Raw genomic sequence first — 922,746 nt, 5'->3', positions numbered from 1 at the left:
ATCATCGTAAAAGGAAATGTGACTTCAATATTTAATAATTCGGCTAAATTGGAAGTAACGATCGGTGTTCCAAGTCCCAGGGTTACGGCTGCACCTGCAAGGATACTGACCATAAAAAGTGTATCCAGCACAATGCCGCCTAAACCGTCTGTGAAACGATCGCCGAAGATGACCCGGCAAGCTTCGGAAATGCGCATTTTCGGTTTTTTTCGCACATGTATGATATAAGCCATGGCGGGCGCTACCATAACAAAGACGGCAAATGTCTGGAAGCTCCATAAAAACATACTGTACGCGTTCCCCGCGAGGATCGCTTCCGAAGATCCCGGTTCAAGTCCAAAAGGAGGGTCGATTGCGACTTCGCTCCATTGAATGATCGCGGTTCGCATAATCGTTGCCCCGAGTCCCATGGCAACTAACATGGAAGCATATGCAAATAATGAAAATCTCGGTTTTTCCATCGGATCGCCCAAGGCAACTTGCCCGTATTTGGAAAAGGATAAGTATAAACCGATAACTAAAATGATCAGGGCATACCATAAATATCCCCATTTGAACGTGTCCACGATTGTATTAAATATGGAATCCAATAATGCCATCGATTCATCGGTATACATGGCAAAAAGGATGCTGACGCCCAAAATGATTATTATTGACGGTGTGAAAATGTTAAAATCTATGATCGTTTGTTTTCGCCTTTGTCTGTTCATTTCTTTCAGAAACCCCCAGTATTAGAATGAACGATCTTCTAATTCATAGACGCCTCCTTGAAGATATCCCGTATAATGCAGAGGTACCCTGATGATTTTCGTTTTAAACTGGTTCCTGCCATAGTGCTACACGATCACCGACAAAAAAATCCAGCCGTAAAACACGGCTGGTGAGTTGCTTTTAATTCCGTTGGTAAACATCTGTCATTCCGGATGTAAGACACCGGATGCCGGAGAATTCCTTTCATGCATCTGACCTCTGACTTCTGATTTTCTGTTATCTGGATGTCATGACGCCTGTGTTTTTTTTCTTTTCGCAATCCATTTGCCACGGCTGGGGCTATGGACGAGATTGTTATATTCCAGTACGTTGAGGTCGCGCTGGATTGTACGTTGAGTAGTGCCGAATTCATCAACCAGTTCTTGCGTTGTCACCGTTCTTCCTTCTTTACTCATAAACAAGTAAATCGACTTAATGCGGGTGAGCATGCGGTCGGTTGAAGATTGCAAGTAACCACTTCCTCAGGTAGTGTTGGAATCGGGAAACATGCCCTCTGTCTATCTTTGGACCGGCACGGGATTTCCCCGCGCCACTTCCCTGTATTTTTTCTATTATACAACAGAAAGAAAAGCACCGTAAAGAAAAAAGTGTGTGAAAATTTGCGCTAAGGCACTACGCTCTACTGATCAAACAAATCCGTAGATAAATACCGCTCACCGGTATCACAGGCGATTGCTACGACAATTTCTCCGGGTTGGAATTGCTTGGCGAGTTCGAGCGCTGCAAAGCAAGCTGCGCCTGACGACGGCCCCACGAGGATGCCTTCTTTACGGGCAAGGGCATGGACGGTTTCGTAGGCATGTTCGTCGTTGATCGCATCGATGCGGTCATAGATTTTCTCATTTAAGATTGGCGGCACGAACCCCGGGGAAGTGCCAACAAGCTTATGTGGTCCCGGCTTTCCGCCGGACAGTACGGGAGAACCTTTTGGTTCGACAACATGAATGGCGAGATCCGAATAATAGGATCGTAACGTTTCCCCTGTTCCGGTGATCGTTCCCCCGGTTCCGGAAGCAGCCACAAATCCCTTTAGCGGACGGCCGATCGTGTCCACGGCTTCTTTAATTTCCAGCGCTGTAGATGTCCGGTGGGCATCGGGATTTGCCTCATTTTCGAATTGCATCGGGATAAAACTGTTCGGGATTTCTTTCGCCAATTCATGGGCTTTCTCAATCGCTCCCGGCATCTTTTTGTCTCCGGGCGTTAAGGCAACTTTAGCGCCGTAGGCTTTAAGAATATTGATGCGCTCAAGCGACATCGTATCCGGCATTGTTAAAATGCAAGCATATCCTTTAGCGGCGGCATTCATCGCGAGTCCAATGCCTGTATTGCCGGATGTCGGCTCAATAATGGTTGAATCGTCATTCAACTTGCCGCTTTCCTCCGCTTGCACAATCATTTCACGCGCAGCCCTGTCTTTAACGCTTCCGCTCGGATTTTGAAATTCCAGTTTTAAGTAAACATCTGCCCCGCGGTGATCCGGTATTTGATTTAAACGCACCAAAGGTGTGTCGCCGACGAGCGCTGAGACATTTGTATAAACAGACAACGTGTTCATCTCCAATTCATTATGTTTCATGCTCATTATGCCATGTTAAATGTAGCAAATTTGCGTTATGATAATACTATAACATATGGAGGTATATGTGATGGAAGGTCAACACTCGCATTATTTCTTGGCGCTTTCCGTACCGGAGCATGTGCGGCGAGCCATCCATGAGCTGACCAAGTTACATGAATTGCAATCTTTTACATCTATTACCCACAGTCGTGACTATCATATGACGCTCTTTTTTCTTGGGGAAGTTGCTGATGAAAAACTGGAACTCCTATTTGAAAGGTTGCCGGCGTTGGTGCAGCAAATCTCTGCTTTCGATGTGCAATTACATCAGGCCGGGGTTTTTGGCAAGGAGGAACGGCCGCGAGTGTTATTCGCCGGTGTCAAGAGAAGTGAGCCGTTGCTTGATCTTCATTCCGTAGTGACGAAAGGGTGTGTTGAGGCAGGTTTTAATAAAGAGAAACGATCGTTTCGTCCGCATATTACAATCGCTAAACGCGGAAAACATGAAGAACCATTTCCAATGCAAAAAGTCATGAATGAAACGAAACATTGGAAGGACGAGCAGTGGCGAGTAGAAGAAGTCGGATTATATGCTGTGCGTTTGGGTCAGTTGCCCCGGTATCAATTAAAGGCCAGGTTTCCGTTAAGCACATCATCTTAACCAACAAGAATGGCAAATGAAGTAGGGATAATAAATGAATGTATGGTTGTTGGCCTTGTTGGCGGTAGGGGCCGCCATTATGATCGGAATAACACTCGCGATCGCCAGAAACCCCGATGATAAAAATTATAGCAACGAATCAAGTTTTCGTTTGTTAACCGTTATGTATATCGTTGTCGTTCCAGCTACCTTAGTCATTATTGGGGCCGTTCTTTTATTCATTTTATAAAAGCAAAACGAGCAATAAAAAAAGAATGAGGAGAGGGTGGGGCATATGGCCCATCTTGTGAAATTGGAAGATTATATATCCCGATACGAAAGTGATATTCACCAATATCCGAGTCAGTTTATCCGTTTAAAACGAGAGCGATGGAAACGGCTGCACCGTTTATGGGCAAAAGCCAATCAACAGGTCGGCAATGGTCTTATCGTCGAAGAAGATTGGTTTGCGGAAGAAAATAAAACCGTTTTGCAACAAGCTTTGCAAAAATTGAACGGCATCCATAAAAAGGGAACGAGGGAGACTGTCAAAACAAACACCGGTCTTGATGCTGACTACGAGCATCTTATCGGGAAAAGCCGTGAGTCATTGCATGACTTTTTTTATTATGAATTGCTTCAATCCCAGCTGCGGTGGGCCTCTTCCTCATCCTCGGAAGTGTCTGTGGCGGATAGCAAATATCGTTACGACAGTCGTTTGCGGGATATTTTACGGTTGCTCCCGGATAATTACATGATCTTTTATTATCCTATTTTCAAAATACAGCAAGCGGATATTCAATTGGATGTTCTCTTGCTTTCTCCTTCCGAACTTTATTGTGTAACATACGTTGAAGCTCCGGCAAATACGTTATTCGAAATGAGCTCCCAACGGTTTTGGCGAGAATTTCGATCGAAAACAGAACATAAACGTTTGAATCCATTATTGTCCGTGAAAAGAATGGAAGATGTTGTTCGTTCTATTTTTCAGCATAAAGGCATCGATTTCGCGGTTAAAAAAGCGGTGCTTATGCCTGATGCCCTTGTAGATGACATCGATTTTGCCGGTAACGTTGAAATGGTTGACCATCGGCACTATAAACAATGGATGGACAAAATAAGCAAACACGTTTCTCCCATGAAAAAAGAACAGTTCCATGCGGCGGAGGCATTACTCGGCAAATGCAAAATACGAAGTTTTTTGAGGTCGAAAAGAGTTGTTGAAGCAAGCGTAAAGGAAGAGCAATAACGCACATATGTGTCACATTGACGGTCTATGTGCCGTCTGCTATGATATACCAAGATTAAGAGAGACGTGAGTATAGCTGTATGGATGATGCTGCTATTAGGTGCACATATGTCTTGCGTATAGGTGCGCCTCATTTTTATTGGACTGTCTGCTATTCGTTCATGAGCTGATTTGTGGATCGCTCAAATATGATAAAGGATATCTATCCCCATGGAATTTTTGGATACTCACAAAAAGGGAAAACGAAAAAAATGGTTAGAGAACCTTTTGGGAAGAGATTGGGAATTGGAAACAGCAGGTGGATCCACCGGTGAAGCCTTTTCAGCCAAAGATGGCGAGCAAAAGCTGTTTCTGAAATGCAATTCTTCCCCTTTTTTAGCTGTGCTTTCCGCAGAGGGAATCGTTCCGAAACTGCTATGGACGAAACGGATCGCCAACGGAGATGTGATTACTGCCCAAAGGTGGGTAAATGGGCGAAAACTGAAACCGATGGAGATGAAACAGCCCGAGGTAGCGGCACTTTTAGGGCGGATTCATCGATCGACGGAACTGCTTGATATGCTAAAACGCATTGAAGCAGAAGTGATGACACCGGAGGTGTTATTACAGAGGCTTTGTACATATTCGTTACATGCAGACCAACAATCGCCTATTCTATTTAAGGCATTTGAGTTCTTAAAAGCGAGAAAATCAGCCGTGTACTACGATAATTTTGTCGTTTGCCATTGTGATATGAATCATAACAACTGGATCATGGATGAAGAAGAAGGGCTGTTTCTCGTGGATTGGGACGGGGCTTCCGTTGCTGATCCGGCGTTGGATTTAAGCATTCTTCTTTATTGGTATGTTCCGAAACAAGAATGGCATGAATGGTTGGAAGCATACGAGCTTGATTTGAATGATCAACTTCTCGGAAGAATGCATTGGTATATCATCTGGCATACCCTTGAGTGGATGTTAAGCAAGGGAATCTATGAAGATAGCGGGCATGTGCAAGTATGGCTCCGTTATTTAAATGGTTTAGTTGAAGATGATGAACGGCGTATCGCACGTTTGGAGGATTAAAATGAGATTGAGAAAGCGGCCGGGTGCACTTGAGGTGCTGCGTGAGCGGCCGGAAATTGTGCCGCAAAAACCGGAAAACATGCGTGGGCACTGGACCGTGGACGAACCGCTTCATGTCGAGCTAGGAACAGGTAAGGGGCTCTTCTTGGCGTTGATGGCTGAAAAATACCCTTCCATTTCTTTTATTGGGATGGAAAAAATGGAAAGTGTGTTGTCTTTTGCGGCCGAACGGATGGAACAGCAGAATAATGTACGTTTAATACATGGGAATGTCGCCGATATGCAGGATTATTTTGCTAAAGGAGAAGTGAACCGTATTTATTTAAATTTCACTGATCCGTGGCCGAAAAAGCGCCATGAAAAACGGCGGCTGACGTTTCCGGCTTTTTTAAATTTGTATAAAGAGGTGTTGTCCCCGCGCGGAGACATTCATCTGAAAACGGACAATGAAGATTTTTTCACTTACTCTTTGGAACAGTTTTCCGGGAGTGGCTATTGCCTTAAAAATCTGACCCTCGATCTCCATGCGCATGAACCTGAGGAGAATGTGCGCACGGAATATGAACAAAAATTTGCGGAACGGCAGCAGCGGATTTTTCGGGCAGAGGCTTACCTCCCGGAATGAGTTCGTAGTTTATGGTTTAAACGTTCATAGAAAAGACGGGACGCCATGCGCCCCGTCTTTTCTATTCACTGCGTGCCCAATTCCAGAATTGTGCCTGTTTTTGCGTCCACTACGAAATCCATTTGTTTCGTTTGGCCGTCTTCATTGCTGGAGATTCCGCCACGATAAACGTCGTAGTCGACGTGGTTTTTTTCATAGTGTTCCGGGTTCATGTGAATCCAGGAACCATTCACGGGGATGCGGGGCTGTACATTTGATTTCACCTGTTTGAGTGCTTTTTCGGGAGAGACGTCTTTTTGGGCGCAGGCTTCTTTTACTGCATAGCCTGCAGCAAAACCGACAGCAGTGCCGATTAGCAAATCTGTGATTTTCATCCTATTCACTCCGTTCCGTATAGCTTTGTGATAAGCCTCTTAATTATAAATCGCTATCCCCAGTATAGCGGATATGCATCAATTGTCCAATTGTCAGGTTAGTGATAATGTAGTATTTAACCGTGGTATTTGCAGGGAGGGAAAAACATATGGACAAACAAACGAAAGATATGTTTCGCACGTTGACGGAAATGCCGGGACCTCCGGGGCATGAACATCAGGTGCGGGCTTACGTAAAAAAAGCGCTTGGCCAATATGCAGATGAAATTGTTCAAGATAAATTAGGCAGTGTTTTCGGTGTTAAAAATGGACAGCCGGGAGATCCGAAAGTGATGGTTGCCGGACACATGGATGAGGTCGGGTTTATGGTTACATCGGTGAATAAAAAAGGATTGATTAAATTTCAACCGCTCGGGGGCTGGTGGAGTCAGGTGCTGCTCGCCCAACAAGTGACAGTAATAACAGACAATGGACCGATCCCCGGGGTTATCGGCTCAACACCTCCGCACCTTCTTAGTGAGCAAGTTCGGAAGAAGCCGATGGCGATGGACAAAATGTACATTGACATCGGCGCCGACGATCATGAGGACGCAGAACGGCTCGGCGTTCGCCCGGGTGCTCCGATTGTGCCCATTTGTTCTTTTACGCCGATGGCGAATGAGAAAAAAATAATGGCAAAAGCTTGGGATAACCGCTATGGTGTCGGGCTATCGATTGAATTGCTCAAAGAAGTGGAAAACGAGGAGCTTCCGAATACGTTGTATTCAGGTGCCACTGTGCAAGAAGAAGTGGGCTTGCGCGGGGCGCAAACGGCGGCAAACATGATTCAACCGGATATTTTCTTCGCCGTGGACGCGAGCCCGGCGAACGATACTACCGTTCAAAAAGGAGAATTCGGGCAAATTGGAAAAGGGGCGTTGCTACGCATTTATGACGGGACGATGATTACCCATCGAGGCATGCGTGACTTTGTGCTTGACACTGCCGAAAGCGGAGATATTCCTTATCAATATTTTGTCTCTCCCGGAGGTACGGACGCGGGCAGGGTTCATACATCAGGGGACGGAGTACCTTCCGCGGTCGTCGGTGTTTGCGCCCGTTATATTCATACCGGCGCATCGATTTTGCATGTGGACGATTACGCTGCGGCAAAAGAACTAATGACATCACTTGTGCGTAAAACCGATCGCACTACGGTAGAGAGCATTTATTCACAGGCATAATAAATGGGCATGCGCCAATGCCGAGCAAAGGTCGCCATCAGTCATGGCCACAAAAATGCCAATCATACTTTTGCGCAAAAGTATGATTGGCAGCCTTATCGCATAGGGTTTTCTAAAAAATATAAGCGAGCGCTTCGATGGCCTGGTCGAGATCATTGACGACAACTTGCGCTTGGTTAGCCATTTCTTTGGATGGGTGATGGAGCGATTCAGGGCGAACCAATATAAGCGGTTTGTTTAATGCAGTTGCCGTTCCCACGTCCATGGCTGCATTCCATTGTTTGTATTGGTCCCCGAATAAGGCCAGCACGACATCGGCTTTTTGCATGAGCACGTTGGTTCGCAAGTTATTAAACGCGGAAGCAGCTTCGTCTTTAAAAATGGCATTTGGTTGCTCGCCGAGAATCTCTTCGCCAATATTGTCGGATCGATCATGGTTGGTCATCGGTTCGAAAAAACGGACGGGAAGATCTTTCTCCGTTGCTTTTTGTTTGACCGTATCTCTCCAGTCGTCATGAATTTGTCCGGCTAAGTAAACATTAAGTTCCATAAATGCACACACACCCCTTTTAAAAATGGATTTGCCTTAAAATTAAGTTTGACCTCATTTAAGTGTAGCTTCTCATTTTTTATAAAGCAAACATAGCCATTTAAAAGGAGCATAATCACGATGCGTGTTTTTCTGAAGAAGAAAGGGATCGAACTGTCATGGCGTACATACCTGATAACAGCGTTAAGCTACATGGCGTTAGGACTGTTTTCGTCGCTGATTGTTGGTCTGATTATACAAACGGCCGGTGAGCAAATCCCCGCCCATCTATTTATCGGCGGCTTTCTTGCAGACATGGGTAGCCTTGCCATGAGCCTCTTGGGACCGGCGATTGGCGTTGCTGTTGCTTATGCGCTTAAAGCGCCGCCCCTCGTTATGTTTTCGGCGGTTGCAAGCGGGGCTGCCGGAGAAGAGTTGGGTGGACCGGCAGGGGCGTTTATCGCGGTTTTAATTTCTGTGGAATGTGGAAAATTAATTTCAAAAGAAACGCGATTTGACATTCTTTTAACGCCTTTTGTTACGATAGCTACAGGTTTTGTATTGGCATCAACGGTTGGTCCGGCGATCGGAAACGGATTGGAAGCTTTTGGATCCGTGATTAACTGGGCAACTGAACAAGAACCTCTGACGATGAGCATCTTGGTTTCCGCCTTGATGGGACTGGCACTCACGTTCCCGATTTCCAGTGCGGCGATCGCGATCATGTTAGGGCTTGATGGATTGGCAGCCGGAGCCGCGACGGTCGGTTGCTGTGCACAGATGGTGGGTTTTGCCGTAAGCAGTTTCCGCGAGAATCGGTGGGGAGGGCTTGTATCGCTTGGCATCGGGACATCGATGTTGCAAGTGCCCAACATGGTGCGAAACCCATGGATTGTCGTTCCTCCAACGCTCGCCGGCATGATGCTTGCACCTATCGCGGTTATCTTTTTCAATATGGAGAGCAATGCGGAAGGTGCCGGAATGGGCACAAGCGGCTTTGTCGGCCAGATCATGACCTTTTCAACGATGGGCTTTACCATGCAAGTCTTTATTCTTATACTGGTGTTTCACATTGTGCTGCCTGGTGTGCTGACGTATGTAATCGATCGGGGACTAAGAAAAAGCGGCCGTATTAAAGATGGGGATATGACCATTGACCAAGGATGAAGAATAAAAAGGAGGACGTGTCACAATGGAAAATGTAGAAACGAAAGAAGCGTTTAAAGAAGCAATACAGAGCGAAAGGGTCGTCGTCATGTTTAGTGCCGACTGGTGTCCCGATTGCCGCGTGATTGAACCGGCTCTCCCGAGTATTGAAGCGGATTATCCGGAAGTGGAATTTGTCCATGCAGATCGGGAACAACTGTTGGATGTATGCCAGGATTATGATATTTTCGGAATTCCGAGCTTCGTAGGTTTTAAAAACGGAAAAGAAATCGATCGTTTTGCGGATAAAAACCGGAAAAGCGAGGAAGAAGTTACAGCTTTTCTTGATCGCTATTTGTCCCGAGGGTAAACGTGAAAAACGAATGTGTAAGGAGACATAACCGATGGAAAAAAAATCCAAAGTGTTGCAACGCATCGAACAGGAGTTTTCAGAGCACAAAATAGATGTGGACGAAGAATCCCGACAAGTGCGCATCGAGCATGAAGAATTTGGAACAGGATTGACGCTTGACCTCCCTCGTTTGGAAACGAAATTTGAAAATAAAGGGGAGGAAGGATTTCAAGAAACGGCCGCTTACATTCAAGAAACATTTGCAGCCATGAAAAAACAAAAATCATTGTCAGGCAGCGAGCAAATGATCTACCCGGTGATTCGCTCCACATCTTTTCCTACCGAGACGGAAGATGGAAAGGAATTAATTGTGGAAGCCCATACTGCTGAGACACGAATTTATTATGCCCTGGACCAAGGGAAGACGTATGCGTTGATCGACCGGAAAATGTTGGACCGTGAGGGCATGAGTGAGCAAAAAATGAAAGAAGCGGCCCGTTTTAACATTCGCTCTCTTTCCATTCCGACCAGGGCGGATGATGTTGCCGGGAATCGCTTTTATTTCGTGAATACGAATGACGGATATGATGCAAGCAGGATATTAAATGACGCTTGGGTGAAAGAGATGGCCGAGAGTATTAACGGAGAACTAGCCCTTGCCGTTCCTCATCAGGATGTTTTTATTCTCGCCGATATTCAAAATGAACAAGGATACGATGTGCTCGCACAAATGACGTTTAAATTTTTCGGCGAAGGACGAATGCCAATCACGGCACTCCCATTCATTTATGAGGAAGGAAAGATTGAACCGATATTTATCTTGGCACGAAAAAAACCAAAAGAATAAAAGCAACTACATTCAAGACAAAAGCCATGGGATAGATTCCTGTGGTTTTTTTCTTGAATAAAGAATTTCTTGCGCAACCTTGGTGTTTGTTGCAAGCTTCTGTACAATGGAAAGGCAAGGTCCAAAAAAATGGAATGGGTGATTGCTGATGTCCAGCAAGTGGAGCAATATCCTCGAAAAGCTCAACCGTTACTTTTTCGGCGAGCAATCAGATGATGACCGAGAAGAACAGGTTCAATATAGAAAAAAGAAACAACAACGGCACACGGTAAGTGCTGGACGGGCGCCAGGCGCTAAGGTCGTACATAGATATCCAAAAGGAGGGAATTTTCGATTTCCAATAGATGTAGAAGAGCCGCCCGCACGCCGTCAATCTCATAAGCCGCGGGAAACCGTGAGTGCTAAGCCGAGAAACAACACTTCGGAACCGGACCAAAAGGATAAAAAGAAAGAATACTTCACAAATACGAATTTTGCATTGACGCACATTCCCTCTCCCGTGCACGGCTATCAAAAGCAGCCAAAAATGCGAGACGCTTTGCCAAAACAGGAGACAGTAACGGGAGAAGCGGAAATTACGGCGACAGAACAGGCAAGCCCTCAGCCGTCAGAGAATGATGATTCAAGGATCGACGACGATAAAAAGGAGAAGGAAACAGCTAAACATTTCCCGTCGGTTGAACATGACTTGAACTTGCGGGGAGTATCCGAACGGTCGAAACAACGGTCAGACAAATCCCCAACGCCTAGCCCGAGCATTTCAAACGATGTTTCCGAACCGTCCAAAGAACGGCGCAAACAAGAAGTGCCAAACCGTTCGGCTAAGCAAACGAAAACGACAAACCGAAAAACGACGAAACCGTCGGGAGATGTCAGCAATGTCATTATGACACCGGTGGACCGTTATCATTATGAGAAAAGGAAAGGAGAGAAAAAAGAAAGCAATCCTCCCGCAAAACCGGCAGTTACCAATCAAGGCTATGACTCGCCTCCACTCACGCTATTAACACCGCCAAAGCAGGCATCCGGTGTGGATGAAATGAAGCTACAGGGACAACGAGAGCAACTGGAAGCAACCTTACACCAATTTCAGGTGAAGGCGGCAGTAACTAATGTTACGGAAGGCCCTTCGATTGTTCGCTTTGAAGTACAGCCGGCTCCGGGTGTGAAAGTAAGCAAAGTAACGAATCTCAGTGACGATTTAAAATTGGCGATGGCGGCTACGGACTTGCGGATGGAAGCGCCGATACCCGGAAAAAACGCCATCGGAATTGAGGTCCCTAAGGAAAATCGCGAACCGGTCGCTTTACGCGAGTTATTCGAAAAAGAAGCGTTTCGAAGTCATAAAAGCCCGCTTGCAGTCGCATTGGGGCTTGATATCACCGGTCGTCCCATTATAATGGATCTGAACAGCATGCCTCATGGATTGATCGCGGGCGCTACAGGTTCAGGGAAAAGTGTCTGCATTAACTCGATTCTCATCAGCTTGTTATACAAGGCAGACCCTGAAGAAGTAAAGCTGTTGCTTATCGATCCAAAAGTCGTTGAGCTTGCCTTTTACAAAGATATTCCGCATCTTGCCGCACCGGTCGTTACTGATCCGAAAGAAGCAACGATGACGTTGAAATGGAGCGTAGCGGAAATGGAGAGACGTTACCAACTATTCGCGGAGGCAGGAGTTAGGGACATTAAAGGGTATAATCAAAAAGCAGATGAGAAGCTTTCTTATCTCGTGATCGTTATTGACGAGTTGGCTGATCTTATGATGGTCGCACCCCAAGATGTAGAGACGTCGATCAGCCGCATTGCCCAAAAAGCAAGAGCTTGTGGGATTCACCTACTCGTGGCTACACAGCGCCCATCCGTAGACGTCATTACTGGTTTAATCAAAGCCAATATTCCGACGCGCATTGCTTTTGCGGTTTCCTCTGCGGTAGACTCCAGGACGATATTGGACACGGGAGGAGCAGAGCGTTTAATCGGAAAAGGGGATATGCTGTTAAGCGAAAATGGAGCTTCGAAGCTTGTCCGCTTGCAAGGCACGTTTGTGTCGGATCAAGAAATCGATGAAGTCGCAGCTTATTTGCGTCAGCAACGAACGCCAGCGTATTTGTTTACAAAAAATGATGTTGTGAAGCATGAATCACGTTCTGACGATGATGATTTATTGGAAGATGCTTCGCATTTCGTTATCCAGCAGGGGAGCGCGTCTACATCGCTTATTCAGCGGCAATTTCACATTGGCTATAACCGCGCTGCCCGTCTGATGGACATGATGGAGACAAAAGGCATTGTTTCCGCAGCGGCCGGAACGAAACCTCGTGACGTACTCGTGGATGACGAGCAACTTGCCGATCTATTAAAAAATGATCATTGACGCTTCACTTGTGAAAAAGCGCACGATCTAATAAGATAACTGTAATAAGATAAATGTGCGAGGAGCCGGACATGAAAGAAATCGATTTAAAATTACAAGGGAAGTTGAAACGCCTCACAAACAACACATTTAAATTTGATAGACGTGTCGGCGAAGGTTGGTTTTCTGCCGTTTATTTTTTAAAAACGAAAGAAATTATAAAGAAACATAAACCCGACGATATTGTGACCATGCAATTTTTTCAAAAGAAGCATGCTGTATTATGTGGGACAGATGAGGTAATCGCGCTCGTGCAGACGTTTGCCGATCATCCGGAAGAATTGGAGATTCGCTCATTGCAAGACGGCGACAAAATCGAACCTTATGAAACGGTACTGACGATTACGGGGCCCTATCAACATTTTGGCTATTTAGAAGGGGTCATTGATGGTATTTTTGCGCGCCGTACTTCCGTTGCTACCAATGTGTATGAAGTCGTCAAGGCGGCCCGTAGTTCAGGTAAGCAAAAGCCGGTTATTTTTATGGGGGATCGCGATGATCATTTCACCCAACAGGCCGGCGATGGGTACGCAGCGTTTATTGGGGGATCGCAAGCCCAATCCACCCATGCCATGAATGAATGGTGGGGGAGGGAAGGGATGGGGACGATGCCCCACGCCCTCATTCAAATGTTCCATGGCGACCTTGTGGCTGCCAGCTATGCGTATCGGGATATGTATCCCAATGATCGTTTAATGGCGCTTGTGGATTATAACAATGATGTGATCATGGATTCATTGCGAGTTGCCCGTGAATTCACAGACATGCTTGATTCTGTGCGGGTGGATACATCAGGCAGTATGGTTGACCAATACTTTTTTAGAAATTCGCATGAGATGGGAGACTTTGATCCAACCGGAGTGAACGCGCCTTTAATCTTTGCGTTGCGGAAAGCTCTGGATGCGGAAGGTTTTCATGATGTCAAAATTACCGTTAGCGGTGGCTTCACCGCCGAAAGAATCCAGGCGTATGAAGATGAAAATGTGCCTGTGGATTCATACGGCGTTGGTAGCAGTCTATTGGAGAAGACAATTGGCTTTACGGGAGATAATGTGATTTTGAATGGCCATCATGAAGCGAAGGCGGGCCGAAAACTTCGGGAAAATCCCAAATTGGAGCGGATCGATTATTCGTGAGCGGCAAGCTTAGCGCTTGCCACCGGGATAAATGAATCATTGTAAGACAATCTCTATTTTTGGTTTTTCGCATACCATAGCGTAAGCATGTGAATGGAAAGGTTACACCCCTTGGGGAAACGGGAGAATGAGTAAGAACATTGAACTGCATGAAGGGAAAGGAACAAAACGTTCTAGACGTGGGTGTTGATACACTTTGTTCTCTCTATCGTTTTTGGTATAATAAAGTGAAGCTTCCATCAGAGGGGCTTTTCCTCTGAGGATTTTAAGGGACGCTGGCTTAAGTTCGCCACCTCCAGTGGCAACGTCGGCGTTAGCACCTGGATAAAAAAACGTGCAGTTAAATAGGGGTTGCTGAATAACGGAAAAAGACTGGCACATAAGCATTTTCCGTTGCTGTTGTCAAAGCTGGATGCAAGGAAATCCATCTATAAACAAAAAACCCTTGCGCTTCTGGCAACGTACGGAGGGACGGTGCTGCAATGGCGAGCCTCCAGCGGAAAAACGGACGCGTCAAGCCCCCGCAGCGCCGGTTTTGCGCGAGGAGGCTTGACCGTTCGTCCGCGGAAAGCGAAGCCATGGAAGCGGCATCCCGGCTTCAGCTGATAGCTGCAAGTTGTTCAGCAATCACTTAAATAGATACATGGCAGTTGCCCCGGAAACAAGCTTGTGAAGGGCAATTCAGATTTGGAGGTCCCCGGGTATGACTAGTTACCACTTGATTGGCATAAAAGGATCGGGAATGAGTGCGTTGGCTCAAGTTCTTCATGATATGGATGAGACCGTGCAAGGATCCGATGTAGATAAATTTTTCTTCACACAAAACCCTTTAGAAAAGCGAGGCATTCCGATATACGCGTTCCACAAGCAAAATGTAAACCGTGAACATACCATCGTAGCTTCGGCGGCTTACAATGACGATAATGAAGAAATCGCGGAAGCAAATACACAAGGTCTATCCGTTAAAGCTTATCCGACTTTTTTGGGTGAGTTGGCCTCTCGGTTCACTTCCATTGCCGTTACCGGAACGCATGGGAAAACATCAACGACGGGCTTGCTTTCCCATGTGCTTGGTTCTTACCGACCGACGTCCTATCTGATCGGTGATGGCACTGGAAAAGGTGAGAAAAACAGTTCATTTTTCGTTTTTGAAGCATGTGAATACCGACGGCATTTTCTTAACTATCGCCCGGATTACGCGATCATAACAAACATTGATTATGATCACCCCGATTACTTTCAAGACATTAATGATGTCGTCGATGCTTTTGATGAGATGGCCGCTCAAGTAAACAAAGCCATCATTGCCTGTGGAGATGATGAGTATTTACAAACCCTCAATGCCCCGGTACCCATCGTTTATTACGGCATCGATGGCAACCATGATTTCACGGCAAAGAATATTCAAAGCGAGGAAGGCGGCACGAATTTTGATGTGATGATCAGAGGGGATTATTTCGAAACGTTCACGATTCCCGGCCATGGCGACCATAACGTCTTAAATGCGCTCGCGGTCATCGCGCTCTGTCATTACGAAGAGATGCCGACTGAAACAATGAAAAAACGTTTGGCGGACTTCCCCGGGGTAAAAAGGCGCTTCACCGAGAAAAAATGGGGTTCACAGTTGCTTATCGATGATTATGCACATCACCCGACGGAGATTAAAGCGACCATTGAAGCAGCCAGATCGAAATTTCCGGATCGTGAAATCGTAGCTGTATTTCAGCCGCACACATTTACGAGAACCGTTACATTTATTCAGGAATTTGCGGATGTGTTGAGACTGGCCGATGTTGTCTATTTGTGCGATATTTTCGGCTCTACGAGAGAAGAGCGAGGGCAAACGACGATTGAAGATTTATTGAACTTAATTCCCGAGGCTCAATTAATGCAAATGACCGATGTCGATATGCTCGCAAACCATAATGATAGTGTGTTACTGTTTATGGGAGCAGGCGATATTCAAAAGTACCAAAGCGCATACGAAGAATTTTCTTCATCCAAAGCATGATCTTTTTTTCACGAGGGGGGTGTGACAGGAGGATCTGTCACTCCATATAATTGGACAAGGCGTTTGAAATCACTCGTTCAAGGGAAAGGTAGGAACAACTTAGGAGGAGGTGAATGCTTGCATGACGATTGTGTATATAAGTGTTGCGGTTGTTGCCGTTGCGATCGTAGTCCTTATTATTTATATTATACAAACACTTAAGTCGGCACAGGGGGTGGTGAAACAGTTGGGTAATACAGCTGACGCTGTAGAAAAACAACTGCAAGGGATTACGTCTGAGACTGAAGATCTCGTCAAAACGACAAACCGTCTGGCGGAAGATTTTGAATCGAAATCAGAATCATTGGAGGGGTTGTTTGCAACGGCTGAAGATCTTGGCAAAACAACCGAGCAAGTTTCAGAGTCCATTCAACATATGTCACGAACCGTCTCACAAGAAACGGATCGTAATGCAGAACAGGTAGCGCAAGTGGTTCAATGGGGGAGTGCATGCATTGACCTCTACGACAAGTGGAAAAACCGCAGAAACAAAGAGAACAACTCTTAAATGATTACTTACAGGAGGAATTAAAATGGGAGACATGAATACGAAAGATTTATTAATAGGAACATTTATCGGAGGAATTGTAGGAGCAACGACAGCACTGCTGCTTGCGCCAAAATCCGGGAAGGAACTAAGAGGAGACATCAGCGAAGGGGCCGTAACCGCGAAAGATAAAACGTATGAAATCACGAATACTGCCTATGAAAAAGGCAGTGATTTTGCAAGTTCCGCGATTGACAAAACGCAAAATGTGGCCAAAACCGTCTCGGACCAATCAAACCAAGTCGTTGGCCGTATTAAAGATGCTGCCGGACAAATTAAAAGTGATATCAATGATGCGCAAAAATCGGCGGAAGAGCTCGCAGATGACCTGTCCAATGAGGTGGAATCTGCAGGAGAAAACATTGGAGACTCGGTGAAAAAAGAGGCTGAAGACTTGAAAAAAGAAGACGGGGACCGTTCGTAAACTCATTCATCTTTATGGGAGGGAAGAGTGTGAAAAAAATCAGCGAACAAAAACAATTGTTTGATGCTATTGAGGAAAACAGAGAGATTTTGTTATTTAAAAATAGTACAACTTGTCCTATAAGTTCCAATGCTTTTGATGAATTTAAAGCATTTGCCACGGAGCACCCTGAGGTGCCGGTGTATTATTTAAATGTTCAAGAAGCCCGCCCTTATCGGAATATGTAGCTACGTATTGGGCGATTAAGCATGAATCACCGCAAGCGTTGCTGCTAACTGCCAATGAAGCAAAATGGCACACATCCCATAGTGACATCACGGAACAAACCCTTGAAAAAACGATATTGTAAAGCCAGTAACCCTCGCGACGCCGAGGGTTTTTTGCATAAGTTGGCGAAAGCTTTTGCCATAAAAACTTGGTGAAAAGCCAAGTTTTTTAAGATTAGAAGTGATAAAGGTAGCTGTTTTAAAGGGAAATAATACTTTAACACTTAAAAGCGTTTAAGAAATAAAGAAAAACATCGTGACATCCTGCAGATAATAAGTTATAATGGCTTTTAAAACCATACAGTGGGAAGCGAAGAGGAGTGGATTTTCGGTGAGCAACGAGGAATTGGAGCAACTGCGCGCTTCTTTGGATGATAAAAACATGGAAATATTAAAGTTAATTAACGAACGCGCAGAAATCGTACAAAAAATTGGCGGGGTAAAAAGCAAGTCGGGGACAAAGCGCTTTGACCCTGTTCGGGAACGTAAAATGCTCGATTTAATCGCGGCAGAAAATGAAGGACCGTTTAAAACAAGCACGTTGCAACATCTTTTTAAACAAATATTCAAAGCGAGTTTAGAGCTCATGGGTGAAGATGAGCAAAAAGCATTGCTCGTCTCTCGCAAAAAACACCCGGATAATACGGTCGTGTCGGTTAAAAACGAACCAATCGGCGATGGCATCCAACGCATAATCGCGGGGCCATGTTCGGTGGAAAGCGAAGAACAGGTCTTCACGGTAGCGGAAGCATTAAAAGAACGCGGCGTGAACTTGTTGCGCGGTGGTGCCTATAAGCCTCGGTCATCCCCTTATGATTTCCAAGGGTTGGGTTTGGAAGGCTTAAAGATTTTGAAAAAAGCCGGCGAGCGCTTTGACATGGCAGTGATCAGCGAAATCGTAACCCCCGGAGATGTAGAGACGGCGCTCGATTACCTTGATGTGATCCAAATCGGTGCGCGTAACATGCAAAACTTTGAACTGCTGAAAGAAGTAGGCTCTACAAATAAACCCGTGCTGTTGAAGCGAGGATTGTCGGCAACCATTTCTGAATTTATGCAAGCGGCAGAGTATGTGATGTCGAGGGGAAATACGAATCTCATGCTTTGTGAACGGGGCATACGCACTTATGAAACGGCTACGCGTAATACCCTTGATATTTCAGCCATCCCTATTTTAAAACAGGAAACACATTTGCCTGTGCTTGCGGATGTTACGCATTCAACAGGGAGAAGGGATTTATTATTGCCGGCGGCTAAAGCAGCGCTCGCCATTGGCGCAGATGCTGTAATGGCGGAGGTTCATCCGGATCCGGCCGTAGCCCTTTCGGATTCTGCCCAACAAATGGACATTGAACAGTTCAACCACTTCATCGACACTTTACGCGATGCCCAATTGCTTAAAGATGGGGTGGGAGCAACGGCAAAAATATAATATGAATTGGAAAAACCGGCATCCAGTTTTAATCACGAGAAGATGCCGGTTTTCCATGTTTTCTATCATGCATCCGATTTGTAACGGTATTTTCGAGTTGTGATGGCCACAACCGTCCCGATCACCATCGTTATGACATAAAGAGCGAAGTATGCCCATGTTTGCCCGGTGGATAAGTTCAAGTCGTTAATCATCACAACCAAAAAGAAAAACAAGACAGCAACAGCTATTCCGATGATCCATTGAATTTTCTTTCGGCCGAAAATATTACTGATGATAAACCCTAACAAAAGGGTAATAACAGGATTAAAAAACGTTAACAAAGCGAATTGATTCATCGTAGTCACCTCGATTCTCTCCTCCATTTATATAAGGAAACAAAAGAAATGTCAATTTCTACAACGTACGATTTGGTAGAGACCATCGTGTTTCGGTGGCTCTTCATTCTATTTTGCAGGTTTGTGAGGCGAGAGGAACGGAAATAATGAAAACGATAGGTTCGTATTGATGTTTACCAAGAAATATTAAACATTATATCTAAACTGTCGATATGAATGACAGAGAAGAATTGCGGACCTCCTTTAGTTATCGTATGATGATAATATCCATTGAAAACAATGAAAGGATATACAAGGAGGATTATTCCAATGAGTGCCACGATCTATGACGTCGCTGATGAAGCAAAGGTTTCAATGGCTACAGTTTCCAGAGTTGTTAATGGGAATCCCAATGTGAAACCGGCGACAAGAAAAAAGGTTTTGAACGCAATTGAGAAGTTAGATTACCGGCCGAATGCTGTTGCCCGGGGATTGGCCAGCAAAAAAACGACAACCGTCGGCGTGATCATTCCCGATATTTCAAGTATTTTCTTCTCGGAACTTGCGCGCGGCATTGAAGATATTGCGACGATGTATAAGTATAATATTATTTTAAGTAACTCCGATAAGAATAAAAATAAGGAAATTCATTTGCTCAACACATTAATGGAGAAGCAGGTGGACGGAATTTTATTCATGGGCGGGGAAATTACAGAAGAACATGTCGAGCATATGAGAAGTTCTTCGATTCCGATTGTGTTGGCTGCGACGTACCATGAAAATGCGGAGTTTCCATCGGTGAATATTGATTACGCGCAAGCTGCATTCGACGCGGTAGATTATTTAGTAAAAAAAGGGCACACACGTATTGGCATGGTCACAGGGACGCTGGAAGATCCTGTCAACGGTTATCAAAAATTTAAAGGGTACAAGCAAGCGCTCACTGAAAATAATGTCCCGTTTGATGAATCATTAATTTCGGTGTGCGATTATACGTATGACTCGGCCATCGAATCCGTACAGGACTTTATAACGCTTGAGAACAAGCCTACAGCGATCTTTTCAGCGACGGATGAAATGGCGCTCGGCGTAATTCACGGATTGCAGGATCGCGGCCTGCGGATTCCGGATGATGTTGAAGTGGTCGGATTTGATAACACAAGACTGGCGACGATGGTTCGCCCTACGCTCACGACGGTTGTGCAGCCGATGTATGATATCGGTGCTGTTTCCATGCGATTGTTAACGAAATTCATGGATAATGAAATGATCGAAGAGCAAAACGTCGTTCTTCCACATCAAATTGAATATCGGAATACGACAATCCATCAAGAAAAGATCAAAGAATAACGCGGGTGCCCTTATATAAAATCGAATACAGGAGGCGCTGGTGTTGAAAAAATTAGATCTGTTCACACCGATAGGTTTAATATTGGGGCTGGTCGTTATTGGGCTGGCGATTTACTTTAATTCAGGCATGGACGTCGTTATATTATTTATGCAGCTTGCTTCTGTATTCATTGTTTTTGGTGGAGTTTCCGCTGCATTGTTTGTGAATTTTTCAGCCCCGGAATTAAGGAAATTGCCAGCTATCGTAAAAGAAGCATTTCGACACCGGAAATACGATTTGCGGGAACTGAACGACACCTTCGTCATGTTGGCAAAAAAAGCCAGAAAAGAAGGCTTATTGGCATTGGAGTCGCAACTGGATGACGATGTGGAAGACCCTTTTATTAAAAAAGGTGTTCGTCTGGCTGTAGACGGAATCGAGCCGGAAATGATCCAAGATATAATGATGGCTGAGGTCGTTTCGATGGAAGAGCGCCATAAAAGGGGCCGCCGGATCATTGAACGGGCAGGGGATTTCGCACCTGCTTGGGGGATGATCGGCACACTCGTTGCCCTTGTCATTATGCTCAATGATCTGGATGATCCAGCTACTCTCGGACCAAGTATGGCCCTTGCGATGTTGACCACATTATATGGTGCGATTTTAGCGAACTTATTTTTCAATCCGATGGCGAGCAAGCTGGAAAATAAAACGGAAACGGAAGTTTTCGTTAATCAAGTTATGATCGAAGGGATCATAGGTATTCAATCGGGCCAGAATCCGCATATTTTAGAAGAGAAACTGCGAGCATTCATACGTGAAGAAAAAAAGCCGGAGTATGACGTAGGAGAATCCGGGGTACTCGCCCATGAAGTTTAGAAGAACAACAAAAACACGGGTGAATCAAAAGCAGTGGCTCACGACCTTCTCGGATATGATGATTATCATGTTGGTATTTTTTATTATGTTATTCTCCATTTCGATCGTTGATGCGCAGCGGTTTCAAGATTTGGTGGATTCCTTTCAGGGACAGGACATATTTGACGAGGCGTCATCCATCGTAGCCGAAGAACCGGAAGCAACCGGTTCGGATGATGATCAAATGTATGGCGACAGCCAAGGAGAGACAGAGGATGATGAACTGGATTCCCTTTTGGAAGAGGCAAGTAGCTACATAGAAAATAATGAACTTGAAGATATGATTACGGCCACCCGTGAAGATCGGGGAGTAAAGCTTGTCTTGCAAGACCGGCTGTTGTTTGATACCGGAGAAGCGTACATTTTGGAAGAAGCTGAACCTTTTTTGGATGAAACGGTCACGCTTTTGGAAGAATTACCCTATTCTGTAGAGGTGGAAGGCCATACGGATAACAGACCGATTGAGACCTATCGGTACCCTTCCAATTGGGAATTATCAAGCGCGCGGGCAACGAGTGTAATTCGCTATTTTATTGAAGAGGGTGATCTTGACAGTTCCCGTTTTGTGGCCACGGGCTTCGGGGATACACAACCTGTTGAAGCGAATGATTCACTCGAAACTATGCAGGAAAACCGTCGAGTCGTTATTTTCGTTACGGATCCCGGTTTTGAAGAAGAATCGTGAACAAAAGCAGGCAGCCCTAACACAAAGGGCTGCCGTTATTTGGCAGGTAAGAAAGTATAAATCAAACTTTCTTACCTGCATAACTGCAACGAAGGCTTTCTAACGTGCATTCTTTATTTCTCGTCGGATATAGTAGAGTGACTTTTCAAGGGTTTGTGCATTTTTTTGGTTGATTTCGGGTCGTCGCGGGATTTTCGGAACCTCGTGCTCCGGTTCTTCCCAGTATCGGGGAAGGGGATCGGTCGCTTTATCGCTCCAGTGGTTTCGCCACTTTTCCGGAAGTTTTCCTTGAGCAAACGACGCTTGGCCGCTCATCTCCAACCAAACATTGGACCAGGCAAGGGGGACGACTCGCCACAGATCATAACCACCGCCGCCAACGGCGATCCATTTGCCGTCACAATATTCATTCGCCATTTCACGAGCGATTTTCGGCACTTGTTTAAATGTGCGGAGTGTTGTCGCCAAATGCGTGAGCGGATCAAGGAAATGGGCGTCTGCCCCGTTTTGGGTTACAATGACATCCGGTTGGAAAAATGCACAAGCTTCCTTTACAGCGGTTTCATAACAGGTTAAGAACGATTCATCTTCCGTGAACGCGTCAAGCGGAAGGTTCAACGTATAGCCGTACCCTTGTCCGGCGCCCTTTTCCGTAATTGCACCGGTACCCGGGAACAAGTATCGTCCCGTCTCGTGAATGGAAAGGGTCATGACGTTTGGATCGTCGTAGAATGCCCATTGGACACCGTCGCCATGATGGGCGTCGGTGTCGATATAAAGGACACGGGCATTATAATGTTTCCGAATATAACGGATAGCAATGGCGCTGTCATTGTAGATGCAAAATCCGGATGCTTTTCCACGAAATCCATGGTGCAAGCCGCCTCCGAGATTAGCAGCGTGTTCGTATCGTTCCTCCATCACTTCATCTACTGCTTGGATGGTGCCGCCGACGAGTAATGCGGAGGCATCGTGCATATTTTTGAAAATAGGCGTGTCCTCTGTGCCGAGGCCATAATTAGCGGCCGTCCCCGTCGGTAATTGTTCGACCGATCCCCTTTTTACAGCTTCGATATAATTCTTTTCATGGAACAGCCCAATCTCTTCGTCCGTCGCTTTTCTTGGCGGAATAATCTCGTTGGAAGATAATGCCCCTAATGATTGTAAAAGATCAATCGTTAGTCTCAATCGCAACGGATTAAAAGGGTGGGTGTCGTTAAATTTGTAGTCCAGTTGTTCTTCGTTGAATATAAATGCTGCGTGTTTGTTAGTCATAAGCGGAAGAGCTCCCTATATTCGGGATGGAAGGACTGGCGATTTCGTATCCTTCCTCTTTGAGTGAGGCAATGACGGATCGTATATCCATCGCTTGGACACGGAATGCGAGAATTTTATATTCGCTTTGTTTATCGGGATAGATAAGCATGCCCGTCACATTAATGCCGTAACGCTTGAAAATTGCAGCTACATCGGCCAGTTGTCCGCTTGCATCAGTTACCTTCACCTCAATTTGTGAGCTTGGTTGGTCCGCGCCCATGAGTTGGACGAGTGTATCGAGCAGGTCTCTTCCGGTAATCATACCCACAAGTTTATCATCAACGGTTACCGGGGCTCCGGTGATTTGGTGTTCACTGAGCATAGAGGCTACATCTGCCACATACTCGAGGGGATGAACAGTGAAAACGTCGGTTTTCATGATTTCCTTTACAGGTTTTTGTAAAATGGCATCCAAGTGCTTATTGCTGAAAATGGAAAACCTGGCATCGCGAACGTCTCGATCGGAAATAATGCCGATGAGAGTGTCATCATCGGCGACGACCGGGATGTGGCGCAGGCGTTCCTTTTCCATGAGTTCTACAGCGCTTTCAATTTTGTCCTCCATCATTAGCTTGTGAACGTTCGTTCTCATAATTTCTTCGGCGTTCATCGTAAGGATACACCTCTCTTTTAAAACAGGAATCGGTCTGTAAAGCGAATTTGATCGAAGGTTTGTACATCTTCCATGGAAACACGTCTTCCGATCCGTACCAATAAACAATTGGCCGGATGGGAACTAATTTCCGGATCATCGGTGGCCATCCATTCCAAGCCGCCTTTATTCATCATCTTCTCCATGAATTTCCTATATCCCCAGACAGTCGTATTGCTATTTTTTAAATCCCAGTGCCAATAGTATTCGGTTGTAATAATGATATAGTCTTCCATGGCATCGTCGTACATCGATAGTTCAAGCAAGCGACTCCCGATTTTAAATCCCCGGTATTCATGTGCGACTTCTATGGCCCCCAGTTCAAGCAAATTATCCAACGGACTCTCTGACCAACGTTCCAGAGGGTCAGGATAAACAAACGTTACATATCCAACGATCATGCCGTCATCGACGGCGACGTTGATCCGTCCTTCGGGAAGTTCGGCAATGTCCATCAATGCTTTTTTTTGTTCTCTCGGTTGGCGAAAAGCGACAAGCCCCGGATGGTATTCATAACGGTCGATTTGTTCACTGGATATCGGACCTTCAAAGAGTAGATGTTTTCCGCTGGCTTGCACTTCTTCACGATAATATGTTTTGATGTGTTCCATCAAATATTAGAGCCACCTTTATCGAATACATTATACTTATTATACATGATAAATGCGTTAAGAGGGAAAAAATTTGGGAAGATTCTATTTTTGTTTGTGACAAATTCTTTACGTTGATTCGTATTCATTCAAATAGTATACTGTAAGTGAAACTTTCCTATTTAAACTTCTCTGGTGGGAAAAACGCAATGCCATTTCCACGCCACCACCGGGATAAGTAGCTTTCATTATCGAAAGAAAGGAAGATGTGCCATGGAATTGCAATCGCTTCCACCTCAAGGTGGAGATCACAATCTACAAAATTACGAAAAAGCAGTGAAACAGTTTGATTGGGCAGAAGTCGAGAAAGCATTCTCCTTTTACGAAACAGGGAAAGTGAATATGGCATATGAAGCTATTGATCGGCATGCGGAGAAAGAGAATAAAAAAGATCAGGTCGCGTTATATTACAGTGACGATCAACGCGATGAGTCTTATACATTTGCCGACATGAAAAAAATGACCGATAAGGCAGCAAATGTATTTAAAGAAGCAGGGATTGAAAAAGGGGACCGTGTGTTTATCTTCATGCCGCGTTCGCCTGAATTATATTTTGCCGCTCTCGGTGCCATTAAGGTGGGCGCGATCATTGGCCCATTGTTTGAAGCTTTTATGGAAGGTGCGGTAAAAGACCGTCTGCAAAACAGTGAAGCTAAAGCGATTGTAACGACAAATGACCTGGTTGGGCGTGTGCCCGTTTCGGATCTCCCTGCGTTGGAAAAGGTATTTATCGATGGGGATACTGTGAAAGAAGAAGGAAAAACCCTTGATTTTAAAACACGACTGGAAAATGCATCAGAAAATCATGATATTACTTGGGTGGATCGTGAAGATGGCCTTATTTTGCATTATACTTCCGGTTCAACGGGGATGCCGAAAGGCGTGTTGCACGTTCACGCAGCCATGCTCCAGCATTATCAAACGGGCAAATGGGTCCTTGACTTGAAAGAAGACGATGTATATTGGTGTACAGCCGATCCGGGATGGGTGACCGGAACGTCTTATGGTATTTTTGCACCTTGGTTGAACGGGGTTACCAACGTTGTTCGCGGCGGACGGTTCAGTCCCGAAGCCTGGTACGGGACGTTGGAAAAATACAATGTCACGGTTTGGTATAGTGCGCCAACCGCCCTTCGAATGTTGGCAAGCGCCGGTGACGACGTAGTAAAAAATTATGATTTATCAAGCTTGAGGCATATTTTAAGCGTCGGTGAACCGCTAAATCCTGAAGTTGTGCGTTGGGGGAATGAAGTCTATGGACTTCGTATTCATGATTCCTGGTGGATGACGGAAACCGGCGCGATCATGATTACGAATTTCCCGACGTTGACGGTGAAGCCCGGATCGATGGGGAAACCGATTCCGGGTGTAGAAGCAGCGATTCTTGATGACCAGGGAAATGAATTGCCGCCGAATCGAATGGGGAATCTTGCCATGAAAACGGGTTGGCCGTCGATGATGCGCACCATTTGGAATAACGAGGAAAAATATAACGGCTACTTTGAGTTCCCGGGTTGGTACGTTTCCGGCGATTCAGCTTATAAAGACGAAGATGGCTATTACTGGTTCCAGGGGCGTGTGGATGATGTGATCGTCACTTCCGGCGAGCGCGTCGGTCCATTTGAGATAGAAAGTAAACTTGTAGAACATCCGGCTGTGGGCGAAGCAGGCGTGATCGGTAAGCCCGATCCTGTGCGTGGGGAAATCATTAAAGCATTCGTTGCCCTGCGGGAAGGATATGAAGAAAGTGATGAATTGAAAGAAGACATTCGGGTATTTGTTAAAAACGGGCTGGCTGCCCATGCAGCGCCCCGGGAAATGGATATCCGCGATAAACTGCCGAAGACTCGCAGCGGGAAAATCATGCGCCGTGTGCTAAAAGCATGGGAGCTTGATTTGCCAACCGGAGATTTGTCGACGATGGATGATGATTAGTTTGAAACCGATAAGGATGTCTGCGGGCGATCCTTATCGGTTTTTTTAGCAGGTAAGAAAGTATAAATCAACTTTCTTACCTACATAGGGACTGCTGAACAACTTATATATTAGTTGGAGCCGGGATGCCGCTTCCATGGCTTCGCTTTCCGCGGACGAACGGTCAAGCCTCCTCGCGCAAAACCGGCGCTGCGGGGGCTTGACGCATCCGTTTTTCCGCTGGAGTCTCGCCATTGCAGCACCGTCCCGGCTTCAGCTGATAGCTGCAAGTTGTTCAGCAATCCCTACATAAGTTGGGCGAAGGCTTTTCGCCATAGCGGTTGCATGTTGTTTTTGCATTCAAAGGACAATTGCTATAATATAATTGTGTGAAAATAACAGCACCATAACATACGTTAACTGCTGTTTACCTTGGGGGAAGAAGAGGAAAATGGGGAGCGTTTAATATGTCAAAATACGTGGTAGGAGTTGATGTCGGCGGGACGTCAACCAAGTTCGGTTTGTTTACGACCGAAGGCGAAAAGATGGATAAATGGAAAATAGCGACGGACAGAAAAGATAACGGCATGTATTTAACCGGCCATATTACCGAAAGCATCAAAGAACGTTTTGTGAAACATTCAATTTCTGAAGGTGGTTTGACCGGCATAGGCATCGGTGTTCCGGGTTTCGTCGATGAAGCCAGCGGCATCGTCGATATCGCTGTTAACATTGGTTGGGAAAATTATCCCTTAAGTACGAATCTCGCGGACGCATTTCATGTGCCTGTTTTTATTAATAACGACGCCAACTTGGCAGCGGCAGGTGAGCATTGGCAAGGAGCCGGCAAAAAGGAAGCTTCAATCTTCTTTGTCACCTTGGGAACCGGAGTTGGGGGCGGAATCATCGTTAACGGCGATCTCGTCACGGGGCCTAGCGGGACTGCCGGGGAGATCGGTCATACAATTACAGTTCCTCACGGACGTTTATGCTCATGCGGACGGGAAGGCTGTTTGGAAGAGTATGTAGCGGCAAAAGGGTTGCAGCGAAGTTTGCGGGACTACCTTCGCAACTTCGAAGGCTCAAGTTCACTACATAAGGATAGTGAAGTCATCGATATCTATGAGGCTGCAAAGGCAGGCGATGCTCTCGCGGTTGATATCGTCAATGAAGCTGCCTATTATTTGGCATATGCCCTTGCAAATGCGGCGACGATGATTAATCCGGAAAAAATTGTCATTGGCGGAGGGATATCGGCTGCCGGCGAGACATTGATGCGCCCATTAGTTGCCCATTTTAAACGCTTCGTTTTAAAAGAAGCCGATAAATATTTATCATTCGAGTTTGCGCAGCTTGGAAATGATGCAGGCATTTACGGCGCAACGTGGCTTGCGATGAGACGGCTAGGCTGTTTTGACTGAGGGTTGGGTATGCAGTTAGATTGACGGGAAGAGATGTTCATCAGACATCATTATGATGTTTTCGGCAGATAAGAAAGAAAGTATAAAAGCTTGGCGAAAATTAAGTTTTCTCATATTGACAGACAACTGTTAAGCAGTTACCATAAATGTAATCGATTACATTTAATTAAATACTACCAATAGGGGAATAAGAGAATAAAATGGTAAATATTCAACGGGTTGCAAAAGAAGCAGGTGTATCTGTAGCTACAGTCTCACGCGTGTTACATGAACAAAATGCAGTTACGGCTAAAACAAGAATGAAGGTAGAAGAAGCCATCCAAAAATTGAATTATCAACCAAGTATGCTCGGCAGAAACCTAAGAAAATCCGAAAGTCGCTTGCTTTTAGTCCTTATTCCCGAGATTTCTAATCCATTTTATTTCGATATAATTAAAGGGATTGAAAGCATCGCCATCAGTCACAATTATAATATTTTGTTATGCGAAACAGACTCCAGTCCCGAAAGGGAAAATATTTATTTCGATCTGATAAGAACAAAAATGGCTGATGGAATTATTTCGATGGATCCGGCTGTAAACATGGAAGCTCTTATGGACTTGGCTGAAAAACATGCCATTATACAATGCAGTGAGTACACAGCCGAAGGTGAAATTCCTTATGTGACGATCGATAATGAAGCAGCATCGTATAAGGCCGTAAAGCATTTAATTAAGATCGGAAATGAAAAAATTGCATTAATAAATTCAAATGGAAAATATCTTTATGCTCGCCAACGGAAAAAAGGGTATCAAAGAGCTTTAGAAGAGCAAGGGATTGCTGTTAGAAAGGAGTATATCTACCATACCGAGCACTTAGGATTTGAGTATGGGCAGCAAGCGGTGAAAAATATCTTAACGTTAAACGATCCGCCAACAGCCATATTCGCTGTATCTGATTTATTGGCGATTGGCGCATTAAAGGAAATACATGCACAGGGTTTACATGTGCCGGATGATATCGCAGTGGTCGGTTTTGATAAAATTAATTTTTCGAATATGACCAACCCTGCTCTTACAACAATTGCTCAGCCAATGTATAAAATGGGCACAATTGCAGTAGAAATGCTCATCAAAAGAATCAAAGGAGAAAATGTTGAAAGCATTGTTTTGGATCATGAATTAGTTATTCGAGAGTCTACATCAGGATAAAAAGCAATTAAGGTTAGCGCTCTGTTATTAAATATAAAAGTATTAATAGTAGAGCGCTGTCCTTAACTGCAATTGTAATCGTTTACAAGGGGAGCGTAATCAAAAAATAAAGGGGGATACGGTGATGAGAAAAGGATGGGTTTTGAGTATGGCCTTGGGTACAGTCATATGTTTGTCCGCATGTGGAGATGAGGAAGCAACTGGTGAGGGTGAAGATGGCGAGGGTACTGAGGATTCTGATCTTACAATCGGAATATCTTTACCTTCTGCCACTCACGGGTGGATGGGCGCTTTAATTGATCATGCCGAAACGGAAGCGAATGAAATTTCAGAAAATAAAGGCATCGATTATGTGATGACCAATGCTGAGGACCCCAATGAGCAAGCGAATGACGTCGATGATTTAATTTCCCAGGATGTAGATGCATTGGTCCTTCTCCCTATCGAATCGGCTGCATTAACGCCGGCTGGACAGAATGTGGCTGACGCGGATATTCCCTTAGTCGTCGTGGACCGGGAGTTGGAAAACGATGCCGCCGATGTGGTTGTTACCGGGGATAATGAGGGTATCGGTTATAATGCCGGTCAATATCTCATTGACCAACTGGATGGGGAAGGGGATGTTGTGGAAATTACAGGGCCACCTAACTCGGTAACGGAACAACGTAGCGCCGGTTTTGAAGAAGCGATTGAAGACGAGGGCGGTATTGAAGTCGTCGCTTCCCAGGATGGGGACTTCTCAACAGAAACCTCTTTGGATGTTATGCAAAATGTTTTACAGGCTCAAGACAACATTGATGCGGTCTACACCCAAGATGATGGTATGGCATTTGGTGTATTGCAAGCGATTGAAGAGGCAGGGCGAGAGGATGTGCAGTACATCACAGGCGCAGGAGGAGAAACAGAGACTTACGAACATATTGAGGACGAAGATAGCTTGATTACGGCTACTTTCTTGTACCCGCCTTTCATGAGTGAAGAAGGGATTCGATTGGCAGCAGATCTAGCACAAGGGGAAGATCCTGAGGAGGAAGAAGTGCTACTGGAAGCCACCGAAGTAACAGATGAAAATGCAGATGAACATTATGAGGACGCGTCATTTTAGTTTAATTCATGGGAATACAATAGAGTGAAAAAATGTTGTGTTCCCTTTTTGATTCTAATGGAAAGGGTGGATGACCATGTCGTCCTTATTGTCCATGGAACATATCAATAAATCTTTCAATCATGTACCGGTATTGAAAAATGCCTCCATCAATGTGGAACACGGGGAAATTCATGCTTTGTTAGGAGAGAATGGTGCAGGCAAGTCCACGTTAATGAATATATTAGGGGGTCTTCATCACCCGGATGAAGGTGACATCGTTTTAGATGGGCAGACAGTAGAGATGACAAATCATAGAACTTCTCAATCCTACGGGATCAGTTTTATCCACCAGGAACTCAATGTCGTTTCCGACCTGCGCGTATATGAAAATATGTTTTTGGGCGCTGAACTTAAGAATCAGTTTGGTTTTGTGAAAGTTGAAGAAATGTGCAAAAGAACAAATGAAATTTTAACGCAACTAGGTGTTAATATTTATCCAAAGGCGTACGTCCGTCATTTGGATACTTCATACAAACAAATGATAGAAATTGCAAGGGCACTCTTACATAAATCCAGGCTGATTATTATGGATGAACCGACGACAGCTTTAGCGGAACACGAGGTCCATCGTCTGTTTGCATTAATGAAAAACCTTAAACAGACTGGCGTTTCCATCATTTATATCTCCCATAAATTAAAAGAGATCGAGGCCGTGTGTGACACCTATACTGTATTACGCGATGGCAAAATCGTAGGAAGCAACCGTATGAAACATGATCATCTGGACGAAATAACCAAGATGATGGTGGGGAAATCTGTCTCCGATGAGCGCTTAACAGAGTCGCATCCATTTGGACAGACGGCATTAGAAGTGAAGAATTTGACGCGCGAAGGTTTTTTTAAGGATATAAATTTTACCGTCCGACAAGGAGAGATTGTTGGTTTTACAGGATTAGCAGGTGACGGACGAACGGAGCTTTTTGAAAGTTTGTACGGGTTTCGAAAGAAATACAACGGTCAAATCAAAATATTCGATCGGGTTGTCACCATCAATCATCCGAAACAAGCATTAAAAGCAGGGATGGGACTTGTTCCTAAAGACCGAAAAGAGAATGCGATCATTAAGGATCTTAACGTCATCCAAAACATGAGCCTATCATCGATGGCCCATTTTGAAAAAGCAGGATTTATTAGAGGAAAGGCTGAAAGAGAAAGGTTCAACTTTTACCAACGCAAGTTAAATATAAAAGTGCCTAACCCGAGAACGACGATCGACAAGTTAAGCGGCGGGAATCAACAAAAGGTGGTCATTGCCAAATGGCTTGAAGTGAATGCAGATATTATTATCTTTGATAACCCGACGCAAGGAATTGATGTCGGAGCCAGGCGTGAAATCTACCAACATATTGTTTCATTGGCTGCGCAGGGAAAGGCTGTGATTATTTTATCGTCGGAAGCGCCTGAAATCCGAAAAGTTTGTCACACCATTCATGTTATGTACCAAGGGGAAGTAACGGCACAATTTGATGGTGAAGAAGCGACGGATGATGAAATCATGAGTTATGCCACAGGCTCAAAAAGGGGGCGATAACATGGCAGAGCCAGAGTTGGAACCGGCCAAAAAAGCGAAAAAATGGAATCGCCGGCTTTCTTGGATATGGACAGAATACAGCGTTATTATCGCATTTTTAATTCTTTTTGTTGCTTCCTCCATCTTGAGCCCTAGATTTTTGGAATTTAGCAATTTGATGAATATTTTAATGCAAGTTTCCATTATCGGTGTCATTGCTTTAGGAATGACGATGATAATGTTGTCAGGCGGGATAGATTTATCCGTGGGATCTGTTTTGGCCTTAGTTGGTGTACTTACAGTCATTGCCCTAAATGCTTCTGGGAGCATTTTTATCGCGATTATAACGGCATTGGCCGTTGGGGCATTTACAGGTTTTCTTAACGGCTTTATGGTCGCAAAATTAAAGATTGCTGCATTTATTGCTACGTTGGGGATGATGGCTGCTGCCCGCTCGATTGCCTTGTATACGTCAGACGGCGGCAGTATTTCCGGCGAAGTAGACGGATTTAGTGCCATTTCAAATAGCAGTATCGGAGCGATTCAATCGCCGATTTTTATTTTCGGGTTGATGGCGGTGCTTGTTTTTATCTTATTGCAGCAAACGCGTTTTGGACGTTATGTGTATGCGATTGGCAGCAATGAAAAAGGTGCGCTTTTATCAGGGATTCGTGTAGATCGGATTAAGATTGCCGTGTATACCCTGGCGGGAATGCTCGTAAGTGTTGCGGCGATTATCGAGACTTCCCGTCTAAATTCGATTTCCTCTTCTAGTTCCGGACAACTTTATGAATTGGATGCCATAGCTGCCGTTATCATCGGTGGCACACGGATGACCGGAGGGCGCGGAAAAGTGATCGGCACGCTTTTTGGTGTGTTGATACTGGGCATTTTAAATAACATGATGAATTTAATGAATGTTTCTCCATACTTGCAAGGTTTTGTAACAGGATTAGTGATTATTATTGCTGTTGTATTTCAAAAAAAAGAATAAATGAGGTGGTTTTTTGACTTATATAAAAGTAGGATTGATCGGGTACAAATTTATGGGAAAAGCACATACGCAAGCCTACAAAAATACAAATTTTTATTTTGAGCCACAAGATCCTTTTCAATTAAAAGCGATATGCGGCAGAAACGAAGAAAGCGTAAAGGCAGCGGCTCATACGTACGGTTGGGAATCTTCTGAAACGGATTGGCGATCGGTGGTCGAGCGCGACGACATTGATCTTATCGATATCGTTACACCGAGTAATACGCATAAGGATATTGCGATTGCAGCTGCGAAAGCAGGGAAGCATGTTTTAACCGAAAAGCCCATGGCCTTAAATGTAAGTGATGCCAAAGAAATGTTGAAGGCGGTTACCGATGCCGGTGTGCAACATATGGTTAGTTTTAACTATCGTCGTGTACCTGCTATTGCTTTAGCTAAACGTATGATCGCTGAGGCGCGGATAGGGAACATTTATCACATGCGTGCGCACTATTTACAAGATTGGCTTGCCGATCCCCAGTCTCCTTTTGCCTGGAGATTAGACAAAAATGTAGCCGGTTCCGGAGCCCACGGTGATTTAAATGCCCATATTGTAGATTTGGCTCGCTATCTTGTCGGTGAGTTTGCTGAAGTAATTGGAATGTCTGAAACATTTGTAAAAGAGCGTCCTGTCGATAATGGCAAAGAGGGTAAAAGAGACGTAACCGTCGATGATACGACGCTTTTTCTGGCCCGATTTGACAATGGGGCTGTAGGCAACATTGAGGCTACCCGTTATGCCACTGGTCGCAAGAATAAAAACTATATAGAAATTAATGGGTCCAGGGGATCGATCGTTTTCGATTTTGAAAGAATGAATGAGCTGCAATTTTTTTCAAACGAAGATGAAGAACACGTACAGGGATATAGAACCATTCTTGTGACCGAACCGGATGCTCATGATTATATGAAGGCATGGTGGCCTCCCGGGCATTTAATCGGATATGAGCATGCATTTACACACCAAGCCAATGATCTAGCAGACGCGATCACGCGTCAAAAACCTGTTTATCCTAATTTTGAAGATGGACTTCGCTGCCAGCAAGTTTTGGAAGCGGTAGAGAATTCCGTGAAAACACGGACATGGGAAATGGTAGAAAAAAGCAATGGTTAAACGATAGAAGTGGAGGAATGATCCTATGAACCTGGGTGTGTTTACGGTTTTATTTGCTGACCGACCTCTTGATCAAGCCCTTGACCATATTTTAGCGCATGGGATTCATCATGTAGAAATCGGTTGCGGGGGATTCCCTGGGAATGATCACTGTAATCCAAAACATTTATTGGAAGATCCCGCTCAAGTGAAAAAAATGAAAAATATGCTCCTGGATCGCTCTATGCAGATCGATGCATTAAGTGCTCATGGAAACCCTTTGCATCCGAACAAAGATATTAGCCAATCTGATCACCAAGATTTACTTAACACTATCAAGGTGGCCAATGAGCTGGAAGTGGATACGATTGTAACGTTCGCAGGTTGCCCCGGGGATTCCGATCATGCCCGCTATCCAAACTGGGTCACATCCACGTGGCCAGCTGAATATCGCGATCTTCTGGAGTGGCAATGGTCAGAAAAAGTCATCCCTTATTGGCAACAGATAGCTGAACAGGCTCAAAAATATGGGGTAAGAATTGCGATTGAACCCCATACGGGATTTGTCGTGTATAATACTGAAAATATGTTTCGTCTTAGGGAAGCCGTTGGGGAAACAATTGGCTTAAATTTTGACCCAAGTCATCTTTTTTGGCAACAAGTAGATCCTATCGCTATGATTAAAGCATTCGGAAAAGAGCAAGCCATCTATCATGTACATGCCAAGGATACTTACTTGGACGATCAAAATATCAAGACTAATGGCGTTCTGGACACAAAACCTTATAGCCAAGTTCTCGATCGCTCGTGGCATTTTCGAACGATCGGCTATGGTCATGGTGAGGAAAAATGGAAAGAGATGATCAGTGCACTGCAAGCTGTGGATTATGACGGAGTTATTAGCATTGAACATGAAGACGCACTTATGACCCCGAGGAAGGTTTTAAAAAGGCAGTAGGTTTTCTGCAAAATATCTTGATTCGGGAAAAAAACACAGCTATTTGGTGGGACTGATCCGTTGGTCAGGAAACCATGCAAAAAAAGGTGATCGTTTATCGAACGAACGCAATTGTCGTTATGTGGTTACTCAAACTCAAGAATTAAAATTCGTCGGTAAATACCGGGATGTTATTAACCAAATATAAAATGTTACTAATTCATCATGAATAATACTGTATAGGGAAGGGGAGCAATGCCCCCTTATAGTCAGGGACTGCTGAATAATGGAAAAAGGCTGGCACATAAGCATTTTCCGTTGGTGTTGTCAAAGTTGGATGCAAGGAAATCCAACCTATAAGCAAAAAACCTTGCACTTCTGGTAACGGACGGAGGGATGACGCTGCAATGGCGAAGACATAAGATACCTTGGATTGCTATAGGATCGAATATATAGGACACCTGTGAGAAGGTATTTTATGGTGATCAACACGCCTGCGATGACCCTATATTTGTTTATGGTTTGTGTGTTTTTGGATGAAATAAACGAGTGATACAATCAGAGAATTCAATTTTTAGAACTATTATGCTTGTGTAGAAAGCGCTGAGTCATTATCCGGTGAGGCAGCAGTTACAGCCTTTTATCCGATTGATCCAATGGGGCTCTGTTTTGTCCGAAACGAGCATTGATTTGGCCTTTAATCATTTCCTCACGAGCAGAGGCTTTGTTTTTGTTATGGAGTTGCTTGATTTCAAAGGTTTGCATGCCATCATCCATTTTTTCTGCAATATCCATGAGTGACTCAATGTCGTTAAAGGAATATTTTCTGGTGCCGCCTTTCGTGCGTTCCGGGAAGATTAGTTTTCTTTCCTCATAATAGCGAATTTGCCTCTCGCTTAATCCTGTCATTTCACACACAATGCCAATCGTAATGAGTTTTTTCGTCTTATAATTCACAAAAATCCCCGCCCTCACTCGTCTTTTCTACATTATAGTTACTCTAGGATAGATAATGGCTCGTATGTAATAAAATTTAACATAACGTTTAACGAGGAAATCGACCTCTCTATAAAGGTTTGCCCCATGCCCGGGGCAAACCTTTCACTAAAATAGAAAATACTTCTGTGCAAGCGGGAGCTCGCTCACAGGTTCACACGCAAGTTTTTCTCCATTTGCATAGACCTCATACGTCTGAGGATCGATCTGGATATCAGGGAGCAAATCATTAAACTTCATATCCAACTTACTTAGCCGTCGAGTTTGTTTCACCGGGGCAACTATCTTTTGCAACCCTAATTTTTTCGGGAGTTGAGTTGCAATCCCTGCTTGGGACATAAAAGTAATTGAAGTTGAAGCATTTGCTTTTCCGTAAGAAGCGTACATTTGTCGCATGAAGACCGGCTGGGGCGTTGGGATGGATGCGTTCGGATCTCCCATTTGTGCTCTGGCAATTTGCCCTCCCTTGAATACAAGCTCCGGTTTCACTCCAAAAAATGCAGGTTCCCACAATACAAGGTCAGCAAGTTTCCCGGGCTCGATCGATCCAACTTCATGGCTGATGCCGTGAGTAATTGCCGGATTCACGGTATATTTAGCGATGTAGCGCTTAACCCGATGATTATCGCTTCGGCTATCATCGGGTAAAGCGCCGCGTTGTTTTTTCATTTTGTCCGCAGTTTGCCATGTACGCATGATGACTTCCCCGACTCGCCCCATTGCTTGAGAATCGGAGGATGTCATACTTGCGGCTCCTAAATCATGTAATATATCTTCTGCGGCTATCGTTCCCGCACGAATACGTGAATGGCTGAATGACAGGTCTTCTTCAACCTTTGGATCCAGATGATGGCACACCATCATCATGTCAAGGTGCTCAACCATCGTATTTTCCGTATATGGTAGGGTAGGTGTAGTAGAAGAAGGCAAAATATTAGCATAAGAAGCAAGCTTCATGATGTCGGGCGCATGGCCGCCGCCTGCTCCCTCAATATGATAGGTGTGAATGACGCGATCTCCGATGGCCTCCAGTGTATTCTCCAAATAACCGGCTTCATTTAATGTATCGGTATGAATGGCAACCTGAATATCATGATCTTCGACCACATCCATACATGCGTCAATAGCTGCAGGCGTTGATCCCCAATCTTCATGCAGTTTTAAGCCAATCGCCCCTGCTTCTACTTGTTCGATGAGGGGCTTTTTGGTTGATGCGTTGCCTTTCCCTAAAAACCCCACATTAATCGGGAAATCTTCTGCTGCTTCCAGCATACGGTGCATATGCCATGAACCGGAAGTGCTTGTAGTGGCTTTACTTCCGGTTGCCGGGCCTGTCCCGCCGCCAATCATTGTGGTAATTCCTGAGGAAATGGCTGTTTCCATTTGTTGGGGTGCGATAAAGTGGATATGGCTGTCCACCCCGCCTGCTGTAAGTATTTTACCTTCGCCGGCCATCACTTCTGTGCCTGTACCGATCACAAGCTTCGGCGATACGCCATCCATCGTATCCGGGTTACCGGCTTTCCCGATGTCGATAATACGACCATCTTTTACTCCAATGTCTGCTTTTACAATACCGGTATAGTCCACGATAACGACATTCGTGATTACAAGGTCGAGTGCTTCATCAGAGGTCACTCTGCCATTTTGCCCCATGCCGTCGCGGATCGTCTTTCCGCCGCCGAAGATGGCTTCATCGCCATAACTCGTATAATCATGTTCGATTTCAATCCATAAATCTGTGTCAGCCAAACGAACACGGTCACCGGTTGTCGGGCCGAATAATGCTGCATATTCTCTACGATCTAACTTCATCTTTTTTCACCTCTTGTTGCCATGCTTCGATTTTATTTTTCGTTTTTTGTTTCCCGCGTTCATCCATATAGGCGTTGGTCTTATTGTTAAAGCCATAGACTTGTTGTTTCCCTCCAAAGGAAACGAGCGTAACGGTTTGTTCCTCACCCGGTTCAAAACGCACGGCTGTGCCTGAAGGGATGTTCAATCGCATGCCCATTGCTTTTTCCCGATCAAATGTCAGACCAGGATTAGCTTCAGCCATATGAAAATGTGAACCAATTTGGATGGAACGTGTTCCTTCATTTTTTATGGCTAAGTCAATAGACTCCCTGCCCGCGTTAATTTCAATCCATCCTTTCCGAATATCAAAAGCGCCTGGTTTCATTTTATTACCCCCGTTTTAATTGGATGGTGAAGTGTGACGAGCTTGACCCCATCCGGGAACGTCGCTTCCACTTGAACAGTGTCCAGCATTTCGATAACACCATCCATTACTTCATCAGCAGAAAGAACGTCTTTCCCCTCATCCATTAGTTGTTGAACGCTCTTCCCGTCACGTGCGCCTTCCATAACAAAACAAGATAGAATCGCTGTTGCTTCCGGATAATTGAGCTTAACCCCACGTTCTCTTCGTTTGGAAGCAAGTTCACCTGCCAAAAAAAGCTGCAGTTTTTCTTGTTCGATCGGTGTTAACTTCAAAGATTCAACCTCCAATTAATGAGAATATCTATAACTGTAAAAGATTCGATGAAAAAATACAATATATATGTCAGATTACCTTACATATAAAATGGATTTCATGTCAAGAAATATAACATATTTGTGGAAAATCGAAAGTATTTCATCGATAATACATTCATGACATAAATACGAGAGGGTGTATTTGATGAATACTGCTAAAAAAATCATGGTATTGGCTTTCGGATTAGTTATTATCGCAGGCTGTAGTGCTCTGGCAGCAACAGATGGAGACGATGAATTGGACGAGGAGAACCAAATTCCTGTAGGTATTCTTCATTCCTTAAGCGGGACTATGGCGATGAGCGAAACATCCGTGATGGACGCTGAACTTCTGGCGATTGAAGAAATTAATGAAGCAGGAGGCGTGCTCGGCAAGGAACTTGTGCCAATCATTGAAGACGGCGCTTCAGAACCATCCACATACTCAGAAAGGGCAAGTAAACTACTGCAACAAGATGAAGTGGATGTCATCTTCGGTGGGTGGACATCAGCCAGTCGCAAAGCGATGCTCCCTGTCGTAGAAGGAAACAATGGATTGCTCTTCTACCCTATTCAATATGAAGGAATGGAGTCCAGTCCTAATATTTTTTATAACGGCGCGGCTCCCAATCAGCAAATTGTCCCTGCCGTTGATTGGTTGTTGGAAAATGAAGGAGAAGACTTTTTTCTGCTTGGTTCCGATTATGTTTTCCCCAGACTTGCGAACCAAATTATCAAAGCGCAACTTGATGAAAATGACGCTATTTTAGTGGGAGAACAGTATACGCCTATGGGGCATACCGATTACAACACGATCATATCGAGAATTCAGGAGTCCAACCCTTCCATCATTTTCAACACGCTAAACGGGGACAGTAATGTCGCTTTTTTTCAGCAGCTTGCAGATGCGGGCATTACATCTGAAGACGTGACTGTTCTTTCCGTGAGTGTTGCAGAGGAAGAAATCACCGGCATTGGCGCGGATGTAACAGAAGGGCATTATGCAAGCTGGAACTATTATCAAAGCACGGATACCCCTGAAAATGAATCATTTGTAGAAAACTATCAGGCAGCAAATGGGGAAGACAGAGTCACGGGTGATCCTATTGAAGCGGGCTATTTTATGGTCCATCTCTGGGCCGAAGCAGTTGAAGAAGCCGGTACCACGGACGTTGATGCCGTACGTGCAGCCGCGGATGACATTGAATACGACGCTCCTAATGGTCCGGTTACGATTGACGGGGAAACGCAACATATGTACAAAACCGTACGTATTGGAGAAATACAAGAGGATGGACAATTTGAAGAGGTGTGGGATTCAGGTGAACCGGTCAGACCGGACCCGTTTTTGGAAGAGTTTGATTGGGCAAGCGATATTACCAATGGGAGGGATGAGTAGATATGGAAAATGTATTGCTGCAAATGTTTAATGGTGCAAGTTTAGGGGCAATCTTGCTTCTTATTGCCCTTGGGTTGGCGATCACTTTCGGCCTGATGAAGGTCATTAATATGGCCCATGGGGAATTGATTATGATAGGCGCATACTCAGCCTACGTGATGCAATTGATCTTTGTAAACTATGTGCCCGATTCGATGTTTGATCTGTACTTTATCATGGCAATCCCCGGAGCATTTTTAATAGCCGCTCTTGTGGGATCATTGTTGGAGGCAGGCATTATCAGACATCTTTACGGCCGACCGCTCGATAGCCTTCTTGCCACCTTTGGTATAGGTCTTATTTTGCAGCAAGCCGCTCGCTCGATATTCGGCGCTCCGAATGTAGGGGTCGCGAACCCTTCGTTTCTGTCGGGGAGTCTTTCTGTTTTTTCCTTGGAACTTCCATACCCCAGATTATTTATTCTGGGACTTGTCACGCTTTGTTTTGCGACACTGGCTTTCTTTTTATACAAAACCAGGTATGGCAGGAAGATTCGAGCCGTTATGCAAAATCGCGAAATGGCCATGTGCATCGGGGTATCGTCCCGGAAAGTGGACAACTTAACATTTGCCATCGGTTCGGGACTTGCAGGTGTTGCCGGGGTCGCGTTAACACTTATCGGACCCATTGGGCCAACGCTTGGTTTAACCTATATTGTTGATGCCTTCATGGTCGTTGTCGTAGGTGGTGTTGGTGCTTTAGTAGGTACAGTGGCAGGAGCTATGGGTATCGGTGTTTTTAATACGATCCTTGAATATTGGACAAATGCGTCAATGGGACAAGTGCTCGTTTTCGCCTTAATCATCCTTTTCCTGCAATGGCGCCCATCAGGCTTATTTCCTCAAACATCAAGATCACTCGATTAAGCTAGGAGGCTATCATGAATTCAAAGATGATTCGTTATTTCGTCAGTCGCAAATGGCTTTTTATCATTCTATTCGCTATTTTAGTCATTCTGCCATCGGTCCTTACCGATTTTCATATAAACTTATTAGGGCAATTTATCGCGTTCGCGATTTTGGTTATCGGTCTTGATTTATTATGGGGATATACTGGTGTCCTCAGCTTGGGCCACGGCATTTTTTTTGGGATTGGTGCTTACATTATGGCCATGTACTTAACCATGTCTTCCGAGGATGGGGTCATCCCGGAGTTTATGGTTTGGAACGGCATTACGGAACTGCCGATATTGTGGGCGTTGTTTCAAAATCCGATCGCAGCAATTGCAGGTGCCATGGCCGTTCCGATGATTATTGCCAGTATTCTCGGCTTTTTCACCTTTCGAAACCGAATTAAAGATGTCTATTTTACAATTCTAACGCAAGCACTTGTGCTCGCCACTGTTACGTTGATTGTAAGTCGTCAGGACATTACCGGAGGGTCCGATGGATTAACGGGGTTTACAAATTTATTTGGGCAGCAACTTCTCGCGCCTTCCACGCAGCTAGTTCTATATTACGTTTCACTTGCCTGTTTAGCCATTGTGTTTTTGCTATGTTATAAAATCACAACAAGTCGTTTCGGCAAAACGTTGGTAGCGATTCGCGATCAGGAAAACCGTTTGCGGTTTTCGGGGTATAATACAGCGACGTACAAAACGTTTATCTTTACATTGTCCGCCGGTATCGCGGGGCTTGCAGGCATGTTATTCGTAACTCAAATGGGAATCATTACACCGGAAGAGATCGGCATCGTCCCTTCGATTGAAATGGCCTTATGGGTGGCAATTGGTGGGCGTGGTACATTAATCGGTCCAATCATTGGGGCAATACTTGTAAATGCTGCAAGAACGGGGTTCAGTGAAACATATCCGGAAATGTGGCCATATTTTCTCGGAGCTGTGTTCGTTATTATTGTTCTTTTCTTTCCAAAAGGGATTATGGGCATATTCGACCGTTTAAAAAAGCGAGGTGAAGACAATGTCTCAAGGAAACACGTTCCACAAACCGAAAGCCATTCTTGATGCATCTGATGTAACCGTCCAATTCGGTGGCTTTAAAGCGATTGATAACTTTTCCTTTAGCATCGAGCGTCAGGAAATCCATTTTTTGATCGGTCCGAACGGAGCCGGAAAAACCACTTTTCTTGATGTTGTATGCGGCAAAACCGCGAGTAAAACCGGAAAGATTCTGTTTGGAAACGAAGATCTTACGAAGAAAAAAGAGTTTCAGATCGTCCGGTCTGGGGTTGGGCGCAAGTTTCAAGCCCCATCCATCTTTACAAATTTATCTGTCGCAGACAATCTCGAACTGGCGATGGAACAAGACAAGCGTCTTTTTCCGCTGTTAAAAGCTAAACTTACCTCTAAAGAACAGTCAGCAATCAAGGAAATGCTTGAACTCATTAACCTCAAATCTGCCGGCGAACAAGAAGCAGGAACGTTGTCTCATGGCCAAAAGCAGTGGTTAGAGATCGGGATGGTCATGATACAACAACCTCGCTTGGTCTTGCTTGATGAACCTATTGCCGGAATGACGGAAGAGGAAGAAGAGAAGACCGGAGAACTTCTTCTCAAACTAAAAAAGAAGTGCGCGATTCTCGTCGTGGAGCATAACATGGACTTCGTCCGTTCATTCTCGGAAAAAGTGACCGTTATGCATCAGGGACAACGGTTATGTGATGGCACAATGGAAGAAATACAAGAAAATGAACAAGTGATGGATGTTTATTTGGGAAGGCAAAGGAGAGAGACACATGCTTAAATCTACCAATTTGGAAGTTGGATACGGAGATTCAGTTGTTGTTCGGGAAGGGTCCATTGAAGTAAAAGAAGGACAAGTTGTATGTCTCATGGGTAGGAACGGTGTAGGCAAATCCACACTAATGAAAGGAATCATGGGCGTACTCAAACCGATACAAGGCGAACTGTCCTACAAAGGGGAGTCAATGATTGATTCATCACCCACTGCACGCGCGTACCGAGGTTTTGGCTACGTTCCGCAAGGCAGGGAAATTTTTGGAACACTTACGGTTCAGGAAAACCTTTTGATAGGACTGGAAACAAGCGAGTCCAAGCCACAAACCATTCCTAAGTGGATTTATGAATACTTTCCCGTACTACTGGAAATGAAAAATCGAAAAGGCGGTGAGCTCAGCGGTGGTCAGCAGCAACAACTCGCCATCGCGCGGGCGCTCGCTGCAAACCCAAACCTTTTACTGTTGGATGAACCCACGGAAGGCATCCAACCAAACATTGTCGCTGAAATTCAAGCCATCATCGAAACTATCAAACAAAAACAACCGAAACTTTCCATTCTTCTTATTGAACAAAGCTTTGACTTTGCAAGACGCATTGCTGACTATTATTATATTATGGATAACGGCAAGATTGTTTACAAGGGAAAGGAATTGAAAGAAGGGGAGATTCGGCATTTGTTGAGCATATAAGCGAAGGGCAGGAAAACCTGCCCTTTCACTCTGATCCCGGCGCTCGAACCGATTCCCTCCCTTGTGTGTCCACGGCCGTTACCTCATAATCTTTCCTTTCATCGACGTCTGTGTAGTTGGTAGAAGTGTTCCCGATGACGTTAGCCACAATCTTTCCGTTATCCTCATAAATTCGGTAGCCAATAATGTCCTCATCCGGATGTTGACCCCAGTGCAACCCATCCTCGCCAGTTCTGATACCATTGACAGCTTTCGGATGATGATCGGTGTTTTAAGCTCAGCGGGGATCACATCGCCAAGCAGCCCCTCACCATCGTGTTTACTAAGGTCCATGTTATCAAAAGAAGGAAAGTCCACGACGATCCCCTTGCGAGTAAAACCCGCCGGGGTATCTTTCAATGACGGATAATTTTGTCCGTTGATTGTTACATACCTTTCTTCATGGGAGTCATCTTTTTTTGCAGGGGCGTAGTCCTCGTTCATTAAATCCGTGTAGACTAGCCCCGCGTTGTGACAAGGGATGGAAGATAAAAGACCGTTAATCCCGTCCGGTTCTTGAAATCGCCGGCCACTTATAATGACATCTTCATTAGCGTCCACGGCTGCATTCATCATTGTCGCCCACAGCGCTTGCGTGCGTTGACTGTACGTGAGCCCGTTGTACTGTCGTTCATACCATAGACAAAGAGCTTTCTCCGTATGCTGTTGACTTAATTGAAGAAAATACCACAGAAGATGGAAATTCTACAATGGATGTACCGGCGGTGCCAACTAAAAGCGGGGGCGGATCAATTGAAAGTGATTTTGTCACAACCCATGCTTTCAATAGACATGGAATTGTTGTAATTGAAATGTGCGCAAATAAAAAGGAATTAATAAAAGAGTATGTAATAAGCGGCTATTCAAGGAACTGAATTTTCTGATTTCATGCTGATTGCGAATAATTTTATGAGCTGTTGAGTAAATAAATTCTATTTCAAAATAATCGGATAAATAAGTCGTATATTCGTAGGGGCTCAACAACGAACAGCATGAGAAGGCATCAAGAACGGGAATCTCAATCGATGAAGCTGTGCTATACGAATGTTCCCCTACGGTAGCTCAGCTATTTTCGCATGTTTAAAAAGCGTTGCCGCGGAGGGATGCCATACGATAAAACCTAGCTAGACCGATGAATAGCGTTTCCTACAACGAAAAAGAGGGCAAGATTTTTTTTAAAACGATATTTCGGCATCGCAAACCATCTGAACTTTTTTATGCGTCAGTCGTGTTTGCCCATGCATCCATTTGACATTCTGTTTCTTTTTGTGCTATAAAAAAAGCATTCATAGGAAACAAACGGTGAAGGCAACGAAGTAGTTGGTTGCGCGTTGTTCCAGAGAGTCGGCGGTGGCTGCGAGCCGATGCAAACGCAAACGGTGAATTACATTGCCGGAGTTTTCTCGGATAGAAGAACGTAATCTCTGCGTTAAAGAGCCGAGGTGGAAGACAAAGGTCTTCAACAAGGGTGGTATCGCGACAAGTTCGTCCCTTTATTTGGGGCGGGCTTTTTTTATTTTTACGAGGAGGAATTGAGATGTCGGAAGAATTACAAGCAACACCGGAACAACAAAAAGAAATTGATGATCAAGTCGAGGCTTTGCAAAGAGGGGTTGTGGAAATTATCCCCGAGGATGCTTTTCGAGAAAAAATCAAAAAAGCCGTCGTTACAGGAAAGCCATTGAAAATCAAACTGGGAATGGATCCGTCAGCTCCTGATGTCCACGTCGGGCACACGGTCGTTCTGCATAAGTTGCGGCAATTCCAGGAATTTGGCCATGAAATCCAAATGCTTATTGGAGATTTCACTGGAAAGATCGGGGACCCGAGCGGAAGAAGTGAGACGCGAAAGGTTTTAACCTCCGAGCAAGTGGCGGAGAACGCACAAACGTATGTGGAACAATACGGAAAAGTGCTGGATATGGATAAGGCAATGCTTTATTATAACTCGGAATGGCTAAGTCAATTAATGTTTGAAGATGTGCTCAAATTAGCCGGCAATTTGACGGTTGCCCGAATGCTCGAGCGTGAGGATTTTCATAATCGTTACACTTCCAATCAACCGATCTCAGTGCATGAATTTTTCTACCCGTTAATGCAAGGCTATGATTCCATTGCGATGGATACCGATATCGAGGTAGGGGGCACGGACCAAACGTTTAATTTACTTATGGGCAGGCAACTTCAAGAAGCTTACGGCTACGAAAAACAGGTTGTGCTAACCTTGCCCCTCATCGAAGGCCTGGATGGCGAACGAAAAATGTCAAAGTCCCTGAACAATTACATCGGCGTTGATGAAGCACCAAATGAAATTTTCGGAAAAGCGATGTCGATCCCGGATGATCTCATGATCAAATATTATAAGCTCGCCACCGATGTTCCGCTTGCAGATATTGATCAACTGGAAAGAGACCTTGCCGATGGCATCATTCATCCCCGTGATGCTAAGCAACGATTGGCGGCTAAGTTCGTGGCGATGTACCATGGGGAAAAAGAAGCCGAAGATGCACAGCGTTATTTTCAAACCGTCTTCCAGAAACGGGCACTTCCCGACGATATGCCGGAGGTTGAGTGGAAAGGGGAAAAAGCGGTATCGATCATTGATCTTCTCGTTGAACTGGACATGCAGCCCTCGAAGGGTGAGGCACGCAAAATGATTCAAAATGGTGGCGTGAAAATAAACGAAGAAAAGGTGAATGATATTAAAACAGAGGTCAGCGTTGAAGATGGCATGATCATCCAAGTCGGGAAGCGGAAGTTTACGAAGTTAAACGTTTAAAGGTAAACAAAAATCAGCATTTTTATGGCACAAAACAGTCGGATGACGCTATCATAATCAAGATTTGGAACTTTTATTCTACCTCCAGTGGACGCCATTACATGTATGAAATGCGTTGTTTTATGGCGTCATCACTATCCGATGACGCCATAATATGCTAGATTCTGTAGATTCATGGCACACAAACGATTGCAATCTGACATAAATGGGAAACACACTTTTTAGCGACATTATCTTGGTCACCAATGAATATCAAGACAATATTTTTCATCGAAAGTAACCATATGTATGATAGAATATGCTCATGTGCGGGCAATTTTGGCATATCCCTGAAAGAAAGGGGGTGTTGCCATGTCGGTATTTTGAAGCCCTAAAATTAGCCATTGCTTTCGGTATGTTTACAGAATTTTAAGCGAATGAAAAATTCCCTTCTGCCATTGTTAACCAAACCATCCGAGAGGTGAAATCCAAGAAAAAGAACCAAAAAACAGACCATTTTCGTTCTTTTTGGTGTGGATTCAACAATCAAAATTGCGACATTGAAAAAGAAAATGGTGGGTCAACACTAAAACCTATGGTTGACAAATAGGTGTAATTGATGATAATCGCTACGGAAAAACACTACGCTTTCCGTGGGCCCCAAGCTCAGCCTCCTCGAAAAAAGAAGTTCGCTTTTTTCTGCGGGGTCTTCCCACTGCGCTTTCCCACAGGAGTTTCCGTGTTTTTCCTCCGCTAGCTAGTGTAAATACCATAATTATTCACTTGTATCAACCATAGATTTTGACGAAGAGCCAAAATGGTTTGTATAAAATTTCTTTTCCTACATTGGAAAAAAGAGTTGGCGTTCCTGTTGTAGCAGAAATCTATCAGCAACATTGGCTGGATAAAATATTAAGAGGAGAGGCGAAACAAGGTGCCACCGAAAAGTCCAAGAATAAAGAGTCTCACTGGATGAAGGACGTCAATCACAAAATCAGCCGTCAAATCGTTGATTTCACTCAGGAGAACGGTGTTCACCTGATTCGAATGGAAGATTTGACAGGCATTCGGCATACTGCAAAATCGAAAAAAGAAGCAGGACGCAATCTTCATCGATGGTCTCACTATCAATTGCAAACGTTTATCCAGTATAAAGCAGAAATAGCCGGCATTGAAGTGGAATATGTTGTGCCAAACTACACATCGCAAACGTGCAAGTGCGGGTATAAAGCGAAAAATAACCGCAACAGAACTAAATTTCGGTGCAGGAAGTGCGGATACGAAACGCATGCAGACCTAAATGCGGCTAACAACATTTCAAAAGCGATTTCAGGTATTTCCGAAGGGAAAAACACTAAGAAAGCTAAGGAAGCATCTTAAAACTAGTGTTGTGGTAAAAGCAAGACCGCCTGTAAGGTACATATGCACCATGGGTGCATAGAACAAAACAGGACGAGGTGATGGCACACCTCTTAACTAAAGGCTAGTTCAAAACAGAAATGGATTGCGAACGTAATAGCACTTTAGAATCCTACTGCTTTAGCTGTGGGAGTGTCAAGTTAGCCTTGCTGACCTTAGTGTGGCTAATGCCGGCAAATTAGGGATTGCTGAACAACTTGCGGCTATCAGCTGAAACCGGGATGCCGCTTCCATGGCTTCGCTTTCCGCGGACGAACGGTCAAGCCTCCTCGCGGCGCTGCGGGGTCTTGACGCGTCCGTTTTTCCGCTGGAGTCTCGCCATTGCAGCACCGTCCCTCCGTACGTTGCCAGAAGTGCAAGGGTTTTTTTGTTTATAGGATGGATTTCCTTACATCCAGCTTTAACAACACCAACGGAAAATGCTTATGTGCCAGTCTTTTTCCGTTATTCAGCAGTCCCCAAATTAAAAAACTTGGCTTTTCGCCAAGCTTTTATGGCGAAAGCCTTCGTTGCACTTATGCAGGTAAGAAAGTTGATTTATACTTTCTATCTGCCAAAATGATAGCCCCTCATCAGTCTTGGCGGACGTGTGAGGGGCTATCTCTCTAACATTATAGCCAAATGCCCAAGCAGGCATTTTCATTATACGTTGTAGCTGTTTTTAATATACTACAAACGTTCGATTATCTGCAATGGGTTCACATCGTTTCAACGACATCGAAAGCACGCTTCAACGAAGAGGAAACCTGGTCGAGTGCATTTTTGCCTTGTTCGATCGCACCCGGCATCCAGCAGAATCCATGGATCATTGCATCATATCGAGTCGTTTCGACGGGGACATTTGCGGCTTTTAAACGCTCGGCATAAGCTTCTCCTTCATCACGCAATGGATCGAATCCGGCTGTGATGACGAATGCCGGTGGAAGCCCGCTAAGATCATCGGCTAAAAGTGGTGATGCGTACGGTTTTTTACCATCATCCTCGTCACGGAGATAATGACTCCAAAACCATTGCATCATCGCTTTTGTTAAAAAGAAGCCGTCAGCATTTTCCTCGTAGGCGTTAGTATCAAAGGCGTGATTTGTTACAGGATAAAGCAGGATTTGCTGGACAATCGCTGGTCCACCTTTGTCCCTGGCCATCATTGCGACAACGGTAGCAAGATTTCCGCCGGCACTGTCACCGCCAACTGCGATCCTGCTCGGATCGACTTGAATGGTATTTGCATCGTCTGCAACCCATTTTACGGCAGCATATGCATCTTCGATTGCCGCGGGAAATTTATGCTCCGGCGCAAGCCTGTAATCGACGGATACGACAACACAATTCGTTTGGTTCGCAATTCGGCGACAAGGGACGTCAACGGTCACTAAATCTCCGATGACCCAACCGCCGCCATGATAGTATACGAGTGCAGGGAACGGGCCCTCGCTGTCGGGTGTATAAATACGGACAGGTATTTCTCCATCGGGGCCGGGTATTGTTTTGTTCGTAACATTTTCCACTTTTTCGGGAGGCCCTGCCAAAGGGCTAAAATTTGCCGATGCTCGCGCCTCTTCCGGCGAAAGCATTTCCATAGGCGGCCCACCTAAAGCTTTTAATTGTTCCAAAACAAATTGTGCTTGCGGATCAAGATTTGCGTCTCGATTCATCGCCTTATCTCCTCCTGCTTTTGTTTTTTGAGAAGCTGATAAGAAAGTAAAGCCCTCATAGCCTTTAGAAGCAACGCGATCACAAATTTGCCGATATGGGCCAACGCCACCTGCGAACGCGAGAAACTCCCGCGGCTTTCCTTCTATATTTGCGCCCATGTACCATGAATCTGTTTTTGATAGAAGAGTCATATTCGCAATCGACTTGCATTGTTGCGCCCACATCTGTTCAGCTTCCGCGTCTGCCTCAATCGTTGCATTATGTTCTGAAAGATATGCAAGACAATCCACAATCCAGTCGACATGCTGCTCGATTGAAACGATCATGTTGCTGAGCACAGACGGACTTTGCGGACCGGTAATCATAAACATATTAGGAAAACCTGATGTTGCTATCCCCAAGTATGTCTGCGTCCCCTCGGCCCACTTCTCATTCAGTGTTACGCCGTCTTTTCCTTGAATGTTCAATTTGAGTAAAGGGCCCGTTAACGCGTCAAAACCAGTCGCGAAAACGAGAATGTCTAAATCATACTCTGAGTTCGACGTCCGCAATCCATTCGGAGTGATTTCTTCAATCGGTGCGGAGCGCAAATCAATGAGGGAAACATTCTCACGGTTATACGTTTCAAAATAGCCAGTATTAAGAATCGGCCTTTTCGTTCCGTAGTAAAAATCAGGCATGAGTTTCTTTGCCGTTTCCGGATCATGAACCGTCTCGTTTATCTTGGATCGGATAAATTGAGCCACGGTTTCATTTGCTTCCGGTGTAAAGGCTATATCACTATACGTATACAAAAACGAAAATAATCCGCCATCCTGCCAAGCTTTTTCGTAGGTCCGCTGTCGTTCTTCGGGTGAATCTTGATCGGTTGAACGGGTACGGGCGGAGGAGGGGACGCCATGCATCGATGCATACATCGCCTGTCTAATCTCGCTGAAGTTTTCTTTTGTTTTCTCAATCGTTTCTGAATCGAGCGAATGGTTATGCGCCGGGCTGCTATATTGCGGTGTGCGTTGGAAAACGGTGAGGTGACCGGCTTCTTGAGCAATGACCGGGATCGCCTGAATGCCGCTCGATCCTGTTCCGACGACACCGACCCGTTTGCCTTTGAAATCGACTTTGTCATGAGGCCATTCGCCTGTGTGGTACAGCTCCCTTTGAAAATGATCAATGCCTTTAATGTTCGGGATGTTGGAAGCAGAAAGGACACCAACAGCCGGAATAAAGTAGGTTGTCATTACTTTGCTGCCGTTTTCCAATTCGATGTCCCATTTTTGCGTCTTCTCATTATATTTCGCGGACGTCACCTCTGTTTGCAATTGAATGTCCTTGCGAAGGTCAAGTTTATCCGCCACAAAGTTAATATAGCTCAAAATTTCGTGTTGTTCCGCATACTTTGAAGACCACGTCCACTCATTCAGAAGTTCTTCGGAAAACGTATAGTTGTAATAAATGCTTTCGATGTCACAACGGGCTCCGGGGTAGCGGTTAAAATACCACGTTCCGCCAATGTCCCAGGCCGCCTCGTATACTCGAGCCGAGAAACCGGCTTCCCGCAAACGATGAAGCATATACAAACCGGAGAAACCTGCACCAATAACGATGGCATCATATTTTTTCGAGTGTTGTTTAGCAAATGACATGTCATTTGCCCCCTTTTAAGATGAATGTATACTGAGTAATGCAAACTTCCGAACATATATATATAGCTGAATGTTATGACTTTTCAATAATTAGGAGATTCGTAGACTTGTAACTGATCGTATTTTGCTAATGGAAGTCCGATAGCAAAAAAAGTAAGCGATTTTAATAATTGTAACATGTTAATCATGGACCGACAATCCTATAAATCAGCGTTTTCATGGATGATGCAATAGGGAGAGTAAGGCGACGATCGCACAAAAATTGAAGAAATATTATTTCTCGCAGGAGAAACACCCCGGGGAGGGTCTAAGAATGCCTGAAACCCTTGCGATGGTGTTTTGTTTTTTGGTGCTCTCAGCTATCATGGGGATAGTGACTTCATTACATGGAACGTAAATAGGGATTGCTGAACAACTTGCGGCTATCAGCTGAAGCCGGGATGCCGCTTCCATGGCTTCGCTTTCCGCGGACGAACGGTCAAGCCTCCTCGCGGCGCTGCGGGGTCTTGACGCGTCCGTTTTTCCGCTGGAGTCTCGCCATTGCAGCACCATCCCTCCGTACGTTGCCAGAAGTGCAAGGGTTTTTTTGCTTATAGGATGGATTTCCTTGCATCCAGCTTTAACAACACCAATGGAAAATGCTTATGTGCCAGTCTTTTTCCGTTATTCAGCAGTCCCTAAATATGAATGACCGCAAGGAGAATGACAAGATGAATCGTATTGTACAGTATGGTTTTACGATCAGCATTCTTTCTTATGCGATATTGTATCTCTTTTCTTTTTTTATGGGAAAGGGATGGATGTTGCAGCTGATGTCTACAAGCGGAATGTTGGCGTTGCTCTTTGCCCTTATCCTGCTAAAACCTAAGAATAGTCCGGTTCCTTATTTTTTAACGATCGCTTCTATACTTATTGGTTATGTTACATTAGGCAGCGAATTATGGATGCAACTATGGGAAGGTATCCGGGAAATGAGGGGGATAATCTTGCTTCTCCTAGTTATCCCGATGATTAGTTGGGTGCTCCGTGAAGAAAATTATATTGAAGCCTTAATCGGCTCTGCGAAAAACCTGTTAAAAACGGGCAAACGGTTCTACACCGGTGCCATGTTTATTACCCAATTTGTTGCCTATTTTCTTTTGTTTAGTGCGATTCCGGTACTCTTTCAATTTATTCAGGTATTGTTAGGGAACAAAAAAGACGAAGACTGGGAATATTTTAAAGGTACAGCTTTATTGCGAGGTTTTGGGCTCAGCACGATCTGGGTGATCAGTATTCCCAGCGTGGTGTTTATCATTGAAAGTACCGGTGCTTCATTAGGTTTCACATTGTTCCAAGGATTTTTTATATCCATTTGTGGGATCTTGTTGTCCCTTTTGTTTATGATCGTTCATGAAAAAAGAAGTGGATTGGATTATACAGCAGGTATTTTGCATGAGCTGCACCAAAACATGCCCGTGAATGAAACGAAGCGAAACCATTCCTTGGCACGTGAATTCGTGTTATTGTTCCTCACCCTTTTCGGTCCGGTATTAGTGATCAATCATTTTCTGGACTGGGGATTGCTGATGATTATTTCGATGTGTGTTCTTGTTTGGTCATGCTTTTATTATGTGATAAAAAAGAAATGGCTTCATTTGAGGCAACATTGTATGAATTATTTGCGAAAGGAAGTCTCTCAGAAGTCGCAGGAACTGGGGATTATGCTCTCGGCCGGTATGTTAATTAACGTTTTTATTGCCTCTGGAGGAGGAACATGGGCCGTTAACACAATTATTCATATATCGGATTCTACATTTATTCATATGTTTTGGCTTCTGCCTTTCCTTGTGATTTTTTTAGGTTTTATCGGACTTGGACCATTAACGGTCATGGTACTCGTTGGTGGTATTTTCCAAGGTGTTAACTTACCCTATCCCCCTGAATTAATTGTGCTCAGCTTGACGCTGGGAAGTGCAATTACGGTTTTTTTATCTCCGTTTATATTACCATTAATCGTTTTGAGCCAATCCAACCATTTAGCCTTGTGGAAAAACGGATTAAAGTTTAATTTGGGTTATTCGGTAGCTTTTTACGTCATGGTGCAGGTTTATTTGTTGATTATGCTCTGGCTGTGGTAAAAGTCAGCGCCTGATTAAAAAACAACCTCCTAGGGCAGGAGGTTGTTTTAGGATTTTTTTAACGTGAATACCACTCAACGATGAGGGCTTCGCTAATTTCAGACGGCAATTCCGAGCGTTCCGGCAGGCGTGTGAATGTGCCTTCCAATTTGTCTCCGTCGAAATTAATATATTCCGGTTCGAACGCCAAAGCTTCGCGTGCGTCCGCAATCACACTCATGTTGCGGGATTTTTCGCGAACACCGATGGTTTGCCCCGGTTTCAACGTATAAGACGGAATGTCTACACGGCCACCGTCCACAGTGATGTGGCCATGGTTCACGAGTTGGCGAGCACCCTGGCGTGTACGAGCAAGTCCGGCGCGGTAGACGATGTTGTCCAAGCGACTTTCCAGCAAAATCATGAAGTTTTCGCCGTGAACACCTTTCATTTTCCCGGCTTTTTCAAATGTGCGCACGTACTGACGCTCATTTAATCCATACATATAACGAAGCTTCTGCTTTTCCCGAAGCTGCAAACCGTATTCACTTAATTTTTTTCGTTGGGTTGGGCCATGCTCACCCGGTGGGTAAGGGCGTTTTGCCAATTCTTTTCCCGTTCCGCTAAGCGAAACGCCTAGACGGCGGGATTTCTTCCAGGTTGGACCTGTATAGCGAGCCATAAAAGCTCCTCCTTTATCACGTTTAATGGCGTGAAAAAGAACAACGGCAGGCAATCTTTCATAACGCTCATTTTGCTTTCACACATCTTCGCTCCGACAGCCGGGAGTTACGGGATGTACCTCGAAGGATCAGCCGCAGTCGAGGAACAAAATGGATGGGTGCACGTTATGCGTTTACCTTGCTGTCTTTTAACACAACTTATATTGTATAGCGAATGCATAGCAAAGTCAACCGGCGGTTTGCCGCGAGATTAGGAAATGTTATATTGAAAATAAAAAAGAGAGGCAGATAAAAATGAAGCAGAACGAACTAGCCGCATATGTTGATCACACCCTCCTAAAACCGGAAGCGACGAAAGTTGATATTCTTACTTTATGTGACGAAGCAAAGGAACATCACTTTGCAACCGTCTGTATCCCGCCGTATTGGGTGACGACAGCTGTACAAGCATTGGATGGAAGCGGGGTAGGTGTAACAACGGTCATTGGTTTTCCGCACGGCATGAATATATCGGGTGTGAAGGCCTATGAAACGGAGAAAGCCATTGAACAGGGCGTGTCAGACGTGGATATGGTCATCAATGTCGGCGCTCTGAAGTCAGGTGACGAAGATGGCGTTCGAGCAGACATCGAGACAGTCGTAAGCGCGAGCGGCGGCAGGGCGCTCGTAAAAGTGATTATCGAGACAAGCCGATTGACCGATGAGGAGAAGAAAACTGCCACCCGCCTTGCTTTGGAGGCAGGCGCTGATTATGTGAAAACATCGACTGGTTTTCACACCGCGGGAGCAACGCTTGCTGATATCAAATTAATGAAAGAAGTCGTAGGTGAAAACGGAAAACTTAAAGCAGCCGGCGGCGTCAAGACTGCGGATGACGCAAGAGCCTATATCGAAGCGGGCACCGACCGGATTGGGACGAGTTCGGGAATCGCGATTGTGACGGAGAATTGATAAAGTGGGCAACTCGCTAAAAGCTCTCCCTGGATTTTTAGTGTATAAATCCTGCATTCATAAAGACCGCAAATGTTCCATGTCCGCGGAGCAATGGACCGTGCCCCTGCAAGAGGGGAAACAGCTCAGTAGAAAGAGAAGATGAGTGTCAGCACACCAACAATTAATGATCCACAGGCGTAGCTTGCCATAGGATCGTTTCCGGCGTGAAAGTGAACCGTTCGCTCTCTTGAGAAGTCGATCATTGCATAAACTAACTACTGCAGAATGGCTGAACGAAGGAATCACCCTCAGCAAGGACGCTTTGGGATGATTCCCCAATAATGTGCGAAGGAAAGCCCATCGTCCTTGAAAAGAGAAAAAACTTCAATTTTGGGGACGCAGGGAGGGTTCAACTTTAAAAAGATGAATCAACGAAAGCGGGATTTCTGGAAAATAGTTAGGGATTGCTGAACAACTTGCAGTTATCAGCTGAAGCCGGGATGCCGCTTCCATGGCTTCGCTTTCCGCGGACGAACGGTCAAGCCTCTTCACGCACAACCGGCGCTGCGGGGGCTTGACGCGTCCGTTTTTCCGTTGGAGTCTCGCCATTGCAGCACCGTCCCTCCGTACGTTGCCAGAAGTGCAAAGGTTTTTTGCTTATAGGATGGTTTTCCTTGCATCCAGCTTTGACAACACCAACGAAAAATGCTTATGTGCCAGTCTTTTTCCGTTATGTATCTATTTTTTTCAATATCAACGATCCTACTTAAAAACCCACCCGGTTCTCGGGTGGGTTTTACGTTCATAACACCGTGGATGCAGGCTCTGTATCCAGCATCTCCGCAATGTTATTATTTTCGTCCATAATCGCAACCTTCGGTCGGTGATTTTGTGCGGCATCGTCTGGCATGAGGGCGTAAGATAGTATGATGATGACATCGTCCGGTTGCACAAGCCTGGCGGCCGCGCCGTTCAGACAGATGTCCCGCTTCTCGCGAGGCCCTTTAATAACGTACGTTTCAAATCGTTTGCCGTTGTTATTGTTTACGATTTGTACTTTTTCATTGTCTATCAAATCCACCGCGTCCATTAAATCTTCATCGATGGTAATGCTGCCGACATACGCAAGATTGGCCTCCGTCACACGTGCGCGATGCAGTTTTGCTTTCATCATGGTGCGAAACATTATTTCCCCTCCGTTGCAAACTGCGAGCCGTATAATCCCTCGAGTTGTTCTTCTTTCATCGTAAATGTGTTTGCCGCTTCCGGAAATGCGCGGGATTTAACATCGCTGACGTAGTTTTCAAGGCCTGCTTCGATATGCGGCGATATATTTGCATATTGCTTCACAAATTTTGGCACATGTTCGGATTCGTAGCCGATCACATCATGGTAAACGAGCACTTGACCGTCAGTTTCCGCTCCGGCGCCAATTCCGATGACCGGAATGTCCAAACGCTCGGCAACGAATGCGCCAAGCTGTTTGGGGACGCATTCAAGCACGACGGCGAAAGCACCTGCTTCTTCCAATGCATGTGCTTCCATGATAAGGTGTTCTGCTTCCGAGGAGTCTTTGCCTTGTACTTTATAGCCGCCGAGCACGCCGACGGATTGCGGCGTTAATCCCAGGTGGCCCATGACTGGAACGCCGGCTTGCACAAGTTTTTTCACGGTATCCGCCACTTCGATGCCACCTTCCAATTTCACGGCATCAGCGCCGGCTTCCTGGAGAAGGCGTCTGACATGGCCGGAGGTTTCGGGAAAATTTCCATGGTAAGAAAAGAAAGGAAGATCCGTAACGACAAATGTATCACGCGCTCCCCTTTTTGCCGCCTTCGTATGAAGGATCATGTCATCGACAGTGACCGGAATCGTGGAGTCGTAACCAAGCACAACCATACCTAAAGAATCGCCGACCAAAATTAAATCAACACCTGCACGTTCCGCGAGGCGAGCGGAAGGCGCATCATACGCCGTGAGCATGGCAATCGGCTCCCGGTCTTTCTTCATTTTTTTAAATTGAGCTGTAGTTTTCATCTTTCTTCCCTCCAGTTTCATGTGTTCCAAGAACCTGCATGAAACGGCAAAAAGCCTTCTTCCAAGGGATGAAGGCAGAAAGATAGCGCATACGAAAAAGCAATTTTATCATGCTGTCCAGGTCCTTTTAGAGATCCAAGCAGCTAAGCTTTTTGCATGTTCCCACTACACATCGGTGCCGTTCCTCACAGATACAGCCCTTGTAACCGTAGTATAGCATGAATTTGCTCGTTTTTGTCTGTTTTGTGTCAAAAAAATATGGTCAGTGTTAGGGTTCATCGATAGATCAGCCGAAATTTAGAATATATCAGCCGAATTAGCCGATTTATCAGCCAAGCAAAGATCTCCGCTCGCCCTTATCTCAACCGCGGATAAATGGCGCTACCCGCTGCACAAACTTTTCCAACAATACCCCTTCCTCTTCTGAAAAACGGCCAATGTCCGGAGAGTCAATGTCGAGCACGCCGAATAGCTCACCGTCAATTATGATCGGAACGACGACCTCTGATTGGGACTGAGCATCGCAGGCGATATGTCCGGGGAATTGATGAACATTTTTCACGACTTGTGTTTTGCCCGTTTCAGCAGCAGTGCCACACACGCCATTTCCGACTGGGATGCGAATACAGGCGGGAAGTCCTTGGAACGGCCCGAGAACGAGCTCTCCTTCTTTGAATAGATAAAATCCTACCCAATTGACGCGATCGAGAAATTGATTTAAAAGTGCGGTAATGTTGGACAAATTGGCGATTTGATCTTTTTCATCGCTCAGTAACGCTTCTCCTTGCTTGCATAATTGTTCGTATTTTTTCTCCATATTTTTGCTGTATGTTACAGGTTCAAACATGTTTCTGACCTTCTTTCTTTTGTTGAATGTCTGGAATTATTATAACATGCCGAAAACCCTTATAAGTAGTCGAAAAGTATTTACAGGAACACGCAAGAGAGAGGCGAATATAGCATAGAGAAGGTTAATATGAATGGAGGCGACGAAGATGGCAGTAAACCAAGGCACGAAAGACAAGGTCGCCGAAGCAGCAATAGACTTATTTATGACAAAAGGGTACAACGGAACTTCTGTACGTGCAATAGCCGATCGTGCAGGGGTGAATGTTGCGCTTATCTCTTATTATTTTGGCGGAAAAAAAGGGATGTTGGAACACTTGCTCAATGATTATCTTGAAGGCTATTTAAAAGAACTTGAAAAAGCATCTGAAAGCACGACAGATAGTTATCAGAGGTTACTTGCGATCATTGAATCAGCCCTCGAATTTCAGCAAGAGCACCACCGCATGGCGAGACTCGTTTTACGAGAGTTAACGCTCGATTCCATCCTCGTTCGTGAAGTGATGGCGAGCTATTATATGAAAGAAAAACACCTTTTAACGCAAGTGCTGGAACAAGGAAAAAAAGAAGGTGTATTTAAGGGGATGCGCAAGGAATGGGCGATTCTGCATTTGCGCGGGATGGTTACGATGCCGTTTTTGCATGCTCAGCATATCCGGGAAGTTTTCCATTTGGAACCGCGCAATCGCACATTTTTAAATCATTATATGTATCATGTGCGTCATTTTGTGGAAATACAAATTTGTGAGAAACAACCATCACCACCGCCAATGATGATGTTGTCCTGACAAATGAGGCTGGGACAGAAGGAAAATGCTAATGGACGCTAGAATAAACCGTAAAAATAAAACCGCGTGAAATCAAGGTTTTAAAATTTGATTTCACGCGATTTATTATTTTTACAGGATTATGTTCCAACCTTGTTCTAGTGGTCTGTTTCAGAAATCCTCCCTTTGCTCGTCATACACTCTGAGAGGAAGGGGAATTATATCGTTTGTCTTGTCCCCCTGGGAGCAGTATGCTCTCCGTAGGGGGACTACTTCGCTTTTCTTGTCTTCTCAAAGCAGTTCGTCCTCCGTCCGAGGGAGCGCGCTGTCGTCCCTAACATATTCACTTCCCGGTTCTTCATTTAAAAGTGCCAACAATGCAGATGCATCCGGTACCAACTCTTATTCATTCTCGTATTCTTCCCGTCGTTCGGCAATCAGTCTGTTGCTTATTATTCGCAGAATCATTTACGTGGGTATCTTCCCGGCATTCCAAGTTTCATCTCCGGCAACTCTTCTGTCCCTTGTCCGAGCCCGTCCGGGTGATGGGCGTCGGAGCCGTAGACGAGCGGAATTCCCATACGTTCGGCTTTTTCAATGATAGCTACCGGTGGATAGGGTTCTCCGCACAACGGTTTGACGACGCCGGCACCGTTGACGTCCAATGAGAGTCCTTCTTTTTTGGCCGCTGACAAGATCGCTTCAAGCCATTGTTCATCATTGGGCAGTGCGAATTTTTTCCGGAATTTTCGCGCCAGGCTCACATGGCCGAGGCGGTTTGGCTTATATTTTCCAAGGTCGAATGAAATGGAGCGCAATACCGTTTCATAGTAACGGCGGACGAGTGGATCGATGCCTCCTGCTTGCTTCGCTATCGCCCGGAAGGTTTCTGCGCTGTAATCAAGCAGCCCATATGCCTCCTTCGTGTAAATAAAATGCACCGAAAGAATCGCATCATCAAGGATTGGGCCGTATTCATCAAGAAATGCCTTCGTCTTCGTCTCAAACCCTTCAATAAAATCAATTTCCAGACCAATGAGAATGGTGATGTTTTTTTTATAACGCTCCCGTACGTCTTGAATCGTTTTGATGTATGCCTCCAAATCGGAGCGCAACATTCCGCTGTCTTTTTTCGGTGTCGGATCGGGGAAACCCTCCGGCAGAGGGGCATGTTCGCAAAAACTGATGCTTCTGTACCCAAGTGTGATTGCGGTTTCGACATATTGTTCCAATGATGCATCGCTTCCGTGTGGGCAAAATGGCGTGTGGACATGCCCATCATATTGGATATTTTCCATTGAATTTGCCTCCAAACGTTTCCCAATTCTTCTCCATTCCATGTTATCATAGAAAAAATGACACATTTTCCTACGAAATTAAAGGTTTTTGCTTTCCTATGGCGAAAAATAAATATAAAATGGTGATAACTTGGAAGCTACGGATAACTGGAGTGAAGCATAATGGTGTACGTTTTCATCGGAATCGTGGTAGCCATTGCTTTAGTGGTTGCATACGGCGTATTTAATCGACGACAAATCTATCAAAGTGTTGACAATCTCGATCAACGAAAAAGCCAGATGATGAGCGAACCTGTAGCTGATGAAATCAGCCGGGTAAAAGGATTGACCATTTCCGGGGAAACGGAAGAAAAATTTGAAAGATGGCGTGAGACATGGGATGAAATTGCTGATGAACGCTTGCCGGAAATAGAAATGTCCTTGTTTAATATCGAAGAAATCGCAAATAAGTATCAATTTCGCAGTGCAAAAGACAAACTCGTAGAAGTTGACCATCATTTAAATGCGATTGAAGAAGATATTTCAACGATCCGACAAGAAGTTGAACAACTCGTCAACAGTGAAGAAAAGAATCGTGAGGAGATCGACAGGGTCACCGAAAAATATAAGGAAGTTCGATCTTTACTTTCCCGCCAATGGCGATCGTTAGGCGAAGCCGCCCCTCTTTTGGAAGAAAAAGTGAAAAAATCCCGGGAGGAACTGGAGGCGTACGACGAAGAGACGAAAAGCGGAAATTACATGCGTGCACGCGAACGCTTGTTATTTTTACAAGAAACGTTAGAAGAAATACATGATCAAATCGAAAACGTGCCCAAACTTTTGGGTGAAATCGACCGTGGGATTCCGGAGCAAGTGAGGGAATTGCGTTCGAATATACGTGAAATGGAAGAGAATGCGTTTTCTTTTGGACATTTTGCTGTTTATGAAGATCTTGATGAAATCGACGCAACGTTAACCTACTTGAAAGAAAATGTTTCTGCGTTGGAATTGGCAGATGTGGAAGAGAAACTTGAGCAAATCAAGGAAACTCTCGCGCAAAATGTCGCTTTATTGGAACGGGAAAAAGAAGCGAAGCACGAAGTGGAAAATGGCTTAGAGTCTTTAAAAGCACGCCATGAGGCTCTTATTCACCTACTTGCCGAGTTAGAAAACGAACGCAAGGTTGTGGAAATAAGCTACCAACTGCCCGAGGAAGATAAATCGAAAGTTGAGTCGATACAAAAAGAAGTTGCAGATGTTGGTAAAGAGGAACAGGCATTTGAAGATTTACATGTGAATCAAAAACAATCCTATGCTGATTTACGAGAGAAACTGGAAAATTTGAATTTTCGAATGGGCGAGATTGAGGATAGCATAAATGAATCGTTGGAGCGGCTGCAAGAAATACGCGGTGATGAAACACGCGCGGTAGAACAATTAAAAGAATTGCGCGTATGGATGATGGAAACCCAGTTTAAGTTGCAAAAAAGTCAGCTTCCGGCGATTCCGGAAATGCTTGTTGACCATCTTGACTATGCAGGGAAAGAACTGGAAAAAGCTACGGCTATGCTGGAAACGACACCCCTGGATATGAGAAGCATTCAAGAGGCGCTTGAACAAAGCCGTCAAGGAATTGAGCAAGCATCCCATACGCTTAGCGCAACGATCGATCAAGCCAATTGGGCCGAGCGATTGTTGCAATTTGGCAATCGGTATCGCAATCAATTTGCGAAGTTGCAACCGATCCTTAACGACGCGGAATGGCAATTCAGAAATGGTTATTATGAGGATGCTATAAATGATACGACGAGGGCTTTGGAGCGTCTTGTACCGTACGCATTCAGTAATCTTCAAACGGAATGGGACAAACGGAGCCAACGGCAAGTGGCTTTGGATTCAGTCAAATAATGGGGAAGGAAAAAGCAACTGGAAAGCAAACGGATCACCCGTGTTCGGCGGGGTTAGCCCGCGCTTTCCGGTGTTGATTTTTTGAGCTGCCGTCTCTAGATGCGGAAGGCTCATTTTTTTCTCCTTTAAGAATGTTTAACTTAGGGATTGCTGAACAACATGCAGCTATCAGCTGAAGCCGGGATGCCGCTTCCATGGTTCGCTTTCTGCGGACGAACGGTCAAGCCTCCTCGCGTTAGTCAGCAGTCACTAACTTAGGTAAAGGATTAAAGGATAAGTAAAACTAAGGCTTCCACTATAAAGACTTGGCGGAGGCCAAGTTTTACTAAGATAAGTTCCATTTCATCAAGTATGCGACGGTATGCTATAATAAAATGCCGTATGACCGAAAGTAAGCAATGTGAGGGATTGAATCATGATTTATTTGGATAATAGCGCGACGAGCTTGCCTTTCGATGAAGTGCTGGATACGTATCAAAAAACCGCGATTCGCCATTTCGGCAATCCGTCTTCATTGCATGATTACGGATCAGATGCGGAACAATTATTACGGAAAGCCAGGCAGTCGATCGCGAACATACTGAATATAGATACCGGAGAAATGACGTTCACCTCGGGAGGTACCGAAGGGAACAATCTAGCGATTAAGGGAGCCGCTTATGCCCGCCGCGGGCGCGGCAACCATATCATCACGAGTACCGTTGAGCACCCATCGGTGCTGGAAACGTGTCGTTATTTGGAAAACCACGGATTCGAAGTCACCTACCTTCCGGTGGATCGGGAAGGTCGTGTACACCTTCAAGATGTAAAAGAAGCCATCCGAGAGACAACCATTCTCGTCTCTATCATGCATGTAAATCATGAAACCGGGGCAATACAGCCGATAGAAAAAATTGGGGATTACCTGAAGAGTCAAGAAAAGATTCGCTTTCACGTGGATCACGTTCAAGGTGCGGCGAAAGTGCCGCTGCAATTAAAAAACAACGGCATTGATCTTTGCACATTCTCGGCCCATAAAATTCACGGCCTTAAAGGCACCGGCTTGGTTTATATCCGTAATGGGGTCCAGGTCGAGCCTTTATTTCATGGGGGTGGCCAGGAACAAAACGTGCGCTCGGGAACGGAAAATCTTCCCGGAATCGTGGCATTTGCAAAAGCGTTGCGCTTATCCTTCGAGCAATATCAGGATGCTAAATCCACGTTGGAAAAAAACAAAAAAGCACTAATGCAAGCATGTCGAGAGCGTGAGGGGATAGCTGTCAACACCCCGGACAAAGCCAGTGCCCCTCATATTGTGAACGTTTCTGTGCTCGGCACCCGTCCGGAAATTGTGATTCAGGCGCTTACGAAGAAGAACATCCATGTATCGTCAAAGTCCGCCTGTGCGTCCCGTTTGCAAACGGCAAGTGAAGTGCTCGCCGCCCAATTTGGCCATGAAGAACGGGCGGAAACAGGGCTTCGTTTCAGCTTTTCTCATGAAACGAAGGAAGTGGACATTCGTCAACTCCTATCAGCTCTTGACGAAATAGTACCGGAAATCCGCCGCGTGAATGAGGTGAAAGGATGAAAGTGGACCATATTCTTGTGCGATACAGTGAAATCGCCCTGAAAGGCAAAAACCGTGCAGATTTTGAACGGATGTTAAAAGGAAACATTAACCGTGCGCTTGCTGCTTTTCCTGGGGCGAAAGCGAGACGTACGACCGGAAGGTTAGTCGTGGACACCCATGATGAAGACGCAGAAGCCATCATGGGAAAATTACAGCGTATTTTTGGCATCTCTTCCTTGTCATATGCACGAAAAACAAGCCATGAATTGTTGGATATTCAGGCAACCGCGTTACGTGTTCTGCAAGATCAGCCGGATGCGAAAACGTTCAAAGTGAGCGCGCGTCGTTCCTTTAAATCTTTTCCCATCCGTTCGCAGCAGTTGAATCACGAAATTGGAGGCTACGTGTTGACAAACACGGCGGATATCACGGTCGATGTTCACCACCCGGATGTGGAATTGCTCGTGGAAGTGCGTGAACACGGGACGTATATTAGCGCCGGAAAAATCCAGGGGCCGGGCGGATTACCCGTCGGTTCATCGGACAAAGTAATGCTTATGCTTTCCGGAGGAATTGATAGTCCGGTAGCAGGCTATCTGGCGTTAAAACGCGGCGCAGAATTAGAAGCCGTGCATTTTCACAGTCCGCCGTTCACGAACGAACGCGCGAAACAGAAAGTGATTGACTTAAGCCGTATTCTCGCCGGGTATGGAACGACAATCCGCCTACATGTGATTCCGTTTACGGAAATACAGCAACATATTCACAAAGAAGTGGCGACCAATTACGAAATGACGATCATGCGGCGGATGATGATGCGGATCAGTGAACGGGTGGCGAGAGAACGGGAGGCGCTCGCCCTCGTAAATGGGGAAAGTCTTGGACAAGTTTCGTCGCAGACGCTCGCGAGTATGCATACCATCGAAGAAGTCGCCAATTTGCCGGTTTTGCGCCCGCTGATCACGATGGACAAAATTGAAGTGACGGATATCGCCGAGCGAATAGGAACGTTTGAAACTTCGATATTGCCTTATGAAGACTGTTGCACCATTTTCTTGCCGGCAGCGTCGAAAACAAAACCGAAAAGGGAAAAAGCCAATTTCTACGAGTCATTTTTAGACATGGACGAGATGTTGGAAAAAGCCGTATCAAATCGGGAGACGTTAACGATTGACGCGAACGAGCCCTTGCGTCCGGCGTTCGAGGAATTGCTTTAAAAGGTTGTACAAAAAAAGTCCGGGAAAGCCCCCACCTCTCATCTCCCGTTTCTGACCTCTATAATTGCATTTCAGGCATCTGTTTGGGAAAATAAGACGTGACAACCTAATGGGTTCATATGGGAGACAGGGGGCATCAATGGGGACGCTATGGTATAACGGTATCATTCGTACGATGGAGCATGCGCGTGCACGTGCCGAAGCTGTTTTCACCGAAAATGGCTGTATTGTGGACGTCGGTGAATTGCAATCGCTTGAAAAAACTTACAAGCCTCGCATTTTATCGAATGTCGATTTACAAGGAGCCACGATGTTCCCGGGATTCGTAGACAGCCACGCGCATATGATGGGTTTCGGCCAAAACTTATTGCGTTTGAACCTCTCATCGGTAACGAGCAGCAGTCAACTTTTGCGAGCGTTGGAAAACGAAGCAACGACGTTGGAAGATAGGGAATGGCTTATTGGGGAAGGATGGAACGAAAATAATTTTTCGGATCAGCATATGATCCGAAAAAAAGAATTGGATGAACGTTTTCCGGAACGCCCTGTTATGCTCACACGTATATGCAGGCACGCGATGATTGTAAACAGCAAAGCACTACAGCTGGCAGGTCTTGATCGCTCAACCCCGGATCCGTCGGGTGGGGTGATCGCCAAAGATGAAAGGGGAGAATTGACCGGGCTCCTATTGGATGAGGCACAGGACTTCATTCAACGTGTCGCGCCCGCTCCCACAGAACCCGCGTTGGAAAAGGCATTAACAGTCGCGTTTGACCATATGATTCAAACAGGCCTTACCGGCGTACATACGGAGGACCTTGCTTATTATGGCAGTTTTTCACGTGTGCTGGGCGCTTATCGAAAAACATTTGCCGATGGTTCATTGGGCAGCCATTCCGCTTGGTTATTGGAGCCGTACACCGATGAGCCGAAAAACAATGGGGTGGCGATTTATTCACCGGAAGCGTTAAAAGCTGTTGTGAAGCGCATTCGCAAGAAGGAAATGACAGTTGCCGTCCATGTGATCGGAGACGCGGCTTTGGCGCACACCCTTGATGCCATTGAAACTTATCCGCCGCCGGAAGGAAAAAAAGATCGGCTAATCCACGTGCAGATTGCGAACAAATCGTTAATCCGGCGAATGCAGCAATTGGCGGTGGTGCTTGATTTGCAACCGCGTTTTGCCGTTTCTGATTTCCCGTGGGTAAAAAAACTTTTGGGCAGAGAACGGCTCTCTTACTCTTATGCATGGAAGACGTTATTGCAACATGGTCTTGCGTGCGCCGGCGGATCGGATGCTCCGATTGAACCTCCCGCCCCGTTACTAGGTTTACACGCGGCGATGACGCGCCGCAAACCGGAAGAAACGCATGCAGGCTTTCTTCCGGACGAGAAACTATCCGCATTTGAGGCCGTGCAGTTATATACGCAGGGAAGCGCGAAAGCAAGCGGGAATGACGCCCATTACGGATGGATCATCCCTGGGTATCGTGCGGATTTTACCGTGCTGGACGGTGATCCGCTTTCAATGGAAGACCCTGATGAACTATTGCAGATGAAGGCTTTATACACGATTGTTGATGAAAGCATTATGTACGAACATGAAACAGTTTAAAGGATGAGAATAAAGCCGATTTTTCTAAAAGAGAGGGATTGTATGAATGTAAAACGTTGGGTGGCGCTGGTTGTAGCCGTCGCTGTCGTAGGGGTTTCATTAATGTTTAATCTGTTTGCAACAATTGTAAGTACTGATTTCGATCAGGCAATTGAAGGTGCAGGCTTGGAAGAGCCTTTCATGGAAGAAGTGATGGAGCAAGGGACCGATGGTCGAATTGTGGTGATTGAATTAGACGGGGTGATCCAGGATATGGGCGAAGAATCACCACTGATGAGCGCCGGGTATAACCACCAACAAATTCTTGATATGTTTGACAACGCGATGGAAGATCCGACGGTCGATGGCATTGTTCTCGATGTGGACAGCCCCGGCGGCGGTCTTATTGAAAGCGAAGAAGTCCATGATAAAGTGGTAGAAGCCCAGGAAGAGTATGATAAGGCCGTATATTCATCCATGGGTGGAATGGCGGCTTCCGGTGGTTACTATGTGTCAGCGCCGGCGGATTATATTGCTGCTCATCCATCTACATTAACCGGATCGATCGGTGTTGTATTGTCCGGTGGCATCGGAGGTTTGAACTTTTCCGAGTTGCTGGAAGACTTAGGCGTTGAAGATAATACCATTACAACCGGGCCTTATAAAGACATCTTGAGCGGAACACGAGAGATGGAAGACGATGAAGAAGAAATATTGCAAGAGATGGCCGATGAAATGTTGGATGAATTTGTTGACGTTATTGTTGAAGGGCGAGAGATGCCGGAGGATACCGTGAGAGACTTGGCGGATGGCCGTATCTATACCGGAAATCAAGCGTTGGACAACGGATTGATTGACGGTCTAGGCGGTCTTGACGATACGATTGTTACGATGGAAGAAAATCTTGGTCTCAGCAATCCGGAAGTTGTGCGTTACCAATCGCAAATGGGAGGATTTAGTTCGCTGTTTGGCGGTGCAATGCAACAGCTTACCGATGATTCCAATGAACTATCCGAGCTGATAACGGCACTTCAACAAGAAAATTCACCGAGGTTAATGTATTTATATGAGCAGTAAAGGAGGGGTGTACTTTGGACATACCTTATAATGAAAAAGAAGAAAGGTTTGGAGGCCATCAAACTCAAAACGAAGGCGAAACCATGCAGAACAAAACGTCTCATTCCGTTGAAGTGAGCATGTATGCCGGTTTTTGGATGCGTGTTTGGGCTTACTTGGTGGACCTGCTTATCGTCTTTTCTCTGAATGCTTTGTTTATCAGACCGATTTTCATGTTCCTCGATGCCTCTCCGACGTTATTTTTTGGAATTACGGTTGTCGGCCTTCTTACTTCCGTTGTCGCCTATGTTTATTTCGGCATCATGACGAAATTGGTCGGGCAGACCCTCGGAAAAATGATTTTTGGCTTGCGTGTGCAACGAGAAGACGGCGGTCCGTTAACGTGGGGAGACGTGTTCTTTCGAGAAGTCGCGGGGCGCATGATCCATCGCGTCCTCGGTTTTACAAACCTGATGTACATCCTTGTCGGTCTACATCCGCAAAAAGCAGGCGTTCATGATCTGCTTGCCGACACACGGGTTGTTCTTGACCGACGCAAAAACAAGAATGACCATGATGATGAGTAACAAAAGAGAACCGCATCCTAACCGAGGATGCGGTTTTTTCATCTAAAGTGTTAATGAGAACGGGTGAGTGCTTGCACATTTTCGCCCGAAGATGGGGATGGATCGTTACGGTTACGTGACAACCATTTCTCGCTGTTCACATTTAACATGCCCATGACCGGGCAATAACGCGTGATTCCTTCCGCGACTTTCATTGCCGAATAAATCGAAACGAGCATAGGCATTGTCCGGTCATAGTGTTTGGACATTTTTGAGGTACTCCAAGCCAAGCCCGTTAAACCGCAAGTGATGCGCATGATTGCATCGAGTGTTCCCACATTCTTCTTCATGGTTTTCAACCCCTTTTTTCTCTAATATTTACTACGCCTCTTTAGCTTCCCGCATGTTGCCATCCTACATACAGGATACCTATTCCTATTATGCGTTTAGCCCCTTCGAGAGATGCCCATACTGACAATGGTGATTGCTATGATTTGGGTTCTTTTTGGACTCCTCATTGTCCTGCTGTTGATTTTGTGTCTTTTTATCCGTGTTAGGGTTCACGTAAGCTATACCCAACAGGGGCGGAACAACGAAGGGACCTTGACGATATCCGTTCTCCGGGGACTCATCAAAAAGCGGTGGGACATCCCTGCGATAAAAATGGATGATGATTCTTTTTCCGTTGATTATGACGTACAAACCTCCGGCGCATTCAGTAAGAAAAAAACGAAGAAGTCAGAAAAGCAGGGCACGCCGACGGATGTGGAAAAACAGAAGGAAACGGTGCAGTCCACCTTGGACCGTGTCACAGGTTTTACGACAATTGCCCGACGCTTTCTGAAAAACATCCGTGTGCACGAATTTCGATGGGAGTCCGTTCTCGGTACCGGTGATGCCGCAACTACAGGCACCATATCCGGATTTGCCTGGACGGGGAAATCAGCGGTTTTTGCGCTCATTGCAAAGTTGATGACGGTCAAACATTTGCCCCATTTAAACGTAACGCCTGTCTTTCAAGTAGCTTTTTTTCGCACCTCTCTATCCTGTATAGTATCGTTTTCTGTCGGGAACGCTATGCGTGGATTGATCCGGGTTTTGATTCATGTCCGTAAAGGAAAAAAACAAACTCCTAAACATAACCCTCAGGATCGAAATGTATCGAAGGAGGCATAACGTTTATGTCAGAACATCCGATTCAAGGCTTAATGAAAACAGCGATGGAAAATATTAAAGAAATGGTTGATGTCAATACGATTATCGGCGATCCCGTCGAAACACCGGACGGTAGCGTCATCGTGCCTGTATCAAAAGTGGGATTCGGTTTTGCCGCCGGCGGAAGCCAAATCGTGACGGAACGAACAGAAGCCTACGACGATGAAGACAGTTACCCCTTTGGCGGGGGAAGTGGCGGGGGTGTTTCTATTACCCCGATTGCGTTCCTTATCGTCGGCACGGCCGGAGTGAAAATGATTCACCTTGATAACCAAGCCCATTTTTATGAGAAACTGCTCGAACTTGCACCGCAAGTCGTTGAGAAAATAAAACAGCTGATTCGTGATGATCATCATGAGCCACCTCAAGCCGATGATCGACACTATCCGCATATCGATTAACTGATGGACGTCTTTAGCCGGGTTGTTTTTCTTTTGCCAAAAAAGGGTACAGCTTTGAGGAAAGAAAAGAACCTGAGGAGGCGAACTAATCATGGCAAACGTAACATTCAATGGGAATCCCGTGACATTAATCGGGACAGAAGTGATAAAAGGAGATCAGGCACCGGATTTCCAAGCGCTCGATACGAGCATGCAAGCGCATCGTTTGGGGGATCATCAGGGGAAAGTCCGAGTTATTAGCGTGGTCCCTTCGGTTGATACAGGTGTTTGCGCCAAACAGACACGGCGATTTAACGAAGAGGCGGCAAAATTGGACAACGTTGAAGTGCTGACGATTAGCGCGGATTTACCGTTTGCGCAAAAACGGTGGTGTGCCGCAGAGGACATCGATAACCTCACCATGCTTTCGGACCACCGTGATTTCTCATTCGGAGAAGCATTCGGGATCGGCATCAAGGAAATGCGGCTGCTTGCAAGGGGCGTGTTCGTGCTCGATAGCAACGGGATGGTTACACACGCGGAATACGTGCCTGAAGTAACGGAACACCCAAATTATGATGCGGCTATTTCGGCAGCAAAAGAAACGAAATGAAGCAAACTTCTGGACGGCAAAGCCGATATTGTACCACGAAAGCAAGTATCCCACCCTATGAGGGATAGCCTTACCATCGTAAACGATGTAAAATCAGACGAACCTCAGCCTATGCTGGGGTATTTTTTCGATATAGGCGTTTTTTAATCATTGCCATTCTGTGGTAAAATAAAAGTCGTGAGGTGAGCGGGATTGGCAGAACAAACGAAGATTGAACAACTTTTTCATGCATTGGATGAAATGGCAATAACGATAAGCGAAGAACATACATATACATACTTGGATGCATTAGCGGAAGCGGGCGATATTTTATACCAAGGTGTTGTCGATCAACCTTTTTCCGAGTCTGTACAAGAAAAAATTAAGCGATTGTTGACGGGCGCTCCGAAAGGGGAATTGGATCGGGAAGTCGTGCGCAAAGCTTTCCAATTGGCGATCCTAAAAGGAATGAAGGAAAACGTCCAGCCCCATCATGCCATGACCCCGGATGGTGTCGCTTTCTTTGTCTCCTACTTGCTAAAAAAACTCATCGGCGAAGAACAAAACATTCGGTTGTTTGACCCGGCGATGGGTACCGCGAATTTGTTGACGGCTATTCTGAATGAAACAGATCAGGCGGAGGGAGCGATCGGTGCTGAAGTTGATGATGCGTTAGTCCGTATCGCATTTGCAATGGCAAATTTACAACGCCATTCTCTGCAGATTTTGCAAATGGATAGCGTCAGCCAACGGGGACTTCCCGAAGTTGATGTCATTGTATCGGATTTGCCCGTCGGCTATTATACACATGATGAGGTCGTTTCCGATTTTCAAACACACCCCGAAGAGGGGCGAATGCCTGCTGAATACGCAATCTTTGAAAATTCCTGGAGTGCACTTAAACAGAGCGGATTCGCCGTGTATTTGATTCCGAACACGATGTTTACGCGCGAAGGCGCGGAAGCTTTGCATCATTTTGTGAAAAAGGAAGCGGTAACGCTCGGCCTTTTGCAATTGCCGGAATCCATGTTTAAAAACGACCAATACGCCAAGAGCATTTGGCTGTTGCAAAAGAACGGTCCGGGTGTACAGGCTCCGCCACAAGCATTATTCGCTGAACTACCATCCTTTACGCGGGCGGAAGCGTTAAATGACATGATCAAGCGCATCAATGAATGGTTCGAACAGTTTTTTCATTCCAAAAACGGATAAAGGAGGACACGTCGTCATGCCATCGTCACCGGAGCAAATAGAAGAACGATTACATGCTATTCGCGAGTGGGAAGAGCGCTATTTTGAAGATCGGGAGATGGAAACATGGTCCGTGCAAGAGTTGCAAGCGGAAGCATTATCACGGTTGCCAAAAAAATGGCAGGAAAAAGTGATCGAAGGTGTTGATCGTTTTCTTTTTTATACACAGAGCATGATTTTAAATGCAAACGTGCAGCGGGAAGTTGAAGAACGTATTCTCGCGACGGCCCGTGTATTTCGGGACGATATTACAACCATAACGGACGTACGAAAATTGACGCTCGAACAAAATCAATTCATTCGTATGCAAATGGTGGCCAAACAGCGGCTGTTCGCTTTTGGCCAGGGAGGCATCACCGGGTTTGGCGGTCCGTTTTTACTTGCGGCAGACCTCCCGCTGCTTATGGCCATCAACTTGCGCACGGTGCAGTTATCCGCGCTCGCTTTTGGTTACGATATGCGTCACCCGGCGGAAATGATGATTGCCTTGAAAGTGTTTGAGGTCGGTTCCTCCCCTTCCTTTACTCAATTCCAAGGGTGGAAAGCGCTTGAGTCGGAGAAAGAGAATATTGTTGGCGCTTTTCCGGGCTTTTATAACGGAAGCGAACAAATTATCAATGAGGAATGGCTGCAGCAACCGCTTCGGCAAATCGGAAAATTGGCGATGATTTTTATGTTGCGGAAAAAACTCATCCAAGGCGTTCCTTTGATTGGCATTGCATACGGAGCGTATAGCAATTACCGATTGGCAAAACAAGTTTCTGACATCTCCGGTGTTTATTATGAAAAACGATATTTGCTGGAGCGTTGGCATGAACAAGGATAAGGTAGGATGTAACAGCCGTCTTATTTGTGATCACCATTTGACTAAAGATACATTTTTATCCCGGTAGTCAGCGCCCGTAAAACCCCCTCTTCAACCCCGTGAGCGAGAGTTAACGGGCGACTAACACCCCGATTGGTTCAACTAGTCATCAGAGGAACCCCAGCTCTGATGGAAGTTCCACTGTATAAAAAATTATGTATAAGTATTGAGTTTCGGCGAAAAGCATGATAAAGTTAAAAATAGAAATTACAGAGGAGTTTCCGTCCTCTTTTTTTTACACAACAATGCATAAAAATAACTAAAAAAGAATTTTTATTCGGTTCTATTACGATAAATTGGAGGAGATCGCATGAATAAAGAGAAAGTTGTCTTAGCTTATTCAGGTGGGCTGGACACATCCGTTGCCGTTCGTTGGTTGATGGATCAAGGGTATGAAGTCATCGCGGTTGGTTTGGATGTCGGGGAAGGAAAAGACTTGGAAACGGTGAAGCAGAAAGCGTTGGATGTAGGAGCGACCCAATCGTATACAGTTGATGCAAAAAAAGAATTCGCAGAAGAATACGTCTTGCCTGCCCTTCAAGCGCAAGCCATGTATGAGCAAAAGTATCCGCTTGTTTCCGCCCTTTCACGTCCGTTGATCGCGAAAAAACTCGTGGAGATTGCCGAGCAAACAGGTGCAGGCACAATTGCCCACGGCTGTACCGGAAAAGGAAACGACCAAGTCCGCTTTGAAGTTTCCATTCAAGCACTAAATCCGGATTTTGATGTCATTGCACCTGTGCGTGAGTGGGGTTGGTCCCGTGATGAAGAAATTGAATACGCAAAAAAACATAATATCCCGATTCCCATCGATCTCGATAACCCATATTCTATCGATGAAAACCTTTGGGGACGCAGCAATGAATGCGGTATTCTTGAAGATCCGTGGGCAACACCGCCGGAGGGCGCTTACGACTTAACGAATCCGCTTGAAAAAACACCGGATACGCCTGAGGTTATTGAAATCGACTTTGAGCAAGGCAAACCGGTTGCCGTCGATGGTGTCGCTTATGAACTCGACCAACTGATCATGCACTTGAATGAAAAAGCGGGCGCCCATGGCATTGGACGAATTGATCACGTGGAAAACCGCCTCGTCGGCATCAAATCCCGTGAGGTATATGAATGCCCGGGGGCGATGACGCTTTTAACCGCTCACAAGGAACTAGAAGATTTGACGCTGCCGCGTGAAATGGCTCATTTTAAACCGGTCGTATCGAAAGAATTGACAGAACTCATTTATAAAGGGCTCTGGTTCGCTTCTTTGCGACCGGCATTGGAAGCATTTATAAAAGAGTCTCAGAAAAGTGTCACCGGCAAGGTTCGCGTAAAACTGTTTAAAGGCCATGCCATTGTTGAGGGGCGCACTTCTCCATACACCCTTTATGATGAAAAATTGGCGACATACACGCCGGAAGATGAGTTTGACCACAATGCAGCCGTCGGTTTTATGCAATTATGGGGATTACCGACGAAAGTGCACAGCAAAGTCAATAAGAACGGTGTGGAAGTATGACGAAACTGTGGGGCGGTCGATTTACAAAAGAAGCGGAAGCCTGGGTTGATGAATTCGGCGCGTCGATCGGGTTTGACCAAAAACTCGTCGACCAGGATATTCGAGGGAGCATGGCACATGTGGCCATGCTCCGTTCTTGCAATATTATTAGCGAGGAAGAAGGACAAAAGATTCACGATGGCCTTGCCACGTTGGAAAAAAAAGCAGTAAACGGAGAGCTATCCTTTGATGTAAAATATGAAGATATTCATATGAACATCGAGAGATTGTTAACGGAAGAAATCGGCGAGGTTGCCGGAAAACTTCATACCGCTCGCAGTCGAAATGATCAAGTTGCAACAGATATGCATCTTTTTATGCGTGAAGAAACGGAAGCGATCATCGCGATGATTCGCGATTTCCAACGGGTGCTAGTGACCCGGGCTGAAGAACATACGGAAACGATGATCCCTGGGTATACCCATTTGCAACGAGCACAGCCTATATCCATAGGGCATCATTTGCTTGCGTATGTGGCGATGTTGGATCGTGATGCGGACAGGCTGAGTGACAGCTTGAAACGCGTGAACATCTCACCGCTCGGCGCCGGTGCGCTCGCAGGAACGACCTTCCCGATCGATCGTAGGCAAACGGCGGAAGCGTTAGGCTTTGAAGCGATCTATGAAAATAGCCTGGATGCGGTGAGCGATCGGGATTACCTGCTTGAATTTTTAAGTATCGCTTCTACGATTATGATGCATTTATCCCGGTTGTCTGAAGAAATCATCCTTTGGTCGAGCGAGGAATTCAGCTTTGTTGAACTTGACGATACATTTGCCACCGGAAGCAGCATTATGCCGCAAAAAAAGAACCCGGATATGGCAGAGCTCGTTCGGGGCAAAACAGGCCGTGTATATGGTAGTCTTGTAAGTTTGTTAACGACATTAAAAAGCTTGCCATTGGCCTATAACAAAGATATGCAAGAAGACAAGGAAGGCGTATTTGATGCGGTTATAACCGTCAAAGGTTCATTGAAGATTTTCACGGGGATGGTTGATTCAATGGTTGTCCATGAAAAAACAACCGCACAAGCCGTATCTTCGGATTTTTCCAATGCAACGGAACTCGCCGACTATCTTGCCACCAAAGGCATGCCGTTCAGGGAAGCCCATGAAGTGGTAGGGAAACTTGTCCTTCACTGTATTGAAAACGACATCGTCCTCGCCGAGTGTCCGCTTTCCGTCTTCCGAGAGGCGAGTGACCGCTTCGAGGAAGACATTTACGAAACGCTCGCCCCCTATCAAGTGGTGGCCCGCCGCAACAGCGAAGGAGGCACGGGCTTTACGCAAGTTCGCAAGGTCATTGACAGGTGGAAAGAACGATTGGCGATTGAAAAGTAGAAAAAGAGCCGCCTACATGTTGATGTAGGCGGCTCTTTTCGTGGAAAAGGTCTTTATTTAAATATCTATGATTTATATCAAAAACACTAAAAGAAAATCTAGTAATGCCGATATGAAGAGTGAGGCGATGCCCCTAAGAATTTACTGAGGAAGAGACTAAAGAAATCGGACACGCCATCAAGAGTGATACAGTCTCCTAAACAGGAGTTTGTATATAATAGGGAAAAAGGACGTTCCCTAAAAAATTTCCACGACGGAGGAGATCTATATGATCATTAATAACAACTTAAGCGCGATGAACGCCCATCGCCAATTGGGGATTAATCAAAACAATATGCAATCCTCAATGGAAAAATTGTCATCAGGGGAGCAGATTAACCGCGCCGGTGATGACGCAGCAGGGCTTTCGATTTCCGAGAAAATGCGGGCGCAGATTCGAGGGCTGGATCAAGCCAGCAATAATGCACAAGACGGGATTTCTTTAATCCAAACGGCAGAAGGAGCTTTGGATGAAACGCATCAAATTCTGCAACGAATGAGTGAGTTGGCCACTCAATCAGCCAATGACACAAACGAAGGACAAGATCGACAGGCGATACAAGACGAAGTCGATCAATTGGCAGAAGAAATTGATCGAATAGCAAGAGATACATCCTTTAATAATCAGGATTTATTGAATGGCGAATTCGAAGAGATGACCTTCCATATTGGGGCAAATGAAGGACAAGACATCAGCATAAGCATTGATAACATGGATGCCGAAAGCTTGGGTGTTGAAGGCGGAGAGCGCGTAATTGAGTTAGAAACAGATACGGACACCGTTCATGGCGTTGATGGTCAAGACGTTCTGGTAAATGAAAGGAACGGAGAAACTGTCGCTGTAGATGTTGATGGTAGCTGGTATAGCGAGAGCGATGTTGAAGCTATTGATGGAGATGATGGAGAAGAACTTGCTGTTATTGGTGATGCGGAACCATTAAATATTGATGAAGATGGAGATGGCGGCTATACAATGACGACGGGTTCTGAAGGAGCAGGTATTAATGTTTTAACCCAGGAGGATGCAAGCAGCGCGATTGATGACATTCAAACGGCCATCGATACTGTTTCTTCCGAGCGTTCCAACCTCGGTGCTGTGCAGAATCGGCTGGAACATACCATTTCAAATTTGGATAATGCTTCTGAGAATCTCCAGGCAGCAGAATCACGCATTAGAGACGTTGACATGGCTCGAGAAATGATGGAGTTCACACAGAACAATATTCTTTCAGAAGCATCTCAGTCCATGCTCGCACAAGCAAATCAGCAGCCGCAATCGGTTCTTCAGTTGCTTCAGTAATTTTGATAATAAAAAACCCCGGCTTCGGCTGGGGTTTTTTGTACAGCTTTCTTATATTAGGGACTGCTTAATAATGGAAAAAGACTGGCACATAAGCATTTGCCGTTGGTGTTGTCAAAGCTGGATGCAAGGAAATCCATCCTATAAGCAAAAAAACCCTTGCACTTCGGGCAATGTACGGAGGGATGGCGCTGCAATGGCGAGACTCCAGCGGAAAAACGGACGCGTCAAGCCCCCGCAGCGCCGGTTTTGCGCAAGGAGGCTTGACCGTTCGTCCGCGGAAAGCGAAGCCATGGAAGCGGCATCCCGGCTTCAGCTGATAGCTACAAGTTGTTCAGCAATCCCTATATTATAGATCTGTTATAGGCTACTTCCAGGATGATACAAGTGTTGCACTCAAATTGCCTTCCAACTTTCTTTGTTTATTCTTCCAACTGTCCGTCATCTTCGCTCGACAATTGCCGGTCCCATCTAACGATAAGTACATCACAAGGCGCGTGGCGCACAATTGCTTCGGATACACTGCCGATAACCATTCGTTCGACACGATTTGCGCCTGTCGCACCGGCCAATATCAGATCAATGTCATGGTTTGGCGCGATGTGCCGCGTGATGCGAACTTTCGGGGAGCCGAAATCCAATATGGTTTCCACGTTCGGAACGCCTTTTTCTAATGCTTTCTCTTTAAACCTGTTAAGCGTTTCATACCCTTGCTCTTCAGCTTTTTTGACGATTTGGCGATCGAAGCGTTCGATCGTTGCAAACGTCTTCGTATCGATCACTGTGGTAATGTACAAGGTTGCATTTTGATCTACGGCAAATTCACATGCTTGTTCAAAGGTGAAGCTTGATTCATTGGAACCATCGACCCCTACCAAAATTTTGTTGTAACGACGCATTTAATTTCCTCCTTCAAAGGTATAGTGCGGTGGATTAAGGGAAAAATAAATAAAAATATCTAGAAGTAGGTGTACCCGTTGAAGAAAGATTTTAAACGTGAAAATTCATTGAAAAAGAAAAAAGACGGGGACGAGATCGTCCATGAGCAGATGCTAAAAAGTTACCAGATTGCAAGTGACGACGAGAAGAAAGCACATGCAAAAGAAGAAAAGGACAAAGATTAGCAGGAATAGGGTGAAGTCAAAGTACAAACCATTTCTTAATCGAATATTGAGTCGGGCCATCTAATATAGGGACTGCTGAATAACGGAAAAAGACTGGCACATAAGCATTTTCCGTTGGCGTTGCCAAAACTGGATGCAAGGAAATCATGACGCAGCAATGGCGTAGACATCAAAACGGACGCGTCAAGCCCCCGCAGCGACGGTTTTGCGCGAGGAGGTTTGACCGTTCGTCCGCGGAAAGCGAAGCCATGGAAGTGACATCCCGGCTTCAGCTGATAGCTGCAAGTTGTTCAGCAATCCCTAATATAAGGTTTCGTTTTCCACTTTGTAATTCCCCAAACGGAGGGAATAGATATTTTCGCGTTTCCGGAAACAGTGCCTATATTTTGGGACTGTTGAAGAAAAAGCCTTCGATCTTTTATTCCGAATGAAAACGTAGTAAAATGAAAAGAAAGATAGCAGGAGGATCCGGAGATGAGGCACGCAATCGTTACGGCAGGTGCGAAAGGGCTTGGGCGCAAAGTGACCGAAGCCCTTTTGTATGAAGGATACACCGTTACGGTCAGTTACAGAAATGATGCGCAAGCGGTTCAACATTTGCGCGCCGCATTGGAGTTGGATGACACTCGCTTGCACGCGGTACAGGCCGATGTAACCGATCAAGGGGACATAGAGCGTTTATTCGCCGCCGCGATCCAACGATTCGGCCGTTTGGATGTATTGGTTAACAATGCAGGTCCGTACATATTTGAACGAAAAAAAATCCATGATTACCAGGCTGATGAATGGAAGGAAATGGTGAGCGGGAACTTAACGGCGATGTTCACGATGTTGCAACAAGCTTTGCCGCAAATGCGGAAGCAAAAATTCGGACGCATTATCGCTTATGGCTATCAAGATGTTGGCAATGCACCGGGGTGGCTGTATCGCGGAGCATTTGGGGCAGCAAAAGCTGGGTTGGCTTCTCTGATCAGGACCGTGGCCATTGAAGAAGCGGAGCATGGGATTACGGCGAATATGGTTTGTCCCGGGATGATTGTCGGAGAATGGAAAGAAAGCACGATTGCTGAAAGCAGGAAGCACCCAGACGCTCATACACCGGTGGGCCGTTCCGGAACAGGGGAGGATATCGCACGCACGGTGCTTTACTTTGCTGACGATGATGCGGATATGGTTACCGGCACGATTGTTGAAGTAACCGGAGGCGCCGATGTGATTCATCGCCGGAGGCATGAATAAAAATACGGAAACAGGTCACCTTAGATACTGAGGTGATCAGTGTGAAAAAGCTTCTTTTTATCGTGATGGCCGTGTTGCTTTTGCTAACTTCTTTTCTTGGCCAGGTTCGCGCCGATGAATTGATGGACATGTTCTCGATCCGGGTAACCATTGAAGCGGATGAAGAAGTGTATCAATGGAAGTATGATAGTCCCGATTATTATGAGTTCCAACATGGGGATCGGGTGTTGCGGGCTGAAGAAGCAAGAACGCAAGTGGACAACATGGCAGCGCTCATTAATGTCAATGAAAATGTAAAAGCAGAGACGTTGGCGGAACGGATCAAAGAAGAATTTCCGAAAATGGAAAGCATGGATATCCGTTGGCGAAACGGAGATAGCGAACTGTACACGTGGAGATGGAAGAAAAATGACCAACCGGTGGAAGAATCTTAAAGACTAATGCTTAGGGGGGCGGGGAATATGCAAATCGGCATACCGAGGGAAATTAAAAATCAGGAAAATCGCGTGTCACTCACACCAGCAGCTGTCGTGCAGTTAAAACAAAAAGGACACCAGGTGCTCGTGGAAACGAAAGCGGGAGAAGGTTCAAGTTTCACGGATGAGCAGTATGAAAAAGCGGGGGCTGTAATCGTAAACAATGCGGAAGAGGCATGGGGAGCAGAGATGATCGTGAAAGTGAAGGAGCCTCTGCCGTCTGAATATCAATATTTTAGAAAAAATCAATTATTGATTACATATTTGCATTTGGCCGCCGAACCGGAGTTAACGAAAGCACTGTTGGACAATGAAGTGACTTCTATAGCCTATGAAACCGTTCAATTAGCTGACGGGTCACTGCCGCTTTTGATGCCGATGAGTGAAGTAGCCGGGCGTATGTCCACGCAAATGGGTGCGCAATATCTGGAAAAAACGAAAGGCGGCAAAGGGATTGTGCTTTCCGGTGTTCCCGGGGTACAGCGCGGGAACGTAACGATTATCGGTGGAGGCGTAGCCGGTACCAATGCGGCAAAAATTGCGCTCGGTTTGGGTGCGAACGTCACGGTTCTCGATCTCAATCCGCAAAGGCTTCGCGAGCTTGATGATTTGTTTGGTTCGCAGATCAACGTACGGATGTCTGATCCTGTTTCAATTGATCAAGCCGTCCGGGAAGCTGATCTTGTCATTGGTGCCGTTCTTATCCCCGGCGCAAAAGCGCCGACACTCGTGAAGGAAGAAACGTTAAAAACGATGCAGCCGGGGTCGGTATTGGTCGATATTGCCGTTGACCAAGGGGGAATTTTCGAAACAGTGGACCGTATCACTACGCATGATGATCCGGTCTATGTCAAACACGACATTGTCCACTATGCAGTTGCCAACATCCCGGGCGCTGTTCCGCGAACGGCCACGATGGCACTTACGAACGTCACACTGCCGTACGTATCGAATCTAGCGAACAAAGGCTTATTGCAAGCCATGGGCGATGATGAAAGTTTGAAGAAAGGCCTGAATACGATTGCAGGGAAATTAACGTATGAGGCAGTCGGCCAAGCGCAAAGCATTGCGTCTGCAAATGTGGACGAAGCCCTTGCTTCTTTTGACAAAAAACACGTTTAATTATTCATTCATTCGGAAATAGATGCTTTAGAATTATAAATAAGGGGATGGAAAACAATGAAACTAACTTTTCACGGCCAATCTTTTATCGAAATTGAGACACCCGATGCAAATGTTCTGATTGATCCTTTTATTACCGGGAATGGGACATGTGACATTCAACCGGAAGATGTAAATCCGGATGCGATTTTACTTACCCACGGACATCAGGATCACCTTGGGGACACGGTAGCTATCGCCAAGCGATCAAACGCCCTTGTCGTAGCGACGCATGAACTTGCCGGATACCTTGGTTCAAAAGGTCTGGAAACGCACCCGTTGAATATTGGCGGCGGCTACCAATTTAAATTTGGACATGTCAAATTGACGCCGGCTTGGCATAGTTCGTCCTATGCCGAGGAAGACGGGCAAATCATTTACACGGGCATGCCCACCGGGATTTTATTTACAGCTGATAACAAGACACTCTATCATTCCGGAGACACAGCCCTGTTCTCTGACCTGAAACTAATCGGTGACCATAATGATATAAGCGTTGCCTTTCTGCCGATCGGGGACAATTTTACGATGGGACCGGATGACGCGAAAATTGCAACGGAATGGATTAACCCGGAACTTGTCGTTCCGATTCACTACAACACCTTCCCGCTGATTGAACAAGACGGGCAAAAGTTCGTTGATGAACTGTCGCCGATTAAAGGCCGGGCACTGCAGCCGGGAGAAAGTGTGGATATATAAAGTGAAAGCTAAGGAGTAACCGAGGGTTACTCCTTAAAATATGAGCTTCATTCCCTGCCCAATCGCTCATAGCACCATCCGATGAGCGTCGTATCTCTGCTTGTCGGTCACCAACCGCACAAGGCCACAACCCTCTTCTCTAATTCCTTTTCCTCTGTAACGAGAACTCACTGCACCCCTTCGATTTGAGCCCGTTTCATTATCTTGTCTTGCCAATACAGGAATGAAAGTTAATTGAAAACAGGCAGTCGTTCGGAAGCTAATGAAAATTTTTTTAAGGTTTCCATCTGGAAAAGCGCCTCTCAATTAGCCCCAATAATGCAGTAAGAGTAACACCTGTTAAAGTAATAACTAACACCCCTACGAACATTTGATCTGTCTGCAAATTTTGTCCATCACTAGTTAATTGATAACCAATACCGGCTGTTGAAGCAAACATCTCCCCAACTACTACAGCTATTAACCCTTGACCAATGCCTAATCGAATCCCATTCAATAAAAATGGAACAGTTGATGGAAGAGCTATTGTTTTAAAGATTTGTATATCATTCGCTGTAAAACTACGAGCAGCTTTTATTAGATCTTGATCCAAAGTATTCATTGCCTTTTGGGCACTCATGACAATTGGAAAAAATGCCATCAAAAATACAATTACAATTTTTGAAGCAGGACCAATACCAAAGGCAATAATAATCACAGGTAGCAAGGCTACTTTAGGTGTAACATATAATGCAGAAATGAAAGGAATGACTAGAGAATTTACAGTAGAATTCCATCCAGATAATATGCCCATGGGTATACCAACAGCCATTGCTAAAAGAAATCCGACACCAAATTGATAACCACTAACACTCATATTGCCCCAAAAAGTTGGATCTTGTATCATGCCTATGGATGCCTGACCAATTTCTATGGGGGAGCTTATAAATAGCGGGTTTACCCACTCATTATAAGAGGCAATTTCCCATATTAAAAGAAACGAAATAACTGAGAAAGTACTTATCACTAACCCCTTTTTTCTTTCTCCGAATTTTTTAGAATTCTTTTCTTTCAGATCAGATTTCTCCTGAATTGCTTCACTCTTAGCCATAATTTTCCCTCCCTTTTAAGATGATTCTTTTTCGATTAAGGACCAAATATGATCGCTATGTTTTAAAAACTCAGGGGTACGTTTAATATTTAATTTTCTTGGTCTTGGAATGTTAATATCTACTGTATCAACCACACGTCCAGGTCTTGCACCTAGAACAATTACTCTATCTGCTAAATAAACTGCCTCGTCTATTTGATGAGTAATAAATATACTTGTTTTTTTAGTTTCACTCCATATTCGAAGTAACTCCTGTTGCATAAACTCTCTAGTTTGCGCATCTAATGCAGAAAAAGGTTCATCTAACAATAAAAGAGAAGGATCTACTGTTAATGCCCTAGCTAAGTTCGCTCTTTGTTGCATACCTCCGGATAGTTCATGGGGATACGAGTTTTCAAAACCTTTTAGACCAACCATTTCTATATAATCGTAGGCTAACTTTCGAGTTTCGTCTGAATCCCTATTTTGTATTTCAACTCCGTAAATTACATTTTTAAATACTGTCCTCCATGGTAAAAGACTAGGGGTTTGAAAAACCATTGATCTGTCCTTAGTCGGTCCCTCGACTTTTTCATTATCTAATAAAATAGTTCCTTTACTCGGTTTAACAAAACCAATTATCGTATTTAAAAGAGTTGTTTTTCCGCATCCACTTGGTCCGACTATACAGATAAATTCACCATCGGTTATATTTATGTTAATATTTTGTAATGCTACGGTTTCAGTGTTTGTCTTTTCATTCACGTAGGTAACATTTAAATATTGCGTCGATAGCTTATAATGATCTTCTACTTGTTTCATAATACTTCCCCCCCTTGTATAGTATACAATTCGATTGTATGTTTAAACTTATTTCTTAATCTTGCTGGAATGCATTGTCAATATACTCATTTGTCCATAGATTACCCTCTTCAGTGTCATGTTCAGTATTTACTCCAGATAATTCATTAAATTCAAGTAAGGGATCTTGAGCATTATCCCAAGCATCTTGGCTCATCTCTCCATATCCTTGAAATGTTTCTTCCATTCCTACTAAGGCTTCTTCCAATATTTCTACATCTATTCCATCAAAATAAGATATAATTGATTCCGCTGCTTCATCTGGATTTTCCCGAGAAAATTCTATACCCTGACCAATTGCAAGAACCACATTTGTAGCTAATTCAGGGTTTTCTTCTATGAAGTCTCTTTTTCCAAAGACCACTTCCCATACTAAATCTTCATACATGGGCTCCTCACTCGCTTGAAACAGTAAATCTCCAGTACCTTCTTCTTGTGATAGTAAATAAAACGGCGGAGAAGCAACACCACCATCTACAGTGTTTTCTTGCATCCCTCCAATTTTAGGGCCGTTCCCTTGTAGATTAACCATTTCAAGGGTAGAAGGATCTTCTCCATATAATTGCATTAAATAACGCATATAAACATCTCCAGAGTCTCCCACTTCGTTGGTCCCAATAGTCGCCCCATTTAAAGCGCTAACCCTATCTTCTAATGAAGAATCTTCTGTAATATTGTTTTCTTCCATATATTCATTAGATACGGCTAACTCAAATGTTAACGCAGAATTTAAAGATTGAATAGCTACCAAATCTTCTCCGTCTTCAATGGGAGGAAACATGGCTCGTGGTGCATTTATTGCAAAATCAGCTTGATCTGACAACAAAGTAGCAATTACTTGGGATCCGCCTCCTCCTGAAGATACTTCTGGTTCAATACCCTGTTCTTCAAAAAAACCTTCTTCAATAGCTACATACAGAGGGGCAAAAGATAAAATATTTGTAGGTTCTGCAAATGTTACTTCAGTTAATTCTTCTCCTTCATTCCCTGTAGAATCATTACAGCCAACTAAAAAAAATAACACCCCACAAAGTATAATTGAGAGTAGTTTTTGGTTAATCATAATCATATACACCCTTTCTAATCTATAATAGAGCTAAAACACTTTATAGAAATCATTTAACTTTGACCAGCAGCTATTTAATAAAGAAGGAATGGCCCTAGAACATAATCATTATGCCGGAACCATGTTATTTTAAATACATCTGCATAAATAAAGTGAAATTACTTTATTTTTTGAGAAATATTATTCACCCTTAATAGTTGCTTCTCTTTCTTTTGTACGCTCTTTTCGTACTTTTTCTAGCTCGCTTCCTTCTGGGTAAGTTGGTATGTTAGGTTTGTTTGCTCCCAACATAACGAGCATTAAAGCCTCCTCTTCACCAATATTTTTAATTCCACGAAATACCCCTGGTGGGCTACTGATACAATCTCTTTCGTTCAATTCAATTTCATAAACTTCACTGTAACTATTTTCTTGTATAAGGGCTTTGACTTTCCCCTTCAGGATAAAGAATACTTCTTCAACATCATCGTGATGGTGTAAAGGACCGACGCATCCTGGAGGCAGTACCATCGTACTAAGAGTAAAGTGTTCAGCTTCAATAACGTCGGGGTCGTTATTTGCAGTAGCTCCCCGGCCTATATATCGCATTTGTGCACGCTGATAAGCTGGATCAATCTCTTCTTGAAATTTCAATACATTCCAATCAAGTTTACGATCCTGAAGCCTAGCCACGTATTTCTTCTCAAATTCCTCAATTGAAAAATTATTAGACATTTCATATTCCTCCTAAAAATTCTATGTTTTATAGATAAAACAATGGTTTATCTATAAAACTAATGGTAATTGATGCTCTCTGTTTTGTCAAACCTTTTAGATATTTTTCAACAATGAATTTTCGTAATTTAATTGACAAGTATTTTCGAGAATATTAATATTGAACCATATATAAAAACAGTTTTTATATATAATACAACTCTTTCTGTATGGGGTGCCTTTAATTAGGGACTGCTGACTAACGGAAAAAGACTGGCACATAAGCATTTTCCGTTGGTGTTGTCAAAGCTGGATGCAAGGAAATCCATCCTATAAGCAAAAAAAACCTTGCACTTCTGGCAACGTAAGGAGGGATGACGCTACAATGGCGAGACTCCAGCGGAAAAACGGACGCGTCAAGCCCCCCGCAGCGCCGGTTTTGCGCGAGGAGGCTTGACCGTTCGTCCGCGGAAAGCGAAGCCATTGCAGCGGCATCCCGGCTTTAGCTGATAGCTGCAAGTTGTTCAGCAATCCCTAATTATGGCTTGTATAAACAGATAGAGAAATCAGAGTTATTTGCTAAAGGAGAGATTTTATGAAAGTCGGACTAATTGGATTGGGTAACATTGGAAAATATATTTTAAGGAAAGTAAATATTGATAAGTGCATACCAGAAGCACACATACAGGCAGTTTTTATGCACAGGAAAATAAAGATGAAAAACATTGATGTTTTCGAATCATTTGATGATTTCCTGCAATCAGACATCGATGTAATAGTTGAAGCTGCTAATATAAAAGCGATTAAAAATTATGGACCAGACGTGTTGAAAGCTGGTAAAGACCTAGTCATTATAAGTGTCGGTGCTTTTGTAGATGAACTATTTGAGCAAAAAATCTATGATCTTTCAAAGAAATATCGCTCAAAAGTCTATTTACCATCCGGAGCTATTAGTGGTCTGGATGTGATACAAGCAGCGAACAATGATAGGCAATTAGACAAAGTGACAATTACAACCAAAAAACCGGCATCATCGTTAATCGATGAGCCGATCAATCAAGAGCGAGTGATTTATAGAGGAAATGCTAAAGAAGCCATTCAATTATACCCTAAAAATGCAAATGTTTCGATTATCTTATCACTGGCTGGTTTAGGAACTGAACAAACAAAGGTTCAAATAATTGCAGATCCTTTTATAACAAAGAATCAGCACTGCATAGAAGCACACGGGGGGTTTGGCCAAATAAATCTTCAAATCAAGAATGAACCCATGCCTGATAATCCCAAAACGAGCTATCTTGCTGCCCTCAGCCTATTATCCACACTAAAAAATATACACAAGACAGTTAATATTGTTTAATGGAAATATAACTTTTCAACCCCTGAGCAACTGCGGAGCATATTTTTTACAAGTGAGGAAGATACTACACTTTAACAGATTTAGAAGGGAGAAATAGACCATTATGCCTTACATTAAGTTGGAAAATCACACTATTCACTATAGACGTGAAGGAAGTGGGCCTCCACTAATTTTACTACACGGTATGGGAAACAATTCTCGATCTTGGGCTGATCAGTTGCAAGTATTACGTCATTATTATACAATAATTGCTTGGGATATGCCAGGTTATGGTTATAGTTCTGATCCTGAAAGCGAATTTCGATCATTTACCAAAATAGCCAGCGTACTAAAAAAGTTCCTTGATGCTATGGAATTGCAAGATGTGTATATTTTAGGTCATTCAATGGGCGCTGCTATTGCGCTTGAACTTTATAACCTTAACCCAAATTCAATTAAAGGGATTATTCTCGCAGATGCGACAAGAGGGTCGGCTGCACTTAGTAGTTCAGAGAATTACCAAAAAATGAAGAAACGACTAAGAGCGATTGACACACTATCTCCAGTAGATCTAGCTAAACAAAGGGTCAAGCATCTTTTGGCACCAAACCCTTCAAGGCAAGTACAAAAAAATGCAGAAATGATTATGTCAGAAGTTCGCCCTAAAGGATACCGGTCCGCTATCTTTTCATTGTCAAATTTAGATCAGATGAGGCTCTATTCCTTAATAAAAGTCCCAACTTTAATAATTTGTGGAGAGATGGACCAAATAACACCTCTTTCTGAATCGAGAATTATTCATTTCCATATACAAGAATCTGAGCTTGTTACTATACCAGAAACTGGTCATCTCTGCTATCAAGAAGACCCAAACACCTTTAATTATCAAGTGATGGTTTTCTTACGTAAACTGGAATACTCTCATAAAACAGTTTTTGGTTTACCGTGTTAATAAGTCTGGCGCAGGTATAATAAATGAAAGTGATAAACACATATTCATAAAAACTATGTGATCCATCATCATATTGAATAAATTTTAACAATGCATCTAGGATTACATTAAGGAGGGATACTGATGTCCAAAGAAAATAAATACAGCGCAAATTCTTTATCAAGGGGTTTACTTATTCTTACGTTTTTCAATAAAGAAAACCCTAGTCTATCTCTTTCTGAAATTTCAAAGAAGCTCGGAGTAAGTCGAACAGTTCCTTACCGTTTGCTCTATGAATTACAAAAGATGGGTTATCTGTATCAAGATACAGCTACAAAGCGATATAGCCTAACACCAAAAGTCTTAGAGCTAGGTTTTTCCTATATAAACAGTTTGGAATTTCCCGATATTGCTCAACCTCATATGGAAAAGTTACGTGATGAAATAGGAGCTTCTTGCCACCTTTCTATTTTAGATGGAAATGAAGTTGTTTATATCTGTACGGCTCCAGTTCGTGGGGTTGAAACTATTAACGTCAGTATAGGTATGAGATTACCGGCTCATGCCACGGCAAATGGAAAATTATTATTATCTTTTACCGAAAAAATACATTGGGGCAGTTTCGACCTTGAGTCCTTTACTGAAAATACAGTTATTTCAACTCAAGCATTTTATGAAGAACTTAAAAACATAAGGGAGCAAAAATATGCAATGTCAAGAGGGGAGCTACACCCTACGATCTCATCTGTTGCTGTCCCCATCTTTAATCGTGGAGGAAGTATTGCTGCTGCATTGAATGTTGTTATTGTAGAATCAATGTTCCCTAGCAATTTTAAAATGAATGTAGCTCTCCCAAAAGCACTCCAAGTTGCGAAAACATTATCTACTTACAAAGGATGCTATACCCCGAATTTTGGAATCGATCAAGCTTAGATCTTGTCATTTAGTAGGTAGAACTCTACTTGGTAAAACTGCAACCGAGTCACCAATAGCGAGTCTTGGATGTGTCTTGGCAACAGAACATATTAGGCGTAAACAGGCAGGCAGTAGGCCTGAAAGCGAGAGAACCTCGAAATGGGTTCACTTGGGAGGTTGAAGCCTGGACGAGTCATAGGAATGACGCTCCGCTCATATGCTAATGAGCAGAGGGGGGATCGAATGCGTTTACGTTTGCTTATTTCGTTGGGGATCGTGTTTTTCCTCTTATGGCATGCGATTGAACAATTCTCGTTACAAGCGGAAGGGTTAGCCGGTATTTTTGCCAGTGTATGGTTTGTTTTTGCCTTGCTTGTCGTCGGTGGGAATCTTTCGGCGTTGTTACATGAACGGCATAAGAAGAAAAACGGAGCCGTTGAAACAAGAACGATTCTCGAAAGTCGTAGAAAAGGGGATCAAACGCACGGACGACTTCGCGCTTGATCATCTGTCGCCCCACCTTTATAATGAAAAGAAACGAGCACGATTGTTTGCACGAAAACTTGGTTGGCTGCCAAGTTTTTTCATTTCATTCATTAGATTGGGGGTGAACATACCATATGTCAACGAAACACGAACAGATTTTGCAACATATTTATCATTTGGGTGTCGGGGAGAAGATTTCGGTCCGCAGGATTGCCAAGGTGATGAACGTAAGCGAAGGAACCGCATATAGGGCCATCAAGGAAGCGGAAAACCAAGGCATCGTCACTACGATCGAGCGTGTTGGGACGATTCGTGTGGAGAAGAAAAAGGAAAACTTTGAACACCTCACGTTTGCCGAAGTCGTCAACATCGTGGATGGACAAGTGCTTGGCGGCAGGGATGGATTACATAAAACATTGCAGCGGTTTGTGATTGGCGCCATGAAAATGGAAGCGATGATGCGCTATGTGGAACCGGGACACTTACTAATTGTTGGCAACCGTTATCAAGTCCACCAGCTTGCACTGGAAGCAGGAGCCGCAGTGTTGATTACCGGCGGGTTCGATACGAATGAAGAAACGATTGCCTATGCCAATGAACACTCTCTCCCGATTATTACGACAAGTTATGATACGTTTACGGTTGCCAGTATGATCAATCGGGCCATTTATGACCAGTTAATCAAAAAAGAAATCGTCTTCGTTGAAGATATATTGATTCCGTTGGAGGATACGCATTTTTTAACAACCGACCATATGGTGGAGCGCTGGCATCAACTTAATACAGATACGAGCCATAGCCGCTTTCCGGTCGTTAACAACGAGATGAAAGTACTGGGCATGGTAGCGGCGAAAGATATATTATCGATGAAAGAAAGTACGCCTGTTGAGAAAGTCATGACCGCTGAGCCGATAACGGTCAATGCGCAAACATCTTTGGCATCTGCCGCCCATGTCATGGTTTGGGAGGGGATCGAACTTCTTCCTGTCATTGATGGAGAATCCCGTTTGCTCGGTATTATCAGCCGGCAAGATGTATTAAAAGCTTTGCAGGTTGCCCAGCGGCAACCACATGTAGGGGATACGCTTGACGACCTTATCACCGGGAATGTGGAGGAAGCACCCGGCGGTTCTGTATACGATTATGTATGTGAATTAACCCCGCAGATGACAAATCCGATCGGGATGATTTCGTATGGGGTTTTGTCCACGTTGGTTACAGAAGTGGGCAGTCGTTTATTGCGCCGTCATCGTAAGGGAGATCTCGTCGTTGAAAATCTCTCGTTATATTTTTTGAAGCCGGTTCAAATCGAAAACGAGATTGAGATGAAAGGAAAGATATTGGAAGTCAGCCGAAAAAGCGGGAAAGTGGATGTGGAGCTGTATCTTGAAGATGAACTCGTCGGGAAAGGCCTTATGATGGCCCAACTCTTGGAAAAATAGCAGGGGCGAGGATTGTGATAAACGGTTCATGCGGTTCATGAAACCCGAATGTGCCGGAAAACGGAGCTTTTTGGTCGCCATAGAGTGCTCATGAGTCCCGACACGAAAAAACTTCCGGGCGAAACCGGATGACCCCGATCGGGACACGAGAGCTGCAGGGAGACTTTCACCCCCCCGTCTCTCACTTCCCGCTTCCGGAAATTCGCATAGCTTCAGACTCTTCTTTCGCAAAGGGCAGCACTTTCCTGTAGTATTTACTCCCGTAGATGACATAGACAAGCCCTAGCAACGAGAAAACAAGTCCGACGATAAATTCCACAACGCCCCACATGGGTGGCAACATGAAAAGCAATCCGGGAGCCAGTATGAAAACGCCCAATGCTATCATGGCCTTTGTTTGGTACCATTGTTTAATGGCTTCTCGGGAGGCGCGGAAACGTTTGAATTTATTGTACACATAGAGTGCGATTGAAATCGCCATAACAATGGGAACGATTATAGTCATCAAAATTCCTCCTTACAAGCCCTAGTGTACCTTTTTTTTCTTCGATTTGAAAGTAAGAGCACAAGTTTTAAAAGGCAAAGGAGCCAAAAAAATGAAACAGAAACTTTTTGATACGATTGCCGCTTATGAGCAAATCATTATTTGTCGCCATGAACGTCCGGATCCGGACGCGATCGGCTCTCAAGCTGGGTTAGCGAGATTAATTGAAATCAACACCGGGAAAAAAGTACAACTGGCCGGTGAAGAGGAACCGTCCCTTTCATTTTTATCTGAAATGGACACGATTGATGATGAAGCATTTTCGAAGGCGCTCGTTATTGTGTGCGACACGGCGAACACCGGACGGATTGACGACGAGCGCTATAAAAACGCCCGTGAACTTTTTAAAATCGACCATCATCCGCTTGTAGATGATTATGCCTCCCTCGCGTGGGTGGATCCGACATTCAGCTCAACATCGGAAATGATCGTTCATTGGTATGAAACGACCGCTTCTGCGCATGGGTGGAAGCTCGACGGTGAGTGCGCCCGTCTATTATACGCAGGGATTGTCGGAGACACGGGACGTTTTTCCCATCCGAACACATCGGCGCGTACATTCAAGGCTGTTCAGCTTTTGTTTGAAAGAGAATTCGATGTTCGTCGATTGTTTAATGAGATGTACAAAAAACCCCTTTCGCTGTTGCGAATGGAAGGCGAGGTGCTTTCCGATTTTACGTTGAGCGAAAATGGGGTTGGCGTTATCGTGCTTAGCCAGGAACAACTTCGGAAGTATCAAGTGAGCGTGAATGAATCATCAGCGATCGTGCATGCCGTTGCGAATGTGGAAGACATCGTTGCCTGGGTAACGTTCGTAGAACTGGAAGACAAAAGTTATCGGGTAAGGCTTCGTTCCAAAGGCCCTGTCATTAACGAGCTGGCGGGCCGATTCCAAGGGGGAGGGCACCCGCTCGCTGCAGGTGCAACCGCAGAAAATGATGAAGAACGAGCGCGGGTAGTGGAGCAGTTGGAAGAGATTTGTAAAGCGTACCGGACATAATTGCCTGGTTATGAAAAAAAATTACCAGGCATTCATGGATACAATCAGTCATCGGAAACGGGGACAATCTCTACATGGAGTTCCAACGTTCGATAAAGGGTTATCTGATGCACAATCAGGTTGTATTCGTAATCATTGGCTAGATAACGTTTATTTTCAATGGTTCTCACGAGTAGTTCTCGATTTTCAGCAACATTTTCCAGATTTTGGTCTAATAGGTGTTCCAATTCTTCCGTGGCCTGTTGTTCGATGTCATATAGTGCGAGTTCGCTGAGGCGGCTTTCTTCCTCATTTTCAAAGACAATTGAAATTTCTTCAATGATAAAATCATCGTCGTTGTTTTCCTCCTGTTCCCGTTCCCGTAGCGATTCAAGATTACGTTGCAGTTGTTCGATGTGCAATTCATTTTTTCCGAGTTCCACGATCATTTCTTCGTGCACTTTGCCAAACTGAAAGAGGAAAATACACCAGCCAATCAGTGCGCCGATAATGACACCTGCCAAAAATCTTTGCCAGCCCGGACGCCGGTAATAGGGAGGGATTCTCATGGGTGAATCTGTTCCTGTGTAATCCATTGGATGATCAGCGCACCGATATTTGCGCCGGATAAAGCTGCCAAAATCATACAAACGGTTTTATAGATATCGATATGTGTGCCGTAAAAAAGACCGCGTTCCAAGCTGGTGATCGCATCAAACGTCCCTCCGATGGCAGCAACAAGCGCCCAAATTTTCAAGCTGCCGGCTAAATCGTGGATGGTTGCAAGCGGCGGTTTTCCGATCATGAAAGCGCCAATTCCGCCGATAATGGCTCCGCCTAGCACTACCCCGAAGGCAACGAAAAAATCCAAAACCAATGTAGCCAAAAAATCTCTGGTAAACATGCGCCGGGTTCCCCCTATCTGTCGAAACAACCTTATTCCCATTTAAGCATGGATCGTCTATGTTCATGTATAATCGATAGAGGGCCAAGTTATGCTTGTTTTAGATGTGGGAAAAGGAGAGAGTGCCGTGGATTCATTTGTCCATTTACAAGTACGAAGTGAATACACCTTGCTCGAGAGTACGTGCCGCATCGAGGCCCTCGTGGACCGGGCGGCTTCTCTCGGATATTCCGCCTTGGCTTTGACAGATCGAAACGTCATGTATGGTGCCCATAAATTTTATAAACGCTGTAAGGAGCGAAAAATAAAACCGCTTTTCGGTTTGGAATTAGATGTAGATTTTGAGGAAAAAGCGAAAAAGACACTCCTTTTAATCGCCGTCAATCTGACTGGCTACCAGCAATTAATGGTGCTGTCGGCTGAGACCCAATCTCAATCGGAGCCCGGGGTTCATGCTGAATTTTTTTATCGGCATTGTAGCGACCTAATCGTTATTCTTCCTGAGGAGACGGACAGGGAGCATACCAGGGAAATTGCTTACGCTTTGAAGGAAAAGGTTGGTTCGGATCGCTTATACGCCGGTTGCCTTCCCGCTCCTTTACCGGAAAGGGAAGAACGTCAAGATTGGATCGCGTTTGCCGATGCAATGAAGTTGGATCGGGTGGCGTGCGGCAATGTTTCTTTTTTAACAGAGGAAGATAGAAAATGGCGGCGCTGTTTGGAAGCTATTCGTAGCAATCGTCCCCTCGAAGACGTAAGCCCGTTGGAATGGCGTGAGGAACATGTGCTTTTCCCTGCTTCTTATGCTGAACAGGCATGGGCGCATGATAAGATAGCAATGGAAAACGCAGTTGCAATCGCGGATCGTTGTTCGGTAGAACCGGATCAACTGCAGACAATGCTTCCTTCTCCCGATCTTGGCGAGGAGCGACCAAGGGATGCATTGAGAAGGATTTGTTTTCAAGGCGCGAACGAGCGGTACGGCCGCTTGGACGATCGCGTGCTCGAGCGACTGGAGCATGAACTTGCCGTTATTGAGAAGATCGCGTTCGAAGACTACTTCCTTATTGTTTGGGATTTTATGGCTTATGCCAGAGACGCAGGCATCTTAACCGGACCCGGTCGCGGTTCGGCCGCGGGGTCGATCGTTGCGTATTGCTTGTATATTACAGACGTTGATCCCCTTGCTTATGAATTGCTATTTGAACGTTTTTTAAATGAAGCGCGTGTTTCTTTGCCGGACATCGACATTGATTTCCCCGATCATCGCCGGGAAGAAATGATTGCATACGTGCGAAATAAATACGGGACCGCGCATGTTGGACAGATTATTACATTCGGTACATTCGGACCCCGCGCCGCGCTTAGGGATACGGGAAAAGCGTTGGGAAGCCCGCAGGCGCTGATCGAACGAGTCATTCGCTCGCTTCCTTCCGCGCATGCAACCTTAAAAACGGCAAGAAAGGGCGATGATAAGCTTTCGGATTTATTAAAGGAAAATAAAGAGGCGAACACATTGTTTCAATATGCTGAAGCCATTGAAGGCCTTCCCCGTCATACGTCTTTGCACGCGGCCGGGGTCGTTCTCAGCGCCCGGCCTCTGTCGGAAATTGTGCCTACTGCCGGTGGTCCGTTAACGGTCGTTACCCAATTGCCGATGGAAGACTTGGAAGCATATGGGTTACTGAAAATTGATTTTTTAGGGCTCAGAAATTTAACGTTGCTGGAACAGCTTCGCGATGAGGTACAACGCATGGAAAATGGAAGTGGTAATGGGCACGGATCCATTCCGGAGGATGATCCGCAAACGTTGGCGATGCTTGCCGCCGGGAAGACGACAGGGATTTTTCAATTTGAATCCGCGGGAATGCAGCGAGTGTTAAAGAAATTGCAGCCGACAACGTTTGAGGACTTGGTTGCGGTCAATGCGCTGTACCGCCCCGGTCCGATGGAGCAGATCGATGTTTATATTGCAGGCAAGCATGGCCGCCGCGAGATAAACAACGCCCATCCGGATCTGGCGCCGATCTTGTCCCCGACTTACGGGGTTATCGTTTATCAGGAACAGATTATGCAAGTAGCCGTGCAAATCGCGGGTTACTCATTGGCGCAAGCGGACTTGCTCCGCAGGGCCGTGAGCAAAAAAGACCGTGAAGAATTGGAAAATGAAAAAGCGTCATTTATCAATGGTGCGCTTGCCAATGGTTATGAGAAAAAGGCCGCTACCCAAATTTATGCATGGATTCTGCGTTTCGCCGATTACGGCTTCAACCGTAGCCATGCAGTGGCTTATAGCTTTATTGCTTACTGGTTGGCCTATTATAAAATGCATTATCCCCTCGTTTTTTTCTCTGCCTATCTGTCGATGGTGGAAAATGATAAGGAGCGGCTTGGGAAAGCCATTCGAGAGATGAAGAACCAAGACTTGCACATCTACCCGCCGGCGGTAAACAAAAGCAAGGAGACCTTTGCACCGGAAGAAAAAGGCGTGCGCTTTCCCTTGCAAATCATTACCCAGGTCGGCAGGCAAGTAAGCGGGAAGCTCATCCGGGAAAGGAATAAAAGTGGGGTGTTTCAAACCTTTATTGATTTTTGTGCACGCACCGCTCATTTGCCGGTAAATCGCCGCATGCTTGCAAATCTCATTAAAGCAGGCGCATTTGATGATCTTCACAGTGATCGTGCCAAATTACTCGTATCGATTGACCGGGCGCTTGAATTTGTGGATTTCGAGCAGGACTTGGGGCAACTGTTTGAGCGGGGAAGCGGAGATTTTCGCTATGCGGATACTACGCCGCTTAGCCCGGAAACATGCTACATGTACGAAAAAGAAGTGACCGGTTTTTATCTGAGCGGGCATCCCCTCGATCAATACGAACATCTTATTGCCATACGCTCGCCTTTGGCACTCGCGGAAGTAGAACAGGCGCCTGTGAAAAGAGAACGTTGGATCATGGGTGCGATTGAACATGTGAAGCAAATTCGCACGAAAAACGGACAAACAATGGCGTTTTTGCAACTTAGTGATGACAGTGCCAATTGTGAAGTGGTCCTTTTTCCAAATGTGTATCGGCAAGTGAATCATGAACTGGAGGAACAACGCTATGTGTTTGTGCGCGGAAAGCGGACGGTTGACCAATACGGCAATAAAGTAATTGCCGATGATGTGATCACTGTAGAACGTGCGCAGGAAGAAGCAGCAACCGTTCTTTACATTAAATGGACGGATGAAACGCATGAACATGCCCAATCCCACCGACTCAAAAAGTTGTTGCAAAAAATGCCCGGTTTCTCCCAAGTGCGCGTATACAACGAAAAAACGAAGCAATTATTTGCGTTTGATGATCGTTACCGTGTGCGCATCAATGACGAACTTCGTGCAAACGTAAAGCTGCTTGTAGGGGAGGAAAATGTCGCGGAACGGAAGAAATCAGAGGACAGCCGTTAAGCTAATCCTTCACATCAGCAAAGAAATATTTAATTTAAAGGTAAAAAAGGGTGTACGGGCAGGTTGTCTTTGTTATAATAGATCTCAATCAGAAAGCAGAGCGAACTGGAGCACATATTTTCGCAAAAAAATCCTAGAAGGAGTGTACAAATCGTGGATACAATAAAAGAAGAAGCGTTACATCTTCACAAAATGAAACAAGGAAAACTTGAATCCAAGTCAAAAATTCCAGTTCGTAACAGCCGCGACCTAAGCCTTGCCTATTCGCCCGGCGTAGCTGAGCCATGCAAAGAAATTAACGAGGACCCGGAAAAGGTCTTTGATTACACGATGAAAAGCAACATGGTTGCTGTCGTTTCAAATGGGAGCGCCGTGTTAGGTTTGGGAAATATCGGGGCATCTGCTTCTCTTCCCGTCATGGAAGGAAAGGCGGTTTTGTTTAAATCGTTTGCAGGCGTAGATGCCTTTCCTATCTGTTTGAATTCTGCAGACAACGAGAAAATCATCGAGACAGTTAAAATGATGGAGCCTTCTTTCGGCGGCGTTAATCTTGAAGATATTGCAGCGCCGGATTGTTTTATCATTGAGGACCGATTGAAAGAAGAAACGAATATTCCTGTTTTTCATGACGATCAGCACGGCACAGCGATTGTGACTGTCGCCGGGTTGATCAACGCATTAACAGTAGCAGGAAAGAGTCTCTCTGAGGCCAAGGTTGTGATCAACGGCGCAGGAGCAGCGGGCATTGCCGTTATTAAATTGCTCATGAACATGGGAGTTGAAGAAATCATCATGTGTGACTCCCGAGGTGCGATTTATGAAGGCAGACCTGAAGGCATGAATGAAGTCAAGGAAAATGTGGCGAAAGTGACCAATCTTGAGAGAAAAGAAGGTCCATTAGTGGATGTCATCCATGGGGCCAATGTTTTTATCGGTGTTTCCGTCGAAGGGGCATTAACGAAAGAAATGGTTCGGTCGATGGATGACCATCCGGTTATTTTTGCAATGGCAAACCCAACTCCGGAAATCATGCCTGATGTTGCGAAAGAAGCCGGAGCAATCGTCATCGGCACCGGGCGGTCGGATTATCCGAACCAAGTGAACAATGTCCTTGCTTTTCCGGGGATCTTTAGGGGCGCCCTTGATGTCAATGCCTCCCATATTAATGAGGAGATGAAGCAAGCAGCCGTTTATGCGATTGCTGACCTTATCGGTGACGACGAATTATCGTCGGATTATACGATTCCGGCTCCATTTGATCCTCGTGTCGCCCCGGCAGTGGCTGCCGCGGTAGCGAAAGCCGCTATGGAAACAGGCGTGGCAAGAAAAAATGCCGACCCCGAGGAAATTGCCGAACGAACGCGCAAAGAAGCTTTGATTGAGGAATAAGCAAGCGCGATGGGTAAAAAGCGATCGCCAATAAAGGCGGTCGCTTTTCAAACGAACGGCTTAGGAGAACTAAAGAGGTGAACAGCTTGTTTAGGGATTTATTTTCAAAAAAAAGAAAGTATGCAACGATTCCATCGGAACGAACGCAGCCTACAAAAATGAATAACGGTGTAATGGCGAAATGCCCCAGCTGCAAAACCATCATGTACTCGCGTGAACTAAAAAAGGAATTGAATTTATGTAGCGAGTGTGGGCATCATTTTCGTATGACCGCCTATGAGCGTGTCGATTCTGTCATTGACGAGGAAACGTTTCGGGAAATGGACACGGGGATGTTCTCGGGAAACCCCTTGGATTTTCCCGAATACGAGGAGAAGCTAAACAAAGACCAAGAAAAAACAGGATTGAACGAAGCGGTTGTCACCGGAGAAGGAACGATCAAAGGGTACCCGGTTGTACTTGGCGTCATGGACGCGCGTTTTAGAATGGGAAGCATGGGCGCTGTCGTCGGAGAAAAAATTTCCCGCGCCATCTTGCAGGCGGAAAAAACCGGCGTACCGTTTATCATGTATAGTGCATCAGGAGGAGCGCGGATGCAAGAAGGAGTCGTAAGCCTGATGCAAATGGGGAAAACAAGCGTTGCTCTGGACCGTTTACATCGGGCTAACATTCCTTTTATTTCCATCATGACCCACCCGACAACCGGAGGTGTTTCGGCAAGTTTCGCGTCTTTGGGAGATTATAATTTCGCAGAACCGGGAGCGCTGATCGGTTTTGCAGGAAGAAGGGTGATCGAGCAGACGATACGCGAAGAACTTCCCGATGATTTTCAGACCTCGGAATTTTTATTGGAGCACGGGCAGTTGGACCGAGTCGTGTCTCGTTCGGAAACAAAAGATATACTTGTGAATATCCTGAAAATCCATGCGTGGGAACAGAAGGAGATTAACAATGAGCCAAAATCTTCCATTTGAAAAGCCGGTGGTCGACCTTCAAAATAAAATTAATGAGCTAAAAAATTTTACCGAGGACAAAGACATTAATTTAGAAACGGAGATTCGCCACCTGGAAGAACGATTGCAGGAACTTGAAGTTCAAATCTATGATGAATTAAACCCTTGGGAACGCGTACAGATTGCGCGTCACGCGGAGCGTCCGACGACGTTGGATTACATTGACTATTTGTTTTCTGATTTTCTTGAGTTACACGGAGACCGCCTCTACGGGGATGACGAAGCGATCATTTCAGGTATCGCCACTTACAAGGGACGTCCGGTGACCGTCATCGGCCATCAGCGGGGACGGAATACGAAGGAAAACATACGACGTAACTTTGGCAGCCCTCATCCTGAAGGGTATCGCAAAGCGTTACGTTTGATGAAACAGGCAGATAAATTCAACCGGCCGATTATTACTTTCATTGATACGAAAGGGGCATTTCCGGGAAAAGCGTCAGAAGAACGAGGGATAAGTGAAGCCATTGCGCGGAACCTGTTGGAAATGGCCGGTTTTGGTGTGCCATCAATAGGCATTGTCATCGGAGAAGGTGGCAGCGGAGGCGCGCTTGCCCTTGGGGTTTGCAACCATATGTATATGCTTGCAAACGCTACGTACTCCGTGATATCACCGGAAGGAGCGGCCACAATCCTTTGGAAAGATGCTTCCCAAGCGCAAAAAGCGGCGGAAACGATGCGCATCACAGCCCCTGATCTTGATGAATTCGGCATTATTGACGGAATTATTCCGGAAGTGCGCGGCGGTGCTCACTATGATATTAGAAAACAAGCCGGCTTCATCGAGCGAACGTTGGACGGCAGCTTAGCTGAACTTGCGAACTATTCTTCAGAGCAATTGCGGGATCAACGTTTTGAGAAATTCAATAAGATCGGAAAAACGGATGAGTAAGCGGGAGGTTCTATGCGAAACATAGGAATTTTGACGAGCGGGGGGGATTCTCCCGGGATGAACGCAGCCATTCGAGCAATTGTTCGGAAAGCGATCTACCATGATGTGCGTGTGTGGGGGATCAACTACGGGTTTGCCGGCCTTTTGAGCAATGATATTCATCCTTTGGAAATCGGCGATGTCGGCGATATTATCCATCGCGGGGGGACGAAGCTCTATACGGCAAGGTGTGAGGAGTTTAAATTAAAAGAAGGACAGGAAAAAGCGATGCGGCATTTACAAGACGCCGGGATGGATGCGCTCGTTGTCGTTGGTGGAGATGGTTCTTTTCGGGGAGCCCAAGCGTTGGACAATTTAGGTTTTCCGACGATCGGTGTGCCCGCTACCATTGATAATGATGTACCCGGCACTGATTTTACCGTTGGCTTTGACACTGCTTTGAACACGGTTATCGAAGCGATCGATAAAATACGGGATACGGCAACCTCCCACGAGCGAACCTATGTGATCGAAGTCATGGGGCGCCACGCCGGAGACTTGGCGCTATGGTCCGGGTTGGCCGATGGTGCAGAAACGATCCTCATCCCCGAACAGCCTTATGATATGGAAGACACGGTCCATCGTCTTGTAAGAGGGCATAAGCGAGGCAAAAAACATAGTATTATTATCGTGGCGGAAGGTGCCGCAAGCGGAGTGGACTTTGGAAAAGAAATTCAGGAACGCACCGGCTTTGAAACACGAGTTACTGTTCTGGGGCATATTCAACGCGGTGGTTCGCCGTCAGCTTTTGACCGTGTGCTTGCGAGTCGGCTCGCCGCACACGCAACGGAATTATTAATCAAAGGGAAGTCCGGTCGAATGGCCGGAATATTGGCGAATGAAATCGTTGATCAACCGATCAGCCATGCGCTGGAAAAAACCCATCACATTGATGAAAATATGTACCGACTGTCCCAGGAGTTGTCTATTTAGGGACTGCTGAATAATGGAAAAAGACTGGCACATAAGCATTTTCCGTTGCTGTTGTCAAAGCTGGATGCAAGGAAATCCATCCTATAAGCAAAAAAACCTTGCACTTCTGGCAACGTACGGAGGGATGGTGCTGCAATGGCGAGACTCCAGCGGAAAAACGGACGCGTCAAGCCCCCGCAGCGCCGGTTTTGCGCGAGGAGGCTTGACCGTTCGTCCGCGGAAAGCGAAGCCATGGAAGCGGCATCCCGGCTTCAACTAATATATGTAAGTTGTTCAGCAATCCCTATTTAGCGATTGGTTTTCTAACCTTCCACCTTCCATCGCTAGCAAACGGAAAGGATTTGTTATGATGAGAAAAACGAAAATCGTTGTAACGATCGGCCCTGCATCTGAGGACAAACAAACACTGAAACAGTTGATTGATGCCGGAATGAATGTTGCCCGTCTTAATTTTTCCCACGGAGACCATGAAGAACACCGTGCGAGAATACAAACGATTCGAGAAGCAGCAGCGGAGACCGGTAAAGAAATATCGATCTTATTGGATACGAAAGGGCCTGAAATTCGCACGTATGAAATGGAAAATGGAGAAGTGCACTTGCAAAAAGGGTCTGTCATCCGTCTCACAGGTGAGAATACCCCGGGAAATGCAAAGCGAATAGGTGTTACATACAAAGAGTTGGCAAATGACCTTTCTCCCGGTGACACTGTCCTTCTGGACGATGGGTTGATTGAATTGCAGGTAGAATCTGTTGACGGAAATGATGTCAATGCATCCGTCATGAATGACGGCATATTAAAAAATAATAAGGGCGTCAATTTGCCGAAAGTTAAAGTGAACTTACCGGGAATGACAGAAAAAGATGCGGAAGATATTCGCTTTGGGCTTGAAGAAGGCATTGATTTTATTGCCGCTTCTTTCGTTCGAAGGGCAGCCGATGTTTTTGAAATCAGGGAATTACTGGAATTTCATCAAGCTGAACAAACCCCTATCATCCCCAAAATAGAAAACGAAGAGGGGGTCGAAAACATTGAAGAAATCCTCGAAGTTTCCGAAGGAATCATGGTGGCAAGAGGCGACTTAGGAGTGGAAATTCCCCCGAGGAAGTTCCGCTTATTCAAAAAAAACTGATCGGTTACAGCAACAATCTGGCAAAACCGGTCATTACAGCTACACAAATGCTTGAATCGATGACGAAAAACCCACGTCCGACCAGAGCAGAAGCAAGTGATGTTGCGAACGCGATTTTTGATGGCACGGATGCGATTATGCTGTCGGGAGAGACAGCTGCAGGCGACTATCCTGTCGAAGCGGTTGAGACGATGAGTCGTATTGCGGTGAAGGCGGAATCCGCGTTAAACTATGAAGAGGTGTTGGATAACCGGACGAAGGAAAGTCGGACGACGATCACAAATTCGATCAGCCAAGCGGTAGCCAGAACAGCGTTAAGCTTGGACACATCCGCGATTCTTACAGCGACGGAAAGCGGCTATACGGCGCGGCTTGTTTCCAAGTACCGACCTAAATCAAAAATCGTTGCCGTTACGAGCGACATCCGTGTGCTCAGACGCTTAAACCTCGTATGGGGCGTATGTCCATTGCTTGGTGAAAAAGTGTCAACGACGGATGAAATGTTCGACATAACAGTAAGCGAAGCCCTTAAATCCGGCGTAACCAACTACGGAGACCTCGTTGTGATCACCGCCGGCGTTCCGGTTGGAGAAACCGGAACAACGAATATTATGAAAGTACACGTCATCGGTGAAGTCGCCGCAAAGGGGCAAGGAATAGGCCAGACAAATCCGTCCGGGAAAGCCGTTATTGCCCGTAACGCCCAAGAAGCGAACGATAAAATGGAAGAAGGGAACATTTTAATCGCGCCTTCGACGGATAAAGAGATGATGAATGCTTTTGAAAAAGCAGCGGCTGTCATCACCGAAGAAGGTGGCCTGACATGCCACGCTGCCGTTGTCGGCTTAACCCTTGGGATCCCCGTTGTCGTTGGCGTCGAACGTGCCATTGAACGTTTTGAAGATGGGGAAGAATTAACGTTGGACAGTGCACGGGGAGATATTTACAGAGGACATGCCAGTGTTTTATAAGCGTACAGGTCTCAGTAGGTTTTATCAGCCAAAGGAGGGATATTTTTGGCGAGGTTGTTTATCCTTTTGTTACTCGCAATCCCAATTATTGAAATCATCGTCATTTGGTTAGTCGGACGAGCACTTGGTTTTTTTCCTACGTTGCTCCTCTTGCTCCTCACAAGTGTGATCGGTGTATGGTTGGCGCGAAGAGAAGGCAGGCAAACATGGCAAGTGTTGCAACTGCAAATACAAAATCAGCAAACGCCGACGGGCATTGCCCTTGATGGCATCTGTATCCTTTTCGGAGGTTTTTTGCTTGTCGCCCCTGGTTTTCTCACCGACCTTCTAGGCTTTATGCTCATCCTTCCGTTTACGCGAACGTATATCAAAGGCTTCGTCCGCTATTTTTTCAATAAAGTGCTGATTAATCGAAATATCATGGTTATCCGACGGTGGTGAAAGCAGCCGTGGGTTCCCGCACGATATTTTGCGGTGTTGTCTTTCGTTAGAAAACTTGGCTTATCGCCAAGCCTTAATGGCGAAAGCCTTAGTTGCACTTATGCAGGAAAAAGTTTTATACTTTCTTACCTGCCAAAAAAGCATGAATCGCAATTTGTCGTAAAGAATAATGGCTATTCATTCACAAATCCTACAAAAATGTATATAATAGTGGATGGTGAAAAAACCGGCGGCAAAATGTAAAAGCGTGGCATTGGTTGTGTTAAATAGATGGACAAGCAGTTACGGTTAATGTTTACCTAGGTATCGGGAGATGTGTCCGCCGGTCATCGGATTCTCAGGTGTAAAGGAGAGGTTTTTTATGAGCCAAACGCGTGGCTTGGAAGGTATTGTAGCTACAACTTCGAGCGTAAGTTCAATTATTGACGATGTGCTCACATACCAAGGTTATCATATTGATGATCTGGCTAATTACTCGTCCTTTGAAGAAGTGGTATACTTATTATGGAATGGCAAGCTGCCGAACAAAACGGAGCTGGAGACATTCTCAAACGATTTAGTGGCTAATATGTCAGTGCCGAATGAGATATTTAATGATATGAAAGCCTATCCAATTGCTGAGGTACATCCGATGGCGGCATTACGGACAGCGGTTTCGCAATTGGGTCTTTACGACGAGGAAGCGGATGAAGTCGAAGAAGGCGCCGCAAAACGGATTGCCTTGCGCTTGCAGGCAAAGATTGCCGCGATCGTGGCCGGATTTGCAAGAATCCGAAACGGGAAAGCCCCTGTTAAACCAAAAGAAAATCTTGGCTATGCCGCAAATTTTCTTTATATGTTGAATGGCGAGGAACCGGAAGATGTTGCCGTTGATGCGATAAACAAAGCACTCGTCTTGCATGCGGATCATGAATTAAATGCATCCACATTTACGGCGCGCGTCTGTGTGGCGACATTGTCCGATTTTTACTCCGGAATCACCGCTGCCATCGGTGCATTGAAAGGTCCCTTGCATGGCGGCGCCAATGAACGTGTGATGGCGATGTTGAGCGAAGTCGGGGAAGTCAACCGCGTTGAAGATCATATTCAGGAATTGTTTGACCAAAAAGTAAAAATCATGGGATTTGGCCACCGGGTTTACAAAAACGGTGATCCGCGCGCGAAACATTTGCGTGACATGTCGAAGAAATTAACAACCATATCCGGAGAGACGAAATGGTATGACATGTCGGTGGCTATTGAGGAAAAAGTGGCCAAGGACAAAGGGTTGCTTCCGAATGTGGACTTCTATTCGGCATCTGTGTATCACAGTTTAGGCATTGACCATGATCTATTCACCCCTATTTTTGCTGTGAGCAGGACGGCAGGTTGGAACGCGCACATTCTGGAACAGTATGCCGACAACCGTCTCATTCGCCCCCGTGCGGAGTACGTCGGGCCGGACACGCAAAAATACATTCCATTGGGCGAACGTTCGTAGCGTGTGTTGATCCAGGCTTCAACTCTTATTGTAGTGCAGGGATTATGATAGCTACCAGGGCATGAAGTCATCCTTAGGTTGAAGTATCGGCGAGTTAAGCCGATGCGCGAGATTTAATTTTTTCTGGGAGGAATTTGAAATGGCTGAAAAAATTGCAGTAAATAACGGAAGATTAAATGTGCCGGACAACCCCGTCATTCCATACATTGAAGGAGACGGCACCGGTCCCGACATCTGGGCGGCAGCTTCCCGTGTCATCGATGCGGCTGTTGAGAAAGCCTATGACGGCAAGAAAAAAATCGATTGGAAAGAAATCCTCGTTGGCGGCAAATCGCACGATAAAACGGGTGAATGGCTCCCGGAAGAATCGCTAGAAACGATCCGCGAATACTTGATCGCGATTAAAGGTCCGCTTACGACGCCTATCGGCGGCGGCATCCGTTCCTTAAACGTGGCATTGCGGCAAAAACTCGACCTGTACACGTGTTTGCGCCCGGTTCGTCACTATACAGGCGTTCCTTCTCCGGTTAAACGTCCGGAAGAAGTGGACATGTCGATTTTCCGTGAAAACACCGAAGACATCTATGCGGGCATCGAGTTCCAGGAAGGCTCGGCAGAAGCGAAAAAAGTGATTGATTTTATTCAAAATGAAATGGGATCGGAAAACATTCGCTTCCCGGAGACGTCTGGCGTCGGCATTAAACCGATTTCCAAAGAGGGAACGGAACGCCTCGTTCGCGCTGCAATCCAATACGCCATTGACGAAAATCGTAAAAGCGTAACCCTCGTTCATAAAGGAAATATCATGAAGTTCACGGAAGGTGCCTTCAAAGCCTGGGGCTTTGAGCTCGCAGAGCGTGAATTCGGTGATCAAGTGTTCACTTGGCAAACCTATGACGAAATTGTGGAAAAAGAAGGCAAAGAAGCGGCAAACAAAGCACAAGACGAAGCGGAAGCAGCAGGGAAAATCATCATCAAAGAAGCGATCGCTGATATTTTCTTGCAGCAAATTCTTACGCGCCCGAAAGAACATGATGTTGTTGCGACCATGAATTTAAACGGCGACTACATCTCTGACGCTTTGGCAGCCCAAGTTGGCGGCATCGGCATCGCACCGGGCGCGAACATTAACTATGATACCGGTCATGCCATCTTTGAAGCGACACATGGAACTGCCCCTAAATACGCGGGACAGGATAAAGTGAATCCATCATCGTTAATTTTATCCGGAGAATTGTTGCTCCGCCATCTTGGTTGGAATGAAGCTGCAGAACTCATCACCCAATCTATGGATGCGACCATTGGCAACAAAGTTGTCACGTATGATTTTGCCCGGTTAATGGATAACGCAACAGAAGTGAAATGCTCCGGGTTTGCGGATGAACTCATCAAGAACATGTAAGGATCCCCAAGGAGGCAGATCTAATGACGATTAAACGTAGAAAAGTATCTGTGATCGGCGGCGGCTTTACAGGCGCTACAACGGCCCTTAATGTTGCGCAACAAGAACTGGCAGACGTTGTCCTAGTGGACGTTCCGGATAAAGAGGGCCCAACGCAGGGGAAAGCTCTCGATATGCTTGAATCCACCCCTGTCGTAGGCGCAGATGTGAATGTGACCGGAACTTCCGATTACAAGGACACGGAGGGCTCTGATGTCGTAGTTATTACCGCAGGCATCGCCCGGAAACCGGGCATGAGCCGGGATGATCTCGTAAATACAAATGCCGGCATCATGAAATCTGTTACCGAGCAAATTGTAAAGCATTCACCTGATACGTACATTATCGTACTGACAAACCCTGCGGATGCGATGACATATGCAGTTTACCAGGCATCCGGCTTACCGAAAAACAGGGTGATCGGTCAATCAGGCGTTTTGGATACGGCTCGTTTCCGTGCGTTTATTGCCCAGGAATTAAGCCTGTCGGTGGAAGATGTGCAAGGTTTTGTGCTCGGAGGCCATGGCGACGACATGGTACCGCTGATTCGTTACTCAAGCGTTGGCGGTGTACCGTTAACGGACTTGATATCCCAAGACCGTATCGATAAAATCATTGAGCGCACACGCAAAGGTGGCGGAGAAATTGTTTCGCTGCTTGGCGACGGAAGCGCCTATTACGCGCCGGCCGCTGCATTAACGCAAATGGTTGAATCGATCATTAAAGACAAAAAACGTATATTACCGACGATTGCTTATCTCGAAGGCGAATATGGCTACAATGATCTTTATCTTGGTGTCCCGACCGTCCTCGGAGGGGACGGCGTCGAGCGAGTCATCGAACTGAATCTTACGGAAGAAGAAAAACAGGACCTCTCCACATCCGTGGATTCCGTAAAAAATGTCATGAAACTGTTGAAGTAAATGATGAAAGGCTGAACGTACTACGCGTTCAGTCTTTTGACATTCAATGAGGCCGATAAACGCGCATCATCATCGGGATAAAAATTTTGCATATGGGAAAGCATAAGCTGTGTTCCGGCGTTAACCTCCGATTTGGGAAAAGCCTTCAAGGTAAAGTCAAAGTACAACAATTGCAGGCGGAAAACAGTGTGTGTTAGGGGCCTAAATCGGGGTGTGAAGCCGAAAAAAGTAATCCAACCGCACGCGTTGGAACGTGAATCGCACCGTGAAGTCGAAAAAAGCGTTCCAACCACAGCTGCTGGACTGCGGATCGAAATGATTGATTGGACGTTGACGTTATCCTGGGAAAAGCCTTCCCTCTTATGGAAGTTTCCCTTTATGTGTGATACGATAGATGGAAAGTATAGTACATTCTTTTATGGTCATACTAAGCAGTAAAGATACAGCCTATGTTGAAAAAGGAGGAAACATTGTGCTTCCAAATATTGGCATTCCCAGTCTCATCCTCATCCTTTTAATCGCTCTCTTGATTTTTGGACCGAAAAAATTACCGGAAATCGGCGGCGCTTTCGGGAAAACACTGAATGAATTCAAAAAATCCACCTCGCAGATGATGGAAGATGACCCACCCGAATCGGAAAGAAAAGAAATCAATGAGGAAACGACGACCACGACGTCCGAATCCCAGAATCAGTCGTAAATCGAATATAATTAGGGATTGCTGAACAACTTGCAGTTATCAGCTGAAGCCGGGATGCCGCTTCCATGGCTTCGCTTTCCGCGGACGAACGGTCAAGCCTCCTCGCGCAAAACCGGCGCTGCGGGGCTTGACGCGTCCGTTTTTCCGCTGGAGTCTCGCCATTGCAGCACCGTCCCTCCGTACGTTGCCAGAAGTGCAAGGGTTTTTTTGCTTATAGGATGGATTTCCTTGCATCCAGCTTTGACAACACCAACGGAAAATGCTTATGTGCCAGTCTTTTTCCGTTATTCAGCAGTCCCTAATTATTTACAACCATCGCTTGCGGGCGGTGGTTTTGCATATGCCGAAGTCATGCAAACACATCTGTCAAATCTGCTCCACTTCAAATATCTCGGAACGTACCGTTTGGTGGGCATTCTTTATATAGGATTTGGTGTTTATAGGAAGGGGGATTAAGTTGTAGATGAAGTCATCAATTAATTCAAATCTCTGTTCCGATTATTCCGTTAACTCCAGAAATTCTTCATAAGTCCACCAATTGCCCGAAGAACGGTATTTTGCTCGTTCTTCAATGATAGTATTTTCGTCAATGCAGGGGGAGGTTCTGGAAATGTCCTCCCCGCTTTTCGTTACGATGATCTCTTCATTGGCACCCACGTATTTTAAGTATTTTTCGATTTCGCACTTTGGTTGAGGGCACCCTCACCTTTCCAGTATCTTTTCTTAGCTAATGCATTTAATATTGTTAGACATTTTTAGCTAATTAGGGAATGCTGAACAACTTGCAGCTATCAGCTGAAGCCGGGATGTCGCTTCCATGGCTTCGCTTTCCGCGGACGAACGGTCAAGCCTCCTCGCGCAAAACCGGCGCTGCGGGGTCTTGACGCGTCCGTTTTTCCGCTGGAGTCTCGCCATTGCAGCACCGTCCCTCCGTACGTTGCCAGAAGTGCAAGGGTTTTTTTGTTTATAGGATGGATTTCCTTGCATCCAGCTTCGACAACACCAACGGAAAATGCTTATGTGCCAGTCTTTTTCCGTTATTCAGCAGTCTCTAATTAATCAACTTAGCTTAATAAATTAGATAAATGGCTAACAATAGTGGGCGGTTCCTTCGTGCTCGTCTAGCCGAATTTCGAAAATCAAGCAGCATTCTTCATTTTAATCCTGATCATTTGATTTAGCTAATTGGTTGTGAACAGATCGCTGGTTTATTTAAAATGTTGTATAATAAAGATAAAGTCCGAAACTTTCTTCCAGGAGATGATTGTATGAAGAAGCTTGAAGGTCAAATTGCGGAAATAATGAAAGGAATCATCCACGATGGTGACACGGTTATTGAAATAGATGGAAAGAAATATTACCTATATCTAAGTGAAGAACCAGAAACAACGGTTGCAGAAGATGTTGAAGCAGATCCGGAACTAAAACAAAAATTACTTCAAGCAAAAAAGGATATATTGGATGGAAAAACTTATACGACAGAAGAAGTTATGAAAATGATTGATCAGGGAGAAGTTTAAATGAAGTTAGAATGGACTGAGCAATCATTAGTAGGCTTTCGCAATATTCGCAGTCGCCACTTTACTTGGATTGAAACAAAGGAATACAAAAAACGTTTGCTCAAAAACATTAAAGAAAAAGTCTCTCTCTTAGGTACAAGCGTACCAGTCGGAAAATGATGGATGGGAAGGCAGTTATAAAATCATCATTGATCAATTTATTGTTTATTATTCGTTTTAAGAGGATCGAGAAACATGTTATATAGAATACTTTAAACACTCGAGCCAGCACAGATGAAGTTGGAAACAAAGTATGGATGACCTTGACGTAGTTTATTGTGTGTTGACAAATTCATTACAAAAAGTTACTATATTTTTGACAAGTTAACTATGGTTGAGATGTTGAGAGACCTATACTTTTTTAAGCCTTTGCATTTTAAAAGTGCTTATTAAAGTATAGGTTTTTTTTGGCATTTAGAAAGGAGGTCTTGATTGCTATAGTTGAAAACGCTTCAAATAGGGGTTCTGATCCAGTAATAATCTACTATTCAGCGACTCCTATCTTTCCAAATATCTTATTTTGTGTCACGACTCAAAGGAGAATACTAAATGAAAAAGAATAAGGTCAAAATTATATTTGTTTTATCCATTGTTCTAATGGCAGTGGGCTCTTTATCAGCTAGCATGTTTCATAGTGATAATGGAGAAATTGATATATCAGATGTTAATATTGTTACAGAGGATGGTGCCGAGCTTAGAGCGATGCTTTATGTGCCCGAATCTGCAACTGACAGCGAATCTGTCCCTGCAGTAGTAGCCGCTCATGGTTACAATAATACAGCGGAAATGCAATCTACTAACGCCATCGAATTAGCGCGTCGCGGCATGGTTGTCATTTCCCCGGATGCGTATGGTCACGGATTATCTACATTTCCTGACGATGACATAAACAATGGGATTGTGAATGATCAGGGTGTCTATTCTGCTCTACAATATCTTGGTACACTTCCTTATGTAGATGTTGATAGAATAGGTATGGTTGGTCACTCAATGGGTGGAGACAACTTACAATTTGCTGCACTTCAAGCATTTGAAAAACAAGAAAATGATCCATCAATTGTCACCCCCAATGCATTACTCCCTACCTCACAATCATTTTTGGTAAATGAAGAGAACGAGGAGCTTATGTATTCTGATTACCCCGTTAATTTGGGCGTGGTATTTGGTCAATATGATGAATGGACTGAAGGCATGTGGGACGTAGAGAAAGGAAGCGACATTAATATCACGTCAACTGCAGAGGCAGGAATGGGATTCACCGGAGCGGAATATGGCGCTTATTATCATTACGGTGACGAGGGTGAAATTGATCGCTCCTCAGCAATTCAAGCAGCTGACGACAACAATTTACGGGTTATTTATCAACCTTCAATCAATCATCCTAGAATGACAGATTCCCATCAAGCTGCGAATGATATTATAGATTTTTTTGACATAACATTACTGCAAGGTGAAGATTCTGTTACAAATCAAGTTTGGCATTGGAAGGAGATCTCGACAGGTGTTGCACTGATAGGTTTCTTTTTGTTTATTCCTACTTTTGGTCTGTTATTATTAAAACTCCCTTTCTTTAATACGATTATCAGGCCTGAACCTAGTTCACTTAGTATAATAAGTAATACTAAGTCGAAACTAACCTATTGGTTATTATTGCTTGTAGGTTTAATACCTACTCCATTTATTTATATGTGGGCAATGGGTTATCCTATTGGTATGAAGCCGTTGGACCGTTATATTCCGACAATATTCCCGGTAAATGACATCTTTCCAATGCCTGTAATGAACGGTCTTGTAATATTTAATATCGTTAGTGGAATTATAGCACTTGGTTTATTTATTGCGACATTTTATTTTATCGCCAGGAAAAACGGCTCGAAATTAAAAGATATAGGCGTTCAACTTCCATTGATTCAAGTTTTTAAATCATTGATTTTGGCCGTTATTGTTTTTGCAAGTGCCTATGTATTTCTATCGCTAGCAAACTATTGGTTTCTTACTGATTTCAGATTTTATGTACTAAGTTTGAAAACGATCACCCCTGAAAAAGTCGGGATGTTGCTTGTTTATTTACCATTTTTCGCTTTTTATTTCATCATCAGCAGTCTTACTTTTAACCTTTCAACGAGAATAAAAGGTGCTAAAGAATGGAAAAATGTAGGGCTAATTTTAATAGCCAGTTGTGCCAGCTTGGTCATCTTTTCATTTTTAGACTATCTGGCATTATATACGACAGGTGTCAAGTTATTCCCAGCAGTCCCTTACCCGGAAGGTACAACTTCTGCACTTGCAGGGGTGATACTCTTTGGACTACTATTCATCCTGCCGATTGCAGCATTGTACGCAAGAATATTCTTTAAGGAAACTGGTTCTATCTGGGTAGGTGGATTCATTAATTCATTTATCGTTACTTTTTTTGCTCTATCCAATACGGTGGTTGCTGCTGGAAGTCTGTGATCCAATTGTTGACAGTGGTTTTGGGTTAGTTTTGTATGTACTGCTTTTAGGATAAAAAAGCATTCCTGTTAGGGGGAATTTTGAGCTTTGAACACAAAAGAGCCCCCTTGGTATAGTACGGAGTGTCTGATGATCACTCATCGACCTCTAAATTGATAACTACCAAGGAGGACTCATCATGAATGATACACAAAATGAAAAGCTCGCTCAAATCACCCCTGAAACACTCATCATTGACGTCGACATTGCCAAGAACAAATATGTTGCTCGTGCCATTGATGATCGCGGCTTCGAGTTTGGGAAGCGCGTCGCGTTCTCTAACGATCGTGATGGCTTTGAAAAGTTTCTACGCTGGGTTGAAGATCATCAAGCGAACCATCAAAAAACGCACATGGTGGTAGGCATGGAGCCCACCGGCCACTACTGGTTTAGCTTGGCGGATTATCTTGACTCGTGCGGCCATCAGCTGGTGTTGGTCAATCCCATGCACGTCAAACGTCTCAAGGAAATCGATGATCATTCACCAAGTAAAAATGACACGAAAGATGCGATGGTGATCGCTAAACAGGTGAAAGACGGGCGATACTCTCCCCCAACCTTTCTCCCCCAAGCTATTGCGGGAATGACACATCGTGGAAGCATGGAAAGCGCACACGCAGCGACACACAGGATTCGCCCGTGCCCAAAAGCTACATGAAGCTGCTAAAAAAAGTGTCGGCATCACCGAAGGACTTCGCTTTGCCCGCCAGAAATTAGACGCGTTACTGGATCAGTATGATCTTTATGCCCGGCAACTCGAGCCATTGGAAGCGCAATTGACCGAACAGCTCGAGCATCTCCCTGGCGCCGAACAAATAAGGGAGATCAAAGGCTTAGGTGATATGACGATTGCCGCTTTCTTTGCCGAGGTTGGGGAGTATCGGAGGTGCGCCCAAGCGCAAGCCGCGTAATTAAGGCAGAAAGCAACTCAACCATCTCTTGTGACGTCTTGTCAATGATAGACAAACACCAACAGTGCCGAGGCGGCGTCCATTTTATCCATTCCGGGTTTAGACCCAGCAAAGGAGCATAGCCGCCCCCACCACATGGATACGCCGGACGAAGGAATGTGTGGATCATCAACCATCCAGAGATAGATGGGAGGTTAAGCGACCATCTATGACGTGGGCGAATGTAAACGCACGGTTATCCTAATTTACCCAACCCCTAGGGGTTGGGTAAGAGGATGGATTTCTTATTGAATATAATTCCTTTTGTTCAATAATATTCATCTAGCGAAGGGCGCACTCTGGTGCTACAAAATCCTAAGGGCATGAAATTCTAAGAAATCAAGAGCATATGGAAGAATATTTAATTAAAAAGAGGGAGGAGGAAATCTCATGGAAAAAAAACACATTCTAGCGATTGATCAAGGGACGACAAGCACACGGGCGATTTTGTTTGACGGAGAAGGTCAGGAAGTCCACTCGGTACAAAGAGAATTTACACAGCATTTTCCAAAGCCCGGTTGGGTGGAGCATGACGCGAATGAAATTTGGGGTTCTGTCCTTGCGGTTATCGCCGGTCTTTTTACAGAAGTGGACATTCAACCGGATGAAATCGCCGGTATTGGGATTACGAATCAGCGGGAGACAACGGTTGTCTGGGATAAACATACGGGTCGGCCGATTTACCATGCGCTCGTGTGGCAGTCCCGGCAAACAGAACCGATTGTGGATCATTTGAAGGAAAAGGAATTCAATGAAACGTTTAGACAGAAAACAGGTCTTTTGCTCGATCCTTATTTTTCGGGAACAAAAGTAAAATGGCTGCTCGATAATGTCGATGGCGCCCGAGAAAAAGCAGAGAATGGAGATCTGTTATTCGGTACCATTGATACGTGGCTTATTTGGAAGCTAAGCGGAGGCGTGGCACACGTGACGGACTATACGAACGCCGGGCGTACGCTTATGTTTAATATTCATAACTTGCAATGGGATGAAGAACTTCTCGATATTTTAGACGTGCCGAAAAATATGCTCCCTGAAGTGAAATCTTCGTCGGAAGTATATGCGGACACCGTTGATTACCATTTTTTTGGCTCGAAAGTGCCGATTGCTGGCGTAGCCGGAGATCAGCACGCGGCTTTATTCGGGCAGGCATGTTTTGAAAAAGGGACAGTGAAAAATACGTACGGCACGGGTTGCTTCATTTTGATGAACACGGGTGAAGAGGCAGTCACGTCCGAGAACGGGTTGTTGACGACGATCGCCTGGGGGATCGATGGAAAAGTCGAGTATGCGTTGGAAGGCAGTATTTTCGTAGCGGGCTCTGCCGTGCAATGGCTGCGGGATGGCATAAATATGATTGAACATTCGCCGGATAGTGAGGATTTTGCTATGCGTGTACCTTCGTCTGAAGGTGTATATTTTGTGCCTGCTTTCGTGGGGTTAGGCACCCCTTATTGGGACAGTGCCGCACGTGGAGCGATGTTCGGGATTACGAGGGGAACGGAAAAAGCGCATATCGTCCGGGCAACCCTGGAATCTTTGGCCTATCAAACGAAAGATGTCATGGCAGCGATGGAAAAAGACGCAGGCATCCCCTCGACAAAGTTGCGCGTGGACGGCGGTGCCGCTGAAAACAATTTCCTCATGCAATTCCAGAGTGACCTCCTTAATGCACCGGTAGAACGGCCGACCATCAGTGAAACAACAGCCTTGGGGGCTGCTTATTTGGCAGGTTTAGCAGTCGGTATCTGGAAAAGCAAAGAAGACATCGCGAATAAATGGAAAGTGGATCGATCATTTGAACCGGCCATGGAAGAATCGGAGCGTAGAGAACTGTATGATGGTTGGAAAAAAGCCGTGGAAGCGACGATGGTGTTTAAGCCGGAGAAACCATGATGTATAAAAAAGAAGACCATAGAGGTGGCTGAACTTAGTTTCAAAGTCGCCCTATGGTTTTTTACGGATTCTGACAAGTGTCATATCATTGTAATAAAATCATAATATTAAGTAAATTGGCAATCAGGTAATGGCGCGATATAGCACTGAACGATTGAGAAAGGGGTGTCGACAATGGCAGAGAATAATACGAATCCAGAAAATCATAACAATGAAGAAAAGTCGAAGGAAGGAATTAGCCGTCGGGCGTTTATTAAGAATACTAGCCTAAGTATGGGAGTTTGCTCGACTGGGTTTTAGCCAATAAAAGTAATGATACTAATATTAGGATTATTTTTTGGATAACTTGATTGTTTTTCTCATCGTTTATTCATTTCTGATCGGCTCGAGAGCCATTCATTTTGAAATGATGATTATCGCGCAGCAGTCATTCTTTTCTTGATGACAACGTTATCGATTTGATTTACTTTGTTGTTTCATCGCCATGATGTTTTTGAGATCTTTGGGTGAATAATTGGAACAGATGTTTATTTTTAAATTATTGATTTTTTATCTGACGTCTTTCTTATTACACCACTCATATTACTATATGAGCTTGGCATATATGTTTCTTAAATCGTGCATCATAAAAAAGCAATACCATGGCTGAAGAACACATACGATCTCCTCAGAACTAATGAAAATGAGTGTGACACAAGTGGCATATCATTGCAATACGATCATAGTAGTAAATAATAAAACGGCAAAAAGATAACAGGTAGATAAATTATGTATCTATTATGAAAATGAATTGTTCAAGCGTAGATACAATGATGAGTGTTACCCAGATAAAGAAAGGAGTGGATCACCACTTCAAGGAAGCAATACCCATATGAATATGTTAGAAAAATAGCCGTTAATAACCTACGGGGAGGGAGAAAATATGGCGGAAAAAAATGATGATAAACAGACAGATGTTAATCAGTCGTTATCGAATAGTGATGAAACAACTAATTCATCTTCAAATGAAGGAATCAGTCGACGTACATTTATTAAAAATACGGGACTCGTAGCCGGAGGAGTTGTCGGCGGAGGAGTTTTAGGCGGAGTTCTTGGAAACCAATGGTTTGCCGGAACAGACACTGAGACAGCTGGAGAAGCTGAAACAGATGGCGAGTCTAATAATTTTCAAGAAGCTAGAATGTTTTTCAGCCGGGATGAAGATTTTAATATTTTAAATGCGGCTGTCGAACGAATTTTCCCCGAAGATGAAAATGGTCCCGGGGCGATTGCCTTAGGTGTTCCATATTTTATTGATAAACAGTTGGCAGGGAGTTGGGGTTTAAACGCAAAAGAGTATATGCGTGGTCCCTTTCAAGAAGGTGAACCTGAACAAGGATATCAATCGAGAATGAGAAGAAATGAGCTCTTTATTGTAGGGCTCAGAAGGATCAATGAAGTTAGTGAAGAGCAATGGCAAGAAAAATTTGTTGATATAGAAATAGAACAGCAAGATGAAGTTTTGATGGCTTTTGATAATGGGGATGTGGAGATGAAAGGAGCCTCATCCGCACTATTTTTTTCATTGCTTAGAAATGTAACGCTTGAAGGTGTATATTCTGATCCTCTTTACGGGGGAAATAGAAATATGGAGGGTTGGCGCATGAAGGAATACCCAGGTGCTCAGCCTGCTTATATCAATGTCATTGAAGATGAAGAATTTATAGAAACGGAACCTCTGAGTCTTAGAGACCATCATTAGGCTACTAACAATTCTTTGGAGGGATAAAATGCCAGAACAATTAGATAAAGTTGAAGTCCTTGTCGTAGGGAGCGGTTGGGCTGGTGGTATCGTGAGTGCCGAAATGGCCAAAGAAGGTTATGACGTTGTCTGTTTAGAACGAGGGGAAGAAAAATCTGTGGAAGATTATATGCATGTGAAAGATGAATTACGTTTTACATCGCGTCATGAAATGATGCAAGACTTATCTAGTGAAACGGTCACTTCACGGCATAAACGAAACATTACGGCCTTGCCGGTACGAATGCAAGATGACATGAATGTAGGTAATGATGTAGGCGGAGGGAGTGTCCATTGGTCAGGGGTGACTTTTCGATTCCTGCCTTATGATTTTGAGATCCACACCCAAACTGTTGATCGCTACGGTGAGGAGAAAATCCCTGAAGGGATGACTATCCAAGATTGGGGCATTTCTTATGAAGAACTTGAGCCTTATTATGATCGTTTTGAAAAAACGGCAGGAATATCCGGTGAACCTAATCCGCTAGGTCCTGATCGTTCTGATGATTATCCTAATCCTCCAATGGTTGAAACCCCTAATATTCGATTATTTAGAGATGCAGCTGAAAATCTCGGCAATCACACATATATGCTTCCTGCAGCCAATAGCACGACAAATTATGAAAATCCCGACGGACAGAACGTTGCTCAATGTCAGTATTGTGCTTTTTGCAGTGCTTATGGATGCGATTATGGCGCAAAAGGAGATCCTATTGTAACAGTACTTGCTACCGCTGAGGAAACCGGGAACTTTGAATTACGAGCAAAATCCAATGTGCGTCGTGTAAATTACGATGGAGAAAAAGCGACGGGTGTGATCTATGAGGATGCGACTACCGGTATTGAGTATGAACAACCGGCTGATGTTGTTGTTCTTGGCGCCTTCACGTTTACCAATACACGCCTTTTACTGCTGTCTGAAATCGGTACTCCATATAATCCTGACACTGTGGAGGGTGTCATCGGCAAAAACTTTACTGGACATTTTTTGAGCAAATATGGTGCAGTAGCTTTTTTTAACGATCGAAAGTTTAACCTCCATATGGGTGCTGGAGCTTTAGGTGCGGGGTTTGATGATTATGCTGGAGATTATATTGATCACACAGATCTGGATTTTTTGCATGGAGGAGAAGTAGAAATTCGACAGTATGGCGACGGACCGATCGATAACAATGCAGTTCCAGAAGGGACGCCAAATTGGGGACAGGAATTTAAAGAGAAATCATTGTATTATACAAACCGAAATTTGAGAGTCCATTTTCAAGTGGGGACACTTCCGTGGAGTTTTAATTATCTGGATCTCGATCCAACCTACAAGGATCAATATGGAGATCCGCTTCTTCGTGTGACAAATGAATATACCGATCAAGATCGTAATCTAATGAGCTATGGTGTAGAGGTATGTCGAGAAGTTGCTGAAGAAATGGGGGCGGATATTGTAGATGCAGAAGAAATTTCCGAAGAATTTGATAATACTTTCACAGGAGGACATTATGCCGGAGGGGTAATAATGGGTGATGATCCGGAAACTTCTGCCGTCAATAACTATTTACAAATGTGGGACGCAGAAAATCTGTTTGTCGTAGGAGCATCTGCGTTTCCACACTTCGGAAATTATAATCCAACAGGTACAGTAGGAGCTCTAGCTTATCGTGCAGCGGAAGGCATTGAGGAATATTTGAACAATGGTGGAGGTCAATTAGTGAGCAGTAAGAATTCGACGCAGAAAGCTTAATATTTGGTAGATTTTTATAAAGAAAGTGGGCGAATGATATGGGTGGTGTAGGAACGATTGGCATACCCGGGTTAATCCTTATATTGTTAATAGCGTTACTGATTTTTGGTCCCAAAAAATTGCCACAGATTGGTTCTGCTTTTGGTGAAACATTATCGGCTTTTAAGAAATCCACCAACCAGATCATGGATGATGTGAATCTACAGGGTGATGAGGAAGAAGAGGCAAAAAAAGAGGAATCTCATGAAGCCAAGGAATCAGAGAGTACACAAAAAGAATAAGTATCGTTAATGAATTCAAAGATGGGAACAGGAGTAAGCGGATAGATAATGAGAAATAGTAAAAGTTAAAAATATATCAAAGATAATAAACAATGATAGTTAATTCCGTGGCATGGTTATTCGCATATTCCTGTTTCTAGCTGTTGCCCCTGTTGTTTTGATTCTTTATCTGATGTCTTTCTTAAACTACTCATATTGCTATATGATTTTTGCATACATGTTTCTCAAATCGTGCGTTAGAAAAAAGCAACACCATGGTTGAAGAATACATATGATCTCTTCAGAGAATGGGTTTAAGACAAGTGGCATATCGTTGCAATACGATCATAATAGTAAATAATAAAGCGGTAAATAGATAATGGTCAGGGAAATTAAACATTGTGACGCTTGTTGCGAAAGTTAACTAAATGAAAGAAGGGAGTGGATCAATGCCCATTCAAGGAAGCAATACACATATTAATATGTTAGAAAAATAGCCGTTAATAACCAAAGCTATCGGGAGGGAGAAAATATGGTGGAAAAAAATGATGATAAACAGACAGATGTCAATCAGTCATCATCGAATAGGGATGAAACAGCTGCTGCATCTTCAAATGAAGGAATCAGCCGACGTACATTTATTAAAAATACGGGACTCGTAGCAGGAGGAGTTGTCGGCGGAGGAGTTCTAGGCGGAGTTCTTGGAAACCAATGGTTTGCCGGAACAGACACTGAGACAGCTGGAGAGGCTGAAACAGACGGCGAGTCTAATAATTTTCAAGAAGCTAGAATGTTTTTTAAACGTCCGGAAGATTTTCAAGTACTTAGTGCAGCAGTGGAGCGTATTTATCCTGAAGATGATATTGGACCTGGCGCAATCGCTTTAGGTGTTCCATATTTTATTGATAAACAACTGGCGGGGGAGTATGGTTTTAACGCACGTGATTATATGCAAGGTCCATTTTATGAGGGGGCACCCACTCAAGGAAATCAAAGCTCGATGAACCGTCGAGATGTTTTTTTGCAGGGAGTCCGGTTGATTCAGTCCATCGCTAACGAAAATTTCAATACAGCTTTTTTTGACCTCGAAGGAGAGCAACAAGACGAAATCTTGGAAGCATTTGAGAATGGGGAACCAGAAATGCCAGGTATGGATTCGGCGGCTTTCTTTGAGGTTTTGCGTGATGCGACATTAAGAGGCGCATACTCTGATCCTGTGTACGGTGGCAATCAAAATATGGATGGCTGGCGCATGAAGGAATATCCAGGTCCTCAAATGGCGTATATTCACATGATTGAAGATGATGAATATCAGGATATGGAACCGGTAAGTTTACATGATCACAATTAATTTTCGAACAAGGGAGGCTTATTATGGCTACAGAATTACCACATAAGCAAGCTGTGATTATTGGCGTTGGATGGGCAGGTGGCATCATAGCAGCAGAGTTAGCGAAACAAGGCTTTGAAGTTTTGGGTCTTGAACGTGGGGAAGAACGTACGGTTGACGACTTTACTATGCCTAAAGATGAATTAAAATACGCATTAGATTATGATCTTATGCAAGATCTTTCAAAAGAAACGATAACGATGCGTAATGATGAAGACATGCGTGCTTTGCCCATGCGTCAACTTGGTTCATTTTTGCTTGGAAGTGGACTAGGTGGGGCGGGAGTTCATTGGAATGGTGTTTGCCCTAGGTTCTTTCCTTATGACCTTGAAATTCGCTCCCAAACCATTGAACGTTATGGAGAAGATAAGATTCCAGAGGACATTACGTTGCAAGATTGGGGCATGACGTATGAAGAGCTTGAACCTTATTATGACATGTTTGAAAAAACGCTTGGGGTTTCCGGGGAAGATAATGAAATGACACCGCCTCGTTCTGATGATTATCCGACCCCTCCTATGCTTGAGACACGGGCAATGAAACTTTTTAAAGCGACAACAGATGAAATGGGCTATCATCCCTACATTCAACCATCAGCGAATTTATCTGAACAATATACCAATCCGGATGGGCAAACGATTGAACAATGTAAATATTGCGCATTTTGTGAAAGGTTCGGGTGTGATTATCAAGCCAAAGCAGATCCCCTTATTACGGTTATTCCAACTGCCAAAGAAACGGGCAATTTTGAAATTCATACACATGCAAATGTTCGTTCAATATCGCAAGACGGGGATATCGCTGACGGGGTTTATTTTATCGATGAAACGACAAAACAAGAATACTTTCAACCGGCAGATATTGTTATTTTAACAGCCTATGTCATGAATAACGTCCGGTTGCTTTTACAATCCGAAATTGGTGAACCATATGATTCCGAAACACAAGACGGAGTGATTGGCAAGCATTATTGTTACCAAATTGGGGCTGGAGCTACTGGGATGTTTGAGAATGAAAAATTCAATCTTTACGCTGGGGCAGGGGCACTAGGGATGAGAATCGAAGATTATAACGCGGACAACTTTGATCATAGCGACCAGGACTTTCTTCATGGGGGTGTATTAACTTTAGGCCAAAGCGGAAACCGACCTATCGCAACAAATCCTGTACCTCCTGATACAAAATCATGGGGAAGCGATTTTAAACAGGCTTCTATCCATTATTTCCCCCGTACGCTATCGATAGGAACTCAAGGGGCAAGTTTACCTCATCGATATAACTATTTGGATCTTGATCCAACGTACACGGACCAGTATGGAGATCCCTTATTACGCATGACTTATAATTTTACTGACCAAGATCGTAAACTAGCTGAACACCAGGCAGAACGAGCCGCAGAAATTATGGAAAATATGGGGGCCGACATTGTGACACCAAACAACGACACAGAGGGTGACTACGACATTGTCCCTTACCAATCAACACACAACACTGGTGGGGTAATTATGGGGGAAGATCCGGAAACTTCTGCCGTTAATAATTATTTACAGATGTGGGATTGTGAGAACATGTTCGTTGTTGGTGCGTCAGCATTTCCCCATAATAGTGGCAATAATCCTACACCAACGGTAGGTGCATTAGCTTATCGTGCAGCGGAAGGCATTGAGGAATATTTGAACAACGGTGGAGGTCAATTAGTGAGCAGTAAGAATTCGACGCAGAAAGCTTAATATTTGGTAGATTTTTATAAAGAAAGTGGGCGAATGATATGGGAGGTATAGGAACGATTGGCATACCAGGGTTAATCCTTATATTGTTAATAGCACTTCTGATTTTCGGTCCCAAAAAATTGCCACAGATTGGTTCTGCTTTTGGTGAAACATTATCGGCTTTTAAGAAATCTACCAACCAGATCATGGATGATGTGAATCTACAGGACGATGAAGAATAAAAGGCTAAAAAGGACGAATCGGCAGCTTCGAAAGAGAATGAATCAGTTAATTGGAAAAACGATTAATAATAGATAAATTTAGATTTCCGGGAGTGATCGAATGGTTAATAATCAAACAACAGATCAAACAGCGATAGAACATTATGGTGAACTACGTGGTATGATTATTCGATCACTTCTATTTTTAGGTATTGCCCTCGTTGTTATGGTCATTTTGATGCATTGGCTGATCCCGTATTTGACATCTCACGCTTCCACAGGAGAAACTTCTCTAGTTTTGTTAGGCCCAATGGAAGTCATGCGTATTTACTTTCTTGTAGGATTGGTACTGGCCATTGGTTTTTCTATCCCTTATGTAGGTTATGAAATATGGAAATTTGCTCGCCCGGCTTTAACCGAGAAGGAAAGCAAAATGGTTTTGACCTATATCCCGGGAAGCGCCATTTTATTTGTTCTAGGTTTACTTTTTGGATATTTTATTGTTTTTCCCATCGTGTATTCATTCTTGATCGGACTGGGAGCCATTCATTTTGACATGATGATTACCGCGCAGCAATATTTCTCTTTCTTGCTTATGACAACGTTGCCGATAGGTTTTGTATTTCAATTGCCGATCGCCATGATGTTTTTGACGTCTTTGGGGGTGTTTGTCCCCGAGCAAATGCGCAAGGTTCGTAAATATGCTTATTTTGGAATGGTTGTTTTTTCTGTTCTTATCACACCTCCTGATTTCGTGTCGGATGTTTTGCTTATTATCCCCCTCATATTGTTGTATGAGTTTGGGCTATATGTTTCACAAATTGTGCATCGGAAAAAAAGAAGCACAATGACGGCAGAACAGACTTAATTTCTTATAAATAGCAAAAGGCAGGGGAGGGATTATGACAATCATAAAATATCTTACTATTTTAATCATTACCGGTTTCCTATCATTGTCATTTATGTCTATAACATCTGCGCACTCGTATGTAGAAGAGTCTGATCCTGCCGAGGATTCCAGTGTTGATGAAGACATCGATACTATTACCCTCATCTTTGATGCGGGCATCGAATTGGCAACGAAGGCCACTGTTTTCGATGACGAAGGAGAAGAATATGAAATCACCGATGAAAGCGTGGAAAGTCCGGAATATAGTGCGACCCTTGTTGGGCCGTTGCCTTCAGGTGATTATACGGTAGAATGGGAAGCGCTCGGGGAAGATGGGCATACAACCGAAGGTGAAGTCGCATTCACGATTGACATCGATGAAGCCATTGATGAGGAGGAAGAAGCAGAAAATGGAACTGCAAACGTCGAAGAAGGGAAGTCGGGTGAGGAAGAAGCGAGTGAAGAAAATACAACGACCGAAGATGCTTCAACCCAAGAAGAAGAAACCGCTGCGGCCGAAACGACCGATGAGGGCGGCACGGGTTGGATGATAACCGCTGTTCTTGCACTCATCATTATCGGTGCTGTCGTTTTCATTATTACCCGCAGGAACAAAGCGTAGGCAATGGTTATCCTTGCAGACGCTGCTCTCTTTCTCGCACTTTCCGTTTTTGTTGGCGTTCATATTTTAGAGGGTATCTCAGGGAACAACCGGCCTAAGCTGCGTCTCCCATCTTTTCTTATTGCGTTGCTTGCGATCGCACTAATTGTTTTCAGCTTCATCCCTTTCGGAATGATTGCCGAACAGACGGCGAGTCTTTCTCAGGACCCTTTTCCTACGGCACTTGGGTCTGTCCTGTTGGACTTCAACATCGGGCAAGGGTTTATTGTTTTTGTCTTGTTTCTTGCGATCACGTTGATCGCCCGTTCCACCCTGAAGGAAAAACGCTGGCTCCTCTTGCTCCCCATACTGGGCATGATTTTGGCATCGGCATGGAGTTCACATCCGGCCTCCCTTTCGAATCTGGGATATTTCTTTGACGTGATTCATATGGCTGCAGCCATGGCCTGGACAGGGGTATTGCTCGTTGTCGGATTTTTTTCCACCGGCGATGATCGCTGGCTTCGTTTTTTTCATTGGTTCACCCCATTTGCCATAACGATGGTGCTATTGTTATTTGCCAGCGGATTGGGGATGCTCACGTTAATCACTCCGGAATATACGAACAGTTGGCTGCTTTCCTACGGGCAATGGCAATTGCTCAAGCATTTGTTGTTTATCCCGCTCGTTTTTTATGGTTTTGCCCATGGTTTTATCATGAAAAAAAGACTGGCCAATGGAACAAATCGCACACCACGTTTTTCGTTGCGAATGGAAAGTGCTGTGCTCGCGTTTGTCTTCATCGTTACAGCAGTGATGGCTGAGCAAGAACCCCCGCACGGCGTATTGGAAACATTGGAATATACGAACATGTCTGAGCTCGCGATGCAAATGATTACAACGGAATTTTCTGCAGGAGAAATCGTGACCTGGAATATGAGTTTTCCAACGTTTTTGTTGATTGTGGCAACAGGGACAGTTCTTGCCTCTTTTATTTATAGTGTTGGCAAGATGGAGTCTGCTAGGTTCGCTCCGATCCATATCGTTTTATTTGTATTGATTGCCTACACGGGGATCATGTTAAGTGCAGATGTGGAAACAACAACCGAAGACACGTCCGGGGAATCCACGATGGAAATTGAATTATTAAATGATACACAGGGTACTGTCGGAGACGAATATCTCCTGCAAGCAGAAGTTACACTGGAAGGACAGCCGATCGAAAATGCGGATGTCATATACTTTGAAGTTTGGCCTGAAGAAGATGATGTAAACAAGGGCACCATTATTCATGCTGAACACGAGAGCAATGGGATATATACAGCCGATTATACTTTTGCAGAGGCAGCAAATTACTATGTGCAAATACATGTCACTGCTGATGGTATGCATCGTAACCCTGTACACGAAGTTGAGGTTGGTCAATGATTTCTTCTAAGGAGCCATTTTTTAGATCATTTTAAATATAATTTTAGAATGGTAGTTGACAGATATGTGAACGTAATATATAGTAAGAATTAATTAAATAATGTAAGGGATTACATTAGGAATATTAGGGCAGAGATGAGGAGACGACCCTAACAATCTATGTGGAAAGTCTATTTCCTATAGTTTGTTGTGGTCGTCTTTTTATAGTTTTATGTGAAAGTGGAAAAAACAAAAGGGGGAGTATCAATGAATTTGAGCAAAAAGACAATGACAATGGGAATAATGTCTGTAGGATTTTTAACAGTACTGTCGGCATGTGGTGGTGGGGAAGGATCGGGAGTTACTTTGTATTCACCGGAAACACCCGAAATGTCTGAAGAATTGGCAGAAGCCTATGAAGAAGAACACGGAGAGTCAGTAAACGTCGAGTATGCAGGAACGAATGTACTTGTCAATCAAATGATGGCTGAAGCGGATAATCCTCAAGCTGATGTATGGTATGGCGGTGGGGGCTTCATGCCTTTTGAAAATGCTGTAGAACAAGGGTTATTAGAATCTTACCAACCTGAAGCGGCAAGCGATTGGGATGTAACTGAAGATGACATAAGAATGCGACATGAAGACTGGCAGTATGTAGGGATAGAATTATTTGCGCTTGGATTTGCATATAATCCGGATCTGGTCTCCGAAGATGAACTTCCGGAAACGTGGGATGATCTGCTTGATGAACGTTGGGAAGGTGAACTCCAAATGCCTAATCCCGCTGCTTCTGGCACATCAACGTTACTTGTTCTCAGTCAATTACTAGATAAAGGAGAAGATGAAGGCTGGGAATACTTTGATGAACTGGTTGAGCAAATGAATGCGATGCCGGATTCTGGCCTTTCACCTACAGAGGCTGTGACGACCGGAGAAGCGTCTATCGGTATTGGGTTTGATTTTATGGCTTATCAAATGAAGGATAGAGGAGAAACGGTTGATTTTCATGTTCCGGAATCGACTCCTGTTTTAGTAAACCCTGCTGCTGTAGTGGAAGATGGACCCAATCCTGAGGGTGCAGAACAGTTTATGGAATTTCTTCTTTCTGAAGAAGGACAGCAAATTAAAGCAGACTGGGGACATATTCCTTTACATCCCGATGTTGATTCACAAACTCCTCTTGATGCTGAAAGCTTAGAGGATCACTCTATGGACCTTGATATCGATTTTATAAATGAAAATTATGATGATGCTCGTGATGAATGGCAATCAAGATACCAATAGCAACAAAAAAAGGTGTGAAGATCATGGGTTCGATAACAGTAAACAATTTAGTTAAATATTATGACGATGTAGAAGCACTGAAAGGTGTGGACCTAAATATTGAGGAGGGCGAGTTCTATGCCCTCTTAGGTCCATCAGGATGTGGAAAAACCACAACGATGCGCTGTATAGCTGGTTTTGAAGACATGACTGACGGAGAAATATATATTGGGGGCGAATTGGTTAACCAAGTTCCTGCCAATCGACGTGACTGCGGAATGGTCTTCCAAAGTTATGCGCTCTTTCCGCATTATAATGTATTTGAAAACGTTGCTTACAGTTTGACTATTCGTGATTTATATGGTTCTTCTCCTGGGCAAAGGATAAAGAGTTTCGCTCGTCTCATGAGTCGTAGACTTGGAAAACCTACAGATGCTATATATAAGAAGGTCATGAGCATTTTGGAATATGTGGAACTTGATCATTTCGCAGATCGAGGAGTCAGCGAATTATCAGGTGGGCAACAACAACGTGTTGCACTTGCAAGAGCTCTTGTAATGGAACCTTCTGTGTTGTTATTAGATGAACCGTTATCAAATCTTGATAAAAAATTACGTAATACAATGAGAGCGACTATACGTAGAATGCAACAAGAACTCGGAATCACAACCATTTTTGTTACACATGATCAAGAGGAAGCGATGAGTATGGCGGATCGAATCGCTGTAATGAAGGATGGTGAAATTATCCAAGAAGCCTCACCTACGGAATTGTATAGCAAACCAAAGACCCCATTCGTAGCTGATTTTGTTGGTTCTTCTAATATCTATAAAGCGGATTCTACACAAGATGAAAAGGGAATTAAAATTAATGACAATTTTATATTGCTTACGAGATATTCATCGACTAAATCCTCGGAAAGGGCATTGATTCGGCCTGAAGGAATTGAAATTCTGAAAGAAAAAAATGATGGAGATAATATTGTAGAAGGCCAAGTAACGATGAGTACCTACTTCGGACCTTTAATACGCTATGATGTCGATATTGGGGGAGTGGGTATTACGGTTGAGGAGGATTACACAACAGGAACCCCTATATATGAAGAAGGGGATAACATAATTTTATACATCCCTGAAGAGAGGGTGGTACTCATATGAAGCCGAATACCACCTCACAATCACAAAAGAAAACACCTATAAAAAATTTTTTAAAAAAAGTAGATAGTTTACAAGTCATAAAATGGCTGATTACTGGTTTTTTCATTTTATTTCTTATTATTCCTTTGATATCTGTTTTCATCATAAGTTTCACTAATGAACCAGTGAACATTTTTGGTTCTTTTGTTGATCCTAATATATTATCTGATAATATTGGAAGGATTGCAAATGCTTCACTAGATCAATTTCGTGAATTGTTTACAGGTGGAACAAATTATTTTGCTGCATTAAATAATAGTCTGCTGTTAGCAGTGAGTGTCTCGATTATTGTAATACTAATGTGTTTACCAATTGCTTATGGGTTCGCACGCACATCTATGCCCTTTAAGGGGCTTTTTGCAGCACTATGTACAATGCCTGTGGTTGTGCCAACCTTCATTTCTGCAGCTGGATTCATTATCATGTTTGGTCGTACCGGCTGGACAAGTACCATATTTAATTCTATTTTTGGCACTGAAGGTGGTTTATTTGATGTTTACTCTATGACTGCCATAGTGCTTGTACAAGTTTTCTTCTTTTTTCCATTAGCATTATGGCCAATGGTGGCCGCCTTCAAAATCGCTGATATTCAATTGGAAGAAGCGTCACGAAATATGGGTGCCCGTAGCTGGTCAACAATGCTTTTCGTGACCGTACCATTAGCATTGCCAGGAATGATTTCCAGTGCTTTATTGATCTTTGCAGTTAGCTTTTCTGATTTTGGAACCCCTATTATTCTAGCTCCTGAAGGTTTGAATTTGATCGTCGTAGAGGCGTATCGGGAGATATCCGGTTTTTTTAATTGGGGAGGTGCTGCTATTCTGACGGTTGTCATGGTGGGAGTAGCCGCAATCTTTTTCTGGCTTCAGCGATTGGTAACTAAAAAGATGGATTACGGAACGTTGTCTGGAAAGCCCAGGGCGACGAAGTTAAACAACAATAAAGCAGTGAAAATTACTTTGAGCGTTTATACTAGCATAGTTGTACTTGTTCCAACGCTAGCCATTTTATCAGTATTCTTACAGTCACTGGCAACTACTTGGGGGGCTGATCTATTACCCAATGGACTTACGTTTGATCATTACCAAACGATTTTCACGCGTTCGACAGATAATATTGTTAACAGTATTGTTTTGGCTGGAGGAGCCCTTCTTATATGCGTGATTGTCGGGACGTTCATTTCCTATTTTGTGGTTAGACAAAAATCATCGAAACTTGATTTTCTAGCTACTATACCATTGGTTGTTCCTGGAATTGCTTTAGGGATAGCTTTTATCCAAACGTTTAACACTGCACCTTTGCAGCTAACTGGAACAGCTTTTATCCTCATTGTTGCTTATGCCATTCGTCGATTGCCTTATATGATTCGATCGACAACGGGAAGTATGATGGCTATTCGGTCTGACATTGAAGAGGCATCTGTGAATTTAGGAGCTTCTAAGCTGATGTCCCTTGTTACGATTGTTGGACCATTGATGTTGCCGGGAATTGCTGCAGGTTCAATACTCGTATTTGTTACAGTCATCAGAGAAACGAGCATAACAATCTTAATGGCTCCCACACAGTGGTCACCTATGAGTCTGGAAGTATTTCAAAACCTTATGCGTGGTGATATGTACAACGCATCGGCAATGGCTGTGGTCATTATTGTACTGGTCTTAGTATTACAAACAATTGGAAATCGAATATCAAACAACTCACTTTATTAGGAGCATTTCTGTCAGGAAAGAATTTGAGGATTAACAAAAAATAGGTCCCATTAGGATCATACGGCACGTCATAACATGTATGCTCCTGGGGTATGAACCCGACCGGTCACTGGTCACTATTAGTTTAATTTTGAATCAAAGATCATTGCGTCGTGAATTCGGTGTGCGTCAAGGAAAAACCAAAGAATTCGCTGACAGTTTATCGGTCAAAGATGCGCACATGATCGCTCAGATGATGAAAGACGGACGATATGCTGTAGGAATCTCTCGAAGGGCGCCTATCCTGAACTCCGGGAAGGCATGAAAAATATTTGAACAGCTGTCTCCAGATCTGCAAAAACTGTTAATGGATGGCGGGAATTGGCTAGATCGGTACGATTCTAAACGTTTTAAGGGCACCGGATGACAGAATAGCTTTCTATGCATTGTTCTCGGGTGAGCAACAGACAGCTTCATCGAACACCCACGAAATTTTTAGAATAAGCGAGTGTGTGTTATAAAGTCCTATTTATTTATAGAGGAAGTGGCAAAATTGAAGAGAGGCTATGTCTTTGATTTAGACGGAACCATTTATTTAGGAAAAAAAGCAATAGAGGGAGCAGCAAATACGCTTCATGTTTTGAGGCAGCGTGGAGACAAGGTGATATTTCTTTCTAATAATCCCTTGTACTCTCGTTATGGCCTCCTAAAAAAATTAGAAGCTTTCGGAGTTGATGCTAAGCTGGATGAAATTTTCAACTCTAATTATATACTCTCCCGTTATCTCAAAAAAAAGTTAAAAGTTAATGACACGGTATGGGTATTAGGGGAATGGCCGTTATTTCAGGAATTGCAAAATCATAATATATCAATAACGCATAATCCGATAGATGCTGACTATATTGCTATTTCTTGGGATCGTGATTTCACCTATGAGAAGTTACACCAAGCATTTAGAGCTTGGGAATCGGGAGCAAAATTAATAGCGACTAACCCTGATCGTACCTGCCCCACTGATACAGGCCCATTGCCTGATACTGGAGCGATAATTGGCGCAATCGAAGGTGCCACAGGTGAAAGCATTAAGAATATTTCCGGAAAGCCATCTTCCATTGCGGTTGATGTAATACAGGAAGTATTGGAACTACCACCAATTTCTTGCTACATGGTGGGCGATCGTTTAGAAACAGACATCGCAATGGCTAACTCCCATAGATGGAATAGCGTTCTCGTTTTAACAGGAGTTACATCTGAAGAATCCGCTTATAGCCATACGATTAAGCCCAATTATGTATTAAACAGCATAAAGGATTTGCTCAATATTTGAAAATAAGGGATTGCTACTATGACAAGCTTATTTTTTCCAATGGATGATATTATAGACTCACAAGTTATTGCGGCAATTAGCTCTGAAAATCAAATCCAAGAAGCGATAGATTCATCTTGCAATGTTGCCTTTTTGCTTCTGGGAAACATTTTATCTTTGCCACATTATGTAACAAAGCTAAAAGAATCAAATGTACGTGTTTTCGTGCATATGGATTTAGTAGAAGGGCTTTCAAATGATAGAAGTGCAATAAAGTTCATCGTGGAAAAAGTTAAACCAACAGGCATTATCACTACGAAGAGTTACATTATTAAAATCGCGAAAAAATATAATTTATTAACCGTTCAAAGATTGTTCATTATAGATAGGAATGCAATCACTAAGGGACTTCAAATGGTTAGCGATTCAAAACCTGATGCGATAGAGTTAATGCCGGGAGTTCTTCCAAAAGCGATCGATCAGTTTGCGACTGCGAGTCATTTGCCGATAATAGTTGGGGGACTCATTGATACAAAACAAGAAATCCATGTAGCATTAGAAACTGGAGCACTGGCAGTGTCAATGACTTCGAATGATCTTTGGAATGCTGGACTGTAGAGTGGTGTAATTACACGTGCCCCTAGAGACCTTGATTCCATAATGTCTGTGCTCCTGTAGAGACAGCGAGCGCACCAGCTTCGAGGGCAGTATGAATTTCCTCGGGATGCTCAATAAGCCCCCCGGCAATGATGGGGAGCTCGCTCTTTTTGGTGAATTGATCGATAACTTTAGGAATGATACCGGGTAGCAATTCGATAGCGTTCGGTTTTGAAATTTGCGTAACTTCGATTCCTTTATTCACTGCATTTCCATCAATCAAAAATAATCGTTGAATCGTTTGGAGTCCTTGTTTTTTTGCTAATTTAATTACAAAGCTTTTTGTGGAAATAATGCCAATTGGATTTATTTCTTTTACGATATAATCAATAGCACTTTTATCGTTTGCAAGCCCCTCAATAAAATCCATATGAACAAAAACGTAAATTCCTGCATCATGGAGTTGTTTTATATATGAAGGGAGTAAAAGGATATCGCCAGTTAAAAGAAAAGCTACATTACACCCGCTATTAATTGCTATCGGAATTTTATCCTTAGTGTCGATAGCAGAGATTACTTGTGACTGGACAATATCATTTAAATGTAGATTTTTTTTCATTGGTAAAAAGTCCTTTATATATATGCTATTGATTCTTTACTGTATTTTACCATTAATTCGTGGGCTTTGCATTTTTATGGACTTGCTATAGGAGAGTTTTCAAATTTCGGACGAGAAGAGGAAACCGAATAGAAGCATTGCTACCATTGCTTTGGTCACTGCATTTTGCTTACTTGGAGATTCTATGCTTTACATTGTGCTTCCTATTTATTGGAGAGAAGCAGGGTAAGATAGATTATGGCAAGTAGGTGTATTGCTTGCTGTTAATCGTTTAGTACGTTTGCCTTTGAACCCGTTTGTCGGGTGGGTTTATCAAAAAAATTTCCTTGAAAACCGGACTTTTATTTGCAGTTATTATAAGTGTGATGACAACAGCTGGATATGGGATCGTTTCAGGATTTGCGGCTTGGTTCATTTTACGTGCTTTATGGGGTTTGGCCTGGTCATTTTTGAGGATTGGAGGTTTATCGGCAGTAGCAATCCATGGGGGACAGGGAAAGCAAGGAGAAGCCATGGGTGTGTACAACGGCCTTCATCGATTAGGGAGTCTCGTTGGAATGCTCGTAGGTGGTGCATTGACACCAATATTTGGTTTGTCTTGGGTATCAATCTCATTTGGGGTAGTGTCAGCTGCTGGAGTAATTTTATTGATAGCTTATTTTAAAAATGAACGAAAGGAGAAACCCGGAGAACGTAGAAGAGCGGAGGGTTTTTTTGGAATACACGTGTTGGCAAAGAATCCTTTAATCATGAGCACCGGTTTTTTAATTACTTTTTTAGTACAGGGTGTTTTTATGGGTACACTTTCATCTCTCGTTGTTTATCATTATGGGGAAGAAATCCAAAATTGGGAGATAGTTATCACCGCAGCTGCATTGTCAGGGGCATTGCAAGCTCTAAGATGGGGATGGGAACCATTTTTAGCCAAGCAAACCGGACGTTGGTCTGATGGAATATATGGCAGATTACCGATATTTATTGGGTCATGATCTGTAGGCACCGTAAGTTTCTTATTGATTCCGTTTGATTTCCTGCCTTTGGTTTGGATTTTGATTGTACTCATTGTACTTGTTGCTTGTACGGCGCTCACCACACTAACAGATGCCATCGCCGTTGATGTATCCTCATCCGGCAACCGGGTTCGTTTTTTCACTTATTATTCTGTTGTGCAAGATTTCGGTGCCGCGTGTGGACCTGCAATTGGTTTTTTTCTCCTGTCTTTTCATTTCGGATATGAAACTCTACATTGGATGTGGAATATTGCTTGTAGGGCTTATCTTATTATGGAAGCTAATTCCATGGCAAAAGAAAAACTCTGAGGCTATGCTTAGAGAAGTATAAACGCTTAAATTGCGTATTCTTGCCTTTACGCCAAAAAAGATTTCCCGTATACTAAAGATAAGTTAATAAGCAATGATCAGAGTCAATGAGAAGATCACAGCTATCAAACAGGCGGGTGGACCATACGTCTGTTGAGAGGCCTGTGATCTTTTTTATGTAGATAAGTTTTCAAATGTTGTAAATGCGAACGGAGGGATTGAATTGGTTTTTTCTGCACAATCACGAGACATGGCTATTGAACATATGAGTAAGACGAATTTAGATCTGTTGGTTATCGGTGGAGGCATTACAGGTGTGGGAACGGCGCTTGATGCCCAAACCCGGGGGGTTAAAACAGGCCTGATTGAAATGCAGGATTTTGCGGCAGGTACGTCGAGCCGTTCCACGAAGCTTATTCACGGCGGTTTGCGGTACCTGAAGAATTTTGAAATTAAAACGGTGGCGGAAGTGGGAAAAGAACGCGCAATTGTTTACGAAAATGCGCCGCATGTGACAGAGCCGATCCGCATGATGTTGCCGTTTTATAAAGGCGGAACATTTGGCTCCTTTACGACATCGATGGGGTTATCGGTGTACGATCGGCTTGCCGGGGTAAAAAAAGCGGAAAGGCGCACGATGATGGGTGCAAAAGAAGCAAAGCAACAAGAGCCGATATTAGCGGAGAAACAGTTGCGCGGCGCCGGCATGTATGTGGAATATCGCACCGATGATGCTCGCTTAACGTTGGAAGTTGCGAAAACAGCGGCGGAAAAGGGTGCACATCTTGCCAGTTATATAAAGGCGGAGTCGTTTATTTATGACAATGGCAAAGTGATCGGGGTTGTTGCCCGTGACGTGACCACCGATAGGACGTCCAAAATTTACGCGAAGAAAGTTGTTAATGCGACCGGCCCGTGGGTGGATCACTTACGAGAGCAGGATCGTTCGAAAATCGGAAAAACGCTTCATTTATCCAAAGGCGTTCATCTCGTCTTTTCCAAAAAGCGTTTGCCTCTGCAACAAGCGATTTATTTTGATACGCCTTTTAAGGACGGAAGAATGATGTTCGCGATTCCGCGGGGAGACAAAGTCTACGTGGGAACGACGGAAACGGATTATGAAGGGGACGAGCGCGAACCGGGGGTGACGGATGAGGATATTGCTTATATTATAAAAGCAACCAATGCCATGTTTCCGGGCTATCATATCGCCACAGATGATGTGGAATCGAGCTGGTCGGGGTTACGCCCGCTCATTCATGAAGAAGGAAAGGACCCTTCGGACATTTCCCGCAAAGACGAAATTTTTCACTCGGAAAGTGGTTTAATGACGATTGCCGGCGGAAAATTAACCGGCTACCGTAAAATGGCTGATTCCATTGTCTCGATGGTCGCCGAGGAATTGGAAAAGGAAACGGGAGAATCCTATCCGGCTTGCCAAACGAAAAATCTTGTCCTCTCGGGCGGAGATGTTGGCGGTTCGCAGGAATTTGTTTCTTTTCACAAAACGTTCGTTAACGCCGGTATGAAACTTGGTCTAGATGAAAAAACTGCCAGAGAGTTGGTGGAACGTTACGGGTCCAACGTCTCGCAAGTGTTCATGTATCTTGAAGATGATGAGGTCGATAGGTTTCAGCTTCCGAAAGCTGTTTGGGCGTCTTTAAGATACGCCTTGGAACATGAAATGATGCTTACTCCGGTTGATTTTTTACTTCGCCGCACGTCGTATCTTTTGTTTGATATCGATACAGCGCGAGAAAATAAAGATGCAGTCGTCGAAGCCATGGCCGTGAAGCTTCAGTGGACAACGGAAGAAAAAGAAAGACGTGTTACGGAACTCAATGATATGTGGGAAATCATGACATTTGAACAAAAAAGTTAGCGCCGCATTCCCCTTCAAAATCTTTGAATTAGTGGGGGTTAGGCGCTAAGGTCTTGGCCTGTTTATTTTTAAAAACATTTTGGGTAAGTATAGAATTAGACTTTGCATACAGTATAAGGTATAATAAGATCAAACAAATGTTCCGTTATAAATAGATAACCTTGGAAAACTTTCGAGGGAGGGTTTGGTGGTGAACATAGCCAAAACCTTGTCGCACAAGATTACGAATCACTCTCGTATATTTGACGCAACACTAGATGTCTACAACGATGCACTGGCTTTTATTATCGAAGTGATAGATACAGAATTCGATAACCTTGATGAGATGACGATGAAATCCATCGTTCCTGCGGTGGAAAGGCTCATTCATACGACAACATCAAATCCTTCTCCAAAGTACCGGGCATTTAATGCCCGATTTTATAAATTTCCTTCGTACTTTCGCAGGAGTACGATTGCTTCGGCGTTTGGGAAAGTGAAAAACTATCGCTCCAATTTATGTAACTGGGAAGAAGAGAAAGCAATTGCGCTTGCCGAAGGAAAAAATTTCAAAAAGAGTCCTCCGAGGTTGCAATTAAAACACAAGGAATTCCCGGTGTTTTATCGAGGTAATATGTTTAAACGAACATCAGATTCAACAGCTCAAATCAAAATTTTTCATAACAATGATTGGGTATGGGTGGATATCATCTTCAAAGAACAAGACTTATATAAACGTGGCGTTTGGGATTGGAAAGAAAGCAACCCTACGCTTGTTAAAGTCGGTAAGAAGTATTTCCTCAATTTCAGCTATCAATCAAAAGTGACATTAAATAAAACAAAAATCAACGACCAAAAAGTGTGTGCGGTAGATCTCGGAATTAACAACTCTGCGGTTTGTTCAGTCGTGGATATAAAAGGCACTGTCTTGGCTCGTAAGTTTGTCAATCAGCTCAAAGAAAAAGACCGGTTATATACGTTGACGAACAAACTACGCAAAGCACAACGCACGTCCGGTTGGATTGCTGCGCCGAATTTTTGGCGTAGTATCAACGGCCTTCAAAAGCACATCGTGAATAATACGTCGCATGAAATTATTACATTTGCGAGCGAGAATGATTGTGATGTTATTGTTTTTGAGTACCTTGATAAAATGAAAACACCGAAAGTGTTTTGGGGCGCAAAGAAACTTCGCTTCAAACTCCGTTACTGGCGAAAGAAAGGGATTCAGAACAAGGTGACGGAGATGGCGCATTATCTCGGTATGCGTATGTCGAGAGTGAATGCTCGTAATACAAGCAAGTTGGCATTTGATGGCTCCGGAGAAGTCGAGCGAAATTGGAAAAAAGACATCGCCACATTTTCAAGTGGAAAAGTCTATCATGCCGATTTATCAGCATCATATAACATCGGCGCGCGATATTTTGTTCGTGGCATTCAGAAATCCATGTCGGAAACGAAATGGTTGTCCCTTCAGGCAAAAGTAGCTGATGTGGCAAAAAGGACATATACGACCCTGTCTTCATTAATTAGCCTTACGAAAGCATTAGAGTCGCCGAATTCGTCTTAGCCGCTTTTGTTTGTGCCGTATTTAAGATAAGGGATGCTCCATCAAAATCTTTGATTTAGGAGGAGAGGTTCACAGGTGATGGATGTGTTTGATGGACAGAAAATCATTCCGGCTGTAAAAGAGATGAAGGATTTTGAACGTGTATTAAAACGAGAGGATGCATTTTTTGTTGTATTGGAAGTTCACATCTCCCAACTTGCCAGAATGAAGAAAGCGGCACGGGAAGCGCATAAAAAAATGATCATCCACGCGGATCTTGTACAAGGACTTAAAAGCGATCGGTATGCGGCGGAATTTCTGTCTCAAACGATTAAACCCGCGGGTATTATTTCTACGCGGGGCGATATGCTCCGAATCGCTAAAAAGAATAATATCATGGCGATTCAGCGGATGTTCCTTTTGGACACAATCGCCCTTCACACGAGTTATCAACTGGCCGAAACGGTTGGGCCGGATGTGATTGAGCTGCTTCCGGGCATTATCCCTTCCTACATCCGCAAAGTACACGAGGAAACGGAAATTGACGTTATTGCAGGCGGGCTGATCGAAACCGACAATGATGTCAGACAAGCTATCGAAGGCGGAGCAAGAGCGGTTACAACATCTCGGCAAGACCTTTGGGAAGCTTTCCGGACGTAGAATTTCCCCTCCTTGGTCATCCATTATTGTCCGTTCATGGGTAATGAACCAAAAACAGGACAAGCTAATAGATGAAAAGGGGGTTGCTACATTGAGGTATGTTGGTGCCTTGATCATTAAATTGATTATGATTACTTTTGTGTCATGGTTTTTTCTAGGGTTGTTCGGCGGGGTTTCGTTTGCGAATATACTGCTCGTCAGTGTTGTCCTCACTGGTGTTTCGTTTCTCGTCGGTGATTTGTATTTGTTGAAAAACTTCGGAAATACATTGGCGACCGTCGTAGATTTTGTCCTTGTATGGGCAGGATTATGGGCATTGGGTGCAGCTTTATTCCCGTTTGAAGGACTTGTTTTATATTGCATTGCTTCAGCTTTCTTTATTGCCGCCGGCGAAGGATTTTTCCACTTATACATGGAGAGGAACGTTTTGCCAAATGAGGATTCAAGTACTGACAATCCCGCCGTGAAAAATTTGCAAACCGAATTTGGTTCAGACGTAGATATCAAATCTGATGCTGAAAAAACCAATAAGAAAAAGAAATAAGTTTTTAGTTTGCAGACCCAAGTGAAAGTGGTATGGACAAGGAGGACATGCAAAGCCTTCAAGGAGGGAAACCCAATGGATCCACGAGAGATGCAGATCGGAAGCACTCCACGGCAGCGCCAAGAAAGACAACCGGGCATTGAGTCGCAGATGCAGCCAAAGCCTGCGCAGCCGACGGATTATAAAGGAACGGATAAGTTGAAAGGAAAGGCATCGTTGATTACCGGGGGTGACAGCGGCATTGGACGTGCCGTGGCCATGCTTTATGCAAAAGAAGGCGCGGATGTTGCCATTTCTTATTTGGATGAACATGAAGATGCCGAAGAAACGAAAAAAATGGTCGAAGCCGAAGGGACGAGATGCTTACTCCTTCCGGGTGACATTAAAAGTGAATCCCATTGCCGGGATCTCGTGGAACAAACCGTCGCGACGTTCGGAAAGATTAATATTCTCGTTAACAATGCGGCGATTCAATATGTGCGCGATGATATCCTTGATGTTTCTTCGGAGCAATTCGAGGACGTGTTTCGGGTTAATTTCTTTTCCCATTTCTATTTAACAAAAGCCGCTGTCCGTCACATGCAGGCAGGTGATTCCATTATTGCCACTTCTTCCATTAATGCTTACCGCGGGAACCCGATTTTCATGGACTATTCGGCAACGAAAGGCGCGGTCACTTCATTTATCCGCAGTATCGCCCAAAGCCTTGCCGATAAAGGCATTCGCGCGAATTCAGTGGCGCCCGGACCGGTATGGACGCCGCTGATTCCGTCATCGTTTGACGAAGAAGGCGTTGAAAATTTCGGTCAAGGCGGCTTGATCAACCGGCCGGGCCAACCTTCCGAACATGCTTGGCCTTATGTGATGCTAGCGGCAGATGAATCTTCCTACATGACCGGGCAAGCGATTCACATTAACGGTGGCGACTATACGTCGTCATAGCAGAGTCTACGTAGCGCAGAAGCGGGGCGATCACTCGTTTCTGCTTTTTTTGGCTGGTATATTGCAAAATTTGGCTGATAAAGTGGCGTTTTCGGCTGATAAACGATACGTCGAGGGCGCCTCGAACCTGCCATGTACACGTCATCCCCTTTTTTGCTATAATAAAAGAAAACACTTGATCGTTATGAAGAGAGGTGAAGCGGTGAAAGAGAATGAATCGATTTCTTGGCATCCGTCATTTGCGGCGGCCTTACAGTTGGAATTGCAAGCATACGCAGATGAGTTGGAGTTTCAGCTGGAATTTGAGCTAACGAGTGAACCCTTGAAAGTTGACGTTCTTATTTTGAAAGACGGGGAAGCATATATTGATAAAAATATTGGCAGAATCTTTCGTCATTACAACGTTGTCGAGTATAAATCACCCAGAGATTATGTTTCGATTGATGACTTCTATAAGGCTATAGCATACGTATATCTATATAAAAACACCGGCGACAAAGGCATAGACACGATAGACATCCGTGAGATGACATTAACTCTTGTTAGCCTGTATAAGCCGACGAAACTCCTGGATCATCTACAGAAGCGGGAAAAACATGTCTATTTTGAAAATGAAGGGGTATACTACATCGAAGGGATGGATGTACCTATCCAACTTCTCATTCAAGAAGATCTTCCCAACAAGGAGAACGAGTACCTGACGCTATTGACGAATCAGTTACAGGAAAAAGAACAACTGCAACGTGCTCTGATGGACTATTTTCAAGACAGTAAGAAAGATCTGTACTTGCTTATGTTTCACGCGGTTTTTCATGCCAATCCCGAATTATTTACGGAGGTGATCCAAACGATGCAAAAGCTAGACCTTGATCCTGATACCCAAAAAAAGATTGATGATGTCGTCAAAGAGTTTGAATGGGATAAGAAGTGGAGAGAAGAAGGTAGTGAATTAGCCAAGGAGGAAATCGCTAAAAAGTTATTCGTTAAGGGGATGTCCTTGGAAGATATTGCAGAAGCAACGGGATTATCCATTGACAAAATAAATAAATTGACCCACCACGATTAAACATTCGTATAGATGGGTCGATGTAATTGATACAAAAACTGAAATGTATACGGAAACTATGTTAAACGACTTATTCCAAAAATACAAAGTGATCCTCTTTGAACAAAAAGTTAGCGCCGCATTCCCCTTCAAAATCTCTGAGTTAGTAGGGGATTAGGCGCTAAGGTCCTGTTCTCCTTGCTCCTCTCTATATTTTTTTATCACGTCCATTGTTGCTCCGCCGGTGGTTAATACCATATAACTTCTACTCCAAAAATAAGATTTCCAATAATATTCACTCAAATGATGAGGAAATTCTTTGCGAATATATCGAGAAGTGACGGTTTTAAAACTGTTAATGGTGGTTGCTAGATTTATTTGAGGTGGTGTATCAAAAAGAATATGGATGTGGTCTTCTTCGCCATTCATCTCGATAATCCCGCAATTCATGGGTAGCGGTCTCTTGTTCATTGATGGTCGAGGCCATATAACACTCGCGAACCGTATGTGTGATGACATTTTTCAAGCGGATACAAGTGAATGGTTGGAACATCTTTATTATGATTGCATTCATGATCATAATTTCGTTCTATTCATTCAATATGTCTTTTTAACCGAGACACATGCGCACGAGCAATTGTATTTTGACGATGGCTGGTCTGTAAAGCATTATGAAGCTTACGGAACGCCGGTCACTAATAGCAAAAGTCAATTACATGGCGTGGTCGTGGTTTTGCATGATATCACAGGTGTGAAACGGCTGGAAGAGATACGGAAAGATTTTGTGGCCAATGTTTCCCATGAATTAAAGACACCGGTCACGTCACTTAAAGGGTTCGCTGAAACATTGCTCAACGAGTCGATGGAGAATCAGGATGTTCAACGACAGTTTTTGGAAATAATCTGGAAGGAAAGTGATCGTCTTCAAGATTTGGTGGGCGACTTGCTCGAGTTGTCACGCATTGAAACTCACAACTTCCAGTTGAATTTACAACCGATCGATCTCTCGAAAATCGGAGCGGAAACAGAGCGTTTATTAAGAAAAAAAGCAGATGACAAATCGTTACAATTTAACGTTTCGAGTGAGGGGAACAAGGAAATGATCGGCGATGCGGCTCGAATAAAGCAAATACTCTTGAACTTACTAACGAACGCCATCGCATACACCGGAGAAGGTGGGGAAGTAGAGCTAAATATTTACGAGGAGGCCGAGTTCATCGTCTGTCGAGTGAGTGATACAGGGATAGGTATTGAAAAACAGGACCTGCCGCGCGTATTCGAACGCTTCTATCGTGTTGACAAAGCACGGAGTCGCGATCTGGGCGGCACAGGCCTAGGCTTAGCCATCGTTAAACACTTATTGGAGGCGCATGAAGGTACGATTGAGGCAAAGAGCAAACCGAACGTGGGCACGATGTTTACGATTTGCTTTCCGAAAGAATGGAGTGGCTGGTAAATCGTTTGTTTTGGCACATAAAATGGCGTTTTCGGCTGATAAACGATGCGGCGAAAGGCGCCTCGAACCTGCCATGTACAAGCCACCTTTTTTGTTATAATAAAAGAAAGCATTTGATCGTTATGAAGAGAAGTGAAGCGGTGAAAGAAAGTGAATCCATGACCGCCAAGGAACTGATTAATAAGTTGATATAGCAAAGTCGTTTGATTCACTCCGTTAAACAAACAATGATAAATGCTCTGGGGCTCATTCCTTACGGGGTTAGGACCCGAACAGTCGTGAAAAATCGGGTTAAAGAGTCACTAACCGAGTTATTAGCACCCGAACAGAGGCAAAAACCACGCTCGAAGGGTCACTAACCGTGCAATTAACACCCGAACAGGCAGCGGACACCGATTAAAGGGTCACTAACCTGAATATATATCAAAAGTTACAGGGTTGCCCATTAATAACATTAAAGAACTCGATCAATAATAAAGATATAGTATATAAACCAATAACATCCCCCATCTCCGGGGGATGTTATTTATGTTCACGAGAGGCAATTATGATAGAATAAAATCAGGATATACAGGTTGGCCGAAAGGAGCCTTGCGACTTATGAACAAACTCGTGCTTGTAGACGGAAATAGCGTGGCATACCGCGCTTTTTATGCCCTGCCCCTCTTATCGAACGATAAAGGGGTCTACACTAACGCCGTCTATGGTTTTACAACGATGCTACTTAAAATTTTGGAAGAAGAACAACCGACGCACATGCTTATCGCTTTTGATGCCGGGAAAACAACTTTTAGGCATGAGCAATTTGAAGAGTATAAGAGTGACCGTCAGAAAACGCCGCCGGAGCTTTCGGAACAACTACCGATTATTCAGGAAGTTTTACAGTCGTTTACCATTAACGCCGTTCAGGTCGAGTTATATGAAGCCGATGATATTATCGGGACGCTTGCCAAACGTGCTGAAGACGAGAACTGGCAGGTTCGCATCTACACCGGAGATAAGGACTTGCTTCAGCTTGTGACCGATCGGACACACGTCGCGATTACGAAAAAGGGCATTACGAATGTTGATTGGTATGACACTGACGCAATCGCTGAAAGGTATGGCATACCGGCCACACACATTCCTGACATGAAAGGGCTCGGCGGGGATTCATCGGATAACATTCCGGGGGTTCCCAAAATCGGTGAAAAAACGGCACTTAAATTATTGGCTGAATATGGCAATATTGAAGACGTTCTGGACCATGCTGATGATGTATCTGGCCCGAAAATGAGGGATCGCCTGAAAGAATACCGGGATCAAGCCCTTATGAGTAAACAATTGGCAGTCATTAACCGGGAAGCACCGGTTGATCTTGGGTTGGAACGTCTTTCCTATGAGGGATATGATAGCAAAGCCGTACGGCAGCTTTTTAAAGAATACGGGTTCAATTCTTTAATGAACCAAATTACAACCGACGAAGACATAAAGGAAGAGGAAGCGGCACTTGAAGATTTTGAGTTTCGGCATATGGAAGAAGTGACAGACGAAATGCTCACGTCACCAGCGGGTCTTATTGTCGAAGTGCCGGTAGAGAATTACCACAATGCCGATATTTGGGGCGTCAGCATTGTAAATGAGAACGGATCGTTCACCGTCCCCGCGGAGATCGCGCTCGCAACGGATGCTTTTCGCGATTGGTTATCCGATGAAAAAAAGAAAAAGTACGTATTTGACGCCAAGCGCGTCATCGTGGCTTTGGGATGGAAGGACATCACGATCAAAGCCGTTTCTTTTGATGCCCTCATTGCATCATATCTCCTGGACCCTTCTTTATCGGCGCACGACATAGCGGATATTGCTGAGCGACGGGGATTACACACGGTTTTAGCGGATGAAAGCGTGTATGGGAAAGGTGCGAAGTTTGCGAAGCCCGAAGCTGCGGCACTTAATGACCACCTGGCTCGCAAAGCGGCTACGCTCTGGAAGGTGAAGGAAGCCCTTAGTTCCGAGTTGGAAGAAAATGAACAAAGCGGTCTGTTTTCAACGATGGAGCTTCCTTTATCATTGGTGCTTGCGCAGATGGAACTGCAAGGAGTTATGACGGATCAACAACAGTTGCTTGATATGGGCAAGGAGCTTGACGAACGTCTGCAGTCGCTCGAACAAGATATTCATTCCCTTGCCGGTGAAACGTTCAATATTAATTCCCCGAAACAGTTGGGACCGATTCTTTTTGAGAAGCTTGAACTTCCGGTAATCAAAAAAACAAAAACCGGGTACTCTACTGCCGCTGATGTTCTTGAAAAACTTGTGGGAGAGCATGAAATCATTCCGAAACTGCTGCACTACCGGCAAGTGATGAAGCTCAAATCGACGTATATCGATGGACTTCTCAAAGTCATTCATGCAGATACGCACAAAATCCATACGCGTTTTAACCAAGCGATCACACAAACGGGCCGTTTGAGTTCTGCTGAACCGAATTTGCAAAACATCCCGATTCGCCTTGAAGAAGGAAGAAAAATACGCAAAGCTTTTGTTCCTTCAGAATCCGGCTGGGTTATTTTAGCCGCCGATTATTCACAAATTGAATTGCGTGTGCTTGCCCATATGTCCGGAGATGAAAAATTAAAAGCGGCTTTTCACGAAGGACAAGATATCCATACGAAAACAGCGATGGATGTGTTTGACGTTGGAAATGAAGAAATTACCGATACGATGCGGCGTCAGGCAAAAGCGGTGAACTTCGGAATTGTCTACGGCATTAGCGATTATGGACTATCCCAAAATCTCGGGATCACAAGAAAAGAAGCACAATCATTTATCGACCGTTATTTTGAAAGTTATCCGAATGTGAAGAAATACATGGACGAAGCGGTGCTCCATGCCCGGGATGAGGGCTACGTCACGACTCTGTTAAATCGCCGCCGTTATCTCCCCGAGATTAACGACCGTAATTTTAACCGCAGAAGTTTCTCGGAACGAACAGCGATGAATACACCCATTCAGGGAACGGCTGCCGATATTATTAAAAAAGCGATGGTTGATGTAGCAGATGATTTGACGAGACAAAGATTGCAAAGTCGCCTACTGTTACAAGTTCATGACGAGCTGATTTTTGAGGTCCCCCCGACAGAAATCGAACAAATGCAAACCTTCGTTACCGAGACGATGACGGAAACAATTGCCCTCGATGTGCCGCTCGTTGTCGATGTAGCGCACGGACAAACATGGTACGAAGCGAAGTGAGGAGAAACGAGAAGTTATGCCAGAGTTGCCGGAAGTGGAAATCGTAAGGAGAACGTTAACGAAACTCGTGCAAAAGAAGCAAATCATGGATGTGGAAGTCGGATGGCCGAAAATGATAAAGGAGCCGGATGACGTGGAGGCGTTTCGTTTTTTTCTCGCGGGACAAACGATTCAACAGATTGATCGAAAAGGAAAGTTTCTGATCTTTGGTTTGGATGATTATGCGCTCGTCTCCCATTTACGCATGGAAGGGAAATACAGCCTAAGTGAGGAAGCGCCAACGAAACACACGCATGTACGCTTTTTTCTTCACGACAACAGTGAACTTCATTACAACGATGTGCGTAAATTTGGGACGATGCATTTGTTTCCAAAAGGCACAGAACTTGGTGTTGCACCGCTTTCAAAGCTAGGTCCGGAACCGATGGATCCTTCCTTCAAGCTTTCTTACCTACGGGGGAAATTTGCGAAAACGACCCGCAATGTAAAAGCTGTGTTGCTTGATCAGTCCGTTGTTGCCGGGCTTGGAAACATTTATGTAGATGAGGCGTTGTTTCGCGCCGGGATTTTTCCCGGGCGCCCGGCTGCTTCGCTTGATGATGACACGATATTACGCGTACATCGAGAAACGATTTCAACCTTGGAAGCGGCCATCGAATCCGGAGGTTCATCCATTCGTTCGTATTTGAACGGGAATGGGGAAATGGGGTATTTTCAGCAACAATTGTATGTGTATGGCCGTAAAGGGCAACCATGCAAAAAATGTGCAGGGAAAATCGAACGAACAGTCGTTGCCGGACGCGGAACGCACCATTGCCCAAATTGCCAGCCCTCGGAATGAAGTACATTGGATGGGCTCCTGTCATAGGCTATGTTAAATAGATAGCTGGAGGGAGCATGTCTGATGGAAGGCTGGGTCGCATTACTCGTGCTTGCTTTCGCGGTTAGTGTGGATGCATTCGGTGTTGGGATGACGTACGGCATGCGCAAACTTAAAATCTCCATGTTGCCGGTCGTACTTATCGGTTTATGCTCATTTATATCTGCTTTAATAGCAGGGTTGTTCGCTGGAGTTGTGTTTCAATATATCCCCTCTCAATTTGCGGATTATTTGGGGGGCGCCATTCTTATCGCAATTGGGGCATGGGCGATCTATCAAGGGGCGCAATCGAATGAACAGCCACAAAGGCCGCCCGTCCGTAAAAATACAGAAGGAACGATGGTCAACTGGGAAATTAAGAAATTAGGACTCGTCATCCAAGTGTTGCGAAAGCCAACCACTGCTGATATGGATGGTTCAGGAACGATTTCTATTAAAGAAGCGATGCTCCTAGGTTTTGCCCTCGCCTTGGATGCTTTTGGGGCCGGTTTTGGCGCTGCGATGCTCGGACATTCGGTGCTTGTCTTTGCAGTGTTCGTGTTCGTAATGTGCTCGGTATTTTTGGTTCTTGGTAAAAAAGGCGGCTTTAAACTTTCCGGCCGAAAAACCATCGATAAATTGGTTTTTTTGCCCGGCTTGCTTATCGTTTGCATCGGGGTGTTTAATTTCATTTAAAGAGGGAGGTTAATATGATCATAGGACTTACCGGCGGAATTGCCAGCGGGAAAAGTTTACTTGCGGATTACATGCGGGCCTGGGACCTGCCAATCATCGATGCAGATACGGTTGCCCGGGAGGTCGTTGAGCCCGGAAAACCGGCGTACGAGGAAATCAAAAATTTTTTCGGAGATGATGTTTTTCATGATGATGGCACGTTGGACCGCAAAGCGCTCGGCAGCATTATTTTTGCCGATAAAGAAAAACGGAATCGTCTCAATGCGATTACACATCCGGCGATTCAAAAGGAAATGATGAACAAAAAAGAAGCGCTGATGAACGAGGGAAATCGGACGCTTATTTTCGACATCCCTTTGCTCGTGGAGAATGGACGAACGAATACTGTGGATCGTGTGCTGCTTGCGTATGTCAGCGAAGGTGTGCAATTAAAACGGCTGATGGAACGGGACGGAAGTACGAAAGAAGAGGCGCTTGAACGGATACGTTCGCAAATGCCGTTAAAGAAGAAAAAAAATTACGCGGATGCGGTTGTCGATAACAATGGCAGCCGCACCGAATCAAAAAACCAATTATTACATATCCTTACGAAATGGGGGGTGAAAGAGGGTGATTGATTCACCCTTCTTTCATTCGGGACGATGGTTTGTGCCTTTTCTGAACCATAAACATCGAACGAGCGATTGTTATATGATATACTAATCGATATAATGAAGCTAATTAGTATATCATTAATGGGAGGCAATCAAGATGAGTGCAACAGTGGCGATTAATGGTTTCGGCCGTATAGGGAGAATGGCATTTCGCAGGGCTTTTTTTGATGATGCATTAAACATTGTTGCTGTGAATGCGACGTATCCCCCGCAAACACTCGCGCATTTGCTCAAGCATGATACGGTTCATGGGCGATTTGAAGCGGCGGTGGAGGCCAACGATGAAGCCATTATCGTGAATGGAAAAGAAATTAAAATCGTACAATCCCGGGATCCGTTGGAGTTGCCTTGGGATGAGCTGGATATTGACGTGGTTATTGAATCCACCGGTAAATTTAAAACTAGAGAGGGCGCAGGTGCCCACTTGGAAGCAGGAGCAAAAAAAGTCGTGATCACAGCCCCCGGGAAAGATGAGGACGCGACGATCGTCATTGGCGTAAATGATGAAGATTATGACGATGAGCACCATCATATTCTTTCCAATGCCTCATGTACAACGAATTGCCTCGCACCGGTTGTTAAAACATTGGATGAAGCGTTCGGCATCGAGAGCGGTTTAATGACAACGGTCCATTCGTATACGAACGATCAAAAAAATATAGACAATCCGCATAAAGACTTGCGTCGGGCAAGGGCGTGCGGCCAATCCATTATTCCAACGACGACCGGAGCGGCTAAAGCCATTTCAAAGGTTCTGCCTCATCTTGAAGGGAAGTTGAACGGATCTTCGTTACGGGTACCGACCCCGAATGTATCTTTGGTAGACCTTGTCTGTGATTTGAAGACAGAGGTAACAGAAACAGAAGTTAATGATGCATTTCGTTCGGCAGCGAACAAAGAGATGAATGGGATTCTGGCTTATTCGGATGAGCCTTTAGTTTCCGTTGATTATAACGGAGATGATCATTCTTCGATCATTGACGCATTGTCAACGATGGTCATTAACCGTCGACAAGTAAAAGTGCTTGCCTGGTACGATAATGAATGGGGCTATGCATGCCGGGTCGTAGACCTCGTACGCCTTATTGCACAAAAAGCAGCGAAAACTTCAACGGTGAATGGATAGATCACTGTCATGAAAAGGCGTTCAACGAAGGTTGGGCGTCTTTTCATATACAAACTCCTTACTTCCAAAACAGGGAACGAAAATGATATGATAAACTATAATCAGTGGATGAAATGGAGGTTATTCGATGCGCTGTCCGGCCTGTCAAGCAAACGGTGCCCGCGTCCTCGATTCGCGTCCGCACGACGACCATAAGTCTATACGGCGTCGCAGGGAATGCGAGTCATGTTTCCATCGTTTCACAACGTTTGAAGTTGTGGAGGTTACACCGCTCATTATTGTTAAAAAAGATGGAAATCGCGAAGAGTTTAGCCGTGAAAAAATGTTGCGCGGACTTATTCGTGCTTGCGAAAAGCGGCCGGTTGCGCTTGAAAAACTGGAGGGTATTATTACAAAAGTTGAGGCCGAGTTAAGAAATGACGGAGAGGCCGAAGTGTCCAGTCACACGGTAGGTGAGCAGGTCATGAAACATTTGGCGAAAATTGACGATGTGGCGTATGTTCGTTTTGCCTCTGTTTATCGGCAATTTAAAGATATCAATGTTTTCATTAATGAATTGGAAGAACTGATCCATCAAAATGAGGAAAACGGATCCGAAAAGAGATGATGCACACATGGAAGGCTCCTGGAAGCAAGTGTTGCCTGTGGATGGTTTCCGTGTTCGTATGACACAAGATTCCAGGGCGACAGACAAACAAGTGCTTACGCAACTCTATCAGCCATTGATCGGGGCTCAAGCCGTGAATCTTTATCAAACGCTTTACCATCGTTTGACGCGCGGGGTTTATGAATGTGAAGGGACGACACATCGTGAACTCATGATTGTCACCGGCGAAAACTTGTCGACGCTTTTGGAAGCCCGCCGAAAACTCGAGGGTATCGGACTATTAAAAACATACGCATTGGCGGTGAGCGAGGACGAAGATCGGCAATTTTCTTATGAGCTTCTTCTGCCCATGTCTCCGCAAGCATTTTTTTCCGACGATGTACTTAGCGTTTTTTTATACAATCGCACGGGGAAAAACAAATACCGCCGCTTGCGTCAACAGTTTATCATCCCGGAAATGGAAGGCGACTGGTCGGAAGTGACCGCTTCCTTTAGCGATGTGTTTACCTCTCTTCACCCTTCGGAACTTATCCCAAATGCTGAGCAATGGACAGGAGAAAGCAATGAGCCTCTTGTGGCAGGTCCCGAAAGCCCTGAGGTAGCTATACAGGAGAATTTTTTTGATTTTGACCTTTTATATCAGCGATTGCCATCCTTTTTTAACCGTGAAGCACTTCTGACTTCCGATGTAAAAAAGGCAGTAAACCGGCTTGCATTTGTTTACCGTGTCGACGCCGCTTCCATGAGCCAACTTGTTCAGCAAGCGCTTGTGGGGGATGAAGAAGTGGACATTCCTCGCTTGCGTAAAAAAGTTCAGGAATGGTATCGAATGTCCTATGGACAGGCACCTCCGGCACTTGGGTTGCGTACGGATGACCCCGGCGAGATGCCGGAAAAGAGAGACGCGTCCAAAGAAGAGCCGTTGGATGAAGCGAGCGCGGCTATTCGCTACTATGAAACAACTCCCCCATTAACGCTGCTTGCAAGTTTCCCGGATAAGGAGGCAAAAGTCCCTCCCGCGGATGCGCGTTTGGCGGAATCGTTGCTTTTTGACTACCAGTTGAACCCGGGAGTGGCCAACGTGCTGATTGATTATGTGATGCGAGTGAACGACCGTAAACTCGACAGAAATCACGTGGAGAAAATCGCGGGCCACTGGTCGAGAGAAAACTTGAAAACGGTCGAAGAGGCGATGGAACTTGCCAAAAAAGAGTATAGAGGTAAGGGTGCAAAACCACAAAAAAGAACCAATACCAATACCAATACAAAAGCACAGCAACAGAAAAAGCAGAACCAGCGCACAGAACGTTTGCCGAAGTGGTTGACCGGTGAAATGGCAGAAGCAAGTGACGAAGAAAAACGAAAACGCGTCAGTGAGAAACGTGAAAAAATCCAGTCGCTTTTACAGCAGCATCGAAAGGAATGACGCAAAATGGAACCCATACAAACGTCATTGAAAAAATACATGCAAGATGCCGGCTGGGAAGACGCATTGCAGCGAGTGCAACAGACCGTACTGAATGACACGCGTGTAAATGGGTGGCTGGCTGAGAACGGCAAAGAATTACATGAAGATGCTGTTGCCCAAGGAATGACGGCATTGCTTGAATACAAGAATTCTTGGCGAAATTGTGACCATTGCCCAGGGTTGGCAAATTGTCCGAATCCGATGCCGGGCTATCAACCGGAATTATACCCTGAACATGGCCAGGTTCAAATGCGCTATCATCCTTGTCCGTTGCAAATTGCGTCGAATCGTCGCAAGCAACAAGAATCTCTTGTGAAAAGTTTGTATGTATCCGAAGAATTTAAAAAAGCAAGCTTTGAAAATATGGAAATTGATGATACGGATGACACGAGGGCGACGGCTTTGGCAACGGCTCTTGAATTTGAACGGGAGGCAAACCCCGGTGAAAATGGGCAAGGCTTGTATTTATACGGGATGTTCGGCGTCGGAAAGACGTATTTAATCGCTGCGATTGCGAATGCTCTGGCAGAGCGGAAAATCCAATCTCTGCTTGTCTATGCGCCTGAATTTTTTCGCGAAATGCGCCAAGCAGTCGGAGACGGGAATGTGAGTGAAAAAATCGACGCTGTGAAACGGGTGCAGGTGCTTATGCTCGATGACATCGGTGCGGAGACGATGTCAAATTGGATTCGCGACGATGTTCTCGGAGCGATTTTGCAATACCGAATGACTGCAAAACTGCCTACGATTTATACGTCGAATTGGGACTACGAAGAGTTGGAAAGCCATCTTTCCTATTCAAACAAAGGCGGGGAAGAGAGGATGAAAGCGAAACGCATTATGGAACGCATTCGTCCGTTCACGAAACAACTTTATCTATCGGGACGTAATCGCAGGGAGACGTAATCTGTTCGAAATTAAGAGAACTTTAAATGAGGGGCACATCGAAGGTGATCATGCTGGAAACAAGGTGCTTTTTTCATCGCGAGGATAGGAAGACCAAAATTAGGAATAATCTGGTCTTGAAGCAGCCATGGCACCTTTGAAGGGCAGCAAGTATGAAACAGAGGTATCATGAAAGACATTATCAAGTTATGAAATTCGTCATTTGTTCATATTTTATGATAGGATATGAGAGAAGACGATGATTGAAGGAGGATGCCTCATGAGCGTCGACGCGATATTGGAAAAAGCAATCGCGGGCGAACGTCTAACGATGGACGATGCCGTGGAATTATATGAAAGTGATGAGAGTGAGCTGGAAAAGATCGGTGCAGCAGCCAACGAAGTTATGAAAAAATGGCATCCGGACCCGATTACGACATTCGTGATCGGCCGTAACGTTAACCATACAAATCTTTGCGATACGTATTGCAGATTTTGTGCATTTTATCGCCCGCCCGGGCATGAAGAAGGATATGTCCTCTCCGATGAGGAAATTATGGATAAAATCCAGGGAACCGTTGATGTTGGCGGAACGGAAATTTTGATGCAAGGAGGAACGAACCCCGACCTCCCATTTAGTTACTACACAAATTTACTTAGAAAAATTAAGCAACGTTTCCCGGACATCACGATGCACTCATTTTCGCCGACGGAGATTTACAAGATGGTCGAAGTATCGGGGCTGTCCCTGGAAGAAGTGCTCCAAGAACTAAAAGACGCAGGTCTTGATTCCCTTCCCGGCGGCGGTGCGGAAATTTTAACGGAATCCAACCGCAAAAAAGTGAGCCGCTTAAAAGATTCATGGACCGAGTGGATGGACTGCATGAAACTGGCTAAAAAAACCGGCATGCATGGAACGGCCACAATGGTGATCGGATTTGGCGAATCCTATCGGGAGCGGGCATTGCACTTGCAGCGCGTGCGGGATGCCCAAGATGAGGTAAGCCCATTTTTAGCTTTTATTTCCTGGACATTCCAGCCTGATAATACCCGGATGAAAGGCGAACGAATTTCAGCGGACGGGTATTTGAAAAACGTGGCGATCTCCCGTCTATTCCTCGATAACGTACCGAATTTCCAATCGTCATGGGTAACGATGGGACCGGAAACCGGCAAGCGTTCCCTCCATTTCGGTTGCAACGATTTCGGAAGCACGATGATTGAAGAAAACGTCGTTTCGTCCGCGGGCGCCACCTATAAAGTGAACAACAACCGCGCGCTCGATATCATCCGGGAAGCAGGCAAAACCCCGGCCGTGCGGGATACGAAATATAATACGCTGCACGTATTTGCGGAAGATGAACGGGCGAAGAAAGACTTTGTGATGCAAAACTAGAATAAGAGCGATGAAAACCCCGCGAGTGACTGCCCGTGGGGATTTTTAAATGTCGCGACGAATGAAGCAGCTTATGCCTTAAGGACCCAAAAACAAAGGGAGTTTGCTTTTAACGGGGCCAAAACAGAAGAGGACGCGTGAAGTTTTGCAAGAATTGAATCCATGGTACAACTTTTGATGAAGAAAAAGACTTTGGGATCCTCCTCCACACTGCCGAAAGAGTCATGATTCATGCTTTCCGCAAAAATTTGGCATGAAACAGAAGGCCTGCCCATACACATGATAGCAGACTGAATGGCGTGTTAGATGCGGCATTGATTATTGCAGAGTTCGAGGAGGGCTTCGTTTGTTAGCAATTGAATTTACTCATGGTCATGATTGTGCACGTGTGTATGACCGTGTAAAGAGTGAGCTTTCAAGATTAACAGTATTCTCAACACTTCCCTTTCAAATGCATTTCAACCACGATGTGATTCATTGTCGATATAAGGGTTCGGACATGGAATGGGAGCATAGTGTGCGTCCTTATGTGGCTGCGGTTTTAACCGATGACATTATTCAACGATATGAAGTATCCTTCATTGAAAAACTCATCAAAGAACGATACCAATTTCGTGAACCGAATGAGCGCGAACAGGTGATGGAGCTGGCCAGAGACATGCTTGCCGGGGAGCGACCCGAAATTCCTGAAGCGAAACGGTCAGCAGAACGAAAAACGGTTTTATATCTAGCGATTCATGAGCAATTGAGCAATCGATCCGTTTTTTATTGGAACCCTTTTCTTACTTTTTGCACCGGAAATTACGAACGTTATTTACAACATCTTGCCGAAGTAGTGATTGATGAGTATCAGATGGAACAAGAATATCAAACGGTCGTCGATGAACTTCGTTCCCATGTGGAGAAAGCAACGCCTAAAATGCAGGAACTTCATCTGTGGTATGAAAACCGTGAATATTTTTGCATGGTGGATAAGGAAGGAAATGAGTGGGGGCCCAATCAAAGAATGAAATACACAGAATCAGCCCTTGTATTCGAGGAGGGATTGCAACCGACGGAGATGATTATAAGTCCGATTGCAAGCATAGCTCCCAGACGCCTCTACATTTATACTTCACAAGACGATGGGGTTATTCAAACCTTACGGGCCATTTTTCAGGAACGATTAAATGCGCGCTCGTTCGCTCAGTGGACATTTACAACATGAGATAAAGGGCTAACTAAAATCTATGGGTACCAATCCAATGGATGTATAACGCTTGGTCAGCGTTACCGGAAAGACACTGCGCTTTCCCGTAGTCTCCGTGTTTTCCCTCCGTTGGCGATGGTCATTATCCTAACGTATTCACTTTTAGGAACGATAGGTTTTGGTGAAGAGCCGATGTAGAAAAAAGGAAAAAAGAAATGACACCACATGTTTAAGGGTGGTGTTGTTTGTTTAGCAGGTAAGAAACCATGATGGCGGCAGAGTATGCCGCCATCATCTATAATGAAAACAACTCATTTAGGATTGCTGAACAACGTGTAGATATCAGCTCCAAAGCCGGGAGGTCGCTTCCATGACTTCGCTTTCCGCAGACGAACAGTCAAGCCTCCTCTCGTAAAACCGACGCTGCGGGGTCTTGGCTCGTCCGTTTTTTGGCAGGTAAGTATAAAACAACTTTCTTACCTGCATAAGTGCAACTAAGGCTTTTCGCCATAAAGTTGGCGAAAAGCCAAGTTTTCTAATCTCGCCATTGCAGTGTCATTTCTCCGTACGTTGCCGGAAGTGCAAAGGCTTTTCTGCTTATCGGATTGATTTCTTTGCATCCGGATTTGGGTGGAACAACGGAAAATCCTTATGTGCCAATCTTTTTCCGTTATTCAGCAGTCCCTAGTTACAGTTAGTAAACTGTTATCGATCACCGTTGCTTAGTGTCATTGATTTTTACCGCTGATCGGATACCATTAATACGGTTAGTGACCTTTTAATCGCCCCCCGGCTGTTCGGGTATTAATTGTATGATTAGTGACCCTTCGAGCGTATTTTTCCCTAATTTGCCGACTTTCACATATTTAATGAGGAGCAGACAAGGCCGGTATTTTTCGCTGAGCGTTTCATATTAAAAGGATAAATCAACTTTCTTGTCTGCATACGTTGTGCGAAGGCTTTCGTCCTTGGCGAAAAGTCAAGTTTTCTAAACCAAAGCGTTCATTACTTTTTTGATTATAAGTATTCCCCGGGAAATAATTGGCTTGTGGGATGGAACGGAAGGAACATTTGCAGAGAAAACCAAGATGTTCTGTTAAAATAGAGAAAAGAATCATCCGAACAGGTTTTTCGGACTTAAATCATCCAAAGGAGCGAAAATGCCATGACTGTACCCTTCCCGCGACCCACACAAGCAGATTGTATTAGAGATTTAAATGCCACGGCTCGTGGAGATCAGAGCGCTACGTTAGTAATTAAAGACGCAAGATTGGTAAACGTTGTAACAAATGAAATTTTGCCCGGAACCGATGTTGCTGTTCAAGGCACTCGAATTGCGTATGTTGGCAATAACGCCGATCATGCGATCGGGAAAAAAACGAAGGTTATTGATGCTGAAAATCGCTATTTAACACCTGGTTTTTTGGACGGGCACTGCCACATTGAAAGCAGCCAGATAAGACCGGCGCAATTTGCCCGGGCAGTTATGCCGAAAGGAACGACCGGAGGTTTTTTTGATGCCCATGAAATCACAAATGTGCTTGGGCTTGACGGGTTGAAACTGATGTTGGAGGAAGCGAGACAGACACCGTTGGCCGCGTATATGCAAGTGCCTTCATGTGTTCCGTCGACAGACGAAGATTTTGAAACCAATGGCGCTTTCATTGGTGCAAAGGAAGTCGCGGAGGCGTTCACGTGGGGTGCCGATGTCAACGCTCTTGGAGAAGTGATGAACTTCCCCGGGGTTGTTTACGGCGATGAAAAGATGCTCGCTGAAATTGAAGAAACGTTGCGTGCCGGTAGGCCGGCTGATGGGCATTATACGTGGCCGCCGGAAGATGATCGTAGACTTTCTGCATATACAGCTGCAGGTGTTAGCGGAGATCATGAAAATTCGTCAGCCGAGGACATTATTGCCCAAGTGCGTCTTGGGATGTACGCAAAATTAAGAAGAGGTTCAGCTTGGCATGATGTAGTGGAAACGATCAAAGCATTCACGGAGCACGGTTTGAATACAAGACGCATGCTTTTGGTTACGGATGATCGCAGCCCTGAATCCCTCGTTGATGAGGGGCATATGGACTTTGTCGTCCGTCATGCCATTGCTCAAGGAGTTCCGCCGGTTATCGCGATTCAAATGGCAACGATTAATACGGCTGAACGTTTTGGCGTTTCCAATGATGTCGGTATGATTGCTCCCGGAAGATTTGCAGATTTCCTTTTACTAGAAGGGACATTGGCAGATGTGAACGTTGAAATGACAATAGCGGGCGGGCAAGTCGTAGCGCAGGATGGGCAGATGATAACGGAAATTCCGGAAGTACCATTACCCGAAAAAGCTATCCATTCGGTTCATATCGGAAAAGAAATAACTGCAGACGATTTTCAGATTACTCCTCCTATACCTGAAGGTGAAAAAGTAAATGTGCGAACCATTGAAGTGAACGAGAATCAGGTGTACACGCAAGAAAAACATGTCAGCCTTTCTTGCGGAAAAAGAGATATTCTCCTTCATGGTGATCTTTGTAAAATGGCAGTCATTGAACGTCATGGACGAAACGGAAACCAAGGCCTTGGTATTTTGAAAGGGGTCGGATTCGATAAGCAGGTCGCTATGGCTTCCACCGTAGCACATGACAGTCATAATCTCATGGTGATCGGTAACGATGATGACATGATGGCGACGGCTGCCAACAAAGTAGGGCAGATGCAAGGAGGTATCGCGGTCTTAACGGAAAAAGGGGAGACAACCCTGCCTTTACCGATTGCAGGATTGATGTCAAATGCCCCTTTTGAACAAGTGGCAGAAGGATCGCGGGCGATTAGTCATGCACTGGCTGAGGCAGGTTGCACGATGAACTATGCATTTATGACACTATCGCTTCTCGCCCTCGTCGTTATTCCAGAACTTCGCTTATCGGATAAAGGATTGGTAAAAATTACGGATGGCGGTTTTGAAAAAGTACCTTTAATTGTTTCCGATTGAAGCGGGGCGCCCTTTCTATTATTTGAAATCGTATTAAACGAAGAATAGAATGAATAAAAATCGGTAGGACGGAAATAGCCTCTCGGAATTAGAAGGCGACGGGGGTGGTTCGAGGCAAGAAACGGATAGACAATAGGCCTAAAATGGTTTGAAGCATATGGAAATGAAAACCATTTTCAAAAAAGGGCATACGTGCAGAATTTTGGATGTCGTTTTTTAAAACTTAAGCAGCGGCAGGGCAGATAGTCGTTTTGAGCTGGTTCCAGTCGTCTTTTTGGCTTTCATACCAGGCGTCTATGTGTTGGCAGATCATAATGCCATAAATACGCATGTACCACATCATCGTTGATCGGTGTCGACCGGCTTCCAGTTGATAATCATTCTTCTCGCGTTTGTTTGTCCGTTCGCTTGAAGTGCGGCGTTTGTAGATGTCTTTCCACGCTTGAGAATCGCGTGGCGTTTTGGGAAACAAACGCAGGTTGTCACTTGATTTCGTGTGATAGGTCCGGCCGTATGTCGCGTCCGAACACCCGCAGGATGGCGTGCAGCGCCACTTCCTGCGATTCTGGGATTTGTCGAAGCCATTTGGTTTCATTTCACGACCGTTGGGGCAGATGGGAATGCCCTCGGGTGAAATCTGAATATCACTGTTCGTTTCGATATTCTTTTTGCTTCTGTTGTTCAAATCGATGAAAGGCTCGGTACCTTGCTTATCCAAGAGCTCATAGATAGCCTCGGCGTCATGAGCGGCATCGAGAAGCATACGATTCACGGATCCCAAGGTGTAGCGTTGGTTGAATTCAACCGCGCTCGCGACCAAACTGACGGCATCATGCCGGGATGCCGGATGCAGACGTGGATACAATGGCAGGTCATGCGGGCTGTCCGCGGCCGCTAACATATAGAGATGATAGCCGTTAAAGTACTTCTCACGGGAGCTGTCCCATCCACCGTCACAATCCGGCTGGGAATAGATGCGATGATGATGGCAGCCATAAATCCCGTTCGCGCGACAATCACAGGTCGGTTTGCTTCGCCGGTAAGCTTGCGTGACAACAGGCGTACCATCCCCGGCGACACTGAGCGCATCAGGATCTCCGATCAGGCCTAGGTCCGCAGAAACCTTTAAGATATTCTGTTCGAAAAACTGAAAAAGTGGGTCGCCGGGCAATGGTTTGACGATGTCCATATGGCGTTCCGACCATCGTGCGAAGCGTTCGACTTTACCCGGTTTGTAATTGGCTTTTTGGCCTTTCTTTCCTTTTTGGCCCTTCTTCTTGTTCTTTTTCGGTTTTTGCTTCTTGGGTTTTAAGTTTTTGGTCGCCTCGGGCCAGAGGCGCTCGATAAACTCATAGAACGTGCCAACCCCGGGGATATCATCAGGAGAAAAGCCGCTCAAGATCGCGTAAATAGGTGTGCGTTTCATTTCGTTGATCCATTGGGTGATCCCGATGCCGGGATTTGTGAACAAAAAGACGAGATAGGAACGCAACATGGAAGCCGGATCGCGGGGTTCTGGCCCTTGATCCGCATACTGCTCCATCAGTTGGCCGGTAATGCCTGAAAGGTCGGCTTGCCAACATTTGAGGATGAGCGGCCAATCCTGACTCAAATGGATAATGGAGCGTCCGTAGTGTTCCTGAAGTTGTTCAAGGACAAAGGTTTGATACGTGTCATGAGGAAAAACCGTTGGTTTCAAAAGAAAACCCCCAAAAATCGTAGTAAAGGAAAATACATTCCCTTCACCGGCGATTATGAGGGTGATTTGAAAAAGTCAAGGGCTTACAGACCCAATTATAAAAGAAATTTTCGTGATTCACATGACTGGATTTAAAATTGAAAAGATAAAAATCTCCTACCGAAGGTAGGAGGATAGCAAAATGGGTGCGACAAGGAATCCCTTGCCGCGCCAGCCTTGGCGAATGCCGAGAGGCTATGGAATTTTTAGGAGGGGGGAATCATCTTGTTTAAAATGACCAACTTTAGCAATGAAGTGGAAACGATTGAAAGAGATCTCCTCAGCATGGGTGAAGAAGTTTTGCATCAAATGGAGCAGATGAGAGATGTTTTTTTTATTCCAAATAAAGATGCAAGTGTTGTGATTCAACAAGATGCAACGATCGATGCGTTCGACCGTCAAATCCATACGTCTATCTTGCATTTAATCAGCCTTCAGCAACCTTTGCCGGAAGAATTGAGGACGTTGACAACGATGATGCGGATGGCTCGGGAGTTTGAACGTATCGGGGACCAGGTGGTCAATGTTGCCGAACTCAAAAAGGAATTGGACGTGGATGATTTACGTCCATATGTCAGCACGTTATTTGTAGATAGATATAAAGAGATGATACAGGTAAGTACGGATATGCTAACGAGAACTTTGGAAGGCATGCGCGCTCGGGCGTCTCAAACAGACAAAAGCGTGGAACAAATGGACGAGGACGTCGATGCATTATTCTTTTCCATGCAACAGCTTATTATCCGGGATATGAAAGAAACGCCGGAGCAAATCGAAAAGCTGGCGCCGCTTTTTTTGGCGATTCGTTATGTAGAGCGAATGGCGGATCATGTCGTCAATATTCAGCGTCGTAAATATTAACCGAAGGCTGAGCGAAAACAATGAACTGGATCGAAGTTAGCATCCAACTCCTCGGTGGTCTTGCCATCTTCTTATATGGGATGCATGTTGCCAGCGAGGGGTTGAGAAAGTCCTCTTCCTATCAACTGAACCTGTTTCTTCAAAAAGTAACGAAAAATCAATGGTACGGCGCCTTGGCCGGCATCGTGCTTGCTGCCATTTTACAATCGTCAACGGCAGCAACGGTGATGATCATTGGCTTTGTCAACGCCGGATTGATCAGTTTGCGCAGAGCGATGGGGGTTTTGCTCGGGTCAGCGGTGGGAACGACGCTAACCGTGCAACTCATCGCTTTCGCGATTACGGATTATGCCCTTGTATTTGTGATTCTCGGGATGCTCTTTTTTCTTTTTGATTCTAACCTTCGTTCGTATGGCTCGATTGTGTTGGGTTTTGGATTCGTTTTTTACGGTTTGGGTTTGATGACGGGGGCAATGGAACCTTTGCAGTCGAGTGAATGGTTCAGGGAATCCCTGGTGCTGATTGCCGAGTACCCATTGCTTTTTGTGCTTGTAGCGGCCGTATTTACAGGGATTATTCAAAACAGCGCGGCCACGATTGCGCTTACGCTTGCGCTCACAAGCAGCGGTTTGATTTCGTTGGAAGCCGCGGTGTATACGGTTTACGGTGCAAATCTGGGCACGGTCGTTACGGCGATGATTGCCAGCTTGAAAGCATCGAAAGACGCCCAGCGGGCAGCGATTGCCCATGCCATCTTTAAAGCCATCGGGGTTCTCGTATTCTTGCCGTTCACGAGTTTGTTTGTGCAAGCACTTCCGCTTCTGGGCGGCGACGTCGAGCGCCAGATCGCAAACGCCCATACGATTTTTAACATCGTGAACATGCTTTTGCTGCTGCCTTTTTGCAACCGTTTTGCCGATTGGATGGTCCAACTTTTGCCGGAGAAACCGGAACCGGCGAAAGATGTGAACTATATCGACCGGGATTCCGTTCAGTTTCCTTCCGTTGGGTTATTGCAAGCGCGTAAGGAATTGGAACGAGCTGCCGGAAAAATACGGAACCACATGCTTCCGTATATGATTTCGATGATTCAAGATGAAAAAATCCGAGAAGCAGTCGTTGCTGAAGAAAAAATCATCGATCATCTTTATAAAGCAATTTATCACCACTTACAACGATTGATGGAACAAAATTTGAATGACCGGGAATCGGAAGAGGCACTCAAATTGCTTTATTTTAATAATGATATGGAACGAATGGCCAATACGGTAAAGGACATGACACGAACGATCGCGAAGTTGGATCATGGCGGGAAGCGGTTAAGTGAATGGGAACGCGCCAAAGTGACTGAGCTCTATGAAGAAGTGATGAAAAGCTTTGACGATGCCATCCAAGGCTTTCGGGATCAGGATGAAGAAGTGGCCATCCGCGTCATCCACAGCAATCCGAAAATATTGCGATTGGAACGAGAGTTGCGCTACCAACATTTCTACCAAGGGGCAAGTGCGAGCAGCACTGTTAGTGTTGTGTTTTCCGATTTGATGACCAGCATGCTTCGCATTCATCAACACTCGGTGAATATTTCGCATACGTTATTGGGGATGGTTTAAGCAAATATCATTCTACTCCATTGCCAACCTAACGGCTTACGCGATTCATCAGTTGGGGCTTTTTCATCTGCCGCACTTGCATTTTCCGACAAACCTCCTTATAATGAAGCCATTGATTAAAGGCACGGAAGAGGACGCGAACGTTAGGATGAAGATCCCAGAGAGAAAAGCCGCCGGCTGAAAGCTTTTTATCGACGGTCCTGATGTTTACCACCTCGGAGCTGCAACGAAGAACGAACAGTATTCGTTGCCGTCATCCCGGGCGTTAACCGGTCCGAGCGCTTTGCACATTGGCAAGGCACGAGGGTGGAACCGCGGGTTAAGCTCGTCCCTTTTTGGGGGCGGCTTTTTTTGTTTTTCGTGCGGAAAAAGTTGAAGGAGATGAAAAAAATGCCAGAATTAACGTTTCCGGATGGATCAGTAAAGGCATTTGATGAAGGCGTTACGTTGGAAGACGTTGCGGCAGCTATTAGTCCCGGTTTAAAAAAACAGGCGGCAGCCGGAAAATTAAACGGGCAACCACTTGATTTACGTACGCCGCTTACGAACGACGGAAAGGTTGAAATTTTGACGTTTAAAGATGAGGAAGGTCTTGAAGTCTTGCGACACAGCAGCGCCCACTTATTGGCGCAAGCAGTGAAGCGGCTGTATCCCGATGCGAAATTTGGGGTGGGGCCGGTGATCGAGGATGGTTTCTATTATGATATCGAGACTGAATCGACGATTTCACCTGACGATTTGCCGAAAATCGAAAAAGAGATGCAAAAGATTATCGATGAAAATCATGAGATTATCCGCAGAGAAGTGTCGCGGGAGGAAGCAAAGAGGTTTTTTGAAGCTCAAGGCGATGAGTTGAAATTAGAGCTGCTCGATGCCATCCCCGAGGGAGAAACGGTTTCGCTATATGAACAAGGAGAGTTCGTCGACCTTTGCCGCGGTGTTCACGTTCCCGAAACAGGGAAACTGAAAAAATTTAAGCTCATGAACATTTCCGGGGCTTATTGGCGCGGGGATAGCAATAATCAAATGCTGCAACGCATTTACGGCACTGCTTTTCCGAAGCAAGGCGAATTGGATGAACATTTGCGTTTACTTGAAGAACGAAAAGAACGGGATCACCGCAAGCTCGGAAAAGAATTGGACTTGTTTACCGTCGACCAAAAAGTCGGGCAAGGGTTGCCGCTATGGCTTCCTAAAGGGGCAACGATTCGCCGCACGATTGAACGCTATATCACGGATATTGAAGAACGTCTCGGCTATGACCATGTGTATACGCCGGTGCTGGGAAGCTCCGAGCTTTATAAAACATCAGGGCATTGGGATCACTATCAGGATGATATGTTTCCGATCATGGAGATGGATAACGAAGATCTCGTATTACGTCCAATGAACTGCCCGCACCATATGATGGTTTATAAGAACGACTTGCACAGTTACCGTGAATTGCCCATTCGTATTGCTGAACTCGGGATGATGCATCGCCATGAAATGTCCGGCGCCTTGGCCGGGTTGCAGCGCGTTCGTGCCATGACGTTGAATGACGCCCATATTTTCTGCCGTCCCGATCAAATGAAAGATGAGTTTTTGCGTGTCGTTGATCTCATTCAAAATGTCTACCAAGATTTCGGGATTAACGACTACTATTTCCGGCTATCCTATCGTGATCCGGAGGACAAGGAAAAATATGTAGATAACGATGAGATGTGGGAAAAAGCACAGGTCCTGTTAAAAGCAGCGATGGATGAACACGGGACGGAGTATGTGGAAGCCGTCGGAGAAGCAGCTTTCTATGGTCCGAAGCTTGATGTTCAAGTGAAAACAGCACTCGGAAAAGATGAAACCTTATCTACCGTTCAGCTTGATTTTCACTTGCCCGAGCAAATGGATCTCACTTATATCGGCGAAGACGGCAAAGAACACCGCCCGGTCGTCATTCACCGCGGAGTTGTCTCCACAATGGAGCGTTTTGTTGCTTTTCTCATCGAAGAATACAAAGGGGCATTCCCAACATGGCTCGCGCCCGTGCAAGTACAGCTCATTCCCGTCTCCCCGGATATCCACGGCGAATATATCAACCAGGTAAAAGAAAAATTGCAATTCGCCGGCATCCGAGTGGAAGCCGATCTTCGCGATGAAAAACTTGGCTATAAAATTCGGGAAGCGCAAACGCAAAAAATCCCGTATACGCTCGTGCTCGGGGATAAAGAGATGGAAGCAAACGAAGTAAATATCCGTAAATACGGAGAGAAAGAGACGAACACCAAATCATTGGACGCATTTGTCGATCAGCTTTCTCGGGAGATCAGTGAGAGGAAGTAGCTTATGGCCATTGAACGCGTCGGTTATGAAGCGGCGAAAAAAGCGATCACCAACCATTTACAAGCTGATACGGAAGCGAAGCGGCCCGCGTTTTCCAATCGGGAAAAAACATTGATCTGTTTTGTGATTCGTGACGAAGGGGAGATTGTTGCCGGCATTAACGGTGAGGTCTTTTGGCACAATATGCACATCTCACTGTTTGCCGTGCATCCCAGTTACCAAGGTCAAGGCTACGGCAGCCAACTGATGCAGCAAATGGAAGAGGAAGCTCTCCGTCATTCATGCCGGATGATGTATTTGGAAACATTAAGTTGGCAAGCACCGAAATTCTACGCGCAACACGGTTTTGAGATCGTCGGACAGATGGACGGGTATCCCGTCGAGGGCGAATGCCAATACTATATGAGGAAATTATTGGTGTAATGGCGGAAGGCTTATATGTTCACGTCCGCGGAAAGCGAAGCCATGGAAGCGACATCCCGGCTTCAGCTGATAGCTGCAAGTTGTTCAGCAGTCCCTAACTATGCAATTAGAATCAGATACCTCAGCGATGCATCGTGAGCACGTCGACATAACTTCCCCGACCTTTTCAACGGTCAAGCCTCCTCGCGCAAAACCGGCGCTGCGGGGGCTTGACGCGTCCGTTTTTCCGCTGGAGTCTCGCCAATGCAGCACCGTCCCTCCGTACGTTGCCAGAAGCGGTGTGTTATCTGAAAAAGTGTTTCAAACGCGTTATTTGACGATGTATAGTGGCACAAATAAAGAAATAAGCTGATTTTACGCAACGAAATTCGTCGTTTTAAACAACGTTCACAAGTCACCATTCCCAAGGCGTCTGTTTAAACTTTTAATTTGCATGAAAGTGATCGGTTTGGGTGTCGACTGGAATACGGAAGAATTGTCATAGGGCCGCCCGTTGAAATTCCAAGAGATCAAGCTTGGTTTGGACTGACGAATGGCAAAAGGACGAACATGGAGCAGCAGAGGATAGTAGGGCAGGGGAGTAAAGTCTTTTGCACATATGGATGTGGTTATCCATTGGCTTGATGGCGGTGAGATCCGAAGGATGGGCGAGCGAGGAAAATGAAATGGAACTTCACTTCAAGCCTGATGTATATGTCACTGCGATATTAAGGTTGCTCAATTGGGGCAAAAAATGAACAGAGAAAGATTCTCTGTTCATTTTAAAATTATCGGGGTAAAGCATCGCCTGTTTGTTGTAGAGCTGGCCGCGTCATGGAGAAGATGGAGATATCGTGTTCTGTATGCCCATCCAAAGCCAATTGGCTCAAAATTTCTCCGATGATGCTGGCAAATTTAAACCCATGTCCGGAAAAGCCTGCTGCTATGGCAATATTGGAATGCTTTGGGTGTAGATCCACAACAAAGTGCTCATCCGGAGTTCTAGTGAAAATGCAAGCACGTCCCTGCTTCACGTTACCTGCTGCCTGGGGCATATAGGTATCTAAGAATTTACGTACATGCCCTTCATCTTCCGGATATATCCCGTATTCACGGTTGACATAAGCTGGTTCCGTTTTTTGCCCGATATCGAAGCGTCCAATTTTCAATCCGCTACCGTCAAAGCTGGGAAAGCCATAATAGACACCGGAAGGCACGTCAACGAAAAAAGCAGGAAAAACATCAGCTTCATATAAAGATGGATCGGATTCAAACCAAGTAGTTGTTTGACGCGTCGGTTGCAGTGGTATATCTAAATTCAAATGGGCTAGTACGTCTTTGTTCCAAGCTCCGGCGCTAATGATTCCTTTTTTTGCGGTATACGTCGCATCATCAGTTTCAATAGAAACGGAATCTTTATCAGCTTCTATATTTTTCACAGGTGTATTGGGTACAATGTGAACACCGTTTTTTTCAGCCAATCGACGATAGGCTCGGATACACTTCTCGCTGTATAGAACACCGGAATCGGGTTCAAAACAGCCTTTGTATCCTTTCGGAAGTTGGATCCCTGGCCAGCGCGTACTGATTTCATCAGCGTCCAGCAAATCAAGAGACAGTGAATATTCTTTGGAGCTCGCGATCGCTTCATCGATAAACGGCGATCCTTCAGGACCGAACCCCAGCACGCCTGTTTTTTCAAAAAGGCTTTCGCCGGATTCTTCTTGGAGTTCATTCCACAATGTTTGAGCTCTTATTGCTAGAGGAACATATTCTCTTCCTTCCCCATATGCATGGCGAATAATTCGAGTCTCACCGTGATGGCTTCCATTGGCATGCGGTGGATCGAAAGCATCAATGAGCAGGGTTTTCGCTCCCTGTCTGGATAAATAATAACCAGCTGCCATCCCCATGGATCCGGCGCCAACAACGATGACATCATAATCCGTGTTCATGTTGGCCACTCCCTTGTGTCACCGAATCTCACTCAATTGCACATTTTCGAATTTTTGAACAGCTGCTTCAGCCACTTGCACATCATCAGCGACCGTGCTGCCACTCACTCCTACGGCGCCGATCACTTTCTCGTCTTTAACGAGCGGAATCCCGCCGCCGAAGACGACAATTTTTCCTTGGTTCGTCGTGTTTAACCCGTAAAGCGAACCTTCGGGCACTGTCTCTTCCTCCAAATTGGAGGTCGGCATTTTGAGCGCAACGGACGTCCATGCTTTGTTCTGCGCGATGTCGATACTGGCGAGCCACGCATCATCCATCCGATGGGTGGCGATCAAGTTACCGCCCTCGTCCATAATCGAAATGACCATCGATACACCAATGTTCTGTGATTCACGTTCAGCTGCCTCGATCAACGTTTTTGCCGCGTTTAAGTTTAAAGTACTCATGATAATTCCCTCCAAGTGGTTGAATTTTCAAAATGCAGAGCATTTGTCCATAGTATAAGAGAAATCATATATCACGTAAAATGACTGTTATTGATATCATCGATCATTGAAACTGATATCTAAGTGGAGCAGCACGTCTGGTTTCTTTGGTCATGTCAATCGTCTCTATAAATTTTTTCATTGAATTGGTGAGATAAGCGTCGGATCTTCGTATAAAAACGGTTGTGACATGGCTGTATTTTTCCGGGAGGTTCATACAGCGAACGACACCATCCTCTTCCAAATGGGAAATGGTGGACTTCGGTAAAAGTGTAACACCCAAGCCCGATACCACACATCCTAAAATTGTTTCCAACGTGCCGAATTCAATAATGTTGGCGGGATGAATGCCTTCGGCTTGAATCCATTCCGTCAATTTGGCCCGGTAGCTGCACCCTGGTTTAAATACGAGTAATGGTTTATGGGCGAATTCATCCAAAGAAATTTCTTTATTGTTAGAAATCAAAACCAGTTCTTCCTGAAACACTTCATGTTGGGTGATTTTAGGATGCTCCTTAAATCCGGCGACGAAAGCACCGTCTAAGTTGTGCGCGAGTACATGGTCTACGAGGTTTTCCGTCACGTCTGTGACCAATGATAAGTCTACGTTTGGGTAATTTTGGTGATAAGCGGATAAAATGTAAGGGAGTCGAATGACGGTTTCAACCGTCCCTAAGTCAAGTTCACCTGAGGGTTCGTTTGAATCTTGAATAACTTTTATCATTTCATCAACGGTGGTCAAGAGATTGTCTGTATACGATAAAAGCTTTTTTCCTTCGGGATTTAAAATCATGCCTCGGCTGTTACGGTGAAATAATTGTGTATGCAATTCTTTTTCCAACAATTGAATTCTCGTCGTCACATGGGATTGAACATAATTTAGATCATTGGCGGCTTTACTGACACTTCCGTGAAAAGCTACGGACTTGAAAATTTTTAAGTCCTTGATTTCCATTTTAATCTTCCCTCCCTTATTTTTCAAAATGATAGATGTTATCGTTTTTAATCATTTTACATGATTCAATCTCTTTTATACAATATTTACAAGGAACGGCAACGATATAATATTTTCAATTTATATTATATGAAAACTCAAACTGTCCTTTTTTCAGAAGATGTAAACGGTATCAAAATTATTCTTGGAGGGATCATTATGGCAGCGAATAAAGGCGTCGTTTACCAAGGAAAGGGAAAAGTTACCGTCGAAGATATCGGTTATCCGGAACTCATTCTAAGAGATGGCCCCGGTGTACCGAAAGAAAACGTAAACCGAAAATGTGAGCACGGGGTCATCCTTAAAGTGATTACGACGAATATTTGCGGAAGCGACCAACATATGGTTCGCGGCAGAACGACGGCTCCACAGGGTCTGGTTCTCGGACACGAGATCACCGGAGAAGTGGTTGAGACAGGACGTGATGTTGAATTTATTGAAAAAGGGGATATGGTGTCCGTTCCTTTTAACATCGCTTGTGGACGTTGTGTTATGTGCCAACAGCAAAAAACCCATATTTGTACGAATGTTAATCCAGAGCGTCCCGGGTCTGCCTATGGGTATGTGGATATGGGCGGTTGGGTTGGCGGCCAATCCGAATATGTAATGGTCCCTTATGCAGACTTTCAACTTCTGAAATTTCCCGATAAGGATCAAGCAATGGACAAGATTCTTGACCTAACCATGCTTACGGATATTTTCCCAACCGGGTTTCACGGAGCCTATTCCGCAGGTGTAACAATGGGTTCAACTGTTTATGTTGCCGGAGCGGGTCCGGTAGGACTAGCTGCGGCGCATTCTGCTCAACTCCTTGGCGCATCGGCTGTTATCGTTGGTGATTTGAACGAAGAAAGGCTGCAACAAGCGAAAAGTTTCGGCTGTGAAACGGTTAATTTGAGAAAGCATGATCGATTGGGCGAACAAATTGAACAGATTCTCGGCGTTCCGGAAGTGGATGCGGCCGTTGACGCGGTTGGGTTTGAGGCATCCGGTCACGGAGAAAGCGGTGAACAACCGGCTGCTGTATTGAATGCCATCATGGACGTCACACAGGCCGGCGGAGGGCTTGGTATACCTGGCTTGTATGTAACCGAGGATCCAGGTGCGCAAGACAAAGATGCTCAGACAGGTTCACTGAAAGTACGATTCGGACAAGGATGGGCGAAAGCACATACATTTGTAACAGGACAAACTCCGGCTATGTACTATAACCGCGGCTTGATGAAATCGATTTTATCCGGCAAAGCCCAAATTGCCAAAGCGGTGAACGCGCAATTGATCTCCATTGATGAAGCTCCGGACGGCTACGCTGATTTTGACAGCGGTGCTGCGAAGAAATATGTGATTGATCCGCATGGGATGATTCGGTAAATAATCAACTGCCGAAAGAAATGATGATTAAACCGCTAACACAATAGCGTAGGGCCTCCTTTTCATGTAAAGGAGGCCATTTCATGATGTTAATCCTATCGGTGATCTAACGTAAATTCAAAGGAAAACGAATTGGCATTTTTTAAGATTTCCTTAATATAGGTCATCGTAATTTCTGTTGCTTTTTCCCAGGAGTAGTCATATCTCCGGTTCAGAACAAGGGTCAACATTCCCTGCCAGGTTAGTTTTATCATTTCCTGTACGTGTTCTGCATTTTCCTCTTTAATATACCCCGCTTGAATGCACTCTTCCATTGCGATGCGTTCCCTGGTTGTCATGTCAAATTCCAAAAACATCGGTTTTAAATCGGGAGGCAAATCGTCGAGATCATCCGGGAACTGATCGTAATACTCATCCATCAGTTCCTTGGATCCGCCTCCGACATCCGAGGAGAAAATGGCATGATAGATATGCGGTTCAGCAAAGCTATATCGGCAAAAGCATTCCCACATGAGCAAAAATCTTTCCTGCGGATTGCTCCCTTTCGCCATATAGGCAGGGAGCGATGAAGTATATTTTCTTAAAATCTTCAGCGAAGAATAAAAGATCAGGTGGGAAAGTTCGCTAAAGTAATTGTAAATGGTGGCGCTATTGTAGCCGGCCAAATCGGATACTTTTCGGATGGTGACATTTTCAATGCCCTCCTCTTCAATGATTTGAACGGTGGCGTCTATAAAATATCTCATCATGCGGATCGTTTGAATCGCCTTTTTGTCCAAGCTTCTACCTCTTTTCGGTTCGATAATTATGAATTTCTATTCATTCTCCCTTTAATCTAGCACATTTGTCCAACATTCGTGAACCTCTCCAAATAAATCGAAGATTTTGATGGAGCATCCCTTATCTTAAATACAGCACAAATAAAAGTGGTTAACCGACGAGCCAAGACAGTGCCGTTTACATCCAGCGAGCATTAAATGTTCGATATTTCGGAAGTGGATTTGATGTTGTCGTCATATCATCGAGATTATCAAACTCTTTGCCGATGACATCGATAATAAAAGCTAAGCATCGTTGTAAATGACAAGCGTATCATCGAAAATGCGCGAATGGTTTGTAATCTTATGAGACGAATTCGGCGCTAATTTACTGTTCAAAAAAAGTTTTCCGAGATCGATGCACAATTATCTCAACGATGATTATTATATGAACAAGAATATATAATAATCATGATTATATTCATGAGTGAATAAGAATAAAATAATTCGGGTTTTCTTCATCAGCGCAGTTGTTCGTGCTGCGTTTCCTAGCAAAAAAACACGAAAAATCTTTTGAACAAAAATTTAGAAAACCATTTACAATTAAAAAATTGGTGATTATAATATAATCATAAGTAAAAAAATAATCATGATTATAAAAAAGGGGGGTTCCATCCTGTGAAGGACAAATAATAAAATGTAAGCGGTTAATAAGAAGAGCTTCCGGTCAAAATAGCGAGAACCGACGGAGTTTTTTCGAAGATGTTGAATCGGCTTGGGTGAGTGGATCGGTCATTCAGACGAAGTCAGTGTTGTCTTGCTTTTTATCTAAATATTCATTAAATAAGGAGGCGATTGGTATGTCTGTTGAGGTAAAACCCATATCAGAGTTCAAGACGTCTAACGATCTAGAGGTACTGGGCGTGAACAGGAACGTCCCGGTTAACCTGCGCCAAAGCGGGGACAAAGGTTCTCGCATGCTGATCTCACAAAGGTTGCGCAAGTCCCCTTTCTGGCATCTTTCCCAGGAAGCCGGCTGTTGGTGCTATGAGGTATATAACCATATGTACCACCCGCGTGCCTATGTCCCGTGGGAGGAGGGTGGACTCCTCAAAGAATACGAATACCTCACCGAACACGTCACCCTTTGGAATGTCGCAGTCGAGCGACAGATTCAAGTGAAAGGTCCCGATGCCGCCAAGCTGGTCGACTTGGCCATCACGCGCCCGGTCGAGAAACTCAAGGTGGGAAAGGCTCGCTACGTTATCCTGTGCAACGAAGATGGTGGAATCATAAATGACCCGGTCCTCCTACGTCCGGCTGAAGATGAATTTTGGTTCTCTCTCTCTGACACCGACGTTTCCTTGTGGTTGCAGGCGTTGAATGTCACGAACAAATTTGATTGCACGGTGCACGAAATAGATGTTGCCCCCGTGCAGATTCAAGGTCCGAAGTCGACAGCGCTCATGATGGACCTGTTTGGCGAGGGTATCCACGATGTTCCCTACTACGGACTACTCGAAGGTGAAGTAAACGGTTGCCCTGTTATCGTGTCCCGTACCGGGTTTTCGGGTGAGGCAGGCTATGAAATCTACCTCTATGACGCGAGCGTCAATGCGGAACGGCTATGGTACCATCTCCTCGAGGTCGGCAAAGGTCACAATCTCAAAGTAATTGCTCCGGGGCACATCCGTCGGATCGAGGCGGGAATCCTCTCCCACGGTCAGGACATGGACTTGGAGACTAATCCATACCAGGTCGGATTGGAATGGCAAGTGGATTTGAATAAATCCCGGTTCGTGGGTAAAGAAGCCCTAGCACGGATCAAGGATGAAGGTGTTACGAGTAAGTTGGCAGGGTTGAAGTTTGGTGGCAATCAGATCGACTGGTACCCCGCGGATTATTACCTTGTTTATGCAGAAAATGAGACGAAGCCGGTTGGCTATATCACCTCAGCCTTTTATTCGCCAACCCAAGGGTGCAATATTGGCTATGCGATGTTGCCCAACGCTTTGAGTACAATCGGAACTAAGCTTGAAGTGCACTTGCCTGAACCGTATGGCAACGGGCGTATTGCCGCAGAGGTTGCAGAGACGCCTTTCAAGGCCCCCGAATTCCCCGGCACGGGATTGGCACAGACCGGTCGAAAGCTTTAACGTTTCTGGAGGTTAGAAATTGGACGGCAGCCGATGGCAACAAGATCTAATTTCTCATTCCAATCTCTAACCTCCAATCTCTAACTTCCAGAATGAAAGAGGTGATGGCAATGATGAATCAACAATCGTCGATTGAACTGTTCGGACAAATGAGTGAGCCACGCTTCGAACTCATACCCACGCATGACATCGTTGACCGTGCTACGGCGGCACTCCCGCCTCACGCTATGCTGACGATTACCTGCTCCCCGACGAAAGGTGTCGACACTACGATCGAAACGGCAATTGCATTGGCCCCCCGATTTACCCGGGTCGTTCCCCATATTGCAGCGCGAATGGTCCGGAGTGAAGAACACCTTGAGGCAGTGCTTGATGAACTCCAGGCTCACGATGTGGATGAGATCTTCGTCGTCGGAGGCGATCAGGAGCAGGCCTCAGGCCCGTATCGTCATGGCCTTGATCTGTTGCAATCCCTGGCGACACGTGAGCATGGGCTGCTCCGCATTGGCATTCCGGCATACCCCGAAGGGAACCCGAATATTGATAATGACACCCTAGCCAAGGATCTTTTGGCGAAAGCGCCTCTCGCGCATTACGCTGTAACGCAGATGTGCTTCGATCCTGATAAAGTCCTTGCTTGGTTGCGGCGACAGCGCGAAGCCGGTCTGGAGCTGCCATTCTACTTGGGCATTCCCGGACCGGTGAAACCGGATAAACTCATTCGCATTGCAACCCGTATTGGAGTTACGGACTCGCTCCGCTTCCTTAGAAAAAACCTGAAGTTGACGGGGAAGCTGCTGCGCGGTTATGACGCCTCCGGCTTGATGAACGCCTACACTCCGCACTTAAATGATTCGGACTATGGGATTGCCGGTTTTCATATGTATTCTTTTAACGAACTAAACTCCCTTAAAAAAATTTTCGGGCGTATAGCTATATGATTGCAACACTCATCCGTTTTTAGTATTTATTTCATTCTTTTTTCAATGGCTTCGGTTATATAGGCAAAGCAGAAGTAGCCCGTAAATTTTCGCCAATAGGTTTGAATCGGTCTCATATGCTTTGCCAATCAACACATTACCTTTGGAGGCTTGTATATGAAATCAGATGTAGAAATTGCCCAATATGCAAAGATGAAGCCGATTGAAGAGGTTGCCGAAAAAATGGGCGTGGGACGGAGCAAGCTTGAATTATACGGAGACTATAAAGCAAAAATTAACGAAGATCAGCAGATAAGGATTGAGAATGAGGGGAACGGAAAATTAATTCTTATGACGGGCATCAGTCCAACACCTGCCGGGGAAGGAAAAACAACCACTTCCATTGGTTTGGCTGATGCCCTTCAAAAAATAGGAAAAAATGCGGCTGTTGCAATAAGGGAACCTTCCGTAGGCCCTGTTTTTGGCATGAAAGGTGGGGCTGCGGGAGGCGGTTATTCCCAGGTCGTGCCTATGGAAGATATCAATTTGCATTTTACCGGTGATTTTCATGCCATCGGTGCGGCGAATAATTTATTGGCTGCCATGATCGATAATCATATCCATCATGGGAATCAATTGAATATTGACACTCGTAAAATTAAATGGAAACGAGTGCTCGATATGAACGACCGGCAACTTCGCCAAATCGTGGATGGTTTAAACGGAAGCGCAAACGGAACGCCACGTGAAGATGGATTTGATATTACGGTGGCATCGGAAATTATGGCGATCTTTTGTTTGGCAAATAATATCGAAGACTTGAAGGAAAAGTTAAAGCATATTGTCATTGGCTATACAACGAACGATGCTCCTGTTACCGCAGGTCAATTGAAAGCATACGGAGCCATGACCGCTCTTTTGAAAGATGCTATAAAACCAAATCTTGTACAAACATTAGAACATACACCGGCATTTGTCCACGGTGGTCCCTTCGCCAATATCGCTCACGGGTGCAACAGTATACAAGCGACAAAAACGGCGCTGAACTATGCGGATTATGTTGTGACAGAAGCAGGCTTCGGTGCCGATCTGGGAGCGGAAAAGTTCATGAATATTAAATGCCGTCTGTCGGGCTTAAGACCGTCTGCCACCGTTGTCGTTGCAACGGTCAGAGCATTGAAATTGCATGGCGGCATTTCAAAAACCGAGTTGGAAAAAGAAAATCTCCAAGCACTTGAAAAAGGGTTGCCCAATTTATTGCAGCATCTAAGTATCTTGCAAGAAGCATTTGGCATCTCAACGGTTGTTGCCATTAATAAATTTCCAACTGATAGCGAAGCGGAGCTGGAAAAAATAGAAGAAAAATGCCGGGAACAAGGTGTGAAAGTCGTGCTTTCCGATGTATGGGCAAACGGCGGCTCAGGCGGTGAGGAACTGGCTAGGGAAGTTGTCCGGCTGGCTGATCACGGAAGCATGCCCTCGTTCACGTACAATTTGAAAGATTCGATTACTGAAAAAATGAAAAAAATTGTCCAAAAGGTATACGGTGGAAAAGGGATTGAACTTACCCGAAACGTGGAAAAAGAAATTCAAAAGCTGGAAGCATTAGGGTATGGGGATCTTCCGGTATGTATGGCGAAAACGCCATATTCATTTTCCGATGATCCGACGAAAACAGGTAGGCCGAGCGATTTTACTATTACGATAAGGGATGTGAAACTTTCCGCCGGGGCAGGGTTCATTGTCATGCTGACCGGCAACATTATGACAATGCCGGGACTTCCCCAATCTCCCTCAGCCGAATCCATTGACGTTGATGATAACGGAAGAATTGTTGGTTTATTTTGATAAAATACTTTTGAGGAGGGATACCAGTGGGCAATAATCAAATGGTACAGACGGATTTGAAGACTTTATTTAGTCCGTTGAAAATTGGGGCAAAAGAAGCCAAAAATCGAATTGTATCAACGTCGCATGCTGTAGGGTGGGACAACGGTACGGGCATTATAAACGAGCGTCATGTCAAATATCATGAACGTAAAGCTGCCGGCGGCGCGGGGATCATTATGACCTTTGGTTCTGCCAGTGTCTATGAAAAATCAGCCGCTTCTTATGGATCCGTGAGTTTATGGAATGAGGAAAATGAACCTTTATTGAAGGAACTTGCCGATCGTGTTCATGCCCATGGGGCTTTAATTATGTCCCAGGCCACCCATATGGGAAGACGTGCAGATTCTTCGATAAGTGGGCGGCCGATCCAAGCACCATCCGCCATTCCGGAAGGGGTGCATCGTGAGATACCGCATGTTTTGCGTACGGAGGAAATACCACCAATCGTGGAATCCTTTGCTGAAGCCGCTGCACGTCTTGAGAGGTGTGGCTGGGATGGCATTGAAATCACTTCTTTTTCAGGACATCTCATCGAACAGTTTTGGAGTCCTGCACTTAATGATCGCACGGATAGATACGGCGGGGACTTTGCCGGTCGCATGCGCTTTTCGATTGAGGTCATTCAAGCCGTTAGAGAGGCAGTATCAAGCGATTTCATTATTGCCTTTAGAATGACAGCAGACCCTAAAACCGATGCGCTCGGTCTTGACCAAGAGGATATGCTAGAAATTGCCCGGATACTTGATGGGTTAGGCAGCATTGATATGTTGAGCATTAGCGGTGGTACCGGTGCAACCTATCGCGCACAGGCTGCGGTTGTTCCAGGAGATACGTTTGCAAGGGGGACCTATAATCATGTAGCTAAAAAAATGAAAGAACAGCTTTCGGTCCCTGTTTTAGTTGCCGGCCGTAATCTCGATCCCGCTCAGGCAGAAAATGCTTTGACAAATGGAGATTGTGATCTTGTTGGGATGACAAGGGCTATTATAGCCGATCCGGATATGCCACAGCTGGCACAAAAAGGGGAGTTTTCCCAAATAAGACCGTGTATTGCATGCGGTGAATGTATCGGAAGATTATACTCGGGAATGCCGGTTATTTGCACAGTAAATCCTGCCATGGCTGATGATTCTTTAGATAATCTCATCCCCGTTCAGCACCAGCGCAAAGTTGTTATTGTTGGTGGCGGTCCGGCAGGAATGGAGGTTGCGCGCGTATCGGCTATTCGTGGCCATGAGGTTCATCTGTTGGAATGTACGGATAAATTGGGAGGAAAAGTTTATTTCGCAGCGATGGCTTCCGAACGTCCGCATTACGGGAAGCATATTAAATGGTTGGAGCAAGAATTAGACCGATTGGGAGCAAACGTCCATCTTCATAAAAAAGGAACGGTGAGTAATGTATTGGATGTAAACCCTGATGTCGTTGTGCTGGCGACGGGAGCTAATCCCAGAAGTGACCATTATATAACGGATGTCGAGCTCCTTGACGGCAAGGTTTCGATCAATAACAAAAGTAAATTATTGGTTTATGATCGCGAAGGAAAATTTCGAGGACCAAGCATCGCTAACTTTGCAGCAGAAGCAGGGGCTTCCCAAGTTGAGATAGCCACACCATTGTGGTCAATTTCAGAAGATTTAGATGAAATGCAAAAGCCAGAACTATACCGATTATTGTCGGAAAAGAATGTGACAATGTCTCCAAATAAAAATTTATTCAAAACAAAGGAAGGCACACCTGTATTGGAGGACAAGTGGACAGGTACAAAGCGTAGGATTGAAAAGGATGAGATGATAGTACTAATTGGTTATGAGGAAGGAGACAATCGCTTGTTTGATCAGCTAAAGTCGGCTGCTCCGGATCTGGAGGTCGAGCTTATTGGCGACGCTGTATCCCCCGCCGATTAAATGATGCGATCGCAGAAGGAGTGCGTGCAGGGAGTGTGTTGTGAAATTTTAGTTAACTGTTCAGGTAGGGGATGTAAGGAATTCAAATAGAGGTACAAGTACACTTCTAAATTGGTAAATCATTCGTAGATCTAGCCAAGAACTGGTTGAGCAAAATGTATAAGGTATTCAGGTGATGCGCTGATTCGATCAGCGCTATTTTTTGGCAGGTAAGAAACAATGTGGCTACGCTCCACGTAGCCAGCTGTGTGCCTGTGGGAAAGTGCAGTGGGAAGCCCCGCAGGAAACAAGCGATTTTTTCTGAGGAGGCTGAGCTTAGGGCCTCCGCAGCGGTCAGATCTCTAAACGGAAAATAAGTATTTCCAAGTATGTGGAGCAATGAATTTCGGAAACGAAGACCAGTGGGAACGAGAAATCCTTGAAAAACTAAATTGGCTTGGTCAATTTGGCAAGGATGTTTACAACGGAGGAATTACTAGACAGCGAGTCATGGTCTGAAGCTCAGCAAGCCATGAAGCAATTGTTCGAAGTTGAAGGTTTTCAAACCTATTTCAATGAGGTAGGTAACTTGTTTGTCCGTCTGAAAGGCTCAGAAAATAAGAAAGAGACGATTTTAACGGGCTCACACGTGGATACTGTTAAATCCGGTGGCTATTATGACAGGCAGTTAGGTGTACTAGGCGGATATTTAGCCGTGAAGTATTTAAAAGAAACCTATGGACAACCGGTACGCAATATTGAAGTCTTTTACTTGGCCGAAGAAGAAGGCAGCCGCTTTCCTTTTTGCATGTGGGGCTCCAAATATATTGCCGGTCAGGTGACACTTGTTCCAACACATTTCCTTGTTCAACATGTAATTCAATAAAAGCTTTTATGTCTTCCCGGGCTTCTTTTTCGCCCTTTTTAAACCCTGCTCTAGTCATCGCTTCTTCGAATGATTCACCGTCAAAATCTTTCAATTCATTCAAATCGTATGATCGGCATGAACGGCTGGTTTGAGAACAGCATTCTCCTGCGCAATCCCTCCGGCAGGCAAGCCACCTTTTCCTTGTTTGGGACGAAAGGTCGCCCATTGACAGAGAGAGACAAAGCGGAATGATTGAAGCATCCACAAGATAGATGGGGCTCATCATCTGCAAGCGATGAGGTGGATGAATCTCTCGTTTCATTTGGCTAACGATGTCGGAAAACAAGGCTTGGCTAACATCAGTGTTGATGTCACGCAACCGGCGTGTCATCTGCGAATCGCTAATCGAGGCAAGATCCACGCTTCCTTGGAGTTCTTCGCTATTCTTGAGGGTCAAGCTAGCTGCTTTGCACTTGGCATTTGATAGATCTGTGCATAAATCATCAAAGCAACCAATTTTTCACAGGTTAATTTTTTGACGTATCGGTCCCTAAAAAATCTTCTAAAACCTTTTTGATCTTTAACGGCTGTATAGCTTCCATAAATGTTGTTGTTATGGTAGTTTTGTCCATAGTGGATCCTTATAGTGAGAGATTTGGATGTGGACCACCGTATTTCCTGAATCACCTCCTTGGGTTGTCCCTAAGGAGGTTTTCTTTGTTTAATGGTGAAATCCTGCCGATTTTCAGTAGCATTTGAATTTTTTCGCTGAAAACTACCGATTCGTGTTCTATTTGCCACATTAAGTTTCAATCTACTTTTTTCACCTATGAAGTGTGGGTGCTGGGGTCTATAATGCTCCGTTTGTTTCAAAATTTGCATCCGTTGACGGGAACATGAAGCAACTTTCATATAGGCTAGCCATTGGTGTCTGCCGTACGCTTTCCAACATGAATTTAAGCTCGTCAAGTTCGAGAATATTTGTGATCTCATGGGCATCAAAAAAATCTCCGGTGTTCCTTTCGGCAATACAGCCCGAGCAAACTGCATCGCCGTGATTTGGCTGCTTACAATATGGCAATGACCGTCCAGGAAACCGGGTGTTAAGTAATAACCGTCAGTGTGTATTGTGTTTTCTCACCGATCGTACGATCTGCATTTTTTCAACGTAAGCAATCCGAGAATCTTTTACGGTAATATCTGTGTTGGCCAAAATTTCATTTGAGGTGACGTTCACGAGTTTCGCATTTTTTATAACCAGATTTTTGACATTATAAAACTTCTTAACTAGTCGTAATTAAAGTTTAAGCTAACCAAATGAAGTAAGCAATAAAAATAACGAGCAGTAAATACATGATCGGGTGAATATCCTTGTATTCGCCTTTTACAATTTTTAAAATCGGATAAGCGATAAACCCTAAGGCCAGTCCATTGGCAATACTATAAGTTAAAGGCATAGCAATAACAGTGATAAAAGCAGGTATAGCATATTCCATTTTATCCCACTTTATTGACCCCAATGAAGAAGCCATTAAAACACCAACAATAATTAATGCCGGAGCCGTTACGGCATCAGTGACTACCTCCAGAAGCGGCGATAAGAATAAGAATAAGAGGAAGCAACCAGCCGTAACTAATGAAGCAAAACCTGTCCGTGCACCCGCGGCAACGCCCGATGCCGATTCAATGTAAGAATTCGTATTCGATGTGCCTAAGATTGAACCAACGACAGAAGCAATCGCATCAGCACCCAATGCTTGTTTAGCTCTAGGTAATTTATCCTCTTGTAAAAATCCAGCTTTTTTAGCAACGGCGATAATTGTACCGGTGGCATCAAAGAAGTTCACGAAGAGTACGGTAAAGACCACGGTGAATATTTCCGGTTGTAAAATGCTTGGCAATTCAGTAATCGCAACACCAAAAGTGGGTGCTAAACTCGGTAGAGTAGAAACGACTTGCGATGGGAATGGGATCAAACCAGTAATAACGCCGGCTACAGCTGTGATGATCATGCCGAAAAAAATGGCGGCATTAACACCTCGCACAAGCATTATAGCAGTTACAATAAGGCCGAACAGTGCCAACATGGTGGAGGGCGACGTAATATTACTAAGCGTTAATAATGTTTCTTCATCGCCAGCGACAACCCCCGCATTTTGCAGCCCGATAAAGGCGATGAATAATCCGATCCCTGCGACAGTGGCATCCTTTAATTGAGGCGGAATGGCATCGATCACTTTTTCCCTTAGTCCTGTTAAGGTCATAAGAAGGAAGATTACACCGGCTACAAGAAATCCGGCAAGCGCTGTTTCCCATGGTATCTCCATACCTATGACGACTGTATAGGCAAAAAACGCATTCAATCCCATCCCGGGGGCTAAACCGATCGGATAGTTTGCCCACAAAGCCATAATAATACAAGAAATAGCTGCCGTAAGACCGGTAGCCACGAATACAGCGCCTTCATCCATTCCTGCATCGCTTAAAATCGCAGCATTCACAAACAATATATACGACATCGCCATAAAAGTGGTGATACCACCGATTGATTCTTTTTTAAAATTCGTATTTTTCTCGCTGAATCCAAAGTACTGCTCAATTTTATTGTTCCTCAACCTTTTATTCGTTTCTGGCTCCAGGTTTGAACTCATATGTTGCTCCCCCTTTTAATGAATTTCAGAAAAAATCAAATGATCGGTTCAATAAACACATCCAGAATCCCCCCGCAAATTCCGCCATCTTCGTAAAAGAGGCCATCTGTTAAATCGACGTGATGGTGTTGGGGTCTGCCCGTGTCCATAACGATAAGCGCTTTTTCAATCACTTCACCTTCACCGCAACCACCTCCAATCGTTCCCTCTAGTGTATAGTCGGAATAAATAATCATTTTAGTTCCGGTTTTTCTGGGAGTGGACCCTTTTGTACGTATGACAGTAGCCAAAGCTGCTTTTTGTTTGTTCTTGCGAATAGATATAACCTGATCAAAAAAGGCTAGATGGTTCATGATCGATTCCTTTCATAAAATTTTAGTTTTTCATAGTCTTTAATCTTTTCTCGTTTTGAATGGCCGGTAGATTTATTTTGGACTTTCAGGAGTTCAGCGAAAATGCTTACGGCAATCTCGGCAGGGGACTGGGCGCCAATATCTAATCCAACAGGTGAGTAGATGTTTTTGAAATGGTGATTGGTAAATTCACTTTTTAATTGTTCAAAAACACCGGCTATGCGTCGTCTGCTTCCAATCATTCCGATATAAGCCGTTCGTTCACGTGCGTCGAGCTTTTCTTCTCGTTTAAGTAATTGTTGTAAACTAATGACATCGAATTTATGCCCACGTGTAAGGAGTAAAATGTACGTTTTAGGTGTAATATGGACGTCCTTGAAAAAATCAAGATAAGGCATACAGATAATTTCGTCGGCTACAGGGAAGTTATCCCGATTGGCGAATGATTTCCGATCATCGATAACCGTGACGGAGAAACCGAGCATACGTCCCATTTTCTCAACGGGTTCAGATACATGCCCGGCTCCTGCTACAATTAAACGAGAGGGAGGGGTAAATGATTCAACGTAACATTCCACGTTTCCCTCTCGCCATTCAAACGTGATACTTTTCGTTTTTTGTTCCAGTAATAGTGGTAGACAGTGTTCAATGAGTTGTTCTGAAAAAAATTTAGAATAGTCTCTGTCGCTATACATACTGCCATCAGGCCAAAGTAATAATTTCGCTCCAACTAAATTTTCCGTAGAGTGAGACGTTATGGTGATTAACGCGATTTCATGTTGTTTTTTCAGTGAATCAGATAACAATTCAAATAATTTTGGGTTAAACATGTGCCATCACCCCGATGACATCTGAATGGGTTTCATTGCTTCGTAAATACGTTCCGGCGTTGCAGGCAGATGTCTTACCTTTGCACCGGTGGCATCGTAGATGGCGGACATAATAGCGGGAATAATTGGGATCATCACTACTTCGCCGATCCCTTTGGCGCCGAAAGGGTTAGAAGGTTCAGGGTCTTCAACCGGTATCGTTTCAATTTCAGGTGTTTCCAGAATGGTCGGGATGATATAATCAGATAAATTGTTGGTTTTATTATGCCCATCTTCGATGATGACATCTTCGAACAATGTATAGCCAATCCCCATGACGGCTCCCCCTTCAGCTTGCCCTTCAAGACCTTGTAGATTCATCACTTTCCCACAGTCTGGTATCGAGACAACACGTAAAACATCCGTTTCGCCGGTCAATGTGTCCACTTCAACCATAACGACATGCGTCAAGTACCCGTAAATATGATGAGGTGCTCCGCCGGAACCTTGAATTTCGTTCTTTTCTTTCGGTAAATAAAAGTGCCCTTGCACTGTCGTAGAAATTTGGTTCTTCACTAAGTAATCATAAATTTGACGAAAAGAAAGTAAAATGGATTGATTATTTTTGTTAATTATAGACCCATTTTCGATTTCCATATTTTTTGTAGGGACATCGAGTATATGTCCTGCAGCTTCAATCAGCCGTTGAATCATCTGGGGAGCGACGGTCGCAATCGCTCTTGTACCCGTATACGTGGATCTGGAAGCGGAAATCGTTCCCCCATCCAACGTTTCAGCCGTATCCCCCTGAACGACTGATATGTGGGAAATGTCACAGTGGAGTAGCTCTGCACAAACTTGGGCGTAGACAGTGCCATTACCGGTGCCGATTTCTTCACACCCAACCGCTACTTTCATGTGACCGTCAGGCAACAATTCGATGGACGCTGCGCCGTAATCGGGTGTATCAATCCCCATACCAACACCGTGGAAGGAGGTTGCGACAGCGACGCCTCTTTTTTTCCATGGTTCAGTCGTTTGTTTTTTGTAAGTTTCCCGATTGACCCACAGATCACAATGTTGAGCTTTATATAACGTCTGGTGAGTACCGACACTGGACTTAACCACATGTCCGACACTAGAAATGTCGCCTTGACGATAGGCATTTTTCTTTCTGATCTCAATCGGATCCATACCGATCTTTTCGGCGGTCATGTCTATATGTGTTTCAATGCCGACACAAACCTGATTAACACCAAAACCCCTGAAAGCGCCTGCGATACCGTTATTGGTATACACGCAAAACCCTTCAATGTCAACATTGGGGATTGTGTATGGTCCGCAAGCATGCTCGACGGCCAGTGATGTAACAGCCGGCCCCAGTGAGGCGTAGGCACCTGTATCAGCAACAGCTCTTACTTGGTTGGCAATAATTCGTCCGTCCTTGTTTACACCGGTTTTAACGTGTACCTTAAAAGGGTGCCTTTTTAGACTTGCTTGGACGGATTCCTCTCGATTCAAATGAATTTTCACGGGACGTCCACCACTATGAAGGGCGAGCAATGCAAGGTAAATTTGTACAGTAATTTCATCTTTGCCCCCGAACCCCCCACCGTTAGGGCTCGATATCACATGGATGCTCTCCGGGTTTATGCCGAGGGCACGTGAAATCTGCAGCCGATCTCTGTAGGCGTATTGAGCAGGACATTGAATGGTTAACGTACCGTCTTCTTCAAGTTTGCCCCAACCGCCTTCAGTCTCTATGAAAGCATGCATTTGACGAGGTGAATAATAGGTGTTTTCAAAAATGTAGTCGGCTTCTTCGAATGCGTGGTTGATATCACCGTTTTGTATTTTGAAGTGGCCATGAATATTTCCGTCCGGGTGTAGAGGTGGGGCTTGCTCGGTCATAGCGTATTCTGCATCGTCTACGACCCCCAACGGATGATAATCCACTTGAATGAGACGAAGGGCTTCTTCGGCGATTTCGTTTGTTTCAGCGGCAACAAGTGCAACAGCATCTGCCGTACAGCGAACAACGTCTTCACAAAGAACAGGCTGATCGGGCGTGACAATACCAAACCCATTAAAGCCTGGAATATCCTCATATGTTAATATACAGATAACCCCCGGTAATGCTTCTGCTTGAGTCGTATCTATATTTGTAATTTGAGCATGGGGATACTTTGATCTGAGCACCTTCCCCCATACCATGTCAGGGTAATGTCTGTCCGTCATATATTGGAGTTTGCCTGTCACTTTCTCGGGCCCATCGATACGTGGAACCCGTTTGCCAATCCAGTGATATCGGTTTTTTGTGTCATTTTTATGCTCGGCGATGCGATTCATTTATTCTCCCCACCTTTTCATTAGCCTATATAACCCTCTTTCTAACAAAGCACTAGCCATATCTTTTCTGTAATTAGCAGACGCACGCACATCAGAAATGGGGGCAACTTCTTTCCAAGCAAGTTTTGCCATGTTTTGAATCAAGTTTTCGTCCAGACGATCCAATAAAAGCATGGATTCACATTTCTTTGCGCGGATAATGGTTGGGCCTACTGAACCAAAAGCCAATTTCCCGGCGGTACAATGGCGCTTTTTTGAATCCAATGTTAACGATGTAGCAAAATTGACAATCGAAATAGATTGCGCTTTACGTGGCCCAAGTTTTTCAAATATGCCGATTTCATATTTTTCTTGAGGGCGAACGATGATATCAGAAATGATCTCGTCAGAATGTATGACGGTTTTCCCCGGACCAACAAAGAAATCTTGAATCGGAACAATTCTTGTATCATGAAGTGAGCGTAGTTCAATTTTGGCATCCAATACGTAGAGGGCAGGGATTGTGTCGCCTGCAGGAGAAGCAGTGCCAATATTGCCGCCTAATGTACCCATATTTTGCATTTGGGTTGCTCCAACTTCTTTCGCTGCATGTGTTAATACATCTGCTTTGTTTAGAAGCAGATCGGATTGCACAATATCGGTATGTGTTGTCATTGGGCCAATGTGTATGCCGTTCTCATCTTCATAGATATAACGAAGCTTATTCAAGTTTCTGATATTGATCCATATATTGGGCATCCACTTTTTTTCCTTCATACGAACAACAGCATCTGTTCCCCCGGCGATCAATCGACTTTCGTTTTGACGGTTGGAAAGCACTTGCAAACATTCATTGACGGATGTTGGCGAAATCATTTCCATATCGGATACCTTCATTATGATTCTCCTTTCGCCTTTGTGGTCTGTGGTAAATAGTCGGCAGGAGTGTTAAAGTTAAACAAAATATCAGGGTCGTTAACGTCCAAATAGGATATTTGATGGCTGAATTTTTGTAAAATGTTTCGTAGCCCTTTCGTTTCTTCATTAACGTTTAACAACTCTTGCCTTAGACTGCCGTGGAAAAGTACAGGATGCCCTCGTTTTTGTTGATATAACGGAACAATAATGGAAGGGTTCGTTTTATTGAATTGATCCACAATCAGACTTAAGGTCACATGTGAAACGGGTTGGTCGACAGTGCTGATTAAAATGCCTTTTGGGTTGCCACGAATGGCCTTAACGCCTTTTCTGATCGATGAACATTTGCCTTCATCAAAACGGTCGTTCCATACAATATGTACGCCATATCGTTTAATAGCTTCGGTTATTCGTTCAGACTTATAGCCTGTCACAACGATGATTTTGCCAATCCCGATATTTTTAAGTTGATTGATTTGGTATGTGATCAAACTTTCCTCGCCCCAGGGAAGCAGAGCTTTCACGGTCCCCATACGTTCGGAGCGACCGGCGGCAAGTAATAGAGCTACGTAATGATTGTTATTTTTCCTCAATGTGTATCACTGTGTTGAGCGAATTTGTTTTTGGCCGCCGATTGGACAGCCTTGATAATTTTTTGGTAACCGGTACACCGACATAAATTACCACCAAGAGCGGTTTTTACATCATCAATGGATGGTATGTGCTCGATGTTGTTTATAAAAGATCGGGTGGCAACGATGATACCAGGTGTACAATATCCGCATTGTGTCGCACCTTCCTCTATAAAAGCTTCTTGTATAATATCCATGTTTTCTTCAAGTCCAATGCCTTCAACAGTGATGACGTCCTCATTTTCGATTTGGCCGACTAAAACGAGACAAGAACAAATCACCTCATGATTGATCATGACCGAACATGACCCACATTCCCCTTTGCCACAGCATTCCTTACTGCCTGTCAGTTCTAAATCATCACGTAAGACATCAAGCAGTGTTTTAGCTGGTGGACAATAAACCTTTTCATTCTTCCCATTCACATGAAATTGAAATGTTTTCATCAAAAAGCCTCCTTAGAATGTAAATGTTTAATTTGACACTAAAAAAGCCACAAAAAAGATTTCCAATGGGAAGAAATCTTTTTCGTAGCTTGGGAAATTTACGGTTTCCCGTAGAGACCCTCAACCCAATCATTGAGGTTATACGAAAAAAGGAAAATAAGTGTTTTTTAACAAAAAAAGACCGCAACAATAGATGTTAATCTCAGAATAAGATTATCTAAAGCTGCGACCCATATTTGTCCCGTGAACAGAAAAAATACGAAACCAGCGCATGCACATGAGTAAAAAGCGCTTACATAACACATTTAAACTCACAACATTTATAAAGTTAACATAAAGTTTACCGAAAGATTTTTATATTGTCAATAATTATTTTTATATTTCCGGCGCTCTAACTGTATTGAATAGTAGGCATGCGTTTTAAAAGTCGGTCAATCGATTTATTGGATTCTTTTAAGATAATATCCTTATCCATCGTTTTCATTGCTCCGTTTTCCATCACAGGCTGACCGTTAATCATCGTTGTTTCGATGTCAGCTCTTGTAGCTGAATACACGACACGGGAAATAGGATCAACACCGAATGATGGGTAAACATGGAAGTCATTTAAATTCAAAATCGATAGATCTGCTTTCTTGCCAACCTCTAGGCTGCCAATTTCATTTTCCAACCCTAAAGCTCTTGCTCCTTCGATGGTAGCCATGCGAAGAACTGATTGAGCTTTCATCGTCGTTGGACCGTGGGCCGGTTTATGGATCGTTGCTGCCAATCTTATTTCATTCAACATGTCTAAATTGTTATTGCAGGGAGCGCCGTCTGCACCTAAACTTACGCGTATGTCATTATCCAACATATCGGGTACTTCGGCTACACCGGATGCCAATTTCAGGTTAGATCCGGGACAATGGCTCACGTTAACACCTTTGTTTTTAATAATGGATTTTTCTTCATCATCCAACCAAACACAATGCGCAAGAATTAATCGCTCGTTGGCTAAGCCAATGTGATCGAGATAAGTAACGTTGCGCATGCCGGTTTGTTGTTCAACGATTTCAATTTCTCCTCTGTTTTCTGCTGCATGAGAGTGAACATGAACATCATAATTGGCGGATAGATCCCGCACTTGTGTCAACAAGTCTTTCGAGCACGACACGACAAATCGGGGTGAAAAGGCGTATTGTATTCTGCCATTATCGTGATTATGCCATTTCTCCAATAAATCGACGCTTTCCTGAATGGACGCGTCTGTATTTTCTTGCAGTAACAGGGGAACATCATCCCCATAATCCATCATGCATTTTCCGCTCACTGCCCGGATCCCGCTTTCAGCAATGGCTTCTAAAGCAGAGCCGGTATGATGAACCGTCTCCATATCAACGACCGTCGTAGTTCCGCTTCGGATAAGTTCCCCGATGCCCAGCATCGCTGAATAATAACTTGATTCTTCATCATGGGCTGCTTCAAGAGGCCATATTCTTTTTTGAAGCCAATCGAGTAACTCTAAATCGTCGCCCTGGCCCCGGAAAAGCGTCTGACACAAATGAATATGGGTATGAATAAATCCCGGGATAATCGTTCTGTTATGGGCATCAATCACATTGTCTATCCCTGTCGCATCAATATGAGAATCAATTTGGGCAATGCGATCATTTTCAATCAATAAATCGCCGTATATAATCTCGTTTTTTTCATTAACCGTTACAATTTCAGCATTTTTAATAAGTGTTTTTGACATTATTTTCACGCATCCTTAACTATAAATTTTTCAAATGTCCAATGTATGTTTCTTTTCAGTTTGCATCGTTCTAAAGTGCTGATATAGAAAGAATACACCTATAACGATATATCCTAATGCAAAATCCGGCGAGGCATTTAATGATAGTTCCGGTGCATGCATTAAGCCAAAGAAGGAAAAGCCAGCACCGATCAAGGAAAATGCGGTTGCTTTCAGATAGTCTCCGTCAATGATAAAAACAGTAATGGCACCTAAAATGAGGGCAGTGAACATGGCTCCGTCCCCAAGTGGCACAATCCCTGTCGATATATCTTGTACGACCTCTGGTGCATCGCCATCAAAACGAGTCATTAAGTAATTGGAGAAATAAGGGAGCATGGCGATAATGACAGCAGGATAGTATTTCGTCGCATTCGTTTCAAATGCCGTTGATACCATGGAAGCTCCCACATAAACAAGAACGGGTGCTATGACGGCTACAGGGATAATTTCCGAGACGGCAGCGATTAAACCGAACACGGCTGTAAGTGTGTATACAATTGCGTTTAAAATGCTATAGCCTCGACCCGCCCCCATATGTTTAGCCCCGACTGTGGCAAGATAAACGGTAGTAGGGAAGGCCCCTCCAAAGCAAGACCCCAACATTGTTCCTGCGCCATCAACAGCCTGACACTCTCGGACATCATACTTATCACCGATTGCTTCCATTGCCTCCACATTATTCATTGTTTCGATCGCATTATAGATGGTGATAGGCAGAACGACCGCGAATATGCCAATCATGGCTCCGAAAAGATAAGTCATCCCTTCAAACGGTGCTAAAGTGGGTATAAATGGATAAAAGCCCACATAAGCCAAACCTTCCGTAATCTGACCAATATTGGCTGGCCCAAACGCATAGGCCAAAATTGTGCCGATAATAATGGCAAATAGGGAAGCCGGGATCTTAAATGGCATGGTTACCTTTCCGATAACACCAACGATAATAATAGCCAACGCTATAAGTCCCGCTACCGGTATCTCCATAGTCATAAATAACATTTCACCTGCGATAAATGTTAAAGCGACGCCACTGATAGCACCCAGCATTGCTGCTCGCGGTAAATTTCTTTGAATCCATCTTCCGATAAGGCTAACCAATACCTCAACCAGCCCACTTATAAAGGCGGCAGCCACCCCTATTCGCCAAGCTAACTCCGGGTCATCGGTGAGCGTCATGGCAGGCAATAAAACACCGAATAAGAAGATGAACATAACGGGTGTACTTATCCCGTAAGATAATGCTGTTACATCAACTCTTTGTTCCCTTTTTGCCAAACGACTCGCCGTGTAGGCGTAGTAGAGGTTACCGAACAATACTGCTACGGCCGCTCCCGGGATCACCTGTCCAAAAACAATGCTCGTTGAAAAACCCATCCCAAGCATTGTGATCGCAATTATAACAAAATTGGCAAGGTTGTTTTGAAATAAAGCGAAAAAAGCATCCGTGTCCTCTTTCTTGTACCATGGGTAATGAAAAGCTTTTTGATCCATTTTTTAACATACCCCCTCATAAATTTTTCTGATATTCATAAACATGTGCCAAAAAAAAGAGCCGTAGATGAAAGAATAGGATCTATCATCTACGGCTCCTAAGACCTCCGGTAAACAGAGGTTTAGCAACCGCCTTCAATTTAGGTCTGGCAATGAATCGAATAATCGATTTCATATTCAGATTATTAATGAAATTGTAATGCAATGTAACAACTTAGTCAATATGATAACAAAATGAGTTTTTAAGCAACATGTTTGTCATAAAGAATCTTTGAATCTAATGTTTTTTAACAGCTTTGCCGAGAAGTCCTCTGCAAAATCTTTGATTTAGCTGGAGAGGCTCACATAAATAGCCTTGTAATCATATACATGGACGATATCAAGGTAATCCACGTAATAAATATACGCAGATGGTTGGTACTAATTTTATTGGAAAAGTAAGCACCAATGTTAATTCCAATAATTTGTCCTATCAGACTAGCTACAATGAGTAATGTGAGATTTTCCATGCTTGAATATTGAAAATAACCAAACATGGCCGGCAAAGCTATAACAACAGAATTGAGTAAACTGACCCCTACTGCAATCCTTATTTGTAAACCTAAGAGAGTGAGTAATGGGACTAACAGAATTGGGCCTCCGGCTCCGGTTAAAGAACATATAGCAGCTGTAAGGAGACCTATTATTAAAATCAATATTTTGTTTTCGAGTAATACCGAACGTTGAAGATTTAAACTTGATGTATCTTTTTTTAATAAAAGGGACAGCCCTGATAGAAATATAAAAATATATAGTATAAGTTCGGCGATGTGCTCGGGGATCAAAACGTTCAATTGCACTCCAAATAGAGCGCCGGGTATACTCCCTATACTAATGAAAAGAGCGAGTCTTAAATCCATGTTTTTTGATTTCCAATAAGAATATGCGCCTATAATTCCAGCTACTGCAAAAGAAAAAAAACTTAATGCAAGTGAATCTCTTAGCGGTAACTGTAGAAAACCAACGTAAAGCAAAGGAAGAAGAAATCCTGCAATACCAGACATTCCTAATGGGATTCCTACTCCAAGATTGATAAGTAGTATTAAAAAAAATAAATATGTTGCCATGTTGAATTTCACCTCTGTTGGTGTCGCAAGAAGTATGTGTAATTTATAGGTTATACCGAGAGTAAGCCACCCTTAAGAACTGAAGGAGGGTGGCTAACGGTTTTTGTCTGTTTCAAACATGCTGGAATTTAATTAACCAGCTAAATTCCAGCTCTGTAAGAGATGTTACTCATAGCCAAGTTGCTTTCATGCATTATTTTTTCTTCGTCTAATGTCATAACTTCTCGATTTTTCATGATCATCTTTCCATCGACGATGACATCCTCCACGTCACTGCTGTTTACTGATTCAACCAAAGTGTTTACCATATCATGAGTCGGTTGAATGTGCGGCTGATCTATGTTTATAGATATCATATCTGCTTTTTTTCCAGCTTCTAAAGTTCCCAGCTTTTGTTCTTGAAAAATTGTTTTAGCACCGCCTAATGTTGCAAGTTCCAATAATTTTTTTGATGGCATAATTAATGGATCAAAAATGGGTGCCCCCCAGTAGGCTCGCATCATCGATTTTAACGTTTTTATTTCATCAAATATACTCAATCCTCCATGGGCTGCACCATCGGTTCCTAGGCCAATATCAAGCCCTTTTTGCAACAGGTTCGGTGTTTTAGTAACCCCTTTCCCTGAATTGCTTATGGGGCAGTGTGCAATTTTGATATCATAATTTTTTAATATATCGATTTCATTTTCAGAAACTAATATACTATGTGAACTTAAAAAATTTGCATCTAAGATACCTAATGACTCAAGAAACTCAAAAGGTCTTTGTTTGTATTTCTCCAGACAAAAACTGATTTCATTTGTATACTCATTCATGTGAGTTTGAACGACTGTATTAAGTTCTTTTGCTTTCTCAAACACTTGTACAATTAAATGTGGTGAACACGATATAAGGGAGCGAAGAGAAAGCCAAATGTTCAATCTTCCTTCGCCTAAACCATTAAAGTCTTGATATAATGACATATTTTTGCTAATTTCTTCTGTTGCAGTTGATTTCATATTTTCTGGAATAAAACTGCCTGAATCCATAGTTGAACAAGATAATGAGCCTCTTAATCCTGAGTCAATGACGGACTCGGCTACCTTATCCATATAAGAACCACCTGCATCGACGAATGCAGTTGTTCCAGATTTTATCATATCCAAGCAGCTTAGTTGTGAACTTATAGAAACATCCTCTTTTGTTAGATTGCTCTCAAAAGGAACCATAATTCGTGTCCAGATCATCGGATATTCATCGGCTATTCTCCCTTTTAAAAATTGCTGGCATGTATGCATGTGCGCATCTATTAACCCCGGCATAAAAAGTTTCCCTTTGCCTTTTATTGTCGTTGAGGTCGTGTATTGTTCATCAATAATGGATGTGTCATTAATCGCTAATATATTTTTTTCTTTTATAACGATAGATTGATCACTTTTGATCCTAAATTCTGGTGTTAAAATGGAACAATTTCTTATGATCATATCACTGGTATGTAAGTTGTTCATAATATTGACCTCCTTTAATTTTCCAAAATAATTAATCGACAGCATCGCTTATTCTAGTGGTGATAATATATTTAAATGGCACCGGTAATACTCAATACAATTTGGGCAATGATCACAGATCCTATGAACGTACTTGCCATTACGGCCAAAGCTATAATAATCATTCTCCAACCTAGCTTTTTAAGCTGATGAATGCTTGCTCCAATGGAAATTCCAGCTAAGGCACCTACCATAGTAAGTGGCGCCTTAAAATCTATTTGTTCTGCAGATTCGGTTATAAAACCCGATATAGGTGAAATTGGGGATGCTAAAAGTAATCCCAACAGGGAACAATAAATAATGACGGGGAGTTTTAATGGTATTACTTTCCATATGCAAACTGCTAAAAATGCAATAGACAATAAAACGACGACTCCGGGAAAAGAAGTTGCAATTGATGTATTGTATCCAATTAAATTTACGGCAAGAATGCCCATACCTATAAAAATGAATAAAATTACCCACTCTTTAAGCTTCATAATCATCGTATCTCCTTTCAGTTCCAACTTTAGATTTTGATTTTTCATTAATTTTAAGTTTAGGTTCCAAAACACTGTAAATTTTATTAGCAAGAGGTAATGCGATAAATAATGCGACATACAGCCCTGTCATTCCCGTTAACATATCGCCCGCAGCACCAAGTACAAGTATATCGTCGGCATATGCAGGGTATACATGACCTAAACTGGTGGTTGCGGCAGCCATCATAATTCCTGCCCCTACACCTGACGCAATACCAAGGGCGTAGGGGTGAAATAATTCTGTAGAAGCTACCAGGGTAGCCAAGAAACCGAAAAAGATTGTTCCAAATAACCCTCCCATAATATAAACGGAAAGTGTTCCTCTTGTTTCAGCTGACTCGGGACCATATAAATTGGTGATTAAAGCTAAATTAACCTCCCTGTTTATAGAATGGGCAGCGCCTATTGCTTCTCTTTTGATCCCTAAAAGCAGTGCTATTGGCAATGCAATAATGACGGTAAAAACATTTCCTAATTCACCTAATATTAAGGCTGGACCAAGGCTCACAAGTTCAGGTATATTCCCGGCAGCGGTAATACCAATGTTGACAATGAAAGGTGCTATAGCGACTAAAACCAAAGGCTTTGCTGCATTAACATCTTTCTCTTTAAGCAACCCAATTAAATCAGGGCCTAATATAACACCTAATATTATTCCATAGAAAATTGGGAATAATATTAACATTCCGGGACCAACTGCAAACTCGAATTCCCCGATAATCTCTGCGATAATAAGAATGCTAAATGCAACAATATATAGTTTGTATTCATTTCTGATTCTATCAAAAATTGATTTATAACCTTCCATAATTAATCCTCCTTCTCCCTATATGAGAATATCTATAACTGTAAAAGATGCGATGAAAAAATACAATCATTATGTTAGGTTACCTCACATATATAAATTTTGTGTCAATTCATATTTATAGGGAATCGAAAAACATTCATGACATAAATACGAAAAGGTGTATTTTATGAAACCACTCCTCTCATTTAGGCTCATTAATTTTAGTGAATTTTTTCTGAGATGGTCATGCAAGTGCCAAAAAAAGCCGTAGATGAAGACGTGGCATCTTCATCTACGGCTCCAAAAACCTCCGATAAACAAAGGGTTAGTAACCGCTGTCATTTTAGGGTCTGATCGTGCACCGATTGATCGGTCTCACCTTCAGAGTATTGATAAAAATAGTAAAGCGAGATAACAGATTTGTCAATATGTTGTAAATATTATTTCAAGTAAATAGTGGAAGTTTTGAACACTAAGAAACCAGTGAATCACCTCAAGTAGGTGATTTCCTGCTTGGAATGAATGATTTTCGTTATGGGTAAATGCGGGTTTCGATCAAATATGCAAAAAAAGCCGACGCAAATAAGCCATGCCTATGGCTTCAGAGACGATGTTCGTCGAAGGTGTCCGCGATTAGCGAAAGAAGAGGGTAGGCACACGACGGGAGTAACGCACCGCGATAAGTCAAAGAGGTCAATCGCAAAACAACGGCACATCACGAAGCCTGCGATGACTGTAATGGTCAATCGGATGTTTTCCCTGTTTTTTTCATCAACAACATCTTCCAATGGATGAGATTCTCCTTTTTTCCGATATCAATTCAACTTGGGCATGGCCTTGCTCCAAAACCGGTAGTCAAATTCACCAATGGCTTGCTTCAGTCCCCTCGATCTTGAACCGGTACTTATACAGGTCCCTGATAGAGCCCTTGTCCCCGTAGTCGCAAACTCCTGATCAATCAGTATGAGAATTCTTCCGTTCTGATGAGGCTTCGCCCCAGCCAAAAATGGTATTCCCCATCTTGGAGGTTCATGAGCAATGGCAAGCAGAACCATTTCTGTACGCTTCCCATGAGAACGCCGGGGGGGCACCAAATCAATGACCGAAAATGTACGCGGCTTTGGGGGAGTTCTCGGACATTCTGATGGAGTTTCTTAACACTGGGCATGTATGACGGGCTTCCTTGCACTGTTTCCTCGCCTACAAGGACGATTCACCCATTGAGGTAACGGATGTTACAAAATTAGAAAAAAGTATTGACGATTTTTAAAAGGCAGTATATTATAAGAATAAGCGGAGTCCATACATTTTTTCACATAATCAAAGTTTTTTACGCTGTATTATCGGGGTGACTTTTACTAAAACAATTGGAGGGGTAATATGGAGGCAGTTTCTGATTCGCTGAGGAGCACTCTTAAGAAAGATATTTCACAACTTTATAACAAAGTCAATCAAGAGATGTATGGTTTAGGAGTAAAAAAGCAAAAGATTGAGTTCCTTAATAATGCCGTTGTGATATTCAGTGAACATAAACGCGCCCCAGACTTGGAAGCTCTCCAGCATCAGTATAAAGAATTAACGATCGCAGCCGATGCAGCGCTTATTTCCGAATTTAAAAAAAGACTGAAAAGGGATATTCAATATCACCTGAGTAAAGATGTCCACACCGTATTAAAGGATTTCGATCCTGAGACTGAATTTGCTTGTACGGTCATCTATTTTAAAGAAGATCGATTATAGTAATTTTCCATATGTGAATCAGGCGGCTAAGTTGAGATGGGGATGTTAGGCGATTGATTCGTCATAGTTTTCTCATAACATTTAACACGGGTGCTTATTCTCTGTTTAATCGGAGAGCTGAGAAACCGTAGGTGTAGAGTGGTATATACATATACCCTCTTTCATCTACGGTTTTTCATTGTAGACTTTAAAATTTTTAACTTTTGTAAAGTATAAGTAAAACTATGGTTTTCGCTATTAAGCATCTGGCGTAATCCAAGTTTTTCTAATAAATATTATTATCACAGAAAGGGAGTCTTTTATGAATTTAATCGTGAAAAATGCTAATATTCCGCAGGGGGACAGACAAGTATTGACGAATATTTTAGTCGATCAAGGAACAATTGTCGGCTTTGCCGATTCCATTAACGGTTTGCAAGCCGATAAGGTTGTTGATGTAAAACAAAAGTTGGTCGTTCCGGGATGTATTGACCCTCACACTCATTTTATGGAGCCGGGATTTAGTCATCGTGATACGTTTGATGCCGCCGGACGCTCAGCAGCAAAGGGTGGGCTAACTTCTCACATTGATATGCCTTGTACAACAAAACCGTCTGTACGTAGTCGCGAACAATTTCATGAAAAATTAAATGCCATTAAGGATAAGGCAGTGATTGACTTTGCCTTCTGGGGCGGCATGACGGGTGAAGATGTTCGAGAAGGATTACTTCACAACATTCAACCCCAAGTCGATGAGGGCGTTGTTGCGTTTAAAGTCTATATGACACCTTCTGTACCGACGTTTCCGCCGGTATCTGATGCAGAAATGCTCGAAATATTCCGTCATGTTGCGCCGACAGACTTACCTATCGGTGTTCACGCCGAAAACCTTGATATTTGTACATTTTATTCCAGTAAGTTGGAAAATGAAGGCCGTGAAGATCCGGTTGCCTGGTCAGAAGCAAGAGGAGTTATAGCTGAAAAAACGGCTATAGAACTGATTCTCAGTTTCGCTGAAGAAACGGACGCCCGTGTTCATGTTGTTCACATGACGTCCAAAAAAGGTGTCGAACTCGTTCGTGAAGCAAAGAAACGCGGCGTTAAAGTCACAGCAGAGACGTGTCCTCAATACTTGGTGTTGAACGCAGAGGAAGCCATGAACAAATGGGGAACATTTGCCAAAATTGCACCGCCTTTACGTGGCAAAGAAGACAATGAAGCTTTCTGGCAGGGACTTGCAGATGGCACGGTCGATTTCGTCGGAACCGATCATGCACCCTATAACATTGAAACTGAAAAGAAGGGTTCAACCATTTGGACCAGTTTCCCTGGTATGCCTGGCGTCGAACAAATGGTACCTATTCTAGTGAGTAAAGGTTTGAACAAAGGGCGCTTATCATTGTCAAGATTTGTAGAAGTGACCAGCCGAAACGCCGCCATACATTACGGAATTTATCCGAAAAAAGGTGCGATGGAGCTTGGTAGTGATGCGGATTTCACTGTGATCGATCTCGATCGTGAGTACACCATAGACAAGGACAATGTGCTCACGGATGCCAAATACACCCCATTCCATGGGATGGAACTAAAAGGCATCCCTGTGCAAACAATTGTCCGGGGTAAAACTGTGTATGATGCAGATGATGGCGGTATTGTAAGCGAACCAGGCTATGGACAATATGTTGAACGTCAAAGCATTCAACGTCTTGATCGCGAATTGAAATATGAAACGGAAAATACGTTGGGGAGACCGGTAAAGGTACAAGAAAAAGAAAAACAATTTGCGGGAGGTATTTAAAATGGACGTAAAAGGAAACAAACATGCCATCATTGTCATCGATATGTTGAACGATTTTATTAAGGAAGGGGGCGCTCTTAGAGTAGAGAATAATGAAAAAATCGTTCCAAAAATAAGAGAAACAATTGATTTTAGCCATGACAATGACATTCAGGTCGTATTCATTCAAGAAACCCATCGAAAAAACGATGCCGATTTTAAAGTAAGGCCCGTTCACGCAATTAAGGGGACATGGGGATCAGAATTTATACCCGAATTACAACCGGATGAGGACAAAGGGGATTATATTGTCCAGAAACGGCGCCATAGTGCGTTTGCATATACCGATTTGGATCTTTTCCTTCGTGAAGAAGGTATTGACACTGTCGTGCTAACAGGAAATTGGACGAACGTTTGCGTAAGAAGCACTGCCTCCGATGCTTTATATCATACGTATAACGTCGTATGTTTATCGGATGCGACATCTTCGAAAACCGATAAAATGCATGAAGCAGGTTTGGTGGATATTGGGATTTTTGGCCAGGTAATGACAACAGAGGAGTACAAAACAGCAGTGAAACAGAAATTCTCCCAGAAACAGAGAAATTAAAAAATGAGAATCATTGTGGGGGTTACCGGAGCAAGTGGATCTTTGTATGCATATACATTGATCCGCACCCTTCATCAGTTAGGCATAGAGACACACGTTATTGCAACTAAAACGGGAGAAAAGGTGTTGCAATACGAATGCGGTGTCAACATCAACGACATGAAACAATTTGCTGAGGTTCATGATGACAGTAATTTATTTGCGCCGGTTGCCAGTGGTTCTTTTAAAACGGACGGAATGGTCATTGTACCCTGTTCCATGAATACATTGGGAGCGATTGCAAATGGGATAGGCGATACATTGGTTACCCGAGCGGCCAATGTTGCGATGAAAGAAAAACGAAACCTCATTATTGTACCGAGAGAGGCGCCTTTTCATTTGATTCATTTGCAAAACATGACAAAATTAGCCGAAGCAAATGTATCAATCATGCCGGCATCTCCGGGATTTTATCACCAACCGAAAGAAATTTGGGAACTGATTAACTTTATCGTGTCACGTATTTTGGATGCACTTAATATAGATCACAAACTTATCGAAAGATGGGGGGAGAAACAATGAACCCCGTATCAATGAGAAATTTGATCGAGCGTTTAGAAAACAAAAATCTCCTCTATTGCATAAAAAAAGAAGTTGATCCTAAATTTGAGCTTGGAGCTGTCGTCAAAACAAAAGATGGAAAGGAACCATTCCTGTTTGATAGCATTAAAGGTTATGACTCTTCGATGATTGCCGGACTTGGTGGCGATCGTGAGTTAATGGCTGACAGTATAGGTGTTTCATCATCTGAATTGGTTCCATCATTGGTTGAAAGCATTGTTCATCCCATTAAAACGAATACCGTATCTTCTAATGCAGCGCCTGTCCATGAAAATGTTGTTTATCCCCCGTTTAAACTGGACGAGTATTTTCCCATTCCGACTTTTCACGCAGAAGATTGCGGTCCTTATTATGTATCCGGTGTATTAGTTGTGAAAGAACCAAATGGGGAAAAAAGATACACATCGATCCGAAGAATGGGTTTTATCGGTGACAACAGGACAAACATTGCAATTACGTCACCTGAACTACAACGTCAATATTCAATGTTTGAACAAAACAATGAACCGTTGGAAGTCGCCGTCATGTTTGGCGTTGTCCCGGCTGTCGTACTCGCATCTCAAGTCAGTACACATTTATTTCATTCGGATAAGTTAAACGTAGCCAGTGCATTACTCGGCCAATCATTGGATGTCGTTCAGTGTCGTACCGTGGATTTGGAAGTTTTGGCAGAAGCTGAAATTGTGCTTGAGGGGAGAATGTTACCTTATGAACGGGATTCAGAGGGTACGTTTGCGGAATTAGGAGGGTATTATGGAGGCGATATGCCACAACCGATTGTGGAAATGTCTGCACTAACTTATAGAAAAAATGCGATTTCGCAAACGATTTTTCCGGCCAGCGCAGAAGAGAAACTGCCAATGTGTCTGGTTCGTGAAATGACCCTTTTTAGGACTATCCGACAAGTGGTTGATGTGAAATCGGTTCACGTGACAATGGCTGCAGCCGCTCGCCTACATGCCGTTGTTCAAATTGAGAAAAAGACGGACGGGGACGGCAAACAAGCGGCAATGGCAGCATTTGCAAGTGATAAGGACTTAAAGCACGTGGTTGTTGTGGATGATGATGTTGACCTATATAATCCCGAAGATGTCGAATGGGCAATCGCGACAAGAGTCCAAGCCGACATGGATATTACGATCATGCCCGGGGGTAATGGTTCTCCCCTTGAAGCCTCCCACAATCTAAGGGGGTCACGGCAAAAATGGGTATTGACGCTACAGTTCCTTTGGACCAAAAAAAGGAATTTAGACGAGTATCTATACCGGTAACGGTTGATTTAAATGATTATTTGTAAACGAGTGAGGGGTGAGCCTAGTGAGTGCAATTGGGTTAGTTGAAACAAGGGGGTTGACGTCGGCAGTCGAAGCGCTGGATTCAATGGCGAAAGCCGCTAATATCAGCTGTCTTGACTTAAAAAGAGTTGGGTCAGGATTAATCACAGTGATTATTGAGGGGGATGTCGCTGATGTTAATTCTGCAGTTGAAATTGGCAAGCTATCACCGGACCGTGTCGGTGGAGACTTAATATCCAGTAATGTCATCCCCCGGCCACATACGGAACTTGAAAAATTACTATAGGGAGGTAGTGGCAGGGCGATGTCGGATTTTATGAAAGAGGTCGTTGGGCAAATCCTTAGTCCGGAACGTGTGAAGAGCTCCAATGACGGAGGAGAGAATGCAATGTTTCAACAAAAGAAGGAAAGCTCTTCTGTTGATGCCATTCAACGACCAAATTATCAATTACAAAACAAAAATAAACGATTGTCAACAACGTCAAACGAACGGTCATCTTCAGTTTCCAAAAAAACACACGAACCCAACGTAACGGTTATCCCAAACAACAACACGAGTAACGTATTATCCAAGTTACAAACGATGTCGCTTACAAACGGTGAAAGGGTTAATGTTTACAATCAGGGTTCTAACGGTTTAGGGCACGCCAAAATGATAGGGGAATCTAAAGCGGGAGGTGCCGCCTGGTTTTTTTCGAAGCCATCTGAAAGCTTGAAGACATTCTTTTATCGTGATCCACAAGGTTCGAGCGTAGGAAGCGTTAACTTTCCCAACTGCTATCCGAGTCAATTAGTGTATGTAAACAATGTGATCAGAGACAATCAAACGATCAAGTTTTATATGGAATGGGATAAAGACAATAATGGCGAGTTTTTACTGGAGTTATTTTATGAAGATGAACACTGGCTAAAAAGCGTCATGAACCAATTGTTCCAAAAATTAAACCGAAATACGATGAAACGTTATGACGTATTTAACATTGACTATCCGAGCACATGGCTTTCCAAGCAACTAGGCATCATCGATACGGTCGAGGGGCTATGTTTTATTGAAGGGCTTCCTTATTACAGTAACGTTGCGCTATTGGATTATTTATTGAAGGCAGTTCCAAATACAACAATTAACTATTCGATTGAAAACGAATATTTACTCGTTGCAGGAAATCAAGCTGACGTTAAAGAAGCCGAAGCCGTATTCAGAAAAAATGGGGGTCAATTTATAGGATGATTCGTTAAGCTATACTTGTAAAGGAGGTGGACTTAATGATCGCACTCGGTTTAATTGAGTCGATCGGCTATACAACAGCAGTATCTGCAGCTGACGCGGCAGTGAAAGCAGCTAATGTTGAGATTCTTGGCAGCGAGACGGTTATTGGTGTTAACGGTGCTGTCGGTGTCACCATTCATTTAAGCGGAGATGTTGCAGCGGTTACCTCAGCGGTTGAAGCCGGCACGAGCGCCGGTGAAAGCGTCGGAGAGATTGTTTCATCACATGTCATCCCGCGCACGCATTCAAATGTTAAAGACGAATTACTTGATAAGTTCATGAACAAAGCAACTGGACAATCGAAGGACGGACCAAAAAAATCGCAAGAAAATGTGCCGATTAGTCAAGGCACGGAAAAGAAAGAAAAGTCTGCGAGTGCAAAAGCAAAGGAAAATCAGGGCGATAACGCAAATGACAAAAATGGTAAATCAAATAAAGCTTAAATCAAGGAGGTCATCATAATGGGTGAAGCCTTAGGATTGGTCGAAACAAAAGGTCTTGTCGGTGCGATAGAAGCAGCAGATGCGATGGTAAAGGCAGCCAATGTAGAAATATGCGGATACGACAAAATCGGTTTTGGTCTCGTAACTGTCATGGTGAGAGGTGACGTTGGCGCTGTAAAGGCAGCGACTGATGCCGGAGCAAATGCTGCGGGACGAGTTGGTGAACTGATTTCGGTCCATGTCATTCCACGCCCTCACAGTGAAATTGAACGCGCTCTACTCTCCAAAGGTGAATAAACATGAAACAAAAAAGGCAAAGTGCTGTTGTTACCTACACTTTGCAGGCACTTTTACAAAAAAACAAAACAGAGCCAGAACTGCAGAAACATCCGCAAATCCTGGCTCTTCTTTCTCATCATATGATCGGAATGGAACGAGGGTTAGCTGCATTAAAGCTATTAAAAGCAAGTGGAACGACTATCTATATAAGTATGGAAGACTCTGTGTTAAAACAATACAGTAGAGAGGATATCCATGCATTAACAGGCATTGATGCATTCGTTCCGTATTATGGATTAGATGCCTTAAAGGAACGGTTTTCATCTTTTTTTATACCAGTTTTATCATTTTCGCTTATATCGGATATACTGGCTTTTAACGAAAGCCGTGCATTCGCCCATATTATTTTATGGAGTTTGTTGAAAGGAAAAACAGTCACTGCCTTAGATATTGGTTCAAACCCTTATCATTCTATGTGGGCTCAAAACGGATTAAATCACGGGACGCCTTTTTTAAAAAATGAAATGAACAATCAAATGCATAAACTCCAGAGTTACGGGATTCAATTATTTTCAGATGAACAAGATGTTAATCAATTTTTCCATTCTAGATCTAGACGCAAGACGATTATAAGCGCAGAAATCATTAAACAAATGATATTACAATCAGACGATAAGGTTTTTATCGATTCAAGTACGGTCATTACCCCGCTTGCCAGAGATTTAGCCTATGAAAATAACATTCAAATTCGTGAAGAATGAAAGGACACCTAATATGGAAATCGGTATTGTAGTTGGCACTGTAACGGCGACAAGAAAGGACGAAAGCCTTGTCGGTGCAAAAATGTTGGTTACACAGCCGGTGGGGATTGACGATCAACCAAGTCAATCGCAACCCATTATTACAGTCGATACGGTGGGTGCAGGGGTTGGGGAAAAAGTGATCTTCGTTAGAGGAAGTATGGCATCAAGAGCGTTTGATAACAATCATGCGCCTGTTGATGCAGCCATTGTCGGCATTATTGATATTTTGGAATGTGATTATGGGAGGGGTTGAACCAAATGGAAGCGGAAAATTTCAAGGAAGCGATTCAGCGTCGTAAATTGATTGATGTCCTCTTGGATCAACATTTATTCGCTGATCTTGTTCTTCAGGGCGGCTACATTATTAATACGGTCACAAGAGAAATTTATCAGGCAGATGTCGCTATTAAGGATGAATATATATTACTTGTCGGTGATGTGAAAGATTTGATCGGAGCATCGACAACGATTGAAGATGTAAGCGGAAAGTTCATTAGCCCCGGGTTTATAGATTCACATATGCATTTTGAAAGTTCGATGTTAACGTGCACGGAATTTTCAAGGCTATCGATCCCGACGGGGACGACGACATTGGTCGGCGATCCGCATGAAATTGGAAACGTCCTTGGCGTTCATGGAATGCAGGAAATGATTAAAGAAGCGAAAACATTGCCGAACCAGATCTATTTCACTGTCCCGGCTGCTGTTCCTGATGCTCCCGGGTTAGAGACGGCGGGCGAAGAAGTCACTGCTAAACATATGAACGATTTATTGAATGATGAAAATGTACAAGGTATCGGTGAAATTCAAAGTTTTAGCAATATCAATCCTGTCTATCAAAATGCCCCCGAGCTCATCGATGATTTAGTAGCAGCGGTTTCCTATGCCAACAGCATTGGGAAAACGGTGGAAGGCAACGCCCCGGGACTGTTGGGTAAAGAATTGGCTGCACATATTATTAGTGGGGGCACTCATATTTCTTGCCATGAAACGACAACAAAAGAAGAAACCGTTGAAAAACTTCGCTATGGCGTGAGTGTATTTATGCGTGAAGGTTCTTCCCAACGTAATATGGCAGAATGTGTTCGTGCCATCAAAGAAGAAGGGCTTGATTCAAGGCGAGCGATCGTCGTTTCCGACGATATGGCTGCTGATGATCTTTTAGCGGATGGCCATATGAACGACATTATTAAACGGACAATCGCCGAAGGGATTGATCCCGTTGAAGCCATTCAAATGGCTACCATCAATCCGGCCACGCATTTTGGTTTTAAGGATGTAGGTGTATTGGCCCCGGGGAAACGTGCCAATGTTGTTGTTATCGATAACTTGAATGAAATGACCATTGATAAAGTTTATTTAAATGGAAATGCGGCAGCCGATAAAGGTGAATTAACGATAGACCTTCCTTCGTATACGTATCCGGAAAGCACGAAAACGTCAGTAAAAAGGAAAAGGGTAAAAACTGAAGACCTACACATCACTACGAATCGAAATAGCAATAAAGCCAGAGTTAGATCGATCGTTGCCATTCCCGACCAAAACTTAACAGGTGCGGAAGAATTTAATTTAAATGTTTCCGGCGGAGTCGTCGAGCCTTGCCTCCAACAGGATGTTCTCCCTCTCCTCGTTGTCGAACGCCATGGAAGGAGTAATCGAATCGGAAAAACGTTTTTGCATGGTTTCCAATTGCAAAGCGGTGCGATTGCCGAAAGTGTTGCACATGACACGCACAATATTATCGTCACCGGAACGAACTATGATGATATGGCGACAGCCGTCAACCGGGTCATAGCGATGAATGGCGGAATTGCGATGATAAACGAGGGAAGAGTGATCGGTGACTTGCCGCTAAAAGTTGGAGGACTAATCAGCGATGAACTAAGCGGCAAAGAAGTGAGTGATAGAGTAGATGAAATGTCACGCTTGGCTAAAGAAGAACTCGGGTGTGGCATACATGTGCCATTTATGCACCTATCTTTCTGGTCGCTCGTAACAAGCCCTGAGTGGAAGATTACCGACATGGGTTTAATTGATGTCAATCAATTTGAAGTGCTACCTACTGTCGTAGAATGAGGAGGATCGATTTATGAGTAATGTTAAATTAGTCGACTTGTCGCAAGAGATTTATAATGGCATGCCCGTCTTTCCCCTTCACCAAAAAACATTTATATTTCAAAACAAGACGCATGAAGAATCTAAAAAGGAAGTCGGCTTTGAATTTGCCACTTATAATCTCTTGATTAATGAACACGGTCCGACACACACTGATGCAATTTACGAGTTTGACCCGAACGGAAAGAAACTCGATGAAATGCCACTCGAATATTTTTATGGCCCTGCCATTTGCCTGGATGTGTCACATGTTTCCCCTGATGATTATATTACGGCGGGTGACCTTGAAAGGGCATTGCAAAGATCAGGACAAGTGCTGGAAAAAAGGGATATCGTCCTTCTGTATACCGGTCATTATGAACGGGCATATGGAACGGATGAATGGCTTACACGCTACACGGGGCTGAATATAGAGGCCGGAAGATGGCTTGGAGAAAAAGGTGTCGTTAACATTGGCGTCGACGCGCCGGCACCTGATAATCCTAAAGACTCGAAGTTTTCTGGGCATCTGATGTGTCGTGAGTATGAAATGTCTAATACGGAAAACTTATGTAATTTAGACAAAATTGTAGGGAAACGCTTTTTATATTTTGGGTTGCCATTAAAGATTCGCGGAGGGACGGGGTCACCGATACGGGCAGTTGCCGTCTTTTTGGAATAAGGATAGGGAGGTCAGATATATGGTTTATGGCACAGGGGTTCGAGAAGAAATTTTCATTCCTCCTTATGAAGGTAGGAGTGCAGAACTAAAGGCCGGAGATGAATTAATTATCATTGATGTCGAAGGTAAGCAGGTGGGGGATTTTGTTTGTTTTAATAAACATGACATCGATGAGTATGTTTCTCCCGTTCATATGCGTGCTTCATTAAGCAGCATTCGTCTCAAGCACGGGGATGGATTATACAGTAATAAACGACGACCGCTCATGGAACTCGTCAAGGAAACGGTCGGGAAACATGATTTTTTCTTCCCCGCCTGTGATTATTACAGGTATAAAGTCGATTTTGATGACGACGAGCATCCGAATTGCCACGACAATTTGAAAAAGGCCCTTGAAACCCATGGGATACATCCGGCAATCATACCTGATCCTATCAATTGGTTTATGAACAACGTGCTTGATGAATGGGGAGATTATGACATTCAAGAACCGCTGTCGAAGCCCGGGGATTATGTGTGGCTAAGGGCGAAGGAAGATGTTGTCATTGCATGTTCTACGTGCTCGCAAGATATGGAGGCCGTTAACGGCTGGCAAGTCACACCGTTAAAAATGCAAGCGATAGGGGGGAGTATGTGAACGCGGAACAATTTTTGAAAAGGTTGCTAAGGGTCAATTCCTCTAATCCGCCGGGTAATGAATCATACGTTTCAGAACTTCTTGTAGAGCGCTGTGAGAAAAGCGGATTACCTTATCAAATAACAGAGTTAGGGGAGAACCGAAGTAACTTTAGCATTCGGCTTAAAGGAAGAGATCGTCGTGAGCTCTTCTTTTGCGGTCATATGGATACGGTTTTACCCGGGGAACAAAAATGGGATTACCCACCATTTGAAGCAGAGCAAACGGGGAATAAACTATATGGCAGAGGGGCTTCAGACATGAAAAGCGGCCTTGCTGCCATGTTTTTAGCCGTGGAGTCACTATATTTACAAAACGAAGAACCGCCTCACGATATTGTATTTCTTGCGACAGCGGGGGAGGAAGTGGATAGCTGCGGGGCGAGAACGTACTTGGATGACCATGATCTGTCGAACACTGCAGCAATGGTCATCGGTGAACCGACACGAGAGAAAGTCGTCGTCGGTCATAAAGGTGCATTATGGGTTGAAATTATCACGTTCGGGAAAACGGCACATGGTGCGATGCCGCATCGAGGGATTAATGCCATTGAACGGATAAGAGACGTCATGGCCATCCTTGATGAATGCCGACTGGATTGGAAAATTACCGGTGCCCCCCTTGGGGAAAGCAGTTTATCGATTAATAAAATTGAAGGCGGCATGCAAACAAATGTTATTCCGGATCAATGTCATATATATGTCGACATTCGAACGATCCCGCCTCAGTCCCACGATAATATTTTTATGGAATTAAAAAGGAAATTAACCGATTTGTTTAAAAAAGAAAACGATGACTCAACTTTTAAAATGGAGACGTTACTAAACAGGCCTGGCATCTTGACTGAATCGTCAAGTCAAATCATTCAGACCGCAAAAGATATTAAGGCTACTGACGACGATGTTTACGGTGTTTCATACTATACGGATGCAGCCGTTTTGAATCCGGAAAGTAAGATCCCTACACTTATTTATGGCCCCGGAGACGAGCAGTTGGCCCATCAACCGAATGAATATGTGAATATTGATGCTTACTTGCGGTCGATTGAGTATTATAAAAGGTTGGCTCTTACATTTGAAGCATAGGAATTTGGGCAATGTCATAGAAACGTGTGTAAATATAAAATTTAAATAATTGTCAAATAACCATTGCCTTATAACCTCTTGTTTGTTAAACTAATATCAAATATTGATATTTGCGAATGAAAATTGTGGGAGAGATCGACATAAGTGTTGACACCGAAGGGGCAACATTCACATAAATACCTTGTGAATGAATCTCTCAGGTAAAATGACTGCAATGGGACGCATCTCTGGAGAGCGCATAAGCCACCAAAGGGGTAAACTCCGTCACGGGGAGTTGAACTCTCAGGTAAAAGGACAGAGAAAAGGTGTATACACCTTTTCTCTGTCCTTTTTTATGATCTGTCCGAAAGGTTTACGATATGCATTATTAACATGAATCAGGATGGATTTCGATGAGTTTAAAGAGCAAGTCTCCAACCGTTGGAATATGAAGAAAGATGCCAATCGATGGTGGGGGAATACCCGTCATTTGCAAAAGTGCATATGCCGATGTGGGGATCGAGGCTGTTATTGCTAAAGACCGCAACGGATGTAAGTTGGCTGAAGAGATTGAAGCGGATGTACTCATGGTTTTAACGGATATTGACTATGTTTATGTAAACTACGGGAAAACAGTTGAGAAAGCTTTGAAAAATCTTTCTGTTGATAAATTGGAAAAATCGAAGAAGGTCACTTTAGTAAAGGGAGCATGGTCCCAAAAGTTGAGTCTGCACTGTCTTTCGCCAAAACCGGTGGCACCTCCATCATCTGCGCTTTGGATAAGGCAGAGGAAGCCCTGCAGGGGAAAACCGGCACAATCATTACTGCTACTGAAAAAGGCGTCACTGTTGGCTAAATACAGAGAAAAAGTGACTGTACAGTTGTCTCTGTTCTTCGATATTATGCGTTGAAGGGAAAGGATGTGATCAAATGGGGAAAAAAGAAGCGCATGTTCGCAAACCGGATTGGCTAAAAATAAAATTAAATACAAATGAATCCTATAAAGGCCTTAAGAAGATGATGCGCGAAAAGAAATTACATACGGTCTGTGAAGAAGCGCGCTGTCCAAATATTCATGAATGCTGGGCAGTAAGAAAAACGGCCACATTTATGATCCTCGGGGATGTATGCACGCGCGGGTGCCGATTTTGTGCGGTGAAAACCGGACTTCCCAATGAACTTGATTGGGGCGAGCCGGAACGAGTTGCCGAGTCCGTGGAACAAATGGGCTTGAAACACGTCGTTATTACGGCTGTTGCCCGTGATGACCTTAAAGACGGAGGTTCACGGGTGTACGCAGAAACAGTTCGCGCCGTCCGTCGCCGCAATCCGCTTACGACGATTGAAGTATTGCCTTCGGATATGATGGGGTTGCACGACAATTTACAAACGCTCATGGAGGCTCGCCCGAATATATTGAACCACAATATTGAAACGGTCCGGCGCTTAACGAAGAAAGTTCGTGCACGCGCGACGTATGATCGTTCTTTGGAATTTCTTCGCTATTCCAAGGAATTGCATCCCGATATTCCGACGAAATCAAGTCTTATGATCGGCCTCGGGGAAACGCCCGAAGAAATCGAAGAAGTCATGGATGATTTGCGTGCCCACGATGTGGATATTATGACGATCGGACAATATTTGCAGCCGACGAAGAAACATTTGGATGTGCAAAAATACTACACACCCGAGGAATTTGCGCGGTTTAAAGAAATTGCTATGCAAAAAGGGTTCCGTCATTGTGAGGCAGGACCCCTCGTTCGTTCTTCTTATCACGCCGATGAACAGGTTAATAAAGCACAGGTATGGCAAGAAGCCGCCAAATACCAAGGCAACGAGGTCTCTATATAGTATATAGAAATCTGATGAGATAAGAATGTTTAAATAATTTTTAAAATAATGTTGCATTAAGACAATTGCTTTGCTAAGATAATAACAAATTAAATAAATTTGCGAATGATTATTGTGGGAGAGACCGACTTAAGCGTCGGCACCGAAGGGGCAATATTCACATAAAAAACCTTGTGAATGAATCTCTCAGGTAAAATGACTACAATGGGACGCAGCTCTGGAGAGCGCTAAAGCCACCAAAGGGGTAGACTCCGTATACGGAAGTTGAACTCTCAGGTACAAGGACAGAGAAAAGGTGTATATACCTTTTTCTGTCCTTTTTTATTTACCCAAAAATAATTTTAAATGGAGGGGTTTTGATGAGTTTAAAAGAAAACGACGCGACCATTTTTTCGGCTATTGAGGAAGAGCGGCACAGACAACATGACACGCTTGAGTTAATTGCATCAGAAAATTTTGTGAGCGAGGACGTCATGGAAGCCATGGGATCGGTGATGACGAACAAATACGCGGAGGGCTATCCGGGACGAAGGTATTATGGCGGATGTGAGTACGTGGACATTGCCGAGAGTACGGCAATCGAACGATTGAAAGAGCTTTATCAAGCCGATTATGCGAATGTGCAACCTCATTCCGGAGCATCCGCCAACTTGGCTGTTTATTACTCACAGTTAACACCCGGGGATAAGGTGATGGGGATGAATTTATCCCACGGAGGGCACTTGACGCATGGCAGTCCTGTCAGCATTTCCGGCAAGTGGTTTGATGTTGTTTCTTATGGTGTCAGGGAAGACGATCACTTCATTGATTATGATCAATTGGAAGAACAAGCAAAAAAAGAAAAACCAAAACTCATTATCGCCGGTGCAAGTGCTTATCCACGGGTCATTGACTTCGCAAAATTTAAGGAAATTGCGGATAAGATTGATGCAAAATTGATGGTCGATATGGCGCATATTGCCGGACTTATTGCATCCGGCATTCATCCGTCTCCGGTGCCTTATGCGGACGTTGTAACCAGCACGACACATAAAACATTAAGGGGGCCTCGCGGAGGGTTTGTTTTAACGAATGACAAAGAGATGGCAAAAGGGATTAACAAGGCTGTTTTTCCCGGCCTGCAAGGCGGACCATTAATGCATGTGATTGCCGCCAAAGCCGTTTCTTTTAAAGAATCCCTGCAACCGTCATTCAAAACGTATGCCAATCAAATTGTGGAAAACGCAATCACACTCGGTGACACGCTAAAAGAGAACGGCGCTGCCCTCGTTTCAGGCGGAACTGACAACCATTTATTGCTTGTCGATGTACGGCCGTGGAATCTTACTGGAAAAGAGGCGGAGCAATTGCTTGAAAAAGCCGGCATTACGGTCAATAAAAATACAATCCCGTTTGACCCGGAAGGTCCGTTTGTGACGAGCGGCATTAGAATCGGCACGGCGGCGCTTACGACACGGGGAATGGGAAAACAAGAAATGATCAACATCGGCGAAATTATTGCTGATGTTCTGGGAAGTAACGGCAATCCCGATGTCTTGGAACAGGCGAAAAACAAGACGAAGGATATTTGCAAAGCCTTTTCTCTTTTTCAGAAAGAAGCAAGCGTACGATAAAGGAGGATCGAAACATGGAATTTCAAAGCTGTTTTGATATTATCGGCCCCGTCATGGTGGGTCCGTCTAGTTCTCATACGGCGGGAGCGGTTTCCATCGGTCGATTTACGTACGAACTCCTCGGCGGGTGCAAACCGGAACAGGTTCGCATTACCTTGTACGATTCGTTTGCCCAAACGTATCAAGGCCACGGCACCGACAAAGCGCTTCTCGGCGGCTTGCTCGGGATGGGAACAGAGGATGTTCGGATTAAAGACGCCTTGGCGATCGCGAATGCAGAAAACATCGATTACCAGTTTCTGCTCGAAAAGGATCAATGTCCTTATTACGATCATCCGAACACGGTAATTATCGTTGCCGAGGCCGGATATCGACACGTAAAAGTGGGTGGTGTTTCTCTTGGCGGCGGTTTGTCACATATCTTTTTCATCAATGATGCGGAAACGACGATTCGTTTAAGCACAGATGACGACTTTCGTTCGATATGTAATCGTCTGCCTTTATATATGCTCACGAATGAAAAAAAGGAGGTGTAACGCGTGCAAGTTGATTCGATGGAACGTTTGCTTTCCCACTGTGAGACGAAAAACGTAAGCATTGCTGATGCAATGATCGACATGGAAAGCGAAAAGACGGACATGACGCGTGAGGATATTTTCAATAAAATGAAAGATCGCTTAATTAAAATGCAAGAGGCCGTCGAAGCCGGCAAATCGGACGGTTCCCCTGCTCCAAGTGGCATATCAGGGGGAGATGCCCTGAAAATGGGAGCGTATATCGACCGTGGGGACACCCTTTCCGGCCCGCACATTACCGGGGCGATGCGTTACGCGATGGCAACGTCTGAATGCAATGCCCGAATGGGCGTTATTGTCGCGACCCCAACGGCAGGTTCAGCGGGCGTACTTCCGGGGATCTTGTTTTCCCTTCGCGACAACGATAATTATTCCTTGGATGCGCTTGCGTATGGATTGTTTACGGCCAGTTGCCTAGGCTATATTATCGCCAATCGCTCGTTTATTTCAGGTGCTGCGGGCGGCTGCCAGGCAGAAGTCGGTTCTGCAACAGCAATGGCCGCGAGTGTAATCGTGGAATTAAAAGGGGGGACCCCGAGGCAAGCCGTACACGCGACCGCGATGGCGATGAAATCATTGCTTGGCCTCGTGTGTGATCCGGTTGGCGGTCTGGTGGAAGTTCCATGCATTAAACGGAACGTCATCGGCACATCGATCGCATTTTCTTCCGCGGATATGGCGCTCGCGGGTATTGAAAGCCGTATCCCGTGTGATGAAGTCATCGAAACGATGTATAGAGTCGGGAGTGAAATGCCTCGAACCTTGCGGGAAACATCCCTTGGAGGTCTTGCGACCACACCAACGGGCGAAGACATCAAACGTAAACTATATAGCTAAAAGGAGTACCTATGATGAGTAAATGGTATAGCAAAGAACATGAATGGGTAGAAACGTTAGAAGAAGGCATTGTTCGTATCGGAATATCGGATTACGCGCAACAGGAACTTGGAGATATTGTTTTTGTGGAAATTCCGGAAGTCGATGAAGAGGTTGCCGCGAACGAAAGCATCGGTACCATTGAGTCGGTAAAAACGGTTTCGGAAATATACGTTCCGATTTCCGGAACGGTTGTGAACATAAATGAAAGATTGGAAGATGAACCGGAATTAGTCAATGCCTACCCGGAAGGTGAAGGCTGGTTGATCGATGTGAAGTTGACTGACCGGGACGAACTTGAAGATCTAATGAATGAAGCGCAGTATCATGCTTTTACCGAAGAAGACTAAGTCGTTCTTAGCCGAGGAGGGTTTGACCATGAATAATCAGGTGTTGGGTGAGCCAATGGCAAGTTGGACAAAAGCATTCCCCCTTCTTGAAGATATTACAGCGTTAAGGCCGGTATGGTGGGAAAATCCATTCAAACAAAAATGGGCGGATGCCTCTGCTTCCGGTTTCTCCGTAAGCGAAGCAGATATGGAAGAAGCAGCGGACATGTGGGCAAGGTTTCGGCCGTTTATTGAAAGGGAGTTCCCGGAAACGAAAGAAAATGGCGGAATCATTGAATCTCCCTTACGCTCCATTCCGAATGTGAAAACGCACCTTGAAGATCATTATAAAGGAAACATCGAAGGGACTTTGTATTTAAAATGCGACAATGAATTGCCGATTGCCGGATCCATAAAGGCGCGCGGCGGGATTTTTGAAGTACTCAAATACGCGGAAACGTTGGCCATTGACAATGGGTTGATCACAAAGCAGGAAAGCTACGAAAAATTTGCCTCTTCTGCTTTCAAGCGTTTTTTTAATCAATACGCTATTGATGTGGGTTCTACCGGCAATTTAGGCCTTAGCATCGGGATCGTCAGTTCCGTGATCGGCTTTGACGTCTCGATCCACATGTCTTCGGATGCCAAACAATGGAAAAAAGATTTGCTAAAAGAAAACGGAGCTAACGTTTATGAATACAGCGCAGATTTCAGCAAGGCGATTAATGAGGGGAGAAAATTATCCCTCGAGAATCCGAACGGCTATTTTATCGACGATGAACATTCGCGGGACTTGTTTTTAGGTTACAGCATCGCAGCCTACGAATTGAAGGCGCAACTTGACGAACAAGACACCCGTGTGGATAGCGACCATCCGCTGTTTCTATATCTTCCTTGTGGCGTGGGAGGATCGCCGGGGGGATTGACTTTTGGCCTCAAACAATTATTTGGCGATAACGTTCATTGTTTTTTTGTTGAACCTACGCATTCTCCCTCCGTCTTAATTGGCCTTTTGACGGAAAAACATGAAAAGGTCAGTGTCCAGGATTTTGGCATCGACAATGTAACGGAAGCGGACGGCTTGGCCGTTGGAAGACCTTCAAGTTTTGCGACGGCAATTAGTGAGAAACTCATAAGCGGCGTTTATACCATCGAAGACGATGAGCTGTTTAGAATGCTTTCCCTACTGATGAGCTCTGAAGGTGTAAAAGTGGAACCCTCTGCCGCTTCCGGTTTGCAAGGGCCGATACAATTATCAAAACATCCATCCTATATCGACAATCACGGTTTATCCTCCAAGATGAAGGAAGCGACACATGTGGCATGGGCAACAGGGGGGTCGCTCATTCCGGAAACAGATTGGAAAAGCCTTTATCAAAAAGGGAGAGTCTTGTTGGGCAATTGAAAAGGAAAATCCGGTAATAGTTGGTACAATGAAAGGTATTGCACTTCGGCATGGAAAGAATTCTCGATCATAGGTACGTTGAAGAACTCAATGTACCCCGAGCAGATGAAAAATGTTGAACAGAGGTTAGAAGTACAATGAAAGCCCCGGAAAACGTGAAATAAAGGCCAACTCACACCGGGCGTCCATATCCTCTTGACATTCACGTCCTCGGATTGTACACTGGATAAAGAATTGAACATGTTGCACACAAGCAGAAGCGCCCGCTTCTCACCTGATCGACGCCTTCGGGTTGTTGACTGGTCGGCAATCGAATGAATCGGATTGGATAAGTGGGTGTCGTGTGTAGTGCGGCACTCACTTTTTTTACGTGTGCAAAGCTTTGCTGTGTGCATGTTGCAATGCAATTGTCGGCACATTTCTATGGGTTATTTTTCGCAGGAAAGAATGTATAAATTAGCTTTCTTTCCTGCATAAGTGCAACTAAGGTTTTTCGCCGTAAAAGCTTGGCGAAAAGCCAAGTTTTCTAAAAAAATTTAATGGAGGTGGCTCTTTATTCGTAAGGATATGAAGCTTAATGACGGGATTCGCGCCCGCGAGGTTCGCCTCATCGACGCGAATGGGGACCAAGTGGGGATTGTATCGAAACGGGAGGCATTGGATCGTGCTGAGCAAGCGGAACAGGATCTTGTTCTCGTCGCACCGAATGCGAAACCGCCGGTCTGTCGCATCATGGACTACGGGAAATATCGCTATGAGCAACAGAAAAAAGAGCGTGAAGCGCGTAAAAAACAAAAAGTCATCAATGTGAAGGAAGTGCGATTGAGCCCGAATATTGATGAGCATGACTTTAATACGAAGCTTCGCAATGCACGTAAATTTTTGTCGAAAGGCGATAAAGTAAAAGCTGCCATTCGTTTCCGCGGTCGCGCCATTACGCATTCATCCATTGGTCGAGAGATTTTGGAACGTCTTGCAGAAGAAACCAAAGACGTTGCAGCTATTGAAACAAAACCCAAAATGGATGGGCGCAGCATGTTTTTGATGCTTGCCCCCAAGTCAGACCAAGACAATAAGAAAAAGTCGTAGCAAGGAGGAAATTGTCATGCCAAAAATGAAAACTCACCGAGGAGCAGCCAAGCGTTTTAAGCGTACCGGCAGTGGAAAACTGAAGCGCAATCATGCGTTTACTAGCCACTTGTCCCGTAACCAGACGCAAAAACAAAAACGGCATTTACGAAAAGGCACGGTAATGGATAAAAGTGACCAACAGCGTGTCGAACCATTGCTCCCATACAAAAAATAAATCAACAATCGAGAGTGAATAGGAGGGATCGACGATGCCTAGAGTTAAAGGCGGAACAGTCGCCCGTAGTCGTCGAAAAAAGGTTTTAAAACTTGCAAAAGGATATTACGGATCGAAACATCGTTTATTTCGCACGGCCCAACAACAAGTGAGAAAATCACTTCAATATGCATACCGTGATCGACGCCAACGCAAACGTGATTTCCGAAAACTATGGATTACACGTATCAATGCGGCCGCTCGTGTAAACGGACTTTCGTACAACCGTCTCATGCATGGATTGAAGCAAGCGGAGATTAACGTTAACCGAAAAATGCTCGCCGACTTGGCAGTGAACGATAAAGATGCTTTTGCAGACCTTGCCGAAAAAGCCAAAGCGGAATTGAATTAGAATGAAGAACGCGAACCTGAATCGGGGGTTCGCGTTCTTTTTGGTAAGGATCGGAATAGTGTGCGCACAAGATAGAGTGTCATTTTTCCGCCAATCTGCATTCTAATTGCAACGCTGCGTAAATGAGGGACGCCAAGCAATCGGTTCATTTTTTCCTTAAACATAGTAAAAGAACGTGATGGGGTGTGTTTGTGTATGTTACTGTTCATAGGCTGCCATCGTTTCACGTATACCCTGTGAATAAGGGGTTTTTGGCACTGGACCTATCAATTTTTCATATTTCTTTCCGCTTAAAATAACCGGGTCCTCATTGAGGTATTGCATTTCCGTAAACTCGCGCATTTGTTTGTTAAAGAAACCTAAAAACCGAATCATGCTTTTTGTGATGGTGGAGACCCGTTTCTTATAGTCCGCCATAGAACGTACGATTTCTATAATTTCTACACCTGTTATCGTGTCATACGCGGGGATATTCCAATTTTGATTATACACATCATCACGAAGAGCGAGTTCAATAATGGCTTTTGCGCCATCAGGTGTGTAAATATGTTCTCTGGCTATGGATGGGTTTCCTACGAAGCTTGTTCGTTTATTCGCTGCCACAGATTTAAGCGTGTAGTTCAGCGGAGCATTTTCGGCATGTGGACCATAGTAATCAGGGAAATGTGCGATCAGATAAGGTACTTCGGATTCTTTGAACAGGCGCTCCATCTGTAAGCGGATTTTTCCTTTTTTAGTATGAGGGTGTTTGGGCGTTGTTTCTTTCGTTTTATCGCTGTCACCTCTCCCATACGCGTAAATATTGTCTGCGACGGCCAATTTTGCGGAGTGATTTTTTGCGGCGGCAATGATATTTTGATTCATTGTGGGAAGTCTATATTCCCAGTCTGCATAAGGAATGTTTATGGCATGAAAGATCAGGTCAACGCCGTCCGCTGCTGCATGAATGTCATTGGATGTAAAAATATCACCGGGGTGTATTGTTACCGTCGAATGACGAGAAAACATTTTCTCGAGTTTCGCGTGAGACCGCGCGAAAGCTGTAGCTTCGATGTTTCGTTCCGTTAATTCTTTAATAATGGCGTGCCCCATACCGCCAGTTGCTCCCAGAACCAGTGCTTTCATCCTTATTGTAACTCCTTTGCAATTAATTGACCACTGTTCAAATAGATATAAAAAATAAGGCATTGCAAGCCCTATTTTTTTGTGAAACTTAATAATAAATCTACATGCGTTTCGGCAAGATTTTTCACATCTGAAAAAGTCGTGATATGGCGCAAATAATGGGTAACAAATCCGTGCAGTGCTAAAAAAATGGACCATATTTCAGAAACTGCCATTTGCCTTTCACTATATTTGGCCACGTGATGAGCAAAATTTTGATATGTTTTCATCGGACTTTCATTAATGAATTGGCGAACTTCCTCGTCTTTGATTAAAAACATAATTTCATAATGGCTTTGATGGGTGAGGCCAAATTCGATGAAGCCAAGACAAATGTGTCTAAGTTTACCAATGTTGCTTTTTTGTCCGGCTACTGCCGCTTCAATCTTTTCATCGAGCATGACAAAGTACACTTCAACGAGTGCATAAAACAATTCGGCCTTATTTTTGAAGTGATAATAAATCGAGCCATGACTATAACTTAACTCCTTGGCAATTTGTCTCATAGATACGTGCTGATATCCTTTCGCTGCAAATAAATCTTTTGCGGCATCCAAAATGATATCACGTGTAAGTTCAGTGTTTACAGCTTTTCTGGCTGACACGGTGATCCCTCTTTCATTTAACCAGTGGTCAATTAAAGTATACGCTTTAATTTTTTACAAAGTCAAGTACAAAAAATTTTTATATAACACTTGAATCATAATCAAAACTGTTATATATTAAAAGCATCAGTTATTAACTGTAGTAACACAGTGTGAAAAAGCTGCGATCGGGCTTTTGCGCATGTGAATTAGGAAAGGAGAATGGGTATGGCATATCAATCATTTGAGCAGCAGGTGGACGAATTAAACAGACAGTGGGAAACGGAGGAGCGTTGGCAAGGGGTAAAACGCCCGTACACGGCAGAAGATGTCGTTCGTCTTCGCGGTTCTTTGCAAATTGAACACACGCTTGCCCGTAAAGGGTCGGAAAAGCTTTGGGATAGTTTGAAAAATGAAGATTATGTAAATTCTCTCGGTGCACTTACGGGGAATCAGGCCGTTCAACAAGTGAAAGCCGGATTGAAAGCGATCTACTTAAGCGGATGGCAAGTGGCGGCTGACGCCAACCTTGCAGGGGAAATGTATCCGGACCAGAGCCTTTATCCGGTGAATTCCGTTCCGCAAGTTGTTAAACGGATTAATAATGCGTTGGTGCGTGCCGATCAAATTCAGCATATGGAAGGCAAAGGGGATCTTGATTATTTTGCACCGATTGTTGCAGACGCAGAAGCGGGTTTCGGCGGTCAGCTGAATGTTTTTGAATTAATGAAAGCGATGATTGAAGCAGGTGCTTCCGGGGTGCATCTTGAGGACCAATTGGCTTCAGAAAAGAAATGCGGACACCTTGGCGGAAAAGTATTGATTCCAACACAAAACGCAGTAAGAAATCTTGTGTCTGCACGTTTGGCCGCTGACGTTTCCGGTGTGCCGACTGTATTGCTTGCGCGTACAGATGCAGACGCAGCAGACTTGATTACCAACGATGTCGATCCTGCCGATGCAGAATTTATTACCGGAGAGCGAACGGATGAAGGTTTTTATCGGACAAGAGCCGGTATCGACCAGGCGATTGCGCGCGGGTTGGCTTATGCGCCTTACGCCGATTTAATTTGGTGTGAAACGTCGACGCCTAACCTGGAAGAAGCGCAAAAATTTGCAGATGCGATTCATGAGAAATATCCGGACCAAATGCTTGCATACAACTGCTCGCCATCCTTTAATTGGGAAGGGAATTTGGATAAAGATACGATTGAAACGTTCCAGCAAGAGATTGCCAAGATGGGGTATAAATTTCAATTTGTTACACTTGCCGGTTTCCATGCCCTTAATCACAGTATGTTTCAACTCGCCAGCGGCTACAAGAACAGAGGGATGGGTGCGTATTCTGAATTGCAACAAGCCGAGTTTGCCGCTGAAAAAGATGGATACACCGCTACTCGCCATCAGCGGGAAGTCGGTACCGGTTATTTCGATGAAGTTGCACAGACAATTTCAGAAGGAACCTCGTCAACAACCGCTCTTTCAGGCTCGACAGAAACAGCCCAATTCCAAAAATAAAGATCAAAAAAACTGCCGGTGATCATTCATCGGCAGTTTTACTGTATGATAACATAAGCAAAAAGTGACTCCTGTTTGGAGTCACTTTTTGCTTATTCATTATTTGCCCGCATGCATTTTTCGCACTGTGTAAAATAGGTATCCGGCACTTCGCTAATGACTTCACCGCAATCGTGGCAAGTGCGTGGTTCTGCTTTTGCCGGGGGATATCCAAAACTCGTCGTATGCTCCATAACGTTTGTGCTTTTCATCATGAACCCCTCCACTCTTGTTTGTTGAAATTATTGTATTATAACAGAAATCAAAAATCAATACCTGTTGTAGAAAAAAGTTAAGAAAATTTTTGTTATGGAACATTGGTGAAGAGGAGTCTTTACGACATAGAGGAGTACGATAACTCCGGCGTGCTCCTTTTGCATTTTTGTGGAAAAAACTATGGCTTAAAAATTATGGGGCAACACTAAAACTATGGTTGAAAAATAGGTGTAATGATGAACGATGGTAATCGCTACGGAAAAACACGACGCTTTCCGTGGGCTTGTGCTTAGCCTCCTCAAAAAAAAGAAAATCACTTTTTTCTGCGGGGTCTTCGCCCTGCGCTTTCCCACAGGAGTCTCCGTGTTTTTCCTCCGCTAGCTAGTGCTATCACCATAAATATTCACAGATATCAACGATAGATTTTGATGAAGAGCCAAAATTATAAGAGGAAGTTTCATTCTTTTTATAAGCATGATGAAAAATGCTTTAAAAAATAACATGTCCATTTATGTAAGAAACCCACCGCGAGAGGCGGTGGGTCGTAAGGGTTCATCCATCAACGATCATACGCATTCAAAGCATTTACTCCATGGGCAAGGGCAGAGCCTGCTTTCAGCGCAGTGGCGACGAAAATAATCTCTGCGATCTCTTCCTTGCTTGCCCCCTCACCATTGGCCGCTTTCGTGTGGAGCTCAATGCAATAAGGGCAGCCAGTCGTGTGAGCCACAGCGACGGCGATGAGTTCACCTTCCTTTTTGCTCATCGTTGACGGGCGCAGGGCTTGTCCATCAAAATCCACAAAGGATTGGAACATCTCCGGTTGCAATTTGGAGAATTCACCGAGCCGGTCAAAATATTTCCGTTTAAAAAGTGCCTCGTCTTCAATCCCGTCATAAGCGTTTAAAGCGTTCACGCCGTGGGCCATGGATGAACCTGCTTTCAACGCGGTACCAATCAAGATCGCTTCGCTCATCTCTTCTTTACTTCCGCCTGCTTCTTTCAAATTGTTTACGTGGAGTTCAATACAGTAAGGACATCCCGTAACGTGAGCAACGGCTACGGCGGCCAATTCTTTAAGCTTAAGGGAAAGAGAGCCGTGTTTCATCACGCCATCGTTAAACGTCATGAATTCCTTAAACATTTCGGGAGCCAGATCGGAAAACTCACTGAGTCTGGAAAAATAGGAACGTTCGTATAAACTTTCCGCCATGTGCAGATCCCTGCCTTTCGATCATTATTTTATCATTTTATCATTTTATCATTTTTCCTCTTCATTTTTCGAATAATTTGTAATAAAATAGAGTTCAGATATCAGATAACTGATAGGTGAGGAGGTGTGCGATGGATATTCAAAAAATTACTACAAGAAAAATTTCCGAACAAGTTGCCGAACAGTTAGAACAATCGATTGTGAACGGCAGCATTTCAGCAGGGGAGAAGCTTCAATCGGTACGGGAACTGACTGGACAATTTCAGGTCGGACGTTCGGCCGTGCGGGATGCGATCGCAGTTTTAAAAGGAAAAGGCATGGTTGAAGTTATTCAAGGAGAGGGGGCTTTTGTTTGCGATCCCCGCCGCTGGCAAACATTTGGCGCGTACCCGCTGATCGATGCAAAATCGATACAGGATTTGTATGCGGTGCGCAAAATGATGGAAGTTGGCATTGCAGAGCAGGCGGCTTTAAAGCGGGGCAATAAGCAACTGGACGCGATGAAAGAGGCGATTCGCCAATTTGACCAAGGGTGGGAAGCGGATTACCGATTTCATATTGCCCTTGCCGAAGCGACGGATAATGACGTGCTCGTCAAATTAATGGAAAGCATTTCCCAAAACATGAAAGAAGCACTTATTGATTGCCATCGTGTTATTGCGGAAAACGCGGAAGTTGCCGAGGCGATTGATGCCCAACATAGAAGCATATACGAAGCTATCAAAAATAAAGATACAGACGGGGCAAGGGAAAAGATGAAAGAACATTTAAATTATGTGGAGCAATTGCTACAAGCGGGAGGGATGTAGATGCATAGTCAAATGCTTGGCAACAGAGCAAGCCAGAAGGTCGTTCCGGACTCCGCCGGGGAAGTCGCGGATATTTTAAAAAAAGCAAATGAAAAGGGAGAAACGGTCATTCCCGTCGGAGGAGGTACAAAACAAGGGTTCGGCGGCGTGAGTGGGGACGCCGATCTGTTATTATCACTCGAAAAACTTGATGGTATTGTTGAGTACTCCCCCGGCGACATGACGATCACCGTGCAGGCGGGAACAAAGATACAAAAGATCATGGATACGGTCCATGCACAAGACCAGATGATGCCCCTTGATCCTTCGTTCCCCGCTGATGCAACCATTGGCGGGGTGATTGCGGCCAATGACAGTGGTCCGAAACGAATGTCATATGGCTCGGCGCGAGACCATGTGATTGGTCTTCACGTCGCGCACCCGAACGGTGAAATTTTACGGTCCGGAGGGAAAGTTGTCAAAAACGTTGCCGGTTATGACATGAACAAACTGTTCATTGGTTCCATGGGGACGCTTGGAGTCATGACAGAAGTGACGTTAAAATTGCGCCCGCTGCCGAAATATCAAAGTATGTGTGCAATGACGTTTCCGGAAGAAGTTGAACCTTACGCCAAACCGTTTATCACGGAATTGCTCTCGACTCATCTTGAGCCAACAACCTTGGAATATATGAATCCGAATCTGACGGAACAGTTACTGAATAAAAAGGGATCCAGCTTGGTAATGACGTTTGAAGACGTTCACAAAGCGGTGGAATATCAAGAGCGATGGGTGCGGGAACACGTGCCGGAAGGTACCGAATTGACGGTGTTTCATCAAGAAGACGTCGATGGATTTTGGGCGAAATTTGCTGAACTTTCCTTTGCCGGCGATGAAACGGCAGTGCATGTGAAAATGGGGAGTAAAAATTTGCAAGTCCTTGAACGACTTGAAAATTGCAAACGATTACAAAGAGGCCGGGATATGCAAGTATTTGCCCATGGCGGTGCAGGGCATGGCATTACCCGGGCTTACGTCAAAGGGGATGAAGCAGCCGTTCAATCCTTTGTGCGAGATGTGCGAAAGGTGTGCGAGGAATCCGGAGGCTACTTGGTGGTCACTCATGCTCCGTTTTCATTTAGACAGAACGTCGGGGTCTGGGGAGCGAAGCCGTCATATTTTTCCCTCCTCGAAGGGATTAAAAAGCAGATGGATCCGAATGCAATTCTAAATCCAAATCGGTTTGTGGGAGGGATATAAGATGACGACGGAACCGAAATTAGCGGAATTGGTTGTGAAAAAAAATGATCCGCCGCAGGGCAACTATTTGTGGGAAGACCCCCCTGATGAGGAGAAATTCTCGGCATGCGTGCATTGCGGCATGTGTTTGGAAGCTTGTCCCACGTATCAGGAACTTGGGCATGAGCATCAATCGCCACGCGGACGTATTCACTCGATAGTGGCTGTTGCTGAAGGGAAGATGGACATCAATGAAGCCTTTGAAGACCCCATGTTTACGTGCCTGGATTGCCGTGCCTGTGAAACGGCATGCCCGGCAGGGGTGCAAGTAGGCGCTTTGATTGAAGAGGCGCGCGGGCAAGTACGGCAAGCGATGCCATTAAAAGGGTGGCAAAATATTGTGAGCCGCTTTTTCCTTCGCGGAATGTTTCCACATACGAAGCGTCTGCACGCGTTGGGGATGTTAACAAAAATATACCAAAAAAGCGGGGTGCAGACGGTCGTTCGCAAGAGCGGCGCGAAGAAAATCCTGCCCGACCATCTCGGAGCGATGGAGTCGATCATGCCGGAAATAGGGCGGCCGATTTTAAAGACGCACCCGGTATCAATTCCTGCTGAAGGAGAGCAAAAAGGTACCGCATCCATGTTTGCGGGCTGTATTATGGATGTCATGTACAGCGATGTCAACGAAGCAACTGTGCGAGTGCTCACGAAGAACGGGCACGCGGTTGAGTTGCCTAAAGAACAAACTTGTTGCGGCGCCCTCCATGTGCATGCCGGAGATCGGGAAATGGGCAAAAAACTCGCCCGTAAAAATATTGATACATTTTTGGATTCCGATGCCGAGCATGTCGTCGTGAATGCGGCCGGGTGCGGGTGTGCGCTGCGCGAGTATCCTGAGCTTCTGCAAAATGACGATGAATACCGTGAAAAAGCCAAACAGTTTTCTGAAAAAGTAATGGACGTATCGAAATATTTGCATGACTTTGGCTACCGAGCGCCCAAAGCCGAAATGAAGAAGCGTATTACGTACCACGATGCCTGTCATCTCGCCCATGGGCAAGGAGTGTGGGATGAACCTCGGGATTTGTTGGAAGAGATTCCGGGCCTTGAGATGGCGGAACTTCCGAATGCGGATCGTTGTTGCGGCAGCGCGGGGATCTATAACATTACCCATCCAGATATGGCCGGTCGTCTCTTGGATCGTAAAATCGAGGATGTTCCGGACGATGTGGAGATGATTTCGATGGGAAATCCCGGTTGTATGCTACAAATGGCGATGGGAGTTATGAATCACGGGCGTGATGAAATGATCGTTCATACGATGCAGTTGATCGATTGGGCGTATGCGCTGGAAGAGAAGGAGGCAAATCCTGATGACTGAGAAAGCGGAAATGGTTAAGGAGATGATTCGCCAACTTGGAGACGACGCGGTTCTTTACCGGGATGAAGATTTGCTTACGTATGAATGTGACGGTCTCACTGTTTACCGCGGAATGCCAATCGCTGTCGTTTTTCCATCGTCGACCGCAGAAGTGTCCGGCGTGGTTAAATGGCTATATGAAAACGATATTCCATTTATCCCCCGCGGTGCCGGCACGGGACTAAGCGGGGGAGCAACGCCACTCGGCGGGGAAGTGATCATTAGTCTCGTTCGCATGAAGAAGCTGCTTCATTTGGACTATGATAATCGCGAAGCCGTTGTGCAACCGGGCTACATTAATCTTGCGTTGACCAATTCGATTACGAATAAAGGTTTCTATTACGCGCCGGACCCGTCCAGTCAATCAAACTGCACGATTGGCGGCAATGTTGCTGAGAATGCTGGCGGGGCTCATTGTTTGAAATATGGCGTGACGACGAATCATGTGCTCGGTTTGGAAGTGGTTTTGCATAATGGTGAAGTGATAGACATCGGCGGTGTCCCCGATACGCCCGGTTACGACTTAATGGGGCTTTTAACAGGCTCAGAGGGGACACTGGGCATTGTGACTGCGATTACTGTCCGCATTTTAAAAAATCCGGAAGGAAAAGAAACGGCAATGGCCTATTTTGACACCGTTGAAGATGCCAGTTACGCAGTGTCGGACATTATTGCGGCGGGCATTGTGCCGGCAGCCATTGAAATGATGGACGAAATCGCCATTCAAGGTGTGGAACGGGCGACCAAACCTGCCGGTCATCCGGAAGGATCAAAAGCGGTGCTCATCATGGAGGTCGATGGCATCGCCGCAGGCATTGAAGAGCAAATCAAGGATATGGTCAGTGTCTGCGAGCGGCATAACGTGACGGAAATCAAAGTGGCAAAAAATGACCGTGAACGCGGCCGCTGGTGGGCGAATCGCAAGACCGCCTTTGGTGCAATGGGCGCGATTTCCCCGGACTATCTTGTGCAAGACGGCGTGATCCCACGCAGTCGGTTGTCGGAAGTGCTGGCGAATATTGCTGATATCAGCGCCGAATCGGGGTTAAGAATTGCTAATGTCTTTCACGCCGGCGACGGGAATCTTCATCCGTTAATCCTGTTTGATGCGCGCAACGAGGGGGAAACGGACCTTGCTTTGAAAGTCGGCTCACAAACGTTGGAAGCGTGCACCGCCGCCGGTGGATCGATAACCGGAGAACACGGCGTTGGCATTGAAAAGAAAGAAGATATGCGCTTGGTGTTTACCGAGAGAGAAATCGATCGGCAACTAAATGTTCGCTCGGTCTTTAACCCGAACAACATGTTAAACCCCGACAAACAGTTTCCGAAACCCGCTCGCTGTGGCGAGGTGAAGCAAGCCGTGGGAAGCGGAGAAGCGCATCAAGTTGTCGGGCAGGGATGATAAATGTTTAACCGGGTGGCCGACGCATCTTCAGCCGCCCATTAGCGAAAATAGGTGAGAGATGTCCGAACACGAACTAAAAAGAGAAAGGAAACATAATCATGAAATTTGTCAGATTTATGTACGATTCAGGCGTTTATACAGGAGTTCTTGCAGAACAGGGCATTCAAGCGGTTGAGGGTGATATTTTTAAAGACTGGCAGTATACGGGGCGAACGTTCCGTGAAGGTGACGTCAAGCTCCTTGCACCTCTGGAAGCGAATCACATTATAGGCATTGGAGCAAACTTTGTGGCAGAAAAAGAGGATCTACCGGAGACAGCACCGGAACTCCCAGTATTTTTCTTCAAACCAACATCGTCGGTTATCGGGCCGGAGGCGTCTATTTTGATCCCGAAGGACATCAATCAGGTGAAATTTGAATCTGAAGTGGCGGCTGTTATTGGCAAAAAAACGCATAATATCTCGGAAGACCAGGTGTTGGATCATATTTTCGGATATACGGTCGGAAACGACGTAACTGCGCCGCAGTATTTTCATGAAGACGGCCACTGGACGCTCGGAAAAGCGTTCGATACGTTTACACCACTCGGACCTTATTTGGAAACGGACCTTGACCCTCATAATGTAAGCATAAAAGCAAGGCTGGACAATGAAGAGAAGCAAAATAGCCCGACGGATTTAATGATTGTTTCGATTGAAAAAATGATTTCTTATTTATCTGGCGTAATGACGCTCGAACAAGGAGATGTGATTTTGACGGGAAGTCCTGTCGGTGCCGAAATGGCAAGCGCGGGCAGTGTGATCGAATGTGAGGTCAATGGGATAGGCGTATTGAGAAATAAATTTGTGAATAAATGATAAAAAACCGACAGGTGCTGAGCCTGTCGGTTTTGCTTGACCAATAAGGCTTTCAAATGAACACTAGCCTCGGATCGATGGTTTCTTATCAGGACCAACCGGAACGTTCTTCCCTTTATTCAGGGCTAAAATAATGACGTAAACGATGGCCCACAGGAGAGCGGTTAAAAACCAGAAATTCACGCCGCCCATGATAAAGCCCATGCCGAGCATTCCGGCAATGATGACATAATAAATCATGGGGATTAGCGTTTTGCGAATGATCAAACCTTCTTTTCCGAGCAATCCGACGGTTGCCGAGGCAGCCACGACGTTATGGACAGCAATCATGTTTCCGGCAGCGCCGCCTACCGCTTGCAGAGAGACGACAATTCTCGAGCCGTTAAGGTCGAGGCCCATATTTTGGGCAGCACCAAATTGGAAAAACGAGAACATGACATTGCTTACCGTGTTGCTTCCCCCAAAGAAAGCCCCCAACGCTCCAAAGATCGGTGCGAACAACGGCCATAACTCTCCGGCCACATTCGTTGCTGCTTCTGCGAGCAGGATCGGCATACTTTCGTACATGTCTGAACCGGAATTGACAAACACCTGGGCCATCGGCACCGCGAACAATAAAGGCGCCGCCGCTCCCAGCCACGTCTTAAACGAAACAGACCAGGCATTTTTATAGGTGCCGGGCTGTTTGCCCATGGAATGAACATAATAGGTGATAATCGATGTAATCACGAAAAACATTCCGGGTACGAATAAAGGCGCGATATCTGTGGTGACGGTTGAGCCGAAAATATTCTCCCATTCAAATGTAAGCGCAGGTTGTTGTAAAAACTCGTTGATGCCATCAACTGCTCTTGTCACAATGAGTAAACCGGCGACGATGACATAGGGCGACCATGCTTTTAATAAGCCCATATTCTTTCCGGCTATTTCCTTGTCAACCTCATCCTGAAGGGCTCCGATCCATTCCGGCTCCCATTTGCTGCGAGGTTCAAATTCAAACATCTCATCTTCTTTCGGTTGGAGCCAACCTGCTCTGGCGGCAGGAACAACGATCAATAGTCCGGTCAAGCCTCCAAGTAAGGCGGGAAATTCAGGGCCCAGCAGTAATGCCACTAAATAATAGGGGATGACGAACGCGAAAGCGGCAAAAAGGGCAAATTTCCAAACTTTGAATCCTTCCAGGAAAGATCTTGATTTTCCAAAAAAACGTGTTAAAAGTCCAGCCATTAATAATGGAACGAGAATACCCGCTATGCCATGTGTAAGAGCAACTTGGGCTCCGACAGAGTGGATGAATTCATCAAAAGGCATGCTTCCCAAAGCGGCCATAACGCTTTCTTGTCCTTCTAATCCAGAACCGACGCCGACGATAATCGGTGTTCCGACGGCTCCGAAAGAAACAGGGCTGCTTTGGATGACGAGGGCAATCATAACCGCGGCCATTGCCGGAAATCCAATCGCTACGAGCAAGGGAGCTGCCACGACCGCAGGGGTTCCGAAGCCAGCTGAACCTTCGATAAAGCAACCGAACAGCCAGGCGATGATAATCGCTTGAATTCTGCGGTCCGGAGAGATACCTGTAAAACTGGCGCGGATCGTTTGCAGCGCGCCGCTTTCTTTAAGTGTGTTTAATAGGAGAAGGGCTCCAAACACGATAAATAAAATTTCCAACGCGAGTACAATGCCATGGATAACGGCCGCGCTTACTTGCGTAACTTCTGCCCCCCAGATCGTGATAGCAATTAGTGCCGTTAAGATAAGAGCGATCGGCATGGCTGCCTTCGCGGACCATCTTAAAAATACAATCAGGAAAAAAATCACGAGAATAGGGAACAAGGCTAAAAGAGTCATCACCCACAAGTCCATTCGCGTAACCTCCTCGTTTTTAAGTATAAAATGTAACAATAAAACAAATAATTTTAAAAGGAACCATGATTAACACAATTTTTCCACCTCCTTATGATAGCGCTTTCAAAAAGGAACTAATTTATTTATGCATTATTGCCTGAACTTTGTCAATCCTCTTTTCAATTCACATGATGTTCACGGAAATATTTTTCCGATGTTTGTGCGAAAGCACGAGCGGCCCGAGACATGTACATATTTTTCTTCCAAATGACCCCTAATTCCAGGTTAATGGGCGAACCCTGCAACGGGATGGTCGCTAATGTTGAGGCAGAAATCTCACTTGCGATTTGGCGGGGAAGTAGAGTAACACCCAGTTTGGCAGTGACCATTTCCAACATGAAATCTCTTTGTGTGCTTTCACACACGATTTGCGGGTAGAACCCATTTTTGAGGCATTCCTCCATGATGGCGTCATGCAAGGAAAAATCACTGTGATACATAACCATCGGTTCATTTTCCAACGTCGAGACAAGGATGTTCGTTTGCTCGCTGAGCGGATGATCGCGATGGGCAACGAGCACGAGTGGATCTTTTAAAATTTTGATCACTTCAAAGCTCTCTTTCTGAAACGGAATGTTACAGATGAAACCGATGTCAAGAGACCCGTCATCGATGCCTTGCTTAATACGTTTACTGCCAACTTCCGTTAGTCTCAAATCGACAGCGGGGTATTGTTCCTTGAATTCGCTGATGAGCCTGGCGATAAATGCTGCACCGATGATCGGCGGGATGCCGATTCTTATTTCTCCTTTTTTTAATTCCATAATGTCTGAAAGTTCTGCGGTTAAATGCTGGAAAGAATCCAGCACATGTTTTGTATTGATGAGCACGGCTTTCCCTGCATCCGTTAATTGCAATTGTTTCGAAGAACGATGAAATAAGGGGACGTCTAGTTCATCCTCCAAGTGCTTGATGGCTTTGCTCAATGATGGCTGGGATACGTGCAAAGAGGCAGCTGCTTTTGTAAAACTTTGGCGTTTCGCAACCTCGGTAAAATATTGCAACTGTCGGATATCCATTTGATAACACCCCGATGTTTCACTTTATAACGTAAATGCATATCGTGCATTCGAAATATGTATTTTTAACTATTGTACTTGTGTTATATAATAAAAACAAACATAATCTATCTTTCGGAGGCGAATATATGAGTGAAAAAATAGGAAGCCTTACTGTCGATTCATTGCTCTATGAATTTATCAACAATGAAGCATTAACGGATAGTGGTTTGACGGCCGAGCAATTTTGGGCGGATTTTGATTCGCTGATTCAAGACTTTTCCGGACGAAATAAAGCACTTCTGCAAAAACGTGAAGACATTCAAGAAAAAATGGATCAGTGGAATGAAGAACATAAAAACGATTATTCGGCTGAACAATATGAATCTTTTTTACGAGAGATCGGTTATTTGGAAAAAGAAGTGGATGATTTTAAGATTACAACGGAAAGCGTTGACACCGAGGTGACCTCCCAACCGGGGCCGCAGCTCGTCGTTCCGGTTAAAAATGCCCGCTATGCTTTGAATGCGGCAAATGCGCGCTGGGGAAGCTTATATGACGCTCTCTACGGCAGCGATATCATCTCCGAAGAAAACGGGGCTGAGCAGGGAACCTCCTATAACAAGATCCGGGGGGATAAAGTCATTGACTATGCTAAACAATGGCTTGATGAAGTTGTGCCGCTGACGGAAGGTTCCCATAAAACTGCGACGCATTATAAAGTCGTTAACGGTGCTCTCCAAGTTGACGTTGGGGGCAAAAGCGCCGGTCTTCAAGACGCAAATAAATTTGTGGGCATTCATGGTGATTCGGAAAAGCCCGAAGCGATTTTGCTTGAAAATAACGGGCTGCATTTTGAAATTCAGATCGATGCCACACATCCGATCGGAAAGACAGATAAAGCAGGCGTAAAAGATGTGTTCGCCGAGTCCGCGATTACGACGATTATAGATTGTGAAGATTCGGTAGCGGCGGTGGATGCTGAAGATAAAGTAGACGTTTACCGGAATTGGCTCGGCCTTATGAACGGCACATTGACCAAGACGTTCGAAAAAGAGGGCAAAACCGTTACGAGAAAATTGAATCCGGATCGCACGTACAAAAGCCCGTCGGGAGAGAACTTCACCTTGTCCGGCCGTTCCCTCATGTTTATCCGGAATGTCGGCCATTTAATGACGAGTGATGCCATTTTGGATGGGGGCGGCAAACCGGTTCCCGAAGGAATATTGGATGCTGTCGTTACGAGTTTAATCGGTAAACAAGATGTGCTCGGAAACGGGAAACGCCAAAATTCCTCGCAAGGCTCGATTTATATCGTGAAGCCGAAAATGCATGGATCGGAAGAAGTGGCATTTACGAATGAACTGTTTAATCGCGTGGAAGATATGCTCGGCTTGAAGCGCTATACCATTAAAGTCGGGGTAATGGATGAGGAGCGACGCACGTCGCTAAACCTTAAGAATTGCATTTATGAAGCCAGGGAACGAATTATTTTTATTAACACCGGCTTTTTGGATCGAACAGGCGATGAGATCCATACGTCGATGGCGCTCGGGGCGATGATCCGCAAAAATGAAATGAAAGCCTCTCATTGGTTGCAGGCGTACGAAGATGCAAACGTCAGTGTTGGTGTCAAACAAGGGTTTAAAGAAAAAGCCCAAATCGGAAAAGGCATGTGGGCGATGCCAAACTTGATGAAAGACATGATGGAGCAGAAAGGCGGCCAGTTAAAAGCAGGCGCGAACACGGCTTGGGTACCATCCCCAACCGCGGCAACACTGCACGCGCTCCATTATCATGACATCAATGTTTCCCTCGTGCAGGAAGAAATCACGCGTGGACAGTATCGGGATAAAATGTTGGAGATCCCTGTGGACCGAGCGCAAGATTGGAGCAAAGAAGACATTCAGCAGGAATTGGACAACAACGCCCAGGGCATGCTCGGATATGTCGTTCGTTGGGTCGATCAAGGCGTCGGCAGTTCAACGGTTCCTGATATTAACGATGTCGGGTTAATGGAAGATCGCGCGACATTAAGGATATCGAGCCAACACATGACGAATTGGCTCCATCAGGGGATTGTGACGGAAGAACAAGTCATGGACACACTCAAGCGAATGGCCAAAGTCGTTGATAAACAAAACGCCGACGACTCGAACTACACGCCAATGGCACCTAATTACGATGACTCTGTTGCCTTCCAAGCCGGCTGTGATCTCGTATTTAAAGGAAAAGAACAGCCAAATGGATATACAGAGCCAATCTTGCACCGGCGTCGCCAAGAGGTGAAAGCGAAAAAGGTTGCTCGTTAAATAGGGACTGCTGAATAACGGAAAAAGACTGGCACATAAGCATTTTCCGTTGGTGTTGTCGAAGCTGGATGCAAGGAAATCCATCCTATAAACAAAAAAACCCTTGCACTTCTGGCAACGGACGGAGGGACGGTGCTGCAATGGCGAGACTCCAACGGAAAAACGGATGCGTCAAGCCCCCGCAGCGCCGGTTTTGCGCGAGGAGGCTTGCCCGTTCGTCCGCGGAAAGCGAAGCCATAGAAGCGGCATCCCGGTTTCAGCTGATAGCTGCATGTTGTTCAGCAATCCCTAAATAAAGTGGAACTTCTATCAAGCATTGCCCGTGGTGTCTTCACGAGCAATGCTTTTTCCGTTGCATTCAAATGACGTGTCGGAATGTGCCTACTTGCGTTTTTTCATCAACGCACCAACCGGGCTTTTCCAATCGATCGAAGCATGAGGGTAGCGGTCTTTAATTTCTTTTTCAATAAACCTGAAATCGTCATATTCCAAACCTTCCAGCTTATCCGTTCGTTTTGGCTGCATGGATATGCGCACCACTTCAAAAGAGTGGTCGGTGGAGCCGACTTTTTTTTCCCCTTCAAACATCGCGCCTTTATACGTAAGGAAAAAATGATTGTGAGCATTTTGTCTATCATCGTATAGAAAATATTGATTGTTGTTTTGTGCCTGTTCTAATTTTCGCAAAGGGCTGCGCAGATAACGGACAATAGTATAAACAAGAATGATCAGAGCGGCAAGCACGAACAATTGAAGCAACAGGGTCATTATAGTATCCCCCTCATTTAGGTTTCCCTGATATCGTGTATCTTTATTATAGATCTTTACCCTCTCTCACGACAATAGAAACAGAAGGTCTTTTCATTGTGGGATTGGGGAAGGAAGCGTATACTGCAAAATAGATGCTCAGGGATGGAAGAAGGAGGTTGTGAAGATGACACAATTAGACGCTACGCAAACAATGTTAAAAGAACTGACAGATGCGAACGGCGTTCCGGGGAATGAACGGGAATCCCGCCAAGTGATGGAAAAACATATTGCTCCGTTCGCGGATGAAGTGACCACCGATAATTTAGGAAGTTTAATTGCCAAAAAAACAGGGAAAGAAGGCGGTCCAAAGGTAATGGTCGCCGGCCATCTTGATGAAGTCGGTTTCATGGTCACACAAATTGACGATAACGGTTTTTTGAAGTTCCAAACCCTTGGTGGTTGGTGGGAGCAAGTGATGCTCGCGCAACGCGTAAACGTGCTCACGAAAAAAGGTGCCATCGTCGGCGTGATCGGCTCAAAGCCGCCGCATGTGCTTCCTGCCGATCAACGCAAAAAAATGGTCGATAAAAAAGAAATGTTTATTGATATCGGTGCCGCAAACAAAGAAGAAGCTGAAGAATTTGGTGTGCGGCCGGGTGATTCGGTCGTGCCGATTTGTGATTTTACCGTCATGAACAACGAAAAATTGATGATGGCAAAAGCTTGGGATAACCGGATCGGATGTGCCATTGCCATTGAAGTGTTGAAAAAGTTGGAAGGAAAAACGCACCCGAATGTTGTTTACGGTGTTGGAACTGTGCAAGAAGAGGTAGGATTACGAGGCGCCCGAACGTCGGCACATGCCATTCAACCGGACATTGGTTTTGCCGTTGATGTCGGTATTGCCGGTGATACCCCGGGGATTTCCAAAGACGAAGCACGAGCCGATATTGGTCACGGGCCACAAATTCTCGTGTATGATGCTTCGCTGATTTCACACAAAGGGTTGCGCGACTTCGTCGTCGATACAGCAGAGGAAAAAGACATTCCTTATCAATTTGACGCAATGGCCGCAGGCGGAACCGATGGCGGTGCGATTCACTTAACTGCGAACGGCGTCCCTGCCCTTTCCATCAGCGTAGCTACCCGTTATATTCATACCCATGCCGGGATTTTGCACCGGGATGATTTTGAACATGCCGTAGATTTAATTGTGGCGGTCATTGAAAAACTTGATGCCGACACGGTGAAAAAAATCACATTTCAGTAAAGGACAAGAATAATGAACGTCCCCGTTTCGTATGTTGCGGGGACGTTGTCTTTTCCGACCGTTACCGGACGCCGTTTGCAATCTGATTGATCACTTCCTGTTTTTCCTCTTGATCCGCTTCATTCCAGTAAACTTCGAACAATACGCCTAAACCGGGCAACATTTTTTCTTCGCCGCTATTAACGGCATCGACGATTGTCGCCTCGATTTGTGAGGCATCACTTCCGGATACGTTATCCAATATGGCATTACGCAAATTAAAATTCATGGATGTCCCTCCTTATGTGAAAACAAGTCATTCGCTTTTCTAGGATGAGAAATGCTATGCTTTCTTATACATACTTGTGAACGAGGGATCCTTATGATCACATCCGCAAACAATTCAGTAATCAAAAAGCTTAAAAAATTACGGCAAAAAAAATATCGTATGAAAGAACGCCGCTTTCTCGTTGAAGGGGTTCATTTAGTGGAAGAAGCGTTAGTGTCCAACATAGCTGTGGATACGCTTGTGACAAGTGAAGATGCACCGTTGCTTTCGGTTGACATCAGTGCTCATCGCGGGCGCGTGCTTGAAGTGAACGCGTCTGTATTTGCAACGCTTTCCGACACCGAGTCTCCCCAAGGGTGGCTCGCGGTATGCAAGATGCCCGCGGAAGTTGAAGTGCCATGCGGAAACGTTTTGCTCCTTGATGGCATACGCGATCCGGGGAATTTGGGAACAATGATCCGCACCGCGGAAGCAGCTGGATTGGCTGGAATTTACGTAAGTGAAGATACCGTCGATTTGTATAACCCTAAAGTGATTCGCGCAACCCAAGGGGTAATGTTTCATCTCCCGGTGATCGTTGCAGATTTAAAAAAAGAGGTTTCTTCATTGAAAGAGGAAGGAATCAAGATCTATGGGACGGATATGCATTCGGAATTTTCTTATCGCGACGCCAAACCCCAGGGTGCGACATATGCACTGCTCCTCGGGAATGAAGCGCAAGGGATATCTCCGGAGTTATTGAGTTCAACAGACAAAACGGTGTCCGTCCCTATAATGGGTGAAGCTGAATCATTGAACGTAGCTGTCACTGCGGGGATCATCATGTATGACTGGATTCACCGAGAAAGGGGAATACGATGATTTTTTCAGAAACCGCGTTGGAAAACGAACATGTTTTGGTTACAGGAGCCACGGGCGGCATTGGCAAGGAAACAGCCAAAGTAGCCGCGTCCATGGGAGCTTTCATTACTATTACCGGCCGAAACGAAGAAAAGCTCCACGATTTGCAAAAGGAACTGGAAAAAATAGCCGATACGTCGAATATCTACGTATGCCCCGCTGATCTTAATTCCGAAGCAAGTCGCCGCGCGCTTGTGGAAAATGCAAAGGCGCAGTTCGGTTCGATTTCAGGATTGGTCAATTCTGCGGGTGTCGCAGGCAATCAAAAAGTTGAAGACATAGATGAAGATTTTTTGCATGAGCTAATGACGTTGAATTATAACTCAGCCGTCATGCTAAGCAAACACGTGTACAAGCAAATGATGGAAAAACAACGGGGAGCGATCGTGAACGTTTCTTCCTTGTCAGGCATGCGGGGCACTTTTGCCAATACCGCTTACGCTGGCAGTAAATTTGCCTTAATCGGATTTACCCAATCGTTTGCAGTTGAAGCGATCGAACACGGGGTGCGAGTTAATGCGGTTAGTCCCGGGTTTGTGAACACAGACATGGGAAAACAATCCATTGAACGAAAAGCGAAGCGAAATGATCGTTCATATCTAGAGCAAATGCGGGCTGTACAAGCAGGATTGCCTTCCGGTCGCATTACGGAACCGGAAGAAGTGGCAAATACCATTGCCTATCTACTCACGGAAGCGGCTGTCAACATCGTCGGAGAAAGTGTGAAAATCTCCGGCGGCAGTGTGATGCGGTGACTGGTCGGAACATCTCCATTCGCTTGAGGGCCCCCCTTGAAAAAAGAACGTTTTTGACCATAACGAAATGGGAATCGGTCTTATAGAGCAAATGATGAAAGGGGATTTTGATCATGGCGATGGCAGATATTTCGATTGTGCCGATTGTAGAAGAGAAAAACCGAAGTTTAGGCGAAGAAGTCGCCGCCATTCATGAAGAGTTGGACAAGCATAAGGATAAAGTCCGTTATGAGTTAACCCCGATGAGCACCGTCATTGAAGGCGATATGGAGGATTTGTTCACCGTAATTCAAGCGTTGCACAATGTGCCGGTGCAGCGGGGATGGGCAAGAATTTCTACCGATATACGTATCGATGATCGAAGAGACGGAGAAGCACACACGCTCGAAGAGAAAAAAGCACGTGTCCATCAATTTAAAAATTAAATCGTAAAAAGGCGAACGGGGCTGTCTCGTTCGCCTTTTATCCGTATGGCTGCTTTATGGCACCCGTTTCGATGTATAAGCAAGCGACAATTGTCCGAACCTTGGTCTTCCTCGGACAATGTTGCGAGGATGCAAGCATAAACTGTCCGAACCAAGGGATAGCTCGGACAGTTTCCCAACGAAGCAACCGTAATATGTCCGGACACGGACCCTGCCGCCGCAAAACGCAGCCTGTCCCTCAATGCGCCATTTCACGCGTACTTTCAAACGTATACCACCATATAAGTTGCGAATAATAAACCCATCTTATGTTTATACTTTAAGATTAACTGTGGTAACGGAGTATAGTATAAGAAAATTTAAGGCTTGCGCCAGCACTTGGCGAAAAGCCGAGTTTTCTAATGAAGGAGCGCTTTTTAATGGCAGATCAACATACCGAAGAAAAATTTGCGGAAACCGCTTGGCAAGCATCGGCAGACTTGCCGGATTTCGAACCGTTAACAGCTGATATGAAAACAGATGTTGTTATCGTCGGCGGAGGGATCACAGGCATTACAACCGCATATCTTCTCGTTCAAGAAGGTTTGCAAGTTGCTTTGGTAGAAGCCGGGAAGCTGCTCAATGGCACAACCGGTCATACCACCGCGAAAGTAACCGCTCAACACGGGATGATCTATGATGAATTTATCCAACATTTGGGTAAGACAAATGCAAGGCTTTACTATGAAGCGAATAGGGAAGCGATGGCGTTTATTCGCAAAACGATTGATAAACATGGGATCAACTGTGATTTTCGCACACAAGACGCGTATCTTTACGCAACGACTCCGAAATATAAAATGAAATTGGAAAAAGAAGCGGCAGCATATGAAAAACTTGGGATCGACGGGGAGCTTTTAGAGGAACTTCCGATTGATATTAACGTCAAAAATGCCTTAGTGATGAAGGAGCAGGCCCAGTTTCACCCTCTCCATTACTTGGCCCCGCTTGTACAAACCATCGTCGACAAAGGCGGTCGGATTTTTGAGAACACTACCGCCGTCCATGTGGAACGGGGAGAGGAACCTTCCGTTATCACCCGAGAAGATGCACGTGTCCAAGCAAACTATATTTTATCTTGTTCCCATTTTCCGTTTTATGAAGGGACCGGTTTTTATTTTACAAGGATGCACGCGGAACGTTCTTATGTCGTTGCCATAAATCCGAAGATGGCGTACCCGGGTGGAATGTATATAAGCGCGGATCAACCTACGCGTTCGCTGCGTTCTGCCAACATTGATGGCGAAGAGTTAGTTCTCGTCGGCGGGGAGAGCCATAAAACGGGGCAGGGAATAGACACCCATGACCACTACCACGCCTTGCAAACGTTCGGAGATGATCTGCTCGGCATCGAAAAACAAGTCAACCGTTGGTCCACACAAGATTTGACGACACTTGATAATCTCCCTTATATCGGCCATTTAACCTCGCAAACCTCCGAGCAAAACATTCTTGTTGCCACCGGTTACCGAAAATGGGGGATGACGAATGGGACGGCTGCTGCCCTGTTGCTTAAAGACCTTGTGCTAGGAAAAGAAAACCGATACGCGTCCCTTTTTACACCGTCTCGTTTTTATGCCGATCCCAGTCTGAAACATTTCCTTCGTGAAAACTTCGATGTGGCGAAGCATCTCGTCGAAGGAAAAGCGGAATCATCGAATAAGGAAATGAAAAGTTTAGCAAAGGACGAAGGGGCTGTCGTGCGGATCGACGGAAAACGCAAAGGGGCATATCGGGATAAAGATGGTGAACTTCACGTCGTTGACACAACATGTACACACGTTGGCTGCGAGGTGAATTGGAACGGCGCGGATCGCACGTGGGATTGCCCATGCCACGGATCAAGGTTTTCCTATTCCGGGGAAGTCATCGAGGGACCGGCTGAAAAACCGTTGCAAAAAGAAGAGTATAGAATGATCGAAAGTTTTATGGGTAATCGGGCCGGTTACTGATTGCTCATGACTTGAAACAGATAAAAAAACGGATTATACTATTGGTTATACAAGCATAGTGAAAAAACAATGAAAGAGCGTAGTACTTGGAACACTGGCGGCCAGGAAGGGGGAGTCATGGATTGAAAGCTCCCCTGCGTTAAGCGCTTTGGAATTCACTCTGGAGTTGGCACTGAAAGTGCGGGAACGTTACTTATCGTTTACCGATCGTAAAAAGTGTACCGGGCGCAAGCCGTTATTTGCAAGAGTGAGCGACAGTTGTTGTCGTTAACAAGGGTGGTACCGCGAAACCTTCGTCCCTTTTTTAGGGGGCGGAGGTTTTTTATTTTCGTGAAGAAGGGGGACATACAAGATGATTGAACGATTAAAGGCGCTTGAGTCGGAAGCGCTCGAAGCCGTACAGGCAAGCGGTGACAAGAAGGCACTCGAACAAGTGCGCATCCGTTATCTGGGAAAAAAAGGAGCCATTACGGAGGTTCTGCGCGGGATGGGGCAACTATCTGCCGAAGAACGTCCTGTCGTCGGCCAAAAGGCGAACGAGGTTCGCGAAAGCATTCAAGAGGCACTGGCTAAAAAAGTGGAAGCTTTTGAGGAAGCCGAATTGGAACAAAGGCTGGAAGAGGAAGAAATCGATGTGACGTTGCCGGGAAGACCTATGAATCAAGGCTCTACCCACCCGCTTACAGCTGTTGTGGAAGAAATCGAGGATATTTTTATCGGCCTTGGGTTTGAGGTAACGGAAGGGCCGGAAGTGGAGACGGATTATTTTAATTTTGAAATGATCAATTTGCCTCCGAATCATCCGGCCAGGGACATGCAAGACACCTTTTACATCAGTGAAGACATCCTTTTGAGAACCCAAACGTCACCGGTGCAGGCACGGACGTTGCAAAAGCATGAAGGCGAAGGACCGGTAAGGATTATTTGTCCGGGGAAAGTCTATCGCCGCGATGAAGACGACGCCACCCACTCCCATCAGTTTATGCAGATCGAAGGGCTCTACGTGGATGAAAATGTGCGCATGAGCGACTTGAAAGGAATATTTGATACATTTGTTAAACAGTATTTTGGCCAAGACCGGGAGATTCGGTTGCGCCCGAGCTTTTTTCCGTTTACGGAACCATCGGCGGAAATTGACGTCACTTGCGGCATTTGTGCGGGCAAAGGTTGCAGGATATGTAAGCAAAGCGGATGGATTGAAGTGTTAGGTTCGGGGATGGTTCATCCGCGCGTGTTGGAATTAAATGGGTTTGACCCGGATATATACAGCGGCTTCGCCTTTGGCATGGGCGTGGAACGCTTTGCCATGTTGAAATATGGAATCGACGATATCCGCCATTTCTACACGAATGACACGCGCTTTTTATCCCAGTTTCAACAATTGTAAACAATAATAAACGAAGGAAGGTGAAGAACCAATGCTCGTTTCCTACCAATGGTTGACGGATTATATCGATTTATCGGATACAACCCCGGAGGAAGTTGCTGAAAAGCTTACCCGCGCAGGGGTAGAGGTTGATCGGCTCCATCGCTATCATGATGGGATCGATGGTGTAATCGTCGGTGAGGTGAAGGAAACAACCCCTCACCCGGAAGCAGAAAAATTAACGCTTTGCCAAGTGGACGTAGGCGATCGGACACAGCAAATTATCTGTGGGGCCAGCAATGTACAAAAGAGACAAAAAGTGGCCGTAGCGATGCCTGGAACTACCTTGCCGGGGAATAAAAAAATAGAAGAAACGACGATTCGCGGAGAAACATCTGCGGGTATGATTTGCGCGTTGGATGAACTTGGCTTCAATGAACGGTTATTGGCGAAAACAGAACAAGATCAAATTGTCGAATTGCCGGCAGAGGTCGTGACCGGGCTTGATGCTCTTGAGATTCTCGGTTTAAATGATGTGATCATGGAACTTGATTTGACGCCGAACCGCCCGGATTGCTTAAGCATGCTCGGAGTCGCTTACGAATTGTCCGCGTTGCTGGACCGCCCGATTCATCATCCCGATTACACACATGGGGTGATTCGCAAAAATGCCGCCGGCCGTATCGCCGTTGAAGTGACAAATGGCGAGGATGTTCCCTACTATGGGGCAAAAGTGATCGATAAAGTAACGGTAGCCCCATCGCCGCTATGGTTGCAGACACGCTTAATGGCCGTGGGCATTCGGCCGATCAATAATATTGTCGATATTACGAACTATGTGTTGCTGGAGTATGGACAACCCCTGCATGCGTTCGATTATGATCGGTTTGGCTCGGAGAAAATCGTAACGAGACGCGCAGAACAAGGAGAAAAAATCGAAACGTTGGACGGGCAGGAGCGAACGCTCTCTGGCGAGGATGTATTGATCACCAATGGCAATGCTCCCGTTGCGATCGCGGGAGTGATGGGTGGTGCGTCAACAGAAGTGCAGGCAGACACAACAAGTGTGTTGCTGGAATCGGCACAATTTGATGCATTAAATGTTCGAAAAACGTCCGGAAAGCTAGGGTTGCGCAGCGAATCAAGCCAACGATTTGAAAAGGGGATAGATTTCGAACGAACCGCCGAAGCCGCAGAAAGAGCAGTCATGTTAATGGAAGAAATTACTGGCGGCGTTGTGCTGAAAGGTACGGTGGAATCAGGGGAATTACCGGCTGTCGTACAAGAAGTCCATTTAAATTTGGAACGGTTAAATATGCGGCTTGGTACGGAACTTGAGTCGGAGGAAGTCGAGACGTTGTTGCACCGGCTCGGTTTGGAAGTGACGAACCTGGGAAATGAATGGCGAGTCCATATCCCTTCAAGACGCCTCGATCTTTCGATTGAAGAAGATTTAATGGAAGAAGTTGCCCGTCTTTATGGTTATGATCGTATTCCGACGACATTGCCGGTCGGTGCGCGCTCAGCCGGAGCTTTGACCGGCGAGCAAAAAAATCGCCGCAAACTCCGCCGTTTTCTTGAAAGTACGGGGATGCAAGAGGCAATTACTTACTCTCTCACGAGCGCACAAAATGCTGACCAATTTTTACTGCGCCAAAGTGACCGAAAAATGCGTGTGCTTATGCCTATGAGTGAAGAACGGGAAGTGTTGCGAAGAAGCTTGATCCCCCACCTTCTGGAGGGCGGCGTTTACAACGTGAATCGACAGTTGGAAGATGTCTTTTTGTTTGAAATTGGGACCGTCTTTGAACCCTCTGCAGATGAAAATAAGCAACCTGGGGAGCATGAGCATGTAGCTGGAGTATTAAGCGGCCAGTGGCACAATCATGCTTGGAACGGGGAAGAAATCCAGGTCGATTTCTATGTTGTTAAAGGAATTGTAGAAGGCATGTTAAGGCAAGCAAAAAAAGAAAAGGAAGCGACCTTTCGCGCCCGTAAACGGGAAGGGATGCACCCGGGTCAATCCGCAGAGGTGCTCATTGATGGCGAAACCGTTGGTTTCCTTGGGCAACTCCATCCACTTGAACAAGAGGCGCAAGGGTTGCCTGCCACGTACGTGTTTGAATTAGATGCGAAAAAACTATTTGCCGTGGATAAAGAAGAAATCCGCTATCAACCCCTGCCTCGTTTTCCGGCCATTCGAAGGGATTTGGCCGTTGTCGTCGATGCAAATATAGCTGCGGCTGAAGTGGAAGCAGTCATCGTGGAAGCTGCAGGAAAGTGGTTGGAAGATATCCATCTATTCGATGTTTACCAAGGAGAAAATATCGAAGCCGGCAAAAAGTCACTCGCATATTCGCTCCTTTATCTAAACCGCGAACGCACACTGAAAGATGAAGAGATTGCAGATATTCACGAAGAAATTGTAGCCGCCCTCCGCACACGATTAGGCGCAACTTTGCGTGATTAAAAAAGCGCACCCTCGGGGTGCGCTTTTGTTCGTTACGTTCGTTGTTTTTCAATAGCTTCGGAATCTGTTATGATGTTAGATAACATAGGATCAGTATGTTCATTGTGAACCTTTCCAACTAAACTAAAGTTTTTGATGGAGTTTCTCTTATCTTAAATATTGTTCAATATCTCGCAATGCAATCCCATCGGGAAGTCCTGCGCCAGGTTTAGGCGAGTGAATGAAGACAAGTTCCGAAATGTTCTTATTGGCAGCATAGAAATTTTTGTCTATCATGCGAACCTCGGTATTTCTAACTGTAACAAACGTCAGTTCCTGAATCTACAAGAAACAGAAATAAAAAGAGCGACTACCCCCCCACTAAATCATTTTGAAGGGGGAATGGGTCGCTAATTATTGTTCGTATTGATAATAGATGTTTACGAAAATCATTACACGTACGCGGTAAAAGGGAGGCGCTCGCAGGTGGCTGGTAAAGAAGCAAACAATCAAGATAAAAGACGAACAACTGTCACGATTTATGGGGATCAATATACGGTTATCAGTGATGAATCAAAAGGTCATGTCAATGATGTTTCCAGTCATGTAGACGCTAAAATGAGAGAAATGAAAAGGGTGAACCCTTATCTTGATACGAGACGCCTCGCTGTCCTTGCAGCGATCAATATTGCAGATGATTATTTGAAAATGCAAAAGGATCAAGGGTTGATGCCGGAAGAAGAGGATTAAATACGTATGTTAAGTCTGTTTATATTGCTGATACTCTTCGCGAAGTTCTTTGTAGGGCTGCGTCGGGGACTTGTCCTGCAATTTTTTCATCTGGTCAGTTTTTTCGGATCGATGATTGTTGCCTTTGTATTTTTTAGCCCATTTGCCGATTATTTACGGCTATGGCTTCCGTACCCCCAATTTTTGGACGGAAGCAATGGTGGCATGATGATCCCTGCGTTTAGTTTGGAAAGTGTGTATTATAATGGCATTGCTTTTGCTATCCTTTTTTTTGCCACGCGTATTTTGTTGCGCATGATTGCATCGCTCTTGGACTTCGTTCGTTACCTGCCTATTGTGCGTACCTTGAATAACTTTCTCGGCGGTGTTTTAGGCTTCATCGAAGGATACTTGGTTGTTTTTGTCTTATTGTTGGTGGCAGCGTTAATCCCTGTTGAATCCGTTCAGGATACGATTGTGGGCTCAACGGTTGCCAGGTTGATAATTGAACAAACGCCGTTTTTATCCCAATGGTTGCCGGATATATGGACGTAAGGAGGCAAAGCTATGGATAAAAAAGAAGTGATGCAAATGTTGGAGACGATTGCAATTTATCAAGAAATTGCAGGAGAAAATCCGTTTAAAATTGCCGCCTACCGTAAAGCGGCGCAAGCGTTGGAACGTGAAGCGCGCACCCTTGAAGAGATCGGGAGCCCCGAAACATTGAATGGCATCGGAAAGGGGACGGCCGCTGTCATCGAATCGCTTAGGGATACCGGAAAGACCGAAGTGCTGGATGAGTTAAAAGTAAAGGTGCCTGCAGGTCTGCCTGTTCTCTTGCAATTGCCAGGGTTGGGCGGAAAAAAAGTCGGGAAGCTTTATCAAGAACTTGGGATTACAGATGCTGCATCGCTAAAAGACGCCTGTGAACAAAAACAGGTACAAACGTTACCGGGATTCGGGGCGAAAACGGAAGAAAAAATCCTCGTTGCATTAAACGCAACTAATGAGCGCCCCGAACGCTTGTCGGTTGCTTTTATGTTGCAGGTTGCAGCAGAAATGGAAGCAGCGTTGCGGCAGTTTACAGCGGTCAATCGTTTTGCTCGGGCAGGAAGTTTACGGCGCCTTAAAGAGACGGTGCGCGACCTTGACTACGTCATCGCCACCGATGATCCCGAACACGTGCGGGAACAACTTAAAGAGCTGCCCGGCATTGCCGAGATTGTTGCCGATGGGGAAAAGAAAGTATCGTTGCAATTGGACAAAGGGTTCTCCGTCAACGTTGACGTTAGAATCGTGGGTGACGATGCATTCGCAAGTGCCCTCCATCATTTTACCGGCTCCAAGGACCATCATCTGCTCATGCGAAGAATCGCGAAAGCACAAAACGAGAAGATTAATGAATATGGCGTTGAAGATAGCGAAACAGGCAAAATAACTACTTTTCGAAATGAAAAGGATTTTTTTGCCCATTTTGGTTTGGAAAACATCCCGCCGGAGGCAAGAGAAGGGACGATTGAAACGGAATGGTACCAAAAAAACCGGGAAAATATTGATTTACAGCAGGTGAAAGGGGATCTCCACATGCATACCGTGTGGAGCGACGGTGCAAATTCCATCGAGGAAATGATCAAAGCAGCAATCGAGCGCGGGTACACGTATATGGCCATTACTGACCATTCTCGTTTTTTGCAAGTGGCGAACGGGTTAAGCGAAGCGCGTGTTCTCCGCCAGCAAGAGGAAATTCGTGCTGCCAATGAAAAATTCGATAATATTCGGATTTTATCAGGCATTGAAATGGATATCCGGCCGGACGGTACGCTCGACTACTCGGACGAAACGCTCCGACAACTGGACTTTGTCATCGCTTCGATTCATTCCGCTTTCTCCCAATCGGAAGAAGCTATCCATGCTCGTTTAAATACAGCTTTGGAACACCCTTGCGTTGATCTCATTGCTCACCCAACGGGCCGTCTCATCGGCAAACGGCAAGGATACAAGGTAGACTTGGACTGGCTTTTCAAACGGGCGGCAGAAACAGGGACAGCGTTAGAACTGAATGCAAACCCCAACCGCTTGGATTTGTCTGCAGACGTACTTAAACGCGCGGTCGACCAAGGAGTCGCCACTGCCATCAACACCGATGCGCACCGCGCAGAAGGATTGGAGCAAATGGCGTTTGGCATCGGCGCGGCAAAGAAGGCTTTTCTTCTTGCGGACCAAGTGCTAAATACGTGGCCGTTGGAAAAATTGGAGAGCCATTTAAAAAACAAACGAATGTTGACGGAAAAATGAGGTGCAGTTATGCAGGAGGATATGCTGCGAACGTTAGAATACCATAAAATGAAAAATCAGCTGATGGAACACGTAGCATCTGACTTAGGCAAAGAAAAAATCCATAATCTCTTCCCTCATATGGAACTAACAGTTGTGCAAGTCGCCCAGGAGGAAACAGCAGAGGGGGAGCAAGTTCTCCGTTTTCGCGGGCACATCCCCCTTGGAGGCGTCCATGATATTCGCGCCGAAATTAAACGGGCTCAACTTGGGAGCGTCCTCGACCCTCAAGATTTTACGAACATTAATGATACCATTCGCGCCGGAAACCAACTGAAGGCATTTATCGAGCAATTGCTTGAAGAGGAAGAAGAGGTTTCAATTCCTCATTTGCAGGCATATGCCTTTGAGCTGTTTCCGTTAAAAAACTTGGAAACGACCATCCGGAGAACCATTAGTGAAGATGGCCATGTGCTTGATAGCGCGAGTGATTCCCTGCGAACGGCACGACAACAAATCCGCACGTTTGAAGCAACGATTCGATCGAAACTGGAACAGATTCTACGTTCGAGAGATGCGGAGACTAAGCTTTCCGACCGGGTCGTTACGATACGAAACGAGCGCTACGTAATTCCTGTTAAACAGGCCTATCGAAATGCATTTGGAGGGATTGTCCACGACCAATCTTCCTCCGGGCAAACGCTGTTTATTGAACCGCAATCCGTTGTGACGGCGAATAATCAACGTCGGGAAGCAAAAATGAAAGAGAAGCAGGAAATTGAACGGATTTTGCGGATGTTAACGGAAGAGGTGGCAATGGAAGGCGAGCATTTATCAAGCAATACGGCCACCCTTGCGCAGCTGGATTTTATTTCTGCTAAAGCTTTATATGCACAGAAAATCAGAGGGGTGCAACCGCAACTGAATGATCGCCGCTACGTTTATTTTCCGAAATCCCGCCATCCATTATTAAATGCGGATGACGTCGTCCCCATTGATTTAGAGATCGGGGGAGACTATCATTCGCTTGTGATTACCGGTCCGAACACCGGCGGCAAAACCGTCGCTCTAAAAACCGTTGGCTTATTTACGCTTATGGCACAATCCGGTTTATTTTTACCGGCCGCGGAAAAAACGGAAGCGACGGTTTTCACGAATATTTTTGCCGATATCGGTGATGAGCAATCCATTGAACAAAGCTTGAGTACGTTTTCTTCCCATATGACGAATATTGTTTCCATTCTGCAAGATGTCGATGATCAAAGCCTCGTCTTATTCGATGAATTGGGGGCAGGAACCGATCCTGCCGAAGGAGCGGCACTAGCCGTCTCCATTTTGGATGAAGTCCACGACCGCGACGCACGCACGGTAGCCACCACTCACTACACGGAACTGAAAGGCTATGCTTATAACCGGAGTGGCGTGATGAATGCCAGCGTTGAATTTGATGTAGATACGCTAAGTCCCACGTACCGGCTACTCACGGGCGTTCCGGGGCGCAGCAATGCATTTGCCATTTCCCGGCGGCTTGGTCTATCGGAAAACATTATAGAAGCAGCCGAAAGTGAAATGGCCGCTGACACGAAGCAAGCGGAACAAATGATCACTTCGCTCGAAGCCCGCTATCAACAAGCGGAACAAGCCCAAGAAGAAGCGGATGAAACGCGGAGACAGGCGGAGGAACTGCACCGCGAATTGGATCGCGCATTCACGGATTTGCAAAAGCAAAAACAGGCGATCTACGAGGAAGCGGAAGCAAAGGCGAAAGCAGAAGTGGAAAAGGCAAAAGAAGAAGCGGAAATAATCATTGCCGATTTGCGTCGTCTCCAACAAGAAGGCCATGCAGTGAAAGAGCATGAGCTCATTGACGCACGCAAGGGACTTGAAGAAACACCCCCTCAGTTAACGAAAAAACAACAACAAGTGAAGAGAAAAGCGCAAAAAGCGGCAAGTTACGAGCCGGGCGAAGAAGTTTTCGTGCCTCGTTTTAATCAAAGCGGCCACATCGTGGAAACATCCGGGAAAGACGAATATAGCGTCCAACTGGGGATTATGAAAATGACATTAAAGGCAGACGACTTGGAAAAAACATCGCAGCCAAAGCCTGAAAAAACCGGAAAAAGCGTCACGCGTGTCTCCGGACGTTCGTCTCATGTAAAACCGGAATTGGATTTGCGTGGGGAGCGTTATGAAAATGCCATGACAGAGGTGGAAAAATACCTCGATGAAGCTGTGCTTGCCGGTTATGGGCGCGTTCATATCATTCATGGCAAAGGAACGGGCGCTTTGCGCAAAGGCGTAAAAGAACTGTTGGCAAAACATCCAAGTGTAAAAAATACAAGAGACGGCGGAATGAATGAAGGCGGGATTGGCAATACGGTTGTCGAATTAAAATAATAAGGGGGCGAACGCGCTCCCTTTTTGGGGGGATCAAATGCATGGAAACGTTGGGAAAAATATTAATCACGTGCTGTATCGGTTTTATCCTCATTGGGATTATTTATCTGGCAATCGCGTTATAGAGGATCGAAAATAAAAGTTCTACTTTATTAATGAGAGCGTTTCCATTATGATAGAGAAAGGGGAGATTTAATAGACATCAGGAGGAGGAAGAGATATGACGAAAAAAGAAAGACATGCCTGGCTAAATAATTACCCGGCAGAGGTAGCCCCTTCCTATCCATATTCTGAAAAAGGGCTGCACGAATTTTTGCAAACGGCTGCGGAGGAATACCCGGAGAAAACAGCCATTCATTTTAAAGGAAAAGAATTAACCTATCAGGAGTTGCTTGATTACAGCCATCAGTTTGCAAATGCCTTGAAAATGTTAGGCCTTGAAAAAGGCGACCGTGTGGCGATCATGCTTGCAAACACCCCCCAATCGGTGATTTGCTATTATGGAGCATTATTTGCCGGCGGGATCGTTGTACAGATGAACCCGTTGTTCGTCGAAAGGGAAATTGAACAACAATTGGTAGATTCGGATGCAAAAATGCTCGTCTGTTTGGACATGGTTTATCCGCGTGTGCAAAAGGTTCGGCAAAATACTAGCCTGGAGCATGTGCTTGTCACCGGCATCAAGGATTTCCTGCCATTCCCGAAAAACAAAATCTATCCTTATATCCAAAAGAGAGACATGGGGATGAAAATTGAAGTAACATATGATAATGTGACGCATAGCTGGAAGGAAATTGTGGCGAATGCAAGCAAGACATTCGAGGGACCGGACATCGATCCGAAAAAAGATTTGGCTTTGATTCAATATACGGGTGGAACGACAGGTGCTCCCAAAGGAGTGATGCTCACTCACTATAATCTTGTCGTTAACACCGAGCAATGCATCCAGTGGATGTATAAAACCGAGAGAGGCAAAGAGCGAATTTTGGCAGCCCTCCCGTTTTTCCACGTGTATGGAATGACAACAGCCATGAATCTTGGGATATTAAATGTTGCCGAGTTAGTCATCGTACCGAAATTCGATCCGAAAGAAGTGCTAAAGACGATTGAAAAGAAAAAAATCACGATGTTCCCGGGCGCCCCTACCATGTACATTAGCTTAACCAATCATCCCGATATTGAAAAACATGACTTGGGTTCGATAAAGGCATGTTTAAGTGGAGCGGCACCGTTGCCGAGAGAAGTTCAACTTACATTTGAAGAGAAGACGGGTGGCAAACTGGTTGAAGGGTACGGATTGACCGAAACCTCACCAGTGGCGTCTGCCAATCCGATTTGGGAGATGAATAAGAATGGAAGCATAGGATTGCCGTGGCCAGATACGGAGATGGCAGCATTGAATCAGGGAAGCGGAGAAATTGCATCTATTAATGAAGTCGGAGAAATTGCCGTGCGCGGGCCGCAGGTCATGCAAGGGTATTGGAAAAAAGAAGAGGAGACGAACGCAGTTTTTAACGGCGGCTGGTTTAAGACCGGGGACATGGGATATCAAGATGAAGATGGTTTTTTCTATATCGTTGACCGAAAAAAAGATATGATCATCGCCGGAGGATTTAATATCTATCCGAGAGAAGTGGAAGAAATTCTTTACGAGCACGAAGCCATTCTTGAAGCAGCAGTAGTTGGGGTGCCACATCCGTATCGAGGAGAGACGGTGAAAGCATTCGTCGTATTGAAAGAAGGACAAGAAGCGACTCATGAAGATCTTGAGGCATTTTGCCGTTCAAAACTGGCGGCATATAAAATTCCCCGTATTTTTGAAAAAAGGGAAGAATTGCCGAAGACATTTGTCGGTAAGGTTTTAAGACGCGCGCTTGTCGAAGAAGAAATGGAGAAACACGAGGCTAATGACACACAGAAGAAACATGGGTAAGGTGAGGTCCCATTTGACAAGGGTATTCGCTTAAGATAAAATGAATGAAGAATCATTCACAAGCTTGTGGCATCGCTCAGTGATCTAAACGCGCGTAAGGAGAAATCATGGCTTTAGATAAGAAAAACTCTCAAAAATACCAGTTAATTATTGACGCGGCAGTTACCGTTATTGCAGACCATGGGTATCACGCTGCCCAAGTCTCCAAAATTGCAAAAGAAGCGGGCGTGGCCGACGGTACGATCTACCTTTATTTTAAGAATAAAGAAGATATCCTTGTTTCCCTTTTCCGAACGAAAATGGGAGGGTTCATTTCCGCTATTGAAGAACGAATGGCAACATGTCCCAATGCTGAAGAGAAGTTGCGGCAAATTGTTCATATGCACTTTAATCAATTTTCAGCTCAACCGCATTTAAGCGTTGTTATGCAATTGGAAATGCGCCAATCCGCACGTGACTTGAGATTGCAGATCAATGAAGTTCTCAAAGTGTACGTGCATTTGATGGAAGATGTGATTAAGAGCGGGAAAGAAGAAGGGACTTTCAGTCAAAATCTTGATGAAAAACTTGGGCGGCAAATGCTTTTTGGCACCCTTGATGAAATGGTGACCAATTGGGTGATGAAAGAGCGCAAATATGACTTGCGAGATCTTTCAAAACCTGCATTTGAAATGTTGCTAGGAGCCTTCAAAAGTGGTAGTTTAAGTACAGACGCTTGAAGGACGCTTTTTTTCTGGATGACGCGCCCAAGCTTTCATAAAGCATTTCATTTTACTCTTTTAGAAAAGAAAGGGAGGAGAGAAGCATGAATATCTATGTCGTTATGAAAAGAACGTTCGACACAGAGGAAAAAGTAGAAATCAACGATGGCGTGATTGATGAAGAAGGTGCAGAATTTGTCATCAATCCATATGACGAATATGCGATCGAAGAAGCGATCGTTCTAAAAGATGCCCATGACGGGGAAGTTACCGTCGTCACCGTCGGGGATGAAGAAGCGGAAAAGGAATTGCGCACCGCGCTTGCCATGGGGGCGGACCAAGCAGTGCTCCTGGATACGGAAGACTTGGATGAGGAAGTGGACCATTACACGATTTCCGAAATGTTGGCCGCTTATTTCAAAGATAAAGCGTATGATATTATTCTGGGCGGAAACGTTGCCGTGGATGATGGAGCCGGTCAAGTCGCGCCAAGGCTTGCCGAAAAATTAGATATCAATCAATTGACAACGATTACAAAACTCGAGATCGATGGCACGACCGCGAACATTGAACGTGACATCGAAGGGGACGTTGAAATTGTGGAAACAGAGCTTCCTTTACTCGTCACGTGTCAGCAAGGGTTGAATGAACCTCGTTATCCTTCTTTGCCGGGGATCATGAAAGCGAAGAAAAAACCATTGGACACGTTAGACCTCGATGACCTCGATCTGGATGAAGATGATCTGGAAGCGAAAACAAAAACGGTTGATCGCTACTTGCCACCGGAAAAAGAAGCAGGCAAGAAATTGGAAGGCGAACCGGCAGAGCAAGTTCGGGAGCTCGTCGATCTACTCAAAAACGAAGCCAAAGTCATATAAAGGAGGGACCCATTCATGCCTGAAAAAGTATTGGTACTTGCAGAAATCAGTGAAGGCGAATTAAGAAATGTCAGTTACGAGGCGGTAGCCGCCGGACGAAAGATTGCCGGAGATAATGAAGTGGTAGCCCTGTTATGCGGCGACAGTGTAAGTGATTTGAGTGAGAATCTCATTCATCACGGGGCAGATCGTGTATTGGTTGCTGAAAATGAAAATTTGAAAAACTACACGACCGATGCTTATAAGCAAGCGCTCCTGCAAGTGGTCGAAAAAGAATCACCGGACGCTTTGCTCATGCCACACACATCCCCCGGGAAGGATTTGGCGCCGCGAATCGCGACAAAATTGAACAGTGGACTCGTGTCCGATGCGGTCGATGTAGAAGTAGATGGGGATGAAGTCATTTTCACCCGCCCGATTTATTCCGGAAAAGCTTTTGAAAAGAAAAGTGTCACGGACGGCGTGATTTTTGCAACCTTCAGGCCGAACAATATTCCGCCGTTGGAGGCAGATAGTAGCCGTAGTGGGGACACAGGTACGGTAGACGTAGAGATTAACGATTTACGCACAGTCATTAAGGATGTCGTTAAAAAGACGAGCGGAGGCGTTGACTTGTCTGAAGCGAACGTTATCATAGCCGGTGGTCGCGGCGTGAAGAGTGCCGAGGGCTTTGAGCCGCTTTATGAACTTGCTGACGTTCTCGGCGGAGCAGTAGGGGCTTCACGCGGGGCTTGCGACGCCGAATATTGTGATTACTCTTTGCAAATCGGACAAACAGGCAAGGTCGTTACCCCGGATCTTTATATAGCTGTAGGCATTTCCGGCGCCATCCAACACTTGGCAGGGATGTCCAGCTCAAAATGCATCGTAGCGATTAATAAAGATGCAGAATCCCCGATTTTTGATGTGGCCGACTACAGCCTGACCGGTGACCTGTTTGAAATCGTACCGTTGCTCATCGAAGAATTCAAAAAAGTAACAGCTGACGCATAAAAACATGGAAAAGGAGAGACAGTACCATTTATTAAAGGCTGCTGTCTCTCTTTAGCTTCCTTCCCACCTCTTATCTCCAGAATAAGCAGATTGTTAGCGGCAATACTAATGGAATGCTACAATGCACATGTGGGATGGATGAAGATAATGAAAGGAGATTATAAAAATGGCGATTAAGAATGTAACGGATCAGGATTTTGCCCAAGAAACATCTGAAGGCGTTGTACTCGCTGATTTCTGGGCGACATGGTGTGGACCTTGTAAAATGGTTGCTCCCGTTCTCGAGGAAATTGATGGTGAGATGGGCGATAAGTTAACCATTGCCAAGGTAGACGTAGACGAGAATAAAGAAACGGCAGGCAAGTTTGGCGTAATGAGCATTCCTACGCTAATGGTATTCAAAGACGGCGAACAAGTGGAACAAATGGTTGGTTTCCAACCGAAAGAAGCGCTTGTCGAAGTGTTGGAGAAGCACATTAGCTAAGTCGAATTGATAAATGAAAGCAGACGGAAAAAAGCCTGGTGTTGCATCAGGCTTTTTCCGCTTGTGAATGCAGCGAAACTTCCGCGGCCGGGTTTCCGAGACCGGAGCGGGAAAGTGCCTTTTCCGGGTAGGTAAGAAAGTATAAATCAACTTTCTTACCTACATAAGTGCAACAAAGGCTTTCGCCATAAAAGCTTGGCGAAAAACCAAGTTTTCTAAAAACATGGAGCTCTCTTCCGGCTTCCGCGTTTGGCGGAACGCCATGGTTTTTAAGGAATGGATGGAATATCCATAAAGATCGGAGGTGGCGGCGATGCAATCATTGAAACAAAAAAGCGAAGTGATTCCCAGAAATCCGGGCTGTTATTTAATGAAAGATAAAAATGGCGCCGTTATTTATGTCGGCAAAGCCGAAGTTCTTCGCACTCGGGTGCGGTCGTATTTTATCGGGAGCCATGATACGAAAACCCAGACACTCGTCACGCAAATCGAGGATTTTGAATACATTTTGACGTCTTCCAATATTGAAGCGTTGATTTTGGAAATGAATTTGATCAAAAAGTATGAGCCTAAATACAACGTGCTGCTCAAAGATGACAAATCGTACCCTTACTTGAAAATTACAAATGAAGAACACCCTCGCCTCATTAAAACGCGACAAGTAAAAAAAGACGGAGGACGTTACTTTGGACCCTATCCTAACGCTTTAGCGGCAAATGAAACGAAAAAGCTGTTGGATCGGTTGTATCCGCTCAGAAAATGCCGCACACTTCCTGATCGGGTATGTTTGTATTATCATATCGGCCAGTGCCTTGCTCCTTGTGAATTCCCTGTTTCCCAAGAAAAAAACAAAGCGCTCGTAAATGAAATCCAGCGTTTTTTAAATAATGGCCATCACGAAGTGCGCGCCGAGCTTGAAGAGAAAATGCACGCAGCGTCCGAAGAGTTAAACTTTGAGCGGGCAAAGGAAATGCGTGATCAAATCGAACACATTGATGCTGTCATGCAAAAACAAAAGATGATGGCAACGGACGGGACGAATCGGGACGTTTTCGCTTATGCGTATGACAAGGGCTGGATGTGTGTGCAAGTCTTTTTTATTCGACAAGGGAAGCTGATTGAGCGGGATGTGTCCCTGTTTCCTTTTTATCAAACCCCGGAAGAGGATTTTTTGACGTTTGTCGGGCAATTTTATTGGGATGACAACCATCTCAAGCCAAAAGAAATCATTGTTCCGCCGAATGACTCTGCCGTCTATATGAGAGAGATGCTCGGCATTAAAGTGTTGGAACCCAAACGCGGGCAAAAAAAAGAACTGTTGGATCTCGCGACAAAAAACGCGGAAGCGGCCTTGAAAGAACGCTTTGACCTTATCGAGCGCGATGAAGAACGAACGGTACGAGCTGTGGAAAAGCTTGGGGAAACGCTGGATATCGACCCCCCCTATCGAATAGAGGCGTTTGACAATTCCAATATCCAGGGCACGAACCCCGTGTCGGCCATGGTCGTGTTTGCAGACGGGAAACCGTACAAAAAAGATTACCGTAAGTATCGCGTCAAAGACGTACAAGGACCAGATGATTACGCGTCCATGAAAGAAGTGATCCGCAGACGTTACCTGCGCCTGTTGAGGGAAGAAGCTCCATTGCCCGATTTGGTGCTCGTCGATGGAGGGAAAGGGCAGTTGTCAGCGGCGATCAGTGTCTTGCAAGACGAGCTTAATTTGCCGTTGCCCGTCGCAGGTATGGCCAAAGACGATAAGCACAAAACATCGCAACTATTGTTTGGGGAAGATGCACACCCGGTGCGGCTCCCGAGAGATAGCCACGAATTTTACCTATTGCAAAGAATCCAGGATGAAGTCCATCGTTTTGCTGTTCAATTTCATCGACAAACACGGGCAAAGCGTTCGTTTGCTTCTGTGCTCGATGATGTGCCCGGAATCGGGGAAAAACGAAAACGGAAATTGCTGCGGCACTTTGGTTCAATGAAAAAAATGAAGGAAGCGAGTCTTGAAGATTTTAGGAAGGCGTCGATTCCCGATCAAGTGGCGAGAGCGGTAATGGAAAAGCTGCAAGAAAAGTGAAGGGCCTGTGGAAAGGCCCTTAATGTTCTCGAAACGGATCAATATAGACGTAGAGTTTAATTCCGTTCCGTTTCCTTTCCATTGTTGCTTCCGCTACCGTTCCGTAAAGGAGTTCGAATTGCCCGGCTAGAAAACCTGCTTCCAAATGCCTGGAAAAAGCAGGCTTTTTTTCATCGCTCATTAACTGTAATTCGTATTTCCATTGGTTTTTGCTTTCCTTTTGTTTTTCAATCGTTCCCCAACCCGCGCGTTCGAAAAACGGCGGAATTTCTTCTATGTCATCAAGGGGATTCTCACGGGCCAGTAATTTCCCTCCCCAGTACATAATGGCGTCATGATCTTCATTAAGTAATTCCGGCAACAAGGTTTTCCTAAGTAGTTCGTATCCATAATCACTGTATTTTCGACTTGTTTCTGACACACAAACCTCCCCACTTTCTTTTTCCATTATAAGCGTTAATGAAAAAGAAGACTATACATAAGCGTGAATTTTTTTGATGAAAACCATTGGATGGATCAGTGCAAATTACCGTGAAAACGCTGAGCACAGAGTGATTTTAGAGTGATTTTCTTGACGATATATGTGTGCAAGCGTACAATAAAATTGTCGGAATGATGAACGGACGTGTGACTTCATGGATGCCAGTTAAGAAACTTCTTTGTATTTATTGGATTACATACTTGGTTTGAGGTGGCCAACATCCATGCGTTTAAAATCCACGGGGCAGCCTTGTAGCGCCGTGCATGTTCCGTGTCGCAAAGGAGGAGTCTATAGAGAAAGGGATAGGAAAGAAACCAGAGAGAAATCATTTAAAAGAAAGAAACGCGTCGTTTTTTGGCAGATTAAGAAAGTATAAATCAACTTTATTATCTGCATAAGTGTAACTAAGGTTTTCTAAAAATCAATTGTAATCCTAAAAGAGACAAGCAATATAGAGGGGAGCCGAATCGATGCCTCAGAATCAGGAGTTCATGAATCGTAGATTGCATTCGCTGCTCGGTGTCATCCCGGTGGGTGCATTTCTTCTTCAGCATTTATTTGTGAACCATTTTGCGGTTTATGGAGCAAGTTCTTTTAATACGGCCGCAACTTTTATGGAAAATTTGCCGTTTCGTTACGCGTTGGAGATTCTTTTCATCTTCTTGCCGCTTCTATACCATGCTATTTACGGCATTTACATCACGTTTTCCGGTAAGAACAATACGCGCAGGTTTGGATTTTTCCGTAACGTTATGTTTTTAATTCAACGTATCACCGGAATTTTTCTGCTCATCTTTATCAGTTGGCACGTATGGGAAACGAGAATTCAGGCGCAGTTTGGCGCAGAGGTCAACTATGATATGATGGCAGACATATTAAGCAGTCCGTTTATGCTTGCTTTTTATTTTGCAGGGGTACTGGCTGCGACGTTCCATTTTTCCAACGGACTTTGGTCGTTTGCCGTTACTTGGGGAATAACTGTTTCTCCTCGTTCACAACAAATCATGACATATGTGAGTCTAGGGGTGTTCCTCGTTCTATCATTCATCGGCGTTCGTGCCATTCTGGCATTTATTGACCCCGGACTAGCAAACATGTAAGGAGTGGGAGTTCATGAGCAAAGAAAATATTATTGTTGTCGGAGGCGGTCTCGCCGGTTTAATGGCAACAATTAAAGCCGCGGAAGCGGGCATAAGTGTAGATTTGTTCTCCATTGTACCGGTGAAACGATCGCATTCCGTTTGTGCCCAGGGGGGCATAAACGGTGCCGTAAATACAAAAGGGGAAGGCGATTCACCTTGGGAACACTTTGACGACACGTTGTACGGGGGAGACTACCTTGCGAATCAGCCGCCTGTAAAAGCAATGACCGACGCAGCGCCGAGCATTATCCATCTGCTTGACCGCATGGGAGTTATGTTTAACCGCAGTCCCGAGGGCTTGTTGGACTTCCGCCGCTTCGGAGGTACGCAATATCACCGTACCGCCTACGCGGGCGCGACGACAGGCCAACAATTGCTCTATGCGTTGGATGAGCAGGTGCGCCGCCACGAAGTGAATGGCCTCGTTCAAAAATATGAGAATTGGGAGTTTACCTCAGCGGTGATCGATGATGATGGACGTTGTCGGGGCATTACCGCCCAACATTTAACCTCCATGGAAACGCAAAGCTTTCGGGCAGATGCCGTGATTGTAGCTACGGGCGGTCCGGGAATTATCTTTGGCAAATCTACGAACTCTATGATTAATACAGGTTTTGCAGCTGCCAAGTTGTATGAGCAAGGGGTTTATTATGCCAACGGTGAATTTATTCAAATCCACCCGACGGCCATCCCCGGCGATGATAAATTGCGTCTCATGAGCGAATCGGCACGTGGAGAAGGCGGTCGTATTTGGACGTATAAAGATAACAAACCGTGGTACTTTTTGGAAGAAAAATATCCGGCGTATGGCAACCTTGTTCCCCGCGATATCGCGACCCGTGAGATTTTCGATGTTTGTGTGGAGCAGAAACTGGGCATTAACGGTGAAAACATGGTGTATTTGGACCTTTCCCATAAAGATGCCCATGAGCTTGATGTGAAACTCGGCGGGATCATGGAAATCTATGAGAAATTTATGGGCGATGATCCTCGGAAAGTACCGATGAAAATTTTCCCTGCTGTTCATTACTCCATGGGCGGATTGTGGGTCGACTATGATCAAATGACAAACATCCCGGGGCTTTTCGCAGCTGGTGAATGTGATTTTTCTCAGCATGGCGCGAACCGACTGGGCGCCAATTCGCTTCTGTCGGCGATCTATGGCGGCATGGTCGCCGGTCCGAAAGCAGTGGAATACATTCAAGGGTTGGATAAATCAGCTGAAGATCTTTCCACTTCCCTCTATGAGGATGAGGTGAAAAAGGTCAGTGAAGAATATGAAAACATCCTAAAAAGCGATGGGAAAGAAAACGCGTATAATCTGCATAAAGAGCTCGGCAATTTGATGACCGATAATGTCACTGTTGTGCGTGAAAATGAAAATCTCCTCAAGACGGATGATAAACTGCAAGAACTTCAGGAGCGGTTGGGAGACCTTAATATGCACGATACCGCACGTTGGAGCAATCAAGCCGCGCCATTTGCCCGCCAAATGAAAGGGATGCTCGATTTGGCCCGTGTCATTACGATCGGAGCTTACCACCGAAATGAAAGCCGCGGTGCGCACTATAAGCCTGAATATCCGGACCGTAACGACGAAGATTTTTTAAAGACGACAAAAGCCAAGTATGATCCGTCTAAAAAAGGCCCAGTCATTGAATATGAAGATGTTGACGTATCGTTGATCACACCCAGAAAGAGAGACTACTCCAAGAATAAAACGACAGAGCAACAAGGAGCTGGAAAATCATGAGCGATCAACAAACGATTCGCTTTGTCATCACTCGTCAAGACAGCCCGGATGATCAATCCTATAACGAAGAATTTGAAATTCAATATAAACCGAATATGAATGTGATCAGCGCGCTAATGGAGATTCGCCGTAATCCTGTTACCTCCGACGGGAAAGAATCAAAACCTGTCGTTTGGGACATGAATTGTTTGGAAGAAGTGTGCGGTGCTTGCTCGATGATCATCAATGGGAAGCCTCAACAATCTTGTACAGCGCTTATCGATGATTTTGAGCAACCGATTCGTCTGGAACCGATGAAAACTTTTCCGGTCGTTCGGGATCTCATCGTTGATCGTAGTCGTATGTTCGATTCCTTGAAGAAAGTAAAAGCTTGGATTCCGATTGACGGCACTTATGACCTTGGACCTGGGCCTCGAATTGCCGAAAACCGACGTCAATGGGCATATGAATTATCCAAATGTATGACATGCGGCGTTTGTCTGGAAGCTTGTCCGAATGTCAATAGCAACTCTGAATTCATTGGGCCGGCGGCTGTTTCACAAGTTCGTCTCTTTAATGCCCACCCGACAGGTGAAATGAACGAGCCGGACCGCTTGAATGCCTTGATGGAAGAAGGCGGTTTGCAGAACTGCGGCAACTCCCAAAACTGTGTGGAGTCTTGTCCGAAAGGCATTCCGCTCACGACATCCATTGCAGCACTAAACCGGGATCAAACGTTGCAGGCATTTAAGAACTTTTTCGGAGGCGGGCAGTAAATCCAGACGACAGAAATCAGAAGCCGGAAATCGGAGATCCTGAAAAACGCCTTTTCCGATCTCTGGTTTCCGCAATCTGACCTCTGGAACCGCGAGCGTTTATCACCGGGATAAAAAAATACGGATGCCCATAAAGATGGGCATCCGTATTTTTAATGAGGATATTTTCACCGAAATCTATAGTTGATAAATGCAACCGCTGCGGGAAAAACACTACGCTTTCCGTGGGCACCGAGCTCAGCCTCCTCTTAGAAAAACAAACTTGATTTCCACCAAATTCTAGTGCAACGTTTCAAAAATGCTTTCCTGCACAAAAATCCAACCAAACGATGATCAACCACAGCAACTGAGAACTCAAAAAGCAATTATTGCCTCTGATCAGTCCTCAGATCGGGTAACTGAGGACTCAAGAAGCAATTATTGCCTCTGATCAGTCCTCAAAGAATCGGGAGATATTTGAATAAGAGTTTTTTCAGAACTTCTGATATAGACTACTAGTGGTGGGAACCTTAGTTTTACTTATACTTTACCTTAACAAAGTTAAACGTTCTTAATGTGGAAAAAAGAAGATCGCTTTTTTCTGCGGGGTCTTCGCCCTGCGCTTTCCCACAGGAGTCTCCATGTTTTTCCTCCGCTAGCTAGTTATCGTTACCACATTTATTCATACATTCCAACCATTGATTTTGGTGTTAATCCTTTTCCATTGAGAAAAAATAGGAAAAAGCCCGGCCTTCCCCCGAAAGCCGGCGCTCATTAAATCTGGATTTCGCCAAGACGTATTAATTCAATGACTGCTTGTGAACGTCCTTTAACGCCTAGTTTTTGCATGGCGTTTGAGATATGGTTTCGGACTGTTTTTTCGCTAATGTAAAGCTGTCCGGCGATCTCCTTTGTTGTTTGGTCCTTGACAAGAAGGTCAAAGACTTCTTTTTCCCTTTTTGTCAAAAGGGAACGAGGAGCACGTTCCAAGTCCTTCACTCTCGTGTCACCCTTTCTATCCAGGCCACCTTTGGTGCGCGTCTTAATACATTGGACATACGGAAGAAAGATTTTAGTCATCATATCGTATGTGTAGCGAAGCCCGTCGGTGAGTACCAAGGAAAAAAGTGGCGGACGACTAGTGAACGGTGTTTACGTGTCCCGAGGTTAGCCAAAAGACAGTTTTTCTGATATAAGGACGGTAGGCATCTTCCTGTGTCTTGTTTTATCTGTGCATCTATAATAAAATATAGCACAAGCACGCACGAGGAATGATGTGCACAATAAACGTTTGCGCAAGGATAAAGGAGTCGATAATACATGAAACAAAAAACATTTACCATTACGGCAGAAACAGGATTACACGCGCGTCCGGCTACAAATCTGGTGAATAAAGCCGGCCAATTTTCTTCGGAAATTACGATTGAGTCCAAAGGAAAGTCCGTAAACCTTAAATCAATTATGGGCGTCATGTCACTGGGTGTAGGGAAAGGCGGCGAAATTCTCGTTACCGTTGATGGGAACGATGAGGAAGAAGCCATGGAAGCACTCACAAAAACAATCCAAGAAAGATTGGGAGAATAATGGCGGATCATATAAAAGGAATAGCCGCGTCCAACGGCGTAGCCATCGCCCATGCATTTCACCTTGAACAACCGGACCTGAACATTCAAAAGGGAACGGTATCAGATGTAGCCGAGGAATCCTCGCGATTTCGGGAAGCGCTTGATAAAGCAAAAAGGGAATTGGAGACGATTCGGAAAAAAACGTTCGTTCAGCAAGGCGAAGAAAACGCCGAAATTTTTTCCGCTCATCTCCTTGTTCTAGAAGATCCGGAATTGATCTATGCAGTCGAATCCAAAATAAAAAATGACGGCGTCAACGCCTCGTATGCACTGCAAGAGGTCTCTGCTATGTACATACAAATGTTTGAAGATATGGACAATGCATATATGCGGGAACGGGCCGCTGATATTAGAGACGTTTCCCAACGTGTGCTTTTGCATTTGGCAGGAGTGGAGAATACGAGTCTTGCTGCTATAGATAAAGAAGTGATCATCATATCTCATGATTTAACGCCATCGGATACTGCGCAACTGGATCGGCAGTATACGCTTGGTTTTGTGACAAATATCGGTGGCAGAACGTCCCATTCGGCGATCATGGCCCGTTCACTGGAAATCCCGGCGGTTGTGGGCACGCAAAACATTACATCAATTATACAGAACGGTGACCTCCTTATCGTGGATGGTGCCCATGGGGAAGTCGTTGTTAATCCGGATGAATCTACGTTGAACATATATCGGGAGCGGCAACAAAAGCTTGCGGCAGATAAAGCAGAGCAGAAAAAACTCGTCAGCGAGCCATCTATTACCGCGGATGGGAAACGTGTGGAACTGGCCGCCAATATCGGGACTCCTGATGACATGAGAGGGGTGCTCGAAAACGGCGCGGAAGGGATCGGGCTATATCGCACGGAGTTTCTGTACATGGGACGAGACAGTTTTCCGGGAGAAGAGGAACAGTTTGAAGCCTATCGGACTGTTGTCGAACAAATGGATGGCGCTCCGATCGTCATCCGCACCCTAGACATCGGAGGAGACAAAAAACTCCCGTATCTTGATCTTCCTGAAGAATTGAATCCGTTTCTTGGGTTTCGTGCCCTACGGCTATGTTTGGAAAAAACCGACATGTTTCGCACCCAGCTACGGGCATTGCTTCGCGCGAGTCATTACGGAAACCTGAAAATCATGTTTCCGATGGTAGCAACACTGGAAGAATTTCGCGCGGCAAAAGGACTTGTCGAAGAAGAAAAGAAACGGTTAAACGCTGAAGGGGTTTCTTTCGATTCCCAAGTATCGGTCGGAATAATGGTCGAAATACCTTCCACCGCTGTTGCGGCTGCATCATTTGCAAAAGAAGTAGATTTTTTTAGCATTGGGACCAATGATCTGGTGCAATACACACTGGCTGCCGATCGTATGAGCGAGCGTGTGTCGCATCTATATCAACCGTATCATCCCGCGGTTTTGCGATTAATTAAAAATGTGATTGACGCGTCTCACATTGAAGGAAAATGGACAGGAATGTGCGGAGAAATGGCCGGCGAAGAAACGGCACTTCCACTATTGCTAGGGATGGGCTTGGATGAATTCAGCATGAGCGCTACCTCTATTTTACCCGCCCGAAGCCTTATGAGAACGTTAAGTGTGAACGATGCACGAGCGTTGGTTGAACGTGCATTGGTCTGTGGTACAGCAGATGAAGTGAAAGAACTGGTCTATGCCGAGACCAAATAGGCGCCTGCTTTGGCAGGCGTTTTTTATTGCCTTGCAATTTTATGAAAAAAGAGTGAAAATAAAGGGGGCTCTATTCCCCAACCCGTTATGTGAAGGGGGATTATATGGAAGCGGAAAGGGTTGAACAAATAGAAAAATCACTCCGGCGCATTTCCTATATGGTGAAACAGCAAGGACGCGAAATATTAAACCACTTTCCAATTACACCCCCTCAATTTATCGCCTTGCAATATTTGCAGGAAAGCGGCGATCTAACCATAGGAGAACTATCCACGAAAATGTATCTTGCATTTAGCACAATCACGGATCTTGTTGATCGTTTGGAAAGCAACGGGATGGTGGAGCGAGTGAAAGACCAACTTGATCGCAGAGTTGTGCGCGTGCATATCCTGAACCATGGAAAAGAGATTATTCGAGAAGTGATTCAAAAGAGACAGGGTTATTTAAGTTATATTTTAGCAAATTTTTCAGTTGCAGAAATTGATCAACTGCAACAAACACTTACTTCGCTGCATGCGGAAATGGAAAAGGATCAATAGGAGAGAGAAAACGTTGAATAAACCAATCGGCATCATTGATTCAGGAATCGGGGGATTAACCGTCGCCGAGGAGATTGCCCGTCAACTACCGAAAGAGCCTATGATTTATATTGGAGATACCGCTCGCTGCCCATACGGACCGAGAACGGTAGAAGAGGTTCGACTGTTTACTTGGCAGATGATTGACCACCTTGTAAACGAAAATATTAAAATGCTCATTATTGCGTGCAACACAGCCACAGCAGTCGTTCTGGACGAAGTGCAGGAACGGCTGCCGATACCGGTCGTCGGTGTCGTACAACCGGGTGCACTGGCGGCGCTCAATGTTACGAACAGAAAAGAAATCGCGGTGATTGGTACAGAGGGAACGATAAAAAGTGACGCTTATCCACTTGCCCTTACAAGCATTCAAGGAGAAAAGGTTACTGTACATAGTCTCGCTTGTCCGATGTTTGTTCCTCTTGTGGAGCAAGGAAGGGTGAGCGCCGATGAGGCGCGTAGGGTCGTTGCAGATACCTTAAAGCCGCTCTTGCAAAAATCTTTTGACACGTTGATCTTGGGGTGTACCCATTACCCATTGTTGGCACCGATCATCCAAAATGTCGTAGGCGAGGGCGTTCAGGTCATTTCATCCGGTTCCGAGACCGCGCGTGAAGTGAGCACGATTCTTCAACACCAAGGGTTGAATCAGAAAGATGATCGAACGCGGGAGCATGTTTTTTTTACGACAGGTTCGGTTCAACATTTTCAAACGATCGCAAAGCGATGGCTTGGACTTGAGGAACAAATCGTTGATCATCTTATTTTACCTGCATAATATAGGAACTGCTGACTAACGGAAAAAGACTGGCACATAAGCATTTTCCGTTGGTGTTGTCAAAGTTGGATGCAAGGAAATCTATCCTATAAGCAAAAAACCCTTGCGCTTCTGGCAACGTACGGAGGGATGGTGCTGCAATGGCGAGACTCCAGCGGAAAAACGGACGCGTCAAGCCCCCGAAGCGCCGGTTTTGCGCGAGGAGGCTTGACCGTTCGTCCGCGGAAAGCGAAGCCATGGAAGCGGCATCCCGGCTTCAGTTGATAGCTGCGAGTTGTTCAGCAATCCATAATATAGAACGCTTTTCCTGATAATCTTCATAGAAGGCTGGTCTATTTTTCCCTGTTGGCTCGTATACTTTGTGTAGATAAGCTTTCTTAGGGAGGGGAAAAGCGTGCGAAAGTTTTTGAAGGGGTCCTCATTTCTCATGTTGACGGCGCTGTTGGTGTACGGGTGTAGTTCAGATAACGATGAAGCCGAACAAAATGAGGAAGCGAACAGCGACGTACAGGAGGAAGAGGCCTCCGAAATCGATACAGAGGAAGCAGATTCGGACAGTGAGGAATCGGAAGAAGGCGAAGAGAATAATGGTTCTGACGGTGAAACGGTGGAAAGGGAGCTATATTTGCTCGATGATGATGGCCTTGTCGTTCCCCGCACATTTCAGTTTGAAAATGACTCGGAAGTTCTTAAGCAGTCCATTGAACATCTTGTCGTAGAGGGGCCGATTACGAATCAACTGCCTAGCGGTCTTCAGGCAGTGTTGCCACCGGAGACGGAAGTTCAGGGAGTTGATCTATCGGATGATGGCACAGCCATTGTTGATTTTTCACCCGAGTTTGCGGAGTATCCCGAAGAGCACGAGGAGGCATTATTACAAGCGGTTACGTGGACATTGACGCAATTTGACGAGGTTGAACAAGTGGAAATTCAAATCAATGGCCATACGCAGGAAACGCTGCCAAACGCGGATACCCCGGTTGGCGATGGCACAGCTGAGTCTGTTGGCATTAATCTTGAAGGAAACGGCCCCGCTGATATAACGGCGAGCGAAGCGGCAACGGTTTATTTCATCAGTGTAAAAGAAGACGATGAGTATTATGTTCCTGTTACACGGCGAATTGACGGAGATGAAAATAAAGCTTCGGCTGTTGTTGGCGCTTTGATGAACGGTCCGAATCCGGAATCAGATTTAATTTCGGCCTTACGCCAAAATGTCGAACTGCTTGAAGAGCCTGAATTGGAAGACGGTGTTTTGACGGTAAACTTTAACGAAGCGCTGTTGGCCGAAAATGATGGAGAAGCTTTATCCGAAGAAGCGATGGCAATGCTTACCCTGTCCTTGACAGGAATTGAGAGCGTGGAAGAAGTTGATTATCACGTTGACGGAGAATCCCAACTTGAACAAGTAGACGGTGGATCGTTTGCGGAGCCGGTTTCCAGGCCTGCAATGGTTAACCAAGGTGAGTTTTAAGGAAAATGCAAAGAGGCTCAAAAAATGATATACTCTGATGGGGGAAAGGTAGCATAGTCGCCGATGCTGCCTTTTTCTGCTGCTTTTTGATGATACAGGCCAGCCGAAAAACATACATAAGTGAAGAACGAAAGCAGGTCGTGGAGGAGGAAATGTACATGCGCGTAGATGATAGGGATAATAGGGAAGAATTGCGAGAAACGGTGATCGAAACAGATTACTTGAAGCATCCGGAGGGCTCCGTTTTCATCCGTGTCGGCGATACAAAGGTAATTTGTACAGCCAGTATTGAAAAGCGGGTGCCGCCATTTTTGCGCGGACAAGGTAAAGGATGGGTGACTGCGGAATACGCAATGCTTCCGCGCGCAACGGAAGAACGTAATATTCGCGAATCTTCAAAAGGGAAAGTATCCGGGCGGACGATGGAAATCCAACGATTGATCGGTCGCGCGCTGCGTTCCGTTATTGACCTTGAATCCTTTGGCGAGCGTACACTTTGGGTAGACTGTGATGTTATTCAGGCAGACGGAGGAACACGGACAGCTTCAATTACGGGAGCGTTTGTGGCGAGCGCGATGGCATTTTCACGTTTAGCGCAAGATGTAGATTTAAAATCTTTTCCGATTGTGGATTATCTGGCTGCGATTTCCGTTGGTATTGACGATCAAGGAGTCGCGTTGCTCGATTTATGTTACGAAGAGGATGCGGCTGCAGCGGTTGACTTTAACGTCGTCATGACGGGTTCCGGACAATTTGTTGAAATTCAGGGTACCGGTGAAGAAGCCACATTTTCCCGGGAGCAATTGGATGAGATGCTTGGCTTGGCTGAAAAGGGGATCCGGCATCTGATCGGGATCCAAAAGCGTGTATTAGAAGACGCGGAAACGACACTTCAGCGTCCATCAAGCGTATTGACGGAGAACAATCCTTCTTTTAGGGAATAGTCACGATTGAATACTAAATCGTATTGAGGTTTCTTGAACCGTACTTTCGTCCACTCGTGAACGTTGTTACGATTCGTTTTGTATTTTGCAATCACGGTTTTTAATACGGATTGTGCTATTTGTGACTTCAAACCGAGATCGGAACGGGGTTCCGATACGTCATCTTGTGGAGTTTTGCTCGTATGAGCAGTTTAGAATCAAAGATGATATCAGATACCACGTTGCAGGCTTCTCAATAGGCACGGACGGTCTTTAACAGTAATTGTTCCTGATCGTCAGTTGGATTGATTTTTATTTTTGCAGTCAATGTCAGTTTCATAGGCTATCACCACCTTTCATTTACTATTATTATACACTATAATCAGTGAAATTAAGGCAATCAGAAAGGAGGAAGGCAAGGGTTGGCTTTCGCCAATGGCAATTCCTCCCCCACCTACTGGATCGTGGTTGAATTACTTGGTCACCCAGCATCGCATCGGGCACTGAAATGGGAAAATGGATGCGTAGTGAGGGTAGAAAGGCTTTTATACACAGGTGTAACTTATATTTTTAGCCGCTTTCCATTAATGGCTCTTCAATTCAGTCCCTCAAACAGAAGGAAGGCTGATTCTAGAGGGTTTACAATCCCGATCTAATTCCTCAAACGGAGGGAAGTCTACGCAGAGAGGGACAACCCAAATCGAATCCGTGACCGATTTTTTGATGTTGGGGTGTGACCGGATAATTCGACCACCTTGCACTACGCTAAGCGGTGGGGGCATCCTTGCCGAAAAAACGATGAAAAACATTGTTTTGGCTACGAAAAACGAGGGCAAAAGAATGGAATTGGAAACCTTGTTGGCAGGTGCAGCAACGGTTTACTCGTTGCGTGACTATCCCCAGTGCCCGGAAATAGAGGAGACAGGGGAGACGTTTGTTGCAAATGCCCGGATCAAAGCCGAATATGTGGCAGAATACACCGGCTTTCCCGCCCTTGCCGACGATTCCGGATTGGCCGTCGATGCGCTCGATGGAGCCCCCGGTGTATACTCGGCTCGATTTGCAGGCGAGGACAAGGATGATGAAAAAAATAACGAAAAGCTTCTACGAAGCCTTGAAAAGGTACCGCGGGAGGAACGTACGGCCCGGTTTATTTGTGCCCTCGTCTATAAGGATCCGAATGGAGATTCTATCGAGGTAGAAGGAACATGCGAAGGAGAAATTGCATCGGAACCAAGGGGGACGAATGGTTTCGGATATGACCCGCTTATGTATATCCCGGCATTACAAAAAACGTTAGCCGAACTTTCCTCAGAAGAAAAAAATCGCATCAGCCACCGTAGCAAAGCGCTGCAAAAAATGAAGGCAGAATGGGAAGCGTCGGGGGTTTAGCTCAATCCGAGTTTCAGAGCGGATCAGTCTCACAAATGTAAATACAGCAAGAGGGCGAAACGCGGATGAATTAGCAAAAAAGCGTCTATCGGTCTGTTTGTGATGATCGCGTCGAATACAGACCGTAAGAGAGTGGCTCACATCCTTTGTTTTGGAATTTTTTCCAATGAGGGGGAGAGTGAGACAAAACTGTTGGATATGTAAGAGTTTTGTTCTCAAAGCGGGTGCACATACTATGCGAGATTCTTATCCTCAAAACTGAAGAAAAACGTTTGCTGCTCTATTTCGGATGACAGTATCACTAGTAAATGAAAAAGGGGTGGGGAAAGATGCAATGGCTTGTCGTCAGTGATACACATGGGGATCGCGAGGGTTTAAAAAAGCTTAGAGATCGCCATGAACAGCATGTTGAAGCAATGTTTCATTGTGGAGATTCCGAATTGGACAAGGAGGATCCGCTCCTGGAATCTTTTTATGTAGTGAGTGGAAATACAGACGCGCCTGGTGAATTTCCTGAACAAGAGATACTTATCATCGACGGGATCAACGTTTGGGTCACCCATGGGCATCTGTATCAAGTAAAAAGCACCAATCAACGTTTGCAACAAACAGCAACGGAACAAGACGCAGGTATCGTTTTCCATGGCCATTCCCATTACGCCGGTGCTTATGAAAAAGAAGACATTATCTATGTGAACCCCGGCAGTTTAACTTTGCCAAAAAAGCCAACGGAACCGACTTATGCCCTCGTTTCGGTTGAAAACCGCGAAGTTAAAGCGGTCCGTTTTTACGAAAAAGAAAGCGGAAGCGAAATGAAAAACCTCTCTTTCACAAAGGAATGGCCAAAAAAATAAATTGGCCATTGACTCTGCCCTTGCAATTCGCTAATATAGATAATGTCGCTATGTCCCAGTAGCTCAGCTGGATAGAGCAACAGCCTTCTAAGCTGTAGGCCGCAGGTTCGAGTCCTGCCTGGGACGCCATTTCGTTAATTTGAGTTAAGATAAAATATTTATATTTGCTCGTAATCATTGATTTGTCGGTGTTTACGGGCAACTTTTGTTTTATGGTGTTTACGACGTTTAGAAACGTCAAAAATTGATTTTGTTTTACACATATTTTACACACGGGCTTCCTCCATCGAAGAAAACAATTCATTGTTTTTCCCTCGTCCTTCGCCCGAAGTTCTTTCACTACATTAGGGATTGCTGAACAACTTGCAGCTATGAGCTGAAGCCGGGATGTCGCTTTCCGCGGACGAACGGTCAAGCCTCCTCGCGCAAAACCGGCGCTGCGGGGGCTTGACGCGTCCGTTTTTCCGCTGGAGTCTCGCCATTGCAGCACCGTCCCTCCAAGTGCAAGGGTTTTTTTGTTTATGGGATGGATTTCCTTGCATCCAGTTTTGGCAACACCAACGGAAAATGCTTATGTGCCAGTCTTTTTCCATTATTCAGCAGTCCCTACATTAGCATGTTTTCTTTTTTACACTATAAACTGTTCTGGGAAGGATTTTAAGATCCGCCATTTTTCAGACCAAAAAAGCCTCGGTTAAAAAACCGAGGCTTTTATCAATCTATGCTTACACAACCCCTTGTGCCACCATGGCATCGGCAACTTTAAGGAAGCCGGAAATGTTCGCACCGATAACCAAGTCGCCGGCATAACCATAAGTTTCGGCAGCTTCTGAGCTGTTATCATAGATGTTTTTCATAATTTCACGAAGCCTTCCGTCCACTTCGTCAAAGGACCAGGAGAAGCCCATGTTGTTTTGGGCCATTTCAAGCGAGGAAACCGCTACGCCGCCGGCGTTTGCTGCTTTCGCCGGGGCGAAATGGACGTTGTTTTTCTTAAATACATTGATCGCTTCCAGTGTTGTTGGCATGTTTGCCCCTTCGCCAACAGCAATGACGCCATTTTTGATCAATTGGTTGGCTGTCTCCTCATCAATTTCTTGCTGGGTGGCGCAAGGAAGCGCGACCGTGCACGGAACTGTCCATACATCCGTGGGAGACTCGAAATATTTCGCATGCGGATGCTCGTCGGTGTAATCTTCGATCCGTCTTCTTTCCACTTCTTTTAGGCGCTTGACAGTTTCAACGTCAATGCCTTGTTCATCATAAATATACCCATCGGAATCGCTGCAAGTGACAACCTTTGCTCCCAATTCTTTCGCTTTTTCTATCGCGTAGATGGAAACATTTCCTGAACCGGAAACGGCAACGGTTTGATCCTTAAAGCTAATGCCCTGTTTTTCAAGCATTTTCTCAACAAAATAGATGGTCCCGTAGCCCGTTGCCTCTTTGCGGACGAGACTCCCGCCATAATTCATCCCTTTTCCGGTGATTGTTCCTGCTTCAAAGCGACCCTGCATTTTTTTATACTGGCCAAACATATAACCGATTTCCCTGGGACCCACCCCAATATCACCGGCTGGGATATCAACATCCGGACCGATGTGCTGGCCGAGCTCGTGCATGAAGCTTTGCGAAAAACGCATGATTTCTGCATCGGATTTCCCTTTCGGATCAAAATCGGCTCCACCTTTGCCGCCGCCGATCGGTTGTCCCGTAAGGGAATTTTTGAAGATTTGTTCAAAACCGAGGAATTTAATGACACTCGGGTTGACGGAAGGATGGAAACGGAGACCGCCTTTGTAAGGCCCGATCGCGCTGTTAAACTGGACGCGATAGCCTCGGTTCACATGGATGTTTCCTTCGTCGTCCACCCAAGGAACACGGAAAGTAATCAGTCGTTCCGGTTCAACAATTCGCTCCAGGATACTTTGCTTTATATACTCAGGATGTTGAGCAATGACCGGTATTAATGAGTCAAAAATTTCTTTTACAACTTGATGAAATTCCGCTTCGTCAGGATTACGGTTGCACACCGTATCATAAACGCTTTCCACATATTCTTTTGCTATTTCTTCGTTACTTTTTTGCGTTGTTTGTGTGACCAATGGACATAGCCCCTTTCTTAAATTATCATTAATGTTCTTCTTGCAGAGTAAAGGTTGTACAAACGCTCAAATGGAGGGTGGGCCAACCTAATATTTTTATATCTTATCACAAATGAATTAAATTGTTTAGTCAAGGTTAGAAATATGTTTAGCAGTTTTAGCAGTTCCTTGATAAAAAGCGAGGAGATAATCTAAAAATCTTATATAATTTTTGGGAAAACGGTTGACCGCAGCAATCAAACGGCGTAATATATATGGTATACATTTTGTCGTTCTTGGAAAAACATTTGACCACTCGACGTGAACAAATGAGGGAAGTGTAGTATTACGAGGTGGTGAGAAGGTATGGAAGATGATCAATGGATTTTTTTAAACGGGGAATTTGTCCGCAAAGAAGAGGCAAAGATTTCCGTTTACGATCATGGTTTTCTATATGGAGATGGGGTATTTGAAGGCATTCGTGCCTATGATGGCAATATATACAGACTCGACGAACATCTCGTTCGCCTCTACGAATCTGCAAAATCGATTATGCTTGACATCCCTTACGATTTCGAAGTTATGAAGGAATTAATCGCTGAAACAATTCGTAAAAATGACTTAAGAGATGCGTACGTAAGGGTGGTTGTTTCCAGAGGCGTGGGCAATCTTGGATTGGATCCGAAATCGTGCGGCGCAGCCCAAGTTGTGGTGATCGTGGAAGAATTGGCACTTTTCCCTGAAGAGCTGTATGAAACCGGACTTGAAATTGTCAGTGTTGCGACCAGGCGTAACCGGCCGGATGTGTTGAGCCCGAAAGTGAAATCGCTCAATTACCTCAATAATATTCTCGTCAAAATCGAAGCCAATCTCGCGAATGTTCCCGAAGCGCTCATGATGAATAATGAAGGATATGTGGCAGAAGGCTCGGGAGACAACATTTTCCTCGTAAAAGATAAAGTGCTCTATACGCCACCCGGTTACGTCGGTGCATTAGAGGGCATTACTCGGGAGGCGATTATCGAGATTGCCGAAGAGGAAGGCTATAAGATAAAAGAAGAACCTTTTACCCGCCATGATGTCTATGTTGCCGATGAAGTTTTTCTAACCGGTACGGCTGCCGAGGTCATCGCGGTCGTTAAAGTTGACGGGCGCGTCATCAACGATGGGATGCCGGGACCCGAAACGGAGTATATAACAAAGTGTTTCCGGAATAAAGTGGCAACCGACGGTATGCAGATCTATGCGCAAGAAGCAGAGATCGGCGGATAAAAAAAAGCAGTTATAGCATTATTGATAAAACATGTTAACCTAAATAAAAACAACACGTTGATGAGGATAAGTAATCGGGAAATCGGCATTTTACAGAGAACCGCGATAGCTGAGAAGCGGAGATGCCCTTTCTGATGAACTCCCCTCTGAGTGCTGGGATGAACGGATGGATGATTAGTTCCAGCCGGTCCGGAGTCTCTTCCGGGTCGTTAAGCAAAAGGCGCAACATGTTGCGCCGAGTGTCCGCATTATGGAACAGTGCGGAAACAAGGGTGGTACCGCGGAAACCTTTTCGCCCCTTTGGCATGATTGCCAATGGGACGAAAAGGTTTTTTTAATATAAAAGTACGCCCTAAGCTTAAATTTTTGAGAAAAGGAGCCAATTGCCAATGGTGGAGAACCAACGCGATGAAGGAGGAACAGAGATGGGCACAAGCGTGAGAACACAGGCAGAGAAACCAGCAAATGAAGAGCAGCAAACACAAAAATTGAATGGAAGTCAGATCGTATTGCGTGCTTTGGCGGAAGAAAATGTAGATATCATCTTTGGGTATCCCGGCGGGGCCATCTTGCCTACGTATGATGAAATTTACAAAATGGGCATCCACCACATTCTTGCCCGCCATGAACAAGGGGCGATTCATGCTGCGGAAGGATATGCGCGTGTTTCCGGTAAACCGGGCGTTTGTGTTGTCACATCCGGGCCGGGGGCAACAAACGTCGTGACGGGGATCGCGGATGCCATGATCGACTCATTGCCGATGATTGTGATCACGGGGCAGGTGGCAACGAACGTTATCGGTACGGATGCTTTTCAAGAGGCGGACGTCGTCGGGGTAACGATGCCGATCACAAAGCATAACATCCAATTGCGTGATGTGAACGATATTCCGCGTGTAATGAAGGAAGCTTTTCATATTGCAACGACGGGAAGGCCCGGGCCGGTGCTGATTGATCTTCCAAAAGATGTCTCAATGGCTATCGGAGAATTCAAGTATCCGAAGACGGTTCATATGCCCGGTTATCAGCCGACGGTACAACCGAATCGCTTGCAAATCAAAAAGGTTGCGAACGCCATAGAACGGGCGAAAAAACCGGTTATTCTTGCCGGCGCCGGCGTTCTTCACGCAGATGGAGCGGATGAACTGTTTGAGTATGCGACGAAACAGCAGATTCCAGTGACCAACACATTATTGGGCCTAGGTTCATTCCCCGGTAATCACCCGCTGTTTCTGGGTATGGCGGGTATGCATGGGCTATATGCTGCTAATATGGCACTTCATGAATGCGACTTGCTCATCAATGTCGGTGCCCGCTTTGACGACCGGGTCACCGGGAGTTTAAGCCATTTCGCTCCGGAAGCCGAGGTTGTCCACATCGACGTTGACCCTGCGGAGATCGGCAAAAATGTAGAAACTGCAATTCCGGTCGTGGGAGATGCGAAGGAAGCGTTAAAAAACTTGTTGGCGCTTGATAAAGCTCCTGTTCCCTATGATGAATGGCATCAGCACCTCCGGCATTACAGTGATGAATACCCGCTTTGGTATAACGATGACGGAAAAACAATAAAGCCACAGGCGCTCCTTGACATGGTTTACGAGGAGACGAAAGGCGAGGCTGTCGTTACTACCGATGTCGGACAGCATCAGATGTGGGCGGCTCAATATTATCGTTTCGCCAACCCCCATCGTTGGGTGACTTCGGGTGGATTGGGAACGATGGGTTTTGGTTTCCCCGCTGCCATCGGCGCTCAGTTCGCGGAGCCGAACCGGGATGTGGTGGCGATCATCGGGGACGCAGGTTTTCAAATGACGATGCAGGAAATGTCGATTTTACAGGAATTAAACTTGCCCGTTAAAATCGTCATTGTGAACAATGCTTCACTGGGAATGGTCCGCCAATGGCAAGAACTTTTCTACGAAGAACGTTATTCACACTCGTTATTTCCGATCCAGCCGGACTTTCTGAAGCTCGCCGAAGCGTATAACATCAAGGCCTATAAAATAGAAGATCCGTCTGAAGCCCGTACAACGTTTCAAAAGGGCCTTAAGGAAGATGGACCGGTCCTTTTTGATTTTCGCGTAACGGCTGATGAGAATTGTTATCCGATGATTGCCCCCGGCAAAGGACACCATGAAATGGAGGGGATCCGTCCGTGAAACGCACCATCTCGGCCACCGTCAACAATTCAACGGGAGTATTAAACCGCATTACCGGTTTGTTTTCCCGTCGGCAATTCAACATTGAAAGCATTACCGTCGGCATGACCGAGAACCCGGAGATTTCAAGAATGACGTTCGTCGTCAATGTGGATAGCTATCGGGGACTCGATCAAGTGATCAAACAGCTCAACAAACAAGTAGATGTGTTGAAAGTCCGGGACATCTCGGATGAGACAATTGTCGCGCGTGAGCTCGTGCTCATCAGGGTTGTTGCCACCCCGCAGACGCGCGGCGAAATCGAAACGCTCGCTCGTCCCTTTCGCGCATCCATCATCGATGTGGGGCGGGAGAGCATGACGTTGCAAGTGACTGGCGATCACCAAAAAGTGGAAGCCCTTATAGATTTAATCAAACCATACGGGCTGAAAGAATTGGCGAGAACAGGTACGACCGCTTTAAAAAGAAGTTCCAAACAACAGTCGCAAGATCTGCATTATTCATTTATCCAATAAAAGAAGAAATAAGGAGAGATTTTAAAATGGTTAAAGTCTATTACAACAACGATGTAAATGAAGGCGTACTACAAGGAAAAACCGTCGCGGTCATCGGCTTTGGTTCACAAGGCCATGCCCATGCCCTTAATTTAAAAGAAAGCGGCGTCGATGTGATTGTCGGACTGCGGCGAGGAAAGTCTTGGGAAAAAGCGGAACAAGAAGGATTCAACGTGTATGAAGTCAATGAAGCAACAGAAAAGGCCGACATTCTCATGCTCGCACTTCCGGACGAAACGCAACCCGATATCTATGAAAAACAAATCAAACCTTCATTAACGAATGGAAAATCATTGGTTTTCGCTCATGGATTCAACATTCATTTTAACCAAATCCAACCGCCTTCCGATGTGAATGTTTTCATGATTGCACCGAAAGGCCCCGGGCATATCGTCCGTCGTACGTATGAATCTGGCGCAGGTGTGCCGGCGCTTTACGCGATCGAGCAAGATCCTCATGGGGAAGCGAAAGACCTCTCCCTTGCATATGCGAAGCAAATCGGTGCCGGTCGGGCCGGAATCATTGCCACGACCTTCCGGGAAGAAACGGAAACAGATCTTTTCGGCGAGCAAGCCGTACTTTGCGGAGGAACGACCGAACTTGTCAAAGCAGGATTTGAAACGCTAGTTGAAGCGGGATATCAACCGGAGGTTGCCTATTTCGAATGCTTGCACGAGATGAAATTAATCGTTGACCTCATGTACGAAGGCGGCCTTGAGTATATGAGATATTCAATCTCCGACACAGCACAATGGGGCGATTTCCAATCGGGCAAAAGGATCATTACGGACGATACGAAACAAGAAATGCGTGAAATCTTGAAAGATATTCAAACAGGCAAGTTCGCGAAAGGATGGATTTTGGAAAACCAAGCCAACCGTCCTGAATTTAACGCCATCAATCAACGCGAGCTTGAACATGAGATCACAGCTGTCGGCCAAAAGCTACGTGAAATGATGCCATTTGTCAAAGGCGATCAAAAAGGAGTGGTTTCGCGTGCGGAGAATTAAGTTTTTTGACACGACGTTACGGGATGGCGAGCAGCAACCGGGGCTTAATCTGAATCGAGAAGAAAAACTGAAGATTGCCAAGCAGCTTGACCGTCTCGGCGTTGACATCATTGAGGCCGGTTTTCCGGCCTCCAATGAGGGAGACTTTTATTCTGTGCAGCAAATCGCAAGAGCGGTAAAAAACAGTTCAGTGACCGGTTTGTCCCGAGTCGTCAAAAGTGATATTGACTCAGCGTGGGAAGCGTTAAAAGATTCTCCTGTTCCGCGCATTCACCTTGTTATCGCTACGTCCGATGTTCACATCAAGCACAAATTAATGATGACTCAGGAGGAAGTGATTCGAGATTCGGTTGAAGCCGTTCGCTATGCAAAAGAGCGATTCTCGGTCGTGCAATGGTCCGCGGAAGATGCTTGCCGCACGGATTGGGGTTTTCTGAAGAAAATCATGGAAAAAGTAATTGAAGCCGGTGTCGATGTCATCAATTTGCCGGATACAGTCGGATATACAACGCCTCAGGAAATCAAAGCGATGTTTCAGCATCTCAAGGAAAATGTGAAAGGCGCAAAAGATATTAGCCTCTCTACCCACTGCCATGATGATTTGGGAATGGCCGTTGCCAATTCTCTTGCTGCCATCGAAGGGGGCGCCGATCAAGCGGAATGTACCATTAATGGAATCGGGGAGCGTGCCGGCAATGCATCACTGGAAGAAATAGCCGTTGCCCTTCATATTCGTCGCGACCACTATGGAGCCGAACAAAACATTAATCTGCAAGAGATTAAACGCACGAGCAGTCTCGTGAGCAAACTTTCCGGTAACGTTGTTCCAGGCAATAAAGCGGTCGTCGGCAATAATGCATTTGCCCATGAATCGGGCATTCACCAAGATGGAGTACTAAAAGAAAGCAGCACGTATGAAATTATCACGCCGGAGCTTGTTGGTGTGGACGCGAATAAGCTGGTGCTCGGTAAATTATCCGGAAAGCACGCGTTTAAGAACAAAGTGTCGGAACTTGGCTTTGATCTGCCGGAAGACGAATTAAAACGCGTGTTTAAAGCATTTAAACAACTGGCGAATAAAAAGAAAGAGATCTCTGACGATGATATTTTCGCGCTGTTAGTCGCTGATAAAACGGAAGATGAGACGAGAGCATATGAAATACTTTCCCTGCAGGTGAACGTTGGAACGCATAACATTCCAACGGCAACAATTACAATGAAGTTGCCCGATGGGGAAGAAACGCAAGAAGCCGCCACCGGTTCAGGAAGCGTGGAAGCTGTCTACAATACACTAGAGCGAATTGTTGGTGCCCCGATTCAATTGGATGACTATCGCATTCAATCGGTGAGCAGTGGTGAAGATGCCCTTGCGGAAGTTGTCGTCCATGTGACGTATGCGGAACAAACATCGATTGGACGCGGAACCGCCCACGATGTGTTGGAAGCTTCAGCCTATGCGTATGTAAATGCCATTAATCGAATTCTCGCAGCCGTACCGGACGAAGCTCCGAAACCTTCGGTTCATTCGTAATGAAGGAGACTTTTGATGACAAAAAAGACAATTGCCGTACTCCCCGGGGACGGAATCGGCCCCGAGGTAACGAGAGCAGCGATACAAGTACTGGAAAACATCGCACGTTTGCATGATCATGAATTTGTTTTCAAAGAAGGTTTGATCGGCGGGAGCGCCATTGATGAAAAAGGCGGACCTTTGCCGCTTGAAACGAAAGAAATCAGTGCCGCAAGCGATGGCATTTTGCTTGGCGCTGTGGGCGGCCCTAAGTGGGACCGCCTTCCGGGCGCCAATCGTCCGGAAAAAGGGTTGTTGGAAATTAGAAAAGCGCTCGACTTATATGCAAATTTGCGTCCTGTCAAAACTTATTCGGCGCTTATCGAATCTTCTCCATTAAAAAAAGAAATTGTTGCCGACGTCGATTTTGTGATTATCAGAGAATTGACCGGTGGACTTTACTTCGGAGAGCCGAAAAAGCGGGAAGAAATTGATGGGGAAACGCAAGCCGTCGACACACTTCTCTATAAAGAATCTGAAATTAAGCGTATTGCCGAGCGGGCATTTCAAGCCGCGCGCGTGCGAGAGGGGAAAGTCGTGTCCGTGGATAAGGCAAATGTGCTGGAATCAAGCCGATTATGGCGGGAAACGGTAGATGATGTCCACGATTCGTATTCCGATGTTGAACTCAGCCATATGCTCGTCGATAACGCAGCGATGCAACTGATCGCGCAACCAACGTCGTTTGATGTGATCGTTACCGAGAACACGTTTGGGGACATTCTGAGCGATGAAGCGTCGATGTTGACCGGTTCCCTCGGGTTGTTGCCCTCTGCTAGCATGGGATCCACCGGTGTCGGTCTCTATGAGCCGGTACATGGTTCCGCACCGGACATCGCCGGTGAAAATCGTGCGAACCCGTTGGCGGCCATCTCATCGGCAGCGATGATGTTAAAGTACGGGTTTGGAATGGAGAAGGAAGCGGAGCAAATCGAAGCAGCAATCGAAAAAGTGTTGGCAGAAGGTTATCGCACGTCAGATATTGCGGCTAAGACCGATGATGCGGTAACTACCACGGAAATGACCGATGCTGTCGTAAAAGCACTTGAATAAGGAGGGAAAAGCGTGATGGGGAAAACAATTATTGAAAAAATCTGGGACCGCCACACGGTTTTTCAAGAAGAAGGGAAACCGGATTTACTATATGTTGACCTTCACTTAGTTCATGAAGTGACTTCTCCGCAAGCATTTGAAGGGTTAAGGCTTGCGGGACGAAACGTAAGACGCCCGGATCTGACGTATGCGACGATGGACCATAACATTCCGACGGATGATCGCCAATCCATCACCGATAAAATTGCCAAAAAACAAATCGATGTCCTGGTGGAAAACTGTAAGGAATTCGAAGTGGAGTTGGCCGGGCTGGACAGCCCGCATAACGGAATCGTTCATATTATCGGTCCCGAGCTTGGACTCACACAACCCGGGAAGACGATTGTGTGTGGGGACAGCCATACGTCCACGCACGGAGCATTCGGTGCGTTGGCATTCGGCATCGGTACGAGCGAAGTGGAACATGTGCTGGCATCGCAAAGCTTATGGCAAAATCGCCCGAAAACGATGGAAGTGCGTATTGATGGCCGCCTTTCTTCCGGTGTGAGTGCAAAAGATATCATTCTGGCGTTAATCGCAAAATACGGGGTCAATTTCGGAAGCGGACACGTCGTTGAGTACCGTGGAGAAGCGATTCGGGGACTCACGATGGAAGAGCGGATGACCATCTGCAATATGTCTATTGAAGGCGGCGCCCGTGCCGGTTTAATTAGCCCCGACCAGGTTACGTTTGATTATTTGGAAGGGCGGCCAAATGTGGAAAAAGGTCCTGCCTACCAAAGCCAAGTGGAGGAATGGAAGCAATTGGCGACAGATGACGACGCAACCTTTGATAGTACGTTGGTATTGGATGCTTCCGAAGTGAAACCAATGATCACCTGGGGCACAAATCCCGGTCAGGGTGTATCCATTGATGGTGAAGTTCCTGCTCCCAAGGATGGTGAAACAGAAGCGGACCAAAGGGCGATCCAGCAATCGTTGGAGTACATGGGGCTGACACCGGGAACGAAAATGACCGACATCCCGATCCAACACGTGTTTCTCGGATCGTGCACGAATGCGCGAATCAGTGATTTGCGTGAAGCCGTCAAGTATTTGGGAGGAAAGAAAGTCGCTCCGGGGATTCGCGCGCTCGTCGTACCCGGCTCCATGAAAGTGAAGCGCCAAGCCGAAGATGAAGGGTTGGCGGATGTGTTTATCGAAGCAGGTTTCGAGTGGAGGGGTGCCGGGTGCAGCATGTGTTTAGGCATGAATCCGGACCAGGTGCCGGAAGGGGAACGCTGTGCATCCACCTCCAACCGTAATTTTGAAGGCCGTCAAGGGAAAGGGGCGCGCACGCACTTGATGAGTCCGGTTATGGCAGCTGCCGCAGCTGTTCACGGGCGATTCGTGGATGTTCGCGAACTTGACGTCCCTGCACAAGCATAGGGAGGGGAGAGAATGGAAGCTTTTCACGAACATGAGGGAAGTGTTGCTTCGCTTCCTTACGTAAACGTAGATACCGATCAAATTATCCCGAAACAATTTTTGAAGCGGGTAGAACGAACCGGCTTTGGTCAATTTCTCTTCTTTAATTGGCGTTTTCTGGATGATGACAGCGAAAATCCCGATTTCCCGTTAAACAAGACGCATATGAAGGGAGCATCCATTTTGCTGAGCGACCATAACTTTGGTTGCGGCTCATCCCGGGAACACGCGGCATGGGCATTGAAAGACTATGGATTCAAAGTTATTATCGCGCCGAGCTTTGGGGATATATTTTATAACAATAGCATTAAAAACGGTCTGCTTCCCCTTCGCATGCCGGAGGAAACGGTTCAACATTGGATGGAAAAGGGCAAAGATCACGCGCTCACGTTCAAAGTTAACCTTGAAGAACAAACGGTGGAAGATGACCAAGGCACCAATCACAAGTTTGAAATTGATCCGTATTGGAAAAATATGCTCGTTTATGGACTGGACGAAATCGGCGTTACCTTGCAATACGAAGACTATATTCAAGCATATGAACAGCAAAAATAGTGTAAAATACGTCCCGCTCCGGGACGTATTTTTCTAGCACTAGCAGAAAGTATAAATTTTTCGAATCATAGTCTATCTAACAATAAGTGTTCTGTTTTCTGCTACTCATTACAATTTTCTAATGTTTTTCCTCTGCTTGCTACATAAGGGTGTAAACGGTAAAATTATGTAGGATCAAGTAGAAAAGAAGGTGAGAACTTGACATTAGAGGCAATAGGGTTTGCGCTCATTATCATGACTGTTATATTGCTTATAGGAAAATGGATCCGACTTAAGGTTCCTTTATTTCAAAGGCTATTTCTGCCAAGCTCCATCATTGGTGGCTTTTTTGCACTTCTCGTTGGACCCGAGGTGCTCGGAAGAATCCTAACGGCAACGACAGACAATGAAGCAATGGCTTACGGGCTTTTTACGGAGGATATGTTTGACGTATGGGCCGAGTTACCGGGTCTGCTCATTAACGTCGTATTTGCCTGTTTATTTATTGGATTTGCGATTCCGAGGCTGCAGGAAGTCTGGAAAACGGGCGGTCCACAAGTGGCGCTCGGTTACACGATCTCCTGGGCACAATATGTGGTCGGGATTTTATTGGCCGTCACGGTACTTACGCCGGTGTTCAATTTAGATCCCGCGGTTGGTGCTCTCATCGAGATTAGTTTTGTGGGAGGACATGGGACGGCTGCCGGCCTAGGTGACACGTTTGAAGCGATCGGATTTGCAGAAGGCCAGGATTTGGCGCTTGGGCTGGCAACGATCGGGATTTTAAGCGGTGTTATCATTGGAATTATTCTCATTAACTGGGCAGCCAGAAAAGGGATAACCAGTACATTAGCTCATCCCGATGATCTTTCGGTTGACCAGAAAACCGGCATTGTCCAAAAAGACAATCGTGAGTCTGCCGGAGAGTTGACGACTTCCCCGATCTCCATTGAACCCTTGGCTTTCCACGCAGGGCTTGTCGGATTGGCGATCTTTATCGGTTATCTTATTTTGGAATTCTTTGTGTGGTTGGAAGATGTTACTTGGGGTGCCGCTTATGACTTGTATTTGTTTGAATACGTCCCACTGTTTCCGATTGCGATGATCGGAGGAATTATCATCCAGATCGTGATATCCAAAGTGGACAAGTCGGAGATTGTGGATGGGGCAACGATCAGTCGAATTCAAGGCCTGGCGCTCGATATATTAATCGTTAGTGCGATGGCGACGTTAAGCCTTCAAGTCATTGGAGATAATATTATCCCTTTCGTGATCCTTGCTGTAGCCGGGGTTGTGCTCAACGTTGTGATGTTCATATACTTGGCGCCGCGTATGATTCCGAGCTACTGGTTTGAAAGAGGCATGGGCGATTTGGGGCAATCCACGGGTGTGGCAGCAACCGGGATCATGTTGATGCAGATCGTTGATCCTGAAAACCGGACACCGGCTTTGAAGGCGTTCGGCTATAAACAAATTTTATTCGAACCGATGGTCGGCGGTGGGTTGGTTACCGCAGCCTCGATTCCGTTTATTCTCCAATTCGGGCCGATTCCCGTCTTAATTGGAATGAGCCTTTTAATGATTGCTTTCTGGTTATTAGGGGTATTGTATTTCGGAAAAAATAAAGAAGAATAGGTCCTGAAATTAGGTGAAAAGGCAATGGATAACAAAAATAATCTGGTTCTTTTCCCGGGGAGCATCCGTCTCTTACTGAACGAAGGATTGAACGCGCTGGAGGCAGGAGATTTTGAGCAGGGGTTGAAACACTTTAACCAAACGCTCATGTATGATGAAAAAGATGAACAAGCGTGCTACGGGCGACTTGTCTGTTTACTTGAATTAGGTTACCTTGAAGATAGCAAAACAACAGCAGAAGACATGATGCGTGAAGGCATCGGAAAATATGAAGATGTTCTATTTTTCTATGTGTCCGCGCTAGTGCAATTGGGGGAATGGGACGCAGTTGTTGAGACAATTGAAACGGAGCGGCAATCCTCTCGCTTGCCGGCAAAATATGCAGAACACTTTTTTCAATTTCTTGCCACGGCTAGAACAATGAAAAAGGAAGTCTTCTTGCCGGAAGCAGAGGAAGAGATGGAAGATAAGAAGAAGGATCATTCTGCTGCTCTCCGTGATGAGATGCTCGCGGGTCTTTTTGATCCGTCGACAGAAGTGCAGTGGCGAACGTTTCAACAATTAAAAAAGCGGAGCTGGCGGCAAGTGAAAGTGGCATTTGAAACAGCGCTCCGTCACGAAAACACGTCGCCGATGATAAAAACGATGCTTTTATTAGTGATGAAAGACTGGGAAGTAGGTGTATCCATCAAGGTAAGCAAATACAAGCGTGAAAAAAACGTCATCCCCATTCAATTGAATAGTTTTTCAGAATATGAGGCTGAGCTGAAAGCGAGCATTTTTGTGCAATGGGAAGACGGTTTGGAACAGGATAACCCGATGCTATATGAAACCGCGCAATCCATTTTGGACTGGATTTTTATGGAGCATTATCCTTTCTCCCTTCCGGAGGCAACCGCGAATGTATGGGCGGCTGCTATTCATGTGGAAAGTTTGCGATATATGGGCGTTCAAGATGAGCATGAAAAGGTAAGCATGCTCTATGACGCAAATCATTCCGAGGTGGAGAAACTAGTAAATCACGTGAAGTCCCCCCCGGCATCGTTTCACTCATCTCTCATTGATTGAAAAGAAGTTGGATTATGTTATAATGTAGGGGTTGTAAATTAGGACGTAACGCTTTAAAACATGGAGGGAACAGATAAATGACTGCTAAATGGGAAAAGGGCGAAGGCAATCAGGGCGTCCTCACCGTCGAAGTAGGAGCAGATGAATTCAAATCTGCGCTGGATCAAGCATTTCAAAAAGTGAAAAATGATGTGAGCATCCCGGGATTCCGAAAAGGGAAAGTGCCAAGGAAATTATTTGAACAACGGTTTGGGGTTGAATCCCTCTATCAAGATGCGATTGACATTGTCCTCCCGTCTGCCTATTCGAAAGCTGTTGAAGAGACCGGGATTGTACCGGTTGATCAGCCGGAAATCGATGTAGATGGAGAAATCGAAAAAGGAAAACCGGTTATTTTCAAAGCTACGGTAGTAGTAAAACCTGAAGTCGAACTTGGACAATATAAAGGGCTCGAAATTGAAGCGTTTGACACGTCGGTCAGTGAAGAGGAAGTTGACGAGGAAATGGAAAAGCTGCGTGAACAACACGCTGACCTCGTTGTTACCGAAGATGCTGCCCAGGAAGGCGATACGGTTGTGTTCGATTTCAAAGGATTCGTAGACGGCGAACCGTTTGAGGGCGGGGAAGCAGAAAACCATTCGCTTGAACTTGGTTCCGGACAGTTTATCCCCGGCTTTGAAGAACAAATGGTAGGTTTGGAACCGGGCACGGAAACAACCGTTGAGGTTACATTCCCGGAAGACTATCACGAGGAAAACCTCGCCGGCCAGACGGCAACCTTCAATGTAACGTTGCATGAAGTGAAACGGAAAGAGCTTCCGGAGCTGAATGATGAATTTGCTGTTGATGTTGATGAAAATATCGAAACGCTTGACGAATTGAAACAGAAAAAACGCGATGAATTGGAACACAATAAGGAACATGAAAAAGAACACCACGAACAGGATAGCGTCGTGGAGCAGGTAACAGAAAACGCGAAAGCGGATATTCCGAGTGCAATGGTCACAACCGAAACTGATCGCATGCACCAGGAGATGAGCCAACGTTTTGAATCGCAAGGCATAACGATGGACATGTATTATCAAATGGCCGGCACCGATGAAGAAGGCATGAAAGAACAGTTTCGGCCCGAAGCCGAAAAAAGGGTGAAATTGAATCTTGTGCTCGAAGCAATCGCGGATGCCGAAGAAATCGAAGCTAGTGATGAGCAAGTCGAAGAACAGCTGGATCAGATGGCACAAGCTTATGAACGGGACAAAGAAGAAATACGCCAGTTGCTCAGCATGCAGGGCGCTCTTGATACATTGAAGGATGAACTTCGCATGCAATCTGCCTTGAAGTTCCTTGTTGATCAAGGGGTAACAGTAGAAGCTAAAAGAGAAGAAACCGAAGAAGAAAATGAGCAGAAATAGAACTGCCGGGTTAGAAAAAGGAAACAGACACGAGCAAGCGTCGTGTCTTCCTTTTTTCTCAAAACAATCCATCGGTGTTTTACACTATCAGAAAATATAAATTATCCGGATGGTAGTACAAGAAAGACTTTGACTTTCGCCATCCTTGGCGATAAGTCAAGTTTTTTTCTGAAAATAAAGGGTCAACACTAAAACCTATGATTGACAAATAGGTGTAATTGATGATAATCGCTACGGAAAAACACTATGCTTTCCGTGGGCACCAGGCTCAGCCTCCTCGAAAAAAGGAGTTCGCTTTTTTCTGCGGGGTCTTCCCACTGCGCTTTCCCACAGGAGTCTCCGTGTTTTTCCTCCGCTAGCTAGTGCTATTACCATAATTAGTCACTTATATCTACCATAGATTTTGGCGAAGAGCCAAAATAAACGCATGAATTTGTTTTTTGTAACGTAAAGCTGATGTAGAATGGGTAGCCTATATATTAGCCAACGTATTTTGTTTGACTGGGAGTAAGGGTAGGGTGTAAGGTACAATATACAGTGAGGGGTGAATAACACATGATCAAGTTCAATGAAGAAAAGGGGCAACTGAAATGCTCTTTTTGCGGAAAAACACAAGATCAAGTCCGTAAGCTAGTGGCTGGACCGGGTGTATATATATGCGATGAATGTATTGAGCTTTGCACCGAAATTGTGGAAGAGGAATTGGGTACGGATGAAGAAGTCGAGCTTGAAACCGTTCCTAAGCCGCAGGAAATTGATGAAATTCTTGATGACTATGTGATCGGTCAGGAAAATTCAAAGAAATCGCTTTCGGTCGCGGTTTATAACCACTACAAACGGGTAAATGCCGCAGCTTCTTCCGAAAAAGAAGGAGAAAATGTTGAAATCGCCAAAAGTAACATTTGTCTCATTGGGCCGACGGGAAGCGGGAAGACATTAATGGCGCAAACGCTCGCCCGTATTCTGAACGTCCCGTTCGCTATTGCGGATGCTACTTCGTTAACAGAGGCCGGGTACGTCGGCGAAGACGTGGAAAATATTCTGCTGAAATTGATACAGGCAGCCGATTATGATGTGGAGAAAGCGGAAAAAGGAATTATCTACATTGATGAAATTGACAAAGTAGCACGCAAATCGGAGAATACTTCAATTACGCGAGATGTATCCGGGGAAGGCGTCCAACAAGCCCTATTAAAAATTCTCGAGGGGACGACAGCCAGTGTGCCTCCACAGGGAGGACGCAAACACCCCCATCAGGAATTTATTCAAATTGATACGAGCAACGTTCTCTTCATTGTCGGCGGAGCCTTTGATGGCATCGAGCAAGTCGTAAAGCGCAGGCTCGGCAAAAAAATCATCGGCTTCGGATCTGAATCTGAAAGCGGAGAGATAGCTGACGAAGAATACCTTGATAAAATCCTTCCTGAAGACCTGCTTCGCTACGGCTTGATTCCGGAATTCATTGGCAGGCTTCCGGTTATCTCCAGTTTGAAACCGTTGGATGAAGATGCGTTGGTGGAAATATTAACGAAACCAAAAAATGCACTCGTTAAACAGTTCCAGAAGTTATTGGAGATCGATGATGTGGAGCTTGCATTTACAGACGAGGCATTGCGGGAAATTGCGAAAAAAGCCATCGAACGAAAGACAGGCGCGCGTGGCCTTCGCTCTATTATTGAATCCATCATGTTGGACGTTATGTACGATTTGCCATCTAAGGAAGAAATTAGCAAATGTACGATTACGGCAGAATGTGTACTGGATGAAGGTTCGCCGGAATTGACGACGGAAGACGGCGAATTGATCAAGCTTAATGAACCAAGAGAAAGTGCATAAGGGAAAAAACGGCATGGGCATGGTCCATGCCGTTTTTACGTAGGCACGCGAAGCATCTCTTAACAAATTTTCCACTTACTTCTCTCTTCGTGAATGGCATACTGCATCGTTTGTAGAGTCATACTAACGGGCAGTTAGCGACAATAACGGCAGGCAAAAGCGACCGTTAAACGAGGAGGAACCCGTATGGAATGGACATCGTTAATTATGCTCATTCAAGTTTTCTTCGGAATAGTGATTGGATTATATTTCTGGAACCTACTTAAAAATCAACGCACCCAACGAGTATCGGTGGACCGGGAATCAAAAAAAGAAATGCACCAACTGCAACAGTTACGTTCCATATCCTTAAATGAGCCATTGGCGGAAAAAGTGCGTCCGATGACGTTCTCAGACATTATCGGCCAGGATGAAGGCGTGCGCTCATTAGAAGCGGCGCTTTGCGGTCCTAACCCGCAACATGTGCTTATATATGGACCACCCGGTGTAGGTAAGACAGCAGCCGCCCGTTTGATTATGGAAAAGGCAAAAATGAATCCCGGCTCCCCATTTCATATCGATGCCCCTTTCATCGAACTTGATGGTACGACGGCCCGTTTTGACGAACGGGGAATTGCCGATCCTTTAATCGGTTCCGTTCACGATCCGATCTACCAAGGGGCCGGATCAATGGGACAAGCGGGTATCCCTCAACCGAAGCCGGGGGCGATTACAAAAGCGCATGGCGGCATGCTTTTTATCGATGAAATCGGTGAATTGCATCCGATTCAATTAAATAAACTGCTAAAAGTGTTGGAAGACCGCAAAGTGTTCCTGGAGAGTGCATACTATAGTGAAGAAAATGCCTCCATTCCAACGCATGTCCATGATATTTTTCAGAATGGACTGCCTGCAGACTTTCGGTTGATCGGTGCAACGACGCGAACACCGGATGAGATCCCCTCTGCTGTGCGTTCGCGTTGCCTAGAAGTATTTTTTCGGCCGCTTAAGCAAAAGGAATTGTCTATGTTAGCGAAAAGTGCAGCAAAGCGATTGAAGATGGAAATACAAGAAGAAGGGTTGGAAACGGTTTCGTCATATGTGACAAATGGCCGGGAAGCGGTTAACACGGTTCAGATCGCTGCCGGATTGGCAACAACAGCTGAACGGGAAAACATTGATGTTTCAGATATTGAATGGGTCGTGCATGCCAGTCGTTTAAGCCGCAGACCTGAGAAAAAAATACACCCGGAACCCATGGTTGGTCGTGTAAATGGACTTGCAGTATATGGACCGGATTTGGGGATGTTGTTGGAAATTGAGGCAACCGCGCAAGAAACGACAGGAAAGGGCATGCTCACGGTTACGGGGATCGCGGAAGAGGAAAACGCAGGGAATCAAATGCGTTCGATTCGGCGAAAAAGTATGGCAAGAAGCTCTGTGGACAACGTTATGACCGTATTGCGCCATTTGAAAGTGCCGGTAGACAGCTACGATATCCATGTGAATTTCCCCGGCGGAACACCAATTGACGGACCATCCGCGGGATCGGCGATTGCCACGGCGATCTATTCGGCCGTCAATCAACAAAAAGTAAAAAATGATGTGGCCATCACCGGTGAATTGAGCATTTGGGGAAAATTGAAGCCAGTCGGCGGGGTTCCTGCAAAAGTGGCAGCTGCCGAGGAAGCAAGCGTCAAGCAAGCGTTTATCCCCAAAGACAATGATGAGACAGTTCTGCATCAAGTGAAAGGGATCACGGTGAAGCCCTTGAACACATTAGATGAGTTGTTTGCCAATGTTCTCTTGGAGGAAACGGATGTGCCGCATCGATTCTCCGTAACAGAAACGTCTTCTCCCTCCATTCATATGTAAAATCCCGTGCAATTGAATAGACACGTTCATGCTCTTAAGCTAAAATGAAACCTACGAGTAAAGATCATGCCGTCACTGATTGAAGCGATTCAAAAGAACGGGAGGCCCTGCCTTTCCTTTCTCATATGATTATAAACTGAACGGGGGTTGACGATGCCGACGACGGAAACCAGTCAAAAAATCCCGCTTTTGCCTTTACGAGGCGCACTTGTTTTTCCGGGAATGGTTTTGCACTTGGACGTGGGGCGCGACAAATCGGTACGTGCCATTGAGCAAGTAATGGAAGGTGACCAACGGATCTTGCTGGCAAGCCAAATTGACTTGGCAGTTGAAGAACCGGCGAAAAAAGACTTATATCAAATGGGCACGCTCGCCTATGTAAAACAAATGTTAAAAATGCCAAACGGAACGACCCGTATTCTCGTTGAAGGAATCCAACGGGCGACGATCAATGAGGTCACAAACGGTGATGAATACTACGAAGTAAAAATAGAACCATTGGCTGCGGAAAAAGGTAATCAATCAAAAATAACAGCTTTAAAACGGATGGTTAATGACCATTTTGAACAATACGCGAAAGCCTCGAGCAAAATTTCCGATGAAACGATAGAAGCCGTGCGCGTGATTGACGATCCCGATCATTTTGCCGATACCATAGCCTCACACTTACCGTTAAAAATTGAGCGCAAGCAAGAGATTCTCGAAGCCGTCGATGTTGAAAGTCGATTGCAACAATTGCTTGATATTCTGACGAACGAAAAAGAAGTGTTGGATTTAGAGCAAAAAATTGGTCAACGTGTAAAAAAATCCATGGAACGAACACAGAAAGAATATTATTTGCGGGAACAAATGAAAGCCATCCAAAATGAGCTTGGCGATAAAGAGGGAAAAGGCGGCGAAGTCGAAACGCTGCGCACGCAAATTGAAGAAGCGAACATGCCGGAAAGCGTAGAAGAAAAAGCGCATAAAGAGTTAACGCGTTACGAACGGGTCCCGACGGCTTCAGCGGAGAGCTCGGTGATCCGTACATACCTTGATTGGCTTGTAGCCATCCCTTGGCATGAGAAAACGACGGATCATTTGGATATTGCCAATGCGGAAAGCGTGTTGGATGAAGACCATTACGGACTCGAAAAGGTAAAAGAACGTGTATTGGAACATTTGGCCGTGCAACAGCTCACCCAATCCATGCAAGGTCCGATCGTCTGTCTAACAGGCCCTCCCGGTGTAGGGAAAACATCCTTGGCCAAATCAGTAGCCCGTGCCCTTAACCGTGAATTCGTCCGCATATCCCTTGGCGGTGTCCGGGATGAAGCGGAAATCCGCGGACATAGACGAACGTATGTCGGTGCGCTTCCGGGGAAAATTATCCAAGGTATGAACAAAGCCGGCATCATGAATCCCGTTTTTTTACTTGATGAAGTGGATAAAATGGCAAGCGGCTTTCGCGGTGACCCGTCGTCTGCCCTTCTGGAAGTGTTGGATCCGGAACAAAATCACACGTTTGGCGATCACTACATTGAAGAACCGTATGATCTTTCCAATGTCATGTTCATTACAACGGCTAATAATGCCTCGATGATTCCGGCACCATTGCTCGATCGTATGGAAACCATCAATATCGCCGGCTACACGGAAATCGAAAAAACAGCAATTGCCACCGATTATTTATTGCCGAAACAATTGGAACGGCACGGGCTTACCAAAGGCCATCTGCAAATCAAAGAAGATGCTTTAGTAAAAGTGATTCGCTATTATACGAGAGAAGCCGGAGTGCGAAATTTGGAGCGGCAATTGGCAAGCATTTGCCGAAAAGCAGCAAAAACAATTGTTACCGGAGAAAAGAAGAAAGTGGTCGTCACGCTGAACACGTTGGAAGACATGCTCGGGAAACCGCAGGTGCGCTACGGACAAATGGAAGAAAACGATCAAGTCGGAGCAGCGACGGGGCTTGCGTATACGACCGCCGGAGGCGATACCCTTTCCATCGAAGTTTCACTAGCGAAAGGGAAAGGGGAACTTACGCTTACCGGACATCTCGGCGACGTGATGAAAGAATCCGCGCGCGCGGCATTCAGTTACATTCGTACCAGTGCCGGGCAATTGGGGATTGATGAACGTTTTCATGAAAATACCGATATTCACATCCATGTGCCTGAAGGGGCGACACCGAAGGATGGTCCATCTGCCGGGATTACGATTGCGATTGCACTCATTTCCGCCTTGACCGGCCGTGCGGTAAAAAAAGAAGTCGGCATGACCGGTGAAATCACGTTGCGAGGAAGGGTGCTTCCCATTGGCGGCGTAAAGGAGAAAGCAATGAGCGCTCATCGCGCAGGGTTGAAAACGATTCTTTTACCGAAAGACAACGAAAAGGATTTGGAAGATATTCCCGAAAGCATTCGGACTGACATTTCCATTTCCCTCGTCTCCCACCTAGATGAGGTCATTCAATATGCACTGGGAGGCCGTCCGCATGCAAGTGAATAAGGCCGAACTTATCATTAGCGCAGTTGGTCCCGAGCAGTATCCGGAGGCGGGCCTTCCGGAAATTGCGTTTGCCGGCCGTTCCAATGTAGGGAAATCATCGTTCATCAATACGATCACCCAACGAAAGAAATTGGCGTATACCTCTCAACAGCCCGGAAAAACACGGACATTGAATTTTTTTAACATTAACGATGTCTGCCATTTCGTGGACATTCCCGGCTATGGGTATGCGAAAGTGTCAAAAAAAGAGCGGGCGTTCTGGGGGCGCATGATCGAAGAATATTTGCAAACACGCCCGCAATTGAAAGGCGTCGTCTTGCTCCTAGACGCCCGTCATTCCCCTTCGGAGCAAGATTTGATGATGTACGATTGGTTAAAATATTATCAACTCCCCATCATTCTCGTGCTCACAAAAATGGATAAACTGAAAAAGACAAAACGAACCGCACACGTCAAACAGGTCATTAATGAAATGGACCCCTTTCCGGAAGATAAGCATGTGTTGTTTTCTGCGGAAACCCGGGAGGGGAAAGAAGAGGCTTGGGGCTTCATTCGCGCGCTTGGGGAGTTCTAAACCGGAGCCTCTCCTTGTCTTCATCAACTACCTTCTTCGGAAGGTTCCTTTTCGATTTCTCTTTCCTTTTCTCTTGAATAATAAAAAAACGCCGAGGGTTAGCAAAAGAAGCGGCCAAATAAATGAAAAGGATTCCGATGCTTCTGCAATACGCTCCACGACCGGTTCAAAAAAGAGGAACAATCCCCCGATGCCGACCGATAGAATACCTGCAAAAAGAAAGTCTTTTTTTGTTCTCAAAAAAGCAATCAAGCAGGCAATACCGAGAAACGTTGCTAGAATGCCGATGTGGCTCGGCCAGTTTGGGTAAATGAAGGTAGCATGAAAATGTACCCCAATTCCGACCATAAAGATGCCCGGCAACAAAGCCGATCCTGATTTTGAAAGAAAACCGTCAATGGAGAGGGCAAGCCCTAACCATATTAACAATGTTTCCCACGTCATCCATTGAGCGGCCACTGCGGGAGCAAATATGTTTGTAAGAAAATAGATCCCGGCGCCGATAAAAACCATCCCCGGAAAAATTTGACTGCTTTTCATAAAAAACGCTCCAATGCTGCTGTTTTGGTCTGCTTAATTTTTCTACATACGCATGCTTGTGGCAATGTTTGGGCACTCTATATAGCGAGTGAAGTGAAACTTCCATCAGAGGGTGCACTTTCCCTCTGATGGCTAGTTGAACGAATCAGGGTGTTAGTCGCCCGTTAACTTCTGCTTACGGGTTTGAGCGGGAGTTTTACGGGCGCTTACCACCGGGAGAAACGAGAAGTTTGCGAACCGGGAAGCAAATGTGTTTCAATAAAGTTGCTAGCAAGATTATCGTAACATATCCTTTCAGTGCTTGTTCACATTTTCCAAACGAGAGACAAGTATGTTCGTGTTATAATAGCTTAAGGTAAATGATTGCCGCTATCGATACTTGGCAGACGGTCAAGTTTTTCGAATAAAGATGTAGGGGTGAAGATATAAATGCACATCATTGTCGCTAGCATCGATTATAAAAATGCCCCTGTTGATTTGCGTGAGCAATTTGCTTTTGATGATGAAGATTTGCCCGAGGCGCTTGGGACATTGCGAGAAATGAAGAGTATTCTTGAGTGTACGATCGTATCTACATGCAACCGTACGGAAGTTTATGCCGTTGTTGACCAGCTTCATACCGGTCGGCACTTTACGAAGAAATTTTTGTCCCAATGGTTTGATGCACCTCAAGACTCGTTTTCACACGTGTTGAACGTACGGGAAAACGATGATGCTGTCGTTCATCTTATGCGCGTAAGCACAGGATTGGAGTCCATGGTTATTGGCGAAACCCAAATCCTCGGACAGGTGAAATCAAGCTTTCGTACCGCACAAAAGCTTGGTGCAACAGGGACGGTTTTTAACCAATTGTTCCGCCAGGTGATCACCTTTGCCAAAAGGGCACATAAGGAAACGGAGATTAATGATACACCGGCGTCGGTGAGTTATGCTGCTGTTGAACTCGGAAAGCAAATGTTTGGAGATTTCACAGGCAAACATGTGCTTGTTTTCGGTGCCGGCAAAATGAGTGAATTGACGGCGCAACATTTACGCGCCAATGGTTCCGAAACGATTACAGTTATGAATCGTACCTATGCACGTGCGGAGGAACTTGCGGACCATGTGAAAGGGCAGGCCCGTTCGTTGGAAGAGATGGAAAACACACTTCTCGATACGGATGTTCTTATCTCTTCAACCGGTTCGGATCAATATCTGTTGCAAAGAGAGAATGTCGAGGACATCATCAAAAAACGGAGAGGGCGGCCATTGTTTATGGTTGATATCGCGGTTCCCCGTGACATTGATCCGGAGCTTGGAAAGCTTGAAGATGTCTACTTGTATGATGTCGATGATCTCGAAGGGATCGTTGCGGCGAATATGGCAGAACGAGAAACAGCTGCTGCCAAAATTGAAGCGATGTTGAAACAAGAAATCGAGGTCTTCAAGAATTGGCTCCACGAGCTCGGTGTTGTTCCCGTGATTTCTGCACTGCGTACAAAAGCTTTATCGATCCAATCCGAAACGATGAAGAGTATTGAGCGTAAGATTCCTGACCTTGATGAACGGGAACGTAAGGTTTTGCGCAAACATACAAAAAGCATCGTTAATCAAATTCTAAAAGAACCGATTACTCGCGCCAAGGAAATGGCAGCTGAAGAGAACAGGGAAGATGCTCTGGCGTTATTCACGGAAATCTTCGGGCTTGAAGATGAAGTCGCGGAAGCAAAGGAAGCGGAAGCGCTGAAAATTCTCGAAGAAGCCCAGAAAGAAGCACAATCTGCGCCGGAAGAAAAGCAGGATGATGAACAGGCATCATTCGTTATGCAAGGAAGTTCTAATGAGCCGTATTATGGACGGGATGCAACCGTTTAGATCAGTTTTTTAGTAAAGGTGGTATAAATTCGATTGGCCGCCTCAAATATCATCTATGTGTTGACGATCATTCTCTATAGCTTGAGCGTGTTTGGGTACTTTATTGATTTTCTCCAGAATAACCGGAAGGCCAACCGCTTGGCTTTCTGGTTCCTTTCTATCGTCTGGGTGTTGCAGACCATCTTCTTAGTATTGCGTGCTTTTCAGTTTGAACGTCTCCCGCTATTAACCCCTTTTGAAGGGTTATTCTTTTATGCGTGGGCAATGGTTACCCTATCTTTACTTGTTAATTTTTATTTTCGTGTTGATTTCCTTGTTTTTTTTATGAATGTGGTAGGCTTTTCATTGATGTCTGTAAGTCTGTTTTTTCCTACCGACAATCTTTCTCCGGTTTGGGAAGATATCCTCACTTCCGAACTGCTAATTCTGCATGTGACATTAATCATTCTTTCATATGCCGGTTTTACCGTTGCTTTTGCTTGCTCGATTTTGTATTTAATTGAACACCAAATGCTGAAGAACAAAAATTGGGGGAAACGATTGTTAAGGTTTGGGAGCCTGAATCAACTGGATCGCTTTTCATACGCAGTGACGATGTGCGCGTATCCGTTATTGTTATTGGGCGTTATTCTTGGATTTATATGGGCGCACAGCGGGGAAGGATTGCAAACAGTTCCTCTATTTGACCCGAAGGTTCTCGGCTCTTTAGCTGTGTTGGTTTTTTATGGCGGTTACTTATATCAAAAAGCGGTAAAAGGAAAACAAGGGTATGGCATGGCTTTTTATAACATGCTCGGATTTTTAGTATTGCTCGCTAATTATTTGTTGACGAGTGAATGGTCAAGCTTTCACATATGGAGTGTGTAGGAGGAAAATAATGAGAACAATCGTAATCGGAACAAGGAAAAGCAACCTGGCACTCAAGCAAGCAGAATGGGTTAAAGAGAAATTGGAAGCATTAGGGCTCCCCTATAAGTTTGAATTGAAAAAAATCATGACAAAAGGCGATCGGATTCTTGACGTGACGCTATCAAAAGTTGGCGGGAAAGCGCTGTTCGTTAAAGAGATCGAAAAGGCGATGGAAAACGAAGAAATTGACTTCGCCGTTCACAGCATGAAGGACATCCCTTCGGTCATTCCGGAAGGGTTCGTCCTCGGCGCGGTGACGGAGCGGGTAGACCCGCGCGATGTATTAATCTCTGAATCGGAAAAAAAACTTCATGAGCTTCCGGCAGGCGCAGTGATCGGCACGAGCAGTTTGCGGCGCCAAGCGCAAATTCTCGCTGCGCGCCCGGATGTGGAAGTGAAATGGATTCGCGGTAATATTGAAACACGGATGCGGAAAATGAAAGAGGAAGATTTTGATGCCATCGTTTTGGCTGCTGCCGGTTTGGCGAGAATGGGTTGGTCCGAAGAAATAGTCACCGAATATTTGGCACCGGAGAATAGTTTGCCATCCGTCGGTCAAGGTGCACTCGGGATTGAATGCCGAGCCGGGGACAAAGACATACTGGCATTGCTGGAACATATCCATGATGAGAAGGTTGCGCGCACGATAACAGCGGAGCGGGCATTTTTAAAAAATGTGGAGGGTAGTTGCCAGGTGCCGGTCGCAGGACATGCGGTGATGGAGAAAGGAAATGATATCACATTGCGTGCGCTTGTGGCTTCTCCGGATGGCAAAACATTGCTTCAGGACGAGCAAACCGGAAGTGATCCGGAACGTGTAGGAAAAATAATTGCAACAAATCTTCTTGATCGTGGCGGAAAAGAAATTCTCGATCAAGTGAAAAAAGATCTGGAGGGGTAGTCTGCATGCCGTTACATGCCCCTATCGCCTTGGTGACCAGGGGGAAAAAAGATCAGGCAGGGGAAGATCCTCTAGTCTCACATTTGCAAGCGTTGTCTGTACCTGTAAAGCATATCCCGGTTGTAACACAACAAATGCTAAATGAACGCGAAAACATTCCGACTGCACGTGAGGTAGACTGGCTTGTTTTTACGAGCGCGCATGCCGTTTATTACTTTGCTTGCTTGATGCCTGGAAAAGAATGGATGAGCGCGGATATCCGAGTAGCCACCGTCGGCCCTAAAACAGCAGAAGCTGCTGTCTCCAAGGGATTTACAGTCGATCTTGTTCCGGAAAAAACATATACGGCAGAAACCCTTGCTGAAGGGTTAGGTGATGCGATCATCCCGGGGGAGACGACGATATTGATCCCGAAGAGCAAACAAGCGAGAAAGGTGCTTCCCGACTACTTGGCAAACCGAGGGGCGAAAGTCGTAGACCCTGCCATTTATGAAACAGAGGTACGGACAGAAAGCGCGCATGCGTTGGATACATTTTTAAAAACGCAAAATGTTGGGATCATAACATTTACGAGTCCGAGCGCTGTCCATGCTTTTAAGCAAATGCAACCCGATTTTCCGAAGTGGCCCGCCATTTGTATTGGCACGATTACTGCAAAAGCCGCTTCAGAAGCGGGGTTTTCCCACGTGGAAGCGGCTTTCCCCCATACATTGGCAAGCTTGGCTGAACGAGTTTCAAACTATACGATTGAGGTGAGTAACCAATGAGTGACCTTCAGTTTGATCGTCATCGGCGATTGCGGATGACTAGTTCTTTACGTGATCTCGTCCGGGAAACGGCAGTCAAAAAAGACGACTTGATTTATCCTGTTTTTGCTGTTGAGGGAACGGATACGAAACATGAAGTTCCGTCGATGCCCGGCGTGTATCAATATTCGTTGGATTTGCTAAAAAAAGAAATCGATGATGTTGTTGAACATGGGGTTAAAGCCATTATGTTGTTTGGCGTTCCCGGCACGAAAGATGAGCTAGGGAGCAACGCGTACAATGAAAATGGCATCGTCCAGCGTGCGATTCGGGAATTGAAAGGGGAGCACCCGGAACTGACGATCATTGCAGATACATGCCTGTGCCAATATACAGATCATGGGCATTGCGGTGTGATTGAAGATGGGAATATTTTAAATGACAGATCATTAAGTTTGCTTGTAAAAACTGCCGTCTCCCAAGTGGAAGCAGGCGCGGATGTGATTGCCCCTTCGAATATGATGGATGGGTTCGTAGCTGCGATCCGTGCCGGGTTGGATGAAGCGAACTTCCACCATACCCCGATCATGTCTTACGCGGTAAAATATGCGTCCGCTTATTACGGACCGTTTCGGGATGCTGCCCATAGTTCCCCGTCGTTTGGGGACCGGCGAACGTATCAAATGGATCCCGCCAATCGTAACGAAGCCATTCGGGAAGCTGTGTCCGATGACCGGGAAGGGGCAGATTTTTTGATTGTGAAACCGGCACTTTCCTACTTGGACATTGTCAGTGATGTGAAAAGCACGGTCAACCGACCGATCGTCGCCTACAATGTTTCCGGGGAATATTCTATGATCAAAGCAGCTGCTGCTCAAGGTTGGCTCGATGAAAAAGAAACGGTGATAGAAAAATTAACGAGCATGAAACGGGCAGGTGCGGACTTGATTGTTACTTATTTCGCCAAGGATATGGCCCGTTGGATAAATGAATCCGATACGTAATGGGGAATCCCGAAAAGGAGGTAGTTAAAATGCGTACATTTGAACGATCGAAACAAGCATTTCAAAAAGCCGAACCTCTCATGCCGGGAGGGGTGAGCAGTGCCGTCCGTGCATACAAATCGGTGGGGATGGATCACGGGATTTATATGAATAAAGGGGAAGGGCCCTACATTACAGATCTGGATGAGCAAACATATATTGATTATGTCCAGTCATGGGGACCGCTAATCCTCGGGCACGCAGATCCTCGTGTCGTGCTTCGTTTACAGGAAACCGCTGCTTTGGGGACAAGCTTTGGCACGTCTCACGAGATGGAAACAGCCCTCGCCGAGCTCGTCATTGATCGCGTGCCGTCCGTTGAAATTGTTCGGTTTGTGAACTCGGGGACGGAAGCTACGATGAGTGCCCTACGTCTTGCCCGCGGTTTTACGGGCAGAAGCAAGATCGTGAAAATGGAAGGATGTTATCACGGGCACGGGGATTCATTGTTAATTAAAGCAGGTTCCGGTGTGGCTACGTTAGGGTTGCCGGATAGCCCCGGAGTGCCGGAAGGGACAGCTTCACAAACGCTTACGGTTCCATATAACGATCTCGAAAGCCTTTCGCTTGTATTTGAAAAGTTTGGTGATGACATCGCGGCTGTCATTCTCGAACCGGTTGCAGGCAATATGAATGTCGTTACACCTGAAGAAGGCTATCTCGAGGGCGTGCGTAAGGTAACGGAAGATTACGGCAGCCTGTTGATTTTTGACGAAGTCATGAGTGGATTTCGGGTTGGGTACCATTCCGCTCAAGGAAGATTTGGCGTCACTCCTGATCTGACAACGTTGGGCAAAGTTATTGGTGGTGGCCTTCCTGTCGGCGCGTATGGCGGCAGAGGCGATATCATGGAGCATATAGCTCCGGCAGGTCCGATTTACCAGGCAGGAACGCTTTCAGGGAATCCTTTGGCGATGACCGCCGGATATGAAACGTTGACCCAATTGAGGGAAGATGATTATGAGCAATTTGAACGGCGAGGCGCACGATTGGAAGAAGGCCTGCGAGCAGCTGCAGAAAAGAACGGACTTCCTCACCATATTAATCGGGCAGGTTCGATGTTGGGCTTCTTCTTTACCAACGAACAAGTGAAGAATTTTGAAACGGCCAAAACATCGGATCTGGAGCTATTCGCCCAATATTTTCAAGAAATGTTGCAGGAAGGTATTTCCATCGCTCCGTCCCAATTTGAAGGAATGTTCTTATCAACAAAACATGATGATGACATTATTGAACAAACCATCACCGCCGCGGAGCGGGTATTTGCGAGAATTGGAAAATAACGAAGAGAAGGGCTATCCTCAAATGACGGGGATAGCCCTTGTATATCCAGGCGATTGGTCGGTATGGAGGTCGGTTGCAGGTTCATGCAGCCGAAAGGGGAATTTTCTCCTACGGGCACCATAACCGCTTCATAGTGACCGAAGAGCCCTGCATCGATTGATTTTGGTCGTCATGGTTGTTTCATGGCACCCGAAAAAGGGATCTGCACTCGTATTCGGGAACCATAATCACTTCAGAGTAAGGGTTCCTGTTCTCTCCTGTTCATCCTAACTGCCAAGGTCTGCTTGATTGGGTTTTTTTCGACGTAAACTTAGAACCGGTTATATTTTCTTTTCTCATTTTTTTGGGCTCTGAGCCACGATCCAGTTTATTTTTGAGTGTTTTGTTCATCGTGAACGTGTGAGGGGGCAAATAAAGACGTTCCGAACGAACTTCACATCGGGGACAAAAGGAAAAAATCTTTTCCTTTTGTATGGAATGATGGTGTTCTGTGAAATCGCCACAATCTTTACATCGAAAGGTATAAGAAGCCATCGTCAATTCAACTCTTTTTTCGGAAGGATATTTTTGTCAAAGATAGCGGTCGGTAACGATACGGTACAGCATGCATTGGGGATGTCTACAATGCCGTTGATTCGGCCTTCAATGGGCGCTGTCCCCAGGAGCATATAGGCTTGTTCGCCTGTATAGCCTAATGTTTTTAAATAATCGATTGCATTTAAACACGCGTTACGATAGGCAATATGTGCATCAAGATAGCTCTGTTTGCCTGTGGTTTCATGGACACTCACTCCTTCAAAGACGAGGTATTCGCTATATTGTGGATCCATGGGACCGGGTTGGAACACGGGATTTCTTTGGATGTTATGCTTCTCCATACCATTTTTAATAATATCCACTTTCAGTTCAATCCAACCTGGCATTTCAATTCCTCCGCAAAACGTGATCTCGCCATCCCCTTGGGAGAAATGAAGGTCACCAACCGAAAGGTTCGCGCCGTCAACATACACAGGGAAATAAACACGGGATCCCAGTGAAAGGTTTTTGATGTCACAATTTCCGCCATTTTCCCGAGGCGGTACTGTACGGGCGCCTTCCTTGGCTACTCGACGGAAGTCTTCTCCTTCTAAAGTTCCAAGCACGGTGCTATCTTCATCAGGTAGGTTGGCCAAAGGAGGAACGCGATTTTCATCTTCATTAACGAGCGCCCCTTCACGACGGTTCCATTCCATAAGTAGGTCGTGGGAAGGTGCTACACCGATTAAGCCCGGATGAATAACGCCGGCAAATTTTACCCCAGGTACATGCCGGGATGTCGTATAGATTCCGTGAAAATCCCAAATTGATTTATTTGCTTCTGGGTAATGATCCACAAGAAAACTCCCGCCGTTTTCTTTAGCAAATATTCCATTAAATCCCCATGGATGTTCGTCAAATGCACCGATGTTTAAAATGTCGACGACAAGTAAATCTCCTGGCTCCGCCCCCTTGATTTCCACGGGACCACTTAATACGTGCACGCGATTTAAATTGACATCCCGAATTTCTGTCCCATCATCGTTATTGTTAATTTGTCCATCTGTCCAGTCCAAACACTCCATTTTGAATTGTTGGCCGGGGTTGACGCTAAATGCAGGCGGTATATCCGGATGCCAGCGGTTATGACCGGGTATTTCCTGCTTGTCCATAGACTTGGAAAGATCTACTTTGTACAATTTTTCAGACATTTAAAAATCCTCCTGATTCCAAATATGCCTATTTAGGGACTGCTGAATAACGGAAAAAGACTGGCACATAAGCATTTTCCGTTGGTGTTGCCAAAACTGGATGCAAGGAAATCCATCTTATAAGCAAAAACCCTTGCACTTCTGGCAACGTACGGAGGGATGAAGCTGCAATGGCGAGACTCCAGCGGAAAAACGGACGTGTCAAGCCCCCGCAGCGCCTTTAGCGAGGAGGCTTGCCCGTTCGTCCGCGGAAAGCGAAGCCATGGAAGCGACATCCCGGTTTCAGCTGATAGCTGCAAGTTGTTCTGCAACCCCTATTTATATCTACCCGATACGCTCTTATGATAAACAAATAATTGTCCCCCTCCCCACCATCACTGAAGAAACCAGTCATAACCGCCCATTCGGACACATACGTTGGTAGCGTACGAGAAAACGGTGGGACGGACGTATTTTTAACGAAGAGGGGGAACAAACCGTGACCCAAGAACAACCATCAGCTTTATCTTTCAACCTTGAAGAAGCGATATGGCTTGATCAAGGCGAGCGTATTCAATCCATTCTCGGATTGGAATTAGAGCCGGAAATTACGATGCAAGAGGATAATCATGAAGTGCTCATTAAAGGAGGATTACATCTCGTCGGCAAGTATCAACCTTATGAAAACAACGAAGATGACACATATGATAACCAAAGGCAAGGGGAAGTACCGCAAACGGCGGATCGTTTGAGCACGACAGATGCTGGAGAACGGGAGATCAAGCATTTTTTTCCCGTCGATGTAACCATCCCGCTCCATCGTATTCAAAGTTTGGATGATTTATATGTTCAAATCGACAGTTTTGATTATGATTTGCCGGAACCAAGTTGCATCCAGTTAACAGCTGACGTAACCATTACGGGTATGAAGGAGGGCGAGGATACAAATAGAGAATCCAGCCCAACACCGGAAGGGTTCCCAACGCTCACACACGAAGTGAAAGCACCGCTACCCAAGGATGAGGATGTACATCCGCCCTCTGATGATACCGAGGCGTTACGTGAGGATACAGAGGAAGAAGAACAAGAACAGGAATCAGGACCGGCCCTGAATTTTGAACAACTGGAACCGGAAATCGAAGACGAGGCTCCCGCGGAAGAAGAGCAAACCGACGTTGATACGCAAAAAGAATCGGTGCCGGAAAAATTACAGAAAATGGAAGAAACCATACTGTCAAGGGGTGATGCCGATCATTCCAATGCCGAGCCGGAAAAAGAAGAAGTATCGGAATATGAGGTCGTACAGGCTAACGACGAGGGAAAAGATGCGTCACCGGCCGATGACGAGGAGACACCAAAAACAAACAAGCGGGATAATGCCCTTTACCTGACGGAAATGTTGGGAAGTGACGATCGGGAATCTTTTACGAAAATGCGGATGTGTATCATTCAAGAGAACGAGTCCTTGGATACCATTGCCGATCGCTATGAATGTACAGTCCAACAGTTGCTCAGATGGAACAGAATGGACATCAATCACGTTGATCAAGGGGAAATTATTTATATCCCGGTGCAATCCGCGAATGAATGACGGGATTGAAGAACTTTTAATTCAAGTCGGTCTTCAAAATGCACACTGGGATTGGCAGAGTGAACGCGTTGTTAAAATCGAAACGCAAGATGGCCTATTTGCGCTGAAACGGTGGGAACAGACGCCGCAGGAACGTGAACATTTTCTTCATCACTTACGATATGCGGAGCGTGCAGGCATGAAAGGTATCATCCCTCTTACGAATAGGAGGGGTGATATGTCTATGTTTGAAACGAATCGTCATTATTTTTATCTGGAACCTTGGGTTGAGGAACAACCGCTAATGTCTCCGCCCCCAAAAGAACTTAGACTATTAACGATTCTTGCCCTTAATCATAAAATTTCCGAAGACGAAGAGGATATGACCGAAGACGAACTGTCCACGTACAAAAACGAAGTGCAGCAGGGTTGGCAACAAGATCAATTGCTAATGAACCGGTTGGCTGACCAGTTTGAACAATCCAGGTTTCTTTCCCCATTTGAGCTTACCTTTTTAAACGGGTATCCATTTTATGAAATGATGTTTGGGGAGATGAAAAAAGGGTTTCAGAAATGGGCGCGGCAAGTCAAGGAAAAAGAGGGATATCGCTTTGCTTTTTGTCATGGCCGGCCTTCGTTGGAACATGGGCTTATTGCTGCGGATGGAAATGCGTGGTTTACGAATTGGGAAACGAGCGGTCCCGGGCATCCTGCATATGACCTTGCCTATTTTTATCAAGATTTGGCCTGTCACTATCCTTTCGATCCGTTGGAGAGCAAACAGCTTTTTGGCACATATGAAGCCCACGGGCCTAGCTGGGGGGAAGCAGACACCGGCCTTTTAAAAGCGCTCATGCTTACCCCTGCACCGATATTGGCGTTTGCGCAAGCGTATGCGACAGAACCTCTGCGCTATGCGGAACATCAATGGACGGCGATGTTGGAATCCAAATTAAGCAGTTTGCGTTATTTGCTACAAATGATGCAATGGAAGGAAAAACAGGAAGCGGCCATGCAAAGTTCCTAGTCCGGCATGGTCGTTTTTTATGTAGGCGCCAAGCCCTTTGCAAATAATCGAACTATGATGCCTAAATATGAAAAAAGCTGGGCGTACGGTTGCCATGAACGGCTTATAGTGCCCGAAACCGAATGGAAGCCAAGCTTCCGGTTCTCAGGAAAGGGTTACGGAGCCCGAAAGCAAAAGGATGTTGCGCAATTGGTTTTCATGAGGGTGATGGAAATACTCGAAGTGTCCAGAACGACACCTGTGTAACGGACAGTAGCGTGGCAACGGGCCGAAGACATTTCACCGGCTTGTACGAGAAACGTATCAATATGGTTTTTTTCGGAAATACCAATAAGAAGAAACAAGAATGACTAATAGAAGCACATCAAACGTCGTAGGCAAAAAAATCGTTCGTATCGTTTGAAAGCAAATAATGATCAATAAGATTTGTGCAGCGGCATACCGCCACTTAAAAAACGAGGGTGGGCGTTTTTTTCCATATCCGGGTGGCGGTTTATAATAATGGCGTGTCATGACAGATTCCTTCCCCTTTCCTTGTGCAATCAAAAAACATAACATGTCGGGGGAAAAGCCAAACGTTTATCATCATTAATACATCCTATGTGTGGGGAATAGGGGCTGATACCTTTTATTTCCTTCGTTGACGAAATTGTTTCGGTTGCGTAGAATAAAGGAAAATAATGAGGTAAACCAAAAGCAATGAAACGGAAGGAGTAGGCGCTGATCTCTCTTCAGAGAAGGAATCCACGGCTGGAAGGTTCCGGGAGCTCTCATGCTGAAGTCGTCTGTGTAGCTGCTGTTCCGAATAAAAGTAAGAACGGCCGTTGGCTACGTTACAGCTATCCAAGTGTATGAATCAACGTTCATAAACAAAGGTGGTACCGCGAGCGCTTTCGTCCTTTGAGGGAGGAAGCGCTTTTTTGGTAGGTAAGAAAGTATAAATCAACTTTCTTACCTACATAAGTGCAACTAAGGCTGTTCGCCATAAAGCTTGGCGAAAACCTTAGTTTTCTAACATTTTAAGGAGGCTTTAAAAAATGGCAGATATGGAAAAGAAATATGATCCAAGACGGACGGAAGCGAAATGGTATCCGTTTTGGGTAAATAATGGTTATTTTGAAGCGACGACACAGGGAGAACGCCAAGGAGAACCTTTTTCGATTGTGATTCCCCCTCCGAATGTGACCGGTCGTCTTCATCTCGGACACGCATGGGATGTGACGCTCCAGGACATTATTGCACGCCAAAAGCGAATGGAAGGCCGTGATATGCTTTGGCTGCCGGGGATGGATCATGCTGGGATTGCCACCCAAGCAAAAGTGGAGGCCCACCTGAAAGAAAAGGGGCAAAACCGCCATGATCTTGGACGTGAAAAATTTCTTGACGTCAGTTGGGATTGGAAAGAAGAATATGCGAATTTTATTCGTGAACAATGGGCGACGCTCGGTTTGTCCCTCGATTACACGCGAGAGCGATTCACGCTTGATGATGGCCTTTCCAATGCCGTTCGGGAAGTATTCGTCCGGCTTTATGAAAAAGGCGTCATTTATCGGGGAAGTATATTATCAATTGGGACCCGGCTGCCCAAACGGCACTTTCCGATATCGAAGTGGAATATAAAGAGGTCGAAGGCGCACTGTACCATATGAAATACCCATTAAAAAATGGCGAAGGCCATATAGAAGTGGCAACAACCCGCCCGGAGACGATGCTCGGAGATACGGCAGTTGCGGTGCATCCGGATGATGAACGCTATCAGGCATTGATCGGGGAAACGGTGATTTTGCCGATTGTTGAAAGGGAGATCCCGATTGTTGCTGATGAATACGTGGAACGTGAATTTGGTTCGGGTGCGGTGAAAATCACCCCGGCGCATGACCCGAACGACTTTGAGATGGGGGAGCGTCATGATCTGCCCCAAGTGTTAGTGATGGATGAAGCGGGCATCATGAACGAAAACGCTAGGGATTACCAGGGTCTTGATCGATTTGAGTGCCGTAAAACGATCGTCCGGGATTTGCAAGAGGTGGGCACACTTTTTCAAATTGAGACGCACATGCATGCCGTCGGCCATTCCGAACGTTCGGGAGCAGTCGTCGAACCGTATCTCTCCACCCAATGGTTCGTGGATATGAAACCTTTGGCACAAGCGGCTATTGACTTGCAAAGTGAAGAAAGTGAAAAAGTCGATTTTGTCCCGCCCCGCTTTGAGCATACGTATTTGCAATGGCTTGAAAACATTCGCGATTGGTGCATTTCCAGACAACTATGGTGGGGTCACCGGATTCCTGTTTGGTACCATAAGGAAACTGGAGAGATGCATGTCGGAAAAGAAGCGCCCGCTGACAGCGAAAACTGGGAGCAAGATAACGATGTGCTCGACACGTGGTTCAGCTCGGCGCTTTGGCCGTTTTCAACGATGGGCTGGCCGGATGAAGAAGCGGAAGATTTGACCTACTTTTATCCGACCAATGTGCTTGTGACCGGCTATGACATTATCTTTTTCTGGGTTTCCCGCATGATTTTTCAAGGCTTGGAATTTACGGGCGAGCGTCCGTTTCAAGATGTGTTGATCCATGGGCTTGTCCGTGACGCAGAGGGGCGAAAAATGAGCAAATCCCTCGGAAATGGGGTAGACCCGATGGATGTAGTGGAACAATATGGGGCAGACGCGCTGCGCTTCACATTGGCAACAGGTACTTCACCGGGGAATGATTTAACGTTTCAATGGGAAAAGGTGACGGCAAACTGGAATTTCGGCAATAAAATTTGGAACGCCTCCCGATTTGCGCTCATGAATATGGAAGGAATGACGCATAAGGATATCGATTTGAGTGAAGTGACGGCAACGGCCGACCGTTGGATTCTCACGAAATTGCAACAGACCATCTCCCACGTGACCCAAATGATGGATCGCTACGAATTCGGAGAGGCCGGAAGGGCGCTCTACAACTTTATCTGGGATGATGTTTGCGATTGGTACATTGAAATGGCAAAACTCCCCCTTTACGGAGAAAATGAAAAAGAAAAACAAGCGGCACGCTCGGTGCTCGCCCATGTGCTGGATGAAACATTACGCCTCTTGCACCCATTCATGCCCTTTTTAACCGAAGAAATCTGGCAGCATCTCCCGCACGACGGAGAAACGATTACACGCGCAGCGTGGCCGAAAGCAAATGAACAATGGATCGATGAAGAAGCGCTGATGGATATGGAATTGTATCAAACGGTCATTCGTACGGTTCGCAATACCAAGGCGGAAATGGACGTTCCGCCGAGGAAAGAAATCCCGCTCCATTTAAAACCGACCTCCGAGGATGCAAAAGAACGATTGTTGCGCGGGCAACCGTATCTAGAAAATTTTTGTAACCCGGAAACGCTGAAGATCAGCATGGACCTCGAAGTGCCGGATCAGGCGATTTCCCATGTGTTAAGCGGCGTGGAGCTCTATATCCCGCAAGCAGGGCTCATCGATATCAACGCGGAACTGGAACGGCTGCAAACAGAAAAAGAAAAAATGGATAAAGAAGTCGAGCGTCTGAATCAAAAACTTGCTAACGAAGGTTTTGTAACGAATGCCCCTCCCGACGTTGTTGAAAAGGAACGGGCAAAGCATGCGGATTATGTTGAGAAACGCAAAACGATTATGGAACAAATAAACGAGTTGACGAAAAACAAATAAGGAGCAAGTATGGATGGATACATTTGATGAAGTGCTGACGTGGTTAAAAAGCCATCGTCCATTCGGAATAAAGCCGGGACTTGAGCGTGTCGAACACTTATTGGCGGCACTCGACCATCCCGAACGCCGTCTCCTGTCGGTCCATATTGGCGGAACGAATGGAAAAGGGTCAACGCTCACGTATGTACAATCGATTTTACAAACATCGGGGTTGAAGGTAGGAACGTTTACTTCCCCCTACATCATTCAGTTTGAAGAGCGCATCAGTGTAAACGGCACCCCCATCCCGCAAGAAGACTTCATTTCAGCGGCACGTGCCGTTGCGCCCCACGCGCTTGCCCTTGAAAAGACGGAGTGGGGCCCTCCGACGGAATTCGAAATTTTAACAGTGATCGCGAACTGGTATTTTGCCAAAATTTCCGTTCCCGATATCGTCTTATGGGAAGTGGGGCTTGGCGGACGTTTGGATTCGACGAATGTCATTCAACCAATTCTAAGTGCAATCACGAACGTCGGGAAAGATCACATGCACATTCTCGGTTCGGAAATTGCCGATATCGCCAAAGAAAAAGCAGGAATTATCAAATCTGCCGTCCCAATAATCACTGCTAGTAAGGATCCGGAAGCATCAACGATCATCCGTGCTCGAGCCAAGGAGATGCGCGCGCCGTATTACGCATTTCAAGAGCAGTATGAAATGCTTGGTAGTTCCATGGATGAGGATGGAGGAACGTTTTCCGTACGCACCCCGTTTCATTGCTACAAGAACTTGCATGTGTTCCTGCGCGGGGAGCATCAACTGAAGAATGGCGCCCTTGCAGTCATGATTGCTGATTATCTGCGGGTCTACCTGTCCTTACCTATTGATGAACAATCACTTGCAGAAGGTTTGGCAAAAGCCTTTTGGCCGGGCCGGCTTGAAAAAGTGCAAGCGTCTCCGTCCGTGCTTATGGATGGCGCACATAATCCGGAAGGGATCGAACATTTGGCGCGTTTTCTTATAAAAATGTATCCGGACCGGACGCTTCATATTTTAACCGCTTTTACGCAGGAAAAAGATCCGTCAACGCTGTTTGCCCCTTTGCTCTCTTTGGATCCTGCCAACTTTATCATGACGTCGTTTTCCCACCCAAGAGCAGCAGATCCTACGCAAGTTTCGCTGGATGCAGAAGTCTTCAGCGATTGGAAAAAAGGACACCATGAACTGATCAAACGTGCAAGTGCAAATGATATCATTGTGTTTGCCGGCTCTTTATACTTTATCTCGGAAGTTCGACAAAATTTTTTTGGGAAAAAAGCAGGAAAATGAAAGGGAACGGCGAATAATGTTTAGGAGAGTGGTTAGTTATATCGGGGTTTAAGAAAAGAGGTCCCGTTTGCTTACTGAAGTAATCGTTATTCTGATGTTGGGGCTCGTGTTCGGATCATTTTTCCAAGTAGTCGGTGTACGCGTGCCAGCGGGAAAGCCGATCGCTTGGAGTCGATCCGAATGTCCCAATTGTAACTCGATATTGCAGGCACGTGATCTTTTCCCCGTTTTTTCCTTCCTGTCTACTTTGGGTCGCTGCCGTTATTGCTCTACACGTATCTCTTCGCAATATTTCATCGCGGAGATTTCCACTGCTTTTTTCTTCGTTCTTGTCTATGTTCGCTATCATCCCCTTTCGATTGAAATGCTCGTTGCGCTCCTCGTCCTGTCCCTCGTTATCATCGTTACCATCACCGATCTGCGTTATATGCGAATTCCAAATGTTATTCTTCTCTTTTTTGCCTCGTTGTTCGTTTTGATCCGTCTTTTCATCGATGCCCATGAACCTTGGTGGAATCCGTTTTTTGCTGCAGCAACCATCTTTGTCACCCTGTCTTTCATTTCACGCTTAAGCGGGGGAGGGATTGGTGGCGGAGACGTTAAATTTTTTGCTGTACTCGGCCTCGCGTTCGGTTTTTGGGATTTGTTGCTCGTATTTTTTCTTTCGACGCTTTTCGGCACGTTGATCGGTTTGGCGGCGTTCGCCATCGGTCGATTAAAAACAGGCCAACCCTTCCCATTCGCACCGAGCATTGCGTCAGCGGTGGTGACGGTTCTATTGTTCGGAGACTCGATTTGGAGTCTGTATCCAATGGTTTAAATCGTCATTTTGTCGGACGGTCGCAAATGCCCATTGACAAAACTCATCATACTTCTGATTGGATCTGTGATAAGGTGAGGCATCAGAAGACGGAGGCATGAGGAGGCTGAAATGGGACAAGGCCACCGCAAAATAACCTTTAAGATAAACGGACAGGAAGTCATGAGTAACGAAGGAAATCGTGAAGATCGGGAAGACAAGAATAAAAACGGCACCGAGAATGCACAGGCTCCTAGGGAAGAAAAAAAACCAGAACAAAAAATGAGTGAGCAAAAAGAGACAAAGCAAAAAGATACAGGGGCCAAACCTTCCGGCGGGGACTCCGGGGGTGGAATCAAGGGAAATTATACTATAGGAAGGGAGCAAAGCGAAGTTGTCGATCTTAGCGAAAAGCGGAGAGAGTGGGCAGAGCGGGATCGTCAACCGTTAACGGAAAGCCCCGGGTTGCCCCTTCATCGGAAAAAGAAGAAGTCGGAAGTTGCCCGGTCAAAAAAAGGAGGCTCTTTTAAGCATCTTAAGATGCCTATAACGATTGCTGGGGCATTAATGGTTGGGTTAATGTTTGGTCTCCCTTTGCTCCAACTGGCCACAAATTTTTCACTGACCTCCGATGCCGGCACAACTGGCAGTACTTCCGGCGATCAACCTGGCTCTATTGCTGTTGACGAAGAAGAAGAGACGGAAGAAATGCATGTGGATATTGTACAGGCAGGAGCGTTTTCAACGAATGAGGCCGGGCATGAGATGCAAGAAGTGTTTTCTGAAGCAGGTTTTCCGGCGATCTTGCATGAAGATGAAGATGAAGAGATGATTTATTTGTATGTTGGAATGACTGCCGAGGGTGAAGCAGAAGACGAAATGATTCCGGAAATAAACGATGAGGGATTGGAAGGCTATGTGAAGGCATTGTCGATTCCAATCCCGACTGAGGAAATGGACGAAGAGACAGAGCAATTGGCAAGTGGTGTAGGAGAAGCTTTATTAGCCGGGCTGGGTGCGACTAGCCCGAGTGGGGATCGGGAAGAAGCGGAACATGCGCTCGCGGCCATCGATATGGATTCACTAGAGGGAGATGGACAAGGAGACGAGCGTTTTTCAGAAACGATACAAGCCTTGCATGAAGAAGCGAACGTTGAGGAACACGAAGCCTGGATGGAAGCAACTTTGGCCTACGAAAATTGGGTGAGAAGTCTCTAGAAGATGGTAATTTATCATAAATGAGGTGAAGAATTGACACAATCCCCCGCAACAAAACCCACCCTTCCATTACAAGAAATGCCCCGTGAACGACTCGTTCAAGAAGGGGCTGATCACCTTTCCAATCAGGAACTCCTCGCTATTTTGTTACGAACGGGAACGACGAGTGAAACCGTTTTGCAGTTAGCCTACCGCCTCCTTTCCGAATTCGAAGGCATCATGATGCTAAAAGAAGCCAGTCTCGAAGAATTGCAGGCGATCAAAGGCATCGGGCAAGTGAAGGCGATCGAATTGCTTGCAGCGCTGGAACTCGGAAAACGTATCCACACCACGCACCAAGGGGAAAGGTATGCTATTAAAACACCCGAAGACGTCACTGATTACGTCATGGAAGAAATGCGTTTTCTTACCCAAGAACACTTTGTGGCCATTTATTTAAACACGAAAAATCAGGTATTGCACAAAAAAACACTGTTTATCGGAAGCCTAAATGCTTCGATTGTCCATCCTCGGGAAGTATTCAAAGAGGCCTTGCGCCGGTCGGCGGCTTCCATTGTATGTTTGCATAATCATCCTTCGGGTGACCCATCCCCAAGCAAAGAGGACCGTGAAGTCACCAAGCGTCTCGTTGAATGCGGCAAAGTCCTTGGTGTGGAAGTGTTGGATCATATTATCATTGGCGATCAACGTTATACCAGCTTGCGTGAACATGGGATTATTCCATAGTATAAGCGGTTGTGAACGGCGTACGACCAGTGCATTTGGCACTGGTCTGTTTGCGTTGGAAAGACAAACGAGTTGAATGATAGAATACATGCAAACTATGATTAGAGGGATTGGGCTCTATTCATGAAAGAAATATATGGATTCGATACGTTATAAGGACGACGGAATTTTCCTAGGCAAACAACGATGCCGCAACTAAACAGGAAAACAAATCCGGCTAAAAAAGTGGAAAAATCGGTCGTAACGACCCGAGTCCGTGCGGAAGCGGAAAGAATACAAAAAATGATGTGGATATGCGACGATATAGCAACGAAGGCTGCCCCGGAGATGGCCTTTAATATTGCTCCGCATGATCGTGCAGAAACATGTAGGAAAAGTGATGCAATCGTTTAGAAATGATTGAAGCGATGATTTGGTTCAAAAGTTTCCGTATCGCTTGTTTCCCAAGTTGTTTTCCCCACTCTCTTCATCCGGAATATAGATGAGAGTGTGACGAATTGAGGAAATTTATGAAAGCTTGGTGAAATGCTATGTTTTTCGGATGATATTGCGTATAATGTATAGGGGAAATTTAGATAAAAGCCCAATGATTTTAGGGTTGTGTTTGGAACGCTATATTCAATAAAATGAAGAAGTGTAACGTTTTTTTTGATGAAGCGACAAAAATGGACAGGGATAAAATAATAAGCAGGGGAATAACGAAGGGAGATACATAGATGTTTGGTGGTTTTTCAAAGGATTTAGGGATTGATTTAGGAACGGCGAATACACTCGTCTACGTAAAGGGCAAAGGTGTCATAGTAAGAGAACCTTCAGTCGTTGCGATTCGTTCGGACGCACAAACGATTGAAGCTGTCGGCGATGATGCCAAAAACATGATTGGACGCACCCCCGGCAACATCGTAGCTACCCGGCCGATGAAAGACGGCGTGATTGCCGATTTCGATACGACCGCGACGATGATGAAATATTTTATTCGTCAAGCACAGAAAAGCCGCTCCATATTCACACGTAAACCAAATGTCATGGTTTGTGTGCCTTCGGGAATTACGGCTGTGGAAAAAAGAGCGGTGGAAGACGCGACAAAACAAGCAGGAGCCCGAGAGGCTTACACGATTGAAGAACCGTTTGCTTCCGCGATTGGGGCGGATCTTCCGGTGTGGGAACCAACCGGAAGCATGGTCGTTGATATCGGTGGCGGTACGACGGAAGTGGCAATCATCTCCCTTGGCGGTATCGTGACAAGTCAATCGATCCGCGTTGCCGGGGATGAGTTGGACGAAGCGATTATTCAATACATTAAAAAGACATACAATCTCATGATCGGTGAACGGACGAGTGAAAGTTTAAAAATGGAAATTGGATCAGCAGACAAATTGGAAAACGTGAGCAGCATGGATATTCGTGGACGAGACCTTGTTACCGGGTTACCAAAAACGATAACGATTCAATCGGATGAGATTTCCCATGCGATAAGCGATACCGTTAATACCATTGTGGAGACTGTAAAAGTAACGCTTGAACGGACACCGCCGGAGTTGGCTGCGGATATTATGGACCGGGGCATTGTGCTGACCGGTGGCGGCTCTCTTTTAAACGGCCTTGATAAAGTACTCGGCGAGGAGACGGATATGCCGGTACTCGTTGCAGAGAATCCATTGGATTGTGTGGCGTTGGGAACGGGCAGAGCGTTAGAAAATCTTCATCTGTTTCGGTCTCGCGCCGGAATTACCGCACGGTCGAATCGTAAATAACGAAAACTTGCATCAGAGGGAGACATCTCTCTCTGAGACTTTGAACGTACGCCGGCAATGGTCACTTCGTCCTGTGGCAACGCCCCGGCACTAGCATCGGAAGCCGGAAATCGGAAGAGCCTGAAAAAGCCTTTTCCGACTTCTGTCCTCTGAAATCTGACCTCCGGAATAGCGGAGATTGTTCAAGAAGATCAATCTAGAAGGTGTCGTCCATGCCCCATTTTTTTTCTAATAAACGATTGATATTGCTTATGGTCAGCATTATTGTGCTCGTCATTTTAGTCGGTTTGACGTTGAATGAACGAGAAGAGGTGACGTGGCCGGAGCAATTTATTAATGATTCCGTCGGAGTTGTTCAATCTGCTTTTCAGCGTCCGGCGAACTTTTTGAGCGGTATTTTTGATGATATCTCTGATATCGCAAATATTTATGAAGAAAATGAACGATTGAAATCCCAGATGGATGATTATGTATTTTTGTCTTCAGAAGTTGATGGGCTCCGGGAAGAAAATACCAGCTTGCAGGAAGCGCAGGAAATGGAGGAAAGCTTGGGCGATTATTCAAGTTTGACCGCCCTTGTGATCGAGCGCCAACCGGACCGTTGGACGGAAACGATTGGGATTAACCGCGGTTCCCAACATGGAGTGGAAAATGATATGGCGGTGATTACCGAAGGTGGGTTGGTCGGCCGTATTCAACACACCGGAATGTTTACTTCCCAAGTGCAATTGTTATCCGACGGAGAGCGCATGAATCGGATCTCCGCGATGGTAGCCATCGACGATGATGATTCTGCCTATGGATTCATCGAAGGTTGGGACGAGGAAGAAGATGCGTTTGTTCTCAGCACAATTGACGCAGAAACTGAGCTTGAAGAAGGACAGGAAGTAAGAACTTCAGGGCTGGGGGACTTGGGTTTCCCGCCGATCTTCCCATCGGAGAAGTTATAGGAGTGGAGACCGACGAATATGGGTTAACGTTGAATGCTTTTGTGGAACCGGCTGCTGACTATCACAATATCGAACATGTCATGGTGCTTGACCGTAACAGCCCCGCACTTGAAGACTTTGAGGAAGAAGAAGCAGAAGCCGAAGAGGTAGAGGAACCGGTGGAACTTGATCCTGAAGGGAGCGCGGATTGATGCGTTATTTGCTCCCTGCCCTCATCGCCGTTGTATTTTTAATTGAAGGAACATGGTTTCAGGTTTTGGCCCCGACGACGGATGAATTTGTATGGGTTCCGCGCTTCGCGTTTGTGCTGATCGTTATCATCTCCATATACAAAGGGGCGTCAACAGGGCTCATCTATGGGGGCATCACAGGTCTTTTTCAAGATGTGGTCTATTCGTCATTGATAGGTGTTTATATGTTTGCATACGGCTTGCTTGCTTACATGGGCGGTGTCTCCTATGAATCGGTAAAACACCGGCCAATGCTTGTACTGTTGGTGATCGTTCTTGCTGTCAGCGGCTTGGAGCTCCTCATTTATGGTATTTATCAAGGGATTGGCTATACGTCGGTTACCTTCGGAGACTTTGCCTGGCAACGTTGGTTGCCTTCCGTTTTATTAAACGGCGCTTTTGGTATCTTAATCATGTTCCCGATGCGAAAAATTTTTAACAAGTTGGAACGTGAAGATCGGTTTAAAAAGGCATCGTTATAGGAACGAAGAAGGAAAAAGCGCAACAAACATCGAAACTATCATAAAGACGACATAGCTAAGACCTGAAATGAATCGGGGTGAGCAAGTGAAAACGGGCTATTCAAATCAGTTCGTAACGATAAAAGGGACAAAAGAAGGATTAATTGTCCATCTTGATGATCGGTGCGCCTACTCGGAACTAATGAACGAGTTAAGCGCAAAAATGATGGAAAACATGAATGGGAACGAATCAAACAAAGAGGTCCATGTTCGTGTCCACGTAGGCAAGCGCTACGTGGATGACGGGCAACGGGAAGAAATCCGTTCCACCATTGAGCAGTCAGGCGCGATCGTCGTTAGCGAAATTGTCTCTGATGTGATTACAATGGCGGAAGCCATGAAAATAAAGGAAGATAACCAAATCCAATCCTATTCCCATCTCGTTCGTTCCGGCCAAGTGCTGCGTGTGAAAGGCGACGCTTTAATTCTTGGTGACGTTAATCCCGGAGGGACGGTTGAAGCTACCGGGGATGTGTACGTGCTGGGTGCTTTGAAAGGAACCGCCCGTGCCGGAACGGAAGGAAATGAGGAAGCGGTGGTTGCAGCCGCGATGCTGGCGCCTTCCCAGATGATGATTGCTGATCATTTATACTTAACCGAATTAACACGCGAGGAACTGGCGAAAGAAGCTACGTGGGCGTGGCCTCGTTATGCATATGTCAAAAAGGAACAACAAACGATTGAATTTTACCCAATGAGCAGTTTAGCGGAGCTACGAAAACAAGGAAATAAAGACAAAGAATAAGGAGGGGAAACGTTGTGGGAGAGGCTATCGTCATCACATCAGGAAAAGGCGGCGTCGGAAAAACGACGACATCGGCGAATATAGGGACGGCTTTGGCATTGCAAGGAAAACAAGTTTGCCTGCTTGATACCGATATTGGGCTGCGAAACCTTGATGTTGTTATGGGGCTGGAAAATCGAATCATTTATGATTTGGTAGATGTTTTGGAAGAACGCTGTAAAGTCCAACAAGCGTTAATCCGGGATAAGCGTTTCGATTGTCTGCACTTGCTCCCCGCGGCGCAAACCAAAGAAAAATCAGCAGTCATGCCGGAACAAATGGAAGAAATTATTAATGAATTGAAGCCAAATTACGATTACTTGATTATCGACTCTCCGGCCGGCATTGAGCATGGATTTCGCATTGCAGTCGCCGGTGCCGACCAAGCAATCGTCGTTACTACTCCTGATACATCTGCTGTCCGCGATGCCGATCGCATTATCGGTTTGTTGGAACAAGAGGATATCCCTTCGCCGAAACTGATTGTAAACCGTGTTCGTACAAATGCATCGAAAGATGAAGCTGAAGATATGTTGGATGTGGACGATGTCGCGGCGACGTTGGCCATTGACCTTCTTGGCATTGTCTTTGATGATGAAAATGTTTTGCGTGCCGCCAATAAAGGTGAACCCGTGGCGACAACACCGAATACATCCGCCTCACTCGCGTATCGAAATATTGCCAGACGCATCCTCGGGGAATCCGTCCCTCTCCTTTCCATTGAACCAAAAAAAGGATTTCTTGCGAAGGTAAAAAAAATATTCGGGATTGAAGCATGAAAAGTTGAATAAACCGCATGAAATCAGATAAAGAACCTTGATTTCATGCGGTTTTTGTTTATTTTGATATAAAGTTCTGTCTGAAACCGATTGCTAATTTACCGTAAAAGGGTCATTTTTTAAATTTGTTAAGTGAAGAGCAATGCTTGCTTCTCGGCGTGTAATTGTCCATGTGTCAAAATGGCTGATAAAACGTTTGTTTTGGCTGATATCGAGGGGTTTTCAGCTGATAAATTCTGAACCCTTTCGCAAACACCCCGCTGCTTTATCGGAAGGATCAACATATCACCTTAACGATGATACCCCTACGCATATCCTTGTCCTCCCGCTCATACGATGTACAAACGCACAAAACGAAGGACGTGCGGGGAGGGGTGCTATGAGCCGGGATATTGAACGTGTGCGCAAACAATTATCCAAGAAGCGAAAGCATGAACCGCCGGGCAAAAAAGAGCCGGTACCGAAAAATGAAAAGCCCTATTTTGGATACTATCCAAGCCGTGAAGAAATGAATGAACACGAACCAGAATTTTATCTATGGAGAGACCGTGACGGCAAACAACCATCAAGTCCTCGCAAAGAAAAAATGAAACAACGTTTTTTTATTCAATGGTTGGGAGCACTAGCTTGTTTTCTATTAACGGCGATGATTGTGCAAACAAACATTCCATTGTCGGGAGATACGAGGCAAACAGCTTTGAACTTGTATGAAAATGAATTTCAATTTGCCGCCGTATCAAATTGGTATGAAGAACAATTTGGGCGTCCGCTTGCCCTTTTCCCGGAAGATCAACTTGATGAATCTGAACTTGTTGACTCCGATGGATACGCGTTACCGGCTGCGGGAGCAGGCATTGCTGAAAGTTTTTCGGAAAATGGCCGCGCGGTCGTCCTTGAAACGATGGAAGATGAGGAGGTTATTGCTACTCGTGAAGGGGTTGTCATACAGTCAGGTGCCGATGAAGATTGGGGACAAGTCGTCGTTGTCCAACATGATGACGGAACGGAAGCCTGGTATGGCACGCTTGATTCCATCGATGTTGGTTTATATGACCATGTGGAAGCCGGTGATTTATTGGGAGATGTCATGAGCGATGAGGATGGGGACGGGGGTCGCTTTACATTTGCGCTTCGGGAAGATGATGAATATATTGATCCTAACGAAGTGATGACATTTGATTAATCTTTTGTTGCTCGTCCGTGTGCACCCCCTGTTTTGGTTTGTGGTCGCGCTGGGCATCGCCACCGGTTATTTTCGCGAGTTGCTGATGCTGTTTGTCATTGTCTGTTGTCACGAGTTTGGCCATGCTGTTGCCGCAAAATATTTCGGATGGCGTTTGCGAAAGATTGAATTGCTTCCATTCGGGGGTGTTGCAGAGACAGAGGAATATGGCAATCGCCCTTACCGGGAAGAACTCATCGTTATACTGGCCGGGCCGTTTCAACACCTTATTCTCATGGCCCTTTCCTGGATTGCTGTGGGCCTCTTCCCTTTTTGGACAACGGGCGATCATGAAGTCTTTCTTTTTCATAACAGCGCACTCTTATTTTTTAATTTATTGCCGCTCTGGCCTTTGGACGGTGGGAAACTTTTGCAACTGGCTACTAGTAAGTTTTTGCCGTTTCGGGAAGCGCAAACATGGGCGCTTCGTTTTTCCTTCGGTTTTCTTATGATTGTCGTTTTGATTACTGCCCTTTCGTATCCGATACATCTACAGTGGTGGGTGATTCTGGCATTTCTATCTGTATGCCATTACTTGGAATGGCGGCAACAACCTTACGGGTATTTGCGTTTTTTATTGGAAAGGCGTTTACTTGAAAGTCAAAATTGGGGAAAAAACGTCACCACCCACGTGTCTTCCGAAGAAACGGTTCACGTGGCGTTACGACGTCTGCATAAGAATAAGCGAACAGTCTACAAAATTAAAGAAACGGGCCATTTGCTCGATGAAAAAGACGTGCTCGATCATTGGTTCAAAACACGGAAAAGCCATGTTTCCATCGGCACGCTAGCGCACCTGTAAATACGCTTTTTACTAGGGTTTTAGTGATTGACAGCGATGGTGCCCTATGATAATATAGTTTTGTTGTTTGGAACCTCCAAACTACAACCGCGCAGCGTAAGGTTACAAGCTGATGATGGCACCTTACTTGGCGAGTCTTAGAAAAATGGGAGGTGCATGAAATGTACGCGATTATTGAGACAGGTGGAAAACAAATCAAAGTCGAAGAAGGTCAATCCATTTTTGTGGAAAAATTGCCGGCAGAATCCGGTGAGGAAGTTACCTTCGATAAAGTGCTTTTTGTCGGCGGCGACGAGACAAAAGTAGGCGCACCATATGTGGATGGTGCAAAAGTCGCAGGGAAAGTCGAGAAGAACGGCAAAGGCAAAAAAATTATTGTATATAAATTTAAGCGTCGCAAAGGGTATCGTCGTAAACAAGGTCACCGTCAGCCTTATACAAAAGTCACCATCGACAGCATTCAATCCTAAGGGTTGATCTGTGATGATAAACATGACGATCGTACGCGATGCAGTCGATCATACGATGCAGGCATTCACGCTAGCCGGCCACGCCGATGCCGCTGATTACGGCGAGGACATCGTTTGTGCCGGCGTATCAGCGGTTGCGATTGGAACGGTCAACGCCATTGAAGCGCTGTGTGCAACGCCGCTTGATGTGGATAGCGAGGAAGATGGCGGTTACTTGCACGGGGCTGTTCCCGACACTTGGAGCGGCCGGGAATTTGAAGGCGGCCAACTCTTATTGGAAGGCATGCTTGTCGCCATCAATGGCATCCAAGAATCGTATGGAGATTTTATAGAAGTGACGGAAAAATATAAGGAGGTGTAGGACAATGCTTAACATGGACTTGCAATTTTTCGCTCAGAAAAAAGGGGTTGGAAGTACGAAAAACGGTCGTGACTCGATCTCGAAACGTCTCGGCGCAAAACGCGGCGACGGCCAAAACGTGACCGGAGGTTCTATCCTCGTACGCCAGCGTGGCACAAAAATCCACCCCGGTGAAAACGTCGGCAAAGGTGGCGATGATACATTGTTCGCCAAAATTGACGGCGTTGTAAAATTTGAGCGTGTCGATAAAAAACGCAAACGAGTGAGCGTATACACAAAAGAAGCATAACCATGGACCCCGGCTGCGCGCCGGGGTCTTTTGGGTAGATAAGTCGTTTCGAAGACAAAGTTTTCGAATCATCCAGTTTTTTGTCCTCATACACGCTTTTTAAAGACAAAACTATTGCGTAACCAGCAATTTTGTCTTGTCTCGCCCTCAGGGGGTCATTTCCTCATTACCACACCACATCCAACATATCTTCATCAAAAACGTTCGTATCAATGTTACAAATCTCATCATCCAGTCGTATTGCCATCCGGCAAGTAATACGTCTTCCGGATAATCGGGGTTGTATGACCGGTGTCGCGAAATCGTTGCAACCGCCAACAAAAAACATTTTTCTTTTTGCAGGGACATCTCTCACTCCATGTCGCATGATCATTCTATGTTGAGTGGGGAATGTGGTACAAGATAAAAGTCTTGTTCTTTGCACGAATTCGTCGCTATTGAGGCTTATTTACTGTATGCACTTCGATAAGTGGGAACGATTTCATGAGACTCGAGAATGGATTTACAACAATATGGAAATTTAAAGTTTGTTCACTTTTTATATTGGCAATAGCACTGTGAGCATATCGAAATGGGGTGTTGAATCACATGAAGAAAAATATTTATTCATTTGTGTTCGTAGGCGGATTATCAATCCTGTTGCTTGCATGTTCGCCGGAAGGTTCGGACGAGGGCACTGAGTCATTGGATACTCCGGATAACGGCGAAGCTGAAGACACGAATAATGAGGGCACAGATGAAGAAGCAGCGGAGGAATCGGACGCGGTCGCCGAGTTGCATGATGAAAATGAGGAACGGGTTGGAACGGTGAGTTTTAACGAACGTGACGGCGACACACGTATCACAGCCGAAGCTGAGAATCTCGAACCTGGTTTTCATGGTTTTCATATTCATGAAGAGGGCATATGCGAACCTGATGCTGAAGAAGGTCCGTTTGATACAGCGGAAGGACATTATGCGCCGGAAGACAATGAACATGGGGAGCACGCCGGTGATTTACCGCCACTCTATGTTAAAGAAGACGGAACAGCTGATATGTCGATAGAAGTCGACCGTTTTACCCCCGATGAACTGGTTGAAGAGGAAACAGCCATGATTATTCATAGTGACCCGGATAATTTCGCTCATATCCCGGATCGCTACACATCCGAGGAACAAGACGAGTCCGGTCCGGATGAGGATACGCTTGACACCGGAGACGCAGGAGATCGCGTTGCCTGTGCAGTCATTGAAGCATCATAAAAGAAGCGAAAACAATCGCTTCTTTTTTTGGTACAAAATCTAGGAAAAAATGCTCAATTCAAATGATAGTTATGTTAAAATAGACACAATAGAATGGCCGGAAATGAGATGATGAAATGGCACAATCGAATTATTTACAAGTGTTTATCGATGAAGGTCGTGAACATGTTCAAAATATGAACAACCATTTATTGGAGTTGGAAAAAAATCCGACCACCATCCCTATCATTGAAGAAGTTTTTCGTTCTGCCCATACGTTAAAAGGGATGGCCGCGGCAATGGAGTTTCAGGATCTTGCCACGCTCACCCACGCGATGGAAAATGTATTGGATGTCCTTCGAAATGAAACGGTGAGGGCAACGTCGAAAATGTTTGATCATGTCTTTGATGCCGTTGATGTTGTCGAGGAAATGATTGACGATATTGCCGAAGGCGGAAATGGCAGCAAAGACATTGACCCTTATCTTGTTCAACTAAAAACGCTGACGTCCGTGGGCGAGGAAGAAACAGCAGTGACGAACGGGGAAACGCAATCGTTCTCCTACGATGAATTCGAGCAGACTGTGTTGGATCAATCGGTAGAGCAAGGGTATATCCCGTATGAGATTACGATTACGTTGGACGAAGCCACCCTTCTTAAAGCGGCACGGGTACATATGGCATTCAATGTGTTGGGGGATCATGGAGAGGTTATTAAAGCCAGCCCGCCCGTGGAGGACTTGGAAGAAGAAAACTTTGAACATACGTTTACGATTGCTTTTATATCGAAAAGCAGGATAGAAGAGCTGGAAGAAACTCTATACAATGTGTCGGAAATCGCCTCCGTGCATATCGAAGCGATAACAGATAGGCATATTCATCGAAAGGGAACGCCTCAACAGGAAGAGGTGAACGATACTGAGAGCTTCACGGGAAAAAAAGAAACGAAGCGAACGATAAAGGTGAATGTGGAACGTTTGGATATGCTGATGAATTTATTTGAGGAATGGATCGTGGATCGCGGACGTTTGCAAAGGACCGCGCACGAGTTGCAAAACCAAGCGCTAACGGAAACAGTAGAACGAATGAGCCGAATATCTACCGATTTGCAAGCGGTTATTTTGAATATGCGCATGATGCCTGTCGAAAATGTTTTTAATCGTTTTCCGCGCATGGTCCGTAAGGTGTCCAAAGATCTTGGAAAAAAAATAAAGCTGGAAATCGAAGGGGAGAAAACAGAACTGGACCGTTCCATCATCGATGAAATCGGGGACCCGCTCGTTCACTTGCTGAGAAATTCGATCGATCACGGGATTGAATTGCCTGGGGATCGAATGGCAATCGGAAAAAATGATGAAGGAACTGTTCGCCTCAGCGCTTATCATAGTGGTAATCATGTGTACATACAGGTTTCGGATGATGGCGCGGGTATTGACAAGGAAAAGCTCGTTAAAAAAGCAATGAACCAAAGGATTATCGCTGAAGAAGAAGCAAAAACGCTGACGGATGCCGAGAAGTATCAGCTATTGTTTTCATCGGGGTTCAGCACGGCGGAAGAAATTACGGACGTCTCGGGAAGAGGGGTTGGCCTTGATGTTGTCCGGCGAACGTTCGAATCGCTCGGTGGTGTCGTTTCCGTCAATTCCGAACCGGGAAAAGGGTCCGTTTTTTCCATTCAGTTGCCATTGACGCTTTCTATTATTGAAGTCTTGCTCGTGCAACTGGAAAATGAAACGTACGGGATACCGATCTCGGCAATTACAGAAACGGCTATCATTTCAGAGACGGACATCCACAAAACGCACAACCAGGAAGTTATTGAATTCAGGGGAAACGTCATTCCACTTCTCTTTTTGCACGACGTGTTACAGGGGAAAAATGTACGTAATTCGCAGTCCGAACCTTTCCATTCCGTTATCGTCGTGCAAAAGGGAGATCGATATGCGGGGCTCGTCGTGGACGGGTTTATCGGCCATCATGAAGTTGTTTTAAAATCGCTAGGATATTTTTTGCAAGATGTTTTTGCGATTTCAGGCGCGACGGTTATAGGAGACGGTGAGGTAGCGTTAATTATTGATACAAACGCGCTCGTAAAATAATAAATGGGAGTGAGAAAGGTGATAACAGATACTGCTCAATGGAAAATCGTTATCTTTGAATTGCAAGGGGAAGAATATGGAATAGAGGTCAGTCGTGTGCAGTCGATTGAACGCATGCTTCCTCTTACCCGTGTCCCCGGGGCACCCCGCCCTGATATTGCAGGGGTGATGAATTTGCGGGGGAAGATTACGCCTGTCATCGACCTCAGGCTTTGTTTAGGAGTTGAGGCTCCCCCATATGATAGACAGACGCGTATATTGGTGGTTGTCGGAAATGATGGCGTGATCGGTCTCATCGTTGATCGCGCAAATGATCTTGTGGACATTACTGAAAGGGAGATAGAGGAGATCCCTACTGCACATGAAGATGAAACCTACGGTTTTTTTCAAGGGGTCGTAAAAAAAGACGATCGGATGATCACGTTGTTGGAGACGGATCAAGTGCTTCAACGATAGTATTGGCGGATGAAAGAATCGGAGGCAAACACAGCCAGCCAAATAACGGTTAATGGAATAAGGACGACGTATACATCTTCAAAATAGAAAGCAAGGGCGATGAGGATGCCATTCACAGCCCAAATATTATAGAACCAGCCCGTGGCAAGGACGGTGTAAAACAAGAAATATCCAATCAAGGAAAGCCCAAAAAACGAAACGGCCATGACAAGAAAAGGAACCTCGCTCGTCCCTTCCATGCCAATGATAAGCGTGCCAAGCGCCAGGCAAGAAATGAAGATAAAAAAGATGCGATCCCACTTTCTCACAAACATCTTTCCTTTCCGGCCGAAGAGCCAACGTTCGGTCACATTTCTTATCTACATAGGGATTGCTGAATAACGGAAAAAGACTGGCACATAAGCATTTTCCGTTCGTCCGCGGAAAGCGATGCCATGGAAGCGGCATCCCGGCTTCAGCTGATAGCTGCAAGTTATTCAGCAGTCCCTACATAAGTTGGGCGAAGGCTTTCGCCATAAAAGCTTGGCGAAAACCTTCGTTTTCTAACATTCTAACACGTCAACTACCAACTATCCTATTGGGTAGTGGCTTATTAGGTTAACTCTCTTGCAAGTCGGTTGATTAGCCTCAGTGTTTTGCGCACTAAATTAGCATCGAATTCCCCTTGCAAACCTCCGATTTAGTGGGGTTAGGCGCTAAGGTCTACTTGTTCTTAAACGCTACGTTCATTTAGAATAGCAGATGTTCTGCTCATGCATGACAGCGACGATTGAACACAGGAGATCCAACGGTCGAAGCATTGGGCGACGTCATTCCGAGATTGCAGGCCGAGGGTATGAATTCGTAACCGTAGCTAAGATGTTTGACATTCCCAAGGAAAAATGAAAGCATGAAGATCGGCTGCATACAGTGGTCGGTCTTTTCTTTATTTGTTCATGTACGATCGTGAAAAATTCCTGTATGATTGGAACAGAATTGATAGAAAAAAACAGGGGATGAAGACGTGAAACCGTACAATAACGAAAAGCAATACGATATCAATATGATGTTTGTGCTGTTCATTTTTGCTGTTGTGAGTTGTTTTTATGTCTATTTGGCTCAACAGCAGGAGCAATATGATACAAATTTTGTCATTATGCAAATTATCTTTTATATTGTTGCATTCCTTATAGCATTTGTCATTTTACACTTTGATTTTGAGTATTATTTGAATTTGCATTGGATTTTTTATGGTTTTGGGTTATTTATGCTAGCCGTGCTGTTGCTAGCGCCTGATAGTATAGCTCCGGAAACAGAAGGGGCTACAAGATGGTTTAACGTAGGCCCGGTTAACATTCAACCGTCGGAGTTTATGAAAGTGTTTGTCATTATCACCCTTAGTTCGGTTATTTATCGGCATAACAATATGTTCACGCCTAAAGAGTTCCGATCGGATATATGGTTGCTTGCGAAAATGGGAGCTGTTATTCTGCCGCCGATTATTTTATTATTTTATCAACCGGACACGGGGATGATCATGATGATGGTCGCAATCGCCATCGGGTTAACCCTCGTTTCCGGGATTTCGTACAAGTTGCTTTCCGTTTTGTATGGGATTCCCGCGCTTTTATTTGGAGCGTTTATTGTTGCATATTTTCGTTTTCCGGAGGTTGTGCAACGGCTATTGTTTGACCATATGAGGGATTATCAAGCCAATCGTTTTCACGGGTGGCTGCAGCCGCTGGAATATTCGGATGATGGTTTCCAAGTAGCACAAGCGATGACCGCGATCGGATCGGGCGGTTTGACCGGAAGTTCTGAGCATAATGTCTATTTTCCCGAGGCTCATACCGATTTAATCTTTGCCGTTGTCGGGCTGGAGACGGGCTTTATCGGAACCGCGATTGTGATCACCCTTTATTTTATTTTGTTCTATCAAATTATGATGACAGCCATCCGTAGCCATCATAGTTTTGGTACGTATATATGTTCCGGAGTTATTGCCCTTTTTACGTACCAAGTATTCCAAAACATTGGCATGAACATTGGCCTGTTGCCGGTGACCGGATTTACGTTGCCACTTATAAGTTACGGAGGAAGCTCGCTGTTAAGTTCATTGCTTGCGCTCGGCCTTGTTCTTGGCGTTCGGTATCACTCGAAATCGTATTTCTTTGAGGAAGACTGAAAATAGAGGACGGCGTCCGAAAATCCCATTTTAGAAAAAAAACAGAGGTTTAAAACCTTGCAGGATCGTTAATATATAGACTAGAATCAAATGAATAAAAAAGGAGATGTTGATGGAATGGCAGATAAAGTTTTTGCAACAAAAGCAACAGCGAGCGGTGGAAGAGATGGACATGTTAAATCGGATAACGGTGTCATCGATGTTGATTTAAAGAATCCAAGCGGTGATGAAATACTATCGGAAGTTTCCAATCCTGAGCAATTGTTTGCTTCCGGTTATGCCGCGTGTTTTGATGGCGCGTTGAATTTAATGGCCAGTAAAAATAAAGAAGAGATTGAATCAGAAACAGAAGCAGCAGTGAGCTTGCTTAAAGATCCGAATGATAACGGTTTTCAGCTCGGGGTGCAATTGAATGTATCCGTGAAAGGTGTCGATCAAGCCAAAGCTGAAGAATTAGTTGAAAAAGCACATGGATTTTGCCCCTATTCGAAAGCAACAAGAGGAAATATAGATGTCACGCTTAATGTAACGGCAAAGTAATATATTGTGAAACGCGCCCGTTGATGGATCTTCCTTCTCGGGCGTTTCTATTGCATAGGAAAAAAATACTGGATATCATCCGACTTCCGTAGGCTTTCGTCCCTATTTTTGGAATAATGACTTGATAATGCCGATAGGTTAGTATACGTTTAAGAGAGTTAAAAAATCTTGTGTCATCCATCAGCTATTATAATAAGGGGGTTTTTTCAATTCATGTTGGGAATATAGAAAAGACATCGGTTTGGTTACTTGAATCCATCCGCCTGAACAATGTAAGGAAGTCGGATATCCAATGCAACATATGCAAAAAGAATATAAAAAATAAATATTTAAAATTAGGAACACGCAGAGGCTGTTACTATTGTTTATTGAAATTTTTGAATCACACCAAGTTTGATCGTTATCGGGAGAGAGTAAGCGACGACCCTAAGAACCCCGGCATCGATACGGTCCAGTTGATGGCTGACTTACGGTTTATTATTCAAAAACGTTCCATTTCCGGACTTGTTCGTGATGAACGTCAGAAGGAAGATGATGAGGAAGTGCAAAAGCTTGTCGATCAGTACAAGCAAACGGAGTGAATCGTGCATACGTTTTTGGGAGAGGCGTGGTTTTTCTTCTTTCGTCCGGTCTGATGGAAGTGTATGGACGGCTACGTTGTTCTTGTGAATACTAATCATTGCAACTGAGGAGAGAGGAGAGTCGTTTATGAAGGTGGTGTGGCACGGCTTGTTGCTACTCACCGTTTTATTTCTCTCGGTTTCTTGTTTTCATACACCGGATGTTTCCAATTCGAATGATATTGATGACGGCGACTCGAGGGAACCGCCTGCGGAAGATCCGGAAGAAGACCATGAAGCGCATGCGGAAGCCGATAGGGATGGCGAAGAAACGCTGGAATCATTTCTCTCTCGTTATTTTGAGGCGATCAATAGTGGAGATGAAGAAGAAGCCGAGCGAATGAGTGATTTGAGAACTGGAGAACAAGATATCCAGGATATTTTAAAAGAATTTGAGAATTTCCAGTTAGAAAGTATAAATATCCAACCTTTAGAAGAGGAACAAACATCCCCTGTCCATTATTTTTATGAACACGATATAGAAGAAGCAGATATCGTAAGCGTTCTGTTGGAAGGGCACTATCGAGGAAATGAAGAGGAGAAGTACGGAAGCAGTGATGTGGTGATCCGCAATGATTTATTAGTCATGGAACAAGGGGAAAGCCCGGAAGTGCTTGGCAGCTTCATTCATACGCCGTTATCTTCCGAACAATCCGCAGCTTCGCAGGGAGGGCAGCTTTTTACCCCGGAAGCATTTGTGGCAGAGTACTATCAACGACTTGAAAATGAGAATTATGACCAACTTTATGAGTTGTTGTCGGAGACGTATCGGAATGATGAACTGCAAATGAATGCCAATCAATACGAGGAATTATTATCCGATGGAGACATTCAATTTCAAGACGTGCATGTCACGATGGGGGAATTGTTTGAGGAAGAAATTCAAGAAGTTGTCCCGGATTTATTATCGTACACGACAGATAATGATGATTACATCGTGCGTGTCCAGTACCGCCCGGGGTCCGATGACCGCTTGTTTACCGAAGACGTTCTTGTATCGGACATCGACGGAGAATGGCGGATCTCCATGATTCATCGCTATGAATGAGCGGTCAGAAATAGTGCTCCTGTCAACAGGAGCATTGATTTTTGGGGGCAAAGTGAAAAATAAGCAGGATTGTAGCAACGCCAAACCTGCTTATTTTTCTTTAATTCTGATTCTTGATTTCATCCAGTTCATCTTCCGTGATGCCAGTCATTTTAATAATTTCTTCATCTGAATAGCTGTTATTAAGCATGACTTCCGCAATTTTTTCCGTTTGCTTGTCTCTCTTCCTTCTGCTATCCCTTCTCCTCTTTCTTTTCTCAGCTTGTCAAAAAAAGGTTTCAAAGTCGGTGGGTCGGGAAACGAGGTATGGTTCATAAGAGTCAGCTTCTCTTCAGCGATGGGATTAAATTCATTTTGCTTCGATGTAGGTGGAGGGGTTCACTGCTCCTCTTTTCTCTTTTCAACTGAATAATTTTCTCCATAAACATTGACCATAGAAATAGAAATGATATAATCAAAGAGAAAGTAATTGATAATGAATCTCATTATCGGCTTTGCGCAAATGTTCTTAGTATAAAAAAAGGGGGGCAATGGCGCTTATCAGAGTTGCTGCTGTTTGAATGATTTATGAGAATAAAATACTTACTGCCACTGCTCATTGTTTTATCGATTACATCCCTATTTATCGGCGTGCAGGAGATATCACCAGCCGACATTTTCAACCTCAATGACGAACAGGTTCAGACCATTCTTATCAGCCGAATTCCGCGTTTGATAAGTATTGTCATTGTCGGTGTTAGCTTGAGTGTTTGCGGGCTGATCATGCAGCAGCTCACACAGAACAAATTTGTTTCTCCCACAACTGCCGGAACGATGGATTGGGCGCGACTCGGCATTCTTGTCGCGATCCTCGTGTTCTCGCAATCGGGTACGTTGGAGCGAATGTTCGTTGCCATGCTGTTTGCCCTCTTTGGAACGTTCCTTTTCATGAAAATTTTGGAACGTATCCGTTATAAAAATGTGATTTTCGTTCCGCTGGTCGGTCTGATGCTCGGCAGCGTTGTCGAAGCCATTACGACATTTTTTGCCTATCAATATGACTTGATGCAAAGCCTGTCTTCTTGGATGCAAGGGAGTTTTTCGCTTGTCGTCAGGGGGAACTATGAGATTTTGTATATCGGCATTCCGCTTGTGATCATTGCCTTCTTATTCGCCAACCGCTTTACGGTGGCCGGGATGGGGCGAGATTTTTCTGCCAATTTGGGGATGAACTACAATCGGATTATGAACGCCGGGTTATTCATCGTCGCGATTATTACGGCAACGGTTGTCGTCACGATCGGATCGATTCCATTTTTGGGGTTGATCATTCCGAATATCGTATCGATCATGAAAGGCGATAACCTAAAAAACAGCCTTCCACATACAGCTTTATTCGGAGCGATCTTTTTATTAGTCTGTGATATATTGGGAAGGGTCATTATCTATCCGTATGAGGTGCCGATCGGGCTTATGGTGGGCATTATTGGTAGCGCCATATTTCTTTACCTTCTCTTAAGGAGAAACGCTCATGCAGGCTAGATGGATCTTTACCTTACTTATTGCTGCCTCCGTCGTACTGATCGCTACGTATATGTTTATTGGCCTTAGCCCTGAAGGCTGGGATTATGCACTTCCGAGAAGAGGGAGAAGTGTGACCGCGATTATCATTGTCGGTGCCTCTATTGCGTTTTCGACAATGATTTTCCAAACGATTACCAATAACCGAATTTTGACCCCGAGCATCATCGGGTTGGATTCGCTGTATATCCTTGTGCAAACGTCCCTGATATTTTTTATCGGCACAGTCGGATTTGCAACCGTGAGCCAAGGCGCAAATTTCATCGTTTCGATCATCATCATGGTTTTATTCGCCTTGTTGCTATACGTGTTATTATTTCGAGGCGAACAACAGAACATTTACTTTCTGTTGCTCGTTGGGATTGTATTCGGAACGCTGTTTTCAAGTTTGTCCACGTTTATGCAAGTGCTTATTGATCCGAATGAATATTTAACAATCCAGAATCAGATGTTTGCAAGCTTCAGCAACATTAATGAAGATCTTTTATGGCTTTCGATCATCATCCTCATCCTTACGACAATCTATGTCTGGCCGTACCTTAAATACCTGGATGCGCTATCGCTCGGCAGAGATCAAGCCATCAATTTGGGCGTCCCTTATGATCATGTGATACGCAGATTCTTGGTTGTCATTGCGATCATGGTCTCGGTGTCAACCGCGCTTGTCGGCCCAATCATGTTTCTGGGATTACTCGTTGTGAACGTTGCCAGAGAGGTTGTTCGTTCATTTAAACATACACACTTAATCCATACTTCGATTCTCGTCAGCGTGATCGCCCTCGTCGGCGGAACGTTAGTCGTTGAGCGGGTGTTTGTTTATGCTGCACCACTCAGTGTCATCATTAACTTCGTCGGCGGAACGTATTTTATCTACCTGTTATTAAGGGGGAGCAAAAGCAAATGAGCATGAAAATGTTGGATCTGGAAAAAAAACCGACTGTAAAAAATGAGTTCGTTCTTGAAGCGAAAAATTTAACGAAAATATACGATGGAAAAAGAGTAGTCGATGACGTCTCGGTTCAAGTGAAAAAAGGGACGATTACCTCTTTCATCGGTCCGAACGGCGCGGGCAAAAGTACGCTCATCGGGATGATTAGCCGTTTGCTGAAAAAAGATGAAGGCGATGTATTTTTTGACGGCAAAGACATTGACAAATTTAAGAGCAACGAACTGGCGAAAAAAGTATCCATATTGAAACAATCCAACGATATTAATATTCGTTTAACGGTTCGAGAGCTCGTGAGCTTTGGCCGCTTCCCTTATTCCCAAAACAGGTTAACGAAGGAAGATTGGATGCATGTGGATGATGCCATCGATTATATGTCGTTGCGGGACATTCAAGGTAAATTTCTCGATCAACTGAGCGGGGGACAACGGCAACGGGCTTATATTGGCATGGTCCTCGCCCAAAATACGGATTATATCATCTTGGACGAACCGCTAAATAATCTGGATATGAAGCATTCCGTCCAGATTATGAAAACGTTGCAAAGTTTGGTTAATGATTTGGGGAAAACGATCATGATCGTCGTCCATGACATTAATTTTGCCTCTTGTTATTCCGATGAAATCGTCGCCTTGAAAGAGGGGCGTCTCGTGAAAAAAGGTCATTGCCATGAGATTATCAATCGGGATACACTGCGCGATATTTATGACATGGACATTGACATTGAAGAAATAAACTGCCAACGAATTTGTGTATATTTTTCTTAGAGGTATGAAATGGTTACGCAAATCGATGAAGGCTTTAAGGGTTAAAGAAATGTGAAAACGGCTATTTCCGGCCACGGAGTAGTCGTTTTTTCATGGCAAAACAAGGTTGTGTTAAGCTAGAGAGGAGAAATTTGTGGTTTCCCTCTGACTTAGGGACTGCTGAATAACGGAAAAAGACTGGCACATAAGCATTTTCCGTTGGTGTTGTCAAAGTTGGATGCAAGGAAATCCATCCTATAAGCAAAAAACCCTTGCCCTTCTGGCAACGTACGGAGGGACGGTGCTGCAATGGCGAGCCTCCAGCGGAAAAACGGACGCGTCAAGCCCCCGCAGCGCCGCGAGGAGGCTTGACCGTTCGTCCGCGGAAAGGCGAAGCCATGGAAGCGGCATCCCGGCTTCAGCTGATAGCTGCAAGTTGTTCAGCAATCCCGACTTAGGGAGCCCGGCTAAAAACGCCACATGCCAGCACTAGTCCGTTCTAAGCTCGGGAATAACGGGCGTTTGTTATCGGGATATAAGATGAGTGATTGGAAGGAGGGCATTGATGAGTCTGCTAATTGCTAACGATCTCAAGAAAACATATGGAGATAAAACGTTATTGAATGATGTATCGTTTGTTATCGAACCGAAACAACGAATTGGATTCATCGGCGCCAATGGAACAGGGAAATCGACGTTGCTTCATATCCTCGCCGGAGTAGAAGGGGTTGAAAAAGGGGAAATTCGCCACGCGAATGCTTTTTCAATTGCTTATGTCGAACAAGAACCGGTGTTAGTTGGGGAGCAAACGATCCTCGATGCGGTTTATGAAGGGGAGGCTCCGGTTATGCAAGCCCTTCATCGTTATGATCGCGCTCTCCGCCGTTTCCAGGAAAACCCTGGTGATGAAAAAGCCGAAAAACAATTATATGATGCGCAGGCAAACATGGAAGCGCACGATGCTTGGGAAGCGGAAACCTTGGCAAAGACGGTCCTAACTAAATTAGGGTTGCAAGATTATCATGCAAAGGTTGGCGAGCTTTCCGGTGGCCAGCAAAAACGGGTGGCGCTTGCAAAAGCGCTCATTCAACCCGCGGATCTTCTCATTTTTGACGAGCCGACGAACCATCTCGATGCGTCTTCGATTGCTTGGTTGGAATCTTTTTTAAAAGCTTATCAGGGAGCACTTTTGCTCGTTACGCATGACCGTTATTTTTTAAATCGGGTCACCGACGCGATTTTTGAACTTGAACACGGGAACCTTCACTATTATGAGGGGAACTATGAAGCGTATCTCGAAAAGAAAGCGGAACGGGAGGCACAAGCCGAACAGGATGAAGAAAAACGCAGGAATACGCTGCGAAGAGAGATGGCTTGGCTAAAACGAATGCCGAAAGCCCGTGGGACGAAACAAAAAGCACGCGTCGACCGTGTGGAAACGTTAAAAGCCGAGACACCCGAGCAAGAGGAAGGCACACTGGATTTTGTCTCCGATTCGAAAAGGCTCGGAAAAAAAGTCATTGAAGCGACGGAGATTTCAAAAAGCTTCGGAGATAAAAAAATCCTCGATGACATAAGTGTACGTGTTGATCGCGGGGATCGCATTGGGATTACGGGTGCAAATGGAACGGGAAAAAGTACGTTTTTGCATATACTGGCCGGTCTTTTGCAACCCGACAGCGGCGTCGTCGATATTGGCGAAACCGTTCGTATTGGTTATTTTACCCAGGGCGAAGCAGATATTGACCATTCACTGCGTGTGCTTGAATATATTCGCGAAGGTGCGGAAGTGATCACAACGAAAAATGGAGCTATGATTACGGCTGAACAAATGCTTGAACGCTTTTTGTTTCCCCGTTCCCAACAGTGGACATACATTAGCCGGCTTTCCGGAGGAGAACGCCGCCGGCTGTATTTGTTGCGTATTTTAATGGAAGAGCCGAATGTTTTATTCTTGGACGAACCAACGAATAACCTCGATATTCCCACGCTCCGTTTGCTCGAAGATTATTTGACACAATTTCCAGGCGCGGTGGTCAGTGTTTCCCACGATCGTTATTTTCTCGACCGGGTTGCCGAATACCTGCTCATATTTGAGAGCGGTGGCCGTGCGGAACGGTTTTATGGACGATTTGAAGAATACTTGGATCAGATAGAAGCGGCGAAAACGGATAAAAAGCCGGTTCAAAAGAGACCAAGACATCGTCCAAGAAAAAAAGTTTCGTATAAAGATCAACAAGAATGGAAAACGATTGAAGATACCATCGAACAACTGGAGCGAAAACAAGCGGAAATGGAAAAAGACATGGCACAGGCGGGAAGCGATAAGGCGCGTGTTCAGGAATTGCTGGTAGAACAGGAAGCAGTGGCCAAGGAATTGGAAGAAGCAATGGAGCGGTGGACAGAACTTGCAACGGTGATGGAGGAAGAGAGTTAAAGTAGCGGCCTTTTACAGTTTTTGGCGCCAAACCGGCGGGTTTTCGTTGCATAACGCCCGAGAGCCCCAGCATCGATTGCGTTCGGTTGCCATGGGTGCTTCATGGCGACTGAAATAGTGATTGACACACGTTTGCGGTCGTCATAACCGACCGAAAGCGGATTGCTCAATGTCACGATAAGGCAAGTGATGGATGTCCATGTTACAATGGAGCAAAGATGATGGATGGCGCATGAATCATGCATAATGTGCCGCTATATTATCGTCAGAACAAGCAGAATAAATGGAGGTTCAGTAATGAAAAAAACAGGATTCATCGAACTTGAAAACGGAGAAAAACTAACCTTTGAATTATACCCGGAAGAAGCGCCGAATACGGTCGCGAATTTTGAAAAACTTGCCAATGAAGGCTTCTATAACGACTTGACGTTCCATCGCGTGATTCCCGGGTTTGTTTCACAGGGAGGCTGCCCGAAAGGGGACGGGACAGGTTCCGCGGGTTACACGATTGCATGTGAGACGGAGGGGAATCCGCATAAACACGAAGTGGGATCGTTGTCGATGGCCCACGCGGGGAAAGATACAGGAAGCTCGCAATTTTTTATCGTTCACGAGCCGCAACCTCATTTGGATGGCGTCCATACCGTTTTTGGCAAAGTAACGGAAAACGCTGCACTTGCCCGTGACATGAAAGCCGGCGACGGCATGAAACGCATCGTCGTAGAATAAAGTGAAAGCTCCACCAGAGGGGTTTTTCTTTTTCCTCTCTGAACTGGGAAGTCGGCTAATCCCGTCACATCCTGTGACAACGCCGACACTAGCCCGGGGCGTCGGAACGATTCGGGGTGTTAGCGCCCGCTTTTCCGGAAGCCAGACATCGGAAGATCATTTTCCGACCTCTGGGATTACGGACGCTTATCACCGGGAAAGGTGACGAATGACTCGCATATGTCCGTGTGCGAGTCATTTTTAAGGGTTGCAACCTTTGCCGGCCTTATCAAAAGTGAAGAAGACAACGAGTGAAACCGAAGGAAAGATAAACTACATGTAATCTCTCAAGAGTAGGGAGCGCTACTCAGAGAGGAACAACAAGCTTATTAAAATTTCTCAAGGAGGAATCCAATCATTGTAGGGTCCATGTTTTGCATAGATAGGGATTGCTGAACAACTTGCGGCTATCAGCTGAAGCCGGGATGCCGCTTCCATGGCTTCGCTTTCCGCGGACGAACGGTCAAGCCTCCTCGCGGCGCTGCGGGGTCTTGACGCGTCCGTTTTTCTGCTGGAGTCTCGCCATTGCAGCACCGTCCCTCCGTACGTTGCCAGAAGTGCAAGGGTTTTTTTGTTTATAGGATGGATTTCCTTGCATCCAGCTTCGACAACACCAACGGAAAATGCTTATGTGCCAGTCTTTTTCCGTTATTCAGCAGTCCCTAGATAATTCAACTCTTCATGTGTAAATCGGGGATTTTCGCAGTTTGCCCGATCCTGTACAACTTATTTCGCTTTCGTCAAAACATGTATCGATCCCGTTGAGATACTGACTCCATTAAGAGGGTCAACACTAAAACCTATGGTTGACAAATAGGTGTAATTGATGATAATCGCTACGGAAAAACACTATGCTTTCCGTGGGCACCAGGCTCAGCCTCCTCGAAAAAAGGAGTTCGCTTTTTTCTGCGGGGTCTTCGCCCTGCGCTTTCCCACAGGAGTCTCCGTGTTTTTCCTCCGCTCTATTACCATAATTAATCACTTATATCTACCATAGATTTTGGCGAAGAGCCCATTAAGAATGTTTGTTTTTTTGACCAACAGGGTACAACTATTCTAGGAACCATGAACCACAAGGAGTGCATTGAGGATGAATGTATTAGTAATTGGAGCAAACGGAAAAATAGGAAAGCAACTCGTAGAAAAGCTTGCCAACAGTAGTAGCTATACACCGAAAGCGATGGTTCGTAAAGAAGAGCAACTGCAACTGTTTAAAGATATGGGCGCGGATACGGTGCTGGCTGATGTGGAGGGTCCGCTCGATGATTTGGCCGCTGCCGCAAAAGGAATGGATGCCGTCGTGTTTACTGCAGGTTCAGGTGCCCATACCGGTGCGGATAAAACGATGATGGTTGACTTCGATGGCGCAGTGAAATCTATGGAAGCGGCTGAGCAAGCTGGTGCCAAGCGTTTTATCATCGTGAGCGCGATCGGTGTTCATCGCCGGGAAAAATGGATGGAAAAAGCGCCGTATTACAGTGCGGCGAAACACTATGCCGATGAATGGCTCTCCTCCAGTACTCTTGATTATACGATTATTCGCCCCGGGCTCCTCACCAACGATGCAGGAAAAGAAAAAATTAAGGTGGGCGTTGATCTTGACCGGGCAGAAATCCCCCGTGAAGACGTAGCGAATACAATTATCGGATCGTTAAAGGATAAAAGAACGATTGGAAAAGCGTATGACCTTACCACAGGAGAAGACACCGTTGAAACGGCACTGCAAAATGCATGAAAAAAGGATGTGAAACTTCCATCAGTTCCCTTCTGGTGGAAATTTTACTATGTGTCCGTATATTTGATGGCCACTGTTTTTCGGTTGGCAAAATTGGGCATGCTAACGGATAAAATGCCAAAGGACGTCAAGACAATTACATAACGAAAAAGATATGACTAAAGATTGTAACCAAATTGATATGTTTGACGGTAGATATTTTCACTAGATTTGGCTTATACTTTTTATGGTGTCATTCGTTGTCGAAATGCATCGCCATTCTCTATCTAAAGTCAGAAAGAAGGGTTGAAAGTTGTTTACCCTTATTGTTGCAATCAGCTTGCTCATTATGCTCGCGTTAGGAATGTGGGAAAAAGAACAACATGAGAAAAATGTGAACAAGATTCCAATCCGCGTTAATGTTAATGGTACACGCGGCAAATCGACGGTCACGCGTCTCATCGCCGGAGCACTTATGGAAGCTGACATTAAAACGGTCGGGAAAATGACCGGCACGCAGGCTCGAATGTTTTATTGGTACCAGGAAGAGGAAAAACCGATTGTACGTCGGTTAGAGGGGCCGAATATTCGTGAACAAAAAGTAGCGATGAAAGAAGCCGCCGATACCGGTGCCGAAGCATTTGTGAGTGAATGTATGGCCGTTCATCCCGAGTATCAAAGAATTTTTCAGGATGATTGGATGCAAGCGAATATCGGAGTCGTCGTTAATATTGTGGAAGATCACATGGAAGTGTTGGGGCCAACGGTTGAACATGTCGTTGATGCTTATAAGAGTACCATTCCCCATGACGGGGTTTTCATTACATCGCCGTCGCCGTTTCTTGAGGAATTTGAAAAAGAAGCGGCAATGCGGAATACGGAAGTTTTTGTTGCAGATACAAAAGCAGTTCCCGACCATTTTCTTGCAAAATTTGAGTATATGATTTTCCCCGAGAATGTTGCGTTGGCATTGGCAGTGGCGAGGGCACTGGGCATTGACGAAGATACGGCAAGCCGAGGGATGCTGAAAGCGAAAGCGGCTCCCGGGGTGACGCGAGTGATGCCAATCGTAGATAAACATAAAAACACCTCTTATTTTGTAAATGGATTTTCAGCCAATGAACCGACATCAACGCTGAATATTTGGGAAAACGCGCGATACCTTGGATACCCTACCGATAACCCCATTGTTGTTATGAATTGCCGCGAAGATCGTCCTGAACGAACAAAGCAATTTGCAGATCAACTTCTTCCTAATATTGCGATCGATAAACTCGTGTTAATCGGTGAAGGTACGAACCCGATTGTACAAGCTTATGAGCAAGGTTATTTGGATGTGAATGAACTTTGTAACCTGGAAGACGAAGAAACCGACAAAATATATGAATTCATTGTCTCTTCAATGGATCGGTCGACGATTTTCGGCATCGGAAACTTTCATGGTTCGGCAGAGCCTCTCATACATGAAATGGAAAAAAATAAAGATTTGTCGACTGTTTAACAGGGAGTTGGGTAAGCATTGTTTGGAACAGAATTATATATCGCACTCGTGATAGGAACCATATTAAGCCTGATTTATACGGAACGGACCGGTGTTATGCCGGCAGGTCTCATTGTCCCGGGATATATTGCTTTGGTATTTGACCAGCCGATCTTTTTGGTCATGATTTTTCTCCTCAGTTTCCTAACGTACATAATAACGATGCAAGTGGTCGGGCGCTTAACGGTTCTGTATGGGCGCCGAAAATTTGCGGCGATGATGACGGTGGGAATATTGTTGAAGATGATTTTTGATTATTTTTATCCCATATTTCCGTTTGAGACGGTCGAATTTCGAGGGCTTGGGGTCATTGTACCCGGACTAGTCGCGAATTCGTTTCAGCGGCAAGGGGTCATGCCGACATTGATAAGTACGTTGGTGATCAGTGGGATTACCTTCTTCATCGTTACAATTCTTTATTTTATCTAAGGTGTGGAAGAAAGATGCGATCAAGACATAACCGCAATTTCAATGTGCAGGAATACATGCTTGCACGTACGAAAAAACATAAGAAACGGGTGTTGCCCCATTCAATCATTGGGATTGCCGTTTCCTTGCTTATCTTGTTTGTCGCCCAAATGTGGCCAGCTCCGGAGGTGGAGTCAACCGATGCCGGTAATGGCGAAAATGCCGCCTTCAATGCTTCGTTTGTCGGGGACATAATGGCCGGACGTTACGTGGAGCAAGTGATCGACCACCATGGCCCGGAATTCGTATTCCGGCATGCCAAGCCTTATTTTGACGAATCCGATTACGTCACCGGAAATTTTGAAAACCCGATTTTGCTTGAAGACGACGAGTACGAGCCTGAAGATAAAGAAATTCATCTCGATGCAGGGGAAGAAGCCGTGAATATCCTTTCGGAAGCGGGATTTACAAATGTTAACCTTGCCAATAACCATATCCGCGATTATGGTTCCAAAGGGGTGCAAGATACACTCACGGCTTTTGAAGGTTCAGATGTAGACACGGTAGGCGCTTATTTCGGGCAAGAGGAAGAAGCGGTATCCATCGAAGAGTATGATGGTTTAACCGTAGCTACCGTCGGCTTCAATGATGTTTGGTCACCATCGGGAAGGGAAGGGATTGCTGATTCTGATCCTTCCCAATCACTGGGTGTGATACAGCAAGCGAATGAAGAAGCGGATCTCGTCGTTGCCCATATTCATAGCGGCGTGGAGTATACAAGTTCGATTACGGACCGTCAGGAAGATTTGATGAAAGCGTACGTGGATGCCGGTGCGGATATTGTCGTCGGCAGTCACCCTCACGTATTGCAACCCGTTGATGTTTATAATGATGGCATCATCTTTTACTCCCTCGGAAATTTCGTGTTCGACCAGGGATGGACGAGAGCGAGAGATACTGTCTTGGCTCATTATGAATTGGGAGAAGATGGGATGGCTGAGATTGAACTCGTCCCATTTCGGATTCATGAATCCCAACCGAGACCCATTGATGGAGTCGCTGAGCCGTATTATCGCGAGCGTATTTTTCAACAATTGACAAAAGGTGTCTCAGATGAATCCGTATATGAAAAGTCCGATGGAAGCTTAGTATTCGAAGTTGACCATGGACATGTGTTAGAATAACCGGTATGTAGTAGGGTTTTGGAGAAGGAGGTCGGGTTTTGTCACGAAACATGATCGTGGTTATGTCGATTATAGCTGTACTTATGATCATAGCCGCTTTTTTAATGAGTGAAAATGACGATAACGGGGAAGAGGTAAATGAGCCTCCTAATAATGATGAAACCGACACGGATGAAGAAATGCAAGAGACTGTCGAATTCGACGGAGATTATGGGGTGAGCACCTCCAATGACGAGGCACAGGAAGTAGGCCTCGACGTTCTTGAAGAAGGTGGGAACGCAGTGGATGCGGCCATCGCCGTATCGTTTGCCCTTGGTGTTGCAGAACCCTACGGTTCGGGTATCGGAGGCGGCGGAGCGATGTTGGTCCTTGAGGATCCCGAGGATGCCCCTGATTATTATGATTATCGGGAAACGTCGCCTGCAGATGGCAGGGAGAACGAAGCAGCTGTTCCAGGATATTTGAAAGGAATGGCGCACATCCACGAGGAGCATGGTGCTCTAGAGATGGAAGAGTTGATCGAACCTGCGATTGAGTTGGCAAATGGCTTTGAAGTCGATGCGATGTTGGCAAACCGGTTGGAATACGCAGGAAGCATTGAGGAGAGCCAGGATGGACGTATCGACCCGGAGGCAGCAGAAGAATTTTATCCTGATGGCATGGCAATCCAAGAAGGGCAAGAACTTGTGCAACCCAGGCTGGCAGAAACGTTGACCCATCTTCAAGAGCATGGACTTGAGGACTTTTATACAGGGGAACTGGCGTCTGAAGTAGCCGGGGACCGTTCAAGCATAACAGAAGAGGATTTGGCTAATTACGAAGTGGAGAAGGACGAACCCGCTTCCGGAACGTTTAACGGAAATCGTGTTTATTCATCAGGTCCGCCAACTTCAGGGGTGACATTTATCCAAATGCTCCAGATGGCTGAGGAATTGCAGTTAAACGATCTAGAGGACGATGGAGCACCGTTTGCGCATTTGTTCGCTGAAATAACCGGGCAAGCGTATTCGGACAGACTTTCAAATATTGGAGACCCCAATTTTTCGACGGATATGAATGTAGACATGTTAACGAGTGAAGAATACACACAAGAGATGGCGAGTGAAGTGGATACCGATCCGATCAGTTCCGAAGAAGAGGAACAAGTCGCAGCGCCGGAAATCGATGATGATGGAAATACGACACATTTCGTCGTTGTGGATGAGGACGGCAACATGGTTTCGGCAACGAATACATTGAGTAATTTTTTCGGGTCGGGTAAAATGACGGATCTAGGCTTTTTTCTGAATGACCAGATGAGTAATTTCGCTCCGGAAGATTTGCCGCCCAATGACTATGACAGTGGCAAGCGGGCGCGCAGTTTTATTGCTCCCTCGATTTTCATCAATGACGAGGAAGGAGTTGTTGCCGGAATGGGGAGCCCGGGTGGCAACAGAATTCCGCAAATCATGAGCCAAGTACTCATTAACAATGAACGTTTGGATGGGGATCTGGAAGAAGCGATGAACGTTCCGCGCTTTGTTTATGATCACCAAGAGGACCAAATCCTTTATGAAGATGAATGGGAAGACGTCGAGAGATTAGAGGAATTAATGGACATGGGTTACTATGCGGAAGAACGTGTGACCACGGTCTTCTTCGGTGGGATCCAAATGCTGGAAGTTGATTATGAGGAAGAAACAGTTGAAGACATCCCTGATGAACGTCGCTAAATCCTGGAAGAAATGAAGGAGAGAACGATGAATCTATTAAAAAGAACACTTCCATATTTGATTGTTGTTGTCATCGTCACCGTCCTATATAGCTTGCAACATGAAGAGACATTAAGTGTAGGAGAAGCACAATATATTGAACAGTTCTCCACCATTCAACAGGATGCATCAGTATCTGAAGGTACAGATTCTTCAAGTGGCGATGAGGAAGAGCTTCAAGATGATACCAATGAAATGTTACAGCAACACGAACCTGGCGATGATATTCATTTGGCTGTATTTACATCAAACAGTGAAGAAGAAGACATTCAATGGGGAGAGTATTTTCCTGAAGAAGCACAAGACGAATATGAATTTGATGTTCGCAACTTTAATATTGATGATTTTCAGAGCAGTAATTCTGCGGAATTCGTTGAACTTGAAGAATGGACGGTCATAAACGATCAAACGCCGGACTTGGTCATTTATGAGCCGCTCGCTCACCGTGATGATACTTCTTTGGAAGAATCGATGGCAATGACAACAGAGATCATTAATGGCTTCGAAGGATATCCTGTGTTAAAGATCCCTTCCTATGAAAATGCGGCTGATCCTGCTCCGTATGTTCAGGAATGGACAGAATTTGCCGAGGATGCCGATGTCAAATATGTCGGACCGGATCAGCAGGCAATCAGTGACTCCGCATTGACACAAGGAGAGAGTACGGATAATGAGTCTTGACCGGCTTTGCATGAGCACGCTCCAAATGGAGGGTGCTTTTTTGTTGGACGTAGGCTTTCGCCATGCCGGGCATGTATACATCACTCACACAGGAGTTAAATATCATATTGGGGCGAATCTTATCAGGGGAAAAGTTAAGTAGGGATTGCTGAACAACATGCAGCTATCAGCTGAAGCCGGGATGCCGCTTCCATGGCTTCGCTTTTCAAACCTCCTTGCGCAAAACCGGCGCTTGCGGGGTCTTGACGCGTCCGTTTTTCCGCTGGAACCTCGCCTATTGGTTTTTTTGCTTATAGGATGGATTTCCTTGCATCCGGCTTTGACAAAACCAACGGAAAATACTTATATGCCAGTCTTTTTCCGTTAGTCAGCAGTCCCTAAGTATCGTTAGGAATACATATAAGTTTCCTTAAGGAAAAATAATTGTTGACAGGAAAATCATTTACTTTTATACTTTAAAGTAAGGTTGTTTGTTGTTAGTTTGTCATGTCCTCTATTGCCTTGTTGGAAGCCACCTAGATGTAGGTGGCTTCCATTTTTACCTTAAAGAAACCTTAGTAAGGAAATGGACTGAAAATGATCCATTGGAAGAGAGACCCCGTGATCTTCCCTGAAATGACTGCGAATAAGAGCCACATAATGCGATCAACAAGGCCTGTTCTTTTTGCCCAAAACAGGAAGCACATTAAGGACTTCCGTCAATGCAGCCGCAAGCGCTCCTACAAACATGCCGGAGAAGATTCCAAAGATGATGGTGATCAAAAGCGAAAAAGGAAAATGAATATTCCACTGTCCAAGAACGGTGAAAATAAAAGATCCAAGGACAACGGCCCATTGATACGCATGGGCATAAGCGTGTGTTCTCGTTAATTGCGTCAAACGTTGAATAACACCTAAAATAGTCAAAAAAGCAACCGTTCCCGCCCCTATAATTAAACCTTCGGAGAATCCGGAAACGATAATAAAAATTTCATCGAGAACATTCATTCTTGTTTTTTGTCCTCCCATTGCTTATCCATTACGGTATACTCGTCTATATTTTGTTGATAATTAAACATCTCGACTTCCAATGGGCTTGGTTCTTCATTGAATTTCTTTTTAAATACTCGGTTGAAAAATAATATCATACCTAATCCAATCCCAAGTGAATACGGAATCTGGAGTATTAAGGGATGCTCATCTTCTTGCCCTGTCAGCATGAAATACATTTTTTGGTGAACGGCAGCCATATTAACGTCTTCATGAAAATGCATAATGGCTAGCCCTGAACCGAAAAACAACAATAACCAAACAAAACCGACACGCATGAAAGTGGGAGATTTTGAAGATGACATAATTTCCAATATCGTATGATTTTCGCCAAGGCTTTCAACATCCATTTCCGGGAACATTTTTTTAATAAAGCGAATCACTTGCAGGGAGTCAATGGTGGCAACTCGCTCATCATTTTCGGAAATTGTATAAATCGGAGTCTCCAACAGTTCTCCTGGCTCATTGGAAGGAAGAATATATTGGGCGATATCTTGTAAATAGACGGATTGATCAGGCTTGACCTTTATCCGTGGGTGTAAACGTATGTATATACGGCGCTCCATTTATTCTGCCTCCAAGTCTGCATATGCGGTTGATCTATATAGGGATTGCTGAACAGCTTGCAGCTATCAGCTGAAGCCGTGATGCCGCTTCCATGGCTCGCGGACAAACGGTCAAGCCTTCTCGCGCAAAACCGGCGCTGCGGGGTCTTGACGCGTTCGTTTTTCCGCTGGAGCCTCGCCATTGGTTTTTTGCTTATAGGATGGATTTCCTTGCATCCAGCTTTGACAATACCAACGGAAAATGCTTATGTGCCAGTCTTTTTCCGTTAGTCAACAGTCCCTATATAGGTGTAGAATATGTACATCCGTGTCGAATTATGCGTATTTGGATTTCGTTAAGCAAATGTAGCTTATGATTTCTCTGCTTTATTTTTACTTAATATTACGAAAATAAAATTTAATGGAAATGAAAGTGGGGTGTGACTTTAGAGTTCGCACACGACCAACGGAACAAGAAAATCTCCTAGATTGGCAGGAAAAGTGTTTTCTTCCAATCCAGGAGGGTATGAGCCGTTCTTTCGGCAGTAGGCTTACCAAAAATTTGCTCAACAAGATACATCGCCATGTTTATTCCGGATGAAACGCCGGCCGAGGATATGAAATTATGAGTATGAACGACTTTGCTGACCGATAAAACCTGAATATTAGGATGTTTTGCTTGTAGATCATTCACGGCTAGATGATGCGTTGTTGCTTTTTTTCCATCCAACAATCCAGTTGCTCCCAAGATATACGCGCCAGTGCAAACGGAACATATATATTCACTATTCTTGTGCTTGATAATCCAATTTTTTACTTTTTGATTCTTAGCCACAGATTGCACCACCTTCAAAGGTCCTCTTGGAATGATGAGAATATCTATTTCGGGAGCATTAACAATGCTAAAATCAGGCTTGATTTTTACTCCTGAATGGGTTCTTATATGTTGTCCGAACTCAGCAATAGTGAATACCTCAACTTCATCTTCTTTATTGCATGAAGTGAAAGCTAACACTTCTGCAAGACCAAGAAAGTCTATACTATCTACATAATCATAAAGAAAAATGCCTACTTTTTTTGAGATCATCTAAAATCCTCCCCATAAGGGCTTCGCGCCTATCCCTATCGAATAGTATAATTTTTTTGCGCACGGGCAAAATTCAAATAAACGATATAGGAGTGTGTTCTGATGGTCGTCGTTTCTGTATTATTGATGATTGGCGGATTGCTCATTATTAATGGCATTTATGCTTATCAATCCAAACACATTGATGCTCATTTTCTTTCAACCCTGTGGTACTACGTAAAAATAATTCCATTGTTGCTTAGTGCCATATTGATGATTGGATATGGCGTTAAATTTTTAACAAGTAGTTCTAACCATCTTACGTTCGCACTAATCGTCTCAAAAGGTTTGGAAATTTTAGTAAGTGTAGTAATTGGTTATATTTTCTTTAAAGAAATACCCACTTGGCGAACAGGGGTGGGGATCGGAATTATTCTCACTGGATTTTGGGTTGTAAAAGGAAAATGAGAAAAGAGCTATGGCTAAAAGCTCTTTTCTCAAGATCCATCAATTGGAGGAGAGTTCACCCAATAATAGTATAACGGATAATAATTTGGCTGTAAACAATTATTTTGGTTATGGGAAAGATTTTCTTGTGAATGCTTCTCTTTTTGTGCGAGCTCGTTTTTCGGGATAAAATTTGTGATGATTGAATATGACTATCTTTAGCTCTCAATATAGGATAATAAACTTCTTGAGGCACGCAGCTTTTTTCAATGAAGCATCTCGATAATTTTATACAAGTTGATCATTTTGTATTGACAAATTGTTCTCCTAGGCATACTATATAGATATAAGTTGTGCATAGGAAACATTTATTGCTTATGCAAAATTGTTTGTCCGAAAGAAAGTTATTACGTTAATTTCGTGTTCAACTTGCAAAACATAGAAGAAATGGGGAAAGGAAATTGAAGAAACCAACGGTTATTTTTGTATCTATCTTTTCAAGTTTAGGGTTGTTGCTGTCTGCCTGTGGCGATGAAGAATCGAGTGCAGATGGTGAAGAAGCCTCCAATGGGGAAGAAACTGCGGAGGATGAAGAATCGGATGATTCCGGATCTGGAGATGGGGATGGACCCATTCAAGTGACATCGACGACAAGCCAAATCAGTGACATCGTGGAAAATGTTGGCGGTGAACATGTGGAAAATACTGGGTTGATGGGACCGGGTATTGACCCTCACGATTATGAAGCTTCCCAGGGAGATGTGGAAACGCTCGACGAAGCGGATATCATTTTCTGGAATGGGTTGAACTTGGAAGAACAAATGGCGGATATGTTGGAGCAAATGGCAAATGATCAACCGGTGCATGAATTGGGGGAAGAGCTTCCCGAGGAGGATATTTTAGAGGATGAAGAAGAAGCCGGGACCCCCGATCCTCACATTTGGTTCGACCCTGAATTATGGTCTTATGCGGTTGAAGGCGTAAGAGACGGTTTAGTTGAGCACGATCCTGACAATGAGGAAGATTATCAAGCAAATGCAGAAGAATACCTCGATGAAATCGATGGACTGCAAGAATGGGCTCAAGATCGGGTCGATGACATCGACGAAGACAGTCGCGTGCTCGTTACCGCCCATGACGCATTCCAATACTTCGGTGAAGCCGTAGGTATGGATGTAATGGGTCTGCAAGGCATTAGTACAGAGGCTGAGGTAGGGGTAAGCGATGTGCAAGATGTTATTGATGAAATGATTGAACGGGATGTCACCGCGCTTTTTTCCGAAACGAGCGTTGAAGACAGTGCCGTTGAGGCCGTCATCGAAGGCGCAGAAGAGCAAGGACACGAGGTTGACAACGGCGGTGCCCTTTATTCCGATGCAATGGGAGAACCCGACACGGAAGAAGGTACGTATGTCGGAATGTACGAAGCAAATGTCGATCAAATCGTAGATACCTTGGAATAAAATCAATGGCAGCGGGGGAAAGCGTGCGTCGTTCGCTTTCCCTCCTGCCTATTTACGGACACGTTTAATTATGAGAAGGAGCGTTACATCATGGATCCGATAACTGCAACGAACGTTACCGTGGCTTATCATCGTAAACCGGTCCTTCAAAGTATAAATTTTGAGGCACCGGAAGGCAAACTCATTGGTATCATCGGCCCCAACGGGGCGGGGAAATCAACATTGTTGAAATCGATTCTCGGCCTGGTGCCAAAGGCTACCGGGGAAGTTAATATTTATGGAAAATCCTACCGTAAGCAACGGCAAATGGTCGGTTATGTTCCGCAAAGAGGTTCGGTCGATTGGGATTTTCCGACGAATGCCCTCGACGTTGTGCTTATGGGAAGATATGGCCAGATCGGCATGTTTCGCAGAGTAAAAAAGAATGACCGTAGAGAAGCCATGTCCTGCCTTGAAAAAGTCGGCATGGATCAATACGCAAACCGACAAATCAGCCAGCTGTCGGGCGGTCAGCAACAACGAGTGTTTCTCGCCCGCGCACTCGCCCAAAACGCGCAAGTCTACTTTATGGATGAACCGTTTGTCGGTGTGGACGCCGCTACGGAGCGAGCGATTATCCAGTTATTAAGCGAGTTAAAAGATCAGGGAAAAACCGTTCTCGTCGTTCATCACGATTTGCAAACCGTCCAAGACTACTTTGACTGGATCATGTTGCTAAATGTTCGTAAAATCGCTTTCGGGCCGACGGCAGAAACGTTTAAAAAAGATCTTTTGCAAAAAACATATGGCGGCAAGTTAACACTCCTCGATCAGGAAGAAGAAAAGGAAGTGACCCCGCTTGCTTGAAATGCTCACTTACCCGAATGTCCAATGGGTTCTATTTGCGACCACCGCACTCGGAATTGCCGGCGGGGTGCTCGGGAGTTTCGCTCTGTTGCGCCGGCAAAGCTTGATCAGCGACGCCATGAGCCACTCTGCCCTCCCCGGCATTTGCATCGCATTTCTCATCGTCGGTGAAAAAATGATGGGCGCCTTGTTGGTGGGGGCGGGATTGACGGCTTACTTGGGAACGTATTGCATTCAAGCGATCGCCTATTATACACGCCTAAAAACAGATGCTGCCATCGGTTTGGTTCTATCTGTTTTTTTCGGCATCGGCATCGTTCTTCTCACCTTTATCAACAATCTTCCCATCGGGGGCCAAGCCGGTTTGAATCAATTCATTTTTGGGCAGGCTGCCGCCATGACGAGCTCGGATGTCCGTGTTATTTCTTCAGTCGCCTTGGTTTTGATCATTATTACTATTTTACTTTTTAAGGAACTGAAATTGCTCGTTTTTGATCGGGAGTTTGCGCAGGGCATTGGTTTGCCTACGACCGTTCTCAATGGTCTTTTAATGACGATGATTGTCGCAGCTGTCGTGATCGGCCTCCAAGCGGTAGGTGTCGTTTTAATGGTCGCGATGCTGATTGCACCTGCGATTACCGCCCGCTATTGGACAGATCGATTAGACTTGATGGTCATCTTGTCCGGTTTTTTCGGTGCTTTGTCCGGTATATTGGGCACGGTGACCTCGGCGCCGATTTCCGGTATGCCTACAGGTCCGGTTATTATTATTGCCGCTTCTACGGTATTCTTTGTTTCCCTGATCGTTGCCCCAAAAAGGGGACTGATTGTCAAAGCTTACCGTCTGCAGCAATTGCGCAAGCAAACGGCGAGGGAACAAATTTTACAAAGCATCTATGAACTTGTCGAAGAGCATTATCAAATATCCGGATCGCTTAAGGCTTTCTCACGGGAAGACATCCAGGCATTGCGTCCGTTATCCGAACGCAGGTTCCGGAAAGCGATAACCGAACTACAACGATCCGGAACGATTGGTGTGGAGGGAGAAGGGTATGCATTGACAACGTCCGGGAGAGAAACGGCGCATGAGATTACACTCAACAATCGCTACATGCAAGTGTATTCCATGCACGAAGCCCGCTTCGCCAATCTTCAAATGGAAAAACGGAACTGGGACTTCCTATCCCTTCCTGAAGAAGAACAGGAACGTCTTCACGTGTTATTGCAGGAGCATCAATTGGAGCCCAAATTAATGCAGATGTTCCGGCAAGAAGGAGGTCGGTTGTAAATGAGTTATACATTTTGGATTCTTTTAACCGCCTCTCTTGTAGGCGTTACCTGCGGAATTATCGGCGTACTGCTTATTTTGCGGAAATTGGCGATGCTATCCGATGCCATTAGCCACACGGTGTTGCTGGGAATTATTTCTGCTTTTCTCATCACCCAATCGTTGGATGGGTGGACAATGTTTATCGGGGCAGCGATTGTCGGCTTGCTCACAACCGTATTTGTACAAATGCTCCATTCTGCCGGCGTACAATCCGATGCTTCGATCGGCATCGTATTTACAACATTGTTTGCTATCGGGGTTATTCTCGTATCCATGTTTGCGGGTAATGTCCACATTGACGTGGAACACACCATCATGGGGGAAATCGCGTTTATTCCCTGGGAGACGGTTGACTGGTTCGGCATTGAAGGGATTCCGCAGGCGGTTTGGATGCTTGGCATTGTCCTCGTTATCGACGTGATCCTGCTGCTTCTCTTTTATAAAGAATTCAAGGTAAGCACATTTGATCCTGAACTGGCGGCTGCTATTGGATTGCCCGTCGGAGTGCTGCACTATCTCCTCATGGGCATGACATCCCTCACAGCGGTTGCTTCATTCGACGCTGTTGGCGCTATTCTTGTTGTTGCCATGTTGATCGCGCCGGGTGCAACTGCGTATTTGTTGACGGAACGCTTAAGCATGATGTTTGTCCTTAGTGCTATTTTCGGCGTACTCGCTGCATTTTCAGGGTATTACATCGCTGCCTGGCTAGATGCTTCCATTGCCGGCATGATGGCGACGATGGCAGGCGTACTCTTCTTGCTTGCGTTTCTTTTCTCCCCAACGCATGGGTTGATTGCAAAGGCTGTTTCGCAAAAAAGAATCGGTGAAGGCCAGACAGATGCATAAACGCTCTGGACGAATTGTTGACCACCGTATAAAACAACATTTTACCAAGAGAAAAAAAGTTGTTTACAGGAAAATAACTTTGTTTTATACTCTAATTATCCCCTTATTTATTTATGGGCCACCTATTTTTCATAGGTGGCTTTTTTGATAGGTAAGAAAGTATAAATTAACTTTCTTACCTAGTACTACAGCGAAACTTATAAACATTCTTCCAGAAAAGCCTGCAACATCCCTAATCTCATGGCTGTCTTCGACTATAATAAAGACGTCTAGTGACTTTCTTTAGCCAATCTTTCGCTGTAGTACTGGGGACTGCTGAATAAAGGGAAAAGCCTGGTGTTGTCAAAGTTGGATGCAAGGAAATCCATCCTATAAGCGAAAAACCCCTTGCACTTCGGGCAACGGACGGAGGGATGACGCTGCAATGGCGAGAAACGGACGCGTCAAGCCCCCGCAGCGCCGGTTTTGCGCGGAGGAGGCTTGACCGTTCGTCCGCGGAAAGCGAAGCCATGGAAGCGGCATCCCGGCTTCAGCTGATAGCTGTAAGTTGTTCAGCAATCCCTACCTACATAAGTTGGGCGAAGGCTTTCGCCATAAAAGCTTTGCGAAAAGCCAAGTTTTCTAATGCTGGTGTGCGTGGATCGTTCCGCAACCGTGCACGAGTCATAACCTATCATCTGCTCTCATAGTATCTAGTAAAATCCGAAAAAGACGAGGCTACTATTCTATGAGAAATCAACATGGGGGCACGTTTCTAAAAGATTCATTAGGCATACTCATTCTCTTTTTATTTTTTGCAGCGCTCATTTTTGCGGAGCCATTTCAATCACTTGAAGAAGTTCAAGCCATTCCAACATCTTTGTTGCAGGCACACTCTATTTTTCTAAGCATTGTTTTAGAAGCGTTTCCTTTTTTGCTTATGGGGGTGCTTTTTTCTTCTCTTGTCCAAGTATTCGTTAAGGAAGACTGGATTCATCGTGTATTACCAAGATCCCCAATGGTTGCGTTACTGCCGGCAACAATGGTGGGCATTCTTCTTCCCATTTGTGAATGCGCCGTGGTTCCGGTTGTGCGAAGGTTAATTAGGAAAGGATTGCCGTTACATCTCGGCATCGTTATTATGATGTCGATGCCAATCTTAAACCCTATTGTGGCTGCCTCTACGTTTTTCGCGTTTCAAAACAATTTATCGATCCTATACTGGCGTATGGGGTTGGCGATCGTTCTTTCCATCCTTATCGGGGGCATCGTTTATCGTTTGTTAAAAAATCGGCAACCTTTAAGGTCTCAACCACCCGTTCATGGTACGGGTTGTCAACACGACCATGATCATTCGCAACATCGGTTAACCCAAGGATTGTATCATGCTATCGATGAGTTTTTTATGGTCGGAAAATATTTTATCATCGGGGCCTTCATTGCTTCGGTTTTTCAAACGTTCTTTGATCGTCAGTTGCTTTTTTCCATCGGGGATGATGCGGTTGCTTCAACGATCGCCATGATGGGATTAGCCTATCTTCTATCTCTATGTGCGGAAGCCGATGCTTTTGTGGCTGCATCTTTTGGGTCTACATTTACCAATGGATCCTTGCTTGCCTTCTTGGTTTATGGTCCGATGATTGATTTGAAAAATACCATCATGATGCTGGCTTTATTTAAAGCACGCGTGGTGTTTGTCGTTATTGGCACAACAACCGTCATTGTCTTCACTGCAATTATGTTCCTACATCCTTTGCTTTAATGAGGAGAGAGTGCTATGGCCAAAAAGATTGATGTGACTTTCCACATTTTTTTGCGAGGCATTATTATGCTAGGTTTTGCTATATTGCTACTTTCGTTGTTGCTGACCGAATCGATCTATTTTTATATCTCTCCAAGCATGGTTGGATTTAGCTATTTGGCGACCGTCATATTTTTTGTCCTTGGGCTTTTCCAAATTTTTAGAAGTGCCTACCCCAAAGATCCTCATTCATGCAACGAAGACCATCACATTCCTGCTTCAACCAGTATCAATATGATCGCGTATAGTTTGTTTCTCATTCCCATTTTTGCCGGTATACTGCTTCCATCGGCAACGCTCAATAGTGAAATTGTTGCAAATCGGGGTACGCAAACCATTGAACCTTCCTCACAAGAAGAAACCAACTCGACCAGTGATTCGCATTCAGCCGTGATCAGTGAACAAGAAGTCAGGCAAGAGCAAGGGGAGGATATGGCCGAAAAATTGGCAGAGCAAACAGAGATTGTCTTGGACGATGGAAATTATGTCGATGTCATGCGAGGGATTGGACAAGGCGGAGAGCGCCTTCATGGTCAAGATATGGATTTTACCGGATTTGTTTATAAGGATCCTGCCATGAATGATGATGAGTTTCTTGTCGCTCGTTTTGTGATTACATGCTGTTTGGCAGATGCCGTTGTGTACGCTTTTCATGTAAGCGCAGAAGACGCCCAATTATATGAAATGGATTCTTGGGTTCGCGTAAAAGGAGAATTAGCGAATAACGAGAATGCTGAAGGTTCCGATCCTTATGTAAAAGCGGCTGAAATTGAGAAAATTCCTGAGCCTGATCAACCCTATGTGTACGATGAGTTCGATTTTTTCTGAACGGCTTAGCAGGTATGAGAACAAAAAGATTTTGGTTGAGAGAAGGACAAGAAAAAATATTTTCTCAAAGAAAGCCACCTGAATGTAGGTGGCTTTCTTTGCGTGTAACAGCACATACAGCTATAGGGCGCAAGTCCTCAATGACAGGATTTAAAAAACCAACATGTAGATGATCCCAACAACTGCTGATATGACTAACCCAATAACTATCCCTCTCATAAAGGCTACGAAATGGAACCAGTAATTATGATACTCGCTAACCATATCTTCAGTTCCCGGTATACGAAACTTTTTGACATGACGAAAGATCAACCAGTCTATCACAATCAAATCATAGAGATTGCCGACCGTAAACAAAATGAACATATGAATGAATGCATCCAGAAAGCCATCTGCACCAGCCATTCCGGCAAGCAAAACGCCAATGATGATAAACACGACTGCAGCAATTAGTTTGACCGATATTTTATTATTCCTGGTGGGAATTCTTCCTTCATACTCCGTCATCGATTTGACTCTTTCCTGTATTTTCGGGGGATAGTTGTACAATGCTTTCACAGGATCATTTTTAACCAGTTGAAGAAATACAACGAGAGTAAATAATAGACAGAGAATAATGCATTGAATGAACAAAACCATTTTTAGCAACCCTTTCTTAAAATAGTTATTGTTAAATGACTATTAATATTTATCAAATGCAGCTTTCACAGAATCATGGCTTAAAACACTTATTTTTCCTCAATAAAAATAAGTTTACCTAAAGAAACTTTAAAAGTAAAGATAAAAATTAGCGGATACTCCGAGCTAGTCAATAACAAAAATTTCAGGAATGAACACAACAGGCGAGGGAGTGAAGCAAAACGGCCTTTTTCTTTTTGAACGGTAAAGCAACAGTGATCGCTTTGGAAAATATGCGATTGCATTTCACACACTAAATTTGGTTTAATGAAAAATATTTGTTTACAGGAAAAACATCTTTTATTATACTTATGGTAGGATTTCCTATGGTGAAAATTGTTCGTTTATCATTGGGTCAATAAACAGCGTATATAAATGGGCATTAAAAAATTCTGTCTTAAGTAGGGATTGCTGAACAACTTACATATATTAGTTGGAGCCGGGATGCCGCTTTCATGGCTTCGCTTTCCGCGGACGAACGGTCAAGCCTCCTCGCGCAAAACCGGCGCTTCGGGGGCTTGACGCGTCCGTTTTTCCGCTGGAGTCTCGCCATTGCAGCACCGTCCCTCCGTGTGTTGCCAGACGTGCAAGGGTTTTCTGCTTTTAGGATAGATTTTCTTGCATCCAGTTTTGACAACATCAACGGAAAATGCTTATGTGCCAATCTTTTTCCGTTATTCAGCAGTCCCTAAGTATGGGTCAACACTAAAACAAATGGTTGATATTCGTGATTAAATATGGGAAAAACACTAGCGAGTGAAGGAAAAACACGTAGACTCCTGTGGGAAAGCTCGGGGGCAACGGAAAGCGTAGTGTTTTTCCGTAGCGGTCACTACCAATCATAATTGTCTTAGTTTGTCAGCCATAGATTTTGGTGAAGAGCCTTAAATATTAGACTTACTTACGGGGGGATGGGAGCATTATAGAAGGTAGTCGAAAGACGAAAAGATAGAATCATTCAGCAGTTATTAAAACAAAATCATTTCAAAAATAATGACGCTCAGTGAATTGGAACATTTATATAAGTTTGATTCTGGTGCAAAAAGGGAATGAAAAACATGATAGATATAGATTAAACATACACACATCATAAAGATATATGAGAAAGCTTCCCTTATAAGGGAAGCTTTCTTTCGTGAGTGGCAGCACAACGCTAATAACTCTTTTCACAATCTCATTGAATGATTAGTGCAGGAGCAGATCATCTACGATCTGATCGACGCTCCAATCTACAGGGTAGTAGGTTGGCCAATGGTCCACTTCATCCAGAAGCTCGTCTCTGTCATCTCCCCAATAGATATGGAAATGGGAAGAAGGTTGCGGTGCGATGATATGGTCGCTGAACTGAATGTTCTGAGGCGCATCATCGTCTCCTTCATCCAATTCAAAAATGTAGCGGACACCACGGTTGCCTGCTTCATATTCAAGGATTTCGTAACCGTCATAGTCATAGGTGCCTGAATATGTTTCATCGTCGTCATGGAATGTAAACTCGCCATCTTCTGTTATTTCGATGTTATCTACACTCGTGGCGTAACCTGTTTCATAATACGCCTCGTAATCTTCAACTGACATGTCGTCACTTTCTTCGGCTCTATGTTCAAATACTTCGTCAAGCTCACCTTCTTGAAAGTAAGGATAGACAGACTTCCACTCTCCGGCCCAGTCTGAAATATCCCTGTCTTCGACATCTTCATCGTCGAAATATCCTTCATAGACATCGCCATCATGGTCATCAATGATGACGGTGACAGGCTCGGTTTCACTGATGACTTCATGATCATCATCGTATAATGTCGCTTTTATCTGCTGGTGGTTTACCGCTTCAGCTTCAAATGTATCTCCATCTCCGCCGTCAGCTTCTTCCCATTCTCCTTCCTCTCCGCCTCGGATATACCAGTGCCAATGGCCATCGCCTTCATCTTCTTCAGTTGTTGCCGTAAGTTCCACTGTATCACCGGTGTGGTAATGGTCGATGAATCCTTCAATTTCGGCATCGCCTGCTTCTGCATTTTCTTCGGACTCATGGTCATGATCGTGGTCGTGCTCCCCTTCTTCGGTTGCCTCCTTATCTTCTGTTGTTTCTTCTGTGGCTGCTGTTTCCACCTCCTCCGATTCGGTATCTTCTTCGTCTGCAGCAGAATCCTGGCATGATGCAAGCATCAGGGCTACAAATACGATTCCCGAACTTCTGAGCAGTTTTTTACTCATACAAGATCACTCCTTTTTTTATGTAAATCGTAATTATTACGTTTTGTATATTACCATCATCTTTGAAGGAACACAATAGGGGGAGGAAATAAAAATGTTATTTTGTTCGATGATGGTATACCCCGTAATGCCGTTACACATTTCATAAGCTGGTTACAGGGACTAAAACAAATAAAATGTGTGCGTTTTTGAAAAAGCATTTCGGCTTGACAATAGGAAAAAGGTGTTTTAACCTTAAATCGTAATAGTTACGATTTAATAATTGAAAGGGTGACGATGAGTGGCAAAAAAATCGAAGATCGTGAAAGAACAAAAACGGGAACAACTCGTTGCACAGTATGCGGAGCTTCGCAAAAAGCTGAAGGAAGAAGGGAATTATGAAGCCTTGCGAAAACTCCCGCGCGATTCATCGCCAACTCGATTGACGAGCCGATGCCAGATTACGGGACGTCCGCGTGGCGTGTTTCGAAAATATAAAATGTCCCGTATTGCTTTTCGCGAGTACGCGCATAAAGGGCAGCTCCCGGGCGTTAAAAAAGCGAGCTGGTGAAATGATCGGATGAAGAAATGCTCCCGCATTGGCATGAGAACTACGGGGATCGGATAACTGAGTTTTGTCATCATTGGGGCAGATATGGATGAAGCACACATTCGAAAAGAGCTCGATTCGTGCCTGCTTTCCGATGAGGAGTTGGAAAGCTGATTGGGTGGAATTGGAGGATCCGTTTGATTGGATTATTCGTCCGGTTCACGCAGGATCATAGATTGCGACGCGCTTTTCTTTTTGTAGTGGCTTGGCAATAAAAAGAACTTGTCCTAATCTTTAAGCGTAATAATTAAAAACAACAAGGTGATTATGAAGCATTGCAAAGCTACCACGAGATTCTTCATTGCCCCGTTCATATAACTGAGATAACAGGGCGACTGCGTGGTCTATTTTCGAAAATTTAAGATGGCAAGAATTGCTTTTCGCGGGTACACATATAAAGGACAGATACCAGGTGTGAAAGAAGCGATAAAGAAGGATTGAAACTGGAGGAGGAAGCCTTATGAAGCCTTATGTATACGTAATATTTTTAGCGTTGGGATTGATGCTTGTCGGTTGTCAAGTTGAAGAAACGGAGGAAGAGGGTGCGGAGACTGAATCCGAAGAAAATGCCGGAGATACGCTTTCCATTTACACTTCCCTTTATGTACTGGAAGATTTTTCAGAAAAAATTGGGGGAGAATTTGTAGAGGCAGAAAGTGTCTATCCGCCGAATGCAGATGCCCATACTTATGAGCCTTCTTCGAATGACATGGTGCAAATTGCGGAATCAGATGCCTTTATTTATTCTGGTTTAACAGGGATGGAACCGTTCGCGGATACGGTGGATGATGCGCTTGCTGACGAAGATGTTCACATCATTCCGGCCGCAGAAAACATCGATTTACGTGGAGAAGACCACGATGATGGGGAAGACGATGCGAATGGAAACGATGACGATCACCAAGCGCCGGAAGATGTCGATATTGAAGGCTTAGCGGATCATTATCATACAGGCGATGATGTTTCGCTTATTGCCGAGTTGGATGAAGACGTCGATTATGATCACTGGCATTGGTATTCCCGTGATGATGAGGAGGATGAGTGGGAGACGGTGTCGGACCAAGAGACCGAAGAATATGAAGCCCCGGCCGAAGACGGTCAAGAGCTGATGGCTGTGCTGTTTGATGATGACCACGAAGCTTATGCCCAATCGGCGCCGGTGGCCATTGAGATCGATGATCATGATGACGAGAATGGCAATGAAGAGGACCATGATCACGGCCATGAAGAAGACGATGACGACAATGGGAATGGCAACGATCAGCAAGCATCGGAAGATGTAGAGATTGAAGGATTACTTGATCATTACCATACGGGCGATGATGTTTCGCTAACTGCTGAGGTGAATGAAGACGTTGACTATGACCATTGGCACTGGTACTCCCGTGATGGTGAAGATGAAGAATGGGAGGAAGTATCGGACCAAGATACCGAAGAATATGAAGCTCCGGCCGAAAACGGTCAAGAGCTGATGGCTGTGCTGTTTGATGATGACCACGAAGCTTATGCCCAATCGGCGCCAGTGACCATTGAGATCGATGACCATGATGGGGAAGGCGGCGATGGTGATCCGCATATTTTCCTCGACCCTGTACGAAGCATTGAATTGGCGGAAAACATTAAAGATGAACTGGTTGAATTAATGCCGGAGGAAGAAGCCTATTTTGAAGATAATTTTGAGCAGTTGAGCGCAGGGTTAGAAAATGTTGATCAAGAATTGCAACACGTTTTTGATGAAGCTGATCATAACCAAATCATTGTCTCACACGCTGCATATGGCTATTGGGAAGAAAGGTACGGGCTCGAGCAACTGAGCGTTCACGGTCTTTCTTCTACCGAAGAACCTTCGCAATCCGACCTGGCTGAATTAGTCAATACCGCTGAAGCGAATGACTTGGAATATGTTATCTTTGAAAACAATGTGAGCAGTAACATAACCGAAGTGATCCAAAATGAAATTGGAGCGGAAAGTTTGATCATGCGGAATATGGAAAGCATCTCTGAAGACGACCTTGAAGCAGGTGAAGATTACTTCAGTATGATGGAAATGAACATTGAAACATTGGAAGTTGCATTAAATGATTAATGAAGAAGTGGAGAATCGCAAGTCTGTTTATCAATTGATTTAGGAAGAAATAGAGCGTGCATTATTGCACGCTTTTTTCAGTTCGATGATTAGATGAATGAATATCACGCGGGACGGACGTCTATAGTGCAGAGGGCTTGTATTAGTCGGTCATCCAGCATCGGAGGCGGGCACTAAAATAGAAAATGGATGTGTAGAAGACTTCCCTACACAGGTGTAACCCCAAATTTTAGCCGTTTTTACTAGTGCAGCTTGTCGAAAATAAGCGGTCACACCGACGATCGGAAGACAGGATTAGAGCTTCAAACTGGGGTCAGTGATCGATTGGATTAAACCGCCACAGCCCGAGTTAAGGTATCAAAGGCTATCGTCAATGACCGAATGGTTTCTTGCGAAGCAGGCTCCCCGGTGAAACGGTTCATGGCGACCGAACACGAGAACCAATCGCTCGTTCGGTCGCCATGAGGCAGCCATGCCGACCGAATTCTTTCGATACAAGCCTTTTCGGTCATCATGAAGCGGCTATGACGCCCGAACGCTTTCGATTCAGGCCATTACGGTCGTCATAAAACGGTTATGGCGACCGAACACGAGAACCGACCGCTTTTTCGGTCGCCATGATGCGGTAAATTGTCCGTTAGGGAGCCAGAAGCCTTGCTGACCGAAATTATTCCAACTGTATCCATTATTGGATAATTAATCTATCTTGCACTAGTGGCTCTTCATCCCAGTCCCTCGAACAGAGGAAAAGCCGGTTCGAGAGGGATTACAGCCCTGACTTAATCCCTTAAACGGAAGAAAAACTGCCCCGAGAGGAACAAGAGCGCCGATCCAATCCCTCAAACGAAAGGAAGCCTGTCCGGAGAGGGGTAAACCAAATCGAATCCGTATCCCAGTGGCCTTTGCAGGTGTGAGATTTCATTGCAGCCCGCGCTGCATTAGTATTTTTGTCCACCCATTAATAAGCAAGCATCACGTATTTTTGTTCTAACGTAACTCTTTAATCACGTCTTGCGGCGTCTCTCCGCGAGCGCCCTGGACCATGTTTACAGCGGCTCGCATCATCATGGCTTCATCTGTGTTTCGGGTAGCGGATCCGATGTGCGGCGTTAACGTTACGTTACGCAAGGATAACAGTGGGTGATCTTGCGGAAGCGGTTCTTTTTCAAAAACATCGAGTGCGGCACTGAAGATCGTTTCGTCTTGTAAAGCTTGGACAACCGCGTATTCATCCACAACCGGTCCTCGCGCCCCGTTGATCAGAACCGCACTGGATTTCATTAACTTAAGTTCACGTTCGCCGATTAAGTGGTAGGTATCGTTTGTTAAAGGAACGATGAGCACGACGAAATCGGCTTGCTTCAGAAGCTCGTCCAATTCGAGACGAACGGCATCGTATTTTTCTTCTATTTCCGTTTTCCGGGACCGATTATAATAACGAATGTCCATGTCAAAGCCAAAACGTGCCCGTTTTGCGACTTTTTCACCGATTCTTCCCATGCCGATGAGCCCGATCGTGCGTTGGTGAATGTCATAGCCATAAAAAGCGCTGTCCGGTTCCTCGCCCCAATGTCCCCCTTTCACGTACTCGTGGAGTTCGGCAATCCTGCGTCCGCCGGATAAAACGAGCCCAAAAATCAAGTCAGCGACCGTTTCATCGAGAACATGGGGCGTATGGGTGCCATAAACGTTTTGTTTTTTTAGCGCAGCAGTGTCATAGCGGTTATACCCAACAGAGACTGTACTTACAACCTTGAGGTTCTCTGTGCCCGCGAGCAACGCTTCATCGACATCATATCCTGTTAGAATGGCGCCATCGGCGCTTTTTAATTCCTTTTTTAATTGGTCTTTCGGCATCTTCTCGTTTGCTTCATTCCAGATTTTATATTCGCAATGTTCGGCGATGTAAGCTTCTACTTTTGGTGCAATAGGATGTGCAATATAAACGTATGGTTTCATTATAATCCTCGCTTTCTACGGTATTAATCGGTGACAACATTCGCGCCAAGGCAATGTTTGAAATGCCCGAGTGCCCATGTGTGTCCATCGGCGTTGAAGCTTTGCACAGCGTCTTCGTGAATCGTCAGTGCAAACCCACGTTTATAAGCATCGACGGCAGTGTGCAAAATACAGATATCCGTGCAAACGCCGATGAGGTGGAGGTGAGCGATGCCTCTTTCCCGCAATTTTAGTTCCAAAGGTGTGCCGGCAAATGCACTGTAGCGTGTTTTGTCGTGCCAATGGATATGCGCCGGCCAATCCGCGCCAAGTTCATCGAGAAACGTCTGTACCTTTCCATATTGGTCGCGCCCGCTCGTTCCGCGGATGTTGTGGGGCGGAAACAATTCGGTTTCAGGATGATAAGGGTCATTTTCTTCATGCACGTCAACAGCGAAGAAAATCTCTTTTTCCTGCCGATGGAACTGCTTCAGGATGGATGTAACCCTTTCTTCAATGTTTTGGCTGGGCTCCCCACATGTTAATTTTCCTTCCGGTGCTACGAAATCATTCGTATAATCGATAACAATTAACGCTTCACGCATGAATCTCCCTCCTATGTTAAGGTAGAAAATTGGCATAGACCGCAATGATCGGAATCGTGGCCAGGCAAAGCATCGTTGAATAGATGATCGTCATGACCGATTCATTTTCATGATCCGTATACCTTGAAAAAAGAACCGTTGCCAATGTAAATGTCGGTAAAGGTACAAGGATAATGAACAATTGTTTTAAGAAATCATCCATTGGCAAAAAAGTGATGATGGTGATGCTAATGACAGGGATGATGAGCAAACGCATCGCTAATGGAAACCAAAGCTCCGGAAATACAAGTTTTTGTCCTTTTTTGAAAAAAGGAGGCAACAAAAAGCCGATGTATAACATCGAAAGCGGCGCCGAAAGGCTGGACAACATCTCGGTTAAGTCTTGGAGGATGACAGGGGCATCCAGACCACTAAATGCAAACAGGCCTCCGGCGACTAAGGCGATTAACGGCGCGTTGAGCAACGCTTTTAATTGCCGGAAGTCAAATCGTCCATGAGACTGCAACATGAAAATCCCGAGGGAAAAAATGATCAAATCGAGCCCGGCGTTAAATATGGAAGCGAGCAGACCGCCTGTCGGACCGAAAATGGTGAAACTGAGCGGGATGCCAATAAACCCGGTGTTGCCAAACGCGGAAAGAATCGCGAGTTTTTTCGCCCAAGAGGACGGAAAGCGAAATATGCGGCCGATCAAAAAAGCAAACAAAACGGCACTTACATGAAAAATAATCGAAAAAATAAAGATCGTAACGGCTTGCTGCATGATTTGTCCGGATATGTCCGTGTTGAAGATGCCGTTTAAGATAATGGCCGGTACAGCGATATTAATGATGATACCCATGAAAAGCTGCTTCGTATTGTCTGTAATCGGAAAGCGAAAAGCGACGGCCGCCCCAAGCACAATGATAAGCGCCATCGTCGCAATCGCGAGCGTGACAGTTGCTACATCCATAAACTGAGCCCTTTCTGCTATTTTGCTTATTTTTAGTATACTAGATGACCGGAAAAATGTAGAGAGGCATTGACATGAACGGTTTGTTCCTCTAATCTTAAATCGTAACAATTACATTTATTAGGATGTTCAAGATGCGAAAAATATTTATTTTGATGATAAGTTCCAGCATTGCGTTTGCCGGTTGTCAAGGAGAAAGTTCGGATAACGAAAGAGAAGGCGATCCTTTAGAAATTCACACGACTGTTTTTGCGTTGGAAGACTTTGCGTCCAAAATTGGCGGCAGTGAAGTGGAAGCCGAAAGCATCTACCCGCCGAATGCAGACGCGCATTCCTTTGAACCAACAGCCAATGAGTTGATCGAACTTGCGGAAAGCGATGCCTTTATCTACTCCGGCGTGGGCATGGAAGGCTTTGTTGAGACAGCAGAAGAGATGCTTGCCGATGAGGATGTGGATATGGTTCCGGCGGGAGAAGGCATTGAACTCATTGACAACGATCACGATGCCGAGCACGGAGACGGCGACCCGCATATTTTTCTTGATCCGAGCCGTAGTATAGACGTTGCGGAAAACATTAAAAATACGCTTATAGAGTTGCGGCCCGAACAGGAAGCATATTTCACGGAAAACTATGAAACGCTTCGAGACGATTTGGAAGCGCTCGATCAAACGCTGGAATCGACGTTTGCAGAGGCTGAGCATGATCAGATTATTGTCTCCCATGCCGCTTATGGTTACTGGGAAGATCGTTATGGATTGGAGCAATTGAGCGTTCTCGGCCTTTCTTCAAACGAAGAGCCGTCCCAGGCAGAGCTGGCCGAAATCGTCGAGATCGCGGATGAGGACGATATCGGATACGTTGTTTTCGAAAATAACGTAAGCAGCACAGTGACCGAAGTCATTCAAGAGGAAATCGGCGCAGAAAGCTTGATCCTTCGCAACCTGGAATCCGTCTCTGAAGAAGACATGGCAAATGGCGAAGATTATTTTAGCATGATGGAAAAAAATATAGAGACGCTGGAGACGGCGTTGAATGAATGAGGGTCGGACGCTGGAATTAGGAACTATCGTTTATGCCATTTTAGGGATCGAACTTGTATAGGGATTGACTTTCCATACTTGATGCCCACTTAATATTTATGTAAAAAGCGCACAGACTGCTTTACAATTGAACAAAATTAGCGACGCATTCCTTTTACTATGGCATTCAGTGGATCAAGGGTTATAAAAAAGAGACGCTTCTTCACGAGGCGTCTTTTTGATTACGAATCACTTTCATCACAGCTCTATTTCTTTCGACAAAAGAACCATAGAACGCTATATAAAAGAAGAACCATCAGTAAGTCAGTGTACGGCTGAATGCCTGCTTCTTCCATGAATATAGAAAAGGTAACCGTGTCACCGGTTTCAATAATTCTCTCTGAATCTTCGTACTGTCCCATGAACAAAGAAGGGTAGAGGATAAAAGAAAATCACTACTGACCGGTAAAGATAACTTGCGAGTATAATGATTTCATTTTATACTACAACCAGAAAAAGGGAACACTTGTTTTCGAATTTAGGGCATGGTATACTACATATAAGTTATTCCTCATTTATAATAATTAAACGGATGTGGTAATATAATGACAAATGCGATGCCCATACTTGTCCAGGAAGAACCCACGTCGTATTTGACCATGACGGCCTATGGAAAAAAGTGATCACCGATCTGTTTGAACCATTCATGTTATTTTTGCTCCCAATCTTTACGAACAACTGGATTGGAGCAAACAGCCAGACGCCCTGGAACAGGAACTTAAGCGAACTTTCCCGGAGAAAAAAGGGACAAAATATTCGGATAAACTCATGAAAGTTCATCTGAAAGACGGAAAAGAACAATGGATTCTTACTCATGTGGAGGTTCAACGCGACAAAGAGGATCATTTTTCGGAGCGCATGTTTCAATATTTTTATCGTATTTTCGACAAGTATAACCAAAAGATTTTTGCCATTGCTCTTCTCACAGACACCGATCAATCGTTCCACCCCACATCTTACGACTACTATTTCTACGGAACAAAGCTAACCTATGCCTACAATACGTATAAAATTTGGACTCAGGATGAAGAAACGTTATTGCAATCGAACAATCCTTTTGCTCTTGTCGTCTTAGCCGGCAAATATGCGTTAAAGAGTGAAAAGAACACTGATGACCGCTATCAATTCAAACGGCAACTTTTCGAGTTGATCATTTGTCACAAGAACTATTCGCAAGAATATACCGCTTCGTTGATATCGTTTGTCGACTTCTTACTCACCGTGCCGAAGGAAATGGAGCAAAAGCTACAAGACGAGTTTAGCTCAACAGCAGAAGAGGAGGTGAACTATATGCATAATACTTCATTTCCCGACCCACCGACGTTCAAACCTGTATTTGAAAAGTTGAGAAGGGAAGAAGAGGAAATAAGACTAAAAGAAAAAAAGGAAATTGCTGAAGCAATGCTTAAAAAAGGTTATTCAGCTCAAGAAATTACCGAAGTGACGAACATCACTGAAGATGATTTGGAAAAAATCAAAAATCAGAGTCGTGACTGACCAGCAATGATAAATTGATAGTATAATGAGTTCATTATATACTATGCTTAGAAATAGGTATCGAACAGAAATAATTGTCCGGTACCGGCAACTACAATCCGGCTCCATAAAGAGCGGTTGACCACTAAGATGTTTAATCCTAAGAAGTAATCGCTACCATGGTCGGGGGCAGTTACTTCTTCTTTTTGTTTAGAAGACGACAATGGATACAATGAGTGTTATAGTCGCCTGTGCGACTAAACTTATTGCTTCGAATGCCGTCATCCAACCACCCCCTTCCTCATTAGACGATTGTCGCACGGCAGAAAGCAATTGTACGTTCGTGTTGAAAATTATTAAAAGGTTTACGTGAATGCTGTTAAAATGAGAATTCGCTCCTACTTGAATGCGGGGGCTTATTTTCTAATACTGCCGGCAAGATATTCCTTCGTAAATTCAATAATGGTTAATGATGTCCGCATATCCCATGATGTATTTTGTTTTTATACGTAGACATTAAGGGTACAACGGATAATAAAGGAGAAAGGTGTGATACGATGTCTGGTGATCAAGGAACACCGAATGCGCTCATCCATGCGAAATCTCCCTATTTGCTTCAACATGCTTATAACCCTGTTGATTGGCATGAATGGGGGGAAGAAGCATTTGCGAAAGCAAAAGCGGAAAATAAACCGGTTTTTTTGTCCATCGGCTACAGTACCTGCCATTGGTGCCATGTTATGGCCCACGAATCGTTTGAAGACGAGGAAGTAGCGGCGTTGCTTAATCGCGATTATGTTTCCATCAAAGTCGACCGGGAAGAACGGCCGGACGTTGATTCCATTTATATGGATGCTTGCCAGGCGATGAACGGCCACGGAGGTTGGCCGCTCACCGCGTTTTTAACGCCTGACCAAGCCCCGTTCTACGTGGCGACGTACATGCCGAAACAAAGCATGCAACAAATGCCGGGGATGCTCGATGCGTTGCCGCAGCTCGCCGAACAGTATCAAAAGAACCGGGACCGGATTACGGATATTGGCGATCGAGTGAAGCTAGCGCTGGCCGAGGGGATGCAAGCGGATCCGGAAGCGATCGGCGCGCATACCCTCGAAAATCCATACAACCAATTGAAAGAGCAATTCGACCAAACGTATGGTGGGCTGGAAGGGGAGCCTAAATTCCCGATGCCGCAACACATTTTTTATCTTTTCCGATACGCGGCGTGGGCGAATGATTCCAATGCGCTAGAAATGGCAGAAAGGACGCTAAAGCAAATGCGCGACGGTGGCATCTACGATCATATCGGCGGCGGTTTCGCCCGCTATTCCGTTGACCATCGTTGGCTCGTTCCCCACTTTGAGAAAATGCTCTACGACAACGGGTTGCTGGCGATCGCCTACACGGAAGGGTATCAGGTTACCGGCGATGCGTCATACAAACAAACGGCAAAAGAAATTCTTGATTACGTCTCACGCGGGATGCGCGATGAGAACAGCGGGTTTTACTCTGCGGAAGACGCCGATTCGGAAGGGGAAGAAGGGAAATTTTACGTTTGGACGAAGACGGAAATCATGGACGTTCTCGGTGACGAGGACGGTGCATTATTTTGCGATGCATATGGCATGAGCGACATGGGAAATTTTGAAGGGAAGAACATTCCCAATCAAATCGATGCTGATTTGCAAAAAGTGGCCTCGAAGCACGGCGTGTCGACGGAAACCTTGGAGCAACGATTGCAAGCAAGTCGCACCAAACTGTTTCATGCCCGTGAACGACGGGTCCACCCGCATAAAGACGATAAAATTTTAACAAGTTGGAACGGGTTCATGATCGCGGCATACGCAAAAGCGGGAGCGGTATTTGCTGAACCTGACTACATTGACCGTGCGAAAAATGCCTATCGGTTTTTGACGTCGACAATGTTCGAGGAAGGTCGCCTAATGGTTCGCTATCGCGACGGAGAAGTGAAGGAAAAAGGCTTCATCGATGACTACGCTAATCTTTTGTGGGCATGTTTGGAACTGTATGATGCGACGTATGAAGAGGAGTATTTGCAACAGGCCAATCATCTGGCACAAGAAATGAAGCGGCTTTTTCAGGCTGAGAACGGCGGCTTTTATTTCACAGGCACGGACGCAGAACCCCTCCTTACACGCCCGTCATCATGGTCGGACGGAGCTGCGCCTGCCGGTAATTCGGTGGCTGCCGTTCAATTGTTACGCTTGGCGGACATCACGGCTGACCAGTCTTTTTTCAATGACGTGCATGAGCTTTTACAAACAACAAGTTGGCGCTTAGAGCGTTATCCGATCGGGCATCTTCATTTATTGCAGGCGTTGCTCATGCGTGAATGGCGCGGGAAAACACTCGTTATTGTTACCGGTGACGATGGTTTGGAAGATGATCCCGTGATCCGGCATTTAAGAACTTCCTTCACTCCGCACATTCAGCCACTCGTGATCAGGGAAGGCGAGAAGGATGTGCCGGCATTTGCAAAGGATTTTACGGCTATAGATGGAAAAAACACGTATTATCTCTGTGAAAATTTTGCTTGTAAGCGCCCGACAACGAATGGGGAAGCGTTGCTCGAAAGCCTGTGAGAGGCAAGTTTCCAAAACGATGACAATACACCAACAGTCTTGTGTCTCACTTGCGTTACGCCCCAAGCTTGTGAGATGCTAATACTAAGTAAAATTAGCGCAGAGGTGGGAAGATGGATAAACAGGAAAGGTATAAAAGAAAACGCCGCCGGCTACTGATGCGTACGGCGATATTGCTCACACTTACCGCTGGGGTTTTTTATGTGTTTTACACGAATTTTATTCAAGCGGAACCGAGTATGGTTTCCGAAGGGGAACAGGCGCCCAACTTTGCATTAATGGATATGGATGGCGAGCGGGTGGAACTTGCCGACTACGAAGGTGAAGGCGTATTTCTGAATTTCTGGGGAACTTTCTGCCCTCCATGCGAAGATGAAATGCCTTATATGGAAGATCAGTACCAAGCATATGCAGATGAAGATGTGGAAATCTTGGCTGTCAATGTCGGAGAGTCTGAATTAACGATTGATCGCTTTGCTCAGCGTCATCAATTGAATTTTCCGATCCTGATGGATGAAAACCGTAATGTACTTGACCAATACGGCGTCGGAGAACTTCCCGCCACCTATTTGATTGACGAAAATGGCGAAGTCCAACATATCCGAACCGGCGGAATGAGCGAGCAACATGTCGAAGATTTTATGGCTGATATTGATCCGGCTGCTTCATAATAAGAAGCAGTCGCTCTTTTTTGCTTAAGCCGAAGGAGGGTTTTGATGGAAACAACCAATGCCCGTTTATTTACAGCGGTGTGGCAAGGATTTGGTTTTATGGTTCTTGCCGGCCTGTTGTTAACGATCATTTTTCGCTGGGGTGAGGTGCTGCCTTTTTTGGCAGGGCTTTTCGATCCGGAATCCTTTATCCGTGATGGGTTGATCGGCCTTGGCAGTGGTGCGCTCATGGCGCTTGTTGTGACCATCATCATGAAGATAACGAACATTGATTTGCCCAATAATGACCTGACCCGGCTTTTAAAAAAAATTATCCGGGCACGTGGCGGAATTGTTACGATCGCGTTGGGGGCAGGTGTTGCCGAAGAGTTCCTTTTTCGCGGTGTGCTTATGGGTTTGAGTGTTGATGAATGGAATACGGGATTGGTGCTCGTTTTAAATGCGCTCGTTTTCGCCGCCTTGCATGTGCCGCAATATAAGGGGAAAACGCTTATGCACATCGTCGTTTTTGTCATGGGCATATGGCTAGGCGCTTTATTTTTATTGAGTCACACCTTGTGGGCGCCGATTGCCGCTCACGCGCTTTATAACGCTATTCTTGGCTGGCAAATGCGTACCGAGGCCGACTGAAAAAAGGATTGCGCCTTTTGTGCGCAATCCTTTGCTCATAGGTATTCTCTTATATCGAACAGCTCTCCGTTCCTTGCTTTCGGGTCATCGAGCAACCGAAGCATGGCTTTTGCCGTGTCATTCGGGTCAACGAGTGCCCCTTGTTCTTTGTAGGTCCGGAATTTGTCCACGTGTTTAAACGAGTCCTTTGATGTGCCGCGAATCGTCGTTTGCATATCCGTGTCGATAATGCCGGGCGCTACAGAAAGAAAACGAGCGGGATTGACCGCATCTTTTTGCTCGAGGGCGGCGGTTTTTGTATACATATCAAGCCCCGCTTTTCCGGTACAATACGCGCTCCAACCTTCCATCGGACTCCTGCCGGCACCGGAACTGATGTTTAATATGGTTCGGCTGACTGATAAATGCTCACTGTGTTCCAAAAACGCTTTCGATGCAATCATTGGCGCGCTCACATTCACGGCAATGCTTTTTGCGATCTCATGCGGATCATTTTCAGCAGCCGGACCGACGGGAGAGATAAGTCCTGCGTTGTTCACTAATGTAAGAGCCTTGCATGTTTGTTGATCAATTCCGGAAAAAATTGATTGAAACGTTTGGGTGAGCGCGTTGACATCGCTGACATCGACTTGATAACTATGTTGATTTTTTTGCTCGGAAATTTTCGAGCGGGCCAGGGCATGAACCGTCGCTCCGCGATTGAGGAATGCCCGTCTCATCGCATCTCCCAGCCCTTTTGAGGCACCGGTGATAATGACGTGTTCCATTGTTTTTCCTCCTCTTAAAGTAAGCGGTTTTTTAGTTAAGGGTAGACCCCTAACTAAGAATGTATCAAACCATTCACGAAAAATCGAAGAAATCGGGAAACGGAGCGAATGGAACAACACCGCCGGTCGTTAGGGAGCGGCCCATTGCCGACCCGCTATCTCTTTTTTGCTTGTCTTTTTTGGTCCAACGGATGGACGAAAGTGGGACGAAAATTTTTATATGGTTGCGGCATACGTATCAGTAAATCCAAAAGGGCTTTAGCGTTGAAAGGAAGGAAGGGCCACAAATAAGGCGTATTCAATATTTTCGTTTTGGCGAGCGCCAAAAAGATCAAAAGCCCGACGATCAGAAAGCCGTATAATGAGAAGAAGCCGACGGCAAAAACGAGAGCAATTCGAATGAGCGCATTGCATAGCCCCAGTTCATAACTTGGTGTGGAGTAGCCGGCCATAGCACTGACGGCTGCGTACATGACGACTTCATTCGAGAATATCCCTACCTCAACGCCAATTTCACCGATGAGAATGGCAGCAACCAGCCCTAAGGCTGTAGCCAATGCGTCCGGCGTGTGAATCGCGGCCATTCTTAAGACTTGCAGACCAAATTCAGCAATGAGAATTTGCGAAAATATAGGCGTGTTAAAATCCTCTTCGATCCCGAGGAACCCCCACGCATCCGGTCCGAGCATTTCATTGTCGGCGAAAAGAAACCATATCGGCAGAAGAAAGATGGAAACAAAAACAGCTAAGAAACGAACCCACCGCAAAAAAAAGCCGACGAATGGTTCTTGTCGGTATTCTTCTGCATGTTGGAGATGATGGAAGTAGGTTGTAGGCACAATCATCGCGACATTCGAGCCATCAACCAATATGAGCACATGCCCTTCCATAAGGTGGACAGCCGCCGTATCGGGCCGCTCTGTATAACGAACTTGCGGAAATGGTGCCAGGTTCTTTTTAATAAGAAATTCTTCGATGGTTTTTTCGGCCATAGGTAAACCGTCAATATCAATAGCGTTGATTTTCTTTTTTAGCCGTCGCATAAGCTCCGGATCGGCAACGGTCTCAATGTAGCTGATAACAACATCCGTTTTCGAACGGCGACCGATCCGCATGGACTCCATCACTAAAGAAGGATCACGCAGACGGCGGCGAATGAGACCACTGTTGAAAATAAGGGTCTCCACAAATCCGTCTTTTGCTCCGCGGGCCACTCGTTCCATATCGGGTTCTTGCGGTTCTCGCACGGGATATTCCCGCACGTCCATAAGCAAAGCTTCGCTGCATTCTTCCACGATAAACGCAGCTTGGCCGGAAAGGATTTGGGTGATTACTTCATCCAATTCATGTTCCCGTTCTAACTCTGCAATGGGGGTCACTCGTTCTTCCAGACGGGTGAGGGGATCTTTTGCGAGCGCATTTTCGTCAAGCGCAGATAGAGTTTCCATAATTTGAGTAACGACGAAATCGTTGGTGAATGCATCGACCGCATAAAACGACATCTTCTTGCCGCCAAAATGATATTCTTGTTCAATGATGTCAAAATTTTTATCGGCACGTAGTTCTTTTTGTACTAACGAAACATTATGTTCATAGTCGTCGCCAAGTTGTTTTTTTGTCCGCTTGCGCATTCTCTGCCTCCCCCTTTTAGGATTTATCTCGGTGGTAAGCGCCCGTTAACTCCCGCTTCAAACCCGTAAGCGGGAGTTAACGGGCGACTAACACCCCGATTGGTTCAACTAACCATCAGAACAAAGTCATCTCTGATGGAAGTTTCACTTTATTGTCTGCATATGAAGCATTTACATACCTATAAGATTACGGGAAGCTGGTTGACAGTGCCTTTCTCCTTCTGTATAGTCAAAAACGGTGGAAAAGGAAATGAAATGACTCGTTAGGTGAGGCTCCTGTGCGGAGAAATGCTGCTGCCCAAAAATGTCTAAAGACGCCAATGGGTAAACAGAGGTTATCGAGCTAAGGTGATCTTTAATGCAGCTGGCTTTTGTCTATGCCGCACAGTGCTAAAGCTCTACGACGGAGGCGAACGTAATGGAGCAATCGTTGCTTAAGTGTGCCGCCTTTCGAAATAAAGAAGGCGGTTTTTTTCAGTAGCTAAGAAAGTATAAATCAACTTTCTTATCCGCATAAGTGGGGCGAAGGCTTTCGTCATAAAAGATCGGCGAAAAGTCAAGTTGTCTAATGATATTCATTAAAGGAGGTGAGGGGCGTTTGGTTCCCGATTCGAGCAATCATAATGATGCACACATGACAGAACAGGAACAGACCATTCATCAACCGCCCCTTGCCGTGTGACAGCAAGAGGCGGCTTGCAGGAGGGATAACGATGGTAAAATTGAATGATGAAACGCGTGCTGCCTACAACCGGGATTTGTTGGCGTTGCTTCAAGAAGGTGAAGATACCGCTTTTCGCTTGAAGTTTCTTGACCTGCATCCCGTTGACCAAATGGAAGTCGTCCAACAAATGGAAGAAGAGAACCGCAATCGTTTTTACGAGATAATGACGGCTGCGGAACTTGCGGATATATTTGAGGAACTGGATGTTGAAGAGCAAAAGGATATGGTCCATGAATGGAAAAATAAAGACATGAGCGATGTCTTTAACCATATGAATGCGGATGATGTCGCCGATTTTCTCGGGGAACTGAAAGAAAAAGAGCGCGAAGAAATTTTGACCGGCATGGATTTGGAAGAGGCCGAAGATGTCAAAGAGTTGCTCACTTATGAAGAGGAAACGGCCGGCGCGATTATGACGAAAGAGTCCATTCATCTTCATGAAACGGAAAAAGTCGGTGACGTTTTAAACCGGTTGCGCAATGAAGCGCCGGATGCCGAGATGATTTATTATCTGTATGTCGTGGATGGAAGCGAAAAATTAACCGGTGTCGTCTCTTTGCGTGATCTCATGGTCGCTCCTTTGGATGAAAAGGTGGGAAATGTGATGAGTCGCCGCGTCGTTTCCGTGCATGTCAATGATGATCAGGAAGACGTGGCACGCTTAATCCAGAAATATGATTTTCTCGCGGCCCCTGTTGTTTCTATGCACAATCAATTGTTGGGCATTGTTACGGTTGATGATGTGATCGATGTACTTGAAGAAGAAGCAACCGAGGATCTTGCAGAATTTTCGACGACGCGAGGGACGACAGATGTGAATATTTCGGCGTTTACCGCGGCAAAGCGGCGGGCACCATGGATTATTTTGCTTATGTTTTTAGGAATGATCACCGCAGGTATCATCGGCCAGTTTGAAGAGACCTTGGAACAAGTCGTTTTGCTTTCGGCTTTTATCCCAATGTTGATGGGCTCCGCCGGAAATGTGGGGACACAATCCTTGGCGGTCGTTGTCCGCAGCTTGGCCCTTGGCAACTTTGAAAAAAAGGGACTTTTTTGGGCGCTAATCAGGGAATTAGGCACGGGCCTCGTCATCGGCTTCGCGTGTGCATTGACGCTCATCGTTTTGATTCCGTTCCTTTACGACGGGGATCTCTTTTTAGCGTTTATTGTCGGGTTTTCGATCTTTCTCTCTTTGGGCGTCGCGGCAGTGATCGGTTCCGTCGTTCCGTTGATTATTAATCGGCTGAACCTTGATCCGGCCATTGCCTCGGGACCGTTTATTACAACCTTCATTGATGTCGTGTCAATAACGATTTATTTTTCCATGGCCACGATGTTGTTGCAGTTTTTATAAAAAATGTAAAAACCGAAAGCGAAGGAAATCCTCCTTGCTTTCGGTTTTGTTTTTTACTTATTTTCCAACGGTACGATAATTTTAGATGGATAATGTTCGCTTCTTCCTTTTTCACCATTAATTTGTAAGCTATCTGCCTTTCCAAGGGTCTAATTCAGCATCCACCCAATAATCACCATATGCGGAATTCGGTAAAAGGATAAATTGGTCTCCAAATTTGTCAGCTAACTCTTCTACAGTGACAATTTGCTCCTCCGTTGATTCATTAATAAAAACAGAGGAAAGATCATATAGACTATTTCCGATGATTAATGCAACCTCATAATCTTTCTTGATTTTATCTCGGCGTTCTTTTTTTGTCCCCCTCTCTCCTAGCAGCAAAATTTTGTCTTCTGAAACTTGGGGAAGTCCAAGTTTTTGCATATTCGCAATCGTTGGATGTACATCTTTTTCAAGGCGATTGGAAACATAAAAAATTTCAACACCACGGCAATCAGCCTCTTCCAAAAAGCTTTTTGCACCAGGAATAGTATCAGCCGTTGCAGAATCAACCCATTCCTCCCAATTTTTACCCCAATTTGTAAAAGCAAAACCTTCTTGTATACCTTTAGCAACCAGTGGCATATTGTTTAAAACTGTTTCATCCAAATCTAGAATAACAGCTAAAGGTTTCTCCTCCTTATGATGTTTAACATGATGGGTCAATCGCTCCTTTGCAACATTGTAAGCTTGTATCTGCACTGCATACATTTCAGCACTCTTCTGTTGAAAACGTACAGCCATTTCATAGGGTGTTACTGAAAAATTTACTTCTTTTGTTTTTTTTTGTTTAGCCATTTTACATTCTCCTCGCATTAAAATAAATATAGTTGATCAACAAGGATATCTTAGCGCATGCTTTTACTATCCTCCTATCTCTGGTAGGTGTTTTTGACTTTTTATGATATTATCCCTTGTTCCTTCGCTTGAACGCTTGAACCTTCATCGCCTGCTAATTTCGAGAAGCTATTTATACGAATAACTAAGTATGAATATAATGAGGTGTCACTGGAAATTGGATTCCGACTCTATCTCCTTTTTTATAGCGATTCGTACTTACATTGAACTCATCTACCATAACCTCAGTGTTATTCAGGTCAACAAAATAACGAACGTAATTTCCATTATATACTACTCTAATAACTTCTCCCTGAAGAGGGGCATCTAAATCAATGGTAAGGCGCTCTGGACGAATCATAATTGTAATCTCATCACTGTTATCTTCTACATCTATATTTTTCACTGGAAATTTAAATTGTTTTGCATGAAAATAAGTAGTATTTTGATCAGCTTTTATAGACCCTTTTAAAATATTCGCTTGCCCAACAAATTTAGCCACAAATTCATTTTGAGGGTGATTATAAACGATACTTGGTTCATCCAATTGTTGAATTTCACCTTGATTTAAGACAATCACACGATCTGAAATACTTAATGCTTCTTCCTGATCATGGGTAACAAAAACAATTGTTAAATCTAACTCTTCTTTCAATCTACGTATTTCTTCACGCATCATCATACGTAGATTAGCATCAAGATTAGATAATGGCTCATCTAATAAAAGGACCTTTGGTTCGAGAACAAGACAACGGGCGATTGCAACTCGCTGTTGTTGTCCACCACTTAATTCGCTTGGTTTCCTATCTCCATATCCATCTAATTGAACTTGAGTTAAAGCCTTTTTTATACGTTTTTGCCGTTCATTTTTTAGTATTTTATGGGTTTTTAGTCCATACTCTACATTTTGGTGCACTGTCATATGTGGAAACAACGCATAATTTTGAAACACCATTCCAGTTGAGCGCTTGTCAGGGGATAAATGATCTATTTTTTCTTGATCTAAAGTTATGCTACCTGAATCTTGTTCATGAAAACCGCCAATTATTCGGAGTAATGTGGTTTTCCCACAACCACTCGGACCTATAAATGAAACGAGTTCACCACGTTCAATATTTATTGATATATCATTTACCGCTTTTACCTTCCCAAAATATTTATATAGGTTTTCCAACTTGATGAAGTCTTCTTTTTGTGTCAAAAAATTTTCCTCCTTTTCGTCATTTAAAGCATATAGTTTATTATTTAGACGATGAACCATCTTTTGGGTGAGCATCACGTCAGAAGCTGATAAACAGGAAGAAATGATACGTTAACAGGCTAAATTTTGAAACCTGTTCTTTTTTCAATCAATTTCAAGATTCCCATACACGCTATAACAATTACAATTAAAACAAATGACATCGCAGACGCCATACCAATGCGGGCAGATGAGGCAAGATCTAATATATAAACAGCTGCAAGGTTAGTACCTGGTGCAATTATGAATATAACTGAACTGATAGAAACCATCGCTGTCATAAATGTATAGACAAAGCCAGAAATAAATGCCGGGCTTAATAAAGGCATGACGATTTTCAAGAATGTACGGTAAGGACCGCCACCTAAATCATTTGAAGCCTCTTCCATCGATGAATCGATTTGATGCATTTTACTGACACCCGCTTCGAGGCCGACACCAATTTTCCGGAATGTCATATTGAGTACAAGCAATAGAACTGTACCTGTTAAGAACAACGGGGGACCGTTAAATATCAAGACATATCCAATCCCCATAACTGTTCCGGGAACTGCCAATCCAAATAAAGTTAAAAATTCCAATGCTTTTTTACCGGGTATTGGTTTTCTGGCAAGTAAAAATCCTTGTAACATCCCGAGACCTGACGCTAAAAGAGCTGCTAGTAAGGAAACTATAATACTTAGATTTAATGTATCCCAACCTGTTTGACCTGAAAAATGATCAAGTGTAAATGAGTTATCGACACCAATAATATTAACAAATGCCCCAAGTACAACCATCACGAACATTAGTAAAATAAAAGATACAAATAGTGTGCTAATAAAAGATGATACAAATTTCACCGGTTTCGTTAAAGGTATATTGTTGCCACCTGATTCCCCGCTGATGGTTTCAAGATTAGCATCTTTAAAAAAGTATGTTTGAAATAGAAAAACGATAAAACTCGGTATAATTAAAAACACACCTAAAACAGCTGCTAATTCCATATTATTTTGACCAACTACGGTTAAATAAGCTTCAGATGCCAGAAATGGGACAGATTCTCCAATTATTAAGGGGTTGGAAAAATCCGATAATCCCATTACAAATACTAATAAAGCAGCTTTAATAATACCTGACTTCGCTAAAGGTAATACGACTTTTCTTAATGTTCTCCACTGTCCCGCACCAAGATCACTAGACGCTTGCTCTAAACTTGGACTCATATTTCGCATGGTACTTTCTATTAACATGAAGCCCACTGGAAAATAGGCAAGTATTTGTGCGATAACAACTCCCCAATAACCGTAAATACTGAATTCCCAACCGAACCAGTTATTCAAGAATTGAGTAATAACGCCATTACTGCCAAATAGAATAATTAATGCCAATGAAAAAATAAATGGCGGAGCTACTAGCGGTAATAGAGCAGCACCTCGATAACTCTTTGCCAAAAAGCTATGAGAGCGAGTGACATAAAGAGAAAATACAGTGCTTAAAAAAATCACTACTATAGTGGTAATAAATGCGGCACTGACACTATTCCATAAAGAATTTAAATAGAGTGACGTTGAAAAGAATTGCTCATAATAATCCAACGTCAATGTTCCTGCTCCGATTCCAAAGCTTCTTAATAGAACCGCAAAAACAGGTGCGACAATGAAAAATAAAATAGCCAGAGCAAGAATCAGGGATAATATAGCAAATCCTGGTTCGGACCAGAATTTTTTCCAATTAGACCAAAAAGAATTGTTTTTTTGTTGAATACTCGTAACTTCTGTACTCAATTATAAACCTCCCTCTTTCTCAAAAGTGTCAGAAGGTAATATCTGAAATATAGATATTACCTTCATTCACCTTTTATCTATTATGAAATCTATCTTCCCATTCACTCGTTACGCGCTCTCTGTTCTCGGTTGCCCATACTGCATCATAATCGATAAAACTTTCCTCCAATTCTTTACTGTCCGTAATACCTGGCTTGGTAACCATGGATCGCAGTTCAGCATTCTTCTCCATAAATTCATCTGTAGCCATATAGTCAACTACTTTTTGAGCATCTTCTAATTTATCTGTTCCTTCATAAATCCATGTTGTATCCAAATTGTAGCCTACTCCTTCTTCCGGAATAATACTTTCAACTGGATAGCCTTGTTCGATAAAATCAGAGATCGGTTGGTCCCAATCAATTCCAATCGCATATTCTCCTTGAGAAACCCTTAATGATGCATCAGAACCAGATTGTGAGTAATCCACAACATTCTCATCAAGTTCTTCTAAATATTCCCATCCTTCTTCTTCACCAAACAGCTGTAAAATAGAGGACACGAACAAGTAGGCAGTTCCTGTGCTGGCAGGACTTGGTGCAATAATTTCATCTTCATATTGCGGATCTAACAGATCTTCCCAAGACTCTGGAACATCCAACCCTTTTTCTTCTAATAAATCCTTATTAACAATAATCTCGTTGTACCAGAAAGAAGTGCCAAACCATTTTCCATCTTCATCCTTATATTGTTCGGGAATGTCTTCCCAACTTTCGGATAGATATGGTTCAACGAAATCTTCTTTCTCAGCCATAAGTGCATAACTTTCCATCATACCAATTTGCATATCAGCACCAAAGTGTGGAGCTTCTGACTCTGCTCGACTCCAAGATTCACCTGTGGACATATTCAGAAATTCCATCTCTACTCCAGTTGCGTCTTCAATATCAGTTGCAATTTCATCCATTTCTTCTGTTGTATTTGTTGTATAAACTTGCAAAGGTTCTTCACCTGAACCACAAGCAGTTATTACAGTTAAAAGGAATGTAACTATAAATACATAGGAAATACACTTTTTCAAAATAATTCTCCTCTCGTTATAAAGTTATTTAAAGGAAGCTGTAAAGAGTGCTATAAGCAATTTTTAGTTAAAATAATCCTTGCTTAATCATTAAAATTTCTTCTTTTCATATTTGTTTACTTTTCTCAATCAATTAAGTGATAAATAATTTTTGGGTTATCGACCTGTTCAATTATCCACTGTCCTAATTCTTTATGGGGCAATGACATGTTGTTATTGCAACGAGCGAAATTTCATCGAATGCCTCCGTTCCTGTTGGATAGCTGTCTGTTTAAACTGTTTTTAAGTATAGTTAATTTACTCGAAAAAATAAAAAGGCGGGAGGAGTGTTTTTATCGTGAAATTTATGCAATTTATACTTTATAAGTTTTCGCGAATATATATATCGTACAATTTCAGGTTTTTTCTCTTTATATATACCAAGTTTGAATTTTTATTTTTGATGAAAACCATGCTAAAGTGTCTTGTAGTACTGAAAAAGAGGGGAGTTTGCTGTGCAAGGTCGACTATCAAATGAAGAGATATTGGAGGAAGTTAAACAGGCAGAACAAATGATTGCGGACCGAATCGCAGACAATATGGATACATTTGGAGTGTCTTCGACTGTTGGACGCTTACTTGGAATTATCTATATGAACCGCGACGCCATGACACTCGACGAACTGGCAGACCGTACCGGGATGAGCAAGACACGAATGAGCCAAGTGATGCGGCAGATGATGGCGCTCAATATTGCGGAGAAGGAATTTATAAAAGGAAGCCGGAAAGAGCATTATGCGGTAGAAAATGACTATGCACGAACATTCATTTCACTTTTTACAACGAATTGGAAAGAGGTTGTCAGCAAAAACATGGCTCTGGAAAGACGCTTGCGTGACCGGATTACGAAGCTTGAGAATTCCTCGGAAGCGGAACCGAGCAAGGAAGCAGAGGAGAGAATCTTAGCGTTAAAGCAAGAACTTGATGATTGGTCCGCTTACTACAACTGGATTCAACGATTGGTTGATTTTTTTGAGAGTGGTGAAATTTTTGAGGCTGTGCCAGTGCATGAGACCGACTCTACCAATAAAAATCAACAAGGAGGTACTTTGAATGACTGAAAAAACGATCATTACATCTGCAGTGACAGGAGCGGGGGACACAACAGAGAAAAGTCCTCATGTTCCTGTCACGCCAAAGGAAATCGCGGAAGCTGCGATCGAATCTGCAAAAGCAGGGGCGGCGATCGCCCATATTCATGTGCGTGATCCGGAAACAGGGAGTTTGAGTCATGATCCGGAACTGTTTCGGGAGGTTGTAGAGCGTATACGCGAATCGGATACGGATGTGATCATTAATATCACCGCAGGTGGCGGTGGAGATTTCGTTCCTGATCTTGAAAATCCCACCCAAGGAGGGCAGGGGACGGATATCCAGACGCCAAAAGAACGTCACGAACCTGTAGGAGCATTGCTTCCGGAAATTTGTACATTGGATTGCGGAAGTTTGAATTTCGGTGATCAAGTCTATCTTGGACCGGCTGGGTGGTTGCGTGAACATGCGGTGATGATCCGGGAAAGTGGTGTGAAGCCAGAATTGGAGATATTTGACACGGGACAGATCCGTATGGCCAACCAACTCATTCAAGAAGGATTAATCGATGGGGACGCCATGTACCAATTCTGCCTAGGAATTCCTTGGGGTGCAGCGGCAGATGCAGAGACGATTAATTATTTGCGTAATCGTATCGTCGAAGGAGCAAGTTGGTCTGCTTTCGGCATCGGGCGTTTGCAATTGCCGATGGTTGCTCAGTCCGCCCTCCTCGGTGGAAATGTGCGCGTGGGTTTGGAAGATAACCTGTATCTCGAAAAAGGTGTGCTGGGGACCAACGCCCAATTGGTGGATAAGGCTGTTGATGTTCTTCAGAGTTTAAGCATAGAGCCCATGACTCCGGGCGAAGCACGGGACGCCTTGAATCTTCGGACGTTTGAAAAATAGAGAGGTGCTTTATGAAACAAAAAACAATGGCTGTCGTGGGGACAGGCGTAATCGGGAACGGGTGGATTGCTCGTTTTATCGCCAACGGGCACAAAGTTCTTGCTTTTGATCCAGCGGCCGGGGCAGAAGAGAAAACACGGGAGTTACTGGATGAAGTCTGGCCAACGCTTATCGCTCACGGGGTTGCCGATCAAGCTTCCATTGAGAATGTGACCTTCACTAAAACATTGGAAGAAGCGGTTCAACACGCGGATCTCATCCAGGAAAATGTACCGGAACGGGAAGACGTAAAGAAAAAAGTGCTGGCACAGATTGATGCGGCAGCACCTGCTTCGGCTATTATCGCATCAAGTACGTCAGGATATAAGCCTTCTGTCCTGCAAAAAACTTGTGCGCATCATCCGGAAAGAGTGATTGTCGCGCACCCTTTTAATCCTGTTTATTTAATTCCGCTCGTAGAGCTGGCAGGAGGAGAGGAGACGGAGCGCTTGATTTTAGAAAAGGCATATGGGTTTTACGATGAATTAAATATGAAACCGCTCGTCATGTCTGGGGAAATTGACGGTCATATCGGTGATCGATTAATGGAAGCCCTTTGGCGGGAAAGTCTTCATATCGTCAATGACGGTGTAGCAACGACAGAAGAAGTGGATAAAGCGATTGTTTATGGTCCGGGTCTTCGCTGGGCGCTTATGGGCCCGTTTTTGACGCTTCATCTCGCCGGCGGGGAAAAAGGAATGGCGCACATGTTGGAACAGTTCGGTCCCGCGCTCAAACTCCCGTGGACCCGGCTTGTGGCTCCTGAGTTAACGGAAGAACTAAGTCGGAAAGTGATTGAAGGTACGAGTGATCAAAGCGATGGCAAAAGTGTGCAAGAAATGGAACAGCGACGTGATCGTTTTCTCATTAAACTGATGCAATTGTTGGAAGAAGAAGGGTTCTGGCCTTCGGAAAGGATGACGCCCCATGACAGCTAAAGAGGTCTGGCACGGTGAAGTTCGCTCTGATTGGGTTGATTACAACGGTCATATGAATGATGCAGCCTATGCGCAGGTATTTAGTACAGCTTTGGATGCCCTTATGGAATACATTGGCCTAGATGAAAAAGGCAGGTTCGAAGAAGCCTATACGATTTTCACGTTGGAGACGCAACTCAAGTATTTAGCAGAGGCATACGAAGGTCAAAAGCTGAGTGTCTTTGTGCAGCTACTCGATGTAGATGCCAAACGCATGCATCTCTGGTTTGTCATGAAAAATGATCAAGACGATACGATCGCCACGAGTGAACAAATGACCATGGGAATGGAGCATGAATTAGGCCGACCCGCCCCTTTTCCAAAAAAAGTAAACGAAGCGGTTGGCAAGTTACCTCTTCTTGAAAGAGATGATTGGCCCGACGCGGCTAATCAACCTATGGGTATTAGAAGGAAGCAATAATGATCGTTTACAAGGGCTCGGTGTAGAAACATCGGGTTTTTTCTGTGTTTGTTCATTGACTTTTCCGGCAAATACGCTAAAATTGAAGGAATTTATTTTTATTTGAAAGAGTGATGATTACAATGAAATATGCCTTTGCCCAACGCGTTCGTCACTTGCAGTCATCTGCCGTGCGTGACATTTTAAAAGTTGTTAATCAAGGAGATGTGATCTCATTTGCCGGCGGCTTGCCCGATGATGACCTTTTTCCGGTGGAAGCGATCGAGGATGCGTTTTCGCGTGCGTTGGCGAAGGGGAAAAAAGCCATGCAATATGGGGAAACCGAAGGTTACTTTCCCTTGCGTGAAGTTATCATCGAACGGATGGAAAAGAAAGAGATCACCAGTTTTACACCGGAGCATGTGTTATTGACAACCGGTTCGCAGCAAGCGATTGATTTATTTTCACGCGTGATGATTGGTCCCGGGGATGTAATTTTCACGGAAGAACCGACGTACTTGGCAGCATTGCAAGTCTTTCAATCTTATGAAGCAAAAATCGTGCCGGTGCGTTGTGATGAAAACGGAATGGACATGGATGATTTACAGGAAAAAGTGAAAGCATTTAAGCCGAAGGTCGTATATGTTGTCCCGACGTTTTCGAATCCTGCTGGGCGGATTTGGTCGCTGGAACGGCGCAAACAGCTCGTTCGTGTAGCCCATAATCACAATATCCTAATTTTTGAAGACGATCCGTATGGAGATATTCAGTTTACGCACGGGGGCTATACACCGATGGCGGCGCTCGATAATGGTACGCATGTTGTCTATACAAGCACCTTTTCAAAGACGGCCGTTCCCGCTTTGCGTACGGGGTGGATTGTCGGGCCGTACCAGGTGATCCGCGTGATGTCCCAGGCAAAACAGGCGAATGACCTGCATTCAAATTCACTGGCTCATCAAGCATTATATGAACTGTGCCAGCATTTTGACCTGGACAGCCATATTCAGGACATAAGCCGATTGTACGCCCATCGCAAGGATGTGATGGTTCATGCATTGCGGCGCTCCGAAAGTTGCACGCTGGACTTCGTTGAACCGGAAGGTGGCATGTTTCTTTGGCTGGAAGTCGATCCTCGCATAAACACGGAAGCGCTCTTGAATGAAGCCGTTAAGCGGGGGATTGCCTATGTGCCCGGGGTTCCTTTTTACGTGGAGACGCCGCGCTATAATACGCTGCGTTTGAATTTCACCCATGCCACCGATGACCAAATAGATTTTGGGATGAAAAAATTGACCGAACTCTTTACGGAAGTGGAGGAACAGGCATTAAAAAGCGTATAATCAGGCTGCCCGCGGAGAATGGACAAAATAACCCTAATAATCATTGCGCTTTCCTAATATACTTGTAGCATTCGGGGGCAAGGGGAGGGAGTTCGTTGTCATGATTCTTATATAAAAAGAGCTACAAAACACGAAATAGGGACTGCTGAATAACGGAAAAAGACTGGCACATAAGCATTTTCCGTTGCTGTTGTCAAAACTGGATGCAAGGAAATCCATCCTATAAGCAAAAAACCCTTGCACTTCTGGCAACGCACGGAGGGACGGTGCTGCAATGGCGAGACTCCAGCGGAAAAACGGACGTTTCAAGCCCCCGCAGCGCCTTTAGCGAGGAGGCTTGCCCGTTCGTCCGCGGAAAGCGAAGCCATGGAAGCGGCATCCCGGTTTCAGCTGATAGCTGCAAGTTGTTCAGCATTCCCTAAATAACTTATACCATTCTTGCCGATATAACAAATGAGGTGAGGATTTTGAGTTATGATTGGCAAGGAAACGAGCGAGTAAAGCAAAGAAGTTGTTAAAGGGGACTGGTTCGTTAGTATCAATTGTGAAGTCGCTGACACTAACGATTATTCAGTATCACATCTTGAGCCTATTGGGATTGATCTAAGGATAAAAACATTGGCGACGATAAGCAACGCGAAAACGTACAAGAATATCAATAAAAGTGATAAGATGCGCAAGATCGAGAAATGATGTCGTCGGTTGCAACGTATTGTTTCTCGAAAATATGAAACGAATAAGGAGGGGGACCGTTACCGAAAAACACGCAACATTATAAAAACCGAAAAAGAGATCATAAAGCTACGAACACGTTTAAATAACATTCGGAAAGATTACATTCACAAAATGACGAGTGAGATCGCGAGAACCAAACCATCTCACATCGTGATTGAGGATTTAAATGTCAAAGGAATGTTAAAGAAGAAGGAAACCACCGATCCTGCAATGACTAACGTTACGTTGAAAAAGATAACGCTAATAAGTAGGGTGAGTTACATCCGAATTTACGCCCTCAGAGTGTTATATCAAATGGGAGTAGTATTCTTCATACAAAATCGGACACGTTGAACAGGGAAGAAAACAGAGAATCTCTTTTTTCAGAGGCTCTTCACCAAAATCTATGGCTGACAAACTAGGGGCAATTATGGTTGGTAGTGACCGCTACGGAAAAACCCTACGCTTTCCGTGGGCCCCGAGCTCAGCCTCCTCGGAAAAAAAGACGTTCGCTTTTTTCCTGCGGGGTCTTCGCCCTGCGCTTTCCCACAGGAGTCTACGTGTTTTTCCTTCGCTCGCTAGTGGTATTACCATATTTAATCACGAATACCAACCATTGATTTTAGTGTTGACTCTTTACAGATTTTTATAAGTTTTTCGTAACGGAGACGCAAATGTTATGGACGATCATTGCCGTGTTGATTGTGCTTTGGCTGCTCGGGTTTATCGGCGGGACAGGCGGGCTTATTCACCTTCTGCTTGTGATTGCGCTTATCGTTCTCGTTTTCCAAATGATCACAGGGCGGCGTTAAAAAAGGTGACCTTCGGCGTCTGCAACATTTCTTGCAGGCGCGTTTTCACCAAGGAGGGAGATTTGTATGTGGTGGTGGGCGTATACCCACGACGGACCGGGGTTTACCATGTTCGGGCCGGCGCATATGGGAGTGATCGTTTCATTACTTCTCGCGTGCGTGTTAATTGTGTTGGCAAGAAACTGGTTCCAAGGGTCAATTAGAAAGCAAAATCTCTTTCGCTTTGGCTGCGTTGCGATTTTCATTGCCGGGGAAGTGCTTTTGCAGATCTGGTACATAGATGCAAGTGCTTGGGATCCGTCATTCGCGTTGCCGTTGCATTTAAGCAGCATCGCATGGATCGCGGCGATTTTCATGTTGTTGACTCGCAACCAAACGTGGTTTGAAATCACGTTTTTCGTAGGCGCCGGCAGTGCATTTTTAACCATTGTGACGCCGGATGTCGGCAACTATGGCTTTCCTCATTTTCGCTTTTTTCATTTTTTTATTACCCATGCCCTTGTAATCGTAGTTGTTGTCTATATGATGGCGGTGGAAAACATGCAGCTTCGTTTTCGGTCGGTTTTCCGCGTATGGTTGTATTTAAACGGTTATGCGGCGTGCATGTTCATCTTTAATCTGTGGGTGGACGGGAATTACATGTATTTAATGGAAAAACCGCCGGGTCCTTCCCCATTTGATTGGTTTGGCCCTTGGCCGTATTATATTTTCGCATTGCAAGTAGTGGCGCTTTTTGTATTTATCGGGATGTACGGTTTTTATTGGTGGTTTTTCCGTAAATTCCCTTCTTCCGTAAACAAACGATCACCTTGAAGATAACGGGTCATACACCGTCCCGTTTGTCTTTTTAAATGGGCATTTACATAGCGGTTCTGACCTTCGTAACGGTTGCATAGATAACCGTAAGTGGAAAATGTCTCATCGACATCGATAGATAGACGCGGATGCTTCGTTGTTTTTGCACGCGTTTGAGTTGCTGAAGGTCGTTCTGAAGAGAAGCGAGCGCTGTTTGAACGATGGCCATGTAGGGAGTTTTTGATGTGCATGTTTTGTTGCAGGGTGCCCTTGGTCTTTTTCGAATGTTTTTTCACCAACGGCAAAATCAGGGCGTAATGGATGAAGGTGAGGTCGGTTTTACGTACGAACATGTTTTTTCGGAAAATGCAACGTCAGTATATCGAATAAACATTCGTACATTCAAGAGGGAACTTTTGCAAAATGTTTTAGGAAAGGGTTTAAATGTGCAGCCAGGCGGGTATTGAACTAAAAATAAGTGAAATGTATTGGCCGCGGTCGAATTATACCTGTATGAGGAAATCAGGGGGGATAGTAATGGCAGCGTCAACATATGAACATGAACTGTTTGAAAAGTTGAAAATGATTCGAAAAGGATATCGGGCGCCCAGGCAAGTGGTGCAATCGCTTTATGCCCGTATGATGTTGGAATATTCCGTTTATACGTTTACTAAAGAACGTTATAAACGGTTAATTGATGAAGCGCTGGATGCGAAAGATGAGGAACGTTTCCGCGCGCTAAGTAACGAATATAGCGAATGGTGTGCCCGTTACCAATCCGGGTGTACGATTTCCGAGCATGGTTACGAGATGGAATGTAACTTTGAAGACAAAACCGACATCGACAGCTGAGGCTGTCGATGTTTTACTTAAACTTTCGAGATAAAGCCAAGTTTTCTAATAAAAAGGAACCTGTTGATATTCGAAACAGGAGAGGTTCTTTTTTCTTTTGCTTTTCTTTTGGCTCTTCACCAAAATCTATGGCTGACAAACTAGGGGCAATTATGATTGGTAGTGACCGCTACGGAAAAACACGACGCTTTCCGTGGGCCCCGAGCTCAGCCTCCTCGGAAAAAAAGAAGTTCGCTTTTTTCCTGCGGGGTCTTCGCCCTGCGCTTTCCCACAGGAGTCTGCGTGTTTTTCCTTCGCTCGCTAGTGGTGTCACCATATTTAATCACGAATATCAACCATTGATTTTAGTGTTGACCCTTTCTTTTAGCTGCCTTTATACTATTCTTTATAGCTGACATCATTAGTTGAGGCATTATTCTTGAATTGAACGTGTTAATGCCGGATGGCTTGTATTTTACTTTGTTCATAAAGAGGTGTGTCTGATGAAATTCGCTTGGATTGCTTGGTGGATCGTAAATGCTTTTTGGTTAACCTTATTTGCAGTAGGATCGTTTTTTTTAGCACAAAGAGACGTAGATGCGACTGGTGCAGTTCAAACGCCTGGAATCATTATGTTAAGCATTTTGACTTTGGCAATGGCTTTTGTCATCCCTTTGCTCATTCAACTTGGTTGGTTAGTTGCAATGTTAGTTGTAAAAAACAAAAAAAATAAAGAAATGACGGTTCAGGAATAGGGGATGGGACGGAATGTAAAAGTGAAAATCAATGTGTACAAATGGCATAATTAACATAGAAAGCTTATAAGTGCATGCTATAATAGCGACCGCCCATGCTACTACATGGAACGGTCGCAATAGACTGATCCCCCGACAAGAGGGGGGTAGCGCAGACAATAAATCCTTTACGCCCCTGCTAAAGTGCAGTGCACGACATGTCCATCGGCATACATAGCCTTTCCGGGAACTTTCCCTATAATTAAGGACTGCTGAATAACGGAAAAAGACTGACACATAAGCATTTTCCGTTGCTGTTGTCAAAGCTGGATGCAAGGAAATCCATCCTATAAGCAAAAAAACCCTTGCACTTCTGGCAATGTACGGAGGGACGGTGCTGCAATGGCGAGACTCCAGCGGAAAAACGGACGCGTCAAGCCCCCGCAGCGCCGGTTTTGCGCGAGGAGGCTTGACCGTTCGTCCGCGGAAAGCGAAGCCATGGAAGCGGCATCCCGGCTTCAACTAATATATGTAAGTTGTTCAGCAATCCCTAATTAACATGCTCAATATCTTGGTTTCCCCATTCCTGGGCACCCTCGCATCCCCTTTTAAGCCTAACCGGTTGGCGAGCGCTGTCGAATCAGGTATACTTGAACTATGAAAAAGCGTTCAGGAGGAAGCCCTTTGATATTATCAGATACCACGATTAAAGCGATGTTGGCGCGTGATGAACTTTTGATTGAGCCTGTCACCGATGTGCAAATCCAACCCGCGTCCGTTGATATCCGACTCGGAAGCCATTATTTAAAGATTGATGAAAATGCGATCGAATCAATTGCGCTCGACACCCCGGCGCAATATGTCGAATTTGAAGCGGAGGAGGTCATTATCCCCCCGAATTCTTTTCTGCTCGCGACGACCAATGAGTACATAAAACTGCCGGAAAATCTAACCGCATTTGTGGAAGGCCGTAGCTCGATCGGCCGCATGGGATTGTTTATCCAAAACGCCGGCTGGGTTGATCCCGGCTTTGAAGGCGAGATCACTCTGGAACTCTTTAACGCCAACCGTTTACCGATTCGTTTAATCTCCGGCCGTAGAATTGCCCAACTCGTTTTTGCCCGTATGGACCAACAAGCAACCGCCCCTTACAATGGAAAATATCAAAAACAACGCTACGCAGTGGGAAGCCGCATTTATGATGATATTGATTAAGCTGTTCCCGCATTGGGAATGGCTTTTTGGAGTTGATAATGGATGTACGACGTTAAAATAGAAAACGGCCAGCTCGTAACAAGTCGAGAGATATATTCGGGAACGGTTCTTATCCAAGATGGGAAAATTGCCGCGGTGAAAGCTCCGGGGGCAAAGGATGAAGCCCGCGAGGTCATTGACGCTGCCGGGAAACACGTCCTTCCGGGACTAATTGATACACATGTCCATTCCCGTGACCCTGGCCCGACACATAAAGAAGATTTTTCTACCTCTACGCGTGCGGCCGCTGCCGGCGGAATCACGACGGTCTTTGAGATGCCGAATACGACACCGCCGGTGCGAGATGAGATTTCTTTTGACGGACAGGTAGACAATTTACAAAATAAAGCAGCGGTCAATTTCGGCCTTTGGGGTATTTGCCTCGGTCCTTTGAACAGAGCCGATTTTATGGACATGCATCGCAGAGGGGTCATCGGTTTTAAGTATTTCTGGGGATACGGCATCCACCGGGAGACCTTTCAACTGCTTTACAATGTCAGTGAGGCAGACGACCAAGTCATCCAGCCTTACGATGACGGTGAAGTGTACGCGATGATGAAAGAAGTAGCCAAAACCGGACAATTATTCGCGGTTCATGCGGAAAATCACGAACTGATTCGCCGACTCGGCGAGGAGAAAGACCCGGAAGATGAGTCATATCAAGCATTGTTGGCTTCAAGGCCGGGGCTTGCCGAACAACTTACCGTGGAAACGGGTATTACGCTTGCTAAAGCGGCCGATGTTCATTTTCATGTTTTGCATGTATCTGCGGCGGAAAGTGTAGCGGCCGTACGGCGCGCACAAGCGGCAGGGCAACGTGTGAGCGTGGAAACGTGCCCCCACTATTTATTTTTGAGTGACGAAGATTTCGAGACGGTTGGCAAGGACATGAAAATTTTCCCACTTGTTAAAACTGCTGCAGACCAAAAAGCAATTTGGGAAGGCGTCAATGACGGAACGATCACCGTTGTTTGTTCCGATCATGCGCCGCATACCGAAGAAGAAAAATACGAGGGAAAATTAAGCGAGATTCCCGCGGGCATGTGTGGGGTCGAGACGATTGTGCCGCTCATGCTTAACGCGGTCAGTGAAGGGAAACTGACGCTCAACCGTCTTGTGGCACTGCTGGCGGAAAATCCTGCGCACCTGTACGGGATTGCCGATCAAAAAGGAACGTTTACTCCCGGAAGCGACGGCGATATTACGATCGTAGATATGGAAAAGATGGGGACTATCCGTAAAGAAGCGCTGCATAGCAAAAGTAAAATCAGTGCTTACGATGGACGTTCGGTGAAAGGTTGGCCCGTTCGCACCATTGTTGGAGGAATAACCATCATGCAAGACGGGGAAATTGTGCATGATCAGAAAGAAGGAAAACTTGTGACACCTGGAGGGAGACATCATGGATCATAAAAATACACGCGATCTTATTCAAGCGCACCAATCTATACGTAAGTTTAAAGATACGGAGGTTTCTGAAAACATTGTGACGAATTTGGTGGAATCTGCTCGCTGGGCGCCAACGTCCCACCATGTGCAAGCGTACACGATCATCCGCGTTCGGGACCGAGAAAAAAGAAATGCCATTTCGGAAGTGGCCGCCAATCAAAAGTACGTGCGCGAGAGTCCGTTATTTCTCGTATTTGTAGCGGATTGGCATAAGCATGTCATCACTAGCGAAAAAATGAATGCCGATTATCAGTTGGAAGAAACGGAAAATGTACTCGTCGGCGCGGTCGATGTGGCGCTAGCTGCCGAGAATGTTTTGCTTACGGCCCGTTCCTACGGCTTGGGCGGCGTAATGATCGGCGGTGTCCGTAACGATTTGCACCGTGTGGCGGATGTGCTTGAACTTCCGAAGCATACGTTTCCGGTGATGGGACTTTGCCTCGGCTATCCGGATCAAGATCCCGGGCAAAAGCCGCGTTTTCCGAAGCCGATGATTTTACACGAAGATCGTTATGAGGCGGATCGTTATCACGAAGGGCTGGACGAATACGAACGCGTGACAAGCGAATACTATGACAAACGGACGAATGGAAAGAAAACCGATGGTTGGGGGGCAAACATGGTCAATTATCTTGGCAATCCCCGACGCCAGCATGTGACCACATTTTTAAAAGATCAAGGCTTTACGTTGAAATAACAGGTTTAACATTGGGCAGGAAGTGGAAGATATAAACAACACCCCCTGTTTTTATTGTGAAGATAAGGGCACGCCCAGCGGTTGTCCTTATCTTTTTTTGGCATACCAGAAAGTATAAATCAACTTTCTTATATGTTTTCGCCATAAAAGCTTGGCGAAAAGCCAAGTTTTCTATATAGCACTGAATATCGTTCAAATTCGGCATGATCAGTTGTTACTAAAGCTTCATGGAGCCTGAAACCGAGTAGCTCAACTGATTACGGACGTCATGAATGATCCCTTTCATACAAACAGAAAAAAAGAGTGTAGCATTGCGAAATGTCTACACTCGGCCTAAAATGTTATTCATTTTTTGGTTGCGTTTTTGATTTAAAAAATACATAAATGCTGCCAGACCGTAAAAGCCGCTCAGCCCTTTTTGATGCGAGGTTTCTGTCGCTTCTTGTGATTGACTTTTCATCGATTCGGTTATATCCACGAGCGAGGATGACAACTTGCGGGAAGCTTCGCCTGCATCACCGATCATGTCAAAGAAAGGGTTCAAATTGGCCACTTTTTCATTGACATCCAAAATCGTTTCATTTGTATTGTGGAGAACTGTTCCCGTCTCTCTCGTAATTTCATCCAACTGATCGGGAAGTTTTCCGATTGTGACTTCTGTTTTGGAAAGCACATTTGCCAAGTTTCCGAGGGTTTTTGCCAAGAAAACGACGAGAACCGCAAATGCGATCGCGAAAATTAAAGCTGCAATTCCAAGTAAATCCATTTTTTCATCGCTCCTTCAGGTTAAGGGGTTTCACTTTGATTATCTACGATATCCAAAAATTTAGCAAGATAATCACCAATTAATGGAAAAAGACGGTGTGCGCGAGGATAAATCCGGGAGGAAGGGCCAACAAGGCAGCCGTGCCGAGAGCGCCAGCCCTTCGCCGTGCGATTTCCGCGATTCTTTTAGGCAACTTGCGGTTTGTGTGCCACACGTGCCTATTCTCGTTTAAATGTGACCACTTTTTAATAAATTGTCGGAAGCGTTAGCGGCAGCAATGTCTTTTTCCGTGAGTGCTCCTTGGTCCACGGTCGTCCATTGCACGGTGACATTTGTATGGTCAATGGTCACATGAGGATGATGCTGAACGCCTTCCGCATAGACCGCAATTTTATTCACAAAAGAAATTCCTTCAAAATAACTGTCAAAGGAAAAACGTTTCTGTATTTTCTCTCCTTCCAATGACCAACCTGTCAATTCTTGGGCTTTTGCTTTTACGTCGTTCATAATCGTTCACCTCCATTTAATTTCCTTATTATCTATTCCTGTTTCGGGTAGGACTCAAACCCTTCTTTGTCCAATTTTGCCGGAAAAGAAAAAATCAATTGCGTCTTCTCTCTGTCCCTTTGACAATATATGCATGTTCCATTTGGTATTTTGAATGTGAAAACACCTGCTGAAGACGATGGAACGATGGTAAACATTGACGGTCGATACGTTTTTATTTAAAATTTAGAAGGATAGGCATACATAAGTGCAACGAAGGCTTTCGCCATAAAAGCTTGGCGAAAAGCCGAGTTTTCTAATAAAGGAGACACTCCAGCATGATTAATAAGGTTTTAATCGCCAATCGCGGTGAAATTGCCGTTCGCATCATCCGGTCCTGCCGTGAACTGAACATCGAAACGGTCGCTGTTTATTCAGAAGCGGATCAGGAATCTTTGCATGTGCTTATCGCTGATGAAGCCTATTGCATCGGTCCGAATGCCGCGGCAGAAAGTTATTTGAACAAAACAAATCTGATCGCAGCCGCGACGAAAACGGGCGTAGATGCGATTCATCCCGGCTATGGTTTTTTAGCGGAGAATGCAGCATTCGCTGACATTTGTGCGGATCATGGCCTTACATTTATTGGGCCGTCTGCGGAAGCGATTAATAAAATGGGTGCCAAGTCACAAGCGCGCGAAACGATGCACGAGGCAGGGGTTCCGATCGTGCCCGGAAGTGACGGGCTGATTGAAGATGAAAAAGAAGCTCTTAAAACGGCAAAAGAAATTGGATACCCCATTATCATAAAAGCGACAGCCGGCGGTGGCGGAAAGGGCATGCGTGTTGTATACGATGCCGATGAATTGATTCGTTCCATTACGATGGCACGTCAAGAAGCAGAAACCAATTTCGGAGACGCAGGCGTTTACTTAGAAAAATTTATCGAGGAACCTCGACATATTGAAATCCAAATCATGGGCGATCGGTTTGGGAATATCATCCATTACGGTGAACGGGATTGTTCCATCCAGCGTCGTCATCAGAAGCTAGTGGAAGAAGCCCCGTCACCGGCGATTGATACGGATGTCCGCAAGCAGATGGGAGAAGCGGCCATACAAGCAGCAAAAGCAGTGAACTATGTCGGTGCCGGAACCGTTGAATTTTTACTTGATAAACATCATCGTTTTTATTTTATGGAGATGAACACTCGTATACAGGTGGAACATCCGGTTACAGAAGAAGTGACGGGTGTGGATCTCATTAAAGAGCAAATCCTGGTTGGCGGTGGACATCCTTTATCCATCGAGCAAGAAGAAGTTACCGTACGTGGCCATGCGATTGAATGCCGAATCAACGCTGAAAATCCAAGGAAAAATTTTCGGTCCTCCCCGGGAGAAGTTACGATGTATTTACCGCCGGGAGGTCCGGGTGTGCGCGTAGACAGTGCGGTTTACACAGGCTATACGATCACGCCTTATTATGATTCAATGGTCGCGAAATTAATTGTTTTTGCCCCGAACCGTGAAGAAGCGATTGCACGCATGAGACGCGCGCTAGTGGAATTTGTCGTGGAAGGTGTAGAGACAACGATTCCTTTCCATCTAGCGCTCATGGACAACGAAGCGTTTGCATCAGGGGACTTTGATACGACGTTTTTGGAAAAGGAGACAATCTAAACGATACATGTCCAAAGAAGGAGGAGGAAGTCATCATGTACAAAATCGAGGAAATTAAAGATTTAATTAAAGCGGTTGATGACTCGGGTATTTCCGAATTAGAGGTCACAGGCGAGGATAATGAGGGACTGGTCATCCGCAAAAAACCGGATGGAGTGATGCAACAAGTGGCAGTTCCAGCGACACAGGAAGCTGCACCGCCGGCTGAAAATGTACGGCCAGCAATGCAAGGGGGAGCCAATCAACAAGAATCACCATCGGCAGATCCGAATCTTGAACAAATCACTTCGCCAATGGTCGGTACTTTTTACCGCGCGCCTTCGCCGGATACCGATCCCTATGTTCAGCCCGGAGACCGAATCAATGAATCAAATGTGGTATGCATTGTAGAAGCGATGAAATTGATGAATGAAATTGAGGCGGAAATCGAAGGGGAAATCAAGGAGATTCTTGTCGAGAACGGGGAGCTCGTTGATTATGGACAACCATTATTTCTGGTTAAAAAGGGAACGGATTAACTGCTTCCAATAGGAGGCGAAAACATGCACTTGATCGTTTACATGCATCCGAGTAAAGATAGCTTTAATCATGCAATTTTGGCTACTTATCGCGAAGCTTTGAAAAAATCGGGGAAAGAAGTCGTGGTACGTGATTTGTACAGGCTTGGGTTCGATCCGCTGTTAACGCAAGCGGAGTATGAAAAATCATTGATGAATCGTTACGCAGATGATGTTGCAAAAGAGCAAGCATATGTGGAGCAAGCAGAAGAAATCACCTTACTATTTCCGGTTTGGTGGGGAGGCTTTCCGGCGATCGGGAAAGGCTATCTGGATCGCGTGCTCACGTATGGGTTTGCATTTGAACTGGAAAATGAACGACCAATTCCGAAAATGGCAGGCAAGCCGATTGGAATGATTTATACAACTGGCGCACCCTCTGACGTATGGGAAAAAGGCCAAAAGCAATGGATGGAACATTTATTTAAAACAGCAATCGCTGATTTTTGCGGATTTAGGCAAGTCCCGCCTTTGCATCTAGGACACGCGGTCCTTGCCGATGATAACGAAAGAGATTGTATGTTCGCATTAGTTCGTGCATACGCATATCAATTTCCATCTTTTAGGGAGAGGTAAACATGCTGCGATTACTTTCAATGGTATATAATAATAAAACACAGCTTGGGGTCGAACGCGAAGATGGCCAGCACATTTTAGTGCTTGAAGAAGCATTTCGAAAAATTTTCCCAAGTGTAGACTGCCCAGCTGATATGTTGGAAGCCATTCATCATGGAGATGCTTTCTTAAAAAACGCGGATAAAGTACTGGAACAGGCAAAAGCTATGCCCGACGAGAATTTTTGGGTGAAGCCTGCGATGGTTAAAAGGTGTGCACCAATTGCCAAAACGCCGAAGAATATTATGTGTGTAGGAAAAAATTATGCTGCCCATGCCATTGAACTTGGCAGTGATGCAGATATCCCTGACCATCCGCTTATTTTCACAAAACCGCATACAAGTATTGCCGGGCACGGGCAACCGATTAGCTTACAACGGGACGTAAGTGAACAAGTGGATTACGAAGGGGAAGTTGCTGTCGTTATTGGCCGCCAAGGGGCAAAGATCAAAAGGGAAGAAGCATGGGATTATGTATTCGGTATCACCTTGTTGAATGATCTCACAGCCAGGGATTTGCAAAGCAGGCATAAGCAGTTTTTTCTCGGTAAAGGATTAGATGGCTTTAGCCCTATCGGTCCAGTGATTGCAACAAATGTGAATGAGGCTGTGATCGCCGAACAACGGCTTATGACTAAGGTGAACGGAGAAGTCCGACAGTCTGCGCCGTTAACGGACATGATCTTTGATATCCCGGATTTAATTCATATTATTTCCCGGGGAATGACATTAGAACCAGGGGATATTATTGCAACCGGCACCCCTTCCGGCGTTGGCAAAGGGATGAGTCCTCCCCAATACTTACGTCCGGGAGACGATGTGTCGATTCATATGCCGTTAATTGGGACGCTGGAAAATAAAATGAGCGAATAAGATAACGAAAACCCGAGGGTAGGCTTTGAACAGCACCTTCGGGTTTTTCGATTTTTGACTTAGGACGTTGGTTGCTTGCGTGGAGCTCGCCGTTTGCCTTTTTGTGGCATGTCGGACATTTGATTGACAGATATGACTTCTTCTGTTTTTTTCTTCGGTGCTTCCCAGTAGGCTTCGTTTCCGGGGAGTTCGTCGAACCAACCGGCATCGTCGGGGCAATCCAGGATCATAAACTTTCCGTACTTTCCGTCTCGTGATTGATGGTATTTTAAATAGGCTTTTCCGTCTTCGATCGCCAAAATTTCAATCTTCCCGGATGTATGGCTCATAGATAGACGAATCCGTTTCCCGAGCCCGCTTGTACGCGCCTTTGCCTCTTCCACCGCTTCGTATGCCTCTTTAAGAGATAGCACAAAATCCGTATTTCCGGCAACGGGACGATTAATGAAGAAGTAATAAGGCGTCACACCTGCCCAGGATAGTTTATCGAGCAATTCGGCAAGATCGTCCGGGTTGTCATTAATCCCTTTTAATACAGGCGTTTGGTTCACGACTATAACACCTGCATCGTGAAGCGCTTGAAAGCCACGTTTTGCTTCGTCCGTGATTTCCCGCGGATGGTTAACGTGTGCCATGACATAAATCCGGTTATCCGGCGTGGAATACTCCCGGAATAAGTCAAGTAAAGCCTCGTCTTCATAAATGCGCATCGGGTTAAAAACCGGCAGCTTGGAACCGATTCGAATAATCTTTACATGAGGAATGGACCTTAGCTCTTCAATGATGTAGCGGAGTTTTTTCGTTGCGAGAATCAAGGGATCTCCGCCGGTAAGCAGCACATTGTTGATTTCTGGGTGGTTGCGAATATACTCAATCCCCGGATCAACATCGGACATCGCTTCTTTTACATCATTCCTGAACAAACGTTTACGGAAGCAATAACGGCAATAAGCTCCGCATACTTCGGAACAGATCAGCAAGGCTGTCGTTTCATATTTATGTTGGCAACCGGGAACGACATAGTTGGTATCTTCATCCGAAGCGTCCCAGCGTCCATATTCGGAAAGTTCATTTTCATTTGGAATCACTAAATTTTTAATCGGATCATTCGGGTCTTCCCAATTGATCAACCCTACGTAATATTCATTGACACGGAACACAAATTTTTCCGTTATTTCCTTTAATCGTTCTCTTTCTTCTTCAGGGATTTGCTCAATTTGGTCAATTTTTGTAATGTACTTTGGTTGAGCCATATGGAAACACTCCTTTCAAATTGAAAAATATGGGCTCATCTGTCAACGACAGTATAGCAGCTGCTTTTCGATAGGTCAAAAAAGAATTAAAAGATTCAAAAAACTAATATCAGTGAAAGATCCCCTTCATAAGACGTACACGCGATTGGATCGGACAAATTAGGGCATGGAATGGAAATAAGTATTGTAAAACGTTTAAATGACATCCCCACAAGAATAAGTCGAAAGCAAAATCAGTTTGCCGATCATTTAATTTCTCGGCATATCATCGACTCGCCAGTTACTCGTGTGCCGGAGTAGGACTATGAGGAATTCACGTTTAAAATTGGGAAAGTGCCGAATGCTGCTGTTTGTCCCTTTAAAATGAATGGTAAATTTCTTTTAAAGAATAAAATGAAACAAAAGGTTCACAAAATCTTGTCCTCTGTGTATAATGAAAGAAGTCATTCATATATTTAAAATGTGAAATGAATATTTTATCGGAGGAATTAAAGACGATGACAATGCAAAAAGTAGCACATCCTGACGAGGTTTACACAGAACGAACCGCACAGTCACTGGCGCATATGGAACGGGCACGGACGGTTATGCCGGGCGGGATGACCGCCAACATTAAACATTTCGCACCTTATCCAATTACGATCAACCGTGCAAACGGCAGTAAATTTTATGACGTTGATGGCAATGAATACATTGATTATTTAATGGGATATGGTGCATTAATTCTCGGGCACGCCCATCCCCACGTTCGCGAAGCGATCGTCCGCCAAATCGAAGAAGACGGTACGTGGCTATTCGGAACCCCTCATGATCGTGAAGTGACAATGGCGGCCCGTATTCAAAAACATTTTCCCTCCATGGAGCAAATACGCTATGCTAATTCCGGAACCGAAGCAAATTTATTAGCGATGCGTTTGGCGATGGCTCATACGAAAAAATATAAAATCGCGAAATTTGAAGGTCACTATCATGGTGCAATTGATTCCCTTCTTTTAAGCATTCATCCCTCGAAAAGCGATGCCGGCGATCAAGAAGACCCCCAGGCTGTCCCCGATTCGGGCGGAATGGCACCGAATGCTTCCGATGATACGATTATTCTTCCCTTTAACGACAGTAAAAGCTGTGCGCGTATTTTGGAGCAACATAAAGATGAACTGGCAGCTGTTATTATCGAACCAATGGAGGGCGGGATCATTGCGCCGAAATCCCAATTCCTTCAACAATTGCGAAAGCTCACCAAAAAAATTGGGGTTCTGCTCATTTTTGATGAAGTAAAAACGGCCTTTCGGTCGTCAATGGACGGCGTACAAGGACTTTATGATGTGACGCCGGACTTAACGACGATCGGAAAAGTTGTGGGCGGTGGATTTCCATTTGGAGTTGTCGGTGGAAAATCAGCAATTATGGAGCAAAGTTCACCGTTGAGTGGGACGGACGTTTTTGCCGGTGAAGGGAGCCAAACATCACAAAAGGCGTTGTTCCACAGTGGCACGTATAACGGACATCCGCTTATTTTGGCAGCGGGAATTGCGACCCTGGATGTCCTTGAGCAAGCGTATGATCCACTTGTCGCGCGAACCGATCGCTTTAGAGAGGAGCTTACCCACCTGTTTCAAAAACACGATATTCCCATGAAAACGGTTGGCAACGGGGCAATGTTTAGTGTACTATTAACGGAAAGACAGGAGATTAATCACTATCGGGACCTGCAAATGTGTGACCATGGCTCTAGAAAAAAATTGGACAAAGCACTATTTGAAGCAGGAGTGTACACCAAGCCGGGGAATCGCTATAGCCTCTCTGTCGTTCATGATGACGAGGTATTAACCAAAACCCTTGAGGCTTACGATCGTGTGATCCCGGAAGTGCTTCGTTAATAAAAGAATAAAAAACCTCCTGCTTCTTGCATTTTATAAAAATGTTTAATCTTGGTAAACGATTAAAGTATAAGTAAAACTAAGGCTTCCACTATAAGGGCTTGGTGGAAGCCAAGTTTTTCTAAGAAAGAGGGTGAGCATCGTGTCTCGGAATGATATCTATGAACAGATGATTGCCAAGCGGCAGGAGATGAGCAAATCTCAACGCAAAATCGCCAATTATTTGATCAGCCACCAGGAAACTGCGCCTTTTTTGACAGCTTCCAAACTTGCAAAAAATGTAGAAGTGGGTGAAGCGACCGTCGTACGCTTTGCCTTTTTTTTAAATTACGAAGGGTACCCGGATCTGCAAAGGCATATGCAGGAAGCGTTGCAACGCAAATGGACATCAGCGGAAGTGTTTGCGAGAACGACCGAGCGGGGAGATAAGCCCGAAGATACTGTTAGTGAAGTGTTGTCGGATGATATTAACAATTTGCAGCAAACGTTGCAGCAAATGGATAAGAAAGAATTCCAGGGTGCGGTCGAAGATATTATTGCCGCCGAGCGGATTTATATTGTTGCATATCGAAGCGCGACGAGTGTAGCACTCTTTTTGGAATTTTACTTGGATCTTGTTTTGCAAAATACGGAAATGGTTCGGTCCGCGGACGGGGTATCAGAGCATATCCTCGATATCGAAGAGAATGATCTGGTGATCGCTTTCGGGTTTTCACGATATACGAAACGGACCGTTGAAGTTTTGAAATACGTGAAACAAAAAGGAGCGAAAACGCTCGTGATCACCGATCATATGCTATCGCCCCTTACGCCATACGGAGATCGGAAACTGCTTGCCGTTACCGAAATAAATTCTTTTATTGATTCGTTTTCGGCGCCACAAAGCATTGTGAGTGCACTCATAACCGCAATTACTCGTTCCGAACAGGATAAGGTAGAGAAAAGACTCGAGCAACTCGAACATTTATGGGACGCATTTGATGTTTTTCAGGAATGAAAAAGCCAGCCCAATGTAAGCGGGCTGGCTTTACCTTTATGCTGTCGTTGTTTCCGGTCCTTGTCCCTGCCGTTTCTTGCGAAAATGCTGGATGACAGCAATAATAACCAAAATCGCTGTACCGCCAAGAGAAACCCAAATATCAAGTGGATAGGCGGCCATGATGCCTGCGGCGAAAATGAGCAAACGTTCCACGATCTTATTTCTGGCAAAAAAGTAACCCATAAAGGACGCACTAATGGCTACCATACCGATAATCGCGGTGATAAGCGGCCCGAGCAATTCCGGAACCGCCCAGTCCCCTTGTAATAATAATACAGGATTGGTAACGAACACGTAAGGGATGATAAAGGCCGCTATCGCTAGTTTAAAGGCGGTTATCCCTGTTCGCATCGGATTGGCTCGCGCGATGCCTGCACCGGCGTATGCTGCCAAACAAACCGGCGGGGTAATATCGGCGACAATCCCGAAGTAGAACACAAACATGTGCGCGGCTACCGGAGGGACGTCAAACGCCAGGATTGCCGGGGCAGCGACGGAGGCGGTAACGACGTAATTGGCCGTCGTTGGCAATCCCATCCCGAGGATGATACAGGCGATCATTGTTAAGAACAGGACGAGGAAGAAGTTTCCGCCTGCGATTTGAATAATCCCATTCGCGAGAACGCCGCCGAGACCGGTGAACACGACAATGCCAACGATGATCCCGGCACTGGCACATGCCGCGATGACCGGTAAAGCGACGCGTGCACCTTGTTCCATCGTTTGCAGGATGCCGAGCAGGCTGAGGCGCGTATCTTTGCGCAAGAAGCTGATGGCAAAAGCGGACCCAATTCCCCAAAGCGCGGCATATGTAGGCGTAAACCCATAGAGAAGAAGCCCGATAATCGTCACTAACGGAATGATCATATCAAAACGCTTGGCAAAGGAAGCGATTGAAGGCAGCTGTGATTTTGGTAAGCCGATGATCCCATCTCTTTTTGCTTCAAAATGGACGCCCAGAAATACACCGAGAAAATACAATATGGCGGGGATGATGGCATACACGATGAGTTCATTGTACGGGATTCCTATATATTCAGCCATAATAAACGCGGCAGCTCCCATGATCGGAGGCATGAGTTGTCCACCTGTGGATGCACTAGCCTCTGCAGCTCCGGCGAATTCCGGCTTAAAGCCTGCCCGTTTCATCATTGGAATTGTAAATGACCCCGAACCTACCGTGTTCGCAACCGAACTTCCGGTGACCATCCCTTGCAATCCACTGGCAGCAACCGCCGCTTTCGCGGTACCGCCCGTATAGCGTCCGGTGAGACGGAAGGCAACATCGTTGAAAAATTGCCCGATGTTCGTGCGGACGAGCAAGACGCCGAAAAAGAGAAACAAAAAGATAAACGTTGATGACACTTGAATAGGGGTGCCGAAAATGGCTTCTGTTGAGAACAGCAACTGTGTGGTCATCCCCGTCCAGGAAAAACCGGCATGGGAAAAGACTCCGAGCCAGTTGGCACTTCCATATACACCGTATAAAAGGGCCAGAATCGCGATGGTGACAATAGGCATGCCTACCGCGCGACGTGTTGCTTCCAATAACAGAACAATCGCGAGCACCGAAATAACCTGGTCCATCGGTTCAAAACCAAAGATTAATACATCGCTAACCAAGCGGTCATAATGCCAAACCACATAGAGGTAGGAAAAAAGGGCTGCAAGGGATAAAAGCACATCATACCACGGCACCCCTGGTTTTCGTTTCGCCTTGCGGTTCATCGGATATAAAATATAGATGATTGAAAGGGCGCTGCCGACGTGAATGGCCCCCTGAACCCATGCGCCGTAAGGCCCCGAAAATCCTGTGTACAAATGAAAAGAAGTTAACGAGATGCCGAGGATGGCTATAACCCAGATCCACTTCCCCAAGTTGTATCGATTGTTGGATTCTTTATCGTATTTTTCCATAATCTCTCGTTTTTCTTGTTCATCGATTTCAACGGCATCATTTTGGATGTGATCTGCCACCGGGAACACCACCTATCCTAAAAAGATATCAGTCGAGCGACCTTATCGGTAAAGACGGGCCGGACATCGATGCCCGGCCCGCCTACATTAACATAATCTTCATTATTAATCTAACAGGTCATTTTCCTCAAAATATTGCTCAGCTCCAGGGTGAAGTGGCAAATCCTCGGATCCGAGCATGATATCTTCCATTGTCATATGCTCGGATTGAGCGTGGGAAACGTCATCCGCGTTTTCATACAACCCTTCGACAATCTCATAAGCCGTCTCTTCATCCACATCATCCAAAGATCCGATAAGAACTGCATAGGCGGCAATGCCTTCCACGTCTTCCTCCATGAAGTCATAATTATCGGCTTCAATGGTGATGCGCTCATATTCGCTGTTGGCTTCGATCTCATCAAGGTACTCATCTTCAATGGTTAGTAATTCAACGTCTTGCTGTGCAGCCAACTCTTCAATACCGGTGTCAGGTAAACCGAGCAGGCCGAAAGTGGCATCTACGTTTCCGTCCTGAAGCATGCTCGCGCCATCGCCGAACCCTTCTTCGTAAGATTCGTAATCTTCAACTCCGTGCGCGTCAAGGACCAATTCAGATGCTGCATGGGAGGCGGAGCCGGGGGGACCAATGTTCACTCTTTCCCCTTCCAGGTCTTCGACGGATTCAATGTCGTCATCGGCGAGAACGACGATTTGATTTGTTTCCGGATAGATATAACCCATGAAACCGAAGTTATCCATTACTTCTCCCTGGAAATCGCCTTCCCCATCGAGGGCGTCAACGGCAGGGATATGCACCGTCATCCCCAGTTCCAAGTCTTGGTCGGAGACTCTCGCGATATTTTCCACTGATGCGTCTGTGGCCACCGCGTTTACTTGCTGTTCGGTATGATCATTGATGACGTTCGCCATTTCCTGGCCGAGTGCATAGTAGGTTCCCCCGGTGGATCCGGTACCCATCTGAAGCGCACTGCCATCATCGGCTTCTTCATCGCCATCGTCAACATCATCTTCTTCTGCTTCGTCTCCAGCATCCGGAAGATCTTCATCGTCCACTTCCGGGGCCTCTCCTTCCCCGTTACAAGCGGCAAGTGCCAAAGCCGGTACCAAAAACATCGACATGAATAGCTTGTTCTTTTTCAACGTCATTTCCCCCTTTTTCCCTTATAAGTTCTTCTTAATTTAATCAAAATGTAACACAAAAGTCAAAGAATAGCCTACCCTATAGTGAAAGTTATTTCCCAATACGAGGCGGAAACAGATGCAAAAGCCGTAAGTTAACATAGGTATATGTTTCATTGTTTTACTTTATCCTTCATAAACGTTGTTGTGATCATCTAAGCACTTGCGTATAATGTACATTAGATTACTGTTTAGGGGGGAATTAAAAACCATTCCTTTCCCAACATAAACCGAAACGTCCCAATCTTCGGGGAAGAAGTGGTGATGCTATGCCCAAAGGAAAATATTTCAAGATCGGATACGCCATCGCGCTTATTCTGTTGATCGTTTACCTGGGTACGCTCGTTGATTTTATTTTTCAACCGGTGATCGTATTTTTGCAAACGGTGTTCGCTCCGATCGCACTTGCAGGGGTATTATTTTATTTATTTCGCCCGGTCGTCAATCTTTTGCACCGTTGGATGCCCAAAGGTGTTGCGATTTTACTTCTTTACTTAATGTTTGCCGGCTTGCTTACGCTTTTCGTCTTTATGATCGGCCCGGAAATTCAGAACCAATTTAACAGTTTGGTTAATCGTGCTCCGCTCTTTTTACAAGAGATTCAAGGGTGGTTCAACACGATCATGCAAACGGAACTTGTGCAAAATATCATGGAAGATGAATCGTTTAATCTCGAGGAGATCGGAGCAACGATCGGAGGTTACATCACCGACTCGTTGGGAAACATCGGCGACAACATCATAAATGTTGTGGGCACGGTGACGAGCACGGTGATTGTGATTGTGATTGTGCCGTTTGTGCTTTTTTATATGTTAAAAGAAGGGGAAAAAGCGCCGCAACAAATTTTGCGTCTCTTGCCTAAAAAACAGGAGGAGGAAGGCAAGCGAATCCTTAACGATATGGATACGGCACTTGCTTCTTTTATTCAAGGCCAAATTATTGTCAGTTTTTGTGTAGGGATCCTTGTATACATCGCTTATCTCATCATTGGCGTTGATTATTCACTAATCTTGGCATTGATCGCGATGGTAACGAATCTCATTCCTTTTATCGGACCTTGGATCGGCACGGCTCCCGGGGTGATTGTCGCCCTGTTTGATGGGTGGTTCACAGCGTTATTGGTTGTTGGGGCTGTCGTTATCATCCAACAGTTTGAAAGCATCTTTATTTCCCCGCAAGTGATGGGACACAAACTAAAACTGCACCCAGTAACGGTGATTTTCGTTTTGCTCGTGGCGAGCAATATCGCCGGTTTCATCGGTTTGCTTTTGGCAGTGCCGACGTACGCGGTCGGAAAAGTGGTTGTGATGCACACGTATCGCCTTATTCGGCTTCGGTATAAAGAGAATGGAGACAAAAATAATACGTAAGGAGATGTTTACGAAATGAGAAATGAAAAAGACGGAATTCCGCAGTGGGACGATGAAGAAATCAAAAAACATTTGGATGACGAGTCCATTGCATTTGTAGATGTTCGTGAACCTGATGAATACGATGAGGGACATATTCCCGGGGTTCCCCTGCTTCCTATGGGAGAGATTCCGGAGCACATTGACCGGATGGACAAGGATAAAACCCATGTGTTCATTTGCCGCAGTGGCGGACGGAGCCAGAAAGTAGCGCGATATGCGAACGAACAAGGGCTGGAACGCGCGATTAATTTTGAAGGTGGCATGCTCTCTTGGAAAGGTGAAACAAAAAGCGGGGAAGAAAAACGAGTGCAGGAGACGTCGGATCTATATTAAATAAAGCGAACCGTACATTCCCGAGGGGAGGTACGGTTCGCTTTATCGGATAGAAAAACGTTCGCTATGAACTGCGGACGTTTTTTTCCACTTAAAAATTACGAATACCCACGGGAAATATCGCGATACCCACGGGAAATATGTAAATACCCGCGGGAAGCATATCTCAAAGTCATGGATTTTAACGTTTAAATCTTTTACGACAGGGAAATATTAGTTATACAAAAGAATTAGAAAGGGGCGCATGATAATGGCGAAAGGAAAGGTAATATTCGGTGTGGCAGCCGCTGCAACCGCGGGCGCGGGTTATTTAATGAAAAATCCCGACCAACGTGCAAAACTAATCGGAACGACAAAGAAACAGTTGGCGAAATTGACCGGCCAAGATGGGGAAGATATTCCGCTTGAACAACGGATCGGTCATCCGGACCCCATGGATATAGGGGATAACAAGATGGTTGCGGAAGGTTCTACGTATGCTGTGGATTATTATAATCAGGAATACGGAGAAAATGGCGATCCTTCGATGTCCCTTGACAACAATATAGAGCAGCGCCATCATTAAAGTATGGATCAGTGATAAGCAAGGGTAGTTTTCCCCTTGCTTATTTGCTATGGAGCCGAATAACCTTGCAAGAGGTGTCCGAGCGTGATAACAAGACAGACAACATTATGGATGGAATTACAGAAAATCGGAATTATTATCTTTGGCGCCTTCGCTGTAGCCATTGGCCTTAATTTTTTTCTGGAAACGGCCAATATATTCGCGAGCGGACTAACCGGTGTTGCCCAGTTTCTTTCCGCTTTTCTCCCTCTGTCGACAGGTGTCTTACTTTTTGTGTTGAATATTCCCGTAGCGATTCTCGGCTGGAAAAAAGTTGGACGCTTATTTACGTTTTATAGTTTTTTACATGTGGCATTGACGACGTTTTTCCTGGAAGTCGTTCCCCCTCAGGCGCTTGCTGATGACATTATGCTTAATGCTGTTTTCGGAGGTATTATTACGGCTATCGGTGTCTCCTTGCCGTTGAGGTATGGGGCTTCAGCCGGTGGTTTGGACATTATCGCACTCGTGTTGGCCAGAATGAGCGACCGCCCGCTCGGTGTTTATTTTTTTAGTTTAAATGCTTTAATTGTGTTTGCTGCGGGTTTTGCCTACGATTGGGAACAGGCATTGTTTACGCTCGTCTCCATCTATGCAACGTCAAGAATCATCGATATGGTACATACGAGACATGTCAAATGCACAGCCTTCATCGTCACGAAAAGGGCGGATGAGTTGAGGGAAGCAATCCACGCGCATGTAACGCGAGGGATTACACGCATGCCGGCCAAAGGTGGATATGATGAGTCTGAAAAAGAAGTATTGATGATCACAATTACCCGTTATGAACTCTATGTTTTGCGGCAAGTGACGGAAGCAACGGATCCCGATGCGTTCACAAATATTGTTCCGACATCCGATATTGTCGGATCGTTTCGAAAAGATGGCTAAACGGAGGGGAAATGCTCGAACAATCGGAAAGGAGGCGAGGGGAAATGACGGAAGCTGGCCTTTATATACATGCGGACGCCCACGGGAGGAATGGAGGGATCATGGTCGAGGTAATCGTTGGCAATGGCGGGGATGAAGCGGTTGAACTTCGGTTTAAGACAAGTCAACGGATCGAAGTGCGGTTGTTTGAAACGGGGAAACCGGAGCAGCCGGTATATCGATCATCCCAAGAAATGATATATAATCAAGTCCTCGGCAGGCTAACGCTCGCCCCGGGTGAAAAATCAATGTTCAATGAAGAGATCCCTTCGATGTACATAACAGATGGAGGCAGTTACGAAGGAGAAGTTCAAATAACAGTAGTTAGCATTGATGACGAGGATGTAGCGACAAAACCATCCGGCCTGTTTACGGTTGATGTGTAAAAGATATTTTCCGGACGACACGGGAGAGGCGGAGGGAATGATCGAGCTGTGCAAGGTTCAACTTGGTTTATTCATTTGAGGGGAAGATCAAGCTTGCCGTCCCTCTTCTTTAAACGATGGCCTTAGCCGTCGTCTATACTCATCCCGATCCTATTTCATTTTTACGGTTGACATTTATGAGGAAACCTCATATTATAAATCCTGATTAAATTAATAAGAAAAAGGGGTTTAATAAATGTCGACTTATGCTCAGCCGATAAATGAACAACAGTCGGCCTTTAAAAAAGAATCATCACCAGCGCTCAATCCGCCGCAAAATAAATTGGTGGTAGGCGCACTTGCAGTGACGTTGGCATTAGCCATTTTTCTTTTGGTTACCCAAAACATTGTTCAGCCTTTACTTTTAATCATTGGAGTAGGTTTAGGATATACACTTTTCCACGCACGTTTTGGCTTTACGTCCGCGTTTAGACGTTTGGCCTCAGTTGGTAACGGACAATCATTACGCGCGCATATGTTGATGCTCGCGGTGGCCTGTCTATTGTTTGCGCCCATTCTTGCCACCGGTTATTCGTTTTTTGGCGGGGAAGCGGCAGGGAACATTTCCCCGGTTGGCGTAAGTTTGATCGTCGGCGCATTTATATTCGGCATCGGCATGCAACTTGGAGGCGGTTGTGCGTCGGGAACGCTTTACGCCGTTGGTGGCGGCCGCTCGGTCATGTTTATCACGTTGATTTTTTTCATCGTCGGTTCCACCATTGGTGCCGCGCATTTTAATTTCTGGATGGAAGATATGCCGGCTGCTGAACCTTTTTCATTAGCCACTTCCACGGGTCTCGGGTATGGCGGTGCGCTTCTCGTTTCGTTGGCGATCTTTGGCGGGATTGCTTGGCTAACGAAAGTTATTGAAAAGAAAAAGAATCCCCCGAAAGAAGCGCCGAAACCTTCTGCCATTGGGTGGAAAAGAATTTTCCGCGGGTCTTGGCCGTTGTTTGCCGCCGCAATTGTTTTAGCGGTGCTCAACGCGATAACGTTAATGACGAGCGAAAGCCCATGGGGTGTCACGTACGCGTTAACACTTTGGGGATCGAAAGCAGCGGATGCTATTGGTTTTGACGTGGCTAATTGGGGTTTTTGGCAAGGTGATGAAGCGGTGCTGCAAGCTTCCATTTTTGCGGATACAACAACGGTGTTGAATTTCGGTGTCATCCTTGGAGCTTTTCTCGCATCAGCCGCCGGAGGGCTGTTTCGTTTCACGCAAATCAGGCTAAAAAATGCCGTCGCTTCCGTTATTGGCGGGTTATTGATGGGTTACGGGGCGCGTCTTGCTTTTGGTTGCAATATTGGCGCTTACTTCAGTGGCATTGCTTCTTTTAGTGCCCATGGTTATATTTGGGGCATTATGGCACTAGCAGGAACATTTTTGGCCCTTTTTCTACGGCCGTTATTCGGATTATCGGTGCCGAAACCGAGAGATTCTTTTTGTTAGCAGCTATCTAAAAAAAAGGCTTTCCATATCGGGAAGCCTTTTTTAGTCGGTAAGAAAGTGTAAATCAACTGTATGACCTGCATAAGTTGGGCTAAGGCTTTCACCATAAAAGCTTAGCGATAAGTCAAGTTTTTCTAACGTCAAAATTGAAATCCGTACCTCTTGGAAACGACGTCGTAAAAACCGAGGGAATTGTACAGTGCTTTTGTTGCCTGGTTGTTCACCCCAGTTTCCAATTCAATTCCTTTCATGTCATGTTGTTCAGCCCAATGAATGACATATAAAAGTAATTTTTTTGCAATCCCTTGATTTCGGTGATCGACATTTACATACAGATCGTTCAACCATATAAAATTGCCGCCTTTCATTAAGCTTTTTTGAACATTAAGAAACGCAGCCCCGAGAATCCTATCGCCATCTTGGGCAACAAACGTGTATGCATGAGAGCATTCCTCCATGGACATGCCGATAACGGTAACCATATTTTCATAAGCGTCGGGTCCGCCGATGGATTCCATTTGTCCCATAAGGAGATCTGCGGTTTTATGAATATGCTCATCGGTATGTTCCTTCGTTAATTCGTATACTTCCATATTAAAAAAGACCTCCTGATAACAGACATAGCAATTTTTTGGCTCTTCACCAAAATCTATGGCTGACAAACTAGGGGCAATTATGGTTGGTAGTGACCGCTACGGAAAAACCCTACGCTTTCCGTGGGCCCCGAGCTCAGCCTCCTCGGAAAAAAAGAAGTTCGCTTTTTTCCTGCGGGGTCTTCGCCCTGCGCTTTCCCACAGGAGTCTACGTGTGTTTCCTTCGCTCGCTAATGGTGTTACCATATTTAATCACGAATATCAACCATTGATTTTAGTGTTGACCCCAATTTTGCAGTCGCCTTTATTATAACTTTGTATGCAGTCCTTGTATATGGAAACAATAGCTTATGATAGGATGGGAATTGCGCGAGGAATCTTGGAATCTGTAACATCTTGTTCAGACATCTTGTCCTTTATCTGTGATAACATATAATCGGAACGATACTTAGGAGGTCTTCGGATGGGTGAGCTATTCGAACAATTGACTTTTCGAGCGTTATGGACGCCTGAACTAATCGTCGTTTTAGCAGTTGTGGCAACCCTGTACATCCTTTTGACACGAAAGTGGTACGTTCGGTTTGAAGGTGGCGAAAAACCGCGGTTGCGACGTGACTTTTTGTTTGGGTTGTCCCTCCTATGTCTATACATGGGGTGGGGAAGTCCTTTATATAGCACAGGACATATGACGATCACGATCCATATGTTTCAAATGGTGTCTGCCTATTTCTTTGCTGTTCCGCTCATGATCATTGCGTTGCCGAAATGGTTTTTGAGCGCGGCTTTCGAGGGGTTTGGAAACTATGCCCGAGTGGTTAGAAACGTAATGTTTCATCCGATTGCCGGGTTGTTCACGTTCAATGCACTTTTTTCTTTTTACCATATTCCCGTCGTTTTTGATTTTTTAATGTTACGCCCGGGCGTTCACAGCGTGTATGAAATCGCGATGTTCATTGCCGCGTGGATGATGTGGTGGCATATGATCGCCCCGTTGCCGAAAGAACAATACCTTCATGATTTTAGACGGATTTTTTATACGTTTGGAAATGGCATATTAATTACACCTGCATGCGCCCTTATTATTTTTTCAGGTTACCCTCTGTATGATACGTACACAGATATGCAATATTGGGCAAGCGTCATGGCTTATTGCCTGCCGGCGAACGCCGGTGTTTCTTCATCCATGTTTGGCGGCATTGGCTTCTTGGGGAATCTGGATGCGTACAGTGACCAACAGCTCGCCGGGATTTTAATGAAAGTGGTTCAGGAAATCGTATACGGTACCGCGATCGGTGTGGCGTTTAAACAATGGATCCAAAGGGATAATCAACAAGACAACGAAGGGCCGACCATCAGTGACATCCCCGAACATGTGAAAATGGGCGACCGTTAGGAGGAAGAAACCCAAATGATAAAAAAAACAGCAGTTGCTTTTGGAGCACTGCTATTGTTTTGCAGCGGCTGTGCTTGGCTCTATGAGACGGGAGCAGAGAATGGTACCGATTTATCGGAATCAGAGTTGTATGTGGATGATTTTTCCTTTACGAATCAGGATGAAGAAACGGTGACCAATGAAGATTTGGAAGGGGATTACTGGGTTGCCAATATGGTATTTAGCCGCTGTCCGTCCGTTTGCAATGTAATGAGTCCGAATATGTCAAGTTTGCAGGCGGACCTTGAAGACGAAGGTCTCGATACGACACTCGTGTCTTTTACCGTCGATCCGGAATTTGACGACCCGGAAACATTACGGTCGTACGGGGAAAATTACAACGCCGATTTTGCCGGTTGGCATTTTCTCACCGGGTATGAGCAAGAAGACATTGAAGCAATCGCGCAAGAAACATTTGCGAGCGTCGTTGAAATGGATCCGGACGGGAATGATATCATTCATTCCACGCAGTTTTATTTGGTCGATCCGAATGGACAGGTCATTCGCCAATATGACGGAATGGAGACGGATACAGAACCGATTGCCGAGGATATTCAAGCGGTGCAGGGGTGACGGGTTTTATAGAGTAAAAAGTGATACCCGGAATATGGTATCACTTTTTTTACTCAAACACCGTCTGTAAATCCAGCGAAAAAGAATCAAACAACTGTGAGGTTATTTCATCCTCATCCTCATCCTCATTTCCATAGACATTAACCCTTTCATATTGTCCTTGATTTAACGAGAGCACTTCGACAGTTTCATTGCTGATATCGACGATCCAATATTCCTGTACCCCATTTTCCTCGTACAACGTAAATTTGCGGAGCCGGTCGTGCTTTGCCGTTGATGGGGACAACACTTCCACAATTAAATCCGGGTTGCCGTTACACCCTTTGTGGTCCAACTTGTCGGGATCGCAGATAATGGAAATGTCGGGTTGCACGACGTTGTCAGTGTCGTCTGCCTGATCCTGCGAAGGGAGCCGTACATCGAACGGGGCCAAATAAACCTCGCAGGATTTGTCTTTTAAATAGTCCCTGAATTCTCCGAATATCTCTCCGAGCACTTTTTGATGAATTCTTGAAGGTGCCGGTGACATGTTGTAAGGCACCCCGTGAATCAGCTCCCAGCGTTCACCATCATCCCATTGCAAATAATCACGATACGTGTAACGGTTAACAGGATTCGGCATGGCTATGTGTATCAATCTCCTTTTAGCCTTTATTTTTATTATACCAGAAATCGATGGGTTATCATTTCGAATGTCTGCAATGTATAATTCTCTTAGGAAGTCGAGTGGACAAGGAGCCTGCCATAGATATGGACAAGCTGCAAAGCAAACACATAAAAAAGCATCTTACCAAACCAAAGATTGCGATCAATTTAAAAGTAAAAATGATACTGCTTATTTGCACGTTGATTATTGGGATGTTTGCGATCGTAGGGCTTTTCATCCATTATTTTTTTACAAACTCCTTGGAAGACCAAATGGGAGAACGCGTAATAAATGTGGCGCAAAGTGTTGCGAACATACCGGAACTGCAGGAAGCATTTGCGGAAGAAGATCCTGCCTCGACCATTCAACCGATTGTTGAGCCTATAAGAGAAGATACAGGAGCGGAATTCATTGTTATCGGGAATACGAACGAGATTCGTTATTCCCATCCTGTGCCGGATCGCATCGGGGAAAGAATGGTCGGGGAAGATAATGATCGCGCATTAATTGATGGGGAAGCTTATGTCTCTCAATCCGTTGGTTCCCTGGGGACGTCCATGCGAGGGAAGGTTCCCGTTTTTTCCGATGACGGAGAGATTATCGGGGTGGTTTCCGTCGGGTTTTTGGTGGACGACATTCAAGGAATCATTGGAAATTATACGGAAGGATTATGGTATGTTTTATTAGCAACCGTTACTGTGGGGATTTTGGGAGCTGTAGCGATCGCCCATCATATCAAAAAATCATTATTTGACCTGGAGCCCGAAGAAATTGCCCATTTGTTTTTGCAAAAAGAAAGCATTCTCCAATCTACCCATGAAGGCATCATTGCGGTTAATCAAAAAGGGCTGATTACGTTAATGAATCAAACGGCGCAACGTCTTTTTTTGTCAAACAAAAAACAGACAGAATCGTATGTTGGCAAACACATACGGGAAGTTCTCCCGGATACGAGGATGCCGGAAGTCCTCGATAGTGGGGAAAGCCAATATGATCGGGAAATGTTGATTGGAAACCATAGCGTTTATGTGAACCGCGTTCCGATCTTTTATGAAAATAAGCTCATTGGAGCGGTGTCCTCTTTTCGTGACAAAACGGAAATTGAACGCTTAACAAAAGAGTTGAGGAGAGTTAAACAGTATACGGAAGCGCTTCGGGCACAAACGCATGAGTTCTCAAATAAATTGTACACGATTTCGGGGCTTTTGCAGTTGGACCAAAAAGAAGAAGCGATCGAGCTAATCCAAAAAGAAAGTCATACGCAACAAGAATGGCTCCAATTCTTGATTCAAAAAGTACCTGACCCGATGATCAGTGCCGTGTTGCTCGGCAAACGTAACCAAGCGAATGAATTGGGCATCGACATGACCTTTCACCCGGAAAGTAAGTTAACGTATCGCTTATCAAAAAAGGAGAAAGATGTACTTTTAACGGTGTTGGGCAATTTGTTGGAAAATGCATTGGAAGCGGTGAAAAAGGAACCGGAGTCAAAAAGGCACGTAAGCATTTTCTTTACGGATTTGGGCAATGACCTCGTCTTTGAAGTGGAAGATTCAGGTTCAGGCATTCCGCCTGAATTGGGGAATCAAATTTTCAACCAAGGTTTTTCAACGAAAGAAGGATCGCATAGAGGCATTGGACTTGCTTTGAGTAAACAGATGATATCGGAAATAGGCGGCACTGTTTTGCTTGAAGATGGAGAGCTTGGAGGGGCTTGTTTCGTCGTCACCGTACCCAAAAATTAAGGTGGGAGTAAAATGAAAAATATTTATAAGGTGCTCATCGTGGAAGATGATTTCCGGGTAGCCGAAATCAACCGTCAATTTGTAGATAAAATAGATGGGTTTACGGTTGTTGGGATGGCGAAAACCGGAGAAGAGACGATGAAACAATTAAACAAAAGTCAAACGTTACCCGACCTCATCTTGCTCGATGTGTATATTCCGGATGTTGAAGGGTTGAATCTATTATGGACCATCCGCAATCACTATCATGAGGTGGACGTGATTATGATGACCGCTGCCAAAGAAGTTTCCATCATTGAAGAATCAATACGGGGCGGGGCCTTTGATTATATCGTAAAACCCGTCGAGTTTGAACGATTTGCATGGACGCTTGAGCGATATGACCAACAGCGAAGGTTGCTCACCGATAAAGAAGAAATGGATCAAGCAGAGATTGACCGTGTGATCGGATCAGCCGATGCCATACAGACGTCAAGACCTTCCAATCAGGAGTTGCCAAAAGGCATTGATGAAATCACCTTAAATAATATTGAAGATATATTGGAGAATACGAAAGACCAGGGCATAACAGCTGCAAACTTAGGCAAAAAAATAGGCGCGAGCCGATCAACAGCCAGGCGCTACCTCGAGTATTTGGTATCGATCAATGTGGTGAAAGCCGAGCTTAAATATGGCGATGTAGGAAGGCCGGAGCGTCGGTATGTTTTTTCATAAGAAGTGCGAAACACATTTATAAGTGGTTAGCGTAGTTCTGAAGTCATTTTGAACTACCTTCGGTTAAACATTCAACCCAATGAACAAAATGAGCAAAATAGACAGAATAAACGTTATGCCGCTTATGGAGATAACATTTCTATGATGTATATATATATGCTAAATTTGCACGTATTGATAATAGATCTATCAAAAGGATTCGATAATCGTATTTTTTAATAGGGATTGTATCCGCTTTCGGAATATGGGAGGATGAATGAGAAATGGAACAAGATTTTTCTATTGCACTGACAGTCGTTGGTCTAGTGATTATTTTTACGATTGTCGGGCTGCTTATCTGGGGAAAGGTTAGCCCAATTGTGGGAATGACCCTCATCCCGGTCCTTGGTGCATTAGTTCTCGGATTCGGATTCGAGGAATTGCGAGAATTCTTTGCCTCCGGAGCCGATCAGGTGATGGACGTTGTGATTATGTTCATCTTCGCCATTATTTTCTTCGGCATCATGCAGGATAGTGGGTTGTTTAACCCGCTCGTACGGGGAATGATTCTTCTCACGAAAGGGAACGTCGTCATCGTGGCGATGGGTACGGCTGTGGTCGGTACATTTGCACACCTTGACGGGGCCGGAGCCACGACGTTTCTATTGACGATCCCGGCACTTCTTCCTTTATATAAAGAGCTCAATATGAGCAAGTACTTACTGTTACTTATCGTTTCGTTTAGTGCAGCGATCATGAACATGGTGCCTTGGGGAGGGCCTATGGCACGAACAGCCTCTGTTCTTGACGCTAACCTTATTCAATTGTGGTATCCATTAATCCCTTTGCAAATTGTTGGTTTTATTCTTGCCATTGGGTTTGCCGCCTTATTGGGAATACGGGAAAAGAAGCGGATTGCCAAGCGAGTGGGCAACGGAGAAATTGAAGGTAATGATCGTGTGGATATTCGATCGATTGCTGATGACTTCTCTAGAAGGAAGGCAGAGGAAGCGGAAGCAGCCGAGGAAAAGCCGTTCAGGCATCCGGCGATGATTTGGGTAAACTTCGCACTGACCATTGCAGTCGTGAGTCTTATGCTTTTTGATATCGTCCCTCCTGAATTTGCTTTTATGCTTGGTGTAGCCATTGCTTTACCGATTAACTATCCAAACGTTAGTGATCAAATGGGACGCGTGCGCGCGCATGCGCCCGCCGCCTTGATGATGGCCGCTGTCATTCTCGCTGCCGGTGTCTTTCTCGGGGTCATGAATGAATCGGGAATGTTGGATTCCATTGCGTTGGCTATGGTTAGCATTCTCCCTGCCGCTGTCGGTCCTTTTTTACACGTCATCGTTGGTGTGCTCGGTGTACCGATGGATTTGCTAACGAGTACGGATGCTTACTATTTCGCGATCATGCCGATCGTCGAATCGACTGCTGCCGAATTCGGAGTGTCTTCTGCTTCAACTGCATATGCGCTCTTGATCGGAAATGTTATTGGTACGTTCGTGAGCCCGTTTGCCCCGGCCGTATGGCTTGCCATAGGTCTTTCCGGCGCCAATATGGGGCAGCACATTAAATATTCTTTTTTCTGGATATGGGGCTTCAGTATCGTTATGCTTGTGATTGCGTACTTCATGGGCATATTTTCCATATAGCAGGTTGTGATTTGTCGGAGGTCCGTACGTTCTTTTTTGGGAGATGTGCCGATCTAGAATGTATGTAGGCGCCCATCGTTCTATTTTCGGTAATCACGTCAGTTATAGATCGCACGCATACAAAAATGCCAATCGTACCAAACGGAATGAAATAGCATTAGGAGGGCTTCTGATGGCACAATATGCCATTCCTTGTAGTGTCTATCGTGGAGGAACGAGCCGCGGCCTGTTTTTTCATGAGAAAGACTTGCCTATGAACCGACGGGAAAAACACCGTGTTTTTTTGGAAGCGATTGATGCCTATAATCCCTCGCAAATCGATGGCCTAGGCAGCGGGACAAGCCATACGAGCAAGGTTGTCGTGATCTCCCCTTCCGAACGGGAAGATGCGGATGTAAACTATACGTTTTATCAAATCGGGATTGGCCAAGAAGTTGTCGATGATAAGGGAACGTGCGGGAACTTAATGGCGGCCGTTGGCTCGTTTGCCGTTAATGAAAACCTCGTGAAAGGATCTACTTACACTGAGGGAACGGTTCGAGCGTTCAATACGAATATAGGAAAAATGATCGCTATTCATGTACCGGTGGAAAACGGTCTGGCTAAGGTTCAAGGTTCCTATCAAATGCCGGGAGCCGTAAATCCCGGGGCAAAATATGCCGTTCACATTCTCGATCCAGGGGGTGGAAAGACCGGTAAAACGTTGCCGCTGGGCAGTGTGCATAAGGAAAATGATTTGGCCTATTCATTTGTTGACCTCGTTAATCCCTTCGTCCACTTGGAAGCAAGTGCTTTTCATCTGGATGGGACGGAGAGCAATGATCGGATGAGCAGCAACGAAGACTTGTTGGCTAATCTTGAAACCGTTCGGAGCGGATCTGCAGTTGCCTCCGGGATGGAGGAGACGATCGAGCAAGCGCGGAAAGCGCCTGCTGTTCCGAAAGTTGCGCTCGTTGCACCCCCGCGGACCTATGTTACAACATCGGGAACAACGATTAACAAAAAAGATATTGATATCACGGCTAAAATGATATCGATGGGCAAAGTGCACCGAACGTTTGCCGGAAGTGGCTTGTATAATCTTGCTGCGTCGACACTTCTTCCGGGTACGGTTCCCAACCGAATTGCCAGTGTAAAGCAAAACGGGGTTGTACGTATTGGCCATCCGGACGGCATCGCAGAGGTGATGGTTTCCCTCACCGATGATGGAGAAGATATCTCCTCTGTTGGACTAAACAGAACGGCGCGACTGATAATGAAAGGGGAAGTCTATGTTCGATCGCAGACTTCCAAACAATGAATGTGAAAATCTCACCCCACTGTTCGTGTGGGTTGGGATTTTTTTATTGCATAACAGGCGCGTTGATTTACCTTAAAATACCTCCTGGCATGAAAAAAGAAAACTGTTTAGTATCAGATAAGTCCTCAGGAACCTGAACAGCGGACTCAGAACGGTGCTCAAGAGCCAGAGTAGTCCTCAGGAACCTGAACAGCGGACTCAAAAAGGTGCTAAGAAGCCAAATCAGTCCTCAGCCCCGGGTTTGGTGGCCACGTAATGGCTGCTGAATGCCAATTTAGTCCGCAAATGTATGTAACATAACACGGTATGTTTAATATCCTTTCGTCTAAGCCCTTTTGTTGGGTAAATATGGATAATCAAAGCGCCTGATGACATAAAAATTATAAAAATACACTTGAATTTATCTTTATTCACCGTTACAATGAATGCACGATAATGCATAAATATTAAGAGGGGTGCAACATTATGAAAGTGGCAATTGTCGGGGCAACGGGATACGGAGGAATTGAATTAATCAGGTTACTGCGGCAACACCGGCATGTCACGGAGATTTCGGTGTTCTCCTCCACGCAGGCGGAAGCGCCTTTAACGTCCACCTATCCCCATCTTCAAGATGTGTATAAAGGAATTTTACAATCAATGGATACCGAAGAGTTGGCAACTGAATACGATGTCGTATTTTTATCTGCACCTCCGGGGGTTGCAGCGACACTAGCGGGCAATCTGCTTGAAGGGAAAGCGGCAATTGTTGACCTTTCCGGTGACTTCCGAATAAAAGAGCCAAGTATATATGAAGCTTGGTACGGACGGGAAGCAGCGGATGCAACGATCACCGGGCAAGCGGTGTACGGATTATCGGAATGGAATCAAGAACAGATCAGTAAGGCGAAGATTGTTGCCAACCCTGGGTGCTACCCAACGGCGATCCTTCTCGGACTTGCACCGGCTGTGAAAAATAACGGCATTGACATGACATCAGTGATTATTGACGCAAAAACGGGTACGACCGGTGCCGGGAAAAATCCAGCGCCGATGACGCATTTCAGCGAAATGAATGAATCTATGAAAATATACAACGTGAATGAACATAAGCATACACCGGAGATTGAACAACAACTCTCCGAATGGAGCGAAGAAGCGGATGCGGTGACATTTACCCCTCACCTTGTTCCAATGAGCCGGGGAATTATGGCAACGATGTACGCAACATGCACGTCATACTCGAGTGCTCAAGAATGGATCGATGTATACAAAGCTGCATATGAAGCGCACCCATTCGTCCGTGTTCGGGAAGATGGCTTTCCGGCGACAAAAGAAGTTTACGGCAGCAACTATTGCGATATTTTCCTGGATTATGATGCTCGTACGAACCGCCTCACGATTGTTTCGGTCATCGATAATCTTGTAAAAGGTGCGGCGGGGCAGGCGATACAAAATGCAAATCTCATGAACGGTTTTGAAGAAACGGAAGGACTGGAGTTCGTTCCAATTTATCCATAACAGGAGGGGAAGCGCATGTCGAACAGCACGGCATCATGTGGTCAAATGCATAAAGTAACGGATGGAAGTGTGCATACGCCGCTCGGTTTTAAAGCGACAGGATTGCATACGAAAGTGAAACGAAAACGAAAAGATTTAGGGGCTATCGTCAGCGACGTTCCCGCATCTGCGGCAGCTGTGTATACGTTGAACCAAATTCAGGCGGCGCCGCTTGACGTAACGAGAGAGAGCATTGCCGAGGGGGAACATTGCGCGCAGTGGTTGTGAATAGCGGGCAGGCGAACGCTGTTATGGGTGAAGTCGGTGTCGCCGACGCTTATGAAATGAGAGATAAAATGGCGCAAGCATTTGATTTGGAGCCCCGGGACGTTGCGGTTGCCTCGACAGGTACGATCGGAGAACGTTTGAAAATGGACAAAATCCTTCCCGGGATTGAAGCATTGCATCCGGAAGCAAATGCAACGAGCGCCAACGCGTTTGCTGAATCGATTCTCACGACCGATACGTGTACGAAAGAAACATGTTATGCGACCGAAATTGATGGAAAAACAGTTCATATCGGCGGTGTGGCCAAAGGGTCCGGCATGATTCACCCGAATATGGCGACGATGCTCAGTTTCGTGACGACCGACGCGGCAATCGCACCGGAGCATTTGCAACAGGCGTTATCGGAAATCACCGACCGCACGTATAACCGAATCACGATCGATGGAGATACGTCAACCAATGATATGGTGTTAACACTCGCGAGCGGGAAAGCCGGAAATGATCCATTGCATCCTGAACACCCGGATTGGCAGTACTTTATCCAGGCACTTCAATGCGTTAGTGAAGAGCAATCCAAACAGATTGCCCGTGACGGCGAAGGAGCGACAAAGCTCGTGGAAGTGAACGTCAAAGGGGCGCCGACGGATGAAGACGCAGGCAAAATCGCCAAGCAAATTGTCGGTTCCGACCTTTTGAAAACGGCAGTGTTCGGCACGGACGGCAACTGGGGGAGAATCATTTGCGCGATCGGGTACAGTGGCGTAACGATTGATCCGGAAACGATTGATATTGCCATCGGCCCGCACCTCACGTTAGCGCAAAGCGAACCGGTCGATTTTTCGGAAGAAGCGGTCACCGCGCATCTGCAGCAAGAAGAAGTATTCATTGACGTCGCGCTAAACATCGGCGACGGCAGCGGGAAGGCATGGGGATGTGATTTAACGTATGATTACGTCCGCATTAACGCGGGGTACCGGACATGAGTTCATTTGTCGTTGTGAAATGTGGAGGAGCAACTGTCGATGCTCTTTCCGATGAATTCTATGCGCACATTGCCCGCTTGGCCCAACAAGGGAAGACGCCGGTTATCGTTCACGGCGGCGGGCGCGCGGTAAACGACATGCTTGAGATGATGCACGTGGAGTCATCCTTTGTCGACGGATTGCGCCGAACGACCCAAGACGTATTGGACGTTGCGGACATGGTTTTTAACGGCAAGGTGAATCCGATGATCTGCTCGAAACTGCAAGAAGCGGGAATAAAAACGATCGGTTTGTCCGGATGTGACGGTCCGATGATTAAAGCAAAACTCCTCGATGAAGAAAAACTAGGGCTCGTCGGTAAGGCTGTGCATATCGATACTTCGCTCATTCATCAAGTGACGTCCATCGGCCTTATACCCGTGATTTCCCCGCTTGTAGCCGGAGAAAACGGAGCAAGGCTGAATATGAACGCGGATACGGCAACCGCCCATTACGCGGAAAGTTTGGGAGCGGAAGAAGTGATGTTCGTTACGAATGTGTCCGGCATTTTACAAAACGGTGAGGTGTTGCCTTATGCCACCGAAACCGATATTCAAAAAATGATCGCGGACGGTACGGTGTACGGAGGGATGATCCCGAAAGTGCAGGCAGCGTTGCAAGTGCTCGAAGGACCTTCTGTCCAAAAGGTAACGATCATTGACGGCGAAAGCAATCAAGCGGGAAGCGGCGGAACAACTATCGTGAAAACAATGGAAGGTGAAAAAGATGAGCAAGCACCTCTTTCCTACTTATAAACGTTGGGATTTAACGTTCGATTCGGCACACGGATCCGAGATCACCACAACCGATGGCCGGAAATTTATCGATTTGATGAGCGGGATCGGAACGGTGAACATGGGGCACAATCACCCTGAGATCGTCGAAGCCGTTGAAAAACAACTCCATCGGGGTTGGCACGGATCGAATTTTTTTCAATATGATCAGCAAGAACAAGTCGCGGCCCTATTGGCGGATGCGTCGGGGCTCGACCGGGTCTTTTTCGCCAATAGCGGAACCGAAGCCAATGAAGCGGCGATCAAACTGGCGAGAAAAGCGACGGGGCGAGAAGAAATCGTTTCTTTCACCCAATCGTTCCATGGCCGGACGTACGGAAGCATGGCCGCTACCGGGCAAGCGAAAATACACGAAGGCTATGCGCCGCTTCCTGCCGGTTTCACGTATGCGCCATACAATGACGCCGAGCAAGCAGAAAAAAAGATCACGAGCGACACGGCGGCCGTAATCGTAGAAACGATTCAAGGAGAGGGCGGTGTTGTTCCCGGAGAGCAGGCGTTTTTGGACAAAGTGAATGAAGTGGCGAACGCGCGCGGGGCACTGCTCATCATTGATGAAGTGCAAACGGGGATAGGAAGGACCGGTGAACCGTTTTCTTATCAGAAATATGGTTTGCGCCCGGATATTGTCACCGTTGCCAAAGGCCTGGGGAATGGCTTCCCGGTTGCCGCGATGATGGGCAGGGAAGACTTGCAATCCTATTTCGGCCCCGGAAGCCACGGCACGACGCTGGGCGGCAACCCCCTCGCGATGGCAGCCGTTCAGGCAACGTTAAACGTATTGAACACGCCCGGCCTCCTTTCCGAGGTTGAAGATAAAAGCAAGCACGTGTTTCAACACTTACAGAAACAATGCGAAGCCAGTGATATTGTCACCGAGGTTCGCGGTGCCGGTTTAATGATCGGCATTGCTTGCGAACAGCCGGTGGCGCCTATTTTGACAAAGATGCAGGAAAAAGGTGTTGTCGCCTTGCCGGCCGGAGAAAAAGTGATTCGATTGCTTCCCCCGTTAACGATCAGCGAAGAACGATTGACACAGGGCTTGGACATAGTGACAGAAGCAATCAAAGAAACGGCGAAAACGAAGGCGTGAAGGAGAGGGTTACGATGAAAGGGTACTTGATATTGGAAAACGGCGATGTTTTTCCGGGACAATTGCTAGGCGCATCCAATGCAACGGATGTTTATGGAGAAGCGGTATTTTTTACAGGTATGACAGGTTATCAGGACGTTGCGACCGACCCGTCTTATCGGGGGCAAATCGTTGTCTTCACTTACCCGCTCATCGGTAACTATGGAATCAGTGACACGGAGCAAGAGCAGAGCGAGAAATGGCAACCCCGCGCGTTAGTGATGGGAGAATGCGCAGTGGATGGGTATCATTATCAATCAAAAGAATCACTCGTCTCCCGCGCTGGTGGAGCTCCTATTTTGACAGATATGGACACCCGCGCCCTCGTCAAACGCATTCGAACATCGGGTGCCATGCAAGCGATAATCACCACAGATCCTGATTCCGTAACTTGGGAGAACGTGCCCCCTATTGAAGAGCAGGCACTCGTCAAAGAGGTATCCGCGCAAACGATAGAAACATTTGGAACCGGAGATACCCATATCGTGCTTATGGATTTCGGCCACAAAAAAGCGATGGTCGATGCCCTTTGTGCCCACGGTGCCAAAGTAACCGTCGTTCCATATAACACAACCCTCTCAACCATTGAAGATCTTAAGCCTGACGGGTTGCTTTTATCCAATGGCCCCGGAAATCCGAAGCAACTACAAGAACAACTCCCGACCATAAAAGCGGCGATCACGCAATATCCTACGTTTGCCATTTGCCTCGGCCATCAATTGATTGCGCTTGCGTTTGGCGGAGATACGGCGAAATTGCCTTTCGGCCATCGCGGCGCCAATCAACCTGTGATCGACAAGCGAACGGGGAGGGTCGATATGACCGCCCAAAATCACAGCTACGTGGTTGACCGCGCATCATTAAAAGGAAGCGAACTCGAGGTGACACATGTCAACGTGAACGACGAATCCATTGAAGGATTGGCTCACGGACGTTTGCCGATCCAAACCGTGCAATATCATCCGGAAGCACACCCGGGACCGAGTGATAGCCGGCATTTATTTTCAATGTTTTTCCGCATGATTGCAGAAGAGAAAGAAGTGAGCGTCCATGCCTAAGCAAAAAAACCTAAGAAAAATCCTCGTGCTCGGTTCGGGGCCGATCGTGATCGGGCAAGCAGCAGAGTTTGACTATGCCGGTACGCAAGCATGTTTGGCCCTTCGGGAAGAAGGATGCGAAGTTGTACTCATTAACAACAACCCGGCCACGGTTATGACCGATGAAACGTGCGCGGATAAAGTTTACTTTGAACCGCTCACCCTCGAAACGTTAACGAATGTTCTTGAAAAAGAACAACCGGATGGATTGCTCGCGACAATGGGCGGACAAACCGGCCTCAACCTCGCCCTTTCCGCTTATGAATCAGGGCTGTTGGAACGAAGCGGGGTGGAACTGCTAGGCACCCCGATGGCGTCTATTCAGCAGGGCGAAGACCGTGAAGCTTTCCGGAGTTTAATGCAGGAATTAAACGAACCTGTTCCGGAAAGCACGATTGTCACATCTGCAAAAGAAGCCATCGATTTTGCTGGTGACGTCGGTTACCCGATGATCGTGCGACCGGCTTACACCCTCGGAGGCGGAGGTGGAGGTATCGCGGATAATCAAACGGAACTGGCTTCCATCGTCTCCGGCGGTTTGGACGCCAGCCCCATTGACCAATGCCTCGTGGAAAAAAGCATTGCCGGTTTTAAGGAAATCGAGTATGAAGTCATGCGGGATGCCAATGATACGTGCATATCGGTGTGTAATATGGAAAATATTGATCCTGTCGGTATCCATACCGGGGACTCTATCGTTGTCGCCCCATCCCAGACGTTAAGCGATCACGATTACCAGATGTTGCGAACCGCGTCCATTAAGGTGATCCGCGCCCTCGGCATTGTAGGGGGATGCAACATCCAATTTGCCCTTGATCCGCACAGCGACCAGTATTATTTGATTGAGGTGAACCCGCGCGTCAGCCGTTCTTCTGCGCTTGCTTCCAAGGCAACCGGATACCCGATTGCCCGCCTCGCAGCAAAAGTCGGGCTCGGATACGATCTTCATGAGTTGAAAAATCCGGTGACGGCGCATACGTACGCAAGTTTCGAACCCGCCCTTGATTATGTCATCGTGAAGTTTCCCCGCTGGCCATTTGACAAATTCATGGATGCAGATCGCGCCCTCGGCACCCAAATGAAAGCAACGGGGGAAGTGATGGCAATAGAACGGAATATGCAAGGGGCACTCCAAAAAGCAGTGCGTTCGTTGGAAATCAAGGTGGATGGGTTGCGTTGGCCTGGCGTTGAAAAGATGCCAAGCGCCAATCTGGAAGCGGCATTGACGCAGGCAGATGATCGTCGCTTTTTCTATCTGCTGGAATTGATGAGGCGTGGGGACAGCACGGAAAAACTGGCAGCGCTCACGTCTATCGATCGATTTTTCCTTGATCATTTTGAGCGGTTGGTTGCTTCAGAGAAAAGAGCCAAAGCAACCGTTTTTGCAGACATTGATGCTGATATGCTAAAGACATGGAAAAAAGAAGGATTTAGCGACCGCTGGCTTGCCACTTGTTGGGGAATCCGGGAAGAAGCATTGCGACATTTCCGTTTCCAAAAAGGAATCGTTCCTGCGTATCATATGGTGGACACGTGTGCGGGAGAATTTGAAGCGGAAACGCCTTATTACTATTCGACGTACCAAGGCATGGATGAAGCATCCGGTGCCGGAGACAAACCGAAAATTTTAATTGTTGGTTCGGGCCCGATCCGTATTGGCCAGGGCATTGAATTTGATTATTGTTCGGTTAACGGTGCTAACGCGCTGAAAAACCTTGGCTATGAAGCGATTATGATGAACAATAATCCGGAAACCGTAAGCACGGACTACGAAACCGCCGACAAGCTTTATTTTGAGCCGTTGACGGCCGAAGATGTCATTCATGTGGCGGAACGTGAAAACGTGGAAGGTGTTTTGTTGCAGCTTGGAGGACAAACGAGCATCGCGCTCACGGAAGCATTGGAAGCTGCCGGCCTCAACCTGTTCGGCGCACCATTTGATGTCATTGATCAACTGGAAAATCGGGGGCGCTTTTATGAACTTATGCAAAAAACGGACATCCCCCATATTCCGGGACAGACCGGTGCCGATGCCAATGATACGATGAAAAAAGCAAAGGAAATCGGCTATCCTGTTTTGTTGCGCCCTTCTTACGTCATCGGGGGACAGGGCATGTCCGTATTCACTTCGGAAAAACAATTAAGGTCCTATGTTGAAGCGCATGAGGGAGCCATTGCCTATCCGATTCTCATCGACGCTTATTTTGCGGGAAAAGAATTGGAAGTTGATGTTGTCACAGACGGGGAATATGTATTTATTCCGGGCATTTTCGAGCATATCGAAAAAGCGGGGGTGCATTCCGGCGATTCCATCGCGATCACCCCACCGTATGAGCTTTCAAGTGCCCATCAAGCGAGCATCGTGACTTATGCGGAGAAAATCGCACGGGAAATTGATTTTGTCGGTCTTTTCAATATCCAATTTGTTTTAGCGGATGACACGATGTATGTCATTGAAATCAATCCCCGGGCCTCGCGCACGGTTCCGATTTTTGCAAAGGCAAGCGGCAATAACTTGATTGAGCAAGCCGTACAATTACTGTTGGGCAAAGACTGGTGTGAAGTGTTCGGAGAAAAGCAGGGCTTGGCAGTGGAGACGTCTTATTTTGCCGTGAAGGCGCCGGTATTTTCAACGGAAAAATTACCGGGATTGGATCCGCTATTGGGGGCGGAAATGAAATCGACGGGCGAGTTGCTTAGTTTTGGCGAAACAAAAGAAGAAGCGATGACGCAGGCTTTTGCCTGGAAAGATGATAAAATCCCGGCCATTTATCAACAAAAAGGGAGCATCTATTGCCACGTTGCCACGGATCAGCAGGCGACATGCAAACCGGCGTTGGAAGCGTTGAAAGAAGCGGGCTTTACCATTTATGATGAAACAACCTATCCGTTTACACGCTGGCTCGAAGACGACAACGGGCTTCTTTATATCAATATCCCACCGATCGGTAGTCGGGAGAAAAAAGACGAACGGTTGGCAGCAGAACGCCATCGAAAAATGGTCGTCACCGGTCCGGAAACTTTGCGCGAATTGGTCGCTGCCCGCAACAAAGCGCACCATGTGTGTGCTGTTGAAACTTGGAAGCAGGAAGATTTACAAAGGACGTGACAAAAATGGAAAAAGAAGAGGAGTTGACCGCACATTCTCTAAAGGGAAGAGATGTATTATCTTGGGTCGATTTCGCCCCGGAGGATATTGAACAGCTTTTGCAGAATGCGCGTCAACTCAAAGAAAACCAAAAACAGGGCGTTCCGCATCAAACGTTGACCGGACGCTCTCTCGGAATGATTTTTGAAAATGCGTCCACGCGTACGCGGGTGTCATTTGAGGTAGGTATGGCACAACTCGGCGGCCACGCGTTGTTTTTGAGCAGTTCGGACTTGCAAATCGGACGAGGCGAACCGGTGGAGGATACCGCCCGCGCCCTTTCCCGTTACCTGGACGCGATCATGATTCGCGCCAACGATCATGATATGGTGGCAACGCTCGCGAAAGAAAGTGATATCCCGGTGATCAATGCCCTCACCGATGATTATCACCCTTGCCAGGCGCTCGCCGATATGTTGACGATCCAAGAGCATTTGGGAAGCCTTAAAGGTCGGAAGGTTGTTTATGTCGGCGATGGCAATAACGTCGCTCATTCGTTGATGATCATCGCCGCTAAGCTCGGCGTTGACATTACACTGTCCACTCCTGTGGGATACGAGGGCGCGCCGGAGGTTTGGGAAAAAGCAAAAGCCTTTGCTGCGGAAACGGGAAGCAAGGTGGAACACGTCATCGATCCGCATGAAGCCGTGAAAAATGCCGATATTATTTATACCGATGTTTGGGTAAGCATGGGCGCGGAAAAAGAAAAAGACACTCGAAACCGGGAATTTGAACCTTATCAAGTCAATGAGGCTTTGATGGCCGAGGCAAACGAGGAAGCCATCTTCATGCATTGTTTGCCCGCCCACCGTGAGGAAGAAGTAAGCGCCGAAGTGATTGACGGCCCGCGCTCGGTCGTCTTTGACCAGGCGGAAAATCGTTTGCACGTGCAAAAAGCAATCTTGCAAGCGGTGGTACGTTGAATCTCTTTCGGGGGGGGGATTTTTTGGTAGGTAAGAAAGTATAAATCAACTTTTTGGGTCAACACTAAAATCAATGGTTGATATTCGTGATTAAATATGGTAATACCACTAGCGAGCGAAGGAAAAACACGTAGACTCCTGTGGGAAAGCGCAGGGCGAAGACCCCGCAGGAAAAAAGCGAACTTCTTTTTTTCCGAGGAGGCTGAGCTCGGGGCCCACGAAAAGCGTAGGGTTTTTCCGTAGCGGTCACTACCAATCATAATTGCCCCTAGTTTGTCAGCCATAGATTTTGGTGAAGAGCCACTTTTTTACCTACATAAGTTGGGCGAAGGATTTCGCCATCAAAGCTTGGCGAAAAGCCAAGTTTCTACTATGGGTTGAGTAACCATGGCGCCCGGATTTAGCTGAAATTAGGCGGGATGGTCGTCATGGGCTGCTCATGATGCCCGAAATCAGTGGGGAATGTAGAGTTCGGTCGCCATGAAGGAATCATGGAGCCCGAAGTTGGAGAAGAATGGAGTGCTCGGTCGCCATGGAAGATCCATGACGACCGAATTTGCTTACGGAACGTAAAAAAAGTCACCATAACAATGTCCGAAGTACTGGGGAGTTGATCGGATGCATTTTCTTTTTGGTATACTTATCTTCACGATTGTTGCAGTCGCCGGCTATTTTTTCTTGTTGGCCTTTACTTCTTTTGCCGAGACGGCTATTGTCATTTTGGCGCTTGTTCTTGCTTTTCTTGCAGAATTCACGTATATGAAAATACGGGCAGATGGCTGATTCGTCGCACATACGTGATAGGGCTGCCATAGAATATGCAGTAGCCTATGCAGGAAAGGAAGAGATTGATGAGAACCATTTATCCTTACCGAACGGGTTACCCAGCTTATCCGGTATCTACACATGCAGGCGATGAACGCATTGGATTCTTTCTGCCTTTTGTCGCAGGCCTTGCGATTGGCCCTTGGTTAGCCGGGGGATATGGGGGATATGGCGGTTATGGTCCCGGTGGATTCGCCGGACCGCCTCAAATCAGTTATGGTCCACAATTTGGGCCGAGTTACGGGCCCAATTATGGACCGATCCTTGGCCCTGGCTATGGTGGGCCTGTCGGCTCTGGATCCCAACCGGGATTTGGCGGTTTTGCACCTGTTCCACCATATGGTGCTTATGGATCGTCTACAGGGGACCCCCTTCGATAACAAAAGAACATGGCAAAAAACCGTGGCTAATCGTTGAAAAGGCCGCGGTTTTTTGTTGCGAAAATTTCAGAAGTAAGCTAAGATACAATTAGTACTAGGTCATAATATGAACCAATATTCTTTTTTAAACAGGAGGGGAATTTGTATGAGACGCACGGGCATATATGGAATTGGCAGTTTTATTGAAGGAAAAGAGGTTACAAATAAAGATTTCGAAGAGACGTTGGATACGAGTGACGAATGGATTCAAACACGCACGGGTATCGAACGGAGAATTTTTGCGGAAGATAATGTGGAAACCTCGGATATGTCTTATTTTGCTGCTGTTCGTGCACTTGAACATGCCGAGGAAAAAGCTGAGGACTTGGATCTGATCATCGTTGCGTCCGTGACAGGCGATTATCCTTTTCCCTCCGTATCATCCATGATTCAAGATCGCCTCGGCGCACATAAGGCAGCGGCAATGGATATCGGTGCCGCATGTGCTGGATTTGCGTACGGAGTCGTAACCGCCAGTCAATTCATATCTACCGGCACTTATGATCGGATTCTCGTCGTCGGCGCCGAAAAATTGTCAAAAGTAACGGATTTTACCGATCGCAATACAGCTGTTCTTTTTGGGGACGGCGCGGGGGCTGCAGTAGTTGGTCCCGTTGGCAACGATCGCGGATTGCTCTCCTTTGAACTGGGAGCAGATGGAAGTGGTGGCTCCCATATTATCGCAAATCCTTATCTCTATATGAATGGACGAGAGGTGTTCAAGTTTGCGGTACGCCAAATGGGCGATACGTGTATGAACTTGCTTGAAAAAGCCAATCTTACGAAAGATGATGTCGATTACTTCGTTCCTCACCAAGCAAATATCCGCATTATGGAAGCTGCCCGGCAACGATTGGAGCTCCCAAAAGAAAAAATGGCAACCACCGTTCACAAATACGGAAATACGTCTGCATCTTCAATTCCTATCGCTCTTGTTGAAGACTTAAATCGTGGTAAAATAAAAGATGGAGATTTAGTCGTGATGGTCGGATTCGGCTCCGGTCTTGTATGGGGCGGTCTCGCTCTTCGCTGGGGGCGATAGGTCCGATCCGCAAAATATGCGAAACTTGGTTTGATGAAATGCGCAAGAAGACAGAGCCAAGTTTTAAAAAAGGAGAGAATTGAAGATGAAACGTGTCGTAGTCACAGGCATGGGGACGGTGAATCCGCTCGGGCACCATGTAGACGAGGCTTGGAAGCGAGCACTTGCAGGAGAGACGGGTATCAGCCCGGTAACGAGGTTGGATGCGGAACAATTCCCGATTAACGTCGCGGGTGAAATAAAAGGATTTGAAGCGGAAGATTATTTGGACCGAAAAGAGGCCAGGAAAATGGACCGGTTTACCCACTACGCCGTCGCTTCCGCTTATATGGCCCTCGAAGATGCCGATTTTAAAATTACCGATGACAACGCGGATCGTGTTGGTGTCTGGATTGGCTCCGGGATCGGGGGCATGGAAACGTACGAAAAACAATTCAAGCAATTTACCGAAAAAGGCGTTAGACGGGTAAGTCCATTTTTTGTGCCAATGATGATTCCGGATATGGCTTCCGGTCAAGTATCCATTTTCACCGGCGCAAAAGGGATAAACTCTTGTAGCGTTACCGCTTGTGCATCGGGAACGAATTCCATCGGCGATGCGTTCAAAGTCATTCAACGAGGAGACGCGGACGCCATGATAACCGGCGGAACGGAAGCGCCGATTACGAATATGGCGATCGCCGGTTTCTGCGCGGCCAAAGCCATAACGACTTCCGATGATCCCGCCACCGCCTCACGCCCGTTTGACGCGGAACGGGACGGATTTGTCATGGGCGAAGGAGCCGGTATTCTTATTTTGGAATCATTGGAATCTGCTGAAGCGCGAGGGGCAGACATTTACGCGGAAGTGATCGGTTATGGATCAACCGGAGACGCTTATCACATGACAGCACCTGCGCCGGAAGGGGAAGGCGCGGCCAGAGCAATGGCACAGGCACTTTCCGATGGAGCGATTGAAAAAACTGACGTTGGCTATATTAATGCCCACGGGACGAGCACCCCATACAATGATGAATATGAAACGACTGCGATCAAAGGTGTTTTTTCCGATCATGCCCATGATCTTGTCGTCAGTTCGACGAAATCCATGACCGGGCATTTATTGGGATCAACAGGCGCCGTTGAAGCCATTTTTACCATTAAATCGCTTGTTGATCAGATGGCGCCCCCAACCATTAATTTGCATAATCCCGATCCGAAATGTGATTTGGATTACGCGGCAAACGAAAAGAAGCCAGTCCAAACCAATGTCGCCCTGAACAATTCATTTGGCTTTGGAGGGCACAATGCAACACTTGCTTTTCAAACGTTCAATGGGTAAAGGTGAAGGCTGTCATCCTTTATGGTGACAGCCTTCCTTGTATTTCGGTGATCCAGAATGTTAGAAATTGGAAGATGGAAAATCATTCCTTTCTTCTTGAAAAAAAGTCTTTTCCGAAAGGCATGGAAGTGTCTGGGAGCAACCGTCAAGACTGGTAATTTAATGGAGTCTCCGATTGTCAGTTGGCAGATTCAGACCATTCGATTATCCGATGCGTGCGGAGGTAACGAATCACGTTCTGCTCGGAAGTACAAAGTAATCCCTCAGATGGAAGTCGGGCTGCTCCGAGTGGGAAAAATTCAACTTAGACCAGACACGTTGATTATACAAATTTATGCTTATTTTCAATAGGGAGATAAAGAATTTTTTAAAACACGCCATTAATGTCGGCATTGCAACAGGAGGTGGCGAATTTAGCCAGCGTACCTTAAAAGCCTCAGAAGTCCCCTCTGATAGATGTTTTGCGTTATTCGTTTTCCAGTTGTTGTTTTGCCTCTTGAAGCTCTTCAATAGATAAACCGAAGTCCATTTGCAAATGGGGATAATCATTCCAGTGGCCGCCCCACTCAAATCCCAACGCTTCTCCGATTTCTGCGACTTCCAGCCAATCGGGTTCGCCGCTTCCGCTGCCATCGTATTCGATGTCCCAAATGATTTCTCCGTCGCCATTTTCAATTGCGAAGTCGATGGCCAAACCGTAATTATGATACGATTCACCCGCCGCCGCATTTGTCACGATATCCCCGGATTCCGTCCGACCTTGTGCGTATAGGTCATCTTGGCGTTCATGGGAACGGTATCCTTCTGTAATAACGACATTAATCCCGACGTTTTCTGCCTGTTCGATCAGTGTTTCTTTTTGTTCTTTAACATATGGATGGAGTTCTTCGTCGCTGGAGATAACATCCTCCGCCATGGCTTGTTGTTCGTGATCTTGCTCGAAGTCAAACAGCAAGACTGTTGAAAAGATTGCAAAGAGACACATGAAGAAAAATAGACTTTTCATAGATGAAGAGATTCCCCCGGAGGTTATTCTAGTATTGTAAATATAATAGAGGGCATACGGAATGTCAATAAAGAGGGGATTGTGGAGTTTTTTGTCCCATTGGAAATTGAGTTAGTTTACTGTTTACGTGAGTGTTGATAAGCTTTTGGTGGATTGGAGCGAAGATATGAGCAAAATAAAGATTGTTACAGACTCAACAACAGATTTACCCAAGGATATTTTGGAGAAATATTGCATTCACGTTATGCCTTTATCGATACAAATTGACGATCAGTCCTATGTTGATCAAGTGGATATTACACCCGAGGATTTCTTAAGAAAGATGGCACTTGCCGACAGCCTTCCAAAAACATCACAGCCGGCAATTGGAGATATGATGCAACGATTTGAAGAAATAGGTGATGACGGGAGTCAAATATTAGCGATATTTTTGTCTTCAGGTTTGAGTGGAACGTATGACACCGCACGCATGGCGGCTACGGAAGTGAGTGCCGATGTCACCGTTGTGGATTCAACGTACATTTCGTCAGCCCTAGGCTTTCAAGTTGTAGAAGCTGCGAAAATGGCCAATACCGGGACTTCAATGAAAGAGATTGTAAAAAGAATGGAAACCATTAGGAAAAATTCAAAACTATATGTTGTCCTTGAAACATTGGATAATCTAGTAAAAGGTGGGCGTATTGGTAAAGGGAAAGCTTTTTTAGGTTCGCTTCTCAAATTAAAACCGATCGCGACATTAGAAGATGGGGTCTATTCACCGATATCAAAAGTGCGAACACAATCACAAATGATTCATACACTCATGAAAAATTTTGAAAGTGATGCCGAGGACCGGATCATTAGGGGCGTTAGCATTTCTCACGCCAATGCGTTTGAGCTTGCCCATAAACTAAAGAATGCCCTTTTAACAAAAAGCAGTCTTAAGGATGTCATGATTCAAACAACAACGCCCGTCATCAGCACCTATACGGGCGAAGGAGCCATCGGGCTGTCCTACTATACGGATGCACACGAATAACGGCCCGATGCAGCTGTTAAATCTTGAGGGGGTTCATAAAAAACAGAATCAATCAATGGAAGCATTGGGAGGCTTGGCCCCTTAAGATTTCCTCTTAAAATGTTGGGAATGCGGCAAGTGAAGTGTCGAGATCGGCGATATGGGGATTTTTTAATATAGAGAGAATAAAAAAAAGGCTATGTAAAGCCTTCTGAAAAAAATATATATGATATATTCTATATGAGCTACATAAGCAGGATGAGGTGGTGCCCCCTTGTTGACCGTCCTTTGACATTCGTCATGTCAAAACGGGAAGGAGGTGTTGCCACAAGTGATTACTTTGTAGCAAGGATTGATACTGATGATCTCTTCACCACCATGGTGATAGGGATTATTTCAATCGTCATCCTGATTACACGGAGGGTCTTGACGCGTCCGTTTTTCCGCTGGAGTCTCGCCCTTGCAGCACCGTCCCTCCGTACGTTGCCAGAAGTGCAAGGGTTTTTTGCTTATAGGATGGATTTCCTTGTATCTAGCTTTGACAACACCAACGGCAAATGCTTATGTGCCAGTCTTTTTCCGTTATTCAGCAGTCCCTACTGTAACTTTTTCTTCAGCATAGTGATTTCTTTTATTTGATTTGTCCGTGAAATTTCTTGAAATAAAGGATCATGAAAGAATTCCAATAATTGCTTTCTTAAAACCGGATAGGGAGGGAGGCGATGAAATGGATTGCTTTGACCTTCCCTTACATAGTTATCGAAACCATTGATTCTCAGAATTCCTAAATGAAAACCATGATGCGGTCGGTAGGAAAACTGATTAATCTTGCCGAAGCCAATCCCTTTTTCGATGATATGATAAAGAAACTTCTCATCCGTCTGGTATCGTTTCATAAACGAATATACCTCATCCAAATGATGGTGATAATATTCAATGATCGGGTTCATCTTCTTGTAATATTCGTCTACGTTGAAAAAGTGCAAGCCGGTTAATCTCTCCGAATTAGAACGGATTTGGTTGCTATATGGAAGGCCGATTTTTTCACAATGGTTCACGTGTCCTTCTAAAAGAGAGGGGGTTTCTTTCGTTATTAAGAAATCGATATCGCCGATATATACATATTCAAATTCCGAGAATTCAGTTTGAGGAATGAGAAATCTGAATGGTTTTCCTTTTTTCCCATCTTTAAATGGAGTGTATGGAAAATAGTTTTCTTTTATCTCGAAATTTGTTGAAAGATTCTTTTTGATCATTTTCATACAAGCATTTTCTTTTGTTGATAAACGATCCATAACAAAAACTTTCACAAAATAATTTGGGTAGCTTTTCAAAATGCTATAGACGTAGTAAGGAATATACTTTGTATAATTGCCGAATACATAAACGGACATACAAAGTGGTTTTTTCATGTTAGACAGTCCTCCCCAAAGCATTATTTATTATTGAATGATTGATATATGAAAAGGGAACGGCATATGTTGAGGAAAAATAGACAAATTTTGTATCTGCGTCCTATAACATTTTGGTTGCATGGTGAATAAAATGAAATAGTTGGATATATAGTAATCATCTGATTTAAGGAACGGACTGATTCGTATGGAACATGCAAACGGAAAGGCGCGAAAGATTTTATTAGTCGCTGATCACCCTGGGTGGGCATTTCATCATCGTGCAAAGGAAATGATGGCTTTACCGTCTAGTAAAAATCTTAAAGTTGACTTGAAATATCGTGACCAGATAACTGCTAAAGACAATAATCAATATGACATTATTTATGCGATGTCCGTACTGATTGCAAACAGACTCCATCATAAAGGTATTCCATTAAACAAATTAGCCGCCGGAATCACATCTTCACGGCAGTTTAATCGTTATAAAGGAGGTAAAGGTACGTATAAAAAGGAATTTCTTGATTTCTTTACGAATTTGCGTGGTGTTAATACTGTTTCAAATGAATTTGTTCAACAATTCAACAAGTATCGTCCCATTTATAAAACACGTACAGGAATTAATGAAAATCTATTTAAACCATCAACAGACAATACAAGCCAATCTACTTTTACTGTAGGCTGGGTCGGTCGAATAGACGGGCATCTCCATCGTGAATTGAAAGGATATGATATCGTCTTATCCGCAATAAAAGGCTTAGATATGAAACTGGATATTCGAACGTTTACCAAAAATAATGTTTCAAGAGATAAAATGGTTGAATTCTATCAAGGACTCGATTGTTTTATTTGCTCTAGTGAGTCTGAGCATATTCCCTTACCAGTTTTAGAGGCCGGCGCTTGTGGGGTTCCAATTATTTCCACGCAAGTAGGGATTGTTCCTGAGGTTATAAAACCATATGAAAATGGCATCATTATTCAGCGAAATGCGAGTGCCATTCGGGAGGCGCTTCTTTATTTAATGAAAAATCCTGATCAGCGCAAATCGATGGGAAGGTCCATTCGTCATACCATTCTTGACCAATGGACATGGGATGTGTGCTGGAAGGAATGGGAAGATTTTTTTACAGCGATATAGGTCATGGAAAGAAGAAATAGGCAGCAAAGGAAGATAGAATATGAAAATTCTGTATGTCATTAATAAATCAACCGATGGCGGGGTAGTGAGCACAACACGAAGTCGCATCAATGCTTTTCGAAAAAAAGGGATTGAAGCCGAAGTGTTTTTCTTGTATCGCGGTGACGGTGCAAAAATGTTTGAAAATATTCGGCACTATCATTCGAATCGGGTTAAAGACTTTCAGGAGAGAGTGACAAAGGGGGGTTATGATTGTGTTATTTTCGTGTATTCCCTTAATTATTTGAAACACTTACCAAGCAGCTACAAAGGCAAGAAGGTATATGAACTCCGGGGTTGGACCACAGGAGCAGAAAAACAAGTGAGTAAAAAGAACATCAGTAAGTCTGTCGATGCCATTATTTGTATAGCACATTACATCGTCCCGTTGGTGAGGCCCTATTTCCGAAAGGACATCCCTATATTTGTAGATGGAAATACGGTTGATTCACTGTTTTATTATGTAAATGATGCTAAAAAAGTTCAGAAAGCAGCTCTTAAACCTCAAAAAGGTCACGCTGTCATTGCATTTGTTGGAAGAATTACGACGCAAAAAAATTGGAAAGAATTTATTAGAATTTTCCGAAATATATCAGATGAATATCAAGTGGAAGCCTGGTTTGTAAGTAATCCAAAAACATCTAGTGATTTACAAGAACTGCACCGAATATGTAACAACAATCATGTAAACTATAAAGTTTTTCATGTCTACAATGAAAATATGCCGGAAGTATATTCCACGATTGCTGATTCGGGGGGATGTGTATTGTCAACATCGATACGTGAAGGATTAGGGAATTCGATTTTGGAACCGATGGCATGCCAATGTCCGGTTGTCAGTTCAGATAAACCAGGCAAAAATGAGATCATTTCGCATCAATCTAACGGCATGCTTTATGAGCTAGGCAATATAAAGAAAGGCACCGGCTGTGTAGAGAAATTGTTAAAAGATGCCCCGTTTCGCAATACGATGATTAAAAATGCATTATCCACGATTCAACGCAATTATAATCAAGATGTCTATGTTGATCGATACCTGGACATCGTAACAAAAATATAGGTGTCGGACGATGCGGAAAAGTACCCCTCTCCTGTGATTAGGCCAGGTGAGAGGGGATTATGTCTCCTGAAATGCCACTTCTATGCGGAATAGCTCGTCGGTTGGAAAAAACGCAAGGGGGTATATTTTTTGACTAAAACAGCCCTTCCTTTATTTTCATCCCGTTGCTTGCTTCCTGATAAAGAAATGTCTATCCCCGCGCTCTAACGGGCCGTTTTTCATAAAGAGGTAAGAAAATAGCATGAACAGGACTGAAACCCCTGCCAGGATGTGAACGAACAAGAGATGGTCAACGATGATAAATTCGATCAGTGGCTGAAGGTCGGCAAAAAAGTAGGTAGCGAGTACCGCGATTAACAATGCTGCGCCGCCAATTAACGTTCTTACTGTGCCAAGGTTAAAATAAACGGATTGCGCGATCAGCCCCACACCGAAAAGGATGATCATCCATAATACATCGATCCAAACATACAAGAGCGGGTTCGATCCGCTAACAAGGTCTGCCATGTGGAAAATATATCCTTCGTTCAGTAGATAGGGACTTAAGAAATGCAGTCCATTTAAAAGTATTCCACTGAGTATAATATAGATACTTATTGACAGATAAGTCGCGATCATAAACTGTTTTCTCGTCCCACCCAAGGAAAGGATATATTTGTACCCTTTAAAAAGGATAAAAGGGTAAATGAGAAAAATGCCGTAAAACGGTCCGAACGTTATCCCTAACATTTCATTTTCTCCAAGATAGAAGCTTAAGAATATATACAAAGCCATTAAACCGAGCGTTACACCAACGTTGATATAAAAAGTTACGTTCACCTCTTTAATGATGACTCGGAGCGGCCCTTTAAGCGTGTTCATGTTTTTTCGTCTCCTTTTTTGTCAGATTAACGAGATAATCTTGAAGTGGTGCTTTTTCAATAGTAACACCGGCATCTTTTGCTTTTGCTTCCAAATCAGCGTGGAAAACCTCGTCCATCATGACATGTAATTGCTTCCCGATTTTTTGTTCGTCAATGACTTGGCTATTGCCAATCACTGACTTCACTGCTTCCGATGATCCTGTTAAAAGCACGCCGTATCTTTTCAAATTTTCTATTTCTTCATATCGAATGATTGTTTTTTGATCAATCAGCGCGATTTTTTCACAAAGTGGCACCAGTTCCTCAATGTGGTGTGTCGATAACATAATTAAACGTGGGTGTTCTTCGTACGTATCCAACAATACGTCATAAAATTGTTTACGCATACTGGCATCAAGGCCGTTTGAAGGTTCATCCATGACCGTTACAGGTGCCTTGCTCGCGAGCCCCAGCGTAATCTTAATCATGCTTTTCATGCCTTTTGAAAATTGCCTGATCTTCTTTTTCCTTGGCAAGTCAAACACATCCAGCAAATATTCGGCAAATGACTGATCCCAATTTTCATTGAAATAAGCACCAAAACGAAGCGCGTCTTCGACATCCCATAAATCAGAAAAGGGATGATCTTCCTGCATGAACGTCACATGGTTCATTGCTTCACTGTTGTTATACGGGGTGATTCCGTTTACGCTGACGGTTCCTTGATTTGGCTTCTCCATCCCGGAGATGACCTTCATCAATGTTGTTTTCCCGGAGCCGTTTCGCCCCCATAAACCTGTAATCACCGGTTCATTCTCCCGTAAGGCAACGTTTTTCAATGCCGCTCTATTCCCATAGGAAAACGATAAGTCTTGTACATCAATCATCATAATCCTCCTCAATCAATCGAATAAATTCTTCTTTCGTCATTTTAAGTCGCTTCGCTTCTTCCAGCGTGGGCTTAACATATTGCACATGAAATTCTTCTTTACGCTCAGCAAGCAACCGATCTTTCGCTCCTTCACTTACGAAAACCCCAACGCCTCGTTGTTTATAAGCATAGCCGGCATCAACGAGCATCGATAACCCTTTTTGCACCGTTGCCCGGTTCACTTGATAAAATTTGGATATCTCTGTCGTTGAGGGAATTTGCTCCCCTTCACGCAACTCCCCATCAACAATATCATCAGCAATCATTTCGAAAATTTGCTGGAATATAGGTTTTGATTCATCAAAAACAGCCTTCACTAAACGCTCCTTTCTCCCGTTAAGATGATGGGTTGATTAGTTGTGTAATCAAGTATACATAAATGGATTTGAATTGTAAACCGTTATTTTTTCTTTGTGTTTCTTGTAAATGGAAACTAATCAGCCATCCAACGATGGGGTGAGTGGTGTGGAGTAAAACTGTGCCTTCTGAAACACGCTATACCGAACAACGGCGGTATCCAGCTCGCAGGCTTACAGGGAATACCTCATCTTTTTGGATGGAGAGTTGACATTTCTCATATATCATAATAATATATATCTAAAAGATATAGGTGATCAAAATGAAAACGGAACCCAAGTACATTATTTTAGGAATTTTAACAACGGATTGTCGTACGGGATATGAAATAAAGAAGCTGATGGATCAAAGTTTTTCTCATTTTTGGAAACTAAGTTACGGACAGATCTATCCAACGTTGAAAAAAATCGTACAGGAAGGATTAGCAAAAGCGCATGATATACAACAGGAAGGAACGCCGAATCGCAAGGAATACCACCTCACAGAGTTGGGAAGGGAAGAACTTAATAAGTGGCTTCGTGCACCTGTGGAGGAATTGGCCACCCAACGTAATGAACTGCTCGCGAAACTGTTCTTTGCACGTCATTTGCCTACGTCGGTGACGATTCAACATTTGCAGCATTATGAGGAACGATTAAAAGCACAACGAGAGGTCTATCAGAATATAAAAACAGGACTCTATGCGTATGAAAGTGAGAAAGCCGATGTCGATTATTGGGTGTTCACGTTGAATTATGGCATTAAAACCACGTCAGCAGCCATTGACTGGTGTGTGGATACGATTGAATGTTTAGAAAGAGGGGGGCTTTGATGTTTTCATTTTCGTTGATTATTCATGTTGTAGCGGGTTTCGTGGCTTTATTTACGTTATGGATGCCGTTATTTTTTCGAAAGGGCAGCAGGCGCCACCGTTTTACCGGTTGGATCTTTACGATCAGTATGTTCATCATCAGTGGAACTTCCGTACATCTGGCTTTATACAGAATCTGGTTTGATCCTACGGTGACAATTGAACAATTTTCTTTTTCCATCTTTTTGATTTTTATTGCGATATTAAGTTTTTCCACGGCAATGTACGGATTACGGGTGCTGAGATTTAAAAATCATAGAGGGAAACACCGACATGGAATCGATTGGTTGATTCCGGCCGTTCTTTTCATGAGCGCAATAATCATGAGTGTTTACGGTTTTATGGTTGCTGATTCTTTGCTAACCTGGTTTCCATTGCTGGGCGTTTTTCTGGCGTTATCTCAATTGACATACTGGTGGCGACAGCCCCGTTTTCGAAAGAGTTGGGTCGTTGAACACCTGTCCGGTATGCTCAGCTGCGGGATTGCGACGGTAACGGCGTTTGTTGTATTTGGGGCACCGCAAATGTTTGCCCTTGATGAAGCGCCTATTTGGTTATGGTTCACACCAGCGATTGTGATCACACCGCTGATTTCCTATTTTTCGATCAAAGAGAAACGTAAATGGCGGAAAAGAGGCAAGATTGATAAAACCAAGCCGGTATAATGGCGTATGAGAAACTAGCCTGCTATGCAAATTCGGAATTGAATAAACCTTGGTATTTAAAATAAACCAAAAGCTAAAAGGTTGCATTAAAGGCAATCTGATACACAGTGAATGGTTATTATAAAAAACAACTAAAGATCAAAACGAACAGCAAACTGATGGTATACGAAATAAAGAAACAAAGGCCATTTTTCGGAGTAATGCTTTTCTGGCTCACCCAACAAATCTGAACAGATTTTATCGGATGATTGAGTGATTAACTTGTTATTCTTAAAAGCGAAGGGAGGTTAATCGAATGGATTTGCTTGAAAATATGAACGCAGCCCTAGATTATATTGAAAACAATTTGGATGATGAGATTAACTATGAAGAGATTGCAAAGATCGCTTGCTTTTCTGAACATCATTTTAAACGAATGTTTTCGTTCATAGCCGGTATACCCTTGACGGTATATGTTCGTAGAAGACGTTTGACCTTAGCGGCTTTTGATTTAAAAGAAGTCAATATGAGAGTGATTGATGTCGCTGTTAAGTATGGTTACCATTCACCCGATTCATTTTCACGGGCATTTCAAACGCTCCACGAAGTAACGCCTAGTTCTGCCAAAAATTCGGATGTTCCATTAAAAGCTTATCCTCGAATGACCTTCCAAATTGCGATTAAGGGAGATGTAGAAATGAACTACAGATTTGTTGAAAAAGAAGCTTTTACCGTCGTAGGGAAGAAAGAAACAGTAGCGTCTAGTGAAACTGAATTTAATCCGAAAATGTGGGAGCATCTCGAAGAGATCGAGGAAAATGTAAAGCCATACGACAATACCTCGTTTTCAGGCATATTACATGTTTCATTGACTAAAGAGGACGGAGACATCGATTACTATATAGCTACAGCGACGACGAAGTCATGTCCCGAAGAATTTGAACAATTGCAGATTTCTTCCCATACATGGGCGGTATTTGAAGCAAAAGGGGAAATGCCAGAGGCATTATTAACGACATGGGAGCGAGTGTATACCGAGTGGTTCCCTACATCTGGTTATGAACTAGCTGAAGATCCTGAATTTGTTAGAGGAATCAACGATATAACGGAAATTTGGATACCTGTTAAGAAAAAGAAGCAAAAGAGGGGGGCGGATGCCCCCTCTTTTGCTTATTAAGTTGCGTGAACAGAACAAGCTGATCAAGTATCTATTTATTAAACAATTTATAACTATTCTGGACAGTCAAAAGTTCTTGCATAACTGCATAAAAAAATTCTAGCGTAAAAGCAGGAAAAATAACCCTTTTTAGCGAAATGGTATCCAAACATTCCAAGAAAGGAGACCAATCGCTGAAAGGGTTATACGAAACATTGTATCCGATTTCACAGCGATTGTCCATATTTATGCTAAAATTTATCGATACCATTTTGGCGTCATTTCGTCCCTGCTTTAACCGTGTTGCTACTTTCCATTGGTTTGTCGTCATTATTATAGGCATGATGATGCGTTCGGATCATTTGGGGGTTACCTCTATCATGCGCGATCTCGGGTTGCCTGTTCGTCGCTACGAAACGTTGATCCATTTCTTTCGTTCCTCCGCGTGGTCGCTGGAATCCCTTCGCAGAACATGGCTACAGGTGGTTAAACGTGTGGCCCCGCTCTCCTATGTCAAAGGGAAGGTGGTGCTTATCGGCGATGGGATGAAGCAGTCCAAGGAAGCTGAACGGATGCCCGGCGTCAAAAAACGCCATCAGGATTCCGAAAATTCCTCTAAAGCCGCGTACATCTTTGGCCATTTGTTTGGTGCCGTCGGCGTTCTCATGGGAACCCCGAAGAAATGGTTCTGTTTGCCGTTGGTCATGAATCTGCAAGATGGCGTGAAGACGATTTTTGGCTGGGACGATGCCTCACCAGAGCGGCAGGCGTCTCATGTCGTGCAGATGATCGATCAAGGTTTTGCGGCTGCAAACACGTTCAAACAAGCACTGCTGTTGTTGGATCGATATTTTCTGACCACGCCTGCGCTGAAACGATTGAATCAGTGCAATCAGTCAGGAGACGCTCATATGCATATCGTGACGCAAGCCAAATCAAATGTGGTGGCCTATGAACGCCCCGTCCGGAAAAAAGGCCGGGGTCGTCCGCGGAAGAAAGGCGATCGCGTCAAGTTGTACGATCTGTTTCAAACCCGCGCGTCCGAATTTCAAGCCACCACCGTCATCATGTATGGCAAGGAAGAGACGGTCCAATATCTCTGCCTGGATTTGCTATGGGGGCAAGGGCTCTATCAGGAACTGCGTTTTGTCTTGGTTAAACATAACGGGCGTTTGGCTATTTTGGTGAGCACCGACCGGACGCTTGCGGCTACGGACATCATCCAACTGTATGGGCACCGGTTCAAGATTGAATGTACGTTCCGTGAAATGAAGCAGGCCATCGGTAGCTTTGGCTATCGGTTCTGGAGTAAATCTATGCCCAAACTGCAGCGTTATCTGAAAAAGGGAGAATCCCACCCGCTAGAACACGTGAAGGACAAGGAGAACATCCGTCTGACGATCAAAGCCATCGAAGGATTCGTCATGTGCAACTGTATTGCGATGGGTCTGTTACAAATCATTGCGGTGCGCTATTCTCATCGTGTTCCGCGTTTGTTTTTCCGTTATTTGCGGACACCGTCCAAGGCCATCGTCTCCGAGGCTACAGTTATGGCTTATTTGCGCCGGTCGATTTTTTTCATGTTTGCCCGAAATCCGCATCTACCCTTAACGCAAATAATTCAAGAAAAGCGTCATTCGTCCGATTTTGACGATGATTGGTTGGCTTCATAGTGCTCAGAAGTTTTCACTGTCCAGTAAGTAAGGAAAATAATTATAAAGGGGCGGATTCCTAATGATAAAAGTCAAAATCCAAAACGAAGACCGGGATCCATCGATTCAAGAAATCAAGGGCGCTATACATGATCTTATGAAGAAGAAACCAAGAGACCTTCGCATATTTAGGCGATACCAAGCGATATTGATGTACTTAAAAGGGCGTACCTACAAAGAGATTGGCGAAATGATCCACTGCACCGAGCAAACCGTCTGCAGCTACGTTCGTGCATACAGGAAAGATGGATTAGAAGGATTGATCCCTGGTCACTCGCCTGGTCGCCCTAGATTATTGACGGATGACCAAGAACAGGAATTATATCAGCTCATTGTAGAAAAAAAGCCCGCCGATGTTGGTTTCCCACCTGAAATGAATTGGACAGATTCTTGATTTGAGATTGGATCGAAAAAACGTTTGATATCAATTATTCAGATCGCGGTGTGCGCGCCTTGCTACACCGCCTTGGTTTTAGTTACACAAAGCCAACCTACACATTGAAAAAAGCGGATCCGGAAAAACAAGAAGCCTTCAAACAAGACTTTGAAACGGCTAAAAAAAATGAAGAATGGCGAAATTGATCGAATTCTGTTCCAAGATGAAAGCATGATTCGAGATTATCAAGCACTAGCCAATACTTGGTTTCCAAAAGGACAACAGAAGATTATCCCAACTTATGGGAAACACCGAGGCGTCAAGTTACTGGGGACGCTGGATTATGCAACTGGAGAAACGTTTTGTGTCGAAGAAGAACGTTATGACGCAAAAGTGTTTTTGTCATTTTTAAAAAGTGTGCTCAAGAAGTATCCCAATCAAAAAATCGTCATGATTCTAGACAATTCCAAGATTCATCATGCGAAGCTTATTCAGCCATTTTTAGAGGAACATTCCCATCAACTACAACTCATGTTTCTCCCGCCATACAGCCCACAATTGAATTTAATCGAAGGTCTGTGGGGCTGGCTGAAAAAATCAGTGATCTACAATGTATTCTATGAGACTGTTGAACAGATTCGCGAAGCCGTCCAATCTTTTATTGCTAAGATCAATCAGGAGCCAAAAAAGGTTAAGAAACGGCTTTGTAGCAAGTTATAAATTCTTTTGTGCCAAGTATATAGAAGGAATAGGTGCTGTTCACTCCTTTTAAAGGAGCACTTTTTGCACATTCCTAATGCACGCATTGTACTCAGCAGTAGTGGCGCAACCACCGATCGCTTATGGTGATCTACTTTTTTCGAGCTCCTGTTCAATACAAATAAAGTTGTTTCCAAACATCTTTTCATTCCACAAACGCGCTCCGTTTAAGGAAATAGTTGTCCCCCTGATATTAGATGTGTTGTTTTAGATTTAATTTCATTTATTATTTGACAATTTATACTATCCAGCTTTCCTCAATAAAAAGGCTAATCTTAACATAGGCCCATATTATTTCGACGTATAAACTAGCATTTTATTCGTATCAACAACAAGCTTTGCCGAACTGATAAAATCAAATCCTAAGATACCATCCATTTTCATCCCATAATCCATATTTCCAATTTCAACTTCGAAGTCTCTTTGGCTAATTTCCTCGAGCTGTATCAAATTAAAATTCTTTACGTAAACGTATTCTACACCGCCAACGCCTCTAATTGTATCAACAATATCATTTTTTTCAGGTACAACGCCTATATTTTCTACAACATTTGCATTGAAAATTGTTCCTGCGGATCCAGTGTCCAATAATACGTTATCTAATCTCAATGTCTTTCCACGAAATGTTACTTCAAGTTCGACAAATGGAAGTCCATACTGAATGTTAATTTTCATCTTGAGCCTCGAATCCCTGCATACCTTTCGCGAGCCACTAAATTTTGTCTGGAAGTATGGAAAAAACAATATTCTCGTTGTGGTTGATCTTTTCGTAATTCCTCATATCGATTCATTGCTTCTAAGGAATTTTCGAATCTATCTATAATTACTACGTCTTCAATATACCTATATCCATTTTCTGAGTGCGCTTTTATTACTTCCAGGACAACCCATTCATTTGGGAATCGTTTTTTTACTTCCTGCCAACGCATTTTACTCCTCCGTTCCATTTGCCCCTATTATATCACAGAAATAAAGGAATTTTGCGTAAAGGATGTTCTTTCATAAACGTGTGCCTCTTTTCTTGAATAGTCATTTCTCGTTGAATTCATAATACAAAGGGCATAACTGTGGAACATTCCATAAAAAAACCTTTGGCATCATCTTATCCAAAGGGTTAAACTTCGCAACTCATTCCTATTATTCTTCAAGTGTACCGACAGTTGGTAAGTCTTCTAATACATCAGTCCCATGTGGAGCTTCTTCAATTTCTTCTGTGTGGTCCTCACCAGCCTCTAATCCACCAGCGGGGGCGTGTTCTCCACCGTCCCATTCTGCAACATCTGTAACGTCGTAAACGACTCCATCAACCGCTACATAAGCATCGTTTCCATCTTGCCCATCATATTCTCCGAGTTCTTCCAATGTAAATTCTTGATCTTCTTCAGTTTCATCTCCTTCATCCGTTGCTTCTTCTCCGCCACAAGCAGCAAGTAGCATGACTGAGCTGCCAAGAATCATTAATAATTTATTCACAGAAAACACAACTCCTTAAATTAAATAGATACTAAAGGTTTCTCCATACACATAATATAACATTTCGAATTTGACTCTTAATAGGCTTGTCATAGATTTGTCAGCTTTAATGCAAACGGTGAAACCTTTGTCTAACATTTCCAATATCGGTTGTGAACTTTAAATCACCTTTCGGGTGAGTAGAAGTCTGAGGAAGTTGTATACCCGGATACTTCCGTGCAAATGACATGACTTGACTCTATTTTGAATAAGTCCTACTCTTAAAAAGACTGAATGATTCAATCAAAATATAAGGGAGGATATTATGGCACCGTTAAATGAGGAACAATTAGACCAGAAAAAGAGGGAGCGAAAAGAACAAATTATGCGAGCCGCTTTAAAAGTGTTTGCGGATAATGGGGTTAAACTCACGAAAATAAGCATGATTGCAAAAGAAGCAAAAGTGAGTCATGGATTGGTCTATCATTATTTTGATTCAAAAGATGAAATACTGTATGAGAGTATAGAATGGGGGACGGAAGAAAATAGAGTAGCACAAGTGTTTAATGATCTGAATGAAAGCGGGAAAAGCCCCTTGGAAAAAATCAAGGCGTTTACCCAATTCGCATTTTCAGAAAGCGATAGGTGGGTAACTCAATCAGTTTTTCGGATTATGCAACATTTAACTGTAGCGGATGGTTTACCAGCTCATATAAGTGAACTCGTAAACAATACAGGGCAGTTATACATAGAAGCATTATACCCTATATTTCTTGAAGGACAGAAATCCGGAGAGATCATTCAAGGAGATGCTGAAGAGCTGCTGGGCGTTTATTTAACTGTTTTATCAGGTATTATGGCGGATGACCCGTCATTCTGGAAAGAAAACACGGAATGGAAAGTTGAAATCCTTTCACGGATGATCTCGGTTCGTTAAATATTTTTCTCAAAAAAACATTGACATATCGGCAGAATACCTTTAATCTTATATCGACTGATTTAATCAATCAAATCAATTATATTTTTTGAAGCGTCATTGACTGATTTGTTCAATCTATATTTGAAATGAGACGATTTTATGACAGATTCCGTTATTCAGTAAAAAGTATTAAAAAAAGTTACGGTAAGAAAGCTGTTGGAAAACAATTGCTGGACCATTTAACTGAGGGATCAGATCAATCGCTTGAAAAACGATTGGAACAAGCAATTTCTTCCTTTGAGGGGCGTCATTTGCTTCAATGGATCAACCTATGTCATAGCAATAAGTGAATGAAGGTGATCAAACTCATACACATTACTGTTGAAACTCAATCTGAAGGGCAAGATCTAAGGTTGAGGCTGGTTTGTATGTAAAGGAGATATAAATGAAAAATCAAAGAGCATTGATGCAAAAGGGAGTAAATTATGATACGGGGACCAATTTCAGCCCGGATTCTCTGACTCGTGAATGGCTAGAGAGGTTAATGGAACAAGAAATCCGCGCGATACGCGACCAGTTGCATTGTACTTCAATCCAAATTTATGGTACGGATGTGGATAGATTGATAGCATGTGCAAAGACTGCCTTAGAGAATGGTCTTCACGTATGGCTTCAGCCTCGACTGGTAGAGGGAAATCAAGAAGAAACATTAGCACATTTGTCGGAAGTCGCACGGGCGACCGAACAATTGCGAAAGAAATACAAGAGAATCGATCTAAACCTAGGCTGTGAACTTTCAATTTTTTCTTCCGGTATGATACCAGGAAATAATTACGCCGAGAGGGCATCGAAGCTGAGTACGATGTGGTGGCTACTTCCATGGTATAACAAAAAATTGAACGATTATCTTAGTAAAGCATGTAAAGTAGTTCGGGAGAAATTCAAGGGTAAGATAAGTTACGGAGCAGCACTCTGGGAACGTGTTAATTGGAAAGAGTTCGATGTAGTTGGTTTGAATCTTTACAAAGTACCTTACAATGAATCAAGATATGTTAAAACCCTCAGGAAGTTTCATCGACAAAATAAACCGATTGTTATTTTTGAATTTGGATGTGCCACCTACGAAGGTGCGGATAAAAAGGGGCCAGAAAGTCATGAAATTATAGATTGGAGTACTTCAATTCCCCAAATTAAAGGAAATGTTAAAAGAAGCGAGAGAGTACAAGCGAATTATATTATTGACCTTCTCAAAATTTACAAATCAGAAAATATCTACGGCGCATTCATATATGATTTTATTCAGCCTTATCATCCTTACTCTCCGGATACACGATATGATTTAGATATGGCTGGATATAGTATTGTAAAGGTTTACCCGCCTAATTCTGAAAAACCATATGAAAGTGGCTATTGGGAGCCTAAAGAGGCATTTCATGAAATTGCTAAGTTTAACACAACCAATAAATAACTGGACAGTCAAAAGTCATCAAGCTTAAGAAGCCAGCCAATCATCGTCAGAATCAGGTATTTCCTTCTTCATTTGAATTATTTTGGTTATGGATAAATGCGGCTGTAGGGCAAACATGCGAAAAATAAATTTGCGAAGATAAGCCATCACCGTAGCCTCTGAGACGATGGCTTTAAGACGGTGTTCTCAAATAGCGAAAGAAGCGTGCTTCGGAAATGACTGTTTACTATTTCGCTTCCATACAAGGATTGATGAGGATAAAACTTAATATGGGGGAACGGTTCAAAACGCCTAATCTGAAAATAGTAATAGCCTTTTTAATAAAGATGATTATAATGGAACACCGATAATGGATTAAGACTATTACATTATACAAACGGTCGCGATTGTGGAGGATGATTAAACAATTTTTTTATAACAAATTTCGTATGCAATAGCTGGACGAATATGAAAAGTAAAGAACTATTTTTTAGAAATAGCCGCATTTTTGAACGGAACAATGCGGCATCTCATCATCAAAAGTAAACAACTTTATTTTCACTTAACACTTATATTAATTGAATTAGTCAATCGAATTTAAGAGGTTTATTCTCATTTTATTTGACTGAATTAATCAATCAATATATAAAAGGGGACGATTTTATGCCCGATCCTGTTATTTCAGCGAAAAATATTAAAAAAAGCTATGGGAAGAAAATGGTTTTGGATGGCATCGATTTTGAAGTGACCAAGGGCTCTATTTTTGCGCTACTTGGAGAGAATGGAGCGGGAAAAACCACCATGGTTCGTATTTTATCAACCTTGATGAAAGCAGATGGGGGTATTGCAACCATTGGCGGTTACGATACAGATCGTGAATCCGCTTCTGTAAAAAAAATGATTAGTTTAACCGGTCAGTACGCAGCAGTAGATGGATTATTAACAGGTGAAGAAAATCTGATCATGATGGGGCGATTAAATCACCTGGACCGCAAGACAGTAAAAAAGCGCACAGCAGAACTGTTACAACAATTTGATTTGCAAGATGCAGCTAAAAAACGTGCACAATCCTATTCCGGCGGAATGCGCCGCAGGCTTGACATCGCCATCAGTCTGATTGCGGACCCGGAGGTCATTTTCCTTGATGAGCCGACAACCGGACTGGACCCACGCAGTCGGAAGAATATGTGGCACATGATTCAGCGGCTTGCGGAGAGCGGCGTAACCATTTTTTTAACAACGCAATATTTGGAAGAGGCCGATCAGCTTGCAGACAAGATTGCCGTGATCAGTGGAGGTAAAATTGTCGAAGAGGGCACGGCTGAGGAGTTGAAACGCATGGTCGGAGAAGAAAAGGTGGCATTCACTTTTTATGATTTGCCATCGTGTCGTAAAGCTCGGGATCTTTTGGATGCGCAAATGGACGTAAATGAAATGAGTATTACCGTTACAACGGAAGGTTCACCGGAGAATATGCGCGGGCTGTTGAACACATTGCATGAATACGGCACAGATCCAGCATCTTTTACCTTCCGTCATCCGACACTGGACGATGTGTTTATGGATATAACAAGTGATGATAAGAAAGGGGTTGTTGTCAGTGAGTGAATCGAAGTGGTATTGGGCCATTTTAGACGGATGGACGATGTCCAAACGTAGCTTAAAGCATATTTTCCGAGAAGCAGAGTCACTGGTGATGGCGATCGGATTACCAGTAGCCATCATGATTATGTTTGTCTATGTTTTCGGAGGAGCGATTCAGACGGGGACCGATTATGTGAATTACGTTGTCCCCGGGGTAATCATCACATGTGTCGGTTTTGGGAGTTCGATCATCGCGGTTAGTGTTACACAGGACATGGTCGGTGGCTTATTTGAGCGTTTCCGCAGCATGCCGCTTCTCCCATCTTCATTAATGGTTGGCCATGTTATCGGAGGATTCGTTCGCAATGTGATCGCGACGACAGTGGCCATTCTCGTTGCCTTGCTTATTGGTTTTCAGCCAGATGCGGGGTGGCTGGAATGGCTTGGTGTGATTGGGGTCTTGACCCTTTTCATGTTATCCATTAGCTGGGTATTTGTTGTTTTTGGTTTACTCGTAAAAAGTGTAGAAGCAGCTAACGCTCTTACATTTCCTATGTTGTTTCTGCCTTATTTGAGCAGTGCCTTTGTACCAACCGAAACTATGCCTTCATGGCTCCATGCATTCGCTGAAAACCAGCCGATGACTCCGCTGATAGAGACATTGCGCGGCCTTTTGCTCGGAACTCCAATTGGTCATAATCATTGGTTGATGATTGCTTGGTTTGGTGGATTATTGATTGTGTCAATGATCATCGCGACGTTTCTATTCAAACGTCATAAAGGCGAATGAGATTTTGTAATGGAATTAGCATAGTGGGGATAGTAACAATAAAACGCAACGGAATAAATGTGCGCGGTCTTTGATTGTCAAAATTCCTAAAATAATTTAGAGAGGTGTTTTAAAATGGAGAAACAAAAAAGAATTGAAATTGCGCAATTAGCTGCAAATCAAAGAGATGTATCTCGTGAGGTAGCAGCTGTTTTTGTTGATGATTATGAGAAAGACTTAGCATTTCTCTCAAACAAAATAGGGATCAACACTAAAATCTATGGTTGGAAATAGGTGTAATGATAACGATGGTAACCGCTACGAAAAAACACTGCGCTTTCCCACAGGTGTCTCCTTGTTTTTCCTTTGCTAGGCTAGAGTTATTACCATCATTATTCACTAATATCAACGATAGATTTTGGTGAGGAGCCGTAATATTTTTGAAACATAACGTACGACAATGGTCGTAGAAAAGGTCTTATCGATGATAAGGCCTTTTTTGTATGGAATATTTAGACTGTCGTACGAGGCAACTGAACATGAAAAGCCGTACAGTAAAGATAGATCACCTTTCAAAAGTTTAAAAGTAAACAAAGAGACATTGAATATGTCAACGCGTTGTGAAAACGGCGATAGGAGGATCGTTATGAAACATGCCATTGTATTTGGTGGAACAGGAATGCTCGCAGGGGCGACAAAATGGTTGATGAAAAGTACAAACCATATATCAGTAATCGGGAGAAACAAACACAGGTTGGAACAGCTATATCCGGATCATGACAACAGTGATTTACGGCTCGTCACATTAGATTACAAGGATAATGAGGCGTTGAGCCATTTTTTACGACAAACCATTCAAACGTATGGTCCCGTTAATCTTGTTGTATCCTGGATTCATAACGTTGCGCCTGATGCTATTCCTATCATCCTTGAAGAAATGAATCATTATCAAAAGGATCAATGGCGCTTTGTTCACATTAAAGGGAGCAGTCACGATCTCTCATCGATACAAGCACAAATCACTGTCTCTAAAAATTGCTTATATCGTGATGTGCAGCTCGGATTTAAAATTGAGGAGAATGTTTCACGATGGTTAACGCATGAAGAGATTTCCAAGGGTGTTATTTCAGCCATTCATCATGATAAGAAGAACACCGTTGTTGGAACGTTACAACCCTGGAGAAAAAGACCATAGTAGTTGGTGAGGTTAAGTTAAGTAAATCAAAGGTACACTTAAATAGGGACTGCTGAATAGCGGAAAAAGACTGGCACATAAGCATTTTCCGTTGGTGTTGTCGAAGCTGGATGCAAGGAAATCCATCCTATAAACAAACCCTTGCGCTTCTGGTAACGTACGGAGGGATGACGTTGCAATGGCGAGACTCCAGCGGAAAAACGGACGCGTCAAGACCCCGCAGCGCCGGTTTTGCGCGAGGAGGCTTGACCGTTCGTCCGCGGAAAGCGAAGCCATGGAAGCGGCATCCCGGCTTCAGTTGATAGCTGCAAGTTGTTCAGCAATCCCTAAAAAATTTATTATTGAGGGAGAGAAGAATAATGACTCAAAAACAATTACCTCTATGGGCAAAGGATTATTTACAATATATTCAAGTGCCGGCTAGAGAACCTTCCTATTCGTATTTAAAAGAAATTAGCACTGCACATTTAAACCAAATACCTTTTGAGAATATTAGCACTTTGTTGCATTACAAGGCATACCACGAGGAAAGAAAGCTTGTGGAGGATGAAAAAAAGTTTGTTAAACAATTATTTCAGCATCATATGGGCGGAACATGTTATATGTTGAACAGCAGCCTTCATCAATTGTTAAAGCAGCTTGGCTTTCATAGCCGTTACACTTTCTTAGGCGGAGGTCATGTAGCTTTGCTTGTTCGACTTCCCGGTGAAAAGGAAGAACTGTATGTTGATATAGGGAATGGTGCACCCTTTTTTGAACCTATTCGATTAGAGACAGACCCGGGAAATGTTTCGGAATATGGGGGAATTGAAGTGAGACTTCGTCCGGGAGATGAATTCGGAACGTATAAATATTACCGGTATGTAGATGGAACGTTACTCACGGATATGGATTGGTCTTTTGACACAAAGAAAAGCTATCAATTTGATGATTTTCAACCGGCCATACAAAAATATTTCCAGCCCAATGGTGCATTTACATCGGTTTTACGCTGTCAAATTTGGCAATTAAGTCAAAAGCGTTCATTATCTTTGGTCAATAATGTATTGAGCATCCGATATAGGAATAGAAAAGTCGAGAAGCAAACATTAAAAGATCGTTTCGAGGTTCGAAACGTTATCGAGGAAGAATTCAAGCTCCCTAAATTGCCTGTCGAAAAGGCCATAGGAATTCTTGAGGGAATGGGTGTCAATATTTTTCAAGAGCAAAAAGAAGATGAGGCTGATTGAGCGTTCGAAAATAGGTATGATTCTCCACGTCTCTAAAAGAAATGCAGAGACGCCATGACAATATGAGGAATTTAAAACTGGAAAGCGACCGATATCTGGACGTCGTATCAAAAATATAGGAGTCGGATGATGGGGATTGACTTGCAAGATGATTTGTATCTTTATTAAGCCCTGACTCCGCGCCAAAAGACCATCCAAGCCGATTCAGCATGCCGTTCTATTTCATCGGACGTATAAATGGTGGTTTCGTCAGCAAGACCTTCGATTAAGCAGAAATACGTATGCGCCATACTTTTGGCATGGAGCTCCTTTGTTACTTCTTGTGACGCCTGACCTTTAGCGATCACATTCTCCAAAAGCCTGTTTGCTTGTTTCTCACTTTGTTCCACGTAAGCGGTTAATTCGTTTTCCAATCCTTCTGGCGGATAATGCATAAAACGATTATAAAACTGATTACTCGCATCATCGCTGATCAAATCCTGAATATGCGTTTTAAATGAATGATATAACACTGTTTTTACATTCGGCGCTTGCACATCAAGGGATCTTCTGACAAAGTCAACGTTGTTGTCCGCCATTGCCTTCGTTACATCTATAAATAACGTTTCTTTGCTTTTATAATGCGCGTATAAGGAAGGTTTTTTAATCCCAACCTTCTCCGCAATTTTTGTCATTGACGTACCATCATAGCCATTGATCGCAAAAAGTTCCATGCTCTCTGCTAAAATTTTCTCTTTCGTATCCATGATGCGCTCCTTTTTTTCATTAAGGTATTTACAACAAAATCAAGGTGGGTTATAATTTGTCTGCCTACCGATCGATCGTTAGACAATGTTCATTATAGCCTTTCTGGTTATTCGTGTAAAGGAAGAGCATTATTAAGTGAATAATTAGGGACTGCTGAATAACGGAAAAAGACTGGCACATAAGCATTTTCCGTTGGTGTTGTCAAAGTTGGATGCAAGGAAATCCATCCTATAAGCAAAATCCTTTGCACTTCTGGCAACGTACGGAGGGACGGTGCTGCAATGGCGAGACTCCAGCGGAAAAACGGACGTGTCAACACCCCCGCACGCCTTTAGCGAGGAGGCTTGACCGTTCGTCCGCGGAAAGCGAAGCCATGGAAGCGGCATCCCGGCTTCAGCTGATAGCTGCAAGTTGTTCAGCAATCCCTGATTAGGAAATGGGTGATGAAAAATGGTTTTTCCATTGATGAACAAGGATAAGATTCTTGTGTTGCTGGACTTTGATTTATACAGTCCAAACACAATACTCAGAGGCGCACAGCTAGCCAAAGCGTTAAACAGTGACTTTGAAGTTCTTTTTTTGATCGAGTCTGATAGAGATAATTTTGATCAACCGGAAATAGAACTTGCCTTCGCTGAGAGTAAAAAGCTCAGTAAAGATTTAGGAGCCAGTGAATTTAAGATTAAAGAATTCAGAAACCATCAGAGGCTGGTTAAATTTTTGGAAGCATTTACAAGGGATACGGGGTTCACGCAGCTCGTATTGGCACATGTAGCAGAAAGCCGATGGGAGGAAATGATCCATGGTTCTTTTATGAACCTTTTGATGAAGCGGATGACTTTTTTGGAACTTCATTTTATCCCTCAAGATGTTGCGTTTCCATATGAAAAATTGCCTTATGATAAGGGCGTTTATGCGTTTCTTGAACCGATGGAGGAAAATGATCACTATTATCTTACAGAGCACAAAACGAAAACAACAGTTGAAAACGGTGTTTTCTTTAAAGAATCGGGTACTGATTTTGATAATGGGGTATTTCTTTCATTTAATGAAGATAAACTTTTCACTTCCTATCAGGTTCGAGACAGCGTTGCCACTTTAAAAAATAAAAATGTAAAATTGAATGAGATCTAGCAGACTAAACACCGCTCGAATTTCGGGCGGTTTATTTTATTGACAAAAAAGACTGTTTGGTATATGGTTAACCACATAACCAACTAACCATAATAGATGAGAGGTGGTGCAAGTAGGTGTGGCAATCATTGGATGATCATCAACCGGTTTTCATACAAATACGGGAGATGATTGAAAACGAAATTGTGGAGGGTGGGATCAAGGAAGGTGAACAGGCCCCCTCCACCAATCAACTTGTCGATTATTACACGATTAATCCTTCCACGGTTTTAAAAGGGATTAACCAACTTGTGGATGAGGGGATTCTATATAAGAAACGAGGAGTCGGAATGTTTGTCGCGGAAGGGGCACGAAATCAACTTTTACAAGCACGGAAAGAAGCGTTTAAAGAGGAGTACGTCTGGCGAATGATGCGCGAAGCAAACAGGATTGGCATTTCCAACGAAGAGGTACAAGAAATGGTTCGATTGATGAAAGGAAGGGATGACCTGTGATTAAAGCTAAGGAACTCTCACTCAAGTATGGCGAACATTCCGTGTTAAAAGACATTTCATTTGAACTGGAAGGTGAAAAAATATACGGTTTGCTCGGTCGAAACGGAGCGGGCAAAACATCGTTATTATCACTGCTTGCAGCCTTTAATCAGCCGTCGAGCGGTAACATTACGGTTGATGGCGAAGCGCCTTTTGAAAATGCTCGTGTCATGGAGAGCATTATGTTCATTCGTGATGTGAAGTTAGAGGAAGAAACAGAAACCGTAGAGAAGTGGATCGAGTATATAGCCGAATTTCGTCCTCTCTTTGACCATAGCTACGCTGCGCAGCTTGTCCGAAGGTTTAAACTTCCTCTTCATGAAGCTGTAAATAAACTATCGACCGGGATGCAATCGGCGCTAGGGGTAACCGTTGGTTTGGCCAGTCGTGCACCAATTACGATTTTTGATGAAGCATATTTGGGGATGGATGCGCCGGCACGGAAAATTTTCTACGAAGAAGTGTTGAAGGATTACATGGAACATCCGCGGACGATCATTCTATCCACGCATTTAATCTCAGAAATGGATGGGTTGTTTGAAGAAGTCCTTGTTATAAAAGAAGGTTCGCTCCTCCTCCATGAAGATACGGAAACGTTGCTGGATCGAGGAACGACGGTCATCGGTGAAAAGTCACGAGTGGATCAATTCACGGCCGGAAAGAAGGTATTAAACGAACAATCACTGGGCGGAACAAAATCAGTGATGATTTACGACGGTTTTTCCGATGATGAGCGAAAAGAAGGAAAATCGCTTGGCTTGGAATTCAGCCCGATTGCATTGCAAGAGTTATTCATCCATCTGACAGAGGAGGAGAAGCATGAACAATAAATCTGTACTCGTTTCTAAAATGATGTTCGGGACATTTTTACAGTGGACGATGTGGGTGGTCGGAATATTTTTGTTGATTTACATTGCTGTTCAAATTGTTTCTATAAATGTTAGCGGAATGATGGAAACGACAATATTGGATGCCGCCATGCAACCGGCAAGAGTATTCTTATTTGTCACGGGAGTGTTGTCAATGGGCGGTTTCCTGAGCGAGTTTGTCTCCAATGGTGTCACCCGCAGAGATTATTATCTCGGTGCAACCTATACTCTCTTCTTCCTTGGATTTGTGATGACCCTTCTTGCGGGGAGCTTGTATGGACTGGAACGTTTGCTTTTTTCTTTGACAGGTTGGGATCAATGGCTTTCCGGTGCAGCGGTTGCCGGGGATGAGACTGTCATATTGACACTGGGAATGGTTTTTTTCCAATTCGTGATCTGGTATCTTCTTGGCTGGTTCATTAGTGCAGGCTTTTACCATCATTGGCTCCTTGGTTTCGGTTTTATTGCTGTTAGTATTGTCGCTATAACCATTAATGATTATGTTTGGGGTGAAACAGCTGGCACGTTGACATTTTTTCATTGGCTTCTGCCGGTTGAGCAGTTTTCCGTGGGGTTGGCTATAAGTACGAGTGTCATTCTAATCATTCTGTTGGTTACGCTCATGCGTAAGCTAACTAAAAATGCTGTGGTGGAAGTGTGAAAATAAAGGACGAAAAAAAAGAACTTGGGCGGGTTTTATACTCGTCCTAGTATAACGTTTCAAAAATGCTTTCCTGCACAAAAATCCGGCCAAACGATGATCAACCACAGCAACTGAGGACTCAAAATGCAGTTTTTAACCCCGATCAGTCCTCAGACCGGACAACTGAGGACTCAAAATGCAGTTTTTAACCCCGATCAGTCTTCAGACCGGGCAACTGAGGACTCAAAATGCAGTTTTTGACCCCGATCAGTCCTCAGATCGGGCAACTGAGGACTCAAAATGCAGTTTTTAACCCCGATCAGTCTTCAGACCGGGCAACTGAGGACTCAAAACGCAATGTTTGACCCCGATCAGTCTTCAGACCGGGCAACTGAGGACTCAAAATGCAGTTTTTAACCCCGATCAGTCCTCAGATCGGGCAACTGAGGACTCAAAATGCAGTTTTTAACCCCGATTAGTCCTCAGACCGGACAACTGAGGACTCAAAACGCAATGTTTGACCCCGATCAGTCCTCAGATCGGGCAACTGAGGACTCAAAATGCAGTTTTTAACCCCCCGATCAGTCTTCAGATCGGGCAACTGAGGACTCAAAATGCAGTTTTTAACCCCGATCAGTCCTCAGACCGGACAACTGAGGACTCAAAACGCAATGTTTGACCCCGATCAGTCCTCAAAGAATCGGGAGATATTTGAATAGGAGTTTCAGAACTTCTGATATAGACTACTAGTGCAGCCTGTCGGAAATAAGCGATCACACCGACGACCGGAAGACCGTATTAGGACTTCAAACTGGGGTTAGTGATCGATGGGATTAAACTGCCACAGCCCGAGTGAAGGTATCAAAGGCTATCGTCAATGACCCAATGTCTTCTCGCGAAGCAGGGCTCCCCGGTCACCATGAAACGGTTATGGCGACCGAACACGAAAACCAATCGCTCGTTCGGTCGCTGTCCTCATGATCGGGTAATTAAGCCACCTTGCCCTAGTTTTTCTGCTTTAATATATTCGCAGGTTTTGTACTCTGCTTCAACGTAATAAAAATGAGTTATAATGTTGAAAAGAAGGGGAACTTTTATGCGCTCCCACAAGAAGCAAAGGAAACGTTTTATCAGAAGTTGGAATATACATTGGTGCTTTTATCAGGCATGTTTGTAAAAATGTAATTAACTTTTAGGATATGAGTTGATTTTCTTCATCGTGGGCTACCATTCATAGCAATAATGGTCACTGGATATCTCCTTTTACTCAGATTATACTGTTTATTTTGGCTGCAACAGCAGTTCTCTCTGCATCTTTTCCGAACAGGAATAATGATTTCGCTTTTTCCTTTAACGGTAACGGAACGATTTGAATGAATATTGATTTAATTTCATACCAGCGATTTTATTAATTATTAACATCAGTATCTTACATAAACCAAAATGGCATCTCGCAAAAATGCGGTTCCGCCTTTGACGCTCTTGTCATAGTAAGCCGTAAAACGTTCATCGGAAACATATATTTCTGCTAATCCGGCATGTGCTTCTTTGGAGTAACTTCCCCATGAATACATCAACCATTCTTTATGCTTGGCAGCAAGTTCTTGTGCTAGGTCAGATGAGGGATCCCCGGTTGCATATGCCTTTGGAAGTAATGAATGGATTTCTTCTTCCAACGTAGTGAAAGCATAGTAGTCCTCTCGAGACATTTCCCTAAGCTTTTCATTGCTTGCATCTACCGCAGCATCGCCATGTTTTCCCCGGACTTCTTTCCCGTGCTTTTGCTCGTTGTCTTGGATTAATTTTTCCTTGAATCCTTCGAATTTTTCTTTATCAAGCATCAATGCTCCTCTTTCCTTATAGGCAATTGTCCTTTCAACAGTCGCCATTATTTTGTCAAGGCGGGTACGCTTTTCCTTCAGATTGTTATAATGATATTTTAGAGCCTTTGTTTGATCAAATGTTGGCTGATTAATGATTTTCATGATTTCCGAAAGACTGACATCCAATTCACGGTAAAATAGGATTTGCTGAAGAAGATCTACCTCTTTATGCCCGTAAATCCGATATCCGGATGAATTGATTCTGGCGGGTTTAAGCAGCCCGATTTGATCATAGTAACGTAATGTTCGCCCGCTTACACCTGACAAGTGCGCGAGTTGATTTACCGTGTATTTCATGATTATCCATCCCTTGACTATAATTATTATAAACCTTTACGTAACGTTAACCTCAAGGGGAAAATAATTTTTTTTAAAGGTATTATTTGGTGGCATAGCAGGAAAGGGGGATGTGTGTGTCGCGAACGGTTGTCTCTAAAGCAGATGTGCGCGGGACGGCTTCCGGGGTTATGTTTATGGCCTTTTTTGGAACAGTGTGGGCGAATGTCGGGATTGGCGGTTTGCAGGAATCGGCTTCCATCTGGATACTGATTCTGGCGATATTGATCGGTACTGTTTTATTTTGCTCGGGAATTTCATTGATTAAGGGTTCCCGAAACTTGTCTAATACAAATGTTCATAGCTCAAAGAATGTCGACAAGTGGTTTAATATTATTATTGCTGCAGAATTTGTGTTGATTATTATTGCTGCCTTCGTGTGCAATGCGATTGGACAGTTCGATTGGTTTTTCCCGATTATGGCTATTATTGTAGGGATTCACTTCCTTCCTCTGGCCTATCTTTTTCAAGTGAAGACTTACTATATTACGGGAACGCTTCTTTGTTTGCTTGCCATTGGGACAGTGCTCTTTGTTCCACTAGAGGTCAGTCTGGGACAGCACCAGGTCAATACATGGTGGTCATTGGTTGGGTTTGGTTCTATGTTAATATTGTGGATAACAAGTGTTGTAATTGTGTTAACGGGCAGAAGATTGCTCAGGATAGCTCGGAACGGGTAATATTGTCATATTTAAAAAAAACATTTCGTACACCGATCAAGTCATCTTGAACACCTCTGGCAACGGGTTATGCTATGTTTAACACAACGTTACGGTTGATCCTTTACTATATCTGAAGAGGGGTATAACAAGTGAATGTGAACATTGATCTTAGCGACAAGCATGAGGAGACGACGGTCATCATTCAGGCCAGGGAGTGGTCGCCCGAGTTGGAGGCGCTTGTCAGACAATTGAATAACACAACAAGCGGGCGCATTGTCGGTGTTAGTGAAGAGCAATCGATTGTGCTCGACCCGAATGACATTGACTTTGTGTATGCGGAAAAAAGGAAGGTGTTTGCCGCGACGACAACGAAGCAGAACATTGAATTGAAAATGAAACTGTATGAAGTTGAAGCGTTGCTTGAAGGTTATGATTTTACACGTTTTTCCAAATCGGTAATCGGCAACATTCATCATATTCAGCGTTTTGAATTGGCGTTTAACGGCAATTTGTGTATTCATTTCGACTCAGGCAACAAGGAGTATGTATCCCGAAAATACGTGGCACCGTTAAAGGAAAAATTGGTGATGGGGGGTGGTTCGAATGCTACGTGAAATGGTAGAAAGAAGTCTTGGCGGTCTCGGTTTTGCCTGCGTGATTACTTTTGTTGCTTTGACCATCCTCACGGTTCAGGATATTGAAGTGCCCGTTGCACAAGTATGGGTCTATATGTTGGGCAGCATGATACTTGGGGTTTATTTTGGCGTTTCCTCATTCTTCTTTGAAATTGAGAAATGGAGTCCTTTGAAACAAGTCGCCGTCCATTTCGGTCTTTCCATTATGCTTTGGTTTCTCATCGCCATTTTTATGGCGGGGTGGATTCCCTTTACGTTGCGCTCGATTGTGCTTTCTTTTGGCATGTTCACCGCCCTCTATGTGTTCTTCTGGTTTGCTTTTAGGGCTTATTTTAAAAAGATAGAAGCCGATATGAATGATTCGGTAAAGTGAAAGAGAGGATGAATATGATTACTATCCAAAATGTAAACAAACGTTATAAAGACATTCAGGCATTGCAAAATATTGACTTATCAATTCCGGCAGGCGTGTGTTACGGGCTCGTCGGTCCAAATGGTGCAGGGAAGTCCTCTTTAATTAAAATTCTGGCGGGGGTAATTAAAGATTATGAAGGATCGATTCACGTATCTGATTCGACTTCGCCTCCTCTCGGCTATGTTCCCCAGGAAATTTGTGTGGAAGAAACGTTATCAGCAACCACCAACCTCCATTTTTATGGAAAAATTCATGGATTAACCGGCGAGAAACTTGCTCGGCAGGTGAAAACCGTATTTAATGAGATTGGCTTAACCAACCGTGCCAAATCAAAAGTGAAGACATTTTCAGGTGGAATGAAACGCCGTCTTAATATTGGATGTGCACTTATGCATGAACCGGATCTTGTCATTATGGATGAACCGACCGTTGGCGTTGATCCCCAATCCCGTCACCATATTTTCCAACTGATTCGTACGTTAAAACAGCAGGGAAAAACGATTATTTATGCGAGCCATTATATGGAAGAGATTGAAGCGCTTTGCGATGAGGTTGCGTTTATGGATGGCGGAAAAATTGTTGAACAAGGGAGCATCGATGGTTTACTGGCCAGCTATGCACAACCGGCAGTGTTTATCAAAGGAGATCTTCCGCAAGCGTGGCTAGATTCCGAGAACGTCATTCAGCAAAAAGATGGCGGGTGGCTTTTCACGTCATCGAACCCTATGCAACTCCTCGGTGATTTAGCGAGACGTTGCGAAGAACACAATATCACGCCGTCGCAATTATCATTGATGCAACCACGTTTGGAAGATGTATTTTTCACATTAACCGGCACTGCTTTGCGGGATGCTGCATAGGAGGTATGAACATATGTGGGCTGTAGCAAATATAGAAACGAGAAAACAACTGCAAGACAAAGCTTTACTGTTCTGGACCCTGGCTTTGCCGATCGTATTTATTATGGGATTTATGGCCATCTTTGCTGCGGACGCACCGGATCAGACAGCGGTTGCCAATCAAATTATCACGGGATTTAGCGTCTTTTTTGCTGTTTTTATTATCATTTCCATGGTCATCAGTTTTGTCAAAGATCGGGAAAATGGATTTGTGGCACGTCTGGCTAGCACGCCACTCACGCCGGGCGGTTATTTTATCGGCAAATGGTTGCCTTTTGGTGCTATCGTTGTCGGACAAATCATAGTACTCGCGATTTTGGGAATCGTTGTTTATGGCATGAGCATTGATCAACCCTTTTTCTATCTGCTCATTGCCTGTTTTGTGGCTATGATGGTGACATCCTGGGGTGTGGCTATTGCAATGTTCTCCAAAACGGAAAACACGGGGCTTGCACTCACACAAGTGATTGCTTTTGCCGGAGCCATCCTTGGTGGGCTATGGATGCCGTTTGAAACGTTACCCGAAACGATCCAAACGATCGGTACGTTCTCCCCCCAATATTGGGCGCACCAAGCGTTGCTTTCAACGCTTCCCGGACAACCCGATGGGGAAAACGTAGGGATAGCCTTACTCATATTACTTGGTTACACAGGTGTTGGGTTTGTTTTAGCATTTGTTGGTTACCGGAAGTTTTTGCGTGAATCAAGAAATTAGGGTGTACTGTGAAAAATAAAAAAGCAGGGATTTGCCCCTGCTTTTTCGATTATTTAGCTTTTAAAAGTTGAAAAACCTGATCCACATCTTTGTCTCCTCTTCCGGAGAGGTTGACGATGATGCTATCATCCGGCGATAAGATTTTGGCAAGTTTCATTGTCTCTGCTAAAGCGTGTGCACTTTCCAAAGCCGGAATGATCCCTTCCTCGCGAGCCAGTTCTTGAAATGCTTCCAGTGCTTCATCGCCGCTGACCGTCACATACTCGGCTCGCTCGCTTACTTTTAAATAGCTGTGTTCAGGTCCGACTCCCGGGTAATCGAGACCGGCAGCGATCGAATACGTCGGCTTCGGCTCCCCGTTTTCGTCTACGAGCGTTAAACACTTATAACCATGAATGATTGCGGGAGAACCTTGTGACATTGTAGGTGCTTCTGCCGGTTCTGCGCCGATAAGCCGAACGTCCGGTTCATTGATATAGTGGGCAAAAGTTTATCCAACCGCGGCGCTTTGATACACCCCATTAAAGATGTATACAATGGTGAATTTTCCTTTTTTTGTTATTTTAGCGGATGAATTTGCCGTTCGGCACCCATTATCAATCCCCAAAACCCGAGCCTGAGGACTCATCTGGCTCCTGAGTCAACCTCGGAGTCCGCAGATCTCGTTTCTGAGGACTTTTCCGACCCTGCTCCAGACCACTAGGCATACGCACCGGTGGTTTTCCACATGTAACGCTCGAATGGAGGAGTACAATAACTAGTTAGGACCCCGAACAGCAGTGAAAACCAGGTTGATGGGTCACTAACCGTGTCATTAGCACCCGAACAGAGGTTAAAAACACGTTCGAAGGGTCACTAATCATACAATTGGCACCCGAACAGCGGGGGGTAAACCGTTTAAAGGGTCTCTAACCGGCTCCTGGTTGGGTTGAACTAGAGGGTGATATTGATCTGGATGGGTTTTTTGCAAGTCGGATGTGCGGCCGGGTTTTTCTGATATTCGATATACCTTCCATATTGAAACAAATGCCTCTGAAGAAAAAATACCTGCATACAAGGAATTTATTGAGGCTCATTGCCCAGTTGGAGACACCATTGCCAATCAGGTTAGTCTAGCCTCCACTCAAGTAGTAGTTGAAAAAACGACAAAATAGCACGGAGTGCAATAACTGCCCTAATCGTTGCAGATGTAAGGGCGGTTATTTTTTGGTTCAGTATTACGCAAAAATCGTCCCGCCAGAGTGGGAATAATCATCTATTAACAAGGATTTTGTCCGTATAACGCCGTGAAGGAACTTTTGAAACAGTACAGTAGTGCCGAATGGTTGAAATAAATGATCAATCAAAAAAAGAAGGATATTAGTCCTCACCGGGCGTGGGTGAGGACAAAAAAATAGGCAAAGCGTAAAATAATGTCTTCTCCATACATAGATAGCGCCGGATTTCACTTGATTAGCGCTCATGCCATCTTATTTGTTGCCTCACTATTGGGTGTGATCGGATAATTCAACTACCCTACACTAGCACTCTATCTCGGAAATTGTTTATCTTAAGTGTTGTCGCTACCGATCGAAGGGTGGCAGCGCGATCCTCTCGGACAGAGAACGAACTTCTCCGAGAGGAACAAGAGAAGCAAAGTAATCCCTCAGACGGAGGTCGAGCTGCTCCGAAATAGAGGTGCGACAACGTGAACCATATCCTTCGTTTCAGATCATCTCCGAAACGCACCCTTCAACGCCTCGGCAGCTTGCTCGATCGCTTCGGTTCCTTTGGATATGAATGCTACCATGCTAACGAAGCCGTGAATCATCCCGCCGTAGCACGTATGCACAACGTCCACGCCCGCCTTTTCCAGTTTATCGGCATAGGCTTTTCCTTCATCCCGCAACGGGTCGAATTCGGCCGTGATCACGAGCGCAGGCGGCAAACCGCTTAAATCTTCCGCTTTTAAAGGAACGGCGTAAGGGTTTTGCAATTCATCAAATGTCTCAAAATATTGTCCTGCGAACCAGGTCATCATATCTGTCGTTAAAAAATATCCCTCGCCATTTTCCCGTTGTGATTCAGTTGGAATTCCCGCGCCCGTGGAAGGGTAAAAAAGCACCTGGTAGGAAAGGGCAGGCTCCCCTTTTTCTTTGGTAATCATTGCGGTTACCGTCGCTAAATTTCCGCCCGCACTGTCGCCACCTACTGCAAGGTGATCTGTATCCACATGAAGGGATGCTCCGTTATTGGCAACCCATTCAGCGGCAGCGTATGCATCTTCCACTGCTTTCGGAAACTTATGTTCAGGCGCCAGTCGGTAGTCTACGGAAATGACGATGCATTGCGCGAGGTTGGCCAATGACCGGCATAAAGAATCATGGGATTCAATGCTCCCTACCACCCATCCACCCCCGTGATAGAAAATCAGTGCAGGGTGCGTCCCTTCTTTAAAGGGGTTGTAAACGCGAATCGGAATGTCGCCATCCGGTCCGGGGATGCTCCGATCTTCGACGTTTTCAACAAATGGGGGTTGCGCGGTGGCGCTCAGTTTTTCAAACGAAGCCCGCGCCTCCTCGAGCGGCAATGTTTCCAATGACGGACCTTGAGACAAAAAATCCAAAACTGTTTTTGCTTGCGGATCAAGGGGCATGTGTAATCCTCCTTCAAGAGTAAGAATGGTATCGCTTACATCTATCATAATGGAGGAATGAAGGGGCAGCAAGCCCCCTATTTGTCGGGGGCCTTCAGCCATTGCAACGCATCCTCCCGGTTTTTTAATGTATCATTCATCCATAGACTTTCCGCTTTTAGCAAATAGTGCTTGTATCGCGGCCCGGGAGCCATGGGAAGCTTTCGCAAATCTTCACCTGAAAGCAAAGCAGGCATGCGGCGCCGTTTATCGCGGTATCGTTTGATCATCATGCTTTTGTTTTTATTTAAAACTTCCGTATACATTTCAAAAAGAACCAGACTAGTCTCTTCGGCTTCATGGACGTTTTCATGAAGGGTGCCGAGAGAAGTGAAGGCTGTTTCATCAAGAGCTTGCAAGCGACCGAAGGCATTCAACAGTTGTTTTTCGGTTTTCGTCAACGCAAAACGGGTCAGGTGTTGTAACGCTCCGTCGAATGCAAATAACGGAAGAAGTCGTGAAAAAGTGAACAGGTTTTCCGGCAAGGATTCGTATTCTAACGTTGAGATCATCTGCCCGACTTCCCTGGACCAACCGGCAAATGGAATGAAGGCTCCCAATAGGTTCATATCTTCCAATCGTTTAAAGGTCTTTGCCGCTGACACTTCCACGAATAATCGCTGAAATTCGGCTTTGATACGTTCGGCGGATAAGTGGGAAATGGCAGCTGTAGCCAACTCGGCGAATCTTTGCGTATCTGCGGCAAAGGTGTAGGAAAATTTTAATTCAAAACGGATGGCGCGTAAGATTCTCGTCGGATCTTCGATGAAACTGAGATTGTGAAGGACGCGTATGATCCCATCTTGTAAATCTTTTTCTCCGCCGAAAGGGTCGATAAGCGTTCCAAATCCATCTTCATTAAGGTGAATCGCCAGTGCGTTAAAAGTAAAGTCCCTGCGATAAAGGTCTTCCCGCAAGTTCGAAAATCTGACGTTCGGCAGAGCGGCAGGCGCATCGTAATATTCCGCCCGGGCAGAGGCAATATCAATGTGCTGCCCGTCGTTGAGGATTATTTTTGCGGTCTTAAAGTCATTGTGTGTATGCAGTTCTCCTTCCAATTGATCGGCAGCCGTTTCGGCAAAGGCGATGCCATCCCCTTCGACAACGATGTCCATATCTTCATTTTCGCGTTCGAGCAACAGATCTCTGACGATCCCGCCGATAAGATAGGCTTGGACCCCTTTTTGGTCGGCAATGTGGCCGATCGTTTGCAGCAAATCGAAATGATTGGCAGGCAGAGCACGTGCCATGTTGTCCATCATGTTGCGTGTTTGCTTTTGTTTTTTTTCATAGTGCTCATCGTGCAGCAATTGCAAAAGATCGGAACGTGAAATGATGCCGATCAGTTCATTGTTTGCGAGAATCGGTAAACGCCCGATGTCGTGCGTGATCATCTGTTGTTGAACGTCTTCGGAGGTCGCGTTCGCTTCACACGTAATGACCCGTTCGTTCATATGCCCTTTTACCGGAGCGTGCCCAAGCCCATGATGGACCGCTTTGTCCACATCACGGCGGGAGATCATGCCGACTAGTTGACCATTTTCTTGAACCGGAAATCCGGAATGACCGTAACGGCGGATCTCCTCTCCGACTTCTTCAATAGGGGTGTCGGGGCTCACTGTTTTTACCGGGTGGCTCATCATTTGTTTTGCTACGAGAGCAGGCGAAACTGCGGTGGAAAGGTGGGTCTGAATGTTAGCGGCTATTTCCGCTTGTTTACCGTCTTTGATTGTTGCGGCGGCAGCTTGGGGGTGTCCGCCGCCGCCAACGGCAGCCAAAGCTTTTGATACATCCACACGTGAGTGTCTGCTCCTTGCCGTAACGAAAATCGTATTTTTCATTTCCGAGACGGCGATACATGCATCTGCTTCTGCCAAATCAAGCCACTTGTCAACGATGAGGTTTAGCCGGTCAATGAAAGCATCGGCGGAAATCGTTCCAATCATGATCGAAACGCCGTCAACGTCGTGCGCTTTCCCTTGCTGCAGAAGTTGCATAAGCAGCGCTTTTTGTTCCTCGGAAAAAGAAGTGTCGGAAAAACGATTGACAACATCAAGGGCAATTCCTTGGTTGAATAAAAAAAGAAGGGCGCGCACGTCACGGCTTGTCGTATGTTCGTAGGTGAAAGAGCCGGTATCCGTATATAAGCCAAGCGCGAAAAGCGTCCGTTCCCAATCGGTGAGCACGATTTCTTCTGCTTGAATAAGCTCGAGGAGTATCGTAATCGTTGCCCCGACCGGGGCTGTTTCTCCAGGGTGGGGAAGATGGAAACTTTCGGGATGGTGGTCATAGACAATAACGCTCGCGGGATTGTTGTCCTGAAAATGATTGCTCACACGGACAGGATCATATGTATCGACTAAAATCAGCGCTTCGATCTTGTCGGAGGAAGGCAATTGTTGTTCGTTGATATAAGGAAACTGGTCGCGGTAAATGGCTAAATACTTTTTCACATTCGGGCTAACTTTTGCCGGCAATAAAATGTTCGCGTCGGGATATAGTTTTTTCGCTGCAACGAGAGAAGCAAGTGCGTCGAAATCCGTGTTTTTATGGGAAGCGATGATTTTCATATTATTTACACCTCGGCTTGTCATACGCATAAAGTTTGATCATACCATTGGATAAAGTGGGGAAACTCCCACTTCCGGTAAGGGGGGAGATGACGATTGCTATTCGAGTGTCTATCGCTGCCATCGGTGTTTTTATTGCTGCAGTCGGAGCGATTGGTCTGATCGGCTATTTAAATTTAACCGTATCCGGGTATAGCTTTTACGAGTATTGGCATTTCATTATTTTGCAACCTGAATTGTATCTTTTCACAGGTGGGTTGCTACTGGCGGCCTTTAGTTTTCTTCGCATGCCCCGAAAAACGAAAAAACAAATCAAAAAGGATATCGTGGAATAAAATCCCTTAACTCCGACTATACTGTAGGTACGATTTCTCGTATAGGAAGGGGGCTTACTAATGGCCCGAATTCGTGATGTATGGGTCAATTGGTTTGAAGGCGAAGAAAATGGGTACAATATTTGTCCATTCCATGAATGGCGAAGTGAAGACAAAATAGAAGTCCTTGATATCGCCGAGGTAGTCAAGGTCACTGAGCGATTATATGAACAACTGGAAAATAGCCTAGAGACGGTTCCTCGACAATTGCTCGATGCTGTATATCGAAAAAGTGCGCTTCGCAAAAATATGTCCAAGCTTCCGCTCGATTATTGTTTTATTGCAACGACCGGCACAGCCACATTGGTCGTGGATACACTTGGGTACGAAACGCCGATCCGAAAAAGCCGTCTGACACCCCGGCAGGAAAAACTGACGATCGAGGCGATCGAACAGTCCGAAGAACCTGCTTGTGGGGAAGAAGGGGAGCCGATCGAAAAGGAATATCATATCCTGTCCCCGCATCCGAAATATATGCAAGGATTAACACGTAAAGAACGGCAACTAAAACAATTGTTGTTTATGATTATCGATCAATTGGACACCTCCGGTCAAGAGGCGGAAATCCGTTATTGGTACACGGAGTGGGTCCCTGAAAAATACATGGAGATTCAAATGATGAGTGGGGAAGAAGCATTGCAACGGTTGTATAATGAAGTAAGCGTTGGCTGGAGCGAAGATCATTATCATTTATGCGAAGCGATGACAAAGGGACAGCCGTTCTTTGAGAAAATATGGGATATGCAACATGAAAGCGAAATGCATAAATAATAGCCTGTAGGCGCAAACTATTCCTTCATTTACACTTTCTCTTTCCTCAATTATAATAGGGACGAGAAATGGAGTGAGGAGGGACATCATGGACGGATTGGTTTACACGATCATGCAAGTGGCTACTGCCGTGCTCATTGTCGGATCGATCGCTGTTCCTGTTTTCATTGGACGAATTTGGCGCAAACAAGGAAAAGAATATTAATCAGGTGAGCACTGAACCCGGAGTGAAGGGACAGTGCTTTTTTTGTTTGGTTAGATGGGGGCGTGGCGAGCGAATTTAAGGAAAAAGCATGAAACGGTCAGCATGGAAGCGGCATGACGACCGAATTCGATTGAAGCAGGGCTTTCCGGTCGCCATGGGGTGTTCATGGAGCCTGAAAGCAAGAGTGGATCGATCTTTCGGTTGCCATGAAGAGGTCATGAGTCCCGAAAATGCATGAAACAAGGCTTTTCAGTCGCCATGGGACGTTCATGAAGCCCGAAATCAAGAGTAGATCGATCTTTCGGTCGCCATGAAGCTCCCATGGCGACCGAAACTGCAATCGACCCGACCGAAAGGGCGCTATGTCCTATCCCTCGATTAATTCCGCTGCAATCCCATTGCTCCCTCTGCCTTTTGCAACAGGTGCTGCGCTTGCTCATTGGCTTTGTCGCTGCCTGCGTCGAGGGCGTTGTCCACTTCATCCGACTCATAAATGTCGTAAAAACGTTTTTGAATTGGCCGTAACACGGTAACCGCCAATTCTGCGAGGTTCGTTTTAAAAGCCCCGTATCCTTTTCCGTCGTATTCTTTTTCAATGGCAGCGACCGATTGATTATTCAACAGTGAATAGATCGTCAGCAAATTGCTGATCCCCGGTTTCTTTTCCTCGTCAAAACGAACTTCCGGGTCGGAATCGGTGACGGCACTTTTTATTTTTTTGGTGATCGTTTTTTCATCATCGAGCATAGAAATGAACGCTTTCGTATTGGCGTCGGATTTGCTCATTTTCTTCTCCGGGTTTTGGAGGGACATGATTCTGCGTCCCAGAATTTTGGATTCCGGAAGGGTGAAAATATCCGCATATTGTCGGTTGAATCGGTCAGCCAACGTCCTTGTCAGTTCCAAATGCTGCCTTTGGTCGTCCCCGACGGGCACGATATCGGTGCCGTATAGGAGAATGTCGGCAGCCATTAGAGGCGGGTACGTTAGCAATGCGGCGGAAACCCCGGTTTTCCCCTCGGATTTGTCCTTGAATTGTGTCATTCGCTCCAATTCGCCAATATAGGAAACGCACTGCATCATCCACGCCAATTGTGTGTGCGCCGGCACTTCGGATTGGATAAAAATGGTTGATTTATTCGGGTCAATCCCGACCGCCATATAAAGAGCGGCTAATTTCCGTTTTTGATCTCTTAAAGCAACCGGATCCTGCGGGGTGGTAATCGCATGTTGGTCAACGATACAAAACATGCAATCATACGAAGTTTGGAAGTCAACGAAATGTTTCATCGCTCCCAAATAATTCCCGAATGTTACGATGCCACTGGGTTGAATGCCTGAAAATATTTTTTTCATTTTTCGTTCGGTTCCTTTCTGCTCATTATGTATGAATGATACCCCTATTTTAGAGCATCATAAAAAAAGAGTAAATGTTAGTTAAGACGCCTTTCGGCGGCGCCAAAAATCATAGACGAACATCGGCAGGAGGAAAATAAGAATCAGGTACGGGAACATACCGGTATCGATACCTGTCCGGTTTTCAAAAAGCACCAATCCTGCCAATGTAACGGCAAGGAAGATCGAGATCGATCGAATGACCATGTGCACCCCCCTACCGTAAGATTATAACAAAAATTGGAGGGAATCGTTTGCAAAAATGTATTATTGCTATGTTTCTGTTGGTTGCCGGGCTTGCCGTAAGTGTTTCCGGTGATGCAAGTGCGGAAGGTTGGGAAGATGCTGTTCCGGTGATGAAAGCTGTACCCTTTGACGCCGAGAACCTGGATGGGGACTCCGTTTCTCTCCGGGATTATGAAGGAGACAATATGCTGCTCGTTTTTTTCACAACGTGGTGTGAAGTTTGCCAGCAAGAATTGCCCATGCTTTCCGAGAACTATGATTTTTTGAAAGACAAAGGGATTGAAGTGCTGGCCGTTAACATGGCCACTGCAGAACGAAAAGACACCGATATTAAAGCGTTTGCCAGCGGATTGCAAATCCCGGTCGTGATCGATCGCGACGGACGGATTGCAAAAAGCTACGGCGTACAGGGCATCCCGACCACATACGCCATCGACGAACAGCAAGAGATCGTGAAACCTTTTTTTGGACCGTTGAATAAACAGGAAGTACTAAAGGCTTTCGAGTGAAACGCCCATTCGTGGAACAGAGAAAGGGAATGCCTCAATTTCTTTCTCCAACCTGATCTACTCTGATCGATTGAACCTAGCAAGCCATTTAATACCCACGGGACATCATTTCTTGCTTACGTTTCTCCATCGTTGATCCAGATTCTTTACGTGCCATTCGTCGTAATAATCGTGGAACAATCAAGAAACCCGCAATCGCCCAAATCCCAAGCACGCCGAACATTTCAAGATAGCGCCACGATTCCCCGATTTCAGCTAGCACAGCGGCTTCCGGCAATAATGCTGCCCGCATACCGAGACCGAGCCAATATACGGGGAATATTTGAGCGATGATCTGCAGCCAGTCTGGCAAACTGGTGATAGGATTAAAAATACCCGAGATTGCCGTCAATCCACCAATGGGTAACATCGTCAAGTTAAAAGAAGAGGACGTGCTTTTCACCACCGATCCAATAACCGCTCCCCATGGCAGGGTGGCTAATATGCCAATGATAAATATAATGATCAACATCAGCCAACCGGTCCAGGGAGTATCCGCCAATCCCTGGATCAAGAACAGTCCGGGTACGAGCAGCATAATTACGCTTAGCAAGGAATAGGTCGTCACACTAATAATCCGGCTAATTAAATAACTGACCATGCCATTCGGTGTTGCCTTAGCCCGTAGCAGTGTACCATCTTCCCGTTCAAACGTTAATGTAGTAGCGGCACCCATAAAGCCGCCGAATACTACCAACATGCCAAGCAGACTTGGCAGAACAAACATGGCTAAGGCCATATCGGTCCCTTCAATCATCCGATCACGCTGGAAATACAACACAATCAAAAATATCACCGTCATAACGATATTGAAACCAAAATCCTGTGGACTTTTGAGCATTTGTTTAAATTCAATCCAACCGCGCACGACACCAAGTTTGGCCGCATGTACTACAGGGCTCATTCGGTTCCCTCCTCAAAATTGGCCAATGTATTTTCCAAGCGATCAGTCGTTTTTATATGTTGAACCATTTTGATATATGAATCTTCCAGACTTGCCTTACGCACTTCCAGATCCGTCACGGTATCGCCGTGTTTTACAAACAATTCCTGGACGAATCGGGGAGCATCGATTACCTCTTGTTGGAAACGTTCATTGTTCACTACCCAGCGCACTTCTGATGTTCCGGCCACTTTCTCAGCTAATTGCTCTGCACTACCATTGGCAACGATTCGGCCATCTGCCAGTATCAAAATGCGATCGGATAGTTTCTCCGCCTCATGCAAATCATGCGTTGTTAATAAAATTGTCGTGTCTTCTATTTCGGACAAACGCCGGATAACTTCATGGAAATCCCGGCGGGCTTGTGGATCGAACCCCGTCGTCGGCTCGTCAAGAAACAATATCTCAGGATTGCCGATCAAGCCGATGGCCACATCTAACCGCCTACGCTGACCACCGGATAAACTACTCACCTTTTGATTCACTTGCTCTTGAAGGCCGACTTTCACTATCAAATCAGCGGCATCCATTGGTCTCATGCGAGTTTCAGACGCATAGGGCTCGTAGTATCGGCCTAAATGCTCTAACAATTCAAGTACTCTCCATTTTGGGTGATCCCGCCAGGACTGCATGACAATACCGAGCTGCGCTCGCCACGATTCATCGCCCTCTTTTGGAGTTACGCCCAATACTTGGACGTCTCCTCCGGAAGGGATACGGAACCCTTCCAAAATTTCAATGGTGCTCGTCTTTCCCGCTCCGTTCGGTCCGAGGAGAGCCAGCACCTCGCCGCGCTTTATGGAGAAATTGACATCCTTTAATACGTCCTTCGGACCATAGCGCATTTTTAGCTGATGGACTTCAATGACGTGTGCTTCTTTTTGCGAATGACCTTTCGTTGTCATAAGCTCATCCTTTCTACATTTCTACCTATCGAAAATCACAAATGATATTCCGCAAATAATAGATGTTGTTTTGCTCACTAATATTGGTTAGCAGAGCACTTCGACAGTAAATCCTCCAGGTGCCTCGACATAAAAGGTATAGCCATGGGAATGTACTGGTGGATTTACATCAAAACCATCTTCTTTGAGTTGCTGATTGATCTTATCTACCTGCTCTTCATTTTCCTGGGAGAATCCGATGTGGAACGTTTTTGGATAGTGTACCTCACGCCCCCTCATTAACGTGAGTACGAAACCACCATCATCAAACACCACATCAAAGCCTTTTCCACGATCGGTGCCTCCCGTCAAACCAAAGTAGATTTCTAAAAACTTTCGAGCAGCCGGGACATCTGTCACCGTTAGATTAAGGTGATTTATTTTCATTCTTCATTCCGCCCTTTCTTGGATTTATTAAAAGATCTTTCATCCTCATTTTATGACATTTATGCAAGTGCCAAGTTTTTTGTATAATGAAGTTGATATTCACGCATTTTAATTTGACGATCCGTCACGTAACTTTAATGTTTTAGTATAATTTTATTGGAATGAAGGATGAGTGATATATGTACTATAAACCGAAAGAGATCGCTAAACACCTCAATGTGAGTACAAGTGCTCTTCGTCATTACGAATCCTGGGGCATCGTTCCAGCGCCAGAACGGACCAAAAATGGATACCGGTTGTATACAGAAGTCCATTTTGCCTACTTTCGCTGTATCCGTGCCATGTTTCCAGCCGTTAACATGCGTGCCGTATCAAAAATCCTTCTTTATATCCAGCAGAAGGATGTAGATGCAGCGTTTTGGGTTGTTAATGAAGAGCAAGCGAGATTACATCAGGAGAAAGTAGCTGCTGAACATACGCTAAAGATGTTGCATCATCCAAATCTAGAGAACATTGACAATATGAAAGTTAAAGATGAAATGAGGATTGGGGAGGTAGCTCATTTGACTGGAGTGACAACATCGGCCATTCGTCACTGGGAGAAGGAAAACCTGATTACACCATATCGTCATTCAGAGAATGGATATCGAATATACACACGGAGGCACCTTCGTCAAATTTTCCTTATTCGTGCCGTTCGAAATACGGTTTATTCTCTTGATAGCATAAAAGAAATGATCAAGTCATTGGAGCATAGACCAGTTCAACAGGCGACAAGAGTAACCCAAGAAGCACTCGAAAGCATTAACCATCGAAACCGTAGTCAACTTCATGGCATGCATGAGCTTTATGGTTTGTGTGAAATGACTGGACTGTTGGGAGAAAACAGTTGCTATTAACTGATATGTTTTTCTGTTCAAACCCATACTTAGGGACTGCTGAATAACGGAAAAAGATTGGCACATAAGCATTTTCCGTTGATGTTGTCAAAACTGGATGCAAGGAAATCTATCCTAAAAGCAGAAAACCCTTGCACGTCTGGCAACACACGGAGGGACGGTGCTGCAATGGCGAGACTCCAGCGGAAAAACGGACGCGTCAAGCCCCCGCAGCGCCGGTTTTGCGCGAGGAGGCTTGTCCGTTCGTCCGCGGAAAGCGAAGCCATGGAAGCGGCATCCCGGTTCCAACTAATATGTTCAGCAAACCCTAACTTAGTTCCCCCACAATCTGGCCCGTTCATATGGTACAACTTTTATTCAATTAAAGCGTCCTTCGACAGGGCGTTTCTTGTCTAAAAAAAATACAGCCAAAGCATCGAAAGTACATAAAACAATACCATAAGCAGCGAAGGCCATGTGTAAAAGCGACGATGCCCGTTGGAAAATACGGCGTAGGAGACAAGGGCGCTGTTCATAAGCAATAAAAGAACGGTGACCGCATGGCTCATCGATGTGGCTTGCAAAAGGGAACCTGCGTAGAGCAAGTCGCATATAACCAAAATAACCATGTTAAACAAGTTGCTCCCAAAAATAGACGCTGCCGCCAAGTTTTCATTGCTCAATTTAAGTGCTGTCCATACCGTCACCACTTCCGGAAGGGACGTTGAAGCCGCAATCAAGAAACTGCCGACAAAACTGGAACCAAGTCCTGTGATAACAGCGATCTCATCCCCGGAAAAAGTGAGGGCGGTCCCGGCAATGAAAATCACAATTGCCGTAATGATAAACCCGATAATCGCGTGTTTAAGCGTATATTTTTCTTCTTTTTGTGACTCATCAAACGTACCTTCCCTTTCATCGCCGGTCGTGCGTTGAATGATCCATAAACTTAATAAATAAAGGGCAACAATGAGAAGCGCTTCTGCGCCAACGCCGAGAAAAGGGATTTCGATGGTCGTGAAGATGGCGATGGCAGTGATAAGCGTCATGAATACCCCGAACAACGCCGTGTACCGTTGTTGCCGGTGAATATTGGACAGCAGTTTCCGTTTTCGGAAAAGGAGATCGAATACAGCCAATATCAATAAGTTGAAATGATTGCTGCCGAAAATATTGCCGACAGCCAAATCGGGATTATTCAAATAAATTGCGGTCACAGTGGTTGTTACTTCCGGCAAAGCAGTAGCCACCGCCAACAGAAACGTGCCAATAAGAAGAGTGCCGAGCCCAGACAGACGACTGATGGCATCGGCATATGCAGACAGCTTCGTCGCGGAAACGACAGTTACGATTACTGCGACGAGAAAGATAAGATAGATCATGGGATCACCCTTTACCTTTTTCCGAATGGGATAGGTGTAGTTTTACATTAAATCAATTGTTCTATCCTCGTTTACCCGTTTTGCCGAGAAGTCCCCTTCATAATCTTTGATTTAGGTGGAGAGGTTCACATAATCTGTGGCAAGAACGTTAATCCTGAAAAAAGGAGGGTCGTAGCATGGGAAAATGGAAAATCGCCTTGGCATCGACGCTAATGGTGGCTCTGCTTAGCGTCGGCAATTACGAGATGGGAGCGGCAGAAAATAACGCGTTGAAAGCGCCGGGGGAGCCGAAAAAAGAACTTCCGGAACAAATCACGCGATTTGCTGGTGATGCTGATGATGCTTTTGCATATCCGGACGCCGTCAGAGGGATTTACGTAAGCGGGCATTCGGCAGGCGGAGATCGCATGGAAGAGTTGCTCGATTTCGTTGAACAAACGGATTTAAATGCAATGGTGATTGATATAAAAGATGACCGTGGTTATCTCACTTATCAATCGGAAGATGGGCATTTCGGCAATGAGACCTCTTTGATTGAAGATCTTCCTGCGTTAATGGAGGCACTGCATGAACGCAACATTTACCCGATCGCCCGTATTGTCGTATTTAAGGATACGCTTCTTGCGCATGAACGGCCTGATTTATCTTTTATCAGTGACGGTTCTGTCTGGTCGAACAATAAAGGGGAATCGTTTGTTAACCCGTTTGAAAAAGAAGTATGGGACTATAATGTGGAGGTTGCCAAAAGGGCGGCAGATTTGGGTTTCCAAGACATACAATTTGATTATGTGCGGTTTCCGGAAGGTTTTGAAACACGAGATGAAGAATTGGAATACAGTTTTGGATCTTATGATGAAAAGAAAGAACGTGTGCAAGGGCGAGTAGATGCAGTGTCGGATTTTGTCGCTTATGCAGGGGAAGCGTTATCCGATTATGGTGTGAATATCTCTGTGGATATTTTTGGGTATGCAACTATGATTGAAGAAGCACCGGGCATCGGTCAAAACGTTTCCAGAATCGCAGAAAATGCCGATGTCTTATCTTCGATGATTTACCCCAGCCATTGGACCCCCCATTTCGGCATTGACACCCCTGACGCAGCGCCGTACGAATTAATCGATGCCTACACAAAAGTGGAAAATCCGTTGTTGGCAAGGCTTGATGATCCTCCGCTTAGCAGGCCTTGGATTCAAGACTTTACCGCCTCATGGCTCGGGTCGGGGAATTATATTCCTTACGGAAAAGAAGAAGTGGAAGCGCAAATCCAAGCCTTATATGAAAACGACATTCATGAATATTTGCTATGGAACGCCGGAAATACTTATACACAAGGAGTGAAACACAATCCAAGCCGTGGTGAAAATAAACCGATCACCGATACAAATGAGAAATCATCTTGGTTTAAACAATAAACGTTTAAACGGAAAACGTCCCGGGTATTTGGGAAGTAATGCCGATTCGAACAATCTTGGGCAATTTCAAATGGGCTCTTGCTAGATTAGAACCATTATTGTATAATTATTAATGTGAGTGATATACATGCAACTTGTGTTTTTAGGATAAATTGAAGAGAATTCAACATTGTTCTCAATATTGTAGTTGACCTCTTTTATGATAGATCTCATAAATGCCAATTTTTTGGGGCAGCTGAACGTCAATTGGGTTGAAAGGAGAGGGTCAGATGGTGACGTTACTGACTTCACCGAGTTGTACTTCTTGTCGAAAAGCAAAAGGGTGGTTGGAAGAACATGATATCCCTTTTCAGGAAAGGAATGTGTTCGCAGAACCGCTTTCCGTGGAAGAGGTTAAAGATGTCATCCGCATGACGGAGGACGGAACAGATGAAATTGTCTCCAAACGCTCGAAAATTTTTCAGGAATTGGACATTGATGTAGATACATTGTCCCTGCATCGGCTGTTCGAGCTTATTAGTGAACATCCCGGCTTATTGAGAAGGCCGATCATTTATGATGATAAACGGCTTCAAGTTGGCTATAATGAAGCTGAAATTCGCCGATTCTTGCCTCGGAAAATACGGACATACTTTTTGCAAGAAGCGCAAAAACTCGTGAATTAATGGACCGACAACCAAACTTCTATCGATTGCAGATAGAAGTTTTTTTTAACAGGAAAGAATGTGCATAAGCACACCTGAAATTTTATACAGTAAACAAAGATACGTTGCCAGAACCCTTTGTACGGTCAAGGACGAGAAAAATGACAAGCTGAGGATACGAAAGGATGGCATTCCACCCATATAAAATGGTACACTTACGTTAACATCATTTAGAATACTACAGTGAATGGACGCAAACCCTGAAAGGACGCTTGGTTAAAGAATGAGTTACTGGTCCACTTTGACCCGAGGAGGGAGAAATCGTGGAAATCGAAAGAATCAATGATACGACCATTAAGTTTTATGTGACGTATGCGGATATTGAGGACAGAGGCTTTGATAGCGATGAAATCTGGTATAACCGCGAGCGGGGAGAAGAGTTCTTCTTTGAAATGATAAACGAAGCGTATGATCATGAGGACTTTGAAATAGAAGGACCATTGTGGATTCAAGTCCAGGCATTTAATAATGGACTGGAGATCGTTGTCACCCGTGGCCATATGAGTGACGGAAATGTGAAACTTGAAATCCCGGTAGGCAAAGATAAAGACGATAATGATGTAGACGACAACATTGTTGACATGCTCGACGAGCAGTTGCGTTCGAAGCATAAGGGCAGAGACGCAAACGCCGAAGATCCGCTCAGCATCGTCATTGCATTCGGAGATTTGGAAGATCTGCTCTCCTTAAGCAAAGCCGTGCAATTGGACTATGTTCAAAATGAAATTTACGCGATGGAAAATGTTTATTACCTTCATATCGTTTTTGATGATTATTATGATGAAGAAGAACAAGATAACATCTTGAGCAGAGTATTGGAATACGGCAATGAATCGGATGTATCCATCCATCGCATTCGCGAATACGGCAAGACGGTTGTGTCGGAAAACGGGTTGGAAGTATTGAACTCCTACTTCACATAAATACTGCAACGCGCTGATCCCAATTTTGGGGGCAGCGTTTTTTTAGTGGATAAGAAGGTATAAATCAACTTTCTTATCTGCATAAGTTGGGCGAAGACTTTCGCCATAAAAATTTGGCGAAAAGCCAAGTTTTCTCATTAATTTTTATTAAAGAGAAGGAAAATCAAGGACGTGCGGTGAATATAGAAAGAAGCACGAAATCCCTCGCTACAACTCCCCACGAAAGGATGATCCCTATTGTTCACCGCCACCTCTTCTTCCGGGCGGACAGTTTCGCTATTAAGCGATGCTGATCGCGCGCATATTGAGTCCAACACCGAATGGTATTGCCCGATTTGCAAGGAATGCCTGCAGTTGAAAAAAGGGAAGAAACGAAGGACTCACTTTGCCCACCATCCCAACACCGTCTGCCCATCGTCCAATCCTGAATCCGAACGCCATCTTGAAGGGAAGGCTTTGCTTTTTCAATGGTTGAAAGCCCAAGGGGCTGACGTTCGTCTGGAGGCCTTTTTGCCCGAAAGCAATCAACGTGCCGACCTCCTTGTCAAAAACAAAAACGAAACGATTGCCCTTGAATACCAATGCTCTACCGTTGACCGCGAACTCATACGGAGACGCACAACATTGTATCAATCCATTGGCGTTCAAGTCATCTGGGTGATGCCATTCGATCATTTGCGGAGAAAAGAAAACGTAGTCTATCTAAAGGAATGGCAGTGGGAAGCTGCTTATTTCGGTGATGCTCCAGAAGCTCCGGATATCGATTTGCCAAGAATGCCCTCTCTCTTTTATTTCCAACCACCATCGATCCTCTGGACCGCACACATCAACGCTTACCTGTCCCCGAAAAAAGCTCATGCCCGTTTTATTGCCCATCGATTGCCGCAATCAACACTGGAACGTGTGCGCACGTCCGTCGTCGTTCCGGATAATGTTCAACGAAGTGCGCTTCTCACCTATAAAAAAGAGGCTCGCTACGGGAAACGGCCGCCTTCGACCCCGTTTTCAACCTTTGTCCAGACTCAGTTGCTTCGCGAAAAAATTCCCCTTCATTTACATCCCGCAGAAGCAGGTTGGTTTCTGCCCTGGCAAACGTGGGTAAGTGAATCACCAGTCCTTTGGCAATCTTGGCTTTTTTTACAAATCCTTTCCCATTTTAAACGGCAAACCTTTGTTTCGTCACAAAGTCTGGAAAGAGAAAAGCAATTGCTTTCAAGCTACCTACGAATCCCTATTGCGCGCGTGCAGCTATTAATCACTGCGTATTTTCGGTTTTTAACGCGGCTTCGGGTGTTGATGTGCCACGCGGATGATACTTTTACGCTCGTGCAGACGCCACGTTTGCCTCAATCGGCCGACGAAGGATTTGCGATGGATCAACGTTATGCATCGCTGACTCGTCCTACGAACGATTCCGTTGCCCTGAGTGGGTCCTTTCCCGTATTATAGAAAGAAGAAAAGGAGGGATCGTCATGACAACCGGCAATACAAAAGTACCTGAACGATCCGAAATTCCCGTTGAACGCAAATGGGATGTGGAAGCAATTTTTGTTGATACAGATGAATGGGAGCAAGCATATAAAAGTGTGGAAAACCAATTGCCGAAACTTCAATCATTTCAAGGGAAGCTCACAAATTCGGCAGAAACCTTGCATGAAGGGTTAAAACAACGGGATGAAGCCGGCATGGAATTGGAAAAAGTTGTCGTCTATGCTCATTTGAAAAACGATGAAGATACGTCCGACAGTTTTTATCAAGGATTGTTTGACCGCGCGCGTTCGTTGATCACTCGTTTCAGTGCTGCAATCGCCTTTTACGAACCGGAAATTTTGTCCATATCGGAAGAGACGCTTACACATTGGACGAACGAATATGAACCGTTGCAATTGTATGCACATGAATTGGCATTATTAAACGAACGCAGGCCCCACGTTTTATCGGAAAAAGAAGAAGGGCTGCTCGCCAAAGCTTCTGAGGTGACGGACCAAGCGGGACAGGCTTTTTCGATGCTATCGGATGCTGACATGACCTTTGATTCGATCGAAGATGAAAACGGAAACGAATCAGCCGTGAGCAACGGTCGTTTTATTCAATTGTTGCAAAATAAAAATCGAAACGTGCGAAAAGATGCATTTACGTCATTGTATCGTTCGTATCGGAACCATGAGAACACACTGGCCAGTTTGTTAAGCGGCCAGGTGAAGCGAAATCAATTTTACGCTGAAACGCGAAATTATTCGTCAGCCCGTGCGCAGGCCATGCATACGAATCATATCCCCGAAAAGGTTTATGATCAGCTCGTGACGGTCGTTAACGATCACCTTCATCTTTTTCAGCGGTACTTACGGTTGCGAAAAAAGTTACTGCAATTGGAAGAGCTTCATTTTTATGATTTATACGTTCCGTTAGTGGAAAGCGAGGCTTTTGATTACGGGTATGAAGAGGCGAAAACGGAAATTATCCAATCCTTAAAACCGTTGGGGAATGATTATAGCGCAGCCATGACAGCTGGATTGGAAAAAAACGGATGGGTCGATGTTCATGAAAATAAAGGGAAGACGAGCGGTGCGTATTCTTCCGGTGCATATTTGACGCAACCATATATTTTAATGAATTGGCAAGACAGCATTGACGAAATGTACACTCTTGCCCATGAACTTGGCCATTCCATGCATAGCTATTTCACCCATAAATACCAGCCATATCCATATGGCGATTATACGATCTTCGTTGCGGAAGTGGCTTCCACCGTCAATGAACTCTTGCTTTCCCACGCGTTAAAACAAAAAACCGAAAGCAAAGCCGATAAGCTCTATTTGCTCAATCAACAATTGGAAGGGTTTAAAGGAACGATTTTCCGGCAGACGATGTTTGCCGAATTCGAGCAGTTGATTCATCAAAAAGTGGCCGAAGGGGAGGCGTTGACCCCGGAAAATCTGAAATCCGCATACTTTGATTTGAACCAAAAATATTTCGGGGAAGCCATCGTTTATGATGATGAAATCGCCTACGAATGGTCTCGAATTCCCCATTTTTACATGAATTTCTACGTTTACCAATATGCGACAGGTTATAGTGCCGCAGTTGCGCTAAGCAACAAAATATTGGAAGAAGGAGAGCCGGCAGTTGAGCGGTATTTATCGTTTCTGAAGTCCGGAAGTTCCGATTATCCAATTGCACTATTGAAGGGAGCAGGGGTTGATATGACCGAACCGGCGCCCATTCAAGCGGCCATGAACCAGTTTGAATCGCTATTGGAACAAGCGGAACAAATTGCTGATGATTTAATGGCAAAATAGTAGTTGAGAACCCTCATTCGGAGGGTTTTTTTGGCAGATAAAAAAGCATAAATCGGGACTGCTGAATAACGGAAAAAGACTGGCCCATAAGCATTTTCCGTTGGTGTTGTCGAAGCTGGATGCAAGGAAATCCATCCTATAAACAAAAAAACCCTTGCACTTCTGGCAACGTACGGAGGGACGGTGCTGCAATGGCGAGACTCCAGCGGAAAAACGGACGCGTCAAGCCCCCGCAGCGCCGGTTTTGCGCGAGGAGGCTTGACCGTTCGTCCGCGGAAAGCGATAGCCATGGAAGCGGCATCCCCCGGCTTCAGCTGATAGCTGCAAGTTGTTCAGCAATCCCTAAATCAACTTTCTTATCTGCATAAGTTGGGCGAAGGTTTTCGCCATAAAAGCTTGGCGAAAAGCCAAGTTTTCTAATTAGGAAAAACCTTTAAACCTCCCGCGCTCATTGAGGAAATGGACGCTAATGATGATGGAGGCCAAAAACAAAGGTACAGCGATCCACAATGGAAATAAGCGCAGAACCGATACGAGAAATAAAATATATCCAACTAAGACCGTAAGGATACTTGTCATCAAGTTGTGCATCATCGATCCCCCTTTGCTGCGTCTGTCCTAAGTATATGATGGACGTTTCTGGTTTCATCACTTGAAAAAAGATGGTTCTGGGAGAGCACTTATGAAGGGGAGCATTCAAAACAAAAATACAAAACTACGGATGATGCGAATGTTTGTCCTCAAAACAGTGATAAAAAATTTGTCCCGATTCAATCCGAACCGAGACAAGATGAGCGAATGCACGCGTCGATATTAATCTTAAAGTGCTTTGTCTGCTTTCCAAAAGGTGCCTTTTTTTACGGGGACGCTTTCGATTTTTTGTTGTAATTGTAATGCTTTTAAACGGGAGGTTGCTTCTTTCATGGACAAATCGTAAACTTGTGCAACTTCCCGGGTAGCAACGAGTTCATAGGTTTTCATAAATTCATCGATTTCCATTTTTTCCTGTGGTTTCGGGGGGGATCCGAGCATTTTTCCCAGTATATCAACGTATACATGAAAGTCGTGTAAGCCGGAAATTTTTATGCCGGCATCTTCAATGCAATCGTTAAAAAAAATCATTGTAGGCACATCTCCGGCACCCATCTCATGTGTTGTGTTGATGTCAGCGTCTAAAGCTTTGCGTGCCAAATCTGAATGGAGATCTTTATGGAATTCCTGAACATCCAAATTTGCCCGCTTCGCACAGTCTAGCAAAACATCTTCTTTTGAAATATTTTCCTTATTGAGAAAGAGGGCTTCACGCAATCTTCGCAAATAGCGCAGGCCGTATTGCCGGCCCTGCATTTCGGCAGCCTTTACAGCGATGGCAGGGGTTTCTGATTGTGCAAGCGGATTTTCATGCCATATGTCTCCGTCACAACACATCCCGGTACGTGATGAGGTTTCTTCCCAAAGGTCTGCAAGGGATTTTTGGTTTTGTTCATTCACACACCAACTTGCGGCTTCGGGAACGATAAAAAAGCGCATTTTACATAAATGGCCGTACTCCAGCCTGAACTTTTTAATGACTGGTTCAAATCCCCAGCAATCTGGGCAAAGAGGATCTGTAAAGATGTAAATTTCCAATTTTTTCTGGTCTATCGTTTGCTTTTGCTCGTTCATGTCAACGCCACAAACGCCGAGGCTATCATTACAGCCCTGTTGATTTGTCTTCACCAAGGTTATGCGCTCCTTCCCGTTTTATACCTGCGAGTTAATCATATGTTGTGCCGTTAAAGTTAACCGTTGATACAATTCTTGAACGGCTTTATCGTTTTCAAGCTCACATGCTTGCAGCGCGCGTCCCATACAATCTAGCCATGCCTCTGCTTTGACTGGTGTGATTGGAAAGGGTAGGTGACGAGCCCGCAATCGTGGATGCCCGTGTTCTCTCGTGAACAGTGCAGGGCCTCCGCAAAATTGGGTGAGAAATTGTTTTTGTTTTCGCCTTGTATCTGTCAAATCATCAGGGAACAAAGGGATTAATTCCGGATGCTCGCTTACCCTGTCGTAAAATTGTTCTACGATGGTCTCAATGCCACGTTCGCCACCGAGAGCGTCATACAATGTTCCTTTAAGGTATTCCATCATTCTCCCACTTTTTCAATTTATTTCATTCGTACATAAACGTCGTGATCTGTGCGGGTTTTGTAATCTGCGAAAATAACTTTTAGCGATAGTTTCACTTTATTGTAGCAAGGCATGATGAAAGGTTCAAATCCTATGCTTGCGGGATATAGGGACGTAATGAATACACCTCACCTGGTAACCGTGCATGGTTGTTAAAACAACCGAGTCGCCCGGGAAACGAGGCATACGTTTTGGACACATGCCCGCGATCTTCGCCTGCAAAACACGTTGCACTTATGTAGGTATGAAAGTTGATTTATACTTTCTTACCTACCAAAAAACGGCGTATCCTATTGTAAGCGATACGCCGCTGCTTTTATATCAAGCTCTGATAAGTGTCCATGACTTTCGGGACATAGGCGGTTGTTTCATCGAAGGGAGGGATGCCGTTATATTTGTCCACATTCCCGGGACCGGCGTTGTAGGCGGCGAGGGCTTTTTCCGGATCATCGTCGTAACGGTTAAGCATATCGCGGATATAGCGGGTCCCCGCATCGATGTTCTGAGCCGGGTCTGTCGCATCTGTCACTCCCAAGCCACGGGCGGTTTCCGGCATTAATTGCATAAGCCCCGTTGCCCCGGCATGGCTTGTGGTATCCGATTGAAAGTTGGATTCATGCTGGATAATGGCATAGATCAAGCTGGCGTCCACGCCGTGTTTGTCTGCCGAAGCTTCGATGAGTTGGTTATACGGCGAATCAGGCAAAACACCGTCGACTTGGCTTCCCTCTTCAATACTGGGATCAGCTGTTTCGGCCTCGTTCAATGTTTCTTCGGAAGCGGGCATAACCGGTTCATTCATCGGATGGTAGTAAAGCGATCGCTCGCTCGCAACATCCAAAGGGAAAGATTCTTCGTTTTTTTCTTCGGATTCAATACGGGCGAGCAGCGTAGCGAAGTCAATAGACGGTTGTTTTTCCGCCAGGTTTTTTGTCGGTTCTGAAACAGGTCCTGATTGTTGAAGACTTAAAAGCAAGGCGTGCATGTCGTTCATTTCCAATACTCCTCGAACTAATGATATAATATGACTATAGCAGAACTTGTGTTAAAAACAAGACTTTCCCGAAAAAAAGATCAAAGTCCTATATGCGTCCTTTTGCGACAGAAAAAAACCGCTGAATTTTCGGTTGCGGTTCGGGGCTATGCGGATCGAGTCCAACACGAACGGCGACCTGTGTTAGCACTCCTTGCACATGTTCTTGGGAATTTCCCTCGTATTCCAGTTCATAGTCGATTTCTTCGAAATAATGGCTCTCATCCAGAACTAAGAGGCCTTGTTCATATGGCAGTTCTGCACGCCTTGTCGTTAGTCGCCCCAAAGGATGTAACGTGTGAAAAGGGATCTTCCATTCTTTTTCCAAATATGTTTGGACGGAGCCTCCCTCGCTGAGCTGTGTAAGCGGTGCACCTTCACTCCATTCGCGGGGGCCGAGCGGCTGATGTTTTTCCAGCACTCCGGCCTCGTTTCGCACTTTCAATGTGAGCACATGTGCCCCGTTTTTATAACGAATTCGCAAAGCGGCGTTTTGTTCTTTTAATTGGAAATCGGATGTGTCAAAATAGTGATTGTGTTGGATGATAAAATCATCTTCGTTTAATTGGAAATACGCTTGTATTTTCCTGAATTCTCGTACGTGAAGGAGACGTTTGCCCTCTATTTCAATTTCGTCAAATGAACGACTCATGTGATCATCCTCCTGCCGGCATTATGACACAGAGATGATGGGGCAACAACGATAGAAAAGGAGCCGGATAAACATGGATACAATCAATGTGAAGATTGCGCGGCATAAAGAAGATGGCCTTTATCTGGAAACGGACCGTAACACGGAGCGACCGCTAACACCTACAGGCCGTCTGCTGGCCGATTCGGATAATTTTGCGCTCGTTTATATTTTTGATAGGGAAGGCGCGTTTGTCCAAGTACATATCCCGGAGGATTTTTGGCCGGACATTAACAAAAGCCATCAGGACCGGACGCCCATATACCTTGATACATCCAGTGTCGATTTTGCGGATATTCATGAGGAGTTGGACATGTTTCTCGATATTATTCAAGGGAACAATAATTATGGATCTGAAATGGTTAGCACTGTTGAAAAACATTTCCCGGTTCCGACAGACGATTGAGGGAGGGGTCTTATGAACGGATGGGCGATTTTTCTATCTCCTTACTACCAGGCGGTTGAAGAGTTAAAAGTAAAATTCAAAAGCTTGAGAGATCAATATCAACGATCCTCCAAACATACACCAATTGAATTTGTTACCGGTCGTGTAAAACCAATGACGAGCATCCAAGAGAAAGCCAAAAGGAAAAATATATCTATGGAACGTCTGCATACGGAGATGCAGGATATCGCGGGTTTGCGCATCGTCTGTCAATTTGTAACAGACATTGATATAATTGTAGACATGTTGCGGTCGCGAAATGACATTACGGTGATGCACGAAAGGGATTATATAAAAGAGAAAAAATCAAGCGGGTATCGTTCGTATCATATGGTGATCAATTATCCGGTGCATACTATCGAAGGAACGAAACATGTCCTTGCGGAAATTCAAATCCGTACGATGGCGATGAACTTTTGGGCGACAATTGAACATTCTCTCAATTATAAATACAGCGGGGAAATTCCGGAGCATGTGAAGCGGCGTCTTGTTCGTGCCGCGGAAGCTGCCTATAATTTGGACGAAGAGATGTCCAAGATTCAAGATGAGGTCCGAGAGGCGCAATCGATCATTACGAAACGTCGGGAAGAAAACAGAGGAGCCTATAAATGAAAGGGGGAACAAGCTATGAAGTTTGATGTTACGTCTCGGGGAGATGATGTGTCGAATGAGATCACCGGACAAATCCGAAGTGAACTGATCGGACATGGGCTGACGTTCGACAAAGAAACACCGGAGGTCGTTATCTCTGTCGGCGGAGACGGGACCCTTCTCGAAGCTTTTCACGAGCATAAGCATCGATTGGAGGATACTTGTTTCGTCGGTGTTCACACCGGGCATTTGGGGTTTTATGCCGATTGGAAACCGGATGAGGTGGACAAATTAATCATTCATATTGCGAAAACACCTTTCCAGGTCGTTGAATATCCCCTTCTGGAAGTCGTTGTCCGCTACCATGGAGAGAACAATGATTCAGACAGGTATCTTCCGTTAAACGAGTGTACCGTAAAGACGACGGAAGGCTCGCTCGTTTGCAATGTTGAGATCAAAGGGGAAGTCTTCGAAACGTTTAGAGGAGACGGACTATGTATCTCAACCCCATCGGGGAGCACCGCCTATAACAAAGCGCTGGGAGGGGCAATTTTGCACCCGTCCCTCGCCTCCATGCAAATTGCTGAAATGGCATCCATTAACAATCGAGTGTACCGGACGATTGGTTCACCCTTGATCCTGCCCGAGCACCACACTTGTTTATTGAAGCCGTTGAACGATGTAGGTTTGCAGCTGACCGTTGACCATAAATCTTTTGTTCATCAAGACATCGCTTCGATTCAGTGCCGTGTGGCAACGGAACATATACGATTTGCCCGTTTTCGTCCTTTCCCATTTTGGCAGCGTGTGAAGGAATCGTTTATCGGCGAATGAAAGTGAATGCTTCGTCTTTTTACACTTCCTCGACTTGATCGAAGGTAAAGCGGTATACTTCCTCGCCATCTTCATTTATGACGACACCCTCGATCACACCGCTAAGGGCTTCCGTGTCTTCCGGCGCTTCATCAAGCAAATACGTTTCACTTACCATGAAGCGTTCCCCGCCACCAATGGAAAAGGGCTCGTCTTCGGATTCCGTTAACAACTCAGGTTCGCTGAACAAATTGCGCGCTTCATCATCGTTAACTTCCCAGTTAAGGATCAGTTCGTCCGAGGGACGTTCCGACTGGTTATTCATCAAAGCATTGAAAGAAATCGATACATCATCCCCTTCGTTAAATAAAAAAATGTCTGTTTCTTCTTCAATATGGCTGATATCGGCTTTAGGGGCACAAGCCGTTAAAAGGAGAAAAAGACTTGTTAAACTGATGATCCATGTATGTTTCATTATATTGTGTTCCTTTCTCTTTTAAAATAAGTTCCTCCGCTTGCTCGAAGATGCGAAATTTCTCGGGTTGCTCCGGTTGCCGGGAGGGGACATCAACGGTAGTGAGTTCCGGATAACGAAAAGCAGTCAGCGCTCCGCCGAAAACACAGCCGGTATCGATGTTAATCGTACGGCGAAACACTCTCGGCGTATGGACAGGCGTATGGCCGTAAACAATCCAAGGGAAACCGTTGGTTTCTTTTAACACCCAATCCCGCCGTTTCGGAAGATTTCCCGCCCGTTGCCCACTGCGATCCACATCCCCGTAGAGGACAAACGCCCGCACGGCTTTGTCTGTCCTGCCGATGTCTTTTTTACGGATGCCGGCATGGGCGGCAACGACTTCATCCTTCCATAACGGCAAGTACAGGGGCGCTTCTTCAAATAAACGCATAAACATGCGGCGTATCCGTTGATAGGAAGTCTCCGGGAGCGCGTGCAGTTCAGTGACCGTCGTTTCCAGGCCATGTTGGATCTGCACCGGCCGTCCGAGAAAATAGCGATAAAGTTTATCGCAGTGATTCCCGGGGATATAATAGGCCGTGCGGTCGTTAACTAGCGCGGAGACATCGTCAATGACGTTAACGGAGTCCGGCCCCCGGTCAGTGAGATCGCCGATAAAAATAAGTTTTCGATCGTTGGGATGCGTGTAAGTCCCTTTTTTCTTTTCATAACCCAATGTTTGCAGGAGCGTATGCAGTTCTTGTCTGCATCCATGAATATCACCGATAAAATCCAAACCCTTCACCATTTGCATCACCTTTTGAAATCATAGCAAACATTTGCTTAAAATAGAAATGACCGTTTTTTAAAAAAGTGCTATACTCGGAACAAGGACGTTGAGAGAGAAAGGAGACTTTTTGAAAATGAGCTTATCTTTGGAAGGGCGCACCTATGTCGTGATGGGTGTCGCAAACAAAAGAAGCATTGCCTGGGGCATCTCCCGGAGCTTGGCAAACGCCGGCGCAAAAATTGTTTTTACATATGCAGGTGAGCGTCTCGGAAAAAATGTGCGGGAGCTCGCGGATACATTGGAAACGGAAACATTTGTATATCCGTGTGATATTACGAACGATGAGGAAATCGACGCCACGTTTCGGCAAATCAAAGAGGAAGTAGGCACGATTCATGGGCTGGCCCATTGCATTGCGTTTGCAAAAACCGAAGACCTTGAGGGCACGTTCGTGGAAACGTCACGGGAAGGCTTTAAAATCGCGCACGATATCAGTGCCTATTCATTAACGGCAGTGGCGAACGCCGTGCAAAAAAATGAGATGATGGCCGAAAACGGATCGATTATGACGATGACGTATCTCGGCGGTGAACGTGTCGTGAAAAATTACAACGTGATGGGGGTTGCGAAAGCGGCTTTGGATGCAAGTGTCCGCTACCTCGCGAACGACCTCGGCCAACACGGCATTCGCGTAAACGCCATTTCTGCAGGTCCAATCCGTACGCTGTCCGCAAAAGGCATCTCCGGTTTTAGCAGTTCTTTGAAGGAAATGGAAGAAAAGGCGCCGTTGAGACGGGGGGTCACCACAGAAGAAGTCGGCAACACCGCTCTCTTTTTAATGAGTGACTTGTCGAAAGGAATGACCGGAGAAACGCTCCATGTCGATGGAGGCTATCACATTATCGGTTTGGGCTAATGGGGAAAGACTAGAAGACTGCCTGCGGGCAGTTTTTTAAGTTTGGCTGATAAAGTCTGTGAGCAGCGTGCATACGGTCAAAATAAACACCCGGTCACCGCCAAATTAAAAAAAAGCTATATTTTTACATTCTCTGGGAGATGCTACAAGGAGTGATGAATGAAAGTGAGTGATGACTTTTGTACTCTGTCGTAGCAGAAAGACTTATTCGTTTGGTGCTCGAGGCTGATCATCGGCCGCTGACCGATCATGAACAACAAGAATATATGGAAAGCAAACAGTACTTAAAAAATTTTTATAGGGAAAAAGAAAAACTAGCCGCCATGTCGTATATCGCTTATACGACAGAAGATTATGAATGGCAACACGAAATCTGTTCGGAAGTTGAACGACTGAAAGGGAAATGAAGAGTAACAGAATCTGCCGGAAAAAGTCCTGGTGTCACAACGAATCAAATAAAAACCACGCCGGTTTCCCGTGCGTGGTTTAATCGATTTTAATAACCGCCTTCTTCAGCATCTTCCGTAATATACGTCTCGCTTAAATCAAAGGTACGGTTTGGATGGAAGACAAAGTTTTCCACAGAATCAGAGAGTCCGAAACGAAGCTCATCAAAGACAGTGTAAATGTAAGGTGCTTCTTCTACTGTAATATCCAAAATTTCGGCATAGAGCTCTTCGCGTGCGTCATCATCTGTTTCCTGTCGAGCGTCCATAATAAGGTCGTCGACTTCGTCGTTTTCATAGAAGGCTCGGTTGCCCGGTGCTCCCACGCTATCGGAATGGAGCAAGGCATACATGGTGTAGTCAGCGTCTGCGGTTACCGTTCCCCAACCAAGGATAAACATCTCGTGTTCACCTTCAGCGGTTTGGTCTAAATAAGCACCCCATTCAACATTTTCAATGGAAACGTCAACCCCAATTTCTCCGAGTTGGTCTTGGACAAGTTCAGTGGTTTGTTCACGAACATCGCTTTCATTGTTTGTCCACAATGTAATTTCCAATTCATCTTCTTCATAACCGGCGTCTGCAAGCAACTCTTGCGCTTGATCAGGATCATAATTTGTCGCGTCGGCATCTTCGACATCTTCATTATAACCAAAGACGAGATCATTGATAGGACCGTTCGCCGCTTCTCCGTAGCCTTCGTAAACGCCATCGACCAGCATTTCGTTGTCTATCGCCATTGCAATGGCTTGGCGCACCTGAGGATCATCGAAAGGTTCTTCCTGTGTGTTAAAACCCATATAGGTCATGCTTAGACTCGGTTCTGTTAGAGCGCTCGCATTATCGAGGGCATCCACTTGATCCATCAACGTTGGCTGGATGTCTTCGGCAAAGTGTGTTTCATTATTTTCAAGCATGCTGACGCGCGTAAGGTCTTCACCGACAATTTCAAATGTTACGCTGTCCAGGTAAGCATTGTCGCCCCAGTAATCCTCATTTTTAGTAAATGTCAGTGAATCCCCTTGTGTCCAATCTTCAAATTCAAATGGCCCTGTGCCGACAGCTTCCGTTTCCAAGTTGAGCTCATCGCCTTCTTCCTCTTCTTCGATCGCGGCTTCACTCATAATGCCGGCAGCATTGTGTGCAAGGTGTGCGTCCAAGGCAGCGAATGGATATTCGGTCGTGAATTCCACTGTGTAGTCATCAACGGCCTCAATATCTTCAATCATTTCAAACAGAAAGGCTGCTTCGGATGCGCGGTCTTCTTCAAGCACGCGTTCGAATGTGGCAACAACATCGTCAGCCGTCAATTCTTCGCCATTATGGAACTGAACCCCTTCATGAAGTTCAAAAACCCAAGTGTCATCATCGGGTTGGTCGAATGATTCTGCCAAACCTTCGGTTTCAACCTCGAGTGTTTCGGGATTTTGCGTTACGAGTGTTTCATACATTAAAGTACGGGCTTGAGCTGACGGGTTATCATTGGAACCGTGTGGATCCATTGTAACAGGCTCCCCTGGTAGAGACATCATGAAGTCCCCGCCTTCTTGAGGCTCACCGGAAGCTTCCTCCCCATCATCAGCTTCTTCCTCTTCCTCGCCCTCTGTTTCTTCGGCGCCCTCGTCCACATCTGAGTCATCCGTACAAGCCGCGAGCAACAAGCTTGTAGCAAGAGCAGTTCCGACGAAGTAACCGGTACGTTTGTAACGCTTCATACGTTATTCCCCCCTTGGAATATTAAAAGTCAAATTAACTATATCTTACGAATTAAAAACTTTCAATACATTTTTTTTGGCAAAATTAGAAGGATAACGACATCAGATTAAAATATAAAACAGAAAGGGCGACACATCAACCCCAAAATAACCAGAACAACCGTAACGTTTCAAATCGCCACTCTATCTTACGAATTTACGAATTTAAAGACGACTTTGATGGCAAATAATAATTAGAAACGGAAAAAAATACGATTTACAACAACAAGGGTTTCATGTAAACTTAATGCATTAATTTTAAATAAAAAAAGTCACACAATGTTCGAATAATGCTTGCCGAAAGCGCATATATGCATTATTGTAAACATGGTGAGTCTACCTACCCATGAAAATAGTTAGGATGGAAGAATATGAGAAAGGGTTGAGCGAGGATGGGGTCAACCGTAAAGCAGCAACCGGAACACGAAGAATTTGCAGCGCCGGAATCACGCTTCAAGAACTTGATGAAAAAATTAATACGCAACAAATCGTCATTAATCGGCGGCATTATTTTAATCCTTTTTACACTTATCGCGTTAAGCACGTTACTGTCACAATTTCGGATTCTTCCATTTGATTTAATGACACATAATCCCGATTCAACCGATGTGCTCAACGATTTCCAGTCGCCATCATCGGAACATTGGTTTGGAACGGACCATAACGGCAGGGATATCTACAGTCGGATTATTTACGGTACACATTTAACGTTATATGTCGGTGTATTATCCGTTGCGATCGGCGCGGTGTTTGGGATTATTCTCGGCTTGTTTGCAGGCTATTACGGGCGCATCATTGATTCCATCATTATGCGCGTCTCCGATGTATTGCTTGCGTTTCCGGGAATCTTATTGGCGCTTGCGATCGTAAGTGCACTCGGTCCCAACTTGAATAACGTCATTATCGCATTAGCGATTTATAATATCCCAGTTTTTGCCAGGATCACCCGCGGGTCGGTGTTGGAAGTAAAATCGGTGGAGTACGTAGAAGCGGTACGAGCGCTAGGGGCCAGGGATGGAAAGATTATTTTTCAGCACATCCTTCCGAATGTTAGCTCGCCGATTATCGTACAAGCTTCATTGCAGGTAGCAACATCGATTCTCAGTGCAGCCGGTTTATCCTTTCTCGGGCTTGGTGTCCAACCGCCAACATCCGAATGGGGGGCCATGCTTAACTCGGGAAGAAGTTATATGTGGGAAAACCCCCATTTGACCCTGTTTCCGGGGATCGCGCTCGTGCTCATCGTCCTTGGCTTCAACATGCTGGGGGATGGTTTGCGGGATGCGTTGGATCCAAGATCGAAAAAGTAAGGAGGCGCAAACATGCACATCTTTATCATTCGCCGTTTTCTACAACTGATCCGTCATCATCGCGTGACCCTCGTTGCTTTTTGATCATACAACTGATCCCCGGAGATGCAGCCCAAGTCATGGCCGGTGAGGCGGCTTCGGAAGAACAATTGGAACAAATGAGGGAGAATCTGGGCTTAAACGAACCTTTATATGTACAATATGGATTATTTTTAGGTGATCTTCTCCGTTTTGACCTCGGCGAATCCGTACGCACCGGCCAACCGGTCATGGAATTGGTAGCCCCACGCTTCTGGATTACGTTGGAACTCGCATTTTGGGGACTTGTCGTTGCAGTTAGCGTTGGTCTTATCGGTGGTATTCTAGCGGCGACGAAGCAAAACTCCTTCCGCGATTTTGGGACGATGGCATTTGCGGTTATCGGCCTCTCGATGCCAAACTTTTGGCTTGGCCTCATGCTTATGTATGTGTTTGCCAACCAATTGGGCTGGTTGCCTACCTCCGGTTGGGGGGATTGGCAGCAAATCTTCCTGCCAGCGATTACAATGGGAACAGCCGGAGCGGCGATCATCGCTCGTATGACCCGTTCGGCCATGCTCGAAGTCATCGGGGAAGATTACGTTCGAACTGCGCGGGCCAAAGGGGTCAAAGAACGGCTCGTCATTTACAAACACGCCTTGAGAAACGCGTTAATCCCGGTCGTCACGGTGATCGGTCTGCAATTTGGCTATTTCTTGAGCGGGGCGGTTCTTACCGAGTCGGTCTTTAGCATTAACGGATTGGGACGACTCGTTGTCGATGCCATTTCCCAACGGGATTTTCCGGTTGTACAAGGAACGGTTATCGTCCTCGCGCTAACATTCGTACTCGTTAATTTCCTCGTTGATATCCTTTATCGCGTCTTGAATAAACGCATTGAATTGAATTAAAGAAAGGGGGCATGTGCGGTGGCGAACAACGAAGAAGCTCCTGTTTTAAACGTGGAAGGGTTGCAAACGTCATTTTTTACACCGGACGGCGAAGTAAAAGCGGTCGATGGCGTTGATTTTGAAGTAGGATCGAATGAAACGCTGGGCATTGTCGGAGAATCCGGTTCCGGGAAAAGCATTACTTCCTTATCGGTGATGCAGCTGATTCAATCTCCCGGAGAAATTGTCGGCGGCAAGATCGAATTAAACGGCGAAGATTTACTCAAAAAATCAAAAGCGCAGATTGCAAAATATCGCGGCAATCGTCTTTCCATGATTTTTCAAGAACCAATGACCTCTTTAAATCCGGTCTTTACCGTTGGCCATCAAGTGGCTGAAACGGTAAGGATTCATAAAAAAATGGGCAAACGTGAAGCCCATCAGGAAGTCATCCGCATGCTCAAACTTGTGGGGATTCCCGCGCCGAAAAGTCGGGCGAAAAGTTACCCCCATGAGTTGTCCGGCGGGATGCGGCAGCGTGTGATGATCGCGATGGCGCTTGCGTGCGAACCTGAATTGTTGATTGCCGATGAACCGACGACCGCACTTGATGTCACCATTCAGGCACAGATTCTCGAATTGATGAAAAGCTTGCAGGAATCAACGGGAATGGCCGTTATGATCATTACCCACGATCTTGGGGTTATCGCGGAAACGGCTGATCAAGTGGCTGTTATGTACGCCGGGGAAGTCGTGGAACAAGCAGACGTGAACACGCTGTTTAAACGTCCGTTGCATCCGTATACGCAAGGGTTGATGCGGTCGATTCCCCGCCATGATGTGGACGTGGAGGAATTGGAAGTGATTAGAGGCACGGTTCCGAGCCCGGCGGAAATGCCAAACGGCTGCCGATTTGCCTCGCGTTGCCCGTTCGCTTCTGAGATTTGCAACACGCATCCATCGCTGGGGACGCCTAAAAACAACCTCGATGGGGAAAGTGACAACGGATCTGTACGCTGTTGGATATATACCGATGAATGGGAACAAGAACATCCGATGAATAAGGAGGTGCACCAAGAATCATGACAACGCCTCTTTTCGAAACAAAAAATTTAAAGAAATATTTTCCGGTGAAAGGTGGGGTTCTCAATCGCAAACTTGCCGATGTCAAAGCGGTCGATGACATATCGTTTGCGATCAACGAAGGAGAAACGCTGAGCATCGTCGGCGAGTCCGGTTGCGGAAAGTCGACGACCGGACGTGCGATTTTGCGGTTGGAAGAACCGACCGACGGGGAAATTTATTTTGAAGGGGAAGATTTTCGCAATCTAAATAAGACCGATCTTCGGAAAAAACGAAAAGACATGCAAATCATTTTCCAAGATCCATTTGCTTCGTTAAACCCGCGCCAAAAAGTGAAACAAATTCTCGACGAGGCAATGGCCATTCAAGGCGTCGTCCCGAAAAACGATCGCCCGAAACGGATTCGCGAGTTAATGGATGTTGTCGGTCTCCGTCCGCAACAAGCCGAGCGTTATCCGCACGAATTTAGCGGAGGACAACGGCAAAGAATCGGAATCGCGCGTGCCCTTTCCGTGGATCCGAAGTTGATCGTCTGCGACGAAGCGGTATCTGCCCTTGATGTTTCCACGCAGGCACAAGTATTAAACCTGCTCAGAGACTTGCAGAAGGAGTACGGCCTTACGTACTTGTTTATTTCCCACGACTTGGGCGTTGTTCGCCACATCTCCGATCGCGTGGTCGTCATGTATCTAGGAAAAATCGTGGAAATCGGCGATAAAAAAGCCTTGTTTGACGAGCCGCGCCACCCGTATACGCGCGCATTGCTTTCGGCGATCCCCGTTCCGGATCCCGAAAGGAAAAGCGAGCGTATCATGTTGGAAGGGGATGTCCCATCGCCTTTGGATCCTCCAAGCGGTTGCCGGTTTCACACCCGTTGTCCGTTCGCCACGGAAATATGTAAACAGGAAGATCCAGAACTTCGCGCGACGGACGACTCGAGCGGCGACCACCTTGCCGCCTGCCACCATATGGAAGAAATCGCGCAGTATGGTACCTCACATGATAAAACCACTGTAGCCGAAAAAGAGTAAAAGGGGAATCCCTCTTTTACTCTTTTTTAAATACCAGAAAATGTAAATTGTTCGGATGATACGATACAAAAAAAGCAGTATCCGGGAAACAAAAAAAATCATCCCTAAGCCCGGGGGATGATTTTAGCTTACGCTTATTAACAGTAAGATGCTCCAACGATGATGAGCAAAATGAACAGTACGACAATTAACGCAAATCCTCCACCAAATCCGTATCCGGCAGACATTTGAGTTCCTCCTCCCAGTTTTTCATTGGAAGAACGATACCATCGTTCTTTTTACACGTTATTCAGTCATGCGCATAGGAGTGTCGTTCAATGACAAAACAGGCACCAGCCTATCACCTAATTTTCGTTTATGTGGCATAGGAGCCCTGTCTTTCTTAACGAAGGTAACGTATATTAAGATAAAGCACGTTTCTTTTTTCCTTTCATTCATAGCTTGTTATCAACTGAATACAATGGACCAAGACGTTTTCTGAGGGAGGAGAAGAGATGAGCACACGAAAACGGAGGAATCGTGTTCAACCGCTGCTATATATCGATACCCCCGATCAACATGAATCTGCTGGCCAAGGCAGTACAGAAGTGGAAGTTTTGTACAAACGTAATCATTTAGGTGAAGAAGAACCCGCGGAAGAAAATCATGAAGTCGATGATCAAAATGAGGAAAAAAAGAACAAGAAAGAAAACGTTCCTTTAATTTATCGAAGCATTTAGGCTATGATTGGCAGGAAAGTAGCGCACCATCGCATTATGTCAATCGTACGCGAGAGAACCTGGCTTCTACATTGTCGGAACACTCCGCTAAAAGAGAGCCTATTGATGATCATTTAGGTATCGGCGATGATAAGAACGAAGACAAAAAGGAAGAAAAACCTCAAGCCTTTGTAGAAAAATCCGTGCAAGAAAAAGTGGAATTTCTTTTAAAAATGCGGAATCGCACACCCATGACGTGTATATGTAAAGCGAAAGAACAAACATGGGTCGGCACCGTTACTGCTGCGGAGGAGCAGTATTTTACGATGCAGACCCAACAAACCCCTTATCTTGTGACGATCAATTACGACGATGTGCAGGAATTATCCCTTGATCACTTTTCGTAATGATGATGTTTTTTGTCTTTCTTGACAACATTATCGAGCAAGTGCGGATCCAGGCATTGGATCGCGCAGAAGCAGCGCAAGTCGACTTCTATACAGAAATGGGTTTTTTCAAGTGTATAGACGTCGGAAAGCGACGTTGGGTCGACACAGCAGTTATGCGTAAACTTGATGTCGTTGGTCGGGCGCAGCAACGACAAGGTGGCACAGCACGTTTTTGCGTCGATGCTCTCAACCCGGAAAAACACCGTTTCAAATACGTCCGTCATATCCGCTGTCAGTCCGCCGGTAGCCCAGAACAAGTTGCTCTTTTTGTCTTTTAACATGAAGGGAACCGTGTCCTGAACCATCCCGGGCCTTTTAGGGCTTAATAAGTTTGTGTAGCAACTGTTTGCACAGTTATCTACTTTTCTGTCAACAGCATCCTGTGCTTCCTTTATGGAGAGCACCGCGTCACATACACAGTGGCCCGATTCATAATCTTTGCAACCGCAGCTCACGTTCATCACTCCTTTTCCTTCAGGTTCGTTACATCTTATGTACGTTTTACCTAATGCGTGTATCCTTGCCACACGCGAATAAGGCTTTTAACGAGAAATAGGCGTATTGCCATCGTTTTTGGGGTATAGGTATATATAGAGAGAGGAAGGGGGTTTATGCGATGGGCTATGTCCCGATGCAACATAACGATGTTGCTTCCCAATACCGCAATCGCGTGCAAGCCGCGCCGCCGTTAATCAAGGCAAATCCACCGATTGATCGTGTCAGGGCAAAACGCGTCGGTCACTACCATAAGCGAGACGGACAGCCATTCCCTTCTCGAGTGTACGTGACCCCCTATCATCGCCATGAATCCGAGAGTAAGTTGACCGGCAAAGGCCATCGCTTTGATGCGATGGCCTGAAACGGGATACGCCATGACTCATGGCGATTTTTTGATTAATGATCAACGATTCTAACACATGGAAACTATGCAAGCAGTTATTTAGGGATTGCAGAACAACTTGCAAATATCTGCTGAAGCCGGGATGCCGCTTCCATGGCTTCGCTTTCCGCGGACGAACGGTCAAGCCTCCTCGCGACGCTGCGGGATCTTGACGCGTCCGTTTTTTCGCTGGAGTCTCGCCCTTGCAGCACCGTCCCTCCATACGTCGCCAGAAGTGCAAGGGTTTTTTTGTTTATAGGATGGATTTCCTTGCATCTAACTTTGACAACAGCAACGGAAAATGCTTATGTGCCAATCTTTTTCCGTTATTCAGCAGTCCTTATTTAAGTATAACCATTCGTCTGAGTTATGACAGAACCCGTCCTTATTTTTGACAGTATGGCGACAGAAAGGTGAAGGTCTATGATTATGGCGTCATGATTGATATCGCTTGTAATTTAGTTGATATGCCATGCTTTTCCATCGCTTGGCGCAGCTGATGTCTGATTTTCCGGGGAATTGGTACATATGCTCTCGTATTTTCATAAATATCATGGATATCATCATTAGCTTAACTACTCGGGATGACGTTGAAGTCATTTGGATAACGTGAAGCCTCCCGACGGTTACGTCTGCCGAATCATTCACCCTCCCCGGATGATCGTATACTTTTTCCGAGTATTCATCCCAATATACACTCACTAGAGTGAATGCCTGTGATTATGCCGCTTCCGCTTGATCAAGATCCACGTTTTTATTTTTTTGGGATTTTACTGGATCCAAAATCTTCTCGAGTGTTCCCATAATCACATCAGCCATAATAGCCATTAAGGCCGTCGGAATCGCGCCTGCTAGAATGATCGGCGTCCCGTCCGTGATGTTAGTCCCGCGAACAATGATGTCACCCAGACCACCGGCTCCGAAGAACGCGCCAATTGCCGCTATGCCAATCGCAATGACAAGCGCGTTGCGAAGACCGGCCATGATGACAGACAATGAAAGGGGGAGTTCAACCATACGTAAGCGTTGACCTTTTGTCATCCCCATTGCCTTACCGGAATCAAGCAACACCTGGTCAACGTTCACTAGTCCGGTATACGTGTTTTTCACGATCGGGAGAATCGAGTACAGAAATAAAGCGAAAACAACAGTATTCGCGCCTAATCCCATGGCAAGCATCAGGATGGAGAGCATCGCCAAGTGCGGAATCGTTTGAATGATGTTCGCAAGTTGGATGATCCAATTGTGTAATCGGCTGAAGCGCGCGATCACAATGCCGATAGGGATTGCGACGATTGCCGCAAATAAAACACCATATGCTGCCATTAAAAAATGGCGGAAAAATTCTTGAGAAACATAACCAAAATTCTGTGTGTAGTAGTTCACGACATCGCCAATGACTTCAAACATGCGTACACCTCCTGCTCAGATTATTACTCGAAATAATTGTTTTCTTCCAGAAAGTCCTCCGCGACGATTGCGGGTTCGCGTAATTCGGCATCCGCTTCATAGTTCAAAGTTTGCATTTGTTCCGTGCTTATTTCACCTTCCAGTTGAAGGATCGCTTCTTCAATGCTTGGGTTGGCTTCTAACAAATCATTGTTTGCGACGGCAGATGTATCATAGGGCGGGAAAAACTGCATATCATCTTCTAATAATTGGAGGTTGTAGGCATCAATCCGCCCATCCGATGTGTAAGCGAGCACAATATCCATATTTCCGCTCGCGAGCGCATCGTAAACGAGGCCGATTTGCATCGGGTTAATATTTTCAAACTCAAACCCGTATTGTTCCTGAAAAGCTGGATAACCATCTCCTTCACGGCTCAACCAATTTGTGTCCACCCCTGTATCGGCCGTATCGGCAATCGCTTCTAAATCGGATATGGTTTCGAGGTCTTCCTCCTCTGCGAGATCCTCATGGACGGCAAATGCGTAATTGTTATCAAAACCGTAAGAAGGAAACCACGTTTGATCGAAACGTTCCTCATATTCTTTCATCATATAGGAACCCCCGTCGTCAGGATCTAAATCCGTGGGATCTTCGTTGAAGATCGCTGCCATATCAGTGCCGGAATAACGGGTTGCGGAAACATTAACATCCCCATCCAGCATTGCCTGATGTGCAACGACCGATGTGGCGATATTATTGAGCATTTCTACGTTGGCATCTGTTTGTCTCTCGATCATAAGCCGAAGCATATGACCGATGATCTGGGATTCAGATGTGTCTGTCGTGGCAATCGTTACGGTTTCATCCCCACTTCCTGCACTTATTCCGGGGAGAGAACATCCACTTAACACACCAACACCCAGAAGACCGGCCAAACAACTGTGTTTTAGCTTTTTATGAAACATGACCATTCCTCCCTAAGTCGTTGTCGGTTTCATTCCTCTTGGGGTTAAGCCTTTTTCCCATTTTGAAAGAATGATTTCAAATAACAGAGCCATCAGTGTTACCGGAATGGCACCTGCAAAAATAAATTCAGGTTGATAAAGGTTGAGGCCGTTAAAGATAAAATCACCAAGACCCCCGCCACCAATATAAGAAGCAAGGGTAGCCCATCCGACAAGGTAGACTGTAGATAGACGAATCCCCGACATAATGACGGGCATTGCAAGCGGCAATTCGACATGACGGATACGTTCCAACGCCGTCATGCCCATCCCTTTTCCGGATTCACCAAGTTCCGGACTTACGCCGCTGATGCCTACGTACGTATTGCGTAAAATCGGAAGTAATCCATAGATAAAAAGGGCAAAAATGGCCGGTCCTTGACCAATACCAAGAAATGGAATAACTAATGCTAAAAGCGCCAGGCTTGGCACAGTCTGTAAAATACTTACAATTCCAATGGTGAAGTTTCCCACCTTTCTTGGCATTTTGTTTAATAAAATACCTAAAGGGACAGCGAAAATAATAGCGAGAAATAGGGCGCCAAGAGTGATATAAATATGTTGCCATGTGAGTAAAAGCATATTTCCGCCGTTCTCTTGAAAGAATTCTATCACTGCGTTCATAAAATCGACTCCTCAACGGTTGCAACTTGCTGCTCAGCTGCCTCCTCCACTTGATCCCCCCAAATCGAATCATAAACAACGTCCACAAGGGTGGCACGAGTGAGAATGCCAAGCAAGCGTTTGTCATCGTCAACAACTGGAACAAAACTCGTGCCCAGCTTTAAGATCCGACGGACTGAATCTCTAAGTCTTGCTGATTTATGCACCGTATGAACTTTGCTCAGAAGAATGTCGGCAATGGCTTTTTCGCCATGGGCAGACTCGATCATCCCAATATCGATGTAGCCTTTTAAAATATGCTGATTGTCGACGATCAGAAGGGAATCAACACGTTTTTCACGCATCATTTGAATGGCTTCGGAGATTGTAGCATGTTCATGGACAGTGACCGGATTCTCATTCATGATGCTTTCGACGCTTTCGACATTCGCACGCATTTGCAACAGACGATCCTTGCCAATAAATTCTTCGACGAATGCGTTGGCAGGTTCGGTTAAAATCTCATCCGGCGTACCGACTTGGACAAGTTCACCTTCTTTTAAAATGACCATACGGTCCGCTAGTTTTAAAGCTTCGTCCATGTCATGGGTGACAAAAACAATGGTTTTCCCCAAGTGTTGCTGCAACTTCTTAAATTCATCTTGTAACGTATCACGGGTGATGGGGTCTAAAGCTCCGAAAGGCTCGTCCATTAAAATAAGAGGCGGATCGGCGGCGAGCGCTCGAAGAACACCAATTCGTTGCTGTTGTCCGCCGCTAAGTTCGTTCGGATAACGCGTTAAATATTCATCACCCATTTCAACGAGCTGAAGTAATTCTCTGGCTCGTTCTATTCGTTTTTCTTTTGACCAGTTCAATAACTTCGGAACGAGTGTGATATTATCCTGAATGGTCATATGAGGAAACAAACCGATCTGTTGAATGACATACCCGATTTCACGACGTAATTGAACGGCATCCTGGTCAACGGCATTCTTTCCATCTATGGATATCACCCCTTCTGATGGGTTAATGAGGCGATTAATCATTTTCATGGTCGTTGTTTTTCCGCAACCACTTGGACCGATGAAAACCACGAACTCCCCTTTTTCAATTTCCAATGAGAGATTTTTTACAGCGTATGTACCACCTTTATAGGTTTTCGATACATTCTCAAATGTGAGCAACGCACAACACCTCCATAGTTTTCTTTCAGTTATCCCGATGGTAATCCCTCGTAATTCCGGAGATCGGATTTTAAATTTGACTTCTGGAAAAACGGGGCTAACACTTTGTTTGCGAAGCACAGGATGTGCTAGTGCCAACGTACACCAACATCGGGACCTCCCTCTGATGGTGGTTTCAGTGAGCATATTTAGCTTGTGAAAGTATTTTGTGAGAAATCAATGATTGATTGCGCGATTTCCTTTGGCTTTTCTTCTGGAATGTAATGCCCGCAGCCTTTTATTTCACGGCCAATCGCATTTGGAATCGAGCGACGCCATACATCGAGCACGGGAAAATGGGCAACATTTCCTTGCTCCCCCCATAATAAAAGCGTATGGATGTCTAATTTTACATGTTTGTTTGCCTCTTCACGATATCTGGGCAAGTCTAGTTGATAGGACGCTCTATAATCATTGAGGGCCGCTGAAATAGCTCTCGGCTTTTGCCAACTTGCCATGTAGTGCTCCCAAGCACCATCTGACTTTAATAAATTAAAAAAATCATTGTCCTGGTGTAATAAGAACGCTAGATAATCTTCTTCTTTTCCATTGATTAAGTTTTCAGGCAGTTTGGGAATCAGCGGGAAAACCCATTGCCAATAGTTATCACTTGCCTCAGAGACGGACAATGAATCATAGATATATTCGGTTGGCATGATGTCAATAAGTACAAGTTTATCCACGAGATCGGGATAATCCAATCCCAGACGTCTTGCTACTCGAGCACCTCTGTCGTGTCCTACGATTAATGCATTTTTTACACGAAAGTGATGGAGCAAATCTTTTATGTCACTTGCCATTATTTTTTTATCATAACACTGAATAGCTTCAGGTTTATCAGATTCTCCATATCCCCTTAAATCTACAGCTATCACTTTATGAGTGCTTTTAAGTTTTGGAATGACATACCGCCAAGAGAACCAATTTTGTGGAAATCCATGTAGAAGGATACAAACCGGAGCGTCATTCTCACCACTAGTGACATAATGAAGTTGGATGCCATTAACGTTTACGTATCCATGTTCAAAATCATTCACGCTATACTAACCTCCTGTGGAAGTATTATTGAAAAAAGCGTTGGTTGACTTCGATATATTTTTGTTCATTATCGGGTACATCTTCCTGAGCATAGATCGCGTCCACGGGACATACTGCTTCACAAGCCCCGCAATCAATACACACATTGGGATCAATGTGGAACATTTCATCGCCTTCTTCGATACAATCCACTGGGCAGACTTCCGTGCATTCAGCATTCTTTTCATGTAAGCATGGCGACGTAATGACAAAAGCCACAATGAAAATCTCCTTTTTATTAAATTGAACACTCTATTAAAGTAACCCTTCATTGCATACATGTCAATGATATAAATGATTGATTATAAGATTGTTGACAATCATATAATAACTGTTATTATAATCTCCGAAAGGGATGATATGTCTCATTCCATTACCAGTCTCATTCATAGCGAAGCAAAGGAGGTTTGGAATTGGTTCTTGATCATGATCAAGAAGAGTATGTAAACGGAAAAGGAGTTCAAGACTACTTGCAGCAACCGACGTTTACGGATGTTAACGAAGAACGCCAACACGGTAAGCAACGCTTGGCAGCAGCTTTTCGTTTATTTGCCCGTTTTGGATTTAGTGAAGGGACAGCCGGTCATGTTACATATCGGGATCCCGAATTTAAAGATCATTTATGGGTGAATCCGTATGGCAAGCCTTTTAGTGAAATGAAGACGACGGATCTCGTCTTGGTCAATGACCAGGGAGAGGTCGTTGAGGGAAACTATTCGATTCATAAGTCGGCGTTTATGATTCATTCTGCTGTTCACAAAGCAAGGCCGGATGTGATTGCGTCAGCGCATGCCCATCCAATATACGGGAAAACTTGGTCGGTGAGTGGACGGTTGCTCGATCCGCTTACACAAGACTCTTGTGCGTTTTATAATGATCATTCCGTTTTGGATGAATTCTCAGGTGTTGTATATGAAGAAAAAGAAGGAGAAAAAGTTGCGGAGGCGTTAGGAAACAATAAAGCCGTGCTATTAAGAAGCCATGGTCCCTTAACCGTTGGTCAATCGGTTGATGCAGCGGCTTTTTGGTTCATTACAATGGAGCGTTCTTGTCAATCACAATTGCTAGCGGAAGCGGCCGGTATCGTTAATCCTATTGATCCAACAAATGCAGAATTAACGGCTCAGCAAGTTGGCAGAGAAAAAGATGGTTGGGAAAATTTCCAGCCTTTGTGGGAACGTATTGTCAATGCGCAACCTGATTTACTGAAGTAATGTTGTAAAAGCAATGAAGACAGTTTTTAAACATTTGAAGGAGGTTTCATTAATGCAGAAAGTTGTAAATTTTAGAGAGATGAATGAGGGAACTGAGGAAGATTTCATATATTTGGAGAAATTGGAAGATGGGTTTAATACAGGTCTTCCGGATCGATTATTGGAAACGGTAAAAGCACTTGAACATAGCTTTAGTGGCTACCAAATCTCTCGTTATGAGCATTCTTTACAATCGGCTACAAAAGCGTATCGAAATGGTGAAGATGAGGATATGATTGTAGGCGGGCTTTTACATGATATCGGTGACGAATTAGCGCCTCATACGCACGGAGAAATGGTTGCCGCCATTACGAAACCTTTTCTATCAAAAAAAGTTACATGGATTATCAAAATGCATCCGGTCTTTCAACAACATTACATGAGCCATCTATCCGAGGAAGACAGAAACGCTCGAGATCATTTCAAAGATCATCCTTATTATGATGATTGTTTGAAATTTTGCAGGGATTACGATCAAAATTGTTTTGATCCGGACTATGAGTATTTGCCGATTGAATTTTTTGAACCAATGGTGAGGAGAGTCTTTTCACGCGAGCCTCAATTTGACTAGGAAACAGCATCGGCATATGTTTACGGGCATTTGATAATGAATAAAAGGAGAGGTTGAAAAATGGCAGCGAGCAAGCAGCAAAAACGTCCAATTATTGATATGGATATCCACGAAAGGGCGACTTACAATGACCTGCTACCTTACTTGGATAACCCTTGGAAAAGATATATAACCGATAGTAATTGGGTTCAGGAAAAACACCTTCCCTATCCTATACCAGGAGCCGCCGGCCTGGATCGCGCAGATGCTAAAGTTCCTGACGGTCGTCCGGCAGGAAACGATCTTTCATTTATGCAACAACAGTTGCTCGATGATGTTGGACATGAAGCCGGTATTTTAACGGGAGCCGGTGATCCCTCTCCATCATCGATGAATGGTTGGTATGAAATGGCTGTAGCGCTAGCTACCGCCTACAATGATTGGGTAATTGAAAATTGGCTAGAGAAAGACGATCGATTGTATGGGTCTGTACACGTTGCGGCCCAGAACCCTGAATCTGCTGTCAGGGAAATCGAACGGGTTGGCTCCCACCCGAAAATGGTACAAGTGTTGTTGCCGATTGATAATCGGCCATGGGGAGACCCTTATTATCATCCGATTTTTGAGGCAGCTGAACGCTATAATTTGGTGATCGGTATGCATCATCAAGAACCACCGAATTATTTTGGCAATTTCCCGCGATACTTTGTTGAATGGCATTCCGTCATGCCAAATACGCATATGATTCAGATTAGCAGTATGATTTTTAATGGCGTTTTTGAAAAATACCCAAATCTTAAGTTGGCGATGATCGAAGCTGGCTTCACATATATCCCTGCTTTTATAAGGAAAATGGATCAGCAATATAAAGAACTTCGTCATGAAGTCCCATGGGTGAAACGGATGCCGAGCGATATTGTCAAGGATCATGTTCGCGTTACGACCCAACCTGTCGATGAGCTAACACGGGATGAATTCCTAAAGTTTATTGATCTTATGGGTTCGGATGAGATCGTTTGCTTTTCAACAGATTATCCCCATTGGGATTATGACTCCCCATTTCGGGCACTTCCACCTCTCGGGGAGGAGCTGGAAAAAAAGATTTTTGCAGAGAATGCCAGAAAACTATACCCGAAATTACCAGAAAGGAAAGCTACACAATGAAAGAAGTGGTGTGCAAAAAAGAAGATTTATCCCCCGGGAACATCATGAGCGCCAATGTAGGTCCGATACCGATCGTTTTGTGCCGCACACCTGACGGAGAATTTTATGCCTATACGAACAAATGTATCCATCAAGGAGCGCCTATGTCGGAAGGTGTGTTATGTGGGGCCTCAGCTCCCACGGATACACCTGGAGAATACCGCTACGAGAAAGAAGGCGAGATTCTTCGTTGCCCTTGGCACGGGATGGAATTTGACATCAAAAATGAGGGGCGCATGCTTGTCGATAGCAATCGTAAGCTTGGGAATTTCAATGTGTCATTCGATGGAAATGATGTGGTCGTTTCTACGAAGAAATAAGTGGTGTTAAAGTCCTTGAGGATACGACAACCTGGAAAGGAGGTTATAAGTGTTGCCTCAACAGCAGGAGATTTATGATGTAACTATCATCGGGGGCGGGCCGGCAGGGTTATTTGCTGCCTTTTATGGCGGCATGCGTCAATTAAAAGTGAAAGTTATTGAAAGCATGCCGGAACTCGGCGGGCAGCTAGCTGCGTTGTATCCCGAAAAATATATTTATGATGTGGCCGGTTTTCCAGAGATAACCGGACAGGGGCTTGTAGATCAATTAAAGGCACAAGCGATGCAATTTGAACCAGCCATCGTATTAAATGAAACACTGCAAGAGATTGAAAAAGACGAGGAAGGATTGTTTACCCTGTCTACGGAGGAAAACGTTCACTTTTCCAAGACGATCTTGGTCACAGCTGGTGTCGGTGCCTTTCAACCACGCCGATTAGCATTGGATAATGCCCAAAGGTATGAAAACAAAAACCTTCATTATTTTATTGACGACCTTAACCAGTTTGAAGGCAAAAATGTCTTTGTTTGTGGCGGTGGAGATTCGGCTGTGGATTGGGCGTTAATGCTTGAACCGATTGCAAAAAACGTACACTTGTGTCATCGACGAAGCAAATTCAGAGCTCATGAACATAGTGTGGAAAAACTTAGGCGATCAAACGTTAATGTGTTGACCCCTTATAAAATTGAGGAAATTATTGGGGACGATCAGGCATTGAACAAAATCGTCATTCAAGAAGCCAATGGAGACAAGCAAGAAGGGCATGAAATTGATGATCTGATTGTGAACTACGGGTTTATATCATCCCTGGGGCCGATTAAAAATTGGGGGCTGGAGATCGGGAAGCATTCGGTTGTTGTTAATTCTAAAATGGAGACCAATATCGAGGGTATTTTTGCGGCCGGAGATATAACAACGTATGAAGGAAAAGTTAAGCTCATTGCCACCGGGTTTGGAGAAGCACCAACAGCCATAAGCAATGTGACGGCCTACCTTGATCCAAATAGCCGTCTACAGCCGCAACACAGCACCAACCTGTTCCCGAAAATAGGGCAGGCTTAAAAAAGAGCGTTGTCAACGAGAGGACTAATACGAGCGAAGCTGTTATCAGGACATTCATTTATATCTGTTTGATCCTAATAACAGCTTCGTTGTATACGAGTTCTAATGTGTGTGACCTTATTTACACTTCCATTATATCGGAGGCTTTGGGGAGGGATCTTGATGATAAAACCATATCTAGTTGTGGAATGGAATGATACCGAAACAGATGCACAAGGATGGCTGGTTGTTCACAATTTCGTAAACGGTTATACAGGCGGCGGTACGAGAATGCATCCATCTGTGACGAAAGAAGAGGTTGTACGGTTAGCCGAAGCGATGGCTTACAAATATGTTGCCAGTGAAAGTGAAACGACCGGAGGGTGTAAATCGGGAATTGCCTATGATTATAAAGCACCGGATGCATCAGCCGTATTAAGAAGATTTCTGATTGCAATGATGCCCTATATTGACATCGGAGTATCTTTGGGTAGTGATTTAGGGACAAACTATGAAGCTATACTCGAAATTTATCATGAATTTGGCATTGATATCCCCATGACGAAATCTATGAAACAAAATCAAAACGTTCTGCAAGGGATAAAGCGTTATGACGAATTATTGACGACCAGAATGGACGGATTGCTGTTAAATGATGTTGTTACAGGATATGGGGCGGCATTCTCGGCAGATGAAGCTTGGACATTAAAAAGAGGCCAAGAAGAGGCAAAAGTTGTTATTCAAGGATTTGGCAGTGTAGGCGCGAGTTGTGCATTGAAATTGTCTCAATTAGGTTATAAAATCGTTGGGATCTCGGATGCAAATCTTTTAGTTACGTGTGACGAGGGTTTGGGTGTTCAGAAACTGATTGATCATAAAAATGAATACGGCGAGATGGATGAGACCAAGTTTAAATCCCACTACACTGTAAGGTCTAACACGGAATGGCTCGATGTGGACTGTGATATATTAATTCCATCAGCATTAGAAGATGTTATTAACAAGCATAATGCTGATATGGTTAAAGCAAATTTGATTGTGGAAGCAGCAAATATTCCGATTTCTTCAGAAGGGGACGAAATTATTAAGCAAAGAGGAATTGATATTGTCAATGATTTTGTGGCTAATCTAGGGGCTATAAGGTTTTATGAGACCGTTATTTTTGGACTCATTAACCCTAATTCGCAAGCTGTCATCGATGATATTGAACAATTGTGCCGGAAAAATACACATCATTTATTTGAGAAAAGTAAAGAGCAAAGCAGTTATCAAAGAGATGTCGCTTATGAGATATTCAGGCCGTCCGCTAGCGGTTTATTGGAATACATGGAACCATCCCAAATGGACACTTCCTATTAAATGCGATGAATCTTAGCATCATACCCAGTAGACCCTTCTGTTCCTTCTCTACATAATGCTTTTCCAGGGTCAACACTAAAATCAATGGTTGATATTCGTGATTAAATATGGTGACACCATTAGCGAGCGAAGGAAAAACACGTAGACTCCTGTGGGAAAGCGCAGGGCGAAGACCCCGCAGGAAAAAAGCGAACTTCTTTTTTTCCGAGGAGGCTGAGCTCGGGGCCCACGGAAAGCGTAGGGTTTTTCCGTAGCGGTCACTACCAATCATAATTGCCCCTAGTTTGTCAGCCATAGATTTTGGTGAAGAGCCCTTTTCCAAAGTAATAAAATGAATTATTTGGGAGGTTTATAATGAATCATCAAACACCGTTTACGGTTTCAGAGGCCATTGTAAAAGAACTTGTCCGGTATGAGGTTGAAGTCGTCTATGGTATCGTCAGTATCCATAACATGCCGATCTATGATGCGATTCTGCGGGTTGGGAATATCCGCCTTATTACAGCACGAGGAGAAAGTGGGGCGGTCAATATGGCTGACGCTTATGCACGCGCCACAGGCAAGCTGGGCGTCGTCATCACAAGTACGGGTGCCGGTGCGGGCAATGCGGCCGGTTCCCTGACCGAAACATGGAATTCCGGAACGCCGCTTCTACATATAACCGGAGAGGCCGATTCGTATTATATCGGAACGGATCAGCGGTACATCCATGAAGCCAAAGATCAGTTGAAAATGATGGATGGTGTCAGTAAACAAGCCTATGTGTTGAAGCGCCCGAAACAAATCACACCGTTTATCCAACAAGCAATGAATGAGGCTTTAGCGATTCCGACAGGACCTGTGACGGTGTCCATCCCTACTAATTTTCAAAATGAGATCATTCCGGATAACCAGTTGGTGAAAGCCAACACAACTAAAGTGGAAATGGATGTGGAAATTCCAGCAGATGTTATAAAAAAAATCCAGGAAGCGAATCGACCGGTTATTTGGGCAGGAAAAGGTGTTATTGCTTCGGGCGCTTCCGATGAACTCAAAACATTTGTGGACTTGATACAACCCGCTGTTATCACCAGTGAAGCAGGCAAAGGGTCCATACCTGAAAATCATCCGTTATGTATAGGAAATTTTGCAGCGACACCTCAAGTCGAGGCGTTGTTGAAGACATCCGATTTACTGATTAGCATCGGTACTCGCTTTCGTGGTGAAGAAACCAATGATTGGACGTTGCCGATACCAAATAATCATATCAATATAGATGCGGCTTCACACGCGTTTAATCGTAATTTCGATACATTTTACGGATTGGTGGGGGATGCGGGGTCTATCCTAAAAGCGTTAAACAACACCTTGATTGATCAATCTATTTCCCCGGATCCGGCCTATGTGGATGAAATTGAGTCCATTCGCCAAGACGTCAGGAATCATCTTCGTCGTGCCATCGGTTCATATGGTGATATCGCGGATATAATGCGCGAGCGTATGCCGGTAGATACCATTTTGGTCAGAGATGTGACGATACCGGCTTATACATGGGGAAATAAGCTGATCGATATTTATGAGCCCGAGACGTCGATTCATGCAACCGGTGGCGGCATTGGCCAAGGCTTGCCAATGGCGATCGGGGCGAAGATTGGCCAGAAAAAGAAACCTGTCGTCTTAATGGCGGGAGATGGTGGTTTCATGGTGAATGTCGGTGAAATGATGACCGCCGTTCAGGAAGATGCACCGATCACGATTCTTTTATTCGATGACGGTGGCTACGGTATTTTAAGATATTTGCAGGAAGCGGCTTACGGTCGACGCACGTCCGTAGATTTGCAAAATCCCGATTTCATCATGATGGCAAGGTCCATGGGCTTTGAAGCCGAGAAGGTAGTCTCCGTGGATGGTTTTAAAAAAGGCTTGGAAGAGGCATTCGTTAGCCAAAAGCCTTCGATGATCGTCATTGATATGCAGGCATTACCGATGGCATATGAGGAGTCTGAGGCATACATTCAATCATTCCGATCGAAATCATAATGGGGCGAAAGCCGGTCAAAAAGGAAGCTTTAAGACGGGGTCAACACTAAAATCAATGGTTGATATTCGAGGTTAAATATGGTGATGACACTAGCTAGCGAAGGAAAAACACGCAGACTCCTGTGGGAAAGCGCAGTGGGAAGACTCCGCAGGAAAAAAGCGAACTTCTTTTTATCCGAGGAGGCTGAGCTCGGGGCCCACGGAAAGCGTCGTGTTTTTCCGTAGCGGTCACTACCAATCATAATTGCCCCTAGTGCAAGGTGGCTTAATTACCCGATCATGGGGAAGACATTCGGCCGTCAACAACAGTTGTTTCTGGCCTTTAACCCGGACAATTGACCGCCTCATGGCGACCGAAAAAGCGGTCGGTTCTCGTGTTCGGTCGCCATAACCGTTTTATGACGACCGTAATGGCCTGAATCGAAAGAGTTCGGGCGTCATAGCCGCTTCATGGTGACCGAAAAGGCTTGTATCAAAGATATTCGGTCGGCATGGCTGCCTCATGGTGACCGAATGAACGATTGGCTTTCGTGTTCGGTCGCCATGAACTGTTTCATGGCGACGGGGAGCCTGCTTCGCAAGAAACCATTCGGTCATTGACGATAGCCTTTGATACCTTAACTCGGGCTGTGGCGGTTTAATCCAATCGATCACTGACCCCAGTTTGAAGCCCTAATCCGGTCTTCCGATCGTCGGTGTGATCGCTTATTTACGACAGGCTGCACTAGTTTGTCAGCCATAGATTTTGGTGAAGAGCCTTAAGACGATGGAAAGATATTTGGACATAGTATATAAATGGACAATCGGTATCTAAGCCATACGTTTCCACGATGTGCTCGGAAAACGACCTTTCAAATTGCTCCATCGCCTCCCTGTGATGCAAGCTTGTTTTATTGTCAACAATCACGGCATATACTATGATATAATTATTCCAAATAGCCCATATGATAAAAGAGATTGAGGAGATGCATCATGGAACACCTTAAGAAAAGTTCGCTAAAACATCAAATAGCCGAGGAAATCAGAAAAGCCATCTTTAAAGGTCAACTCAGCCCGGGAGAAAAAGTGACAGAAACAAAATTATCCGTTAATTTGGGCGTGAGCAGAGGACCTGTACGTGAAGCCATACAATTATTGGTTATGGAAGGGCTTCTGATTTCCACAGCCTATAAAGAAACGAAAGTAAGCCATATTACAACAGAAGAAGTGACGGAGTTGCTGGTTCCCATGAGAATTAATATTGAAACATTTGCTTTGAAAACACTACCGACATGGAATGAGCAAAATTTCGAAAACTTCGAGAGGGTTGTAGAGCTAATGAGACGCGCGTCAACATTTAATGATCATCCCCTTTTTAGTGACTTGGATATGCAATTTCACGAATTGATTATCCGTGCCTCTAATATGAGTAATGTTTCAAATTTATGGGATGCTATTTTTAATCGCATGCGTTTGCTTTTTACATACCAAAGCGAATCAGCTTGGGATTTAAAAAAATTTACAGAAGCTCACAGTGATTTATTGAATGTTTTTAAAACGAAAGACGTCGACCATGCTATTCGGTGTTTAAAAGAACACATTATTGAATACAGATAATCTTGAAGACTGATGAAAAAGTAAGTATTTTTCGCGGCTCTTAGCCAAAATCTATGGTTGATATAAATGACTAATTATGGTAATAACACTAGCTAGCGGAGGAAAAACACGGAGACTCCTGTGGGAAAGCGCAGGGCGAAGACCCCGCAGAAAAAAAGCGAACGTCTTTTTTCGAGGAGGCTGAGCCTTGGTGCCCACGGAAAGCGTCGTGTTTTTCCGTAGCGAATATCATCAATTACATCTATTTGTCAACCATAGATTTCGGTGTTGATCCTTTTTCGCTCCTCGCTTTCTTGGTTGAAAGCATGCGGAAACACCGGTCTTGGACCTCTTCCTTTGATCTGAATGCGTTTGGCTCGATTCGATGGGTCACTTGAACTTATGGACTTCTGTTTGTCTTTTCCGTGAGCTCACTGGAGGACTTGTTCCCATGTGGATGAGAGGCAAGCGGTTGCTCATCGTAGGTTGCTTTGGATGGTTCTAACGTTTGCTCATCCTTTTCTTTTAAGTGGTGGAATAGAAGCATGGCACGCACCTGGGCTCCATCCGAAGCAGCATGCACATCAGGACGAATGAGCCCGGATGTGATGCATTGATATATGCACTATGACTTGTTCAAAAATCCCATGACGTCGCCAAAGGGCCTGTGTTTTCACAAGGGTGATTAGGATGGGAAGACTCAAAATCCAGACCACAAAACTACAAATAGCCCGCATGCATGGGGAGTAAATCAAAAAAGTCATCCCTTTACAATCGTTTTTCCATCGCGACATGAGGGATGCCAGCGTCCAGAAATTCGTCTGACGTGATGATATAACCTAATACTTCATAGAAATCTTTTGCATGAGTTTGCGCGTTAAGAATAACCGACTCCGCGCCTTGCGAAGCAACATAATCTTCAAGTGCTTGCATGATTTCTTTTCCGACGCCGGTGCCGCGAAATTGTTTTAGCACGCAGATTCGCTCTGCTTTGCCAGCGCGCCCGGAGAAACGGACCCGGCCGGCACCTGCCCATGTGCCGGACACTTGAGCGAGAAGATGGGTGCTTTGCTCTTCATATTCATCCCATTCTTCCTCCGGAGGAACATTTTGTTCGTCGATAAAAACCGTTGAACGAATCTCGCGCACGGTTTGCATTTCTTCTTCAGTGTTTGCAATTTGAACGCTCATCTTTTCACTCCCCATGTATGATGAACATAAAATGTAGCGCTTGATGTAGGTCGGGCTCCCACGTGAACCACGTATGATTACCTTCCTCAATGATTTTCGAGCGATAGTTGCTAACACTGTTTTTTAGACGATTTTGGAGATCGTTATGCATCGTTATAAAATCCATAATCGATCCGTCGGTTCCTTTTACTTCTTCTTCGTCAGTACCCACTGTGTGATAAATGGTAAATGTATCGAGATCTTTGCTTTCATCTATTTTGGAAAGCAAGGTGTCATTGACGTAAGGCGAATACATAATCGCGCGTTTAAACATGTCCGGGTGCTCCAAACACGCGAGCAAGGCAATCGACCCGGCTAGTGAGTCACCCAAAAGCGTGCGCCCGTCTGCATCCTCTCGGATAGAAAATTGATCGGCGAGAAAAGGGAGAAGTTCCTTCGTCAAAAATTGCAAGTATTGGGGTGTCTCTTCTCCATCAGGATGATACCACTTGCGCCGGGCAGATACACGAGGGTAGGGCACCCCGACGACAATTGTTTCCGGACCGGCTTCTTCTAAAATCATCGATTCAACGTTACGGCCAATTTTTCCAAGCCGAAAAGCATCTTGCCCGTCTTGCGCGATCAATAGATGGTAAGCGATGCTTTCGTGGTAATTGGGCGGTATGTAGACGTAAAGCTCAAATTCTTGATCAAGAATATCGCTGGTAAACGTTAAGGAACGAGTTTCTCCATCCATGTTCAAACCCTCATTTCTGAAAAATAACTAGAGGCATTGTATCATGTCCGTCGTTCAATCGCTAAAGGGAAGGATCGGACAGAAACTGGCGAAGTGCGACTGTAATTGTCCAAACCGGGTACCCAACCCAACATGTTACTAGAATGTCCGCAGCATCCCTGAACATCAATCACAGACCTTGCATAATGCTGGTGTGCGCCCGTAAAATAATGGGAAAGTTGAAACGAGACCACATCATTTTTTAGAAGGAGTTAAAGGAGCAATTACAAATGTACAGACCGCGATGGATTTATTGGAAACAGACCTTTCGGTCTAAGTTTCAAGCTAGTTGTGTGAAGGCTAAACTGGAAGACAACTGGCATAATGGCTATGAAATATGCCCGCTTGTGGAAATCATTAAGCTTAAAAATGAAAAATATGTCGTACGTTTTACGTACGATGAATGAAAAACTGCCCACGGTACGGGACCAAGGGCAGTTTTTGCATTTCATTATTCGGAAGGCTGAACCATTTTCGCAGGGTCTACCCATTCGTTAAACTGTTCTTCGGTAAGCTCGCCGCTGTTAACAGCGGCTTCTTTTAACGTTACCCCTTCGACGTGTGCTTTTTTCGCGATTGCCGCGGCTTTTTCATAGCCGATGTGCGGGTTTAGGGCAGTAACCAACATTAATGAATTTCGAACGTGGGCGTCGATGTTTTCTTTTTCGGGCTCGATGCCGACGATGCAACGGTCATGGAACGATTGCATGGCATCGGTGAGCAACTGGGCAGATTGTAAAAAGTTGTAAATGATTACTGGCTTGAAGACGTTGAGTTCAAAATTCCCTTGGCTGGCGGAAAAGCCGATCGTGGCGTCATTCCCCATCACCTGTGTGCACACCATCGTGAGTGCTTCACTTTGGGTCGGATTCACTTTGCCCGGCATAATAGAGCTCCCAGGTTCGTTCGCCGGAATCGTGAGCTCGCCAATGCCCGAACGAGGACCGCTTGATAGCCAACGGACATCATTGGCGATCTTCATTAAGTCAGCAGCAAGCGCCTTTAACGCACCGTGGGCATGGGAAATGTCATCGTGACTTGTCAGCGCGTGAAACTTATTAGGGGCTGACTTGAAAGACAAACCCGTTTCTTCGTTGATAAATCCCGCGGTTTTTTCCCCGAATTGAGGATGAGCGTTGATGCCTGTCCCGACAGCCGTGCCGCCGATGGCGAGGTCATTTAAGTATTCAATGCTTTCTGCGATCATTTTTTCACTTTTGCGGAGCATTTCTTGCCAGCCGCTGAATTCTTGGCCGACCGTTAGCGGGGTGGCATCTTGCAAGTGCGTCCGACCGATTTTTATAATGTCATTGAAGCTCTCCGCTTTCTCGGCGACTGTATTTTTTAACGTTTGCAAAACAGGCAACAACTTATGCTTAACTTCCGTAACTGCGGCAACGTGCATTGCTGTCGGAAACGTGTCGTTGGAACTTTGGGAACGATTGACGTCGTCATTCGGGTGAATGGCTGCATCTTTTCCCTGTTCATGAAGGATTTCCGTTCCCCGGCGTGCGAGTACTTCGTTCATGTTCATGTTCGATTGGGTGCCGCTGCCGGTTTGCCATACAACGAGCGGGAAGTGGCTGTCCCAATCGCCCGCAAGCACTTCATCTGCCGCTTTGGAGATAGCGTCTGCTTTGTCGCTGTCCAATTTGCCCAAGCTTTCGTTCGCCCTTGCCGCTGATTTTTTCAATGTCGCAAAACCATACACGACTTCTCGCGGCATTTGTTCTTTTCCGATCGGGAAGTTTCGTACACTTCTTTCCGTTTGTGCACCCCAATGCTTATCCGCCGGCACTTCCATTTCGCCGAGCGTGTCTTTTTCAATCCGATATTCCATCTCACATCTCTCCTAAAATATGTTCTGTGCGTTATCGCGAGCATCCCCTTCTATGATATACCACTTTTCGTTTATAAAAAAGGATTGGAGGGTTAAACACGTTTAAAGATAAGTGGGATAGGAAATAGAATAGATAGCAAATGTGCGTACGAAGGAGAGATCAAAATGGCAAATAAACGAAACATTTTAGGAATCAGCGGCAGTTTGCGACGGGATTCATTCAATCGACATGTATTAGCTGCAGCAACCGAACTTGCGGAAGCGGATGTGGCGTTAAGCACTTATGATTTGGCGGCAGTCCCCCTTTTCAATGGAGACTTGGAAGAAGGGGGCGATCCGGCCAGCGTTGCCGAGTTTAAACGGGCGATATTGGATAGTGATGGCATTTTCATCGTCACCCCGGAATATCATCATGGCATGCCCGGCGTTTTGAAAAATGCCATCGATTGGGCGGGAAGTGATGCCAATCATAACGTGCTCAAAGGCATGCCTACGGCGACGATCGGTGCCTCGCCAACGATGTTCGGCACCGCTTTTTCCCAACAACAGCTGAAACAATCCCTTGTAGCCGCCGGCGCTTCGGTCATGCAACAGCCAAGTGTCTTCATTGCACATGCGAATAAAAAAATTGCTAAAAACGGTGCCATTACCGACGAAGACACGAAGGCAATGATTGCCTCTTCATTGCGCGCATTCTCCGAATGGATCGACCATAAAGAAAAATAGGTTTCATTATAAGGGGAAAAAGGGTATAATAATTTCATACCCCTTATGAATTGGGGATAATTTGAGGAGGCTTTTCTTTTGAACGCATCAAATGAATTGATGGAAAAAGGAATTCAACAAGCACACGGTTGTACCCAGCAAGAATATCGGGAAAACGTGGAAAAAATGATCGAAGTCGAGAAAAAACGAGAAAAAGATTACGAAAAAGCAAAAGCGATATGAAAAAATGAAGAGGGAGCGCTTTATAGCGCTCCCTCGCTATGTGGGAAAGGGGAGGTTATGATGAACAAACCGGTTGATCTTTCAGAGGTTGCGGAAGCGAAGTTAATGATTATCAATGGATGGAAATATTTATCGACTCGCTCAGCGATGTAAAAAAGCAAGCAACCTTAGCAGAGGCGATTTGAGGAAAAGAAGCGTTTTGCAGGTGTAAAGACCGGATCATTGATTTAAATGTGGAAGATAATTGGCATGAGTTTAAGGAAAAGGAATATCTCGCGTTTGCGCGCCAAGAGGCCTTCCTCCATAAAAGAAGCCCCACTTAAACTTGTGGAACTTCTCTGATCGAACTCATACTTTCTGTTTTTCGATGTTCGTTTCGACTCCGTATTTCCGATAGGCTCCGTGCATAACGGCGCCCACGTGTTCATTCATGCGCCATCCGTGGGTGATGGCTGCGGTGACGAATTGTTTGGCAGTCGTGACGGCGTCGTGTACATCGCTTCCTTTCGCGAGTTCAGCCGTAATAGCGGCTGCAAACGTACAGCCGGCACCATGATTATAAGCGTGGGCTACTTTTTCGGTTTCTAACATTTTAAACGTATCTCCATCGTAAACGATGTCGATCGCACGATCATCGTCAAGCTGTTTCCCGCCTTTGACAACGACGTACGTTGTGCCGTTGTTATGAATGCGTTTTGCTGCTTCCTTCATACCTTCAACCGTAGTGATCGTCTTCATTTGCGCCAGCTGAGCTGCTTCGAATAAATTCGGTGTCGCGACCAAAGCTTTCGGTACGAGTATTTCTCTCAATGCGTCCGCTGTTTCCGGATGCAAAACCTCATCTTCCCCTTTGCAGACGAGCACCGGATCAATGACGGCTCTTTGCAGGCCATTTTCCTCTATTTTGCGCGCGGCCAGTTCAATGACGTCCACGGACGCAAGCATGCCTGTTTTCATGGCATCGACCCCAATAGACAGAATGGTTTCCAACTGCGCTTCTACGGTTTTGATATCTTGGGGAAAAACTTGATGTTCCCATGTTTCCGGCTTCATAGCCACAATCGTCGTCAGCGCACTCATTCCGTAAACGCCCAGATCCTGAAATGTTTTCAAATCGGCTCCGATACCGGCGCCGCCACTTGCGTCAGAACCGGCGATCGTCAACGCTCTATAAATGGACATTTTATTTCCTCCTTCGAGTCATTATTTTTTTATTATAAGCCCAATCTGTCCTTTTAAACAAATGATTGAATATGGATACGTTCGGGTATAGATGAAAAAGGAGGTTGCGCGATGAGTATTTTTGATGCAAAACTGGAGTTGGTAGGTGAAGGAACGCAAACATTGCAAACGTATGAAGGAAATGTATTGCTTGTTGTAAACACGGCCAGCAAATGCGGATTTGCATCGCAAATGAAACAGTTGCAACATCTCTACGACAGGTACAAAGAGCAAGGCTTCTATGTATTGGGTTTCCCGAACGACCAGTTCATGAATCAGGAACCGTTGGATAGTGAAGAGATCCCCGATTATTTCAAAGAAAAATACGGAGTCACATTCCCAATCTTTAAAAAAACAGCGGTGCGGGGCGAAAACATATCTCCCTTATTTGAACAACTCACAAACGAAACTAGGGGCGTAGGCTCAAATAAAATTAAATGGAATTTCACAAAGTTTCTCATCGGACGTGATGGAACAGTGTTGTATCGGTATTCCCCGAGCACCAACCCGGAAAAAATTGAAATCGACATCAAGGAAGCATTAAAATAATAGGTATTCGCTGTAGGGGAGAAAACCCACAGCGTTTTTTAACCTTGGGTTCGGATAATAGTGCTTGATTTCTTTGGCTAAGGCTTTCTAAAAAATTGTCTAAACTGTCCCATAACGTTCAAACGCCACGAACAAAATTTTGAAAACTTGTCTTTTCACAGACATAGTTGCCAAGCAGTTGCATATTCCTCAAAGTAAAGACCCGTCTACATGATTTATCTATGTTCATATTGTAGGTGGATTCACAAAGGAGGAAGTGCGTTGCGAACAAAAGCAGGGTTGTGGCTATGCGGAGTCGTCATGCTACTGGCAATGGCAGGCTGCGGTTGGTTCGATAATGTCAGCGAAACATCGGCAGTAAATGGGGAAGATCTACAGGAATACGGTTTGGATCTTCATGACTTTTCTTATACGAATCAATCGGATGAGGTCGTTACGAATGAAGATTTAGAAGGAGAGTACACGTTAGTCAACATGATCTTTAGCCGTTGCCCGACGGTTTGTAATTTAATGACCCCGAACATGTCTCAATTACAAAGAGATTTGGCGACCGAGGACATCGATGCAAACCTCGTCTCCTTTACGGTGGATCCGGACTATGATTCACCGGAAGTATTAAAAGAATACGGCGACCACTATGAAGCGGATTATTCCAATTGGGATTTTCTAACCGGCTATAGCCTCGATGAAGTCGAGGATTTTGCGGAAAGCACATTCCACAGTGTTGTCGCTCCGGCAGCCGATGACGAAGATATCGTTCATTCCACCGATATTTTTTTAGTGGACGAAAATAGCCAAGTAATTCAGCGTTATGACGGGCTTGACGTTGACACAGAACCAATCCTGGAGGATTTAAGGCGATTAGCAGGATCCGAATGATAAGTGGAAAAGAACAGGCAAACGATGCTTGTTCTTTTTTGGTGTATATATGCGGATTGTCCGTCCATGAGCCCAGAAATCGGTCGTGTCCGTGCATGTCGGTCGCCATGGAGCGCTCCTGCGTCCTGGAATTCGTCCTGGCTGAGCATTTCAGTCGCCATGGATCACTCATGAGCCATCGTTCTGCCACACGAAGATAAAATATTCATCTGGAGTTCACAAAACGGTGCTATGCTTTTGAATAATAAATGTGTAACATGGAAGTGGAATGGGTATACATTATGGATGCATGCCATTTTTTAACGATTGGAAAGGATGAAAACACATGTATGATATGTTATTCGCGTCCCACCAGGGGTCGTGGGCATTTTTGCCAATTTTGTTTTTGATCGCGTTTTTCTTGTATCGCGCGGGAAAACCGACGGGCGGGAGAATCTTGCGCATTATTCTCGGTATTTTTTATATCATTATGATCGTGTCCGGCGTTGGCCTGCTCTTTGAATTAGGTTTTCCGGCAAATTATATCGTCAAGGGCATTTTAGCAATTTTGCTTATCGGATTTATGGAAATGACCCTCGGAAAAACGAAGCGGGGAGAAGGCGCGGCCGTAGGGTTTACGCTCGTGGTTGTGACACTCGTTATCGTCGTGTTGATGGGCTTTGGTGTCATCGCATTTTAATAAGGGATAAGAAAAGCGGCGCATCGGTCACGGTGCGCCGTTTCATATATTTGTTCATCTTTTTTGGCTTGGCGGTTCTTCGTTTGCTCCATCGCTGTCGTTTTCTTCTTCATCCGGCGTATCCGATGGCGTTTCGGACGTTCCGTGTTCACTAACGGCTTCCCACGTATCCGCTTGGTCGAAGATGGCTTCTTCCTTTTCCTTTTTTTCTTCCAAAACGCCTTCCATTTCATCTTCTTCAACAGGTCGGCGCATCTCTATCCCTGCAGTGGCTTCTTCCGCACGGGCATGCTTGATACAAAGCGTCGTTTCCGGAACGATGTCCAATCGTTCAATAAGGGATCGGCTCCCCGCAAACGTCACAACGGCCATACGTTCCGTTCGCGATTGCTTGCAATGCCTGATAAACGGCATCCAGTTGTTGTTGGGATTGATTGTTCAAGGCGGCGTTCTTTGCTTGATCGTGTAATTCGGTTCCTTGATCTCCCGGGTGATTGCCGGTCTGAGAGAGTTCACCGGTTTCTTCCGGGCGATTGGACTCTTCGGCTTGCGCCTCCAATTCGTTTTTTGTTTGCAATAATCGTTTTTTCAATGTCTGAACTTGATCTTCGCTAGGCATGTTATCCCTCCGTTTAAACTCTTCTGAACGCTCGTCGTTCCGCGTATTCCAGGCATTTTTCACATACAACCACACGGTTGTCGTTTTCATCGTAATAATTGCGCATGTACGGGGTTGTCGTTTTGCAAAAATAGCAGCGTTGTTTTTTAAAAGGGCTCCGTAATTTTCTGAACATAGGACACCTCTATTTCTAACAAAAACTTGCCCGCCCCAAAGGGGACAGGCAAGCTGGATGGTTGGGGTTCACGAAGGCATTCCGAGAACAGCCTTCACTTCGAGGTATTCTTCGATGCCGTAATCGCCCCATTCGCGTCCGACACCGGACTGTTTGTAACCGCCGAACGGTGCGGTAAAGTCCATTTTCGCATTGTTGACGGTAATGCGCCCCGCTTGAATACGGGAAGCGATATCCTGCAGCTTTTCTTCGTCCTCACCGACAACATATCCCTGTAATCCATAGATCGTATCGTTGGCAATGTCGACAGCTTCATCAAGATCATTGTACGTAATCACCGACATTACGGGACCGAAAATTTCTTCCTGAGCAATGACCATGTCATTTTTTACATCGGTAAAAACGGTCGGCTTCACATAATAGCCTTTTTCGAGGCCATCAGGCTTCCCGGTGCCACCTATGACGATTTTCGCGCCTTCTTCGACGCCTTTTTCTATATAGCCTTGGACGCGATCCCATTGTTTTTCTGCGACTAAAGGCCCTATCATGTTTGGGCCATGGGGGTCGCCGACAGGGTAGCCGGGTAATACTTCTTTAACGGCCTCGATGAATTCATCGTGCATGGAATTCGGAACCAAGGTGCGCGTCGCGGCATTACACGCTTGACCTGTGTTCATTACGAGATTTGTCACCGCGGCTTTGGCCGCTTTTTTCGCATCGGCATCTTCGAGAATGACCATCGGAGATTTTCCGCCAAGTTCCAGGGCGACTTTCTTGATCGTCTTGGCCGCATTCTCGGAAACTTTTTGTCCGACGGCACCGGAACCGGTAAAGGAAACAAAATCAATGTCGGGGTGAGAGCTGATGCCATTGCCGATCGTCTCTCCCGTACCGTTGACGAGGTTAAAGACCCCTTTCGGAACACCGGCATCTTCAAAAATTTCCGCTAAAATGACAGCAGCAAAAGGGGTGAGTTCCGCAGGTTTGAGGACAACCGGGCTGCCTGCCGCAAATGCGCTTGCGATTTTGGTTGATGTTTGATTGGTCGGAAAGTTCCAAGGGGTAATCAGACCGCTAACCCCGATTGGTTCTTTTTTGATGAATGTTTCGCCACGTCTTTCTGTGAATTCAAACTCTTTCAGCTGCTGTGCCGTCGTTTCAAAATGCGCGAGCCCCATTTGGTAATGAACATTGTCCGACATACCTACAGGCGAACCCAGTTCTTCGGTGATCGCCGCCACGATGTCTTCCTTTCGTTTCTTGTATTCCTGAGCAATATTTTCAAGAAGTTCAACGCGATATTCTTTCGATGTTGTGGAAAAGGAAGGAAAAGCAGCACGCGCCGCCTTTACGGCACGATCCAAGTCTTCCTGGGTTCCTAGGCTGATTTTCCCGACCGTTTCCTCCGTTGCCGGGTTAATCACATCCATTGTCTCGGACCCGGTGGATTCCACCCACTCTCCATTAATATAGTGCTTGGTATAATTGCGCATTTGATCCACTCCTTTTTTTGGTCGTAGGGATTGTATACCCGTAACGCGATCAAGTAAAACTATACAGGAAAATAACTCAGAAAACAAAAAATTAACAGTGAATTTGGGTGAGGATAAAGAAAAAAACAACGGAAATAAGGCTCTTCACCAAAATCTATGGCTGGCAAACTAGGGGCAATTATGATTGGTAGTGACCGCTACGGAAAAACCCTACGCTTTCCGTGGGCCCCGAGCTCAGCCTCCTCGGAAAAAAAGAAGTTCGCTTTTTTCCTGCGGGGTCTTCGCCCTGCGCTTTCCCAGAAAATCAAGGTGGGACATGATGAAGTACCTTGCAGGGATAGGCATAAAATTCGGGATGATGTTCGTCGGTATAGGGATCGTTTTAGGCGGATTTTCAGGCGTGGCATTTTCGAATGTACTAGCGATAAGTTTGGTATTAACCGTTGTATCGTTTCTGGGGGATGTATTCATTTTGCCGGGGATAAATGATAGAACAGCAATGATCGCTGATTTTTTCCTCGCGTGGGCGGGGGTATGGATCCTTGGACTCTTTTTCATAGAACAACCGATGGCGTTAGGCATTCCATCATTTATTACCGCACTTATTTTACCAGGGGCGAAATTTTCTTTCATATGTATATGCGACGCCAATTTTTTAACCGTCCATCGGCGGATGAAGAAAACCAGTCCACGGCTCCGCCTGAACCTGATAATGAGCGACAACCGCGCGCTTCGGCAAGAGATTTGCAAACCGAGTATGGGGAAGATATGTACGCGAAACTGTCGGCCAAAGATCCAAAGAACAAAAAGCAGCAGTGAAAAAACGGAAACGAAACCCTCCCTGTTTTGAGCAAGGAGCATTCGTTTCGATTACGTTGGCCGGTGTTGTATATCCGACGATATTCTATTTGTTTTGCGTACATGTTACAATAAATGATAGAAACCAGATCGAGGAGGCGCTCCGCCGTGCAACACAGTGTGAAGAAGCGCGTGAGAGAAGCGACGTATCTTGCCGCCGAAAAGGCTTCGAGTTATCGGACCATTTTACGTTATTGCTATATTCAACACGAACGCATGAGGCAGTTTTTGTTTGCAGAAGAGATTCACGCCCATTTGCAAGAGGATGCGACTTTTGAAGAATATTCGCTAGAAGAGTTACAGCAAGATCTCGAGCAATTGGTGAAATGGGGAAATTTGTCGACCCAGCAGGAGACTGGCAAAGTCAATACGGTCGAGGAATTTAAAAAGAAGCGTTTTCGTTACCAATGCACCCCCTATACGGTTGAATTTGAGCGCATGATGCTACGCATGGAACAACAAGGCGATCAATTTGGCGGATCGCTTGAACGCTCGCAGTTTGAACGTCTCTATCAAGGGTTGGTCAGGATTGACGATATCGTTCGCTCCGACAACAACGAAACGGATGAAGAATGCGCCCAGCTTTGGGACGATGTCATGATGTATATTCGCCAAATCACCCAAAACACGTCGGATTATTTTGCTTACATAGATAGTGAGAATGCGAATGAGCGTATGCAAACGGAGGCGTTTCTGCTTTATAAAGACCAGTTCACGACCTATCTGCGTGATTTTATTATTTCCCTGCAAAGAACGGCTCTGCAGATTCAGGATCTGCTTCGCATCCTCGACGGGAATACGATGGAGAGCTTCTTCAACAGTGTCATTCGCCACAAAGGGCAAGTCTTTCGTTTTGAAGAGTCGGAGCAGGAAAACCCGTATCTTGAATATCGCGAGAAGTGGGGGAATCTTGCTGCTTGGTTTTTAGGATCATCCCAGTACGAAAGCGAATTTGACAAGCTGCAAGAACGGACAAATGAAACGATCCGCCGGGTGACACGAACGGTGCAGCGCCTCGGCGAGCGCAACCAACATTTTCAAAGCCGGAGGCAAGATTACTTGCATTTGGCCGAATGGTTTGACAGCATATCGGACATTAACGAAGCACACAAGCTCTCATCGGTGGCGTTCGGCGTCTTCCACACAAAACATTTGCTTGCCGATCCATCGTTAACCGAAGACATCTATACAGACGTGTGGCACGCGCCGGCAAGTGTTCATGAAACCGTTCCGCGCATCGTGAACTACGGAGAAAAAACGAAAGCGGGCGCTGTTGTTGAACACCGAGAAGCGAAAGAACAGCAGCTTCGCGAGCATTTGCAGCAACGGCAACGGGAACAAGAAATTCTGGAATACTACGTGCAAGGCAATCAAATTCAGCTCAGTCACCTTTCATTCGTGGAAACGCCGGTGCGGAAGTTATTTTTAGCGTGGATTTCAAAAGCGATGGTGCAAACGGACCGGCAAGTGAAAACGGAGTTCGGCCAGGATGTGAAAGTGCATGTACATCCGGGAGCTAAAACGACCCTGAGCAGTGAAGACGGCGAGCTGGAATTGCCGGATGTGACGTTTGAATTTGTGGGGAGCGGCTAGAGTCGGAGGTGCCAGATTATCTGGACCGAGAAGGGAGCGACCGACCATGGAATTCGATGAAAAAGCAACGGACGCGCTCGCGCTTTTGTTTGAGCGCTTTTGGATTGTTCGGGCCAAAGACCCTGATGCTTACCAGTTGATTCGTGAGCGGGAACACGCGCTGAAGCGCTACGTTGCCGATAAATTCGGGTTTGACCTCATCATCCACCAACATTTTATCAAGCTTGAGAAAATTCCGGTTGAACCAAAAGCGTGGATGGGGATTCAAGCTTTTAAGGAGCCGATGGATTACGGGATTTTTTGTTGCGGATTGGCATTTACCGAACGACGCGCCGTTGACGAGCAGTTTTTGCTTTCCGATTTGGCCGAAGACATCGCCGAGATGTATCCCGGTACGTTGCCCCTTGATTGGACGATGTATCGGCATCGCAAAGCGCTCGTGCGTGCGTTGAAAATGATGGTGGAGCTGTCGATTATTAAAACGGTGGACGGCGATGTCGATCAGTTTACCCATAATGAAGATGAGGATGTGCTCTATGAAGTAACCGTATATGCTCGTTATTTCATGCGCGCGTATTCGGATGATTTGTTTCGCTTTCAGTCTATCGGAGACCTTCTCGACAGCGAATGGGAACGTCACACCGATGATGAACGCCGGAAGCGGGTATACCGGAAATTGATGCTGTCACCGGTCGTTTACCGGGAATCGGAATCAGACCTTGATTTTGCTTACTTGCGTAATTACCGAAACCGGCTGCGTGACGATTTCGAAGCGCATACCCCTTTTTCATTGGAGTTGTATAAAAACGCGGCAATGCTCGTCATTCATGAACGAAAACAACGCTATACCTTGTTTCCCGATCAGAAAGGCATTATGGATGTCCTTTTACATATGGCATCCGAGATTAGATCGGAACTCGATCGTTACGAGGTGACGGAATTAGGCGAGATCCGTCTGCCTCTCCCTGAAGTTGAGCAACTGGCGGAGAAGTTGCAGACGAAGGTTGGGCACGGGTGGAGCAAGCATTACCGGGAGGCGACGTCGCGGGCGATTACCCAAGACCTCATTGACACGCTCGAAAGTTGGGAAATGGCTTACGTGGAAGATGAAACCGGTATCCTCGTGTTGCAATCAGGGTTTGGACGGATGTACGGGATTTATCCCCGGGATTACGATAAGGAGGCATCCACATGAGTGCGGAAAATAAGTGGCAAATGAATCGGGCAGGTCTTTTGAATTTTTGGTATTACGATGAGGAAATGTTTGATTTTGAAGACGGCAAGCTTTTGCTCCGCGGCAGCAACGGCTCGGGAAAATCGGTGACGATGCAAAGCTTTCTGCCGGTGCTGCTCGATGGCCGCAAGTCGCCGGACCGTTTGGATCCGTTCGGTTCCCGGGCGCGGCGAATGGAAGATTACTTGCTTGGCGAGCAGGAAGTCGTTGATCGGGATGAACGGACCGGTTATTTATTTATTGAATATAAACGGGCGAATAGCGATCAATATGTCACGACAGGCATCGGTCTGCAGGCAAAGCGCCATAAGCAAATGAAATTCTGGGGGTTTGTCATCACCGATAACCGCCGTATCGGTGAAGATTTTTTTCTGTATAAAAAGGAAAAGGAGAAAAAAATTCCTCTTTCCCGAGTGGAATTGGAACATCGAATGGCTGACGGCGGTACGGTTGTGCAAACGCAACATGAATATATGAAACTCGTCAATCGTCATGTGTTTGGCTTTTCAACGCTCGATGCTTATGAAGAATTGATTAAGCTTTTAATTCAAATCCGCAGTCCGAAACTTTCTAAAGATTATCGACCGACGGCGATCTATGAAATACTGGAAGCGGCTTTGCCTCCGCTTACGGATGAAGATTTACGCCATTTGTCGGACACGATTGAACAGATGGACCAGACGAAGCAACAAATGGAACAACTCGATCGGGAGCAGGAAGCGTTAGGCAAGTTGAACAAAGCCTATGACCGTTACAATCAACGGTTGCTTGCTGACCAAGTGGATGAATATCAAAAAGCGGATAAACGTCTGGTCAATGATGAAAAACGTTTAGCGGAGATGCAAGAACGCCAGCGGACCCTCCTTGCAGAGATTTCCGGTTTGGAAGAAGAGATCGAACAGCTTGGCCTTGAACAAGATACGCTCGTCAAACATGAAGAACGCCTAAGCTCCCATGAAGTGTGGGACATGGAAAAGGAACTGGGTGCTGAGCGCGAGCGCGAAAAAAACCAGCAACAAAAAGTCGAAGCGCTTGAGGCGAAACAAGAAAACAAAGAACGGCAAGAATTTGATACGAAGACCCGCATTCGAGAGGTAGAGGCAGAGGCCGAGCGCGTCCATCAAGACGTGCAGGATCAATTGGAAAAACTGGAAATGCTCGCGGATGAAGCAGCTTTTTCGGGTCATACGCAAAACGCCGACGACTATAAGAAGACAGCGGACGAGGCGTTTGCGTTTATGCTGTGGGAAAAAGAAGCCAAAAAGCACGAGCGCTTGCTCGCAGACGGTGAAGAAACGTTGCGTGCGTTTTCCGATTTAAAAGAAAAGGTGATGGCGCAGAAAAAAGAGTTGGATGAGGAACAGCAACACCTCGAACAAGTCCGCCATGAAGAACGGGAGTGGACACGGACCTTCGATGAAGAAAAAGAAAAACAAGCCGAAGCGATTCGAGCTTGGCTGGAAGCATCGGAACTGTTGAAGGATAGCGGGGAATCGGCCTTTCAGCAATCCACGCGCATGATTTACCAACTGTACGCCGACAGCAATTACGAGGATGTGCGCGCCCCTTTTCGCGCGTTAACCGATCAATTTGTCAGCAAACAAAAAACAATCATCGCTAAACGCGACGTCGAGATTGGGGAGCTCGACAAGCAGAAAGCAGAACTTGAAGAAGAATTACACACTTGGAAAACGAAGAAAGATCCTGAGCCTGACACACAAAAAGCAACGATCGAAGCGCGCCGACACTTGAAAGACAAGGGCATTGCCTTTGAATCTTTGTATGCGTCCGTTGAATTTTTGGAAGATGTGCCGGAGGATACGCGCGTTCGAATTGAATCCGCGCTCATTGATGCCGGCCTGTTAGATGCGCTCGTGACCGATGGGAACGATTTCAGCCTGACCTATGACCGTGTGCTCATGCCGCAACCGAAAATGATGGTACCGACCCTTGCCGATTACCTTCGGCCGGAGTTGCCTGACGAAAGCCGACTGAGGGCTGAAACGATTGATGATGCGCTCCGAAGTATCATGATTGGCAGCGAGAGCGAAGGAGAGGCCACGTTTGATCTTGATGGCAGTTATCGAATTGGGCTCTTGAAAGGGCATGCCCAGCCTCTGGAACGGGTGCGTTTTGTTGGTCGCACCGCCCGTGCAAAGTATCGCGAGGAACAAATCGAACGTCTGCAGGAAGAGATTACGGGTGTAGAATCGACCCGTGCGCACGTTCAACAAATAAAGAATGGCGCAGAGGAAAAAATGAAGGCTTTGGAATCCAACTTGCAAACATTTCCGGATGACAGCGACCTGCGGGAAATTTGGCGGCAATTGGAGGCAACACGAGCCAACCTTAGCCACTTGAATCAACGGGTGGAACGTTTAGTGGAAACCTCAAAGCATTTGGACCGGGAATTAAGAGAGAAAAAGATGGAGGTTGGGGAAAAGACAAAGGATGTCGAACTTCAGGCAGATTGGAAAACTTACCGCCATGCCAAAGAAGACATGACCGCCTACACGCAAGACCTCCTCACGCTTCAACGTTTGCATGACCAAAAGCAACGAACGACAGAACGGTTGACGGAGCTCAGCGAGCGGCTTGAGGAATTAAAAGAAGATGTCGATGAGTTAAAAGGGGAGTACAATCACGAAAATGCTGAACTTAGCGGCATTCGCCTGAACATCGAACAACTGGAAAAGCAACTGGCCTCCGCCGGCGTCCAAGACCTTCGAGAAGAAATTCAACGTGTGCAAAAGCGTTTGCAGGAAGTGCGCGAGGGGCTGGACGAGAAAAAACAAACTGTACCCGCCAAGCGCGTCCATGCTGAAAATGGTGATAAAGAGATCCAGGACAAAGAACGGGCAATTGCGTTCACCCGTCAGTTGCGTAACCTGTGGCATGCGACCGTTGAGAAGGAGTGGAAGCGCGGCTTTGTTTTTGGAGAGGATGGCCCGCAATCTTTCAGCGACCTTGTATCGGAAACGATGAAGCAATACGGGGCGTTCGTGAAAGACCAAAATGCTGCCGCGTTTGAACGGCATTTGACGAACCAGTTTCACGAACAGCAAACGGATCTGATGGAATATCGCATGAAAGATTATACGGTCTCGGAAAATCTCCCCGAAGAGCTGGAAGCGTATCAATCCGAAGAAGAACAAATGATGCTCCGGACGTGGGAAACGAAATCGGAACGGCGCATGATCGAATTGTACATGCGCGGCCAATCCGTCAGCCCATATGCCGTTGCTGCCTATGTAAACGAAGAGCAGGAACGCCAACAAGATATATTAAACGAAGCGGATAAAGAGTTGTACGAAGAAATTTTATTTAAATCCGTCGGAATGAAGCTGCGCAGCCGCATTCGCCGCGCTGAAATGTGGACGAAAGAAATGAACAAAATCATGGGCAGCCGCAACATCTCTTCCGGGCTGACCTTTTCGATCAAATGGAAACCACGCACGGCGGAGTCGGAAGATGAGATGGATACCCGGGATCTTGTACACCATTTAAAGCAAGATGCAAAGCTGCTGAAAGACGAAGATTTGGAACGGATAACGACCCATTTTCGTTCAAAGATTGCCCGTGCAAAACAGCTGATTCAAGACGAAGGGGACGGAGAGACACTTTTGCAAGTCTTAAAAGAAGTCCTCGACTACCGAAAATGGTTTTCGTTCAAGATTTATTTTCAACGTACGAACGAGCCGGTACGTGAACTTTCCAATAACCAGTTTTATAAATTCAGCGGGGGCGAAAAAGCATTGGCCATGTATATTCCGCTTTTGACTGCTTGCTATTCTCGCTATCAAGAAGCGTCCCCGCAAGCGCCTTACATTATTTCCTTGGACGAAGCCTTTGCAGGCGTGGATGAGAATAATATTCGGGAAATGTTTGAAGTCGTGGAACAACTCGGATTTGATTACATTATGAATTCACAGGTGCTTTGGGGCGACTATGATACGGTACCGTCCCTTTCGATCTATGAATTATTGCGCGCGAAGAACGCCGATTACGTGACGACGATCCATTATCGTTGGAACGGAGAGAAGATCGCAATGCAAATGCCCGAACCGGTTGAGGTGTGAGAAAGATGTTGGATGAAGCATTAGCCTATTTTCAAGGAAAGAGCGGTTTTCGACGGCTCTTTCCTCTTTTTCGCAAAAAAATGGAATCACTCGGGCGCGTGGGGGGATCTGTCGATATTACAGATTTCAAAGACACAGAGCTTGAGGAGATTGCTGTTTTTTTTGGCAGTACGAAAGAGGTTCTTTTACAAAAAAAGAAGATCTATTTGCTTCGCTTTGAAAAGAAACTGGGTGAGACACGCTTTGCCGGTGTAGGTGTCCGCGCGTTGTTGGAAGGTTACTTTAATGAAAAAATCGTTTCCAAAAAAGAAACCCACGAACAAAAACGAGAGTCGGAAGAACGAACGCTCGTGCATTGGGGAGCGCAATATCCGGATCTCACACACTGGTTCGATTATTTGCGCACGCGTGGTCCGGATACCTATTGGGTATACCGGTTGCTTGAAAGCGGAAGGTTAGCCGAGCTAGTGCCAGTTCTCCATGATGCGGTTCGAAACCTTACCGAGGAGCCGATCCGATTGCCGGTGTTTAGCCAGAAGGTGAGCGGGGATCCGCACACTTTTGACATGAACCAAGATGCCGGCAAGCTTTTGATGCACGTATTGCAGATTAAAAGCGGGTGTCCTCCTATCAATGGGAGTGAAGAGGCGACAAGACTTCTGGAATCTTTTTATATCCTTCGGGATGATATTACAAACAATGTCACGGTGGCGAATCTGCTGGCGGATGTTGGAGAAACAGTACACCCTTTATGGCAGGCAGCTGTGGATACACAATCCGTGCTCAATATCCCTTACGCGAATTGCAACGGATAACTGATGTTTATCCGGCAATCGCCGATCGGGTATGGATCGTGGAAAATTCCGGCGTGTATTCAAGTCTCTTAGATTCTGTTCCCAACGCACCTCTCATTTGCACACACGGGCAATTCAAGTTAGCGGCATTGCAATTGATGGATATGCTCGTCGATTCCAACGTCACGCTTGTTTATGCCGGTGATATCGACCCCGAAGGAGTAGCGATGGCAGACCGTTTGCTTGCTCGTTATCCTTATGGCGCTAAGTTATGGCGGATGGATGTTTCGTCTTATCATCAGTCGCTATCGGATAATCATATGGAAGCGGAACGCTTGGCCAAGCTTTTGAATGTAACCAATGAAGCACTGCTGCCGGTCGTACGCGAAATGAAAGAGGAGGGAAAAGCCGGATATCAGGAAGGGCTATTGTCGCTGTTGGCGGAGGATTTGCACCAAGGGTTGGTGGGGAAATAAAAAGGACTAAAATTTCATTGGAAAGGGAACGAATATTCTATATAATAGATAATAGAGAGATACAATGCGCTAAAAATAATCGAAAGAGAGGGGACGGCATGAGTGAAGAACGCATGGATCGTATCGAGAGACATATCAAATGGTCGGCGAGAATAATAAAATCAGCAAGGAATTGATCACGCGAATGGATGGGATGGAAATCGAATTTGCAGAAGAAAGGCAATTGAGCCGACAGCGCCATGCAGAATCTAAGCAACTGCATAAAGTGTTGAAGGAATCAAGAAGCCAAAATGTCGACATCAGTTATTTGCGTGATAAAGTCGCAGAGCACGATATGGAAATTCATAGGCTAAAGGTGGCTGTTCATTAATATCGGGACTTGCTGATTTCAATGCGCACGATTGAAATCAGCTTTTTGTTGTTCCCCATACATAGAAAGGCCCATTTGAGTGACAATACCAAAAAAAGGGTCTTTTTTTATCCCGAAGAAGGGGAATTGGTATGGCAGAAACAGCAAAACGAAAAGGGTTTTTCCAACGTTTTCTCGATTTTATCGAAAGAACTGGCAACAGGCTGCCCCATCCGGTCACATTATTCGCGATTTTAGCGATTATCGTCATGATCATTTCCGCGATTGTCGCCGGTTTTGATATCAGCGTGGAAGATCCCGCGGAACCCGGTGAAACGCTTGAAGTCTTGAATTTGCTCTCCGCGGAAGGGATTGAGTACATATTTACGAGCATGGTCGATAATTTCATCGGCTTTGCGCCGCTCGGTGTCGTGCTGGCAACGATGCTCGGGATCGGGGTATGCGAACAGAGCGGTCTTATCAGCGCCTGCTTGCGCGGGTTTGTCCTTGCTATTCCCAAACGCTTAATTACAGCTGGTTTAGTGTTCGCGGCCATTATGTCCAGCGTCGCTTCCGATGCAGGTTACGTCGTCCTTCCGCCGCTGGGCGCACTCATCTATTCAGCACTCAATCGCCATCCCCTTGCAGGGTTGGCGACGGCATTTGCCGGTGTATCCGGCGGCTTCAGTGCCAATTTATTGCTGTCGGCAACTGACCCTATGCTTGCCGAACTCACACGGGGCGCAGCTGCAACGATTGATCCGCAATACGCGGAAACGATGAACATCGCGATGAACTATTGGTTTATTATCGCGTCAACTTTTTTATTAACAATTGTTGGCACGTGGGTTTCGGAAAAAATTGTAGAGCCGCGGCTTGGCGTCTGGGATGGGGGATTTAGCGGGGAACTGGAACAGATCAGCGCTACGGAAAAAAGAGGCATTACATGGGCGGTCGTATCTGTATTGATTGCGGCCGGGGCCATGAGCCTGCTCGTCGTGCCGGAATGGGGGCCGATGCGTGGGGATGGCCCGCAGCCTATCGTCGAGTCCCCCTTTATGGAATCACTTGTCGTTGTTTTGCTTATTTTATTTTTCATCCCCGGGCTCGTCTACGGCATTGTGACAAAAGAAACGCGAAGCGATGCAGACGTCGTCAAGCAAATGTCCGATACCATGTCTTCTATGGCAATGTTTATCGTGCTTGCTTTTACCGCAGGCCAATTTATCGCTTACTTTGACGAAACAAATCTGGGATTGATTCTCGGCATTTACGGCGGTGAACTCCTGAATAATTTCGATATCGGTGGCTTCCCGGTCCTTATCGGGTTCCTCTTGCTTACGGCGTTTATTAACCTATTCGTCGGCAGTGCATCGGCAAAGTGGGCAATGTTAGCTCCGGTTTTCGTCCCGATCATGATGCAGGTCGGCTATTCACCGGAGCTAACCCAATCGACGTATCGTGTGGCGGACTCGACAACGAATATCATCACTCCGCTCATGACGTATTTTGCCGTGATTATTGCCTTCGCTCAGCAATACGACAAGAAAATGGGCATCGGAACGCTCATTTCCGTGATGTTGCCATTCTCGATATTTTTCTTGATCGCCTGGTCTCTTCTCTTGTTCGTATGGGTATTTTTCGGATGGGATCTTGGACCGAATTCGCCGATCTATTATAATCCGTAAAGGTCAGATTATCTCCTTTGGTTGGTATTGCTGATGCAATACGTGCCGGCTTCATGTGCTCCGGCCGCTAATAATTCCTTCTCCAGTTCCTGATCTTTCTCGATCGGAGCAGAAGGTACAATTGAATAAGTACAATATCGGCAATCTCCCCATACGGATAATTTCCACTTTTCCCTTTAAGTAATAGGAAAAGGGAATCAGTTCAAGGTCAAAAGGCTCAAAATCCCATCTTATAAAAATTACAAAAAGATTACATTTATCGTGGCTTTGTATAAATAAACCGTATGTTTATACGCGTATAGTAGTAATTCCCAATTTTTATTAATTATTTCCCGTAATCTCGAAATCGAACCCTATATTACACCTTGACAACAAAACTATTAAAGTTATTGAAAGCTGCGACTACTGTGACTATAATCCATAGACGGATTAAAAAATAATTTAGGAGGTGTGCATTTACATCATCACGTAGCTTGATACTCAAGCAATTGCCATCAAATTTACGAATACGTGGATGAGTAAATGAATCTTTATGAAAAAATATATCGTAAGTGCGGTAGTAGCAGTAGGTATGATTTCACTACCAACCGCGGCAGATGCTGCATTTAGTGAATCATATCAAGTAACGAATGGAGATGTAGGTGAAGATGTCAACGAGCTTCAAGTAACGTTAAAGGAACTAGGTTATTTTAATGGGTCAACTGGGAATACCTTTGGGCCGAGAACGTTAAGTGCAGTTCAAGACTTTCAACTGGATAACGGGGTTTCTTCTCCGGCCGGCAACTTCTATGGCGTAGCAGGTCCTGAGACGCAAGAAGTACTAAATAATATAACTTCCAGTGATTCTAACGGTAGTACCGATGGAAACAACGAAACGACTGAAGACGAAGGAACGGAAGAAGAAGCAGTAACCGAAGAAAACACAGGAAACGAAGGAACTGAAGAACCAGCAACCGAAGAAGACACAGCAACTGAAGAAAATGAAGGAACTGAAGAAAACACAGGAAGCGAAGACTCTACCGAAGCAGAAGGCAACAGTTTTACAATGGATGCAACAGCCTACACGGCGGATTGTGAAGGGTGCACTGGGGTAACAGCCACTGGCAAGGATCTTAACAATGATCCGGATGCAAATGTTGTGGCGGTTGACCCTGATGTGATTCCACTCGGTTCCACCGTTCATGTTGAAGGTTACGGTGAAGCAGTTGCCGCGGATACTGGAGGAGCCATCAATGGTGAAAAAATTGACCTTCATGTTTCCACTAAAGAAGAAGCCAACAACTTCGGCCAACAAAGCGTTGAAGTAACGGTTCTGGATTAATAACTTAATTCCCCCTTGCTATTCATTAGCAGGGGGGTTTTTTAGAAAGACTTTCCGGGAATTTGTTGATCGCTACCGGCAAGTTCAATCAGAAGTCTTATTGTAACTCATGTGTTAAAAAATCCACGGCCACTATAACACTTGGATGTCGGTATTACACAAAAGCGGTATAAACGTAGACGGTGGTGACAATCTGGTCATCTTAGGCGACTTAATCGACAGAGGTCCGCAAAGTTTAACATGCGTCAATCGCGCATTGAACTTAAAAAACTTATATCTCGATCAAGTCACGTATTTAGGGATTGCTGAACAGCTTGCGGCTATCAGCTAAAGCCGGGATGCCGCTTCCATGGCTTCGCTTTCCGCGGACGAACGGTCAAGCCTCCTCGCGTAAAACCGGCGCTGCGGGGGCTTGACGCGTCCGTTTTTCCGCTGGAGTCTCGCCATTGCAGCTTCATCCCTCCGTACGTTGCCAGAAGTGCAAGGGTTAGCCAAAGGAGTCCTCAGGAACATGATCTGTGGACTCAAATCGCCGCTCAGGAGTCAAAGGAGTCCTCAGGAACATGATCTGCGGACTCAAATCGCCGCTCAGAAGCCAAAGGAGTCCTCAGGAACATGATCTGCGGACTCAAATCGCCGCTCAGGAGCCAAAGGAGTCCTCAGGAACATGATCTGCGGACTCAAATCGCCGCTCAGGAGCCAAAGGAGTCCTCAGGAACATGATCTGCGGACTCAAATCGCCGCTCAGAAGCCAAAGGAGTCCTCAGGAACATGATCTGCGGACTCAAATCGCCGCTCAGGAGCCAAAGGAGTCCTCAGGTCCGGGTTTTGGGGAGTCGTAATGGCTGGCGAATGCCAAATTAGTCCGCAAATGTATGTAACATAATACGGTATGTTTAATACCCTTTTCGTCTAAACCCTTTTGTTGGAAAAATACGGATAATCAATGCGCCTGTAATTTTCTCTCCAAAACCCATATCAGTAAGCATATTTTCCTCATAAGTTTATGTAACATAAAGGCTCGATAAGCCAATAACGAGCACAATACTTATTCTAATGCGCCTCGTTTGCGGTAGATCGTTATTAAAGATAAGCTCCTTCAGTTGAGAAACCTGAATTAAAAAAAAGACAAGTAATAATTCCACTAATATACTTGCCGTTAGCTATTCGTCTATATTTATAATTGCTTTCAACCGTTGTAACAAGTCCAATCCAATGATACCGTCTAAATTAAAACCATAATTCATTGCGCCAATTCCCAATTCAAAATCTTCAGTCTTCATATTTCCAACCCTTACCTTATCAACCGTTTTTGAATACACAAATTCTGAGCCTCCAACACCACAAATACGATATATCATATCATTTTCTTCCGCTACAACTCCTATTTGCTCAGCTAAGTCTGTTGATACAACTGTACTTCCTGAGCCGGTATCAACTAATACACGTTGTAAAGAAAGCGACTGTCCATTAAACGTTAATTCCATATCCGTAAGCAGTAAACCATCTTCAATCATTATATTTTTCACTATTGCCTAGCACCCACCCATTTTTTCTCAATGATATTAGGCTCCTTACGGCGAGTATGAAGAACATATAACTCTCGTTTAGGATCTTCTCGATGAATTTCTTGATATGCTTTCATAGCTTCTGGAGAATTAGTAAACTTTTTTAAAGGAACGATCTCATCTAAAATACGCTCACTTTTCTCATCTGTATGTGCTCGCACAGCTTCTATCAAAACCCATTGTTCTGGGAAAGCTTGGCGTACATCTTCCCACTTCATTTGAGTCACCTCCGAGATTATTCAGTTAAATTGTATCATGATAACTGGAACTATAAGGATAGCAAAGGTTGCAAATCTCAAAGTACTTTCAGTAGGTTCTTGCTGTTGATTCTCCACACTACCACCGCCCTTCTAAATTAGACGCTAAATAACCCTTTTAGCCATACCTCAATTATTCATAGTTAATGTCCTTTTTCAACTTCTCAATTAAAAATGGCAAATGATATTTTGTCTTCATCAAGTACACCTACCCACACGCCATGATTAGTAGCTTTCTCAACAATTGCGCATCGTTAACGGCATAGTTCATGAATAGCACGAAAAGACCTTTATCCCATAAGCATAAGATAAATTAAAACGCCTAAGGATAAAATTATTATTACAACAGAGTTAACTATCCTTCCTTTTGAGAGCCTTCTCGATTTAACCTGGGCTAATAATTCAAATACCCCTATCAAAATGAAAAGGCCAAATAAGATCGTCCACATCAACCAAATCGGCATGGAATATGGGGTCGAGAGTAAGATCATAAGAATAGCTGCGTATGCAAGCATTGCACCTCTAAGCCATTGTAAAGTCCTTTTATAATACGTTTTATCTTTTTGAGCTTCGATATTAACACCTCAACAATAGCGCTTCGTTAATGAAGCAAAAGGGGCGCCATTAAGGCACCCATATTTGATAAATTTTGTCCGTCTCTCTTTGATCTTTCTATTCATTTATCGGAACCTCATGCTCATATCCCCAGGGGCGGTATTCGATTTCAGTACCTTCATTCGTCATCCAATTATCGGGATTTGCCAACCTTTCTTGTTCGTCTATATAATTTTGAAGTTCTTCATCGAATGCTTCTTGCGTGAGAAGATCAGCCTCGTTTTGCACACTATGATTATCATCAACAATGATCTCAAAGGCCCCGCCTTCGGCTTCATATATGCCTTCCTCAACTTTTTCAAATTCAACTATATCGCTGTTTTCCATCAACTGTTCTTGATGTTCAACGTAGGCGTTAGCATCAGATTGCGTGTTGGATTGGAGAGTAAAAGCCAAAGCTGCTGAACCTAATCCCAATAACAATACAGCGCTTATAACAATTTTCACTAATGACCCTCCTGTATTTCTTAGTTTTTCGTATATTGTAACATCTTAGCTGTTTCTCTACTATCAAATTTCATGTAATTTTCTCTCCAAAACCCATATCAGTTAGCATATTTTCTCCATAACCGTAAAACCCCTTCTGGGTTCATCATTTTCGCAACAACCGGGGCCGCGTGCCGCGGCCAATGAAACGCGCGAAGCCAAAAAATACTTAAAAAGGGGTTTTTAATCATGGCACCATCTTATTTTGAGCGTAAACAAGTCGACGTTATCAACATTATATACAGCTCAGGGGAAATCAGCCCTTTTAAAATTTACAAGCGCTCGTATGATGTGAAAATTTTAAATGTATCCGAGGATCGTAACACAGTCACGTTCAGTATTTCTAAACAAGACATCGAACGATCTGGCGCGAAAGGGATTGAGCATTCCCTTGGTGTCATAAATGCTCTTATTATCAGCAACAACCCTCGCATATCGATTGAGAATGCCATCCATCGAATAGACGGACGTTTTTTTATTGATTACCCGGCAGCAATAGCGCGTTATCGAGATTAGACGGACAAAACCCGATAGCCGAGCGCTATCGGTTCTTTTTTTGAATACAGAGAATTCCAAAATCAAACCCAGGGGTCGCGTCTCTAGCGTCACTACTCGCGACCGATGAAAGTAAACGTACGATAACAAATGAGGGAACGCGATGCTTCACACAACAATCAACTTCCATGATATAATGACATCAAGGCGAGGTGAGGGCATGCCAAAGAAAAAGATATCTCAGCAAAATTACGATATTATTTTTAAAGCTATGACGGAACAATTTGGCCAAAAAGCATTAAACTTTTATGGGATCTATACTGCCCCCATTCGTCGTGTGGAACCAACAGATTTACCGGTGATTGACGTCAATGAACGCCGCATGGATTTTGTGTTTTTGTTACAAGATGACACTTACTTGCACCTTGAATTTCAAACAACCTTCAGCATAAGTGATCTCAAACGGTTCAAATTGTACGATGCAGCCCTATATGACAAAACAGGGCGAAACATCTATACGTATGTCATTTATGGCGCTGATATAACGAAAGCCGATGAACATCTTGACCACGGATCCATCCAATACCGTGCCAACGCTATTTACATGAAGGATTATAACGGGGATGATATCTTTCGTAGGCTGTCATATACGGTTCACCATCAGGAAACACTGGATGATGATGAACAATTGCAATTGGTTTTTCTGCCATTAATGCAGTCTAAGAAAAAACGCACAGACTTAGCCACAGACGTTGTGGAACTCGCCAATCAAGTGAAAAATGAAAAGCAACGCTTCCGGTTAATAGGTACAACGGTAGGCATTGCGGATAAATTTCTCGATGACTCCTATGTAGACAAAATGATGGAGGTGTTTAAAATGACCCGTATCGCTCAAAAGGTTTATGAGGATGGCATTGAAGAAGGAAAACAAGAGGGGAGACAAGAGGGAAAAGAAGCCATCCAAGAGGCTATTCTTTCTTACCTGGAATCCCAATTTGATCTAAGATCGAACGACATTCAGCATAAGGTTAAAAGCATTGATGACATGGGCGCACTAAATGCATTGATTACAACACTGTACAAAGCTGAATCCGAAAAACAAGCGCTACAACTGATTGATCAAACCCTTAACCATGAGTAAATCTAAGGATAAGCGTGAATGGACCCCTGGTGAATGGGAAGATTATATTGATAAATATCATGATGGTGTTTACGCCTATTCAGACGGTAGCGAAGAAGATCTTGAAGAAGCTAGGGAAACCGTTCGTCACTTCCGGAAATACCGTAAGTATTATAAATCCGAATGACATTAAAGTGAATCACACCTAAAACCGGTTCGTCTATTTAAGGCGGGTCGGTTATTTTTTTTAGCGTCAGATACGTCTATCACTCGGCAACAGAAACCCCCGCTGCCGCCAAACACATAACCAAGACATGTTAATTGCAGCTCTTGCTTAGACGATCACTTTGGCAACTTTACACCCGGCAATTGGTAAATCGTCGTTAAACCGATACGCTAATGCAAAGGCGTGTCGGTTCTTTTTTTTTGGCAACAGATAGCACAGCCTTTTAGCGGCAACAGATAACCCCCACCCGCACCCATCTATGGCACCGACGGGGTATCGATCGATGATGGCATCTATGACTTTTAAATGATTTAAACGACGATGGATGCAGCGATGATGAACGCATGACCGATAGCCCCGCCAGGCATCTTGATTGATAAAATGAACGGTGCCATGGCACGATAACGCATGCCGGTGCCGTGGGCGGGTGCAAAAATCGTTTCATCATACGTACGCATTTTTGACATAGCAATCAAGGTTTCTTGAACCTTATGTCAATGATCATTAAGAACCGTAAACACGATAAAAGATTGGCATGAATTCGTTGATGTAAAAAATGAGCTCGGATTATAAATAAAGCTATCCTGCAATAGATGCTGCAAGGATAGCTTATGTCGTGCCTTTTCCCAAGGCTTCATCCAGTCATTAAAATGCTGCGGTCCAGCCCCCGTCAGCTGGTATAATCGTCCCGTTTAGAAAGTTGGAATCATCCGAGGCCAAAAACAAGGCTATATTTGCAATTTCTTCCGATGAGCCCGTCCGCGGCATGACCGATTGGGGAAGTTTCGTACGTTCCATTCCGAATTGACTTATCTCTGTCATGGATGCGCCAATGTTTGTTTCGACACCCCCCGGCGCAATTGCATTGCAGCGAATCCCTTTGTCGGCATACATATACCCCGTATTTTTGGTTAGGCCTACAACAGCATGTTTCGAGGCTGTATAAATGGCCCCTGAATGCGCACCGCTTATTCCGCCGGTTGAAGCTGTATTGATCACAACGCCACTTTCCTGTTCCAGAAAAATAGGCATTGCCTTGCGTATCGCACGCATCACCGCTTTTGTATTGACATCAAAAATCAGGTCCCATTTTTCATCATCAATCTCGCCAACCGGCTCAAATCCATCCATCATTCCCGCGTTGTTCACCAAAATATCCAGTGTACCGAACTCACTTACTGCCGTATCGATCATATTGTCGATATCCGCTGATTCTGCAACGTTTGCTTTGACCGCTTTTGCTTGTCCACCGGATGAAACGATCCCTTCTGCAACTTCTTCGGCACCTTCCTGATTAAGGTCGGCAACAACAACTTTTGCGCCTTCATTCGCATACAAGCCTGCAATCGCTTTTCCCATTCCAGATGCTGCCCCGGTAACAACAGTAACTTTTCCGTCCAGTTTCACACCAATCGCCTCCGTTTTAAAGTTTTTTCTGCTACACCTATAGTATACAATAGTTCCCCAACTGCTGGTTTAAATCTTGATAAATCGTGATAAGTTTTCGGCGGGGAAACAGGGGGCATGACAAGAATGTTTATTGACCCGGGGCGTCTTTTGTCATACGACCTTAATGGACGCGCCTGCGTGTTTGCAAACCTTCGCCAGAATAAAAAGGTATCATGATGCAAGGCGGTCGCAAGGAAAAGAGGGTGGGTGGTGGTAGCGGCATCATGAAGTCCGAAAGTCGATCGATTGCGGGTTTTCGGTCGCCATGGCCGAATTTTTCAATTGCATCACCACGCCAAGCCTTTGCCAGGCTTGTGACGTCAAAAGCCATCCCAATCGGAATATTCGTCGCGTATGTCCCTGATAATATCCTGAACACGCTCCCGCTCGTCAATGATTTCTTGATGGATGTCGTCATAGGAGTCATCCACGAATTCGCTGATGTAGTCATCGCGTTCATCAATGAGCGCGTCGAGTTCGTCCCTTTCTTCATCATTAATCAAATTTTCTTCCTCGAGCTGGCGAGCTGCTGCCTGCAAGCGGCTGTTTTCCTGTCTTCGCAATTGGGTGGCATCGCTCCCTAAATCCCTCAACTCCGCATGGAAATCAACAGATTCAAAGTTCGAGTCTGTGATGTTTCCTGCGGCCCACCATAACCATTGGGATGTGCCGATCGCGTCAGCCCAGGTTTCATTCACGGCTTCATCCAGTTCTTGCTCTGTATAGACGGAGGAATATTCCCCGTCGGTGACGTCAGCAATGTCTTCCAGTTGTTCATGTTCATCGTCGGGGATGTCGAATCCGAGAATATGAACATTAAAGTCAATGCCTGTATCCGCCAAGTCTTCTGCCGCGGCAATCGGATCGCCGTCACACGTTTCAATGCCATCGCTGATGACGTAGATAAAATGATCGGCGTTTTCAGCGCTCTCTTCTTGTAAATCGTCACCTGCTTGTGTGATGGCATCGGCCAGGGGTGTCCAGCCGGTAGCATCAAAGCTTTCCAATGCTTCATCGAAATCATCTTCATCCAGCGGGGATAACGGATAAACATTTTCAATCGCAGCACACGATTCTTCTTTTCCATCGTTCGTATTATCACCTTCATGCCCATAAGCCTGGAGCATTACGTTCGTTTCCTCAGGCAGATCATCGACAAATGATTGAGTGGCGTCTTTTGCCAAATCCATTTTCACGCCTCCGTCGACTTCCTCATTCATACTGCCGCTTGCATCGACGAGAATTGCGACATTGACGTCTTTTTCCATTTCCTCTTCAATTTCTTCATCTTCCAGTTCTTGTAGTGAGCGACCATCCGGCAACGTGAATTCATCATAAGTTACATCGAACGTATCGATCGGCTCAAATACCTCTTGATGATCGGCGCCGAGGGTATGCACCATCACAGCCAACCATTTCTCCGGGTTTGACGCTTCTGCTTGTTCCGTCGCGTACGTTTCAAAATCTTCCAGGATACCCTCCTCCACCTCGTCATAATCGTCCATCTCGTATTCCTGTGATAGATAGTCTCCCGTTATAACGCCCGGTCCAGCTTGCAAAATCGCTTCTTGTTCGAGTTCCACAGCGGGAATATCGTTTTCAGATGTTTCCTCACCTTCATCCTGGTCCTCTGAAGCGTTTTCCGCAGCTTCATTATCACTACTGCAAGCGAATAAAAATAAAAATGGGACGAATATAAACGTAAATGGTCGTCGCATACTCATATGTAAAACAAAATCCCCTTTTTTGGCAGGTAAGAAAGTATAAATCAACTTTCTTACCTGCATAAGTGCAACTATGTTTTTCCGCCATAAAAGCTTGACGAAAAGCCAAGTTTTCTAAAAACATTACTATCATCATACCATGATTAAGAAAGAGATACATTATGATATTCCCTTTAACGCATATTGCCCCGGTGTTGTGTGGGATCGGATCGACTAAGAAATGATAAAATACTATGATTATATGGAACGCGGAGATGCACACAAAGAATTCTCCGATGGTATTCTATTAGGCAGGCCACAAGAAGCTGAGGATGTTGCAAATCTTGTATCTTTCTTGGCATTCGATGACGCTGACCATATCACTGGACAATTCATCATCACGGATGGCGGTATTGTATTTAGATAACAACGAGGAATGATGATTAACAAGGCACCTATTGATGTGAAACAATGGGTGTCGTGTTTTATTGATTTTTTTGTCTGGATAAGGGAGGCTCATAAACATTGGCACGCGATATACCGGTGCACTCAGAGGGATCGCTTTGGGTGAACTGCCGGGCTTCTGATTTGTCGTCGGAACTGAAACAACTATCGATGAAGAAGCGGACATTTTTTTGAACATTCCCCAAACAATTGCATAGGCTACTTTTAAAGTAATGAAGGGAATGAGCAAGTTGTACTATATTCCACTCCCAACGGTATATCCCTATGCTTATAACGCGTATGCACCAATCAATCATCCAGCTAATCTTCCAAGACATTGGAATGGAAAAAGCCCCCACCCCAAAGACCATGGTTCACAACCGTTTGTCGTTAACATTGAAGAAGCTGCCAAACAAAATCGAACGTTTCGTACCGCTTTATGGACAGGAGAACATTTGCAAGTGACGTTGATGAGTATCGATGTGGGAGATGACATCGGTTTAGAAGTTCACCATGACCATGATCAATTTTTACGGATTGAAGCAGGTCAAGGATTTGTACAAATGGGTGATCGTGAAGATCAATTGGATTTTAAAAGAAGCGTATATGCTGATGATGCGATTATGGTACCTGCAGGCAAATGGCACAATATCACCAATATAGGGAATCAGCCACTGAAACTTTATTCGATCTACGCCCCGCCCGAGCATCCATATGGCACCGTGCATGAAACGAAAGAAATAGCAATGGCGGCTGAAGAACATGATCATTATTAATATTTAAAAAAATGAGGAATGGGAATTACATCGGATGTGATTCCCATTCCTCGCGTGCCATGTGGAGGTTCTTTGGTACAGGCCACAAAAGAATATTGAACATTTTTGTCATTAATGTTATTGTTCCGGAAAATCAGAATCACTGATGCAGAATGATCATTTTCAAAAATAGGTGATTCCCTTATCAATAATTGAAATCTTAATTGGTATCTTGTACCTGAATTATTCATACCTCGACGCGAGAGCATAATTTGATATCAAATCCAAGGATTTTTGTTTCGATCACAAAAATACGGTGATCATTTAAGCATAGTGACAGGATTTAAGCCACCATCACCGAAAAATCATGATTTTTGGACATACGTCTCCCTTGGTCTTAAATGGGCTTTTAAAAAATATGGCATATTCGATCTTTGTTTCTCACTCTAGTTTTAAGGCTTGGACACGTCGGAGCACATTCCAGAAAAATGCTTGATAGACAAAACTGGACGATAATTTAAAGTAAAAGGAACGTCCTGATTTGACCAATTTGCTTGCGACCTTTATCACTCGGGTTCGTATCGTCTGTATCTGCATGCTTTTCTGTTCCTCCGGAAAACAGAGGGTGCGCAACCAGTTCGTGAAGTTATAAGCAAGTAGACTAAGGGTCATCCTTGCTTCGTTGGCCTCGAAAGAATGACTACTCATTCTGTCCAGGTCAAAGCCGTTTTTCGCTTCCTTGATGTAATTTTCCATGGTTCCCCTCTTTTGGTAAGAGCGGACGATATCCTTGGGCGTAAAGGCGCTTGTAAGGCTTGTAACGAAGAACGAATGCGTGAAAAACAATTCGCCTGCCGGACGAACGGATTGGACAATCACTTTTCTTGGTTTCGCCCATGATTTCGCTTGATACTCCGTTTCTTCAAAGTAACATTCGGTCTTTGTCATATCGGATGGAAACGTGGACGGATGGAGCTCATCAGCCAATCGCTGCAGGTTGGGGTTGGATTTTAATCGAATCACGTAATAGACGGATTCGGCTTCACAGAGTTCGTACAGGTCCGGAACCGCAAAACCACTGTCGCCACGCAGGAACGGCGTCGTCCCCGGAAACTTCTGATTGTAGTGCGTGATAAGGGGTTTCACAAAATCCACCACACCATTCGACGTGTAGACATTGCCCGGACGAAGCTTGGCCTTCAGAAAATCACGGGTGACACCATCAAAAGCAACCAATGGGTGAAAGCCAACAGTGCCGTAATGGGCATTAAATGCCGATGATGCCTGATCACCGTATGTATCTGCATGGGTTGAATCCAAATCAAGGATCAATGCATCGGACGCTCGATGTCGGTGTACTTTATCCAAGAGCTCCTGGTTCGCTCGTTGAAGCTGTTCCATCGACTCGGCATCAAACCGTTCAAAAAAGCGTGACAAACTAGGCTGAGAAGCTAAAGCATCTTTGCCAAGGATTTGGGTGAAGACAGGGTCATTGGTCAATTGATCGGCTGCATCGTCTTCGGCATAGCCGGCAATCATTTGATAAACCTTTTGGCGAAGCAATGCTTCATTGGCGTGAACATGATACAACCTTTCATCTTTGAGGTTTAGATGCTTGTCCAACGTAGAGAAAAAGCCGATTTTTTCATCGAATTCTCTGAATAATAGTTCTCCTGTATCGGAGGAGAGTGCGCCTCCGTCATTGGATAATTTGATCTGACGATTGAAATCAAGGGTTGATTGCGATAAAGTAGCCATTAGAAGAATCCTTTCTGTGGTTATTTTTGGTAATTTAACTCTAACAGAAAAGGATTCTTTTTTCATTTATTAGATGAACGTTCAAAATTGCTAGACTCCTTGGCGCACAATGGTTAGACACTAATCTATGGATTTCTGTGAATTATTCAGGTTGTAAAATCTCATAGCTTATATAAAAGGTTTTTAAGAGTAACCATCTTCCTTTTTAAAGGTATATTTTTTTGGAATAAACGTGTTGGGAAAGGAGTCATCATGAATGTTTAATGAATTTGTAATAGAACTTCCCTTTCTTGAAAGCATTGTTGACATGGTGAACGATTTTGTCTGGACATACATAATGATTGGTCTATTAATCCTCGCCGGGCTATATTTTACAATTCGATCTAATTTTTTGCAAATTAGATTGTTACCGGAAATGTTTCGCGTCATCACGGAAAAAAAGAGTGACAGCACCGGTGTTTCCGCGTTCCAAGCGTTTACGATTAGCGCGGCTGCACGTATAGGGACCGGAAATATTACCGGAGTCGCTCTCGCGATCGCGGTTGGCGGTCCCGGCGCGGTTTTTTGGATGTGGGTAATTGCAGCTGTGGGGATGGCCACAGGTTTTATCGAGAGTACCTTGGGGCAACTCTACAAAGTGAAAGACGGTGACCGTTATCGTGGGGGTCCCGCATACTATATTGAAAAAGCATTGGGAAAACGGTGGTTAAGCATCTTATTTGCTATAGTCGTTGTACTCACGTTCGGCATGATTTTGAACGCGGTACATGTGAATACGATTACTGATTCATTCGAAACAGCCTTTGGTACGGATCGTTTTATCTTTGCGTTGATTTTAGCTGTCATTACTGCGTTAATTATTTTTGGCGGAGTTAAGCGGCTTGTAAAAATTACACAGTTGATCGTTCCATTTATGGCCGTTGCATACATAGTTATCGCTCTTTATGTGATTGCCATTAACATTGATATGGTGCCAGCAGTACTTTCTCAAATTGTGAATGAAGCATTCGGCCTTTCCGAGATGATTGGAGGTGGATTCGGTGCAGCGATTATGGAAGGAGCCCGTCGTGGGCTGCTTTCGAACGAAGCAGGGTGGGGGAGTATCCCGAATGCTGCCGCGGCTGCAAATGTTTCCCACCCGGCCAAACAAGGATTACTACAATCCCTTGGGGTATTTATTGATACCATCGTTGTCTGTACTTGTACGGCTTTGCTCATATTGCTATCCAGTGATTATTTGCTCGCAGAAGAGGAAGGTGCAGCGATTACACAAGCAGCTATGAGTGATCATGTCGGCGAATGGGCAAGCGCGTTCGTCGCGATCGCTCTTTTTTTCCTTGCCTACAGCTCTGTTCTCGGGGCTTATTATTACGGGGAAACAAATATCGAATTTGTCCGTCCGAATAGTCATTTGCTAACCATTTACCGTGTCGCATTCCTCATTCTCGGGGTCGCGGGCGGCATCGCTACCATCGAGCTTGTCTGGACAATGGCCGATTTATTCATGGCGTTAATGGCTATTGTGCATCTTATTGTTATCTTGTCTTTAACAAAAACGGCAATCACCGTCCTCAATGACTACACCGATCAACGAAAACAAGGAAAAGATCCGAAATTTAATGTGGAAAAATACCCGGAAATCAAAAACACCGAGTGTTGGGGAGAGAAAAAAGAGGATTAGAAGATTGGGGTAGAACCAAAAATATTTCCAATAAATAATGCAATTGAGGCGCGTTTGGATAAGTACACCGACGCGCCTTTTGAATAGAGATTAATAAGGATGGTTACTTGGCTCATATTTGCTCGAATGTATTGTCGGCTCTTTATTATTTTACGTTACACTCTAATGGTCCTTGAACTGATTGAATGATAAAGCGTGAGTCAGGCGTGTTGATTTACCTTAAAACACCTTCTGACATGAAAAAAGAAAACCGTTTAGTATCAGATAAGTCCTTTCGAACATGAACTGCGGACTCAAAACGGTGCAGAGGAGCCAAAGGAGTCCTCAGGAAAGAGATCAGCGGACTCAAAACGGTACTCAGGAGCCAAATCAGTCCTCAACTCCGGGTTTGGGGGCCCCGTAATGGCTAGCCGAATGCCAAATTAGTCCGCAAATGTATGTAACATAACACAGTATGTTTAATATCCTTATCGTATAAGCCCTTATGTTGGAAAAATCCGGATAATCAAAGCGCCTGAATGTGAGCATAAAATCTATAAATATGTTTAAAATTTACTAGTTAAAGGTATACAAATAGTGGAGCGCAGATTCAAAAGTATCACTTATCTTGATGCAGTTAGGAGAATGATCCATGGAAGCAGCAGTATGGCATGGAGAGAAAGACATACGCATTGAAAATGTGGAGGAAAAACCGTTAAAAGATACGGAGGTTAAAGTAAAAGTTGCATGGGGCGGTATTTGTGGCAGTGATTTGCATGAATACGAAGAAGGCCCGGTCTTTGTCCCCAATGAAAAAGAAGATCCACTGACCAATGAGAAAGCTCCGTTAACAATGGGGCACGAATTTGCGGGGATAGTAGAAGAAGTCGGTAAAAACGTTACAAAATATAAAGCAGGCGACAGAGTAGCGATTAACCCTACCTTAACATATGGCAATAAACCGGAAGAACAAGACCCCTATGATGGATTCAGCTTCATTGGATTGCATGGGGATGGCGGTTTCACCAAATATGCAAATGCCCCGGAAGACAATGTCTACGCGTTACCGGAAAGCCTAACCCTGCAGGACGGGGCATTAACAGAACCGACTGCCGTTGCAGTGGAAGCGGTGAAAAAAGGGAAACTACAACTCGGAGATAAGGTTGCTGTTTTTGGGGCAGGTCCGATTGGTTTGCTAACAGCTGTTGCCGCAAAAGCAGCCGGAGCAAGCGAAATTATTGTGTTGGATTTATCTGAAGCTCGTCTTAAAAAAGCAAAAGAATTAGGAGCAACGCACATCATTAATTCCGGTGAGGTAGATCCGGTAGAAGCAATCAAAGAGATTGCCCCGGATGGTGTGGACGTTTCCTTTGAAGTGGCTGGAGTAGCCCCGACATTTAAACAAGCCATTGATGTAACCAAAGCACTTGGAACGATGGTCATTGTCTCTATTTTCGCGAAGCCTATTGAGTGGAATCCAATCCAACTCACAAATACAGGTGTCAATATTGAATCCTCCATTGCCTACACATCGACCAGCTTCCAACAAACATTGGATCTGATGGGCACAGGACAATTAAAGCCCCAAGCCGTCATCACAGACTATATCCAACTGGATGATATCGTGGAAAAAGGGTTTGAAGCATTAAGCAATGACAAATCACAAGCAAAAATTTTGGTAGAACTAAGTGGGGAAAAATAAACTGGATGGGAAGGACGTCTCCGGTGGGATTGTTTGGAGTTATGTCAATAATACGAGCACAAAAATTGGTGCCTTTTCAGTCTTCAAGTTTCAAGCGACTCTTCTCCAAATCCGCCGCCTTTGACAGCTGTTTCGGTTCGTGGTGTGCATCTGATGGCGGCTGGAAGAAAAAACTCATGTTAGCATCAGCCGCATGCTTAGGATACCACGAACCGATCGATTCACACGATCCTGCGGCCGGGGGCCCCGATCCCCAACCGTCGGATCGCGGAATCGGGCACAGCTGTCAAAGGTAAAGTTCACGGCTCCCAGCAATAACGATCATGCTTGTTTTCCGCGTTTTTCGTTACGCCGTCGTATCGCCTCCTTGAGCTTGTCTATACTGCCGTTCGAATTGGTTAGGCGACACATAGCCAATGGTGGAATGCGTGCGTTCTTCGTTGTAAAAGCAGGCAATATACTCCCAAACGCTCATCTTAGCCTCCTCCCGTGTATCGTAGGTTTCATGCGCAAGCAGATCTTTTTCGATGGTTGCATGAAAAGACTCGATGCACGCATTGTCATAACAATCGCCTTTCCGGCTCATACTTGTGCGCATGCCGTGTTCCCGGAGAATGGCCTGGTAGTCATGGGACGCATATTGGCTCCCCCGGTCCGAATGATGGATGAGTCCCTCTTGCGGCGGTTGAAGGCGCATAGCCCGATGTAGGGCAGTCGTAGCCAGTTCTTTCGTGAGACGGTGACTGATATTCCAGCCAATGACCTTTCGAGAAAATAAGTCCATCACTGATGCTAGATAAAGCCAGCCTTCCCGGGTCCAGATATAGGTGATATCCGCCACCCAAGTCTCGCCGGGCTGCTCCGTATGAAAATCTCGTTTAAGCAGGTTGGGATAAATCGGTTGATGATGATTGGAATCCGTTGTCTTTTTCCCTTTCTTACTGGCGCTCTTTGGACGAAGCCCATATTCTCGCATATAAGTCGAGACCGTTTTCTGTGTGACCGTTAAGCCTTGTTTATACAGTTCCATCGTTATCCGCGGACTCCCATACGTTTTTCGGGATTGAACGAAGATTTCTTTTATGGCTTCGACGATGGATGCCTTCCGCTGTTTTTGCGAGCATTGCGCACGGTTACGCCATTCATAATAGCCGCCTCTGGAAACACCTAAAACCTTGCACATCTTCGCCACACGAAACTCGTGTCGGTGTTCCTCGATGAAGGCATAGATTACGCCTGGTTTTTGGCGAAGAAGGCCGCCGCCTTTTTTAGAATCGCCACTTCTTCTTCCAATTCCTCAATTCTTTTCATATCCCTTTGATGCTGCTTTTCCGCTGGCGTGAGATAACCGTTTCCGAAAAGGGCGTCTCCCTTGTCCTCCCGATAATTTCTCACCCAATTTTCCAGCGTGCTATCGGAGATCCCATGCTCTCTCGCGACATCCGCTCGCTTTTTCCCCTCATGAACGATAAGTTTCACCGCATACCGCTTAAATTCTATATCATGATGTTGCACTATCGGCACACTCCTTTAGATCCATTGTAACAATGCACCAATTTTGTGTGTCCAACTTTTATTCTACCTCCATGTTAGTGTAGTTTCACATCAAACGGAGGCGGTCCTTTTCCTTTCTCTAAACTTGGTTATTATATCGGTCAAAGTCCGGTCAGGCTTTATCGTCAACTTTCGGACTTTTTATTTCAGCGCAAACAATGGAGATCCTTTCCCCGGATAAAGCACGTGCTGATCGTTTAACAAAGTATCCTTGTATGAAGCAGCTGGCGTTAAAGGATACCGGATTGGACCCACATCATGAAACGGTGAAGGTTTTTGTTCTGCAAGAGCAATCATTCGAGCGAACGGATGTGTTCACGAAAAGTGATACCATAAAAGTAAGTCTTTTCCCGGATTTTGAAGTACAGTTAAATAAGCTTTTTCCATAAACCGCCCATGTGTGTTTTTAATCTCGTGAGGAGTTGCTTCGAACTGAGTGTAAACCATGAGTCTGGATTATAAATACAGCTATCCCCAACGATGGAAGGATAGCTTTTGTCGCTCTTTTCCTGTTATTTCATCCAGCCTAAAATACAGCAGTTCAACCCCTGTCAACTGGTATAACCACCCCGTTCAGAAAGGAGGAATCATCCGAGGCCAGAAACAAGGCTACATTTGCAATTTCCTCCGATGTACCTGCCCGAGGCATGACCGATTGGGGTATTTTCGTACGTTCCATACCGAATTGGCTTACCTCTGTCATAGACGCGCTAATATTTGTTTCAACGCCCCGGTGCAATCGCATTGCAGTGAATCCCTTTGTCGTAGGAAAAGGATCACATTCAAAGCACATCATGTGTCATGAAAAGAATGTTTACTTTTAGCAGCTGTACATAGTATAATGATTGCAAAGAAGGAATAAACTAAAAAAGACCGCTGGTGCTGCTACACCAACGGTTCCAACAGAACTTGTACTCACTTAAAGTGCAGTTCACCTGAAGAAGGTGACTACCCCTCTAAGCTTGTGGAGTTGCTCGGGGGAGTCACTTTTTTTCATTGTCTTCTTTTTTGGCAATGAAATAGACGAGCGTCGAAATTGCTGTGCAAAGCATCAGCGCTTCATACACTGTCATAAGCGTTCACCTCCTCTCGCCCATAAGCGATGGGAAGAAAGGAAGGTGAACTGCACCCCGAGCACGTTCTGTTGTTATTGTAGTATACCATTAATCATTAGGAATTTGGTAATAGACTCTAACAAATATTAACCAATTTATATTACAAGCATGTCCCAAGCATAGCTGTAGGGTGTCAGGAATATATTTTAAAAAATAGAAACGCTTTCGCTCATGCGAAGAGTTTCTGTCCTCGTGACAAGTTTCACGCACACGCATGTGCGGTGAAAATTTGTGAGAGCATAAAGGGTATTTGCGGAATGGCGTTTGCGTGTGGTCCCAGTCCGTAGTATAATGACTCTTAAGAAAGCATAATCTAAAAAAGACCGCTGGTGCGTCAACACCAACGGTCCCAACAGAACGTGTACTCACTTAAAGTGCAGTTCACCAGGAGAGGTGACTACCCCTCAAGCTTGCAGTGCCCGGGGGAGTCACTTTTTTTCATTGTCGTTGTTTTTAAAGATATAAATTCTATGAAATGTTAGCAAAGAGAAATCTTAATCAAAATCCCCCTTTTTTTCTCAAAAGCATCGATATCCCTATCAGAGAAGAAAAAATAGGGGGCTATGTCATGTGTCCAAACCTTAGCAATGCCGATCTCTGCTCATACAAATCGCTGTCGCCATTCACGAATGTAGAAGAACTTAACCGGGCGATTCGCATTCACTTATACGCCCATTCACACGAATTGACGGAAAACGCCGTCGCTGTTTTCAAATTGATTGCCCGTCACGCGGTGAAGACGGTCGGCGTCGCATTTTTAAAATACGACGTTATGGCTACACACCTCGGCGTTTCGTCCTCAACGGTCAAGCGCATCATACGTGTGCTTAAAGAACGGCAGATGATCGACGTTTATCGGACGGTGAGACAGCGCGGTAAGGTACGCGGCGGGTACGGCCATAACGTGTTTCTCATCGTTGATCCATCGACTGATCCGTCGGAAATGAACCATCGATCAAACCCGGAAAATACTGATGCATCAAACGTTCAGCCTGAACAAAAGGAAACCGAAGCTTTGTCTTTTGAAGCAGGCTCCCTTTCAGAGAAAAAAGAACCACGTAAAGCCGTCGCGAATGAAAAATTAGACGCTTCGTTCGTCCCGGCTCATGTCCCGCCCCTTTTCGTCACAGCGGCTCAACCCTTTTATGATGCTGAATACATTTATAATCTCTGGGGTCGAGCGGTAAGCGCATATAAGTATATCAATACCGATGCCGATCTCATGGAAGACGACATTGTACATGCTATTGTGCAGGCGTTTAAAGGCGCGATGTTTATGCAAAAAACCGGTCGTTTGCGCGGTTCATTAGCGGGCTACTTTTACGGCGCGTGCAAACGGATTTTTGAACAGATCTATCAAGAGGAACTCGACGAATTATGGCAGCAACGAACGCACAACATCAGGGAAGAAGATTTGCCGGGGTGGTTGACGGCAGATTAACAAGATATCCAAACACATTGAATTTACTACGGAGATGGCACTAGCAAGCGAAAAAAATACAACCGTTTTAAAGATATCATGTTTCAAACAACCACTCATCATTACCCATACTGGATGGGAATTTCAAGAGCTTATTTGAAAAAAACCTTAAGAGAAAGTATACCCATGCGTGTTCAGAAACATTGGCACGATATCGAAACTAGGTAGTCAGACGATGAACCACTGAGTGATGAAGAAAACGACCAACTGCAACGTGACAGAGACATTACACACCGTGGGAGGATGTGAAAAATGAGCACGGCTTATAAATAAAGCTATCCTGCAAAAGATGCTGCAAGGATAGCTTTATACCGTGCATTTTACCGATCACATTGTCAATATTCGCTGATTCTGAAACATTTGCCAGTTCACGAGATGATACGATCCCTTTTACATTTTCTTCGGCACCTTCTGTATCGGAAAGTCTTGTTAAAAAGGGGAAATATGATCACTTATTTGGTATTGAAAGTTATAAATGGTAAAATAGAAATGGATACTAAGTTATAATACATAAATTTGTCATTTAGATATTAAGTCTTACCAATTGTGGATAAAAAGTAAACCTGTCTTGGAGAGCTAATGCATTTTTTTAAATGAAAAAGGCAGGAACGCTTTCACTTGTGCGAAGAGTTCCTGTCAATCGTTGCAAGTTTCACGCACGCGCATATGCGGTGAGTGAACCAATGTTTAATGTACCCTTATTATGATGTATAAATTTACAATTGTAAATGTAATTTGTTGATAAAAATGGAAAAGCAATGAAAAACCGCATCCTATGGCCATGCCAACTCAGATTTATAAGTTCTTCGTTGAATGAAATGCGATGATTAAGAGGATGAAATTCACTGGATTAATTTCGGTGGACATTATGCCAGTGAAGGAATTAAGCATTAATTTATAAAGTTATCAAAAAATGACCTGTTTTTTGTACATTTTACTAAAAATCAATAACCCCTCCAAGCTCTACAAGCTTAAAAGGGGTAGTCACCTTACCTAATAAATTCTACTATGCTAAGGGGTATTGTGCAAACATTTCTACTCTTCTTTGAAATAATTCTAAAAGCTGGGCGAGATAAAGCTGCCGATAGAGACACTGGTATAACAGGTGATACGCTTATATGTTATTGTTAATGCACAAGATGAATAGTTTATAGTCGGTCAACAAGAAGGATAAAAGCTATTATGGTAAGCATTACACATTGAATAAAATCAGCTATAATAATAGTATAATATAAAGATAGTGAGGAATGTACTATTCATAAAGAGTTCTCAAACTTTAAATCTTCCCGTAAATATCGACTAATCAAAACGTCCAGAATGTATAAAGACAAAAAAGTTGATGCAACGCGTGTTCGAACTGTGAAATTCACTCAAAATGATACTGTGAAACATTTCGCGGAGTTCCAAAAATATGACCTATTGCCCCCCTCAATTTTCACACTTCCAGATTCAATTGGAAAGCAGATGACACAAATGATAGCAGATACGGAAAGTCTTAGGACATCTGTTTTCAATCATTCCAAGCAATTGAATGATGTTTTTGCCAATTTTACGCTTTCAGATACAATTGGAAAGCAAATGACACAAATGATAACAGATACGGAAAGTCTTAGGATATCTCTTTTCGATCAAGCCAAACAATTCAATGATGTTGTTACTGATTTCCCGATGTCAGATACAATACAAAGGCAAATGTCACAAATGGCTGCCAACTTTACAACTTTTGATGTTTTGCAAGAGCAAGCAAATAGGATGGCTGAGAGCTTAAGACCATCGTTATTGATTACTTTTAATGAAGTTCACAATCAATTAAGGAAACTAGGAGATCTTTACTCGAGTGAAATAAATGAAGCTTTTAGACACTTCAATGACTTTGTTGCAGAAGTGGAACAGGATCTTGAAACTTCTCCGGAAGAAGAGAAAAAACAATTTAATGATATTGTGCAATTACTTAAGAAATGTAAAACTCTCATTCAGGTGAGAAACGTACTAAAAAGTCCGATTACTGCTAATGTATTGATGGTTTTAGGGTTAATAGCTGGTGCGCCAAAAGAAATAAACATACAAATAAACGGAAATGAAAATTCGATTTACATCGAACAAGAAGAATCAAATATTTTTATAGAAGACAATGGTGAAGAAAACCAGTTGAAACAACTGGAAGATGAAACAGAAGAAAGGCAAGACTCCTAGAGTCTTTTTCAAAGCATGTTATGGGTGAACATTTCATAAAAGGAGTTTAAACAAATATGCCACTAACACTACAACAACTCGAATCCCACTTATGGGAATCCGCAAACATCCTACGGGGTAGCATCGATTCCTCGGACTATAAAAATTACATATTCGGTCTGTTGTTCTTAAAACGGTTAAATGATGTTTTCGTAGAGACGGCGCAAGACATTGAAGAAAAGGAAGGCGACGATTATGGGTGGTATGAACGGGATGAGCACCAATTTTTCGTACCTGATCGTTCCCGTTGGAACCATATCCAAGCGCAAACGCAGGATATTGGTGACAGTTTGAACACAGCGTTTGAAGCGCTGGAGGAAGAAAACAAATCACTGGAAGGTGTACTCGCCAACATAGATTTCAACGATAAGGAAAAACTCCCTGATTCGTTGCTTACACAATTGATTCAGCATTTCACGGCGATTGATTTGCGTAATCAAAATCTATCAGAGCCAGATATGCTCGGTCGCGCCTATGAATACTTAATCAAACAGTTCGCCGATGATGCAGGCAAAAAAGGTGGAGAATTCTACACGCCAAGCAAAGTCGTTGAATTACTCGTTAAGCTTCTCAAGCCAGAAGAAGGCATGCGCGTTAGCGACCCGACGGTTGGTTCCGGCGGCATGCTCATTCAGTCGGTCGATTACATCAAATCTCAAGGTGGCAATCCTGCCAACTTAACGCTTCACGGTCAGGAACGGAACCTGAATACATGGGCAATCTGTAAAATGAACCTGCTCTTGCACGGGCTAAGTGATCATGAAATAAAAAAAGGGGACACTATCCGCAGCCCAGAATTGATCGAAGATGGAGAGTTGATGCTGTATGACCGTGTCATTGCCAATCCTCCGTTCAGTCTAAAAAACTGGGGAAGAGAGGAAGCGGAGACGAATAAATATGGTCGTTTCCGTTTCGGACTACCTCCTAAAAATGCTGGGGATTTAGCGTTCATTCAGCATATGGTGGCAACCTTGAATCATGAAGGAAAAGCTGGCATTGTCATGCCGCATGGCGTACTGTTCCGTGGTGGAGCAGAAGGAAAAATTCGCAAAGGATTGCTGGAGGAAGATTTACTGGAAGCAGTGATCGGTTTACCTGCTAACCTCTTTTACGGTACGGGGATACCGGCGAGTATTCTTATTTTTAATCGAGGGAAAGAAGAAGATAAAAAAGGAAAGGTCTTCTTCGTTCACGGTGCAGATGATTATGAGCCCGGAACGAACCAAAATGTTTTACGCGATAATGATATAAGTAAGATAGTATCTTCTTATGATCAATGGCGGGATAAGGAGAAATATTGTACTGTCGTAGGTCTAGAAGAAATTAGGGGGAATGACTACAACTTAAACATTCCTAGATATATTGATATTACCGAGGAAGAGGAAGATATTGATGTAAAAGATGAACTTGCTAAACTTCATAAGTTGGAACTAGAAAGAGGAGAGATTGAAATAACCATGAAGAGTTATTTGAAGGAGCTAGGATATGTTGAGTAAAGAAAAATTCATAGAAAAACATAGGAGGCCATTTTCTCACCCTCTTCCTGATCAATGGGGGTATCAAAAAATAGGGAATCACTTGAAAGAAAGTAAAGAAAAAAATAGAGAGAAATTACCATTATATTCAGTTACAATGAGCCAAGGGATTGTACCACAAGAATTAAGTAATAAACGAGATATTTCTTCGGTAGATAAATCTAGATATAAAGTAATTGAACCTAATGATATAGTTTATAATACAATGCGGATGTGGCAAGGGGTAGTTGGCTTGAGTGATGTTACAGGGATAGTGAGCCCCGCTTACACCGTATGTCAACTATCAGAAGGTATTTACGGGAAATATGTAGAATTTTTATTTAAAAGCAGGCCGATGATTAACCTATTTCATCGGTTTTCCCAAGGCCTCGTAAGCGATACATTAAATTTAAAATACAGCCATTTGAAAGATATTTTAATGCCAATCCCACCTCTCCCCGAACAACGAAAAATCGCGGCTATCCTAACTTCCGTAGATAATGCCATTGAAAAAACAGAAGCCATCATTGCGCAAACGGAAAAAGTGAAAAATGGGCTGATGCAAAAGCTTCTCACCCAAGGCATCGGCCATACGAAGTTTAAGCAAACAGAGATCGGAGAGATCCCTGAGGAGTGGGAAATAGTGACACTTGATAGGGTGGTTACTAAACTTTTCTCGGGAGTAAGCGTCAATTCTGAAGATAGAATAAAAAAGCCTCATGAGAAGGGAATATTAAAAACTAGTGCTGTAACTAATAGAATTTTTAATGCACTTGAACATAAAACAATATTACCTTTAGAAGAAGAAAGAGCTGCTGTCACTCCTAAAAAAAATCATATTGTTATAAGTAGAATGAACACCCCACTTCTTGTAGGAGCCAGTTCCTATGTTGATAAAGATCACTCCGACCTGTATTTACCTGACCGATTATGGCAGGCAGAAACGAATAATAATGTAATATCTTTATGGCTTAGCTATGTACTTACATGGAATAAAATGCGATCAATTATTAGTTCAATTTCTACTGGAACTAGCGGTAGTATGAAAAACATTTCTCAGAAAGCTCTTCTTAATTTAAAAATAAGTTTACCTTCATTATCGGAGCAAGAAAATATTTCTCAAATTCTTGTGTCTGTCGACAACAAAATCACCGCAGAACAACAAAAGATGACCCAGCTCCAAACCCTAAAAAAAGGCCTAATGCAAGTCCTGCTTACCGGAAAGGTCCGGGTAAAGGTTGACGAAGAAGATGAGGTGGTCTCCACATGACGGAGTTAACCGAAAAGGAACTCGTGGAAAACCGAATGATCCGGCAACTTCAAAGTTTGGGCTATGAGCACGCTCATGGCCCTGCTTTAGATGCGGAAAGAGATACGCAGCGTGACGTGGTGCTGTCGAAACGTTTATCCAACGCCATTCAACGATTAAATCCATGGATCGATGAAAACAATCTCAATAAAGTGATCCGCCAGATTACGCATATTGACGCCACGAGTGTCATGGAAGCGAATGAAGCCTTCCATAAAGATCTCGTCAGCTACATATCGATTCAACAGGATCTTGGAAAAGGGAAAAAGAACCAGACCGTCAAAATGATCGATTTTGATCATCCCGAAAACAATGAATTCCTCGTCGTGGATCAGCTAACGATCAGCGATGTCGGCGGCACGATTAAACCGGACTTAATCCTTTACATCAATGGCCTTCCTTTGGTCGTCATTGAATGTAAAAGTCCTACGATTACTAACCAAATGGGTGAAGCTGTTAAACAACTCAACAGATACCAAAGAGACGCCGACCGTCTTTTTCATTACACGCAATTTTTGGTCGCAACGAGCGGGGAACTGGCTCAAGCTGGAACCGTAGCTGCACAAACACGGCATTATAGCGAATGGAAAGATCCGTGGCCATTTGAAATCAAAGATATCGGAACAGAACCGAATCGGCAGGATATTTTAACCGTCGGAATGCTCACGAAGACGCAATTACTGGATCTTGTGCAAAATTTTATCGTCTACGAACCCGAAGGCGGCAAGACGATAAAAAAGCTTGCGCGTTATCAGCAGTTTCGTGCGGTCAATAAAGCGATTGAACGTATTATGAATGCGGAAACCTCGAAAGAGCGGGGCGGTGTCGTTTGGCATACGCAGGGCAGTGGCAAAAGTTTGTCGATGCTGTATTTAGCAGTGAAACTTCGCCGTATCCCTTCCTTAAAAAACCCTACGATCTTGATTGTAACCGATCGAAATGATCTGGATAATCAGATTGCGGGGACGTTCCGGCGTTGTGGATTTCCCAACCCAAAACAAGCTGAGGGGGTCAACGATTTACGTAAGTCATTAACCCAAGCCCGGGGCTCTACAATTACGACAACTGTACACAAGTTTCAGGAAGGAGAAGAAGGCGAAGCGCACCCGGTCCTTTCTGAAGATGAAAATATCTTCGTCATGGTCGATGAAAGCCATCGTACGCAATACAAAGGACTTGCCGTGAACATGCGCTCCGCTTTGCCAAACGCCTGTTACTTAGGGTTTACCGGCACGCCGATTGATAAAGAGGACCGTAGTACGACGCGCACGTTCGGCCCTTATATTGATAAATACACCATACAACAAGCGGTGGACGATGGCGCAACCGTACCTATTTTCTACGAAGGGCGTATGACCGATCTTCATGTCCAAGAGGAATCCCTCGATACCCTTTTTGACCGCATGTTTCGAGAGTATCCGGAAGAAGATCGAGAACGCATCAAGCAAAGATATGCGACGGAAGAGGCTTTAACAGGGGCACCGAAACGGGTGGAGCAAATCGTTTTAGACTTGATTCATCATTTTGAAACGCATATTCAGCCGGATGGATTTATATAAGCAAAAACTCGATGAATTGAGCGATCTTGAATCTGTCGTTATTTTTTCAGGAAGCCACAATGATGGTGAACATTTACAGAAATACCATTTATCCAATGTTGAGGAAAAGAATTATATCGATCGTTTTAAAACAGCGGGGGACCCGCTTGAAGTCATTATAGTGGTCGACAAGTTACTCACCGGCTTCGATGCGCCGATAGAACAAGTGATGTATTTGGATAAGTCATTAAAAGAGCATAATCTATTACAGGCGATTGCGCGAACCAATCGCCGTTACAAAGGAAAAACCCACGGGCTTCTAGTGGATTATTATGGCGTGTCTTCAAATTTAAACGAAGCGCTAAGTGTTTTTGAAGATAATGACATTGAAGGTGCCTTGCATCCGGTGGAAAGTGAAATCCCCCGCTTACAGAATCGTCACCGAGCCGCCATGCGTTATTTTGACCACGTTGATTTTTTTGATTCGGAAGCATGTATTCAAGTGTTGCGGCCGGAAGATGTACGGAATGAATTCGATGTGGCGTTTCGAAAGTTTGCGGAAAGCGTGAATATGGTAATGCCATATCCGAAAGCCGAGCCGTATAAGAAAGATTTAAAATTCCTTGGCAAAATCCGTCAAATGGCAAAAACTCGCTATCGGGAACCACAAATGGATATTTCCGATTGCGGTGAAAAAGTGAAACGTCTCATTGCCGAACATTTGCAAGCGTCATCGATAGAAGTGTTGAACGAACCCATTGATATTATGTCCGGAAAGTTTGTCGAACGTGTTGAGACATTTGAGTCAGACGAAGCAAAGGCGTCGGAAATGGAACACGCCATTCGCCATGAAATAAGAGTAAAATTAGACGAAAACCCCGTGTACTATACGTCTTTAAAAGAAAAGTTGGAACAGCTCATTGAAGCAGGTAAGGAAAAACGGATCGATCTTATCGAGCAACTCGAAGAACTTCAAAAGCTAACTGAGGAACTCCGTAATAGCGATAAGCAAGGGGAAGAAGAAGGCTTTACAAAAGAAGAATATCCATTCTTTCAACTGATGGAAAAAGAGCTGTCTTATGATGAAAAAGAGCCTTTGAAAGAATTAACGCATCTCATTACAGAAGACATCCAGGACTATGCAGTAATGGATTGGACAGAAAAAGATGAAGTGCAACGACAAATGCGTAGGAAGCTTAAACGCCAGCTACGGGCCAGCCATTGCCCGAAAGATCAGTTGGAAGGCTTGACACAACAAATGATGGACTTGGCGAAGGTGCATTATAAAAAATAAGGAAGTTGGGTTGCATTGCGAGGTTAAAGATGAAGCGTTGGCCCATTCACCCGTAACCATTCTTTTCGCTTTTCATAATCCGGAAGAATGCTATGCACGGTATTCCAAAAGTTTTTGGAATGATCGGCGTATTTTAAGTGTGACAGCTCGTGAACAATGACGTAATCTAATACGGATACTGGGGCCATCACGATTTTCCAATTCAAATAGATGGCTCCTTCTTTTGTACAAGATCCCCAGCGCAATTGTTGTTCTTTGAGAGTGAGATTCGCAGGAGGAGAGACATTTAGTTTTTGGATATATAGTTTCGCTCGTGCATTTACTTTTCGCTGGCCGTAGCGTATGTACCAGTTTTTGAACAAGGCATAAAGCTGGTCGTTTTTTTCATTGTTGGTGCTCGTTTCGGGGATATAAGCCAAAAATTGCCCTTTTTGAAAAGCAAGGTCAGCACGAGAACGATCGCTTTCCTTATACACTTTTAAACGATATTGTCTCCCTAAGTACGGGAATTTTTCGCCGCTTACAAATTCTTTAGGACAAGCTGGAACGGTAATCTCGTTAAATTCATACCATTTTTCTATCATCCAGGGAGCCTTTTTACGAAGGATGTCATGGAGTTTTTCCGTTGAAATATCAGACGGTGCTGTCACTTGAACCCCATCCAGCCACTCAACAGCAATCGAAACATCCTTTTTATGCGCTTGATAATGGAGGGAGTAATCAATCGTTGTATTGCCGTAGTTGAAAGATGGCATGGTAGAGAAGCTCCTTTCCCTCAAAGCTGGGCTCATTCTCACTTATTGTAGCATATATGAGCAATCCAGTACCCAATTGAGGATATAGAAAAATGAGCGTCCCTTTTGCTTTTAAAAGCTACCCTTAAGAACGTATGTGTGATATAATATAAATACAAACAATAGTTCGACAAGGATATTGAAGATGAATAAACACTAACAAATGAGCTTCGTTCTTTTCAAGTTTTCTGCTGAACTTATCGTTTTAACAGGCGAAAATTGAGCAAAGGGCGTAATAGATGTATGTCGAATAAAACAAATATCCTAATCTATCAGACAACAGAAGACAGATATTCGAAAATAGATGTTAGATTAGAAATTAGGACTGTATGGATGACGCAGAAAGCGATGGCGGTATTGTACCAAAAGGGAGTAAATACAATTAATAAGCACATTAAGAATATCTTCACAGTGTGAGACAGTGAAAAGTGTTCCAAATACTTTACGGCAAAAAAAAGGAAGGGTCAAGAAATATTAAAAGGAAAATTCTTCATTATAACTTAGATGTTATATTTAATATTGCATTGAGAGGCCAGTATTTTGAAGAATTCAATCAGCTGTTAGATTTTGCGAAATTAAATGGTGTGAAAATGGATTATTTAGTTTTTGTTCCAATTAAGGAACGGCACTTTGGAAAAATGCTAAATGGTTCTCTAGAAGGAATTACAGATATATATACACAATATAAATCAGTAAGGTGTTAATACGATAAATGAGCATATAAAGAACATTTTTGCCGAAGACGAATTGGATGAAGAAGAAACTATTCGGCAAAAACTAATAGTTCAAATGGAAGGTAAAAGAGAAGTTGAAAGAGATGTGTCATTTTACAATCTCGAAATTATCCTGGCAGTTGGATACAGGGTCCGTTCACACCGTGGTACACAGATTAGGAATTGGGCTACTAAAAGACTCAACGAATATTTAGTTAAAGGCTTTACCATGGATGATGATCGACTAAAAGAAATGCGAAATAGTGGTGAAGATTATTTCGACGAATTACTTGAACGCATCTGAGATATCCGCGCTTTAGAAAAAAGTTTTACCAAAAGATTACTGATATATAGGGACTGCTGAATAGCGGAAAAAGACTGGCACATAAGCATTTTCCGTTGGTGTTGTCAAAACTGGATGCAAGGAAATCCATCCTATAAGCAAAAAACCCTTGCACTTCTGGCAATGTACGGAGGGACGGTGCTGCAATGGCGAGACTCCAGCGGAAAAACGGACGCGTCAAGCCCCCACAGCGCCGGTTTTGCGCGAGGAGGCTTGACCGTTCGTCCGCGGAAAGCGAAGCCATGGAAGCGACATCCCGGCTTCAGCTGATAGCTGCAAGTTGTTCAGCAATCCCTATATATGCCACCTCCGTGGATTATGAGCCTCAAGCTGAACTCACGCAACAATTTTTTGCAACAGTCCAAAACAAACTACACTTTGCGGTCCATGGATATACTGTCGCGGAACTCATTTCTAAAAGAGCCAATGCTGAAAACGAAAACATGGGGTTACAAGCATGGAAAGGTGAAAGAGTTCGTAAAAGTGATGTGACGATAGCTAAGAATTATTTGACAGAAGATGAATTAGATTCACTAAACAGAATTGTCACGATGTATCTTGATTATGCAGAAGAACAAGCCAAACGTCATCAACCGATGTATATGGAAAACTGGATAGATAGGTTAAATGCTTTTCTTAAATTCAATGAACGCGACATCTTGGAAAATGCGGGTGAAATATCGAAAGAAGTAGCGGATCAGCTGGCCACGAGTCAATACGATAAATATCATCAACATCGCTTAAGCCTAGATAAGAGAGATGACTTTGAAGATTTTATTAAGAATAGATGGTTAGATAAGTGATTTCGAATGTAACCGATACGTATCGGTTACATCCCATGTGATTCGTCAATTCATCGAAGCAATGGTGCTCATCGAACGCCGTTTTTTCACTACGCCACGAAAAATTGGCAACGACTTCTTTTAAGGCCTACTCGATCCTCCCGCCCGTCGGCTATTGGGCAACGAGCTAACCATTTCTATGAATACTAGTTATGCGAGATAATAAAAGGGGTATAGTAGTTATAGATGGATCTTGCGATCATTAGTTAAAGAATATCTAATGAAAGGATGGTACAGCAATGGGGAAAGTAACAAAAGCAGTTGGTGTAGCCGGGGCAGTCGCTGGAGCAGTGTACTTGTCAAAGGGGGAAAATCGCCAGAAAGTAAAGAGACAGCTAGCGAAAATACAAGGGAAAGAAGATTCATCGTATCTTAAAAATTTGGGCAAGCCTTCAGACATAGAGGATGCCAATATGGTGAACGAAGGCGCTATGACAAGCGTGCAGTATTATAATCGACTTCAGGATGAAAAAACTGAGTCAAAATAATGCATTTTTGGATCACCGGCAAACAGCGTAAGAGTTTGCTCGTGGTCTTTTTTTATCCAATATTAACCAGACCGTCGTTTCAGCTTATCTAGCTCTCGGTCGTGTTTCCCTATTTTTCGATCAAAATAGTCAAGATCCTTTTTGGTTGCCATATTTTCTTTAACAGTGTTCAGGTCAATTCGTATAGTTTGTACATCGGACCCCAGCAGTGCATCTATCTTTGTCTCTGTTTCTTCTTGCCCGTCGCGAAGGGCTCGTGTGATTTGCTGTAAGTCGAAATCGATCCTTTAACTTTTATATTCACCCTAAATCGTCGATCCATATTTTGTCACATTCACCGGACTAATTTGGCGTTCGGCAACCATTATAAGTCTCTAAAACCCTAGCCTGAAGACTCAAATTGCCACTGAGTAACGTTGAGAGTCCGCAGAACGAGTATCTGAAGACTCAAATTGCCACTGAGTAACGTTGAGCGTCCGCAGAACGAGTATCTGAAGACTCAAATTGTCACTGAGCAACGTTGAGCGTCCGCAGAACGAGTATCTGAAGACTCAAAATGCCACTGAGCAACGTTGAGCGTCCGCAGAACGAGTATCTGAAGACTCAAAATGCCACTGAGCAACGTTGAGCGTCCTCAGAACATGTATCAGAAGACTCAAAATACCACTGCGCAACGTTTAACCGCGTGCTTTCCCGCCGCTCACCTCTAATTGCCTCTAGACAATCCTTTCATCCTCACGTAGAATAGCAATGTTTATATTCTATGTTTCTTTGAAAGGTCGTTTTTTTCTTGATACATAACCCGACAGGTTTGCAACGGATTGGCCTTGCCATTTTGCTAGGGATGCTGGCCACTTTAGGGCCGCTGAATATCGATATGTATTTGCCGAGTTTTCCGGAGATCGGCGATGATTTGAACGCACAGGCTTCACTCGTGCAGTTGAGTTTAACCGCTTGTCTCATTGGTCTCGGGGTCGGGCAAGTGGTGGTCGGCCCGATCAGTGATGCGCAAGGGAGAAAAAAACCGTTAATCATCTCCATTCTATTATTTGCGCTGACCTCGCTTCTTTGCGCCGTGGCGCCGAATATAACGACGCTTATTGCCGCCCGTTTTTTGCAAGGCTTTACGGCGGCGGCCGGGGTTGTCGTCTCACGGGCGGTCGTGCGTGATGTGTTCAGCGGCCGCGAATTGACGAAGTTTTTCGCTCTTTTAATGGTGATTAACGCGGTGGCACCAATGCTCGCGCCGGTGGCCGGCGGCGGGATTTTATGGTTTTCCTTCACCGATTGGACGAGTATTTTTTACTTTCTGGCGTTTTTAGGGCTGTTCATCGTCTTGATGATCTCCTTGAAATTGGAGGAGACGTTGCCGGAGGAAAAAAGAATGCCGAGTTCCCTCGGGCACACGATGCGTACGCTCGGGGATTTGATTCGGGACCGTTCGTTTATCGGCTACGCGCTCACGCTCGGGTTCGTACATGGGGGCAGTTTTGCTTATGTATCAGGGACACCGTTCGTGTACCAGGAAATATACGACGTTTCGCCGCAGGCGTTTAGCATTCTTTTCGGCATGAACGGGGCAGCGATTATTACCGGGAGTTTTCTCGTCGGCCGTTTTTCTGGCGTCATTCCCGAGCGGACATTTCTACGAACGGCTGTCATCGTTGGCACCGGCGCGGCCGCGTTATTGTTCGCGATGACTCTCATCGAGGGGCCTTTGTATATGATTGTGATTCCCATTTTTATTTACATGACTTGTATGGGGGTCGTTTTAACGACGTCTTTTACGCTCGCGATTGCCAAGCAAGGGCACCGGGCGGGGAGTGCAAGCGCGTTGCTCGGGATGTTGCCGCTTTTGATCGGCGCGACTGCAGCCCCGCTCGCCGGCATTAATGACACAGCGGTACCAATGGGCGCGACGATCTTCATCACCTGTGCGATCGGGATGTTTACGTTCCTGAAACTGACGAAGAGCGACACTTAATCATTGCTTTATTTTACAAATCCTCCTATCCTGTACAAAAAGGAGGATTTTCACATGAAGATGGCGTTCATTTCGGATATTCATGGCAACGCGGTCGCTTTGGATGCAGTGCTTGCTGATATAAAAAAACACCATGTGGACAGCGTTGCCGTGTTAGGCGATTTATGCTATCGGGGGCCGGAGCCTAAACGGGCGTTGGATCGCATTCGATCGTTGGAATGTCCGGTGATTAAGGGCAATGCGGATGAATGGGTCGTGCGCGGTGTTCGGGAAGGCGAGGTTCCGGAAGCTAAGGTGGCGATGATGAACGAGGAACGGGAATGGACGATGGCGCAATTGGAAACGGAAGACTTAGATTACCTGGCACAGCTTCCGACACAGTTTCATTGGGAGTTGAATTCACACCTTAAGTTGCACACGTTTCATGCCACGCCGGAAAGTTTGTTTGATGTCGTGTTGCCTCATGAATCACCTGAGCATTTACAAAACAAACTGATGGTGGAAGAAGATGCGGATTTATATTTGTATGCCCATATTCACCTTCCGTATGTGCGCTACGTCGGCGGAAAGTGTTTAGCCAATTTGGGTAGCGTAGGCTTGCCGTTTGACGGCCAAAGCAAAGCATCCTATATTATTGTCCGCGCAGACGAAGAACGTTTTCGTGTGAGTATTGAACGTGTGCCTTACGATGTGGAAAAAGTAACGCAACAATACACCGACAATGGCTATCCTTATGCGGAAATGATGCAGAAAGCTGTTATGGAGGCAAAACCGCCGTCATAGTGATGAGAAACTTCGGGCACTTTGCACCTTTATTTTTGCAAAAGTGTCCGACATTAACTTCTAAGAAACAGCATTTCATACTTGAAAAAAGAACATTAGTTCTATACACTTAGAATGAAGTGGGGTGAAGAATATGAGTCTAACAAACGAACAGCTATTGGACGCGATCCGTGAATTGCAGACGGAGATGACCGGAATGAAAACGGAGCTCCGCGAGGAAATCTCAGGAGTGAGATCCGAGCTCCAATCCTTTCGAACCGAAGCGAATGATCGTTTTGATGGAGTAGAAAAAAAGCAGGATGTGATGCATAAGCAATTAGTGGACGTTTCCGAAAATGTGACAATCATGAAAGGAACGATCGAACATCACGAAAGCGATATTAAATCTCTTTATAAGCGATCGTTCGATCTTAAGGAAAAACTCGAGACCAGAATGGATCGCTGATCCTCCAAAATAAATAAAATGCTTATCCTTCCATCCTTAAAGTGAACGAACTTTAGGGTTTTTTTACGATTTGACCCAGGATCGTACGTTCGATATAATAGCAATAGATACTATGATAAAAGAGGGAAATTCCGTGCATGATTCTCATGATTTTCAACTGCCCGAACCGCAGCGGGATACATCGCGTAAAATCATACATATTGATATGGATGCTTTCTTTTCGTCTGTCGAGGAGCGGGATGATCCGTCTTTGAAGGGGAAGCCGGTGATTATCGCCAAACATCCGAAAAAAACCGGTGGGAAGGGGATTGTTTCCACGGCGAATTATGAAGCGCGAAAGTATGGTGTCCACTCGGCCATGAGCGCTTATAAAGCATACGAGCAGTGCCCGCACGGGATTTTTATCGACGGAAATTACCGGGCATACAGAGAAGCTTCTTTGCAAATTCGGGAGATCATGCAACGCTACACGCCGATGGTCGAGCCTATGTCCATCGACGAAGCGTATATGGACGTCACCACGAACAATAAGAAAATTCCGAGCGCGACGATTCTCGCCAAGCAAATTCAAAGAGACATATGGAAAGAAACGAAACTGACAAGCTCCGCTGGTGTTTCCTATAATAAATTCATCGCAAAAATCGCCTCCGATATGAAAAAACCGGCAGGTTTGACCGTTGTCCCACCTGATGAAGCGCTTCCTTTTTTAAAAAAGTTACCGATTGAGAAATTCCCGGGCATTGGTCCGAAGACAGCGCAAAAAATGCATAACCTTAACATATACACCGGGGAAGATTTGTATCAAATGGAACAAATGGATCTCATTTCCCTTTTCGGCAAGGCGGGTATCTCTTATTATCACCGTGCTCGCGGGATCGATAACAAGCCGCTAAATATGAAGCGGGAACGAAAATCTGTCGGCAAAGAACGTACGTATTTTCATAACTTGACGACCGACAGCGAAGTGACGGATGAACTAAGGAAAATCGCACAAGAAGTGGTTACTGCATTGAACCGCGTGCAAAAACACGGGAAAACGGTTGTCCTGAAAATAAGGTATCGGTCGTTTGAAACGTTAACGAGACAAGTGAGCGCCCCGCATTATTTTGAAACGCCCGAAGCGATTTATGATCAGGCGGCAGGCATTTGGGAAGAGGTCGGCATGGCAGGAAAAGGGGTGCGTTTACTCGGAATTACCGTTACCAATTTAGATCCGATTCACTACCGGCCAATGACACTGTTTTAAAAACCTCTAGGGCGGAGGTTCGCCAATATTTAACTGAAAATTGGAAAATAAATAGTGAAGCAGCACATTTAAAATTGTGTATTGACATTTTCAATGTTTCTGAATAAAATATTCTCATAGAACATATAATTCCTATAAAATTAGTTAGGATTTATCCTTTTTTGCTTACGGCAGGGAATTTCAAAACAAAGGGGGCGTTTCCATTGATGACCATGTCGACACTCAACGATGAGGAAATGAAGGAATTGAACAGCGTGGCATTGGCGAATAAACAGGCAACCGATGTATTGGCCTGGGCTTATAAAACGTTCGGAGATCAGCTTGTATATTCCTGCAGCCTTGGTGCCGAAGGGATGGTGCTTCTTGATTTGATCGAAGAAGTGAATCCTGGGGCAAATGTTATTTTTCTCGATACCGGCTTGCATTTCAAAGAAACGTATACATTGCTCGATGACGTACGAAAATCTTTTCCGACTCTTAACATCAAAGCGCTGACACCTGAACATACGGTCGAAGAGCAAAAGGAAAAGCATGGCGATCGTTTATGGGAACGCAACCCGGATCAATGTTGCCAAATGCGTAAATTTGAACCATTGCAACGGGAATTGTCTCAATATACAGCCTGGATCTCCGGGTTGCGACGAGAACAGTCGCCTACGAGGCGGGAAACCCCGTTTATCGCGAAAGATCATCGCTTTTCACTCTTGAAAATTTGCCCGCTCATTCATTGGACGCAGGAAGATGTATGGGCGCATATTCATGACAGGGAGTTACCTTATAATCCGTTGCATGATAATCATTATCCAAGCATCGGATGCGCCCCATGCACGGCGCAAGTGCTCGATGGTGCAGACGAACGGAGCGGAAGATGGAGCGGAATGGAAAAAACCGAATGCGGGCTGCATTGGTAAACGTTAAAACATACTGAGGAGGATAACGCATGAGTACGAGTATTCCCCATGGGGGTTCGCTGATCGACAGACGGCAGTATGGAGCCGATTTGCCGGAGGCAAAAGTAAAAATCCCATTAGATGAAATGGCGCTTGCAGACCTGGAATTAATTGCAAACGGCGCGTATTCGCCATTAACCGGTTTTCTAAACAAACGGGACTATGAAAATGTTGTTTCTTCTATGAAACTGGAAAATGGCTTGGTGTGGAGTCTGCCGATCACCTTGACCGTTACGGAAGCTTTGGCGGCTGATTTAAACATCGGAGAAGCGGCCCTTTTGGAAAAAGACGGCGTTACGTACGGGTGGATAACAGTGTCTGACATTTACCGACCTGACAAAGAACAGGAAGCGACGCAAGTATTTAAAACGGCAGATGAGGCTCATCCGGGGGTTGCGCAGCTTTTTGCGCGACCGGACGTATATGTGGGCGGCGAAATTACACTTGTCCGTCCCGTCGAGCATGGGCTTTTTGAAGCGGAAGCATTGGCACCGCAAGAAACCCGGGAAGCTTTTGCGGCAAAAAATTGGCAGACGGTCGTCGGTTTCCAAACGAGGAATCCCGTGCACCGCGCCCATGAATACATCCAAAAAACGGCATTGGAAACGGTGGATGGCTTGTTGTTACACCCGCTTGTTGGCGCGACAAAAAAAGGGGACATCCCTGCCGATGTACGTATGAAAAGTTATAAAGTGCTGTTGTCGGACTATTATCCGGAAGATCGGGTCCAGCTTTCCGTATTTCCGGCTGCCATGCGTTATGCGGGTCCCCGTGAAGCAGTCTTTCACGCGCTTGTGCGTAAAAACTACGGGTGCACCCATTTTATCGTTGGCAGAGACCATGCCGGTGTTGGGGATTATTACGGCACCTATGAAGCGCAGACGTTATTAAAACAGTTCCCAGCCGAAGCGCTTGGCATTTCGCCGTTGTTTTTTGAACATAGTTTTTATTGCAATGCTTGTGAAGCAATGGCGACCGCCAAAACATGCCCCCATGATTCGAAGCAACATGTGATATTGTCCGGCACAAAAGTCAGGGAGATGCTTGGAAACGGTGAAGCACCGCCGAAAGAATTTAGCAGGCGTGAAGTTGTGAACGTGCTGATGGAAGCATACCGGTCTACAGTTCAATAGATAGGGGGAGAAAAGATGAGCAATGCAGATATCGTTTGGCATGATGCTGCCGTTTCCCAAACCGAACGGGAGCGAAAAAATAACCATTCCGCATTTGTATTATGGTTTACCGGTTTATCCGGTTCGGGAAAATCAACGCTCGCAAATGCCATCGACCGTTACTTTCATGATCATGGGTATCGAAGTTACGTTTTGGATGGGGACAATGTTCGCCATGGCTTGAACAACGACCTTGGTTTTTCCGAGGAAGATCGGGTCGAAAATATTCGCCGCATCAGCGAAGTTGCCCGTCTGTTCGTCGATGCGGGCCATATCGTGAGCACTGCATTTATTTCACCCTATGCCGATGATCGGGCAAGGGCGCGAGAGCGATTGCCGGACGGGCGTTTCATTGAAGTGTTTGTGGATTGTCCGCTTGAAACGTGCGAAGCCCGTGATCCAAAGGGATTATACAAAAAAGCGCGCAGTGGGGAAATCCCATCGTTCACCGGTATCAGCGCGCCTTATGAGGCACCTGTGGACCCGGATATTACGTTGCAAACGGGTACACGTTCAACCGAGGAGAACGTGCATGAGCTTGTAGAACAATTGGAGGATCTCTTGCGGCCTTCGTGAGTGTGGAAAGGTGGGCTTAAGATGAAAGGGAGCGTGGCCATTGTCGGCGCCGGGCCGGGAGACCCGGGACTGTTGACGGAAAAGGGGAAAGCATTATTGGAACGTGCGGACGTAATTGTGTATGACCGGCTCGTCCACCCGCTTTTATTGGAACATACAAAAGAAGAGGCCACACGTATATATAGTGGCAAAATTCCGAGAGGTCACGCCACCCGGCAATCGACGATCCAAACGATGCTTGCGCATTATGCACAGGAAGGGCAGTTTGTCGTCCGTTTAAAAGGCGGAGACCCGGGTGTGTTTGCCCATCTCGGCGAAGAAGCGGAGGCGCTCCGATTGGCAGGCATTGCTTATGAGGTCGTTCCCGGCTTGACCGCCGGGCTTGCCGGTGCTTCTTATGCCGGGGTACCGGCCACCTACCGTTCACTCAGCACAAGTGTTGCTTTTGTTACCGGGCACGCCCGCAAAGAGATGCCGTTGTCCGAGGTGGTCTTGCCTCGAGCAGATACATTAATTTTTTACATGGGCATGCATTACCTACCGTTCTGGATGCAGCGGCTTGCAAGCGATGGGTGGAGTGCCGAAACGCCTGCGGTAGTCGTACAATGGGGGACGACCCCGAAGCAGCGAACGGTAAATGGCACCATCACCACGATTGCAAGCGAGGTAGAGACCAAAATGATCACGAACCCGGCGCTTGTCATTGTAGGGGAAACGGCCCGGTTTCACGCGGATTTGCAGTGGTATGAGGATTTACCTTTACAAGGCACAAGCGTGCTTTGGGCAGGTGGGGATGTGACCGGCAGGGAAGACACAACCCGTATGTTGACACGCCTCGGCGCGCACGTTTTTTCTTATCCCGGGGATGTGTTTGCGTTCAATCGGGAACGTCTTCGTTCACCGCTCACGGCTTATCGGCGTGTGCATTTTGAGGATGCGTGTAGTGTCGGTTTTTTTTTACAGAATTGGAAAGACGAGGGGTATGATTTACGCTGGTTGCCTGCGTATGTGACCGGGGAAGATGTTGATACGGAAGAGACACTTAAGGCGCATGGATTGCCGTCGGAGAGGAACGGGGATCCTGAATTGACGGTCGGGACATGTCCGAAAAATGGATCTTCGTATTGGCAAATCGCTCGCCGAAAATCTTCTAGCGTAAAAGAGGATGTGTTTTCACGTTTGGTCGCCGATGATTGGATCAATACGGTATTGTTTACGGCGCCCGATCAAGTGCATGCCTTTGCGCAGAAATTGGAGGAAGATTTGGCGGTTTGGTGTTCGGATAAAATGGTGGTCTGCGTCGGATTGGAGACGTGCCGGTTGTTGCAGGATTTCCGTGTCCATATTGACCAGTATGCCGAAGAGGCAAACATCGAAGAGTTTCCGGCGTTACTCATCTCGGTTCGTTCTGTTGTTGCAGCTCGTTAAGGGTGGGGGCGAAAAAAATAAAGAAACTGCATAGAAATGTTGTTTAAGTTTGCGGGAAGCGGGCAAGCTAAGCGAGAGCCTTCACCCATACTTAGAAGGAGGATACAATTCTATGCAGTGGAAAAGAATGACGACCCTTGGCCTCGCGCTTTTGCTTTCTGCTTGCGGAACTGCTGACGATCAAAACGGGGACGACGGGATGAATGGAAGCGGCGATGCCATGGAAGAGAACGGGGATATGAACGGAAATGGCGAAGCAACCGGGAATGATGATAACGGGGACATGACCGAGGATTTGAGCAACGATATGGCCGATGATGGCAACAGGCAAGATGAGATGGACGGTATGGATGATATGAATGGGGAAGATACCGCCGGTGACGGAGAAACGGCGCTTGACAAAGGGGTACGTGAAATGGAATTAGAAATCCAATTTACGGATGACACCGAGTGGGAGTTCGAGTATGAAGCGGAGAATGACGAGGTGGACGCCGAGGTAGAAAAAGAAGATGACTCAAGCGAAGGGGACGACGCGAGAGAAGAGATCGAGGGAGTGCTTGAAAACCTCCAAATTGACACCCAACAGGATGACGAAGAGATGGCTCAAGAGGTGATTTCCGCGTTGGAACTTAATGAAGATGACATTTACAGGTTGGAATTCTTCATTGAATTAGAAAATGATGAGATGTATAACGTACAACAAACGTATTAGGAAAAAAACGAGGCATGATCGCCTCGTTTTTTGCTGGCAAGACTTTCGCCATAAAAGCTTAGCGAAAAACCAATTTTTCTTGAGTGGATGAGCTTCGGGTGTCCTGCATTAGGTTGCCAACAGCGGCATTTGGCGATATCACTACGCCCCTCTGGCGTTCAAAAACACACGAACACATCCTTCGATCCTTCGCACCTCTAAGTCTCAAGTGCTTCTTGCAATACTTCTCTGAATCGTTCGCGATCTTCGTCGGTGAACAGTTTCGGTCCTTTTGTTTTCTGGCCGCTTCGCCGCATTTTTGCTTGGGCATGGCGACTGCTTAACAATTGTTCGATATTTTCATTCGAATAGACGAAACCGTTATGGTGGAGGACGGTGCAATTTTTCGCCAACCCAAGGGCAGCCAATCCGTAATCTTGCGTCACGATAAGATCATGGGCGTCGGCGAGTTGCGTGATGCGATAATCCGCAGCATCCGCACCGGTATCGACGTAGATCGTTTCGACGCCGACAGGTTGTTTTTCCAGCGAGTAATGGTTGAAACTTTTCACCAAGATAACGGGAATATTTGCGGCACGCCCCTTTTCTATAATGATATCTTTAACTGGACAAGCATCCGCATCTACATAAATCTTCATGGCTTCACACCTCCTTCGTTAGGGATTCCGAACACTGGATTTCAGACCTCGTTGAATCCCCCGAAAAATAAATACCCAGTGAATGGGTCCAAGGCTATCCCTATCATCAACTAAATAATACCACTTTTGTATCGCTTTCTTCCATTTGTAATCAATTTAAAGCAATCCGTAGGTAAAAAATGCAAGAGAAATCATTTAGTAATAAGTGTAAAGCTGATATACTATGAATAAGTTTTTTAGTAGAAAAAAGGGGGGGATCCAATGAAAGGATGGGTGCAAACGGTCGCCATTACGATATGTGCGATTTCGCTTGCAGGTTGCAGCGAATCAGTCAGTATAGAAGATGCTACGTCGTCGGTGGTTGAAATAGAAAATGAAAAAGATAACGTTATCGCTTACATTAATGATATATTGGCCCAGGAGGAAGGGATGCTAGAGGAATTTGAAGAAGACTTGGCAGAAAACGAAGCTGATCTTTTTTCAACACGGGATGCTCAAGTGTTCACAAATCTTGAAGAGAGGGAATCTTATTTGGCAGCGATCAACGATGCAGCGCAAGCCATGCAGATGGAAAATGAAATCATAGCGACTGTGCTAGAAGATGGAGACAGTGAAGAGCTGCCCATGGACGAATTGGAACAGTTAAATGAACAAACCGCTTCCTTACATAATGAATTGAACGATTATGTAGAAACATACGGTTCGGAACTTCAGACCCAAGACGAATATTTCAGTGGATTAGGCGAGGATAGCGATTTCGAATTTCTTGCTGATGGAATTGAGACCGTTAACGATGCTCAAGAAGAAGCCCACCAGCTCCTTGAAAACATTCATGATGAGCTATTGGCAACGGAGAACGCACTTGAAGACGTCGATACACTGGAGGAGGCGAGCGCATGAGCAAAAAAATAACCGTCGCTTTATTAGCGGGAGCTGTAGCTTTTGGCAGTTATCATGATCCGGCTTCTGCTGAAGAAGATGGAGAAGAACAAGAGAATGGCGAGGAAGAAGGAGGGGAAGAGGAAGAAGAAGCATTATTTGAGCTAAACGACGATGACTTGCTCGCGCTTCCACGCTTAATTCCCGATCGTTTTACGTATGACAGCGGTGTTGAGATTGAATACCCGGAAGACGGTGTCAAGGGGGTCTTTTCGACAGCCCATTCCATGGGGGGCGACAATGCTGATGACCTTGTAAACTTAGTTAATGATACAACTCTGAACAGCATCGTAGTTGACGTTAAAGATGATCACGGGTTTATCACCTATGAAACGGATTCAGACGATGAGCGTATCCAGGCCAATACTAATGAGATCATCGACGATATGGAGGGCATGATGGATACATACGAAGAAAACGATATTTATCCGATTGCCAGGATCGTTGTTTTCAAAGATACAGAGTTGGCTGAGGAAGAACCGGAGCTTTCCTTTTTGGACAACGGGGATGTTTGGTCAAACAACAGCGGCGAATCGTTTGTCAACCCATTCTCTGAAGAAGTATGGGAGTATAATATTGAGGTAGCCAAAGAAGCAGCTGAAGCGGGATTTAAAGAAATTCAGTTTGATTATATACGCTTCCCTGAAGGATTTGAAAACCGTGATGATGACCTGGAATACACTGAAGGGAATTATGCCGAATCCGGAGAAGATAATGTTCAAAATAGAGTGGATGCCGTCACCGACTTTGTCGAGTATGCCCGTGAAGAGTTAAGGCCTTATGGAGTGAAAGTTTCGGGTGATATTTTCGGTTACGCGGCAACAGTAGACGAGACACCGGGGATCGGGCAAAACTTTACGGAAATCGCCGAAAACGTGGATATTATGTCATCGATGATTTATCCAAGCCACTGGACACCGCATTTTGGTATCGATCAACCCGATCTTGAGCCCTATGATATTGTTGACGAATATGCTCAATTGGAAAACGAACTGATGGATGATATGGAAGACCCACCGATCTCCAGACCTTGGCTTCAGGACTTCACCGCTTCCTATTTGTCAGATGGCGATTGGATGGAATACGGCGCCGATGAAGTGGAGGCACAGATCCAGGCGCTTTATGATAATGACATTTACGAGTTCCTTCTTTGGGACGCGGCAAATGACTATTCCGAAGGTGCGGATTACGAACTCGATGCAGAACAGGATATTGTCGAAGAAGATTCGGATTAGCAAAAGGAGCCCACTCGAGGCTCTTTTTTAGGTTCGAATGATCGAAAATATATCTGCTTTCGATATCTTCTGGGTCGCAAGATTGCATTCAAAATGTTCTCCTTAATGCGGAATCGATGTAAGGGAGGCAATGTTCTTTAATGATCATGCATGGATAATGATCGATCCAGGGGGTGTGGTCGACTACCCACCTTGACATTCATAGTTCATGCAGCAATCCCCCGTGGTTGTTTTTCGAGCTGTTGACGTCTGTAGAAACGGGATAGGCGTGCATCTCTTTTGATTCAAAGGGGACCAGAAGTTGTTTAAGAATGTTTGGGTCCTGAATGTTTGGATCCAGCCATGATGCTTCTTCTTCCTTTGTAAGGATGACGGGCATACGGTGGTGAATGTCGCTCATCATTTCATTTGCCTCGGTCGTAATAATCGTACAAGAAAAAATGGTTTCCTCCCCGTTTGTCCATTTCTCCCATAAACCTGCGAATCCAAATAACTCTTCCCCATTTAGTTGTATATAATACGGTTGTTTTTTTCCATTAACGGTTTTCCATTCGTAAAATCCGTTCGCGGGGATAAGACACCGCCTGCGTGTGAATGCATGTTTAAAACTGTTTTTTTCTGCAACGGTTTCTGCACGTGCATTAATCATTTTATAGCCGATTTTTGTGTCTTTTGCCCAAAAAGGGATGAGCCCCCAACGCAGTTGGCCCAGTCTGTTCCGCTCTCCATCATTAATGATTGTGATAAGAGATTGGGAAGGAGCGATATTAAAGCTGGGCATTGCTTCGTCAATTTTACTGACATCAATGCCGAAGCGTTTGTGGATGGCTTTGATTTGATCATACAACGTAAAACGTCCACACATCTGTTTTTCCTCCTCAAATATCATGCCATTGCGGACGTACACTTTTTTATAAATGTCTACATACAATGGGATAAATACTTAATGGGCGTGATTCGAGGTGATGATGGTGTTCGGTGGCAGGAAGCGTTCTTATTCTTCCATGTACGGTTGGCAACCTCCGCAAACGACAAACGACGAAGAAGAGCAGGATTCCGAATCGCTTATTGTTAAATTGGAATATGTTGGTCAACTGTTGGCTGTTATCGGTGAAGGGCTTCAATTTTCAGCTGCCAGCATCGCACTTCGCGAATTGCAAAGGGAGCAGGCGACGGAGGATGCCGATGAAAACGGCTTAAATGAAGATGCTCCGCTACCAACTGGCCTCGATCAACCGAATGGCAATCCCAACTCCGATACGGATGCCAAAATAGCATCGCTACAGCAGCAGATTGTCGAGCTTGAGCGACGGCTCGATGAGCGCGAGTAAGGGGCAATAAATGCGCATATGATCCGAGGTCCAATGCCCTCTTCCTTGTGGTTATGATACCCCCAAAGAATGCATAAATCCATATATGCACGGATAGGCTAAGTTTGCGAAATAATTTATGACATTTGGAGGAGAAATATATGCAATTAGCCGGACATGAATTTCATGAATTAAGCGAACTGGCCATGAGTTGTTACAACACGATATCTTGTATGTCTACGTGGATGAAACAAGCCCAGGACCCGGAACTACAGCAAATGTTGACCCAACACTTTCCGATGCATGTCAATGATTATAATATGAAGGTGGAGTTTTTACAAGACGCCTCCGCCCCGATATCTCTACGTTTCAACCGGACACGTATACTCCGAATTTAACGAGCTATACCGAAACGCCGGTCACTCCACTTCCCCCGGTCGAACTACGTTTGACGGAACAACAACCGAACGATCGGGAGATTGCGACGGGTTATTTGCTCAATCAAAAATCGGCAGCCACAAATTATGCAAAGGCGGCCTTAGAATGCGCAAACCCGGAATTGCGTACGTTTTTTGAGAACTCCTTTTTAAACAGTAGCCATCATTCTTATGATATTTGGCAATATATGGTTAGCAAGGGATACTATCCACTTGCGCCTGCCCCGGCCATGGACATTCAAAAGGTAGGAGCGATCTATCCGGTCTTGAAGCAGCAAACGACGTAGTTTAATGAGATCCAGCGCAAGCGCCTCGTTTGATGAAGGACGCTTGCGCTTTACTAAGGAAGGGAGTGTGGCGACGTGAAGGATAAAAAGAACATCAATGAAGAAGAAAATAATTTTAGTGAAAACAGCAAGAATGAACAGCTGGAAGCGTTTAGGAGTTATGATAATCGAGACAAACCATTGACGACAAATCAAGGACTCAAAATGAATGAGGATGAATTTTCGTTAAAAGTGGGGGAGCGCGGCCCTACGATTATGGATGATTTTCATTTTCGGGAAAAAGTAACTCATTTTGACAATGAGCGTACGCCGGAACGGGTTGTACATGCCCGTGGATTTGCCGCGCATGGCGAGTTTGAATTATATGAATCGATGAAGCCGTTTACGAAGGCAAAATTTTTACAAGATCCAAGTGTGAAAACGCCGGTTTTTGTTCGATTTTCAACGGTCGTCGGTCAACGGGGCTCTAAAGATACAGCGCGAGATGTGCGCGGATTTGCAACGAAATTTTACACAGAAGAAGGGAACTACGACTTGGTTGCGAACAATATGCCGGTATTTTTTATTCAGGATGCGATTAAATTCCCGGATATTGTGCATGCCATTAAACCCGAACCTGATAATGAAATCCCACAGGCGACTGCCGCTCACGATACGTTTTGGGACTGGGTGACACAAAACCAGGAAACCGCCCACATGATTATGTGGCTCATGAGTGACCGTGCCATTCCGAGAAGCTTTCGGATGATGGAAGGGTTTGGCGTTAATACATTCCGCTTCGTGAACGAGGAAGGAAAGGCGCATTTCGTAAAATTCCATTGGAAGCCACTCTTGGGTGTTCATTCGCTTTCTTGGGAGGAAGCGGAAATTATCGGCGGGGCTGATCCCGACTTTAATCGCCGTGATTTGTGGGACAATATTAATTTAGGCAACCCTGCCGAATTTGAGCTCGGTGTGCAGATCGTCGATGAAAAGGATGAGTTCAAGTTTGATTTTGATGTCCTTGATCCCACAAAAATTTGGCCGGAAGAAGATGTGCCGGTGCGTATAATTGGAAAGATGACATTGAACCGCAACGTGGACAATTTTTTTGCGGAAACGGAGCAGGTGGCGTTCCATCCGGCTAATATCGTTCCGGGCATTGACTTTACCAATGATCCATTGTTGCAAGGGCGCTTGTTTTCCTATTTGGATACGCAACTCCTCCGTTTTGGCAGCCCGAATCACCACGAGATTCCGATTAACCGTCCGGTCTGTCCGTTTTTTAACAATCAACGTGAAGGTTTTATGCGCCAGACCATCAATAAAGGAAACGTTGCTCATCACCGAAACGCTTTGGCGAACGGTTCGCCACACACTGTTAGTGAAGAAGAGGGGGGCTATGCCCATTATCAAGAAAGAGTCGATGCCCACAAAATTCGCGCGCGTAGCGATAGTTTCAAGGACCATTTTTCACAAGCAAAATTGTTCTGGAATAGCATGAGCGAGCCGGAAAAACAGCATATTATTGATGCGTTTAGGTTCGAGGTCGGCAAAGTGAAAAGCAAAGACGTAAAACAAAAAGTCGTTGACATGTTTGCCAGTGTGGATGTGGATATGGCTGCAGCCTTTGCCGAAACCATCGGATGTACTCCGCCAACTTCCGGTGGCTCCGATGTAACCAAACAATCGCCGGCACTCAGTCAGGCGAATACAACGAAAAGTGCGCAGACGCGAAAAGTGGCAATTATCATCGCCGAAGGTTACGATGGTCAAAAAGTGGAAGCCATAATTGACGCCTTGGCAGCAGCAGGCGTAGAACCAAGGGTTTTAAGTGATAAGCTCGGTCCGATCACAGGTGTCAACGACAGCAAGGTGGAGTCCGTGCATACGTTTCAAACCGATGCTTCCGTCGCGTTTGATGCTGTCTATGTAGATGGGGGAAAAAATGCCGATGCCATGTTTGAAAGGGGCGCAACTAAATTTATGAGGCAAGCATTTGAGCATTTCAAGCCAATTGCGGCCACTAATGAAGGCTTGGTTTGGCTAAAAAACGTAAACTTGGCCGATGGCATGGGCGTTGTACAGGGAGACAATAATACCGATTTTGTTCAACCATTCATCGAAGCAATTGCTGCCCATCGATTTTGGGAGCGGCAAATGGTTTAAGATAAGTAAAACTCCCACCGGAAGGTGGGAGTTTTACGTGTTAAGTGGCTGATGATTACCAAAAACCGCCGCCGTAACCATAACCGCCGTAACCTTTTCCGCCGCCAAACGATGTTCCGACAATGATGAGAAGGATGAACAGGACAACAATTAACGCAAATCCTCCGCCTGCTCCGTACATTTTTATCCCCCTTTCAACATGTATCAGTAATAATGTATGATGAACACTCAGATAGTGAAAGGGCAGTTGGACTACATAAAAACTGCACAGTCGAAAAAGGCAGGATTGCGACAGACTTTCGTGCACGAAAAATAGGCTTCTTAGGGCGCAGGAATGAGGGAGGGCAGTGGATTGGATAAGGGGAAAAAACGTTATTGGTTTTTAAGCGGACTCATCCTATGGTTGCTTATTCTCGTATTAGCACTTGTTACGCAAGAGGTTAGCCATGTATATACGATTTCCGGTTGGATAGCGATGGCGGGGGCTGTTATCCTAAGTGTCGTGAGCCTCATTACCATTAAAGATGAGTACCGGCATAAAAAACAAATGGGAGGGGATTATAAGGAAACTGCCAAGGAGGGGAGCGACATAAGTTTGAAATTGTTTCTATTCCTGTTGCCGCATATTGTATCCAGCAGTATCCTTATCTATATGATATATCTGTAAAATAGTAATTTGTGAAATATATTTGATGCAATTTCAATTTTTTATGCATAATTTCGACATAATATGGGAATAAAACCTTGAAGGATTTCACGTGAATGTTATACACTAGGAAGAGTTTTCGTCACACTAAAGTCAGGAGGATTTAGGATGAAAAAGAAAAAAGTAACCATCGTGTTTTGGGTGGCGTTAGCCATTGCTGCTGTCTTTATTGCCTGGGGTGCTTTTTTGCCCGAGAATGTTGAGGCGGTACTGGGATTTATTGATGGATTTCTAGCTTCAAACTTTGGATGGTTTTATTTATTAGTAATGACGGGGTTTGTCCTCTTTGCCATTTTTATGGTAGTTAGTCCGTATGGGCGAATTAAACTCGGAAAGCCGGATGACACACCGGAATACGGTTATTTTACATGGTTCGCTTTTCTCTTTACTGCAGGGATGGGCGTCGGACTGGTTTTCTTCGGTGTTGCTGAACCGTTAACACATTATAATGCTCCGCCATCAGCGGATCCGGGTTCGACAGCAGCTGCTGCAGAGTCGCTGCAACATACATTATTCCATTGGGGATTTCATCCGTGGGCTACTTATGCTGTCGTAGCATTGGCGCTTGCTTATTTTAAATTCCGGCATCAGGCTCCGGCTCTGATCAGTTCTGCGTTATCCCCGCTATTCGGCGATCGAATGAAGGGTGGCTGGGGACATAGTATTGATGTATTGGCCGTGTTTGCCACTGTTTTTGGGATCGCCACGTCGCTCGGTTTGGGAGCCACGCAGATTACCGCTGGTTTAAGTTACAGTTTTGAGGGTTTGGAAAATAATATTGTCACGCAACTAATCACAATCTTGATCGTGACCGTTCTGTTTATTCTGTCGGCAACTACCGGTATAAATCGGGGAATTCGCTATTTAAGCTGGACGAACATCGTCATCGCGATCGCGCTGATGATCTTTGTCTTCGTGCTTGGTTCGACGGTACAGATGGCTGAGTCGTTTATGACGACGATGGGAAATTATATACAGAATCTCCCCAGTATGACGTTTAATATGAATGCCTTCACCGGCGAGCGCGAGTTTCTCAATGATTGGACCCTCTTTTATTGGGCATGGTGGATTGGCTGGTCGCCATTCGTCGGCACGTTTATTGCTCGTGTATCACGAGGCAGAACGATCCGGGAATTTGTCCTCGGCGTTACAGCTGTCCCTGTCGTGTTTAGTGCGATTTGGTTCGCGATTTTCGGTGTCGCCGGCATTGAGATGAATAATGCGGATGCTGGGGCATTATATGAACTGGTTGCAGAGGCAGGCGAGGAAGTTGCCTTATTTGGATTTCTGGAAAACCTTCCGATGGCTTCTCTTGTGATAGGTATCGCTGTAATCCTTATTTCCTCGTTCTTTATTACATCTGCCGATTCAGGGACGTTTGTGCTCGCCATGCTGACGACTGGTGGACGGCTAAACCCCTCCATGAATATTAAAATCATTTGGGGCATCATCCTTGCCGGAACAGCCGGGGTCCTTTTGTGGTCCGGCGGTCTGGAAGCTTTGGAGATGGCGATGCTCATTGCCGCATTTCCGTTCGCATTCGTCGTAATACTGATGGGTATATCACTCATCAAGGCATTAAGCAGCGAGTACGACATTTTACGTCTGGAAAGCAAACAACGAGAGTTTGAACCCAATTATCGAGAAGAATCCAAACGTGAACTCGAAGAAAAACGTGAGGAATTCGAGCAATCGCTTCCTGACGAGGATGTCGAGATTGAAGAGGAAGAAAACCAGTAAAACTTCAATCGCTTAAAACAGCCCTTTTTGGGCTGTTTTTTTGCGTACCTTACAACTTTCGGAGGGAGATGAAAAAAGTCCTTGTTTTCTTACCGCTTCTCTTGTTCAATTACTGGTAAACTGCTACGATTAACTCAGGGGTGTAAGCGCTGACATTCCATTCGAAACCGGACAGCCGGAAGGGGGTGATCGAATGTCATTGACGCTCAGCGGCATTCGCGTGCTTGACCTTACGCGGCTTTTGCCGGGGCCTTACGCAACGATGCTGCTTGCGGATTTTGGTGCTGAAGTGATTAAAATTGAAGAACCGAACGTAGGAGATTACGCGCGTGTGACACCGCCGATGGTCGATGAAAACAGCGCGTTGTTTCATTCTTTGAATCGCAATAAAAAGAGCGTCACGTTTGATTTAAAAGCAACGGAAGGAAAAGACAATTTTTTAAAATTGGCCGAGACTGCAGATGTGGTGGTTGAATCTTTTCGTCCTGGTGTCATGGACAGGCTCGGAATCGGTTATGAAACATTGAAAGACATTAACCCCGGGCTGATTTTTTGCGCGATAACCGGTTACGGGCAAACCGGACCCTACGCGCAGTTCTCCGGCCATGACATTAATTATCTGAGTTACGCGGGGATTCTCCATTTAATGGGGAAAACGAATGAAAAGCCGACGGTCCCTTCCGTTCAAATCGCAGATATCGGTGGGGGTGCTTATCCTGCTTTGGTAGGTATTTTGCTCGCGTTGTTGGAAAAACAACAAACCGGTCGCGGACAATTTATCGATATTTCCATGTTGGACGGGGTCATCGCTTGGCTTCAAACCATGCTTCCTGAATATTTTGTAAAAAAACAGTCAATTCAAAAAGAAAAGTTGCCGCTTGCCGGTAGAAACGCCTGTTACGAAGTGTATGAAACGAAAGATGGGCGCTGGTTGTCCGTCGGTGCCTTGGAGCCGAAGTTTTGGAAAGCGTTTTGTGAGGAAATCGGAAAAGAAGCATTCATCCCTCTGCAATTTGCCCCAATAGCCGAACAACATCGCTTAAAAGCGGAGATACAAGCTGTCATTTCCGAAAAAGATTTATCGGAATGGATGGATGTGTTTCAAGATAGAGAGGCTTGTGTGGCACCGCTGCTCACGATAGAAGAAGTCACACTTGATCCGCAGGTGCTTGAAAGGGAAATGGTCCAAAGCGTAAATGACGTGCAACACATCGGTTTCCCGATTAAGTTATCCGAGCGTCCGGCATCCATCCGATCAGTGGCTCCCCGGCTCGGAGAACATACGGATGACATAATGTCAGCAATTAGAAAACAATATAAAGGATGTGATCGGGAATGATGAACACACCACTATTGGTAGCACCGATGCTGGAACGTGCGGAAACATATTTTCCGAAAAAAGAAGTGGTTTCCAGGACACTGGATACGACGCATCGCCTGACATACAGGGACGTTGGCAGACGTACACGCGCATTGGCAAGCGCCCTTGAAAAACTTGGCGTGCAAAGAGGCGAACGTGTTGGCTCTTTTGCGTGGAACCACCATCGTCATCTGGAGGCGTATTTTGGCGTCCCCGGGATGGGCGGCGTCATCCACATGATCAATATCCGTCTTCCGGAAGAGCATCTCGTGCACGTTATTAACCATGCTGAAGACCGTGTGCTCCTAATTGATGAAGACTTGTTGCCATTGATCGAGCGGGTCAAGGATAAGCTCACGTCTGCGCATACGTTCGTGGTGATGACCGATAAAGATGAACTTCCGGAAACATCGCTAGAACCGGTATATTCTTATGAAGCACTCATCCGTGACGGCGACGAAACGTATGAATTCTTACAGGATATCGATGAAAATGAACCGGCAGCAATGTGCTATACGTCGGCGACGACTGGATTGCCGAAAGGGGTCGTCTATTCCCATCGAGGGATTGCGTTGCACACATTGTCCCTCGGTTTGGCCGACTCGGCGGGGGCATCCGAGAATGATGTCTGTATGCCTGTCGTTCCCATGTTCCATGTCAACGCGTGGGGGATGCCTTTTTCGTCCACATGGTTTGGATCTAAGCAAGTGTTGCCGGGACCGAATTTTACACCTAAGTTGTTGGCAGAGTTGATTCAAGATGAAAACGTAACGATCACTGCCGGCGTTCCCACGATTTGGCTCGGTTTGTTGCAAGTGTTGGAACAAGAAAATTATGACATGAGCAGCTTGCGGGCGGTCCTCTGCGGGGGTTCCGCAGCGCCAAAAGGAATGATCGAGAAATTTGAAAAGGATTACAACATTCCTTTTGTTCATGCTTATGGGATGACGGAAACGACGCCTCTTGTAACTTTATCCCGTCTGAAAAGCTATCAACAGGAGCTTCCTGAAGCGGAGCGCATGGATATTCGCTCGACACAGGGCATGGCGGTTCCGGGTATTGATATTAAGGCCATCAATGAAAACGGCGATATCAATTGGGACGGGGAGGACATGGGCGAACTGCTCATCCGCGGTCCGTGGATTGCCGATGAATATCATAGCGATGACCGGAGTGGGGAAGCGTTTCAGGATGGATGGCTGCACACAGGAGATGTTGTGACCATTGATGAGGAAGGATCCATCAACATCGTCGACCGCACGAAAGATTTGATCAAAAGCGGCGGCGAGTGGATTTCGTCGGTAGAGTTGGAAAACGCGATTATGGCACATGATGCTGTACAGGAAGCGGCAGTGGTTGCCGTCGCCGATCCGAAATGGCAGGAACGTCCTGTGGCATGTGTAGTTGTCAAAGATGCCGAAAAAGTATTGATATCAAAAGATGATATTATCGATCATCTTCGACCGCAATTTGCCAAATGGTGGCTCCCCGACGATGTGATCTTTATGGATGATATTCCGAAAACGTCGGTAGGGAAATTTTTGAAGAGAGCGTTACGGGACAAGGTAAAGCAATGAATAACGGAAAAAGGCAGGACCTAGTCCAGGGGGTTCTGTCTTTTTTGGCAGATAACTATATAGATGTGTGGCTTAGTTTTGCATTCGGACAAACCCATCCTTCACTTGATTGTGTTCGAGACAAGGATCATCTGAATGATATAAATATTCACGCCGAAAGCCATGATATTTTATTTGGGAAAAATAATGATAAGCAAGAGGTTGGTTAGATCATGCTTATAGGGCGAGAGTAAAACAAAGAAAAGCACCCAACAGTGTATTCACATATGGGCTGAAGAAGCTAAGGAGAAAAAAGCGGGACAATCATTCGGTGTTTATTCAAAGAAGACAGTTTTCCCGCTTAAGAAAGAGGTTTTATTTCAATCACTGACCTTCGTGTATGAGACGGTTGATGTCTCTTTCCGTGTGGACTGTCTTATGGAGAAGCAGCTGGTAGTCAGCATCAAGCAGGTTCATTTGGCGCTGCAAGTGGCTCAGATGTTGATTCGTTTCACGAAAACGATCGGTCATTTCTTTTCGAACACCTTGTTGGCCTCCTTTTATAACAGACAGTTCTGCATCGACCTGATCGAAACGCGAATCAATCTGATCAAAACGTTCGCTCATCTCGGATCGCAGGCCGCCTACTTGTTCGTTCATTTCGGATCGCAGGCCGCCTACTTGTTCGTTCATTTCGGATCGCAGGCCACCTACTTGTTCGCTCATCTCGGATCGCAGGCCACCTACTTGTTCGCTCATTTCGGATCGCAGGCCACCTACTTGTTCGCTCATTTCGGATCGCAGGCCACCTACTTGTTCGTTCATCTCGGACCGCAGGTCGCCTACTTGTTCGCTCATCTCGAATCGCAGGCCACCTACTTGTTCGTTCATTTCGGATCGCAAGCTACCCACTTGTTCGTTCATTTCAGACCGCAGCCCGTTTATTTCGGTGCGTAAGTCCTGCCCTTGCGTTTCCATATCTGTTCTTAAATGGCCTAACTCGTGTTTAAAACCTTTCATTTCAGCCAATATTTGTTCCAACAAGTTTTCGTTCATCGTTTCACCTCCCCGGAAGAGAATGCTTGTTTGCTATTATTCTACCGCATTCATCTAATAATGACAAGTATAATGAAACATTCACCCTCGTGTCGATAATAGACTGCATTGAAGCGGGAAGGAGAATACTGTCCTCTTTCCCGCTTACATGTCTGCAATTAATTTCCATTATCTTGGTGCTGCTCAACTTTTTTATTGATGACATCTTCCGGGGGTTGTTTAGACGCGGATGGATTTCCTTGCATTCCAATTTTTTTAAAGTGCAATGAAAGAAAACCCTCATCGGCCTATTTGCCGGTAGGTTTTTTTGTTCCAATTTGCAGTGCTTCAACAAAAACTTTCGTCACATCCACGGTGAGCTATTTTAGAAAAAAATATACAAGCACAAAACAAGCCTGCACTGCTTATGGTGATAAAAGAACGTAAATCGAGGAGGACGTTAAACATGCCGATTGTTGGGGGAACCTATATTGTTTATCCTGTTCAGCCAAACGATACGCTTTACGCAGTTGCGAACAAATTGGGAAGCACTGTACCGGGAATGTCACAAATCAATGGAATATTCCCGCCATTTCTTGAACCGGAAGGCATTTATCCTGGCCAATGGTTGATTGCGCCGGTACCGGATGAAACCAATGCACAAAACCGTGTATTGTATGTCGTTCAACCCGGTGACAGCCTGTATGGGATTGCCCAAGATTTTTCAATACCTGTCCAAAACCTTATTAATGCCAATCCTCAGTTAATGAACGCGGATGCACTGCAACCCTTTCAGCTTATAGAAGTTCCAATCAACGTATTCGCGGTTAGCACCGGCGATTCATTATTTAGCATTAGCCAAGCGCTCGGAGTATCTCCGCAAACGATTATACAGATGAACCAGCGGCGACCCGGCTTTTCTCCCTCGGCTCTGCCTGCAGGATATGGATTGCTTGTGCCATGATGCAGAAGTTCTGCTTACGCAAAATTACAGGGAAATAAGCATCGTTATTTCCCTGGCATGCCTTAATATACCAATGTCATCTGTTCCAAAAACGTTGTTGGGCGATGGCGGAAACGAATTCATACCCAAAGTTAGGGTTATTCGAGGCGAAAACAACGCCAGGCAAGTTTCTTATATCTGCCTGTTGAAAATAATCGGTTGCAGCCGTTGCAATGCCGATGGGTTTATATTGTTCGTACGCTTGACTGATAAAATCAATGATATTTTGATGGAATTGATTTTCATTATTAGAATGTCCACCGACGACATAGAAGGAATCGAACAAAACAGAATATTTCGTCATGAACGTGGAATCAATATCGATTTTTGTCCCATCGTCGCCGGTGGCCGTACCGAGCTTATCACTGACGAATTCGATAAAAACGCCATATTCGTATAGCAATTCGATCACATTTCTTACCTCGCTACCACTAAATCCGTCACCGATTAAAACAGCAACTTTTTGTGTATAGGCATAATGCGGAGTGTTAGCCTGACTAAGCGCCGGTGAGCTTTTTGTGACCGGGACATGGGTGCCTTTCGGACGTTCGACACCAATATTATCGGCAATCGTACAAGCCATTTCCCGATCAACGTTTGCCCACATCTCCACATTTTGCTGTCGGACTGATTCACTCTCGACATATCCGAGGTGAAAATTAAACGTTTCGATCAAGTCTTGTTTTTCAACAGGGGATAAACTGTTCCAGAAAAGTCTTGCCTGTGAAAAGAAATCAAGAAATGAATCGCTGGGGACGTTCCTAGTCAAATGTCCTTCCACTTCCGTAGGGTAATTGACGTACCCGCCTTCCTCGGGAGACGCCTCAGCCGGTGTATTTCCCGCTAACGAATTTTCATGATAGTGAACAGCATCAACATCGATTCGATGCCTTTGAAAGCTGTCACGAAGGTTAAAATTCCTTTCAGTGATCGGTCTGTTCACCGGGATGTCCTCGATGTTGGCTGAATTTTGTCGGTGTAATTCTGTGTCCCTGTACGCAAATGCCCTTCCTTGTAAAACGGGATCGTGCGTGAAGTCAATGCCCGGCACTACATTGGCAGGGTCAAGGACCGACTGCTCATCTTCAGCAAAGAAATTATCAACAAGCCGGTTTAACGTCATTTTCCCGATGATTTCAACAGGAATTTCTTCCTCCGGCCATAGTTTTGTATCATCCAAAATATCAAAATCAAACTTAAATTCATCTTCTTCCTCAATCAACTGGATGCCGAGCTCATATTCAGGATATGCGCCCATTTTAATCGCTTCGATAATATCGCGGCGGTGAAAGTCCGGATCAACCCCTCCGATCACATTTGCTTCATCCAACAACAATGAATGGACACCGAGTTTCGGCTCCCATTTAAAGCGGACAAACGTCGATTTTCCATGTTCATTCACAAACCGAAACGTATTAATTGGCCAAGCTTCCATCATCCGCCAGCTTCTTGGCCGACCGCGCATCGACATCAACCACATCACCATATGGGCGGATTCTTGATTGTTGGCGACGTAATCCCAAAAACTATCATGTGCAGTCGTCGCTTGCGGAACATCCGTCACCGGGCTCGGTTTAGCAGCATGAGTCAAATCCATAAATTTCATGGCATCGGCAAGAATAAAAATCGGAAATTGCAGGGATAATGAATCATAATTGCCTTCTTCTGTGTAAAATTTGACCGCAAAGCCACGAATATCGACGGCTGTATCCTTCGATCCTTTACTCCCGACAAAATTGGAAAAACGAATAAACACGGGTGTTTTGCGTTCGGCTTCACCCAAAAAGTGTGCACTGGTGAGATGCCTTAACGATTGATATGTTTCAAATTCTCCATATACCCCAAAGCCTCTCGCATGAACGACTTTTTCTGGAATTCGTTCCCGGCTGAAATGAGACTGTTTTTTATAAAAATGAAAGTCATTGAATGTGAGGGGGCCGCGTCTTCCCGCCCTTAATGTCCTTCGGTCATTTGAAACCCTTACCCCGTTATCATCGGTCATTTTCTTTCCTTTTCCGGTGTTTCTTTTCCGATATTGTTCCAACTGCTCATCTTTTTGATCTCTTCTTGCCGATTTTTTGTATCGGGACGATGACTTGTCTTTGTAATCATCCATGGAATGACCTCCCGTGCTATTCTTTTGCATACATATGATAGTAATTTTTAGAGTAGAAGTGTTTATTGGTTACGTATTACAGAGCGGTTGATCCTGAAAAGATAACATGTTAATTTAAATGTAAAGGTCGTTCTATATAAAGGGGATCGATATGAATACACCTGTAAAAAAAGCGGATCTTTTAAATGCGGCAGAAAGACTTTTTTATGAGTATGGTTTCCGCGGTGTTGGCCTGAAGCAAATTATTAGCGAAGCAAATGTTGCAACGATGACACTGTATAATCACTTTTCCTCCAAGGAACAGTTAGTAGAAGAAGTGTTAAAACAACGGGAGGAAAGATATTGGTCGTATTTGGATGCCCTTGTGCAAGGGGAAGACGAAACGCCTTTTCTTTTTGCTGTCGAAGCCCATGGAAAATGGCTAGCAGAAGAATCCTATCAAGGGGATATGTTTTTACGAGCGATTGAAGATTATGCGGGAACCAATAATGACATTGAAAATATTGCTCGTTCGCACAAAGCAAGGCTGTTACGGTATTTTCAAACGTTGGCCAAACGGCTTGGTGAAGACGATCATAGTGACTTAGCCCATTATTTTACACTGCTACTTGAAGGAGCAACATCGATGACAACGTTGATTGGGGCAGAAAAAGCGACGGAATATGCGATGGCGATGGCAAAAAGAATCGTTTATCCGGCATCGTGATTTTTTTGTACAGGGAATATAAAGGTCGTTCTATATAATGTAGTGAAATTGGTAAGATGTGCTTACGCCCATTGGATGAACAGGTTTTAAAACCGGATAGGAAACCTCTAAAAGCGGTTGAGTGATTTCGAGGAGGAAGTAATCCCTCAAAAGCGGGTGAAGTTGTGCTGAGAGGGATAATCAACCTGAAGTAATCCCTCAAAGACGGGTGAAGCAACTCCGAGAGGGAAAATCGACCCGAAAATATTCGAATCAATACCCGTGTCGTTGGCAAAAGGATCGTTCGTACGCCATCGTATTTTTTTACGCAAAAATTATAAAGGTCGTTCTATATAATAGAGAAAGGTGGTGAGGGCATGATTAGATTTTCAAAATTGGTTCTTCCCGGTATTACAATGATTGCCGTTACCTATGGGTTTGCAAGGTTTAGCTACGGATTGTTGCTGCCAAATATCAGTCAAGACCTGGAAATGTCCTCATCGATGTCCGGAATCATCTCTTCGCTTTTCTATCTCGCCTATTGCTTTGCCATTGTTTACTCTACTGTTGTCTTAACAACCGATAAGGGACCACGTGTCATGATTCTTGCGGCCGGAGCCTCCGCCTTTATTGGATTATTAATCATGGGGGCATCGCCCAATGTGTGGACTTTAGCATTAGGAGTCTTGTTTGCCGGCGGAAGCACAGGTCTTGTGTCGCCGCCATACGGGGCAGCGATTTCTCTTTGGATTAAAGAAAAAAATCAAGGAAAAGCCAATACGTGGATTAATGCCGGCACAAGCATCGGTCTTGCTCTTTCAGGAGCAGGAGCGCTTATTCTAGCATCAGAATGGCGATTAACCTATGTTATCTATGCACTGATTGCGCTTCTTGCACTCATCTGGAATGCAAAGGTGATCCCTTCGCTCGGAACCAGGCCTCGTGTAACTTTTGAGCGGGGGGAGTTCTCTTTCAGGCTAGTGGAAGGTGCCGTACCTTTAATCATTTGCTCGACAACGCTTGGAATATCCACAGCGGCTTTTTGGACTTTTGCCATCGATTTTCTCGAATCGACGAACACCTATAGCGATTGGCAGCTCTCGTTGTTCTGGATTATTATCGGTATTTTTGGAATATTAGGCGGTTTCTCCGGTTCGCTCATTCAACGCTTCGGACTTCCGTGGGCGTATAAGTGGGGCAGCCTCATCATTGGAATGGCCTCTTTATTGCTTGCTTGGCTTCCGGAACAATGGGCTGCGTCTTACTTTTCGGCTTCTTTATTTGGAGTCTCCTATATCTTTATTACAGGAGTGTTGATGGTCTGGGGAATAAGGGTATTTATGACCAATGCTTCATTAGGGATCGGGACACCGTTTTTGCTTCTGGCTGTCGGGCAAGTCATAGGATCCATATTCGCGGGAATGTTTATTGATCTTGGCGGATTTACGCTTACATTCGCCATCTACGGTTTTATGGGTATTGTGGCCATGATGCTAGGACCGAAAGAGATTAAAAAATAGGAACTTCAATTGAAAAGGAGGTGGTACAAATTCAGGGGCAAAACAGATTGGATTGATCTTCTTGCTTCGGTTCATGTGCTGGCCTTGGTTCTTGATGACATAGGCTATGATGTAGAGATGACCATAGTGGAAGCGAGCCATATGTATACAGCCATCTCAAATGGGGATGCTGATGCCATGACGGGTGCATGGTTACCGAGAACGCACGGGACGTATTATGAACAAATAGAAGACGAAGTCGATGATTTAGGCCCGCATTTGGAAGGCGAAGCTGCCATCGGTTTCGTTGTGCCGGAATACATGGACATTGACTCCATTGAGGACTTGGAAGATTAGAAAGAGACCTCGGGGAAATGCCCTTTTCTCTGGGGTTTCTTATATTTCATAGAGTTTGAAGATAGGAAGAGAGATGTATGTATGATGTCAGCAAACAATGGAGTTATCACTTGTTTGACAAAAAATAATTGGGATTAAAAAAGAAACCTCTTCATGAAAACGTCAAAAAGAAAATAAGATTCATTGACAAAATAGCCAGCTTGTTGCTTTTTGCCCGATAATACATATATATTGAAATAAGCAGCGAATCGTTTCTCTGACTACTTTTATAGTGGAGAAAGGAGGATCCTTTTGGAACTTGATACAGTTTTGATCAGTAGGTTGCTAACGGGGTTAACCCTGACCTTCCATATTATATTTGCAACCATTGGTGTAGGGATCCCATTAATGATCTCCATCGCTGAGTTTATGGGCATTAAGAAGAGAGATCCAAGATATGTGCTTATGGCCAAGCGTTGGACGAGAGGCTTTATCATTACAGTAGCTATTGGTGTTGTGACAGGAACAGCTATCGGCTTACAGCTTTCGCTTGTATGGCCAAATTTTATGCAAGTGGCTGGTAATGTCATTGCGTTGCCATTGTTTATGGAAGTATTTGCTTTCTTTTTTGAAGCGATTTTTTTGGGAATGTATTTATACACTTGGGGAAGATTTAAAAACCCTTATCTGCACTGGTTGCTTTCGTTACCTATCGTGATTGGCGCAGGGATGTCTGCTGTGTTTATTACCACAGTGAACGGCTTCCTGAATCAACCGGAGGGATTTGTGCTAGAGGGAGGGCAATTTGCGGCAGTAAACCCTATGGAAGCGATGCTAAACACCGCAACGCCTTCCAAAGTATTTCATGTGCTTTCCTCTGCATATTTAACGGGAGCTGTTTTATTGGCAGCGATTGCGGCTTTTATGTTATTAAAGAAGAAAGCATCGGACTCCCAAAAAATTCAATCCGCTGATTATCATAAAAAAGCTCTAAAAATGCTCATGAGCATCGTTCTATTTTTCGGCGCGGTGAACGTTCTATCCGGAGACCTTTCTGCAAAATATTTGGGAGCAGATCAACCTGAGAAGCTTGCTGCTGCGGAGTGGCATTTTGAAACGGAAGAAAACGCGGATTTAAGATTATTTGGATGGCTCGATGAAAATCAAAACGTTCAAGGCGACATACGTATCCCCAGCTTTCTAAGCTTTCTGGCATTTGGGGATTTCGATGCGGAAGTGATCGGCCTGGAAGAATTTCCTGAATCGGAAACACCACCTCTGATCGTTCATTATTTGTTTGATCTAATGGTAATGATTGGTTTCATACTACCAGCTGTAAGTCTGTTGTATTTTATGTTCAATTTCAGGAAGAAGCGAAATGAGCATAACCGTTGGCTTCTCCGGCTCATTGTGCTTTGTGGACCTTTAGCGTTTCTTGCTATTGAATTAGGGTGGTACTTTGCTGAATTGGGGAGACAACCCTGGATTATTCGGGGCTTTATGACTGTAGAAGAAGCTGCTACTTCTTCACCCTATATTGGTCTTATGTTTTTACTGTTCCTTGCGCTTTACATTGTTCTTGGAACGTTATGTATCGTGGTCTTGCGGAAGCTGTTCCGTGGTAATCCAGCAGAACTTGAATTGGAAAAAGAAATAGGTGATCAATCATGAGCTATGAACTGATAGGTATAACCGTATTATGGCTCTTTCTGTATGGTTATTTAATCGTAGCTTCCATTGATTTTGGTGCCGGGTTTTTTGCGTATTACGCGAAAGTAACGAAGAAAGACCATATTATCAATCAATTAATCTCCAGGTATTTATCCCCTGTATGGGAAATTACGAACGTCTTTTTTGTGTTCTTTTTTGTTGGAATCGTAGGCTTTTTCCCAGATACCGCTTATTATTACGGAAGTGCGTTACTTGTTCCGGCGAGCTTGGCAATCGTCTTAATTGCTATTCGTGGATCATTCTACGCTTTTGAAAACTACGGATCGAAGGATAGCACCATTTATTTATTTTTATATGGAGCAACGGGATTGTTAATTCCGGCATCTCTCTCTGTAGCACTGACCATATCAGAGGGCGGCTTTATTGTGGAAGAAAACGGATGGGTTTCACTTGAATATTTTGCATTGTTCACAAGCCCATTATCGTGGAGCATTGTTGCACTTGCTTTAGTATCTGTCCTCTTTATTAGTGCTACCTTCTTAACTTTTTATGCCTCGCGAGCAAATGATCAACCCGCTTTGAAACTGGTACGCACTTACGCTATGTTTTGGAGTACACCTATGATTGTGGCGGCTTTAACGACATTTATTTTTCTCAGTCAGCATAATGAAAGACATTTTCATAACATGATGGATTTATGGTGGATGCTTGGACTCTCTGTTGGATTTTTCTTGTTATCGGTCTGGCTCCTTTATTCCGGAAAAAGATATGGACTTGCGTTTATGAGTGTTATGATGCAGTTCTTTTTTGCTTTTTTCGCATATGGGATCGGCCATTACCCGTATATTTTGGATCCATATATTACGATTCAAGATGGGGCAACTCATGAATCTATGGGCATTGCCCTGGTCATTGCCTTTATTGCGGGTTTATTCTTGCTTATTCCCTCTCTCGCCTTGGTATTTAAACTATTTCTTTTCGATGCAGATTATGTGAAGGGGAAAAAGTAAAAGCAACCTGAAAGGGATATGGTGAAATGAACCTTTTAAAAGAAAGCCTATCGCAGCAAAAAAAAAGCATAGCACTTTTGCTTGGGTTCGCTTTTTTGCTGGCAACTGCCATGATTAGCCAGGGCGCCATCATGGCAACCATTATTGATGGCGTGTTTCTGCGGGAAATTGCGTTTGCTAATATCTTTCCATTTCTGCTCCTATTACTTGGAGTCATCCTGATCCGTGTATATTCCATTTATGCTAGTGGGCGAACAGGAATAAAAATGGCTGCTCAGACAAAACAAGATTTCAGGGAACGATTATTGCAGAAGATGGCCGGTTCATCCCTCCATACATCTTTGGAAAGGCAATCGGGCGGAAAAGTCAGTATTCTCATGGATTCAGTAGATAATGTTGATCATTACTTTAGCCAGTATATCCCCCATTTGATGCGAACCACATTGATCCCTGTGATCATCCTCATTGTTGTCTTTACCCAGCATATAAACTCCGCACTGATCATGATGTTCACCGCGCCATTTATTCCGTTGTTTATGATGTTAGTGGGTCTTCAAACCAAGAGAAAGTCTGAGGAGCAGTTCACTCAGTTAGAAGCCTTTTCTGGAACTTTTCTTGATTCTTTACAAGGCTTGGTAACGTTAAAGTTGTTCGGCCGTTCAAAACAACAGCAAAATCGTATTGAAGAAAGCAGCATCGGTTTCAAAAATGCCACAATGGATATTCTAAAAGTTGCTTTTACAAATTCCTTTATGCTTGAAATTGTTATGATGTTAAGTATCGGTATTATTGCACTAGAGATCGCGCTGCAGCTCATCATTTATGAAAGTCTCACGTTTTTTACTGCCTTTTTTATTCTATTGCTCGTTCCCGATTTTTATTTGTCATTGAGAGACCTTGGGACGGCATTTCATAATGGGCGCGCAAGTATGGGGGCAGCAAAAAAAGTTGAGGAAGAACTTGCAAATACAAGAAACAATATTCAATGGGGAGACAAACAAATTCCGGGTGAAAAAATCCCTCCTCAAATTGAACTTTCTCATGTGAGTTTTCAGTATCAGCCAGAAGATTTTGCGCTTGAAAAGATTTCAGTAAAGATTTCCCCTTATGAACATGTAGCCATTGTGGGAAAAAGTGGATCGGGGAAAACAACATTATTAAATGTCCTTGCTGGGTTAATGAAGCCAATGCAAGGCACAATAACCATCGATGGTCATAACTTGTTTGAGTATCAAGAGCAAAGCTGGTATAAACACATCAGCTATATTACACAGCATCCTTACATTTTTTCAGGAAGTATTGGCGAAAATATTTCGATTGGTCTTACTGACCAAGTATCATCGGATGAAGTGATGTATGCAGCAAGACAGGCCGGCATTGCAGAAAAGATTAAAAGTCTTCATGATGGATATGAAACCATCGTTGGCGAAGGGGGACGAGGTCTTTCTGGAGGAGAGAAACAACGGCTATCCCTCGCCAGGGCATTTTTGAAGAAACCATCTATTATATTGTTTGATGAACCAACAGTGGGCCTCGATTTACAAACGGAAGATATATTGCAAGCCTCCATCCGCGAACTCGGAAAGAATGCGACGATGATAACGGTTGCCCATCGTTTGTATACAATACAAAATGTTGATCGCATTTTATTATTGGAAAACGGGAAGCTCATGGCTACTGGCTCCCATGAAATGTTGATGACCCAGTCGCCACTATATGCTGATATGGTTGATGCTCAATTAAGGAGGTTGGAGTGATGAAAGAGCTTGCTGCGGTCACAAAGACTGTCATTCAAGAAAAAAAAGACGTCCTCCTATCCATAATTGCGGGCTTTATAACCGGGATTGCAGGTGTTGGCCTCTTTGCCGCAAGTGGTTACTTGATATCACAAGCAGCTTTGGCACCACCGTTGTATGCATTAATCGTCCTCACATCAACCGTGAAAATGCTCGGTTTGGTTCGTGCATTAAGTCGTTACGCAGAAAGGTATTATTCTCATCGAGCGACTTTTTCCATCCTAAGCCGCTTAAGGGTCGCCTTTTATCAAAAGTTGGAACCTTTGGCGCCGGCGATTTTTCACCACTATCGAAGCGGGGATTTACTTGCCCGCATTGTAGGGGATGTCGAGCGGTTGCAGAACTACTTTTTACGTGTATTTTACCCACCTATTGTATTAGTGTTGGTCTTTCTTATGACCATTTTGTTTGTGGGGTATTTCTCGATACTGATTGCTTTTGTCTTTGTGCTTGGCTTGCTGTTGACAGCGTTTATTATCCCCGCATGGTTTACCGTCCGCCAAAAGCAACTTCAAAACAATGTAGGAGAAAAGCGTGCAACGTTATCGACGAAAGTCACGGAGTTCTTGCATGGTTTCAGGGATTTGAAGGTCTATCAGCAAGTTGATAGGAAAGAGAAGGAATTATTACAAGCCTCCAAGGACTTAATCCAAGAACAAGAAGCGGAGGGGCGTTATTTAACTGGCAACCAAGCGCTCAATACTTTAATGGCATTAGCCATTTCGGTGCTCGTGCTTGGAGTTGGCGCTTATTTGGTGTCTGAAGGACACATGGAAGGGGTATTCTTGGCGATGCTGGTGATGATCGCCTCTACCGTTTTTGAAGAAGCGGTCCCAATGGCATCTTTCCCTGCTTATTTGCGCGAAAGTACACAGGCAGCCGGCAGATTGTCAACGACCATACAAAGTGAAGCGGCATTCAATACTGAACATCAGCAATTTGAACTACCGCAAAATAAACCGATACACATTGATGTAAACAATGTCAATGTTCAATTTCAAGATGAACACTATCCAGCCGTCAACAATGTGAGTTTTAGCATCCCTCCAGGATCCAAAACAGCTATTGTTGGCGCAAGCGGATCAGGTAAATCAACACTAATGGCCCTAATGCTAAAACTGGTGAGTCTTCATCAAGGGGAAGTATCATTAAACGGGAGAAACGTTACCGAACTCAAAGAGCAAAGCATTTGGGAAGCCATTAATGTGGTCATGCAGGAGAATCATTTCTTTTATGGATCTGTTCAAGAAAATCTTTTATTAACGGATCCAGAGCGCACAGGGACAGAGATCAAATCCGCGTTACAAAAAGTAAACCTGGATAATCTTTCGTTGGATGATCACGTCTATGAACGTGGAGAAAATCTCTCTGATGGAGAGAAACAAAGGCTTGCCATTGCTCGCGTCTTGTTAAAAGATGGACGAATTTGGTTATTGGATGAACCTACCTCTTCAATCGATGCTCTAACAGAAAAAAAGATATTTCAGCATTTGTGGCATCAAGCCAAAGATGACACGGTCATATTAATCAGCCATCGTTTAACAGGATTGGAGAACATGGACCAAATCATAGTCATGGAAGAAGGTGGGGTCATTGAAAAAGGAACTTATGCCAATCTTATGTCCAATCGGGGATATTTTTATGAAATGAAACAATTAGAGCGAGAAGTGCTTGCAGTCCTTTAATACTGTACTTTCCTTGAGCTTTTTACATGAGGAATGGGTTATTCACGCTTTCACTTGGAGGTATAGTGTTATTCAGGATAAAACAGAATGCAAAAATCCCTCGTATTCTCCGGGGATGGCGTTAGCTGAAATTTTTCAGCCGATTCCATTCAATGCTGATCACTCATTCCTTTCAGCACAGCTCCATTGGGTCTCCCATAAATATCTATACGTTATATGTTTATCTACTTCACGTCCGGTTTAGTTCTTATCAGATTTTTAAAATCATGCTTCATTTCCGTTCATTAAGCAAAATCTGTTATGATAAAAAAACATTATAAAACGGATGATTCATTTAATGAGGAGGAACGGAAGATGCCGACCCATCCATCAAAGTATCAAAAAGCGTTACAAATCCAACGAGAAATTTCTGAAACATTGAACAAAAGTACCGATCTTCAGGAAATGTTGCAATTATCGTTGGAACGTTTGCTCGATTTAATGGAATTGGAAACCGGGTGGATTTTTTTAACGGAAGATGAGACATCTTATGAACTGATCTCTTCCCAACATCTTCCCCCTGCTTTGGAAAACAATCGGGAACAACTTATGTATTGTAATGAGGGTTACACAGATTGTGCTTGCTTGCAGCTTTATTGGGAGGGGTATATGAATCAGGCGGTCAATCATGTTAAGTGCGCTCGCCTTGAAGAAGCCACTGATAACGACATGGGTGAAACACGGGGGCTTACTCATCATGCCAGCATTCCGCTAACGATTCGTGGAAAGAAAATCGGCTTACTTAACTTAGCATCACCTGGGCGCCGCCGTTTTCATGAAGATGATCTCGTTCTTCTGGAAACCGTCGCTTACCAAATAGGGGCAGCAGTGGAGCGAACGCGTTTGCATTTACAACAGACAGAAGAAGAAGTCCATGCTATTGCGCATTACCTTGTGGATGCTTATGCCAATGCGGAAAAAATCAATCGGCAAATTGGCAACATTCTTAATCGTTCTGAATTGTTTCATAAATTCATGCAGGAGCTGCACGATCATTTGCCTGCTTGGACAAATGCCGCGATCATTACGATGGAACAAGGGAGATTAACCGCCCAATTCTGTTTAGATCATCACGGTCCAAAAGAAGTTTTTGATGTTGAACAAGCGATCAATCTTGACCAACCGGACATCGTTCGGCAAGCGTATATCCAACAACACATGATTCAAGGCCATGAACAACCGTTGCATTTTGTATCTTTAAAAGACCACGCACCCCTTTACTCTATTGCTCTCCCCTTGTTCATGCCTGAAAGACCCGAGGAAATGTTCGGTGTGTTATTGCTTAGTCGAAGCGCTGTATTATGTGGTCATCTGGAAATAGGGATGCTGGAAGTGCTTGCCAACCACCTTTCCATGGGCATCGAACGCCTTCGCCTACATCAAGAATGGGAAGCGTTGCTCGTTGATAAGGAACGAAATCGACTCGCCCGGGATTTACATGATTCAGTTAATCAAAAATTGTTTGCCCTTTCATTAACATCACGAGGACTTCAAGGGCTCATTGATGAGAAAGAGCATACGACCATGGAAGCTGTCCTGGAACTTCAACAACTTTCGAAAGAAGCATTGACGGACATGCGTGGCTTGATCTGGCAACGACGTCCCGGTCATCTCGATCAAGGACTTATATCTTCACTTACCGAATACGCGCAAAAAATTGGCGTAGAGCTATCCATCGAAGCTCCGGATGATTTAGATTTGAAGCAATCATGCCAAGAAGCATTATGGCGAATCGGGCAAGAAGCATTGAATAATATTCACAAACATGCCGGGACATCAAAAGCGACGATCATCATGCAATTGGATCCGTACGATTTTACGATGCGCGTGATGGATGAAGGTAACGGGGGTGCCATTGAGAAGCGACAATCCCTCGGGCTTAGGAGCATGAAAGAACGAGCCGAAGAACTTCAAGGTTTCTTCCACATGAATAGCAAAAAAGGAGAGGGCACGACCATTACGGTCCGTGTTCCTGTTCATAAATAAGGCAGGTGATATATTTTGAAAGTATTGCTCGTTGATGATCATCTCGTCGTATTAAAAGGTTTGCGTTTCTTTTTGCAAACCCGGCCTGAGATCGACATTGTTGGCGAAGCTCAGGATGGGGAAGAAGCATTGCAGAAAGTGGAGGAATTTCAGCCGGATATTGTGTTAATGGATGTGATCATGCCGAAGATGGATGGCATCGAGGCAACCAAACGCATAAAAGCGGATGATCCAAACGTGAAGGTAATCATTCTCACCAGTTCCTCCGATAAGGATCATGTCTTACCCGCGATTCGTGCAGGTGCCAGTGGCTATCAACTCAAAGATGTGGATCCAAGCCTTTTGGAGGAAGCAATGATTGCTGTCATGGGCGGAGAAACCAGTCTTCACCCGCAAGTATCGAACCAGTTAATGACCCATGTCGCTAAAGCAGATGAACACGATGGCCGTTTTCATGCTTTAACTCCAAGAGAACGCGATATCCTGAAACATATCACTTACGGGCAGAGCAACAGGGAAATGGCCGCTGAACTTCATATCACCGAAAAAACCGTGAAAACACACATGACGAGCATCCTTGGAAAAATGGAGGTGCAAGATCGCACGCAAGCAGCGATCCATGCGTTAAAGCACCGATGGTTTGAAACATAATGTACGACAATAGTCGTAGAAAAGGTCTTATCGATGATAAGGCCTTTTTTGTATGGAAAGTTTAGACAACCGACTGATTTTTCCGGAGAAGAGAAGTGGCATGATATACATGGAAGCATTAGACAGTATAAAAATTGGGAGGAAAAACGATGAAAACAGTAAACATTGGCATTATTTTAGGAAGTACACGTCCAGGACGTGTTAGTCCACAAGTAGGGCATTGGGTCAAGGAAGTCGCTGATCAACGAGGAGATGCAAACTATGAGATCGTAGATACTTCTGACTATAAACTTCCCTTGGAAGGCACGGGTCAAGAACCGGGATTCATCGCTTGGTCAGAGAAGCTCACTAGTTTAGATGGCTTTGTGTTTATTGTTCCGGAGTACAATCACAGCATTCCGGCTGTATTAAAACATGCCCTGGATTCCGCGCACGATGAGTGGAGCAATAAAGCAGCCGGAATCGTCAGTTACGGATCAACAGGTGGCGCCCGTGCAGCTGAACATTTACGCGGCATCTTAGGAGAATTGAAAGTTGCGGACGTCCGCAAACACCCAACATTATCGATATTCACTGATTTTGAGGATTTTACAGTATTTAAGCCGGCTGAATTACACATGAACAATGTTCATGTCATGTTGGATGAAACGATCGCGTGGAGCGGGGTACTAAAAACTTTACGATAACATTTGCTTTACAGCAAATGACAGACATTCGATTAGTGGTCTATTTCAGAAATTCTTTTCTGGTTCAAATTGCCGGGTTTGCAACAAGCGTAACATCGGACAATTTGGAGAACGAGAAAGTGTCTGGGAGCAAGCCGTCAAGGTTGAGAATTTAATGGAGGGGCGTCTCTGATTGTCCGTTGGCCGTTCAGACTATTAGTATAACCGATGCGTGAGGAGATAACGAGTCACGTTCTGCTCGGAAATACAAAGTAATCCCTTAAACGGGGTACGATTTGCCCCGAGGGGGACAAAAATTCATCTCAGATCAGGCGCGTTGATTATCCTAATTTATCTAACCGCGGCGCTTTGTTACACCCCATTAAAGATGTATACAATGGTAAATTTGCTTTTTTTGTTATTTTAGCGGATGAATTTGCCGTTCGGCACCCATTATCAATCCCCAAAACCCGAGCCTGAGGACTTATCTGGCTCCTGAGTCAATCTCGGAGTCCGCATATCTCGTTTCTGAGGACTCAATATAGGACACCTACGGATAGGTATTTTATGGTAAATCAACACGCCTGATCTCAGATGAATGATGTACCATTTTTCAGGACTTTTGAAACACGCCACTAGTACACACAAAAGGAAGGTGATGGGAGAGATGAGTGATATAAGTAGAAAGGATGAAGCCCCCAGAGCAACATGGCGCGAGTGGTGGGGGTTAGGAGTTTTGACGTTGGCGGTTTTCATGCTCTCTACAGATATGACCGTTCTGTTTCTGGCCATGCCTTCTATCGCGGCCGACTTAGCACCGGGTGCCACACAAATGCTTTGGATGATTCACATTGGTGAATTGCTGGCAGTAGGATTTGCGCTAACGATGGGACGTCTAGGCGATAGCATCGGGAGGAGACGTCTACTCGTCATTGGGATATCGGTATATGGATTAGCTTCTATTATTGCGGCATTTTCGACAGAAGCCTGGATGCTGATCGCGACCCGTGCCCTTCTTGGTGTGGCAACTGCAACAGTGATGCCGTCTACGATGTCATTATTGCGGAATATGTTTTTCGATCCGAAGCAATTTTCTGTGGCTATTGCCATTAATCTCAGCGCATTCTCTGCAGGTATGGCCTTAGGACCTCCAATGGGCGGCTTACTCTTGGATCATTTTTGGTGGGGAGCCGTATTTCTCATCAATGTTCCGGTTGCCATTGGATTGTTAGCAGCATCACCTATTCTTCCTGAGTTTCGCAATAAGGATTCAAAACGTATGGATGTTGTCAGTGTCCTGTTGTCTTCGTTGGCATTGGTAACATTGATTTTCGGTTTACAGGAAATGGCTAATGATGGTTTTAACATGCTCTACGCTGGATCTGTAGTGATTGGTATAGTGCTCGGAATTCTGTTCATTAAGCGACAGATGAATTCGGAAGACCCATTGTTGGATTTGCGCATGTTTCGAATTCCCGTCTTTCGTTTTTCATTGATTGCTGTAACGGTCGTAATATTCGTAATGACTGGGGCAGATATGCTTTTTGCCCAACATTTACAAGCCGTTGTTGGACTCACTCCGACAGAGGCAGGGCTCCTACTGATCATCCCTGCGATTTTGTCGATGGTCGGCACTTTAATCGCCCCGGTACTTACAAAGTGGTTGCGTCCGGCATACGCCATGGTGTCCGGCATTATCGTTGCAGCAGTCGGTTCATTACTGATTGTCTTAACGGTTCATGATGCGGGAGCACTGATCCTGGTTACCGGCGTATCACTTATTGGATTTGGTACAGGACCTGCGGTGACCATTGCCAGTGAACAAATTATCTCCATTGTTCCGCAAGAACGTGCCGGTACTGCTTCAGCGATGTCCGATGTCAGCAATGGACTTGGAGGTGTATTGAGCATTGCATTCATTGGGAGTCTTGGAATGCTGGCTTACCGTTGGTCACTAATGGATGCGATTCCTGTCGGAGTGCCATCAGAAATAGCACATTCGGCCATGGAAAACGTTGGTACTGCCGTTGCAGTATCAGATAGGTTCCCGGAAATGCTTCCAGCCATACAGTCTTCATTTACAGTTGCGCTTCAAGCTGTATATGGAATAGCCACCATCGGTTTGTTTGTCTTAATGATCATCATCGTATGGAAACTCAGACATGTAAGACAAGAAGGTACAGCATCTGCTGAAAAGAAGGAAATCGTGTAATAAGAGCATGTCAACTGTTCTCGCGCACATTGACTTGGAAGCGGATCAAATTTTTAGTAAGGAGACGAAAGGAGAGATGTTTTGTGAAAAGCAATTTTATATATGTAAATACTTGTTGTTAAATGCTAATCAAATTTTGACGAATGAACAAATATATATGAAAGTATGGAAAGAACCATTTTTTGAAAATGACAAAGTGTTGGCTGTGCACATTCGTTAAATCATCGCCAGATGGTTTCCAACATTGATGTGGCAAAATCCTATGTTGGCCTGTTATGCTAAGTGAGAGATCATTCAGGTACGCACAACGCGAAAGGAGATTGAAGTTTCATGATCGGTGCATACATCATACTGGCTTTATTCTTTATTGGGGTGACTATTATATTTTTTATCGGTGGTGAACGTACGTATCAAAGGAGAATTGACACACAATTGCGAGACATGACGCGAACAGGGAAAAAACCAAGGCGGAAAAGTAGCAGGTAGTGTTATTCGTGCGAGAAGACACTCACAATAATGCCTTATGAAGACCAAGGGGGACGTGTGTCCAAAAATATATCAAATCGTACATTCACTCGGAGCTATGAATAATTCGGGATCAAAGATTCCACCACAAAAGAAGACACATTGCCGTTAATACTGTACTCAAATCTTGCACGCCAATATCAAAAATATAAATTTTTACTCGATAAATCTTTCAGGAAAATCGCCATTTAATGTACTTCTCACAGCGATCGATTTTATCAAAACCATTGACATGCTATATGAAATTACGGTATGATTTTTATTGTTATTGATCATAGCGTTCCGTTAGCTCAGTTGGGAGAGCGCTACCTTGACAGGGTAGAGGTCGCTGGTTCGAGCCCAGCACGGGACACCATTTTAAACGCTTCTCCTACAAGGGATTGGGCGTTTTTTTGTTTTTTAGAATGTTTATTAAAACGGACAGATATGGGCATTACTTGGATGAAGCGGATCAAAAAATAGCGGATATGTTGGACGAGGATTATATATAATCGCCACCCTTTGAGGTAGCTGTTGAGTAAAAATAAAGTTGTTAAATTTAAAAAAGTCGTTTAAAATCAGAGGTGTCTGGGCGGGTTGTATACCCGCCCTTTAACTACACTACTTATTCGATTATCATGCCATGTTAAAGAACAAAAAATAAAGGAGCTTATATTCATGTTTAATTTATTTAAAAAAATGTTCCAGGATAATTCTTTAACTTCACAAGAAAAAGCAATAAAACGTATGAGATCGCAAAAACTAAACACCAAAACTGCTAATACAAAAAACATCGCAATAAAAAATACAGATAATAAACAACGTAGCAATAAAATTGAAAAATTAGATAAAGGTAAATTATCTCCCAAGGTCCCCACTATTGATGATCCAACCAAGAGGAAACTCAATGAAGCTTATAGACGTAGTGGCGATCCAGAAAACATGATTCGTGTAAATCAACCTAAACCAAAAGGAACATCTAAAAAAGTCATTGAGTTTGTACCTATTGCAGGTATACAAAAGCGAGAAAAAGATGCTTTAAAGTTTGCTACTAGCGAAAATATCTCTCTTGAACTAGAAAAGGAAGCAAATAACCCTTATGATAAAAACGCTGTCAAAGTTTATGGGAATTACACAATCAACGAAAATGAAAATACTATTTTTTTAGGGTATGTTCCTGGTAAATATACTGAGCAACTTTCCAGCTATAATACATTAAACGCAACAATTAAAACTATATACTTTCCAACTGAAAAAAAAGGTATTGGATTTAGAATGGACATATGGGGCGAAAGAAATAACAAAAAAACGATTGGAGAACAGTCTTATGATAAAAGCATAGATGTACCAGATGATTCCGCTGATAGAAATTTAGATGGTAAGAAATTGGAGAAGGAAGGATACATTGATAATGCAATTGAATTTTATGAAGCCAATGTTCAAGAAAACTTTGAAGGTAATTTTCCTTATGAGCGATTAGCTATTATTTATCGAAAAAGAAAACAATACCAAGAAGAAGTAAGAGTCTTAAAACAGGCTATATCATTATTTGAAAAACTGGAATTAAATTCACATCGTTCTGATGTATCCTCTAAACTAATGAAGTTTAAAGAGCGTTTGGATCGAGCGGAAGAACTAGCTAATAAGGATAGTAAATAAAAGCTGCTTTACACTTAAAGGGGAATTTTTAATCCGAATTCTACCAATCGGATCGCAATTGCGGAGGATTATTAGAATATAACACCCTGCATAAACTTGTCATCCGTTGTCATCCAGTTGTCAACCAAAATAGATATTTAACCCCATTAATCATCATAGAAAAACGAACAAAAAGCGTTGTACATACTGGTATGAAAGCATTTACATAATATCGTCTTTAATGATAATAATGTCTTTCTAGAATTGACAGGGTAGAGGTCGCTGGTTCGAGCCCAGCACGGGACACCATTTTAAACGCTTCTCCTACAAGGGATTGGGCGTTTTTTTGTTTTTTAGAGAAATTATAAATATCATCGAATTGGGGACTTCTTGGAGACTAATTTATGCGCATTGAGCACTAATTATTTACACATCTCCAATATCCTTTTATGTTGGTTGGAAAAGACGCAAAAACATGGTAAGCATATCACGGTAAGGATGAGGTCGTCGGCTCGAGTCCCACAGGGAAACACCAGTATAGAACGATCTCTTCCACATAAGGGTTTTTATTATGTCTTAGACTGATACAGTTTAAGACATTTTTCATTGATACAGCCAATTTAGGTCTGCGTACATGGGTATTTCCTTATGTTGCACCCTTCCCCTCCAATATATTGGAGATTCTCAAATCAGAAAGTATTCTATACGATAAATTTAATCATAAAAACAACATATTATTGTGATCCTGAAAAAGAAATAGAAATCTTGAAAAACCGTGGTTATAATGTTCAAGAATTCCCTTTTTTTCCAGGTAGACTAGGTGATTATTGGTCTAAAGAAGCTGAGAGGGGAATCGAAAATGCAACGTAAGTAAGTGATAGAGAAGATCATTAATAATTATAGAATACACATGCAAAAGCTTGGTGGAATGAATCCTGGAGGGATAAAAATTATGATTATGGCAACCATATAGAAAAAACAGGAGGGATGGGCCGTGTCGAAGACATATGTTTGTCCGCGTTGCCAAACGAATCGTTCGCGATTTCACATTATGGAGCAAGTGCCCAAAGCTGTAAAGATGGATCCGCAAAATGGGGAAGTGGTTCAAGAGTTCGAGCAGGAGCAGCTTGACCCGTTTCACATACCTTATAACGGACCGAATTATCGGATTCAGTGCGGAGCATGTGGGTTAAATGAAGATGAACGTTTGTTCATGCGTTTCTAATGTTTGCAATATACCGGCACAGGGTATTATAATGAAGACAGTCAAGGGGAGGTATTAGCATGGAACAAGAAACATTGAATGTTAAAGGTATGTCATGCGGCCATTGCGTATCAGCCGTTGAAGGAAACGTCGGGGAAATGAAAGGCGTCTCCGATGTGAAAGTGAACCTTGATCAAGGTACCGTACAGGTGACCTTTGATAAAAGCGATGTTACGCATGAAGCTATTGTCGATATTATCGAAGACCAGGGGTATGATGTTGAGTAAGCAACATGAATGACGAAAATAAGCTGTCGTTTGCCGGCAGCTTATTTTGCGTGATGTTCCAGTAGCGTATATTCAATTTTTTTAGGGGAGACAGTTTAGTGGAAATCATTGATTTAACAAAGACCATCTCCGATGGCATGCCGGTCTATCCGGGGGATCCGGCGGTGAATATTGGCGTTGCAACAACGGTGAAAGAACATGGTTATGAAGTCCGTACGTTACAGATGGGTTCTCATACCGGCACGCATGTGGATGCTTTTTCCCATATGCATGAACGGATGGCATCGTTGGATGAAATTCCGTTAACGCAATTTTGCGGAAGAGCGATGCGCGTGACGACAACGATGGATTTTCCCGCTTGTACCGGTTTGTTTTTTGCAGAAGGTGTCGGGATAGATGTACTGGAAAAAATTTTGACCGCTTCCCCGCCGTTTGTAGGAGGGCATCTGAGTGAGGAATTGGAGCGGCAATTGTTAAAAAGACAGATTGTCACCTATACAGATCTTGAAAAATTAGAGTCACTCCCAATCGGGGAAGCGTTTTCCTTTTTCGGCTTACCATTGAAAATTGAGAATGGGGATGGGTCCCCGGTGCGAGCCATTGCTATACTCGAGTAAGCATGGACGATGATGAAACCAACAAAGAAAAAATTGATTCAACCGGGGAAACGTACCTCCCGAAGAAGAAACAACACAATCCGAGGTGTAATTAAACAACTGATCTTTGGCGACGAAACGAAAGAACTGGGGTCTACGCGTCGCATTCTGGAACGCCTACCCGAGAAATATATGTCTTGGAAGCCACATGATAAATCAATAAAACTCGAAGGGCTGGCCACACATCTGATCAATCTGCTCAACTGTAAAATTGCGAATTTTCAGTACAATGAGTTCCATCTTGCAACCGTACCACAGAAGAGACAGGCATGTAGCTATTTATCTATTAAAAACGAAAATGATCCTCTGTGGGAAGATTTTATAGCACACATAGGGCCATACCACATTGCGCCCATTTTCCGTTGGATTGAGCAAGGCCATAACTTAAAGAAGCTTTAAAAGGCTTCTGCATTTTACCTCTATTTCTTCCCATAGTAATGCTTGTTTAGCCTGACCTAGTACACGGGTTCGTTTTTTCTCCCTTCTCATCCAAGAAATCATTTCATACTCGTTGATACCAGTGTTTTTAAATTCATCAGAAATATTCGTCCAAAATTCATACATGAACTCGAGTTTCGAAGACTCGGGCTCTATATTCTTCATTTGTTCTTTTACATGGCTCCACTGATCAAGAATAGACGAGGAGAGGAGTGATTCGCGGGGGGGTTGTCTGAAGGCATCCATGTCCTCCCCGGATTGATGCTTATTGAGGTTTTCTACAATCAAATCCCATACATCTGAATATCTCCATGTAACTGATCCACTTTCTTCTGCCAATAATTTTTCTTTTAATCGCTCACTGATAGTCATAACTCATCCCTCCAGGTCGCGGGAAATTTATTTTCCTATACTCATCGTAATTCGTTCATATCATAATTAAAAATCATTAAAAACCAGCGTAATGATCATTCAAAATGATAAGATGGAGAGGGAGGGGATATGATGGACATTCGAGATTTGTGGATCTTCAAAGAATTAGCGGAGAATGGGAACACGATGAAAACAGCTGAGAAATTAAATTATGTCCAGTCCAATATTACAGGGAGGATCAAAAAGTTAGAAGCAGAATTACAAACCCAGCTTTTTTATCGACATGCCCGTGGCGTATCATTAACCTCAAAAGGAACACTACTCTTATCTTATACGGACCAAATTTTACATTTAATGGATACAACCAAAAAAGCTGTTCAAGATTCCGAAATGATTCGAGGACCGCTTTATTTAGGAGCCAATGAAACAACAGCATCTGCACGATTACCTGCGCTTTTGGCTTCTTATAACCAGCGTTATCCTGAGGTGGATCTCTCCCTGAAGATTGGGGAAACACATACTCTAATAAAAGATGTCCTGAATTATAAATTGGATGGCGCATTCGTTGTTGGTCCTGTTCAGGATGCTGACCTTATTCAAATGCCTGTTATGGAAGAAGCACTTGTTTTAATTACAGCCCAACGGCATTCACTATTATCTTGGACTGACCTTAACGATCAAACGCTTCTTACACGGCCCTCTTGTATTTACCGGAAAAGGCTCGAACAGTGGTTGCAGGAAGAGGGCATATTTCCTAAAAAAATCATTGAGTTTGGAACGCTAGAATCGATCATTGGTTGTGTCAAAGCTGGGTTGGGGGTATCTATAACCACACAGTCATTGGTTAAGCAATATCAAGTGGAGAAAGAGCTCAACCTTCACCCTCTTCCGCCGAGGTATTCAAAGGTAAGGACGGTCTTTATAAGGCGGGAGGATACGTTTGTTGATCGTGCGTATAAAAGCTTTTTAAGTATGGTTAAACAAGAAGATCCCACAAAATTGAATAACAGAAAAGATATTCCATAATATGATCACGCCATATTGTTGAACAATGAATGGTCATTAACAAAAAGCAGAAAGTTGGTTACTACATGGAATTTAGCGACTTTACAGCAGCTCAAGTTAGGATAGCTAGGCCACAGACAAATTTGAAGCGGTCATTGATTTTTATGTAAATGGATTAGGACTTAAACAAATACAGAAATTTAAAGGAAACAGAGGGTATGAAGGCGTGATTATTGGATTACCAGATGTTCATTATCACTTGAAATTCACCCGTCATATTGATGGAAGTCCATGCCCTGCACCTACAAAAGATAATCTCTTAGTCTTCTACATAACGAATAAAGAGGAAATCAATAAAGTATCTGAGAGGCTACAAAAAATGCGATATGGAGAGGTGGAACCTGATAATGGCTACTGGAAAAAACAAGGGGTTACCATAGAAGATCCAGATGGTTGGCGAATAGTGTTAATGCATAGGTCGTATGAGTAATTATGGTTTGGAAATTTTTCAGTTCAACTATCGTGTGCAAGAATGGAGTGGAACCCTCAATTAGGGAACGCTCATCTAATAAGTGCGACCTTTTGAATGGGGGTCATATTTTTGTATACAGAAACCAACGAGACGTTTATGGATCTATTCCTTTTCCAGTTGTATACTGAATGAAACGACTCGGAAAGGACATGAAGTATTTATGGAATTAGGCGATTATATTATGCAGATAACACACGCAAATGGATGGGGGAAATAAAATGAAGCATCGTGGAATTGCACCAAACGAAAGGATCCATACGCTTGATATTATCCGAGGAATTGCGATTCTTGGGATTGTGCTTGCGAACATGATGCATTTCAAATCATTGGCGCAGCTTAATTCTTTTATTTTTGTTGACGGGCATCAACTACCGGATGGTCTTTTTAATCAGTTCAGTACATTATTTATTACATTTTTCGTCGAAGGTAAGTTTTATCCAATGTTTTCGCTACTTTTTGGGCTGGGTTTTTATATTTTTTATGAGCGCTTGCTGCAAAAGGATTTACGTGCGAATCGGGTGTTTTCACGCAGGTTGACCTTTTTGATTATTCTAGGGTTGATTCACCTTATCTTCTTTTGGCATGGCGATATTTTATTTACATATGGCGTAACGGGCTTTTTCCTCTTGTTTTTTATTTCAAGACATCCGAAAACAATGATGATTTGGTCAGTGGTTTTGCTTGCTGTATCCAGTTTGGTCGTAAGCTTTTTTATGGCGATGAATGGCTGGTTCATGCAATTTGGTGAACAAACAGGTATCATTCCTGCTTCTGAATTTCAAGAGATGAATGAAGAGACGCTTACGGTGATGGCTGAAGGTGGTTTTTGGGAAATCGTTGGCTTTAGGTTTAGTGAATCGATCTTTACGGTTTTTGGAAATATCTTTGTGGTGCCAACCATTTTACCGTTGTTTCTTATTGGTTTATATATGGGCAAAACCGGCATGTTCCATGACGTGGGTGCACATCTCGGACGTTGGAAGAAGATATGTATACATAGTTTGTGGATCGGACTATTGTTTTCGGTGCTGACGACAGCTATGATGCATGACCTTACGCCGATTCCAGCTTACATTGCATATGGATTAGGTTTTGGCATGCGCATATTCACCGGACCGATTCTTATGCTTTTCTACGTATCCGCACTTGTACTGCTGTTGCGTAAGGAAACAAGGCAAAAAATCATGAAACCATTTGCATCTGTCGGACGAATGGCTTTAACGAATTACCTTATGCAAACGCTCATTTTGGTCTTTATTTTCCACGGATATGGATTAGGCCTTTTCGGTCAAGTCGGTAGCGGTGCCGGCCTCCTCATATCCGTCGGGGTGTATGTGCTACAAATCATCATAAGTACATTGTATTTGAAGACATTCAACCAAGGACCGATGGAGGCGTTATGGCGAAAGTGGACGTATAAGAACGTATAGTTACGGTCATGCAAAGCTGTTGTCTTTTACATGTGGGGAATTAACGTAAATTCCAACTTTACAAAGGAGGATGGGAATGACGGAACCATGTTTCCTGAAACCATCCTTTCAACAAATCCTGCATGTGTTAAGGCTGATAAGTTTTTAGGGTTTGAAGCCCAGGTGATTCGGCAGAACAAAAGCTGGAGCCACTCCATGGGAGAAGGCATGCCGGCTCATCCGCACATGGATGAATACGTTACCGGCGATTTGCATGAATTTATTGTCAGGGATGCCAATGGCCTTATATTAGCCGTAATCAGGCCTGAACATATGGAAGATCAATCACAACTTATTGACCATTTAAACAACGGCAAGAGCGTTGTCGGATGGAAAGATAGCAAGGGTAACACGATTTTTATGTCCATCGGTGAGGAGGCCAAGTCTGAAAAAAACTACTGGTATTCGCTGACAAAAAAAGAGCATGGCAAATAAGCCATCTAAGAGAAAGCTTTTGGGGAAATATGGATAAATAATAATATATAACAGTGAAAGGCGGACGCGCCATGTCGGTGACTTATATGGCATGAAGATAGGGCGCCGCACTTATCAAATAAGTGCGTCCAATTCTGTATCAGGTATGCGCATGGCCTTTCATCCGTAAAAACAATCACGGAAAAAGTCTGCCCGGTACGCCGTTCACTAAGGTTATGAAATTTTGAAACATTTCTCTTGCATTCGTGAATCACGAGTGATAATATAAATGCTAACATCATGATCATTGAACGGTGATCGGAAAAAACTACATTAAAAATCTTCGGGGCAGGGTGAAATTCCCGACCGACGGTGATGCGCCTTTTGGCGATGAGTCCGTGACCCGCATTTGCGGTGGATTCCGGTGTGATTCCGGAACCGACAGTAAAGTCTGGATGGGAGAAGATTGCAGAGCAGTCCATGGGCCGTTGTGCCCTTGTGATTTTCCGTTATGTAAAAAAGCCCCTAAGTGAGAAAACTTAGGGGCTTTATTATTGCGATGGGTACGGAGAACTCTGCGTCTTCGTTCTTTAGAAAGCCGAAGAACGGGAGGGCGCAAGTAATGAAAGAATCCAAGACGTTTCGATTAGTAATGTACGCAGTGCTCGGTTCAATGGCAACGGCGCTTATGTTTGTCAGTATACCGATGCCGATGTTTTTATCCTTCTTAAGCATGGATTTCAGTGAACTGCCCGTGTTGTTCGCGGCATTGTTATTTTCACCGGTTGCCGGAATCGCAGTGGCAGGCATCAAAATATTGCTTTATACGCTATTCATGGGAGCAGGCGATCCAGTCGGCATGATCTCGAACTTTGTGGCAAGTCTCTTATTCGTATTGCCGGTTGCTTATGTATATCGCCACTTTCGAAGTGTAAAAGGATTAATTGCCGGTTTGGGGATCGCGATCGTATCGATGACAATCGGGTTGGCCGCGCTTAACTATCTTGTGTTTTTACCGGCATATTCTTGGTTGATCGGTTGGGAAATGAGCAGCCAGGTAATGCTGACGACAGTGCTCGCGGGAATTTTGCCTTTTAACATTGTGAAAGGTTTGGCAATTTCGATTCTGTTCGTGCCGCTCTTTTTGAAATTAGCTCCAATGCTGGAGAAAAAATCCTATGGCGGAAATTTGCAGCGAAAAACGCCGGCCGGTACCTACAACTTGAAGCAAAATTAAACAGAAAGCACTCCTTGTCAAGGATTTCTTCCCGAGGAGTGCTTTTTCTACGCGAAAAGCGATGCTTGATTGTTGTATCATACGCGTTTTAAAAGCGCTTGTTTCGCACGATTGGTCGAATAAGCGTTTTTTTCGCCGGAGAGCGTTTGCACGTTTGCGTTCTTCTTAAGCCATTGCCGGTAATTATGATCGGATAGAATCCCTCGCCTTTTCGCCGATTTGGCTGCTGCTTTGCGCAATATATCTTTTCCGCTCATTGTAGACCCTCCCTATCCATAATTTATTCACGCTCGTTGAATTGTTGAGTGATATAACCATCATTAATCATTTGACTATATTCAAAGAATGCAAGATCGATCACGCGCGCATAAAGACGACAAATATACATCATTTCTTCCTGAAATGCGCGGTGTGCATCGACCGTTAGCACTCCCCACTCGGAAAGGGGGAGGCAAAGAATTGCCCCGTAACCGTTATGGTGTTTGGGCATGCCGTCGACATCATCGCTTACATCGGGCACGAGTTGTATTTCTTTTTTGCGAAAACAACGGCCGGCGATCGTTTCGTTCATGGGGAGAATTTGGTTTTCGTCCCGATCATCAAAAGCATTGCTTCCGGTAAAATAAACAAGTTGTCCCGACTCTTCGATCCAAACGGAAGATCGATGTTGTTCCCCCGGTTGAAATTTTATATCCGAGCTGAGGGCATGCACGATACGGATAATCAAGTTTTCATAGGTTTGCAGATTTTCTTCGGATTGAACGGAAAATCGGCGCGCTTGTTGCAATTGTTTGAGGAAGCGCTCGGCATTACGAAGCGCGTGGATCGACTGAAGCGAAATATCTTTATGAATGGCGGCTTGGTATTTTGTGTCATACAGTTCTTGCTGGATTTTTTGGAAACCCAGTTCTTTATCGATTTTTTCGGTATATTTCATAGCCGCCCGGCCAATGAGAATAAAAGTCGTGATGAGTCCCAATACGATGATGATGCCGGTGATGTAATACACCCATTCCGGTTGTTGATTTAGAAAATATTCCATCGTTGTTCTCATGAAAGTCACCTCTCTTATATGTAAGCAAGAGGATTGGGGAATATGAGCGTTGTCGCTTCGGACACTAAATGATAGACATTTAATGATTTTTATCGTTTTATAGGTTCGATCATTACAAGCATGTACTTTTTTTACATACAATTTAGTGTACGGCAATAACCAAGAGGAAAGGGGACAACAACATGGGTTACACGGTATGGGATAATATGTGGGGATTCGGCCATCACTATGGAAAGAAGAAACGATTGATGCATACCGCTATGACGGGTAGTGGAAGGTGAGGAAGACGGTCGAAAAGAACTCGGTTGCGATTGCCCCTAAATGTCAACGTTCCCATAGCTGTTATTGCTGATCCATGGAGTATGGGCGCGAAAAAGAATGCCGTACGATTTCAAAACGCCGTTTGATTCTACGGACATGTATGGATACCCTCCCTAATTGATCGTTAGGAAGCAGGAAAAAGCGAATCGTTGCCTGCTTCCTTTAAAATGACGGAAAAATCATTGCATTGTTTGCGAAAATCGGATATCCTGAATATACATATATTATTAAAAAAAACGTTGTGAAAACATTTCACAAAATGTATGAAATAACGAATAATGGATGGGGGAAGCGCTTCTTCATGGATGATCAGGTGGATGACTATTTGCATCAACTGTCGGAAGCTGTAAATTCAGTATTGGAAGATCGCATGGTCGGGCTTTATTTGTGTGGTTCGGCAGTAGTGGATGATTACGACAATGATGTAAGCGATCTTGATGTCTTTTGTATCGTAAAACGGCCGTTAAAAGCATCGGATAAGGACGCGCTTGCGCAAGCGTTAGCGTATCATGCTTTGCCGTCCCCGGGTGCAGGTTTGGAATTTTACGTTGTTTTGGAAGAAGAGGCAGCACACCCACACTCGTTGCTTTCCTATGAATTTGCCCTGTTAACCGGCCGGAACTTCGAGGATAAAGTTGCGGAAGAAGGCATGGACGAGGGGTTATTAATGGACTTCGCGATGATTTTACAATCCGGGAAGACATTAGCGGGACGTCCAAAAGACAAAGTTTTCGGGAGTGTTCCGAGACCTTGGTTGCAGGAAGCCATGAAAGGTTCGTTGCGCCGGCATGAAAAGCAAATTTTTCATCCTTTTTATGATCCTTACGGACATGAAGCAGTCATGAATGCCTGCAGGACGTGGTGTTTTAAAGAAACTGGAATTCTGACATCAAAAACAAGAGGGATGAAATGGGCATTGCAACAGCTCCCCGATTCCAACTTGATTCGCCATGCTTTGAGTGTTCGCCGGGGGCAAGAACATGGGCTGTTGAAGCACGAAGACATTCGCGCGTTGATTCATTTTGTGATCAGCAAAACTCCGGTCAAGGTCCCATCGGCGATCTGAAGTTCCCCGTGTCCATTCACGACATGGGTTTTTTTAATTCTTATTCAAAATAATAGCAGATGAAGCTTTAGGATGTTAACATTAAGTCAGATTAGCGGATGTAGCAGGGGGAAATAACAGTGTTCGATTGGTATTATGCATGGTTGGAAGCTTGGCCGTGGTTGCATTATGTGATTGCGGCAATGACCGTATTGATTTTTTTGATGTTACGAAAGTTAGTTACCCGTTTTATTTTTGTCGTCATAAAGAAGATCTCCAAACACGGAAAAAGTCTGTTCTTGGGGAATTTTCTCTATGCATTTGAGAAACCGATGCGCATGCTCGTCGTTGTTTTCGGGGTTTACTTTGCGATTCTGTATTTAAGTCCGCAACCTGATATCATGGTTGTGGTGAACCGTCTGTTGCGCACGTTGTTGATTGTATTTTTCGGCTGGGGATTCTTTAATTTCTCCGGAACGTCATCGGATTTGTTTACACGATTAGGCCGAAAAGTTGACGGCGATCGAGATAGCATGTTAATTCCGTTTACGTCCAAAATCCTGCGCGGCCTTGTCATTGTGCTCATGTTTACGGTCATTGCCATGGAATGGGATTATGATATTAATGGGTTCATTGCCGGTCTCGGACTTGGGGGACTCGCGTTTGCATTGGCGGCACAAGATACGATTGCTAACTTTTTTGGCGGAATTATACTCGTTACAGAAAAGCCGTTTAAACGGGGGGACTGGATTGAAACCACTACGGTCGAAGGGATTGTTGAAGATATTTCCTTTCGGAGCACGAAAGTCCGAACGTTTGCCGAAGGATTGGTAACGACCCCGAACTCCACAATGGCCAATGATGCGATCACTAATTGGTCGGAAATGAGAAAAAGGCAAGTATTCTCCAGTATTTACTTGAAATATAATTCACCGGTAGAAAGTGTCCGAAATGTGCTGGAAAGGGTCGATAAGGAGCTAAGGGAGAGCCCAGATGTAGTAGACCAGGAAGAAATTGAAATTTATGTGCGAGAATTTGAAGAGTATGGGATGGAAATGTTGGTTTATTACTTTACGAACGCTACACCTTGGACAGAGTGGTTGAAAGTAAAAGAGTATTTCAATATGCGAATCTTGGAGATATTGAAAGAAGAGAACGTAGAAATCGCGATACCGATGCCCGATTTATACAAACACAGAGACCCATCTTAATCAACAGAGACGCCAAAGATTTTGCTTTTGCCAAGCGACAGACTATGGTATTCTGTATGATGTGACATTAACGGAAAAAAAGGGAGGAAACCAACATGGAAATGATGGATGGAAACGAGATTATTCAATTCATCTCGGACAGTGAAAAATCAACCCCTGTGAAGGTACATATTAAAGGAGATGTTTCTGCCCTCGATTTCGGGGCGAATACAAAAGTGTTCCCGTTTGGAGATTCAGCGGTGCTTTTTGGTGAGTGGAGCGAAGTTAAAGACGTTCTTGACCACGAAAAAGTAGAGGACTATGTCGTTGAAAATGATCGTCGTAACTCTGCGGTCCCGCTCGTAGATCAAAAAGACATCCCTGCCCGTATCGAACCGGGTGCAGTCATTCGCGATCGCGTGATGATTGGGAAGAACGCCATTATCATGATGGGTGCGATGATTAATATCGGTTCGGTTGTCGGGGAAAATACGATGATTGATATGAACGCTGTGCTTGGCGGACGCGCAACGGTCGGCAAAAACTGTCACATCGGTGCCGGCTCCGTGTTGGCAGGGGTGATTGAGCCCCCATCAGCGACACCGGTCATCATCGAAGATGACGTCGTGCTTGGCGCAAACGTTGTCGTGCTCGAAGGAGTCACCGTCGGCAAAGGCTCCGTCGTCGCTGCAGGTGCGATCGTGACCGAAGACGTGCCCGAAAATAAAGTAGTAGCCGGAACACCGGCGCGTGTCATCAAAGATATTGATGAAGGCACACGCGGCAAAACGGAAATTAAAACGGAACTGAGGAAATTAAAAGACGAATAGATGGCCGCTCCTTGCTTGGTTTAGACGAGCAGGGAGCTTTTTCTACAAAACGGAATCGAGGGATAGCAATGTACACGATAGAAGGAATGCGCGCCATTCGCCGTCATTTACATCAACAACCTGAATTGGGATTTGAAGAACATAAAACCCAGCTTTTTTTGCTCGATAAGATCGGAGAGATGCCGAACGGCCATTTCAGGGTAAAAACATGGCGGACAGGGATTCTTGTTTTCGTTGAAGGCTTTGCCCCCGTGCAGACGATTGGTTATCGAACGGATATGGACGGGCTGCCAATCAAAGAGGAAACCGGGCTTTCGTTTGCCTCGCGATACGATGGAAAAATGCATGCGTGTGGGCATGACCTGCACATGACGATCGCCATCGGAATCCTTTCCCACTACGCGGAGAATCAGCCGAAAGACAACCTTCTTTTTGTTTTTCAACCTGCGGAAGAAGGACCGGGCGGCGCGGAACCAATGTTGAACACCGATCTTTTTCAACAATGGCGGCCGGACTGGATGTTTGCCTTGCACATTGCCCCGAATGAACCAGTTGGAACGGTGACGACGAGGGAAGGGCTTTTATTTGCGAACACTGCTGAATTTATGGTTCATCTACGCGGGAAAGGCGGCCATGCCGCTTATCCTCATCAGGCCAATGATATGGTCGTGGCTGCCAGCCATCTCGTCACACAGATCCAATCTGTGGTCGCGCGCAGAGTTGACCCGATGGACAGTGCGGTCATTACAATTGGAAAAATCGAGAGCGGGACAAAAGAAAACATCATTGCCGAACGAGCAGATACGGAAGGGACGATTCGCACGTTGTCGTCGGAGGCGATGAATCTCGTTCAGGAACATGTGAAGAAAATCGGGGCAGGCATTGCGGCAAGCTTCGATTGTGACGTGGACGTGGAATGGGGATCACAATATAAACAGGTATGGAACAGTGAAAAAGTGGCGTCCTTTATGGCGTTTTCCGAAAGGTCTTCGGACGTGAATTTTAGGGAGGCGGCTATGGCGATGACCGGCGAGGACTTTGGTTTTTTTCTTGAAAAAATACCGGGATTCATGTTTTGGCTCGGAGTTGATAGCGACAAGGGCTTACATGATCCAAAGCTTAATCCCGATGAAGCCGCGATCCCTATAGCCGTTGACCACATCATCCGTTATTTGGCAGATGAAATGAAATGAAATGGATCGCACACCGAGGTTTTTCGGGTGAAGCGCCCGAAAACACGCTTGCCGCTTTTGAACGCGCGATTGAAAACGGAGCCGCGGGCATCGAATTGGATGTTCACGTGTCAAAAGACGGCGAATTGACCGTCATGCATGATGAACATGTCGAGCGGACAACGGATGGAACAGGGTGGGTTCGAGAAATGACTGTTCCCGAGCTGGCTGAACTGGACGCGGGCGCCTGGTTTAACAAAAACGATCGCGGAGTGCAGCGTGTCCCGCTGTTGGATGACGTATTGGCGTGGATTCCCGCGAATGTGTTGCTGAACGTAGAAATCAAAAACATTCCGTACGCTTATCAAGAGATCGAGAAAAAGGTAAGCGATACGTTGGTGCAGCATTATCGCGTGGAGAACACGATCGTTTCATCCTTTGATCATGCATGTTTATATCGATTAAAAGAATGGAATTCGGCGGTGAAGATCGGGTTACTTTTGAATTTTCGCCCCGTTAATATGGAAGGCTATCTTCGTCTATTTTCTCCATTTGACGTTCACTCGCTCCACCCCCATGCAAGCATTTTACAAAAAAACGACGTCGAGCGTTGGCAAAAGCAAGGCGTAAGCGTTTTTCCCTATGCCGTGACACGTAAATCCGACGTAAAACAAATGCAAGCGTTCGGCGTAAATGGAGTGATTAGCGACGCGCCGCCTGAGAATTTATAATTTGGAAAAAAGAGTCATTCATGAAGCCCTTATGCTACGGAAGGTTCATAACGCCTGAAAACGATAGGATCACTTGGCTTCGGTCGCCAAAACGAGATCATGATGCCTGAAAATCGCCGCCACGCTAAAAATCGGTCGCCATGACTGTTTCATGACGACCGAAAAGCTTTCCTTCGCTTAAATTCGGGCACTATGACACGTTCATAGCGGCCGAAAGCATGCGCGCATTCCAAAGCTCCTTCTTTTTCATACGTCCAACCGGGCAGTAGGCATACGTTTCAATAGAAAGCGGAGGATCGCCAAACACACATAAAACCAGACAATGGAAATAGCGACACCTGCGAAAATATCGGAAGGAAAATGGGCGCCTACCACGACTCGACTGATAGCGACAACGATGATCAATGCAGAAAAAAGCACAACGCCCCAGGTTCGGCTTCTGTTTTTACGCAAAAAACGATCGCATATGTAGATTGCAAACAGGAATAAAAGCGTGCTTCTCATCGTATGGCCACTGGGAAAACTGTAAGAGGCGATTTCAATCGATTGCCCGAAGGCCTCAATCACGCTCATATCCCCCGGCCTTTCCCGTTGAAACAAAATTTTGAGCAAAAAATTTAACGCTATTCCTCCAAATGTTAGCGACAATAAAAAAAGGCTATGCTGCCATCGTTTGCGAAACAATAAAAAAACAGCAATCATAAGCGTGACGACAAGGACAAACTCGCTCGATCCCATCACCGTGAGGATGTCCATCAACGTAACGACAAATGGTGAAACGGTTTCGGTGATCCAGCTGCTCACTGCTTGGTCAAGGGTCGTCAAATCATCCCGGAAGGAAAAAACCGATAACAACAGAAACAAGCCAAAACAGCCCATCGCGATAAACCAATGCTTAGCTTTTAATAATGGCATAAACAGCACTCTTTTCTATGGGGAAAGCGTCCCCGTTTTCTAATCATTTCTCCATTATAAATAATCCAACAAGAATGTTGCAATCGAAAAACTAATCAATCACCACTGACGCAAGAGAAGATAGCCCATAAGGCTATCTTCCTGATATCCATCAATTGTTATTGTTATCCGGAACATATACTTGCTGCGGAACCGGAATTTCGATGCCCGCTTCGTCGAGCGCTTCTTTGCTTGCTTGGAGTAATTTCCGTTGGATGCCCCACTGTTGCAAGTTCTCGGTGTAGGCGAGAATTCGAATCTTCACATCATATTCGTCGATGGAACCAACGCCGAGCACGTCCGGACCTTCGAGAATCGCGTCTTCCTCTTCGGCAAGACGGTCACATGCTTCTTGCAAGACTTTCATTGCTTCACTGATGTTTTCATTAAAGGAAATCCCAATATCCACGAGGGCTTCCATGCTTCCGCGGGAATGGTTGCTTACGTTCGTGATATTGCGGTTGGGGATGAAATGAAGCGTGCCGTCAAACGCGCGCAGGTGTGTCGTGCGCAAACCGACTTCTTCAACAATGCCGTCCAATTCCGCGATCGTTACATAATCCTCAACGTCAAGTTGCTTTTCTAATAAGAGGAAGAAACCGGTGACGACATCACTGACGAGATCTTGTGCCCCGAAGCCAATGGCAAGACCGACAACACCGGCACTCGCGAGGATCGGCCCGATCGGTAGGCCAAAGATATCGATGACGGCTACGACGACGATAAATAACAGCGTATAGGAAAAAACGTTCAAGGTTAATTTTTCAAGGGTTTGTGCCCGGTTGTTGTTCATTTTGCGTCTTTCTTTCATCTTCTGAAACGTCCGTTTTATGAGCGATCCTCCGATGGCTCGGAAGATGAAATAGCCGACGATAGCTAGCAAAAGTTGTCCAACAATCATAAATGTAGTGGTGACGTATGGATTGGTAAAGAAATCGTCCACTGCGATCACTCCTTGTCTGAAATGGGATTGGGTGCGTATTAGCCACTCGGAAGCTAGTATAACATATTGTCAAATCTTGCTGAAGTGAAAAATGTGTGTGATACGGGGTTCTTGAAAAAAGGAGAGAAGCGTACCATGGAGCCCCGATCCAAGCAAAAAAAAGCAAGGCTCCCATTAGACTGGAGCACTTGCTAAAAAACTCACACTTCCATAATAATCGGCAAAATCATTGGTTTTCGTTTTGTTTTTTCATAGAGGAATGGGTTGAGCAGTTCGATGATTTCATTTTTGATTTCGGACCATTGGCTCGTCTTTTTCTGCATTAATTCATTCATGTGTTTCTCCAATATTTTCTGTGCATCATGGATAAGATGACTGGACTCCCTCATATAAACGAATCCTCTTGAGATGATATCCGGTCCTGCGGCCACTTTAAAGTTTTTCATGTCGATACTGACGACCACGACGACAAGGCCTTCCTCCGAAAGAATGCGACGGTCCCGTAAGACGATGTTACCGATGTCTCCGATGCCGCTTCCGTCGACGTACACGGTTCCGGATGGAACTTTGCCGACTTTTTTGGCTTCATTTTTTCTAAGAGCGAGTACTTCGCCGATCTCCATAAGAAATATGTGATCTTCCGGGATGTCGCAATCGATGCCATGCTTTTTGTGATTGACGAGCATGCGGTATTCCCCGTGAATCGGGAGAAAATATTTCGGTTTTATGAGGCGAAGCATCAATTTCTGCTCTTGCTGGCCGCCGTGTCCCGAAGTATGGATATCGTTTAACGGACCGTGAATGACGTTTGCCCCGGCGCGGAACAATTGATTAATAATTTTGTTGACGCTTAAGGCGTTTCCGGGGATCGGCGAGCTGGAAAATACGACCGTATCTCCCGGGATAATTTGAATTTGCCGGTGGGTGCCGTGCGCAATTCTTGAAAGTGCCGCCATGGGTTCTCCTTGGCTGCCTGTGCAAAGGATCGTTAGTTCATTGTCTGGCAAACGGTTGATTTGGCTGTTGTCGACAAATGTATCTTTCGGCGCGCGAATATACCCGAGCTCTTGCCCGATCGTGATCGCCGATTCCATGCTACGGCCAAAGACGGCAATTTTTCTTCCGTACGTGACGGCTGATTCCACGACTTGCTGTAACCGGTGGATGTTGGACGCAAACGTGGCAAAAATAATGCGCCCGTCTTCTTCCCTGAAAATATGGTCGATGCTTTCGCCGACTTTTCTTTCCGGCATTGTAAATTCCGGAACTTCACTGTTTGTGCTGTCAGACAGAAGGCATAGCACGCCTTCTTCCCCGATTTTCGCCATTTTCGTTAGATTGGCCGGTTCTCCGACCGGGGTAAAATCAAACTTGAAGTCCCCGGTGTGCACAATATTTCCTTCCGGGGTGTGCACAACAACGCCTAATGAATCGGGAATGCTGTGGGTCGTTCGGAAAAAAGAAACCGATGTGTGCTTGAATGTGATGACATCGTCTTCTTCCAAGTCTGTCAGTGTCGTCCTGCGCAGCAAACCATGCTCTTCCAGTTTCCCGCGCAAGAGACCATTGGCTAGCTTTCCGCCATAGACGGGAACATTCACTTCCCGCAATAAATAAGGGATGCCGCCGATATGGTCTTCATGGCCATGGGTGATAAAAACACCTTTAATTTTTTCCTCATTTCGAGCTAGATACGTGTAATCGGGGATCACGTAATCAATGCCGAGCAATTCATCTTCCGGGAACATGATTCCTGCATCAATAATGATAATTTCATCTTTATATTCGATTACATACGTATTTTTGCCGATTTCGCCAAGCCCTCCTAGGGCAAAAACGGCAACTTGGTCATTTTGTAACTGTTTCATTTATCGCTTTTCCACCTTAAAATCTTCGCTTTTTTGTTCATATTTAAGATGCGCGTCCGATAATGGCTGGACGATTTCAATATTAATATTGTCCCCGGCAAGCTTTTTTCGCACCTCTTGTTTTGAATTTCCTTCAATAAAAATCGTTTCGGTTTTTTCGCGAACCGGCATTTCATCATAGTTCGGTTGGTACAATACTTTAAAAATCATGGAAAATCACTCCTTCGTGCAATCGTTTTTATAGGCAGACGAAAAGCATCGTTCTCATGTGGGGAGGAAACGAATGCATTCATGATATAGACATATGTGTGGCAACCGAACGGACCCACATGAAGACCCCGCCCGGAGCCCGGACCCAATCCGGTTTATATCTACGTTCCGTCCTTATCAGCGTTCTGAACATACATTCTCGCTTGCCATTATGAATATGCTTGGCCGAGATTCATGATGGCGGGAGGGCTTATGCATGTTACCGACCCTGATACCAGTTCTTCTAGTATAGCTTACTTTTTTAAAGAAAGCAAACAATTGCTAAGGATTTCCATGTGACATGCCGTTACGTGCGAACGGACCGATGCTTGGGAAGTAAAGAGCGATACCGTTTGCGCAACTTTTCTTTTAATTTTTTCAGCATCTTTTATCCCTCCTAATCATTATTCCCGTGTAACGTACAACTCATCAAAAACTGTCTTTGTTTTATTTTGTGTAGATTTCCCCGAAATGTGTCAGTAAATGTATGGAAGACAGCCTATGCTTTTCAAGAAACGAAAGTTAAGTCATAATAAGGGCAGATAAAAAGGAGAAGGAGAAAGCCGCATGACGAAAAAAATGGTCTTTTTTGACATTGATGGAACGCTTTATGATGACAGTAAAAAGGTTCCCGCTACCGCGAAAAAAGCGATTCGCGCGTTAAAGGATGGGGGCCATGAAGTAGCGATTGCGACGGGAAGAGCACCGTTCATGTTTGAGCAATTGAGAAAAGAGTTGGATATTGATACCTTTGTCAGTTTTAACGGTTCTTATGTGGTGGTGAATGGGGAGGTTGTCTTAGCCAGGTCATTGCAACAACAAGCCTTGGAACAACTGCATGCCGATGCATTGAAAGAGCAATACGTGATGGTGTTTATGGATCATAAAAGCGCGCTGACGGATGTAAAGGATAATCCTAGAATTGCCCAATGCTTAGGGGAACTTAAAATGCCATACCCGCCGATTAGCATTCACCCGCGGCAAGGGGATATCTATCAGGCGTTATTGTTTGCAGCCGAACATGAAGCTTTTACGTACGACAATTATCAGGAGTTTGATTTTGTGCGTTGGCACGAATTTTCGGTAGATGTTTTGCCGGTTGCCGGGTCTAAAGCGAAAGGGCTGCAAAAAGCCGCAGACATTCTTCACGTGGATAGAAAGGATACATTCGCATTCGGCGACGCGCTCAATGATATTGAAATGCTCGAGTTTGCCGGTACAGGGGTAGCAATGGGAAATGGAATGAGAGAAGCGAAAGAAGCCGCAGACTTTACAACAACGGCTGCTCATGATGATGGGATTGCCAACGGGTTGAAAAAGTTGGGACTTTTAACGTGAAGCGGGAAAAGAAGGGGCAGATTGGCTCCTTCTTTTTAAATGGTGGGCGCCGTTTTCTTGTACGGACCGCTGTAATTTTCAATGCGGTCATAAAACATGACGCCGTTCAAATGGTCAATCTCATGTTGGACGACGATTGCGGGCAATCCTCTTAGCCTTAAAACCACTTCCTCATTCTCCAGCGTTCGTGCTTGCAGTTTCAAGCGGGCGTACCTGGGTACGATGCCTTCCACCTCTCGATCAACGGAGAGGCATCCTTCGCCGTTTTCCAAGTTGGTTTCTTCCAGGGAATGACTGATGATCCGAGGGTTGAAGAACCCATAGCTATGCAAACGTTCGCGATCATCGGTTACATGCATGGCGAACATCCGTTTAGGAACCCCTAGTTGCGGGGCTGCTAAACCGCTGCCCGGCCGAAGATCATATTTTTCAGCGATGTCAGGGTCTTGGCTGTTGATGAGAAAATCCAACATCTGCTGCAACAATTCATGGTCCTCTTTCGATGGCGGAATGTCTACAGGTTGAGAGACTTCCCGAAGCACCGGGTTTCCCTCGCGCACAATGTCTTTCATCGTAATCAAATTGTTGCGCCTCCTTTTGATGACTTTTTTGTATGTTAGATGAGGCATGGGTGGATTTCAAAACCCGTAAAAAACGAGCATTCACGTTGGCATTGCAACGATTATTTTCCTTTTCATTATAGCAGAAGTGGAAATTCAACAAAAGCACAAAAAGCCATTGAGCAAGTATGGAAACGGCACTTTGCAAGAGAAGCAGAGCGCCGTTTCCACGTGTATTGCTATTTTTTATCGGTAGTGTACGCGGCTCCAACGATGATAAGCAGAATGAAGAGGACAACGATGAGCGCGAATCCGCCGCCGCGTTGACCGCCGTAGCCGCCATGGCAAAATCCGCCATAGCCACCGTAGCCTATTCCGCCGAATCCGCCGTAACCAAATGACATGAAGAAACCCCTCCTTTAATATTTACGCGCCTGCGCTTTATGAGCGCTTACGCTACACTTTATGCAAAAGAATCCATATTGTCTGGTTAAATACCCAAGTTTTGATAAAGAATGCAGGCTCTTCACCAAAATCTATCGTTGATAAAAGTGAACACTTAGGATAGTGACTAGCCAGCGAAGTGTTTTTCCGTGGCGCTGGCCAAGCGTTATCCATACATTGGCTTGTCAACCATAGATTTTAGTGTTGACACAGGATGCAGGCTCCGTTTTTTGCAAGCGATTACCGATTGCTATATGATAACAACGAATACGATTGATTCGATGTGAGGGGGTTGGGTCGTGAAAACAAAGGATCAAGCCATTGTGTTCGGGGTAGGGAATTCGATGCTTTTGGCATTAACAGCATGTAGCGCACCAGAGCAAAACCTGCAAACGCATTTAGAAGAAGCAGTGGAAGTGGAAGAAACGTTTGTCGAGCAACAAGCGCCTATTGTTGCTGCGGAAGAAGCGGAAAATGAACGATTTGAGGAAATGATAGAATTAGGCCTATCGGAGATGGATGATATAGAAACCCTCGCCGATGAAGCAACTACCTACGTTGATGAACGGGAAGAGCGCATGACGACGGAAAGAGAAAGCCTTTCCCAAGCATATCGAGAGGTGGAAGAAGGAGCCGTCCAAGTCCAGGATATTGCCGATGATGAAACCCGGGTAGAGGCCGAGACCGTGATCGGTGTTATGGAACAGCGGTATGAAGCGCACGGTGACCTATATGAAGCATACATGGAAGGGCTGCGGTTGGATCGGGAACTTTATGAAATGCTCGTGGATGAGGATTTGGCGTTTGAAGATCTGGAAGCGCACGTTGATGCCATTAACGATATATATGAGAGCGTTGATCATCATAAAGAAACGTTCAATGAACAGACAGTCACCTTCAACGACCAAAAAGAAGAATTTTATCGATTGGCGGGACTGGGACACGATTGAAGGGGATCGGTCTGTTATACTCTCATCTCGATATATCTCTGTTTGATGTATAACAGATAGATTAATTCATCCATGTACAAAAATAGTTAAACCTATGGTTTGACGGTTTAAATGCTAGTGAGGTAAAATTGCTTTAGAATGATTGTATTAGTTTTTTCAGGCGTAAAAGTAAAACAGAAAAGGGAGCCTGAAAACAAGATTGAAAATAGAATAATTCGGGTAACTTATTTGTAAATCGACATTGAAACAGGGATCGGATCCGCAGAGGAAAATTTTTGGGCGCTTAGCAGCACGACAGGAAAGAAGAGGTGAGCCACTGTGGCTAAACATAAGTATGAAATGTTACAAATTCTGGATGAAAACGGAAAAGTGATCAACGAGGATAAGAAGCCCGATTTATCCGATGAACAGCTACAAGATATCATGTATCGAATGGTGTATACGAGGATTCTTGATCAACGTGCCGTTTCGTTGGGACGCCAAGGGCGTCTTGGGTTTTATGCGCCTGTTGCCGGCCAGGAAGCTTCCATGATCGGCTCTCATTATGCCGTTGACAAAGAAGACTGGATTGCACCCGGCTATCGCGACATCCCGCAATTGATTTGGCATGGGTATCCGCTTTGGCAATCCTATTTGTTCTCCAAAGGCCATTACAAAGGAGGGCAAATGCCGGAGGGGGTCAATGCGCTCGTTCCGCAGATCATTATCGGCGCCCAGATCGTACAAACGGCCGGTGTTGCACTAGGTTTGAAGAAGAAAGGAAAATCACAAGTCGTCATCACCTATACAGGGGATGGCGGAGCCTCGCAAGGTGATTTCTATGAAGGAATGAACTTTGCGGGAGCGTTCCATGTTCCTGCGATTTTTGTTGTGCAAAACAACCAGTACGCCATTTCCGTGCCCGCCGAGGAACAGACAGCAGCGGATACGATCGCGCAAAAAGCGGTTGCTGCCGGAATTGAAGGCATTCAAGTCGACGGGATGGATGCGCTCGCTGTCTATGCGGCAACGCAAAAAGCAAGGCAAAATGCCGTTGACGGGAATGGCCCTACTTTGATTGAGACGCTTTGTTATCGCTACGGGCCCCATTCGCTCTCCGGGGACGATCCCACTCGCTACCGAACGTCCGAAGAGGATGACGAATGGGAAAAGCGTGATCCATTAGTAAGATTTCGCAAGTACCTAGAAGATAAAGGCCTCTGGTCCGAAGAGAAAGAAAATGAAATCGTCGAACAGGCAAAAGCAGACGTAAAAGCAGCGATGAAAGAAGTGGAAGAAACCCCTCGTCAAAAAGTGAGTGAGTTAATCGAAATTATGGGGAATGAACTACCGTATAATCTCCGGGAACAACTGGAGGAGTATCGTGCGAAGGAGTCGAGTAAATAATGGCAGAAATGACAATGATACAGGCAATAACAGATGCCATGCGCACGGAATTGAAAAATGACGAAGACGTTCTTCTTTTCGGTGAAGATGTAGGCCACTACGGCGGTGTTTTTCGGGCAACGGAAGGTTTGCAAAAAGAATTCGGCGAGGCCCGTGTATTTGATACACCACTCGCAGAATCGGGCATTGGCGGCCTCGCTATAGGTTTGGGCGTTACCGGCTTCCGGCCGATTATGGAAATACAGTTTATCGGTTTTATTTTCGAAGTGATGGACGGGCTCGCCGGCCAGATGTCACGGATGCATTATCGCACCGGCGGGTATTACGACAGCCCCATTACGGTACGGGCACCGTTCGGCGGAGGCGTGAAAACACCTGAGTTGCATCCGGACAGCCTGGAAGGGTTGATGGCGCAAATGCCGGGCATGCGAGTAGTTATCCCGTCAACGCCATATGATGCCAAGGGATTGCTTATTTCCAGTATCCGCTCCGATGATCCTGTCTTTTATCTGGAACATATGAAGCTCTATCGTTCCTTGAAAGGGGAGGTTTCCGAAGAAGCGTACACGATCGATCTTGACAAAGCCGATATCAAGCGGGAAGGCAAGGACATTACGTTCATCGCTTACGGTGCTATGGTTCATTCTGCCTTAAAAGCGGCGGAACAGCTGAGCGAAGAAAACATTGAAGCGGAAGTCATTGACTTGCGAACCGTAAGCCCCGTTGATCTTGATACGATCATCGAGTCGGTGAAAAAGACGAACCGTGCGGTTGTCATCCAGGAAGCGCAACGCCAAGCAGGGGTTGCAGCCGGCATTTCCGCAGAAATCAGTGAACGTGCCATTTTACACTTGGAAGCGCCGGTGGCTCGGGTGACGGCTCCGGACACCGTTTATCCGTTTGCATCCGATGAAGATATTTGGCTGCCGGATCACAACGATATTATCGAAAAAGCGAAAGCGACGATCGATTTTTAAAATTTAGCCCGGCCAATGTTCGAAACGTCGAGTGATCATTGAAAAGGAGGTCTTGTGCGTGGCTTATAAATTTGAGCTCCCGGATATTGGGGAGGGGATCCATGAAGGTGAGATTGTCACCTGGTTTGTGAAAAAAGGGGACAAAGTCGAAGAAGACGATGTTCTTTGTGAAGTGCAAAATGACAAAGCCGTGGTCGAAATTCCCTCTCCGGTAGACGGAACGATTTTAGATGTGAAAGTGGAAGAAAACACCACCGTAACGGTAGGAGACGTCATTATCACGATCGATGACGGAAGCGGGCCTGAAGAGGAAGATGACGACGAGGGTGAATCGTCCTCCGATGAAGACGAATCAGACGCTGCGAAGAAAGGCGAAGAAGAGCAAAAAACCGCAGAAAAAGAAAGCAAAAAAGAAGATGGTCAAGCCCAAGACGATGAAGATGACAACAAGCGGGTCATTGCCATGCCCTCGGTCCGTAAATACGCTCGTGAACAAAATGTAAACATCAATGATGTAAAAGGTACAGGTAAAAACGGGCGAATTTTAAAAGATGACGTCGATGCCTTCGTTAGCGGAGCATCTGAAACGGAAGAGAAACCGGAAGAAGAGAAGGACGCCGCTTCGACAGCAACTGCCGATGTTTCTGAGGAACGCGTGCCACTTAAAGGCATACGGAAAACAATTGCGAATGCCATGGTTCACAGCAAACGTACTGCGCCTCACGTCACGCACATGGATGAAGTGGAAGTGAGCGCTCTCGTCGCAAACCGGAAACGGTTTAAGCCAGTGGCGGCAGAAAAAGAAATTAAGCTTACGTACTTGCCGTATGTCGTTAAAGCTTACACATCCGCGCTGAGGGAATATCCGGTGTTAAACGCTTCCATTGACGACGAAAACGAAGAAATTGTTTACAAAAAGAATTTCAATGTCGGCATTGCCGCAGATACGGATCGCGGACTTATGGTCCCGGTTGTTGGGCAAGCGGACCGCAAATCAATTTTTATGCTTGCAGATGAGATTAATGAACTTGCCCAAAAAGCAAAAGACGGAAAATTAGCGAGCGCGGATATGCAAGGCGGAACGAGCACGATTTCCAATGTCGGCTCGGCCAATGGAGCTTTTTTCACGCCGGTCATCAATCACCCGGAAGTCGCCATTCTCGGAATTGGCCGCATCGAGGAAAAAGCAGTCGTCCGAGACGGGGAAGTTGTCGTTCGCCCGATGCTTGCGTTATCGTTAAGTTATGATCACCGCCTGGTTGATGGGGTGACTGCACAGCAAGCGCTAAATCATGTGAAACGTTTGCTTAACGATCCGGAATTAATAATGATGGAGGGGTAACAATGGTTGTAGGAGATCTGGCAGAAGAAGTGGATACGATTATCATCGGGTCCGGTCCCGGGGGATACGTGGCGGCGATTCGTGCCGCCCAACTCGGACAGTCCGTCACCCTTGTAGAAAAAGGTGACGTGGGAGGCGTTTGCCTAAACGTCGGCTGCATCCCGTCGAAAGCTTTGATTGAAGCCGGGCACAGTTACGAAAAAGCGCAAGGAAATGATGAGCTTGGCATTAAGTCAGAGAACGTCTCCGTTGACTTTTCCAAAGTTCAAGAATGGAAAAGCGGGGTTGTCCAAAAATTAACGGGCGGTGTCCAAAGTCTGTTAAAAGGAAACAAAGTGAACGTTGTGCAGGGGGAAGCTTATCTCTCCGACAAGGACACTGTGCGTGTCTCAAGTGAGAATAACAGCGGGCAATCATACAAGTTTAAAAACTGTATCATTGCCACTGGCTCTCAGCCAATTGAGCTATCCAATTTTAAATATAGCAATCGAGTGATCGATTCCTCGGGTGCGTTGGCCTTGGACGCTATCCCGGAAAAGCTCGTCGTCATCGGCGGCGGCTATATCGGCATAGAATTGGCAGGCGCTTATGCCAGTTTCGGAACTGAAGTCACCGTCCTCGAGGGAGAAAAACGCATCCTCGGCGGATTTGAGAAGCAAATGTCCCAACTCGTACAACGCCGATTGAAAAATAAAGGCGTCACGTTCTACACAGAAGCGATGGCAAGCGGTGTGGAAGAAAAAGACGACGGCGTGACGGTGACGGCCGATGTTAAAGGCGAAGAACAAAAAATCGATGCTGATTACGTACTCGTAAGCGTTGGACGTAAACCGAATACGGAGGAGCTTGGCCTCGAGCAAATCGGTGTTGAAATGGATGATAAAGGCCTCATTCAAACCGATAAGGAAGCACGCACGAGCGTGCCGAACCTATTCGCGATCGGTGATATTACTGATGGTCCGCCGCTTGCGCACAAAGCATCTTATGAAGGCAAAATTGCAGCTGAAGTCATTTCCGGCGAGGCTTCTGCCATTGATTATCTCGGCATCCCTCTCGTCGCCTTCTCGGATCCGGAGTTGGCATCCGTCGGTTACACGGAAGAGGAAGCAAAAGAAGCAGGCTTTGAAGCAAAAGCATCGAAGTTTCCGTTCCAAGCCAACGGACGGGCCCTATCCCTCAATGATTCCGACGGGTTTATGAAACTTGTTACACGAAAGGATGACGGATTGGTTATCGGCGCCCAAATCGCCGGCCCCAGTGCCTCTGACATGATCGCCGAAGTCGGACTTGCCATTGAAGCCGGCATGACCGCAGAAGATGTGGCGATGACCATTCATGCCCACCCGACCCTCGGAGAGATTACGATGGAAGCAGCGGAGGTAGCGTTAGGAACGCCCATCCATTCGATGTAAAATAAAACAAAGACAAAAAACACCGGTGCTGCGATCAGCACCGGTGTTTTACCGTTCGTTAAAATTGTCTTGTAAGAGTGTGACGAGTTGCTCCATCGATTGTTGGCCACTGACAACTGCGATGGGTTCATCATCATGGATCAACATGAGTGTGGGGAATTCCTCTACTTCACATTGGTCGGCGGCAACTTCTTGTTCTCGAATAATGGTAACGTCCGTTTTTTCATCCCTTTCATTCTGAAAATTAATTAATGCATTATAATAAGGGCGTTCAATGTCAGGTTGATTTTCATCAATGAATAATAATGCTTGAGGTTCATCGGTGGTAGCGATCGCATCAGGTGTATGTGTTTCGTCTGAATTATTGCAGGAAGAAGCAATTGTAATAATTGCAAAGATAGTGGCTATAAAAACCGTTTTACTAGCTGTCATATTCTCTCACGACCTTTATCAGGCGTAATCATCTTTCCATCGATGATATCATGGAAAAGAAATGAAGAGGGAACGGTAAAGAAACTGTAATGGAAAAGAAAACACAAAGACAAAGAATTAAAGTCACAGAAAAAAATGCAATCAATCATTGAAAATATATTGCAACTTTTGTAGAAAAATGTAATATTGAATGGGAATATGAATACATAAGTTGGGGGAATTTTGAATTGCATTTGTCTAAAGCAATGCTTTGTTGGTTCACGGCAATGCTCGTGCTCGCTGCATGTCAACAAGCGGAAGAAGACGTAAGCGTGGAGGAGAACGAGGAGGGAGAGAACACGGTTATTGAAGAAGAAAACGAATCGGAAGAAGAGGATGAAAATGGTTCAACAGAGCCTTCCGAAGAGGAACATACGGAAGAAGAGCCTGAACCGGCGTATACGCTTAATGAAAATAACTGGGGGTTAGAGCCCATTGACGATGCCGAAGAAGAAGCGGTCTTGATTACCATCGATGATGCGCCGGATGAACACGGCGTTGAGATGGCGGAAACACTTGAAGAGCTAGATGTGACCGCGATCTTTTTCATCAATCACCATTTTATTGATGATGAAGAGGGAGAAGAACAGCTCCTTGAGATCATGGAGCATGGACATGAAATCGGAAACCATACCATGACCCATGCAAATTTACAGGAGATCTCCGAGGAAGAGGTGGAAGATGAAATCGTTGATTTGAACGATGAAATCGAACGGATCACCGGGGAAAGACCAAACTTTTTCCGGGCACCTCACGGAGCGAATACTGATCATAGCTGGGAAGTCGTGGAAGAAGAAGAGATGCTCGGCATGAATTGGACCTACGGATTTGATTGGGAAGAAGAATATACCGATCCTGATGCATTGGCGGAGATTATGGTGGAGACGGAACACTTGCAAAACGGCGCCAATCTTCTGATGCATGACCGGGAGTGGACGAACGAAGCGCTTGAAGACATTATTTTAGGTCTCGAAGACGAGGGTTACGACTTTATCGACCCCACAGAAATTGAACAGGAAAATGAGTGAGGTAAAGCCAGCAGAAGAAAACGTGAAGAAGCCTTATAAAAACGTTTTCAAGCAGTGCTCAAGATGAAGGGATATTGCAAAAGGCAGTATCTCTTTTTTTGGCAGGGAAGCAAGTATACATCAACCTTCTTATCTACATATTTATATCTACATATTTAGGGAATGCTGAACAACATGCAGCTATCAGCTGAAGTCGGGATGGCGCTTCCATGGCTTCGCTTTCCGCGGACGAACGGTCAAGCCTCCTCGCGCAAAACCGGCGCTGCGGGGGCTTGACGCGTCCGTTTTTCCGCTGGAGTCTCGCTATTGCAGCACCATCCCTCCGTACGTTGCCAGAAGTGCAAGGGTTTTTTGTTTATAGGATGGAATTCCTTGCATCCAGCTTCGACAACACCAACGAAAAATGCTTATGTGCCAGTCTTTTTCCGTTATTCAGCAGTCCCTATTTAATGCTGTCTTAACTTCTCACAATAAACCATATAAACAGAAATGGACTCTAATTGCTTCTCAAGATGAATATCCAGTTCTCTATTAGCAACGGTATAATGTTTCCTGATGCTGGAGAGGCTTTCGTCATTTATCTCATCAACAATTATTTTTATTTCGTCAAGATAACGGACACTTTTTCGCAAAAGAGAAATAATGATGGTTTTTCGCACCTCATTTTTTTCATAAAAACGATAACCACTGCTTTCATCTCTAATCCCTTTTATAAGTCCTCTTTCTTCCCAATAGCGAATCGTTGATGTCTCAATATTAGCGAATTTTGCTAATTCACCTATGCGCATGGTAGTTTTTTTCAGTGGTTTTTGAGGGAGAGACAAAATAAATTCTTTATGCATTTTTAGTGTTTCTTTTTTCTTTACCAATTCTTTTTGAGATTGGGCAATGATCCAGTTGGCTTCTGTGAACTTCTTTTCCTTTGCTAATTTCATCAATTGATACGCTACTGGTATGTCGAAACCTTTTAAAAGGTTTCGGATTGTTCTAAAGGCAATTAAATGAATTTCTTCGTATCTTCTATGATTTCCTTTTGTATAGAAAACAGAAGGTATTAATCCATTACTCTCATACCTTTTCAAAGTCGTATTACTTACACCAATATACGCAATCATTTGTTTCATCGTATATCCCATTCTTTAACAACCTTTAAATAAAACCTTAAAGTCCTTAGTTCGTTTTATTCTATCATAAAACGGGATATATCAATATTTTTTTATTTGAAAATAGAATGTTGCTTCAATCTGATATCATCGATGATGAGGTGATGAAATGAATATAAAAATAAAAAATGCATATGAGAAAAATTTAAAAAACATTGATTTGGAAATCCAAAGAAACAAGTTAACCGTTATTACTGGATTATCAGGGTCAGGAAAAACAACATTACTCAAAGATACAATCTATATTGAATCGCAAAGACAATATTTAGAGACGATGAGTTATCAGGGAATCCCAAAACCGAAAGTAGATGAAATCAAAAATTTATCTCCTGCAATTATGATTGATCAAGAAGACAGAAATGATAATCCCCGCTCAACGCTTGGAACACAAACCGATATCTATACAGATCTAAGAATGATTTTTGAAAAATTACATCAGCGAAATTGTCCAAATTGCCATAAGGTCATTTCCGCAAGCGATTCTATGGAAGAAACTGAAAAGATTGATGGTGAGTTCAACGTTTATATGCACTGTCCGAATTGTAATTATCAAATGGATAAATTAACGAGATCACATTTTTCTTTTAATACTAGAGCAGGAGCTTGCCCCACTTGTAAAGGAATGGGTAAATCACTGGTTATTAAAGATAGCCTCTATCAAAAAAATAAAACAATCCTTAACGGTGGCATAGCTACTTGGCACAAAAATTATGCTGATTATCAACTTAAGTCTTTCAATGCTCTCTTAAAACACCTTAGCGTTCCTATTCCCAAAGATATCCCCCTAGGAGAGTTTACTCAAGAGCAATTTGATTTATTAAAAAAAGGCATATATTCGTCAGAAATTCCTGAAGATCAAAATGAAACATTACCAACCAAAGTGGCAGAAGGAAAATATGAAGGAGTTGAACCAAAAATATGGCAAAAGATAGCTGAAGAAAAAGATATACCAAAAAATCTTAAGGAATTCGTTCAAGAGGATAGATGTTTTGAATGTCATGGGGAAAAACTGAATGCCTTAAGTCGATCCGCAAAAGTTTATAATCACAGGTTACCTGAAATTGTAAAAGGAGATTTAAAACATGCATTACAGTGGGTACAACAATTAAAAAAACAAAGTGATCAACAGATTACATCTTTGGTCAAAGATTACCTTCTCGATATAGAAATTAAAATTAATCGGATTTCTAAGCTTGGTCTTGATTACTTATCGCTAGATCGCCAGTATTCAACTCTTTCTGGAGGTGAAGCTCAACGAATTAAATTAGCTGCTGTTCTAGACTCTCAAATGACGGAGTTAATCATTATTCTTGATGAACCTACAGTTGGATTACACACTTCCGATACGGAAGGTTTAATATCCATGATCAATGAAATAAAAGGACGAAATAATACTATTATAGCAATCGAACATGATGAGGCATTTAGTAAACAAGCAGATTATATTGTGGAAATCGGACCGGGATCTGGAGAGTTTGGTGGTAATGTTGTGACAACTGGAACTTATGACGAGCTTTTAACCAATTCTCAATCACTACTTTTTAAATCAAATCATTCTACCTACCAGCAAGCTAGTTATAAGCGCAAAACAAAACAACTTGCACTAGAAGTACAACATGCAAATGTGCACAACCTCAAAAATATATCACTAACACTTCCTGCAGACTGTTTATCTGTTATAACTGGCGTTTCTGGTTCAGGTAAATCAAGTTTGCTTTTTGGAGAAATTGCCGATAGCCAATTAAAAGACAATGAGATTATTCAATGGAAAAACAACTATAAAGACATTGTTGTCATTACCCAAAAAAGACCTACTCGAAACAAAAGATCTATCATTGCAACTTATTTAGATGTTTTTGATGATATTCGATATCTTTTTGCAATAAAATCCAAAGACTCAAACTTACCATATTCTGTATCAGATTTCTCATTTAATTCTGGGCAAGGAAGATGTCCTAATTGTCAGGGGTTAGGAGTAGTTGAAAGTAATCAACTATTTTTTGAAAACATGGAACTTCCTTGTTCAACTTGTCATGGAAGTAGATACAAAGACGAAATTTCAAATGTGAAAATCGAGGATTACTCTATCTCGGATGTATTAGCGTTTTCAATCAAGGAGGCGATAGAATTTTTTGAAAGAAACGGTTTAAACAGTAGACCATTATTTCTTTTAACCCAAACAAACCTTGATTATATCTTACTTGGACAAGGGACAGGTACTTTATCTGGTGGTGAAATGCAACGATTACGTCTTACCAGTACAATTTCTAAGCAGAAAGGAAATAAACACCTTTTTATTTTAGACGAGCCGACAACTGGTATGCACAAAATTGATGTATTCCATTTTATGGAACTTATTCAAAAACTTACGGAGAATGAAAATACATTTTTCTTCATTGAACATAACTTAGATGTGATAAAACAAGCTGATTATATCGTTGAATTAGGTCCTAGTGGTGGCGATAGTGGTGGTGAAATCATTTATTCCGGTGATATTTCACAATTTATTAAGGCGAACACCAAAACATTAAATTATTTATAATCAATCAACAAAAGGCAGGGCTGTGGTGCGTGGTTTTTTGAAATTGGCAAGCGAAATGACCCCTTCGCGAGTGTGGATACCATGAACCGCTGCCGATAACCCGGTTGGGCGATTTTCGTGTAAGTTATGTATCGTGAAACCTCCGAACTCTGGAATGTGCCATACAATTCATGGTTGACAAATCAATTATGACATCATATTATAATGATACACATTAAAAACGCTTTCATAGGGAGTGCGATGGTATGGCAATGATCGTTTGTTCGGAATGTGACTGCACCATTGAACATTTCAAAGCGGATAAGATGGCAACGTTATACGGAAATTGCGAAGCCTGCAAGAAAAAACGCGCGTCAAGATGACTATACGCGTTCCGGAAATCGAAACAGTTGGTGCATCGCCGTTCGTGCGGCAATGCGCCATTTTTTTTGCTATAATAGCCTCAAGGTAGGTGTCACAATGAAAGATGAAGTAGCCATTCCCTTTTCCAGCGATTGGACGGAAGATGAAATTGTAACGGTTGCTGACTTTTTTACACAGGTCGATAACGCCTATAACGAAGGCGTTAAAGCAGGTGAACTTCTAAAGGCTTATAAAAAATTTAAAGAAGTGGTACCGGCAAAAAATGAAGAAAAGACGTATTTTCGGGATTATGATCAACAAGCAGGGCAATCGTGTTGGCAAACAATCCGCTTGGCCAAGGTAAAAGAACCGGAAGACGTCGTTCGGCAAACGTAAAAAAACAAGGCGAAGAAGCCTTGTTTTTTACGATAATTAGGTGGTTTGATCATAAAAAGGTCGTACACGTTTAAAAGTATCCATGATTGTTGAAAATAGCTTGTCTCCGTTTTCTAGGACAGGATTATCGTGAGCAATTTGTTGCCCGATTAAAAACTCTCCTTTTTTCACGTCACGAAAACGTACGAGGCTTTTGTGCAATTCCTCGGAACCCATCGCTTCCAACGTGCGTGCATTTTTCTTTGTATGATCGAGCGAAACAGCATAATGGTTGGGAAGCTTTTCAAGTTGATTTTGGCGGTCCAACAATTGCTGTGCAATTTCTTTTTTATTCGGAAGCTCATAAATAAAGGCGAGCCAAATGAACAGATGGTCATCAAACAATCCGACTTGGAAATGGGGATGTTTTTTATAGCCGCGGTTGTCATGCGCCACTGCGAGCCATGTATCTGTTGGCGGGTTTGTTTTGCGGCGGGCGTGTTTAGCGATGTGCAAAAACATGTCGTTGCCGGTTAAGTTACTGAGTTCTTCAGCCAGTGGTTCACCAAGCGCTCTGAATTTCGGTTGAATTTTTTCCCGTATCGCTTCCATTCGCGGTTCTAGTCCTTCGATATGAAAAATATTGAATTCATCTTGTGTAAATGTTGGAAGATTCATTTGGCAAAACTCCTTTTTCTCATTATGATAGCGCTTGTCGGACAAGGATTCAAACCGAAAGCAGTGACTGAATTTTTTTTATTCAATTGAACAGGACGCTTGAAATATGGAGTGCATATGATATAATAATCAAAATCAGAATAATTAATCATGTCATTATGTCATTGCTTGTGGTTGTCAGAGGCTTTAATAAAAAGAGGGGTGTGTGTGATGGAACAAGTCATCCAAGCGCTTAAGAGGACTGACGCTGAGGAACGAATACCGGTGCTACTTCTGGAAATCGATTATGAACTCGTCACGCTCCACGACGCAATGGAAGGCCATGATGAAGAGGGCAAGGTTCAAACAAAACAACGCTTGAAACAACTTAGACAAGAGCTCATACGTTTAGAAGCTTAACCATAGACGCATTTATAGGTTTGTAACGGAAAGCGGGCATTTGCCCGTTTTTTCTTGTTTATGGAAGCTAGAGAAGGGGAAGATAATATACATGTATGGATACGGGCCACGTGATTTTTACAGCATCGCCGACCGAAAACCCACAGTTTCAATCGTGGGATGAAAGGGGGCGGTGCCCGGAATCCCTTTAAGGGAGATGACGTCGAGCCCTTTCAAAATCAACAGCATATATGAGATACTATCCATATCTATTTGCGAACATCGAAGGAGAGGGTCATCCCGTGGATTGGACAGCGATGAAAGATCAAGCAATAGCATTTATAACTGAGGCCGCCCACCGTCTTTATGATCCCGCTCTTCGTAAGCTGGATATTGACACGAAGGAAGACGCGGATGATCTTGTGACCGAGAATGACTTTGCAGTGCAACGTCTTTTGACGAAAAAAATTAAAGAAACATACCCCACGCATTTTGTGGTAGGCGAGGAAGGAAATCATGACAAATCAACTCCCGAAAATGCCGTGACTTGGTATATCGACCCGATCGATGGGACGACGAATTACGTCCATCAGTATATGAATTTCGCGATTTCGATCGGGATTCATTATGAGGGGCAAGGCAAAGTCGGTGTGATCTATGATTTGATTTCCGATGAATTGTTTAGTGCCGTTCAAGGGGAAGGGGCATACTTGAATGGGAAAAAATTACATCCGCGAAAGCCGGTGGACCTATCGCGCGCAATTATCGGCTTTAACGCGCGTTGGCTCGTAGGTAGAGCAGACACGAAAACGAAAGAAGTGTTCGCAAATATTGTGAGAGACGTGCGCGCGACCCGGTCTTACGGCGCTGCTTCCTTGGAATTGGCTTATATCGCTGCCGGGCGTCTGGATGCCTATGTAAATATGCGGTTGTCACCGTGGGATTACGCGGGCGCGATGGTTCTACTTTCGGAAACGGATGCCGGTTGTTCGCCTCTGTTTGATCATGATACCTTATTTAAAGATTCATGTTCCGTGCTTGCAGGTGAAAAAAATGTCTTCAAAGAAATTTACCAAAGATGTAATGAAGATCGATAAAAAACGAACAGCCCTTTCATGGTGCGAGGGCTGTTCGTTTTAGGCCACGGGCTTTCTTTTCCGATAATTTGAGGCGCCTTTGAACGAAGAATACAAAACGATGGTTGCGATGATCGCAATCATGAAGCTTCGTTCCGCCACTGCAACGCCATATGCAACGATGGATGCTGTGGCAAGAAAGGCTAAGAATAAGAGGGTCCAGTTTATTTTTCGCATCGGTTCACCTGCTTTTTGATTTCCTTCGTCCAGTGTAAAGAAAACGGACAAAGGGATCAAGGGATTCTTTATGGTGCCCGGAATCAAATCGCGAATTCCATTTCAGTCACCATGACGGGTCATAATAGAGCACGAAGCTGTCGCGAAACGCGCCTCAGTCTCCATGACTAAATCACCCAACGTAAAATGAATATTTCCCATGCCCAACACGCTGATATTGTTGGGACAAGATTCTTCTGATTTTTTTACTCGGTATGTCCCCTCCACACCATTCTTCAATACCGTTGGTTGTTATTTTTCGCTCCGGGAATAGCAGTTTAAATTCTTCAATTGCCCGCATAATCGCCTTTTGGTCGTCTTCGACAGAGCCGCATTTTTGGCATATAACCCATTTCCTCTCTTTATGGGACATATTTGCGAAACATCGATTGCACAGTAAACTTTTCTTGATTTCTTCGTATTCATATTCAGGGAGTTGAGAAAAAGGAGGGTCAGATTGATGGAGAGAAACTAATTGGTTGGCAAGTTTTTCATGCTTATGATTAGTTTGCGATGGCTTTTCATTCAAATGGATCAAAAATCGTTGAAGTTGCGGAGGGAAAACTGCGGGAAGCTCAGGATAAGCATTGTATAGGTTAAATTCAGGATGGACAAAAATGAGGAGGGATTCGATCGGGTAGTGGTTGAATTTGTGATATTGAAGCAACTGTCGCAGAAGAGATTCGCTTCGTTCTAACTGAAGCAAGGGGTTCTTGATTTCAGTACCAGAAATTTTGTGCCAATTTTTACCTTCCAGGTAATGATCGCCTTCATAATATTTTACGTTCAAATTATAGAGCATGTCTTGAAAAATAAGCAGCGAATCAATTTGAAAAGTTGTGTAGTTGTGTTTTAGCAATAAATCGTTAACCACAAGAAAGTCATTGGAAAGTTTCTCGACATAAGAATCGAATATTTGCTCACCTTTAAATCCTTTCTCAAGATTTGAATAGTACCTTTTCTCATGTGGTGGTAATGTCATTCGCGCATTTAACTGTCTTAAAAATTTTAGTTCTTTTGACACGGCACGATATTTTATAGTTCTCATAACACACTCCCTTTCATGATTATATTATACTAAATATTCAATATTTACAAGTGATATTTTAGAGATTCTTCTTTTTTGTCGCGGAGTTACTTCATGGAGCCTGAATGACCTGTCAAAAGTTCATTTCGGTCGCCATGACGGGTCCATGAAGCCCGCCCCCGCATCGTAAACCTGTTTTCGATCGCCATGACGGGTCCATGAAGCCCGACCCCGCATCGTAAACCTGTTTTCGGTCACCATGACGGGTCCATGAAGCCCGACCCCGCATCGTAAACCTGTTTTCGGTCACCATGACGGGTTCATGAAGCTCGACCCCGCATCGTAAACTTGTTTTCGGTCGCCATGATAGGTTTATGGCGACCAAACCCGTCGTGAACCGCCCTGCCCCTTACTTACCACCACCCCCCAATCCCTAATTTTGCCGATACCCCACTCAATATGGTAAAATCGAAAAGTTAAAGATATCTGCTTAGACTAAGGAGAGAACTGCATAGTGAATAATATTCGCAACGACTTGCGCAATATCGCGATAATTGCGCATGTGGATCACGGCAAAACGACGCTCGTCGATGAAATGTTAAAGCAATCGGGGACATTTAAAGCACACGAGCGTGTGAACGAACGTGCCATGGATACAGATGACTTGGAAAAAGAGCGCGGCATTACAATTTTAGCGAAAAATACCGCTGTTCAGTATAAAGAAAAACAAATTAATATCCTAGATACGCCAGGGCATGCCGATTTTGGCGGCGAGGTGGAACGGATTTTGAGGATGGTGGACGGGGTGCTCCTCGTCGTTGACGCTTATGAAGGGTGCATGCCACAAACCCGGTTTGTTTTAAAAAAGGCGCTCGAACAAGAATTAACGCCTGTCGTCGTGTTGAATAAAATCGACCGTGAAAATGCACGACCGGAAGAAGTCGTCGATGAAGTGTTGGATCTTTTTATCGAATTGGGTGCAACGGAAGAGCAAATTGATTTTCCGGTACTCCACGCATCGGCAATCAACGGCACGGCAAAACGGCCGGAAGATGAGGCCGATCAAGGCATGGACGTTCTATTTGACGCGATTGTCGACAACGTGCCTGCTCCCGAGGATACGAGCACTGAACCGTTGCAGTTTCAGATTACCATGTTGGAATACAATGATTTTCTGGGCCGAATCGGGGTTGGACGAATTTTCAACGGAAAAGTTGCTCACGGAGACCGGGCGGTCTTAATTACGAGAGATGGCGTAGAACGAAAATTCCGCGTCAGCAAGTTGTTCGGTTTTCACGGTTTGGAAAAACAGGAGATCAAAGAGGCCGAAGCCGGTGACATCATCGCGATTGCCGGCGTTGATGACATTAATGTCGGGGAAACGATTTGCCTCGAGGACCATGTGGAAGCGTTGCCTGCCCTCCGTATTGATGAGCCAACGCTCAAAATGACGTTTTTGGCCAATAACAGTCCTTTTTCCGGGTTGGAAGGCGATCACGTTACAAGCCGGAAAATTGAAGAACGCTTGCTGCGTCAATTGGAAACGGATGTGAGCCTAAAAGTGGAGGAAACCGAATCGCCGGATGCGTGGACGGTCTCCGGGCGTGGGGAATTGCACCTGTCCATTCTTATCGAAAATATGCGCCGGGAAGGATACGAGTTGCAAGTCTCCAAACCGGAAGTGATTGTAAAAGAAATCGATGGTGTAAAACATGAACCGTTTGAACGCGTGCAAATCGATATCCCCGAAGACTACACCGGTCCGGTCATGGAATCACTCGGCGAACGAAAAGGCGAAATGCTCAACATGAAACAAGAAGGCGAAGGACAGACCCGTTTGGAATTTTCCATTCCTGCGCGGGGATTGGTCGGTTATTCAACTGAGTTTTTATCGCAAACGAAGGGGTACGGCATCATTAACCACTCTTTTGATTCCTATCAGCCGCTCATTGAAGGGCAAATTGCCGGACGTAGGGAAGGCGTACTCGTGGCCAAAGAAAAAGGAAAAGCAACGACGTATAGCATGTTCCAATTGGAAGACCGAGGCATGCTGTTTGTTGAGGCCGGTACGCCGGTTTACGAGGGCATGATTGTCGGTGAACACAATCGGGAGAACGACTTGGCGGTGAACATTATAAAAGAAAAAGCACAGAACAACATTCGTTCCGCCACAAAAGAACAGACGACGACCTTAAAACGTCCGCGTATCTTAACGCTTGAAGAAGCCATGCAATACTTGAACGAAGATGAATATTGTGAGCTCACTCCGCAGGCCATACGCATTCGCAAGAAAACGTTGAGCACGTCCATGCGCGAACGCGAACAAAAACGCAAGAAGAAAATTTCAACGTAATTAGGAGGAGGAGCGAAGTGCAAGAAGGAGGGCAACTCTCTCAAGGTGATTTTTCCTGGTTTGCACAAATGTTTGGGATATATGACAACATGGCCCTTGGCTTTTGGCTATTGTATATTGCGGTGGTCGCCCTATGTGTGATCGTATTTAATCTAGGTTTCGCGAGGAAATTACCGCTGCTCAAAAATGTCGTTGTGTATGCCGGCCTCATCATCGGCTGCTTTGTCTTGACATTTTTCGCCATTTTCATGCCCGTCGCCGAAGCGCTGATCGTAATCGCGGCTGTGCTTGGCGTCTACCGGATTCGCTTGCGAATCCATAGGAAGAAACAACAAGAAGCTTAAACGTTAGAGCCATTGCAAATTCTTTTTGCAGTGGCTCTTTCCATAAATTTGATAAAACGATGGAAAAAGATCCACAAACAAATGAATTTAGTGAATTTTTTGTAAATATATGGTTAACAAATAGATGTAATTGATGATACTCGCTACGGAAAAAAACTACGCTTTCCGTGGGCCCCAAGCTCAGCCTCCTCGAAAAAAGACGTTCGCTTTTTTCTGCGGAGTCTTCCCGCTGCGCTTTCCCACAGGAGTCTCCGTGTTTTTCCTCCGCTAGCTAGTGTTATTGCCATAATTAGTCACTTATATCAATCATAGATTTTGGCGAAGAGCCAAAATTTTCTTGTCTTAAAATTTCTTGTTTATTAACTAAAACCTGAATAATTCACAGAAATCCATAGATTAGTGTCTAACCATTGTGCGCCAAGGAGTCTAGCAATTTTGAACGTTCATCTAATAAATGAAAAAAGAATCCTTTTCTGTTAGAGTTAAATTACCAAAAATAACCACAGAAAGGATTCTTCTAATGGCTACTTTATCGCAATCAACCCTTGATTTCAATCGTCAGATCAAATTATCCAATGACGGAGGCGCACTCTCCTCCGATACAGGAGAACTATTATTCAGAGAATTCGATGAAAAAATCGGCTTTTTCTCTACGTTGGACAAGCATCTAAACCTCAAAGATGAAAGGTTGTATCATGTTCACGCCAATGAAGCATTGCTTCGCCAAAAGGTTTATCAAATGATTGCCGGCTATGCCGAAGACGATGCAGCCGATCAATTGACCAATGACCCTGTCTTCACCCAAATCCTTGGCAAAGATGCTTTAGCTTCTCAGCCTAGTTTGTCACGCTTTTTTGAACGGTTTGATGCCGAGTCGATGGAACAGCTTCAACGAGCGAACCAGGAGCTCTTGGATAAAGTACACCGACATCGAGCGTCCGATGCATTGATCCTTGATTTGGATTCAACCCATGCAGATACATACGGTGATCAGGCATCATCGGCATTTAATGCCCATTACGGCACTGTTGGCTTTCACCCATTGGTTGCTTTTGATGGTGTCACCCGTGATTTTCTGAAGGCCAAGCTTCGTCCGGGCAATGTCTACACGTCGAATGGTGTGGTGGATTTTGTGAAACCCCTTATCACGCACTACAATCAGAAGTTTCCGGGGACGACGCCGTTCCTGCGTGGCGACAGTGGTTTTGCGGTTCCGGACCTGTACGAACTCTGTGAAGCCGAATCCGTCTATTACGTGATTCGATTAAAATCCAACCCCAACCTGCAGCGATTGGCTGATGAGCTCCATCCGTCCACGTTTCCATCCGATATGACAAAGACCGAATGTTACTTTGAAGAAACGGAGTATCAAGCGAAATCATGGGCGAAACCAAGAAAAGTGATTGTCCAATCCGTTCGTCCGGCAGGCGAATTGTTTTTCACGCATTCGTTCTTCGTTACAAGCCTTACAAGCGCCTTTACGCCCAAGGATATCGTCCGCTCTTACCAAAAGAGGGGAACCATGGAAAATTACATCAAGGAAGCGAAAAACGGCTTTGACCTGGACAGAATGAGTAGTCATTCTTTCGAGGCCAACGAAGCAAGGATGACCCTTAGTCTACTTGCTTATAACTTCACGAACTGGTTGCGCACCCTCTGTTTTCCGGAGGAACAGAAAAGCATGCAGATACAGACGATACGAACCCGAGTGATAAAGGTCGCAAGCAAATTGGTCAAATCAGGACGTTCCTTTTACTTTAAATTATCGTCCAGTTTTGTCTATCAAGCATTTTTCTGGAATGTGCTCCGACGTGTCCAAGCCTTAAAACTAGAGTGAGAAACAAAGATCGAATATGCCATATTTTTTAAAAGCCCATTTAAGACCAAGGGAGACGTATGTCCAAAAATCATGATTTTTCGGTGATGGTGGCTTAAATCCTGTCACTATGCTTAAATGATCACCGTATTTTTGTGATCGAAACAAAAATCCTTGGATTTGATATCAAATTATGCTCTCGCGTCGAGGTATGAATAATTCAGGTAAAAAATGCTTATAACAGGATATAAGAACCACGCCCAAAGACATATATGTCCGCACGGATGCGTTTCTTGACTGATTGAGAGAGGAGATGTTTCTGTATGAAGAAATTAATGATGGTGATGGGGGCTTCGGCTATGTTACTCGCTGCTTGCGGCGGGGAAGAAGCAGCGGAAGAAACGAAAGCGACGGTAGACCTTACGGAAGGTGAAGAACTGTTCGAAGAGAATTGCTTATCTTGCCATGGTGACGGTGTGTTGGTGGGCATTGAAGAAGGGCCGGGACCGATGGAGCAAATATGCTCGAAGGCGAAGACGCTGAAAATGTAGCTGCCTACGTAGAGGATGCCGATTAAGTGTCAAAAAATCGCTTGGACAACGTCCAAGCGATTTTTCGCTTCCTGCTATTCGGTTGATTGTGTTACCCCTCGCCGCGTTTTGGCTTTGCGGGAAATCCGGTCGTAACATTCGGGGCACGTATACGTGTGAATCGGTCGGTTGCGCAACCGCTTTGCTAGGGGGTCATCGTCGGAAATTTGGTCAATTTGATTGCATAATAAACATTTTGCTCGCATTTTTTGCGCAGAATCCCGGTTGCATGTCCGAAAAGCAACGGTCTGCTTCTCTCCTTTCCCATTACGCATCCATACGTCTATTTTAACACGACTGACGGCATTGCTTAAAAGACTTGTCAATTTTACCTTCTCGGTTGCATAAACAAAAGTAAGAGGCAATGCTTCATGCTTCCGTTACCGTTATTCGTTTAAACCGGGAGGTAACGAATTGAAAAAAATTTATGTTCTTGATACGAATGTCCTTTTGCAAGATCCTCGTGCCCTATTTTCTTTTAAGGAAAACGATGTCCTCGTCCCTGCGATTGTATTACAAGAATTGGATGCGAAAAAAAAGCACATGAACGAAATCGGGCGAAATGCCCGGGAGGTGGCGCGGCTCCTTGATCAGTTAAGGTCCCGCAAGCCGTTGCATGAAGGCGTGCCGCTTGAAAATGGCGGGCTATTGCGTGTGGAGTTAAATCATCGTTCTTATGAAAAGTTGAAAGACATCCTTCCTGATGCGACAAACGATAATCGAATTATTGCGTTGGCGTTAAATGTGGAAGACGAAAAGGGGAAGGAAGCGCGTGATGAACAGGTTGTTTTAGTAAGCAAGGATGCACTCGTTCGCATTAAAGCGGAAGCGTTTGGATTAAAGGCAGAAGATTTTCTCAGTGATAGGGTGATTGTCGATGATGATTTATATAAAGGGTATGAACGTGTTCATGTAGACCCTGCTCTATTGGCTGAATTTTATCAAGACCGCCAAATTCCGGTAACGTCCCTTCCTTGTTCGCCCATCTATCCCGGTTCCTTCGTCATTTTAAAAAATGAATTACAGCCTTCTATGTCCGGGTTGGGCCGTGTTGATCACAATGGAGAGGTGTTGCGCCCGCTTATCCATGACCGTGAAAGCGTCTGGGGAATTAAACCGAGGAACGTGCAACAAAAGATGTCTTTTGATATCCTGCTGGATCAAACCGTGTCCTTGGTGACAATGACAGGGAGAGCCGGTACCGGAAAAACATTGCTTTCCATGGCGGCGGGCTTACTGCAAACGGAAGACTTAAAAATCTATAAAAAGTTGTTGATTGCCCGCCCGGTCGTGCCGATGGGAAAAGATCTCGGGTATTTGCCCGGGGAAAAAGATGAAAAATTACGTCCGTGGATGCAGCCGATTTATGATAACTTGGAGTTTTTGTTTAACGCCAACAAGCCTGAAGAAGTGGACAATATTTTAGCAGGGTTAGGATCCATTCAAGTTGAGGCGCTCACTTATATTCGCGGGCGCAGCTTGCCCGGGCAACTGATCATTGTGGATGAGGCGCAAAACTTAACGAAACATGAAGTGAAAACCATTTTAACAAGAGTCGGAGAGAATACGAAAATTGTGCTGATGGGAGATCCGGAACAAATTGATCATCCGTATTTGGATGCCTATAATAATGGGCTCACTTATGTCGTGGAGCGTTTTAAAAACCAATCGGCAAGTGGCCATGTGTCGCTCGCGAAAGGGGAGAGGTCCTCGCTTGCACAACTAGCGGCCGATTTATTGTAGAAAAGAAAGGGCCGAACAGAGGACGGGTTCGGCCCGAGAAACGGAAATTTGAGGCGTTGCGCTATTCCACCCGAAGTTCAACCACATGGGTTACCGGTGACTGCCGGTTCGTGCCATCGGCGAAATAGATGTGAATCGGCCCATCTTCTTTCAGCGCCATGCCTTCCGAAGAGAATCCGGCAATCCACGTTTTCCCGTCTTCCAACGAGGCGGTGATTTCTTCGCCTGAGGATGTGACGGCAACAATGGTTGTGGCGGATGATATAGGTTCAGCATTGTTAATAAATGGTTCTAGTTTCATGCCGTAGGAGCCTTCAATCAAGGCTTCTTTTTTCGTGCGAATCTGGTTGGTTTGCCATCGCCTCGGACCGATTTCTGCTCTCTCTTCTTCTACCGCTTCTTCTCCGGATTGCGTTTTCTGAAAAAAATTTCCCAGGTCTATTTTTCGATTGTCAAAGATCCATACAGTAGGATCGATCGTAATGCGATGCTTGACGTTTCCAGATATGGGGACAATAAAAGGATCCATTTCAGTAACTCCTCATTTGTTTTTTTATATCGTAACATATCTGAAAAAGAATAATAAACGTGTAACCAGGAGGCGTATGGCATTGCACGAGGAATTCAGGCAGTTTGAAATTGAGGTAGGACAAATTGTTGAGGAGATGCGCGTTTTTACCGAAGAAGGGAAGATTGCAACGTATATCCCGGAATTACGGCATGCAGACCCTGACGCATTAGCCTGCGCGTTATATACTAAAAATGGAACATGTGTCAGTTTCGGGGATAAAGACCGGAAGTTTACGTTGCAAAGCGTCTCAAAAGTGGTGGCGCTCGCGCTTGCGGTGATGGATAGCGGTGAAGAGCAAGTGTTTGACAAAGTCGGGATGGAACCGACGGGCGGCCCGTTTTATTCCATTACGCGATTGGAATTAACGAGCCGGTCAAAACCGCTAAATCCGATGATTAACGCGGGCGCGCTTACCGTAACGTCCATGATCGGCGGACGGACAGAAACGGAAAAAGTAGAGCGTTTGCTGCGGTTTATTCGTGAATTAACCGGAGACGACACAACGACTTATGACCGCGCAGTCGCCGCATCTGAATTGAAAACAGCCGATCATAACCGGGCGCTTGCCTATTTATTGAAAGGAGAAGGCGTCATCGACAGTGACATCGAGTCTTTGTTAGACGTGTACACGAAACAATGCGCCCTCAGCATGAGGTGTTGCGATCTTGCGCGGATCGGTTTTATTTTTGGACATGAAGGACGCTCGCCCGAGACGGGAGAACAAATTGTTCCGGTGCCTGTAGCAAGAATGGTGAAAACATTCATGGTTACATGTGGGATGTATAACGAATCCGGGGAACTTGCCATAAAAGCAGGAATACCGGCGAAAAGCGGTGTATCCGGTGCGATACTTGGAAGCGTTCCGAACGGGATGGGGATCGGGGTTTACAGTCCCGCTTTGAACGAAAAAGGCAATAGTCGGGCAGGGGTTGAGCTCTTGAAGCGATTATCCCGGCATTTCAGTTTGAGTATTTTTTGATAGGGACTTAACTTCAAAAGAGAAGAATGAGGCCTTAACTGAAGATCACAAGGGACGACGTCAGCAACCAGACTCCGGTCCAAAGCATAATCGGTGCCAATAACAAATATAAATTCAAATGAGTGTTTGAAAAGCTGTTCTTGCAATTTAGCGGCATAACCGATAAGATAGCCGTAGGAGTTTTACCCCGGTGATAAGCGTCCGTTATTCTAGAGGTCAGATTTCAGAGGCTAGAGGATGGTAAAAGCCTTTTAGAAAGCGAAGAATGATCTTTCGACTTTCGATTTTCGACTTCCGGAAAAAAATGGGTGGCTAACAACCCGATTCGTTCACCTTAACCATCAGAGAAATCAAAAAATCCCCTCTGATGGAAGTTTCACTTTATCTGGAGGGATGCATGTGCATATGGAGACCGTGACCGATAGCAGAGAACAGGCTTACGCTGTCCTGAAGGCAGATGCTGAAAAAATCAGGCAACTGATTGAAGTTCAAATGGACAATTTAACGATGCCGCAATGTCCGCTCTATGAAGAGGTGTTGGACACCCAAATGTTTGGACTTTCCCGTGAAATAGATTTCGCCATTCGCCTAAATTTGATCGATGAACGGGCCGGCAAACATATCATGGATGAGCTCGAAAGAAAGTTATCCGCATTACATGAGCGAACGGTAAACCAATAAGCCAATTCTGCAAGGTGGAATTGGTTTTTTTTATTACTCTAGGGGCTAGCTAAGCGCTGGAAGAAAAGGCTTTTTCCGATTGGTGTTTATCGATCCTGAGACGTTTCGCTATAATTTTTTGTAGATTCAAGTTGTAAGAAATGCTATTATAGTGAAAAACCTTTTTATGCAGGTAAGGCTTTCGCCATAAGCTTGGCGAAAACCAAGTTTTCTAAAAAGAAAAGTGGGGAATGGAGGAAGCGACGTGAGCGAACTGAAAAACATTCAGAAAGTGCTCGTTGCAAATCGTGGCGAGATTGCCATTCGAATTTTCAGAGCTTGTACGGAACTTCATATTCGTACAGTGGCCGTTTATTCCAAAGAAGACACGGGGGCATTCCACCGTTATAAGGCGGATGAAGCTTATTTGGTCGGAGAAGGAAAAAAACCGATTGAAGCTTATCTGGACATTGAAAATATTATTTCGATTGCGAAACGGACAGACGTAGACGCCATCCATCCGGGATACGGATTTCTGGCGGAAAACACGCATTTTGCGGAGCGCTGTGAAGAAGAAGGGATTATTTTTATCGGTCCGAAAAGTGAGCATTTACATATGTTCGGCGATAAAATACAAGCGCGCAAAACCGCGATTGAAGCAGGGCTTCCGGTCATACCGGGAAGCAACGGCGCCGTTTCCGGTGTCGAGGAAGTGGAGCATTTTGCCGCGGAACACGGATATCCTTTTATTATTAAGGCGAGCCTCGGCGGGGGCGGACGCGGAATGAGGATTGTCCGTAAAGCCGAAGAGGTTAGGGATTCATTTGATCGGGCACGCTCGGAAGCGCGATCCGCTTTTGGCAGTGATGAGGTTTATGTAGAGAAGCTGATTGAGAATCCGAAGCATATTGAGGTGCAAGTTCTTGGTGACCATGAAGGGAACACTTTGCATTTATATGAAAGGGATTGCTCGGTGCAAAGACGCCATCAAAAAGTGGTGGAAATCGCACCCAGCATCGCGCTCAGCGAACAGCTCCGGGATGATATTTGCCAGGCAGCCATTGACCTTGCCGATAACATCAATTATTTGAATGCAGGAACCGTTGAGTTTCTCGTCGGTGCTGACGGATCGTTTTACTTTATTGAAGTCAACCCCCGTATTCAAGTGGAACACACGATTACGGAAATGGTTACCGGTGTTGACATTGTACATGCCCAGTTATACATCGCCGACGGCTTTTCCATACACGGATCCGTCATCGGATTGCCCGCTCAATCGGAAATCCGTACGCATGGCTACGCGATCCAGTCGCGGGTGACAACCGAGGATCCGGAAAATGACTTCATGCCGGACACGGGCAAAATCATGGCATACCGCTCCAGCGGCGGTTTCGGTGTACGCCTGGATGCAGGGAATGGCTTTCAGGGCGCAGTCATCAGCCCCCATTATGATTCTTTGCTTGTGAAGGTTTCGACATGGGCGCTCTCTTTTAATGTAGCCGCAGCAAAAATGCTTCGAAACTTACGGGAGTTCCGCATCCGCGGCATTAAAACGAATATTGCCTTTTTGGAAAATGTCGTGCAGCATGAGCACTTTTTAAACGGGGAGTACAATACATCATTTATCGATGATACGCCTGAATTATTCGTGTTCCCGCGCCGAAAAGACCGGGGAACGAAAATGCTGACGTTTATCGGCGAAACGATTGTGAACGGTTATCCGGGGTTGGAGCAACAGAAAAAACCGATATTTTCCGCGCTTCGTAAGCCCGAGGTAGATGAAGATGCACCAATGCCGTCCGGGAGCAAGCAAGTGCTCGATGAGCGGGGTACCGACGGGCTTGTGAAATGGTTAAAAGACCAGGAACGCACGCTTTTGACGGACACGACGTTCCGAGATGCCCATCAATCGCTGCTCGCGACCCGTGTGCGCAGCCATGATTTGCTCAATATTGCCGAACCGACGGCGCGCATGTTGCCTGATTTATTTTCAACGGAGATGTGGGGCGGAGCGACATACGATGTGGCCATGCGCTTTTTGCACGAAGACCCGTGGGAACGTCTGCTCAATCTCAGAGAGAAGATGCCGAATGTATTGTTCCAGATGCTTCTTCGCGGGGCGAATGCGGTCGGCTATAAAAATTACCCCGACAATGTCATCGAGGAGTTTGTCAAAACGTCCGCCAGTGCAGGCATCGACGTCTTCCGTGTCTTTGATTCCCTCAATTGGCTACCGGGAATGACGAAAGCGATCGAAGCGGTTCGAAACTCCGGAAAACTCGCGGAAGCGGCGATCTGTTATACCGGTGATATTCTCGACCCCAACCGCGAGAAATACAATTTGAATTATTATAAAGAGCTTGCCAAAACGCTAGAAGCGGAAGGCGCCCATATTCTCGGCATCAAAGATATGGCCGGATTATTGAAACCCGAGGCTGCCTATCAATTGGTGAACGAGTTAAAAGAAACCATCGATTTGCCCGTGCATCTGCATATGCACGATACGAGCGGAAATGGCGTATTCACTTATGCAAGAGCAATTGATGCCGGCGTCGATGTCGTCGACACCGCGATTAGCGCGATGGCCGGCTCCACTTCGCAGCCGAGCATGGAAAGCCTGTACTACGCCTTGAAAGGCACAGGCAAGGAACCGGCTTTGAACGTGGAAGCCGCAAGTAAGTTAAGCGGTTATTGGGAAGATGTGCGCGCCTACTATCAAGGGTTTGAAAGTGGCTTGATCGCACCACACCCGGAAATCTATGAACACGAAATGCCCGGCGGACAATACAGCAACTTGCAGCAACAGGCAAAAGCCGTCGGCTTAAAAGGGCAATGGGATGATGTGAAGGACATGTACGCGAGGGTAAACACGCTCTTCGGTGACATCGTGAAAGTCACTCCTTCTTCAAAAGTCGTCGGTGACATGGCACTATACATGGTGAAAAATGATTTGACGGAAGCGGATATTTTTGAACAAGGAAATTCCCTTGATTTTCCCGAATCGGTCGTGGAAATGTTTCAGGGCGAGATCGGACAGCCGCCCGGAGGTTTCCCGCCGGAACTCCAGCGCATCATTTTAAAAAATCGAGAAGCGTATACCGACCGACCTGGTAAACACATGGAGCCTGTCGATTTTGAAGACCTGAAAACAAAGCTATTCACGGAGCTCGATCGGCAAGTGACATCTCACGACCTAATGAATCACACGATGTACCCGAAAGTTTACGAGGAGTATGAACAGTTTCGAAATTATTTCGGGGATGTTTCCGTTCTCGATACGCCGACATTTTTCTATGGACTTCGACTTGGAGAGGAAATCGAAGTGGAAATCGAGCCGGGAAAAACGTTGATTGTGAAGCTGATTTCCATTTCCAAACCATCGGATGCCGGCGATCGCATCGTCTATTTTGAACTCAACGGCCAGCCTCGGGAAGTAATCATTAAAGACCGAAGCATCCAAAGCACCGTGGCCGAAAAAGTAAAAGCAGACAAGAAAAATCCGAATCATATTGCCGGAACGATGCCGGGAACCGTGTTGAAAGTGCTCGTCAAAGAAGGAGAAGAGGTTAAAAAGGGCGATCATCTGATCATTACCGAAGCGATGAAAATGGAAACGACTGTACAAGCCCCTAGAGACGGCAAAATTGAAGCGATTCACGTGGGAAATGGAGAAGCGATCGATAGCGGAGACTTGTTGATCGAAATCGGGGATTAAAGGCTTTCACAATGGGGATTCTAAGGAGACGTGCTTTTTAGCAAACTTGGCTTTTCGCCGGAGCATTTATGGCGAAAAGCCTTAGTTGCCAAGGAAGGAGGCAAACCAATGGACATCCGTAAACTTGAAGAGGGGGAAAAACGAGAAGCGATAAAGCTCAGTTCCTTCGCGTTTCAACATGAACCTACGGAGGAAGAGACGAAGGAAATCATGAAACGGATGGTTCCGGACAACATCTGGGTTGCCGTGGAAGACGGTCAAATGCTCTCAAAAGTTATTATCCTCCCTACGCGATTGTGGGTATACGGCACATCCCTTCCGGCCGGCGGCATTTCCGGCGTTGCCACCTGGCCGGAAGGACGCCGCAGCGGCAATGTTCGCCAACTTCTCAAGGAGAGCTTGCGGGATATGAGAGCAAGAGGGCATGTATTGTCGCTCCTTGACCCATTCGCGGTCAGTTATTACCGCAAATTCGGGTGGGAATTATACTGCGATCGAACGACCGCCATATTAAAAAAAGATGCATTTCCGACACCGAAAAAAAGCGGAAGCGGCCGGTATCGCCGCGTGAAAGATGAGCATTGGCATATTTTCAAAGATATCTATGACCAATATGCCAGCCGATATACGGGTATGATCGACCGGGATGAGAGCTGGTGGAAAAATATATTGCTGAGTGCCCGTTTTAAAAACAAGCGGCGAATCGTCTATCAAGATGATGAAGGAACGGATCGGGGCTACCTTTTTTATACGGTAAAAAATGATATTATGAACGTTTCCGAGTTCGTTGCTGTCGATCAAGAAGCAGAATCAGCGTTGTGGCGATTGATTGCCAATCATGACTCTATGGTGGAAGAGATGCGGATCACCATGCCGAACGACTTGCATTGGCGCTTCTTCATGGACAACCCGGATGCTAAAGAAGAAAGATCGATCCATTTTATGGGACGCATCGTCGAAATGGAAGGCTTTCTTACCCAATTTCCTTTTCAACTTGAAGAAGGGGAACAATTGTCGATTTCCGTAACCGACGCCTTCGCGGAGTGGAATGACGGTTTGTATCAAGTTGAAAAAAAGAACGGGCAAAACGTTGTTCATAAAAATCCCGCTTCAACCGGGCTCGTATTGGAAACCGATATTAAAGGTATCATTCCGTTTTTGTTTCGTTATGTTGACGGAGAAACATTGCATGAACGGGGAATAATCAAAGGCTCCAAAGCCGCGGTTACGCTTTGGGAGAAGGCGATTCCGCACGGAAAGCCGTTCCTCTATGATGCTTTCTAGAAAAAAAGTTGGCCGGACATTGTCCGGCCAACTTTTACGCTTAAAACGCCCGATTTCTTGTTACGATCATCGCCATATAACAGAGCAAGGTGAACACGAATGTAATCACGAGCGTGTGGGTGAGGGCGGTAGCTAAATACGCGTCGGGGAAGTACACGATTGCTATGCCGGCGGCTGCTTGTACAAGAATGAGCGCAAAAGCAATCAAGCCGCTGCCCGCGAGTATTTTGCTTTCATAGCGATAGCGAAACGCTTGTATAAACAAGATGAAAAGCAACACAACGAGGACGATTGCTGCGATCCGGTGCGTCATTTGCGCACCTGCTTGAAAGCCAAACGTTGCCACATCCCCGCAATGGGGGAATTGCTCGCATGCGTATGTGGAACCGGTATGTTTGACGTACGCTCCGCTATAGATGACCGCATAACTATAGGCTAATACAAAAAACAGGTATCTGCGAAAGCCTTTTTTGACACGTGGAGCGGGTCTTCGTTTGCCATCTTCGAACGCGAGTGTTGTGAGCAGAATCACCGTAGCGAATGAAATCGCCGATATGCCGAAATGCAGCGCGAGCACAATATTTGAATGACCGAAAACAACGGCCGCCGCACCCATGAGTCCTTGAAATATAATGAACAGAACAGCCATCAACGCCCAAAATTTTGTTTCTCGTATATGCGGGAGCTTTTTTACCGCCCAAATTGCCAAGATGACGACCATTAGGCCGACAAGTCCTGAAACGAGGCGGTGGCCATATTCAATGAGTGTGGCGAGCGCGGGGGAAGAAGGAACAAATTCTCCGAAACAAAGCGGCCACGTTTCCCCGCAACCATCCCCGGATTCTGTTTTCGTCACGATGGACCCTTGCAATAAGACAATCAGCATTCCGATCGACGTTAAAATGCCGAAAATCTTTAACCCTTTATTCAAAACATCACCTTCTCTAAAATGACCTGGTTTTTAAACCCGGAGTGATTGACAAAAAAATGTTCTCTGTATAAGCTATATTCGGTGTATTCCACTCATCTATCTCCAATTCATAACATAAAAGCAACCCTTATTGAAAATAGTAAGAAGTAGTGGAGCAGAAGTCAATTTTTTAGCGGTGAAGATTTCATGTCGATTTCGTTTGGAAGATGTGAAAAAAATGTGTAGTTTAATGAAACAAGACCTATTTTCAGCTATAATGACAATAGTGGACAAAACCCTTCCGAAGTTGGCGAAAAGTATAGTATGATGGGAGAAGGGATGCCAAGTGAATCTCGTCACGGATAAAACGTGGCAGGCGGAATGCGAAAAAGGGGGTGAAGAGGATGAAATCAAACACGGTTATGAAAGCAGCCGAAGCGGTTGAAAAAAAAGAAAGCGCCCCTGAGAAGACGGTAGACAAACCGTGGAGGGAGTATATTGAGCTGGCAAAACCCGGCATTGTTATGTCGAATTTACTGACGGCTTTCGTCGGATTTTTCGTTGCAGCACAGTATACCGCAGGGTATTCCTTGGGAAGCAACATACACATTCTTTTGTTTACGATGTTCGGGATAGCCCTCGTGCTTGCCGGAGGAACGACGCTAAATAATTATATTGACAAAGATATTGATCCGATGATGGACAGTAAAAAAGAGCGTCCGTCTGTGACGGGAACGATCGAACCGAGAAAAGTTCTATACGCCGGTTTAATCCAGTCCTCGATAGGCATTGGCGTTTTGTTGACGATTGAACCAGTTGCGGCTGTTATTGCGGCAATTGGGCTGTTCGTTTATGTGGTTGTTTATTCCCTGTGGCTAAAACGAACCCATTCATTAAATACGATCGTCGGCAGTATTGCGGGAGCCACGCCCCCGTTAATCGGTTGGGCAGCCGTTGATCCCGGCTTACATATGTATGCCTGGTTAATGTTTGCGGTGATGTTTATTTGGCAACCACCTCATTTTTTGGCATTGGCAATGATGAGGGTAGAAGAGTATCGCAAAGCCGGTGTGCCGATGCTACCGGTCGTTGCGGGCTTTACAATGACCAAAAGACAAATTCTTGTCTATATCGCTGCCTTGCTTCCTATTTCGTTATTGCTCTATCCATTTGGAATGATTTATACAATTGTGGCGGCAGCCCTTGGCATCGGCTGGTTAATATTGAGCTTGAAGGGAATTCGCACAAAGGATGACACGGCGTGGGCACGTTCTATGTTTATGTACTCTCTTATCTATTTGACCGTGATATTTGTCGTAATGGTTGTCGTTCACTTGTGAACACAACAGACAGACACCCGGACGTTCAGGGTGGGCTCCTTTACGGGAGTTACATAGAAAACGTGCTGAAAACGTAATGCGTGAAAATCGAAGAACATCATAGAAAGAGGGGTTGGAAAGCACATGAATGCAAAGAAGAGGTTTCTGCGGGTTGTGCCGCTTATGGCCTTTATGCTATTGCTCGCAGGGTGCGGCGAACAAGGATTGACAGCGTTGGATCCGATGGGCCCCCAATCGCAATGGATTTTTGACAATATGCTTTTGAGTCTGTATGTTATGGCGCTCGTCACCGTTGTTGTCTTTGTTATTTTCTTTATCGTCGTTATGAAGTTTCGGCAAAAAGATGGAGATAATGATTATCCGGAACAAACCCACGGCAACACAAAGCTAGAAGTGGCCTGGACCGTCATTCCCATTTTCTTGTTGGCAATTCTCGCGGTTCCGACAATTACGGGACAATTTTACTTAAGCGTTGACGCCGAAGACATTGCCGAAGAAGAAGAGGAGACCGAAGGGGCTGGTGACGTTGATGAAGAAGTCGATGAAGAAGATCTTCAAGATGACGCGTATGTCATCGAAGTTACCGGCCATCAATTTTGGTGGGAATTTGATTATCCTGAAGGATTTACGACCGGTAACGATGTTTACATTCCGGCAGAAGAAGAAGTTGTCTTTCAACTGGAAGCAGAAGATGTTATGCACTCATTCTGGGTGCCGGCCCTGGGAGGCAAGGTAGACAATATCCCGGGGGTGACGAACCATGTGTGGTTAGAGGCAGATGACCCCGGTGTTTACATGGGAAAATGTGCCGAGTTGTGCGGTCCTTCCCACGCACTCATGGACTTTAAATTGATTGCGCTTGAAGAGGACGATTATGCTTCCTGGAATGAAGAAATGCAGCAAGAAGAAGAAGAACCGGAGGAAACGTTGGCCCAAGAAGGCCGTGAGCAATTTGAAGACCAAGGGTGCATTGCCTGCCATGCTGTTGATGGCGAAGGTTCCGCACAAGGACCGACGTTAACGAACTTCGGTGACCGCACGACGATTGCCGGTTTCCTCGAAAACAACGAGGAAAACCTGCGAGACTGGATCCGGGACCCCGGCGCCTTGAAACAAGGAGTAAATATGCCGGCATCACCGGGAATGGAAGATGATGAACTCGATGCGATCATCGCTTACCTCGATTCGTTAGAGCGACTAGATGATGAAACAAAAGAAGACATTGACCTTTAAAGCATCGATCGATATAAAGGAGGGAACAAAACGTGGTAAGTGAGGCTACAAACACGCGCAAAAAAAGCGTGCTTTGGGATTGGTTAACGACGGTTGACCATAAAAAAATTGCCATCTTGTACTTGATTGCCGGCACACTCTTTTTCGTTAAAGCCGGTTTGATGGCCGTGTTATTCCGAATACAGCTCATAGCACCGGAAATGGAATTTATCAGTGGTCAAACCTTTAATGAATTGGTGACCATGCACGGAACCATCATGTTGTTTCTGGCTGCAACGCCATTGATCTTTGCATTTGCCAACTTTGCCATACCGTTGCAAATCGGTGCTCGTGATGTGGCATTTCCGTTTGTGAACGCGCTCGGTTTCTGGTTGTTTTTATCCGGGGGAATCCTGCTCAGCATCAGTTGGTTTTTCGGCGGAGCCCCGGATGCCGGGTGGACATCTTACGTGCCGCTTGCCAGTCGTGAATTTGGGGGCTTAGGCATAGACTTTTATGTGCTCGGTTTGCAGATATCTGGCTTCGGAACACTTATTTCCGGGATTAACTTTATCGTCACGATCATTAACATGCGTGCCCCGGGAATGACGATGATGCGGCTTCCGCTATTTTGCTGGACGATGCTCGTTACGTCCATGTTGATTGTTTTTGCGTTTACGCCGCTTGCTGCCGGACTCGCGCTATTGATGTTGGACCGTATCTTTGATGCCCAGTTTTTTATTCCGGGTGAAGGCGGGAACGTTGTTCTTTGGCAACATATCTTTTGGATTTTCGGACATCCGGAAGTGTATATCCTTGTCATGCCTGCCTTTGGAATAATATCTGAAGTCGTCCCTGCGTTTTCCAAAAAACGTCTGTTTGGATACACATCGATGGTGTTTGCCGTTTTGATCATCGGCTTTCTATCCTTTATGGTTTGGTTGCACCATATGTTCACGGTAGGTGTCGGGCCGATTGCAAACTCGGTGTTTGCGATTGCAACGATGACGATCGCCGTACCGACGGGGATTAAAATCTTTAACTGGCTGTTTACGATGTGGGGAGGAAAAATCAAGTTTACGACGGCCATGCATTTTGGAGCCTCGTTTGTCCCGACCTTCGTTCTCGGCGGTGTGACTGGCGTCATGCTTGCGATGGCACCGGTGGATCATTTATATCACGATACGTATTTCGTCGTTGCCCACTTTCATTATATTATTGTCGGTGGTATCGTACTGGGCTTGCTTGCCGGACTTTTCTACTGGTATCCGAAAATGTTTGGGCATAAGCTGAATGAAACGTTAGGGATCATCTTTTTTTGGATCTTTTACATTGGATTCCATCTTACGTTCTTCGTTCAACATATTCTCGGGCTTATTGGCATGCCGCGACGGGTTTATACGTATCTGGAAGGCCAAGGGATGGACACGATGAACTTCATCTCAAGTGTCGGTGCATTTTTAATGAGTGTTGCGATCATTATCCTGGTGATCAATATCATCTACTCGGCGCTTAAAGCAGAACGCATCACAGAAAAAGATCCATGGGATGCGCGTACGTTGGAATGGGCCACCTCTACACCCGTAGCGGAGTACAACTTTGCCCAAACGCCGCAAGTACGCTCGCTCGATCCGGTGTTTTATGAAAAGATACATGGAAACGGAGAAATGAAGCCGGCAGAACCATTGGATGAAATTCATATGCCGAATGGGTCGATCCTCCCGTTCATCATGGGTGTAGGCATGTTCATCGCAGGTTTCGGATTTATCAGCTTCCATATGGATCTGTTCATTTCCCCATATGTTATAATCGCGATTGGCGGGATCACTTTCTTCGGTGCAATGGCGGCACGTTCCTTACAAAATGATCACGGTTATCACATTGACAAAGAAACCGTGGAATCAATGGAAAAGGAGTTGAGCTAGCCCATGGCAGATTCAGTTGATGTAAATAAAGGGCTTCCCGCCAATCCGGAAAAAGCGACACTCGACGGCAAAAACAAGTTTCTTGGCATGTTTGTGTTTCTTGCCGGTGAAACGACAATGTTTGCAACGTTTTTTGGTACGTACCTTGGGCTGAGAAGCGGTACCGGAAGTGGTCCGGAAGCCGCGGACCTCTTCCAGCTTCCCCTTGTGTTTATTATGACGATGCTTCTTTTGACAAGCTCATTGACCAGTGTTTTAGCAACGTTTGCGATGAAAAAGAACCAGTTTGCCAAGCTGAAATTGTGGATGTGGATAACATTTTTGCTCGGGGCAACATTTCTCGGTTTAGAGATCTACGAGTTCGTGGAATATTATGAGCATGGACTAGGTTATACGACGAGTGCGTTTGCTTCCTCATTTTATACACTCGTAGGTTTACACGGGGCACACGTATTGTTCGGGCTTGCTTGGATCCTGCTTTTGCTCCTTCGCAACCGAAAAGCAGGTATCACGTTAACCAACGCGCCGAAATTTTACGCGTTCAGTCTCTATTGGCACTTCATTGACCTTGTTTGGGTGTTTATTTTCACTGTTGTATACCTCATGGGGATTGGAGGGTAATAATAAATGGCTGAAAACTTGGATCAACCCTTTAAAGAGAGTGCAATGAATAATGAGGAAAAACGGAAAATCAACCGTGAACAACGTACGCAGGTCATCGCGTTTGCCTTTATGATCGGAATCACCATCCTGGCTTTCTTGGCCGTCGGTGCTGAAGGTGTGCCTGGTACATTTACAACGCCGTTTATCCTTTTGCTTGCGTTTGTTCAATTGCTTTTACAGTTATACTACTTCATGCATCTGAAAGATAAGGACCACGGCTGGCCGAATTCTTTTATGATTTCCGGCCTTGTCCTGGCAGCGCCGATGATCGTTGCCTTAATCATGCTTCTTGGCGTCGTGAAGTACTAAACAGCACAGACAGACGAATCGGGCTAACCATACGACGGTTAGCCCGATTTTGTTTGAATTGCCCGGAAAAAAAAAACGAACGAATGTCAGAAGATCGTCAACAGGCAAGTTTGGTGCTTGCATCCATCTTTAGTATAATGAATGGGCAAGGAGGCTGACCGATGGATCAATCAACACAATCGCAAGAAAAAGGAAAAAACTATATTCCTCTCGTTGTCACGTTGACGATTGTCATCAACGGGTTAATTGCCGTTGTCTTTTTAATGGATGGGGCTACTTCATCCGCGCCTTTTGATGTGACGTTGCTGCCGATGTTAAACGCCATTTACAATAGTTTTACGACGGTTTTTTTATTGGCTGCCCTTTACGCGATCTTGAAAAAAAATGTGAAGGCACACCGTCGCTTTATCTATGCGGCGCTAACGACGACGACCCTTTTCCTTGTCACGTATCTCACCCACCATGCGTTGGCAGAGTCGACAAGTTATGGCGGTGAAGGGATCATGGCAGGCATTTATTACTTTATTCTTTTCACGCACATTCCGTTGGCTGCTGTCATCGTTCCCCTCGCTTTGCTTTCGGTGCTTTGGGGATATACGAATCAGTTGAGAAAGCATCGCAAAATTGTCCGTTGGACGATGCCGTTGTGGCTGTATGTTAGCATCACCGGCGTTCTCATTTATATATTGATCTCTCCTTACTATGCATAGAAAAAATGATGGCCTCTTGGGCCATCATTAATCATTTAATTCTTCATCAACAGTTGCTAGTTTTTGTTTGCTTTTATTGACGATTTTGCCGGGAAAATTTTCATCTTCTCCATATTCAACCCCGTGCGGGTAGTAATGGCGTCCCAACAGGGGCGTCATGATTTTCACAGTTGTTTCATCATGGGGAATATCCCCGTCAATGGCATAAGCAGGCACACGCAGATAAAAGGTTCCCGGATCGCTTTCATCCGGCATTTGTAAATCAAAAGTCACACGTTCGTAATCCCAATGTTCCCCAATAACAAACCCATGATTTTGCATGATCCCTAATAACCGTCCGAATCCTATTTCTTTATCCGGAAAATGATAATCAGTTAGCTTCAACGTTTTGCCTCCTCAGTAACTTTATCTCCTACTCATCTTATTATGAAATCAACAAATATGCAATGCGCAAGTTTGGGCGAACGTACACCGATAACCATGCGTATAGTGATGAGTAAAGGTCCATCCCTATTTGGCAGGTAAGAAAGTATAGATCAACTTGGCTCTTCACCAAAATCTATGGCTGACAAACTAGGGGCAATTATGATTGGTAGTGACCGCTACGGAAAAACACTATGCTTTCCGTGAGCCCTGCGCTTTCCCACAGGAGTCTACGTGTTTTTCCTTCGCTCGCTAGTGGTGTTACCATATTTAATCATATCAACCATTGATTTTAGTGTTGACCCATCAACTTTTCTACCTGTATAAATGCAACGAAGGCTTTCGCCATAAAAGCTTGGCGATGAGCCAAGTGGGAACGTTAAGGAGGAGATGCCGGTGGAAAACGATGGGCAGCTGGATCCTTCATTGCGTGATTTCAAGGCTTTTGTGAAACAACATCCGAAACTCGTCCAAGAGGTTCGTTCCGGGAAAGCAACTTGGAATGGATTATATCAGGATTGGGTCATTTTAGGGGATGATGAACAACATTGGAGCACATACGCGGGAAATCCGAGTGAAGCTGATTCTTCGGATACGAATTCAACTGAAATGATGCCATCCATTCAAGGCTTGTTTCAATCAAATCAAACCGTGGGCACTCTCTTGAAGACGTTGGGACAAATGAATGTGAATGATTTGCAAAAACATTTATCCCAATTTAACGGAGTGATGGGTAACGTTCAAGAGCTATTGAGTCAATTTCAGTCTAATCCCAATCAATCGCGCAATGATCGTCAAGAGAATCCGTTTTCATTTAGAGGTTTTTAAATAAGTAGGTGGGCGATGAATCATCGTCTCGCCCATTGGATTGTTTTTGGTAGGTAAGAAAGTATAAATCAACTTTCTTACCTACATACGTTGGGCGAAGGCTTTTGACATTAAAACTTGGCGAAAAGCCAAATCTTCTAATACATGGAAGGGATTGATGCCATTATGCGCGCTGATTTAATGCAGTATTTTTCAGAAAAACCGGATCTGAAGAGGTATTTACGTGCAGAGCCTTATTGGTATCGGGTATTGGCCAGACGCCCTGAACGTTTGGAAGAAATGGAAAAAGAAGCACGTTTTTTTAACGGCCGTACTTGGCCGCAGCGTGTGTCTCGAATGAACCAGGGCTTAGGGATGACGATTCAGTTACTCAACCTGTTAAAACGATAATCGGATAATCAGCGCCTCCTTTTTGCATACTAAGCGAAAGGAGGTTTTTTGCGTTGGGTAAGGCAATAATAGGAATCGCGATGATTTTGATGGTGGCAAATGGAATGGTGCAGCCGGCTCTTGCCGGACATGAATTGGAAATTGAACCGGTGCCGGCGATGCAAGTAGAACAACAAGACACTGAAAACACCTTTGATGTGAAGCATGTCGTAAACGACGGAAACGTGTATGTGGAGAGTTACATTCCGGACTTTAGCTTTTATGCGAATCAACACCAATATAAAGATACACAGGGATATTTAAAACTAAGGATAAACGACGATTATGAAAAGGACATCCATCAGGCTGCGTTTATCATTAAAGGGCTTGATCCCGGCGACCATGCCATTGAATTGGAGGCATACGATGAAAGTGACCGTGCGCTCGGATTAAAAGAAACGTTCTCAATCACGATTCCAAGTTAAACAAATCCAGTACAATCATGTTACAATGGCAATGCGGAGGTGTTAACGTTGCAAACTGTAGTGTCAACCCCAATTGAGCTTTTGGATGCATCCGATGATTTATCAGGGATGATCCGTTCTTCTGATATATACCAAACTTATTTTGAAGCGCGCCGAGGCATGCTGGAAGATGAAGAAGCGAAAAAGTTGATCGAAGACTTCAATCATCAGAAAGTTAAATTTGACGAAGTACAGCGCTTTGGCAAATATCATCCGGATTATAGCGAGGTAACAAAGGCCTTGCGCATCGCAAAGCGGGAAATGGACCTCCATGAGAGCGTGAGTGCATATAAAAAAGCAGAACGTGACTTGGAGAAGTTACTGACGGAAATCAGCGAGGTATTGGCTACATCCGTTTCCCCGAATATCAAAGTCCCTTCTGGAAATCCATATTTTGACAACTCTTCTTGCAGCGGTGGCTGTGGAAGTGGGGGAGGTTGCAGTTGCTAACCTTCAACCATGAAAAACCCGCTTACGATCGTGTAGGCGGGTTTTTTCGTTCATTGTTGAAAATAACGGTTGACCAATGCGAGAATCGAACTTCTTGTTAAAATTCCGACAAAAGATGTCTTTTCGTCTTCGATACAGATAAAAGGGTGGTTAATGGAAGTTGTCAACGCTTTTGCAAAGGTAGCGTCCGTTTTTAAGCGCGGGATTTTGTTCTTCATGACCGTTTCGACGGTAATATCGTGAAGCCGTTCGATTTCCAATCGTTCAAGGCCGAGGATAGAGTCGAGAATTTCGTTTTTGCTGATTTGCCCTCGCACCCGGAAGTCGTTGTCGAGGACCGGAATGGCCGTGTAACCGGATTTAATTAAAATTAAGAGAGCATGATCAAGCGGGTTTTGAAGCTGCACATGGGCTACTTTTTCGTGGGAAATAATCAAATCACTGATTTCTTTGCTCATTAATTGGCTCTGTTTTAAACTATCGATCGTCATTTTCTCCCAGCCCCCATAAAATGAACCTTCCTCGAAATGGGAAGATTGATCACAGCGCTGATGACCACATACGAGCAGATCGCCATCATAGGCTGTCTCGCTCTTTTTTGAATTGAAATTCCCATACTTTTTCATTATTATCATAGAATTGAATGGTGTTTTTGTCAAGCGAACGACTTTAATTACCCCCTGGACCGCGCACGTAAATCCACGTATAATAATAACGTATAGCCCCACCAATTGAGGTGATCGGATTAGAAAGGAAACGGTACAGTTTCAAACGGAAAGACGATTACACATTTGAAAGGAAATAGTATGAATAAGAAAGACCGGAAGCTCATCACCGGACTGCTACTTACATTCGTCGCATTGCTCGTCGGCGGATTTCTGATTCCTGTTGACGTCGGGGCACCGTCGGATACAAGAACAATTCTTGACCATTCCACGCAAGAGTATGTCTCTCCGTTTTGTATCGATGAGGCAGAAGTAACAAATTATTTGCAAGAAACCAATTATGGGCACGCACTTTCCCTCGATTATGAGCCGGAGTCGGGTTGTTCGGTTGACTATTATCAGGAAACCGACGTCCCATTATTTATGGCGATGCTACAAACGATTGGAATCGTCGATAAGAAGTGGTCGGAAGAGGATATGTTGGAAAATGCGTGAACCGACATTTATTAGCAATTATTTTTTAGTATCAAAATAAGGGAGCGTTTTAACAGTTTATGAAAGTCTCCAAGTTTGGTGGTACGTCAGTAGCAAGCGGAAATCAAATTGAAAAATTGAAAAACATTATCGCAACTGATCCTTCCCGTAGAATTGTGATCGTTTCCGCACCGGGAAAACGAAGCGACAGAGATGTAAAAGTAACGGATATGTTGATCGAATTGGGAGAGAAACGACTGAAAGGCGAGCCGGTCGAAGACGTCCTGGAACAAGTCGTCGATCGTTATCGCGTGATTGCGCAAGAGCTTGAGATTGAAAAAGCGGTCATGGAAAAAATTCAAGCTGATGTGCAGGCACGCGCTGCTTTTAGCACGGAAGACGAAGGTATTTTTATGGACCAGATAAAAGCGGCTGGCGAAGATAACAATGCGAAACTTATCGCCGCGTATTTTAATCATATCGGAATGGCAGCCAGTTACATGAACCCTCGTGAGGCAGGTCTGCTCGTTAGCGGGGAAGCAGGAAATGCCCAAGTATTGGACGACGCTTACGAGTCGCTTGCGAGATTAAAAGATAGGGACGAAATCCTTGTCTTCCCGGGTTTTTTTGGCTATAAAGAAAACGGGCAGCTGGTCACATTCCCTCGTGGCGGGTCGGACATCACCGGTGCGATTGTGGCAGCCGGCGTGAACGCAGAACTGTACGAAAACTTTACGGACGTTGATTCGGTTTGCGTCGCAAATCCAAAAGTGATTGATCGCCCGGCAGAAATTCATCATATGACATACCGGGAGATGCGGGAACTTTCCTATTCTGGATTTGCGGTGTTTCATGATGTGGCCTTGGTTCCTGCCTTTAGGCACAACATCCCTGTCAATGTCAAGAATACAAATAACCCGGAAGGGAAAGGGACGTTAATTACAGCAGAAAAATCAGAGACCCACGACAAGTATCCGATCACCGGCATTGCCGCGGATAAAGGATTTAGCATTATTTACGTTCGCAAGTATTTGATGAATCGGGAAGTAGGTTTCGGACGCCGATTGCTGGAAATGGTGGAAGATGAAGGCATTTCCTATGAACACTTGCCTTCAGGCATCGACGACACATCTGTCGTCTTGCGTACATCTGAGTTCTCCTTGGACAGTGAGAATCGGCTGCTCACACGCATCCAGACAGAAATGGATGTGGATGATGCGTATATTGAACACGGCTTTACCATGCTTATGCTCGTCGGTGAAGGAATGAAAGAAACAGTCGGAATCGCGGCCAGGGGATCAAAGGCGCTTGCGGAAGCCGGCATTAACATCGAAATGATCAACCAGGGTCCTTCCGAGGTATCCCTCGCATTTGCCGTGAAAGATCGCGTCGGAGATGAAGCGATCAAAGCGGTTTACGATGAGTTTTATGCAAAACTGCTGAGTGAGTGAAAAAAAGCGGCGGGCTTGTTCGTGCCAGAACAGGCTCGCCGCTTTTTTTATTCTCGTTTTTCCAGCATCGCTTTAAGCTCTCTGATTTCCGATTGCAACGCTTCCACATCTCGTTTTTTGGCCGGAGGCGCTTCTTCCTCATTGGCACGTTCCACGTTATTGACAATGACACCGATGAATAGATTAAAAATGATAAAAGTGCCGACAAGCACAAACGAGACAAAATAAATCCAACTGAGCGGTTCTACATCCATGATCGGACGCATGACGGATTCCGTCCAATTATCGAGGGTTACGATCTGAAACAGAGCCAGAACGGAACGTTGCAAATTTCCGAAGTACTCGGGGGAAATGGTTGCGAACAGCATCGTGCCGATGACTGCATATATATAAAAGACGAGCCCCATCAAGAAAAGAATGTTAAACAATGAAGGAATGACTGTGACCGCCCGCAAGACCCGTAACACCCGCAGCACTCGCAATACAGTGACGAAATGAGCACCTGCAAACAGGTGACCGGCGGCGATGATTAAAAAGTCAAACCAGTTCCAGCCGCTCCGGAAAAAGTGATAAAAAGGTTTGGCCGCAATCAAACGCATTGCAATTTCAATGGTGAAAAGCCATAGCAACACGCGGTCGGCAAACCGAAACCATTCGGGATATCGAGCATAAAGCTCAGGATAGGTTTCCATCCCGACCACGACAGCATTGATAAAAATCAACGCCATGATAACGATCGTAAAATAGCGGTGTTCCGTAAAAAAAGCGATACGCCTGCGCCATTCCGGCTTTTTTTCCTCGGTCATTCTTCCGTTCTACCTCCAACATGATGCTACAACATCCGTCATTATATCAAGTTTTTTTGTCATGAACATCAAAAAAGTGTTCGAAAGGCAAAAAAAGAAGGGAAGAACACACGAACGGGAGCTCATGGACCCCGAACTCGACGAGGCGTAGGGAATTCGGTCGCCATGAACAGCCACATAGAATCCGAAAACGGAACGAAGCAGCATATCCTCCGCTTTTTCCCGTCTTTGTAAAACAACCCACTAAAAAAAGCTCCCGGAAGGGAGCCCTGTTAGACGCGTTTCTTTCCTTTTCCGAGCTTTGCGGACTGTGCGATGGCGGCCTTTGCGCCCTCTGTCACATGTTCTTGCACTTCATGTTCCCACAGGACCGAGAAGGCAGCTTCGGTCGTCCCACCGGGGCTCATCACTTCTTCGTACAGCGATTGAAGCGATTCGGACGTTTGCGCCCAACGCTTGGCAGCGCCCTGCATGGTTTGGATCAGCAACGCCTTCGCGTCTTCTTCTGTTAATCCGGATTCCATCGCGGCCGTTTGCAACCCTTCAAGCAGGTAGTAAAAATAAGCCGGACCGCTACCGGAGATACCGGTAACACTGTCCATTTTTTCTTCAGGGACGATCGTAATCGAGCCGATGGAAGAAAAGAGGGACGCAGCCAGATCAACATCTTTGGCACCGGCAAATCGGCCACCGCTAATGGCGCTCGCGGAAGCGCCGACTTTCGCCGACGTGTTCGGCATGATCCGCACCACCGGGCACTCGGTCTCGATGAGTGAAGAAATATAGCCCGTTGTTGTTCCTGCCAATACGGAGAAAACAACGTGATCTTCACGAATAAGCGGTTGCAGACGTTCAAGTGCATCATCCGCGTCTTTTGGCTTCATCGCAAGGATCAGAACATCACTGTGTTCAGTAGCTTGTTGTTTATCCGTCGTCGTTTGAATGTGATAGTTGTTCTGCAATTCTGCGAGGCGCTCGCCGTTGTTTTTATTCGTGACGGTGATTTGTTCGCTCTTTATGCGGTTGTTCGCGAGCAGTCCCGAAACGATTGCTTCAGTCATTGCTCCGGCACCGACAAAGGTGATTGCTTGATCGGCCAGGGTCATTGCACCGTTCCTCCTTTTACATGTCCATCTCCCGAGACGACATATTTATTGGTCGTTAGTGCGCCCAGTCCCAAAGGGCCGCGTGCGTGCAGTTTTTGTGTGCTGATACCGATCTCTGCTCCGAAGCCAAATTCCGCGCCATCGGTAAAGCGGGTGGAGGCATTATGGTAAACACCGGACGCATCGATTTGATTCTGAAACGCGCGAGCCTTTTCTACGTTTTCGGTGACAATTGCTTCGGAGTGGGTCGTGCCGAATCGTTGAATATGGGCAATTGCTGCATCGGTGCCGGAAACGGTTCCGAGGGTAACGATGGGAGCGAGGTACTCGGTCGCCCAATCCTCTTCGCTGGCCGGTTTCACGTCATCATGCAAGCGTCGGATATTTTCATCGCCTCGAATGGTAACCTCTTTGTTGAGCAAAGCCTCAATGAGCGCTCTCCCATTGGCATTAGCCCATTGTTCATCGACGAGAATGGTTTCCGCGGCGTTGCAAACCGACGGCCGGTCAGTTTTTGCATCTACGGCGATGGCGATGGCTATATCTTTTTTGGCGGAAGCTTCGATATACACATGGCAATTGCCGACACCTGTTTCAATAACCGGGACACTGGATTGCTCGAGCACCGTTTGAATAAGCCCGGCCCCTCCGCGCGGGATGATGACGTCGACAAGGCCGCGCATTTGGCCCAATTCCCGGACGGTATCGCGATTTTCGGGATTAATGAGTTGCACCAACGTTTCCGGTAATCCACACGTTTTTAATCCGGTCTTCATCGCGTCCACAAGTGCCGTGTTCGAATGAACCGCTGACGAGCTTCCGCGTAAAAGCACAGCATTTCCGGCCTTTAAACAAAGCCCGGCAGCATCGACGGTGACATTGGGCCTTGCTTCATAAACCATGGCGATCACACCGAGGGGAACACACCGGTTTTCGATGACGAGTCCGTCTTCTCGTGTCCATATTTCCGGTTCGATCGCCACCGGATCCGGCAGGTCCATGAGTGCTTGCAGTCCATCGCTCATGGACTGCAAACGTTCAGGGCTTAGGCGCAAACGATCGAGCAAATAGTCGGATAACCCGTTTTGTTTTCCGGCCGCAACGTCTTTGTCATTGGCGGCGAGGATGTCCTTTTCTCTGTTCATCACTTCGCGCGCCATCGCTTGCAATGCTTCGTTTTTTTCTGTCGTTGTACATAATCCTAGAGATTGGCTCGCGGTTTTGGCGTCTTGCGCCTGTTGTTTACATTCCGTCACTACAAACACTCCCTTTTGAAGTACTTACCCAATGGTCCCGGTGGATAAATGTGATGGCTGGCTGTTCGTCAAGGCGGGTGCGCATGTCGTCAGCCGCTATCGTGGCGCGTCCTTTGCCGACCGGTCCATGCCTCTCATCAAAAACAGCAACTACGGATCCTTTTGAAAAAGTTCCTTTTACAGCGCGGACGCCAACGGAAAGCAAACTTTTTCCGCCATACAGCAAGGCATCCTTGGCGCCTTCGTCGATGACAAGCTCGCCTTCCACGGGCGAATAGATGCCGACCCACTGTTTTTCTTTCGGCCATAGATGATTAGGCTTCGCGTATACATAGGTGCCGTCGCCGTTTCCGTCCATGATTGCCTGCAATCCTCGCGGTGCGTCGCCCTTTCCGATGAACGTTTGAATGCCAAACGTTTGCGCGTTGCGCGCTGCTTCCAGTTTGGATCGCATCCCTCCGCTCCCTAACGTGGAACGGTGACTGTCCGCTTGTACAAGCATGTCTGCTGTGATCACGTCAATGCTGTCTTTTTTATGGGCATTCGGATGGTGGGGGTGCCGGTCATACACCCCGTTCACATCCGTGAGCAACGCGAGTGCATCGGCTTTAATTAGTCCGGCCACTAAACTTGCCAGCCAATCATTGTCGCCGAATGTCAACTCCTCTACTGCAATGGAGTCATTCTCATTAATAATCGGCAAAATGCGGCGCTTGAGCAACTCCTGCAACGTAGCATACGCGTTGTTGTATTGATGCTCTTCCTGAAAACTCTCCCGGGTCAGCAAGAGTTGCCCGACTTTCATGCCTTCTTTCATAAATGCATGTTGATAGGCTTCCATGAGCAATCCTTGTCCGACAGCGGCCGCTGCTTGTTTTTTTTCCGTCGTTACCGGCCTTGTGGCATAACCGACGTGTTGAAAACCGGCAGCTACCGCTCCTGATGTGATCAAAATAAGTTCATGGCCTTGATCGTGAAGATGGGCAATCGCTTTGGAAAAACGCTCGAGTCGGTCGATGGCGATGCCGCCTTCACGATTGGCGAGAGAACTGCTTCCGATCTTGACGACCATTCGTTTTCGCTCCAATGTCTACACCCTCCCGGAAAAATAAAAAGAACCTCTTTTCGCCCTTCGGAAAAGGACGGAAAAGAGGTTCCGCGGTACCACCTTCGTTGAAATCCCGGACGGGATTTCCACTCAACGCTTTCTATCGCAAAGCATAACGGTCAGGTTGGGGTCTCTTCCCTGACAGCTCCGGGATGGGTTCAAGGCGTCAGTGGCGCGAATGTTTCAGCAGACCATTCGCTCTCTGGTGCATGACGGTCCTTTACTATTTCCTTTCAGCGCTTAATCGTATATATCGGTGCAATGGTGCACTTGTATCTATGAAATTGTTGTTAATATATCATGTTCCTTGGCGGATTGCAAGGGGATATTTTCGTGCAGGAACGGGTGAATAAAGGATTAAAAATCGGCACGATCATCAGAAACAAATCTCTTCGAAACGTCTCTGTCATCCTATTCGGTGCACGTTGTCCATTTCATATCCTCGTGATACACTATGATTGCATGATTTATTTTTCGATCCAAGGAGAGAGGATCTATGTACGAGAAACGCCAAGGTTTGGCCGTTTGGTTCCGTTCCGTAAAAAATGTACGTCAACTTCGAACATATGGACATGTGCAATATGTCTCTAAGAAAATGAAATACGCGATTCTTTATTGCAATGAAAGGGAAGCAAAGCATCTAAGTGAGCGTATCGAACACCTTTCGTTTGTGACCGGGGTAGAGTGGTCGAAACGTCCGCAATTGAATATGGACTTTAATAAAGGCTCAAGCGCATCGAAGTCCTCTCAAACAAAGGCCGAGAACATCCATGTATAAGGTTTCCATAAGGCCCGGCGAATGATTTCACGCCGGGCTTTGCTTTTGTGGCAGGAATGAAAGTCTCAATTAAAAAACCGCGTACCAATCCGGTACGCGGCGCCTGTTGTAAACACTACAGGCAATGGGAGAGGAGAAACCGGAGGAAGCGCTTATGGGGAAATGTAAGCGTTCTCCGCGGTTATCTGCAACATGGGATCATGTTGCTATCCATAGTCTAGCCCGGTCCGATGGGAAATATACACGGACAGCCGAAGAAAACAGAAAAAATATCCCGATTTTTCGACGAAGCATCAGAAGGGAAGCTTATCTTCCGGTGGATACGAAGTTTGCGAGACATCCTTTTGAAAATGTATATGGTTTCTGACACTTGTCCTTCGGATATGATAGGATGGAAACGTTAGAAAACTTGGCTTTTCGCCAAGCTTTTATGGCGAAAAGCTTTAGCCCAACTTATGCAGTAAAGAAAGTTGATTTATACTTTTTTATCTGCCAAAAGGAAAGGCGGCGAGGCAATGCGTATCATTGCAGGGGACAGAAAAGGAACACGGCTCAACGCTGTCCCGGGCTCAGAGACGCGCCCGACAGCTGACCGTGTAAAAGAAGCGCTGTTTCAAATGATCGGTCCTTATTTTCAAGGAGGGATAGGTGTTGACTTATACGCAGGGAGCGGGGCGTTGGGGATGGAAGCCCTCAGCCGCGGGATCGATCAGATGTATTTTTCCGATAAATCCAGTGCAGCCATCAAGGTTATTCGGGAAAATGCAACAAAATGCCATTTTGAAAAACAGGTCCGCATCTACAAACAGGGGGCGTTGCAAATGGCAGAGCAACTTATGCGCGAAAAAAGAAAATGTTCCCTTATTCTCTTGGATCCGCCTTATAAACAGCAACAACTTGAAGAGGATATTACACATATTCAATATCTTGGGATTTGCATTCCCGAAACGGTTATTGTTGCTGAACATTCGTCCTCTTTGAATCTTGTTCATGAACTCGGTATGTTTTCCAAGTCCCGAACGAAAACATTCGGAGACACGCAAATCAGCATTTTTACCTACAAAAACGAGGAAGGGAACGAACAGGAATGACAACGACAGCTGTAGCGCCGGGCAGTTTTGATCCGGTGACAAACGGACACCTGGACATTATTGAACGAAGCGCAAAAATATTTGATAAAGTGATTGTTGCCGTACTGATTAATAGAAACAAAACCCCGCTCTTTAATATTGAAGAACGGGTGGAATTATTGCAAGATTCGTTCCGGGATTTTTCGAACGTGGAAGTGGATTCATTTGACGGACTTTTGGTTAATTATGTGCGTTCGAAAAACGCAAATGTCATCGTGCGAGGGTTGCGGGCAGTAACTGACTTTGAATATGAAATGCAATCGACGTCCATTAACCGAAAAATGGACAAAGAAATTGAAACCTTTTTCATGATGACGAATAACCAGTACTCGTACTTAAGTTCAAGCATTGTAAAAGAAGTGGCGAAAAATAAAGGCAGTGTAAACGGGCTTGTGCCTCCGCACGTCGAAGATGCACTAAAACAACGATATAACCGTGCAGGAAACCTAAATTGATGTCTTTATCTTTCGTACATGAAAAATATAAATGGAAATCAACAGCATTCCAAGCGTGAAGTAAGGGGAGACTACAAGAAACAGATTCCATATTTTCTTGATAGCAACCGGATGGTCCCACGCAGTGAAAACGGCGATGCCATCGGGTTGGTATAATGCATCCCAACATAGGTATGTGAGCACAGCAGCAATAACCCCTTGTAAACAACGGGCAATGAAGAAGGGATGAAACCTTATCTTGGTTTCTGCCAACAAACTTCCTGCTTGTGCCTGCGCGGAAAACCCGGCAAATGCAAGCATGAAACTCGTAATGATCACTTTTTGTTTCAGCGGTGCATCGGTAAGGCTCGCCAATTGGCTGCCGAGCGTCATTTCAAATAAGCCGGACACAATCGGTACGCTAAGTTCGGACGAAAATTGGAAGATAGCCAAGAAAACACCGGCGAACATGGCAAGGACAGCAGTCACGTTAAGGAGCGACAAAATTTCATTGATCACCGAGAACAGGATAATAAAGCCGCCGATCATGAGCAGCGTTTGCACAGAAGATTGCACCGCGTCGCCTAATTTTTTTCCGATCGGCCGATCGTCGCGCAACCGTTCTTCATGAAGCAATTGAAAAGCCGCTTTCACGGAAGGGAGAGCGAGCTTTTTTTTCGACCGGGAAGCATCATCTTCTTTTCCGTGGAATCGCATGATGATGCCTACGAAGACGTTTGCCCCGTAATGGGCGAATGCGAGCAGGATGCCGAGGGCGGGATCATGAAAAAAACCGACGGCAATGGCCCCGAATAAAAACAACGGATTTGAAGCGGTTGTAAACGAAACGAGCCGCTCGCCTTCCATCGTTGTAATGCGTTTTTCTTTCCACAATCGGGCCGTCAATTTCGCACCCGCAGGGTTGCCGCTCGCGATCCCCATGGCCCATACGAATCCCCCGGTTCCGGGAACTTTAAATAACGGACGCATAAAAGGTTCCATAAATGCGCCGAGAAAGCTTACGACTCCAAATCCAATCAGTAAGTCTGATATAATAAAAAAAGGAAGCAAGGAAGGGAAGACGACGTCCCACCAGATCGATAACCCTCGCAAGGATGCATCAAAAGACGCTTGCGGAAAGACCATAAGGGAAGCTGCAAGAATCGTTGCGCCTGTGCCCAGACATAGGGACTGCCATTGGGAACGTGTCATCGTTTTTCTCCTTCCGGGTGATGGGACAGGTTCTTCTTTACTAAAATACGAGAGAACGTTTCAATTTAGACCAATTAAGTATGAAGCCACAAGCAAACACTCCGGTGCAAGGAGGAAACCATTTTGAACGATCAACCGTCCGTTGGCCTTGCGCTCGGTTCGGGAGGCGCTCGCGGATTCGCGCATATCGGAGTGCTGGAAGTATTTGAGGAAGAGGGCATTCCCATTAATTTTATCGCGGGAAGCAGTATGGGGGCGGTTATTGGAACGTTAGCGGCTCTCGGGCGTTCCGCTGATGATTTAAAACAACTGGCCAATCTGTTTCGCAGAAAATATTATATTGATTTCACCGTCCCGAAGATGGGGCTCGTGAGCGGCAAACGCTTGGAAGAATTATTTTTTATGCTAACGAAAGGGGAAATGCTAGAAAATCTGGACATCCCTGCCACCGTGGTTACGACCGATCTGAACAGCGGGGAAAGGGTTCTTTTTACGAACGGGTCTATCGCAAAAGCTTTGCGGGCGACCATTTCCATCCCCGGCATTTTCGTCCCGGTCCGTTACGGCGAGCATCTGCTCGTTGACGGAGGAGTCATCGATCGCGTTCCCGCAAATGTTGTGACAGACATGGGGGCAGACCTCGTCGTCGCGGTCGATGTCTCTTATTTTCCCGAAACCCCATCGACGTCATCCATTCACGATGTCATTATCCAAAGTATGGAAATTATGGCTCGGGAACTCGTCAAAGCAAAAAAAATTGAAGCGGACATTCTTATGAAACCAATCATGCAGGCAAATAATGCGATTGTATTCGACGATACGGAATCGCTCATTCAACAAGGACGGGAAGAAGCATTGCGCCATTTGCCGCAAATCCGGGAAAAGATTGAGGCATGGAAGGGGAAAAGATCGTGAGTGAAGAAAGAAAAGAACGAAGGTTTTCGAGAACATGGTTAATTGTAGGGCTTGTCATCGTTTTGTTGTTGGTCTATCAAATTCCGATGCCTTATTATTATTCCCAACCCGGGGATGCCGTCGGTTTGAATGAATTCATTACGGTTGAAGAAGGGGTTGGCGAAGAAGGGGAATTTTACTTAACGACGATTCGGCAAAGCCAAGCCAATCTTATTCTCTACGCCTGGTCATTTTTAAGTCCTTACCGAGTGCTGACCCCTGAAGAGGCGGTTCGCATGGAAGGGGAAACGGATGACGACTATCATAACCGGCAATTGCAAGCGATGCACCAATCCCAGGATGCGGCCAAAGTAGCAGCTTTTGAAGCAGCCGGGGCTGAAGTGCATGAAAATGGTGTTCTCGTTACACAGTTTGTGGATGGTATGGGTGCTGAAGAGGTGTTGGAATCCGGGGACATCATTACCGCCGTCGATGGGGAAAACATCGGTAACATTACCGAATTAAATGCGTCGCTTGCAGAAAAAGATGCGGAAGATTTTGCGCAGTTGAGCGTTAATCGGGAAGGTACTGCCTTGGAGTTGGATGTGGAGATGGTTGAGTTTCCGGAGGCGATGCATCATGCAGACGAGCCGATGGTTGGACTCGGGATTGAGTTTCCTGTCAGCCAACGTGAGTTTGAACCCGAGGTGAACGTTGAAACCGGTGATATTGGCGGCCCTTCGGCCGGATTAATGTTTTCCCTCGAAATCTATAATCAGCTGATCGAAGAGGATTTAACAGATGGACTGAACATTGCCGGCACCGGTTCCATTGATGAGGAAGGAAATGTCGGGCGTATCGGTGGCGTCGGCCAGAAAGTGGTGGCAGCGGATAATGCAGACATTGATGTATTTTTTGCCCCGGAAGATACCGGATTAGGAGACACATCCGACTATGAAATGGCAATGGAAGCTGCCAAAGATATTGACACGCCGATGACGATTGTTCCGGTACTGGAGCTTCAGGACGCCGTTGATTATTTGGAGAACGAAGTTTAAAAGAGATCAGGGAACTCGAAGTGGGGAACGACGGATAGCGTCCCGCTCTAGTGCAGAACGGCTGAACGAAGGAACCCCCCTCGCCAAGGACGCTTTAGATGGACAAATAAAAGGAACAGAAAGGGCTACCGCGCCCTATTGGAATGATCCCCCAATAAAGTGCGCAGGAAAGCTCACCGTCCCTGAACAGAGAAAAAACTTCAATTCGGGGGACGCAGTGAAAGTCCATCGTCCCTGAACAGAGAAAAACTCTCAATTCGGGGGACGCAGTGAAAGTCCAACGTCCCTGAACAGAGAAAAAACTTCAATTTGGGGGACGCAGTGAAAGTCCAACGTCCCTGAACAGAGAAAAAAACTTCAATTCGGGGGACGCAGTGAAGGCCTATCGTCCCTGAACAGAGAAAAAACTTCAATTCGGGGGACGCAGTGAAAGCCCAACGTCCCTGTAAAAAGAATAATTCTCAATATAAGGTACGCTGGGAGGGATTCTTCCAACGAAGGCGGGATTTCTGGAAAATAGTTAAACCACGCTATGACGTGTTTAGAATGGCATCACTGGTGTGAATGATTGATGCAACCACTCTGCACTAGCGTAGCGTTGAAGGTTAATTATGGACCGCATCGCCAGCGTTTTCACCGATTTCGAACGTATGACTTCGATGTTTACAAAGTACGTGAGTAGGTGTTTCGGAAAACCCAAAACACACTACTACTAATCCCCCTCCTCCCAATACACCGGGGGTTGGGCATATTCGTGTTTCCATTTCTCCACTCTCTTGGTTCCGCTGAAAATTGCATAATACGCCCGTGCCGCTCGTTCGTCTAACATTTGTTGGGCGTTTTTCCTCTTCTGCGGCCGGTGATATAACGATAGTGGCGTGCGTTTTTTAACAGTGTTTAAATATTTCCGTCCGGTTTCATTGAAACCGAGGATGCGGACGGAACGGGGGCGTGCCTCATCTCCAAAAGCTTTGTCGATATCGACTTTGGTCGTACCGGTAAGCATGTGTACAGCCAAACGTTGGAGACGTGTCCAAGTGTATCGTTTTGTCTTTGCCTCGTCCATGAAATCCTGAAAGGTTGGTTGTGTTACGGCTGTCTTTATAAATCGATTCTCAAGTCCTTCTTCTGCTTCATATATTTGGGCGAGAGCATCGGGAGACCGTGTGCCGAGCACCAATTGTAAATAAGGATAGTAGGCTTCCCACGTGTGCATCGGTTGTCCATTTTCGTAAAAATGTTCAATCTTTTCATAGACTTGCCGCGGCACGTAGGGATGAAGCATGGTTACATCTGCATGCCCGGCAAGGATTTTGCGAATCGCGGTCGCGCTCGCGATCGATTGTCCCTTAGGCAAAAGCTCGTCATGGTATTGCGCACGGATGCGGGGAATTGTCTTGGCGTTGATCTTGGCTTCCAACTGACGGGCTGCTTTGACGTAATGATATCCGAGAATATTGTTTGGTTTCGATAAATCAGGCAGATGTCCGGGCGGATCTGCGTCATGAAAGGCATTTGCCTGCGCGGCCGGAAAAGAAACACCGCTTGCCAAATAGGCACGTGCATTTTTTTGCAGCGATGAGTCGTGATTTTGCATAAAGCTGTCAAGTTCATGGAAATCTTGAATAGACCCTGCTTCACTGCCGAAATAGAATTCGTCGGCAAATAAATCGTCGAGAATGGAGATGGCACCTCTGGCGAACCAATGGGCATGTTGAGTTGAGTAGGCATAGGGGAGCTCAACCACAAGATCAGCCCCCGCCGCCAGCGCCATCTCCGTTCGGGCGCGGCGTGAGAAGCTCGCGGGTTCGCCGCGCTGTAAAAAGTAGCCGCTCATGACACAAATGGCGACATCGGCTCCGGAAGCTTCTTTAGAAGCTTGCAGATGATAAGCATGCCCATTATGCAAAGGGTTGTATTCAACAATAAGACCAATGGACTTCATAAGTATGTACAGAACGTTGTTGCGGATAAGAAAAAACGCAACCGTCTGTTTCTCTCCTTTCAGCGTTTGCGGTGAATTTTTTTCGCGATAAAGGGGGCGATATGTTAAACTAACGTCTAGTCTGTTAGGCGTGCATTACGCCCAGTATAATGTAAAGAAATTATGTTGACAAACCATGGATAGGACCGCTATAATTATTTTTGTTGTCATGAGGTGAAGCAATTGCGCTGGACGATTCAACAATTATTGGCTAACAGTGCAACCGGCATTGAAATTGACAGTCACGTTGATGTAAGTGAACTTGTAGATCGGGATAAAGAATTAATAGCCATACCAAATGCTCATGTGACCGGTCATGTTGAAGTTGAAAACGAACACGCGCATTTTCATATGACTGTTCGGGGAACGATGATCTTGCCGGATTCCAACACATTGGCTGAAACTAATGTTCCTTTTGATATCCAAGTGGAAGAAAGTTTCCGACTTGATGGCTTTGAGCCCCCGGAAGACGATGAAACGGTGCATGCGCCGGAGAATGGGTATGTGGATCTGCTTCCATACATCAAGGAACATATTTTGTTGGCCATTCCCATGCGAGTGATAAACAGAGAGAAAAAAGAGGGACCGGCTCCGCAGTCCGGTACCGATTGGAACGTTGTAAGCAGTGAAGTAAAAGATGACTTGGATGCAAAAGACAACGTTGATCCTCGCTTGGCAGATTTGGCGAAATTCTTTAGAGAAGAGGATTGATCGTTAGAAGGAGGTGGCAGAAATGGCCGTACCAAAAAGACGAACGTCAAAAACGGTAAAAAGACAGCGGAGAACGCATTTTAAATTGGATGTCCCGGGCATGGTGAAATGCCCGGAATGTGGGGAATTGAAACGTTCCCACCGTGTATGTAAATCATGCGGAACGTACAAAGGTGAAGAAGTGACCAAACCGAAAGATTAAAGTGAAGAAAGCCCTTGTTTGCGCAAAACAGGGGTTTTTCGTTTCAGGAACACCCATTGAACATTGATCTTGTCTGTAAAGGCAAGATTTTTTTGTGCGATCGCTTTTGCGCGAGGAGGTTTGACCGTTTGCCCGTGGAAAGCGAAGCCATGAAAGCGGCATCCCGGCTTCAACTGATAGCTGCAACGGCTCACATGTGGCAAAAGCGGCAACTCTAGCTCAGACAGTTACCATTTTCTGCTTCTATAATGAAGCGAATCCCTCTAAATAGGACGATCTATGCTTATCTTCTCCTGAAATTATCCTCTGAGCATTCCTTGCTGTTGCAAAATTTCCCATTTCCATTCGCTGGACCAAAATTTTGGGTCTAGTACGAAAGCGCGCTCTATTTTTTGAACGAAACAACGGAAATTGCAATCATAGAAGGATAGAGTCGCGCATAAACGTACATAATGAATGATAAAACGCAAACAAATTCTATGAAACGTTATTCACTTAATAAAAGCATTGGAGGGAATTGGAATGACTGCACTGAGGCAGGACGCATGGAATGAAGAGGAAGACTTAATGTTAGCGGAGATTGTACTCAAAAATATTCGTGAAGGGAGGACCCAATTACAAGCTTTCGAAGAAGTGGGAAAGAAGTTGGAACGGACCTCGGCGGCATGCGGGTTCCGCTGGAACGCGACGATCCGAAAAAAGTATGATGAGGCGGTGAAAATCGCAAAGCAGCAAAAGAAAAAACAAAATAATCCGGAAAAGAAAGAAGCGGTTTCGGAAGATGAGCCTTCGCCGGCGCCGAGGAAAACGGAAGAGGAAGAAGGCTTGCGGTTGGAAGACATCATCGTTTATTTGAAAAATCTGGATAAAGATGAAAAGAATATCGGGTCGTTAAAAGAAGCCCTTGCAACAGAACAAGAAAAAAGCCGGGCGCTAGCATCCGAAAAGGAAAAAGTGCAACAAGAACTGGAACGTTTGCGCAACGATTACAAATCGTTTTTATCAATGCTTGATAAGGCAAGGGAATGGCAAGGAGAAAAAGAGTGATAGGTCCCGGGCTACTTCGAAGCTGGGAGGAATTTCTTGCTATAAGCCATCCGTATGTTAGAAAACTTGGCTTTTCGTCATGTTTTATGGCGAAAGCCTTCGTTGCTCTTATGCAGACAAGAAAGTTGATTTATCGTTTCTTATCTGCCAAAAAATCCCGTATCACTTGGTTGTGAAACGGGATTTTCATCCGTACTAAGCAGATCGTGAGCAAACGTACGGTTCATATGCTACACTAAATCCACCAATCGCCCTAAGCTCTTTCCCTGTTTTCGATTTTTTGCTATGCTCGTTTTGGCTCCTTCAAAAGGATGGAATATACATACTTCGTTATATATATATCTTGGAATAGAAGAAAGGTCGGTAAACATGACGGTAGAATCATTCCCCGTGCAACTTCAGGGGTGGGCCCATCTTTATGCGCAAGGGGACCCAACCGTTCGGGCGTTTTACGATTATCCTCCTTTTGGTGAGGAAGAGAGGCGCTGTCGTGAGTTGCGGGACCACGGTTTTAAACGTGAACAGTTGCGAAAAGCGCTGTACGATTATCATCAAAAATATGAACATCGCGAGAAAGCTTTGAAACAAATCGATAAACTGCAAGATGAACGAAGCGTTGTTGTGGTCGGCGGGCAACAGGCTGGTTTGCTGACGGGACCGATTTATACAATTTCCAAAGCGTTGACGGTTCTATTAAAAGCGGAAGAAGAAGAAAAGAGATTGGGAATCCCCGTTCTTCCGGTTTTTTGGATTGCCGGAGAAGACCACGATTGGGAAGAAGTCAATCACATTTTCGTTCACAACCAGGATGGGAATGTAGCAAAAATTAAATATGACGGGCACACGCATACCGGCGCCCCGGTTTCGGAACAGCCCATTGACCTTCCTGCTATCCATCGGTGGTTACATACCGTATTTCTCAACTACCGGGAAACTCCTTACTCGCGAAGGTTGCATGATAAACTGGCGCATTTCGCAAAAAAATCTTCCACCGTCTCCGATTTTTTTGCAGAAGTGATGCTTTGGCTATTCCGCAAACACGGGCTTGTGCTCATTGATCCGCAGCAACCCCGGTTTCGAAAGCTGATGACGGAAACTTGGACACGATTGATTGAGGAAAATGATCATGTAAGAGAAGCATTTTTCACCGCAAAAGAAAAGGTAGAACAAGTGAATGGATCCCCGGCATTCATCGAAGCGACGCAAGATCACACTCATTTATTCTATAGCGCGAGTGGCCGGAGGGAAAAACTAATCGCCCATCCGGATGGGGAACTATCGCTTCATAATGGTCAATATAAAATGCCGCGGGCGGATTGGGCGCTGGAAGCAAAAAACCATCCGGAAAAGTTTAGCGCAAATGTTTATACACGCCCGCTCGTCCAAGAAATGTTATTGCCGGTATTAACGTTCGTTGCCGGTCCGGGGGAAGCAGCTTATTGGTCTATGGTCGGCCCGCTTTTCCATCATTTCGGAAGGAATGTTCCGCCTGTTGCTCCTCGCGCCCACCATACGTATGTCGATCGCAAAAGCGGAAAGACGATTGATGCGGAGAATCTATCGGCGAACAAGGTGGCAAATGAAGGTGCGTCCGCGTATGCTGATGCCTTGGAAGAAAAAAACCGGCAGTTGGATACGGAAAAATTGTTCCAAAAAAGCCTCGCACTTGCCGGCGAAGGCCAGCAAATGCTCGCCAACGCTTTATACGAACTGGCGCCAAGTGAAGAAAGGTATGCAGATAAAAATTACCAAAGGATGCAGCAAGTGCTTAAGGATTTGCAACAGCGCATTGAACAAAAGCAATTGCAGAGTGTCAAGCCGAGAGCGGATAATGTCCGACAGTTGGAAAAACGCTTGTACCCAAATGAACAACCGCAGGAACGCGTGTTGAATATCGTGCAGATGCTTAACGAATATGGGGAAGAACGCGTGCTGGCCTTGTTTGATCAAGTGAAATCGGAGACGTTCCGCCACCAATTTTTCTATTTGTAAAAAGAAATCCCCCACTTCTCACCACGGCTCTTCACTAAAATCTATGGTAGATATAAGTGATTAATTATGGTAATAGCACTAGCTAGCGGAGGAAAAACACGGAGACTCCTGTGGGAAAGCGCAGTGGGAAGACCCCGCAGAAAAATGTGAACTTCTTTTTTTGAGGAGGCTGAGCTTGGGGCCCACGGAAAGCGTAGTGTTTTTCCGTAGCGGTGACCATGATTCTATCTATCCCCCCCCACCGTTCCCCACCACTCATTCGTCCGTGGGGAACTTTTTCTGTCGAGGTTCGTTTTTCTCTTTGCTTTGTTTGGCAGTTGTCGGCGTCCCTAGACATGTGTCCCCACCCATATAGCCGAACCATTGTGCATATCCTCGACAAAGCGATTTCTTGCCAAAGGGTGCGCCCTCTACTATTTCTCCCCCTAGTAACTGCCATTTAGGGCGCCGGCTCCTTCTAGGCGGAAATAACCCTATATCTCCCGGCATTTATTACTAAAAAATAAATCGACGAAAGGATGAGCCCGAAAAACTGCGTGGCCATCCTTTTTTTATCCACATGAAAAACGAAGATAAAATATAAAAAATTTCACCGCAAAAATCGCCATTTTTCGCATGTTCCACGAGTCACTCCATTTAAAGCGCAAAAAAATCCAAAAAATAACGTGGTGTAAAGTGGGGGTTTGTGGTAAATTAGGGGTACTAAGTGGAAGGGAACGGCGCGCCATGTTCATGGGAGAATACACACACACCATCGATCAAAAAGGCAGACTGATCATTCCTTCAAAATTTCGAGAAGAGTTGGGCGATCAGTTTGTGATCACAAGAGGGATGGACCAGTGTGTCTTTGTATACCCGAAAACTGAATGGGAGCAATTGGAACAGAAATTAAAAACGCTGCCCTTCACAAAAAAAGATGCGCGCGCATTTACACGCTTTTTCTTTTCCGGTGCCGCTGAAGCCAGTTTCGATAAACAAGGCAGGGTAAATATCCCTTCTACGCTTTGCCAGCATGCAAAATTGGAAAAGGATTGCGTCGTGATTGGCGTATCCCGACGTGTAGAGATTTGGAATCAATCAATGTGGGAAGAATACTTTGCGGAATCTCAAAGCTCCTTTAGTGATATTGCGGAATCGTTGGAAGACCTGGACTTGTGAAGGGGGGATTTTTATCAGCCAATACAGCCATGAAACCGTATTGTTACAGGAGGCGATTGCCGGGCTTAACATCGTCGAAACCGGCACCTATGTGGATTGTACGTATGGTCGTGGCGGCCACTCGGCGGAAGTCTTGAAACAGTTGAATGCGTACGGTCACCTGTATGCATTTGATTCGGACCAAGAAGCGATTGAGGCCGGTCGTGAACGTTTTTGGGAAGAAGAAAGGGTGACGTTTGCCCATGGAAACTTCCGTGATGCTCCCGCCAAACTGGATACATTCGGTGTGGAACGTGTGAATGGCGTACTGTTTGACCTTGGGGTCTCTTCCCCGCAACTGGATGATAAAACACGCGGCTTTAGTTACCGTGGCGATGAACCGCTCGATATGCGCATGGACAGGCATCAGCCCCTCACCGCCGAGGAAATTGTCCATACGTGGCCGTTTGAATCCATCGTGCATATCCTCTCTCGATACGGAGAAGAAAAATTCGCAAAATCCATCGCCCGTGCGATCGAAACGGAACGGGGAAAAACCAAAATCACTTCAACGGAACAATTAGCCGAGCTTGTCAAGCAGGCAATCCCTGCAGCAGCGCGAAGAAGCGGCGGACATCCGGCAAAACGAACGTTCCAAGCGCTTCGAATTGCCGTCAACGATGAACTGCAAGCATTTGAAGATGCGCTATCCGCATTCGTTGCCAAACTGGAATTAGAAGGGCGAATGGCCGTCATTACTTTCCATTCTTTAGAAGACGCCATTGCAAAACGAACGCTGAATACGTATTGCAAAACACCCGAACTTCCATCCGGACTTCCGGTCGTTCCCGAACATATGAAACCGACGATGAAGTGGATCAATAAAAAGCCAATTGTACCTTCACGTGAAGAGATTGCAAGAAATCGCCGGGCAAGATCGGCACGGTTGCGTATTGTTGAAAAAATTGGGGAGAGGAGGGCGTAAATGAGCCAGGCAACACAAAAACAACCGGCAAGAGAAGAGCAAAGACAAGTACAAACCGTTCGGAGTCAAATTGAAAAGAAATTTACCCGTGGCGAAAAATACTTAATAGCCTTGATCGCAATAGTGATTGTCGTTACTGCAGTGCTCATGGTCTCAAACTATGCAAGCATGTATGGGCAAGAACAGGATATCTCCCAACTCCAAAGTGAACTTAACCAACAGCAACAGCATAATGAAGGGCTTGAGCACCAAGTTTCGGAACTTAGTGATCCCGAGCGCATTTTGGAAATCGCCCAAGAAAATGGAATGGAGCTAAATGAAGATAATGTCACCGTCCTTCAGCCTTAAAGCCTTTCGTCAGCGAGTTCGATTTTGCCGGAAAAATTTCATGCGCGGGTGGTGGGGCTGTTGAAGCGAACAACGATCATTTCCAGAGCATTTCTTCTTTTTGGGCTGGCAGCCATCATTATCGCAGTATTGAGCGGAAGGTTTTTGTTTGTACAAGTTTCCCAAGAAATCGACGACGTGGATTTAGAAACGCTTGCAAATGAACGGTGGACGAACGATGAGCCCTTGCAAGGAGAACGCGGCAACATTTATGCAAGCAACGGAGACGCCATCGCGGAAGAAGTAACCAGCTATAGTGCTTTTGCGGTTCTTCAAGATGGGTACGAAGGCGCCATTGACAATCCGGAAGAAACGGCGGAAACCCTTGCCCCTTATATTGATATGGAGGAAGAGCGCTTGGCCGAGCTTTTGACAAGCGATCAATTCCAAGTTGAACTAGGCGCAGGTGCACGCCAACTTAGTTTTGAAGAAAGAGAAGAAATCGAAGACTTAAATTTAGAAGGGATTCATTTTCGCCCCGAACCAATGCGCTATTACCCGAATCAAGCATTTGCCTCCCACGTGCTTGGCTACGTCGATCGGGGAACGGGAGATGCGGTTATGGGACTTGAAGCCGCCTTGGATCAAGAACTTGAAGGCGAAGGCGGTTCCATGAGTTACCAAGTTGCGCGGAATGGTGTTCCGCTTCCCGGCAGTGAGGAAGAAATAAGCGATGCCTACGATGGAAACGATGTCCACCTGACTTTGGATTCCAATATCCAACTGGCGTTGGAACAGGCGATGACCTCGGTCGATGATGAGTACGATCCGGAACGAATGATCACGGTTGTTGCAAACGCCAAGACGGGCGAAATTCTTGCTATGAGCAATCGTCCTTCCTTTAACCCAAACGATTATGAAGATATTACCAATCACACAAATTATGCCGTTTCCGACCATTTTGAACCCGGATCAACGCAGAAAATATTTACCATGTCCGCAGCCATCGATAGTGGGGAGTATGATGGCGATGAGGAGTTCGAATCCGGAACCTACGACCCCGGTTATGACAATACCATTAGCGATCATAATAACGGAGAAGGTTGGGGCACCATTTCGTTCGATGAGGCAATGGAGCGCTCTTCCAATGTTGGTTTTTCAAAACTCGTCAATGAAGTCATGGGTGCCGACATTTTATACGAATACCTTGACCGTTTCGGTTTTGGCGAAGAGACCGGTATTGAACTCCCCAATGAAGCGCCAGGCGTGATAAGTGAAGGGGACCTTGATGCCATGTATACCGCTTTTGGCCAATCGTCGGCGGTTACGCCAATGCAGCAAATCCAGGCGATTACGGCGATTGCAAATGACGGGCAGATGATGCATCCTTATATTGTGGATCGTATTGAGAATGAAAATGTCAATGAAACGGTCTATGAAAGTGAACCCGAGATTGCCGGGGAGCCGATTTCCGAAGAAACGGCAGAAGAAGTCAAGGAACAATTGTTGGAAGTGGTCTACGGAGAAAACGGTACCGGCGGTGCCTTTCAAGTAGATGATATGACGATCGCCGGAAAAACGGGGACGGCGCAAATCCCCTCGGAAAATGGTTATCTATCCGGGCGTGACGAAAACATATTTTCATTTTTGGGGATGGCCCCGGCCGAAGATCCTGAAATTGTCGCATACGTGGCCGTTGACCGGCCGGATTTATCGGAAGATGAGCCCGGTACACAGCCGGTTTCTACGATATTTAACACAGTAATGCAGCAAAGTATGCAATATTTAAATCTGCAGCCAGATGAATCGGCAGACCTTGAAGAAGAGGGAACGTCCGAAGCGGGCGGAATTGAATTGGAAGACGTGACGGGGGATCGTTCGGAACCAGCGGCTGAGACCGTGAGCGAACAAAATCTAGAGCCCTTTATACTGGGAGAGGGCAATCGAATTGAAAGTCAATACCCATTTGCCGGCGAGGACGTCATTGATGGAGAAAAAATCTTTCTCGTTAGCGACGACAGATGGGATATGCCTGACATGACAGGTTGGTCGGCCAGGGATGTCGTGAAATTCAGCACAGCGACAGGCATGAATATCGAGCACTCCGGCACCGGATATGTGAGGGATCAAAGCCTGGAACCGGGAAGTGAAGTCGAGAGCACGGACTCCGTCAGCGTGGAGTTTGCCCATCCTGATGAAGAAGACGAAAATGATGAAGAAGAGGAAGAAGAGGAAGAAGATGAAGAAGAAACAGGCGAAGAGTGAGCAAATGGATGCTCCGCGTTCATAAAGCAGGCGTACAAGCATAGATTTGAAAGGGAAGTATCTATCAGATGAGGTGGCCTTTCATGTCTAAAATAACGAGAACGCTCGTGCGCCGAAGGTTACTCTTGGCTTTGCTGGCTGGGATCGCGTTAACGCTGTTGCTCATGGCAAGGCTCGGCTACGTACAGTTTTCACTTGGCGGTTGGTTGACAGAAGAAGCTGAGGAATCATGGAGCAGGGATTTGCCTTTTGAAGCGGAGCGCGGAGAGATATTGGATCGACATGGCGAAGCGTTGGCAACGAATGTCAGTGCGCCATCGGTCCTCGTTGTTCCGAGACAGATCGAGGACCCGGTGGAAACATCTGAGCAACTCGCTGACGTTTTGGAAAGTGATCGGCAAGATGTATATGAGCAAATCACAGAGAACAGCTCGATGGTTCGATTGACCCCTTTCGGACGCAAGATTGATCAAGAACGCGCATCGGAAGTGCGGGAACAACGTTTGCCCGGCGTTTACATTGTCGAAGATAACAAACGCCACTATCCGAACGGCGAATACCTTTCCCACGTGTTGGGATTTGCCGGCATTGATAATCAAGGACTTACAGGCATCGAAAAACAATACGATGAACGCTTGCAAGGCGAAAGTGGACACGTTTCTTTTTTCTCTGATGCCCAAGGGCAACGGTTGCCGGATATGGCCGATCAATATCAAGCCCCGCAAAATGGCATGGATGTGCGGTTAACCATTGACGATCAAGTGCAAACGATTATCGAACGGGAGTTGGACAACGCTGAGGCCTCGTACAATCCGGACGGGGCGCTTGCCATTGCCATGGACCCTGACAATGGAGAAATCCTTGGGATGGCCAGCCGGCCACACTATAATCCGGATGATTACCAAGCGGTTTCCCCGGAGATTTATGATCAAAACCGTCCAATTTGGTCTACGTATGAACCGGGCTCTACGTTCAAGATTATTACCCTTGCGGCTGCCCTTGAAGAAAACGAAGTGGATCTCGACGAAGATACATTTAATGACCCCGGATACATTACAGTAGCCGGACAACGTTTGAATTGTTGGAAAAAAGGCGGGCATGGCGAACAAACGTATTTGGAAGTTGTGCAAAACTCTTGTAACCCCGGATTTGTATCGTTGGGAGAAAAGTTGGGAACAGAGACGTTGTTTGACTATATTGATCAGTTTGGCTTTGGGGAACGAACAGGCATTGACTTGGAAGGGGAAGGGACCGGCATCCTATTCGATGTAGAGAATGTGGGGCCGTTGGAACGTTCCACGACAGCATTTGGGCAGGGCGTGTCCGTGACTCCGATCCAACAAGTGGCCGCCGTTGCCGCAGCAGTAAACGGGGGGACCCTTTATCAGCCTTTTATCGCTAAAGATTGGCTCGATCCCGATGATGGCGTTGTTCTGGACAGCCAGACTCCAATGGAAAAACAGCAAGTAATATCCGAAGAAGCTTCGGCTGAAGTGCGACGGGCTTTGGAACATGTCGTTGCGCAAGGTACCGGCGGGGGAGCGTTCGTTGACGGATATCGTGTCGGCGGAAAGACAGGAACCGCCCAGAAAGCGCAAGGTGGGCGTTATTTGGAAAACAACCATATCGTTTCGTTCATTGGTTTCGCGCCGGCCGACGATCCTGAGATCGTCGTATATGTCGCTATCGATAATCCGAAAGAAACGGTACAATTCGGAGGAGTCGTAGCAGCGCCGATCGTCGGCAACGTCATTGGGGACAGTTTGCAGGCGATGGGTGTGCCGCGGCGAGAGGATCAAATCGAAAAGGAATTAACTTGGTCCGATGTCCCTTACTTGGACGTCCCTGATGTCACGGGATTGACATTAAGAGAATTGCATGATGCCAATTATCCACTGAACCTGGAAATTTCAGGAGAAGGGGAAGAAATTTACCGCCAATCCCCCGCTGCAGGCGAGAGAGTAGAAGAAGGCTCCACGCTTCGTCTGTACATGAGGGACGAAAGCGATTAAAATAGTTAATATATGCTCAGCCAAGGAAAGCCTTGGCTGTTCTCACATGTTGATAGTGGAAGTCAGGGACTGAAAGGAAGAAAAATGTATGTATTTGCAGGAATGCTTGGCGGGCTTGCTCGCATATACCAAAACGAAAACTGAAAATCCAATCATCACTTCCGTGGAAATGGATTCTCGCCTTGCACAAGCAGGCACATTATTTGTTGCCATTCGCGGCTTTACGGTCGATGGCCACCGGTATGCGCGAGAAGCTGTTAAAAAGGGGGCAGTCGCGATTGTTGCCGAGGAAGATGTGAACGTCGATGTTCCAACCATCATTGTATCTGACAGCAAACGGGCCCTTGCGCAAATCGCCAACCGTTTTTACCATAGCCCAACCCACGATCTAAACATCATAGGTGTCACCGGAACGAACGGGAAGACGACAACTACGCATCTATTGAATCAAATATTACAAGAGGACAATCGAAATACAGGCTTGATTGGTACCCTTTATACGCAATATAATGACGAAGTCTTCGAAGCCAAAAATACGACCCCGGAATCATTAGTGTTGCAACAAACCTTTTCGGAAATGAAGGAAACGGGCGTAACCGATGTGACGATGGAAGTCTCTTCGCACGCCCTATCCCTCGGCAGAGTTCGCGGAACGACGTTTAATATCGCTGTGTTTACCAATTTAAGTGTCGAACACCTGGATTATCATGAAACGATGGACGATTATAAACAGGCCAAGGGACTCTTGTTTTCACAACTTGGCAACGCTTATGATCAGGATTTGAAGGTGGCAATTGTCAATAACGACGATCCTTACGCCCGCTACATGATGGATGTAACCGCAGCGCCGGTCCTCACGTACGGCCTGCGGGACGGAGTGGATGTTCGTGCCCGTGATTTGCACGCGCGGCCGACGGGAACATTTTTTACGCTTGTAATAGGCGAAGCATCGATTGAATTAAACTTGAAAATGATCGGTCGTTTCAGCGTATATAATGCGTTGGCTGCAGCGGCGGCAGCATATGCGTCCGGGGTTTCCTTGTCGGTCATTAAACAGAGCCTGGAATCTGCGAAACCGGTCCCCGGGCGCTTTGAGCCGGTTGAAGAAGGGCAGAATTTCGCGGTGATTGTCGATTATGCCCATACGCCCGACAGCTTGGATAACATATTGCAAACGGTCCGGGAGCTGACAGAACAAGATGTCTACGTGATTGTCGGATGCGGTGGGGATCGGGACCGTACGAAACGACCCGAGATGGCAAGAATCGCTGCTGCATACGCGGATGAAGCGATTTTCACGACGGATAATCCACGCAGTGAAGACCCGCGAACCATTCTTCGGGATATGGAAGCAGGGGTGGAAGGCCAATCCTTCCGGACGATCGTGGACCGAAAAGAAGCCATTCGTTACGCTGTTCGTAAAGCAAAAAGCAAAGATGTCATCGTGATTGCCGGCAAAGGGCATGAGCCCTATCAAGAGGTCGACGGAACCTACCATACGTTCGACGATCGCATTGAAGCAAAGATAGCGATACACGACCGGCAGAAAGGTGAAAAATAGACATACGGTGGAAAAAAGAAAGTAGCGAGCGCTCAAAGGATGCTAAGTCTTGAAAGTGGCTAAACAGAACATAAAACATCTGTATTGCAGGGACACCAAATCGAGAAACAAGGTACCCCTGAGGTGCGAGAATCAGCGATTCGGGGTTCGATGGAAGGTCTAATGTACCCCCTGAAACGTGAATCACAATCACCTCCAAAGCACGAAATTCACAATCTTAGGTGCTGTGCAGGACCTCCGGGCACCTCAAAACCTTACCGAAATGAAACGAAAGGAGTGAACATCTTGAGTGAACCATCGATATTAGCAGCCATCGTAGCAGCGTTTGTACTAAGCGTACTCCTTTCTCCCTTGTTCATCCCGATGTTGCATCGGTTGAAATTTGGGCAAAGCATTCGCGAAGAGGGCCCCTCCAGCCATCAAAAAAAGAGCGGCACACCGACGATGGGCGGCATTGTCGTCATTTTGGCATTGGCTTTGTCCGTACTTCTCGTCGTGTCGATTTTTACCGATTTGGAATTTAATTATCAAATCGGGTTGTTAATGCTCGTGACCATCGCCTTTGGCCTTGTCGGTTTTTTGGATGATTTTATTAAAGTCGTTTTAAAAAGAAACCTTGGTTTAAACTCGAAACAAAAATTACTCGCGCAATTAGTCGTCGCTGCCGTTTTTTATTTTGTTTTGCAGCAATACGAATTTTCCACGGTCGTGCAAATACCGGCCACCGATTTTAGTGTGGACATCGGCATTCTTTATTTGTTACTCGTGGCGGTCATGCTCGTGGGGGCTTCCAACGCTGTCAATTTAACTGATGGCCTGGATGGGTTGCTCGCCGGAACGTCGGCGATTGCTTTCGGGGCTTATGTCGTTCTTGCCTGGTATGCAGGCTTCCCCGAAGTCGCTGTTTTTTGCGCAGCTGTCGTAGGAGCGGTCCTCGGTTTCCTCGTCTTCAATGCCCATCCGGCGAAAGTTTTTATGGGGGATACAGGTTCACTGGCCCTTGGCGGGGCGATTGCCGCAGTCGCGATTATTTTGAAAATGGAAATTCTCTTAATCATCATCGGCGGTGTCTTTGTCATTGAGACCATATCGGTGATGATTCAAGTCATCGTGTTTAAATGGAAAGGAAGGCGCGTGTTCAAAATGAGCCCGCTGCACCACCATTATGAACTATCCGGTTGGTCGGAGTGGAAAGTGGTTGTCGTCTTCTGGCTTTGCGGCATCGTCTTTGCAGTAATCGGCGTTTATATCGAGGTGTGGGCAATATGACAAACCATCCATTACTTTCCAATTTGAAAAATAAAACGGTGCTCGTCCTCGGCTTTGCAAAGAGCGGAAAAGCAGCGGCCCAATTGTTAGCCAAACATGGAGCCCGAGTCATCGTAAACGACGCGAAATCGTATGGGGCGTTAACGGGAACAAAAGAGCTGGAAGCTTATGGCGTTCAATTTGTGACCGGCGGGCACCCTTTACGGATGTTTGACACCCCGCTTCATCTGATCGTTAAAAACCCGGGCATTCGGTATGACAATCCAATTGTCCGGGAAGGCATGCACAGGGAAATCCCGATCGTAACGGAACTCGAACTGGCGTATTGGATCGTGCAGGGAGAGCTTATCGCCATTACAGGTTCGAACGGAAAAACAACGACTACGAAGTTGGTCCATGAAATGTTGCTCGCCGATCATAAAAGCGCAAAAATCGCGGGCAATATCGGTTTGCCCGCTTGTGAAGTAGCAGAATCGGTGGGCGAAAATGAATACATGGTAACAGAAGTATCCAGTTTTCAATTGAAGGGAACCGTTTATTTTCGCCCCCATATCGCCGTGCTTTTGAATATTTTCGATGCCCACCTTGATTACCACGGAACGCGAGCCGATTACATCCATTCAAAAGCCAACATTGCCGGTAACCTGACTGCTGATGATTATTTTGTGTACAATGCTGATGATGAGGTTGTGAAAGGATTGGCAGTGGCTCAAAAAGGAACAAATATCCCATTTTCCGTGAAACATAGACGAGCCGAAGGCGCCTCTCATGAAGCGGGAACGGTATATTGGCAGAACCAACCTTTGCTGCAAACGGGGGACATTGCCCTTCCCGGCATTCACAATCTCGAAAACGTGTTGGCTGCGGTCGCGATTGCCAAACTTCTAAACGTATCGACTGATACGCTGAAAAGCGTATTGACAACATTTACAGGTGTTGAACACCGCTTGCAATTTGTCAAAGAGTTGGATGGGCGAAAAGTGTACAACGATTCCAAAGCAACCAACATATTGGCGACATCACGAGCCTTGAACGCATTTGAACAACCCGTCGTATTGATTGCAGGAGGGTTGGACCGGGGAAATGATTTTTTTGCGCTGGTCGAAAGTTTAACAAATGTGAGGGCAATGGCAGTGTATGGCGAAACGGGCGAGAAGCTGAAAGAAGCGGGAACACGAGCGGGTATTCCGGTGATCAAACATACCGGCCGTTTACAGGAAGCGGTAAAAGCAGCGTATGATGCTTCCGCCGAGGGAGATATTTTGCTGCTGTCGCCGGCTTGTGCCAGCTGGGACCAGTTTAAAACATTCGAAGAACGAGGGGAATGCTTCGTCAACGCCATTGAAGAGCTATAAAAGAGTAACGAGGGGTTCTCGCCTCTCATTTCCCACATCTCACTTCTAAAATGGACAAACCGTCATACGTATGAATAAAGCCTTGTATCGGACAGGACTTGAATTGCGGGTGGCGGGGTGAAGATGTGAAAGAAAATAAACAAGCGGTTGACGGAATTTTACTGTTTGCCATTTGCGCATTGTTGATTATCGGGGTCATTATGGTCTATAGCGCGAGCGCAGCTTGGGGAGAATACCGCTTTTCCGACCCTTATCATTTTGCCAAACGGCAATTGCTGTTTGCGGGAGCGGGATGTGTCGGAATGCTGTTCATGATGCGTTTCGGGTACTGGCGATGGCGAAACTATGTGCTCACGACGGTTTTGGTCTGTTTTGCCCTTTTGATTCTCGTTTTGATTCCCGGGGTGGGATTGATTCGAGGAGGTGCGCAAAGCTGGATTGGCGTCGGCGCTTTTTCGATCCAACCGTCGGAATTTATGAAGTTGGGCATGATTTTGTTTTTGGCCCACTGGCTAACCAGAAATCAGCAACAGATCGCGCAATTTCGAACAGGCATGTTGCCGCTCCTTGCAATTATTTTTACCGCGTTTGCATTAATCATGCTACAACCGGACCTCGGTACGGGGGCGGTAATGGTAGTGACGTCGTTTATTATGCTGTTTATTGCCGGTGCCAAAAAAGCCCATTTTGCATGGTTGGGAGCGATTGGAGCGGCCGGATTCGTAGGCTTGATTGCCTCGGCGCCGTATCGAATCGATCGGATCACGTCTTTTTTTGACCCTTGGAATGATCCGCTCGGAAGCGGTTTTCAAATTATCCAATCCCTCTATGCGATCGGCCCCGGCGGTCTATTCGGCATGGGATTCGGGGAAAGCAGGCAAAAATATTTTTATCTGCCTGAACCGCAAACGGATTTTATTTTTGCCGTGATCGCGGAAGAAGGAGGCTTCATTGCCGGAGTCGTTGTCATTCTTTTGTTCGCGGTCATTATGTGGCGAGGGTTGCGTACGGCTTTGCTTGCCCCTGATCTATTTGGGACGTTATTGGCTGTCGGGATTATCGGCATGTTGTTTGTGCAGGTGATGATCAATATCGGTGTCGTCATCGGTTTGTTTCCGGTTACCGGCATCACTCTGCCTTTGCTCAGTTATGGCGGATCGTCCCTCACGCTCATGCTCGTCGCACTCGGCATATTGTTAAACATCAGCGCACACACAAGAGTCACGTAAACATGTACATCTAAAACCTGAGGTGAAATAGATGAAAGTTTTAGTCACCGGCGGAGGCACGGGAGGGCACATTTATCCCGCGATTGCTATGATTAAAGCGATTCGCGAGGAGGAGCCGTCTGCCTCCTTTTTATACGTGGGGACGGAAAATGGATTGGAAAGCGAGATTGTACCGAACTATGACATCCCCTTTCAGACGATCGAAATCAGTGGTTTTAAACGGAAATTGTCTTTTGAAAACGTAAAAACTGTGCGGCGGTTTTTGAAAGGAACCTCCCGTGCGAAGCAGTTGATTCGTGCATTTAAGCCTGACGTTGCTCTCGGGACAGGGGGTTATGTGGCGGGTCCCGTGATGTATGCGGCTGCCCGATTGGGAGTGCCGACAGTTATCCATGAGCAAAACAGCATTCCGGGCCTTACCAACAAATTTTTAAGCAGATATGCCACAAACGTCGCGATTTCTTTTCAGGAAGCCTCCGGTTATTTTCCGAAAGACAAAACGGTATTCACAGGGAACCCGCGTGCCTCCGAAGTCGTTCACGCCGAAAAAACCAATTTGGTGACCGAATTTGGGTTGAAAAAAGATCTTCCCGTTGTGTTGCTTGTCGGCGGCAGTCGCGGGGCACAACCCATTCATGATGCTTTTTTGCAAGCACTTCCGCAATTATCCGACAAACATTGTCAATACTTATATATCACAGGAAGTGTTCATTATGATAAAGTAAAGACAAGCATTGCCAATGAAAAAACGCGCGCGCACGTCGTCGTCCGTCCATTCATTCACGATATGCCAAATGTACTTGCAAGTGTGGACGCAGTTGTTAGCCGTGCCGGTGCCACAACATTGGCGGAAATTACGGCACTTGGCATTCCCTCCATCTTAATTCCCAGCCCTTACGTCACGAAAAATCATCAGGAAATGAATGCCAGAGCATTGGAAGATGTTGGTGCTGCAATGGTGCACAAAGAAACGGATTGGTCGGCAGATAAACTCGAAGCGGATATAAATAAGCTTTTTCAAAATGGCAAAGCACTCGAGATGCAAACGGCGGCAACATCCATCGCTGTTCCGGATGCTGCCGGCCGATTACGAGACGTTCTGAAAACAGCCGCAAAAATGCCGTGAGGAAATACGGGACAAACCGGTGTCAAAAGGAGGTTGGCGTGTGGGAGATCGAAAAGTCGTATCCGCAAATGAACGAATCCCCGCATTAAAAGAACAACGAAAAAAACGTGCCAATCGCCGGCTGATCATTTCTTTGATCACGATCTTTTTGTTGGTTGGATTTGTCGTCTATTTGCAATCCCCATTGAGTGACATTCAAGCCATTCATGTGGAAGGGATTGTTACCGGAGAAGAGGGCGAAGTGATTGCGCAAAGTGGTTTGGAACAGGGGGATAATATCTGGGCGGCCGATGTTCGGGATGCAGAAGAAAGAATTGCAGAAACGCTCCCTCACGTCATGGAGGCTTCTGTTTCGCGATCATTTCCGAACACGATACATATCGCCGTCACTGAACAGGAGCGTATCGCTTATATGGAAGAGAACGAGGAGTACATCCCTGTGTTTGCAAATGGGGAGCAAAGTCCCGACCAGAATTTGGATCAACTTCCCGGTGATGCGCCCGTAATCTATGAGTGGAACGATGAATCCCGGCTGGAGACGTTGCTGGATGAGATGGAAAAACTTACAGACGGGGTCGTCAACCGTATATCGGAAGTGCACCCGCTTGATGAAAACCATGAAGGACTACGATTGTATATGAATGACGGGATTGAAGTGGAAACAATGGTTGACCAATTTGCTGAATACATGTCCGGCTATCCTTCTGTCGCGGAAGAGATTGATCCCGAAGATTCAGGGGTTTTGCACATGAAAATGCGGCCGTATTTTGAAAGTTCATCAGCGACGGATGAAGAAGACGATGAAGACGACTCGGATGAGGAAAACAGCTGATAACAGAGACCAGAAGCCAGAGGTTAGATGCATGATATAAAGGACTTCTAGGAATTGAGGCGATTTTCGCTTTTCTCCAAGCCTATATTGGTGTAAACTTGTACATAAGATCCTTTTTTTAACCGAAAAGAAGAGATTGGATCTTTCCTATTCATTAGAAAACTTGGCTTTTCGCCAAGCATTAATGGCGAAAGCCTTCGCCCGACTTGTGTAGGTAAGAGAGTGATGTATGCTTTCTTACCTACTGAAAAAAGTTTTTTCGCAATATGCGTAGACTCGTCAGCATCATTCGTGAACTAGCTTAATAAGCTGTGGAGCTATCCAGTGAAACTAGTAATCTAACATGCAGTGACAACCGGGATAAATTTTGCTGATGTAGTCACGGCTTTAAAGAATGGTGATGACCCGCTTTGCTGCGGTTACCTCCCGTCCGCACGGGCGCGCCCAACACATCACAAGCCTGGCATGTTATGGGCAGAACATTATTGCAGTAGGAGGTGCCATTCGTGGACAATAATGAGATTTATGTCAGTTTGGATGTTGGTACAACTGAAGTAAAAGTAATGATCGGAGAAATCTCAGCGGGAATACTAAATATTATCGGTGTCGGAAAAGCGCCGTCCACCGGTATTAAAAAAGGCACCGTTGTTGACATTGACGCCACAGTCGCATCTATCCGCCAAGCTACCGAAGAAGCGGAAAGGATGGTCGGCGTTTCCATTAACCAAGTCGTCGTCGGCATTAATGGAAATCATATTGAATTGCAGCCGTGTCAAGGTATCGTTGCCGTATCGAACCCGAATAAAGAAATTGACCAGGAAGATATTGATCGGGTCATGGATGCAGCGCAAGTGGTATCCATCCCACGAGACCGGGAAGTTGTCGATATCGTACCGAATCAGTTTATTGTAGACGGTTACGATGAAATCAACGATCCCACAGGGATGATCGGTGTACGGCTGGAAATGGAAGGAATGCTTATTACCGGATCAAAAACGGTCTTACATAACCTTTTGCGTTGTGTGGAAAAGGCGGGTTTGGTCATTTCGGATATTTATCTGCAGCCGCTGGCGGCAGGTGAAATTGCTGTATCAAAAGATGAACGCTCACTCGGTGTTGCGCTTGTCGATATTGGCGGAAGCCAAACGACGATCTCTACGTTTAAAGACGGTTCACTGGAAACGTTGAATGTCGCTCCCATCGGAGGGGCGCATGTCACAAATGATCTATCTGTAGGACTTCGCGTAACCAAAGCGGAAGCGGAACGTGTGAAAGTAGAACATGGGCATGCGTATATCGATGATACTTCCGATGAAGTGTTTGCCACCGTTCATCCAATGGGAGGTCATGAACCGGAAGAGTATTCGCAACGGGACTTGGCGCATATCATTGAACCGCGCATGGAAGAGATTTTCGAAATCATTGCCGAAGAATTAACCGGCATTGGTGATATCCCGGGTGGAGTCGTATTGACCGGCGGTACGGTGATGATGCCTGGCACCCTTGAACTTGCTAGGGAAATTATCGGCCGCAATATCCGAATGGCGATTCCGGACTATATCGGGGTAAGGGAACCGAGATACACCAATGGCGTTGGACTCATTGAATTTACCCATCTTCATGTTAGAATGAACGAGATGGACGAAATGGTCGTTGCAACTCATGACGAAGAAGAGCCACCGGCCTATCGTAAAACAAGAAATCCGGAAAAGCAGCGAGTACCGCAAGAGGAAAAGGAATCACTCGGAGTCAAGAAGCGAGTTCGTAGTTTTTTCAAAGTGTTTTTTGAATAGTAACGAAACAAAAAGGGATATACCAGACAATTGACTGATGAGGGGGACCCGAGATGCTAGAGTTTGAAATGGACATGGATCAACTCGCTCAAATCAAAGTCATTGGGGTTGGAGGCGGCGGCTCCAATGCAGTGAACCGCATGATTGAAAATGGCTTGCAAGGTGTAGAATTTATCGCCGTAAATACGGATTCCCAAGCGTTATCCCTCTCCCAGGCTGATACAAAACTTCAACTGGGCGGGAAGTTAACGCGTGGACTGGGCGCAGGCGCAAACCCCGAAATTGGCAAAAAAGCGGCGGAAGAAAGCAAAGAGCAAATGGAAGAATCACTGACCGGGGCAGATATGGTATTTATCACGGCGGGCATGGGCGGAGGCACCGGAACAGGTGCGGCTCCCGTCATTGCAGAAGTGGCTAGAGAAATAGGCGCTCTCACCGTAGGTGTCGTTACACGCCCGTTTACTTTTGAAGGGAAAAAACGCTCCACCCATGCATCTGAAGGAATTGAAACGCTTAAAGAAAATGTTGACACCTTGATTGTCATCCCGAACGATCGTTTGCTGGAAATTGTTGATAAAAGCACGCCGATGTTGGAAGCATTTCGAGAAGCAGATAATGTACTAAGACAAGGAGTGCAGGGCATTTCAGATTTGATCGCAACGCCCGGGCTGATCAACCTGGATTTTGCCGACGTAAAAACAATTATGAGCGAAAAAGGTTCAGCGCTCATGGGGATCGGCATCGCCACCGGTGAAAGCCGAGCCGGAGAAGCTGCGAAAAAGGCAATTTCCAGCCCATTGTTGGAAACTTCCGTTGATGGCGCCCAAGGGGTGTTAATGAACATAACCGGCGGAAGCGATTTAAGTTTGTTTGAGGTGCATGAAGCAGCCGAAATCGTTTCGGATGCATCGGATCCGGAAGTCAATATGATTTTTGGTTCCGTCATCAATGAAAATTTGAAAGATGAAGTTCTGGTGACAGTGATTGCAACGGGATTCAACGAAGGTACGGAAAAACGGGGACGTCCCGGCAAAAGCCAAGAAACGGGGGGCAGACGGACAAGCCCGCAGCAACAGGCGCCGCAACGTCCGCAGCAAACACAGCAACAACCGGCCTTTGAAGAAGAACCGGAACGTTCGTCCGGCAGACAAGAAGAAGACCAAGATTCCCTTGATATCCCGGCATTTTTACGGAACCGCCGTCGGAATCGATAAAATCGGGAAAGAAAAAACCCAAACGGAGATCTCCGTTTGGGTTTTTTTCGCACTAACAGAGAGGATAAATTGTTCAGATGTTGGTACCGCCACGTATCGACATGATCTGCTTGGGCGATCATGATTACCCTATGGATTGCTGAACAACTTACATATATTAGTTGGAGCCGGGATGCCGCTTCCATGGCTTCGCTTTCCGCGGACGAACGGTCAAGCCTCCTCGCGTAAAACCGGCGCTTCGGGGGCTTGACGCGTCCGTTTTTCCGCTGGAGTCTCGCCATTGCAGCACCGTCCCTCCGTGGGTTGCCAGACGTGCAAGGGTTTTCTGCTTTTAGGATAGATTTTCTTGCATCCAGTTTTGACAACATCAACGGACAATGCTTATGTGCCAATCTTTTTCCGTTATTCAGCAGTCCCTACCCTAACAAAGAAAAAATAAGCGATTAGGTCGCCATAAAGCGGCTATGGCGACCTAATGAAAGCCAATCAAAACGATTCGGGCTTCATGAAGCGTCCATGAAGCCCGAATGGGATCGAAACCAAGCGATTCCGTCAGCATAAAGTGCTCATGGTGGCTGAGCAATGGAAACAGAGATGAATTCGGTCGTCATAAAACAGTTATGAAGGCTGGGAGAAAATTATCGCGTTTCGTCCAGTCGGTATGACAGTCCCTATAGGCCCAATCAGGTTACATCGATTAGATCGGTTATCATGCAAATGATGCCCAATCTCCCCAGATCGATGTTTTACACTAAAAAATATCTGAAAAATCAATAAAAATACCCAAACCTCCACCCCACAACCCCTCGACAGTTTTTTATCAAATCAATGAAAATCAGAGTGTGACAACCACTGATAAAGTGACATACTTCGAATGCCCATACGCTTATACTGTTAAAAAGAGAGGTCAACAAGAAAGGGGGGCCGAAGGGTGTTTTGACGCTGTACATAGATATCATCTATGCATTGAACACGGTCGTGACTGTCAGTTTGCTTTATATGACCGCTAAATGGATCGGTTATCACGTAAAAAAAAAGCGGCTGTTTATCGCCGCAGCCTGTTCAGGGCTCCCGTTGTTTATGTGGCTAACTGCTTACGGAGAGCTTTTGTTGCATCCGTTCGCACAAGCGATCATTTGCATGGTTACGATTTTGCTGGCGTTCGGTTTTCAAACATTTACTCGCTTCGCAAAAGCCGTCTTATTGTTTTATTTTATCTCCTGGCTGACAGGCGGTGTCGTTATGGCCATGGCAATGTTTTGGCAAACGTCTGAACTTTTGGAAACGTGGCGTTCTTCTGCCCGTTGGGTACTGTTTGATGATATGCACGGACTGCTCGTCTTATCCGCGCTACCGGTCGTTATCCTTTTTGCCGAATTAAGCAAGCGCGTGCTTAAACAGGAAAAGAAAACGGCTGCCCAGTTTGCGGATGTGATCATCAAAATGGATGACCGGGCGGAGACAATCAAGGCAACGACCCTTATCGATACCGGCAATCATTTACGCGATCCCATCTCCAGGGCTCCTGTTTTGTTAGCCGAGATTGCGTTGTTTCAATCACAGTTTGCAGAAGAGGAGTGGAAAGAAACGCTCGAATGGCTCGATTCAGAGGGAAAGAAGGGAAAATTGAAATGGGAAGCGCGGATGAAATTGATTCCGTATCGCACCGTCGGCCGTGATCACGGCTTTATCTTCGCTGTTTCTGCGGCTGAAGTCGTCATTATTGTCGACGGCGAGCGGCAGGACCATAAAAACGTGTTGATCGGATTTGAAAATCGTGCGCTTTCTGCAGAAGGACGTTTTCAATGTATAACACCTCCCGACTTGCTTCCAAATACAGCGAACTTTAATACTGCATCGTAAAGTGAAACTTCCAAGTAAGGAAGTCGGCTAAAACCGTCACCTCCTGTGACAATGCCGACACTAGCACATCCTGTGCTCGTTTAGACAGAGGTCAGATTTCAGATGCCAGAGGTCGGAAAAGGCTTTTTTCAGGGTCTTCCGATTTCCGGTTTCCGATGTGTCTGACTTCCGGAAAAGCGGGCGCTTACCACCGGGATAAAAGGGGAGAAATGTTTTGTGGAAAAAAATAAAAATGCACTTTTTGAAACGCTGGTATAAAATCCTTGCCTTTTTCGGCATTAAATCGGACAGCATTTATTATATCGGTGGGAGCGAGGCTTTGCCACCGCCGCTTTCAAAAGAAGAGGAAGCGGACCTACTTGCCAAACTGCCGGATGGAGACGAGGAAGTGCGCGGCATTTTGATCGAGCGCAACCTCCGGCTCGTTGTTTACATTGCCCGTAAATTTGAGAACACCGGCATTAATATTGAAGATTTGATTAGCATTGGAACGATCGGTCTCATCAAAGGGGTCAACACATTTAATCCGGAAAAAAAGATAAAGTTGGCCACTTACGCCTCACGCTGTATTGAAAATGAGATTTTGATGTATTTGCGAAGGAACAATAAAACACGCTTTGAAATTTCTTTTGATGAACCGCTAAATGTCGATTGGGACGGCAATGAGTTGCTACTCTCGGATGTGATGGGGACGGAAGAAGACATCATCACCCGGGGCATCGAGGATAAAGTCGATAAATCCCTGCTGCGGCGGGCACTAAAGACGCTCAATCCCCGGGAAAAACAAATCATGGAACTTCGGTTTGGGCTTGCCGGCCAGAAGGAAAAAACACAAAAAGATGTGGCAGATATGCTCGGGATCTCACAATCTTACATTTCCCGGCTGGAAAAACGCATTATTCGCAGACTGAAAAAAGAATTTAATAAAATGGTGTAAAAACAAACAGGCGGACGCACGCGGGTTTTGCATCATATGGGCATCCTCCCACAGATTAGGCGGACGTAGACCGACGCATATTTTTTCTTCACACGGACATACTGAACGTGTAAGAAGGAGGAATCGTAGTTCTCCGTAAGCCACCGTGGGAGGGAAGACATGACACGCAACAAAGTAGAGATCTGCGGTGTGGACACATCGAAGCTGCCCGTTTTGAAAAATAATGAAATGCGAGTGTTATTCGAACGCCTGCAATCCGGTGATGAAACAGCAAGAGAGACATTGGTGAATGGAAACTTGCGACTCGTCCTTAGCGTCATTCAACGTTTCAATAATCGAGGTGAGTTTGTTGATGATTTATTTCAAGTTGGCTGTATCGGCTTGATGAAAAGCATTGATAATTTCGATCTCAGCCATAACGTGAAATTTTCTACTTATGCCGTGCCTATGATTATTGGTGAAATTCGCCGTTACTTACGCGATAACAATCCGATCAGGGTCTCCCGTTCTCTTCGCGATACGGCGTACAAAGCATTGCAAGTTCGCGACCGTCTCATGTCGGAAAAAAACCGGGCAACGGAACCGACCGTTCAGGAAATTGCAAAAGAGCTTGACACGCCGAAAGAAGACGTCGTTTTTGCTCTTGATGCCATTCAAGATCCGGTTTCGTTGTTTGAACCGATCTACAACGATGGCGGGGATCCGATCTATGTCATGGACCAAGTAAGCGATGAAAAAGTAAGCGATACATCTTGGGTCGAACATATTGCTTTGCAGGAAGCGATGATTCGACTTAATGACCGCGAGAAAAAAATACTCGACATGCGTTTTTTTCAAGGGAAAACGCAAATGGAAGTTGCCGAAGAAATCGGGATTTCCCAAGCCCAAGTATCCCGGCTGGAAAAGGCAGCCGTTCAACAAATGAACAAACATAGCCAATAAGAAGCAAACTCCGATGGGGTGCCCCGCGCCCTGTTGGAGTTTTTTTAGTTGCGAGGGTTTATGACGCCCGAATCACTGTTCCGATCGCCATGAAACGAACCAGATCCGGAGAGATAAACGGTTGTCTTCGCTCATACAAATAAAAGAGGGCAACGATCAGGATAGGAGGGAGGCGCCTGACATGTTGAAAATCAGTGATCTGCAATCAAAAGAAGTGGTGAACGTACAAACGGGCAAAAGATTGGGTTCGCTTGGAGATGTGGACATTAATTTGACGACCGGGAACATAGAATCCTTGATCATTACCGGGTCGGGACGGTTGTTGGGGATGTTCGGACGCGATGATGAATTGATTGTTCCCTGGACTCAAATCGCAAAAATCGGAACCGATGTCATCCTCGTTTATGTACATGGGACGGAAACGTCGAGTTTTCAATAATAACTATCGAATATGAAGGAATATGTGGTAAAATAAAGAGTAACAAAAGAATTAGAGGTAGGCCTTATGATTAGAGAACCTTTTGCCTTACACCCAACGAAAACATTGCTTGAGCATCGCGGCTTAGAACAGGTGCGTGCCGGGTTTACCACACGGCTCGGCGGCATCAGCCGTGAACCATATAATGAGGCGAATTACGGCCTTCATGTCGGAGATGATCCCGAACAAGTCATGGCTAACCGCAAGCAACTTGCCAGTACCCTCGATATTTCGCTTGCGGATGCGGTGTTCGCCGAGCAAGTGCATGGCGGCGCGGTCCGGAAGGTTGATGAAACCGACGGTGGCCGCGGCGGCTTTACCCTTGCCGATACGGTTCCCGATGCGGATGGCCTGTATACGACAACGAAAAACCTGTGGTTAATGAGTTTATACGCCGATTGTGTTCCGCTTTATTTTTATACCCGCGGACAAACGATCGTGGGCATCGCCCATGCCGGTTGGAAAGGGACCGCTGCAAATATCGGGGGCGAGATGGTCAGGCTGTGGAGAGAATGGGAAGGAATCCTCGCCGAAGACATCTATGTGTCGATCGGTCCGTCCATCGGAAAGGCAGCTTACGAAGTGGACGACAAGGTGGTCTCTGCACTGAGGGGAATATTGCCATATGGAAAAGAACCGTGGACACAAAACGGATCCGGAGCCTATCACTTGGATTTAAAAGAAGCAAACGCGCTGTTGCTGGAAAAAGCAGGCATTAAACGCGCGCATATGTATACAAGCAACGCATGCACCTATGAAAACGAAGAACTATTTTTTTCACATCGGCGTGATTCCGGAAAAACCGGTCGCATGATGGCCTATATAGGGTTGATGAACGCGAGGAGTGAAAATGGTTAGATGAACATCAAGGAAAATTATGAATCGATCATGGCGAGGGTGTCTGCGGCTTGTGCACGCGCAGGGCGAAGCTCGGAAGATGTCATCGTTATGGCCGTAACGAAATACGTATCGGCCGAACGTGTGGAAAAATCGATAGCCGCGGGAGTGAAACATTTTGGCGAAAGCCGGAACGACGGTTTGCTGGAAAAAAAACATGCCATAAAAGCTCCCGTATACTGGCATTTTGTCGGGCGTTTGCAAAGCCGGAAAGTGAAAGAAATCGTCCATGAGTGTGACGTGATCCATTCCCTCGATCGCGCGTCCTTAGCGAAAGAAATTCATAAACGTTATCAAGGGGAAACACCGATTGATTGTTTGGTCCAGGTAAATGTTTCCGGAGAGGAAACAAAGGCGGGGGTAACCCCCGATAAATTGGAAAATTTCGTGCGCTCCCTCGAAACTTATGAACACATTCGCGTGACGGGATTAATGACGATGGCTCCGCATGCGAAAAACCCGGAAGACGTACGCCCTTATTTTCGGCAATTGCGTAAGCTTCGCGACGATATCAAACGTTTGCAATTGCCTCATGCCCCTTGTCATCATTTGTCCATGGGGATGTCCAATGATTTTGAACAGGCGGTGGAGGAAGGCGCCACGATGATTCGTTTGGGGACAAGCCTTGTCGGCAATGAAACGGGAAGGGAGGCGTAAGCATGGGCTTTAAAACAAGGTTTAAACGATTTTTTGATTTTGATGAAGAGTATTATGAGGAGGAAGAAGAAGTCCCTGCCGATGAAGAAACAGGGACAACGGCCAAGCATGGAAAAAATGTGGTCAGCTTGCAAAGTGTGCAACAGTCTGCGAAGATGGTTTTAATCGAACCGCGCACGTACGATGAAGCGCAAGATGTGGCGGATCACTTGAAAAACAGGCGTTCGTGTGTTATTAATATGCAGCGGATCCCGAACGATCAGGCCAAAAGAATCGTGGATTTTTTGAGCGGGACGGTATACGCGATCGGCGGGGACATCCAAAAGATAGGCACGGGCACGTTCCTTTGCACCCCGGAAAACGTCGATGTAAGCGGTGCGATTTCCGAATTTCTCCACCAGGAAAGTGCAGAATGGTAGCTAAAGATAGAAGGCAGGTGAGCATCCGATGCAAATGATTGGCCAACTTTTAAACATGGGCATTAATTTATATACCATTGCTGTTTTTATTTACGTCTTATCCAGCTGGATTCCGAATTTGCGGGAATCGAATTTCGGCCAAATGCTTGGCAAGATCGTAGAGCCATATTTGGAACCTTTCCGTAAAATCATTCCCCCGATCGGTGGCGTGATGGACTTTTCCCCGATTGTCGCGCTAATCGCTTTGCGACTCGCGCACACTGGCGTCATCGCTATTTTCTTTTAAACGACAGGAGCCGGTTAGGTTAATGGAGATTTATCAACATTTTCGCAAAGAGGAATTCCCGTTTATCCAGCAAGTGGAAGATTGGAAATCCCGTGTTGGCACGATGTATGAGGCAAAATTAAGCGGTTTTTTGGACCCTAGGGAACGAGAAATCGCAACAGCGGTTGTTGGCCGGGATGAAACGGTCCATGTCGCTTTTTTCGGAGGAATACCGGGTGCAGAACGACAACGGGCACTTCTGTACCCTTTCTATGAAGAGGCAGAAGAACACAGGTTTCAGGTGGAATTGTTCGATGTCGATTATGCGCGCAAATTTGCGGAAATTCATCACCGTGACCTTCTCGGTGCGCTCACTTCGCTAGGGATGAAAAGGGAACTTTTCGGCGATATCACGGTGACGCAAGATGTGTTACAATTTTTTTGTGCCAAAGAGCTCGCGGATTTTATCCAATTGAATCTGACGAAAGCGGGCAATACTTCGCTCAAAACAAGTTCAAAACCTCTTTCGGAAGCCGTGGGTGTCGAAGAGGAATGGCAGGAAGACACCGCCTTCGTCTCTTCGTTGCGGCTGGATGTAGTGATCGCGGCAATTTATCGTCTGCCTCGTTCGAAGGTGAAGCCGTACATAGAACGGGAACGCGTGAAATTGAATTGGAAAACGACCGATCACCCGGCGACGTTCGTTGAAGAGGGAGATGTTATTTCTGTCCGCGGCAAAGGGAGAAGCACGCTGATTGCCGTAGAGGAACGTTCCCGAAAGGGGCGTCAACGGATCGTGTTTGGGCGAATAAAAGACTAGGCAAACATTTTTGGAGGTGGCTGGCAATGTCGCTAACCCCGGTAGATATTCACAACAAACAGTTTACGAAAGCGTTTCGCGGTTACGATGAAGATGAAGTCAATGAATTTCTCAATCAAGTGATCAAGGATTACGAAAGTACGATTCGACAAAAAAATGAATTGTTTGAAAAAGTGAATGAGTTGGAAGATCGGCTGAATCATTTTTCCAACATGGAAGAAACGTTGAATAAATCTATCTACGTTGCCCAAGAATCGGCCGAAGATATCAAACGCAGTGCGAATAAGGAGTCGCAGCTTATTATTCGGGAATCGGAAAAAAACGCCGATCGAATCATCAATGATGCACTCGCCAAATCCCGGAAAATTGCATTGGAGATAGAAGAATTAAAAAAACAAGCGTCGGTGTATCGCATGCGTTTTAAAATGCTGATTGAATCACAGTTGGAATTGCTCAACGATGAGGAATGGGACAATCTTGCCGACGCCATCGAAGAAGATGAAGAGGAAGAAAACACGGCCGAACAAACAACCGAAGAAACAGAGAGCCGTTAACTTGACGAAAGCGGTCATCTCCCATATAATTTTGAAAACAAACATGAAAAAGTGTAAGCAATGACAGGGACAGTAGTGAAGGAATCCGTTGTCAAGCGAGTCAGGGATGGTGTGAGCCTGATCAACCCCCTTCATGAAGATCACCCTCAAGCACCGGTCCGAAACGACTTTGGTTTAGTAGGCGCCGGCGTCCATCAAACGTTACTTGATCCGAGTGGCATTGCATTTTTTGGCAGGTAAGAAAATATAAATCAACTTTCTTACCTGCATAAGTGCAACTTGGCTTTCGCCATAAAAGCTTGGCGAAAGCCAAGTTTTCTAACAGCTATCAGGGTGGTACCGCGGGTAAACCTCGTCCCTAAGCAGGACGGGGTTTTTTATGTGAATAAAAAAGAAATCGGACATCTGATCTTTGGAAACACACAACGGAATGGAGGAAAAACGAAATGAATTACAAACAAACCCTTTTGATGCCGAAAACCGCTTTTCCGATGAGGGGAAAGCTCCCGAGTCAAGAGCCGAAACGGCAGGAGACGTGGGAAGAAGAAGGTTTATATCACCAACTGATTGAAAAAAATACCGACAAACCGCTTTTCGTCTTGCATGACGGGCCGATTTATGCGAATGGCGACATTCACGTCGGCCATGCGTTGAATCGAATTTTAAAAGACATCATCGTTCGGCATCGTTCCATGGATGGCTATAACGCGCCTTATATTCCCGGGTGGGATGCCCATGGGTTACCGATTGAAACGGCACTGACGAAAAATAAAAAAATCGACCGCAAAAAAATGTCGGTTGCTGAATTTCGCAAAGCATGTGAAGATTACGCTTGGGAACAACTGGAAAAACAACGAAATCAATTTAAACGGCTCGGCATGATTGGGGACTGGGAAAACCCTTATGTAACACTGACACCGGACTTTGAAGCGAACCAGATTCGTGTTTTCGGGGAAATGGCGAAGCAGGGTCACGTCTATCAAGGGAAACGACCGGTGTATTGGTCGCCATCATCCGAATCTGCACTCGCCGAAGCGGAAATTGAATACCATGACAAGCGTTCGCCGTCGATTTATGTGTCCTTTTCGGTTACCGATGGAAAAGAGGTTTTAAAGGAAGGAGATCAGGTGATCATCTGGACGACGACGCCTTGGACGATTCCGGGAAACTTGGGCATTTCGGTGCATCCCGAGTATGAATACAGCGTGTTCTCCCATGAAAACAGACGCTACGTCGTTGCCGGCAAACTGTATGAAACCGTCATTGAAGAATTGGGATGGCAAGGAGATGCCGAAATCGTGGACACGGTGAAAGGGGAAGCGCTTGAAAACGTTGTCGCCAAACACCCTTTTTATGATCGCGATTCCCTCGTTATGACCGGTGAACATGTGACCGTGGACGCGGGAACCGGTGCCGTCCATACCGCGCCCGGACACGGGGAAGAAGACTTTTTCATCGGGAAGGAATATGGGCTTGAAGCACTCTCTCCGGTCAATGACAAAGGGGTATTCACAGAAGAAGCACCCGGATTTGAAGGGGTGTTTTATGATAAGGCAAATAAACAAATTACCGAAAAACTAGAAGAAGCCGGATCCTTGCTGAAACTGACGTTCATCACCCATTCGTATCCGCATGATTGGCGCACGAAGAAACCCGTCATTTACCGTGCGACGGAGCAATGGTTCGTATCCGTGGATAATATTAGAAACGAGCTATTGGAAGCCATCGGCCGTGTGAAATGGCAGCCGAAATGGGGAGAAACGCGACTGTATAACATGGTGCGTGACCGCGGCGACTGGTGTATTTCCAGGCAGCGATCTTGGGGCGTGCCGATCCCGGTTTTTTACGGCGAAGACGGGACGGCCATCGTTGACGATGACACGATTGATCATGTCGCCCAATTGTTTAGAGAACACGGCTCCAACATTTGGTTTGAATGGGAAACAAAAGATTTGTTGCCGGAAGGCTATACGTCTGCGCATAGCCCGAATGGAACCTTTACCCGTGAGATGGACATTATGGACGTCTGGTTCGATTCCGGCTCTACGCATGAAGGGGTGCTCAAGGAGCGAGCGGATGCACAGCGGCCGGCTGATCTTTATCTGGAAGGGTCGGACCAATACCGGGGTTGGTTCAATTCTTCGCTGACGACAGCTGTTGCCGTCACGGGCGAAGCGCCGTATAAACAAGTGTTAAGCCACGGATTTACAATGGATGGCCAGGGGCAAAAAATGTCCAAATCCTTAGGGAATGTGATTGATCCGGCCAATGTCATGAAACAGCTGGGTGCCGATATTTTGCGACTTTGGGCAGGTTCCGTTGATTTTCAAGCCGATGTGCGCCTTTCGGATGACATTTTAAAACAGGTATCAGAAAACTATCGAAAAGTCCGCAACACGCTTCGTTTTCTGCTCGGCAACCTTCACGACTTTGACCCTGCCGTTCACCGTGTGCCGGCCCATCAATTGGAAGACATGGATCGCTACATGCGGGCAAGACTGAACAACGTGATCGAACGTGCGCAAGAAGAGTACCGCAATTACGTATTCAGCAACGCCTATCAAGCGATTCACCATTTCTGCGCGGTTGAATTGAGTGCGTTTTATATGGATGTGGCAAAAGATTGTTTGTATTGCGATCATGCCGATGACCCTCGTCGCCGCTCTTTGCAGACGGTGATGCATGACACGGTTATCGCCATTACGAAATTAATCACGCCAATCACGCCACATACTGCGGAGGAGACGTGGGCGCATATTCCGGGTACAGATAATAGGCATTTCGTTCAACTGACGGATCTTCCCGAGTTAGTCGTGATTGATGATCACGACGCGCTGATCAATCGTTGGGAGACACTGCTCGCTGTGCGTGACGATGTGTTAAAAGCGTTGGAAACAGCCCGCGAAGAGCGGGTGATCGGAAAATCTCTGGAAGCAAAAGTAACGGTTTCCGTGCCGGAAACTGCATATGAGCTCCTTTTGGCGCAGGAGGACGTGGAAAAACTGTTTATCGTTTCTCAAGTGGAACTCCAAAAAAGCGATGATGTGCCGGAAGGACAAACGGCTGTCGTTCATGTTGAAGAAGCAAAGGGGAGCACGTGTGCACGTTGCTGGAACGTAAGGGAAGATGTCGGCGCCGATCACGAACACCCTGATGTGTGTAAACGCTGTGCCGACGTTGTCGCTACGTATGACCCCGCGGATTTGGAAGTTTAACCAGTGATTCATGCGGGTATTCCCCTTCTTTTCACCAGAAACTAAAAAGGCGGGTGAAGAGGAAGGGGAGTGTTTGCGGTGAACGATAAAGAAGCAGCCATTCAGTGGCTTTACGAGCGAAAATCCAAAATGGATGAGCAGGAAACGATTAAAAACCAAGACAGCCGTGACAATGAATTGTCCGTCTATGATAACCATCCTGCCGACGCCGCCGACATTTTTTATGAGGCCAGCAAGGATAAGGCTCTGCGCCGCCACCGTCACCACGAATACGATGCAATCCTTCAAGCATTGGATAGAGTGAGGGATGGAACGTACGGCCTGTGTGAAAAAACGGGTGCCGAGATTCCTGGCGAACGATTGCGCGCCCATCCGACTGCGCGTACGGTGAGCGAACACGCAGTGATTGATGGCGACCCTGAATTCTTCGTTGATCCACCGTCAAATGCAGCGAGTCCTGAGGTTAACCGTGATTTATATGTGAACGGGGACGCTGCCCTTGATGGCGTGGATATGTGGGAAGCGCTCATGAATACGACCGAAGACCGAGGGTACCGGGAGACGGCAACGACGGATTTTTGGGTCGAAGAAGCACCAGGTTATACAGAGGATATGGAACGCTTTCTTGCGACGGGCATCGAAGGCTATACAGGAAGCGATCACGTCGATATTTACCGTAACGAGGCATACGACGCTCTAATGGAGGAAGAGAAGAACTGGCGGTAACCCACCGCCTTTTCTTTTACCCATGACGATAAGGGGGGAACCGAGTGATTTTTATTTACTATTTGCTCGCACTGGTCGTGATTATCGCCGATCAGCTCACGAAATGGCTTATAGCGGCTTATATGGAGATTGGCGAAACGATCCCGATCATCGAAGACGTCATACATATCACGTCCCATCGAAATGCCGGTGCAGCTTTTGGTATCTTGCAAGGGCAGATGTGGTTGTTTTATATTGTGACGATTATCGTCACCGTCGGTATTGTTTATTTTATAAAGAAAATGGGGCGAACAGACAAGTGGATCGGCATCCCACTCGGCATATTGCTTGGCGGCACGATTGGAAATTTTATCGACCGTATGTTATATGGGGAAGTGATTGATTTTGTTGATGTTTACATTGGCACATACAGCTTTCCGATTTTTAATGTTGCCGATAGTGCGCTAACCGTCGGTGTTATTTTGCTCATTATAAAATTGTTTATCGATGAACGCAGGGAGAAAAAGGAGAAAGCCAATGAATCCTGAAAACTGGCTCGTGCCTGAAGAGGACAAAAACGAACGCATCGACAAATGGCTGGCGAAAGCGTTGGGCGTATCAAGAACGTCGATCCAACAATGGATTCACGATGGGAACGTGTCGGTCGGCGGCGGAAGGGTGAAAAGCAATTATAAATTGCAAAAGGGAGATCACATTCAGGTGGATCCCCTGCCGAAGAGCCGTTGACGTTAGAGGCCGAAGACATCCCTCTTGATGTACGGTATGAAGATGATGATTTGCTCGTCGTGAACAAAGCGCGGGGGATGGTCGTCCATCCGGCTCCCGGCCATTATTCAGGCGGGACCCTTGTCAATGCGCTTCTTTATTACACGGATGCGTTATCAGATTTAGGCGGAGAATTGCGACCGGGCATCGTCCATCGCATCGACAAGGATACGAGCGGTTTGATGGTCGTTGCCAAAACGAATCACGCGCACACCCATCTCGTGAAGCAATTGCAAAGGCACTCGTTGTCACGGGTGTATCGGGCGCTCGTGCACGGGAATGTATCCCATGAGGAGGGAACGATCGATGCGCCGATCGGAAGGGACCCCTGGGATCGGCAAAAAATGACTGTTACCGATGTGCATGCCAAGGAAGCGGTCACGCATTTTGACGTATTGGAACGGCTTTCGGATTATACGCTCGTCCGTTGCCGTTTGGAAACCGGTCGGACCCATCAAATACGTGTGCACATGGCTTATATTGGCCACCCGGTCGTGGCGGATCCAAAGTATGGAAACCGCCGACATTCGCAGCTGCTTTCCGGCCAGGCGCTTCATGCCGAGGAGCTAACACTGGCACATCCGCACGATGGGAAGACGTGTACATTCTACGCGCCGCTCCCGGACGATATGGAAAAAGTGATTGAGGGGATACGGCGAGGGGAGTGAGTGTGTCTTTTAGGTGCCAAAATTGAATTATAGCGCCCGAATCGTCTCGCGTTACCGAATTTCGGGAAGCCATGAGCGGTTCATGACGCCGTCAGGCGTTAGTGCTACGTGTCAGAAATTCACAGTATTCAAAGCAGAGAGTTAATCATTTATCCCTAGTTTTTTAAGGCAAAAAGTGAGCTCAAATGAGATCTGCGGACTCTAACGGTACCTAAAGAGCTAAATGAGTCCTCAGAATCAGGATCTGCGGACTCTAAACGATGAATAAGAGCCAGGTGAGTCCTCAGGCACGGGATCAGCGGACTCTAAACGATGAGTAAGAGCCAGGTGAGTCTTCAGGCACGGGATCTGCGGACTCTAAACGGTGAATAAGAGCCAGGTGAGTCCTCAGGCACGGGATCAGCGGACTCTAAACGGTGAATAAGAGCCAGGTGAGTCCTCAGAACCAGGATCTGAGGACGCCAAACGGTGAATAAGAGCCAGGTGAGTCTTCAGGCTCGGGTTTTGGGGACTCATAATGGTTGCCGAACGGCAAATGAGTCCGCAAATGCAACATAATACGGCATACTTACCAACTATTTCATTTTTTAAGGGTGTAACGAAGAGTTATTTAAAAATGAATTTAGATAATCAACGCGCCTGGTTTTCCTTTAACGCTTTTCAAGACAAAATTCTTAGATCGGAACCTTATTTCACAAATATGACCGAACTGCATCAAAACGATGGTCGATTTAATAAACTCCATTAAGGAAAGCATTTTCTGAAAAAGATCGCTAGTATCTACCCGCTTCGTGCGCCATGAATGATTCACGGACGACCACTTATATAAACGATATTTATTTTAGCAATTCATCTTGACACCTTACGTTTTTTCTGTAATAATAACTACAATTAAATCAATCCCTTTAAAACAGTCCCGTGAGGCTGAGAAGGAACCGGTCGAGTGCCGGAACGCCATGGCGCTCGTACGTCTAAAAGACGAGGAACCCCTCTGATCCCACGTGGATGGAGGGTTTTTTCATGGGAGGGCATGCAAATGACGGCAAAAGAAAAAGAACAAATTTTACTGGATGAAGAAGCGATTCGCCGGGCATTAACACGCATTTCGCATGAAATGATTGAAAAGAACAAAGGCATGGACGATTGCATCTTGCTTGGCATTCGTACGCGCGGGTATCCGCTGGCGGAACAGTTGGCAGTCAATATCAAGCGAATCGAAGGCATCGAATTGCCGGTCGGCAGCATCGATATCACCCTTTATCGCGATGATCTTGAAAAAAAACAATCCGACCCTAAGATTCATGACCTGGAATTGCCTGCATCGATTGAAGGAAAAAAAGTCATCCTCGTCGATGACGTCCTCTATACGGGCCGAACCGTTCGCGCAGCGATGGACGCGTTGATGGATAAAGGGCGCCCGAACCAAATTCAACTCGCTGTTCTCGTCGATCGCGGCCATCGCGAGTTGCCGATTCGGCCGGATTACGTCGGCAAAAACGTGCCAACATCCCGGTCCGAACAAATACGCGTTCAGCTACACCAAAGTGATGCTACTGACAAAGTAAGCATCGTGCAAACAAATGCAATTGAATAGCCCTCTTTAAAACGGTCCCGTGAGGCTGATAAGAGGAACACGGCATGACGCTAACCCGTGGGGTGCGCCGTACGACCGTCTGCCCATGCCGCCTTCCTCTTTGTCACGGACAAAGGGTTTTTTTATGAAAAAAAGGTTTTCAAACAGGAGGCGACGACAGCATGACAAACACAAAACCGGTACTCGATGTACAAGAACGACCTGCTTGGCACCAATGGATCATCCTCAGTTTGCAGCATTTGTTTGCCATGTTCGGAGCGACGATTCTCGTGCCCATTTTGACGGGACTTAGCCCGTCGATCGCTTTGATCGCGAGCGGGTTGGGAACGCTCGCTTATCTGCTCGTCACCCGCGGGCAAATTCCGGCTTATATCGGATCTTCGTTTGCGTTTATCTTCCCGTTAGTTGCCGCCATGTCCTTCGGAGGCGCGGCAGCCGTGATGCTCGGGACGTTTACCGCCGGCGTTGTTTACGGCCTTACCGCCGTCCTTATCAGAGTCTTCGGTGTCGGCTGGCTGATGCGCCTCTTGCCGCCGGTCGTCGTCGGTCCCGTCATTATGGTGATCGGCTTGGGGCTTGCTTCCACCGCCATTGATATGGCGATGAATTTCGACGAGGATACGGGCCAATACGTGGACAGCCTTCGCCATTTGAGCGTCGCGCTTGCCACGCTCGCGATTACGATCGTGACTTCGGTGTTTTTTAAAGGTTTTCTCCGGGTTATTCCCGTTTTAACCGGTCTTGTCGGGGGCTATATCATCGCGTACATGGCCGGTATCGTCGATCTTTCTGCAGTGACCGCCGCTCCGTGGTTTCACATCCCAGATTTCGCCATTCCGTTTGTAACGGTAACGCCAACATGGTCGCTTACGGTCATTATCATTATGGCACCGATCGCCCTTGTTACCATGGCTGAACATATCGGCGACCAAATGGTATTAAGCAAAATTGTCGGAAGGAATTTTTTGCGCAATCCGGGGTTGGACCGTTCGTTGCTCGGGGACGGCGTGGCTTCCATCGTCGCCTCCCTCGTCGGCGGTCCCCCGAATACGACGTACGGGGAAAACATCGGTGTGCTTGCCATCACAAAAATTTTCAGCGTGTTCGTGATCGGCGGCGCCGCTGTACTCGCGATTCTGTTTGGATTTTCGGGGAAAATCGAAGCCTTGATTGCCAGTATCCCGGATGCGGTCATGGGCGGTGTCTCCATTCTCTTGTTCGGCATTATCGCCTCGGCCGGTATGCGCTTGCTGATTGAAAACGAGATTAATCTCGGTGAGAACCGCAACCTCGTCATCGTCGCAACCGTCCTTGTCATCGGGATCGGCGGTGCGTTCATCCCAATCACGGAATACCTGGAAATCCCCGCGATGGCGCTGGCAACGATCATCGGCATGATCCTCCATGCCATTATGCCAAATAAATCGCTCGGGTATGGAAACGGACAATTATTCGCCAGCCTTGAAGAAGAAAAATACGACAGCGGAGGTGGGCCGAAATGAATCAACAAACACATCATTTTTCGACCGTTGACGAGTTATCCGTTGGGTCGATTCACGCGTTGCTGCAAGACGCAGCTGCTTTTAAGGAAGGGAACTCATGGACGATTCCCGAACGTCCCTACGTTGCCAATCTTTTTTACGAACCGAGCACACGGACGAAAATGTCGTTTGAAGTCGCGCAAAAACGCCTTGGATGCCACGTGCTTGATATTGATGCCGACACGTCCAGTGTGCAAAAAGGGGAATCGCTGTACGATACCGTTCGTACCCTGCAAGCGATCGGTGCTTCCGCCGTCGTTGTCCGGCATGTTGAGAAACAGTTTTACGAGCAACTGGGCGGGTTGTCCATTCCCGTGATTAACGCCGGTGACGGAGAGGGGGAACATCCGTCGCAATGCATGCTCGATTTAATGACGATCAAAGAGGAATTTCACACTTTCGCCGGGGTGAATGTGGCAATGATTGGAGATATCCGGCATAGCCGGGTTGCCCGCTCCAATATTAGCGCGCTAAAGCGGCTAGGGGCGAACGTTCAGATGGCCGGTCCGGATGACTGGATGGAACCCTCCTTAGGGTGCGCCCACGTTTCTGTCGATACGGCCATTAAACAAGCCGATGTGGTCATGTTGCTCCGGGTGCAACACGAGCGCCACGCAGAGCAAACAGCAAGTCAAAATGCCGTACATTATCATGAGCAATTCGGTCTAACGGAAAAACGGGAAAAAATGATGAAACCGGGCGCGATCATTATGCATCCGGGTCCCTTCAATCGAGGGGTGGAGATTGCTACTTCCCTCGTTGAATCGCCGCGCTCGCGTATTTTCAAACAAGTGGAGAACGGGGTGTACGTACGGATGGCGATACTAAAACATGTATTTGAACGCTCAAAATCACACGATTTTGCGTTTAAAGGCGCCCTGTAATTTTGCGGAACTAATAAAGGAGATGAAGGAACATGCCAAAACGCGATGATATCAAAAAAGTGCTCGTACTCGGGTCCGGTCCGATCATTATCGGACAGGCGGCCGAATTTGATTACTCCGGCACGCAGGCTTGCCAGGCATTGAAAGAAGAAGGCTATGAAACGGTCCTGATCAATTCGAACCCGGCGACGATTATGACGGATACGAACATGGCCGACAGCGTCTATATAGAACCGCTGACATTTGAATTTGTTAGCCGCATCATTCGCCAGGAGCGCCCCGACGGTGTTATCGCCACGATGGGCGGGCAGACAGGGTTGAACTTGGCGATGGAATTGCATGGCGAAGGCGTGTTGGAACAATTCGGCGTCGAATTGCTCGGCACGGATTTGGAAGCGATACGCGAAGCAGAAGATCGCGACGCCTTCCGGTCATTAATGTATAAACTCGGCCAACCCGTACCCGCCAGCGACATCGTGCATACGCTCGAAGAGGGCGAGGCATTCCTGGAAAAAATCGGTTTGCCGGTGATCGTCCGGCCGGCTTATACGCTTGGTGGCACAGGTGGCGGCCTCGTCGATACGTGGGGACAATTTCGCGAAATCTTGGAAACAGGACTGGCAAACAGCCCCGTGCACCAATGCCTCGTTGAAAAAAGCATCGCCGGCATGAAAGAGATGGAGTACGAAGTGATCCGCGATGCGAGTGACGACGCGATGATCGTCTGTGACATGGAAAATATCGATCCCGTCGGTGTCCACACGGGCGACTCGATCGTTGTCGCGCCGAGTCAGACGTTAAGGGACGGTGATCAACAACGGCTTCGAGAAGCCTCGCTCACGATCGTGCGCGCCCTCGGCATCGAAGGCGGGTGTAACGTGCAGTTTGCCCAAGCGCCCGATAGCGACGATTACTACGTCATCGAAGTGAATCCTCGCGTGAGCCGTTCCTCGGCCCTTGCGTCCAAAGCAACCGGCTACCCGATCGCGAAAGTAGCGGCAAAGATCGCTATCGGCTATCATTTGGAAGAATTGCAAGCCAATGTTGAACCGAGTCTTGATTACATCGTTACAAAAATTCCGCGCTGGCCGTTTGATAAATTCGCGTCCGCCAACCGCAAGCTCGGGACGCAAATGAAAGCGACCGGCGAAATCATGGCGATCGGCCGCACATTCGGAGAATCGCTCTTAAAAGGCATTCGTTCCCTCGATACGAAAGAAAATCACTTGCTCGTCGACGATTATCGGGAAATGAACGATGAAGAGTTGGAAGGAAAATGGCGGACCGCCGATGATGAACGGCTTTACGCCCTCACGGAAGGCTTTCGCCGCGGCTATAGCGTCGAGGCCATTCACGCCGCAACCGCCATCGACCGTTTCTTCCTTTTGCACATGGAAACGCTCGTGCGCTTGCACGAAAAGCTCGCGGATGCCCCATGGGATGAAGCGATTCTGGAAGAGGCAAAAAGCAACGGGTTTTCCGATCAACAAATCGCGAAACTTTGGGATACGAGCGAAGCGCGTCTTCGCAGCTTCAGAAAAGAAAACCAGATCGTCTCAACGTTTAAAAAGGTCGACACGTTTTCGGATGGACGCGCGGCGGAAATGCCTTATTTTTACAGCACCTACAAAGGGGAAAATAAATCAAGAAAAAGCAGTAAACCTTCGGTTCTCGTCCTCGGGTCCGGACCGATTCGCATCGGACAAGGCGTTGAATTCGACTATGCTACCGTCCATACGGTATGGGCGATCCAGGAAGCCGGTTATGAATCGATTATTATGAACAATAATCCGGAGACGGTTTCAACCGATTTCAGCGTTTCCGATAAGTTGTATTTTGAACCGCTCACCTTCGAAGAAGTCATGAATGTCGTCGATCATGAACAGCCGGAAGGCGTCGTTGTGCAATTCGGCGGACAAACGGCGATCAATCTTGCCGAACAACTGGCAGATGCGGGCGTGCCCATTCTCGGAACTTCCCTTGAAGATATGGACCGCGCCGAAGACCGAGACAAGTTTGAACAGGCGCTAAGGAAATTGGACGTCCCGATGCCGCCGGGAAAAACGGCCACGTCGGTGGAGGGGGCGATTGACGCCGCTGTCACTCTCGGATATCCGGTCCTCGTCCGCCCATCTTATGTGCTCGGCGGGCGGGCGATGGAAATTGTCGAGAATGAACAAGAACTTAAACGCTACATGGCGGAAGCCGTTCACGTACACGCCGAGCATCCGGTATTGATTGACCGCTACTTTTTCGGAAAAGAGATTGAAGTCGACGCCATCTCCGACGGAAAAAACGTCTTTATCCCGGGCATGATGGAACATATTGAACGGGCGGGCGTTCATTCCGGCGACTCGATCGCCGTGTATCCTCCGCAAACCCTCACCGATCAGGTGAAGGCAAAAGTCATCGACCAAACCGAGAAGCTTGCCACAGGGTTAAACATTATCGGGCTTTTAAATATTCAATTTGTGTTTTATGAAAATGACGTGTACGTCATTGAAGTGAACCCGCGCGCGAGCCGAACAGTGCCGTTTTTAAGCAAAATGACCGGTGTGCCGATGGCGCAGATTGCGACTCACGTGATTTTGGGGCAAACATTGCCTGCGCTGGGCTATCATGAACGTATCCAGCCTGAACCGGATCGTGTAGCTGTAAAAGCGCCTGTCTTTTCGTTCACGAAGCTTCGCCGTGTCGATATCCATCTCGGACCGGAGATGAAATCAACCGGCGAAGTGCTAGGCCGGGATCTGACGCTGGAAAAGGCGCTGTATAAAGGATTGGTCGCTTCCGGCATGAACATTCCCCGTGAAGGGCGAGTACTGTTCACAATCGCCGATAAAGACAAGGAAGAAGCGATAAAACTCGCTGCCCGCTTTGAACGCCTCGGGTTTCAGGTGATGGCAACGGCAGGAACGGCTGCCTTTTTAAACGAACGAGGCATCGATGCGGAACGCGTCCATAAAATCGGCGAAGGCTCTCCGAACATCGTCGAGCGTATCCAATCCGGCGGCGCCCAACTCGTCATTAACACCTTAACGAAAGGCAAGCAACCCGCCCGTGACGGTTTCCGTATCCGCCGGGAAGCGGTGGAACATGAAATCGTCTGTTTAACGTCCATGGACACGGCTTTCGCACTGTTGCACGTGCTGGAAATGATGTCTTTTGCCGCCGAACCGGTACCGGCGCTTCAAGGGGTGAAGGCGTCAACGACCCACCACTTAAATCCTAACAGATTTTGAAGTGGGGGCTTGTGACGACCCAATAGTGCGAACGGTCTTGCGACCTCCTATCTTAGTGTGGTGTCACATCAGGCAGGTTGACAGCTACCCAACCACCCGAATCATGTTCGGGCAGTTTCTTCAACGATGTACTCAATTCCTTTTCGTTGAAGATTCATCGCACCAATACGATCATCGTTTGATGTGTAACGGCACGTTTGACAACAAAATGTATGTGTCTTTTTGTTTCGGTTCGCCTTTTCCGTGTGACCGCATTTCGGACACGTTTGAGACGTGTATTTCGGATCAACAGCAATACCTAACGACTCGTTTTTCAGGGCTTTGTATTCGATTTTTTGCCGAAGATCATAGAATGACCATGATACCGTTTGATAACGGTCTTTCACCCGCACTTTTTCCGTGGCGTTACGGACACCTGTTAAATTTTCCATCACAAACAACGTATCTTTTCCGTAAGTATCAACGAGTGCCTTGCTGATACAATGATTCACGTCTTGCATCCAACGGTTTTCTCGTTGACCGATTTCTTTTAATCGTTTACGGGCAGAAGGGGTTTGCTTCTCTTGAAGTTCTTTACGCATTTGCTTATACTTCGCACGTTTATGTTTAATCTGTTTACCGTTAAAGAAACATGATTTCCCTTTTGAATCAAACGTTGTGGCTGTAAAATTGACACCCATATCAATCCCGACAACTTGATTGGTGGTGTGGAGATTCGTTTCTTCAACCTCTTTTGACACAGGAATGTGGAGGAACCAATTTCCGTATTTATTAACCAATTTAGCTGTTCCGAATGTCCATGTGCCATCGAAATAAGATTCAAGACCTTTGGTGTGGAAAGGGATTTTAATACGCCCTGCAAGGGTATTAACGGAGAACAACCCTTTTGTTAAAGAATAATCACGGTTAAACACCAAGTCAAATTGCGGTTTCTTAAATTGGACTTTTGATCGTTCATACCCATTGCTCTTAGTTGTTTTGTATTTTGCAATCACCGTTTTTAACACAGATTGTGCCATTTGTGACTTCAAGCCAAAAGTGGAACGTAGTTCCTTGTACGTTAATTTATGCAGTTTAGCCTGTACCAACGTATTTTCGTTGAATACAACTTCTGAAACATTATTACAGGCATCACGATAAGCATGAGCTGTTTGACGAAGGGTATTTTCTTGTTCTGATGTAGGGATAATTTTGATCTTAGCCGTCAAAGTCAACTTCATATGGTTCACCATCTTTCATTAATCATATTATATCAATTATTTAGTGAAATTTAAATTAGAAAGGAGGAAGGCAAGGAGTTGGCTAACGCCAACGGCAATTCCTCCCCCACCTACGCTAACGCTAAGAGGTGGGGGCATCCTTGCCGAAAGTCGATGAAGAACGAGCGAATGATTGTAGAGCAAAATAAATCGATAGCGGCAAAAACACATGAAATGACGTTATCCGGCCCTCTCGTGGCGCATCTCGCACAACCGGGCACCTTTTTGCACGTTGCCGTACCGGGAGATGATCTCGTGTTACGTCGCCCGATCAGTATTGCCGCTGTTGATCGGGACGCGGGTACATGCACGATTGTGTATAAAGAGGAGGGCGAAGGGACGAAGCGCCTGAGCCGGTGCCGCGCGGGTGACGGTGTTGACGTGTTTGGGCCCCTCGGCAAGCAGGGATTCCCAGCCGAGCAGCCAAGTCCGGGCGACGATGTGTTAATCATTGGCGGCGGCGTTGGTGTCCCTCCGCTTTACTTTGCGGCTCGGGAGCTGGCAAAGCGCGGCGTATCCGTATCGGTCATTCTCGGATTCCAAACAGCGGCGGCCATTTTTTATGAACGGGCGTTTCGCGAACTTTCGGGCTGCGAGGTGCGTGTCATGACCAATGACGGCAGCAACGGACATGCCGGGACGGTAATTGATGCGTTGAATGAACGGCCGTCTCCGCCCGATTGGCTGTTTGCCTGTGGCCCGAGGGGGATGTTGCGCGCAGTCGAAACGCATGGGGCACACTCGAAAACGAACGGCTATGTATCACTCGAAGAACGCATGGGCTGCGGCATCGGCGTTTGTTTTGCCTGCGTCTGCGAAACAGGCGATCGTGCGTCTTATCGCAAAATTTGCCGCGACGGTCCTGTCTTTCGTTTTAAGGAGGTGGTGATATGATGGAGGTAGACCCTCGATTAAAGGTGACATTGCCCGGTTTAACGATGAAAAATCCGATCATGCCCGCGTCCGGTTGTTTTGCCTTCGGACGGGAGTACGCGGAGTTGTTTGACTTAAGTGAACTTGGAGCGGTCGGAATCAAAGGAACGACCGGCGACGCGCGTTTCGGAAATCCGACGCCGCGGGTCGCCGAAACGCCTTCCGGCATGCTCAATGCCATCGGCTTGCAAAACCCGGGGGCGCAAGCGGTGCGGGACGAAGAACTTCCATTTCTGGAAGGCTATGACGTGCCTGTCCTTGCCAACGTTTCCGGATCAACGCCCGAGGAATATGTGCATGTCGTCGAAACATTGACCGACGCACCGAATGTGGGGGCGTTTGAACTAAACATTTCGTGTCCGAACGTGAAAGAAGGCGGCATTCACTTTGGAACGGCCCCCGGGGAGGCGGCATCACTGACGGAAGCTGTAAAGGCTGTGAGCACGAAGCCGGTTTACGTGAAATTATCCCCGAACGTTACCGATGTCACGGCCATTGCGCTTGCCGTGGAAGCGGCAGGCGCGGATGGATTGTCCCTGATAAACACACTCGTTGGTATGCGCATCGATGCCAAAACAGGAAAGCCCGTGCTCGCCAATGAAAAGGGCGGGCTGTCCGGTCCGGCGGTGAAACCGGTCGCGCTCCGCATGATACACGACATACGCCAAGTGACCGGGCTCCCGATCATCGGCATGGGTGGCATCCAATCGGCAGAAGATGTAGTTGAATTTTTGTTTGCCGGGGCTGATGCTGTCGCGGTTGGGACCGCCAACTTTTCCAATCCTTTCGTTTGCCCGACAATCATCCGGGAATTACCGGCGTGGCTGGATCAATTGGGCATGGAATCTATCGGCGCCTTCCGCGAGCAAGGAGTAAACATATGAAGCCATTATTTATCGCTTTGGATATGGAAACGAAGAAGGAAGCTATTGATTTCCTCGATCAGTTTGAAGAGAAACGACCGGCGGTAAAAGTAGGCATGGAGTTATTTTACGGGAACGGACCGGGGGTTGTTCAGACGTTAAAAGAACGAGGACACCCTGTTTTTCTCGATTTGAAATGCCACGATATCCCGAAAACGGTGGAACGCACGATGCGCACCCTTGCAAGTTTCGGCGTGGATCTTGTAACCCTTCAAGCTTCCGGTGGAAAAGCAATGATGGAAGCGGCAAAAGAAGGGTTGATGAAAGGCGCGCTGTCGGGGCAGGAGCCGCCGAAATGCGTTGCGGTGACCGCGTTGACGAGTACGTCCCAACGCCAATGGAATGAGGAACTGCTCATGGAGGGGGACCTCAAAGATGGGGTGTTTCATTTTACGGATTTGGCGTTGCAAGCCGGGCTTGACGGCGTCGTCTGTTCGGTGCAAGAAGTCGAAGGTTTGCGCAAACGTTTCGGGGAGACCGTTTATACGGTGACTCCGGGGATTCGCATGGCCGGCTCGGACGCCCATGACCAAAAACGGGCGGCAACCCCGGCGCAAGCGCGCGTTGCCGGAAGCAACGCCATCGTCGTCGGGCGCGGGATCACACAGAGCGATCGTCCTGTGGAAATATATGAAAAAATATACAATGAATGGATGGGAAAAATCGCATGGGTAAACAAATAGAACTGGCAAGTGAGCTGCTCGGTATCGGTGCCGTGTCGTTGCAGCCCAACGAACCGTTCACCTGGTCTTCCGGGCTGAAAGCGCCTATTTATTGTGATAATCGTTTAACACTGTCGTTTCCCGTATTGCGAACGAAAATCGCCGAGGCGTATAGCGATAACATCCGTGCACATTTTTCGGAAGCGGATATCATCGCCGGCACGGCCACCGCGGGCATTCCTCACGCGGCACTCGTGGCTGATCGCATGGAACTGCCGATGGTGTACGTGCGCGGGAAGGCAAAAGGCCACGGCAAAGAAAATCTCATTGAGGGGTCTGTGAGCGCCGGGCAAAAAGCGGTCGTCGTCGAAGATTTGATCTCTACGGGGGGGAGCGCGATCGAGGCGGCCAAAGCGCTTGAAGCGGAAGGCGTTGAAGTATTGGGCATTATCGCGATTTTTTCCTACGGACTCGCGATCGGCGAACGTAAGCTTGAAGAAGCGGGCTTGAGTCTGGAGACACTAACGGATTTTGACGCGCTCATTGATGCGTCCATTAAAAATGGGGAGATTAGGGAAAAAGATCGAGGCGTTCTTCTTGAATGGCAAAAAAATCCGGAAACGTGGGGATAGCGGTTGAATAAGGCAGACAGATTGTTCAAGGCAAAACTGATAAGGGACGGGAGCGTTTTGTCCGCAAAAGAATGAATAAAGACAAAATCGCAGGGGTAAGCGACGATTTTGTCTCCCATCACTCTGTTTGAGACAATTATCAAGAAACACAAACAGACATCCCCTATTACTGTGGCCGATCATCGTTTAGCCGGTTTTTTGGCTCCCTCTGTCGGGGATGGGTTAGCTGAAAAGGCTTGAGGGCTTGTTGCTTACGAAAGAGGGGAACATCACTAAAAAGTGAGTTCCCCATTTTTCGCCAAGATCAGTATTCTTTTTATTTCCCGATAAAACGGTTAATAACGAGCGCGATCGCTCCGTCGCCCGTAACGTTACAGCCCGTGCCCAAACTGTCTTGCGCCATGTATAGCGCAATCATGACACCGACGGCCGCCTCATTAAAACCGAGCATCGACGTCAAAAGTCCGGAAGCGGCGATAATTGCGCCGCCGGGCACACCCGGAGCTGCGATCATGATGACACCGAGGGCGAGAATAAACGGAAATATTGTACCGAATGTAGGCGCAGGCAACTCGCCAAACAGCATCATTACCGCCATGGACGCGATCGTTATCGTCATGGTGCTGCCGGCAAGATGAATGTTTGCGCCTAAAGGAATGACCGATTCCGCAACGCTGTCGTCGACGTTGTTTCTTTTTGCCTGCTCGGTCGTAACGGGAATCGTAGCCGCGCTCGACATTGTTCCGATCCCGGTAAAATAAGCCGGCAGCATCGTTTTTAATAATCCAAAAGGACTACGGCCCGTGATGCCTCCGGTGATGGAAAACGCACCGATCAAGTACAACCAATGGCTGGCCAACACGAGCAGCAGCACTAGTCCAAAGGAGGCAAGCGTTTCCCAAACGGTTCCCTCGGCCGACAATTCAGCAAAAATACTCGCGATGTAAAAAGGCAACAGGGGAATGACAATCGCCCAAAGCAATTTGACGATGATATTTTTTCCTTCATCGAAAAATTTCTGCAAGGTTGTCGCGTTCGTTTTCGCGATGCCAATCCCGAAAATAAACGCTGTAAAAAGAGCGGTTAAGATATCCATCGCAGGCGGGATTTCAAATTCCAACAAGGAAGAAAACCCGTTTCCTTCATCAATGGCCGAGGCATCGCCGCTCATGAACAAGGGAAGGATCAAAGCTGCCACGATAAAGGCTAACACCCCTGCAATAACGGAGGAACCGTAAGAAAGCCCGGCGGCCCAACCGAGCAGTTTGCCGCCATCTTTTCCCATTTGACTCACACCGCTTGTGATAAAAAATAAAATAATGAACGGAACTACATATTCCAAAAATTGGCCAAAGATCAGCTGGAACGTCATGATGTATTCCATGACTGTGTCATTGACGATGAGACCGATGACAATACCGGCGACAACCCCTGCCAATAGTTTCAGGATAAGCTTCATTTTTAACCTCTCCCTGTCTTAATTATTTACATAAAATTAAAAAATATCTATGCTTAACATAGATTACCAGAGAAAAAGGGGAATTGACCAGTCCCTTTTTTGAGATGAGTCCCGAATCCTGGAGCAGACACAGTTGTACGGTTGCCCGGAACCATTTATGGAGCCTGAATCGGGAGTGGTCGGCTTCATAGAGTCACCATGAGATGCCCATGACGCCCGAATCAGGAGGGTGCCCTCCGGTTCGGGCACCATGAAACGGTCATGAAGCCCGGAAAGCGGCCCCCCGCCACCTGAACCCGTTCCTAAACCCCAAACCCCAAACGCCTCGGTCCCTCTCCCTTCACTGCTTCAGCTTCCGCACGGTATCCACGTCCGGGGTGACAAATACCGTTTTCTGCTCATCGTAGGTGACAAAGCCCGGTTTGGCGCCGTTCGGTTTCTTGACGTGGCGAATGAGTGTATAGTCAACCGGTACGGATCCGGATTCACGTGCTTTGGAATAATAAGCGGCGATCCCGGCTGCTTCTTCCAGCGTTTCATCGTTAAATGCTTCTGCGCGGATGACGACATGGGACCCCGGAATGTTTTTCGTGTGCAGCCACGTGTCCGATCGTCTCGCGAGCCGTCCCGTCAAGTATTCGTTTTGCTTGTTGTTTTTACCGACGAGAATGTCGATGCCTTCGCTGGATTCATAACGGTCGAGACTCGGTTTTTGCTGTTTCTTTTTCTGCTTTTTGGAAGGTTTGGCCTTCAGGTATCCTCCCTCTTCCAATTCCTCGCGGATGTCGGCAATATCCTTTGATTCTATGCTATCCAACTGTTGCAGGAGGCTGTCAAAATAGTCGATTTCACGCAGTGCGCCTTGCCGTTGTTTTTTCACGGCTTTTCCGGCATTTTTCGCTTTGTTGTAGCGTTGAAAATAGGCTTGCGCATTATCGGCCGGTGATTTTTCCGGATCGAGTTCAATGTGAATCGTCGGAGCCTCTTCATCGTAGTAATCCGTTACTTCGGCAACGCTGTCCCCTGGGCGAATTGTGTGCATATGGGCGGTAAGCAGTTCGCCGAGTTTTTGGTTTTCCAAGTCTTTTTCCGCTTGTTCGGCCGTTTCTTTTAGTTTCTCGAGCTTTTTTTCGTTGCGGTTTCGCTGGTTGCGGATAAAGCGTTCCAAGTCAAACGCTCGTTGTTTCACGCGATCGCGATCGGCTTTTCCTTCATAAAAGGCAAATATCATCTCATTGGCGCTCGAAAATACCTCTTTTTTTCCTTCTTTATGCGTCAAATCAATGGCATGAAAAAATTCTTTCGTCCCGTCATATACAATCGTCGGTTGCAGGTGAAAGTCTTTCATCGCGTCCATCATTTCCATGAAGCTATCCACAAGCCGCTGTTTTTCCCCAACGCCGGCCCGATGAACGATTTCTTTCGCGAGCAAAGGCGACATGCCCGTAAACTGTTGCACCAGTTGCCGGTCCAATTTGCCCTGATTGAAATCGAGGGTGCGCAACACGGTATCTTCGTCAGCCTCTAACGGGTTCTTTTTCTGTTGGTCGGGCGGTGCTTCATAAGCCCGCCCCGGCAAAAGGGTGCGGTATCGGTTGACTGACGCCGGTACGTGCTTCATGCATTCCACAATTTTGTCGTCATTATCAATAAGCAAAAGGTTGCTGTGCTTGCCCATCAATTCCATGATAAGCCGTTTATTTTCCCGGTCGCCAATCTCGTCCGTTCCTTCAATGTGTAACGTCGTAATCCGTTCGAGCCCGTCTTGTTCGATGCCGCGTATAAATCCGCCTTCGAGATTTTTTCGAAGCATCCGGCAAAACATAGGGGGCTCTGCCGGGCCCGATTCTGCCGCGGGACTAAAATGCAAGCGCGCAAAACTTGGGTGGATGGAAAATAAAATCGTATGGTTGCGCCCGCTTTTTCGGACGGTCATATTCAAATCAGTAGCGGTCGGTTGTTTGACTTTGGTGATTCGTGCCCCTTTAAGCGTTTCCTGCCATTCGTGGAGAACGGCGCGGAGGACAAATCCATCAAAAGACATGGTGCTCATCCTTTCTAAGCAGGAAAGAAGGATAAATTCAACTTTCTTTCCCGCATAAGTGCAACGAAGACTTTTCGCCATAAAAGCTTAGCGAAAAGCCAAGTTTTCTAACCTTTAACAGTATAGCATGTTTTCCCCACCCGCTGAATAGGATGAAGAAGAAGTCCGAGCTGTGGGGTGTAAATCAGATGAAGTGGCATCAAACCGATCCATATGCGTTGTACAAGTCTTTGAACACCGATGTTGGCACAGGCTTAGACAGCAAAGAAGCCGTGCGCCGATTGCAAAAATACGGTGCCAATAAATTGCTGGAAGAAAAACGGACGCCATGTCCGATTCTTTTTATCGAACAGTTCAAGGATTTCATGGTCCTGATCTTGCTCGTGGCGACATTTGTTTCCGGATTGCTCGGCGAGTATATTGATGCGCTCGTCATTATCGGAATCGTTACCGTCAACGCCATCCTTGGATTTGCGCAAGAACGAAAAGCGGAGAACTCGTTGCATGCATTGAAAGAATTGTCGGCACCGGAAGTCAACGTCTTGCGTGACGGAAGATGGCAAAGCCTCCCATCCGCAGATGTGGTGCCGGGGGACGTTATTCAATTGGATAATGGCGCCCGCATTAGCGCCGATATTCGTCTTGTGGAATCGATGCGGTTAGCCATTGAGGAATCCTCGCTGACGGGAGAATCACTTCCCGCCGAAAAAAATGCCGACCCGATCGCTGCCGAATCGGTAGCCCTTGCCGACAGGCATAATATGGCATTTGCCGGCACAATGGTTAGCCGCGGGCGGGGAAAAGGTATTGTCGTCGATACGGGCATGAAAACGGAAATGGGGAAAATCGCGCATTTGTTACAGTCAACGGAAACGCAGATGACGCCGTTGCAACACCGTTTGGCACAACTCGGAAAAATATTGATCGTCGGTGCGATTTTGCTCACGGCTCTCATTGTCTTTTTAGGGATTCTTCAAGGGCAACCGGTTTATCAAATGTTTATTGCTGGCGTCTCCCTTGCAGTAGCGGCGATTCCCGAAGGGTTGCCGGCGATCGTCACCGTCGCCCTTGCCCTCGGCGTCCAGCGGATGATTCGCCATAAAGCAATTGTTCGCCGCCTGCCCGCCGTGGAAACGCTCGGCTGCGCATCGGTGATTTGTTCCGATAAAACAGGCACGCTAACAAAAAATGACATGACCGTCACCAAACTATGGACATGGACGGAAGAATGGGACGTCGAAGGAGAAGGGCTCGATGCTTCTTTTAGCAAGGACCGAAGCGCCGCAAACCCGGCAAAAAGCCAAGAAGCCAGTGAATTACTTATGTATGGGCTCGTTTGCAATAATGCGGAGATGATAAAAACAGAACCGACACGCGGACCGAAAATCCAAAAGCACGAAGACGTTGAAATTACTGGAGAACCGACCGAATCGGCACTCGTTTTGGCTGCCGCCCGGGCGGGGGTGTTTCCGGAAAAGGCAGCGCGGAAGTTTCATCGGCTTGATGAAATGCCGTTTGATTCAACGAGAAAACGCATGACCGTGATTGTAAAAGATCAAAACGGGCGACGTTTCGTTATCACAAAAGGGGCGCCCGACGTGTTAATTTCCAAGTGCGCCACCGCGCGAATAGAAGGAGAAGATCGTCCGTTAACCCCCGCGCTGCGAGCACAATGGGACAAAATGGTTTCACGCATGGCAAAACAAGCCTTGAGAACGATCGCAATCGCGATCAAGCCACTGCCGAAGGACGTGAATTACGAGGCCGCCGATGTGGAAAGGGACATGACACTGATCGGCTTGCAAGCGATGATGGACCCACCCCGGTCGGATGTGAAAGCGGCGATTAAACAATGCCGGGAAGCGGGAATCAAGACGGTGATGATTACCGGCGACCACATGGAAACGGCAAGAGCGGTTGCGCATGACCTGGATATGCTCCCGGTCCACGGAGAAGTCTTAACCGGAGAGCAACTGGACGCCATGGATGAACAGACGCTTCATCGGGTTGTCGGGAAAACCTATGTGTTTGCAAGAGTTTCTCCCGAACACAAACTCCGCATCGTCAAGGCTGTCCAACAAAACGGGCACGTTGTGGCTATGACCGGGGACGGTGTGAACGACGCCCCCGCCTTGAAAGCGGCCGATATCGGCGTAGCGATGGGGAGGAGCGGTACCGACGTAGCCAAAGAAGCGGCGGCGCTTGTGTTAGCCGATGACAAATTTTCTACGATCAAAGCAGCCATTGAAGAAGGCCGTAACATCTATGATAACATTCGCAAATTCATCCGTTACATGCTCGCTTCCAACGTCGGCGAAATTCTCGTCATGTTGTTCGCGTTGTTGCTAGGCTTGCCTTTGCCGCTCGTTGCTATCCAAATCCTTTGGATCAATCTCGTTACGGACGGACTGCCGGCAATGGCTCTCGGCGTCGACCGGGCGGAAAGCGATGTGATGAAACGGAATCCCCGCAATCCGCGGGAAGGGATTTTTGCACGCGGACTGGGAACGAAAGTGTTGACTCGCGGGTTGTTAATTGGGCTCGTCTCCCTTGCCGCATTTGTCATCACCCTTTACGGTACCGGCATCCCTGAACTCACACACGCACAAACCATTGCTTTTGCCACACTCGTGATGGCCCAACTCATTCATGTGTTCGATTGCCGCAGCGAGTATTCCGTTTTTCACCGTTCCCCATTTGAAAATAAAGCCTTGTTGTGGGCGGTCCTATCTTCCGTCGTATTAATGTTGCTCGTCATCTATGTTCCGGTGTTGCAACCGATTTTTTACACAACCGCACTCGGCTTGAACGATTGGCTCCTTATTCTGGGTCTTTCCGCGATTCCAACCGTCGCACTCGCAGGGGGAGGCATGCGAAAAAAAGAAAGATAATGAAGAAAGAGCCTATGCCGGGCTCTTTCTTCTAATCAAAAACCATTGTTTTTCCATCGGAATTGATGATTTGTGGCCCAACACCTTGTCCTCAACGTTGAAATTGTTTAAAATGAAAATAGTGGATGTGATATACGATGGTCACAAGTATGACCGGTTACGGATTTGCGGAAGAAAAAATTGCAGATGGACGAATCAGCGTTGAAATGAAAAGCGTGAACCACCGTTTTCTTGATGTCCAATTTCACTTGCCGGCAGTCCTCCGCAACCAGGAAGAAGAAGCACGCAAAATCGTGAACGAAAAGGTGCAGAGAGGCAAGGTGGATATAACCGTAACGTTGACCGGGAATCCCTCCTCCCTTGGCGTAGAAAAACATCTACATATCGATTGGCATCTGTTGCGCCAATATTTGCAAGAGGCGAAACAGATGCAAGCGTTCGGTGCCTTTGATGGAAAGCTGTCATTGAATGATTTTTTGTTTAATGAACAGATCGTTTCCGTTCAGGAGGAAACAAGGGAAGCTCCTGCCATCCATCAAGCGCTTTGGAATGCGATGCATAATGCATGCAATAGCTTAATGAGCATGAGAAACAAAGAGGGGCGGTTGCTTTCCCGGGATTTGGAAAGCTATTTGCAGCATATTTCCCAATGCCTGGAAGTATTGGAAACGCGTGTACCCGAGGTGCAATCTCGCTACCGGCAAAAGTTAGAACAAAAAATGAAAGCGATGGTCGATACGGTCGACGAAGAGCGCTTGCTTACGGAAGTGGCGGTTTTTGCCGACAAAAGCGATGTGAGCGAAGAGTTGGCCAGAATGCACGCGCACGTCAAGCAGTGCAAGGAAACGTTAGGTGAGCCGGGGGCCATCGGACGCAAACTTGATTTTATTACACAAGAAATGAATCGAGAAGCTAATACGATCGGATCCAAAGGCAATGACCAGAGCCTATCAAAAGTAGTCGTCGAGATGAAGAGCATCCTTGAAAAGGTGAAGGAACAGGTGCAGAATATCGAATAGAAAAGAGGGTTACCATTGAGTATTAAATTGATTAACATCGGTTTTGGAAATATCGTTTCCGCGAACCGTATCATCGCTATCGTTAGCCCCGAGTCTGCGCCGATCAAACGCATCATTCAAGAAGGCCGAGACCGCAACATGCTCATTGACGCGACGTACGGCAGACGTACGCGAGCGGTCGTGATTGTGGACAGCGATCATGTCATCCTCTCGGCAGTCCAACCTGAAACCGTTGCCCAACGCTTAACGACAAAAGAGGAGAACGATGACGATTAGCGAGCCTTGCAGGTATATCCCACTTCCCAATCGGACATGTTGGTGATACGATTAAAGGGACCGATAAAACGTACGCCAATGGAAGGATGAACAATGTTGAAGAAAGATTACGGGCTGCTCATCGTTCTTTCCGGACCTGCCGGGGTGGGAAAAGGTACGGTTTGCAATGCATTGCGCGCCGTCGATGATTCGATTAACTACTCGGTGTCCGCCACGACACGCGCACCGCGGGAAGGCGAAAAAGACGGCGTGAATTATTTTTTTAAAAACGAAGCGGCGTTTAAGGAAATGATCGCCAATGGCGAGCTGCTGGAATGGGCAAAGTACGTGAACAATTATTATGGTACGCCCCTGCAAAATGTCACGGATACCGTGCAGAAGGGCACCGACATTATATTGGAAATTGAAGTCCAAGGTGCAGCGAAAGTGAGGGAACGTTATCCGGAGGGGGTCTTTATTTTTTTGGCACCGCCGGATCTGTCCGAACTGCGCAAACGCATCGAAGAACGAGGCACCGAAAACAGCGAACTTATTGAGGAGCGCATGACGGTTGCCCAAGCAGAAATTGAAATGATGGCAAACTATGATTACGTCGTGGAAAATGATGACGTCGACAAAGCGGTACAACGAATCCGTTCCATCGTTGAAGCAGAACATTGCCGCAAGGATCGCGTCATTGACTACTATCGACAATCCGTGGAGGTGAAGTAAACCTATGATTTATCCATCGATCGACGCATTGCTCACAAAGATCGATTCGAAGTATTCCATCGTCACGATCGCCGCACAACGGGCGCGTGAGCTTCAGGAAGATGAAGAACGCCAGTCAACGCTCGAGAATCCCACCTCTAACAAACTCGTCGGCATCGCCCTTGAAGAGATGCATGAAGGAAATTTGACGATACAAAAAGATTAGCGAAAACCCCCGTGTTGTTGAACAACACGGGGGTTTTAACGTTATTTCATTTTGAGTGTCTGTGCATTGATCGCTACAATAACCGTACTTAATGACATGAGTACAGCCCCTAAAGCCGGGTCAAGGAGAAATCCCCATGTAGCCAGCACACCCGCCGCGAGCGGAATCGCCACAATGTTGTAGCCTGCGGCCCACCAAAGGTTTTGAATCATCTTGCGGTATGTGATTTTAGATAAATCAACGATGGATACAACATCGAGTGGATCGCTATTGACGAGCACAACATCTGCCGTCTCCATGGCGACGTCCGTCCCTGCTCCAACAGCAACGCCGAGATCGGCATTGGCAAGCGCGGGTGCATCATTAATGCCATCCCCGGTCATGCCGACACGTTTTCCGTCTTTCTTTAGTTCTTTTACTTTTTCTGCTTTTTCATGAGGAAGAACTTCGGCAATGACTTGGTCCATGCCAATTTGTTTGGCCACTTCCTGGGCTACTTTCTCGTTATCTCCGGTAAGCATCACAGTTTCGATACCCATTTCGTGCAAGCGATTAACGGCTTCTTTTGCGGATTCTTTAACAACGTCAGCTAAAGCAATGGCACCGAGTAAGGTTTGCTCCTGAAGGACAAAAACAACAGTCTTCCCGGTTTCCGAGAGTTTGGATAAACGTTCCTCGTCATAACGGATCCCTTCTCTTTGCAAATGCCCTGGGCTGACGACCGAGATAACCTTCCCATCAACGTTTCCGGTAATTCCTGCCCCTGTCAGGGAATCAAAGTTTTCCGGTTGAGGTATGTCGATGTGTTTTTCTTTAACTTTCGCCATCATTCCGGCAGCGATTGGGTGCTCCGATTGTGACTCAAGCGAGGCGGACAATCTTAATAACTCATCTTCGGATACGTCTTTCTCCGGGAGAATGTCTGTAACCCCAAATTCCCCATGCGTTAGCGTTCCGGTCTTGTCAAACATCATCGTGTCTACCTGTCTGGCACTTTCAAACCCGATGCGGTTTCGGATAAATAATCCTTTTTGTGCGGAAATTCCCGTGGAACGAGCAGCCACTAAAGGGATCGCGAGACCGAGAGCATGCGGACAAGAGATGACAAGCACGGTGACCATGCGGGTGACCGCAAACTCTGTATCCACCCCAAGGCCCATCCAAGTGCTGAAGGTCACTATTCCGGCGACAACAGCGACGTAGAACAGCAGACTGGCGGCGCGATCGGAAAGCATCTGTGTTTTTGATTTGCTTTCCTGTGCCTCCTTGACCAGTTGCACGACTTGTGATAAGTATCCTTCATCGCTCGTCTTAGAGACTTCGATCGTCAAAGAACCGGAGGTGTTGATCGCTCCGCCAATGACTTCTTCCCCTGCGCTTTTTTCAACTGGTTCAGACTCTCCGGTAAGCATCGATTCATTGATAGAAGATTTCCCATTTAAAATATATCCATCCGCCGGTATTTTTTCGCCCGGCTTAATAAGCAGACGGTCTCCCTTTTTGAGTTCAGATACGGAGACAGCTGTAACCTGATCATCATCATCCAGTTTATTCGCTTCTTGGGGCATAAGTTCTACCAGAGATTCAAGCGAATCGGAAGCTTTCATCACAGATTTCATCTCAATCCAATGACCAAGAAGCATGATTGCGATCAGTGTTGCCAGTTCCCAGAAGAAATCCATCCCTTCAAGGCCGAAGACTGTAGCGGCACTGTAGACATACGCAACGGCAATGGCAAACCCGATGAGAGTCATCATTCCCGGGGATTTATCCTTGATCTCACTCACAAGCCCCGTTAAAAAAGGCCACCCCCGTAAAAGAAGACAACGGTGGAAAGGATAAGCTCAACGGCTGTATCTCCGGGAAACGTCAAGGAATAGTTAAAGAACATCTGGATCATATCGGACAATAGGATAATAGGGATAGCCAAAATAAGCGTGACGAAAAACCGTTTCTTAAAATCAGCCATCATTTCTCCATGTCCGCTATGCCCGTGGTGGCCATGTCCGGAGTGTCCGCCATGGCCGCCGTGATGATGGTCACCATGCCCATGGTGTTCATGATGATGGTTTTCCTCATGATGCTCGTGGTGATCATGATGATGAGCATCGTCTTTTTGATGGTGATGTTCTTGCTCATGTTGATTTTTATCGGACATTATATCTCCTCCTTCAACTACATAATACCCATGATGGGTATATGCGAAACATGTTATTTCATCCAGAAAGATGAAAAACCTTCACTGATGGCGGCCCGGCTCAAGAGATGCAACAGTGGCTCCGCGGTTCTCCGTAATATGAATATTGTGTGAAGAATCATGTGAAATGATTCACAATATAATAGAAAGGGTATAGGAAAGTAGACGGGAAGTTATTTCCCCGTTAAAAAAAGGGAGGGAATTCACGATGTATAAACAAATGCTTGTCGTCGTAGATGGCTCGATTCCATCCGACTATGCACTAACAAAAGCAATTTATTTGGCGAATCGTTATGACGCTGCCTTATTGATCGGCCACGTGGTGGATACGCGCGGTTTACCGGGAACGTCCGGTTTTTATTATCAAACATTGAAAGACGAGATACAGACAGAGGCGGAAGAATTGCTTGAAACCTCTCGTAAGAAAGCTGAATCCCTGGGGTTGAATGATGTTCAGACCGTCATAAGGTCCGGGAACCCGCGAGCTAAAATTCCAAAAGCGCTGGTGTCTGACTATGATGTCGATTTATTGATCGTTGGGGGAAGCGGAAAAAACGGCGGTGAAAGGATGTTAATCGGAAGTGTGGCGGAAGCGAGTATGCGCCGGGCACCTTGCGATGTTCTCACTGTAAAAACGGAGACAGACGCGAACCTTTATCAGAACATTCTTCTGGCTGTTGATGGATCTGCGCAAGCCGAGCACGCGTTGACCAAAGCGATTCAGTTCGCGAACAGCAACGCCTCCACGCTAACGAATGCGCATGTGATTGAAGAAGGAAATCTTATGACGGATATGGCATTTCATCCGCAAAATTACGAAACGGAAGCGCAAAAAAACGCGGAGCAGATGCTTCAAAATTATAAGCAACAAGCGGAAGAGAAAGGGATAAAAAATGTACAAAACGTCACGCGTATCGGGAATCCGCGCGTAGATGTTCCGCAAGCACTCACGGTCAAACATGAAATCGACCTCCTGATCACCGCAGCAACCGGTCGCAATGCAGTGGAAAAAATCTTTACCGGCAGTGTCGCTGAAGCATCTGTACATCGAGCCCCGTGTGATGTACTCACGGTTAAATAGTCGCGCCGGTAAGGTTTGGCAGAATGTTTAGAAGGATATGATGGAAAATTCATAATAATAAAATTTAATGCTCTTCAAGAAAACCGCAGAAGGAGGTGATGGTAGGTCCATCTCGCTTTGAAGAGAATTCTAATGGGTATTGTTGGCAGGCACCGTATCGACGAATCCGCTCATGCTTGTGATCGAGATTTTTATCATGAAAGGGGACATGCCGGACGATCGGTCTTGATGGACAACGTGAAAAGAAGATGTGAACAAAGGAGCATCAAGGATGGACAAAAAGAAACCGCCGTTTAACCAGAATGTAAATGAATTCGTCGATGCGTATGGTACGGATTCAACGTTGGGGCTTAGCCATGCGGAAGCGCGTAAACGCCTCGACCAATACGGACAAAATGAACTTCCGGGAGAAGAAAAAGAACCGCGCTGGAAAGCTTTTATGAGGCATTTTCATGACATCCTTATCTATGTCTTGCTTGCGGCGGCGGCAGTCACGCTGGTTCTCGGCCATTATATTGATACAGCGGTCATTCTCGTTGTCGCGATCGTTAACGCGAGCATTGGTTATTTTCAGGAAAATAAAGCCGAAAAAGCGCTCGAAGGCATTCGAAATATGCTCTCCCTTGAAGCCAACGTTCGCAGAAACGGGAAGCGACAAACCGTTCCCTCTACAGAACTGGTCGTCGGGGATCTGGTCATGTTATCCCCGGGCGATAAAGTGCCGGCGGATTTACGGTTGGTCCGGGCCGAAGAATTAAATGTTGAAGAAGCTGCGTTAACGGGAGAATCCACTTCTGTCCTTAAACATACGGAACAACTGGAAGAAGACACGGTTTTAGCCGATCGTCTTAACATGACCTTCTCCGGAACAACCGTTGTCTCGGGGACAGGAGCCGGGATTGTCGCGGCTACCGGCACGGATACGGAAATCGGCAAAATCAACCGTTCCATTTCCGATATTGAAGACATAAAAACACCGCTGCTGAAGCAAACAGCTCAATTCGGCAAGATGATTTCCTTCGCCATCGTCGGTCTCGCGCTCGTGATGTTTATCTTCGGTTTCTTTTTCCGGGATTATGAGATCGGTGAATTATTGCTTTCGGTCATTGGCCTTGCCGTAGCTGCTATCCCCGAAGGGCTTCCGGCGATTTTATCGATTATCCTCGCAATCGGGGTTCAAAATATGGCCGGGCGAAACGCGATCGTCCGAAACCTTCCTTCCGTGGAAACCCTCGGTTCCGTTTCTGTCATTTGTTCGGACAAAACCGGCACGCTCACCAAAAATGAAATGACCGTAACGTCAGTCGTGACGGCCGACAGGGAATACAACGTATCCGGCACCGGTTATGTGCCGATGGGCACTATTTTTCATAAAAAGGAAGAAGTGGACACAAATGAAGATACAGCCCTTTATCACTTTCTTTTAAGCGTAAAAAACAATAACGATGCCGAGTTGCACCAGGATGAGGAAGAACACTGGACCGTCATGGGCGAGCCAACCGAAGGCTGTCTCGTAACGCTGGCGGAAAAAGCGAGCACGGCAGTTGATGATTTAGCTGTCGAATCGAAAATCCCTTTTGATTCCGATTATAAATATATGGCGACATTGGTTACGTTGGAAGGCCGAAAAATGATGTTGATCAAAGGGGCGCCCGATCGCATTTTTGATATGGCCGATCAGGAAACTTTGAAAGATGGCACAAAGCAACCGTTTAACCGTAAAGCGTGGACAGAAAAGATGGGCGTCCACGCCAAACGCGGCGAACGCGTTCTCGGTGTTGCTATCAAACCCATGCCTGAAGGCACGGAAAAAATTACGCGTGACGATCTCTCAAAAGGGGTGACCATGCTTGGGCTCGCGGGAATTATTGATCCGCCGAGAGAAGCGGCGGTCACGGCGATTACCGAATGCAAGAAAGCCGGCATCCAGGTGAAGATGATTACCGGCGACCATGCCGAGACCGCGATGGCAATTGGTAAGCAGATGGGCATTGAGACCGGTGCAGCCGCCCTCGAAGGCAAGGATCTCGATGCCATGGCGCAAGCAGAACTGGAAGAAGCGGTCGAAAAGCACCAAATTTTTGCCCGCACGAGCCCGGAAAACAAATTACGCTTGCTGGAAGCTTTGCAGGCAAAAGGAAAAATTGCGGCCATGACCGGCGATGGCGTCAACGACGCCCCCGCGCTCAAAAGGGCGGATGTCGGGGTGGCGATGGGCATCAAAGGAACCGAAGTCGCCAAAGACGCTTCCGAAATGGTGCTTGTGGATGATCATTTCAAAACGATTGTCAATGCCGTGGAGGAAGGGCGCAGAGTCTATGACAACTTAAAAAAAACGATTCTGTTTATTCTCCCGACCAACGCCGCCGAAGCCTTCTTAATCATGGCGAGTATTCTCATTGGCGTGGCAATGCCGTTGACGCCGGTGCAAATTCTCTGGGTGAACATGGTGTCATCCGTCACCGTCTCCCTGGCGCTGGCCTTTGAAGGTCTGGATAAAGGCGCGATGGACAAACAACCGCGCAATCCGAAAACCCCGCTTTTGAGTGGATACTACATTTTTCGCATTTTGTTCGTCGCCATTTTGATCGGAGGCGGAACGTTGGCGATGAATCTCACCATGGTCGAACAAGGGTATGATCAAAGCATCGTTAATACGGTTACGCTGCAAACCATTGTGCTGGCGCAAATGTTTCACTTGTTTAATTGTCGCTCCGAACTTAATTTTGCTTTCAATAAAGACTTTTTCAAAAACAAAGCCGTCTTTGTCGTTTCAGCCTTGTTGATCGGACTTCAGCTCGCGATCACGTACGTGCCGTTTATGAACATGGTCTTCGGCACCCGTCCGATTGAACTTGCATATTGGACATTCCCGGTTATCATGGGCATTGTCGTGTTTATTGTTGTAGAAATTGAGAAGTCAATTACAAAGCAGATCGTTAAAAGGAAAGACGCGCGTTAGCCAACACAGGGGGTCTTTTAGTGGAAAAAAAGAATTTTATCAGCTTGCTAGCAGCAATTGCTGTTCTCGCCATCGTTTTGTTGTTGCCAAACCCCGAGACACTTCCGATTGTCGGGCAACGTGCCTTGGCTGTCTTGGCATTCGCGGTTATTCTTTGGATGACGGAAGCCGTATCGTACCCGGTTAGCGCGATTATGATTGTCAGTCTGCTGGCGGTGCTCATCGGTTTTTCGCCAACGGTCGAGGACCCATCCGTTATGTACGGAACCAGTGATGCGCTGGAAATGGCGATCAGCGGTTTCAGTTCAACGGCTGTCTTGCTCGTTGCAGGTGCGCTCGTTTTGGCGGCAGCCATGGAAATCACCGGGCTGCACCGGCGTGTGGCCTTGCTGATTATGTCCAAAGTAGGGAGCAAACCGGGGAACCTTGTGATCGGAACGATTATCGTTAGTTTTGTTCTTGCCTTATTTGTGCCGAGCGCCACAGCTCGTGCCGGTACGATCGTTCCGATCCTTTTGGGAATTGTCGCCGCTTTTGGACTTGCGAAAACGAGCAAGCTGGGTGCGTTGTTAATGATCACCGCTGTGCAGTCGATTTCCATATGGAATATCGGCATCAAAACCGCCGCCGCCCAAAATATGGTGGCACTCGGGTTTATGGAAAGTCAATTTGGCATTGATATTCCCTGGGGCAACTGGTTTTTATACGCGGCCCCCTGGTCTATTATCATGTCGGTTGTTTTATATTTTGTCATGACAAAACTGATCAAACCGGATTTACCCGAGACCACTGAAGGAAACAGTATTGAGCAACAGTTGCAGAATCTCGGGAAGATGGGCGGAAAAGAATGGCGCCTGATTTTCATTGCTGCAGCTCTGCTGATTCTCTGGACGACAGAGGGCGTCTTGCATCCATTGGATTCGACAACGCTTATGATTATGGGAGTCGCGGTCATGCTTATCCCCGGGATCGGCATCTTTAGTTGGAAAGAAGTTCAGCCGAAAATACCGTTAGGCACATTGGTTGTATTTGCCACAGGGATTTCACTTGGGACGGTTTTGTTGGAAACGGAAGGCGCGACTTGGCTTTCTTCAAATTCGTTTGAACTCATGGGGATAGACGCGATGCCATTGGTTTTAATGGTCGCTGTGCTGGCCTTATTTAATATTTTGCTTCACTTGGGATTTGCCAGTGCAACAAGCCTTGCGGCTGTTTTCATCCCGATTGTCATCGCGTTAGTCGCCGGCATGGAACCGACCTCATTTTATGGACCGGGCCTAGTATTAATCATGCAATTTGTCATCAGTTTCGGATTTATTTTGCCAATCAATTCCCCGCAGGGGATGTTGGCATATGGCACAGACACCTTCACTGTTAAGCAATTCATCAAATCTGGCATTCCGATTACTGTGATTGGATACTTGCTAATCGTTCTCTTTAGCGCGACTTATTGGCAATGGATTGGGTTATTATAAGGTAAATAGGGAATGCTGAACAACTTGCAGCTATCAGCTGAAGCCGGGATGCCGCTTCCATGGCTTCGCTTTCCGCGGACGAACGGTCAAGCTTCCTCGCGCAAAATCGGCGCTGCGGGGGCTTGACGCGTCCGTTTTTTCGCTGGAGTCTCGCCATTGCAGCACCGTCCCTCCGTGTGTTGCCAGACGTGCAAGGGTTTTCTGCTTTTAGGATAGATTTTCTTGCATCCAGTTTTGGCAACGTCAACGGAAAATGCTTATGTGCCAGTCTTTTTCCGTTATTCAGCAGTCTCTAAATATGGACTCCCGGTAACCCGCCGGGGGTTTTTCTGACGTTTAATAATACTTCCGCATGGTCATTGGCCCGGCGCTCATAAAACAAATGATTGACAAAAATACCGTATAGGGGTATATTATAAATAGACCAAAAAGGAAGTGATTAAATTGGATAAATCGTTGCACGATCACCCAAGCAAACCGAGAACACAAGATGAAATGGATAAAGTCAATAACCGTTTAAAACGGATCGAAGGTCAAGTGCGCGGCATACAAAAAATGGTGGAAGATGATCGCTATTGTGTCGATATTTTAGTGCAAATTAGCGCCATTCAATCCGCGTTAGATAATGTAGGTTTCGCTATCACGGAACGACACATTAAACATTGTGTCAGTGACGCGATTAAACAAGGAGAAGGAAAAGAAACCATTGAGGAATTAATGACGGTCTTGAAGCAATTTTCGAAGTGAAGGAGGGATGTGTATCATGAGCGAAAAAAATCATGCCACCCTTGGTGTGACAGGCATGACTTGTGCCGCTTGTTCCAATCGTGTCGAAAAAGTTTTAAATAAAATGGATGGCGTGGAAGCGCAAGTCAATTTCACAACGGAAAAAGCAACCGTAGACTATGAAGCGGAAAAAACGTCTATCGATGCCATTACGGATAAAATTGAAAATGTCGGCTACGGAGTTGAAATGGAACAAACAGAATTGGATGTTTTTGGCATGACCTGTGCCGCTTGTTCGAACCGCATTGAAAAGGTATTGAATAAGCAAGAGGGGGTCAAAGATGCAACGGTCAACTTAACAACAGAGACGGCGTCCATCGAATATAACCCCGGAGTAGCTGATCCTAAAGCATTCATTGAGAAAATCAAAAACTTAGGTTATGACGCGAAACCTAAAGCCGAAGCAGAAGAAAAGCAAACACACAAAGAAAAAGAAAACAAAAAGATGAAGACGAAATTAATCATTTCGGCCGTGTTAACGGCACCGCTATTGGTCACCATGTTGGTGCATTTATTCGGCATGAATATACCGGATATCTTCATGAATCCGTGGTTCCAATTTGCGTTGGCAACACCTGTTCAATTTTACATCGGCCGGCAATTTTATGTTGGAGCCTATAAGAGCTTGAAGAGCGGCGGAGCAAACATGGATGTGCTCGTTGCGTTAGGGACGAGTGCCGCTTATTTCTATAGTTTATATGAAGCATTCAGGACCATTGGCAATCCTGCCTATATGCCACATTTATACTTTGAAACAAGTGCTGTCATCATCACGTTGATTTTATTCGGAAAGTATTTGGAAGCTACTGCAAAAAACCGGACGACGAATGCATTATCCTCTTTGCTTAATTTACAGGCAAAAGAAGCCCGCGTCATAAGAAACGGCGAAGAAAGTATGATGCCGGTGGAGGACGTTGTCGTTGGGGATCGGTTAGTCGTTAAACCGGGGGAGAAAATACCCGTAGACGGTAGGGTTGTAAAAGGAAGAACATCGATCGACGAATCGATGATTACCGGAGAATCCATCCCGATTGAAAAAGACGTGGACGCAAACGTGATCGGCTCCACAATCAACAAAAACGGCGCGATTGAAATGGAAGCAACAAAAGTAGGAAAAGATACAGCCCTCGCCTCGATTGTGAAAGTCGTTGAAGATGCGCAAGGATCAAAGGCACCCATTCAACGATTAGTCGATATCATTTCCGGCTATTTCGTCCCCATCGTTGTCGTTATTGCCATTCTGACATTTACGGTTTGGATCACACTCGTCCAACCTGGTCAAATGGCACCTGCTTTAGTTGCCTCGATTGCTGTCCTTGTCATTGCATGTCCCTGTGCTTTAGGCCTTGCAACCCCGACATCTATTATGGTCGGGACGGGCAAAGCTGCCGAAACCGGGATCCTTTTTAAAGGTGGCGAACATCTCGAGCGTACGCATGAACTAAACGCGATTGTGCTGGATAAAACAGGAACGATCACAAAAGGAAAGCCTGAAGTCACAAACTTTACAGGGGATGAGGAAGCCCTGCAGTTACTCGCGAGTGCGGAAAAAGGCTCGGAACATCCCCTTGCAGAAGCCATTGTTGCCTACGCAACAGATGAAAATATTGATTTGGTTGACGTCGATGATTTCAATGCGATCGCCGGACACGGGATCAAAGCGACGATTTCCGGCCAGCACATTCTCGTCGGCAATCGAAAATTACTGCAAGATCACCAAGTGGATGTTGGCGCAGCAGAACAAGCATTGGTCGATTATGAAGTGGATGGAAAAACAGCGATGGTCATCGCGATTGATGGAACGTATCGCGGCATCGTTGCCGTTGCTGATACGATTAAAGAAACAGCCCCACAAGCCATAAAAGAGTTAAAAGACGACGGCTTAGACGTCATCATGTTAACAGGGGATAACGAGCGAACCGCACAAGCCATTGCAAAGCAGATTGGCGTTGAGCAAGTCATTGCGCAAGTGTTGCCGGAAGAAAAAGCCGATAAAGTCAAGGACATTCAGTTGCAAAGCAAAAAGGTTGCAATGGTTGGGGATGGCGTTAACGATGCGCCTGCGTTAGCTGTCGCCGATATTGGCATTGCTATTGGAACCGGCACGGAAGTGGCCATTGAAGCGGCTGACGTTACGATTCTTGGCGGCGAGCTATTGCTCATACCGAAAGCCATGAAAATCAGCCACGCGACGATTAAAAATATCCGTCAAAATCTTTTCTGGGCTTTCGGCTACAATACGGCCGGCATCCCGATAGCAGCTGTCGGATTACTTGCCCCATGGGTGGCCGGCGCAGCGATGGCACTAAGTTCGGTCAGTGTTGTCTCTAACGCCCTTCGTTTGAAAGGAGCGAAAATTTGAAGGGGAGGTTTTGTAGAAGTGCCTTGACCCTAAATATAAAGATAAAAGAGCTGGTTCCGAAAGGAAACCAGCTCTTTTATGCTATAATGAGATTGAGCGAAAATTAAAAACATAGGGAAAGGACGTGGGCAATGAATCTGAAACCGCGTGAAACACCTGGCGAATTAAAGGTTTTGCGCATGTTACGCGCGCGCATGACGCTTCCGGACGACCAGCATTACTTAAATCTCGAGCAAGGCTATGCCGGAGAACAAATCATGGATGGCTGGTTGGAAGGATTGTCTAATGACTGTCTTCTCATCGATGACCTTTTGCTCGAACAGAACCGTAGGATTTTTCAAATCGATTCGCTGCTTGTTTTTCAAGAAAAGATTTATATGTTGGATGCCAAGCACAGTGCTGGAGATTTTTACATCGATGGTGATAAGTGGAAGGCCATCTCCGGCACCGAGATCCAAGATCCTCTGCTCCAAATGAAACGAAGCATCACCCTCCTGCGAAAATTGCTGCAACAGCTTCGAATAAATCTTCCGATTGGATACTTCCTTGTTTTTACTCACCCTGAATTTTATCTGTACAATGCTCCCCCGGACCTACCTGCCGTGTTTCGACCTCAAGTGCCTCGGTTTTTGAAAAAATTAGCTCCTGCATTGGATTGCAACAACAGACACTCGCCGAGCGATTGATCGCGTTGCATCGGCATGATAATCCGCATATGCGTGTGCCCGAGTATGATTACGCCGGGCTGGAGAAGGGTGTGGTGTGTGCAGGTTGCCAATCGTTTATGGTTTACAGCGGTCAAAAATGTTTATGTCCCTTGTGTGGCATAGTGGAAAAAACAGAAACAGCGGTGTTGCGGAATATTGAAGCGTACCGGTTTCTTTTCCCGGATAGAAAGATGACCACCAATTCGATTTCTGAATGGTGTGGGATGAAGGGAGCCAATCAAAAAGTCAGAAAAATATTATTGAATCATTATAAACGGGTTGGCAACCGGAGGTTTGCATATTACGTTTAAAGATTAAACCATATGATCGATAGCAGGCCACCAACGATCTACTTTTGCGGTAAAGTTGAAAAGAAGATCGATAGCCCGCCGCTCACGATCTATTTTTAAGATGAAGGCAAAAAATAGAACGTTAGACCTACCGCCCCACCCATCCCCCCGCAAGGACAAATCAACCCAAATCGCTGTATTTCGACACTTGGAATGATATAATGCGTGTAAAAGGATAGGGGAAGGAGTTTACCGTACGATGAACGACAGAAATATCATTCTCGGTGTTACCGGTGGGATTGCCGCGTTTAAAGCGGCCGCGCTTGCTTCAAAGTTGAGCCAGGCGGGCGCGAACGTAAAGGTGATCATGACCGAAGGTGCACGTGAATTTATTACCCCTTTGACGTTTCAGGCTTTGACGCGGGAGCAGGTTTATATCGATACATTTATTGAAGAAGAAGTGGACAAGGTCGCCCATATCGATGTCGCCGATTGGGCGGATGATGTTGTGATTGCGCCGGCGACGGCTGATCTCATCGGAAAATATGCGAACGGAATTGCCGATGATATGCTCACGACGACGTTACTGGCGACACAGGCATCCGTCTATATCGCGCCTGCCATGAACGTGAACATGTTCGAACATCCTGCCGTTGTTGAAAATATTCGTAAGTTGGAAGCGCGCGGGGTCGGTTTCATGGAGCCCGGTTCCGGCTATTTGGCCTGTGGCTGGATCGGCAAAGGGCGCATGGCGGAACCGGAAGATATTTTCGCGATTTTAGAAAACGTTCAAACCCCACCCCTTCCATATCTAAGAGGAAAAAAAGTACTCGTTTCCGCCGGGCCCACGCGTGAAATCATTGACCCGGTTCGGTTTTTGTCCAATCGCTCTTCCGGAAAAACAGGCTTTGCCGTTGCCCAAGCGGCCCGGGCGCAAGGGGCGGAGGTGACACTCGTCACCGGACCGGTGGAGTTGTCGACGCCGCCGGGCGTGGAACGTATTGATGTGACGTCCGCCAAAGACATGTTCGATGCGATTGCGCCATTATATGATGAGGTCGACCTCGTCATCAAAACGGCGGCGGTGGCCGATTATACGCCGGATGAGACCTTTGCGCACAAAGTGAAAAAAAACGACGGCGACTTAAGCATAAATATGGTCCGAACGGTCGATATCCTCGGTGAACTCGGGCGCCGCAAAGACAAACAAATCCTCGTCGGATTCGCTGCCGAGACCAAAAATTTGGCTCAATATGCCGAAAAGAAGATGCAGGAAAAAAATCTTGACATGATCGTTGCCAACAATGTAAATGAAAAAGGCATCGGCTTTGCCAGCGATGATAACAAAATCACGATCTTTCGCCGGGACCACGAAAGCATCAATTACGACAAACAAAGCAAAGAAGGCTTGGCGGATCGTTTATTGGAAGAGATCCAACCGCTTTTTGAAGGAGACGGTGAACGTGTACGCGAAAATCATCGTTGATGTACCGAGCGGCGGCACCGACCATCCTTTCGATTATCATTTGCCTGATGCGCTCGCACAAACGGCCAGTATAGGAATGCGCGCCCTCGTGCCTTTCGGACAGCGAAAACTGACCGGTTTTATCGTGGACATTGTTCGTGAAACAAACGTGGAGAAAGTAAAAAATGTCGCTGAACTGCTCGACATTACGCCTGTTTTGAATGAAGAGTTATTGGCGTTAGGCACGTGGATGTCGAGAGAAACGATTTGCTTTCAAATTACCGCTTATCAAGCCATGATCCCGGCGGCTATGCGCGCGAAGGCGGTAAAAAAAATTGCAGTCGTTGAAGCCGAACGGTCGCAGTTGCCCATGAGTGTGCAAGCGCTCTTCGGACAAGCGGGCGAAATCAATTGGGCAGACCTTCGAAGCGACGCTCGCCTCTTGCGTGACATCCGCTCGGCCGTGGAGCAACGGCAAATAACCGAACGCTACGAGCTCAAAGACCAGGCCAAACACCGAACAGCAAAAGCGGTGACGATACCGTCCGACCTCAAAGAAACGCCCGCAACGAAAAAACAGCAAGAGACGCTCGCGTTGATTGCCGATCATTACGGAGAAACAGCGGCAGCAATCCGGACGCTTATGCAAGAGCTGTCGCTCTCCCGTGCCGTAATTAATACGCTCGTCAAAAACGGTTTTTTACAGGAAAATGAGATTATCATTGACCGCAACCCGTACACAAGTGCCGAAGGCGACGGAGACGAGGAAAAAGCAACCCTCACCGCTGACCAGTCCCGTGCACTTGCGCAAATCGAGGGAACGATGGATCAACGCAAAGCATCCCCGCTTCTTTTACACGGAGTTACCGGAAGCGGGAAAACCGAAATCTACTTACAAGCCATTGACCGTGTGCTTCAACAAGGAAAAGAAGCGATCGTGCTCGTGCCGGAAATATCGCTCACCCCGCAAATGGTGGAACGTTTTAAACGGCGGTTCGGGGCGAATGTAGCCGTTCTTCACAGTGCACTTTCGGTCGGCGAGCGCTTTGACGAATGGAAAAAAATCCAAGAGCAACGCGTGCAAGTCGCCGTCGGCGCACGCTCGGCCGTGTTCGCACCGTTTACGAATCTCGGCCTCATCGTCATCGACGAAGAACACGAGAGCACATACAAGCAAGAAGAACATCCCCGTTATCACGCCCGCGAAATCGCGATTTGGCGAAGCGGCCGCCACCGTTGTCCGGTGCTCCTCGGAAGCGCGACCCCTTCGATGGAAAGTTATGCGCGGGCAGCAAAAGGGGTATATAAATTGCTTTCATTGCCGGCGCGAATCAACCAACAGCCGCTACCGGTCATTGATACCGTCGATATGCGCGAGGAAATGCGGGAAGGCAACCGTTCCGTTTTTTCCGTAAACCTATTGGAAAAATTGCGTGACCGCATCGAAAAAGGAGAACAAGCGGTTCTCTTTTTAAACCGGCGCGGGTTTTCAACGTTTGTGATGTGCCGCAATTGCGGGTATGTGGGCATGTGTCCCCATTGCGAAATTTCGCTCACGTTTCATCGCCGCGATAGCCAGTTGAAATGCCACTACTGCGGCCACGAAGAACGCGTGTATGAACGTTGTCCCAGTTGCGAAAGCACGCATATTCGTTATTTTGGCACGGGTACCCAGCGGGTAGAGGAAGAATTGCAGCAATTGCTCCCCGAAGCCCGCATCATTCGCATGGACAATGACACGACGAAACGAAAAGGCGCCCATGAACGGTTGTTAAAACAATTCGGAAACGGTGACGCCGAAATTTTGCTCGGGACGCAAATGATCGCTAAGGGCTTGGATTTTCCGGATATTACCCTCGTAGGGGTGCTTGCTGCTGATACGCTTTTGCATCTCCCTGATTTTCGGGCGCAAGAGCGGACGTTTCAATTGTTGACACAGGTGAGCGGGCGTGCCGGCCGTGCTGAAAAAGCAGGGGAAGTCATCATTCAATCGTACACGCCGGAGCACTATGCGATTCAACATGCGCAAACACATGATTATTTGTCTTTTTTTAAAAAGGAATTAGGGCAACGAAAACAAGCGGGGTACCCTCCGTACTATTTTCTTACATTGATTACATTTGCCCATGCCACGTACGCGACCGCGATGAAGGCGGGAACGCACGCGGCGAAACTATTGCGTGAGCGGCTGGGAGACACCGCCGTCATCCTCGGTCCGACCCCTTCGCCAATCGCGCGCATTAAAGATAGATATCGCTGCCAATGCATGATAAAATATAGGGATGAGCCGGAAATCACGGACGTTTTACATGAATTATTCAGCTATTATCAAAAGGAATTGCAACGAGACCAAAGGTTCATTACCATCGATCGGCATCCGAACATGTTCATGTAATGAAGAAGGAGGACGCGACAGCGTGAAAATTGTATTTATGGGAACGCCCGATTTTGCCGTTCCGATACTTAACATGCTTGTGGAGGAAGGGCATACGGTCCTCAAAGTCGTCACCCAACCGGACCGGCCGAAGGGACGAAAACAAAAACCGGCGGAACCTCCGGTCAAAGGAGAGGCAGAACGGCTCGGCTTGGAGGTTTTGCAGCCGGAAAAGGTCAAGGGATCGGTAGCGGACATCTTGGAGCCGCAGCCGGACCTGGTCGTCACCGCCGCTTACGGCCAACTGCTGCCGGAAACGCTTTTAACCGTTCCTGCCTTCGGCTGCGTGAACGTCCACGCCTCCCTTTTGCCGAAATACCGCGGCGGCGCTCCTATTCACCAGGCTGTGATCGACGGGGAAAACGAAACGGGTGTGACCCTTATGTATATGGTAAAAAAACTGGACGCTGGGGATATGCTCGCACAAGCATCTATTCCCATTGAAGAGACGGACACTGCTGGCACGCTTCATGACAAGTTAAGCACCCTCGGTGCCGATCTCCTTCACAAAACATTGCCAGCGATTGCCGCCGGGACGCTCACGCCCGAACCGCAAAAGGAAGCGCACGTGACGTATGCGCCAAACCTTTCCCGCGGACAGGAACGTATTGATTGGCATAAATCTGCCGAAGCTGTGTATAATCAGATTCGCGGCATGAACCCTTGGCCCGTTGCCTATACCCATTGGGGCGATGAGCGCTTGAAAATTTGGCGCGCCGCGCGTGTGAACGAACGCTATCCGCAGAAACAACCGGGCGAAATCGTACGCGTCGCCGCTGATGAAGGCATCATCGTCGCTTGTGGCGATGAATGCGGGCTCTCTTTACAGGAAGTGCAACCGGCAGGAAAGAAAAAAATGGCTGTCAGCGATTTCCTGCGGGGACGCGGACAATCTTTGGCAGCAGGAGAGGTATTCGGCAATGGCGAAAACGACGGATAAAGCCCCGCGCATGCGGGCGGCAAAAATACTTGACCGCGTGTTTTTTGAACGGGCGTACAGCCATCTTGCCTTGCATGAAGCATTTCGTGAACATCCGTTAGCGGATGTGGACGCGCGTTTTGTCACCGAAGTCGTGTACGGAACAATCAAACGCTTGAATACGATCGATGATGTGCTCGGACGCGTCATGAAAAATCCGCTCCAAAAAACCGACCGCAGGGTGAAAACCATTTTGCGCATGAGCGTCTATCAATTGCTTTTTATGGATCGGGTGCCGGAGCGCGCGGCCATCCATGAAGGGGTGGAATTGGCAAAAACATGGGGCAGGGGCGGATTGAAAGGGTTCGTCAACGGTGTGTTGCGAAACGTGGCCCGCCAAGGGCTTCCGGACTATCGTGATCTAGCCGATCCCGTTAAACAGCTCGCCCTTTCCACATCGCACCCGGAATGGCTCGTGCGTAAATGGATGCACGCTTATGGGGAAGCGGAGACATACGCCATGTGCGAGGCAAATGTCGAGCGGGCGTATACGACGTTGCGCGTGAATCGCCTGCAAACGGATCGCTCGACGTTACAGGCAGGTTTGGAAGCAGATGGTGTGCAAACAACTTCGGGGAATCTTGCTCCTGACAGTTTAATCGTTACAAAAGGACAAGCGTTGCACAGCGAATGGTTCAAAAAAGGAGCTTTTTCTTTTCAGGACGAAAGTTCGATGCTCGTGACTTACGCGTTGGATCCGCAGCCGGGGATGCGCGTGCTTGATGCTTGTGCCGCCCCGGGGGGGAAGTCGACCCATATCGCCGAACGGATGGAAGACGATGGTGAGGTGCTCGCCAATGACATTCATCCCCATAAACGCGCGCTCATCGCCGAACAGGCAGAACGTTTGCGTTTAAAAAGCATCCACATCCAAACTAGTGACGCCGCCGAATTTTCCGCAAACGTTGAAGCGGAAAGCTTTGATCGTGTGCTCGTGGATGCGCCGTGCAGCGGTCTCGGCGTTTTAAGGGCAAAGCCCGACATTAAATGGAAAACCGATCCGAAAGAGATCGAAACGCTTGCAGCGTTGCAATTAAATATTTTGGAGGCGGCCGCCCATGCATTGAAGCCGGGCGGAATCCTTGTGTACAGCACGTGTACGATAATGCCGGCGGAAAACGAAGACGTAATCGCTGCCTTTTTGCAAACACACGCTTCGTTTGAACCGGATGACACACTTGATGCACGTCTCGGCCTGAAGGCGGAACGTGGCCAAAGGCTGATTTTTCCACAGCAATATGGAAGTGACGGTTTTTTTATTGCCGCCATGAAGAAACGAGGGGGCCAAGCATGAAAGCATTGCAAAAAGAAGCGACAAAAGCGATGAAGCCTTCCTTGCTGTCGTTAACCTATGAGGGATGCAAGGAATGGATGAAAGAGAACGGGGAACCTGCCTTTCGCGCGAAACAGGTCTTCGAATGGCTGTATCAAAAACGGGTAGAGAGCATGGAAGAAATGACCAACTTGCCGAAAGCGTTACGGGCGAAACTGCAAGAAACGTTTACAATGACGCGCTTGCGCGAAAAACTTCGGCAAACGTCCACCGACGGTACCATCAAGTTCTTGTTTGAGCTTGAGGATAACTATTCCATCGAGACGGTGTTGATGCGCCACGATTACGGCAATAGTCTTTGCGTAACGACGCAGGTCGGCTGCCGTTTGGGATGTACATTTTGCGCGTCTGGGCTTGGCGGTTTGCAGCGGAATTTGGAAGCCGGTGAAATTGTCGCCCAAGTGCTCGATGTCCAGCGTGCCCTTGACCAAAGCGAAGAACGAATTGATTCGATTGTCGTGATGGGCATCGGTGAACCGTTTGATAACTACGATAACTTGATGGCGTTCTTGCGCACGGTGAACGACGACGAAGGGTTGAATATCGGCGCTCGCCATATTACCGTTTCCACGAGCGGAATGGTTCCGAAAATCTATCGATTTGCCGACGAAGGATTGCAAATCAATTTTGCGGTCTCCCTGCATGCGCCGAATTCGGAAATCAGAGGTCGCTTGATGCCGATCAACCGTGCCTTCCCTGTTCATAAATTGATGGATGCGATCGACTATTACCAACAGAAAACGAATCGGCGCATCACGTATGAATACGGACTTTTCGGGGGCGTGAACGATCAAGTGGAGCACGCCGAGGAGCTCGCGGATTTAATCGGCCATACGAAAGGGCATGTAAATTTGATTCCCGTTAATGATGTGCCCGAAAAAGACTATGTGCGCTCGACGCGTGCCGATATTTTTGCTTTTGAACGTACACTCAAAGCCCGCGGAATCAATGTTACGATCCGCCGGGAGCAAGGCCATGATATTGATGCTGCCTGCGGCCAATTGCGGGCGAAAGAAACGGGGTGAGCAGATGGAAACAGTGTTCAGGACAGACGTAGGAAACGTTAGACGCCATAATGAAGACGCCGGAGGCCTTTTTTATGGCGAGGGCATGATGCTCGCCGTCGTTGCCGACGGCATGGGCGGGCATCGTGCCGGAGACGTGGCGAGCAAAATGGTCGTCGAAGCGTTGCGGGATTCCTGGCAAGATCATCCGCCCCAAAACGAAATCAGTGAAATTAAGGATTGGCTGCAAGCGGAAATTAAACGGGCGAATCGGGCCGTTTTTAACAAATCCATCGACGAAGCCGCTTTTAAGGGTATGGGAACGACGGTTGTTGCGTCTGTACTGTACAATGACACGATAATTATTGCTCATGTCGGCGACAGCCGCGCGTATCGGTTTCAATCGCAAACGCTTGAACAAATCACGAGTGATCATTCCCTCGTGAATGAACTTGTCAGAAATGGTCAGCTGTCATCAGATGAAGCCGAAAACCATCCGCGCAAGAACGTGCTCACCCGCGCGATCGGTACCGAAGAAGAGATCGAGGTCGAGGTCGGTACCTTTGATTTTCCGGGGCGGGCCGTCTTATTGCTCTGTTCCGACGGTCTCTCGGATAAATTGGGGGAAATGGATGTGGGCGCGACGTTGAGCGGTGAAAATTCGATGGCTGAAGCTGCCGATGCCCTCATCCAAGAGGCACTCGAGCGTGGAGGCGAGGATAACGTCAGTATCATTCTCGTTCATCATGATGAGGAGGGAGCCGAGTCATGATTGGAGAGCGTATCGACGGACGTTATGAGGTGAAAGCTTACATTGGCGGCGGGATGGCCCACGTCTATCGAGCTCGTGATATCATTCTTGAGCGGGACGTTGCTGTCAAAGTTCTTCAGCCCCAACACGTCGATGATGAAGCGTTTGTGCGGCGATTTCGACGGGAGGCGGAGGCGTCTACGAACCTTGTGCATCCCAATATCGTCGATATTTATGATTTAGGCGAAAATGATGGAATTTTTTATATTGTCATGGAGTATATGCGCAACAATACCCTCAAGGATAAGATCGTAAACGAGGGAGCATTGTCTTTTGACGAGGCGATGCGGGTCTTCTCGGAATTGACAAGCGCGATTGCCTATGCCCATGAGCAAGGCATTATCCATCGCGATATCAAGCCGCAAAACATATTGCTCGATGAAGAAGGAAGCGTAAAGGTGACGGATTTTGGCATCGCCCGCGCATCCTCTGCTGCGACGATTACCCAGACGAATTCCGTGCTCGGATCCGTCCATTACATGTCCCCGGAGCAGGCGCGCGCAGGCACGCTCACGACGAAAACGGATATCTATGCCATCGGGGTCACCCTTTTTGAAATGGTCACCGGCCTCTTGCCTTTCAACGCCGATTCGGCCGTTTCCATCGCGCTCAAGCATTTGCAGGATCCGTTTCCAAATGCAAAAAACTTGCGGGATGATCTGCCCGAAAGCGTGAATAATATCATTCGGAAAGCCACAGCCAAGGATCCGTTGCAGCGATATGAAAACGTGGAAAAAATGCATTTGGACGGGGAAACAGCCTTGTCACCGGAACGTATTAATGAAGCGCCCGTTCACATTGCAGATCCTGACGACGAAAGCACACGGCCGATTCCTGCCGTTGGTCCCGGTCACAATGCGGAAGACACAAAAGTTGCAAGCGGCGAAGGAGACGAAGAAACGCCTCCGGAACTGAGCGGGAATAAAAAGAAGCGAAAGTTATGGAAAATAGCGGGAATCGCACTTTTGGTTCTCATCGCCATCATCGCAGCTTTTACAGTGGTACCCGCATTATTGGGCCCGGATGAAGTTGACATTCCGGATGTGGTTGGGTCCGAAGAAGATGAAGCGATCGAAGAGCTGGAGGCACTGAATCTGCAGCCGGAAACGGAATATGAATTCCACGAGGAAGCAGAGGAAGGGGCGATCTTTCATCAAGACCCGAGCGCGGGAAGAACCGTACGTGAAGGGCAGACGGTGACGATTTCCGTAAGCGAAGGCCAGGAGACCGTGGAAATGCCGGATGTTGTCGGCTTGCAATATGAACAAGCCCTCGAGGAATTACAAGACTTTGAAGACGTCGATCTCACAGCCGAGGAAACGGAAGAGGTTGCCGAAGACTTAGTCATTGAACAAACTCCGGCTCCCGATGAAGAAGTTGTTCCAGGTGAAACAACCGTTCAGATCACTTACAGTGAAGCACCGGATGTCACTCTTGAGGACCTTACCGGGACATCTCAAGATGGGGTCAACAATTATTTGGAGGCGAATAATTTAACCGGCTCTTTTCAAAGAACGGACTCGGACCAACCGGAAGGGGAAGTAATTTCCCATGATCCGGGACCGTATGATACCGTATCGCAAGGAACGGAAATAAATTTTGTTATCTCCGATGGGCCCCCGCCGGATGAAGACGAAGAGGAAGAAGAAGACGAGCTTGCCCAAACGGTGGTAGCATCCATCCCGGTTGAGGTATCCGACGACAACGAATATGAGATTGAAATCGAGTATGAAGATGCGACCACAGACGGACCAACGGTTGATACGGAAGAGGAGATCACCGAAGACACGGAATACGAAGTTAGCCTTGAAGTGACGCCGGATACCGATGGTTCGTATACGTTGTATTTGGACGGAGAGGAAGCACAATCCAATTCATTTTCATATGAAGATTGAGTCGTTAGAAACCTCGGCTTATCGCCAAGCTTTTATGGCGATAGCCTTATCTGCGAATAAATGGCCGATCTCAAAAGGAGGACCCTATGTGTATGAAGGGCAAATTGTAAAATCCGTCGGTGGTTTCTATGATGTGAAAAGCGAGACATCCGTTTTTCGATGTCGTGCGCGTGGCTTGTTTCGAAAACAAAAAATAAAACCGTTGGTTGGCGACTATGTTACGTTTGCGGATGATTATATCACGGCTGTTCATCCGCGCACGAATATGTTGCACCGGCCGCCGATGGCCAATATCGATCAGGTGATACTCGTCTTTTCCATCACGAAACCTGCGTTTTCCGGGTATTTGCTCGACCGTATCCTCGTCCATGTCGAGGCAATGAACGTCGACGCGGTCCTCGTCGTTACGAAAAACGATATTGCCTCGGGAGAGGAATACAAGGTGTTTTACGAATATCAGAGGGTATACGAAGACGTCGGTTATCCGGTGATCGTCCCAATCGATAACGATGAGCTCCTCCGGCAGCGGTTGCTGCCTTATTTTCAAGATCGTGTGAGTGTTTTGGCCGGCCCTTCCGGTGTAGGAAAATCCACGCTTCTCAATCGCCTTTCGCCCGACCTGGCATTGGAAACGGGCGACATCTCGGATCACTTGGAACGGGGGAAGCATACAACCCGCCATGTGGAACTTTTAAACGTTGGCGGCGGGAGTGTTGCCGATACTCCCGGTTTCAGTTCCTTGGATTTTACAGGGATTGAGATGGAATTGGTGCAAGACTGTTTCCCGGAAATTAGCGCCGCGAGAATGGACTGTAAATATCGGGGCTGTACCCATCGAAAAGAGGATGGGTGCGCCGTGAAAGCGGCTGTTGAACGAGAGGGTATTGCCGGCAGTCGATATGCACATTACCGGCATTTTTTTAATGAAGTTGAAGAAAGCAGGAGGTATTGAGCGATGGTGAAAATCGCCCCGTCCATATTGGCAGTTGATTTTGCATCATTAAAAGAAGAAATCGTATCCGTGGAAGAAGCGGGTGCGGACATGATTCACATCGATGTAATGGATGGCCATTTTGTGCCAAACATTACGATCGGTCCAATGATCGCCGAAGCATCAAGACGATCAACTGCGTTACCGTTGGATGTCCATTTGATGATTGAACAGCCGGATAATTTTATTCCTGCGTTTGTGCAGGCCGGGGCAGATATCGTTACCGTCCACGCGGAAGCCTGCCCCCATTTGCATCGAACGGTCCATTTGATCAAGGAGCAGGGAGCGCAAGCGGGTGTGGCCATTAACCCTCATACGCCTGTTGATGTTCTCAGGCATGTCCTGGAAGACATAGATCTCGTATTGTTAATGACCGTAAATCCCGGTTTTGGCGGCCAATCGTTTATCCGGAGTGCAGTGGAAAAAATAAGTACGGTTAAAACGTTGGCTGGAGATCTGAATCGAGATGTTTGGATTGAGGTCGATGGCGGGATTGACGACGAAACGGCCCCGTTGTGCACTCGAGCGGGCGCAAATCTTCTCGTTGCCGGGTCCTATGTTTTTAAAAAAGACGACCGGGCCGACGCGCTCCGGAAATTACGGGGAGAATAGTAGCGTTTGTGCCGCCCTTCGGTATCTTGAAGCAAAAAAATAAAAATTTTAATGTACTATTTCGGGAATGGCGAATATACATATAGAAGAATCCGTATGTGTCTTCATGGCTGTCCGTGCATAAAGCTGGCCTTCAAGGAGGAATAGTAATGAAATTTTATACCATTAAGTTGCCGAAATTTCTGGGAGGGTTCGTCCGCGCTGTTCTAGGTTCGTTTAAAAAAGAATAGAGGAAGGCAAAGGCACCGGGGGATTGCACCGGTGCCTTTGCCGGTTGGAGCGGGTGATTGGTGCTTTATGTAGGGATTGCTAAACAACTTGCAGCTATCAGCTGAAGCCGTGATGGCGCTTCCATGGCTTCGCTTTCCGCGGACGAACGGTCAAGCCTCCTCGCGCAAAACCGGCGCTGCGGGTGCTTGACGCGTCCGTTTTTCCGCTGGAGTCTCGCCATTGCAGCACCGTCCCTCCGTACGTTGCCAAAAGTGCAAGGGTTTTTTTTATAGGATGGATTTCCTTGCATCCAGTTTTGGCAACGCCAACGGAAAATGCTTATGTGCCAGTCTTTTTCCATTATTCAGCAGTTCCTATCTTACGATACAATATATTAGGATCGATTCGTGAGATTATATCGCAAGCAGCATTCATACAACTTTTAAAAAGGTAAACGCTCGTATATCCGATCAAAGAAGGACTTACACGATCTATAATCTCGGCGATTGCCAAAAAGAGAACGATAGGCGGCTTCAAACGATGGGAAATCAGGGCGACCATCAAAAAGAGAACGTATGACGCCTGTGCATCACAAAAAGTCCGTATGAAACATCTACGCGTGGCGCCTTCCCGATAAACTTTTACAAAAGAAAAAGCCGGCGTCGGCGCACTAAACGCGCGTGACTTTGCCGGCTTTCAAAGCTTTGGTTGATACGTACGCTTTTTTTGGCTTTCCGTTTACCAAAATCCGTACTTTTTGTACGTTCGCGCCCCAACGGCGTTTCGTTGAGTTATTCGCGTGTGATCGCTTGTTTCCGGATGATGGACCTCGGCCGGTAACGACGCATTTTCTGGACATTCGATGACCTCCTTTACCCAACTTGCATGATTACACCCCAACATCTTAGCATAACCTGCCCGTTAATCGCAACGTCTCTTGTTTAAAAGTGCATAATTATAGTAAGATGATCATAGTTGATCGTTCAGGAAAAACCCTATATAAGGAGGATGGTTATGGCCCTTGAAATGAACTCTCAATTGGGATCCATCGATATATCAAAAGAAGTGGTGGCGACAGTCGCCGGTGGGGCCGCGACAGACGTTTACGGAATTGTAGGAATGGCTTCCCAGAAACAAATCAAGGACGGAATATCCGAGTTGTTAAAAAGGGATAATTTTTCACGGGGCGTCGTCATCCGCGAATTCGACGACGATCTTCACATCGATATGTACATTATCGTCAGCTACGGGACAAAAATATCGGAAGTCGCTTACAATGTGCAAACGAAAGTGAAGTATCAGCTGGAACAAATGCTGGGATTAACGGTCGAATCGGTAAACATTTTTGTGCAAGGTGTGCGTGTAAGCAACCCGTAGTGGTGGAGGTGGATGAACAGTGACAACGAAAATTGACGGAAAAACCCTTATCGACATGTTCGCGGAAGGGGCGCATGTCCTCGATCAACACTCGGAACGTGTCGATGCTTTAAACGTTTTTCCGGTGCCCGATGGGGATACGGGAACAAATATGAGTTTAACAATCAATTCCGGCGTAAAAGAAATGAAGCAAGGGGAGGATGTGCGCGCATCAGCGGTGGCGAAGCATTTCTCCAAAGGCTTGCTGATGGGCGCGCGGGGAAACTCAGGGGTCATCCTTTCCCAATTGTTCCGCGGATTTGCAAAAGGGATTGAAAAAAAAGATGAATTCGACGGGCAAGCCTTGGCCGCCGCTTTCGAGAATGGCGTGGACACAGCGTATCGTGCCGTTATGAAACCGGTGGAGGGAACCATTCTTTCGGTGGCCAAAGACGCCGCAAAAGCAGCGCGTAAAGAAGCACGCAAGCATAACGATGTCGACGCCGTGCTCGAAGAGGCACTTTCCGAGGCGAGACGTTCATTGGAACGAACCCCCGATTTATTGCCGGTCTTAAAAGAGGTCGGGGTTGTAGATTCAGGCGGACAAGGCCTTTTGCATATTTATGAAGGCATGCAGGCAGGTTTGCGAGGAGAATCAACCGCCGATCACGCAACAGAAGTCGCAGAGCAGCCTTCCATGGACACCCTCGTGGAAGCCGAGCATCATCATGTCCAGGGAGATATAGCCCCCGAAGACATTGAGTTCGGCTATTGCACGGAAATCATGATCCGTTTTGATGACGAAAAAACGAAGAAAAATCCGTTCAACGAAGAGGCATTCCGCTCACGCTTAAGCGAACATGGCGATTCACTCCTCGTCGTGAGCGATGAAGATTTGCTCAAGATACATATTCACGTGGAATACCCGGGCGTCGTCATGGATGAAGCACAAAAATATGGCGAGCTTATCAATGTTAAAATCGACAATATGCGGGAACAACACGCGGAGCTTTCTTCCCACATGCATCAAGAAGCTACGGAATCAACGTCGAAAAAGAAACAAACGTATGCGGTTATCGCCGTTACCATGGGTTCCGGCGTTCAAGCCTTATTTGAAAGCCTCGGTGTCGAAGCGTTCGTTGAAGGCGGACAAACGATGAACCCGAGTACAGAGCAATTTATCGAAGCAATTGAGCAAACAAATGCCGAACATGTTTTTCTCATCCCGAACAACGGCAATATCGTCATGACGGCCGAACAGGCGGCGGACGTGTTTGAAAGCTTGGACGTGCGCGTAATTCCGACAAAATCGGTTCCGCAAGGATTGGGCGCGATGTTTGCGTTTAATGAGGAGGAAGACGTTGCGGCCAATGCAGAGGCGATGAACGAAGGCATTTCAACGGTGAAAAGCGCGAGCGTCACAAAAGCGATTCGCGATACCACTATTGGAGGTGTAGACATAAAGGAGAACGATTTCATGGGACTCGTCGAAGGTGAAATCGTTAGTTCCGGAGCGACATTGGAAGAAACGCTGAAAAAGACCGCCGAAGCCATGATCGATCATGAGATTGAAATGCTTACGGTCATTGCCGGCGAAGATGCGGATGAGGACTGCACGGAAGTGCTTGCCGCCTACGTTGAAGAACAGTACGAAGACGTGGAAACGGAAATTCATGATGGGAAGCAACCGCTCTATCATTATATTCTGTCAGCCGAGTAGAGGAGAATCGGGGGAGGTGTTCACCTCCCTATTAAAGGGGGATGCGCATGGCACGAGTGAAAGTGGTGACAGACAGTACCGCGGACATACCAAAGAAAATGCTTGAAGAATTGGATATCACGGTCGTTCCGTTGAAGGTTAATTTTGGGGAAAATGAAACGTACACGGACGGAGAAACGTTAAGCCCGTCAGGTTTTTATGAAAAATTGCAAAAAAGCGATGTTATGCCGACAACTTCTCAGCCATCCCCGTATGATTTTGAGACGCTTTACAATCGGCTTTCGGAGGAAGATACGGTTATTTTTTCCATTCATTTATCTTCTCAATTAAGCGGGACGTATCAAGCGGCAACGCTCGGGGCGGAAGAAACGAAGGCAAATGTCGAAGTCATTGATTCCAAAAGGGCAAGCTATGCGTTCGGCATTATCGTTGCCGATGTGGCCCGACTCGCCAAAAACGGTGCCGACAGGGATGAATGCCGAAAACGGCTGGAACACTTGTTGCAACATACGACGGTTTTTTTCATGGTGGACACCCTTGAATATTTGGAAAAAAACGGTCGGATAGGGAAAGCTTCGGCGTTACTCGGTTCGTTATTAAAAATGAAACCGATTCTATCATTGACGGAAAAAGGAGAAGTCTATCCATACGAAAAAGTCCGGGGTCGCAAAAAGGCGATGGCGAGGATCGTCACCGAACTTGAAAACACCTTTGGCGATCAACCGATCCAGTTAGGGATGTTTCATGCGATTGCCGCTGATACGGCGGAAACGATGGCTGCAGATGTTAAGGAAAAATTAAATGTTGTGTCTGACGTTACCACGGAAATCGGCGCCGTCATCGGAGCGCACGTAGGACCGGGAACGATCGCGGTAACGGCCGCTCCCGCGCAAGAAAGCTAGGGGAGGGCTCAGCACCCGGAGAGTGAAAAACGGCAACGGAGGCCCGTGGAAAATCATGACAAGCCTAAAAAAACCGCAAACAAGTATTGAGGAGCTAAGAGGCGTAGGCCCGGAGACGGTGAAGGAGTTGAGCCGCCTCGGTATTTTCACATGGGAAGATTTGCTTTGGCATTTGCCCCATCGGTATGAAAATGTTGCCATCCGCCCGGTGGAAGAACTGGAGCACGACGTGCAAGCCACCCTCGCAGGCACCGTTCAAGGGCCGCCCAATGTCAAATACTACGGAGCCAAAAAAAACCGTCTTTCTTTTCGTTTATTTGTCGATGGGCATCTCGTTCAAGTCGTCGCTTTTAACCGCGCGTTTTTAAAAAATAAGCTGCAACCGGAGACGAAAGTAAATGTGACCGGAAAATGGGACCGGTATCGCGCCACGCTCACCGCCCAAAGAATCGAGTTCGGAGACGTTGATGAAACGCGTGCTTACGCCCCCGTGTACACAATCACCGGCAAACTCACGGTTCGTCAACTGGAAAACTGGATCAAACAAGTCATCCAACAAGATGCGTTCCCGGTGGAAATGCTCCCTGCCAATTTGCGAAAAAAATACAAGTTGCCGACGATCGCCGAGGCGCTTTCGACCCTTCACCAACCGGAAAATGCGCAAGCGCTTAAAAATGCAAGACGCCGTGTGGTTTACGAAGAATTCCTCCGTTTTCAATTAAACATCCAGGCGTATAAACGCACGCGCAGAAAAAATGAACAGGCACAGCCGACGAAGATTGACGAAGCGGCCACCCATCGATTCGTGCAAGAGCTACCATTTGCGCTTACTCATGCACAGACGCGTTCGCTTCGTGAAATTCTCGCCGACATTCAAGCAGACCATAAAATGAATCGGCTCCTGCAAGGGGACGTCGGCTCGGGCAAAACTGTCGTCGCCGCATGTGCCATGTATGCGGTGGTGGGCGCCGGGAAACAAGCCGCGTTAATGGTGCCGACCGAGATCCTCGCTTCTCAACATGCCGAAAGCCTTGCCGAATTTTTTCATCCCTACGGCATGGAAATCGCGCTCTTGACCGGTTCAACGAAAACCGCCCGCCGCAAGGAAATCCATGCCGGCCTGGAGAGCGGGGAGATTTCGGTGATCGTTGGCACGCACGCGTTAATCCAGGCTACGGTCCCCTTTCATGATCTCGGCCTCGTCATCACAGATGAACAGCACCGTTTCGGTGTGGAACAACGTCGGGCCCTTCGGGATAAAGGAAATCCGGACGCTTTGTTCATGACGGCAACCCCGATTCCCCGGACGCTTGCGATCACGGCATACGGAGACATGGACGTGTCTCGCATTGATGAACAACCGAGCGGACGAAAAGCCGTCAAAACCTACTGGGCAAAACCGGACATGCTCGAGCGTATCATCGCTTTTGTCCGAAAAGAAACGGCCGCGGGAAAACAAGCGTATGTTATCTGCCCGCTGATTGAAGAATCCGAGCAATTGGACGTGCAAAATGCCATCGATATCCATGCCCAATTGGAGACGTTCATGCCCGACAGTCGCATCGGACTTTTGCATGGCCGCTTGCGGGACGAAGAAAAAGAAACAGCCATGAATGAATTTACGGGTGGCTCCATTGATGTTCTCGTAGCCACAACCGTCGTGGAGGTAGGCGTCAATGTTGCAAACGCCACGATCATGGTCATTTATGATGCAGACCGCTTTGGACTCTCGCAGCTCCATCAACTTCGCGGACGTGTCGGGCGCGGCGAGGCTCAGTCTTATTGCATATTGCTGAGTGATCCCGCGTCGGAAACGGGAAAAGAACGTATGCGCATCATGACCGAGACGACCGACGGGTTTGTTTTGGCGGAAAAAGACTTACAGTTGCGCGGCCCGGGAGACCTTCTCGGACAAAAACAAAGCGGCATGCCCGAGTTCCGCCTCGCCGATCCCGTTCATGATTACCGGGCGTTAGACACCGCCCGGCAAGATGCGAGTACGTTGCTCGACTCGGAGGCATTTTGGAATGATCGGGAATATCAACCTTTGCGAGACTATGTGCAACAAACAGGCGCAACCTCGGGGGAAAAATTGGATTGAAGAGACAGCCGGTTTGGTGTTCATGGAGACCGAAGCGGGGATAGTCTCGTTGAATCGGTCGCCATGAAGCGTCTATGAAGCCCGAAACAGGGACTGTCTCGCCGCGCTACGGTCACCAAGGAGCGGTTATGACGCCCGAACGCAGGAGTTGATTGCCTTTTCGGTCGTTATGAAGCGCTCATGGCGCACGAATTAGAGCATTTCCCGCCAAACCGGTCGCCACGGAAACAAGCGTCCCTCCATTTTTCACCATCAGAGACTTGATTTTCATGCACGTTTGATTCAGAATTAGGACCAAGTCATAGAAAAAGGTGTAAGCGTGAATATTATCCCGCGCCTGCATCGGAAAATCCCGGCATCTGCCATGCCCGGTCAAACAGAAACGCGCAATATAAAACTGAGAGGAAGCAAAAAGGAGGTCGCCGGTGGCGGTGGCTATCCCTCCTCGCCTAATTTTTGGAAGGGTAGAGATGAAAAAAACGAAAGCTGAACGGAAACAAGAACTGGAAGATACGATTGAGGCCAATCCATTTATTACGGACGAGGCCTTGGCCGAGCGTTTTGGTGTCAGTGTGCAAACGATTCGCCTCGATCGTTCCGAGTTAAGAATCCCGGAAGTCCGCACGCGTATCAAGCAGTTGGCCGAGACGAACCATGATGATGTACGGGCTTTGCAAAACGAAGAAGTGATTGGAGAAATCGTCGATTTACAACTGGATGACCAAGCGATTTCCATCCTCGACATTACCGATGACCATGTGTTTACGCGCAACGGCATTGCAAGGGGCCATCACCTCTTCGCGCAGGCGAACTCGCTCGCGGTTGCCATCATCAACGACGCGTTCGCGGTAACCGGACGGGCGAACATCCGCTTCATGCGTCAAGTTTACGCAGGCGAACGGGTTGTGGCGAAGGCAAAAGTAAAAAAACGAAGTCACGGTTATCCTGTCATAACCGTGGACAGCTATGTCAATCAGACCCTCGTTTTCAAAGGGGAGTTCGTCATGTCGAAAGGAAAAGAAGCGTGAAAAAAGCAAGAAAAAGGAGTACATTCCACAATGAAAATAGCCATAGACGCAATGGGAGGCGACAATGCCCCAAAGGCACAAGTAGCCGGTACGTTAGCAGCCGTCCGGACGTTTGAAGACCTTGAAGTGACGCTCGTCGGTGACGAGGAAAAGATTACCCCTCATCTATCGGGCCACGAGCGCATCAAAGTGTTGCACACGACGAGTGTGATTGAAAATGACGAGACCCCGACCCAGGCGGTGCGCCGCAAAAAAGATTCCTCGATGGTTCTGGCTGTCAAGGAAGTGCGCGAAAACCGGGCGGATGCCAGTATATCCGCGGGCAATACGGGCGCGTTAATGTCCACCGGTTTATTGCAAATCGGACGCATTGAAGGATTGGAACGTCCGGCGCTGGCACCGATGCTCCCGACCCTTGACGGAGAAGGATTCCTTCTTTTGGATGTGGGTGCCAACATAGAAGCGCGTGCGGCCCATCTATTCCAATACGGCATTATGGGTGACGTATATATGCGCCGTGTCAAAAATCGCAAACAACCGAAGGTAGGATTACTTAATATCGGTGCAGAAGAAGGAAAAGGCAATGAATTATCCAAACAAGCCTTTGAACAAATGCAAGAAGCAAACTTTACATTTATCGGCAATGTCGAGGCGCGGGACGTATTGAACGGTGTTTGCGATGTTGTCGTTTGTGACGGCTTTTCAGGAAATATTTTACTGAAATCCATCGAAGGGACGGCGGAAGCGCTGTTTTCCATTTTAAAAACGGAGCTCAGCACGACGATGAAAAACAAACTGGCGGCAGCAGCTTTGAAGCCTTCGTTTAAAGGAATCAAGCAAAAATTAAGCTATTCTCATTACGGAGGTGCCGGTTTGTTTGGCTTGAAGGCGCCTGTAGTGAAAGCCCATGGGTCGTCTGATCACACCGCTTTTTTTCATGCCATCCGACAAGCCAGGCAGATGGTTTCCGAAGATGTAGCAGGTGTTATTGCCGCTGATTTGCAAAAACAGAGGAGGGATTGAAATGGGGAAAACGGCCTTTTTGTTTCCGGGACAAGGCTCGCAAGCAATCGGAATGGGCATAACCGCGGCTGCGGAAAACAAAGCGGCGCAGGCGGTTTTGACCGAAGCAGACGAAACCCTCGGCTTTCCCCTTTCCGAATTGATGGAAAACGGCCCGGAAGAAGAACTGAAAAAAACGGCAAACGCGCAACCGGCGTTATTAACGGCGAGCACTGCAGCATTGCAACTTTTTTCGGAAAGAGGTTTGCAGCCGGATTACGTCGCCGGACACAGCCTCGGGGAATACAGTGCACATGTCGCCGCCAATGTTATCGATTTTAAGGATGCCGTTTTGGCTGTTCGAAAAAGAGGCGAATTAATGGAAGCTGCGGTGCCTGCCGGTGAAGGCGGGATGGCGGCAGTAATGGGGATGAAAAGGGAAGATTTGCAAGCGGTCGTTTCCGAAGTCAACGAGGAAGGAAAACCGGTACAACTCGCCAATCTGAACGCCCCGAACCAAATCGTCATTTCCGGATCGGCGGACGGCATCAAAGAAGCCGGTGAGCGTGCCCAGGAACAGGGGGCCCGCCGCGTTGTATCTTTAAACGTGAGCGGCCCGTTTCACTCGCCGCTCATGAAGCCCGCCCGCGAGAAGTTGCAAGAAGTGTTGGCGCCGGTTGCCTTTCGTGACAGCGATGTCCCGGTTGTAATGAACGCGTCCGCGTCCGCGGCAAGCGATGCGAAAACGTTAAAGGAAGCGCTCGTCAGTCAGGTAACCGCTCCCGTTTTGTGGGAAGACAGCGTTCGTTTTCTGCTTGAAGACGGCGTGGACACCTTTATCGAAATCGGGGGTGGACAAGTGTTGGCCGGCTTGGTAAAAAAAATACAGCGCCGCGGAGTCCACGTGTTTTCCGTTGAAAGCCAAGCAGATCTCGACGCTGTATGGAAAGCAAAGGAGGGATCGTAATGCTAAAAGGGAAAAAAGCGCTCGTTACCGGGGCTTCCCGCGGGATTGGACGAGCCATCGCGCTTAATCTCGCCGAGAACGGTGCTGATGTTGCCATCAATTATGCGGGAAATGAAGCAAAAGCTGCAGAAACCGCAAAAGAATGCGTATCTTATGGGGTAGATGCCTTCCCCGTGCAAGCAAATGTAACCCGGGAAGAGGACGTCAAAACCCTTTTTAAAACGGTCACGGACCGATTCGGCGCGATTGATGTACTCGTAAACAATGCCGGCATCACAAAGGACAATTTAGTCATGCGCATGAAAGAAGACGACTGGGATGAAGTTCTCGACACGAATTTAAAAGGAGTCTTTCTTTGCGCGAAAGCGGCGGTACGCCCAATGATGAAACAGCGGTCGGGGTCAATCATTAACATTGGCTCAGTCACCGGTTCGCTCGGCAATGCCGGGCAGGCCAATTATACGGCAGCAAAAGCAGGGGTCGTTGGGCTGACGAAAACGTTGGCCAGAGAGCTTTCCTCCCGTCACATTCGTGTAAATGCTGTCGCGCCGGGTTTTATTGAAACAGAAATGACCGACGAGCTGGAAGGGGAGCAGCGGGAAGGGTTGCTGGCACAAATCCCGCTCGGCGAACTCGGGCGCCCCGAAGATGTGGCCGAAACGGTCAGTTTTCTCGCAGGGGAAAAAAGCCGCTATATGACGGGGCAAACCCTTCATGTTGACGGCGGCATGTATATGCCATAAAGTCCTGAAGTCAGAAATCGGAGGTAGGAAGTCGGAAAATCATTCTTCGTTACTGGAAAGTTTTTCTGACATCTGGCTTCTGAAATCTGACCCCCGATAAAGTTAGGCTGGTTTTTTATGGGCAAATATCCTATAATGACAAAGAAACACTTCTGGGTTAGGAAGTAAAGGAGGAAGTAAAAATGGCAAAAACAGAAACGCTGGATCGCGTAAAAAAGATTGTTGTCGATCGGTTGGGTGTCGAGGAATCGGAAGTGATCAGTGAGGCAACGTTTAAAGATGATCTCGGTGCCGATTCGTTGGACGTCGTTGAACTCGTGATGGAACTTGAAGATGAATTTGATATGGAAATCTCTGATGAAGAGGCAGAAAAAATTTCCACCGTCGCTGATGTCGTGAACTACATAGAAGGACAGCAGTGATGGAAGAGAGGCGGGAAGTCAGATATTCGCCGCCTTTCCGGATTTCCCCTATCATCAGAAAGTAAACATTGCTTGGATGATAGGGGAAGAAAACACTTTGACTTTCGCTATGCTTGGCGAAAGTCAAGTTTTTCTCAGAAAAAGGAGCTGTAAGAGCAGAAAAATGAAATCCTCTCCAAATAAAAAGAAAAAAATACACGCAAGCGAAACCCATGTGCAGAAATTTCGGGATTTATTATCGAAATTAGGTTTGCAATTTAATGATGATCAATTGTTGTATCAGGCTTTTACCCATTCATCCTATGTTAATGAAAAGAAACACAACGCCGATAGCGATAACGAACGGTTGGAATTTTTAGGGGATGCGGTGTTGGAATTATGTGTTTCCCAATACTTGTATCGTCGTTTTCATACGATGCAGGAAGGGGAAATGACGAAACTGCGTGCCGCCGTCGTTTGCGAGCCTTCGCTGGCAGACCTTGCGCGAAATGATGATTTCGGTAGCCTCGTGTTTCTCGGAAAAGGGGAAAATTTGACGGGCGGCCGGGAACGTTCGGCTATGCTCGCGGATGTCTTCGAAGCGTTTGTCGGTGCCCTTTACCTTGATCAGGGCATGGAAGCCGTTGACCGTTTCCTTGAACAAACCGTTTATGAAAAAATCGAAACCGGCAGCTATACGGATGTAATGGACTTCAAAAGCCAGCTACAAGAGTTTGTCCAAAGAGCCTCAACGGGAGCGGTCGCATATGAAATCGTCAATGAACAAGGACCTGCGCACAGCAGGGAATTCGTTGCCCGCGTCTCCATCAATGGCGATCATCAAGGCGAAGGAATCGGAAAAACGAAAAAATCGGCAGAGCAACACGCTGCCCAGAAAGCGCTGATGCAATTAAGCGCGGAAAATAATAAGGGACAGTGAGCGCGATGGGGCGTGGAGCGTTCGCGGAGCTCAAAATGGGATGGCGGCTGTCGAAATGGGCGCCATGGATCGGTGTATCAAACAGATTTGTAGGACGAGGCTGCGAAAGTGGCCGAACACATGGTGCTATCGGATATTTTTGCATGAAAGAAAGGAAAAACTGTCCGAACAAAGGGGACAGTTTTTCATCTGGGCACCATTCGTCCGCCCCCCACCCGCAGTGGGTGAGGGCAAAACGGGTTTATTTTTTACTCTCGACTTTAATTCTTCCCAGTTCCGAAATGAGGGCGTCCATTTCTTTTACACTAAGATTTGAACTGCCGTCCACGTGCTCATAGATCTCTTTTATATCATCATAATACCGGAGATCGTAGCCTTTCGGATCGAGCACTGCGGCGTTCACCACGTTTAGGTGTTCCTGTAGTTTATCGAAAATGTAGGTAAGATTTTCTTCTGTTGCTTCGTTAAGGTTCATGACGGGCCTCCTTTTCTATTGTCTATTGTAGAAGGGATGAGCTTGTTTGAAAAGGTTTCAGTGCAAAAAGATTGCGAGGGAGCGTCTTTGTTTTTAAAACGACTGGAAGTGACCGGCTTCAAATCTTTTGCCGCTCCTTTGAGCATCGATTTTAATGAAGGCATCACGTCCATTGTCGGACCAAACGGGAGCGGGAAAAGCAATGTCGCCGACTGCATTCGTTGGGTGCTCGGCGAACAATCCGCCAAACAGCTTCGCGGGGCGAAAATGGAAGATGTCATTTTTGCCGGAAGCGAATCCAGGAAAAAAGTAAATATCGCCGAAGTTTCCCTGATCTTGGATAACGAAGATGAATACATGATGCGTGAATTCAACGAGATCAGCCTGACACGCCGGCTGTACCGCACAGGGGAGAGCGAATATTTTTTAAATCGCAAAGCTTGCCGAAGAAAAGATATCGTCGATTTGCTCGTTGATTCCGGGCTGGGAAAAGATGCGTATTCCATGATCGGGCAAGGGGAAGTGGATCGGATCCTTTCCTCGAAACCGGAAGATCGGCGCACGATGTTTGAAGACGCCGCGGGCGTTTTAAAATATAAATCCCGCAAGCAAGAATCAGAAAAAAAGCTGCAAGAGACGATGGACAATTTGAACCGCGTGCAAGATATTATCCATGAACTCGAAGAACAACTGGCGCCGTTGGAGCTGCAAGCGTCAACCGCTCGGGAATATTTACAACACCATGAGGAAAAAGAACGATTGGACGTCGCCATTCTCGCCCATGACATCGAAGCGAAGCACGCGTCTTGGGAAGCATACAAACAATCCCTTGCAAAAATGGAGAGCGAAGCGGAAGCGGAAAAACAAACGTTATTCGAAGCGCAAGAAGATTTGGCTCAAAAAAAAGAAACGCTCGCCGATGCGGAAAACAAGCTGGATGCTGCGCAAAACGAATTGTTGCAGACGAGTGAAGCCTTGCAGAAACGGGAAGGCCACCGCAATCTCATGGAAGAAAGAGGGACTAACGCCAATGAGCGCTTGGAAGCGTTGGACCGCAGAATTCGCGAATTGCAGGAAACGTGGGAGCAAAAAAGCGCGCAATTGGAAAAAGAAGCCGCTGTACTGAACGAAAAAATCGAGGCTGAGCAAGAAAACAGAAAAGAGTTGGAAACCCTCGAAAAGAAAAAGAACAGAACGAAAGCAGATGTGGAAGCGGAGTTGGAAACCCTTAAGGGCGAGTATATTGATGCGCTCAACGCCCACGCGACGAGCAAAAACGAACGGCGCTATAGCAATGAACAAAAAGAGCGGGTCCGGGAACGGTTGAAACGGCTGTTTGCCGAAAACGAAGACAGCGAACAGCACTTGGCAAAGCAAAACGAAGAAGAAGCGAAAGCGAAACAATCCTACGAAGCCCTTGAAGCACAGCTCCAATCCGAAGAAACGGCATATGAAGACGCCCGCGCCCGTTTCGAAGCGGAACAAGGGAAAAAAGAAAAAGCGGAACAACAATTGTACGCGAACTATCGAAAACTCGACGATGCCCGTTCTCGCTTGCAATTGCTCCAACGGATGGACCAAGAACATGCCGGTTTTTTTCAAGGGGTGAAAGCGGTGTTGCAAGCGGCGGATGCCCAAAAGTTAACCGGGGTCCACGGAGCCGTTGGTTCGCTCATTTCTACCGACGAACGGTATGAAAAAGCGGTGGAGACTGCTCTTGGAGGAGCACAGCAGCACGTTATCGTCGAATCGGAGGAAGATGGCCGTCGAGCGATCCAATTTTTGAAAATGAATCGCCAAGGTCGCGCCACGTTTTTGCCACGTTCCGTCATGAAGCCGCGAGCAGTCCCCGATACGGTGCAGGAACGATTGCGCGATGCGGAAGGGTTTTGCGGGGTCGCTTCCCAAGTGGTCACGGCAGAGCAGCGTTTTTCGCCGGTGATTGAAAACCTCCTTGGCAACGTCGTGCTCGCCACTGACTTAAAAGCGGGAAATCGTCTCGCCAAAATCGTTCAGTACCGCAACCGTATCGTTACCCTCGAAGGGGAAGTCATCAATCCCGGCGGTTCCATGACCGGCGGCAGCGATAAGCGCAAAGGCATGGAGCTCTTGAGTCGGCAGCGGGAACAAGAAGAGCTGCAAGAAAAACAAAAACAATTGGACGCTGAAAACGAGAAATCGGAAAAGACCGTCGCCGCCATCAAACAAAAGGTCGAAACGCTGCGCCAAGAGACGGAAGAACACAAGCGCCAAACCGAAGACGTCCGTTCCCGTTTGGCGGACGCGAAAGAAACGCACGTGCATGTCCAGGCAGAGGCAGGCAAAAGGCACGCAGAGCTATCGTTATATACGAAAGAAAAACAAGCGTTGGAATCCGAACTTCGGGAATGGGAAGTTCAATTGGAACACCTCGAGACACGTGAACGCGAGGAATCGGAAAAGGCCGAACGTATCCAGGCAGACATTAACGAGAAGGAAAAAGAAAAAGAAGAACAAGCCCAGTCCGAACAAGCGCTGCAAGAAACGTCTACGCAATTGCGCATCCAAGCTGCCTCAAAAAAAGAACAATTGGATCACCAAAAACAAACCGTTGAACGTTTGCGAAACGATGTCGCCGAGGAGCAAAACGATTTACACGCTGCCATGAAAGAAAGAAAAGAGCTGGAAACGCGTCTGCAAGAAGTATCCGGGGGCTCGGACAACCTTGACGGGGAAATCAAGGAATTGCAAACGAAGAAAGCGGAAATAGAGCAACAAGCGTCTGACTTAAAAGCGCAGCGGGAAGAACAACAACAGTTGATCGAAAAGAAAGAGAACCACCTTGCCGTTTTGGAAAAACGTACCGCGGACATTGAAGAAGAACGCTATCAATTGCAACTCTCCCGCCATCGCCTTGATATTGAACTGGACCAGTTGCTCGAACGGTTGCAAACGGATTATGAAATCACATTTGAAGCAGCGAAAAAACGGCCTTCTTTTGAAGAGAAGACAGTCGAAGACGCGCGCAAACGGTTAAAACTCGTGCAAAAAAGCATCGATGAACTCGGGCACGTGAACATCGGCGCAATTGATGACTATGAGCGCGTCAACGAACGCTATCAATTTTTATCGGAACAACAAGCGGATTTACAAGAGGGGAGAGATACGCTCGTCGCCGCCATTCGTGAAATGGACGAGGAGATGACGCGCAAATTCGGGGAAACATTCTCGTTGATTCGCACGTATTTCCAAGAGACATTTTCGGCAATGTTTGGAGGAGGGGAAGCGGATCTTTTGTTGGAAGACCCAAACCATTTATTGGAAACGGGCATTGAAATATACGCCCGCCCTCCGGGAAAAAAAAGGCAATCGTTGTCCTTGCTTTCGGGCGGGGAAAAGTCCCTGACCGCGATCGCCCTTTTGTTCGCGATTCTCCACGTGCGGCCGGTCCCGTTCTGTGTGCTTGATGAAGTGGAGGCCTCCCTTGATGAAGCGAACGTGGAACGCTTTGCCAATTATTTGCGCACCTTCAGCCATCAAACGCAGTTTATCGTCATTACCCACCGGAAAGGAACGATGGTCGCAAGTGATATTTTATACGGCGTGACCATGGAAGAGTCAGGCGTTTCCCGCCTCGTTTCCGTCCGGCTCGAAGACTATGTCCCCGAAACGGAAGCAGAAGAAGAGCTGCAAACGATAGGAAGGAGCGACACGCCATGAATTTTTTTAAAAAATTAAAGGAACGGGTTTCCGCCCAGACCGAAACGGTCACCTCGAAATTTAAAGACGGATTGGAAAAAACCCGCGATTCGTTTGCGGAAAAAATGAACGACTTAGCGGCACGGTATCGAACCGTGGACGAAGATTTTTTTGAGGAACTGGAAGAATTGTTGATCTCTGCGGACGTAGGGGTGCATACGGTCATGGAACTGACCGAAGAACTGCGCACGGAAGTGAAACGCCAAAATGTGAAAACCCCCCAAGACGTGTTGCCGGTCATCAGTGAAAAGTTAACGGCCAAACTCGATTATAGCGGCGAAGATTACGCATTGAACATGAACGACGAAGGCATGACCGTCGTTCTGTTCGTCGGCGTGAACGGTGTCGGAAAAACGACGACAATCGGAAAAATCGCCCAGCGTTTTAAATCCGAAGGCAAAAACGTCGTTTTGGCTGCGGGAGATACGTTCCGTGCCGGCGCGATCGAGCAATTGGCCGCCTGGGGTGAGGATGTCGGCGTTAATGTCGTTAAACAAGCCGAAGGATCGGACCCGGCGGCGGTTATGTACGATGCTATTCAATCCGCCCGCTCCAAAAACGCGGACGTGCTGCTTTGCGACACGGCCGGCCGCTTGCAAAACAAGGTTAATTTAATGAAAGAACTGGAAAAAGTAAAACGCGTCATTAGCCGCGAAATCCCGTCAGCCCCGCACGAAGTGTTGCTCGTGTTGGATGCCACGACCGGGCAAAATGCGATGACGCAGGCCAAAACGTTTAAAGAAGCAACGGAAGTTTCCGGCATTGTGCTCACGAAACTGGACGGCACCGCGAAAGGCGGCATCGTGCTCGCCATTCGCAATGAACTCGACATCCCCGTCAAATTCGTCGGCCTCGGCGAGGGCGTCGATGACTTGCAACCATTTGATGCTGAGCAATTCACGTACGGATTGTTCCGGGAGCTGGCGGAAGAGGATGAATCCGCGGTGGACGAGCGAGCATAAGCAGGGGCGGCGCAGGAAAGATGTCTGCGGACTGGGAAAGGAAGAATCGACGGTGTTGAGTCTTCAGAAGGTAGGTCTGCGGACTGAGAAAGGAAGAATCGACGGTGTTGAGTCCTCAGAAGGTAGGTCTGCGGACTGGGAAAGGTAGAATCGAGCGAGCGGAATCCTCAGAAGTGCGGTCTGCGGACTGAAAAAGGTGAAATCGAGCGAACGGAGTCCTCAGAAGTGCGTTCTGCGGACTGAAAAAGGTGAAATCGAGCGAACGGAGTCCTCAGAAGTACGATCTGCGGACTGAAAAAGGTGGAATCGAGCGAGCGGAGTCCTCAGAAGTGCGTTCTGCGGACTGAGAAAGGTGAAATCGACCGAGTCGAGTCCTCAGAAGTACGATCTGCGGACTGAAAAAGGTGGAATCGATCGAACGGAGTCCTCAGAAGTGCGATCTGCGGACTGGGAAAAGGGAAATCGATCGAGCGGAGTTCTCAGAAGATAGGTCTGCGGACTGAGAAAGGTGAAATCGAGCGAACGGAGTCCTCAGAAGTGCGGTCTGCGGACTGAGAAAAGTAGAATCAGCGATCCGAGTCCTCAGAAGTGCGGTCTGCGGACTGAGAAAAGTAGAATCAAGCGATCCGAGTCCTCAGAAGTGCGGTCTGCGGACTGGGAAAGGTGGAATCGACCGAGTCGAGTCCTCAGAAGTACGATCTGCGGACTGAGAAAGAGGAACTCGAGCGAACGGAGTCCTCAGAAGTACGTTCTGCAGACTGAGAAAGGTGAAACCGACCCGATCCGAGTCCGCAGAAGCACGCGCTAAGGTCCGGAAAGGTGTCACCGTGTCAATCGATATAATAGGAGGCATTTGCATGGCCCATGCGGGTGAAACTATTCGTTAAAATTTTGTTGACTTTCTTTTTGGAGCTTTTCATTCCACACCAATCATAAATATTGTTTGTGGTTATTTTTCGATTCGGGAATAGAAATTTGTATTCCCCAATGCTTCTCGTGATCGCTGTTTTATTGTCTTCTTCATAACCGCATTTGGCACAGACCCAATTCACACCTTTATCAGTCATAAAAGAACGGCAGCTCACACAGACGATGCCTTTTTTCAGCTCATGATAATCATAGTCGGGAAATTGTGTATGCGGATTGTTATGCACATGCAACGCCAGTAATTTTTCCGCGAGTTTATTATGTTTGTACGTCATTTTAGATTCTAGGCGGTTTAATGTTTCCAGGAAGCGATGGATTTGGTTCGGGAAAACGGCAGGCAGTTTAGGAGGAGCATTGTACAGATAAAATTCAGAATGGGTAAAAACTAGCGTGGATTCAATCGAAAAATTCAGTCGATGCTGTTGAAGTAATTTTCGCAGGAGGGTTTCGCTCCGCTTTAGTTGAAGCTGGGGGTCTTGGATTTCGATCCCGGAAATTGTCTTCCATTTGTCGTCATCGATGAAAAAATCACCTTTGGAATATTTAGACTCCAAGAGATAAATCGTTTCTTGCAAAATAAGCATCTTATCGATTTGAAAAAAATTACGGTCTTGGTTTAGTAAAAGGTCGTTGATTACAAAACAGTCAGTCGTTAAGTCTTCCAACCAAGCATCCAATTGTTGCTCGCCTTTAAAACCTTTCTCAAGATAGAGATAGCGCTGCTCATCAGGAAGGGTCATTCGGGGGCGTAAGAGCCGCAGCGTTTTTAATTCGGCGGGGACTTCGCGGGGTTTGAGAATCATGAGGCACGTCCTTTCATTTAATTTTCTTCATTATACCAGCAAAAGCCGGTCTTGACATCCTCCGCTCACCCCTGTATCCTTGTAAAGGCGATACACTTAACAGATAAGGTGAATCCAGTGCTGGAAAAAACGATGCGAATGAACGCACTTTTTGATTTTTATCATCCACTCTTAACCGAAAAGCAACGCAACTATTTGCAGCTTTACTATTATGATGATTACTCACTCGGGGAGATTTCCGAGTACTTTGACGTGAGCCGCCAAGCCGTTTATGATAATATCCGGCGCAGTGAAGAAATGCTGGAAGCGTACGAAGCGAAATTACAGCTCGACGAACGGTACCGCCGTCGCCAACACCTCTACCAAAAGCTTCGCCAACAAGCAAGCGCGTCCGCATCACCGGTTTTTTTTTCCATTGTAGATGAATTGGAACGATCTGAAGAATAGGGGGGACACAATGGCCTTTGAAGGTTTAGCCGAGCGTTTGCAGGCGACGATGTCGAAGATTAAGGGCAAAGGGAAAGTCAATGAAGCAGACGTGAAAGAGATGGCGCGGGAAGTCCGCCTGGCGCTCCTTGAAGCCGATGTGAACTTCAAAGTCGTCAAACAGTTTGTGAATCGCATTAAAGAACGCGCCGTCGGACAGGAAGTAATGAAAAGCTTAACCCCCGGCCAGCAAGTCATAAAGGTTGTCAACGAAGAACTGACAGAGCTGATGGGAAAAGAAGAAAGCAAACTGGAGGTCGCCGATAAAGCGCCAACGATTGTCATGATGGTCGGTTTGCAAGGGTCCGGGAAAACGACGACCGCCGCGAAACTCGCTAACCATTTGCGCAAAGAGAAAAACCGAAACCCGATGCTTGTTGCTGCTGACGTTTATCGTCCCGCTGCCATCGATCAGTTGCAAACCCTCGGAAAGCAATTGGAGATGCCTGTTTTTTCCAAAGGAACCGAAGCCAATCCCGTTGACATCGTCCGGGAAGGGGTCGAGCAGGCAAAAGCGGAGAATCATGACTATGTGCTCCTTGATACCGCCGGCCGTTTGCATGTGGATGAAGCGCTGATGGACGAGTTGCAACAAATGAGCGACGAGATCCGGCCCCATGAAGTCCTCCTCGTCGTCGATGCCATGACCGGCCAAGATGCCGTTAATGTTGCGGAACAATTTAACGAGCAATTGCCCGTTTCCGGCGTCATCCTCACGAAATTGGACGGGGATACCCGCGGCGGTGCCGCCCTTTCCATTCGCGCCGTCACCGAGCAGCCGATCAAGTTTGCCGGGATGGGCGAGAAAATCGACCAGTTGGAAACGTTCCATCCCGAACGCATGGCGTCTCGAATTCTCGGAATGGGAGATATGCTTTCGCTTATCGAAAAAGCACAAACAAACGTAGATGAAGAGCGTGCCAAAGAGTTGGAAAAGAAAATGCGCAACGCCGATCTCACGTTTGACGATTTTCTGGAACAGCTGGAACAAGTGAAAAGCATGGGATCACTTGAAGACATCCTTAGCATGATGCCCGGTGCCGGCAAGATGAAAGGCATGAAAAACATGCAGTTGGATGAAAGCCAAATCGGTCGCGTCGAAGCGATCGTGCGCTCGATGACGAAAGCGGAAAAACAAGACCCCAAGTTGATGAACGCGAGCCGCAAACGTCGGATCGCAAAGGGGAGCGGAACGTCGGTGCAAGACGTGAACAAATTGCTCAAGCAATTCGAAGACATGAAAAAAATGATGAAACAAATGTCGTCGATGGGCGGAGGCAAAAAGAAAGGAAAAGGCGGCATGCAATTGCCGTTCATGCGCTGAAAAGGAAAAACCCTTTACAAGCAAAGAAAACTTGTCTATAATAGGCAAATGTGAAAATGCGACTGATAAAAATTGGAGGAATAAATCATGGCTACAAAAATTCGTTTAAAAAGAATGGGAACGAAAAAACGACCTTTTTACCGTGTCGTTGTTGCTGAATCCAGTGCTCCGAGAGACGGACGTTTCATTGAGGAAATCGGCACGTACAATCCGCTCACGGAACCGAGTGATTTTCAGGTGAATGAAGAGAAGGCGGTTAAATGGATGCTCGACGGCGCGAAACCATCAGATACCGTTCGCAACCTCTTTACGACACGTGGGTTGATGGAAAAAGTCCATCAAGCGAAATACGGTAAGTAGGATTATTTTATGTTAAAAGAACTAGTCGTAACGATTGCCCGTTCATTGGTCGACCATCCGGATGACGTTGCTGTTCAGGAAGAAGACGTCGACGGGATGACCGTGCTGACCCTATCTGTCCACGAGGAAGATATTGGGAAAGTCATTGGCAAAAATGGAAGAGTCGCGAACGCGATTCGAAACGTGTTAACGGCGGCAAATAGAAATCAGGGCAAAGTCCGGCTTAATATTGCTGATTAACGAAAGGGGAGGCTTTGCCTTCCCTTTTTGATCTGACTATCAGAAATTGTCAATGGTTCGGATGATAGTATAAGGAAAACGGTGATTTTCGCCATTTTTGGTGATAATTCCAGTTTTTCTAACATAAAAGAGGTGAAGTCATGAGAATTGAAAAAAATGTACTCGTTCGCCACGTCCTGACCGAAGACTATAGGGAGAAACTTTTAAAAAAAATAGGTTCTGAAAAAGAGCGGTTGAACACTGAAATCGAACAGTTGCGTTTTCAGTATCAAAAACAGCTGAAAGAACAGACGGGCCGCAATAAATCTGCCGTCGATGCCAAATACAATAGTGAGATAAATAAACGCGGACAACGAATTGAAAGTCTGAATTTCAGGGAAAGCAAAGTGAAAACATTGCCGGAAGGTTCGCTCGTCACCGGAGAAAAGGTGCAAAGGTTTACGGATGTTCAGGTCGGGGATCGTTGGTCGGCGCATCGGCTGGAAGATGAAATTATTATTGAAGATGACATCGTTCGCGAGATTCGTTCCAAAGGAGAAGACGAGGATGACAGTATCCGGCACTGATTATTACGAAGTTGGAAAAATTGTCAATACACACGGGTTCACCGGAGAAGTGCGCGCCATTGCCACGACCGATTTTCCTGAAGAACGGTTTGCTAAAACGTCCGAGTTGCGTGCGGTGAAAGAAAATGGGGACGTGGAAATACTGGAAGTGCGCGCGCATCGCAAACATAAACACTTCGATCTGCTCATGTTTCAAGGCTATGAAACGAAGGAGGACGCCGAGCACTTGAAAAACGCGATCCTTGAGATCCATGCTTCCATGCGTGCCTCCTTACCGGAAAATGAATTTTACTATAGTGAAATCATCGGGGTAGACGTTTATACGGAAGATGGCGAGTTTCTCGGAAAGGTACGGGAAATTTTATCCCCCGGAGCCAATGACGTTTGGGTCGTCGAAGGCAACGGAAAAGAGATTCTGCTCCCGTACACAAAAGAAGTCGTGCAGACGATTGATGTGGAAAACGGGCGCGTCATCGTTCATTTGCTGGAAGGATTGATCGATGAATGAAGATCAATTTTCTCACGCTTTTTCCGGAAATGTTTCAAGGTGTTGCCTCGTCATCAATCTGGAAACAGGCAAAAGACAAAGGCGCGGCGGAGTATGAAGTAACCGATTTTCGCACCTATTCGGATAACAAGCACAACAAGGTTGATGATTATCCGTACGGCGGAGGCGCCGGAATGGTGTTGCGCGCTCAACCGCTCGTGGACGCTGTGGAGGATGTTCGGGGCGCGTCGGGTGGAAATGCCCGCGTTGTTATGCTCTGCCCGCAGGGTGCGCCGTTCTCGCAGGAAAAAGCCGAGGAGCTTGCAAAAGAAGAAGCGTTGGTCCTCGTTTGCGGGCACTACGAAGGTTATGATGAGCGCATTCGCTCGGTCGTGAACGACGAAATCTCCATTGGAGATTATGTGCTGACGGGAGGAGAACTCCCGGCAATGATCGTCGCCGACAGCGTTATCCGTTTACTTCCGGGTGTCCTCGGCAATGAAAGCTCGGCGCAAGAAGAATCATTTGCAGACGGGCTGTTGGAGCACCCCCACTATACACGTCCCGCCGATTTCCGTGGCATGGTAGTGCCGGACGTCTTATTATCCGGAAACCACGCCCACATCGAGCAATGGCGGCGCAAGGAATCATTACGACGCACGTGGGAGCGGCGCCCCGATTTGCTAGAGGCACACGAGATGGATGACGAAGAAAGGGAATGGTTGCGGGAGTTTGAGGATGAATAAGGGGTTCTGAACGTTGGTTTATGGCGACCGAAAGAGCGATGATTGCGCGCATTCGGTCGCTATGAAAGCTTCATGTTGACCGCAAACGCCTCCTTTTATAGCATTCAGTCCTCATGAACGTTTCATGGCGCCCGTGATAGAGGCTTAGGATACGTATTCGGTCATCATAAAGGTCTCATGGTGCCCGAAAAAGTATTAAGCACAACAGTACGGTCGCCATGACCTTTGTTTGTTCGATGCATAACTGAATGCCCTTGTATCCCCCGGCATTTTGCAAAAAAATTTAGTGCCGTTCCGTTATTAGGCATACTGTGTACTGAATCATCGTAGCCGGCAGAACAAATTCCGGATGAAACGTTGCTGAACGGCGCACTCTATGCTATGATTTACATTGGCGATAAGCCAAGTTCTCTATTGGCAAATGCCTTTGAATCCGATGTTCCGCTTCGGTGGGAATAAATCCCCGTAAGAGCATCCGAGAAGAAAGGAGGAAAACGAAAATGAGCAATTTGATCCGGGAAATAAACAAATCTCAATTAAAAGATGACCTTCCTAACTTTCGGCCGGGAGATACGGTAGCCGTTCACGTAAAAGTTGTGGAAGGAAGCCGTCAGCGCGTTCAGGTATTTCAGGGCGTTGTCTTAAAACGCCGCGGAAGTTCCGTGAGCGAAACGTTCACCGTCCGCAAGGCTACATCCGGAATTGGCATTGAACGGACATTTCCTGTCCATTCCCCAATCATTGACAAAATCGAAGTGAAACGCCGCGGCCGTGTCCGCCAAGCAAGACTTTACTACTTGCGCAAGCTCCAAGGAAAAGCCGCGCGTGTCAAAGAACTTCGCTAATGATCGTGAGAAGAGCTTGGACACCAGGCTCTTTTTTTATAGGAAAAGGCGGTTCATGACACCATTAAAAGGGAAAATAATGCAGGGATTGCTGAACAACGTGCGGCTATCAGCTGAAGCCGGGATGCCGCTTCCATGGCTTCGCTTTCCGCGGACGAACGGTCAAGCCTCCTCGCGCAAAACCGGCGCTGCGGGGGCTTGACGCGTCCGTTTTTCCGCTGGAGTCTCGCCATTGCAGCACCGTCCCTCCGTATGTTGCCAAAAGTGCAAGGTTTTTTTGCTTATAGGATGGATTTTCCTTGCATCCAGCTTTGACAACAGCAACGGAAAATAAGTAGATTAGAGGTTTCATGAACGATCCAATGCACCTCAAAAAAGGAAACAGCCCGAATCCGGGGTGCGTTGAAGAATCCGGAATTGGGGTATGGCTGATAAATCGTTTGTTTTGGCTGATATATTCCAAGCTTTGGCTGATATCGGGGCGATTTCGGCTGATAAAATCACCACTCAGGAGGTGAACCAACATGACGATCCAATGGTTTCCGGGGCATATGGCAAAAGCGACACGCGAAGTCCAAGAGTTGATCAAACGTGTGGACGTCGTCGTTGAACTCGCTGATGCTCGCATCCCGCAGGCGTCGCGTAATCCGGTCCTTGACGATATCCTTTCCGACCGGCCGAGAGTGCTCGCGCTCGTGAAAACGGACATGGCCGACGAAACCGTCACAAAAGCATGGCAGCATTATTTCGAGCAAAACGACGAACCCGTTGTCCTCATGAACGCCAAGCATAACCAAGGCACCGGGAAGCTCGTCCAGGAGGTGAAACGGCTCGCCCAACCGAAAATGGAATCCCTGCAAAAAAAAGGCATTCAAAACCGCTCCATCCGCGCGATGATCGTCGGCGTCCCCAACGTCGGCAAATCAACCGTCATTAACCGCCTCGTGGGAAAAAATCAGGCAAAAACGGGCAACAAACCGGCCGTCACCCAAGGCAATCACTGGCTGAAGGTGAGCAACCAGATGGATGTCCTCGATACCCCCGGCATCCTCTGGCCAAAATTCGAAGATCCCGAGGTTGGCTACAAGCTTGCCATCACCGGTGCGATCAAGGATGAACGCCTCGTTTTTGAAGACGTCGTGCTTTATCTTATCCAACAGTTGCACAAATGGTATCCCGAAGCGTTGAAGGAACGCTATAACTTATCCGAGCTTCCGAGCGAAGGCGTGGAACTTTTTGAAGCGATCGGTCGAAAACGGGGCTGCCTCATCGCCGGCGGTGATGTCGATTTTGACCAGGCGGCAGAAGTGATCCTTCGTGATTTCCGTTCGCAAAAACTTGGCCCAATCTCACTGGAAAAACCAAAGGATTAACCGATATAAAAAGAAAGAGGGGAACGTGGTGAGAAAAAGCGTATCGATCGCGCAGATCAAGTCACACCTTTTTGCCGAAAACCGTCCATCGGACGATTGGATCAACGAATTACGCGCCGATGAACGCAAAGGCGTCCAACACTTGCTCGTTCGCTATGACCGTATGTGCGAACGGGAATTCCGGCAAATCCAACAGTTCAGGGACATGCGCGCGTATGAAAAAACGTTCAGTGTTCCCAGTGCGCAAATCGCCGGCATTGATGAAGTGGGCCGAGGGCCGCTCGCCGGTCCGGTGACAGCCGCTGCGGTTATTTTGCCTGTGTCGCTTGAATTGCCGGGCCTTACCGATTCGAAGAAACTAACCGCCGACCAGCGAGAGCAGTTTTACGAAGCCATTGCTGCTGCCGCGGATGTGGGCATCGGTACAGCGACGCCGGAAGAAATCGACGAAATCAACATCTATCAAGCTTCTCGCCGGGCGATGATGCGCGCCGTCGAAACATTAGCGAACCGTCCGGACCACCTCGTCATCGATGCGATGGAATTGCCGCTCGATATTCCGCAAACCCCGTTAATCAAGGGCGATTCCAAAAGCGCGAGCATTGCCGCCGCGTCCGTTGTCGCGAAAGTGACCCGTGATACATATATGAAAACGTTGCATGAACACTATCCCGCCTATCGGTTTAACGAAAATGCCGGTTACGGCACGAAAGCGCATTTGGAGGCCCTCGATCGCGAAGGACCCACTCCGGAGCACCGCCGCTCGTTTCAACCTGTCATCACTCGGGAAGCGTAAGGAGATAAAAGATGGATATCGCCGCTCTCTCCGGCCAATTAAATAACAATGGACAATCGCAACCGACGTTTCGCATTGGCCAAATGTTCAGCGGCACCGTGTCCCGTCTGTTCTCTGGGCAGCTTGCCACGATTGAAACCGGAAACCATACGCTCGTGGCAAAGTTGGAAACGGCACTCAGCGTCGGCGGCCGCTACCTTTTTCACGTTCAATCGATCGATGGATTGCCGCGATTAAAGGTGGAGCCTTTATCGTCTGGCATTCCGGATGATAAATATGCGCGCGCCTTGGCCCAGCAGCTTCTTCGAAATGAAACGCCGTTTCGTTCGTCGGATCTCATGCAAGCGGCCGAACGGCTGAAAGGGGAGAGGCGCGTGACCGAGGCGTATGTGCAACTCGCGCACCGGGCGATTGAAAAGCGAATCCCGCTCACCCCAAGCATTTGGCGGGCGTTAAAAAGCGCTGCCCGCCCTCAAACGTTAACGGTCCAACTTAGAAATCTTCCCACGGAAGCGGCACAACAACTATTGGCACAAGGCACGATACTTACGCGTGAACGCCCGGACACTTCCGGCCTGCAAACGATGCTTGCCGCCCTCGGGCGCCCAGCGGACGATGTGTTGAATCTGCGAACAGTCATCCAGGCGGATCGCCAGCAATTTCTGCCGCTCCTACAGCAATCTCTCGGCTTTCAGCTGCTGAACACGGACCCTTCGCAAGGCGCCGGCTTTTTGCCGCTTAATCTCGATGGTTATTTAACGGACGGTTTTATTCAATGGCAAACCCATGCGCACGAACGGGATCAGGAGGACACCGCCACACGAGTTTTATTTTTCCTGAAATTAAAACATTTGGAAGAGACGGTGCTGGATTTATTTATAAAAGAAAAGAGCGTTTCCGTGCAAATTTATAATGATCGAAAAGAGCCGGGGGCTGTCGCGCTTTTGAAGCCGGTGTTGGCGCAAAGGCTAGAGGAGCAGGGCTTTCAGCTCGTCGCCTATCACTGGAATCAAACGGAGAAGCGATCGGAAACGAAGGAGCGGAAGGCGATTGGAGGAAGGGGATTTGATGTGCGCATATAAGAATAAAAGCCGAATGGCGGCGGCGCTTACGTATCGGCATGCGGAAAACATCGCGCCTGTTGTGAAAGCGAGAGGGCACGGACAGATCGCAGAGGATATCATCGCGCGGGCGAAGGAAAACGATGTTCCCGTCCGCGAAGATGAAACGCTGGCGGAGCTGTTGGATCAACTCGAAATCGGCACGCCGATCCCGGCTGATTTATACGAAGTGATCGCCGAAGTTTTTGCTTTTATTTATAAAGTTGATGGAGAAATGAAAGACTAAAAAAGAAGGAGGTATACACATGTCGAAAAAGAATTTATTGGATGTGGAAGCGAGCCAGGCGTTCGTCGATCACCACAAAGAAGAGATCGCGGGCGAATTCGGTTTCTTTCAGGCGACCCAGGTGCAGGACGCGGTGGCGAAAGACATGACGAAAAAGGTGCGGAAACAAAAGGACGAGGACACCAGCGACGATCAAGGGTGTTAAGGACGAACAGGTGCGTCATGGATTGGCGCATCTGTTTTTTCGTGGTACGGTTGATGGAGAGGTGAACGTTCGATGCTACAAAAACATGTCGTGTTCTATGACGGGGAGTGTCCGCTTTGCCGGGCGGTAAAGCTTGTGCTCGGTAAACTTGACTGGCGGGGTGCGGTTTATTGGTACCCTGTTCAGGAAATAAGCGAGGTGACACTCGAAAAAGCCAACGCTTATAAAAATATGTACGACGAGATATATATGCTCACCCCGGATAAACATGTGATAACCGGCTTTAATACCGTGCGCAAACTGCTTGCGTTGCTCCCGGTGACGTTCCCTGTGGCGGTGCTTATGCATGTGCCGGGCGCCGGCTTGATCGGCGGTCCTGTGTATCGCTTTGTTTCGAGGCGGCGCTACCGATGGTTTGGGCGGGTGGAGTATGAGGAGCGGGGGTGAAAATTTAATCATTATCGTTTTTTCTCTAAGATAATCAGTTACTTTTACAACCTATTTTAAAGGCTTTTACTACACAGATGTAACCTTATATTTTAGCCACTATTTCTAATAGAGAGTCTCAAACTAATCCCTCAAAGAGAGGGAAGGCTTGTTCTAGAGGGATTACACTCCCGATTTAATCCCTCAATGGGAAAGAAAGTGATCCCGAGAGGGATTACCACCCTTATCTAATCCCTTAAATGGAAGAAAAGCTGTATCGAGAGGAACAAGAACGCCGATTCAATTCTTCAAACAAAGGGAAGCCTGAGCGGAGAAGGATAAACCAAATCGATCATGAGTTCTATCGGTCTTTGCAGATGACATTTCATTTCAGCCACGATGCACTTGAAGAAGCCAAATAAGCGTTCAAGGATCGAAATATTATATTTTTTTATTAGATAGGGGACGTATGCTTTGTCTTAAATGATCGTTTCGAATCAAGGACACCGTCGGATTCACAGATGGAAAGAAGTGCTTGATTCCGAAAAGGAGGGGATGTCGAGTGAAATCAAAAGCGTTCATAAAAATGATCGATAAGTCATGAGCGGCACACAATTCATTTTTGTATCGAAAATTCATATTTGAATCATTTTTTTAAATTTCATTGACTGAATGGTTAGTATCTCAGACAGAAAATAGATTTCTAAATTGGCACGCTTTTTGCATATTTATAAATGCAACATCTTTTATGAAAGGAAGTGTGCGCGCACGAAGAAAACAGTAAACAACTACGAAGATATTGAATACCGGAACGCTTATGGAAATGCTCGAACAGATCCTCATCGACAATAGCAACAAAACGGCGATGACATTCGGAAAGTCGACGCACACATGTAAAGAACCAAGTCACAACATCTAACGTGTGGCGGAGCGGCCTCACCAAACGTGGGGTTAAAAGAGGAATCGAGTCGCTCTTATGTTTCCGAATTGCCCCCAGTATTCCTGCTAGTTATTTTAACGGTGCTCAGCCTGGATGCGGTCGTCGTGCAAGTGAATCCGATGTATAAGCCGCCGGAGCTCCTGCACGTGCTTAACGATTCAGTAAGTGTGATCATTATGTTGGACGACATTAAGCCAGTTTTCCAAGCAATCAAAAATAAAAGTGGTGTCAAAACAGTTATCGAAGTTTCGTTAAAAGTGCCCAGCGACTTTGATGCATTGTTGAATGATGAGTGCGAAGCGCCGCGCACAGCGATTGATCCGAAAGTTCGAAAGACGTGATGCTCACCTACTACAATTTGTGAAAAACATTTGAGAAAACAAAATAGGAAGGTTGGTGCTCCATGGATGTTCTTGCGCAACAACTGTTTAACGGACTTACAATTGGAAGCGTTTACAGTCTAGTAGCTTTAGGGTTAACGCTTGTCTACGGTATTCTTCACGTACCGAACTTCGCTCATGGGGCTCTTTATATGGTCGGTGGCTATGTCACGTTAATGTCGATGACCCTCTTGGGAATGCCATATTTTGTGGCCATGTTCATCGCGATTTTAGTCGTGGGAGGCATCGCTGTTCTGATGGAACGTCTCGTGTTTAACCAGCTCCGCGATTCGCCGCCCATTCACGATAAAATCGCAGCCATCGGTTTGCTGTTATTTCTGGAAACGCTCATACGCGTCATTTGGGGTTCGGATTACCGATCGATGACCACTCCTTTCAGTGACGATATTATCTCCTTTCTTGGCATTACGGTGACAACACAACGAATTTTAATCGTGGTGGCGGCGGTATTGGCCATGATCGCTTTGCAATTGTTCCTAAAAAAAACCATGGTAGGGGCATCGATCATTGCCATGTCGCAAAATCGTGAAGGGGCGTTTCTGCAAGGAATCAATGCCAATCGCGTGGCGATGTTAACTTTTTTCATTTCCGGTAGCCTCGCAGCAATTGCCGCTGCCATCAATGCGCCAATTAATCTCGTTTTTCCGGACATGGGACATCTCGTGATTTTGAAAGCGTTCGTCATTGTTATCATCGGGGGGATGGGAAGTGTCCCGGGTGCGATTATCGGCGGCTACATTCTAGGGTTTTCCGAAAGCCTTGGTGCTACCTTTATCTCTGCCGAATACAGTGACATTATTGCCTTTGTATTACTCGTTATCATCTTAACCGTTAAACCACAAGGTTTGTTTGCAAAGGGGGCACACTAGCATGTCGATGTTCAAAAGAAACGCCACACCGCTTATCTTTTTGTTTATCGCTTTAGTCGTCCCTTTTGTCACAGACAATCAGTATTACTTATATATATTGACGCTCGCCTTTATTTGGTCGATTGCTGTCTATGGCATGAATTTAATCTCCGGTTATACGGGCCAGCTTACGCTCGCGCATGCAGGTTTTTTTGCGATCGGAGCCTATTCTCTCGGCTTGTTAACGGTTGATGCGAATGTGCCATATTGGATCGCGTTTGTTGTCGCTTGCGTGATTACAACGGTGGCTGGATTATTGATCGGACTCATTGCCTTGCGAACGAAGACGCATTACTTTGCCATCTACACCCTCTGTGTCGGTTACATTATCTACCTCATCATTTATCAGTGGGATGAGTTGACCGGGGGCGTGCGTGGCCTTATCGGCATTGAATCTCCCGGAGCGATCGGATCGATCACGTTCGACAGTGCTGAATCGAACTATTATTTGGTGCTCGTATTTCTCGTATTGACGATTATCTTTATGAAATTTATCACGGAATCCCTTGTCGGGCGTACGTTTATGGCTATCCGTAATTCTGAAGAACTGGCGCAGACGATCGGCATCAATACGATGAAGCAGAAATTGCTCTCTTTTGTGATCTCTACTTTTTTTGCGGGGATGGCCGGTGCCTTGTATGCTTCCTTCGTCCAGTTTATAGGGCCTGAAATTTCTTACACGATGACGATGTTTGACATGTTGACGTATCTCATTGTTGGCGGAATTGGCACGATGTACGGGCCACTCGTGGGAACGTTCATAATTGTAACGTTAACCCAATCTCTTCAATTTATGGAAGAATACCGCATGCTTATTTTTGGTCCTGTCCTGGTGTTGCTCGTTATTTTCTATCCGAGAGGGATCGTTGGCGGGATTCAAATGTGGAGAGCGAAACGGCAACATAAAAAAAGACAAAAAATCACAAAACAATCATCAGATACATCGACATACGGGGGTGGAGATTAATGCTTATTGAAACGAAAGGGTTGACCAAAGCATTTGGCGGATTAACCGCCGTTGATGAAGTCGATGTCGGCATTGATAAAGGGAAAATTACGGCCATCATCGGTCCGAACGGCGCAGGAAAATCCACGCTTTTCAATGTAATCAGCGGTTTTTATCCATCGACAAAAGGGACCGTTGTCTTTAATGGCGAGGATATTACGAAAAAGAAAGCTTTTAATGTTGCTAAATTAGGAATTGCCCGCACATTTCAAACAACCAATCTTTTTGAGCAGGCCACCGTCATGGATAATGTAATCGTCGGCCATCGTTTACGGACAAAATCGGGAGTAATTGACGCTCTGTTTCGAACACCAAGACTGAAAAGAGAAGAACGTGCTAGTCGCGAGAAAGCAGAGGAGGTGTTGTCTTTTGTAGGATTAACAAAGGAAGCTAACCGGTTGGTGTCAGACATTTCCCAGGAAGCGAAGAAACGCGCCGCATTCGCGGTAGCGTTGGCTACGGACCCGGAAGTTGTTTTCCTTGATGAACCTGCCGCAGGGATTAATCCTGATGAAACAGACGGGTTGATAGCACTCATGCGCAAAATGGTCGACAATGACTTAACGGTTTGTTTAATCGAGCACAAGATGCAGATGATTATGGAGATTGCCGATCATATTGTCGTCCTTAATCAAGGGAAGAAAATTGCTGAAGGGACACCGGAAGAAATTCAAAACAACGAGATTGTGATCCAGGCGTATTTAGGAGGAGGTGATGAGGATGCTGACGCTCACTGATGTATCGGTACGATATGGATTCTATGAAGCATTGACGGATATTTCCATGAAAGTGGAGCCTGGGGAACTGGTCGTGTTATTAGGCGCCAATGGGGCCGGGAAGAGCACGATATTTCGGACCATTAGCGGGTTGAATAAACCGACGAAAGGCGGGATTGAATGGAACGGAGCATCTATTGGCGGGATGTCGGCAAGCAAGCTGGTAAATGCCGGTATCGGCCACTGCCCGGAGGGCAGAAAATTGTTTCCGGAAATGAGTGTCTACGAAAATTTGAAAATGGGCTCCTATGCGGTCAGGCGCAATAAAAAAGAAGTCGCGGACACACTGGAGCGTGTGTACACGCTCTTTCCCATTTTGGAAGAAAAAATGAAGGCATCGGCAGGATCACTCAGCGGCGGTCAACAACAAATGCTCGCCATCGGAAGAGCAATGATGTCGCGTCCTCAACTACTTTTGTTAGACGAACCATCCATAGGGTTGGCCCCATTGATCGTTAAACAGGTTTTCGATGTTATTCACGAGATCAATCGCGGGGGTACGACTGTTCTTTTGGCTGAGCAAAACGCCAATGCTGCGTTAAAAATTGCAGACCGTGGTTATGTCATTGAAGACGGGAAAATTGTCGTGGAAGGAGGTCAAGATGAGTTGTTTGCCAATGATGAAGTCCGAAAAGCGTATATTGGGGCTTAAAATCAAATGAATGGGAGGTAGGAAAATGAAGAAGATTAGTATGGTGTTCGGTGGCATTATGTTGCTATTGGCGGTTGGGTGCAACGGCGGCGGAGAGTCGGATGTCACGGAAGAAGCAGAAGGAACCCCTGCACCCGGAGCTCCCGATGGTGGTGACGGAGGCGAAGAGGTTGAAGTCGAGACGGAAGTGGCCGAAGGTACGGAAGTGGTGGACATTGGGTTTAGCGGACCGTTAAGTGGTGCCGGCGCTTATTACGGAAACAATACGTTGAACGGCCTCACGATGGCAATTGACGAAATTAATGAAAGCGGGGGTTTTGAGGTGGATGGGGAAATGTATTCATTTAATCTCGTGTCCCTCGATGACCAATACTTGCCGGACGAAACAGGCGCCAACGTGCGAAGACTTGTGCAGGAGAATGACACGCCCGCCATTTTCGTACCCCATAGCGGTGGAACGTACGCGACCCAAGTATTTAACGAAGAAGACGAGGTTCTGCTCGGCGCATATTCCAGTGAGCCGGAGATCACCCAACAGGATAACGATTTGACGTGGCGAATTCCACCTACGTATGACAACTATGTAGAACCGTTTTCCGAATACCAAATGGAGCGTTTCGGAACGGATTTGGCCATGTTGGCTCCAAATACCGAATTCGGCATGGACTGGGTAGAAGCGCTGGGACCTGCTTGGGAAGAAATGGGCGGTGAAGTTGTTCATGATAGTTCCGTGGATTATGAACAGGATACCGACTTTTACACCTTGATCACAAACGCATTAAGCGATGACCCGGATGTTCTCTTTGTCGGCGGCTCTTCGGAACCAACGGCACAAGTCATGCAACAGGCGAGAGAACTTGGCTTTGAGGGCGGATTTCTCGTCATGGACCAGGCGAAGCTCGATGAAATTGATAATGTTCTCGGCGGCGCGCCGGATATCATTGAAGGTTCGGTCGGTGTGGCCCCGCTCGTCCATGACATTCATGAAGGAAACGAACAATTTGTCAGCAATTATCAAGACATGCATGATGCCGATCCCGGCTCGGAAGCCGGCTACCACTATTATAGCGTCTATATTCTAGCTGAAGCCATGCAGGCAGCCGGTGATACCGAAAATGCGCATGCCATTCGCGAGCACCTGGATGAAGGGTTGCAACAAGTGGATGAAGACAAACGCATTTATGATGTCACCGAAGTAGCCGAAGACGGCGGGATGACAACGGAATTGCGAATGGCTGTCGTTGAGGACGGTGAAATTGAACTCGTTGATTTTGACGACTAGATAGAGAGATCCAATAGTCGTATGCAGGCCGAGAGATGCTGGACGAAAGGGGCATTGAACCGCTCCAATCTCTTGGCTTTTTTTCTTTGGCATCTCCGTGATTAGGTAAGGTAATAGGGTAAGAATGAAGAGGCGATGTTGTTTGCACGTTCTTTTCCATTTATGTTTCGGAATACAACCTGTTCTATAGGCAATGAATTTACTTATTTATACTAAAAGTGTAAAATTAAAATGTAAGCGTTTTTATTCAGAAAGATGACACTTTTATGGGAGGGATTAGTGGTGGCAGACACTGGAAAGCCAAATAAATTAAACGGCATTATCGATTGCGATGTGCACCCGATACCAAGGAGCTTGGAAGAATTGCATGCCTATCTTCCTTCTCGATGGCACAAACATTATTTTTCATTTTCCAGGCCTTTTTACAACCATCCCCATCACGTTCTTCGATTGGATGCGCTGCCTGAAAAAGGAGGTGCTCCGGGTAGTGACCCTGATTTTCTCAGAGAACAATTATTGCATCAATTTGGGATTGATTATGCTATTTTGCTGCCGATTCCGAATATAACGATGTGGCCCAACCCTACCATGGCCGCTGATTTGGCAAGGGCTTACAATCAATGGCTTGCTGACAAGTGGCTGGATAATAACAACTCGGATGGGCGATTCAAAGGTTCGATCACCGTAGCGCCCCAGGATCCGCAAGCCGCGGTTCGTGAAATCGAACACTGGGCGAACCATCCCCATATGGTTCAGGTTCTTACGGATTCCGGTTCGGGCATGAATTACGGGCATAAGCAATTTCACCCTATTTATGAAACTTGTGAACACTATGGCCTTCCGTTTGCCATTCATCCAACATCTGAAGGATTGGGGATAAACTCACCGGCATCGCCAGGATATCCGACGACTTATTTTGAATGGTCGGCAAGCCTTACATTTTCAATTCAGGCTCATCTCGTCAGTTTTATTTCAGAGGGCGTTTTTGAACGCTTTCCAGGTTTGAAGGTCGCGCTTGTTGAAGGAGGATCCTCGTGGCTCGCTCCCCTTCTTTGGCGCTTAGATGAAGGGTGGAGAGGACTTCGAAATGAAGTGCCATGGGTGAAGAAGCTTCCAAGTGAATACGTAAGAGAAAATGTTCGAGTTACGTCACAACCCTTGCATTCGCCTGAAAATAAAGAACATCTTCTGCAAATATTTGAAATGATGAATGCCAGGGAAGTGATGATGTACGCGAGTGATTATCCTCATTGGGACTTTGATTCACCGATCAGAACGTTCCCCAAGATGGACGGCGATCTAAAGAATCGTATTTTCTATGAAAATGCAAAGGATTTTTATCAAAAACTACCGTAAAAATCACCATCAAAAGACGGAGGATGCAAATGGCAGAACATGTTGTCGCAACAGTTGGTGAAATTCGAGAAGGGAAAAGAAAAATCGTTAAAATTGGCAATATTTCTATCGGCGTTTTTAATATCAAAGGGGAGTTTTTTGCCATAAAAAATATATGCCCTCATAAGGGAGCGCCCCTATGTAAGGGAAGTGTCCAAGGCATGTATGTTTGCGGCGATGACTTGGATGACGTTCGTTTGATTAACGAGGGGGAGATCCTCCGTTGCCCATGGCATGGATGGGAATTTAATATTAAAAGCGGAAAGTCAATTGTTGATCCCAATCGTTATTATGTTAAAAACTATGAAGTTACCGTTGATAGAGAACAACCGGTGGACGCGCAGGTTGAAACGTTCCCTACGAGTGTGCGCGATAAAAATGTCATCGTACATGTCTAACATACAGAATACAAATTTGAATCAATCATTCATTTTTGCATCATTATATATAAGCATGACTAACTAAATGGTCAGTATCTCGCCGGTAGAAAGCGCTTCCAGTATTGGCATGCTTTTTGCATATATTAAAGATAGACATCATGTTAGAAAGGAAGGGAGCAAAAATGCAGGGGAGCCCGAACAAATACGAAGATATCGAAATACCTGAAATTTCGCTTATGGAAATGCTCGAACAAAGCCTCAACGATAATCCCCAAAAAACGGCGATGACGTTCGGGGAGCTTACGTACACATACGAAGAACTAAAGCGTAACATCCAACGTGTGGCGAGTGGACTCTCCAAACGCGGGGTCAAAAAAGGGGACCGTGTCGCGCTTATGTTACCGAACTGTCCACAGTATCCCGTGAGTTATTTTGCGGTGCTCAGCCTAGGGGCGATCGTTGTGCAAGTGAATCCGATGTACAAGCCACCGGAGTTGCTCCATGTGCTCAACGATTCAGATGTAAGCGCGATCATTCTGTTGGACGATCTCCAACCGATTTTTCAAGCGATACAAAAAGAAACCGGTGTCAAAACGGCCATCGAAGTCTCGTTAAAAGGACCCGGCGAATTCGATTCATTATTGAATGACGACGGCGAGCCGCCGCAAACGACGATCGACGCAAAAGAAGACGTGGCCGTCATTCAGTACACGGGGGGCACCACGGGGCGCTCGAAGGGTGCGATGCTCACTCACTACAACTTGGTGGCAAATACGTTGCAAACGTCGGCAACGCAAGTCATCAAAAGCGATGATGAGCAGGAACGGGTGCTCTCGATCGCGCCGCTCTTTCACGTCTATGGAATGACGAGCGCGATGAACCTCACGCTCTATCGCGGCGGAAACATCATCTTGGTTCCCCGTTTTGACGTCGAGGAAGTCGTCGGGATCATCGAGCGGCTCAAACCGACCAGTTTCCCCGGCGTGCCGACGATGTACATGGCATTATTACAGCATTATCAAACGCATCCATTTGATATCTCGTCGCTGAACATTTGCACGAGCGGTTCCGCGCCGCTCCCCGTTGAAGTTATCAATCAATTCAACGCGATCACCGGAGCGAACGTCGCTGAAGGGTTTGGCCTGTCCGAAGCCTCCCCGGTTACGCACCGCAATCCTGTCGATGGGTTACAAAAAACCGGGAGCATCGGCATCACATTGCCGAACACGGAAGCGAAAATCGTCGATATTGCCACCGGGGAAGAAGAGCAACCAACCGGTGAAGTCGGCGAACTCATCATTCGCGGCCCGCAAATCATGAAAGGGTATTACGGGTTGCCGGAAGAAACGGCAGAGACGCTTCGGGACGGCTGGCTCTATACAGGCGACTTGGCAAACATCGACGAAGACGGTTATTACTTCATCGTCGGCAGAAAAAAAGACCTTATCCTCGCGAGCGGTTTCAACGTTTACCCGATTGAAGTGGAAGACGTCATCTACCGCCATCCGGCCGTCCAAGAAGCCGCCGTCATCGGCGTTCCGGACCCATACCGTGGCGAAACCGTCAAAGCTGTCGTCGTGAAACACGAAGGTGCCGAACTCACGGAAGAAGGATTGATCGATTTTTGCAAAGAAAGTCTATCGAATTACAAAGTGCCAAAACTGGTTTCTTTTGTTAATGAACTGCCGAAAACCGCTGTCGGCAAAATATTAAAAAGGGAACTGATCGCATCCGAGACAACGAAATGAGGGCATACACAAGTGGAACTAGCAAGCGAAAGCCATTTTTTCAATCACGTTGGTTTCGAAAGGAAAGAAGCTGAAAACGGGGATATAACCATCATCCTCGATATCGACGAAAAGCACATGAATCGCAACGGCATCCTCCACGGCGGCGTCCACGCCACGATGCTCGACAACATCCTCGGCGCGGCCCTTGCTCAACGTACCGGGATGCCAAGTACGACCATATCCTTGAACGTCAACTACCTGGCTCCAACGAAAAAAGGACGGCTGACGGCAAGCGCCACGATTTTGCAACTCGGCTACAAGTCAGCAACTGTTGAAGGGGTTATTACGGATGCAGAAGGAACAGCGATCGCAAAAGGGACAGGGACATTTAAAATACTGAGAAAAGGATGATGTACAAATGGAAGATGTCGTTATCGTTTCTGCCGTACGGACGGCCATCGCGAAAAAAGGCGGGGCACTGGCGTCCGTCGACCCGGCCGTGTACGGCGGCGAAGTGATTGGGGAAGCGTTACGCCGAGCGGACGTTGAACACGAAGCAATAGAAGACGTCATTTTCGGCAACTGCTTAAGCGGGGGAGGAAACATTGCGCGTGTGTCGCTCCTCGAAGCGGGTTTACCCGTAGACATTCCCGGGCTCACGATTGACCGCCAATGCGGCTCCGGCATTAATAGTGTCGCGCTCGCGGCCGAGAAAATAATCGCGGGCAACGCTGATGTCGTTGTTGCCGGCGGCACCGAAAGCATGACGCGCAGCCCGCACCTTTTGGCGGTACAAGAAAAAGCCTATGACCTGCGACCGCCGAAGTTTATCAATCGGAGACTATCGCCCGATGCTATCGGGGACCCGCCGATGGGCGTCACGGCTGAAAATTTGGCTGAAAAATATGAGGTCAGCCGCGAAGAACAGGATGCCTTCGCTTTACGAAGCCAGGAACGAATGGCAAACGCGGTCGACAAAGGATATTTTAAAGACCAAATCGTTCCGATCGACGTGAAGACACGGAAAGGCACGGTTACGTTTGACCAAGACGAGCACCCCCGTCCGGATGTGACGAAAGAATCGCTCGCGAAGCTTCCGCCGGTATTCAAAAAAGACGGCAGCGTCACGGCCGGCAGTTCCTCCGGCATTAACGACGGGGCATCCGCGTTAGTCTTGATGTCCGGAACTGAAGCCAAAAAACGCGGACTAAAGCCGCTGGCAAGGGTCACGGCATCAGCCGTCGCGGGTGTGGACCCGAACATCATGGGCATCGGACCCGTACCGGCAGTGAAAAAAGTGTTGGAAAAAAGCGGTGACAAACTCGATGATTTTGATTTAATTGAACTGAACGAAGCGTTTGCCGCTCAAGTGCTCGCGTGTGACCGGGAACTTTCCTTTGACATGGACAAAGTCAACGTGAATGGAGGAGCGATCGCCCATGGCCACCCGATTGCCGCAACCGGGGGAATGCTCGTGACAAAAACATGCCATGAACTTGAGCGCCGCGGGGAGAAGAAAGGACTAGTCACCGCCTGCATCGGCGGCGGCCAAGGCATCGCACTCGTTGTGGAGAGAGATTAACGGCGGAAAGTGCCAGATTAAACGGCGAAACCGCCAGATAAATTTTATATATGGGAGATGAAACCAATGGATTTACGCTTAACGGAAGAACAAAAAATGGTGCAAACAACGATTCGCAAATTCGTAGAAAAAGAACTAATGCCACTGGAAAACGATGTACTCCGCAATGAACGGGAAGGGAGACCGAGCCTTCCCGAAGGAAAAATCCGCGAACTGCAACAAAAAGCGAAAGACGCCGGTTTCTGGGGCATCAATACGCCGGAAGAATACGGCGGCGCTGACCTCGGCCAAGTCATGTACGCGATCGTCATGATGGAAGTGTCGAAAACGTTCGTCCCATTTACGTTCGGCGGTTCGGCCGATAACATTTTGTATTACGGCAACGAAGAACAAAAGAAAAAATACCTGCTTCCGACGATCAGCGGGGAGAAAAGATCTTGCTTTGCTATGACGGAACCCGGTGCCGGTTCTGACACGCAAAACATCAAAATGACCGCGGAAAAAGACGGCGATGAATGGGTGCTGAACGGCGAGAAAACGTTCATCACCGGCGGCAATGAAGCGGACTTCGTCATGGTGATCGCAATCACGGACAAAGAAGCGCACGCGGCAAACGGCCGGGACGGCAGCACTTGTTTCATTGTGGAACGGGACATGGGCTGGAAATCCGAATATATTGACACGATGGGCGAATGGGGACCGGCATCGCTTATTTTCGATCAAGTGCGCGTCCCGGAAGAAAACATTCTCGGCGATTTGCATCGGGGTTACGATCTTGGGCTTGAATGGATCGGTTTCGCCCGCTGGATCGTGGGGGCACGGGCGGTCGGATCGGCTGAACGTTTGCTCAATATGGCCATCGATTATTCCAAGGAGCGGGAAACGTTCGGCAAACCGATATCCACGCGCCAAGCGATCCAGTGGCAAATCGCGGACTCCGCGGTTGAACTGGAAGCGGCCAAATGGTTGGTGCTCAATGCCGCCTTCAGCTTAGACAACGGCGAAGATAACCGCCACTATGCCTCGATGGCAAAACTATACGGGGCTACGAAAGGCAACGACATTATCGATCGTGTCATGCAAATCCACGGCGGAATGGGCTATACGAAAGAACTTCCCATCGAACGCTGGTACCGGGAAGCCCGGCTCTGGAGAATTTATGACGGCACCGACGAAATCCAGCGCTTGATTATTTCCAGAAATCTATTAAAAGGCAATGTAAAACTAGGCCAACACGTGTAAAATAAAAATAAATCTAGGATAGGAGTGGAACACATGACACATTTTTCAGGACGAACAGCATTTGTAACCGGAGGAAGCAGAGGCATCGGGCGCGGCATAGCCGAGCGTCTCGTCCATGACGGTGCGAAAGTGGCGATCATCGATGTTAACGAAGAGGCGTTGGAAGAAGTGCGTGACCATTTTTCCGGGCAAGATGTTTTAGCCATGAAAGCGGACGTCACCAATCGTGATGAAGTGGAAAAAGCGATGAAAGCAACGTATGACGAATACGGATCCATCGACATTCTCGTGAACAACGCCGGTGTCATCCGCGATAACATGCTTTTCAAAATGAGCGAAGGCGATTGGCAAGCTGTCATGGATGTCCATCTCAAAGGCGCTTTCAATGCCGCGAGTGTGGCGCAAACGTATATGGTTGAGCAGAAGTACGGCCGCATTATTAATCTATCATCGACGTCGGCGCTCGGGAATCGTGGACAAGCGAACTATTCAACGGCAAAAGCCGGTTTGCAAGGATTCACGAAAACACTGGCGATTGAACTTGGGAAGTTCGGGATTACGGCGAACTCCATTGCGCCCGGTTTCATTGAAACCGACATGACGAAGGCGACGGCCGAGCGAATTGGCGTCCCTTTTGAAAAAATGGTGGAAGCACGTGCTGCGGAAATTCCGGTGCAGAGAAGCGGAAAAGCGGAAGATATTGCGAATGCGGTGGCATTCTTCGCCGATGAACGTTCGTCGTTCGTGAGCGGGCAAGTCATCTATGTCGCCGGCGGACCGAAAGATTAAAGGAGGCTTGAGTTCATGTTTGAAGAGGCAATCGGGAAGGGATCAAATAAGGTGAGAAACACGGTTGAACGGGGCGCTGTGCGCAAATTCGCCGATGCGATCGGTGACGCGCACCCGATTTTCGTTAATGAAGAGGCGGGGAAAGCTTCTCGCTATGGGCGCAACATCGCGCCGCCGACGTTTCCGCGCGTGTTTGATTACGGGGAGATCGTCGGATTGGGCTTGCCGAGCAAAGGCCTCATTCACGGCGAGCAAATCTATCATTATACGCGTCCCCTTCTCGTCGGCGAAGACATCCATTGCTGGACGGAAGTAAAAGATTACAAAGAAAAAGCAGGGAAAAGTGGCACGATGGGTATACTCACGCTTGAAGGAAAAGGCGAAGACAGCGAAGGTACGCTCGTTTTCCGCGCCGAACAAGTCGTGATTATTACCGAAGCGGTCAGAAAGGGGATGGAGGCATGAGCGCGATTGCAGAAAAAAAGGTAGGCGACACGTTGGAACCCGTAACCCTTTCTCCGGTTTCTCGGCTCGATTTAATCAAATACGCCGGCGCATCCGGCGACTATAACCCGATTCATACGATTGATGAAGAAGCGGAAAAAGCAGGGCTTCCAGGCATCATCGCCCACGGCATGTGGACGATGGGCAACCTTTCCAAACTCTTCACCCCTTACTATGATGAAGGTTTTATCGAAACATATCAAATCCGCTTTCGAGGGATGGTTTTTCTCGACGACGTGATTTCATTGAACGCGGAAGTGAGTGAGCAAGCCGAAGGGAAAATCACGTTTAATGTGAACGCGAAAAATCAAAAAGAAGAAGATGTTTTAAAGGGCACGGTCGTTTTTAGGACGTATTAGGAAAAACAAAGAGGGGCTAATAACATGTAGGACGCCCCTCTTTATTCCATTAGAATTGAAAACGCTTTTATAAAAAGGCAGGAAATGAATGATGCAACCTTTGAGAAAAACAGCGTCCATTTTTCGTCGTATCCCCCATCCGAATAAGTACTTTGCGTAAGAATGGTTGATGGAGTTGGTGGAGGAAAGAACGGGTGGGGTGTAACGTTTGATGTCCATTTGGATCGGTATTTGGAGTGACATAAAGGATCGAAGCCAGCTCTTCCTACTTGAGCAAATGATTCAAAGATGAATAAGAATAAATGAAAAAATCACGGATCGTTCGCTGAAAAATGATTGGCATGAAAATATGGATACGGCGCCAAATAATTGAGAATTGCCTAACATTCGTCGCCACCCAATACCGGGCTTTTGTGTCAAACGAAAGTATGGTCGGACGGAGAGCAACAAGAGAAGCGAAGTAATCCCTCAAACGGAGATCAAGCTGCTCCGAGAGGAACAAGTGAAGCGAAGTAATTTCCGTTCGTCCCTCTTATAGCGGGGAGCCAGTTTTTTGAGGGGCGACAGCGCGCTTCAAATGGGGATGCGTACTCATCTACAGAAAATAGGGTTATGACGAACATAAGGAGAAACAATCTCTGCAACAGATTACTAGTAGTCTATATCAGAAGTTCCAAAACTCCTATTCAAATATCTCCCGATTCTTTGAAGACTGATCGGGATCAAAAACAGCATATTGAGTCCACAGTTGTCCGATCTGAGGACTGATGGGGGTCAAAAATTGTATTTTGAGTCCACAGTTGTCCGATCTGAGGACTGATGGGGATCAAAAATAGCATAATGAGTCCACAGTTGCCCGGTCTGAGGACTGATGGGGGTCAAAAATTGTATTTTGAGTCCTCAGTTGCTGTGGTTGATCATCGTTTGGATGGTTTTGTGCAGGAAAGTATTTTTGAAACGTTGCACTAGTTTTTCCGAAAGGGGCTGGAAACATTCAATATGAAAAAATGCCGTTTATGGTTATCGACAGAAGAAATTAAGCAAGAAAGCTTGCAGGGCGCGACGGTGGTTGTGATTGACGTGCTTCTCGCGACAACGACACTCGTCACGATTATGGAACGGGGCGCCCGGCGTATCTACCCCGTTTCAAGCGTCGAAGAAGCAAATCAATTAAAAGCAAAGCTCGATCATCCATCCGTACTTACCGGCGGAGAACTTGGCGGCCAGCCTGTTGAGGGGTTTGATATGGCCCATTTGCCGGATGAGTACACCCCTGAACGCATCAAAGGCCAGGATATTATCTTTTTGTCTTCCAATGGCACGCGGGCAATTATGAAGGCAAATGCAGCGGAAACACTGCTATTGGGAAATTTGCGAAACGCATACGCAGTCGCGGATCATATTAACCGGGAAGCCCCGGAAGAAGTCATCATCATCTGTGCAGGCTCGCTCGGACAATTTTCCCTGGAAGATTATGTTTGTGCAAATCTTATCCTGTCACAGCTCGACGTTGGGAATGCCCACCTGAATGATGCCGCTGTGTATGCACGGAACCAACGTTTTGATCCCGATAATGTTGCGGAACTTGTGGCAAAAGGACGCGTCGGGCGTAATTTTCAGAAATTGGGCTTGGATGAGCTCTTCGAGTTCGTGGTAGACGTGGGGACCTCATCGTCAATTGTAGCGCTTCATAACGGGGTTGAATTAGGATTTACGTCCATCGGGAGTGAAACGAAATGACACAATCTGTGCGCAGCGGGGAAGAATTGGAACTAGCTAAAATCAAACCGTTTTTGGAAAAACATCTGGACGACATTCCTAAAGACGAGCCTTTAAAAGTGAATCAATATTCCGCCGGGGCGTCCAACCTGACGTATCTTTTATCTTGCGGGGAGTGGCAAGGGGTATTGCGCCGCCCGCCTTTTGGTCCGCTTCCTCCCAAAGCCCATGACATGAAAAGGGAGTACGGGATTCTTTCTCGTCTCAACCCTATCTTCCCGCTGGCTCCAAAGCCGTATGTACTCGGGGAGGACACGTCCGTCATGGATGCCACGTTCTATGTTATGGAACGAAAACAAGGCGTCGTTATCGATCAATCGTTTCCCGAAGGGGTACAAGTAACGGAAGAATTATGTCGGGAACTCTCCTATACATTTATCGATACGTTGGCTGAATTACACCAAGTGGATGCAAAAGCAGCCGGTCTTCATACGTTTGGCCGTCCGGAAGGATTCATGGAACGCCAGGTTCACGGTTGGCTGAAGCGTTATGAACGTGCCAAAACCGAGGACATCCCCGAATATGAAAAACTGAAAAAATGGTTCGTGGACAATATCCCGGCGGACGGAGAGACGACAGTGATTCATAATGATTTCAAGTTTAACAATCTATTATTCTCTAAAGATTTGCGTCAAGTTGAAGCGGTGGTTGATTGGGAAATGGCAACGATTGGGGATCCGCTCTTTGACCTTGGGGTTGTCCTTAGTTATTGGATGCAAGCGGATGACTCGGCGTTATTACAGTCCTCGCCTCAAACCATAACGAAGCTTCCCGGGTTTTTAACCCGTCGGGAACTGATTGACCGTTACGCCGAAAAAACCGGACGAGATTGTTCTTCACTTCATTTTTATCAAATTTTCGCTTATTTTAAATTAGGCGTGATTGTTCAACAAATTTATTTTCGCTGGAAAAATGGACAAACGGAAGATGAACGGTTTAGAACTTATGGCGATAGAGCGACAAATTTAATTAAATATGCATGGCATTTATTACATGAGGGGTGAAACATATGGATTTCGGTATGTCGGAGAAAGTAAAAGATTTGCAGGAACGCGTGCGTCGGTTCAAGGAACAAGAAATTGACCCGAATGAAAAAGTCTATGAAGAACAATTAAATGAACAGTCTACCCGTTGGCAGTCACCACCAATTATGGAAGAAATGAAGGCAAAAGCAAAAGAAGCAGGCTTGTGGAATCTATTCCTTCCGGAAAGTGAATACGGCGCAGGACTAACGAACGTAGAATACGCACCGCTATGCGAGATCATGGGGCGCTCGTCGATTGCGCCGGAAGTATTCAATTGCTCGGCACCGGACACCGGCAACATGGAAACGCTCGTCCGTTACGCGTCGGAGGAGCAAAAGAAACAATGGCTGGAACCGCTGTTGGACGGCAAAATTCGCTCGTCATTCGCGATGACCGAACCCAACGTCGCATCGTCAGACGCAACAAACATCGAAACGCACATCAAAAGGGATGGCGATGACTATGTCATCAACGGCCGCAAATGGTGGACGTCGGGCATTATGGACCCGCGCTGTGAAATCATGATTGTGATGGGGAAAACCGATCCGGACGAACCAAAATATACGCAACAGTCGATGATTTTAGTGCCGAGAGACACCCCTGGTGTTACGGTTCACCGCCACTTGCCGGTCTTCGGCTATGACGATGCCCCGGAAGGACACGGGGAAGTGGAATTCGACAACGTTCGTGTCCCGGCTTCGAACATTCTTTGGGACGAAGGCAAAGGGTTCGCGATTGCCCAAGGGCGCTTGGGTCCGGGGCGGATTCACCACTGCATGCGCCTCATCGGCGTAGCAGAAAAGTCGCTTGAAGCGATGGGCGAACGCGTACAAGATCGCTCCACATTCGGAAAGTCGCTTGCAGAGCAAGGGGTTATCCAGGAATGGATCGCTGATTCCCGCATCGAAATCGAACAGGCACGGCTACTCACGATGAAAGCTGCCTACATGATGGATACCGTCGGCAATAAAGAAGGGCGCACGGAAATCGCCATGATCAAGGTCGTCGCGCCGAACATGGCCCTGCGCGTCATTGATCGCGCCATCCAAGCCCATGGCGGCGCCGGAGTGACTGAAGACTTTTCGCTTGCGCAAAGCTGGGCAAAAGCACGCACGCTCCGTCTCGCTGACGGCCCTGATGAAGTGCACCGCCGCACGATCGGGCGCCTGGAACTGAAAAAATACCGATAATTTGGAGGCTTTTCAATGACGACAATGGATTTATTTGACATAAGCGGCCAAACCGCGATCATCACCGGCGGCGGCCGGGGCCTTGGCGAATGGATGGCGGAAGCGCTCACCGACGCAGGCGCGAATGTTGTTTTATGTTCCCGGAAAGAAGAAGCATGCGTCGAAGTGAGAGACCGGATCAATGAAAAAGGGGGCAATGCCTTAGCTTTTCGCTGTGATGTAACGGATGCCGATGACGTGCAAAGTGTTGTGGACGCGACGATGGATCATTTTGGCAGTATTGAGATTTTGGTCAACAACAGCGGCACGTCGTGGGGTGGATACAACCCTGAAGATATGCCGATCGATAAGTTCCAAAAAGTCGTTAATGTTAATCTCATCGGCACATTCATCATGTCCCAAGCGGTCGGAAGAAAGATGATCGAAAATAAAACAAAAGGGCGCATCATCAATATCGCCTCCGTCGCGGGATTAAAAGGCTCCAACCCCGAAGTGATGCAGGCGATCGGCTACAATGCGAGCAAAGGCGGCGTGCTCACCTTTACGAAAGATTTGGCGATCAACTGGGCACGGCACGGCATCACCGTCAACGCCATCGCCCCCGGATTTATCCCGACAAAAATGAGCAAAGACGTCATCGAACCGATCAAGGATCAAATGATCGCAAGCGTCCCGTTGCAACGGCTCGGGGAAGCGGATGATATGCGCGGAACGATCGTCTACATGGCATCGCAGGCAGCGTCATTTATGACCGGCCAAACCATTGTCCTCGATGGCGGCGGGACGGCAAGATAGGAGGATGTTGAGATGAGATTGGAAGGGAAAACAGCGATCGTGACCGGCGCCGGCTCCGGCATCGGTCGCGCGACGGCGAAGGAATTTGCCCGCGAAGGGGCTAAGGTGATCGTCGGTGATATCGATAGGCCGTCCGGGGAAGCGACCGTCGCTGACATTGAAAAAGCCGGCGGCGACGCACATTTTGTAAAAGTGAACGTTGCCGATTATGAAAGCGTAGAAAACTTGGTACAACAAGCGGTGGCGCACTTCGGAAAGCTGGACATTATGCATAACAACGCCGGCATTAACAGCCCGCCCCAAAGCGTAATGGACATGCCCGTCGACGAGTACCAGGACGTCGTGAATGTGAACCAAAATGGTGTTTTTTATGGCATTAAAGCGGCAGCGGGCGCCATGAAGGAAAATGGGGGTGTCATCGTTAACACCGCTTCCATCTATGCATATATCGCGGATCGAAACCGCTTCGCCTACCATGCAAGCAAAGGCGCCGTCGTCTCCATGACGAAGTCGGCAGCTTTAGACTTGGCCCGTCATAACATTCGGGTAACGGCCATTGCACCGGGACTTATTGAAACCGAAATCGTATCCGAATGGAAAAAGAACCCGGAAGTGTGGGCCAAAATAGAAAAAGCGCAAATGCGCAGGAAAGCCGGGAAACCGGAAGAAGTCGCGAAACTGGTGACATTTTTGGCAAGCGACGATGCCTCGTTCCTGAATGCCCATGTGCATTACGTGGACGACGGCGCGGCAGCGTTTAAACGATAAAAAAAGGAGTGGAATGAATGCGCGCGTGGCAAGTAAAAGAACTCGCGGATCCCGATCAGGCACTGGCTTTGGAAGAGGTTGAAAAACCTGCTCGGGAAGAAGGACAGGTGCTCATTAAAACACAAACAGCAGCATTAAATTTTTTCGATATCCTATTATGCCAAGGGAAATACCAAGAAAAACCACCGCTCCCGTTTACACCGGGCGCGGAAATCGCGGGAACGGTAGAAGCAGCCGATGACGGAAGTGCTTTTCAAGTCGGGCAAAAAGTATTGGCGAGACCTGCGATGCCCGCCGGCGGTTTCGCGGAATGGGTCTCGGTCCCTGAAGCCTCCGTTTTCAGCGTCCCGGAATCGATGTCCTTTGAGGAAGCGGCCGCCATGTACATCACGTACCAAACTGCTTATTACGCTCTGCACGATCGTGGAAACATCAAGGCGGGCGAAGTGCTGCTCGTCCACGCCGGGTCCGGCGGCGTGGGTTCAGCCGCGATTGAACTAGGGAAAGCCGCCGGCGCACGCATCATTGCAACGGCAGGAGGTCCGGAAAAAGTACAAGTATGCAAAGACTTAGGCGCCGACGTCGCCATTGATTACAGAGCGGAAGATTTCGTCGACACTGTAAAAAAAGAAACAGATGGCCGCGGGGCTGATGTTATCTTCGACCCCGTCGGCAGCGACACCTTTGACCGCTCACGAAAATGCATTGCCTTCGCCGGCCGCCTACTCGTCATCGGCTTTGCAGGGGGAAGAATACCTGAAGCCCCCGCCAACCACGCATTGGTGAAAAACTACTCGATCGTCGGCGTTCACTGGGGTTATTTTGCCAGGCTTTACGAAGAGGAAATGGTAAATATCCACAAAACCCTTTGTTCCATGTACGAAGAAGGCAAAATCAAGCCGTTGATTTATGAGCAGTATCGCTTTGAAGAAGTACCACATGCGTTAAATCTGTTGGCGGATCGGAAGACGTACGGGAAATTGGTTGTGAATGTGGGTGAATGATTTTGAATGAAAAAAGGTGCTTGAGCAGTCATTAATGCTGTTCAAGTCTTTTCTTTAAAGTGAGGTAATAAAATGAGCGCAAACCCCGTATGGTTTCCAACTGAAGACACAATGCAACAGTCGCCGCTTTACGAGTGGATCAAAGAACTCGGGTTTGAAAGCTACGAAGCGTTATATGACGCTTCGATTCGGGATATCTCGTGGTTTTGGGGAGAAGCAGAAAAGAGAACCGGTATTGAATGGTTCCAACCTTATCAGCAAGTTTTGGATCTTAGTAAAGGAAAGGCATGGCCAGCTTGGTTTGTCGGCGGACAATTGAATGTCGCACACAATTGTCTGGAACGGTGGGTTAAAGATCCCGAAATCGCTAATCGCCCCGCTATCATCTGGGAACGTGAAGATTATAAGCGTGAGACATATACGTATGCCGAATTGAACGACTGGGTGAATCAAGTTGCTAACGGCTTAAAACAACAAGGCATTTCTAAGGGTGATCGAATTGTCATCCAAATGCCGATGATTCCCGAGATGGTCGTTGCCGTTCTTGCGATCATTAAATTAGGTGCTATTTTTGTGCCCAGTTTTTCAGGTTTTGGTGCAGATCCAATTGCTAAAAGGCTTGATCATTCCCAGGCAAAAATGCTGATCACAGTAGACGGGTATCTAAGATCAGGAAACGTATTTCCTGTGAAAGAAGTGGTGGATGAAGCTGTTTCAATGGTTTCCTGTGTGGAAAAAGTCGTTGTCGTGACAAGGATGGGCAGAGACATTCCTTGGATGGAAAATAGAGATATGGAGTGGGTCGAACTAGAAAGTGGCATAGAGCATTTTGAGGCGGAACCAATGGACAGCATGGATCCTTGCATGGTGATTTATACATCAGGGACGACTGGCCGACCGAAAGGTACGGTTCATAATCACGGCCCATATGCAGTGAAAGGAGCTTTCGGCAATGGCGATCGGCAACCGGGAGGCAGTGGCGGCGTGAATTTCTGGATAACGGATATGGGTTGGATAATGGGGCCTTCCCATGTTTTTGGCAGTCTGCTGAGTGCCTCAACGATGCTCCTATATGAAGGATCCCCTACAAAACCGAGCATTGATCGTCTATGGGAATTAATCGATCGCCATCAGGTTACCTATCTAGGGATTGCTCCGACGTTGATTCGTTCCCTCATGCAGCACGGTGAAGAGCCGGTGAAAAAACATGATCTTTCAAGCTTAATGGCGATTGGGTCGACAGGAGAGCCTTGGAACCCGGAACCATGGCAATGGCTGTATGAAAAAGTGATCAACAAACGATTCCCGATCATAAACTTTTCCGGTGGAACGGAAATCGGCGGTGTGATCTTGACGAACATATCCCTCAAGCCGATAGCACCAGCCAATTTTAATGCACGAGCGCTCGGGATGGATGCGCAAGCCTATAACTCATCAGGAGAGCCTGTAGTGAACGAAACCGGGGAACTGGTACTAAGACAGCCGTGGTTAGGCATGACCGATGGATTTTGGCAGGACCCGGAGAGATATGAAGAAACCTACTGGCAAAAATGGGAGAATACGTGGGTTCATGGCGACGCCGTGATTCAAGATGAAGATGGCTATTGGACGATTTTCGGTCGATCAGACGATACGATGAATATAGCCGGCAAACGTTTAGGGCCGGCAGAAGTGGAATCCATTATTGTGGATCACCCCGCTGTCCTTGAATCAGCCGTTATTGGCGTACCAGACGACGTGAAGGGAGAAGCCCCCGTTTGTTTTGTCGTGCTCAATCAAGGCAATGAAGCGACAAAAGCTCTAATGGATGAACTCATAGAGATGATTAGCAAACGTCTTGGAAAGGCTCTAAGTCCAAAGGCGATTCACGCGATGTCCGATCTCCCTAAAACAAAAAATGAAAAAATTAAACACCGAACGATACGGAAAGCTTACTTAAAGGAAGACCCCGGTGATCTAGATTTACTAGTTAACCCGCAAACGATCGAGGAGATTGGGGAAATACAGTAGGGAGCGGGTAACTGGGTTTTAATATTGTGTGATTTTATAAGAAAACAGCCATAACCCTATATGGGCAGGGTTATTGGCTTCTTTGTTTTGTCAATTCATATGGTGTGTGCACACCGTTGCATGACTTGGGTGTCAGGCCAAAAATGGCTTCTGTAAAATGCCGAGCTAATATCGCAATTGTTGGGGGTCTTGATCTTCGGCATATCATCAAGATAAAAACACTCGGGGAAGTATTCCCCCGTAAGTTGTATGTCGCTTTTACATAAACCTAAACGGCCAAAGAAATATACTTCACTTCCAAATACTCCTCAATCCCATGGTGGCTGCCTTCTCTTCCCAAACCACTTTCTTTCATTCCCCCGAAAGGCGCCTGCGGCACGGAAGGAAGCCCGTCATTGACGCCCACAATACCGTAATCCAATCCTTCACTCACACGAACGGCTTTTCCGATGTTTTCCGAGAACACATAAGCGGCTAATCCGTAGGGTGAGTTGTTCGCGCGCTGGATGACTTCTTCTTCGGTTTGAAAAGAAGCAATGGGTGCGACGGGCCCAAAGGTCTCTTCATTCATGCAAAGCATGTCGTCGGTGGCGCCGGATATTATGGTCGGTTCAAAATATTGACCTTCGTTTTTCACGAAGCTGTTTCCGCCGACTAATACCGCTCCGCCTTTTGCTGTCGCGTCATCCAGATGGTTCTGGACTTTTTCTATGGCTTGTTCATTAATCAATGGGCCGAGGTCAACGTTTTCTTCCAATCCGTTTCCGGTCTTTAATTTCGCAACAGCTGCTGTGAATTTTTCGCTAAAGGTTTCCAGGATCGATGCTTGTACGTACACGCGATTCGTGCAAATGCACGTTTGGCCGGAATTCCGGAATTTAGAGCCGATTAGCTGTTCCACGGCTTTGTCGATATCCGCATCTTCCATGACGATAAACGGGGCGTGTCCGCCGAGTTCAAGCGATACCTTCTTAACCGTTTCAGCGGCCCCTTTCATCAGTTGTTTTCCAACTTCAGTGGAGCCTGTAAAAGTAATTTTTCGTACGCGTTTGTCCTGAAGCCATGTATCTCCGATTTCTTGTGGATTCCCGGTAATGACATTGACCACTCCTGCCGGAATACCTGCTTCCTCAGCGAGCTCTGCCAACTTTAACGCTGTAAGCGGCGTGTCCTCTGCCGGCTTAATAACTGCTGTACAACCGGCGGCGAGAGCCGGAGCCACTTTACGGGTAATCATCGCTGCTGGGAAGTTCCATGGGGTTATAGCTGCCACCACACCGACCGGTTGTTTTTGCACGAATATGCGTTTATTCGTGTGGGAAGCGGGGATGGTCTCGCCATAAATTCGCTTGGCTTCTTCTGCGTACCACGAGATAAAACCGTTGGCGTATCCGACTTCTCCTATCGCTTCCTTTAAAGGTTTTCCTTGTTCCATCGTCATGATTTTTCCAATTTCTTCTTTGTTATCTTCGATTAATTGATGCCATTTAGCTAAAAATAGGCTGCGTTCTTGAGCTGTTAAACCGGACCACGCTTCAAATGCAGCGTGAGCAGCTTCTACGGCTTGTTCTGCTTCGTTTCTGCCGCCGCTAGGCACTGTGGCGATCGCTTGCTTTGTTGCAGGATTAACGACGTCGAAATGTCCTAGTTCATCTCCTTGCCACCTGGATTCCCGGAATTTATAACGAGGTAGTCTATAATTGCCGTTACAACAACATTCTTGCCTCGTTATACAAAAATATATGTAACGATGATTTATATATCTAAATCCCTTTATAATCGCATTCCTCGTTATAAAATAGCGTTTTTTGCGGGAATCCAGGTTGCCAGTGGTTGTTAATATAAATTTTTTGTTTCATGATTATACCAATACCTGCCTTTCCTAACTTTGAATGCGCATTCACAACTAAATATATTATAAACATACAAAGAAAAAAAGTAAATATACTAACAATCAAACAAGTAAGCTCTTACATATTGACAAAAAAAGTGACTTCATTTTAATATAATATCAATGAATCTTTGAATGCGTATTCACACAGAAGGAGTTATTATGGTTTCTTCAAAGGATGTAGCAAACAGAGCCGGTGTCTCTCAATCAACCGTTTCTCGCGTGTTAAATGAGCCTGACAGAGTGACAGAATCCAACCTGGAAAAGGTAAGGAATGCTATGAAGGAACTGAATTATCGTCCTAACACCATAGCGAGATCACTTGTTAACAAACGAACGAAAACGATTGCATTAATTTCCGGACCTATACACAATCCTTTTTTCGTTGATACAACGACCTCAATCGTTAATTACGCCAATGAAAATGGATACAAAACCAACGTCTTTTTTGCAAACGATGAAGACAACTTATCTATTTATGAAACGGTCCTGTCAGCACAAGTGGATGGCATGATCATATCTTCCATATTTATGGATGATCCGATTTACGAGGACTTAATATCTTTAAAAACCCCATATATTATGTTTAACAGAAAGCATAATAAAGGTGGGGATTTTGTTGAAATAGATAATGAAAAAGCAGGAGAGGTGGCTGCTAACCATTTATTGGAGTTAGGTCATCGAAGCATTGGTTTTATTGGGGGTCCGTTGTATGCATCTACCTTTTATGGTAGGCACGCCGGATTTATGAGAGAAATGCAAAGGAACAAAATTCCGATTGATGAGCACTTAATCTGGGAAACGGATACAAGTGAAAAAGGGGTCAAGGAAGCCGTTTTAATGATGATGGGCAGAAAAAATAAACCAACGGCTATATTTGCCAGCACAGATTCAATTGCTTTATTCGTAATCGACATTTTGATCGAATTAGGTTACTGCATCCCGGAAGATATTAGTATTTGTGGGATGGATAACATACGAATTTCAAGTCATCATTCCTTTAAACTGACAACGATTGGTCTACAGTCAAACACAAATTTAGGAAGGTTAGGGATTGAGTATCTAATCGATGCAATTGAGGGCGACCAATCGTCTCAAAAACCTGTGCAAATTACTTTAGACCCTATTTTGTATCAAAGAAACACCACTCGTAAATTATAAAGCTTTGTGAATGCGCATTCAAAAAATTGAGGTGAACACATGATGGAAGCTACTGTATTTGATTGTAAAAAACAAGAGGGTTATTCCTCTTTTTATTATCCTCATTACTATACAGAGTGGATGGTTACCTATCGGTTAATTTATGGTCATCGTAAGGAGAAAGTAACTACAATGACGGATAGCGTGAGGGGAGGAACCAGTATCGCCAACCAACTTCCTGACCTTCGCAAAGAAGAGGTTATAGAATCCGACGCAATAAAAGAAATAATGACTGAACATGCTTGTATTGAGGAAGCATTTGAAACACTACGCCGCCATTATCTTTATAGGGTAAGATCCTGGAGTGTGCCAACGATAGAGCTTTTAGCAAGTCAATGGGTGTATATACCTTATCAATTAATCGAAAAACCCGGAAGGTTCAGCAAGAAAACAAAAACTTATTTATTTGAACCAATGTCCAATTCATTAGATAAAATTGATAAGTTTCCGGAGATTTATCAGTTTATAGAAAGGAAGGTAGGAAAAATATGACTTTTCTTGTTATTGGGGCCGTTATGATTGTCGGAACTTGGATAGGAATGGCAATTGTTCTATGGAAAACAAATTTATTAAATGATGATTAGGGGGCATTGAGCAATGACTGATTCTATTACTATATATTCTTGGATATTTATGGCCCTTTTCATAGGGATGATGCTTGTTCTGGGTTGGGTTGGAATGAAAAAAACCAATACGGCTGATGATTTCGCCACAGCCCGTTCAAGTTATGGCCCTTTTACGATCGCGCTTGTGATCGCTGCGGGGATTTCGAGTGGTTCCACTTTTATGGGGATGCCTGGTCTTGCCTATGATATTGGAACACCTAGCTTGTGGTATCCATTACTTTACCCAATCGCAACAGTCATCGGAATGGTATTTGTCGCTAAAGTTATCAAAAAATACGGAGATAAATACGGTACGAGAACAATCCCGGAATTTATTGGTGAACGGTATCAAAGTGATTTTTTGCGCATAGCCTTAACGATCATTTCCATTTTATTAATTTTTTATGTCGTTTCGCAATTTGTAGCGGCTGCCACCATGTTCCAAACGATGATGGGTGTTGAATATGAGACGGGTCTCATTATCACAGGGGTTGTTCTTTCTATCTATGTGTTTATGGGTGGCTCACATTCGGACATTATGACGGATGCTATTCAAGGATTTTTAATGCTTGTTGTCGCTGTTGTCGTATTTTTTTCTTTCGTTGGCAGTGTAGGTGTCGATGGTGGCTTTGGTGATATGCTCTCAACCATTGATGAAGAAAAACCGCAAGGTGGATTCAATCAATTATTTTTGCCCGGAGATGATACCTACGGTTCCTTTTGGTTGGTTGCCCTGTTGTTTATCGCCCATCTTCCCTTTGCTATTCAACCACATTTAGGGAATAAATTTATGGCGGTAAAATCTGGCCGTGATCTTAAAAAACTTATCATGTATTGTACGGTCATCGCGACTATTCTTCCATTAATGGCACTTGGTGGTATGCATGGTATCGCGGTTATTGGCAGTGATGCTGGTATTAACCCGGATCAAATTATACCAGTCCTGTTTAGTGAAATTTTTCCGCCAGCCATAGCAGCTTTCTTTGCTGTAGCGGTGTTGTCTGCTGTCATGTCGACGTCGGATGGTCTAGTGGTTTCGATTACTCAACTGTTTGCCAATGATTTATATCGTAAAACGATCGTACCGAGGATTAAAATCACGAAAGAAAAGGCAGAGCGCAATGAACTTTTAATTAGCAGATACAGTACCTTTGTTGTTATTATTGCTGCAGTTATAGTTGGTTGGACACCACCAGAGTATTTGTCCATATTTATGTGGATTGGTATTGGTGGTATCATGTCCGCTACAGCCGGTCCAATCATCGTCGGAGCTCTATGGAAAAGATCAACGAAACAAGCCGCTGTATCTTCACTATTGGCGGGCAATATCGTATATTGGATTGTGTATTTGCCATTTGGTTTCGATTTTTCCAATCCATTCGGAGCTTCAGGCATCGCAGTATTGATCAGTATGACCGTAATGTACGTTGTTACCATGTTCACGTCTCATCCCGAGAATAAATCGAAAAAAATAAGTAGTGAACCTTAAAGGAGCTGTTATTATGTCTCATTCTTTTGTCTCCCCTCTAAAACTTGTAACAGGGGAAGGGGGGATCCGAAAGGTTCCGTCGCTCATTCATTCTTTTAATGCCAAAAAAGTAATGGTATACGCTGATCCTGGGGTTATTGATGCAGGTGTTGTTCAAAAACTTGAAACGCACTTACAAGGACAGGGGATAGAGTATCAAGTTTATTCAGAGCTTGTACCGGAACCTCCGTTAGATATAGGCAATAAAGCTTTACAGGCGGTAAAGGCATTTGATGCCGATCTTGTCATCGGGATTGGAGGGGGGAGTTCTCTGGATATTGCAAAGGCCGCCGCAGTATTAAAGGATCACGACGGGAACGTGGAAGATTATTTAAATCTATCCGGAACAAAATCAATAAAAGCGAAGGGTTTACCGAAAATACTCATTCCCACAACGTCCGGTACTGGTGCAGAAGTAACCGATATCGCTGTTTTTTCTTTAGAAAATACCAAGGATGTCCTCACGCATGAACATTTAATTGCTGACGTGGCAGTAGTGGATCCTGAATTGACTTATACGGTCCCGCCGAAAATTACAGCTGCAACTGGCGTTGATGCACTCACACACGCGGTTGAATCTTTAACGTCTGTTAATGCGACACCTCTAACCGATGCGCTGGCGTTAGATGCTATTGAGCGTATTTCTTCCAGCATTCGTACTGCTGTATGGAATGGGGGAAATATAGAAGCACGCAGTAATATGGCGTGGGGAAGCATGATTGCCGGTTTAAGTTTTTATAACGCCGGGGTGGCCGGCGTCCATGCGCTTGCCTATCCATTAGGAGGTATTTATAAAATTCCTCATGGGGAAGCAAACGCAGTGCTCCTCCCGTATATATACGATTATATTTGGCCGTCTTGCATTGATAAAATGACTGTCATGGCTGAAAAATTAGGTGTAACTACAGAATCTATGAGCAAACGCGAAGCAACCATCGCCGCCGTTCGTGAATTGAGAAATATCGTGAAAGACGTTGGTATCCCGAGCAAATTACAGTCATTTGGCGTTAAAGAAGATGATTTGGATCTGCTCGCGGAGGAAGGCATTAAACAGAAAAGATTACTAGATAGAAGTCCTATGCCATTTACCCAGAATGATATTCGGGATCGATATAGAGCTGCGTTCGAGGGTGAATTAAAATTTGGTGAATAACTATTTGTTGTCTCCTATGCAATGAGCCAACCCCTTGAGGGCACTGAGAAAGGAATGGTTATAAAGATGTACAAAACAATCATAGAACCCAGAGTGTCTGAAACAGACGGCGTTGGCCATATCAATAACACCACCTTACCCGTCTGGCTGGAAGCAGCACGGAATCCCATTTTTAAATTATTTACACCGGATCATTCATTTGTCAACTGGCGAATGATTATCCTCCATACATCGATTGATTATGTAAGCCAGATTTATTTCGGAACAAATGTTGACGTGTACACATGGGTGAAGCGGATCGGGAAATCAAGCCTGGAATTATATGAAGAGATTCATCAAGGCGACACGATTTGTGCCCGAGGAAAAGCGATTTATGTGAATTATAATAGGGAAGAAAAGCAACCAGAGCCTATTCCAACAAGGATTAGGGAGGAATTGGAAGTACATTTGTATGAACGTGAGGGTGAGTAAATTGACATTATTTATTTGTTGACATTGAAAAAAAGAACAGATGGTCGCGCGGGGGGCTGATCTATCCCGTCGGAATCTTTGATCGCTCACGGAAGTGTGTAGCATGTAGGGAGTTTGGTTGTGAATGGTGAGAGCTTGAGCTATAGTTTAGACTTCTGTAGCTAAATTGATGATAAAACAGCTATAACCCTATGTAGACAGGGTTATTTGCTGTTTCGTTTTGCCAATTCTTCGAATTAGGCTATCGGAGACTCGTGACTTCAGTCATGTGAGAGGATTTATTCAATGGATTTAAAGACATTATGGAGCATTAAACCTCTAACCAATTATTGTTGCATTTTTAAAATCATTATTGTAATGTTTAACATACTAACCGATTAGTATTAAGAGAAGTAATAATTGTCTAATATGGGAAAGGAAATGTAGAGAAACTAGAGGGTTATAGAAGCACGAAGAAGATGGCATGGAGAAAGCATAATTTGCGGATGGAAGCTTTTCAACGCCATTGGGGCAGGTGCATGCCCACGGAACATACGCGATTTATGACGCTATGCTAATTTATTATGGCATATAACAAATGGATTCTGAGCCGCCATTTCCTGCTTTTTTGTGAAATAATTAAAACAACAACACAAAAAGTAGGGAACAGGTATGTTTATTTTACTCATCGTCCTTGGTATTTTAGCAAGCGCTTACGGGATTATTGTTGGTGCGGGAGGCGGTTTTATTCTTGTGCCAATGCTTTTGCTTTTTTATAATATTTCTCCGCAAATGGCTGCCGGTACAGGATTAGCGATCGTATTCCTTAATAGCGTTTCCGGTTTGTATCCTTATTTAAAACAGCAAAGAGTACAGTTGTATGAAGGTACATTTTTAGGTTTAGCTGCTATTCCGGGAACACTTTTGGGGAATTGGTTGGTTAACATTGTGAATGAACAAACGTTTTATTATGCTTTTTCCATATTGCTTGTTGGACTCGGACTTTTTTTATCCATAAAAAAACCCCCTGAGACCTCAATAGATGCAGAGGAGTTTCATCAAGAAACAGCAGCAGTAATAGAACATAAAAGAAGAAAAATTTGGCTAACTTTAATGGTAGGGATAGTTATTGGCGTTGTCTCTTCATTTTTTGGAATTGGTGGAGGATGGTTACTTGTTCCAATTCTAGTGTATCTTTTTCATTTAAATATGCATAAGGCAACAGCAACATCTATTTATGCCTTATCTATATATTCCTTTGTTGGCTTAGTTGCTCCTATCATACGTCAAGACATTGATTGGGAAATATTACTATGGAGTGGTATAGGCGTATTGATTGGATCGCAAGTTGGAGCCTTGATTTCAAAACGATTAGCAGCCTCAACTATTACAAGAATGTTAGCTGTAATTGTCATTCTAATTGGTATAACCTTGTTAGTTTGAAGGGGGATGAATGTAGTGAATATAAAGTTATTGGAATTATTTTGCTGCATAGTGGAAGAAGGAAGCATCAGTGGTGCAGCCAGACGAAGTTATCTTTCACAACCATCCGCTACTAAAAGCATTCGATATTTAGAAGAAGAATACGGTGCATTGCTATTTAACAGAGATAAAGGGAGCGTGTCATTGACAGAAGTTGGTGAAACTCTCTATCCCCACGCGAAAGCGATCATACATGAATATTATAATTCTAGGGAAGCTGTGCGTTACGCTAATGAAAGAACACAATCGCAATTAAAGGTAGGGGCTTCGTTTACGTTAGGAGAATATTTTCTTCCATCTGTCATCAGCAAATATATAGGCAATGCTCGGAACGACGATAATGGTAATATGGAATTATTCATAGAGAATACCCCAAATATTTTAGAGAAGTTGGAAAATAAGGAAATTGATGTTGCCTTTGTTGAAGGAAAAGTGGCAAATGACGAGTTGGTCAAAGAAGCCATTGCTTATGATGAATTGGTATTGATTGTCGGAACAGCTCACCCTTGGTCAAACGTCCCCCATATACTGACAAATGAATTGAAAAATGAAAGATTAATTGCCAGAGAAAAAAATTCAGGGTCGAGGGAAATAATAACAGAGCACCTCGAAAAAAAAGGAACATTACAAAATATAGCATCATATATGGAACTAAACACGACACAAGCTATAAAAAGTGCTGTTATGTCAGGCTTAGGCTATGGCTTTGCTTCCTATTATAGTGTAGAACAGGAAATAGAGAACGGCCTTTTAGTTAGAGTGCCAATTGCCGATCTAACAATTTCGCGGCCGCTGTGGTGCGTGAAAAAACCGTTGAACTTTGAAAAACCGGCTGTGAAGGTATTTTCAGGTATGGTAAAGGACTCTTTTGGTACATGATGAAAGGGAAGCAATCAATCGTGGTTTATAGATCGGCTAAACAACTGACCATTCAGTATGGTTATACCCTATTCATATAAGGTAAAAGTATAACATGTTATGAGATATTTGATAAAATTAATTCAAATTAATTTTATGATAAATGAAAGCGATTACCTATGTTTGTAGAAAAGAAGGGGAATTAAAACATGAATAATAAAAAACAAAACCTAAAACAAAATAAAGAAGAAAATATTCCGTATATGGGTGGAGAAGTAAAAACGGCTACTCTAGATAATGGAGCAATTGTTAATCAAGGACTAGCCATTCCAAAGCGCGGAGCAAAAATTGATAAAATTAGAGATGGAATTACTGTGTTAAAACGTTTTTCCCTTGATAATACGGTTATTATCGAGGGGAAAGAAGGAGTAATTGTTTGGGATACAGGTGGCCATATGGAGGCGGGGAAGCGCAAATATCGAGCACTTCGTGAGATAACGAATAAACCGGTTAAAGCCATCATTTATTCACATAACCACTATACCATGGGAGCAAAAGCATTTATTCCTGAAGGAGAAAATGGAAAAGAGATTCAGATCATTTCTCATCCGAATGTTCATAAAAATATAACTGATACAGCCATTGAACTAGATCCGGCAACAACAAGGAATGGTGCGATGCACTTTGGTTCCTACTTACCAAGCACGGGACCAGATGCTCATTTTCAAAGTGAAGCAGAAGAAGGTTCAAAAACGGGATATATTGAGCCAACCTATAGTGTTCAGGATGGAGAAGAGATGGATATAGATGGGGTGGAAATGCAATTCTTCTATACGCCGTCAGACACTTATGATTCTTTAACATTATGGTTGCCGAATTATGACACGGTCATTACAAATAGCATCTGGAATGTTTTCCCTAATATGTATACGTTACGTGGCCAACCTTATCGTGACCCCAAAGATTGGATTAAGGGGATTGATATCATTCGTGAACTTAATCCCCAATATCTTATTCCCGAGCATGGGAATGCGAGAAGAACGAAAGAAGAAAGTTATCAACTGGCGACGAATTATAGGGACGGGATGGCTTTTATTTATAGCCACGCCGTTCGAGGGATAAATAAAGGGTTGAAACCGGATGAAATTGCTGACAGCTTAGAACTTCCTGAACATCTAGCGAACCACCCTTGGTTATCGGAATCTTATGGGGAATTAAAGCATCATGTGAAAGGGATCTATAGTGGATTAATCGGTTGGTTTAGTTTAGATGCTGCTGATATCAATCCAGTTTCAATTCCATTTAGATCAGAACGAATTGCGAAGGGATTTGGAGGAACAAATAAAATTATCGATTTATCAAATCAGGCTTTGGAGGATAAAGAATATGCATGGGCAGCTGAATTGATTACACATGTATTAAATATCGACCCGGATAATAAAAAGGCTAGACAGATAAAGGCTAATGCCTTGCGCCAACTGGGCTACACAACACCTGCTTCATCTTCAAGAGGATTCTATCTAACGCAAGCACTAGCTTTAGAAGGAAAAGTGGATTTAAATCAAACGCCACAAGGATTGACAGGGCTCGGTGATGACGGGATAGAAAAACTTCCTGTAGATCAAATGATGAAATTGCTCGAATTCAAAATCAATCCCGTTAGTGCAATGAATACGGATAAAGTAGTAGCTATCATCTTAACTGATCTGAAGCAGAGTTTTGGACTACATGTGAGAAAAGGCGTTGCCGAAGTTAGTAATTATAAGCCGAAGAAATTTGACATTACGATTGAACTTTCGAGTGAGCTTTGGAAAGGGATTGTTTTAGGAAAAATAAAAATAGAGGATGCAGTTTCTCAAGAGCAAATAAATAGTAGTGATATTAAGGGGACTATACCATTCTTTAACTTATTTGATTTGTAATTAACCTATTATAATGACTAGAATTTTTTATCCAAAATGGATAGATCACGTTTACTTTCATGATAAAGGAAGGAAGAAAATTATGGAAGATACAAAAAAAGTTGAGAAAGAACAAGAGAGTTCAGAAACGTCATTGTCAGATGGACGACGAAGGGAATTTCAGGGTATCGTATCCCTAATGATTACCATATTAGCAATCATATGGCCTCTATACCATTTGTATACGACATATTTCGGGATGCCTGATACCTTAATTCATCGTTCAATTCATTTAACTTTTGCGCTGACATTAATATTTATATTACTTCCTCCCTCTAAAAAACTTAAAAAAAGTCGGCTTTTTTTAAGATTGGATATGGTTTTGGTAGTAATGAGTGTCATTGTAGGACTGTATATTATTCAAAACGCAGAAGTCTTTATTGAACGAGCTGGATTACCAATATTAGCAGATTATATTTATGGGAGTATAGGGATTGTATTAGTCATTGAGGCAACAAGAAGGGTTTTGGGTTTAGCTCTTCCAATTGTTGCGGTTGTATTTCTTGTGTATGCATATACTGGAGAATACTGGCCGTTAATTTTTTCTCATGCAGGAAACGATCATGGGCAAATAATTAGTTCCTTATTTTTATCATTAGATGGAATTTTTGGTGTTGCACTTGGTGTATCTTCAACTATACTGATTATCTTTATTCTCATGGCATATTTCTTAATGGCAACTGGATCTGGGAATTTTTTCATGAACCTAGCGATGGCCCTAATAGGGTGGGTACGAGGTGGACCAGCGAAAATGGCTGTTGTTAGCAGCGGTCTATTTGGCAGCATTACAGGAAGTGCGGCAGCGAATGTTGTGAGTACTGGGGCGATCACAATTCCTATGATGAAGCGTTTAGGCTACAGCCCTAAAGTTGCTGGTGCTGTAGAAGCTACAGCATCGACGGGAGCCCAATTAGTGCCCCCTATTATGGGAGCAGCTGCCTTTGTTATGGCAGAAACTCTCGGAATTCCTTATAGTCAAGTGGTTATCGCTGCAATTGTACCGGCTATTTTATTTTTTATATCACTACTAATCATGGTAGATCTAGAAGCTGCCAAAAAAAATTTAGCAGGCGTTCCTAGAAAAGAAGCACCATCATTTATAAAAACTATTAGAGAGGGATGGTTTCATGCATTGCCATTGCTTTTGCTCTTTTATTTATTACTTGTTGTTGACTATTCACCAGCACGAGCAGGTTTTTTTGCGATAGTGCTTGCCATCGTCATTAACATAATCAATAAAAAGAATCGTTTGTCTATTAAGCAATTTTTTAAGGTATTAGAAAAAGGTGCAATTGGAACTATGGAAATTGCCATAGCCTGTGCTTGTGCCGGGATAATTATCGGATCATTTGCTTTGACTGGCCTAGGCCCCAGAATGTCTTCTATTTTGATCGAGTTGTCACAAGGTTATTTGTTACCCCTATTAATTTTAGCAATGATTGCTGCAATTATTATGGGAATGTCATTACCAACCATTGTTATCTATATGGTTTTAGCGGTATTAGTAGCTCCAACACTTGTTGACTTGGGTGTTATTCCGATAGCAGCACACTTGTTTGTATTTTATTTTGGTGTCTTATCTGCCATTGTACCACCTGTTGCTTTTGCCGCTTTTTATGGTGCGGGGATTGCTGGATCAGATCCAATGAAAACCAGTTTTACAGCGTTTAGGCTTTCCACTTGTGCTCTTATTATTCCGTTCATGTTTGTTTACCAACCAAGTTTGTTAACAATCGGTTCTACTTCTGAAATACTGCTTTCTATAGTTACTGCAGTCATTGGTATTGCCAGCATAACCATAGGTATTCAAGGCTATATTTTTAGTAAAATTACGACATGGAAGCGTTTATTAGTTTTTGCGTGTGGAATTCTATTAATAGATGCCAATTTTATTACAAGTATTATAGGAATTGTGTTATTGGCTCTATTAATTTTGCATGAATATAGATATAACCGACAAAGTCAAAATAAAAATGAAAATTATAATTATAGTTACCATTTGAAGGAGGTGAGATAGATGATGTAATAGGTTAATAATAATGATCATCGTATTATAGAAATTAATGATTAGATTACCAGGGAGGGAAATAAGTTGGAATGGAAAAATATATTAACAACGATAATGATAGTTTTGTTATTCATTGTAGTAACTGGCTGTGGTTCTGAAGAGGGAAGTGGACAAGTTGATCATGCAACTATATATGCGGTTGGTGGGGGTGGAGGTTATATGCTATCGTCAGGATTCGCTGAGGTTGCTAATGAAAAAAATGAATCTACTAATTATACGCTTTCAGAAACTAATGGAGATATCGAGGGGATGCGTATGGTTATGCAGGGAAACGGGGAGCTACTGGATGTGACAGATACTAATGCAGGGTTTGCCTATAATGGTACTCACACGTTTGAAGGTGAACAATATGAAGAAATTCGGGGTGTAGCTGCTGTAGAGCCAATTGCCATGCAGTATATCGTGAGAGAAGATTCCAATATAGATACATTAAGTGATCTTGAAGGTGCAAGCATTGCGACTTTTCAAGAGTCCGCACAATTATCCGTGGAGGTTGTTCTTAACGAAATTGGTCTAGAACGTGAAAATGACTATACCATGCAAGCATTGCCAGCGCAAGAGCAAATGGATGCCTTAAGGGACAATAATGTTGATGCTGTGGTATTTTTTGATCAATATCCGTCATCAACAATTCAAAGTTTAGATGAAACGACTAGTGTAAAAGTTTTAGAAATGGAGGAAGATCTCATAGATACAAGAGCTGAAGAGTTTGGAGTGAATCCAATGACTAGAGATATAGAAGCAGATTCACCTGAAGCATACAGCGGTCAAACTGAAGATGTGACAACAGCACAAATAGGTCAATTCTATATCACAAGTGAGGATGTTGATGAAGATCTAATTTATGAATTTACAAAAACGATGTTTGATAACACAGAAGAATTAGAAACATATAGCCCTAGAGCAGAAGGAATAACAGTAGAAAATACTCTGGAATCGATAAGCGTACCACTTCATCCGGGCGCAGAAAGGTATTTAAGAGAAGAAGGCCATATAGATTAAGTTAGAATGTTTGTCTAGAAGAAATGGAGAGCCGAACGACGGGCAGCCCCAGATGAACGTCGATGGATCGTAAAACTCACTTGACTAAACAATACCGGAATTCTCCAGTTTCATAGGCTGCTTCCCCCTTCTTTTTGTGGGCTTTGGATTTTTCTTCTTCTTGTGCTGTTTTTTAGGTTGGGTGTTTTTGTCTACCTATCTTCCATAATATAGAAGAAATAAAGGAACGTTCCGAGTCCGGGACATCATCTGGCGAAAAACACAAATCGGTGTTTATTTCATGGTATGACCCATTTCTTCAAGCCTCCTCACGAAAGAGGGAGGAAGGTCAAAGAGGTTGGGCAAGCAAGCCCTTGTCACACCAGTATCGGAGAATACCGTAGACCTATAAATTATTGAGGGAGTGATGAATGATTAAAAAACAAACAATGGAATTAAATGAACAGAAAATTTCTTATTTCGATGAAGGTTCAAAAGATAGGCCTCCTGTGTTAATGCTTCACGGTGTCCCAGAATCGAGCATGCTTTGGAAACATATTATCCCTGAAGTCGTTTCATCAGGGTTTCGTGCGATTGCTCCGGATTTACCCGGGTTTGGTCAAAGTGATCAATTTAAAACAAAATCTACTTGGGAAAATTATCTTATTTTCATTAATAACTTTATGAGAAAGCTTCAATTAGGCGAAATACATCTTATTGTCCATGATTGGGGTGGGCTTATTGGATTAAGATGGGCATGCGATCAGCCAGAAAAAATATCAAGTTTAGTGATTAGTGATTCTTCTTTAGACCCCGAATATAAATGGCATCCGATGGCAAGAAAATGGAGAACGCCTGGGGAAGGAGAAAAAGTTATAGAAAAAACAAGAAATAAAGCTTCGTGGATAAAAAATATGGAAAGTGAAGCTCCAGGTATAGACGAAGATGTTCTCGAAGACTTTTATTGCGTCTTTCAAACAGAGCAATCAAGAAACGTCATTTTAGACTTGTACAGATCAGCGAATCATAAGCTAGTTGAACCATATTTGAACCTGTCAAAAATTAAAATGCCTGTCACTATATTGTGGGGGGAAAAAGATCCATATGTAGATTATGAGTTTGCATATAAAATGCAGGAACAGCAGTTATCTCAAGCAAATGTTCATATTTTCCCCAATGCAGGCCATTTTATTCATGTGGAAGTTCCTGAGAAGATAAAGCCAATCATCAGCGATCATTTTAATTCTATTATGGTGAACCATTCTAGATGAATGAAGTGCAAAATTATTATTGAGGTGACAAAAATCAGTGGATGAAAAACCTTTGAGTGGAAAAGTTGCGGTAATAACGGGAGCTGGAAGAGGAATTGGAAGGGCTATTGCAATTGCTTACGCTGATAAGGGGGCATCGGTTGTATGTGCAGCAAGAACCGAGAAAGAAATTTTAGAAACCTCAGAGGAAATAAAAAAGCGGAATGGGGAATCCTTGACGGTAAAAACAGATGTCACACAAATGGGCTCGGTTAATAATTTAATAGAAAGTACAATTGAACATTTTGGCGCTGTTGACATCTTAATGATAAATGCCGGTCTAAATGCTGAGCGTAACACTGTAGAAGAAAGTAAGCCGGAGAATTGGCGCAAAACACTGGATGTTAATTTAGTCGGACCGTACTTTTGTGCATATGCCGTTATTCCATATATGAAAAAGCAGGGTACTGGAAAAATAATCACGATTGGTTCAGGTACTGGCTATCGGGCAAAATCCGGTTATTCAGCTTACGCTTCTTCAAAAGCAGGATTAGGAATGTTAACGCGAGTTTTAGCTCAAGAGCTTTGGCAATATAACATTAGCATTAATGAAATTATCCCCGGTCCGGTGCGAACCAGGCTTACCAATGAAGGAGGATTATTTAAAAAACAGAATGATGAGAGCATAAAAGGTTTTGATAGTGAGTGGATAAAAGATCCTGAAGACGTAGCCCCTTTAGCCTTATTTTTAGCTACTCAAAAAGATGTGGGTCCTTCAGGTCAAAGTTTCAGTTTATTAAGGAGGGATAAATAGCAAGGTTTGCTCCCAAAAAGGTAGGTTTTTTAAAAATACGCTCTTAAACACACATTATATTGTTTTGAATTCACCGTCTTATACACTATATGTTGTGGCATAAATGGCTAGCTGACCTTTTTGGGTGAGAACCATAGCAAGAGTTAAAAAATCAACACACAGTTAGCACCTACTAGCGTCGTACACTTGAATTTCTTGAGAGTATAGGCAAATTAAATATAAGGAGCACATTAATGACTACGGAAAAATCTCTAAAAAGTATTGATCGAGTGATGGAACATACGGAAGGTAATGTAAAAAAAGATATAAAGTTCATAGAGCTTGCCCAAGATTATTATTATGTCAAAGGTTTTGCCAACGTTGGCATCATCATGACTTCTGAAGGTGTCGTGGTGATTGACACAACTGTAAGTAATAACCACGCTGAAAATATTTATGGTGCTATTCGTGAAAAGACGGATTTGCCTATCAAATACATTATCTATACGCACGGTCATTTAGATCATGTTAATTCTACACATGTATTTAAAGAAGAGCAAACGAAGGTGATAGCCCATGAAAATGTTAATGAACGTTTTATCAAATATCAAAGTTTAGAAGATTACCATCTAAGGATCAATGGTGTACAGTTTCAAAATAAATTAGGGTTGCGTTCATTTGATTTTATTACCCCTGACATCACATTTCATCAAGACCACAAATTCCAATTGGGGAATAAAAACATACGTATCTTTCATGGTAAAGGAGAAACGGACGACCATTGTTTTATTCATGTTCCGGAGGATGACGTTGTTTACTGCGGTGACTTCTTTGTATGGTCCTTTCCGAACATTGGAAACCCGTTAAAGGTCATTCGCTACGAACGGGAATGGTATGAAACGCTGGAAAAAATAAAACAACTAGAGCCGGAGATTCTAATTCCTGGGCATGGGAAAGCAATCACTGGGAAGGATCAAATTAAATCTGCATTGCAAGACGTCATTGATACACTTAAATTTGTTCATGAGGAAGTAACTGCGCATATCAATAAAGGCACCCACCTTGAAAATGCGTTGGAGTTAATTCAACTACCAGAACACCTGGAAAACAGTCCTTATGTAAAACAGACGTATGGTTGTTTAGAATTTGCCATTAAGGGCATTTACAGACGATACACCGGGTGGTTTGATGGAAATCCAACGCATCTTAGCCCTGCTAAACAAGAGGATGTGGCGGCTGAAATAAATTCTCTTGTTCAAGATCCTCAAGTCATTCTCAAAAGATGCCGTTCTTTAATGGATGAAGGAAAATATCAGATGGCCTTACACCTCTCGGATATATTGGTTTTATCGCAAGATGATGAGGAGGCCAAGGCATTGAAAAAAGAAGCTATCGAAAAACAAGCTGAAACGAATCAAAATTTTATTATGCGCAATATTTACAAACAGTTGATGTAAGAAAAATACCTTAATTATCAGTAGAAAGCTGAAATTATAGCCATTTCATGGAGGGACATTTATGAGTGCTATTGAAAAGTTTCAAAATCAGGTTGGCAGAGGAGAGGTTAATTGGAAACCCGGATCTGATTCGGGATTAGAGAAGCTGGGAGAAGACTTTTATAATGCGATTAACTTTGGTTTTGGCAATGTAGGTATTGTAATTACGAATGAAGGTGTTGTAGTCATTGATTCAACTATTTCCCGCACAGGAGGGAAAGCGATAGTTGATGAGATTACAAAAATGACGGATCAACCTATTAAATATTTAATATACACACATGGTCATGGGGATCATGTTGGTGGCGCGTCAGTTTTTAAAGAAAATGGTGCGACTGTTATAAGTCACCGAAATGTGATTGAACGATTTAACCGATATACAAAATTAAGGGATCATCATGTTGCAATCAATAGTATGCAATTCAAAAGAAATATAAGAATTAAGAACGAATATATATACCCTGATATAGTGTATGATTTTGAATATACTTTTGAACTTGGAGGTAAAACATTTCGATTACTACATGGTAAGGGGGAAACGGATGACGCCACAGTAGTGTACATTCCAGAAGATAGAATTTGTTATAGTGGAGATTTTATTGTCTGGTCATTTCCGAATATTGGAAACCCGAATAAAGTGCTCCGATATGAGAGAGAATGGTATGAAATGTTAGATCGTATTTTAAAATTGGATCCTAAAGCGATAGCTCCTGGCCATGGAAGAAGTCTATTAGGAAACGAAGAAGTGCAAGCATGTTTAAGTGATACATCTGCTGTTTTAAAATATCTGCATGAAGAATGTGTTATGCATATTAATCAAGGTTCTTCACTTGACAAGATGCTTCACGAAATCAGTATTCCTGAAACACTAGTCAATAGTAAGTATCTAAAACAGACGTATGGGTGTCTAGAATTTGCCATTAAAGGTATTTATCGCAGGTACACTGGTTGGTATGACGGCAACCCTACTAATTTATCGCCTTCACCGAGTAAAGAAGTAAATCGAGCAATATTAGAATTAATAGGGAATCAAGATCAAATTATTGAGCATGCAAGGCGTTTTGAAACTGAAGGGAATCCACAGTTAGCTCTCCATTTGATTGATTTAATTCTAATAGAAAATCCGAATAATAAAGAAATACATGCATTTAAAGGAGAGATATTAGAAAAAATGTCTACGGCTTCTAGCAATCTATTTTTCCGTAATTTCTATTCAGTGAGTGCAAAACATGAAAAAGAATTAGCGAACAACTCATGAAAATTATTAGATGGAGCGTGTAATTAATGTCAACACTTAATTTAAAACCGATGTTTTCTCCTAAATCAATCGCTATCATTGGCGCTTCAGGGGATGAAAGAAAACTCAGTGCCAAGCCATTGGTTAATTTAAGAGATCACTCTTATAAAGGGACTGTTTATCCTGTTAATCCAAAGTATGAAGAGGTTGCGGGATATAAATGTTATAAAAATATAAAGAGCTTACCTGAAAATATCGATCTTGCTATAGTTTCGGTTAGTGCAGAGCATGCGTTAGCTGTATTAGAGCAATTGGCTGATCGCTCAATTAAAAGTGCTGTTGTGTACAGCTCAGGTTTTTCTGAAATTGGAAAAGAAGGAAGGAAGATGCAACAAAATCTAACTGAATTCATAAACCGTACTAGTATTCCTGTTTGCGGCCCTAATTCACTGGGCTTCAATAATATTAATGAAAGCGTAATTGCTACATTTGCTCCTATAGAATTCAATAAAAGTGATAAGGTTGCTTTCATTACCCAAAGCGGTGCTTTCGGTACATTTACCTATGCTATGGCTAAAGATTTGGGGTTTGGTTACAATTATTTTGTTTCCACTGGAAATGAAGCTGGTGTTGATTTTTTTGACTACGTGGAATACTTTGCTCATCAGGAAAATATAGGAGTAATTGGTGGCTATATTGAAGGTGCCAGAGATATTAACAAAATGAAAAAAGGTATTCGTACAGCTGAACTAAATAATAAACCGATTATATTAATGAAGGTTGGATCTTCCCAAAGTGGAGCGGAAGCAGCATCGTCACACACATCTTCATTAGCAGGGAACCAGTCTGTATATGAGAGTTTTTTTAAACAAAAAAATATTGTGCAGGTATATGATGAAGAGGAATTGGTTGACACGTTAGCGTTATTTAATAAGGTGAAAGTTTCCCCAAACCGGGGTGGAGTTGGCATAGTCACCGTTTCAGGCGGAGCGGGGATTGTTATGGCTGACAAATGTGAGGAGTACGGTATTCAAACTGCAAGTTTGACCTCAGAAACGACTTCTAAACTAAAAGAACTGTTACCACCATTTGCCTCTGTAAATAATCCAATTGATTTGACAGCACAAATTGTTCAAATGCTTGATCGTTTTGAAGAAAGCCTTAACGTTGTTCTGGAAGATAATAATGTCGAAGCGTTAGTCCTTTATATGCAACTTGGTGATTTTATAGCACCTCAAATTATACCTAAATTAAAACAAGTTAATGAACAAACGAATAAATCGCTAGTCATTTGTTGGGCACAACCATCTCAGAAGACAAAGGATGAACTTTTAGACGGTGGTTTGTGTTGGTTGCCAACCCCTACTCGAACGATTAAAGCTGTGAAAAATTTAATTCAGTATAACGAGGGTCGCGAGCGTCGTGTACAGACTAAAAATGATTTAACAGAACAAAAAGTATCTGAAATTGCAGCAATAACTGACTTACAGAATGCGAAGACGGAGTATGATATAAAACAAGAGTTAGCTAACTATGGAATTTCTATTCCTAGAGGAGCCCTGGTTCAAACTGTTGATGATGCCGTGAACCATGCTGAAGAAATCGGATATCCAGTTGTTCTTAAGGTTGCTTCCCCCGATATTACTCATAAAAGTGATAGCGGTGGCGTGAAGGTTAATATCAATTCAAGAGATGAAATGATCGATGCGTATAAATCAATTATTTCTAACATGGCAAAAGATTATCCGTCAGCCAATATCGAAGGTATTCTGATTGAAGAAATGATCAAGGATGGAATAGAGGTGTTTATTGGCTGTTTTCAAGATTCATTATTTGGCCCTTGCATGATGTTCGGTTTGGGAGGAATTTATGTTGAGGTTTTATCCGATGTCGTTGTTCGAAAAGCTCTATTGAGTGAACAAGATGCCGAAGATATGATTAGAAGCATAAAGGGCTATAAAATTTTAGAAGGCACACGCGGAAAAGCACCTGCGGATATTAATGCATTAATATGTGCTTTAGTTAAAATATCGGAATTTTGTTGGCAGTATAGAGACTCTATAAAGGAATTAGATATTAATCCATTGGTTGTTAAAAGTATAGGCGAAGGCGTAGTTGCTTTAGATGCAGCGATTGTTAGTCAACAAGTGAAGGAGGAATCACATTAATGACTACGGAAAAATCTCTAAAAAGTATTGATCGAGTGATGGAACATACGGAAGGTAATGTAAAAAAAGATATAAAGTTCATAGAGCTTGCCCAAGATTATTATTATGTCAAAGGTTTTGCCAACGTTGGCATCATCATGACTTCTGAAGGTGTCGTGGTGATTGACACAACTGTAAGTAATAACCACGCTGAAAATATTTATGGTGCTATTCGTGAAAAGACGGATTTGCCTATCAAATACATTATCTATACGCACGGTCATTTAGATCATGTTAATTCTACACATGTATTTAAAGAAGAGCAAACGAAGGTGATAGCCCATGAAAATGTTAATGAACGTTTTATCAAATATCAAAGTTTAGAAGATTACCATCTAAGGATCAATGGTGTACAGTTTCAAAATAAATTAGGGTTGCGTTCATTTGATTTTATTACCCCTGACATCACATTTCATCAAGACCACAAATTCCAATTGGGGAATAAAAACATACGTATCTTTCATGGTAAAGGAGAAACGGACGACCATTGTTTTATTCATGTTCCGGAGGATGACGTTGTTTACTGCGGTGACTTCTTTGTATGGTCCTTTCCGAACATTGGAAACCCGTTAAAGGTCATTCGCTACGAACGGGAATGGTATGAAACGCTGGAAAAAATAAAACAACTAGAGCCGGAGATTCTAATTCCTGGGCATGGGAAAGCAATCACTGGGAAGGATCAAATTAAATCTGCATTGCAAGACGTCATTGATACACTTAAATTTGTTCATGAGGAAGTAACTGCGCATATCAATAAAGGCACCCACCTTGAAAATGCGTTGGAGTTAATTCAACTACCAGAACACCTGGAAAACAGTCCTTATGTAAAACAGACGTATGGTTGTTTAGAATTTGCCATTAAGGGCATTTACAGACGATACACCGGGTGGTTTGATGGAAATCCAACGCATCTTAGCCCTGCTAAACAAGAGGATGTGGCGGCTGAAATAAATTCTCTTGTTCAAGATCCTCAAGTCATTCTCAAAAGATGCCGTTCTTTAATGGATGAAGGAAAATATCAGATGGCCTTACACCTCTCGGATATATTGGTTTTATCGCAAGATGATGAGGAGGCCAAGGCATTGAAAAAAGAAGCTATCGAAAAACAAGCTGAAACGAATCAAAATTTTATTATGCGCAATATTTACAAACAGTTGATGTGAACGAATAAGTGTTATATCAAGTCAAGATAAGCATAAGGAAAAATCCTTTACGCCCATATGATAGGGAGAGTCAAAATATTTCAATCGAACTTCGTATGGCTATTAAGGATAAAGGCGAAGGGGTGAGGCTTTAGGCTCTTAAGTCTCAACATCTTCGCAAAATGGAAAGAAAATAACCAGATTGGCTTACAAATACTTTTGGTTCCGGTCGTCTGTTTAGTAAAGAAAACGTAAGTTCAACAAATGAAGGAGGAATCACATTAATGAGTACGGAAAAATCTCTTCAAAGTATTGATCGAGTGATGGAACATACGTCAGCAAATTTTCAAAATGATGTTAAGTTTATTGAATGCACTAAAGGCTATTACTATGTAAAAGGTTGGGCAAATGTTGGTGTCATCATCACTTCTCAAGGGGTAGTGGTAATTGACACGAATATGAGTAATAAATATGCTCAAAATATTTACCATGCTATTCGTGAAAGAACAGATTTACCTATTAAATACATTATTTATACACATGGTCATTTAGATCATGTTAATTCCACTCATGTATTCAAGGAAGAAGATACTAGTGCACGATGGTTGAATTATCCTCTCACCCCAATGTTATCCTGTTCGTAGAATCATAGATACGGGGTGAGTGCCATGATGGTTACTCGACAAGCGGCAACCATAGAACTCAGTCAAAAAGAACGTCAAATCCTTGAAAAACTGGACAGAGGGACGCATACGCCTCTTCATCTGAAAACACGTGCGCATATCATCTTGCAAGCCACCGATGGTATGAACAATAAACAAATCTCAAGGCAGAGTCATCTTAACCGAAACCAGGTCAAAAAGTGGCGCAATCGTTGGGCTCATTCAGCCGAAGCCATCGCTCAAATTGAAACCGAACGGCCGCGGGCGTTAAAAGAAGCGATCCATTCCGTCCTTAGCGATGAACAACGGTCGGGAAAGCCACGTTTCTTTACAGATGAACAGGTCGCCCAAATATGGACCTTATCTTGTCAGTCTCCGAAAGACAAAGATTTACCGTTTAGCCATTGGACACACGGAAAACTCGCTCGACAAGCGAAGGAAGAAGGTATCGTGGAAAGTATTTCAACCAGAAGTGTCTCGCGTTTTTTAAATGCGGCCGACCTAAAACCCCATCAAAGCAACGTATGGTTGAATCCAAAGATTGATGATCCCGAACAGCATTGAGAAGAAATGGGAGACGTTTGTGACATCTATCAAGAAGCGACGAAGCGAGACGAGTATGTCCTATGCACGGATGAAAAAACTGGCATTCAAGCCTTGGAACATGCCCGTGCATTAAAACCGATGAAGCCGGGTTCTCCGGAAAAACGAGAACAAGAATATATCCGACATGGAACAACCGGACTGATTGCCTCCCGGGACGTTCAAACGGGAAGAATCGTGGCTCCAATGATTCGACCAACCCGAAAAGAAGAAGACTTTGTTGAGCACATTGGAAACGTTATAGATCAAGATCCGGAGGCTTCGTATGTTTTTGTGGCAGATCAACTCAATACACATCAATCCGAATCTTTGGTCCGTTTTGTCGCTGAACAATGCGGTATTCCACAGGATTCGCTCGGTCAAAAAAGACGTTCCGGCATTCTAAAGTCTCAAAAGACCCGAAAGAAATTTCTCAAAGACAAGCATCATCGTATCCGGTTTATTTATACACCAAAGCACTGCTCATGGCTCAATCAAATTGAACTTTGGTTTAGCATTCTATCCCGTGATTTAATCAATCCGAGAGCAAGCTTTCATTCGGTCGAAGACTTGGCTCATCGTTTGGCTCAATACATCGATTATTACAATCGAATTCTAGCCAAGCCGTTTCGTTGGACCTACAAAGGTCGTCCTTTACAGGTGTGATCGTTTATTTCAGCCATTCTGCACTAGTGTGATAGCCCATGAAAATGTTAAGGAAAGGCATTTTAAGTACAAACTATTAGAAGATCATCACAATCGTATTAATTCTGCGCAATTTCAAAATAAACTAAGCAGCATGCGATCGTATGATGTAGTCCCCCCTGATATAACCTTTAGACAAAACCATAATATCTCATTGGACGATAAGAATATTCACATTATTCATGGTAAAGGAGAAACAGATGACCATTGTTTTATTCATATTCCGGAGGATGATGTTGTTTACTGCGGTGACTTCTTTGTATGGTCTTTTCCGAACATTGGAAACCCGTTAAAGGTCATTCGCTACGAACGGGAATGGTATGAAACGCTGGAAAGAATTAAGCAACTAGAGCCGGAGATTCTAATTCCGGGGCATGGAAAAGCAATCACAGGGAAGGATCAAATTAAATCTGCGTTACAAGATGTCATTGATACACTTAAATTTGTTCATAATGAAGTAATTGCACATATCAATAAGGGTACTCAACTTGGAGATGCTTTGGAGTTAATACAATTACCGGAACATCTACAAAACAGTCCTTATGTGAAACAGTCATACGGTTGTTTAGAGTTTGCAATTAGAGGTATTTATAGGCGCTATACTGGGTGGTTTGACGGAAATCCAACTCATCTAAGCCCTTGTAAACAAGAAGATGTGGCTGCTGAAATGTATTCTCTTGTTCAAAATCCTCAAGTTATTCTCAAAAAATGCCGATCTTTAATGGATAAAGGAAGCTATCAGATGGCCTTACACCTTGTGGACATATTGGTTTTATCACAAGATCATGAAGAAGCGAAGAAGTTGAAAAAAGAAGCCATTCAAAAATGTGCTGATAAAAATCAAAATTTTATTATGCGAAACATTTATAAACAATTTGTATAAAGTGTTATGAAGTAACTACTATTAACTAATTTGTGTAAAAGAGGTTTATTATATTTGATCCCCATCCTGATAGCTGCACAATGCTACCTTCATAAAATATGACCATGCTTCTTTTGGTATTCATTTTTAATGAAGCCATACAGTCCTGCATGCTACGTCTATAGTTAATTCTTCGAAAAATAGAGGTCAGAGTTAAGGTCAAAAGCCGTCGATTAAACTAGTAAAATTTCTTCGGTAATAATAAAGAATCAAGGAGGTTCTAGTGTAGATGGTAAAAAAAAAGAATCGATATATGAGTGAACCGGCAGAAAAAGTAACAATGTCAAACGGAGCGATTGTAAATAAACAAATGGGCGAATATTATTCGCAAGTAAGCAAACCTAAAGTTACTCATCTTACAGACAAAATAGCTGTGCTAGAACATTTTTCCATTGATAATACCGTCGTCATCCAAGGGGATAATGGTTTAATTATTTGGGATACGGGGTTTAATATGGGCGTTGGAAAGCAGAAGTTCGAGGCGATTCGTAACTTCACAGATAAACCGGTTAAAGCAGTTATTTATTCCCATAATCACTACACTAATGGAGCCAGACAATTTGTTCCAAAAGGTTTTGAAGGGATAGATATAGAGGTTATTGCTCATCCGGATGTGCATAAAAACGTGCTAAATTCTTCAGTGGAGTTAGGGAAAATGTTAAAGAAAACAACAGCACAGCATTTTGGCTTTTACCTTCCAAAAGTAGGTCCTGATGCACCTCCTGTTTCATATGACGGAGGGGTAGAAGCTGATAAAAGTTCTGGTTATGTGCAGCCGACATATGGAGTGCAAGATAAGGAGGAGATGGAGATTGATGGAGTGAGATTCCAATTTTTTCATACCCCTTCAGACACTATGGATTCAATAACCGCATGGCTTCCAGAGCATGATACCGTCATTACGAATAGTATTTGGCATGTACTCCCGAACTTGTATACGTTAAGAGGGCAGCCATACCGCGATCCGCTCTACTGGTTGGAAGGAATCGATCAGGTTCGCAAATTAAATCCGAAAATATTAATACCAGCACATGGAGAGCCTGTTTCCACGAAAGAATCAAGCTATGAATTGGCAACTAATTATCGAGATGCTATTGCTTTTATATATTCCCAAACAATTCGCGGAATTAATAAGGGACTAAAATCGGATGAGATCGCTGAAGAGGTAACATTACCAGAGCATCTTGCCAACCATCCTCGTTTAAAAGAAGTGTATGGAGAACTTACTCACCAAGTGAAAGGTATATATAGTGGATTAATTGGTTGGTTTAGTCTTGATGCTGCCGACATTAATCCAATGTCTACCCAGTATAGATCTGAGAAGATAGTTGAAGGTTTTGGAGGAATCGAGAAAGTAATACAGGCTTCAGAAAAAGCTTTGAAAGAAAGAGAGTATGCTTGGACAGCTGAATTGATTACACATGTATTAAATATCCATCCTGACAAGGAACAAGCTCGACTAATTAAAGCAAAAGCGTTAAGAGAAATGGGTCAAGCGACACCTGCACTATCATCCAGAGGGTTTTATCTTTCTCAAGCCTTACATTTAGAGGGAAAGATTGATCTTAACAATATATCTAATCCATTTCTTCCGATCGAAAAATCAATTAAATTATTAGAATATAAAATTGATCCGGAAAAGTTAGGACAAATCAATAAGTTATTAAAAATTTGTTTTAGTGATTTAACTGAGTGTTTTGGTCTGGATGTGAGAAAAGGTGTCGCTGAATTCTTGGAGGAGGAGCCAATCGATCCAGATATTACTTTGAAAATATCTAGTAATCTATGGATTTCTTTTGTACTAGGAAAATTAGAAATTGAAGAAGTCATGGAAGATAGTAATGTCCAAGTTGACGGAAATCAATCAGTTTTAATAGAAGTTATGCAAGCTTTTGAATTATAGCGCTTTTCTAAGGAGGAGCACAAAGATATTCTAGTGAATGCGATTTAAAGAAATCATCATTTGAATTTGAGCTAACTTAATTATTTAGAGAGGGAGAGATGAATGATTAAAAAACAAACGATGGAATTGAACGGACAGAAGGTTTCTTATTTCGATGAAGGGCCGAAGGATAGCCTGCCTGTATTACTGCTTCACGGTGTACCAGAGTCGGGCATGCTTTGGAAACATATTATCCCAGAAATTGTTTCATTAGGATTTCGTGCGATCGCTCCGGACCTGCCTGGATTTGGCAAAAGTGAGCAATTTAAAACAAAATCTACTTGGGAAAATTATCTTATTTTCATAAATAACTTTATGAGAACACTTCAATTAGACGATATTCATCTTATTGTCCACGATTGGGGTGGTCTTATTGGATTAAGATGGGCATGCGATCATCCAGAAAAAGTATCAAGTTTAGTGATTAGTGATACTTCTTTACACCCTGAATATAAATGGCATTCAATTGCAAGGAAATGGAGGACGCCCGGGGAAGGCGAAAAAGTTATGGAAAAAATGAGCAATAAAGCTTTATGGATGAAAAACATGAAAAATGAGGTTCCTGGAGTAGATGAAGATGTTCTCGAAGATTTTTACTGTGTCTTTCAAACAGAGCAATCAAGAAATGTCGTTTTAGACTTGTATAGATCAGCGAATCAGAAGTTAGTTGAACCTTATCTGAATCTGTCAAAACTTAAAACACATGTCACTATATTGTGGGGAGAAAAAGATCGATATATAGATTATGAGTTTGCATACAAAACGCAGGAAGAGCAGCTATCTCAGGCAAACGTTCACATTATACCTAATGCAGGACATTTTATTCATGTGGAAGTTCCTGAGAAGGTGAAGCCAATCATCGGTGATCATTTCCGTTCTATTATGTAGGGTAGAACATTCTTAAAAGGTTAAGTGTAAAAATATTAGAGAGGAGAAAAACAATAATGGATGAGAGACCTTTGAATGGACAAGTTGCGGTAATAACGGGAGCAGGAAGAGGAATTGGAAGGGCTATTGCGATTGCTTACGCTGATAATGGAGCATCGGTTGTATGTGCAGCAAGAACCGAGAAAGAGATTTTAGAAACCTCAGAGGAAATAAAAAAGCGTAATGGGGAATCCTTGGCGGTAAAAACAGATGTTACACAAATGGATTCGGTTAATAATTTAATAGAAAGAACAATCGAGCATTTCGGTGTTGTTGACATCTTAATGATAAATGCCGGTCTAAATGCTGACCGCAACACTGTAGAAGAAAGCAATCCGGAGAATTGGCGCAAAACACTGGATGTTAATTTAGTCGGACCGTACTTTTGTGCATATTCCGTTATTCCATATATGAAAAAGCAGAGTGCTGGAAAAATAATCACGATTGGCTCAGGTGCTGGATATCGGGCAAAATCAGGTTATTCAGCTTACGCTTCTTCAAAAGCTGGATTAGGGATGTTAACGCGTGTTTTAGCCCAGGAGCTTTGGCAATATAACATCAGCATTAATGAAATCATCCCCGGCCCAGTGCGAACCGGACTTACAAATGAAGGTGAAGTATTTAAAAAGCAGAATGATGAAAAGCTAAATGGTTTGGATAGTGAATGGATAAAAAATCCTGAAGACGTAGTCCCGTTAGCATTATTTTTAGCTACTCAAAAAGATAAAGGACCTTCAGGTCAAAGTTTCAGTTTATTAAGAAGGGATAAATAGCAAGAGTTAAACATTTAACCTAATTACCCCCCAATAGCGCCGTACACCTGAATTTCTTAAGGGATTAATCACATGAAAGCAGCAGTTATGGAAGAGTTAAAGAAACCGTTGGTTGTCCGTCAAATTGATGATCCTTCTGTTGATGCGAAGGAGGCATCGTTCGGGTTAAAGCGAACGGGGTTTGCCGTTCTGACTGGCATGCGTGGATGGGTGACCAAACCTGGGTCGGTCAATCATTCGAAATGCCGTAGGTCATGGGTCATGAATTTACTGGCATTGTTGAAGAGGTTGGAAAGAATATAACAAATTTCAAAAAAGGTGATCGTGTCATTGTTCCGTTCACCCAGGGAGACGGAACGTGTGAACAATGTTTGTCAGGTCATCACAACGCGATAATCTGCAAATGCCCGGTTTTTCATACTGGGGAGGTTATGGAGAATACACAGCCATTCCGAATGCAGATTTGAACATGGTTAAATCACCTGAATCAGTAAGTTTTGAAGCAGGTGCCAGTGTTGGATGCCGTTTCATGACCTCTTTTCATGGGGTTATTGAACAGGCAAAAGTTCAACCTGGCGAATGGGTCGCTGTTTATAGTGTTGGTGGTGTTGGTTTGGCGGCAACACATATTGCAAATGCGGCAGGTGCCAACGTCATTGTCGTTGATATTAGTCAGGACAAGCTTGATTTTGCGAAGACCGTCGGTGCAGATGTAACGATCAACAGTACGGAAACAAACCCGTGGGAAGCCATTCAAGACATTACAAAAGGTGGTGCGCAAGTTTCGATTGATGCACTTGGCATTGCTGAGACGACGCTGAATTCAGTGTTATCGCTTCGGAAGCGTGGACGCCATGTTCAAATTGGTTTGACAACGAGTGAGGAACAAGGAATGGTTACTCTCCCTATCGATATCATGACGCTGAAAGAATTGCAGTTTATTGGATCGTTTGGCATGCAAGCCCCTAATTATCCAACGATGCTGAAAATGATTGGATCCGGAAAACTAAACCCTGATAAACTGGTAACAAACCGTATCTCCATTGAGGAGGCGAGTGCGTCCTCGAAGGAATGGGGCAGTATAACACGATGGGCGTTACAGTCGTGAATGCTTGGTGAGCGGTTACAAAGGGACGCTTTTCACCCCAAAGAAAAACTATAAATACTGAACTCATTTTCGGGAGGGATAACATGACGAATTCTACATCAGAACAATCTAAGGCTGCCACTTCTTTTACAAAAGACATACATGAAGAATTTTTGAAGTATCTAAACTTTGAAGACAAACAAGATTTTGAAGATGCACATCGAGGCTTAATTGCCCCTTATGAAAATAGAATAAAAGATCTAGGGGTTCTAGAAAGTCCCGCACCGGACACTGTTAATCCAAGTTTATGGAGAAATTCGCAATTGCAAGCCACAGCCGGTCTATATCAAGTTGTGGAAGGTGTTTATCAAGTTCGCGGGCTTGCACTTGCCACAACCATTTTCGTAGAAGGAAAAACAGGAGTTATCGTCATTGATACACTATCTGGAAAACCGACCGCGAAAGCAGCGATGGAATTATATTATAGGAATAGACCAAAAACACCGGTTACTGCAATCATCATCAGTCAAAGCCATGCCGATCATTTTGGCGGTACCAAATCAATCCTTGAGTATGCGGATGATCCCAATATTCCTATTATAGTTCCGGAGCATTTTACGAAAGAATTGTTTAGCGAAAATGTACTGTTAGGCCTCATAATGGCTCGTCGTTCCGGTTATCAATTTGGGTTTGATTTACCTATTGGAGAAAAAGGATATATAAACGCAGGGATTGGATCAGTCTTTGGTAATGCCGAATCCGGTTTTGCCATGCCGACCATGGAAATAAAAAATGAATGTGAGGAGATGAACATTGATGGCGTTGCTTTTCAATTTTTATTAACGCCAAATACCGAAGCCCCGGCAGAGATGCATTGTTATATTCAAGGCTATAAAGCACTTTTTGTATCGGAGAATGCTAATAAAACGATGCATCAACTCTATACCATTCGGGGAACAAAAACACGGGATACATTAGAATGGGTGAAGGCGATCGAAAGAACGATCGATTTATTCGAAGAAAGTGAGATTGATGCCTTAGTCATGATCCATGCCTGGCCGATCTGGGGAAAAGAACAGGCATTTGAACATTTGAAATTACAACGCGATTTATACAAATACATTCATGATCAAACGATTCGGTTGGCTAACCATGGATACACAATGGATGAAATCGCGGACCTGCTCAAGCTACCGGATTCGCTAGGTAAATATTGGGGGAACCGCGAATACTATGGAACGCTAAAGCACAATTCCAAAGGTGTTTATAATTTTTATTTAGGGTATTATAGTGGGCATCCTTCTGATTTGGACGCTTTGCCTCAGGTTGAGTCAGGGCAGAAATATGTCGAATATATGGGCGGTGCCGCAAATATCTTAAAACGTGCAAAAGCTGATTATGAAAACGGCGAATATCGTTGGGTTGCTCAAGTATTGAAACACGTCGTCATGGCCGATCCGGAGAATACGGAAGCAAAAGAATTGCTTGCGGACAGTTTCGAGCAATTAGGTTATCAAGCGGAATCAGCAAATTGGAGAAACAGTTATCTTACAGGAGCTGCCGAACTTAGAAATGGGTACATCAAGAAAGAACGGGCAGCAAAAAAAGGGATGCCTGAAATGATACAGTGTATGCCATTTGATGAATTCTTCAAATTGTTGGCTGTGAAGCTAGATGCTCCAAAAGCGGAGGGAAAGAAAATCACCATGAATATATCCCTGACAGACTCAGGAGAAAATTACACGATTACTTTGGAGAATTCTGTTTTGAATAAGGCGGATAAGTTGAATGCGGATCCGGATGTTTCACTTAAGACGGATAAATCGATATTTTATGCGATCGCTCTGGGAGATTTAACTGTGGATCAAGCGGTTTCATCTAATAAGCTTGAAATAACCGGCAAGCAAAATAGACTCAATGAATTTCTTACATTGTTAGATAACTTTAATAATCCTATTCATATTGTAACGCCTTAATTTTCGATACTTGGATTTTATATCATTGTTTGTCTTTGCGAGGGGATTTTGTGTTGAAGTATAAATCATCAATAGATATTGTCGGGTCAGTCTCGATGAATGACGAGAGGGTCAGCTTTACTCCTACGGGAAGAAAGGCATAGATGCCCAGTTATTTGACATTCAGGAGACAAGCTACTCATTGGTCAGATCAACAGAAGACCAACAAGAAGGCGTAACAGCATTTAAGGAAAAACGCGACCCAGTTTTCCCAGTTTTAATGGAAAATGAGATACTGTTGAATTCACTGAGATCAAATTAGGTGGGGCAATAACATCATTCTCATACCGGTCTCGGCGTAATTGGAGGGGTAATATCTATAGACTCTCGGAATTCGTAAATAAAAAAAGAGGTATTGGCAAAATCTGAATTGGGATAAACAAAAGGCATACTTAACTAAGGTGCGATCGAGGTATTTTTAATAAGGTAGAAAAGCATCCGAAGTGTATTCCAACAAAGATTAGGGAGGAATTAGAAGAACATTTGTATAAAAAAGAAGATCTTTAAGCATTTTCGTAAATAAATAAGGAAAAAATAATTGAAAACTTTGAGTATCTAATGTAATATTTTAAGAGAACATACTAATCGGTTAGTATATCCTGGTGAATGGAGATAAAATGTAAATTTCAGTATTGCGATTAATTAAGACAACTCATGTAAGCGCGTACAAAAGTTGAAACATAGAAAATATGAAAACGATTAGATAAAAAATATTTTACTAAAAAGGTGGACTATAAATGGATGATGTAGTTATCGTTTCGGCTGTGCGCACGGCGATCGCGAAAAAAGGCGGGGCACTGGCTTCCGTGGATCCGGCTATATATGGCGGCGAAGTGATAAAGGAAGCTTTGAACCGAGTGGAAGTGGAAACAGAATCCGTGGAAGATGTTATTTTCGGCAATTGTTTGAGCGGAGGCGGAAACATGGCACGTGTTTCCCTGTTAGAAGCAGATTTGCCTGTTGACATTCCCGGTCTTACGATCGACCGCCAATGCGGGTCGGGCATCAACAGTGTCGCACTTGCCGCTGAGAAAATCATGTCCGGGAACGCGGATGTCGTCGTCGCCGGCGGGACCGAAAGCATGACACGCAGTCCGCACCTATTAGCCGTTCAGGAGAAAGCCTATGACCAAAGGCCGCCACAGTTTATCAATCCGAGGCTGTCACCGGACCGTATCGGGGATCCGCCGATGGGCATTACAGCGGAAAATCTAGCTGAAAAATATGAAGTCAGTCGCGACGAACAGGATGCTTTCGCACTAAGAAGCCAAGAGCGCATGGCGAACGCGATCGACAAAGGGTATTTTAAAGACCAAATCGTTCCCATTGACGTGAAGACGCGGAAAGGAACGGTCACCTTTGATCAGGACGAGCACCCGCGACCTGACGTGACGAAAGAAGCGCTCGGCAAGCTCCCTCCGGTATTCAAAAAAGACGGCAGCGTCACTGCAGGCAGTTCGTCGGGCATTAACGACGGCGCTTCGGCATTAGTGCTGATGTCAAGGAAGGAAGCGGAAAAAAGAGGCCTGACACCGCTGGCAGCAGTAAAAGCATCAGCCGTTGCGGGCGTTGACCCGAATATTATGGGTATCGGACCGGTTCCGGCGGTGAAGAAGGTGCTTGAAAAAACCGGTGAAAAACTGGAAGATTATGATTTAATTGAGCTCAATGAAGCGTTTGCTGCCCAAGTGCTCGCGTGTGACCGTGAACTATCCTTTGATATGGACAAACTCAACGTCAACGGCGGAGCGATTGCCCACGGCCACCCGATTGCCGCGACCGGAGGAATGCTCGTCACAAAATTATGTTATGAATTAAATCGACTCGGCGAAAAGAAAGGGCTCGTGACGGCCTGTATCGGCGGCGGGCAAGGCATTGCACTCACACTGGAAACCGAGTAACGGATTGCCCGATGAAACCACCAAATTATTTTTATACGAGGAGCGATCATCATGGATTTACGCTTAACCGAAGAACAGAAAATGGTCCAGTCCACCATCCGTAAATTTGTTGAAAAAGAACTAATCCCACTCGAAAATGATGTACTACGCAATGAACGGGAAGGCAAACCGAGCCTCTCCAAAGAAAAAATCGAGGAACTGCAACAAAAAGCGAAGGATGCCGGTTTCTGGGGCATCAACACGCCGGAAGAATACGGCGGCGCTGACCTCGGCCAAGTCATGTACGCGCTTGTCATCATGGAAGTGTCGAAAACGTTCGTCCCGTTCACGTTCGGCGGTTCGGCCGACAACATTTTGTATTACGGCAACGACGAACAAAAGAAAAAATACCTTATCCCGACGATCAATGGTGAGAAAAAATCCTGCTTTGCCATGACTGAACCGGGGGCTGGTTCTGATACGCAAAACATCAAAATGACCGCTGAAAAAGATGGAAATGAATGGGTGCTGAACGGCGAGAAAACGTTCATTACCGGCGGTAATGAAGCGGATTTTGTCATGGTGATCGCGATCACGAACAAAGAAGCGCACGCGGCAAACGGCCGGGATGGTGTCACCTGTTTCATCGCGGAACGGGACATGGGCTGGAAATCCGAATACATTGACACGATGGGCGAATGGGGGCCGGCGGCGCTTATTTTCGACCAAGTGCGCGTCCCGGAAGACAATATTCTTGGTGAGCTCCACCGCGGGTATGATCTGGGGCTGGAATGGATCGGCTTTGCCCGTTGGATTGTCGGAGCGACAGCGGTTGGAGCGTCTGAGCGCTTGCTTAATATGGCCATCGACTATGCCAATGAGCGGGAAACGTTCGGCAAGCCGATCGCCACGCGCCAAGGTATCCAATGGCAAATCGCGGACTCCGCGGTCGAGCTCGAAGCAGCCAAATGGTTGGTGCTCAACGCCGCGTTCAGTTTGGACAACGGAGAGGATAACCGTCACGTGGCCTCGATGGCGAAATTATTTGGGGCGACGAAAGGCAATGACATTATCGATCGCGTCATGCAAATCCACGGCGGCATGGGCTATACGAAAGAACTTCCCATCGAACGCTGGTACCGGGAGGCCCGTCTCTGGAGAATCTATGACGGCACCGATGAAATCCAGCGCCTGATCATTTCCAGAAATCTATTAAAAGGGAATGTGAAACTCGGGCAACACGTGTAACATAAAAATAAATCTAGGATAGGAGTGGAAGCTATGACACATTTTTCAGGACAAACCGCATTTGTGACCGGAGGAAGCCGAGGCATTGGACGTGGCGTTGCCGAACGTCTTGTGCATGACGGCGCGAAAGTGGCCCTTATCGATGTGAACGAAGAGGCGTTGGCAGAGGTGCGGGAGCACTTTTCCGGCCAAGATGTTTTAGCCATTAAAGCGGACGTTACCAACCGTGCCGAAGTGGAAACAGCGATGAAAGAAGCGCATGACGCGTACGGTTCCATCGACATTCTCGTGAACAATGCCGGTGTCATCCGCGATAACATGCTTTTTAAAATGAGCGAAGACGATTGGCAAACGGTTATGGATGTGCATCTCAAAGGCTCGTTCAATGCCGCGAGTGTGGCGCAGGGGTACATGGTCGAGCAAAAATACGGCCGCATTATCAATCTATCATCGACGTCGGCGCTCGGGAATCGCGGCCAAGCCAACTATTCGACGGCAAAAGCAGGCTTGCAAGGGTTCACGAAAACGTTGGCGATTGAACTTGGGAAGTTCGGCATCACGGCGAACTGCATCGCCCCCGGCTTCATTGAAACCGACATGACGAAGGCGACGGCCGAGCGCATTGGCGTTTCTTTTGATAAATTCGTGGAAGCAAGCGTGTCACAAATTCCGGTGGCAAGAAGTGGTAAAGCGGAAGATATCGCTAATGCGGTAGCATTTTTCGCTGATGAACGTTCGTCGTTTGTGAGCGGCCAAGTCATCTATGTCGCCGGCGGACCAAAAGATTAAAGGAGCATTCCTGTCAGGAAAGAATTTGAGGTTTAACAAAAAATGAGTCCCCTTGGTATCATGCGGGATGTCGATGGATAACATCGACTCCTAAATTCAACACCCCAAGGAGGACTCACCATGAATTATAATCGTAACGACAAACTGATGCAAATCACACCGGAAACGCTGATTGTAGGCATTGACATCGCAAAAGAAAGACACGTCGCACGAGCGGTCGATGATCGCGGTTATGAATTTGGTAAGAAAGTGGTCTTTGACAACAATATCAACGGTTTTGAGCAATTGATGGCTTGGGCGCAAGCAAAAATGACCGAGCATGACAAAACGCATATGCTTTTGGGTTGTGAACCGACCGGGCACTATTGGTTTAACCTGGCTCATTGGGCCAAGGAACAAACCCATCAATTCGTCGTCGTGAACCCGATGCACGTGAAGAAAGCCAAAGAGTTCGATGACAATTCGCCGTCGAAAAACGATACCAAAGATGCCCACGTGGTCGCCCAGATGATGAAAGACGGCCGATACGCTGTACCGAATCTTCCGGAGGGTGTCTACGCTGGACTCCGAGAAGGCATGAAATTACGCGATCAGCTGTCTTCGGATCTGCAAACGATCCATGGACGCGTCGATAACTGGTTAGATCGGTATTTCCCTGAATTCCGAACGGTATTTAAGGACTGGAGCGGCAAAGCGGCTTTCTATACGCTCGAGCATTTTCCGTTACCTGAAGAGATCGTCGCGATGACCGCCGAAGAGATTTATGAAGGCTGGAAAACCGTCGTCCAACGAGCGGTAGGCAAGAAAAAAGCGGATGCGTTACGAAAAACCGCCGATCAGTCGTGAGCCTGAAGCAAGGCGCGCGAATGGCGAAACGCGAGCTGGAGGTCTTACTCCGGCATTATCAACAAGTCGAGGCAGACATGGCGGCTATAGATGAAGAAATCAAGGGCTTAGTGGCAACCATTCCCGGGGCCAAAGAAATGATCGCGATCAAGGGTGTCAACCTGTTGACTGTGGCGAGTTTCTTTTCCGAGGTAGGAGATATGAACGAATATGAGCATCCGCAGCAGATTCAAAATCTTGCCGGCCTCACGTTACGGTTGCACCAATCCGGGCAATTCAAAGGGGAAACCAAAATCACCAAACGCGGACGAAACGGCCTACGCAAAACCCTATACCTGGCCGCACGTTCGCTGGCGAATCACAACCCGGCCTTTCGTGCTTTGCATGAGCATTATAAGACGCGGCAACATCGCCCGTTAAAACCCAAGGAATCGCTCATTGCCCTTTGTAGCAAGCTCATTCGTGTTTTCTTTGTGATAACCACCAAACAATGCGCGTTTGACGGTGAAAAAATGCTCAAGGACATTCCTCAGATGGCCGGACAGGAAGCTGCTTAGAAAACCAGAGAAAGCCAACACAAGCCGTTTGTGAATCAACATAGACATGGGTGAACAATGGAAGCGCAGAGCTGATCTTTATCTATTCCATAAGGGCGCAGACCCCGCAAAGGAGCATCCTCGGCCTCCGCCTCATGGACACGCCGTACGAAGGAATGTATGGATCCGATCCAGCGAGCCATGGGAGGGTAAGCGGCCATGAGAGGCGCGGAGTGAAAAAGAAGCTAGATCATAGAAATTTCTGAAAACTACCCTATAGGGGGAGTTTCGGGAGGCCGTATCTCACTCCATCGGAATATTCCAAAAGCGTTAGGCTTACGAGTGTCCTTCAGAGCAGCTTCTATCAAACACCTATGAAATTTTGAGGAAAAACGAGAATGTTGGAGAAAATCTTATTATATTGAGGGAGGATTGAGCTCATGTTTGAAGATGCGATTGGTAACCTTTCGAATAAAGTAAAAAACACCGTCGAACGGGGTGCCGTGCGCAAATTCGCCGATGCGATCGGCGACGCGCACCCGATTTTCGTCGATGAAGAGGCGGGGAAAACTTCCCGCTATGGACGCAACATCGCGCCACCGACATTTCCCCGCGTGTTTGATTACGGGGAAATCGCAGGGTTAGAGTTGCCGAACAAAGGCCTCATTCACGGCGAGCAAATCTATCATTATGAACGCCCGCTTCTCGTCGGCGAAGACATCCATTGCTGGACGGAAGTGAAAGATTACAAGGAAAAAGCGGGAAAAAGCGGCACGATGGGCATTCTCAGCCTCGAAGGAAAAGGCGAGGACCAAGGCGGAAACCTCGTTTTCCGCGCCGAACAAGTGGTGATTATCACCGAAGCGGTGAGAAGGGGGATGGAAGCATGAGTGCGATCGTAGAAAAGAAAGCCGGCGACACGTTGCCGCCCGTGACGCTCCCTCCGGTGACACGTCTTGATTTAATTAAATACGCGGGCGCCTCCGGTGATTATAATCCGATCCACACGATTGATGACGAAGCGGAAAAAGCAGGGCTTCCCGGCATCATCGCACACGGCATGTGGACGATGGGTAACCTCGCGAAGCTCTTCACCCCGTATTACGAAGAAGGGTTTATCGAAACGTATCAGATTCGTTTTCGGGGCATGGTTTTTCTTGACGACGTCATTTCTCTGCAGGCAAACGTGAGCGAGCAACAGGAAGACAAAATCACGTTTGATGTAAGCGCGAAAAATCAAAAAGACGAAGACGTTATAAAAGGGAAAGTTGTATTTTCACTTGATTAGAACCACTCGGATCCGCAAAGGTGGTGAATAAATTCAGTATGGAAAAATGCCATTTATGGTTAACAACGGAAGAAACGAAGCTCGAAAGTTTAAAGGGCGCGACGGTTGTTGTCATCGATGTCTTTCTCGCGACAACGACCCTCGTCACCATTATGGAGCGGGGCGCCCATCGTATTTTTCCGGCAGCAAGTGTGGAAGATGCGCATCAATTGAAAGCAGAACTAGGCCACTCGTCCCTTACCGGTGGAGAGCTCGGTGGGAAGCGCGTTGAGGGGTTTGATTGTGCCCATTTACCGGATGATTATACATCTGAACGTGTCACAGACAAAGATATCATCTTTTTATCTTCCAATGGGACGCGGGCGATTACCGGTGCTAAAACAGCGAACCGCTTGTTATTGGGAAACTTGAGAAATGCGCATGCCATCGCGGATTATATCAACCAAGAAGCTCCGGAAGAAGTCATTATCGCTTGCGCAGGTTCGCTCGGACAGTTTTCATTGGAGGATTATATTTGCGCAAATATCATTCTCCCCCACCTGAATGTGAAAAATGCCAACCTAAATGACGCCGCACTGTTTGCGTTGGACCAACGTATTGATCCTCATAATGTTGCGGAACTTGCGGCCAAGGGGCGTGTCGGGCGCAATTTCCAAAAATCAGGATTGCATGAGCTGTTCGAGTTTGCGGTAGACGTGGGCAGTTCGACGTCCATTGTCGGGCTTCATAACGGAACCGAACTAAAGTTTATGCCCGTGGGGAGTGAAACGAAATGACACAATCCGTGCGCAGCGGCGAAGAGCTGGATGTAACCAAAGTCAAAGCATTTTTGGAAAAACATTTGAGCGACATCCCTAAAGATGAACCGGTGCAAGTCGAACAATATTACGCCGGGGCGTCAAACTTGACGTATCTTTTATCTTGCGGGGAGTGGCAAGGGGTGTTGCGTCGTCCGCCATTCGGCCCGCTCCCTGCCAAAGCCCACGACATGAAACGGGAGTACGGGATTCTTTCCCGGCTTCACCCTGTATTCCCGCTGGCGCCAAAGCCGTATATCCTCGGGGAAGATGATACGGTGATGGAAGCCACGTTCTACGTTATGGAACGAAAACAAGGCATCGTCATTGATCAATCGTTGCCCGAAGGGATACAAGCAACGGAAGATTTAGGGCGGGAGCTCTCCCACACTTTTATCGACACATTGGCAGCGTTACACCAAGTGGACGCAGAGGCAGCCGGTCTCCACACGTTCGGCCGGCCGGAAGGGTTCATGGAGCGCCAGGTTCACGGTTGGATTAAACGCTATGAACGTGCCAAAACCGAGGAGATTCCCGAGTATGAGAAGCTGAAAAAATGGTTTCTGGACAATATCCCCGCCGACAAAGAGACGACCGTCATCCATAACGATTTCAAGTTTAATAATCTATTATTCTCAAATGATCTGCGTCAAGTGAAAGCGGTGGTCGATTGGGAAATGGCGACGATCGGAGATCCTCTCTTTGACCTTGGGGCTGTGCTCAGTTACTGGGTGCAGCAAGATGACTCGGAGCTGTTACAATCAACGTTTCCGACCATTACCAAAGAACCCGGGTTTTTAAACCGCCGGGAATTGATTCAACGGTACGCGGAAAAAACCGGACGGGATTGTTCCTCGCTTCATTTTTATCAAGTTTTTGCTTATTTTAAATTAGCCGTTATCGTTCAACAAATCTATTTTCGTTGGAAAAATGGACAAACGGAAGATGAGCGGTTCAGGCACTATGGCCAAAGAGGGACCAATTTAATTAAATACGCGTGGAAATTTTTAAACGAGGGGGAATAAAGGTGGATTTTAGTTTGTCAGATAAGGTAAAGGATTTGCAAAATCGAGTCAGCCGTTTCATGGAAGAGGTCATCGAGCCGAATGAAAAAACATATGAGGAACAGTTAAATCAACAGGCAACGCGTTGGCAGTCACCTCCGATTATGGAAGAGATGAAGCAACAAGCGAAAGAAGCGGGTTTATGGAATTTATTTTTGCCGGAAGGCGAGTACGGCGCAGGGCTCACGAACGTGGAATACGCGCCACTATGTGAACTTATGGGGCGCTCTGCGATCGCGCCGGAAGTGTTCAATTGTTCGGCACCCGATACCGGGAACATGGAGACGATTGTCCGTTATGGAACAGAGGAGCAAAAAAAACAGTGGTTGGAACCGCTCCTTGAAGGAAAAATACGCTCCTCATTCGCCATGACTGAACCTCGCGTCGCATCATCGGATGCAACAAACATCGAAACAAACATAAAAAAAGACGGCGATGAATACGTCATCAACGGGCGAAAATGGTGGATTTCGGGTATTATGGATGCGCGTTGCGAAATCTTGATTGTGATGGGAAAAACGGATCCGGACGGCCCGAAATATACGCAACAGTCGATGATTTTAGTGCCGAGAAATACCCCGGGGGTGACCGTCCATCGCCATTTGCCGGTCTTCGGTTATGACGACGCGCCCGAAGGTCACGGAGAAGTGGAATTCGATAACGTACGTGTTCCGGCATCGAACATCCTCTGGGATGAAGGAAAAGGCTTCGCGATTGCTCAAGGTCGTCTCGGACCTGGACGAATTCATCATTGTATGCGCTTAATTGGTTTGGCCGAAAAGTCGCTTGAAGCCATGTGCGAACGTGTTCAAGATCGCTCGACGTTCGGAAAACAGCTTTCGGAACAAGGCGTCATTCAAGAGTGGATCGCCGATTCACGCATCGAAATCGAACAGGCGCGACTCCTCACGATGAAAGCCGCTTATATGATGGATACCGTTGGCAATAAAGAAGGGCGTACGGAAATTGCCATGATCAAAGTCGTTGCGCCAAGCATGGCACTGCGCGTCATTGATCGCGCCATTCAAGCCCATGGGGGCGGCGGTGTGACGGAAGACTTTTCGCTTGCCAAAGCGTGGGCCGGTGCCCGAACCCTACGACTCGCCGACGGCCCCGACGAAGTCCACAGACGGTCGATTGCAAAATTGGAACTGAAAAAATATCAATAGATCATGAAGGATGGTCAAATGACGACGATGAATCTATTTGACCTAAGTGGACAAACCGCAGCGTTTAAACAATAAGAGATAAGGAAGGAGCGGACATCATGCGCGCGTGGCAAGTGAAAGAACTCGCAGACCCGGAACAGGCACTGGCTTTGGAAGAGGTGGAAAAGCCTGCTCAAGAAAATGGACAAGTGCTGATAAAAACGCAGACAGCAGCGTTAAATTTTTTCGATATCCTATTATGCCAGGGAAAGTATCAGGAAAAACCACCATTGCCCTTTACACCGGGCGCCGAAATCGCGGGAACGGTGGAAGCGGCCGGGGAAGGAAGCGCTTTTCAGATCGGGCAAAAGGTTTTGGCGAGGCCGGCGCTTCCGGCCGGCGGATTAGCCGAATGGGTCTCGGTACCGGAAGACGCCGTTTTCACCGTCTCTGAATCAATGTCTTTTCATGAAGCGGCTGCCATGTATATCACGTATCAAACCGGCTATTACGCCCTGCACCATCGCGGAAATATCAAAGAGGGTGACGTCCTGCTCGTCCACGCCGGTTCCGGTGGCGTGGGGTCGGCTGCCATTCAATTAGGGAAAGCCACCGGTGCCCGCATTATCGCGACAGCGGGTGGTCCCGAGAAAGTACAAGTCTGCAAAGATTTAGGCGCGGACGTCGCCATTGATTATCGAGCGGACGATTTCGTTGACATTGTAAAAAAAGAAACCGACGGAAAAGGCGCCGATATTATTTTTGACCCTGTCGGCAGCGATACCTTTGACCGTTCACGTAAATGTATTGCGTTTGCCGGCCGGTTGCTCGTCATCGGTTTTGCCGGTGGTCGAATACCGGAAGCCCCCGCCAATCATGCTCTAGTAAAAAACTACTCGGTCGTTGGCGTTCATTGGGGTTATTTTGCCAGGCTTTATGAAGAGGAAATGGAGAACATTCACAAAACGCTTTGTTCCATGTACGAAGAAGGTAAAATCCAACCATTAATTTATGGACAGTTTTCCTTTGACGACGTTCCGAATGCCCTAAATCTCATGGGGGACCGGAAGACGTACGGGAAGTTAGTCGTGGATGTGGGAGAATGACATATAATCGGGAGCGCGGGCTATAATTTATTATAGCCCGCGCTCCCATAGGAAATTTCCGGATCGGGGTGAACAAAATAGATGGCTTATGTTAAAAGAGAGTACACCCGAACTTTGGAATTGCCAATAGCTATAACTGACTATAATGGGAAGATCGTAGATTATAATGAAGCTTTCGATGCAATGTTTAATTTGACAGATATTGAGAAAAAAATGACCAGCCCTCGTAACCAAAGTCCTCACATAGAATACAAAAATAAGTTATATCGTATTATCGAACAAGATTGTGCGGATGATCAGGGTTACAAGATGCACATAATCTACGAGGATCCAGAATTCAACGAATTACAAAAGGAAGTCAAACATTTAACAAAAGTAAATAAAGAACTAAATTATATTATAGAGAACTCCTATGATGGTATATCCGTACAAGATGAAAAAGGCGTTACTGTTCGATTAAATTCATCGATTGAGCGATTGACAGGCATTCCGAGAGACTATTTTTTAGGGAAAAGTGAAGATAAATTAATGACGAGAGGTTTTTTACAGGAATCTGTCACATCCAAAGTATTAGAAAGCAAGGAATCCGTTACTGTTTATCAAGGTGGCGTCGATAACAAGCAAATTGTGATGACCGGGGCCCCTCTATTCAACGAAAATAATGAAATTGAAAAAGTAATCATTAACATTAGGGATGTGACAGAACTTGTTCTCCCTCAAGAATTGAAGAGTGACGAATCAGAACATCATCAAAAAAGACACGACGTCATATGTGAAGATAAAAAAATGATCGAGATTTATAACGTTATCGAACGAATTGCCAATGTGGAAGCCTCTGTTCTTATATCAGGAGAGACAGGTGTAGGGAAGGACATCATTGCAAAAGAGATATTTAATAAAAGTGAGCGCCAAAAAATGGGGCAGTTCGTTAAGATTAATTGCGGGGCCATACCAACTGACTTACTTGAATCGGAATTATTCGGATATGAATCAGGTGCCTTTTCCGGAGCCAACCGTTCAGGGAAGCCGGGGTTATTTGAATTAGCGAACAAAGGCATGGTTTTTTTAGATGAGATCGGTGAACTTCCTTTAAAGCTACAAGTTAAATTACTGCAAGTCATTCAAGATAAAGAGATAAGAAGAATTGGCGCAACTAAGACACAAGATATTGATACGAGGATCATTGCAGCGACAAATAGAGATTTGAAAGAAATGGTTAGACATGGGGAGTTTAGAGAAGACCTTTTTTATCGATTAAATGTCCTCCCAATTCACGTTCCTCCACTCCGGGACAGAAAAGAAGATATTTTACCTATCGCACATTTTTATCTACAGACGTTTAATAAAAAATACAATGTAAACAAATGGATGTCCAATGATTTGCAGGACTTTATAAAGCGATATGAGTGGACAGGGAATATAAGGGAACTGGCTAATCTAATCCAACGATTGGTTATCATCATGCCCACGAATGAACTTTCTATCCCCGATCTACCGGAAGAATACCAACCTTCATTTCATCTGGAAACTGGTAATAGTAATCTTCTAAAAAAAGCAGCTGAAAAAGCTGAAAAAGATTTGCTTCAAAGTGCCGTCAGCCATTATAAAACGACACACCAAATTGCGGAGGCCTTAAATTCAAGTCAGGCTACCATTGCGAGAAAGCTCAATAAATATAATTTATGATGAAATGTAAGGGCTTCCAAAAAATTATTCACTATTGAATTCATTTAATTCAAATGTAAGTAGGTGTGCGTTGTTTATACAATGGAAAGCCTGATTTTAAGCGGATTGGTTTTTGGCATAAAAATTGCTTTATTTAGTTAGACATTCAAATAATGGAGGGAGGAATCATATATGACTTCTTTTTTAAAGAAAAGTTGGCCGCAAGGGGTTCCGGAAACATTGAGTTACCGACTTGGAGAAAAAGCCTTACATGAATACCTCATTCAAAATGCCATCGATCATCCAAATAAAACCGCTTATAATTTTTATGGAAATGAGATCAGTTGGGAGCAATTAGTGGCCCAAACGCGCCGGCTGGCCCACTTCCTTCAGAACAAGGGAATTACAAAAGGAGATAAAGTCGCGTTATACATGCAAAACTGTCCTCAATATTTACTGAGTCATTACGCCATACAAATGTTAGGGGGCACGGTCGTTCCTTTAAATCCTATGTACAAGGCGTCGGAACTGGAGTATTTCATAAATGAAGCTGAAATTATGGCGGTTATTGCAGGCGATGAATTATATGACCATATAGTCGCTATTAAAGATAAAACCCATTCGCTTCAATTTGTAATGACCACTCATTATGCGGACTTTCTTTCTGAAAATGTAACGCTGCCTTTGCCTGAGGACCTTCAAGGAGAAAAGAAAGCGACTGATGACGCGTATGATGTAATAGACATTGTAACCGCGACAGCACCACTGGAAGAGACAGCATCGATTGATGTCTGGAACGATGTTGGTCTAATGGTATTTACCTCCGGTACGACTGGAAGACCTAAGGCGGCGATGCTCACGTTTGGAAATGCGTTATTCAAAACAGCAGCTACAGCGCATGGGTACCAACACCAACAAGAAGATCGCACGCTAGCGGCGGCTCCGCTTTGCCATATTGCCGGCATGGTTATGGGGGTTAATCTCCCCGTCTATTGTGCCAATTCTTGTATTCTATTGACACGCTTTGAACCATTGACGGCTATTCAGGCGATTGAGCGTTACAGAGTGAATAAATTGTATACGGTAGCCACAATGAACGCGGCGATATTAAATGAAGCATCCGCAGACCATGATTTGTCTTGTTTGGAAACCAATTTCGCAACAAGCTTTGGAATGGCTGTCGATGAGCCACTAGCAGAAGCGTGGGGAAAACTTACAGATGGGTGCCTTCTTTTTGAAGCGTCTTACGGATTAAGTGAAACGCATACATGTGACACGATGATGCCTATGGATAAAATCAAATATGGAACATGTGGCATTCCAACGTATCAAACGGATATTCGGATTGTAGATCCGGAAAGTGGAGAAGATTTGCCAGCGGGAAGGCAAGGTGAAATTGCCGTGAAAAACCCCGGCGTGTTTAAGGGATATCTTAACCGCCCTGAAGCAACAGCGGCTACCTTACGCGATGGGTGGGTTTTTACCGGTGATATTGGCACGTTGGATGATGACGGCTATTTAACATTTAACGGCCGGGTGAAAGAGATGATTAAAGCATCTGGTTACAGCGTGTTTCCGGAAGATGTCGAGGCATTAATGAGCGACCATGAAGCCATTGCCCAAGTCGCTGCGATCGGTGTGCCGGACAGCAAACGCGGGGAAAGTGTAAAAGCCTTTGTCGTCTTGAAACAGGAGTATGGAGAGACAATCACTGCGGATGACATTATTGCCTGGAGCAAGGAACACATGGCAGCGTATAAATACCCACGCGACGTTGTTTTCGTTGATCAATTGCCGGCAACAAGCTCCGGGAAAGTGTTACGACGGCTTTTAAAAGAATAGAATGGATCACTTCGATCAAACATCACGAAAATCATAGGGGTAGGAGTTATAAATGGATAAAACAAACATGGAGATGGAACTCAAAGAACTATCAAATCGAAAAGATCGTGCCCGTTTGGGAGGCGGTAAAGAAAAAATTGAGCGACAGCACAGTTCGGGTTTTTACACTGCAAGGGAACGCATTGACAAACTCGTCGATCCGGAATCCTTTTTGGAATTGGGTATGCTTGGCCACTCTGACCAAGACGGGAGCGAAGAGAAAAGTGCAGGAGATGGCGTCATTATCGGACTGGCAAAGATAAACGGACGGCCGATTGTCGTGCAGGCAGCGGATAAAACCGTTTTTGCCGGCACAGAGGGAAAAGTATATTTCCGAAAATCACAAGCTGCCCACAACTTTGCTTTGAAACGCGGCTTTCCATTCTTAAACCTTATGGAAGGCGGAGGGTTGAGAATGCCGGATGGAATGGGCTCGGATGGCATAAGCCAAGTGCTTTTTCCGAATGAGCTATTGACCCATCACCGTGAAGTGCCGATGATAACAGCTATTTTAGGTGACAGTTTTGGCGGCCCTACTTGGACGGCGGTATCTTCGGATTTTGTGGCACAACGTAAAGGGACGTCCATGGCAGTGGCCGGTCCACGCATGCTTGAGGTCGCCACAGGAGAGAGCGTCTCAAACGAGGAACTTGGCGGCTGGGAAATACACGCGCATCATACGGGGCAAGTGGACCATTTCGCGGAAAATGAAGAAGATGTGCTCGACTCCCTCAAACAGTTTCTTGATTTTATGCCGCAAAATGGGGGTGAAGAGCCCCCATTCAAAGAAACAAAGGATGACCCATTCCGCAGCTTGGATGAGTTGGTCGATCTTGTGCCTACCCGGAGACAAAGAGCTTATGATATGAAAAAGGTTATTGAACACATTGCAGATGATCATCACTTTTTTGAACTGAAAGCGACGTATGGGACGGCGCTTATCACTGTCTTAACGAGAGTAAATGGACGGACAGTCGGCGTTATTGCAAATCAACCGATGAAATTTGCAGGCGCCGCGGGAGATAAGGAATGTGAGAAGGCAACCGATTTCATTGTAATGTGTGATTCATACAATATTCCACTTATTTTCTTACATGATACGCCCGGTTTTCGCGTATCGAGTGAGGCAGAGAAGATGAAAATGCCAACAAAAATTATGGTGTGGAACCAAGCCCTTGCTCAGTCAACCGTGCCCAAGATTTCGATCGTCATTCGCAAAAGTATCGGAGCAGCTTACGGCAATATGTGCGGGCCAACTATGGGGGCGGATTTTGTTGTGGCATGGCCAACGGCTGAAATTAACTTTACAGGACCGGAAGTCGGTATCAATGTCGTATACGGACGTGAACTTGCACAATCGGAACAGCCGGAGACGGAACGGGCGGAACTGTTGAAATCTTGGAGTTTTGACAGCTCCCCATACAAAGCAGCCGGTAAATATATGCTTGATGACATTATCGATCCAAGAGAAACGAGGAAATTTCTGTCTCGAACGTTAGACTATGCATGTGGAAGAAATGGTTCGATCAGCGAGCGACGTCTTGCCAATTGGCCAACGGGGTATTAAATAATCGGAAAGGGTGGTTGTTTTGCGCTTGGAAGATAAAGTTGCCATTGTAACCGGTGGCGGAGGAGATATTGGCAGATCCGTCGCGTTGCATTTTGCACAGGAAAAAGCCAAAGTCATGATATCCGATGTAGATAAGGATGCCGGTAAAGAAACCGCAAATATGATAATTATAGCCTCTCGGAATTAGAAGGCGACGGGGGTGGTTCGAGGCAAGAAACGGATAGACAATAGGCCTAAAATGGTTTGAAGCATATGGAAATGAAAACCATTTTCAAAAAAGGGCATACGTGCAGAATTTTGGATGTCGTTTTTTAAAACTTAAGCAGCGGCAGGGCAGATAGTCGTTTTGAGCTGGTTCCAGTCGTCTTTTTGGCTTTCATACCAGGCGTCTATGTGTTGGCAGATCATAATGCCATAAATACGCATGTACCACATCATCGTTGATCGGTGTCGACCGGCTTCCAGTTGATAATCATTCTTCTCGCGTTTGTTTGTCCGTTCGCTTGAAGTGCGGCGTTTGTAGATGTCTTTCCACGCTTGAGAATCGCGTGGCGTTTTGGGAAACAAACGCAGGTTGTCACTTGATTTCGTGTGATAGGTCCGGCCGTATGTCGCGTCCGAACACCCGCAGGATGGCGTGCAGCGCCACTTCCTGCGATTCTGGGATTTGTCGAAGCCATTTGGTTTCATTTCACGACCGTTGGGGCAGATGGGAATGCCCTCGGGTGAAATCTGAATATCACTGTTCGTTTCGATATTCTTTTTGCTTCTGTTGTTCAAATCGATGAAAGGCTCGGTACCTTGCTTATCCAAGAGCTCATAGATAGCCTCGGCGTCATGAGCGGCATCGAGAAGCATACGATTCACGGATCCCAAGGTGTAGCGTTGGTTGAATTCAACCGCGCTCGCGACCAAACTGACGGCATCATGCCGGGATGCCGGATGCAGACGTGGATACAATGGCAGGTCATGCGGGCTGTCCGCGGCCGCTAACATATAGAGATGATAGCCGTTAAAGTACTTCTCACGGGAGCTGTCCCATCCACCGTCACAATCCGGCTGGGAATAGATGCGATGATGATGGCAGCCATAAATCCCGTTCGCGCGACAATCACAGGTCGGTTTGCTTCGCCGGTAAGCTTGCGTGACAACAGGCGTACCATCCCCGGCGACACTGAGCGCATCAGGATCTCCGATCAGGCCTAGGTCCGCAGAAACCTTTAAGATATTCTGTTCGAAAAACTGAAAAAGTGGGTCGCCGGGCAATGGTTTGACGATGTCCATATGGCGTTCCGACCATCGTGCGAAGCGTTCGACTTTACCCGGTTTGTAATTGGCTTTTTGGCCTTTCTTTCCTTTTTGGCCCTTCTTCTTGTTCTTTTTCGGTTTTTGCTTCTTGGGTTTTAAGTTTTTGGTCGCCTCGGGCCAGAGGCGCTCGATAAACTCATAGAACGTGCCAACCCCGGGGATATCATCAGGAGAAAAGCCGCTCAAGATCGCGTAAATAGGTGTGCGTTTCATTTCGTTGATCCATTGGGTGATCCCGATGCCGGGATTTGTGAACAAAAAGACGAGATAGGAACGCAACATGGAAGCCGGATCGCGGGGTTCTGGCCCTTGATCCGCATACTGCTCCATCAGTTGGCCGGTAATGCCTGAAAGGTCGGCTTGCCAACATTTGAGGATGAGCGGCCAATCCTGACTCAAATGGATAATGGAGCGTCCGTAGTGTTCCTGAAGTTGTTCAAGGACAAAGGTTTGATACGTGTCATGAGGAAAAACCGTTGGTTTCAAAAGAAAACCCCCAAAAATCGTAGTAAAGGAAAATACATTCCCTTCACCGGCGATTATGAGGGTGATTTGAAAAAGTCAAGGGCTTACAGACCCAATTATAAAAGAAATTTTCGTGATTCACATGACTGGATTTAAAATTGAAAAGATAAAAATCTCCTACCGAAGGTAGGAGGATAGCAAAATGGGTGCGACAAGGAATCCCTTGCCGCGCCAGCCTTGGCGAATGCCGAGAGGCTATAATTGAAAAAGGAGGGAAATCCGACTTCATTCGTACGGATATCACTAAACCGAATGAAGTCGAGGAAATGATCGATAAAACAATTGATACCTTCGGTTCCCTCAATATTTTATTTAATAACGCCGGTGTCAATTGTGATGAGAAAAAAATGCCGGATGTTTCTTTTGAGGAATGGCAACACGTGATGGATATTAATATTAATGGCGTCTTTCTTGGCATGAAGCATGCCATCCCTTATATGGAACCGGGGAGTTCCATTATTAATACCGCCAGCATCGCAGGGATAAAAGGACAAAAACTTGTCTCTGCATACTCGGCTTCCAAGAGCAGTGTTATTGCACTCACAAAGACAGCTGCTACGGAACATGGAAGGCAAAATATCCGTGTCAACGCGATTGCGCCGGGAATTATCGATACGAAAATGACAGACGACTGGAAGGAAACTGATAAGTGGCCGATTTTATCTAAAGCCAACGCGCTTAGGAGAGTCGGACAACCAGAAGAGATTGCAAATGCTGTGTTATTTTTAGCTTCCGACGAGTCGTCTTTTATCACGGGAGAAACACTAGTCATCGATGGAGGAACATTAAATCTTTAACTCACACGGCAAATGAATAGTGAGGACTATTGCTTTTTTTCAATCATTATTGTAATGTTTAACATACTAATCGGTTAGTATCAAAAAATACAAAGGCTTTATTGTTTTGTTTTGTAAGCGTATACAATAACGATAGATGTATCAGATAAAACCATTTATTTTACAAGGGAGACTAATAGTATGAGCTGGCAGCCCGAAGTAGATGAACTCAAAAGGTTGGAACGCCTCGCCCATAAAATGGGAGGGGAGGATAATGTTGCAAAGCATCATTCAAAGGGAAAATATACCGTCAGGGAACGTGTAGACAAGCTTTTAGATACGGATACGTTTCATGAAACCGGAGCATTAGCCGGGAAAGCGTCTTATGATGAGGATGGAAAAGTGAAAGATTTTCAACCGGCAAACTTTATATTGGGAACAGGAAGAATCAATGACCGAAAGGTTGTCGTCGGTGCAGATGATTTCACGGTTCGTGGCGGTGCCTCCGATGGAGGCATTCATGAAAAGCAAGTGTACTCCGAATTAATGGCCCACGAACTTCAATTGCCTATGGTTAGATTAGTCGATGGCACAGGCGGCGGGGGAAGTGTGAAAAGCCTTAACGACACGAGTGCGACTTATGTGCCCGTGAACCCTGCATGGGATCATGTCGTGAACAATATGGGAAAAGTTCCAGTCGTCGCAGCCGCAATGGGCTCAACGGCCGGTCTTGGTGCTGCAAGGGTGGCCGCTTCACACTTTTCCATCATGATCGAAGACACGTCACAATTGTTTGTCGCCGGCCCCCAAGTTGTGAAGTACGGAAGAGGATATGACGTATCAAAAGAAGAATTAGGGGGTGCCGACGTACACCGTTCGAGTGGAGCGGTTGATAATATCGCTGCATCCGAGGAAGAGGCCTTTGAACAAATCCGAACGTTTTTATCCTATCTTCCGAGTAATGTTTGGGAGCTGCCGCCTTATCAAGCGACGACGGATCGAGTGGATCGAAAAGACGAGGAGCTTCTATCGGCTATACCGAGAAACAGACGGAAGCCTTATAAAATTCGCCCCATACTCGAAAAAGTATTTGATCGCGATTCGATATTTGAGATGGGCAAATATTACGGAAGAGGCACGGTCACTGGCTTTGCGCGGTTAAACGGTTATCCGGTTGGCTACTTGGCATCCGATCCCTTTATATTAGGAGGCGGTCTTACGGCAGAAAGCAGTGAAAAAATCGAACGTTTCGTTGATTTGTGCCAAACGTTTCATGTACCGATCGTTAATTTCGTCGATCAACCCGGAATGGTGATCGGGGTGGAAGAAGAACGAAAAGGAACGATTCGAAAAGGGGTACGGGCGATCTCGGCAATTTATCAGGCAACGGTCCCTATGATTGAAATTATTCTCAGAAAGGTCTTTGGGGTTGGCGGAGCCGGTATGATTAACGGTCATGGGCTTCATCAACGCTATGCATGGCCTTCCGGCGATTGGGGCTCATTGCCGATCGAAGGCGGCGTCCAAGTCGCGTATCGAAGGGAACTTGAAGCGAGCGAAGAGCCAGAGCAATTACTAAAAAGCTTAATGGACAACATGGAAGACATACGCTCCCCCTTTCGGACAGCAGAATCATTTGGGATTGAAGAAATCATTGATCCTCGTGATACGAGACCGCTGTTATGTGAATGGATTGATGATGCGTACCGGCTCTTGCCCCAACATGTCGGCCCCTCTTCACATACGATGAGGCCTTGAGCTCCTTATGGCTAAATGCTAAAAAATAAAAGCTAAAGAGGGGGAGAGTATAAATGCTCTCATTCTATCAAACAAAATGGGAAGCATATGTAGGTATACAACAAAATGAAGCTTACCAGTTGATAACAGAAATAATGAGAGAGCAAGGGGTTCATTTCAAAATCAATAAAGCTCCTCCACATTTCATGTATGACAGTAAACATGAGCAAATAATTATTACATCAGATGAATTAACGATGGTATTAATCTATGTGTCAGCCGATCCATTAACCCGTTTTTTTTCGTTTCTCTTGAACGCTAAACAAAATTTAGGTGGGATCACCTTCTTATCTATTCAATATGATTCCAAGCAAAAGTTGACTTCGTTGTTAAAAATGTTTAACGAACGCATGAAAGTTGCTCCCTGGAAAATACGGGCGCACCCAAGATTTCAGTTTGCTTTTTTGCTGGAGCTTGTTAACAAACGAAAATGGAAGCAGATTCAACAGAGTTGAATGAGGAGGAAGACCATGCCCACCAAAGAAAAAAATTGGTTCAAAATGCCGTTTCGAGAAGGATTGCTCATCATTCTCATTGTGTTGTTTTTAATCGTTTTCATGCTGCCATGGAGCTATGATATAACCTTTCTAAATATATCGTTAGTTGCTTGGATAGGACTTTCTTTACAGTTGGTCATTCCTCTGTTGGCTATTGCCTTGACTTGGGAGAACAAAAAAGAAAATCAGAATAAAGGCGAAAAATCAAATGTACCTAAAGATTTTTAAAAATCATAGGCTGGTGAGGATGGCATGAAAATAATTGAAATATCTATCATGCTTTTGTATTTTCTTTTTCTTATTATTTTGGGGAAGTATTCACAAAAGCGTGTAACACAGTCTCAAGCAAGTACGGACGAATATTATGTTGCTGGGCGTCGTATCGGGACCGGTGTTAATGCTTTAGCTATGATGGCCGCTTTAGGAAGTGGAGGGTCATTCATGGCAGGTGTTGGTACTGTGTGGGAACTTGGATTTCCTTTTCTGTCGTGGATGACACTTGGGTCAATTGCCGGATTTGCAATTGCGAGTGTTTTAGTGGCAAAGCCCATGCGTAATTCGCGTAAGTTCACTGTCACTGAATTTTTGGTGGATCGTTACGAGCATCGTTTGTTTAAGGTAGCTGTACCGGTTGTGATTATTATTGGCTCGGGTATGTACCTCATGTCACAAATGACGGCCGGTGGATTGATTGGCTCTTATGTCACCGGGTGGTCCTATCAATGGGGAGTCGTTATTATTGCGATTGTTTTCATCCTCTACGTTGCAATGGGTGGAATGTTAGCTGTTACTTGGACGAATATACTACAAGGTGCTATGGTCATTCTCATCATATTAATTGTATGTATCGGAGCTCTTATTCATTTGCCGATGCCTTATACAGATTTGCTCCTGAATGCAACAAACGAAAATCCGGGTCTCGGGGCAGTTGGGGCAACGATGCCGATTACAGGATATATAGGTGCGTTTACGACTTGGGCAGTAGCCGTTTGTGTTATCCCTCATTTGTTAATGCGAGTTTTTACGGCAACAGATGATCGTTCCGCAAAATTATCGATGAACATTGGGATGTTTACTTATGGCTCTTTAATGGTGGCATCTGCTTTATTGGTTACACCATTTGTGCCATTGTTAAGCAATTCATTACTTGAAGCAAATCCATCTGATATGTGGTTGCTTCTAATTGCAGAACAATTCTTTGGCCCTATCATAATGGGGGTGCTGGCTGCAGGGATAATGGCAGCGGTTATGTCCTCCGTCGATGCTTTGCTATTAGCATTAAGTAGTGCAGTTGCCTTTGATTTATATAAAGGTTGGTACAATCCTGAAGCAACCCAACGTCAAATTTTAAAAGTATCAGCCATCTCTACATGGGTCGTTGGTTTAGTTGTGATGCTTCTTTCACTCAATCCACCGGATTTTCTAGTTGTACTTTATACAGCAGCTGTGGGATTTATGGCATCAGCTTTATTCGCTCCCCTTGTGTTGGGGATATGGTGGAAACGTGCCAATGTTCATGGAGCAATGACCGGTCTTGTCGTGGGTGCTGTTAGTTTTCTTATTGCCTTTTTTGGATTTGAATTCCCTTATAATGCAGAGATATTGGTTGCCTTACCTTTGTCTATCGTTGCAATGGTTAGTGTAAGTGGATTGACTGAAAAGCCTTCTCAAGAAGCTATAAACCGAATGGCAACCTATCATGAGAGGGAGATTTAATTCAAACAATAATAATGGAAAGTGAGGAAAAGAATAATGGCAGAAATAAAAGCCGAAATGAGCGGAACAACATGGAAAATATTAGTAAAACAAGGAGACCAAGTTCAATCCGGTGATGAGCTTGCTATTTTAGAATCAATGAAAATGGAAATCCCTATCGAATCAGAAGTTTCGGGTCGTGTCCAAGCGATATACAAAAATGAAGGTGACTTTGTGAATGAAGGTGAAACGTTGATTGAGATTGAATCATGAGAAGTAGAATGGAGAGGAGCATTCCTCATGAGCCTATTTGAAACATCTTTAAATACGAACGAAGAAATGGTCACTAAAAAACTTGAACAATGGGCAGAAGAGATAGGCGATAAGACATTTTTCTATTACGGAGAAGAGGATCAACATTTTTCTTTTAAACAATTCAACGAAATGGCGAATAGTATCGCCCATTATTTACAAAATAAAGGGGTTCAAAAGGGAGATCGGATATCGGTCTTTCTTATGAACCCGCTTGTAAGCGCCTTATCCATGTTTGGCATATGGAAAGCGGGAGCTGTATTCAGCCCTATTAATTTTAATTACAAAGGATCCTTATTATCTTATCAAATCAATGATACCCAACCAGTATGGCTCATTACGGAGCGTCGGTTGATCCCAATACTCAATGAAGTTGCAGACGATTTACCGCCGCTAACCGCGCTTATTCATGATCCGCAACCGAATGAACATGATTATCAAGAAGACGTTATAGACATTAAGGCAGATCATTTTCATGTGATTGATTTTAACGACACACTTAAAGGCCCGAAAACAAACCCTTATGTCCATCTTAACTATTGGGATACGGCAAACATTATTTATACCTCCGGTACTACAGGCCCGGCAAAAGGCGTGAAACAATCGTATAGGTGGATCCATGCCTACACGTACTCTTTTCAACAATTTACAACCCAAGAAGATGTCGTATATAACGACTTGCCAATGTATCATGTTGGAGGTGCTTTTGCTCTTTTGGCAAGAGCTGCATTCGTTGGCTCCACGGTCGCCGTTTGGGATAAGTTTAGCCCCACCGATTTCTGGAATCGAATTGAAAAGAGCGGTGCTTCAACGGCGATTCTATTGGATGTTATGATTCCTTGGCTAATGAAAGCACCTAAAACATCCGAAGATCAAAACAACTCGCTTAACAAGGTATATATGCAGCCATTGCCGCAGTATCATCACGATGTTGCTAAACGCTTCGGGTTTGATTTTGTTTTTGCCGGATTTGGCCAGACCGAGGCAGGCAATGGGTTTGTCAGTGTCATTGATGAATTAGAAGGCGTAAACGGCACTCCGCAGGAACTATATAAAGGATATTCGTATAGAGAAACGCTTAACATGGCCCAACAACTTGAGATTGAAATTAGAGAAGGAAAGGAGACATTGGGAAAAGGATTTATGGGCAAGCCGTCCTCCTTTCTTGAAGCGATCATATTAAATGAATGGGACGAAGAATGTTCAGCAGGTGAAGTTGGTGAATTAGCTTTTCGACCGAAATACCCTAGTGTACTTTTAGATGAATATTACAATAAACTCGAAGCGACGATTAAAGCTTCCAGAAACTATTGGTTCCATTCTGGAGATGCTGCTTACAAGGATGAAGAAGGCGTATTTTATTTTGTGGATCGTATGGGGGATGTCATCAGAAAAAAAGGAGAAAATGTATCTTCCTACCAAGTGGAGGACATGCTTAGCGACCATGATTCAGTAAATGTCTCTGCCATATTTCCTATTCCTGCAAGCGAGGGAGACGAGGATGACATCGTTGCCTGCGTGGTTCTCAAAGAAGGAGAGCATATTTCAGAAACAGAACTTGAGGGTTGGATAAAGGTAAATATCCCTAAATTTATGCAGCCGTCAATCGTCCGCATCGTTTCGGATGTACCTCGCACAGCAACCAATAAAATTGAAAAATTTAAGCTGAAAAATACGATATTAACAGAGTTGCAGAATGAGAGGGGGAAAGAATCGTGAAAAAAATATTAATCGCGAACCGCGGGGAAATAGCAAGGCGTGTATTAAATACATGTGAAAAACTAGGATTGGAATCAGTCGTCGTTTATTCTCAAGCGGATAAAAATCTGCCATACGTTCGTGAAGCAACGGTTGCCTATGAGATTGGCGAACCTCCCGCGGAAAAATCTTATTTGAATCAGGAAAAAATCCTCGAGGTAGCCAAAAAAGAAAACGTGGATGCCATCCACCCTGGCTATGGTTTTTTATCGGAGCATGCCGGTTTTGTCCGTGCTGTTGAAGAAGCTGGAATTAGGTTTATTGGCCCCGATGCAAATGTTGTCGAAATGATGGGTGATAAAGTCAGTGCACGGCAAATGATGCAATCAGCGGGCGTGCCGGTCGTGCCGGGCAGCGATGGGGCTGTAAGTGATGTCGATGAAGCTGCTAAGATCGCCGGGGACATCGGCTATCCCGTCATGTTAAAAGCCAGTGCCGGCGGGGGCGGAATCGGGATGCAACGGTGTGCGACAGAGGAAGAATTACGAAAGGCATTCACTTCCAATCAAAAGCGGGCGCAAACCTATTTTGGGAATTCAGGCATGTTTGTGGAAAAAATGATTGAAAACGGACGCCATATCGAAGTTCAAATTTTCGGTGACACATTTGGGAATGTTGTCCATTTGTATGAACGTGATTGCTCGATCCAAAGGCGAAATCAGAAAGTCATTGAGGAAAGCCCGAAACCGTTTCTATCAGATGTAACAAAAGAAAAAATGTTTACTTTAGCAAAAAAAGCAGCACAGCATGTCGGATATGTCAATGCAGGGACGATTGAATTTATCGTTGACGATAATGAAAATTTTTATTTCCTTGAAATGAACACGCGCTTGCAAGTTGAACACCCCGTTACGGAAATGACGACCGGACTTGATCTCGTTGAATGGCAAATCAAGGTAGCCAATGGAGAGAGGCTTCCCCTTAATCAAGACGGTTTTAGCCAAAAAGGCCATGCAATCGAATTTCGCCTGTATGCGGAAGATCCGAAAAGGTTCCTTCCATCACCGGGCGACATTGAAGCATTTATCTATCCTGAGGAACAAGCAGGCGTCCGTGTTGATACAGGGATGGAAAGCGGTACGAAGGTGACACACTTTTACGATCCGATGATTGCAAAAATTATTGTAAGCGGTTCAGATCGACGCGCAACGATTGAGAAGGCCAAACAATTTTTCGCAAGTTTGGAGTTATCAGGTATTAAAAACAATGCTCCGCTATTCGAGCAAATATTGGTGGATGAAGATTTTATTCGGGGGAACTACACGACAACGTTTCTACAGAAACATTAGGGAAGGGGGAATTGGATATGCCACAAATAGACAGGCCATTGCTAGAAAGCAAGGTTCAATCAGATTGGATCGATTATAACGGACACATGTATGATGCTGCATACGCGCATGTGTTTAGCTTAGCTGTGGATCGTTTCATGACAGCCATAGGAATTGATAGCGATTTTCGCGATAAGCAGCATTATACCATATACACATTGGAAACACATTTGCGCTATTTGAAAGAGGCTTATGCCGGGCAGGAGATAAACGTTACGGTGCAAGTCTTGGACTATGATAAAAAACGCTTGCATGTATTTTTTGTTATGGAAAATAAAGAAGGCGAACGGTTGGCAACGAGTGAGCAGATGCTTATGGGTATAAATATGAAAGAAAGACGTTCCGCTCCTTTTCCGGACACTATTGTTAAGTCAATTATAGATCTTGCGAAGGCGCATGAAGGAACGTCAATACCTGATGAAGCTGGGCAAACGATTGGGATTCGGCGAACTTGAATGAAAAATTGAAGGAGTGAAGGTAATGAGTATCCAAAATTTATTTTCATTAGAAGGGAAAACAGCCATTGTTACCGGAGGCGGCCGGGGATTGGGAGCCCAGATTGCAGACGTATTTGCAGAAGCCGGCGCGAATGTAGTCGTTTGCTCCCGAAAACCGGAGGCGTGTGAGGAAAAAAGTGAGGAATTAAAAAAACGCGGTGTTGATTCACTTGCATTTAAATGTGACGTGGCGAACCTCGAAGACGTAAAGCATGTTGTGGAGACTACGCTCGATCATTTTGGAAGCATTGATATTTTAGTCAATAACAGCGGGGCAACGTGGGCGGCGCCGGTTGTGGATATGCCGGTTGAATCGTGGGAGAAAGTGATGAATGTCAACATTAATGGAACCTTTTATATGAGTGTAGAGGTCGGAAAAATAATGATGAAACAAAACGCAGGCAAAATCATTAATATATCTTCTACATCCGGTTTTGGGGGCACCGATCCAAGTGTGATGGACACGATTGGCTATAACACGAGTAAAGGGGCTGTTATGACGTTTACTAAGGATCTAGCGGTAAAATGGGGGGCACACAACATTAATGTCAACGCGATTGCGCCGGGTTTTTTTCCTACAAAAATGTCCAGTGGATTGCTTGACAAAGGTGGCGACGCCATATTGGAACGAACGCCTTTAAAGCGATTCGGGAGCGATCAGGACTTAAAAGGTGCAGCGCTGTTTTTGGCTTCTCCGGCCTCAGATTTTGTAAGTGGGGAGGTCTTAACGGTAGACGGAGGGGCGCATGCTTACGCTTAATCCAACATGGGAGGGAACGTTATGAGCAAAGTGTGGCTAGACCATTATCCGGATCATATAAAAAAAGAGATTGAAATCCCTAATAAATCGCTGCCGCAAATGTTGAAAGTGTCAATTGCTAACTATGGAGATAATGTAGCCTTACATTTTTATGGGGAGGAAATAACATACAATAAACTTGGTGAATTAACCGATTCGTTTACGGCTGCTTTGCAAAAAGCAGGGGGGCAGAAGGGAGATCGAGTCGCGATTATGCTTCCAAACTGTCCTCAATTTGTCGTTAGTTTTTATGGATCATTACAGGCAGGCGCGATTGTGACACAGATCAATCCAATGCTAGTCGGAAAAGAATTGCAATATATTTTAACGAATGCCGGTGCCGAGACAATTGTGATTCACGAGCCATTGTTACCGGTGTTAGATCAAATCATCGGAGACACGTTTATTAAAAATGTCATTAAAGTGAATTTAGAAGGTCGGGATACAGACGAAGATATTGCTATAGGGTTTAATCGTTTCCTGGAATCGGGGGGCGATCTACAGCCAGTTCGGATTAACGCGAATGACGATGTAGCCGTTTTGCAATATACAGGGGGAACAACCGGGCGTTCCAAAGGCGCAATGCTCACGCACCGAAATTTGCTGGCCAATGTCTTGCAAGCGGCTGAATTTTTCGGAGATGCTTTAGAGTTTGGGACTGACAGGTTCCTTACAGTTATTCCTTTATTTCATGTATATGGAATGTCAAATGGCATGAACTTATCCATCTATACCGGTGGAATGAATATTTTGTTGCCTCAATTCGATCGAAAGGAAGCATTAAACGTCATCACAGATTTACGGCCAACGGTTTTTCCGGGCGTACCGACGATGTATATCAACTTAATAAGCCAACCGGATTTAGCCGATTACTCGCTTGATAGCATTCGAGCGTGCATAAGCGGGAGTGCTCCGATGCCGAAAGAGATCATGCGCACGTTTGAGGAAAAAACAAGCGCTACAGTATTGGAAGGGTATGGCCTTTCGGAAACGTCACCTTCCACGCACGGGAATCCGTACTTTTCGCGCAGAAAACCCGGAAGTGTCGGGATAGGGTTGCCTTCAACCGATTATAAAATCGTTGACTTGGTTAATGGTGAAAAAGAGATGGCGCCCGGCGAATCCGGTGAGATCATTATTAAGGGTCCTCAGGTCATGAAAGGTTACTGGAACATGCCGGAAGAAACAGCCCACGCACTAAGGGATGGTTGGTTGTACACGGGTGATATCGCTTATATGGACGAGGACGGTTATTTATATATTGTTGATCGTAAAAAAGACTTGATTATTGCAAGCGGTTACAATATATATCCGCGTGATGGTGAAGAAATCCTCTATGAACATCCTGCTGTACAAGAAGCCGTCGTTGTTGGCGTTCCGGATCCATATCGAGGCGAAACGGTAAAGGGGGTTATCGTATCAAACGCTGAACAGCAATGTACCGAAGAAGATTTAATCGATTATTGCCGTGAAAATATGGCGGCTTATAAAGTCCCGCGTATCATTGAATTTAGAAAAGAGTTACCCAAGACAAATGTCGGAAAAATATTACGCCGGAAAGTTAGGGAAGAGGCACGGTAAACGGAAGGGAGAGTTTTTTGTAGGATTTATAGACTGGTGGTCTATCGATCTAGAGTGATATTGCCATCTGTCTAGGGTCGGTTGCGTGATTTTTTTCTCGCAGAGAGTGAACATCTCCTTTTGGGAGGACGACAGTTCTATTGTAATCCCTCAGCCGGAGGTCGAGCAGCACCGAAAGGAACAAAGAAGCAGAGTGATGCCATAATGGTATAGCGAACAATTGAAGGACTGATAGGTAATGAGTATCGTTGTATCGTTTATCAGCCGAAAACGCCTCGATATCAGCCAAAAACATCAATATATCAACCGAAACTAACGATTTATCAGCCAAAGTGATAAATTATCGCAAGGGGGTCAAGGGCTTATGACAGAACAAAGCGTTAAAGAAAAACCAATCGATCAAAACAATCCAAAAATAGAACAACCGGCAAGGAAAGAGATGTGGGGATATGCATCATCTGCCTTCGGCATTTTTGCAATCTGGACGTTAATTAATACGTTTCTTACCTATTATTACACGGACGTTGTCGGGCTAACAGCCGGAGCGGTAGGGACATTGTTGTTGGTCGCCCGCCTTTTTGACGGAATTACGGACTTAGGCATGGGGGTGTTTATTGATCGAACGAGATCAAAATATGGATCCGCTCGTCCATGGTTATTATGGGTGGCCGTGCCTTTTGGGCTTATAACCGTATTATTGTTTTCAGTCCCCGATATTGGCATGACAGGGATGCTCGTTTATGCCTATATCTCCTATTTGGGGTTTATTTTGCTTTACACCGCTGTGTCTATTTCTTATAAATCTCTGCAAGGGTTTATGACAGCATCCCCTAAAAGTCGTTCCGTAACAAATACGTATTCCGGGATTTTAAATTTTTCGGGCGCGCTTGTCGTCACGGTCCTCTCCCAACCATTAGCAGGGGTCATTGGATGGACAACAACTGCTGCATTATACGGATTGATCGCGATTGTTGCGATATTCATTACGTTTAGATCCGTAAAGGAACGAGTGGGGCCGCAGTCATTAAAAGCAGATGAAAAAGTACCGTTCGTTTTGGGATTTAAATCATTATTAAAAAATAAATATTGGGTTATTATGACGCTTTTCAGCATGGTTTTGTACGCGCTCGTAGGAATGAGCCAAGGATCGACCATTTATCACGCTCAAGTCATATTAGAAAACGTTGATGTATTCCCTATTATAGGACTTGCTACGACGATCCCCATGATTCTAGGTTTATTTTTTATGGTCCCTGTCGTTGTTAGAATCGGGAAACGTAATACAGCGCTTATAGGTTTATTTGTACTCATCATCGGCCAAGTAATCAGATTCATTGATCCGGCTGATTTGACGATATTCTTAATTGGCACAGTTATCGTTGGTTTCGGGATCATGGCACCACAAGCGTATGTTTACGGCATGATTAACGATACGATTGAATATGGAGAATATAAAACAGGGATACGATCAGCGGGTTTAATAAACAGTGGCGTGAGTTTTGGGATGAAAGTCGGTTCGGGGATCGGACTTGCACTCATCGGCTGGCTATTAAGTTTTGGCGGCTATGTAGGAGGGCAAGTGGAACAGACGCCATTAGCCACTGAAATGATTTTGGCAATAAATATTTATATTCCCATCGTTATAAGTGTGATCCTCATCATTTTGTTATTATTTTACAAACTCGATAAAGAACATCCCACAATCGTAGCTGAACTGCAAAAGAGAAAATCGTGATAGCAAAAAATAACCGGAGGAACGCTTATGCCCCATGCAAGCAAGCCATTCGAATTTAATGAACGGCTCATCCTGATTTTCTGGGGGATCGGGGTGTTGCTCATAACGATGAATACGACGATGTTTAATGTTGTGCTCCCTACCGTTATTGTTGAATTTCAAATCAATTCGTCGGTGGCGACGTGGCTTGTATCCGGTTATTCCATCGTGTTTGCTTTATCTGCCATCACATTCAGCCGGCTATCGGACTACATCCCCATCCGCAGGCTCATCACTCTTGGGCTGATCGTTTTAGGGATATCATCCGCCATCGGATTTTTTGCCAACACATTTCTCGTGTTGCTCCTCGCCCGCCTTTTTCAAGCGGTGGGTGCAGGTACGCTCCCGAGCTTAGTCGTTGTACTTGCATCAAAATATATCCCGGTAAGCAGGCGGGGCAAAGCGATGACGGTCATTGCGTCCACCGCAGTATTAGGATTCGGATTGGGACCGCTCGTTGGCGGACTGCTTACGGAACAATGGGGCTGGAATTACTTGTTTCTCGCCCCTTTTGCCGTACTGCTGATTTTACCCGTCATTCGCAAACATTTGCCATCCGAAGAAAATAAAACCGTGAAGTTTGACATGCTTGGAGCGTTCCTTGTCGGTGTTTCCGCGGGAGGATTATTATTGTTTGTGACGGGCGGAAGCTACGTTGCCATTATTTTTTCGGTTCCTGCGATGGTCCTCTTATGGAAACATCTTCATAAGAGTGATATTCCATTCATCCAGCCTGAGTTGCTCCATCATCGAAGTTACTTGCTGTTACTCCTCATGCCGTTTACAGCTTTATTTATGAACTTTGCAACATTATTTACAGTACCGATTCTGTTGGATGAACTTTTTCAAAGAAGTCCGTTGGAGATTGGGGTCATTATGTTTCCCGGGGCGATGTTGGCAACATTCGCGACCATTGTGGCAGGCAGAATGATAGACGGCAAAGGGTCGATAATGGTCATCCGGGCGGGCTTGATGCTTCTATTCATCGCGTTTCTGCTGTTTGCATTTTTGGGAAACGTCTCTCCGTACGCAGTGCTCGGCATATTATTCATCGCATTTGCCGGCTCGAACATTTTGCTCGCAAGTGCGAATAATGAAGTCTCCAAAATACTGCCGGTACAGCTCATTGGCGCAGGGATGGGCGTCGTGCAATTATCTCAGTTTGTAGGAGGCGCATTCGGAGCCGGCGTCGCCGGAATGCTCATTACTGTTCAGCAGCATCTGCCCCCGGAAGCGATCTTCCGCAATCTATTTTTCGTATATTTAGGCTGGATGGTTATCGCCTATATTGTGTTTCGTCTTTACTTGCGTTTGGAGAATAGCGATCGTAAACATTTGTCTGACAACACCTCATCTAGTGCAGCCTCTCGAAAATAAGCGATCACACCGACGACCGGAAGACGGGATTAGGACTTCAAACTGGGGTTAGTGATCGATTGGATTAAACTGCAACAGCTCGAGTGAAGGTATCAAAGGCTATCGTCACTGACCGAATGTCTTCTTGCGAAGCAGGGCTTCCCAGTCATCATGAAACGGTTCATGGTGACCGAAAACGAAAGCCAATCGCTCGTTCGGTCGCCATGAGGCAGCCATGCCGCCCGAATGCTTTCGATACAAGCCTTTTCGGTCTCCATGAAGCAACTATGACGCCCGACCGCTTTCGATTCAGGCCATTACGGTCGCCATAAAACGGTTATGGCGACCGAAAGCGAGAACCGACCGCTTTTTCGGTCACCATGATGCGGTAAATTGTCCGTTAGGGAGCCATCCAAAAGCGTTGCCGACCGAACTTATACCAACTATTACCATTATAGGGTAATTAAACTACCTTGCACTAGTTAATTGTTAATAAAGGAAATTAAGTGTATCCGTCGAATGTTAAGATTAAGAAATTATATAACCTCAGCACGGGAGATGGTGATTTCATGGCTAAAAAAAGAAAGTATGGCGGCATTCAGCCTGGAGTCAATTGGGGACCGTTCACAACACGACTCCCAGGTGTTCATGTCGATGTTTCCTGGCCGGTGGTTATCCAAGGAGCGATCATTGCGGTAGCCAATGGGGGTGCTTTGGCTCCCTTAATGATGGAATTCTTTGATGTGCCGTTTGAGGTGGCATGGACGACCCTTGCCATTCAAGGATTTTGGGTATGGGCGCACACATTTTTATTTGGAGAGCCTCATGTTCCGGGATGGATCACGCCTGCATTACCTTTGATTATTGTGTTCCTCGGTGGGTTCACTCCCGGCACTGAAGCGGTGCACGCGATGATGGCTTTAATGATTGGCGTGTCAGCCATCTTTCTGTTTTTTGCTGTCACGGGTTTAGGCGAAAGATTCAATCGTCTCGTCCCGGATGCGCTGAAAGCAGGAATCATTTTGGGTGCAGCCATTGCTGCCTTTATGGATGAATTTGAAAGAGTTCAAGAGCTCCCCTTTACATTAATTAGTGCCTGGATTGTTGTGCTCTTGATTATGTATTCTATACCTTTCCAGAAAATACCCAGTGGTAAAATTAAAGCATTATTAGCGGCTAATGCTTTGTTGGTTGGATTTATTGTCGCGGGGATTACGGGGAGTATTACTGGTGAGATCCAATTTGACATACAATGGGGCATATTTGTGCCACAATTTGGAGAAATGTTTGCTACGTTAACCCCTTTTGGCGTTGGTTTGCCGTCTTGGGATATGATTATGGCAGCCATTCCATTGGCGCTAATCATTTATGTTTTGGTTTTCGGAGATTTGCTAGTGGCCGATAGTTTGATTAGAGAGGCCGGTAAGCATAGACCGGATGAAAAGATTGATATTAATTATACACGTTCGCATTATTCTTTAGCTATTCGCAACTTCGGCTATTTATTTACCGGGGGCGCTTTCGTTCCTTTACACGGTCCCATTTGGACAGGTTTACAGGTGTTTGTTATTGAGCGGTACAAACAAGGGCAAAAAGTGATGGATTCGATATTTACAGGTACAATAAATGTTTTTTGGCTCTCACTGCCGTTAGGCTTTTTAATGCCTGTTATCACCTTGTTACTTCCAATATTGGACGTTGCACTGTCATTGACTTTACTGCTCACTGGTTTTGCCTGTGCCTATATTGCTATGAATATGGTTACAACCAACGTGGGTCGTGGCATAACCCTATTCATTGGCACATTGACAGCGCTTGAAGGCCCCGAGTGGGGGCTTGGTGCCGGAGTAGTGTTATATATCTTAATGATGGGTATCGATAGGAAGAATATAAATCATAAAGAGGATGCAAACAAAAGTGAAGAGATGTAGGAAATCATTTGCGTTGATTTACCTTAAAATACCTTCACATAGGTGTCCTATATGTTCGATCATGGAGCAATCCAAGGCATCATAGTAAAATGTTATCTATTGGAAGTTCCGAATGTAGAAATACCTTCTGGTATGAAAAGAGAAAACTGTTTAGTATCAGAAAATTCCTCATGCACAAGATCTGAAGACTCAAAACGCCGATCCGAAGCCAAGAGAGTCCTCAGAACCAAGATCTGCGGACTCAAAATGCCGATTCGAAGCCAAGCGAGACCTCAGAACCAAGATCTGCGGACTCAAAGCGCCGATCCGAAGCCAGGAGAGTCCTCAGAACCAAGATCTGCGGACTTCAAAATGCCGATCCGAAACCAGGAGAGTCCTCATGCACAATATCTGCGGACTCAAAGCGTCGATCCGAAGCCAAGAGAGTCCGCAGGCTTGGGTTTTGGGATCCATAGTGGCTACTGAACGCCGAATTAGTTCGTAAATGTAACAAAACACGGTATGTTTAACATGCTTTTCATCTTAAATAAGATTTCACGAAACCTCATATTTCTTTATGTCATTTTTATCCGGATAATCAACGCGCCTGGTAGGAAGTTTTTTCAGTAGATAAGAAAGTAGAAATCAACTTTCTTACCTGCATAAGTGCAACTAATGCTTTTTCTCCATAAAAGTTTGGCGAAAAGCCAAGTTTTCTAATAATAAAGAGGGGGCTTGTAAATGAATTGGATTGAGCCGAACATCATTGATGTAAACCCATTACAACAACTTAATGAGCAAGGTATATTAACAGGGGAAACCAGTATTTCTGATGAAGAAAAGCTAGAGATTTACAAATGGATGGTGAAAGCCAGACGTTTTGATGAATTAGCGGTTAAATTTCAGCGTCAAGGAAGAATTGGCACCTATGCACCGCTTATCGGCCAGGAAGCGGCTCAGGTAGGCAGCGCGTTTGCCCTTGAAAAAAAGGATTGGATTTTTCCAAGCTACCGGGAAGCAGGAGCATGCTTTGTACGAGGTACGAAGCCTTCGTCGTTTTTTAAGTACGCGATGGGGCATTTGCATGGCGGCATATTAAAAGAAGAGCGCATATTTCCAGTACAAATCATTATTGGCGCTCAAACCTTGCATGCAGCAGGCAGTGCCTGGGCAGACCAGTACAAAACCAATGGTGCAGTGAGTGTTGCCTATGTTGGTGATGGAGCTACATCTCAAGGAGATTTCCATGAAGCACTGAATTTTGCCAGCGTGTTTCAGTTGCCTGTCATTTATTTTGTGCAAAATAATCAATGGGCAATCAGCGTTCCGTACCATAAACAAACCAATAGCCAATCGATTGCCCAAAAAGCTCTTGCCTACGGGATGACAGGTGTTCAAGTCGATGGAAATGATGCGGTTGCCGTCTACGAAACAATGAAACAAGCAAGATCGCTTGCAAGAGAAGGGAAACCTGTATTGATAGAAGCACTAACTCATCGTATGGGACCTCATACAACTTCGGATGATCCGTCCAAGTACAGGTCTAGGGAAGCAGATGAAGCATGGGATAAGAAAGATCCAATCTTTCGTTATCGAAAATGGCTTGAAGGTCTACAGTTATGGTCGGAGGAGGAAGAGCAGGATTTAAATGCTTCGATAGAAGAGGAGTTGAAACAGGCTTTTAATGAAGCTGCAGAGACAACGACTGCTTCACTCGGTGAGGCTCTTGGGCATGTATATGAAAAACCGACGAATCGTTTGAAAGAACAAATACTGGAGTGGGAAGGATCGGGGGAGAGCAAATGACTGAGATGAATATGATCGAAGCCATTAATTTCACGCTTAAGCAAGAGATGGAGAAAGATGAAAATGTACTGATTTTAGGTGAAGATATTGGCAGGAACGGCGGTGTTTTCAGGGCAACGGATGGACTTGTCGATACGTTTGGAGAACGGCGAGTGGTGGACACCCCACTGGCGGAATCGGCGATTATTGGCACAGCGGTTGGGATGGCCGTTCGTGGACTTAAACCTGTCGCTGAAATTCAATTTCTGGGGTTTATCTATGAATCGATGGATCAAATTGCTGCACAAGCCGCGCGCATTCGCTTTCGTTCCGCCGGTAATTATCATGCGCCTATGGTCATTCGGGCGCCTTACAGCGGTGGCGTAAAAACACCGGAGCTTCATTCGGACAGCTTAGAGGCTTTATTTATGCATTCGGCAGGCATTAAAGTAATCATGCCTTCTACGCCAAGCGATGCCAAAGGATTATTAAGCGCGGCGATCGCGGATCCTGATCCGGTTCTTTTTCTTGAACCAATGAAGCTGTACCGTGCCTTACGCGAAAATGTAGAAGAGGAACGTTTCACGATAGAGATAGGAGAGGCAAACGTTGTAATGGAAGGATCGGATATCACCCTGATTAGCTGGGGAGCGGCGATGGCCGAGACGAAAAAAGCCGTGCAAATGCTTGAGGAGAATGGTTACTCCATAGAATTAATCGATCTTCGAACGATCGTCCCGCTCGATGAAGAGACGATTATTGATTCGGTGATGAAAACAAGTCGGTGTGTCGTTGTTCATGAAGCTGTTAAATCTGCAGGAGTAGGAGCGGAAATATCGGCAATTATTAATGAAAAAGCATTGTTTTATATATCTGCGCCGGTGCTTCGTGTGACTGGTTACGATAGCCCGTACCCGGTGGCGACGGTCGAAAATGAGTGGATTCCATCTATGGATAGAATTGTACGGGAAGTCAAACATGTCTGGGAATTGTCACTAGATTGAGGAGGGGGTTATCGGATGATTAAAGATTTCAAGCTACCGGATATTGGGGAAGGATTACACGAGGCGGAGGTCGTGACATGGTTTGTGGACAAAGGGGATGCGGTCAAAGAAAATGAAAATATAGCAGAAGTACAAACCGACAAAGCTGTTGTGGAAATCACGTCCCCGTACGCTGGAGTCATTTATGAAAGAGGTGGGGAGGAAGGGGCAAGTATCAAAGTTGGAGAAACGCTAATTTCTATAAAAACGGAAAGCGAGGGAATGAATGATGGAGAGGACGAAAAAGATGAATCCAATAAAAAGATTAACAGTCATTCTCCTTCTCGAAGAGTAAAAGCCGCGCCCACGGTGAGAAAGCTGGCCAGGCAACTCGGGGTTACGATATCTGAGGTCACCCCGACGGGGAGAGCCGGAAAGATAACGGCAGATGATGTGCGTCTTCATGAAAAAGGTAATGAAGCGCCAAATCTTTCTGAATCTCATAGTGAACCGATCAAAGGGGTCAGGAAAAAGATCTTTGAAAATATGACTCATTCCATGAATGAAATTCCTCAATGCACGGGGATGGATGAAGTGGATGTGAGTCGTTTAAGTGAATTTCGAAGTTTACTAAAAAACGAGGTGCAAAATAGCACATTAACCTATTTGCCTTTTATTGTAAAAGCTGTGGCACTTTCATTAAAACAAAACCCAAGATTTAACGGCAGAGTTGATAAAGAAAATATGCTTTTTCATTATCAAACAGATATTCATATCGGAATTGCTACTGCGACGGAAGATGGTTTGGTCGTTCCGGTTCTTAAAGCAGCAGATAAGTTAAGTGTGGAAGAGATTGCGAACAGTATTGAAGACCTGTCCACACGAGCGCGTGCAAAAAAATTAAGATCGGACGAATTATCGGGCAGTACGTTTACCATTTCCAATACAGGGAGAAGCGGAGGCTTTTTCGCAACCCCTATCATTAATCCGCCGGAGGTCGCTATTCTTGGTGTCCATGCCATCAAAAGAAAGCCAGTTGTTAAAGATAATGAGATTCAAATTGGTGATGTAATGGGAATGTCTATAACCTTTGATCATCGTGTGATCGACGGAGAACACTGTGGTCAGTTTATGAGTTCTCTGGAAGCTTATTTGGAAAAACCTGAGTTATTTATCCTAAAAGGGGGGTGAAAAAAAGACAAACGCGGAAGAAGAACATTATTTTTAGGGGGAAAGATTCATGAACACGAAACATTATCCGTCGTGGCCGGAACGGTTGCCGAAAACGTTGACGGTACCGGGGACGACCGTCTATGACAACTTGTTAGTGAGTGCGAAGAGATACCCGGACAAAGTGGCCGTTCACTATTACGGGGCTTCGTATACGTATACCGATTTATTTTTAGAAGTGGAAGGGCTTGCGGGCTATCTGGAACATGGGTTTAACGTCAGAAAAGGCGATCGCGTGATGCTTTACATGCAAAACGCCCCGCAATATATCATCTCGCTCTTTGCTATTTTGCGTGTAGGGGCGGTGGTTGTTCCGATCAATCCGATGAACAAAGCGGCCGAATTGGCGTTTTGCATCAAGGATTGCGGGATCAAGGTGGGGATCGTTGGTCAGGAAATCTATGAAAACGTGCAAGGGTTAAAAGCGACAACGACACTCGAATCTATTCTCGTTGCGGCATACTCTGATTATTTGCCGGATCGGGAGGTATTTTCGGATCTGCCTGACGCCGTCAGTGCGCCCGCGAAAAACCATTCTGAAGTTACTTGGAATGACGCGTTAGCTAACAATTATATCCCAAGTGAATATGCCGGGAAACAAGAAGATGTAGCTTTTTTACCTTACACATCAGGAACAACAGGGATGCCAAAAGGGTGTGTTCATACGCATTATTCCTACCAAGCCAATATATTTGGCGGTATCCATCAGGGCAACGCCACCAATAGCACTGTTCATCTGGCTGCATTGCCGTTTTTCCATGTTACAGGGGTCATGGCTTGTTTGCTGGCGCCCTTAACCATCGGCGCTTCCATTGTCATCTTGACGAGGTGGAACCGGCAACACGCATTGGAAATGATTGATCGTTATAAATGTACCAATTGGGTGAATATCAGCACAATGTTGGTTGATTTCCTTGCGAATCCACATATTCACGACTATGACATCTCTTCTCTGAAAGCGATTTCGGGAGGTGGAGCGGCGCTTCCGGCAGCGGTCGGGAAGCGATTACATGAATGGTTGGGGCTGCAATATTTTGAAGGTTACGGGTTGACCGAAACCATTGCCCAGACGCATTTTAACCCGCCGCAAGCGCCAAAATTGCAATGTTTGGGCATTCCCACTTTTGATGTCGATTCCCGCGTGATTGACCCTGTCACCTTGCAAGAACTCGGGATCGGAGAAGTTGGGGAAATTATCACCAACGGACCGCAAGTGTTTCAGGGATACTATAACCGTCCGCAAGAGACAGCCGAGGCTTTTGTTGAGATCGACGGCAAAAACTTTTTCCGCACAGGGGATATGGGTCGCATCGATGAAGACGGGTACTTCTTTATGGTCGACCGGATTAAGCGAATGATCAACGCGGCCGGCTATAACGTCTGGCCGTCGGAAGTAGAATCGTATCTTTTCAACCACCCGGATATTCAGCAAGCATGTGTGATCGGCGTTCCCGATCCGGTAAGAGGCGAGAATGTGAAAGCATTCGTCGTTCTGCATCCCGAATCTGAAGGGAACGTCACCGAAGAAGAGATAATCGCTTGGGCTAAAGAACAAATGGCCGCTTACAAATACCCGAGATTAGTGGAATTTCGCGAATCGCTGCCGACCACGGCAAGCGGAAAAATCTTGTGGCGCCAGCTGCAAAATGAAGAAGCGGAAAAGAGTAAGTCATCATAGCAGAGTATTACATGCGGGGCAGGCAAAAAAAGTATTCGTGCCCTAAGGCGAGAAAGCGGGAATCGTTAGGGCACGAATTGGCTCCTTGGCTGTGCCTTATTGACAGGAAAGCAGAACGAGATCGACTATTTTTTGTGCCTACCGGAGCAACGCGGCGATTGCCAGAAGGATTCCTTCGCTTCCATAGTTCCTTCCGAAATCGTTGTAAGCGCTTTATTTTGTTATAATATAGTTACGTCTCACATTTGAAAGGGAGGATACGCATGAACATGAAACATTATCCGTCATGGCCGGAACGTTTGCCGAAAACGTTGACAGTGCCGGGGACGACCGTCTATGACAACTTGTTAGTGAGTGCGAAGAGATACCCGGACAAAGTTGCCGTTCACTATTATGGGGCTTCGTATACGTATACCGATTTATTTTTAGAAGTGGAAGGGCTTGCCGGTTTCTTGGAACATTCGTTTAGCGTCAGGAAAGGCGATCACGTCATGCTCTATATGCAAAATGCACCTCAATATGTCATTTCAATGTTTGCCATTTTGCGATTAGGGGCAGTTGTGGTTCCGATAAACCCGATGAACAAAGAGGCTGAATTGGAGTTTTGCATCAAGGATTGCGGTATAAAGGCGGGGATCGTCGGACAAGAAATCTATGAAAACGTGCAAGGGTTAAAGGCGTCAACGACACTCGAATCTATTCTTGTTGCCACTTATTCCGATTATTTGCCGGATCAGCAGCTATTTACGAATCTGCCTGATGAAGTTATTGCTCCTGCGAAAAAACATGCTGAAGTGACATGGAGCGATGCGCTCGCCAAGAATCAAATCCCAAGTGAATATCTAGGGAATCAAAAAGATGTGGCTTTTTTGCCCTACACATCAGGGACAACGGGGATGCCAAAAGGGTGTGTCCATACCCATTATTCCTATCAAGCCAATACGTTTAGCGCTGCTCATTGGAGCAGTGTCGCCAATAGCACTGTCCATTTGGCTGCATTGCCATTCTTCCATGTTACCGGTGTGATCCATAGTCTCATTATGCCGTTAACGATCGGCGCTTCCATTGTGGTCATGACGAGGTGGAACCGGGAACATGCGGCAGAAATGATTGAACGTTATGAATGTACCAATTGGGTGAATATCAGCACGATGGTCGTTGATTTTCTTGCAAACCCGCGTATTCAAGATTATGATATTTCTTCTTTGACATCGATTTCAGGTGGTGGGGCGGCACTTCCGGAAGCGGTTGGAGAGCAAATGCATGAATGGCTGGGATTGCAATACGTTGAGGGCTACGGATTGACCGAAACGATTTCCCAGACACATTTTAACCCACCGGACGCGCCAAAATTGCAATGTTTAGGCATCCCAGCTTTTGACGTTGATTCCCGGGTGATTGATCCTGTCACATTACAAGAGCTCGAGGTCGGAGAAGTGGGGGAAATTATCGTCAACGGGCCGCAGGTGTTTGAAGGCTATTATAATCGTCCGGAAGAGACAGCCGAGTCTTTTATTGAGATAGACGGCAAAAACTTTTTCCGGACAGGGGATATGGGCCGAATCGATGAAGATGGGTACTTTTTTATGGTCGACCGGATTAAGCGAATGATTAACGCGGCCGGCTATAACGTCTGGCCGTCGGAAGTTGAATCATACCTTTTCAAACATTCTGATATTCAACAAGCATGTGTGGTCGGGGTACCGGATCCCGTACGAGGCGAGAGCGTGAAAGCGTTTGTCGTTCTGCATCCCGAATCTGAAGGAAACGTCACCGAAGAAGAGATAATCGCTTGGGCTAAAGAACAAATGGCTGCTTACAAGTACCCGCGGTCGGTTGAATTTCGCACATCGCTACCCACCACGGCCAGTGGCAAAATCTTATGGCGTCAGCTTCAAGACGAAGAAAAAGAAAGGAGCAAATCATGAGTGGAAAATTGGTACAAACCGTAACGGGGCCAATTGACGTTGAGACAATGGGCAAGACGCTCATTCATGAACATTTTATCTTCGGGTACCCGGGTTTTCAAGGGGATCAAACCCTTGGCCCCTTCAACGAGGACGAGTATCTGGAAGCTGCCATTGACATCGCCAATCAAATGCGGGCTGAAGGTGTGCAGACAGTTGTGGATCCCACGCCCAATGAATGTGGACGCGATCCCCGCTTTTTGCGGAAAGTGTCAGAAGCGACGGGACTGCAAATCATTTGCGCGACCGGGTACTATTACGAAGGAGAAGGCGCAACGCCGTATTTCAAATTCCGGCAATCATTGGGAACGGCGGAAGATGAAATAGAGGAAATGTTTAGGCACGAAATAGCCGAGGGCATTGAAGGGTCAGGCATAAAACCGGGCGTTATCAAGCTCGCGTCCAGCTGTGATGAGATCACACCGTATGAACAGATGTTTTTTAGAGCAGCGGCAAAAGTTCAACAAGAAACCGGAATCGTATTGTTGACCCACACCCAAGAAGGAACCATGGGCCCGGAGCAAGCGGAACTTCTTTTGCAGGAAGGAGCGGATCCGAATCGCGTGATTATCGGTCATATGTGTGGAAATACCGATCCCCGTGTTCACCGACAAGTCATGGATAAAGGCATGAAAATCGGGCTCGATCGCTTCGGCTTGCAGGGATTGGTAGGGACCCCTTACGATCAGGAAAGGATCGACGTTTTACTCACGCTATTGGACGAAGGCTACGAGGATCTCATGTTGCTTTCTCATGATAAGGTGAACCTTTGGCTCGGCCGTCCCCCGGTGATGTCTGATGAGTTAGCAAGCTTAATCGAAAATTGGCGGCCCACGTATCTTTTTGACACTGTAGTGCCCGAACTTATGAACCGTGGAATAAAAGAAGAGCAAATCCAAAAACTGTTCACCGATAATGCACGGGCGCTATTTGGCGGGGATAAAAAAGCAAAAATTGGATGATAGGGTTCAGAGGGGGATGGGTGGATCCCAAAGGGTGGTTGAGTGCAAATCCGGAGAGGCCCGCGGCAGTTTAACCTTCACACAGCGGGGCAAGCCGTGTAAAAAGTTGAACGCCGTGTCCGTCGGCCAGATGTAACCGTCCATCGATCTGTTTTCATCGCCCGCCCGGATTATAGATCGAAAGAAAGCGCCTATCGATCTGTTTTCACCGATCGCCCGGATTATAGATCGATTGATCCCATCTCACAATCTTTGTGAACGCAGAAACAGCGGTATTTTTCGAAAAACTTCTGAAAACACTCCACTCCGTTCGAGTGTCCGTCATTTTGTTATGAATTAACACAAAACCACAAAAAGGGCTCGATTTTGTCCTGGAAAATCGGGGCTTTGTTTATCCCCGGTTTGGCTGATAAACGATACCACTTTCGATAATCTAATCACAACGCATCTAAGCTTTTGTGCTATGCTAAGAATAAATAGAGAACTAAAATGGAGGAAAGAAACCTATGCCAAACATCCCATCAATATTAAAAGGCCTACGCACCCCCGTCATCGGCGCACCACTTTTCATCGTTAGCAACCCTAAGCTCGTCATCGAGCAATGCAAAGCGGGGATCGTCGGAGCCATGCCTGCCCTAAACGCCAGGCCTGCTTCCCAACTTGATGAATGGCTGGCGGAAATTACCGAGGAGCTCGCGGCACATAATGCTCGGCATCCCGATAAACCCGCTGCGCCGTTCGCCATTAATCAAATCGTCCACCGCTCCAATGAACGGTTGGAACACGACATGGAAATCTGTGAAAAATACAAAGTGCCGATCACGATCACATCTTTAGGCGCCCGCGAAGAAGTGAATGCCGCCGCACACAGCTACGGTGGAATTGTTTTGCATGATGTCATCAATAATCGATTTGCCCACAAAGCCATTGAAAAAGGAGCGGACGGTCTGATTGCTGTTGCCGCCGGAGCAGGAGGCCATGCCGGCGCGAAGAGCCCGTTCGCGCTCGTTCAGGAAATTCGCCAATGGTTTGACGGCCCGCTTGTTTTGTCCGGATCGATCGCGAGCGGCGACAGTGTACTGGCTGCGCAAGCGATGGGCGCCGATTTTGCTTATATCGGATCGTCTTTCATCGCGACTCATGAAGCGCGCGCCGCGGAAGAATACAAGCAAATGATCACCGAAAGTACATCCGATGACATTGTTTACAGTAATCTTTTCAGCGGGGTACATGGAAATTACCTTGCCCCGTCCATCCGCAACGCCGGTTTAGACCCTGACGCGCTTCCGGAAAGCGACCCATCGAAAATGAGCTTCTCCGAAGATAAAAACAAGAAAAAAACATGGAAAGATATTTGGGGAAGCGGCGAAGGCATTGGCGTTATTAATGAAATCACGCACGCAGCAACATTGGTCGACCGGCTTGACCGTGAATACGTCGCTGCAAAAGAAAGATTGTTCGCAAGTGAATTGGTGACTGAAAAGAAGGAGGACCCATCATGAATAAAAACCGACAAATTTTACTGGCACAACGACCGCAAGGCCTACCGGATCAATCGACCTTCGAGTTCGCCGAAACAACCGTCCCGGACCCCGGAGACAACCAGGTGCTCGTACGCGCCCACTACCTCTCCGTCGACCCTTACATGCGCGGCCGGATGAATGACGCAAAATCGTACGCCACCCCTTTTGAGGTAGGCAAACCACTGACAGGCGGGGTTGTCGGCGAGATCGCGGCATCGAATCACGACGATTTTCAGCCCGGCGACTTCGTGAGCGGCAACCTTGATTGGGCAGACTACACGATAGCAGAAGGAGCAACTTTACAAAAAATAAACCCGGATAACACACCAATAACAACTGCCCTATACGTCACAGGTATGCCCGGTTTAACGGCTTACTTCGGATTAATGGACATCTGCCAACCGAAAACCGGTGAAACAGTCGTTGTTTCCGGAGCGGCAGGCGCAGTCGGCATGATCGTCGGCCAGATTGCAAAACTACACGGATGTCGAGTCGTCGGCATCGCCGGTTCAGATGAAAAAATCGCTTATTTGCAGGATGAACTCGGCTTTGACGCGGCGATTAACTACAAGACGACAAACAATATTCGCGAAGATCTGAAAAACGCCTGTCCGAACGGCATCGACGCGTATTTCGATAACGTCGGAGGCGACATTACCGACGCCGTGCTTTTTCAGTTAAACTTCCATGCCCGCGTGGCACTTTGTGGGCAAATCGCCCATTACAATGCAGAAAAAGTGGAACAAGGTCCGCGAATCTTGCCGTATTTACTCACCAGAAGCGTCTTGCTAAAAGGATTTATCGTCAGAGATTACGCCGAACGGTATGAAGAAGGCATCAATGATTTATCGAAATGGCTACAAGAAGGCAAAATAACATACGAAGAAAACATCATCGAAGGATTGGAAAACGCCCCCGAAGCCTTTTTAGGCCTATTCCGAGGGGAGAACCTAGGCAAACAGCTCGTTAAAGTGATTGAATAAAAAAGGAGCGAGCAGCCGCGGCTGCTCGCTATATTTATTTCTCACGCTCAATATCCTCTAAAGAGATCGTTTCGCCATTTTCTTGTTCTTTTCTTGCTTTTTCAATCGCTTTAATATCTTGTGGAGTTAGCACATCGTCATCGTCAATCACGTTCATGAAGCTCCCTCCTGTAAAAATCAGCGATAAAAGGTTACATGTTTCAACAGTCTACCCTGCGTCCGGTCAGGCTTTTTCTCAATGCATCGAAGGCGCCGGGAATCACGATTATTTCGAGGACTTTGATTCAAAATTTGATTTATATGAATCTTTTTTAGTGGAAGGGACATTAGGATCCTTTTCTTTCATTTCTTTGACGATGCGACGTGTTTCCTCTAGCCATTCTTCAGAATCGTTAGGGTGTGCGTAAACGCCATTAAGTTCGTTATCAATATAATTTTCTAGTTCTCGAAGGGTCTTTTTCTTCTCTTTTGAAAAGTCGCGATTGGCAGACATCCTACCGCTCTCCTTTCTTCAAGTATAACTGAATGAGACGATCTGATGCAATGGTCTCCAAAACCATGCGATCCCCGCGAATAAATTCTGCTCCAAGTTCTTCGTAATATGATATCAGCTTAGAATTATGTTTGATATGGATTACCGTATAACCCTCAAACCCATGGTCATAACTGTGTTGTGAAGCAACAGCAAGCATTGGAGGTGTGATTCTCAATCCGCCATAATGATTGTTTTCTGGAGCAGTTTCAATAAGCTTGATAAGAATAAATCCTTCATCTATCACATAAGACAGCATTGCTTGCAATTCAACATTTACTTTTAGGGATAGGGCGTTTCGATTTCGATCAGGATAAACATACTCTTTATGCCAATCAAAAATCCAATCCTTTGTTTCAATGATGTCCGATTCCGTAGCGGGTAATCCTTCGCCGTCATATGTTTCTTGGTCATCTTTCGTTTCAACAATCACCTGCATGCCATTATTGACCCCTCAAGCTAAAATAAAAAATACTTAAAATATTATATGCTTATATCATACATGAAAATTGAATAGAATAGTTATTTAGACATAATTTAAAAGCAGAAAAATGATAAATTCAGGCGTGTTGATTATCCGTATTTTTCCAACAAAAGGGTTTAGACGAAAAGGGTATTAAACATACCGTGTTATGTTACATACATTTGCGGATTAATTTGGCATTCGCCAGCCATTACGGCTCCCAAAACCCAGACCTGAGGACTCCTTTGGCTTCTGAGCGGTGATTTGAGTCCGCAGATCATGTTCCTGAGGACTCCTTTGGCTTCTGAGCGGCGATTTGAGTCCGCAGATCATGTTTCTGAGGACTCCTTTGGCTTCTGAGCACTGTTTTGAGTCCGCAGATCATGTTCCAGAGGACTCCTTTGGCTTCTGAGCGGCGATTTGAGTCCGCAGATCATGTTCCAGAGGACTCCTTTGGCTTCTGAGCGGCGATTTGAGTCCGCAGATCATGTTCCTGAGGACTCCTTTGGCTTCTGAGCGGCGATTTGAGTCCGCAGATCATGTTCCTGAGGACTCCTTTGGCTTCTGAGCGGTGATTTGAGTCCGCAGATCATGTTCCAGAGGACTCCTTTGGCTTCTGAGCGGCGATTTGAGTCCGCAGATCATGTTCCAGAGGACTCCTTTGGCTTCTGAGCACTGTTTTGAGTCCGCAGATCATGTTGCTGAGGACTCCTTTGGCTTCTGAGCGGCGATTTGAGTCCGCAGATCATGTTGCTGAGGACTCCTTTGGCTTCTGAGCGGCGATTTGAGTCCGCAGATCATGTTCCTGAGGACTCCTTTGGCTTCTGAGCGGCGATTTGAGTCCACAGATCATGTTGCTGAGGACTCCTTTGGCTTCTGAGCGGTGATTTGAGTCCGCAGATCATGTTCCTGAGGACTCCTTTGGCTTCTGAGCGGTGATTTGAGTCCGCAGATCATGTTCCTGAGGACTCCTTTGGCTTCTGAGCGGTGATTTGAGTCCGCAGATCATGTTCCAGAGGACTCCTTTGGCTTCTGAGCGGCGATTTGAGTCCGCAGATCATGTTCCTGAGGACTCCTTTGGCTTCTGAGCGGTGATTTGAGTCCGCAGATCATGTTCCTGAGGACTCCTTTGGCTTCTGAGCGGCGATTTGAGTCCGCAGATCATGTTCCTGAGGACTCCTTTGGCTTCTGAGCGGCGATTTGAGCCCACAGATCATGTTCCTGAGGACTCCTTTGGCTTCTGAGCGGCGATTTGAGTCCACAGATCATGTTCCTGAAGACTCCTTTGGCTTCTGAGCACTGTTTTGAGTCCGCAGATCATGTTCGAAAGGACTTATCTGATACTAAACAGTTTTCTTTTTCATGCCAGAAGGTATTTTAAGGTAAATCAACGCGCCTGTGATAAATTATTCAGAGAGACGGCGGTTGCGCTTTGCACATCGAAAAAGATGAAAATCGTCCCACAAAAGGCGTTCGATTCGATGCGAAAGGTACGATAAAAAGACAATTGTATCCTGTGTATTCATGAAACCGTTTTTTATACCGACTATGTAATGTCATGAGCATGCATGATCGAAATGTTGAGTTTGTTGAAATTATATGCTAAGGTTAAAGATAAGGTGGTGGACGATGATGCAATTGATCAACCAAGAGCAAGATCATTTGTGGGAAAGTGTGCGAATACTTTCGCAAATAGATACAGAAAAGGCGCAAGCGGTTTTTAAAGCGACAGTTGAAAAGTCCCTTCAACAAGTGGATGTGCGTTTACCCGTTTTTGTCTCATTCCCATTATCTATATTAAACGAAGAGCATCTTTGTCAACTTCGTGAAATAGAAAAAAAGATGAGGAGTGCCTATGCTGATGGAAAAACTGAGGTAGCCTATGAGCATTTGGGAGAATATATTCAGCAATTAAGTCAAATGGCAGAAGATCCCTCCGGGTTTCAAAAGAAGTTGTTGGCTTCACTGTTAAACTCGCGGGACACAGCTGCAAAAGCTGATGTTGATTATTATACGCCTAATGAAGCAGCTAAAAAAATAGGCTTAAGCGATCAAACCATTCGACGAATGTGTGAGAACAAAAAATTTCCTCGGGCTTATAAAACCCAAGGTGGCCACTGGCGAATCCCGCAAGACTATTTTGTTACTACGTCGGAACAAGATGAAACCGCAGAGTCTTTATTGGAACGAATCGATCATAAAAATCGGGAGGTGGGGGATGTAGATGAATTTGATCTATGACGCCCCCACTCCACCAAAGATATTCATTGATACAACGGTACTGTGTGGGGCACTGCGGGTTGATGGCATAAATCGCAAAATTCTAAAAGCAGCTCGTTTGCCCCATTTATTTCAACCAGTTTTATCAAGGATATGTTTATTTGAATTTGTACGAAATGCCATTCAAGGGCTTGGAAAAGGAAACAAAATCGTTAAGTATGAGCAACAAGAGATTCAAGCATTCATAAATCACTTCTTGAACCCCATTTTTGATTTTTACATGGAATTACCGGTCAATAGTTTGATCGGTCGATATAGTGTGGAAACTATTGTCCGAGAACATCGTCCCATCGGAGATGTGTTAGTCGAGCTTAGTGATTGTGATCATGAAACATCTCGACAAATAGCTTCTACACAGGAAATGGCCGAACCGCTTCTTCGCTTTGACCAAGAAGATTTTCACGTTTGGATCACAGCTATTCAAGAATCCTGCGATTACATACTAACGACGAATCATCGCCGATTTCCATCTAATATTGGAAAAATTGAAAGAATACATCCAGGGGAATTTTATTCATACTTAGAGAACTATTAATGCGTAACGGGTCCCGCGCGTTCCATTCGTCAATCATCTCATAATAAGGCAACTGAACATAAAAAAGCTCTCAAACATGAGGGATTTTATTGTTTTTTACGTTCCTCACAAAATTGTGGTATAACGGACACATTAGTATGGAAACGCGTAAAAAATGTCCGAACCCGTGTCCATATACACAAGTTGTTTCCCCCGCAATGAAGGAAAGAGCAAAAAGGAAGCGAGCAGCACAGCTGCTCGCTAGTTATTGGAAAAAAAGGGGGGCGTGCAGTATCGAATATTTATTTTGGCGACCTAACGTGGGGGTCCGAAAGGCGTTAGGGCGTCAACCGGCACGAATGAAGCCCTAACGCAGGAATCCGCAGGTCGTTAGGTCGTCAACCGGCACGAATGAAGCCCTAACGTCAGCAACCGGCGCTCGTTAGGGCTTCATTCGGCTCAACGTTATCTGAGTGTTTATCAGCCGAAACTAACGATATATCAGCCAAAACCGGCACTTTATCAGCCAAAACAAAAATTTTTATCAGCCATTTCGTAATTAGCGCTTTCCCCAATTAATCTGGCACTTTGCAGCCACATTCTGGCACTTTCACGTTCGCTTAGTCTTCCAGTTCCAAATGCTCGCGTAGCTCATTCGTCACTTCCGCGCGCGACCCGTCGTCTATCAACTCGTAGTAAACTCCGTCAATCCGCGTCCCTTCGCCGGTCAATTCCAGCTGATCAATGTTATGCCTTGCGGACTCATAGCCGAGCAAGTCCGACATATCGCCGGAGTCCGCGCTCGTCTGCACGTTCGAGCCGACCGAATCCAGAATCGCGCCGACGCTTGTCAAAGAAGAGAACTGGGCGCCTTCGTCCAGCAACCCTTCAATCACTTCGCGCTGGCGCTCGGTGCGGCCGGCGTCGCCTTGCGGGTCCTCATAGCGCATGCGCACGAAAGAAAGGGCTTCGTCCCCGTTCAATTCCACTTCTCCTTCCGGAAAATGATGTCCGCCTTCTTCAAAGTCCAGGTTATTTTCCACGGTGACGCCACCGACGGCATCCACCATTTCTTCGAACCCGTCCATGTTAATGGTAGCCGTATAATCAATCGGCACATCCAAAAAGTTCTCCACCGTGTTAATCGCCATTTCCGTGCCGCCGAACGCGTGGGCATGGTTGATTTTATCTTCGGTGCCTTGTCCGACGATCTCCGTGCGCGTATCCCGGGGGATGCTCGCCATTTTCATCGAATCATCTTCCGGGTTCACGGTAAGGACGATCATCGTGTCCGTACGCCCGGACGTTTCATCTTCCGAATCAACCCCGAGGAGTAAAAAAGAAACCGGTTCTTCTTCCCCGAGATTGGTCGCCCCCTCGCGTAAATCGGAATGTTCCCGTTCCAGCGGGGCATGCATCCGGTCTGCGGTTGAGCTCACGGAAAAATAAAGATAGAGGGCGAAGCCCCCCACGACTAGGACTACAAGCGAAATGAGGACGCCAATTGTAATCAGAAATTTTTTCATTGCTATGTAATCTCCTTTTTGATATTAACCATGTATAATGGTACCATAGAAAACATTATTGTATCATAAAAAGAAAAAATATTTTTCGGGAAAAAGGTAGCATTTGTCCTAGGTATATATTATAGTAGACGTTGGAATTTAGCGGAACTGGAGGACATCATGGAAGAAACGATTAGTTTAAAAGAAATCTTTGAAACGTTGAAAAAACGTTGGCGCATGATTGCAGGCGTAACGATAGGTGCCGTCCTCTTGAGTGCGATCATTAGTTTTTTTGTCATGACGCCGCAATATGAAGCGACGACGCAGCTGCTCGTTAATCAAGGGCAGGAAGAACAGCAAAACGGCTCGCTTGAAGTCGGCGATATTGATACGAATGTGGAACTTATTAATACATATAGCGTCATTATTCAGAGCCCGGCAATCCTGGATTTGGTCATTGAACGAACGGAAGCGGATCGTTCCTATTCTCAATTAGCATCCCAAGTCGATGTGCAACCGGAAGGCGAATCGCAAGTCGTTGCGGTGTCGGTGACCGACCCTGACCCGCGTACGGCCATCACCCTCGTCAACTCCATCGCCAATGTTTTTCAAGCGGAAGTCGAGACGATTATGGACATTGACAACGTCAGCATCCTCGCAAGCCCCGATCCCGGGCAAGTGACGTCCCCAGTGTCGCCGCAACCGCCCTTGAACATGGCGATCGCATTTGTCGTCGGTTTGATGGCGGCGGTTGGACTGGCCTTTTTGCTCGAATTTCTCGATAACACGATCAAGGACGAAGATGATGTCGAAAAAGAACTGGGGCTTACCGCGCTCGGTTCCATCCCGGAAATCATAGCGTCAGACGCCAACAATGCCCAGTCTAAAACGCAAGGGAGGTCGCACCGTGTTCAAAAAACAACCGAGACAAATTAGCAAACGACGCTCTCTGATCACGCGCGAAAACCCGCGTTCGCCGATCTCCGAACAATTTCGGACGATCCGTACGAACATCCAGTATGCAGCCGTTGACCAAACGATGCAAGTGCTCATGACGACATCGTCCGGTCCTGAGGAAGGCAAAACGACGATCAATGCCAATCTCGCCGAAACGATCGCGCAGCAAGAAGAGAAGGTACTGCTCGTGGATGCCGACATGCGCAAACCGGCCGTTCACTATATGTTCTATCTGGCGAATCACACCGGCTTAAGCAATGTCATCACGAAGCAACGGGACGTTTCGGAAGTCGTCCAAACCACGAGCAATGAATTCCTCGACGTGCTTACATGCGGACCGGTCCCGCCAAATCCGTCGGAATTGCTCGGTTCACAAACGATGAAGCACTTTATTGAAGATTCACGCTCCTTCTATGACTATATTGTCATCGACACCCCCCCGGTCCTTGCCGTCACAGACGCACAAATTGTTGCCGGCATAAGCGACGGGGTTATGCTTGTTGTGGATAGCGGGCAGACGGAAAAAGAAGAAGCACGCAAAGCGACCGACCTCATCAAGCAATCGAACGCGAAAATGCTCGGCGCCGTCCTCAACCGACATGCCCAAACAAAAAGCAATTATATGTATTATTATGGAGGATAATACATTTTTCTGTTGAAATTTACTAGGACTATGTTAGTATTGAGGAAAAGATGGAGGGCACAATGATCGACATACATAGTCATATTTTGCCAGGCATTGATGATGGGGCCCCTCATATGCAGGAAAGTCTCTCGATGGCAAGGCAAGCCGTCGCGGACGGAATCACGCACATGATCGCCACCCCGCATCATCGGAACGGCCATTTTGATAATGAAAAAAAAGGCATTATGGAACAGGTACAAAGGCTGAACGACGCGATCGTCGATGAACGATTGCCGTTAATGGTTTTGTCCGGACAGGAAACACGTGTGTACGGCGAGATGGTTGAAGGTTTACGGACGGGGGAGCTTTGCACCCTCGTTGACGGCGGCCACTATTTGTTCGTGGAATTGCCGAGCGATCATGTGCCCCGTTATACGGGACGCCTGCTCTATGATCTTTTACAAGCGGAAGTGGTTCCCGTTATCGTGCATCCGGAACGCAACATGCAAATCTTGAAGGATCCCGCGTGGCTGTATGAAATGGTGAAAGGTGGCGCTGTGACACAGGTGACCGCGGCGAGTGTTACGGGTGATTTCGGCAAAACGATACGGAAATTCAGCGACCAATTAATTGAAAACAACTTGACGCACTTCGTCGCATCCGACACACATACGACGACGAAACGGCCCAATCGTCTGCGGGCAGCTTATGAAGCGTTGGAAAACAAATACGGAACGGATACGGTTTTATTTTTCCAAGAAAACGCGGAGCTTTTAATGAATCATCAATACGTCATGATGGACGAGCCGCAGCGGATTAAAAAGAAGAAGGCATTCGGTTTGTTCAACCGCTAAGGAGGTGAGGCGTATGACTTATCGGTGGCGTGTGCTCGTGATCATGGCCATTGACAGTTTAATCGTGTTGAGCGCGATTTTTATTGGGGCTTTTTTACTGTATGATGTATCCGGCTTACGGAGCGAGCTTTTTGTTGCAACGGCCATCGTGCTCGTCATCGCCCACCACATCTTCGCGTACATCTTCAAGATGTACAAAGGCGCTTGGCAGTATGCCAGTACAAATGAGCTGTTGCGCATTTTTTATGCTGTTACAGCTATCGATCATGGTAGCTGCGGCCGTGCAGGTGCTCTTTTTTGATACATGGACCGCGCGGGCGCTGACGGTAACCTGGATGCTACATATACTACTCATCGGCGGTACGCGCTTTGCGTGGCGATTGTATCGAGATGCCTACATAAAATCGAAAAACGGACACAAACGCACGCTCATTATCGGTGCAGGCGCGGGCGGCGCGATGGTCGCTCGCCAATTGAATGGGAGCCCGGAAACCGAACTTCGCCCCGTCGCCTACGTCGATGACGACGCGACGAAACAGCATTTGGAAATCATGAACATTCCCGTGGCGGGCACGATCTGTGAGATCGAACGCGTCGTGGAAAACTATCGCATCGAACATATCGTGATCGCCATCCCTTCCATGAAAAGGGACGAACTGCAGCACATTTACGAGACATGCATGGGAACGAACATTAAGCCGCAAATCATGCCGATGCTCGAGGACCTCATGAGCGGCAAACTGGAAGTCTCGCAAATCCGCGACGTGCAAGTGGAAGACCTCCTTGGCCGCGATCCCGTCGAACTGGACACGGAAGGCATCGCCGACACGATCACCGGCAAAGTCGTCCTCATCACCGGCGCCGGCGGTTCGATCGGCTCGGAACTGTGCCGCCAGCTGTGCAAATTCGACCCGGCGGAAATGATCCTGCTCGGACACGGTGAGAACAGCATTTACAGCATTCATATGGAGCTGAAAAATACGTACACGCACATCACCTTTGACACCGAAATCGCCGACGTCCAAGACGGCGAACGGATGCAAACGGTCATGGCGACATACGCGCCCGACGTCGTCTACCACGCCGCCGCGCATAAACACGTGCCGCTCATGGAAAAGAACCCGCAAGAAGCGGTGAAAAACAACGTCATCGGCACCCGCAACACCGCCGAAGCCGCAAACACCGCCGGCGTCCGCACCTTCGTCATGATCTCCAGCGACAAAGCCGTCAACCCGACGAGCGTCATGGGCGCCACGAAACGAATCGCGGAAATGGTCGTGCAGGATTTAAACAAGAAAAGCGCCACGCGGTTTGTCGCAGTGCGCTTCGGCAATGTGTTGGGGAGTCGCGGCAGTGTGATTCCGCTGTTCAAGAAGCAAATTGAAGCGGGCGGACCGGTAACGGTCACGCACCCGGAAATGACCCGGTATTTTATGACGATCCCGGAAGCATCACGTCTGGTCATTCAGGCAGGCGCCTTAGCCGACGGCGGCGAAATCTTCGTGCTCGACATGGGCGAGCCGGTGCGGATCGTTGATCTGGCGCAGAACTTGATTCGGTTCTCCGGGTTTAGTGAAGAAGATATTCGGATTGAGTACACAGGCATGCGACCCGGGGAGAAGATGTATGAAGAGCTGCTCGGGGATGAGGAAGTGCACGAGGAGCAGGTGCATCCGAAGATCTATGTGGGAAAGACTCCTATATTCGACATAAATGATATTGACCACGTTATTTATAACCAAATTACATTTAATAGTACTGATTTATGAAAGATATTACACGACATTTCTAATTTCAAGATGATTGCTGGTAATAGTAAAGCCATTGCAAAGTAAGCGACAGGTGAAAGTAACTTTAATGGACTCAGATATTCAGGGGCGGAGTTAAATTTGGATATTTTATATTTAGCCATTTCTTATCCTAAGGGACATGATAATTTATATAAAACATTAATGAAGAGCTTGGTTAAAAGAGGTCATAGCGTAACCGTAGTTGTAGCTGATGAACCTAGAAAAATAAACAAAACGACTTTTCAAATAGAAGATGGGATAAATGTTTTAAGAGTGAAAGTAGGAAATCAGTTAAAAGCTAATAGAATTGAAAAGGGTATTACAAATTTAAAAATTGAACCGTTCGTGATCCGTGCAATAAAAAAATATTTATCTAATGAAGCTTTCGATATAGTTACATATTCAACACCACCAGTAAACATGGCTAATGTTGTTAAATACTGCAAAGAAAGATTTCAGGTTAGAACCTTTTTAATGCTTAAAGATATTTTTCCGCAAAACGCTGTAGATATGGGCATGATTAAAGAAGGAAATTTGCTATATAAATATTTTAAAAGAAAAGAGCGCACTCTCTATAATAATTCTGATATCATCGGATGTATGTCGCAAGCAAATATAAATTATATTTTGAGGAATAATCCAGAAGTCGATGAAGGTAAAGTAATACTATTCCCAAATTCAATTAAAATACAAAGTGATAGTGTAGAACCAGATAATCCTGACCTTTCTGTAAGAGAAGAGTTAGGAATTCCAAAAGAAAAAACAGTATTTGTTTTTGGCGGTAACTTAGGAAAGCCTCAAGGGATAGATTTTTTGACGAAAGCTATTAATAATCTTGAAGATTATAAAGGAGCTTATTTTGTCATTGTTGGCAGTGGGACTGAGAAACGAAGAATAGAGAATAAATTAGGAGAAGCTACCAACACTATGGTATTGGACAAGATGGAAAAAGAAAAGTATGAAAGATTTATAACTGAATGTGATGTAGGCATCATTTCCCTCGACCATCGATTTACGATACCTAATTATCCATCAAGGACGTTGAGCTATATGTATAAGTCCTTACCAATTTTGGCTACTACAGATCGTAATACCGATATTAAGGAATTAGTTCAGGAAGAGGCTGAATGCGGTGTATGGTGTCATTCAGATGATGTGGCAGCGTTCAGAGAATGTGTTGTTAAACTTAGTGAGAATAAAAATCTTAGAAGAACACTAGGTCAAAACGGTAGGTCTTACTTAGAAGAAAATTTTTCTGTCGATAAAAGTGTAGATATAATTGAGCATCACTTCGCCTAATTCTGGGGGGATTCCTTTGTTTAAAGATAAAACATTGTTAATAACAGGAGGAACAGGTTCATTCGGGAATGCAGTGTTAGATCGCTTCCTTGAAACTGATATAAAAGAAATACGTATTTTATCTAGAGATGAAAAAAAGCAAGATGACATGAGAAGAAAATATAATAATCCTAAAATCAAGTTTTACATTGGAAATGTACGTGATCAAAGGAGTATTCAGGATGCTTTGTTTCAGGTGGACTATGTCTTTCATGCAGCTGCACTAAAACAAGTCCCTTCTTGTGAATTTTTCCCAATGGAGGCTGTACAAACCAATGTTATTGGTACGGACAATGTATTAACTGCAGCAGTAAATGCCAATGTAAAAAAGGTAATATGCTTATCTACAGATAAGGCTGCTTATCCAGTAAATGCCATGGGTACTTCCAAAGCAATGATGGAGAAGGTGTTTACTGCAAAAGCGAGAAATGTTCCCTCGGATCAAACTTTAATATGTGGGACACGTTACGGCAATGTTATGGCGTCAAGAGGTAGTGTCATCCCACTTTTTATTGATCAAATAAAAAAAGGGAAAAACTTAACGGTTACCGAGCCAACGATGACTCGGTTCATTATGAGCTTGGAAGATGCAGTTGAGTTAGTGATTTTTGCCTTTAAAAATGCGAGTACAGGAGATATTATGGTTCAAAAATCACCTGCTGCTACGATCGCTGATATTGCAACTGCAATTCAAGAACTCTTTCAGGTAAATAACAGTGTTGAAATCATGGGCATTCGACATGGTGAAAAGATGTATGAGACACTCTTAACGAAAGAAGAGGCGGCACGATCGATTGATAAAGGAAACTACTACCAAGTCCCAATAGATGATCGTGATTTAAACTATAAACCATTTTTTGATGAAGGGAATAAAGCATTATCTTTGATAGAACAATATAACTCAGATAATACCGACCAACTCAATGTTGAACAGGTCAAAGAGAAGCTATTGTCATTAGACTATATTCAATATGAATTAAAAACTTGGCATGAAACAAAGGAATTGATAAGATGAAGATTTTAATCACAGGAGCTAATGGGTTCATTGCCAAAAACTTAATTGCACAGTTAAAAGTAGAAGGATATGATGATTTATTAGTTTGCAACCGCAATACTACAGATGGAGCAATGGAGAAATATATAAAAGAGTGCGATTTTGTTTTTCATTTAGCAGGTGTTAACAGACCTGAAAACAATAACGAATTTACGGAAGGGAACGTTGAGTTCACTAAAACAATAATCGATATGCTGCAAACATACAGCAAGAATGTACCTGTACTCTTTACTTCTTCTATTCAAGCTGAAAATAATAATGCGTATGGTGAAAGTAAAAAAAAGGCTGAAGACGTCATCTTTAATTATGGAAAATCCTCAGGAGCGCCTGTGATGATCTATAGACTTCCTAATGCTTTTGGAAAATGGGCTCGTCCTAATTACAATAGTGTTGTTGCAACTTTTAGCTATAACATTGCTAATGATAAGTCTATCACAATAAATGACGAGGATCATCTACTGGAATTAGCTTATATCGATGACATCATAAATGAGTTCATTCTTTCGTTAAACGGTCAAGGTAGAAAAGTTGGTGAGTTTTACGAGATAACAACTACAACGAAAATTACTGTTGGCCAGTTAGCTAACAAATTATATGAATTCAAATCTAGTAGAGAAAATTTAATCATGCCATCTTTGGCAAATCAATTTGATAGGAATGTATATGCTACTTTCCTTTCTTATCTTAATAAAGATGACTTTTCCTACTATCTTAATAAAAATGAAGACAATAGAGGCTGGCTGGCAGAATTTATCAAGTCTAAAGAGATGGGACAAATATTTATTTCAAAATCAAAACCAGGTATTACGAGAGGTAATCACTGGCATCACACAAAAGTAGAAAAGTTTTTGGTTGTACAGGGAGAAGGCGTTATATCATTTCGAAATATTAATGATGACAAGGTTATCGAATATCATGTTAATGGTGAAAATCCAGAAGTTGTAGATATTCCACCTGGTTACACACATGCAATCAAGAACACAGGAGTGGAAGATCTTATTACCTTATTTTGGGCTTGTGAAATATTTGATCAAAACAATCCCGATACATATCGGGAAGAGGTGTAATAATGGCGGATAAATTAAAAGTTATGACTATCGTAGGTACAAGGCCGGAAATTATTCGTCTTTCTGAAGTGATTAAAGCTTGTGATCGATATTTTGATCATACGCTCGTACATACGGGGCAAAACTGGGATTATGCCTTGAATGAAATCTTTTTTGAGGAATTAGGTATAAGAAGCCCCAACTACTTTTTAAATAGTACTGGTGAGACTCTAGGTGACACAATGGGCGACATAATTGCTAAGTCATATGATGTTTTGACTAAAGTACAGCCCGATGCATTGCTTATTCTCGGTGACACAAACTCGGCTTTATCAGCAATAAGTGCTAAGAGATTAAAAGTGCCTATCTTCCATATGGAGGCGGGAAATCGCTGTTTTGATCAAAATGTACCTGAGGAAATCAATCGTAAAATAGTTGATCATATCTCGGATATAAATCTACCTTATACCGAACACTCCAGAAGATACCTACTTTCAGAGGGTGTTAGGAAAGAACATATCTTTGTCACAGGTTCACCAATGCATGAAGTATTAGATAAGCATCTTGAAGGTATCAATTCAAGCGATATATTAGATGAATTCGATCTTAAAAAAAATAATTATATCCTTGTTTCGGCTCATCGAGAAGAAAACATTGATGACGAGCAAAACTTCATTTCTATAATGTCTGCCTTAAACAGTCTGGGAGAGAAGTATGAGATGCCCATCATATATTCCACTCATCCTAGAACTCAAAAGTTTATCAATGAAAGGAATTTTGAATTCCATCCATTAGTAAAAAGTATTAAGCCATTTGGTTTTTTAGATTATAATAATCTCCAAAAAAACGCGTATTGCGTCTTATCAGATAGTGGAACACTTTCAGAGGAAAGTGCATTGTTAAAGTTCACTGGTGTATTATTAAGAACCTCCACTGAACGACCTGAAGTAATCGATAAAGGGAACGTTATCATTGGTGGAATTAATCATAAAGATATAGAGAGAGCTATAAACTTAGGGAGTATGATTGAAAAAAACAATAATGATGAGAATGAAGAAATACCTTCTGATTATAAGGATGATAATGTTTCACTGAAGGTAGTAAAGCTAATACAAAGCTATACAAGTATTGTAGATAAAACTATTTGGGGGAAATAGATATAAGCAAGAGAGTTGGAGTGTACCATGAATATATTAGTTTTAACTTCAGTGTACCCACAGCCAGATGATCCAAACAACTCAGGAGTGACCCCTGTTGTTCATTATTTTGCTAAAGAATGGGTCAAACAGGGACACAATGTATTGGTTGTTCACAACAGTAATAAATACCCTTCTTTTGTATATTTACTATCAGAAAGATTTAAAGGAACCATCAATTCAAAAGTTGGAGGATTTATTCCAAATAAAAATATTGGCGTATTAGATTATCAAATTGACGGGGTAAAAGTATTGAGACTACCTATCACGAAAAAGGTTCCCAGAAAGCCTTTTTCATCAAAACAAATCAATCATCAATACAATAAAATTAAGAGTTACTTGAAGGAAAAAAATTTTAAACCTGACTTTGTCACCGGTCATTGGGAAAACCCACAGATTCCCCTATTATCAATGTTCAAAGAGGATTATTCTTGTAAAACATCTATTGTGTTACACGAATTACATTACATTAAGAAAAGTAATAGATGGCTTAATACCTTAAGTCGTGATATTGACACTGTTGGGTGTAGATCAGTAAGTATGTCGCAAAAACTCTTAAATATTGTTGATACGAAAGATCCGTTTATATGTTATTCTGGGTTACCGAATGAGTTTATTGAGCATGCAGGTTATAATAAAGTACCAAAAAAAATTTTTAACGAGACACCTCTAAAAAATTTTGTTTATGTGGGCAGGTTAATTTTAAGAAAAAATATAGATGTGATTATAAAGAGTTTAAATGATGTTTATCCGAATAAGGACTTCAAATTGCATATAGTGGGTGAAGGGCCTGAAGAATCTAATCTAAAATCATTAGTCGCAGATTTAAATTTAGATCACAATATTGATTTTAAAGGCAAATTAAGTAGACCAGAAATTATGGACTTATTAAGAAGTTCTCAGGGCTTCATAATGGTCAGTGAGAGAGAAGCATTTGGTTTAGTATATTTGGAAGCGATGCTGGCAAATTGCATAGTCATAGGCTCAAAAAATGAAGGTATTGATGGTGTAATAAACAACAACGAGAATGGGTTCCTTTGTAAAAGTAACAGTGTAGAAAATCTAGTTGAGACATTAAATTATATTAATAAATTAGATGAAGAAACTAAAGAAAGAATCGCAAATACAGCTCTAGAAGCGGCCTTGAAGTTTTCTGATTCTAAAGTTGCTGAACATTACTTGAGAAATGCTGTTAAATCATAGGGTTAGGTTTTGAATACAAATGAACGAAAAAAAAATGTCTATCATTGCACTTAGTTTAGTTCCAAACATCTATATATTAAAAGTTCTGTTACCTACTTATTTAGATTTAACTGTATTTCTTTATGTAATTTTATTCTTTGTTTGTGTGAAAAAAATTTATAAAAATAAGGTGTTAATATTAAATAAAATTGACGCTCTGATAGCTCTTTGGATGTTAATATTGTTATTATCTTTATTTTATTCTTCGGATCAATATATGGGATTAATAAGGATCTTGCAACTTGTCTTTCTAGGTGTACCTTTGATTTATTTTTCAAGATTCATTATTAGAACGAAGAGTGACTTTCTTTTTTTTGTGAAGGCCTCTGTTATAAACTCAACTATTTTACAATCCCTAGTGATTGGGAATTTTATAATAGAGGGTATGCAAGTAAGCAGATTTGAGTTTTATGGTTTGAATCCTTTAGTGTTAGGGATGATAGCCTCTCTTACGATTATTTTTGTATTTAGCTTATTTGCGATTAATCGAATTAGTTATAGTTCCTTTACCATTACAATGCTAATAAGCACCTGGACATTACTTTTAAGTGGTTCACAAGGTCCCTTACTAAGTACCATAGCTGGCTTATTAATATTGTTGCCATTAATTAAATTTAATTTGAAAAAGATCACATTTATCCTGATTTTCTCAGCAGTAACAGCGGTATTCTTTCTTCAAATTAATCAGTTTACGTTAATTCTCGAAAGAGTTATGGAAGGGAGCGATGGGGATTCGATTTCTGCAAGGTTACAATTATACAGTGTGGCAGTTGATATAATTAGAGAAAATCCGTTAGTTGGAGCTGGAATAGGAATTTTTGGAAGCTACTACCCTCATAATCTTTTTTTAGAGATTTATGCAGAAGGTGGAATTCTTTTGCTATTAATCTTGTTGATTGCTTTTATATTAATAACAATAAAGCTCATGCATTATTTTATTTTTAATCGTAGCAATTTCTATTTAGGAACATCTTTAGCAATTACAATTGCGTCAATAACTGCTCTTTTATTCAGCTTTACATATATTAATGTAAAATTCCTTTGGATTAGTTTGGGTCTGCTATTAGTTGTTTCAACAACTCAATATACGTATGATTTACCAGATAAAGCCGAGAATAAATGAAAAGCTTAATATTGTTAAAGACTCTTAGTAAATTTACGAAAAACTTCGGAGATGGAAGAATTAACATGATAACGAGAAGTAATCTATATATTAACTTTAATTATTTAGGTACAATTTTATGACGGAACAAAGAAAAAGTCTTACAGATCATACATTTGGAGGATTTTTCTGGATTTTTACAGGTTCAGGGATGCAAGGGTTGATGCAATTCCTTGTTTTAATTATTTTAGCCAGACTAATTACCCCCATGAATTCGGTATTGTAAATGCAACTATGGTTATAGTCACTTTTTCAATGATATTTACTCAATTGGGTGTAGGTCCTGCATTGATACAACGTATGTATCTTGAAGAGAGGCATATTAGGACAGGATTTACGGCAAGTATTTTATTAGGGTTTACTTTTACTCTACTAATTATCATATTTGCTCCTGTAATAGCATCACTGTTTCTAATAGATGAATTGACTGAAGTTTTAAGGGTAATTTCTGTAATGTTTATTTTTCAAAGTGTGGGCATTGTGGCAGAATCGCTATTAAGGAGAGAATTAAGATTTCGTAATATAGCTATAATGCAAGTTGTATCTTTTTCAATTGGTTATGGACTAATGGGAATCACTTTAGGGCTTCTTGATTTCGGTGTTTGGGCTTTGGTGGGAGCTCATATTAGTCAAACGCTTTTAAAGATGTCCCTAATGCTATATTTTCGACCTCATTCAAAAAAGCTAGAATTAAATGTAATTACTCTAAAAGAATTATTATTATTTGGCGGTGGTCATACTCTTGGGAAAATAGGTAACTTTTTTGCTTTGCAAGGGGACAATGCTGTCGTAGGCAGATTTCTGGGTGCTGAAGCATTAGGTTTTTACGGTCGAGCGTATCAATTGATGATGATGCCTGTAACACTATTTGGAACTGTCTTGGACAAGATTCTTTTCCCTGCTATGTCAACAATCCAGGAGCAGAATAAAAGGATATTAAGAGTATATCGCCGAGGTATAGCAATGGTATCTTTAATAATTATTCCTATTGGAGCGTTTTTATGGCTTGCTGCACCTGAAATTGTTCTGATGCTATTAGGGACTTCTTGGACGGAGATTATCCCCGCATTCCAAATTTTAATAGCAGGACTTTTGTTTCGAACCAGCTATAGACTCAGTGATTCACTGATTCGTGCTAAAGGAGCTGTATACCGAAATTCTTGGAGACAATGGGTCTATGCGTTAGCTGTTTTAATCGGTTCGTACATTGGGCATTTTTGGGGTGTTTCTGGTGTTGCTTTCGGGGTGTTGTTAGCTCTAACCCTGAATTATTTTCTTTTAGCGAAATTAAGCTTAAAGTTGATAGGAATGAGGTGGAAAGAGTATTTGGGTGCTCATATACCTGGATTATTATTGGGTACTTTAGTTTTTGGTGAGGTATGGGTGCTATTAAAATTGTTTAGAGCATATGAACTTACACCGCTAGTATCAGTAGGAGCTATAGGGATTTTAGTTTTACTCTCTGTATGGATTGTCTATCGATATGGTTCAAATATTTTCTTTGGTAAAGATGGGGTTTGGGCTATAAATACGGTAAAGCAATTTATCTATAAAAGATTGAAGCGAAATATATAATTAGTGTTACGGGTAAGTTATGGGAAGGTTAATTAACTTAGGGTGGAGGTACTTAACGTGTTGATAACACACATGGACCATTACTATTGGAAATTTTATAAGCTTAATAGTTATGTTTTGAGTAGCTCTCCCATAAGTTCAAAAACACACTACCTTTTTGTTAAGAAAATCGAGTATCGATTGGGGGATGAAAACATTGTCTAATCACCCACACATATATGAATTTATAGGAATGCCTGGGAGTGGGAAAACTACTGTTGCTGGACATGTTATCAATCATTTAAAAGCAGATGGATATAGTGTACCAAGTATTAAGGAGATTATTAAAGTACGTACCTTTAAATTGAATAGACCTTCACAATTGATAAAATACATCTCCTTCTTTTTTTTCTGCCTTGTCAATGTATTGTTGTTTTATAAAGTGCTAACATTCTCTAGCAGTGTAAAACCTAGAAACACTGAGAGCTATATATATTCTATTGTGCTGATGCGACATCTTTATTATATTAGAACATTGAAAAAGAAAAATTATGATATCATTATAATGGATGAAGGAACATTACAATATGTTTGGAGTATTGTTCTAAGTGGAGATTCTTTTTCAAAAGCTAGATTAACAAAACTAGTAAGGGCTCTATCAAAAAAAAATGATGTAAATCTTTTGTTTATGTCTTTTGATGCAAAATCAGCTGCTGATCGGGTAAAAAAACGGAACCTGAAATCTGGAAGAATAAATTTGCTGTCTTCTCAAAAACTAGAATCTTTACTTACTTATCATCAAAAAAGTATGGACATTATTCTTGAGAACATCAATCAGATAAAACCCTCATTGAAAAGAATTAAAGGTGGTAAACCCATTAATGAGAAAGTTCATACAGTTTTAAATATCGTAGAATTTAATATTAAATAGGTTCGTATAGGGACCACACTTTAGTATCAGAAATGATCGGCATGCCTAATGGGGGCTTTTAAAGATCAATTTAAGATTGAATTAATACAAATATCTGCAGATGTAGGAGTAACAAGTATATGAATATCCTGATAACAAGCGCGGGCCGACGATATAAAGTCGTCGAATATTTTAAAAGCCATCTGAACAAATATGGAGGTCAAGTAATTGCGACGGACTTGGATATAAATGCCCCGGCATTATATGCAGCAGATACTTATGAAATTGTTCCACGAATTACGGATGATAACTATATAGAGACACTGATAAATATATGTAAGAAGTATGAGGTTAGCGGGGTTTTTTCATTAATTGATCCCGAACTGTCGGTTTTGATAGAGTATAAACAGACATTTGAGGAAATTGGCGTTACGTTGATAACATCGAACCCCACAATGATTGAAATGAGTTTAGATAAGTATAAGACTTACCAGTACCTAAACGAGCGTGACCTTCCATCGGTACCTACATACATAACGATTGAACAAGTAACACAAGCCATTTCTAACAACGACTTAAGTTATCCTCTTGTCGCAAAACCACGTGAGGGGAGCTCCAGTCTAGGGATTGTTACCGTCTATTCCTTCGATCAATTAGGGCAACTTTTTAAAGATCACGATAATCTAGTCGTGCAACCTTTTCTAAAAGAAAAGGAATACGGAATTGATGTTTATGTTGATTTAATTAGTCACAACATCACTGACATTTTTATTAAAGAAAAATTAAGAATGAGGGCCGGCGAAACGGATAAAGCTATTTCTGTGAAAGACTATAGAATAGAAAAACTTATTTTGGATTTTATAGAAAAAACCACCTATGTCGGTCCGTTAGACATTGATTGCTTTGAGTACAATGGAAATTTATATATATCCGAAATAAATCCCAGGTTTGGCGGTGGATATCCCCATGCGCATGAAATGGGTATCGATTTTCCGGAAAGAATAATTAATAATTTAAATGGAAAAGCCAATCCAGATTATTCTGGTTTAAATTATAAAGAAAATAAAGTGATGATGAAGTACGATAATATCATGATAAAATAGTGGTGGAGGAAAGAAGGTGTAACAATGAAGCATTCTATAAAAAGATTACTAGATGTTATGACGGCTGTTATAATCCTCTTGATATTGTCACCGTTTCTTTTGATCATAGCACTAATGATAAAAGTTGATAGTCAGGGTAGTGTTTTCTTTTCTCAACCAAGAATTGGTCAGCATGCCCAAACTTTTAATATAATTAAGTTCAGAACGATGGTAACCAACGCAGAAAATCAAGGGTTAGGATTAAAAACAGCTGAAAACGACCTCCGAATAACAAAAGTTGGCAAGTATTTACGAAAACTTAGTTTGGATGAAATTCCACAACTATTTAATGTACTAAAAGGTGAGATGAGTTTGATAGGTCCAAGACCAGCCCCGGTTCACCACTTAGATACATATAGTGATAAAGAAAAGAAACGGTTGAACATGAGACCAGGGATAACGGGATGGGCACAAGTTAACGGAAGGAATGTTTTGACATGGCCTGAGAGGATCGAAAAAGATATATGGTATGTTGAGAATTATAGTCTTTGGTTAGACGTGAAGATACTTTTTAGAACTCTTAAGGTTATCTTATTATCAGAAGGGGTTTATTCGGGACGAAACGATACAGTAGTGGATGAATCAAATAAGGACAAATATCAAAAATAAAGAAGGTGAACACTTTGCTGGAAGGTAACAAAACTTATCTAAGGCTAATGGAGGAGCAGGACGTTCCTTATAAAGTGAAATGGGTAAACGATCCCGAAGTTCGAAAAACATTAAATATAGAGGTTCCCATTTCCGAAGTAGGCACAAAAAAATGGCTTCTGAATGTATCCTTGGATAATACACGTAAGGATTTTATAATATGTGATTTGAACAATAACGTCCCAATTGGATTTGGTGGATTTATAAATATAGATCTTAGATACTCTAAAGCAGAAGCGTATTTAGTCATAGGTGGTAAGGAATATCGGGGGCAAGGAATAGGTTTTGAAGTGAAGAAACTTTTAACAGTATATGGGTTCAAGGAATTAGGGATAAATAGGATTTACTCTTATATGTGGGCTGGAAATGATAAGATGATTCGTTTAAATGAAAAACTTGGATATACAGTTGAAGGCAGATTACGGGAGGATGTATTTACTAACGGAGAATTTAGAGATCGAGTCATGATGTCAATGTTAAAGAAAGAATATACAGGAATCTTTTGACCAAAACTGGATTGTGTCGTTGAGCAACAATGTGAAGTATTTGAAAAAGAACAGGCTACTTATAAGGAGAGTCCCACTATGGAAAGTCGCAGCCAGATAGAAGTGCTCGACAAAAGTTTCTCTTTGTGGTCTGAATAACGGAGGAGAAGTGGATGAGGGTAAGTTAATTGAGGTTATTGAAACATGTTTATTTTGTAAATTCGAGTAGTCATATTTTTATCTGTATAAGGTTGTGGAGATATGAAAACTAACCATCAGTCGTATGATTATCAAAAAAGTTTCAATAGAATTGATGAGTATCTGGATGCCCCTTCTGGATCCTATGATGAAAAAAACGAAATCCCTTCCAGGGGTGATCTAACTTATAGTAACGGCTTTTATGTGGAATGTCATGCTATATTTGTAGATATAAGAGATTCTTCTGAACTGCCCCATAAATACAGAAGGCCTCATCTTGCAAGATTGTACCGGGCTTATATATCGGAAATTGTAGCAATTATGAACAGCTACGAAATATGTAAGGAGATTAATATTGTTGGGGACAGTGTATCAGGAATATTTGAAGCATCCAAAAAAGAGCATTCAAAGGATGCGGTTAATTGTGCAGCATTAGTCAATTCCCTAGTAAGAGCATTAAACTATAAATTATGTAAAAGGGGGAAGGATCCTATCAAGATAGGTATAGGGATTGATCAAGGCAGAGCTTTGATGATAAATGCTGGAAATAGTGGTACTGGCATTAAAGATATCGTTTGGATGGGAGATACGGTGAATTCAGCTTCTAATTTATGCGGACAAGCAAACAAGGATCACATTGATGTTATTGCAATTGGGAGTAAGGTTTATGAAAAATTAGCTGGTGCTAAGAATGTATACGACGAGTATTACCAAAGTTGGTTTATCAATAACCAAAGTAAAGACTTATATCATGCCAATGTAATTAATATTGAAATGAATGATTGGTTAGAGGAGAAACAGAACCAAAGTCCATGTTCCATGTGATTAAGATATGAAAATACACGATGCCTACAAAAACTTAGACAGAGTAAATTATTGGATTCAAAATGTAGACACTAAATCATCTTATTTACTTGTATTTTTCGGTATAATTCTCACGATCTTCCTTACAAGCGGTTTTGCATCAACGTCTTTAATGGTTATCCATGAAGTGTTTAGAAATGTAAATTCTGTTGGTCAAATTATATTTCTATTTATTGTTATAGTGACTTTTTTATACTTCGCTTTCTGCTCATATAAAGGGTTAAAAAATGTTTTGAGATCTTTGGTAGCTTCCACTAAAAACCGCTTGGACAGGTCATTATTATACTTTGGTGATATATCATCACTGTCGATAGATGAATTTCACAAAGAGGTTGCAAATCTTGATGATGAACGGTTACTTAAGGATATTCATTCACAAACTCATATCGCATCTTTAATATGTCAAAAGAAATTTAAATACTACAACAAGGGAATAAAGTGTTTTAAAAATGCCTTAGCAAGTCTTGCACTTCTGATTTTCATTGTTTTATTTTTAGGAGGATTAAGCATATAAAATATTGTCCTGGGTGACTAACTTACGGTGGATCGTTGAGCTAATTGCGCTGTTTCAAAACCGTTGCCGCACAAGGGGTGCGAGTGACGTGAAAAAATATTTTCTCCCAAAATCAAACGGAATTAAAGGCTTGGCGAAGGTCAAAAGCACGGATCCTGATACATCGACCCCAAATCATAAAAAAACAGGTGAAACCGCTCCACTAGTGGGTTAGAATAGTTATAGACAAAAAACCAACTATTACCCTGGAGGGTCACCTGTTATGGCTATTATACCACAAATGAGCTTATTTTCATGGGAAGATCTTGCGGATCTTGGAGATTTGGAACGCTTACGTTTGGTGCTCGATTATTTACCGGATGAAGCGTTGATGCGAACGTTGGAGAAAAAACGATATAAAGGGCGAAATGAATACCCTGTTCGCGCGATGTGGAATACGATGCTTGCAGGGGTTGTCTTTGAGCACACATCGATTGAATCATTGCGTCGGGAATTGAGCCGCAATGGACAGCTACGCGAATTGTGTGGCCTCACCGTGATCGTGCCCCCTGCTTATGTATATACGCGCTTTTTAAAAAAGCTGCGGGCGCACGAATCAAAGGTTGAAGCGATTTTTGAAACGATGGTGGAACAATTGAGCGAGCTCCTCCCTGATTTCGGGAAGGCCCTTGCGATCGATGGTAAGGCAGTAGACTCTTTTGCGAAGGGAAAACATAAGGATGAGGATCCTGACGGACGCCGTGATACCGATGCCGATTATGGGAAGAAAGAATATAAGGGGAAACACAAAGACGGGACGATCTGGAACAAAGTGATCAAATGGTTCGGCTATAAAATCCACCTGATCGTCGACGCGGCCTATGAATTGCCTGTGGCTTATTCAGTTACGAAAGCATCGGTGCCCGATATTAACGCCGGTCATGATATGATCAATGAGCTTGAAAAAGAACGCCCTTGGCTTTTGGGACAAGCAGAAACACTCGCCGGTGATCGCGGTTACGATGACACCAAAATGCTTGAGCGGCTGTGGGATGACCATCAAACCAAGCCTGTCATTGATATCCGGGACATGTGGAAAGATGGCGAGGACACGCGCCAACTGATGGACATTGAAAATGTCACGCATGACTATAAAGGCACCGTGTACTGTCACTGCCCGATGACCGGGAAAGAGCGCGAAATGGCGAATGGGGGCTTTGAGAAAGATCGAGCCACCCTCAAAAAGCGTTGTCCGGCCAAACAATATGGCATCACCTGTGAAGGACAAGCGGAGTGTCCGATTGCCCAAGGAATTCGGATTCCGCTCAAGGAGGACCGCCGGATCTTCACACCGATCGATCGAGCCAGTTACACATGGGCGAAGGCATACGTGAAACGAACGGCCGTGGAACGTGTGAACAGCCGGCTTGACGTCTCCTTTGGCTTCGAACAGCATACCACACGCGGGCAAAAGAAGATGAAAATGAAAACTAGGTTGGCTCTGTGCACGATGTTGGCGATGGCTTTAGGCCATATCCAAGAAGGCCGCCCGGAAAAAATGCGAAGCTTGGTTTCCTAAAAGCATCCACATGTGGGAAACCGAATTTTAAAACAGTTTTTGTGGATAACAGGGTACGTGTGTCTTTTTTGAGGTATAAAAACGAATGATATTCGAATAGTAGCGATTTTGGTTCGTGGAAGGAAATTTTAAGGCGTTTTCAACAAAAAACCAGGAGTGAACCTGGTCCCGTTTTTACGCCTAAAGCGCAAAAATCGTTACAACGCAAAAAGCTCATCGTTGGAAACTACTTGCCAAAAAAGTTAGCACAACAGATTCGGGGTACAGCGGCGATTCAAAGTGCGATAGCCATTATCAGGACTCAGCGAAGTCGATACATTAATATTGTAAAACGCGTGGAGAGCGTCTAATTATTGTCCAGGCCTCGTCACTATGAAAAATGAGAATAAGCAGAAAGGGATCAAAAAGGGGATAATGACAGCCGGATGAAAAAAAGCCTTAGGGTGGATTTGTTTGGAGAAGGTGATATTATATTATTCTTCTATCAACCAACACAAAAACCCTTTAGAGTGTGTTACCCAAAGGAACATTGCGTTTTTGTATAGAAGCCTGCAGAGATACCACTGCAGGCTCCTCTTCAGAATTATTTAATATATTTTCTTAGTTTTGCTAGTTCCCCTTTGCGCCAGCCTTTAACGGTTTCAACGGAAACGTTGTACTTGGCGGCGATCATGCGCGGGGGCTGATCGTGCACGGCGTGCTCGATGACCAAGCGTTGTTCACGGTCGGATAACATGCTTAGAAAGGCAGATAGACTGTCTGTATCTGACATCCAGGATTCTGACATGGCTTATGTCTACAGGTTCCTGATCATTGGAAGCGAAGGAATGCCGTTCGTAATAAGTGGCATCCTTATTCAGCATCGTCAACATTTCTGCTCTGACACGAAAGGAAGGCATAAGCGGGAAAGGCTCCCTCTCAGCATCATGATGTTGGTACGCAAGCCAAAGTCCTACATATCCTGCCTGCAAAAAATCCTCATGGTTACTGTGAATGTGGAGTCGTTGAAGCATCCCATGCACTAACGGTGTGTAGCTGCCATTAAGTTATCTATACAACAATAATGAATTTTTTCATGCACCCGTACTTAACGTCGGGACTTCGGGGATTCATTAGGCGTTGTGACAGCTTGCTGGAAAGGGTTATTGGGGTTATTAACACGATGATATCGAATAATCACGAGCCATCCACAATAGTTGTGAGTAGCAATATCGAACTCATGTATGCCTGGAAGCTAGTTGTTGAATGGGAAGGTGGGTTCCGGGGACGATGTTACAGACTGTATGCCTGCTGATGTTGAAACCGTAGGGATAGCCGCGATACCGGTGCGTGTCATTTTAAATAGAAGAGGGATGTTATTGTGGCAGGCAAAAACCAATGTTTTCTTTTACCACCTCCGCATTATCCAATGATGAAAGACGTTACTGCATGATTTTTCTCAGTTTCCGCAGTGCATTTACGCCAGCTTTTAACGGCTTCGGTGGTCACGTTGTGTTTGGCGGCGATCATGCGAGGGGGTTGATCGTTGATGGCATGTTCAATCATCCATAGCTGTTCACGAGGGGATAAGGGATGGAAATAGGGGGATAGTGTATGCCTATCTGATGGCTCGATATGCTCCGGCGTGAGGTTTAGCAATGATTCTAGTTCTGGTGAATCTGATGCAAAATAAACATGACGTTCTTGATAGGTGCTGTCTTTTCTTAACATCGTTAGCATTTCGTATTTGACGCGAATAAAGGCGTACGAAGAGAAGGATCCTTTCTCTTTATCATAATCTTGGTATGCATACCAAAGACCTAAATAGCCAGATGCTATATAAGAACTTTCTTGTGTCTATTATTTCCCCTCATTATTTAGCTGTTAAGATAGTTAGGAGAATACAACACCAACATCGCTTCAGCTGTTACTAAAAATTTATCTAGGCATATGACGTTTGTGCCCTGAAACCTTTGTTCCGTTACTACGACGATACCCCGAAACTTTTACAGTCATAGGACCTCGTCGTTTTGGGGTACAACTGCATTTGCCACGTCGAGCCATATATCCACCTCCAATCTCTGTGAGATCAGAAGTGAGCGGTTGGTGAGTATTCTCCATGAATTAATTCTATCAATATTGATAACTTTAGTTATTTTATTTTTCAATTACACACTCAATATTATATAACAACCGCCTCCTAAAGAACGGAATCTATTTAAAGAATGAATTGTGGTGAGCTTTAACCAGACTCTATACTTCTTGCTTAGTATATCATTGAAAGAAGCCCCCCCTGATTCAAATGAAACACTAAAATCTCTTGAAACACCGTTACCTAAAGGAACATTTTGTTTTCGTAGAGGAGCCTGCAGAGATATTACTGCAGGCTCCTCTTCCTAATTATTTTACATATTTTCTTAGTTACGCGAGTTCCCCTTTGCGCTAGCCATTAACAGTTCCACGAAAAGATAGTATTTGGAGGTGATCATGTGTGGGGCTTGGTCGTGCACCGCGTGTTCTTTTACCCACCGCTGTTCACGGTCGGATAACATGTTTAAATAGGGAAATAGATTGTTTGCATCTGACATTCAGGATTATATGGGAATATTATCAAATGGTTTTGCTTGTCACGTATTATGGGAGTTATATCTTTGCCTTAAACATGATGCTTTCAAACAAATTTTCATCTGTCAATGAACAATAAAGCGTCACATTTGTTAGGCACCTTGATTCCCTCAACGATTTCTCATAAACTGGAATACTCTTTAATATATTATAATCCATTTACAATTGTTTTAAATAACTTCTCACTTTCATCTGCTAATTTAAAAGCTGCATTACTCATACTCCAATTGTATATTGCACCAAACATTGCACTGTTTATAATTACCATGATTTCATCGCTTGTTAACTTTTCATTTATCTCCTCTCTGTCAAAACATTCATCAACAAATTTCCTTAGGATCATAAATAATGGGCGTTGATGATTGAGAAAATAATCATGCGGATTACTTGTAAGTGCATTACTGTAGATGACTCGCATTAGCTCCAAGCCAAGTTCATTTTCTATAAAAGTCATTTGCTCTTTAATAAACAAAACAATTTTATTTTTGGCTGGTATGTTAGCTGGAATTTCTTTTACGCGTGCTTCATAAAAACCATCGATTTCTTTAAATTTTTCCAAAAAAATTTCGTATTTAGATCCAAAATGCGCATAAAATGATCCTTTGGATGTTTTACTTATTTTAACTATTTCTTCAACAGTTACATTGGTATACCCTTTATCACTAAATAACTGCAAGGCAACCTCCAGAATTTCTTTCTTTGTTTTCTCTCCCCTGGCTTGCTTATATCCTTTAGATGCCAAAGACTTCACCTCATTTTTTTATTGACAGAATTTTATGGTTGTCATAGAATTAGACTACGTTCTAGAACAGAGTCTGTTTGGCTATTTTTATAGTGCATAGAAATTGCAAACTTGTCAAACATGACGGGTGTAAACATTAACCATTTTTATTGTGTAAGTAGAATAGTTTATTTTCTGTGCATTTGAAAGCGTTAACATGTATTGCTATAGCCGCTGACCTATGGAAAAAGCAAAATTAAATGATATGGAGGAATAGACATGTTGGAAAAAACAATTGATCAAGTATTAGATAAACTTGTTAGTCACCATCAAGATAAAATAGCTTTGCATGATTCCGAACGCTCAATTACGTATTTTGAACTTGGCAATGAAGTTAATAAACTTGCAAATTTGCTACAAACTTTTGATATTGAAGTTGGAGATCGAGTGGCTTTATGGATGGAAAATAGCATAGAGTTTGTTGTAGCTGAATTCGCAATAGCCAAAATTGGTGCAGTACGTGTTCCTATGAACACTTATTTAAATAAAAAAGAGATTCTTTATCGCATTCATGACTCCCATTCTAAACTATTAATTTATCATCAGTCATTACTTGAAAATCAAGAAAAGTTACAAATAGAGCATAATTGCATCACTTTAAATGAAGCAGAGCTTAAAGAAAAAGTGGGTAATGCTTCGGCTAATTATCATAAGCCCCAAATAAACCCTGATAGCAATGTAACCATTATGTATACTGGCGGAACTACTGGAAAGTCAAAAGGTGTTTTGCATACGCATAAAACGATTCTTTCTATCGTATATAGCGAAACCTATGAATTAGAGATTGAAAGAGGAGCGATTCTACTTCACACTACTCCTTTGCCACATTCAGCAGGATATTTTATTATGCCTGGAATGTTAAGAGGGGGAGAACAATATATTGAAAAAGGATTTGACCCTCAACGCTTTTGTGAAATCGTTGAGGACAAACAGATAACCTTTGCATTTTTAGTGCCAACTATGATTTACATGTTGCTTGACTACCCAGAATTAAAGCAATATGACCTTAATAGTTTAAATACAATAGTTTATGGGGCAGCACCGATGGCACAAAGTCGAGTAAAAGATGCAATTGAAACCTTTGGGCCAATTTTGATGCAAATATATTCCCAAGCTGAAGTCATTAATCAAACAACAATATTGACAAAAGAGGAACATGAGGATGCCTTAAATGTTTCTGAACATCGTTTATCCTCGTGTGGCAGAAGTATTATTATTTCAGAGGTACAAATTGTTAACGAACGAGATGAAGTATGTTCTCCTAATCAAGTTGGAGAATTGATAACAAAAGGTCCTCACATGATGATTGGTTATTGGAATTTACCTGAAGAAACTAACGATACCATTAAAGATGGGTGGATATACACTGGAGATATGGCATATAAAGATGAGTATGGGTACATTTATCTGGTTGATAGAAAAAAAGATATGATCATAACAGGCGGATTTAATGTTTATACTACCGCAGTTGAAAAAGTTCTTTTTGAGCATGAAGCTATAAAACAAGCTACAGTTATTGGTGTACCAGATGAAAAATGGGGGGAATCAATCAAGGCGTTTGTCGTAAGCCACACAGAAAATATTAGTGAGGCAGAACTCATTAATCATTGCAAGACGAAATTGGCTAAATATGAAGTTCCAAAATCTATAGAATTGATAAAGGAATTACCTCTCACACCATATGGAAAGATTGATAAAAAATTATTGAGAACAGCCTATTGGAAGGATTCTAATAGGCAAGTGAACTAAAGTGAATCATGATCAATACAATTACATGAATGAATATTAAAAGGGTGATGGAGATGTCCGACGTATCCGTTATTGGCAGAGGGATCACAACTTTTGGGAAAAAAGATGAAACGATAAAATCGATGTTAGTGGAAGCCAGCAGAAAAGCCATACTGGAAGCGAGCAATCCCAAAGTAGATGCTGTATTTGTTGGAAACTTCACTGCTGGGCAGCTTGCTAATCAGGAAATCTTAGGTTCTATTCTTACAAATGAATTAGGGTTGGGCAATGTTCCATCTGTCAAAATGGAAGGTGCTTGTGCTTCCGGGGGAATTGCACTTCGTCATGCTTACCAACTAGTTAAAGCTGGAGAGTACGATACGATTCTGGTCGCAGGAGCGGAAAAGATGACAAATCAAGATACCGAAACAGTGACAAATGCTCTTAATAGCGCTATGGATCGGGAGTCAAATGAAGCGGCATCAGGCCTAACATTTCCAGGTTTCTTCGGAGTACTAACAAACAGGTATATGCATGAATATGGAGCAGAAAAGAAGCACTTGGCTATGGTCGCCCTTAAAAATCGTAATTATGCAAGGTTCAACCCGATTGCACAATTCAGGAAAATTACAACCATAGAGGAGATCATGAATGCACGGCCTGTTACCGATCCGCTAGGATTGTTTGACTGTTCCCCTGTTTCTGATGGGGCAGCAGCTGTAGTTATACAAAGAGGGAAAAATGGAGTCCAAATTCTTTCTTCAGGACAAGCTTCTGGCAGTCCGGTTATGCAAGAAGTCGATAACATGATGCATATTCCAGCTACGAATGAAGCCGCCAAAAAAGCATATGAGGTGGCTGGATTAGGACCAGAAGATATAGATGTAATCGAATTGCACGATTGTTTTTCCATGACTGAAATTTTGGCAATTGAAGAACTCGGATTCTTTGACAAAGGAAAGGGTTGGGAAGCGGTTGAAAAAGGAGCTACTAAACATGGGGGCACTGTGCCCGTGAACACAAGTGGTGGTTTATTGTCAAAGGGACATCCAATTGGAGCAACTGGGATCGCCCAAATTATTCAAATCGTTGATCAACTTAATCAAAGTGCATGCAACCAAGTAGATCATGCAAATATCGGTTTGGCACAAAATTTAGGGGGACTGGAGCTTATTCTGTAGTTCATATTTTAGGAAAAAAAGGGGTGTAGAGAATTGGATCTCACTGTAAAAAAGTGTAAGCAGTGCGAAGTAGTTTTACATTCCAGCAAAAATCAATGTCCAAAATGTTTATCGGATGACTTAGAGTTAACAACAATAAAGGGAGAGGGCAACATCTACTCTTACACAAAAATACACACGGCTCCAAAACAATTTGCCGACCATGTTCCATATTATGTAGTTCTTGTTCAATTAGATGGACTCAACTTAACGGGCAGATTCATAGGTGAAGCTGTTCAAATTAATGACTTTGTCGTGCTCAACGACATAAAAAATGAATGTTACTATTTTAAACCAGTAGACAACTAGTAGTTCTCATATACCAAGAATGATGTTGATATGGATGTTTAAAGTTGTACCCATTAAAAAAATTGAGTTAAATTTTTAAAATCTAAATAATATAGATAATAAGTGTTTATCTGGTGATAGAAGGGGGGCTTATATTGGGTATCATGTTTTGGCTCTGGATGGGATTCTGGGCACTTGGCTGGGTTGTCTTATTTGCTATTCACTTCGTACAAAAATCGAATAGTCGATCACAGAATAATAATGAAACATAAAGGCTAATATGAAACTCTTAACATCTAGAAAATATAGGAGTGAGCTAAACATGAGTTTGACTGTATGGACTACGATTTATTTTATAATATTTATTATTGTGATGTTTTATCTGTCAATACGGGGTTTAAAAAAGACAAACAGTGCTGTTGAATTCTCAACAGCACCTCGGGCATACGGACCTTTTGTTATTGGTATTGCACTTACCGCAACTACCGGTAGTGCTGCTGCAATTTTAGGTAATCCAGGATTTGTATACGATCAAGGGTGGCCAGGGCTTTGGTATGCAATGGGAAGTTATTCAGCGATTGCCCTTGCATGGGCAACCTCCGCATTTCTATTATCTAGAATCGGGAAAAATGCTCAAGCTAAATCAATGGCAGATTTTATGGCGATACGTTTTCAAAGTCCATTACTACGGGTAGTAACAGCAGTTGCTGCTATCTTTAGCATTTTTTACATTGCTGGGCAATTTGCTGGAATAGGATTGGTTTTCGTTGAGTCGATGGAGATTGACTATTTGACTGGGGTTATTATAGGCGGAATTATAATGGCAGCATATATTACAATAGGTGGTTCTCATGCAGAAATTTTAACAAGTTTTGTACAAGGTCTAATTATGCTTTTTTTAAGCATCCTAATAGCTGCTGTCGTAGTGGTGAATGTTGGTGGGATAGGTACAATTGACAGAACGTTGACTGAAATCGATCCTATGTTAAGTTCAAGTGTTGTTTTTAGTGACCCTATGTTCGGTCCTTTTACAGGTGTTGTAATTTTCATTTCCTTGGGATTATTTGGTCTAAGTCCTCAGTTATCAAAAATATGGTTGGCACTGGATGATGAAAAAAATGTTTCTAAGGCACTATTATGGGGCTTTTTTGGATTAAGTATTTTGGGCTTAATTATGTTGTTTGGAGGTCTTGGAGGAAGGTTTCTCTTCCCGGATGTCGCTCCAGATACAGCCGTTTTACACTTACTTGTAGATTTGCTGCCTAACTGGCTCACTGGAATAGCAATGATTGGCATATTATCAGCAATATTATCTACTACAGCAGGTTTATTTTTAGTAGTAGCTGTAGCGCTTGCAGTGGATATTTATAGGGATTCTATTGTACCACGGAGAAAAAAGAAAATTTCAGATGCTACATTAGATAAGCGGGCCTTAGTATTTCAAAGAGTGTCCATCCCCATTATTGTTATAGCTGGAATTTTCATTGCTCAGAATGAACCGGATTTTATTACGCAGTTAATGTGGTTGGGAATTGGTTTATTTACCGGGAGTGTTATTCCTGCTATGGTTATAGGGAGCCTGTGGAAAGGAGTCACTCGCACTGCTGCCGAAATTGGTAGTGTTGCAGGGTTTCTCACATTCATAATTCTTACATTTGTTGTTGGCTTAGGGATGGGGAGTGAACTTTTTATGGTACCATGGGCTGCAGCAGGTATTGCCACTATTGTCTCAACCACCCTAATTATTGTTATTAGTTTCTTCACAAAACCAATGGATAAATCATATGTTGAAAAATTATTTGCAAAGTAATTTAAACTTTTACGGGCGCTTTACTAAACGAGTAGAGATTGAGATCTAATCTACCAAGAATAACTAAAAAATCACATGAGTTAGTGTTTATTACGGGGCACTTTCTCCAATTTACTGCCATGAATAGAAAAGCTAAGAAGCGTAGTAATTTTATCAATCACAAACAACCCCGGCCAACGACTAGAGTTAATGTCCTTTAAGGTAACAATTAAGCGTGGAAACCGGCAGGTGTTATACCCGCCGGTTTTGGACTTTATTTTCCATATTTTCTTAGTTTCGATAGTGCCCCTTTGTGCCAGTCTTAGCCGTTTCGACGGAAGCATTGTACTTGGCGGCAATCATACGCGGGGCTTGGTCGTGCACCGCGTGCTCGATGACCCAACGTTGCTCACGTTCGGATAGGCATGTTTAGATATGGAGATAGACTGTCTGCATCTAACATCCAGGATTCTTACATGGACATGTCTTCAGTTTCCTGATCATTGGGACTGAAGGACGTTGGTAAAAGGTGGTATTCTTTTTTTCCGATTCAATTGTTGGTTGAGAAAGCGGTGAAAAAGCTCAATTTGCCAACGTGCCTTGTAAAGATCTGCGAGATCTTCGGCAGAAAGGGCGCTGAGGTTGGTGGCTACTCGGAGCTTATTTCCTTTATCATCGTAAAAACAAACGATACGAAACCGGTGCTTGGATTGGCTTTTCCCTTTTCCGGTTTTCACTGAATAATCATTGAAAACCCTGGAATGGTCAGAAGTCACACGTGGGATAGGCTCCCTCTCATTGGTATAGATAGACGTTTTCAGACTAATCACAAATCCGTCATCGTCTTCCAGGCCATCGAAATCACGGATGGTGGCATAGGCCCGATCTCGAACAGACGTGACCAACTGGTGGGCAAATGAATCAGCAACGGCCGCGTCATGCGTCAACCTTTATTTGTGAAGTATTGGGGGTTTTTACGTCAAAATTAATTAGCGAAAAATGTTCATTTTTACTTGACGCCCACATTCCAAAAGATTTATTTTATCTTCGCTTCGCTGGTGCCGAAAATGTAAGTGAAAGATCTGTAAACGAAACTCAATTAATATCAAAATAGTTGGTCATATTTGTATTTTTTGAAAGAAAACGATATCATTGTTGATATAATCAGTACTATATTTGGAGGGAAGACTAATGGCTAAAAAGACTGGTTTTATAAGTGATGAAAGTTATTTTTGGCATGATACTGGGAATGGTGCGTTGTTTATGCCACCAGGAGGTTGGGTTGAAAGTGATGTTCATTCAGAAAATCCGGAAACAAAGCGTCGATTTAAAAACTTAGTTGAACGAAGTGGATTGATGGATCAACTTACACAATTCAAACCGAGAAAAGCAAAAACAGAAGACATCTTGCGTTATCATGGAAACGAATATATGAAAAAGGTTGAAGAGTTAAGTGATATAGGGTCCGGTGATGCTGGTGAACTTGCTCTTGTTGGTAAAGGCTCGTATGAAATTGCTCTTTTGTCAGCAGGTGGGGCTTTGACGGCAGTTAATGCAGTTATGGATGGAAAGGTTGATAATGCATATGCGCTGACACGACCGCCTGGTCATCATGCTGAGGGTGACCTTGGTATGGGTTTTTGTCTGTTTAATAACGTTGCTGTGGCAGGGAAATATGCCAGAGAGGTGTTAGGGCTTGATCGAGTGTTGATTTTGGACTGGGATGTTCACCACGGGAATGGAACAGAATCCGCATTTTATGAAGATCCAAATGTTTTGTTTATTTCGCTTCATCAGGAACTAAATTTTCCTGCTGGACGTGGTTATGCTGAAGAAACTGGTAAAGGTAAGGGAGAAGGATTCAATGTTAACATTCCTCTTCCGGCAGGAACAGGGAACGCTGGTTATCTCCATGCATTCGAAGAAATTGTAGGACCGATAGCGGATCAATTTCAACCGCAACTCATTTTGATCTCAGCCGGCCAGGATCCAAGTCTATTTGATCCACTTGGAAGAATGATGGTAACATCAGATGGATTCCGCCAAATTGCCAGATTCATGCTGAACATTGCAGAAAAGCATTGTGGAGGGAAATTTGTAGCCTGTCACGAAGGAGGCTATAGTTCCGCATATGTACCGTTTTGCTCTCATGCTATTGTAGAGGAAATGAGCGGCGTTCATACGGATGTTGAAGATCCGTTTCCGGGAGCATTGCCAGACCTTCCAGTTGATGAGCTATTTTCTATTCAAAAACAGTACGTTGCAAATGCTAAAAAGGTACAGTCCAAATACTGGGATTCATTGAATGGTTAATAGAGTATGAGGAGTACCAATTTCAAAGACTGATTATTTATGTTAAATCTCACTCTCTTATATGAGACTGAAAGAAAAATAAGTTCTTTAAAGTAACATTAAAGTAACATTAAAGTTACTGAAGTATAGTTAAGGCAATTACTCAGAGTAGAGTTTACGGATGGATGAAAGTTCTGTAAAACAAAAAAGAAAGGAGGAAGTCTGAAATAAACCACTGATGCTTTTGCTAAATAAAAGCGCATGGCAAATAAGCCATCACGGGGTGATCGATTTGGTGATTTATGGTAAATAGAGTAGTTGGAGTCTACGTCACTGTTTCCTTGATCCGAAAACCTTGAGATTTTGCCAATGATAAGGCTTGCTCAACCGTGATTTCACGGCTTACCGGAAGAACATCGGCTTTTTGATACAAATCCGGATTGTAAGGTTCTTTCTTCTTTAGGATATGGTAAATGGCTGTTAACAACATTCGTGCGATAGCGATGATGGCACGCTTGTGACCTCGACGCTTTTTGATTCTCAAATAGCGGTTTCGGATTTCGGGATGTTTATCGCTTTTGACGACAGCGGTCGCACATTGGACTAAAAGGGGCTTGATGTAGACCCCTGCTCTGGAGACTCTGACTGACTTTTTCTTGCCGGCACTTTCGTTATTTGTAGGGGTTAACCCTGCCCAGGAACATAAATGCTTAGCTGTCGGGAACACGTCCATATCGACACCTATTTCAGAAACCACGGCAATGGCTGAAAAGATGTTTTTAAAGGACGGAACAGTTAAGATCAAGTTAATTTCTTCTGTGTAGGGCTCGGCAAGGGAAAGGATCAGTTCCTCAAGGTCAGATTTTCGTGCGTTAAGGTTGTCGTAATGTTTTTTAATAACGGCCAATTTACCGGACTGTTCTGGTGTAATAAAACCCTCAACGGCAAGTTTCAGCTCTGGAATTTTATGATCCATGGAGCCGTGAATCAGAGGCTCAATGTCAAAGGTGGTGTCCGTTGGATCTTCCAGCAGCTTGCCAATGATATTCATGGAACTTTTTCCAAAGGTATCAGACACCACATTTCCAAGCTGGATGTTCGAAACGGTAAGGCTGTTTTGAAATCGATTTTTCTCGCTTGATGTAAAGTTCGTTAGTTTAAAACGATAACGCATCAAGTCACGAAGCTGCCGAATAGCGAGCGGAGGCATAAAGCTTCCGGCTACAAGGTCATGTTTGAATAAATCAGCGATCCATTTCGCATCCTTTTTATCCGTTTTTTTACCACGGATGGCTTTGACGTATTTCGGATGGGCCAAGGTGATGTTGCAGGAATGTTCCAAGACATTGAACACGGGAATCCAGTACTTTCCGGTCGATTCCATGCAGACATCCTTGCAATTGTGTTCACAAAGCCACTGTGACAGCTCTTTCAACCCTTTGGTATAGGTTGAAAAGCGATGGCGTTTGTAAGTCGTGACGCCTTTGTCGGTAGAAGCAATACAAGCAACAACAAAGGTTTTGTGGACGTCAATACCACAACAAATGGGATATACAATTTTTAATCCCATCAAGGTTTCACTCCTTTCTAGAATATATAGGGATAAACAGCATTGACTGATGGCCCAGCAATAAACGAGTGAGTTGTTTATACAAAGATAAGTCTACGTGCTCGATGGCACACTTATTTGTGCTTGGGAAGGCAATCTACACATATAATTATTCGGTCAATCCGCTATCGGAATGGCCCACTCACCTCCGCGTGATTTGTAGTTAACTGCGTATCCCTATAAATCTAGAGTAATACAAAAAACGCTCGGCGCAAGTACACATTTCATGACGTTTTGTGCCTTGAGCGAAAGCGAAAGGAATGGCTATAATTATGATTAAAGAGCAAAGCATAGAGGAGTGAATGGCTGAGTTAGAGCAGCAATACACAGAATTAAGAGAGGGAGTAAATAGCAATGCTCATCGGCTAATGTTTGCAATGAAGATTCTAGAGGGAGTTAAGAATTCAATTGTTGAAAATGAGGTGATCGATAGAACTAAACTAACAAAATTATTTGAATAAGCTGAATATCAGATTGGGCCAGCTATTTTGAAATAGTGGTTATTCAAATTTATCAATGTAATAGAAAGTAGAGATTTTCAAGCATAAATGGAGGATTAACATCTTGGAATAAATAAAGTACAAAGATAATAGGAAGGATGCGGAATGGTAGGATATAATACAATCTGCTTGATCACAACACAACACGAAGAAAGATCTCCTGAAATTTTCATGAGGTTAGAATCAGTGTCAAATCAATCATTTTTATCAACCCCAAATAACCTCAGCCAAGTAACTGGAATTAATGTTCTTTAAAGAAAGATTAAAAGCCAAAAATAAACCGGCAGGCGTGTACCCGCCGGTTTATTTTTGGCTTTATTTTACATATTTTCTTAGTCTTTCGTGAGAGTCCCTTTTCGCCAGCCTTTAACAGTTTCGACGGAAACGTTGTATTTGGCTGTGATCATGCGAGGGGCTTCGTCGTGGACCGCGTGTTCAATGACCCAATGTAGCTTCACGGTCGGATAATTTGTTCAAGTAAGTGGCTATGGTGTCTATATCTGAAATCAGGGATTCTGACATGGCCATGTCCTAAGGTTCCTGATCATTGGGACTGAAGGAATGTCGTTTGAAAAATAAAATGGATTACCCCGAGTGATAGGGGTTGGACAAAACTTGCGCCTTCCGCATTATTCGACACAGAACGGACAAAGGAATGCCCGATTCACGATTGCCGGCTCGTGAGTTCGACTTCTTCTGAGCTATTTCTCGGTGTCGTATAAACGGTACGATCCATCCCTAGCAAACTGAGGATGCGATCCTTGACACAGAAAGGACATTTTATAATGAGAGATTATATGACAATCGCAGAGACGGTCGATCTCTTACACAATTATGAAATTGAATGTGACCATATCACAGTAAGACGCTGGATAATGCAAGGGAAATGAAAAGCAATTCACGAGGACAGAATCTATAAAGTGAAAGAACCAGATGTTTTGGACTTTTTAGACGATCTTAGTCGTGTTGGGACAGCTTATGAAAAAAGTTTTAATGATAAAACCAAAATTGTAAGACTCGAGGAAAAGGTAAAAGAGTTACAAAAAGAGATTGATAAGCATCGCTGTGAGAAATTGGAGCTTGAACTTTAATTAGGGATCCTTCCGTTTTAAAAGGCTCTATCCAAGCCATTCTTTTTAAGGGTCCCGCAATGAGTGGTACACCCTTGCGAAGGGTGGTAAAAAAGACCGCACAAGTGGTAAAAATCGTCCGCCGTACTTCAAATTAATATTACGAACCATAATAAAATGTTGGCTAATGCAATATTACGTGACAAAATTATGTCACGAAATTCACAAAAACTATTGACAATGTGGTGAGTAGTGGTATATTTTAATGTACAACGTAATGCGAAATATAATTACGCATAGTGAAATAAAGTAAGGGGATTAATATGACCCACCTTACATCATTGTTGTTTTTACGAGGAGTTGATTTATTGGCAACAGATAAAAAAGTTGCTGTTGTTACTGGGGCGGCACAAGGGATTGGATTATATATCACTGAAAAACTAGCAGATGACGAAACTATTGTAATAATGACTGATGTATTACAAAAAAAAGTGGAAGAAGAATCTAAACTTTTGCGTGGTAAGGGAAAATCAGTAGTAGATTATGTACTTGATGTGGGTGTGGAAGAAGAAATAGAAAATTTTTTTGATTATGTTAGGAATGAATATGGACGCCTTGACATTTTAGTCAATAATGCAGGAATTTCACCGAAGTATAATGGTCAAAAACGGATGATTGTCGATACCACTCTTGAAGAATGGAATAGAGTGCTAAATGTGAACATAACTGGCTCATTTTTGTGTGTGCGTGAAGCATTATCTTTAATGATGTTGAATAATTGGGGAAGAATTGTGAATATGTCTTCCCAAGCCGGTCGGACATTAAGTCGTGTGGCAGGTGCCCATTATTCAACAAGTAAAAGTGCTTTAATTGGTTTTAATCGCAGTATTGCATCTGAATATGGAGAGTACGGTATAACGGCAAACTGTATTGCGCCTGGAAGAATTATATCCCCATGGTGAATGAGGTCTCATCCGAAGCGAATGCTGAATTTATAAGGATTTCTCCACTAAATCGCTTGGGATACCCCGAAGAAGTTGCCGCTGCGGTCTCGTATTTATGCTCGGAAGAAGCAGCATATATTACTGGAGCAACAATCGATGTTAATGGCGGCATGTTTATGGATTGACAAGAAAGTGGCTGCAATTATCTTATATTTTTAAGTAAAGGAGGGGTTTTCTTGAAAGCGCTATATAAGAAAAGCAAAAAAGCTTACAATATGTCATTAGAGAAGGGTGAAGATCTATTACCTGGGGACGATGAGGTTATTGTAAAAGTGGAGGCTGCTGGAATTTGCGGAACAGATTTAAAAATGTATCAGGGAAAATATTATAAATATAATTTACCAATTATTTTGGGCCACGAATTTAGTGGTTATATAACATCAATTGGAAAAGACGTAAAAAAATTATCTAAGGGTGCTAAAGTTACTGCCCAACCGGAAGTATCTAACTGCGGACAATGCAACATGTGTATAATTGGTAAAACTAATATTTGTAGGCAAAAGAACCGGTTAGGGTTTGAGCAAAATGGAGCATTCGCTGACTATGTAAAACTAAACCAACATCAAATACATGTACTCCCAGATGAAGTAGACATCTTATCTGGAGCATTAATAGAACCACTTGCAGTAGTCATTCATGCGTTTCGTAAAATAAAAATAAGTCCTTCTGACGTTATCCACGTAATTGGATCAGGAGCTATTGGTTTAATTGCGATGTTGGTCGGTAAAGCAAACGGTGCGTTTGTATCAATATCCGGATTATCGAGAGATCAAGAAAAACTTTCATTAGCTAGTAAATTAGGCGCTGATTTAGTGGTTGAGGCAGACAATGAAGGAAGCAGCGATGTCATAATGCAACATACCCAAGGAAATGGCGCCGATATCGTACTGGAATGTACAGGCACAGCCGCCGGGGTTAATGCAGGTTTAGAATTATGTAAAGCAAGTGGTCAATATGTTCAAGTCGGAACATGGAGTGAGTCCTTAAACGTTGACTTTATGAAAATTGCGTATAAGGAAATACAAGTAATGGGCTCATATAGTCACACTAAAATTGATTGGCTAGATAGCATTAAATTGATACAAAATAAAAAAATTGACGTATCTCCATTAATTCAAGATATTTATTCGTTGACTGATTGGCGGAAGGCATTCCAGAAAGCAGAAACTGGAGAGAAAGTGAAGGTAGTTTTAAAGCCTTAATGATTTAATATTACTATTACTGGTAAATGGCTGCAATTTCAGTAGAAGGGATTGGTACAGAAATTAACGCAGCTATTCATGTGGGTAGCAGAAGTGAATCTAAATATAATAAAGAAGATCGGGAGGCAAGAGTATGAGTACACATAAGGAAACAAATGCAGTGAGAATAGCTAGAGCCCTTAAAAAAAATGGAGTTGAATATTTATTTGGTCAAAGTAATCCACAAACAATTATGTTGGCAAGTATGGATTTAGGAATTCGGCAAATTGGTTTTAGGCAGGAAAATTCTGGTTCTTATATGGCTCAAGCCTATGCAATGTGTTCAGGAAAAGTGCCTGTGGTAGCAGCGCAGAATGGTCCAGCCGCAACTTTACTTGTACCAGGTTTAGCAGAATGTTTAAAAGCGTCTCACCCGATAGTTGCTCTGGTTGATGAAGTTCCAAAGGACCAAGAAGATAAAAATGCTTTTCAAGAAATCGATCATATAGAGCTTTTTTCAGGTGTAGCAAAATGGGTTAAAAAGATCCCATCAGAAGATAGAATAGAAGATTACGTTGATATGGCGTTTGTTGCGGCTGCAAGTGGAAAGCCAGGTCCAGCTGTTTTACTTTGTCCGAAGGACTTGACATATGATACAAAAAAATACCCTGTTAAATTTAATAGAAATGCAAGCTTGGGGAGTTATCCGTTAGATAGATCAATCCCAGATCCATTAAAAATCGAAAAGGCAGCAGATTTACTTGCTAATGCTGAACGCCCATTTATACATGCAGGTGGCGGAGTAATTTCTTCCGGGGCTAAAGAGGAACTTCGGCAAATTCAAGAGGAGTGTTCGATACCTGTTGCAACAACAACAATGGGAAAAGGCTCAGTTGATGAAGAACACCCGCTAACAATTGGCCCAATAGGTTATTATATGGGAAAAAGAGGAGCAACTAAATTTTTAAGACCAATGATTGAAGATGCTGATGTCATTTTATTGGTAGGCAATCGAACAAATCAGAATGGTACAGACTCATGGACTTTACTACCAGAAAACGCACAGTTTATACACATTGATGTAGATCCAAAAGAAATAGGTAGAAATTACGAATCCTTAAGATTAGTAGGCGATGCAAAACTAACGTTAAATGAACTGAAAAAATCATTATTGAATTACGATTTAAATGTGCGAAATGAAAAACGCTCTTTAGTGGAGGAAAATATTGCAAATGCTAGAGTAGCTCATAAAGAAGAAACGAAAAGTGTAAAAAACTCTGATGAGAGCCCTATTAAAATTGAAAGGTTTCTAGCTGAACTCGAAAAGCAATTATCTTCTGATCAAACTATAGTAACCGATGCAAGTCTTTCATCAGTATGGGTTGCAAATTATATTAAAGCAACAGGTGATCGAAAGTTTATATTTCCAAGAGGGTTAGCTGGTTTAGGATGGGGTCTGCCTTTGGCGATGGGGGCAAATATCGCAAAGCCTGAAGACAAGGTTTTGGCCTTTGTCGGTGATGGTGGTTTTGCCCATGCCTGGGCTGAATTAGAAACATGTAAAAGGGAAGGAATCGATGTAGTTACTATAGTTATCAATAACCAAATTCTAGCTTATCAAAAATTAGCAGAACAATCACGTTGGGGAAGGTATACATCTGTCTGTGATTTTACCGCTGTTGATCATGCAGCTATAGCTGAAGCATGTGGAATAAAAGGGATAAGAGTTAAATCACCTGAAGAAATTGAGGAAAGGTTAAAGGAAGCTTTTTTAGCAAAGGGTTCAGTCGTAATCGATTTACTTACGGACCCAAATGATATTCCACCTATACCTTTTATGGAAAATTTGAATTAAGGAATTTACAACTCTCATGTACCTTATAAAGATCACACACGCATACAAAAGTTATCTATATTAAATATAGCATAGTTACAGCCCTGTAAATTTAGAAGGGCTGTAACTAAAAAAGGAAGGCTTCGTAAATGAGTGATGAAAGGGATAAAACAATTATTCGTTCTATAGAAAAGGCGAATAACATACTGAAACAATTCTCAAAGAGTGAATCATTATTATCATTAAATGATATTGCTCAAAAAACTGAAAATAATAAAACTACTGTATTGAGGTACTGTAACACCCTAGAAAAAATTAACTTTCTAGAAAAAATTCATATTGGCACTACACCTTATTATCGTTTAGGAATAAATCTTTTTGTAATAGGAAACCAAGCTCTGCATGCAATTGATCTACCAACTAGGGCAAGACCTTATTTGAAAAGAATGGTTGAAGAAACTAATGAAAACGCTTATTTGTTTATTGAAAGAAACAATAGAGCCTATTGTGTAGACACAATAAAAGGGGGCCACGTCATAAATGCTAATACCACACATGTTGGAGATTCGTACCCATTACACAAGGGAGGGGGTCCATTAGCTATACTTGCATCAATGGAGAAGGAAACACAGAATACTATTTTGAGTGATCTTGAGTTAACACAGGATGAGACAGACGAACTTTATGCAAGATTGGAATTCTTCTATTTTAATGAGTACTCTATTAGCCAAAATGAAACTTATAAAGGTACCGTTGCAGTTGGCGCCCCGATTATCAACCATGAGGGTGATGCTGTAGGGGCTTTAAGTTTAGGGGGGATTGAAAGTCGTTTTACGGAGGATGAATTGCCAAAGATCATCTCAGTAGTAAAGAGTGCTGCTAATAACTTATCTAAGGAATTGGGGCAGGAGGGATAAAAATGAGTGAAGGAAATATTTATTGGAGAGAAAGATATATCTATATTTTTTTAATAATAATAAGCCTACTTGTTTTATTTATTATTCCTCAACAAATTGAAGAAGGGGCACCTAGAGCTCTCCCGTACTTTAGTATTTCCATTGTTTTGATATGTTCCATTGGTGGCCTGGCAAACTGTTTTAGGAAAAAAGAAGTTGTCATTTCCTTCTCCAAGTCACTCTTGTTAAAACTAGGTAGTGGCATCTTCCTTTATTTCCTCTATGTTTTTTTAATAGAATATATCGGTTACTACATCCTGAGTGTTATTTTTATTGTGCTAGCTTTATATCTATTCAAAACAAGGAATATAAAAACTATGATTTTTAGTGGGGTTATAATTCCTTTGATGCTTTATCTGTTATTAGAGCAACTTCTTGGGTTATTTATGCCTACGGGTATTTTGATGTGAGCATACGGGGGGTGTAAATTGTGTTTGATATGGACGATGTGCTAAGTGGTCTTTCAATAATACTAGAACCAACAACAATATTAATAGCTATTGCGGGAGTTATTCTCGGCTCTGTGCTTGGGGCAATTCCAGGTTTATCAGCGACTATGGCAATAGCCCTGTTAGTACCTTTTACCTTTACATTAAATCCTGTACAGGCGATTGTGCTGTTAACTGCAATGTATAAAGGTGGAATATTCGGAGGAAGTATTGCAGCTATCCTATTGAATACTCCTGGAACTTCGGCAGCTGCTGCAACTGCCATAGATGGACATCAATTGGCAAGGCAAGGAAAAGCACGCAAGGCAATTAAAATGGCTGTTGTTTCCTCTTCCTTGGGAGATTTGTTTGCTGTCATAGTCTTAATTTCTATAGCCGGAGTTATAGCAAATTTCGCTTTAGAATTTGGGCCTCCAGAGTATACGGCTTTAATACTGTTTGCTTTTACTGTGATTTTAGGAATTTCACAAAAATCTATTATAAAAGGGATGTTAGCAACTGTATTAGGGGTGTTTATAGGAACAATAGGTTATGATCCTAGTACTGGTGTGCCTCGTCTATCTTTTGGTTCCATGGAATTATCAGGTGGATTTGAATTGGTGCCTCTTTTAATAGGTCTTTTAGCTGTTTCGCAAGTATTTATACTAATGGAAGAAACGTTTTTAGGAAAAAATACCGGTAACGATATAATGAAACCAGATGATAATTCTAAATTGACGTGGCAAGAATTTAAAGATTCTCGATTGATTTATTTACAAAGTGGAGCGATTGGTACTTTTGTAGGTTCCTTGCCTGGATTAGGGCCAACTGTAGCAGCGTTTTTAGGCCGAAATGCTGGGAAAAGGCTTGCTAAAAATCCTAAAAAATATGGGAAAGGAGCACTGGAAGGTGTAGCTGCTCCTGAAGCCTCTAATAGTGCAGTGGGAAGTTCGAATCTAATTCCATTAATATCTTTGGGCATACCTGGAGATGCTGAAGCGGCATTGATTCTATCAGTGCTTATAATCCATGGAATCACTCCTGGCCCTACAGTATTTGACACCGACGGTCCTATTATATACGGGATATACTTCGGTATTCTTATTTCAATTTGTGTTCTGTTCTTGTTTAACTGGTATGCTTCTAGGTGGGTGGTTAAGGTACGAAATATAAATGTAACCTTGCTTATTCCCGCAATTTTAGTTTTGTGTGTAGCAGGATCATACGGTATGAATCAGAATATGTTCGATGTACAAACAATGTTTATCTTCGCGGTTATTGGTTATTTAATGATTAAATTTCAATTTCCAACAACAGCCTTATTAATTGGTTTCATTTTAGGTCCCATATTTGAATCTTCTCTCAGACAAAGTATGATTCTCTCGAACAATAATCCAATAATCTTCTTTCAAAATCCAATATCGTTGGTTTTTATCATCATCACAATAATGATAGTTATCTTTTATATTATTAGGGAGGTGAAAAGCCCAAAAAATGAAGATTAAACTAGTTGAGGATATTGATTTTTATTTCCACTAAATTGAAGGAGAGGTTTTAAAATGATTAAAAAGATTGGATTACTTTCTTTTGCTCCGTTTTTTGTTATCTTTGCAACAGCATGCGGTGATCAAGAGGTTGATGCGGAAAACTATCCTGAAGAACCAGTAACATTTTATGTGAATTATTCATCTGGTGGTAATACCGATGTAGTCTATCGTCAGTTTGCTGATGTCGCAGAAGAGTATCTAGGTGAGGAGATTATAATTGAAAATGTGGATGGTGGTGGTGGTACAGTTGGGGTATCTGAATTAGCTAATGAGGAACCAGATGGCTATACGATGGGAAATCTGTCAATGGCTCCTTTAACAGTTTCACCTCATAACCAACAAGTACCATATAGTACAGATGATTTTTCTTATGTTGGCGGATGGGGGTTGCAAATGTATGGACTTGTTGCAGCTGCAGATGCGCCTTATGATGATCTTGATGAGTTTGTAGAGTATGCTAAAGAGAATCCAGGTATGAGTTTT

General features: G+C 45.1%; 876 protein-coding genes, 2 tRNA genes, 24 pseudogenes, 7 riboswitches and 7 other annotated features (2 of these 916 running past the window's edge). Of the genes and pseudogenes, 696 read left to right on the top strand and 206 right to left on the bottom strand.

Translation table 11 applies throughout. The features are described 5' to 3' along the window. The 3 genes from HUG20_RS15695 to cysK form a co-directional block, all read right to left on the bottom strand. A protein-coding gene (locus HUG20_RS15695; RefSeq protein WP_200085632.1) for a BCCT family transporter crosses the window boundary here: on the bottom strand, positions 1-710 show its 5' portion. It extends 847 nt beyond the left edge of the window; only the first 710 of its 1,557 coding nucleotides appear in the window; it begins with the start codon at positions 708-710; its stop codon lies beyond the left edge, outside the window. A 288-nt stretch (positions 711-998) separates the two neighbouring features. Further along, positions 999-1,220: a DeoR family transcriptional regulator gene (locus HUG20_RS15690; protein ID WP_200085631.1), complete on the bottom strand. Its 222-nt coding sequence runs from the start codon at positions 1,218-1,220 to the stop codon at positions 999-1,001. Between the two features lie 170 nt (positions 1,221-1,390). Beyond that, positions 1,391-2,320 (bottom strand): cysteine synthase A, encoded by a 930-nt coding sequence (cysK, locus tag HUG20_RS15685; RefSeq protein ID WP_200085630.1) that lies wholly within the window; start codon positions 2,318-2,320, stop codon positions 1,391-1,393. Between the two features lie 100 nt (positions 2,321-2,420). Between cysK and thpR the strand changes: the two genes are divergently transcribed. From thpR to trmB, 5 genes are all read left to right on the top strand, one after another. After that, complete coding sequence (thpR, locus tag HUG20_RS15680; protein ID WP_200085629.1) at positions 2,421-2,993, top strand: RNA 2',3'-cyclic phosphodiesterase; 573 nt, start codon at positions 2,421-2,423, stop codon at positions 2,991-2,993. Positions 2,994-3,027: 34 nt separating this feature from the next. Further along, positions 3,028-3,222, top strand: a complete 195-nt coding sequence (locus tag HUG20_RS15675) for a hypothetical protein (RefSeq protein ID WP_200085628.1) — start codon at positions 3,028-3,030, stop codon at positions 3,220-3,222. Positions 3,223-3,267: 45 nt separating this feature from the next. Continuing rightward, on the top strand, positions 3,268-4,221 hold the full coding sequence (locus HUG20_RS15670; protein WP_200085627.1) for an NERD domain-containing protein: 954 nt from the start codon (positions 3,268-3,270) through the stop codon (positions 4,219-4,221). A 210-nt stretch (positions 4,222-4,431) separates the two neighbouring features. Further along, positions 4,432-5,286, top strand: coding sequence for a phosphotransferase family protein (locus tag HUG20_RS15665; RefSeq protein ID WP_200085626.1), 855 nt, complete (start codon positions 4,432-4,434; stop codon positions 5,284-5,286). Position 5,287: 1 nt separating this feature from the next. Next, entirely contained in the window at positions 5,288-5,911 is a 624-nt protein-coding gene (gene trmB / locus HUG20_RS15660; protein ID WP_200085625.1) for a tRNA (guanosine(46)-N7)-methyltransferase TrmB, read from the top strand. Between the two features lie 65 nt (positions 5,912-5,976). Here trmB and HUG20_RS15655 read toward each other — a convergent pair whose 3' ends face one another. Continuing rightward, entirely contained in the window at positions 5,977-6,285 is a 309-nt protein-coding gene (locus HUG20_RS15655; protein ID WP_200085624.1) for a PepSY domain-containing protein, read from the bottom strand. Between the two features lie 149 nt (positions 6,286-6,434). Here HUG20_RS15655 and HUG20_RS15650 point away from each other — a divergent pair, with 149 nt between their 5' ends. After that, the gene (locus HUG20_RS15650; protein WP_200085623.1) at positions 6,435-7,508 is read left to right on the top strand and encodes a M42 family metallopeptidase; all 1,074 of its coding nucleotides are present in this window, start codon (positions 6,435-6,437) and stop codon (positions 7,506-7,508) included. A gap of 112 nt (positions 7,509-7,620) precedes the next feature. Here the strand turns inward: HUG20_RS15650 and HUG20_RS15645 are convergent, their stop codons facing one another. Further along, positions 7,621-8,058, bottom strand: coding sequence for a YtoQ family protein (locus tag HUG20_RS15645; protein WP_200085622.1), 438 nt, complete (start codon positions 8,056-8,058; stop codon positions 7,621-7,623). Between the two features lie 120 nt (positions 8,059-8,178). Here HUG20_RS15645 and HUG20_RS15640 point away from each other — a divergent pair, with 120 nt between their 5' ends. The 11 genes and pseudogenes from HUG20_RS15640 (at position 8,179) to HUG20_RS15590 (ending at position 18,653) form a co-directional block, all read left to right on the top strand. After that, on the top strand, positions 8,179-9,204 hold the full coding sequence (locus HUG20_RS15640; protein ID WP_200085621.1) for a PTS sugar transporter subunit IIC: 1,026 nt from the start codon (positions 8,179-8,181) through the stop codon (positions 9,202-9,204). Positions 9,205-9,229: 25 nt separating this feature from the next. Next, on the top strand, positions 9,230-9,553 hold the full coding sequence (locus tag HUG20_RS15635) for a thioredoxin family protein (protein ID WP_200085620.1): 324 nt from the start codon (positions 9,230-9,232) through the stop codon (positions 9,551-9,553). Positions 9,554-9,587: 34 nt separating this feature from the next. Then, entirely contained in the window at positions 9,588-10,382 is a 795-nt protein-coding gene (locus tag HUG20_RS15630) for a DUF1444 family protein (protein WP_200085619.1), read from the top strand. A gap of 148 nt (positions 10,383-10,530) precedes the next feature. Then, positions 10,531-12,759 carry a DNA translocase FtsK gene (locus tag HUG20_RS15625; protein WP_200085618.1) on the top strand — a complete coding sequence of 743 codons (2,229 nt, stop codon included), beginning with the start codon at positions 10,531-10,533 and terminating at the stop codon, positions 12,757-12,759. 71 nt (positions 12,760-12,830) lie between these two features. Then, positions 12,831-13,934 (top strand): nicotinate phosphoribosyltransferase, encoded by a 1,104-nt coding sequence (locus HUG20_RS15620; RefSeq protein ID WP_200085617.1) that lies wholly within the window; start codon positions 12,831-12,833, stop codon positions 13,932-13,934. Between the two features lie 351 nt (positions 13,935-14,285). Then, positions 14,286-14,540: a hypothetical protein gene (locus tag HUG20_RS15615; RefSeq protein ID WP_200085616.1), complete on the top strand. Its 255-nt coding sequence runs from the start codon at positions 14,286-14,288 to the stop codon at positions 14,538-14,540. Positions 14,541-14,637: 97 nt separating this feature from the next. Continuing rightward, positions 14,638-15,945: a UDP-N-acetylmuramate--L-alanine ligase gene (gene murC, locus HUG20_RS15610; protein WP_200085615.1), complete on the top strand. Its 1,308-nt coding sequence runs from the start codon at positions 14,638-14,640 to the stop codon at positions 15,943-15,945. Positions 15,946-16,066: 121 nt separating this feature from the next. Beyond that, positions 16,067-16,492 (top strand): DUF948 domain-containing protein, encoded by a 426-nt coding sequence (locus HUG20_RS15605; RefSeq protein WP_200085614.1) that lies wholly within the window; start codon positions 16,067-16,069, stop codon positions 16,490-16,492. Positions 16,493-16,517: 25 nt separating this feature from the next. After that, entirely contained in the window at positions 16,518-16,955 is a 438-nt protein-coding gene (locus tag HUG20_RS15600) for a YtxH domain-containing protein (RefSeq protein ID WP_200085613.1), read from the top strand. A gap of 14 nt (positions 16,956-16,969) precedes the next feature. Continuing rightward, a pseudogene (ytxJ, locus tag HUG20_RS20020) lies at positions 16,970-17,304 on the top strand (bacillithiol system redox-active protein YtxJ). Positions 17,305-17,552: 248 nt separating this feature from the next. Beyond that, positions 17,553-18,653: a bifunctional 3-deoxy-7-phosphoheptulonate synthase/chorismate mutase gene (locus HUG20_RS15590; protein ID WP_200085612.1), complete on the top strand. Its 1,101-nt coding sequence runs from the start codon at positions 17,553-17,555 to the stop codon at positions 18,651-18,653. Between the two features lie 65 nt (positions 18,654-18,718). Here HUG20_RS15590 and HUG20_RS15585 read toward each other — a convergent pair whose 3' ends face one another. Next, the gene (locus HUG20_RS15585) at positions 18,719-19,000 is read right to left on the bottom strand and encodes a hypothetical protein (RefSeq protein WP_200085611.1); all 282 of its coding nucleotides are present in this window, start codon (positions 18,998-19,000) and stop codon (positions 18,719-18,721) included. 300 nt (positions 19,001-19,300) lie between these two features. Here HUG20_RS15585 and ccpA point away from each other — a divergent pair, with 300 nt between their 5' ends. From ccpA to motS, 3 genes are read left to right on the top strand one after another with little or no spacing between them, the layout of a single operon-like run. Further along, entirely contained in the window at positions 19,301-20,320 is a 1,020-nt protein-coding gene (gene ccpA, locus HUG20_RS15580; protein WP_200085610.1) for a catabolite control protein A, read from the top strand. A 43-nt stretch (positions 20,321-20,363) separates the two neighbouring features. Further along, positions 20,364-21,179: a flagellar motor protein MotP gene (motP, locus tag HUG20_RS15575; protein ID WP_200085609.1), complete on the top strand. Its 816-nt coding sequence runs from the start codon at positions 20,364-20,366 to the stop codon at positions 21,177-21,179. After that, positions 21,169-21,903: a flagellar motor protein MotS gene (gene motS, locus HUG20_RS15570; RefSeq protein ID WP_200085608.1), complete on the top strand. Its 735-nt coding sequence runs from the start codon at positions 21,169-21,171 to the stop codon at positions 21,901-21,903. The genes motP and motS overlap by 11 nt, the downstream gene beginning before the upstream one ends. A 99-nt stretch (positions 21,904-22,002) precedes the next feature. Here the strand turns inward: motS and HUG20_RS15565 are convergent, their stop codons facing one another. The 3 genes from HUG20_RS15565 to HUG20_RS15555 are packed head-to-tail and all read right to left on the bottom strand — an operon-like array spanning position 22,003 to position 24,483. Then, on the bottom strand, positions 22,003-23,178 hold the full coding sequence (locus HUG20_RS15565; protein ID WP_200085607.1) for an acetoin utilization protein AcuC: 1,176 nt from the start codon (positions 23,176-23,178) through the stop codon (positions 22,003-22,005). Then, positions 23,171-23,830, bottom strand: a complete 660-nt coding sequence (locus HUG20_RS15560; protein ID WP_200085606.1) for a CBS and ACT domain-containing protein — start codon at positions 23,828-23,830, stop codon at positions 23,171-23,173. The genes HUG20_RS15565 and HUG20_RS15560 overlap by 8 nt, the downstream gene beginning before the upstream one ends. Before the next feature lie 20 nt (positions 23,831-23,850). Beyond that, entirely contained in the window at positions 23,851-24,483 is a 633-nt protein-coding gene (locus HUG20_RS15555) for a GNAT family N-acetyltransferase (RefSeq protein WP_200085605.1), read from the bottom strand. 252 nt (positions 24,484-24,735) lie between these two features. On the opposite strand from HUG20_RS15555, the gene acsA reads away from it, so the two are divergent. Continuing rightward, positions 24,736-26,457, top strand: coding sequence for an acetate--CoA ligase (gene acsA / locus HUG20_RS15550; RefSeq protein ID WP_200085604.1), 1,722 nt, complete (start codon positions 24,736-24,738; stop codon positions 26,455-26,457). 110 nt (positions 26,458-26,567) lie between these two features. Here the strand turns inward: acsA and HUG20_RS15545 are convergent, their stop codons facing one another. After that, positions 26,568-26,726, bottom strand: a complete 159-nt coding sequence (locus HUG20_RS15545; protein WP_200085603.1) for a hypothetical protein — start codon at positions 26,724-26,726, stop codon at positions 26,568-26,570. Positions 26,727-26,903: 177 nt separating this feature from the next. On the opposite strand from HUG20_RS15545, the gene HUG20_RS15540 reads away from it, so the two are divergent. The 7 genes and pseudogenes from HUG20_RS15540 (at position 26,904) to HUG20_RS15510 (ending at position 34,844) form a co-directional block, all read left to right on the top strand. After that, positions 26,904-27,857, top strand: coding sequence for an ROK family glucokinase (locus tag HUG20_RS15540; protein WP_200085602.1), 954 nt, complete (start codon positions 26,904-26,906; stop codon positions 27,855-27,857). Between the two features lie 200 nt (positions 27,858-28,057). Beyond that, positions 28,058-29,047, top strand: coding sequence for a LacI family DNA-binding transcriptional regulator (locus tag HUG20_RS15535; protein ID WP_200085601.1), 990 nt, complete (start codon positions 28,058-28,060; stop codon positions 29,045-29,047). Between the two features lie 124 nt (positions 29,048-29,171). Beyond that, positions 29,172-30,152, top strand: coding sequence for a substrate-binding domain-containing protein (locus HUG20_RS15530; protein ID WP_200085600.1), 981 nt, complete (start codon positions 29,172-29,174; stop codon positions 30,150-30,152). Between the two features lie 76 nt (positions 30,153-30,228). Beyond that, the gene (locus HUG20_RS15525) at positions 30,229-31,725 is read left to right on the top strand and encodes a sugar ABC transporter ATP-binding protein (protein ID WP_246476443.1); all 1,497 of its coding nucleotides are present in this window, start codon (positions 30,229-30,231) and stop codon (positions 31,723-31,725) included. Position 31,726: 1 nt separating this feature from the next. Further along, the gene (locus tag HUG20_RS15520) at positions 31,727-32,698 is read left to right on the top strand and encodes an ABC transporter permease (protein WP_200085598.1); all 972 of its coding nucleotides are present in this window, start codon (positions 31,727-31,729) and stop codon (positions 32,696-32,698) included. Positions 32,699-32,711: 13 nt separating this feature from the next. Then, the gene (locus tag HUG20_RS15515; protein ID WP_200085597.1) at positions 32,712-33,851 is read left to right on the top strand and encodes a Gfo/Idh/MocA family protein; all 1,140 of its coding nucleotides are present in this window, start codon (positions 32,712-32,714) and stop codon (positions 33,849-33,851) included. A gap of 25 nt (positions 33,852-33,876) precedes the next feature. Then, positions 33,877-34,844: pseudogene (locus HUG20_RS15510) on the top strand (sugar phosphate isomerase/epimerase family protein). Positions 34,845-35,397: 553 nt separating this feature from the next. On the opposite strand, the gene HUG20_RS15505 reads toward HUG20_RS15510, so the two are convergent. The 4 genes from HUG20_RS15505 to ureA all read right to left on the bottom strand — a co-directional run bounded on the left by HUG20_RS15505 (position 35,398) and on the right by ureA (position 38,259). Next, positions 35,398-35,724, bottom strand: a complete 327-nt coding sequence (locus HUG20_RS15505) for a MerR family transcriptional regulator (RefSeq protein ID WP_200085596.1) — start codon at positions 35,722-35,724, stop codon at positions 35,398-35,400. A gap of 147 nt (positions 35,725-35,871) precedes the next feature. Then, positions 35,872-37,578, bottom strand: a complete 1,707-nt coding sequence (gene ureC, locus HUG20_RS15500) for an urease subunit alpha (protein WP_200085595.1) — start codon at positions 37,576-37,578, stop codon at positions 35,872-35,874. After that, complete coding sequence (gene ureB / locus HUG20_RS15495; RefSeq protein WP_200085594.1) at positions 37,562-37,945, bottom strand: urease subunit beta; 384 nt, start codon at positions 37,943-37,945, stop codon at positions 37,562-37,564. Before ureB ends, ureC begins: the two co-directional genes overlap by 17 nt. Further along, the gene (gene ureA, locus HUG20_RS15490; RefSeq protein ID WP_200085593.1) at positions 37,942-38,259 is read right to left on the bottom strand and encodes an urease subunit gamma; all 318 of its coding nucleotides are present in this window, start codon (positions 38,257-38,259) and stop codon (positions 37,942-37,944) included. Before ureA ends, ureB begins: the two co-directional genes overlap by 4 nt. Positions 38,260-38,446: 187 nt before the next feature. Here ureA and urtA point away from each other — a divergent pair, with 187 nt between their 5' ends. Genes urtA through urtE form a run of 5 tightly spaced genes read left to right on the top strand, consistent with a single transcriptional unit; the run spans position 38,447 to position 43,105 of the window. Continuing rightward, positions 38,447-39,679 carry an urea ABC transporter substrate-binding protein gene (gene urtA / locus HUG20_RS15485; protein ID WP_200085592.1) on the top strand — a complete coding sequence of 411 codons (1,233 nt, stop codon included), beginning with the start codon at positions 38,447-38,449 and terminating at the stop codon, positions 39,677-39,679. A 2-nt stretch (positions 39,680-39,681) separates the two neighbouring features. After that, complete coding sequence (urtB, locus tag HUG20_RS15480) at positions 39,682-40,584, top strand: urea ABC transporter permease subunit UrtB (RefSeq protein ID WP_200085591.1); 903 nt, start codon at positions 39,682-39,684, stop codon at positions 40,582-40,584. A gap of 14 nt (positions 40,585-40,598) precedes the next feature. Further along, positions 40,599-41,681 carry an urea ABC transporter permease subunit UrtC gene (gene urtC, locus HUG20_RS15475; protein WP_200085590.1) on the top strand — a complete coding sequence of 361 codons (1,083 nt, stop codon included), beginning with the start codon at positions 40,599-40,601 and terminating at the stop codon, positions 41,679-41,681. Beyond that, a complete protein-coding gene (gene urtD / locus HUG20_RS15470) occupies positions 41,638-42,420 on the top strand; it encodes an urea ABC transporter ATP-binding protein UrtD (RefSeq protein ID WP_200085589.1) in 783 nt (260 codons plus the stop codon). The genes urtC and urtD overlap by 44 nt, the downstream gene beginning before the upstream one ends. Then, positions 42,413-43,105: an urea ABC transporter ATP-binding subunit UrtE gene (gene urtE / locus HUG20_RS15465; RefSeq protein ID WP_200085588.1), complete on the top strand. Its 693-nt coding sequence runs from the start codon at positions 42,413-42,415 to the stop codon at positions 43,103-43,105. Before urtD ends, urtE begins: the two co-directional genes overlap by 8 nt. Before the next feature lie 78 nt (positions 43,106-43,183). Here the strand turns inward: urtE and HUG20_RS15460 are convergent, their stop codons facing one another. Continuing rightward, entirely contained in the window at positions 43,184-43,717 is a 534-nt protein-coding gene (locus HUG20_RS15460) for a hypothetical protein (protein ID WP_200085587.1), read from the bottom strand. A 720-nt stretch (positions 43,718-44,437) separates the two neighbouring features. After that, positions 44,438-44,640: a binding site (T-box leader), on the top strand. A 41-nt stretch (positions 44,641-44,681) separates the two neighbouring features. On the opposite strand from HUG20_RS15460, the gene tyrS reads away from it, so the two are divergent. The 3 genes and pseudogenes from tyrS to HUG20_RS15450 form a co-directional block, all read left to right on the top strand. After that, the gene (tyrS, locus tag HUG20_RS15455) at positions 44,682-45,923 is read left to right on the top strand and encodes a tyrosine--tRNA ligase (protein WP_200085586.1); all 1,242 of its coding nucleotides are present in this window, start codon (positions 44,682-44,684) and stop codon (positions 45,921-45,923) included. A gap of 418 nt (positions 45,924-46,341) precedes the next feature. Next, a pseudogene (locus HUG20_RS20015) lies at positions 46,342-46,514 on the top strand (RNA-guided endonuclease TnpB family protein); the annotation flags it as partial. 207 nt (positions 46,515-46,721) lie between these two features. Next, a pseudogene (locus HUG20_RS15450) lies at positions 46,722-47,282 on the top strand (RNA-guided endonuclease TnpB family protein); the annotation flags it as partial. Positions 47,283-47,456: 174 nt separating this feature from the next. On the opposite strand, the gene HUG20_RS15445 reads toward HUG20_RS15450, so the two are convergent. The 3 genes from HUG20_RS15445 to HUG20_RS15430 all read right to left on the bottom strand — a co-directional run bounded on the left by HUG20_RS15445 (position 47,457) and on the right by HUG20_RS15430 (position 51,166). After that, positions 47,457-47,651 carry a hypothetical protein gene (locus HUG20_RS15445; protein WP_200085585.1) on the bottom strand — a complete coding sequence of 65 codons (195 nt, stop codon included), beginning with the start codon at positions 47,649-47,651 and terminating at the stop codon, positions 47,457-47,459. Positions 47,652-48,019: 368 nt separating this feature from the next. Then, positions 48,020-50,617, bottom strand: coding sequence for a flavin-containing monooxygenase (locus tag HUG20_RS19225; RefSeq protein WP_246476442.1), 2,598 nt, complete (start codon positions 50,615-50,617; stop codon positions 48,020-48,022). Between the two features lie 273 nt (positions 50,618-50,890). Then, positions 50,891-51,166, bottom strand: coding sequence for a hypothetical protein (locus HUG20_RS15430; RefSeq protein WP_211199989.1), 276 nt, complete (start codon positions 51,164-51,166; stop codon positions 50,891-50,893). Positions 51,167-51,327: 161 nt separating this feature from the next. On the opposite strand from HUG20_RS15430, the gene HUG20_RS15425 reads away from it, so the two are divergent. Continuing rightward, positions 51,328-52,737, top strand: a complete 1,410-nt coding sequence (locus tag HUG20_RS15425) for a hypothetical protein (RefSeq protein WP_200085583.1) — start codon at positions 51,328-51,330, stop codon at positions 52,735-52,737. A gap of 58 nt (positions 52,738-52,795) precedes the next feature. Here HUG20_RS15425 and rpsD read toward each other — a convergent pair whose 3' ends face one another. Continuing rightward, positions 52,796-53,398: a 30S ribosomal protein S4 gene (gene rpsD / locus HUG20_RS15420; protein ID WP_200085582.1), complete on the bottom strand. Its 603-nt coding sequence runs from the start codon at positions 53,396-53,398 to the stop codon at positions 52,796-52,798. A 295-nt stretch (positions 53,399-53,693) separates the two neighbouring features. On the opposite strand from rpsD, the gene deoC reads away from it, so the two are divergent. Continuing rightward, positions 53,694-54,350 (top strand): deoxyribose-phosphate aldolase, encoded by a 657-nt coding sequence (gene deoC, locus HUG20_RS15415; RefSeq protein ID WP_200085581.1) that lies wholly within the window; start codon positions 53,694-53,696, stop codon positions 54,348-54,350. A 530-nt stretch (positions 54,351-54,880) separates the two neighbouring features. On the opposite strand, the gene HUG20_RS19625 is transcribed toward deoC, so the two are convergent. The 4 genes from HUG20_RS19625 to HUG20_RS15400 all read right to left on the bottom strand — a co-directional run bounded on the left by HUG20_RS19625 (position 54,881) and on the right by HUG20_RS15400 (position 57,216). Continuing rightward, positions 54,881-55,012, bottom strand: a complete 132-nt coding sequence (locus HUG20_RS19625; protein WP_281392435.1) for a hypothetical protein — start codon at positions 55,010-55,012, stop codon at positions 54,881-54,883. 122 nt (positions 55,013-55,134) lie between these two features. Then, complete coding sequence (panD, locus tag HUG20_RS15410; protein WP_200085580.1) at positions 55,135-55,518, bottom strand: aspartate 1-decarboxylase; 384 nt, start codon at positions 55,516-55,518, stop codon at positions 55,135-55,137. Then, complete coding sequence (panB, locus tag HUG20_RS15405; RefSeq protein WP_200085579.1) at positions 55,518-56,369, bottom strand: 3-methyl-2-oxobutanoate hydroxymethyltransferase; 852 nt, start codon at positions 56,367-56,369, stop codon at positions 55,518-55,520. Before panB ends, panD begins: the two co-directional genes overlap by 1 nt. A gap of 361 nt (positions 56,370-56,730) precedes the next feature. Continuing rightward, a complete protein-coding gene (locus tag HUG20_RS15400; RefSeq protein ID WP_200085578.1) occupies positions 56,731-57,216 on the bottom strand; it encodes a GAF domain-containing protein in 486 nt (161 codons plus the stop codon). Between the two features lie 148 nt (positions 57,217-57,364). Between HUG20_RS15400 and refZ the strand changes: the two genes are divergently transcribed. Next, positions 57,365-58,003 carry a forespore capture DNA-binding protein RefZ gene (gene refZ / locus HUG20_RS15395; RefSeq protein ID WP_200085577.1) on the top strand — a complete coding sequence of 213 codons (639 nt, stop codon included), beginning with the start codon at positions 57,365-57,367 and terminating at the stop codon, positions 58,001-58,003. A 443-nt stretch (positions 58,004-58,446) separates the two neighbouring features. Here the strand turns inward: refZ and hisJ are convergent, their stop codons facing one another. Continuing rightward, the gene (hisJ, locus tag HUG20_RS15390; RefSeq protein WP_200085576.1) at positions 58,447-59,280 is read right to left on the bottom strand and encodes a histidinol-phosphatase HisJ; all 834 of its coding nucleotides are present in this window, start codon (positions 59,278-59,280) and stop codon (positions 58,447-58,449) included. Between the two features lie 162 nt (positions 59,281-59,442). Here hisJ and HUG20_RS15385 point away from each other — a divergent pair, with 162 nt between their 5' ends. The 6 genes from HUG20_RS15385 (at position 59,443) to HUG20_RS15360 (ending at position 67,170) form a co-directional block, all read left to right on the top strand. After that, on the top strand, positions 59,443-61,167 hold the full coding sequence (locus tag HUG20_RS15385; protein WP_200085575.1) for a septation ring formation regulator EzrA: 1,725 nt from the start codon (positions 59,443-59,445) through the stop codon (positions 61,165-61,167). Between the two features lie 415 nt (positions 61,168-61,582). Then, positions 61,583-62,734: a cysteine desulfurase family protein gene (locus HUG20_RS15380; RefSeq protein WP_200085574.1), complete on the top strand. Its 1,152-nt coding sequence runs from the start codon at positions 61,583-61,585 to the stop codon at positions 62,732-62,734. After that, a complete protein-coding gene (gene thiI / locus HUG20_RS15375) occupies positions 62,731-63,933 on the top strand; it encodes a tRNA uracil 4-sulfurtransferase ThiI (RefSeq protein ID WP_200085573.1) in 1,203 nt (400 codons plus the stop codon). The genes HUG20_RS15380 and thiI overlap by 4 nt, the downstream gene beginning before the upstream one ends. A 139-nt stretch (positions 63,934-64,072) precedes the next feature. Next, positions 64,073-65,548, top strand: a complete 1,476-nt coding sequence (locus tag HUG20_RS15370) for an amidohydrolase (RefSeq protein ID WP_200085572.1) — start codon at positions 64,073-64,075, stop codon at positions 65,546-65,548. 42 nt (positions 65,549-65,590) lie between these two features. Further along, a complete protein-coding gene (gene sppA, locus HUG20_RS15365) occupies positions 65,591-66,604 on the top strand; it encodes a signal peptide peptidase SppA (protein WP_200085571.1) in 1,014 nt (337 codons plus the stop codon). 14 nt (positions 66,605-66,618) lie between these two features. Beyond that, positions 66,619-67,170 carry an RDD family protein gene (locus HUG20_RS15360; protein ID WP_246476441.1) on the top strand — a complete coding sequence of 184 codons (552 nt, stop codon included), beginning with the start codon at positions 66,619-66,621 and terminating at the stop codon, positions 67,168-67,170. Positions 67,171-67,220: 50 nt separating this feature from the next. Here the strand turns inward: HUG20_RS15360 and HUG20_RS15355 are convergent, their stop codons facing one another. Further along, positions 67,221-67,499, bottom strand: a complete 279-nt coding sequence (locus HUG20_RS15355; protein WP_200085570.1) for a YgaP family membrane protein — start codon at positions 67,497-67,499, stop codon at positions 67,221-67,223. Between the two features lie 253 nt (positions 67,500-67,752). Here HUG20_RS15355 and HUG20_RS15350 point away from each other — a divergent pair, with 253 nt between their 5' ends. The 9 genes from HUG20_RS15350 (at position 67,753) to HUG20_RS19620 (ending at position 76,006) form a co-directional block, all read left to right on the top strand. After that, positions 67,753-68,325, top strand: coding sequence for a DUF2953 domain-containing protein (locus tag HUG20_RS15350; protein ID WP_200085569.1), 573 nt, complete (start codon positions 67,753-67,755; stop codon positions 68,323-68,325). A gap of 5 nt (positions 68,326-68,330) precedes the next feature. Continuing rightward, positions 68,331-68,765: a GerW family sporulation protein gene (gene ytfJ / locus HUG20_RS15345; RefSeq protein ID WP_200085568.1), complete on the top strand. Its 435-nt coding sequence runs from the start codon at positions 68,331-68,333 to the stop codon at positions 68,763-68,765. 91 nt (positions 68,766-68,856) lie between these two features. Continuing rightward, positions 68,857-69,357 (top strand): thiol peroxidase, encoded by a 501-nt coding sequence (gene tpx / locus HUG20_RS15340; RefSeq protein ID WP_200085567.1) that lies wholly within the window; start codon positions 68,857-68,859, stop codon positions 69,355-69,357. Between the two features lie 192 nt (positions 69,358-69,549). Continuing rightward, on the top strand, positions 69,550-70,548 hold the full coding sequence (locus HUG20_RS15335; RefSeq protein ID WP_200085566.1) for a class I SAM-dependent methyltransferase: 999 nt from the start codon (positions 69,550-69,552) through the stop codon (positions 70,546-70,548). Positions 70,549-70,564: 16 nt separating this feature from the next. Next, entirely contained in the window at positions 70,565-71,413 is an 849-nt protein-coding gene (locus HUG20_RS15330; RefSeq protein ID WP_200085565.1) for an EcsC family protein, read from the top strand. A gap of 349 nt (positions 71,414-71,762) precedes the next feature. Then, positions 71,763-72,968, top strand: coding sequence for an argininosuccinate synthase (locus HUG20_RS15325; protein ID WP_200085564.1), 1,206 nt, complete (start codon positions 71,763-71,765; stop codon positions 72,966-72,968). Then, entirely contained in the window at positions 72,965-74,347 is a 1,383-nt protein-coding gene (gene argH, locus HUG20_RS15320) for an argininosuccinate lyase (RefSeq protein ID WP_200085563.1), read from the top strand. Before HUG20_RS15325 ends, argH begins: the two co-directional genes overlap by 4 nt. A gap of 268 nt (positions 74,348-74,615) precedes the next feature. Continuing rightward, positions 74,616-75,686, top strand: coding sequence for a flagellin N-terminal helical domain-containing protein (locus HUG20_RS15315; RefSeq protein ID WP_200085562.1), 1,071 nt, complete (start codon positions 74,616-74,618; stop codon positions 75,684-75,686). A 185-nt stretch (positions 75,687-75,871) separates the two neighbouring features. Continuing rightward, entirely contained in the window at positions 75,872-76,006 is a 135-nt protein-coding gene (locus HUG20_RS19620; RefSeq protein ID WP_281392434.1) for a hypothetical protein, read from the top strand. 102 nt (positions 76,007-76,108) lie between these two features. Here HUG20_RS19620 and HUG20_RS15310 read toward each other — a convergent pair whose 3' ends face one another. Continuing rightward, positions 76,109-76,585 (bottom strand): universal stress protein, encoded by a 477-nt coding sequence (locus tag HUG20_RS15310; protein ID WP_200085561.1) that lies wholly within the window; start codon positions 76,583-76,585, stop codon positions 76,109-76,111. Positions 76,586-76,663: 78 nt separating this feature from the next. On the opposite strand from HUG20_RS15310, the gene HUG20_RS15305 reads away from it, so the two are divergent. From HUG20_RS15305 to HUG20_RS15280, 6 genes are all read left to right on the top strand, one after another. Beyond that, complete coding sequence (locus HUG20_RS15305) at positions 76,664-76,810, top strand: hypothetical protein (RefSeq protein ID WP_200085560.1); 147 nt, start codon at positions 76,664-76,666, stop codon at positions 76,808-76,810. Positions 76,811-76,956: 146 nt separating this feature from the next. Beyond that, the gene (locus tag HUG20_RS15300; RefSeq protein WP_200085559.1) at positions 76,957-77,241 is read left to right on the top strand and encodes a hypothetical protein; all 285 of its coding nucleotides are present in this window, start codon (positions 76,957-76,959) and stop codon (positions 77,239-77,241) included. Between the two features lie 43 nt (positions 77,242-77,284). After that, positions 77,285-78,049: an SDR family oxidoreductase gene (locus tag HUG20_RS15295; RefSeq protein ID WP_200085558.1), complete on the top strand. Its 765-nt coding sequence runs from the start codon at positions 77,285-77,287 to the stop codon at positions 78,047-78,049. A 41-nt stretch (positions 78,050-78,090) separates the two neighbouring features. Beyond that, on the top strand, positions 78,091-78,483 hold the full coding sequence (locus tag HUG20_RS15290; RefSeq protein WP_200085557.1) for a hypothetical protein: 393 nt from the start codon (positions 78,091-78,093) through the stop codon (positions 78,481-78,483). Between the two features lie 27 nt (positions 78,484-78,510). Beyond that, entirely contained in the window at positions 78,511-79,647 is a 1,137-nt protein-coding gene (ald, locus tag HUG20_RS15285; protein ID WP_200085556.1) for an alanine dehydrogenase, read from the top strand. Between the two features lie 57 nt (positions 79,648-79,704). Further along, a complete protein-coding gene (locus HUG20_RS15280; protein ID WP_200085555.1) occupies positions 79,705-80,385 on the top strand; it encodes a metal-dependent hydrolase in 681 nt (226 codons plus the stop codon). 274 nt (positions 80,386-80,659) lie between these two features. Here the strand turns inward: HUG20_RS15280 and HUG20_RS15275 are convergent, their stop codons facing one another. From HUG20_RS15275 to HUG20_RS15260, 4 genes are all read right to left on the bottom strand, one after another. Then, a complete protein-coding gene (locus HUG20_RS15275; RefSeq protein ID WP_200085554.1) occupies positions 80,660-81,475 on the bottom strand; it encodes an ABC transporter permease in 816 nt (271 codons plus the stop codon). Positions 81,476-81,490: 15 nt separating this feature from the next. Continuing rightward, complete coding sequence (locus tag HUG20_RS15270; protein ID WP_200085553.1) at positions 81,491-82,276, bottom strand: ABC transporter ATP-binding protein; 786 nt, start codon at positions 82,274-82,276, stop codon at positions 81,491-81,493. A 55-nt stretch (positions 82,277-82,331) separates the two neighbouring features. Then, positions 82,332-83,378 carry an ABC transporter substrate-binding protein gene (locus HUG20_RS15265; protein ID WP_200085552.1) on the bottom strand — a complete coding sequence of 349 codons (1,047 nt, stop codon included), beginning with the start codon at positions 83,376-83,378 and terminating at the stop codon, positions 82,332-82,334. Between the two features lie 183 nt (positions 83,379-83,561). Then, on the bottom strand, positions 83,562-84,095 hold the full coding sequence (locus HUG20_RS15260) for a cupin domain-containing protein (RefSeq protein ID WP_200085551.1): 534 nt from the start codon (positions 84,093-84,095) through the stop codon (positions 83,562-83,564). Positions 84,096-84,448: 353 nt separating this feature from the next. Between HUG20_RS15260 and HUG20_RS19615 the strand changes: the two genes are divergently transcribed. The 6 genes from HUG20_RS19615 (at position 84,449) to HUG20_RS15235 (ending at position 89,187) form a co-directional block, all read left to right on the top strand. After that, the gene (locus tag HUG20_RS19615; RefSeq protein ID WP_281392433.1) at positions 84,449-84,580 is read left to right on the top strand and encodes a hypothetical protein; all 132 of its coding nucleotides are present in this window, start codon (positions 84,449-84,451) and stop codon (positions 84,578-84,580) included. Positions 84,581-84,669: 89 nt separating this feature from the next. Continuing rightward, complete coding sequence (gene nadX, locus HUG20_RS15255; protein WP_200085550.1) at positions 84,670-85,434, top strand: aspartate dehydrogenase; 765 nt, start codon at positions 84,670-84,672, stop codon at positions 85,432-85,434. A gap of 103 nt (positions 85,435-85,537) precedes the next feature. Then, positions 85,538-86,365: an alpha/beta fold hydrolase gene (locus HUG20_RS15250; RefSeq protein ID WP_200085549.1), complete on the top strand. Its 828-nt coding sequence runs from the start codon at positions 85,538-85,540 to the stop codon at positions 86,363-86,365. A 123-nt stretch (positions 86,366-86,488) separates the two neighbouring features. Further along, on the top strand, positions 86,489-87,277 hold the full coding sequence (locus HUG20_RS15245; RefSeq protein WP_200085548.1) for an IclR family transcriptional regulator: 789 nt from the start codon (positions 86,489-86,491) through the stop codon (positions 87,275-87,277). Between the two features lie 225 nt (positions 87,278-87,502). Beyond that, positions 87,503-87,763, top strand: coding sequence for a hypothetical protein (locus HUG20_RS15240; protein ID WP_200085547.1), 261 nt, complete (start codon positions 87,503-87,505; stop codon positions 87,761-87,763). Between the two features lie 116 nt (positions 87,764-87,879). Beyond that, positions 87,880-89,187 carry a DRTGG domain-containing protein gene (locus HUG20_RS15235; protein WP_200085546.1) on the top strand — a complete coding sequence of 436 codons (1,308 nt, stop codon included), beginning with the start codon at positions 87,880-87,882 and terminating at the stop codon, positions 89,185-89,187. A 181-nt stretch (positions 89,188-89,368) separates the two neighbouring features. Here the strand turns inward: HUG20_RS15235 and HUG20_RS15230 are convergent, their stop codons facing one another. Continuing rightward, positions 89,369-89,692, bottom strand: a complete 324-nt coding sequence (locus tag HUG20_RS15230; protein ID WP_200085545.1) for a YtpI family protein — start codon at positions 89,690-89,692, stop codon at positions 89,369-89,371. A 91-nt stretch (positions 89,693-89,783) separates the two neighbouring features. Between HUG20_RS15230 and HUG20_RS15225 the strand changes: the two genes are divergently transcribed. Beyond that, complete coding sequence (locus tag HUG20_RS15225) at positions 89,784-90,731, top strand: DHH family phosphoesterase (protein ID WP_200085544.1); 948 nt, start codon at positions 89,784-89,786, stop codon at positions 90,729-90,731. Between the two features lie 44 nt (positions 90,732-90,775). Here HUG20_RS15225 and ytrI read toward each other — a convergent pair whose 3' ends face one another. Next, positions 90,776-91,279: a sporulation membrane protein YtrI gene (ytrI, locus tag HUG20_RS15220; RefSeq protein ID WP_200085543.1), complete on the bottom strand. Its 504-nt coding sequence runs from the start codon at positions 91,277-91,279 to the stop codon at positions 90,776-90,778. After that, positions 91,276-91,614, bottom strand: coding sequence for a sporulation membrane protein YtrH (ytrH, locus tag HUG20_RS15215; protein ID WP_200085542.1), 339 nt, complete (start codon positions 91,612-91,614; stop codon positions 91,276-91,278). Before ytrH ends, ytrI begins: the two co-directional genes overlap by 4 nt. 91 nt (positions 91,615-91,705) lie before the next feature. Here ytrH and dnaE point away from each other — a divergent pair, with 91 nt between their 5' ends. The 12 genes and pseudogenes from dnaE (at position 91,706) to tatA (HUG20_RS15155) (ending at position 106,416) form a co-directional block, all read left to right on the top strand. Then, complete coding sequence (gene dnaE, locus HUG20_RS15210; protein ID WP_200085541.1) at positions 91,706-95,062, top strand: DNA polymerase III subunit alpha; 3,357 nt, start codon at positions 91,706-91,708, stop codon at positions 95,060-95,062. Between the two features lie 192 nt (positions 95,063-95,254). Next, positions 95,255-96,451 carry an NADP-dependent malic enzyme gene (gene ystJ / locus HUG20_RS15205; RefSeq protein ID WP_200090545.1) on the top strand — a complete coding sequence of 399 codons (1,197 nt, stop codon included), beginning with the start codon at positions 95,255-95,257 and terminating at the stop codon, positions 96,449-96,451. Between the two features lie 86 nt (positions 96,452-96,537). Next, positions 96,538-97,425, top strand: coding sequence for an acetyl-CoA carboxylase, carboxyltransferase subunit beta (accD, locus tag HUG20_RS15200; protein ID WP_200090544.1), 888 nt, complete (start codon positions 96,538-96,540; stop codon positions 97,423-97,425). After that, positions 97,403-98,356, top strand: a complete 954-nt coding sequence (gene accA / locus HUG20_RS15195; protein ID WP_200085540.1) for an acetyl-CoA carboxylase carboxyl transferase subunit alpha — start codon at positions 97,403-97,405, stop codon at positions 98,354-98,356. Before accD ends, accA begins: the two co-directional genes overlap by 23 nt. Before the next feature lie 12 nt (positions 98,357-98,368). Continuing rightward, positions 98,369-99,328: a 6-phosphofructokinase gene (gene pfkA, locus HUG20_RS15190; protein ID WP_200085539.1), complete on the top strand. Its 960-nt coding sequence runs from the start codon at positions 98,369-98,371 to the stop codon at positions 99,326-99,328. 64 nt (positions 99,329-99,392) lie between these two features. Then, positions 99,393-99,587, top strand: coding sequence for a hypothetical protein (locus HUG20_RS15185; protein WP_211199988.1), 195 nt, complete (start codon positions 99,393-99,395; stop codon positions 99,585-99,587). Between the two features lie 87 nt (positions 99,588-99,674). Further along, a pseudogene (gene pyk, locus HUG20_RS15180) lies at positions 99,675-101,431 on the top strand (pyruvate kinase). A gap of 45 nt (positions 101,432-101,476) precedes the next feature. After that, on the top strand, positions 101,477-101,872 hold the full coding sequence (locus tag HUG20_RS15175; protein ID WP_200085537.1) for an FxsA family protein: 396 nt from the start codon (positions 101,477-101,479) through the stop codon (positions 101,870-101,872). A 361-nt stretch (positions 101,873-102,233) separates the two neighbouring features. Further along, complete coding sequence (gene citZ / locus HUG20_RS15170; RefSeq protein ID WP_200085536.1) at positions 102,234-103,352, top strand: citrate synthase; 1,119 nt, start codon at positions 102,234-102,236, stop codon at positions 103,350-103,352. A 139-nt stretch (positions 103,353-103,491) separates the two neighbouring features. Then, positions 103,492-104,754 (top strand): NADP-dependent isocitrate dehydrogenase, encoded by a 1,263-nt coding sequence (icd, locus tag HUG20_RS15165; protein ID WP_200085535.1) that lies wholly within the window; start codon positions 103,492-103,494, stop codon positions 104,752-104,754. Positions 104,755-104,777: 23 nt separating this feature from the next. Beyond that, positions 104,778-105,716, top strand: coding sequence for a malate dehydrogenase (gene mdh, locus HUG20_RS15160; protein WP_200085534.1), 939 nt, complete (start codon positions 104,778-104,780; stop codon positions 105,714-105,716). Between the two features lie 472 nt (positions 105,717-106,188). Next, on the top strand, positions 106,189-106,416 hold the full coding sequence (gene tatA, locus HUG20_RS15155; RefSeq protein ID WP_200085533.1) for a twin-arginine translocase TatA/TatE family subunit: 228 nt from the start codon (positions 106,189-106,191) through the stop codon (positions 106,414-106,416). 39 nt (positions 106,417-106,455) lie between these two features. Here the strand turns inward: tatA (HUG20_RS15155) and HUG20_RS19610 are convergent, their stop codons facing one another. Continuing rightward, the gene (locus tag HUG20_RS19610) at positions 106,456-106,578 is read right to left on the bottom strand and encodes a hypothetical protein (RefSeq protein WP_281392431.1); all 123 of its coding nucleotides are present in this window, start codon (positions 106,576-106,578) and stop codon (positions 106,456-106,458) included. Positions 106,579-106,644: 66 nt separating this feature from the next. On the opposite strand from HUG20_RS19610, the gene HUG20_RS15150 reads away from it, so the two are divergent. Continuing rightward, positions 106,645-106,872 (top strand): hypothetical protein, encoded by a 228-nt coding sequence (locus HUG20_RS15150; protein WP_200085532.1) that lies wholly within the window; start codon positions 106,645-106,647, stop codon positions 106,870-106,872. A 335-nt stretch (positions 106,873-107,207) separates the two neighbouring features. Here HUG20_RS15150 and HUG20_RS19605 read toward each other — a convergent pair whose 3' ends face one another. Further along, positions 107,208-107,339, bottom strand: a complete 132-nt coding sequence (locus HUG20_RS19605; protein WP_281392430.1) for a hypothetical protein — start codon at positions 107,337-107,339, stop codon at positions 107,208-107,210. A gap of 345 nt (positions 107,340-107,684) precedes the next feature. Between HUG20_RS19605 and HUG20_RS15145 the strand changes: the two genes are divergently transcribed. From HUG20_RS15145 to HUG20_RS15050, 20 genes are all read left to right on the top strand, one after another. Continuing rightward, positions 107,685-107,936 (top strand): hypothetical protein, encoded by a 252-nt coding sequence (locus HUG20_RS15145; RefSeq protein WP_200085531.1) that lies wholly within the window; start codon positions 107,685-107,687, stop codon positions 107,934-107,936. After that, positions 107,937-108,095, top strand: a complete 159-nt coding sequence (locus HUG20_RS15140) for a hypothetical protein (protein ID WP_200085530.1) — start codon at positions 107,937-107,939, stop codon at positions 108,093-108,095. It abuts the gene before it with no gap. A gap of 429 nt (positions 108,096-108,524) precedes the next feature. After that, entirely contained in the window at positions 108,525-110,429 is a 1,905-nt protein-coding gene (locus tag HUG20_RS15135) for an alpha/beta hydrolase (RefSeq protein WP_200085529.1), read from the top strand. Positions 110,430-110,607: 178 nt separating this feature from the next. Next, positions 110,608-111,126, top strand: coding sequence for an IS110 family transposase (locus tag HUG20_RS15130; protein ID WP_200085528.1), 519 nt, complete (start codon positions 110,608-110,610; stop codon positions 111,124-111,126). Further along, positions 111,062-111,379 carry a hypothetical protein gene (locus HUG20_RS15125; RefSeq protein ID WP_200085527.1) on the top strand — a complete coding sequence of 106 codons (318 nt, stop codon included), beginning with the start codon at positions 111,062-111,064 and terminating at the stop codon, positions 111,377-111,379. The genes HUG20_RS15130 and HUG20_RS15125 overlap by 65 nt, the downstream gene beginning before the upstream one ends. A 429-nt stretch (positions 111,380-111,808) precedes the next feature. Further along, positions 111,809-113,314 (top strand): glycerol kinase GlpK, encoded by a 1,506-nt coding sequence (gene glpK / locus HUG20_RS15120; protein WP_200085526.1) that lies wholly within the window; start codon positions 111,809-111,811, stop codon positions 113,312-113,314. Between the two features lie 922 nt (positions 113,315-114,236). Then, the gene (locus HUG20_RS15115; protein WP_200085525.1) at positions 114,237-115,055 is read left to right on the top strand and encodes a gluconate 2-dehydrogenase subunit 3 family protein; all 819 of its coding nucleotides are present in this window, start codon (positions 114,237-114,239) and stop codon (positions 115,053-115,055) included. Positions 115,056-115,083: 28 nt separating this feature from the next. Beyond that, on the top strand, positions 115,084-116,829 hold the full coding sequence (locus HUG20_RS15110) for a GMC family oxidoreductase (protein ID WP_200085524.1): 1,746 nt from the start codon (positions 115,084-115,086) through the stop codon (positions 116,827-116,829). A gap of 38 nt (positions 116,830-116,867) precedes the next feature. After that, positions 116,868-117,110, top strand: coding sequence for a twin-arginine translocase TatA/TatE family subunit (gene tatA / locus HUG20_RS15105; protein ID WP_200085523.1), 243 nt, complete (start codon positions 116,868-116,870; stop codon positions 117,108-117,110). Between the two features lie 514 nt (positions 117,111-117,624). Continuing rightward, complete coding sequence (locus HUG20_RS15100) at positions 117,625-118,440, top strand: gluconate 2-dehydrogenase subunit 3 family protein (protein WP_343073184.1); 816 nt, start codon at positions 117,625-117,627, stop codon at positions 118,438-118,440. Positions 118,441-118,463: 23 nt separating this feature from the next. After that, the gene (locus HUG20_RS15095) at positions 118,464-120,209 is read left to right on the top strand and encodes a GMC family oxidoreductase (RefSeq protein WP_200085521.1); all 1,746 of its coding nucleotides are present in this window, start codon (positions 118,464-118,466) and stop codon (positions 120,207-120,209) included. Between the two features lie 38 nt (positions 120,210-120,247). Beyond that, positions 120,248-120,430: a twin-arginine translocase TatA/TatE family subunit gene (tatA, locus tag HUG20_RS15090; protein ID WP_200085520.1), complete on the top strand. Its 183-nt coding sequence runs from the start codon at positions 120,248-120,250 to the stop codon at positions 120,428-120,430. 100 nt (positions 120,431-120,530) lie between these two features. Beyond that, complete coding sequence (gene tatC, locus HUG20_RS15085) at positions 120,531-121,277, top strand: twin-arginine translocase subunit TatC (RefSeq protein ID WP_200085519.1); 747 nt, start codon at positions 120,531-120,533, stop codon at positions 121,275-121,277. Positions 121,278-121,311: 34 nt separating this feature from the next. Beyond that, positions 121,312-121,920, top strand: coding sequence for a copper resistance CopC family protein (locus HUG20_RS15080; RefSeq protein WP_200085518.1), 609 nt, complete (start codon positions 121,312-121,314; stop codon positions 121,918-121,920). Between the two features lie 3 nt (positions 121,921-121,923). Then, positions 121,924-123,327, top strand: coding sequence for a CopD family protein (locus tag HUG20_RS15075; RefSeq protein ID WP_200085517.1), 1,404 nt, complete (start codon positions 121,924-121,926; stop codon positions 123,325-123,327). A gap of 246 nt (positions 123,328-123,573) precedes the next feature. Beyond that, positions 123,574-124,590 carry an ABC transporter substrate-binding protein gene (locus HUG20_RS15070; RefSeq protein ID WP_200085516.1) on the top strand — a complete coding sequence of 339 codons (1,017 nt, stop codon included), beginning with the start codon at positions 123,574-123,576 and terminating at the stop codon, positions 124,588-124,590. Next, on the top strand, positions 124,569-125,726 hold the full coding sequence (locus tag HUG20_RS15065) for an ABC transporter ATP-binding protein (RefSeq protein ID WP_246476440.1): 1,158 nt from the start codon (positions 124,569-124,571) through the stop codon (positions 125,724-125,726). Before HUG20_RS15070 ends, HUG20_RS15065 begins: the two co-directional genes overlap by 22 nt. Further along, complete coding sequence (locus tag HUG20_RS15060) at positions 125,723-127,474, top strand: ABC transporter permease (RefSeq protein WP_200085515.1); 1,752 nt, start codon at positions 125,723-125,725, stop codon at positions 127,472-127,474. The genes HUG20_RS15065 and HUG20_RS15060 overlap by 4 nt, the downstream gene beginning before the upstream one ends. A gap of 532 nt (positions 127,475-128,006) precedes the next feature. After that, on the top strand, positions 128,007-128,780 hold the full coding sequence (locus HUG20_RS15055) for an HAD-IIA family hydrolase (protein WP_200085514.1): 774 nt from the start codon (positions 128,007-128,009) through the stop codon (positions 128,778-128,780). 18 nt (positions 128,781-128,798) lie between these two features. Continuing rightward, a complete protein-coding gene (locus HUG20_RS15050) occupies positions 128,799-129,377 on the top strand; it encodes a glycerol-3-phosphate responsive antiterminator (protein WP_246476439.1) in 579 nt (192 codons plus the stop codon). Positions 129,378-129,399: 22 nt separating this feature from the next. Here the strand turns inward: HUG20_RS15050 and HUG20_RS15045 are convergent, their stop codons facing one another. Next, positions 129,400-129,975 carry a glycerol-3-phosphate responsive antiterminator gene (locus tag HUG20_RS15045; protein ID WP_200085513.1) on the bottom strand — a complete coding sequence of 192 codons (576 nt, stop codon included), beginning with the start codon at positions 129,973-129,975 and terminating at the stop codon, positions 129,400-129,402. Positions 129,976-130,337: 362 nt separating this feature from the next. On the opposite strand from HUG20_RS15045, the gene HUG20_RS19220 reads away from it, so the two are divergent. The 8 genes from HUG20_RS19220 (at position 130,338) to HUG20_RS15010 (ending at position 137,916) form a co-directional block, all read left to right on the top strand. Further along, on the top strand, positions 130,338-130,964 hold the full coding sequence (locus HUG20_RS19220; protein WP_246476438.1) for an MFS transporter: 627 nt from the start codon (positions 130,338-130,340) through the stop codon (positions 130,962-130,964). 24 nt (positions 130,965-130,988) lie between these two features. Next, positions 130,989-131,294: a hypothetical protein gene (locus tag HUG20_RS19215; protein ID WP_246476437.1), complete on the top strand. Its 306-nt coding sequence runs from the start codon at positions 130,989-130,991 to the stop codon at positions 131,292-131,294. Positions 131,295-131,544: 250 nt separating this feature from the next. Next, positions 131,545-133,176, top strand: a complete 1,632-nt coding sequence (locus HUG20_RS15035) for a glycerol-3-phosphate dehydrogenase/oxidase (RefSeq protein WP_200090541.1) — start codon at positions 131,545-131,547, stop codon at positions 133,174-133,176. A gap of 190 nt (positions 133,177-133,366) precedes the next feature. Then, positions 133,367-134,725: a transposase gene (locus tag HUG20_RS15030; protein WP_200085512.1), complete on the top strand. Its 1,359-nt coding sequence runs from the start codon at positions 133,367-133,369 to the stop codon at positions 134,723-134,725. Between the two features lie 78 nt (positions 134,726-134,803). Further along, positions 134,804-135,364, top strand: a complete 561-nt coding sequence (locus HUG20_RS15025; RefSeq protein ID WP_200085511.1) for a glycerol-3-phosphate responsive antiterminator — start codon at positions 134,804-134,806, stop codon at positions 135,362-135,364. A gap of 91 nt (positions 135,365-135,455) precedes the next feature. Continuing rightward, positions 135,456-135,908: a YndM family protein gene (locus tag HUG20_RS15020; RefSeq protein ID WP_200085510.1), complete on the top strand. Its 453-nt coding sequence runs from the start codon at positions 135,456-135,458 to the stop codon at positions 135,906-135,908. Positions 135,909-135,983: 75 nt separating this feature from the next. Then, positions 135,984-136,850: an SDR family oxidoreductase gene (locus HUG20_RS15015; RefSeq protein ID WP_200085509.1), complete on the top strand. Its 867-nt coding sequence runs from the start codon at positions 135,984-135,986 to the stop codon at positions 136,848-136,850. Positions 136,851-137,052: 202 nt separating this feature from the next. Then, positions 137,053-137,916, top strand: coding sequence for an RpnC/YadD family protein (locus HUG20_RS15010; RefSeq protein WP_200085508.1), 864 nt, complete (start codon positions 137,053-137,055; stop codon positions 137,914-137,916). 153 nt (positions 137,917-138,069) lie between these two features. Here the strand turns inward: HUG20_RS15010 and tnpA are convergent. Next, a pseudogene (tnpA, locus tag HUG20_RS15005) lies at positions 138,070-138,342 on the bottom strand (IS200/IS605 family transposase); the annotation flags it as partial. A 16-nt stretch (positions 138,343-138,358) separates the two neighbouring features. On the opposite strand from tnpA, the gene pnpS reads away from it, so the two are divergent. The 12 genes from pnpS (at position 138,359) to ade (ending at position 154,450) form a co-directional block, all read left to right on the top strand. Then, positions 138,359-139,351 (top strand): two-component system histidine kinase PnpS, encoded by a 993-nt coding sequence (gene pnpS / locus HUG20_RS15000; protein WP_200085507.1) that lies wholly within the window; start codon positions 138,359-138,361, stop codon positions 139,349-139,351. 600 nt (positions 139,352-139,951) lie between these two features. Beyond that, positions 139,952-142,585, top strand: a complete 2,634-nt coding sequence (gene polA / locus HUG20_RS14995; protein WP_200085506.1) for a DNA polymerase I — start codon at positions 139,952-139,954, stop codon at positions 142,583-142,585. Positions 142,586-142,601: 16 nt separating this feature from the next. Continuing rightward, entirely contained in the window at positions 142,602-143,426 is an 825-nt protein-coding gene (mutM, locus tag HUG20_RS14990) for a DNA-formamidopyrimidine glycosylase (RefSeq protein ID WP_200085505.1), read from the top strand. Between the two features lie 63 nt (positions 143,427-143,489). Next, complete coding sequence (ytaF, locus tag HUG20_RS14985) at positions 143,490-144,140, top strand: sporulation membrane protein YtaF (protein WP_200085504.1); 651 nt, start codon at positions 143,490-143,492, stop codon at positions 144,138-144,140. 14 nt (positions 144,141-144,154) lie between these two features. Next, positions 144,155-144,757: a dephospho-CoA kinase gene (gene coaE, locus HUG20_RS14980; RefSeq protein WP_200085503.1), complete on the top strand. Its 603-nt coding sequence runs from the start codon at positions 144,155-144,157 to the stop codon at positions 144,755-144,757. Between the two features lie 133 nt (positions 144,758-144,890). After that, entirely contained in the window at positions 144,891-145,919 is a 1,029-nt protein-coding gene (locus tag HUG20_RS14975) for a glyceraldehyde-3-phosphate dehydrogenase (protein WP_200085502.1), read from the top strand. A gap of 127 nt (positions 145,920-146,046) precedes the next feature. Then, a complete protein-coding gene (gene nrdR / locus HUG20_RS14970) occupies positions 146,047-146,526 on the top strand; it encodes a transcriptional regulator NrdR (RefSeq protein WP_200085501.1) in 480 nt (159 codons plus the stop codon). 7 nt (positions 146,527-146,533) lie between these two features. Beyond that, positions 146,534-147,952, top strand: a complete 1,419-nt coding sequence (locus tag HUG20_RS14965) for a replication initiation and membrane attachment family protein (RefSeq protein WP_200085500.1) — start codon at positions 146,534-146,536, stop codon at positions 147,950-147,952. Between the two features lie 6 nt (positions 147,953-147,958). Beyond that, the gene (gene dnaI, locus HUG20_RS14960) at positions 147,959-148,900 is read left to right on the top strand and encodes a primosomal protein DnaI (protein WP_200085499.1); all 942 of its coding nucleotides are present in this window, start codon (positions 147,959-147,961) and stop codon (positions 148,898-148,900) included. A gap of 259 nt (positions 148,901-149,159) precedes the next feature. Continuing rightward, complete coding sequence (gene mqnC / locus HUG20_RS14955; RefSeq protein ID WP_200085498.1) at positions 149,160-150,275, top strand: cyclic dehypoxanthinyl futalosine synthase; 1,116 nt, start codon at positions 149,160-149,162, stop codon at positions 150,273-150,275. A gap of 346 nt (positions 150,276-150,621) precedes the next feature. After that, entirely contained in the window at positions 150,622-151,482 is an 861-nt protein-coding gene (locus HUG20_RS14950; RefSeq protein ID WP_200085497.1) for a putative sporulation protein YtxC, read from the top strand. Positions 151,483-152,629: 1,147 nt separating this feature from the next. After that, on the top strand, positions 152,630-154,450 hold the full coding sequence (gene ade / locus HUG20_RS14945) for an adenine deaminase (protein WP_200085496.1): 1,821 nt from the start codon (positions 152,630-152,632) through the stop codon (positions 154,448-154,450). 223 nt (positions 154,451-154,673) lie between these two features. Here the strand turns inward: ade and HUG20_RS14940 are convergent, their stop codons facing one another. After that, positions 154,674-156,149 carry a transposase gene (locus HUG20_RS14940; protein WP_200084121.1) on the bottom strand — a complete coding sequence of 492 codons (1,476 nt, stop codon included), beginning with the start codon at positions 156,147-156,149 and terminating at the stop codon, positions 154,674-154,676. A 273-nt stretch (positions 156,150-156,422) separates the two neighbouring features. On the opposite strand from HUG20_RS14940, the gene HUG20_RS14935 reads away from it, so the two are divergent. The 4 genes from HUG20_RS14935 to HUG20_RS14920 all read left to right on the top strand — a co-directional run bounded on the left by HUG20_RS14935 (position 156,423) and on the right by HUG20_RS14920 (position 161,401). Then, positions 156,423-157,049, top strand: a complete 627-nt coding sequence (locus HUG20_RS14935; RefSeq protein WP_246476767.1) for a phosphate signaling complex PhoU family protein — start codon at positions 156,423-156,425, stop codon at positions 157,047-157,049. Between the two features lie 20 nt (positions 157,050-157,069). Further along, positions 157,070-158,659, top strand: coding sequence for a Na/Pi cotransporter family protein (locus HUG20_RS14930; protein WP_200085494.1), 1,590 nt, complete (start codon positions 157,070-157,072; stop codon positions 158,657-158,659). Between the two features lie 381 nt (positions 158,660-159,040). Continuing rightward, positions 159,041-160,978, top strand: coding sequence for a threonine--tRNA ligase (gene thrS / locus HUG20_RS14925; RefSeq protein WP_200085493.1), 1,938 nt, complete (start codon positions 159,041-159,043; stop codon positions 160,976-160,978). A gap of 3 nt (positions 160,979-160,981) precedes the next feature. After that, on the top strand, positions 160,982-161,401 hold the full coding sequence (locus HUG20_RS14920) for a GNAT family N-acetyltransferase (RefSeq protein ID WP_200085492.1): 420 nt from the start codon (positions 160,982-160,984) through the stop codon (positions 161,399-161,401). Positions 161,402-161,485: 84 nt separating this feature from the next. On the opposite strand, the gene HUG20_RS14915 is transcribed toward HUG20_RS14920, so the two are convergent. Then, complete coding sequence (locus tag HUG20_RS14915) at positions 161,486-161,653, bottom strand: hypothetical protein (RefSeq protein WP_200085491.1); 168 nt, start codon at positions 161,651-161,653, stop codon at positions 161,486-161,488. A gap of 338 nt (positions 161,654-161,991) precedes the next feature. Here HUG20_RS14915 and HUG20_RS14910 point away from each other — a divergent pair, with 338 nt between their 5' ends. Then, a complete protein-coding gene (locus HUG20_RS14910) occupies positions 161,992-162,138 on the top strand; it encodes a hypothetical protein (RefSeq protein ID WP_200085490.1) in 147 nt (48 codons plus the stop codon). A gap of 30 nt (positions 162,139-162,168) precedes the next feature. Here the strand turns inward: HUG20_RS14910 and solA are convergent, their stop codons facing one another. From solA to HUG20_RS14895, 3 genes are all read right to left on the bottom strand, one after another. Further along, positions 162,169-163,335 carry an N-methyl-L-tryptophan oxidase gene (solA, locus tag HUG20_RS14905; RefSeq protein ID WP_200085489.1) on the bottom strand — a complete coding sequence of 389 codons (1,167 nt, stop codon included), beginning with the start codon at positions 163,333-163,335 and terminating at the stop codon, positions 162,169-162,171. 18 nt (positions 163,336-163,353) lie between these two features. Continuing rightward, positions 163,354-163,782 (bottom strand): GlcG/HbpS family heme-binding protein, encoded by a 429-nt coding sequence (locus HUG20_RS14900; RefSeq protein ID WP_200085488.1) that lies wholly within the window; start codon positions 163,780-163,782, stop codon positions 163,354-163,356. 103 nt (positions 163,783-163,885) lie between these two features. Beyond that, positions 163,886-164,776: a LysR family transcriptional regulator gene (locus HUG20_RS14895; protein ID WP_200085487.1), complete on the bottom strand. Its 891-nt coding sequence runs from the start codon at positions 164,774-164,776 to the stop codon at positions 163,886-163,888. A 198-nt stretch (positions 164,777-164,974) separates the two neighbouring features. Between HUG20_RS14895 and fdhA the strand changes: the two genes are divergently transcribed. Then, on the top strand, positions 164,975-166,186 hold the full coding sequence (gene fdhA / locus HUG20_RS14890; RefSeq protein WP_200085486.1) for a formaldehyde dehydrogenase, glutathione-independent: 1,212 nt from the start codon (positions 164,975-164,977) through the stop codon (positions 166,184-166,186). 95 nt (positions 166,187-166,281) lie between these two features. On the opposite strand, the gene HUG20_RS14885 is transcribed toward fdhA, so the two are convergent. Continuing rightward, positions 166,282-166,965 carry a TetR/AcrR family transcriptional regulator gene (locus HUG20_RS14885; RefSeq protein ID WP_246476435.1) on the bottom strand — a complete coding sequence of 228 codons (684 nt, stop codon included), beginning with the start codon at positions 166,963-166,965 and terminating at the stop codon, positions 166,282-166,284. An 839-nt stretch (positions 166,966-167,804) separates the two neighbouring features. On the opposite strand from HUG20_RS14885, the gene HUG20_RS14880 reads away from it, so the two are divergent. The 5 genes from HUG20_RS14880 to HUG20_RS14860 all read left to right on the top strand — a co-directional run bounded on the left by HUG20_RS14880 (position 167,805) and on the right by HUG20_RS14860 (position 174,682). Then, positions 167,805-169,100: a glycine cleavage T C-terminal barrel domain-containing protein gene (locus HUG20_RS14880; protein WP_200085485.1), complete on the top strand. Its 1,296-nt coding sequence runs from the start codon at positions 167,805-167,807 to the stop codon at positions 169,098-169,100. Between the two features lie 110 nt (positions 169,101-169,210). Further along, a complete protein-coding gene (locus HUG20_RS14875; RefSeq protein ID WP_200085484.1) occupies positions 169,211-170,041 on the top strand; it encodes a methylenetetrahydrofolate reductase in 831 nt (276 codons plus the stop codon). Positions 170,042-170,197: 156 nt separating this feature from the next. Beyond that, complete coding sequence (locus tag HUG20_RS14870; protein ID WP_200085483.1) at positions 170,198-171,868, top strand: formate--tetrahydrofolate ligase; 1,671 nt, start codon at positions 170,198-170,200, stop codon at positions 171,866-171,868. 26 nt (positions 171,869-171,894) lie between these two features. After that, positions 171,895-173,817: an oxidoreductase gene (locus tag HUG20_RS14865; protein ID WP_200085482.1), complete on the top strand. Its 1,923-nt coding sequence runs from the start codon at positions 171,895-171,897 to the stop codon at positions 173,815-173,817. Between the two features lie 454 nt (positions 173,818-174,271). Then, positions 174,272-174,682, top strand: coding sequence for a M28 family peptidase (locus tag HUG20_RS14860; protein WP_200085481.1), 411 nt, complete (start codon positions 174,272-174,274; stop codon positions 174,680-174,682). Positions 174,683-175,968: 1,286 nt separating this feature from the next. Here the strand turns inward: HUG20_RS14860 and HUG20_RS14855 are convergent. From HUG20_RS14855 to HUG20_RS14795, 13 genes are all read right to left on the bottom strand, one after another. Further along, positions 175,969-177,315: an NCS2 family permease gene (locus HUG20_RS14855; RefSeq protein ID WP_425504075.1), complete on the bottom strand. Its 1,347-nt coding sequence runs from the start codon at positions 177,313-177,315 to the stop codon at positions 175,969-175,971. A 35-nt stretch (positions 177,316-177,350) separates the two neighbouring features. Then, positions 177,351-177,668 carry an XdhC family protein gene (locus tag HUG20_RS14850; protein ID WP_200085480.1) on the bottom strand — a complete coding sequence of 106 codons (318 nt, stop codon included), beginning with the start codon at positions 177,666-177,668 and terminating at the stop codon, positions 177,351-177,353. Continuing rightward, positions 177,665-178,498: an XdhC family protein gene (locus HUG20_RS14845; protein ID WP_200085479.1), complete on the bottom strand. Its 834-nt coding sequence runs from the start codon at positions 178,496-178,498 to the stop codon at positions 177,665-177,667. The genes HUG20_RS14850 and HUG20_RS14845 overlap by 4 nt, the downstream gene beginning before the upstream one ends. Before the next feature lie 6 nt (positions 178,499-178,504). Then, a complete protein-coding gene (locus HUG20_RS14840; RefSeq protein ID WP_200085478.1) occupies positions 178,505-180,826 on the bottom strand; it encodes a xanthine dehydrogenase family protein molybdopterin-binding subunit in 2,322 nt (773 codons plus the stop codon). Then, on the bottom strand, positions 180,827-181,702 hold the full coding sequence (locus HUG20_RS14835) for an FAD binding domain-containing protein (RefSeq protein ID WP_200085477.1): 876 nt from the start codon (positions 181,700-181,702) through the stop codon (positions 180,827-180,829). It abuts the gene before it with no gap. Next, entirely contained in the window at positions 181,702-182,256 is a 555-nt protein-coding gene (locus HUG20_RS14830) for a nucleotidyltransferase family protein (protein ID WP_246476765.1), read from the bottom strand. The genes HUG20_RS14835 and HUG20_RS14830 overlap by 1 nt, the downstream gene beginning before the upstream one ends. Before the next feature lie 56 nt (positions 182,257-182,312). Further along, complete coding sequence (locus tag HUG20_RS14825; RefSeq protein WP_200085475.1) at positions 182,313-182,801, bottom strand: (2Fe-2S)-binding protein; 489 nt, start codon at positions 182,799-182,801, stop codon at positions 182,313-182,315. A gap of 65 nt (positions 182,802-182,866) precedes the next feature. Next, positions 182,867-182,967: riboswitch (purine riboswitch) on the bottom strand. Between the two features lie 225 nt (positions 182,968-183,192). Beyond that, positions 183,193-184,536, bottom strand: a complete 1,344-nt coding sequence (locus HUG20_RS14820) for a 5'-deoxyadenosine deaminase (protein ID WP_200085474.1) — start codon at positions 184,534-184,536, stop codon at positions 183,193-183,195. A 30-nt stretch (positions 184,537-184,566) separates the two neighbouring features. After that, on the bottom strand, positions 184,567-186,069 hold the full coding sequence (locus tag HUG20_RS14815; RefSeq protein WP_200085473.1) for a SulP family inorganic anion transporter: 1,503 nt from the start codon (positions 186,067-186,069) through the stop codon (positions 184,567-184,569). Between the two features lie 341 nt (positions 186,070-186,410). Further along, positions 186,411-187,175, bottom strand: coding sequence for a sulfite exporter TauE/SafE family protein (locus HUG20_RS14810; protein WP_200085472.1), 765 nt, complete (start codon positions 187,173-187,175; stop codon positions 186,411-186,413). Positions 187,176-187,315: 140 nt separating this feature from the next. Beyond that, complete coding sequence (locus tag HUG20_RS14805; RefSeq protein WP_200085471.1) at positions 187,316-188,662, bottom strand: amidohydrolase; 1,347 nt, start codon at positions 188,660-188,662, stop codon at positions 187,316-187,318. Positions 188,663-188,733: 71 nt separating this feature from the next. After that, positions 188,734-189,180, bottom strand: a complete 447-nt coding sequence (locus HUG20_RS14800) for a hypothetical protein (protein WP_200085470.1) — start codon at positions 189,178-189,180, stop codon at positions 188,734-188,736. Continuing rightward, positions 189,170-190,030, bottom strand: a complete 861-nt coding sequence (locus tag HUG20_RS14795) for a DUF3100 domain-containing protein (RefSeq protein ID WP_200085469.1) — start codon at positions 190,028-190,030, stop codon at positions 189,170-189,172. The genes HUG20_RS14800 and HUG20_RS14795 overlap by 11 nt, the downstream gene beginning before the upstream one ends. A 1,359-nt stretch (positions 190,031-191,389) precedes the next feature. Here HUG20_RS14795 and HUG20_RS14790 point away from each other — a divergent pair. The 25 genes from HUG20_RS14790 to rplT all read left to right on the top strand — a co-directional run bounded on the left by HUG20_RS14790 (position 191,390) and on the right by rplT (position 211,664). Next, on the top strand, positions 191,390-191,749 hold the full coding sequence (locus HUG20_RS14790; protein WP_200085468.1) for a Na-translocating system protein MpsC family protein: 360 nt from the start codon (positions 191,390-191,392) through the stop codon (positions 191,747-191,749). Positions 191,750-192,050: 301 nt separating this feature from the next. Beyond that, positions 192,051-193,526: a dihydroorotase gene (locus tag HUG20_RS14785; protein ID WP_200085467.1), complete on the top strand. Its 1,476-nt coding sequence runs from the start codon at positions 192,051-192,053 to the stop codon at positions 193,524-193,526. A 1-nt stretch (position 193,527) separates the two neighbouring features. After that, positions 193,528-194,115 carry a cysteine hydrolase family protein gene (locus tag HUG20_RS14780; RefSeq protein WP_200085466.1) on the top strand — a complete coding sequence of 196 codons (588 nt, stop codon included), beginning with the start codon at positions 193,528-193,530 and terminating at the stop codon, positions 194,113-194,115. 3 nt (positions 194,116-194,118) lie between these two features. After that, positions 194,119-194,676 carry a UbiX family flavin prenyltransferase gene (locus HUG20_RS14775; RefSeq protein ID WP_200085465.1) on the top strand — a complete coding sequence of 186 codons (558 nt, stop codon included), beginning with the start codon at positions 194,119-194,121 and terminating at the stop codon, positions 194,674-194,676. Next, the gene (locus HUG20_RS14770; protein WP_246476434.1) at positions 194,673-195,986 is read left to right on the top strand and encodes a UbiD family decarboxylase; all 1,314 of its coding nucleotides are present in this window, start codon (positions 194,673-194,675) and stop codon (positions 195,984-195,986) included. Before HUG20_RS14775 ends, HUG20_RS14770 begins: the two co-directional genes overlap by 4 nt. Before the next feature lie 46 nt (positions 195,987-196,032). Further along, positions 196,033-196,296 carry a BMC domain-containing protein gene (locus HUG20_RS14765; RefSeq protein ID WP_200085464.1) on the top strand — a complete coding sequence of 88 codons (264 nt, stop codon included), beginning with the start codon at positions 196,033-196,035 and terminating at the stop codon, positions 196,294-196,296. 18 nt (positions 196,297-196,314) lie between these two features. Then, on the top strand, positions 196,315-197,238 hold the full coding sequence (locus HUG20_RS14760; RefSeq protein WP_200085463.1) for a hypothetical protein: 924 nt from the start codon (positions 196,315-196,317) through the stop codon (positions 197,236-197,238). A 35-nt stretch (positions 197,239-197,273) separates the two neighbouring features. Next, positions 197,274-197,720, top strand: a complete 447-nt coding sequence (locus HUG20_RS19600) for a BMC domain-containing protein (protein ID WP_200085462.1) — start codon at positions 197,274-197,276, stop codon at positions 197,718-197,720. An 18-nt stretch (positions 197,721-197,738) separates the two neighbouring features. Beyond that, positions 197,739-198,017: a BMC domain-containing protein gene (locus tag HUG20_RS14750; protein WP_200085461.1), complete on the top strand. Its 279-nt coding sequence runs from the start codon at positions 197,739-197,741 to the stop codon at positions 198,015-198,017. A 2-nt stretch (positions 198,018-198,019) separates the two neighbouring features. After that, complete coding sequence (locus HUG20_RS14745) at positions 198,020-198,760, top strand: hypothetical protein (protein WP_200085455.1); 741 nt, start codon at positions 198,020-198,022, stop codon at positions 198,758-198,760. Between the two features lie 13 nt (positions 198,761-198,773). Beyond that, the gene (locus HUG20_RS14740; RefSeq protein ID WP_200085453.1) at positions 198,774-199,055 is read left to right on the top strand and encodes a EutN/CcmL family microcompartment protein; all 282 of its coding nucleotides are present in this window, start codon (positions 198,774-198,776) and stop codon (positions 199,053-199,055) included. 5 nt (positions 199,056-199,060) lie between these two features. Continuing rightward, positions 199,061-200,878 carry an adenine deaminase gene (locus HUG20_RS14735; RefSeq protein ID WP_200085451.1) on the top strand — a complete coding sequence of 606 codons (1,818 nt, stop codon included), beginning with the start codon at positions 199,061-199,063 and terminating at the stop codon, positions 200,876-200,878. 13 nt (positions 200,879-200,891) lie between these two features. Then, positions 200,892-201,578: a cyclase family protein gene (locus HUG20_RS14730; RefSeq protein WP_200085449.1), complete on the top strand. Its 687-nt coding sequence runs from the start codon at positions 200,892-200,894 to the stop codon at positions 201,576-201,578. A 19-nt stretch (positions 201,579-201,597) separates the two neighbouring features. Continuing rightward, positions 201,598-202,215, top strand: a complete 618-nt coding sequence (locus HUG20_RS14725; RefSeq protein ID WP_200085447.1) for a DUF1989 domain-containing protein — start codon at positions 201,598-201,600, stop codon at positions 202,213-202,215. Beyond that, positions 202,212-203,339, top strand: coding sequence for a M20 family metallopeptidase (locus HUG20_RS14720; protein WP_200085445.1), 1,128 nt, complete (start codon positions 202,212-202,214; stop codon positions 203,337-203,339). The genes HUG20_RS14725 and HUG20_RS14720 overlap by 4 nt, the downstream gene beginning before the upstream one ends. A 116-nt stretch (positions 203,340-203,455) precedes the next feature. Further along, positions 203,456-203,561: riboswitch (glycine riboswitch) on the top strand. A gap of 2 nt (positions 203,562-203,563) precedes the next feature. Next, positions 203,564-203,640: riboswitch (glycine riboswitch) on the top strand. 136 nt (positions 203,641-203,776) lie between these two features. Further along, complete coding sequence (locus HUG20_RS14715; RefSeq protein WP_246476433.1) at positions 203,777-204,229, top strand: amino acid kinase family protein; 453 nt, start codon at positions 203,777-203,779, stop codon at positions 204,227-204,229. A gap of 19 nt (positions 204,230-204,248) precedes the next feature. Continuing rightward, on the top strand, positions 204,249-205,169 hold the full coding sequence (gene lipA / locus HUG20_RS14710; protein WP_200085443.1) for a lipoyl synthase: 921 nt from the start codon (positions 204,249-204,251) through the stop codon (positions 205,167-205,169). Positions 205,170-205,274: 105 nt separating this feature from the next. Beyond that, a riboswitch (glycine riboswitch) is annotated at positions 205,275-205,381 on the top strand. A gap of 3 nt (positions 205,382-205,384) precedes the next feature. Then, positions 205,385-205,459, top strand: a riboswitch (glycine riboswitch). Between the two features lie 69 nt (positions 205,460-205,528). Next, a complete protein-coding gene (gene glyA, locus HUG20_RS14705) occupies positions 205,529-206,782 on the top strand; it encodes a serine hydroxymethyltransferase (RefSeq protein ID WP_200085442.1) in 1,254 nt (417 codons plus the stop codon). 14 nt (positions 206,783-206,796) lie between these two features. Next, a complete protein-coding gene (locus HUG20_RS14700) occupies positions 206,797-207,318 on the top strand; it encodes a serine dehydratase beta chain (protein ID WP_200085440.1) in 522 nt (173 codons plus the stop codon). An 18-nt stretch (positions 207,319-207,336) separates the two neighbouring features. Continuing rightward, the gene (sdaAA, locus tag HUG20_RS14695; protein WP_200090538.1) at positions 207,337-208,194 is read left to right on the top strand and encodes an L-serine ammonia-lyase, iron-sulfur-dependent, subunit alpha; all 858 of its coding nucleotides are present in this window, start codon (positions 207,337-207,339) and stop codon (positions 208,192-208,194) included. A 14-nt stretch (positions 208,195-208,208) separates the two neighbouring features. Further along, entirely contained in the window at positions 208,209-208,583 is a 375-nt protein-coding gene (gene gcvH / locus HUG20_RS14690; protein WP_200085438.1) for a glycine cleavage system protein GcvH, read from the top strand. A gap of 28 nt (positions 208,584-208,611) precedes the next feature. Then, a complete protein-coding gene (dsdA, locus tag HUG20_RS14685) occupies positions 208,612-209,967 on the top strand; it encodes a D-serine ammonia-lyase (protein ID WP_246476432.1) in 1,356 nt (451 codons plus the stop codon). A 567-nt stretch (positions 209,968-210,534) separates the two neighbouring features. Beyond that, positions 210,535-211,056, top strand: a complete 522-nt coding sequence (infC, locus tag HUG20_RS14680) for a translation initiation factor IF-3 (RefSeq protein WP_200085437.1) — start codon at positions 210,535-210,537, stop codon at positions 211,054-211,056. Positions 211,057-211,072: 16 nt separating this feature from the next. Then, on the top strand, positions 211,073-211,273 hold the full coding sequence (rpmI, locus tag HUG20_RS14675) for a 50S ribosomal protein L35 (protein ID WP_200085436.1): 201 nt from the start codon (positions 211,073-211,075) through the stop codon (positions 211,271-211,273). Between the two features lie 34 nt (positions 211,274-211,307). After that, positions 211,308-211,664: a 50S ribosomal protein L20 gene (gene rplT, locus HUG20_RS14670; protein WP_200085435.1), complete on the top strand. Its 357-nt coding sequence runs from the start codon at positions 211,308-211,310 to the stop codon at positions 211,662-211,664. Positions 211,665-211,862: 198 nt separating this feature from the next. Here rplT and HUG20_RS14665 read toward each other — a convergent pair whose 3' ends face one another. Both HUG20_RS14665 and HUG20_RS14660 read right to left on the bottom strand, forming a co-directional pair. Then, a complete protein-coding gene (locus tag HUG20_RS14665; RefSeq protein ID WP_246476431.1) occupies positions 211,863-212,789 on the bottom strand; it encodes an NAD(P)H-binding protein in 927 nt (308 codons plus the stop codon). A gap of 71 nt (positions 212,790-212,860) precedes the next feature. Further along, complete coding sequence (locus HUG20_RS14660; protein ID WP_200085433.1) at positions 212,861-213,433, bottom strand: TetR/AcrR family transcriptional regulator; 573 nt, start codon at positions 213,431-213,433, stop codon at positions 212,861-212,863. Positions 213,434-213,640: 207 nt separating this feature from the next. On the opposite strand from HUG20_RS14660, the gene aceA reads away from it, so the two are divergent. Further along, positions 213,641-214,930 (top strand): isocitrate lyase, encoded by a 1,290-nt coding sequence (aceA, locus tag HUG20_RS14655; protein ID WP_200085432.1) that lies wholly within the window; start codon positions 213,641-213,643, stop codon positions 214,928-214,930. 92 nt (positions 214,931-215,022) lie between these two features. On the opposite strand, the gene yhfH is transcribed toward aceA, so the two are convergent. After that, positions 215,023-215,181: a protein YhfH gene (yhfH, locus tag HUG20_RS14650; protein ID WP_246476430.1), complete on the bottom strand. Its 159-nt coding sequence runs from the start codon at positions 215,179-215,181 to the stop codon at positions 215,023-215,025. A 563-nt stretch (positions 215,182-215,744) separates the two neighbouring features. Further along, positions 215,745-216,398: a carboxymuconolactone decarboxylase family protein gene (locus tag HUG20_RS14645; protein ID WP_200085430.1), complete on the bottom strand. Its 654-nt coding sequence runs from the start codon at positions 216,396-216,398 to the stop codon at positions 215,745-215,747. 131 nt (positions 216,399-216,529) lie between these two features. Here HUG20_RS14645 and HUG20_RS14640 point away from each other — a divergent pair, with 131 nt between their 5' ends. The 5 genes from HUG20_RS14640 to HUG20_RS14620 all read left to right on the top strand — a co-directional run bounded on the left by HUG20_RS14640 (position 216,530) and on the right by HUG20_RS14620 (position 222,113). After that, positions 216,530-217,207 carry a FadR/GntR family transcriptional regulator gene (locus HUG20_RS14640; RefSeq protein ID WP_200085428.1) on the top strand — a complete coding sequence of 226 codons (678 nt, stop codon included), beginning with the start codon at positions 216,530-216,532 and terminating at the stop codon, positions 217,205-217,207. Continuing rightward, positions 217,208-218,446: an FAD-binding oxidoreductase gene (locus tag HUG20_RS14635; RefSeq protein ID WP_200085426.1), complete on the top strand. Its 1,239-nt coding sequence runs from the start codon at positions 217,208-217,210 to the stop codon at positions 218,444-218,446. A 1-nt stretch (position 218,447) separates the two neighbouring features. Further along, a complete protein-coding gene (locus tag HUG20_RS14630) occupies positions 218,448-219,809 on the top strand; it encodes a (Fe-S)-binding protein (protein ID WP_200085424.1) in 1,362 nt (453 codons plus the stop codon). Further along, on the top strand, positions 219,802-221,253 hold the full coding sequence (locus HUG20_RS14625) for an FAD-linked oxidase C-terminal domain-containing protein (protein WP_246476429.1): 1,452 nt from the start codon (positions 219,802-219,804) through the stop codon (positions 221,251-221,253). Before HUG20_RS14630 ends, HUG20_RS14625 begins: the two co-directional genes overlap by 8 nt. 101 nt (positions 221,254-221,354) lie before the next feature. Next, the gene (locus HUG20_RS14620) at positions 221,355-222,113 is read left to right on the top strand and encodes a fumarylacetoacetate hydrolase family protein (protein ID WP_200085414.1); all 759 of its coding nucleotides are present in this window, start codon (positions 221,355-221,357) and stop codon (positions 222,111-222,113) included. A gap of 63 nt (positions 222,114-222,176) precedes the next feature. On the opposite strand, the gene HUG20_RS14615 is transcribed toward HUG20_RS14620, so the two are convergent. Both HUG20_RS14615 and HUG20_RS14610 read right to left on the bottom strand, forming a co-directional pair. After that, positions 222,177-223,979: an L-lactate permease gene (locus HUG20_RS14615; RefSeq protein WP_200085412.1), complete on the bottom strand. Its 1,803-nt coding sequence runs from the start codon at positions 223,977-223,979 to the stop codon at positions 222,177-222,179. Between the two features lie 161 nt (positions 223,980-224,140). Beyond that, positions 224,141-225,040, bottom strand: a complete 900-nt coding sequence (locus HUG20_RS14610; RefSeq protein WP_200085410.1) for a LysR family transcriptional regulator — start codon at positions 225,038-225,040, stop codon at positions 224,141-224,143. Between the two features lie 128 nt (positions 225,041-225,168). Here HUG20_RS14610 and HUG20_RS14605 point away from each other — a divergent pair, with 128 nt between their 5' ends. Beyond that, positions 225,169-227,331, top strand: coding sequence for a malate synthase G (locus HUG20_RS14605; RefSeq protein ID WP_200085408.1), 2,163 nt, complete (start codon positions 225,169-225,171; stop codon positions 227,329-227,331). A gap of 381 nt (positions 227,332-227,712) precedes the next feature. On the opposite strand, the gene HUG20_RS14600 is transcribed toward HUG20_RS14605, so the two are convergent. After that, positions 227,713-228,099, bottom strand: coding sequence for a sigma-w pathway protein ysdB (locus HUG20_RS14600; RefSeq protein ID WP_200085407.1), 387 nt, complete (start codon positions 228,097-228,099; stop codon positions 227,713-227,715). A 166-nt stretch (positions 228,100-228,265) separates the two neighbouring features. Between HUG20_RS14600 and HUG20_RS14595 the strand changes: the two genes are divergently transcribed. Further along, positions 228,266-229,351 (top strand): M42 family metallopeptidase, encoded by a 1,086-nt coding sequence (locus HUG20_RS14595; RefSeq protein ID WP_200085406.1) that lies wholly within the window; start codon positions 228,266-228,268, stop codon positions 229,349-229,351. Positions 229,352-229,412: 61 nt separating this feature from the next. On the opposite strand, the gene sspI is transcribed toward HUG20_RS14595, so the two are convergent. Further along, on the bottom strand, positions 229,413-229,619 hold the full coding sequence (gene sspI, locus HUG20_RS14590) for a small acid-soluble spore protein SspI (RefSeq protein WP_200085405.1): 207 nt from the start codon (positions 229,617-229,619) through the stop codon (positions 229,413-229,415). A gap of 93 nt (positions 229,620-229,712) precedes the next feature. On the opposite strand from sspI, the gene HUG20_RS14585 reads away from it, so the two are divergent. The 16 genes from HUG20_RS14585 to uvrC all read left to right on the top strand — a co-directional run bounded on the left by HUG20_RS14585 (position 229,713) and on the right by uvrC (position 249,980). Next, entirely contained in the window at positions 229,713-230,480 is a 768-nt protein-coding gene (locus HUG20_RS14585) for a TrmH family RNA methyltransferase (RefSeq protein WP_200085404.1), read from the top strand. Then, a complete protein-coding gene (locus tag HUG20_RS14580; protein ID WP_200085403.1) occupies positions 230,477-231,274 on the top strand; it encodes an SDR family NAD(P)-dependent oxidoreductase in 798 nt (265 codons plus the stop codon). The genes HUG20_RS14585 and HUG20_RS14580 overlap by 4 nt, the downstream gene beginning before the upstream one ends. A 113-nt stretch (positions 231,275-231,387) precedes the next feature. After that, complete coding sequence (locus HUG20_RS14575; RefSeq protein WP_200085402.1) at positions 231,388-231,699, top strand: MTH1187 family thiamine-binding protein; 312 nt, start codon at positions 231,388-231,390, stop codon at positions 231,697-231,699. 419 nt (positions 231,700-232,118) lie between these two features. Further along, complete coding sequence (locus HUG20_RS14570; protein WP_246476428.1) at positions 232,119-233,690, top strand: FAD-dependent oxidoreductase; 1,572 nt, start codon at positions 232,119-232,121, stop codon at positions 233,688-233,690. Positions 233,691-233,750: 60 nt separating this feature from the next. Further along, positions 233,751-233,994 (top strand) — a binding site (T-box leader). A gap of 48 nt (positions 233,995-234,042) precedes the next feature. Next, positions 234,043-235,077, top strand: a complete 1,035-nt coding sequence (gene pheS / locus HUG20_RS14565) for a phenylalanine--tRNA ligase subunit alpha (protein ID WP_200085400.1) — start codon at positions 234,043-234,045, stop codon at positions 235,075-235,077. 31 nt (positions 235,078-235,108) lie between these two features. Next, positions 235,109-237,526 (top strand): phenylalanine--tRNA ligase subunit beta, encoded by a 2,418-nt coding sequence (gene pheT, locus HUG20_RS14560; RefSeq protein WP_200085398.1) that lies wholly within the window; start codon positions 235,109-235,111, stop codon positions 237,524-237,526. A gap of 465 nt (positions 237,527-237,991) precedes the next feature. Beyond that, positions 237,992-238,255, top strand: a complete 264-nt coding sequence (zapA, locus tag HUG20_RS14555) for a cell division protein ZapA (protein WP_200085396.1) — start codon at positions 237,992-237,994, stop codon at positions 238,253-238,255. Positions 238,256-238,261: 6 nt separating this feature from the next. Further along, the gene (locus HUG20_RS14550; RefSeq protein ID WP_200085395.1) at positions 238,262-238,789 is read left to right on the top strand and encodes a CvpA family protein; all 528 of its coding nucleotides are present in this window, start codon (positions 238,262-238,264) and stop codon (positions 238,787-238,789) included. A 12-nt stretch (positions 238,790-238,801) separates the two neighbouring features. Then, the gene (gene polX / locus HUG20_RS14545; RefSeq protein WP_200085393.1) at positions 238,802-240,529 is read left to right on the top strand and encodes a DNA polymerase/3'-5' exonuclease PolX; all 1,728 of its coding nucleotides are present in this window, start codon (positions 238,802-238,804) and stop codon (positions 240,527-240,529) included. A gap of 9 nt (positions 240,530-240,538) precedes the next feature. Next, complete coding sequence (locus HUG20_RS14540; RefSeq protein WP_200085392.1) at positions 240,539-242,905, top strand: endonuclease MutS2; 2,367 nt, start codon at positions 240,539-240,541, stop codon at positions 242,903-242,905. Positions 242,906-243,125: 220 nt separating this feature from the next. After that, a complete protein-coding gene (locus HUG20_RS14535; RefSeq protein WP_200085390.1) occupies positions 243,126-244,838 on the top strand; it encodes a long-chain-fatty-acid--CoA ligase in 1,713 nt (570 codons plus the stop codon). Between the two features lie 107 nt (positions 244,839-244,945). Further along, a complete protein-coding gene (fadR, locus tag HUG20_RS14530; protein ID WP_200085388.1) occupies positions 244,946-245,557 on the top strand; it encodes a fatty acid metabolism transcriptional regulator FadR in 612 nt (203 codons plus the stop codon). Between the two features lie 86 nt (positions 245,558-245,643). Continuing rightward, positions 245,644-246,417 carry an electron transfer flavoprotein subunit beta/FixA family protein gene (locus HUG20_RS14525; protein ID WP_200085387.1) on the top strand — a complete coding sequence of 258 codons (774 nt, stop codon included), beginning with the start codon at positions 245,644-245,646 and terminating at the stop codon, positions 246,415-246,417. A 15-nt stretch (positions 246,418-246,432) separates the two neighbouring features. Beyond that, complete coding sequence (locus tag HUG20_RS14520) at positions 246,433-247,410, top strand: electron transfer flavoprotein subunit alpha/FixB family protein (protein WP_200085385.1); 978 nt, start codon at positions 246,433-246,435, stop codon at positions 247,408-247,410. 166 nt (positions 247,411-247,576) lie between these two features. Next, positions 247,577-247,894: a thioredoxin gene (trxA, locus tag HUG20_RS14515; protein WP_200085384.1), complete on the top strand. Its 318-nt coding sequence runs from the start codon at positions 247,577-247,579 to the stop codon at positions 247,892-247,894. A 313-nt stretch (positions 247,895-248,207) separates the two neighbouring features. Further along, positions 248,208-249,980, top strand: a complete 1,773-nt coding sequence (gene uvrC, locus HUG20_RS14510) for an excinuclease ABC subunit UvrC (RefSeq protein ID WP_200085382.1) — start codon at positions 248,208-248,210, stop codon at positions 249,978-249,980. Between the two features lie 19 nt (positions 249,981-249,999). Here the strand turns inward: uvrC and HUG20_RS14505 are convergent, their stop codons facing one another. Further along, entirely contained in the window at positions 250,000-250,401 is a 402-nt protein-coding gene (locus HUG20_RS14505; RefSeq protein WP_200085380.1) for a DUF2507 domain-containing protein, read from the bottom strand. Between the two features lie 530 nt (positions 250,402-250,931). Between HUG20_RS14505 and HUG20_RS14500 the strand changes: the two genes are divergently transcribed. The 3 genes from HUG20_RS14500 to sdhB are packed head-to-tail and all read left to right on the top strand — an operon-like array spanning position 250,932 to position 254,111. Further along, complete coding sequence (locus tag HUG20_RS14500; RefSeq protein ID WP_200085379.1) at positions 250,932-251,561, top strand: succinate dehydrogenase cytochrome b558 subunit; 630 nt, start codon at positions 250,932-250,934, stop codon at positions 251,559-251,561. 13 nt (positions 251,562-251,574) lie between these two features. Beyond that, positions 251,575-253,356 (top strand): succinate dehydrogenase flavoprotein subunit, encoded by a 1,782-nt coding sequence (gene sdhA, locus HUG20_RS14495; RefSeq protein WP_200085378.1) that lies wholly within the window; start codon positions 251,575-251,577, stop codon positions 253,354-253,356. Continuing rightward, the gene (sdhB, locus tag HUG20_RS14490; RefSeq protein WP_200085377.1) at positions 253,353-254,111 is read left to right on the top strand and encodes a succinate dehydrogenase iron-sulfur subunit; all 759 of its coding nucleotides are present in this window, start codon (positions 253,353-253,355) and stop codon (positions 254,109-254,111) included. The genes sdhA and sdhB overlap by 4 nt, the downstream gene beginning before the upstream one ends. Before the next feature lie 16 nt (positions 254,112-254,127). Here sdhB and HUG20_RS14485 read toward each other — a convergent pair whose 3' ends face one another. Continuing rightward, entirely contained in the window at positions 254,128-254,343 is a 216-nt protein-coding gene (locus tag HUG20_RS14485; RefSeq protein ID WP_200085376.1) for a hypothetical protein, read from the bottom strand. Positions 254,344-254,864: 521 nt separating this feature from the next. Then, positions 254,865-255,089, bottom strand: coding sequence for a helix-turn-helix domain-containing protein (locus HUG20_RS14480; protein WP_114372061.1), 225 nt, complete (start codon positions 255,087-255,089; stop codon positions 254,865-254,867). A gap of 321 nt (positions 255,090-255,410) precedes the next feature. Between HUG20_RS14480 and HUG20_RS14475 the strand changes: the two genes are divergently transcribed. From HUG20_RS14475 to rph, 7 genes are all read left to right on the top strand, one after another. Next, on the top strand, positions 255,411-255,674 hold the full coding sequence (locus HUG20_RS14475) for a phosphocarrier protein HPr (protein ID WP_200085373.1): 264 nt from the start codon (positions 255,411-255,413) through the stop codon (positions 255,672-255,674). Next, complete coding sequence (gene ptsP, locus HUG20_RS14470; protein WP_200085371.1) at positions 255,674-257,389, top strand: phosphoenolpyruvate--protein phosphotransferase; 1,716 nt, start codon at positions 255,674-255,676, stop codon at positions 257,387-257,389. Before HUG20_RS14475 ends, ptsP begins: the two co-directional genes overlap by 1 nt. A 104-nt stretch (positions 257,390-257,493) precedes the next feature. Further along, positions 257,494-257,928 carry a MarR family winged helix-turn-helix transcriptional regulator gene (locus HUG20_RS14465; RefSeq protein ID WP_200085369.1) on the top strand — a complete coding sequence of 145 codons (435 nt, stop codon included), beginning with the start codon at positions 257,494-257,496 and terminating at the stop codon, positions 257,926-257,928. Beyond that, complete coding sequence (gene racE, locus HUG20_RS14460; protein WP_200085368.1) at positions 257,903-258,745, top strand: glutamate racemase; 843 nt, start codon at positions 257,903-257,905, stop codon at positions 258,743-258,745. The genes HUG20_RS14465 and racE overlap by 26 nt, the downstream gene beginning before the upstream one ends. A gap of 69 nt (positions 258,746-258,814) precedes the next feature. Next, on the top strand, positions 258,815-259,009 hold the full coding sequence (locus tag HUG20_RS14455) for a hypothetical protein (RefSeq protein ID WP_200085366.1): 195 nt from the start codon (positions 258,815-258,817) through the stop codon (positions 259,007-259,009). A gap of 130 nt (positions 259,010-259,139) precedes the next feature. Then, positions 259,140-260,219 carry a GerMN domain-containing protein gene (locus tag HUG20_RS14450; RefSeq protein WP_200085364.1) on the top strand — a complete coding sequence of 360 codons (1,080 nt, stop codon included), beginning with the start codon at positions 259,140-259,142 and terminating at the stop codon, positions 260,217-260,219. A 158-nt stretch (positions 260,220-260,377) separates the two neighbouring features. Continuing rightward, positions 260,378-261,163 (top strand): ribonuclease PH, encoded by a 786-nt coding sequence (gene rph, locus HUG20_RS14445; RefSeq protein ID WP_200085362.1) that lies wholly within the window; start codon positions 260,378-260,380, stop codon positions 261,161-261,163. Here the strand turns inward: rph and HUG20_RS19205 are convergent. Then, positions 261,115-261,482, bottom strand: a pseudogene (locus HUG20_RS19205) (RNA-guided endonuclease InsQ/TnpB family protein); the annotation flags it as partial. The gene rph and the pseudogene HUG20_RS19205 overlap by 49 nt on opposite strands. 458 nt (positions 261,483-261,940) lie before the next feature. On the opposite strand from HUG20_RS19205, the gene HUG20_RS14440 reads away from it, so the two are divergent. The 3 genes from HUG20_RS14440 to HUG20_RS14430 all read left to right on the top strand — a co-directional run bounded on the left by HUG20_RS14440 (position 261,941) and on the right by HUG20_RS14430 (position 263,517). Next, a complete protein-coding gene (locus tag HUG20_RS14440) occupies positions 261,941-262,534 on the top strand; it encodes an XTP/dITP diphosphatase (RefSeq protein WP_200085360.1) in 594 nt (197 codons plus the stop codon). A gap of 329 nt (positions 262,535-262,863) precedes the next feature. Beyond that, on the top strand, positions 262,864-263,388 hold the full coding sequence (locus tag HUG20_RS14435) for a metallophosphoesterase (protein WP_200085358.1): 525 nt from the start codon (positions 262,864-262,866) through the stop codon (positions 263,386-263,388). A 52-nt stretch (positions 263,389-263,440) separates the two neighbouring features. Next, positions 263,441-263,517 (top strand) — tRNA-Arg (locus HUG20_RS14430). A 215-nt stretch (positions 263,518-263,732) separates the two neighbouring features. On the opposite strand, the gene HUG20_RS14425 is transcribed toward HUG20_RS14430, so the two are convergent. After that, entirely contained in the window at positions 263,733-263,870 is a 138-nt protein-coding gene (locus tag HUG20_RS14425; RefSeq protein WP_200085357.1) for a hypothetical protein, read from the bottom strand. 243 nt (positions 263,871-264,113) lie between these two features. Further along, a complete protein-coding gene (gene gdhA / locus HUG20_RS14420; protein ID WP_200085356.1) occupies positions 264,114-265,493 on the bottom strand; it encodes an NADP-specific glutamate dehydrogenase in 1,380 nt (459 codons plus the stop codon). A gap of 345 nt (positions 265,494-265,838) precedes the next feature. Between gdhA and ilvE the strand changes: the two genes are divergently transcribed. The 15 genes from ilvE to yihA all read left to right on the top strand — a co-directional run bounded on the left by ilvE (position 265,839) and on the right by yihA (position 285,960). After that, positions 265,839-266,744, top strand: coding sequence for a branched-chain-amino-acid transaminase (ilvE, locus tag HUG20_RS14415; RefSeq protein WP_200085355.1), 906 nt, complete (start codon positions 265,839-265,841; stop codon positions 266,742-266,744). Between the two features lie 48 nt (positions 266,745-266,792). Further along, positions 266,793-267,047 (top strand) — a binding site (T-box leader). A 122-nt stretch (positions 267,048-267,169) separates the two neighbouring features. Beyond that, positions 267,170-268,903, top strand: a complete 1,734-nt coding sequence (gene ilvB / locus HUG20_RS14410; protein WP_200090534.1) for an acetolactate synthase large subunit — start codon at positions 267,170-267,172, stop codon at positions 268,901-268,903. Continuing rightward, positions 268,900-269,418 carry an acetolactate synthase small subunit gene (gene ilvN / locus HUG20_RS14405; protein WP_200085354.1) on the top strand — a complete coding sequence of 173 codons (519 nt, stop codon included), beginning with the start codon at positions 268,900-268,902 and terminating at the stop codon, positions 269,416-269,418. The genes ilvB and ilvN overlap by 4 nt, the downstream gene beginning before the upstream one ends. Before the next feature lie 26 nt (positions 269,419-269,444). After that, positions 269,445-270,467, top strand: coding sequence for a ketol-acid reductoisomerase (gene ilvC / locus HUG20_RS14400; RefSeq protein ID WP_200085349.1), 1,023 nt, complete (start codon positions 269,445-269,447; stop codon positions 270,465-270,467). Continuing rightward, positions 270,454-271,998 carry a 2-isopropylmalate synthase gene (locus tag HUG20_RS14395; protein ID WP_246476427.1) on the top strand — a complete coding sequence of 515 codons (1,545 nt, stop codon included), beginning with the start codon at positions 270,454-270,456 and terminating at the stop codon, positions 271,996-271,998. The genes ilvC and HUG20_RS14395 overlap by 14 nt, the downstream gene beginning before the upstream one ends. Before the next feature lie 15 nt (positions 271,999-272,013). Continuing rightward, positions 272,014-273,090, top strand: coding sequence for a 3-isopropylmalate dehydrogenase (leuB, locus tag HUG20_RS14390; RefSeq protein ID WP_200085347.1), 1,077 nt, complete (start codon positions 272,014-272,016; stop codon positions 273,088-273,090). Positions 273,091-273,102: 12 nt separating this feature from the next. Further along, on the top strand, positions 273,103-274,518 hold the full coding sequence (gene leuC, locus HUG20_RS14385; RefSeq protein WP_200085345.1) for a 3-isopropylmalate dehydratase large subunit: 1,416 nt from the start codon (positions 273,103-273,105) through the stop codon (positions 274,516-274,518). 12 nt (positions 274,519-274,530) lie between these two features. Next, positions 274,531-275,112, top strand: coding sequence for a 3-isopropylmalate dehydratase small subunit (gene leuD / locus HUG20_RS14380; protein ID WP_200085344.1), 582 nt, complete (start codon positions 274,531-274,533; stop codon positions 275,110-275,112). 198 nt (positions 275,113-275,310) lie between these two features. Continuing rightward, positions 275,311-276,726, top strand: a complete 1,416-nt coding sequence (locus tag HUG20_RS14375) for a sodium/glutamate symporter (protein WP_200085342.1) — start codon at positions 275,311-275,313, stop codon at positions 276,724-276,726. Between the two features lie 24 nt (positions 276,727-276,750). After that, on the top strand, positions 276,751-277,794 hold the full coding sequence (locus tag HUG20_RS14370; protein ID WP_200085340.1) for a hypothetical protein: 1,044 nt from the start codon (positions 276,751-276,753) through the stop codon (positions 277,792-277,794). 77 nt (positions 277,795-277,871) lie between these two features. Next, positions 277,872-279,206: a trigger factor gene (tig, locus tag HUG20_RS14365; protein ID WP_200085338.1), complete on the top strand. Its 1,335-nt coding sequence runs from the start codon at positions 277,872-277,874 to the stop codon at positions 279,204-279,206. A 555-nt stretch (positions 279,207-279,761) separates the two neighbouring features. Beyond that, the gene (gene clpX / locus HUG20_RS14360) at positions 279,762-281,042 is read left to right on the top strand and encodes an ATP-dependent protease ATP-binding subunit ClpX (protein ID WP_200085337.1); all 1,281 of its coding nucleotides are present in this window, start codon (positions 279,762-279,764) and stop codon (positions 281,040-281,042) included. Between the two features lie 186 nt (positions 281,043-281,228). Next, a complete protein-coding gene (gene lonB / locus HUG20_RS14355) occupies positions 281,229-282,896 on the top strand; it encodes an ATP-dependent protease LonB (RefSeq protein ID WP_200085335.1) in 1,668 nt (555 codons plus the stop codon). 153 nt (positions 282,897-283,049) lie between these two features. Beyond that, a complete protein-coding gene (gene lon, locus HUG20_RS14350) occupies positions 283,050-285,386 on the top strand; it encodes an endopeptidase La (protein ID WP_200085333.1) in 2,337 nt (778 codons plus the stop codon). Further along, complete coding sequence (gene yihA / locus HUG20_RS14345) at positions 285,373-285,960, top strand: ribosome biogenesis GTP-binding protein YihA/YsxC (protein ID WP_200085330.1); 588 nt, start codon at positions 285,373-285,375, stop codon at positions 285,958-285,960. The genes lon and yihA overlap by 14 nt, the downstream gene beginning before the upstream one ends. A 27-nt stretch (positions 285,961-285,987) precedes the next feature. Here the strand turns inward: yihA and HUG20_RS14340 are convergent, their stop codons facing one another. Next, the gene (locus HUG20_RS14340; RefSeq protein WP_200085328.1) at positions 285,988-286,500 is read right to left on the bottom strand and encodes a hypothetical protein; all 513 of its coding nucleotides are present in this window, start codon (positions 286,498-286,500) and stop codon (positions 285,988-285,990) included. Between the two features lie 429 nt (positions 286,501-286,929). On the opposite strand from HUG20_RS14340, the gene hemA reads away from it, so the two are divergent. Genes hemA through hemL form a run of 6 tightly spaced genes read left to right on the top strand, consistent with a single transcriptional unit; the run spans position 286,930 to position 293,236 of the window. Next, entirely contained in the window at positions 286,930-288,354 is a 1,425-nt protein-coding gene (gene hemA, locus HUG20_RS14335) for a glutamyl-tRNA reductase (RefSeq protein WP_200085326.1), read from the top strand. Between the two features lie 33 nt (positions 288,355-288,387). Then, positions 288,388-289,221, top strand: coding sequence for a cytochrome C assembly family protein (locus HUG20_RS14330; RefSeq protein ID WP_200085324.1), 834 nt, complete (start codon positions 288,388-288,390; stop codon positions 289,219-289,221). A 10-nt stretch (positions 289,222-289,231) separates the two neighbouring features. Beyond that, positions 289,232-290,164 (top strand): hydroxymethylbilane synthase, encoded by a 933-nt coding sequence (gene hemC / locus HUG20_RS14325; protein WP_200085319.1) that lies wholly within the window; start codon positions 289,232-289,234, stop codon positions 290,162-290,164. Positions 290,165-290,169: 5 nt separating this feature from the next. Further along, the gene (locus HUG20_RS14320; protein ID WP_200085317.1) at positions 290,170-290,931 is read left to right on the top strand and encodes a uroporphyrinogen-III synthase; all 762 of its coding nucleotides are present in this window, start codon (positions 290,170-290,172) and stop codon (positions 290,929-290,931) included. Then, entirely contained in the window at positions 290,928-291,914 is a 987-nt protein-coding gene (gene hemB, locus HUG20_RS14315) for a porphobilinogen synthase (RefSeq protein ID WP_200085316.1), read from the top strand. The genes HUG20_RS14320 and hemB overlap by 4 nt, the downstream gene beginning before the upstream one ends. Before the next feature lie 29 nt (positions 291,915-291,943). Further along, the gene (gene hemL, locus HUG20_RS14310) at positions 291,944-293,236 is read left to right on the top strand and encodes a glutamate-1-semialdehyde 2,1-aminomutase (RefSeq protein ID WP_200085315.1); all 1,293 of its coding nucleotides are present in this window, start codon (positions 291,944-291,946) and stop codon (positions 293,234-293,236) included. Positions 293,237-293,773: 537 nt separating this feature from the next. Here hemL and fmdA read toward each other — a convergent pair. Continuing rightward, positions 293,774-294,964 (bottom strand): formamidase, encoded by a 1,191-nt coding sequence (fmdA, locus tag HUG20_RS14305; protein WP_200085314.1) that lies wholly within the window; start codon positions 294,962-294,964, stop codon positions 293,774-293,776. A 159-nt stretch (positions 294,965-295,123) separates the two neighbouring features. Here fmdA and HUG20_RS14300 point away from each other — a divergent pair, with 159 nt between their 5' ends. The 3 genes from HUG20_RS14300 to HUG20_RS14290 all read left to right on the top strand — a co-directional run bounded on the left by HUG20_RS14300 (position 295,124) and on the right by HUG20_RS14290 (position 297,540). Continuing rightward, positions 295,124-295,309, top strand: a complete 186-nt coding sequence (locus HUG20_RS14300; protein WP_200085313.1) for a hypothetical protein — start codon at positions 295,124-295,126, stop codon at positions 295,307-295,309. 133 nt (positions 295,310-295,442) lie between these two features. Further along, positions 295,443-296,534 (top strand): stage VI sporulation protein D, encoded by a 1,092-nt coding sequence (gene spoVID, locus HUG20_RS14295; protein WP_200085312.1) that lies wholly within the window; start codon positions 295,443-295,445, stop codon positions 296,532-296,534. Then, positions 296,527-297,540: a protein kinase family protein gene (locus HUG20_RS14290; protein WP_200085311.1), complete on the top strand. Its 1,014-nt coding sequence runs from the start codon at positions 296,527-296,529 to the stop codon at positions 297,538-297,540. Before spoVID ends, HUG20_RS14290 begins: the two co-directional genes overlap by 8 nt. A gap of 303 nt (positions 297,541-297,843) precedes the next feature. On the opposite strand, the gene HUG20_RS14285 is transcribed toward HUG20_RS14290, so the two are convergent. Continuing rightward, a complete protein-coding gene (locus HUG20_RS14285) occupies positions 297,844-298,053 on the bottom strand; it encodes a hypothetical protein (RefSeq protein WP_200085310.1) in 210 nt (69 codons plus the stop codon). Between the two features lie 177 nt (positions 298,054-298,230). Continuing rightward, positions 298,231-298,444, top strand: a binding site (T-box leader). 133 nt (positions 298,445-298,577) lie between these two features. On the opposite strand from HUG20_RS14285, the pseudogene HUG20_RS14280 reads away from it, so the two are divergent. From HUG20_RS14280 to rpmA, 16 genes and pseudogenes are all read left to right on the top strand, one after another. Then, a pseudogene (locus HUG20_RS14280) lies at positions 298,578-301,222 on the top strand (valine--tRNA ligase). Positions 301,223-301,235: 13 nt separating this feature from the next. Continuing rightward, on the top strand, positions 301,236-302,531 hold the full coding sequence (locus HUG20_RS14275) for a bifunctional folylpolyglutamate synthase/dihydrofolate synthase (RefSeq protein WP_200085309.1): 1,296 nt from the start codon (positions 301,236-301,238) through the stop codon (positions 302,529-302,531). A 67-nt stretch (positions 302,532-302,598) separates the two neighbouring features. Continuing rightward, complete coding sequence (locus HUG20_RS14270) at positions 302,599-303,351, top strand: prepilin peptidase (RefSeq protein WP_200085308.1); 753 nt, start codon at positions 302,599-302,601, stop codon at positions 303,349-303,351. Positions 303,352-303,462: 111 nt separating this feature from the next. Continuing rightward, positions 303,463-304,548, top strand: a complete 1,086-nt coding sequence (locus tag HUG20_RS14265; RefSeq protein ID WP_200085307.1) for a hypothetical protein — start codon at positions 303,463-303,465, stop codon at positions 304,546-304,548. A 78-nt stretch (positions 304,549-304,626) separates the two neighbouring features. Continuing rightward, a complete protein-coding gene (gene radC / locus HUG20_RS14260) occupies positions 304,627-305,274 on the top strand; it encodes a RadC family protein (protein ID WP_200090532.1) in 648 nt (215 codons plus the stop codon). A 716-nt stretch (positions 305,275-305,990) separates the two neighbouring features. Continuing rightward, positions 305,991-307,028 carry a rod shape-determining protein gene (locus HUG20_RS14255; protein WP_200085306.1) on the top strand — a complete coding sequence of 346 codons (1,038 nt, stop codon included), beginning with the start codon at positions 305,991-305,993 and terminating at the stop codon, positions 307,026-307,028. 212 nt (positions 307,029-307,240) lie between these two features. Further along, positions 307,241-307,978 carry a rod shape-determining protein MreC gene (mreC, locus tag HUG20_RS14250; protein ID WP_246476426.1) on the top strand — a complete coding sequence of 246 codons (738 nt, stop codon included), beginning with the start codon at positions 307,241-307,243 and terminating at the stop codon, positions 307,976-307,978. Positions 307,979-307,980: 2 nt separating this feature from the next. Next, positions 307,981-308,169 (top strand): hypothetical protein, encoded by a 189-nt coding sequence (locus tag HUG20_RS19200; RefSeq protein ID WP_246476425.1) that lies wholly within the window; start codon positions 307,981-307,983, stop codon positions 308,167-308,169. After that, on the top strand, positions 308,169-308,690 hold the full coding sequence (mreD, locus tag HUG20_RS14245) for a rod shape-determining protein MreD (RefSeq protein ID WP_200085305.1): 522 nt from the start codon (positions 308,169-308,171) through the stop codon (positions 308,688-308,690). The genes HUG20_RS19200 and mreD overlap by 1 nt, the downstream gene beginning before the upstream one ends. 85 nt (positions 308,691-308,775) lie before the next feature. Then, positions 308,776-309,474 (top strand): septum site-determining protein MinC, encoded by a 699-nt coding sequence (locus tag HUG20_RS14240; protein ID WP_200085304.1) that lies wholly within the window; start codon positions 308,776-308,778, stop codon positions 309,472-309,474. A gap of 14 nt (positions 309,475-309,488) precedes the next feature. Then, entirely contained in the window at positions 309,489-310,292 is an 804-nt protein-coding gene (gene minD, locus HUG20_RS14235; protein WP_200085303.1) for a septum site-determining protein MinD, read from the top strand. Between the two features lie 379 nt (positions 310,293-310,671). After that, complete coding sequence (locus tag HUG20_RS14230; RefSeq protein WP_200085302.1) at positions 310,672-311,475, top strand: M23 family metallopeptidase; 804 nt, start codon at positions 310,672-310,674, stop codon at positions 311,473-311,475. After that, positions 311,468-312,316 (top strand): M50 family metallopeptidase, encoded by an 849-nt coding sequence (locus HUG20_RS14225; protein WP_200085301.1) that lies wholly within the window; start codon positions 311,468-311,470, stop codon positions 312,314-312,316. Before HUG20_RS14230 ends, HUG20_RS14225 begins: the two co-directional genes overlap by 8 nt. A 75-nt stretch (positions 312,317-312,391) precedes the next feature. Further along, positions 312,392-312,464 (top strand) — a sequence feature (ribosomal protein L21 leader region). Between the two features lie 13 nt (positions 312,465-312,477). Then, positions 312,478-312,786 carry a 50S ribosomal protein L21 gene (rplU, locus tag HUG20_RS14220; RefSeq protein ID WP_200085300.1) on the top strand — a complete coding sequence of 103 codons (309 nt, stop codon included), beginning with the start codon at positions 312,478-312,480 and terminating at the stop codon, positions 312,784-312,786. A 13-nt stretch (positions 312,787-312,799) separates the two neighbouring features. Continuing rightward, positions 312,800-313,147: a ribosomal-processing cysteine protease Prp gene (locus tag HUG20_RS14215; RefSeq protein WP_200085299.1), complete on the top strand. Its 348-nt coding sequence runs from the start codon at positions 312,800-312,802 to the stop codon at positions 313,145-313,147. Between the two features lie 4 nt (positions 313,148-313,151). Beyond that, the gene (gene rpmA, locus HUG20_RS14210; protein ID WP_200085298.1) at positions 313,152-313,436 is read left to right on the top strand and encodes a 50S ribosomal protein L27; all 285 of its coding nucleotides are present in this window, start codon (positions 313,152-313,154) and stop codon (positions 313,434-313,436) included. Between the two features lie 166 nt (positions 313,437-313,602). Here rpmA and HUG20_RS14205 read toward each other — a convergent pair whose 3' ends face one another. Further along, positions 313,603-313,803 carry a hypothetical protein gene (locus tag HUG20_RS14205; protein WP_200085297.1) on the bottom strand — a complete coding sequence of 67 codons (201 nt, stop codon included), beginning with the start codon at positions 313,801-313,803 and terminating at the stop codon, positions 313,603-313,605. Positions 313,804-314,024: 221 nt separating this feature from the next. Between HUG20_RS14205 and HUG20_RS14200 the strand changes: the two genes are divergently transcribed. The 3 genes from HUG20_RS14200 (at position 314,025) to HUG20_RS14190 (ending at position 317,212) form a co-directional block, all read left to right on the top strand. Continuing rightward, the gene (locus HUG20_RS14200; protein WP_200085296.1) at positions 314,025-314,678 is read left to right on the top strand and encodes a superoxide dismutase family protein; all 654 of its coding nucleotides are present in this window, start codon (positions 314,025-314,027) and stop codon (positions 314,676-314,678) included. Between the two features lie 116 nt (positions 314,679-314,794). Continuing rightward, the gene (locus tag HUG20_RS14195) at positions 314,795-316,756 is read left to right on the top strand and encodes a chemotaxis protein CheA (protein WP_200085295.1); all 1,962 of its coding nucleotides are present in this window, start codon (positions 314,795-314,797) and stop codon (positions 316,754-316,756) included. Positions 316,757-316,774: 18 nt separating this feature from the next. After that, a complete protein-coding gene (locus HUG20_RS14190; RefSeq protein ID WP_246476424.1) occupies positions 316,775-317,212 on the top strand; it encodes a chemotaxis protein CheW in 438 nt (145 codons plus the stop codon). Here the strand turns inward: HUG20_RS14190 and HUG20_RS14185 are convergent. Beyond that, complete coding sequence (locus HUG20_RS14185) at positions 317,203-317,520, bottom strand: hypothetical protein (RefSeq protein ID WP_200085293.1); 318 nt, start codon at positions 317,518-317,520, stop codon at positions 317,203-317,205. The genes HUG20_RS14190 and HUG20_RS14185 overlap by 10 nt on opposite strands. 695 nt (positions 317,521-318,215) lie before the next feature. Here HUG20_RS14185 and HUG20_RS14180 point away from each other — a divergent pair. The 10 genes from HUG20_RS14180 to HUG20_RS14135 all read left to right on the top strand — a co-directional run bounded on the left by HUG20_RS14180 (position 318,216) and on the right by HUG20_RS14135 (position 328,002). After that, positions 318,216-319,376: an FtsW/RodA/SpoVE family cell cycle protein gene (locus tag HUG20_RS14180; protein ID WP_200085292.1), complete on the top strand. Its 1,161-nt coding sequence runs from the start codon at positions 318,216-318,218 to the stop codon at positions 319,374-319,376. Between the two features lie 117 nt (positions 319,377-319,493). Continuing rightward, the gene (locus tag HUG20_RS14175; protein WP_200085291.1) at positions 319,494-319,916 is read left to right on the top strand and encodes an organic hydroperoxide resistance protein; all 423 of its coding nucleotides are present in this window, start codon (positions 319,494-319,496) and stop codon (positions 319,914-319,916) included. Positions 319,917-320,284: 368 nt separating this feature from the next. Then, positions 320,285-320,497 carry a hypothetical protein gene (locus HUG20_RS14170; protein WP_200085290.1) on the top strand — a complete coding sequence of 71 codons (213 nt, stop codon included), beginning with the start codon at positions 320,285-320,287 and terminating at the stop codon, positions 320,495-320,497. A 127-nt stretch (positions 320,498-320,624) separates the two neighbouring features. Continuing rightward, on the top strand, positions 320,625-321,584 hold the full coding sequence (locus HUG20_RS14165) for a hypothetical protein (protein ID WP_200085289.1): 960 nt from the start codon (positions 320,625-320,627) through the stop codon (positions 321,582-321,584). Between the two features lie 567 nt (positions 321,585-322,151). Further along, positions 322,152-323,105, top strand: a complete 954-nt coding sequence (locus HUG20_RS14160) for an ABC transporter permease (protein ID WP_200085288.1) — start codon at positions 322,152-322,154, stop codon at positions 323,103-323,105. Further along, the gene (locus HUG20_RS14155; protein ID WP_200085287.1) at positions 323,095-324,048 is read left to right on the top strand and encodes an iron chelate uptake ABC transporter family permease subunit; all 954 of its coding nucleotides are present in this window, start codon (positions 323,095-323,097) and stop codon (positions 324,046-324,048) included. Before HUG20_RS14160 ends, HUG20_RS14155 begins: the two co-directional genes overlap by 11 nt. 2 nt (positions 324,049-324,050) lie before the next feature. Further along, the gene (locus HUG20_RS14150) at positions 324,051-324,857 is read left to right on the top strand and encodes an iron ABC transporter ATP-binding protein (protein WP_246476763.1); all 807 of its coding nucleotides are present in this window, start codon (positions 324,051-324,053) and stop codon (positions 324,855-324,857) included. 217 nt (positions 324,858-325,074) lie between these two features. Next, entirely contained in the window at positions 325,075-325,329 is a 255-nt protein-coding gene (locus tag HUG20_RS14145) for a hypothetical protein (protein WP_200085286.1), read from the top strand. Positions 325,330-325,401: 72 nt separating this feature from the next. Continuing rightward, positions 325,402-327,273, top strand: a complete 1,872-nt coding sequence (locus HUG20_RS14140) for an ABC-F family ATP-binding cassette domain-containing protein (protein WP_200085285.1) — start codon at positions 325,402-325,404, stop codon at positions 327,271-327,273. Between the two features lie 297 nt (positions 327,274-327,570). Beyond that, positions 327,571-328,002: a peptidylprolyl isomerase gene (locus HUG20_RS14135; RefSeq protein WP_200085284.1), complete on the top strand. Its 432-nt coding sequence runs from the start codon at positions 327,571-327,573 to the stop codon at positions 328,000-328,002. A gap of 378 nt (positions 328,003-328,380) precedes the next feature. Here the strand turns inward: HUG20_RS14135 and HUG20_RS14130 are convergent, their stop codons facing one another. Beyond that, entirely contained in the window at positions 328,381-328,575 is a 195-nt protein-coding gene (locus HUG20_RS14130) for a hypothetical protein (RefSeq protein ID WP_200085283.1), read from the bottom strand. Between the two features lie 556 nt (positions 328,576-329,131). Between HUG20_RS14130 and HUG20_RS14125 the strand changes: the two genes are divergently transcribed. From HUG20_RS14125 to HUG20_RS14100, 6 genes are all read left to right on the top strand, one after another. After that, a complete protein-coding gene (locus tag HUG20_RS14125; RefSeq protein WP_200085282.1) occupies positions 329,132-329,776 on the top strand; it encodes an SDR family oxidoreductase in 645 nt (214 codons plus the stop codon). Between the two features lie 292 nt (positions 329,777-330,068). Then, positions 330,069-331,256 (top strand): poly-gamma-glutamate synthase PgsB, encoded by a 1,188-nt coding sequence (gene pgsB / locus HUG20_RS14120; RefSeq protein WP_200085281.1) that lies wholly within the window; start codon positions 330,069-330,071, stop codon positions 331,254-331,256. Between the two features lie 18 nt (positions 331,257-331,274). Then, a complete protein-coding gene (gene pgsC / locus HUG20_RS14115) occupies positions 331,275-331,724 on the top strand; it encodes a poly-gamma-glutamate biosynthesis protein PgsC (protein ID WP_200085280.1) in 450 nt (149 codons plus the stop codon). A gap of 14 nt (positions 331,725-331,738) precedes the next feature. After that, the gene (locus tag HUG20_RS14110; protein WP_200085279.1) at positions 331,739-332,887 is read left to right on the top strand and encodes a CapA family protein; all 1,149 of its coding nucleotides are present in this window, start codon (positions 331,739-331,741) and stop codon (positions 332,885-332,887) included. A 38-nt stretch (positions 332,888-332,925) separates the two neighbouring features. Beyond that, positions 332,926-334,599 carry a gamma-glutamyltransferase family protein gene (locus tag HUG20_RS14105; protein WP_200085278.1) on the top strand — a complete coding sequence of 558 codons (1,674 nt, stop codon included), beginning with the start codon at positions 332,926-332,928 and terminating at the stop codon, positions 334,597-334,599. A gap of 27 nt (positions 334,600-334,626) precedes the next feature. Then, positions 334,627-335,319: a hypothetical protein gene (locus tag HUG20_RS14100; protein WP_200085277.1), complete on the top strand. Its 693-nt coding sequence runs from the start codon at positions 334,627-334,629 to the stop codon at positions 335,317-335,319. Between the two features lie 554 nt (positions 335,320-335,873). On the opposite strand, the gene HUG20_RS20115 is transcribed toward HUG20_RS14100, so the two are convergent. The 4 genes from HUG20_RS20115 to HUG20_RS14085 all read right to left on the bottom strand — a co-directional run bounded on the left by HUG20_RS20115 (position 335,874) and on the right by HUG20_RS14085 (position 337,980). Next, complete coding sequence (locus tag HUG20_RS20115) at positions 335,874-335,957, bottom strand: hypothetical protein (RefSeq protein WP_484593355.1); 84 nt, start codon at positions 335,955-335,957, stop codon at positions 335,874-335,876. 7 nt (positions 335,958-335,964) lie between these two features. After that, positions 335,965-336,306 (bottom strand): stage V sporulation protein AB, encoded by a 342-nt coding sequence (locus HUG20_RS14095; protein ID WP_343073183.1) that lies wholly within the window; start codon positions 336,304-336,306, stop codon positions 335,965-335,967. Then, positions 336,303-336,914, bottom strand: a complete 612-nt coding sequence (locus tag HUG20_RS14090) for a stage V sporulation protein AA (protein WP_200085276.1) — start codon at positions 336,912-336,914, stop codon at positions 336,303-336,305. The genes HUG20_RS14095 and HUG20_RS14090 overlap by 4 nt, the downstream gene beginning before the upstream one ends. Before the next feature lie 463 nt (positions 336,915-337,377). Then, on the bottom strand, positions 337,378-337,980 hold the full coding sequence (locus HUG20_RS14085; RefSeq protein ID WP_200085275.1) for a DJ-1/PfpI family protein: 603 nt from the start codon (positions 337,978-337,980) through the stop codon (positions 337,378-337,380). A 102-nt stretch (positions 337,981-338,082) separates the two neighbouring features. Here HUG20_RS14085 and HUG20_RS14080 point away from each other — a divergent pair, with 102 nt between their 5' ends. The 8 genes from HUG20_RS14080 (at position 338,083) to HUG20_RS14045 (ending at position 345,502) form a co-directional block, all read left to right on the top strand. Then, positions 338,083-338,427, top strand: coding sequence for a hypothetical protein (locus tag HUG20_RS14080; RefSeq protein WP_200085274.1), 345 nt, complete (start codon positions 338,083-338,085; stop codon positions 338,425-338,427). 440 nt (positions 338,428-338,867) lie between these two features. Further along, positions 338,868-339,869 (top strand): metal ABC transporter solute-binding protein, Zn/Mn family, encoded by a 1,002-nt coding sequence (locus HUG20_RS14075; protein ID WP_200085273.1) that lies wholly within the window; start codon positions 338,868-338,870, stop codon positions 339,867-339,869. Between the two features lie 90 nt (positions 339,870-339,959). Next, positions 339,960-340,715, top strand: coding sequence for a metal ABC transporter ATP-binding protein (locus tag HUG20_RS14070; protein WP_200085272.1), 756 nt, complete (start codon positions 339,960-339,962; stop codon positions 340,713-340,715). Between the two features lies 1 nt (position 340,716). After that, a complete protein-coding gene (locus HUG20_RS14065) occupies positions 340,717-342,003 on the top strand; it encodes a metal ABC transporter permease (RefSeq protein WP_200090530.1) in 1,287 nt (428 codons plus the stop codon). Continuing rightward, positions 342,004-342,894, top strand: a complete 891-nt coding sequence (locus HUG20_RS14060; RefSeq protein WP_200085271.1) for a metal ABC transporter permease — start codon at positions 342,004-342,006, stop codon at positions 342,892-342,894. Positions 342,895-343,307: 413 nt separating this feature from the next. Continuing rightward, entirely contained in the window at positions 343,308-343,583 is a 276-nt protein-coding gene (locus tag HUG20_RS14055) for a hypothetical protein (protein ID WP_200085270.1), read from the top strand. A 38-nt stretch (positions 343,584-343,621) separates the two neighbouring features. After that, positions 343,622-344,635, top strand: a complete 1,014-nt coding sequence (locus HUG20_RS14050) for a permease (RefSeq protein ID WP_200085269.1) — start codon at positions 343,622-343,624, stop codon at positions 344,633-344,635. A gap of 15 nt (positions 344,636-344,650) precedes the next feature. After that, positions 344,651-345,502, top strand: a complete 852-nt coding sequence (locus HUG20_RS14045) for a TIGR03943 family putative permease subunit (protein ID WP_200085268.1) — start codon at positions 344,651-344,653, stop codon at positions 345,500-345,502. Positions 345,503-345,652: 150 nt separating this feature from the next. Here the strand turns inward: HUG20_RS14045 and HUG20_RS14040 are convergent, their stop codons facing one another. Further along, positions 345,653-346,009, bottom strand: a complete 357-nt coding sequence (locus HUG20_RS14040) for a hypothetical protein (RefSeq protein WP_200085267.1) — start codon at positions 346,007-346,009, stop codon at positions 345,653-345,655. A 1,356-nt stretch (positions 346,010-347,365) separates the two neighbouring features. Further along, positions 347,366-348,391: a ZinT family metal-binding protein gene (locus HUG20_RS14035; RefSeq protein ID WP_200085266.1), complete on the bottom strand. Its 1,026-nt coding sequence runs from the start codon at positions 348,389-348,391 to the stop codon at positions 347,366-347,368. 280 nt (positions 348,392-348,671) lie between these two features. Here HUG20_RS14035 and rpsN point away from each other — a divergent pair, with 280 nt between their 5' ends. The 4 genes and pseudogenes from rpsN to HUG20_RS14020 all read left to right on the top strand — a co-directional run bounded on the left by rpsN (position 348,672) and on the right by HUG20_RS14020 (position 351,066). Further along, on the top strand, positions 348,672-348,941 hold the full coding sequence (gene rpsN / locus HUG20_RS14030) for a 30S ribosomal protein S14 (protein WP_200085265.1): 270 nt from the start codon (positions 348,672-348,674) through the stop codon (positions 348,939-348,941). An 88-nt stretch (positions 348,942-349,029) separates the two neighbouring features. After that, positions 349,030-349,155, top strand: coding sequence for a hypothetical protein (locus HUG20_RS19595; RefSeq protein WP_281392425.1), 126 nt, complete (start codon positions 349,030-349,032; stop codon positions 349,153-349,155). A gap of 76 nt (positions 349,156-349,231) precedes the next feature. Next, positions 349,232-349,421, top strand: a pseudogene (locus HUG20_RS20010) (uS14 family ribosomal protein); the annotation flags it as partial. A gap of 19 nt (positions 349,422-349,440) precedes the next feature. Next, the gene (locus HUG20_RS14020) at positions 349,441-351,066 is read left to right on the top strand and encodes a metal ABC transporter solute-binding protein, Zn/Mn family (protein WP_200085264.1); all 1,626 of its coding nucleotides are present in this window, start codon (positions 349,441-349,443) and stop codon (positions 351,064-351,066) included. 987 nt (positions 351,067-352,053) lie between these two features. Here the strand turns inward: HUG20_RS14020 and HUG20_RS14015 are convergent. From HUG20_RS14015 to HUG20_RS14005, 3 genes are read right to left on the bottom strand one after another with little or no spacing between them, the layout of a single operon-like run. Continuing rightward, positions 352,054-353,025 (bottom strand): 2-hydroxyacid dehydrogenase, encoded by a 972-nt coding sequence (locus tag HUG20_RS14015; RefSeq protein ID WP_200085263.1) that lies wholly within the window; start codon positions 353,023-353,025, stop codon positions 352,054-352,056. Positions 353,026-353,048: 23 nt separating this feature from the next. After that, complete coding sequence (locus HUG20_RS14010) at positions 353,049-353,609, bottom strand: cysteine hydrolase family protein (RefSeq protein ID WP_200085262.1); 561 nt, start codon at positions 353,607-353,609, stop codon at positions 353,049-353,051. A gap of 16 nt (positions 353,610-353,625) precedes the next feature. Further along, positions 353,626-354,561: an AEC family transporter gene (locus HUG20_RS14005; RefSeq protein ID WP_200085261.1), complete on the bottom strand. Its 936-nt coding sequence runs from the start codon at positions 354,559-354,561 to the stop codon at positions 353,626-353,628. 134 nt (positions 354,562-354,695) lie between these two features. Between HUG20_RS14005 and HUG20_RS14000 the strand changes: the two genes are divergently transcribed. The 5 genes from HUG20_RS14000 to HUG20_RS13980 all read left to right on the top strand — a co-directional run bounded on the left by HUG20_RS14000 (position 354,696) and on the right by HUG20_RS13980 (position 361,023). Continuing rightward, positions 354,696-355,604: a metal ABC transporter solute-binding protein, Zn/Mn family gene (locus HUG20_RS14000; protein ID WP_200085260.1), complete on the top strand. Its 909-nt coding sequence runs from the start codon at positions 354,696-354,698 to the stop codon at positions 355,602-355,604. A gap of 807 nt (positions 355,605-356,411) precedes the next feature. Beyond that, the gene (locus HUG20_RS13995) at positions 356,412-357,140 is read left to right on the top strand and encodes an RpnC/YadD family protein (RefSeq protein ID WP_200085259.1); all 729 of its coding nucleotides are present in this window, start codon (positions 356,412-356,414) and stop codon (positions 357,138-357,140) included. A gap of 536 nt (positions 357,141-357,676) precedes the next feature. After that, a complete protein-coding gene (locus tag HUG20_RS13990) occupies positions 357,677-359,722 on the top strand; it encodes a thioredoxin domain-containing protein (RefSeq protein ID WP_200085258.1) in 2,046 nt (681 codons plus the stop codon). A 113-nt stretch (positions 359,723-359,835) separates the two neighbouring features. Then, complete coding sequence (gene resA, locus HUG20_RS13985) at positions 359,836-360,393, top strand: thiol-disulfide oxidoreductase ResA (protein WP_200085257.1); 558 nt, start codon at positions 359,836-359,838, stop codon at positions 360,391-360,393. A gap of 45 nt (positions 360,394-360,438) precedes the next feature. Then, entirely contained in the window at positions 360,439-361,023 is a 585-nt protein-coding gene (locus HUG20_RS13980; protein ID WP_200085256.1) for a CPBP family intramembrane glutamic endopeptidase, read from the top strand. A gap of 35 nt (positions 361,024-361,058) precedes the next feature. On the opposite strand, the gene HUG20_RS13975 is transcribed toward HUG20_RS13980, so the two are convergent. Continuing rightward, positions 361,059-361,790, bottom strand: coding sequence for a (S)-benzoin forming benzil reductase (locus tag HUG20_RS13975; RefSeq protein ID WP_200085255.1), 732 nt, complete (start codon positions 361,788-361,790; stop codon positions 361,059-361,061). A 155-nt stretch (positions 361,791-361,945) separates the two neighbouring features. Further along, on the bottom strand, positions 361,946-363,421 hold the full coding sequence (locus HUG20_RS13970; RefSeq protein WP_200085254.1) for a spore germination protein: 1,476 nt from the start codon (positions 363,419-363,421) through the stop codon (positions 361,946-361,948). Positions 363,422-363,673: 252 nt separating this feature from the next. Next, positions 363,674-363,837, top strand: a riboswitch (M-box (ykoK) riboswitch). Positions 363,838-364,134: 297 nt separating this feature from the next. On the opposite strand from HUG20_RS13970, the gene mgtE reads away from it, so the two are divergent. Continuing rightward, a complete protein-coding gene (mgtE, locus tag HUG20_RS13965) occupies positions 364,135-365,499 on the top strand; it encodes a magnesium transporter (RefSeq protein ID WP_200085253.1) in 1,365 nt (454 codons plus the stop codon). 129 nt (positions 365,500-365,628) lie between these two features. Here mgtE and HUG20_RS13960 read toward each other — a convergent pair whose 3' ends face one another. The 4 genes from HUG20_RS13960 to HUG20_RS13945 form a co-directional block, all read right to left on the bottom strand. Further along, a complete protein-coding gene (locus tag HUG20_RS13960) occupies positions 365,629-366,336 on the bottom strand; it encodes a 5'-nucleotidase, lipoprotein e(P4) family (protein WP_200085252.1) in 708 nt (235 codons plus the stop codon). A 184-nt stretch (positions 366,337-366,520) separates the two neighbouring features. Further along, positions 366,521-367,576 carry an ABC transporter ATP-binding protein gene (locus HUG20_RS13955; protein ID WP_200085251.1) on the bottom strand — a complete coding sequence of 352 codons (1,056 nt, stop codon included), beginning with the start codon at positions 367,574-367,576 and terminating at the stop codon, positions 366,521-366,523. A 119-nt stretch (positions 367,577-367,695) separates the two neighbouring features. Continuing rightward, on the bottom strand, positions 367,696-369,381 hold the full coding sequence (locus HUG20_RS13950; protein WP_246476423.1) for an ABC transporter permease: 1,686 nt from the start codon (positions 369,379-369,381) through the stop codon (positions 367,696-367,698). Between the two features lie 73 nt (positions 369,382-369,454). Further along, positions 369,455-370,441, bottom strand: a complete 987-nt coding sequence (locus HUG20_RS13945) for an extracellular solute-binding protein (RefSeq protein WP_200085250.1) — start codon at positions 370,439-370,441, stop codon at positions 369,455-369,457. Positions 370,442-370,992: 551 nt separating this feature from the next. Between HUG20_RS13945 and HUG20_RS13940 the strand changes: the two genes are divergently transcribed. The 9 genes from HUG20_RS13940 (at position 370,993) to HUG20_RS13900 (ending at position 377,516) form a co-directional block, all read left to right on the top strand. After that, the gene (locus tag HUG20_RS13940; RefSeq protein ID WP_200090528.1) at positions 370,993-371,541 is read left to right on the top strand and encodes a GbsR/MarR family transcriptional regulator; all 549 of its coding nucleotides are present in this window, start codon (positions 370,993-370,995) and stop codon (positions 371,539-371,541) included. Further along, on the top strand, positions 371,534-372,418 hold the full coding sequence (locus HUG20_RS13935) for a beta-keto acid cleavage family enzyme (RefSeq protein WP_200085249.1): 885 nt from the start codon (positions 371,534-371,536) through the stop codon (positions 372,416-372,418). The genes HUG20_RS13940 and HUG20_RS13935 overlap by 8 nt, the downstream gene beginning before the upstream one ends. Before the next feature lie 11 nt (positions 372,419-372,429). Then, positions 372,430-373,395: a 3-hydroxyacyl-CoA dehydrogenase NAD-binding domain-containing protein gene (locus HUG20_RS13930; RefSeq protein ID WP_200085248.1), complete on the top strand. Its 966-nt coding sequence runs from the start codon at positions 372,430-372,432 to the stop codon at positions 373,393-373,395. Further along, positions 373,385-373,855, top strand: coding sequence for a thioesterase family protein (locus HUG20_RS13925; protein ID WP_200085247.1), 471 nt, complete (start codon positions 373,385-373,387; stop codon positions 373,853-373,855). The genes HUG20_RS13930 and HUG20_RS13925 overlap by 11 nt, the downstream gene beginning before the upstream one ends. Before the next feature lie 122 nt (positions 373,856-373,977). Next, positions 373,978-375,177 carry an aminotransferase-like domain-containing protein gene (locus HUG20_RS13920; protein WP_200085246.1) on the top strand — a complete coding sequence of 400 codons (1,200 nt, stop codon included), beginning with the start codon at positions 373,978-373,980 and terminating at the stop codon, positions 375,175-375,177. A gap of 203 nt (positions 375,178-375,380) precedes the next feature. Next, on the top strand, positions 375,381-375,599 hold the full coding sequence (locus HUG20_RS13915) for a hypothetical protein (RefSeq protein WP_200085245.1): 219 nt from the start codon (positions 375,381-375,383) through the stop codon (positions 375,597-375,599). Positions 375,600-375,879: 280 nt separating this feature from the next. Next, positions 375,880-376,245 (top strand): transposase, encoded by a 366-nt coding sequence (locus HUG20_RS20005; RefSeq protein WP_200085244.1) that lies wholly within the window; start codon positions 375,880-375,882, stop codon positions 376,243-376,245. Positions 376,246-376,565: 320 nt separating this feature from the next. Next, a complete protein-coding gene (locus HUG20_RS13905) occupies positions 376,566-376,703 on the top strand; it encodes a lmo0937 family membrane protein (RefSeq protein ID WP_200085243.1) in 138 nt (45 codons plus the stop codon). Between the two features lie 66 nt (positions 376,704-376,769). Further along, complete coding sequence (locus tag HUG20_RS13900; protein ID WP_200085242.1) at positions 376,770-377,516, top strand: YwaF family protein; 747 nt, start codon at positions 376,770-376,772, stop codon at positions 377,514-377,516. On the opposite strand, the gene HUG20_RS20110 is transcribed toward HUG20_RS13900, so the two are convergent. After that, positions 377,462-377,851 carry a YhjD family protein gene (locus tag HUG20_RS20110; RefSeq protein WP_484593353.1) on the bottom strand — a complete coding sequence of 130 codons (390 nt, stop codon included), beginning with the start codon at positions 377,849-377,851 and terminating at the stop codon, positions 377,462-377,464. The genes HUG20_RS13900 and HUG20_RS20110 overlap by 55 nt on opposite strands. A 184-nt stretch (positions 377,852-378,035) precedes the next feature. On the opposite strand from HUG20_RS20110, the gene HUG20_RS13895 reads away from it, so the two are divergent. The 6 genes from HUG20_RS13895 to nfsA all read left to right on the top strand — a co-directional run bounded on the left by HUG20_RS13895 (position 378,036) and on the right by nfsA (position 382,463). Continuing rightward, positions 378,036-378,350 carry an IDEAL domain-containing protein gene (locus HUG20_RS13895; RefSeq protein ID WP_246476422.1) on the top strand — a complete coding sequence of 105 codons (315 nt, stop codon included), beginning with the start codon at positions 378,036-378,038 and terminating at the stop codon, positions 378,348-378,350. 482 nt (positions 378,351-378,832) lie between these two features. Continuing rightward, positions 378,833-379,084, top strand: a complete 252-nt coding sequence (locus HUG20_RS13890) for a DUF3923 family protein (protein ID WP_200085240.1) — start codon at positions 378,833-378,835, stop codon at positions 379,082-379,084. A 373-nt stretch (positions 379,085-379,457) separates the two neighbouring features. Further along, a complete protein-coding gene (locus tag HUG20_RS19590) occupies positions 379,458-379,589 on the top strand; it encodes a hypothetical protein (protein ID WP_281392424.1) in 132 nt (43 codons plus the stop codon). Between the two features lie 158 nt (positions 379,590-379,747). Then, positions 379,748-380,278 (top strand): dCTP deaminase, encoded by a 531-nt coding sequence (gene dcd, locus HUG20_RS13885; RefSeq protein WP_200085239.1) that lies wholly within the window; start codon positions 379,748-379,750, stop codon positions 380,276-380,278. A 42-nt stretch (positions 380,279-380,320) separates the two neighbouring features. Further along, on the top strand, positions 380,321-381,730 hold the full coding sequence (gene allB / locus HUG20_RS13880) for an allantoinase AllB (protein ID WP_200085238.1): 1,410 nt from the start codon (positions 380,321-380,323) through the stop codon (positions 381,728-381,730). Further along, on the top strand, positions 381,720-382,463 hold the full coding sequence (nfsA, locus tag HUG20_RS13875; RefSeq protein ID WP_200085237.1) for an oxygen-insensitive NADPH nitroreductase: 744 nt from the start codon (positions 381,720-381,722) through the stop codon (positions 382,461-382,463). Before allB ends, nfsA begins: the two co-directional genes overlap by 11 nt. 322 nt (positions 382,464-382,785) lie before the next feature. On the opposite strand, the gene HUG20_RS13870 is transcribed toward nfsA, so the two are convergent. Continuing rightward, complete coding sequence (locus HUG20_RS13870; RefSeq protein ID WP_200085236.1) at positions 382,786-383,229, bottom strand: DUF948 domain-containing protein; 444 nt, start codon at positions 383,227-383,229, stop codon at positions 382,786-382,788. 228 nt (positions 383,230-383,457) lie between these two features. Next, entirely contained in the window at positions 383,458-383,736 is a 279-nt protein-coding gene (locus HUG20_RS13865; protein WP_200085235.1) for a 4a-hydroxytetrahydrobiopterin dehydratase, read from the bottom strand. A gap of 317 nt (positions 383,737-384,053) precedes the next feature. Here HUG20_RS13865 and accC point away from each other — a divergent pair, with 317 nt between their 5' ends. From accC to HUG20_RS13845, 4 genes are read left to right on the top strand one after another with little or no spacing between them, the layout of a single operon-like run. Continuing rightward, positions 384,054-385,394 carry an acetyl-CoA carboxylase biotin carboxylase subunit gene (gene accC / locus HUG20_RS13860; RefSeq protein WP_200085234.1) on the top strand — a complete coding sequence of 447 codons (1,341 nt, stop codon included), beginning with the start codon at positions 384,054-384,056 and terminating at the stop codon, positions 385,392-385,394. Positions 385,395-385,429: 35 nt separating this feature from the next. Continuing rightward, positions 385,430-385,912, top strand: a complete 483-nt coding sequence (gene accB, locus HUG20_RS13855) for an acetyl-CoA carboxylase biotin carboxyl carrier protein (protein WP_200085233.1) — start codon at positions 385,430-385,432, stop codon at positions 385,910-385,912. A 24-nt stretch (positions 385,913-385,936) separates the two neighbouring features. Then, positions 385,937-386,527, top strand: coding sequence for an NAD(P)H-dependent oxidoreductase (locus HUG20_RS13850; RefSeq protein ID WP_200085232.1), 591 nt, complete (start codon positions 385,937-385,939; stop codon positions 386,525-386,527). A 2-nt stretch (positions 386,528-386,529) separates the two neighbouring features. After that, positions 386,530-387,438 (top strand): fumarylacetoacetate hydrolase family protein, encoded by a 909-nt coding sequence (locus HUG20_RS13845; protein WP_246476421.1) that lies wholly within the window; start codon positions 386,530-386,532, stop codon positions 387,436-387,438. Between the two features lie 59 nt (positions 387,439-387,497). Here HUG20_RS13845 and HUG20_RS13840 read toward each other — a convergent pair whose 3' ends face one another. After that, positions 387,498-388,691 carry a KamA family radical SAM protein gene (locus tag HUG20_RS13840; RefSeq protein ID WP_200085231.1) on the bottom strand — a complete coding sequence of 398 codons (1,194 nt, stop codon included), beginning with the start codon at positions 388,689-388,691 and terminating at the stop codon, positions 387,498-387,500. A gap of 497 nt (positions 388,692-389,188) precedes the next feature. Between HUG20_RS13840 and HUG20_RS13835 the strand changes: the two genes are divergently transcribed. Further along, entirely contained in the window at positions 389,189-390,568 is a 1,380-nt protein-coding gene (locus tag HUG20_RS13835; RefSeq protein WP_200085230.1) for an aspartate aminotransferase family protein, read from the top strand. A 169-nt stretch (positions 390,569-390,737) separates the two neighbouring features. Next, positions 390,738-391,565, top strand: coding sequence for a MurR/RpiR family transcriptional regulator (locus HUG20_RS13830; protein WP_425504122.1), 828 nt, complete (start codon positions 390,738-390,740; stop codon positions 391,563-391,565). Positions 391,566-391,601: 36 nt separating this feature from the next. Here the strand turns inward: HUG20_RS13830 and HUG20_RS13825 are convergent, their stop codons facing one another. Together HUG20_RS13825 and HUG20_RS13820 are read right to left on the bottom strand one after the other, a co-directional pair. Continuing rightward, positions 391,602-393,524 carry a TRAP transporter permease gene (locus HUG20_RS13825; RefSeq protein ID WP_200090526.1) on the bottom strand — a complete coding sequence of 641 codons (1,923 nt, stop codon included), beginning with the start codon at positions 393,522-393,524 and terminating at the stop codon, positions 391,602-391,604. A 165-nt stretch (positions 393,525-393,689) separates the two neighbouring features. After that, complete coding sequence (locus HUG20_RS13820) at positions 393,690-394,733, bottom strand: TAXI family TRAP transporter solute-binding subunit (RefSeq protein ID WP_425504074.1); 1,044 nt, start codon at positions 394,731-394,733, stop codon at positions 393,690-393,692. A 302-nt stretch (positions 394,734-395,035) separates the two neighbouring features. Between HUG20_RS13820 and HUG20_RS13815 the strand changes: the two genes are divergently transcribed. The 6 genes from HUG20_RS13815 (at position 395,036) to HUG20_RS13790 (ending at position 399,920) form a co-directional block, all read left to right on the top strand. Continuing rightward, positions 395,036-396,136, top strand: coding sequence for an AI-2E family transporter (locus HUG20_RS13815; RefSeq protein ID WP_200085228.1), 1,101 nt, complete (start codon positions 395,036-395,038; stop codon positions 396,134-396,136). 15 nt (positions 396,137-396,151) lie between these two features. After that, positions 396,152-396,511: a rhodanese-like domain-containing protein gene (locus HUG20_RS13810; RefSeq protein ID WP_200085227.1), complete on the top strand. Its 360-nt coding sequence runs from the start codon at positions 396,152-396,154 to the stop codon at positions 396,509-396,511. Positions 396,512-396,761: 250 nt separating this feature from the next. Next, entirely contained in the window at positions 396,762-397,076 is a 315-nt protein-coding gene (locus tag HUG20_RS13805; RefSeq protein WP_200085226.1) for a hypothetical protein, read from the top strand. Between the two features lie 84 nt (positions 397,077-397,160). Then, the gene (locus tag HUG20_RS13800; RefSeq protein WP_246476419.1) at positions 397,161-398,006 is read left to right on the top strand and encodes a YitT family protein; all 846 of its coding nucleotides are present in this window, start codon (positions 397,161-397,163) and stop codon (positions 398,004-398,006) included. Positions 398,007-398,050: 44 nt separating this feature from the next. Beyond that, on the top strand, positions 398,051-398,431 hold the full coding sequence (locus HUG20_RS13795) for a BsuPI-related putative proteinase inhibitor (RefSeq protein WP_200085225.1): 381 nt from the start codon (positions 398,051-398,053) through the stop codon (positions 398,429-398,431). Positions 398,432-398,666: 235 nt separating this feature from the next. Continuing rightward, positions 398,667-399,920, top strand: a complete 1,254-nt coding sequence (locus HUG20_RS13790) for a YeeE/YedE family protein (protein ID WP_200085224.1) — start codon at positions 398,667-398,669, stop codon at positions 399,918-399,920. A gap of 140 nt (positions 399,921-400,060) precedes the next feature. On the opposite strand, the gene HUG20_RS13785 is transcribed toward HUG20_RS13790, so the two are convergent. After that, the gene (locus tag HUG20_RS13785; RefSeq protein WP_200085223.1) at positions 400,061-400,513 is read right to left on the bottom strand and encodes a GNAT family N-acetyltransferase; all 453 of its coding nucleotides are present in this window, start codon (positions 400,511-400,513) and stop codon (positions 400,061-400,063) included. A 463-nt stretch (positions 400,514-400,976) separates the two neighbouring features. Here HUG20_RS13785 and ctaG point away from each other — a divergent pair, with 463 nt between their 5' ends. Then, on the top strand, positions 400,977-401,906 hold the full coding sequence (ctaG, locus tag HUG20_RS13780; protein WP_200085222.1) for a cytochrome c oxidase assembly factor CtaG: 930 nt from the start codon (positions 400,977-400,979) through the stop codon (positions 401,904-401,906). A gap of 15 nt (positions 401,907-401,921) precedes the next feature. Further along, the gene (locus HUG20_RS13775; RefSeq protein ID WP_200085221.1) at positions 401,922-402,518 is read left to right on the top strand and encodes an SCO family protein; all 597 of its coding nucleotides are present in this window, start codon (positions 401,922-401,924) and stop codon (positions 402,516-402,518) included. Between the two features lie 49 nt (positions 402,519-402,567). On the opposite strand, the gene HUG20_RS13770 is transcribed toward HUG20_RS13775, so the two are convergent. Continuing rightward, complete coding sequence (locus HUG20_RS13770; RefSeq protein ID WP_246476418.1) at positions 402,568-403,155, bottom strand: Uma2 family endonuclease; 588 nt, start codon at positions 403,153-403,155, stop codon at positions 402,568-402,570. 113 nt (positions 403,156-403,268) lie between these two features. Here HUG20_RS13770 and HUG20_RS13765 point away from each other — a divergent pair, with 113 nt between their 5' ends. The 15 genes and pseudogenes from HUG20_RS13765 (at position 403,269) to fabF (ending at position 422,050) form a co-directional block, all read left to right on the top strand. Then, entirely contained in the window at positions 403,269-404,909 is a 1,641-nt protein-coding gene (locus HUG20_RS13765) for an ATP-binding protein (RefSeq protein WP_200085220.1), read from the top strand. A 12-nt stretch (positions 404,910-404,921) separates the two neighbouring features. Further along, positions 404,922-405,623 carry a response regulator gene (locus HUG20_RS13760; protein ID WP_200085219.1) on the top strand — a complete coding sequence of 234 codons (702 nt, stop codon included), beginning with the start codon at positions 404,922-404,924 and terminating at the stop codon, positions 405,621-405,623. A gap of 263 nt (positions 405,624-405,886) precedes the next feature. Continuing rightward, complete coding sequence (locus tag HUG20_RS13755) at positions 405,887-407,260, top strand: CitMHS family transporter (RefSeq protein ID WP_200085218.1); 1,374 nt, start codon at positions 405,887-405,889, stop codon at positions 407,258-407,260. Between the two features lie 172 nt (positions 407,261-407,432). Then, positions 407,433-408,560 carry a PrpF domain-containing protein gene (locus HUG20_RS13750; RefSeq protein ID WP_200085217.1) on the top strand — a complete coding sequence of 376 codons (1,128 nt, stop codon included), beginning with the start codon at positions 407,433-407,435 and terminating at the stop codon, positions 408,558-408,560. A 465-nt stretch (positions 408,561-409,025) separates the two neighbouring features. Continuing rightward, positions 409,026-410,060, top strand: coding sequence for an N-acetyl-gamma-glutamyl-phosphate reductase (gene argC / locus HUG20_RS13745; RefSeq protein ID WP_200085216.1), 1,035 nt, complete (start codon positions 409,026-409,028; stop codon positions 410,058-410,060). Between the two features lie 15 nt (positions 410,061-410,075). Then, positions 410,076-411,310, top strand: a pseudogene (argJ, locus tag HUG20_RS13740) (bifunctional ornithine acetyltransferase/N-acetylglutamate synthase). Beyond that, the gene (gene argB / locus HUG20_RS13735; RefSeq protein WP_200085215.1) at positions 411,307-412,104 is read left to right on the top strand and encodes an acetylglutamate kinase; all 798 of its coding nucleotides are present in this window, start codon (positions 411,307-411,309) and stop codon (positions 412,102-412,104) included. The pseudogene argJ and the gene argB overlap by 4 nt, the downstream one beginning before the upstream one ends. Continuing rightward, positions 412,076-413,236, top strand: a complete 1,161-nt coding sequence (gene argD, locus HUG20_RS13730; RefSeq protein ID WP_200085214.1) for an acetylornithine transaminase — start codon at positions 412,076-412,078, stop codon at positions 413,234-413,236. The genes argB and argD overlap by 29 nt, the downstream gene beginning before the upstream one ends. A gap of 14 nt (positions 413,237-413,250) precedes the next feature. Then, positions 413,251-414,333, top strand: a complete 1,083-nt coding sequence (locus HUG20_RS13725) for a carbamoyl phosphate synthase small subunit (protein WP_200085213.1) — start codon at positions 413,251-413,253, stop codon at positions 414,331-414,333. Then, on the top strand, positions 414,326-417,481 hold the full coding sequence (gene carB, locus HUG20_RS13720) for a carbamoyl-phosphate synthase (glutamine-hydrolyzing) large subunit (RefSeq protein WP_200085212.1): 3,156 nt from the start codon (positions 414,326-414,328) through the stop codon (positions 417,479-417,481). Before HUG20_RS13725 ends, carB (HUG20_RS13720) begins: the two co-directional genes overlap by 8 nt. A 5-nt stretch (positions 417,482-417,486) precedes the next feature. After that, a complete protein-coding gene (argF, locus tag HUG20_RS13715; protein WP_200085211.1) occupies positions 417,487-418,443 on the top strand; it encodes an ornithine carbamoyltransferase in 957 nt (318 codons plus the stop codon). A 618-nt stretch (positions 418,444-419,061) separates the two neighbouring features. Then, positions 419,062-419,226, top strand: a complete 165-nt coding sequence (locus tag HUG20_RS13710; protein WP_200085210.1) for a hypothetical protein — start codon at positions 419,062-419,064, stop codon at positions 419,224-419,226. Between the two features lie 68 nt (positions 419,227-419,294). Further along, positions 419,295-419,648 carry a hypothetical protein gene (locus HUG20_RS13705; RefSeq protein WP_246476417.1) on the top strand — a complete coding sequence of 118 codons (354 nt, stop codon included), beginning with the start codon at positions 419,295-419,297 and terminating at the stop codon, positions 419,646-419,648. A gap of 145 nt (positions 419,649-419,793) precedes the next feature. Then, positions 419,794-420,729, top strand: a complete 936-nt coding sequence (locus HUG20_RS13700) for a beta-ketoacyl-ACP synthase III (RefSeq protein ID WP_200085209.1) — start codon at positions 419,794-419,796, stop codon at positions 420,727-420,729. A gap of 79 nt (positions 420,730-420,808) precedes the next feature. Continuing rightward, entirely contained in the window at positions 420,809-422,050 is a 1,242-nt protein-coding gene (fabF, locus tag HUG20_RS13695) for a beta-ketoacyl-ACP synthase II (protein ID WP_200085208.1), read from the top strand. A gap of 466 nt (positions 422,051-422,516) precedes the next feature. On the opposite strand, the gene HUG20_RS13690 is transcribed toward fabF, so the two are convergent. Then, the gene (locus tag HUG20_RS13690; RefSeq protein WP_200085207.1) at positions 422,517-423,056 is read right to left on the bottom strand and encodes a M15 family metallopeptidase; all 540 of its coding nucleotides are present in this window, start codon (positions 423,054-423,056) and stop codon (positions 422,517-422,519) included. A 166-nt stretch (positions 423,057-423,222) separates the two neighbouring features. Here HUG20_RS13690 and HUG20_RS13685 point away from each other — a divergent pair, with 166 nt between their 5' ends. Continuing rightward, the gene (locus HUG20_RS13685; RefSeq protein WP_200085206.1) at positions 423,223-424,074 is read left to right on the top strand and encodes a DegV family protein; all 852 of its coding nucleotides are present in this window, start codon (positions 423,223-423,225) and stop codon (positions 424,072-424,074) included. Between the two features lie 575 nt (positions 424,075-424,649). Here the strand turns inward: HUG20_RS13685 and HUG20_RS13680 are convergent. Continuing rightward, positions 424,650-425,465 (bottom strand): hypothetical protein, encoded by an 816-nt coding sequence (locus HUG20_RS13680; protein WP_200085205.1) that lies wholly within the window; start codon positions 425,463-425,465, stop codon positions 424,650-424,652. A 187-nt stretch (positions 425,466-425,652) separates the two neighbouring features. On the opposite strand from HUG20_RS13680, the gene HUG20_RS13675 reads away from it, so the two are divergent. Together HUG20_RS13675 and HUG20_RS13670 are read left to right on the top strand one after the other, a co-directional pair. Next, a complete protein-coding gene (locus tag HUG20_RS13675) occupies positions 425,653-426,582 on the top strand; it encodes a glycosyltransferase family 4 protein (protein ID WP_200085204.1) in 930 nt (309 codons plus the stop codon). A 40-nt stretch (positions 426,583-426,622) separates the two neighbouring features. Next, complete coding sequence (locus tag HUG20_RS13670) at positions 426,623-427,681, top strand: glycosyltransferase family 4 protein (RefSeq protein ID WP_200085203.1); 1,059 nt, start codon at positions 426,623-426,625, stop codon at positions 427,679-427,681. A 156-nt stretch (positions 427,682-427,837) separates the two neighbouring features. On the opposite strand, the gene HUG20_RS13665 is transcribed toward HUG20_RS13670, so the two are convergent. The 3 genes from HUG20_RS13665 to HUG20_RS13655 are packed head-to-tail and all read right to left on the bottom strand — an operon-like array spanning position 427,838 to position 429,771. Beyond that, complete coding sequence (locus tag HUG20_RS13665) at positions 427,838-428,542, bottom strand: hypothetical protein (RefSeq protein WP_200085202.1); 705 nt, start codon at positions 428,540-428,542, stop codon at positions 427,838-427,840. Next, positions 428,529-429,410, bottom strand: coding sequence for an ATP-binding cassette domain-containing protein (locus HUG20_RS13660; RefSeq protein WP_200085201.1), 882 nt, complete (start codon positions 429,408-429,410; stop codon positions 428,529-428,531). Before HUG20_RS13660 ends, HUG20_RS13665 begins: the two co-directional genes overlap by 14 nt. Continuing rightward, on the bottom strand, positions 429,403-429,771 hold the full coding sequence (locus tag HUG20_RS13655) for a GntR family transcriptional regulator (RefSeq protein ID WP_200085200.1): 369 nt from the start codon (positions 429,769-429,771) through the stop codon (positions 429,403-429,405). Before HUG20_RS13655 ends, HUG20_RS13660 begins: the two co-directional genes overlap by 8 nt. 302 nt (positions 429,772-430,073) lie before the next feature. Here HUG20_RS13655 and HUG20_RS13650 point away from each other — a divergent pair, with 302 nt between their 5' ends. The 5 genes and pseudogenes from HUG20_RS13650 to HUG20_RS13630 all read left to right on the top strand — a co-directional run bounded on the left by HUG20_RS13650 (position 430,074) and on the right by HUG20_RS13630 (position 435,269). After that, entirely contained in the window at positions 430,074-430,622 is a 549-nt protein-coding gene (locus HUG20_RS13650) for a PadR family transcriptional regulator (protein WP_200085199.1), read from the top strand. Further along, entirely contained in the window at positions 430,622-431,326 is a 705-nt protein-coding gene (locus tag HUG20_RS13645; RefSeq protein WP_200085198.1) for a DUF2306 domain-containing protein, read from the top strand. Before HUG20_RS13650 ends, HUG20_RS13645 begins: the two co-directional genes overlap by 1 nt. A 295-nt stretch (positions 431,327-431,621) precedes the next feature. Continuing rightward, positions 431,622-432,482: an AraC family transcriptional regulator gene (locus HUG20_RS13640; protein WP_200085197.1), complete on the top strand. Its 861-nt coding sequence runs from the start codon at positions 431,622-431,624 to the stop codon at positions 432,480-432,482. A 137-nt stretch (positions 432,483-432,619) separates the two neighbouring features. Beyond that, a complete protein-coding gene (locus HUG20_RS13635; protein ID WP_343073182.1) occupies positions 432,620-434,134 on the top strand; it encodes a transposase in 1,515 nt (504 codons plus the stop codon). Between the two features lie 136 nt (positions 434,135-434,270). Continuing rightward, a pseudogene (locus tag HUG20_RS13630) lies at positions 434,271-435,269 on the top strand (IS630 family transposase). A 330-nt stretch (positions 435,270-435,599) separates the two neighbouring features. Here HUG20_RS13630 and HUG20_RS13625 read toward each other — a convergent pair. The 3 genes from HUG20_RS13625 to HUG20_RS13615 form a co-directional block, all read right to left on the bottom strand. Then, positions 435,600-435,983 carry a retropepsin-like aspartic protease gene (locus tag HUG20_RS13625; RefSeq protein ID WP_200085196.1) on the bottom strand — a complete coding sequence of 128 codons (384 nt, stop codon included), beginning with the start codon at positions 435,981-435,983 and terminating at the stop codon, positions 435,600-435,602. Continuing rightward, the gene (locus HUG20_RS13620) at positions 435,980-436,237 is read right to left on the bottom strand and encodes a hypothetical protein (protein ID WP_200085195.1); all 258 of its coding nucleotides are present in this window, start codon (positions 436,235-436,237) and stop codon (positions 435,980-435,982) included. The genes HUG20_RS13625 and HUG20_RS13620 overlap by 4 nt, the downstream gene beginning before the upstream one ends. A gap of 208 nt (positions 436,238-436,445) precedes the next feature. Then, positions 436,446-436,781 (bottom strand): cytochrome b5 domain-containing protein, encoded by a 336-nt coding sequence (locus tag HUG20_RS13615; protein WP_246476416.1) that lies wholly within the window; start codon positions 436,779-436,781, stop codon positions 436,446-436,448. A gap of 304 nt (positions 436,782-437,085) precedes the next feature. Between HUG20_RS13615 and HUG20_RS13610 the strand changes: the two genes are divergently transcribed. The 8 genes from HUG20_RS13610 (at position 437,086) to HUG20_RS13575 (ending at position 443,903) form a co-directional block, all read left to right on the top strand. Beyond that, on the top strand, positions 437,086-437,697 hold the full coding sequence (locus HUG20_RS13610) for a TetR/AcrR family transcriptional regulator (protein WP_200085194.1): 612 nt from the start codon (positions 437,086-437,088) through the stop codon (positions 437,695-437,697). A 427-nt stretch (positions 437,698-438,124) separates the two neighbouring features. Next, positions 438,125-439,147: a glycoside hydrolase family 113 protein gene (locus HUG20_RS13605; protein ID WP_200085193.1), complete on the top strand. Its 1,023-nt coding sequence runs from the start codon at positions 438,125-438,127 to the stop codon at positions 439,145-439,147. Positions 439,148-439,789: 642 nt separating this feature from the next. Next, positions 439,790-440,734 carry an ATP-binding cassette domain-containing protein gene (locus tag HUG20_RS13600; protein ID WP_200085192.1) on the top strand — a complete coding sequence of 315 codons (945 nt, stop codon included), beginning with the start codon at positions 439,790-439,792 and terminating at the stop codon, positions 440,732-440,734. Continuing rightward, positions 440,727-441,500 (top strand): ABC transporter permease, encoded by a 774-nt coding sequence (locus HUG20_RS13595; RefSeq protein WP_200085191.1) that lies wholly within the window; start codon positions 440,727-440,729, stop codon positions 441,498-441,500. The genes HUG20_RS13600 and HUG20_RS13595 overlap by 8 nt, the downstream gene beginning before the upstream one ends. 114 nt (positions 441,501-441,614) lie before the next feature. Next, a complete protein-coding gene (locus HUG20_RS13590) occupies positions 441,615-441,773 on the top strand; it encodes a hypothetical protein (protein WP_200085190.1) in 159 nt (52 codons plus the stop codon). 352 nt (positions 441,774-442,125) lie between these two features. Beyond that, entirely contained in the window at positions 442,126-442,674 is a 549-nt protein-coding gene (locus HUG20_RS13585; protein ID WP_200085189.1) for a Rossmann-fold NAD(P)-binding domain-containing protein, read from the top strand. Positions 442,675-442,784: 110 nt separating this feature from the next. Next, on the top strand, positions 442,785-442,976 hold the full coding sequence (locus HUG20_RS13580) for a hypothetical protein (protein WP_200085188.1): 192 nt from the start codon (positions 442,785-442,787) through the stop codon (positions 442,974-442,976). Positions 442,977-443,033: 57 nt separating this feature from the next. Next, on the top strand, positions 443,034-443,903 hold the full coding sequence (locus HUG20_RS13575) for an arylamine N-acetyltransferase (RefSeq protein WP_200085187.1): 870 nt from the start codon (positions 443,034-443,036) through the stop codon (positions 443,901-443,903). A gap of 164 nt (positions 443,904-444,067) precedes the next feature. On the opposite strand, the gene HUG20_RS13570 is transcribed toward HUG20_RS13575, so the two are convergent. After that, a complete protein-coding gene (locus tag HUG20_RS13570; protein WP_200085186.1) occupies positions 444,068-444,649 on the bottom strand; it encodes a TetR/AcrR family transcriptional regulator in 582 nt (193 codons plus the stop codon). Positions 444,650-444,861: 212 nt separating this feature from the next. Here HUG20_RS13570 and HUG20_RS13565 point away from each other — a divergent pair, with 212 nt between their 5' ends. From HUG20_RS13565 to HUG20_RS13545, 5 genes are all read left to right on the top strand, one after another. Beyond that, positions 444,862-445,083 carry a hypothetical protein gene (locus tag HUG20_RS13565; protein ID WP_200085185.1) on the top strand — a complete coding sequence of 74 codons (222 nt, stop codon included), beginning with the start codon at positions 444,862-444,864 and terminating at the stop codon, positions 445,081-445,083. Between the two features lie 17 nt (positions 445,084-445,100). Beyond that, positions 445,101-445,784 (top strand): adenine nucleotide alpha hydrolase family protein, encoded by a 684-nt coding sequence (locus tag HUG20_RS13560; RefSeq protein ID WP_200085184.1) that lies wholly within the window; start codon positions 445,101-445,103, stop codon positions 445,782-445,784. Between the two features lie 116 nt (positions 445,785-445,900). Continuing rightward, on the top strand, positions 445,901-446,278 hold the full coding sequence (locus tag HUG20_RS13555) for a GntR family transcriptional regulator (protein WP_246476415.1): 378 nt from the start codon (positions 445,901-445,903) through the stop codon (positions 446,276-446,278). After that, positions 446,275-447,147: an ATP-binding cassette domain-containing protein gene (locus HUG20_RS13550; RefSeq protein WP_200085183.1), complete on the top strand. Its 873-nt coding sequence runs from the start codon at positions 446,275-446,277 to the stop codon at positions 447,145-447,147. The genes HUG20_RS13555 and HUG20_RS13550 overlap by 4 nt, the downstream gene beginning before the upstream one ends. Beyond that, positions 447,137-447,847 (top strand): hypothetical protein, encoded by a 711-nt coding sequence (locus tag HUG20_RS13545; protein ID WP_200085182.1) that lies wholly within the window; start codon positions 447,137-447,139, stop codon positions 447,845-447,847. The genes HUG20_RS13550 and HUG20_RS13545 overlap by 11 nt, the downstream gene beginning before the upstream one ends. A 1,403-nt stretch (positions 447,848-449,250) precedes the next feature. Here HUG20_RS13545 and HUG20_RS13540 read toward each other — a convergent pair. Continuing rightward, entirely contained in the window at positions 449,251-450,009 is a 759-nt protein-coding gene (locus tag HUG20_RS13540; protein WP_200085181.1) for a MerR family transcriptional regulator, read from the bottom strand. A gap of 110 nt (positions 450,010-450,119) precedes the next feature. On the opposite strand from HUG20_RS13540, the gene HUG20_RS13535 reads away from it, so the two are divergent. From HUG20_RS13535 to HUG20_RS13515, 5 genes are all read left to right on the top strand, one after another. Beyond that, complete coding sequence (locus HUG20_RS13535) at positions 450,120-450,728, top strand: DUF7010 family protein (RefSeq protein ID WP_200085180.1); 609 nt, start codon at positions 450,120-450,122, stop codon at positions 450,726-450,728. Between the two features lie 131 nt (positions 450,729-450,859). Continuing rightward, entirely contained in the window at positions 450,860-451,324 is a 465-nt protein-coding gene (locus HUG20_RS13530; protein WP_200085179.1) for a LytTR family DNA-binding domain-containing protein, read from the top strand. Next, positions 451,314-451,718, top strand: coding sequence for a DUF3021 domain-containing protein (locus tag HUG20_RS13525; RefSeq protein ID WP_200085178.1), 405 nt, complete (start codon positions 451,314-451,316; stop codon positions 451,716-451,718). The genes HUG20_RS13530 and HUG20_RS13525 overlap by 11 nt, the downstream gene beginning before the upstream one ends. Before the next feature lie 14 nt (positions 451,719-451,732). Further along, positions 451,733-452,620: an ABC transporter ATP-binding protein gene (locus tag HUG20_RS13520; protein WP_200085177.1), complete on the top strand. Its 888-nt coding sequence runs from the start codon at positions 451,733-451,735 to the stop codon at positions 452,618-452,620. Between the two features lie 13 nt (positions 452,621-452,633). Continuing rightward, positions 452,634-453,374, top strand: coding sequence for an ABC transporter permease (locus HUG20_RS13515; protein WP_200085176.1), 741 nt, complete (start codon positions 452,634-452,636; stop codon positions 453,372-453,374). A 49-nt stretch (positions 453,375-453,423) separates the two neighbouring features. On the opposite strand, the pseudogene HUG20_RS13510 reads toward HUG20_RS13515, so the two are convergent. After that, a pseudogene (locus tag HUG20_RS13510) lies at positions 453,424-453,861 on the bottom strand (pyridoxal-phosphate dependent enzyme); the annotation flags it as partial. A 490-nt stretch (positions 453,862-454,351) separates the two neighbouring features. Between HUG20_RS13510 and HUG20_RS20105 the strand changes: the two are divergent. Next, entirely contained in the window at positions 454,352-454,528 is a 177-nt protein-coding gene (locus HUG20_RS20105; RefSeq protein WP_484593352.1) for an OsmC family protein, read from the top strand. A gap of 557 nt (positions 454,529-455,085) precedes the next feature. Here the strand turns inward: HUG20_RS20105 and HUG20_RS13500 are convergent. Further along, positions 455,086-456,009 (bottom strand): alpha/beta hydrolase, encoded by a 924-nt coding sequence (locus HUG20_RS13500; protein WP_200085175.1) that lies wholly within the window; start codon positions 456,007-456,009, stop codon positions 455,086-455,088. A 77-nt stretch (positions 456,010-456,086) separates the two neighbouring features. Further along, complete coding sequence (locus tag HUG20_RS13495; protein WP_200085174.1) at positions 456,087-458,618, bottom strand: CBS domain-containing protein; 2,532 nt, start codon at positions 458,616-458,618, stop codon at positions 456,087-456,089. 89 nt (positions 458,619-458,707) lie between these two features. On the opposite strand from HUG20_RS13495, the gene HUG20_RS13490 reads away from it, so the two are divergent. Together HUG20_RS13490 and HUG20_RS13485 are read left to right on the top strand one after the other, a co-directional pair. Further along, on the top strand, positions 458,708-458,953 hold the full coding sequence (locus tag HUG20_RS13490; RefSeq protein WP_200085173.1) for a YuzI family membrane protein: 246 nt from the start codon (positions 458,708-458,710) through the stop codon (positions 458,951-458,953). 60 nt (positions 458,954-459,013) lie between these two features. After that, positions 459,014-459,763, top strand: a complete 750-nt coding sequence (locus tag HUG20_RS13485) for a DUF3603 family protein (protein ID WP_200085172.1) — start codon at positions 459,014-459,016, stop codon at positions 459,761-459,763. A gap of 583 nt (positions 459,764-460,346) precedes the next feature. Here HUG20_RS13485 and trpS read toward each other — a convergent pair. Beyond that, positions 460,347-461,324, bottom strand: coding sequence for a tryptophan--tRNA ligase (gene trpS, locus HUG20_RS13480; protein WP_200085171.1), 978 nt, complete (start codon positions 461,322-461,324; stop codon positions 460,347-460,349). A gap of 81 nt (positions 461,325-461,405) precedes the next feature. Then, positions 461,406-461,570, bottom strand: a complete 165-nt coding sequence (locus tag HUG20_RS13475) for a hypothetical protein (protein ID WP_200085170.1) — start codon at positions 461,568-461,570, stop codon at positions 461,406-461,408. Between the two features lie 47 nt (positions 461,571-461,617). On the opposite strand from HUG20_RS13475, the gene HUG20_RS13470 reads away from it, so the two are divergent. Then, the gene (locus HUG20_RS13470) at positions 461,618-462,118 is read left to right on the top strand and encodes a peroxiredoxin family protein (protein WP_200085169.1); all 501 of its coding nucleotides are present in this window, start codon (positions 461,618-461,620) and stop codon (positions 462,116-462,118) included. Between the two features lie 88 nt (positions 462,119-462,206). On the opposite strand, the gene HUG20_RS13465 is transcribed toward HUG20_RS13470, so the two are convergent. The 3 genes from HUG20_RS13465 to HUG20_RS13455 all read right to left on the bottom strand — a co-directional run bounded on the left by HUG20_RS13465 (position 462,207) and on the right by HUG20_RS13455 (position 464,431). Then, positions 462,207-463,061 carry an ABC transporter permease gene (locus tag HUG20_RS13465; protein ID WP_200085168.1) on the bottom strand — a complete coding sequence of 285 codons (855 nt, stop codon included), beginning with the start codon at positions 463,059-463,061 and terminating at the stop codon, positions 462,207-462,209. Beyond that, the gene (locus tag HUG20_RS13460) at positions 463,058-464,005 is read right to left on the bottom strand and encodes an ABC transporter ATP-binding protein (protein WP_200085167.1); all 948 of its coding nucleotides are present in this window, start codon (positions 464,003-464,005) and stop codon (positions 463,058-463,060) included. Before HUG20_RS13460 ends, HUG20_RS13465 begins: the two co-directional genes overlap by 4 nt. 87 nt (positions 464,006-464,092) lie before the next feature. Further along, a complete protein-coding gene (locus HUG20_RS13455) occupies positions 464,093-464,431 on the bottom strand; it encodes a VOC family protein (RefSeq protein WP_200085166.1) in 339 nt (112 codons plus the stop codon). Between the two features lie 179 nt (positions 464,432-464,610). On the opposite strand from HUG20_RS13455, the gene HUG20_RS13450 reads away from it, so the two are divergent. Both HUG20_RS13450 and HUG20_RS19585 read left to right on the top strand, forming a co-directional pair. Next, entirely contained in the window at positions 464,611-465,330 is a 720-nt protein-coding gene (locus HUG20_RS13450) for a MerR family transcriptional regulator (protein ID WP_200085165.1), read from the top strand. A gap of 160 nt (positions 465,331-465,490) precedes the next feature. Beyond that, positions 465,491-465,622, top strand: coding sequence for a hypothetical protein (locus HUG20_RS19585; protein ID WP_281392423.1), 132 nt, complete (start codon positions 465,491-465,493; stop codon positions 465,620-465,622). A gap of 100 nt (positions 465,623-465,722) precedes the next feature. Here HUG20_RS19585 and HUG20_RS13445 read toward each other — a convergent pair whose 3' ends face one another. Then, positions 465,723-466,691: a sodium:calcium antiporter gene (locus HUG20_RS13445; RefSeq protein WP_200085164.1), complete on the bottom strand. Its 969-nt coding sequence runs from the start codon at positions 466,689-466,691 to the stop codon at positions 465,723-465,725. A 176-nt stretch (positions 466,692-466,867) separates the two neighbouring features. Between HUG20_RS13445 and HUG20_RS13440 the strand changes: the two genes are divergently transcribed. From HUG20_RS13440 to HUG20_RS19580, 6 genes are all read left to right on the top strand, one after another. After that, complete coding sequence (locus HUG20_RS13440) at positions 466,868-468,103, top strand: putative glycoside hydrolase (RefSeq protein ID WP_200085163.1); 1,236 nt, start codon at positions 466,868-466,870, stop codon at positions 468,101-468,103. 269 nt (positions 468,104-468,372) lie between these two features. Then, a complete protein-coding gene (gene spxA / locus HUG20_RS13435; RefSeq protein WP_114371765.1) occupies positions 468,373-468,768 on the top strand; it encodes a transcriptional regulator SpxA in 396 nt (131 codons plus the stop codon). A 302-nt stretch (positions 468,769-469,070) separates the two neighbouring features. Continuing rightward, a complete protein-coding gene (gene mecA / locus HUG20_RS13430; RefSeq protein ID WP_200085162.1) occupies positions 469,071-469,730 on the top strand; it encodes an adaptor protein MecA in 660 nt (219 codons plus the stop codon). A gap of 237 nt (positions 469,731-469,967) precedes the next feature. Continuing rightward, complete coding sequence (locus HUG20_RS13425; protein ID WP_200085161.1) at positions 469,968-471,179, top strand: competence protein CoiA; 1,212 nt, start codon at positions 469,968-469,970, stop codon at positions 471,177-471,179. A 23-nt stretch (positions 471,180-471,202) separates the two neighbouring features. Further along, positions 471,203-473,029: an oligoendopeptidase F gene (gene pepF / locus HUG20_RS13420; RefSeq protein WP_200085160.1), complete on the top strand. Its 1,827-nt coding sequence runs from the start codon at positions 471,203-471,205 to the stop codon at positions 473,027-473,029. 183 nt (positions 473,030-473,212) lie between these two features. Then, on the top strand, positions 473,213-473,347 hold the full coding sequence (locus HUG20_RS19580; protein ID WP_281392422.1) for a hypothetical protein: 135 nt from the start codon (positions 473,213-473,215) through the stop codon (positions 473,345-473,347). A 501-nt stretch (positions 473,348-473,848) separates the two neighbouring features. Here the strand turns inward: HUG20_RS19580 and HUG20_RS13415 are convergent. From HUG20_RS13415 to HUG20_RS13400, 4 genes are all read right to left on the bottom strand, one after another. Further along, a complete protein-coding gene (locus HUG20_RS13415; protein WP_246476413.1) occupies positions 473,849-474,748 on the bottom strand; it encodes a ClpXP adapter SpxH family protein in 900 nt (299 codons plus the stop codon). Positions 474,749-474,772: 24 nt separating this feature from the next. Beyond that, positions 474,773-475,159: a globin domain-containing protein gene (locus tag HUG20_RS13410; RefSeq protein WP_425504073.1), complete on the bottom strand. Its 387-nt coding sequence runs from the start codon at positions 475,157-475,159 to the stop codon at positions 474,773-474,775. 358 nt (positions 475,160-475,517) lie between these two features. Next, positions 475,518-476,195, bottom strand: a complete 678-nt coding sequence (locus tag HUG20_RS13405; protein ID WP_246476412.1) for a lytic transglycosylase domain-containing protein — start codon at positions 476,193-476,195, stop codon at positions 475,518-475,520. Positions 476,196-476,283: 88 nt separating this feature from the next. Next, positions 476,284-476,886 carry a CYTH domain-containing protein gene (locus HUG20_RS13400; RefSeq protein ID WP_200085158.1) on the bottom strand — a complete coding sequence of 201 codons (603 nt, stop codon included), beginning with the start codon at positions 476,884-476,886 and terminating at the stop codon, positions 476,284-476,286. 73 nt (positions 476,887-476,959) lie between these two features. On the opposite strand from HUG20_RS13400, the gene HUG20_RS13395 reads away from it, so the two are divergent. The 3 genes from HUG20_RS13395 to HUG20_RS13385 are packed head-to-tail and all read left to right on the top strand — an operon-like array spanning position 476,960 to position 478,795. Next, positions 476,960-477,331 (top strand): UPF0738 family protein, encoded by a 372-nt coding sequence (locus HUG20_RS13395; RefSeq protein WP_200085157.1) that lies wholly within the window; start codon positions 476,960-476,962, stop codon positions 477,329-477,331. A 12-nt stretch (positions 477,332-477,343) separates the two neighbouring features. Further along, on the top strand, positions 477,344-477,982 hold the full coding sequence (yjbM, locus tag HUG20_RS13390; RefSeq protein ID WP_200085156.1) for a GTP diphosphokinase: 639 nt from the start codon (positions 477,344-477,346) through the stop codon (positions 477,980-477,982). Positions 477,983-477,997: 15 nt separating this feature from the next. Further along, the gene (locus HUG20_RS13385) at positions 477,998-478,795 is read left to right on the top strand and encodes an NAD kinase (RefSeq protein WP_200085155.1); all 798 of its coding nucleotides are present in this window, start codon (positions 477,998-478,000) and stop codon (positions 478,793-478,795) included. A 19-nt stretch (positions 478,796-478,814) separates the two neighbouring features. On the opposite strand, the gene HUG20_RS13380 is transcribed toward HUG20_RS13385, so the two are convergent. Together HUG20_RS13380 and prpE are read right to left on the bottom strand one after the other, a co-directional pair. After that, complete coding sequence (locus HUG20_RS13380; protein WP_200085154.1) at positions 478,815-479,249, bottom strand: hypothetical protein; 435 nt, start codon at positions 479,247-479,249, stop codon at positions 478,815-478,817. Then, positions 479,185-480,039 carry a bis(5'-nucleosyl)-tetraphosphatase PrpE gene (gene prpE / locus HUG20_RS13375; RefSeq protein WP_200085153.1) on the bottom strand — a complete coding sequence of 285 codons (855 nt, stop codon included), beginning with the start codon at positions 480,037-480,039 and terminating at the stop codon, positions 479,185-479,187. The genes HUG20_RS13380 and prpE overlap by 65 nt, the downstream gene beginning before the upstream one ends. Before the next feature lie 115 nt (positions 480,040-480,154). On the opposite strand from prpE, the gene fabI reads away from it, so the two are divergent. Together fabI and HUG20_RS13365 are read left to right on the top strand one after the other, a co-directional pair. Then, positions 480,155-480,937 (top strand): enoyl-ACP reductase FabI, encoded by a 783-nt coding sequence (gene fabI / locus HUG20_RS13370; RefSeq protein WP_200085152.1) that lies wholly within the window; start codon positions 480,155-480,157, stop codon positions 480,935-480,937. 179 nt (positions 480,938-481,116) lie between these two features. Then, the gene (locus HUG20_RS13365; RefSeq protein WP_200085151.1) at positions 481,117-481,344 is read left to right on the top strand and encodes a DUF7667 family protein; all 228 of its coding nucleotides are present in this window, start codon (positions 481,117-481,119) and stop codon (positions 481,342-481,344) included. Positions 481,345-481,433: 89 nt separating this feature from the next. Here the strand turns inward: HUG20_RS13365 and HUG20_RS13360 are convergent, their stop codons facing one another. Then, entirely contained in the window at positions 481,434-483,098 is a 1,665-nt protein-coding gene (locus HUG20_RS13360) for a glutathione ABC transporter substrate-binding protein (protein ID WP_200085150.1), read from the bottom strand. A 431-nt stretch (positions 483,099-483,529) separates the two neighbouring features. Here HUG20_RS13360 and HUG20_RS13355 point away from each other — a divergent pair, with 431 nt between their 5' ends. The 4 genes and pseudogenes from HUG20_RS13355 (at position 483,530) to HUG20_RS13340 (ending at position 487,469) form a co-directional block, all read left to right on the top strand. Continuing rightward, on the top strand, positions 483,530-484,447 hold the full coding sequence (locus HUG20_RS13355; protein WP_200085149.1) for an ABC transporter permease: 918 nt from the start codon (positions 483,530-483,532) through the stop codon (positions 484,445-484,447). 12 nt (positions 484,448-484,459) lie between these two features. Further along, positions 484,460-485,376 (top strand): annotated as a pseudogene (locus HUG20_RS13350) (ABC transporter permease). A gap of 18 nt (positions 485,377-485,394) precedes the next feature. Further along, complete coding sequence (locus HUG20_RS13345; protein WP_200085148.1) at positions 485,395-486,441, top strand: ABC transporter ATP-binding protein; 1,047 nt, start codon at positions 485,395-485,397, stop codon at positions 486,439-486,441. Next, the gene (locus HUG20_RS13340) at positions 486,438-487,469 is read left to right on the top strand and encodes an ABC transporter ATP-binding protein (RefSeq protein ID WP_200085147.1); all 1,032 of its coding nucleotides are present in this window, start codon (positions 486,438-486,440) and stop codon (positions 487,467-487,469) included. The genes HUG20_RS13345 and HUG20_RS13340 overlap by 4 nt, the downstream gene beginning before the upstream one ends. Before the next feature lie 137 nt (positions 487,470-487,606). On the opposite strand, the gene HUG20_RS13335 is transcribed toward HUG20_RS13340, so the two are convergent. Then, positions 487,607-487,696 (bottom strand): YjcZ family sporulation protein, encoded by a 90-nt coding sequence (locus HUG20_RS13335; protein ID WP_200085146.1) that lies wholly within the window; start codon positions 487,694-487,696, stop codon positions 487,607-487,609. Between the two features lie 267 nt (positions 487,697-487,963). Here HUG20_RS13335 and HUG20_RS13330 point away from each other — a divergent pair, with 267 nt between their 5' ends. Both HUG20_RS13330 and HUG20_RS13325 read left to right on the top strand, forming a co-directional pair. Then, positions 487,964-488,188 carry a hypothetical protein gene (locus HUG20_RS13330; RefSeq protein WP_200085145.1) on the top strand — a complete coding sequence of 75 codons (225 nt, stop codon included), beginning with the start codon at positions 487,964-487,966 and terminating at the stop codon, positions 488,186-488,188. Positions 488,189-488,259: 71 nt separating this feature from the next. Next, entirely contained in the window at positions 488,260-488,574 is a 315-nt protein-coding gene (locus HUG20_RS13325) for a CotO family spore coat protein (protein WP_200085144.1), read from the top strand. Here the strand turns inward: HUG20_RS13325 and HUG20_RS13320 are convergent. After that, the gene (locus HUG20_RS13320) at positions 488,562-489,071 is read right to left on the bottom strand and encodes a CotY/CotZ family spore coat protein (RefSeq protein ID WP_246476411.1); all 510 of its coding nucleotides are present in this window, start codon (positions 489,069-489,071) and stop codon (positions 488,562-488,564) included. The genes HUG20_RS13325 and HUG20_RS13320 overlap by 13 nt on opposite strands. A 161-nt stretch (positions 489,072-489,232) precedes the next feature. On the opposite strand from HUG20_RS13320, the gene HUG20_RS13315 reads away from it, so the two are divergent. Continuing rightward, positions 489,233-489,475, top strand: coding sequence for a hypothetical protein (locus tag HUG20_RS13315; RefSeq protein ID WP_200085143.1), 243 nt, complete (start codon positions 489,233-489,235; stop codon positions 489,473-489,475). A 77-nt stretch (positions 489,476-489,552) separates the two neighbouring features. Here HUG20_RS13315 and HUG20_RS13310 read toward each other — a convergent pair whose 3' ends face one another. The 7 genes from HUG20_RS13310 to HUG20_RS13280 form a co-directional block, all read right to left on the bottom strand. Next, positions 489,553-489,708 carry a hypothetical protein gene (locus HUG20_RS13310; RefSeq protein ID WP_200085142.1) on the bottom strand — a complete coding sequence of 52 codons (156 nt, stop codon included), beginning with the start codon at positions 489,706-489,708 and terminating at the stop codon, positions 489,553-489,555. A gap of 508 nt (positions 489,709-490,216) precedes the next feature. Continuing rightward, the gene (locus HUG20_RS13305) at positions 490,217-490,906 is read right to left on the bottom strand and encodes an ABC transporter permease (RefSeq protein WP_200085141.1); all 690 of its coding nucleotides are present in this window, start codon (positions 490,904-490,906) and stop codon (positions 490,217-490,219) included. A gap of 23 nt (positions 490,907-490,929) precedes the next feature. Beyond that, a complete protein-coding gene (locus HUG20_RS13300) occupies positions 490,930-491,853 on the bottom strand; it encodes an osmoprotectant ABC transporter substrate-binding protein (protein WP_200085140.1) in 924 nt (307 codons plus the stop codon). Positions 491,854-491,865: 12 nt separating this feature from the next. Continuing rightward, positions 491,866-492,516, bottom strand: a complete 651-nt coding sequence (locus HUG20_RS13295; protein ID WP_200085139.1) for an ABC transporter permease — start codon at positions 492,514-492,516, stop codon at positions 491,866-491,868. Then, positions 492,513-493,682, bottom strand: a complete 1,170-nt coding sequence (locus tag HUG20_RS13290) for a betaine/proline/choline family ABC transporter ATP-binding protein (RefSeq protein ID WP_200085138.1) — start codon at positions 493,680-493,682, stop codon at positions 492,513-492,515. Before HUG20_RS13290 ends, HUG20_RS13295 begins: the two co-directional genes overlap by 4 nt. A gap of 188 nt (positions 493,683-493,870) precedes the next feature. Next, positions 493,871-494,758, bottom strand: coding sequence for an alpha/beta fold hydrolase (locus HUG20_RS13285; RefSeq protein WP_200085137.1), 888 nt, complete (start codon positions 494,756-494,758; stop codon positions 493,871-493,873). 25 nt (positions 494,759-494,783) lie between these two features. Further along, entirely contained in the window at positions 494,784-495,017 is a 234-nt protein-coding gene (locus tag HUG20_RS13280; protein ID WP_200085136.1) for a ferredoxin family protein, read from the bottom strand. Between the two features lie 194 nt (positions 495,018-495,211). On the opposite strand from HUG20_RS13280, the gene HUG20_RS13275 reads away from it, so the two are divergent. The 8 genes from HUG20_RS13275 (at position 495,212) to HUG20_RS13240 (ending at position 504,140) form a co-directional block, all read left to right on the top strand. Continuing rightward, positions 495,212-496,012 (top strand): class II aldolase/adducin family protein, encoded by an 801-nt coding sequence (locus HUG20_RS13275; protein ID WP_246476410.1) that lies wholly within the window; start codon positions 495,212-495,214, stop codon positions 496,010-496,012. Between the two features lie 52 nt (positions 496,013-496,064). Continuing rightward, positions 496,065-496,622 carry an HD domain-containing protein gene (locus tag HUG20_RS13270; protein ID WP_200085135.1) on the top strand — a complete coding sequence of 186 codons (558 nt, stop codon included), beginning with the start codon at positions 496,065-496,067 and terminating at the stop codon, positions 496,620-496,622. Between the two features lie 60 nt (positions 496,623-496,682). Continuing rightward, entirely contained in the window at positions 496,683-497,765 is a 1,083-nt protein-coding gene (locus HUG20_RS13265; RefSeq protein WP_200085134.1) for an amidohydrolase family protein, read from the top strand. Next, positions 497,762-498,124, top strand: a complete 363-nt coding sequence (locus HUG20_RS13260; protein WP_200085133.1) for a Rieske (2Fe-2S) protein — start codon at positions 497,762-497,764, stop codon at positions 498,122-498,124. The genes HUG20_RS13265 and HUG20_RS13260 overlap by 4 nt, the downstream gene beginning before the upstream one ends. A gap of 52 nt (positions 498,125-498,176) precedes the next feature. Beyond that, positions 498,177-499,187, top strand: coding sequence for an NAD(P)/FAD-dependent oxidoreductase (locus HUG20_RS13255; RefSeq protein WP_200090514.1), 1,011 nt, complete (start codon positions 498,177-498,179; stop codon positions 499,185-499,187). Between the two features lie 162 nt (positions 499,188-499,349). Beyond that, positions 499,350-500,525 carry a Glu/Leu/Phe/Val family dehydrogenase gene (locus tag HUG20_RS13250; protein ID WP_200085132.1) on the top strand — a complete coding sequence of 392 codons (1,176 nt, stop codon included), beginning with the start codon at positions 499,350-499,352 and terminating at the stop codon, positions 500,523-500,525. A 354-nt stretch (positions 500,526-500,879) separates the two neighbouring features. Beyond that, complete coding sequence (locus tag HUG20_RS13245; protein WP_200085131.1) at positions 500,880-502,544, top strand: thiamine pyrophosphate-binding protein; 1,665 nt, start codon at positions 500,880-500,882, stop codon at positions 502,542-502,544. Between the two features lie 972 nt (positions 502,545-503,516). Further along, positions 503,517-504,140, top strand: a complete 624-nt coding sequence (locus HUG20_RS13240; RefSeq protein ID WP_200085130.1) for a GntR family transcriptional regulator — start codon at positions 503,517-503,519, stop codon at positions 504,138-504,140. A 747-nt stretch (positions 504,141-504,887) separates the two neighbouring features. Here HUG20_RS13240 and HUG20_RS13235 read toward each other — a convergent pair. Both HUG20_RS13235 and HUG20_RS13230 read right to left on the bottom strand, forming a co-directional pair. Next, positions 504,888-505,310, bottom strand: a complete 423-nt coding sequence (locus tag HUG20_RS13235; RefSeq protein WP_200085129.1) for a GNAT family N-acetyltransferase — start codon at positions 505,308-505,310, stop codon at positions 504,888-504,890. Between the two features lie 4 nt (positions 505,311-505,314). Further along, complete coding sequence (locus HUG20_RS13230; protein WP_200085128.1) at positions 505,315-506,046, bottom strand: alpha/beta hydrolase; 732 nt, start codon at positions 506,044-506,046, stop codon at positions 505,315-505,317. 269 nt (positions 506,047-506,315) lie between these two features. Between HUG20_RS13230 and HUG20_RS13225 the strand changes: the two genes are divergently transcribed. Continuing rightward, on the top strand, positions 506,316-506,492 hold the full coding sequence (locus tag HUG20_RS13225) for a hypothetical protein (RefSeq protein ID WP_200085127.1): 177 nt from the start codon (positions 506,316-506,318) through the stop codon (positions 506,490-506,492). Positions 506,493-506,536: 44 nt separating this feature from the next. Here the strand turns inward: HUG20_RS13225 and fumC are convergent, their stop codons facing one another. After that, a complete protein-coding gene (gene fumC, locus HUG20_RS13220) occupies positions 506,537-507,925 on the bottom strand; it encodes a class II fumarate hydratase (protein WP_200085126.1) in 1,389 nt (462 codons plus the stop codon). A gap of 165 nt (positions 507,926-508,090) precedes the next feature. On the opposite strand from fumC, the gene HUG20_RS13215 reads away from it, so the two are divergent. After that, on the top strand, positions 508,091-508,651 hold the full coding sequence (locus tag HUG20_RS13215) for an NADPH-dependent FMN reductase (RefSeq protein WP_200085125.1): 561 nt from the start codon (positions 508,091-508,093) through the stop codon (positions 508,649-508,651). A 78-nt stretch (positions 508,652-508,729) separates the two neighbouring features. After that, complete coding sequence (locus HUG20_RS13210) at positions 508,730-508,873, top strand: YuzK family famiily protein (RefSeq protein WP_200090599.1); 144 nt, start codon at positions 508,730-508,732, stop codon at positions 508,871-508,873. 348 nt (positions 508,874-509,221) lie between these two features. Here the strand turns inward: HUG20_RS13210 and pdxK are convergent, their stop codons facing one another. Then, the gene (pdxK, locus tag HUG20_RS13205; RefSeq protein WP_200085124.1) at positions 509,222-510,055 is read right to left on the bottom strand and encodes a pyridoxine/pyridoxal/pyridoxamine kinase; all 834 of its coding nucleotides are present in this window, start codon (positions 510,053-510,055) and stop codon (positions 509,222-509,224) included. 111 nt (positions 510,056-510,166) lie between these two features. Between pdxK and HUG20_RS13200 the strand changes: the two genes are divergently transcribed. The 3 genes from HUG20_RS13200 to HUG20_RS13190 all read left to right on the top strand — a co-directional run bounded on the left by HUG20_RS13200 (position 510,167) and on the right by HUG20_RS13190 (position 512,201). After that, positions 510,167-510,643 carry a glutathione peroxidase gene (locus HUG20_RS13200; protein ID WP_200085123.1) on the top strand — a complete coding sequence of 159 codons (477 nt, stop codon included), beginning with the start codon at positions 510,167-510,169 and terminating at the stop codon, positions 510,641-510,643. 261 nt (positions 510,644-510,904) lie between these two features. Continuing rightward, positions 510,905-511,522: an SCO family protein gene (locus HUG20_RS13195; RefSeq protein WP_200085122.1), complete on the top strand. Its 618-nt coding sequence runs from the start codon at positions 510,905-510,907 to the stop codon at positions 511,520-511,522. 325 nt (positions 511,523-511,847) lie between these two features. After that, positions 511,848-512,201 (top strand): DUF1516 family protein, encoded by a 354-nt coding sequence (locus HUG20_RS13190; RefSeq protein ID WP_200085121.1) that lies wholly within the window; start codon positions 511,848-511,850, stop codon positions 512,199-512,201. Between the two features lie 54 nt (positions 512,202-512,255). Here the strand turns inward: HUG20_RS13190 and HUG20_RS13185 are convergent, their stop codons facing one another. The 3 genes from HUG20_RS13185 to HUG20_RS13175 all read right to left on the bottom strand — a co-directional run bounded on the left by HUG20_RS13185 (position 512,256) and on the right by HUG20_RS13175 (position 514,488). Continuing rightward, the gene (locus tag HUG20_RS13185; protein WP_200085120.1) at positions 512,256-512,573 is read right to left on the bottom strand and encodes a hypothetical protein; all 318 of its coding nucleotides are present in this window, start codon (positions 512,571-512,573) and stop codon (positions 512,256-512,258) included. After that, on the bottom strand, positions 512,533-512,820 hold the full coding sequence (locus HUG20_RS13180; RefSeq protein ID WP_200085119.1) for a TraR/DksA C4-type zinc finger protein: 288 nt from the start codon (positions 512,818-512,820) through the stop codon (positions 512,533-512,535). Before HUG20_RS13180 ends, HUG20_RS13185 begins: the two co-directional genes overlap by 41 nt. A 243-nt stretch (positions 512,821-513,063) precedes the next feature. Beyond that, positions 513,064-514,488: an aldehyde dehydrogenase family protein gene (locus HUG20_RS13175; RefSeq protein ID WP_200085118.1), complete on the bottom strand. Its 1,425-nt coding sequence runs from the start codon at positions 514,486-514,488 to the stop codon at positions 513,064-513,066. A 316-nt stretch (positions 514,489-514,804) separates the two neighbouring features. On the opposite strand from HUG20_RS13175, the gene HUG20_RS20000 reads away from it, so the two are divergent. The 9 genes from HUG20_RS20000 to HUG20_RS13130 all read left to right on the top strand — a co-directional run bounded on the left by HUG20_RS20000 (position 514,805) and on the right by HUG20_RS13130 (position 526,880). Continuing rightward, positions 514,805-515,338, top strand: a complete 534-nt coding sequence (locus HUG20_RS20000) for a DUF2512 family protein (RefSeq protein ID WP_425504072.1) — start codon at positions 514,805-514,807, stop codon at positions 515,336-515,338. Between the two features lie 116 nt (positions 515,339-515,454). Further along, positions 515,455-516,939, top strand: a complete 1,485-nt coding sequence (locus HUG20_RS13165) for a TIGR02677 family protein (protein ID WP_246476408.1) — start codon at positions 515,455-515,457, stop codon at positions 516,937-516,939. Positions 516,940-516,985: 46 nt separating this feature from the next. After that, the gene (locus HUG20_RS13160) at positions 516,986-518,134 is read left to right on the top strand and encodes a TIGR02678 family protein (protein ID WP_200085115.1); all 1,149 of its coding nucleotides are present in this window, start codon (positions 516,986-516,988) and stop codon (positions 518,132-518,134) included. Further along, positions 518,131-522,252: a TIGR02680 family protein gene (locus HUG20_RS13155; protein ID WP_200085114.1), complete on the top strand. Its 4,122-nt coding sequence runs from the start codon at positions 518,131-518,133 to the stop codon at positions 522,250-522,252. Before HUG20_RS13160 ends, HUG20_RS13155 begins: the two co-directional genes overlap by 4 nt. A gap of 5 nt (positions 522,253-522,257) precedes the next feature. Further along, on the top strand, positions 522,258-523,067 hold the full coding sequence (locus HUG20_RS13150) for a TIGR02679 domain-containing protein (protein WP_200085113.1): 810 nt from the start codon (positions 522,258-522,260) through the stop codon (positions 523,065-523,067). After that, a complete protein-coding gene (locus HUG20_RS13145) occupies positions 523,055-523,522 on the top strand; it encodes a DUF2399 domain-containing protein (RefSeq protein WP_200085112.1) in 468 nt (155 codons plus the stop codon). The genes HUG20_RS13150 and HUG20_RS13145 overlap by 13 nt, the downstream gene beginning before the upstream one ends. Positions 523,523-523,661: 139 nt before the next feature. Next, positions 523,662-523,892 carry a hypothetical protein gene (locus HUG20_RS13140; RefSeq protein ID WP_200085111.1) on the top strand — a complete coding sequence of 77 codons (231 nt, stop codon included), beginning with the start codon at positions 523,662-523,664 and terminating at the stop codon, positions 523,890-523,892. Between the two features lie 131 nt (positions 523,893-524,023). Further along, positions 524,024-525,559: an AbgT family transporter gene (locus tag HUG20_RS13135; protein ID WP_200085110.1), complete on the top strand. Its 1,536-nt coding sequence runs from the start codon at positions 524,024-524,026 to the stop codon at positions 525,557-525,559. Positions 525,560-526,091: 532 nt separating this feature from the next. After that, the gene (locus tag HUG20_RS13130; RefSeq protein ID WP_200085109.1) at positions 526,092-526,880 is read left to right on the top strand and encodes a 3D domain-containing protein; all 789 of its coding nucleotides are present in this window, start codon (positions 526,092-526,094) and stop codon (positions 526,878-526,880) included. A 323-nt stretch (positions 526,881-527,203) separates the two neighbouring features. On the opposite strand, the gene HUG20_RS19575 is transcribed toward HUG20_RS13130, so the two are convergent. The 4 genes from HUG20_RS19575 to HUG20_RS13115 all read right to left on the bottom strand — a co-directional run bounded on the left by HUG20_RS19575 (position 527,204) and on the right by HUG20_RS13115 (position 529,767). Then, the gene (locus HUG20_RS19575) at positions 527,204-527,338 is read right to left on the bottom strand and encodes a hypothetical protein (protein ID WP_281392417.1); all 135 of its coding nucleotides are present in this window, start codon (positions 527,336-527,338) and stop codon (positions 527,204-527,206) included. A 705-nt stretch (positions 527,339-528,043) separates the two neighbouring features. After that, the gene (locus HUG20_RS13125; RefSeq protein WP_200085108.1) at positions 528,044-528,409 is read right to left on the bottom strand and encodes a retropepsin-like aspartic protease; all 366 of its coding nucleotides are present in this window, start codon (positions 528,407-528,409) and stop codon (positions 528,044-528,046) included. After that, positions 528,409-528,666, bottom strand: a complete 258-nt coding sequence (locus tag HUG20_RS13120; protein ID WP_200085107.1) for a hypothetical protein — start codon at positions 528,664-528,666, stop codon at positions 528,409-528,411. The genes HUG20_RS13125 and HUG20_RS13120 overlap by 1 nt, the downstream gene beginning before the upstream one ends. Positions 528,667-529,377: 711 nt before the next feature. Beyond that, a complete protein-coding gene (locus HUG20_RS13115; RefSeq protein ID WP_200085106.1) occupies positions 529,378-529,767 on the bottom strand; it encodes a hypothetical protein in 390 nt (129 codons plus the stop codon). A 228-nt stretch (positions 529,768-529,995) separates the two neighbouring features. Here HUG20_RS13115 and HUG20_RS13110 point away from each other — a divergent pair, with 228 nt between their 5' ends. Then, positions 529,996-530,322, top strand: a complete 327-nt coding sequence (locus HUG20_RS13110; protein WP_200085105.1) for a hypothetical protein — start codon at positions 529,996-529,998, stop codon at positions 530,320-530,322. Between the two features lie 199 nt (positions 530,323-530,521). Beyond that, the gene (locus tag HUG20_RS13105) at positions 530,522-531,442 is read left to right on the top strand and encodes an RpnC/YadD family protein (protein ID WP_200085104.1); all 921 of its coding nucleotides are present in this window, start codon (positions 530,522-530,524) and stop codon (positions 531,440-531,442) included. A gap of 516 nt (positions 531,443-531,958) precedes the next feature. Here HUG20_RS13105 and HUG20_RS13100 read toward each other — a convergent pair. The 3 genes from HUG20_RS13100 to HUG20_RS13090 all read right to left on the bottom strand — a co-directional run bounded on the left by HUG20_RS13100 (position 531,959) and on the right by HUG20_RS13090 (position 534,820). Then, a complete protein-coding gene (locus HUG20_RS13100; RefSeq protein ID WP_200085103.1) occupies positions 531,959-532,114 on the bottom strand; it encodes a hypothetical protein in 156 nt (51 codons plus the stop codon). A gap of 178 nt (positions 532,115-532,292) precedes the next feature. Further along, positions 532,293-533,054: an SDR family oxidoreductase gene (locus tag HUG20_RS13095; protein ID WP_200085102.1), complete on the bottom strand. Its 762-nt coding sequence runs from the start codon at positions 533,052-533,054 to the stop codon at positions 532,293-532,295. 362 nt (positions 533,055-533,416) lie between these two features. After that, on the bottom strand, positions 533,417-534,820 hold the full coding sequence (locus HUG20_RS13090; protein ID WP_200085101.1) for a VWA domain-containing protein: 1,404 nt from the start codon (positions 534,818-534,820) through the stop codon (positions 533,417-533,419). A 166-nt stretch (positions 534,821-534,986) separates the two neighbouring features. Here HUG20_RS13090 and HUG20_RS13085 point away from each other — a divergent pair. Both HUG20_RS13085 and HUG20_RS13080 read left to right on the top strand, forming a co-directional pair. Beyond that, positions 534,987-535,226 (top strand): annotated as a pseudogene (locus HUG20_RS13085) (SDR family oxidoreductase); the annotation flags it as partial. A gap of 325 nt (positions 535,227-535,551) precedes the next feature. Further along, on the top strand, positions 535,552-536,019 hold the full coding sequence (locus HUG20_RS13080; protein WP_425504121.1) for a cupin domain-containing protein: 468 nt from the start codon (positions 535,552-535,554) through the stop codon (positions 536,017-536,019). A 420-nt stretch (positions 536,020-536,439) separates the two neighbouring features. On the opposite strand, the gene HUG20_RS13075 is transcribed toward HUG20_RS13080, so the two are convergent. After that, the gene (locus HUG20_RS13075; protein ID WP_200085022.1) at positions 536,440-537,756 is read right to left on the bottom strand and encodes an IS1380 family transposase; all 1,317 of its coding nucleotides are present in this window, start codon (positions 537,754-537,756) and stop codon (positions 536,440-536,442) included. Between the two features lie 256 nt (positions 537,757-538,012). On the opposite strand from HUG20_RS13075, the gene HUG20_RS13070 reads away from it, so the two are divergent. After that, positions 538,013-539,437, top strand: coding sequence for an alanine/glycine:cation symporter family protein (locus tag HUG20_RS13070; RefSeq protein WP_200085099.1), 1,425 nt, complete (start codon positions 538,013-538,015; stop codon positions 539,435-539,437). 631 nt (positions 539,438-540,068) lie between these two features. Beyond that, the gene (locus HUG20_RS13065) at positions 540,069-541,118 is read left to right on the top strand and encodes a 2,3-butanediol dehydrogenase (protein ID WP_200085098.1); all 1,050 of its coding nucleotides are present in this window, start codon (positions 540,069-540,071) and stop codon (positions 541,116-541,118) included. Between the two features lie 346 nt (positions 541,119-541,464). Here the strand turns inward: HUG20_RS13065 and HUG20_RS13060 are convergent. Together HUG20_RS13060 and HUG20_RS13050 are read right to left on the bottom strand one after the other, a co-directional pair. Further along, positions 541,465-542,636: pseudogene (locus HUG20_RS13060) on the bottom strand (IS3 family transposase). A 577-nt stretch (positions 542,637-543,213) separates the two neighbouring features. Then, a pseudogene (locus HUG20_RS13050) lies at positions 543,214-543,433 on the bottom strand (SDR family oxidoreductase); the annotation flags it as partial. Positions 543,434-544,355: 922 nt separating this feature from the next. Between HUG20_RS13050 and HUG20_RS13045 the strand changes: the two are divergent. The 6 genes from HUG20_RS13045 to HUG20_RS20095 all read left to right on the top strand — a co-directional run bounded on the left by HUG20_RS13045 (position 544,356) and on the right by HUG20_RS20095 (position 553,154). Further along, positions 544,356-545,228 (top strand): helix-turn-helix domain-containing protein, encoded by an 873-nt coding sequence (locus HUG20_RS13045; RefSeq protein ID WP_200085096.1) that lies wholly within the window; start codon positions 544,356-544,358, stop codon positions 545,226-545,228. 1,356 nt (positions 545,229-546,584) lie between these two features. Then, positions 546,585-547,460, top strand: coding sequence for a hypothetical protein (locus HUG20_RS13040; protein ID WP_200085095.1), 876 nt, complete (start codon positions 546,585-546,587; stop codon positions 547,458-547,460). A gap of 56 nt (positions 547,461-547,516) precedes the next feature. Further along, positions 547,517-548,995, top strand: coding sequence for a type I restriction-modification system subunit M (locus HUG20_RS13035; RefSeq protein WP_200085094.1), 1,479 nt, complete (start codon positions 547,517-547,519; stop codon positions 548,993-548,995). After that, on the top strand, positions 548,985-550,283 hold the full coding sequence (locus HUG20_RS13030; RefSeq protein ID WP_200085093.1) for a restriction endonuclease subunit S: 1,299 nt from the start codon (positions 548,985-548,987) through the stop codon (positions 550,281-550,283). The genes HUG20_RS13035 and HUG20_RS13030 overlap by 11 nt, the downstream gene beginning before the upstream one ends. Continuing rightward, positions 550,280-551,881: a type I restriction endonuclease subunit R gene (locus HUG20_RS20100; RefSeq protein ID WP_343073180.1), complete on the top strand. Its 1,602-nt coding sequence runs from the start codon at positions 550,280-550,282 to the stop codon at positions 551,879-551,881. The genes HUG20_RS13030 and HUG20_RS20100 overlap by 4 nt, the downstream gene beginning before the upstream one ends. Then, complete coding sequence (locus HUG20_RS20095; RefSeq protein WP_343073179.1) at positions 551,847-553,154, top strand: type I restriction enzyme endonuclease domain-containing protein; 1,308 nt, start codon at positions 551,847-551,849, stop codon at positions 553,152-553,154. Before HUG20_RS20100 ends, HUG20_RS20095 begins: the two co-directional genes overlap by 35 nt. A gap of 23 nt (positions 553,155-553,177) precedes the next feature. On the opposite strand, the gene HUG20_RS13020 is transcribed toward HUG20_RS20095, so the two are convergent. Continuing rightward, the gene (locus tag HUG20_RS13020; RefSeq protein ID WP_200085092.1) at positions 553,178-553,909 is read right to left on the bottom strand and encodes a M48 family metallopeptidase; all 732 of its coding nucleotides are present in this window, start codon (positions 553,907-553,909) and stop codon (positions 553,178-553,180) included. A 786-nt stretch (positions 553,910-554,695) separates the two neighbouring features. On the opposite strand from HUG20_RS13020, the gene rhuM (HUG20_RS13015) reads away from it, so the two are divergent. From rhuM (HUG20_RS13015) to HUG20_RS12960, 13 genes are all read left to right on the top strand, one after another. Continuing rightward, positions 554,696-554,965, top strand: coding sequence for a RhuM family protein (rhuM, locus tag HUG20_RS13015; RefSeq protein ID WP_425504071.1), 270 nt, complete (start codon positions 554,696-554,698; stop codon positions 554,963-554,965). Between the two features lie 114 nt (positions 554,966-555,079). Continuing rightward, on the top strand, positions 555,080-555,274 hold the full coding sequence (locus HUG20_RS19185; RefSeq protein WP_246476406.1) for a hypothetical protein: 195 nt from the start codon (positions 555,080-555,082) through the stop codon (positions 555,272-555,274). Further along, positions 555,247-555,807 carry a RhuM family protein gene (gene rhuM, locus HUG20_RS13010; RefSeq protein WP_343073178.1) on the top strand — a complete coding sequence of 187 codons (561 nt, stop codon included), beginning with the start codon at positions 555,247-555,249 and terminating at the stop codon, positions 555,805-555,807. Before HUG20_RS19185 ends, rhuM (HUG20_RS13010) begins: the two co-directional genes overlap by 28 nt. A gap of 278 nt (positions 555,808-556,085) precedes the next feature. Next, positions 556,086-556,334 (top strand): hypothetical protein, encoded by a 249-nt coding sequence (locus HUG20_RS13005; RefSeq protein WP_200085090.1) that lies wholly within the window; start codon positions 556,086-556,088, stop codon positions 556,332-556,334. Positions 556,335-557,124: 790 nt separating this feature from the next. After that, the gene (locus HUG20_RS13000; RefSeq protein WP_200085089.1) at positions 557,125-558,318 is read left to right on the top strand and encodes a Bcr/CflA family efflux MFS transporter; all 1,194 of its coding nucleotides are present in this window, start codon (positions 557,125-557,127) and stop codon (positions 558,316-558,318) included. Between the two features lie 54 nt (positions 558,319-558,372). Next, on the top strand, positions 558,373-559,101 hold the full coding sequence (locus HUG20_RS12995; RefSeq protein ID WP_200085088.1) for a metallophosphoesterase family protein: 729 nt from the start codon (positions 558,373-558,375) through the stop codon (positions 559,099-559,101). A gap of 133 nt (positions 559,102-559,234) precedes the next feature. Beyond that, positions 559,235-559,546 carry a hypothetical protein gene (locus tag HUG20_RS12990; RefSeq protein WP_200085087.1) on the top strand — a complete coding sequence of 104 codons (312 nt, stop codon included), beginning with the start codon at positions 559,235-559,237 and terminating at the stop codon, positions 559,544-559,546. Between the two features lie 205 nt (positions 559,547-559,751). Further along, positions 559,752-560,792, top strand: coding sequence for a DNA polymerase IV (gene dinB / locus HUG20_RS12985; RefSeq protein WP_246476754.1), 1,041 nt, complete (start codon positions 559,752-559,754; stop codon positions 560,790-560,792). Between the two features lie 212 nt (positions 560,793-561,004). Next, positions 561,005-561,703, top strand: a complete 699-nt coding sequence (locus HUG20_RS12980) for a phosphoadenylyl-sulfate reductase (protein WP_200090512.1) — start codon at positions 561,005-561,007, stop codon at positions 561,701-561,703. Between the two features lie 29 nt (positions 561,704-561,732). Next, positions 561,733-562,875 (top strand): sulfate adenylyltransferase, encoded by a 1,143-nt coding sequence (sat, locus tag HUG20_RS12975; protein ID WP_200085085.1) that lies wholly within the window; start codon positions 561,733-561,735, stop codon positions 562,873-562,875. A gap of 15 nt (positions 562,876-562,890) precedes the next feature. Beyond that, the gene (gene cysC, locus HUG20_RS12970; RefSeq protein WP_200085084.1) at positions 562,891-563,490 is read left to right on the top strand and encodes an adenylyl-sulfate kinase; all 600 of its coding nucleotides are present in this window, start codon (positions 562,891-562,893) and stop codon (positions 563,488-563,490) included. 21 nt (positions 563,491-563,511) lie between these two features. Continuing rightward, positions 563,512-564,918 carry a uroporphyrinogen-III C-methyltransferase gene (cobA, locus tag HUG20_RS12965; protein ID WP_200085083.1) on the top strand — a complete coding sequence of 469 codons (1,407 nt, stop codon included), beginning with the start codon at positions 563,512-563,514 and terminating at the stop codon, positions 564,916-564,918. Positions 564,919-565,030: 112 nt separating this feature from the next. Beyond that, complete coding sequence (locus tag HUG20_RS12960) at positions 565,031-565,630, top strand: YusW family protein (RefSeq protein WP_200085082.1); 600 nt, start codon at positions 565,031-565,033, stop codon at positions 565,628-565,630. A 197-nt stretch (positions 565,631-565,827) separates the two neighbouring features. Here HUG20_RS12960 and HUG20_RS12955 read toward each other — a convergent pair whose 3' ends face one another. Next, positions 565,828-566,268, bottom strand: coding sequence for a YaiI/YqxD family protein (locus HUG20_RS12955; RefSeq protein ID WP_200085081.1), 441 nt, complete (start codon positions 566,266-566,268; stop codon positions 565,828-565,830). A gap of 261 nt (positions 566,269-566,529) precedes the next feature. Between HUG20_RS12955 and HUG20_RS12950 the strand changes: the two genes are divergently transcribed. Together HUG20_RS12950 and HUG20_RS12945 are read left to right on the top strand one after the other, a co-directional pair. Beyond that, positions 566,530-567,168 carry a YkyA family protein gene (locus HUG20_RS12950; RefSeq protein ID WP_200085080.1) on the top strand — a complete coding sequence of 213 codons (639 nt, stop codon included), beginning with the start codon at positions 566,530-566,532 and terminating at the stop codon, positions 567,166-567,168. After that, entirely contained in the window at positions 567,165-568,442 is a 1,278-nt protein-coding gene (locus tag HUG20_RS12945) for a putative glycoside hydrolase (protein WP_200085079.1), read from the top strand. Before HUG20_RS12950 ends, HUG20_RS12945 begins: the two co-directional genes overlap by 4 nt. Before the next feature lie 199 nt (positions 568,443-568,641). On the opposite strand, the gene HUG20_RS12940 is transcribed toward HUG20_RS12945, so the two are convergent. After that, positions 568,642-569,307 carry an SOS response-associated peptidase gene (locus tag HUG20_RS12940; RefSeq protein WP_200085078.1) on the bottom strand — a complete coding sequence of 222 codons (666 nt, stop codon included), beginning with the start codon at positions 569,305-569,307 and terminating at the stop codon, positions 568,642-568,644. A gap of 97 nt (positions 569,308-569,404) precedes the next feature. On the opposite strand from HUG20_RS12940, the gene HUG20_RS12935 reads away from it, so the two are divergent. The 3 genes and pseudogenes from HUG20_RS12935 (at position 569,405) to HUG20_RS12925 (ending at position 572,624) form a co-directional block, all read left to right on the top strand. After that, entirely contained in the window at positions 569,405-569,773 is a 369-nt protein-coding gene (locus tag HUG20_RS12935; protein ID WP_200085077.1) for a hypothetical protein, read from the top strand. A 140-nt stretch (positions 569,774-569,913) separates the two neighbouring features. After that, positions 569,914-570,476, top strand: a pseudogene (locus tag HUG20_RS12930) (spore coat protein). Positions 570,477-570,551: 75 nt separating this feature from the next. Continuing rightward, entirely contained in the window at positions 570,552-572,624 is a 2,073-nt protein-coding gene (locus HUG20_RS12925; RefSeq protein WP_246476405.1) for a catalase, read from the top strand. A 97-nt stretch (positions 572,625-572,721) separates the two neighbouring features. On the opposite strand, the pseudogene HUG20_RS12920 reads toward HUG20_RS12925, so the two are convergent. Next, positions 572,722-572,805 (bottom strand): annotated as a pseudogene (locus HUG20_RS12920) (YjcZ family sporulation protein); the annotation flags it as partial. A gap of 171 nt (positions 572,806-572,976) precedes the next feature. Between HUG20_RS12920 and HUG20_RS12915 the strand changes: the two are divergent. The 5 genes from HUG20_RS12915 to HUG20_RS12895 all read left to right on the top strand — a co-directional run bounded on the left by HUG20_RS12915 (position 572,977) and on the right by HUG20_RS12895 (position 578,216). Beyond that, positions 572,977-573,291, top strand: a complete 315-nt coding sequence (locus HUG20_RS12915; protein ID WP_200085075.1) for a hypothetical protein — start codon at positions 572,977-572,979, stop codon at positions 573,289-573,291. 147 nt (positions 573,292-573,438) lie between these two features. After that, positions 573,439-575,070 (top strand): BCCT family transporter, encoded by a 1,632-nt coding sequence (locus HUG20_RS12910; RefSeq protein WP_200085074.1) that lies wholly within the window; start codon positions 573,439-573,441, stop codon positions 575,068-575,070. A 193-nt stretch (positions 575,071-575,263) separates the two neighbouring features. Then, a complete protein-coding gene (locus tag HUG20_RS12905) occupies positions 575,264-576,409 on the top strand; it encodes a CaiB/BaiF CoA transferase family protein (protein WP_246476404.1) in 1,146 nt (381 codons plus the stop codon). Beyond that, entirely contained in the window at positions 576,406-578,007 is a 1,602-nt protein-coding gene (locus tag HUG20_RS12900) for a long-chain fatty acid--CoA ligase (protein ID WP_200085073.1), read from the top strand. Before HUG20_RS12905 ends, HUG20_RS12900 begins: the two co-directional genes overlap by 4 nt. Positions 578,008-578,051: 44 nt before the next feature. After that, on the top strand, positions 578,052-578,216 hold the full coding sequence (locus HUG20_RS12895) for a hypothetical protein (RefSeq protein WP_200085072.1): 165 nt from the start codon (positions 578,052-578,054) through the stop codon (positions 578,214-578,216). A 154-nt stretch (positions 578,217-578,370) separates the two neighbouring features. Here HUG20_RS12895 and HUG20_RS12890 read toward each other — a convergent pair whose 3' ends face one another. Next, positions 578,371-579,042 carry an apolipoprotein A1/A4/E family protein gene (locus tag HUG20_RS12890; protein WP_200085071.1) on the bottom strand — a complete coding sequence of 224 codons (672 nt, stop codon included), beginning with the start codon at positions 579,040-579,042 and terminating at the stop codon, positions 578,371-578,373. A gap of 445 nt (positions 579,043-579,487) precedes the next feature. Between HUG20_RS12890 and HUG20_RS12885 the strand changes: the two genes are divergently transcribed. After that, entirely contained in the window at positions 579,488-579,985 is a 498-nt protein-coding gene (locus tag HUG20_RS12885; RefSeq protein WP_200085070.1) for a LysM peptidoglycan-binding domain-containing protein, read from the top strand. 76 nt (positions 579,986-580,061) lie between these two features. On the opposite strand, the gene HUG20_RS12880 is transcribed toward HUG20_RS12885, so the two are convergent. Next, positions 580,062-582,140 (bottom strand): catalase, encoded by a 2,079-nt coding sequence (locus tag HUG20_RS12880; RefSeq protein WP_200085069.1) that lies wholly within the window; start codon positions 582,138-582,140, stop codon positions 580,062-580,064. Between the two features lie 151 nt (positions 582,141-582,291). Here HUG20_RS12880 and HUG20_RS12875 point away from each other — a divergent pair, with 151 nt between their 5' ends. From HUG20_RS12875 to HUG20_RS19180, 18 genes and pseudogenes are all read left to right on the top strand, one after another. Next, positions 582,292-582,846 (top strand): TetR/AcrR family transcriptional regulator, encoded by a 555-nt coding sequence (locus HUG20_RS12875; RefSeq protein ID WP_200085068.1) that lies wholly within the window; start codon positions 582,292-582,294, stop codon positions 582,844-582,846. 356 nt (positions 582,847-583,202) lie between these two features. Continuing rightward, a complete protein-coding gene (locus tag HUG20_RS12870) occupies positions 583,203-584,345 on the top strand; it encodes an MFS transporter (RefSeq protein ID WP_343073177.1) in 1,143 nt (380 codons plus the stop codon). A gap of 9 nt (positions 584,346-584,354) precedes the next feature. Next, a complete protein-coding gene (locus HUG20_RS12865; RefSeq protein ID WP_200085067.1) occupies positions 584,355-584,681 on the top strand; it encodes a glycine betaine ABC transporter substrate-binding protein in 327 nt (108 codons plus the stop codon). Between the two features lie 291 nt (positions 584,682-584,972). Then, complete coding sequence (locus HUG20_RS12860; RefSeq protein WP_200085066.1) at positions 584,973-586,331, top strand: cytochrome ubiquinol oxidase subunit I; 1,359 nt, start codon at positions 584,973-584,975, stop codon at positions 586,329-586,331. After that, entirely contained in the window at positions 586,328-587,341 is a 1,014-nt protein-coding gene (locus HUG20_RS12855) for a cytochrome d ubiquinol oxidase subunit II (RefSeq protein ID WP_200085065.1), read from the top strand. The genes HUG20_RS12860 and HUG20_RS12855 overlap by 4 nt, the downstream gene beginning before the upstream one ends. Before the next feature lie 26 nt (positions 587,342-587,367). After that, positions 587,368-589,098 carry a thiol reductant ABC exporter subunit CydD gene (gene cydD / locus HUG20_RS12850; RefSeq protein ID WP_200085064.1) on the top strand — a complete coding sequence of 577 codons (1,731 nt, stop codon included), beginning with the start codon at positions 587,368-587,370 and terminating at the stop codon, positions 589,096-589,098. Then, a complete protein-coding gene (cydC, locus tag HUG20_RS12845; RefSeq protein ID WP_200085063.1) occupies positions 589,098-590,822 on the top strand; it encodes a thiol reductant ABC exporter subunit CydC in 1,725 nt (574 codons plus the stop codon). The genes cydD and cydC overlap by 1 nt, the downstream gene beginning before the upstream one ends. Positions 590,823-591,176: 354 nt before the next feature. Beyond that, complete coding sequence (locus tag HUG20_RS12840; protein ID WP_200085062.1) at positions 591,177-592,847, top strand: GAF domain-containing sensor histidine kinase; 1,671 nt, start codon at positions 591,177-591,179, stop codon at positions 592,845-592,847. 12 nt (positions 592,848-592,859) lie between these two features. Beyond that, complete coding sequence (locus HUG20_RS12835; protein ID WP_200090508.1) at positions 592,860-593,498, top strand: response regulator; 639 nt, start codon at positions 592,860-592,862, stop codon at positions 593,496-593,498. 149 nt (positions 593,499-593,647) lie between these two features. Next, entirely contained in the window at positions 593,648-594,184 is a 537-nt protein-coding gene (locus HUG20_RS12830; RefSeq protein WP_200085061.1) for an NADPH-dependent FMN reductase, read from the top strand. Between the two features lie 646 nt (positions 594,185-594,830). After that, a complete protein-coding gene (locus HUG20_RS12825; RefSeq protein WP_200085060.1) occupies positions 594,831-596,375 on the top strand; it encodes an MFS transporter in 1,545 nt (514 codons plus the stop codon). A 7-nt stretch (positions 596,376-596,382) separates the two neighbouring features. After that, positions 596,383-596,595 (top strand): winged helix-turn-helix domain-containing protein, encoded by a 213-nt coding sequence (locus HUG20_RS12820; protein WP_200085059.1) that lies wholly within the window; start codon positions 596,383-596,385, stop codon positions 596,593-596,595. A gap of 584 nt (positions 596,596-597,179) precedes the next feature. Continuing rightward, a tRNA-Val gene (locus HUG20_RS12815) sits at positions 597,180-597,255 on the top strand. 302 nt (positions 597,256-597,557) lie between these two features. Continuing rightward, positions 597,558-598,538, top strand: coding sequence for an HIRAN domain-containing protein (locus HUG20_RS12810; RefSeq protein WP_200085058.1), 981 nt, complete (start codon positions 597,558-597,560; stop codon positions 598,536-598,538). A 973-nt stretch (positions 598,539-599,511) separates the two neighbouring features. Next, on the top strand, positions 599,512-599,742 hold the full coding sequence (locus tag HUG20_RS12805; protein WP_200085057.1) for a DNA alkylation repair protein: 231 nt from the start codon (positions 599,512-599,514) through the stop codon (positions 599,740-599,742). Between the two features lie 59 nt (positions 599,743-599,801). Beyond that, positions 599,802-600,008 (top strand): copper chaperone CopZ, encoded by a 207-nt coding sequence (copZ, locus tag HUG20_RS12800; protein ID WP_200085056.1) that lies wholly within the window; start codon positions 599,802-599,804, stop codon positions 600,006-600,008. A 98-nt stretch (positions 600,009-600,106) separates the two neighbouring features. Next, positions 600,107-600,625, top strand: a complete 519-nt coding sequence (locus HUG20_RS12795) for a cyclase family protein (protein WP_246476403.1) — start codon at positions 600,107-600,109, stop codon at positions 600,623-600,625. A 78-nt stretch (positions 600,626-600,703) separates the two neighbouring features. Next, a pseudogene (locus HUG20_RS19180) lies at positions 600,704-600,934 on the top strand (DinB family protein); the annotation flags it as partial. A 114-nt stretch (positions 600,935-601,048) separates the two neighbouring features. Here the strand turns inward: HUG20_RS19180 and HUG20_RS12785 are convergent. Then, the gene (locus tag HUG20_RS12785) at positions 601,049-601,474 is read right to left on the bottom strand and encodes a hypothetical protein (protein WP_200085054.1); all 426 of its coding nucleotides are present in this window, start codon (positions 601,472-601,474) and stop codon (positions 601,049-601,051) included. A gap of 132 nt (positions 601,475-601,606) precedes the next feature. On the opposite strand from HUG20_RS12785, the gene HUG20_RS12780 reads away from it, so the two are divergent. The 5 genes from HUG20_RS12780 to HUG20_RS12760 all read left to right on the top strand — a co-directional run bounded on the left by HUG20_RS12780 (position 601,607) and on the right by HUG20_RS12760 (position 606,131). Beyond that, the gene (locus HUG20_RS12780; RefSeq protein ID WP_200085053.1) at positions 601,607-602,500 is read left to right on the top strand and encodes a LysR family transcriptional regulator; all 894 of its coding nucleotides are present in this window, start codon (positions 601,607-601,609) and stop codon (positions 602,498-602,500) included. Positions 602,501-602,633: 133 nt separating this feature from the next. Beyond that, the gene (locus HUG20_RS12775) at positions 602,634-602,969 is read left to right on the top strand and encodes a VOC family protein (RefSeq protein ID WP_200090506.1); all 336 of its coding nucleotides are present in this window, start codon (positions 602,634-602,636) and stop codon (positions 602,967-602,969) included. A 260-nt stretch (positions 602,970-603,229) separates the two neighbouring features. Next, complete coding sequence (locus tag HUG20_RS12770; RefSeq protein WP_200085052.1) at positions 603,230-604,441, top strand: DUF418 domain-containing protein; 1,212 nt, start codon at positions 603,230-603,232, stop codon at positions 604,439-604,441. A gap of 87 nt (positions 604,442-604,528) precedes the next feature. Continuing rightward, on the top strand, positions 604,529-604,915 hold the full coding sequence (locus HUG20_RS12765; protein WP_200085051.1) for a hypothetical protein: 387 nt from the start codon (positions 604,529-604,531) through the stop codon (positions 604,913-604,915). A 314-nt stretch (positions 604,916-605,229) separates the two neighbouring features. Next, positions 605,230-605,365: riboswitch (FMN riboswitch) on the top strand. Positions 605,366-605,516: 151 nt separating this feature from the next. Beyond that, positions 605,517-606,131: an ECF transporter S component gene (locus HUG20_RS12760; RefSeq protein WP_200085050.1), complete on the top strand. Its 615-nt coding sequence runs from the start codon at positions 605,517-605,519 to the stop codon at positions 606,129-606,131. A 77-nt stretch (positions 606,132-606,208) separates the two neighbouring features. Here HUG20_RS12760 and HUG20_RS12755 read toward each other — a convergent pair whose 3' ends face one another. Both HUG20_RS12755 and HUG20_RS12750 read right to left on the bottom strand, forming a co-directional pair. After that, positions 606,209-606,388 carry a hypothetical protein gene (locus HUG20_RS12755; protein WP_200085049.1) on the bottom strand — a complete coding sequence of 60 codons (180 nt, stop codon included), beginning with the start codon at positions 606,386-606,388 and terminating at the stop codon, positions 606,209-606,211. A gap of 23 nt (positions 606,389-606,411) precedes the next feature. Beyond that, positions 606,412-607,185: a GAF domain-containing protein gene (locus HUG20_RS12750; RefSeq protein ID WP_200085048.1), complete on the bottom strand. Its 774-nt coding sequence runs from the start codon at positions 607,183-607,185 to the stop codon at positions 606,412-606,414. A gap of 622 nt (positions 607,186-607,807) precedes the next feature. On the opposite strand from HUG20_RS12750, the gene HUG20_RS12745 reads away from it, so the two are divergent. The 5 genes from HUG20_RS12745 (at position 607,808) to HUG20_RS12725 (ending at position 612,474) form a co-directional block, all read left to right on the top strand. Continuing rightward, the gene (locus tag HUG20_RS12745) at positions 607,808-608,572 is read left to right on the top strand and encodes an aminoglycoside adenylyltransferase domain-containing protein (protein ID WP_200085047.1); all 765 of its coding nucleotides are present in this window, start codon (positions 607,808-607,810) and stop codon (positions 608,570-608,572) included. Between the two features lie 119 nt (positions 608,573-608,691). Continuing rightward, the gene (locus HUG20_RS12740; protein WP_200085046.1) at positions 608,692-609,762 is read left to right on the top strand and encodes a mechanosensitive ion channel family protein; all 1,071 of its coding nucleotides are present in this window, start codon (positions 608,692-608,694) and stop codon (positions 609,760-609,762) included. Between the two features lie 95 nt (positions 609,763-609,857). Beyond that, positions 609,858-610,571, top strand: coding sequence for a 2,3,4,5-tetrahydropyridine-2,6-dicarboxylate N-acetyltransferase (gene dapD, locus HUG20_RS12735; protein ID WP_200085045.1), 714 nt, complete (start codon positions 609,858-609,860; stop codon positions 610,569-610,571). A gap of 68 nt (positions 610,572-610,639) precedes the next feature. Then, on the top strand, positions 610,640-611,764 hold the full coding sequence (locus HUG20_RS12730; RefSeq protein ID WP_200085044.1) for an N-acetyldiaminopimelate deacetylase: 1,125 nt from the start codon (positions 610,640-610,642) through the stop codon (positions 611,762-611,764). Then, positions 611,761-612,474 (top strand): glycerophosphodiester phosphodiesterase family protein, encoded by a 714-nt coding sequence (locus tag HUG20_RS12725; protein ID WP_200085043.1) that lies wholly within the window; start codon positions 611,761-611,763, stop codon positions 612,472-612,474. Before HUG20_RS12730 ends, HUG20_RS12725 begins: the two co-directional genes overlap by 4 nt. A gap of 246 nt (positions 612,475-612,720) precedes the next feature. Here HUG20_RS12725 and HUG20_RS12720 read toward each other — a convergent pair whose 3' ends face one another. From HUG20_RS12720 to HUG20_RS12705, 4 genes are all read right to left on the bottom strand, one after another. Beyond that, positions 612,721-613,389, bottom strand: coding sequence for a phosphatase PAP2 family protein (locus HUG20_RS12720; protein WP_200085042.1), 669 nt, complete (start codon positions 613,387-613,389; stop codon positions 612,721-612,723). A gap of 151 nt (positions 613,390-613,540) precedes the next feature. After that, positions 613,541-614,371, bottom strand: coding sequence for a mechanosensitive ion channel family protein (locus tag HUG20_RS12715; protein ID WP_281392414.1), 831 nt, complete (start codon positions 614,369-614,371; stop codon positions 613,541-613,543). Positions 614,372-614,571: 200 nt separating this feature from the next. After that, on the bottom strand, positions 614,572-616,239 hold the full coding sequence (gene rnjA, locus HUG20_RS12710; protein ID WP_200085041.1) for a ribonuclease J1: 1,668 nt from the start codon (positions 616,237-616,239) through the stop codon (positions 614,572-614,574). Next, positions 616,240-616,449, bottom strand: a complete 210-nt coding sequence (locus HUG20_RS12705; protein WP_200085040.1) for a DNA-dependent RNA polymerase subunit epsilon — start codon at positions 616,447-616,449, stop codon at positions 616,240-616,242. Between the two features lie 606 nt (positions 616,450-617,055). Here HUG20_RS12705 and HUG20_RS12700 point away from each other — a divergent pair. Further along, positions 617,056-617,826: a Cof-type HAD-IIB family hydrolase gene (locus tag HUG20_RS12700; protein ID WP_200085039.1), complete on the top strand. Its 771-nt coding sequence runs from the start codon at positions 617,056-617,058 to the stop codon at positions 617,824-617,826. Between the two features lie 35 nt (positions 617,827-617,861). Here HUG20_RS12700 and def read toward each other — a convergent pair whose 3' ends face one another. Further along, positions 617,862-618,407 carry a peptide deformylase gene (def, locus tag HUG20_RS12695; RefSeq protein WP_200085038.1) on the bottom strand — a complete coding sequence of 182 codons (546 nt, stop codon included), beginning with the start codon at positions 618,405-618,407 and terminating at the stop codon, positions 617,862-617,864. Between the two features lie 218 nt (positions 618,408-618,625). Further along, positions 618,626-618,790, bottom strand: coding sequence for a YjcZ family sporulation protein (locus HUG20_RS12690; RefSeq protein ID WP_200085037.1), 165 nt, complete (start codon positions 618,788-618,790; stop codon positions 618,626-618,628). 339 nt (positions 618,791-619,129) lie between these two features. On the opposite strand from HUG20_RS12690, the gene HUG20_RS12685 reads away from it, so the two are divergent. The 5 genes from HUG20_RS12685 to lpdA all read left to right on the top strand — a co-directional run bounded on the left by HUG20_RS12685 (position 619,130) and on the right by lpdA (position 624,897). Continuing rightward, positions 619,130-619,780, top strand: coding sequence for a YkyA family protein (locus HUG20_RS12685; RefSeq protein ID WP_200085036.1), 651 nt, complete (start codon positions 619,130-619,132; stop codon positions 619,778-619,780). Between the two features lie 339 nt (positions 619,781-620,119). After that, a complete protein-coding gene (gene pdhA / locus HUG20_RS12680; protein WP_200090504.1) occupies positions 620,120-621,166 on the top strand; it encodes a pyruvate dehydrogenase (acetyl-transferring) E1 component subunit alpha in 1,047 nt (348 codons plus the stop codon). Next, positions 621,166-622,143 carry an alpha-ketoacid dehydrogenase subunit beta gene (locus tag HUG20_RS12675; RefSeq protein WP_200085035.1) on the top strand — a complete coding sequence of 326 codons (978 nt, stop codon included), beginning with the start codon at positions 621,166-621,168 and terminating at the stop codon, positions 622,141-622,143. Before pdhA (HUG20_RS12680) ends, HUG20_RS12675 begins: the two co-directional genes overlap by 1 nt. A 58-nt stretch (positions 622,144-622,201) precedes the next feature. Then, on the top strand, positions 622,202-623,485 hold the full coding sequence (locus HUG20_RS12670) for a dihydrolipoamide acetyltransferase family protein (RefSeq protein ID WP_200085034.1): 1,284 nt from the start codon (positions 622,202-622,204) through the stop codon (positions 623,483-623,485). Positions 623,486-623,487: 2 nt separating this feature from the next. Next, positions 623,488-624,897 (top strand): dihydrolipoyl dehydrogenase, encoded by a 1,410-nt coding sequence (gene lpdA, locus HUG20_RS12665; protein WP_200085033.1) that lies wholly within the window; start codon positions 623,488-623,490, stop codon positions 624,895-624,897. A 48-nt stretch (positions 624,898-624,945) separates the two neighbouring features. Here the strand turns inward: lpdA and HUG20_RS12660 are convergent, their stop codons facing one another. Next, positions 624,946-625,329, bottom strand: a complete 384-nt coding sequence (locus HUG20_RS12660) for a YbbN family protein (protein WP_200085032.1) — start codon at positions 625,327-625,329, stop codon at positions 624,946-624,948. A 227-nt stretch (positions 625,330-625,556) separates the two neighbouring features. On the opposite strand from HUG20_RS12660, the gene HUG20_RS12655 reads away from it, so the two are divergent. Then, positions 625,557-626,396: a polysaccharide deacetylase family protein gene (locus HUG20_RS12655; protein ID WP_246476402.1), complete on the top strand. Its 840-nt coding sequence runs from the start codon at positions 625,557-625,559 to the stop codon at positions 626,394-626,396. Between the two features lie 446 nt (positions 626,397-626,842). On the opposite strand, the gene HUG20_RS12650 is transcribed toward HUG20_RS12655, so the two are convergent. Beyond that, positions 626,843-627,520 (bottom strand): MerR family DNA-binding transcriptional regulator, encoded by a 678-nt coding sequence (locus tag HUG20_RS12650; protein WP_200085031.1) that lies wholly within the window; start codon positions 627,518-627,520, stop codon positions 626,843-626,845. Between the two features lie 148 nt (positions 627,521-627,668). On the opposite strand from HUG20_RS12650, the gene HUG20_RS12645 reads away from it, so the two are divergent. From HUG20_RS12645 to HUG20_RS12635, 3 genes are all read left to right on the top strand, one after another. Further along, positions 627,669-630,101, top strand: coding sequence for an ATP-binding cassette domain-containing protein (locus HUG20_RS12645; RefSeq protein WP_200085030.1), 2,433 nt, complete (start codon positions 627,669-627,671; stop codon positions 630,099-630,101). 245 nt (positions 630,102-630,346) lie between these two features. Further along, positions 630,347-630,463 carry a GapA-binding peptide SR1P gene (locus tag HUG20_RS12640; protein ID WP_142087921.1) on the top strand — a complete coding sequence of 39 codons (117 nt, stop codon included), beginning with the start codon at positions 630,347-630,349 and terminating at the stop codon, positions 630,461-630,463. A 52-nt stretch (positions 630,464-630,515) separates the two neighbouring features. Beyond that, on the top strand, positions 630,516-630,839 hold the full coding sequence (locus HUG20_RS12635) for a UPF0223 family protein (protein WP_343073176.1): 324 nt from the start codon (positions 630,516-630,518) through the stop codon (positions 630,837-630,839). A 36-nt stretch (positions 630,840-630,875) separates the two neighbouring features. Here the strand turns inward: HUG20_RS12635 and HUG20_RS12630 are convergent, their stop codons facing one another. Then, on the bottom strand, positions 630,876-631,496 hold the full coding sequence (locus HUG20_RS12630; protein WP_200085028.1) for a YktB family protein: 621 nt from the start codon (positions 631,494-631,496) through the stop codon (positions 630,876-630,878). Between the two features lie 210 nt (positions 631,497-631,706). Here HUG20_RS12630 and HUG20_RS12625 point away from each other — a divergent pair, with 210 nt between their 5' ends. Both HUG20_RS12625 and HUG20_RS12620 read left to right on the top strand, forming a co-directional pair. Further along, a complete protein-coding gene (locus HUG20_RS12625) occupies positions 631,707-631,895 on the top strand; it encodes a hypothetical protein (RefSeq protein ID WP_200085027.1) in 189 nt (62 codons plus the stop codon). A 281-nt stretch (positions 631,896-632,176) separates the two neighbouring features. Then, the gene (locus HUG20_RS12620; RefSeq protein WP_200085026.1) at positions 632,177-632,971 is read left to right on the top strand and encodes an inositol monophosphatase family protein; all 795 of its coding nucleotides are present in this window, start codon (positions 632,177-632,179) and stop codon (positions 632,969-632,971) included. 39 nt (positions 632,972-633,010) lie between these two features. Here HUG20_RS12620 and HUG20_RS12615 read toward each other — a convergent pair whose 3' ends face one another. Together HUG20_RS12615 and HUG20_RS12610 are read right to left on the bottom strand one after the other, a co-directional pair. Beyond that, on the bottom strand, positions 633,011-633,187 hold the full coding sequence (locus HUG20_RS12615; RefSeq protein WP_200085025.1) for a DUF5325 family protein: 177 nt from the start codon (positions 633,185-633,187) through the stop codon (positions 633,011-633,013). Between the two features lie 172 nt (positions 633,188-633,359). Next, positions 633,360-634,274, bottom strand: a complete 915-nt coding sequence (locus HUG20_RS12610) for a nuclease-related domain-containing protein (protein WP_200085024.1) — start codon at positions 634,272-634,274, stop codon at positions 633,360-633,362. A gap of 493 nt (positions 634,275-634,767) precedes the next feature. Between HUG20_RS12610 and typA the strand changes: the two genes are divergently transcribed. From typA to HUG20_RS12590, 4 genes are all read left to right on the top strand, one after another. Then, positions 634,768-636,606, top strand: coding sequence for a translational GTPase TypA (gene typA / locus HUG20_RS12605; protein WP_200085023.1), 1,839 nt, complete (start codon positions 634,768-634,770; stop codon positions 636,604-636,606). A gap of 68 nt (positions 636,607-636,674) precedes the next feature. Next, positions 636,675-636,950 (top strand): YlaH-like family protein, encoded by a 276-nt coding sequence (locus HUG20_RS12600; RefSeq protein WP_200090502.1) that lies wholly within the window; start codon positions 636,675-636,677, stop codon positions 636,948-636,950. Positions 636,951-637,470: 520 nt separating this feature from the next. Then, positions 637,471-638,787: an IS1380 family transposase gene (locus HUG20_RS12595; RefSeq protein ID WP_200085022.1), complete on the top strand. Its 1,317-nt coding sequence runs from the start codon at positions 637,471-637,473 to the stop codon at positions 638,785-638,787. A gap of 302 nt (positions 638,788-639,089) precedes the next feature. Beyond that, positions 639,090-639,317 (top strand): c-type cytochrome, encoded by a 228-nt coding sequence (locus tag HUG20_RS12590; protein WP_200085021.1) that lies wholly within the window; start codon positions 639,090-639,092, stop codon positions 639,315-639,317. Positions 639,318-639,391: 74 nt separating this feature from the next. On the opposite strand, the gene HUG20_RS12585 is transcribed toward HUG20_RS12590, so the two are convergent. Further along, entirely contained in the window at positions 639,392-639,562 is a 171-nt protein-coding gene (locus HUG20_RS12585) for a YlaI family protein (RefSeq protein ID WP_200090501.1), read from the bottom strand. 208 nt (positions 639,563-639,770) lie between these two features. Here HUG20_RS12585 and HUG20_RS12580 point away from each other — a divergent pair, with 208 nt between their 5' ends. Then, positions 639,771-641,099 (top strand): PhoH family protein, encoded by a 1,329-nt coding sequence (locus HUG20_RS12580; protein ID WP_200085020.1) that lies wholly within the window; start codon positions 639,771-639,773, stop codon positions 641,097-641,099. Between the two features lie 61 nt (positions 641,100-641,160). Here the strand turns inward: HUG20_RS12580 and HUG20_RS12575 are convergent, their stop codons facing one another. Next, positions 641,161-641,628 (bottom strand): peptidyl-prolyl cis-trans isomerase, encoded by a 468-nt coding sequence (locus HUG20_RS12575; protein WP_200085019.1) that lies wholly within the window; start codon positions 641,626-641,628, stop codon positions 641,161-641,163. Between the two features lie 136 nt (positions 641,629-641,764). Between HUG20_RS12575 and glsA the strand changes: the two genes are divergently transcribed. The 4 genes from glsA (at position 641,765) to HUG20_RS12555 (ending at position 648,308) form a co-directional block, all read left to right on the top strand. Next, a complete protein-coding gene (glsA, locus tag HUG20_RS12570; RefSeq protein WP_246476740.1) occupies positions 641,765-642,649 on the top strand; it encodes a glutaminase A in 885 nt (294 codons plus the stop codon). Between the two features lie 405 nt (positions 642,650-643,054). Next, positions 643,055-643,330 carry an Fpa/YlaN family protein gene (locus tag HUG20_RS12565; protein ID WP_246476738.1) on the top strand — a complete coding sequence of 92 codons (276 nt, stop codon included), beginning with the start codon at positions 643,055-643,057 and terminating at the stop codon, positions 643,328-643,330. 253 nt (positions 643,331-643,583) lie between these two features. Continuing rightward, complete coding sequence (gene pyc, locus HUG20_RS12560) at positions 643,584-647,024, top strand: pyruvate carboxylase (protein WP_200090500.1); 3,441 nt, start codon at positions 643,584-643,586, stop codon at positions 647,022-647,024. Positions 647,025-647,132: 108 nt separating this feature from the next. Next, the gene (locus tag HUG20_RS12555) at positions 647,133-648,308 is read left to right on the top strand and encodes a GNAT family N-acetyltransferase (protein WP_200085016.1); all 1,176 of its coding nucleotides are present in this window, start codon (positions 647,133-647,135) and stop codon (positions 648,306-648,308) included. 40 nt (positions 648,309-648,348) lie between these two features. On the opposite strand, the gene HUG20_RS12550 is transcribed toward HUG20_RS12555, so the two are convergent. Next, on the bottom strand, positions 648,349-649,239 hold the full coding sequence (locus HUG20_RS12550; protein WP_200085015.1) for a COX15/CtaA family protein: 891 nt from the start codon (positions 649,237-649,239) through the stop codon (positions 648,349-648,351). A gap of 383 nt (positions 649,240-649,622) precedes the next feature. Between HUG20_RS12550 and cyoE the strand changes: the two genes are divergently transcribed. The 6 genes from cyoE to HUG20_RS12520 all read left to right on the top strand — a co-directional run bounded on the left by cyoE (position 649,623) and on the right by HUG20_RS12520 (position 655,377). Continuing rightward, entirely contained in the window at positions 649,623-650,558 is a 936-nt protein-coding gene (gene cyoE, locus HUG20_RS12545) for a heme o synthase (RefSeq protein WP_200085014.1), read from the top strand. A 123-nt stretch (positions 650,559-650,681) separates the two neighbouring features. Further along, on the top strand, positions 650,682-651,791 hold the full coding sequence (gene coxB / locus HUG20_RS12540; RefSeq protein WP_200085013.1) for a cytochrome c oxidase subunit II: 1,110 nt from the start codon (positions 650,682-650,684) through the stop codon (positions 651,789-651,791). 32 nt (positions 651,792-651,823) lie between these two features. Further along, positions 651,824-653,695, top strand: a complete 1,872-nt coding sequence (gene ctaD, locus HUG20_RS12535; protein WP_200085012.1) for a cytochrome c oxidase subunit I — start codon at positions 651,824-651,826, stop codon at positions 653,693-653,695. Positions 653,696-653,698: 3 nt separating this feature from the next. Next, positions 653,699-654,316: a cytochrome (ubi)quinol oxidase subunit III gene (locus tag HUG20_RS12530; protein ID WP_200085011.1), complete on the top strand. Its 618-nt coding sequence runs from the start codon at positions 653,699-653,701 to the stop codon at positions 654,314-654,316. A gap of 6 nt (positions 654,317-654,322) precedes the next feature. Then, a complete protein-coding gene (locus HUG20_RS12525) occupies positions 654,323-654,667 on the top strand; it encodes a cytochrome C oxidase subunit IV family protein (protein WP_200085010.1) in 345 nt (114 codons plus the stop codon). A 161-nt stretch (positions 654,668-654,828) separates the two neighbouring features. Beyond that, positions 654,829-655,377, top strand: a complete 549-nt coding sequence (locus HUG20_RS12520; protein ID WP_200085009.1) for a DUF420 domain-containing protein — start codon at positions 654,829-654,831, stop codon at positions 655,375-655,377. A 27-nt stretch (positions 655,378-655,404) separates the two neighbouring features. Here HUG20_RS12520 and HUG20_RS12515 read toward each other — a convergent pair whose 3' ends face one another. Next, the gene (locus HUG20_RS12515; protein ID WP_200085008.1) at positions 655,405-655,761 is read right to left on the bottom strand and encodes a YugN family protein; all 357 of its coding nucleotides are present in this window, start codon (positions 655,759-655,761) and stop codon (positions 655,405-655,407) included. Positions 655,762-656,196: 435 nt separating this feature from the next. Between HUG20_RS12515 and ylbD the strand changes: the two genes are divergently transcribed. The 4 genes from ylbD to HUG20_RS12495 all read left to right on the top strand — a co-directional run bounded on the left by ylbD (position 656,197) and on the right by HUG20_RS12495 (position 657,971). Next, positions 656,197-656,628, top strand: a complete 432-nt coding sequence (ylbD, locus tag HUG20_RS12510; protein ID WP_200085007.1) for a YlbD family protein — start codon at positions 656,197-656,199, stop codon at positions 656,626-656,628. A gap of 165 nt (positions 656,629-656,793) precedes the next feature. Then, entirely contained in the window at positions 656,794-657,018 is a 225-nt protein-coding gene (locus HUG20_RS12505; RefSeq protein ID WP_200085006.1) for a YlbE-like family protein, read from the top strand. Positions 657,019-657,071: 53 nt separating this feature from the next. Next, complete coding sequence (locus HUG20_RS12500) at positions 657,072-657,482, top strand: hypothetical protein (protein ID WP_200085005.1); 411 nt, start codon at positions 657,072-657,074, stop codon at positions 657,480-657,482. A gap of 39 nt (positions 657,483-657,521) precedes the next feature. Continuing rightward, positions 657,522-657,971 carry a YlbF/YmcA family competence regulator gene (locus HUG20_RS12495; RefSeq protein ID WP_343073175.1) on the top strand — a complete coding sequence of 150 codons (450 nt, stop codon included), beginning with the start codon at positions 657,522-657,524 and terminating at the stop codon, positions 657,969-657,971. Between the two features lie 50 nt (positions 657,972-658,021). On the opposite strand, the gene cbpB is transcribed toward HUG20_RS12495, so the two are convergent. Then, positions 658,022-658,462, bottom strand: a complete 441-nt coding sequence (gene cbpB / locus HUG20_RS12490; RefSeq protein ID WP_200085003.1) for a cyclic-di-AMP-binding protein CbpB — start codon at positions 658,460-658,462, stop codon at positions 658,022-658,024. Positions 658,463-658,777: 315 nt separating this feature from the next. Here cbpB and HUG20_RS12485 point away from each other — a divergent pair, with 315 nt between their 5' ends. Both HUG20_RS12485 and HUG20_RS12480 read left to right on the top strand, forming a co-directional pair. Continuing rightward, positions 658,778-659,131 carry a hypothetical protein gene (locus HUG20_RS12485; RefSeq protein WP_200085002.1) on the top strand — a complete coding sequence of 118 codons (354 nt, stop codon included), beginning with the start codon at positions 658,778-658,780 and terminating at the stop codon, positions 659,129-659,131. 59 nt (positions 659,132-659,190) lie between these two features. Continuing rightward, positions 659,191-660,561, top strand: coding sequence for an aspartate kinase (locus tag HUG20_RS12480; RefSeq protein ID WP_200085001.1), 1,371 nt, complete (start codon positions 659,191-659,193; stop codon positions 660,559-660,561). A gap of 47 nt (positions 660,562-660,608) precedes the next feature. Here the strand turns inward: HUG20_RS12480 and HUG20_RS12475 are convergent, their stop codons facing one another. The 4 genes from HUG20_RS12475 to proB form a co-directional block, all read right to left on the bottom strand. After that, complete coding sequence (locus HUG20_RS12475) at positions 660,609-661,367, bottom strand: ion transporter (RefSeq protein ID WP_200085000.1); 759 nt, start codon at positions 661,365-661,367, stop codon at positions 660,609-660,611. A gap of 272 nt (positions 661,368-661,639) precedes the next feature. Next, positions 661,640-662,473: a pyrroline-5-carboxylate reductase gene (gene proC / locus HUG20_RS12470; RefSeq protein WP_200084999.1), complete on the bottom strand. Its 834-nt coding sequence runs from the start codon at positions 662,471-662,473 to the stop codon at positions 661,640-661,642. Then, positions 662,470-663,729, bottom strand: coding sequence for a glutamate-5-semialdehyde dehydrogenase (locus tag HUG20_RS12465; RefSeq protein ID WP_200084998.1), 1,260 nt, complete (start codon positions 663,727-663,729; stop codon positions 662,470-662,472). The genes proC and HUG20_RS12465 overlap by 4 nt, the downstream gene beginning before the upstream one ends. Further along, positions 663,716-664,816, bottom strand: a complete 1,101-nt coding sequence (gene proB / locus HUG20_RS12460; RefSeq protein ID WP_200084997.1) for a glutamate 5-kinase — start codon at positions 664,814-664,816, stop codon at positions 663,716-663,718. The genes HUG20_RS12465 and proB overlap by 14 nt, the downstream gene beginning before the upstream one ends. Before the next feature lie 48 nt (positions 664,817-664,864). Beyond that, positions 664,865-665,083: a binding site (T-box leader), on the bottom strand. A 250-nt stretch (positions 665,084-665,333) separates the two neighbouring features. On the opposite strand from proB, the gene HUG20_RS12455 reads away from it, so the two are divergent. From HUG20_RS12455 to coaD, 3 genes are all read left to right on the top strand, one after another. Then, a complete protein-coding gene (locus tag HUG20_RS12455; protein ID WP_200084996.1) occupies positions 665,334-665,615 on the top strand; it encodes a YlbG family protein in 282 nt (93 codons plus the stop codon). Between the two features lie 515 nt (positions 665,616-666,130). Next, positions 666,131-666,706, top strand: a complete 576-nt coding sequence (gene rsmD, locus HUG20_RS12450; protein WP_200084995.1) for a 16S rRNA (guanine(966)-N(2))-methyltransferase RsmD — start codon at positions 666,131-666,133, stop codon at positions 666,704-666,706. Beyond that, entirely contained in the window at positions 666,703-667,200 is a 498-nt protein-coding gene (gene coaD, locus HUG20_RS12445; protein WP_200084994.1) for a pantetheine-phosphate adenylyltransferase, read from the top strand. Before rsmD ends, coaD begins: the two co-directional genes overlap by 4 nt. Here the strand turns inward: coaD and ylbJ are convergent. Continuing rightward, the gene (ylbJ, locus tag HUG20_RS12440) at positions 667,192-668,391 is read right to left on the bottom strand and encodes a sporulation integral membrane protein YlbJ (protein ID WP_200084993.1); all 1,200 of its coding nucleotides are present in this window, start codon (positions 668,389-668,391) and stop codon (positions 667,192-667,194) included. The two genes, coaD and ylbJ, sit on opposite strands and share 9 nt — an antisense overlap. 123 nt (positions 668,392-668,514) lie before the next feature. Between ylbJ and HUG20_RS12435 the strand changes: the two genes are divergently transcribed. Next, on the top strand, positions 668,515-669,306 hold the full coding sequence (locus HUG20_RS12435; RefSeq protein ID WP_200084992.1) for a patatin-like phospholipase family protein: 792 nt from the start codon (positions 668,515-668,517) through the stop codon (positions 669,304-669,306). After that, complete coding sequence (locus HUG20_RS12430; RefSeq protein ID WP_246476401.1) at positions 669,303-670,343, top strand: YlbL family protein; 1,041 nt, start codon at positions 669,303-669,305, stop codon at positions 670,341-670,343. The genes HUG20_RS12435 and HUG20_RS12430 overlap by 4 nt, the downstream gene beginning before the upstream one ends. A gap of 712 nt (positions 670,344-671,055) precedes the next feature. On the opposite strand, the gene HUG20_RS12425 is transcribed toward HUG20_RS12430, so the two are convergent. Continuing rightward, entirely contained in the window at positions 671,056-672,288 is a 1,233-nt protein-coding gene (locus tag HUG20_RS12425; RefSeq protein ID WP_200084990.1) for a nucleotidyltransferase, read from the bottom strand. 222 nt (positions 672,289-672,510) lie between these two features. Between HUG20_RS12425 and HUG20_RS12420 the strand changes: the two genes are divergently transcribed. The 17 genes from HUG20_RS12420 to ftsZ all read left to right on the top strand — a co-directional run bounded on the left by HUG20_RS12420 (position 672,511) and on the right by ftsZ (position 693,384). After that, a complete protein-coding gene (locus tag HUG20_RS12420) occupies positions 672,511-673,038 on the top strand; it encodes a YceD family protein (protein WP_200084989.1) in 528 nt (175 codons plus the stop codon). Positions 673,039-673,060: 22 nt separating this feature from the next. Then, on the top strand, positions 673,061-673,240 hold the full coding sequence (rpmF, locus tag HUG20_RS12415; RefSeq protein ID WP_200084988.1) for a 50S ribosomal protein L32: 180 nt from the start codon (positions 673,061-673,063) through the stop codon (positions 673,238-673,240). A gap of 522 nt (positions 673,241-673,762) precedes the next feature. Further along, on the top strand, positions 673,763-674,287 hold the full coding sequence (locus HUG20_RS12410; protein ID WP_200084987.1) for an RsfA family transcriptional regulator: 525 nt from the start codon (positions 673,763-673,765) through the stop codon (positions 674,285-674,287). A gap of 369 nt (positions 674,288-674,656) precedes the next feature. Then, the gene (gene bshC / locus HUG20_RS12405) at positions 674,657-676,279 is read left to right on the top strand and encodes a bacillithiol biosynthesis cysteine-adding enzyme BshC (RefSeq protein ID WP_200084986.1); all 1,623 of its coding nucleotides are present in this window, start codon (positions 674,657-674,659) and stop codon (positions 676,277-676,279) included. Positions 676,280-677,005: 726 nt separating this feature from the next. Next, positions 677,006-677,437 (top strand): division/cell wall cluster transcriptional repressor MraZ, encoded by a 432-nt coding sequence (gene mraZ / locus HUG20_RS12400; RefSeq protein ID WP_200084985.1) that lies wholly within the window; start codon positions 677,006-677,008, stop codon positions 677,435-677,437. A gap of 13 nt (positions 677,438-677,450) precedes the next feature. Next, the gene (gene rsmH, locus HUG20_RS12395; RefSeq protein WP_200090499.1) at positions 677,451-678,401 is read left to right on the top strand and encodes a 16S rRNA (cytosine(1402)-N(4))-methyltransferase RsmH; all 951 of its coding nucleotides are present in this window, start codon (positions 677,451-677,453) and stop codon (positions 678,399-678,401) included. Beyond that, positions 678,402-678,749 carry a cell division protein FtsL gene (ftsL, locus tag HUG20_RS12390; RefSeq protein ID WP_200084984.1) on the top strand — a complete coding sequence of 116 codons (348 nt, stop codon included), beginning with the start codon at positions 678,402-678,404 and terminating at the stop codon, positions 678,747-678,749. A 60-nt stretch (positions 678,750-678,809) separates the two neighbouring features. Continuing rightward, on the top strand, positions 678,810-680,993 hold the full coding sequence (locus tag HUG20_RS12385; RefSeq protein ID WP_246476400.1) for a penicillin-binding protein: 2,184 nt from the start codon (positions 678,810-678,812) through the stop codon (positions 680,991-680,993). An 83-nt stretch (positions 680,994-681,076) separates the two neighbouring features. Beyond that, complete coding sequence (locus HUG20_RS12380; protein WP_200084983.1) at positions 681,077-683,005, top strand: stage V sporulation protein D; 1,929 nt, start codon at positions 681,077-681,079, stop codon at positions 683,003-683,005. A gap of 88 nt (positions 683,006-683,093) precedes the next feature. After that, positions 683,094-684,566, top strand: coding sequence for a UDP-N-acetylmuramoyl-L-alanyl-D-glutamate--2,6-diaminopimelate ligase (locus tag HUG20_RS12375; RefSeq protein WP_200084982.1), 1,473 nt, complete (start codon positions 683,094-683,096; stop codon positions 684,564-684,566). Positions 684,567-684,851: 285 nt separating this feature from the next. Continuing rightward, positions 684,852-685,835 carry a phospho-N-acetylmuramoyl-pentapeptide-transferase gene (gene mraY / locus HUG20_RS12370; RefSeq protein ID WP_246476399.1) on the top strand — a complete coding sequence of 328 codons (984 nt, stop codon included), beginning with the start codon at positions 684,852-684,854 and terminating at the stop codon, positions 685,833-685,835. Beyond that, positions 685,832-687,190 (top strand): UDP-N-acetylmuramoyl-L-alanine--D-glutamate ligase, encoded by a 1,359-nt coding sequence (murD, locus tag HUG20_RS12365; protein ID WP_200084980.1) that lies wholly within the window; start codon positions 685,832-685,834, stop codon positions 687,188-687,190. The genes mraY and murD overlap by 4 nt, the downstream gene beginning before the upstream one ends. Before the next feature lie 125 nt (positions 687,191-687,315). Then, on the top strand, positions 687,316-688,419 hold the full coding sequence (spoVE, locus tag HUG20_RS12360) for a stage V sporulation protein E (protein ID WP_200084979.1): 1,104 nt from the start codon (positions 687,316-687,318) through the stop codon (positions 688,417-688,419). A gap of 31 nt (positions 688,420-688,450) precedes the next feature. After that, positions 688,451-689,545, top strand: a complete 1,095-nt coding sequence (gene murG / locus HUG20_RS12355) for an undecaprenyldiphospho-muramoylpentapeptide beta-N-acetylglucosaminyltransferase (protein WP_200084978.1) — start codon at positions 688,451-688,453, stop codon at positions 689,543-689,545. Between the two features lie 40 nt (positions 689,546-689,585). Further along, entirely contained in the window at positions 689,586-690,377 is a 792-nt protein-coding gene (locus tag HUG20_RS12350; protein WP_200084977.1) for a cell division protein FtsQ/DivIB, read from the top strand. A 506-nt stretch (positions 690,378-690,883) separates the two neighbouring features. Continuing rightward, positions 690,884-692,170, top strand: coding sequence for a cell division protein FtsA (gene ftsA, locus HUG20_RS12345; RefSeq protein WP_200084976.1), 1,287 nt, complete (start codon positions 690,884-690,886; stop codon positions 692,168-692,170). Between the two features lie 53 nt (positions 692,171-692,223). Then, complete coding sequence (gene ftsZ / locus HUG20_RS12340) at positions 692,224-693,384, top strand: cell division protein FtsZ (protein WP_200084975.1); 1,161 nt, start codon at positions 692,224-692,226, stop codon at positions 693,382-693,384. 157 nt (positions 693,385-693,541) lie between these two features. Here ftsZ and HUG20_RS19570 read toward each other — a convergent pair whose 3' ends face one another. Continuing rightward, positions 693,542-693,673 carry a hypothetical protein gene (locus HUG20_RS19570; protein WP_281392413.1) on the bottom strand — a complete coding sequence of 44 codons (132 nt, stop codon included), beginning with the start codon at positions 693,671-693,673 and terminating at the stop codon, positions 693,542-693,544. Positions 693,674-694,320: 647 nt separating this feature from the next. On the opposite strand from HUG20_RS19570, the gene HUG20_RS12335 reads away from it, so the two are divergent. From HUG20_RS12335 to carB (HUG20_RS12250), 18 genes and pseudogenes are all read left to right on the top strand, one after another. Then, complete coding sequence (locus HUG20_RS12335; RefSeq protein ID WP_200084974.1) at positions 694,321-695,247, top strand: sigma-E processing peptidase SpoIIGA; 927 nt, start codon at positions 694,321-694,323, stop codon at positions 695,245-695,247. Positions 695,248-695,479: 232 nt separating this feature from the next. Further along, positions 695,480-696,184 (top strand): RNA polymerase sporulation sigma factor SigE, encoded by a 705-nt coding sequence (sigE, locus tag HUG20_RS12330; protein ID WP_200090497.1) that lies wholly within the window; start codon positions 695,480-695,482, stop codon positions 696,182-696,184. 159 nt (positions 696,185-696,343) lie between these two features. Continuing rightward, entirely contained in the window at positions 696,344-697,126 is a 783-nt protein-coding gene (sigG, locus tag HUG20_RS12325; protein WP_200084973.1) for an RNA polymerase sporulation sigma factor SigG, read from the top strand. Positions 697,127-697,307: 181 nt separating this feature from the next. Then, positions 697,308-697,565, top strand: coding sequence for a YlmC/YmxH family sporulation protein (locus HUG20_RS12320; RefSeq protein WP_200084972.1), 258 nt, complete (start codon positions 697,308-697,310; stop codon positions 697,563-697,565). Positions 697,566-697,631: 66 nt separating this feature from the next. Beyond that, positions 697,632-698,462 (top strand): peptidoglycan editing factor PgeF, encoded by an 831-nt coding sequence (gene pgeF, locus HUG20_RS12315; RefSeq protein ID WP_200084971.1) that lies wholly within the window; start codon positions 697,632-697,634, stop codon positions 698,460-698,462. Continuing rightward, a complete protein-coding gene (locus HUG20_RS12310) occupies positions 698,463-699,158 on the top strand; it encodes a YggS family pyridoxal phosphate-dependent enzyme (RefSeq protein WP_200084970.1) in 696 nt (231 codons plus the stop codon). 2 nt (positions 699,159-699,160) lie between these two features. Continuing rightward, positions 699,161-699,577 carry a cell division protein SepF gene (locus tag HUG20_RS12305; protein ID WP_200084969.1) on the top strand — a complete coding sequence of 139 codons (417 nt, stop codon included), beginning with the start codon at positions 699,161-699,163 and terminating at the stop codon, positions 699,575-699,577. A gap of 28 nt (positions 699,578-699,605) precedes the next feature. Then, on the top strand, positions 699,606-699,863 hold the full coding sequence (locus HUG20_RS12300; RefSeq protein WP_200084968.1) for a YggT family protein: 258 nt from the start codon (positions 699,606-699,608) through the stop codon (positions 699,861-699,863). A 22-nt stretch (positions 699,864-699,885) separates the two neighbouring features. After that, positions 699,886-700,662 (top strand): YlmH family RNA-binding protein, encoded by a 777-nt coding sequence (locus HUG20_RS12295; protein WP_200084967.1) that lies wholly within the window; start codon positions 699,886-699,888, stop codon positions 700,660-700,662. Positions 700,663-700,688: 26 nt separating this feature from the next. Next, entirely contained in the window at positions 700,689-701,216 is a 528-nt protein-coding gene (locus HUG20_RS12290; protein ID WP_200084966.1) for a DivIVA domain-containing protein, read from the top strand. Between the two features lie 51 nt (positions 701,217-701,267). Then, positions 701,268-701,579, top strand: a binding site (T-box leader). A gap of 83 nt (positions 701,580-701,662) precedes the next feature. Beyond that, positions 701,663-704,431: an isoleucine--tRNA ligase gene (gene ileS, locus HUG20_RS12285; RefSeq protein ID WP_200084965.1), complete on the top strand. Its 2,769-nt coding sequence runs from the start codon at positions 701,663-701,665 to the stop codon at positions 704,429-704,431. A 78-nt stretch (positions 704,432-704,509) separates the two neighbouring features. Beyond that, positions 704,510-705,157 (top strand): TraR/DksA C4-type zinc finger protein, encoded by a 648-nt coding sequence (locus HUG20_RS12280; protein ID WP_200084964.1) that lies wholly within the window; start codon positions 704,510-704,512, stop codon positions 705,155-705,157. Between the two features lie 47 nt (positions 705,158-705,204). Next, positions 705,205-705,684, top strand: a complete 480-nt coding sequence (lspA, locus tag HUG20_RS12275) for a signal peptidase II (RefSeq protein ID WP_200090496.1) — start codon at positions 705,205-705,207, stop codon at positions 705,682-705,684. After that, positions 705,674-706,590: pseudogene (locus HUG20_RS12270) on the top strand (RluA family pseudouridine synthase). Before lspA ends, HUG20_RS12270 begins: the two are co-directional and overlap by 11 nt. A gap of 1,036 nt (positions 706,591-707,626) precedes the next feature. Next, positions 707,627-708,184, top strand: a complete 558-nt coding sequence (gene pyrR, locus HUG20_RS12265) for a bifunctional pyr operon transcriptional regulator/uracil phosphoribosyltransferase PyrR (protein WP_200084963.1) — start codon at positions 707,627-707,629, stop codon at positions 708,182-708,184. A 161-nt stretch (positions 708,185-708,345) separates the two neighbouring features. Then, complete coding sequence (locus HUG20_RS12260) at positions 708,346-709,686, top strand: uracil-xanthine permease family protein (RefSeq protein ID WP_200084962.1); 1,341 nt, start codon at positions 708,346-708,348, stop codon at positions 709,684-709,686. Beyond that, entirely contained in the window at positions 709,683-710,609 is a 927-nt protein-coding gene (locus tag HUG20_RS12255; protein WP_200084961.1) for an aspartate carbamoyltransferase catalytic subunit, read from the top strand. The genes HUG20_RS12260 and HUG20_RS12255 overlap by 4 nt, the downstream gene beginning before the upstream one ends. Positions 710,610-710,641: 32 nt before the next feature. Further along, positions 710,642-713,851, top strand: a complete 3,210-nt coding sequence (gene carB, locus HUG20_RS12250; protein ID WP_200084960.1) for a carbamoyl-phosphate synthase large subunit — start codon at positions 710,642-710,644, stop codon at positions 713,849-713,851. Between the two features lie 101 nt (positions 713,852-713,952). Here carB (HUG20_RS12250) and HUG20_RS12245 read toward each other — a convergent pair whose 3' ends face one another. Continuing rightward, positions 713,953-715,071, bottom strand: coding sequence for an RNA-guided endonuclease InsQ/TnpB family protein (locus HUG20_RS12245; protein ID WP_200084959.1), 1,119 nt, complete (start codon positions 715,069-715,071; stop codon positions 713,953-713,955). Positions 715,072-715,224: 153 nt separating this feature from the next. On the opposite strand from HUG20_RS12245, the gene HUG20_RS12240 reads away from it, so the two are divergent. From HUG20_RS12240 to pyrE, 4 genes are read left to right on the top strand one after another with little or no spacing between them, the layout of a single operon-like run. Next, positions 715,225-716,004 (top strand): dihydroorotate dehydrogenase electron transfer subunit, encoded by a 780-nt coding sequence (locus HUG20_RS12240; RefSeq protein WP_200084958.1) that lies wholly within the window; start codon positions 715,225-715,227, stop codon positions 716,002-716,004. Beyond that, positions 716,004-716,927 carry a dihydroorotate dehydrogenase gene (locus HUG20_RS12235; RefSeq protein WP_200090495.1) on the top strand — a complete coding sequence of 308 codons (924 nt, stop codon included), beginning with the start codon at positions 716,004-716,006 and terminating at the stop codon, positions 716,925-716,927. The genes HUG20_RS12240 and HUG20_RS12235 overlap by 1 nt, the downstream gene beginning before the upstream one ends. Continuing rightward, positions 716,924-717,649: an orotidine-5'-phosphate decarboxylase gene (gene pyrF, locus HUG20_RS12230; protein WP_200084957.1), complete on the top strand. Its 726-nt coding sequence runs from the start codon at positions 716,924-716,926 to the stop codon at positions 717,647-717,649. Before HUG20_RS12235 ends, pyrF begins: the two co-directional genes overlap by 4 nt. Continuing rightward, entirely contained in the window at positions 717,634-718,260 is a 627-nt protein-coding gene (gene pyrE, locus HUG20_RS12225) for an orotate phosphoribosyltransferase (protein WP_200084956.1), read from the top strand. The genes pyrF and pyrE overlap by 16 nt, the downstream gene beginning before the upstream one ends. 316 nt (positions 718,261-718,576) lie before the next feature. Here the strand turns inward: pyrE and HUG20_RS12220 are convergent, their stop codons facing one another. After that, entirely contained in the window at positions 718,577-719,719 is a 1,143-nt protein-coding gene (locus HUG20_RS12220; RefSeq protein ID WP_200084955.1) for a dicarboxylate/amino acid:cation symporter, read from the bottom strand. A gap of 340 nt (positions 719,720-720,059) precedes the next feature. After that, positions 720,060-721,763, bottom strand: coding sequence for an Rqc2 family fibronectin-binding protein (locus tag HUG20_RS12215; protein ID WP_200084954.1), 1,704 nt, complete (start codon positions 721,761-721,763; stop codon positions 720,060-720,062). 188 nt (positions 721,764-721,951) lie between these two features. Here HUG20_RS12215 and HUG20_RS12210 point away from each other — a divergent pair, with 188 nt between their 5' ends. From HUG20_RS12210 to rpoZ, 5 genes are all read left to right on the top strand, one after another. Next, positions 721,952-724,654 carry a calcium-translocating P-type ATPase, SERCA-type gene (locus HUG20_RS12210; RefSeq protein WP_200084953.1) on the top strand — a complete coding sequence of 901 codons (2,703 nt, stop codon included), beginning with the start codon at positions 721,952-721,954 and terminating at the stop codon, positions 724,652-724,654. 137 nt (positions 724,655-724,791) lie between these two features. Further along, entirely contained in the window at positions 724,792-725,673 is an 882-nt protein-coding gene (locus tag HUG20_RS12205; protein ID WP_200084952.1) for a YicC/YloC family endoribonuclease, read from the top strand. Positions 725,674-725,688: 15 nt separating this feature from the next. Then, positions 725,689-725,949, top strand: a complete 261-nt coding sequence (gene remA / locus HUG20_RS12200; RefSeq protein WP_200084951.1) for an extracellular matrix/biofilm regulator RemA — start codon at positions 725,689-725,691, stop codon at positions 725,947-725,949. Between the two features lie 96 nt (positions 725,950-726,045). Next, positions 726,046-726,660, top strand: coding sequence for a guanylate kinase (gmk, locus tag HUG20_RS12195; protein WP_200090494.1), 615 nt, complete (start codon positions 726,046-726,048; stop codon positions 726,658-726,660). A gap of 4 nt (positions 726,661-726,664) precedes the next feature. Then, positions 726,665-726,865, top strand: a complete 201-nt coding sequence (gene rpoZ / locus HUG20_RS12190) for a DNA-directed RNA polymerase subunit omega (protein ID WP_200084950.1) — start codon at positions 726,665-726,667, stop codon at positions 726,863-726,865. 41 nt (positions 726,866-726,906) lie between these two features. Here rpoZ and HUG20_RS12185 read toward each other — a convergent pair. Continuing rightward, positions 726,907-729,023, bottom strand: a pseudogene (locus HUG20_RS12185) (copper-translocating P-type ATPase). Positions 729,024-729,270: 247 nt separating this feature from the next. On the opposite strand from HUG20_RS12185, the gene HUG20_RS12180 reads away from it, so the two are divergent. The 3 genes from HUG20_RS12180 (at position 729,271) to HUG20_RS12170 (ending at position 734,580) form a co-directional block, all read left to right on the top strand. Then, entirely contained in the window at positions 729,271-730,143 is an 873-nt protein-coding gene (locus HUG20_RS12180; protein WP_200084949.1) for a universal stress protein, read from the top strand. A 271-nt stretch (positions 730,144-730,414) separates the two neighbouring features. Further along, the gene (locus HUG20_RS12175; RefSeq protein WP_200084948.1) at positions 730,415-733,105 is read left to right on the top strand and encodes a cation-transporting P-type ATPase; all 2,691 of its coding nucleotides are present in this window, start codon (positions 730,415-730,417) and stop codon (positions 733,103-733,105) included. Positions 733,106-733,125: 20 nt separating this feature from the next. Beyond that, entirely contained in the window at positions 733,126-734,580 is a 1,455-nt protein-coding gene (locus HUG20_RS12170) for a DASS family sodium-coupled anion symporter (RefSeq protein ID WP_200084947.1), read from the top strand. 33 nt (positions 734,581-734,613) lie between these two features. Here HUG20_RS12170 and HUG20_RS19565 read toward each other — a convergent pair whose 3' ends face one another. Then, positions 734,614-734,745, bottom strand: a complete 132-nt coding sequence (locus tag HUG20_RS19565) for a hypothetical protein (protein WP_281392411.1) — start codon at positions 734,743-734,745, stop codon at positions 734,614-734,616. Between the two features lie 279 nt (positions 734,746-735,024). On the opposite strand from HUG20_RS19565, the gene HUG20_RS12165 reads away from it, so the two are divergent. The 13 genes from HUG20_RS12165 (at position 735,025) to spoVM (ending at position 750,479) form a co-directional block, all read left to right on the top strand. Then, the gene (locus HUG20_RS12165; RefSeq protein WP_281392410.1) at positions 735,025-735,327 is read left to right on the top strand and encodes a metal-sensing transcriptional repressor; all 303 of its coding nucleotides are present in this window, start codon (positions 735,025-735,027) and stop codon (positions 735,325-735,327) included. 16 nt (positions 735,328-735,343) lie between these two features. Beyond that, on the top strand, positions 735,344-737,728 hold the full coding sequence (locus tag HUG20_RS12160) for a heavy metal translocating P-type ATPase (protein ID WP_200084946.1): 2,385 nt from the start codon (positions 735,344-735,346) through the stop codon (positions 737,726-737,728). Between the two features lie 131 nt (positions 737,729-737,859). Continuing rightward, positions 737,860-738,414, top strand: a complete 555-nt coding sequence (locus tag HUG20_RS12155) for a nuclease-related domain-containing protein (protein ID WP_200084945.1) — start codon at positions 737,860-737,862, stop codon at positions 738,412-738,414. A gap of 570 nt (positions 738,415-738,984) precedes the next feature. Then, positions 738,985-740,211: a bifunctional phosphopantothenoylcysteine decarboxylase/phosphopantothenate--cysteine ligase CoaBC gene (gene coaBC / locus HUG20_RS12150; protein ID WP_200084944.1), complete on the top strand. Its 1,227-nt coding sequence runs from the start codon at positions 738,985-738,987 to the stop codon at positions 740,209-740,211. Further along, positions 740,189-742,585 (top strand): primosomal protein N', encoded by a 2,397-nt coding sequence (gene priA, locus HUG20_RS12145; protein ID WP_200084943.1) that lies wholly within the window; start codon positions 740,189-740,191, stop codon positions 742,583-742,585. Before coaBC ends, priA begins: the two co-directional genes overlap by 23 nt. Before the next feature lie 37 nt (positions 742,586-742,622). Then, complete coding sequence (gene fmt, locus HUG20_RS12140) at positions 742,623-743,564, top strand: methionyl-tRNA formyltransferase (RefSeq protein ID WP_200090492.1); 942 nt, start codon at positions 742,623-742,625, stop codon at positions 743,562-743,564. Beyond that, complete coding sequence (gene rsmB / locus HUG20_RS12135; protein ID WP_246476397.1) at positions 743,545-744,897, top strand: 16S rRNA (cytosine(967)-C(5))-methyltransferase RsmB; 1,353 nt, start codon at positions 743,545-743,547, stop codon at positions 744,895-744,897. Before fmt ends, rsmB begins: the two co-directional genes overlap by 20 nt. Before the next feature lie 29 nt (positions 744,898-744,926). Further along, entirely contained in the window at positions 744,927-745,961 is a 1,035-nt protein-coding gene (rlmN, locus tag HUG20_RS12130) for a dual-specificity RNA methyltransferase RlmN (protein ID WP_425504120.1), read from the top strand. Next, a complete protein-coding gene (locus HUG20_RS12125; RefSeq protein WP_246476396.1) occupies positions 745,912-746,712 on the top strand; it encodes a Stp1/IreP family PP2C-type Ser/Thr phosphatase in 801 nt (266 codons plus the stop codon). The genes rlmN and HUG20_RS12125 overlap by 50 nt, the downstream gene beginning before the upstream one ends. Beyond that, on the top strand, positions 746,709-748,646 hold the full coding sequence (pknB, locus tag HUG20_RS12120) for a Stk1 family PASTA domain-containing Ser/Thr kinase (RefSeq protein WP_200084941.1): 1,938 nt from the start codon (positions 746,709-746,711) through the stop codon (positions 748,644-748,646). The genes HUG20_RS12125 and pknB overlap by 4 nt, the downstream gene beginning before the upstream one ends. A gap of 88 nt (positions 748,647-748,734) precedes the next feature. After that, complete coding sequence (rsgA, locus tag HUG20_RS12115) at positions 748,735-749,598, top strand: ribosome small subunit-dependent GTPase A (RefSeq protein WP_200084940.1); 864 nt, start codon at positions 748,735-748,737, stop codon at positions 749,596-749,598. Positions 749,599-749,601: 3 nt separating this feature from the next. Then, positions 749,602-750,249 (top strand): ribulose-phosphate 3-epimerase, encoded by a 648-nt coding sequence (gene rpe / locus HUG20_RS12110; protein WP_200084939.1) that lies wholly within the window; start codon positions 749,602-749,604, stop codon positions 750,247-750,249. Positions 750,250-750,398: 149 nt separating this feature from the next. Continuing rightward, positions 750,399-750,479 (top strand): stage V sporulation protein SpoVM, encoded by an 81-nt coding sequence (gene spoVM / locus HUG20_RS12105; RefSeq protein WP_200090489.1) that lies wholly within the window; start codon positions 750,399-750,401, stop codon positions 750,477-750,479. Positions 750,480-750,576: 97 nt separating this feature from the next. Here the strand turns inward: spoVM and HUG20_RS19560 are convergent, their stop codons facing one another. Beyond that, complete coding sequence (locus HUG20_RS19560; protein ID WP_281392409.1) at positions 750,577-750,708, bottom strand: hypothetical protein; 132 nt, start codon at positions 750,706-750,708, stop codon at positions 750,577-750,579. Positions 750,709-751,129: 421 nt separating this feature from the next. After that, positions 751,130-751,318, bottom strand: a complete 189-nt coding sequence (gene rpmB / locus HUG20_RS12100; protein WP_142087770.1) for a 50S ribosomal protein L28 — start codon at positions 751,316-751,318, stop codon at positions 751,130-751,132. 155 nt (positions 751,319-751,473) lie between these two features. On the opposite strand from rpmB, the gene HUG20_RS12095 reads away from it, so the two are divergent. From HUG20_RS12095 to rnc, 10 genes are all read left to right on the top strand, one after another. Beyond that, entirely contained in the window at positions 751,474-751,836 is a 363-nt protein-coding gene (locus HUG20_RS12095) for an Asp23/Gls24 family envelope stress response protein (RefSeq protein ID WP_200084938.1), read from the top strand. A 55-nt stretch (positions 751,837-751,891) separates the two neighbouring features. Beyond that, on the top strand, positions 751,892-753,535 hold the full coding sequence (locus HUG20_RS12090) for a DAK2 domain-containing protein (protein ID WP_200090488.1): 1,644 nt from the start codon (positions 751,892-751,894) through the stop codon (positions 753,533-753,535). 47 nt (positions 753,536-753,582) lie between these two features. Next, entirely contained in the window at positions 753,583-754,437 is an 855-nt protein-coding gene (locus tag HUG20_RS12085) for a DegV family protein (protein ID WP_200084937.1), read from the top strand. A gap of 55 nt (positions 754,438-754,492) precedes the next feature. After that, the gene (recG, locus tag HUG20_RS12080; RefSeq protein WP_200084936.1) at positions 754,493-756,538 is read left to right on the top strand and encodes an ATP-dependent DNA helicase RecG; all 2,046 of its coding nucleotides are present in this window, start codon (positions 754,493-754,495) and stop codon (positions 756,536-756,538) included. Between the two features lie 470 nt (positions 756,539-757,008). Then, positions 757,009-757,566 (top strand): transcription factor FapR, encoded by a 558-nt coding sequence (gene fapR / locus HUG20_RS12075; RefSeq protein WP_200084935.1) that lies wholly within the window; start codon positions 757,009-757,011, stop codon positions 757,564-757,566. A gap of 30 nt (positions 757,567-757,596) precedes the next feature. Beyond that, entirely contained in the window at positions 757,597-758,589 is a 993-nt protein-coding gene (gene plsX, locus HUG20_RS12070; RefSeq protein ID WP_200084934.1) for a phosphate acyltransferase PlsX, read from the top strand. 1 nt (position 758,590) lies between these two features. Beyond that, positions 758,591-759,535 carry an ACP S-malonyltransferase gene (gene fabD, locus HUG20_RS12065; protein WP_200084933.1) on the top strand — a complete coding sequence of 315 codons (945 nt, stop codon included), beginning with the start codon at positions 758,591-758,593 and terminating at the stop codon, positions 759,533-759,535. Beyond that, positions 759,535-760,278, top strand: coding sequence for a 3-oxoacyl-[acyl-carrier-protein] reductase (gene fabG, locus HUG20_RS12060; protein WP_200084932.1), 744 nt, complete (start codon positions 759,535-759,537; stop codon positions 760,276-760,278). Before fabD ends, fabG (HUG20_RS12060) begins: the two co-directional genes overlap by 1 nt. Before the next feature lie 182 nt (positions 760,279-760,460). Beyond that, positions 760,461-760,700, top strand: a complete 240-nt coding sequence (acpP, locus tag HUG20_RS12055; protein WP_200084931.1) for an acyl carrier protein — start codon at positions 760,461-760,463, stop codon at positions 760,698-760,700. Positions 760,701-760,863: 163 nt separating this feature from the next. Then, on the top strand, positions 760,864-761,619 hold the full coding sequence (rnc, locus tag HUG20_RS12050) for a ribonuclease III (protein ID WP_200084930.1): 756 nt from the start codon (positions 760,864-760,866) through the stop codon (positions 761,617-761,619). A gap of 241 nt (positions 761,620-761,860) precedes the next feature. Here the strand turns inward: rnc and HUG20_RS12045 are convergent, their stop codons facing one another. Then, positions 761,861-762,094, bottom strand: a complete 234-nt coding sequence (locus HUG20_RS12045) for a DUF1128 family protein (protein WP_200084929.1) — start codon at positions 762,092-762,094, stop codon at positions 761,861-761,863. A 42-nt stretch (positions 762,095-762,136) separates the two neighbouring features. On the opposite strand from HUG20_RS12045, the gene smc reads away from it, so the two are divergent. Both smc and ftsY read left to right on the top strand, forming a co-directional pair. Beyond that, positions 762,137-765,793, top strand: a complete 3,657-nt coding sequence (gene smc, locus HUG20_RS12040; RefSeq protein WP_200084928.1) for a chromosome segregation protein SMC — start codon at positions 762,137-762,139, stop codon at positions 765,791-765,793. Next, positions 765,790-766,794 carry a signal recognition particle-docking protein FtsY gene (ftsY, locus tag HUG20_RS12035; RefSeq protein ID WP_200084927.1) on the top strand — a complete coding sequence of 335 codons (1,005 nt, stop codon included), beginning with the start codon at positions 765,790-765,792 and terminating at the stop codon, positions 766,792-766,794. Before smc ends, ftsY begins: the two co-directional genes overlap by 4 nt. An 830-nt stretch (positions 766,795-767,624) precedes the next feature. Here ftsY and HUG20_RS12030 read toward each other — a convergent pair. After that, positions 767,625-768,524, bottom strand: a complete 900-nt coding sequence (locus tag HUG20_RS12030; protein WP_200084926.1) for an NERD domain-containing protein — start codon at positions 768,522-768,524, stop codon at positions 767,625-767,627. Positions 768,525-768,641: 117 nt separating this feature from the next. Here HUG20_RS12030 and HUG20_RS12025 point away from each other — a divergent pair, with 117 nt between their 5' ends. The 8 genes from HUG20_RS12025 to rplS all read left to right on the top strand — a co-directional run bounded on the left by HUG20_RS12025 (position 768,642) and on the right by rplS (position 773,578). Then, complete coding sequence (locus tag HUG20_RS12025) at positions 768,642-768,971, top strand: putative DNA-binding protein (RefSeq protein ID WP_200084925.1); 330 nt, start codon at positions 768,642-768,644, stop codon at positions 768,969-768,971. A gap of 10 nt (positions 768,972-768,981) precedes the next feature. Beyond that, positions 768,982-770,334, top strand: a complete 1,353-nt coding sequence (gene ffh / locus HUG20_RS12020) for a signal recognition particle protein (RefSeq protein ID WP_200084924.1) — start codon at positions 768,982-768,984, stop codon at positions 770,332-770,334. Positions 770,335-770,421: 87 nt separating this feature from the next. Further along, positions 770,422-770,694, top strand: a complete 273-nt coding sequence (rpsP, locus tag HUG20_RS12015; RefSeq protein ID WP_200084923.1) for a 30S ribosomal protein S16 — start codon at positions 770,422-770,424, stop codon at positions 770,692-770,694. Between the two features lie 9 nt (positions 770,695-770,703). Then, positions 770,704-770,934: a KH domain-containing protein gene (locus tag HUG20_RS12010; RefSeq protein ID WP_200084922.1), complete on the top strand. Its 231-nt coding sequence runs from the start codon at positions 770,704-770,706 to the stop codon at positions 770,932-770,934. A 140-nt stretch (positions 770,935-771,074) separates the two neighbouring features. Beyond that, positions 771,075-771,500, top strand: a complete 426-nt coding sequence (locus HUG20_RS12005; RefSeq protein WP_200084921.1) for a YlqD family protein — start codon at positions 771,075-771,077, stop codon at positions 771,498-771,500. Then, positions 771,481-772,008, top strand: a complete 528-nt coding sequence (rimM, locus tag HUG20_RS12000; protein ID WP_200084920.1) for a ribosome maturation factor RimM — start codon at positions 771,481-771,483, stop codon at positions 772,006-772,008. The genes HUG20_RS12005 and rimM overlap by 20 nt, the downstream gene beginning before the upstream one ends. Beyond that, a complete protein-coding gene (trmD, locus tag HUG20_RS11995) occupies positions 772,005-772,733 on the top strand; it encodes a tRNA (guanosine(37)-N1)-methyltransferase TrmD (RefSeq protein WP_200084919.1) in 729 nt (242 codons plus the stop codon). The genes rimM and trmD overlap by 4 nt, the downstream gene beginning before the upstream one ends. Before the next feature lie 500 nt (positions 772,734-773,233). Further along, a complete protein-coding gene (rplS, locus tag HUG20_RS11990) occupies positions 773,234-773,578 on the top strand; it encodes a 50S ribosomal protein L19 (RefSeq protein WP_200084918.1) in 345 nt (114 codons plus the stop codon). 109 nt (positions 773,579-773,687) lie between these two features. Here rplS and HUG20_RS11985 read toward each other — a convergent pair whose 3' ends face one another. Further along, a complete protein-coding gene (locus HUG20_RS11985) occupies positions 773,688-773,930 on the bottom strand; it encodes a hypothetical protein (protein ID WP_200084917.1) in 243 nt (80 codons plus the stop codon). Between the two features lie 172 nt (positions 773,931-774,102). Between HUG20_RS11985 and ylqF the strand changes: the two genes are divergently transcribed. The 28 genes from ylqF (at position 774,103) to HUG20_RS11845 (ending at position 800,242) form a co-directional block, all read left to right on the top strand. Beyond that, positions 774,103-774,951, top strand: a complete 849-nt coding sequence (gene ylqF, locus HUG20_RS11980; RefSeq protein WP_200084916.1) for a ribosome biogenesis GTPase YlqF — start codon at positions 774,103-774,105, stop codon at positions 774,949-774,951. Positions 774,952-774,979: 28 nt separating this feature from the next. Continuing rightward, a complete protein-coding gene (locus tag HUG20_RS11975) occupies positions 774,980-775,747 on the top strand; it encodes a ribonuclease HII (RefSeq protein ID WP_246476395.1) in 768 nt (255 codons plus the stop codon). A gap of 11 nt (positions 775,748-775,758) precedes the next feature. After that, entirely contained in the window at positions 775,759-776,829 is a 1,071-nt protein-coding gene (locus HUG20_RS11970; protein WP_200084914.1) for a hypothetical protein, read from the top strand. Then, positions 776,816-777,094, top strand: a complete 279-nt coding sequence (locus HUG20_RS11965) for an EscU/YscU/HrcU family type III secretion system export apparatus switch protein (RefSeq protein WP_200084913.1) — start codon at positions 776,816-776,818, stop codon at positions 777,092-777,094. Before HUG20_RS11970 ends, HUG20_RS11965 begins: the two co-directional genes overlap by 14 nt. Before the next feature lie 19 nt (positions 777,095-777,113). Beyond that, positions 777,114-777,299 (top strand): hypothetical protein, encoded by a 186-nt coding sequence (locus HUG20_RS11960; protein WP_200084912.1) that lies wholly within the window; start codon positions 777,114-777,116, stop codon positions 777,297-777,299. Between the two features lie 72 nt (positions 777,300-777,371). Continuing rightward, positions 777,372-777,746 (top strand): thiol-disulfide oxidoreductase DCC family protein, encoded by a 375-nt coding sequence (locus HUG20_RS11955; RefSeq protein ID WP_200084911.1) that lies wholly within the window; start codon positions 777,372-777,374, stop codon positions 777,744-777,746. A gap of 924 nt (positions 777,747-778,670) precedes the next feature. Beyond that, positions 778,671-779,006, top strand: a complete 336-nt coding sequence (locus tag HUG20_RS11950) for a hypothetical protein (protein WP_200084910.1) — start codon at positions 778,671-778,673, stop codon at positions 779,004-779,006. 62 nt (positions 779,007-779,068) lie between these two features. Continuing rightward, positions 779,069-779,935, top strand: coding sequence for a branched-chain amino acid ABC transporter permease (locus HUG20_RS11945; protein WP_200084909.1), 867 nt, complete (start codon positions 779,069-779,071; stop codon positions 779,933-779,935). A 1-nt stretch (position 779,936) separates the two neighbouring features. Continuing rightward, complete coding sequence (locus tag HUG20_RS11940) at positions 779,937-780,941, top strand: branched-chain amino acid ABC transporter permease (protein WP_200084908.1); 1,005 nt, start codon at positions 779,937-779,939, stop codon at positions 780,939-780,941. Continuing rightward, the gene (locus tag HUG20_RS11935) at positions 780,941-781,717 is read left to right on the top strand and encodes an ABC transporter ATP-binding protein (RefSeq protein WP_200084907.1); all 777 of its coding nucleotides are present in this window, start codon (positions 780,941-780,943) and stop codon (positions 781,715-781,717) included. Before HUG20_RS11940 ends, HUG20_RS11935 begins: the two co-directional genes overlap by 1 nt. Then, complete coding sequence (locus tag HUG20_RS11930; protein WP_200084906.1) at positions 781,701-782,408, top strand: ABC transporter ATP-binding protein; 708 nt, start codon at positions 781,701-781,703, stop codon at positions 782,406-782,408. The genes HUG20_RS11935 and HUG20_RS11930 overlap by 17 nt, the downstream gene beginning before the upstream one ends. A gap of 25 nt (positions 782,409-782,433) precedes the next feature. Then, the gene (locus tag HUG20_RS11925; protein ID WP_200084905.1) at positions 782,434-783,690 is read left to right on the top strand and encodes an ABC transporter substrate-binding protein; all 1,257 of its coding nucleotides are present in this window, start codon (positions 782,434-782,436) and stop codon (positions 783,688-783,690) included. 282 nt (positions 783,691-783,972) lie between these two features. After that, positions 783,973-785,046, top strand: a complete 1,074-nt coding sequence (locus tag HUG20_RS11920) for an amidohydrolase family protein (protein WP_200084904.1) — start codon at positions 783,973-783,975, stop codon at positions 785,044-785,046. A 29-nt stretch (positions 785,047-785,075) separates the two neighbouring features. After that, complete coding sequence (locus HUG20_RS11915; RefSeq protein WP_200084903.1) at positions 785,076-785,483, top strand: Rieske (2Fe-2S) protein; 408 nt, start codon at positions 785,076-785,078, stop codon at positions 785,481-785,483. A gap of 164 nt (positions 785,484-785,647) precedes the next feature. Next, positions 785,648-787,213, top strand: coding sequence for a long-chain-fatty-acid--CoA ligase (locus tag HUG20_RS11910; protein ID WP_200084902.1), 1,566 nt, complete (start codon positions 785,648-785,650; stop codon positions 787,211-787,213). Positions 787,214-787,225: 12 nt separating this feature from the next. Next, a complete protein-coding gene (locus HUG20_RS11905; protein ID WP_200084901.1) occupies positions 787,226-787,606 on the top strand; it encodes a PaaI family thioesterase in 381 nt (126 codons plus the stop codon). Between the two features lie 7 nt (positions 787,607-787,613). Then, a complete protein-coding gene (locus HUG20_RS11900) occupies positions 787,614-788,777 on the top strand; it encodes a thiolase family protein (RefSeq protein WP_200084900.1) in 1,164 nt (387 codons plus the stop codon). A gap of 66 nt (positions 788,778-788,843) precedes the next feature. Further along, on the top strand, positions 788,844-790,019 hold the full coding sequence (locus tag HUG20_RS11895; protein WP_200084899.1) for an acyl-CoA dehydrogenase family protein: 1,176 nt from the start codon (positions 788,844-788,846) through the stop codon (positions 790,017-790,019). A gap of 33 nt (positions 790,020-790,052) precedes the next feature. Next, a complete protein-coding gene (fabG, locus tag HUG20_RS11890; protein WP_200084898.1) occupies positions 790,053-790,808 on the top strand; it encodes a 3-oxoacyl-ACP reductase FabG in 756 nt (251 codons plus the stop codon). Between the two features lie 15 nt (positions 790,809-790,823). Beyond that, on the top strand, positions 790,824-791,273 hold the full coding sequence (locus HUG20_RS11885) for a MaoC family dehydratase N-terminal domain-containing protein (RefSeq protein WP_200084897.1): 450 nt from the start codon (positions 790,824-790,826) through the stop codon (positions 791,271-791,273). Then, positions 791,270-791,671, top strand: coding sequence for a MaoC/PaaZ C-terminal domain-containing protein (locus HUG20_RS11880; protein WP_200084896.1), 402 nt, complete (start codon positions 791,270-791,272; stop codon positions 791,669-791,671). Before HUG20_RS11885 ends, HUG20_RS11880 begins: the two co-directional genes overlap by 4 nt. Positions 791,672-792,670: 999 nt before the next feature. Continuing rightward, positions 792,671-793,411, top strand: coding sequence for a 2-phosphosulfolactate phosphatase (locus HUG20_RS11875; protein WP_200084895.1), 741 nt, complete (start codon positions 792,671-792,673; stop codon positions 793,409-793,411). Further along, positions 793,408-794,454: a phosphotransferase family protein gene (locus tag HUG20_RS11870; protein ID WP_200084894.1), complete on the top strand. Its 1,047-nt coding sequence runs from the start codon at positions 793,408-793,410 to the stop codon at positions 794,452-794,454. The genes HUG20_RS11875 and HUG20_RS11870 overlap by 4 nt, the downstream gene beginning before the upstream one ends. A 5-nt stretch (positions 794,455-794,459) precedes the next feature. Further along, on the top strand, positions 794,460-795,665 hold the full coding sequence (locus HUG20_RS11865; protein ID WP_200084893.1) for an acyl-CoA dehydrogenase family protein: 1,206 nt from the start codon (positions 794,460-794,462) through the stop codon (positions 795,663-795,665). Positions 795,666-795,680: 15 nt separating this feature from the next. After that, entirely contained in the window at positions 795,681-796,460 is a 780-nt protein-coding gene (locus HUG20_RS11860; RefSeq protein WP_200084892.1) for an SDR family oxidoreductase, read from the top strand. A gap of 12 nt (positions 796,461-796,472) precedes the next feature. After that, the gene (locus HUG20_RS11855) at positions 796,473-797,228 is read left to right on the top strand and encodes an SDR family NAD(P)-dependent oxidoreductase (RefSeq protein ID WP_200084891.1); all 756 of its coding nucleotides are present in this window, start codon (positions 796,473-796,475) and stop codon (positions 797,226-797,228) included. Positions 797,229-797,245: 17 nt separating this feature from the next. Further along, a complete protein-coding gene (locus HUG20_RS11850; protein WP_200084890.1) occupies positions 797,246-798,232 on the top strand; it encodes an NADPH:quinone oxidoreductase family protein in 987 nt (328 codons plus the stop codon). A gap of 72 nt (positions 798,233-798,304) precedes the next feature. Then, the gene (locus HUG20_RS11845) at positions 798,305-800,242 is read left to right on the top strand and encodes an AMP-binding protein (protein ID WP_200084889.1); all 1,938 of its coding nucleotides are present in this window, start codon (positions 798,305-798,307) and stop codon (positions 800,240-800,242) included. Positions 800,243-800,510: 268 nt separating this feature from the next. Here HUG20_RS11845 and HUG20_RS11840 read toward each other — a convergent pair whose 3' ends face one another. Beyond that, on the bottom strand, positions 800,511-801,974 hold the full coding sequence (locus tag HUG20_RS11840; protein WP_200090487.1) for an NAD-dependent succinate-semialdehyde dehydrogenase: 1,464 nt from the start codon (positions 801,972-801,974) through the stop codon (positions 800,511-800,513). 294 nt (positions 801,975-802,268) lie between these two features. Between HUG20_RS11840 and HUG20_RS11835 the strand changes: the two genes are divergently transcribed. The 41 genes and pseudogenes from HUG20_RS11835 (at position 802,269) to HUG20_RS11645 (ending at position 848,164) form a co-directional block, all read left to right on the top strand. Beyond that, positions 802,269-803,294 carry a LacI family DNA-binding transcriptional regulator gene (locus HUG20_RS11835; RefSeq protein ID WP_343073174.1) on the top strand — a complete coding sequence of 342 codons (1,026 nt, stop codon included), beginning with the start codon at positions 802,269-802,271 and terminating at the stop codon, positions 803,292-803,294. A 42-nt stretch (positions 803,295-803,336) separates the two neighbouring features. Continuing rightward, positions 803,337-803,825, top strand: coding sequence for a hypothetical protein (locus tag HUG20_RS11830; protein ID WP_211199986.1), 489 nt, complete (start codon positions 803,337-803,339; stop codon positions 803,823-803,825). Between the two features lie 105 nt (positions 803,826-803,930). Further along, positions 803,931-805,427, top strand: coding sequence for a sodium:solute symporter family protein (locus tag HUG20_RS11825; protein WP_200084886.1), 1,497 nt, complete (start codon positions 803,931-803,933; stop codon positions 805,425-805,427). A 13-nt stretch (positions 805,428-805,440) separates the two neighbouring features. Beyond that, positions 805,441-806,619 carry an iron-containing alcohol dehydrogenase gene (locus HUG20_RS11820; protein WP_200084885.1) on the top strand — a complete coding sequence of 393 codons (1,179 nt, stop codon included), beginning with the start codon at positions 805,441-805,443 and terminating at the stop codon, positions 806,617-806,619. A gap of 66 nt (positions 806,620-806,685) precedes the next feature. Next, entirely contained in the window at positions 806,686-807,090 is a 405-nt protein-coding gene (locus HUG20_RS11815; RefSeq protein WP_200084884.1) for an acyl-CoA thioesterase, read from the top strand. 651 nt (positions 807,091-807,741) lie between these two features. Continuing rightward, entirely contained in the window at positions 807,742-808,512 is a 771-nt protein-coding gene (locus tag HUG20_RS11810; protein WP_200084883.1) for a sulfite exporter TauE/SafE family protein, read from the top strand. A 15-nt stretch (positions 808,513-808,527) separates the two neighbouring features. Next, the gene (locus HUG20_RS11805) at positions 808,528-809,430 is read left to right on the top strand and encodes a LysR family transcriptional regulator (protein ID WP_200084882.1); all 903 of its coding nucleotides are present in this window, start codon (positions 808,528-808,530) and stop codon (positions 809,428-809,430) included. 188 nt (positions 809,431-809,618) lie between these two features. Further along, a complete protein-coding gene (locus HUG20_RS11800; protein WP_200084881.1) occupies positions 809,619-811,331 on the top strand; it encodes an alkyl sulfatase dimerization domain-containing protein in 1,713 nt (570 codons plus the stop codon). Between the two features lie 82 nt (positions 811,332-811,413). Further along, complete coding sequence (locus HUG20_RS11795; protein ID WP_200084880.1) at positions 811,414-813,387, top strand: TRAP transporter permease; 1,974 nt, start codon at positions 811,414-811,416, stop codon at positions 813,385-813,387. Positions 813,388-813,462: 75 nt separating this feature from the next. Continuing rightward, positions 813,463-814,440 (top strand): TAXI family TRAP transporter solute-binding subunit, encoded by a 978-nt coding sequence (locus HUG20_RS11790; protein WP_200084879.1) that lies wholly within the window; start codon positions 813,463-813,465, stop codon positions 814,438-814,440. A gap of 410 nt (positions 814,441-814,850) precedes the next feature. Next, positions 814,851-815,690, top strand: coding sequence for an alpha/beta fold hydrolase (locus HUG20_RS11785; RefSeq protein ID WP_200084878.1), 840 nt, complete (start codon positions 814,851-814,853; stop codon positions 815,688-815,690). Between the two features lie 37 nt (positions 815,691-815,727). Then, positions 815,728-816,483 (top strand): SDR family NAD(P)-dependent oxidoreductase, encoded by a 756-nt coding sequence (locus HUG20_RS11780; RefSeq protein ID WP_200084877.1) that lies wholly within the window; start codon positions 815,728-815,730, stop codon positions 816,481-816,483. Between the two features lie 233 nt (positions 816,484-816,716). Then, the gene (locus HUG20_RS11775; RefSeq protein WP_200084874.1) at positions 816,717-817,919 is read left to right on the top strand and encodes an alkyl sulfatase dimerization domain-containing protein; all 1,203 of its coding nucleotides are present in this window, start codon (positions 816,717-816,719) and stop codon (positions 817,917-817,919) included. A gap of 61 nt (positions 817,920-817,980) precedes the next feature. Beyond that, positions 817,981-819,216 (top strand): alkyl sulfatase dimerization domain-containing protein, encoded by a 1,236-nt coding sequence (locus HUG20_RS11770; RefSeq protein ID WP_200084876.1) that lies wholly within the window; start codon positions 817,981-817,983, stop codon positions 819,214-819,216. Positions 819,217-819,242: 26 nt separating this feature from the next. Continuing rightward, the gene (locus HUG20_RS11765) at positions 819,243-821,363 is read left to right on the top strand and encodes an acetate--CoA ligase family protein (protein WP_200084875.1); all 2,121 of its coding nucleotides are present in this window, start codon (positions 819,243-819,245) and stop codon (positions 821,361-821,363) included. After that, the gene (locus HUG20_RS11760; protein ID WP_200084874.1) at positions 821,363-822,565 is read left to right on the top strand and encodes an alkyl sulfatase dimerization domain-containing protein; all 1,203 of its coding nucleotides are present in this window, start codon (positions 821,363-821,365) and stop codon (positions 822,563-822,565) included. The genes HUG20_RS11765 and HUG20_RS11760 overlap by 1 nt, the downstream gene beginning before the upstream one ends. A 263-nt stretch (positions 822,566-822,828) precedes the next feature. Next, positions 822,829-823,188 carry an MBL fold metallo-hydrolase gene (locus HUG20_RS11755; protein WP_200084873.1) on the top strand — a complete coding sequence of 120 codons (360 nt, stop codon included), beginning with the start codon at positions 822,829-822,831 and terminating at the stop codon, positions 823,186-823,188. 24 nt (positions 823,189-823,212) lie between these two features. Further along, positions 823,213-823,770 carry a helix-turn-helix domain-containing protein gene (locus tag HUG20_RS11750; RefSeq protein ID WP_200084872.1) on the top strand — a complete coding sequence of 186 codons (558 nt, stop codon included), beginning with the start codon at positions 823,213-823,215 and terminating at the stop codon, positions 823,768-823,770. 6 nt (positions 823,771-823,776) lie between these two features. Continuing rightward, complete coding sequence (locus HUG20_RS11745) at positions 823,777-824,454, top strand: transposase (protein ID WP_200084871.1); 678 nt, start codon at positions 823,777-823,779, stop codon at positions 824,452-824,454. Positions 824,455-824,587: 133 nt separating this feature from the next. Continuing rightward, positions 824,588-825,376, top strand: a complete 789-nt coding sequence (locus tag HUG20_RS11740; RefSeq protein WP_211199985.1) for an alkyl sulfatase dimerization domain-containing protein — start codon at positions 824,588-824,590, stop codon at positions 825,374-825,376. A 268-nt stretch (positions 825,377-825,644) separates the two neighbouring features. Continuing rightward, complete coding sequence (locus tag HUG20_RS11735) at positions 825,645-827,318, top strand: alkyl sulfatase dimerization domain-containing protein (RefSeq protein WP_200084869.1); 1,674 nt, start codon at positions 825,645-825,647, stop codon at positions 827,316-827,318. 102 nt (positions 827,319-827,420) lie between these two features. Beyond that, positions 827,421-828,245, top strand: a complete 825-nt coding sequence (locus HUG20_RS11730) for an alpha/beta fold hydrolase (RefSeq protein WP_200084868.1) — start codon at positions 827,421-827,423, stop codon at positions 828,243-828,245. A 56-nt stretch (positions 828,246-828,301) separates the two neighbouring features. Beyond that, positions 828,302-829,057 (top strand): SDR family NAD(P)-dependent oxidoreductase, encoded by a 756-nt coding sequence (locus tag HUG20_RS11725; RefSeq protein WP_200084867.1) that lies wholly within the window; start codon positions 828,302-828,304, stop codon positions 829,055-829,057. A 72-nt stretch (positions 829,058-829,129) separates the two neighbouring features. Then, positions 829,130-829,360, top strand: coding sequence for a hypothetical protein (locus HUG20_RS19815; protein ID WP_343073219.1), 231 nt, complete (start codon positions 829,130-829,132; stop codon positions 829,358-829,360). After that, positions 829,312-829,524, top strand: a complete 213-nt coding sequence (locus HUG20_RS19810) for an alcohol dehydrogenase catalytic domain-containing protein (protein ID WP_343073173.1) — start codon at positions 829,312-829,314, stop codon at positions 829,522-829,524. The genes HUG20_RS19815 and HUG20_RS19810 overlap by 49 nt, the downstream gene beginning before the upstream one ends. Then, positions 829,425-830,165 (top strand): zinc-binding dehydrogenase, encoded by a 741-nt coding sequence (locus tag HUG20_RS11720; protein ID WP_343073172.1) that lies wholly within the window; start codon positions 829,425-829,427, stop codon positions 830,163-830,165. The genes HUG20_RS19810 and HUG20_RS11720 overlap by 100 nt, the downstream gene beginning before the upstream one ends. Positions 830,166-830,248: 83 nt before the next feature. Continuing rightward, complete coding sequence (locus HUG20_RS11715; RefSeq protein ID WP_200084866.1) at positions 830,249-832,120, top strand: alkyl/aryl-sulfatase; 1,872 nt, start codon at positions 830,249-830,251, stop codon at positions 832,118-832,120. 776 nt (positions 832,121-832,896) lie between these two features. Beyond that, positions 832,897-834,060: a thiolase family protein gene (locus HUG20_RS11710; RefSeq protein WP_200084865.1), complete on the top strand. Its 1,164-nt coding sequence runs from the start codon at positions 832,897-832,899 to the stop codon at positions 834,058-834,060. A 51-nt stretch (positions 834,061-834,111) separates the two neighbouring features. Next, a complete protein-coding gene (locus HUG20_RS11705; RefSeq protein ID WP_200084864.1) occupies positions 834,112-835,287 on the top strand; it encodes an acyl-CoA dehydrogenase family protein in 1,176 nt (391 codons plus the stop codon). Between the two features lie 33 nt (positions 835,288-835,320). Continuing rightward, positions 835,321-836,076, top strand: coding sequence for a 3-oxoacyl-ACP reductase FabG (gene fabG, locus HUG20_RS11700; protein ID WP_200084863.1), 756 nt, complete (start codon positions 835,321-835,323; stop codon positions 836,074-836,076). Between the two features lie 120 nt (positions 836,077-836,196). Next, a pseudogene (locus HUG20_RS11695) lies at positions 836,197-837,479 on the top strand (IS110 family RNA-guided transposase). Between the two features lie 419 nt (positions 837,480-837,898). Continuing rightward, positions 837,899-838,348 (top strand): MaoC family dehydratase N-terminal domain-containing protein, encoded by a 450-nt coding sequence (locus tag HUG20_RS11690; protein WP_200084862.1) that lies wholly within the window; start codon positions 837,899-837,901, stop codon positions 838,346-838,348. Further along, positions 838,345-838,746 (top strand): MaoC/PaaZ C-terminal domain-containing protein, encoded by a 402-nt coding sequence (locus HUG20_RS11685; protein WP_200084861.1) that lies wholly within the window; start codon positions 838,345-838,347, stop codon positions 838,744-838,746. Before HUG20_RS11690 ends, HUG20_RS11685 begins: the two co-directional genes overlap by 4 nt. Before the next feature lie 38 nt (positions 838,747-838,784). Next, positions 838,785-839,522: a 2-phosphosulfolactate phosphatase gene (locus HUG20_RS11680; RefSeq protein WP_200084860.1), complete on the top strand. Its 738-nt coding sequence runs from the start codon at positions 838,785-838,787 to the stop codon at positions 839,520-839,522. After that, positions 839,519-840,568, top strand: coding sequence for a phosphotransferase family protein (locus HUG20_RS11675; protein ID WP_200084859.1), 1,050 nt, complete (start codon positions 839,519-839,521; stop codon positions 840,566-840,568). The genes HUG20_RS11680 and HUG20_RS11675 overlap by 4 nt, the downstream gene beginning before the upstream one ends. A gap of 2 nt (positions 840,569-840,570) precedes the next feature. After that, positions 840,571-841,776, top strand: a complete 1,206-nt coding sequence (locus HUG20_RS11670; RefSeq protein ID WP_200084858.1) for an acyl-CoA dehydrogenase family protein — start codon at positions 840,571-840,573, stop codon at positions 841,774-841,776. A gap of 98 nt (positions 841,777-841,874) precedes the next feature. Further along, positions 841,875-842,861 carry an NADPH:quinone oxidoreductase family protein gene (locus tag HUG20_RS11665; RefSeq protein WP_200084857.1) on the top strand — a complete coding sequence of 329 codons (987 nt, stop codon included), beginning with the start codon at positions 841,875-841,877 and terminating at the stop codon, positions 842,859-842,861. Positions 842,862-842,942: 81 nt separating this feature from the next. Next, positions 842,943-844,547 (top strand): sigma-54 interaction domain-containing protein, encoded by a 1,605-nt coding sequence (locus HUG20_RS11660; protein ID WP_200084856.1) that lies wholly within the window; start codon positions 842,943-842,945, stop codon positions 844,545-844,547. A gap of 171 nt (positions 844,548-844,718) precedes the next feature. Continuing rightward, the gene (locus HUG20_RS11655) at positions 844,719-846,368 is read left to right on the top strand and encodes an AMP-binding protein (RefSeq protein ID WP_200084855.1); all 1,650 of its coding nucleotides are present in this window, start codon (positions 844,719-844,721) and stop codon (positions 846,366-846,368) included. 52 nt (positions 846,369-846,420) lie between these two features. Then, a complete protein-coding gene (locus HUG20_RS11650) occupies positions 846,421-847,974 on the top strand; it encodes an acyl-CoA carboxylase subunit beta (protein ID WP_246476394.1) in 1,554 nt (517 codons plus the stop codon). A 28-nt stretch (positions 847,975-848,002) separates the two neighbouring features. Continuing rightward, positions 848,003-848,164 (top strand): SDR family NAD(P)-dependent oxidoreductase, encoded by a 162-nt coding sequence (locus HUG20_RS11645; protein ID WP_246476393.1) that lies wholly within the window; start codon positions 848,003-848,005, stop codon positions 848,162-848,164. Positions 848,165-848,295: 131 nt separating this feature from the next. Here HUG20_RS11645 and HUG20_RS11640 read toward each other — a convergent pair whose 3' ends face one another. Continuing rightward, on the bottom strand, positions 848,296-849,771 hold the full coding sequence (locus HUG20_RS11640; RefSeq protein ID WP_200084121.1) for a transposase: 1,476 nt from the start codon (positions 849,769-849,771) through the stop codon (positions 848,296-848,298). A 185-nt stretch (positions 849,772-849,956) separates the two neighbouring features. Between HUG20_RS11640 and HUG20_RS11635 the strand changes: the two genes are divergently transcribed. The 13 genes from HUG20_RS11635 to HUG20_RS11575 all read left to right on the top strand — a co-directional run bounded on the left by HUG20_RS11635 (position 849,957) and on the right by HUG20_RS11575 (position 864,001). Further along, a complete protein-coding gene (locus HUG20_RS11635; protein WP_246476392.1) occupies positions 849,957-850,607 on the top strand; it encodes an SDR family NAD(P)-dependent oxidoreductase in 651 nt (216 codons plus the stop codon). A gap of 180 nt (positions 850,608-850,787) precedes the next feature. Then, positions 850,788-852,344 carry an acyl-CoA carboxylase subunit beta gene (locus tag HUG20_RS11630; protein WP_200084853.1) on the top strand — a complete coding sequence of 519 codons (1,557 nt, stop codon included), beginning with the start codon at positions 850,788-850,790 and terminating at the stop codon, positions 852,342-852,344. Between the two features lie 53 nt (positions 852,345-852,397). Continuing rightward, complete coding sequence (locus tag HUG20_RS11625; RefSeq protein ID WP_200084852.1) at positions 852,398-852,838, top strand: hypothetical protein; 441 nt, start codon at positions 852,398-852,400, stop codon at positions 852,836-852,838. A gap of 15 nt (positions 852,839-852,853) precedes the next feature. Then, the gene (locus HUG20_RS11620; RefSeq protein ID WP_200084851.1) at positions 852,854-853,108 is read left to right on the top strand and encodes a hypothetical protein; all 255 of its coding nucleotides are present in this window, start codon (positions 852,854-852,856) and stop codon (positions 853,106-853,108) included. Between the two features lie 24 nt (positions 853,109-853,132). Next, positions 853,133-854,596, top strand: a complete 1,464-nt coding sequence (locus tag HUG20_RS11615; RefSeq protein ID WP_200084850.1) for a sodium:solute symporter family protein — start codon at positions 853,133-853,135, stop codon at positions 854,594-854,596. A 36-nt stretch (positions 854,597-854,632) separates the two neighbouring features. Further along, positions 854,633-854,848, top strand: coding sequence for an acetyl-CoA carboxylase biotin carboxyl carrier protein subunit (locus HUG20_RS11610; protein ID WP_200084849.1), 216 nt, complete (start codon positions 854,633-854,635; stop codon positions 854,846-854,848). 27 nt (positions 854,849-854,875) lie between these two features. Further along, positions 854,876-856,606, top strand: a complete 1,731-nt coding sequence (locus tag HUG20_RS11605) for an AMP-binding protein (RefSeq protein ID WP_200084848.1) — start codon at positions 854,876-854,878, stop codon at positions 856,604-856,606. Continuing rightward, positions 856,603-857,934, top strand: a complete 1,332-nt coding sequence (locus tag HUG20_RS11600) for an acetyl-CoA carboxylase biotin carboxylase subunit (protein WP_200084847.1) — start codon at positions 856,603-856,605, stop codon at positions 857,932-857,934. Before HUG20_RS11605 ends, HUG20_RS11600 begins: the two co-directional genes overlap by 4 nt. Before the next feature lie 17 nt (positions 857,935-857,951). Further along, positions 857,952-858,428 carry a thioesterase family protein gene (locus HUG20_RS11595; protein WP_200084846.1) on the top strand — a complete coding sequence of 159 codons (477 nt, stop codon included), beginning with the start codon at positions 857,952-857,954 and terminating at the stop codon, positions 858,426-858,428. Between the two features lie 25 nt (positions 858,429-858,453). Beyond that, positions 858,454-859,230: an SDR family oxidoreductase gene (locus tag HUG20_RS11590; protein ID WP_200084845.1), complete on the top strand. Its 777-nt coding sequence runs from the start codon at positions 858,454-858,456 to the stop codon at positions 859,228-859,230. A gap of 21 nt (positions 859,231-859,251) precedes the next feature. Then, positions 859,252-860,850 carry a long-chain-fatty-acid--CoA ligase gene (locus HUG20_RS11585; RefSeq protein WP_200084844.1) on the top strand — a complete coding sequence of 533 codons (1,599 nt, stop codon included), beginning with the start codon at positions 859,252-859,254 and terminating at the stop codon, positions 860,848-860,850. Positions 860,851-861,214: 364 nt separating this feature from the next. Next, on the top strand, positions 861,215-862,585 hold the full coding sequence (locus tag HUG20_RS11580; protein WP_200084843.1) for an MFS transporter: 1,371 nt from the start codon (positions 861,215-861,217) through the stop codon (positions 862,583-862,585). Between the two features lie 27 nt (positions 862,586-862,612). Next, complete coding sequence (locus HUG20_RS11575) at positions 862,613-864,001, top strand: MFS transporter (protein WP_200084842.1); 1,389 nt, start codon at positions 862,613-862,615, stop codon at positions 863,999-864,001. Positions 864,002-864,106: 105 nt separating this feature from the next. Here HUG20_RS11575 and HUG20_RS19555 read toward each other — a convergent pair whose 3' ends face one another. Further along, positions 864,107-864,241 carry a hypothetical protein gene (locus HUG20_RS19555; RefSeq protein ID WP_281392405.1) on the bottom strand — a complete coding sequence of 45 codons (135 nt, stop codon included), beginning with the start codon at positions 864,239-864,241 and terminating at the stop codon, positions 864,107-864,109. 308 nt (positions 864,242-864,549) lie between these two features. Between HUG20_RS19555 and HUG20_RS11570 the strand changes: the two genes are divergently transcribed. The 9 genes from HUG20_RS11570 to HUG20_RS11530 all read left to right on the top strand — a co-directional run bounded on the left by HUG20_RS11570 (position 864,550) and on the right by HUG20_RS11530 (position 877,001). Further along, on the top strand, positions 864,550-865,911 hold the full coding sequence (locus tag HUG20_RS11570; RefSeq protein ID WP_200084841.1) for a hypothetical protein: 1,362 nt from the start codon (positions 864,550-864,552) through the stop codon (positions 865,909-865,911). Positions 865,912-866,631: 720 nt separating this feature from the next. Beyond that, the gene (gene pdhA / locus HUG20_RS11565; protein ID WP_200084840.1) at positions 866,632-867,696 is read left to right on the top strand and encodes a pyruvate dehydrogenase (acetyl-transferring) E1 component subunit alpha; all 1,065 of its coding nucleotides are present in this window, start codon (positions 866,632-866,634) and stop codon (positions 867,694-867,696) included. Further along, complete coding sequence (locus tag HUG20_RS11560) at positions 867,693-868,679, top strand: alpha-ketoacid dehydrogenase subunit beta (RefSeq protein WP_200084839.1); 987 nt, start codon at positions 867,693-867,695, stop codon at positions 868,677-868,679. The genes pdhA (HUG20_RS11565) and HUG20_RS11560 overlap by 4 nt, the downstream gene beginning before the upstream one ends. Positions 868,680-868,694: 15 nt before the next feature. Beyond that, positions 868,695-869,849, top strand: a complete 1,155-nt coding sequence (locus tag HUG20_RS11555) for a dihydrolipoamide acetyltransferase family protein (protein ID WP_200084838.1) — start codon at positions 868,695-868,697, stop codon at positions 869,847-869,849. 49 nt (positions 869,850-869,898) lie between these two features. Further along, a complete protein-coding gene (locus HUG20_RS11550; RefSeq protein ID WP_200084837.1) occupies positions 869,899-871,566 on the top strand; it encodes a long-chain-fatty-acid--CoA ligase in 1,668 nt (555 codons plus the stop codon). A 263-nt stretch (positions 871,567-871,829) separates the two neighbouring features. Continuing rightward, entirely contained in the window at positions 871,830-873,494 is a 1,665-nt protein-coding gene (locus HUG20_RS11545; RefSeq protein WP_200084836.1) for a long-chain fatty acid--CoA ligase, read from the top strand. Beyond that, a complete protein-coding gene (locus tag HUG20_RS11540; RefSeq protein WP_200084835.1) occupies positions 873,491-874,495 on the top strand; it encodes a phosphotriesterase family protein in 1,005 nt (334 codons plus the stop codon). Before HUG20_RS11545 ends, HUG20_RS11540 begins: the two co-directional genes overlap by 4 nt. Positions 874,496-875,001: 506 nt before the next feature. Beyond that, a complete protein-coding gene (locus tag HUG20_RS11535; RefSeq protein ID WP_200084834.1) occupies positions 875,002-875,997 on the top strand; it encodes an NAD(P)H-dependent flavin oxidoreductase in 996 nt (331 codons plus the stop codon). Further along, positions 875,994-877,001, top strand: coding sequence for an NADP-dependent oxidoreductase (locus tag HUG20_RS11530; protein ID WP_200084833.1), 1,008 nt, complete (start codon positions 875,994-875,996; stop codon positions 876,999-877,001). Before HUG20_RS11535 ends, HUG20_RS11530 begins: the two co-directional genes overlap by 4 nt. 34 nt (positions 877,002-877,035) lie before the next feature. On the opposite strand, the gene HUG20_RS19550 is transcribed toward HUG20_RS11530, so the two are convergent. The 3 genes from HUG20_RS19550 to HUG20_RS11520 all read right to left on the bottom strand — a co-directional run bounded on the left by HUG20_RS19550 (position 877,036) and on the right by HUG20_RS11520 (position 877,972). Further along, entirely contained in the window at positions 877,036-877,158 is a 123-nt protein-coding gene (locus HUG20_RS19550) for a hypothetical protein (protein ID WP_281392403.1), read from the bottom strand. Between the two features lie 108 nt (positions 877,159-877,266). Then, positions 877,267-877,494, bottom strand: coding sequence for a hypothetical protein (locus HUG20_RS11525; RefSeq protein WP_200084832.1), 228 nt, complete (start codon positions 877,492-877,494; stop codon positions 877,267-877,269). A 1-nt stretch (position 877,495) separates the two neighbouring features. Further along, positions 877,496-877,972, bottom strand: coding sequence for a hypothetical protein (locus HUG20_RS11520; protein ID WP_200084831.1), 477 nt, complete (start codon positions 877,970-877,972; stop codon positions 877,496-877,498). Between the two features lie 1,653 nt (positions 877,973-879,625). Between HUG20_RS11520 and HUG20_RS11515 the strand changes: the two genes are divergently transcribed. Beyond that, a complete protein-coding gene (locus tag HUG20_RS11515; protein ID WP_200084830.1) occupies positions 879,626-880,237 on the top strand; it encodes a helix-turn-helix domain-containing protein in 612 nt (203 codons plus the stop codon). Next, positions 880,221-880,811: a PIN domain-containing protein gene (locus HUG20_RS11510; RefSeq protein WP_200084829.1), complete on the top strand. Its 591-nt coding sequence runs from the start codon at positions 880,221-880,223 to the stop codon at positions 880,809-880,811. The genes HUG20_RS11515 and HUG20_RS11510 overlap by 17 nt, the downstream gene beginning before the upstream one ends. Before the next feature lie 599 nt (positions 880,812-881,410). On the opposite strand, the gene HUG20_RS11505 is transcribed toward HUG20_RS11510, so the two are convergent. Continuing rightward, positions 881,411-882,316, bottom strand: coding sequence for an LCP family glycopolymer transferase (locus HUG20_RS11505; RefSeq protein WP_200084828.1), 906 nt, complete (start codon positions 882,314-882,316; stop codon positions 881,411-881,413). 159 nt (positions 882,317-882,475) lie between these two features. On the opposite strand from HUG20_RS11505, the gene HUG20_RS11500 reads away from it, so the two are divergent. The 18 genes and pseudogenes from HUG20_RS11500 to HUG20_RS11415 all read left to right on the top strand — a co-directional run bounded on the left by HUG20_RS11500 (position 882,476) and on the right by HUG20_RS11415 (position 901,432). After that, positions 882,476-883,231 carry a YveK family protein gene (locus HUG20_RS11500; protein WP_200084827.1) on the top strand — a complete coding sequence of 252 codons (756 nt, stop codon included), beginning with the start codon at positions 882,476-882,478 and terminating at the stop codon, positions 883,229-883,231. Beyond that, the gene (locus HUG20_RS11495; RefSeq protein WP_246476391.1) at positions 883,203-883,895 is read left to right on the top strand and encodes a CpsD/CapB family tyrosine-protein kinase; all 693 of its coding nucleotides are present in this window, start codon (positions 883,203-883,205) and stop codon (positions 883,893-883,895) included. Before HUG20_RS11500 ends, HUG20_RS11495 begins: the two co-directional genes overlap by 29 nt. A 62-nt stretch (positions 883,896-883,957) precedes the next feature. After that, positions 883,958-884,731 (top strand): tyrosine-protein phosphatase, encoded by a 774-nt coding sequence (locus HUG20_RS11490; RefSeq protein WP_200084825.1) that lies wholly within the window; start codon positions 883,958-883,960, stop codon positions 884,729-884,731. 13 nt (positions 884,732-884,744) lie between these two features. Beyond that, positions 884,745-886,500: pseudogene (locus tag HUG20_RS11485) on the top strand (polysaccharide biosynthesis protein). A 120-nt stretch (positions 886,501-886,620) separates the two neighbouring features. Further along, a complete protein-coding gene (locus tag HUG20_RS11480; RefSeq protein ID WP_200084824.1) occupies positions 886,621-887,820 on the top strand; it encodes a glycosyltransferase family 4 protein in 1,200 nt (399 codons plus the stop codon). Between the two features lie 16 nt (positions 887,821-887,836). Continuing rightward, positions 887,837-888,874: a polysaccharide biosynthesis protein gene (locus HUG20_RS11475; protein WP_200084823.1), complete on the top strand. Its 1,038-nt coding sequence runs from the start codon at positions 887,837-887,839 to the stop codon at positions 888,872-888,874. Beyond that, positions 888,871-889,980, top strand: coding sequence for a polysaccharide biosynthesis C-terminal domain-containing protein (locus tag HUG20_RS11470; protein WP_200084822.1), 1,110 nt, complete (start codon positions 888,871-888,873; stop codon positions 889,978-889,980). The genes HUG20_RS11475 and HUG20_RS11470 overlap by 4 nt, the downstream gene beginning before the upstream one ends. 2 nt (positions 889,981-889,982) lie before the next feature. Then, entirely contained in the window at positions 889,983-891,116 is a 1,134-nt protein-coding gene (gene wecB, locus HUG20_RS11465; RefSeq protein WP_200084821.1) for a non-hydrolyzing UDP-N-acetylglucosamine 2-epimerase, read from the top strand. Positions 891,117-891,143: 27 nt separating this feature from the next. Further along, complete coding sequence (locus tag HUG20_RS11460; protein ID WP_200084820.1) at positions 891,144-892,358, top strand: glycosyltransferase; 1,215 nt, start codon at positions 891,144-891,146, stop codon at positions 892,356-892,358. Between the two features lie 19 nt (positions 892,359-892,377). Next, positions 892,378-893,520, top strand: a complete 1,143-nt coding sequence (locus HUG20_RS11455) for an O-antigen ligase family protein (protein ID WP_200084819.1) — start codon at positions 892,378-892,380, stop codon at positions 893,518-893,520. 273 nt (positions 893,521-893,793) lie between these two features. Further along, the gene (locus HUG20_RS11450) at positions 893,794-895,134 is read left to right on the top strand and encodes a lipopolysaccharide biosynthesis protein (RefSeq protein ID WP_200084818.1); all 1,341 of its coding nucleotides are present in this window, start codon (positions 893,794-893,796) and stop codon (positions 895,132-895,134) included. Between the two features lie 196 nt (positions 895,135-895,330). Continuing rightward, positions 895,331-896,044: a nucleoside/nucleotide kinase family protein gene (locus tag HUG20_RS11445; protein WP_200084817.1), complete on the top strand. Its 714-nt coding sequence runs from the start codon at positions 895,331-895,333 to the stop codon at positions 896,042-896,044. Between the two features lie 119 nt (positions 896,045-896,163). Further along, the gene (locus HUG20_RS11440) at positions 896,164-897,126 is read left to right on the top strand and encodes an ATP-grasp domain-containing protein (protein ID WP_200084816.1); all 963 of its coding nucleotides are present in this window, start codon (positions 896,164-896,166) and stop codon (positions 897,124-897,126) included. A gap of 24 nt (positions 897,127-897,150) precedes the next feature. Then, positions 897,151-897,774 (top strand): sugar transferase, encoded by a 624-nt coding sequence (locus tag HUG20_RS11435; RefSeq protein WP_200084815.1) that lies wholly within the window; start codon positions 897,151-897,153, stop codon positions 897,772-897,774. A gap of 14 nt (positions 897,775-897,788) precedes the next feature. Further along, on the top strand, positions 897,789-898,319 hold the full coding sequence (locus tag HUG20_RS11430) for a GNAT family N-acetyltransferase (protein ID WP_200084814.1): 531 nt from the start codon (positions 897,789-897,791) through the stop codon (positions 898,317-898,319). Positions 898,320-898,559: 240 nt separating this feature from the next. After that, positions 898,560-899,321: an adenylate/guanylate cyclase domain-containing protein gene (locus HUG20_RS11425; protein ID WP_200084813.1), complete on the top strand. Its 762-nt coding sequence runs from the start codon at positions 898,560-898,562 to the stop codon at positions 899,319-899,321. A gap of 7 nt (positions 899,322-899,328) precedes the next feature. Then, complete coding sequence (locus HUG20_RS11420; protein ID WP_200084812.1) at positions 899,329-899,874, top strand: Pycsar system effector family protein; 546 nt, start codon at positions 899,329-899,331, stop codon at positions 899,872-899,874. 262 nt (positions 899,875-900,136) lie between these two features. Further along, a complete protein-coding gene (locus tag HUG20_RS11415) occupies positions 900,137-901,432 on the top strand; it encodes a transposase (RefSeq protein WP_200084811.1) in 1,296 nt (431 codons plus the stop codon). A 583-nt stretch (positions 901,433-902,015) separates the two neighbouring features. On the opposite strand, the gene HUG20_RS11410 is transcribed toward HUG20_RS11415, so the two are convergent. Then, complete coding sequence (locus HUG20_RS11410) at positions 902,016-902,219, bottom strand: sigma-70 family RNA polymerase sigma factor (protein WP_200090598.1); 204 nt, start codon at positions 902,217-902,219, stop codon at positions 902,016-902,018. A gap of 454 nt (positions 902,220-902,673) precedes the next feature. On the opposite strand from HUG20_RS11410, the gene HUG20_RS11400 reads away from it, so the two are divergent. Then, the gene (locus HUG20_RS11400) at positions 902,674-902,844 is read left to right on the top strand and encodes a hypothetical protein (protein ID WP_200084809.1); all 171 of its coding nucleotides are present in this window, start codon (positions 902,674-902,676) and stop codon (positions 902,842-902,844) included. Here the strand turns inward: HUG20_RS11400 and HUG20_RS11395 are convergent. The 3 genes and pseudogenes from HUG20_RS11395 to HUG20_RS11390 form a co-directional block, all read right to left on the bottom strand. Beyond that, the gene (locus tag HUG20_RS11395) at positions 902,834-903,142 is read right to left on the bottom strand and encodes a hypothetical protein (protein WP_246476390.1); all 309 of its coding nucleotides are present in this window, start codon (positions 903,140-903,142) and stop codon (positions 902,834-902,836) included. The two genes, HUG20_RS11400 and HUG20_RS11395, sit on opposite strands and share 11 nt — an antisense overlap. 39 nt (positions 903,143-903,181) lie before the next feature. Continuing rightward, positions 903,182-903,250: pseudogene (locus tag HUG20_RS19990) on the bottom strand (hypothetical protein); the annotation flags it as partial. Between the two features lie 934 nt (positions 903,251-904,184). Beyond that, on the bottom strand, positions 904,185-904,778 hold the full coding sequence (locus HUG20_RS11390; protein WP_200084808.1) for a TetR/AcrR family transcriptional regulator: 594 nt from the start codon (positions 904,776-904,778) through the stop codon (positions 904,185-904,187). A gap of 258 nt (positions 904,779-905,036) precedes the next feature. Between HUG20_RS11390 and HUG20_RS11385 the strand changes: the two genes are divergently transcribed. From HUG20_RS11385 to HUG20_RS11370, 4 genes are all read left to right on the top strand, one after another. Further along, on the top strand, positions 905,037-906,566 hold the full coding sequence (locus tag HUG20_RS11385; protein WP_200084807.1) for an AMP-binding protein: 1,530 nt from the start codon (positions 905,037-905,039) through the stop codon (positions 906,564-906,566). Positions 906,567-906,619: 53 nt separating this feature from the next. Continuing rightward, positions 906,620-907,726 (top strand): thiolase C-terminal domain-containing protein, encoded by a 1,107-nt coding sequence (locus HUG20_RS11380; RefSeq protein ID WP_343073171.1) that lies wholly within the window; start codon positions 906,620-906,622, stop codon positions 907,724-907,726. Positions 907,727-907,759: 33 nt separating this feature from the next. After that, a complete protein-coding gene (locus HUG20_RS19805) occupies positions 907,760-908,074 on the top strand; it encodes a Zn-ribbon domain-containing OB-fold protein (protein WP_200090483.1) in 315 nt (104 codons plus the stop codon). 301 nt (positions 908,075-908,375) lie between these two features. Beyond that, positions 908,376-909,863: a sodium:solute symporter family protein gene (locus HUG20_RS11370; protein WP_200084806.1), complete on the top strand. Its 1,488-nt coding sequence runs from the start codon at positions 908,376-908,378 to the stop codon at positions 909,861-909,863. Between the two features lie 479 nt (positions 909,864-910,342). Here the strand turns inward: HUG20_RS11370 and HUG20_RS11365 are convergent, their stop codons facing one another. Beyond that, positions 910,343-910,789, bottom strand: coding sequence for a transposase (locus tag HUG20_RS11365; protein ID WP_200084805.1), 447 nt, complete (start codon positions 910,787-910,789; stop codon positions 910,343-910,345). Positions 910,790-911,033: 244 nt separating this feature from the next. Between HUG20_RS11365 and HUG20_RS11360 the strand changes: the two genes are divergently transcribed. After that, positions 911,034-912,155, top strand: coding sequence for a class II histone deacetylase (locus HUG20_RS11360; protein WP_200084804.1), 1,122 nt, complete (start codon positions 911,034-911,036; stop codon positions 912,153-912,155). A gap of 304 nt (positions 912,156-912,459) precedes the next feature. Here the strand turns inward: HUG20_RS11360 and HUG20_RS11355 are convergent, their stop codons facing one another. Next, positions 912,460-913,704 (bottom strand): IS110 family RNA-guided transposase, encoded by a 1,245-nt coding sequence (locus tag HUG20_RS11355; RefSeq protein ID WP_200084803.1) that lies wholly within the window; start codon positions 913,702-913,704, stop codon positions 912,460-912,462. A 341-nt stretch (positions 913,705-914,045) separates the two neighbouring features. Here HUG20_RS11355 and HUG20_RS11350 point away from each other — a divergent pair, with 341 nt between their 5' ends. The 10 genes from HUG20_RS11350 to HUG20_RS11305 form a co-directional block, all read left to right on the top strand. Beyond that, entirely contained in the window at positions 914,046-914,204 is a 159-nt protein-coding gene (locus HUG20_RS11350) for a hypothetical protein (protein ID WP_200084802.1), read from the top strand. Positions 914,205-915,163: 959 nt separating this feature from the next. Next, entirely contained in the window at positions 915,164-915,334 is a 171-nt protein-coding gene (locus tag HUG20_RS11345) for a hypothetical protein (protein ID WP_200084801.1), read from the top strand. Between the two features lie 347 nt (positions 915,335-915,681). Then, positions 915,682-916,275, top strand: a complete 594-nt coding sequence (locus HUG20_RS11340) for an SDR family NAD(P)-dependent oxidoreductase (protein WP_200084800.1) — start codon at positions 915,682-915,684, stop codon at positions 916,273-916,275. Beyond that, positions 916,269-916,442 carry an SDR family oxidoreductase gene (locus HUG20_RS19545; RefSeq protein ID WP_200084799.1) on the top strand — a complete coding sequence of 58 codons (174 nt, stop codon included), beginning with the start codon at positions 916,269-916,271 and terminating at the stop codon, positions 916,440-916,442. Before HUG20_RS11340 ends, HUG20_RS19545 begins: the two co-directional genes overlap by 7 nt. 51 nt (positions 916,443-916,493) lie before the next feature. Then, the gene (locus HUG20_RS11330) at positions 916,494-917,519 is read left to right on the top strand and encodes a zinc-dependent alcohol dehydrogenase (RefSeq protein ID WP_200084798.1); all 1,026 of its coding nucleotides are present in this window, start codon (positions 916,494-916,496) and stop codon (positions 917,517-917,519) included. 133 nt (positions 917,520-917,652) lie between these two features. Further along, a complete protein-coding gene (locus HUG20_RS11325; protein WP_200084797.1) occupies positions 917,653-919,353 on the top strand; it encodes an acetolactate synthase catalytic subunit in 1,701 nt (566 codons plus the stop codon). 128 nt (positions 919,354-919,481) lie between these two features. Beyond that, positions 919,482-920,249 (top strand): IclR family transcriptional regulator, encoded by a 768-nt coding sequence (locus tag HUG20_RS11320; protein ID WP_200084796.1) that lies wholly within the window; start codon positions 919,482-919,484, stop codon positions 920,247-920,249. Positions 920,250-920,251: 2 nt separating this feature from the next. After that, entirely contained in the window at positions 920,252-920,698 is a 447-nt protein-coding gene (locus HUG20_RS11315) for a tripartite tricarboxylate transporter TctB family protein (RefSeq protein ID WP_200084795.1), read from the top strand. Between the two features lie 29 nt (positions 920,699-920,727). Continuing rightward, positions 920,728-922,221 carry a tripartite tricarboxylate transporter permease gene (locus HUG20_RS11310; RefSeq protein ID WP_246476694.1) on the top strand — a complete coding sequence of 498 codons (1,494 nt, stop codon included), beginning with the start codon at positions 920,728-920,730 and terminating at the stop codon, positions 922,219-922,221. 54 nt (positions 922,222-922,275) lie between these two features. Beyond that, on the top strand, positions 922,276-922,746 hold the beginning of the coding sequence (locus HUG20_RS11305) for a tripartite tricarboxylate transporter substrate binding protein (RefSeq protein ID WP_200084793.1). Its footprint extends 498 nt past the window's final position; the window shows 471 of its 969 coding nt (coding positions 1-471); it begins with the start codon at positions 922,276-922,278; its stop codon lies off the right edge, out of view.

Origin of the sequence: Salicibibacter cibi, assembly GCF_016495865.1 — a bacterium.
In the GTDB taxonomy this organism is placed as follows: domain Bacteria; phylum Bacillota; class Bacilli; order Bacillales; family Marinococcaceae; genus Salicibibacter; species Salicibibacter cibi.
Note: the sequence above shows the minus strand (reverse complement) of the source record. Positions and strands in the feature narration are given on the sequence as shown.

What these genes read in the sequence shown, in the direction of transcription:
- HUG20_RS14540 (WP_200085392.1), top strand. Translation starts at nt 240,539, where the DNA reads ATGCAGGAGGATATGCTGCGAACGTTAGAATACCATAAAATGAAAAAT.
- HUG20_RS13760 (WP_200085219.1), top strand. Translation starts at nt 404,922, where the DNA reads ATGAAAAATATTTATAAGGTGCTCATCGTGGAAGATGATTTCCGGGTA.
- HUG20_RS15115 (WP_200085525.1), top strand. Translation starts at nt 114,237, where the DNA reads ATGGCGGAAAAAAATGATGATAAACAGACAGATGTTAATCAGTCGTTA.
- HUG20_RS14230 (WP_200085302.1), top strand. Translation starts at nt 310,672, where the DNA reads ATGAGCCGGGATATTGAACGTGTGCGCAAACAATTATCCAAGAAGCGA.
- HUG20_RS15140 (WP_200085530.1), top strand. Translation starts at nt 107,937, where the DNA reads ATGAAGTTAGAATGGACTGAGCAATCATTAGTAGGCTTTCGCAATATT.
- HUG20_RS14580 (WP_200085403.1), top strand. Translation starts at nt 230,477, where the DNA reads ATGATTTTTTCAGAAACCGCGTTGGAAAACGAACATGTTTTGGTTACA.
- HUG20_RS12090 (WP_200090488.1), top strand. Translation starts at nt 751,892, where the DNA reads ATGTTCGCGGAAGGGGCGCATGTCCTCGATCAACACTCGGAACGTGTC.
- HUG20_RS14640 (WP_200085428.1), top strand. Translation starts at nt 216,530, where the DNA reads ATGGATATTCAAAAAATTACTACAAGAAAAATTTCCGAACAAGTTGCC.
- HUG20_RS12590 (WP_200085021.1), top strand. Translation starts at nt 639,090, where the DNA reads ATGAAGAAATTAATGATGGTGATGGGGGCTTCGGCTATGTTACTCGCT.
- HUG20_RS12600 (WP_200090502.1), top strand. Translation starts at nt 636,675, where the DNA reads ATGTTTGGGATATATGACAACATGGCCCTTGGCTTTTGGCTATTGTAT.
- HUG20_RS13810 (WP_200085227.1), top strand. Translation starts at nt 396,152, where the DNA reads ATGAGAAATGAAAAAGACGGAATTCCGCAGTGGGACGATGAAGAAATC.
- coxB (WP_200085013.1), top strand. Translation starts at nt 650,682, where the DNA reads ATGAATGCAAAGAAGAGGTTTCTGCGGGTTGTGCCGCTTATGGCCTTT.
- HUG20_RS12870 (WP_343073177.1), top strand. Translation starts at nt 583,203, where the DNA reads ATGATTAGATTTTCAAAATTGGTTCTTCCCGGTATTACAATGATTGCC.
- HUG20_RS11530 (WP_200084833.1), top strand. Translation starts at nt 875,994, where the DNA reads ATGAATAAAAACCGACAAATTTTACTGGCACAACGACCGCAAGGCCTA.
- yhfH (WP_246476430.1), bottom strand. Translation starts at nt 215,181, where the DNA reads ATGAAAAGCACAAACGTTATGGAGCATACGACGAGTTTTGGATATCCC.
- HUG20_RS11720 (WP_343073172.1), top strand. Translation starts at nt 829,425, where the DNA reads ATGTTTGTCAGGTCATCACAACGCGATAATCTGCAAATGCCCGGTTTT.
- HUG20_RS13035 (WP_200085094.1), top strand. Translation starts at nt 547,517, where the DNA reads ATGCCACTAACACTACAACAACTCGAATCCCACTTATGGGAATCCGCA.
- HUG20_RS15250 (WP_200085549.1), top strand. Translation starts at nt 85,538, where the DNA reads ATGCCTTACATTAAGTTGGAAAATCACACTATTCACTATAGACGTGAA.
- HUG20_RS11580 (WP_200084843.1), top strand. Translation starts at nt 861,215, where the DNA reads ATGACAGAACAAAGCGTTAAAGAAAAACCAATCGATCAAAACAATCCA.
- HUG20_RS14135 (WP_200085284.1), top strand. Translation starts at nt 327,571, where the DNA reads ATGAAAAAAACAGGATTCATCGAACTTGAAAACGGAGAAAAACTAACC.
- HUG20_RS19550 (WP_281392403.1), bottom strand. Translation starts at nt 877,158, where the DNA reads ATGAACGTGATTGACGATGACGATGTGCTAACTCCACAAGATATTAAA.
- cyoE (WP_200085014.1), top strand. Translation starts at nt 649,623, where the DNA reads ATGAAATCAAACACGGTTATGAAAGCAGCCGAAGCGGTTGAAAAAAAA.
- HUG20_RS11440 (WP_200084816.1), top strand. Translation starts at nt 896,164, where the DNA reads ATGAATATCCTGATAACAAGCGCGGGCCGACGATATAAAGTCGTCGAA.
- HUG20_RS12955 (WP_200085081.1), bottom strand. Translation starts at nt 566,268, where the DNA reads ATGAAGATTTATGTAGATGCGGATGCTTGTCCAGTTAAAGATATCATT.
- HUG20_RS12840 (WP_200085062.1), top strand. Translation starts at nt 591,177, where the DNA reads ATGCCGACCCATCCATCAAAGTATCAAAAAGCGTTACAAATCCAACGA.
- HUG20_RS11960 (WP_200084912.1), top strand. Translation starts at nt 777,114, where the DNA reads ATGTCGAAAAAGAATTTATTGGATGTGGAAGCGAGCCAGGCGTTCGTC.
- HUG20_RS13030 (WP_200085093.1), top strand. Translation starts at nt 548,985, where the DNA reads ATGTTGAGTAAAGAAAAATTCATAGAAAAACATAGGAGGCCATTTTCT.
- HUG20_RS11435 (WP_200084815.1), top strand. Translation starts at nt 897,151, where the DNA reads ATGAAGCATTCTATAAAAAGATTACTAGATGTTATGACGGCTGTTATA.
- rimM (WP_200084920.1), top strand. Translation starts at nt 771,481, where the DNA reads ATGACAGTATCCGGCACTGATTATTACGAAGTTGGAAAAATTGTCAAT.
- accC (WP_200085234.1), top strand. Translation starts at nt 384,054, where the DNA reads ATGATTAATAAGGTTTTAATCGCCAATCGCGGTGAAATTGCCGTTCGC.
- HUG20_RS11710 (WP_200084865.1), top strand. Translation starts at nt 832,897, where the DNA reads ATGGATGATGTAGTTATCGTTTCGGCTGTGCGCACGGCGATCGCGAAA.
- argF (WP_200085211.1), top strand. Translation starts at nt 417,487, where the DNA reads ATGGAAAAAGAAGAGGAGTTGACCGCACATTCTCTAAAGGGAAGAGAT.
- ctaG (WP_200085222.1), top strand. Translation starts at nt 400,977, where the DNA reads ATGGGTGAGCTATTCGAACAATTGACTTTTCGAGCGTTATGGACGCCT.
- HUG20_RS12525 (WP_200085010.1), top strand. Translation starts at nt 654,323, where the DNA reads ATGGCTGAAAACTTGGATCAACCCTTTAAAGAGAGTGCAATGAATAAT.
- sppA (WP_200085571.1), top strand. Translation starts at nt 65,591, where the DNA reads ATGAATGTAAAACGTTGGGTGGCGCTGGTTGTAGCCGTCGCTGTCGTA.
- HUG20_RS14070 (WP_200085272.1), top strand. Translation starts at nt 339,960, where the DNA reads ATGGATCCGATAACTGCAACGAACGTTACCGTGGCTTATCATCGTAAA.
- HUG20_RS15260 (WP_200085551.1), bottom strand. Translation starts at nt 84,095, where the DNA reads ATGTCTAATAATTTTTCAATTGAGGAATTTGAGAAGAAATACGTGGCT.
- glyA (WP_200085442.1), top strand. Translation starts at nt 205,529, where the DNA reads ATGAGTTTAAAAGAAAACGACGCGACCATTTTTTCGGCTATTGAGGAA.
- HUG20_RS15425 (WP_200085583.1), top strand. Translation starts at nt 51,328, where the DNA reads ATGAATCGTATTGTACAGTATGGTTTTACGATCAGCATTCTTTCTTAT.
- HUG20_RS11395 (WP_246476390.1), bottom strand. Translation starts at nt 903,142, where the DNA reads ATGTTAAGAAAAGACAGCACCTATCAAGAACGTCATGTTTATTTTGCA.
- HUG20_RS14820 (WP_200085474.1), bottom strand. Translation starts at nt 184,536, where the DNA reads ATGTCAAAAACACTTATTAAAAATGCTGAAATTGTAACGGTTAATGAA.
- HUG20_RS14425 (WP_200085357.1), bottom strand. Translation starts at nt 263,870, where the DNA reads ATGGCGAGACTCCAGCGGAAAAACGGACGCGTCAAGCCCCCGCAGCGC.
- ilvB (WP_200090534.1), top strand. Translation starts at nt 267,170, where the DNA reads ATGGGCACAAGCGTGAGAACACAGGCAGAGAAACCAGCAAATGAAGAG.
- HUG20_RS13455 (WP_200085166.1), bottom strand. Translation starts at nt 464,431, where the DNA reads ATGAAAATAAATCACCTTAATCTAACGGTGACAGATGTCCCGGCTGCT.
- HUG20_RS13710 (WP_200085210.1), top strand. Translation starts at nt 419,062, where the DNA reads ATGCATTTTCTTTTTGGTATACTTATCTTCACGATTGTTGCAGTCGCC.
- HUG20_RS20110 (WP_484593353.1), bottom strand. Translation starts at nt 377,851, where the DNA reads ATGTTCGTACGTAAAACCGACCTCACCTTCATCCATTACGCCCTGATT.
- HUG20_RS11835 (WP_343073174.1), top strand. Translation starts at nt 802,269, where the DNA reads ATGCGTATTCACACAGAAGGAGTTATTATGGTTTCTTCAAAGGATGTA.
- HUG20_RS13645 (WP_200085198.1), top strand. Translation starts at nt 430,622, where the DNA reads ATGTTTTCATTTTCGTTGATTATTCATGTTGTAGCGGGTTTCGTGGCT.
- HUG20_RS15310 (WP_200085561.1), bottom strand. Translation starts at nt 76,585, where the DNA reads ATGCGTCGTTACAACAAAATTTTGGTAGGGGTCGATGGTTCCAATGAA.
- HUG20_RS13175 (WP_200085118.1), bottom strand. Translation starts at nt 514,488, where the DNA reads ATGCGCAATTATACCAAGCACTATATTAATGGAGAGTGGGTGGAATCC.
- ytfJ (WP_200085568.1), top strand. Translation starts at nt 68,331, where the DNA reads ATGTCAGAACATCCGATTCAAGGCTTAATGAAAACAGCGATGGAAAAT.
- HUG20_RS15380 (WP_200085574.1), top strand. Translation starts at nt 61,583, where the DNA reads ATGATTTATTTGGATAATAGCGCGACGAGCTTGCCTTTCGATGAAGTG.
- HUG20_RS14975 (WP_200085502.1), top strand. Translation starts at nt 144,891, where the DNA reads ATGAGTGCAACAGTGGCGATTAATGGTTTCGGCCGTATAGGGAGAATG.
- HUG20_RS13515 (WP_200085176.1), top strand. Translation starts at nt 452,634, where the DNA reads ATGTGGGCTGTAGCAAATATAGAAACGAGAAAACAACTGCAAGACAAA.
- HUG20_RS11810 (WP_200084883.1), top strand. Translation starts at nt 807,742, where the DNA reads ATGTTTATTTTACTCATCGTCCTTGGTATTTTAGCAAGCGCTTACGGG.
- HUG20_RS14055 (WP_200085270.1), top strand. Translation starts at nt 343,308, where the DNA reads ATGACGCTGCAATGGCGAGAAACGGACGCGTCAAGCCCCCGCAGCGCC.
- ftsZ (WP_200084975.1), top strand. Translation starts at nt 692,224, where the DNA reads ATGCTAGAGTTTGAAATGGACATGGATCAACTCGCTCAAATCAAAGTC.
- HUG20_RS15135 (WP_200085529.1), top strand. Translation starts at nt 108,525, where the DNA reads ATGAAAAAGAATAAGGTCAAAATTATATTTGTTTTATCCATTGTTCTA.
- HUG20_RS11360 (WP_200084804.1), top strand. Translation starts at nt 911,034, where the DNA reads ATGGCTAAAAAGACTGGTTTTATAAGTGATGAAAGTTATTTTTGGCAT.
- HUG20_RS13335 (WP_200085146.1), bottom strand. Translation starts at nt 487,696, where the DNA reads ATGTCTGCCGGATACGGATTTGGTGGAGGATTTGCGTTAATTGTCGTA.
- HUG20_RS15645 (WP_200085622.1), bottom strand. Translation starts at nt 8,058, where the DNA reads ATGGAACTTAATGTTTACTTAGCCGGACAAATTCATGACGACTGGAGA.
- HUG20_RS13850 (WP_200085232.1), top strand. Translation starts at nt 385,937, where the DNA reads ATGCACTTGATCGTTTACATGCATCCGAGTAAAGATAGCTTTAATCAT.
- ileS (WP_200084965.1), top strand. Translation starts at nt 701,663, where the DNA reads ATGAATTACAAACAAACCCTTTTGATGCCGAAAACCGCTTTTCCGATG.
- HUG20_RS11755 (WP_200084873.1), top strand. Translation starts at nt 822,829, where the DNA reads ATGAGTACGGAAAAATCTCTTCAAAGTATTGATCGAGTGATGGAACAT.
- HUG20_RS12635 (WP_343073176.1), top strand. Translation starts at nt 630,516, where the DNA reads ATGCGCCATTTTTTTTGCTATAATAGCCTCAAGGTAGGTGTCACAATG.
- pdxK (WP_200085124.1), bottom strand. Translation starts at nt 510,055, where the DNA reads ATGTCCATTTATAGAGCGTTGACGATCGCCGGTTCTGACGCAAGTGGC.
- resA (WP_200085257.1), top strand. Translation starts at nt 359,836, where the DNA reads ATGGATAAACAGGAAAGGTATAAAAGAAAACGCCGCCGGCTACTGATG.
- HUG20_RS13650 (WP_200085199.1), top strand. Translation starts at nt 430,074, where the DNA reads ATGAAAACGGAACCCAAGTACATTATTTTAGGAATTTTAACAACGGAT.
- cydD (WP_200085064.1), top strand. Translation starts at nt 587,368, where the DNA reads ATGAACCTTTTAAAAGAAAGCCTATCGCAGCAAAAAAAAAGCATAGCA.
- HUG20_RS12085 (WP_200084937.1), top strand. Translation starts at nt 753,583, where the DNA reads ATGGCACGAGTGAAAGTGGTGACAGACAGTACCGCGGACATACCAAAG.
- HUG20_RS13355 (WP_200085149.1), top strand. Translation starts at nt 483,530, where the DNA reads ATGGGGTCAACCGTAAAGCAGCAACCGGAACACGAAGAATTTGCAGCG.
- HUG20_RS19600 (WP_200085462.1), top strand. Translation starts at nt 197,274, where the DNA reads ATGATCGCACTCGGTTTAATTGAGTCGATCGGCTATACAACAGCAGTA.
- HUG20_RS11550 (WP_200084837.1), top strand. Translation starts at nt 869,899, where the DNA reads ATGAACACGAAACATTATCCGTCGTGGCCGGAACGGTTGCCGAAAACG.
- yihA (WP_200085330.1), top strand. Translation starts at nt 285,373, where the DNA reads ATGCAAGTGAATAAGGCCGAACTTATCATTAGCGCAGTTGGTCCCGAG.
- HUG20_RS13045 (WP_200085096.1), top strand. Translation starts at nt 544,356, where the DNA reads ATGTGTCCAAACCTTAGCAATGCCGATCTCTGCTCATACAAATCGCTG.
- HUG20_RS12995 (WP_200085088.1), top strand. Translation starts at nt 558,373, where the DNA reads ATGAAGATGGCGTTCATTTCGGATATTCATGGCAACGCGGTCGCTTTG.
- HUG20_RS11730 (WP_200084868.1), top strand. Translation starts at nt 827,421, where the DNA reads ATGATTAAAAAACAAACGATGGAATTGAACGGACAGAAGGTTTCTTAT.
- HUG20_RS15275 (WP_200085554.1), bottom strand. Translation starts at nt 81,475, where the DNA reads ATGGCTAAGAGTGAAGCAATTCAGGAGAAATCTGATCTGAAAGAAAAG.
- HUG20_RS13330 (WP_200085145.1), top strand. Translation starts at nt 487,964, where the DNA reads ATGAGCACACGAAAACGGAGGAATCGTGTTCAACCGCTGCTATATATC.
- HUG20_RS14570 (WP_246476428.1), top strand. Translation starts at nt 232,119, where the DNA reads ATGGCAGATCAACATACCGAAGAAAAATTTGCGGAAACCGCTTGGCAA.
- HUG20_RS14340 (WP_200085328.1), bottom strand. Translation starts at nt 286,500, where the DNA reads ATGAAAAGCAGTCAAATTTTTCCGGGGATGGTTTTTATCGGCGCCGGG.
- HUG20_RS13925 (WP_200085247.1), top strand. Translation starts at nt 373,385, where the DNA reads ATGACAGCTAAAGAGGTCTGGCACGGTGAAGTTCGCTCTGATTGGGTT.
- cysC (WP_200085084.1), top strand. Translation starts at nt 562,891, where the DNA reads ATGAGCAATGCAGATATCGTTTGGCATGATGCTGCCGTTTCCCAAACC.
- HUG20_RS14195 (WP_200085295.1), top strand. Translation starts at nt 314,795, where the DNA reads ATGGCACAATCGAATTATTTACAAGTGTTTATCGATGAAGGTCGTGAA.
- HUG20_RS13065 (WP_200085098.1), top strand. Translation starts at nt 540,069, where the DNA reads ATGGAAGCAGCAGTATGGCATGGAGAGAAAGACATACGCATTGAAAAT.
- HUG20_RS12505 (WP_200085006.1), top strand. Translation starts at nt 656,794, where the DNA reads ATGCGCGCTGATTTAATGCAGTATTTTTCAGAAAAACCGGATCTGAAG.
- lon (WP_200085333.1), top strand. Translation starts at nt 283,050, where the DNA reads ATGCCGACGACGGAAACCAGTCAAAAAATCCCGCTTTTGCCTTTACGA.
- HUG20_RS11630 (WP_200084853.1), top strand. Translation starts at nt 850,788, where the DNA reads ATGAGCTGGCAGCCCGAAGTAGATGAACTCAAAAGGTTGGAACGCCTC.
- HUG20_RS13725 (WP_200085213.1), top strand. Translation starts at nt 413,251, where the DNA reads ATGAAAGGGTACTTGATATTGGAAAACGGCGATGTTTTTCCGGGACAA.
- coaD (WP_200084994.1), top strand. Translation starts at nt 666,703, where the DNA reads ATGACAACGACAGCTGTAGCGCCGGGCAGTTTTGATCCGGTGACAAAC.
- HUG20_RS14715 (WP_246476433.1), top strand. Translation starts at nt 203,777, where the DNA reads ATGCCAATCGATGGTGGGGGAATACCCGTCATTTGCAAAAGTGCATAT.
- HUG20_RS12645 (WP_200085030.1), top strand. Translation starts at nt 627,669, where the DNA reads ATGAATATAAAAATAAAAAATGCATATGAGAAAAATTTAAAAAACATT.
- HUG20_RS12210 (WP_200084953.1), top strand. Translation starts at nt 721,952, where the DNA reads ATGAAGTGGCATCAAACCGATCCATATGCGTTGTACAAGTCTTTGAAC.
- HUG20_RS13520 (WP_200085177.1), top strand. Translation starts at nt 451,733, where the DNA reads ATGATTACTATCCAAAATGTAAACAAACGTTATAAAGACATTCAGGCA.
- HUG20_RS14615 (WP_200085412.1), bottom strand. Translation starts at nt 223,979, where the DNA reads ATGGACTTGTGGGTGATGACTCTTTTAGCCTTGTTCCCTATTCTCGTG.
- HUG20_RS11535 (WP_200084834.1), top strand. Translation starts at nt 875,002, where the DNA reads ATGCCAAACATCCCATCAATATTAAAAGGCCTACGCACCCCCGTCATC.
- HUG20_RS12700 (WP_200085039.1), top strand. Translation starts at nt 617,056, where the DNA reads ATGACGAAAAAAATGGTCTTTTTTGACATTGATGGAACGCTTTATGAT.
- HUG20_RS15385 (WP_200085575.1), top strand. Translation starts at nt 59,443, where the DNA reads ATGGTGTACGTTTTCATCGGAATCGTGGTAGCCATTGCTTTAGTGGTT.
- HUG20_RS14850 (WP_200085480.1), bottom strand. Translation starts at nt 177,668, where the DNA reads ATGAACCATCTAGCCTTTTTTGATCAGGTTATATCTATTCGCAAGAAC.
- HUG20_RS13460 (WP_200085167.1), bottom strand. Translation starts at nt 464,005, where the DNA reads ATGACAACGAAAGGTCATTCGCAAAAAGAAGCACACGTCATTGAAGTC.
- HUG20_RS13805 (WP_200085226.1), top strand. Translation starts at nt 396,762, where the DNA reads ATGGCGAAAGGAAAGGTAATATTCGGTGTGGCAGCCGCTGCAACCGCG.
- HUG20_RS13385 (WP_200085155.1), top strand. Translation starts at nt 477,998, where the DNA reads ATGAAGTTTGATGTTACGTCTCGGGGAGATGATGTGTCGAATGAGATC.
- HUG20_RS11315 (WP_200084795.1), top strand. Translation starts at nt 920,252, where the DNA reads ATGAGTGAAGGAAATATTTATTGGAGAGAAAGATATATCTATATTTTT.
- HUG20_RS13105 (WP_200085104.1), top strand. Translation starts at nt 530,522, where the DNA reads ATGCCAAAGAAAAAGATATCTCAGCAAAATTACGATATTATTTTTAAA.
- urtD (WP_200085589.1), top strand. Translation starts at nt 41,638, where the DNA reads ATGTCTCAAGGAAACACGTTCCACAAACCGAAAGCCATTCTTGATGCA.
- HUG20_RS13230 (WP_200085128.1), bottom strand. Translation starts at nt 506,046, where the DNA reads ATGGATGGAGAAACTCGTTCCTTAACGTTTACCAGCGATATTCTTGAT.
- HUG20_RS11320 (WP_200084796.1), top strand. Translation starts at nt 919,482, where the DNA reads ATGAGTGATGAAAGGGATAAAACAATTATTCGTTCTATAGAAAAGGCG.
- HUG20_RS15525 (WP_246476443.1), top strand. Translation starts at nt 30,229, where the DNA reads ATGTCGTCCTTATTGTCCATGGAACATATCAATAAATCTTTCAATCAT.
- HUG20_RS11370 (WP_200084806.1), top strand. Translation starts at nt 908,376, where the DNA reads ATGAGTTTGACTGTATGGACTACGATTTATTTTATAATATTTATTATT.
- HUG20_RS11860 (WP_200084892.1), top strand. Translation starts at nt 795,681, where the DNA reads ATGACGACAATGGATTTATTTGACATAAGCGGCCAAACCGCGATCATC.
- rsmD (WP_200084995.1), top strand. Translation starts at nt 666,131, where the DNA reads ATGCGTATCATTGCAGGGGACAGAAAAGGAACACGGCTCAACGCTGTC.
- HUG20_RS14285 (WP_200085310.1), bottom strand. Translation starts at nt 298,053, where the DNA reads ATGACACGCCATTATTATAAACCGCCACCCGGATATGGAAAAAAACGC.
- HUG20_RS13700 (WP_200085209.1), top strand. Translation starts at nt 419,794, where the DNA reads ATGAGACGCACGGGCATATATGGAATTGGCAGTTTTATTGAAGGAAAA.
- HUG20_RS12245 (WP_200084959.1), bottom strand. Translation starts at nt 715,071, where the DNA reads ATGAAGTTGACTTTGACGGCTAAGATCAAAATTATCCCTACATCAGAA.
- fadR (WP_200085388.1), top strand. Translation starts at nt 244,946, where the DNA reads ATGGCTTTAGATAAGAAAAACTCTCAAAAATACCAGTTAATTATTGAC.
- HUG20_RS14795 (WP_200085469.1), bottom strand. Translation starts at nt 190,030, where the DNA reads ATGGAAGGTTATAAATCAATTTTTGATAGAATCAGAAATGAATACAAA.
- HUG20_RS14835 (WP_200085477.1), bottom strand. Translation starts at nt 181,702, where the DNA reads ATGAAGGTATCCGATATGGAAATGATTTCGCCAACATCCGTCAATGAA.
- hemA (WP_200085326.1), top strand. Translation starts at nt 286,930, where the DNA reads ATGCACATCATTGTCGCTAGCATCGATTATAAAAATGCCCCTGTTGAT.
- fmt (WP_200090492.1), top strand. Translation starts at nt 742,623, where the DNA reads ATGGGAACGCCCGATTTTGCCGTTCCGATACTTAACATGCTTGTGGAG.
- HUG20_RS12755 (WP_200085049.1), bottom strand. Translation starts at nt 606,388, where the DNA reads ATGAGCGGAAAAGATATATTGCGCAAAGCAGCAGCCAAATCGGCGAAA.
- fmdA (WP_200085314.1), bottom strand. Translation starts at nt 294,964, where the DNA reads ATGTCTGAAAAATTGTACAAAGTAGATCTTTCCAAGTCTATGGACAAG.
- fabI (WP_200085152.1), top strand. Translation starts at nt 480,155, where the DNA reads ATGAGCTTATCTTTGGAAGGGCGCACCTATGTCGTGATGGGTGTCGCA.
- rpoZ (WP_200084950.1), top strand. Translation starts at nt 726,665, where the DNA reads ATGATTTATCCATCGATCGACGCATTGCTCACAAAGATCGATTCGAAG.
- HUG20_RS15620 (WP_200085617.1), top strand. Translation starts at nt 12,831, where the DNA reads ATGAAAGAAATCGATTTAAAATTACAAGGGAAGTTGAAACGCCTCACA.
- HUG20_RS11925 (WP_200084905.1), top strand. Translation starts at nt 782,434, where the DNA reads ATGAAGAAGATTAGTATGGTGTTCGGTGGCATTATGTTGCTATTGGCG.
- HUG20_RS13090 (WP_200085101.1), bottom strand. Translation starts at nt 534,820, where the DNA reads ATGAGTATGCGACGACCATTTACGTTTATATTCGTCCCATTTTTATTT.
- HUG20_RS12455 (WP_200084996.1), top strand. Translation starts at nt 665,334, where the DNA reads ATGTACGAGAAACGCCAAGGTTTGGCCGTTTGGTTCCGTTCCGTAAAA.
- HUG20_RS14845 (WP_200085479.1), bottom strand. Translation starts at nt 178,498, where the DNA reads ATGTTTAACCCAAAATTATTTGAATTGTTATCTGATTCACTGAAAAAA.
- HUG20_RS11510 (WP_200084829.1), top strand. Translation starts at nt 880,221, where the DNA reads ATGAATTTGATCTATGACGCCCCCACTCCACCAAAGATATTCATTGAT.
- rplS (WP_200084918.1), top strand. Translation starts at nt 773,234, where the DNA reads ATGAGCAATTTGATCCGGGAAATAAACAAATCTCAATTAAAAGATGAC.
- HUG20_RS13405 (WP_246476412.1), bottom strand. Translation starts at nt 476,195, where the DNA reads ATGAACGACATGCACGCCTTGCTTTTAAGTCTTCAACAATCAGGACCT.
- fdhA (WP_200085486.1), top strand. Translation starts at nt 164,975, where the DNA reads ATGGCAGCGAATAAAGGCGTCGTTTACCAAGGAAAGGGAAAAGTTACC.
- HUG20_RS13825 (WP_200090526.1), bottom strand. Translation starts at nt 393,524, where the DNA reads ATGGAAAAATACGATAAAGAATCCAACAATCGATACAACTTGGGGAAG.
- mreC (WP_246476426.1), top strand. Translation starts at nt 307,241, where the DNA reads ATGCCCCATTTTTTTTCTAATAAACGATTGATATTGCTTATGGTCAGC.
- prpE (WP_200085153.1), bottom strand. Translation starts at nt 480,039, where the DNA reads ATGGTGAAGGGTTTGGATTTTATCGGTGATATTCATGGATGCAGACAA.
- HUG20_RS19810 (WP_343073173.1), top strand. Translation starts at nt 829,312, where the DNA reads ATGGGTCATGAATTTACTGGCATTGTTGAAGAGGTTGGAAAGAATATA.
- coaBC (WP_200084944.1), top strand. Translation starts at nt 738,985, where the DNA reads ATGAACGACAGAAATATCATTCTCGGTGTTACCGGTGGGATTGCCGCG.
- thiI (WP_200085573.1), top strand. Translation starts at nt 62,731, where the DNA reads ATGAAAGTGGACCATATTCTTGTGCGATACAGTGAAATCGCCCTGAAA.
- ftsL (WP_200084984.1), top strand. Translation starts at nt 678,402, where the DNA reads ATGAGCCAGGCAACACAAAAACAACCGGCAAGAGAAGAGCAAAGACAA.
- HUG20_RS13680 (WP_200085205.1), bottom strand. Translation starts at nt 425,465, where the DNA reads ATGAAAAAACCACTTTGTATGTCCGTTTATGTATTCGGCAATTATACA.
- HUG20_RS19815 (WP_343073219.1), top strand. Translation starts at nt 829,130, where the DNA reads ATGAAAGCAGCAGTTATGGAAGAGTTAAAGAAACCGTTGGTTGTCCGT.
- HUG20_RS14320 (WP_200085317.1), top strand. Translation starts at nt 290,170, where the DNA reads ATGCCGTTACATGCCCCTATCGCCTTGGTGACCAGGGGGAAAAAAGAT.
- argB (WP_200085215.1), top strand. Translation starts at nt 411,307, where the DNA reads ATGAGTTCATTTGTCGTTGTGAAATGTGGAGGAGCAACTGTCGATGCT.
- dnaI (WP_200085499.1), top strand. Translation starts at nt 147,959, where the DNA reads ATGGAACCCATACAAACGTCATTGAAAAAATACATGCAAGATGCCGGC.
- HUG20_RS13890 (WP_200085240.1), top strand. Translation starts at nt 378,833, where the DNA reads ATGAAATTCGCTTGGATTGCTTGGTGGATCGTAAATGCTTTTTGGTTA.
- mdh (WP_200085534.1), top strand. Translation starts at nt 104,778, where the DNA reads ATGACGATTAAACGTAGAAAAGTATCTGTGATCGGCGGCGGCTTTACA.
- HUG20_RS13560 (WP_200085184.1), top strand. Translation starts at nt 445,101, where the DNA reads ATGGTTTTTCCATTGATGAACAAGGATAAGATTCTTGTGTTGCTGGAC.
- HUG20_RS14435 (WP_200085358.1), top strand. Translation starts at nt 262,864, where the DNA reads ATGCAATGGCTTGTCGTCAGTGATACACATGGGGATCGCGAGGGTTTA.
- murG (WP_200084978.1), top strand. Translation starts at nt 688,451, where the DNA reads ATGAAAGTTTTAGTCACCGGCGGAGGCACGGGAGGGCACATTTATCCC.
- HUG20_RS15130 (WP_200085528.1), top strand. Translation starts at nt 110,608, where the DNA reads ATGAATGATACACAAAATGAAAAGCTCGCTCAAATCACCCCTGAAACA.
- HUG20_RS14880 (WP_200085485.1), top strand. Translation starts at nt 167,805, where the DNA reads ATGTCTGTTGAGGTAAAACCCATATCAGAGTTCAAGACGTCTAACGAT.
- HUG20_RS13785 (WP_200085223.1), bottom strand. Translation starts at nt 400,513, where the DNA reads ATGGAAGTATACGAATTAACGAAGGAACATACCGATGAGCATATTCAT.
- HUG20_RS13640 (WP_200085197.1), top strand. Translation starts at nt 431,622, where the DNA reads ATGGATTTGCTTGAAAATATGAACGCAGCCCTAGATTATATTGAAAAC.
- HUG20_RS14155 (WP_200085287.1), top strand. Translation starts at nt 323,095, where the DNA reads ATGCAGGCTAGATGGATCTTTACCTTACTTATTGCTGCCTCCGTCGTA.
- HUG20_RS15065 (WP_246476440.1), top strand. Translation starts at nt 124,569, where the DNA reads ATGGCAATCAAGATACCAATAGCAACAAAAAAAGGTGTGAAGATCATG.
- HUG20_RS11785 (WP_200084878.1), top strand. Translation starts at nt 814,851, where the DNA reads ATGATTAAAAAACAAACAATGGAATTAAATGAACAGAAAATTTCTTAT.
- HUG20_RS15110 (WP_200085524.1), top strand. Translation starts at nt 115,084, where the DNA reads ATGCCAGAACAATTAGATAAAGTTGAAGTCCTTGTCGTAGGGAGCGGT.
- racE (WP_200085368.1), top strand. Translation starts at nt 257,903, where the DNA reads ATGCGGAAATGGAAAAGGATCAATAGGAGAGAGAAAACGTTGAATAAA.
- acsA (WP_200085604.1), top strand. Translation starts at nt 24,736, where the DNA reads ATGGAATTGCAATCGCTTCCACCTCAAGGTGGAGATCACAATCTACAA.
- HUG20_RS19610 (WP_281392431.1), bottom strand. Translation starts at nt 106,578, where the DNA reads ATGGCGAGACTCCAGCGGAAAAACGGACGCGTCAAGCCCCGCAGCGCC.
- HUG20_RS11985 (WP_200084917.1), bottom strand. Translation starts at nt 773,930, where the DNA reads ATGAAACCTCTAATCTACTTATTTTCCGTTGCTGTTGTCAAAGCTGGA.
- HUG20_RS11415 (WP_200084811.1), top strand. Translation starts at nt 900,137, where the DNA reads ATGGCTATTATACCACAAATGAGCTTATTTTCATGGGAAGATCTTGCG.
- hemL (WP_200085315.1), top strand. Translation starts at nt 291,944, where the DNA reads ATGCGTACATTTGAACGATCGAAACAAGCATTTCAAAAAGCCGAACCT.
- HUG20_RS13005 (WP_200085090.1), top strand. Translation starts at nt 556,086, where the DNA reads ATGGGGAAAGTAACAAAAGCAGTTGGTGTAGCCGGGGCAGTCGCTGGA.
- HUG20_RS11420 (WP_200084812.1), top strand. Translation starts at nt 899,329, where the DNA reads ATGAAAATACACGATGCCTACAAAAACTTAGACAGAGTAAATTATTGG.
- HUG20_RS11820 (WP_200084885.1), top strand. Translation starts at nt 805,441, where the DNA reads ATGTCTCATTCTTTTGTCTCCCCTCTAAAACTTGTAACAGGGGAAGGG.
- HUG20_RS13705 (WP_246476417.1), top strand. Translation starts at nt 419,295, where the DNA reads ATGAGAACCATTTATCCTTACCGAACGGGTTACCCAGCTTATCCGGTA.
- HUG20_RS11505 (WP_200084828.1), bottom strand. Translation starts at nt 882,316, where the DNA reads ATGAAAAAATTTCTGATTACAATTGGCGTCCTCATTTCGCTTGTAGTC.
- HUG20_RS14750 (WP_200085461.1), top strand. Translation starts at nt 197,739, where the DNA reads ATGGGTGAAGCCTTAGGATTGGTCGAAACAAAAGGTCTTGTCGGTGCG.
- HUG20_RS14475 (WP_200085373.1), top strand. Translation starts at nt 255,411, where the DNA reads ATGAAACAAAAAACATTTACCATTACGGCAGAAACAGGATTACACGCG.
- HUG20_RS11650 (WP_246476394.1), top strand. Translation starts at nt 846,421, where the DNA reads ATGGATAAAACAAACATGGAGATGGAACTCAAAGAACTATCAAATCGA.
- hemB (WP_200085316.1), top strand. Translation starts at nt 290,928, where the DNA reads ATGAGTGACCTTCAGTTTGATCGTCATCGGCGATTGCGGATGACTAGT.
- acpP (WP_200084931.1), top strand. Translation starts at nt 760,461, where the DNA reads ATGGCAAAAACAGAAACGCTGGATCGCGTAAAAAAGATTGTTGTCGAT.
- dinB (WP_246476754.1), top strand. Translation starts at nt 559,752, where the DNA reads ATGGATGCTTTCTTTTCGTCTGTCGAGGAGCGGGATGATCCGTCTTTG.
- HUG20_RS12375 (WP_200084982.1), top strand. Translation starts at nt 683,094, where the DNA reads ATGTATTTGCAGGAATGCTTGGCGGGCTTGCTCGCATATACCAAAACG.
- HUG20_RS12305 (WP_200084969.1), top strand. Translation starts at nt 699,161, where the DNA reads ATGGGCTTTAAAACAAGGTTTAAACGATTTTTTGATTTTGATGAAGAG.
- HUG20_RS15025 (WP_200085511.1), top strand. Translation starts at nt 134,804, where the DNA reads ATGGATGTGTTTGATGGACAGAAAATCATTCCGGCTGTAAAAGAGATG.
- sigE (WP_200090497.1), top strand. Translation starts at nt 695,480, where the DNA reads ATGCACTTTTTGAAACGCTGGTATAAAATCCTTGCCTTTTTCGGCATT.
- argD (WP_200085214.1), top strand. Translation starts at nt 412,076, where the DNA reads ATGAGCAAGCACCTCTTTCCTACTTATAAACGTTGGGATTTAACGTTC.
- fabG (WP_200084863.1), top strand. Translation starts at nt 835,321, where the DNA reads ATGACACATTTTTCAGGACAAACCGCATTTGTGACCGGAGGAAGCCGA.
- HUG20_RS13900 (WP_200085242.1), top strand. Translation starts at nt 376,770, where the DNA reads ATGTGGTGGTGGGCGTATACCCACGACGGACCGGGGTTTACCATGTTC.
- HUG20_RS15035 (WP_200090541.1), top strand. Translation starts at nt 131,545, where the DNA reads ATGGCTATTGAACATATGAGTAAGACGAATTTAGATCTGTTGGTTATC.
- HUG20_RS15625 (WP_200085618.1), top strand. Translation starts at nt 10,531, where the DNA reads ATGTCCAGCAAGTGGAGCAATATCCTCGAAAAGCTCAACCGTTACTTT.
- polA (WP_200085506.1), top strand. Translation starts at nt 139,952, where the DNA reads ATGAACAAACTCGTGCTTGTAGACGGAAATAGCGTGGCATACCGCGCT.
- HUG20_RS13440 (WP_200085163.1), top strand. Translation starts at nt 466,868, where the DNA reads ATGGGAAAATGGAAAATCGCCTTGGCATCGACGCTAATGGTGGCTCTG.
- argC (WP_200085216.1), top strand. Translation starts at nt 409,026, where the DNA reads ATGAAAGTGGCAATTGTCGGGGCAACGGGATACGGAGGAATTGAATTA.
- HUG20_RS13660 (WP_200085201.1), bottom strand. Translation starts at nt 429,410, where the DNA reads ATGATTGATGTACAAGACTTATCGTTTTCCTATGGGAATAGAGCGGCA.
- HUG20_RS13535 (WP_200085180.1), top strand. Translation starts at nt 450,120, where the DNA reads ATGTGTGTGTCGCGAACGGTTGTCTCTAAAGCAGATGTGCGCGGGACG.
- HUG20_RS14930 (WP_200085494.1), top strand. Translation starts at nt 157,070, where the DNA reads ATGAACTGGATCGAAGTTAGCATCCAACTCCTCGGTGGTCTTGCCATC.
- HUG20_RS15535 (WP_200085601.1), top strand. Translation starts at nt 28,058, where the DNA reads ATGGTAAATATTCAACGGGTTGCAAAAGAAGCAGGTGTATCTGTAGCT.
- HUG20_RS11310 (WP_246476694.1), top strand. Translation starts at nt 920,728, where the DNA reads ATGGACGATGTGCTAAGTGGTCTTTCAATAATACTAGAACCAACAACA.
- pyrE (WP_200084956.1), top strand. Translation starts at nt 717,634, where the DNA reads ATGGGTAAACAAATAGAACTGGCAAGTGAGCTGCTCGGTATCGGTGCC.
- HUG20_RS13830 (WP_425504122.1), top strand. Translation starts at nt 390,738, where the DNA reads ATGATTGCCAAGCGGCAGGAGATGAGCAAATCTCAACGCAAAATCGCC.
- HUG20_RS12880 (WP_200085069.1), bottom strand. Translation starts at nt 582,140, where the DNA reads ATGGATGATTACAAAGACAAGTCATCGTCCCGATACAAAAAATCGGCA.
- HUG20_RS13865 (WP_200085235.1), bottom strand. Translation starts at nt 383,736, where the DNA reads ATGAACGACGTAAAAGCAAAAGCCCAAGAATTGACAGGTTGGTCATTG.
- HUG20_RS12885 (WP_200085070.1), top strand. Translation starts at nt 579,488, where the DNA reads ATGCCGATTGTTGGGGGAACCTATATTGTTTATCCTGTTCAGCCAAAC.
- HUG20_RS13935 (WP_200085249.1), top strand. Translation starts at nt 371,534, where the DNA reads ATGACTGAAAAAACGATCATTACATCTGCAGTGACAGGAGCGGGGGAC.
- HUG20_RS11910 (WP_200084902.1), top strand. Translation starts at nt 785,648, where the DNA reads ATGCAGGGGAGCCCGAACAAATACGAAGATATCGAAATACCTGAAATT.
- deoC (WP_200085581.1), top strand. Translation starts at nt 53,694, where the DNA reads ATGAAGCAGAACGAACTAGCCGCATATGTTGATCACACCCTCCTAAAA.
- HUG20_RS11845 (WP_200084889.1), top strand. Translation starts at nt 798,305, where the DNA reads ATGAGCGCAAACCCCGTATGGTTTCCAACTGAAGACACAATGCAACAG.
- HUG20_RS13915 (WP_200085245.1), top strand. Translation starts at nt 375,381, where the DNA reads ATGCAAGGAAATCCATCCTATAAGCAAAAAACCCTTGCACTTCTGGCA.
- pepF (WP_200085160.1), top strand. Translation starts at nt 471,203, where the DNA reads ATGACAACCGGCAATACAAAAGTACCTGAACGATCCGAAATTCCCGTT.
- HUG20_RS11830 (WP_211199986.1), top strand. Translation starts at nt 803,337, where the DNA reads ATGGAAGCTACTGTATTTGATTGTAAAAAACAAGAGGGTTATTCCTCT.
- HUG20_RS14080 (WP_200085274.1), top strand. Translation starts at nt 338,083, where the DNA reads ATGGTCGTCGTTTCTGTATTATTGATGATTGGCGGATTGCTCATTATT.
- HUG20_RS15370 (WP_200085572.1), top strand. Translation starts at nt 64,073, where the DNA reads ATGGGGACGCTATGGTATAACGGTATCATTCGTACGATGGAGCATGCG.
- HUG20_RS14900 (WP_200085488.1), bottom strand. Translation starts at nt 163,782, where the DNA reads ATGAGTACTTTAAACTTAAACGCGGCAAAAACGTTGATCGAGGCAGCT.
- coaE (WP_200085503.1), top strand. Translation starts at nt 144,155, where the DNA reads ATGATCATAGGACTTACCGGCGGAATTGCCAGCGGGAAAAGTTTACTT.
- HUG20_RS11705 (WP_200084864.1), top strand. Translation starts at nt 834,112, where the DNA reads ATGGATTTACGCTTAACCGAAGAACAGAAAATGGTCCAGTCCACCATC.
- HUG20_RS14160 (WP_200085288.1), top strand. Translation starts at nt 322,152, where the DNA reads ATGAGAATAAAATACTTACTGCCACTGCTCATTGTTTTATCGATTACA.
- rpmB (WP_142087770.1), bottom strand. Translation starts at nt 751,318, where the DNA reads ATGTCCAGAAAATGCGTCGTTACCGGCCGAGGTCCATCATCCGGAAAC.
- HUG20_RS15265 (WP_200085552.1), bottom strand. Translation starts at nt 83,378, where the DNA reads ATGATTAACCAAAAACTACTCTCAATTATACTTTGTGGGGTGTTATTT.
- trxA (WP_200085384.1), top strand. Translation starts at nt 247,577, where the DNA reads ATGGCGATTAAGAATGTAACGGATCAGGATTTTGCCCAAGAAACATCT.
- sat (WP_200085085.1), top strand. Translation starts at nt 561,733, where the DNA reads ATGAGTACGAGTATTCCCCATGGGGGTTCGCTGATCGACAGACGGCAG.
- HUG20_RS13545 (WP_200085182.1), top strand. Translation starts at nt 447,137, where the DNA reads ATGAACAATAAATCTGTACTCGTTTCTAAAATGATGTTCGGGACATTT.
- HUG20_RS15675 (WP_200085628.1), top strand. Translation starts at nt 3,028, where the DNA reads ATGAATGTATGGTTGTTGGCCTTGTTGGCGGTAGGGGCCGCCATTATG.
- yjbM (WP_200085156.1), top strand. Translation starts at nt 477,344, where the DNA reads ATGAACGGATGGGCGATTTTTCTATCTCCTTACTACCAGGCGGTTGAA.
- HUG20_RS14785 (WP_200085467.1), top strand. Translation starts at nt 192,051, where the DNA reads ATGAATTTAATCGTGAAAAATGCTAATATTCCGCAGGGGGACAGACAA.
- HUG20_RS11410 (WP_200090598.1), bottom strand. Translation starts at nt 902,219, where the DNA reads ATGTCAGAATCCTGGATGTCAGATACAGACAGTCTATCTGCCTTTCTA.
- citZ (WP_200085536.1), top strand. Translation starts at nt 102,234, where the DNA reads ATGAGCCAAACGCGTGGCTTGGAAGGTATTGTAGCTACAACTTCGAGC.
- HUG20_RS13585 (WP_200085189.1), top strand. Translation starts at nt 442,126, where the DNA reads ATGAAACATGCCATTGTATTTGGTGGAACAGGAATGCTCGCAGGGGCG.
- HUG20_RS11745 (WP_200084871.1), top strand. Translation starts at nt 823,777, where the DNA reads ATGGGAGACGTTTGTGACATCTATCAAGAAGCGACGAAGCGAGACGAG.
- rpe (WP_200084939.1), top strand. Translation starts at nt 749,602, where the DNA reads ATGGTGAAAATCGCCCCGTCCATATTGGCAGTTGATTTTGCATCATTA.
- HUG20_RS12425 (WP_200084990.1), bottom strand. Translation starts at nt 672,288, where the DNA reads ATGAAGTCCATTGGTCTTATTGTTGAATACAACCCTTTGCATAATGGG.
- HUG20_RS15095 (WP_200085521.1), top strand. Translation starts at nt 118,464, where the DNA reads ATGGCTACAGAATTACCACATAAGCAAGCTGTGATTATTGGCGTTGGA.
- plsX (WP_200084934.1), top strand. Translation starts at nt 757,597, where the DNA reads ATGAAAATAGCCATAGACGCAATGGGAGGCGACAATGCCCCAAAGGCA.
- urtE (WP_200085588.1), top strand. Translation starts at nt 42,413, where the DNA reads ATGCTTAAATCTACCAATTTGGAAGTTGGATACGGAGATTCAGTTGTT.
- HUG20_RS11740 (WP_211199985.1), top strand. Translation starts at nt 824,588, where the DNA reads ATGCGATCGTATGATGTAGTCCCCCCTGATATAACCTTTAGACAAAAC.
- HUG20_RS12855 (WP_200085065.1), top strand. Translation starts at nt 586,328, where the DNA reads ATGAGCTATGAACTGATAGGTATAACCGTATTATGGCTCTTTCTGTAT.
- HUG20_RS12770 (WP_200085052.1), top strand. Translation starts at nt 603,230, where the DNA reads ATGAAGCATCGTGGAATTGCACCAAACGAAAGGATCCATACGCTTGAT.
- HUG20_RS13665 (WP_200085202.1), bottom strand. Translation starts at nt 428,542, where the DNA reads ATGAACACGCTTAAAGGGCCGCTCCGAGTCATCATTAAAGAGGTGAAC.
- HUG20_RS14575 (WP_200085402.1), top strand. Translation starts at nt 231,388, where the DNA reads ATGGCGATGGCAGATATTTCGATTGTGCCGATTGTAGAAGAGAAAAAC.
- HUG20_RS12520 (WP_200085009.1), top strand. Translation starts at nt 654,829, where the DNA reads ATGGATCAATCAACACAATCGCAAGAAAAAGGAAAAAACTATATTCCT.
- copZ (WP_200085056.1), top strand. Translation starts at nt 599,802, where the DNA reads ATGGAACAAGAAACATTGAATGTTAAAGGTATGTCATGCGGCCATTGC.
- HUG20_RS15185 (WP_211199988.1), top strand. Translation starts at nt 99,393, where the DNA reads ATGCAAGGAAATCCATCCTATAAGCAAAAAAACCTTGCACTTCTGGCA.
- rhuM (WP_343073178.1), top strand. Translation starts at nt 555,247, where the DNA reads ATGGAAGCGACATCCCGGCTTCAGCTGATAGCTGCAAGTTGTTCAGCA.
- HUG20_RS14465 (WP_200085369.1), top strand. Translation starts at nt 257,494, where the DNA reads ATGGAAGCGGAAAGGGTTGAACAAATAGAAAAATCACTCCGGCGCATT.
- HUG20_RS12705 (WP_200085040.1), bottom strand. Translation starts at nt 616,449, where the DNA reads ATGATTTTTAAAGTATTGTACCAACCGAACTATGATGAAATGCCGGTT.
- panD (WP_200085580.1), bottom strand. Translation starts at nt 55,518, where the DNA reads ATGTTTCGCACCATGATGAAAGCAAAACTGCATCGCGCACGTGTGACG.
- HUG20_RS13020 (WP_200085092.1), bottom strand. Translation starts at nt 553,909, where the DNA reads ATGCCATCTTTCAACTACGGCAATACAACGATTGATTACTCCCTCCAT.
- ccpA (WP_200085610.1), top strand. Translation starts at nt 19,301, where the DNA reads ATGAGTGCCACGATCTATGACGTCGCTGATGAAGCAAAGGTTTCAATG.
- HUG20_RS15630 (WP_200085619.1), top strand. Translation starts at nt 9,588, where the DNA reads ATGGAAAAAAAATCCAAAGTGTTGCAACGCATCGAACAGGAGTTTTCA.
- hemC (WP_200085319.1), top strand. Translation starts at nt 289,232, where the DNA reads ATGAGAACAATCGTAATCGGAACAAGGAAAAGCAACCTGGCACTCAAG.
- nrdR (WP_200085501.1), top strand. Translation starts at nt 146,047, where the DNA reads ATGCGCTGTCCGGCCTGTCAAGCAAACGGTGCCCGCGTCCTCGATTCG.
- HUG20_RS14600 (WP_200085407.1), bottom strand. Translation starts at nt 228,099, where the DNA reads ATGACCCTGTTGCTTCAATTGTTCGTGCTTGCCGCTCTGATCATTCTT.
- HUG20_RS13755 (WP_200085218.1), top strand. Translation starts at nt 405,887, where the DNA reads ATGGAACAAGATTTTTCTATTGCACTGACAGTCGTTGGTCTAGTGATT.
- HUG20_RS11875 (WP_200084895.1), top strand. Translation starts at nt 792,671, where the DNA reads ATGAAAAAATGCCGTTTATGGTTATCGACAGAAGAAATTAAGCAAGAA.
- HUG20_RS11625 (WP_200084852.1), top strand. Translation starts at nt 852,398, where the DNA reads ATGCTCTCATTCTATCAAACAAAATGGGAAGCATATGTAGGTATACAA.
- HUG20_RS14050 (WP_200085269.1), top strand. Translation starts at nt 343,622, where the DNA reads ATGAGAAATCAACATGGGGGCACGTTTCTAAAAGATTCATTAGGCATA.
- HUG20_RS15605 (WP_200085614.1), top strand. Translation starts at nt 16,067, where the DNA reads ATGACGATTGTGTATATAAGTGTTGCGGTTGTTGCCGTTGCGATCGTA.
- HUG20_RS14830 (WP_246476765.1), bottom strand. Translation starts at nt 182,256, where the DNA reads ATGGGGACCGTGAAAGCTCTGCTTCCCTGGGGCGAGGAAAGTTTGATC.
- icd (WP_200085535.1), top strand. Translation starts at nt 103,492, where the DNA reads ATGGCTGAAAAAATTGCAGTAAATAACGGAAGATTAAATGTGCCGGAC.
- HUG20_RS12410 (WP_200084987.1), top strand. Translation starts at nt 673,763, where the DNA reads ATGACTGCACTGAGGCAGGACGCATGGAATGAAGAGGAAGACTTAATG.
- HUG20_RS14060 (WP_200085271.1), top strand. Translation starts at nt 342,004, where the DNA reads ATGAGTTATACATTTTGGATTCTTTTAACCGCCTCTCTTGTAGGCGTT.
- HUG20_RS12175 (WP_200084948.1), top strand. Translation starts at nt 730,415, where the DNA reads ATGGACAAAAAGAAACCGCCGTTTAACCAGAATGTAAATGAATTCGTC.
- HUG20_RS13250 (WP_200085132.1), top strand. Translation starts at nt 499,350, where the DNA reads ATGATAAAACCATATCTAGTTGTGGAATGGAATGATACCGAAACAGAT.
- tatC (WP_200085519.1), top strand. Translation starts at nt 120,531, where the DNA reads ATGGTTAATAATCAAACAACAGATCAAACAGCGATAGAACATTATGGT.
- HUG20_RS11425 (WP_200084813.1), top strand. Translation starts at nt 898,560, where the DNA reads ATGAAAACTAACCATCAGTCGTATGATTATCAAAAAAGTTTCAATAGA.
- HUG20_RS15400 (WP_200085578.1), bottom strand. Translation starts at nt 57,216, where the DNA reads ATGTTTGAACCTGTAACATACAGCAAAAATATGGAGAAAAAATACGAA.
- HUG20_RS13960 (WP_200085252.1), bottom strand. Translation starts at nt 366,336, where the DNA reads ATGGCTAAACAAAAAAAAACAAAAGAAGTAAATTTTTCAGTAACACCC.
- HUG20_RS11970 (WP_200084914.1), top strand. Translation starts at nt 775,759, where the DNA reads ATGGATATCGCCGCTCTCTCCGGCCAATTAAATAACAATGGACAATCG.
- HUG20_RS13445 (WP_200085164.1), bottom strand. Translation starts at nt 466,691, where the DNA reads ATGATCTATCTTATCTTTCTCGTCGCAGTAATCGTAACTGTCGTTTCC.
- HUG20_RS13075 (WP_200085022.1), bottom strand. Translation starts at nt 537,756, where the DNA reads ATGGCTACTTTATCGCAATCAACCCTTGATTTCAATCGTCAGATCAAA.
- HUG20_RS12875 (WP_200085068.1), top strand. Translation starts at nt 582,292, where the DNA reads ATGAATACACCTGTAAAAAAAGCGGATCTTTTAAATGCGGCAGAAAGA.
- pheS (WP_200085400.1), top strand. Translation starts at nt 234,043, where the DNA reads ATGATTGAACGATTAAAGGCGCTTGAGTCGGAAGCGCTCGAAGCCGTA.
- cobA (WP_200085083.1), top strand. Translation starts at nt 563,512, where the DNA reads ATGAAAGGGAGCGTGGCCATTGTCGGCGCCGGGCCGGGAGACCCGGGA.
- HUG20_RS11355 (WP_200084803.1), bottom strand. Translation starts at nt 913,704, where the DNA reads ATGGGATTAAAAATTGTATATCCCATTTGTTGTGGTATTGACGTCCAC.
- gcvH (WP_200085438.1), top strand. Translation starts at nt 208,209, where the DNA reads ATGAGTAAATGGTATAGCAAAGAACATGAATGGGTAGAAACGTTAGAA.
- HUG20_RS12575 (WP_200085019.1), bottom strand. Translation starts at nt 641,628, where the DNA reads ATGGATCCTTTTATTGTCCCCATATCTGGAAACGTCAAGCATCGCATT.
- fabD (WP_200084933.1), top strand. Translation starts at nt 758,591, where the DNA reads ATGGGGAAAACGGCCTTTTTGTTTCCGGGACAAGGCTCGCAAGCAATC.
- HUG20_RS13775 (WP_200085221.1), top strand. Translation starts at nt 401,922, where the DNA reads ATGATAAAAAAAACAGCAGTTGCTTTTGGAGCACTGCTATTGTTTTGC.
- ytrH (WP_200085542.1), bottom strand. Translation starts at nt 91,614, where the DNA reads ATGTTTACCAGAGATTTTTTGGCTACATTGGTTTTGGATTTTTTCGTT.
- accB (WP_200085233.1), top strand. Translation starts at nt 385,430, where the DNA reads ATGTACAAAATCGAGGAAATTAAAGATTTAATTAAAGCGGTTGATGAC.
- HUG20_RS13140 (WP_200085111.1), top strand. Translation starts at nt 523,662, where the DNA reads ATGGTCGGCGAGAATAATAAAATCAGCAAGGAATTGATCACGCGAATG.
- HUG20_RS13670 (WP_200085203.1), top strand. Translation starts at nt 426,623, where the DNA reads ATGAAAATTCTGTATGTCATTAATAAATCAACCGATGGCGGGGTAGTG.
- HUG20_RS14800 (WP_200085470.1), bottom strand. Translation starts at nt 189,180, where the DNA reads ATGAAGCTTAAAGAGTGGGTAATTTTATTCATTTTTATAGGTATGGGC.
- mutM (WP_200085505.1), top strand. Translation starts at nt 142,602, where the DNA reads ATGCCAGAGTTGCCGGAAGTGGAAATCGTAAGGAGAACGTTAACGAAA.
- HUG20_RS14015 (WP_200085263.1), bottom strand. Translation starts at nt 353,025, where the DNA reads ATGAAACCATACGTTTATATTGCACATCCTATTGCACCAAAAGTAGAA.
- HUG20_RS14040 (WP_200085267.1), bottom strand. Translation starts at nt 346,009, where the DNA reads ATGACGGAGTATGAAGGAAGAATTCCCACCAGGAATAATAAAATATCG.
- rnc (WP_200084930.1), top strand. Translation starts at nt 760,864, where the DNA reads ATGAAATCCTCTCCAAATAAAAAGAAAAAAATACACGCAAGCGAAACC.
- HUG20_RS11825 (WP_200084886.1), top strand. Translation starts at nt 803,931, where the DNA reads ATGACTGATTCTATTACTATATATTCTTGGATATTTATGGCCCTTTTC.
- rsmB (WP_246476397.1), top strand. Translation starts at nt 743,545, where the DNA reads ATGGCGAAAACGACGGATAAAGCCCCGCGCATGCGGGCGGCAAAAATA.
- infC (WP_200085437.1), top strand. Translation starts at nt 210,535, where the DNA reads ATGAAGCTTAATGACGGGATTCGCGCCCGCGAGGTTCGCCTCATCGAC.
- HUG20_RS12725 (WP_200085043.1), top strand. Translation starts at nt 611,761, where the DNA reads ATGAAATGGATCGCACACCGAGGTTTTTCGGGTGAAGCGCCCGAAAAC.
- HUG20_RS14265 (WP_200085307.1), top strand. Translation starts at nt 303,463, where the DNA reads ATGGGACAAGGCCACCGCAAAATAACCTTTAAGATAAACGGACAGGAA.
- HUG20_RS12890 (WP_200085071.1), bottom strand. Translation starts at nt 579,042, where the DNA reads ATGAACGAAAACTTGTTGGAACAAATATTGGCTGAAATGAAAGGTTTT.
- HUG20_RS12260 (WP_200084962.1), top strand. Translation starts at nt 708,346, where the DNA reads ATGACAAACACAAAACCGGTACTCGATGTACAAGAACGACCTGCTTGG.
- HUG20_RS12045 (WP_200084929.1), bottom strand. Translation starts at nt 762,094, where the DNA reads ATGAACCTTAACGAAGCAACAGAAGAAAATCTTACCTACATTTTCGAT.
- HUG20_RS13685 (WP_200085206.1), top strand. Translation starts at nt 423,223, where the DNA reads ATGAGCAAAATAAAGATTGTTACAGACTCAACAACAGATTTACCCAAG.
- HUG20_RS14085 (WP_200085275.1), bottom strand. Translation starts at nt 337,980, where the DNA reads ATGATCTCAAAAAAAGTAGGCATTTTTCTTTATGATTATGTAGATAGT.
- HUG20_RS12205 (WP_200084952.1), top strand. Translation starts at nt 724,792, where the DNA reads ATGGTCACAAGTATGACCGGTTACGGATTTGCGGAAGAAAAAATTGCA.
- HUG20_RS15075 (WP_200085517.1), top strand. Translation starts at nt 121,924, where the DNA reads ATGGTTATCCTTGCAGACGCTGCTCTCTTTCTCGCACTTTCCGTTTTT.
- HUG20_RS11665 (WP_200084857.1), top strand. Translation starts at nt 841,875, where the DNA reads ATGCGCGCGTGGCAAGTGAAAGAACTCGCAGACCCGGAACAGGCACTG.
- HUG20_RS12240 (WP_200084958.1), top strand. Translation starts at nt 715,225, where the DNA reads ATGAAGAACGAGCGAATGATTGTAGAGCAAAATAAATCGATAGCGGCA.
- HUG20_RS14045 (WP_200085268.1), top strand. Translation starts at nt 344,651, where the DNA reads ATGGCCAAAAAGATTGATGTGACTTTCCACATTTTTTTGCGAGGCATT.
- nadX (WP_200085550.1), top strand. Translation starts at nt 84,670, where the DNA reads ATGAAAGTCGGACTAATTGGATTGGGTAACATTGGAAAATATATTTTA.
- HUG20_RS15070 (WP_200085516.1), top strand. Translation starts at nt 123,574, where the DNA reads ATGAATTTGAGCAAAAAGACAATGACAATGGGAATAATGTCTGTAGGA.
- HUG20_RS13600 (WP_200085192.1), top strand. Translation starts at nt 439,790, where the DNA reads ATGCCCGATCCTGTTATTTCAGCGAAAAATATTAAAAAAAGCTATGGG.
- HUG20_RS14150 (WP_246476763.1), top strand. Translation starts at nt 324,051, where the DNA reads ATGAAAATGTTGGATCTGGAAAAAAAACCGACTGTAAAAAATGAGTTC.
- HUG20_RS13305 (WP_200085141.1), bottom strand. Translation starts at nt 490,906, where the DNA reads ATGTTTGAAGTCATTGGCGATGTCGTGAACTACTACACACAGAATTTT.
- HUG20_RS11385 (WP_200084807.1), top strand. Translation starts at nt 905,037, where the DNA reads ATGTTGGAAAAAACAATTGATCAAGTATTAGATAAACTTGTTAGTCAC.
- sdaAA (WP_200090538.1), top strand. Translation starts at nt 207,337, where the DNA reads ATGGAACGTTTGCTTTCCCACTGTGAGACGAAAAACGTAAGCATTGCT.
- HUG20_RS14215 (WP_200085299.1), top strand. Translation starts at nt 312,800, where the DNA reads ATGATAAACATGACGATCGTACGCGATGCAGTCGATCATACGATGCAG.
- HUG20_RS13240 (WP_200085130.1), top strand. Translation starts at nt 503,517, where the DNA reads ATGGAACACCTTAAGAAAAGTTCGCTAAAACATCAAATAGCCGAGGAA.
- HUG20_RS15555 (WP_200085605.1), bottom strand. Translation starts at nt 24,483, where the DNA reads ATGGAACACATCAAAACATATTATCGTGAAGAAGTGCAAGCCAGCGGA.
- rpsP (WP_200084923.1), top strand. Translation starts at nt 770,422, where the DNA reads ATGGCTACAAAAATTCGTTTAAAAAGAATGGGAACGAAAAAACGACCT.
- HUG20_RS11895 (WP_200084899.1), top strand. Translation starts at nt 788,844, where the DNA reads ATGGATTTACGCTTAACGGAAGAACAAAAAATGGTGCAAACAACGATT.
- HUG20_RS13845 (WP_246476421.1), top strand. Translation starts at nt 386,530, where the DNA reads ATGCTGCGATTACTTTCAATGGTATATAATAATAAAACACAGCTTGGG.
- tatA (WP_200085523.1), top strand. Translation starts at nt 116,868, where the DNA reads ATGGGTGGTGTAGGAACGATTGGCATACCCGGGTTAATCCTTATATTG.
- HUG20_RS14780 (WP_200085466.1), top strand. Translation starts at nt 193,528, where the DNA reads ATGGACGTAAAAGGAAACAAACATGCCATCATTGTCATCGATATGTTG.
- HUG20_RS14000 (WP_200085260.1), top strand. Translation starts at nt 354,696, where the DNA reads ATGCGAAAAATATTTATTTTGATGATAAGTTCCAGCATTGCGTTTGCC.
- HUG20_RS13235 (WP_200085129.1), bottom strand. Translation starts at nt 505,310, where the DNA reads ATGAGCGTTCAAATTGCAAACACTGAAGAAGAAATGCAAACCGTGCGC.
- HUG20_RS13180 (WP_200085119.1), bottom strand. Translation starts at nt 512,820, where the DNA reads ATGCCTAGCGAAGATCAAGTTCAGACATTGAAAAAACGATTATTGCAA.
- HUG20_RS15315 (WP_200085562.1), top strand. Translation starts at nt 74,616, where the DNA reads ATGATCATTAATAACAACTTAAGCGCGATGAACGCCCATCGCCAATTG.
- HUG20_RS12155 (WP_200084945.1), top strand. Translation starts at nt 737,860, where the DNA reads ATGAATCTGAAACCGCGTGAAACACCTGGCGAATTAAAGGTTTTGCGC.
- HUG20_RS12480 (WP_200085001.1), top strand. Translation starts at nt 659,191, where the DNA reads ATGAAAGTCTCCAAGTTTGGTGGTACGTCAGTAGCAAGCGGAAATCAA.
- ffh (WP_200084924.1), top strand. Translation starts at nt 768,982, where the DNA reads ATGGCCTTTGAAGGTTTAGCCGAGCGTTTGCAGGCGACGATGTCGAAG.
- HUG20_RS13190 (WP_200085121.1), top strand. Translation starts at nt 511,848, where the DNA reads ATGTATGATATGTTATTCGCGTCCCACCAGGGGTCGTGGGCATTTTTG.
- sdhB (WP_200085377.1), top strand. Translation starts at nt 253,353, where the DNA reads ATGAGCGATCAACAAACGATTCGCTTTGTCATCACTCGTCAAGACAGC.
- HUG20_RS15520 (WP_200085598.1), top strand. Translation starts at nt 31,727, where the DNA reads ATGGCAGAGCCAGAGTTGGAACCGGCCAAAAAAGCGAAAAAATGGAAT.
- ureC (WP_200085595.1), bottom strand. Translation starts at nt 37,578, where the DNA reads ATGAAGTTAGATCGTAGAGAATATGCAGCATTATTCGGCCCGACAACC.
- HUG20_RS14500 (WP_200085379.1), top strand. Translation starts at nt 250,932, where the DNA reads ATGCCTCAGAATCAGGAGTTCATGAATCGTAGATTGCATTCGCTGCTC.
- HUG20_RS19625 (WP_281392435.1), bottom strand. Translation starts at nt 55,012, where the DNA reads ATGCAAGGAAAACCATCCTATAAGCAAAAAACCTTTGCACTTCTGGCA.
- rplT (WP_200085435.1), top strand. Translation starts at nt 211,308, where the DNA reads ATGCCTAGAGTTAAAGGCGGAACAGTCGCCCGTAGTCGTCGAAAAAAG.
- HUG20_RS14300 (WP_200085313.1), top strand. Translation starts at nt 295,124, where the DNA reads ATGAAGCTGCAATGGCGAGACTCCAGCGGAAAAACGGACGTGTCAAGC.
- HUG20_RS14790 (WP_200085468.1), top strand. Translation starts at nt 191,390, where the DNA reads ATGGAGGCAGTTTCTGATTCGCTGAGGAGCACTCTTAAGAAAGATATT.
- HUG20_RS13315 (WP_200085143.1), top strand. Translation starts at nt 489,233, where the DNA reads ATGGGCTATGTCCCGATGCAACATAACGATGTTGCTTCCCAATACCGC.
- fabG (WP_200084932.1), top strand. Translation starts at nt 759,535, where the DNA reads ATGCTAAAAGGGAAAAAAGCGCTCGTTACCGGGGCTTCCCGCGGGATT.
- HUG20_RS11940 (WP_200084908.1), top strand. Translation starts at nt 779,937, where the DNA reads ATGTCGATGTTCAAAAGAAACGCCACACCGCTTATCTTTTTGTTTATC.
- HUG20_RS13450 (WP_200085165.1), top strand. Translation starts at nt 464,611, where the DNA reads ATGTACTATAAACCGAAAGAGATCGCTAAACACCTCAATGTGAGTACA.
- HUG20_RS15230 (WP_200085545.1), bottom strand. Translation starts at nt 89,692, where the DNA reads ATGACTATAATCGTTCCCATTGTTATGGCGATTTCAATCGCACTCTAT.
- HUG20_RS14140 (WP_200085285.1), top strand. Translation starts at nt 325,402, where the DNA reads ATGAGTCTGCTAATTGCTAACGATCTCAAGAAAACATATGGAGATAAA.
- HUG20_RS15235 (WP_200085546.1), top strand. Translation starts at nt 87,880, where the DNA reads ATGTCAACGAAACACGAACAGATTTTGCAACATATTTATCATTTGGGT.
- mgtE (WP_200085253.1), top strand. Translation starts at nt 364,135, where the DNA reads ATGGTAAAATTGAATGATGAAACGCGTGCTGCCTACAACCGGGATTTG.
- murD (WP_200084980.1), top strand. Translation starts at nt 685,832, where the DNA reads ATGACAAACCATCCATTACTTTCCAATTTGAAAAATAAAACGGTGCTC.
- HUG20_RS14035 (WP_200085266.1), bottom strand. Translation starts at nt 348,391, where the DNA reads ATGAGTAAAAAACTGCTCAGAAGTTCGGGAATCGTATTTGTAGCCCTG.
- rnjA (WP_200085041.1), bottom strand. Translation starts at nt 616,239, where the DNA reads ATGAAACAGTTACAAAATGACCAAGTTGCCGTTTTTGCCCTAGGAGGG.
- HUG20_RS12300 (WP_200084968.1), top strand. Translation starts at nt 699,606, where the DNA reads ATGCAAATGATTGGCCAACTTTTAAACATGGGCATTAATTTATATACC.
- HUG20_RS13245 (WP_200085131.1), top strand. Translation starts at nt 500,880, where the DNA reads ATGAATCATCAAACACCGTTTACGGTTTCAGAGGCCATTGTAAAAGAA.
- HUG20_RS14010 (WP_200085262.1), bottom strand. Translation starts at nt 353,609, where the DNA reads ATGCGTGAAGCGTTAATTGTTATCGATTATACGAATGATTTCGTAGCA.
- ystJ (WP_200090545.1), top strand. Translation starts at nt 95,255, where the DNA reads ATGAAACAAGGAAAACTTGAATCCAAGTCAAAAATTCCAGTTCGTAAC.
- HUG20_RS12785 (WP_200085054.1), bottom strand. Translation starts at nt 601,474, where the DNA reads ATGACTATCAGTGAGCGATTAAAAGAAAAATTATTGGCAGAAGAAAGT.
- HUG20_RS13580 (WP_200085188.1), top strand. Translation starts at nt 442,785, where the DNA reads ATGCAAGGAAATCCATCCTATAAACAAACCCTTGCGCTTCTGGTAACG.
- polX (WP_200085393.1), top strand. Translation starts at nt 238,802, where the DNA reads ATGGATAAAAAAGAAGTGATGCAAATGTTGGAGACGATTGCAATTTAT.
- HUG20_RS20000 (WP_425504072.1), top strand. Translation starts at nt 514,805, where the DNA reads ATGATGAAGTACCTTGCAGGGATAGGCATAAAATTCGGGATGATGTTC.
- rpsD (WP_200085582.1), bottom strand. Translation starts at nt 53,398, where the DNA reads ATGGCTCGCTATACAGGTCCAACCTGGAAGAAATCCCGCCGTCTAGGC.
- HUG20_RS13540 (WP_200085181.1), bottom strand. Translation starts at nt 450,009, where the DNA reads ATGAAATACACGGTAAATCAACTCGCGCACTTGTCAGGTGTAAGCGGG.
- aceA (WP_200085432.1), top strand. Translation starts at nt 213,641, where the DNA reads ATGGCATATCAATCATTTGAGCAGCAGGTGGACGAATTAAACAGACAG.
- HUG20_RS13815 (WP_200085228.1), top strand. Translation starts at nt 395,036, where the DNA reads ATGCCCAAAGGAAAATATTTCAAGATCGGATACGCCATCGCGCTTATT.
- accA (WP_200085540.1), top strand. Translation starts at nt 97,403, where the DNA reads ATGAGCCAAAATCTTCCATTTGAAAAGCCGGTGGTCGACCTTCAAAAT.
- HUG20_RS13295 (WP_200085139.1), bottom strand. Translation starts at nt 492,516, where the DNA reads ATGAACGCAGTGATAGAATTCTTTCAAGAGAACGGCGGAAATATGCTT.
- HUG20_RS14200 (WP_200085296.1), top strand. Translation starts at nt 314,025, where the DNA reads ATGAAGAAAAATATTTATTCATTTGTGTTCGTAGGCGGATTATCAATC.
- HUG20_RS11750 (WP_200084872.1), top strand. Translation starts at nt 823,213, where the DNA reads ATGATGGTTACTCGACAAGCGGCAACCATAGAACTCAGTCAAAAAGAA.
- HUG20_RS13835 (WP_200085230.1), top strand. Translation starts at nt 389,189, where the DNA reads ATGACAATGCAAAAAGTAGCACATCCTGACGAGGTTTACACAGAACGA.
- HUG20_RS13340 (WP_200085147.1), top strand. Translation starts at nt 486,438, where the DNA reads ATGACAACGCCTCTTTTCGAAACAAAAAATTTAAAGAAATATTTTCCG.
- HUG20_RS11470 (WP_200084822.1), top strand. Translation starts at nt 888,871, where the DNA reads ATGAAGATTTTAATCACAGGAGCTAATGGGTTCATTGCCAAAAACTTA.
- HUG20_RS11540 (WP_200084835.1), top strand. Translation starts at nt 873,491, where the DNA reads ATGAGTGGAAAATTGGTACAAACCGTAACGGGGCCAATTGACGTTGAG.
- HUG20_RS12030 (WP_200084926.1), bottom strand. Translation starts at nt 768,524, where the DNA reads ATGATTCTCAAACCCCGCGAAGTCCCCGCCGAATTAAAAACGCTGCGG.
- HUG20_RS13070 (WP_200085099.1), top strand. Translation starts at nt 538,013, where the DNA reads ATGTTTAATGAATTTGTAATAGAACTTCCCTTTCTTGAAAGCATTGTT.
- HUG20_RS14205 (WP_200085297.1), bottom strand. Translation starts at nt 313,803, where the DNA reads ATGCGACATGGAGTGAGAGATGTCCCTGCAAAAAGAAAAATGTTTTTT.
- HUG20_RS13495 (WP_200085174.1), bottom strand. Translation starts at nt 458,618, where the DNA reads ATGAAAATCATCGCTTCCCATAAAAACACGGATTTCGACGCACTTGCT.
- HUG20_RS13200 (WP_200085123.1), top strand. Translation starts at nt 510,167, where the DNA reads ATGAGTATTTTTGATGCAAAACTGGAGTTGGTAGGTGAAGGAACGCAA.
- HUG20_RS11520 (WP_200084831.1), bottom strand. Translation starts at nt 877,972, where the DNA reads ATGCAGGTGATTGTTGAAACGAAAGATGACCAAGAAACATATGACGGC.
- HUG20_RS14525 (WP_200085387.1), top strand. Translation starts at nt 245,644, where the DNA reads ATGAATATCTATGTCGTTATGAAAAGAACGTTCGACACAGAGGAAAAA.
- ytaF (WP_200085504.1), top strand. Translation starts at nt 143,490, where the DNA reads ATGGAAGGCTGGGTCGCATTACTCGTGCTTGCTTTCGCGGTTAGTGTG.
- HUG20_RS14090 (WP_200085276.1), bottom strand. Translation starts at nt 336,914, where the DNA reads ATGGAGCGCCGTATATACATACGTTTACACCCACGGATAAAGGTCAAG.
- HUG20_RS20100 (WP_343073180.1), top strand. Translation starts at nt 550,280, where the DNA reads ATGACGGAGTTAACCGAAAAGGAACTCGTGGAAAACCGAATGATCCGG.
- HUG20_RS11850 (WP_200084890.1), top strand. Translation starts at nt 797,246, where the DNA reads ATGCGCGCGTGGCAAGTAAAAGAACTCGCGGATCCCGATCAGGCACTG.
- HUG20_RS12530 (WP_200085011.1), top strand. Translation starts at nt 653,699, where the DNA reads ATGGCAGATTCAGTTGATGTAAATAAAGGGCTTCCCGCCAATCCGGAA.
- HUG20_RS11930 (WP_200084906.1), top strand. Translation starts at nt 781,701, where the DNA reads ATGCTGACGCTCACTGATGTATCGGTACGATATGGATTCTATGAAGCA.
- HUG20_RS14535 (WP_200085390.1), top strand. Translation starts at nt 243,126, where the DNA reads ATGACGAAAAAAGAAAGACATGCCTGGCTAAATAATTACCCGGCAGAG.
- HUG20_RS12095 (WP_200084938.1), top strand. Translation starts at nt 751,474, where the DNA reads ATGGCCCTTGAAATGAACTCTCAATTGGGATCCATCGATATATCAAAA.
- HUG20_RS13975 (WP_200085255.1), bottom strand. Translation starts at nt 361,790, where the DNA reads ATGGAACACGTCATTATCACCGGTGCCTCAAAAGGGCTGGGAGATGCG.
- HUG20_RS12780 (WP_200085053.1), top strand. Translation starts at nt 601,607, where the DNA reads ATGGACATTCGAGATTTGTGGATCTTCAAAGAATTAGCGGAGAATGGG.
- HUG20_RS14100 (WP_200085277.1), top strand. Translation starts at nt 334,627, where the DNA reads ATGAATCTATTAAAAAGAACACTTCCATATTTGATTGTTGTTGTCATC.
- HUG20_RS14740 (WP_200085453.1), top strand. Translation starts at nt 198,774, where the DNA reads ATGGAAATCGGTATTGTAGTTGGCACTGTAACGGCGACAAGAAAGGAC.
- HUG20_RS13160 (WP_200085115.1), top strand. Translation starts at nt 516,986, where the DNA reads ATGGAATTCGATGAAAAAGCAACGGACGCGCTCGCGCTTTTGTTTGAG.
- HUG20_RS15300 (WP_200085559.1), top strand. Translation starts at nt 76,957, where the DNA reads ATGACGCAGCAATGGCGTAGACATCAAAACGGACGCGTCAAGCCCCCG.
- HUG20_RS12730 (WP_200085044.1), top strand. Translation starts at nt 610,640, where the DNA reads ATGTACACGATAGAAGGAATGCGCGCCATTCGCCGTCATTTACATCAA.
- HUG20_RS13605 (WP_200085193.1), top strand. Translation starts at nt 438,125, where the DNA reads ATGAAAAATCAAAGAGCATTGATGCAAAAGGGAGTAAATTATGATACG.
- HUG20_RS11350 (WP_200084802.1), top strand. Translation starts at nt 914,046, where the DNA reads ATGGCTGAGTTAGAGCAGCAATACACAGAATTAAGAGAGGGAGTAAAT.
- spxA (WP_114371765.1), top strand. Translation starts at nt 468,373, where the DNA reads ATGGTGACGTTACTGACTTCACCGAGTTGTACTTCTTGTCGAAAAGCA.
- HUG20_RS14870 (WP_200085483.1), top strand. Translation starts at nt 170,198, where the DNA reads ATGAAATCAGATGTAGAAATTGCCCAATATGCAAAGATGAAGCCGATT.
- sdhA (WP_200085378.1), top strand. Translation starts at nt 251,575, where the DNA reads ATGAGCAAAGAAAATATTATTGTTGTCGGAGGCGGTCTCGCCGGTTTA.
- HUG20_RS13380 (WP_200085154.1), bottom strand. Translation starts at nt 479,249, where the DNA reads ATGAAACATACATGGATCATCAGTTTAACAAGTCTTTTTCTCCTTTTA.
- HUG20_RS13790 (WP_200085224.1), top strand. Translation starts at nt 398,667, where the DNA reads ATGTCGACTTATGCTCAGCCGATAAATGAACAACAGTCGGCCTTTAAA.
- HUG20_RS12910 (WP_200085074.1), top strand. Translation starts at nt 573,439, where the DNA reads ATGAAAAAGAAAAAAGTAACCATCGTGTTTTGGGTGGCGTTAGCCATT.
- HUG20_RS11735 (WP_200084869.1), top strand. Translation starts at nt 825,645, where the DNA reads ATGGTAAAAAAAAAGAATCGATATATGAGTGAACCGGCAGAAAAAGTA.
- HUG20_RS13940 (WP_200090528.1), top strand. Translation starts at nt 370,993, where the DNA reads ATGATTGCGGACCGAATCGCAGACAATATGGATACATTTGGAGTGTCT.
- HUG20_RS14665 (WP_246476431.1), bottom strand. Translation starts at nt 212,789, where the DNA reads ATGAAAGCACTGGTTCTGGGAGCAACTGGCGGTATGGGGCACGCCATT.
- HUG20_RS14895 (WP_200085487.1), bottom strand. Translation starts at nt 164,776, where the DNA reads ATGGAAATCAAGGACTTAAAAATTTTCAAGTCCGTAGCTTTTCACGGA.
- HUG20_RS15145 (WP_200085531.1), top strand. Translation starts at nt 107,685, where the DNA reads ATGAAGAAGCTTGAAGGTCAAATTGCGGAAATAATGAAAGGAATCATC.
- HUG20_RS15560 (WP_200085606.1), bottom strand. Translation starts at nt 23,830, where the DNA reads ATGAACGCCGAAGAAATTATGAGAACGAACGTTCACAAGCTAATGATG.
- HUG20_RS11570 (WP_200084841.1), top strand. Translation starts at nt 864,550, where the DNA reads ATGGCTAAAAAAAGAAAGTATGGCGGCATTCAGCCTGGAGTCAATTGG.
- HUG20_RS12650 (WP_200085031.1), bottom strand. Translation starts at nt 627,520, where the DNA reads ATGAAACAAATGATTGCGTATATTGGTGTAAGTAATACGACTTTGAAA.
- ylqF (WP_200084916.1), top strand. Translation starts at nt 774,103, where the DNA reads ATGACGATCCAATGGTTTCCGGGGCATATGGCAAAAGCGACACGCGAA.
- HUG20_RS12945 (WP_200085079.1), top strand. Translation starts at nt 567,165, where the DNA reads ATGAGCAAAAAAATAACCGTCGCTTTATTAGCGGGAGCTGTAGCTTTT.
- HUG20_RS13610 (WP_200085194.1), top strand. Translation starts at nt 437,086, where the DNA reads ATGGCACCGTTAAATGAGGAACAATTAGACCAGAAAAAGAGGGAGCGA.
- tatA (WP_200085520.1), top strand. Translation starts at nt 120,248, where the DNA reads ATGGGAGGTATAGGAACGATTGGCATACCAGGGTTAATCCTTATATTG.
- HUG20_RS11585 (WP_200084844.1), top strand. Translation starts at nt 859,252, where the DNA reads ATGAGCAAAGTGTGGCTAGACCATTATCCGGATCATATAAAAAAAGAG.
- HUG20_RS13395 (WP_200085157.1), top strand. Translation starts at nt 476,960, where the DNA reads ATGGATACAATCAATGTGAAGATTGCGCGGCATAAAGAAGATGGCCTT.
- HUG20_RS14630 (WP_200085424.1), top strand. Translation starts at nt 218,448, where the DNA reads ATGACGACGGAACCGAAATTAGCGGAATTGGTTGTGAAAAAAAATGAT.
- leuD (WP_200085344.1), top strand. Translation starts at nt 274,531, where the DNA reads ATGGAAGCTTTTCACGAACATGAGGGAAGTGTTGCTTCGCTTCCTTAC.
- sigG (WP_200084973.1), top strand. Translation starts at nt 696,344, where the DNA reads ATGACACGCAACAAAGTAGAGATCTGCGGTGTGGACACATCGAAGCTG.
- HUG20_RS14175 (WP_200085291.1), top strand. Translation starts at nt 319,494, where the DNA reads ATGGCAGATAAAGTTTTTGCAACAAAAGCAACAGCGAGCGGTGGAAGA.
- HUG20_RS12220 (WP_200084955.1), bottom strand. Translation starts at nt 719,719, where the DNA reads ATGAAGCTTATCCTGAAACTATTGGCAGGGGTTGTCGCCGGTATTGTC.
- solA (WP_200085489.1), bottom strand. Translation starts at nt 163,335, where the DNA reads ATGAACACGGATTATGATGTCATCGTTGTTGGCGCCGGATCCATGGGG.
- HUG20_RS19615 (WP_281392433.1), top strand. Translation starts at nt 84,449, where the DNA reads ATGACGCTACAATGGCGAGACTCCAGCGGAAAAACGGACGCGTCAAGC.
- HUG20_RS11885 (WP_200084897.1), top strand. Translation starts at nt 790,824, where the DNA reads ATGTTTGAAGAGGCAATCGGGAAGGGATCAAATAAGGTGAGAAACACG.
- rplU (WP_200085300.1), top strand. Translation starts at nt 312,478, where the DNA reads ATGTACGCGATTATTGAGACAGGTGGAAAACAAATCAAAGTCGAAGAA.
- HUG20_RS13490 (WP_200085173.1), top strand. Translation starts at nt 458,708, where the DNA reads ATGACGATTGCTATTCGAGTGTCTATCGCTGCCATCGGTGTTTTTATT.
- HUG20_RS15670 (WP_200085627.1), top strand. Translation starts at nt 3,268, where the DNA reads ATGGCCCATCTTGTGAAATTGGAAGATTATATATCCCGATACGAAAGT.
- HUG20_RS13820 (WP_425504074.1), bottom strand. Translation starts at nt 394,733, where the DNA reads ATGACGTTGAAAAAGAACAAGCTATTCATGTCGATGTTTTTGGTACCG.
- HUG20_RS12290 (WP_200084966.1), top strand. Translation starts at nt 700,689, where the DNA reads ATGTCGCTAACCCCGGTAGATATTCACAACAAACAGTTTACGAAAGCG.
- urtB (WP_200085591.1), top strand. Translation starts at nt 39,682, where the DNA reads ATGGAAAATGTATTGCTGCAAATGTTTAATGGTGCAAGTTTAGGGGCA.
- HUG20_RS13360 (WP_200085150.1), bottom strand. Translation starts at nt 483,098, where the DNA reads ATGAAGCGTTACAAACGTACCGGTTACTTCGTCGGAACTGCTCTTGCT.
- HUG20_RS11545 (WP_200084836.1), top strand. Translation starts at nt 871,830, where the DNA reads ATGAACATGAAACATTATCCGTCATGGCCGGAACGTTTGCCGAAAACG.
- ylbJ (WP_200084993.1), bottom strand. Translation starts at nt 668,391, where the DNA reads ATGACACGTTCCCAATGGCAGTCCCTATGTCTGGGCACAGGCGCAACG.
- HUG20_RS12595 (WP_200085022.1), top strand. Translation starts at nt 637,471, where the DNA reads ATGGCTACTTTATCGCAATCAACCCTTGATTTCAATCGTCAGATCAAA.
- ilvC (WP_200085349.1), top strand. Translation starts at nt 269,445, where the DNA reads ATGGTTAAAGTCTATTACAACAACGATGTAAATGAAGGCGTACTACAA.
- HUG20_RS14065 (WP_200090530.1), top strand. Translation starts at nt 340,717, where the DNA reads ATGCTCACTTACCCGAATGTCCAATGGGTTCTATTTGCGACCACCGCA.
- HUG20_RS12625 (WP_200085027.1), top strand. Translation starts at nt 631,707, where the DNA reads ATGGAACAAGTCATCCAAGCGCTTAAGAGGACTGACGCTGAGGAACGA.
- HUG20_RS13465 (WP_200085168.1), bottom strand. Translation starts at nt 463,061, where the DNA reads ATGAGCCCTGTAGTACATGCGGCCAAACTTGGTGTCGTGCGCGGTTGG.
- HUG20_RS12990 (WP_200085087.1), top strand. Translation starts at nt 559,235, where the DNA reads ATGAGTCTAACAAACGAACAGCTATTGGACGCGATCCGTGAATTGCAG.
- HUG20_RS19575 (WP_281392417.1), bottom strand. Translation starts at nt 527,338, where the DNA reads ATGAAGCTGCAATGGCGAGACTCCAGCGGAAAAACGGACGCGTCAAGC.
- murC (WP_200085615.1), top strand. Translation starts at nt 14,638, where the DNA reads ATGACTAGTTACCACTTGATTGGCATAAAAGGATCGGGAATGAGTGCG.
- HUG20_RS11800 (WP_200084881.1), top strand. Translation starts at nt 809,619, where the DNA reads ATGAATAATAAAAAACAAAACCTAAAACAAAATAAAGAAGAAAATATT.
- HUG20_RS14020 (WP_200085264.1), top strand. Translation starts at nt 349,441, where the DNA reads ATGAAGCCTTATGTATACGTAATATTTTTAGCGTTGGGATTGATGCTT.
- mraZ (WP_200084985.1), top strand. Translation starts at nt 677,006, where the DNA reads ATGTTCATGGGAGAATACACACACACCATCGATCAAAAAGGCAGACTG.
- HUG20_RS15600 (WP_200085613.1), top strand. Translation starts at nt 16,518, where the DNA reads ATGGGAGACATGAATACGAAAGATTTATTAATAGGAACATTTATCGGA.
- HUG20_RS12950 (WP_200085080.1), top strand. Translation starts at nt 566,530, where the DNA reads ATGAAAGGATGGGTGCAAACGGTCGCCATTACGATATGTGCGATTTCG.
- HUG20_RS12380 (WP_200084983.1), top strand. Translation starts at nt 681,077, where the DNA reads ATGTCTAAAATAACGAGAACGCTCGTGCGCCGAAGGTTACTCTTGGCT.
- glsA (WP_246476740.1), top strand. Translation starts at nt 641,765, where the DNA reads ATGCGCGTTTTTACCGAAGAAGGGAAGATTGCAACGTATATCCCGGAA.
- HUG20_RS11945 (WP_200084909.1), top strand. Translation starts at nt 779,069, where the DNA reads ATGGATGTTCTTGCGCAACAACTGTTTAACGGACTTACAATTGGAAGC.
- HUG20_RS13750 (WP_200085217.1), top strand. Translation starts at nt 407,433, where the DNA reads ATGGCACAATATGCCATTCCTTGTAGTGTCTATCGTGGAGGAACGAGC.
- HUG20_RS11685 (WP_200084861.1), top strand. Translation starts at nt 838,345, where the DNA reads ATGAGTGCGATCGTAGAAAAGAAAGCCGGCGACACGTTGCCGCCCGTG.
- bshC (WP_200084986.1), top strand. Translation starts at nt 674,657, where the DNA reads ATGACGGTAGAATCATTCCCCGTGCAACTTCAGGGGTGGGCCCATCTT.
- HUG20_RS12660 (WP_200085032.1), bottom strand. Translation starts at nt 625,329, where the DNA reads ATGACAGCTAGTAAAACGGTTTTTATAGCCACTATCTTTGCAATTATT.
- HUG20_RS13300 (WP_200085140.1), bottom strand. Translation starts at nt 491,853, where the DNA reads ATGTTTCATAAAAAGCTAAAACACAGTTGTTTGGCCGGTCTTCTGGGT.
- HUG20_RS13575 (WP_200085187.1), top strand. Translation starts at nt 443,034, where the DNA reads ATGACTCAAAAACAATTACCTCTATGGGCAAAGGATTATTTACAATAT.
- HUG20_RS12820 (WP_200085059.1), top strand. Translation starts at nt 596,383, where the DNA reads ATGTCAACTGTTCTCGCGCACATTGACTTGGAAGCGGATCAAATTTTT.
- HUG20_RS12905 (WP_246476404.1), top strand. Translation starts at nt 575,264, where the DNA reads ATGTCATTGACGCTCAGCGGCATTCGCGTGCTTGACCTTACGCGGCTT.
- HUG20_RS14745 (WP_200085455.1), top strand. Translation starts at nt 198,020, where the DNA reads ATGAAACAAAAAAGGCAAAGTGCTGTTGTTACCTACACTTTGCAGGCA.
- HUG20_RS11675 (WP_200084859.1), top strand. Translation starts at nt 839,519, where the DNA reads ATGACACAATCCGTGCGCAGCGGCGAAGAGCTGGATGTAACCAAAGTC.
- HUG20_RS14775 (WP_200085465.1), top strand. Translation starts at nt 194,119, where the DNA reads ATGAGAATCATTGTGGGGGTTACCGGAGCAAGTGGATCTTTGTATGCA.
- HUG20_RS12310 (WP_200084970.1), top strand. Translation starts at nt 698,463, where the DNA reads ATGAACATCAAGGAAAATTATGAATCGATCATGGCGAGGGTGTCTGCG.
- HUG20_RS12475 (WP_200085000.1), bottom strand. Translation starts at nt 661,367, where the DNA reads ATGACCGAGGAAAAAAAGCCGGAATGGCGCAGGCGTATCGCTTTTTTT.
- HUG20_RS15540 (WP_200085602.1), top strand. Translation starts at nt 26,904, where the DNA reads ATGTCAAAATACGTGGTAGGAGTTGATGTCGGCGGGACGTCAACCAAG.
- HUG20_RS11515 (WP_200084830.1), top strand. Translation starts at nt 879,626, where the DNA reads ATGATGCAATTGATCAACCAAGAGCAAGATCATTTGTGGGAAAGTGTG.
- pgeF (WP_200084971.1), top strand. Translation starts at nt 697,632, where the DNA reads ATGATTAGAGAACCTTTTGCCTTACACCCAACGAAAACATTGCTTGAG.
- HUG20_RS14110 (WP_200085279.1), top strand. Translation starts at nt 331,739, where the DNA reads ATGCGATCAAGACATAACCGCAATTTCAATGTGCAGGAATACATGCTT.
- HUG20_RS14455 (WP_200085366.1), top strand. Translation starts at nt 258,815, where the DNA reads ATGCAAGGAAATCTATCCTATAAGCAAAAAACCCTTGCGCTTCTGGCA.
- HUG20_RS15245 (WP_200085548.1), top strand. Translation starts at nt 86,489, where the DNA reads ATGTCCAAAGAAAATAAATACAGCGCAAATTCTTTATCAAGGGGTTTA.
- HUG20_RS11595 (WP_200084846.1), top strand. Translation starts at nt 857,952, where the DNA reads ATGCCACAAATAGACAGGCCATTGCTAGAAAGCAAGGTTCAATCAGAT.
- dnaE (WP_200085541.1), top strand. Translation starts at nt 91,706, where the DNA reads ATGCTTGTTTTAGATGTGGGAAAAGGAGAGAGTGCCGTGGATTCATTT.
- HUG20_RS13040 (WP_200085095.1), top strand. Translation starts at nt 546,585, where the DNA reads ATGTATAAAGACAAAAAAGTTGATGCAACGCGTGTTCGAACTGTGAAA.
- HUG20_RS14875 (WP_200085484.1), top strand. Translation starts at nt 169,211, where the DNA reads ATGATGAATCAACAATCGTCGATTGAACTGTTCGGACAAATGAGTGAG.
- argH (WP_200085563.1), top strand. Translation starts at nt 72,965, where the DNA reads ATGACGAAACTGTGGGGCGGTCGATTTACAAAAGAAGCGGAAGCCTGG.
- pfkA (WP_200085539.1), top strand. Translation starts at nt 98,369, where the DNA reads ATGCGAAACATAGGAATTTTGACGAGCGGGGGGGATTCTCCCGGGATG.
- HUG20_RS11815 (WP_200084884.1), top strand. Translation starts at nt 806,686, where the DNA reads ATGTACAAAACAATCATAGAACCCAGAGTGTCTGAAACAGACGGCGTT.
- HUG20_RS15050 (WP_246476439.1), top strand. Translation starts at nt 128,799, where the DNA reads ATGACAAGCTTATTTTTTCCAATGGATGATATTATAGACTCACAAGTT.
- HUG20_RS12980 (WP_200090512.1), top strand. Translation starts at nt 561,005, where the DNA reads ATGTCGACACTCAACGATGAGGAAATGAAGGAATTGAACAGCGTGGCA.
- HUG20_RS12215 (WP_200084954.1), bottom strand. Translation starts at nt 721,763, where the DNA reads ATGTCTTTTGATGGATTTGTCCTCCGCGCCGTTCTCCACGAATGGCAG.
- HUG20_RS13765 (WP_200085220.1), top strand. Translation starts at nt 403,269, where the DNA reads ATGGACAAGCTGCAAAGCAAACACATAAAAAAGCATCTTACCAAACCA.
- spoVM (WP_200090489.1), top strand. Translation starts at nt 750,399, where the DNA reads ATGAAATTTTATACCATTAAGTTGCCGAAATTTCTGGGAGGGTTCGTC.
- HUG20_RS15015 (WP_200085509.1), top strand. Translation starts at nt 135,984, where the DNA reads ATGGATCCACGAGAGATGCAGATCGGAAGCACTCCACGGCAGCGCCAA.
- HUG20_RS13570 (WP_200085186.1), bottom strand. Translation starts at nt 444,649, where the DNA reads ATGGATACGAAAGAGAAAATTTTAGCAGAGAGCATGGAACTTTTTGCG.
- HUG20_RS15330 (WP_200085565.1), top strand. Translation starts at nt 70,565, where the DNA reads ATGCCATCGTCACCGGAGCAAATAGAAGAACGATTACATGCTATTCGC.
- HUG20_RS12900 (WP_200085073.1), top strand. Translation starts at nt 576,406, where the DNA reads ATGATGAACACACCACTATTGGTAGCACCGATGCTGGAACGTGCGGAA.
- HUG20_RS11900 (WP_200084900.1), top strand. Translation starts at nt 787,614, where the DNA reads ATGGAAGATGTCGTTATCGTTTCTGCCGTACGGACGGCCATCGCGAAA.
- HUG20_RS15080 (WP_200085518.1), top strand. Translation starts at nt 121,312, where the DNA reads ATGACAATCATAAAATATCTTACTATTTTAATCATTACCGGTTTCCTA.
- lipA (WP_200085443.1), top strand. Translation starts at nt 204,249, where the DNA reads ATGGGGAAAAAAGAAGCGCATGTTCGCAAACCGGATTGGCTAAAAATA.
- radC (WP_200090532.1), top strand. Translation starts at nt 304,627, where the DNA reads ATGCCCCGTGAACGACTCGTTCAAGAAGGGGCTGATCACCTTTCCAAT.
- HUG20_RS12295 (WP_200084967.1), top strand. Translation starts at nt 699,886, where the DNA reads ATGGAGATTTATCAACATTTTCGCAAAGAGGAATTCCCGTTTATCCAG.
- HUG20_RS11660 (WP_200084856.1), top strand. Translation starts at nt 842,943, where the DNA reads ATGGCTTATGTTAAAAGAGAGTACACCCGAACTTTGGAATTGCCAATA.
- fumC (WP_200085126.1), bottom strand. Translation starts at nt 507,925, where the DNA reads ATGGAATATCGGATTGAAAAAGACACGCTCGGCGAAATGGAAGTGCCG.
- HUG20_RS13150 (WP_200085113.1), top strand. Translation starts at nt 522,258, where the DNA reads ATGTTGGATGAAGCATTAGCCTATTTTCAAGGAAAGAGCGGTTTTCGA.
- HUG20_RS13980 (WP_200085256.1), top strand. Translation starts at nt 360,439, where the DNA reads ATGGAAACAACCAATGCCCGTTTATTTACAGCGGTGTGGCAAGGATTT.
- HUG20_RS13590 (WP_200085190.1), top strand. Translation starts at nt 441,615, where the DNA reads ATGGAGAAACAAAAAAGAATTGAAATTGCGCAATTAGCTGCAAATCAA.
- HUG20_RS11715 (WP_200084866.1), top strand. Translation starts at nt 830,249, where the DNA reads ATGACGAATTCTACATCAGAACAATCTAAGGCTGCCACTTCTTTTACA.
- ald (WP_200085556.1), top strand. Translation starts at nt 78,511, where the DNA reads ATGCAAATCGGCATACCGAGGGAAATTAAAAATCAGGAAAATCGCGTG.
- HUG20_RS14520 (WP_200085385.1), top strand. Translation starts at nt 246,433, where the DNA reads ATGCCTGAAAAAGTATTGGTACTTGCAGAAATCAGTGAAGGCGAATTA.
- HUG20_RS13905 (WP_200085243.1), top strand. Translation starts at nt 376,566, where the DNA reads ATGTTATGGACGATCATTGCCGTGTTGATTGTGCTTTGGCTGCTCGGG.
- HUG20_RS14440 (WP_200085360.1), top strand. Translation starts at nt 261,941, where the DNA reads ATGAAAAACATTGTTTTGGCTACGAAAAACGAGGGCAAAAGAATGGAA.
- HUG20_RS14165 (WP_200085289.1), top strand. Translation starts at nt 320,625, where the DNA reads ATGAAGGTGGTGTGGCACGGCTTGTTGCTACTCACCGTTTTATTTCTC.
- HUG20_RS11955 (WP_200084911.1), top strand. Translation starts at nt 777,372, where the DNA reads ATGCTACAAAAACATGTCGTGTTCTATGACGGGGAGTGTCCGCTTTGC.
- HUG20_RS14610 (WP_200085410.1), bottom strand. Translation starts at nt 225,040, where the DNA reads ATGGATATCCGACAGTTGCAATATTTTACCGAGGTTGCGAAACGCCAA.
- HUG20_RS13675 (WP_200085204.1), top strand. Translation starts at nt 425,653, where the DNA reads ATGGAACATGCAAACGGAAAGGCGCGAAAGATTTTATTAGTCGCTGAT.
- HUG20_RS12825 (WP_200085060.1), top strand. Translation starts at nt 594,831, where the DNA reads ATGAGTGATATAAGTAGAAAGGATGAAGCCCCCAGAGCAACATGGCGC.
- HUG20_RS15640 (WP_200085621.1), top strand. Translation starts at nt 8,179, where the DNA reads ATGCGTGTTTTTCTGAAGAAGAAAGGGATCGAACTGTCATGGCGTACA.
- thrS (WP_200085493.1), top strand. Translation starts at nt 159,041, where the DNA reads ATGAAAAAAATGCCAGAATTAACGTTTCCGGATGGATCAGTAAAGGCA.
- clpX (WP_200085337.1), top strand. Translation starts at nt 279,762, where the DNA reads ATGATCAAGTTCAATGAAGAAAAGGGGCAACTGAAATGCTCTTTTTGC.
- HUG20_RS11855 (WP_200084891.1), top strand. Translation starts at nt 796,473, where the DNA reads ATGAGATTGGAAGGGAAAACAGCGATCGTGACCGGCGCCGGCTCCGGC.
- HUG20_RS15225 (WP_200085544.1), top strand. Translation starts at nt 89,784, where the DNA reads ATGAAACAGAAACTTTTTGATACGATTGCCGCTTATGAGCAAATCATT.
- HUG20_RS12565 (WP_246476738.1), top strand. Translation starts at nt 643,055, where the DNA reads ATGGAGACCGTGACCGATAGCAGAGAACAGGCTTACGCTGTCCTGAAG.
- HUG20_RS19595 (WP_281392425.1), top strand. Translation starts at nt 349,030, where the DNA reads ATGAAGCACACATTCGAAAAGAGCTCGATTCGTGCCTGCTTTCCGATG.
- HUG20_RS12615 (WP_200085025.1), bottom strand. Translation starts at nt 633,187, where the DNA reads ATGCGAAAAATAAACTGGACCCTCTTATTCTTAGCCTTTCTTGCCACA.
- HUG20_RS13870 (WP_200085236.1), bottom strand. Translation starts at nt 383,229, where the DNA reads ATGGATTTACTTGGAATTGCAGCTTTAATTTTCGCGATCGCATTTGCG.
- lpdA (WP_200085033.1), top strand. Translation starts at nt 623,488, where the DNA reads ATGGTTGTAGGAGATCTGGCAGAAGAAGTGGATACGATTATCATCGGG.
- HUG20_RS14825 (WP_200085475.1), bottom strand. Translation starts at nt 182,801, where the DNA reads ATGAAAACATTTCAATTTCATGTGAATGGGAAGAATGAAAAGGTTTAT.
- tig (WP_200085338.1), top strand. Translation starts at nt 277,872, where the DNA reads ATGACTGCTAAATGGGAAAAGGGCGAAGGCAATCAGGGCGTCCTCACC.
- HUG20_RS14730 (WP_200085449.1), top strand. Translation starts at nt 200,892, where the DNA reads ATGAGTAATGTTAAATTAGTCGACTTGTCGCAAGAGATTTATAATGGC.
- HUG20_RS14625 (WP_246476429.1), top strand. Translation starts at nt 219,802, where the DNA reads ATGACTGAGAAAGCGGAAATGGTTAAGGAGATGATTCGCCAACTTGGA.
- recG (WP_200084936.1), top strand. Translation starts at nt 754,493, where the DNA reads ATGACAAGCCTAAAAAAACCGCAAACAAGTATTGAGGAGCTAAGAGGC.
- HUG20_RS11680 (WP_200084860.1), top strand. Translation starts at nt 838,785, where the DNA reads ATGGAAAAATGCCATTTATGGTTAACAACGGAAGAAACGAAGCTCGAA.
- rpmI (WP_200085436.1), top strand. Translation starts at nt 211,073, where the DNA reads ATGCCAAAAATGAAAACTCACCGAGGAGCAGCCAAGCGTTTTAAGCGT.
- HUG20_RS14700 (WP_200085440.1), top strand. Translation starts at nt 206,797, where the DNA reads ATGGAATTTCAAAGCTGTTTTGATATTATCGGCCCCGTCATGGTGGGT.
- HUG20_RS13260 (WP_200085133.1), top strand. Translation starts at nt 497,762, where the DNA reads ATGAAAGAAGTGGTGTGCAAAAAAGAAGATTTATCCCCCGGGAACATC.
- HUG20_RS15355 (WP_200085570.1), bottom strand. Translation starts at nt 67,499, where the DNA reads ATGAAGAAGAATGTGGGAACACTCGATGCAATCATGCGCATCACTTGC.
- HUG20_RS13225 (WP_200085127.1), top strand. Translation starts at nt 506,316, where the DNA reads ATGTACAGACCGCGATGGATTTATTGGAAACAGACCTTTCGGTCTAAG.
- tyrS (WP_200085586.1), top strand. Translation starts at nt 44,682, where the DNA reads ATGTCGGAAGAATTACAAGCAACACCGGAACAACAAAAAGAAATTGAT.
- HUG20_RS15635 (WP_200085620.1), top strand. Translation starts at nt 9,230, where the DNA reads ATGGAAAATGTAGAAACGAAAGAAGCGTTTAAAGAAGCAATACAGAGC.
- HUG20_RS11605 (WP_200084848.1), top strand. Translation starts at nt 854,876, where the DNA reads ATGAGCCTATTTGAAACATCTTTAAATACGAACGAAGAAATGGTCACT.
- HUG20_RS14125 (WP_200085282.1), top strand. Translation starts at nt 329,132, where the DNA reads ATGAATGTATTAGTAATTGGAGCAAACGGAAAAATAGGAAAGCAACTC.
- dapD (WP_200085045.1), top strand. Translation starts at nt 609,858, where the DNA reads ATGGAAATGATGGATGGAAACGAGATTATTCAATTCATCTCGGACAGT.
- HUG20_RS14920 (WP_200085492.1), top strand. Translation starts at nt 160,982, where the DNA reads ATGGCCATTGAACGCGTCGGTTATGAAGCGGCGAAAAAAGCGATCACC.
- HUG20_RS14620 (WP_200085414.1), top strand. Translation starts at nt 221,355, where the DNA reads ATGAAATTTGTCAGATTTATGTACGATTCAGGCGTTTATACAGGAGTT.
- allB (WP_200085238.1), top strand. Translation starts at nt 380,321, where the DNA reads ATGTACGACGTTAAAATAGAAAACGGCCAGCTCGTAACAAGTCGAGAG.
- HUG20_RS11455 (WP_200084819.1), top strand. Translation starts at nt 892,378, where the DNA reads ATGAACGAAAAAAAAATGTCTATCATTGCACTTAGTTTAGTTCCAAAC.
- rpmA (WP_200085298.1), top strand. Translation starts at nt 313,152, where the DNA reads ATGCTTAACATGGACTTGCAATTTTTCGCTCAGAAAAAAGGGGTTGGA.
- HUG20_RS12010 (WP_200084922.1), top strand. Translation starts at nt 770,704, where the DNA reads ATGTTAAAAGAACTAGTCGTAACGATTGCCCGTTCATTGGTCGACCAT.
- HUG20_RS13990 (WP_200085258.1), top strand. Translation starts at nt 357,677, where the DNA reads ATGTCTGGTGATCAAGGAACACCGAATGCGCTCATCCATGCGAAATCT.
- HUG20_RS13920 (WP_200085246.1), top strand. Translation starts at nt 373,978, where the DNA reads ATGAAATATGCCTTTGCCCAACGCGTTCGTCACTTGCAGTCATCTGCC.
- trmB (WP_200085625.1), top strand. Translation starts at nt 5,288, where the DNA reads ATGAGATTGAGAAAGCGGCCGGGTGCACTTGAGGTGCTGCGTGAGCGG.
- pyrF (WP_200084957.1), top strand. Translation starts at nt 716,924, where the DNA reads ATGAAGCCATTATTTATCGCTTTGGATATGGAAACGAAGAAGGAAGCT.
- HUG20_RS11865 (WP_200084893.1), top strand. Translation starts at nt 794,460, where the DNA reads ATGGATTTCGGTATGTCGGAGAAAGTAAAAGATTTGCAGGAACGCGTG.
- HUG20_RS14095 (WP_343073183.1), bottom strand. Translation starts at nt 336,306, where the DNA reads ATGAATGTTCTCGATGAAATTTTTATTATCGTTTCCGGATTCTCCGAA.
- HUG20_RS14005 (WP_200085261.1), bottom strand. Translation starts at nt 354,561, where the DNA reads ATGGATGTAGCAACTGTCACGCTCGCGATTGCGACGATGGCGCTTATC.
- HUG20_RS13110 (WP_200085105.1), top strand. Translation starts at nt 529,996, where the DNA reads ATGGCACCATCTTATTTTGAGCGTAAACAAGTCGACGTTATCAACATT.
- HUG20_RS12765 (WP_200085051.1), top strand. Translation starts at nt 604,529, where the DNA reads ATGTTTCCTGAAACCATCCTTTCAACAAATCCTGCATGTGTTAAGGCT.
- thpR (WP_200085629.1), top strand. Translation starts at nt 2,421, where the DNA reads ATGGAAGGTCAACACTCGCATTATTTCTTGGCGCTTTCCGTACCGGAG.
- HUG20_RS13475 (WP_200085170.1), bottom strand. Translation starts at nt 461,570, where the DNA reads ATGGTCATTCGATCGATCTCGATCTTCCTTGCCGTTACATTGGCAGGA.
- HUG20_RS15295 (WP_200085558.1), top strand. Translation starts at nt 77,285, where the DNA reads ATGAGGCACGCAATCGTTACGGCAGGTGCGAAAGGGCTTGGGCGCAAA.
- HUG20_RS15655 (WP_200085624.1), bottom strand. Translation starts at nt 6,285, where the DNA reads ATGAAAATCACAGATTTGCTAATCGGCACTGCTGTCGGTTTTGCTGCA.
- HUG20_RS13130 (WP_200085109.1), top strand. Translation starts at nt 526,092, where the DNA reads ATGAAAAAATATATCGTAAGTGCGGTAGTAGCAGTAGGTATGATTTCA.
- uvrC (WP_200085382.1), top strand. Translation starts at nt 248,208, where the DNA reads ATGCAATCATTGAAACAAAAAAGCGAAGTGATTCCCAGAAATCCGGGC.
- ptsP (WP_200085371.1), top strand. Translation starts at nt 255,674, where the DNA reads ATGGCGGATCATATAAAAGGAATAGCCGCGTCCAACGGCGTAGCCATC.
- urtA (WP_200085592.1), top strand. Translation starts at nt 38,447, where the DNA reads ATGAATACTGCTAAAAAAATCATGGTATTGGCTTTCGGATTAGTTATT.
- HUG20_RS13995 (WP_200085259.1), top strand. Translation starts at nt 356,412, where the DNA reads ATGAAAGTTCATCTGAAAGACGGAAAAGAACAATGGATTCTTACTCAT.
- panB (WP_200085579.1), bottom strand. Translation starts at nt 56,369, where the DNA reads ATGAAAACTACAGCTCAATTTAAAAAAATGAAGAAAGACCGGGAGCCG.
- HUG20_RS15460 (WP_200085587.1), bottom strand. Translation starts at nt 43,717, where the DNA reads ATGAATGCAGCCGTGGACGCTAATGAAGATGTCATTATAAGTGGCCGG.
- HUG20_RS13690 (WP_200085207.1), bottom strand. Translation starts at nt 423,056, where the DNA reads ATGAAAAGTCTATTTTTCTTCATGTGTCTCTTTGCAATCTTTTCAACA.
- HUG20_RS14965 (WP_200085500.1), top strand. Translation starts at nt 146,534, where the DNA reads ATGGAAGGCTCCTGGAAGCAAGTGTTGCCTGTGGATGGTTTCCGTGTT.
- HUG20_RS14770 (WP_246476434.1), top strand. Translation starts at nt 194,673, where the DNA reads ATGAACCCCGTATCAATGAGAAATTTGATCGAGCGTTTAGAAAACAAA.
- HUG20_RS13100 (WP_200085103.1), bottom strand. Translation starts at nt 532,114, where the DNA reads ATGTCAAAAATGCGTACGTATGATGAAACGATTTTTGCACCCGCCCAC.
- HUG20_RS12555 (WP_200085016.1), top strand. Translation starts at nt 647,133, where the DNA reads ATGGACATCCGTAAACTTGAAGAGGGGGAAAAACGAGAAGCGATAAAG.
- HUG20_RS14645 (WP_200085430.1), bottom strand. Translation starts at nt 216,398, where the DNA reads ATGGCGGAAAGTTTATACGAACGTTCCTATTTTTCCAGACTCAGTGAG.
- HUG20_RS11620 (WP_200084851.1), top strand. Translation starts at nt 852,854, where the DNA reads ATGCCCACCAAAGAAAAAAATTGGTTCAAAATGCCGTTTCGAGAAGGA.
- HUG20_RS12640 (WP_142087921.1), top strand. Translation starts at nt 630,347, where the DNA reads ATGGCAATGATCGTTTGTTCGGAATGTGACTGCACCATTGAACATTTC.
- HUG20_RS15060 (WP_200085515.1), top strand. Translation starts at nt 125,723, where the DNA reads ATGAAGCCGAATACCACCTCACAATCACAAAAGAAAACACCTATAAAA.
- mreD (WP_200085305.1), top strand. Translation starts at nt 308,169, where the DNA reads ATGCGTTATTTGCTCCCTGCCCTCATCGCCGTTGTATTTTTAATTGAA.
- HUG20_RS12760 (WP_200085050.1), top strand. Translation starts at nt 605,517, where the DNA reads ATGAAAGAATCCAAGACGTTTCGATTAGTAATGTACGCAGTGCTCGGT.
- HUG20_RS14815 (WP_200085473.1), bottom strand. Translation starts at nt 186,069, where the DNA reads ATGGATCAAAAAGCTTTTCATTACCCATGGTACAAGAAAGAGGACACG.
- HUG20_RS15530 (WP_200085600.1), top strand. Translation starts at nt 29,172, where the DNA reads ATGAGAAAAGGATGGGTTTTGAGTATGGCCTTGGGTACAGTCATATGT.
- HUG20_RS15280 (WP_200085555.1), top strand. Translation starts at nt 79,705, where the DNA reads ATGAAACTAACTTTTCACGGCCAATCTTTTATCGAAATTGAGACACCC.
- HUG20_RS11590 (WP_200084845.1), top strand. Translation starts at nt 858,454, where the DNA reads ATGAGTATCCAAAATTTATTTTCATTAGAAGGGAAAACAGCCATTGTT.
- HUG20_RS13795 (WP_200085225.1), top strand. Translation starts at nt 398,051, where the DNA reads ATGACGGAAGCTGGCCTTTATATACATGCGGACGCCCACGGGAGGAAT.
- HUG20_RS14860 (WP_200085481.1), top strand. Translation starts at nt 174,272, where the DNA reads ATGTTTACAACGGAGGAATTACTAGACAGCGAGTCATGGTCTGAAGCT.
- HUG20_RS13970 (WP_200085254.1), bottom strand. Translation starts at nt 363,421, where the DNA reads ATGCGCAAGCGGACAAAAAAACAACTTGGCGACGACTATGAACATAAT.
- HUG20_RS11915 (WP_200084903.1), top strand. Translation starts at nt 785,076, where the DNA reads ATGGCAGAACATGTTGTCGCAACAGTTGGTGAAATTCGAGAAGGGAAA.
- HUG20_RS12125 (WP_246476396.1), top strand. Translation starts at nt 745,912, where the DNA reads ATGATATTGATGCTGCCTGCGGCCAATTGCGGGCGAAAGAAACGGGGT.
- HUG20_RS14550 (WP_200085395.1), top strand. Translation starts at nt 238,262, where the DNA reads ATGTTAAGTCTGTTTATATTGCTGATACTCTTCGCGAAGTTCTTTGTA.
- HUG20_RS11500 (WP_200084827.1), top strand. Translation starts at nt 882,476, where the DNA reads ATGGAAGAAACGATTAGTTTAAAAGAAATCTTTGAAACGTTGAAAAAA.
- HUG20_RS11725 (WP_200084867.1), top strand. Translation starts at nt 828,302, where the DNA reads ATGGATGAGAGACCTTTGAATGGACAAGTTGCGGTAATAACGGGAGCA.
- HUG20_RS14290 (WP_200085311.1), top strand. Translation starts at nt 296,527, where the DNA reads ATGAATGACGGGATTGAAGAACTTTTAATTCAAGTCGGTCTTCAAAAT.
- HUG20_RS11760 (WP_200084874.1), top strand. Translation starts at nt 821,363, where the DNA reads ATGACTACGGAAAAATCTCTAAAAAGTATTGATCGAGTGATGGAACAT.
- HUG20_RS11380 (WP_343073171.1), top strand. Translation starts at nt 906,620, where the DNA reads ATGTCCGACGTATCCGTTATTGGCAGAGGGATCACAACTTTTGGGAAA.
- HUG20_RS14605 (WP_200085408.1), top strand. Translation starts at nt 225,169, where the DNA reads ATGAGTGAAAAAATAGGAAGCCTTACTGTCGATTCATTGCTCTATGAA.
- HUG20_RS13410 (WP_425504073.1), bottom strand. Translation starts at nt 475,159, where the DNA reads ATGGAATACCTTAAAGGAACATTGTATGACGCTCTCGGTGGCGAACGT.
- mqnC (WP_200085498.1), top strand. Translation starts at nt 149,160, where the DNA reads ATGAGCGTCGACGCGATATTGGAAAAAGCAATCGCGGGCGAACGTCTA.
- ilvE (WP_200085355.1), top strand. Translation starts at nt 265,839, where the DNA reads ATGGAAGATGATCAATGGATTTTTTTAAACGGGGAATTTGTCCGCAAA.
- HUG20_RS13155 (WP_200085114.1), top strand. Translation starts at nt 518,131, where the DNA reads ATGAGTGCGGAAAATAAGTGGCAAATGAATCGGGCAGGTCTTTTGAAT.
- HUG20_RS13525 (WP_200085178.1), top strand. Translation starts at nt 451,314, where the DNA reads ATGCTACGTGAAATGGTAGAAAGAAGTCTTGGCGGTCTCGGTTTTGCC.
- HUG20_RS15325 (WP_200085564.1), top strand. Translation starts at nt 71,763, where the DNA reads ATGAATAAAGAGAAAGTTGTCTTAGCTTATTCAGGTGGGCTGGACACA.
- HUG20_RS14760 (WP_200085463.1), top strand. Translation starts at nt 196,315, where the DNA reads ATGTCGGATTTTATGAAAGAGGTCGTTGGGCAAATCCTTAGTCCGGAA.
- HUG20_RS11575 (WP_200084842.1), top strand. Translation starts at nt 862,613, where the DNA reads ATGCCCCATGCAAGCAAGCCATTCGAATTTAATGAACGGCTCATCCTG.
- carB (WP_200085212.1), top strand. Translation starts at nt 414,326, where the DNA reads ATGCCTAAGCAAAAAAACCTAAGAAAAATCCTCGTGCTCGGTTCGGGG.
- HUG20_RS13400 (WP_200085158.1), bottom strand. Translation starts at nt 476,886, where the DNA reads ATGAGTCGTTCATTTGACGAAATTGAAATAGAGGGCAAACGTCTCCTT.
- HUG20_RS11770 (WP_200084876.1), top strand. Translation starts at nt 817,981, where the DNA reads ATGAGTGCTATTGAAAAGTTTCAAAATCAGGTTGGCAGAGGAGAGGTT.
- HUG20_RS12810 (WP_200085058.1), top strand. Translation starts at nt 597,558, where the DNA reads ATGTTTAATTTATTTAAAAAAATGTTCCAGGATAATTCTTTAACTTCA.
- HUG20_RS15565 (WP_200085607.1), bottom strand. Translation starts at nt 23,178, where the DNA reads ATGACTAACAAACACGCAGCATTTATATTCAACGAAGAACAACTGGAC.
- HUG20_RS14145 (WP_200085286.1), top strand. Translation starts at nt 325,075, where the DNA reads ATGCAAGGAAATCCATCCTATAAGCAAAAAACCCTTGCCCTTCTGGCA.
- HUG20_RS11795 (WP_200084880.1), top strand. Translation starts at nt 811,414, where the DNA reads ATGGAAGATACAAAAAAAGTTGAGAAAGAACAAGAGAGTTCAGAAACG.
- HUG20_RS11560 (WP_200084839.1), top strand. Translation starts at nt 867,693, where the DNA reads ATGACTGAGATGAATATGATCGAAGCCATTAATTTCACGCTTAAGCAA.
- rpmF (WP_200084988.1), top strand. Translation starts at nt 673,061, where the DNA reads ATGGCCGTACCAAAAAGACGAACGTCAAAAACGGTAAAAAGACAGCGG.
- HUG20_RS13485 (WP_200085172.1), top strand. Translation starts at nt 459,014, where the DNA reads ATGGCCCGAATTCGTGATGTATGGGTCAATTGGTTTGAAGGCGAAGAA.
- rph (WP_200085362.1), top strand. Translation starts at nt 260,378, where the DNA reads ATGCGCGTAGATGATAGGGATAATAGGGAAGAATTGCGAGAAACGGTG.
- HUG20_RS13620 (WP_200085195.1), bottom strand. Translation starts at nt 436,237, where the DNA reads ATGCGTTGGCAGGAAGTAAAAAAACGATTCCCAAATGAATGGGTTGTC.
- HUG20_RS19225 (WP_246476442.1), bottom strand. Translation starts at nt 50,617, where the DNA reads ATGTCATTTGCTAAACAACACTCGAAAAAATATGATGCCATCGTTATT.
- HUG20_RS14585 (WP_200085404.1), top strand. Translation starts at nt 229,713, where the DNA reads ATGATCACATCCGCAAACAATTCAGTAATCAAAAAGCTTAAAAAATTA.
- HUG20_RS15045 (WP_200085513.1), bottom strand. Translation starts at nt 129,975, where the DNA reads ATGAAAAAAAATCTACATTTAAATGATATTGTCCAGTCACAAGTAATC.
- pyrR (WP_200084963.1), top strand. Translation starts at nt 707,627, where the DNA reads ATGACGGCAAAAGAAAAAGAACAAATTTTACTGGATGAAGAAGCGATT.
- HUG20_RS11880 (WP_200084896.1), top strand. Translation starts at nt 791,270, where the DNA reads ATGAGCGCGATTGCAGAAAAAAAGGTAGGCGACACGTTGGAACCCGTA.
- HUG20_RS15270 (WP_200085553.1), bottom strand. Translation starts at nt 82,276, where the DNA reads ATGAAACAAGTAGAAGATCATTATAAGCTATCGACGCAATATTTAAAT.
- HUG20_RS12630 (WP_200085028.1), bottom strand. Translation starts at nt 631,496, where the DNA reads ATGAATCTTCCAACATTTACACAAGATGAATTCAATATTTTTCATATC.
- HUG20_RS19185 (WP_246476406.1), top strand. Translation starts at nt 555,080, where the DNA reads ATGCAAGGAAATCCATCCTATAAGCAAAAAACCCTTGCACTTCTGGCA.
- nfsA (WP_200085237.1), top strand. Translation starts at nt 381,720, where the DNA reads ATGGATCATAAAAATACACGCGATCTTATTCAAGCGCACCAATCTATA.
- HUG20_RS14255 (WP_200085306.1), top strand. Translation starts at nt 305,991, where the DNA reads ATGTTTGGTGGTTTTTCAAAGGATTTAGGGATTGATTTAGGAACGGCG.
- HUG20_RS11655 (WP_200084855.1), top strand. Translation starts at nt 844,719, where the DNA reads ATGACTTCTTTTTTAAAGAAAAGTTGGCCGCAAGGGGTTCCGGAAACA.
- ade (WP_200085496.1), top strand. Translation starts at nt 152,630, where the DNA reads ATGACTGTACCCTTCCCGCGACCCACACAAGCAGATTGTATTAGAGAT.
- HUG20_RS12485 (WP_200085002.1), top strand. Translation starts at nt 658,778, where the DNA reads ATGAATAAGAAAGACCGGAAGCTCATCACCGGACTGCTACTTACATTC.
- HUG20_RS12005 (WP_200084921.1), top strand. Translation starts at nt 771,075, where the DNA reads ATGAGAATTGAAAAAAATGTACTCGTTCGCCACGTCCTGACCGAAGAC.
- HUG20_RS12720 (WP_200085042.1), bottom strand. Translation starts at nt 613,389, where the DNA reads ATGCCATTATTAAAAGCTAAGCATTGGTTTATCGCGATGGGCTGTTTT.
- HUG20_RS13565 (WP_200085185.1), top strand. Translation starts at nt 444,862, where the DNA reads ATGCAAGGAAATCCATCCTATAAGCAAAATCCTTTGCACTTCTGGCAA.
- HUG20_RS13635 (WP_343073182.1), top strand. Translation starts at nt 432,620, where the DNA reads ATGGTATCCAAACATTCCAAGAAAGGAGACCAATCGCTGAAAGGGTTA.
- HUG20_RS19620 (WP_281392434.1), top strand. Translation starts at nt 75,872, where the DNA reads ATGGCGCTGCAATGGCGAGACTCCAGCGGAAAAACGGACGCGTCAAGC.
- ftsY (WP_200084927.1), top strand. Translation starts at nt 765,790, where the DNA reads ATGAATTTTTTTAAAAAATTAAAGGAACGGGTTTCCGCCCAGACCGAA.
- leuB (WP_200085347.1), top strand. Translation starts at nt 272,014, where the DNA reads ATGACAAAAAAGACAATTGCCGTACTCCCCGGGGACGGAATCGGCCCC.
- HUG20_RS14805 (WP_200085471.1), bottom strand. Translation starts at nt 188,662, where the DNA reads ATGAACAACTTACATACCAGTGATATGATCATAAGAAATTGTTCCATT.
- HUG20_RS13895 (WP_246476422.1), top strand. Translation starts at nt 378,036, where the DNA reads ATGGCAGCGTCAACATATGAACATGAACTGTTTGAAAAGTTGAAAATG.
- HUG20_RS12255 (WP_200084961.1), top strand. Translation starts at nt 709,683, where the DNA reads ATGAATCAACAAACACATCATTTTTCGACCGTTGACGAGTTATCCGTT.
- pdhA (WP_200090504.1), top strand. Translation starts at nt 620,120, where the DNA reads ATGTTACAAATTCTGGATGAAAACGGAAAAGTGATCAACGAGGATAAG.
- sspI (WP_200085405.1), bottom strand. Translation starts at nt 229,619, where the DNA reads ATGAATTTTAATTTGCGTAATGCCATATTGGATAACGTATCCGGAAGT.
- pknB (WP_200084941.1), top strand. Translation starts at nt 746,709, where the DNA reads ATGATTGGAGAGCGTATCGACGGACGTTATGAGGTGAAAGCTTACATT.
- HUG20_RS14735 (WP_200085451.1), top strand. Translation starts at nt 199,061, where the DNA reads ATGGAAGCGGAAAATTTCAAGGAAGCGATTCAGCGTCGTAAATTGATT.
- proC (WP_200084999.1), bottom strand. Translation starts at nt 662,473, where the DNA reads ATGACCCTGGCCGATCAAGCAATCACCTTTGTCGGTGCCGGAGCAATG.
- wecB (WP_200084821.1), top strand. Translation starts at nt 889,983, where the DNA reads ATGGCGGATAAATTAAAAGTTATGACTATCGTAGGTACAAGGCCGGAA.
- HUG20_RS14935 (WP_246476767.1), top strand. Translation starts at nt 156,423, where the DNA reads ATGACCAACTTTAGCAATGAAGTGGAAACGATTGAAAGAGATCTCCTC.
- HUG20_RS13500 (WP_200085175.1), bottom strand. Translation starts at nt 456,009, where the DNA reads ATGCCCCTTGATCCGCAAGCAAAAACAGTTTTGGATTTTTTGTCTCAA.
- HUG20_RS14635 (WP_200085426.1), top strand. Translation starts at nt 217,208, where the DNA reads ATGCATAGTCAAATGCTTGGCAACAGAGCAAGCCAGAAGGTCGTTCCG.
- HUG20_RS14840 (WP_200085478.1), bottom strand. Translation starts at nt 180,826, where the DNA reads ATGAATCGCATCGCCGAGCATAAAAATGACACAAAAAACCGATATCAC.
- HUG20_RS15650 (WP_200085623.1), top strand. Translation starts at nt 6,435, where the DNA reads ATGGACAAACAAACGAAAGATATGTTTCGCACGTTGACGGAAATGCCG.
- refZ (WP_200085577.1), top strand. Translation starts at nt 57,365, where the DNA reads ATGGCAGTAAACCAAGGCACGAAAGACAAGGTCGCCGAAGCAGCAATA.
- HUG20_RS12610 (WP_200085024.1), bottom strand. Translation starts at nt 634,274, where the DNA reads ATGAGAACTATAAAATATCGTGCCGTGTCAAAAGAACTAAAATTTTTA.
- HUG20_RS14595 (WP_200085406.1), top strand. Translation starts at nt 228,266, where the DNA reads ATGACACAATTAGACGCTACGCAAACAATGTTAAAAGAACTGACAGAT.
- trpS (WP_200085171.1), bottom strand. Translation starts at nt 461,324, where the DNA reads ATGAAAAAAATATTTTCAGGCATTCAACCCAGTGGCATCGTAACATTC.
- cydC (WP_200085063.1), top strand. Translation starts at nt 589,098, where the DNA reads ATGAAAGAGCTTGCTGCGGTCACAAAGACTGTCATTCAAGAAAAAAAA.
- HUG20_RS14370 (WP_200085340.1), top strand. Translation starts at nt 276,751, where the DNA reads ATGGATAACAAAAATAATCTGGTTCTTTTCCCGGGGAGCATCCGTCTC.
- HUG20_RS12585 (WP_200090501.1), bottom strand. Translation starts at nt 639,562, where the DNA reads ATGCGAGCAAAATGTTTATTATGCAATCAAATTGACCAAATTTCCGAC.
- HUG20_RS13930 (WP_200085248.1), top strand. Translation starts at nt 372,430, where the DNA reads ATGAAACAAAAAACAATGGCTGTCGTGGGGACAGGCGTAATCGGGAAC.
- rlmN (WP_425504120.1), top strand. Translation starts at nt 744,927, where the DNA reads ATGAAGCCTTCCTTGCTGTCGTTAACCTATGAGGGATGCAAGGAATGG.
- HUG20_RS14855 (WP_425504075.1), bottom strand. Translation starts at nt 177,315, where the DNA reads ATGAGTTCAAACCTGGAGCCAGAAACGAATAAAAGGTTGAGGAACAAT.
- dsdA (WP_246476432.1), top strand. Translation starts at nt 208,612, where the DNA reads ATGAATAATCAGGTGTTGGGTGAGCCAATGGCAAGTTGGACAAAAGCA.
- HUG20_RS12180 (WP_200084949.1), top strand. Translation starts at nt 729,271, where the DNA reads ATGTATAAACAAATGCTTGTCGTCGTAGATGGCTCGATTCCATCCGAC.
- HUG20_RS14725 (WP_200085447.1), top strand. Translation starts at nt 201,598, where the DNA reads ATGGTTTATGGCACAGGGGTTCGAGAAGAAATTTTCATTCCTCCTTAT.
- HUG20_RS11460 (WP_200084820.1), top strand. Translation starts at nt 891,144, where the DNA reads ATGAATATATTAGTTTTAACTTCAGTGTACCCACAGCCAGATGATCCA.
- HUG20_RS11765 (WP_200084875.1), top strand. Translation starts at nt 819,243, where the DNA reads ATGTCAACACTTAATTTAAAACCGATGTTTTCTCCTAAATCAATCGCT.
- HUG20_RS11555 (WP_200084838.1), top strand. Translation starts at nt 868,695, where the DNA reads ATGATTAAAGATTTCAAGCTACCGGATATTGGGGAAGGATTACACGAG.
- HUG20_RS12675 (WP_200085035.1), top strand. Translation starts at nt 621,166, where the DNA reads ATGGCAGAAATGACAATGATACAGGCAATAACAGATGCCATGCGCACG.
- HUG20_RS12750 (WP_200085048.1), bottom strand. Translation starts at nt 607,185, where the DNA reads ATGAGAACAACGATGGAATATTTTCTAAATCAACAACCGGAATGGGTG.
- HUG20_RS14275 (WP_200085309.1), top strand. Translation starts at nt 301,236, where the DNA reads ATGGATACATTTGATGAAGTGCTGACGTGGTTAAAAAGCCATCGTCCA.
- HUG20_RS11490 (WP_200084825.1), top strand. Translation starts at nt 883,958, where the DNA reads ATGATCGACATACATAGTCATATTTTGCCAGGCATTGATGATGGGGCC.
- ureB (WP_200085594.1), bottom strand. Translation starts at nt 37,945, where the DNA reads ATGAAACCAGGCGCTTTTGATATTCGGAAAGGATGGATTGAAATTAAC.
- HUG20_RS12830 (WP_200085061.1), top strand. Translation starts at nt 593,648, where the DNA reads ATGAAAACAGTAAACATTGGCATTATTTTAGGAAGTACACGTCCAGGA.
- HUG20_RS14810 (WP_200085472.1), bottom strand. Translation starts at nt 187,175, where the DNA reads ATGGCAACATATTTATTTTTTTTAATACTACTTATCAATCTTGGAGTA.
- urtC (WP_200085590.1), top strand. Translation starts at nt 40,599, where the DNA reads ATGAATTCAAAGATGATTCGTTATTTCGTCAGTCGCAAATGGCTTTTT.
- HUG20_RS12960 (WP_200085082.1), top strand. Translation starts at nt 565,031, where the DNA reads ATGCAGTGGAAAAGAATGACGACCCTTGGCCTCGCGCTTTTGCTTTCT.
- pheT (WP_200085398.1), top strand. Translation starts at nt 235,109, where the DNA reads ATGCTCGTTTCCTACCAATGGTTGACGGATTATATCGATTTATCGGAT.
- carB (WP_200084960.1), top strand. Translation starts at nt 710,642, where the DNA reads ATGCCAAAACGCGATGATATCAAAAAAGTGCTCGTACTCGGGTCCGGT.
- HUG20_RS11450 (WP_200084818.1), top strand. Translation starts at nt 893,794, where the DNA reads ATGGTTATAGTCACTTTTTCAATGATATTTACTCAATTGGGTGTAGGT.
- lonB (WP_200085335.1), top strand. Translation starts at nt 281,229, where the DNA reads ATGGAATGGACATCGTTAATTATGCTCATTCAAGTTTTCTTCGGAATA.
- HUG20_RS12690 (WP_200085037.1), bottom strand. Translation starts at nt 618,790, where the DNA reads ATGTCATTTGGTTACGGCGGATTCGGCGGAATAGGCTACGGTGGCTAT.
- trmD (WP_200084919.1), top strand. Translation starts at nt 772,005, where the DNA reads ATGAAGATCAATTTTCTCACGCTTTTTCCGGAAATGTTTCAAGGTGTT.
- HUG20_RS12940 (WP_200085078.1), bottom strand. Translation starts at nt 569,307, where the DNA reads ATGTGTGGACGTTTTACGTTGTATGATCAAATCAAAGCCATCCACAAA.
- HUG20_RS11775 (WP_200084874.1), top strand. Translation starts at nt 816,717, where the DNA reads ATGACTACGGAAAAATCTCTAAAAAGTATTGATCGAGTGATGGAACAT.
- HUG20_RS12160 (WP_200084946.1), top strand. Translation starts at nt 735,344, where the DNA reads ATGAGCGAAAAAAATCATGCCACCCTTGGTGTGACAGGCATGACTTGT.
- HUG20_RS12320 (WP_200084972.1), top strand. Translation starts at nt 697,308, where the DNA reads ATGTTGAAAATCAGTGATCTGCAATCAAAAGAAGTGGTGAACGTACAA.
- HUG20_RS11935 (WP_200084907.1), top strand. Translation starts at nt 780,941, where the DNA reads ATGCTTATTGAAACGAAAGGGTTGACCAAAGCATTTGGCGGATTAACC.
- pdhA (WP_200084840.1), top strand. Translation starts at nt 866,632, where the DNA reads ATGAATTGGATTGAGCCGAACATCATTGATGTAAACCCATTACAACAA.
- HUG20_RS15665 (WP_200085626.1), top strand. Translation starts at nt 4,432, where the DNA reads ATGGAATTTTTGGATACTCACAAAAAGGGAAAACGAAAAAAATGGTTA.
- HUG20_RS13135 (WP_200085110.1), top strand. Translation starts at nt 524,024, where the DNA reads ATGGCAGAAACAGCAAAACGAAAAGGGTTTTTCCAACGTTTTCTCGAT.
- HUG20_RS13265 (WP_200085134.1), top strand. Translation starts at nt 496,683, where the DNA reads ATGGCAGCGAGCAAGCAGCAAAAACGTCCAATTATTGATATGGATATC.
- HUG20_RS11325 (WP_200084797.1), top strand. Translation starts at nt 917,653, where the DNA reads ATGAGTACACATAAGGAAACAAATGCAGTGAGAATAGCTAGAGCCCTT.
- HUG20_RS12745 (WP_200085047.1), top strand. Translation starts at nt 607,808, where the DNA reads ATGGATGATCAGGTGGATGACTATTTGCATCAACTGTCGGAAGCTGTA.
- HUG20_RS13120 (WP_200085107.1), bottom strand. Translation starts at nt 528,666, where the DNA reads ATGAAGTGGGAAGATGTACGCCAAGCTTTCCCAGAACAATGGGTTTTG.
- HUG20_RS20115 (WP_484593355.1), bottom strand. Translation starts at nt 335,957, where the DNA reads ATGTGGCTCTTATTCGCAGTCATTTCAGGGAAGATCACGGGGTCTCTC.
- HUG20_RS11690 (WP_200084862.1), top strand. Translation starts at nt 837,899, where the DNA reads ATGTTTGAAGATGCGATTGGTAACCTTTCGAATAAAGTAAAAAACACC.
- HUG20_RS11525 (WP_200084832.1), bottom strand. Translation starts at nt 877,494, where the DNA reads ATGTCTGCCAATCGCGACTTTTCAAAAGAGAAGAAAAAGACCCTTCGA.
- cbpB (WP_200085003.1), bottom strand. Translation starts at nt 658,462, where the DNA reads ATGACGATCGATAGTTTAAAACAGAGCCAATTAATGAGCAAAGAAATC.
- hisJ (WP_200085576.1), bottom strand. Translation starts at nt 59,280, where the DNA reads ATGGAAAATATCCAATATGATGGGCATGTCCACACGCCATTTTGCCCA.
- HUG20_RS15240 (WP_200085547.1), top strand. Translation starts at nt 87,503, where the DNA reads ATGCGTTTACGTTTGCTTATTTCGTTGGGGATCGTGTTTTTCCTCTTA.
- HUG20_RS12235 (WP_200090495.1), top strand. Translation starts at nt 716,004, where the DNA reads ATGGAGGTAGACCCTCGATTAAAGGTGACATTGCCCGGTTTAACGATG.
- motS (WP_200085608.1), top strand. Translation starts at nt 21,169, where the DNA reads ATGAAGTTTAGAAGAACAACAAAAACACGGGTGAATCAAAAGCAGTGG.
- ytrI (WP_200085543.1), bottom strand. Translation starts at nt 91,279, where the DNA reads ATGAGAATCCCTCCCTATTACCGGCGTCCGGGCTGGCAAAGATTTTTG.
- HUG20_RS11615 (WP_200084850.1), top strand. Translation starts at nt 853,133, where the DNA reads ATGAAAATAATTGAAATATCTATCATGCTTTTGTATTTTCTTTTTCTT.
- HUG20_RS19545 (WP_200084799.1), top strand. Translation starts at nt 916,269, where the DNA reads ATGGTGAATGAGGTCTCATCCGAAGCGAATGCTGAATTTATAAGGATT.
- fapR (WP_200084935.1), top strand. Translation starts at nt 757,009, where the DNA reads ATGAAAAAAACGAAAGCTGAACGGAAACAAGAACTGGAAGATACGATT.
- HUG20_RS13185 (WP_200085120.1), bottom strand. Translation starts at nt 512,573, where the DNA reads ATGGCCGTTGTGACGTTTGCGGGGAGCCGATCCCTTATTGAACGATTG.
- HUG20_RS11870 (WP_200084894.1), top strand. Translation starts at nt 793,408, where the DNA reads ATGACACAATCTGTGCGCAGCGGGGAAGAATTGGAACTAGCTAAAATC.
- HUG20_RS13215 (WP_200085125.1), top strand. Translation starts at nt 508,091, where the DNA reads ATGGCAAATAAACGAAACATTTTAGGAATCAGCGGCAGTTTGCGACGG.
- HUG20_RS11610 (WP_200084849.1), top strand. Translation starts at nt 854,633, where the DNA reads ATGGCAGAAATAAAAGCCGAAATGAGCGGAACAACATGGAAAATATTA.
- fabG (WP_200084898.1), top strand. Translation starts at nt 790,053, where the DNA reads ATGACACATTTTTCAGGACGAACAGCATTTGTAACCGGAGGAAGCAGA.
- HUG20_RS13840 (WP_200085231.1), bottom strand. Translation starts at nt 388,691, where the DNA reads ATGGCTCAACCAAAGTACATTACAAAAATTGACCAAATTGAGCAAATC.
- tpx (WP_200085567.1), top strand. Translation starts at nt 68,857, where the DNA reads ATGGCAAACGTAACATTCAATGGGAATCCCGTGACATTAATCGGGACA.
- HUG20_RS13625 (WP_200085196.1), bottom strand. Translation starts at nt 435,983, where the DNA reads ATGAAAATTAACATTCAGTATGGACTTCCATTTGTCGAACTTGAAGTA.
- glpK (WP_200085526.1), top strand. Translation starts at nt 111,809, where the DNA reads ATGGAAAAAAAACACATTCTAGCGATTGATCAAGGGACGACAAGCACA.
- HUG20_RS11965 (WP_200084913.1), top strand. Translation starts at nt 776,816, where the DNA reads ATGTGCGCATATAAGAATAAAAGCCGAATGGCGGCGGCGCTTACGTAT.
- HUG20_RS13270 (WP_200085135.1), top strand. Translation starts at nt 496,065, where the DNA reads ATGCAGAAAGTTGTAAATTTTAGAGAGATGAATGAGGGAACTGAGGAA.